The organism is Enterobacter quasiroggenkampii, from assembly GCF_043972695.1.
GTDB classification, from domain to species: domain Bacteria; phylum Pseudomonadota; class Gammaproteobacteria; order Enterobacterales; family Enterobacteriaceae; genus Enterobacter; species Enterobacter quasiroggenkampii.
The window spans coordinates 3,900,663-4,726,897 of sequence record NZ_CP143745.1; the positions used below are offsets into that span (position 1 = coordinate 3,900,663).

At 56.3% G+C, this 826,235-nt stretch carries 756 protein-coding genes, 20 tRNA genes, 3 rRNA genes, 4 other RNA genes, 1 pseudogene, 1 riboswitch and 1 other annotated feature (1 of these 786 only partly in view); of the genes and pseudogenes, 318 read left to right on the plus strand and 466 right to left on the minus strand.

Features of this window, described 5'->3' with window-relative positions:
* The 5 genes from accD to pdxB form a co-directional block, all read right to left on the minus strand.
* Positions 1 to 195: the 5' end (the start) of an acetyl-CoA carboxylase, carboxyltransferase subunit beta gene (gene accD, locus V1572_RS18595; RefSeq protein ID WP_395299469.1), read on the minus strand. 711 nt of this gene lie to the left of the window's left edge; the window shows 195 of its 906 coding nt (coding positions 1–195); it begins with the start codon at positions 193 to 195; its stop codon lies beyond the left edge, outside the window.
* A 154-nt stretch (positions 196 to 349) separates the two neighbouring features.
* Positions 350 to 1,009 carry a DedA family protein gene (locus tag V1572_RS18600; RefSeq protein WP_008502599.1) on the minus strand — a complete coding sequence of 220 codons (660 nt, stop codon included), beginning with the start codon at positions 1,007 to 1,009 and terminating at the stop codon, positions 350 to 352.
* A gap of 28 nt (positions 1,010 to 1,037) precedes the next feature.
* Positions 1,038 to 1,850, minus strand: coding sequence for a tRNA pseudouridine(38-40) synthase TruA (truA, locus tag V1572_RS18605; RefSeq protein ID WP_223539310.1), 813 nt, complete (start codon positions 1,848 to 1,850; stop codon positions 1,038 to 1,040).
* Entirely contained in the window at positions 1,850 to 2,863 is a 1,014-nt protein-coding gene (locus V1572_RS18610; protein WP_032646629.1) for an aspartate-semialdehyde dehydrogenase, read from the minus strand. The genes truA and V1572_RS18610 overlap by 1 nt, the downstream gene beginning before the upstream one ends.
* Before the next feature lie 67 nt (positions 2,864 to 2,930).
* Positions 2,931 to 4,067 (minus strand): 4-phosphoerythronate dehydrogenase PdxB, encoded by a 1,137-nt coding sequence (gene pdxB, locus V1572_RS18615; protein ID WP_069720437.1) that lies wholly within the window; start codon positions 4,065 to 4,067, stop codon positions 2,931 to 2,933.
* Between the two features lie 113 nt (positions 4,068 to 4,180).
* Between pdxB and flk the strand changes: the two genes are divergently transcribed.
* Complete coding sequence (gene flk / locus V1572_RS18620) at positions 4,181 to 5,185, plus strand: flagella biosynthesis regulator Flk (protein ID WP_063622179.1); 1,005 nt, start codon at positions 4,181 to 4,183, stop codon at positions 5,183 to 5,185.
* Positions 5,186 to 5,275: 90 nt separating this feature from the next.
* Here flk and V1572_RS18625 read toward each other — a convergent pair whose 3' ends face one another.
* Complete coding sequence (locus V1572_RS18625) at positions 5,276 to 6,454, minus strand: MFS transporter (RefSeq protein ID WP_039023974.1); 1,179 nt, start codon at positions 6,452 to 6,454, stop codon at positions 5,276 to 5,278.
* Between the two features lie 208 nt (positions 6,455 to 6,662).
* The gene (gene fabB, locus V1572_RS18630) at positions 6,663 to 7,880 is read right to left on the minus strand and encodes a beta-ketoacyl-ACP synthase I (protein ID WP_014832795.1); all 1,218 of its coding nucleotides are present in this window, start codon (positions 7,878 to 7,880) and stop codon (positions 6,663 to 6,665) included.
* Between the two features lie 158 nt (positions 7,881 to 8,038).
* Between fabB and mnmC the strand changes: the two genes are divergently transcribed.
* On the plus strand, positions 8,039 to 10,036 hold the full coding sequence (mnmC, locus tag V1572_RS18635; RefSeq protein WP_395299470.1) for a bifunctional tRNA (5-methylaminomethyl-2-thiouridine)(34)-methyltransferase MnmD/FAD-dependent 5-carboxymethylaminomethyl-2-thiouridine(34) oxidoreductase MnmC: 1,998 nt from the start codon (positions 8,039 to 8,041) through the stop codon (positions 10,034 to 10,036).
* Positions 10,037 to 10,099: 63 nt separating this feature from the next.
* Here mnmC and V1572_RS18640 read toward each other — a convergent pair whose 3' ends face one another.
* The 6 genes from V1572_RS18640 to prmB are packed head-to-tail and all read right to left on the minus strand — an operon-like array spanning position 10,100 to position 14,648.
* Entirely contained in the window at positions 10,100 to 10,375 is a 276-nt protein-coding gene (locus tag V1572_RS18640) for a YfcL family protein (RefSeq protein WP_008502607.1), read from the minus strand.
* 13 nt (positions 10,376 to 10,388) lie between these two features.
* The gene (locus V1572_RS18645; protein ID WP_048029666.1) at positions 10,389 to 10,934 is read right to left on the minus strand and encodes an elongation factor P hydroxylase; all 546 of its coding nucleotides are present in this window, start codon (positions 10,932 to 10,934) and stop codon (positions 10,389 to 10,391) included.
* Positions 10,934 to 11,743 (minus strand): sulfite exporter TauE/SafE family protein, encoded by an 810-nt coding sequence (locus V1572_RS18650; RefSeq protein WP_045908744.1) that lies wholly within the window; start codon positions 11,741 to 11,743, stop codon positions 10,934 to 10,936. Before V1572_RS18650 ends, V1572_RS18645 begins: the two co-directional genes overlap by 1 nt.
* A complete protein-coding gene (gene mepA / locus V1572_RS18655; RefSeq protein WP_069720435.1) occupies positions 11,743 to 12,567 on the minus strand; it encodes a penicillin-insensitive murein endopeptidase in 825 nt (274 codons plus the stop codon). The genes V1572_RS18650 and mepA overlap by 1 nt, the downstream gene beginning before the upstream one ends.
* Before the next feature lie 2 nt (positions 12,568 to 12,569).
* A complete protein-coding gene (aroC, locus tag V1572_RS18660) occupies positions 12,570 to 13,655 on the minus strand; it encodes a chorismate synthase (RefSeq protein ID WP_045908745.1) in 1,086 nt (361 codons plus the stop codon).
* 60 nt (positions 13,656 to 13,715) lie between these two features.
* Positions 13,716 to 14,648 (minus strand): 50S ribosomal protein L3 N(5)-glutamine methyltransferase, encoded by a 933-nt coding sequence (gene prmB / locus V1572_RS18665; RefSeq protein ID WP_008502612.1) that lies wholly within the window; start codon positions 14,646 to 14,648, stop codon positions 13,716 to 13,718.
* A gap of 145 nt (positions 14,649 to 14,793) precedes the next feature.
* Here prmB and smrB point away from each other — a divergent pair, with 145 nt between their 5' ends.
* Complete coding sequence (smrB, locus tag V1572_RS18670; protein WP_008502613.1) at positions 14,794 to 15,345, plus strand: endonuclease SmrB; 552 nt, start codon at positions 14,794 to 14,796, stop codon at positions 15,343 to 15,345.
* 49 nt (positions 15,346 to 15,394) lie between these two features.
* Here the strand turns inward: smrB and sixA are convergent, their stop codons facing one another.
* The 4 genes from sixA to V1572_RS18690 all read right to left on the minus strand — a co-directional run bounded on the left by sixA (position 15,395) and on the right by V1572_RS18690 (position 20,110).
* Positions 15,395 to 15,880, minus strand: a complete 486-nt coding sequence (gene sixA / locus V1572_RS18675) for a phosphohistidine phosphatase SixA (protein WP_395299471.1) — start codon at positions 15,878 to 15,880, stop codon at positions 15,395 to 15,397.
* A 209-nt stretch (positions 15,881 to 16,089) separates the two neighbouring features.
* Positions 16,090 to 18,237 carry a fatty acid oxidation complex subunit alpha FadJ gene (fadJ, locus tag V1572_RS18680; protein WP_395299472.1) on the minus strand — a complete coding sequence of 716 codons (2,148 nt, stop codon included), beginning with the start codon at positions 18,235 to 18,237 and terminating at the stop codon, positions 16,090 to 16,092.
* Positions 18,237 to 19,547, minus strand: coding sequence for an acetyl-CoA C-acyltransferase FadI (gene fadI / locus V1572_RS18685; protein WP_021241580.1), 1,311 nt, complete (start codon positions 19,545 to 19,547; stop codon positions 18,237 to 18,239). Before fadI ends, fadJ begins: the two co-directional genes overlap by 1 nt.
* Before the next feature lie 278 nt (positions 19,548 to 19,825).
* Entirely contained in the window at positions 19,826 to 20,110 is a 285-nt protein-coding gene (locus V1572_RS18690; protein WP_023336445.1) for a YfcZ/YiiS family protein, read from the minus strand.
* 372 nt (positions 20,111 to 20,482) lie between these two features.
* Here V1572_RS18690 and fadL point away from each other — a divergent pair, with 372 nt between their 5' ends.
* Complete coding sequence (fadL, locus tag V1572_RS18695; protein WP_045908748.1) at positions 20,483 to 21,766, plus strand: long-chain fatty acid transporter FadL; 1,284 nt, start codon at positions 20,483 to 20,485, stop codon at positions 21,764 to 21,766.
* Positions 21,767 to 21,810: 44 nt separating this feature from the next.
* On the opposite strand, the gene mlaA is transcribed toward fadL, so the two are convergent.
* Positions 21,811 to 22,563, minus strand: a complete 753-nt coding sequence (gene mlaA, locus V1572_RS18700; RefSeq protein ID WP_023336447.1) for a phospholipid-binding lipoprotein MlaA — start codon at positions 22,561 to 22,563, stop codon at positions 21,811 to 21,813.
* Between the two features lie 315 nt (positions 22,564 to 22,878).
* Between mlaA and V1572_RS18705 the strand changes: the two genes are divergently transcribed.
* A complete protein-coding gene (locus tag V1572_RS18705; RefSeq protein WP_045908749.1) occupies positions 22,879 to 23,808 on the plus strand; it encodes a formate/nitrite transporter family protein in 930 nt (309 codons plus the stop codon).
* 75 nt (positions 23,809 to 23,883) lie between these two features.
* A tRNA-Arg gene (locus tag V1572_RS18710) sits at positions 23,884 to 23,955 on the plus strand.
* Positions 23,956 to 24,004: 49 nt separating this feature from the next.
* On the opposite strand, the gene V1572_RS18715 is transcribed toward V1572_RS18710, so the two are convergent.
* From V1572_RS18715 to V1572_RS18835, 25 genes are all read right to left on the minus strand, one after another.
* The gene (locus tag V1572_RS18715) at positions 24,005 to 25,336 is read right to left on the minus strand and encodes a VasL domain-containing protein (protein ID WP_395299473.1); all 1,332 of its coding nucleotides are present in this window, start codon (positions 25,334 to 25,336) and stop codon (positions 24,005 to 24,007) included.
* Between the two features lie 91 nt (positions 25,337 to 25,427).
* Complete coding sequence (locus V1572_RS18720) at positions 25,428 to 25,898, minus strand: hypothetical protein (RefSeq protein ID WP_395299474.1); 471 nt, start codon at positions 25,896 to 25,898, stop codon at positions 25,428 to 25,430.
* A 14-nt stretch (positions 25,899 to 25,912) separates the two neighbouring features.
* Entirely contained in the window at positions 25,913 to 26,368 is a 456-nt protein-coding gene (gene tssE / locus V1572_RS18725; RefSeq protein WP_048029649.1) for a type VI secretion system baseplate subunit TssE, read from the minus strand.
* The gene (tssJ, locus tag V1572_RS18730; protein WP_048029648.1) at positions 26,368 to 26,913 is read right to left on the minus strand and encodes a type VI secretion system lipoprotein TssJ; all 546 of its coding nucleotides are present in this window, start codon (positions 26,911 to 26,913) and stop codon (positions 26,368 to 26,370) included. Before tssJ ends, tssE begins: the two co-directional genes overlap by 1 nt.
* On the minus strand, positions 26,891 to 27,976 hold the full coding sequence (gene tssG / locus V1572_RS18735; RefSeq protein ID WP_229226192.1) for a type VI secretion system baseplate subunit TssG: 1,086 nt from the start codon (positions 27,974 to 27,976) through the stop codon (positions 26,891 to 26,893). The genes tssJ and tssG overlap by 23 nt, the downstream gene beginning before the upstream one ends.
* Positions 27,940 to 29,694 carry a type VI secretion system baseplate subunit TssF gene (gene tssF, locus V1572_RS18740; RefSeq protein ID WP_025912752.1) on the minus strand — a complete coding sequence of 585 codons (1,755 nt, stop codon included), beginning with the start codon at positions 29,692 to 29,694 and terminating at the stop codon, positions 27,940 to 27,942. Before tssF ends, tssG begins: the two co-directional genes overlap by 37 nt.
* Before the next feature lie 42 nt (positions 29,695 to 29,736).
* On the minus strand, positions 29,737 to 31,338 hold the full coding sequence (gene tssA, locus V1572_RS18745; protein WP_395299475.1) for a type VI secretion system protein TssA: 1,602 nt from the start codon (positions 31,336 to 31,338) through the stop codon (positions 29,737 to 29,739).
* The gene (locus V1572_RS18750; protein WP_395299476.1) at positions 31,338 to 34,775 is read right to left on the minus strand and encodes an ImcF-related family protein; all 3,438 of its coding nucleotides are present in this window, start codon (positions 34,773 to 34,775) and stop codon (positions 31,338 to 31,340) included. Before V1572_RS18750 ends, tssA begins: the two co-directional genes overlap by 1 nt.
* The gene (locus V1572_RS18755) at positions 34,753 to 35,880 is read right to left on the minus strand and encodes a hypothetical protein (protein WP_395299477.1); all 1,128 of its coding nucleotides are present in this window, start codon (positions 35,878 to 35,880) and stop codon (positions 34,753 to 34,755) included. Before V1572_RS18755 ends, V1572_RS18750 begins: the two co-directional genes overlap by 23 nt.
* A gap of 5 nt (positions 35,881 to 35,885) precedes the next feature.
* On the minus strand, positions 35,886 to 36,143 hold the full coding sequence (locus V1572_RS18760; RefSeq protein ID WP_025912756.1) for a PAAR domain-containing protein: 258 nt from the start codon (positions 36,141 to 36,143) through the stop codon (positions 35,886 to 35,888).
* A gap of 14 nt (positions 36,144 to 36,157) precedes the next feature.
* Positions 36,158 to 38,602 (minus strand): T6SS phospholipase effector Tle1-like catalytic domain-containing protein, encoded by a 2,445-nt coding sequence (locus V1572_RS18765; RefSeq protein WP_395299478.1) that lies wholly within the window; start codon positions 38,600 to 38,602, stop codon positions 36,158 to 36,160.
* On the minus strand, positions 38,590 to 39,123 hold the full coding sequence (locus V1572_RS18770; RefSeq protein WP_045908760.1) for a DUF3304 domain-containing protein: 534 nt from the start codon (positions 39,121 to 39,123) through the stop codon (positions 38,590 to 38,592). Before V1572_RS18770 ends, V1572_RS18765 begins: the two co-directional genes overlap by 13 nt.
* Before the next feature lie 181 nt (positions 39,124 to 39,304).
* On the minus strand, positions 39,305 to 39,838 hold the full coding sequence (locus V1572_RS18775; RefSeq protein WP_014884701.1) for a DUF3304 domain-containing protein: 534 nt from the start codon (positions 39,836 to 39,838) through the stop codon (positions 39,305 to 39,307).
* A gap of 181 nt (positions 39,839 to 40,019) precedes the next feature.
* Positions 40,020 to 40,553: a DUF3304 domain-containing protein gene (locus tag V1572_RS18780; RefSeq protein WP_395299479.1), complete on the minus strand. Its 534-nt coding sequence runs from the start codon at positions 40,551 to 40,553 to the stop codon at positions 40,020 to 40,022.
* Between the two features lie 181 nt (positions 40,554 to 40,734).
* Positions 40,735 to 41,268 carry a DUF3304 domain-containing protein gene (locus V1572_RS18785; RefSeq protein WP_045418373.1) on the minus strand — a complete coding sequence of 178 codons (534 nt, stop codon included), beginning with the start codon at positions 41,266 to 41,268 and terminating at the stop codon, positions 40,735 to 40,737.
* A gap of 114 nt (positions 41,269 to 41,382) precedes the next feature.
* On the minus strand, positions 41,383 to 42,165 hold the full coding sequence (locus V1572_RS18790; protein WP_248271490.1) for a DUF4123 domain-containing protein: 783 nt from the start codon (positions 42,163 to 42,165) through the stop codon (positions 41,383 to 41,385).
* A 3-nt stretch (positions 42,166 to 42,168) separates the two neighbouring features.
* Positions 42,169 to 44,547 (minus strand): type VI secretion system Vgr family protein, encoded by a 2,379-nt coding sequence (locus tag V1572_RS18795; protein ID WP_395299480.1) that lies wholly within the window; start codon positions 44,545 to 44,547, stop codon positions 42,169 to 42,171.
* Positions 44,544 to 47,198 carry a type VI secretion system ATPase TssH gene (gene tssH / locus V1572_RS18800; protein ID WP_395299481.1) on the minus strand — a complete coding sequence of 885 codons (2,655 nt, stop codon included), beginning with the start codon at positions 47,196 to 47,198 and terminating at the stop codon, positions 44,544 to 44,546. The genes V1572_RS18795 and tssH overlap by 4 nt, the downstream gene beginning before the upstream one ends.
* Before the next feature lie 158 nt (positions 47,199 to 47,356).
* Positions 47,357 to 47,848 carry a type VI secretion system effector Hcp gene (hcp, locus tag V1572_RS18805; protein WP_023325816.1) on the minus strand — a complete coding sequence of 164 codons (492 nt, stop codon included), beginning with the start codon at positions 47,846 to 47,848 and terminating at the stop codon, positions 47,357 to 47,359.
* A gap of 4 nt (positions 47,849 to 47,852) precedes the next feature.
* Positions 47,853 to 49,559 (minus strand): OmpA family protein, encoded by a 1,707-nt coding sequence (locus V1572_RS18810; protein WP_045909382.1) that lies wholly within the window; start codon positions 49,557 to 49,559, stop codon positions 47,853 to 47,855.
* Positions 49,556 to 50,245, minus strand: a complete 690-nt coding sequence (gene tssL, locus V1572_RS18815; protein WP_045909383.1) for a type VI secretion system protein TssL, short form — start codon at positions 50,243 to 50,245, stop codon at positions 49,556 to 49,558. The genes V1572_RS18810 and tssL overlap by 4 nt, the downstream gene beginning before the upstream one ends.
* Entirely contained in the window at positions 50,242 to 51,582 is a 1,341-nt protein-coding gene (tssK, locus tag V1572_RS18820) for a type VI secretion system baseplate subunit TssK (protein ID WP_045909384.1), read from the minus strand. The genes tssL and tssK overlap by 4 nt, the downstream gene beginning before the upstream one ends.
* Before the next feature lie 17 nt (positions 51,583 to 51,599).
* Positions 51,600 to 53,144 carry a type VI secretion system contractile sheath large subunit gene (gene tssC, locus V1572_RS18825; protein ID WP_045909385.1) on the minus strand — a complete coding sequence of 515 codons (1,545 nt, stop codon included), beginning with the start codon at positions 53,142 to 53,144 and terminating at the stop codon, positions 51,600 to 51,602.
* A 32-nt stretch (positions 53,145 to 53,176) separates the two neighbouring features.
* Complete coding sequence (gene tssB, locus V1572_RS18830; RefSeq protein ID WP_045909386.1) at positions 53,177 to 53,674, minus strand: type VI secretion system contractile sheath small subunit; 498 nt, start codon at positions 53,672 to 53,674, stop codon at positions 53,177 to 53,179.
* 640 nt (positions 53,675 to 54,314) lie between these two features.
* Positions 54,315 to 54,452, minus strand: coding sequence for a hypothetical protein (locus V1572_RS18835; protein WP_159427010.1), 138 nt, complete (start codon positions 54,450 to 54,452; stop codon positions 54,315 to 54,317).
* 12 nt (positions 54,453 to 54,464) lie between these two features.
* On the opposite strand from V1572_RS18835, the gene lpxP reads away from it, so the two are divergent.
* Both lpxP and ypdK read left to right on the plus strand, forming a co-directional pair.
* Entirely contained in the window at positions 54,465 to 55,385 is a 921-nt protein-coding gene (lpxP, locus tag V1572_RS18840; RefSeq protein ID WP_395300002.1) for a kdo(2)-lipid IV(A) palmitoleoyltransferase, read from the plus strand.
* Between the two features lie 358 nt (positions 55,386 to 55,743).
* Positions 55,744 to 55,815 (plus strand): membrane protein YpdK, encoded by a 72-nt coding sequence (ypdK, locus tag V1572_RS18845; RefSeq protein ID WP_099458937.1) that lies wholly within the window; start codon positions 55,744 to 55,746, stop codon positions 55,813 to 55,815.
* Positions 55,816 to 55,867: 52 nt separating this feature from the next.
* Here the strand turns inward: ypdK and alaC are convergent, their stop codons facing one another.
* On the minus strand, positions 55,868 to 57,106 hold the full coding sequence (gene alaC / locus V1572_RS18850) for an alanine transaminase (RefSeq protein ID WP_045909388.1): 1,239 nt from the start codon (positions 57,104 to 57,106) through the stop codon (positions 55,868 to 55,870).
* Positions 57,107 to 57,492: 386 nt separating this feature from the next.
* Between alaC and V1572_RS18855 the strand changes: the two genes are divergently transcribed.
* Complete coding sequence (locus V1572_RS18855; RefSeq protein ID WP_048029636.1) at positions 57,493 to 59,199, plus strand: sensor histidine kinase; 1,707 nt, start codon at positions 57,493 to 57,495, stop codon at positions 59,197 to 59,199.
* 3 nt (positions 59,200 to 59,202) lie between these two features.
* On the plus strand, positions 59,203 to 59,934 hold the full coding sequence (locus tag V1572_RS18860) for a LytR/AlgR family response regulator transcription factor (protein WP_023294232.1): 732 nt from the start codon (positions 59,203 to 59,205) through the stop codon (positions 59,932 to 59,934).
* A 35-nt stretch (positions 59,935 to 59,969) separates the two neighbouring features.
* Here V1572_RS18860 and glk read toward each other — a convergent pair whose 3' ends face one another.
* On the minus strand, positions 59,970 to 60,935 hold the full coding sequence (glk, locus tag V1572_RS18865; RefSeq protein WP_048029635.1) for a glucokinase: 966 nt from the start codon (positions 60,933 to 60,935) through the stop codon (positions 59,970 to 59,972).
* A gap of 205 nt (positions 60,936 to 61,140) precedes the next feature.
* Here glk and V1572_RS18870 point away from each other — a divergent pair, with 205 nt between their 5' ends.
* Positions 61,141 to 62,376, plus strand: a complete 1,236-nt coding sequence (locus tag V1572_RS18870) for an ion channel protein (RefSeq protein ID WP_045909392.1) — start codon at positions 61,141 to 61,143, stop codon at positions 62,374 to 62,376.
* On the opposite strand, the gene ipdC is transcribed toward V1572_RS18870, so the two are convergent.
* A complete protein-coding gene (gene ipdC, locus V1572_RS18875; protein WP_395299482.1) occupies positions 62,377 to 64,035 on the minus strand; it encodes an indolepyruvate decarboxylase in 1,659 nt (552 codons plus the stop codon).
* A 187-nt stretch (positions 64,036 to 64,222) separates the two neighbouring features.
* Here ipdC and mgrA point away from each other — a divergent pair, with 187 nt between their 5' ends.
* Both mgrA and V1572_RS18885 read left to right on the plus strand, forming a co-directional pair.
* Complete coding sequence (gene mgrA, locus V1572_RS18880; protein ID WP_395299483.1) at positions 64,223 to 65,221, plus strand: L-glyceraldehyde 3-phosphate reductase; 999 nt, start codon at positions 64,223 to 64,225, stop codon at positions 65,219 to 65,221.
* 127 nt (positions 65,222 to 65,348) lie between these two features.
* Positions 65,349 to 65,696 carry a DUF2502 domain-containing protein gene (locus V1572_RS18885; protein ID WP_045909395.1) on the plus strand — a complete coding sequence of 116 codons (348 nt, stop codon included), beginning with the start codon at positions 65,349 to 65,351 and terminating at the stop codon, positions 65,694 to 65,696.
* A gap of 33 nt (positions 65,697 to 65,729) precedes the next feature.
* Here V1572_RS18885 and V1572_RS18890 read toward each other — a convergent pair whose 3' ends face one another.
* On the minus strand, positions 65,730 to 66,968 hold the full coding sequence (locus V1572_RS18890; RefSeq protein ID WP_048029632.1) for an Nramp family divalent metal transporter: 1,239 nt from the start codon (positions 66,966 to 66,968) through the stop codon (positions 65,730 to 65,732).
* Between the two features lie 348 nt (positions 66,969 to 67,316).
* Here V1572_RS18890 and V1572_RS18895 point away from each other — a divergent pair, with 348 nt between their 5' ends.
* Positions 67,317 to 68,504 carry a NupC/NupG family nucleoside CNT transporter gene (locus tag V1572_RS18895; protein ID WP_045909397.1) on the plus strand — a complete coding sequence of 396 codons (1,188 nt, stop codon included), beginning with the start codon at positions 67,317 to 67,319 and terminating at the stop codon, positions 68,502 to 68,504.
* Positions 68,505 to 68,548: 44 nt separating this feature from the next.
* Here the strand turns inward: V1572_RS18895 and V1572_RS18900 are convergent, their stop codons facing one another.
* The 3 genes from V1572_RS18900 to V1572_RS18910 all read right to left on the minus strand — a co-directional run bounded on the left by V1572_RS18900 (position 68,549) and on the right by V1572_RS18910 (position 71,146).
* Positions 68,549 to 70,738, minus strand: coding sequence for an EAL domain-containing protein (locus V1572_RS18900; protein WP_048224362.1), 2,190 nt, complete (start codon positions 70,736 to 70,738; stop codon positions 68,549 to 68,551).
* A gap of 215 nt (positions 70,739 to 70,953) precedes the next feature.
* A tRNA-Ala gene (locus tag V1572_RS18905) sits at positions 70,954 to 71,029 on the minus strand.
* A 41-nt stretch (positions 71,030 to 71,070) separates the two neighbouring features.
* Positions 71,071 to 71,146 (minus strand) — tRNA-Ala (locus V1572_RS18910).
* A 217-nt stretch (positions 71,147 to 71,363) separates the two neighbouring features.
* On the opposite strand from V1572_RS18910, the gene V1572_RS18915 reads away from it, so the two are divergent.
* Both V1572_RS18915 and V1572_RS18920 read left to right on the plus strand, forming a co-directional pair.
* On the plus strand, positions 71,364 to 71,726 hold the full coding sequence (locus tag V1572_RS18915; RefSeq protein WP_045909399.1) for a YfeC-like transcriptional regulator: 363 nt from the start codon (positions 71,364 to 71,366) through the stop codon (positions 71,724 to 71,726).
* Between the two features lies 1 nt (position 71,727).
* On the plus strand, positions 71,728 to 72,120 hold the full coding sequence (locus tag V1572_RS18920) for a YfeC-like transcriptional regulator (RefSeq protein WP_353145663.1): 393 nt from the start codon (positions 71,728 to 71,730) through the stop codon (positions 72,118 to 72,120).
* 42 nt (positions 72,121 to 72,162) lie between these two features.
* Here the strand turns inward: V1572_RS18920 and gltX are convergent, their stop codons facing one another.
* Positions 72,163 to 73,578 carry a glutamate--tRNA ligase gene (gene gltX / locus V1572_RS18925; RefSeq protein ID WP_045909401.1) on the minus strand — a complete coding sequence of 472 codons (1,416 nt, stop codon included), beginning with the start codon at positions 73,576 to 73,578 and terminating at the stop codon, positions 72,163 to 72,165.
* A gap of 258 nt (positions 73,579 to 73,836) precedes the next feature.
* On the opposite strand from gltX, the gene V1572_RS18930 reads away from it, so the two are divergent.
* The 5 genes from V1572_RS18930 to V1572_RS18950 all read left to right on the plus strand — a co-directional run bounded on the left by V1572_RS18930 (position 73,837) and on the right by V1572_RS18950 (position 74,369).
* Positions 73,837 to 73,912, plus strand: a tRNA-Val gene (locus tag V1572_RS18930).
* Positions 73,913 to 73,953: 41 nt separating this feature from the next.
* Positions 73,954 to 74,029, plus strand: a tRNA-Val gene (locus V1572_RS18935).
* 29 nt (positions 74,030 to 74,058) lie between these two features.
* Positions 74,059 to 74,134, plus strand: a tRNA-Val gene (locus tag V1572_RS18940).
* A gap of 4 nt (positions 74,135 to 74,138) precedes the next feature.
* Positions 74,139 to 74,214 (plus strand) — tRNA-Lys (locus V1572_RS18945).
* A 26-nt stretch (positions 74,215 to 74,240) separates the two neighbouring features.
* Positions 74,241 to 74,369: non-coding RNA, RtT sRNA (locus V1572_RS18950), on the plus strand.
* 99 nt (positions 74,370 to 74,468) lie between these two features.
* Here the strand turns inward: V1572_RS18950 and V1572_RS18955 are convergent.
* From V1572_RS18955 to xapA, 3 genes are all read right to left on the minus strand, one after another.
* The gene (locus tag V1572_RS18955) at positions 74,469 to 75,356 is read right to left on the minus strand and encodes a LysR family transcriptional regulator (protein ID WP_048029629.1); all 888 of its coding nucleotides are present in this window, start codon (positions 75,354 to 75,356) and stop codon (positions 74,469 to 74,471) included.
* 67 nt (positions 75,357 to 75,423) lie between these two features.
* Positions 75,424 to 76,680: a nucleoside permease gene (locus V1572_RS18960; RefSeq protein WP_395299484.1), complete on the minus strand. Its 1,257-nt coding sequence runs from the start codon at positions 76,678 to 76,680 to the stop codon at positions 75,424 to 75,426.
* Positions 76,681 to 76,731: 51 nt separating this feature from the next.
* Positions 76,732 to 77,556, minus strand: coding sequence for a xanthosine phosphorylase (gene xapA, locus V1572_RS18965; protein ID WP_252073008.1), 825 nt, complete (start codon positions 77,554 to 77,556; stop codon positions 76,732 to 76,734).
* Between the two features lie 206 nt (positions 77,557 to 77,762).
* On the opposite strand from xapA, the gene V1572_RS18970 reads away from it, so the two are divergent.
* A complete protein-coding gene (locus tag V1572_RS18970) occupies positions 77,763 to 78,101 on the plus strand; it encodes a FlxA-like family protein (RefSeq protein WP_045909442.1) in 339 nt (112 codons plus the stop codon).
* On the opposite strand, the gene V1572_RS18975 is transcribed toward V1572_RS18970, so the two are convergent.
* Positions 78,098 to 79,033: a LysR family transcriptional regulator gene (locus tag V1572_RS18975; protein ID WP_048226148.1), complete on the minus strand. Its 936-nt coding sequence runs from the start codon at positions 79,031 to 79,033 to the stop codon at positions 78,098 to 78,100. The two genes, V1572_RS18970 and V1572_RS18975, sit on opposite strands and share 4 nt — an antisense overlap.
* Before the next feature lie 89 nt (positions 79,034 to 79,122).
* Between V1572_RS18975 and V1572_RS18980 the strand changes: the two genes are divergently transcribed.
* Complete coding sequence (locus tag V1572_RS18980; RefSeq protein ID WP_045909444.1) at positions 79,123 to 80,118, plus strand: bile acid:sodium symporter family protein; 996 nt, start codon at positions 79,123 to 79,125, stop codon at positions 80,116 to 80,118.
* Here V1572_RS18980 and V1572_RS18985 read toward each other — a convergent pair.
* The 3 genes from V1572_RS18985 to zipA form a co-directional block, all read right to left on the minus strand.
* Positions 80,115 to 80,330 carry a DUF3820 family protein gene (locus tag V1572_RS18985; protein WP_003861328.1) on the minus strand — a complete coding sequence of 72 codons (216 nt, stop codon included), beginning with the start codon at positions 80,328 to 80,330 and terminating at the stop codon, positions 80,115 to 80,117. The genes V1572_RS18980 and V1572_RS18985 overlap by 4 nt on opposite strands.
* 1 nt (position 80,331) lies before the next feature.
* Positions 80,332 to 82,347 carry an NAD-dependent DNA ligase LigA gene (ligA, locus tag V1572_RS18990; RefSeq protein ID WP_048029625.1) on the minus strand — a complete coding sequence of 672 codons (2,016 nt, stop codon included), beginning with the start codon at positions 82,345 to 82,347 and terminating at the stop codon, positions 80,332 to 80,334.
* Positions 82,348 to 82,416: 69 nt separating this feature from the next.
* Positions 82,417 to 83,400 carry a cell division protein ZipA gene (gene zipA / locus V1572_RS18995; RefSeq protein ID WP_395299485.1) on the minus strand — a complete coding sequence of 328 codons (984 nt, stop codon included), beginning with the start codon at positions 83,398 to 83,400 and terminating at the stop codon, positions 82,417 to 82,419.
* Between the two features lie 230 nt (positions 83,401 to 83,630).
* Here zipA and cysZ point away from each other — a divergent pair, with 230 nt between their 5' ends.
* From cysZ to crr, 5 genes are all read left to right on the plus strand, one after another.
* The gene (gene cysZ, locus V1572_RS19000) at positions 83,631 to 84,392 is read left to right on the plus strand and encodes a sulfate transporter CysZ (protein WP_048226154.1); all 762 of its coding nucleotides are present in this window, start codon (positions 83,631 to 83,633) and stop codon (positions 84,390 to 84,392) included.
* Positions 84,393 to 84,555: 163 nt separating this feature from the next.
* Entirely contained in the window at positions 84,556 to 85,527 is a 972-nt protein-coding gene (gene cysK, locus V1572_RS19005; RefSeq protein ID WP_045909448.1) for a cysteine synthase A, read from the plus strand.
* Positions 85,528 to 85,844: 317 nt separating this feature from the next.
* Positions 85,845 to 86,102, plus strand: coding sequence for a phosphocarrier protein Hpr (gene ptsH / locus V1572_RS19010; protein ID WP_045909449.1), 258 nt, complete (start codon positions 85,845 to 85,847; stop codon positions 86,100 to 86,102).
* A 44-nt stretch (positions 86,103 to 86,146) separates the two neighbouring features.
* Positions 86,147 to 87,874 (plus strand): phosphoenolpyruvate-protein phosphotransferase PtsI, encoded by a 1,728-nt coding sequence (ptsI, locus tag V1572_RS19015; protein ID WP_023332954.1) that lies wholly within the window; start codon positions 86,147 to 86,149, stop codon positions 87,872 to 87,874.
* Positions 87,875 to 87,914: 40 nt separating this feature from the next.
* Positions 87,915 to 88,424, plus strand: a complete 510-nt coding sequence (gene crr / locus V1572_RS19020; RefSeq protein WP_003861316.1) for a PTS glucose transporter subunit IIA — start codon at positions 87,915 to 87,917, stop codon at positions 88,422 to 88,424.
* A gap of 44 nt (positions 88,425 to 88,468) precedes the next feature.
* On the opposite strand, the gene pdxK is transcribed toward crr, so the two are convergent.
* The 10 genes from pdxK to V1572_RS19070 all read right to left on the minus strand — a co-directional run bounded on the left by pdxK (position 88,469) and on the right by V1572_RS19070 (position 96,814).
* Positions 88,469 to 89,305 (minus strand): pyridoxine/pyridoxal/pyridoxamine kinase, encoded by an 837-nt coding sequence (gene pdxK, locus V1572_RS19025; protein WP_023308730.1) that lies wholly within the window; start codon positions 89,303 to 89,305, stop codon positions 88,469 to 88,471.
* A gap of 5 nt (positions 89,306 to 89,310) precedes the next feature.
* A complete protein-coding gene (gene cysM, locus V1572_RS19030) occupies positions 89,311 to 90,222 on the minus strand; it encodes a cysteine synthase CysM (protein WP_395299486.1) in 912 nt (303 codons plus the stop codon).
* 118 nt (positions 90,223 to 90,340) lie between these two features.
* On the minus strand, positions 90,341 to 91,435 hold the full coding sequence (gene cysA / locus V1572_RS19035) for a sulfate/thiosulfate ABC transporter ATP-binding protein CysA (protein ID WP_008501607.1): 1,095 nt from the start codon (positions 91,433 to 91,435) through the stop codon (positions 90,341 to 90,343).
* On the minus strand, positions 91,425 to 92,300 hold the full coding sequence (gene cysW / locus V1572_RS19040; protein WP_069719735.1) for a sulfate/thiosulfate ABC transporter permease CysW: 876 nt from the start codon (positions 92,298 to 92,300) through the stop codon (positions 91,425 to 91,427). Before cysW ends, cysA begins: the two co-directional genes overlap by 11 nt.
* Entirely contained in the window at positions 92,300 to 93,133 is an 834-nt protein-coding gene (gene cysT / locus V1572_RS19045) for a sulfate/thiosulfate ABC transporter permease CysT (protein WP_004123378.1), read from the minus strand. Before cysT ends, cysW begins: the two co-directional genes overlap by 1 nt.
* Positions 93,133 to 94,146: a sulfate ABC transporter substrate-binding protein gene (locus V1572_RS19050; RefSeq protein ID WP_023344640.1), complete on the minus strand. Its 1,014-nt coding sequence runs from the start codon at positions 94,144 to 94,146 to the stop codon at positions 93,133 to 93,135. Before V1572_RS19050 ends, cysT begins: the two co-directional genes overlap by 1 nt.
* Positions 94,147 to 94,321: 175 nt before the next feature.
* The gene (locus tag V1572_RS19055; protein ID WP_048226164.1) at positions 94,322 to 95,221 is read right to left on the minus strand and encodes a Dyp-type peroxidase; all 900 of its coding nucleotides are present in this window, start codon (positions 95,219 to 95,221) and stop codon (positions 94,322 to 94,324) included.
* Between the two features lie 92 nt (positions 95,222 to 95,313).
* The gene (locus tag V1572_RS19060) at positions 95,314 to 95,889 is read right to left on the minus strand and encodes an RpoE-regulated lipoprotein (protein WP_126534718.1); all 576 of its coding nucleotides are present in this window, start codon (positions 95,887 to 95,889) and stop codon (positions 95,314 to 95,316) included.
* Positions 95,890 to 95,952: 63 nt separating this feature from the next.
* Entirely contained in the window at positions 95,953 to 96,402 is a 450-nt protein-coding gene (locus V1572_RS19065) for a DUF2919 domain-containing protein (RefSeq protein ID WP_048226167.1), read from the minus strand.
* On the minus strand, positions 96,389 to 96,814 hold the full coding sequence (locus V1572_RS19070; RefSeq protein WP_008501614.1) for a GNAT family acetyltransferase: 426 nt from the start codon (positions 96,812 to 96,814) through the stop codon (positions 96,389 to 96,391). Before V1572_RS19070 ends, V1572_RS19065 begins: the two co-directional genes overlap by 14 nt.
* A 212-nt stretch (positions 96,815 to 97,026) precedes the next feature.
* Here V1572_RS19070 and amiA point away from each other — a divergent pair, with 212 nt between their 5' ends.
* Both amiA and hemF read left to right on the plus strand, forming a co-directional pair.
* Positions 97,027 to 97,902 carry an N-acetylmuramoyl-L-alanine amidase AmiA gene (gene amiA / locus V1572_RS19075; RefSeq protein ID WP_045325904.1) on the plus strand — a complete coding sequence of 292 codons (876 nt, stop codon included), beginning with the start codon at positions 97,027 to 97,029 and terminating at the stop codon, positions 97,900 to 97,902.
* Positions 97,902 to 98,801: an oxygen-dependent coproporphyrinogen oxidase gene (hemF, locus tag V1572_RS19080; protein WP_045909456.1), complete on the plus strand. Its 900-nt coding sequence runs from the start codon at positions 97,902 to 97,904 to the stop codon at positions 98,799 to 98,801. Before amiA ends, hemF begins: the two co-directional genes overlap by 1 nt.
* A gap of 97 nt (positions 98,802 to 98,898) precedes the next feature.
* On the opposite strand, the gene maeB is transcribed toward hemF, so the two are convergent.
* A complete protein-coding gene (gene maeB, locus V1572_RS19085; protein WP_045406103.1) occupies positions 98,899 to 101,178 on the minus strand; it encodes an NADP-dependent oxaloacetate-decarboxylating malate dehydrogenase in 2,280 nt (759 codons plus the stop codon).
* 289 nt (positions 101,179 to 101,467) lie between these two features.
* Here maeB and tal point away from each other — a divergent pair, with 289 nt between their 5' ends.
* Both tal and tkt (V1572_RS19095) read left to right on the plus strand, forming a co-directional pair.
* On the plus strand, positions 101,468 to 102,418 hold the full coding sequence (tal, locus tag V1572_RS19090; RefSeq protein ID WP_045909457.1) for a transaldolase: 951 nt from the start codon (positions 101,468 to 101,470) through the stop codon (positions 102,416 to 102,418).
* A 19-nt stretch (positions 102,419 to 102,437) separates the two neighbouring features.
* On the plus strand, positions 102,438 to 104,426 hold the full coding sequence (gene tkt / locus V1572_RS19095; protein ID WP_048029620.1) for a transketolase: 1,989 nt from the start codon (positions 102,438 to 102,440) through the stop codon (positions 104,424 to 104,426).
* Positions 104,427 to 104,801: 375 nt separating this feature from the next.
* Here tkt (V1572_RS19095) and V1572_RS19100 read toward each other — a convergent pair whose 3' ends face one another.
* From V1572_RS19100 to aegA, 3 genes are all read right to left on the minus strand, one after another.
* Positions 104,802 to 105,845 carry a DUF1176 domain-containing protein gene (locus V1572_RS19100; protein WP_111968147.1) on the minus strand — a complete coding sequence of 348 codons (1,044 nt, stop codon included), beginning with the start codon at positions 105,843 to 105,845 and terminating at the stop codon, positions 104,802 to 104,804.
* A 101-nt stretch (positions 105,846 to 105,946) separates the two neighbouring features.
* Positions 105,947 to 106,540: a GDP-mannose pyrophosphatase NudK gene (gene nudK, locus V1572_RS19105; protein ID WP_048029618.1), complete on the minus strand. Its 594-nt coding sequence runs from the start codon at positions 106,538 to 106,540 to the stop codon at positions 105,947 to 105,949.
* 66 nt (positions 106,541 to 106,606) lie between these two features.
* Complete coding sequence (gene aegA, locus V1572_RS19110; protein WP_395299487.1) at positions 106,607 to 108,586, minus strand: formate-dependent uric acid utilization protein AegA; 1,980 nt, start codon at positions 108,584 to 108,586, stop codon at positions 106,607 to 106,609.
* 152 nt (positions 108,587 to 108,738) lie between these two features.
* Between aegA and narQ the strand changes: the two genes are divergently transcribed.
* Together narQ and acrD are read left to right on the plus strand one after the other, a co-directional pair.
* A complete protein-coding gene (gene narQ, locus V1572_RS19115) occupies positions 108,739 to 110,433 on the plus strand; it encodes a nitrate/nitrite two-component system sensor histidine kinase NarQ (protein ID WP_395299488.1) in 1,695 nt (564 codons plus the stop codon).
* A 142-nt stretch (positions 110,434 to 110,575) separates the two neighbouring features.
* Positions 110,576 to 113,689, plus strand: a complete 3,114-nt coding sequence (gene acrD / locus V1572_RS19120) for a multidrug efflux RND transporter permease AcrD (RefSeq protein ID WP_008501624.1) — start codon at positions 110,576 to 110,578, stop codon at positions 113,687 to 113,689.
* A gap of 109 nt (positions 113,690 to 113,798) precedes the next feature.
* On the opposite strand, the gene ypfM is transcribed toward acrD, so the two are convergent.
* Positions 113,799 to 113,858: a protein YpfM gene (gene ypfM / locus V1572_RS19125; protein ID WP_015572204.1), complete on the minus strand. Its 60-nt coding sequence runs from the start codon at positions 113,856 to 113,858 to the stop codon at positions 113,799 to 113,801.
* Between the two features lie 387 nt (positions 113,859 to 114,245).
* On the opposite strand from ypfM, the gene V1572_RS19130 reads away from it, so the two are divergent.
* The 3 genes from V1572_RS19130 to V1572_RS19140 are packed head-to-tail and all read left to right on the plus strand — an operon-like array spanning position 114,246 to position 115,956.
* Positions 114,246 to 114,596: an ArsC family reductase gene (locus V1572_RS19130; protein WP_023294259.1), complete on the plus strand. Its 351-nt coding sequence runs from the start codon at positions 114,246 to 114,248 to the stop codon at positions 114,594 to 114,596.
* Positions 114,597 to 114,606: 10 nt separating this feature from the next.
* Positions 114,607 to 115,734 (plus strand): succinyl-diaminopimelate desuccinylase, encoded by a 1,128-nt coding sequence (dapE, locus tag V1572_RS19135; protein WP_023294260.1) that lies wholly within the window; start codon positions 114,607 to 114,609, stop codon positions 115,732 to 115,734.
* A 24-nt stretch (positions 115,735 to 115,758) separates the two neighbouring features.
* Positions 115,759 to 115,956: a YpfN family protein gene (locus V1572_RS19140; protein WP_008501627.1), complete on the plus strand. Its 198-nt coding sequence runs from the start codon at positions 115,759 to 115,761 to the stop codon at positions 115,954 to 115,956.
* Between the two features lie 38 nt (positions 115,957 to 115,994).
* On the opposite strand, the gene ypfH is transcribed toward V1572_RS19140, so the two are convergent.
* The 6 genes from ypfH to dapA all read right to left on the minus strand — a co-directional run bounded on the left by ypfH (position 115,995) and on the right by dapA (position 122,452).
* Positions 115,995 to 116,690, minus strand: a complete 696-nt coding sequence (gene ypfH / locus V1572_RS19145; RefSeq protein WP_045908585.1) for an esterase — start codon at positions 116,688 to 116,690, stop codon at positions 115,995 to 115,997.
* A gap of 73 nt (positions 116,691 to 116,763) precedes the next feature.
* Positions 116,764 to 118,710: a tRNA(Met) cytidine acetyltransferase TmcA gene (locus tag V1572_RS19150; RefSeq protein WP_395299489.1), complete on the minus strand. Its 1,947-nt coding sequence runs from the start codon at positions 118,708 to 118,710 to the stop codon at positions 116,764 to 116,766.
* Complete coding sequence (locus V1572_RS19155; RefSeq protein WP_028016137.1) at positions 118,710 to 119,579, minus strand: neutral zinc metallopeptidase; 870 nt, start codon at positions 119,577 to 119,579, stop codon at positions 118,710 to 118,712. Before V1572_RS19155 ends, V1572_RS19150 begins: the two co-directional genes overlap by 1 nt.
* A gap of 120 nt (positions 119,580 to 119,699) precedes the next feature.
* Positions 119,700 to 120,413: a phosphoribosylaminoimidazolesuccinocarboxamide synthase gene (gene purC / locus V1572_RS19160; RefSeq protein WP_008501631.1), complete on the minus strand. Its 714-nt coding sequence runs from the start codon at positions 120,411 to 120,413 to the stop codon at positions 119,700 to 119,702.
* 109 nt (positions 120,414 to 120,522) lie between these two features.
* On the minus strand, positions 120,523 to 121,557 hold the full coding sequence (gene bamC, locus V1572_RS19165) for an outer membrane protein assembly factor BamC (protein WP_028016136.1): 1,035 nt from the start codon (positions 121,555 to 121,557) through the stop codon (positions 120,523 to 120,525).
* Positions 121,558 to 121,573: 16 nt separating this feature from the next.
* Positions 121,574 to 122,452: a 4-hydroxy-tetrahydrodipicolinate synthase gene (dapA, locus tag V1572_RS19170; RefSeq protein ID WP_008501633.1), complete on the minus strand. Its 879-nt coding sequence runs from the start codon at positions 122,450 to 122,452 to the stop codon at positions 121,574 to 121,576.
* Between the two features lie 145 nt (positions 122,453 to 122,597).
* Between dapA and V1572_RS19175 the strand changes: the two genes are divergently transcribed.
* Together V1572_RS19175 and bcp are read left to right on the plus strand one after the other, a co-directional pair.
* Complete coding sequence (locus V1572_RS19175) at positions 122,598 to 123,167, plus strand: glycine cleavage system transcriptional repressor (protein ID WP_023325845.1); 570 nt, start codon at positions 122,598 to 122,600, stop codon at positions 123,165 to 123,167.
* Positions 123,167 to 123,637, plus strand: coding sequence for a thioredoxin-dependent thiol peroxidase (gene bcp, locus V1572_RS19180; protein WP_008501635.1), 471 nt, complete (start codon positions 123,167 to 123,169; stop codon positions 123,635 to 123,637). The genes V1572_RS19175 and bcp overlap by 1 nt, the downstream gene beginning before the upstream one ends.
* 83 nt (positions 123,638 to 123,720) lie before the next feature.
* Here bcp and V1572_RS19185 read toward each other — a convergent pair whose 3' ends face one another.
* The gene (locus V1572_RS19185; RefSeq protein WP_045908583.1) at positions 123,721 to 124,785 is read right to left on the minus strand and encodes an AI-2E family transporter; all 1,065 of its coding nucleotides are present in this window, start codon (positions 124,783 to 124,785) and stop codon (positions 123,721 to 123,723) included.
* A 221-nt stretch (positions 124,786 to 125,006) separates the two neighbouring features.
* On the opposite strand from V1572_RS19185, the gene bepA reads away from it, so the two are divergent.
* Together bepA and arsC are read left to right on the plus strand one after the other, a co-directional pair.
* A complete protein-coding gene (gene bepA, locus V1572_RS19190; protein ID WP_045908582.1) occupies positions 125,007 to 126,470 on the plus strand; it encodes a beta-barrel assembly-enhancing protease in 1,464 nt (487 codons plus the stop codon).
* A gap of 18 nt (positions 126,471 to 126,488) precedes the next feature.
* Entirely contained in the window at positions 126,489 to 126,845 is a 357-nt protein-coding gene (gene arsC / locus V1572_RS19195) for an arsenate reductase (glutaredoxin) (RefSeq protein ID WP_032675303.1), read from the plus strand.
* 84 nt (positions 126,846 to 126,929) lie between these two features.
* Here arsC and V1572_RS19200 read toward each other — a convergent pair whose 3' ends face one another.
* The 4 genes from V1572_RS19200 to V1572_RS19215 all read right to left on the minus strand — a co-directional run bounded on the left by V1572_RS19200 (position 126,930) and on the right by V1572_RS19215 (position 131,375).
* Complete coding sequence (locus tag V1572_RS19200) at positions 126,930 to 127,631, minus strand: DnaA inactivator Hda (RefSeq protein ID WP_213014348.1); 702 nt, start codon at positions 127,629 to 127,631, stop codon at positions 126,930 to 126,932.
* 95 nt (positions 127,632 to 127,726) lie between these two features.
* Positions 127,727 to 129,016: a uracil permease gene (gene uraA / locus V1572_RS19205; RefSeq protein WP_032675304.1), complete on the minus strand. Its 1,290-nt coding sequence runs from the start codon at positions 129,014 to 129,016 to the stop codon at positions 127,727 to 127,729.
* A gap of 86 nt (positions 129,017 to 129,102) precedes the next feature.
* Complete coding sequence (gene upp, locus V1572_RS19210; protein ID WP_008501641.1) at positions 129,103 to 129,729, minus strand: uracil phosphoribosyltransferase; 627 nt, start codon at positions 129,727 to 129,729, stop codon at positions 129,103 to 129,105.
* A 215-nt stretch (positions 129,730 to 129,944) separates the two neighbouring features.
* Positions 129,945 to 131,375 (minus strand): 6-phospho-beta-glucosidase, encoded by a 1,431-nt coding sequence (locus V1572_RS19215; protein ID WP_262808930.1) that lies wholly within the window; start codon positions 131,373 to 131,375, stop codon positions 129,945 to 129,947.
* Positions 131,376 to 131,641: 266 nt separating this feature from the next.
* Here V1572_RS19215 and purM point away from each other — a divergent pair, with 266 nt between their 5' ends.
* The 4 genes from purM (at position 131,642) to ppx (ending at position 137,140) form a co-directional block, all read left to right on the plus strand.
* Positions 131,642 to 132,679: a phosphoribosylformylglycinamidine cyclo-ligase gene (gene purM / locus V1572_RS19220; protein WP_025758936.1), complete on the plus strand. Its 1,038-nt coding sequence runs from the start codon at positions 131,642 to 131,644 to the stop codon at positions 132,677 to 132,679.
* Positions 132,676 to 133,317 (plus strand): phosphoribosylglycinamide formyltransferase, encoded by a 642-nt coding sequence (gene purN, locus V1572_RS19225; RefSeq protein WP_395299490.1) that lies wholly within the window; start codon positions 132,676 to 132,678, stop codon positions 133,315 to 133,317. The genes purM and purN overlap by 4 nt, the downstream gene beginning before the upstream one ends.
* 220 nt (positions 133,318 to 133,537) lie before the next feature.
* Positions 133,538 to 135,598 carry a polyphosphate kinase 1 gene (ppk1, locus tag V1572_RS19230; RefSeq protein ID WP_048029611.1) on the plus strand — a complete coding sequence of 687 codons (2,061 nt, stop codon included), beginning with the start codon at positions 133,538 to 133,540 and terminating at the stop codon, positions 135,596 to 135,598.
* 3 nt (positions 135,599 to 135,601) lie between these two features.
* Positions 135,602 to 137,140 carry an exopolyphosphatase gene (gene ppx / locus V1572_RS19235; protein WP_008501646.1) on the plus strand — a complete coding sequence of 513 codons (1,539 nt, stop codon included), beginning with the start codon at positions 135,602 to 135,604 and terminating at the stop codon, positions 137,138 to 137,140.
* Positions 137,141 to 137,144: 4 nt separating this feature from the next.
* Here ppx and V1572_RS19240 read toward each other — a convergent pair whose 3' ends face one another.
* A complete protein-coding gene (locus V1572_RS19240) occupies positions 137,145 to 139,385 on the minus strand; it encodes an EAL domain-containing protein (protein WP_395299491.1) in 2,241 nt (746 codons plus the stop codon).
* Between the two features lie 351 nt (positions 139,386 to 139,736).
* On the opposite strand from V1572_RS19240, the gene V1572_RS19245 reads away from it, so the two are divergent.
* Complete coding sequence (locus tag V1572_RS19245; RefSeq protein ID WP_021241815.1) at positions 139,737 to 139,925, plus strand: YfgG family protein; 189 nt, start codon at positions 139,737 to 139,739, stop codon at positions 139,923 to 139,925.
* Here the strand turns inward: V1572_RS19245 and V1572_RS19250 are convergent.
* Positions 139,922 to 140,812 carry a LysR family transcriptional regulator gene (locus tag V1572_RS19250; protein ID WP_111967903.1) on the minus strand — a complete coding sequence of 297 codons (891 nt, stop codon included), beginning with the start codon at positions 140,810 to 140,812 and terminating at the stop codon, positions 139,922 to 139,924. The genes V1572_RS19245 and V1572_RS19250 overlap by 4 nt on opposite strands.
* 97 nt (positions 140,813 to 140,909) lie before the next feature.
* Between V1572_RS19250 and V1572_RS19255 the strand changes: the two genes are divergently transcribed.
* Genes V1572_RS19255 through V1572_RS19265 form a run of 3 tightly spaced genes read left to right on the plus strand, consistent with a single transcriptional unit; the run spans position 140,910 to position 143,413 of the window.
* Positions 140,910 to 142,139, plus strand: a complete 1,230-nt coding sequence (locus tag V1572_RS19255; protein WP_395299492.1) for an MFS transporter — start codon at positions 140,910 to 140,912, stop codon at positions 142,137 to 142,139.
* Between the two features lie 51 nt (positions 142,140 to 142,190).
* Positions 142,191 to 142,658, plus strand: coding sequence for a DUF6130 family protein (locus V1572_RS19260; protein ID WP_032675311.1), 468 nt, complete (start codon positions 142,191 to 142,193; stop codon positions 142,656 to 142,658).
* Positions 142,659 to 142,669: 11 nt separating this feature from the next.
* Positions 142,670 to 143,413 carry an alpha/beta fold hydrolase gene (locus V1572_RS19265; RefSeq protein WP_395299493.1) on the plus strand — a complete coding sequence of 248 codons (744 nt, stop codon included), beginning with the start codon at positions 142,670 to 142,672 and terminating at the stop codon, positions 143,411 to 143,413.
* 54 nt (positions 143,414 to 143,467) lie between these two features.
* Here V1572_RS19265 and iolB read toward each other — a convergent pair whose 3' ends face one another.
* The 10 genes from iolB to V1572_RS19315 all read right to left on the minus strand — a co-directional run bounded on the left by iolB (position 143,468) and on the right by V1572_RS19315 (position 156,596).
* Positions 143,468 to 144,292 (minus strand): 5-deoxy-glucuronate isomerase, encoded by an 825-nt coding sequence (gene iolB / locus V1572_RS19270; RefSeq protein WP_032663073.1) that lies wholly within the window; start codon positions 144,290 to 144,292, stop codon positions 143,468 to 143,470.
* Between the two features lie 9 nt (positions 144,293 to 144,301).
* Complete coding sequence (iolE, locus tag V1572_RS19275; RefSeq protein WP_196346741.1) at positions 144,302 to 145,192, minus strand: myo-inosose-2 dehydratase; 891 nt, start codon at positions 145,190 to 145,192, stop codon at positions 144,302 to 144,304.
* An 11-nt stretch (positions 145,193 to 145,203) separates the two neighbouring features.
* Positions 145,204 to 147,108, minus strand: coding sequence for a bifunctional 5-dehydro-2-deoxygluconokinase/5-dehydro-2-deoxyphosphogluconate aldolase (gene iolC / locus V1572_RS19280; protein WP_196346740.1), 1,905 nt, complete (start codon positions 147,106 to 147,108; stop codon positions 145,204 to 145,206).
* Between the two features lie 12 nt (positions 147,109 to 147,120).
* Positions 147,121 to 148,254 carry a Gfo/Idh/MocA family protein gene (locus V1572_RS19285; protein WP_196346739.1) on the minus strand — a complete coding sequence of 378 codons (1,134 nt, stop codon included), beginning with the start codon at positions 148,252 to 148,254 and terminating at the stop codon, positions 147,121 to 147,123.
* A gap of 8 nt (positions 148,255 to 148,262) precedes the next feature.
* On the minus strand, positions 148,263 to 149,291 hold the full coding sequence (locus V1572_RS19290) for an ABC transporter permease (RefSeq protein WP_008502116.1): 1,029 nt from the start codon (positions 149,289 to 149,291) through the stop codon (positions 148,263 to 148,265).
* A gap of 11 nt (positions 149,292 to 149,302) precedes the next feature.
* Positions 149,303 to 150,850, minus strand: a complete 1,548-nt coding sequence (locus V1572_RS19295; RefSeq protein WP_032675318.1) for a sugar ABC transporter ATP-binding protein — start codon at positions 150,848 to 150,850, stop codon at positions 149,303 to 149,305.
* Between the two features lie 54 nt (positions 150,851 to 150,904).
* The gene (locus V1572_RS19300; protein WP_048029601.1) at positions 150,905 to 151,834 is read right to left on the minus strand and encodes a sugar ABC transporter substrate-binding protein; all 930 of its coding nucleotides are present in this window, start codon (positions 151,832 to 151,834) and stop codon (positions 150,905 to 150,907) included.
* Between the two features lie 31 nt (positions 151,835 to 151,865).
* Positions 151,866 to 152,852, minus strand: a complete 987-nt coding sequence (gene iolG, locus V1572_RS19305) for an inositol 2-dehydrogenase (protein WP_395299494.1) — start codon at positions 152,850 to 152,852, stop codon at positions 151,866 to 151,868.
* 301 nt (positions 152,853 to 153,153) lie between these two features.
* On the minus strand, positions 153,154 to 155,079 hold the full coding sequence (iolD, locus tag V1572_RS19310) for a 3D-(3,5/4)-trihydroxycyclohexane-1,2-dione acylhydrolase (decyclizing) (RefSeq protein WP_126534733.1): 1,926 nt from the start codon (positions 155,077 to 155,079) through the stop codon (positions 153,154 to 153,156).
* Positions 155,080 to 155,090: 11 nt separating this feature from the next.
* Positions 155,091 to 156,596: a CoA-acylating methylmalonate-semialdehyde dehydrogenase gene (locus tag V1572_RS19315; protein ID WP_395299495.1), complete on the minus strand. Its 1,506-nt coding sequence runs from the start codon at positions 156,594 to 156,596 to the stop codon at positions 155,091 to 155,093.
* A 291-nt stretch (positions 156,597 to 156,887) separates the two neighbouring features.
* Between V1572_RS19315 and V1572_RS19320 the strand changes: the two genes are divergently transcribed.
* The gene (locus tag V1572_RS19320) at positions 156,888 to 157,721 is read left to right on the plus strand and encodes a MurR/RpiR family transcriptional regulator (protein WP_023344667.1); all 834 of its coding nucleotides are present in this window, start codon (positions 156,888 to 156,890) and stop codon (positions 157,719 to 157,721) included.
* An 82-nt stretch (positions 157,722 to 157,803) separates the two neighbouring features.
* Here the strand turns inward: V1572_RS19320 and V1572_RS19325 are convergent, their stop codons facing one another.
* The 4 genes from V1572_RS19325 to V1572_RS19340 form a co-directional block, all read right to left on the minus strand.
* Positions 157,804 to 158,184 carry a DUF1641 domain-containing protein gene (locus V1572_RS19325; protein WP_214575065.1) on the minus strand — a complete coding sequence of 127 codons (381 nt, stop codon included), beginning with the start codon at positions 158,182 to 158,184 and terminating at the stop codon, positions 157,804 to 157,806.
* Positions 158,184 to 159,380: an NAD(P)/FAD-dependent oxidoreductase gene (locus V1572_RS19330; RefSeq protein WP_395299496.1), complete on the minus strand. Its 1,197-nt coding sequence runs from the start codon at positions 159,378 to 159,380 to the stop codon at positions 158,184 to 158,186. The genes V1572_RS19325 and V1572_RS19330 overlap by 1 nt, the downstream gene beginning before the upstream one ends.
* A gap of 217 nt (positions 159,381 to 159,597) precedes the next feature.
* A complete protein-coding gene (locus tag V1572_RS19335; protein ID WP_325841090.1) occupies positions 159,598 to 159,960 on the minus strand; it encodes a YcgJ family protein in 363 nt (120 codons plus the stop codon).
* Between the two features lie 474 nt (positions 159,961 to 160,434).
* Complete coding sequence (locus V1572_RS19340; RefSeq protein WP_284924419.1) at positions 160,435 to 160,758, minus strand: hypothetical protein; 324 nt, start codon at positions 160,756 to 160,758, stop codon at positions 160,435 to 160,437.
* A gap of 111 nt (positions 160,759 to 160,869) precedes the next feature.
* Here V1572_RS19340 and V1572_RS19345 point away from each other — a divergent pair, with 111 nt between their 5' ends.
* From V1572_RS19345 to V1572_RS19365, 5 genes are all read left to right on the plus strand, one after another.
* The gene (locus V1572_RS19345) at positions 160,870 to 161,703 is read left to right on the plus strand and encodes a nucleotide-binding protein (RefSeq protein WP_284924418.1); all 834 of its coding nucleotides are present in this window, start codon (positions 160,870 to 160,872) and stop codon (positions 161,701 to 161,703) included.
* A 212-nt stretch (positions 161,704 to 161,915) separates the two neighbouring features.
* Positions 161,916 to 162,113: a hypothetical protein gene (locus V1572_RS19350; protein ID WP_284924417.1), complete on the plus strand. Its 198-nt coding sequence runs from the start codon at positions 161,916 to 161,918 to the stop codon at positions 162,111 to 162,113.
* A gap of 220 nt (positions 162,114 to 162,333) precedes the next feature.
* Positions 162,334 to 163,647 carry a hypothetical protein gene (locus V1572_RS19355; protein ID WP_284924416.1) on the plus strand — a complete coding sequence of 438 codons (1,314 nt, stop codon included), beginning with the start codon at positions 162,334 to 162,336 and terminating at the stop codon, positions 163,645 to 163,647.
* Between the two features lie 316 nt (positions 163,648 to 163,963).
* Positions 163,964 to 164,413, plus strand: a complete 450-nt coding sequence (locus tag V1572_RS19360; protein ID WP_284924415.1) for a hypothetical protein — start codon at positions 163,964 to 163,966, stop codon at positions 164,411 to 164,413.
* Positions 164,391 to 164,675, plus strand: coding sequence for a hypothetical protein (locus tag V1572_RS19365; protein WP_284924414.1), 285 nt, complete (start codon positions 164,391 to 164,393; stop codon positions 164,673 to 164,675). Before V1572_RS19360 ends, V1572_RS19365 begins: the two co-directional genes overlap by 23 nt.
* 209 nt (positions 164,676 to 164,884) lie before the next feature.
* Here the strand turns inward: V1572_RS19365 and V1572_RS19370 are convergent, their stop codons facing one another.
* The 4 genes from V1572_RS19370 to V1572_RS19385 form a co-directional block, all read right to left on the minus strand.
* Positions 164,885 to 166,021, minus strand: a complete 1,137-nt coding sequence (locus V1572_RS19370) for a hypothetical protein (RefSeq protein ID WP_395299497.1) — start codon at positions 166,019 to 166,021, stop codon at positions 164,885 to 164,887.
* Between the two features lie 76 nt (positions 166,022 to 166,097).
* Entirely contained in the window at positions 166,098 to 166,784 is a 687-nt protein-coding gene (locus V1572_RS19375) for a hypothetical protein (RefSeq protein WP_395299498.1), read from the minus strand.
* Between the two features lie 127 nt (positions 166,785 to 166,911).
* Positions 166,912 to 167,475, minus strand: a complete 564-nt coding sequence (locus tag V1572_RS19380; RefSeq protein ID WP_395299499.1) for a hypothetical protein — start codon at positions 167,473 to 167,475, stop codon at positions 166,912 to 166,914.
* Positions 167,472 to 167,702: a DNA-binding protein gene (locus V1572_RS19385; protein WP_284924410.1), complete on the minus strand. Its 231-nt coding sequence runs from the start codon at positions 167,700 to 167,702 to the stop codon at positions 167,472 to 167,474. The genes V1572_RS19380 and V1572_RS19385 overlap by 4 nt, the downstream gene beginning before the upstream one ends.
* A gap of 427 nt (positions 167,703 to 168,129) precedes the next feature.
* On the opposite strand from V1572_RS19385, the gene V1572_RS19390 reads away from it, so the two are divergent.
* The gene (locus tag V1572_RS19390) at positions 168,130 to 169,170 is read left to right on the plus strand and encodes a DUF4365 domain-containing protein (protein WP_395299500.1); all 1,041 of its coding nucleotides are present in this window, start codon (positions 168,130 to 168,132) and stop codon (positions 169,168 to 169,170) included.
* Positions 169,171 to 169,424: 254 nt separating this feature from the next.
* On the opposite strand, the gene V1572_RS19395 is transcribed toward V1572_RS19390, so the two are convergent.
* The gene (locus tag V1572_RS19395) at positions 169,425 to 170,078 is read right to left on the minus strand and encodes a LysE family translocator (protein ID WP_395299501.1); all 654 of its coding nucleotides are present in this window, start codon (positions 170,076 to 170,078) and stop codon (positions 169,425 to 169,427) included.
* Between the two features lie 240 nt (positions 170,079 to 170,318).
* On the opposite strand from V1572_RS19395, the gene V1572_RS19400 reads away from it, so the two are divergent.
* Positions 170,319 to 170,537, plus strand: a complete 219-nt coding sequence (locus V1572_RS19400; RefSeq protein WP_045908562.1) for a hypothetical protein — start codon at positions 170,319 to 170,321, stop codon at positions 170,535 to 170,537.
* 145 nt (positions 170,538 to 170,682) lie between these two features.
* On the opposite strand, the gene guaA is transcribed toward V1572_RS19400, so the two are convergent.
* On the minus strand, positions 170,683 to 172,260 hold the full coding sequence (gene guaA, locus V1572_RS19405) for a glutamine-hydrolyzing GMP synthase (protein WP_395299502.1): 1,578 nt from the start codon (positions 172,258 to 172,260) through the stop codon (positions 170,683 to 170,685).
* Positions 172,261 to 172,329: 69 nt separating this feature from the next.
* Positions 172,330 to 173,796 carry an IMP dehydrogenase gene (gene guaB / locus V1572_RS19410; RefSeq protein WP_008502128.1) on the minus strand — a complete coding sequence of 489 codons (1,467 nt, stop codon included), beginning with the start codon at positions 173,794 to 173,796 and terminating at the stop codon, positions 172,330 to 172,332.
* A 159-nt stretch (positions 173,797 to 173,955) separates the two neighbouring features.
* Here guaB and xseA point away from each other — a divergent pair, with 159 nt between their 5' ends.
* Genes xseA through V1572_RS19425 form a run of 3 tightly spaced genes read left to right on the plus strand, consistent with a single transcriptional unit; the run spans position 173,956 to position 176,758 of the window.
* Positions 173,956 to 175,329: an exodeoxyribonuclease VII large subunit gene (xseA, locus tag V1572_RS19415; protein ID WP_334755697.1), complete on the plus strand. Its 1,374-nt coding sequence runs from the start codon at positions 173,956 to 173,958 to the stop codon at positions 175,327 to 175,329.
* A gap of 58 nt (positions 175,330 to 175,387) precedes the next feature.
* A complete protein-coding gene (locus V1572_RS19420; RefSeq protein ID WP_395299503.1) occupies positions 175,388 to 176,407 on the plus strand; it encodes a M4 family metallopeptidase in 1,020 nt (339 codons plus the stop codon).
* The gene (locus tag V1572_RS19425) at positions 176,408 to 176,758 is read left to right on the plus strand and encodes a protealysin inhibitor emfourin (protein WP_021241848.1); all 351 of its coding nucleotides are present in this window, start codon (positions 176,408 to 176,410) and stop codon (positions 176,756 to 176,758) included.
* On the opposite strand, the gene V1572_RS19430 is transcribed toward V1572_RS19425, so the two are convergent.
* The 13 genes from V1572_RS19430 to V1572_RS19490 form a co-directional block, all read right to left on the minus strand.
* Positions 176,755 to 176,976: a zinc ribbon domain-containing protein gene (locus tag V1572_RS19430; RefSeq protein ID WP_023294288.1), complete on the minus strand. Its 222-nt coding sequence runs from the start codon at positions 176,974 to 176,976 to the stop codon at positions 176,755 to 176,757. The two genes, V1572_RS19425 and V1572_RS19430, sit on opposite strands and share 4 nt — an antisense overlap.
* Positions 176,977 to 177,025: 49 nt before the next feature.
* The gene (locus tag V1572_RS19435; RefSeq protein WP_395299504.1) at positions 177,026 to 178,060 is read right to left on the minus strand and encodes a Gfo/Idh/MocA family oxidoreductase; all 1,035 of its coding nucleotides are present in this window, start codon (positions 178,058 to 178,060) and stop codon (positions 177,026 to 177,028) included.
* A gap of 58 nt (positions 178,061 to 178,118) precedes the next feature.
* Positions 178,119 to 179,663, minus strand: a complete 1,545-nt coding sequence (locus tag V1572_RS19440; RefSeq protein WP_262790642.1) for a peptide MFS transporter — start codon at positions 179,661 to 179,663, stop codon at positions 178,119 to 178,121.
* 300 nt (positions 179,664 to 179,963) lie between these two features.
* Positions 179,964 to 181,439: a ribosome biogenesis GTPase Der gene (gene der, locus V1572_RS19445; RefSeq protein WP_061714918.1), complete on the minus strand. Its 1,476-nt coding sequence runs from the start codon at positions 181,437 to 181,439 to the stop codon at positions 179,964 to 179,966.
* 112 nt (positions 181,440 to 181,551) lie between these two features.
* Positions 181,552 to 182,730: an outer membrane protein assembly factor BamB gene (bamB, locus tag V1572_RS19450; protein ID WP_008502135.1), complete on the minus strand. Its 1,179-nt coding sequence runs from the start codon at positions 182,728 to 182,730 to the stop codon at positions 181,552 to 181,554.
* Positions 182,731 to 182,740: 10 nt separating this feature from the next.
* Positions 182,741 to 183,361: a YfgM family protein gene (locus V1572_RS19455; RefSeq protein WP_008502136.1), complete on the minus strand. Its 621-nt coding sequence runs from the start codon at positions 183,359 to 183,361 to the stop codon at positions 182,741 to 182,743.
* A 13-nt stretch (positions 183,362 to 183,374) separates the two neighbouring features.
* Complete coding sequence (gene hisS, locus V1572_RS19460; protein WP_032622984.1) at positions 183,375 to 184,649, minus strand: histidine--tRNA ligase; 1,275 nt, start codon at positions 184,647 to 184,649, stop codon at positions 183,375 to 183,377.
* 80 nt (positions 184,650 to 184,729) lie between these two features.
* Entirely contained in the window at positions 184,730 to 185,848 is a 1,119-nt protein-coding gene (gene ispG / locus V1572_RS19465; protein WP_008502138.1) for a flavodoxin-dependent (E)-4-hydroxy-3-methylbut-2-enyl-diphosphate synthase, read from the minus strand.
* A gap of 26 nt (positions 185,849 to 185,874) precedes the next feature.
* Positions 185,875 to 186,891 carry a cytoskeleton protein RodZ gene (rodZ, locus tag V1572_RS19470; protein WP_167211928.1) on the minus strand — a complete coding sequence of 339 codons (1,017 nt, stop codon included), beginning with the start codon at positions 186,889 to 186,891 and terminating at the stop codon, positions 185,875 to 185,877.
* A 293-nt stretch (positions 186,892 to 187,184) separates the two neighbouring features.
* The gene (locus V1572_RS19475; protein WP_014171168.1) at positions 187,185 to 188,351 is read right to left on the minus strand and encodes a bifunctional tRNA (adenosine(37)-C2)-methyltransferase TrmG/ribosomal RNA large subunit methyltransferase RlmN; all 1,167 of its coding nucleotides are present in this window, start codon (positions 188,349 to 188,351) and stop codon (positions 187,185 to 187,187) included.
* A gap of 169 nt (positions 188,352 to 188,520) precedes the next feature.
* On the minus strand, positions 188,521 to 188,952 hold the full coding sequence (gene ndk, locus V1572_RS19480; RefSeq protein WP_003860625.1) for a nucleoside-diphosphate kinase: 432 nt from the start codon (positions 188,950 to 188,952) through the stop codon (positions 188,521 to 188,523).
* Positions 188,953 to 189,108: 156 nt separating this feature from the next.
* On the minus strand, positions 189,109 to 191,433 hold the full coding sequence (gene pbpC, locus V1572_RS19485) for a peptidoglycan glycosyltransferase PbpC (RefSeq protein ID WP_395299505.1): 2,325 nt from the start codon (positions 191,431 to 191,433) through the stop codon (positions 189,109 to 189,111).
* 1 nt (position 191,434) lies between these two features.
* Positions 191,435 to 196,387: an alpha-2-macroglobulin family protein gene (locus tag V1572_RS19490; RefSeq protein WP_395299506.1), complete on the minus strand. Its 4,953-nt coding sequence runs from the start codon at positions 196,385 to 196,387 to the stop codon at positions 191,435 to 191,437.
* Positions 196,388 to 196,675: 288 nt separating this feature from the next.
* Between V1572_RS19490 and V1572_RS19495 the strand changes: the two genes are divergently transcribed.
* The 4 genes from V1572_RS19495 to V1572_RS19510 all read left to right on the plus strand — a co-directional run bounded on the left by V1572_RS19495 (position 196,676) and on the right by V1572_RS19510 (position 201,306).
* Positions 196,676 to 198,220 (plus strand): PTS transporter subunit EIIC, encoded by a 1,545-nt coding sequence (locus V1572_RS19495; RefSeq protein WP_395299507.1) that lies wholly within the window; start codon positions 196,676 to 196,678, stop codon positions 198,218 to 198,220.
* A 12-nt stretch (positions 198,221 to 198,232) separates the two neighbouring features.
* Positions 198,233 to 199,600 (plus strand): 6-phospho-alpha-glucosidase, encoded by a 1,368-nt coding sequence (locus V1572_RS19500; protein ID WP_395299508.1) that lies wholly within the window; start codon positions 198,233 to 198,235, stop codon positions 199,598 to 199,600.
* Between the two features lie 90 nt (positions 199,601 to 199,690).
* Complete coding sequence (gene sseA, locus V1572_RS19505; RefSeq protein WP_032675337.1) at positions 199,691 to 200,536, plus strand: 3-mercaptopyruvate sulfurtransferase; 846 nt, start codon at positions 199,691 to 199,693, stop codon at positions 200,534 to 200,536.
* Entirely contained in the window at positions 200,536 to 201,306 is a 771-nt protein-coding gene (locus tag V1572_RS19510) for a MurR/RpiR family transcriptional regulator (protein WP_395299509.1), read from the plus strand. Before sseA ends, V1572_RS19510 begins: the two co-directional genes overlap by 1 nt.
* A 17-nt stretch (positions 201,307 to 201,323) precedes the next feature.
* Here V1572_RS19510 and sseB read toward each other — a convergent pair whose 3' ends face one another.
* The 11 genes from sseB to trmJ all read right to left on the minus strand — a co-directional run bounded on the left by sseB (position 201,324) and on the right by trmJ (position 210,119).
* Positions 201,324 to 202,100 (minus strand): enhanced serine sensitivity protein SseB, encoded by a 777-nt coding sequence (sseB, locus tag V1572_RS19515; protein ID WP_395299510.1) that lies wholly within the window; start codon positions 202,098 to 202,100, stop codon positions 201,324 to 201,326.
* A gap of 141 nt (positions 202,101 to 202,241) precedes the next feature.
* The gene (gene pepB, locus V1572_RS19520) at positions 202,242 to 203,528 is read right to left on the minus strand and encodes an aminopeptidase PepB (protein ID WP_024908644.1); all 1,287 of its coding nucleotides are present in this window, start codon (positions 203,526 to 203,528) and stop codon (positions 202,242 to 202,244) included.
* A 60-nt stretch (positions 203,529 to 203,588) separates the two neighbouring features.
* Positions 203,589 to 203,789 (minus strand): Fe-S cluster assembly protein IscX, encoded by a 201-nt coding sequence (iscX, locus tag V1572_RS19525; protein ID WP_003860650.1) that lies wholly within the window; start codon positions 203,787 to 203,789, stop codon positions 203,589 to 203,591.
* Position 203,790: 1 nt separating this feature from the next.
* Positions 203,791 to 204,126: an ISC system 2Fe-2S type ferredoxin gene (gene fdx, locus V1572_RS19530; RefSeq protein ID WP_003860652.1), complete on the minus strand. Its 336-nt coding sequence runs from the start codon at positions 204,124 to 204,126 to the stop codon at positions 203,791 to 203,793.
* Position 204,127: 1 nt separating this feature from the next.
* Positions 204,128 to 205,978, minus strand: coding sequence for a Fe-S protein assembly chaperone HscA (gene hscA, locus V1572_RS19535; RefSeq protein ID WP_048226243.1), 1,851 nt, complete (start codon positions 205,976 to 205,978; stop codon positions 204,128 to 204,130).
* 14 nt (positions 205,979 to 205,992) lie between these two features.
* Positions 205,993 to 206,508: a co-chaperone HscB gene (gene hscB, locus V1572_RS19540; protein WP_024908642.1), complete on the minus strand. Its 516-nt coding sequence runs from the start codon at positions 206,506 to 206,508 to the stop codon at positions 205,993 to 205,995.
* 80 nt (positions 206,509 to 206,588) lie between these two features.
* The gene (iscA, locus tag V1572_RS19545) at positions 206,589 to 206,912 is read right to left on the minus strand and encodes an iron-sulfur cluster assembly protein IscA (RefSeq protein WP_003860659.1); all 324 of its coding nucleotides are present in this window, start codon (positions 206,910 to 206,912) and stop codon (positions 206,589 to 206,591) included.
* A gap of 13 nt (positions 206,913 to 206,925) precedes the next feature.
* Positions 206,926 to 207,312 carry a Fe-S cluster assembly scaffold IscU gene (iscU, locus tag V1572_RS19550; RefSeq protein ID WP_003860661.1) on the minus strand — a complete coding sequence of 129 codons (387 nt, stop codon included), beginning with the start codon at positions 207,310 to 207,312 and terminating at the stop codon, positions 206,926 to 206,928.
* Positions 207,313 to 207,336: 24 nt separating this feature from the next.
* Entirely contained in the window at positions 207,337 to 208,551 is a 1,215-nt protein-coding gene (gene iscS / locus V1572_RS19555; RefSeq protein ID WP_008502157.1) for a cysteine desulfurase, read from the minus strand.
* 119 nt (positions 208,552 to 208,670) lie between these two features.
* Positions 208,671 to 209,162, minus strand: coding sequence for a Fe-S cluster assembly transcriptional regulator IscR (iscR, locus tag V1572_RS19560; RefSeq protein ID WP_045399615.1), 492 nt, complete (start codon positions 209,160 to 209,162; stop codon positions 208,671 to 208,673).
* Between the two features lie 231 nt (positions 209,163 to 209,393).
* Positions 209,394 to 210,119, minus strand: coding sequence for a tRNA (cytosine(32)/uridine(32)-2'-O)-methyltransferase TrmJ (trmJ, locus tag V1572_RS19565; protein WP_008502159.1), 726 nt, complete (start codon positions 210,117 to 210,119; stop codon positions 209,394 to 209,396).
* Between the two features lie 131 nt (positions 210,120 to 210,250).
* On the opposite strand from trmJ, the gene suhB reads away from it, so the two are divergent.
* Positions 210,251 to 211,054: an inositol-1-monophosphatase gene (suhB, locus tag V1572_RS19570; RefSeq protein WP_003860668.1), complete on the plus strand. Its 804-nt coding sequence runs from the start codon at positions 210,251 to 210,253 to the stop codon at positions 211,052 to 211,054.
* A gap of 59 nt (positions 211,055 to 211,113) precedes the next feature.
* On the opposite strand, the gene V1572_RS19575 is transcribed toward suhB, so the two are convergent.
* Positions 211,114 to 212,094: a nickel/cobalt transporter gene (locus V1572_RS19575; RefSeq protein ID WP_262810860.1), complete on the minus strand. Its 981-nt coding sequence runs from the start codon at positions 212,092 to 212,094 to the stop codon at positions 211,114 to 211,116.
* Positions 212,085 to 212,723 carry a DUF1007 family protein gene (locus tag V1572_RS19580; RefSeq protein WP_048029583.1) on the minus strand — a complete coding sequence of 213 codons (639 nt, stop codon included), beginning with the start codon at positions 212,721 to 212,723 and terminating at the stop codon, positions 212,085 to 212,087. The genes V1572_RS19575 and V1572_RS19580 overlap by 10 nt, the downstream gene beginning before the upstream one ends.
* Before the next feature lie 125 nt (positions 212,724 to 212,848).
* Here V1572_RS19580 and csiE point away from each other — a divergent pair, with 125 nt between their 5' ends.
* On the plus strand, positions 212,849 to 214,126 hold the full coding sequence (gene csiE, locus V1572_RS19585) for a stationary phase inducible protein CsiE (RefSeq protein ID WP_126534752.1): 1,278 nt from the start codon (positions 212,849 to 212,851) through the stop codon (positions 214,124 to 214,126).
* On the opposite strand, the gene V1572_RS19590 is transcribed toward csiE, so the two are convergent.
* Entirely contained in the window at positions 214,127 to 215,266 is a 1,140-nt protein-coding gene (locus V1572_RS19590) for a 3-phenylpropionate MFS transporter (RefSeq protein WP_045908544.1), read from the minus strand. It lies immediately after the preceding gene.
* Positions 215,267 to 215,439: 173 nt separating this feature from the next.
* Between V1572_RS19590 and V1572_RS19595 the strand changes: the two genes are divergently transcribed.
* Positions 215,440 to 215,862, plus strand: a complete 423-nt coding sequence (locus tag V1572_RS19595; RefSeq protein ID WP_024908634.1) for a DoxX family protein — start codon at positions 215,440 to 215,442, stop codon at positions 215,860 to 215,862.
* Positions 215,863 to 215,917: 55 nt separating this feature from the next.
* Here V1572_RS19595 and glyA read toward each other — a convergent pair whose 3' ends face one another.
* The gene (gene glyA / locus V1572_RS19600) at positions 215,918 to 217,171 is read right to left on the minus strand and encodes a serine hydroxymethyltransferase (RefSeq protein ID WP_395299511.1); all 1,254 of its coding nucleotides are present in this window, start codon (positions 217,169 to 217,171) and stop codon (positions 215,918 to 215,920) included.
* A 304-nt stretch (positions 217,172 to 217,475) separates the two neighbouring features.
* Between glyA and hmpA the strand changes: the two genes are divergently transcribed.
* Positions 217,476 to 218,666 carry an NO-inducible flavohemoprotein gene (gene hmpA / locus V1572_RS19605; RefSeq protein ID WP_252077936.1) on the plus strand — a complete coding sequence of 397 codons (1,191 nt, stop codon included), beginning with the start codon at positions 217,476 to 217,478 and terminating at the stop codon, positions 218,664 to 218,666.
* Positions 218,667 to 218,746: 80 nt separating this feature from the next.
* Here hmpA and glnB read toward each other — a convergent pair whose 3' ends face one another.
* From glnB to purL, 5 genes are all read right to left on the minus strand, one after another.
* On the minus strand, positions 218,747 to 219,085 hold the full coding sequence (glnB, locus tag V1572_RS19610; protein WP_003860685.1) for a nitrogen regulatory protein P-II: 339 nt from the start codon (positions 219,083 to 219,085) through the stop codon (positions 218,747 to 218,749).
* An 80-nt stretch (positions 219,086 to 219,165) separates the two neighbouring features.
* Positions 219,166 to 220,503, minus strand: coding sequence for a two-component system response regulator GlrR (gene glrR / locus V1572_RS19615; RefSeq protein WP_395299512.1), 1,338 nt, complete (start codon positions 220,501 to 220,503; stop codon positions 219,166 to 219,168).
* Positions 220,490 to 221,227: a two-component system QseEF-associated lipoprotein QseG gene (gene qseG / locus V1572_RS19620; protein ID WP_063622277.1), complete on the minus strand. Its 738-nt coding sequence runs from the start codon at positions 221,225 to 221,227 to the stop codon at positions 220,490 to 220,492. Before qseG ends, glrR begins: the two co-directional genes overlap by 14 nt.
* 1 nt (position 221,228) lies before the next feature.
* The gene (gene qseE / locus V1572_RS19625) at positions 221,229 to 222,656 is read right to left on the minus strand and encodes a two component system sensor histidine kinase QseE/GlrK (protein ID WP_262781313.1); all 1,428 of its coding nucleotides are present in this window, start codon (positions 222,654 to 222,656) and stop codon (positions 221,229 to 221,231) included.
* 531 nt (positions 222,657 to 223,187) lie between these two features.
* Positions 223,188 to 227,075 carry a phosphoribosylformylglycinamidine synthase gene (purL, locus tag V1572_RS19630; RefSeq protein WP_395299513.1) on the minus strand — a complete coding sequence of 1,296 codons (3,888 nt, stop codon included), beginning with the start codon at positions 227,073 to 227,075 and terminating at the stop codon, positions 223,188 to 223,190.
* A 267-nt stretch (positions 227,076 to 227,342) separates the two neighbouring features.
* Between purL and mltF the strand changes: the two genes are divergently transcribed.
* The gene (gene mltF, locus V1572_RS19635) at positions 227,343 to 228,893 is read left to right on the plus strand and encodes a membrane-bound lytic murein transglycosylase MltF (RefSeq protein ID WP_395299514.1); all 1,551 of its coding nucleotides are present in this window, start codon (positions 227,343 to 227,345) and stop codon (positions 228,891 to 228,893) included.
* Here the strand turns inward: mltF and tadA are convergent.
* From tadA to murQ, 4 genes are read right to left on the minus strand one after another with little or no spacing between them, the layout of a single operon-like run.
* Positions 228,781 to 229,320 (minus strand): tRNA adenosine(34) deaminase TadA, encoded by a 540-nt coding sequence (gene tadA, locus V1572_RS19640; protein WP_196365181.1) that lies wholly within the window; start codon positions 229,318 to 229,320, stop codon positions 228,781 to 228,783. The two genes, mltF and tadA, sit on opposite strands and share 113 nt — an antisense overlap.
* Positions 229,321 to 229,344: 24 nt before the next feature.
* Complete coding sequence (gene yfhb, locus V1572_RS19645) at positions 229,345 to 229,980, minus strand: phosphatidylglycerophosphatase C (protein WP_045908537.1); 636 nt, start codon at positions 229,978 to 229,980, stop codon at positions 229,345 to 229,347.
* A 3-nt stretch (positions 229,981 to 229,983) separates the two neighbouring features.
* On the minus strand, positions 229,984 to 231,345 hold the full coding sequence (locus tag V1572_RS19650; protein WP_045908536.1) for a PTS transporter subunit EIIC: 1,362 nt from the start codon (positions 231,343 to 231,345) through the stop codon (positions 229,984 to 229,986).
* An 11-nt stretch (positions 231,346 to 231,356) separates the two neighbouring features.
* The gene (gene murQ, locus V1572_RS19655) at positions 231,357 to 232,250 is read right to left on the minus strand and encodes an N-acetylmuramic acid 6-phosphate etherase (RefSeq protein ID WP_045908535.1); all 894 of its coding nucleotides are present in this window, start codon (positions 232,248 to 232,250) and stop codon (positions 231,357 to 231,359) included.
* A 117-nt stretch (positions 232,251 to 232,367) separates the two neighbouring features.
* Here murQ and V1572_RS19660 point away from each other — a divergent pair, with 117 nt between their 5' ends.
* Both V1572_RS19660 and V1572_RS19665 read left to right on the plus strand, forming a co-directional pair.
* Positions 232,368 to 233,216 carry a MurR/RpiR family transcriptional regulator gene (locus V1572_RS19660; protein WP_045908534.1) on the plus strand — a complete coding sequence of 283 codons (849 nt, stop codon included), beginning with the start codon at positions 232,368 to 232,370 and terminating at the stop codon, positions 233,214 to 233,216.
* 46 nt (positions 233,217 to 233,262) lie between these two features.
* A complete protein-coding gene (locus V1572_RS19665; protein WP_008502177.1) occupies positions 233,263 to 233,523 on the plus strand; it encodes a YfhL family 4Fe-4S dicluster ferredoxin in 261 nt (86 codons plus the stop codon).
* Here V1572_RS19665 and acpS read toward each other — a convergent pair.
* The 12 genes from acpS to rseD all read right to left on the minus strand — a co-directional run bounded on the left by acpS (position 233,520) and on the right by rseD (position 242,932).
* Positions 233,520 to 233,900 (minus strand): holo-ACP synthase, encoded by a 381-nt coding sequence (gene acpS, locus V1572_RS19670; protein WP_008502178.1) that lies wholly within the window; start codon positions 233,898 to 233,900, stop codon positions 233,520 to 233,522. The two genes, V1572_RS19665 and acpS, sit on opposite strands and share 4 nt — an antisense overlap.
* On the minus strand, positions 233,900 to 234,631 hold the full coding sequence (gene pdxJ / locus V1572_RS19675; RefSeq protein WP_045908533.1) for a pyridoxine 5'-phosphate synthase: 732 nt from the start codon (positions 234,629 to 234,631) through the stop codon (positions 233,900 to 233,902). Before pdxJ ends, acpS begins: the two co-directional genes overlap by 1 nt.
* 33 nt (positions 234,632 to 234,664) lie before the next feature.
* A complete protein-coding gene (gene recO / locus V1572_RS19680; RefSeq protein WP_023333058.1) occupies positions 234,665 to 235,372 on the minus strand; it encodes a DNA repair protein RecO in 708 nt (235 codons plus the stop codon).
* Positions 235,373 to 235,389: 17 nt separating this feature from the next.
* On the minus strand, positions 235,390 to 236,295 hold the full coding sequence (gene era, locus V1572_RS19685; RefSeq protein WP_069719826.1) for a GTPase Era: 906 nt from the start codon (positions 236,293 to 236,295) through the stop codon (positions 235,390 to 235,392).
* Positions 236,292 to 236,972, minus strand: coding sequence for a ribonuclease III (gene rnc / locus V1572_RS19690; RefSeq protein WP_003860711.1), 681 nt, complete (start codon positions 236,970 to 236,972; stop codon positions 236,292 to 236,294). Before rnc ends, era begins: the two co-directional genes overlap by 4 nt.
* Positions 236,973 to 237,194: 222 nt before the next feature.
* Complete coding sequence (gene lepB / locus V1572_RS19695) at positions 237,195 to 238,169, minus strand: signal peptidase I (RefSeq protein ID WP_045908532.1); 975 nt, start codon at positions 238,167 to 238,169, stop codon at positions 237,195 to 237,197.
* Between the two features lie 15 nt (positions 238,170 to 238,184).
* A complete protein-coding gene (gene lepA, locus V1572_RS19700) occupies positions 238,185 to 239,984 on the minus strand; it encodes a translation elongation factor 4 (protein WP_008502183.1) in 1,800 nt (599 codons plus the stop codon).
* Positions 239,985 to 240,168: 184 nt separating this feature from the next.
* Entirely contained in the window at positions 240,169 to 240,645 is a 477-nt protein-coding gene (rseC, locus tag V1572_RS19705; protein WP_032653064.1) for a SoxR-reducing system protein RseC, read from the minus strand.
* On the minus strand, positions 240,642 to 241,595 hold the full coding sequence (rseB, locus tag V1572_RS19710) for a sigma-E factor regulatory protein RseB (RefSeq protein WP_023308851.1): 954 nt from the start codon (positions 241,593 to 241,595) through the stop codon (positions 240,642 to 240,644). The genes rseC and rseB overlap by 4 nt, the downstream gene beginning before the upstream one ends.
* Entirely contained in the window at positions 241,595 to 242,245 is a 651-nt protein-coding gene (gene rseA / locus V1572_RS19715) for an anti-sigma-E factor RseA (protein ID WP_008502186.1), read from the minus strand. The genes rseB and rseA overlap by 1 nt, the downstream gene beginning before the upstream one ends.
* Before the next feature lie 31 nt (positions 242,246 to 242,276).
* Positions 242,277 to 242,852, minus strand: a complete 576-nt coding sequence (gene rpoE, locus V1572_RS19720; protein ID WP_006176728.1) for an RNA polymerase sigma factor RpoE — start codon at positions 242,850 to 242,852, stop codon at positions 242,277 to 242,279.
* Positions 242,849 to 242,932 carry a rpoE leader peptide RseD gene (gene rseD, locus V1572_RS19725; protein WP_223605340.1) on the minus strand — a complete coding sequence of 28 codons (84 nt, stop codon included), beginning with the start codon at positions 242,930 to 242,932 and terminating at the stop codon, positions 242,849 to 242,851. Before rseD ends, rpoE begins: the two co-directional genes overlap by 4 nt.
* Before the next feature lie 343 nt (positions 242,933 to 243,275).
* Between rseD and nadB the strand changes: the two genes are divergently transcribed.
* A complete protein-coding gene (gene nadB, locus V1572_RS19730; protein ID WP_395299515.1) occupies positions 243,276 to 244,895 on the plus strand; it encodes an L-aspartate oxidase in 1,620 nt (539 codons plus the stop codon).
* On the opposite strand, the gene trmN is transcribed toward nadB, so the two are convergent.
* Positions 244,880 to 245,617, minus strand: a complete 738-nt coding sequence (trmN, locus tag V1572_RS19735; protein WP_045908530.1) for a tRNA(1)(Val) (adenine(37)-N(6))-methyltransferase TrmN — start codon at positions 245,615 to 245,617, stop codon at positions 244,880 to 244,882. The genes nadB and trmN overlap by 16 nt on opposite strands.
* Before the next feature lie 132 nt (positions 245,618 to 245,749).
* Between trmN and srmB the strand changes: the two genes are divergently transcribed.
* The gene (gene srmB, locus V1572_RS19740; RefSeq protein WP_023344704.1) at positions 245,750 to 247,078 is read left to right on the plus strand and encodes an ATP-dependent RNA helicase SrmB; all 1,329 of its coding nucleotides are present in this window, start codon (positions 245,750 to 245,752) and stop codon (positions 247,076 to 247,078) included.
* A gap of 50 nt (positions 247,079 to 247,128) precedes the next feature.
* On the opposite strand, the gene grcA is transcribed toward srmB, so the two are convergent.
* On the minus strand, positions 247,129 to 247,512 hold the full coding sequence (gene grcA, locus V1572_RS19745; RefSeq protein ID WP_008502190.1) for an autonomous glycyl radical cofactor GrcA: 384 nt from the start codon (positions 247,510 to 247,512) through the stop codon (positions 247,129 to 247,131).
* Between the two features lie 314 nt (positions 247,513 to 247,826).
* On the opposite strand from grcA, the gene ung reads away from it, so the two are divergent.
* Positions 247,827 to 248,516, plus strand: coding sequence for a uracil-DNA glycosylase (gene ung / locus V1572_RS19750; RefSeq protein WP_023333064.1), 690 nt, complete (start codon positions 247,827 to 247,829; stop codon positions 248,514 to 248,516).
* A gap of 40 nt (positions 248,517 to 248,556) precedes the next feature.
* Here ung and V1572_RS19755 read toward each other — a convergent pair whose 3' ends face one another.
* The gene (locus tag V1572_RS19755; protein ID WP_008502192.1) at positions 248,557 to 249,657 is read right to left on the minus strand and encodes a tRNA/rRNA methyltransferase; all 1,101 of its coding nucleotides are present in this window, start codon (positions 249,655 to 249,657) and stop codon (positions 248,557 to 248,559) included.
* Between the two features lie 204 nt (positions 249,658 to 249,861).
* Between V1572_RS19755 and trxC the strand changes: the two genes are divergently transcribed.
* The 5 genes from trxC (at position 249,862) to V1572_RS19780 (ending at position 255,583) form a co-directional block, all read left to right on the plus strand.
* On the plus strand, positions 249,862 to 250,281 hold the full coding sequence (gene trxC, locus V1572_RS19760) for a thioredoxin TrxC (protein WP_045908528.1): 420 nt from the start codon (positions 249,862 to 249,864) through the stop codon (positions 250,279 to 250,281).
* Positions 250,282 to 250,350: 69 nt separating this feature from the next.
* Positions 250,351 to 251,049: a tRNA-uridine aminocarboxypropyltransferase gene (gene tapT / locus V1572_RS19765; RefSeq protein ID WP_063622284.1), complete on the plus strand. Its 699-nt coding sequence runs from the start codon at positions 250,351 to 250,353 to the stop codon at positions 251,047 to 251,049.
* A gap of 35 nt (positions 251,050 to 251,084) precedes the next feature.
* Complete coding sequence (locus V1572_RS19770; protein ID WP_262797273.1) at positions 251,085 to 253,748, plus strand: bifunctional acetate--CoA ligase family protein/GNAT family N-acetyltransferase; 2,664 nt, start codon at positions 251,085 to 251,087, stop codon at positions 253,746 to 253,748.
* Between the two features lie 110 nt (positions 253,749 to 253,858).
* A complete protein-coding gene (gene pssA, locus V1572_RS19775) occupies positions 253,859 to 255,214 on the plus strand; it encodes a CDP-diacylglycerol--serine O-phosphatidyltransferase (RefSeq protein WP_023294337.1) in 1,356 nt (451 codons plus the stop codon).
* 45 nt (positions 255,215 to 255,259) lie between these two features.
* Entirely contained in the window at positions 255,260 to 255,583 is a 324-nt protein-coding gene (locus V1572_RS19780) for a YfiM family lipoprotein (protein ID WP_045908525.1), read from the plus strand.
* On the opposite strand, the gene V1572_RS19785 is transcribed toward V1572_RS19780, so the two are convergent.
* The 8 genes from V1572_RS19785 to rluD form a co-directional block, all read right to left on the minus strand.
* Positions 255,580 to 256,875 (minus strand): MFS transporter, encoded by a 1,296-nt coding sequence (locus tag V1572_RS19785; RefSeq protein WP_045908524.1) that lies wholly within the window; start codon positions 256,873 to 256,875, stop codon positions 255,580 to 255,582. The two genes, V1572_RS19780 and V1572_RS19785, sit on opposite strands and share 4 nt — an antisense overlap.
* Before the next feature lie 209 nt (positions 256,876 to 257,084).
* Positions 257,085 to 257,200: ribosomal RNA gene (gene rrf, locus V1572_RS19790) — 5S ribosomal RNA — on the minus strand.
* Positions 257,201 to 257,272: 72 nt separating this feature from the next.
* Positions 257,273 to 260,176: ribosomal RNA gene (locus V1572_RS19795) — 23S ribosomal RNA — on the minus strand.
* Positions 260,177 to 260,358: 182 nt separating this feature from the next.
* Positions 260,359 to 260,434, minus strand: a tRNA-Glu gene (locus V1572_RS19800).
* An 85-nt stretch (positions 260,435 to 260,519) separates the two neighbouring features.
* Positions 260,520 to 262,061, minus strand: a 16S ribosomal RNA gene (locus tag V1572_RS19805).
* The 16S, 23S and 5S rRNA genes sit together here with 1 tRNA gene alongside, the layout of an rRNA operon.
* A gap of 427 nt (positions 262,062 to 262,488) precedes the next feature.
* On the minus strand, positions 262,489 to 265,062 hold the full coding sequence (gene clpB / locus V1572_RS19810) for an ATP-dependent chaperone ClpB (protein WP_395299516.1): 2,574 nt from the start codon (positions 265,060 to 265,062) through the stop codon (positions 262,489 to 262,491).
* A gap of 129 nt (positions 265,063 to 265,191) precedes the next feature.
* Positions 265,192 to 265,923: a purine nucleoside phosphorylase YfiH gene (gene yfiH / locus V1572_RS19815; RefSeq protein WP_251894940.1), complete on the minus strand. Its 732-nt coding sequence runs from the start codon at positions 265,921 to 265,923 to the stop codon at positions 265,192 to 265,194.
* Complete coding sequence (rluD, locus tag V1572_RS19820) at positions 265,920 to 266,900, minus strand: 23S rRNA pseudouridine(1911/1915/1917) synthase RluD (protein WP_008502468.1); 981 nt, start codon at positions 266,898 to 266,900, stop codon at positions 265,920 to 265,922. The genes yfiH and rluD overlap by 4 nt, the downstream gene beginning before the upstream one ends.
* Before the next feature lie 131 nt (positions 266,901 to 267,031).
* Between rluD and bamD the strand changes: the two genes are divergently transcribed.
* The 4 genes from bamD (at position 267,032) to pheA (ending at position 269,806) form a co-directional block, all read left to right on the plus strand.
* Positions 267,032 to 267,769, plus strand: a complete 738-nt coding sequence (gene bamD / locus V1572_RS19825; protein WP_069720409.1) for an outer membrane protein assembly factor BamD — start codon at positions 267,032 to 267,034, stop codon at positions 267,767 to 267,769.
* Positions 267,770 to 268,037: 268 nt separating this feature from the next.
* Entirely contained in the window at positions 268,038 to 268,379 is a 342-nt protein-coding gene (raiA, locus tag V1572_RS19830; RefSeq protein ID WP_008502470.1) for a ribosome-associated translation inhibitor RaiA, read from the plus strand.
* Between the two features lie 110 nt (positions 268,380 to 268,489).
* Positions 268,490 to 268,615 (plus strand) — a sequence feature (Phe leader region).
* The gene (gene pheL / locus V1572_RS19835) at positions 268,491 to 268,538 is read left to right on the plus strand and encodes a pheA operon leader peptide PheL (RefSeq protein WP_100249759.1); all 48 of its coding nucleotides are present in this window, start codon (positions 268,491 to 268,493) and stop codon (positions 268,536 to 268,538) included. It overlaps the preceding feature by 48 nt.
* Before the next feature lie 30 nt (positions 268,616 to 268,645).
* Positions 268,646 to 269,806 (plus strand): bifunctional chorismate mutase/prephenate dehydratase, encoded by a 1,161-nt coding sequence (gene pheA / locus V1572_RS19840; RefSeq protein ID WP_021242003.1) that lies wholly within the window; start codon positions 268,646 to 268,648, stop codon positions 269,804 to 269,806.
* On the opposite strand, the gene V1572_RS19845 is transcribed toward pheA, so the two are convergent.
* From V1572_RS19845 to aroF, 3 genes are read right to left on the minus strand one after another with little or no spacing between them, the layout of a single operon-like run.
* Positions 269,803 to 270,675, minus strand: coding sequence for an SMP-30/gluconolactonase/LRE family protein (locus V1572_RS19845; RefSeq protein WP_048029289.1), 873 nt, complete (start codon positions 270,673 to 270,675; stop codon positions 269,803 to 269,805). The genes pheA and V1572_RS19845 overlap by 4 nt on opposite strands.
* 60 nt (positions 270,676 to 270,735) lie before the next feature.
* Positions 270,736 to 271,857, minus strand: a complete 1,122-nt coding sequence (gene tyrA / locus V1572_RS19850; RefSeq protein ID WP_008502473.1) for a bifunctional chorismate mutase/prephenate dehydrogenase — start codon at positions 271,855 to 271,857, stop codon at positions 270,736 to 270,738.
* Positions 271,858 to 271,867: 10 nt separating this feature from the next.
* Entirely contained in the window at positions 271,868 to 272,938 is a 1,071-nt protein-coding gene (aroF, locus tag V1572_RS19855) for a 3-deoxy-7-phosphoheptulonate synthase AroF (RefSeq protein WP_045909256.1), read from the minus strand.
* Between the two features lie 214 nt (positions 272,939 to 273,152).
* Here aroF and V1572_RS19860 point away from each other — a divergent pair, with 214 nt between their 5' ends.
* From V1572_RS19860 to V1572_RS19875, 4 genes are all read left to right on the plus strand, one after another.
* The gene (locus V1572_RS19860) at positions 273,153 to 273,527 is read left to right on the plus strand and encodes a DUF2799 domain-containing protein (RefSeq protein WP_045909257.1); all 375 of its coding nucleotides are present in this window, start codon (positions 273,153 to 273,155) and stop codon (positions 273,525 to 273,527) included.
* A gap of 138 nt (positions 273,528 to 273,665) precedes the next feature.
* The gene (locus tag V1572_RS19865) at positions 273,666 to 274,217 is read left to right on the plus strand and encodes a YfiR family protein (RefSeq protein WP_198925595.1); all 552 of its coding nucleotides are present in this window, start codon (positions 273,666 to 273,668) and stop codon (positions 274,215 to 274,217) included.
* The gene (dgcN, locus tag V1572_RS19870; protein ID WP_045909259.1) at positions 274,210 to 275,430 is read left to right on the plus strand and encodes a diguanylate cyclase DgcN; all 1,221 of its coding nucleotides are present in this window, start codon (positions 274,210 to 274,212) and stop codon (positions 275,428 to 275,430) included. The genes V1572_RS19865 and dgcN overlap by 8 nt, the downstream gene beginning before the upstream one ends.
* A 12-nt stretch (positions 275,431 to 275,442) precedes the next feature.
* On the plus strand, positions 275,443 to 275,928 hold the full coding sequence (locus V1572_RS19875; protein WP_045909260.1) for an OmpA family protein: 486 nt from the start codon (positions 275,443 to 275,445) through the stop codon (positions 275,926 to 275,928).
* A 2-nt stretch (positions 275,929 to 275,930) separates the two neighbouring features.
* On the opposite strand, the gene V1572_RS19880 is transcribed toward V1572_RS19875, so the two are convergent.
* The 7 genes from V1572_RS19880 to ffh form a co-directional block, all read right to left on the minus strand.
* Positions 275,931 to 277,301 carry a PepSY-associated TM helix domain-containing protein gene (locus V1572_RS19880; RefSeq protein ID WP_395299517.1) on the minus strand — a complete coding sequence of 457 codons (1,371 nt, stop codon included), beginning with the start codon at positions 277,299 to 277,301 and terminating at the stop codon, positions 275,931 to 275,933.
* Positions 277,302 to 277,338: 37 nt separating this feature from the next.
* Entirely contained in the window at positions 277,339 to 277,743 is a 405-nt protein-coding gene (locus V1572_RS19885) for a DUF2946 domain-containing protein (RefSeq protein ID WP_251894936.1), read from the minus strand.
* Between the two features lie 132 nt (positions 277,744 to 277,875).
* Complete coding sequence (rplS, locus tag V1572_RS19890; protein WP_002914145.1) at positions 277,876 to 278,223, minus strand: 50S ribosomal protein L19; 348 nt, start codon at positions 278,221 to 278,223, stop codon at positions 277,876 to 277,878.
* A gap of 43 nt (positions 278,224 to 278,266) precedes the next feature.
* Positions 278,267 to 279,034 carry a tRNA (guanosine(37)-N1)-methyltransferase TrmD gene (gene trmD, locus V1572_RS19895; protein WP_008502493.1) on the minus strand — a complete coding sequence of 256 codons (768 nt, stop codon included), beginning with the start codon at positions 279,032 to 279,034 and terminating at the stop codon, positions 278,267 to 278,269.
* Between the two features lie 31 nt (positions 279,035 to 279,065).
* Positions 279,066 to 279,605, minus strand: coding sequence for a ribosome maturation factor RimM (rimM, locus tag V1572_RS19900; RefSeq protein WP_032640972.1), 540 nt, complete (start codon positions 279,603 to 279,605; stop codon positions 279,066 to 279,068).
* A 15-nt stretch (positions 279,606 to 279,620) separates the two neighbouring features.
* Positions 279,621 to 279,869 (minus strand): 30S ribosomal protein S16, encoded by a 249-nt coding sequence (gene rpsP / locus V1572_RS19905; protein WP_003863133.1) that lies wholly within the window; start codon positions 279,867 to 279,869, stop codon positions 279,621 to 279,623.
* Between the two features lie 116 nt (positions 279,870 to 279,985).
* Entirely contained in the window at positions 279,986 to 281,347 is a 1,362-nt protein-coding gene (gene ffh, locus V1572_RS19910; RefSeq protein WP_014884878.1) for a signal recognition particle protein, read from the minus strand.
* A 166-nt stretch (positions 281,348 to 281,513) separates the two neighbouring features.
* Here ffh and V1572_RS19915 point away from each other — a divergent pair, with 166 nt between their 5' ends.
* Both V1572_RS19915 and V1572_RS19920 read left to right on the plus strand, forming a co-directional pair.
* Complete coding sequence (locus V1572_RS19915; RefSeq protein WP_014884879.1) at positions 281,514 to 282,305, plus strand: inner membrane protein YpjD; 792 nt, start codon at positions 281,514 to 281,516, stop codon at positions 282,303 to 282,305.
* An 18-nt stretch (positions 282,306 to 282,323) separates the two neighbouring features.
* Complete coding sequence (locus V1572_RS19920; RefSeq protein WP_045909263.1) at positions 282,324 to 283,610, plus strand: HlyC/CorC family transporter; 1,287 nt, start codon at positions 282,324 to 282,326, stop codon at positions 283,608 to 283,610.
* 52 nt (positions 283,611 to 283,662) lie between these two features.
* Here V1572_RS19920 and grpE read toward each other — a convergent pair whose 3' ends face one another.
* The gene (gene grpE, locus V1572_RS19925; RefSeq protein WP_008502499.1) at positions 283,663 to 284,256 is read right to left on the minus strand and encodes a nucleotide exchange factor GrpE; all 594 of its coding nucleotides are present in this window, start codon (positions 284,254 to 284,256) and stop codon (positions 283,663 to 283,665) included.
* Positions 284,257 to 284,378: 122 nt separating this feature from the next.
* On the opposite strand from grpE, the gene nadK reads away from it, so the two are divergent.
* The 3 genes from nadK (at position 284,379) to bamE (ending at position 287,481) form a co-directional block, all read left to right on the plus strand.
* Complete coding sequence (gene nadK / locus V1572_RS19930) at positions 284,379 to 285,257, plus strand: NAD(+) kinase (RefSeq protein WP_008502500.1); 879 nt, start codon at positions 284,379 to 284,381, stop codon at positions 285,255 to 285,257.
* 85 nt (positions 285,258 to 285,342) lie between these two features.
* Complete coding sequence (gene recN / locus V1572_RS19935; RefSeq protein ID WP_048029282.1) at positions 285,343 to 287,004, plus strand: DNA repair protein RecN; 1,662 nt, start codon at positions 285,343 to 285,345, stop codon at positions 287,002 to 287,004.
* Positions 287,005 to 287,142: 138 nt separating this feature from the next.
* A complete protein-coding gene (bamE, locus tag V1572_RS19940) occupies positions 287,143 to 287,481 on the plus strand; it encodes an outer membrane protein assembly factor BamE (RefSeq protein ID WP_008502502.1) in 339 nt (112 codons plus the stop codon).
* 104 nt (positions 287,482 to 287,585) lie between these two features.
* Here bamE and V1572_RS19945 read toward each other — a convergent pair whose 3' ends face one another.
* A complete protein-coding gene (locus V1572_RS19945) occupies positions 287,586 to 287,873 on the minus strand; it encodes an RnfH family protein (RefSeq protein ID WP_008502503.1) in 288 nt (95 codons plus the stop codon).
* The gene (locus tag V1572_RS19950) at positions 287,863 to 288,300 is read right to left on the minus strand and encodes a type II toxin-antitoxin system RatA family toxin (RefSeq protein ID WP_014832955.1); all 438 of its coding nucleotides are present in this window, start codon (positions 288,298 to 288,300) and stop codon (positions 287,863 to 287,865) included. The genes V1572_RS19945 and V1572_RS19950 overlap by 11 nt, the downstream gene beginning before the upstream one ends.
* A gap of 156 nt (positions 288,301 to 288,456) precedes the next feature.
* On the opposite strand from V1572_RS19950, the gene smpB reads away from it, so the two are divergent.
* Positions 288,457 to 288,939 carry an SsrA-binding protein SmpB gene (gene smpB, locus V1572_RS19955; RefSeq protein WP_024908331.1) on the plus strand — a complete coding sequence of 161 codons (483 nt, stop codon included), beginning with the start codon at positions 288,457 to 288,459 and terminating at the stop codon, positions 288,937 to 288,939.
* Positions 288,940 to 289,028: 89 nt separating this feature from the next.
* Positions 289,029 to 289,392: a transfer-messenger RNA gene (ssrA, locus tag V1572_RS19960) on the plus strand.
* 141 nt (positions 289,393 to 289,533) lie between these two features.
* Here ssrA and V1572_RS19965 read toward each other — a convergent pair.
* The 3 genes from V1572_RS19965 to V1572_RS19975 all read right to left on the minus strand — a co-directional run bounded on the left by V1572_RS19965 (position 289,534) and on the right by V1572_RS19975 (position 292,263).
* Positions 289,534 to 290,580 (minus strand): bifunctional transcriptional activator/DNA repair enzyme AdaA, encoded by a 1,047-nt coding sequence (locus tag V1572_RS19965; protein ID WP_045909266.1) that lies wholly within the window; start codon positions 290,578 to 290,580, stop codon positions 289,534 to 289,536.
* Positions 290,564 to 291,340, minus strand: coding sequence for an isocitrate lyase/phosphoenolpyruvate mutase family protein (locus tag V1572_RS19970; protein ID WP_395299518.1), 777 nt, complete (start codon positions 291,338 to 291,340; stop codon positions 290,564 to 290,566). Before V1572_RS19970 ends, V1572_RS19965 begins: the two co-directional genes overlap by 17 nt.
* A gap of 131 nt (positions 291,341 to 291,471) precedes the next feature.
* The gene (locus tag V1572_RS19975; protein ID WP_395299519.1) at positions 291,472 to 292,263 is read right to left on the minus strand and encodes a nucleotidyltransferase domain-containing protein; all 792 of its coding nucleotides are present in this window, start codon (positions 292,261 to 292,263) and stop codon (positions 291,472 to 291,474) included.
* A gap of 330 nt (positions 292,264 to 292,593) precedes the next feature.
* On the opposite strand from V1572_RS19975, the gene V1572_RS19980 reads away from it, so the two are divergent.
* Entirely contained in the window at positions 292,594 to 293,397 is an 804-nt protein-coding gene (locus V1572_RS19980) for a DUF4225 domain-containing protein (RefSeq protein WP_048226669.1), read from the plus strand.
* On the opposite strand, the gene V1572_RS19985 is transcribed toward V1572_RS19980, so the two are convergent.
* Positions 293,375 to 293,689: a hypothetical protein gene (locus V1572_RS19985; RefSeq protein WP_395299520.1), complete on the minus strand. Its 315-nt coding sequence runs from the start codon at positions 293,687 to 293,689 to the stop codon at positions 293,375 to 293,377. The two genes, V1572_RS19980 and V1572_RS19985, sit on opposite strands and share 23 nt — an antisense overlap.
* Positions 293,690 to 294,092: 403 nt before the next feature.
* On the opposite strand from V1572_RS19985, the gene V1572_RS19990 reads away from it, so the two are divergent.
* Together V1572_RS19990 and V1572_RS19995 are read left to right on the plus strand one after the other, a co-directional pair.
* Positions 294,093 to 294,449, plus strand: a complete 357-nt coding sequence (locus V1572_RS19990; RefSeq protein ID WP_023333137.1) for a hypothetical protein — start codon at positions 294,093 to 294,095, stop codon at positions 294,447 to 294,449.
* A gap of 105 nt (positions 294,450 to 294,554) precedes the next feature.
* On the plus strand, positions 294,555 to 295,115 hold the full coding sequence (locus V1572_RS19995; RefSeq protein ID WP_395299521.1) for a YceI family protein: 561 nt from the start codon (positions 294,555 to 294,557) through the stop codon (positions 295,113 to 295,115).
* Here V1572_RS19995 and V1572_RS20000 read toward each other — a convergent pair.
* Genes V1572_RS20000 through V1572_RS20010 form a run of 3 tightly spaced genes read right to left on the minus strand, consistent with a single transcriptional unit; the run spans position 295,107 to position 296,960 of the window.
* A complete protein-coding gene (locus tag V1572_RS20000; RefSeq protein WP_395299522.1) occupies positions 295,107 to 295,898 on the minus strand; it encodes an anti-sigma factor family protein in 792 nt (263 codons plus the stop codon). The genes V1572_RS19995 and V1572_RS20000 overlap by 9 nt on opposite strands.
* Entirely contained in the window at positions 295,895 to 296,452 is a 558-nt protein-coding gene (locus tag V1572_RS20005; RefSeq protein WP_395299523.1) for a sigma-70 family RNA polymerase sigma factor, read from the minus strand. Before V1572_RS20005 ends, V1572_RS20000 begins: the two co-directional genes overlap by 4 nt.
* Positions 296,433 to 296,960, minus strand: coding sequence for a tetratricopeptide repeat protein (locus V1572_RS20010; RefSeq protein ID WP_023294382.1), 528 nt, complete (start codon positions 296,958 to 296,960; stop codon positions 296,433 to 296,435). The genes V1572_RS20005 and V1572_RS20010 overlap by 20 nt, the downstream gene beginning before the upstream one ends.
* Before the next feature lie 761 nt (positions 296,961 to 297,721).
* On the opposite strand from V1572_RS20010, the gene V1572_RS20015 reads away from it, so the two are divergent.
* From V1572_RS20015 to V1572_RS20030, 4 genes are all read left to right on the plus strand, one after another.
* On the plus strand, positions 297,722 to 307,819 hold the full coding sequence (locus V1572_RS20015; protein ID WP_395299524.1) for a BapA/Bap/LapF family large adhesin: 10,098 nt from the start codon (positions 297,722 to 297,724) through the stop codon (positions 307,817 to 307,819).
* Between the two features lie 80 nt (positions 307,820 to 307,899).
* On the plus strand, positions 307,900 to 309,303 hold the full coding sequence (locus V1572_RS20020; RefSeq protein ID WP_045909274.1) for a TolC family outer membrane protein: 1,404 nt from the start codon (positions 307,900 to 307,902) through the stop codon (positions 309,301 to 309,303).
* Entirely contained in the window at positions 309,300 to 311,498 is a 2,199-nt protein-coding gene (locus V1572_RS20025) for a type I secretion system permease/ATPase (protein WP_395299525.1), read from the plus strand. Before V1572_RS20020 ends, V1572_RS20025 begins: the two co-directional genes overlap by 4 nt.
* Before the next feature lie 10 nt (positions 311,499 to 311,508).
* Positions 311,509 to 312,678, plus strand: coding sequence for an HlyD family efflux transporter periplasmic adaptor subunit (locus V1572_RS20030; RefSeq protein ID WP_086374946.1), 1,170 nt, complete (start codon positions 311,509 to 311,511; stop codon positions 312,676 to 312,678).
* Between the two features lie 48 nt (positions 312,679 to 312,726).
* Here V1572_RS20030 and V1572_RS20035 read toward each other — a convergent pair whose 3' ends face one another.
* On the minus strand, positions 312,727 to 313,464 hold the full coding sequence (locus V1572_RS20035; protein WP_048226659.1) for a helix-turn-helix domain-containing protein: 738 nt from the start codon (positions 313,462 to 313,464) through the stop codon (positions 312,727 to 312,729).
* 97 nt (positions 313,465 to 313,561) lie between these two features.
* Here V1572_RS20035 and V1572_RS20040 point away from each other — a divergent pair, with 97 nt between their 5' ends.
* A complete protein-coding gene (locus tag V1572_RS20040; protein ID WP_196352669.1) occupies positions 313,562 to 313,981 on the plus strand; it encodes a nuclear transport factor 2 family protein in 420 nt (139 codons plus the stop codon).
* 2 nt (positions 313,982 to 313,983) lie between these two features.
* Here V1572_RS20040 and V1572_RS20045 read toward each other — a convergent pair whose 3' ends face one another.
* The 8 genes from V1572_RS20045 to V1572_RS20080 form a co-directional block, all read right to left on the minus strand.
* Positions 313,984 to 314,502 carry a DUF6622 family protein gene (locus V1572_RS20045; protein WP_395299526.1) on the minus strand — a complete coding sequence of 173 codons (519 nt, stop codon included), beginning with the start codon at positions 314,500 to 314,502 and terminating at the stop codon, positions 313,984 to 313,986.
* 84 nt (positions 314,503 to 314,586) lie between these two features.
* The gene (locus V1572_RS20050) at positions 314,587 to 315,621 is read right to left on the minus strand and encodes a fimbrial protein (protein ID WP_080474238.1); all 1,035 of its coding nucleotides are present in this window, start codon (positions 315,619 to 315,621) and stop codon (positions 314,587 to 314,589) included.
* A gap of 11 nt (positions 315,622 to 315,632) precedes the next feature.
* A complete protein-coding gene (locus V1572_RS20055; protein WP_395299527.1) occupies positions 315,633 to 318,161 on the minus strand; it encodes a fimbria/pilus outer membrane usher protein in 2,529 nt (842 codons plus the stop codon).
* Positions 318,162 to 318,205: 44 nt separating this feature from the next.
* Positions 318,206 to 318,868, minus strand: a complete 663-nt coding sequence (locus V1572_RS20060) for a molecular chaperone (protein WP_262766847.1) — start codon at positions 318,866 to 318,868, stop codon at positions 318,206 to 318,208.
* 35 nt (positions 318,869 to 318,903) lie between these two features.
* Positions 318,904 to 319,449, minus strand: coding sequence for a fimbrial protein (locus tag V1572_RS20065; protein ID WP_045909280.1), 546 nt, complete (start codon positions 319,447 to 319,449; stop codon positions 318,904 to 318,906).
* A 99-nt stretch (positions 319,450 to 319,548) separates the two neighbouring features.
* Positions 319,549 to 320,172, minus strand: coding sequence for a LuxR C-terminal-related transcriptional regulator (locus tag V1572_RS20070; protein ID WP_063622322.1), 624 nt, complete (start codon positions 320,170 to 320,172; stop codon positions 319,549 to 319,551).
* A gap of 384 nt (positions 320,173 to 320,556) precedes the next feature.
* Positions 320,557 to 321,738, minus strand: coding sequence for a PLP-dependent aminotransferase family protein (locus V1572_RS20075; protein ID WP_048029265.1), 1,182 nt, complete (start codon positions 321,736 to 321,738; stop codon positions 320,557 to 320,559).
* 20 nt (positions 321,739 to 321,758) lie between these two features.
* Positions 321,759 to 322,646, minus strand: a complete 888-nt coding sequence (locus tag V1572_RS20080; RefSeq protein WP_252074104.1) for a LysR family transcriptional regulator — start codon at positions 322,644 to 322,646, stop codon at positions 321,759 to 321,761.
* A 97-nt stretch (positions 322,647 to 322,743) separates the two neighbouring features.
* Between V1572_RS20080 and V1572_RS20085 the strand changes: the two genes are divergently transcribed.
* On the plus strand, positions 322,744 to 323,346 hold the full coding sequence (locus V1572_RS20085) for a short chain dehydrogenase (RefSeq protein WP_069720367.1): 603 nt from the start codon (positions 322,744 to 322,746) through the stop codon (positions 323,344 to 323,346).
* Here V1572_RS20085 and V1572_RS20090 read toward each other — a convergent pair.
* The 7 genes from V1572_RS20090 to V1572_RS20120 form a co-directional block, all read right to left on the minus strand.
* Positions 323,340 to 324,074 carry a bifunctional 2-polyprenyl-6-hydroxyphenol methylase/3-demethylubiquinol 3-O-methyltransferase UbiG gene (locus V1572_RS20090; protein WP_069720366.1) on the minus strand — a complete coding sequence of 245 codons (735 nt, stop codon included), beginning with the start codon at positions 324,072 to 324,074 and terminating at the stop codon, positions 323,340 to 323,342. The two genes, V1572_RS20085 and V1572_RS20090, sit on opposite strands and share 7 nt — an antisense overlap.
* Positions 324,075 to 324,199: 125 nt before the next feature.
* Positions 324,200 to 325,579 carry an amidohydrolase family protein gene (locus V1572_RS20095; protein WP_262766838.1) on the minus strand — a complete coding sequence of 460 codons (1,380 nt, stop codon included), beginning with the start codon at positions 325,577 to 325,579 and terminating at the stop codon, positions 324,200 to 324,202.
* A 1-nt stretch (position 325,580) separates the two neighbouring features.
* Positions 325,581 to 326,537: a carbamate kinase family protein gene (locus V1572_RS20100; protein ID WP_395299528.1), complete on the minus strand. Its 957-nt coding sequence runs from the start codon at positions 326,535 to 326,537 to the stop codon at positions 325,581 to 325,583.
* Complete coding sequence (locus V1572_RS20105; protein WP_395299529.1) at positions 326,534 to 328,087, minus strand: xanthine permease; 1,554 nt, start codon at positions 328,085 to 328,087, stop codon at positions 326,534 to 326,536. Before V1572_RS20105 ends, V1572_RS20100 begins: the two co-directional genes overlap by 4 nt.
* 11 nt (positions 328,088 to 328,098) lie before the next feature.
* Positions 328,099 to 329,514 carry a DUF1116 domain-containing protein gene (locus V1572_RS20110; protein ID WP_229226492.1) on the minus strand — a complete coding sequence of 472 codons (1,416 nt, stop codon included), beginning with the start codon at positions 329,512 to 329,514 and terminating at the stop codon, positions 328,099 to 328,101.
* Positions 329,514 to 331,055: an acyl-CoA synthetase FdrA gene (gene fdrA, locus V1572_RS20115; protein ID WP_395299530.1), complete on the minus strand. Its 1,542-nt coding sequence runs from the start codon at positions 331,053 to 331,055 to the stop codon at positions 329,514 to 329,516. Before fdrA ends, V1572_RS20110 begins: the two co-directional genes overlap by 1 nt.
* Before the next feature lie 109 nt (positions 331,056 to 331,164).
* Positions 331,165 to 331,770 (minus strand): ankyrin repeat domain-containing protein, encoded by a 606-nt coding sequence (locus V1572_RS20120; RefSeq protein ID WP_395299531.1) that lies wholly within the window; start codon positions 331,768 to 331,770, stop codon positions 331,165 to 331,167.
* A gap of 320 nt (positions 331,771 to 332,090) precedes the next feature.
* Between V1572_RS20120 and V1572_RS20125 the strand changes: the two genes are divergently transcribed.
* A complete protein-coding gene (locus V1572_RS20125; RefSeq protein WP_395299532.1) occupies positions 332,091 to 333,020 on the plus strand; it encodes a LysR substrate-binding domain-containing protein in 930 nt (309 codons plus the stop codon).
* Here the strand turns inward: V1572_RS20125 and V1572_RS20130 are convergent.
* Positions 333,017 to 333,175, minus strand: a complete 159-nt coding sequence (locus V1572_RS20130) for a YqaE/Pmp3 family membrane protein (RefSeq protein ID WP_045909293.1) — start codon at positions 333,173 to 333,175, stop codon at positions 333,017 to 333,019. The two genes, V1572_RS20125 and V1572_RS20130, sit on opposite strands and share 4 nt — an antisense overlap.
* 181 nt (positions 333,176 to 333,356) lie before the next feature.
* Here V1572_RS20130 and V1572_RS20135 point away from each other — a divergent pair, with 181 nt between their 5' ends.
* From V1572_RS20135 to V1572_RS20145, 3 genes are all read left to right on the plus strand, one after another.
* A complete protein-coding gene (locus tag V1572_RS20135; RefSeq protein WP_048029255.1) occupies positions 333,357 to 333,656 on the plus strand; it encodes an ArsR/SmtB family transcription factor in 300 nt (99 codons plus the stop codon).
* Positions 333,657 to 333,665: 9 nt separating this feature from the next.
* Positions 333,666 to 334,187 (plus strand): rhodanese family protein, encoded by a 522-nt coding sequence (locus tag V1572_RS20140; RefSeq protein WP_048226627.1) that lies wholly within the window; start codon positions 333,666 to 333,668, stop codon positions 334,185 to 334,187.
* Positions 334,188 to 334,266: 79 nt separating this feature from the next.
* Positions 334,267 to 334,446 (plus strand): hypothetical protein, encoded by a 180-nt coding sequence (locus V1572_RS20145; protein WP_048029253.1) that lies wholly within the window; start codon positions 334,267 to 334,269, stop codon positions 334,444 to 334,446.
* Positions 334,447 to 334,484: 38 nt separating this feature from the next.
* On the opposite strand, the gene stpA is transcribed toward V1572_RS20145, so the two are convergent.
* Positions 334,485 to 334,889: a DNA-binding protein StpA gene (gene stpA / locus V1572_RS20150; protein ID WP_048029252.1), complete on the minus strand. Its 405-nt coding sequence runs from the start codon at positions 334,887 to 334,889 to the stop codon at positions 334,485 to 334,487.
* Between the two features lie 494 nt (positions 334,890 to 335,383).
* Here stpA and alaE point away from each other — a divergent pair, with 494 nt between their 5' ends.
* Positions 335,384 to 335,833 (plus strand): L-alanine exporter AlaE, encoded by a 450-nt coding sequence (gene alaE, locus V1572_RS20155; protein ID WP_023617655.1) that lies wholly within the window; start codon positions 335,384 to 335,386, stop codon positions 335,831 to 335,833.
* A gap of 32 nt (positions 335,834 to 335,865) precedes the next feature.
* On the opposite strand, the gene V1572_RS20160 is transcribed toward alaE, so the two are convergent.
* Positions 335,866 to 336,210 (minus strand): DUF2002 family protein, encoded by a 345-nt coding sequence (locus V1572_RS20160; protein ID WP_008502568.1) that lies wholly within the window; start codon positions 336,208 to 336,210, stop codon positions 335,866 to 335,868.
* A 160-nt stretch (positions 336,211 to 336,370) separates the two neighbouring features.
* On the opposite strand from V1572_RS20160, the gene V1572_RS20165 reads away from it, so the two are divergent.
* The 13 genes from V1572_RS20165 to leuA all read left to right on the plus strand — a co-directional run bounded on the left by V1572_RS20165 (position 336,371) and on the right by leuA (position 351,162).
* Entirely contained in the window at positions 336,371 to 336,697 is a 327-nt protein-coding gene (locus V1572_RS20165) for a DUF883 domain-containing protein (protein ID WP_008502569.1), read from the plus strand.
* Positions 336,698 to 336,949: 252 nt separating this feature from the next.
* Positions 336,950 to 337,189: a glutaredoxin-like protein NrdH gene (gene nrdH, locus V1572_RS20170; protein WP_196346650.1), complete on the plus strand. Its 240-nt coding sequence runs from the start codon at positions 336,950 to 336,952 to the stop codon at positions 337,187 to 337,189.
* Complete coding sequence (nrdI, locus tag V1572_RS20175; RefSeq protein WP_024907682.1) at positions 337,186 to 337,596, plus strand: class Ib ribonucleoside-diphosphate reductase assembly flavoprotein NrdI; 411 nt, start codon at positions 337,186 to 337,188, stop codon at positions 337,594 to 337,596. The genes nrdH and nrdI overlap by 4 nt, the downstream gene beginning before the upstream one ends.
* Positions 337,569 to 339,713: a class 1b ribonucleoside-diphosphate reductase subunit alpha gene (nrdE, locus tag V1572_RS20180; protein WP_395299533.1), complete on the plus strand. Its 2,145-nt coding sequence runs from the start codon at positions 337,569 to 337,571 to the stop codon at positions 339,711 to 339,713. The genes nrdI and nrdE overlap by 28 nt, the downstream gene beginning before the upstream one ends.
* A gap of 9 nt (positions 339,714 to 339,722) precedes the next feature.
* Positions 339,723 to 340,682 (plus strand): class 1b ribonucleoside-diphosphate reductase subunit beta, encoded by a 960-nt coding sequence (nrdF, locus tag V1572_RS20185; protein WP_395299534.1) that lies wholly within the window; start codon positions 339,723 to 339,725, stop codon positions 340,680 to 340,682.
* A 330-nt stretch (positions 340,683 to 341,012) separates the two neighbouring features.
* On the plus strand, positions 341,013 to 342,215 hold the full coding sequence (gene proV / locus V1572_RS20190) for a glycine betaine/L-proline ABC transporter ATP-binding protein ProV (RefSeq protein WP_008502574.1): 1,203 nt from the start codon (positions 341,013 to 341,015) through the stop codon (positions 342,213 to 342,215).
* The gene (proW, locus tag V1572_RS20195) at positions 342,208 to 343,272 is read left to right on the plus strand and encodes a glycine betaine/L-proline ABC transporter permease ProW (RefSeq protein WP_008502575.1); all 1,065 of its coding nucleotides are present in this window, start codon (positions 342,208 to 342,210) and stop codon (positions 343,270 to 343,272) included. The genes proV and proW overlap by 8 nt, the downstream gene beginning before the upstream one ends.
* Before the next feature lie 9 nt (positions 343,273 to 343,281).
* Complete coding sequence (proX, locus tag V1572_RS20200; RefSeq protein ID WP_048029249.1) at positions 343,282 to 344,277, plus strand: glycine betaine/L-proline ABC transporter substrate-binding protein ProX; 996 nt, start codon at positions 343,282 to 343,284, stop codon at positions 344,275 to 344,277.
* A 153-nt stretch (positions 344,278 to 344,430) separates the two neighbouring features.
* Positions 344,431 to 345,615, plus strand: a complete 1,185-nt coding sequence (locus V1572_RS20205) for an MFS transporter (protein WP_045909302.1) — start codon at positions 344,431 to 344,433, stop codon at positions 345,613 to 345,615.
* 313 nt (positions 345,616 to 345,928) lie between these two features.
* A complete protein-coding gene (mprA, locus tag V1572_RS20210; protein WP_023308933.1) occupies positions 345,929 to 346,459 on the plus strand; it encodes a transcriptional repressor MprA in 531 nt (176 codons plus the stop codon).
* A gap of 126 nt (positions 346,460 to 346,585) precedes the next feature.
* Entirely contained in the window at positions 346,586 to 347,758 is a 1,173-nt protein-coding gene (gene emrA, locus V1572_RS20215) for a multidrug efflux MFS transporter periplasmic adaptor subunit EmrA (RefSeq protein WP_045909303.1), read from the plus strand.
* 16 nt (positions 347,759 to 347,774) lie between these two features.
* Positions 347,775 to 349,322, plus strand: a complete 1,548-nt coding sequence (gene emrB / locus V1572_RS20220; protein WP_028014182.1) for a multidrug efflux MFS transporter permease subunit EmrB — start codon at positions 347,775 to 347,777, stop codon at positions 349,320 to 349,322.
* Positions 349,323 to 349,506: 184 nt separating this feature from the next.
* Positions 349,507 to 351,162 (plus strand): 2-isopropylmalate synthase, encoded by a 1,656-nt coding sequence (gene leuA / locus V1572_RS20225; RefSeq protein WP_126533949.1) that lies wholly within the window; start codon positions 349,507 to 349,509, stop codon positions 351,160 to 351,162.
* Here leuA and V1572_RS20230 read toward each other — a convergent pair.
* The 19 genes from V1572_RS20230 to mltB all read right to left on the minus strand — a co-directional run bounded on the left by V1572_RS20230 (position 351,149) and on the right by mltB (position 365,719).
* Complete coding sequence (locus V1572_RS20230) at positions 351,149 to 351,913, minus strand: AraC family transcriptional regulator (RefSeq protein WP_395299535.1); 765 nt, start codon at positions 351,911 to 351,913, stop codon at positions 351,149 to 351,151. The two genes, leuA and V1572_RS20230, sit on opposite strands and share 14 nt — an antisense overlap.
* Positions 351,914 to 351,977: 64 nt before the next feature.
* On the minus strand, positions 351,978 to 352,493 hold the full coding sequence (luxS, locus tag V1572_RS20235) for an S-ribosylhomocysteine lyase (protein WP_014833019.1): 516 nt from the start codon (positions 352,491 to 352,493) through the stop codon (positions 351,978 to 351,980).
* A 153-nt stretch (positions 352,494 to 352,646) separates the two neighbouring features.
* Positions 352,647 to 354,191 carry a glutamate--cysteine ligase gene (gene gshA / locus V1572_RS20240; protein ID WP_045909305.1) on the minus strand — a complete coding sequence of 515 codons (1,545 nt, stop codon included), beginning with the start codon at positions 354,189 to 354,191 and terminating at the stop codon, positions 352,647 to 352,649.
* Between the two features lie 83 nt (positions 354,192 to 354,274).
* Positions 354,275 to 354,703: a YqaA family protein gene (locus V1572_RS20245; protein WP_021241956.1), complete on the minus strand. Its 429-nt coding sequence runs from the start codon at positions 354,701 to 354,703 to the stop codon at positions 354,275 to 354,277.
* Positions 354,700 to 355,266, minus strand: coding sequence for a fructose-1-phosphate/6-phosphogluconate phosphatase (gene yqaB / locus V1572_RS20250; protein ID WP_032648006.1), 567 nt, complete (start codon positions 355,264 to 355,266; stop codon positions 354,700 to 354,702). Before yqaB ends, V1572_RS20245 begins: the two co-directional genes overlap by 4 nt.
* Positions 355,267 to 355,516: 250 nt before the next feature.
* Positions 355,517 to 355,593 (minus strand) — tRNA-Arg (locus tag V1572_RS20255).
* A gap of 27 nt (positions 355,594 to 355,620) precedes the next feature.
* A tRNA-Arg gene (locus V1572_RS20260) sits at positions 355,621 to 355,697 on the minus strand.
* A gap of 29 nt (positions 355,698 to 355,726) precedes the next feature.
* Positions 355,727 to 355,803, minus strand: a tRNA-Arg gene (locus tag V1572_RS20265).
* Positions 355,804 to 355,867: 64 nt separating this feature from the next.
* Positions 355,868 to 355,944 (minus strand) — tRNA-Arg (locus tag V1572_RS20270).
* Positions 355,945 to 355,948: 4 nt separating this feature from the next.
* Positions 355,949 to 356,041, minus strand: a tRNA-Ser gene (locus V1572_RS20275).
* Positions 356,042 to 356,383: 342 nt separating this feature from the next.
* Entirely contained in the window at positions 356,384 to 356,569 is a 186-nt protein-coding gene (gene csrA / locus V1572_RS20280) for a carbon storage regulator CsrA (RefSeq protein WP_000906486.1), read from the minus strand.
* A 241-nt stretch (positions 356,570 to 356,810) separates the two neighbouring features.
* Complete coding sequence (alaS, locus tag V1572_RS20285) at positions 356,811 to 359,438, minus strand: alanine--tRNA ligase (protein ID WP_008499543.1); 2,628 nt, start codon at positions 359,436 to 359,438, stop codon at positions 356,811 to 356,813.
* A 131-nt stretch (positions 359,439 to 359,569) separates the two neighbouring features.
* On the minus strand, positions 359,570 to 360,070 hold the full coding sequence (gene recX / locus V1572_RS20290; protein ID WP_032640869.1) for a recombination regulator RecX: 501 nt from the start codon (positions 360,068 to 360,070) through the stop codon (positions 359,570 to 359,572).
* 69 nt (positions 360,071 to 360,139) lie between these two features.
* Positions 360,140 to 361,198 (minus strand): recombinase RecA, encoded by a 1,059-nt coding sequence (recA, locus tag V1572_RS20295; protein ID WP_024907698.1) that lies wholly within the window; start codon positions 361,196 to 361,198, stop codon positions 360,140 to 360,142.
* Positions 361,199 to 361,287: 89 nt separating this feature from the next.
* Positions 361,288 to 361,785, minus strand: a complete 498-nt coding sequence (gene pncC, locus V1572_RS20300; protein ID WP_045908520.1) for a nicotinamide-nucleotide amidase — start codon at positions 361,783 to 361,785, stop codon at positions 361,288 to 361,290.
* A gap of 129 nt (positions 361,786 to 361,914) precedes the next feature.
* The gene (locus tag V1572_RS20305; RefSeq protein WP_048029245.1) at positions 361,915 to 362,793 is read right to left on the minus strand and encodes a metal ABC transporter substrate-binding protein; all 879 of its coding nucleotides are present in this window, start codon (positions 362,791 to 362,793) and stop codon (positions 361,915 to 361,917) included.
* A gap of 14 nt (positions 362,794 to 362,807) precedes the next feature.
* Positions 362,808 to 363,668, minus strand: a complete 861-nt coding sequence (locus V1572_RS20310) for a metal ABC transporter permease (RefSeq protein WP_395299536.1) — start codon at positions 363,666 to 363,668, stop codon at positions 362,808 to 362,810.
* Positions 363,665 to 364,318 carry a metal ABC transporter ATP-binding protein gene (locus V1572_RS20315; RefSeq protein ID WP_196346645.1) on the minus strand — a complete coding sequence of 218 codons (654 nt, stop codon included), beginning with the start codon at positions 364,316 to 364,318 and terminating at the stop codon, positions 363,665 to 363,667. Before V1572_RS20315 ends, V1572_RS20310 begins: the two co-directional genes overlap by 4 nt.
* Positions 364,319 to 364,618: 300 nt before the next feature.
* The gene (gene mltB / locus V1572_RS20320; protein WP_395299537.1) at positions 364,619 to 365,719 is read right to left on the minus strand and encodes a lytic murein transglycosylase B; all 1,101 of its coding nucleotides are present in this window, start codon (positions 365,717 to 365,719) and stop codon (positions 364,619 to 364,621) included.
* Between the two features lie 251 nt (positions 365,720 to 365,970).
* Between mltB and srlA the strand changes: the two genes are divergently transcribed.
* From srlA to gutQ, 7 genes are all read left to right on the plus strand, one after another.
* Positions 365,971 to 366,534, plus strand: coding sequence for a PTS glucitol/sorbitol transporter subunit IIC (srlA, locus tag V1572_RS20325; protein WP_003862164.1), 564 nt, complete (start codon positions 365,971 to 365,973; stop codon positions 366,532 to 366,534).
* Positions 366,531 to 367,490 (plus strand): PTS glucitol/sorbitol transporter subunit IIB, encoded by a 960-nt coding sequence (locus V1572_RS20330; RefSeq protein ID WP_039025237.1) that lies wholly within the window; start codon positions 366,531 to 366,533, stop codon positions 367,488 to 367,490. Before srlA ends, V1572_RS20330 begins: the two co-directional genes overlap by 4 nt.
* Positions 367,491 to 367,502: 12 nt before the next feature.
* Positions 367,503 to 367,865 carry a PTS glucitol/sorbitol transporter subunit IIA gene (srlB, locus tag V1572_RS20335; RefSeq protein ID WP_277717989.1) on the plus strand — a complete coding sequence of 121 codons (363 nt, stop codon included), beginning with the start codon at positions 367,503 to 367,505 and terminating at the stop codon, positions 367,863 to 367,865.
* A 14-nt stretch (positions 367,866 to 367,879) separates the two neighbouring features.
* Complete coding sequence (gene srlD, locus V1572_RS20340; protein WP_023294411.1) at positions 367,880 to 368,659, plus strand: sorbitol-6-phosphate dehydrogenase; 780 nt, start codon at positions 367,880 to 367,882, stop codon at positions 368,657 to 368,659.
* Between the two features lie 92 nt (positions 368,660 to 368,751).
* Positions 368,752 to 369,111: a transcriptional regulator GutM gene (gene gutM, locus V1572_RS20345; protein ID WP_262802301.1), complete on the plus strand. Its 360-nt coding sequence runs from the start codon at positions 368,752 to 368,754 to the stop codon at positions 369,109 to 369,111.
* 63 nt (positions 369,112 to 369,174) lie between these two features.
* Positions 369,175 to 369,948, plus strand: a complete 774-nt coding sequence (locus V1572_RS20350; RefSeq protein ID WP_021241949.1) for a DNA-binding transcriptional repressor — start codon at positions 369,175 to 369,177, stop codon at positions 369,946 to 369,948.
* Positions 369,941 to 370,906 carry an arabinose-5-phosphate isomerase GutQ gene (gene gutQ, locus V1572_RS20355; RefSeq protein ID WP_008499559.1) on the plus strand — a complete coding sequence of 322 codons (966 nt, stop codon included), beginning with the start codon at positions 369,941 to 369,943 and terminating at the stop codon, positions 370,904 to 370,906. Before V1572_RS20350 ends, gutQ begins: the two co-directional genes overlap by 8 nt.
* Here the strand turns inward: gutQ and norR are convergent.
* Positions 370,903 to 372,417 carry a nitric oxide reductase transcriptional regulator NorR gene (gene norR, locus V1572_RS20360; protein ID WP_395299538.1) on the minus strand — a complete coding sequence of 505 codons (1,515 nt, stop codon included), beginning with the start codon at positions 372,415 to 372,417 and terminating at the stop codon, positions 370,903 to 370,905. The two genes, gutQ and norR, sit on opposite strands and share 4 nt — an antisense overlap.
* A 188-nt stretch (positions 372,418 to 372,605) precedes the next feature.
* Between norR and norV the strand changes: the two genes are divergently transcribed.
* Positions 372,606 to 374,048 carry an anaerobic nitric oxide reductase flavorubredoxin gene (gene norV / locus V1572_RS20365; RefSeq protein WP_395299539.1) on the plus strand — a complete coding sequence of 481 codons (1,443 nt, stop codon included), beginning with the start codon at positions 372,606 to 372,608 and terminating at the stop codon, positions 374,046 to 374,048.
* A complete protein-coding gene (gene norW / locus V1572_RS20370; protein WP_395299540.1) occupies positions 374,045 to 375,178 on the plus strand; it encodes an NADH:flavorubredoxin reductase NorW in 1,134 nt (377 codons plus the stop codon). Before norV ends, norW begins: the two co-directional genes overlap by 4 nt.
* A gap of 81 nt (positions 375,179 to 375,259) precedes the next feature.
* Here norW and V1572_RS20375 read toward each other — a convergent pair whose 3' ends face one another.
* The 4 genes from V1572_RS20375 to V1572_RS20390 form a co-directional block, all read right to left on the minus strand.
* Entirely contained in the window at positions 375,260 to 376,282 is a 1,023-nt protein-coding gene (locus V1572_RS20375) for a HoxN/HupN/NixA family nickel/cobalt transporter (RefSeq protein WP_395299541.1), read from the minus strand.
* On the minus strand, positions 376,260 to 378,500 hold the full coding sequence (gene hypF / locus V1572_RS20380) for a carbamoyltransferase HypF (RefSeq protein ID WP_395299542.1): 2,241 nt from the start codon (positions 378,498 to 378,500) through the stop codon (positions 376,260 to 376,262). The genes V1572_RS20375 and hypF overlap by 23 nt, the downstream gene beginning before the upstream one ends.
* Before the next feature lie 5 nt (positions 378,501 to 378,505).
* A complete protein-coding gene (gene hydN / locus V1572_RS20385; RefSeq protein ID WP_029739520.1) occupies positions 378,506 to 379,051 on the minus strand; it encodes an electron transport protein HydN in 546 nt (181 codons plus the stop codon).
* A gap of 134 nt (positions 379,052 to 379,185) precedes the next feature.
* Positions 379,186 to 380,199, minus strand: coding sequence for a LacI family DNA-binding transcriptional regulator (locus V1572_RS20390; protein WP_251894901.1), 1,014 nt, complete (start codon positions 380,197 to 380,199; stop codon positions 379,186 to 379,188).
* A 214-nt stretch (positions 380,200 to 380,413) separates the two neighbouring features.
* Between V1572_RS20390 and ascF the strand changes: the two genes are divergently transcribed.
* Positions 380,414 to 381,865 (plus strand): PTS cellobiose/arbutin/salicin transporter subunit IIBC, encoded by a 1,452-nt coding sequence (gene ascF, locus V1572_RS20395; RefSeq protein WP_251894900.1) that lies wholly within the window; start codon positions 380,414 to 380,416, stop codon positions 381,863 to 381,865.
* A gap of 18 nt (positions 381,866 to 381,883) precedes the next feature.
* Complete coding sequence (locus V1572_RS20400; RefSeq protein ID WP_045908509.1) at positions 381,884 to 383,308, plus strand: 6-phospho-beta-glucosidase; 1,425 nt, start codon at positions 381,884 to 381,886, stop codon at positions 383,306 to 383,308.
* Between the two features lie 88 nt (positions 383,309 to 383,396).
* Here the strand turns inward: V1572_RS20400 and hycI are convergent, their stop codons facing one another.
* From hycI to hycA, 9 genes are all read right to left on the minus strand, one after another.
* Positions 383,397 to 383,852, minus strand: a complete 456-nt coding sequence (hycI, locus tag V1572_RS20405; RefSeq protein WP_251894899.1) for a hydrogenase maturation peptidase HycI — start codon at positions 383,850 to 383,852, stop codon at positions 383,397 to 383,399.
* Positions 383,845 to 384,255 carry a formate hydrogenlyase maturation HycH family protein gene (locus V1572_RS20410; protein ID WP_023294422.1) on the minus strand — a complete coding sequence of 137 codons (411 nt, stop codon included), beginning with the start codon at positions 384,253 to 384,255 and terminating at the stop codon, positions 383,845 to 383,847. Before V1572_RS20410 ends, hycI begins: the two co-directional genes overlap by 8 nt.
* Positions 384,252 to 385,019, minus strand: coding sequence for a formate hydrogenlyase subunit HycG (gene hycG / locus V1572_RS20415; protein WP_048029233.1), 768 nt, complete (start codon positions 385,017 to 385,019; stop codon positions 384,252 to 384,254). Before hycG ends, V1572_RS20410 begins: the two co-directional genes overlap by 4 nt.
* Positions 385,019 to 385,561, minus strand: coding sequence for a formate hydrogenlyase complex iron-sulfur subunit (locus tag V1572_RS20420; protein WP_008499573.1), 543 nt, complete (start codon positions 385,559 to 385,561; stop codon positions 385,019 to 385,021). Before V1572_RS20420 ends, hycG begins: the two co-directional genes overlap by 1 nt.
* A gap of 9 nt (positions 385,562 to 385,570) precedes the next feature.
* Entirely contained in the window at positions 385,571 to 387,280 is a 1,710-nt protein-coding gene (hycE, locus tag V1572_RS20425) for a formate hydrogenlyase subunit HycE (protein WP_048029232.1), read from the minus strand.
* Positions 387,281 to 387,295: 15 nt separating this feature from the next.
* Positions 387,296 to 388,219, minus strand: coding sequence for a respiratory chain complex I subunit 1 family protein (locus V1572_RS20430; RefSeq protein ID WP_048029231.1), 924 nt, complete (start codon positions 388,217 to 388,219; stop codon positions 387,296 to 387,298).
* A 1-nt stretch (position 388,220) separates the two neighbouring features.
* A complete protein-coding gene (gene hycC, locus V1572_RS20435) occupies positions 388,221 to 390,035 on the minus strand; it encodes a formate hydrogenlyase subunit 3 (protein ID WP_045908503.1) in 1,815 nt (604 codons plus the stop codon).
* On the minus strand, positions 390,032 to 390,640 hold the full coding sequence (locus V1572_RS20440) for a 4Fe-4S dicluster domain-containing protein (protein ID WP_023308971.1): 609 nt from the start codon (positions 390,638 to 390,640) through the stop codon (positions 390,032 to 390,034). The genes hycC and V1572_RS20440 overlap by 4 nt, the downstream gene beginning before the upstream one ends.
* 70 nt (positions 390,641 to 390,710) lie before the next feature.
* The gene (gene hycA, locus V1572_RS20445) at positions 390,711 to 391,175 is read right to left on the minus strand and encodes a formate hydrogenlyase regulator HycA (RefSeq protein ID WP_032653166.1); all 465 of its coding nucleotides are present in this window, start codon (positions 391,173 to 391,175) and stop codon (positions 390,711 to 390,713) included.
* 210 nt (positions 391,176 to 391,385) lie between these two features.
* Between hycA and hypA the strand changes: the two genes are divergently transcribed.
* From hypA to V1572_RS20495, 10 genes are all read left to right on the plus strand, one after another.
* Positions 391,386 to 391,736, plus strand: a complete 351-nt coding sequence (hypA, locus tag V1572_RS20450; RefSeq protein WP_023294429.1) for a hydrogenase maturation nickel metallochaperone HypA — start codon at positions 391,386 to 391,388, stop codon at positions 391,734 to 391,736.
* Between the two features lie 3 nt (positions 391,737 to 391,739).
* Entirely contained in the window at positions 391,740 to 392,603 is an 864-nt protein-coding gene (hypB, locus tag V1572_RS20455; protein WP_234085030.1) for a hydrogenase nickel incorporation protein HypB, read from the plus strand.
* Entirely contained in the window at positions 392,594 to 392,866 is a 273-nt protein-coding gene (locus V1572_RS20460) for a HypC/HybG/HupF family hydrogenase formation chaperone (protein WP_047650282.1), read from the plus strand. The genes hypB and V1572_RS20460 overlap by 10 nt, the downstream gene beginning before the upstream one ends.
* Before the next feature lie 2 nt (positions 392,867 to 392,868).
* Positions 392,869 to 393,990, plus strand: coding sequence for a hydrogenase formation protein HypD (gene hypD, locus V1572_RS20465; protein WP_395299543.1), 1,122 nt, complete (start codon positions 392,869 to 392,871; stop codon positions 393,988 to 393,990).
* Positions 393,987 to 394,997 carry a hydrogenase expression/formation protein HypE gene (hypE, locus tag V1572_RS20470; RefSeq protein WP_395299544.1) on the plus strand — a complete coding sequence of 337 codons (1,011 nt, stop codon included), beginning with the start codon at positions 393,987 to 393,989 and terminating at the stop codon, positions 394,995 to 394,997. Before hypD ends, hypE begins: the two co-directional genes overlap by 4 nt.
* 55 nt (positions 394,998 to 395,052) lie before the next feature.
* Complete coding sequence (flhA, locus tag V1572_RS20475; protein ID WP_196346630.1) at positions 395,053 to 397,125, plus strand: formate hydrogenlyase transcriptional activator FlhA; 2,073 nt, start codon at positions 395,053 to 395,055, stop codon at positions 397,123 to 397,125.
* A gap of 154 nt (positions 397,126 to 397,279) precedes the next feature.
* The gene (locus V1572_RS20480; protein WP_048029226.1) at positions 397,280 to 398,278 is read left to right on the plus strand and encodes an ABC transporter substrate-binding protein; all 999 of its coding nucleotides are present in this window, start codon (positions 397,280 to 397,282) and stop codon (positions 398,276 to 398,278) included.
* Positions 398,278 to 399,315, plus strand: a complete 1,038-nt coding sequence (locus V1572_RS20485; RefSeq protein ID WP_045908496.1) for a FecCD family ABC transporter permease — start codon at positions 398,278 to 398,280, stop codon at positions 399,313 to 399,315. Before V1572_RS20480 ends, V1572_RS20485 begins: the two co-directional genes overlap by 1 nt.
* Positions 399,315 to 400,076 carry an ABC transporter ATP-binding protein gene (locus V1572_RS20490; RefSeq protein ID WP_196346629.1) on the plus strand — a complete coding sequence of 254 codons (762 nt, stop codon included), beginning with the start codon at positions 399,315 to 399,317 and terminating at the stop codon, positions 400,074 to 400,076. The genes V1572_RS20485 and V1572_RS20490 overlap by 1 nt, the downstream gene beginning before the upstream one ends.
* 16 nt (positions 400,077 to 400,092) lie before the next feature.
* Positions 400,093 to 401,313: an MFS transporter gene (locus V1572_RS20495; RefSeq protein ID WP_167213715.1), complete on the plus strand. Its 1,221-nt coding sequence runs from the start codon at positions 400,093 to 400,095 to the stop codon at positions 401,311 to 401,313.
* Between the two features lie 5 nt (positions 401,314 to 401,318).
* Here V1572_RS20495 and V1572_RS20500 read toward each other — a convergent pair whose 3' ends face one another.
* A complete protein-coding gene (locus V1572_RS20500) occupies positions 401,319 to 401,663 on the minus strand; it encodes a nitrous oxide-stimulated promoter family protein (RefSeq protein WP_045418265.1) in 345 nt (114 codons plus the stop codon).
* A 175-nt stretch (positions 401,664 to 401,838) separates the two neighbouring features.
* Here V1572_RS20500 and V1572_RS20505 point away from each other — a divergent pair, with 175 nt between their 5' ends.
* Complete coding sequence (locus tag V1572_RS20505; protein ID WP_045908493.1) at positions 401,839 to 402,069, plus strand: SymE family type I addiction module toxin; 231 nt, start codon at positions 401,839 to 401,841, stop codon at positions 402,067 to 402,069.
* Between the two features lie 113 nt (positions 402,070 to 402,182).
* Positions 402,183 to 404,744 carry a DNA mismatch repair protein MutS gene (gene mutS, locus V1572_RS20510; RefSeq protein WP_395299545.1) on the plus strand — a complete coding sequence of 854 codons (2,562 nt, stop codon included), beginning with the start codon at positions 402,183 to 402,185 and terminating at the stop codon, positions 404,742 to 404,744.
* A 137-nt stretch (positions 404,745 to 404,881) separates the two neighbouring features.
* Here the strand turns inward: mutS and V1572_RS20515 are convergent, their stop codons facing one another.
* Genes V1572_RS20515 through V1572_RS20525 form a run of 3 tightly spaced genes read right to left on the minus strand, consistent with a single transcriptional unit; the run spans position 404,882 to position 407,133 of the window.
* A complete protein-coding gene (locus tag V1572_RS20515; RefSeq protein WP_003862116.1) occupies positions 404,882 to 405,103 on the minus strand; it encodes a non-oxidative hydroxyarylic acid decarboxylases subunit D in 222 nt (73 codons plus the stop codon).
* A 10-nt stretch (positions 405,104 to 405,113) separates the two neighbouring features.
* Positions 405,114 to 406,541, minus strand: a complete 1,428-nt coding sequence (locus tag V1572_RS20520; protein ID WP_048029223.1) for a non-oxidative hydroxyarylic acid decarboxylases subunit C — start codon at positions 406,539 to 406,541, stop codon at positions 405,114 to 405,116.
* Positions 406,531 to 407,133, minus strand: coding sequence for a non-oxidative hydroxyarylic acid decarboxylases subunit B (locus V1572_RS20525; protein WP_008499595.1), 603 nt, complete (start codon positions 407,131 to 407,133; stop codon positions 406,531 to 406,533). Before V1572_RS20525 ends, V1572_RS20520 begins: the two co-directional genes overlap by 11 nt.
* Before the next feature lie 172 nt (positions 407,134 to 407,305).
* Between V1572_RS20525 and V1572_RS20530 the strand changes: the two genes are divergently transcribed.
* Positions 407,306 to 407,713: a MarR family winged helix-turn-helix transcriptional regulator gene (locus V1572_RS20530; protein WP_023294441.1), complete on the plus strand. Its 408-nt coding sequence runs from the start codon at positions 407,306 to 407,308 to the stop codon at positions 407,711 to 407,713.
* Here the strand turns inward: V1572_RS20530 and V1572_RS20535 are convergent.
* Positions 407,710 to 408,597, minus strand: a complete 888-nt coding sequence (locus V1572_RS20535) for a LysR family transcriptional regulator (protein WP_196346711.1) — start codon at positions 408,595 to 408,597, stop codon at positions 407,710 to 407,712. The two genes, V1572_RS20530 and V1572_RS20535, sit on opposite strands and share 4 nt — an antisense overlap.
* A gap of 108 nt (positions 408,598 to 408,705) precedes the next feature.
* Here V1572_RS20535 and V1572_RS20540 point away from each other — a divergent pair, with 108 nt between their 5' ends.
* Together V1572_RS20540 and V1572_RS20545 are read left to right on the plus strand one after the other, a co-directional pair.
* Positions 408,706 to 409,908 (plus strand): MFS transporter, encoded by a 1,203-nt coding sequence (locus V1572_RS20540; RefSeq protein WP_196346628.1) that lies wholly within the window; start codon positions 408,706 to 408,708, stop codon positions 409,906 to 409,908.
* Entirely contained in the window at positions 409,905 to 410,285 is a 381-nt protein-coding gene (locus tag V1572_RS20545; protein WP_063622361.1) for a DUF4440 domain-containing protein, read from the plus strand. The genes V1572_RS20540 and V1572_RS20545 overlap by 4 nt, the downstream gene beginning before the upstream one ends.
* A 52-nt stretch (positions 410,286 to 410,337) precedes the next feature.
* Here V1572_RS20545 and rpoS read toward each other — a convergent pair whose 3' ends face one another.
* Together rpoS and nlpD are read right to left on the minus strand one after the other, a co-directional pair.
* The gene (gene rpoS, locus V1572_RS20550; protein WP_008499600.1) at positions 410,338 to 411,330 is read right to left on the minus strand and encodes an RNA polymerase sigma factor RpoS; all 993 of its coding nucleotides are present in this window, start codon (positions 411,328 to 411,330) and stop codon (positions 410,338 to 410,340) included.
* 59 nt (positions 411,331 to 411,389) lie between these two features.
* On the minus strand, positions 411,390 to 412,463 hold the full coding sequence (gene nlpD, locus V1572_RS20555) for a murein hydrolase activator NlpD (RefSeq protein ID WP_240613108.1): 1,074 nt from the start codon (positions 412,461 to 412,463) through the stop codon (positions 411,390 to 411,392).
* Between nlpD and V1572_RS20560 the strand changes: the two genes are divergently transcribed.
* On the plus strand, positions 412,405 to 412,536 hold the full coding sequence (locus V1572_RS20560; protein WP_369751013.1) for a peptidase: 132 nt from the start codon (positions 412,405 to 412,407) through the stop codon (positions 412,534 to 412,536). The two genes, nlpD and V1572_RS20560, sit on opposite strands and share 59 nt — an antisense overlap.
* Positions 412,537 to 412,630: 94 nt before the next feature.
* On the opposite strand, the gene V1572_RS20565 is transcribed toward V1572_RS20560, so the two are convergent.
* The 11 genes from V1572_RS20565 to cysG form a co-directional block, all read right to left on the minus strand.
* Complete coding sequence (locus tag V1572_RS20565; protein ID WP_008499604.1) at positions 412,631 to 413,257, minus strand: protein-L-isoaspartate(D-aspartate) O-methyltransferase; 627 nt, start codon at positions 413,255 to 413,257, stop codon at positions 412,631 to 412,633.
* Complete coding sequence (gene surE / locus V1572_RS20570) at positions 413,251 to 414,012, minus strand: 5'/3'-nucleotidase SurE (protein WP_021241911.1); 762 nt, start codon at positions 414,010 to 414,012, stop codon at positions 413,251 to 413,253. Before surE ends, V1572_RS20565 begins: the two co-directional genes overlap by 7 nt.
* A complete protein-coding gene (gene truD, locus V1572_RS20575; RefSeq protein WP_104950218.1) occupies positions 413,993 to 415,042 on the minus strand; it encodes a tRNA pseudouridine(13) synthase TruD in 1,050 nt (349 codons plus the stop codon). The genes surE and truD overlap by 20 nt, the downstream gene beginning before the upstream one ends.
* A complete protein-coding gene (ispF, locus tag V1572_RS20580; RefSeq protein ID WP_008499607.1) occupies positions 415,039 to 415,518 on the minus strand; it encodes a 2-C-methyl-D-erythritol 2,4-cyclodiphosphate synthase in 480 nt (159 codons plus the stop codon). The genes truD and ispF overlap by 4 nt, the downstream gene beginning before the upstream one ends.
* A complete protein-coding gene (gene ispD, locus V1572_RS20585) occupies positions 415,518 to 416,228 on the minus strand; it encodes a 2-C-methyl-D-erythritol 4-phosphate cytidylyltransferase (RefSeq protein WP_048029219.1) in 711 nt (236 codons plus the stop codon). Before ispD ends, ispF begins: the two co-directional genes overlap by 1 nt.
* Positions 416,229 to 416,247: 19 nt before the next feature.
* Positions 416,248 to 416,559: a cell division protein FtsB gene (ftsB, locus tag V1572_RS20590; RefSeq protein ID WP_008499609.1), complete on the minus strand. Its 312-nt coding sequence runs from the start codon at positions 416,557 to 416,559 to the stop codon at positions 416,248 to 416,250.
* A 166-nt stretch (positions 416,560 to 416,725) separates the two neighbouring features.
* The gene (locus V1572_RS20595) at positions 416,726 to 417,052 is read right to left on the minus strand and encodes a DUF3561 family protein (protein ID WP_008499610.1); all 327 of its coding nucleotides are present in this window, start codon (positions 417,050 to 417,052) and stop codon (positions 416,726 to 416,728) included.
* A 58-nt stretch (positions 417,053 to 417,110) separates the two neighbouring features.
* Positions 417,111 to 417,716 (minus strand): adenylyl-sulfate kinase, encoded by a 606-nt coding sequence (gene cysC, locus V1572_RS20600; protein ID WP_021241908.1) that lies wholly within the window; start codon positions 417,714 to 417,716, stop codon positions 417,111 to 417,113.
* On the minus strand, positions 417,716 to 419,140 hold the full coding sequence (gene cysN / locus V1572_RS20605; protein ID WP_196346627.1) for a sulfate adenylyltransferase subunit CysN: 1,425 nt from the start codon (positions 419,138 to 419,140) through the stop codon (positions 417,716 to 417,718). Before cysN ends, cysC begins: the two co-directional genes overlap by 1 nt.
* Positions 419,141 to 419,149: 9 nt before the next feature.
* Entirely contained in the window at positions 419,150 to 420,058 is a 909-nt protein-coding gene (cysD, locus tag V1572_RS20610; RefSeq protein ID WP_006811770.1) for a sulfate adenylyltransferase subunit CysD, read from the minus strand.
* Positions 420,059 to 420,067: 9 nt separating this feature from the next.
* Entirely contained in the window at positions 420,068 to 421,417 is a 1,350-nt protein-coding gene (gene cysG / locus V1572_RS20615; RefSeq protein ID WP_162270769.1) for a siroheme synthase CysG, read from the minus strand.
* A 246-nt stretch (positions 421,418 to 421,663) separates the two neighbouring features.
* Between cysG and V1572_RS20620 the strand changes: the two genes are divergently transcribed.
* Positions 421,664 to 422,707, plus strand: coding sequence for an aminopeptidase (locus V1572_RS20620; protein ID WP_395299546.1), 1,044 nt, complete (start codon positions 421,664 to 421,666; stop codon positions 422,705 to 422,707).
* A gap of 98 nt (positions 422,708 to 422,805) precedes the next feature.
* Here the strand turns inward: V1572_RS20620 and cysH are convergent, their stop codons facing one another.
* From cysH to cysJ, 3 genes are read right to left on the minus strand one after another with little or no spacing between them, the layout of a single operon-like run.
* Positions 422,806 to 423,540, minus strand: coding sequence for a phosphoadenosine phosphosulfate reductase (gene cysH / locus V1572_RS20625; RefSeq protein ID WP_045908483.1), 735 nt, complete (start codon positions 423,538 to 423,540; stop codon positions 422,806 to 422,808).
* A 15-nt stretch (positions 423,541 to 423,555) separates the two neighbouring features.
* Complete coding sequence (gene cysI, locus V1572_RS20630; protein ID WP_395299547.1) at positions 423,556 to 425,268, minus strand: assimilatory sulfite reductase (NADPH) hemoprotein subunit; 1,713 nt, start codon at positions 425,266 to 425,268, stop codon at positions 423,556 to 423,558.
* Positions 425,268 to 427,073: an NADPH-dependent assimilatory sulfite reductase flavoprotein subunit gene (gene cysJ / locus V1572_RS20635; RefSeq protein ID WP_196346626.1), complete on the minus strand. Its 1,806-nt coding sequence runs from the start codon at positions 427,071 to 427,073 to the stop codon at positions 425,268 to 425,270. Before cysJ ends, cysI begins: the two co-directional genes overlap by 1 nt.
* A 306-nt stretch (positions 427,074 to 427,379) precedes the next feature.
* On the opposite strand from cysJ, the gene queD reads away from it, so the two are divergent.
* Entirely contained in the window at positions 427,380 to 427,742 is a 363-nt protein-coding gene (queD, locus tag V1572_RS20640; protein WP_196346625.1) for a 6-carboxytetrahydropterin synthase QueD, read from the plus strand.
* Here the strand turns inward: queD and V1572_RS20645 are convergent.
* On the minus strand, positions 427,727 to 430,075 hold the full coding sequence (locus tag V1572_RS20645; RefSeq protein WP_196346624.1) for a helix-turn-helix transcriptional regulator: 2,349 nt from the start codon (positions 430,073 to 430,075) through the stop codon (positions 427,727 to 427,729). The two genes, queD and V1572_RS20645, sit on opposite strands and share 16 nt — an antisense overlap.
* Before the next feature lie 171 nt (positions 430,076 to 430,246).
* On the opposite strand from V1572_RS20645, the gene V1572_RS20650 reads away from it, so the two are divergent.
* A complete protein-coding gene (locus tag V1572_RS20650) occupies positions 430,247 to 431,416 on the plus strand; it encodes a M20 aminoacylase family protein (RefSeq protein ID WP_196346623.1) in 1,170 nt (389 codons plus the stop codon).
* A 25-nt stretch (positions 431,417 to 431,441) separates the two neighbouring features.
* On the plus strand, positions 431,442 to 432,839 hold the full coding sequence (locus tag V1572_RS20655; protein ID WP_196346622.1) for an MFS transporter: 1,398 nt from the start codon (positions 431,442 to 431,444) through the stop codon (positions 432,837 to 432,839).
* Positions 432,840 to 432,856: 17 nt separating this feature from the next.
* Here the strand turns inward: V1572_RS20655 and queE are convergent, their stop codons facing one another.
* The 3 genes from queE to V1572_RS20670 form a co-directional block, all read right to left on the minus strand.
* Positions 432,857 to 433,528 (minus strand): 7-carboxy-7-deazaguanine synthase QueE, encoded by a 672-nt coding sequence (gene queE, locus V1572_RS20660; protein WP_021241905.1) that lies wholly within the window; start codon positions 433,526 to 433,528, stop codon positions 432,857 to 432,859.
* 72 nt (positions 433,529 to 433,600) lie between these two features.
* Entirely contained in the window at positions 433,601 to 434,290 is a 690-nt protein-coding gene (locus V1572_RS20665) for an N-acetylmannosamine-6-phosphate 2-epimerase (RefSeq protein ID WP_395299548.1), read from the minus strand.
* Positions 434,290 to 435,849: a PTS transporter subunit EIIC gene (locus tag V1572_RS20670; protein ID WP_063436634.1), complete on the minus strand. Its 1,560-nt coding sequence runs from the start codon at positions 435,847 to 435,849 to the stop codon at positions 434,290 to 434,292. The genes V1572_RS20665 and V1572_RS20670 overlap by 1 nt, the downstream gene beginning before the upstream one ends.
* A gap of 165 nt (positions 435,850 to 436,014) precedes the next feature.
* Between V1572_RS20670 and V1572_RS20675 the strand changes: the two genes are divergently transcribed.
* Together V1572_RS20675 and V1572_RS20680 are read left to right on the plus strand one after the other, a co-directional pair.
* A complete protein-coding gene (locus V1572_RS20675; protein WP_032675434.1) occupies positions 436,015 to 436,839 on the plus strand; it encodes a MurR/RpiR family transcriptional regulator in 825 nt (274 codons plus the stop codon).
* Positions 436,840 to 437,197: 358 nt separating this feature from the next.
* Complete coding sequence (locus V1572_RS20680) at positions 437,198 to 438,307, plus strand: SDR family oxidoreductase (RefSeq protein ID WP_262797171.1); 1,110 nt, start codon at positions 437,198 to 437,200, stop codon at positions 438,305 to 438,307.
* Between the two features lie 54 nt (positions 438,308 to 438,361).
* On the opposite strand, the gene eno is transcribed toward V1572_RS20680, so the two are convergent.
* The 5 genes from eno to rlmD all read right to left on the minus strand — a co-directional run bounded on the left by eno (position 438,362) and on the right by rlmD (position 446,043).
* Entirely contained in the window at positions 438,362 to 439,660 is a 1,299-nt protein-coding gene (eno, locus tag V1572_RS20685; RefSeq protein ID WP_024909267.1) for a phosphopyruvate hydratase, read from the minus strand.
* 82 nt (positions 439,661 to 439,742) lie between these two features.
* Complete coding sequence (gene pyrG / locus V1572_RS20690; protein ID WP_032648095.1) at positions 439,743 to 441,380, minus strand: glutamine hydrolyzing CTP synthase; 1,638 nt, start codon at positions 441,378 to 441,380, stop codon at positions 439,743 to 439,745.
* A 223-nt stretch (positions 441,381 to 441,603) separates the two neighbouring features.
* Complete coding sequence (gene mazG, locus V1572_RS20695; protein WP_032675437.1) at positions 441,604 to 442,395, minus strand: nucleoside triphosphate pyrophosphohydrolase; 792 nt, start codon at positions 442,393 to 442,395, stop codon at positions 441,604 to 441,606.
* A gap of 66 nt (positions 442,396 to 442,461) precedes the next feature.
* Positions 442,462 to 444,693 carry a GTP diphosphokinase gene (relA, locus tag V1572_RS20700; RefSeq protein WP_008499628.1) on the minus strand — a complete coding sequence of 744 codons (2,232 nt, stop codon included), beginning with the start codon at positions 444,691 to 444,693 and terminating at the stop codon, positions 442,462 to 442,464.
* Positions 444,694 to 444,744: 51 nt separating this feature from the next.
* The gene (gene rlmD / locus V1572_RS20705; RefSeq protein ID WP_395299549.1) at positions 444,745 to 446,043 is read right to left on the minus strand and encodes a 23S rRNA (uracil(1939)-C(5))-methyltransferase RlmD; all 1,299 of its coding nucleotides are present in this window, start codon (positions 446,041 to 446,043) and stop codon (positions 444,745 to 444,747) included.
* A gap of 57 nt (positions 446,044 to 446,100) precedes the next feature.
* Here rlmD and barA point away from each other — a divergent pair, with 57 nt between their 5' ends.
* Positions 446,101 to 448,860 (plus strand): two-component sensor histidine kinase BarA, encoded by a 2,760-nt coding sequence (gene barA / locus V1572_RS20710; RefSeq protein ID WP_048029196.1) that lies wholly within the window; start codon positions 446,101 to 446,103, stop codon positions 448,858 to 448,860.
* Between the two features lie 89 nt (positions 448,861 to 448,949).
* On the opposite strand, the gene V1572_RS20715 is transcribed toward barA, so the two are convergent.
* The 8 genes from V1572_RS20715 to syd all read right to left on the minus strand — a co-directional run bounded on the left by V1572_RS20715 (position 448,950) and on the right by syd (position 457,303).
* Positions 448,950 to 450,089, minus strand: a complete 1,140-nt coding sequence (locus tag V1572_RS20715) for a glycerate kinase (RefSeq protein WP_395299550.1) — start codon at positions 450,087 to 450,089, stop codon at positions 448,950 to 448,952.
* Positions 450,090 to 450,166: 77 nt separating this feature from the next.
* The gene (gene gudD, locus V1572_RS20720) at positions 450,167 to 451,507 is read right to left on the minus strand and encodes a glucarate dehydratase (RefSeq protein WP_126533985.1); all 1,341 of its coding nucleotides are present in this window, start codon (positions 451,505 to 451,507) and stop codon (positions 450,167 to 450,169) included.
* 12 nt (positions 451,508 to 451,519) lie between these two features.
* On the minus strand, positions 451,520 to 452,860 hold the full coding sequence (locus V1572_RS20725) for an enolase C-terminal domain-like protein (RefSeq protein ID WP_045908469.1): 1,341 nt from the start codon (positions 452,858 to 452,860) through the stop codon (positions 451,520 to 451,522).
* Positions 452,860 to 454,215, minus strand: coding sequence for a galactarate/glucarate/glycerate transporter GudP (gene gudP, locus V1572_RS20730; RefSeq protein WP_032675441.1), 1,356 nt, complete (start codon positions 454,213 to 454,215; stop codon positions 452,860 to 452,862). The genes V1572_RS20725 and gudP overlap by 1 nt, the downstream gene beginning before the upstream one ends.
* 333 nt (positions 454,216 to 454,548) lie before the next feature.
* Positions 454,549 to 454,998, minus strand: a complete 450-nt coding sequence (locus tag V1572_RS20735; RefSeq protein ID WP_395299551.1) for a flavodoxin — start codon at positions 454,996 to 454,998, stop codon at positions 454,549 to 454,551.
* Positions 454,999 to 455,022: 24 nt separating this feature from the next.
* Positions 455,023 to 455,799 (minus strand): tRNA pseudouridine(65) synthase TruC, encoded by a 777-nt coding sequence (truC, locus tag V1572_RS20740; RefSeq protein WP_045908468.1) that lies wholly within the window; start codon positions 455,797 to 455,799, stop codon positions 455,023 to 455,025.
* Positions 455,796 to 456,125 (minus strand): YqcC family protein, encoded by a 330-nt coding sequence (locus tag V1572_RS20745; RefSeq protein WP_023309024.1) that lies wholly within the window; start codon positions 456,123 to 456,125, stop codon positions 455,796 to 455,798. Before V1572_RS20745 ends, truC begins: the two co-directional genes overlap by 4 nt.
* Positions 456,126 to 456,757: 632 nt before the next feature.
* Entirely contained in the window at positions 456,758 to 457,303 is a 546-nt protein-coding gene (gene syd / locus V1572_RS20750; RefSeq protein WP_045908467.1) for a SecY-interacting protein, read from the minus strand.
* 69 nt (positions 457,304 to 457,372) lie between these two features.
* Here syd and queF point away from each other — a divergent pair, with 69 nt between their 5' ends.
* The 5 genes from queF to xni all read left to right on the plus strand — a co-directional run bounded on the left by queF (position 457,373) and on the right by xni (position 463,808).
* Positions 457,373 to 458,215 (plus strand): NADPH-dependent 7-cyano-7-deazaguanine reductase QueF, encoded by an 843-nt coding sequence (gene queF / locus V1572_RS20755; RefSeq protein ID WP_021241894.1) that lies wholly within the window; start codon positions 457,373 to 457,375, stop codon positions 458,213 to 458,215.
* A 116-nt stretch (positions 458,216 to 458,331) separates the two neighbouring features.
* Positions 458,332 to 459,696, plus strand: coding sequence for a nucleotide 5'-monophosphate nucleosidase PpnN (gene ppnN, locus V1572_RS20760; protein ID WP_008499641.1), 1,365 nt, complete (start codon positions 458,332 to 458,334; stop codon positions 459,694 to 459,696).
* Between the two features lie 515 nt (positions 459,697 to 460,211).
* Positions 460,212 to 461,507: an HAAAP family serine/threonine permease gene (locus tag V1572_RS20765; RefSeq protein WP_395299552.1), complete on the plus strand. Its 1,296-nt coding sequence runs from the start codon at positions 460,212 to 460,214 to the stop codon at positions 461,505 to 461,507.
* A gap of 65 nt (positions 461,508 to 461,572) precedes the next feature.
* A complete protein-coding gene (gene sdaB, locus V1572_RS20770; protein WP_008499643.1) occupies positions 461,573 to 462,940 on the plus strand; it encodes an L-serine ammonia-lyase II in 1,368 nt (455 codons plus the stop codon).
* A 112-nt stretch (positions 462,941 to 463,052) separates the two neighbouring features.
* A complete protein-coding gene (gene xni / locus V1572_RS20775) occupies positions 463,053 to 463,808 on the plus strand; it encodes a flap endonuclease Xni (RefSeq protein ID WP_395299553.1) in 756 nt (251 codons plus the stop codon).
* A gap of 62 nt (positions 463,809 to 463,870) precedes the next feature.
* On the opposite strand, the gene rlmM is transcribed toward xni, so the two are convergent.
* The 4 genes from rlmM to V1572_RS20795 form a co-directional block, all read right to left on the minus strand.
* On the minus strand, positions 463,871 to 464,971 hold the full coding sequence (gene rlmM / locus V1572_RS20780; RefSeq protein WP_048029185.1) for a 23S rRNA (cytidine(2498)-2'-O)-methyltransferase RlmM: 1,101 nt from the start codon (positions 464,969 to 464,971) through the stop codon (positions 463,871 to 463,873).
* Complete coding sequence (locus V1572_RS20785) at positions 464,964 to 465,359, minus strand: DUF423 domain-containing protein (RefSeq protein ID WP_008499646.1); 396 nt, start codon at positions 465,357 to 465,359, stop codon at positions 464,964 to 464,966. Before V1572_RS20785 ends, rlmM begins: the two co-directional genes overlap by 8 nt.
* 39 nt (positions 465,360 to 465,398) lie before the next feature.
* Positions 465,399 to 466,316: a glycine cleavage system transcriptional regulator GcvA gene (gene gcvA, locus V1572_RS20790; RefSeq protein WP_008499647.1), complete on the minus strand. Its 918-nt coding sequence runs from the start codon at positions 466,314 to 466,316 to the stop codon at positions 465,399 to 465,401.
* 349 nt (positions 466,317 to 466,665) lie between these two features.
* Positions 466,666 to 466,893, minus strand: coding sequence for a YgdI/YgdR family lipoprotein (locus V1572_RS20795; protein ID WP_008499648.1), 228 nt, complete (start codon positions 466,891 to 466,893; stop codon positions 466,666 to 466,668).
* Between the two features lie 192 nt (positions 466,894 to 467,085).
* On the opposite strand from V1572_RS20795, the gene csdA reads away from it, so the two are divergent.
* Together csdA and csdE are read left to right on the plus strand one after the other, a co-directional pair.
* Positions 467,086 to 468,291, plus strand: a complete 1,206-nt coding sequence (gene csdA / locus V1572_RS20800; RefSeq protein ID WP_196352715.1) for a cysteine desulfurase CsdA — start codon at positions 467,086 to 467,088, stop codon at positions 468,289 to 468,291.
* Complete coding sequence (gene csdE, locus V1572_RS20805; protein WP_234085067.1) at positions 468,291 to 468,737, plus strand: cysteine desulfurase sulfur acceptor subunit CsdE; 447 nt, start codon at positions 468,291 to 468,293, stop codon at positions 468,735 to 468,737. The genes csdA and csdE overlap by 1 nt, the downstream gene beginning before the upstream one ends.
* Here csdE and tcdA read toward each other — a convergent pair.
* A complete protein-coding gene (gene tcdA / locus V1572_RS20810) occupies positions 468,728 to 469,534 on the minus strand; it encodes a tRNA cyclic N6-threonylcarbamoyladenosine(37) synthase TcdA (protein WP_006811804.1) in 807 nt (268 codons plus the stop codon). The genes csdE and tcdA overlap by 10 nt on opposite strands.
* Before the next feature lie 75 nt (positions 469,535 to 469,609).
* Positions 469,610 to 470,707: a murein transglycosylase A gene (gene mltA / locus V1572_RS20815; RefSeq protein ID WP_021241890.1), complete on the minus strand. Its 1,098-nt coding sequence runs from the start codon at positions 470,705 to 470,707 to the stop codon at positions 469,610 to 469,612.
* Between the two features lie 208 nt (positions 470,708 to 470,915).
* On the opposite strand from mltA, the gene V1572_RS20820 reads away from it, so the two are divergent.
* The 3 genes from V1572_RS20820 to V1572_RS20830 all read left to right on the plus strand — a co-directional run bounded on the left by V1572_RS20820 (position 470,916) and on the right by V1572_RS20830 (position 471,234).
* Positions 470,916 to 470,992 (plus strand) — tRNA-Met (locus V1572_RS20820).
* Positions 470,993 to 471,036: 44 nt separating this feature from the next.
* Positions 471,037 to 471,113: transfer RNA gene (locus V1572_RS20825), tRNA-Met, on the plus strand.
* A 44-nt stretch (positions 471,114 to 471,157) separates the two neighbouring features.
* Positions 471,158 to 471,234, plus strand: a tRNA-Met gene (locus tag V1572_RS20830).
* Positions 471,235 to 471,321: 87 nt separating this feature from the next.
* Here V1572_RS20830 and amiC read toward each other — a convergent pair.
* Entirely contained in the window at positions 471,322 to 472,575 is a 1,254-nt protein-coding gene (gene amiC / locus V1572_RS20835) for an N-acetylmuramoyl-L-alanine amidase AmiC (protein WP_021242006.1), read from the minus strand.
* Between the two features lie 227 nt (positions 472,576 to 472,802).
* On the opposite strand from amiC, the gene argA reads away from it, so the two are divergent.
* Positions 472,803 to 474,134 carry an amino-acid N-acetyltransferase gene (gene argA / locus V1572_RS20840; protein WP_023294467.1) on the plus strand — a complete coding sequence of 444 codons (1,332 nt, stop codon included), beginning with the start codon at positions 472,803 to 472,805 and terminating at the stop codon, positions 474,132 to 474,134.
* Between the two features lie 34 nt (positions 474,135 to 474,168).
* Here the strand turns inward: argA and recD are convergent, their stop codons facing one another.
* The 12 genes from recD to rppH all read right to left on the minus strand — a co-directional run bounded on the left by recD (position 474,169) and on the right by rppH (position 492,510).
* A complete protein-coding gene (gene recD, locus V1572_RS20845) occupies positions 474,169 to 475,989 on the minus strand; it encodes an exodeoxyribonuclease V subunit alpha (RefSeq protein ID WP_395299554.1) in 1,821 nt (606 codons plus the stop codon).
* Complete coding sequence (gene recB / locus V1572_RS20850; RefSeq protein WP_252077773.1) at positions 475,986 to 479,528, minus strand: exodeoxyribonuclease V subunit beta; 3,543 nt, start codon at positions 479,526 to 479,528, stop codon at positions 475,986 to 475,988. The genes recD and recB overlap by 4 nt, the downstream gene beginning before the upstream one ends.
* Complete coding sequence (gene ptrA / locus V1572_RS20855; protein WP_395299555.1) at positions 479,525 to 482,407, minus strand: pitrilysin; 2,883 nt, start codon at positions 482,405 to 482,407, stop codon at positions 479,525 to 479,527. Before ptrA ends, recB begins: the two co-directional genes overlap by 4 nt.
* A 139-nt stretch (positions 482,408 to 482,546) precedes the next feature.
* Complete coding sequence (gene recC / locus V1572_RS20860; RefSeq protein WP_063622383.1) at positions 482,547 to 485,921, minus strand: exodeoxyribonuclease V subunit gamma; 3,375 nt, start codon at positions 485,919 to 485,921, stop codon at positions 482,547 to 482,549.
* A gap of 12 nt (positions 485,922 to 485,933) precedes the next feature.
* Positions 485,934 to 486,257, minus strand: coding sequence for a prepilin-type N-terminal cleavage/methylation domain-containing protein (locus tag V1572_RS20865; RefSeq protein ID WP_045909886.1), 324 nt, complete (start codon positions 486,255 to 486,257; stop codon positions 485,934 to 485,936).
* Positions 486,242 to 486,643 (minus strand): DUF2509 family protein, encoded by a 402-nt coding sequence (locus tag V1572_RS20870; protein WP_395299556.1) that lies wholly within the window; start codon positions 486,641 to 486,643, stop codon positions 486,242 to 486,244. Before V1572_RS20870 ends, V1572_RS20865 begins: the two co-directional genes overlap by 16 nt.
* Positions 486,640 to 487,200, minus strand: a complete 561-nt coding sequence (locus V1572_RS20875) for a prepilin peptidase-dependent protein (RefSeq protein WP_126533998.1) — start codon at positions 487,198 to 487,200, stop codon at positions 486,640 to 486,642. Before V1572_RS20875 ends, V1572_RS20870 begins: the two co-directional genes overlap by 4 nt.
* Complete coding sequence (locus V1572_RS20880; RefSeq protein WP_111967523.1) at positions 487,194 to 487,655, minus strand: prepilin peptidase-dependent protein; 462 nt, start codon at positions 487,653 to 487,655, stop codon at positions 487,194 to 487,196. Before V1572_RS20880 ends, V1572_RS20875 begins: the two co-directional genes overlap by 7 nt.
* A gap of 184 nt (positions 487,656 to 487,839) precedes the next feature.
* A complete protein-coding gene (thyA, locus tag V1572_RS20885) occupies positions 487,840 to 488,634 on the minus strand; it encodes a thymidylate synthase (protein ID WP_014885081.1) in 795 nt (264 codons plus the stop codon).
* 6 nt (positions 488,635 to 488,640) lie between these two features.
* Positions 488,641 to 489,516, minus strand: coding sequence for a prolipoprotein diacylglyceryl transferase (gene lgt / locus V1572_RS20890; RefSeq protein WP_048224706.1), 876 nt, complete (start codon positions 489,514 to 489,516; stop codon positions 488,641 to 488,643).
* Positions 489,517 to 489,720: 204 nt separating this feature from the next.
* Positions 489,721 to 491,967: a phosphoenolpyruvate--protein phosphotransferase gene (gene ptsP / locus V1572_RS20895; protein WP_032643187.1), complete on the minus strand. Its 2,247-nt coding sequence runs from the start codon at positions 491,965 to 491,967 to the stop codon at positions 489,721 to 489,723.
* Between the two features lie 12 nt (positions 491,968 to 491,979).
* Positions 491,980 to 492,510, minus strand: coding sequence for an RNA pyrophosphohydrolase (gene rppH / locus V1572_RS20900; protein WP_013098553.1), 531 nt, complete (start codon positions 492,508 to 492,510; stop codon positions 491,980 to 491,982).
* 683 nt (positions 492,511 to 493,193) lie between these two features.
* On the opposite strand from rppH, the gene mutH reads away from it, so the two are divergent.
* From mutH to V1572_RS20915, 3 genes are all read left to right on the plus strand, one after another.
* Positions 493,194 to 493,886, plus strand: a complete 693-nt coding sequence (gene mutH, locus V1572_RS20905) for a DNA mismatch repair endonuclease MutH (RefSeq protein ID WP_047747241.1) — start codon at positions 493,194 to 493,196, stop codon at positions 493,884 to 493,886.
* A gap of 128 nt (positions 493,887 to 494,014) precedes the next feature.
* Positions 494,015 to 494,233, plus strand: a complete 219-nt coding sequence (locus V1572_RS20910) for a YgdI/YgdR family lipoprotein (RefSeq protein ID WP_008499668.1) — start codon at positions 494,015 to 494,017, stop codon at positions 494,231 to 494,233.
* A 131-nt stretch (positions 494,234 to 494,364) separates the two neighbouring features.
* The gene (locus V1572_RS20915) at positions 494,365 to 495,405 is read left to right on the plus strand and encodes an NADP(H)-dependent aldo-keto reductase (RefSeq protein ID WP_023309049.1); all 1,041 of its coding nucleotides are present in this window, start codon (positions 494,365 to 494,367) and stop codon (positions 495,403 to 495,405) included.
* Between the two features lie 92 nt (positions 495,406 to 495,497).
* On the opposite strand, the gene lplT is transcribed toward V1572_RS20915, so the two are convergent.
* Together lplT and aas are read right to left on the minus strand one after the other, a co-directional pair.
* On the minus strand, positions 495,498 to 496,691 hold the full coding sequence (gene lplT, locus V1572_RS20920) for a lysophospholipid transporter LplT (protein ID WP_126533999.1): 1,194 nt from the start codon (positions 496,689 to 496,691) through the stop codon (positions 495,498 to 495,500).
* Positions 496,684 to 498,843 (minus strand): bifunctional acyl-ACP--phospholipid O-acyltransferase/long-chain-fatty-acid--ACP ligase, encoded by a 2,160-nt coding sequence (gene aas / locus V1572_RS20925; RefSeq protein WP_045909892.1) that lies wholly within the window; start codon positions 498,841 to 498,843, stop codon positions 496,684 to 496,686. The genes lplT and aas overlap by 8 nt, the downstream gene beginning before the upstream one ends.
* 425 nt (positions 498,844 to 499,268) lie before the next feature.
* On the opposite strand from aas, the gene galR reads away from it, so the two are divergent.
* Positions 499,269 to 500,285 carry an HTH-type transcriptional regulator GalR gene (gene galR, locus V1572_RS20930; protein WP_021242019.1) on the plus strand — a complete coding sequence of 339 codons (1,017 nt, stop codon included), beginning with the start codon at positions 499,269 to 499,271 and terminating at the stop codon, positions 500,283 to 500,285.
* Here galR and V1572_RS20935 read toward each other — a convergent pair.
* Positions 500,246 to 500,731, minus strand: coding sequence for a GNAT family N-acetyltransferase (locus tag V1572_RS20935; RefSeq protein ID WP_395299557.1), 486 nt, complete (start codon positions 500,729 to 500,731; stop codon positions 500,246 to 500,248). The genes galR and V1572_RS20935 overlap by 40 nt on opposite strands.
* Positions 500,732 to 500,951: 220 nt before the next feature.
* On the opposite strand from V1572_RS20935, the gene V1572_RS20940 reads away from it, so the two are divergent.
* On the plus strand, positions 500,952 to 501,989 hold the full coding sequence (locus V1572_RS20940) for a LacI family DNA-binding transcriptional regulator (RefSeq protein ID WP_045909894.1): 1,038 nt from the start codon (positions 500,952 to 500,954) through the stop codon (positions 501,987 to 501,989).
* On the opposite strand, the gene lysA is transcribed toward V1572_RS20940, so the two are convergent.
* Entirely contained in the window at positions 501,959 to 503,221 is a 1,263-nt protein-coding gene (gene lysA, locus V1572_RS20945) for a diaminopimelate decarboxylase (RefSeq protein ID WP_325841874.1), read from the minus strand. The two genes, V1572_RS20940 and lysA, sit on opposite strands and share 31 nt — an antisense overlap.
* Before the next feature lie 121 nt (positions 503,222 to 503,342).
* On the opposite strand from lysA, the gene V1572_RS20950 reads away from it, so the two are divergent.
* The gene (locus tag V1572_RS20950) at positions 503,343 to 504,275 is read left to right on the plus strand and encodes a LysR family transcriptional regulator (protein WP_353145101.1); all 933 of its coding nucleotides are present in this window, start codon (positions 503,343 to 503,345) and stop codon (positions 504,273 to 504,275) included.
* Between the two features lie 19 nt (positions 504,276 to 504,294).
* On the opposite strand, the gene V1572_RS20955 is transcribed toward V1572_RS20950, so the two are convergent.
* Complete coding sequence (locus V1572_RS20955) at positions 504,295 to 504,843, minus strand: flavodoxin family protein (RefSeq protein WP_045909897.1); 549 nt, start codon at positions 504,841 to 504,843, stop codon at positions 504,295 to 504,297.
* A 190-nt stretch (positions 504,844 to 505,033) separates the two neighbouring features.
* Between V1572_RS20955 and V1572_RS20960 the strand changes: the two genes are divergently transcribed.
* Entirely contained in the window at positions 505,034 to 505,426 is a 393-nt protein-coding gene (locus V1572_RS20960; protein ID WP_074180413.1) for a helix-turn-helix domain-containing protein, read from the plus strand.
* Positions 505,427 to 505,441: 15 nt separating this feature from the next.
* Here the strand turns inward: V1572_RS20960 and V1572_RS20965 are convergent, their stop codons facing one another.
* The 6 genes from V1572_RS20965 to V1572_RS20990 all read right to left on the minus strand — a co-directional run bounded on the left by V1572_RS20965 (position 505,442) and on the right by V1572_RS20990 (position 512,032).
* The gene (locus V1572_RS20965; RefSeq protein ID WP_395300003.1) at positions 505,442 to 506,134 is read right to left on the minus strand and encodes an aspartate/glutamate racemase; all 693 of its coding nucleotides are present in this window, start codon (positions 506,132 to 506,134) and stop codon (positions 505,442 to 505,444) included.
* A 133-nt stretch (positions 506,135 to 506,267) separates the two neighbouring features.
* Positions 506,268 to 507,683 (minus strand): sugar porter family MFS transporter, encoded by a 1,416-nt coding sequence (locus V1572_RS20970; RefSeq protein ID WP_262789941.1) that lies wholly within the window; start codon positions 507,681 to 507,683, stop codon positions 506,268 to 506,270.
* Positions 507,684 to 507,996: 313 nt separating this feature from the next.
* Positions 507,997 to 508,758 (minus strand): 2-dehydro-3-deoxy-D-gluconate 5-dehydrogenase KduD, encoded by a 762-nt coding sequence (gene kduD / locus V1572_RS20975; protein WP_048224726.1) that lies wholly within the window; start codon positions 508,756 to 508,758, stop codon positions 507,997 to 507,999.
* Between the two features lie 63 nt (positions 508,759 to 508,821).
* Entirely contained in the window at positions 508,822 to 509,658 is an 837-nt protein-coding gene (gene kduI, locus V1572_RS20980) for a 5-dehydro-4-deoxy-D-glucuronate isomerase (protein WP_045909902.1), read from the minus strand.
* A 235-nt stretch (positions 509,659 to 509,893) separates the two neighbouring features.
* Entirely contained in the window at positions 509,894 to 511,072 is a 1,179-nt protein-coding gene (locus tag V1572_RS20985; protein ID WP_045415627.1) for an acetyl-CoA C-acetyltransferase, read from the minus strand.
* A gap of 93 nt (positions 511,073 to 511,165) precedes the next feature.
* Positions 511,166 to 512,032 (minus strand): LysR family transcriptional regulator, encoded by an 867-nt coding sequence (locus tag V1572_RS20990; RefSeq protein WP_048029146.1) that lies wholly within the window; start codon positions 512,030 to 512,032, stop codon positions 511,166 to 511,168.
* A gap of 105 nt (positions 512,033 to 512,137) precedes the next feature.
* Between V1572_RS20990 and V1572_RS20995 the strand changes: the two genes are divergently transcribed.
* Positions 512,138 to 512,599 (plus strand): multidrug/biocide efflux PACE transporter, encoded by a 462-nt coding sequence (locus tag V1572_RS20995; RefSeq protein WP_023333288.1) that lies wholly within the window; start codon positions 512,138 to 512,140, stop codon positions 512,597 to 512,599.
* A gap of 119 nt (positions 512,600 to 512,718) precedes the next feature.
* Positions 512,719 to 513,948: an amino acid permease gene (locus V1572_RS21000; RefSeq protein WP_045909904.1), complete on the plus strand. Its 1,230-nt coding sequence runs from the start codon at positions 512,719 to 512,721 to the stop codon at positions 513,946 to 513,948.
* Positions 513,949 to 513,986: 38 nt separating this feature from the next.
* Here the strand turns inward: V1572_RS21000 and V1572_RS21005 are convergent, their stop codons facing one another.
* Positions 513,987 to 514,457: an Lrp/AsnC family transcriptional regulator gene (locus V1572_RS21005; RefSeq protein ID WP_008499685.1), complete on the minus strand. Its 471-nt coding sequence runs from the start codon at positions 514,455 to 514,457 to the stop codon at positions 513,987 to 513,989.
* Between the two features lie 115 nt (positions 514,458 to 514,572).
* Between V1572_RS21005 and V1572_RS21010 the strand changes: the two genes are divergently transcribed.
* Positions 514,573 to 515,184 (plus strand): LysE family translocator, encoded by a 612-nt coding sequence (locus V1572_RS21010; RefSeq protein ID WP_048029141.1) that lies wholly within the window; start codon positions 514,573 to 514,575, stop codon positions 515,182 to 515,184.
* A gap of 27 nt (positions 515,185 to 515,211) precedes the next feature.
* Here V1572_RS21010 and V1572_RS21015 read toward each other — a convergent pair whose 3' ends face one another.
* Together V1572_RS21015 and yjdI are read right to left on the minus strand one after the other, a co-directional pair.
* On the minus strand, positions 515,212 to 515,484 hold the full coding sequence (locus tag V1572_RS21015) for a GNAT family N-acetyltransferase (RefSeq protein ID WP_008499687.1): 273 nt from the start codon (positions 515,482 to 515,484) through the stop codon (positions 515,212 to 515,214).
* A 10-nt stretch (positions 515,485 to 515,494) separates the two neighbouring features.
* Positions 515,495 to 515,725 carry a 4Fe-4S mono-cluster protein YjdI gene (gene yjdI, locus V1572_RS21020; RefSeq protein ID WP_008499689.1) on the minus strand — a complete coding sequence of 77 codons (231 nt, stop codon included), beginning with the start codon at positions 515,723 to 515,725 and terminating at the stop codon, positions 515,495 to 515,497.
* Positions 515,726 to 515,901: 176 nt separating this feature from the next.
* Here yjdI and V1572_RS21025 point away from each other — a divergent pair, with 176 nt between their 5' ends.
* The 5 genes from V1572_RS21025 to V1572_RS21045 all read left to right on the plus strand — a co-directional run bounded on the left by V1572_RS21025 (position 515,902) and on the right by V1572_RS21045 (position 522,391).
* Positions 515,902 to 517,542: an ATP-binding protein gene (locus tag V1572_RS21025; RefSeq protein ID WP_196346598.1), complete on the plus strand. Its 1,641-nt coding sequence runs from the start codon at positions 515,902 to 515,904 to the stop codon at positions 517,540 to 517,542.
* The gene (locus tag V1572_RS21030) at positions 517,526 to 518,221 is read left to right on the plus strand and encodes a response regulator (protein WP_032638033.1); all 696 of its coding nucleotides are present in this window, start codon (positions 517,526 to 517,528) and stop codon (positions 518,219 to 518,221) included. The genes V1572_RS21025 and V1572_RS21030 overlap by 17 nt, the downstream gene beginning before the upstream one ends.
* A 168-nt stretch (positions 518,222 to 518,389) precedes the next feature.
* The gene (locus V1572_RS21035; protein ID WP_045909906.1) at positions 518,390 to 519,478 is read left to right on the plus strand and encodes an ABC transporter substrate-binding protein; all 1,089 of its coding nucleotides are present in this window, start codon (positions 518,390 to 518,392) and stop codon (positions 519,476 to 519,478) included.
* An 80-nt stretch (positions 519,479 to 519,558) separates the two neighbouring features.
* Positions 519,559 to 521,328, plus strand: coding sequence for an ABC transporter permease (locus tag V1572_RS21040; protein WP_008499693.1), 1,770 nt, complete (start codon positions 519,559 to 519,561; stop codon positions 521,326 to 521,328).
* Positions 521,321 to 522,391: an ABC transporter ATP-binding protein gene (locus V1572_RS21045; RefSeq protein WP_045909907.1), complete on the plus strand. Its 1,071-nt coding sequence runs from the start codon at positions 521,321 to 521,323 to the stop codon at positions 522,389 to 522,391. The genes V1572_RS21040 and V1572_RS21045 overlap by 8 nt, the downstream gene beginning before the upstream one ends.
* 210 nt (positions 522,392 to 522,601) lie before the next feature.
* On the opposite strand, the gene V1572_RS21050 is transcribed toward V1572_RS21045, so the two are convergent.
* The 8 genes from V1572_RS21050 to actS all read right to left on the minus strand — a co-directional run bounded on the left by V1572_RS21050 (position 522,602) and on the right by actS (position 527,461).
* On the minus strand, positions 522,602 to 523,054 hold the full coding sequence (locus V1572_RS21050; RefSeq protein WP_008499695.1) for a hypothetical protein: 453 nt from the start codon (positions 523,052 to 523,054) through the stop codon (positions 522,602 to 522,604).
* A 4-nt stretch (positions 523,055 to 523,058) separates the two neighbouring features.
* Positions 523,059 to 523,781: an adhesin gene (locus V1572_RS21055; protein ID WP_254783046.1), complete on the minus strand. Its 723-nt coding sequence runs from the start codon at positions 523,779 to 523,781 to the stop codon at positions 523,059 to 523,061.
* 9 nt (positions 523,782 to 523,790) lie between these two features.
* Entirely contained in the window at positions 523,791 to 524,711 is a 921-nt protein-coding gene (locus V1572_RS21060; protein WP_045909908.1) for a VENN motif pre-toxin domain-containing protein, read from the minus strand.
* Positions 524,708 to 524,929: a hypothetical protein gene (locus V1572_RS21065; RefSeq protein WP_045909909.1), complete on the minus strand. Its 222-nt coding sequence runs from the start codon at positions 524,927 to 524,929 to the stop codon at positions 524,708 to 524,710. The genes V1572_RS21060 and V1572_RS21065 overlap by 4 nt, the downstream gene beginning before the upstream one ends.
* Positions 524,926 to 525,648, minus strand: a complete 723-nt coding sequence (locus V1572_RS21070; RefSeq protein ID WP_082087755.1) for a hemagglutinin repeat-containing protein — start codon at positions 525,646 to 525,648, stop codon at positions 524,926 to 524,928. Before V1572_RS21070 ends, V1572_RS21065 begins: the two co-directional genes overlap by 4 nt.
* Positions 525,620 to 526,057 (minus strand): hemagglutinin repeat-containing protein, encoded by a 438-nt coding sequence (locus tag V1572_RS21075; protein WP_175481436.1) that lies wholly within the window; start codon positions 526,055 to 526,057, stop codon positions 525,620 to 525,622. The genes V1572_RS21070 and V1572_RS21075 overlap by 29 nt, the downstream gene beginning before the upstream one ends.
* A gap of 506 nt (positions 526,058 to 526,563) precedes the next feature.
* Positions 526,564 to 526,637 (minus strand) — tRNA-Gly (locus tag V1572_RS21080).
* A gap of 80 nt (positions 526,638 to 526,717) precedes the next feature.
* Positions 526,718 to 527,461, minus strand: coding sequence for an amidase activator ActS (gene actS, locus V1572_RS21085; RefSeq protein ID WP_023294504.1), 744 nt, complete (start codon positions 527,459 to 527,461; stop codon positions 526,718 to 526,720).
* A 163-nt stretch (positions 527,462 to 527,624) separates the two neighbouring features.
* On the opposite strand from actS, the gene idi reads away from it, so the two are divergent.
* Positions 527,625 to 528,167, plus strand: coding sequence for an isopentenyl-diphosphate Delta-isomerase (gene idi, locus V1572_RS21090; RefSeq protein WP_395299558.1), 543 nt, complete (start codon positions 527,625 to 527,627; stop codon positions 528,165 to 528,167).
* A 38-nt stretch (positions 528,168 to 528,205) separates the two neighbouring features.
* Here idi and lysS read toward each other — a convergent pair whose 3' ends face one another.
* The 5 genes from lysS to xerD form a co-directional block, all read right to left on the minus strand.
* Entirely contained in the window at positions 528,206 to 529,723 is a 1,518-nt protein-coding gene (lysS, locus tag V1572_RS21095; RefSeq protein WP_021242046.1) for a lysine--tRNA ligase, read from the minus strand.
* A gap of 9 nt (positions 529,724 to 529,732) precedes the next feature.
* Positions 529,733 to 530,831 (minus strand): peptide chain release factor 2 gene (gene prfB, locus V1572_RS21100; protein WP_095908218.1). Its coding sequence is split into 2 segments (ribosomal slippage): positions 529,733 to 530,755 and positions 530,757 to 530,831, totalling 1,098 coding nucleotides; the frame shifts between segments, so codons are not numbered across the junction.
* A gap of 90 nt (positions 530,832 to 530,921) precedes the next feature.
* Positions 530,922 to 532,655, minus strand: a complete 1,734-nt coding sequence (recJ, locus tag V1572_RS21105) for a single-stranded-DNA-specific exonuclease RecJ (RefSeq protein ID WP_111967500.1) — start codon at positions 532,653 to 532,655, stop codon at positions 530,922 to 530,924.
* Positions 532,656 to 532,660: 5 nt separating this feature from the next.
* Positions 532,661 to 533,374 carry a bifunctional protein-disulfide isomerase/oxidoreductase DsbC gene (gene dsbC / locus V1572_RS21110; protein WP_023333302.1) on the minus strand — a complete coding sequence of 238 codons (714 nt, stop codon included), beginning with the start codon at positions 533,372 to 533,374 and terminating at the stop codon, positions 532,661 to 532,663.
* 28 nt (positions 533,375 to 533,402) lie between these two features.
* Positions 533,403 to 534,299: a site-specific tyrosine recombinase XerD gene (gene xerD, locus V1572_RS21115; RefSeq protein WP_008499709.1), complete on the minus strand. Its 897-nt coding sequence runs from the start codon at positions 534,297 to 534,299 to the stop codon at positions 533,403 to 533,405.
* A gap of 101 nt (positions 534,300 to 534,400) precedes the next feature.
* Between xerD and fldB the strand changes: the two genes are divergently transcribed.
* The gene (gene fldB / locus V1572_RS21120; RefSeq protein ID WP_395299559.1) at positions 534,401 to 534,922 is read left to right on the plus strand and encodes a flavodoxin FldB; all 522 of its coding nucleotides are present in this window, start codon (positions 534,401 to 534,403) and stop codon (positions 534,920 to 534,922) included.
* Between the two features lie 6 nt (positions 534,923 to 534,928).
* Here fldB and V1572_RS21125 read toward each other — a convergent pair whose 3' ends face one another.
* Complete coding sequence (locus V1572_RS21125; RefSeq protein ID WP_021242050.1) at positions 534,929 to 535,339, minus strand: protein YgfX; 411 nt, start codon at positions 535,337 to 535,339, stop codon at positions 534,929 to 534,931.
* Entirely contained in the window at positions 535,320 to 535,586 is a 267-nt protein-coding gene (gene sdhE, locus V1572_RS21130) for an FAD assembly factor SdhE (RefSeq protein WP_006178375.1), read from the minus strand. Before sdhE ends, V1572_RS21125 begins: the two co-directional genes overlap by 20 nt.
* A 294-nt stretch (positions 535,587 to 535,880) precedes the next feature.
* Between sdhE and ygfZ the strand changes: the two genes are divergently transcribed.
* On the plus strand, positions 535,881 to 536,861 hold the full coding sequence (gene ygfZ, locus V1572_RS21135) for a tRNA-modifying protein YgfZ (protein ID WP_045909913.1): 981 nt from the start codon (positions 535,881 to 535,883) through the stop codon (positions 536,859 to 536,861).
* An 84-nt stretch (positions 536,862 to 536,945) separates the two neighbouring features.
* On the opposite strand, the gene trhA is transcribed toward ygfZ, so the two are convergent.
* A complete protein-coding gene (gene trhA, locus V1572_RS21140) occupies positions 536,946 to 537,605 on the minus strand; it encodes a PAQR family membrane homeostasis protein TrhA (protein WP_045335239.1) in 660 nt (219 codons plus the stop codon).
* Between the two features lie 265 nt (positions 537,606 to 537,870).
* Here trhA and V1572_RS21145 point away from each other — a divergent pair, with 265 nt between their 5' ends.
* Complete coding sequence (locus V1572_RS21145; RefSeq protein WP_021242053.1) at positions 537,871 to 538,602, plus strand: MurR/RpiR family transcriptional regulator; 732 nt, start codon at positions 537,871 to 537,873, stop codon at positions 538,600 to 538,602.
* A 116-nt stretch (positions 538,603 to 538,718) separates the two neighbouring features.
* On the plus strand, positions 538,719 to 540,152 hold the full coding sequence (gene bglA, locus V1572_RS21150) for a 6-phospho-beta-glucosidase BglA (RefSeq protein ID WP_023294510.1): 1,434 nt from the start codon (positions 538,719 to 538,721) through the stop codon (positions 540,150 to 540,152).
* A 77-nt stretch (positions 540,153 to 540,229) separates the two neighbouring features.
* On the opposite strand, the gene V1572_RS21155 is transcribed toward bglA, so the two are convergent.
* The 8 genes from V1572_RS21155 to V1572_RS21190 all read right to left on the minus strand — a co-directional run bounded on the left by V1572_RS21155 (position 540,230) and on the right by V1572_RS21190 (position 550,263).
* Complete coding sequence (locus V1572_RS21155; protein ID WP_045909915.1) at positions 540,230 to 540,973, minus strand: SDR family oxidoreductase; 744 nt, start codon at positions 540,971 to 540,973, stop codon at positions 540,230 to 540,232.
* 70 nt (positions 540,974 to 541,043) lie between these two features.
* Positions 541,044 to 543,917 carry an aminomethyl-transferring glycine dehydrogenase gene (gene gcvP, locus V1572_RS21160; RefSeq protein WP_395299560.1) on the minus strand — a complete coding sequence of 958 codons (2,874 nt, stop codon included), beginning with the start codon at positions 543,915 to 543,917 and terminating at the stop codon, positions 541,044 to 541,046.
* A 127-nt stretch (positions 543,918 to 544,044) separates the two neighbouring features.
* Positions 544,045 to 544,434 carry a glycine cleavage system protein GcvH gene (gene gcvH / locus V1572_RS21165; RefSeq protein WP_008499718.1) on the minus strand — a complete coding sequence of 130 codons (390 nt, stop codon included), beginning with the start codon at positions 544,432 to 544,434 and terminating at the stop codon, positions 544,045 to 544,047.
* Between the two features lie 23 nt (positions 544,435 to 544,457).
* On the minus strand, positions 544,458 to 545,552 hold the full coding sequence (gcvT, locus tag V1572_RS21170) for a glycine cleavage system aminomethyltransferase GcvT (RefSeq protein ID WP_045910150.1): 1,095 nt from the start codon (positions 545,550 to 545,552) through the stop codon (positions 544,458 to 544,460).
* A gap of 397 nt (positions 545,553 to 545,949) precedes the next feature.
* Positions 545,950 to 547,152: an FAD-dependent 2-octaprenylphenol hydroxylase gene (ubiI, locus tag V1572_RS21175; RefSeq protein WP_395299561.1), complete on the minus strand. Its 1,203-nt coding sequence runs from the start codon at positions 547,150 to 547,152 to the stop codon at positions 545,950 to 545,952.
* Between the two features lie 12 nt (positions 547,153 to 547,164).
* Entirely contained in the window at positions 547,165 to 548,343 is a 1,179-nt protein-coding gene (gene ubiH / locus V1572_RS21180; protein WP_196346589.1) for a 2-octaprenyl-6-methoxyphenyl hydroxylase, read from the minus strand.
* Complete coding sequence (pepP, locus tag V1572_RS21185) at positions 548,340 to 549,653, minus strand: Xaa-Pro aminopeptidase (protein ID WP_395300004.1); 1,314 nt, start codon at positions 549,651 to 549,653, stop codon at positions 548,340 to 548,342. Before pepP ends, ubiH begins: the two co-directional genes overlap by 4 nt.
* A 31-nt stretch (positions 549,654 to 549,684) precedes the next feature.
* Positions 549,685 to 550,263 (minus strand): YecA family protein, encoded by a 579-nt coding sequence (locus tag V1572_RS21190; RefSeq protein WP_024906571.1) that lies wholly within the window; start codon positions 550,261 to 550,263, stop codon positions 549,685 to 549,687.
* Between the two features lie 168 nt (positions 550,264 to 550,431).
* Here V1572_RS21190 and zapA point away from each other — a divergent pair, with 168 nt between their 5' ends.
* The 3 genes from zapA to V1572_RS21205 all read left to right on the plus strand — a co-directional run bounded on the left by zapA (position 550,432) and on the right by V1572_RS21205 (position 551,607).
* Entirely contained in the window at positions 550,432 to 550,761 is a 330-nt protein-coding gene (zapA, locus tag V1572_RS21195; protein ID WP_006811891.1) for a cell division protein ZapA, read from the plus strand.
* Positions 550,762 to 550,802: 41 nt separating this feature from the next.
* A non-coding RNA gene (ssrS, locus tag V1572_RS21200) (6S RNA) lies at positions 550,803 to 550,986 on the plus strand.
* Positions 550,987 to 551,010: 24 nt separating this feature from the next.
* A complete protein-coding gene (locus tag V1572_RS21205) occupies positions 551,011 to 551,607 on the plus strand; it encodes a 5-formyltetrahydrofolate cyclo-ligase (protein WP_104950158.1) in 597 nt (198 codons plus the stop codon).
* 102 nt (positions 551,608 to 551,709) lie between these two features.
* Here V1572_RS21205 and serA read toward each other — a convergent pair whose 3' ends face one another.
* Both serA and rpiA read right to left on the minus strand, forming a co-directional pair.
* Positions 551,710 to 552,942: a phosphoglycerate dehydrogenase gene (gene serA, locus V1572_RS21210; RefSeq protein ID WP_021242062.1), complete on the minus strand. Its 1,233-nt coding sequence runs from the start codon at positions 552,940 to 552,942 to the stop codon at positions 551,710 to 551,712.
* 266 nt (positions 552,943 to 553,208) lie between these two features.
* Positions 553,209 to 553,868 carry a ribose-5-phosphate isomerase RpiA gene (gene rpiA / locus V1572_RS21215; protein ID WP_014885151.1) on the minus strand — a complete coding sequence of 220 codons (660 nt, stop codon included), beginning with the start codon at positions 553,866 to 553,868 and terminating at the stop codon, positions 553,209 to 553,211.
* A gap of 127 nt (positions 553,869 to 553,995) precedes the next feature.
* Here rpiA and argP point away from each other — a divergent pair, with 127 nt between their 5' ends.
* On the plus strand, positions 553,996 to 554,889 hold the full coding sequence (gene argP / locus V1572_RS21220) for a DNA-binding transcriptional regulator ArgP (protein ID WP_008499727.1): 894 nt from the start codon (positions 553,996 to 553,998) through the stop codon (positions 554,887 to 554,889).
* Positions 554,890 to 554,932: 43 nt separating this feature from the next.
* On the opposite strand, the gene V1572_RS21225 is transcribed toward argP, so the two are convergent.
* The 7 genes from V1572_RS21225 to tkt (V1572_RS21255) form a co-directional block, all read right to left on the minus strand.
* Positions 554,933 to 555,664 carry an oxidative stress defense protein gene (locus tag V1572_RS21225; RefSeq protein WP_008499728.1) on the minus strand — a complete coding sequence of 244 codons (732 nt, stop codon included), beginning with the start codon at positions 555,662 to 555,664 and terminating at the stop codon, positions 554,933 to 554,935.
* A gap of 91 nt (positions 555,665 to 555,755) precedes the next feature.
* The gene (gene argO, locus V1572_RS21230; protein ID WP_021242063.1) at positions 555,756 to 556,391 is read right to left on the minus strand and encodes an arginine exporter ArgO; all 636 of its coding nucleotides are present in this window, start codon (positions 556,389 to 556,391) and stop codon (positions 555,756 to 555,758) included.
* 145 nt (positions 556,392 to 556,536) lie between these two features.
* Entirely contained in the window at positions 556,537 to 557,391 is an 855-nt protein-coding gene (locus V1572_RS21235) for a small-conductance mechanosensitive channel MscS (RefSeq protein ID WP_039265487.1), read from the minus strand.
* 186 nt (positions 557,392 to 557,577) lie between these two features.
* A complete protein-coding gene (gene fbaA, locus V1572_RS21240) occupies positions 557,578 to 558,657 on the minus strand; it encodes a class II fructose-bisphosphate aldolase (protein WP_008499731.1) in 1,080 nt (359 codons plus the stop codon).
* 92 nt (positions 558,658 to 558,749) lie between these two features.
* Positions 558,750 to 559,913, minus strand: coding sequence for a phosphoglycerate kinase (gene pgk / locus V1572_RS21245; protein ID WP_008499732.1), 1,164 nt, complete (start codon positions 559,911 to 559,913; stop codon positions 558,750 to 558,752).
* 49 nt (positions 559,914 to 559,962) lie between these two features.
* Positions 559,963 to 560,982 carry an erythrose-4-phosphate dehydrogenase gene (gene epd / locus V1572_RS21250; RefSeq protein ID WP_045909922.1) on the minus strand — a complete coding sequence of 340 codons (1,020 nt, stop codon included), beginning with the start codon at positions 560,980 to 560,982 and terminating at the stop codon, positions 559,963 to 559,965.
* 325 nt (positions 560,983 to 561,307) lie between these two features.
* Positions 561,308 to 563,299 carry a transketolase gene (gene tkt / locus V1572_RS21255; protein WP_395299562.1) on the minus strand — a complete coding sequence of 664 codons (1,992 nt, stop codon included), beginning with the start codon at positions 563,297 to 563,299 and terminating at the stop codon, positions 561,308 to 561,310.
* Positions 563,300 to 563,571: 272 nt separating this feature from the next.
* Between tkt (V1572_RS21255) and V1572_RS21260 the strand changes: the two genes are divergently transcribed.
* Positions 563,572 to 564,330 (plus strand): M48 family metallopeptidase, encoded by a 759-nt coding sequence (locus V1572_RS21260; protein ID WP_021242066.1) that lies wholly within the window; start codon positions 563,572 to 563,574, stop codon positions 564,328 to 564,330.
* A 209-nt stretch (positions 564,331 to 564,539) separates the two neighbouring features.
* Entirely contained in the window at positions 564,540 to 565,808 is a 1,269-nt protein-coding gene (locus V1572_RS21265) for an OprD family outer membrane porin (RefSeq protein ID WP_032653315.1), read from the plus strand.
* Between the two features lie 49 nt (positions 565,809 to 565,857).
* Here the strand turns inward: V1572_RS21265 and speB are convergent, their stop codons facing one another.
* Complete coding sequence (gene speB, locus V1572_RS21270) at positions 565,858 to 566,778, minus strand: agmatinase (RefSeq protein WP_008499737.1); 921 nt, start codon at positions 566,776 to 566,778, stop codon at positions 565,858 to 565,860.
* Positions 566,779 to 567,226: 448 nt separating this feature from the next.
* Between speB and V1572_RS21275 the strand changes: the two genes are divergently transcribed.
* The 6 genes from V1572_RS21275 to V1572_RS21300 all read left to right on the plus strand — a co-directional run bounded on the left by V1572_RS21275 (position 567,227) and on the right by V1572_RS21300 (position 582,220).
* The gene (locus V1572_RS21275; RefSeq protein ID WP_045909925.1) at positions 567,227 to 567,787 is read left to right on the plus strand and encodes a fimbrial protein; all 561 of its coding nucleotides are present in this window, start codon (positions 567,227 to 567,229) and stop codon (positions 567,785 to 567,787) included.
* Positions 567,788 to 567,850: 63 nt separating this feature from the next.
* The gene (locus V1572_RS21280) at positions 567,851 to 568,585 is read left to right on the plus strand and encodes a molecular chaperone (protein WP_196365315.1); all 735 of its coding nucleotides are present in this window, start codon (positions 567,851 to 567,853) and stop codon (positions 568,583 to 568,585) included.
* Between the two features lie 32 nt (positions 568,586 to 568,617).
* Positions 568,618 to 571,200, plus strand: coding sequence for a fimbria/pilus outer membrane usher protein (locus V1572_RS21285; protein ID WP_395299563.1), 2,583 nt, complete (start codon positions 568,618 to 568,620; stop codon positions 571,198 to 571,200).
* A 105-nt stretch (positions 571,201 to 571,305) separates the two neighbouring features.
* Positions 571,306 to 572,217 carry a fimbrial protein gene (locus tag V1572_RS21290; RefSeq protein WP_231597130.1) on the plus strand — a complete coding sequence of 304 codons (912 nt, stop codon included), beginning with the start codon at positions 571,306 to 571,308 and terminating at the stop codon, positions 572,215 to 572,217.
* A gap of 17 nt (positions 572,218 to 572,234) precedes the next feature.
* Entirely contained in the window at positions 572,235 to 573,968 is a 1,734-nt protein-coding gene (locus V1572_RS21295) for a ShlB/FhaC/HecB family hemolysin secretion/activation protein (RefSeq protein WP_395299564.1), read from the plus strand.
* Positions 573,969 to 573,982: 14 nt separating this feature from the next.
* Complete coding sequence (locus V1572_RS21300) at positions 573,983 to 582,220, plus strand: hemagglutinin repeat-containing protein (protein ID WP_395299565.1); 8,238 nt, start codon at positions 573,983 to 573,985, stop codon at positions 582,218 to 582,220.
* Between the two features lie 53 nt (positions 582,221 to 582,273).
* On the opposite strand, the gene speA is transcribed toward V1572_RS21300, so the two are convergent.
* The 3 genes from speA to V1572_RS21315 form a co-directional block, all read right to left on the minus strand.
* Positions 582,274 to 584,250, minus strand: coding sequence for a biosynthetic arginine decarboxylase (speA, locus tag V1572_RS21305; RefSeq protein ID WP_008499744.1), 1,977 nt, complete (start codon positions 584,248 to 584,250; stop codon positions 582,274 to 582,276).
* 8 nt (positions 584,251 to 584,258) lie between these two features.
* Positions 584,259 to 584,390 carry an acid stress response protein YqgB gene (gene yqgB, locus V1572_RS21310; RefSeq protein ID WP_127312443.1) on the minus strand — a complete coding sequence of 44 codons (132 nt, stop codon included), beginning with the start codon at positions 584,388 to 584,390 and terminating at the stop codon, positions 584,259 to 584,261.
* A gap of 354 nt (positions 584,391 to 584,744) precedes the next feature.
* Positions 584,745 to 584,915 (minus strand): hypothetical protein, encoded by a 171-nt coding sequence (locus V1572_RS21315; RefSeq protein ID WP_045335271.1) that lies wholly within the window; start codon positions 584,913 to 584,915, stop codon positions 584,745 to 584,747.
* A 138-nt stretch (positions 584,916 to 585,053) separates the two neighbouring features.
* On the opposite strand from V1572_RS21315, the gene metK reads away from it, so the two are divergent.
* From metK to ruvX, 8 genes are all read left to right on the plus strand, one after another.
* Positions 585,054 to 586,208, plus strand: a complete 1,155-nt coding sequence (gene metK / locus V1572_RS21320; protein ID WP_048224801.1) for a methionine adenosyltransferase — start codon at positions 585,054 to 585,056, stop codon at positions 586,206 to 586,208.
* A gap of 428 nt (positions 586,209 to 586,636) precedes the next feature.
* Positions 586,637 to 588,034, plus strand: a complete 1,398-nt coding sequence (gene galP, locus V1572_RS21325; protein ID WP_048029084.1) for a galactose/proton symporter — start codon at positions 586,637 to 586,639, stop codon at positions 588,032 to 588,034.
* Positions 588,035 to 588,092: 58 nt separating this feature from the next.
* Positions 588,093 to 588,590, plus strand: a complete 498-nt coding sequence (locus V1572_RS21330) for a SprT family zinc-dependent metalloprotease (RefSeq protein ID WP_021242073.1) — start codon at positions 588,093 to 588,095, stop codon at positions 588,588 to 588,590.
* 94 nt (positions 588,591 to 588,684) lie between these two features.
* Positions 588,685 to 589,392, plus strand: a complete 708-nt coding sequence (gene endA, locus V1572_RS21335; RefSeq protein ID WP_021242074.1) for a deoxyribonuclease I — start codon at positions 588,685 to 588,687, stop codon at positions 589,390 to 589,392.
* Between the two features lie 52 nt (positions 589,393 to 589,444).
* On the plus strand, positions 589,445 to 590,176 hold the full coding sequence (gene rsmE / locus V1572_RS21340) for a 16S rRNA (uracil(1498)-N(3))-methyltransferase (RefSeq protein WP_021242075.1): 732 nt from the start codon (positions 589,445 to 589,447) through the stop codon (positions 590,174 to 590,176).
* A gap of 19 nt (positions 590,177 to 590,195) precedes the next feature.
* Complete coding sequence (gene gshB / locus V1572_RS21345) at positions 590,196 to 591,143, plus strand: glutathione synthase (RefSeq protein ID WP_023326040.1); 948 nt, start codon at positions 590,196 to 590,198, stop codon at positions 591,141 to 591,143.
* 87 nt (positions 591,144 to 591,230) lie between these two features.
* Complete coding sequence (locus V1572_RS21350; protein ID WP_008499752.1) at positions 591,231 to 591,791, plus strand: YqgE/AlgH family protein; 561 nt, start codon at positions 591,231 to 591,233, stop codon at positions 591,789 to 591,791.
* The gene (gene ruvX, locus V1572_RS21355; RefSeq protein ID WP_021242076.1) at positions 591,791 to 592,207 is read left to right on the plus strand and encodes a Holliday junction resolvase RuvX; all 417 of its coding nucleotides are present in this window, start codon (positions 591,791 to 591,793) and stop codon (positions 592,205 to 592,207) included. The genes V1572_RS21350 and ruvX overlap by 1 nt, the downstream gene beginning before the upstream one ends.
* Positions 592,208 to 592,217: 10 nt before the next feature.
* On the opposite strand, the gene V1572_RS21360 is transcribed toward ruvX, so the two are convergent.
* Positions 592,218 to 593,198 (minus strand): type IV pilus twitching motility protein PilT, encoded by a 981-nt coding sequence (locus tag V1572_RS21360; RefSeq protein ID WP_262796671.1) that lies wholly within the window; start codon positions 593,196 to 593,198, stop codon positions 592,218 to 592,220.
* A 17-nt stretch (positions 593,199 to 593,215) separates the two neighbouring features.
* Between V1572_RS21360 and V1572_RS21365 the strand changes: the two genes are divergently transcribed.
* From V1572_RS21365 to V1572_RS21390, 6 genes are all read left to right on the plus strand, one after another.
* The gene (locus V1572_RS21365) at positions 593,216 to 593,917 is read left to right on the plus strand and encodes a YggS family pyridoxal phosphate-dependent enzyme (protein WP_395299566.1); all 702 of its coding nucleotides are present in this window, start codon (positions 593,216 to 593,218) and stop codon (positions 593,915 to 593,917) included.
* A 21-nt stretch (positions 593,918 to 593,938) separates the two neighbouring features.
* A complete protein-coding gene (locus tag V1572_RS21370; RefSeq protein ID WP_063622418.1) occupies positions 593,939 to 594,505 on the plus strand; it encodes a YggT family protein in 567 nt (188 codons plus the stop codon).
* On the plus strand, positions 594,502 to 594,798 hold the full coding sequence (gene yggU / locus V1572_RS21375) for a DUF167 family protein YggU (RefSeq protein WP_045909934.1): 297 nt from the start codon (positions 594,502 to 594,504) through the stop codon (positions 594,796 to 594,798). The genes V1572_RS21370 and yggU overlap by 4 nt, the downstream gene beginning before the upstream one ends.
* 3 nt (positions 594,799 to 594,801) lie before the next feature.
* Entirely contained in the window at positions 594,802 to 595,395 is a 594-nt protein-coding gene (locus V1572_RS21380; protein ID WP_223539540.1) for an XTP/dITP diphosphatase, read from the plus strand.
* Complete coding sequence (gene hemW, locus V1572_RS21385; RefSeq protein ID WP_395299567.1) at positions 595,388 to 596,530, plus strand: radical SAM family heme chaperone HemW; 1,143 nt, start codon at positions 595,388 to 595,390, stop codon at positions 596,528 to 596,530. Before V1572_RS21380 ends, hemW begins: the two co-directional genes overlap by 8 nt.
* Positions 596,531 to 596,593: 63 nt before the next feature.
* Positions 596,594 to 596,932, plus strand: coding sequence for an endonuclease domain-containing protein (locus V1572_RS21390; protein ID WP_262796669.1), 339 nt, complete (start codon positions 596,594 to 596,596; stop codon positions 596,930 to 596,932).
* Between the two features lie 82 nt (positions 596,933 to 597,014).
* Here V1572_RS21390 and V1572_RS21395 read toward each other — a convergent pair whose 3' ends face one another.
* From V1572_RS21395 to trmB, 3 genes are read right to left on the minus strand one after another with little or no spacing between them, the layout of a single operon-like run.
* Positions 597,015 to 597,731, minus strand: coding sequence for a DUF2884 domain-containing protein (locus V1572_RS21395; protein WP_008499762.1), 717 nt, complete (start codon positions 597,729 to 597,731; stop codon positions 597,015 to 597,017).
* Positions 597,732 to 597,787: 56 nt separating this feature from the next.
* The gene (locus tag V1572_RS21400) at positions 597,788 to 598,114 is read right to left on the minus strand and encodes a YggL family protein (RefSeq protein ID WP_003862421.1); all 327 of its coding nucleotides are present in this window, start codon (positions 598,112 to 598,114) and stop codon (positions 597,788 to 597,790) included.
* On the minus strand, positions 598,114 to 598,833 hold the full coding sequence (gene trmB / locus V1572_RS21405; protein WP_025760376.1) for a tRNA (guanosine(46)-N7)-methyltransferase TrmB: 720 nt from the start codon (positions 598,831 to 598,833) through the stop codon (positions 598,114 to 598,116). The genes V1572_RS21400 and trmB overlap by 1 nt, the downstream gene beginning before the upstream one ends.
* A gap of 144 nt (positions 598,834 to 598,977) precedes the next feature.
* On the opposite strand from trmB, the gene mutY reads away from it, so the two are divergent.
* The 4 genes from mutY to V1572_RS21425 all read left to right on the plus strand — a co-directional run bounded on the left by mutY (position 598,978) and on the right by V1572_RS21425 (position 603,004).
* Positions 598,978 to 600,030 carry an A/G-specific adenine glycosylase gene (mutY, locus tag V1572_RS21410; RefSeq protein WP_395299568.1) on the plus strand — a complete coding sequence of 351 codons (1,053 nt, stop codon included), beginning with the start codon at positions 598,978 to 598,980 and terminating at the stop codon, positions 600,028 to 600,030.
* A gap of 25 nt (positions 600,031 to 600,055) precedes the next feature.
* Positions 600,056 to 600,328 (plus strand): oxidative damage protection protein, encoded by a 273-nt coding sequence (locus V1572_RS21415; RefSeq protein WP_008499765.1) that lies wholly within the window; start codon positions 600,056 to 600,058, stop codon positions 600,326 to 600,328.
* A gap of 124 nt (positions 600,329 to 600,452) precedes the next feature.
* Positions 600,453 to 601,529 (plus strand): membrane-bound lytic murein transglycosylase MltC, encoded by a 1,077-nt coding sequence (gene mltC / locus V1572_RS21420; protein WP_014885201.1) that lies wholly within the window; start codon positions 600,453 to 600,455, stop codon positions 601,527 to 601,529.
* A gap of 218 nt (positions 601,530 to 601,747) precedes the next feature.
* Positions 601,748 to 603,004, plus strand: a complete 1,257-nt coding sequence (locus V1572_RS21425) for a nucleoside permease (RefSeq protein ID WP_008499767.1) — start codon at positions 601,748 to 601,750, stop codon at positions 603,002 to 603,004.
* 80 nt (positions 603,005 to 603,084) lie between these two features.
* Here V1572_RS21425 and citG read toward each other — a convergent pair whose 3' ends face one another.
* Genes citG through V1572_RS21465 form a run of 8 tightly spaced genes read right to left on the minus strand, consistent with a single transcriptional unit; the run spans position 603,085 to position 610,396 of the window.
* A complete protein-coding gene (citG, locus tag V1572_RS21430; protein ID WP_395299569.1) occupies positions 603,085 to 603,888 on the minus strand; it encodes a triphosphoribosyl-dephospho-CoA synthase CitG in 804 nt (267 codons plus the stop codon).
* Positions 603,866 to 604,405, minus strand: a complete 540-nt coding sequence (citX, locus tag V1572_RS21435) for a citrate lyase holo-[acyl-carrier protein] synthase (protein WP_395299570.1) — start codon at positions 604,403 to 604,405, stop codon at positions 603,866 to 603,868. Before citX ends, citG begins: the two co-directional genes overlap by 23 nt.
* Positions 604,402 to 605,925: a citrate lyase subunit alpha gene (gene citF, locus V1572_RS21440; protein ID WP_395299571.1), complete on the minus strand. Its 1,524-nt coding sequence runs from the start codon at positions 605,923 to 605,925 to the stop codon at positions 604,402 to 604,404. The genes citX and citF overlap by 4 nt, the downstream gene beginning before the upstream one ends.
* Positions 605,926 to 605,935: 10 nt before the next feature.
* On the minus strand, positions 605,936 to 606,811 hold the full coding sequence (gene citE, locus V1572_RS21445; protein ID WP_023344877.1) for a citrate (pro-3S)-lyase subunit beta: 876 nt from the start codon (positions 606,809 to 606,811) through the stop codon (positions 605,936 to 605,938).
* Complete coding sequence (gene citD, locus V1572_RS21450) at positions 606,808 to 607,101, minus strand: citrate lyase acyl carrier protein (RefSeq protein ID WP_021242087.1); 294 nt, start codon at positions 607,099 to 607,101, stop codon at positions 606,808 to 606,810. Before citD ends, citE begins: the two co-directional genes overlap by 4 nt.
* Positions 607,102 to 607,117: 16 nt before the next feature.
* Positions 607,118 to 608,140, minus strand: coding sequence for a [citrate (pro-3S)-lyase] ligase (citC, locus tag V1572_RS21455; protein WP_395299572.1), 1,023 nt, complete (start codon positions 608,138 to 608,140; stop codon positions 607,118 to 607,120).
* A 13-nt stretch (positions 608,141 to 608,153) separates the two neighbouring features.
* Positions 608,154 to 609,017, minus strand: a complete 864-nt coding sequence (locus V1572_RS21460) for a fumarylacetoacetate hydrolase family protein (RefSeq protein ID WP_045134818.1) — start codon at positions 609,015 to 609,017, stop codon at positions 608,154 to 608,156.
* Between the two features lie 17 nt (positions 609,018 to 609,034).
* Positions 609,035 to 610,396: a 2-hydroxycarboxylate transporter family protein gene (locus tag V1572_RS21465; protein ID WP_021242090.1), complete on the minus strand. Its 1,362-nt coding sequence runs from the start codon at positions 610,394 to 610,396 to the stop codon at positions 609,035 to 609,037.
* Between the two features lie 344 nt (positions 610,397 to 610,740).
* Between V1572_RS21465 and V1572_RS21470 the strand changes: the two genes are divergently transcribed.
* Positions 610,741 to 612,366 carry a sensor histidine kinase gene (locus V1572_RS21470; protein ID WP_262805606.1) on the plus strand — a complete coding sequence of 542 codons (1,626 nt, stop codon included), beginning with the start codon at positions 610,741 to 610,743 and terminating at the stop codon, positions 612,364 to 612,366.
* On the plus strand, positions 612,356 to 613,048 hold the full coding sequence (locus tag V1572_RS21475; protein WP_126534055.1) for a response regulator: 693 nt from the start codon (positions 612,356 to 612,358) through the stop codon (positions 613,046 to 613,048). Before V1572_RS21470 ends, V1572_RS21475 begins: the two co-directional genes overlap by 11 nt.
* An 88-nt stretch (positions 613,049 to 613,136) precedes the next feature.
* Here V1572_RS21475 and V1572_RS21480 read toward each other — a convergent pair whose 3' ends face one another.
* On the minus strand, positions 613,137 to 615,272 hold the full coding sequence (locus V1572_RS21480; RefSeq protein ID WP_395299573.1) for an ornithine decarboxylase: 2,136 nt from the start codon (positions 615,270 to 615,272) through the stop codon (positions 613,137 to 613,139).
* Positions 615,273 to 615,453: 181 nt separating this feature from the next.
* Between V1572_RS21480 and V1572_RS21485 the strand changes: the two genes are divergently transcribed.
* The 3 genes from V1572_RS21485 to V1572_RS21495 all read left to right on the plus strand — a co-directional run bounded on the left by V1572_RS21485 (position 615,454) and on the right by V1572_RS21495 (position 617,701).
* Positions 615,454 to 616,167: a DUF554 domain-containing protein gene (locus V1572_RS21485; protein WP_032653359.1), complete on the plus strand. Its 714-nt coding sequence runs from the start codon at positions 615,454 to 615,456 to the stop codon at positions 616,165 to 616,167.
* 95 nt (positions 616,168 to 616,262) lie between these two features.
* A tRNA-Phe gene (locus V1572_RS21490) sits at positions 616,263 to 616,338 on the plus strand.
* Between the two features lie 544 nt (positions 616,339 to 616,882).
* Positions 616,883 to 617,701: a DUF4225 domain-containing protein gene (locus V1572_RS21495; RefSeq protein ID WP_023326053.1), complete on the plus strand. Its 819-nt coding sequence runs from the start codon at positions 616,883 to 616,885 to the stop codon at positions 617,699 to 617,701.
* On the opposite strand, the gene V1572_RS21500 is transcribed toward V1572_RS21495, so the two are convergent.
* A complete protein-coding gene (locus V1572_RS21500; protein WP_039265473.1) occupies positions 617,679 to 618,005 on the minus strand; it encodes a hypothetical protein in 327 nt (108 codons plus the stop codon). The genes V1572_RS21495 and V1572_RS21500 overlap by 23 nt on opposite strands.
* Positions 618,006 to 618,287: 282 nt before the next feature.
* Positions 618,288 to 618,815, minus strand: coding sequence for a LuxR C-terminal-related transcriptional regulator (locus V1572_RS21505; protein ID WP_343666497.1), 528 nt, complete (start codon positions 618,813 to 618,815; stop codon positions 618,288 to 618,290).
* A 672-nt stretch (positions 618,816 to 619,487) separates the two neighbouring features.
* Here V1572_RS21505 and pgaA point away from each other — a divergent pair.
* Genes pgaA through pgaD form a run of 4 tightly spaced genes read left to right on the plus strand, consistent with a single transcriptional unit; the run spans position 619,488 to position 625,624 of the window.
* Positions 619,488 to 621,926 (plus strand): poly-beta-1,6 N-acetyl-D-glucosamine export porin PgaA, encoded by a 2,439-nt coding sequence (pgaA, locus tag V1572_RS21510; protein WP_395299574.1) that lies wholly within the window; start codon positions 619,488 to 619,490, stop codon positions 621,924 to 621,926.
* A gap of 8 nt (positions 621,927 to 621,934) precedes the next feature.
* Positions 621,935 to 623,872 (plus strand): poly-beta-1,6-N-acetyl-D-glucosamine N-deacetylase PgaB, encoded by a 1,938-nt coding sequence (gene pgaB / locus V1572_RS21515; protein ID WP_395299575.1) that lies wholly within the window; start codon positions 621,935 to 621,937, stop codon positions 623,870 to 623,872.
* Entirely contained in the window at positions 623,865 to 625,193 is a 1,329-nt protein-coding gene (gene pgaC, locus V1572_RS21520) for a poly-beta-1,6-N-acetyl-D-glucosamine synthase (protein WP_262765045.1), read from the plus strand. Before pgaB ends, pgaC begins: the two co-directional genes overlap by 8 nt.
* On the plus strand, positions 625,193 to 625,624 hold the full coding sequence (pgaD, locus tag V1572_RS21525) for a poly-beta-1,6-N-acetyl-D-glucosamine biosynthesis protein PgaD (RefSeq protein ID WP_111967477.1): 432 nt from the start codon (positions 625,193 to 625,195) through the stop codon (positions 625,622 to 625,624). The genes pgaC and pgaD overlap by 1 nt, the downstream gene beginning before the upstream one ends.
* A gap of 52 nt (positions 625,625 to 625,676) precedes the next feature.
* Here the strand turns inward: pgaD and gss are convergent, their stop codons facing one another.
* The 6 genes from gss to V1572_RS21555 all read right to left on the minus strand — a co-directional run bounded on the left by gss (position 625,677) and on the right by V1572_RS21555 (position 633,105).
* Positions 625,677 to 627,539 carry a bifunctional glutathionylspermidine amidase/synthase gene (gss, locus tag V1572_RS21530; protein ID WP_395299576.1) on the minus strand — a complete coding sequence of 621 codons (1,863 nt, stop codon included), beginning with the start codon at positions 627,537 to 627,539 and terminating at the stop codon, positions 625,677 to 625,679.
* 182 nt (positions 627,540 to 627,721) lie between these two features.
* Positions 627,722 to 628,699, minus strand: a complete 978-nt coding sequence (locus V1572_RS21535; protein ID WP_111967475.1) for an ABC transporter ATP-binding protein — start codon at positions 628,697 to 628,699, stop codon at positions 627,722 to 627,724.
* Positions 628,696 to 629,673 carry an ABC transporter ATP-binding protein gene (locus tag V1572_RS21540; RefSeq protein WP_031275156.1) on the minus strand — a complete coding sequence of 326 codons (978 nt, stop codon included), beginning with the start codon at positions 629,671 to 629,673 and terminating at the stop codon, positions 628,696 to 628,698. Before V1572_RS21540 ends, V1572_RS21535 begins: the two co-directional genes overlap by 4 nt.
* Entirely contained in the window at positions 629,666 to 630,511 is an 846-nt protein-coding gene (locus tag V1572_RS21545) for an ABC transporter permease (RefSeq protein ID WP_021242100.1), read from the minus strand. The genes V1572_RS21540 and V1572_RS21545 overlap by 8 nt, the downstream gene beginning before the upstream one ends.
* 5 nt (positions 630,512 to 630,516) lie before the next feature.
* Positions 630,517 to 631,470: an ABC transporter permease gene (locus tag V1572_RS21550; RefSeq protein WP_080347320.1), complete on the minus strand. Its 954-nt coding sequence runs from the start codon at positions 631,468 to 631,470 to the stop codon at positions 630,517 to 630,519.
* 45 nt (positions 631,471 to 631,515) lie between these two features.
* Positions 631,516 to 633,105: an ABC transporter substrate-binding protein gene (locus tag V1572_RS21555; RefSeq protein ID WP_395299577.1), complete on the minus strand. Its 1,590-nt coding sequence runs from the start codon at positions 633,103 to 633,105 to the stop codon at positions 631,516 to 631,518.
* Between the two features lie 245 nt (positions 633,106 to 633,350).
* Between V1572_RS21555 and yghU the strand changes: the two genes are divergently transcribed.
* Positions 633,351 to 634,217 carry a glutathione-dependent disulfide-bond oxidoreductase gene (gene yghU, locus V1572_RS21560; RefSeq protein ID WP_008499796.1) on the plus strand — a complete coding sequence of 289 codons (867 nt, stop codon included), beginning with the start codon at positions 633,351 to 633,353 and terminating at the stop codon, positions 634,215 to 634,217.
* Positions 634,218 to 634,375: 158 nt separating this feature from the next.
* Positions 634,376 to 634,708 carry a glycine zipper domain-containing protein gene (locus V1572_RS21565; RefSeq protein ID WP_008499797.1) on the plus strand — a complete coding sequence of 111 codons (333 nt, stop codon included), beginning with the start codon at positions 634,376 to 634,378 and terminating at the stop codon, positions 634,706 to 634,708.
* A gap of 119 nt (positions 634,709 to 634,827) precedes the next feature.
* On the opposite strand, the gene V1572_RS21570 is transcribed toward V1572_RS21565, so the two are convergent.
* The 3 genes from V1572_RS21570 to V1572_RS21580 all read right to left on the minus strand — a co-directional run bounded on the left by V1572_RS21570 (position 634,828) and on the right by V1572_RS21580 (position 637,231).
* Positions 634,828 to 635,100 carry a hypothetical protein gene (locus V1572_RS21570; protein WP_045909956.1) on the minus strand — a complete coding sequence of 91 codons (273 nt, stop codon included), beginning with the start codon at positions 635,098 to 635,100 and terminating at the stop codon, positions 634,828 to 634,830.
* A gap of 203 nt (positions 635,101 to 635,303) precedes the next feature.
* A complete protein-coding gene (locus tag V1572_RS21575; protein ID WP_048029030.1) occupies positions 635,304 to 635,558 on the minus strand; it encodes a hypothetical protein in 255 nt (84 codons plus the stop codon).
* 125 nt (positions 635,559 to 635,683) lie between these two features.
* Positions 635,684 to 637,231, minus strand: coding sequence for a methyl-accepting chemotaxis protein (locus V1572_RS21580; RefSeq protein WP_069719969.1), 1,548 nt, complete (start codon positions 637,229 to 637,231; stop codon positions 635,684 to 635,686).
* Positions 637,232 to 637,781: 550 nt separating this feature from the next.
* Here V1572_RS21580 and V1572_RS21585 point away from each other — a divergent pair.
* Both V1572_RS21585 and V1572_RS21590 read left to right on the plus strand, forming a co-directional pair.
* Positions 637,782 to 640,328, plus strand: a complete 2,547-nt coding sequence (locus tag V1572_RS21585; protein WP_235830445.1) for an autotransporter domain-containing protein — start codon at positions 637,782 to 637,784, stop codon at positions 640,326 to 640,328.
* Between the two features lie 181 nt (positions 640,329 to 640,509).
* Positions 640,510 to 641,550 (plus strand): aldo/keto reductase, encoded by a 1,041-nt coding sequence (locus V1572_RS21590; protein ID WP_395299578.1) that lies wholly within the window; start codon positions 640,510 to 640,512, stop codon positions 641,548 to 641,550.
* A gap of 62 nt (positions 641,551 to 641,612) precedes the next feature.
* Here the strand turns inward: V1572_RS21590 and V1572_RS21595 are convergent, their stop codons facing one another.
* The gene (locus V1572_RS21595) at positions 641,613 to 642,101 is read right to left on the minus strand and encodes a TIGR00645 family protein (protein ID WP_008499805.1); all 489 of its coding nucleotides are present in this window, start codon (positions 642,099 to 642,101) and stop codon (positions 641,613 to 641,615) included.
* An 82-nt stretch (positions 642,102 to 642,183) separates the two neighbouring features.
* Positions 642,184 to 642,687, minus strand: coding sequence for an ESA_00282 family adhesion-associated protein (locus V1572_RS21600; RefSeq protein ID WP_045909961.1), 504 nt, complete (start codon positions 642,685 to 642,687; stop codon positions 642,184 to 642,186).
* 103 nt (positions 642,688 to 642,790) lie between these two features.
* Between V1572_RS21600 and V1572_RS21605 the strand changes: the two genes are divergently transcribed.
* Together V1572_RS21605 and V1572_RS21610 are read left to right on the plus strand one after the other, a co-directional pair.
* Positions 642,791 to 643,195 (plus strand): hypothetical protein, encoded by a 405-nt coding sequence (locus V1572_RS21605; RefSeq protein ID WP_008499807.1) that lies wholly within the window; start codon positions 642,791 to 642,793, stop codon positions 643,193 to 643,195.
* 1 nt (position 643,196) lies between these two features.
* Positions 643,197 to 643,643 carry a cytoplasmic protein gene (locus V1572_RS21610; protein ID WP_111967471.1) on the plus strand — a complete coding sequence of 149 codons (447 nt, stop codon included), beginning with the start codon at positions 643,197 to 643,199 and terminating at the stop codon, positions 643,641 to 643,643.
* On the opposite strand, the gene V1572_RS21615 is transcribed toward V1572_RS21610, so the two are convergent.
* From V1572_RS21615 to exbB, 3 genes are all read right to left on the minus strand, one after another.
* Positions 643,640 to 645,091 (minus strand): methyl-accepting chemotaxis protein, encoded by a 1,452-nt coding sequence (locus tag V1572_RS21615; protein ID WP_277718078.1) that lies wholly within the window; start codon positions 645,089 to 645,091, stop codon positions 643,640 to 643,642. The genes V1572_RS21610 and V1572_RS21615 overlap by 4 nt on opposite strands.
* A 274-nt stretch (positions 645,092 to 645,365) precedes the next feature.
* On the minus strand, positions 645,366 to 645,791 hold the full coding sequence (gene exbD / locus V1572_RS21620) for a TonB system transport protein ExbD (RefSeq protein ID WP_045909964.1): 426 nt from the start codon (positions 645,789 to 645,791) through the stop codon (positions 645,366 to 645,368).
* A gap of 4 nt (positions 645,792 to 645,795) precedes the next feature.
* Positions 645,796 to 646,527, minus strand: coding sequence for a tol-pal system-associated acyl-CoA thioesterase (gene exbB, locus V1572_RS21625; RefSeq protein ID WP_021242115.1), 732 nt, complete (start codon positions 646,525 to 646,527; stop codon positions 645,796 to 645,798).
* A 251-nt stretch (positions 646,528 to 646,778) separates the two neighbouring features.
* Here exbB and metC point away from each other — a divergent pair, with 251 nt between their 5' ends.
* Positions 646,779 to 647,966: a cystathionine beta-lyase gene (gene metC / locus V1572_RS21630; RefSeq protein ID WP_045909965.1), complete on the plus strand. Its 1,188-nt coding sequence runs from the start codon at positions 646,779 to 646,781 to the stop codon at positions 647,964 to 647,966.
* Positions 647,967 to 648,109: 143 nt separating this feature from the next.
* Positions 648,110 to 648,769, plus strand: coding sequence for a DedA family general envelope maintenance protein YghB (gene yghB, locus V1572_RS21635; protein ID WP_024906512.1), 660 nt, complete (start codon positions 648,110 to 648,112; stop codon positions 648,767 to 648,769).
* Between the two features lie 48 nt (positions 648,770 to 648,817).
* Here the strand turns inward: yghB and V1572_RS21640 are convergent, their stop codons facing one another.
* Positions 648,818 to 649,717, minus strand: coding sequence for an AraC family transcriptional regulator (locus V1572_RS21640; protein WP_063622437.1), 900 nt, complete (start codon positions 649,715 to 649,717; stop codon positions 648,818 to 648,820).
* Between the two features lie 194 nt (positions 649,718 to 649,911).
* On the opposite strand from V1572_RS21640, the gene yqhD reads away from it, so the two are divergent.
* Together yqhD and dkgA are read left to right on the plus strand one after the other, a co-directional pair.
* A complete protein-coding gene (gene yqhD / locus V1572_RS21645; protein ID WP_045909967.1) occupies positions 649,912 to 651,075 on the plus strand; it encodes an alcohol dehydrogenase in 1,164 nt (387 codons plus the stop codon).
* Positions 651,076 to 651,180: 105 nt separating this feature from the next.
* Complete coding sequence (gene dkgA, locus V1572_RS21650; RefSeq protein ID WP_045909968.1) at positions 651,181 to 652,008, plus strand: 2,5-didehydrogluconate reductase DkgA; 828 nt, start codon at positions 651,181 to 651,183, stop codon at positions 652,006 to 652,008.
* A 41-nt stretch (positions 652,009 to 652,049) separates the two neighbouring features.
* Here the strand turns inward: dkgA and V1572_RS21655 are convergent, their stop codons facing one another.
* The 6 genes from V1572_RS21655 to V1572_RS21680 all read right to left on the minus strand — a co-directional run bounded on the left by V1572_RS21655 (position 652,050) and on the right by V1572_RS21680 (position 660,023).
* On the minus strand, positions 652,050 to 652,451 hold the full coding sequence (locus tag V1572_RS21655) for a carboxypeptidase-like regulatory domain-containing protein (protein WP_045909969.1): 402 nt from the start codon (positions 652,449 to 652,451) through the stop codon (positions 652,050 to 652,052).
* 115 nt (positions 652,452 to 652,566) lie between these two features.
* Positions 652,567 to 654,741, minus strand: a complete 2,175-nt coding sequence (locus tag V1572_RS21660) for a YgiQ family radical SAM protein (protein ID WP_045909970.1) — start codon at positions 654,739 to 654,741, stop codon at positions 652,567 to 652,569.
* A gap of 131 nt (positions 654,742 to 654,872) precedes the next feature.
* Positions 654,873 to 656,285: a cell division protein FtsP gene (ftsP, locus tag V1572_RS21665; protein ID WP_045909971.1), complete on the minus strand. Its 1,413-nt coding sequence runs from the start codon at positions 656,283 to 656,285 to the stop codon at positions 654,873 to 654,875.
* Between the two features lie 58 nt (positions 656,286 to 656,343).
* On the minus strand, positions 656,344 to 657,081 hold the full coding sequence (gene plsC, locus V1572_RS21670) for a 1-acylglycerol-3-phosphate O-acyltransferase (RefSeq protein WP_069719963.1): 738 nt from the start codon (positions 657,079 to 657,081) through the stop codon (positions 656,344 to 656,346).
* 163 nt (positions 657,082 to 657,244) lie between these two features.
* Positions 657,245 to 659,503, minus strand: coding sequence for a DNA topoisomerase IV subunit A (gene parC, locus V1572_RS21675; protein WP_045909972.1), 2,259 nt, complete (start codon positions 659,501 to 659,503; stop codon positions 657,245 to 657,247).
* A 118-nt stretch (positions 659,504 to 659,621) separates the two neighbouring features.
* Positions 659,622 to 660,023 carry a YgiW/YdeI family stress tolerance OB fold protein gene (locus tag V1572_RS21680; RefSeq protein WP_045334456.1) on the minus strand — a complete coding sequence of 134 codons (402 nt, stop codon included), beginning with the start codon at positions 660,021 to 660,023 and terminating at the stop codon, positions 659,622 to 659,624.
* 138 nt (positions 660,024 to 660,161) lie between these two features.
* On the opposite strand from V1572_RS21680, the gene qseB reads away from it, so the two are divergent.
* From qseB to V1572_RS21700, 4 genes are all read left to right on the plus strand, one after another.
* Positions 660,162 to 660,821 (plus strand): quorum sensing response regulator transcription factor QseB, encoded by a 660-nt coding sequence (qseB, locus tag V1572_RS21685; protein ID WP_023326078.1) that lies wholly within the window; start codon positions 660,162 to 660,164, stop codon positions 660,819 to 660,821.
* Positions 660,818 to 662,167 (plus strand): quorum sensing histidine kinase QseC, encoded by a 1,350-nt coding sequence (qseC, locus tag V1572_RS21690; RefSeq protein ID WP_395299579.1) that lies wholly within the window; start codon positions 660,818 to 660,820, stop codon positions 662,165 to 662,167. Before qseB ends, qseC begins: the two co-directional genes overlap by 4 nt.
* 105 nt (positions 662,168 to 662,272) lie before the next feature.
* Positions 662,273 to 662,854, plus strand: a complete 582-nt coding sequence (locus tag V1572_RS21695; RefSeq protein ID WP_024906501.1) for an NAD(P)H-dependent oxidoreductase — start codon at positions 662,273 to 662,275, stop codon at positions 662,852 to 662,854.
* Positions 662,855 to 662,885: 31 nt separating this feature from the next.
* Complete coding sequence (locus V1572_RS21700; RefSeq protein ID WP_008502984.1) at positions 662,886 to 663,200, plus strand: putative quinol monooxygenase; 315 nt, start codon at positions 662,886 to 662,888, stop codon at positions 663,198 to 663,200.
* 96 nt (positions 663,201 to 663,296) lie between these two features.
* Here V1572_RS21700 and V1572_RS21705 read toward each other — a convergent pair whose 3' ends face one another.
* The 5 genes from V1572_RS21705 to V1572_RS21725 are packed head-to-tail and all read right to left on the minus strand — an operon-like array spanning position 663,297 to position 667,970.
* A complete protein-coding gene (locus tag V1572_RS21705) occupies positions 663,297 to 664,184 on the minus strand; it encodes a MurR/RpiR family transcriptional regulator (RefSeq protein ID WP_039025548.1) in 888 nt (295 codons plus the stop codon).
* Complete coding sequence (locus tag V1572_RS21710; protein ID WP_063622595.1) at positions 664,181 to 665,131, minus strand: iron-siderophore ABC transporter substrate-binding protein; 951 nt, start codon at positions 665,129 to 665,131, stop codon at positions 664,181 to 664,183. The genes V1572_RS21705 and V1572_RS21710 overlap by 4 nt, the downstream gene beginning before the upstream one ends.
* A 9-nt stretch (positions 665,132 to 665,140) precedes the next feature.
* A complete protein-coding gene (locus V1572_RS21715; RefSeq protein ID WP_395299580.1) occupies positions 665,141 to 666,181 on the minus strand; it encodes a FecCD family ABC transporter permease in 1,041 nt (346 codons plus the stop codon).
* The gene (locus V1572_RS21720; protein ID WP_395299581.1) at positions 666,178 to 667,161 is read right to left on the minus strand and encodes a FecCD family ABC transporter permease; all 984 of its coding nucleotides are present in this window, start codon (positions 667,159 to 667,161) and stop codon (positions 666,178 to 666,180) included. The genes V1572_RS21715 and V1572_RS21720 overlap by 4 nt, the downstream gene beginning before the upstream one ends.
* Positions 667,158 to 667,970: an ABC transporter ATP-binding protein gene (locus tag V1572_RS21725; protein WP_252077729.1), complete on the minus strand. Its 813-nt coding sequence runs from the start codon at positions 667,968 to 667,970 to the stop codon at positions 667,158 to 667,160. The genes V1572_RS21720 and V1572_RS21725 overlap by 4 nt, the downstream gene beginning before the upstream one ends.
* Before the next feature lie 382 nt (positions 667,971 to 668,352).
* On the opposite strand from V1572_RS21725, the gene V1572_RS21730 reads away from it, so the two are divergent.
* The gene (locus V1572_RS21730) at positions 668,353 to 670,494 is read left to right on the plus strand and encodes a TonB-dependent siderophore receptor (RefSeq protein ID WP_126534072.1); all 2,142 of its coding nucleotides are present in this window, start codon (positions 668,353 to 668,355) and stop codon (positions 670,492 to 670,494) included.
* A 126-nt stretch (positions 670,495 to 670,620) separates the two neighbouring features.
* On the opposite strand, the gene parE is transcribed toward V1572_RS21730, so the two are convergent.
* The 5 genes from parE to nudF are packed head-to-tail and all read right to left on the minus strand — an operon-like array spanning position 670,621 to position 675,029.
* Positions 670,621 to 672,513: a DNA topoisomerase IV subunit B gene (gene parE, locus V1572_RS21735; RefSeq protein ID WP_014833290.1), complete on the minus strand. Its 1,893-nt coding sequence runs from the start codon at positions 672,511 to 672,513 to the stop codon at positions 670,621 to 670,623.
* Between the two features lie 28 nt (positions 672,514 to 672,541).
* A complete protein-coding gene (yqiA, locus tag V1572_RS21740) occupies positions 672,542 to 673,123 on the minus strand; it encodes an esterase YqiA (protein ID WP_008502976.1) in 582 nt (193 codons plus the stop codon).
* Positions 673,123 to 673,950 carry a 3',5'-cyclic-AMP phosphodiesterase gene (gene cpdA, locus V1572_RS21745; RefSeq protein WP_045909978.1) on the minus strand — a complete coding sequence of 276 codons (828 nt, stop codon included), beginning with the start codon at positions 673,948 to 673,950 and terminating at the stop codon, positions 673,123 to 673,125. The genes yqiA and cpdA overlap by 1 nt, the downstream gene beginning before the upstream one ends.
* Before the next feature lie 27 nt (positions 673,951 to 673,977).
* On the minus strand, positions 673,978 to 674,400 hold the full coding sequence (locus V1572_RS21750; RefSeq protein ID WP_003862516.1) for a DUF1249 family protein: 423 nt from the start codon (positions 674,398 to 674,400) through the stop codon (positions 673,978 to 673,980).
* Entirely contained in the window at positions 674,397 to 675,029 is a 633-nt protein-coding gene (nudF, locus tag V1572_RS21755) for an ADP-ribose diphosphatase (RefSeq protein ID WP_024906492.1), read from the minus strand. Before nudF ends, V1572_RS21750 begins: the two co-directional genes overlap by 4 nt.
* 204 nt (positions 675,030 to 675,233) lie before the next feature.
* Here nudF and tolC point away from each other — a divergent pair, with 204 nt between their 5' ends.
* From tolC to V1572_RS21770, 3 genes are all read left to right on the plus strand, one after another.
* Positions 675,234 to 676,712: an outer membrane channel protein TolC gene (gene tolC, locus V1572_RS21760; RefSeq protein WP_045909979.1), complete on the plus strand. Its 1,479-nt coding sequence runs from the start codon at positions 675,234 to 675,236 to the stop codon at positions 676,710 to 676,712.
* Between the two features lie 194 nt (positions 676,713 to 676,906).
* Complete coding sequence (locus V1572_RS21765) at positions 676,907 to 677,575, plus strand: DUF1190 family protein (RefSeq protein WP_045909980.1); 669 nt, start codon at positions 676,907 to 676,909, stop codon at positions 677,573 to 677,575.
* A gap of 2 nt (positions 677,576 to 677,577) precedes the next feature.
* Positions 677,578 to 678,738 carry a glutathionylspermidine synthase family protein gene (locus tag V1572_RS21770; protein ID WP_111967464.1) on the plus strand — a complete coding sequence of 387 codons (1,161 nt, stop codon included), beginning with the start codon at positions 677,578 to 677,580 and terminating at the stop codon, positions 678,736 to 678,738.
* Positions 678,739 to 678,817: 79 nt separating this feature from the next.
* Here V1572_RS21770 and ygiD read toward each other — a convergent pair whose 3' ends face one another.
* Positions 678,818 to 679,606 (minus strand): 4,5-DOPA dioxygenase extradiol, encoded by a 789-nt coding sequence (gene ygiD, locus V1572_RS21775; protein WP_032653440.1) that lies wholly within the window; start codon positions 679,604 to 679,606, stop codon positions 678,818 to 678,820.
* Positions 679,607 to 679,802: 196 nt separating this feature from the next.
* Here ygiD and zupT point away from each other — a divergent pair, with 196 nt between their 5' ends.
* From zupT to V1572_RS21800, 5 genes are all read left to right on the plus strand, one after another.
* Positions 679,803 to 680,576, plus strand: a complete 774-nt coding sequence (gene zupT, locus V1572_RS21780; RefSeq protein ID WP_045909982.1) for a zinc transporter ZupT — start codon at positions 679,803 to 679,805, stop codon at positions 680,574 to 680,576.
* 331 nt (positions 680,577 to 680,907) lie between these two features.
* Complete coding sequence (locus tag V1572_RS21785) at positions 680,908 to 681,468, plus strand: fimbrial protein (protein ID WP_045909983.1); 561 nt, start codon at positions 680,908 to 680,910, stop codon at positions 681,466 to 681,468.
* A gap of 74 nt (positions 681,469 to 681,542) precedes the next feature.
* Positions 681,543 to 683,987 carry a fimbria/pilus outer membrane usher protein gene (locus tag V1572_RS21790; protein WP_395299582.1) on the plus strand — a complete coding sequence of 815 codons (2,445 nt, stop codon included), beginning with the start codon at positions 681,543 to 681,545 and terminating at the stop codon, positions 683,985 to 683,987.
* Between the two features lie 9 nt (positions 683,988 to 683,996).
* Positions 683,997 to 684,755, plus strand: a complete 759-nt coding sequence (locus V1572_RS21795) for a molecular chaperone (RefSeq protein WP_069719954.1) — start codon at positions 683,997 to 683,999, stop codon at positions 684,753 to 684,755.
* On the plus strand, positions 684,739 to 685,800 hold the full coding sequence (locus tag V1572_RS21800) for a type 1 fimbrial protein (RefSeq protein ID WP_048028985.1): 1,062 nt from the start codon (positions 684,739 to 684,741) through the stop codon (positions 685,798 to 685,800). Before V1572_RS21795 ends, V1572_RS21800 begins: the two co-directional genes overlap by 17 nt.
* 44 nt (positions 685,801 to 685,844) lie before the next feature.
* Here V1572_RS21800 and ribB read toward each other — a convergent pair whose 3' ends face one another.
* Entirely contained in the window at positions 685,845 to 686,498 is a 654-nt protein-coding gene (ribB, locus tag V1572_RS21805; RefSeq protein ID WP_028017147.1) for a 3,4-dihydroxy-2-butanone-4-phosphate synthase, read from the minus strand.
* A 106-nt stretch (positions 686,499 to 686,604) separates the two neighbouring features.
* Positions 686,605 to 686,755, minus strand: a riboswitch (FMN riboswitch).
* 119 nt (positions 686,756 to 686,874) lie between these two features.
* On the opposite strand from ribB, the gene ubiK reads away from it, so the two are divergent.
* On the plus strand, positions 686,875 to 687,171 hold the full coding sequence (gene ubiK, locus V1572_RS21810; RefSeq protein ID WP_008502963.1) for a ubiquinone biosynthesis accessory factor UbiK: 297 nt from the start codon (positions 686,875 to 686,877) through the stop codon (positions 687,169 to 687,171).
* Positions 687,172 to 687,286: 115 nt separating this feature from the next.
* On the opposite strand, the gene hldE is transcribed toward ubiK, so the two are convergent.
* The 3 genes from hldE to V1572_RS21825 are packed head-to-tail and all read right to left on the minus strand — an operon-like array spanning position 687,287 to position 692,936.
* Positions 687,287 to 688,717, minus strand: a complete 1,431-nt coding sequence (gene hldE / locus V1572_RS21815) for a bifunctional D-glycero-beta-D-manno-heptose-7-phosphate kinase/D-glycero-beta-D-manno-heptose 1-phosphate adenylyltransferase HldE (RefSeq protein ID WP_003862540.1) — start codon at positions 688,715 to 688,717, stop codon at positions 687,287 to 687,289.
* A 40-nt stretch (positions 688,718 to 688,757) separates the two neighbouring features.
* Positions 688,758 to 691,613 (minus strand): bifunctional [glutamate--ammonia ligase]-adenylyl-L-tyrosine phosphorylase/[glutamate--ammonia-ligase] adenylyltransferase, encoded by a 2,856-nt coding sequence (glnE, locus tag V1572_RS21820; RefSeq protein WP_395299583.1) that lies wholly within the window; start codon positions 691,611 to 691,613, stop codon positions 688,758 to 688,760.
* Positions 691,614 to 691,634: 21 nt separating this feature from the next.
* A complete protein-coding gene (locus V1572_RS21825) occupies positions 691,635 to 692,936 on the minus strand; it encodes an inorganic triphosphatase (protein ID WP_262780096.1) in 1,302 nt (433 codons plus the stop codon).
* A 229-nt stretch (positions 692,937 to 693,165) separates the two neighbouring features.
* Between V1572_RS21825 and V1572_RS21830 the strand changes: the two genes are divergently transcribed.
* Positions 693,166 to 693,786 (plus strand): TIGR04211 family SH3 domain-containing protein, encoded by a 621-nt coding sequence (locus V1572_RS21830; RefSeq protein WP_025912514.1) that lies wholly within the window; start codon positions 693,166 to 693,168, stop codon positions 693,784 to 693,786.
* A gap of 60 nt (positions 693,787 to 693,846) precedes the next feature.
* Complete coding sequence (locus tag V1572_RS21835; protein ID WP_395299584.1) at positions 693,847 to 695,088, plus strand: multifunctional CCA addition/repair protein; 1,242 nt, start codon at positions 693,847 to 693,849, stop codon at positions 695,086 to 695,088.
* A 10-nt stretch (positions 695,089 to 695,098) separates the two neighbouring features.
* On the opposite strand, the gene bacA is transcribed toward V1572_RS21835, so the two are convergent.
* Both bacA and folB read right to left on the minus strand, forming a co-directional pair.
* Positions 695,099 to 695,920 carry an undecaprenyl-diphosphate phosphatase gene (gene bacA, locus V1572_RS21840; protein WP_023617357.1) on the minus strand — a complete coding sequence of 274 codons (822 nt, stop codon included), beginning with the start codon at positions 695,918 to 695,920 and terminating at the stop codon, positions 695,099 to 695,101.
* A gap of 106 nt (positions 695,921 to 696,026) precedes the next feature.
* Positions 696,027 to 696,395, minus strand: coding sequence for a bifunctional dihydroneopterin aldolase/7,8-dihydroneopterin epimerase (gene folB / locus V1572_RS21845; RefSeq protein WP_395299585.1), 369 nt, complete (start codon positions 696,393 to 696,395; stop codon positions 696,027 to 696,029).
* A 107-nt stretch (positions 696,396 to 696,502) separates the two neighbouring features.
* Here folB and plsY point away from each other — a divergent pair, with 107 nt between their 5' ends.
* A complete protein-coding gene (gene plsY / locus V1572_RS21850; RefSeq protein WP_008502955.1) occupies positions 696,503 to 697,117 on the plus strand; it encodes a glycerol-3-phosphate 1-O-acyltransferase PlsY in 615 nt (204 codons plus the stop codon).
* 90 nt (positions 697,118 to 697,207) lie between these two features.
* Complete coding sequence (locus V1572_RS21855) at positions 697,208 to 698,674, plus strand: MFS transporter (RefSeq protein WP_395299586.1); 1,467 nt, start codon at positions 697,208 to 697,210, stop codon at positions 698,672 to 698,674.
* 38 nt (positions 698,675 to 698,712) lie between these two features.
* On the opposite strand, the gene V1572_RS21860 is transcribed toward V1572_RS21855, so the two are convergent.
* Positions 698,713 to 699,135, minus strand: a complete 423-nt coding sequence (locus V1572_RS21860; protein ID WP_395299587.1) for a MarR family winged helix-turn-helix transcriptional regulator — start codon at positions 699,133 to 699,135, stop codon at positions 698,713 to 698,715.
* Positions 699,136 to 699,283: 148 nt separating this feature from the next.
* Here V1572_RS21860 and V1572_RS21865 point away from each other — a divergent pair, with 148 nt between their 5' ends.
* The 9 genes from V1572_RS21865 to ureG all read left to right on the plus strand — a co-directional run bounded on the left by V1572_RS21865 (position 699,284) and on the right by ureG (position 705,930).
* On the plus strand, positions 699,284 to 700,297 hold the full coding sequence (locus V1572_RS21865; protein ID WP_395299588.1) for an alpha/beta hydrolase: 1,014 nt from the start codon (positions 699,284 to 699,286) through the stop codon (positions 700,295 to 700,297).
* Between the two features lie 147 nt (positions 700,298 to 700,444).
* On the plus strand, positions 700,445 to 701,272 hold the full coding sequence (locus V1572_RS21870; protein WP_048028969.1) for an urease accessory protein UreD: 828 nt from the start codon (positions 700,445 to 700,447) through the stop codon (positions 701,270 to 701,272).
* Between the two features lie 10 nt (positions 701,273 to 701,282).
* Positions 701,283 to 701,585, plus strand: a complete 303-nt coding sequence (locus V1572_RS21875; protein WP_003862556.1) for an urease subunit gamma — start codon at positions 701,283 to 701,285, stop codon at positions 701,583 to 701,585.
* Positions 701,586 to 701,595: 10 nt separating this feature from the next.
* A complete protein-coding gene (locus V1572_RS21880; RefSeq protein ID WP_024906478.1) occupies positions 701,596 to 701,910 on the plus strand; it encodes an urease subunit beta in 315 nt (104 codons plus the stop codon).
* The gene (ureC, locus tag V1572_RS21885) at positions 701,903 to 703,606 is read left to right on the plus strand and encodes an urease subunit alpha (protein ID WP_024906477.1); all 1,704 of its coding nucleotides are present in this window, start codon (positions 701,903 to 701,905) and stop codon (positions 703,604 to 703,606) included. The genes V1572_RS21880 and ureC overlap by 8 nt, the downstream gene beginning before the upstream one ends.
* Positions 703,607 to 703,615: 9 nt before the next feature.
* Complete coding sequence (ureE, locus tag V1572_RS21890) at positions 703,616 to 704,080, plus strand: urease accessory protein UreE (protein ID WP_395300005.1); 465 nt, start codon at positions 703,616 to 703,618, stop codon at positions 704,078 to 704,080.
* 9 nt (positions 704,081 to 704,089) lie between these two features.
* Complete coding sequence (locus V1572_RS21895; protein WP_023619349.1) at positions 704,090 to 704,629, plus strand: HupE/UreJ family protein; 540 nt, start codon at positions 704,090 to 704,092, stop codon at positions 704,627 to 704,629.
* The gene (locus V1572_RS21900; RefSeq protein WP_395299589.1) at positions 704,629 to 705,303 is read left to right on the plus strand and encodes an urease accessory protein UreF; all 675 of its coding nucleotides are present in this window, start codon (positions 704,629 to 704,631) and stop codon (positions 705,301 to 705,303) included. Before V1572_RS21895 ends, V1572_RS21900 begins: the two co-directional genes overlap by 1 nt.
* 9 nt (positions 705,304 to 705,312) lie before the next feature.
* Entirely contained in the window at positions 705,313 to 705,930 is a 618-nt protein-coding gene (gene ureG, locus V1572_RS21905; RefSeq protein ID WP_008503187.1) for an urease accessory protein UreG, read from the plus strand.
* Positions 705,931 to 706,017: 87 nt separating this feature from the next.
* Here ureG and tsaD read toward each other — a convergent pair whose 3' ends face one another.
* Positions 706,018 to 707,031, minus strand: coding sequence for a tRNA (adenosine(37)-N6)-threonylcarbamoyltransferase complex transferase subunit TsaD (gene tsaD, locus V1572_RS21910; protein ID WP_262751999.1), 1,014 nt, complete (start codon positions 707,029 to 707,031; stop codon positions 706,018 to 706,020).
* A 236-nt stretch (positions 707,032 to 707,267) separates the two neighbouring features.
* Between tsaD and rpsU the strand changes: the two genes are divergently transcribed.
* The 3 genes from rpsU to rpoD all read left to right on the plus strand — a co-directional run bounded on the left by rpsU (position 707,268) and on the right by rpoD (position 711,465).
* Complete coding sequence (rpsU, locus tag V1572_RS21915) at positions 707,268 to 707,483, plus strand: 30S ribosomal protein S21 (RefSeq protein WP_001144069.1); 216 nt, start codon at positions 707,268 to 707,270, stop codon at positions 707,481 to 707,483.
* 114 nt (positions 707,484 to 707,597) lie between these two features.
* Positions 707,598 to 709,343, plus strand: a complete 1,746-nt coding sequence (gene dnaG, locus V1572_RS21920) for a DNA primase (RefSeq protein WP_048028960.1) — start codon at positions 707,598 to 707,600, stop codon at positions 709,341 to 709,343.
* Between the two features lie 274 nt (positions 709,344 to 709,617).
* Positions 709,618 to 711,465: an RNA polymerase sigma factor RpoD gene (rpoD, locus tag V1572_RS21925; protein WP_025758549.1), complete on the plus strand. Its 1,848-nt coding sequence runs from the start codon at positions 709,618 to 709,620 to the stop codon at positions 711,463 to 711,465.
* Between the two features lie 447 nt (positions 711,466 to 711,912).
* Here rpoD and mug read toward each other — a convergent pair whose 3' ends face one another.
* Positions 711,913 to 712,419 carry a G/U mismatch-specific DNA glycosylase gene (mug, locus tag V1572_RS21930; protein ID WP_395299590.1) on the minus strand — a complete coding sequence of 169 codons (507 nt, stop codon included), beginning with the start codon at positions 712,417 to 712,419 and terminating at the stop codon, positions 711,913 to 711,915.
* Between the two features lie 124 nt (positions 712,420 to 712,543).
* Here mug and V1572_RS21935 point away from each other — a divergent pair.
* The 5 genes from V1572_RS21935 (at position 712,544) to V1572_RS21955 (ending at position 714,792) form a co-directional block, all read left to right on the plus strand.
* Positions 712,544 to 712,619: transfer RNA gene (locus tag V1572_RS21935), tRNA-Ile, on the plus strand.
* Between the two features lie 129 nt (positions 712,620 to 712,748).
* On the plus strand, positions 712,749 to 713,489 hold the full coding sequence (locus V1572_RS21940) for a hypothetical protein (RefSeq protein ID WP_395299591.1): 741 nt from the start codon (positions 712,749 to 712,751) through the stop codon (positions 713,487 to 713,489).
* 73 nt (positions 713,490 to 713,562) lie between these two features.
* A complete protein-coding gene (locus V1572_RS21945; RefSeq protein WP_023331331.1) occupies positions 713,563 to 713,787 on the plus strand; it encodes an AlpA family transcriptional regulator in 225 nt (74 codons plus the stop codon).
* 10 nt (positions 713,788 to 713,797) lie between these two features.
* Positions 713,798 to 713,989: an AlpA family transcriptional regulator gene (locus V1572_RS21950; RefSeq protein WP_023331332.1), complete on the plus strand. Its 192-nt coding sequence runs from the start codon at positions 713,798 to 713,800 to the stop codon at positions 713,987 to 713,989.
* 155 nt (positions 713,990 to 714,144) lie between these two features.
* The gene (locus tag V1572_RS21955; protein ID WP_395299592.1) at positions 714,145 to 714,792 is read left to right on the plus strand and encodes an inovirus-type Gp2 protein; all 648 of its coding nucleotides are present in this window, start codon (positions 714,145 to 714,147) and stop codon (positions 714,790 to 714,792) included.
* Between the two features lie 231 nt (positions 714,793 to 715,023).
* On the opposite strand, the gene V1572_RS21960 is transcribed toward V1572_RS21955, so the two are convergent.
* From V1572_RS21960 to V1572_RS21985, 6 genes are all read right to left on the minus strand, one after another.
* Positions 715,024 to 716,796: an Hsp70 family protein gene (locus tag V1572_RS21960; RefSeq protein WP_063943558.1), complete on the minus strand. Its 1,773-nt coding sequence runs from the start codon at positions 716,794 to 716,796 to the stop codon at positions 715,024 to 715,026.
* Positions 716,781 to 718,091 carry a hypothetical protein gene (locus tag V1572_RS21965; protein WP_063943556.1) on the minus strand — a complete coding sequence of 437 codons (1,311 nt, stop codon included), beginning with the start codon at positions 718,089 to 718,091 and terminating at the stop codon, positions 716,781 to 716,783. The genes V1572_RS21960 and V1572_RS21965 overlap by 16 nt, the downstream gene beginning before the upstream one ends.
* Entirely contained in the window at positions 718,084 to 719,172 is a 1,089-nt protein-coding gene (locus V1572_RS21970; protein WP_063943554.1) for a hypothetical protein, read from the minus strand. Before V1572_RS21970 ends, V1572_RS21965 begins: the two co-directional genes overlap by 8 nt.
* Before the next feature lie 112 nt (positions 719,173 to 719,284).
* The gene (locus V1572_RS21975; RefSeq protein WP_395299593.1) at positions 719,285 to 722,533 is read right to left on the minus strand and encodes a type I restriction endonuclease subunit R; all 3,249 of its coding nucleotides are present in this window, start codon (positions 722,531 to 722,533) and stop codon (positions 719,285 to 719,287) included.
* On the minus strand, positions 722,530 to 723,909 hold the full coding sequence (locus V1572_RS21980) for a restriction endonuclease subunit S (protein WP_025205699.1): 1,380 nt from the start codon (positions 723,907 to 723,909) through the stop codon (positions 722,530 to 722,532). The genes V1572_RS21975 and V1572_RS21980 overlap by 4 nt, the downstream gene beginning before the upstream one ends.
* Positions 723,909 to 726,269, minus strand: coding sequence for an N-6 DNA methylase (locus V1572_RS21985; RefSeq protein WP_395299594.1), 2,361 nt, complete (start codon positions 726,267 to 726,269; stop codon positions 723,909 to 723,911). Before V1572_RS21985 ends, V1572_RS21980 begins: the two co-directional genes overlap by 1 nt.
* Before the next feature lie 182 nt (positions 726,270 to 726,451).
* Between V1572_RS21985 and V1572_RS21990 the strand changes: the two genes are divergently transcribed.
* Positions 726,452 to 726,907: a HigA family addiction module antitoxin gene (locus tag V1572_RS21990; protein ID WP_395299595.1), complete on the plus strand. Its 456-nt coding sequence runs from the start codon at positions 726,452 to 726,454 to the stop codon at positions 726,905 to 726,907.
* A 677-nt stretch (positions 726,908 to 727,584) separates the two neighbouring features.
* Here V1572_RS21990 and V1572_RS21995 read toward each other — a convergent pair.
* Positions 727,585 to 727,896, minus strand: a complete 312-nt coding sequence (locus V1572_RS21995) for a hypothetical protein (protein ID WP_395299596.1) — start codon at positions 727,894 to 727,896, stop codon at positions 727,585 to 727,587.
* 388 nt (positions 727,897 to 728,284) lie between these two features.
* On the opposite strand from V1572_RS21995, the gene V1572_RS22000 reads away from it, so the two are divergent.
* Positions 728,285 to 728,443, plus strand: coding sequence for a hypothetical protein (locus V1572_RS22000; protein ID WP_152594380.1), 159 nt, complete (start codon positions 728,285 to 728,287; stop codon positions 728,441 to 728,443).
* Here the strand turns inward: V1572_RS22000 and V1572_RS22005 are convergent.
* On the minus strand, positions 728,440 to 729,054 hold the full coding sequence (locus tag V1572_RS22005; protein ID WP_126957016.1) for a Fic family protein: 615 nt from the start codon (positions 729,052 to 729,054) through the stop codon (positions 728,440 to 728,442). The two genes, V1572_RS22000 and V1572_RS22005, sit on opposite strands and share 4 nt — an antisense overlap.
* Positions 729,055 to 729,057: 3 nt before the next feature.
* A complete protein-coding gene (locus V1572_RS22010; protein WP_333187233.1) occupies positions 729,058 to 730,374 on the minus strand; it encodes an integrase arm-type DNA-binding domain-containing protein in 1,317 nt (438 codons plus the stop codon).
* A 169-nt stretch (positions 730,375 to 730,543) separates the two neighbouring features.
* Here V1572_RS22010 and V1572_RS22015 point away from each other — a divergent pair.
* Positions 730,544 to 730,614: transfer RNA gene (locus tag V1572_RS22015), tRNA-Met, on the plus strand.
* Positions 730,615 to 730,685: 71 nt separating this feature from the next.
* Here V1572_RS22015 and V1572_RS22020 read toward each other — a convergent pair.
* The 25 genes from V1572_RS22020 to V1572_RS22140 form a co-directional block, all read right to left on the minus strand.
* Positions 730,686 to 730,886, minus strand: a complete 201-nt coding sequence (locus tag V1572_RS22020) for an ogr/Delta-like zinc finger family protein (protein ID WP_023616173.1) — start codon at positions 730,884 to 730,886, stop codon at positions 730,686 to 730,688.
* 67 nt (positions 730,887 to 730,953) lie between these two features.
* Positions 730,954 to 732,108 carry a phage late control D family protein gene (locus V1572_RS22025; RefSeq protein ID WP_063622452.1) on the minus strand — a complete coding sequence of 385 codons (1,155 nt, stop codon included), beginning with the start codon at positions 732,106 to 732,108 and terminating at the stop codon, positions 730,954 to 730,956.
* Positions 732,105 to 732,569, minus strand: a complete 465-nt coding sequence (locus V1572_RS22030; protein ID WP_262796636.1) for a phage tail protein — start codon at positions 732,567 to 732,569, stop codon at positions 732,105 to 732,107. The genes V1572_RS22025 and V1572_RS22030 overlap by 4 nt, the downstream gene beginning before the upstream one ends.
* An 11-nt stretch (positions 732,570 to 732,580) precedes the next feature.
* Positions 732,581 to 734,842 (minus strand): phage tail tape measure protein, encoded by a 2,262-nt coding sequence (locus V1572_RS22035; protein WP_262796635.1) that lies wholly within the window; start codon positions 734,840 to 734,842, stop codon positions 732,581 to 732,583.
* The gene (locus tag V1572_RS22040; RefSeq protein WP_023616176.1) at positions 734,835 to 734,954 is read right to left on the minus strand and encodes a GpE family phage tail protein; all 120 of its coding nucleotides are present in this window, start codon (positions 734,952 to 734,954) and stop codon (positions 734,835 to 734,837) included. Before V1572_RS22040 ends, V1572_RS22035 begins: the two co-directional genes overlap by 8 nt.
* A 32-nt stretch (positions 734,955 to 734,986) precedes the next feature.
* Entirely contained in the window at positions 734,987 to 735,289 is a 303-nt protein-coding gene (locus tag V1572_RS22045; protein ID WP_262796633.1) for a phage tail assembly protein, read from the minus strand.
* A gap of 56 nt (positions 735,290 to 735,345) precedes the next feature.
* Positions 735,346 to 735,864 (minus strand): phage major tail tube protein, encoded by a 519-nt coding sequence (locus tag V1572_RS22050; RefSeq protein WP_045910027.1) that lies wholly within the window; start codon positions 735,862 to 735,864, stop codon positions 735,346 to 735,348.
* An 11-nt stretch (positions 735,865 to 735,875) separates the two neighbouring features.
* Entirely contained in the window at positions 735,876 to 737,063 is a 1,188-nt protein-coding gene (locus tag V1572_RS22055) for a phage tail sheath protein (RefSeq protein WP_227879569.1), read from the minus strand.
* Between the two features lie 125 nt (positions 737,064 to 737,188).
* Entirely contained in the window at positions 737,189 to 737,710 is a 522-nt protein-coding gene (locus V1572_RS22060; protein ID WP_063439547.1) for a tail fiber assembly protein, read from the minus strand.
* Entirely contained in the window at positions 737,707 to 739,434 is a 1,728-nt protein-coding gene (locus V1572_RS22065) for a phage tail protein (RefSeq protein ID WP_395299597.1), read from the minus strand. Before V1572_RS22065 ends, V1572_RS22060 begins: the two co-directional genes overlap by 4 nt.
* A gap of 11 nt (positions 739,435 to 739,445) precedes the next feature.
* A complete protein-coding gene (locus V1572_RS22070) occupies positions 739,446 to 739,976 on the minus strand; it encodes a phage tail protein I (protein ID WP_023616181.1) in 531 nt (176 codons plus the stop codon).
* The gene (locus V1572_RS22075) at positions 739,969 to 740,877 is read right to left on the minus strand and encodes a baseplate assembly protein (RefSeq protein WP_048224966.1); all 909 of its coding nucleotides are present in this window, start codon (positions 740,875 to 740,877) and stop codon (positions 739,969 to 739,971) included. The genes V1572_RS22070 and V1572_RS22075 overlap by 8 nt, the downstream gene beginning before the upstream one ends.
* A 5-nt stretch (positions 740,878 to 740,882) precedes the next feature.
* Entirely contained in the window at positions 740,883 to 741,233 is a 351-nt protein-coding gene (locus V1572_RS22080) for a GPW/gp25 family protein (RefSeq protein ID WP_023616182.1), read from the minus strand.
* The gene (locus V1572_RS22085) at positions 741,230 to 741,871 is read right to left on the minus strand and encodes a phage baseplate assembly protein V (RefSeq protein ID WP_045910032.1); all 642 of its coding nucleotides are present in this window, start codon (positions 741,869 to 741,871) and stop codon (positions 741,230 to 741,232) included. Before V1572_RS22085 ends, V1572_RS22080 begins: the two co-directional genes overlap by 4 nt.
* Positions 741,872 to 741,983: 112 nt before the next feature.
* Positions 741,984 to 742,451 carry a phage tail protein gene (locus tag V1572_RS22090; RefSeq protein WP_045910033.1) on the minus strand — a complete coding sequence of 156 codons (468 nt, stop codon included), beginning with the start codon at positions 742,449 to 742,451 and terminating at the stop codon, positions 741,984 to 741,986.
* The gene (gene lysC / locus V1572_RS22095) at positions 742,414 to 742,659 is read right to left on the minus strand and encodes an Rz1-like lysis system protein LysC (protein WP_229226321.1); all 246 of its coding nucleotides are present in this window, start codon (positions 742,657 to 742,659) and stop codon (positions 742,414 to 742,416) included. The genes V1572_RS22090 and lysC overlap by 38 nt, the downstream gene beginning before the upstream one ends.
* Complete coding sequence (gene lysB / locus V1572_RS22100; RefSeq protein WP_063622459.1) at positions 742,547 to 742,972, minus strand: Rz-like lysis system protein LysB; 426 nt, start codon at positions 742,970 to 742,972, stop codon at positions 742,547 to 742,549. Before lysB ends, lysC begins: the two co-directional genes overlap by 113 nt.
* Positions 742,969 to 743,478: a lysozyme gene (locus V1572_RS22105; RefSeq protein WP_023616186.1), complete on the minus strand. Its 510-nt coding sequence runs from the start codon at positions 743,476 to 743,478 to the stop codon at positions 742,969 to 742,971. The genes lysB and V1572_RS22105 overlap by 4 nt, the downstream gene beginning before the upstream one ends.
* On the minus strand, positions 743,462 to 743,683 hold the full coding sequence (locus V1572_RS22110) for an HP1 family phage holin (protein WP_023616187.1): 222 nt from the start codon (positions 743,681 to 743,683) through the stop codon (positions 743,462 to 743,464). Before V1572_RS22110 ends, V1572_RS22105 begins: the two co-directional genes overlap by 17 nt.
* Positions 743,674 to 743,877, minus strand: a complete 204-nt coding sequence (locus V1572_RS22115; RefSeq protein WP_024906438.1) for a tail protein X — start codon at positions 743,875 to 743,877, stop codon at positions 743,674 to 743,676. The genes V1572_RS22110 and V1572_RS22115 overlap by 10 nt, the downstream gene beginning before the upstream one ends.
* 178 nt (positions 743,878 to 744,055) lie before the next feature.
* Positions 744,056 to 744,496, minus strand: coding sequence for a DinI-like family protein (locus V1572_RS22120; protein ID WP_023616189.1), 441 nt, complete (start codon positions 744,494 to 744,496; stop codon positions 744,056 to 744,058).
* 109 nt (positions 744,497 to 744,605) lie between these two features.
* Positions 744,606 to 746,795: a replication endonuclease gene (locus V1572_RS22125; protein WP_395299598.1), complete on the minus strand. Its 2,190-nt coding sequence runs from the start codon at positions 746,793 to 746,795 to the stop codon at positions 744,606 to 744,608.
* Between the two features lies 1 nt (position 746,796).
* Positions 746,797 to 747,018: a TraR/DksA family transcriptional regulator gene (locus V1572_RS22130; protein WP_048028939.1), complete on the minus strand. Its 222-nt coding sequence runs from the start codon at positions 747,016 to 747,018 to the stop codon at positions 746,797 to 746,799.
* On the minus strand, positions 747,018 to 747,245 hold the full coding sequence (locus V1572_RS22135) for a DUF2732 family protein (protein ID WP_023616297.1): 228 nt from the start codon (positions 747,243 to 747,245) through the stop codon (positions 747,018 to 747,020). Before V1572_RS22135 ends, V1572_RS22130 begins: the two co-directional genes overlap by 1 nt.
* A 68-nt stretch (positions 747,246 to 747,313) precedes the next feature.
* Positions 747,314 to 747,652, minus strand: a complete 339-nt coding sequence (locus tag V1572_RS22140; RefSeq protein ID WP_023616298.1) for a DUF5347 domain-containing protein — start codon at positions 747,650 to 747,652, stop codon at positions 747,314 to 747,316.
* A 227-nt stretch (positions 747,653 to 747,879) separates the two neighbouring features.
* On the opposite strand from V1572_RS22140, the gene V1572_RS22145 reads away from it, so the two are divergent.
* A complete protein-coding gene (locus V1572_RS22145; RefSeq protein WP_045910040.1) occupies positions 747,880 to 748,455 on the plus strand; it encodes a phage repressor protein CI in 576 nt (191 codons plus the stop codon).
* Positions 748,456 to 748,510: 55 nt separating this feature from the next.
* Here the strand turns inward: V1572_RS22145 and V1572_RS22150 are convergent, their stop codons facing one another.
* Both V1572_RS22150 and V1572_RS22155 read right to left on the minus strand, forming a co-directional pair.
* On the minus strand, positions 748,511 to 748,858 hold the full coding sequence (locus V1572_RS22150) for a hypothetical protein (RefSeq protein WP_048028933.1): 348 nt from the start codon (positions 748,856 to 748,858) through the stop codon (positions 748,511 to 748,513).
* Positions 748,855 to 749,358 carry a hypothetical protein gene (locus V1572_RS22155; protein WP_080347321.1) on the minus strand — a complete coding sequence of 168 codons (504 nt, stop codon included), beginning with the start codon at positions 749,356 to 749,358 and terminating at the stop codon, positions 748,855 to 748,857. Before V1572_RS22155 ends, V1572_RS22150 begins: the two co-directional genes overlap by 4 nt.
* Before the next feature lie 397 nt (positions 749,359 to 749,755).
* Here V1572_RS22155 and V1572_RS22160 point away from each other — a divergent pair, with 397 nt between their 5' ends.
* Positions 749,756 to 750,925, plus strand: a complete 1,170-nt coding sequence (locus V1572_RS22160) for a DNA repair protein (RefSeq protein ID WP_395299599.1) — start codon at positions 749,756 to 749,758, stop codon at positions 750,923 to 750,925.
* Here V1572_RS22160 and V1572_RS22165 read toward each other — a convergent pair whose 3' ends face one another.
* On the minus strand, positions 750,926 to 751,690 hold the full coding sequence (locus V1572_RS22165; protein WP_395299600.1) for a siderophore-interacting protein: 765 nt from the start codon (positions 751,688 to 751,690) through the stop codon (positions 750,926 to 750,928).
* Positions 751,691 to 751,837: 147 nt separating this feature from the next.
* Here V1572_RS22165 and V1572_RS22170 point away from each other — a divergent pair, with 147 nt between their 5' ends.
* Positions 751,838 to 752,332, plus strand: a complete 495-nt coding sequence (locus tag V1572_RS22170; RefSeq protein WP_045910044.1) for a PadR family transcriptional regulator — start codon at positions 751,838 to 751,840, stop codon at positions 752,330 to 752,332.
* Here the strand turns inward: V1572_RS22170 and V1572_RS22175 are convergent.
* Together V1572_RS22175 and V1572_RS22180 are read right to left on the minus strand one after the other, a co-directional pair.
* Entirely contained in the window at positions 752,329 to 753,888 is a 1,560-nt protein-coding gene (locus V1572_RS22175; protein ID WP_395299601.1) for a methyl-accepting chemotaxis protein, read from the minus strand. The genes V1572_RS22170 and V1572_RS22175 overlap by 4 nt on opposite strands.
* 337 nt (positions 753,889 to 754,225) lie before the next feature.
* On the minus strand, positions 754,226 to 755,746 hold the full coding sequence (locus tag V1572_RS22180) for a methyl-accepting chemotaxis protein (protein WP_395299602.1): 1,521 nt from the start codon (positions 755,744 to 755,746) through the stop codon (positions 754,226 to 754,228).
* Positions 755,747 to 756,181: 435 nt separating this feature from the next.
* Between V1572_RS22180 and ygjG the strand changes: the two genes are divergently transcribed.
* The 9 genes from ygjG (at position 756,182) to V1572_RS22225 (ending at position 765,655) form a co-directional block, all read left to right on the plus strand.
* Complete coding sequence (gene ygjG / locus V1572_RS22185) at positions 756,182 to 757,561, plus strand: putrescine aminotransferase (protein ID WP_262811147.1); 1,380 nt, start codon at positions 756,182 to 756,184, stop codon at positions 757,559 to 757,561.
* A gap of 546 nt (positions 757,562 to 758,107) precedes the next feature.
* A complete protein-coding gene (locus tag V1572_RS22190; protein ID WP_048028925.1) occupies positions 758,108 to 758,656 on the plus strand; it encodes a fimbrial protein BcfA in 549 nt (182 codons plus the stop codon).
* Between the two features lie 154 nt (positions 758,657 to 758,810).
* Positions 758,811 to 759,518: a fimbria/pilus periplasmic chaperone gene (locus V1572_RS22195; RefSeq protein WP_395299603.1), complete on the plus strand. Its 708-nt coding sequence runs from the start codon at positions 758,811 to 758,813 to the stop codon at positions 759,516 to 759,518.
* A 47-nt stretch (positions 759,519 to 759,565) separates the two neighbouring features.
* The gene (locus V1572_RS22200; RefSeq protein WP_395299604.1) at positions 759,566 to 762,184 is read left to right on the plus strand and encodes a fimbrial biogenesis usher protein; all 2,619 of its coding nucleotides are present in this window, start codon (positions 759,566 to 759,568) and stop codon (positions 762,182 to 762,184) included.
* Positions 762,185 to 763,201, plus strand: coding sequence for a fimbrial protein (locus tag V1572_RS22205; protein ID WP_045910051.1), 1,017 nt, complete (start codon positions 762,185 to 762,187; stop codon positions 763,199 to 763,201).
* A gap of 9 nt (positions 763,202 to 763,210) precedes the next feature.
* The gene (locus V1572_RS22210; RefSeq protein ID WP_111967443.1) at positions 763,211 to 763,753 is read left to right on the plus strand and encodes a fimbrial protein; all 543 of its coding nucleotides are present in this window, start codon (positions 763,211 to 763,213) and stop codon (positions 763,751 to 763,753) included.
* Positions 763,754 to 763,762: 9 nt separating this feature from the next.
* Positions 763,763 to 764,293 (plus strand): fimbrial protein, encoded by a 531-nt coding sequence (locus tag V1572_RS22215; RefSeq protein ID WP_052714386.1) that lies wholly within the window; start codon positions 763,763 to 763,765, stop codon positions 764,291 to 764,293.
* The gene (locus tag V1572_RS22220; protein WP_235830453.1) at positions 764,259 to 764,996 is read left to right on the plus strand and encodes a molecular chaperone; all 738 of its coding nucleotides are present in this window, start codon (positions 764,259 to 764,261) and stop codon (positions 764,994 to 764,996) included. Before V1572_RS22215 ends, V1572_RS22220 begins: the two co-directional genes overlap by 35 nt.
* A gap of 32 nt (positions 764,997 to 765,028) precedes the next feature.
* Positions 765,029 to 765,655, plus strand: a complete 627-nt coding sequence (locus V1572_RS22225; RefSeq protein WP_325818793.1) for a hypothetical protein — start codon at positions 765,029 to 765,031, stop codon at positions 765,653 to 765,655.
* Between the two features lie 53 nt (positions 765,656 to 765,708).
* Here V1572_RS22225 and lsrG read toward each other — a convergent pair whose 3' ends face one another.
* From lsrG to lsrA, 6 genes are read right to left on the minus strand one after another with little or no spacing between them, the layout of a single operon-like run.
* On the minus strand, positions 765,709 to 766,002 hold the full coding sequence (lsrG, locus tag V1572_RS22230) for a (4S)-4-hydroxy-5-phosphonooxypentane-2,3-dione isomerase (protein ID WP_003862606.1): 294 nt from the start codon (positions 766,000 to 766,002) through the stop codon (positions 765,709 to 765,711).
* Entirely contained in the window at positions 765,999 to 766,886 is an 888-nt protein-coding gene (gene lsrF, locus V1572_RS22235; protein ID WP_032653516.1) for a 3-hydroxy-5-phosphonooxypentane-2,4-dione thiolase, read from the minus strand. The genes lsrG and lsrF overlap by 4 nt, the downstream gene beginning before the upstream one ends.
* Before the next feature lie 11 nt (positions 766,887 to 766,897).
* Positions 766,898 to 767,899 carry an autoinducer 2 ABC transporter substrate-binding protein LsrB gene (lsrB, locus tag V1572_RS22240; RefSeq protein ID WP_395299605.1) on the minus strand — a complete coding sequence of 334 codons (1,002 nt, stop codon included), beginning with the start codon at positions 767,897 to 767,899 and terminating at the stop codon, positions 766,898 to 766,900.
* A gap of 1 nt (position 767,900) precedes the next feature.
* Positions 767,901 to 768,878 carry an autoinducer 2 ABC transporter permease LsrD gene (gene lsrD / locus V1572_RS22245; RefSeq protein WP_395299606.1) on the minus strand — a complete coding sequence of 326 codons (978 nt, stop codon included), beginning with the start codon at positions 768,876 to 768,878 and terminating at the stop codon, positions 767,901 to 767,903.
* Positions 768,879 to 769,910, minus strand: a complete 1,032-nt coding sequence (gene lsrC / locus V1572_RS22250) for an autoinducer 2 ABC transporter permease LsrC (protein WP_395299607.1) — start codon at positions 769,908 to 769,910, stop codon at positions 768,879 to 768,881.
* Entirely contained in the window at positions 769,907 to 771,394 is a 1,488-nt protein-coding gene (gene lsrA, locus V1572_RS22255; RefSeq protein WP_395300006.1) for an autoinducer 2 ABC transporter ATP-binding protein LsrA, read from the minus strand. The genes lsrC and lsrA overlap by 4 nt, the downstream gene beginning before the upstream one ends.
* 215 nt (positions 771,395 to 771,609) lie before the next feature.
* Between lsrA and lsrR the strand changes: the two genes are divergently transcribed.
* The 3 genes from lsrR (at position 771,610) to V1572_RS22270 (ending at position 776,428) form a co-directional block, all read left to right on the plus strand.
* A complete protein-coding gene (gene lsrR, locus V1572_RS22260; protein WP_003862617.1) occupies positions 771,610 to 772,581 on the plus strand; it encodes a transcriptional regulator LsrR in 972 nt (323 codons plus the stop codon).
* Between the two features lie 33 nt (positions 772,582 to 772,614).
* Complete coding sequence (gene lsrK / locus V1572_RS22265; protein WP_395299608.1) at positions 772,615 to 774,231, plus strand: autoinducer-2 kinase; 1,617 nt, start codon at positions 772,615 to 772,617, stop codon at positions 774,229 to 774,231.
* A 175-nt stretch (positions 774,232 to 774,406) separates the two neighbouring features.
* Positions 774,407 to 776,428 carry an FAD-dependent oxidoreductase gene (locus V1572_RS22270; protein ID WP_395299609.1) on the plus strand — a complete coding sequence of 674 codons (2,022 nt, stop codon included), beginning with the start codon at positions 774,407 to 774,409 and terminating at the stop codon, positions 776,426 to 776,428.
* Between the two features lie 90 nt (positions 776,429 to 776,518).
* Here the strand turns inward: V1572_RS22270 and rlmG are convergent, their stop codons facing one another.
* Positions 776,519 to 777,655, minus strand: coding sequence for a 23S rRNA (guanine(1835)-N(2))-methyltransferase RlmG (rlmG, locus tag V1572_RS22275; protein ID WP_048225022.1), 1,137 nt, complete (start codon positions 777,653 to 777,655; stop codon positions 776,519 to 776,521).
* Positions 777,656 to 777,738: 83 nt separating this feature from the next.
* Between rlmG and V1572_RS22280 the strand changes: the two genes are divergently transcribed.
* The 4 genes from V1572_RS22280 to sstT all read left to right on the plus strand — a co-directional run bounded on the left by V1572_RS22280 (position 777,739) and on the right by sstT (position 782,025).
* Positions 777,739 to 778,242: a YgjP-like metallopeptidase domain-containing protein gene (locus V1572_RS22280; protein WP_048225025.1), complete on the plus strand. Its 504-nt coding sequence runs from the start codon at positions 777,739 to 777,741 to the stop codon at positions 778,240 to 778,242.
* Positions 778,243 to 778,312: 70 nt separating this feature from the next.
* Positions 778,313 to 779,311 carry a Gfo/Idh/MocA family protein gene (locus V1572_RS22285; RefSeq protein ID WP_048225028.1) on the plus strand — a complete coding sequence of 333 codons (999 nt, stop codon included), beginning with the start codon at positions 778,313 to 778,315 and terminating at the stop codon, positions 779,309 to 779,311.
* Positions 779,312 to 779,562: 251 nt separating this feature from the next.
* A complete protein-coding gene (locus V1572_RS22290) occupies positions 779,563 to 780,528 on the plus strand; it encodes a TerC family protein (protein ID WP_021242367.1) in 966 nt (321 codons plus the stop codon).
* Positions 780,529 to 780,783: 255 nt separating this feature from the next.
* On the plus strand, positions 780,784 to 782,025 hold the full coding sequence (gene sstT / locus V1572_RS22295) for a serine/threonine transporter SstT (RefSeq protein WP_048028904.1): 1,242 nt from the start codon (positions 780,784 to 780,786) through the stop codon (positions 782,023 to 782,025).
* 86 nt (positions 782,026 to 782,111) lie between these two features.
* Here the strand turns inward: sstT and V1572_RS22300 are convergent, their stop codons facing one another.
* Both V1572_RS22300 and uxaC read right to left on the minus strand, forming a co-directional pair.
* On the minus strand, positions 782,112 to 783,599 hold the full coding sequence (locus tag V1572_RS22300) for a UxaA family hydrolase (protein WP_048028903.1): 1,488 nt from the start codon (positions 783,597 to 783,599) through the stop codon (positions 782,112 to 782,114).
* A 17-nt stretch (positions 783,600 to 783,616) separates the two neighbouring features.
* Positions 783,617 to 785,029, minus strand: a complete 1,413-nt coding sequence (uxaC, locus tag V1572_RS22305; protein WP_063622497.1) for a glucuronate isomerase — start codon at positions 785,027 to 785,029, stop codon at positions 783,617 to 783,619.
* Positions 785,030 to 785,505: 476 nt separating this feature from the next.
* On the opposite strand from uxaC, the gene V1572_RS22310 reads away from it, so the two are divergent.
* From V1572_RS22310 to V1572_RS22360, 11 genes are all read left to right on the plus strand, one after another.
* Positions 785,506 to 786,804, plus strand: coding sequence for an MFS transporter (locus V1572_RS22310; RefSeq protein ID WP_045910065.1), 1,299 nt, complete (start codon positions 785,506 to 785,508; stop codon positions 786,802 to 786,804).
* Positions 786,805 to 786,987: 183 nt separating this feature from the next.
* The gene (exuR, locus tag V1572_RS22315) at positions 786,988 to 787,764 is read left to right on the plus strand and encodes a transcriptional regulator ExuR (RefSeq protein WP_023615584.1); all 777 of its coding nucleotides are present in this window, start codon (positions 786,988 to 786,990) and stop codon (positions 787,762 to 787,764) included.
* Between the two features lie 344 nt (positions 787,765 to 788,108).
* Positions 788,109 to 788,771, plus strand: a complete 663-nt coding sequence (yqjA, locus tag V1572_RS22320) for a DedA family general envelope maintenance protein YqjA (RefSeq protein ID WP_023309289.1) — start codon at positions 788,109 to 788,111, stop codon at positions 788,769 to 788,771.
* A gap of 2 nt (positions 788,772 to 788,773) precedes the next feature.
* Entirely contained in the window at positions 788,774 to 789,157 is a 384-nt protein-coding gene (mzrA, locus tag V1572_RS22325) for an EnvZ/OmpR regulon moderator MzrA (protein ID WP_045910066.1), read from the plus strand.
* A 143-nt stretch (positions 789,158 to 789,300) separates the two neighbouring features.
* Positions 789,301 to 789,669, plus strand: coding sequence for a DUF1090 domain-containing protein (locus tag V1572_RS22330; RefSeq protein ID WP_395299610.1), 369 nt, complete (start codon positions 789,301 to 789,303; stop codon positions 789,667 to 789,669).
* A gap of 29 nt (positions 789,670 to 789,698) precedes the next feature.
* Positions 789,699 to 790,004 (plus strand): YqjD family protein, encoded by a 306-nt coding sequence (locus tag V1572_RS22335; protein WP_008503141.1) that lies wholly within the window; start codon positions 789,699 to 789,701, stop codon positions 790,002 to 790,004.
* 1 nt (position 790,005) lies between these two features.
* Positions 790,006 to 790,404 carry a phage holin family protein gene (locus V1572_RS22340; RefSeq protein WP_014885329.1) on the plus strand — a complete coding sequence of 133 codons (399 nt, stop codon included), beginning with the start codon at positions 790,006 to 790,008 and terminating at the stop codon, positions 790,402 to 790,404.
* On the plus strand, positions 790,401 to 790,697 hold the full coding sequence (locus V1572_RS22345; RefSeq protein ID WP_248260455.1) for a YqjK-like family protein: 297 nt from the start codon (positions 790,401 to 790,403) through the stop codon (positions 790,695 to 790,697). The genes V1572_RS22340 and V1572_RS22345 overlap by 4 nt, the downstream gene beginning before the upstream one ends.
* A gap of 252 nt (positions 790,698 to 790,949) precedes the next feature.
* On the plus strand, positions 790,950 to 791,342 hold the full coding sequence (locus V1572_RS22350) for a DoxX family protein (RefSeq protein ID WP_023309292.1): 393 nt from the start codon (positions 790,950 to 790,952) through the stop codon (positions 791,340 to 791,342).
* A 71-nt stretch (positions 791,343 to 791,413) separates the two neighbouring features.
* Positions 791,414 to 792,400, plus strand: a complete 987-nt coding sequence (locus tag V1572_RS22355; RefSeq protein WP_045910067.1) for a glutathione S-transferase family protein — start codon at positions 791,414 to 791,416, stop codon at positions 792,398 to 792,400.
* Between the two features lie 106 nt (positions 792,401 to 792,506).
* Complete coding sequence (locus V1572_RS22360) at positions 792,507 to 792,872, plus strand: DUF805 domain-containing protein (RefSeq protein WP_023615581.1); 366 nt, start codon at positions 792,507 to 792,509, stop codon at positions 792,870 to 792,872.
* 39 nt (positions 792,873 to 792,911) lie between these two features.
* Here the strand turns inward: V1572_RS22360 and yhaJ are convergent, their stop codons facing one another.
* On the minus strand, positions 792,912 to 793,814 hold the full coding sequence (gene yhaJ / locus V1572_RS22365; RefSeq protein ID WP_008503135.1) for a DNA-binding transcriptional regulator YhaJ: 903 nt from the start codon (positions 793,812 to 793,814) through the stop codon (positions 792,912 to 792,914).
* A gap of 104 nt (positions 793,815 to 793,918) precedes the next feature.
* Here yhaJ and V1572_RS22370 point away from each other — a divergent pair, with 104 nt between their 5' ends.
* Positions 793,919 to 794,620, plus strand: a complete 702-nt coding sequence (locus tag V1572_RS22370; protein ID WP_023309295.1) for a pirin family protein — start codon at positions 793,919 to 793,921, stop codon at positions 794,618 to 794,620.
* An 83-nt stretch (positions 794,621 to 794,703) separates the two neighbouring features.
* On the opposite strand, the gene V1572_RS22375 is transcribed toward V1572_RS22370, so the two are convergent.
* The 11 genes and pseudogenes from V1572_RS22375 to garL form a co-directional block, all read right to left on the minus strand.
* Positions 794,704 to 795,114 (minus strand): Spy/CpxP family protein refolding chaperone, encoded by a 411-nt coding sequence (locus tag V1572_RS22375; protein ID WP_045371418.1) that lies wholly within the window; start codon positions 795,112 to 795,114, stop codon positions 794,704 to 794,706.
* 149 nt (positions 795,115 to 795,263) lie between these two features.
* Positions 795,264 to 797,558: a formate C-acetyltransferase gene (pflB, locus tag V1572_RS22380; RefSeq protein WP_395299611.1), complete on the minus strand. Its 2,295-nt coding sequence runs from the start codon at positions 797,556 to 797,558 to the stop codon at positions 795,264 to 795,266.
* A 15-nt stretch (positions 797,559 to 797,573) separates the two neighbouring features.
* Complete coding sequence (gene tdcD / locus V1572_RS22385) at positions 797,574 to 798,782, minus strand: propionate kinase (protein WP_325841959.1); 1,209 nt, start codon at positions 798,780 to 798,782, stop codon at positions 797,574 to 797,576.
* A gap of 30 nt (positions 798,783 to 798,812) precedes the next feature.
* A complete protein-coding gene (gene tdcC, locus V1572_RS22390; RefSeq protein ID WP_048225053.1) occupies positions 798,813 to 800,144 on the minus strand; it encodes a threonine/serine transporter TdcC in 1,332 nt (443 codons plus the stop codon).
* 9 nt (positions 800,145 to 800,153) lie between these two features.
* The gene (gene tdcB / locus V1572_RS22395) at positions 800,154 to 801,143 is read right to left on the minus strand and encodes a bifunctional threonine ammonia-lyase/L-serine ammonia-lyase TdcB (RefSeq protein ID WP_023326154.1); all 990 of its coding nucleotides are present in this window, start codon (positions 801,141 to 801,143) and stop codon (positions 800,154 to 800,156) included.
* Positions 801,144 to 801,243: 100 nt separating this feature from the next.
* Complete coding sequence (tdcA, locus tag V1572_RS22400; RefSeq protein WP_045910073.1) at positions 801,244 to 802,164, minus strand: transcriptional regulator TdcA; 921 nt, start codon at positions 802,162 to 802,164, stop codon at positions 801,244 to 801,246.
* 755 nt (positions 802,165 to 802,919) lie between these two features.
* Positions 802,920 to 803,777: a colanic acid biosynthesis glycosyltransferase WcaA gene (wcaA, locus tag V1572_RS22405; RefSeq protein WP_395300007.1), complete on the minus strand. Its 858-nt coding sequence runs from the start codon at positions 803,775 to 803,777 to the stop codon at positions 802,920 to 802,922.
* A gap of 54 nt (positions 803,778 to 803,831) precedes the next feature.
* Positions 803,832 to 804,209: pseudogene (locus V1572_RS22410) on the minus strand (pentapeptide repeat-containing protein); the annotation flags it as partial.
* Between the two features lie 298 nt (positions 804,210 to 804,507).
* An RNA gene (gene rnpB / locus V1572_RS22415) (RNase P RNA component class A) lies at positions 804,508 to 804,884 on the minus strand.
* 59 nt (positions 804,885 to 804,943) lie between these two features.
* Complete coding sequence (garR, locus tag V1572_RS22420) at positions 804,944 to 805,834, minus strand: 2-hydroxy-3-oxopropionate reductase (RefSeq protein ID WP_395299612.1); 891 nt, start codon at positions 805,832 to 805,834, stop codon at positions 804,944 to 804,946.
* 21 nt (positions 805,835 to 805,855) lie between these two features.
* The gene (garL, locus tag V1572_RS22425) at positions 805,856 to 806,626 is read right to left on the minus strand and encodes a 2-dehydro-3-deoxyglucarate aldolase (RefSeq protein ID WP_048992584.1); all 771 of its coding nucleotides are present in this window, start codon (positions 806,624 to 806,626) and stop codon (positions 805,856 to 805,858) included.
* 374 nt (positions 806,627 to 807,000) lie between these two features.
* Here garL and garD point away from each other — a divergent pair, with 374 nt between their 5' ends.
* Complete coding sequence (gene garD, locus V1572_RS22430; RefSeq protein ID WP_045415288.1) at positions 807,001 to 808,572, plus strand: galactarate dehydratase; 1,572 nt, start codon at positions 807,001 to 807,003, stop codon at positions 808,570 to 808,572.
* A gap of 46 nt (positions 808,573 to 808,618) precedes the next feature.
* On the opposite strand, the gene V1572_RS22435 is transcribed toward garD, so the two are convergent.
* Entirely contained in the window at positions 808,619 to 809,422 is an 804-nt protein-coding gene (locus tag V1572_RS22435) for a DeoR family transcriptional regulator (RefSeq protein WP_045415290.1), read from the minus strand.
* A 239-nt stretch (positions 809,423 to 809,661) separates the two neighbouring features.
* Here V1572_RS22435 and kbaZ point away from each other — a divergent pair, with 239 nt between their 5' ends.
* The 11 genes from kbaZ to V1572_RS22490 all read left to right on the plus strand — a co-directional run bounded on the left by kbaZ (position 809,662) and on the right by V1572_RS22490 (position 821,755).
* Positions 809,662 to 810,969 carry a tagatose-bisphosphate aldolase subunit KbaZ gene (gene kbaZ / locus V1572_RS22440; RefSeq protein ID WP_395299613.1) on the plus strand — a complete coding sequence of 436 codons (1,308 nt, stop codon included), beginning with the start codon at positions 809,662 to 809,664 and terminating at the stop codon, positions 810,967 to 810,969.
* 18 nt (positions 810,970 to 810,987) lie between these two features.
* Complete coding sequence (agaV, locus tag V1572_RS22445; protein ID WP_028014524.1) at positions 810,988 to 811,461, plus strand: PTS N-acetylgalactosamine transporter subunit IIB; 474 nt, start codon at positions 810,988 to 810,990, stop codon at positions 811,459 to 811,461.
* Between the two features lie 10 nt (positions 811,462 to 811,471).
* Entirely contained in the window at positions 811,472 to 812,251 is a 780-nt protein-coding gene (gene agaW, locus V1572_RS22450; protein ID WP_024906387.1) for a PTS N-acetylgalactosamine transporter subunit IIC, read from the plus strand.
* Positions 812,241 to 813,119 (plus strand): PTS N-acetylgalactosamine transporter subunit IID, encoded by an 879-nt coding sequence (gene agaE / locus V1572_RS22455; protein ID WP_024906386.1) that lies wholly within the window; start codon positions 812,241 to 812,243, stop codon positions 813,117 to 813,119. The genes agaW and agaE overlap by 11 nt, the downstream gene beginning before the upstream one ends.
* A gap of 16 nt (positions 813,120 to 813,135) precedes the next feature.
* Complete coding sequence (gene agaF / locus V1572_RS22460; protein ID WP_045355421.1) at positions 813,136 to 813,570, plus strand: PTS galactosamine/N-acetylgalactosamine transporter subunit IIA; 435 nt, start codon at positions 813,136 to 813,138, stop codon at positions 813,568 to 813,570.
* Positions 813,567 to 814,700: an N-acetylglucosamine-6-phosphate deacetylase gene (nagA, locus tag V1572_RS22465; protein ID WP_395299614.1), complete on the plus strand. Its 1,134-nt coding sequence runs from the start codon at positions 813,567 to 813,569 to the stop codon at positions 814,698 to 814,700. Before agaF ends, nagA begins: the two co-directional genes overlap by 4 nt.
* Before the next feature lie 246 nt (positions 814,701 to 814,946).
* On the plus strand, positions 814,947 to 816,092 hold the full coding sequence (locus tag V1572_RS22470) for an SIS domain-containing protein (protein WP_395299615.1): 1,146 nt from the start codon (positions 814,947 to 814,949) through the stop codon (positions 816,090 to 816,092).
* Positions 816,093 to 816,104: 12 nt separating this feature from the next.
* Positions 816,105 to 816,977: a tagatose-bisphosphate aldolase subunit KbaY gene (kbaY, locus tag V1572_RS22475; protein WP_048225073.1), complete on the plus strand. Its 873-nt coding sequence runs from the start codon at positions 816,105 to 816,107 to the stop codon at positions 816,975 to 816,977.
* A gap of 115 nt (positions 816,978 to 817,092) precedes the next feature.
* On the plus strand, positions 817,093 to 818,664 hold the full coding sequence (malX, locus tag V1572_RS22480) for a maltose/glucose-specific PTS transporter subunit IIBC (RefSeq protein ID WP_395299616.1): 1,572 nt from the start codon (positions 817,093 to 817,095) through the stop codon (positions 818,662 to 818,664).
* Between the two features lie 12 nt (positions 818,665 to 818,676).
* The gene (locus V1572_RS22485; RefSeq protein ID WP_395299617.1) at positions 818,677 to 819,849 is read left to right on the plus strand and encodes a MalY/PatB family protein; all 1,173 of its coding nucleotides are present in this window, start codon (positions 818,677 to 818,679) and stop codon (positions 819,847 to 819,849) included.
* A gap of 16 nt (positions 819,850 to 819,865) precedes the next feature.
* On the plus strand, positions 819,866 to 821,755 hold the full coding sequence (locus V1572_RS22490) for an enterotoxin (RefSeq protein WP_395299618.1): 1,890 nt from the start codon (positions 819,866 to 819,868) through the stop codon (positions 821,753 to 821,755).
* Between the two features lie 19 nt (positions 821,756 to 821,774).
* On the opposite strand, the gene V1572_RS22495 is transcribed toward V1572_RS22490, so the two are convergent.
* Together V1572_RS22495 and rsmI are read right to left on the minus strand one after the other, a co-directional pair.
* Complete coding sequence (locus tag V1572_RS22495) at positions 821,775 to 822,755, minus strand: Fic family protein (protein ID WP_395299619.1); 981 nt, start codon at positions 822,753 to 822,755, stop codon at positions 821,775 to 821,777.
* 5 nt (positions 822,756 to 822,760) lie between these two features.
* On the minus strand, positions 822,761 to 823,624 hold the full coding sequence (gene rsmI / locus V1572_RS22500) for a 16S rRNA (cytidine(1402)-2'-O)-methyltransferase (RefSeq protein WP_048028870.1): 864 nt from the start codon (positions 823,622 to 823,624) through the stop codon (positions 822,761 to 822,763).
* A gap of 62 nt (positions 823,625 to 823,686) precedes the next feature.
* On the opposite strand from rsmI, the gene V1572_RS22505 reads away from it, so the two are divergent.
* Complete coding sequence (locus tag V1572_RS22505) at positions 823,687 to 825,861, plus strand: penicillin-binding protein activator (RefSeq protein WP_262796607.1); 2,175 nt, start codon at positions 823,687 to 823,689, stop codon at positions 825,859 to 825,861.
* Positions 825,819 to 826,214 (plus strand): YraN family protein, encoded by a 396-nt coding sequence (locus V1572_RS22510; protein WP_045910089.1) that lies wholly within the window; start codon positions 825,819 to 825,821, stop codon positions 826,212 to 826,214. Before V1572_RS22505 ends, V1572_RS22510 begins: the two co-directional genes overlap by 43 nt.
* Positions 826,215 to 826,235: the final 21 nt, after the last annotated feature.

Below are 826,235 nucleotides of genomic sequence, written 5' to 3' on the forward strand. Positions count from 1 at the left end.
CAGCAGGCTATGCAGGCGGTTGCGCGCCGACATACGCATATGGTGGTCACACTTCGGACACACCTCAAGGTTGCGCTCCAGCTCTGCGCGATACAGAACCTGGCCGCAGCTATCACACTTCGTCCATACCCCTTCAGGAATGCTCGCTTTACGCGTTGGGGTAATGTTGCTTTTAATTCGTTCAATCCAGCTCATTGATAACCTTTCTGCCTGAACCTGGTCGTATGCCAGTTTTGCTATAAGAGGCGAATAATGCCATTTTTGCCTCCAACAGACCATGAATGTTGCACATTAAAACATAACAGCCCGAAACTTTGGATAAAAAAGTGGTCGAACCGCCAGTGTGCATTTACTTCGCTTGCTTTGCCGCCGCACGTTTGTGACGAATGATTTCGATAACGCCAGGCAGTACGGAAAGCACAATAATCGCTACAATCAGTAACTTAAGATTTTCCTGAACCACCGGGAGATCGCCAAACAGGTAGCCTGCATAGGTAAACAGCAGTACCCACAACAGCGCCCCCACGACGTTATACATGGCAAAATGACGATAGGACATATGCCCCATTCCCGCCACAAACGGTGCAAATGTGCGCACAATAGGCACAAAGCGCGCAAGGATAATGGTTTTTCCGCCATGGCGTTCATAAAACGCATGGGTTTTGTCTAAATAGCTGCGACGGAAAATTTTTGAATCCGGATTACTGAACAGCCGCTCACCGAATACGCGTCCAATCGTGTAGTTGACCGCATCACCGACGATGGCGGCAATCACCATCAGCACCACCATAAGATGCACGTTCAGATCGTTGGTGGGCAGCGCCGATAACGCCCCGGCAACGAACAGCAGGGAATCCCCCGGCAGGAACGGCGTGACAACCAGCCCGGTTTCACAGAACAGAATGAGGAACAGAATAGCGTAAACCCAGACGCCATACTGCGCGACCAGCTCCGCCAGGTGAACATCAATATGCAGGATGAAATCAATTAAAAAACGAATTACGTCCATATTGTCTAAGCCCTAATTGCACCTTTGTTTAGTCCGCTAAAAACAGCGGACCCATTGGCGGTTTCGGCAGGTCAAACCGATCCGGATAGTCTACCGAGACCAGATACAACCCTTCCGCTTTCGCCGTGGCTGCCGCAAGCGTTCTGTCCTTCGCTGCCAGCAGGTCTGCAATCCAGCTCTCCGGCTGGTGTCCGGCACCCACTTCCATCAGGCTGCCCACAATATTCCGCACCATATGATGTACAAAGGCATTGGCTTTGATATCCACCACCACATACGCGCCAAAACGGCTGACGTTGATGTGCATGACGTTACGCCACGGCGTGCGGGACTGACACTGCACCGCACGAAACGAGGTAAAGTCATTCTCCCCAATCAGACACTGCGCCGCGCGATGCATACGTTCCGCATCGAGCGGTTCATAAAAATGCGTCACGCCCTGGCTTAACACCGCCGGACGCAGACGCTGATTGTAGATGACGTAGCGGTAACGGCGCGCCGTGGCGCTGAAACGCGCGTGAAAATCATCCGGCACAGCTTTCACCCAGCGCACCGCAATGTCACCAGGCAAATTCGCATTTACCCCCAGCGTCCAGGCGGCATCCTTGCGCATGGCGGTGGTTTCAAAGTGAACCACCTGCCCCGTGCCGTGAACGCCTGCATCCGTTCGGCCTGCGCACAGGACGTTAATCGGCTCGTTTGCCACCTGAGAGAGCGCTTTCTCCAGCTTCTCCTGGACGCTGCGCACCTCATTCTGACGCTGCCAGCCATAATATTTACTGCCATCGTACTCAATACCGAGGGCAATTTTATGAACCGGCTTTTGTTCCACGTCTGACATCAGTACAGGTACTCCTGCACCAGTTTTTCAGCGATCTTGACCGCCATCAGCGCGCCGCCGAAACGAACGTTGTCGGCAACGGACCAGAACTGGACTTGCTCCGGCATACCGTAGTCGTTACGCACGCAGCCAACGGAAAGATGCGCGCTGCCGGTGGCATCGCCCACCTGGGTCGGGAACTCGCTCTCTTCAGAAAGGACGATATCTTCCCCGCGGCCAAACGCATCGCGCGCCTCTTCTGCCGCCAGCGGACGCAGCGCTTCAAAGCCGACCATCTGCGCGTGGCCGTAGAAGACCGGGGACTGCACGACGCTTGCGGAGATCATCAGGCCATCGTCCTGCAGAATTTTACGTACCTCATCAACGATACGACGCTCTTCGCGCACGGAACCCTCGCGGTCCGGCAGCAGCGGCAGCATGTTGAACGCCAGCTGGCGGCCAAAGAAATCATCTTCGTCAATCGGAATGCCGTTCAGCAGCTTCGCGCTCTGCCCGGCCAGCGCGTCAACGGCCTTTTTGCCGTTTGCGGACGCGGACAGCAGGCTGGTGACGGTAATGCGCGACAGGCCGCCGTCGTCGATCAGCGGTTTCAGGGCGGTCAGCAGCTGGCTGGTCAGGCTGTTCGGTACCGCAATGACGTTACGGTTGCGGTAATCAGCCAGCACAAACGGGTTCACGTCCGGCACCACCAGCGGCACATCCGGCTCCATGGAGAACAGGCCGCTCAGGTCGATGACCAGGCAGCCTGCGTTGGTCGCCTCTTCAACGTACGCCGCAGTGGCTTCAGCGCCTGCGGCGAAAAACGCCAGCTGCGCCTGCGTCCAGTCGAACGCCGCCGCATCCTGAACCATGACGGATTTACTGTTAAAACGCAGATGCTCACCCGCGCTATCCGTTCGCGCCAGCGCATAGATATCGCCCACCGGGAACTGACGCTCAGCAAGCGTTTCGAGCAGGGCTTCGCCCACGGCACCCGTGGCACCTAAAATGGCAATGTTCCAGCCTTCAGACATGGTGGTTTACTCCAGAAATAAAAAAGCGTCCCTGTCGGAGTATCCGACAGGGAGCATTAAGAAGACATTAATGCGCCGGATGATGAACGGCGTTAAACCCCAGCTTATGCAGCAGCGTCGCCGCCGAGGCGTCGTCGCACATCACATACAGGGAAGACCACTCGCGGCGCTCAACGTAGTGCTTGCGCAGCTTATCAAACTCACCCGGGATCCCCGCCACTTTACGCAGCAGCGCATCATCGCGGCGCACATCATACACTAAATGCACCAGCCTTTTCAGCGTTGCCTGATCGAGCGGGCCGTGAAGGGTAATGCGGCCAAATTCAGGCGCGGGAAGTAAGGTATCCAGCGCCACCTGCTGCGGGTGACCGATAAAGGCGCTGTAGGCCTCGAAGACCTGCGTCGTGCCGCGGGCTTTCCCTTCGAGGGTATAACCGGCGATATGTGCGGTGCCAACGTCCACCTTGTTAAGCAGCTCAACGTTGAGGTCCGGCTCCGGCTCCCAGACGTCCAGCACCACGCTGAGGTCTTGTCCTTCGTTCAGACACGTCAGCAGCGCGGCGTTATCGACTACCGGACCACGACAGGCATTTATCAGAATAGTGCCAGCCTTCAGACGGCGAATGAGCGCCTCATCGGCAAGATGCAGCGACTTATACGGCCCCTCTTTAAACAGCGGCGTGTGGAACGTCAGCACGTCACACTGTTCAACCAGCTCGTCCAGCGAGCGGAAATCCCCGTCATCGCCATTGTCTTTGCGCGGCGGATCGCACAGCAGCGTACGGATCCCTAACGCTTCCAGGCGCTTTTGCAGGCGTCCGCCGACGTTACCCACGCCGACAATCCCCACGGTGCGGTCCTTCAGTGCAAAACCGTCGCGCTCGGCCAGCATCAGCAGCGAGGAGAAAACGTATTCCACGACGGCAATCGCGTTACAGCCCGGCGCGGCGGAGAAACCGATTCCGGCCTGCTTCAGCCATTTATCATCCACATGATCGGTCCCTGCCGTTGCGGTCCCAACGAACTTAACCGCCTTACCGGCGAGCAACGCCTCATTTACTTTGGTCACCGAGCGCACCATCAGGGCGTCGGCGTCGTCCAGTTCGTTGACCGGGATCGGGCGACCAGGAACAGCCTTAACGTTACCCAGGCGGCTAAACAGCTCACGGGCGTAAGGCATATTTTCATCAACGAGGATTTTCACGTCTGAGTACCTGTTTGAGAGGAAGAAAACCTGCCAAGTGTGCCATAATCTGGCCGCCAGGCATATACGTCTGCCAGGTTTACGCTGAGTTTTGACTTTAAGGATTTTTGACGATGCAGCCCATTTCAGGTACGCCGCCACGCCCTCCGGGTGAAGGCCCTGTCACGCCAAACGTTGCCGGTGAACAACCGCTATCCACGCAACAGCGCACCGTGCTGGAGCGACTGATCACGCGCCTGATTGCGCTGACTTCGCAGCAAAACGCGGAAGTCTGGGCCGGGGTGAAGCATGATTTAGGCGTGAGGAACGACGCACCGCTGCAGTCGCGTCATTTCCCCGCTGCCGAGCAAAATCTGAACCAGCGTATTACGACCGCGCAGCAGAACCACACCACGCGCCAGATTGTTTCTCAGCTGACGGAGCTGCTGGGCCAGGGAAATAACCGCCAGGCGGTGAGTGATTTTATTCGCCAGCAGTATGGTCAGACCGCGCTGGGCCAGCTGACGCCCGATCAGCTCAAAACCGTGCTGACGCTGCTGCAGAACAATGAGCTGTCGATTCCGCAGCCGCAGGTACGCCCGGCGACCGAGCGTCCGCTGCTGCCCGCCGAGCACAATACGCTCAAGCAGATGGTGACCAAGCTGGCCGCGGCCACCGGCGAGCCGACGAAGCTCATCTGGCAATCCATGCTGGAGCTGTCCGGCGTGAAAGCGGGCGAGCTGATCCCGGCCAAACAGTTTACCCATCTGGTGACCTGGCTCCAGGCACGCCAGACGCTCAGCACCCAGAGCGCCCCGACTCTGCATACTGTCCAGGCCGCACTGAAACAGCCGCTTGAGCCGCACGAGTTCGAGGTGATTCGGGATTATGCCCAGCAAAACTGGCAGGCCACGCCGCAGACGGTACTGACTACCGCGCAGGTGCAGGACCTGCTCAACCAGATCTTCGTTCGCCGCGCCGAGCGCGAAGGCGGCGTGCCGGAGGTGAGAAATGTTCAGCCGATTTACAGCCCGCTGTTTGCGCCGGTCGTGGAGACCTTCAGAACCCTTTCTGCGCGTCCGGGATTGATGTTTATTGCACTGCTGATTGCGCTGGCGATTTTCTGGCTGGTTGCCTGATATTTTGCCCGGTGGCGCTGCGCTTACCGGGCCTACAACGGCTCGAACCGCAGGCCGGGTAAGGCGCAGCCGCCACCCGGCAACAAAGACTCACGTTCTGCGAAACGCCACCAGCGTCACCACGATCCCCACCACCGCGGAAACCGCACCGGCCAGGAAGACGGACGGATAGCCAAACGAGGTCGCTAACAGCCCGGCCAGCGGCCCGGTAACGCCGTATGAGATATCCTGAAACGCCGCATAGCCGCCCAGCGCCGTCCCGCGCACCTGAGGGGCCACGCGCTTCACCACTTCAACGCCCAGCGCCGGGAAGATCAGAGAACAGCCGCAGCCGGTCAGCGCCGCCCCCAGAAGCGCCACGGATGCCACGGGTGCGTTCCATAACAGCAGAAGACCGATGGTTTCAATGACCAGCGACGCCACCGCTACCTTCACGCCGCCGAAGCGATCCGGCATCCAGCCAAAAAGTACGCGCATCAGAACAAACGCGCCGCCAAACGCGGTAAGCGTAAAACCGGCCATCGCCCAGCCGCGGCTCATAAAATAGAGCGAGACGAACGTCCCTATTACCGCAAAACCCACGCCCTGCAGCGCCAGGCCCAGGCCCGGCTGCCAGATTTGGCCGACCACACTCCACAGGGAAGGACGCTCGCCTTTGTGCGCGGGCACCTTACGCACCGAGCCGTTAAACGCCCATGCCACCAGCGGCAGCGCCATGGTGGTGGCAGCCAGCGCCGCAAAACCAAACTGGCTGTTGATCAGCAGGCCAAGCGGTGCACCGGCGGCCAGCGCGCCGTAGATGGCCATGCCGTTCCAGGACATCACCTTGCCGGAACGTGCTGGCCCCACCAGTCCCATTCCCCAGGTCAGGGTGCCGGTCAGCAGCTGGCTTTCACCAAAGCCCAGGATTAAACGGCCCAGCACCAGCAGCGCAAATTTATACGCCGCATCGACCGGCAGAAGTGCCGCCAGCAGCCAGGCGCCGCCCGCCAGCCCGCAGGCAAACATCCCCTGCAGCGCCGAGCGTTTTGCACCGTGCTGATCCGCCAGTCGTCCGGCATATCCGCGGGTTAATACCGTGGCTAAAAACTGAATGCCCACGGCAATGCCGACCATGGTGTTGCCATAGCCCAGCTCCTGATGAACGAACAGCGGGATCACCGGCAGCGGCAGACCAACGGTCATATAGGTCAGGAATACCGCAAAGGCGATACGGAACAGCGAGACGTTCGCTGAAGGGGTTGTTTCTGTTTGAGTTACTGCAGTCATGCTTTACTCCGAGATGAAGAGTAAGGCGGGGAAATGCCACGCCCCCTCTACCTGATTATCAGGATTAAGGTGCGTTGGTTGACGTTAAACGCTTACGCATTATCGTGAGGATAATGTTGAGTGGTGAAGTTTGCCTGTGAGATCAGCTGCTTGTCAATGCATAAAAAAAGGGAGCCTTATGGCTCCCCTTCTGAATCAAACATAAAACTTATGCTTTCAGCTTACGCATGACCAGCGTGGCGTTGGTGCCGCCGAAACCGAAGCTGTTAGACATGACGGTAGTCAGCGTCGCTTCCGTTGGTTTGGTCACGATGTTCAGGCCAGCAGCCTGCTCGTCCATCTCTTCGATATTGATGCTTGGGGCGATAAAGCCGTTTTCCAGCATCAGCAGAGAGTAAATCGCTTCCTGAACGCCAGCCGCACCCAGAGAGTGACCGGTCATGGCTTTGGTCGCAGAGATCGCCGGGCTGTTGTCGCCGAAGACTTCGCGGATCGCACCCAGCTCTTTCACGTCGCCTACCGGCGTAGAGGTACCGTGAGAGTTCAGGTAGTCGATTGGGGTGTCAACGCCGTGCATCGCCATCTTCATGCAGCGCACCGCGCCTTCACCGGATGGCGCAACCATGTCGGCGCCGTCAGACGTTGCACCGTAGCCCACGATCTCAGCATAGATGTGCGCACCACGTGCCAGGGCGTGTTCCAGCTCTTCAACCACAACCATACCGCCGCCGCCCGCGATAACGAAACCGTCACGGTGCGCATCGTAGGTACGGGAAGCTTTGTCCGGAGTCTCATTGTACTTGGTGGACAGTGCGCCCATCGCGTCGAATTCGCAGGCCATTTCCCAGCCCAGCTCTTCGCCGCCGCCAGCAAATACGATGTCCTGTTTACCCAGTTGGATCTGCTCAACAGCATTACCGATGCAGTGCGCGGAAGTCGCACACGCAGAGCTGATGGAGTAGTTCACACCGTGGATTTTGAACGGGGTCGCCAGGCATGCGGAAACCGCAGAACCCATGGCTTTAGTCACCACGTACGGACCTACCGCTTTCAGACCACGCGGGCTACGCATTGCGTCAGCACCGAATACCTGCGCTTTAGATGAACCGCCGGAACCGGCGATCAGACCCACGCGCGGGTTGTTCTGATAAACCTCTTCGCTCAGGCCGGAATCTTTGATCGCTTCCTGCATGGAGAGATAAGCATAAATAGAGGCATCGTTCATGAAACGAACCACTTTGCGGTCAATCAAACCGGTGGTGTCCAGTTTGACGTTACCCCATACGTGGCTACGCATACCTGAATCTTTAAACTCTTCAGAGAAAGTGATCCCGGAGCGTCCTTCACGCAGAGATGCCAGGACTTCCTGCTGGTTATTACCGATGCTGGAAACAATGCCCAGGCCAGTAATCACTGCACGTTTCATTCAATACCTCTGTAAGTCGCACTATAGTAAGTTTCGAGTCGCACAATAGCGTACACTTGTACGCCGAACAAGTCCGATCAGACATTTTCTGCGGAAATTTGCACCGATGGACTCACATCGTTAAGATCGTGCCACTGCCTGTCAGACGAGTAACTTACGTGAAACAAAACGCTATACAACCCGCCAACCTCGAATTCAACGCTGAGGGTACACCTGTTTCCCGAGATTTTGATGATGTCTATTTTTCTAATGATAACGGACTCGAAGAAACTCGCTATGTTTTCCTCGACGGAAACCAGCTCAGCACCCGCTTCCCGGCGCACCCGCGGAGCCTGTTTGTGGTCGCGGAAAGTGGATTCGGCACCGGGCTGAATTTTTTAACCCTCTGGCAGGCGTTTAACCAGTTCCACGCTGCTCACCCCGAGGCTACGCTACAAAGATTACATTTCATCAGTTTCGAAAAATTCCCGCTCACCGCGCACGATCTGCGGCTTGCCCACCAGCACTGGCCGGAGCTTGCGCCCCGGGCAGAGCAGCTTCAGGCGCAGTGGCCGCCCCACATCGGCGGCTGTCACCGTCTGATGCTGGACGGCGGACGCGTCACGCTGGATTTATGGCTCGGCGACATCAACGACCTGACCGACAGGCTCGATGATTCGATGAATCAGAAGGTCGACGCGTGGTTCCTGGACGGTTTTGCCCCTGCCAAAAACCCGGACATGTGGAGCCAGCATCTGTTTAACGCGATGGCGCGGCTGGCGCGCCCTGGTGCGACGCTTGCCACCTTCACCTCGGCGGGCTTTGTCCGCCGTGGGTTGCAGGAGGCGGGCTTTACCATGCAGAAGACCAAAGGCTTTGGCCGCAAACGCGACATGCTGGTCGGCAGGATGGAGCAGACGCTGGACATCCCCGCTCAGACGCCCTGGTTTGCGCGCCGCGCCAGCGCATCGCGCGACGTGGCGATCGTTGGCGGCGGGATCGCCAGCGCCCTGCTCTCGCTCGCGCTTCTCCAGCGCGGCTGGCAGGTCACGCTCTACTGTGCTGACGATGCGCCCGCCAGCGGCGCGTCCGGCAACCGTCAGGGGGCGCTCTATCCGCTTTTAAGCGCACACGACCCGGCCCTGTTCCAGTTTTTCCCGGCAGCGTTTACCTTCGCCCGTCGCCTGTATGACGCGCTTCCGGTGGCGTTCGACCATGACTGGTGCGGCGTCACGCAGCTTGGCTGGGATGAAAAGAGCCAGCAGAAGATCGCGCAGATGCTCTCTCTGGGCCTGCCCGAAGAGATTGCCCGCGCGGTGAGCGCGCAAGAGGTAAAAGACACCGCTGGCGTGGAAACCGGGTGTGGGGGCATTCAGTATCCGCTCGGCGGCTGGCTGTGCCCGGCCGAACTGACCGCAGCGGTCATTGCCCTGGCGCAGTCGCGCGGGCTGATGGTGCAGTATGGCCACAAGGTGGCATCGCTCACCCGGACAGAACGCTGGGATCTGCGTTTCGCTGATGGCAGGGAGGCGAGCCATGCCAGCGTTGTGCTGGCCAACGGGCATCACATCAGCCAGTTTATTCAGACAGCGACGTTGCCGGTTTATCCGGTCGGCGGCCAGGTGAGCCATATCCCGACCGCGCCTGCGCTCGGCAAACTGCTTCAGGTGCTGTGCTATGACGGCTATCTGACGCCGCAAAATCCCTCTAACGGCCATCACTGCATCGGGGCCAGCTATCATCGTGGCGAAACGGAGATGCACTACAGCGAGGCGGATCAGTTGCAAAACCGCCAGCGCCTGATTGACTGTTTCCCGGATGCGGCGTGGGCGAAAGAGGTCGACGTTAGCGAGGGTGACGCGCGCTGCGGCGTGCGTTGCGCCACCCGCGACCATCTGCCGATGGCGGGCAACGTGCCGGACTACGAGGCGACGCTTGCGGCCTATGAGGATCTGGCTGAACACCAGGAAACGGCGGTGACTTCACCGGTCTATCCAGAGCTGTTTATGCTGGGCGGACTGGGTTCCCGCGGGCTGTGCTCTGCCCCGCTGCTGGCTGAAGTGTTAGCCACGCAGATGAGCGACGAGCCGATTCCGCTGGACAGGGTTACGCTTGCGGGCCTGAACCCGAATCGATTATGGGTACGGAAACTGCTGAAGGGGAAGAAGGTTAAGTAAGGTGCGGCCTGGTACCCTCACCCTAACCCTCTCCCACAGGGAGAGGGAAGAGAAGGCGGCGGCTTAGCGTTTAGCCTGCTGGAATAAATTGTCCCACATGCCCAGCACCAGAGACTGGTCGCGCGGAGAAAGTTCCCCGGCCTGAATGGCTTTCTCCAGACTGCGGGTCACTTCCTCATGAACAGCATCAGCAGAGTGATCGTCACCTGCTTCCAGCTCAGCTACCGCGAGCGTCAGGTGACCACGCAGATAACCGCTGGCGAACAGCTCATCATCGCTGGCGTGTTCCACCATGTCATCAATTAACGCCAGAATGCGTGATTCAAATTCTGCGATCATCTTCTTTCCTCTGTTAAAGATCTTCCGGCCAAGGGAAGCATTCCGCCGTGATCACCGGCGTGTGGTAATAATTCTGTAAGGCCTCAATCAGGCGCGCCGGACGTTCCGGGATGCCTTTCTCAAGATAGTCCATCACCTGCGCATGCACGCGGCGCTGGAAGACGATACGGTCTGGCTCGAAGTCGCCTTCGAGGTTGTCACAGCTCACGTTGAACGGGAAACCCGCCGCGACGCAGAATAGCCATTCCAGCGCCTGCGGCTTCACTTCCACATCCTCAAACTGCCCCTGCGTTGCGGCGTCACGCCCGTCCGGGCAGTACCAGTAACCAAAGTCCACCAGCTCGCGACGCGCTTTTCCGGCGATGCACCAGTGCGAAATTTCGTGCAAACCGCTGGCGTAAAAGCCGTGCGCAAAGACGATGCGGTTATACGGAACCTCTGCATCAGCAGGAAGATAGATCGGTTCGTCGTCGCCTTTAATCAGACGGGTATTAAAATCGTCAGCAAAACAGCCGTCAAAAATCTCAATCAGCTGTTCGTATTTATGCGTACTGTTCATTAATGCATCCCCAACCAGGTGAGGATCTCCTGTCCATGGCTGTCATAAAGAAGTTTGGCGCTCATTACGGCCGAGACGATGACGATCATCGGTCGAATCAACTTTTGTCCTTTGCTTAATACCAGACGCGAACCCGCGCGCGCGCCCAGGAACTGCCCTGCCATCATGACGAATCCGGTTGCCCAGATGACCTTGCCGCCAATGATAAACAGCAGCAGGCCGCCGAGGTTCGACGTCGCGTTGAGCACTTTGGCATGAGCGGTCGACTTGGCGAGGTTAAACCCGGCCAGCGTCACGAACGCCAGCGCGTAAAACGAGCCCGCCCCCGGGCCGAAGAAACCGTCGTAAAAGCCGACGCAGCCCCCGGCAATCAGGGCAAACGGCAGACCGTGCAGACGACGCTGGCGGTCTTCCTCGCCGAGCTTCGGCATCAGCAGGAAATAAAGCCCGATGCAGATGACCAGAACCGGCAGGATCTGGCGCAAAATATCCGACTGCACGTGCTGAACCAGCAGCGCGCCCGACGTGGAACCAATAAAGGTCATCAGGATATTGAGCTTCTGGTCGGCCAGGCTCACCACCTTGCGGCGGATAAAATAGAGCGACGCTGAGAGCGAGCCGCCGCAGGCCTGCAGCTTGTTGGTGGCAAGCGCCTGCGCCGGGCTCATGCCCGCCGCCAGCAGCGCGGGTACGGTTAATAACCCACCGCCGCCCGCAAGGGCATCAATAAAACCGGCCAGCATGGCCACGAAGAACAGCACCACCAGCAGCAGCGGTGACACCATAAACAGATCGACGAAATTATCCATTAAAGTACATGCTCATCCAGTAGCGCCTGGCAGGAAGGCGGCAACGGAGGCGGTGTCTTCTTCTCAGGCTTAGAGGTTCCAGGTTTTGCCGGTTCAAACCAGCTTTGCAGTTCCGCACCGCAGCCATCGCCTGGCGGCGGGAGCGGCTGATCTTCACATTCCAGGCTGTTCGCCGGGCAGCGCAGGCGAACGTGCATGTGCGCGCGATGCTGGAACCACGGGCGCACTTTGCGCAGCCAGTCGCGGTCCGTTCCGGCATCCAGGCAGAGCTGCTGCTTGATGGCCGGGTTGACGAAAATCCGCGTGACGTCGTTATCTTCTGCCGCCAGCTTGATCATGCTGGAGACCTCCCGCGTCCACAGGGACGGCACAACGCGCTTGCCGTCGCTCGCCACCAGATCCAGCGCCTGCGGCTTCAGCAGCTGCGCTGAACTCCAGCGCGCTTTCGGCAGCTGCAGGAAGATATCGACATCCAGTCCGGTCTGGTGACTGGCGTGTCCCCCATTAAAACGCCCGCCGGCAGGCATCCCCATATCACCGATCAGCATCGTGCCCAGCCCCAGGTTATGCACCTGGTTGCCAAGACGCTGAATAAACAGCACCAGATCCGGGTGGCCAAAATAGCGACGCTGGTCGGTACGCATCACCTGATAGGTGTCTGATTGCAGTGGAAGTTCCTGCGCGCCGACGATACAGCCGTTGGAAAAGGCGCCGATGGACTGCGCGCTCCCCGCCACCGGGTGGGTGATTTTTTGCCATGGCGTCGCGGCCAGACTGGCTCCACTGGCCAGCAGCGCCAGCAGAGCAATTGCGGTTTTTTTCATGTTTACCAGCGTGGAATGGTGGTCGTCACATCCGCATTCTGCGCGCGCTGGCGCAGGAAGTGATCCATCAGCACGATCGCCAGCATCGCCTCTGCGATCGGCACCGCGCGGATCCCCACGCACGGATCGTGACGTCCTTTGGTGATCATCTCAACTTCTTCGCCATCGCGGTTAATCGTGTGGCCCGGCACGGTAATGCTGGAGGTTGGCTTCAGCGCGATGTTGGCAATAATCTGCTGCCCGCTGCTGATACCGCCCAGAATGCCGCCCGCGTGGTTGCTCTGGAAGCCCGCTTTCGTGATCTCGTCGCGATTCTGGCTGCCGCGCAGGGATACCACGTCAAAACCGTCGCCAATCTCAACGCCCTTCACCGCGTTGATGCTCATCAGCGCGTGGGCGATGTCGGCGTCGAGACGGTCAAATACCGGCTCGCCCCAGCCTGGCGGGACGCCGTCGGCCACCACGGTCACTTTCGCCCCGATGGAGTCGCCCTCTTTTTTCAGGCCCCGCATCAGTTCGTCCAGCGCATCCAGCTTGTCGGCATCGGCACAGAAGAACGGGTTTTGCTCGACCAGATCCCAGTCTTTGATCGCCAGCGGAATGTCGCCCATCTGGGTCAGACAGCCGCGGATAACGATGCCAAATTTCTGCTGCAGGTATTTTTTGGCAATGGCGCCAGCCGCCACGCGCATCGCGGTTTCACGCGCGGAAGAACGTCCGCCGCCGCGATAGTCGCGGAAGCCGTACTTTTGTTCGTAGGTATAGTCGGCATGGCCCGGACGGAACACGTCTTTGATGGCGCCGTAGTCCTGGGAGCGCTGATCGGTGTTTTCAATCAGCAGACCAATGCTGGTGCCTGTAGTGCGTCCTTCAAAGACGCCGGAGAGAATTTTGACCTGGTCCGGCTCGCGACGCTGCGTGGTGTAGCGAGAGGTGCCCGGACGACGACGGTCGAGGTCGTGCTGTAAATCAGCTTCGGTCAGTTCGATGCCTGGCGGTACGCCATCAACGATACAGCCCAGCGCCAGCCCGTGCGACTCGCCAAAGGTGGTCACGCGGAATACCTGTCCAATACTGTTTCCTGCCATCACGGCTCCGATGTTGTTGTTTGTGTTTGAGCGTTGTGAAACGGGCCGAAGCCCGCTGGATTAATCTTTATAGATGCTGAAGTGTTCGCGCGCGTCGAGCAGCTGCGCTTTGGTCAGCATAAAGACGCCGTCACCGCCGTTGTCGAACTCAAGCCAGGTGAACGGCACATCCGGGTACTGCTCTATCAGATGTACCATGCTGTTGCCCACTTCACAAATCAGAACGCCGTCGTCGGTCAGATAATCCGGCGCGCAGGCCAGAATGCGGCGGGTCAGCTTCAGGCCGTCAGATCCTGATGCCAGACCCAGCTCCGGCTCGTGACGGTATTCGTTCGGCAGATCGGACATGTCTTCCGCATCGACGTACGGCGGGTTAGTGACGATCAGATCGTACTGCAGCGTCGGCAGATCGCGGAACAGATCGGAGCGAATTGGCGTGACGTGATGGATCAGGCCGTGCTCTTCAATGTTGTGCTCGGTCACGGCCAGCGCATCGGTGGAGATATCGACGGCATCGACTTCCGCTTCCGGGAAGGCGTAAGCGCAGGCAATGGCGATACAGCCGCTGCCGGTACACATATCCAGGATGTGCTGCGGCTGATGGCCGATCAGGCCTTCAAAGTGGTTGTTAATCAGCTCACCAATCGGCGAGCGCGGCACCAGCACGCGTTCATCGACATAGAACTCGTGACCGCAGAACCAGGCTTTGTTGGTCAGGTAGGCGACCGGGATGCGTTCGTTGACGCGACGGATCACGCGCTCAACGATGCGGTGTTTTTCGCTGGAGGTCAGGCGCGCGGTGCGCATGTCTTCCGGAATATCCAGCGGCAGATAGAGTGACGGCAGCACCAGCTGTACGGCCTCATCCCACGGGTTGTCGGTACCGTGTCCGTACCAGATATTGGCGGCGCTGAAGCGGCTAACCGACCAGCGCAACATGTCCTGTATGGTATGCAGCTCGTTTACTGCTTCATCGACAAATATTTTATCCACTCTTTCCTCCAGGGCATGCTCGCATAATTTTCGGCGGCTAGTTTGCCATGAAGACGGCGATAAATCAGCAATGACGCGTACCGCTTGAGGTTAAAAAATGCGTTTAGTCGGGTACACTATCGGAAATACGAGATGAGAATGACGAATGAAAAAGAAAACATCGCTCAGCGAGGAGGATCAGGCGCTCTTCCGCCAGCTAATGACCGGGACGCGGAAAATCGCGCAGGACACGATTGTTCATCGCCCGCAGCGTAAAAAAATCAGTGAAGTCCCGGTCAAACGGCTGCTGCAGGAGCAGGCGGATAACAGCCACTATTTTTCAGATGAATTTCAGCCGCTGCTCAATACGCAAGGTGCGGTGAAGTACGTGCGCGAAGACGTCAGCCATTTTGAACTGAAAAAGTTACGTCGCGGAGATTATTCGCCGGAGCTGTTTCTCGATCTGCATGGTTTAACGCAGATGCAGGCAAAACAGGAGCTGGGGGCCTTGATCGCCGCCTGTCGCCGCGAACATGTTTTTTGCGCCTGCGTGATGCACGGCCACGGTAAGCATATCCTCAAGCAGCAGACGCCGCTGTGGCTGGCTCAGCATCCACACGTGATGGCGTTTCATCAGGCACCCAAAGAGTACGGCGGAGATGCCGCATTGCTGGTGTTGATTGAAGTGGAAGAGTGGCAGCCGCCAGAATTACCCTGACAGGACGGCGGGAGGCCTGTTTTGCGCCCCCGCACAATCACACGTCACGTCAGATGGCTTTTGCCATCCTCAGGTTGCACGGACTCATTTGCCAGTTAAAGACACCTTTACCCGTTTCGTCCAGAGACACATTGGCAATGGCGGATGTCGTGAACATCGGCGGCGTTTCGCCCGGGCACAGCTCAGATACCAGATAGCCAACCAGTGGCAGGTGGGAAATGACCAGCGCGGACGCAACACCTTCATTGCACAGCGCCTGAAGATAGGCACTGACAAGGCCTACATCGCCACAGGGGGTGAGTTCAGGAAGAACATCCACGCTGGACGGCAGGTTCATACACTCCCCTACCACATCCAGCGTCTGTTCTGCACGCAGGAACGGACTCACAAGAACGCGTTCAATGTCCACTTTTTGACCTTTAAGCCAGGTTGCCATCAGACGGGATTCGTCGCAGCCACAGACGGTTAAAGGACGTACTGAGTCACTGGCGGCATCGAGTGCCGCGTCGCCGTGACGCATGATGAAAACTTGCATATTGCACCGCTTTTGTTAACCAGAATCACCGGCGTTAACTACCCGCGATAAATGCTAAGAGGTAGAAAACCCGATGGCCGGGCATTGTGCCTGATCCATTCGATGAATGAAACGCTGTTTTTTACCTCAATGGCGTAAGTATAGTCAATCTCTGTTTACAAAATCGCCAGAACAGGTTCATTCACCTCAGGATTTACCCTTCTTTGACTTCAGTTTACGAAATCAGTTTCCCGTGCAGGCCAAAATGTCTGGCCCCGTTCCGCCATCTGCAATAATTCGTCACACGGTGTAAACCGTGGGCCATATTGCGAGGCCAGACGTTGCAAAATGGCAACCACTTCACCCGCGCCGAGTGTATCCATGTAGCGGAACGGGCCGCCAAGGAACGGCGGAAAACCAATACTAAATACCGCGCCGATGTCGCCATCGCGTGCGCTCTTGATCACCTGCTCACCAAAGCAGCGCGCCGCTTCATTGAGCATCATCATCACGCAACGTTCAGCGCACTGAACGGCAGACAGTTTTCCCTGACCGGTGGTCGAAATAAGCCCATAAACCGAAGGGTCGACCTGTTTCTTGCTTTTACGCCCTTTCGCGCCGTAAAGATAGAAACCGCGTTCATTTTTTCTGCCTTTGCGATCGTCCTTCAAAATTGCAGAAACAATGTTTGCAGGCGGGCTAAAACGATCGCCATAAGCTGCCTCCAGCACAGGTATAATTTTAGTGCCGGTGTCTATTCCCACCTCATCCAAAAGTTGGATTGGGCCAACGGGGAAACCAAACTTTACCAGCGCCTCGTCGACGTGTTCGATCTTCTCGCCTTCCGTCAGCAGCCGCATGGCTTCATTAATATAGGGCGCCAGAATACGGTTGACGTAGAAGCCGGCTTTATCTGCGACCACGATCGGCGTTTTACCCTGCTTCTTCGCAAGTTTGACTACCGTGGCGATGGTTTGCGGACTGGTGGTCGCGTGTGGAATAACTTCCACCAGCGGCATTTTTTCTACCGGGCTAAAGAAGTGCAGCCCGATCACCTGCTCCGGACGCGCGGCTTTCGCCGCGATATCGCCAATCGGTAATGACGACGTGTTGGAGGCAAAAATGGTATGCGGGGCGCAATGTTGCTCAACGTCTGCCACCATCTGCTGCTTAAGGGCCAGATCCTCAAACACGGCTTCAATCACCAGATCGCGGTGCGCAAAACCGCTGTAATCCGTCGTACCGGAGATCGTCGCCAGGGTTTTATCACGCTCGCTTGCCTTGATATGGCGGCGTTTGACCTTTTGATCAAGGTTCTGCCAGCTGTACTGCAGCGCGTGGTTGATTCCCTTAGGGTTAATGTCTTTGATGCGTACCGGCAATTTGCCTTTGCTGGCGGTAACAAAAGCGATACCGCCGCCCATGAGCCCCCCACCCAGTACGCCAATGGCACGCAGAGGCGCAGGCGATGCCTCGCTTCCCGGGTCTTTTTTCACCTCAGTGCTGGCGAAGAAGATGCTGCGCAATGCCTGTGACTGCGGCGTCATCGCCAGTTCACCAAAGGCTTTGGCCTCCGCGGCATAGCCGCTGCTGCTGCCCTGCGACAGCCCGGTTTCGATCACGTCGAGGATCCGCTTTGCCGCCGGGTAATTGCCTTTGGTTTTTTGTTCGGTCTTTTTGTCCACCATATTGAACAGGAGCGTTCTCCCCAGCGGACCGGCCAGCACGCGCTCGCGAACCGGCAGAGGACGTCTTGCCTGACGCCCTTTCAGCGCAAGCTCAACGGCGGCCTCCAGCAAAATGGACTGCGGCACGACGTCATCGACCAGACCGGCTTTCAGCGCCTGACGGGCACGCAGCTGTTTACCGGTTAAGATCATCTCCAGCGCCGTGCTGACGCCCACCAGCCGCGGCAGACGCTGCGTTCCGCCAGAACCTGGCAGCAGGCCCAGCTGCACTTCCGGCAGGCCCAGAATGGTTTTCGCATCGTCAGTACAGATGCGGCTGTGGCAGGCCAGCGCCAGCTCCAGCCCACCGCCCAGACACGCACCGTGGATCGCTGCGATGACCGGGATTGGGAGACTGTTGATCTCCGACATCACCTGCTGGCCCTGACGCGCCAGCTCTTCGGCTTCCAGCGCGCTTTGCGCCCGGGCAATCATGTTGATATCCGCCCCGGCAATAAAGTTGTCGGGTTTGGCAGAGATAAACACCAGGCCGCGAATGGCTTTGTTCTCGCGGATCTGCTTTAGCATCGCGCGCACCTGAACGCCAAATTCGGCCTTCAGGGTATTCATCTTTTCATCAGGCACATCAATAGTGATAACGGCCACGTTATCGAGGCGAACCGTCAGATTAAATGCAGATGGCATATCCATTATTCAGCCTCCAGAACCATTGCTGCGCCAAGGCCGCCCGCCGCACAGGCGGTAACAAGGCCAAACCCACCGCCACGGCGACGGAGTTCATGTAATGTTTGCGTGATCATCCTCGCCCCTGTAGCGGCAAACGGATGACCGTAGGCGATAGAGCCACCCAGCACGTTGAATTTACTCTGATCCACTTCACCCGTGGCATGCGCGCGGCCCAGCACATCACGTGCGAAACGCTCGCTTGCCAGCAGCTGGACGTTTGCCAGGGTTTGCGCGGCAAACGCTTCGTGCATATCAATCAGGGTTAAATCAGCCAGCGTCAGCCCCGCGCGATCCAGCGCCAGCGGCGTGGACCATGCCGGACCCAACAGCATGTCCTGCCAGACGTCAATGGCGGTGAAGGCGTAGCTGCGTAAATAGCCCAGGGGAGTAATGCCCAGCTCTTTTGCACGGGATTCGGTCATCAGGATCACGGCGGCAGCCCCGTCCGTCAGCGGAGTACTGTTCGCCGCCGTCACGGTGCCGTGCTTGCGGTCAAACGCCGGGCGCAGTTTGGCGTAATCCGCCAGCGTTGACGTGCCACGAATATTGTTATCTTCCGCAAGCGGTTCGCGATAGGGCGGAATATAGGCGGTCATGACCTCATCGGTCAGCTTGCCTTCCGACCAGGCTTTTGCCGCAAGCTGATGTGAACGATGCGCCAGCGCATCCTGCTGTTCACGCGTAATGCCGTAGGTTTTGGCCATCTGCTCGGCGGTGTCGCCCATGCGCAGGCCGGTGGAATATTCCGCTACGGCAGGGGGAACAGGCATCAGATCGCGCAGACGTAAACGCGAGAAGAGTTTGAGCTTCTGACCCGTCGTGCGGGCTTTGTTGGCATCGACCAGGATACGCGCCAGCTTTTTACTGACCCCAATCGGCAGTACCGAAGAGGAGTCCGCTCCCCCCGCTATCCCGGCGCGAATGGTACCCGCCATCAGACTTTCGGCGACGTTCGCCACGGCCTGGAAGCTGGTTGCGCAGGCGCGGCTGACGCTGTAGGCGTCGGTATGAACATTCATCCCGGTACCGAGGACGATTTCCCGCGCGATGTTGGGGGCTTCAGGCATCTGCACGACCTGGCCAAAAACCAGCTGTTCGATGACCTCCGGCGGAATTTCGCTGCGAGCCAGCATCTCCCCCACTACCATTTTCCCCAGGTCGACGGCCGGTATGCCATGAAACGCCGTTGCCTGACGCGCAAATGGCGTGCGCAATCCACTGACGATGGCAATGCGATCGCCCTGACGGGTAATAAGCGGTAATGCCTGACTCATAACACTCCCCTGTAAAAAAATTTTCGCAAACGCAAAGTGGTCTGACCTGATAATAGTCTTAACCATTTTTTTACATTCAGCCAATCGGGGAAACGAAAAAATGCGAGCTAAAACACAGAGAAGAAAAAGAAAATGCCCCTGCATGGCAGGGGCATTTGTGCGGTATGTTGTCGGGTGCGCAAGGTAAAAGCAAAACGGTAACCCGTAGGTTACCGTTTTTAATGTTTGCGCCCTCTCCCGTGGGAGAGGGTCGGGGTGAGGGCATCAGGCCGCAGAAATTAACGCAGACCCAGCTGGAAAATCAGCGTTTCTGCTTCGCAAGCGAAAACAAAGTCGATGTCCAGCTTCACGCCGCCTTCCACTTCGGTAAAGGTCGACTTGATTTCACACGGATCGGATTCAACATCACGCGCACGCTTGCTCAGCGCGGCCAGGGTCTCTTCCGCTTCGGCGCGGTTGGTGAACACACGGCTGTAAGACGCGGTGCAATCGGTGTTGTCCATGATGGTCCCAACATCCATACAGCAGCAAACCGGGGTTTCATCAGCACTGCATTTACTCATAGCTCAATTTCCTCTGTATTCGCGCAACGCGCGAGATAAACACGATGCTGCTATTTTACGCCCCGGCTCGGGCTCTCTCCAGCCGTTAATGGCGCAAAATCGGATAAGTGACCAATATCACACTAAAAAATGATCTAAAACAAAAACCACCCTTTTGGGTGAGTCGCGATGGTCACAATTTTGCCAACCAGATCTCGTTTCACGAAACATGTTTGAAAATATTAATAAACAAACTTGCAACATTCAGGCTGGTCGGACCTATACTCTGGCCACTGGTCTGATTTGTCTGTCATACCTCAGACCCTACACTTCGCGCTCCTGTTACGGTATGTAACAATTATTGAATAAAAATAACTCAATGAGGTTATGGTCATGAGCCAGAAAACCCTGTTCAACAAGACTGCGCTGGCAGTCGCAGTGGCACTCGTCTCCACTTCCGCATGGTCAGCGGGCTTTCAGTTAAACGAATTTTCTTCCTCTGGCCTTGGCCGCGCGTATTCGGGGGAAGGTGCGATTGCGGATGATGCGGGTAACGCGAGTCGTAACCCTGCATTGATCATGATGTTTGATCGTCCGACCTTCTCTGCTGGTGCGGTTTATATCGATCCTGATGTCAACATTTCAGGCAAGTCACCATTCACTGGTGCGAGCCTTAAAGCGGACAATATTGCCCCAACAGCATGGGTCCCTAACCTGCACTTCGTTGCACCTATCAATGAACAGTTTGGCTGGGGAGCATCCGTAACCTCTAACTACGGCCTTGCTACCGAGTTCAATAGCAACTATCCGGCTGGTGAATACGGCGGTAAAACGGACCTTACTACGCTGAACCTGAACCTGAGCGGTGCTTATCGCCTGAACGATAACTGGAGCTTTGGTCTGGGCTTTGATGCCGTCTACGCCGATGCCAAAATTGAACGTTACTCCGGAGAGCAAACTGCTCGCCTGCCAAAAAACAGCAATAAAATTGCCAGTCTTGAAGGTGATGAGTGGGGCTATGGCTGGAACGCCGGTATCCTGTACGAGCTGGACAAAAACAACCGTTGGGGCCTGACCTATCGTTCCGAAGTGAAAATTGACTTCGACGGCGATTACAAGAGCGGCATCCTGAAGCCGGTGAACAACCTGGTTCCTGGTGCGGGTACCACCATTCCTTGGGGAACGTCAAACCAGACCGTTCCAGGTTCACTGTCACTGCATTTGCCAGAAATGTGGGAAGTGTCCGGTTACAACCGCGTTGCACCTCAATGGGCGATCCACTATAGCCTGGCCTATACCAGCTGGAGCCAGTTCCAGGAGCTGAAAGCGACCGGAACCAATGGTCAAACGCTGTTCTATAAGGACGAAAGCTTCCACGACGCCTATCGTATTGCGTTGGGTACCACCTACTACTACGATAAAAACTGGACTTTCCGCTCCGGTATCGCATTTGACGACAGCCCGGTTCCGGCAGACAAGCGTTCTATTTCCATTCCGGATCAGGACCGCTTCTGGTTAAGTGCTGGCGCGACATATGCGTTCAACGAGAATGCATCCATCGATGCGGGCGTTTCTTATATGCACGGTCAGAAAGTCACGTTCCAGGAAGGCCCTTACGAGTTTACCTCTGAAGGTAAAGCCTGGCTGTTCGGTACGAACTTCAACTACGCGTTCTAATCGTACTGGAATCAAAAAAGGTGAGCATTGCTCACCTTTTTTATTTACTCGGAATCGATATCTTTTAGTTCGTTTTCGATAGCCTTCGCGTTTGGATTCTCTTCCGGCTTCAGCTTACCGCCGTTGGCAATAAAGTCATGATTCTGGAAGTACGCTTCACGCACCATAATGTACGGGTCAGAAGACTGGCGCAGCAGACCGTCAGAGTCGAGCAGTTGCGCACGGGTTTCAATCCCTTCCACCGTCCATTTACCTACCGACAGCGGCCAGGTCAGCCACGACAGAACCGGATACAGCGTATCGACCATATCACCGCCATCATCACGCACAGTGAAGCTGCCATAGAACGGCAGATGAACGTAAGGGCCGTAGCCGACGCCATAATGCCCCAGCGTACTACCAAAACGGTGCGGCTGTTCACGCTGCAGTTTCGGGTTCGCCATGCCAGCGACGTCAATAAAGCCGCCCATCCCCAGAATGGAGTTCAGGAAGAAGCGGGTAAAGTGCACCATCCCCTGATACGGGTCGCCCTGTAGGAAGTAGTTCACCATTACCGCAGGCTCTTCGAGGTTACTGGTAAAGTTACTTAACCCGTTACGCGCGGGTTGTGGAACATAATCGCGCCATGCCACTGCCACCGGGCGAACCACATACGGGTCCAGCACGTTGTAGTTGAAGCTATACATGGAGCGGTTAAATCCTTCGAGAGGATCGGAGCGTCCCGTTTGCTCCCCGGAGCTGGCGCAGCCCACAAGCATCGTCGCGCCCAGCGCAAGCGCCGACAGCCGAAGTTTCATAAATATCTCCCTGTTCAGTATGGCTATCGTTGATTGCCATCCGTAACGGAGCCGTTGACGCTCCGTCTGTAAACGTGCAAGCGATTGTAACAGCACGTTTACCGATGTCTATGAGCACAATTACGGGCAGTAACCACCGTGACTCTGATCTCAGCATAGCCTGGCTTTTGGAATTCGTTTCGCTGGCAATTTTATAATGTCTTTGAAAGAGATGTATCACCTTTGTTGTCATTGTCGCCAATTTAAGAGCATCCCCACAGGCATCCCGACAAAAGCCGCTACGCTTAACAGAAAGATCAACCTCCGGGAGCAGATATGAAAGAAGTGGGCGAAGAAAAGATTGGCGAGAGCAATGAGGAAATTGAAATTGAAAGCGAGGAGAAAGCGCGCGGCGAGAAAATAGAAATTGATGAAGATCGCCTGCCTTCCCGCGCGATGGCCATCCACGAGCATATCCGCCAGGACGGTGAAAAAGAGATGGAGCGCGATGCCATGGCCCTCTTCTGGTCAGCTATCGCCGCTGGGCTCTCAATGGGCGCATCTCTGCTCGCCAAAGGGATATTTCATGTTCAGCTGGAAGGTGTGCCCGGCGGATTTTTACTCGAGAATCTCGGCTATACCTTCGGCTTTGTGATTGTCATCATGGCCCGCCAGCAGCTGTTTACCGAGAACACGGTGACCGCCGTTCTGCCGGTAATGCAAAACCCTACCCTCGGCAACTTCGGTTTATTGATGCGTCTGTGGAGCGTCGTCCTGCTGGGTAATATCATCGGCACAGGCATCGCGGCCTGGGCGTTTGAATACATGCCGATCTTTGATGAACCCACCCGGGACGCGTTTGTAAAAATCGGCATGGATGTGATGAAAAACACGCCGGTGGAGATGTTCTCGAATGCCATCATCTCCGGCTGGATCATCGCCACAATGGTCTGGATGTTTCCTTCAGCAGGGAGCGCCAAAATTGTGGTGATTATATTGATGACCTGGCTGATTGCGCTGGCTGATACCACGCATATCGTGGTCGGTACCGTTGAAATACTGTATCTGGTCTTTAACGGTACGCTTCACTGGAGCGATTTTTTCTGGCCGTTCGCCCTACCGACACTGGCGGGTAACATCTGCGGCGGAACGTTTATCTTCGCACTGTTAAGCCATGCCCAAATCCGTAACGACATGTCGAACAAACGCAAAGCTGAGCTTAAGGCACGGGAAAATGATGATAAATCGACAAAAAAATCGTCCTGAATGGTGACTCTTTGAGCAGTCAGGCGGCGATGCGCTTAACGCATAGTGTAAATAAGGCTATACTCGTGCCGCCTCGTCCCCTTAGTTAAATGGATATAACGAGCCCCTCCTAAGGGCTAGTTGCAGGTTCGATTCCTGCAGGGGACACTTTGACCTCTACGCGTTGTTGAACACATTCGCCTGTCCACCGCAGAATTCACTGCGAAGAAGAATCCCGTTTTATTTGAGCGTAACGCGTTGCCAGCTGTTTAAGACGCAACTCCAGCTGGGTCTTTTCAGCTTCAGGAAGCACACCTCCTGCGGGATGCTGTGACAGGCGTCTGAGTTGTTCTTCAGCCGGTATTGTTTGGTTAAATGACTGTATAGTCGAAAAAACCACCGATTTAAGCTCACTCACCGTGATATATTTTCCCTTCTGCTCATCCAGACTACTCAGCCGATGGCTCAGTTGCTGTAGCTTCATCATTCCCTGATACCAGCTGTTCATGGCCTCAGCAGGCAACGCTGCCGCGTTAAATTTTTGCTGCCACTGCACGGCAAGCGGCTTTGCCTCCTCTGGCCGCACCGTCTGGAGTTGCGCTAACAGCTCAAGGCTGTAGGAAATATTCCAGTCAGGGGGCAGCTTATCCAGTCGGGCAAGCTGCTGCTGCGTTTCTGTAATAAACGTGGGCGGTAAAGTGCCTCGCTGTGCTAATGCCTCTTGCTGAGCAGGTGTAAGCGCTTCAGGTAACGGCGCCAGCGAGGCAACAGCCTGAGTCGTTAAGGGATCGGGTCTGGACAGAAAGCCCCCTCCCCACGCCACGGCGACGCAGACCACCAGCATAGAACACATCCCGGCGACAAAGGGCTTCCATGGTCTGACCGCCCCGTGCGCTGTCGTAAGCCCGTCTGCATCAGGCTGATTCTCCGGCTGCACAACATAGACCCATTTCACGTCGTCAACCGGCTCTGCCCTTTCCTGAGGTATTTCGCAACCGGGCATCATGCATGCATTCCGATCGAATGCGTCATTACTGCTTTCCAGCCGTTCAGCATTCGAACGTATCATTGTTCGTAACGTATCGAACTGGCTTAGGTGTTTCAGTTCAAGGCGCTGGAGCACCGAACTCAGCCGGGTAAGCAACGCTTCAGCACTGTAAAGCTCACTTAGATGGCTGTTGTTGAGTGGAAGCATACGCATGCGCTGCTGCAGGCGCTGGCTCAGGCCGGTAAGGATTTCCAGACGAGTATGTAGCGTCTTCGGCCAGAACACGTCCCACTGATGGCTAATCAGGGCCTCCAGAATCGCCAGCCCTTCGTTCAGGCCAGCCAATCCAGACAGGTGAGTCCGGGCAAGGGTGTACCAGGCCGCAGTCTGCAACTCCACACCGTTTTGTTCAAACAGAGAGAGACAGCGTTTTTCGACATATTGCCAGTTTACATCCGGGCGAGCAGGATGCGTCAGCTTGCTGAGTTCATCGCGGAGGGCGGCGTAATCTGGCAGCGTGCGCGGGTCGCCGCCGGTTTTTAACGTTATATGTGTGGTCATCCTGGAGGGCCTGCATATCCGTGTGGTTAATTTCGTCAGTTGATGTGAGGGGCTATTTTGCGTTTAAAAGTGCAATGACTCAGAAATATCGCTATGGCAGCAGCGCTAAAATCAGACCGAAAAACACACCTTCATCCCATCGTTTTCCGGACCGGGATGAGGTATCAGGGGGAGTAAAGATCCAGCCATTTGCGTTCCCCACCCGCATGAACAGGCGTCCTTGAGAAATCACCTTGTCCCCGGAACAGAAAGTCACCTCGACACAACCGGCGACGCCCTGTCCATACAGAAAGATCGGCATAAATTTGACTGCCCGGCTGTCATAGCGCAAAACGATACCGGAAATCTCAAAAGCCCCGCCCTCCACCAGCAGATCCGGAACGGATACGGTCAGTGGCTCCACATTCAGTCCCGTATCCGTCAGCCACGCGTCCATTTGCTCCTGAAGCTGGGCCATTCGCTGGCGAAACTCTGCAATATCAGCCTGACTCTTGCTGATGGCAGGAACAGGTGCAGGTTGGCGTGCCTGCAACTTCTTCAGGAACTGTAATTTTACAGACATGATGTTATCGGACCTTATATATGAAGAGTGGTGTCGAGATACTGCTGTTGCCTGAGATGCCTTAACAGGACCCGTCCTTCGGGCATAAATTCAGTCCCGTAGCGCACCAGGCCAATCCCTTTAAGTTCAGCGTCAATGGCATAACGCAGTTCGCCGGGGACGTTCTGTTCCAGCAGGACAACGGTTATTTTTTTCAGGCGGGGTTCATATTTGAGCAGGACGGCAGACAAAGTGCCCATCAGTTCATGGGCCGTTCCCGGCATGCCCTGCAGGATTTTGGTCATATCCGGCAGGCCGTAGTCAGGCAGATGCGCCAGCGTGCCGGCACGACAGTTGAGGATACGCTGCATGTTATCCAGTACCGAGAGGATGACCTGATTTTCCTCACTGACCTGGTTGAGATTGAGGCCACCTGTAAAATTTCCCGTTAACATTTCATACAGCGAAGGCGTGTTATGTCCGTAGGGCATCAGTCGTCCTTAAGCGGTTGCAGCGTCAGAGAGTTATCACCTGCTTCCAGGATACGTGGTTTATCCGGATCCAGGTCACTGCGTTTGATAACCTGCTTCCAGGCGTTGTTGTCCATATCCGGATGGCGGAACAGCCCTACCACCGCGACAAACTGCGCCTTTTCTTCCATTGGCATATCAAGGTTTGCATCGCCACCCGGTTTCACCACGACATCACGACTGGCCAGCATGTCGTCTTTCAGAATGGTGCTATCATCCTGAAGCAACTGCTGATACACCGTCTTATCAAAGGTTTTGCGGTCTTTAAGCTGGTAAACCCTTATCACCACCGGCTGAGACAGCGAGTTACTTTCACGGGAGTCGGTGTTCAGCGCTTCACGTGCGGTAAAATCCAGATGCAGGATTTTAATTTTTTTATAGAACACAGAATTGAACGCCGATCTGGTACCGTCGGTGACGCTCTGCGTTACCCCACAGCCCGTCAGAGTGAGTGCTATCAGCGGCATCAGCCAACGCGTAGTCTTAATTAAACTTGTACGTAACACGTCTGTTTCCTTGTTGTGTTTTTGCAGGCTCCAGGCCACTGTAATAACCCAGCTCTGTCGTAAAGGTCTCAGGAATATCATCCGGAAGGCTATCATCATCAGCGCCCAGCACGCCGTTCAGCCCCAACCAGAAAGGATTTTCTCCCAGCGGTGGAACGGCCAGCAGACGTACGGAAGTGGTCAGGGTAATTCTGGCTTTAAACCGCCAGCCCAGATATACCCGTAGCATTACCAGGAAATCCAGGTACAACTGGCCATCCGGTTTCCAGCCCTGCGCTTCCTGTTCGTTGTCCGTTGCGAGAGCAACCAGCAGTTGGCTGCCGGCATCCATCGCTTCGTCACCCAGAGGCGTATTGCCATCAAGAAGAAACTCTTCGTCACCGTAAAAACCCAGCGGCCTGTCAATCTCTACAGGCCGGAGACAATACGGACTCACCTGCACCGTCGTATCGGGCGCCAGCAGGCGCACCAGTGCCTGCATCCCTTCCTGAGTTTTGCCCGGCTGCTGCAGCACACCCAGTAGCGCCAGAAAGCGGGACACTGGCGTGGCTATATGATTCGCAGTGCCCGGTATTCCCAGACCAACCAGACCCAATAACGACTGCGAAATGCTGTCGGTACCGCCGGGCTCAAACGTGGCCGGATACGAGTATTTACGCCAGACGCGGTAAAACTGCGTCAGGATGCGATGACTGAAAATATCCAGAAACCCCTGCAGCGCCTCATGTCCTTCCCGGCGCTGGGAAATGTCATCGAGATAGGCAGTCGGTAGAGGCGAATCAACACCGTACATCCCCATAAAGGTCGTGCGGATAATCGGTGGCCTGCTGTCATCATTCTCGTCATACTCGACAGCCTTCAGTTCACTGGCCGGGAATCCCATTCCAGGGTGCGGCGCAAAGCGTACCGGGTCATCCGCCGGATGGCTGGTAGAGCCCATCAGCGGCCAGTCCGGATGGCGCTTCTCCAGTAGCTGGCATAAACGATAAAAGTTGATGCGGTGAAGATCGGCCTCCAGCCGCGGGGTCAGCCGGGAATGCGGCGGTTGTGCTTCTCTTCCCATTCCAGGCGCTCTCCGGTCGGTTGCAGGATAATAATCAGGCGGTTAAACAGATAGATATCGGTGTACAGTGCAAAGAAGCGGCTCAGCATCTCGCCGAACAGACAGATATCGCCGCGCCCGGCAAAGCCGTTGCTCTCAAGCGTCACCTCAATCTGCACCCCGCGCACCAAATATCCCTGCTCAAAGCGTTCCGTTTCACTGTGCTTCACATCGATAATCGCCTCCAGACGACGGCGGTTCATCTCGCTGTCAGTCCACTCGTAAAGCGCCAGCGTGCCGCGCAGCACGTCGGCATTGTCCATCATCGACAGGAAACCGCTGCCGAGATGGCTCAGCACACGCCAGTGAAAGCGATCCTGTGCCGGGGGATAACAAGGCAGCGTCGGCGCACACAGGTTGCGCACGGCGATACTGGCTGAAGTGGTTTTCATCACTGTATCGAGCACGGTACTTTGCAACGCTCTGCGAGGTAGTTGGCCATTGGTGCCGGTTAGCGTCAGCGACAGGCTTTCATCCTCCGGCACCGTGTGGTTATCAAACGCTTCCCCGCCGAGGATAAGCCAGGTGTTATGCAATCCCGACGGGCCACGGCGCACGCGGGTGTGGTAGTAATATTCCGGGGCTTCATGACGCATCATTCCGCCCTTGTGGCGGAAGCTTGAAAATGGCACGTAGGTATGCTGGCTTGATGACATCACCGAATCCACCGCGTATATCTCGGTATGGCCATCCTGCACGCGCATCGGGCGCAGCATATATTCGGTCTGCAGGGAATTGAGCGTCAGCGGATCGGATTCCAGCGGGAACAGGTTAATCACCGGCACACAGTTCAGGCGCAGATGCTTTTCGGTAAAGCTGAAATCATGCTCCCAGCGTTCTGCCAGCACCACGTCGATTTCAAACCAGGGGAGCTCAGCCGGAAAGGCCACGGTCTCGAGCCCACGCAGCCCCGTGAACATGAATTTCTCACGGAAGGTGAAGTACTCGAGCAGCAGCTGATAGCCGCTGAAGCTGCTGCTTCCCTTCGGCCACAGGACGTCATCATCGCCAAAGCCCAGCGCGGTGAAATACCCGTCGAGCGGTCTTCTGTCCATGTCGCCCGGCATCCGCAGCCAGAGGCGCGCTGTATTCATGGTAAAGGCTTCATGCATGGCGCAGGCCAGCGGTGCATCAGCGTTGAAGTAGAGCGGGATCTGGCTGAGATCGATACGACTCCAGTCGGCAAGATGGCTGCAGTTAAAGCGCAGGCTGATAACCGAACGCCCGTCAGGATCAGTCGACAGGCGGGCTTGCTCCAGCGACAACGGCAGGAGCGTGATCTCTTTGGTTGTGGTGTACCGACAACGCGTGGCCTTCTCGCCGATCGGCCGCGAGTTCACTTCGAAACCTTTGGCGATGCGCATCTGCTCTTTCATCTCGCGCCAGTCAGGGGTGAACTCCACCACCGACATCGACGGTATGGTGCGCAGATAATGCGGCCACAGCAGGCTGACCAGCCCTTCGGTCAGTTCAGGCAGGTCGTCATCGAGCTTTTCGCGCAGCCGGCCCATCAGGAAGGCAAAGCCCTCGAAAAGCCGCTCCACGTAAGGGTCGCGCGCGCCCGCTTTATCGAGATTGAGCATTGCTGCCTGCTCGGGGTGAGCACGGGCAAACTCTTCGCCGGCTTCCAGTAGATAGCGCATTTCAGCGTCGTAGTAACGCAGGGTTAAGTCGTCCATAAAAAACCTGAATATAGGAATGTTAAAGGTAGCCAGGCGTTTTTATCCGCAAAGCACCGCACTACTTGCCGGGTCGAGCGCAATCAGACCGGCAAGAAGCTGGTCCATCTCAGGCTGAAGACGTGATTTATCGGTTTCACTGCGTGTAGCTTTCATGCGTAGCAGTCTGAGGCGACGGGATTTCACTTCAAATAACAGCGCCGGTGTCCACTGCGTGAGGGTGATTGACCGTGCGGCGCTATCGAGTTCACCCAGCAGATGCAGGGCCAGCTCATTTTTACCCTTTTGCTCGGCTATGCGGGCCATCAGCAGGCGCAGCAGCCATTTGTCTTTTGTAGAGTCGCAACCTGGACGGGTCTGGAGCCAGTGAAGTGTGGCATCCAGACCGTCAGTGTCCGCTTTATCCAGCGCTTCCGGCTCGAGGAGCAGGATATCGTTATCTGTCTCACCAGCAGCACTGACCGGCTCATCCCGCCAGTTGGACAAATCGCCCAGCACGCTCTGATTTATCCAGTTGAGCGTGACCTCATCGGCAAACGGCGTTCCGTCATTAAAGGCCAGCGTTTCAAGTCCTTTGAGACGGCTCAGCAGCCCTTTCAGATCGGCGATGATGATATCGGCCAGCACATCGTGCCCCAATTTCACCAGAGCCTGGTGGATATACCACTGCAAATCCAGCCAGAGGTGATTAGCGCCACGCGAGAAGGTGCTGTCCGCCTGCTCCAATATCTCCAGCCAGCTCTGTTGCAGGTACAACCGTTTAAGCATGGCCCGCTGGTCAGCCCGCGGTGGTTCGATACGTGTTTTCCCTTCGGCATCCGGTGCAGGGATCGCTCTCAGCGTGTCATGGCGCAAGCTTTTCATCAGCCGGTGTGCGGCTAGCCAGCCATCAGGCTGCTCGCGCAGATATCCCGTCAGGGTACGGGCCTGGGCCAGCAAATCCTGACCGGAGGTGATGCGGTTCAGAACCGGCGCATCTGACTCGGTCGCATGCGTAAAGGGCTGTGACTGCGCCTTATTCCCTGCGTTCTGCGGTACCACGGCATCCACACCCCCGGCCTTCATCAGGCGAGACTCCAGCCCGCTGTACAGGGCATTCAGCTCTGGCCGCGATGCTTCCGGCTCGGTCTCCAGACGGGTACTGATGAGCAGCAAGGCCCCGGCGGTACGCTGTGCATCCTCGCGGATGACCTCCGGAAACAGTGACAGACTGTCCAGGACACGGCTACCGGCAAGCCATTCCAGTGCAGCCTTGCGGCTTCGGTCCCGCTGCGGGTGAAGCTGCATGCCGTAGCGCTGCAATAATCCGGCAAGCAGTTCAAGCCCTTCGGCAAAGCCGGCTTCGCCATCCTGGTGCAGTCGCGCCCAGCAGTAGTAGGTCGCAATCCGGATGTCTTTGGCCGTGGTGGTCAGTAACTTTTCAGCAAGCGTGCATATCAGTTCAGTATCAATCCCGGAGAGCTTATTAACCTCTTCGCGGATACGCTGAAAATCATCGTCATATCCCGGGTCTTCCCCCGTCGGACTGGCTACGCTTACCGGAGCAAGCCAGGGCTGCCAGTTATCCGTGCGCGTCTGCGCCTGTTCACGCAGCTGAGCATCGTCAGCCTGACAGGCGGTAACCAAATTCTGCAATGTGCTCATTATTCGACACCTTCCATGTCATTGTTTTCCGTATTAGCCATCAGCGCCTGAGCGGTGGCCACGCTGTCGACACTGAATATGTGATCCGGCAGCGTGAAACCACGCAGATCCAACAGCGCCAGCGGGCCTTTTCCAAGTTGTGAGCGCAGCACCCACTGCAGGGTGCGACCATCCGGTGCGGTAAAGCTCATCATCCACTGGCTGCGGTCCAGCTGCTGACGCTTGCTCAAGTCCAGCCAGCGGATAAAGCCCCAGGTCCCGCTGTAATCCCCAAACAGGCGCGCACCGGCGTTGACCGTGGTCCATGTCAGCATCGTTCCCGGCTTGTAAGTCTCTCCCGGCCAGCGGAAGCTTTGCCAGTCGGCCATCTGGTTGAAGTAGTGCAGCTTTTGTCCATCAATGGTTAGCTGCGTCTCCACCACCTGTGGCACAGGACGCGCCTGCAGCTCAAAGCTGATGCCCTGACTGCCATCGGTGAACAGGATGTCTGACAGCTGGCTCAGCTGGTTAATGGCCCGCAGGAAGGCCGGATTAAAGTTCAGTCCCTGGCTGTTGACCTTATCCGGTACCCACTGGCTGCCCTCTTTGTGCAGCACACCGTTGAGCTCTGTCGACAAGAAGCGCTCTATTCGTCCACTGTCCTTACGCACAAATTCAGCCAGCATCGGTAAAGAGGCATCGCTTTTGCTGGCAGCAAACGGGAAACGACCGTCAAAGGCAGTTTGCCAGTTCGCGACAACCGAGCGGCTCCATTTGTCATTCAGACTGGCTGCCGACGGCTGAAGTACGGTCTCCCAGGCCTGAGTCAGCGGCTGCACAAACATTGTGCTGCCAAATCCGCTCCACTCCTCGCCAAGACTTGCCGAAATCAGGCTGCCGTATTGCTGAGTGTCGGTGAGGTCCACGCTTTTGCCCTGGAATACGGTCTGCGCCAGAGTCTGCATCATTGCCTGCGGGTCAGAAGCGCTGGCCACCTGCTGCAGTCGCAGACGCACGCGGGTGATACGGGTCAGATACGTCTGCAGACTCAGGGAGTTGTCCGCCGACATGACATTACCACCTTTGTTTTTACCCAGAAGCTGTAGCAGCGGGCCAAAGGTATCGTCCAGCGGCCCCTGCGGCCCTGACGCAGACTGATCAATGGCAGGTTTATCTTTTCCACCGACGAGATCTTTAGCCGATTTGATGAGGGAGTCCGAAAGACCTTCGCTTTGCTGGCCTGTCTGTCCCTGCCAGGCGAGGGTATTCATCAGGGCAATCAGTGGCGACTGGCGGACATCGCTCATCAGCGTAAGCTGGTCGGTAACGTCCGCAATATTGTTTGCCGGGTTCCAGTGCAGGCTGTTAAGGAAATTCAACCAACTGCCTGCAAAGTCAATGAAATAACGCTCTGTCAGGCGTGCTTTGAGCGCTTCCGGCGACAGATCCGCCGATACGGCTTTACGGGAATCACTCAGCACCCAGTCAATTTCATCCCGGCGGGAATTTGCAGCCTTTTCGATAGCCTGCTGAATGCCACCTTCCCAGGCCTGGCGGGTGAACATGCCCGGCACGACCTCCTCAGTAGTAAAAAGTCGACGCGCATCGGTACCGCTGGTCATGTCCTCCAGGGAGACATCGGCGAAGTTACGACGCACTGACTTGAGCATATTTTCATACAGTGTGCTTTCAGCGTTACGACGCCCAATTTGCTGCAGCAGCAACTGGCGACTCTGGCTGACAAGCTGCGCATCCGGTGTGATTTTCCACTGTGGCTGCTTAGGCAGTTCGGTGATGTAGAAGGCCCACAAATCCGGCGCCAGGCTTTGCCACAGACCGGTAGAAATACCCATTCGTGTCGGCTGCACGGTTTTCAGGGTCTGCGCATAAAACGCGCCGTCGACTTTATCCGGACGGGCCATCATCAGCCAGGCTTTAAGCTGGTCATAACCTGGCTTCGCCAGCTGTGCACGCTGGTCGCTGTTGGGGGCAGAGTTTGCCAATGCGCTGAGTTTTTGTGTCAGCGCCTGATTCGCCGGGTCGCGTATCAGGCGGTTGTTTGCCACGCCGTACCAGGGCAGCAACGCATCGAGCAGCTGCTGGTTATGGTCCAGACCGAAGCGCTGGTACCAGGGCGCTCCTTCCTGAATACGGTGCTGCAGGCGGCCAGCGTCATTACGCAGGGTATGCAGAGCCGTGAGCTGGTAATCCGATACGGAAGGATGCTCCACCAGCGCATGCGCCTGCTCGGCAACAGAAACTATCTGCATGCGGTTGACCGCGAATGACAGCAGTGTACCCGCTCCCCAGATACCGATGATGGTCATCAGCGTCCAGGCCAGCGTCTGTTCCCAGGCCATACCAACACGGCGGCCACGAACTCGGGTGCAGTCTTCAATAATACCCTGCCAGGTTACGGGCAGAGTAAAGGCATGACGCTGTACAGACGCGATAGAGGACTCTGCGTCAGTAGATTTTTTGTCCGGCAGGCAGCTAAATATCAGGCCACGCAGCGGAACACGCTGCTGAGAGATAAAGAGCCATGGCGTCAGTTGCTGAGCCCAACGGGCAATGCCGCCGTCTTTGAGATGCTGGCCCAGACGTAGCAGGAAATCGTGACGGTTGTTCTCAGCGGCCTGGTTCACCCCCTGCGTCCGCAATGCCGGCAGCATCAGTTCAAGCTGACCGATAATGTCGCTTTCTTTAGCGCGCAGCGGGAAATGAGCCCCCACCACCTGCTCAATACGCTTAGCCTGCGACCATTTACTGTCGCGCAGTTGCCATAACCATACCGGTGCGGAATAACGCAGCAGTTCGCTGATTTTTTCCAGCCCGCGTAAATCGTTGTCACTCATCTGTGGTGTCAGGTTAAATGCTGGAGGTATGACCCGGATAACCCCGTCCAGTGGACGTCCCCGGCGAAGTTTACGCAGCGCGGTGTATTTTTCGCGATCGGGCTCAGAAGCCAGACTGCCGCCATAAATCAGTACAGTACGATTGCCTTCAAGCCACTGGTTTTCCTGCAGACCAGGAACCAGCTGTTCGATTGCCGTCTCATCACCGGTAACCAGCAGCAGGCGGACGTTACGGCGCCAGAAAAGGGTGTAGCGCTTGCGCAAAGAACCCGCGATTTCGGCTTTTAATCCCTGCTGTTTTACTTTTTGCTTTCTGTGGTTTTCTCTCTCTCCTCTCGTCGAGAGCGTCTTGACATGCCATATTTGCCACAACTGAACGCCGAGAAAACCCAGCACAATCAGGCAAACTAACGCAATCCAGGCAATGCCGCAGATAATAAGCAGGGGCCGAACCGATTCCCAGCCCAGCGAGACATCAACAGCGAAATACCAGTAGAGGAGGCCTCCAAAAAGTATCACCAAAGTGACAACAGCAAGGGTGATAGTCACCGTTACGGCAGTCGAGATACTTGTGTCTGGTTTAAGGGCGTTTTCCTTTTCCATGTGGCTTTACTATTCCAAGAGCGAGGGTATGTTGAGGATCGGTACTAATCCAGCCGCAAGGCTGTGCTTCGTTTTGGGCAAAAAGAGCGGCAAGAGAAATAACAATAAGAGGTTCCATGCTTCCCGGCATTCCCCAATAGCTGTCCTGCAGGTTATGGGTGGTATTCCAGCCACACTCGTCAATCTGGGGAATTTGAGGATGCGAAAACAAAATGCAGGCGGCCGGATCTTCCTTAAGTTCACATTGAGTAACTGCGCGTTCGCTGACGATGTTCAATTTGTCTGAAGCAGAGGCGTCATAATATTCCCCCCGAGGCATCACCACTGGTGCGTCAGTGCCTATCAGCCACAGTACTGCAGACTCCCCTGCGGGCAGCAGGCTATCAGGTGAAGCGGGGCATGAAACGCATCCAACCACAAGATACTGACTTTTCGCATCCTCACGAAGCAGGGCCGTCAATCTCGCAAGCGTCGCCTCTCCCTCCCAGCGTTCAGGCTGGTCTGGCAATGCGATCCCTGGAAAAGAGTCCTTCATTTGTGCATAAAAAGCTGACCATACGAGGGCATCTCCCAGAAAAAAGCACTGCGAGATCGACCGCGGCATATCGCGTGGGCTCGTCTTCCACTGCATCACCAGCGCGCGAACCAGCTGCTGCTCCCGTTCCTGACTCTCTGCGGAGAAGGTTCGGGCAATGCGCAGTGTTTTCCCACCAGACTCGAGACGTTCAGCAGGGGCGCGCTGAATACGGCGAAGCACCCTTTGCCAGTCCACCGTTTCCGCACCTGCCGGGCCAAGCAGCAGGACGTCTTGTAGCCCAAGCAGACTTTGATGTTCTTCCCACCACAGGCTCTGCTCGTGCCTGACGTTGCGTTGCCAGGCCATTGCATGGTGCAAAGAGAAGCGGTAATAAAGTAGTCGGCAAAGCCAGAGAAAACTGATGGAGACCAGGGCAAAGCCCATTACCGCAAAAGCCGCAGCGCTGCGGTTTTCCTCGCCAGTCAACGCCCCAGCGCCTCCGGCAAGTAAAATAATAAATGCCCCTGCCTGCAGCCAGCGACGGGTTATGGGTGCTCTGGCTGTTTCCCAGACAGGATACTCCGGCACGCTCCTCACTGTTCGATACCAAAATCAGGGAAGGAACTCACCAGCGTGCAGCCGCACGCGCAGCGATGTCCATGCAGGGCGACAGGCTGACCATCGACCTCTGAGAGTGAACTGCCTTCCGCAATGATCGTCATACCGTGCTTGTTGCATTTAACCGCATCCCCTTTAGCGGCTATCCCTTTACCAAAACAGAGATAGTGTCCCCCCAGAACCTTACCGCCATACTCCTTCAGGGTATCTCCCTCACGAATGACCTGTTTCATTCACTGCCTCCTGCTCAGGTAGTCACCAGCGATTGTGCTTTTTCCAGCCATCCGGACTGAATAATTGATTTCGCCATTTCCAGGCGCTTTTCACCTATTGCTGCGGTCTGTTGCGCCGTGACCACGCCAGGCTCTGTGGTAAAGGCTTTTAACGCATCAGCGTTGTCGACCATTGGGATAGCCAGTCCGGTCAGGTAATCCACTGCCTGAGATTCCAGCGTGAATAGCCCGGCCGTTGCGGCAAGGCCAGCCAGTTTTGCCGACGTGCCTTTCTGCCTGAAGCTGAAGATCACCCCACCCACCACCGTGGCGGCTCCAACGACATCACCGGCAATGGTCAACGGAGAGAGCGATTTATTGCAGTTATCACCGAAGTAGATCATCCGGTAGAGGAAGTAGCTCCCCCAGGGCTCACGCGTTCCCAGCGCGTAATGCATAAACCACGCACGGGAATCATGTACCTGATCGTCAAAAAGCGCTCTGACCAGCCCGGCCGGGGTGTCAGCGTTTGAGGCCTCTCCGAGCGGCGGGAACAATGTCGCAACCTTCGTGTCGGCTGAGGCTTTGATCAGGGCATATTCTCGCGGCCTGTCATCGATATTAAGCAGGAATATGGTGTTGTGCGGGATGGCCGCCAGCACCAGTTGCCCAATGCTGGTCGGGCTGCGGAGCTGTTGTCGATAGTCTTCGCCAAACTCCACCGCGGCCTGCTTCAGCTGGGTTTGAGCGATATCCGGGTCAAAGTCCTTTATCCCGGCTTCCAGCACTAACTCATCCATTTTATCTGCAGGCTGGCTGGCGATTTTCTCTCTCCGTCGGGCCTCAACCGCCCCCTGCTTCAGGTCCCGTTTAACTTTGGACGTTTCCAGCGCTCCCGGGTTGCCATCTTTGTCCGATGCCCGCAGGTAAAACGGCGTAGTAAGCATGGTGCCTTTGGCATAGCGGTCGATTCGCCACGCGGTGATCCAGGCTATCTGATTTTCGAAGGCTTTTTCGAGACTGACTGTCGCCCGAGGAGGATCATATTCTGCAGCCTGTTCGTCAGTTATTTTCTTCCCTGAGGGGGGGAGATTAAGTGTGAGTTCTCGCCAGGCGTTGAAGCGGTTAATTAACGATGGGTGGAGTGAATACTCCTTAAGGACATCAAGAGGAAGAGTTCGCCATCTATCATTTTTTAAATCATCAGGTATAGCATTAATCGCAACCTTTAATGGAGCTCCAGCACTAAAAGCGTTGCAGTACATATCATGTAACGCGATTTGGGAAAGTATCTGACTATCGCTTACATCTATATAATTTGCTTTCCCTTGATCACCTGGTGGGTACCCGCCGCCAATATCTGAATGCATACCCGGATAAACTATTTCCTTGCTGTTTGCCGGATATTGACCGTCAGCTCGACGAATAGAGTCCAGCGGGAAACAAAGACGCTGCTCGTGGGAGGACACCAGATGCACGCAATTCTTAATCAGTCCGCCGTAAGTTTTTTCATTTGGCAACTCCTGGGTGTTGTCGGCCCAGGACATATGCCCTTCCGCCACCGGGGCTACATGCGCAACCCCCACGGACGCCACGGTATCCAGCAGCCCAAGAAATTCCACGCTGACGGGAATTTTCAATTCATCAACCATCAGGCACTGCTCGGGCTTTTCGTCTTTGCCTGTTGGTACGGGCAGCAGCTCGCTCAGCCAGTTGACAAAGGCACGCGCTGCGGCCGCCCCGCGAGAGAAGCCGTACACATACAGCTTAATCGCCAACAGCTTTGGCTGCGTGGGGCTCGGCTGCTGCAACGCAGGACCCAGCAAAGGCTTCAGCTTTTTTAGCTCATCGGTAAACGTTTCGTAACGATTATGGCTCCCGGTTAAACCAAAGGTGGCCCAGCTCGTACCCATTCGATCCAGTGCTTTTCGGCTTTCAGCATTACTCATCCATTTCTGAGTCAGCGTAAATTTCAGAGCATCAATAATGCGCAGGAGCCCCCAGTTAATTCTCTCCTCTCCCATCGCCGCTGTAGCCAGCCCCCAACCGGTATAGTCAAGATCGTTAATTTCAGGAAAAGGGGTGCCCACGCCCGGAATATAATATTTAAAATACCGCCCGGAAACGGCTTCATTGCTGTCAAAAAGAGCATCAGACTGACCAATACCCCCTGCATACCCGCTGCCGATAGAGGCACGAAACAGACGAGCAATATTTGTCGGGTGTTTTTGCTCAGAGAGATAAAGGTCGTTATTAATATTATTACCGGTGCCATCAAAGAACAGACTAATATGCAGTGTTTTGCAGCAAGGCATATCTACCAGCTTGTTTTTAGCCTGGCAGAGTTCATTGCGGTAAGCTCGCTCCCGGCTTTCCTGCTGCCTGCAATTTTTCCCCACCAGTGTCGCCTGCGAAGGCAAACGTCCTTGCGCAGGAAATTCAGGCGGGTACCAGACCAAATCCGTGGTTACTTCGGACATACTTTCGGCTCCTTCATTTCCAGCGGAAGTTTGATTGGATAATTAGCATTAGCAGGTGACCAGCAGCTGGTTGTTACCTTTACGTCATCACAGGGTAAAAAATGTACCGTAATACCGCAGGTTTCCTGTCCTGTATAATCGGGAAGCGGTACTATTTTGCTATGTTCTCTGTTATTTGCACTCATTTTCTTTTCCCAGGCCTTATATTTTTCATAGTCAGCAAATCCCGGGAATCCCTCTGTGGAAGCCTCACCGCTTTCCCAGTCTATACGTACTGTCATTCCGGGTTTCCAGACTGTCGGTACACCATAGCAACACCCACCGCCACCGCCGTCAAAAGGCCCGATAGCATCTATGCCCGACTGACCGTTTACGCTGAAATGATTGATGGCCCATTTGGTATGGTTAATCGCTTTTATTGTTCCCGTACCACCGCTTTGCGTTTGTGCCTCAGCCTTTGGCTGACTGCATCCGGCCAGTAAGAAAACACCCAGTAATACGCCTGAAATTGTTATCTTCATCCTTATTTTCCTTGTATTGCGTCGTCCACTCTTACAGGTAAAATCATTTAGTTGTGCCGCCGGCTGACATAATTAAATCATTTCTGTTCAGGGATAAATTTCTGTTCAGGTTATGGTCGACAGGCTTTAAGCCTGCGGCCCCGAGCAGGAAACTCAGGTGGGTACCAGACCAGATCCGTGGTTACTTCGGACATACTTTCGGCTCCTTCATTTCCAGCGGTAGTTTGATCGGGTAGGACGGACTACCGTAGGTGAAACAACTGGTCGTTACCTTTACGTCATCGCAGGGTAAAAAATGCACCGTAATACCGCAGGTCTCCTGTCCTGTATAATCTGGCAGTGGTACTGTTTTGCTAAGTTCCTTGTTATTGGCCTTCTTTATTTTTAACCACGCCTTATACTTCTCTCTATCAGCAAAACCAGGGAAACCCTCTGTTGAAGCCTCTCCTCGCTCCCAGTCTATACGTACCGTCATTCCTGGTTTCCAGACTGCCGGCACGCCGTAGCAGCAACCACCTCCGCCACCGTCAAAAGGCCCGATAGCATCTATGCCCGACTGACCGTTTACACTGAAATGATTAATGGCCCATTTGGTATGGTTAATCGCTTCTATTGTTCCTGCACCACCGCTTTGCGTTTGTGCCTCAGCCTTTGGCTGGCTGCATCCGGCCAGTAAGAAAACGCCCAGTAATACGCCTGATATTGTTATCTTCATCCTTATTTTCCTTGTATTGCGTCGTCCACTCTTACAGGTAAAATCATTTAGTTGTGCCGTCGGCTGACATAATTAAATCATTTCCGGCCCGGGATAACTTTCTGTTCAGGTTATGACAGGCAGGCTGTAAGCCTGCTGCCACGAGCAGGAAATTCAGGCGGGTACCAGACCAGAACCGTGGTTACTTCGGACATACTTTCGGCTCCTTCATTTCCAGCGGTAGTTTGATTGGATAATTAGCATTAGCAGGTGACCAGCAGCTGGTTGTTACCTTTACGTCATCACACGGTAAAAAATGTACCGTAATACCGCAGGTTTCCTGTCCTGTATAATCGGGCAGTGGTACTGTTTTGCTGTGCTGGCGTTTAAATGAGTCCATTTTTTTCTGCCATTTTAAGTATTCATCCCAATGGTCATAACCAGGAAAACCTTCTGTTCCTCCAACTCCCGTTTCCCAGTCAATTTTGACTGTCATTCCCGGTTTCCAGGCTGCAGGTACACCGTAACAGCATCCCCCGCCGCCCCCCTGAAATGGACCAATAATATCAATACCCGACTGACCGTTTACGCTGAAATGATTGATGGCCCATTTGGTATGGTTGATGGCTTTTATTGTTCCCGTACCACCGCTTTGCGTTTGCGCCTCAGCCTTTGGCTGACTGCATCCGGCCAGTAAGAAAACGCCCAGTAATACGCCTGATATTGTTATCTTCATCCTTATTTTTCTTGTATTGCGTCGTCCACTCTTACAGGTAAAATCATTTAGTTGTGCCGTTGTCTGACATAATTAAATCATTTCCGGCCCGGGATAACTTTCTGTTCAGGTTATGACAGGCAGGCTGTAAGCCTGCTGCCCCGAGCAGGAAATTCAGACAGGTACCAGACCAAATCCGTGGTTACTTCGGACATACTTTCGGCTCCTTCATTTCCAGCGGAAGTTTGATTGGATAATTAGCATTAGCAGGTGACCAGCAGCTGGTTGTTACCTTTACGTCATCACACGGTAAGAAATGTACCGTAATACCGCAGGTCTCCTGTCCTGTATAATCGGGCAGAGGTATTATTTTGCTGTGTTGGCGATTTTGTGCCGTAATTTCTCTTTCCCAGGCTTTATACTTTTCACGATCAGCGAACCCGGGGAAACCTTCAGAAGTTCCAACGCCAGTTTGCCAGTCTATGCGAACAGTCATTCCCGGTTTCCAGACTGCCGGTACGCTATAGCAACACCCACCGCCGCCGCCATCAAAAGGCCCGATAATATCAATGCCCGACTGACCGTTTACGCTGAAATGATTGATGGCCCATTTGGTATGGTTGATGGCTTTTATTGTTCCCGTACCACCGCTTTGCGTTTGCGCCTCAGCCTTTGGCTGACTGCATCCGGCCAGTAAGAAAACACCCAGTAATACGCCTGATATTGTTATCTTCATCCTTATTTTCCTTGTATTGCGTCGTCCACTCTTACACCTGCTGGACCTGAGCCGGAAATTCAGGCCGGTACCAGATCCGTGGTTACTTAGGACATACTTTCAGCACCTTCATTATCAAATTCCGGCATGCAATCGGGTCAAATAGTCGATCACCCAGGCATCACGTTTATCGTCGAACAATACGCCGGCCTGGGTAGCGCTCACCATTCCCTCAAAGCACGCCCTGAATTCAGCTTCCTTTGAGGCAAACATCGTTGTCATTAGTAACTTCTGGTCAATAAAACGTTTTGCATCACATAAGCACATAAGTTTTTCATATTGCTTATCGCTGAAATCTACTTGCTCAGCGCACTCGTCGCGCTTCGGGATTTTCCCGCTTCCTGTAAGCCATACCGACTGTCCATCACGATCCTGCCATCCCCAGCCTATTACGGGTCTTTTAAGTTGCGCCTGCTGTTCAGCGCTCAGAATATCCGTAAAAAGATAAGAAAAAATACGAGTATCCCAGAACCGAAAAACACCTTCTCTGCCTTCCTGGCGGGCATTAACGATTTCAGTAAGCCATTTACCCAATCCAGACAATGTCCATGGCGAACATATAATCAGTAAAGGTGCCGTTGAGGACATTTCTTTTGCAAGCGCCTGAAGCCAGTTCCATTGTTGCAGATCGTCAAACATAACCCGCACCAGCAGAGGCGCATCTTCGGGATAAATCTCTTCCGGTAAACCCTTATACAGCGACTGCCATTTTATCTCCGGAGAAAAGCCGGATAACGCCGGAATGATTGAATAATCCACACTACACTGATCAACAATGACATCGATATAGGTGTGTCCAATCTGCTGGCAAAGCCGTCGAGCGCTCTCCAGCATGTTTTCAGAATATTCATTCAGCACTTATTAACTCTCCCTCGGCACAAACCCTTTAGCCATTTCCTGTGCCCGTTTCAGACACTCCTTGCAGACCGAGGAAGGAAGTTCCGGTAGCGGAAAATCTTCACTCTGCGGCCCCAGCATCTTGTGCTGACCTTTCAGACTCAGAAGCCCTGGCCCGTGAATATGAATCTCTCCCTGCGGCGAAAGCCGTATATATGCGCCACCACAACCAATAGTGATACCCTTTTTCGCCGTAATCTGCAGGTGCCCCTGCGTTGACTGCACGGTAATGTCCTTCAGCGAGGTCAGCGATAAGGTGTCAGCGTGGGATTCAAGGGTCATCGGGCCCTTTCCAGAAACCAGCCGCATTCCCTCCTGCTGTGCCAGCATAGAAATCGCTTTTTCGGCGTTGACCGAATGACGTTGTGCTGTTGCTATATTGACCTCACCCAGGCTCTGCAGGTAAAGACCGTTCCCGCTGTGCATGAGCGTGGTTTCAGGCGTAACGGCTGCTATACCATTCGGGGCAGACATCAGCAGCGCGGGATCTTTAAGCCCCTCAGCTCCGTTAACGAACTCTCTCAGTGAATCGGTATCAGGCGAAAAGTTGTGATGAGTCTGCGTGATGCTTCCCCATTCCGTGACCTGGTTGAGCGCCCCTTTCAGGAGGCTGATTGCTGGTGCCATATCCAGCACCTGGCCCTGCGCCTTCGCCTGACCGTCAGCGCTGATAAACATCCCTTTCTGCGCGCGGATGGCTCCCCAGCTATCAGTCCTGAGTTCAAAGCCCTCACCGCGCTTCTGCTTCTCAGCATCCACTAAATGTCCGAGATTCAGCTGGCTCTTGCCGCCGTACTCCGTGCTGACCTTGATGTGCTCTTTTCCGCGCTCGTCATCGAGGCGGATTTTGTTGTTCGCCGGGGTACGCAGGACGTTGCGTTTGTAGTTGCGGATGGTGACGTGGTCGCCGTGCGCCGAGTCGTGCAGCACGCCGGCAATGTACGGCCGGTCCGGGTTACCGTCCTCAAAGCCAATCGCCACTTCGGTGCCCGCCAGCAGCGGCAGGTGCAGGCCGTAAGTGTCCCCTGCATACGGACGGGACTGGCGCACCCACAGGCTCTCGAACCCGGTTTCCCAGTTATCACGGTCAAACAGCATGCTGACGCGATAGCGACCGTCTTTATCGATATGCCCGTAGGTGTCATTTTCGGTGGTGCTGGTGACGCGGGCCGGTAAGGTGCCAGCCATCACCGGGCGTGAGCCAGGTTCCGGGCGGAAACCAAAATCGGTGCTGTCCGGGATGCCGTCAAAACCAACCGCAAAGTCCTTATCACGGCGGGCATATGTGTGCATCGCCGTGATGACCACGCCCTGCGCAAACACGTCGGCCACTTCATACCCGCCGGTGACTTTCAGTACCTGACCCGGCGAGAGGGTCGGACAGCTGGTGATGCCCTGCGCCCGGGTCTGACCATTCAGGTAGCGTTCGTGACGAAGGCGGGCATAAAACGCCCCGGACTCCGGGGCCGGATTACGGTCATAGGTGCTGCCCGGCGTCAGGTAGTTATCCGCCCAGTGATAGGCATCACCGTATGTGGTGACATCCCCGCGGGTCGCATCCACCAGGGTGTTCATGTCCTGCGTGGCCTGACGGTAGTTGTAGTCCCGGGTGCTGACCTGCTTCTGCACCACGTTGTGATGGCATTCCATTCCCCAGACCGAATCCACGCCTTTTGAATGCTGGCCCGATGGCGGTACCGACGGCAGCGTCAGACCTTTTTCATACCCCTGCTGGCTGTCGTAAAACTCCACCACGTCAATGTTGAGGCGCGTGTCGGTGGTGAAGCGAAACCAGATACCGACCTCACCCAGCAGGCGGATGATAAAGTGCAGGTCGTCCTCACCGTACTGCATCACCTGTTCACGGCGCGGGTATTCTTTTGACAGCGAGAACAGAAAATCCTGACCGCGCATACCGTGGCGCTCGCGCAGGATTTTTTCCACGATTTGCGGAACCGACATGTCCTGGTAAATGGCGTTCTGGTGCGAGCGGTCGAGCAGCGCCAGACGTGGCCGGAGCGTCAGGGCGTAGCGGGTTTCATCTTTTGACGTGCTGAGGCGTTCAAAACCGGTCACCACACCCTGAAGGGTGCGCACCGGTTGCTGCACTTTAATGCCGTAACCCTGGTCTACCGGGGCCTGCAGCGTCAGCGAACCGGGCTTCATCAGCATCGCCTCTCTGGCGATAGCGTGGTCACTGCTGGTGAATTCAATACGGTAGCGGAACGGCGTGCTAAGAGCCTCATCACCTTCGAAAGACAGCACGTCGAGCGCGGACTCACAGCCTTTCACCGCCAGCAGGTGGTGGCTATGGCTGTATCTTAATGGAGGATTATTACTCATGCGTCCACTCCCTGTTTCACATCAAATTCCAGCCCGATCCCCTCTTCCTCACTCCAGCTAAAGCGTAATGACTGTGGTTTCAGTTTTGCGGCCATATGGGTCAACAGTTGCTGACTGAGCACCGGCAGAATTTGCTGATTGAGCAGGCTGTCGACGTTACGCGCACCGGTATCTGGCAGCAGGCAGGCTGAAGTCAGCGCATCATAAAGACTTTCATCAATGTGCGTGCTCAGGCCGTAGTGTCGATGCAGGCGCTTGCTGACCTGTGAGAGTTTCATTTCCACGATGGTACGCATGGCTGCTTCCGAGAGGGGGCGGTAAATCACGGTCTGGAAGCGGGCCAGCAACGCCGGCTGGAAGTGATCGCGCAGTATCGGACGCAGCAGCTCGTGAAAATCGCCTTCGCTGGCCTCCGGCTGTTCGTCAAGCAGCTGCATCAGGTGGTCGCTGCCGAGATTCGAGGTCATCAGAATGACGGTGTTGCGGAAGTCGATTTCACGTCCTTCGCCGTCGCGCATAAAGCCGCGGTCAAAGACCTGATAGAACAGGTTCATCACGTCGCGGTGGGCTTTTTCGACTTCATCGAGCAAAACCACACTATACGGGCGTTTGCGCACGGCTTCGGTCAGGATCCCTCCCTGGCCATAACCGACGTAACCCGGAGGTGAGCCCTTCAGCTGGGAAACCGTATGCGGCTCCTGGTATTCGGAGAGGTTAATCGTAATGAGTGACTTTTCACCGCCGTACATGACATCGGCCAGCGCAAGCGCGGTTTCGGTTTTCCCCACCCCGCTCGGCCCCACCAGCAGAAACACGCCCTGCGGGCCATTCTCGGATGTGAGACCCGTTTTTGCCGCACGCAGACGCTGGGCGATGGCCTCGAGCGCAACATCCTGCCCGACGACACGTTTACCCATTTCATTTTCGAGGGTCAGCAGTTCGGTCTGCTCATCTTTCATCAGCGATGACAGCGGAACGCCTGTCCAGTCAGCAATCACGTTGGCAACGGTGCGTACGTCAACATCCAGAGAGAGCAGCGGATTGCTGTGCTGCATGCCGTTCAGTTCCTGCTGCAGCGTGCGCGTCTCGCTTTGACGGGAGATGTCCTGGCGGCTTTCCAGCAGTTGTTCGGTGAGTTTCAGTTCCTGCCCGTACTGCGTTTCAAGCTCGTCGAGAGCAACGATAAGAGCGTTCTCTTCCTGCTCAATGACGGTCAGGCGTTCACCATGGCTCTGATTGCCGACAGCAATATCTTCCAGCAGCGCCTGCTTCTCCATTTCAAGAGAGGTAATCTGCGAGCGAATGCAGGTCAGCTGTTCCGGTACCGTGTCGAGGCTCATTCGGACGCGCGCTGCGGCGGTGTCGAGCAGATCAACCGCCTTATCCGGCAACTGGCGGCCCGTGAGGTAGCGGCGGGAAAGCGTAACAGCAGCGCGCACCGCATCGTCGGTAATGTGCACGTTATGGTGCTCGGCGTAACGGGATTTCAAACCACGGAGCATCAGGCAGGCGGTGTCATCGTCAGGCTCATCGACTTTTACCATCTGGAAACGACGCTCCAGGGCCGCGTCGCGTTCGAAGTACTGCTTGTACTCGCTCCAGGTTGTGGCCGCAATCGTACGCAGTTCGCCACGCGCCAGCGCCGGTTTTAGCAGGTTCGCTGCATCGGCGCCTCCCGCCTGGTTGCCCGCGCCGATGATGGTATGCGCTTCATCAATAAATAGCAGGACCGGGGACGGGGATTGCTGCACCGCATCGATGACGTTTTTCAGCCGCTGTTCGAACTCGCCTTTCACGCCTGCACCGGCCTGCAGCAGGCCCAGGTCAAGGGTACGCAGAGTGACCGTTTTCAGTGATTCAGGCACATTACCCTCGGCAATACGCAATGCCAGACCTTCAACCAGTGCGGTTTTCCCCACGCCCGGCTCGCCGACCAGAATCGGATTGTTTTTGCGGCGACGAGAGAGGATATCCACCATCTGACGGATTTCTGTGTCACGGCCAAACACCGGATCGATCTTCCCTTCCTTCGCTTTGGCGGTGACATCGAGGGTGAATTTATCCAGCATGTTCTGCAGCGCAGGGCTCAGTTCCCCCTCTTTCATTTCCACACCAGCCGGACGCCCGACAAACTCCACCTCACCACCGTGGTTCTGTGCCAGCTCGGCTTCGCGCTGCATTTCCGGACGCTCATCCGATTGCGCATCCAGCAACGGTCGCAGGCGCTCCAGCTGGCTCTGAGCAAGCGTTAACAACGGCCAAAGGCCGTCACAACGTGCCAGTTTTGGTTTTTCCACCAGGGCCATCAGCAGATGGATGCTGCGAATGTGCTCTTCGCCATTGAGTGAGGCAAGTAGCCAGGCTTGCTGCATCAGAGTCTGGATGTCATCAGAGAGCTGGGGCCGATGGCGCACGGAGCGAGGTTGTCTGTCGAGCCAGCCAAGTAAATCCTGCCAAATGCCATCCATATCCCATTCATAGCGACGCGCCAACACCGTCAGGTCACCTTCCCCTTGCTCCAGCAGCTTCAGCAGCCAGTGCTCCGGCAGAATTTCGGCATGGGCACGGGTCTGACAGAGCGAAGCTGCGCCTTCCATCGCTCGGGCACAGTAAGGGTTCAGACGACGTAACAGGATGGCTGGATTTTCCATGAGATTCTCTCTTTGTCGGTTCCTGGACACGCTACCGCCCCTCGCTGTTCACCAAAGCGCATAAGGTCAGGCAGGCAGATTGTTTTTTCTTTGCTGAGTGCCCGCATCTCAGGCACTCAGCAAAAAACTGCGGACAGGAAAACCTGCCCGCATCAGGATTACGCCGTGGCGCGTTCGTTCCAGGAATCGGAATGAATGATGTTGCCGTCTTTGTAGGTCCAGGTGATTTTTTCGTAACGCAGTTCAACGCGCTCAAGGTGGTTGTGCTTCTCTTTAGAAGGATCCTTGATGTCATACATTTCAGGATTCACTTTCACTACCTTCACGTTTTCCAGTTTGGTGTTGAAGTACTCCACTTCCTGGCCCGCGTCGTTGATTTTGTACCACTTGAATTCAGCGGATTTCAGGGTCTGACCGGTTGTCACCGCCTTGTACAGATACGGGCTGGAGGAATCGATTTCCTTCGTGAACAGGAACGGCGTGTGGATACGGGTGCCGGTCAGCTTGCCGGTGTTGTTGTCGGTTGGGATGTACAGGTTATGCTCCTGTGCAACCACTTCGATGCTGCCTTCACGATCCTGAACGTCAACAGACCCTTTGATGTCCGCGCCGCCGTCGTCCTTCAGCCAAAGATAAACAGGAATTGCCATGGAATTACTCTCCATTGTGTAGTGAAGCGCCATCATCCTGCGATGGCGCCGGGTGTTTGCCGGGTATCTGACAGGCATTCGCCTGCGGTACCAGACTGATTTCGACACGGCGGTTGAGCGCACGCCCTTCCAGGGTGTCGTTGGTTGCGACAGGACGGCTTTCGCCATAGCCCTGCACCGCAAAACAGCTTTCGGGCACGTCGCCCGTGTCCCGCATCCAGTTGCGCACCGCTTCGGCGCGTTTCAGAGACAGCGTCTGGTTCAGCTGCGGATTGCCAGTGTTATCGGTATGCCCAGACACGACAATCAGCCAGCCCGGTTTCGCTTTGATGCCAACCAGTGAATTCACCAGCATCCTGGTGGAACCCGCTTTCAGCACGGACTTGCCGGAATCGAACAGCGACATGCTGTCGAGCCTCACTATTTTCGGTGCTGGTTTTGGGGTTGGCTGCGGTTTAGGAGGCGGCGGCATATACGAGCGGATCGCTTCCAGTAGGGATATCCGTAGACGTTCCCCTTGATAAAGCCCCAGGCCCAGCCGGACCGGTACGCCGTTACGTGCATAGTCATCCAGCAACGCAGAATTCTCACGAAGGGCCGCAACGGCGCTAGCTTTCGGGCCGTAGTCATCCGTGGAGAGACTGTCGTAACGGGCTATATCGAAGCTCACGCGATGCAGCAACTGGCGATTGTTCCAGCCACTGCTGAGCAGCGCGGCGATGGCCGCCAGGGTGAAAAGACCAAGGGCACAGCGCCAGGTGCGGGCGCGGGGAGTAAGTCCACTTCCTTCCGGTAGCAGCGGCAGGATGAAATCCGGTAAGGGTGAGATCACCGTGCTGTCCGTCCCTATCGGTTGCCAGCCGGCTACCTGCTGCATGGCAGTATGACGCGATAACCATGCCGTCCAGGCAGAGGACGCAAGGCTTCCGGCAAGAATCGGTCCCATTCCCCACAGCTGCGCTGCAGGTGCAATGACCGGAATATCAGGATTCTCATCGATGAATACCGCCTGGACATGCTGATGGAACCAGCTCATCAGGCTGTTCATCAGCACCTGCTGCTGCATCACAGGCGCACCGCCAGTGGTGACCCACGCGGCGATCGAACAAGGCGCATTCGACTCACGCCAGACAGTCCACCCTTCACCCGGAATAGCGGCCTGCCAGAGCATGTCATCCGTCATCGCGCTGCCAATCTGACCATTCAGAATGAGTGGCACAGACTGTCCCGTTTCTTTACGCAACTGGCTGATTTGCCAGCGCAGAGCCAGCAGACGACTTGTCAGGGCTTCGCTGTCGACATGTTTCTGCGGGCAGACACTGACCATCACCGACAGCTGACGCCCCCAGTCCGGGCGCTGCCACAGAATCTGACGGGCAACCTGCTCCAGATCCTGATGGTCCTCAACGCGGATCCAGCATCCCTGCGTGACGATCAGTACTGGTGACTGCTGCGGCCAGGTCAGAGGCATATCGCCACAAACCAACACCACAGGTTGACGGTAAGTGGTTTCAGGAAGGTCATCCAGACGCAGGTTGACGTCATGCTCCGCACGAGGTCTGGCGATATACCAGAACGCGACTATGACCCCGATCATCGCCAGCAGAACGAGCACTGAAGCCAGCCGGGATAACGGCAGAAAAGCCAGGCAGACCACAGCACTCAGCAGGGCAGCCCACAGCGCAAGCCCGCGCTGTTGTACAGGACTCATTTTACGACTCCCGGCAACAGGGTCAGCAGCATCTGATCGAGCCAGCGATCCAGTCCCCACCAGAGTGCGGCAAGAACAATCACGCTCAGGCCGATACGCGCGGGCCATGACGCCAGCCAGCCTCCCGCTCCCCGTCCGCTGCGGCTCTCTGCCAGAACTGGATGGGTCTGCGGGTAGCTGAACGGTGTAACGCGCTCATTGAGGGCGCTGACCAGCTTCTGGCGTTCCGGATCGTTTAGCGCACGAAAATCTCCCAGAAATCCGAGCATCATTACCCGCTGGAAGCAGGTCAGTACGGCATTATCTGGTGCAGGTTCACGCAGCACATCGCGCATCCTGTCACACAAAGTGTCACCCGCGTCCATTGTGCCGAGGAAGTGTCCCTGCAGAGGAATGTCATACCACTGCACACAGGCATCATCCTCTACACCGCGCCCTTTGACTGCCTCATCAAGCAATGCACATTGTGCAGTGAGGATATGCTTACAGCTGGCTTCATCAAGTTCACTCGCTTTCAGTTCACGCTGAACGCGTTCCACATCAGCGATACAGCGTTCCCACAAGACCCGACCTTCTCCTTCCTGAAACTGCGGGCCATAGCGAAGGCTGATGACCTGAAGCCAGGTATCCTGCAGCAGTGCGTCAATATCAACAGACACGACAGCGCCGTGTTTACGTTCACTCATGTTCTCAATACCGCAAAGAGTTCAAGTTCAGGCTCGCCGAGCATGCCCGGGACGTAAAACATACATGTCCCACTCTGGAGCATTTCAGTCGCCAGAGGATGGGAGAGATCGAGACTGAAATACTGATTTTCCAGGCGCAGTGGAATGGCGGCTGGCACATGGCGCAGCGGCGTCAGCGGCACGCCCACGCGGGAAGAGTTGACGATCCCGCGCACATGGTCAGGGCTGCCCACCTTACACTGGCGCGGAAACTGCTCCTGCAGTTGCGCCACCGGAATCGGTGAGCGCACAGAAAGATAGTAATCAGCCCCTTCGCGCAGACGCGGGTCATGCAGGCGAGCCTGCCAGAAGTGCAGCCGTGGGTCATAGTCGAGTGCCAGGGCCACCACGCGTGACGGCAGGCTGGCTTCAAGCAGATCGCCAAGCAAATCAAACAGCGGTGGAAATACCGCATTGAGTTGCTCGTGATGCCAGGCCGGTATGGCGCTCACCTGATGTTCCAGGGAAAAGGTCAGCAGGCTCCCTGCAAGGCGAGAAAGTTCCGGATACAGACGTTCCGGTGGGCTTTGAAGATTACGCTGGAACTGACCCAGCACGGGCTCGGCACTGTTCAGCGCGTTGAGCAGCCAGAACAGTGATACATCTGCCACGGCGAAATCAGCCATGCGCTCATTGCTTTCACGCCGCATTGCCATCAGACGGCACAGTCGCGCACGCAGTTGTGTCAGTAGTTGTTCCAGTTGGGTAACCAGCCAACGGCTCCCCTGGAGGGTCAACAGCGGAGGAAGAAATGTTTCATCCAATAGCCATGTACCCTGCGAGTCTTGCTGCAGGCGGGCGACCGGACAAGTCAGATAATCGCTGTTGTTCTGATGGGCAAAACGCAGCGTCAGTTCAGGCTGCATCACGGCAATCTGACGAGTGTCTTCCCCAAAGGTATTGCGTACATCCCGCCAGCGCTGACGATATCGCACCGGACGCTCGGCCACCTCATCGGGTTTCAGGCAGTTGCCGCCGTTCGCCCGCAGTAGCGGGAGCGCCAGCACCACCGTCAGCTCCTGCGATTCGCTTTCAAGCGACAGTACCGGAGGCAGCGAATCAGCATTGTCTGTATCAATCAGCGTACCGTCCTGAAAACGGACATGCAGATGACGGGCCTGAAGACGTCCAAGCCTGAGAGCTTCCGGCTCGAAGGTAGCATTTATCACCCCCCACGGGCAGGAGAGGCCCAGCCGGGCAATACACTCGGCAGACCAGGCCGCATACGCGACCTGTTGCTGAAAATGCTGGGGAGCGACCATAATGCCCCTACCCCATAACGGTTGTTCCGTTTTCATCGGCTTCCTGCCTGTTATTACGATTTCGCTTTCGGCATCTGGGAAACCAGCGACAGGTTGACGTCCATCCCTTCCACCTGGAAGTGCGGAATCGCATACAATTTCACGCGGAAGAAGCCCGGGTTATCCTCAATATCTTCCACCACCACTTTTGCATCACGCAATGGATGAGATGCCTGAAGTTCGTCGCCCGGATCGGTCATTTCGGTCACCAGACTGCGGACCCAGGTGTTCAGCTCAAGCTCCAGCAGTCGGCGATCCTTGGTGGTACCGATGTTCTCGCGCTGAATCAGCTTCAGGTAGTGGGCAATACGCGACAGCAGGAAGATGTACGGCAGACGTGCGTTGATGCGGCTGTTGGCCGTTGCATCTGCGGTGTCATACAGCGCCGGTTTCTGGGCGGAGTTGGCTGAGAAGAAGCAGGCATAGTCGCGGTTTTTATAGTAGGACAAAGGAATAAAGCCCAGATTCGCGAACTCGAATTCACGCGTTTCAGGGATCATGACCTCAGACGGGATTTTTACCTGATTGCCGGTACCCAGGTCATACAGATGGATAGGCAGATCCTGAACCGCCCCCCCGGCCTGCGGGCCACGGATTTGTACACACCAGCCATTATTGATGAAGCTACGCACCATGTTGGACGCGAAGGCAAACGACGCATTCGTCCACAGATATTTGTCGTGATCCGGACCTTTGACTTCTTCAACATAGTTAAAGCTGCGAACCGGAACGGTATCCGGGCCATACGGTAAACGTCCCAGTACGCGGGGCATCACCAGACCGATGTAGCGAGCGTCGTCCGTATCGCGGAACGATTTCCACTTGATGTACTCCGCGCGGTCAAAATAGTTACCAATATCTTTAATCGCCGCGACGTCTTCCATGGACTCCTTGAGGAAGAATTTCGGGCCTGCCGAGCCGATAAATGGCATATGTGCAGCCGCAGATACTTTAGAGATGTTGCGCAGCAGAGCGACATCCTGCGCTGAAGCATCGAACTCATAAGCGGAAATCAGCGCCGCAATCGGCTCGCCGCCCGGGGTATCGTATTCATCAATGTAGGCGTGTTTATAGAGACCACTCTGGATGATTTCCGGGCTGTCTTCAAAGTCCTGGCGCAGGTCTTCTTTAGACATGCTCAGAAGCTCAATTTTCACGTTCTGGCGAAAATCCGTTTTATCAACCAGCGACTTCACGCCGCGCCACAGGCTCTCAACCGCCTGAAACTCTTCATGGTGCATAACGGCGTCGAGCTGGCGGCTTATCTGGTAATCGAGCTCAGCGATGTGGTGATCGATCAGGCTTTTATCCAGTTTTTCGACCTTCGAGCCTGCCTTGGTCAGGCATTCCAGAAAGACCTGCATACCTGCAGTGAGACGCTCGTCAGCGGTCGCATCCGACATCGCCTGCGCATCTTGCCAGATATCCAGCGCGCTCAGTTCGGAGACTGGGTTCAGATTGATTTTCTCAAACAGTGAAGCGTATACCCCACCCACAGCAGGGCGTTCCAGCACCACGCTTTCCCCGCCAGCAGTATTATTTTGTACAGACATGAGCATTCCTTGATTAATCCGTTAAAACAGCATGATGGTTAAGGTTTTTTTGAAGCCAGTGCGGATAGTTCATTTCGCAACTCAGCACTAAGTGACTGGTCAAGAACGATTTTTTCCAGCTCTTTTCGGAAAGTCTGGTTATCCAGCAGGTTGGCTTTCAGATCGCGGAGCAAGTTGCGCATTGCCAGCATCGCCTTCAGCTGTGGAATTTGGGCAGCCACCTGCTCTGGCGTGAAATCTTTCATGCTCTGGAAAGTCAGCTGAATGTTGTCCTCACCACCATCGTCAGACAGCGTATTTTTAACGGCCAGGTTAACTTTTGGGGAATATTCGGAAAGAACGCTGTCAAAATTATTTTTGGTGATGTTAATCTTTTCGCGCTCAGATATTGTCGCAGATTCCTGCCCATTACTGAAATCACCCGCAACAAGCAATTTCAAGGGTAATTCCATTTTCTTGCTTGCTCCGCCAGTATGCAGGTCAAGCTTCAGGTTAATACGTGCCTTAGGCACCTCATTCTGAAAACTGTCAGCCATCTAATCATCCCTCTTTGTTTTGCTATGCCAACTTCACGGTATCGTTCTTGATGCGCAATAATAGAATAATGATCGGAACAAAATCAAATACACAGATCATTAATCCGATACAAGAATTTTCTTAAGAATTTTCCTCTAAGACATTATCGTAAATAGGACAACCAAATCAGGAAAAGAAACTGCTCTTTTCGCACAAAGCGAATATTTGTATCGCAGAAGGGGTTGTAGCCAGAGAGATGTTTATAAAAACATCATGTTTTGATTTGCATCACAGCATAACGTCAAAAAGCGCGAAAGAACGACAATATCTTATTGCGGCACGATTAAAAGAAGACAGAAATGGATGAAAGCAGATGGCTATTCCATTGATGGTATGAATAACACTTAAGAATTTTCACGAAGAAATTTCTTATTTATTATGCGGAGGAATAAATAAAGGCGTAAATGTTTAATTTGGCGCAAATCAACAATACCGTTTTTTTTCTTTACGCCTTCCCTATGAGCGCTAACGCTTTTGCCTTCCGCTCAGGCAGGAAAGGCGCTTTCATGCGACTGCCTATAAAATCTGTAAAATCAATCACCTTCCGAACTGTCGCTTTTTTAATCAAAAACGAGTAATAGCACATATCGTATAACGGTGCTACATTACGCCGCCCGCCCAAATCAGCAGTGGCCAGGCAACGCCGTAAAGTTCGGTAAAGCCTGCAACCATCACCTTGAAGAACGGTCTTATCGGCACGTCGTATCGCAAACTCTGCGCTACCTTTACAGGCTTCACATAGGTTTCACTATTTTGTCTCAATCCAAATTTCAACGCGCGTTTTTACACCCGCGTTACTGGTTTACATGGTTTGGTCTTGGCATTCTCTGGCTGCTGGTTCAACTTCCGTACCCTGTACTGCGTTTGCTGGGGTCGAAACTGGGCAGCGCTTCCCGCGTCTTCCTGAAACGTCGCGAATCTATCGCACGGAAAAATATTGAGCTTTGCTTTCCGCAGTACAATGCCGAAGAGCGCGAGAAGCTCATCGCTGAAAACTTTAAGTCTATCGGCATGGCGCTGCTTGAAACCGGCATGGCCTGGTTCTGGCCGGATGAGCGTGTCCGTAAGTGGTTTGATGTAGAAGGACTGGATAACCTGCAACGCGCGCAGATGCAAAAACGCGGCGTGATGGTCGTCGGCGTTCACTTTATGTCGCTGGAACTGGGTGGCCGCGTGATGGGCCTGTGCCAGCCAATGATGGCGACCTATCGACCACACAACAGTGCGCTGATGGAGTGGGTCCAGACGCGTGGCCGCATGCGTTCCAATAAGGCGATGATCAGCCGTAACAATCTGCGCGGTATGGTCGGTGCCCTGAAGAAAGGTGAAGCCGTCTGGTTTGCACCCGATCAGGATTATGGACGTAAAGGCAGCAGCTTTGCGCCTTTCTTTGCGGTTAAAGAGGTTGCGACGACTAACGGCACCTTTGTCATTTCTCGTTTGTCAGGCGCCTCAATGCTGACCGTAACGATGGTGAGAAAAGCCGATAAATCAGGCTATCGTCTGCACATCTCTCCTGAAATGGCTAACTATCCGGAAAACGAGTGCGAAGCCGCGGCGTTTATCAATAAAGTCATCGAAACTGAAATCATGCGTGCGCCAGAGCAGTATCTGTGGATGCATCGTCGTTTCAAAACCCGCCCTCTTGGCGAAGCCTCGCTCTATATTTAAGCCTTTCATTAAGGTTAGTTTCGCTAAGAAACTAACCTTTTCAATCACCTGTCATCCCGTTGAGAAATCGTCTTTCATTGCGTCGCCCAAAGTGAATTTATTGCGATGCGAAATCAAACTGTCGCCGTTCCACGACACTCGTAAGTAACGGAAATTATTTAAAAAAATCCCTCTTGTCACCCCTCATTTTTAGGCGTACATTAGCGCCGTCTGGCAACAGGAAAGCACAGAATTCTGAGCTGGAGTGAGCGGCGTAACGGGAAAATTCTCATTTCCGTTTTGACCGGATTTCAGTTCTCTATAATCAGGTGGACTCTGTTTTTAAATGCGTACCACAAGATACGCGGAGCGATGAAACGTGAAATATTTCTTTATGGGCATTTCGGTGATTGTTTTAGTCTGGGCCGGAACCTTTGCCCTGATGATCTAGTGAAGAACATGCAGTCAAAAAAACAGGAGCCATAGGCTCCTGTTTTTTTATGTCATGTCGACGCGGGATGTTCAGCCACGCTCTTCGACGAAAGAAGGCCGTCCGCCCGGAACATACTCTTGATGCCCCTCACCGCCTGACGAATGCGGTCGCTGTTTTCAATCAGGGCAAATCGCACATGGGTGTCACCATAATCACCAAAGCCAATGCCCGGTGATACGCACACCTTCGCATCCTGCAGCAGTTTTTTGGCAAACTCCAGCGATCCCATCGCCGCGTACGGCTCCGGAATTTTTGCCCAGACGTACATAGACGCCTTCGGCATTTCCACCATCCAGCCCGCTTCATGCAAGCCCTTTACCAGCACGTCACGGCGGCGCTTATACTGGGCGGCAATCTCGTGAACACACTGCTGGTCGCCCTCCAGGGCAGCAATAGCCGCGACCTGTAGCGGCGTGAAGGTACCATAGTCGTGGTAACTCTTAATGCGCGCCAGTGCGCTCACCAGCGTTTTGTTACCCACCATAAAACCTATACGCCAGCCTGCCATGTTGTAGCTTTTTGACAGCGTAAAGAACTCGACCGCCACGTCACGCGCGCCCGGAACCTGCATGATTGAAGGCGCTTTCCAGCCGTCATAAACAATGTCAGCGTAGGCTAAATCATGAACCACCAGCACGTCATACCGCTTGGCCAGGGCGACGACTTTCTCGAAGAAATCGAGCTCCACGCACTGGGCGGTTGGGTTTGACGGGAAACCGAGGATCATCATCTTCGGTTTCGGATAACTTTCGCGAATCGCACGCTCAAGTTCGTTAAAGAAATCGACACCTTCCACCAGCGGAACGGAACGGACCTGCGCCCCGGCAATCACCGCGCCGTAGATGTGGATCGGGTAGCTTGGATTAGGCACCAGCACCGTATCGCCATGATCCAGCGTGGCCAACATCAGATGTGCCAGCCCCTCTTTCGAGCCGATGGTGACAATCGCTTCACTTTCCGGATCGATATCAACCTGATAGCGATCCTGATACCAACGCGAGATCGCGCGACGTAATCTGGGAATACCGCGAGAGGTCGAGTAGCCGTGCGTATCCGGACGCTGGGCAACCGTGCAGAGCTTTTCAACGATATGCGGCGGCGTTGGGCCGTCAGGGTTACCCATGCTGAAATCAATAATATCTTCGCCGCGCCGACGCGCAGCCATTTTCAGTTCAGCAGTGATATTGAAAACATAAGGGGGGAGACGATCGATACGCGTAAAACGGCGTTCAGGACTGAATTCAGCCATAGATTCCTCAGATTAACGTTAGCGCCCGGACCGTCCGAGCGACGCTGCCACCGATGTGGCATGCTTAGAAAATAACCTGAAAAAAATCATGCTGTCGAGAGGGAAATGAAAAAAAAGCGATCGCCTGAAAACCGGAACCCGGCAGTGCCAAAAAGCGGAAGCCCCTGTTTCAGGGTTGGCTTTCCGATAGCCGTTATTTAACAGGATGATATCAAAACAGTTACCTGACGATACGCTGGCTATAAAAAATCAGGCCGTGTCCGTGACCGCCGGACAATCCCCTTTAAGAATTATGGTTTTTCCTCATTTGATAAACCTGACGGATAGCTGGTCAATACGCGTCAGGTTTTTTATCATGGTTCTTTCCCGTTTTCCCAGGTCTACTCGTGCACGAAATATTCACTATGCTGCTGGCGGTTTTTGACCGTGCGGCATTAATGCTGATTTGCCTGTTCTTCCTCATCCGCATTCGCCTGTTTCGCGAGCTGTTGCACAAATCCGCCCACTCGCCAAAAGAGCTGCTGGCCGTTACCGCCATCTTTTCGCTGTTCGCCCTGTTCAGCACCTGGTCAGGCGTGCCGGTAGAGGGGTCGCTGGTTAACGTGCGCATTATCGCCGTGATGTCCGGCGGAATATTGTTTGGCCCGTGGGTGGGCGTTATCACCGGCGTGATTGCCGGAACCCATCGCTACCTGATTGATATCGGCGGCGTCACGGCGGTGCCCTGCTTTATTACCAGCATTATCGCCGGGGTGCTCTCCGGCTGGATCAGCCGCAAAATCCCGAAAAAACAGCGCTGGCGCGCCGGGATCGTCGCAGGCATGGTATGCGAAACGCTGACCATGATCCTGGTCGTCGTCTGGGCCCCGACCACCGCGCTGGGGCTGGATATCGTCTCGAAAATCGGGATTCCGATGATCCTGGGCAGCGTCTGCATCGGTTTTATCGTGCTGCTGGTGCAAAGCGTTGAAGGGGAAAAAGAGGCCAGCGCCGCCCGTCAGGCCAAGCTGGCGCTGGATATCGCCAACAAAACGCTACCGCTATTTCGCCACGTTAACGCGGAGTCGTTGCGTCAGGTCTGCGAGATTATCCGCCATGACATCCACGCAGACGCCGTCGCCATCACCAACATTGACCACGTGCTGGCCTACGTTGGCGTCGGGGAACACAACTATCGCGACAACGATGACACCATCAGCCCAACCACCAGACAGGCGATCAACTACGGTAAAATCATCATTAAAAACAATGATGAAGCCCACCGAACGCCGGAAATCCACTCGATGCTGGTGATCCCGCTGTGGGAGAAAGGCGTCGTGACGGGCACCCTGAAAATTTATTACTGTCACGCGCATCAGATCACCTCCTCGCTCCAGGAGATGGCGATTGGCCTGTCGCAGATTATCTCCACCCAGCTGGAAGTCTCCCGTGCAGAACAGTTGCGTGAGATGGCAAATAAGGCAGAGCTGCGCGCGCTGCAGAGCAAAATCAATCCCCATTTCCTGTTTAACGCGCTGAACGCGATCTCCTCGTCCATACGTCTTAATCCGGACACCGCGCGACAGCTGATTTTTAACCTGTCCCGCTATCTGCGCTACAACATCGAGTTGAAAGATGACGAGCAGATCGACATCAAAAAAGAGCTGTATCAGATCAAAGACTACATCGCGATTGAGCAGGCGCGCTTTGGCGACAAACTCACGGTCATTTACGATATTGATGAAGAGGTCAACTGCGTGATCCCGAGCCTGCTTATCCAGCCGCTGGTCGAAAACGCGATTGTTCACGGCATTCAGCCGTGTAAAGGCAAAGGCGTCGTCACCATCAGCGTCACCGAAAGCGGCAACCGCGTGCGTATTGCGGTGCGCGATACCGGACACGGCATTGATCCAAAAGTTATTGAGCGCGTGGAGTCTAACGAAATGCCCGGAAATAAAATCGGCCTGCTGAACGTGCATCACCGGGTCAAGCTGCTTTACGGCGATGGGCTGCACATTCAGCGTCTTGAACCGGGCACCGAAATTGCTTTTTACGTCCCGAACGAGCGCTCTCCCGTTCATTCAACAACATCACTGTTGCCCCAGGTGGAGTAACCCATGAAAGTCATCATCGTAGAAGATGAAATCCTGGCTCAACAGGAGCTAACCTGGCTTATCAACACCCACAGCCAGATGGAGATTGTGGGCACCTTTGATGACGGTCTGGACGTGCTGAAGTTTTTGCAGCATAACCGGGTCGACGCCATCTTCCTGGATATCAACATTCCGTCGCTGGATGGCGTATTGCTAGCGCAAAACATCAATCAGTTTGCCCATAAGCCGTTTATTGTGTTCGTTACCGCATGGAAAGAGCACGCGGTAGAGGCCTTCGAGCTGGAAGCGTTTGACTATATCCTTAAGCCTTACCAGGAGTCGCGGATTGTCAGCATGCTGCAAAAGCTGGAGGCCGCATGGCAGCAGCAGACCGCCCCTGCAAGCGCCAGCCCAACGGTACGGGAAAACGACACCATTAATCTGGTCAAAGATGAGCGCATCATCGTGACGCCGGTCAATGATATCTACTATGCCGAAGCCCATGAAAAGATGACGTTTGTTTATACGCGGCGGGAATCTTACGTGATGGCGATGAACATCACCGAGTTTTGCAGCAAGCTGCCTGCGTCGCACTTTTTCCGCTGCCACCGCTCGTTCTGCGTGAATTTAAACAAGATCCGCGAGATCGAACCGTGGTTTAACAACACCTATATCTTGCGCCTGAAGGATCTGGATTTTCAGGTGCCGGTGAGCCGCAGCAAGGTGAAAGAGTTCCGCCAGCTTATGCACCTGTAACGAAAAAGCCCTCTCCCGCGGGAGAGGGCCAGGCATCAGAGAATCTGACCGAGAACCTGACGCAGGTGGGCACCCGACCCCAGCAGCCCTGGGTTATCATGCACAATCAGATAAACCGGGATGTCCTGCACGTAGCTTCTGAAGCGCCCTTTATCCTCAAACCCGCCGCGGAAGCCGGAGGCTTTAAAGAAGTCGAGGAAGCGCGGCACAATGCCGCCCGCGATATAAACGCCCCCGAAGGTGCCCAGCGTCAGCGCCAGGTTGCCGCCGAAGCGTCCCATAATCACGCAGAACAGCGACAGGGCACGACGGCAGTCAATGCAGCTGTCCGCCAGCGCGCGTTCGGTGACGTCTTTCGGCTGCAGGTTTTCCGGCAGACGACCGTCTGACTTCACAATCGCCCGGTACAGGTTCACCAGCCCCGGCCCTGACAGCACGCGTTCGGCGGAGACGTGGCCGATCTCCGCGCGTAATTCTTCGAGGATAATGCCCTCTTCTTCGCTGTTTGGCGCAAAGTCAACGTGACCGCCTTCACCCGGCAGGCTCACCCAACGCTGAGCAACATGCACCAGATGTGAAACGCCCAGACCGGTACCGGCCCCGTAAACCGCAATCGGCTTACCTTCGACCGGCTCAGCGCCACCGAACTGGATCAGATGCTCAGGCTTCAGCATCGGGATCGCCATGGACACCGCGGTGAAGTCATTGATGATTTCAAGATGCGCAAAGCCGAGGTTTTTTTTCATCTCGGCGATGGAGAATGCCCAGGTATGGTTGGTCATGGCGACCCAGTCGCCGGTTATCGGACAGGCAATGGCGATGCAGCCATCTTCGACGCTTACCTGATGCTCGTCCAGATAGACGCGGACAACGGCCTCAAGACTTGGATAATCCAGCCCGGAATAGGTTTTCGCCCGGGAAATTTCACCGCTACTTACATCGCATAATGCGAGGCGCGCGTTCGTGCCGCCCACATCACCTACCAAAGCATACTTTGTCATTCTTCTACTGCTCCGCTAAAGTCAGAATAAATCTTTGGGACACTGTAAATTCAAGGCGTGATAACAACAACGACCGGAAGGTGAATGCCCATGGATTATCGATCTTCGTCACAGAATAACTTTACCGTTTCAGCACCTTTTGCACTATTGCCATAAGGCTTAATGTGCAAAGTAACGTCATACCGTTTTGTACAAGGAAATCATCATGCTCCACCCGCGAGCCAGAACCATGCTGTTGCTGGCCATTCCGGCGCTCATCATTGGCGTGGTTTCAAGTCTGGTGCTCATCGTCGTGATGAAAGTCGCGTCGGTGCTGCAAACACTATTATGGAACGCGCTTCCTGCAGGACTGGGCGTCACCGCTGACTCTCCTGCCTGGATCGTTGGGATGCTGACGTTAACCGGTATCGCGGTGGGCCTGGTGATCCGTTTCAGTCCCGGCCATGCTGGACCAGACCCGGCGCAGGAACCGCTGATTGGTGCCCCGGTTTCCCCTTCGGCACTGCCGGGGCTGATTATCGCGTTGATTCTCGGTCTGGCCGGCGGCGTCAGCCTGGGGCCAGAGCATCCGATTATGGCCGTGAATATTGGCCTGGCAGTTTTTCTCGGTTCACGCATTTTGCCCCGCGTCGGCGCGCTGGACTGGACCATTCTCGCCTCAGCAGGCACCATCGGGGCGCTTTTCGGCACGCCCGTGGCGGCAGCACTGATCTTTTCGCAGACGCTCAGTAGCAATAACGATGTCCCGCTCTGGGATAAACTGTTTGCTCCGCTGATGGCCGCCGCCGCCGGGGCGTTGACCACCAGCCTGTTTTTCCATCCCCATTTTTCACTCTCCTTGCCCCACTACGGCCAGATGCAAATCGCCGATATCTTCAGCGGCGCCATCGTCGTCGCCATCGCCATTGCGCTGGGCATGGTGGCAGTATGGTGTCTTCCACGTCTGCACCGGCTGATGCATCGACTCAAACACCCGGTGTTAATTCTGGGAGCTGGCGGTTTGATCCTCGGTATTTTAGGCGCAATCGGCGGGCCGGTGACGCTGTTTAAAGGGCTGGACGAGATGCAGCAGCTGGCTTTCAGCCAGATATTTAGCGTCTCCGACTATCTGCTGTTTGCCGTGATCAAGCTGGCAGCGCTGGTGGTGGCGGCCGCCTGCGGTTTCCGTGGTGGACGCATCTTCCCGGCGGTCTTTGTCGGCGTCGCGCTGGGGCTGATGCTGCACGAGCATGTCGATGCGGTCCCGGCGGCGATTACCGTCTCTTGTTCTATTCTGGGGTTGGTTCTGGTGGTCACGCGAGACGCGTGGCTAAGCCTGTTTATGGCGGCGGTCGTCGTACCGGATTCGACGCTTTTCCCTCTGCTTTGTATCGTGATGTTGCCCGCCTGGCTCCTGCTGGCGGGCAAACCGATGATGATGGCCTGGCGAAACGACAAATAATCAGGCGCTATTGCGCGCTTCCAGCGCTTTGGTGATCGCCCCCAGCAGCGGTGGGATATCGGCTTTCGGCAGCATCACCTCAATCAGCGAGAGCCGCTCGTGATGCGCCACTTTTTCAAGGACGTCCGCCAGCTGCTCCGCTTCACTGACCCGCCAGCACTGGGCCTGAGGATCAAGGCTCAGTGCCTGCGGGATTTGCGTCCAGTTCCATAGCGCAATGTCGTTATACCGCTGCTCAGGCCCATGGATCGCTCTTTCCACCGTATACCCTTCGTTGTTAAGGACCAGAATGATGGGGTGTTGTTTATCCCGCAGCATCGAGCCGAGCTCCTGGATGGTGAGCTGCGCCGCGCCATCCCCCGTCAGAACAATCACGCGCCGGTTCGGGCAGGCCGTTTGTGCGCCAAATGCCGCCGCCAGCGTATAGCCAATCGATCCCCACAGCGGCTGGACGATAAAATTCACATCAGCCGGCAGACGAAGGTCGATCGCGCCGAAGGCCGAGGTGCCCTGATCCGCAAGAATAATGTCTCCCGGACGAATAAACGTCTGCAGCGTTTGCCAGAAATTCGCCTGCGTCAGCGAGCCATCCGGCTGCGGGTAGGCCATCGCGCTTTGAGAGGACGGCACGGGCGTCTCGTGCACGTGCTGTTTGCACAGCTCCACCAGCGTTTCGATTGCCTGAAGCATGGGGATGCCGGTAAACCAGATATCACCAACGCGTGAGGCATGAGGCTGAACTTCTATCGTCTGCGCCGGGGTGAGCTGATGCGTGAAGCCGGCGGTCAGGGTATCGGTAAATCGCGTGCCGATGCACAGTACGGTATCCGCCCCTTCAATCGCCTCTTTTACCGCGCCAGCGCTCGCCGAACCGCTGTAGGTGCCGTAAAAACCAGCGTGACGCTCGTCGAATATCCCTTTGCCCATCAGCAAGGTGGCGTGTGCCATCGGCACGTCTTTGACCCATTTCTGTAGCGCATGCTTCAGGCCATGGCGCAGGACAAGGAAATCGGCCAGCAGCGCAGTACGCTTGCTCCTGGCAAGCCTGTTTTCTGCAGCATCCCGGAATGCTTTCAGGCAGGCGCTATCGGCATGCGTATGCCGGAGCGTGAGAGCGTTTACAGGAGGGGTGGCGGCTTTTTTTGCCACGTCGGCAGGCAGCATCAGATAGCCGGGGCGACGCTCCCGGAGCATGGTCGTTAACACCCGGTCGATTTCATAACAGGCGTTTTGTTCGGTCAGGATCGCCTGCGCAGCGGTGATCGGCTCGCTCATATGATAAAAGTGACGAAACTCACCGTCACCCAGCGTATGGTGCAGCAGCTCACCTCTTTGCTGTGATGCCATCCCCGGCGCACCCACAATATGCAAGACCGGAACGTGCTCGGCGTAGCTGCCCGCAATGCCGTTCATGGCGCTTAACTCTCCTACGCCAAATGTCGTCAGCAGCGCGGCGAAGCCCTTACATCGTGCATATCCGTCAGCGGCGTAAGAGGCGTTTAATTCGTTGGCACAGCCCACCCAACAGATATCCGGGCTGTCTATTACATGGTCGAGAAACTGCAGGTTATAGTCGCCCGGCACGCCAAACAGATGATCGGCTCCACAATCTGTAAGACGGTCCAGCAGGTAATCGGCGACGCAGTATGGGGTACGCATAAACAGGTATCCTTCTAATGTTTTGACCTCACCTTGAGTATTAAATAAGCGTGATGGGTGTCCAGAATTGGCGATAAGAAGGACATGGAAAGAATGCTTTACAAAAAAGGCTGCGCTATGCTGCTTTTTTTCACGTAAATGTAAACGCATACACTGATTTTTCACTTCAGCGCCAGAGGTTACGAAAATGGGTTATCAGCCGGACAAAAATCGTTACGGGACAATGGAGTATCGCCGCTGCGGACGAAGCGGGCTCAGGTTGCCCGCCATCTCGCTTGGGCTGTGGCATAACTTTGGTGACGCCACCCTTATCGAAAACAGCCGTCAACTTTTACAGCGTGCGTTCGATCTGGGCATTACGCATTTCGACCTTGCCAACAACTATGGCCCGCCTCCCGGATCCGCCGAACGTAATTTCGGCCGTCTTTTGCAGGAGGATTTCCTGCCCTGGCGCGACGAGCTGATCGTCTCCACCAAAGCGGGTTATACCATGTGGGAGGGTCCGTACGGCGACTGGGGATCGCGCAAATATCTGCTGGCAAGCCTCGATCAAAGCCTGAAGCGCATGGGGCTGGAGTATGTGGATATCTTCTATCATCACCGGCCAGATCCGGAAACGCCGCTACAGGAAACCATGAAAGCGCTTGACCATGTGGTGCGTCAGGGGAAGGCTCTGTATGTCGGATTATCCAACTACCCGGCGGTTCTGGCTCGCCAGGCGATTGATATCCTTAATGACCTCGGGACACCCTGCCTGATCCACCAGCCGAAATACTCCCTCTTTGAACGTGCGCCGGAAGCGGGACTGCTGGACGTGTTGCAGGAAAAAGGGGTCGGCTGTATTCCCTTCTCGCCGCTGGCTGGCGGGCAACTGACCAATCGCTATCTGCACGGCATTCCTGCAGACTCACGCGCGGCAAGCGGCAGTCAGTTCCTTAAACCCGATCAGCTCACCGAAGAGAAGCTGGAAAAAGTCAGGAAGCTGAATGCCCTGGCAGAAAGTCGCGGCCAGAAGCTGTCCCAGATGGCGCTGGCCTGGGTATTACGCCATGAGGCAGTGACCTCGGTGCTGATTGGGGCAAGTAAAGCGGCTCAGATTGATGACGCCGTGGGGATGCTGGCAAACCGCCATTTCTCAGAGGAAGAATTGGCCCGCATAGACGCGATCCTCAGCAGCTCAAAATAACACCGCTTTTAGCAAAAAGTGCTCTAACCCAGGAATTCGGAGTTGAGGCGATGATACGAAGGTTTACCAACTCGTAAAATTGCGTTAACAGGCCCAACAAAGGCCCCGATCGTGAAGGAGAAAGAGTATGTTCAGGTCACTGATTCTTGCAGCGGTATTACTGGCTTCGGCGCCGCTGATCGCCACTGCGGGCGAAATCACCCTGTTGCCATCAGTAAAATTACAAATTGGCGATCGTGACGACTACGGCAGATACTGGGACGGCGGCTACTGGCGCGACCGTGATTACTGGCATCGTCACTATGAGTGGCGCGGCGACCGCTGGTGGAAACATGATAACGGCAGACACCGCGGCTGGTATAAAGACAGCGCCTATGAACGCGGTTACCGTGAAGGCTGGCGGGATCGTGACGACCGTCGCGGCGGCTGGGGTCGCGGCAAAGGTCACGGACATGGTCACCACGGCCACGACTAACAGCAAAAAGGAGCCTCATGGCTCCTTTTTCTTTTACAGCCCCAACGCTGTGCCTATCAGCAACCACAGGTTCAGCGCCACCACCACCACCACGATGGCCCACCCGGTCCGTTTCACCAGCGTCGAGTTGACCAGCTCACCCATCAGGGTTTTATCGCTGGTAAAGATCAGCAGCGGGACCAGCGCCAGCGCAATACCAAAGCTCAGCAGCACCTGGCTCATGACCAGAATTCGCGTGGGGTCGAGCCCCATCAAAATCACCACAAATGACGGCAGCATGGTGACGGAGCGGCGCACCCACAGCGGAATATGGAACCGGACAAACCCCTGCATCACCACCTGGCCTGCCAGCGTACCCACCACTGTAGAAGAGAGACCAGCAGCCACCAGGCTAAGGCCAAATATCGTGGCGGCAGCATGGCTCAGCAGCGGCTCCAGCGTGAGATACGCCTGGTCGAGATCGGCAATACCGGTATGACCGTTAAAGTGGAAAGCGGCGGCTGCCGTTGCCATCATCGCCAGATTGACAAACCCCGCGATGGTCATGGCGATCGCGACGTCCCACTTGGTGGCGGAGTAACGCTCTTTACGCGTCCCACCGTGGAGATGCTGCGTCAGCGAGGAGTGCAGATAAATCACGTGCGGCATGATGGTCGCTCCCAGCACGCCGGCGGCCAGGAACACCGCTTCCGAGGTTGGCAGGCTTGGGATCGCCATCCCTTTAGCGAGCTGCGCCAGATTCGGCTGTGAGAAAATCAGTTCGACAATATAGGCCGCCGCCACAAACAGCAGCAGACCGCCAATGACCTTCTCCAGCGGCTTTTGACCCCGACGCTGTAGCATCAAGATCAGGAACGTGGCAATCCCGGTCAGTACCGCCCCCTGCAACAGCGACACGCCCAGAATCAGCTTAAAGCCGATTGCTGCGCCGATAAATTCAGCGAGGTCAGTAGCCATGGCGATGATTTCAGCCTGAACCCAGTAGAGCCAGACGGCGGGACGCGGATAATGGTCGCGGATTTGCTCCGCCAGGTTTTTACCCGTCGCAATCCCCAGCTTTGCGGAGAGCATCTGAATCAGCATCGCCATGAGGTTAGCCCAGACGACCACCCAGAGCAGCTTATAGCCGAAGCTGGCCCCGGCCTGAATATTGGTCGCAAAGTTACCTGGATCGATATAACCAATGGCAGCGATGAACGCAGGTCCCATTAATGCGAACCGCAACTTGCGCGCTGCTCTGCCACTGCTACCCTCTACGCGACTGTTTGTCATTTCTGCCTCTGAAATATAGCCTTTGCTATGTTTAATGCTATCAAAATGAGAATGATTATCAAGATCATTTATAAAGTTTGCAGTGATTTCTCTGATAGCTTTGAACGATAGATGGGCGGGTAAGCTGGGCGATCTAACAGAAACTCAAATCGCGGACTCTTTTGTGAAGACTAGCACACAAACTTAACTTTTCACTCATTTACCTAACATAACAAAAATGTATTGTGGATCACTATTTTTGAGACTCGTCACAGGATGTAACTATAGTGTGTCCTCGATCTCGTTTTCTTTTCTCTTGTTACATAGAATGTGCACGAAAATTAAACCTGCCTCATATTTGGAGCAAATATGGACCGCGTCCTTCATTTTGTCCTGGCACTTGTTGTCGTTACTGCACTCGCATTGCTGGTCAGCACAGACCGCAAAAAAATTCGTATTCGTTATGTTGTCCAACTGCTGGTCATTGAAGTTTTACTTGCGTGGTTCTTCCTGAACTCCAACGTAGGCCTCGGCTTCGTGAAAGGCTTCTCCGAAATGTTCGAAAAACTGCTCGGATTTGCCAACGAAGGGACCAACTTTGTCTTCGGTAAAATGAACGACGAAGGTCTGGCGTTCTTCTTCCTGAAGGTTCTCTGCCCTATCGTCTTCATCTCCGCGCTGATCGGTATTCTGCAGCACATCCGCGTTCTGCCGTTCGTGATCCGTGGAATTGGCTTCCTGTTATCCAAAGTGAACGGCATGGGTAAGCTGGAATCTTTCAACGCCGTCAGTTCCCTGATCCTCGGTCAGTCTGAGAACTTCATCGCGTATAAAGATATTCTCGGCAAAATGTCCCGCAACCGCATGTACACCATGGCGGCAACCGCAATGTCTACCGTTTCCATGTCTATCGTGGGCGCGTATATGACCATGCTGGAACCAAAATACGTGGTGGCTGCGCTGGTTCTGAACATGTTCAGCACCTTTATCGTTCTGTCGCTGATCAACCCGTACCGCGTTGACGCCAGTGAAGAGAATATCCAGATGTCAAACCTGCACGAAGGCCAGAGCTTCTTCGAAATGCTGGGTGAATACATCCTGGCCGGTTTCAAAGTCGCGATTATCGTTGCCGCCATGCTGATCGGTTTCATTGCGCTGATTTCTGGCCTGAACGCCCTGTTCGCCGCGGTGCTGGGTATCTCCTTCCAGGGCATTCTGGGCTACATCTTCTACCCGGTTGCATGGGTGATGGGTGTTCCGGCTCACGAAGCGCTGCAGGTGGGCAGTATCATGGCAACCAAGCTGGTTTCTAACGAATTCGTTGCGATGATGGATCTGCAGAAAATTGCCAGCACGCTTTCTCCGCGCGCGGAAGGTATTCTCTCCGTGTTCCTGGTCTCTTTCGCGAACTTCTCGTCCATCGGGATTATCGCGGGTGCGATTAAAGGCCTGAACGAAGAGCAGGGTAACGTGGTTTCTCGCTTTGGCCTGAAGCTGGTTTATGGCTCTACGCTGGTGAGCGTCCTGTCCGCGTCCATTGCGGCACTGGTTCTGTAACGTTTATCGCTAAAGAAAAACCGGGAGCCTGGCTCCCGGTTTTTTTATGCCCGTAATTCTTCCAGCGGTTTGGGTTTACCTATCAGGTACCCCTGCAGGTAATCCACACCGAAGCGGAGCAGCATCTCCCGCTGTGCCGGTGTTTCCACATATTCCGCGACGACGCAGAGCGATTTCGTCTTTGCCAGATTACACATCGACTGCACGATCATTGCATCCATGTCGTCTGTACAAATGTCTTTCACAAAGCAGCCGTCGATTTTAATGATGTCCGCCTGCAGGCGTCTGAGACGCTCATAGTTAGCGTAGCCAGTACCAAAATCATCAATGGCGATCCGGAAACCGTAATCCCGCAGTTGCTGAATATTGTTGATACTCGAGCCTGAATTAGAGAATGCCTGCTCTTCGGTAATCTCGATCACGACGGCCTGCGGTGCCACGCCGTACCGTTCAAACAGCGCGCAAATCTCGGTCGCCACCTCTTTTTGCATCAGCGTCAGGGGCATCAGGTTGACGGAAAAACGGGCGCCAGCATGCGTTGCAGGGTTATCGCGCAGCCACACCAGTAATTTTTCCATGACGCACATATCAAACCGGTGGCTGAGATTGAACTGCGCAATCAGCGGAATAAAGCGGTCAGGGGTAATAATCTCCCCCTCGCTCTCCATTCGCGTCAGGATTTCATAGTACCCACTTCCGTCCGCCTTCTGGATCGGCTGCGCATACAAATGGAACTGCCCCGCCTCCAGGGCATGCTTAATCCGCGCCAGCATCAGGACACGCTCTGTCGTCTGTCCTGAGGCCGCCTCAAGGCTATTCGTGAGCGCGAGTACGTTTTGCTCTCCGCAGGCCTGTTCTGCCAGCCAGCTCAGTTGCCCCAGCGTGTGATGCAGCTTTTCGCCATTTTCGACCATTCCCCAGGACGCGCCAAACTCAATATCCAGCCCGGTGTTGTTCCAGAAAATCTTATTGCTGTTGAGCCGATCGACCATATGCTGGAGACGTTCAGCAATTTCCGGCCCGAGCAAGACCAGCACCAGCTCGCTTCCGGGCAGCTGGAACAGCAGCTCATCTTTTTGCAGGAGCGGCTGAAGGGACGTGGCGATCGTTCGTTTGCAATGGACCCGCATAATAATGCCGTAGTGGCGGCTCAAAAACTCCAGATTGTCCATGCGCAGAATGCACACTTTGGCATCCGGATGGATTTCAAGGTAATCCTCCAGCGCACGAATATTGGGCAAACCGGTAAGAGGATCGGTCAGCGCCCTGTCCTGCCAGCCCCGCTTCAGCCACTCGCTGCGCTGGTAAATTCGCGACATGTAAAGCAAGCAGATGGCGAAAGAGATCAGCACGGAGAGGATAAAGGAGAGCGAATGGCCCGATTCCACCCCGTTAAGGAAGTTGTAGTTGTAGGTCAACAGCAGGAGCGCTGAGATGGCCCACAGCAGAGAAATCAACGCATAGGTCAGGCGGCTTATTGCTAAGGTAAAAAGAATAAAAATCAGCGGCATCAAATAACCCGCAATGACCGGTGATTCAAAAGGACCACATAAAATGACGAGAATGAAGCCTAAAAGCATCAGCCAGACAAAAATATATAATGGATTCTTGTGATAAAACACGGGCTTCACGCTTCGCCGCCAGAAGGCGATGGCATAACGAGGATTAATTATCATTCTTAATGGGTAATAGAACATCATGGTAAAAATCAGCCCCGCGCATATCAGGCTTTGAATATCCACAACGTTATAAATTACCGTTCCTTCGCCAAAATAGGTTGAAATAGTCACCGGAAAATCAAACAAATAGCCTGCCATATACATCGACAGCTTAATACCTAACGGCACCATAAAACCGAGCCAGAATATACGTAGCCCAATGTGCTTGTTAGGAATGCTGTGGCGCCAGCGCTTGCCCAGCATAAGGCGCAGCAGGCCGCACGCCGCAAACAGCGCAAAGGTCTGACAGAAAAGCAAAACTGAATATTGTAGCGGTGCTAAATTAACATAAAATAAATTAGTGACAGTAAAACCTAACACAATGGGAAGAATTGCCCGGCGCCCAAATATCAAAATTACCGCCAGCATCACGCTGAGTGGTAACCATGCTAAATAAACGTCATGACCATTAACAATTGCACGCGGAGAGAGATAACGGGAGACAGGTACCGCAATCAGGCAAAGTGCCAGGGCAATCATAAATATCTTTACATTATTATACGTTTTTCTATTCATTAAATTGGGGAATATATTATCCGTTCGAATCATTGACCGGATGGATAATAGGTTTATTAATTGCACGAATCAAGTTCAAGTCTATTTATAGACTGGTTTATTGTTGTCGATTGAGGAGAGGTACAGGAATACCTTCTTTTTGATAACAAAATGCAGTAATGGACGTTACAAACAGATAAAAAAAACCCTCGTCATATGACGAGGGTTTACAATTTTGGTGGAGCTAAGCGGGATCGAACCGCTGACCTCTTGCATGCCATGCAAGCGCTCTCCCAGCTGAGCTATAGCCCCACATGTGACTTTACTGACCGCACTCTGTTGGGTTCAGAGTTTGGTGGAGCTAAGCGGGATCGAACCGCTGACCTCTTGCATGCCATGCAAGCGCTCTCCCAGCTGAGCTATAGCCCCATCGTAAAGCTGTCATGTTGACGGGCGGCATAATATGAATTCCGCTGCGGAGTGTCAACGGCAAAATCAATGACCGCCGTTCGATCGCCGAAAAATCATGCAAATGAATCACTTTGCGAGCGTGCTCGTAATCAGGAGTTAAGCCTGTCACGTTTTCACGTAAAACGGTGCTATAAAATGAGCCGTTAATTAACCCCACAGATATTCAGGAAATTGTATGATCAAGGAACGAATGACGCCAGAAGAGTTAGCCCTGCTCACTGGCTATAGCCGCCAGACCATCAATAAATGGGTACGCAAAGAGGGTTGGATTACGTCACCAAAACCAGGCGTCCAGGGCGGAAAAGCGCGCCTGGTACATGTGAACGAAAAAGTCCGTGACTTTATCCGCAGCGCACGTCGGGCAAGCGAAACGTCCGAACTGCCAGAAGGCACCAGCCATGATCGTTCGCTTCATACCCTCCTCCTGACGCTGGCTAATGAAATGACGCCGGAAGAGCAGAAGCAGATGACATCGCTGTTATTACGGGAAGGGATCACCGGATTGTTGCAACGTTTAGGGATACGCGATCGGGACTGATATGAAAAGATTACGGAGCAAAATGACCACGGAAGAGCTGGCGGAAAGTTTGGGCGTCGCCAGACAAACGGTCAATCGCTGGATACGTCAGCAGGGGTGGAAAACCGAAGGGCTCAACGGCGTGAAAGGCGGTCGCGCGCGGCTCATTCATGTCGATGCACGCGTGAAGGAACATATTATGAGTCTCCCGGCGATCCGCAACCGTCAGGCGGTTTACCATCTCGCGGAGGCTACGTCTGCCTATAATGGCCCCTCTTCAAACCTGTCTCCGGGCATTATAGAGACGCTGGAGAGTATGACGCCGTCAGAACAGAAGCGTCTGGACGCCCTTTTGAAACGCGAAGGCATTCACGGTTTTCTTATACGTCTGGGTATCGCGGAAAAAGAGGCATAAAAAAAACGGCAGGTTACCCTGCCGTTTTTTTCTTAGACGTGATTACTGCTGATTTTCACGTTCAGCGATGAAGTCCAGCGCCTTGTTAATGCGCGCCACGCTGCGTGATTTGCCGATGGCATGAACCGTTACGTCCAGCGCCGGAGACTGACCTGCACCGGTCACCGCAACGCGCAGTGGCATACCGACTTTACCCATACCTACTTCCAGCTCGTCCGCCGTCGCCTGAATGGCGTGATGCACATTCTCAGCGGTCCACTCGGTGAGGGCAGCCAGCTTGTCACGCACCACTTCCAGCGGCTGACGCGCAACCGGGCGGAGGTGTTTCTTCGCGGCGTCCGCATCGAACGCATCAAACTCTTCATAGAAGTAGCGGCAGCTTTCAGCAATCTCTTTCAGCGTTTTGCAGCGCTCGCCGAGCAGTTTCACCAGATCCGCCAGCTCAGGGCCCGTGCGAGTATCAATATTTGCCTGCTCAATGTGCCACTGCAGATACGTCGCCACATATTCTGGCGGCATGGTATTGATGTAGTGATGGTTCAGCCACAGCAGCTTGTCAGTGTTAAACGCGCTGGCGGATTTGCTGACAGAGCTCAAAGAGAAGAGTTCGATCATCTCTTCGCGGCTGAAGATCTCCTGGTCACCGTGGGCCCAGCCCAGACGCACCAGATAGTTCAGGAGCGCTTCTGGCAGATAGCCGTCGTCGCGATACTGCATGACGCTCACCGCACCGTGGCGTTTAGACAGTTTTTTGCCGTCATCACCGTTGATCATGGAGACGTGCGCATAGACAGGCACCGGCGCGTTCAGCGCCTTCAGAATGTTGATCTGACGTGGCGTGTTGTTGATGTGGTCTTCACCGCGCACAACGTGGGTAATTTCCATATCCCAGTCGTCAACCACCACGCAGAAGTTGTAGGTTGGGGAGCCATCGGTACGACGGATGATCAGGTCGTCAAGCTCCTGGTTGCTGAATTCGATCGGGCCACGGATCTGGTCGTCAAAGATCACAGACCCCTCTTGCGGGTTAGCAAAACGCACGACGCAAGGCTCATCAGCAGCATGCTCGCTGTGGTCATGGCGGCAGCGGCCGTCATAACGCGGCTTTTCACCGTTCGCCATCTGCTCTTCGCGCAGCGCATCCAGACGCTCTTTGGAGCAGTAGCACTTATACGCCGTGCCCGCGACCAGCATCTCATCAATGACGGCGTTATAGCGGTCAAAGCGTTTGGTCTGGAAATAGGGACCTTCGTCCCATTCCAGGTTCAGCCAGTTCATCCCATCCATAATGGCTTCAATTGCTTCTGGCGTGGAGCGCTCAAGATCGGTGTCTTCAATACGCAGCACGAACTCACCTTTGTTGTGGCGTGCGAAAAGCCAGGAATAGAGAGCGGTACGTGCACCACCGACGTGCAGATAGCCTGTCGGGCTCGGCGCGAAGCGAGTTTTGATTTTCATGAAATGGCCTTACGTTATAAAGATGCCGGCAATCGGCAAATCCTGGGGAAAAAACGATGGGCAATATTCTATCACTGTGCGGCGATTCCTCAATGTTGTTCCCTGAATCGGGCCCGAGTTTGCGATTTTTGTTTAGAAATCATGCGCCACTGCCCGTTTCGCGATCGTTTTGCTTAATTTTACGACGAACGAATAAAAACTTTAGAAAATGCGTTGACTCATTTTCAACTCTCCCTATAATGCGACTCCACACAGCGGGGGTGATTAGCTCAGTTGGTAGAGCATCTCCTTTACACGGAGGGGGTCGGCGGTTCGAGCCCGTCATCACCCACCATCTACTTCGGTAGGCTCGCAGTGTAGATAAGAATTGAGATTGGGCGATTAGCTCAGTTGGTAGAGCATCTCCTTTACACGGAGGGGGTCGGCGGTTCGAGCCCGTCATCGCCCACCATTCTCACCTTATCGCAGCAGTTCCGAAATGGGCGATTAGCTCAGTTGGTAGAGCATCTCCTTTACACGGAGGGGGTCGGCGGTTCGAGCCCGTCATCGCCCACCATTTCGGGTCGTTAGCTCAGTTGGTAGAGCAGTTGACTTTTAATCAATTGGTCGCAGGTTCGAATCCTGCACGACCCACCAATGTAAAAAAGCGCCCTAAAGGCGCTTTTTTGCTATCTGCGATCTGGATGATTCGAACCTGCAGCAGGTTCGAGCCGAACGCAGTGAGGCACCGGAGCCGTTTACGGCGACGGCCCGAAGGGCGAGCGAAGCGAGTCATCCTGCACGACCCACCAATGTAAAAAAGCGCCCTAAAGGCGCTTTTTTGCTATCTGCAGTACTGAGCATAAAAAACATAGCCTGATGGCGCTACGCTTATCAGGCCTACGAAACCATCACACTACTGTTAACGTTTCAATTAGCGTCTTCACCGCTGGCGTCGCCTGCTTCTCGTCATACACCACATACAAATCTGCCGGTATACGCTCTTTAAGCGGGCGGAACACCACGCCCGGCCACTGCATTTGCGCGTAACTGTCCGCGGCAAGCGTAATCCCCATGCCCATGCTGATCATCGCCAGTACCGTTTGCGGCTCAACGGCTTCACGCACAATCATCGGCGAAAACCCGGCCTGCTGGCAGACGCGATGTAAAAATGCCCAGTCAGAATGCGCTGAAGGCATCGTGACAAAATACTCGTCCTGCAACTCTGCGAGCGCAATCGATGATTCGCTCACCAGCCGGTGATCTTCCGGCATCGCCACCAGAAAAGCGGCCTCACGTAACCGTACGCTGGTAAACCCAGCGGTGGGCTCGGTTGCCATTCGCCAGATGCCCACATCCAGCTCCCGGCGCTCAAGCAGCGCCATCTGCATGACCGGGGATTTCTCGCGGAATACGACATCGACATTCGGGTGCGATTTCAAAAAAGCGCGCATCACCGTGCGCACCTCACTCCACATGGCGGTACCGACAATACCCAGCTCAATGCGCCCTGCCTCCCCCCGGCCAATCTGCTCGACGCGAGCCAGCGCCTGGTTTGCACCGGCAAGCAAACGACGGGACTCTTCCATCAGCACCTTACCGGCATGCGTCAACGCAACGCTCCGTGAGTGTCGAATAAACAGTAACGTCCCCAGCTGGCTTTCCAGCTCTTTAATATGCAGGCTCAACGGCGGCTGAGACATATTGAGACGGGCCGCAGCCCGTCCAAAATGCAGCTCCTCCGCCACGGCCAGAAAATAGCGCAGCAGCTTGAGATCGGTCCGATAGGCGCGTTCCATCAAAACATATCCTGGTGACAACACTTATGTGCCTACCTTAAAGCCTTTCATCGTCCAGAGGGGAAATTTAGTGCGCAACTGTGCGCATCTCGCTGTTTTTGCAGATATGGCGATAGTTAAAGCTGAAATAAAACACCACCGCGAGTGCCAGGGCATAGGCCGCGAATACCAGCCAGATCGTCTGCCAGTCCTTCACTCCGTCCACCGAGAAATAATCGACGGCCATACCGCTCAATACCGATCCGAACCAGGCCCCGATACCGTTAACGGTTGTCATAAACAGCCCCTGTGCGCTGGCGCGGATATCGGCGCTCACCTCCTGTTCGACAAACACCGAGCCGGAAATATTGAAAAAGTCGAACGCGCAGCCGTAGACAATCATTGAGAGCATGAGCAGCACAAAGCCTGTTGCAGACGGATCGCCAAAGGCAAACAGCCCAAACCGCAGCATCCAGGCCACCATGCTCATCATCATGACCGTTTTAATACCAAAGCGTCCGAGGAAGTACGGAATGGTCAGAATGAAGAACACTTCAGAGATTTGCGAAACGGAGAGCAGGATGGAGGGATATTTAACGATAAAGCTATCGGCATACACCGGATTACGCGCAAAATCATGCAGGAAGGGGCTGCCAAACGTGTTAGTTATCTGCAGCACGGCTCCCAGCAGCATCGCGAATAAAAAGAACACCGCCATGCGGGGCTGTTTAAACAGGACAAACGCATTGAGGCCCAGCTTGCTGGCCAGCGACGGAGACGTTTTTGTTTTCGCCACCGGAATGGCTGGCAATGTCAGAGAATAGAGCGCCAGCAGCACGGACGCGGCAGCCGCCATATAGAGCTGCAGGTTGCTCAGCTCTGCCCCCATCAGGCTTATGGTCCACATCGCGGCAATAAAGCCCACGGTGCCATACACCCGCACTCGTGGGAAATGGCTCACCGTATCCAGCCCTGCCTGTTCAAGACAGGAGTAAGAAATCGTATTCGACAGCGCAATCGTGGGCATAAAGGCCATCGCATTCACTAGCATGACCCAGAACATCAGGCCCGGCTCATTGACCTGTGCGGCATAGCAGAGCGCGACGGCGCAAACGAGATGACAAATCACGTAGGCGCGGTCTGCCCGCAGCCATTTGTCGGCAATAATTCCCACCAGCGAGGGCATAACAATCGCGGCAAGTCCTTTGGAGCTGTACACCATGCCCACGTCGGAGCCGGTAAAGTGTAGGGTGTTAATCATGTAAGCGCCGAGGGTAACCAGCCAGCTCCCCCAGATAAAATATTGCATAAAGGACATCATCTTTAAGCGAGTCGTGATGCTCATAACCCATTCCTTATAGCAGTGTGGCCCTCACGGGCCACTTTATTGTTTTACTCAGGCAATATGGCGAAGAAAACCGCAGATAAGATTGATAAAGTTCTGGCGGGAAAGCTCAGCGGCAGCGAGGGTTTGTTCATGCGAGAGTTTGATATCGCCCAGCCCTTCCGCGAGATTGGTAATCGCAGAAACGGCCACGACCTTCAGGCCGCAGTGACGCGCGGAAATCACTTCCGGCACTACGGACATGCCCACCACATCGCCGCCGATAATTTGCATCATGCGGATCTCGGCCGCCGTCTCGAAGTTCGGACCGGGATAAGACACAAACACCCCTTCATGGAGCGGGAAGCCGGCTTTCGTCGCCACGGTTTGCAGAATGGCGCGGTAATCCGCGTCGTAAGCATTGGCCAGCGAGAAGAAACGCTCGCCAAAGCGCTCATCGTTCAGCCCCACCATCGGCGTGCCCGGCATGGTGTTAATATGGTCGCTCAGAGCAACCAGACTGCCTGGCTGAACGTCCGGGCGCAACGAGCCCGCCGCATTGGTGCTAAACAGCAGTTCGCATCCCAGCTGCTTAAAGGTACGGATCGCATCGGTCATGATGGCCATCCCTCGCCCCTCATAGAAATGGCCGCGCCCCTTCATGCAGGCAACTGGCACCCCGGCAAGATGCCCGAGCACCAGCTCCCCGGCATGGCCATGCACGGTGCTCACCGGGAAGCCAGGCAGCGTTTCGTAGCTCAGAGAAACGGCGTCATCAATCTGGTCGGCAAGGGCGCCCAGGCCAGAGCCGAGAATAAATGCCACGCGAGGCGTGAAGTTTGGCTTAGCGGCGCGAATGATGTCGGCGCAGTACCACGGATTATTCGAGAGGGTCATAGAGGCTCCTTAAGGATGAAGATCGCGATGCGGGGATCGCATGACTTACGTCTTATATCCGCAGCCTGCCGGTGACCTCCAATACACTTTCACCGCACCATCAATACTGATTGTGTATCGATGCAACTCCCTGCCAGATATGGCAGTTTTGCTCAAGCTAATCCCGCCGGTGCCGATACCTCTGTTTTATAACGCGAGGAAAAAGTATGACGACCATTCAGGCTTCAACCCAACAGATACAAACCAGCGGCGCGAGTGGCACTTCGAGCAGTAACGATATCTCTGCGCAAATCACCCGCATTCTCGACAAGATCAAAAAGCTGACCCAGCAGTTAAAAGAGCTGTCGAACAGCCCCATCAGCACCGATGAGAAGAAAAAACAGCAGGAACTGATTCAGACCCAGATCAAAGTGCTGCAGGCGCAGCTCGCCGCGCTGCAGCGCCAGCAGGCCGAAGAGGCCCAGAAGAAGCAGGAACAAAAATTGGGCAAAGTGGAAGGCGTGAATAGCCCGTCAGATACTAATCAGATTGATATCTACATTTAATCTTCTGATGCGTTAAACAGTGGATCGCGTATGCGGGCCTCGGTTAATCGCTGTGCCTGGATACGCACCACTTCCCAGATAGCCTGCGCCGCCCCCGAGAGTGAACGATTTTTTCGCCGCACCAGCATTAGCTTTCGCTCGACAACGGGCGTCAACCGCTTCACGGCCAGTCGACTTCCCTGCGGCAGGGGAAGCGCCAGGGCGGGCAATACGCTGATGCCAATGCCGGCTTCCACCATGGGAAACAGCGTTGCCGGGTGACCAATCTCCTGCACGATTGCAGCCTTGACCCTCTGATCCACCAGTGCGGAATCAATCAGCGGACGGCTGCCCGAGGCATAATCCTGTAAAACTAGGTTCGCGCCCTGCAGTGACTGCCACCTGACCTCCGGTAACGCGGCCAGCGGATCGTCGTCACGGCAGAGCAGCAAAAAGGGCTCTGAGAGTACGCTTTCGCACTCCAGATCGCTCACCTGGCCGGGATCGATAACAATACCAAAATCGACATCTCCCTGGCGGATGCTCTCCAGCACCCACTGTTGCGGTCTGTCATGCAGCACAAAATCAATGTCCGGGTAGAGATGGCTTCCCTCGGCAATACACTGCGGGATAAGGTGCGCAGAGATCGTCTGGCTGGCCGCAACCCGCACGGTACCCGAAAGTTGCTGGCCCAGCCTTCCTACGTCTCTGAGCGTGCTGTTCAGCTCATCCAGCAGCCGTTCAAGGCGCAGAGCCAGCTGCTGCCCGGCTTCGGTCAACACCACTTCGCGCGTGGTACGATCGAGTAATCTTACCCCCGTCTGATTCTCCAGCTCTTTCACGCTGTGGCTGACCGCCGACTGGCTCAGGCCAATCATCTCCCCTGCCCGGCTAAAGCTGCGGGCATGGGCGACGGTGACGAAAATGCGAAGCTGGCGTAAGGAATAATTCATCTGTTTAATTCATGAATGGATGCAATAAATCAATTTTATTTCTCAAATGGAAAAAAGCACAATAGCGACATCTGTTTTCAGGAGTCATTATGAAACTATTTCGTATTGTTGATCCGTTTACGCTCACCCTGGTGGTTACCGTTTTACTGGCCTCGTTCTTTCCCGCTCGCGGCGGGTTCGTCCCGTTCTTTGAAGGGCTGACGACGGCCGCCATCGCGCTGCTGTTCTTTATGCACGGCGCAAAACTCTCCCGTGAAGCCATCATCGCGGGCGGTAGCCACTGGCGACTGCATCTCTGGGTGATGTGCAGCACGTTTATTCTGTTCCCGATCCTCGGGGTGCTGTTTGCCTGGTGGGCGCCGGTTAACGTCGACCCGGCGCTCTACACCGGCTTCCTGTATCTCTGTATTCTTCCGGCCACGGTGCAGTCCGCCATTGCCTTTACCTCTCTCGCGGGAGGGAACGTGGCGGCCGCGGTCTGCTCGGCATCAGCCTCCAGCCTGCTGGGGATTTTCGTCTCGCCGCTGCTGGTGGGCCTGCTGATGAACATGCACGGTGCGGAAGGTAACCTTGAGCAGGTGGGCAAAATCTGTCTGCAGCTTCTGCTGCCGTTTGTCCTGGGTCATCTCTCCCGTCCGTGGACCGGCGCATTTGTGGCGAAGCATAAAAAATGGATTTCAAAAACCGACCAGACCTCGATTCTGCTGGTGGTTTACTCCGCCTTCAGCGAAGCGGTCGTGAACGGGATCTGGCACAAGGTGGGGGCAGGCTCGCTGCTGTTTATCGTGGTGGTCAGCATTGTCCTGCTGGCGATTGTAATAGCAGTAAACGTCTTTGTGGCACGCAAGTGCGGCTTCAACAAAGCGGATGAAATTACGATTGTGTTCTGCGGTTCGAAGAAGAGCCTGGCGAACGGCATCCCGATGGCCAACATTCTGTTCCCGACCTCGGTGATTGGGATGATGGTGCTGCCGCTGATGATTTTCCATCAGATCCAGCTGATGGTCTGCGCGGTGCTGGCGCGTCGCTACAAGCGCCAGACCGAAAAGCTGGCGCAGGAAGCGACCCGCGCCGCGAAGGCTTAAGGACGTTTCAGGGGCTGCACCAGTTGGGTCAGCCCCTCGGTTTTGATCAGTAACGTTATCGCCATCAGCTCGCCCAGTCGCCCTGCCGGAAATTCATCCTTACGGGCAAACCACAGCAGATACTCCTCCGGCAAATCAATCAGCCTGCGGCCCTTGTATTTACCAAACGGCATCTCGGTATTGGCGATCTCAACGAGCTGCTCTTTCTCCACGTTACTCTCCTAACAGACGCATCATTTCCGCTTCGTCGATAACCTCAATGCCGAGCTCCTGGGCTTTCGCCAGCTTCGAACCCGCCGCTTCTCCGGCAATCACCAGGTCGGTTTTCTTCGACACGCTGCCCGCCACTTTTGCCCCCAGCGCCACCAGACGGGCTTTGGCGTCGTCGCGTGAAAGCTGGCTCAGGCTGCCGGTCAGCACCACCGTTTTACCGGCGAACGGGCTGTCGATCTCTTCTGCGTTGACCACCACCGGCGCGGGCCATTTAATGCCCTCTTCCAGCAGTTCGCCGATGACGTTACGGTTGCTCTCTTCGGCAAAGAAGTTAAAGACGTGCGTGGCGACGACGATGCCGACATCCGGGACTTTCTGCAGCTCCTCGATGCTCGCCTTTTCCAGCGCCTCCAGCGTACCAAAATACGCCGCCAGCCCCGCAGCCGTGGCTTCACCCACTTCACGAATGCCCAGCGCGTACAGGAAGCGGGCAAAGGTGGTCTCTTTGGCGGCTTCCAGCGCGTTAACCACGTTCTGGGCTGACTTTGGCCCCATGCGGTCCAGACCGGTCAGTTTACCTGCGGTCAGCCTGAAGAGGTCCGCTGGCGTGTGGACATACTCTTTTTCAACCAGCTGATCGATAATCTTGTCGCCCATGCCGTCCACGTCCATTGCGCGACGGGAAACAAAGTGCTTCAGTGACTCTTTACGCTGTGCGCCACAGATTAAGCCCCCCGTACAGCGCGCCACGGCTTCACCTTCCACACGCTCAACGTCCGAGCCACACACCGGGCAATGGGTTGGGAAGACAACCTCGCGCGTATCGTCAGGACGTTCTGACTCCACAACGTTAACCACCTGCGGGATCACGTCCCCCGCGCGGCGAATCACCACTTTGTCACCAATACGCAGGCCCAGGCGGTCGATTTCATCGGCGTTATGCAGCGTGGCGTTACTCACCAGCACACCCGCCACCTGCACCGGCTCCAGACGGGCGACCGGGGTAATGGCCCCCGTACGTCCCACCTGGAACTCCACGTCGCGGACGAAGGTCATCTGCTCCTGAGCCGGGAACTTAAACGCCACCGCCCAGCGCGGCGCGCGCGCCACGAAGCCCAGCTGCTCCTGCAGCGCCAGTGAATTCACCTTGATGACCACGCCATCAATATCAAAGCCGAGCGTCGGACGATCCTCTTCCACCTTGTGGTAGAACGCCAGTACCGCTTCCGGAGAGTCGCAGAGCTGAACGCGGTTGCTCACCGGCAGTCCCCACGCCTTAAACTGCAGCAGACGCCCGAGATGGGTATCCGGCAGCTCGCCGCCCTCCAGAATACCGACACCGTAGCAGAAGAAAGTAAGCGGTCGCTTCGCAGTGATGCGCGGGTCAAGCTGACGCAGCGAGCCCGCCGCCGCGTTACGCGGGTTAGCAAACACTTTCCCGCCGGTGCGACGCGCCTCTTCGTTAATTTTCTCGAAACCCGCCTGCGGCAGGAACACCTCGCCGCGCACTTCCAGACGCGCAGGAATGTTGTCACCCTGAAGCTTCAGCGGGATCGCGCGGATGGTACGCACGTTAGTGGTGATGTCTTCACCCGTCGTGCCGTCGCCACGCGTCGCGGCACGCACCAGCACGCCGTTTTCATAGAGAAGGCTGACGGCCAGGCCATCCAGCTTCAGCTCGCAGCACCAGGTGAGCGCGTCGCTGCTTTTCAGGCGATCCTGCACGCGCTTGTTAAACGCGAGGAAGCTTTCTTCATCGAAGACGTTATCCAGCGACAGCATTGGCACTTCATGCCGCACCTGGCTGAAGGCCCCCAGCGGCTCTGCGCCGACGCGCTGGGTGGGGGAATCCGGCGTGATGAGTTCTGGATGCTGCGCCTCTAATTCCCGCAGCTCGCGCATCAGGCGGTCATACTCCGCATCCGGGACTTCCGGTGCGTCCATAACATGATAGAGATATTCATGATGGCGAAGCGTGGTTCGCAGTTCAGTGAGTTGTTGTTCGATTGAGTCCATATCACACCATCAATGAGAAAAAACCCCCGACATGCGGGGGTTGAGGAGGAGTTGAAGTCAACGCGGCGATTACGCGTTAGCTTCCTTAACTTCGCGGATGCGGTCCTGATACTCGCGCAGTTTCTGCGGGGTCATCATTCGACGCTGATCGTCGAGCACCACACCACCGACTTCGTCAGCGATATGCTGAGCGGACTGCAGCATCAGCTTAAAGTTTTGCAGTTCGTCGCCGTAAGACGGCACCTGCATAAAGATAGTGACGCCAGGCGTAACGAAATCACCGGTCATGTCCGGATCAAAGGTACCTGGGTTAACCATGTTGGCCAGGCTGAATAGCGCCGGGCCGCTACCGTCAGGACTCAGGTGACGATGGAAAATGTTCATATCGCCAAACTTGAAGCCTGCCTGTTGAATACTGTTAAGCAGAACGTCACCGTTGAGATGGCTACCGTGATGCGCGGCCACGTTCATGATGATCACCGCTTCTTTACGCTGCGGTTTTTCAACAACCGGTTCTGGCTCTGCAACGGGCTCAGGCTCAACGTGCGGGGCTGGCGCGGGCTGCGGCGCAGGTTGAACATGAACAGGCTGCTGCGGTTGTGGTACCGGCTGTGCAGGCTGCTGTTGCACGGGCTGCTGCACCGGTTGCTGTTGAACCGGCTGTGGCGCAGCAGGCTGCTGATAGACAGGCTGTTGCGGCGGCTGGCGCACCGGTTCTTCCACAGGCTGCGGCAATGGCTGGCGCGGCTGTGCAGAAGCATACGGCGGTTGATACTGGTGCTGCGAAGGACGAGGCGCTTCATGCTCCCCATGGCCTACGCCGGGCGCAGTATTGACCCGATGAACACGAACTTCACCCACGCCGTCGTCGTCGCTTCCATCGATGTCATCTTCACTGTCATCGTCGTCACGACTGGACTTCATGCGCTTCAGTGGGCGATCGCGAAACATCGAGGAACGCTCTTTACGGCTGGTCCAGAAACCATGTACCAGTAAAGCGATTATGGCGATCGCGCCAACAATGATTAATATCAGACGCAAATCCTGCATCATTATATTCTCTGTTGTTCTAACACCTTGCCACCACGGCAAACATTTACTCACTAAGAGTATTTGCCGTTTACGTCAAGTGCAAGTGTGTGCAGAGCATTCACAGCATAAAGATGAAGGAAATCGTGCTTTTTGCTGGTTTTTCGAACATTTCCGAACTGGTCATTGGTTCGTAAGTGGATAATATAGGCGGGCAATTCCACTGGTTGTGTAAAAAGGAGTACAGCCTGGCTATGGTTTCAACATCTTCTTCCCCCCCGCGCAGCGGCGTCTGGTATTTTTCTCAGGGCTGGAAACTGGTCTCCCTGCCGGGTATTCGACGCTTCGTCATCCTGCCGCTGTTGATCAACATAATTCTGATGGGCGGCGCGTTCTGGTGGCTGTTCACAAAGCTGGAGAGCTGGATCCCGTCGCTGATGAGCCATGTGCCAAACTGGCTGCAGTGGCTTAACTACCTGCTCTGGCCGGTGGCGGTGATCTCCGTGCTGCTGGTGTTTGGCTACTTCTTCTCGACGATTGCCAACTGGATAGCCGCGCCGTTTAACGGTTTGCTGGCGGAACAGCTGGAAGCGCGCCTTACCGGCGCAACACCGCCGGACACGGGCATATGGGGGATCATGAAAGACCTCCCTCGCATTATGAAGCGTGAATGGCAGAAGTTTGCCTGGTACCTGCCCCGCGCGATTGTGCTGCTTATCCTCTATTTTGTGCCCGGCATTGGCCAGACGGTGGCTCCGGTGCTGTGGTTCCTGTTCAGCGCCTGGATGCTGGCCATCCAGTACTGCGACTATCCGTTCGACAACCACAAGGTACCGTTTAAAGAGATGCGCACTGCCCTGCGCAGCCAGAAGGTTGCCAATATGCAGTTTGGTGCGCTGACCAGCCTGTTTACCATGATCCCATTCCTGAATCTGTTCATCATGCCGGTTGCCGTCTGCGGCGCGACGGCAATGTGGGTGGACTGCTACCGTGCTAAGCACGCGTTATGGAAATAATGCAAAAATGTGTAAAGCAGGGGTGGCTTATGCCGCCCCTTATTCCATACTGATCCCCATTATTTCCTTGCAGTATATAGATATGCGAATTCCTTACTTCCCCCTACCTGCTTAGCAGGTATGCTGGGTCGGTATCCCAATTTCATACAGTTAAGGACAGGCCATGAGTAAGATTTATGAAGACAACTCGCTGACTATCGGTCATACGCCCCTGGTTCGACTGAACCGTATCGGTAATGGACGCATCCTGGCGAAGGTCGAATCACGTAACCCGAGCTTCAGCGTAAAATGCCGCATCGGTGCAAACATGATTTGGGATGCTGAAAAACGTGGCGTACTGAAGCCTGGCGTTGAGCTGGTGGAACCGACCAGCGGCAATACCGGGATCGCTCTGGCCTATGTTGCTGCCGCGCGCGGCTACAAGCTGACGCTGACCATGCCTGAAACCATGAGCATCGAGCGTCGTAAGCTGCTGAAAGCGCTGGGCGCGAACCTGGTGCTGACCGAAGGCGCGAAGGGCATGAAAGGTGCCATTCAGAAAGCCGAAGAGATTGTGGCCAGCGATCCGGCGAAATACCTGCTGCTGCAGCAGTTCAGCAACCCGGCAAACCCGGAAATTCACGAGAAGACCACCGGCCCGGAAATCTGGGAAGATACTGACGGCCAGGTTGACGTCTTTATCTCCGGCGTGGGTACCGGCGGTACGCTGACCGGCGTGTCACGCTATATTAAAGGCACGAAGGGTAAAAAAGATCTGATTACCGTTGCCGTTGAGCCGACTGACTCACCGGTTATCACCCAGGCGCTGGCGGGGGAAGAGCTCAAACCCGGCCCGCACAAAATTCAGGGTATTGGCGCAGGCTTCATTCCGGGCAACCTGGATCTGAAGCTGATCGATAAAGTGATCACCATTACGAACGAAGAAGCCATCTCTACCGCGCGTCGCCTGATGGATGAAGAAGGTATTCTGGCGGGTATCTCTTCCGGTGCGGCCGTTGCGGCAGCGCTCAAGCTTCAGGAAGATGAAGCCTTTACCAATAAGAATATTGTGGTTATCCTTCCTTCCTCGGGTGAGCGTTACTTGAGCACCGCGCTGTTTGCCGATCTCTTCACTGAAAAAGAGCTGCAACAGTAGTGCCAGCATGTTAATAACGCGTAAAAAAGCACCTTTTCAGGTGCTTTTTTGTGGTCTGCTTCAAACTTTTACCCCTCCTGGCATTGCTTCACCCCGAAGGGTCTGGTATTTAAACCAGCAATTATTTTGATGCGTGAAATTAATCAGCGAACGAAATAGCCTTGCTGAATCGATTTTATGATTTGGTTCAAGTCTTGCTTTCGCTGCATAATGTTTAATGACGATCGAAACGTCAGCGCTAACAATACAGGCTAAAGTTCAGTCGCCAGGCTAGACTTTAGTTCCACAACACTAAACCTATAAGTTGGGGAAATACAATGTTCCAGCAAGAAGTTACCATTACCGCTCCGAACGGTCTGCACACCCGCCCTGCTGCTCAGTTTGTTAAAGAAGCAAAAGGCTTTTCTTCTGAAATCACTGTGACTTCCAACGGCAAAAGCGCGAGCGCAAAAAGCCTGTTCAAACTGCAGACTCTGGGCCTGACTCAGGGCACCGTAGTCACCATCTCTGCGGAAGGTGAAGACGAGCAGAAAGCAGTTGAGCATCTGGTAAAACTGATGGCTGAGCTCGAGTAAGTTTCCGGGTTCTTTTAAATATCAGTCACAAGTAAGGTAGGGTTATGATTTCAGGCATTTTAGCATCCCCGGGTATCGCTTTCGGCAAAGCACTGCTGCTGAAAGAAGACGAGATCGTCATCGACCGGAAAAAAATTTCTGCCGACAAGGTTGATCAGGAAGTTGAACGTTTTCTGAGCGGTCGTGCCAAGGCATCTGCGCAACTGGAAGCAATCAAAACTAAAGCTGGCGAAACTTTCGGTGAAGAAAAAGAAGCCATCTTCGAAGGGCACATCATGCTGCTCGAAGATGAGGAGCTGGAGCAGGAAATCATAGCCCTGATTAAAGATAAAGGCATGACGGCCGACGCGGCTGCGCATGAAGTTATCGAAGGTCAGGCAACTGCCCTGGAAGAACTGGATGATGAATACCTGAAAGAGCGTGCGGCTGACGTACGTGACATCGGTAAGCGCCTGCTGCGCAACATCCTGGGTCTGGCCATTATCGACCTGAGCGCAATTCAGGATGAAGTGATCCTGGTTGCTGCTGACCTCACCCCGTCTGAAACCGCACAGCTGAACCTGAAAAAGGTCCTCGGTTTCATCACCGACGCGGGTGGCCGTACCTCCCACACCTCTATCATGGCGCGTTCACTGGAACTGCCTGCCATCGTGGGTACCGGTAGCGTCACCTCTCAGGTGAAAAACGGCGACTATCTGATTCTAGATGCCGTAAACAATCTGGTTTACGTTAACCCAACCAATGAAGAGATCGATAAACTGCGCGCGGTTCAGGAGCAGGTTGCGACTGAAAAAGCGGAACTCGCTAAGCTGAAAGACCTGCCAGCCATCACCCTGGACGGCCATCAGGTTGAAGTGTGCGCAAACATCGGTACCGTCCGCGACGTTGATGGCGCTGAGCGCAACGGTGCGGAAGGCGTCGGTCTCTATCGTACTGAATTCCTGTTCATGGACCGCGACGCGCTGCCTACAGAAGAAGAGCAGTTTGCCGCGTATAAAGCCGTGGCTGAAGCGTGTGGCTCTCAGGCGGTTATCGTCCGTACCATGGACATCGGTGGCGACAAAGAGCTGCCGTACATGAACTTCCCGAAAGAAGAGAACCCGTTCCTGGGCTGGCGTGCAATCCGTATCGCAATGGATCGTAAAGAGATCCTGCGTGACCAGGTTCGCGCGATCCTGCGTGCCTCTGCGTTCGGTAAGCTGCGCATCATGTTCCCGATGATCATCTCTGTTGAAGAAGTGCGTGCACTGAAGAAAGAGATCGAAATCTACAAACAGGAACTGCGTGACGAAGGTAAAGCGTTTGACGAGTCAATCGAGATCGGCGTGATGGTGGAAACACCAGCGGCGGCGACCATTGCGCGTCATTTAGCCAAAGAAGTTGATTTCTTTAGTATCGGTACCAATGATTTAACGCAGTACACCCTGGCAGTTGACCGTGGTAATGATATGATTTCACATCTCTACCAGCCAATGTCACCGTCCGTACTGAACTTGATCAAGCAAGTTATTGATGCTTCTCATGCAGAAGGTAAATGGACTGGCATGTGTGGTGAGCTTGCAGGCGACGAACGTGCTACACTTCTGTTGCTGGGTATGGGTCTGGACGAATTCTCTATGAGCGCCATTTCCATCCCGCGCATTAAGAAGATTATCCGTAACACGAACTTCGAAGATGCGAAGGTGTTAGCAGAGCAGGCTCTTGCTCAACCGACAACGGACGAGTTAATGACGCTGGTTAACAAGTTCATTGAAGAAAAAACAATCTGCTAATCCACGAGATGCGGCCCAAATTACTGCTTAGGAGAAGATCATGGGTTTGTTCGATAAACTGAAATCTCTGGTTTCTGATGATAAGAAAGACTCCGGAACTATTGAGATTGTTGCTCCGCTCTCCGGCGAGATCGTCAACATCGAAGACGTGCCGGATGTAGTGTTTGCTGAGAAAATCGTTGGTGATGGCATTGCTATCAAACCAACTGGCAACAAAATGGTTGCTCCAGTTGACGGCACCATCGGTAAAATTTTTGAAACCAACCATGCGTTCTCTATCGAATCTGATAGCGGTATCGAACTGTTCGTTCACTTCGGTATCGACACCGTTGAACTGAAAGGCGAAGGCTTCAAACGTATCGCGGAAGAAGGCCAGCGTGTTAAAGTTGGCGACCCGGTGATTGAATTCGATCTGCCACTGCTGGAAGAAAAAGCCAAGTCTACCCTGACTCCGGTTGTTATCTCCAACATGGACGAAATCAAAGAACTGATCAAACTGTCTGGCAGCGTCACCGTGGGTGAAACCCCGGTTATCCGCATCAAGAAGTAATTCTTGCCGCACAGTAAAATGGCGCCTTCGGGCGCCATTTTTGTTTATGCCGGCAGGATAAGCTCGTCGTAGCCTTTCGACTGGGTATAGAGCATCACGTCCGTCACCCGATCGCCAGCCATGCGAATGGCATCGGCAACGGTTTTCCCCTCAACAATGCCGCTCACCAGCTCTGAACAGAACAGATCACCCGTCCCTTTCAGATCGGTTTCTACCCGCGGATGCGCGCTAACGGTAACGCCCTCTCGGGTGACCAGCACCACGTGGATGTTTTGCGGGTCGTCAGCGACAGGCGCACTGGTGATCGCCACCCATTTCAGGCTCTCAGAGAGCAGTCCCTGTGCCGCCGCGATGGCGCTTTCCGGCGTGCGGCACGGTTTGCCGCTTAGCACTTCCAGCTCATAGACGTTTGGCGTAATCCCCTGCGCCAGCGGCAGCAGGTGCTCCCGATACGCTTCGGGGATCTCGGGCTTCACGTACATCCCGCTGTCGATATCGCCGATCACCGGGTCGACCAGCACCAGCAGGTCAGGATGCTGCGCTTTGACCGCCTTCAGCCACTGCGCCAGCAGGACGATCTGGCTGGCATTTCCCATATAGCCGGTAGTGACCGCCTTAAGCTCGCGCAGGATCTCGCGCTCTTCCAGCGCCTTCAGGTAGCCGCTGAACCACTCGTCGGGGATCACGCCGCCGTAGAACGTGTCATAGTGTGGCGTGTTACTGAACAGTACCGTTGGCACGGCGGTGACGTTCAGCCTGTGGGTTCGAATATTCGGCACCGCGATGCTGTTTCCCACGCTGCCGTACACCACCTGCGACTGCACCGCGACAATATCGGTTTGCTGCGCCCGGGTATTATCCCGGAATAGAATCATCTCCATGACGCTTAAATTCCCGCCCCCTGCGAATAACTCTCTTCACCAAAGACGCCGGTAGACAGATAGCGATCGCCGCGATCGCAAATAATCGCCACCACCACCGCGTCCGGGTTTGCCTTCGCTACCCGAATCGCGCCCGCTACCGCGCCGCCCGAGCTGACGCCGCAGAAGATGCCTTCGCGTACGGCCAGCTCACGCATGGTATTTTCCGCCTCGCGCTGGTGAAGATCCAGCACCTGGTCCACAAGCTGCGCATTAAAGATGCCGGGCATATACTCCGCCGGCCAGCGGCGAATGCCCGGAATGCTGCTCCCCTCTTCCGGCTGCAGGCCGACAATGGTGACGGCTTTATCCTGCTCGCGCAGAAAACGCGATACCCCGGTAATGGTGCCGGTGGTGCCCATGCTGGAGACAAAATGGGTGATTCGCCCGTCGGTTTGCTGCCAGATTTCCGGGCCGGTGGTGGTGTAGTGCGCGTACGGGTTGTCCGGGTTATTAAACTGATCGAGCAGTTTACCTTCACCGCGCTCGGCCATTTCTAACGCCAGGTCGCGCGCGCCTTCCATCCCCTGCTCTTTGGTCACCAGAATCAGCTCGGCTCCGTAGGCACGCATCGCGGCGCGGCGCTCCTGGCTCATGTTATCCGGCATCAGCAGCTTCATGCGGTAACCTTTCAGCGCCGCAATCATCGCCAGGGCGATACCGGTGTTGCCGCTGGTGGCTTCAATCAGCACGTCGCCCGGCTTGATTTCACCACGCTTTTCGGCCTGGACAATCATCGACAGCGCGGCGCGGTCTTTCACCGACCCCGCCGGATTATTGCCTTCGAGTTTGACCCAGATTTCGCTGCCGTTGTCTGGCCCCATGCGCTGAAGCTTGACCAGAGGCGTGTTGCCGATGGTATGTTCGAGTGTATTCACGATTTTTACTCAATAAAAAAGCCGGGTTGCGCGCAGCGATCCCGGCCTACAAGACACAGTTTTAGCTGTAGGCCCGGTCAGCGCAGCGCCACCGGGCGATAAACATCCTAATAACCTATCAGGCTGACTCCGCCAGAGCAATATCCTCGCGCGTCTCGATGCGTTCCTTGCCGTGATAAATACGGGCATGCTGCAGACCGACAAACAGGCGTTCTCCCCGATGCGGCGGGACGTCGTCGCGCATGACCACCGTCAGCGGCTCGGTATACCAGCCCAGCGGCTGTACCACCAGTTGGGTATAGTGCCCTTTAGGGCTCGCTTCCAGCACCTGCACCGGCAGCGGTGAATCCAGGCTGGTTCGACGGCTCACGTCCACTTCCCACGGACGCAGGAACAGATCGACCGGTCCCTGGTGCGCGGAGGTATAGCCCAGCGGCCAGCGGTGCGCGCCCACGTGGAACTGCCCACCGCGAATGGTGCCCTGCAGACGGTTCACCTCGCCCATAAACTCCAGCACGAAGCGGGTCGCCGGTTCACGCCAGAGCTGTTCCGGCTCGTCAACCTGCTCAATGTTGCCCTGACTCATGACCACCACGCGATCCGCGACTTCCATCGCCTCTTCCTGGTCGTGGGTCACAAAGACGCTGGTGAATTTCAGCTCTTCATGGAGCTGACGCAGCCAGCGGCGCAGCTCTTTACGCACCTGCGCATCCAGCGCGCCAAAGGGTTCATCCAGCAGCAGAATTTGCGGCTCAACGGCCAGCGCGCGTGCCAGCGCCACGCGCTGTTTCTGCCCGCCGGACAGCTGGGCCGGGAAACGGTCCGCCAGGTGAGCCAGCTGCACCATCTCCAGCAGTTTGGTCACTTTCGCCTTAATGGTTGCCGCATCCGGGCGTTCGCGACGCGGCAGCACGGTGAGGCCAAACGCAATGTTGTCAAACACGGTCATGTGGCGGAACAGCGCGTAGTGCTGGAACACAAAGCCCACTTTACGATCGCGGGCGTGCAGGCGGCTCACGTCGGTACCGTGGAAGCGGATGTGCCCGCTGGTCTGATGCTCAAGCCCGGCGATAATACGCAGCAGCGTGGTTTTGCCGGAGCCAGACGGTCCCAGCAGCGCCACCATTTGTCCGGAAGGGATATCCAGCGAGATATCATTCAGCACCTGGGTGCGACCAAAAGACTTCTTAATATTGGCAATCTCAATGCTCATGATTTCCCTCCTGATGCAGACGTTTTTCCTGATTTTCTAAACGCCACTGCACCACACTCTTCAAAAACAGGGTCAAAATGGCCATCAGCGTCAGCAACGCTGCGGCAGTAAAGGCACCGATGGTGTTGTAGTCCTGCTGCAGCAGTTCAATCTGGAGCGGCAGCGACAGGGTTTCACCGCGAATGGATCCGGAAACAACGGAAACAGCACCGAACTCGCCAATCGCGCGGGCGTTGGTCAGCACCACGCCGTAAAGCAGCGCCCAGCGAATGTTCGGCAGCGTCACGCGGCGGAACATTTGCCAGCCTGAAGCCCCCAGCAGCACCGCCGCTTCGTCTTCGTTGCTCCCCTGGCTTAACATCACCGGCACCAGCTCACGCACCACGAACGGACAGGTCACGAAGATGGTAACCAGCACCATGCCTGGCCAGGCGAACATGATCTGCAGGTTATTCGCATCCAGCCAGCCGCCCAGCGGGCCGTTGGAGCCGTAAAAGAGCAGGTATACCAGGCCCGCCACCACCGGCGACACGGCAAACGGAATATCCAGCAGGGTCAGCAGCAGCTGACGTCCCGGGAAGTTAAAGCGCGTCACCAGCCACGCCAGCAGGGTACCAAACACCAGGTTCACCGGAACGGTAATCAGGGCAATCAGCACGGTCAGCCAGATGGCGTGCAGCATATCCGGGTTCGCCAGGTTTTCCAGCGCGGGCATCAGGCCCTTGCTGAACGCCTGAACGAAGATATAAATCGTCGGCACGACGAGAATGAGGGCGGACACCAGCACGCCCGCCCCAATCAGAAACCATTTACCCCAGTTGATGCGGGGCGCATCGTATCGCTTCAATTGCGTAACTTCCGCCATCAGTGACCTACCACACGTCGACCAAAGCGACTTTGCAGAGTGTTAATCGAGTACAGCAGCAGCAGCGAGGCCGCGAGGATCACCGAAGCAATCGCGCTCGCCGCCGGATAATCAAACTCCTGCAGGCGAATGAAAATCATCAGCGAGGTCACTTCCGTTTTCCAGGCGATGTTCCCGGCGATAAAAATCACCGCGCCGAACTCGCCGAGGCTGCGGGTAAACGACAGCGCGACGCCCGCCATCAGCGCCGGAGACAGCTCCGGCAGCACCACCTTGCGGAAGCTCTGCCAGCGCGTGGCGCCCAGCGTTTCCGCCGCTTCTTCGTATTCCGGACCTAACTCTTCCAGCACCGGCTGCACGGTACGCACCACAAACGGGATGCTGGTAAAGGCCATCGCCACCGCGATACCGAGCCAGGTATAGGTCACCTTGATGTCAAATTTCGCCAGCCACTCGCCGTACAGCCCGTTCACGGAGAAGAGAGACGCGAGGGTTAAGCCTGCGACCGCCGTCGGCAGCGCAAACGGCAGATCCATCAGGGCGTCAAGCAGCGTGCGGCCCGGGAAGCGATAGCGGGTTAAAATCCATGCCATCAGCAGGCCGAACACACCGTTAAAAATGGAGGCGACAAACGCCGACAGCAGCGTCACCTTATAAGCCGCCACCACCTGCGGGTTAGTGACCACGTCCCAGTACTGCGCCCAGCTCATCTGCGCAAGCTGCATCACCAGCGCGCTGAGCGGCAACAGCAGGATCAGGCAAACGAACAGCAGGCTGGTCCCGAGGCTTAAGGTAAAGCCCGGCAGCACGCGTTTAGTCGATACTGCAAACATTACTTATGCCCCGCCGCCAGCAGTTTGTCTAACTCACCGCCGCTGGCAAAATGCGTTTTCATCACGTCTGGCCAGGAGCCAAAATGATCTTCCACGCGGAACAGCGCGGTCTGCGGGAATTTATCTTTCAGCTTGTTCATCACGTCCGGGTTGTTCACGCGGTAGTAGTAATCGGTAATGATGGTCTGCGCCTGAGGGCTGTACAGGTAGTTGAGATAGGCTTTTGCCGCTTTCTCGGTACCGTTAGCCTGCACGTTTTTATCCACCCATGCGACCGGGAATTCGGCCAGAATGTTGGTTTTCGGGATAACCACCTCAAAGCCCTGCGCTTCATACTGTTTGCGAATATTGTTCACTTCCGACTCGAAGCTGATCAGCACATCGCCCAGACCGCGCTCTGCGAAAGTCGTGGTCGCCCCGCGGCCGCCGGTATCAAACACTTCGACGTTTTTCAGGAACTGAGTCATGAACTGCTCGGTTTTGGCTTTATCGTTACCGTCAGCCTTGTCCGCCGCACCCCACGCCGCTAAATAAGTGTAACGCGCGTTACCGGAGGTTTTTGGGTTCGGGAAAATCAGTTTCACGTCGGAACGCACCAGGTCGCTCCAGTCGTGGATATTTTTCGGATTGCCCTTGCGCACCAGGAAACCCATGGTGGAGTAGAACGGCGAGCTGTTGTTCGGCAGACGGCTCTGCCAGTCCGCCGGGATGAGCTTGCCTTTGTCATGTAGGATCTGCACGTCAGTGACCTGGTTGTAGGTCACCACATCCGCTTTCAGCCCCTGGAGAATGGCCAGCGCCTGCTTGGACGAACCGGCGTGGGACTGCTTGATGGTCAGCTTATCGCCGTTATTGTCTTTCGCCCACTGCTGTTCGAACGGGGGGTTAAGGGCGGCAAACAGCTCGCGGGAGACGTCATACGAACTGTTCAACAGTTCAGTCGCCTGCGCCTGTGCCACCAGCAGTAAACCTGCCAGCGCCAGAGTTCCTTTTTTCAGTACAGTAACGGCCATTGCGCACCCTTATAAATGTGATGACTATCTTATAGTCATAATATTTATAACGGGGATGAAAGGAGTAACGGTTTTATATACCGTTTGGTGATTTAGAAGCAGAAAAGGGAATAAGGGGCAGGGAAAATTGCCGGGTGGCGCTAACGCTTACCCGGCCTACGTATGGAGAGCGGTTTTACAGCGCCAGCAGACGCTCAACGGACGGCGCGAAGTAGTAGCCGCCGGTCACCGGTTTGGTGAAGCGCAGCATGGCGTCGCGCTTGCCGTCGGTATCGCCGAACATGCTCAGCAGCTGCTGTTCAATATTATACAGGCGCGCGCAGTAGGCGCAGAAGTAGAGGCCGTGCGTGCCGCTTGCCGTGCCGTACGGCAGGCTCTGGCGGACAATCTTCAGTCCTTTACCGTCTTCCTTGAGGTCAACGCGGGTCAGGTGCGAGGTGACCGGACGGTCATCACCGTCGATCTCTTCGTTGGCCTCTTTCGTACGGCCAATCATCATCTCCTGGTCGTGCACGCTCATGCGGTTAAGCTGCTTGAGGTTATGCTCCCAGCGCTGCACGAACACGTAGCTGCCGCCCGCGTCCACGCCGTCTTTGATTACCGCGACTTCACGACGCGTCTCTTCCCCTGCCGGGTTTTCCGTTCCGTCGACGAAGCCGCTCAGATCGCGCTCTTCGACCCAGCGGAAACCGTGAACCTCTTCCTGCACCTCAATGCTGTCGCCAAAGGCCGCCACCGCCGCCTGGGCAACGGAGAAGTTCACGTCGTGACGCAGAGAAAGAATGTGGATCAGCACGTCGTACTGGGTCGCCGGAGCCAGGCCTTTGCCGTAAGGGATGAAGTCTTTCAGCTCTTCTGCCCCTTCACCGCCGCTCAGCTGACGCCAGACGTTATTGCCAAACGCAACAACGGCGCCGAGGTGGGCTTCCGGGAATTTGGCCTGGAAGGTCGCCAGTTTATCAATAAACGCTTTGCTGGCCGCACGCAGGGCATCCACGTCCCCTTTGACATTGGCTTCAATCCAAATCGCCGCGCGGCAATGTTCTGGCAAAATGCCACTCTGAACCTGAGACATCGCTCCTCCTGAAATAAAGATGCCACGTCAGCGTGGCATTGATGGCGGCTATTATACCCTGATTTCAGCGAGGCGGTTTGTTCAGACGCAAATTACTGCTTCCAGAGTATTTTGCTCACTTTCCAGCTCTTCAGCGTGTCGTCAGACGGCATCAACCCTTCCGGACCGCTCCAGGTGCCGGTAAAAACATAGCTGATGTGCTGGCTGCCTTCCGCCTTACACTCCACCGCCACTTCATCGTCGGACGGCGCGCTGGAGCAGTTGCCAAAGGCCTGCTTATAAAGATCGCTAAACGGGGTCCCGACCTTCACGCCGCTGGCGGTCGGAATATCTTCATCCATGACGGCAATTCGGTTTACCGTGCCTTTGTCACCGTTGATCACCAGTGCCAGCTTGTCGCCCTTCAGCGCTTCGTAATAGCGAACAATATTGCCATTCTCTGTTTTCATGCCGCTGCGCAGGCGGTAATCGCTGCTGAGCGCATCCTGAATAGCATTCTGATCCAGCGCCGTCGCGGCGGTAATTTTCCCCACGCCCTGCTCGGTCACTTCCGTTGATGAGCCAAACCAGTTCCACGGATACGCAGCGGACCAGTTAATGGAGGAGAGTGTCGAACAGCCGGTCAATGCCAGCGGGAGAGCGCATAAGAGTAAACGCAGCGATTTCATTGAAACGTCCTTACGTGTTAAATCAACGCTTGTTGGAGTGCGACATCGGCAAAAAGTGCCGGATTAATCATCCTGCGGCGCAAAACAGGCGCGAAGGCGCGGGTTGGTCAGCAGCCACAGCAGCGCCACAATATCGGCAACCACCAGCGCAACGCCGATGCCCGTCAGCGGTTCACCGTACCACCAGAGTACCGGCTGCCAGAAGAGCAGCGCAATCTGGGCAAGGATCAGCAGCCCGCGAAGCGCGCGCCACAAACGCGGGATCGCATGCCGTCGGCCGCTGCATAAGAAAGCCACCACCGCCGGTACGCCCGGCAGCAAGCCGAGCCAGAAGGCATCGTGATCGGGATAAAAGAGCGTCAGCAGCGTGTCGCCCTGCCCGCGCGACGCGGCGGCCATCACGAACAGCACCCAGGTCCGGGCCTGGAGCAGCAGAACGCACCAGAATAAAAAGGGCAGCCTGACGCGCCCCTGCGCGTCATAGTCTGCCGGATGGATCTCAGTACTCTTCATCTTCGATGAGACGCTTTCCTAAATTCAGCACGTCAGCGTGTACGTAGCCCAGGCGTTCATACATGCCCAGCACCACGTCGTTATCTTCCCGCACCATGATCTGGATTTTCGGACAGCCGCGGGCGATCAGCTTCTTCTCGAGCCGGTTGAGCAGCGCATTGGCGATGCCACGACCACGGTATTCCGGGTGCACGCCCAGATAATAGGCCGAGCCGCGATGGCCGTCGTAACCGCCCATGACCGTCCCCACGACCTCGCCATTGACTTCCGCGACCAGAAACAGACTGACGTCGTGATTCACCTTACGTTCGATATCCATTTCCGGATCGTTCCACGGACGCAGCAGATCGCAGCGCTCCCAAAGGGTGATCACCTCTTCGAAATCTTCCTGGCGAAAAACGCGTATCTCCATGGTATTAACCGCCTTTTCGGGTTTAAAAACAGTGATTATGGCGCGAACCACGCCTTTAGCCAATAACCGGGGAAAATCTCGCCAAAATTTGGCATAATGTCACTTTGTCACGTATTGAAATGAAAAGTAAAACAATTCTCACTATGGACTGTCGTAACGCTAAACGCGATACGATATAACACCAGGACCCCATTTTTTAGTATTCAGGCCGCATGAGCACATTCAAACCATTAAAAGCACTCACATCGCGTCGTCAGGTTCTCAAAGCGGGGCTGGCGGCCTTAACGTTAACGGGCATCGCAAAGCAGGCTCAGGCGAAAGACGAGAGCACGCTCAAAACCAGTAACGGACACAGCAAACCGAAAACGAAAAAGCCGGGCGCGAAGCGTCTGGTAATGCTCGACCCAGGCCACGGCGGTATTGATACCGGCGCCATCGGCAAAAACGGGTCGAAAGAAAAACATGTCGTGCTGGCGATTGCAAAAAATGTGCGGGCGATTTTACGCAGCAACGGCATTGACGCCCGCCTGACGCGCTCTGGCGACACCTTTATTCCGCTGTATGACCGCGTAGAGATCGCCCACCAGCACGGGGCGGATCTGTTTATGTCGATTCACGCCGACGGCTTTACCAACCCGTCAGCCGCCGGCGCCTCGGTGTTTGCGCTTTCCAACCGCGGCGCCAGTAGCGCCATGGCGAAATACCTCTCCGATCGCGAAAACCGGGCGGATGAAGTCGCCGGGAAGAAAGCCACGGACAAGGACCACCTGCTACAGCAGGTGCTGTTCGACCTCGTACAGACGGATACGATCAAAAACAGCCTGACGCTCGGCTCGCATATTCTGAAAAAGATTAAGCCAGTGCATCGACTGCACAGTAAAGGCACCGAGCAGGCGGCGTTCGTGGTGCTGAAATCACCATCCATCCCGTCCGTACTGGTGGAAACCTCGTTCATTACCAACCCGGAAGAGGAGCGACTCCTCGGCACCGCGGCATTTCGTCAGAAGATCGCCAACGCCATCGCTTCCGGCATTATCAGTTACTTCAACTGGTTCGATAACCAAAAAGCGCACTCCAGGAAACGTTGATGAAACCCAATGCTCAACTGGTCAAAACATTCCTGCTGCAGCTGCAGGATGAGATTTGCCAGAAACTGGCCGCCGCAGACGGCGGAGAATTTCAGGAAGATACCTGGCAGCGCGAGGCCGGTGGTGGCGGACGCAGCCGCGTGCTGCGTAACGGCGGCATCTTCGAACAGGCCGGGGTGAATTTTTCCCACGTTCATGGCGACGCCATGCCCGCGTCTGCGACGGCACATCGTCCTGAGCTTGCAGGCCGCAGCTTCGAAGCGATGGGCGTTTCGCTGGTGGTGCATCCGCACAACCCGTTTGTGCCGACCAGCCACGCCAACGTGCGCTTTTTCATTGCCGAAAAGCCGGGAGCCGATCCGGTCTGGTGGTTTGGCGGCGGTTTCGACATGACGCCCTACTACGGCTTCGAAGAGGATGCCGTGCACTGGCACACCACCGCGCGGGACCTTTGTCTGCCGTTTGGCGAAGACGTTTACCCGAAATATAAAAAGTGGTGCGACGACTACTTTTACCTGAAGCACCGCGACGAGCAACGCGGCATCGGCGGGCTGTTCTTTGACGACCTCAACACGCCTGATTTTGATACCGCGTTCAGCTTTATGCGCGCGGTAGGTGAAGGCTATACCGACGCCTATCTGCCCATCGTCGAACGCCGTAAAAACACCGACTACGGCGTGCGCGAACGTGAGTTCCAGCTCTACCGCCGCGGGCGCTACGTGGAGTTCAACCTGGTGTGGGATCGCGGGACGCTGTTCGGCCTGCAGACCGGCGGGCGCACGGAGTCGATTCTGATGTCGATGCCGCCGCTGGTGCGCTGGGAGTACTGCTACGAGCCAAAAGAAGGCAGCCCGGAGGCTGCCTTAAAAGAGTTTATTCAGGTGCGGGATTGGGTGTAACTCCCCTCACCCCGGCCCTCTCCCCATAGGGGAGAGGGTGAACGACGGCTCGGTGCAGTTCCCTCTCCCCTATGGGGAGAGGGTTAGGGTGAGGGGTTTACAGCGGCTGCGTCTGCGCCTCAACCACCGCCAGCGCCACCATATTCACGATACGGCGCACGGAGGCAATCGGCGTTAACACGTGCACCGGTTTTGCCACGCCCATCAGCACTGGTCCTACGGTTACCCCTTCAGAGCTGGAGACGCGCAGCAGGTTATAGCTGATACGCGCCGCTTCCACGTTCGGCATAATCAGGATATTTGCCGAACCCTTCAGCGGGCTGTCCGGCATACGTTCGTTACGGATACTCTCCACCAGCGCCGCATCGCCATGCATTTCCCCGTCAATCATCAGCTCCGGCGCGCGCTCGCGCACCAGCGCCAGCGTCTCACGCATTTTGCAGGCCGCCGCGGATTTAGACGAACCAAAGTTAGAGTGCGACAGCAGCGCCACCTTCGGTTCGATACCAAAGCGACGCACGGTCTCGGCGGCCATCACGGTGATCTCCGCCAGCTCGTCCGGGGTGGGATCGTCGTTAACGTAGGTATCGGCAATAAAGGTGTTGCCGCTTGGCAGCAGCAGGGCGTTCATCGCCCCGGCGGTGTGCACGCCGTCGCGATAGCCGAAGATCTCCTGCACCACGCTAAAGTGCTCGTGGTAATCGCCGATGGTGCCGCAGATCAGCGCATCCGCCTCGCCGCGATGGACCATGATCGCGCCGATCACCGTCGTGTTGCTGATGACGGCTTTCTGCGCCTGCTCCTGGGTGATCCCCCGACGTTTCATGATCGCGTAGTATTCGCTCCAGTACTCTTTGAAGCGCGGATCGGATTCGTTGTTAACGATCTCGAAGTCGACGCCCGGCTTAATCTGCAGGCCCAGCTTCTGGATACGCATTTCGATCACGCTCGGACGACCAATCAGAATCGGCTTCGCCAGGCCTAAGGTGATCAGCTCCTGAGTGGCGTGCAGCACGCGCGCCTCTTCCCCTTCCGCCAGCACCACGCGCTTCGCGTCGGCGCGCGCCTGAGAGAAGATCGGCTTCATGAACAGGTTCGTTTTATAGACAAACTCGGTGAGTTTATCGACGTAAGCGTCGAAATCCTCAATCGGACGCGTCGCCACGCCGGAATCCATCGCCGCTTTGGCCACCGCAGGGGCAATTTTGACAATCAGACGCGGGTCGAACGGTTTTGGAATGATGTAGTCAGGGCCAAAGCTCAGATCCTGATCGCCATAGGCTGAGGCAACCACTTCGCTCTGCTCGGCGTGGGCCAGCTCCGCGATGGCGTGCACGGCGGCCAGCTTCATCTCTTCGTTGATTGCCGTCGCGCCGACGTCCAGCGCTCCGCGGAAGATGAACGGGAAGCAGAGCACGTTGTTGACCTGGTTCGGGTAGTCGGAACGCCCGGTACAGATAATGGCGTCTTCACGCACCGCTTTCGCCAGCGGCGGCAGAATTTCCGGTTCCGGGTTGGCCAGGGCCAGGATCATCGGCGCGCGCGCCATCTTCTTCACCATCTCCTGGGTCAGCACCTTCGGACCCGAGCAGCCGAGGAAGATATCCGCGCCGTCGATCACGTCCTCAAGCGTGCGTTTACCGTCGTCTTCTACCGCATACGCCGCTTTGGTTTCCGCCATGTTCGGCTCGCGATCTTTGTAAATCACGCCCTTGGAGTCACAGACCACAATGTTGTGTTTCTGCATACCCAGCGCTACCAGCAGGTTCATACAGGCAATCGCCGCGGCGCCTGCGCCCGACACCACCATGCGCACGTCGGAGAGATTTTTCTCCACCACGCGCAGGCCGTTGAGAATGGCGGCGGTGCTGATAATGGCCGTACCGTGCTGGTCGTCATGGAACACGGGAATGTTCATACGCTCGCGCAGCTTCTGCTCGATATAGAAACATTCCGGCGCTTTAATGTCTTCCAGGTTGATCCCCCCGAAGGTCGGCTCCAGCGCGGCCACCACGTTGATGAATTTGTCAGGATCGAGCTCGTCCACCTCGATATCAAACACGTCGATACCGGCGAATTTCTTGAACAGCACCCCCTTGCCTTCCATCACCGGCTTACCGGCCAGCGCGCCGATGTTACCGAGACCCAGTACCGCCGTGCCGTTAGAGATCACGGCAACAAGGTTGCCACGCGCGGTATATTTGTAGGCCGCCAGCGGATCTTTTTCGATTTCCAGACACGGGGCCGCTACGCCCGGCGAATAGGCCAGCGCCAGATCGCGCTGGGTTGCCAGCGGTTTGGTTGGGGAGACCTGAATTTTGCCCGGGACAGGGAACTCGTGAAAATCGAGGGCACTCTGTTTCAACTGCTCATCCATCTTATTTATCCTTTCACGTATCGGTCAAAAGGGTGACGAAAGCGATCCGGTTGCACACCCTGGTGTGCCGCCTAGTATCGCCTCAGACTGCCTCCTAAACTTTGAAGGCTGCCAAACTCTCACCATCACACATTAAAAATTGTTATCAATTTATAACAGCCATGTTACCCGTCTCAAAAGCAATGCCTCCCCCGTCTGCTATGCTTTTTTGTTAAGTCCATCATGATTTTTCCAGAAGTGTGAACTAACGCACTCATCTAACTCTTTTATTTCCAAGGAGTAATCATTTATGAACCAGCTAGACGGCATCAAACAATTCACCACCGTGGTAGCCGACAGCGGCGATATCGAGTCGATTCGTCACTACCAGCCGGAGGATGCGACCACTAACCCTTCGCTACTGCTCAAGGCAGCCGGGCTCGCCCATTTTAGTCATCTGATTGATGACGCGATTGCCTACGGTAAGCAGCGCGGGAAAACGCAGGAGCAGCAGGTCGCCGAAGCCAGCGACAAGCTGGCGGTTAATTTTGGTGCGGAAATTCTTAAAAGCATTCCGGGGCGCGTCTCGACCGAAGTCGACGCCCGCCTCTCGTTCGATAAAGAAAAGAGCATTAATAAAGCGCGTCGTCTGGTGGAACTCTACCAGGAGCAGGGGATCGATAAATCACGCATTCTGATCAAGCTGGCGTCGACCTGGGAAGGCATCCGCGCCGCAGAGGTACTGGAAAAAGAGGGGATTCACTGCAACCTGACGCTGCTGTTCTCCTTTGCCCAGGCGCGCGCCTGTGCCGAAGCGGGCGTGTTTCTGGTGTCACCGTTTGTAGGCCGCATCTACGACTGGTACCAGGCGAAACAGCCGATGGATCCGTACGTGGTGGATGAGGACCCGGGGGTGAAATCGGTGCGCAATATTTACGACTACTACAAACAGCATCGCTACGAGACCATCGTGATGGGGGCCAGCTTCCGCCGTACCGAGCAGATCCTTGCCCTGGCAGGCTGCGACCGCCTGACCATCTCCCCTAACCTGCTCAAAGAACTACAGGACAAAGAAGAGACGGTGATCCGCAAGCTGGTGCCAACCTCTACCGTTCTGCCAAAACCGAAAGCCATGACCGAAGCGGAGTTCCGCTGGGAGCACAATCAGGACGCAATGGCCGTGGAAAAACTGGCGGAAGGTATCCGTCTGTTCGCCGTCGACCAGCGCAAACTTGAAGATCTTCTCGCTGCCAAACTTTAACCTTGCCACGGAGTGAACTATGTCCCGTAAAGAGCTCGCCAATGCCATCCGCGCCCTCAGCATGGATGCCGTGCAGAAAGCCAATTCCGGCCACCCCGGCGCACCGATGGGCATGGCCGATATTGCCGAAGTGCTGTGGAACGACTTCCTGAAGCACAACCCCAACGATCCCACCTGGTACGACCGTGACCGCTTTATTCTCTCCAACGGCCACGCCTCGATGCTGCTCTACAGCCTGCTGCACCTGTCCGGTTACGATCTGCCCCTTGAGGAGCTGAAAAATTTCCGCCAGCTGCACTCCAAAACCCCGGGACACCCGGAGATCGGCTATACGCCGGGCGTGGAGACCACCACCGGGCCGCTCGGTCAGGGGCTGGCAAATGCGGTCGGGCTGGCGATTGCCGAGCGTACCCTGGCGGCACAGTTCAACCAGCCGGATCACGAGATTGTCGATCACTACACCTACGTGTTTATGGGTGACGGCTGTCTGATGGAGGGGATCTCCCACGAGGTCTGCTCCCTGGCGGGCACCCTGGGGCTGGGCAAGCTGATCGGGTTCTACGATCACAACGGCATCTCCATCGACGGGGAAACCGAAGGCTGGTTCACTGACGACACGGCAAAACGCTTCGAGGCCTACCACTGGCACGTGGTGCATGAGATCGACGGCCACGATCCTGAGGCGGTGAAAAAAGCGATTCAGGAAGCGCAGAGCGTGAAGGACAAACCGTCCCTGATTATCTGCCGCACGGTTATAGGCTTCGGCTCACCAAACAAGGCGGGCAAAGAAGAGGCGCACGGCGCGGCGCTGGGTGACGAAGAAGTGGCGCTGACCCGCCAGAAGCTGGGCTGGAAATACCCGCCATTTGAAATCCCGAAAGAGATCTACAGAGCCTGGGATGCCCGTGAAGCGGGTGAAAAAGCCCAGCACGCCTGGAACGAGAAGTTTGCCGCATACAAAAAAGCGCACCCGGATCTGGCCGCCGAGTTTTCCCGCCGCATGAGCGGCGGTCTGCCGGAGGACTGGGATGATAAAACTCAGGCGCTGATTGAAAACCTGCAGTCCAACCCGGCAAAAATCGCCACCCGTAAGGCGTCGCAAAACACCCTGAATGCGATTGGCCCTCTTCTCCCTGAGCTGCTGGGCGGCTCGGCGGACCTGGCACCGAGTAACCTGACCATCTGGTCGGGCTCGAAATCGCTGAAAGAGGACATTGCCGGGAACTATATCCACTACGGCGTGCGCGAGTTCGGGATGACCGCGATCGCCAACGGCATCGCTCACCACGGCGGCTTCGTGCCCTACACCGCCACCTTCCTGATGTTCGTCGAGTACGCCCGTAACGCGGCGCGCATGGCAGCGCTGATGAAGGCGCGGCAGATTATGGTCTATACCCACGACTCTATCGGTCTGGGAGAAGACGGCCCCACCCACCAGGCGGTTGAACAGCTGGCGAGCCTGCGCCTGACGCCAAACTTCAGCACCTGGCGTCCCTGCGATCAGGTCGAAGCGGCGGTGGGCTGGAAGCTGGCGGTAGAACGCCATAACGGCCCGACGGCACTGATTCTGTCACGCCAGAACCTGGCGCAGATAGAGCGCACGCCGGAGCAGGTGAAAAACATCGCTCGCGGCGGCTATATCCTGAAAGACAGCGGCGGCAAGCCGGACGTGATCCTGATTGCGACCGGTTCAGAGGTGGAAATCACGGTGAAAGCGGCGGAGAAACTGACCGCCGAGGGCCACGCGGTGCGGGTCGTCTCCCTGCCTTCCACGGATATCTTTGACGCCCAGGACGAGGCGTACCGGGAATCGGTCCTGCCGTCCAGCGTCACGGCGCGCGTGGCGGTGGAGGCCGGTATTGCCGACTACTGGTACAAGTATGTCGGGCTCAAAGGAGCGATCGTGGGCATGCGGGGCTACGGTGAGTCCGCCCCTGCCGATAAGCTGTTCCCGTACTTCGGCTTCACGGTTGAGAACGTGGTGGAGAAGGCGCTGAGCGTGCTGTAGTGCGGCCTGCGTTGCCGGGTGGCGCTGTCGCTTACCCGGCCTACGGCTCGGTTTTTTGTAGGCCGGGTAAGGCGAAGCCACCACCCGGTACATTGCCACAGACCGCAAGATTCTTAGGCCGGGTAAGGCGAAGCCGCCACCCGGCACATTGCCACAGACCGCAAGATTCGTAGGCCGGGTAAGGCGAAGCCGCCACCCGGCACATTGCCACAGACCACATGATTCGTAGGCCGGGTAAGGCGAAGCCGCCACCCGGCACATTGCCACAGACCACATGATTCGTAGGCCGGGTAAGGCGAAACCACCACCCGGTACATTGTCACGGACCGCAAGATTCGTAGGCCGGGTAAGGCGAAGCCGCCACCCGGCTAAAAGCTACCGCGTGATCCACAGCGTGGGCCAGGCGTCTGGCCCGTTCCAGTTATCGCAGCTGGGTTCCTCAGCATAACGCACCAGGCGGAAACGCTGGCCGTCAAACCGCCAGCGCGTCTGGAACCCACAATCGCCCATACCGCGCCCCAGCGAGAGCGTGGTCAGCTCGCGCGTCTTCTCATCAAAGCTGGCGTTCATCAACTCTATTTCGCTGCTGTCGCTTGACGGCGTAAACGGCAGACGCAGCCTGACGCTGCGGGCAGAGAACGGTTTCTTACGTGACACCAGCCACGCCAGATCGACGGTGTTATAGGCCCCCGCCTCGCAGCTGACGATCAGCAGCGCCTTGTCATCGGTCAACGCGGTGACGCGCACTTCCCGGCGGTTAGGATCCAGCGAGCACTGGCTGCTGTTCATCCTGCCGGTGCCATAATCCAGCAGGTCGTTCAGTTCGGCATGGGAAAGCGGTGTTGGGGTAGGATTAACGGTCGCCACCTTTTTCAGGGCGGGTGCGGGCGGTACGCTTAACGGCGGATCGTCACCTTTTCTGATCCACGCGGTTTCACTGCCCACGCGCTTTTGCTGCGCATCAATGAACAGCAGCGCGGCTTTCAGACCGCTCAGAGAAATCACCTGCTTACCGCCGCGAAGGGTCAGGGCCTTCCCTTCCTGGATATTTTTCAGAAAGGCGGTGATGGTGGCCGCATCGTCCGTTTTCAGATGCCAGGGCGTGAGCTGCCAGCGCTGTTTGTCCAGCTTCAGGGGAATATTATCCAGCAGCAGCCGGGGGGCAATCTCAGGCTCTTTCACGGAAGGCGTATCAAGCCCGCCGAAATCGATACGCAGCGTGGCATCCGTTTTCGCCCCGGCGCTTCGGGTGAGCGTCATGACCAGACCACGGTGTTCGCCCGTGTTGCGGGCAAGGCAAAAGTTCTGGTTATTGCAGGTCACCTGCCAGTCAGAAAAGGCTTGCTGCGCGGGTGCAGCCCGCACCAGCGGCGCGAGGAGCACACAAAACAGGGAAAATAAAAAGACGCTGTAGCGCATGAATGGCACAATCCCGGAACGAAAACGCGTAACTGGGCAGTATCTTCGTGTTCCCGCCGGGGTTGCTCAATCGGATTTATCAGATATACCCGAAAAACAGGCTATATCCGTTCGAAAGGGGTATTCATCAGCCCGGTAGTCTGTAAATACTGCAGTAATATCACCGCCTTACCATCCCTGATTTCGCCTGAACGCACCATCTCCAGCGCCCGGGCAAAAGGAAGCTCCAGCACTTCGATATCTTCATCCTCTACGCCACCGCCCCGGTGAGTGCGCTGCGCGTCGCTGTATTCCGCGATGAAGAAATGGACGATTTCCGTCACGCCGCCCGGCGACATAAACAGCTCGAAGACCTTTTTGACCTCGCCCACTTCGAAGCCGGTCTCTTCGACGGCCTCTTTGCGGATGCAGACTTCTGGCTCATCGTCATCGAGCAGGCCCGCGCAGGTTTCAATCAGACGTCCGTCCGGGTTGCCATTGACCCACGTTGCCACCCTGAACTGGCGGATCAGCACCACGCTCTGCTTTTCACGATTATAGAGCAGGATAGTTGCCCCGTTGCCGCGGTCGTAGACCTCGCGCCTGTGGCGGATCACTTCACCGTTGTTACGCGTCAGATCGTAGGTGATGTTACGCAGGACAAAGTAGTTTTCAGAGAGAATTTTGTCTTTGATAACGTCTATTTTCAGGGTCATACGGGCTCCACGACACAATGAGTCGTCCTATACTACGCCGTGAATCCCGCTTTGTCGCCCGCCGGATTAATGATGCTGTGGCGCATTACCTCCCAGCCAGTCGAGTATCCCTTGCGCGGCATGACGTCCTTCCGCCATCGCGGTCACCACCAGATCCGCGCCGCGTACCGCATCGCCCCCGGCGAAGATCTGCGGGTTGGTCGTCTGGTAACGGTAGCGGCTCTCGACCGAGGCCACGATCCGTCCCCAGTCGTCCGTTTCAACCCCCTGCGCCTGCAGCCAGGGCATCGCGTGAGGATTAAAACCAAACGCCATGATGACCGCATCCGCGGCCATCACAAACTCGCTGCCCGCCACCGGAACGGGCCGACGCCGTCCCTGCGCATCCGGTTCACCGAGCACGGTTCGCAGCATCCGGATACCGTTGACCTTACCGTTCGGATCCAGCGTCAGCTCAACCGGCTGAACGTTAAACTCAAACGCGGCCCCCTCTTCTCTGGCGTTCTTCACCTCTTTCTTCGAGCCTGGCATGTTGGCCTCATCCCGACGATAGGCGCAGGTGACGTTTGCCGCCCCGTGGCGTAACGCAGTACGGACGCAGTCCATCGCGGTGTCGCCTCCGCCCAGCACCACCACGTTCAGGCCACGGGTGTCGATGAACGGTTCGCTGGCCGTCGCCTCCAGCCCCATAACATGCCGCGTGTTGCCCACCAGGAAAGGCAGCGCGTCGTAGACCCCTGGCGCGTCCTCGTTCGGGATACCCGCCTTCATCGAACGATAGGTTCCCACCCCAATAAACAGGGCGTCGTAATCGTGCTTTAGCTGTGACATCGACACGTCCTGGCCTACCTCGCAGTTCAGCTCGAAGCGGATCCCCATCGCGGTAAATATCTCTCTGCGCCGCGCGAGCAGCGATTTGTCGAGCTTAAATGCCGGGATGCCAAAGGTCAGCAAACCGCCGATCTCCGGATGCCGGTCATAGACCGTCACGCTCACGCCGTGGCGCGCCAGCACGTCGGCGCACGCCAGCCCGGCGGGCCCCGCGCCGACAATCGCGACACGTTTACCTGACGGCGTGACGGAGGACATATCCGGCCGCCAGCCCATCGCCAGCGCCCGATCGGCGATATAACGCTCAATGTTGCCGATGGTCACGCCGCCCGCCGCTTCACGCAGCGTGCAGGCCCCCTCGCATAGCCGGTCCTGCGGACAGACGCGGCCGGTAATTTCAGGTAAACAGTTGGTCTGATGAGAAAGCTCAGCCGCGCCGGTGATATCCCCCGCGTTGAGGCGCTCAATCCACTGCGGAATGTGGTTGTGCAGCGGGCAGGTCCATTCGCAAATGCTGTGCTCGCCGCACTTCAGGCAGCGCGACGCCTCGCGGGCGGCCTGTTCGGCCCGGAACGGCAGGTAAATTTCGCTAAAATGGCTCACGCGTTCGGCGGCAGCCAGCTTATCGGGCTCGCCGCGGGGCGCCGTCGCCTGCATCTGCTGCAGTTTGGTACGCGGCGCGTCCACGCTGACGGCCTCCGCATCATGCCAGGGTTGCGCCTCCAGGCAGGCCGTGCGCTGTCGGCGCGATTTCGCCAGATTATCCAGCACGGCAGGCGTCGCCAGGGAGAGGACATCTGCGGGGCAATTTTCGATACAGGCCGGGCCGTGTGGACGCGTCAGGCAGAGATCGCATTTATTCGCCGAGGCCTTCACGCTGCCCTTGTCGAGCGGGGTGACGATAATCTCCATCGTGCCAAACGGGCAGGCCACCACGCAGGCCTTACAGCCGATGCATTTTTGTTGATTCACCTGTACGCTGTCATCGCATTTGCTGATAGCGCCGTTCGGGCAGCTTTGCGCGCAGGGTGCATTTTCGCAATGATGGCAGGTCACCGGGCGGCTCTTCTCGCCGGATCTCAGGACCGTGATACGGGGATGAAAATGGCGTTCACTCAGGACATGCTGCTCATCGTTGTGCGCCATCACGCAGGCCACTTCGCAGGCGCGACACCCAATGCACTGCTGGCTGTTAGCCATAATAAAACGATTCATAACCACACCTGTTTTTGGTTCAATAACCTTTCTCTTTATAAGAGTATGGTATTTACGCATCACGGTGCGATCGGGCAATGTTCAAATGCCCGGAACGCCCAATTATTTCCAGTGAACCTGTGGCAGATCAATTTTATTCAGAGAGCCGTTCTGTGACCGTTAAACGACCCGTTTCCGGAAGCCTTGCCTGGGCTTTCTTTTCGATCATTGCCCTATCCGTGCTCAGCAGCACCGTCGCGCTGCTGACGCTGGCCAGCAGCCAGCGCGATGCCGAAGCCATTAATATCGCCGGTTCGCTGCGCATGCAGAGCTATCGTCTGGGCTACGAGATGCAGCGCAACAGCCCTTCCCTTGCGGCACATCGCGAGAGCTGGCAACAGACGCTCGGCGCGCCTGCCCTGCAGAAGCTGAACCGCTGGTACGTCCCGGACAATGTGAAAGCACGCTATCAGCAGCTGCATGTGGCCTGGCAGGAGATGGATGCGCGCATCGCCCGCGGCGACAGCGCGTGGTATCAACGCAATATTGAAGATTTTGTCGGCCGCATTGATGCCTTTGTGCTCGCCCTCCAGCACTACACCGAACATAAAATTCAGACGGTCACCCTGCTCTCGCTGGCTGGCGCACTCGGGATCCTGCTGCTGACGCTGTTTACCCTGCGACGCATCCGTCGTCAGGTGGTGCTGCCGCTGAATAACCTGGTGGCGGCCAGCGAACGCATTGAGCGCGGCGAATTTGCCACTCCTGCGCCGGATAGCGCCCTGCCGAACGAGCTGGGCCAGCTTTCACGCGCCTTTAACCACATGTCAGCCGAGCTCGATACGCTCTACCGTTCGCTCGAAGCCTCGGTTGCGGAAAAGACGCGGCACCTGCACGAAGCCCACCAGCAGCTCGACATGCTGTTCAAGTGCTCGCAGGCGCTCAATACCGGCCAGATAGACAGCCACTGTTTCCGGCATATCCTGCAGATTGTCCATGACTATACGCAGATGAATTATCTGGAACTGCGCACCAGCGACGACTGGCGGCTGTGTGAAGGGACGGAGGTTGAGGGTATCCCTCTGCAAAACCTGCCGGTACTGATGCAGGACACGCTCTACGGCGAGCTGCGCTGGCAAAGCGAGGCGGACAGCGTCCCCCTTCCGCTGATGAGAAGCGTGGCGACCATGCTCGGGCGCGGACTGTACTTTAACCAGGCGCAAAAGCATTACCAGCAGCTGCTGCTGATGGAAGAGCGCGCCACCATTGCCCGCGAGCTGCACGATTCGCTGGCGCAGGTGCTGTCGTATCTGCGCATTCAGCTTGCGCTGCTCAAACGCGCCGTGCCGGAAGAAAATACCCAAGCGCAGGCCATTATCACCGACTTCTCCCGCGAGCTGAACAATGCCTGGCAGCAGCTTCGCGAGCTGCTGACCACCTTCCGCCTGACGCTGAACCATGCGAATTTACCCGCGGCGCTGCAGGAGTCACTCGACGGGCTGCAGAGCCAGACGCAGGCGAAACTGCATCTTGACTGCCGCCTCTCCTCGCTGGCGCTCGACGCGCAAAAGCAGGTGCATTTGCTGCAGATCGTGCGTGAGGCGGTGTTGAACGCCATTAAGCACGCGCAGGCAAGCGAAATCACCGTCAGCTGCGTGACCGCAGTGGACGGTACGCACAGCGTCAGCATTCGCGACAACGGCATCGGGATTGGCGAAGCCAGCGAGCCGCCGGGACATTACGGGCTGAACATTATGCGCGAACGCGCGCAACGGCTTGGAGGCATGCTGCACTTCTCGCAACCGCAAAACGGCGGCACGCTGGTCAGCGTGACGTTCCCGGCGCCCACGCCGTTTACGGGTAAATAACGGTAAAGAGGGAAGCGCAGGGAAAAGCGCATGATAATTTACACTATCTCCTTTATTTCTCCACGTTTGACCTGGGCCTTACCGCTAAAGTTATGCGGGCAATAAACAATAATGACGTGCAGCAAAACGAGGTCACACTTTCATGGCGAATTTTTTCATCGATCGCCCCATTTTTGCCTGGGTGCTTGCCATCCTGTTGTGTCTGACAGGCGTCCTGGCGATTACTTCACTTCCCGTTGAGCAATACCCCGACCTGGCACCGCCGAACGTGCGCGTCACCGCAAACTATCCCGGCGCGTCGGCACAAACGCTGGAAAATACCGTGACGCAGGTTATCGAGCAGAACATGACGGGTCTGGATAACCTGATGTACATGTCCTCGCAAAGCAGCGCCACGGGACAGGCGACGGTCACCCTGAGCTTTAAGGCGGGCACCGACCCGGACGAAGCGGTGCAGCAGGTCCAAAACCAGCTGCAGTCGGCCATGCGCAAGCTGCCCCAGGCGGTGCAAAACCAGGGCGTGACCGTGCGTAAAACTGGCGATACCAACATATTGACCATCGCGTTTGTCTCGACAGATGGCTCGATGGATAAACAGGACATCGCGGACTACGTCGCCAGTAATATTCAGGATCCCATCAGCCGGATCAACGGCGTCGGGGATATCGACGCCTACGGCTCACAATATTCCATGCGTATCTGGCTCGATCCCAACAAGCTGAACAGCTACCAGATGACGGCAACCGACGTGACGGATGCCATTAAAGCCCAGAACGCCCAGATTGCCGTAGGGCAACTGGGGGGAACGCCTTCCGTTGATAAGCAAGCCCTGAACGCCACCATTAATTCGCAATCCCTGCTGCAGACGCCGGACCAGTTCCGCAATATCACCCTGCGCGTGAATCAGGACGGGTCGGAAGTGCGTCTCGGCGATGTCGCCACGGTGGAGATGGGGGCGGAGAAATACGACTACCTGAGCCGCTTTAACGGCAATCAGGCCTCCGGTCTGGGGATTAAACTGGCCTCCGGCGCGAACGAAATGGCGACGGCAAAACTGGTGTTAGACCGTCTGGACGAACTGTCGCAGTATTTCCCGCACGGGCTGGAGTACAAAGTCGCCTATGAAACCACCTCCTTCGTAAAAGCCTCCATTGAGGACGTGGTGAAGACTCTGCTCGAAGCCATCGCGCTGGTGTTCCTGGTCATGTACCTGTTCCTGCAAAACTTCCGCGCGACGCTGATCCCCACCATTGCCGTCCCGGTGGTGCTGCTGGGGACCTTTGCGGTGCTCTACGCCTTCGGGTACAGCATTAATACCCTGACGATGTTTGCGATGGTGCTGGCAATCGGCCTTCTGGTGGATGATGCCATCGTGGTGGTTGAAAACGTCGAGCGCATCATGAGCGAAGAAGGGCTCTCTCCGCGCCAGGCGACGCGCAAGTCTATGGGGCAAATTCAGGGGGCGCTGGTCGGGATTGCGATGGTGCTGTCGGCCGTCTTTATCCCGATGGCCTTCTTTGGCGGCACCACCGGGGCGATTTACCGCCAGTTCTCGATCACCATCGTCTCGGCGATGGTGCTCTCCGTGCTGGTCGCGCTGATCCTCACCCCCGCGCTGTGCGCCACCATTCTGAAACCGCTGCACAAAGGAGAGCATCACGGGCAGAAAGGGTTCTTCGGCTGGTTTAACCGCATGTTCAACCGCAACGCCGCGCGGTATGAATCTGCCGTCGGTCGCGTATTGCACCGCAGCCTGCGCTGGATGATGATTTACGTTGTGCTACTGGGCGGCATGGTCTGGCTGTTCCTGCACCTGCCCACCTCGTTCCTGCCGATGGAAGACCGGGGGATGTTCACCACCTCGGTGCAGCTTCCGAGCGGCGCAACGCAGCAGCAGACGCTGAAAGTGGTGCAGAAAGTGGAACAGTACTTCTTCACCAAAGAGAAAGATAACGTTGTGTCGGTCTTCTCCACCGTCGGCTCCGGCCCGGGTGGAAACGGGCAGAACGTCGCCCGCATGTTTGTCCGCCTGAAGGACTGGGACGAGCGCGATACCCGGACGGGCACCTCGTTTGCCATCATTGAACGTGCGACAAAAGCCTTTGCGCACATCAAAGAGGCGCGCGTCTTTGCCAGCAGTCCGCCGGCGATAAGCGGGCTGGGCAGTTCCGCCGGATTCGATATGGAGCTGCAGGATCACGCCGGTGCGGGCCATACGGCGCTGATGGCGGCACGCGATAAGCTGTTAGCGCTGGCAGGCAACGATCCTGGCCTGACCCGCGTTCGCCATAACGGCCTCGACGACAGCCCGCAGCTTCAGGTGGATATCGACCAGCGTAAGGCGCAGGCGCTGGGCGTCTCGATCAACGATATCAACGACACCCTGCAAACGGCGTGGGGGTCGAGCTATGTGAATGACTTTATGGATCGCGGCCGCGTGAAAAAAGTGTATGTCCAGTCCGCCGCGCCGTTCCGCATGCTGCCGGATGATATTAACCGCTGGTTTGTCAGAAATAATGCTGGCGGCATGGTGCCGTTCTCCGCCTTTGCCAGTTCGCACTGGGAGAGCGGATCGCCACGCCTGGAACGCTATAACGGCTATTCTGCGGTTGAAATCGTCGGAGAAGCCGCGCCGGGCGTCAGCACCGGTACCGCCATGGACACCATGGAAAAACTGGTGCAACAGCTGCCCGCCGGTTTTGGTCTCGAGTGGACGGCCATGTCTTACCAGGAGCGTCTCTCAGGGGCGCAGGCCCCGGCCCTTTACGCGCTCTCGCTGCTGGTGGTCTTCCTCTGCCTTGCCGCATTGTATGAGAGCTGGTCGGTCCCGTTCTCGGTCATGCTGGTCGTGCCCCTTGGGGTTATCGGTGCGCTGCTCGCGACCTGGATGCGCGGCCTGGAGAACGATGTTTACTTCCAGGTGGGCCTGCTCACCGTCATTGGGCTATCGGCGAAAAACGCCATTCTGATCGTTGAGTTTGCCAACGAGATGAATGCCAAAGGCCACGAACTGATGGCCGCCACGCTGCACGCCTGCCGTCAGCGCCTGCGTCCGATCCTGATGACATCGCTGGCGTTTATTTTTGGTGTACTGCCGATGGCGACCAGCACCGGCGCAGGCTCCAGCAGCCAGCATGCCGTCGGCACGGGGGTGATGGGCGGCATGATTTCGGCCACCATCCTGGCCATTTACTTCGTTCCGCTGTTCTTTGTGCTGGTGCGTCGCCGCTTCCCGCTAAAGGAACGTCCTGAGTAAGTGGTTGAAATAAAAAAAGGCGGCTTTATCGGCCGCCTTTTTACTGTGTGATTAATTCACACTATGGTTATTTTACTTATTTTAGTGCTCTTGCAATTCTTACTGAATGTCATTTACGAAGCATGCCTTCGATAAAATCTTTCCAGTTCCCCAGTTCACGTTCAATCATAACAACCTCTCTTATTATTATGCGCATTCTACAAAAACGTACCATCATTGTGAAGACTATTTAACCAATTGCTGTGATTGTACCCCACGTCCTGCGGGGATTTATGATAAATATGAACGGAGAGCCCTCAATTTTTTGTGACGGCCAGCAATATTTTGAAATAACCCTACGAACGGGTGAGTTTTATTTTATTGGCTGAGTTTATTGGTTTTTTAAAGTTTATGGACATCTATGCTTAAATGATGAAAGAATATTCAGCGTACAGTTGTGAGTCGAATTAAGCAGGCGCATTAATCCAGACAATTCCTGAATGTGTTATATTCCACTTAAGGATATATCTTCGAATTTACTGAACATTTAATTATCAGAACATCAAAAGGATTCACCATGGTTGTGATGTACGGCATTAAAAATTGCGACACCATCAAAAAAGCCCGCCGCTGGCTGGACGCTAACAGCGTGGAGTACCGCTTCCACGATTACCGTGCCGATGGACTTGATGCAGAATTTCTGCATAGCGCTATTCGCGAACTGGGCTGGGAAGCCCTGCTGAACACCCGCGGTACCACCTGGCGTAAACTGGACGACTCTCTGCGCGCCAGCATCAAAGATGCCGACAGCGCGGCAAAACTGATGCTCGAGATGCCGGCAATTATCAAACGCCCATTGCTCTGCGCGCCAGGGCAGCCTATGCTGCTGGGTTTCAGTGAAACCCTTTATTCCGACTTTTTTCGTTGAGGTGTAGTTTATGTCATGCCCGGTCATTGAGCTGACTCAGCAGCTTATTCGCCGTCCTTCCCTTAGCCCGGACGACGCAGGTTGTCAGGCTCTTATGATTGAACGCCTGCGTGCCATCGGTTTTACCGTTGAACGCATGGATTTTGGCGATACCCAGAACTTCTGGGCGTGGCGCGGACAGGGCGAAACGCTGGCCTTCGCCGGGCATACTGACGTCGTTCCCGCCGGTGACGCGGATCGCTGGATTAACCCGCCGTTTGAGCCGACCATTCGGGATGGCATGCTGTTTGGTCGCGGCGCGGCAGACATGAAAGGCTCTCTGGCGGCGATGGTCGTGGCGGCAGAGCGCTTTGTGGCGCAGCATCCGAACCACAAAAACCGTCTCGCGTTTTTGATCACCTCCGACGAAGAAGCCAGCGCGCACAACGGTACCGTGAAGGTCGTTGAAGCGCTGATGGCACGCAACGAGCGTCTCGACTACTGTCTGGTTGGTGAGCCGTCCAGCACCGAAGTGGTGGGTGACGTCGTCAAAAACGGACGCCGTGGCTCGCTGACCTGTAACCTGACCATTCACGGCGTTCAGGGCCACGTCGCTTATCCGCATCTCGCCGATAACCCGGTTCACCGCGCCGCGCCAATGCTGAGCGAGCTGGTGGCGATTGAGTGGGATAAGGGCAACGAGTTCTTCCCGCCGACCAGCATGCAGATAGCAAACGTCAAGGCCGGGACCGGCAGCAATAACGTGATCCCGGGGGATTACTTCGTCCAGTTCAACTTCCGCTTCAGCACGGAACTGACCGATGAGATGATCAAGGCGCGCGTTATCGCCCTGCTGGAAAAATATCAACTGCGCTACACCGTGGAGTGGTGGCTTTCCGGCCAGCCGTTCCTGACGCAGCGTGGCAAACTGGTGGATGCGGTGGTGAACGCCATCGAGCACTATAATGAAATTAAGCCACAGCTGCTGACAACGGGTGGTACCTCAGACGGACGCTTTATCGCCCGTATGGGTGCTCAGGTTGTCGAACTGGGGCCAGTGAACGCAACCATTCATAAAATAAATGAGTGTGTCAATGCGGCAGATTTACAACTGCTGGCCCGTATGTATCAACGTATTATGGAGCAAATCGTCGCCTGACGAACGCTCTGAGAGGAATAGCGAATGGATTGGCTTTCAAAGTACTGGTGGGTTCTGGTGTTGGTTTTTCTGGTCGGCGTACTGCTTAACGTGATTAAAGACCTTAAGCGCGTGGACCATAAAAAATTTCTCGCCAACAAACCGGATCTTCCCCCGCACCGTGATTTCAACGACAAGTGGGACGATGACGACGACTGGCCGAAGAAAGACCAGAAGAAGTAACCGGTCTGTATCCCCTCTCCTGTGGAGAGGGGATAACCTCACATAAACTCAACAATATCATCGTTATCCGGCTTACCGCCGCTGAGCGCTTCATCAAAGTAGTGCTTCGGTACGGTATAGCGCAAACGATCGAGCGCAAACTGCATGCTGCGGTCGTCAATGGCGTGGCCCAGATCGTCAACGATATCCAGCGTCACATCCCCACCTTCCCGAATCAGCGCTTCCTGGGCAGCAACCGCATGCGAGAGTTCAATCACCCGGTCTTCACCGCCGTGAATTAAGTGGATCGTGGTCTGCGTGGTTGCGCTTGTCGGTAACGTCGCAAAACGGCCGTTAAACGCGATCACCCGTGACACCAGACCTGGCTGCGCCTTTACGCTTTCCAACGACATGATTGACCCCTGCGAGAAGCCAATCAGCGCGGTGGCATCGGCTCCTACGCCGCTCTGCTGCTGCCAGTAGCGGACGACCTCGATAAAGGTCGGCATGATGGCATCAATGCGCGCCTGACGGTTCTCTTCCGTCACGCCCTGAACCGAGAACCACTGGCGCCCGTTCGGGCCGCATGGCTCTACGCCACCAATGCTTACAATCAGCGCGTCGGGGAAAACGGGCGCAAACCAGCTGCCAATCTGACCCATATTGACGGCATTATCGCCAACCCCATGAAACAGAAGCAGTAACTGTTTAGCCGGTTTGTCAGGGCTTTGAACAACAAAATGGTCATGTTTCATGGTGGTCTCCTTAATAGATGACCTGGATTCTACGCCTCCCGGCGGGAATGACCATGCCACTTTACTGAAGAAGTCATTGAAAAAATTGCCATTGCAAAATGTCTTCCTTCAACTGCTGGCAGCGGGGATAATCAAGGCTTTCAAGCGCTTGCGCGGTTTCACTGCGCAGCTTGGCCAGCAACGCTTTTCGCCCGGCCTCATCCGTTTTCCCTGCCATTTTCCCCCGCAGGGCCGGAAGCGGCATATCAACGGTGAGCAACAACCGCGTCAGCGCAGCAACCGAGGTTGAAAACGCGCGATGGGCAAAAGCAAACCCCGCCAGCTCCCGCCAGTCATCACTATTAAGGGTAGCTTCCCAGCCGTCGTCCACCGGGATCTTTTCACCGTTCCAGGCCGACAGGACGCGCATATCCCGGCACAAACGGTGATGTTCCTGCGCGCATAGCCGACGCCCTGCCTCGCTCAGCGGCAGCAGCGCCATCGCCGTGTAGCAGCCGCTGCTGGCTTCCCGATGGCTCCCCATCCGCACCAGCACAAACCCGCACCGCTGCCAGAAACGCCACAGTTCGTCGGTGTAGCCAAAACTCACCGACAGATAATCTTCCCCGCGGGCGCTACGGATAAGCCGTTGCCCGATGCCTTCCCGCTGGCGCAGGGGGTGAACCGCAATGCGGCTAACCCGTCGCCCTTTCAGCGTTGCCGCGAGTGGCGATCCGCCGTGTGCCGCCAGAGACTGCGCCACGAGATTCCCGCGTGGACGCCGGTATCCCGCCCACACGGCGCGGCTAAGCTCAGGGGACAACCCGCCCTCTTCCACCAGCCAGAGCGCGCCTGCAATCTCTGCCTCCGTCCCGGCAACAGCAAAGTGTTGGCCGGGCGCGTCCATCATCCGGCGTAAATCGAGCGGTGACGTGCGGTAGTGTGCCGCACACAGCAGTTCATAAACGCTTGCCACACGTGCCGGGTCGCTCTCCCACATCCGCGGCGCCAGCGGCGTTATACGCACGTCGCCTTCCGGTTTGCGGTCGATAAGCGCATCATCAAATAACAGAGCATTCGCCACGAACCGCTCAAGCGGACATCCGGCAGCCCAGCGAATGGGGGTCGATAAGGCATAATGCCGCAGTCTGCTAAAACGGGCGCAAAACTTCAGCAGGAAACCCCTGCCCGTCCCTTCATAGCCCTGCACCGTGGTGGTTAACACTACGCGCGGAAAGCGCGTGACCAGCTTCTCCAGCAGCGGGCCCGGGATGGCAGCCGCTTCATCGACAATCAGCCAGTCGGCCTGCAGCGCGGAGGCCAGCAGCGCATCCGGGGCCATAAAGTGAAAATGCTGGCCCGCGAAGCGCGCAATGACATCCGTTGCCCCTTTAGCCGGTGCCGTGACCACCGCACGCCCCTGAATGCTACTGAGCAGCATCCCCGCCAGCGCTGACTTTCCGCGCCCGCGCGGTGCCGTTACGGCTGCGATGCCCGCAGGCATGGTCAGAAGCGCGTCGAGGATCTCCGCCTGCTCGCGCTGCGGTGCGCCGCTGGCAGGCTGCCAGGCGGGTAAATCCGGCGCAACGGGAACGGACAAGGGACGATGCTGTTGCCAGACAATCGCATCCGAATCGGCGGCAAGCGTCCGGCAGAAGTGGTGCACAAAGTGTGGAGTGGCGATCGGCTCCGCGCTGTCGCTCCAGCGCAAAGAATCGCTGTCTGGCCTGTCGGCCCAGTCAGCAAGCGGAGGAACCAGCAGCACAAGGAGGCTTCCGGCGCGCAGCGTTCCGCTGAGCGCGGCGAACGCTGAGACGTCAAACCCGGCGCGCGCGTCAAAGACAGCATGCCGATATTCGCGTCCCAACAGTCCGCTGAGGGCTTTAGAGGGATTATCATCCAGCCGCAGCCAGTCTCCCGGCAGGGTATTACGCAAGTCAGTCGCCTGACTCAACGTCCACTGCGCCTCGCCGCTGAGCACCACCAGCCGACGATGGCCGGTGCGCTCAAGCTCACGTATCAGCTGATCAAACGCCAGCATTACATCGCTTTGCCGAAGGTATTACACTGCGCCGGGTCGCCGCTGTCGAAACCGCGTTTAAACCAGCTGTAGCGCTGCTGTGAGGTACCGTGGGTGAAGCTGTCCGGCACGACGCGCCCCTGGCTCTGCTGCTGAAGACGGTCGTCACCGATCGCCTGAGCGGCATTCAGCGCCTCCTCAAGATCGCCGGATTCCAGCACGCCCTGCTGCTGCATACTGTGGCCCCAGACGCCCGCGAAGCAGTCCGCCTGCAGCTCCATTTTGACGGACAGGCGGTTCACTTCCGCCTGAGACGCATTTTGCTGGAGCTGGCGCACTTTTGGCTCAATCCCCAGCAGCTTTTGCACGTGATGGCCGACTTCATGCGCGATCACGTAGCCCTGGGCAAAATCACCGTCAGCGCCAAGCTTGCGTTTCATGTCATCGTAAAAGGAGAGATCGATATAGACGGTGCCGTCCGCCGGGCAGTAGAACGGCCCCATCACGGACTGTCCTGTACCGCATCCGGTGCGGGTGGCGCCCCGGTACATCACCAGCTTTGGCTGCTGGTAGGTACGCCCCATCTTCTCAAACAGCTGACCCCACGTATCTTCCGTTGTGGCGAGGATCACGGAGGTAAATTTGGCCGCTTCATCTTCATTCGGGCTGATGGAGCGCTGAGAATGCTGCTGCTGTTGCAGCGGCTGACCGGTCATTAACCCGGTGAGATCGACGCCGTAATACCCCGCGACCAGCACCACTATCAGCAGAATGATACCGCCCTTGCCGCTGGGTAAGCGGAAGCCGGGTCCCCCCATGGAAGGACCGCCGCCGCCATCACTGCGTCTGTCTTCTACATTGTCACTTTCACGACGCCCTTGCCAGCGCATAACCACCTCGAACTATTCCATTTATAATAGCTATGATCGTAGGCGGTTAACGGCAAGATTACCATAGGAAACAAAGGTAAGACGCCAAAGGATGCGAACATCCTTTGGCAAGTGAGGGAGTTAGTCGAGCTTAACGCCTAAACGGTGAGCAACCGCTTCGTAGGCTTCAATCAGGCCACCCAGGCTCTGACGGAAACGGTCTTTGTCCATTTTATCCAGGGTTTCTTTGTCCCACAGGCGGCTGCCGTCCGGAGAGAACTCATCGCCCAGCACCACTTCGCCTTTGAACAGACCAAACTCCAGCTTGAAGTCAACGAGGATCAGGCCCGCGTCATCAAACAATTTTTTCAGCACGTCGTTGGCTTTGTAGGTCAGCTCTTTCATGCGCGCCAGGTTCTCTTTGTTCACCCAGCCGAAGGTTTCGCAGTAGGAATCATTGACCATCGGGTCGTGCATGGCGTCGTTTTTCAGGAACAGATCGAACAGCGGTGGATTCAGTTCGATACCTTCTTCAATGCCCAGACGCTTCACCAGGGAGCCCGCCGCACGGTTACGAATAACGCACTCAACCGGAACCATATCCAGTTTTTTCACCAGACATTCCGTATCGGACAGCAACGCTTCCATCTGAGTCGGGATACCCGCTTCGGCCAGTTTGGTCATAATGAAGTGGTTGAACTTGTTGTTCACCATGCCTTTACGATCGAACTGCTCAATGCGTGCGCCATCCCCTGCTGACGTATCATTGCGGAACTCGAGCACCAACAGATCCGGGTTTTCCGTGCTGTATACGGTCTTCGCTTTGCCACGATACAACTCAGCTTGCTTCTGCATCTTCATTACTCCTGGTGTGATGATTTGTGTTCAAAACTGGGGATATTATGCCACGCACACGTTTGCGTAGCACGAAAATAAAAAGGGCTGGATTCACCAGCCCTCGTATTTATTTGCTGAATGCTGCCTGGAAGACAGCGACCAGCGCATCGTTCTGCGACTGGGTCAGCGTGTGACCTTTCGGATCGATAAACTGCAGGCTACTGCGGTTATCAAGGTCACCGACCTGAATTTTGTAGTCACCGGAGGCAAGCTGAGGATCTTTCGCACCCAGTTCCTGCCACGCGCTGTCGGAGAGCGGCTTATAGGTTGCCGTTATGCTGCCGGTTGAGCGGGTGCTGTCAGTGACTTTCATGCCCACTTTTTCCAGCGTCGCTGGCAGACGCTGCCAGGTCTGGTTAAACGGCGCGCGCACCACCAGCATTGGCAGGCCGGTATCATCCGCGCCGCTCTGGACATCGAAGGTTACACCGTTGCGGCTCTGCGCGGCGTTGGCGGCATCGGTCGCGGTTTTATCCAGACCTGCGGCAATCACGTTCAGCATTTCGGTGCTGTAACGCTGCAGGGACGAGGCATCCGCAACCGGTTTACCCGCCTGCTCCAGGTTCAACAGCTTAACGTTGACCGCCTGCTGGTAACCCTGTGGTTTTACGGAGACTTGATAGCGACCGCGGTACTGCTGATCTTCATCCAGACGGTTCCATTCGATCCAGTCGGTGGTTAACGTCTGGCTGGCGTCATCACGTTTATCGATGGTGTAGTTCTTCGACTGAATGACACTGACAACCTGTGGCCACAGCGTGCTACCGCGCGCGCTCTCAACCATCAGAGACGCGGTATCACCGGTGAACTGGGTACGCGCTCCGTTAACCAGCGCCAGAGGCTGTGCTGGTGGACGAATATCAAGCGCTTTACCGACCAGGCCGCTGCCGTTGGTCACGGGAATATTATAATCGCCGTTCTGAATCGGCAGGATCATACCAGCCGGTGCGTGAAGTTCAGCAAGCGGGGTCGCATCCAGATAGGATTCATCACCGCTCACCTGGCGCTTGTAGCGCGAGTCTGAACTACAGGCAGCGAGCAGCATAACAAGCGAAACACTCGCAACCTTCGCCAGGCGCGACTTCTGTACTGAATAAGCCATCAAATCTCCCTAAACTCTACAGCAAACCGGCATGCTTCAGCGCTGCCCTGACGATATCACGACCGTGGTCGGTAATCGGTGTCATTGGCAAACGCAGCGTGTCGGTTGCTACAAGCCCCAACTCCTTACATGCCCATTTCACTGGGATCGGATTGGGTTCGACAAATAATTTATTGTGCAGCGGCATCAGACGCTGATTGATGACACGCGCTTCATCAAAGTGACCGGCCGCGGCCAGTTTGCACATTTCAGCCATGTCGCGCGCCGCAACGTTTGCCGTTACGGAGATCACGCCATGACCACCGAGCTGCATAAAGTCCAGCGCGGTCGCATCATCACCGCTCAACAGGATAAAGTCGTCTGAAACCAGCTCTTTGATCTGATGAACGCGGCTTAAGTTCCCTGTCGCCTCTTTAATACCAATAATATTTTTTACTTCTGAGAGACGGCCAACGGTTTCCGGCAGCATATCGCAACCAGTACGGGACGGCACATTATACAGAATTTGTGGCAAGTCAGTATGTTCAGCGATGGCTTTGAAGTGCTGGAACAAGCCTTCCTGAGTGGGACGGTTGTAGTAAGGGGTCACCGTCAGACAGCCGACAATGCCGCTGTCGTTAAAACGTTTAGTCAGGCTGATCGCTTCTGCGGTGGCATTCGCGCCTGTGCCCGCGATGACCGGAATACGTCCGTCAGCCAGTTCCAGGGTCAGCATAACCACATCGCCGTGCTCGTCGTGGCTCAGCGTTGCAGATTCACCGGTAGTCCCTACCGAAACGATCGCCGAGGTTCCATTGGCGACATGGTAATCAATCAGCTTCTTCATGCTAGACCGGCAGACGTTACCTTTTTCATCCATCGGTGTTACAAGCGCGACAATACTTCCCGTGAACATGAGCCATCCTCTGTGCGAACAAGAGTCTCAATGGTACGTTTGGAACTGTAATAAAAGCAAGCGACCTGAGGCCCTCAGGCGGTTGTATGCATGTTTTTTTTATGCTTTCCTTAGGAAGACTTAACCATGCAAAGGAAGAACAGGTTTGACAACCTCATCACAACATTACCTGGTTATCACTGCGCTGGGTGCCGACAGGCCGGGTATCGTGAACACCATCACCCGCCACGTAAGCAGCTGCGGCTGTAATATCGAAGACAGCCGTCTGGCCATGCTCGGCGAAGAGTTCACATTCATTATGTTGCTTTCCGGGACATGGAACGCCATCACGTTGATTGAATCGACCCTGCCGCTGAAAGGCGCCGAGCTGGACTTGCTGATCGTCATGAAGCGCACCACCGCGCGACCGCGTCCGGCTATGCCTTCTACCGTCTGGGTGCAGGTTGAAGTGCCTGATTCTCCGCATCTGATTGAGCGTTTCACCGCGCTGTTTGACAGCCATCAGATGAACATCGCCGAGCTCGTTTCCCGCACACAGCCGGGGGACGCAAGCACGGTTCCCACGCTCTTTATTCAAATTACCGCGCACAGTCCTGCATCACAGGATGCGTCAAATATCGAGCAAGCGTTCAAAGCCCTCTGTACAGAATTAAACGCGCAGGGCAGTATAAGCGTCGTCAATTATTCGCAGCACGAACAGGATGGAGTTGAGTAATGAATCCACTGAAAGCCGGTGACATCGCACCGAAATTTAGCTTACCGGATCAAGACGGCGAGCAAGTAAATTTGACCGACTTCCAGGGACAGCGTGTTCTGGTCTATTTCTACCCGAAAGCCATGACCCCCGGCTGCACCGTACAGGCCTGCGGCTTACGCGACAACATGGATGAGTTGAAGAAAGTCGGCGTGGAAGTGCTGGGTATCAGCACCGATAAACCAGAAAAGCTGTCACGATTTGCTGAAAAAGAGCTGCTGAACTTCACGCTGCTTTCTGATGAAGATCATCAGGTTTGCGAGCAGTTCGGCGTCTGGGGCGAGAAGACGTTTATGGGTAAAACCTACGACGGCATTCACCGCATCAGCTTCCTGATTGACGCTGACGGTAAAGTTGAACACGTGTTTGACGACTTCAAAACCAGCAACCACCACGACGTGGTGTTGAACTGGCTGAAAGAAAGTGCCTGAAAGTGAGTGTCGGGTGGCGGCTTCGCCTTACCCGACCTACAAGGATAAGTCGGCCGGGTAAGCGCAACGCCACCCGGCAAAACTTACTGCTCTTCTACCGCCGGCACATCCGGCCACGCGTGGACGACCGCTTTAATCAGCGTTGCCAGCGGAATGGCGAAGAACACGCCCCAGAATCCCCACAGCCCGCCGAAAATCACCACCGATAAGATAATCACCAGCGGATGCAGGTTTACCGCTTCGGAGAACAGCACCGGTACCAGCAGGTTACCGTCCAGCCCCTGAATAATCAGGTACACCGCGAAACAACTCCAGAACTCGGTCCCCAGCCCAAACTGGAACAACGCCACGCCAACCACCGGAATGGTCACCACAAACGCGCCGATATACGGGATCAGGACCGATAACCCCACCAGCACCGCCAGCAGCAGCGAGTAGTTCAGGCCGAAAATCAGGAAGCCAATCCAGGTGGCGACCCCCACGACAATCATCTCCAGCACCTTGCCGCGAATGTAGTTGGTGATCTGCTGGTTCATCTCTTCCCAGACCTGCCCCGCCAGCCCGCGGTTGCGTGGCAGAATACGGCGCACGGCGTTAAGCATCTGGTCTTTATCTTTCACCAGGAAGAAGACCATCAGCGGCACCAGCACAAGGTAGACCGCCAGTGTCAGCAGTCCGACCAGGGACGCCAGAGAGTACTTCACCACCGAATCGCCCATCGTCATGATGCGGGCGCGCATGTTTTCGGCCATCGCGTCGATAATCCCGGCATCCATCAGCGCAGGATAACGGCGCGGTAGCGTGGCGGCGAAATCAGACAGTTTGTTCAACATGCCGGGCATATCGCGGATCAGGTTGATTCCCTGTTGCCAGGCAACCGGCATCACCACAAAGGCCATCAGCAGCAGGATGCCAACAAACAGCACCAGCACGATGCTGGTCGCCCAGCGGCGGGAACAGCCGATATGTTCCAGGCGCGCCGTGGGCCACTCCAGCAGGTACGCCAGCACAATCGCCACCAGCAGAGGGGCGAGCAGACCGCTAAAGAAGAACAGGATACCGAACCCGGCAACCAGAATAACCAACAAAGCAATGGCTTCCGGGTCGCTGAAGCGACGCCGGTACCACTGCATTAACATTTCGAGCATACAACCCTTCCCTGAATCGAATGGCGGGAGTGAGACGGTGAATTGTATCTAACTGTCACAAAAAAGACTTTCGCTTTTTGTATCCCGATCGCAATCCGCAAAAGCCTGATGAATGGGATTTTCTTCATGCTACAACACGGCTACACTCGCAGGGCAGCAGAGATGAACGATATGCCGGTTCATCGGTCAAATTAGCACATCCAACATACAGGACAGTGGTTATGTTCAGGCAATTGAGAAAAACACTGGTTGCAACACTGATTGCCGCGGTGACGGTCGGTCAGGTGTTGCCCGCTTTTGCTGACTCGTCCGATACATTGCCGGACATGGGCACCACAGCAGGAAGCACGCTCTCTATTGGGCAAGAGATGCAAATGGGGGATTACTATGTTCGCCAGCTGCGCGGCAGCGCCCCGCTGATTAACGACCCTTTGCTGGTACAGTACATAAACGGGTTGGGAATGCGTCTGGTGGCGCACGCCGATTCGGTCAGAACCCCCTTCCATTTCTATTTAATTAATAACGACGAAATCAACGCCTTCGCCTTCTTTGGCGGTAACGTGGTGCTGCATTCGGCGTTATTCCGTTACTCAGACAACGAAAGCCAGCTGGCCTCGGTGATGGCGCACGAAATTTCGCACGTCACGCAGCGTCACCTGGCGCGTGCGATGGAAGACCAGAAACGTAACGCTCCCCTTACCTGGGTAGGCGCACTGGGATCGATTCTGCTGGCGATGGCCAGCCCGCAGGCCGGGATGGCAGCGCTGACCGGTACGCTGGCAGGAACGCGCCAGGGGATGATCAGCTTTACCCAGCAGAACGAGCAGGAAGCAGACCGCATCGGCATTCAGGTGTTACAGCGTTCAGGCTTTGACCCGCAGGCCATGCCGAGCTTCCTCGAAAAACTGCTCGATCAAGCGCGTTATTCTTCCCGTCCACCGGAAATTTTGCTCACGCACCCGCTGCCTGAAAGCCGTCTGTCGGACGCGCGTAACCGTGCCAACCAGATGCGCCCGGTCGTGGTCCAGTCTTCGCAGGATTTCTACATGGCGAAGGTGAGAACGCTGGGGATGTACAATTCCGGGCGTAACCAGCTCACCAGCGACCTGCTGGATACCCTGGCGAAAGGCAACGTGCGCGAGAAGAACGCCGCGCAGTATGGTCAGGCGCTCCAGGCGATGGAAGCCAGTAAATACGACGAGGCACGTAAGGCGCTGCAGCCGCTTCTGGCTGCCGACCCAAACAACCCGTGGTACCTCGATCTGTCGACGGATATCGATCTGGGGCAGAAGAAGCCTGCCGATGCGATTAACCGCCTGAAAGGGGCGAAAGACGTCCGTACCAACCCGGTGCTGCAGCTTAACCTGGCGAATGCTTACTTGCAGGGCGGCCAGCCGGGTGAAGCGGCGACCATTCTGAACCGCTACACCTTTAATAATAAAGACGATCAAAACGGCTGGGATCTGCTCGCTCAGGCGGAAGCCCAGCTCGGCAACCGCGATCAGGAGCTGGCGGCACGCGCAGAAGGCTTTGCCCTGGTGGGGCGCCTCGATCAGGCCATTTCCGCACTCAGTAGCGCCAGCTCGCAGGTCAAACTCGGCAGCCTCCAGCAGGCCCGATACGACGCGCGTATCGATCAGCTTCGCGGCCTGCAGCAGCGCTTCAAGCCGTACGAGAAGATGTAATCAAGGAGAATTCACGTCATGACAGACGCCGTAAAAATTTACCACAACCCGCGCTGCTCCAAGAGCCGCGATACCCTGAGCCTGCTGAAGTCTAACGGCGTGGAGCCGGAGGTGGTGCTGTACCTCGACACCCCACCGGACGCGCAGACCCTCCGCCAGCTGCTGCATATGCTGGGCATGGGCAGTGCGCGAGATCTGATGCGCAAGAAAGAAGATCTGTATACGTCGCTTAACCTGGATGACAGCCGTCTCTCCGAGGCTCAGCTGATACAGGCGATGGTTGAAAATCCAAAGCTGATTGAGCGCCCGATTGTCGTGGCGAACGGCCAGGCGCGCATTGGACGCCCGCCGGAAGACGTGCTCGAGATCCTCTGATGGTTTCGCCCGGTGGCGCTGCGCTTACCGGGCCTACGGATGCCATATGTAGGCCGGGTAAGGCGCAGCCGCCACCCGGCACAACTATAGCTTCAGAATATCTTTCACAAACGGAATGGTCAGCTTGCGCTGGGCGGTAATGGAGGCGCGATCGAGCTGATCCAGCGTGTCAAACAGCGTACGCATTTCGCGATCCAGCCGCTTCAGCAGGAAACGGCCCACGTCTTCCGGCAGCTCAAAGCCGCGCTGCTTTGCGCGCAGCTGTAGCGCCTGAAGCTTATCTTCATCCGACAGCGGCTGAAGCTTATAGATTTGGCCCCAGTCCAGCCGAGACGCCAGATCCGGCAGTCCCAGATTCAGCTGGCGAGGCGGACGATCGCCGGTGATCAGCAGCCGGGTTTTGCCCGATTCCAGAATGCGGTTGTAGAGGTTAAAGATCGCCATTTCCCACGGCTCATCCCCCGCCACGCATTCGATGTTATCGATGCAGACCAGGGAGAGATGTTCCATCCCCTCCAGCACGTCAGGGACAAACCAGGTTCGTTTATCCAGCGGCACATAGCCTACCGCATCACCGCGCGCAGAGAGCTCCGCGCAGGCGGCATGCAGCAGATGGCTGCGCCCCGCGCCTTCGCGTGACCAGATATAGATGTATCCGCTGTGTTCCTGACGCAGCACGTTTTGCAGTGCAGCCAGTAAAGAGGGGTTATCACCCGGCCAGAAACTCGCAAACGTTTCGTCGTCAGGGAGATAGAGTGGCAGAGAGAGCTGTGCCGGTCCGTTCAGAAGTACCTCAACCAGATCTGACATAAAATCGGCATGGAGTTTAACACGGAACCTGCAAGGAGAGAACCGGGCGGATCGTCCGCCCGGTTATAGGATCAGTGTGACGCTTTTTCGTTTTCGTCAGCGTCCAGCACCACCTCTTCCGGACGGATCACGGAGATCAGCTTGAAAATCAGGCTCAGGCCCACGCCGACGATGGTTGCCAGCGCCATGCCTTTCAGCTCGGCCGCGCCGATGTGCACCTTCGCCCCGCTCACGCCGATAATCAGGATCACCGATGTCAGGATCAGGTTCTGCGCTTTGCTGTAATCCACTTTAGATTCAATCAGCACGCGAATACCGGAGGCACCAATTACTCCGTACAGCAGCAGAGACACGCCGCCCATCACCGGAACCGGGATGATCTGAATCGCTGCCGCCAGCTTGCCGACGCAGGAGAGCAGAATGGCGATGATCGCCGCGCCGCCGATAACCCAGGTGCTGTAAACGCGGGTAATCGCCATCACGCCGATGTTTTCACCGTAGGTGGTGTTTGGGGTAGACCCAAAGAAACCGGAGATGATGGTGGAGAAACCGTTCGCAAACATGGAGCGGTGCAGGCCCGGATCGCGGATTAAATCGCGCTTAACGATGTTCGCCGTTACCACCAGGTGGCCGACGTGCTCCGCAATCACCACCAGCGCCGCAGGCAGAATGGTGAAGATCGCAAACCATTCGAAGCGCGGCGTGTAGAAGGTTGGCAGCGCGAACCAGTGCGCCTCGGCAATCGGGGTGGTATCCACCACGCCCATCACGAAGGAGAGCGCATAGCCCGCCAGCACGCCGATCAGGATCGGGATAATCGCCATAAAGCCGCGGAACAGCACGGAGCCAAACACCGTTACGCCCAGGGTCACCAGCGAGATGATAATGGTTTTGGAATCCGGTGACTGGCCGTCAGCAGGCAGCAGACCGGCCATATTCGCCGCCACGCCCGCCAGTTCGAGACCGATGACGGCCACGATGGCACCCATCGCCGCAGGTGGGAACATCACGTCCAGCCAGCCGGTCCCGGCTTTCTTCACGATGAAGGAGACCAGGCAGAACAGCACGCCACACATGATAAAGCCGCCCAGCGCGACCTCATAACCCAGCGGCAGCAACAATAACACCGGAGAGATAAAGGCAAAGCTCGACCCGAGATACGCCGGGATTTTGCCTTTACAGATGAAGAGGTACAGCAGCGTACCGATGCCGTTGAACAGCAGCACGGTAGCCGGGTTAATGTGGAACAGGATTGGCACCAGCACGGTTGCGCCAAACATGGCGAACAGGTGCTGCAAACTAAGCGGGATAGTCTGTAAAAGCGGCGGTCTTTCACTCACCCCGATAGCACGGCGCGTCATAGTGTTTTCCTCTGAGTAGTATCGTTGTTGGTGTTTTATTCAAAAAAAAGCCGACTATCAAAGTCGGCTTATTTATCGTTATTCGATTATTTCGTACCAAAGATCTTATCGCCGGCATCGCCGAGCCCCGGGATGATGTACCCGTGCTCGTTCAGACCCTGGTCGATAGAGGCGGTATACAGCTCAACGTCCGGGTGCGCTTTTTCCAGCGCCGCGATCCCTTCCGGTGCCGCAACCAGCACCAGCACTTTAATGCTGCTGCAGCCCGCTTTTTTCAGCAGGTCGATAGTGGCAATCATTGAACCGCCGGTTGCCAGCATCGGGTCAACCACCAGCGCCATACGCTCGTCGATGTTGGACACCAGCTTCTGGAAATAAGGAACCGGCTCGAGGGTTTCTTCGTTACGGTAGATCCCCACCACGCTGATGCGCGCGCTTGGCACGTGCTCCAGCACGCCTTCCATCATGCCGAGACCGGCACGCAGGATAGGCACGACGGTAATTTTCTTACCTTTGATCTGCTCAACCTGTACCGGACCGTTCCAGCCTTCGATGGTGACTTTTTCCGTTTCCAGATCAGAGGTCGCTTCGTAGGTCAGCAGGCTGCCGACTTCAGAGGCCAGTTCGCGAAAACGCTTCGTGCTGATGTCATGCTCACGCATCAGGCCCAACTTGTGTTTAACGAGTGGGTGTTTCACTTCCACAATCTTCATTCTCTTTCTCCTCTGAATGGCATCCGCAAAAAAATCGCGGGATTATACCGCTTTTTTCGGATTAGGCCATACCCATGTTGCTTGATGTACATCAATCAAAAACAAAAAAGCCAGAGGCTGGGCTCCGGCTTGGGTGCGGGGTTCTGCCGGGTGGCGCTAACGCTTACCCGGCCTACACATCCCGTAGGCCCGGTAAGCGCAGCGCCACCGGGCAATTATAGCTGCTCCCCGTTGCTCGCGATCACCTGCTTATACCAGTCGAACGACTTCTTCTTGCTGCGGTTCAGCGTGCCGTTTCCTTCATTGTCTTTATCGACAAAGATAAAGCCGTAGCGTTTTTTCATTTCACCGGTACCGGCAGACACCAGGTCGATACAGCCCCACGGGGTATAGCCCATCAGGTCTACGCCATCCTCCACCACCGCTTTTTTCATCTCGCGGATGTGGGCGGCCAGGTAGTCAATGCGGTACTGGTCGTTCACCGTGCCGTCGCTCTCCTGCACGTCGATTGCGCCAAAACCGTTTTCAACGATAAACAGCGGCAGCTGGTAGTGATCCCAGAACCAGTTGAGGGAGTAGCGCAGCCCCACCGGGTCAATCTGCCAGCCCCAGTCGGATTTCTGCACGTACGGGTTGGAGACCAGGCTCTTGCTTTCGTCATAGTCCAACTGCGGGTTGTCCGCCGTCGCCTTGGTGGCGAAGGACATATAATAGCTAAACCCGATGTAATCCACGCAGCCCTGCGTCAGCGCGGCTTTATCTTCTTCGGTGATATCGAGCGTGAAGCCGCGACGCGCAAAGTAGTTGAGCAGATGCTGCGGGTACTTGCCGCGCACGTGCACGTCGGTGAACCAGTAGCGGCGGTGCATGGCGTTCATCGCCATCATCATGTCGTCCGGCGCGCAGGTCAGCGGGTAGATTGGGCACATGGCAATCATGCAGCCGATCTGCAGGGACGGGTTAATCTCGCGCCCCGCCTTCACCGCCAGCGCGCTGGCCACCAGCTCATAGTGCGCGGCCTGGAACATCACCGGCTCACGGTCTTCGCCCGGCGCGTACTTCAGCCCGGAGTTGGTGAACGGCGCAAAGTCTTCATGGAAGTTGGCCTGGTTGTTGATCTCGTTAAAGGTCATCCAGTACTTCACTTTATGCTGATAGCGCTGGAAAACCACTTTTGCAAAACGAACGAAGAAGTCGATCAGCTTACGGTTGCGCCAGCCGCCGTATTCGGTGACCAGGTGGAAAGGCATCTCGAAGTGAGAGAGGGTAATAACCGGTTCGATGCCGTACTTCAGGCACTCGTCGAACAGGTCGTCATAGAATTTCAGGCCAGCCTCGTTCGGCTCACGCTCGTCCCCTTTCGGGAAAATGCGCGTCCAGGCGATAGAGGTGCGGAAGCATTTGAACCCCATCTCGGCAAAGAGTTTGATGTCTTCTTTATAGCGGTGGTAGAAATCGATGGCGTCATGGTTAGGGTAATTTTTCCCCGGCAGCACGCCGTTGGTGATTTCACGCGGCACGCCGTGCGCGCCTGCAGTCATGACGTCGGCTACGCTTACGCCTTTACCCCCTTCTTGCCAGCCGCCTTCCAGCTGGTGCGCCGCAACCGCACCGCCCCACAGAAAATCTGCTTTAAATCCTGACATTCGCTTTCCCTCATTCTGCGTTATTTTCTGCAAAAACAATTACAGAAACCGGTTTCAGTTGAATGATGTGCAAAGCCGTTTCGGGTTGCAAGGAGAATACCGAAACCGGTTTCATTTTCGTGAACAGACGCAAGTTTGGGCGCACTGGCAGGCTGCGCGTAAAAAAAGATCCTCTCGCCGAGAATAGGCTCGCAAACGTTTGCCTGGACTGTTAGAATTGCGCCGATTTTTCTTACTAGCTATGCAATCGCGTGGGGATTTAAGCCGTGACCAACAAAACTTCTCTCAGCTACAAAGATGCCGGTGTTGATATTGACGCAGGTAATGCGCTGGTTGACCGAATCAAAGGTGTGGTGAAAAAAACCCGCCGCCCGGAAGTGATGGGTGGTCTGGGTGGATTCGGCGCACTGTGCGCGCTGCCGCAAAAATATCGTGAACCTGTTCTGGTCTCGGGAACTGACGGTGTAGGCACCAAACTGCGCCTGGCGATGGATTTAAAACGTCACGACACGATCGGTATCGATCTGGTCGCGATGTGCGTGAATGACCTGGTGGTTCAGGGCGCAGAGCCGCTGTTCTTCCTCGATTACTACGCGACCGGCAAACTGGACGTGGATACCGCGGCAAGCGTGATCAACGGTATCGCCGAAGGGTGTCTGCAGTCTGGCTGTGCGCTGGTCGGCGGTGAAACCGCGGAAATGCCGGGCATGTATCACGGCGAAGATTATGACGTCGCAGGCTTCTGCGTCGGCGTAGTAGAAAAATCAGAAATTATTGACGGCAGCAAAGTGGCGGATGGCGATGTGCTGATCGCGCTGGCCTCCAGCGGCCCGCACTCCAACGGCTACTCCCTGGTGCGTAAAATCCTTGAGGTGAGCGGTTGCGACCCACAGACGACCGAGCTTGAAGGGAAACCGCTGGCTGACCATCTGCTGGCCCCAACCCGCATCTACGTGAAGAACGTGCTGGAACTGATCGAGAACGTTGACGTGCACGCTATTGCCCACCTGACCGGTGGTGGCTTCTGGGAAAACATCCCGCGCGTGCTGCCGGACAACACCCAGGCGGTGATCGACGAGTCCTCATGGCAGTGGCCAGCGGTCTTTAACTGGCTGCAGACCGCAGGCAACGTGAGCTCTCACGAAATGTACCGCACCTTTAACTGCGGCGTGGGCATGGTTATCGCACTGCCGGCAAGCGAAGCGGATAAAGCGGTCAAGCTGCTGACCGAGAAAGGTGAAAACGCGTGGAAAATCGGTACGATTAAAGCCTCCGATTCCGAACAGCGTGTGGTCATTGAATGAAAAACATCGTGGTGCTCATTTCCGGCAACGGAAGTAATTTGCAGGCCATCATAGACGCCTGCAAGCAGAACAAAATCAACGGCACCATTCGGGCAGTATTCAGCAACAAGGCCGACGCGTTCGGCCTTGAGCGCGCGCGGGAAGCAAACATACCCGCGCACGCGCTGGAAGCCAGCCAGTTCGCCGGGCGTGAAGCCTTTGACCGCGAGCTGGTTCATGAGATTGATGCCTACGCGCCGGACGTCGTGGTGCTGGCGGGCTATATGCGCATTCTGAGCCCGGCCTTTGTCGCGCACTACGCCGGACGTTTGCTGAATATTCACCCTTCTCTTCTGCCGAAATATCCCGGCCTGCATACCCATCGTCAGGTTCTGGAAAACGGCGATGAGGAGCACGGCACCTCCGTGCATTTCGTGACCGACGAGCTGGACGGCGGTCCGGTGATCCTGCAGGCCAAAGTCCCGGTCTTTGATGGCGACAGCGAAGAAGACGTGACCGAACGCGTGCAGACCCAGGAGCATGCCATTTACCCACTGGTGGTAAGCTGGTTTGTTGACGGGCGTCTCGAAATGCGCGACGGCGCAGCCTGGCTGGATGGCGTGAAGTTACCCCCGCAGGGTCATGCTGCCGAAGAGTAGTCTCTTTGAATTGCCCGGCGGCGCTTCGCTTGTACGGGCCTACGGTCCCGTAGGTCGTGATAAGCGCAGCGCCCCCCTCCCCCAACCCTCTAAATTCCCCAACAAAAAAAATAACTGTCATACTTTTCTGGCACTGTTGGACATATCGTGGAAATGCTCGCCATAATAAGGACGAGACGGATTTACCACGTCCTGTGATTGAACTGGAGTGTGAGCTGTAATGGGTCAGGAAAAGTTATATATCGAGAAAGAGCTAAGCTGGTTAGCATTTAACGAACGTGTACTCCAGGAAGCGGCTGACAAAAGTAACCCGCTGATCGAACGCATGCGTTTTTTGGGCATCTATTCCAACAACCTGGATGAGTTCTACAAGGTTCGCTTTGCCGAGCTGAAGAGACGCATCATCATCAGCGAAGAACAGGGCCTAAACTCGCACTCGCGGCACCTGCTGGGCAAAATCCAGTCCCGCGTGTTGAAAGCCGATCAGGAATTTGACGGCCTGTATAACGAACTGCTGCTGGAGATGGCGCGTAATCAAATCTTCCTGATTAACGAACGTCAGCTTTCCGTTAACCAACAAAACTGGCTGCGCCACTATTTTAAACAGTACCTGCGCCAGCACATTACCCCGATTCTCATCAACCGCGAAACCGATCTGGTGCAGTTCCTGAAAGATGACTACACCTATCTGGCCGTAGAAATTATCCGCGGTGAATCCATCCGTTACGCGCTGCTGGAGATCCCGTCCGACAAGGTCCCGCGCTTCGTGAACCTGCCGCCGGAAACCCCGCGTAGACGCAAGCCAATGATCCTGCTAGATAACATCCTGCGCTACTGTCTGGACGACATCTTCAAAGGCTTCTTCGATTACGATGCGTTAAACGCCTACTCGATGAAGATGACCCGTGACGCCGAATATGACCTGGTGCACGAGATGGAAGCCAGCCTGATGGAGCTGATGTCGTCCAGCCTGAAACAGCGCCTGACGGCCGAGCCGGTACGCTTTGTCTATCAGCGCGATATGCCGGACGCCATGGTGGAGATGCTGCGCGAGAAGCTGACCATTTCGCGCTATGACTCCATCGTGCCGGGTGGCCGTTACCACAACTTTAAAGACTTTATTGGTTTCCCGAACGTCGGCAAAGCCAATCTGGTGAACAAGCCGCTGCCGCGCCTGCGCCATCTCTGGTTCGATAAATTCCGCAACGGTTTTGACGCCATCCGCGAACGCGATGTCCTGCTCTACTATCCGTATCACACCTTTGAACACGTGCTGGAACTGCTGCGTCAGGCCTCGTTCGACCCGAGCGTGCTGGCGATCAAAATTAACATCTACCGCGTGGCAAAAGATTCCCGCATCATCGATGCGATGATCCACGCGGCGCACAACGCCAAAAAAGTGACCGTGGTGGTGGAGCTGCAGGCGCGCTTCGACGAAGAGGCGAACATTCACTGGGCGCGTCGTCTGACGGAAGCCGGTGTACACGTCATCTTCTCCGCGCCGGGGCTGAAAATTCACGCCAAGCTGTTCCTGATCTCCCGTAAAGAGGGCGACGAGGTGGTGCGCTACGCCCACATCGGTACCGGGAACTTTAACGAGAAAACGGCACGAATCTATACCGACTACTCGCTGCTGACCGCCGATGCCCGCATCACCAACGAGGTGCGCCGGGTCTTTAACTTTATTGAGAACCCGTACCGTCCGGTAAGCTTCGACTATCTGCTGGTCTCGCCGCAGAACTCGCGCCGTCTGCTGTACGATATGATCGATAAAGAGATCGCCAATGCCCAGAAAGGGCTATCGTCCGGCATCACGCTGAAGCTCAACAACCTGGTGGACAAAGGGCTGGTAGACAGGCTGTACGCCGCGTCCAGCTCCGGCGTGCCGGTTAACCTGCTGATCCGCGGCATGTGCTCGCTGATCCCGGAACTGGAAGGCATCAGCGACAATATTCGCGTGATCAGCATTGTTGACCGCTACCTGGAACACGATCGGGTCTATATTTTCGATAATGCGGGTGATAAACAGGTCTATCTCTCTTCGGCAGACTGGATGACGCGCAATATTGACTACCGAATTGAAGTCGCGGCACCGCTGCTGGATCCGCGCCTGAAGCAGCAGATCCTCGACATCATCGAGATTCTGTTCAGCGATACCGTGAAAGCACGCTATATCGACAAAGAACTCAGTAACCGCTATGTACCGCGCGGCAACCGCCGCAAAGTGCGGTCGCAACTGGCGATTTACGACTATATCAAATCACTCGAGCAACCCGATTAACCTATGCCGATAAATGATAAGACCCCACGCCCGCAGGAATTCGCCGCGGTCGATCTAGGCTCTAACAGTTTCCATATGGTCATCGCCCGTGAGGTGGATGGCGCGCTGCAGATCATCGGTCGTCTGAAGCAGCGCGTGCACCTGGCGGATGGCCTTGATGAACGCAGCATGCTCAGCGAAGAGGCAATGGAGCGTGGGTTAAACTGCCTGTCGCTGTTTGCTGAACGCCTGCAGGGCTTCTCGCCCTCCAGCGTCTGCATCGTGGGCACCCACACCCTGCGCCAGGCGCTGAACGCGCCAGAGTTTCTCAAGCGGGCCGAAAAGGTGATCCCCTACCCGATTGAGATCATCTCCGGTAACGAGGAAGCGCGTCTGATTTTCATGGGCGTCGAACACACCCAGCCGGAAAAAGGGCGCAAGCTGGTGATCGACATCGGCGGCGGTTCTACGGAGCTGGTGATCGGCGAAGACTTTGAGCCTCGCCTGGTGGAAAGCCGCCGTATGGGCTGCGTCAGCTTCGCGCAGATGTATTTCCCGGGCGGCACCATCACCCGCGAGAACTTCCAGCGTGCGCGTATGGCAGCTGTCCAGAAACTGGAAAACCTGGCCTGGCAGTACCGTATTCAGGGCTGGAACGTGGCGCTGGGCGCGTCAGGCACCATCAAAGCGGCGCATGAGGTGCTGCTGGCAATGGGTGAAAAAGACGGGTTCATCACGCCCGAACGCCTGACGCTGCTGACCGACGAAGTGCTGAAGCATAAAAGTTTTGACGCCCTCAGCCTGCCGGGTCTTTCCGACGAGCGTAAGGCGGTCTTCGTGCCGGGGCTGGCCATCCTCTGCGGCGTGTTTGACGCTCTCGCCATTAAAGAGTTGCGCCTTTCCGACGGCGCGCTGCGCGAAGGCGTGCTGTACGAAATGGAAGGCCGTTTCCGCCATCAGGATATTCGCAGCCGCACCGCGCAAAGCCTGGCTAACCAGTACAACATCGACCGCGAGCAGGCGAAGCGCGTGCTGGACACCACGGTGCAGATGTACGAGCAGTGGGAAGAGCAGAATCCGAAGCTCGCGCACCCGCAGCTTGCCGCGCTGTTAAAATGGGCCGCGATGCTCCATGAGGTGGGTCTGAACATCAACCATAGCGGCATGCACCGCCATTCGGCCTATATTCTGCAAAACAGCGATCTGCCGGGCTTCAACCAGGAGCAGCAAACCATGATGGCGACCCTGGTGCGGTATCACCGCAAAGCCATCAAGCTCGACGACCTGCCGCGCTTCACGCTGTTCAAGAAAAAGCAGTTCCTGCCGCTCATTCAGCTGCTGCGTCTTGGCGTGCTGCTCAATAACCAGCGTCAGGCGACCACCACGCCGCCCACGCTGAAGCTTAAAACCGACGACCATCACTGGACGCTGAGCTTCCCGCACGACTGGTTCAGCCAGAATGCGCTGGTCCTGCTGGACCTGGAAAAAGAACAACAGTACTGGGAAGCGGTCACCGGCTGGCTGCTCAAAATTGAAGAAGAGAGCGCTGACGTCGCCGCGTAACGGTTCAGGCGTCCGCGCAGGACGCCTCTGTTTCCAGCAGTGATTCCAGCGGCGCTGGCCTGCCAATCAGATAGCCCTGCACATAATCGATGCCTAGCGCGTGAACCGCGCTACGTATCTCCTCGGTCTCGACATACTCTGCCACCACCAGCATCTTCTTCATGCGCGCCAGATGGCAGATAGACGCCACGATCTGATAATCCAGGCTGTTGTTGACGATATTGCGGATAAAGCTGCCGTCGATCTTGAGAATGTCGGCATCCACGCTTTTCAGCCGCGCATAGCTTGCATAGCCGGTCCCGAAATCATCAATTGCAATGCGTACCCCCATTTTCTGCAACTGCTGGAGGATGTGTAGCGCCTGCTCCCCGCTGCCGAAGGTGCTGCACTCCGTCACCTCAAAAATCAGCTGCCACGGCTCAATGGCGTATTTCGCCAGCAGGCGACTCACCTCAAGCGGGAACGGCACCCGGCATACGGTTGAGGGGGCCAGATTAATGGCAAAACGCTGGCCGGGCAGGCTCTCGCGATGCGCGGCCAGGAAGCGCAGCGTATGCTCAAGCACCCACAGGTCCACCCGGGAGGACAAACCAAACTCCTGAGCGACAGGCAGGAACTGGTCGGGAGAGATCAATAGCCCGTTTATATCCGGCATCCGCAGCAGGACTTCGTGATAGCGATCGCCACGCAGGCCGCGAACGGGTTGAACCAGCAGGGTGAATTCGTCGTTATCGAGCGCCTTTTGCAGGCGGCTCATCATCGCGACTTTATCCTTCAGGCTGCGCTGCAAATGGACGGCACCACGCTGCTGAAGATTTTCCGGATGGTTTGAGGAGAGTGACAGATCGGCCACCACCCCCAGCTCACCCAGCACCAGATAAAGATGGTTAACCGGGGACCGGACATAGCAGTAGCTTACACCCACCTGCGGCTGCAGCGGCATGCCGTCCCAGACAAAGCGGAACTGCTTGATATGCTCGTCCAGGGTTTCAATTCGCTGCTGGTGCGATTCCGCGTTGAGCCGCACCGCCATGTCATACCCGGTGAGGTGATACACCTGCTCGTTGGGCTGGAGGGTACCGTTTACCCACTGCGCCAGCTGCTGTTTGTACAAAATACGCAGCAGCACGCCGTAATTTCGGCCCAGAATTTCCAGCTCCGGAATGCGCAGCAGGCAGAGCGCCGACCACGGATTCTTCGCCAGATCGCGCGACAGCGCCCGCAGGTTAGGCATATGGACGACCGGGTCGAGCAGCGCCAGCCTGCGGGAGCGTTTATTCACGGCGCGCTGGCGAGTCGCCAGCATCGACATATAAATCACCACAAACGAGAAGACCAGGTAACTGGACGAGGTGATCGCCAGCTGAATGTCATACCCCTGGTTCAGCGGGATATAGTGATAATAGTAGTGAATTGACACCAGCAGCACCGGCGTCCAGATCAGCGATATCAGCTTATAGCCGAAACGCATCGCGCCCCAGAGCATCACCGGCATCAGCAGCGACAGGGTATAGTTTGTGGTGAATATGGAGCTGTTTTCATTCATCGGGAGCAGCAGCAGCGTAAGCAGCCCGCCTAGCGCAATCGCCCACAGCACAAACTCAGCGACCGTCACCTTTTTGTCTATCTGGGCACGGATCTGCGAGAGAAGACTTTTGATATAGCGCGGATGACGAATCAGGCGGATCAGCAGATAGCTCAGCGGCACGCCCGTCAGCCCGCTGACCAGCAGCGCCTGGTAGTTGATGAGCGTACGAATGTTAAGAGGGTTCAACCCCGCAAGGCTCTGGCGGCTCTCATACACGCCCAGATACACGGCAAACTGAAACAGCACCAGAAACAGCGTCGCGGGGCAGAAGGCCTGCCAGAAGATGCGCTGCGCCATCAAGCGGATGTCGCCGTATGCCGTCATATTGCGTCTGGGCGCAAACACCCGGTAGCCGCCCCAACTGAGCACTAAAGGGACGATAAAATGGAGCACACCGGCAACCGTTTCAAACATCCCGACCGACGGGTAATAGCGGATAAACAGGGATAATACGATCCCGGGCAGCGCTTCCAGGCCAAAGAACATCATCAGCGAAAGCAAAAATGAGAGCGGTAAATAATAGAGTGCCACAATGCCGTCGCCCAGCTGCGTAAACGTATTCGCGACGCTCATCGCGGGAAGTAAAAATACAGGTAAAATAAGCGGCAATGCCCACCAGCGGTTTGCATTGTTTTTCAGGAAAGCGAGAATAGTCATAGATGCCCGGTTAAACCCCTATCGCTCCAGAGGGAAATAAAGACAGGCATCCAACCTGACGTACGCGCCGCCCGGCAGCATGTCGGGCGAACAGTGTGGAGGAAGGATTTTAAATATCAGGGCCGGGAATCCGTTGACATAAATCAAACTACTTTACGCAAATAACACTTTGTGGCGTTTTTTCGACATCTTTTTCTTCATATTATCAATATGGTAAATGCGTTGATTAATTTCAATAACATTAATTAATGTAAACATTGACGGTTATTTACACATCACAGAATTGACCCCATCTTCCCGCTGTGCCTTAATATCCTTATCGCCCGGAAGGGCTTATCCAGGAAAAACAGAGTGAGTCAGGTCACGCGTATGCGCAAACGACATCGATTTAACACCCGAATGACCCGCATCATACTGCTCATCAGCTTCCTGTTTTTCTTTGGCCGCTTCGTTTACTCTTCGATTGGCGCCTGGTACCACCATCAGGATAAAACCCAGTCGCAGCAATCCAGCCTGACCGTCGACACCGCTGACCGCTAAACCGCCGAAGGCTGTTGCACGAGCCGAATAAGGGCCGCGATCCCTTTGCTGAGGATTTTATCCTGCCGCATGACTACCGCCAGCTGCCGCTGCAGCATGGGCATCAGCGACATCACGCATAGCCCTTCGCGATCGACCTCCTGTTCCACCGCCATGCGCGGCACGATGCTGTAGCCCAGCCCTGCACGAACCATGCGTTTGATCGCCTCGATGCTGCCAAGCTGCATCACCGGCGCGATCGCTAAACCCTGGGCGGCAAACCAGCCGTCGATCAGCGCCCGGGTCCCACTACCTGATTCAAAGGCTATCAGCGGATGAACGTGCAGCGCGGCTGGGGTGAAGTCCCTGAATGCAGCCTGCTGTTCCCTTGAGGCAATAAAGACAAACTCTTCGTCCATCACCGGCATCACGTCCAGCGCTCTGCCACTCACCGGCAGCGTGACCAGCCCCATATCGAGACGGTTCTCTTCGATAGCTCTGACGATGTCGAGGGTGTTGCCCGTCGTGACCCCCACGCTCAGGAGCGGATAGTCGCGACGTAGCTGCTCCAGCAGCGGCGGCAGAAGATGGATGCAGGCCGTTGCCCCCGTGCCAAGCGTAATGGTGCCGCTTACGTCGTGGCTAAACGCATTCACGGCCCGGATGGCGTCATCCACCACCTGCTGAATACGCTCCCCGTGCGCCAGCAAGGTTTCTCCGGCAGCCGTCGCCTTAATCCCTCGCCCGGTACGCTCCACCAGCCGCGTTTGCAGAAACTGCTCCAGCTGGCGTATTTGCAGGCTGACGGCGGGCTGGGAGAGGCCCAGCACGTCCGCTGCCGCTGAAAAACTGCCGCGCTGGATCACCAGACGGAAGGTGGCGAGATAGCCCAGATTAAGCGTCGTCATTCAAAGTTTCTCTTATACCGCGCATAAGGTTGCGGCCCTGCCAGCACAATACCGCGCCCGTTATGCTCAGGACAACTGCATAGCGGAATGAACACTCATGGAAATACCTGCCCTGCCACACCGCCTCGCCCTCACAGCCGGGTGCAATCAGCTCATCAACTGGGGGATCTCGTTTTATATGCCCGGCACCTTTGCGCTGGCCATTTCAGCCGACCGGGGATGGTCATCACCGCAGATTTACCTCGGCCTGACGCTGGCGATGCTGGTGATGGCGGTAGTATCCCCTTTTGTCGCCCGCCTGCTGGCACGCTTTGGCGGTCAGAAGGTGGTGATGGGCGGAACGCTGCTGATCGCCGCAAGCTGTGCCTGTATGGCGTATACCCGGACGCTTTATGGCTGGTACGGCGCCTGGCTGGTCACAGGCGTGGGAATGCGCCTGTCGCTGTACGATGCGCTCTTCGCCGCGCTGGTCAACCTCTACGGACAGCAGGCGCGAAGAACAATCTCGCGCGTCACGCTGGCGGGCGGGCTGGCCTCCGTCGTCTTCTGGCCGCTGGGCGATGCGCTGCTTCACGTGATGCGCTGGCAGGACGCATTACGCATTTATGCCCTGCTTGGCCTGCTGAGCGCGTTGCTGATCCGCACGCTTCCCCGGCAGCGGCTGACGGTGACGACGGAAATCGCCGCACCGCCGCTGAACAACGAGCGCCGAAACGGCTGGCTTTATGCCGCCTTCATTGCCCTCATCACCTTTGTCTCTAACGGCACCTCCACCCATCTGCCGGAGTTTATTGCCCACTACGGTCTGCCGGTCGCTATCGGCATGCTGTGGGGAATCGGCCAGACGGGCGCGCGCTCGCTGGAAGTGCTGGCGGGGGCTCGCTTAACGCCCTTCACGTTAACGCTTTTTACCGCTCTCGCCATGCCGCTCTGTTTTCTTGTTGGGTTGAGCAGCGCCCTGTTTGTCTGGTGTGCGGCCGGTTTTGTGCTGGGCTATGGGGCCATCAACGGGCTGGTTACCCTTGTCAAAGCCACCCTGCCGCTGGAACTGTTTAGCGCGGAAAGCTATGCCCGCCGCACGGGCTTACTGCTTATCCCCGGTCAGCTTATGGCCGCAGCCTCACCGTATGCCTATGCGTGGCTAAATAAAACGCTGGGGATCGCGGGTGCAATGGGGGTATCGACGGGCCTGACGCTGCTGATTGCCGGGCTGGCGATAGCCATTGTGCGCCGTCCCGGGAGGCAAACTGTATCGCACTGTATCCCGCGGGCCACGGTGACAAACGGGTACAAAACGCCCCCTCCGGCAAATATCTCCGATACATAAAAATGGTTTTCTTTCCCTGTCGCCATTGAGAACTGATGAGGAGAGAGAGCAATGATTCGTCGCTACGTAATTTTCCCCCTGCTTGTCCTGACATCCGTCGCAGGTGCCCAGGCCACTCCCCTGGACAATCTGAGCGCCGCGGACGTTAACGGCCCCGCCGCCGTTGCCCCGCTGGCGCAGCCGCAGCCGCCTGCAAAACTGATCGTCGATCCGCCGCTTGCCGGGCCGCTGAGCAAAGGCGCGGTGTTTATCCAGTACCGCGCCGAAAACCTTCGCATCGAGCCGGTATTCGGGCCCGACGCGCTCAAGGTCACCCCGCGCATCGGGCACATTCACGTGGTGGTGGATGACGCGCCGTGGCACTGGGCTGACACCAGCGGAGAGCCGGTGATCCTGGTGGGGCTGCCCGCCGGTAAACACAAGGTGACGATAATTCTGGCCGACCCGACGCACAAGCCGCTCGACCACAAAACCGTTGAATTCACCGTCCCGCCCCACGCGGCGGTCCACCATTTTTAAGGAGTCTGAAGATGAAAGCACTGTCTGTAGTCACGGCAGGCCTGCTGGCGCTTTCCGCCAGCGCCTTTGCGCAGAGTAAAACCAGCGCCGTGTTGGTCCACGGCGCGTTTGCGGACGGCAGCAGCTGGAATAAGGTCATTACCCTGTTGCAGAAACAGCACGCAGAGGTCATTGCCGTCCAACTGCCGCTCACGTCGCTAAAAGATGACGTTGCCGCCACAAAGCGGGCCATCGCCCGCGCGCAGGGTGACGTAGTGCTGGTGGGTCACTCCTGGGGCGGCACCGTGATTAGCGAAGCGGGCAACGATGCGCGGGTAAAATCGCTGGTGTATGTGGCGGCTTTCGCGCCAAACTCCGGCCAGTCGACGGCGGACCTGGCAGGAAGCTACCCTGCACCGCCGGGCAGCGCGGGCATTGCCAAAACGGCGGACGGCTATTTATACCTGCCGACGGAAGCCGTCAGGCAGGACTTCGCGCCTGACGTGAAGCCAGCCATTCAAGATACGATTGCAGCCACGCAGGGGCCAATTAAGGCCGAGGCGTTTGGTGAAAAGGTCGCCCACGCGGCGTGGCACGATAAGCCGAGCTGGTATGTGGTGAGTCAGAATGACCGGATGATTAACCCGGCGCTTGAACGCGCGATGGCGAAGACGATCCACGCGAAAACCACCGAGGTGGCGGCGAGCCACGTGTCAATGGTGAGCCAGCCGCAGATCGTTGCCCGGACGATTGAGCAGGCGATTGACGCAGAGTAATTTTTTGCGAATTGTAGGCCGGGTAAGCGCAGCGCCACCCGGCAAAAAACAGCCTCAGCGCCCGCCATCCGCGGGATAATCCCGATTAATCCACGCGTGGTCCTCTTCCCAGGTGAACATCCACTTGCGCACCGGCCCGGCCATCACGTTGAGATAATAGCTGTCATACCCGGCCATCGTCGCCACCGGGTGGTAGCCCTTCGGCACCATGACCACGTCACGGTTGTAGACCGCCATGCACTCATCCAGCGCTCTGTCGTCGGTGTAAACCCGCTGCATGCAGAACCCCTGCTCCGGGTTGAGGCGATGGTAGTAGGTCTCCTCCAGATACGTCTCCTGGGGCGGGTTATCCGTGTCGTGCTTGTGGCTCGGGTACGAGCTGGTGCAGCCCTCGTTGGTCCACACCTCCACCACCAGCAGGCTGTCGGCGGGCTTGTCTTCCGGCAGAATGTTGTGCACATAGCGCTGGTTGTGGCCCTTGCCGCGCGCCTCACCGTCGATATCCTGCGGCGCAATCAGCCGCGTCGGATAGGTGCCCTTGCCCGGCGCAGCGCAGACCGCCAGCTCCAGCGTCGTCAGCGCCTTCACCTGCACCGTCTCCTGCGGAGTGACGTACACCGCCCACGGCTTGATGCGCTCGAACGGGCTCATCCGCTCGCCGATGTCGTTAAACTGCGCGGAAGGCGTGCTGATGGAGGCGCGTCCTGCCACCAGCACCAGGCAGCGCTCTTCGCGGACGGCGGGCAGCGTCAGCGTCTGCCCCTCCTGTAGCTCATACGCCTCAAAGCCGACGTACCCCCACCCTGCGCTTTCCGGCGTGACGGACTGGGTGCGCCCCTCCGCGTTCGGCTGTTGCCAGCGTGATAACAGACGTGACATGTCACCTCCTCAAATCAGTCCGGCGTCGCGCGCCAGACGGCTCAGATTGTTATACCCCAGACGGGCGTAGGTCAGCGGATGGGCAATGGCCGGATCCTGCTCCGCCTCCACCACCAGCCAGCCGTGATAGTCCTGCGCCTTCAGCAGCTGCATAATCGGCGGATAATCCACGCAGCCGTCGCCCGGCACCGTAAACACGCCGCTCAGTACCGCATCAAGGAAGCTGGTTTTACGGTTTTTCACATCCGCCAGCACGTCGGCACGCACGTCTTTGCAGTGAACGTGGTTGATACGCGACGCCCAGCGCTGCGCCACCGCCAGCGGATCGGCCCCGGCAAAGGTCAGATGACCGGTATCGAGCAGTAGCCCCACCGCGTCGCCGGTGTGGGTCATCAGATTGTCCACGTCGTCGGCGGACTCAATCACCGTGCCCATATGGTGATGGTAGGCAATCTGCACGCCCTGCTGCTGGGTGTAGCGCGCAAATTCGGTAAGCTTCTCGCCGTACTCCTTCCAGCGCGACTGCGGGAAGCGCGGGCGCAGATGCACCGGGGTCTGCTGCTCGCCGTGAATGCAGCCGCTCACTTCCGCAAAGACCAGCACCTTCGCCCCCAGCTCGCGCAGGAGCGTCAGGTGGGACTGCACGGCGGCGATCTCCTCCTCCACGCTGCGCTCCAGCAGGCGGCCGGAATACCAGCCGGAGACCAGTTGCAGGTCGTGGCGCTGAAGGATGGGGCCGAGCAGGCGCGCTTCGCGCGGGAACTTATTGCCCAGCTCGAAACCGGCGAAACCGGCCTCTTTACCTTCGCTCAGGCAGGTCTCCAGCGGCGTCTCTGCGCCCAGAGAAGGCAGATCGTCGTTCGTCCACGTCAGCGGGTTAATGCCCAGTTGTACACTCATTGTCGTCTCCATTATGCGTGTCCGCGCTCGCGCCACCAGGCGATAAGCTGCAGGTAGTTGTCCCGGATGCGCGCCACCAGCTGCGCATCGTCAATATCGTGCTTCAGCCACGCGCGGGAGGCATCGCCGAACAGCGTGCGCCCTACGGCGAAGCCTTTTACTACCGTCTGCCCCGCTGCGGCCCTGAAGTCGGCGCGCAGCTGTTCTGCCGGAGCGTCCAGGCCGAGGATCACCACCCCGCGGCAGTGCGGGTCCCGGCGCTCGATAATCTCGCTCAGCGCCGTCCAGCCCTCCGCTGAGAGCGGCGGCAGCTTCCACCAGTCGGGGTAAATGCCGAGGTTGTAGAAGCGGGAGATGGCGCGCAGGTAGAGCTCGTCGCTGCGCGGCATGGTCGCAGGCAGGATCACCTCCAGCAGCAGCTCGTGCCCGGACCGGCAGCAGGCGTGATACACCTCGGCAATTTTCTGCTCCTGCTCCAGGCGCAGGCCGTGAGCGTCTTCCGGATGGAAAAAGACCAGACACTTCACCACGTGCTCCTGCGGCCAGCTGATGAGCTGGGTGCCGATGTTGCCATGCTCCATCTCCAGCGGACGCGAGCCCGGCAGCTCAATGGGGCGACCAATCCACCACCCCTCGCCGGTGATGGCGTTCAGCGCGTCCTGACCAAAGGTGCCGTCGCACAGCAGGCCAGCTTTGCCCTCCAGCCCGGCACGGCTCGCCGCCTCGCGGCTGGCCTGCAGGATCAGCTGCTTCAGCGCCGGAATGCGCCCGATCGACGCGCCGCACTGCAGCGCCATATCCTCAAGCTGGCTGCGGTGGTCGAAGGCCATCACGCACAGCTCCGGCCACTCGCGACGGCGGGTGGTCACCCGGTGGAGGTGGTTCAGACGCGGGTCGAGGTCCGGGCGCGGCACATCCGCAGCGCGGGAGAGATAGTCATCCAGCTCGATTTTGCTCGGCATCGCCGGGGCGCAGCCGTGGCGCGAGACCACCAGCGCGCCGCAGGCGTTGGCATAGCGGCACGCCTGCTCCCAGCCCTCGTCGTTCAGGTAGCCGCGCAGCAGGCCGGACATAAACGCGTCCCCCGCGCCGAGAACATTAAGCACCTCCACGCGCACGCCGGTCACCGTCAGGCCGTCGTCCAGCCGGGGCGGAATGGCGTCGGTATAGACCGAGCAGCCGAGCGAACCGCGTTTGCAGACCAGCGTTGCGTCACTCACGACACGCACCTGCCCCAGCGCCTGCAGGGTCTCCGTGCTGCCGCCCGCAATGTGAAACTCCTCCTCGGTGCCGACAATGACGTCGAAGAGGTGCAGCACCTCCTGCAGCTCGCGGGTGACCTTATCGGCGGCGATAAAGCGCGTTTCACCGTCGCCTAAGGAGGTCAGCCCCCACAGCACCGGACGGTAGTCGATGTCCAGCACCGTGCGCACGCCGTGACGGCGGGCATAGCCCAGCGCCGTCAGCACCGCCTCGCGGGTCTGAGGATGAGAAAGGTGAGTCCCGGTGATGGCAAGACAACGTGCGGAGGCAATGTAGCTTTCGTCCACATCGCTGGCCGTAATGGCCATATCCGCGCAGTTATCGCGATAAAAAATCAGAGGAAAGGTGTCCCGGTCTTTAATGCCGAGTAGCACCAGCGCCGTGAGGCGGTCTTTATCGGTGATCAGATGGCTGGTATCACAGCCCACCTGGTTAAGCTCTTCCCGCAGGAAGCGGCCCATATGTTCATCGCCGACGCGCGCCAGCATCGACGAGCGCAGGCCCTGGCGCGCGGTGCCGTACGCCACGTTGCCGGACGAGCCGCCGAGGTATTTGGCAAAGCTCGACACATCCTCCAGACGGGCACCAATCTGCTGACTGTAGAGGTCTACCGCCACGCGGCCCATGCATATCACATCAAACTGCTTTTCCACGTTGATACCTCATCAGACAATATCGTTCACGTTCAGCCAGCGGCCTTCCCGGTGCGAGAGCGCGATCGCGTCCAGCACGCGCGACACCTTCCAGCCCTCTTCAAAGTCCGGCCACATCGGCACGTCGGCGGCAATCCCGTCCACCAGGTCGCGCACCTCCACCGTTTTTTGATCGTTAAAGCCTATCCCGTGGCCTGCGCCCATGCAGAACGCGGCGTAGTCGGGGTGTGCAGGGCCGACGAGTAAGGTGCGGAATCCCTGACGGTTAACCGGATCGTCATGCAGATAGAGCTTCAGCTCCGCCATGCGCTCCTGGGTGAAGCTGATGGCGCCTTTCGTCCCGGTAATGACGTACGACAGCCCCATCTTGCGGCCGCAGGCGACGCGGGAGGTTTCAATCACGCCCTGCGCCCCGCCCGCGAAGCGCACCATCGCGTGGGCCTGATCCTCGTTTTCGACGGCAACCATGTCCGACGAGCCGGCCTTCGCCGGGCGTTCCGGGACCACGATCTTCAGGTCGCCGCAAACCTGCTCAATCTCCCCGACCAGGTACTGGGCCATGTTGACGATATGCGCCGCGAGGTCGCCCAGCGCTCCCAGCCCGGCGGTCTCTTTAAAGCAGTGCCAGTGAATGGGCGAGCGCGGGTCGGCCATATAGTCTTCGTTGTGGGTGCCGTAGAAGTGGATCACCTCGCCAATCTCGCCGCGGGCGATAATCTCCTTCGCCAGCTGCGCCGTCGGGTTTTTCATGTAGTTGAACCCCACCAGCGTTTTCACCCCGGCCCGCTTCGCGGCGTCGACCATCTCCCGTGCGTCGTGGGCGTTCAGCGCCAGCGGCTTCTCCGAATAGACGTGCTTGCCGTGGCGGATCGCCTCCAGCGCCATCTCTTTATGCAGATGGTTGGGTGAGCAAATATCCACCACGTCAATCGCCGGGTCGGCCACCAGCGCCCGCCAGTCGCCGGTGGAGCGGTTGAAGCCAAACGCCTGCGCGCGCGTTGCCGCCAGCTCCGGCGTGACTTCCGCCACCATCTCGCGCACCAGCCTGCCACGCAGGTTGAACACCGTCGGGGCCTGGGCATAGGCGATAGCGTGCGCCTTGCCGATATACCCGGTGCCAATCAATCCAATACGAACCTCTTTCATCGTGATCCTCACAGTGCGCCGCGACGGCTCTTGGCGTAGGTATCAAACGCCACCGCCAGAACGATAATTAATCCGGTGATAATCTGCTGGTAGTAGGCCGAGACGTTCATCAGCACCAGGCCGTTAATCAGAATCCCCATGATGATGGAGCCAATAATGGTTCCGCCGATGCGCCCGTAGCCGCCCATCAGCGAGGTGCCGCCAATCACCACCGAGGCGATGACGCGCAGCTCAAAGGAGATCCCGGCCACCGCCTCGGCGCTCCCCAGACGCGCGCTCAGAATGAAGCCCGCCAGCCCCGCCAGGCAGCCAATCAGCACGTAGACGCTGACCAGCACGCGCTTGACGTTCACCCCCGCCAGGCGCGCCGCCTCCGGGTTACCGCCGATGGCGTAGACGAAGCGGCCCCAGCGGGTTTTATGCAGCGCCAGATAGCCGCCGAGGGCGACGATGGCGAAGATCCAGATCGGAATGGAGATGCCGAGCAGCTCCCCGCGCCCCCACCAGCGGTAGCCCTGATCGAAACCGGCAATCGGCGCGCCGTCGTTGATCACCAGCGTCAGGCCGCGCCAGATGGTCATCCCACCGAGGGTCACGATGAACGGAGGCAGGCGCAGGCGGGTCACGCCCAGACCGTGCAGGAAGCCAATCGCCGTGCCCATCGCCAGGCAAATCCCCAGCCCAATCAGCCAGCTCATACCGCCCCAGGCGTTCGGGTCGACGGTGGTGAAGTTGTCGCCCTTGATCACGTACGCCGCGGTCATGGCGCAGACCGCCAGAATGGAGCCCACGGAGAGGTCAATCCCGGCAGTCAGGATGACGAAGGTCATCCCCACGGCCATGATCCCGTAGATAGAGACTTCGGTCAGGATGTTGAAAATATTGCGTTCAGAGAAAAAATTACTGTTCTGCGACTGGAAGAAGATCAGCAGCAGGATCATGAAAATCAGGACCCCGAAGCGCTCGAAGAAGGCGATGGGATCGATGCGTCCGGCGCGTTTGACCGGGGCCTGCGTTTTAGAAATCATCTGCGTCATGAGAAACTCCGTTATGCCGCGTTCAGGGCGTTGTGGTTGATGGCCATCATCGTCATCAGCCGTTCTTCGTTAGCGTCGTCACCGTGGATCTCGCCGGTCACCCGGCCTTCGCTGAGGGTGATGATCCGGTCTGACACCGCCATCACTTCAGGCAGATCGGAGGAAATCACGATCACCGCCACGCCCTTTTTCGCCATGTCAAACAGCACCTGGTGCACTTCCGATTTGGTCCCCACGTCGATGCCGCGCGTCGGCTCATCGACGATCAGCACCCGCGGGTTGAGCGCCATGCAGCGCGCGAGGATCACCTTTTGCTGGTTACCGCCGGAGAGCTTGCGCACCTCCTGCGCGCTGTTGACCATTTTGATCTGCAGCGCCTTGCGGTAGGACTCGATCAGATCGTCCTCTTTGCGGGTGTTCACGAACCAGCGCCACTGCAGCAGCGAGGAGAGGCAGGAGAGCGACAGGTTGTCGCGAATCGACAGTCCCAGCACCGCCCCCTCTTTTTTGCGGTCTTCCGGTACCAGCGCCACGCCCTGGTCGAGGGCATAGAGCGGGTCGCGCGGCTGGTACGGTACGCCGTCCAGCTCAAAGCTCCCGGCGGTAAACGCGTCTGCGCCAAACAGGCAGCGCGCCACCTCGGTGCGTCCCGCGCCCACCAGTCCGGCAATGCCTAAGACCTCCCCGGCGTGAACGTGGAAGCTGATGTCATGCAGGGCGATGCCGTGCGGATCCAGCGGCGGCTTTTCGCGGCTCAGCCCCTTCACCGCCAGACGGACGGGTTTGTCCTCATGATGGGTTTCGCTGGCGGGACGGCGATTAAAGGCCACGTCGCGCCCGACCATCAGGCGGATCAGTTGTTCGACGTTGGTCTCCGCCACCGCGCCGGTGCCGGTGAAACGGCCGTCCTGGAAAACGGTGAAGCGGTCGCAGAGCTGGAAAACTTCGTGCAGGCGGTGGGTGACATAGATAATGCTCACGCCACGGTTTTTAAGCTCGCGCACCACGCGGTGCAGGCTTTCCACCTCGCTGTCGCTCAGCGCGGCGGAGGGTTCGTCCATAATGATTAGCCTGGCGTTGAGGGTCAGCGCCCGGGCGATCTCCACCATCTGCTGCTGGGCAACGCTCAGGCGGGCGACCGGGGTGGTCGGTGCAACGTTCAGCTGCAGATAGTCGAGAATGACCTGCGCCTCCTGATTGACCGCCTTTTCGTCGACGATCAGGTTACGTTTACGTGGCTCGCGCCCGAGAAACATGTTTTCCGCGACGGTCATGTTGGGCAGCAGGTTGAATTCCTGATAGATGGTGATAATGCCCTTGTTCTGCCGTTCCACCGGGGAGTCGTCCACCGGCAGCGTTTCGCCGTTGAACCAGATCTCCCCGCGGGTTTGCGGCTGCGCCCCCGCGAGCGCCTTCAGCAGCGTGGATTTACCCGCCCCGTTTTCCCCCAGCAGGGCGTGGATCTCGCCCGCGCCGACGGTCAGCTGGGCGCTGCTTAACGCCCAAACGCCGGAAAAGCTTTTTGCCAGGTCGGTCACTTTCAGTAAGGGTTGCGACATCGGTCTGCTCCTCCTTTAGAGTGAGCCGCCGCGCCAGCGGCGGCTGCGGATAAATCAGTTACCGGCCTCACCGATACGCTCGGCCTGCTGCAGGTTATCTTTGGTGATCAGCGTCGGCGGGTAGTCGGCCCCGGTGATGGCTTTTTTCTCGCGCACGTTGGCCACCAGCTGGCTCATCGCCGTCTGCACCGCAAAGCCCGGACGTTGATCCGCCGTCACCGCCAGCCAGCCGTCGCGCACGCGGGCCAGCGCTTCCGGTACCGCATCAAAGCCGGTGACCAGAATTTCGCCCGGCTTCACGCCCTGGCTCTGCAGGGCTTCAATCGCCCCCAGCGCCATGTCGTCGTTGGCAGAGAGGATCACCTGAGGACGCTTTGGCAGCGAGGGCAGCACGCTTTCCACGATGCGCATCCCTTCAGAACGCATCCAGTTGCCGGTCTGATCGGCGACGATCTTGTACTTATCCCCGCCAGCCTTCAGGCTGTCGCGGATCCCTTTGGTGCGTTCGATGTTGGAGGAGGAGCCCGGCTGGCCGGTCAGCAGAATGATCTCCGCCCCGTCGGGGAATTTGGTTTTGACGAAGTCGCCAATCGCCTGGCCGCCTTTGTAGTTGTTGGCGCCAAAGTGCGGCACTTTCTTCTGGCTGTCGACGGAGCGGTCAAGGGTGACTACCGGCAGCTTCGCATCCTGAATTTCATCCACCGCGCTGGAGACCGCGTTCACGTCGTTCGGGGAGACGATAAAGCCCTGCGCCCCGCGGGTGATGGCGTTTTCCAGGTCAGCCACCTGCTTCGGTGAACTGCCCTGCCCGTCCAGCACCTGAAGCTTCACGCCCATCTCTTTTGCGGCTTTTACCGCCGTGCGCTGCATGTGAACTTCAAACGGCATGGCCAGGTTTGGCGTACTGAAAACAATTTGCTCGTTTTCGGCGAGGGCGGCCCCGGACGTCATGGCGATGAGGGCGGCTACGATCAGTTTTTTCATTATTATGTCTCTCTGTGTAGGGTTGTGGTGTTTAGAGGACGATCTCGCGCTGGCTGCGCAGTGACTCCAGCGCTTTATCCGCAAGGTACAGCGCACGTTCACCATCATCGCCGCTGCAGTCAGGCACCGCTTCGCCGCGCAGGACCGCGACAAAGTGTTCCCATTCCGCGGCGTAAGCGGATTTGTAGCGCTGCAGGAAGAAGTGTTCCGGCAGCGCGCTGGTGCAGCCCTGTTTGCCGTAGTGCTGCACCTGGTTTTCCAGAATGTTGCCCGCGCACAGCAGCCCTTCGGAGCCGTGCAGCTCCAGGCGCTGGTCGTAGCCATACGAGGAGCGGCGGCTGTTGACGATGGTCGCCATCGCGCCGGAAGCGTATTTCAGGACGATAAACGCGGTATCGATGTCGCCTGCCTCGCCAATCGCCGGATCCACCAGGTTGCTGCCCTGGGCATACACCGACACCGGCTCTTCGCCCATGATGTAGCGGGCCATGTCAAAATCGTGAATGGTCATATCGCGGAACATGCCGCCGGAGACGCGCACGTACTCCGCAGGTGGTGGAGACGGATCGCGGGAGATGATCAGCAGCGATTCCGGCTTGCCGATGCGCCCGGCCTGCACGTCGGTTTTCACGCGGCGGAACTGCGGGTCAAAGCGGCGGTTAAAGCCGATAAACAGCGGCACGTCGTACTCTTTGACCACCTTCAGGCAGTCGCGCACGCGGGCAAGGTCGAGGTGGACCGGCTTTTCGCAGAAGATGGCCTTGCCGTGGCGGGCGGCCATTTCAATCAGGTCCGCGTGGGTATCGGTCGCGGAGGCGATCAGCACGGCGTGAACGTTAGGGTCGGTCATCGCTTCATCCAGGCTCTGCTGGCGGGCCTGATACTGCGTGGCGAGGCGGGTGGCAAATTCCTGATTCGGGTCAACCACGGACCAGAGCGTGGTCGCGCCGTGGCTGGCGATGTTAGCTGCATGTACCTGGCCAATTCGGCCAGCGCCCAGTAAAGCAATGTTAAACATAACGGCTCCCGGTGTTGGTGAATGCTGTGAACTAACGACCCTATAAATAAAACATTTATTTCATTTTTATAAATAGTGAAAATTATGTTTTTGAGTACAGGTTAACACTTTTGAGATGAATGAGATAAATTTTGTTATCAATCTCACAACATGGGAGGACATACAGCAGCTCCCCTCACCCCGGCCCTCTCCCCAAAGGGGCAAGGGAGAAAAGAGTGCACCACACCATCCCCTCTCCCCTTTGGGGAGAGGGTTAGGGTGAGGGGAAAATGAAATGAAAATTTCGTTACGACGGAAAAACTTAATACTGACGGGCTTTTTTCACCTGCGCCTGCGTTTGCTCCGCGGCTTCACGCACGGCAGACGATTCCGCCACCTGCGCATCACCGGTTCGCCACCAGGAGGCGTAGTCGTGGGTCATTGTCTTCGGCAGCACCTTGATGTCCAGCAGCGTGGGGCCAGGATGCGCGCGGGACGCCTCCAGCGCCGCCAGCAGGGTTTGCTCGTCGTGCACCCGCCACGCGCGACAGCCGTAGCTCTGCGCATTTTGCGCGAAGTCGACCTTCACCAGCGGACCGTCAAGCCGTCCGGTTTCCGGATTGCGATGGCGGTTTTCCGTGCCAAAGCTGCCCATACCGTGCCCCATCTGCAGGTTGTTAATGCAGCCGAAGCTGGCGTTATCAAACAGCAGAACGGTGACCTTAATGCCCTCCTGAACGGCGGTTTGCAGCTCGGAGTGCAGCATCATGTAGGAGCCATCCCCCACCATGGCGTATACCGGCTGCCCGGGTCGGGCAAGCTTCGCGCCGAGGGCTGCCGCAATCTCATAGCCCATGCAGGAGTAGCCGTACTCCAGGTGATAGCTGTCCGGCGTTTTGACCTGCCAGAGGCGCTGTAAATCGCCCGGCAGCGAACCGGCCGCGCCCACCACGATGGCGTTATCTTCAATATGCTGGTTGATCAGCCCCAGCACCCGCGTCTGGGTCAGCCGGGTATTGAGCGTCTCACCGTACTCCGCCAGCTGCGCGTCCAGGTGCCCCGCCACTTCGGGCGCGTCGTCCGGACGCCACTGGCGATCCCACAGGCGACGGCACTCGTCGCGCCAGGCGGATTTCGCCTCAGCGATCGCCTCTCCCCAGCCGCTGCGGTAATCACCAAGCGCGTGGGTCAATGCCTCGAGCCCGGTTTGAGCGTCGGCAATCAGCGCCGTGGCGTCCAGCTTCAGGGCGTCAAACTCGGCCACGTTCAGCAGCAGAAATTCGACATCCGGATGGGAAAAGAGCGCCTTGGAGCCGGTGGTAAAGTCGGTCAGGCGCGTGCCGATGCCAATCACCAGATCAGCCTGCGGCGCGAGCTGGTTGGCCGCCATTCCGCCCGTCACCCCTACGCCACCGAGGTTAAGTGGGTGGTCACTTACCAGCGCCCCCTTTCCGGCCTGGGTTTCGGCAAACGGCAGCTGCAGCGTCTCGACAAAGTCGCGAAACGCCTCATGTGCGCCGGAATAGCGCACGCCGCCGCCGCACACCACCAGCGGACGACGCTTGCGGGCGATCAGCGCCCGCGCCTGCGCAAGACGCTGCGGATCGGGCGGACGACGCTCGATGTGGTGCACGCGACGCGCGAAGAAGCTCAGCGGGTAATCCCACGCTTCCCCCTGCACGTCCTGCGGCAGGCAAATCGTCACCGCACCGGTATCTGCCGGGTCAGTAAGCGTTCGCATCGCGCTGAGCATCGCGCTCATCAGCTGTTCGGGGCGGTTAATGCGGTCCCAGTAGCGGGAGACCGGACGGAAGCAGTCGTTGGTGCTGATGCTGAGGTCGTGATACTGCTCAATCTGCTGCAGCACCGGGTCCGGCTGGCGGCTGGCGTAGATATCGCCCGGGAGCAGCAGCAGCGGGATGCGGTTCGCCGTGGCGGTTGCCGCCGCCGTGATCATATTGGCGGCGCCCGGCCCGACAGAGGAGGTGACGGCAAAGATGCGCTGACGACGGTGCTGTTTGGCAAATCCCGTCGCCATATGGGCGATGCCCTGCTCGTTGCAGCCCTGCATCACCTGCAGATGGCCGGGATCCTGCTCCAGCGCCTGGCCGATACCCAGCACGTTGCCGTGCCCAAAGATGGTGGCGACGCCCTCCACGAAGGGCGTTTCGTGACCATCCACGCTAACGTACTGTTGATTAAGGAACCGGACCAGCGCCTGAGCCATGGTCATACGTTCGGTTTGCATAACGCCTCCTGTCAGCCCAGCGTCGGCATGGAGAACGCAGCGCCTGTCTCCTGCTGCATTTCCGGCCAGCGCGCGGTGATGGTTTTCATTCGGGTGTAGAAACGCACGCCGTCGTTGCCGTGGACGTTGAGCGCACCGAAGATGGAGCGCTTCCAACCGCCGAAACTGTGGAATGCCATCGGCACCGGGATTGGGACGTTGACCCCCACCATGCCCGCCTGCACTTCTTCGCAGAAGCGACGCGCGCAGCCACCGTCGCGGGTGAAGATTGCCGAGCCATTACCATATTCATGGCGGTTAATCAGGTCCACCGCGCTGGCGTAATCTGCTACGCGCACCACAGAAAGCACCGGACCAAAAATTTCTTCTTTATAGATGGTCATCTCCGGGGTGACGTTATCGAACAGCGTCGGCCCGACAAAATAGCCCTGCTCGTGGCCCTTCACGCTAAAGCCGCGGCCGTCCACGCGCAGTTTCGCCCCCTGCGCTTCCCCGCTGTCGATGTAGCCCAGCACCTTGCTGCGGTGCGCGGAGGAGATGAGCGGCCCCATTTCGTTTTCCGGCGACTGGTCCAGGCCCGGTCCGACGCGCAGCGCGGCAATCTGTTTTTCGAGCCGGGCGCAGAGGTCATCGGCGGTGTTATCCCCCACTGCCAGCACCACCGAGAGCGCCATGCAGCGCTCGCCCGCCGCACCGTAGGCCGCGCCCATGATGGCGTTGGTCGCCATCTCCATGTCGGCATCCGGCATTAAAATGCAGTGGTTTTTCGCACCGCCCAGCGCCTGGCAGCGCTTACCGTGGGCGGACGCGGTCTGGTAAATGTATTCCGCAATCGGCGTGGAGCCGACAAAGCTCACCGCCTGCACGCGCGGGTCGGTCAGGAGCACGTCAACGGACTCTTTATCGCCCTGCACCACGTTGAAGACGCCGTCCGGCAGGCCGGCCTCTTTCAGCAGCTGCGCCAGCGCGAGCGCCAGAGAAGGGTCTTTTTCCGACGGTTTCAGCACGAAGGTATTCCCGGTCGCCAGCGCAATCGGGAACATCCACATCGGCACCATCGCCGGGAAGTTAAACGGCGTGATCCCGGCGCAGACGCCGAGCGGCTGCATCAGCGAGTGGCTGTCGACGCCGGTCCCGACGTTCGCCGAGTGTTCGCCCTTTTGCAGATGCGGAATACCGCAGGCAAACTCCACCACTTCCAGGCCGCGGGTCAGTTCGCCCACCGCGTCGGAGAAGACCTTGCCGTGCTCTTCGCTGATGAGGCGGGCCAGGCGATCCATGTTCTCTTCCAGCAGCGCTTTGAAGCGGAACATCACGCGTGCGCGCTTAAGCGGAGCATGACGTGCCCACGCCGGAAACGCCTGCTGCGCGGCGGCAATCGCCTGCTCCGTTTCCTGTGCCGTACTCATCACCACCTGGCGGATCTGCTCGCCGGTGGCCGGGTTGAAGATCGCCTGAACGCGCTGGCCTGAACCGGTGACACATTCGCCGTGAATAAAATTCGCTACCGTCTCCATCCTTAACCTCTCGCTGTTGATACGTGACTGTGACCTGAACACTGTGTACTGACCACTATATATGAAACAAATATTCCATTTTAAGTTGAAATAAAATAAATGATGATTATTGTGATCAAGGATGGATTTTTATGTTAACAGCCAGCACCACTGACGCCGCGTGCGCTATTAAGGGATTTCGGGCGAGGAAATGACTGAAGTTTCTGTTTCATTTTTGCTGCCAGATGGATGGCCGACATTTAAAAGACGCGGTTTTGCGTTTAGAATCATATGACTGTATTGGGGGAAAAGATGACGACAGCAACCAGCCTGAACGAACTGCAGCAGCAAATCCGCGATCGCTACGATAGCCTGAGCAAGAGGCTGCAGCAGGTCTCCCGCTACGTGCTGGACAATACCAACAGCGTGGCCTTCGATACGGTTGCCGTCATCGCCGAGCGCGCCGACGTGCCGCCCTCGACGCTGATCCGCTTTGCCAACGCCTTTGACTTCACCGGCTTCAACGAAATGAAACAGCTGTTTCGCATGAACCTGGTGGAGGAGACCGCCAGCTACAGCGACCGCGCCCGTCTGTTCCGCGAGATGGAGAGCGAGGCCGTGCCGGAAACGCCGCTCGATATCCTGCAGGAGTTTGCCCGTTCAAACGCGCAGGCGCTGCAGCAGCTGGCCGCCCGCGCCGAGCCGGAGATGCTGGAGCGCGCGGTACAGCTGCTGGCCGACGCCGATACCATCTACATCGCCGGACTGCGCCGCTCCTTTAGCGTCGCGGCCTACCTCACCTATGCCCTGAGCCATCTGGAGTGCCGCCCTATCCTGCTCGACGGCATGGGCGGGATGCTGCGCGAGCAAATCAGCCGCATTAAGGCGCGCGACATTGTGGTGTCGATCAGCTTCTCGCCGTACGCGGAAGAGACGGTGATGGTCAGCGAAACCGCCGCCAGCGTTGGCGCGCGGCAGATTGTGATCACGGACAGCCAGATAAGCCCCCTGGCGACGTTCAGCGATCTCTGCTTTGTAGTGAAAGAGGCGCAGGTGGACGCGTTTCGGTCTCAGTCGGCGACGCTGTGCCTGGTGCAGTCGCTGGTGGTGGCGCTGGCGTATCGGTTGGGTGGCGGGGATAAATAGCCCACGGTACCGCTCAACAGGCCGGGTAACATAAACACGCTACCCGGCATAATCGCCGTTTCCGGTGTACATCCGCCCGATCTTAGCGGTTTTCGATCTCAGGACACTCAGGATAGCTGACCGAAGCGAGGGCATTTAGACGCTGCCCCGTAATCTGTAACACGCGCAGCAAAAGCATGATGCCGCGGCGGGTATCAGGGTCGTTGAGCATAGTAAACACCTGCCGAAGTGAGATATCCCCTTCCCGGTTAATTTGCTCCCCCCATGCCATGCGTAACGCGGTTCCCCCTTCCCAGCCGACGGTCACGACATCGTCAAAAACGCCAGCCAGTTTTTCGACCATCGCGTTATCGGCCATTTCCAGCAGGTCTGCGACGACGGCAAGCAGATCAACCAGATTATTCAGACGATTGCCCGCCATAAGCGGGGCAAGGCTTTTTAGTAACTGTTCCTGGTCACTCATCAGAACATCCCCCTCACGACGCCCCAATACAGTCCACGGTTAAAACCGTTTCGCAGCATGCCGCCGAGTTTTGTCGCCGGCATGGGGGTCACGTCATTGCGATAGTCATATACCAACGGCATGCCGGCCCAGAGCCCCATCTGCGCGACGGCCTGAACCCGTCCATCATAATGATTACCGCTTCCGGGCGGTCTGCCGTAGAGCTCCGCCACAATGTTATCCGCGATGATGGGCGCCTGGTTGTGGCACGATCCTCCCGCTTTACTGATCGGCAGATCGACGGTATCGCCGATCACATATACGCCTTCCAGACCGTAGACGCCCAGCGTCTGGTGATCCGTCGGCAGCCAGCCTTCACCGTTCTGAACCTCGCTAAGCCCGGTATCACGCACCGCGTCGACTGCCCGGATGGGAGGCGTTGCCATCAGGATGTCGAAATTCTGTGAATCGCCCTCGGCGGAATAGGCAATTTTGCTGTCAGGATCGACATGGCTTAAGGTAAAACCACGCTGATGCTGTATTCCTTTGGCGGCAAAAATATCGCCAAGCGCCTCCCCCACCGGACGTTGCAGGAACAGGCAGTTTCGCAGCAGCTGCGCGACGGTCGGATAGGTATAAACAATCTCAACCTGATTACGCACCCCACGCTGGCGCAGATAATCGTCAACCATCAGCGTGGTTTCAATAGGGGCGATGCCGCACTGGTGGGGCACATTCGGCGTTTCCGGGAAAGAGACGGTAATAAATATTCGCCCCTTTTTAATGGTGGAGAGCTTATGCGCTAATTGTCTGGCCGCCGCGTATTGATAAAAATGATCGCCCGCGTCGGCAAGGCCAGGGATTTTTTGTGTAAAAGGTGTGCAGCCGGTGGCAATAACCAGCAGATCCCAGTCGTAATGTCGCTTACTGGCTCCGTACAGTCGACGCTGCTTAAAATCGAAAGATTCAATCCTGTCGGTAATAAATTGAATTTCCGGACTCAGTAATTGCCGTTCAGGCCGGGCCAGTTCATGGTGATGGAAGAGGTTAAAGGCGACATACATAAAAGCGGGTTTGTAGTAGTGCACTGGTGATTCGGAAATCAGTACCAGCTCTACCTGACCGGCAGCAATTTCACGTCGTAATTTCCTGGCCAGCAGGTTGGCAACAATGGTTCCTCCCGTGCCGCCGCCGACAATCATTATGCGGTTTTTCATTCCTTTATTCGCTCATGGTAGTGAATGGGAATTCACGTAACCAGACCGCTTCACTGTTACGCTCAGCTAAAGCGTAGTGACAGAGTAATATTCCGCAACATAACCAATAACAAGAAATTTAATTTTGACAACCCGATCAGCATTTATAATATACACTACAAAATATAATTTATATCTCTATAACGTAGCCTTTCACTGTGGTCTCTTTTCATCACCATTATTCGCCAAAGAGCAGCGTTGTGTACTTTTTAGACACCGCCCCGGAGCGCTGTCCGTTCGCGCCATAATAGCGATCTTCACGGCACAGTCGCTCCTTCACATCGCAGAAAATACCGTTGGCAAAGGTGAATTCAGTCAGATCGACATTGCTCGACGTGAACACCTCGTTTGCAGCAGCCTTCTTACCGAGATAGGTCTCTGTCAACGCGCGGGATAATCCCTTGTCATTGGCGCATACATATCGGTCGCAGAGCACGCCCGATACTGGCGACTTGAGCCTGGCGGGGGTCCTGGCCTGGGCGGACATGGCGGACACGACCAGCAGCGCGGCCACAGAGCATGCGAGTATTGATTTGTTCAAGATGATAATCTCCGTTGGTTAATGAGTGTCGGCTTTACGCCGGGCGCGGTGGTACCATCATGAGGGTGAAAAACCCTGGAGGGTTTTAAGCTTCAGCAGGGAACGCCCCGTATGGCTTTTTGTCGACCGAAACGTCGTCGAAAGTTCAGCTCGTAGGCAATTGTAAGGGCCCTATCCCGGTGAGTCATGCGATTTTAAAGAGCTGAACTAATATGCTGTATACGGAGTGGGTTTGTGGGGCGGGTTAGGTCCGCTCTGAGCGAGAAGCGGAAGTAATCAAAATTTAAATATGAATCACTATAAAAAAAGCCCCTACGTCAGCATGTAGGGGCAAAAGGAATGAATAAATCATTTTTATTATGAGGGTTACAACAAGGGTCTTTTTCTGCTGGCGCTTCTCTTCAACATAATGTGCACCAGAAGAATACATTAACGTTCTACGTTGCTCTCCACGTCTACGTCTGGTAGACGGGGCTATGAACGCTGCCAGCCAGAACCGTAGCGGGTGTATTGCGCCGGTACAGGAAGCGTAACGTTCAGATCATCGGCAGCGGTACGCGCCCAGAGCGGATCTTTCAGCATATCACGGCCTACCAGCACTATATCCGCAGGACCATTTTGCAATATTTCTTCTGCCTGGCACCCAGTTTCGATCAGGCCTACCGCGCCTGTTTTAATACCCAGTTCCTGACGCAGCATTTCGGCCGCTGGCACCTGATAGTTCGGGTAGGTGTTTACCGGCACCATGGCAATACCACCTGTTGAACAGTCAATCAAATCAATACCGTGTTCTTTCATCCATTTGCCTTAAACAAGGAAGTCTTCCGGGCGGTTATCCGGTACAAAATTGCAATTGCAAGGGCGATGCCTGATATTAACGGCAATATGATCTAAAATAGGACTGAGCAGATGGATAATGAAGATGAGATGATCGAGCACATCGGCGCTTTTATGGCGCTCTGCTCCACAATCACCACGAATGGCGCCAGCAAGCCAGACAGCTATAAAGCTGAGTATCAGTCGCTGAGACGTATTTTAATGGAGACTGAAGGCCTTCGTTTACCGATATGGATCCGAAGTTCATCCACGCCCGCTAATGTTCTGGCCCATGTAAAAATGGAAAAAGGCAGTGGTAGCGGTACATGGGCGCTACGACGTGACTATTTTCATCAGGAAAAAATGAAGCTTCTGGAATCTCTTCCGGCCACCGGGACTACCATCGCAGCCCCTAAAGCAGATAGTCCCCTTATTCAAAGAAAAACTGCCGCAGAGGTGGGCACATTCTCACAGCGAACAGTCTCATCAGCATCTTCGGTAGCCTTCCGGACTGACAAAAAAAAGGTATTTATTGTCCATGGGCATGATGGAGAACTTAAATATCAAGTCGCTAGACTGGTTGATGAACTTGGATTCGAATCTATTATTTTCCATGAGCAACCCAATCATGGCCGGAGCATTTTTCAGAAACTGACAGAGCTGACGGCGGCCGTTGACTATGCTGTGGTCCTGTACACCGCGTGCGACATCGGAAAAGTTGCGGGGACTTCGCTGGAAAAACCCCGGGCACGGCAGAACGTTGTGTTTGAGCACGGGTATCTACTGGCCAGGCTGGGAGCGGGTAAGGTGACTGCAATCAGGGAAGCGGAAGTGGAAAAACCCAGCGATCTGGATGGGGTGCTTTATATATCTGTTGATGATAACTGGATGTATCAGCTTTCAAGGGAGCTGAAGTCACTGGGATAATCCCGGATGATGATGCATCTTGTTCTTAGAGAGTAAATCAAAACCCTGTTAACGGCTGCACTTTGAGAAACGACAATTAGTTCTGTTCTCACTAAAGATATAACGAGCCTTGTCACATCCGGAAAAATGAACATGACTGATAAGCTGTATGTTGGACTGACCCCAGCCCGGAAGACGATCCTGCCCTACAGTATGTAGCATAGGAGGAACGTATGGGCACACCACGATTTACAGCTGAATTTAAGGAAGAAGCCGTCCGTCAGAGGATTAGAGCTATTAGGAATAGCTCTCTGATTCGTGTTTTTGAACGTCATTTTATTGATACGACCATGAAGTCGCCTGGACGCAAGAATGTACATCCACCTGTAAAGCTTGCCGATAATGAGGGTGATTTGGTTGATGACTTCTGACAAAATGATCAGCATATAGGGATAGTGCGTAGCCTTCAGGGCTTCGCGCTGACAGTGCATCTAACCAGAGTGTGAAACGGGTAAGAAAAACGGGCAAAATGGTGTGTAATCAATCCACCACTGTTGTAGTATTTTTTCATGTTTCATGCCGGAAAGCTTATAGCGAAGCAACAAGAGAATAAGAGGCTTTCCGGAGGATTTAAGGGATAACAATTCATAAATGAAAAATAAATTTAATCGTTCTGTTGAGCATCTTATTCGTGACAACTCATCGGAAAAAATTATTGAGTCCATTCAGGCAGTATCAGAGCTTTTTACAGAGGAGTGGCTGAAAAAAAATGACGGGCACCGACTGCAGATATTATGGGCGAGGCGAGACCATTTATCTACCACTGAGCTTTATTGCTTAGGTCAATCAATTTTAAATCTCAGTCAGGATAATCGCAGATGGCTGAAGTCTACGGCAAAAGAGATTAAGAAAAACGCTGACAGTTCACACGGTTTAATAACTGAGATTATTACTATAGGTTCATTGTCTACAGATGGTGGGGTAATAAAACCATGCGCGACATCTAATCCAGTCTTTGACTATGAAATTTCATTCGATACAGGTTATAAATATAAGGTTTCTGTCAAGAATTTCGACATATCACTTCATGAAAAAGCGTTCAGGGAGAAATGCGAAACGATTCGCAAGTCATTTAAGAAACTTCTTGAAAGAACCGGTTCATCAGGAAAGCTTTTCGTCCTGCTGGAGCATGACATACTGACTGACGAGATATTGAATAACATCTGTTTGAATATCGCATTCAAATTCGATAAACATGGACTTTATGAGTTTGAAAATGGACGATACAGTATCGCATTTCACCCAATAAATGAATATAAAGCAGAGGTGCTTAATGCCGGATCTGATATGGTTCAGGTCATGGCCAGGCAACATTACAATGAAATCAGGAATATCACTGATAAAATTGATGAGGCAAACAGAAAGTTATTATCGGCGCCCCAGGATGACAAATCGATAAAGCAGCTCGTTATTAGATTAGGTGCCACCACTGACTTTGATAAAATTTGTAGTCATATTAATAAAATTTCTAAGGAATATGAAAATCGAGGTTTTGATTTTATACAGGTATTTCAACCGCAGGTGGTTGGGGATTTAGCAACCAAAAAAACATCCATTTGTACATCATTGTATATTGGCGAAGAGATGTTCTTCCCAGCGGCATCAAATCTTGAAGATAAAATTAAAAACTTTAAAATGGTAAAAATGCAATTCCCGGTGGGGTCGGTAAGTATGGAATCAATACCTCAGTCATTCATAAATGAAGGAGTGCAAACTGAGATTGATATAAGACCATTCTATAGTTATCAGCAGGGTGACTTTTACCTCAAGTTGAAAAAGAAAAATAACAGGTACGAAGGTAATCTTTCAAGTTTTTACCCTGGAGTGTTGACCCATCTTGTTTTTGAAAATATGACAGTCTCCCCTGTCCTGTTCGCACAGGAAGACAGGTTGTTAATTGTCTGAATTAAATGCTTAAATACCGGGCCGGTAGGAAACTCAGATGATGACCCGCCTGGGTATTCTAATTGGCAGTTTGTTTCGGTCGGTGTTTTCCAGTATCTGCACCGGGGTATAAGCCTGGTGGGCTGGGTGAATGGCTGGGTTTGACGAAGGGTCAGATGTGCCATTCACATTTCTGGCAGAGAAAGGTCCTGTAGAGGGAGCCATCTAAGGGTATTGGTCGTTATTCAAGCTGGCAGGCTATCAAGAACAGAACAAGCTTATTGATTAATAAGGCCTTCAGAGGCAAACTGTGGCCCCCCTGAAAAGGATTTTATAAATGATTAACACTACAAAATTAATCCTTTATCGCATGATGAAAGCGGACGCGAATAATTGTCCAGTGCTACCAACCGCCAGTACATCTCGCGACTGCCTCGGCGTACGTTACAAGCATGTTGACAAGAGAGATGAACCCAAACCTAAAGTTGATGTCTATATCGATGATGATGGGATGGTTGTTATCCTTGAAAAGCAAATGGGCATGTCGCTGACAATCCCGCCGCAGGAGAATATTCCTGAATTTATGCTGGATCCGGTACGGAAACTCGTCAGATATGTCATTTCCAGGTCGCATTTCGATCAGCATGAACACTTAATGTACATTGAGGATGGGGCAAAACATGCTATGCTTGTGCCTAGACATGCTATGCACATTGATGAATTGAACCAGTATCTGGCAGACACCGCACCGCTCTGGGAGGTGGATGATGATGACGATAAAGAATAAAGCTGATTTCGAAAGAAAAATCCAGACAATACTCCTCAACAGTGAGAACCCTTACCAGGTCTATGCCCTTTGCAACGATCTTGTGAACGCCTATGGTCGTGAGGGTGGGACGCTTGCATATACCCTGATGAATGAGGCATTCAAACGCGGACTGCCGGATGAGGCAGAGAATGCGGTTCTCGATGTGCTGGAAGCGTTAACAGGTTATTGCGCTGATCCTATTGGCACAGCGGATTACCATCTGACAAATCATGCAGCTTAATCCTCCTTTACTTTTAAGTAAGCGACTATTGTACTGCTGCTGTCATTAAATACTTATCTTCTATCCCCTAAACCTTAATGCTCTCGGGTTTGGGGAATGAGGACTGAAAGGCCCCATCGGGGCCCTGACTCTGTACCGAAACTCTCGTTCAGCTTCAGACTCATGGTGCCAGCAGCCATTGTGGTACGGCATTTCAGTCCTCTTGGTCGCTATTTTCCGGTACGCTCCTGATGCAGACGTAACACCTCATCTCTCACTTTGTTAAGTTGAGCTCGAAGCGGATCAAGTGAGGTTTTTAACTTGTTGCTTCCGTTAAAAATTGCTTGATTGATGCGTACGTTAACCAGCTTATCTCCATTTTTATCTGGAGTAATTCGTACCCCTACACAAGTGAAAATTTCATCTCGGTAGTGCTGCTGCCGTGATTCCGTACTGAGTTCTACGTATATCCCACCGAGAGTTTCTTTCTCATGTTCACTGTTGTTTGGCAGTATAACTACCTTCAGCCCCTGCTTTTCCAGCGCTTGAGGTAACTCTGTTTCGTACAAATTGCCGTCTGATTTGATGGAGGTCAGAATCACGACATCGGGCCGGTCCTTAAGCTCCTTATCAATCACGTTGGCATGGAGGTCTCTTTCATCAAAAAGCAGGTTAATCAGCGTATTCATTTCATCGTTTAGGATATACAGAGGGTCACGTCGTATGTCCCCGGTGCGATCTTCCCTGATGAGACCCCAGTTGGTGAAGGTAAAGATGGCTCTCTGCGTCATTCCATTTTTCGTACTGGTTAACTCCAGTTCAGCATCCTCTCTGGTGTTATACCCTCTGAGTTCAAGAGTCTTACGAAGATATAATTCACGAGCAAACATAATCTGTTTGAAGGTCAGATTGTAAGTCAAATGAATAAGATGAAAGCGGGTGTCTCGATCAAGTGTCCCGGTGCCCAGTTTTACCAGTAGCCGTACATAAAACCAGATTTTGGATTTTTCATCATCCTGCAGGACCTTGCGCAGGACGGCAAGAAAGTCCTCTGCGGAAATATCAGCTTGGTCCGGTAGTGTCTTGGCAATTCCCGTTACAAAATCTTCGACACGGGCATGACGCTGCTTTTGCTCCATGTCCATAACAGCTTGGTACCCTTCATCCAGCAGTGTTAGTACCGTCCCAACTCCCGGCATTTTTTTTAATCCCGATTTGACAACCTTGCCCAATATTTCCCTGATGCCTTTATCATTGTAGATATCCGCGACTTCATTCTGTATCCGACGGGGAATTTTGGACTTATTTATTACTAATGTTGACTCGCCGTTTTTGGCTTCGTTTACATTGTTATTTTGTGGTTTCATGTGGTTATATATTGTACTGTTTTATGTTATTAATATTATGGCTCAGGAGGTAAGTGGCTATTTACTTATAATTAATTCACGTGTTATGGTTCATGAAAATATAACCTTTTGTTGTGAGTATTGGCTCTATACCCAGCCTTGTGATCATATTTTCAGGGCCGATATTGTTCTCTAAATCATAGGTATCATCCAGTTCGGTAATGATTTGCTTACCAGACAGGGCATCGATCTCCCTGCAGGTACTGGCCACTATATTTGTTATATTATATACTGCGACATATAAATCATACCCCCCTGAATAGTAATGACCTTCATGCAGGAATTGTGGGTCATTTGCGAAACCATCAAGGTTATCCACGACATAACACAATCCCGGGCTAAAGCTGACGATGGCTGCGATTTCCTCTTTTTTCCAGGGTTTTGGTTTTCCTTCTAGGAAGGATCGAATGGCCTTGGCAATTACACATATGGGTATAATGAGTAGTTCGCTATGACTCAGTAAAACGTTCTGCTGGCTGAAGAACAGTCTTGTCTCATGAACATCCCCTTCATGCTGAAAGTAATTCCTAAGCAATCTCAGTAGCTTGAATTCAGCATGATGACTGAAGTCAACATCAAAACTTTTTTTACATCGGTCATTAACCGACTGGAGATTATTCAGGAAAGACAATAATGTGTTTATGTCCCGAGATCCTGAATATCTGAAGTCCATCAGTTCAAAACTGCTTTCAAAAAACCGATCAATAAAAGTATTTTCTTCCATAAAACTCCTCATCTCAGTAACAATGATTCATCTATAAAATTCTAATTCGATGATATCCTTCCGGTCGGTGTAATGATAACAGTTCATTTATCCCTCCCGGAACGTCCGTTCCGGTCTGCGACGCGGCTTAAAGAAAGGATAATAACTTTCTAGCTGCTAACCTGTTCTCTGCTATGGACTGTTCCCGCTCCACCCATTCAGGATCTGCCTTCAGGATTGCATCAGTGCGTTCCCGTAACCACACGTAAATGCCCTGCATACGATCGAGGTTAATCCGGCGGGTCTCTATTTCCCCTTCATACTGAGGGATTTTTCTCAGCAGCGTGCCAAGCACACCGCCGGTTTCGACGGGTTCAGCCGGGATGTAGTCTGTATATTCATCAAACTGATCCAGCGTCAGGTCAATGTACTCTCCGTTAAGTATCACAATGACATGGGCATGAACGGTGGAATTTTCAGCGTCATGGAATGATGGAGTGCCATACATAAACACAATGCCGGGTTCCCCTTTTTCTTTGCAGTCCTTCAGGTACTGTGCAAGGCAATTGCTGGCCAGAGCGCAGCTGCCACGCGGGAAGTTTTTCAGTTCACACCAGCGTGAACTTATCTTGTGCTCCTCCGGCAGCTCCCGGGCAGCTTCCTCCAGTGCCTGACGAAACGCCTTCACCCGGAACGCGGTTTCCTCCCTCATTTTCTCACCTTCCCGTCACCGCGGGCCAGGGTCAGCAGCTGCGCCTGCTCGGCGCGCTGCTCACGCCGACTGGCGCGGAACGTGCGCATCACCGGGGAGATATGCGACAGGGAGCCACCCCCGAGGTGCTGGCGGACCTGCTCGTTGGTCGGGTTCGGGGTGCCAGTGGTGATGAGGGCGGCGGCGTCCTCGATACGGCGGACGGTTTCGGGGGACAGTGTGCTCATGACGGGCTCCGGGGTGGATAAAGGGTCAGTGACCGGATTTTACGCGCCTGGGAAAAAATACATAAGGTACATAAAATACAAATAATACATATAGTACATTTCGTAAAATCATATCTCTAGTACATACACGCCGTACTCGTTTCCGCCGATGGATCCGAAAAAAGGTAAAGTCGGATGTGGATTGAAAAACCGTATGGAAGGGTGATGGAAATACGGCAAGAGGGAGTCAAAGCAAAAGGCAGGTAGGTACGGAAGGTTCACTTTGAGCGAACAGCGGACAATGCTAACCGCATTCTGTGTGAGTCAACGGGGAGCAGGTCACATCCAGTAAGCCTCTCCATACGCCTACAATTCGAAAGTGGATGTCAGCATATTTAGGCATCATGTGATAGATTGCTTTTTTGATCGCGTAAATAGGGAACAATAAGTGACCTCTGAGTCAAATCGAATTTCCGCCGCAAGCACCGCCTATATCGATGCAGTTTGTCGTGCTTGGGGGTGGTCATGGCAAGAGGTAGGACAGGCCGATGATGACGGTTTTGATGGGCTAGTGTACTTGCGAAGCAAAAGGATCAATAAAGACCGTCCAAATGATCGCCGATCATGGAGACATGAATTTACTGGGGGCCTAATCCAAGTCCAGGTTAAGAGTGGGGCAAGCTACGTGGACTACACGTGTGAAGACTTTCTCGAACTTAGAATTCCAAATCTTGAGGTAAAGCGGGATCTTTGGAACAAATCACCGCTGCCTGTTGCGCTGGTTTATGTAAAGGAAGCATCACCGGGAAAACTTGTAAGCCAAGCTTGGTGGGCCGATCTAAAGCGAGCAGACTCGTATACTGGACGGGGCACTGTGATCGTCCAGCTAAAAAACAGATTTCAATCAGGCCTGGAGTGCATTCGACCATTTTCACGACTTGCTACCGGTCAGCATCGAGCGCAGGGGCTCGTGGAAATTGATATGACGCAGCAGAGTAGTTTACCTGCACGTATTAATTCGTTTTCTAAACCAATCAAGTTTGCAGCCTGGGATTTTTATAAATTGTGGAAGGACGCAGGTGCCACGCATCCCACACTTGGTAATGTCATAGTGAATAGAACGGGCTGGTCTCACATTACGCGTGTAAAACGACCACTTGCACGAATCTCTGCAAGCTTTGAGTTGTTACCTACCGCCGCACGTATTATTGAGACAGTCGATACATGGCATAGGCTTCGAAGAGGTCTAAAGACTCGAAAGTTTCCAGATGGTTCATGGGCGGAATACGACTACTTGGGGGTCTCTGCGTTAGTAAAGTGGCCTGCGCGGGAAGCATCTGAGGTAGTCGTGATACTTAAGCGTGAGACTACCCTAAGTGAAGATCTTATAGCCAAAGACTCTAGCGCAAAGAGCGGTATTAGAGTTATGGAAATAAAAACTTGGTTCTATTCCGTGTACGAGCCCGGTAGGCGTAAAGGAAAAATTTGATCGGTGCGTCACTCTCAGACTGTTCCAGACGTACTAGGAAACCCAATACCGGCAGGCTAGGTAAGAGTTAGCCGCTCTCTATCGTGTGCGCACCGACCCGAGAGCAAGGTACCATAATCACGAGTTAGAGGTCTATACCCAGTAGAACAGGCAGCGCTATAAGCTCACGGCACACATAGCATTCGCTGAACTGAAAATCTTGAATGTCTGCTTCTGGCACGGAGCGGACACTGGGTTTACCCTTTCGGTAAAACTTAACTGGAAGATTTCGATACGACTCCAGACCCGCTAAACAACATGCGGACACCGAGGCCTATCATGACAACACCTGTAAATCGTTCTTGCCATTTGATAAAGCCCGGGTGTTTACTTAGCCAGTTTCCAAATGTCCCTGATGCCATCGCGACTGACCCCAGGGAAATAATTCCTGCCAGCTTCTGGATACTACCCAGAACAAGCAATTGCAGCCAGACAGGACCCGCGGCAGGATCAACAAACTGAGGAAGAAAAGCAAACATGAACAGCAGGGATTTTGGGTTAGTCAGGCTGTTCAGGGCGCCTTCCTTAACGGCACTCCAGTCAGAAATTTTGGCCGTTTTTCGCAGCCGCGTATCTGAGCCTGAAGTCGCAATCATTTTTATGCCCAGCCACATCAGATAAGCCGCACCAGCCCACCTTAACAGATCTAGTGCAACCGGCCAGGCATGAACAACGGCTACCAGCCCCAGGACAAGAAAAGAAACTTGCACAAAACCCGCTACAAATACATTACCCAGTACCGTAAACAGTGCAATACGTCTTCCCTGACCGACGCCTCTGGCGATAGTTAGCATCATGTCTGGCCCCGGAGAAATCTCCAGAAGCGTCAGCGCGAGAAGAAAAGTGATAAACGTTTCGATGGAAGGCATCTTGGTTGAGTCCGGATAAATATTTCTGCTACGTTACCTCAGTCCGATTCGAGCCGAAAGTGGAATATACTGCTCTGTCTGCTGCAGGCACAGAGCAGACAGAGCAGATAAAGAATCATAATGTCCACTGTGAGCGAGGTGCGAACGCTGACCTTTCAGCTTTGTACGATTTACACTCTGGCCTGATCTGACGTTTGTATCATAGATACAGGAACTCACTAGCATGATCGGAGATTGCATATGCTGATATATAACGTTTTTGGACGGCATATTGGCGTTCAACGTAAGCATGATCGGTGGCTGGTATTTCGTGCTGACCTGACGGAGAGAAAGTTTTCTCGACTCTATGACATCGCTATTCCTGACGATATGACTGAAGGCGAGATTGCCGGCTGGCTGGGTGACATTTTCCATGAATCCGCAACCGATCGTCATCCAAATGTGGAACGCATCGAATAAGGATTTAATGGATAGCCTTACGTTGCGCCCGCTCCTGGCACTCACCTGACATGGTATTGCCAGCCATGGCCCAAAAAAAGCCCGCAATCCGCGGGCTTAGAGATAATTTAGAACCTGTTAGTACCAGACGTATCCGGTTGGGAAATCATTCCCACTCAATCGTAGCCGGTGGCTTACCGCTGATGTCATACACCACGCGGGAAATGCCGTTCACTTCGTTGATGATGCGGTTAGACACGCGGCCCAGGAAGTCATACGGCAGGTGCGCCCAGTGCGCGGTCATGAAGTCGATGGTTTCCACCGCACGCAGGGAGACAACCCAGTCGTACTTACGGCCATCGCCCATTACGCCGACAGAGCGAACCGGCAGGAACACGGTGAATGCCTGGCTTACTTTGTTGTACAGGTCAGCTTTGTGCAGCTCTTCGATGAAGATCGCGTCCGCACGACGCAGCAGGTCGCAGTACTCTTTCTTCACTTCGCCCAGCACGCGCACGCCCAGACCCGGGCCCGGGAACGGGTGACGGTAGAGCATGTCGTACGGCAGACCCAGTTCCAGACCGATCTTACGCACTTCGTCTTTGAACAGCTCGCGCAGCGGTTCAACCAGACCCATCTTCATCTCTTTCGGCAGGCCGCCCACGTTGTGGTGAGATTTGATGACGTGCGCTTTGCCGGTGGCGGATGCCGCAGACTCGATCACGTCAGGGTAGATGGTGCCCTGCGCCAGCCATTTGACGTCGTCCAGCTTCAGCGCTTCTTCGTCGAACACTTCCACGAACACACGGCCGATGATCTTACGTTTTGCTTCCGGATCGTTCTCGCCTTTCAGCGCGTCCAGGAAGCGCTGCTCGCCTTCCACGTGAACGATATTCAGACCGAAGTGGTCGCCGAACATGTCCATAACCTGCTGGGCTTCGTTCAGGCGCAGCAGGCCGTTGTCCACGAAGACGCAGGTCAGGTTTTTGCCGATAGCGCGGTGCAGCAGCATCGCGGTCACGGAGGAGTCCACGCCGCCGGAGAGGCCGAGGATCACTTTGTCATCGCCAACCTGCTGGCGGATACGCTCAACGGCGTCGTCGATAATTTTTGCCGGGGTCCACAGGGCTTCACACTGGCAGATGTCGCGCACGAAGCGCTCCAGCATGCGCATACCCTGACGGGTGTGGGTTACTTCCGGGTGGAACTGCACGCCGTAGAAGCGTTTTTCTTCGTTCGCCATGATGGCAAACGGGCAGCTCTCTGTGCTGGCAACGGTCACGAAGTCAGACGGGATAGCGGTGACTTTGTCGCCGTGGCTCATCCACACGTCCAGCAGCGGTTTGCCGTCTGCGGTCAGGGAGTCTTCGATACCGCGCACCAGCGCGCTGTCGTTAACCACTTCAACCTGCGCATAGCCGAACTCGCGCTCGCTGGAGCCTTCTACGTGGCCACCCAGCTGCATGGCCATGGTCTGCATACCGTAGCAAACGCCGAATACCGGCACGCCAGCTTCGAACACGTACTGCGGCGCGCGCGGGCTGTTCTCTTCGGTGGTGCTTTCCGGGCCGCCGGACAGGATGATGCCGCTTGGATTGAATTCGCGAATCTGTGCTTCCGTGATATCCCACGCCCACAGTTCACAGTAAACGCCCAGTTCACGTACGCGACGCGCCACCAGCTGAGTGTACTGCGAACCGAAGTCCAGGATGAGAATGCGATGTTTATGAATGTTTTCCGTCATTGACGCTAATTCCGAGGCAAGTGAAACAGATGAAATAAATCGCCCGACACGAGGTCGGGCGAAGAAAAATCAGGAGCCCAGACGGTAGTTCGGGGACTCTTTGGTGATCGTCACGTCGTGAACGTGGCTCTCCTGGATACCCGCACCGCTGATGCGTACGAATTCCGCTTTAGTACGCAGCAGGTCAATGGTACCACAGCCGGTCAGACCCATACAGGAGCGCAGGCCGCCCATCTGCTGGTGGATGATCTCTTTCAGACGGCCTTTATAGGCAACGCGACCTTCGATACCTTCCGGCACCAGTTTGTCTGCGGCATTATCGGTCTGGAAGTAACGGTCAGAGGATCCTTTGGACATCGCGCCCAGGGAGCCCATGCCGCGGTAGGATTTGTAAGAACGGCCCTGGTAGAGTTCGATTTCACCCGGGGATTCTTCGGTACCGGCCAGCATGGAGCCTACCATCACAGCAGCGGCGCCAGCGGCGATCGCTTTTGCGATGTCGCCAGAGAAGCGGATACCGCCATCAGCGATAACCGGAATACCGGTTCCTTCCAGCGCTTCAACCGCGTCAGACACGGCGGTGATCTGTGGAACGCCCACGCCGGTCACGATACGCGTAGTACAGATAGAGCCAGGACCGATACCCACTTTGACCGCGCTGCAGCCAGCGTCAGCCAGCGCGCGAGCGCCTGCGCCAGTGGCCACGTTACCGCCGATGATCTGCAGGTCAGGGTATTTGGCACGGGTGTCGCGAATACGCTGCAGAACGCCTTCGGAGTGGCCGTGAGAGGAGTCAATCAGCAGGACGTCAACGCCCGCAGCAACCAGCGCGTCAACGCGCTCTTCGTTACCAGCACCTGCGCCTACCGCAGCGCCAACGCGCAGACGGCCATGCTCGTCTTTACAGGCGTTAGGCTTACGTTCTGCTTTCTGGAAATCTTTAACGGTGATCATGCCGCGCAGGTGGAAGTTGCTGTCAACAACCAGCGCTTTTTCAACGCGTTTTTCGTGCATTTTTGCCAGCACCACGTCGCGGGTTTCACCTTCGCGAACGGTGACCAGACGCTCTTTTGGCGTCATGTACACGCTGACAGGCTGGTTCAGGTCAGTCACGAAACGCACGTCACGACCGGTAATAATACCGACCAGCTCGTTCTCTTCGGTCACCACCGGGTAACCGGCGAAGCCGTTACGCTCGGTCAGGGCCTTCACTTCGTGCAGGGTGGTAGTTGGCAGAACGGTCTGTGGATCGGACACGATGCCGGATTCATGTTTCTTCACGCGGCGAACTTCTTCCGCCTGACGTTCGATAGACATGTTTTTGTGAATAAAGCCAATGCCACCTTCCTGTGCCAGGGCAATAGCCAGGCGCGCTTCAGTCACGGTGTCCATTGCCGCAGAGAGCATAGGAATGTTCAGGCGAATGGTTTTCGTCAACTGCGTGCTGAGATCGGCAGTATTCGGCAGAACAGTGGAGTGAGCGGGAACGAGGAGGACGTCGTCAAACGTCAGTGCTTCTTTAGCGATACGTAGCATGGGCAATATCTCTGACCTGGGTGGTTAAATATTGCCGTGGCATTATACAGAGCGTAACCGATTGCATCCACACTTTTTTAAAAAAAATGCTTGCGCTCACCTCTCAGCAGGTTACTATCGACTGAATAACTTGCTGATTTAGAATTTGATCCCGCTCACATGTTATCCTCTCAATCCCCCTCAATTTATACCGTCAGCCGCCTGAATCAGACGGTGCGTTTGCTGCTTGAGCAGGAAATGGGGCAGGTCTGGATCAGCGGTGAAATCTCTAACTTCACGCAGCCCTCCTCCGGCCACTGGTACTTTACGCTAAAAGACGATACCGCCCAGGTGCGCTGCGCGATGTTCCGCAACAGCAACCGCCGCGTGACGTTCCGTCCTCAGCACGGCCAGCAGGTTCTGGTACGCGCCAATATCACCCTGTATGAGCCGCGCGGTGATTATCAAATTATCGTCGAGAGCATGCAGCCTGCGGGCGAAGGCCTGCTGCAGCAAAAGTACGAACAGTTAAAGGCTAAGCTCTCGGAAGAGGGACTTTTCGACCAGCAGTTCAAAAAGCCGCTGCCCTCGCCTGCCCACTGCGTGGGGGTCATCACCTCGAAAACCGGTGCGGCACTGCACGATATTTTACACGTTCTGAAGCGTCGCGACCCTTCCCTGCCCGTGATCATCTACCCGACCGCTGTTCAGGGTGACGATGCGCCGGGCCAAATTGTGCGCGCCATAGAGCTGGCGAACGCGCGTCAGGAGTGCGACGTCTTAATCGTCGGACGCGGCGGCGGCTCGCTGGAAGATCTGTGGAGCTTTAACGACGAGCGCGTGGCGCGGGCAATCTTTGCAAGTCAGATCCCCGTGGTGAGCGCCGTCGGCCACGAAACGGACGTGACGATCGCCGATTTTGTCGCGGATCTCCGCGCGCCGACGCCGTCCGCGGCGGCAGAGGTGGTCAGCCGCAACCAGCTGGAGCTGCTGCGTCAGATCCAGAGCGGCCAGCAACGTCTTGAGATGGCGATGGACTACTACCTCGCCAACCGGACCCGTCGCTTTACCCAGCTTCATCACCGTCTTCAGCAGCAACACCCGCAGCTGCGTCTGGCGCGTCAGCAAACCGTGCTGGAGCGTCTGCGCCAGCGCATGAACGTGGCGATGGACACGCAGATCAAGCGCGCGGTGTCGCGCCAGCAGCGCGTGACGCAGCGTCTGAACCAGCAGAACCCGCAGCCGAAAATTTATCGCGCGCAAACGCGGATTCAGCAGCTGGAGTACCGTCTGGCGGAAACTCTCCGCGCGCGACTGAGCACCACCCGCGAACGCTTTGGCAATGCGGTGACCCACCTTGAAGCGGTCAGCCCCCTCTCCACGCTGGCGCGCGGCTATAGCGTGACGACGGCGACGGACGGCAAGGTGCTCAAGCAAACCAAACAGGTGAGTACCGGTGATGTGCTGACGACGCGTCTGTCAGACGGCTGGGTAGAAAGCGAAGTGAAATCAATTAAACCGGTGAAAAAGACGCGTCAGCGTAAAACCGGATAATTCTTCGCCGGTTACTTACTATACTGCTGCTATTCCCTTTTTTAATAAGGAGAGCAGCATGTCCGATCTTTATAGCGTGATTCCCCCGTATATTCTTCGTCGTATTATCGAAAGCGGTTCCGAACCGCAGCAGCGCTGTGCCCGCCAGACCTTAACCCACGTCCAGACGCTGATGGCCCATATGCCTGGCAAACCTGCCGCGCCGCACGTGAATAAAGCCGGACAGCTGGAGCGGGATATCTACGACGCGAAACAAACTCAGGAGCTACCGGGTACGCAGGTTCGTTATGAAGGTCAGCCGTCGAACGGCGATGTGGCAGTAGACGAAGCCTACGAATATTTGGGTATTACCCATGATTTCTTCTGGAAGGAATATCAGCGCGATTCGCTCGATAATAAAGGGCTTATTTTAACCGGTACCGTTCACTATGGCCGGGAATATCAGAACGCCTTCTGGAACGGTCAGCAGATGGTATTTGGCGACGGCGACGGGGAAATATTTAACCGCTTCACCATCGCCATAGACGTTGTGGCGCATGAGCTGAGTCACGGCGTGACCGAGACCGAAGCCGGGCTTATCTACTTTGAGCAGTCCGGCGCGCTGAACGAGTCGCTGTCGGACGTGTTTGGCTCACTGGTGAAGCAGTACCATCTGAAGCAAACCGCCGATAAAGCGGACTGGCTGATTGGTGAGGGATTACTGGCGAAAGGCATCAATGGCAAAGGGCTGCGCTCGATGTCTGAACCGGGCACCGCCTACAACGATCCGCTGCTCGGCAAAGACCCGCAGCCTGCACACATGAAGGATTTCATCAAAACGCGTGAGGATAACGGCGGCGTACATCTGAACTCCGGCATCCCCAACCGGGCATTTTATCTGGCCGCGACGGCGATCGGCGGCTACGCCTGGGAAAAAGCGGGTTATGCCTGGTACGACACGGTTTGCGATCGCAATCTGGCGCAGGATGCAGATTTTGAGGCCTTCGCAAAACTGACGATCGCGCACGGAGAGAAACGCTCCGGCGGCGACGTTGGGGCGGCCATTAAACAAGCCTGGGAACAGGTGGGAGTGTTGTAAATGCAGGTTCCGGAACTGACGGATGACGCCGTGGTTGAGCTGGCCCGGGAAGGCGGCGTCGCCTATATTCCCAAGCTGAGCGGCCAGCGCACCATCGCGCTCTCCTCGCTCAATGAGGCCCAGCGCCAGCGCCTGGTAAGCATCCTGGAGCAGGCCTTTCCGCGCGGCCAGCCGCCGGGACAGGCCTCGTCCCCCGGCAGCGGCGACCAGCGCTATTTCCGCATCCAGATTATCTGGACCGGGCAAAATCAGGCGCACTACGCCGATATCATCGTGCTGGTACCGGAGCAGGAAGCGCCCGAGTCGCTGGTCGAGCTGTGGAAGAAAGGCGAAGGCTGCGTGTGCGATTAACCTTCGGCCCGAACAAACTCCACGCGTTTTTTAGAGATAAGACCGTGGCCGTTCTGGCAGAAGTAGTCCACCGCCCCGCAGGCTTTTAAGACCTGGAGTGGCTGATGGCACTCCGGGCAGCGGGCTTCAAGCGCAATATCCTTATTACAGCTCTCGCAGTGTGCCACCCCGTTCAGGGGCTCAAGCGGTGCCTGGCAATCCGGGCAGGTAATCGTCATGGTGACTCCTTAAAGCATTCTGGTCTGCAATAATTTTACCACGTTGCGTTCAGTGCGGGCCACGCAGCTGTTGCTGCAAGGTCAGCAGCAGCTCAACTTCCTCGATTCGGCGGCGCGTTGTGCGGCTCACCTCGTACGGATCCCGTTCAAACAGGCTGTTCGTGCCCAGAATGTGTCCGGTAAGACAGTGCTCGTAGATTGTCCCGGGGATATGCCAGCGCTGAATGTTCTGACCCTCAATCAGCTCCAGCACATCCTCCGCACCGCGCCGGTCGTAGCTAATGATGCGCCCGTCGCGCAACCAGATCCGTAAGCCTTTTTGCCCGCCCGCGGGTCCCACATATTTATTAAGCCAGATATCCACCGGCATGCCGCTGATGCGGCCCTGCAGATGCGCCTCGCCCTCCGCCGTGGTCAGGTCGCCTTTTGCAATAGCGCGCCCCAGGCGGTCTTTAGCCGTCACCACCTGCAACGTCATCTCATCATTCCCGCCCAGATAACGCACCGTTTCGCGCAGCATCGCCAGCACGTGCGTACCGATATCCAGAATCACGCCGTCCGGGTGACGAAGCGTACGGGTGTCCGGTTCGCCGGTAGCAAAGTTAAGCGCGATGGGCTCCCCTGCAGCGTTAAATCCGCTCGGCTCCTGCAAAAAGCCGTCGATTTTGACGATGTCAGAAACAGTGCCCACCAGCGACCGCTTCACCGTTTCGAGGCGCGCCATCCAGTGATCGAGCGCCAGCACGCGGGGTGCAACGCCGGGGTTTGCCAGCAGCGCGTTGAGCTTTTCGATTTGGGCAAGCGTGGCAACGATCGGTTTTTCAACCACGATGCGGGAAACCGATGAGGCGAGAGCGTGTTCAAGCACCTCAAGATGGTGCAGCGACGCCGTGGTAATAAACAGGGTATCAAGCGGCCGGGAGAGGAGTTCAGCCAGTGTGGCACAGCGCGTTACCCCCTCCGGCTGTTTTACGGGCTGGATATCAAAGCCTAAACAGTGAGGGAGATTATCAAAGCATTTTCGTATTGCGGGCAGGTAAGCTGTTTCAACGACTGCGCCAAGACCAACAAACCCTAACAGCATGTTCTTACCTCGTTGAGTAAATTGCCGGGGCATAACGCCGCCCCGGCAAGCCCGAGGTTTATGAGGCGTTAGCTGCCGGTTTAGTCTGCGCATTTTCCAGCATGCGGCGTACCGGAACAATGAGGACGATCAGTACCGCGGCACAAATCAGCAGCGCGACAGAGCAGCGCGCAAAGAGATCCGGCAGCATATCCAGCTGGTCGGCCTTCACATGGCCGCCAATCAGACCCGCCGCCAGGTTACCCAGCGCGCTGGCACAGAACCACAGCCCCATCATCTGACCGCGCATTCTCTCCGGCGCCAGCAGCGTCATGGTCGCCAGGCCAATCGGGCTCAGACACAGTTCGCCGAGCGTCAGCATCAGGATGCTACCTACCAGCCAGAACGGCGATACGCCCGCCCCACCGCTGCTCAGCACGTTCTGTGCCGCCAGCATCATCAGGCCAAAGCCCGCTGCGGCACACAGAATACCGATAACAAACTTGGTGATGCTGCTCGGACGAATGTTCATGCTCGCCAGCTTCGGCCACGCCCAGCTGAACACCGGTGCCAGCAGGATGATGAACAGGGCGTTGATTGACTGGAACCACACCGCCGGGATTTCGAAATCGCCGATCATGCGGTTAGTGTAGTCGTTGGCAAACAGGTTGAACGAGGTTGGCTTCTGTTCAAACGCGGACCAGAAGAACGCCGCGGAGATCAGCAGAATAAAGCAGACCAGCAGTCTGGCGCGCTCTTTACGGTTCAGGCCAGCAAAGACAAACAGATAGATAAAGTAGAGGGCAACGGATGCCGCAATCACGTAGACCAGCATGCTGGCTACCGCGACCGGGTTAATTACAATCACGCCCTGCGCAATCAGCGTCACGAGCGTTGCCACGCCTGCCGCCAGCGCCAGCAGCCAAACGCCCACGCCGTTACGCTTCACCACCGGGCTGTTCCAGGTGGAGTCGAGGCCGACTTCGCCGTCATAGCGTTTCATGGCCGGAACGGCAAACACGCGGAAGATAATCAGCGCCACCAGCATCCCGATACCGCCAATACCAAAGCCCCAGTGCCAGCCGTGGGTTTTAATCAGCCAGCCGGAAATCAGCGGCGCGATGAACGAGCCCATGTTGATACCCATATAGAATAGCGAGAAACCGCCGTCGCGACGCGCGTCGCCTTTTTTATACAGGGTACCGACCATGACTGAAATACAGGTCTTGAACAGCCCGGAGCCGAGCACGATGAACATCAGGCCGATAAAGAACAGGTTGTTCCCCATCACCGCCGAGAGCGCAATCGACAGGTGACCGAGCGCAATCAGGATCGAACCGTACCAGACGGCTCTCTGCTGACCGAGCCAGTTATCCGCCAGCCAGCCGCCCGGCAGCGCAGCCAGGTACATGGTACCGGCAAAGATACCGACAATCGCCGAGGCGTTTTCACGCGCCAGACCCATCCCGCCGTCATAGACGGTGGCGGCCATAAACAGGATCAGTAACGGACGAATGCCGTAAAACGAGAAACGCTCCCACATCTCGGTGAAGAACAGCGAACCGAGCGGATACGGGTGGCCGAAGAACGTTCGGCTCTCTTTTTGATTAACAGTGGATTGCATAATTCTCCCGAAAGGTATGTCGTCGTGCTTGTAAACACCAGCAGGTACGCCGGCCAGTTACGTATCTGGCCGATTTTTTACATGCGGCGAAAGGTTAGTTAACCATTTGATAACCAGGCGCTAGTTTTGTCTAGTACCGGACCCTGGACTTTAAGATGAAAATTCGACGATTGTCTACTTTCTTAGATTTAAACATGGTTAAAAGTGAATAGTGATTGACTTCACACAGGGAAAACCGGCGGTATGATTGGGCAAAAAAAAGCCCGCGATCACCGCGGGCTTTCGTAAGAGCAGCAAAGCTTATTTGCTTTTCTTAATGTGCTTAATCAGGCGCTTACGCTTACGCATCTGGTTTGGCGTCAGGGTGTTGCGCTTGTTGGCAAACGGGTTTTCCCCTTCCTTGAACTGGATACGGATAGGCGTGCCCATCACGTCCAGCGATTTACGGAAGTAGTTCATCAGGTAGCGCTTGTAGGAATCCGGCAGGTCTTTCACCTGGTTGCCGTGAATCACCACGATTGGTGGGTTATAACCACCGGCGTGGGCGTATTTCAGCTTCACGCGACGACCGCGCACAAGCGGCGGCTGATGGTCTTCCGCAGCCATATTCATAATACGAGTCAGCATGGCGGTGCTCTGACGACGGGTGGAGCTGTCGTAAGCTTCGCGCACGGATTCGAACAGGTTACCCACGCCGCTGCCGTGTAGCGCAGAGATGAAGTGTACGCGAGCAAAGTCGATAAAGCCCAGACGGAAGTCGAGGGTCTCTTTCACCTGCTCACGAACCTCGTTGCTCAGGCCATCCCATTTGTTGACCACGATAACCAGTGAGCGCCCACTATTGAGGATAAAGCCGAGCAGAGAGAGGTCCTGATCGGAGATCCCTTCGCGTGCGTCGATAACCAGCAGCACGACGTTGGCATCTTCGATCGCCTGCAGGGTTTTGATAACGGAGAATTTTTCCACCACATCGGTGATTTTCCCGCGCTTACGTACCCCGGCGGTATCGATGAGGACATACTCACGCTCATCGCGCTGCATCGGGATGTAGATACTGTCGCGGGTGGTGCCCGGCATGTCGTAAACGACCACGCGCTCTTCACCCAGAATACGGTTAGTAAGTGTAGACTTACCTACGTTTGGACGGCCCACGATAGCCAGCTTGATCGGCAGATCCTGCGGGTTGAAGTCGTCTTCAGGCTCTTCTTCTTCGCCCTCTTCTCCGTCTTCAAACTGCGCCCAGTATTCAGCGTCTTCGTCCACCTCTTCCGGCGGGTTCACTTCGTCAACCCACGGCAGCAGAACGGTTTCCAGCAGGCTGGTAACGCCACGACCATGCGATGCCGCGATAGGATAGATGTCGCCCAGGCCCAGAGACCAGAAATCCGCGATGGCCTGATCGGCATCGATGCCGTCGGTTTTGTTCGCCACCAGGAAGGTTGGTTTTTCGCGTGAACGCAGGTGTTTAGCGATAGCGGAGTCCGCTGGCATCAGGCCAGCGCGTGCATCCACCATGAACAGCACCACGTCCGCCTCTTCAATCGCCAGCAGCGACTGTTCCGCCATGCGGGTTTCCACGCCGTCTTCTGTGCCGTCAATACCACCGGTATCAATACAGATGAACTCGCGTCCTTCCACCTCTGCACGACCGTACTTACGGTCACGCGTCAGCCCCGGGAAATCCGCAACCAGCGCATCACGGGTGCGTGTTAAACGGTTAAAAAGAGTGGATTTTCCAACGTTAGGGCGCCCGACAAGCGCGACCACAGGTACCATGTTTGAAGCCTCATAAAATTCAAAATAACGTCGCTTTCGCGGCGTTTTTAAAAATGTCAAAACGGCTCCTGAGTGAACAGGAGCCGTTTAGTATACTACAACCGCCGGGTAATTAACGCGTGATCGCGTACAGCGTGCCGTCTTTTGCCTGAATCAGCAGTTTGCCGTCGGCCACAACCGGGTCGGTCAGGAAACCGGAGCTGTCGACTTTTTGCTGCGCAACAAAGCGGCCGTTATCCGGATCGATCCAGTGCATATACCCTTCGCTGTCGCCCACAACCAGGCTACCGTTGTACAGCGCTGGCGCAGTCAGCAGACGGTGCAGCAGGTCGCTTTGCGTCCACAGCGTCACACCGCCTTCGGTACTCAGGGCCAGCAGACGGTCGTTCTGGTCAACCATATAGATGCGGTTACCCTCAACGATGAAATCATTTACCGAGCCCAGCTCACGTTTCCACATGATCTGGCCGCTGCGCAGATCCAGCGCGGTCAGGTTGCCGTTGTAGGCCAGCGCGTAAACCACACCGTTAACGATGACCGGCGTTGTGTCCACGTCGCTCAGACGGTCAATTTCCGTTGAGCCTGTGGCCTGAGAGATACGCTGCTGCCAGATCATCTGGCCCTGCTGCATCAGCACGGCGCTCACGCGACCGTTGTCACCGCCCACAATAGCAGCACCAAATGCGGTAGCCGGGGCAGATTCGCCACGCAGAGAGAGCGCAGGCATATCCAGGTTAACGGTCCATTTCACCAGACCGTCCGCTTCGTTCAGCGCCTGCAGCTGGCCGTTGCTGGTATGAATCAGCACCAGGCCGTCGCTCACTACCGGACGCGACAGGGATTCCCCCGCCACGGTTGTTTGCCAGGCAATGGAGCCGTCGCTGCTGTTCAGGGCATAAACCTGCGCTTTTTCGCTGCCCACGTAGACGTGGCCACCGGCAACGGTCAGGCCGCCAGACAGCAGTGCCGGCTTACGGGAGAACCAGCCGTCTTTTTCCGCCAGGTTAACGGACCACACTTCTTTTCCGTCATCCGCGTTCACCGCTTTCACGGTACCTTTGCGGTCAGCCGCATAGACAACGCTGTCTGCATACGCTGGATGAAGGTTGGAATAGAAATCACCAATCCCATTGCCCACGGAGACATCCCACGCGGTGGATGGGGTAAACTGGTTTTCAACCGTCGGCAGTGGGGACATTTTCACAACGTCTTCTTCGCCACTGAACAGTGAACAACCACTCAATAACGTAACAGAAAGCAGTCCTGGCAGAAGTAATTTACGCAATTGCATCGGGTCCCTCTCAGACGGACAAATTATTTATTTTCATCTGCATCATTTCGCTCAGCGCAGGTGAAGCATTGCTCTCTACGCCAGCTTGCCACGCTTTACGCGCGCCCGCTTTGTCACCTTTGCTCAGCAGTGCTTCACCGCGGAGATCGGCAACGATGGCAGCAAAACCTTCGCCTTTGATGGTATCGAGCGTTTTCAGCGCATCGTCAGCTTTCTTCTGCTGAACCTGAATACGTGCCAGGCGCAGATTGATCACCGCTTTCAGGTTTTCATCACTGGCGGCAGCAAGACCCTGAGACAGCTGTGCTACGGCTTTATCCAGTTCGTTCTTATCAACGTACTGCTGAGCCACTTCCAGCGCAGCCAGTGCACCGTAGGTGTTTTTGTTGTCAGCCGCAAATTTTTCTGCCGCCGTCAGCGTTTGCGGCTGATCGGCACGAATTGCGCTCACGGTATTTTCATAGGACAGGGACGCGCCGCGCGCGGAATCCGCCTGATGATTGTTCCAGTAACGCCAGCCTACCAGCGCACCGACACCTAAAATAACCCCAACAACCAGCGCTTTGCCGTTTTCAGCAAAGAAGCGTTTAATCGCGTCGACCTGATCGTGTTCGTTCTCGTAAATTTCCACGCAGTCCTTCTCCTTAGCCCAATAGAGTGCGCAAGTGCGCCGCAACGCCGTCCTGCGTTACCGTTGTCTGCTCACCAGAGCGCAGGTCTTTCACCACCACTTCGCCGTTGGCCACTTCGGACTCACCCAGCACCAGTGCGATACTTGCGCCCCACTTATCGGCACGAGCAAACTGTTTTTTGAAGTTGCCGCCGCCATGGTTGGTCATCAGCTTAACGCCCGGCAGCGCATCGCGCACGCGTTCGGCAAGCTGCATTGCCGCAGACTGCGTTTCCGCGCCTGAGGCCACCAGGTATATATCGACAACGGAATCTGCTTTAAATTCCGGATTAACTGCCTGAACCAGCAAAACAAGTCGCTCAAGACCCATCGCGAAGCCTACAGCAGGTGCTGCGCGACCGCCAAGTTGCTCAACCAGACCGTCATAACGACCGCCCGCGCACACGGTGCCCTGAGAGCCGAGGCTCGTGGTCACCCACTCAAACACGGTACGGTTGTAGTAGTCCAGACCGCGTACCAGGCGCTGGTTTACGGTGTAGGCGATGCCAGCCGCTTCAAGCAGCTTGCACAGGCCCGCGAAGTGTTCGCGAGATTCTTCATCCAGATAATCACCCAGCGCAGGCGCATCGTTCAGCAGTGCCTGAACATCTGCGTTTTTGGAATCCAGAACGCGCAGCGGGTTGCTGTACATGCGACGTTTGCAGTCTTCGTCCAGCTTCTCTTTATGCTGTTCCAGGAACGCCACCAGTGCATCGCGGTAGTTAGCGCGCGCTTCCAGAGAACCGATAGAGTTCAGCTCGAGGGAAACGTGATCGGCGATACCGAGCGCACGCCACCAGCGGGCGGTCAGCATAATCAGTTCAGCGTCGATGTCAGGGCCCTGCAGGCCAAAGACTTCCACACCCAGCTGATTGAACTGGCGATAACGCCCTTTCTGAGGACGTTCGTGGCGGAACATCGGGCCGATATACCACAGGCGCTGCTCCTGATTGTACAGAAGACCATGTTCGATGCCGGCGCGTACGCAGCCCGCCGTCCCTTCCGGACGCAGGGTCAGGCTGTCGCCGTTGCGGTCCTCAAAGGTGTACATCTCTTTTTCAACCACGTCGGTGACTTCACCAATCGCGCGTTTGAATAACGGGGTCTGCTCTACAATCGGCAAACGGATTTCGCTGTAACCGTAGCTGCCGAGCACCTGCTTCAGCGTGCCTTCAATGCGCTGCCAGATGGCGGTTTCGCCAGGCAGATAATCGTTCATGCCGCGGATGGCTTGAATGTTTTTTGCCACGTTTATTCTCTTTCTATATACAAAAAAAACCCAAAGAATGGGTTCAATCATACATGGGAAGCTCGCGGCTTCCCATCACGTTATTTTTCAACCTGCTGAACGTTAATACGCTGTGTCTCGTCCATCATGGCGGCTTTCGCACGGATGCGGGCTTCAAGCTGGTCGATCATGTCGCTATTATCCAGACGATCTTTACGAACGCCATCTTCATAGAGACCACTTTTCTTGTTACCGCCGGTCACGCCCAGGGTTGACACCAGTGCTTCACCCGGACCGTTCACCACGCAGCCGATGATAGAGACGTCCATCGGGGTGATAATGTCTTCCAGACGTTGTTCCAGGGCATTCACCGTCCCGATCACATCAAACTCCTGACGCGAACAGGTTGGGCAGGCAATGAAGTTGATCCCACGCGCGCGAATACGCAGCGACTTCAGGATATCGAAACCGACCTTGATCTCTTCGACCGGATCGGCCGCCAGCGAGACGCGCAGGGTGTCACCGATCCCTTCAGAGAGCAGCAGCCCCAGACCGATCGCGGATTTTACCGAGCCGCTGCGCAGGCCGCCCGCTTCGGTGATCCCGAGGTGCAGAGGCTGGTCGATCTGCTTTGCCAGCAGGCGGTAAGATTCTACGGCAAGGAACACGTCGGAGGCTTTTACGCTGACTTTGAACTGATCGAAGTTGAGACGATCGAGATGATCGACGTGACGCATCGCGGATTCGAGCAGCGCCTGTGGCGTCGGCTCACCGTATTTTTCCTGCAGATCTTTTTCCAGCGAACCGGCGTTAACGCCGATACGGATAGGAATATTTTTATCGCGGGCGCAGTCCACGACCATGCGGATACGCTCTTCGTTACCGATGTTGCCCGGGTTAATACGCAGACAATCGACGCCGTATTCGGCCACTTTCAGTGCGATGCGGTAGTCGAAGTGAATATCCGCCACCAGCGGAACGCTGACCTGCTGTTTGATCAGTTTGAACGCCTCAGCGGCATCCATGGTCGGGACGGAGACGCGAACAATGTCCGCGCCTACACGTTCTAATGCTTTGATTTGATTGACCGTCGCTTCCACATCGGTGGTGCGCGTGTTGGTCATCGACTGAACGGCGATAGGTGCCCCATCGCCGATTGGCACATTCCCAACGTAAATCCGTTTCGATTTTCTACGTTGAATCGGAGCCTGGTTATGCATGAAAAATCTCCCGCGTTGCCCGTCTGTTACTGTGCTGCTGATTGTTCGGCATTAACGGTAAGACGTGCAACCTGGTTAGTTCTGATAAAGCGGCTCAGGTCGACAGGTTTTCCTTGATACTGGATCTGTACCGCTGCCGGAGCTCCGATTTTAAGTTTATAGGGAGCCTGGCCTGTTAGGTTTAACGTGCCATCTTTACGCTGCAGGCCGCTGAACAGTTTTTTACCTGTCGCGTCAGTCACTTCCAGCCAGCAGTCAGCGCTGAAGTTCATTACCAGCGCGTTAGGATCGGCTACTGTTGTCGCCGTACCCGCCGGGCTGGTTGGCAGAGACGCTGCGGTATTGTCTGCAGGCTGAGTAGCTGCAGGCGCGTTCGCCGCCGTATCAACATTTGCCTGAGAAGGGGCAACCACCGCGTTTTGATCCTGAGCCTGCGGCGCAGCGGTGTTAGCCGTTGCTGCCGGGGCCTGTGCTGCACCAGTCGCCGATGCGTCTGGCGCTGCGGTCTGTGGCTCGCTGGAGGACGCCGCACCGTCGGTATTCAGCGGCACGCTCTGGGCGTTATCATTTCCGGCCTGGTTGAGTTCGGCGGAGGATTGATCGGCCATGGTGGTGATCTCTTCCTGCTGCGCCTTGTGGTTTTGCCACCACCATGCACCGGTCAGACCGACCACCACAAACAGCACCAGCCAGGTAAAGCTCATCAGCCAGCCATCACGTTTTTTACGACGTTTCCCCAGGGAGAAGGTCTGCATCGGCGCAACTTTTGCTGCACGGACCGGCGCCTGCTTCTCCATCATTGGCAGTAATTCGTTTTCGGGGATGTGCACCAGTTTTGCGTAAGAGCGGATATAACCGCGCAAGAACGTTGAAGCCAGATCGGCAGGCGCCTTATCTTCTTCAATATCGCGAACCGTGGAAACCTTCAGGCACAAGCGTTCCGCAACGGCTTGCTGGCTGAGTCCGAGTTGTTCACGGGCGTTGCGAAGACGAACGCCAGTGGAGAGTGCTTCATGTTGGTCGTGAGTGGCTTCAGTATTCATTCGCTACAACTACTGGTACGTGAAAAATAAGGGTTCAGGCGCCGGTGAGTCACAATGCCACCCGCACCGCGAAACTTCTGGTCAGTTAACCTTGAACAGAGAGTATAAGACTGTCAGCCCGGAGATGACAGTACAGCCCTGCCCGTACGGCTAAACTGTTGTTACGTCGTTACATACTGCCCGAAAGTCGGATGAAACGCACCGTAATTATTGATCAGTCTTCACGAATCTGACTGATTATTCAGTAAGGTTATGTCTCACGGCGCAGATAATGCGCCGCGAGTGCATAATAATCAAACAGCTTTAACCGCTATCGTCTCGCCCTGCATGCGTTTACGCAGGGTACGCTTGGTACGGTCAATAACATCACCAGCCAGCTGTCCACATGCGGCATCAATATCATCACCACGCGTTTTACGCACGATGGTGGTGAAACCATACTCCATCAGCACCTTGGAGAAACGGTCGATACGGCTGTTCGAGCTACGGCCATACGGCGCGCCCGGGAACGGGTTCCATGGGATCAGGTTGATTTTGCACGGCGTATCTTTCAGCAGTTCAGCCAGCTGATGCGCATGTTCGGTGCCGTCGTTGACGTGGTCCAGCATCACATACTCGATGGTCACGCGGCCCTGGTTGGCGTTGGATTTCTCCAGGTAGCGACGTACGGCAGCGAGGAAGGTTTCGATATTGTACTTTTTGTTGATCGGCACAATTTCGTCACGAATTTCATCGTTTGGTGCGTGCAGGGAGATCGCCAGCGCGACGTCAATCATGTCGCCGAGCTTGTCCAGCGCAGGCACAACGCCTGAGGTCGACAGCGTGACGCGACGCTTGGACAGGCCAAAGCCAAAGTCATCCAGCATGATTTCCATCGCCGGAACGACGTTGGTCAGGTTCAGCAGCGGTTCACCCATCCCCATCATTACCACGTTGGTGATAGGGCGCGTACCGGTGACTTTTGCCGCGCCCACGATTTTCGCGGCACGCCAGACCTGGCCGATAATTTCTGAAACACGCAGGTTACGGTTAAAGCCTTGCTGCGCGGTTGAGCAGAATTTGCACTCCAGCGCACAGCCAACCTGGGAGGAGACGCACAGCGTCGCGCGGTCTTCTTCCGGGATGTAGACGGTTTCAACACGCTGATCGCCGACCGCAATCGCCCATTTGATGGTGCCATCCGCGGAGCGCTGCTCTTCCACCACTTCCGGTGCACGGATTTCAGCCACTTCTTTGAGCTTATTGCGCAGGACCTTGTTGATGTCAGTCATGTCATCAAAATTGTCGCTGCAGTAATGGTACATCCACTTCATGACCTGATCGGCACGAAACGGCTTTTCGCCCATCTCTTTGAAGAACTCGCGCATCTGCTGACGGTTCAGATCCAGCAGGTTGATTTTTCCATTTTTATTGGGAACCGCAGGAATGGCGACTTCGGAGGTATTCACTAATTCAGACATAATATTTACCGGCCTCGTTGTTACACGTTATGGCCCATGGAGGGTTGAATAGAAACGCCCCGGAAAGCGGTCTGCTCGTCCGGGGCGTTGCATTGTACAAAGTCTGGCGCAGGGATGCCACGTCTGGACGCGGCATTTACGAAAATAATGTGTAAACGAAACCGTTAAATTAACGGGTACGTGGACACACTTCGCCTTCTGCGAAGAAGAAAGCGATTTCGCGTGCAGCAGATTCAACAGAGTCAGAACCGTGGGTGCCGTTCTCGGTGAAGCTGTCAGCGTAGTCAGCGCGCAGAGTTCCTGCCAGCGCGTTGTCCGGGTTGGTTGCACCCAGCAGATCGCGGTGACGCTGTACGGCGTTTTCGCCTTCCAGTACGGATACCACGATTGGACCGGAGGTCATGAACTCCACCAGGCCGTCAAAGAATGGGCGACCTTCGTGCTCAGCGTAGAAGCCGCGCGCCTGCTCAACGGTCAGGTGCAGCATTTTGGTGCCAACAATTTTGAACCCTGCAGATTCAAAGCGAGCGAAGATGCTGCCAATAACGTTTTTTGCCACCGCGTTTGGTTTGATGATGGAAAAAGTACGTTCAATAGCCATGATAACCTCTGTCAATGTTCTGTTGTTTTGCATACCTGAGTATGGTGTGGCGCGGATTATAATGAGCAATGGCGCCATTGCCTATGGATTCAGGTAACATTTTTTTAAAATAAGACGAGTTTTAGCAACAGCTCACATCAGAAAGCTGTTTTCAGGTCACTGAAGCGTAAAATTCACCGTCGCGACCTGCCCGGTCTCATCCATAACGAGTAACTGATAATCCCCCGACTTATCAAGCTGTAATGTGTAAACGCTTCCTTTCACATTCAGCGGTTCACCGTTCAAAAACCACCAGCGCTCACCGCTGTTGCCGGTCGCCTGAAGCGGCAGCGAAACGCGGGATTCCCCCGGCAGACGTTTAATAACGGCCCCTTCACGCACGCCGGTCAGAATGAGTGGCGCAGATGCGTCCTGCAAGAGTGGAGGACAAATTCTTGATGAAGGCGGAATCCGTACCGCACGACGCTCGGTTGCAGGCAGCCACGGCTCCAGCGGCAGCGGCCAGACATCCAGGACTTTTTCAGTAGCATCCGGGCAATCTGCGGCCACGCGTTTGCCGGTTTTATCCAGCCAGACCGGGAAACGGATCCCGAGTATGCCCTCCTGTTCGGGCAGGAGCAGCGTAGGCGGTTCACTCCCTTCCAGCAGCCAGGTCGACAGGCGACGTCGACAGTTTTCGCTGCCTTCCGGTAGCGACTGGCCGCCCGGCCAGCAGATCACGCCCCGCCCGACGCTTGCCGGACGCGGATCGCGCGGCAGACGGGCTTCGTCTACCGTTGAGCGCGACTGAAGCAGGTTATTGACCTGGTTTAACAGCGGAACCGCGCTGGCAAACCCGAACTGTCCCGCCACGGGCGTGCCGTCCGGTCGTCCGGTCCAGATGCCTATCACATAACGGGCATTCAGACCGATGGCCCAGGCATCACGGTAGCCGTAGCTGGTACCGGTTTTCCACGCCAGCGGCGCAACCTGCGGTAGCGCATTATCCGGCAGCGGCTGCGCTTCATTGGCCAGAATACGGCGAATAATCCACGCCGAGCCCGGTGATAACAGCGGACGTTCAGTCAGCGGATCGCCCGGCTGCAGGCGCAGCCTACCCGTCTTACCGTGTCGGGCAAAAGCACTGTAGGCCGCGGCGATATCTGCCAGCCGCGCGCCTGCCCCGCCGAGGATCAGAGACAGATTCGGCTGCGCCCCCGCAGGCAGGATCAGCGGCAGGCCTGCGTTGCTCAGCATCCCGGCAAATCGTTTTGGTCCGTAGGCTTCCAGCACCTGAACGGCAGGCAGGTTGAGGGAGCGTACCAGCGCTTCACTCATGCTGACCGGTCCATGAAACCCGCTGTCAAAATTCCCGGGCCGATAATCACCGGTTTTTCTGGGAACGTCCTGAAGCAGCGAGGCGGGATGGATCAGGCCATCGTCCAGCGCCATGCCGTAGATAAAGGGTTTTAACACCGATCCCGGCGATCGGATCGCATTGACCATATCCACATGGCTAAAACGCGTGTCATCGTTAATATCCACCGATCCCACCCAGCCGCGCACTTTCATATCGGTATGATCGACCACGATCATCGCCAGCGAGCTACGTGCCGGCAGGCGGGATTTCCAGTTCATCGCCAGCTCTTCCAGCTGCCGCTGCAGTCCGGCATCCAGCGTGGTGACAATTTTCGTGTCGCGACTTTTGCCGAGCATCATCCGAGCAAAAAGCGGCGCCAGCTGCGGCATCTGCCGGGGCGCCAGCCATACTGATTCTTCACGGGACTCTTTGACCTGCTTTGCGGACCAGACGCCCTGCGTCGCCATGCGGTCGAGCACTTTATTGCGCGCCGCTTCGGCCCGTTCAGGCCAGCGATCCGGGCGTAAACGACTCGGTGCCTGCGGCAGCACCGCCAGCAGCGCCGCGTCGGAATAGCTGAGCTGCGACGACGGCTTGCCCAGATACGTCCAGCTTGCCGCTCCCACGCCCTGCAGCGTACCGCCAAACGGCGCGCGGTTGAGATAGAGCGTGAGGATTTCGCGTTTGGAAAGATGCCACTCCAGCTGCATGGCACGCCAGAGCTGGCGAATTTTACCGCCGAAGGTGCGCGGATGCGGGTCCAGCAGTCGCGCGACCTGCATGGTGAGCGTGCTTCCGCCAGAGATGACTTTCCCGGAACTGAGATCCTGCCAGGCGGCGCGCAGGACAGAAAGCGGGTTTACGCCGGGGTGATCCCAGAACCAGCGATCTTCGTACTGGATCAGCGCCTCAAGATAACGGGGAGAGACCTCTTCGATCGTCACCGGATAGCGCCAGATCCCGTCGCTATCGGCAAAACGCCAGAGCGGCGTGCCCTTCTCATCCACCACCACCCGGGCAGGGTTAACCTCTTTCAGCGGCAACGGCCACAGGCGGTCGGCGGCGACAATCAGCCCCCATAAAACGAGAAGCGCTCCCGCCAGCCACAGCCAGCGGGAGCGTGTCAAACGTGCCATTCGCATATTACGGAACAACAATCAGCGGGCCACTGGCCGCACCCGTTGCCCGCCACTGCGGCACATACATAGACTCGACCATCGGAACCGGCACCTGGTAGGTTCCCGGCGTCACGGCGCGCGCCAGATAAACCAGCGTAACCGGCTGACCTTCATTTACTGGCACGGCCGCCACAAAGCGGTCGTCGCGGAATTCCATATGCTGAATGTCCGCCTGCTGCATCTGGCTGAGCAGGTTCTGCACTTCGCTACCGCTGTCCTGCAGGCTGGCGCTGCTGCTTGCCAGGTTCTGGTTTTCCAGCTCCAGACCCGCAGGGAGGAGATCCACCACCAGCGCGTCCGGCACGTTCTGGCTGGCTTTGACTTCCAGCCATACCAGCACCAGCTCACCGCTCTTCAGCGAAGAGAGCGATTTCGTGCTGCCGTCCGTTGCCAGAATATGGCGTTCAACCTGCAGCACGTTCGAGCTCGGCTGAGGAGCATAGTCAGGATAACCGGTGCTATCAAGGCGTACCCACAGCGGTGAAGTACCGGTATTGGTCACCTGCAGCGCGCCAAGCTGGTCGCCGCTCACGTTTTGTACCTGCGCTTTATCGCCACCTGATGCGGAATCTGACAGGGAGGTTTTCGCCTGCCACGCACCCGACAAGGTTTGCAGCGAACGACCGGCCAGGAACAGCGCATTGCTCTCCTGAGTGGACAACCAGCGCTGGCTGAAGGCCTGCTCAGACAGGGCATTCAGCAGCGTATTTTGCGCATCCGGCAGCAGCTTGTACTCCTCCAGAAGAGAGAGCATCAGCGCGTTATCGCGAAGCTGGCTGCCGTAATCGGCCATCCAGGTTTTGCTGTCGTTGCGCGGCGTTTTGAGCGCCAGATCCAGCGCCTGCTGGCTGCGCGGGGCATCGCCCATCAGCTTGAGCGCCATGCCCAGCTGCATCAGCGGCAGGCCGGACGCCGCCTGAGCGTGACGATCCCAGATTTCACGCAGCGCGCCCAGCGGCGCTTTTTGCTGACGTGCCAGCACCAGCGCGGCATAGGCCTGCACGGCGAACTTGCTGGCCTGCGTATCGTCGCTGTAGCGAATAGACATCATGCCCGGGTCCTGCAGGTAGCGCAGCAACCGGCTATTGGCATTATTCACCGCATCGGCGGGCACGCTGTAGCCCTGCTCGCCCGCACGGACCAGGAAGTCGGTCACGTAGGCCGTCAGCCAGTACTCTTCCGGACCGTTTTTATCCCACAGCGCGAACCCGCCGTCTTCACGCTGCATCTGCAGCAGACGGGAAATACCGATATCAATGGCGGCACGGCGTTTATCGTCCGTATCACCTTTGATGCCAAGCGCCGTAAGCTGCGCCGCGTTGGTGTAGAGCGACGGGAACAGACCGCTGGTGGTCTGCTCCAGACAGCCATACGGATAGGCCTGCAGTTCGCGAATATAGCGCGCCAGGTTGAGCGGTGGTTTGCCGCTCAGCAGCAGTTGCCCCTGCAGGGTGGCAGGAGAGAAACCGTTGCTGTGCTGCGCCGGTGCGGTCCACGATTCGCCAGGGTTCAGCATGGCACCGGTATTGACCGTCTGCGCCGGGAACGCCGGACGCACGCCGATTTTCCAGCTCTTCTGCTGCGGGGCGAAGGTCTCGCCCGGAAGCTGCAGGCCGGTCACCTGCGCGGTCACTTCACCGTCACCATAACCGTCCAGCGCGCGTACCGGAATAAACAGCGTGCTACGCGCCCCCGGTGGCAGCTGAACCGGCTGAGGCTGCGCGCCTTCCAGCGCCAGTTTGCCTGTCGCGTTCAGGGCGATATTCAGCGTTTGCGGCTGGTCGGTCAGGTTAGTGATATCCAGCGTCAGCCGCGAGGTATCTCCGCTTGCCAGGAAGCGCGGGGTATTCAGCTCGGTAATGACCGGCGCGGCCACAATAATCTTGCTTTCGCTGCTGCCGAAATCCTCTTCCGTCCAGGCCTGCGCCATCAGACGCAGCTCACCGTTGAAGTCTCCAATCGGCAATGTAATTGTGCCTTCCCCGTTGGCATCCAGCGTGACCGGCTGTGCCTGCTGGGCAATGATGGTGACGTGGTTCACCGGCGGTTTGCCGCCACGCTTCAGTTCATCCCCATCGCCACCAAAGCGCAGCGCGGCCAGACGGCCCTGCCCTTCAATAACCTGGCCGTAAATATCGTAGATATCCGCGCCGTAACGCTTCTGACCAAAGAAAGCCTGCCACGGATCCGGCGTGACGTAATCGGTAATATTCAGCACGCCGCTGTCCACCGCCGATACCAGGACGTTCACCTTCTGCGGCACGGCCCCCTCTTTCACGCTGGCTTTCACCTTCACCGAGAGCGTCTGGTTTGGACGCATTTTCTGCGGGTTATCGAGCGCAATATTCAGGCGGCGATTTTCGTCACCCATCGGCAGATGCAGCAGGCCGACCGCGCGTTTCGGCGTGGCGGATTTGGATTTATCTCCGGGACGTACCACCAGTGTACTCAGGTAGAGGTCGTGACGCTTCCAGGCCTTGTCGACCGGGATAGCGAGATCCAGTCCGTTTGCCGGTACGTCGATCTCTTTCCACCACAGCGGCCCTTCACTGGACTCGATCATCGCATAGCCCTTGCCTGCGGCTGGCGCGGCAATGTGCAGGTTGATGGTGTCGCCTGGCTGATAGGCTGGCTTATCCAGTTTCAAGGTCACGCGGTCAGGGCGTGCAGCGCCGGTGCCGTCGCTGTTATCCTGCCAACTGTACCCCGCCCAGAAGCGCACGCTGCTGACCATCTCATCAGGCGCTTTCACCTCCAGACGATAAGAGCCCCATTCCACCGGGAAGGTGACTTTACCCGTTTCATCGGCCTTAAGCGTCAGCTCCTGCTCACCTTCGACCAGATCTTTCTGATCGAACTGAGACTGCCAGCCTTCGCTCTCAGACCAGTTCCAGAAGTAGTCCCGACGCTCGCGAATCAGACGAACCTGTAACCCGGAAACGGCCTTTTTCGCGCCGCTGGCATCGGCATACACGATGTCGAAGCTGGCATTGCCGTTCTCATCAACAATCGGTTGGTTGACGGTCGAATCGGTGCGGTAGTCATAAACCGCCTTGCTGGCGAACTGAGGACGGATACCCGGCAATTCCGCTGCGGGCCAGATAGCCTGCTCAGCACGACGCGTCACCGGACGACCGCCCGACTCCAGCAGGCTGGCCTGCAGGATCAGTTGCAGCGGAGAGTGCACCTCTTTCCACTGGCTTTCGGTAGAAACCTGCCCACGTCCCTGCTCGTCCAGCGTAAGCTGCACTTCATCCAGGCTGCGGCTCAGGTTCTCTTCAGCGATATCACCAAACTGGAAGCCCGGCAGCGCTGCCACCGCGTCACGCAGCGGACGCAGGAAGAGCTGGCCCTGCAGAGAGTTACCGTTGGCCGGAGCGCCATACAGGTAATAGCCGACCACGTTAAAGTCCACGTTATCCTGCGGTGAAACCGGCGTTTTTTGTCCGCTCAGGTTGAGCGCCATACGCTCTGGCATGAAGTCTTCAACGTGGAAGTCCCACAGACGCTGCAGGTTATCGCCCGTGTTGGCGCGGATATGCCACATGCCGGTCTGCGCCCCGCTGTCCAGCGGATAGTTGAAGCGATAGAGTCCGTTCTCCGGCTTGACGACGATGGTACGCGCGACCTGTCCATCCGGACGCAGCACGTCAAGCTTCACGGGCTGATCGGGAAGTGGCTTACCGTCACTGTCGCGCAGCAGGCCGTTGAGGATCACCGTTTCGCCCGGGCGGTAGAGATCGCGTGGGCCAAACATAAAGAACTGCTTGCTGTAGCCCGGACTCCCTGCGATATCAAACTCCGCCAGATCAAGAGCCGGCAGCTTGAGGTCAAGCAGCGTGGTCTGGCCGTCTTTACTGGCCAGGATCAGCGCGGCCTCTTTGTCGGTCTCAAGCTTTGCGTGGCCATCGCCGTCGCTTTTCGCTTCGGCAAGCGTCTGCCCTTTATCGTTCAACAGGGTGACGGTGACGCCAGACTGCGCCGCACCGTTCTCCAGACTCTGGGTGAAGATGTCCAGACGATTATGATAACGGTGAGCGGACAGTCCAATATCGCTTAAGGTAAAGAGTGTCGCGGCGTTGCTGTAGTTGTAGTGCCCGGCCTGGTTCATGACCGCGATATAAACGCCAGACTGCTGGAGCGGTTTAATATCCTTCAGGGGCAACAGTAATTTTTCGCGCGTGTTGCGCGCCGGATTAAGATCGAATCGACCGGTGTAAACCAGCTCCGCCATCTTCAGCAGGTTGTCGGATTCCCAGTTGGTCAGCGAGTTACGGTACTCCCACTGGCTGACAAGGGAAGCCAGCGATTCCGGCTTCACGCGGTAGAAGTTGACGTCAACATTGTTGACGTTGAGCGCCATTACCGGCAACCCTTCCACCACCTTACCGGGCAGCAGCGAGCCGCGGCTGGCAAAACCAACGGTGGGTTCAACGTCCCGGGTGGTCAGGGCTTTCTCATAATCAATGCCGAACGTCGCCTTGTTCAGCGCCTGCAGGCCCCGTTCAACGGTGACGACCAGGTTGCGGTTGGGCTCCAGATGGCGCAGGCGAAGCTCTTTCAGGTTAGGCGCAAGTTCCCACGCCCCGTCAACTTTGCCGCTTTTTTTGTCCACGACATGCACGGTTTTCGCGAAATCCTGATCGGGATTCAGCGGAACCGAGAATGTCAGCACCAGCGTGGCGGCACCGTCGAGCTGAACTTCAGAGGCATCCAGCAGGGTCAGCGCTTTTCCCTGACTCTGGGCGGCGAGCTTAGCCAGCGTTTCAGCATTTGGCTTTTCCGCGGCTTTCGGTGTGGATGCGGTGGATGCCGCGGGAGCCGCAGCCTGAGATTTATCGTCGCTGTTATCACAGCCGACAAGCGTAAACGTGGTAAGCAGCGCAAGAGAGAGCGCGGCTAAGCGAAACGGTTTCATCCTTTGTCCCTGGCCCTGAGGGGGCCTGTTGGTCGTCGTCCGGATAAGTATTATCCGCAAGTTTCATTAATTCAAAAAGTCCAATTTTAGAATCTGGAAAGCGCCTCGCAGAATGGCAACACGCCGCTACGCCGTGATGGAACCGCGATCACAGCCCCAAACGTCACATGTTACCTTTCACGTCATTTGTTTTTAAAACAAGAGGATAGCTGGATAAGCGTCCCTGAAGGCTGCTAGTTTTATAACCATGACGCACCCCGAGTGCGCGGTTCAATAAGAGAGAAAGCCATGAAACGAGCCGTGAACGCCCTACAAAATTTCGGAAAATCATTGTACGGACCGGTGCTTATCTTACCGATCGTCGGTCTGTTTATCGCCTTTGGTAACGTGCTGGGTAACGGTAATCTCGCTGAATACCTGCCCTTTCTTGGCCATCCGCTGATTCAGCATCTTGGTCAGCTTATCGCGAAATCGGCCGTGTCGGTGCTGGTGAACCTGGCGCTGGTGTTTGCCGTTGGTATTCCGATTGGTCTGGCGACGCGCGATAAAGGCTATGCCGCGCTGATTGGGCTGGTCACCTTTGTCGTATTCATCAACGCCATGAACGTCACGCTGCAGCTGCAGGGCGCGCTGGCGCCTGCAGCCGAAATGAAGGCGGCCGGGCAGACCATGGTGCTGGGCGTCCAGGTGCTGGAGATGGGCGTTTTCGCCGGGATCCTGACCGGGGCGCTGTCGGGATACCTGTACAATAAATATTCCGGCGTACAGTTTAACGGCGCGATGGCGATATACTCCGGCCACTGTTTTGTCGCCATTGTAATGCTTCCAGTCTCCATGCTGCTCGGCGTGGTGATGAGCGAACTGTGGCCGTTTGCCCAACACGGCATTAGCGCCCTGGCGCTGGCCATCAAAGGCTCCGGACCATTTGGCGTGGCCATCTATGGCTTCCTGGAACGCATTCTGGTCCCCACTGGCCTGCACCATCTGGTCTATACCCCGTTCCTCTATACCGAACTCGGGGGCACGCAGGAGGTCTGCGGCACGGTGTATCAGGGCGCGCGCAATATCTACTTCGCCGAAATGGCCTGCCCGCAGGTGAAGCAGCTCAGCAGCACGGTGGTGTGGGACGCCCGCGGCATCAGCAAGATGTTTGGCCTGCCCGCCGCGGCGCTGGCGATGTATATGACCGCCAGGCCAGAGCGTAAAGCGGCGGCGAAAGCGATTCTGATCCCGGCGGCGCTGACCTCGCTGCTGGTCGGCGTCACCGAGCCGATTGAGTTCTCCTTCCTGTTCGTCGCCCCGCTGCTGTTCGTGGTGCATGCGGTGCTGACCGGCATTGGCATGATGCTGTTCTCCCTGCTGGGCGTTCACGCCATCGGCGCCAACGGGATTATCGACTTCATCCTCTACAACCTGCCGCTCGGCACGGCCAAGTCCAACTGGCCGATGTACATCCTGGTCGGGCTGATCATGTTCGCCCTCTACTTCGTGGTGTTCCGCTTCCTGATCCTGCGCTTCAACATGAAAACGCCGGGCCGTGAAGATGAGGACCAGGAGACGCGCCTCTACAGCAAGCAGGAGTACCAGGCGAAGGGCAATAACGACGGTCTGGGCGAGTCCATCGTGGTGGGGCTGGGCGGCCGGGAAAATATTGAAGTGGTGGATAACTGCTACACCCGCTTACGCGTCACGGTAAAGGACGTCGCCATTATCGACGAGCCGCGTCTGAAGGCGACCGGCGCGAAAGGGATTATCAAACAAGGTAACAACGTTCAGGTGGTCTACGGGCTGCATGTCAAAAAAATGCGAGAAGCCGTTGAGACGTTTCTCTGAAAGGAGCTAAAGATGTTTACACCCCCATTTATTCTGTCGATTGCCGGCGGCGGCAGCACCTACACGCCGGGCATTGTGAAAAGCCTGATGGTGCGCCTGCAGGATTTCCCGCTGGCCGAAATTCGCCTGTACGATATCGACGAGGCGCGTCAGAACACCATTGCGCCGGTCGTCGAGAAGGTCATTCGCGACCACAGTCAGCATATCAAATTTACCGTCACCAGCGACCCGGAAGTGGCCTTCAGCTGCGCCCATTTCGTCTTTGCCCAGATGCGCGTCGGTCAGTATAAGATGCGCGAACAGGATGAGAAGATCCCGCTGCGTCACGGCGTGGTGGGCCAGGAAACGTGCGGCCCCGGCGGGCTGGCGTACGGACTGCGCACGATCCTGCCGATGGTGGAGCTTATCGATCTGGTGGATCGCTACGCGCATGAAAAAGCCTGGATCGTGAACTACTCCAACCCGGCGGCGATCGTCGCGGAGGGCGTGCGCCGTCTGCGGCCAAATGCGCGGGTGCTGAACATCTGCGATATGCCGGTGGCCGCTATGCGCAATATGGGGGCGATTCTGGGTGTCGATCGCCGCAAGCTGGAAGTGGACTACTTCGGTCTGAACCACTTCGGCTGGTTTACCCGCGTGCTGGTGGACGGCGAAGACAAGCTCCCGGCGCTGCGTAAGCATATCGCTAAGTTTGGCCTGCTGACGGAAGATGCGGCTAAAACCGATCCGCAGCATTCCGACCCCTCCTGGGTGAAAACCTGGCGCAACATCAAGCCGATCATGGACAATTTCCCCGAGTATCTGCCGAACCCGTATCTGCAGTATTACCTGATGCCGAACCAGATTGTGGCGCACCAGAGCCCGGACTATACCCGCGCAAATGAAGTGATGGACGGGCGCGAGAAAAAGCTGTTCGCCGCCGCCGAAGAATATCAACGCACCGGAATTTTACCGGATGCCTTTCACGTGGGCGTCCACGGCGAGTTTATCGTCGATGTGGCCTGCTCGCTGGCCTTTAACCTGAGAAGCCGCCATCTGGTGATGGTGGAAAACCGCGGGGCGATTACCAACCTGCCGTACGATGCGGTGGTGGAAGTTCCCGCTTATATCACCTCCGAGGGCCCAGAACCGATCCGTATTGGTCAGGTGCCGCTGTTCCATCAGACGCTTTTGCAACAGCAGCTCGCATCTGAACAGCTGCTGGTGGAGGCGACTATCGAAGGCAGCTATGAGAAAGCCTTGCAGGCGTTTACCCTCAACCGCACCGTGCCGACCATGGAACATGCAAAAGCCATTCTGGATGAGATGATTGAGGCCAACCGCGACTACTGGCCAGCGCTGCAAAAAGCCTGGCAGGACGGCGAACCGGTGAAAAAATAGGGGCTTGCTCGCGAGTTGAACGTGGTTTGCTTGTCGGTGTCAGAAAAAACACCGACAATCCTTTTTTACGGAAAAGAATGGAGGCAAACCATGTCCACCTCATATTTTGTCGCTGCCGACTGGCTGATTGAGCACGGCGACGATCCGGAAGTTCAGATTATCGACGCGCGTATGGCCCCTCCGGGACAAGAGCATCGTGACGTGCCCGGTGAATACCGTGCCGGGCATCTGCCGGGTGCGGTATTTTTTGATATTGAAGCCCTCTCCGATCACACCTCTCCCCTGCCGCACATGCTGCCGCGCCCGGAAGCGTTTTCCGTGGCGATGCGCGAGCTGGGCATCAGCAAAGACAAACACCTCGTTGTCTATGATGAAGGTAACCTCTTCTCCGCGCCGCGCGCGTGGTGGATGCTGAAAAACTTCGGCGTGGAAAAAGTCTCGATTCTTGCCGGCGGGCTGGCGGGGTGGAAGCGCGACGAGCTGCCGCTTCAGCAGGGTGACGTCACGCTGCCGGAAGGTGAATTCGACGCAACCTTTGACACGCACGTGGTAAAACGCCTGACCGACGTGCTGGTCGTGAGCCATGAAAAAACGGCGCAAATCGTCGATGCCCGTCCTGCTCCGCGCTTCAATGCCGAAGCGGATGAACCGCGTCCGGGGCTGAAGCGCGGACATATTCCGGGCGCGCTGAACGTGCCGTGGGGCGATCTGGTATTTGAGGGCGAGCTGAAAACTACCGACGAACTGCGCGCCATTTTTGACCGGGCAGGGGTTGATTTGCATCGTCCAGTGATTGCCAGCTGCGGTTCCGGCGTAACGGCCTGCGTGGTCATTCTGGCGCTCGCCACGCTCGGCGTAAGCGACGTCACGCTCTACGACGGCGCCTGGAGCGAATGGGGTGCGCGAGACGATCTGCCTGTCGAACCCGCGAAATAATGGATAGCCGCCTGGCCACGCTGTTAACGCGCGGAGCGTCATTGACCCGCGCGGAGTATCGCGTCCTCGCCCACCTTACGGAGCATCCGCTGCTGGTGGGCAATATTACGGTTCGCGAGCTGGCACAGGCGACGTTCGTTTCTACCGCCACCATTATGCGGCTGTGCCAGAAGCTGGGGTTCAGCGGCTTTAGCGAGTTTATCTGGCACTGCAAGCAGCTGCTCACCGACACGCCGCACATTGCCGTTCAGGGGCAATCGCCCCCTGAGCTCCCGGCGCTGTTTAATCAGTTTATCGCCAACTATCAGCACACCTTTCAGTGGGTCACCCAGGACAAACGCCAGCAGTTTGCTAACCTGCTGCGCCAGAAAGAGAGTTTCTTTCTCTACGGGGCCGGGTTCTCTTATCTGTTTGCGGAGTACCTGACCAAGAAGCTGCAGGTGCTGGGTAAAACGGCGTTTATCTCGGGACCGGGCGACAGCCGGAACATTTTTCTCAGCAATGCCGCCCGCTATCAGGTGTTTATTGCCGTCTCGCGCAGCGGCGAAACGGAACAGGTGCTGGATAAAGCACGGATAGCCAAAAACGTCGGCATGACCATCGTTGCGTTTACCCGCGCCTCGGCCAACACGCTGGCGGAGATGGCCGACGTTCACTTTGCGCTCTATGACGAAGCGGTACACTACGCCGCCGAAGCCGCAGGGGTGACGTCGTTTGAGTCGAATCTGGTGCTGCTGATGGATTTACTGCTGCTGGAAGCAACGGGGTGACATTCACCCCGCTGAAATCAGATGATGCGGTTGGTTTTGAGATCGCGCAGGAAGCCGCCCCAGCGACGCTCATAGAACGGCGTGATGTGCTCGGTAATAAAGTGGCTGATGCCCTTCTCACCGTTTTTCACCTGACAGATATCAATTGGTTCATCGCCCGGTAGCGTGTCGGTCGCCACGCTGCCCGCCGCCTGAACGATCTCGTCGAAATCGCCATCGGCTTCAATACCGATCAACAGCACCGGCTTTTCGTCCGCACGCTCTTTGATGGAGCAGAGAAACGCGCGCCTGACGGGCTTGAGCGTTTTGAACAGCGTCGTCAGGGAATCAATCATCTGCGCGGGCGGCTCGACCACTTCAGACAGCAGCAGCGTTTCACCCCCTTCCAGCACTTCCTGCGTGCTGAGCGGGTTGCCCTCTTCGCCAATCAGGTGGCTGATTTCACGCGGCGTAAACTCTTTCCCGGTCGGCAGCTTGGCGTTGAGGAACAGCGTCTGGCCGAGCGTCATTTCAAACAGGGTACGCACCGGCATCACCACGAACGCCTGTTCGTCTTCAACCGCTTCCTGCAGCGCTTCCAGCGAGGTGAAGAACGGAATCACCGACGTGCCGTCGTCTTTCTCCCAGTGCAGCAGATCCAGCGCGCTGTCTTCTACGACCTGCTCACCTTCCGCAGCGGTGCCCGGCACCCAGACGGTGGACTCCAGCAGCGTGCGGAAAAATGCCGGACGGTGGGCGGGCTCGGTCGCCGCCTGCTCCAGCAGGGTCTCTAATTCGTTTTTGGTATCTGACATAGTTTGGCTACTTCAAAAAACGCCGGGTGGCGCTTCGCTTACCCGGCCTACAAAACCGTAGGTCCGTGCAAGCGCAGCGCCGCCGGGCAATATGATGACTCCGAAGGCGCGCGTAAGCGTAGCGCCACCCGGCTAAAAAGATTACTCAGCCGTCAGCAGGTTCGCTACGGTACGCACGCCCAGACCGGTCGCGCCCGCGGACCACTGCTCAACCGCCGCTTTGCGGTACGTTGCGGAGCAGTCAATGTGCAGCCAGCCTTCATGGTAGTTCTCAACAAAGTGAGACAGGAAGCCTGCTGCGGTGCTTGCACCCGCCGGGTACGCCGCGCTGGCGGTATTGTTCAGTTCGGCAAAGTTGGACGGCAGCTGGCTACGGTGGAACTCGGCCAGCGGCAGACGCCAGAACGGTTCGTTTTCCGCCGCAGCGCTGGCCAGCAGGCGTGCGGCCAGCTTGTCGTCAAAGCTGAACAGCGCGTGGTAGTCGTTACCCAGCGCGGTTTTCGCCGCCCCGGTCAGGGTTGCCATGTCGATGATCAGCTCAGGCTTCTGGGCAGAAGCGTCGATCAGGCCATCGGCCAGCACCAGACGGCCTTCGGCGTCAGTGTTCATCACCTCAACGTTTTTGCCGTTACGGTAGCGAATGATGTCGCCCAGCTTGAAGGCGTTACCGCTGACCATGTTGTCCGCGCAGCACAGGTACAGCTTCACGCGCTTTTTCAGACCGCGGGTGATGGCAAACGCCAGCGCACCGGTGATGGTGGCCGCGCCGCCCATGTCGGACTTCATTGAGTCCATGAACGCGCTCTGCTTCAGGCTGTAGCCGCCGGTGTCGAAGGTGATGCCTTTACCTACCAGGCAGGCAAAGACAGGGGCGTCTTTATCGCCGGTTGGGTTGTAGTCCAGCGCCAGCAGCACCGGTGGACGCTCAGAACCACGACCCACGGTGTGGATACCCATGTAATTCTGCTCGCGCAGGTCTTCACCCTTGGTGATGCGGTAGGACATCTTGTCGCCCGCCACGCCGCACAGCAGGTCAACGGCGCGCTGCGCCAGCTGCTCAGGGCCTAACTCTTCCGCCGGAGCGTTAATGGTGTCGCGTACCCAGTCGATGATTTGCAGACGGCTTTCCAGCTCTTTCTGACCGGCTTCGTCGAGGTTCGCCCACTCAATTTTGCGGGTGCCTTTCGGCCCTTTGTAACCCGCCCAGAACGCCCAGCTGCGGTCGGTGTCCCAGCCTTCGCCTTCCAGCGAGACATGCTTGATGCCCAGACCGTCAATTTTACGCGCGGCGCGCTGGATCAGGCCCAAATCATCGTTGCCCGTCAGGTGCAGGGTAATACCGTCGTTGTTGATGCTGTAGCTGGCTTTCTCGCCCCAGCGTGCGTCAGCAGGCTGGGTAGAGAGCGTAATCTTCATCGCTTCGGTCATTTTATTTTTCCTTATTAGCAACTAGCAAACGGGCCGCCTGAAGGCAGCCCGTTTTGTTATTTATTCTGCTTCATCTAACCAGACTAACAGAATCGCCTCCAGAATTTTTTCATTGGATGCGTTTGGATCGTCGTCGAAATCTTCCAGATCGCAGATCCACTGATGCATATCGGTGAATCGTACGGTCTTCGGATCGAGATCCGGGTTCGCGTCGTAGAGCGCTTCGCCGATTTCACGGCTGTCTGTCCACTTCAGTCCCATATTAATGCTCGCGTGCGTGGTTGATGGTGTAGCGTGGGAACTCCACGACCAGATCTTCATCGGTCACCGCAGCCTGGCAGCTTAAGCGGCTGTCTGGCTCCAGACCCCATGCTTTATCCAGCATGTCGTCTTCGTCTTCGGTGCTCTCGGCGAGAGAGTCAAAACCTTCACGCACGATGCAGTGGCAGGTGGTGCAGGCACAGGATTTTTCACAGGCGTGTTCCACTTCGATACCTGCACGCAGGGCAACATCGAGAATGGTTTCACCGGTCTTCGCTTCCAGAACAGCGCCATCCGGACAGAGGTCCGCATGAGGCAAAATTACAATCTTTGGCATATTAAACCTCGTCCACGGACTGGCCTTTCAGCGCGACGCGGACAGATTTGTCCATGCGGCGAGCAGCAAAGTCCTGGGTTTGTTTATCAACGTTTTTAATGGCTTCTTCTATTGCGTCAGCGTCATTGCCTTCGGCCACGGCGCTTAAGCGCGCGGCGGCTTCGTCAATCACCTGGCGCTCAGCGGCGCTTAACAGCGCGGCATCGGCAGCGAGCGCGCCGTTCAGGCTCTCCAGCACGCGTGCGGCTTCCACTTTTTGTTCCGCCAGCATACGCGCCTTCACATCCTGCTCGGCGTAGCTCATTGAGTCCTGAATCATGGAGGCGATTTCGCCATCGGTCAGGCCGTAGGACGGCTTCACCTGGATGGACGATTCCACGCCGGTGGATTTTTCCATCGCCGTGACGCTCAGCAGGCCGTCGGCATCCACCTGGAAGGTGACGCGAATATGCGCCCCGCCCGCAGGCAGCGCCGGGATACCGCGCAGCGCAAAGCGCGCCAGAGAACGGCAGTCCTGCACCAGCTCGCGTTCGCCCTGCATCACGTGGATGGACATCGCGGTCTGGCCGTCTTTAAAGGTGGTGAACTCCTGCGCGCGCGCCACCGGAATGGTGGTGTTACGCGGGATCACTTTCTCCACCAGGCCGCCCATGGTTTCTAAGCCCAGCGACAGCGGGATGACGTCCAGCAGCAGCATTTCGCTGTCCGGCTTGTTGCCAACCAGAATATCGGCCTGGATTGCGGCACCTACGGCAACCACTTTGTCCGGGTCGATGGAGGTCAGCGGCGTGCGGCCAAAGAATTCGCCCACGCGCTCGCGCACCAGCGGCACGCGGGTCGAACCGCCCACCATGACCACTTCCAGCACTTCGTTCGCCTCAACGCCCGCATCTTTCAATGCGCGACGGCAGGCCAGTAAGGTGCGTTTCACCAGTGGGGCGATCAGATCGCTGAACTGGTCGCGGGTGATGTCACCCTGCCAGCCCGCAACATTGACGGTAACCGTCTGCGCATCGCTCAGGGCGATTTTGGCGTCGATGGCCGCATCCAGCAGTTCACGCTGTACGCGCGCATCGCTGCGATCGCTGATGCCCGCCTGCTCGCGGATGTAGTCCGCCAGCAGATGGTCGAAGTCATCACCGCCCAGCGCGGAATCCCCGCCGGTCGCCAGCACTTCAAACACCCCGCGGCTCAGGCGCAGGATAGAGATATCAAACGTCCCGCCGCCGAGATCGTAAACCGCGATCACCCCTTCCTGACCGGAATCGAGGCCGTAGGCAATCGCCGCCGCCGTCGGTTCGTTCAGCAGACGCAGCACGTGCAGACCCGCCAGACGCGCGGCGTCTTTGGTGCCCTGACGCTGTGCATCGTCAAAGTAGGCAGGAACGGTGATCACCACGCCGTCCAGATCGCCACCGAGCGTTGCCGTAGCGCGCTCAGCCAGCGCTTTGAGGATGTCAGCAGAAACACGAATCGGGTTCAGCAGACCGGCCGCGGTCGCGATCATCGGCAGGCCGTTTTCACTGGCCTGCAGCTGATACGGCAGATGCGGGTAGCGGGTCTGAATATCGGCCAGCGAGCGGCCCATCATGCGCTTGACGGAGCTGATGGTATTCGCCGGATCGCGCGCGGCATTAGCGCGGGCGTCATAGCCTACCGCGTGACCCTGCTGCTGGTAGTGGACCACGGAAGGCAGCAGATGGCGCCCCTGCTCATCAGCCAGCGTTTCCGCCTGGCCGCTGCGCACGGTCGCCACGAGGGAATTGGTGGTGCCCAGATCAATACCCACCGCCAGACGACGCTGGTGCGGTGCGGCACTTAAGCCAGGCTCACTAATTTGTAATAAGGCCATAATTGCTTCCGAAATTAAAAATCGAGCAGCTTTTCTTCGAGTTGTTCAGCACTGCTTCGCAGTTTATCGAGAAAACGGAGTTTGCGCACAGTATCTGCCGCCACGTCCCAGGTCTCGTTGTTCAGTTGCTCCACCATCTGCTGATGGCGGGTATCGAACATGCCCTTTACGCGCGTAATAAAGCTTTCCAGACGCGCTTCGTCTTTGGCCTGTTCAATCTCATCGAGCTCTTCGCGAAGCTCCAGCTGCTCCATCAGAAACGCCGTGTCACGCACGGTATGCTGTTCGCTCGCCAGATCAAAACCGTGGAGCGAGAGCAGATATTCAGCGCGCGCCAGCGGATGGCGCAGTGTCTGCCAGGCCTGGTTAATGGTGGCAGAGTGGGAAACCGCAGCCAGCTGCTCTGCCTGAGTACCGCTCGCGAATTTGTCCGGATGGTACTGACGCTGCAGATCCTGAAAACGGATCGTCAACGCCTGGAGATCAATCGGGTATTGAGCGGGTAGTCCGAAGAGAGTGAAGTAATCCATAACAATCTCAGGGGTAGCCTGTTAAAACAAACCCCACGCGTAGCGGGTAACGCCACGGTGGGGTTTCGGATGACGCGCGGTTAAACGTGGAAGCTTTCGCCGCAACCACACTCGTCTTTGACGTTCGGGTTCGTGAATTTGAACCCTTCGTTCAGGCCTTCTTTAACGAAGTCCAGCTGAGTGCCGTTGAGGAATTGCAGGCTTTTGCCATCGACCACCACCTTCACGCCCTTGTCTTCAAACACGGTGTCGTCAGACGCCGGTTCGTCAACAAACTCCAGTACGTAAGCCATACCAGAACAGCCGGAGGTACGTACGCCCAGTCGCAGGCCAAAGCCTTTACCACGGTTCGCCAGAAAAGAGCTTACTCGCGCGGCAGCGCTGTCGCTAAGGGTAATCGACATACTCAAACCTCAATTATTTTGCTTCACGTTTGCTTTTGTAATCCGCAATGGCGGCTTTGATCGCGTCTTCTGCCAGAATTGAGCAGTGAATTTTCACCGGTGGCAGTTCGAGTTCTTCAGCAATATCCGTGTTCTTGATTGCCTGTGCTTCGTCCAGAGACTTGCCCTTCACCCATTCGGTGACCAGGGAGCTGGACGCGATAGCAGAACCGCAGCCGTAGGTCTTGAAGCGCGCGTCTTCAATGATACCTTCATTGTTGACTTTAATCTGCAACTTCATCACGTCGCCACACGCTGGCGCACCGACCATGCCGCTACCAACAGATTCATCGCTGTTGTCAAAAGAGCCAACGTTGCGTGGGTTTTCGTAATGATCGATGACTTTTTCGCTGTATGCCATGATTGAATTCTCCTTATGTACCGATTAGTGATGTGACCATTCAATGCTGTTCAGATCCACGCCCTGCTTGAACATTTCCCACAGTGGAGAAAGGTCGCGCAGACGGCCAATGGAGTTGCGAACCAGCTTGATGGTGTAGTCAATCTCTTCTTCGGTAGTGAAACGACCTAAAGAGAAACGGATAGAGCTGTGTGCCAGCTCGTCAGTCATACCCAGCGCACGCAGCACGTAGGATGGCTCAAGGCTTGCAGACGTACAGGCAGAACCGGAAGAAACCGCCAGGTCTTTCAGCGCCATGATCAACGACTCGCCTTCAACATAGTTGAAGCTGACGTTGAGGATGTTCGGAGCACCCTGCTCGAGATCGCCGTTCAGATACACTTCTTCCATATCTTTCACGCCGTCCCACAGACGGTTACGCAGCGTGCGCAGGCGTGCCATCTCGGTTTCCATCTCTTCTTTTGCAATGCGGTAGGCTTCGCCCATGCCCACGATCTGGTGAACAGGCAGCGTACCGGAACGCATGCCGCGCTCGTGACCGCCACCGTGCATCTGCGCTTCGATGCGGATACGTGGTTTACGACGAACGTACAGCGCGCCAATCCCTTTCGGGCCATAGATTTTGTGGCCAGAGAAGGACATCAGGTCCACTTTCAGCTGGCTCAGGTCGATAGGCAGTTTGCCCACGCTCTGGGTCGCGTCCACGTGGTAGATGATACCGCGCGCGCGGCACATTTCGCCGATGGTCGCGATGTCTTGTACCACGCCGATTTCGTTGTTGACGTGCATGATGGAGACCAGAATGGTGTCATCACGCATGGCCGCTTCGAGCTCTTTCAGATCGATAATGCCGTTGCTCTGTGGCGCCAGGTAGGTGACTTCATACCCTTCACGCTCCAGCTGACGGCAGGTGTCCAGCACGGCTTTGTGTTCGGTTTTGCTGGTGATGATGTGCTTGCCTTTTTTCTGATAAAAGTTGGCTGCACCTTTGATCGCCAGGTTGTCGGATTCGGTCGCACCGGAGGTGAAAACAATCTCACGCGGGTCGGCACCCACCAGGTCAGCAATCTGATTACGGGCGATATCAACCGCCTCTTCAGCATGCCAGCCAAAACGGTGTGAACGGGAAGCTGGGTTACCAAAGTTTCCGTCCAGGGTCAGACACTGCATCATTTTCTCGGCAACACGCGGGTCCACCGGCGTGGTTGCGGAGTAGTCGAGATAAATCGGTAATTTCATTGCTCTATAAACTCCGTACATCGCTTCAATGCAAGGAATCAGGCAACCGGCTGGATGTACGACCGAGTACACGGGGCGAGTCTTCGCCCCGGCCTGATTCTGAAATACTTATCGTTTTATTACGCGCGTAATTTGACGTCGATAGCGTCCTGCGCGCGGGTGCTGCGTTGGGAATCATGGCCGTGCTGACGGCCCGATACGTCCAGAACTTCCTGGTTGTTCACCAGCTCACCGAGGGTGATGTTGTTCAGGAAGCCGGTCAGACGGTCGCTCAGATCGCGCCACAGCGCGTGGGTCAGGCACTTATCGCCGCCCTGGCAGCCGCCTTTACCCTGGCAACGGGTCGCGTCAACGGATTCGTCAACTGCGCTGATCACTTCGCCAACTGCAATACTGCCCGCGTCTTTACCCAGCAGATAACCGCCGCCTGGGCCACGAACGCTGGAAACCAGTCCATTTTTACGCAGTCTGGAGAACAGCTGTTCCAGATAAGAGAGGGAGATCCCTTGTCGTTCAGAAATATCAGCCAACGGAACCGGGCCCGCTTCGGAGTTGAGCGCAACGTCCAGCATCGCGGTCACGGCATAACGCCCTTTAGATGTCAGTCTCATGTCTTACTTAACCTCAAACTCGCCCCTGCCCGGGGTTTTTTATTGTAAAATGGGGTATTGCATAGCAGGGCCAAGTCTGACATTCCTGACTAAAATGGTCAACTATTTACTTGACTGTTTTAGTCAGGTATTTAACCTTCCGTGCCGTTTTTTGTCGGGTGACGCTTCGCGTACCCGACCGACGGTTTTGTAGGCCGGGTAAGCGAAGCGCCACCCGGCGAACAGACGACACTACTCTTTATTCTTCTGCTCAATCGACGCCAGGATCCCGCGCAGGATGTTCAGCTCCTGGCTTTCCGGACGCGCGCGGGTGAACAGACGGCGCAGCTTATTCATCACCTGACCCGGGTGGCCTTCGCGGATAAAGCCGGTCGAGAGCAGCGTCTGCTCCAGGTGACCGTAGAAACGCTCAAGGTCGTCCACCAGCGGGTAAGCCGTCTCTTCTTTAGGCTCAACCTCTTTTTCCTGCGTTGCCAGCCACGCCATACGCACTTCATAGGCGATAACCTGCACCGCCATCGCCAGGTTCAGCGAGCTGTACTCCGGGTTTGCCGCAATCGCGACGTGATAATGACACTTCTGCAGTTCATCGTTGGTCAGGCCAACGCGCTCGCGGCCAAATACCAGCGCAACCGGTGCCTGTTCTGCTTCCGAGACACTTTTCAGGCCGCATTCACGCGGATCGAGCATTGGCCACGGCAGCGTGCGCGAACGCGCGCTGGTACCGACAACGAGGCTGCAGCCAGCCAGCGCTTCGTCAAGGGTATCGACGATCTGGGCATTGCCGATCACGTCGCTGGCCCCGGCCGCCAGCGCAATAGCCTGCGAGTCAGGTTTCACCAGCGGGTTAACCAGCCACAGGTTCGTTAAGCCCATGGTTTTCATAGCGCGGGCAACGGAGCCCATGTTGCCGGTATGCGATGTTTCGACCAGCACAATTCGAATGTTTTGCAGCATAATTTTTAATGTCTGAATTCAGTGTCTGAAGAATATTCGGGCATATTATCATAAACGGGAGACATAATCCGATCCCGCTGCTATACTCTGCGCCGATTTTCCTGTTCTTTAACATCCAGTGAGAGAGACCGATGCATCCGATGCTGACCATCGCCGTGCGCGCAGCGCGCAAGGCGGGTAATGTAATTGCCAAACACTACGAAACGCCAGACTCCGTAGAAACCAGCCAGAAAGGCAGCAATGATTTCGTGACAAACGTCGATAAAGCCGCAGAAGCGATTATTATCGAAACGATCCGCAAATCTTACCCGCAGCACACCATCATCACCGAAGAAAGCGGTGAACATGAAGGTACCGATCAGGATGTTCAATGGGTTATCGATCCACTGGATGGCACCACCAACTTCGTCAAACGCCTGCCACACTTCTCTGTGTCTATCGCAGTACGCATTAAAGGCCGTACTGAAGTCGCCGTTGTGTACGATCCAATGCGTAACGAACTGTTCACCGCGACCCGCGGTCAGGGCGCGCAGCTGAACGGCTACCGTCTGCGCTGCAGCAACGCACGCGATCTGGACGGCACCATCCTGGCGACCGGTTTCCCGTTCAAGGCGAAACAGCACGCGACCACCTATATGAATATCCTGGGCAAACTGTTCACCGAATGCGCGGACTTCCGTCGCACCGGTTCTGCTGCGCTGGATCTGGCCTACGTGGCAACCGGCCGCGTTGACGGTTACTTCGAACTCTCACTGAAGCCATGGGATTTTGCTGCGGGCGAGCTGATCGCGCGTGAAGCAGGCGCCATTGTTTGCGACTTCACCGGCGGCCATAACTATATGTCTACCGGCAACATCGTTGCGGGTAACCCACGCGTTGTTAAAGCCATGCTGGCCAACATGCGTGATGAACTGAGCGATGCGCTGAAGCGTTAATCCAGTTTGTTAAGCCCGGTGGCGCTACGCTTACCGGGCCTACAAAATCCCTCAGTACGCTAGAAAGGCCGCAACCCCCTTCCCATCGGTACCGCACTCATCCACATCGTCACCGCAGCCACCAGCAGAATCACCCCACCCGCCAGCGCAAGCGTGGTCCACCCTATCTGTCGCCACAGCACCGGCGTTTTATTGCCGCTGAGTTTGACCGCCAGCTGACGGAAGCTGTGTACCAGCAGCGCTAAAGACGAAATGGTAAGAGAGGTTCCAGCCGCCATCGCCAGCGCGGACAGCATGCCCCAGCCGAACACGCCGATGACCTTACTGAACAGCAGCACCATGATGGCACCCGAGCACGGGCGCATCCCCATCGAGAGAACAATCATTAGCCGCGCGCGCCAGTCGTCGCCGTTCTGTAATTGTTCCTGCGTGGGCAAATGCTGATGTCCGCAGCCGCAGTGTTCATCATGAACGTGATGCGGCGTAAAGGATTTGAACATGGGCTTTTTCAGCAGCGCGCGCAGTTTTTTCAGCGCCCGCCAGCACAGGATCAGCCCCAGCACGCCCACCAGCGCATAGCTCCCTTTCTCCAGCCAGAAGCTGCTCATGTGCAGCTGGCGCGCCGGAAGCTGCAAAAGTGAAAGCACAACAACGACCAGCGCAATCGCCACGCCGCCCTGTAGCAGCGAGGAAGCCAGCGTCAGGCCGATGCTCGATTTCAGCTTTGACGGATGGGTGGCGAGCCAGGTCGTAATCACGATTTTGCCGTGCCCCGGCCCTAGCGCGTGCAGAACGCCATAGACAAAACTGAACGCCAGCAGGGATCCGCCCGCTTTGGTCGGGTTCTCCGCCACCGCCTTCAGCAGTCCGCTCATCTGCTGGTTGACCTCACGCTGCCAGATAATGCTTTTCATCATGACCTGCGGCCAGGCCTGCCACAGCCACAGCGCGCCGCAAACCGCTAACAGCAAAAAGAGCGCCAGCGGCCAGAGATGCAGCCAGCGGCGAGGTTTCCGAACCGGAGAGGAGATCACTGACATTGTAACGTCACCTCCTGTGCGAACTGTTTACCCAATTCCATATCCTCGGGTGGGGCATCGTCCTTGTCGAGTGAGACCGCAAAGTTCAACATCTCTTCGCTGGGCTTCGGGGTATGAACGCCAATTTTGCAGCTTTTTTGCAGCGCGTCCGGCAGTCGTACGTCGCTGTCTTTGTCATAGCGCATATCAACATAGTAGGTGGGATCAAAAGTGGAAAACGTGTACGTTTGCCCGGCCAGCGGCTGAGGATGCGCCAGCGGAAGCACGAACGTCAGCACCGCCTGGTGCCCTTCACGCGTCATCCCGTATTCCGTTGGTCGGTTCAGAAATTTGACCTTTTGGCCGTTATGCCAGAACTCGGTGAAGTAATGCTGGCCGAGCACGTTGGCCATTACTTCCGCTGCCAACTTTTTCCAGATCTCGTCGCCGGGCTTCGCGTTTCCCGCGTCATAGAGCAGGTCAGCCGAGGTGATTTCATCCATCGTCCAGCGCATTTTCAGGCCACTCAATTGCGTGCCGTCGGTGACCAGCTCGGTTTTAAGGTCAATAAAGCTGTGAGGGTGTGCGCTGGCAGTTAAGCTGATAACCGCCAAAAATAACGCTATCGCACATTGTTTAACTGTTTGCATCAATTCCTCACGTCAAAAATTCTGTGATGTTCCCCAGCAATCCTGAATGAAAGGCCTGCCGGCGCGCTTTTCAGCGCTCATCCTTTAGCTATTCTTATCAAACATTCACACTGGATACCCGACAGATGATGACGACGCTTGAAATTCCATCTGTGCTTTCCAGTTCGCAGCGCCGCTGCCAGGTGCTTTTGATGCTTTACCTGCCCGATGCTGCCGTCACCGCACAGAGCATAATCGCTGCCAACGGCGTGGACGACGCGATGGCACGGCAAGATATAGCCGAGACGCGCGATGAAATCCAGCGCTATCACCGGCTGGATATCGTTACGCACCACGACGGCTGCTACCGGATTGAAGGCACAGCCCTGAATCAGCGTTTATGCCTGCTGCACTGGCTGCGCCGGGCGCTACGGCTTTGCCCGCAGTTCGTCTCGCACCAGTTTACCCCCGCATTAAAAACCGCGCTTAAACAACACGGCATCGCGCGCCCGCTTTACGACGATGCGAACCTGCGGGCGCTGATCGGTTTCTGCTCACGCAAGCTCCAGCGCCAGTTTGAATGCCGCGACGTCCAGTTTTTACAGCTCTATCTGCAATACTGCCTTATTCAGCACCAGCTCGGGAATACGCCGCAGTTTTCCCATGTTCAGCGCAGCTGGACCCAGTCGAGAGGGGAGTATTTTACGGCGCAGGAGATCGTGCGCCACTGGAGACGACGCGTCCCGCAGGGTGCCCACGGGGATGAACAGCTGTTTCTGGCGCTGCTGTTTATGATGCTCCGCACCCCCGATCCGGTGCTTGATAAGCACCAGCAGGATCAGCGTCTGCGCCGGGCCATCGTGCGCATGGTGGCCCGCTTTCGTTCGCAGACCGGGATGAACTTCAGCGATGAACAAGGGCTGACCGATCAGCTGTATATCCATCTGGCTCAGGCGCTTGACCGTTCGCTGTTTGAGATCGGCATCGACAATAGCCTGCCGGAGGAGATCCACCGCCTTTATCCCCGACTGTTACGCACGACGAAAGAGGCGCTGTTTGAGCTGGAGGCGGAATTTGGGCTACGTTTTTCCGATGAAGAGATGAGCCTCGTGGCGGTGATTTTTGGGGCCTGGCTGATGCAGGAGACTGACCTGCATGAAAAACAGGTGATCCTGCTGACGGGAGACGATAAAGCCAGTGAGGAGCAGATCGAACAGCAGCTTCGCGAGCTGACGCTGCTGCCGCTCAACATTCGCTATCTGACGCTGCAGGCTTTTCAGAAAGAGGGAGCGCCGCGCGAAGCTGCGCTGGTTATCACCCCCTACCCTACGGCCCTGCCGCTGTTCTCGCCGCCGTTGATTCATGCCGTTGAGACATTGAACGCGCAGCAGCAAGAACATATTCGCGCCATGCTGGAATCATAGTTACGCGCGTGCGGCCACTTTCGGTCGAACAAACATTGCCGGTAGCGCCACCAGAGCCATTACCCAGAACACGCCATGCCCCAGATGCTGGTAGAGGAACCCTGCAAAGACCGTCATGATCGCGATACTGCCCCCCATTGCCACTGCCGAATAGACGGCCTGCAGGCGAATCACGTCCCCGCCCTCGCGCGCAGCGATATAGCGCATGGCCGCCAGATGGCACACGGTAAAGGTGCCGCAGTGAAGAATTTGCGCCACAATCAGCCACGGCAGATCGGTCGTCCAGCCCATAATCCCCCAGCGCGCCACCCCGCACACGGCGGAAAGGAGCAGCAGGTCACGCGCGCCAAAGCGGCGGAACAGTTTTTTGCTCAGGGCAAAGATAATGACTTCGGCCACCACGCCCAGCGACCACAGATAGCCCACGGCGGAAGCAGAATATCCCGCCCCCTGCCAGTAGATGGCGCTGAAACCATAGTACGCCGCATGTGCCCCCTGAAGGAGGCACACGCACGCCAGAAAACGCCAGCTCTGTGCGACCAGGCTCCGCCATGCGGGCCAGCCAGCACTCTCCTGATGGCGGCTTTCCCCTTGCGGCATCACCGATGGTCGCAGCAGCATGCCCAGCAGCATCGAGGCAATACCGATGCTCAACAGGGCAAGAATGGCGCGGTAATCGTACAGGCTGACCAGTTTGCCCACCAGCGCCGAGCCAATCACAAAGGCGATAGAGCCCCACAGGCGCACGCGACCGTAATCCATGGTGATCTGCTTTTGCCAGGTGTTCGCCAGGGCATCCGTTAAAGGCACCAGCGGTGAGAAGAACAGGTTAAAGCCGACCATCACCACCATCAGCCAGGCAAACTGGTGGCTGACCCAGAAGCAGGCCACAAAGACCAGGGTCAACAGAGCAAGAATACGCACAGCCTTGATCAGTAAGGAGGGATCGCTGACGCGCGGGGCGATCAGCAGGCTGCCGAGAAAACGCGCCACCAGCCCGGCTCCCAGCAGGACGCCGATGGTCTCGGGCGTCAGGCCGATACCCTTAAGCCAAACGCTCCAGAAAGGCAGAAAAATGCCGTAGCTAAAGAAATAGGTGAAATAACTGAGCGCCAGCCAGCGCGTGGAATGCAAGACCATGAATCCCTCCCGAAATCGAGGCCATAGTCTGGCGAGAATATAAAAATTAAGCAAGTAGATAGCCTGCTATAAATTAACGAAAATTTAACATCTTGCGCAATCGTCTGGCTTATGGCAGGGAATGAAAATATGTATTACGTTTAAATTACTCCACTTGCAGAGGTTTTTCTGCCATGAACTCACTACGTTATCTCGATTTCGGCCAGTCACGTCACCTGCTGCTGCTCATTGGCCGCATCGCACTTGTCGTGCTGTTTATTATCTTTGGTTATCCAAAACTGACGGGGTTTAGCGGCACCGTACAATACATGACCTCGCTGGGCACGCCGATGCCCATGCTGGCGGCCATTATTGCGGTAGTCATGGAAGTGCCTGCCGCTATTCTGATCGTACTGGGGTTTTTCACCCGTCCTCTCGCGGTACTGTTTGTGTTCTACACTCTCGGAACGGCGGTGATTGGGCATCATTACTGGGATATGACCGGTGATGCGGTCGTACCGAATATGATTAACTTCTACAAGAATATCAGTATTGCTGGCGCCTTTATTTTGCTGGCGATTGTCGGACCTGGCGCCATCTCCCTGGACCGGCGTTAAGCCATAAAAAAAGGCCGCATGCGCGGCCTTTTTTTATTTCTGCAAAGCAGAGGAATTATGCGTAAACCGGGAAGCGTGCGCAGATATCCAGAACTTTACCTTTGACGCGCTCGATGACGGCTTCGTCATTGATGTTGTCCAGAACGTCACACATCCAGCCAGCCAGCTCTTTCACTTCCGCTTCTTTGAAGCCGCGGCGAGTCACGGCCGGGGAACCGATACGGATACCGGACGTCACGAACGGGCTCTTCGGATCGTTTGGCACGCTGTTTTTGTTCACGGTGATGTTGGCGCGGCCCAGGGCTGCGTCAGCTTCTTTACCGGTCAGGTTCTTATCAACCAGATCCAGCAGTAACAGGTGGTTTTCAGTCCCGCCGGATACCACTTTGTAGCCACGGTTCAGGAACACTTCCACCATCGCTTTGGCGTTCTTAGCAACCTGCTGCTGGTAAACCTTGAACTCTGGCTCCATCGCTTCTTTCAGCGCGACCGCTTTTGCCGCAATAACGTGCATCAGTGGGCCGCCCTGCGCGCTTGGGAACACCGCGGAGTTCAGTTTTTTGTACAGCTCTTCGTCACCGCCTTTCGCCAGGATCAGGCCACCGCGTGGACCCGCCAGGGTTTTGTGGGTGGTGGTGGTCACAACGTGAGCGTGTGGAACCGGGTTCGGGTAAACGCCTGCAGCGATCAGACCCGCAACGTGCGCCATGTCAACGAACAGGTAAGCACCGATGCTGTCTGCGATTTCGCGCATTTTTGCCCAGTCAACGATACCGGAGTAAGCAGAGAAGCCACCGATGATCATCTTCGGTTTGTGCTCTTTAGCCTGCTTCGCCATGTCTTCGTAGTCAATTTTACCGGACTCATCAATACCGTAAGGGATGATGTTGTACAGTTTGCCGGAGAAGTTAACCGGGGAGCCGTGAGTCAGGTGGCCGCCCTGTGCCAGGTTCATACCCAGAACGGTATCGCCCGGCTGCAGCAGCGCGGTGTAGACCGCGAAGTTAGCCTGAGAGCCAGAGTGCGGCTGGACGTTTGCATAGTCAGCGCCAAAAAGTTCTTTCGCACGATCGATAGCCAGCTGCTCAACGATATCAACGTACTCGCAACCGCCGTAATAGCGTTTGCCCGGGTAACCTTCAGCGTATTTGTTGGTCAGCTGAGAACCCTGCGCCTGCATAACGCGCGGGCTGGTGTAGTTTTCGGAGGCGATCAGTTCGATGTGCTCTTCCTGACGTACTTTTTCCTGCTCCATAGCCTGCCACAGTTCGGCATCATAATCGGCAATGTTCATTTCACGCTTTAACATCCGCATCTCCTGACTCAGCTAACAAGTAAATTTTGGCCTGAAAAGGCAGTCCTGTTGGACGACGGGCAACAGTATAACTGATTAGTTGTGTGATAACAGGTCTTGACAAACGATTTTACGCAAACGTTTTCCTTCCCGCCACGCAAGGGTTTGAGGAATAAAGCGCTCGCCCTTTCCAGCGGATTTCTTTTCAGGTTTGTGATGCATATTTTTCATCTTGCAAAGAACCATTTACAACGCAGGGGTATTTTTTATAAGATGCATTTAAAATACATCATTAAAGTGACATCAAAAGGACGCGCTCATGCTCGACGCTCAAACCATCGCTACCGTAAAAGCCACCATTCCCCTGCTGGTGCAAACCGGCCCTAAACTCACCGCCCATTTCTACGATCGCATGTTCACGCACAACCCGGAGCTCAAAGAGATTTTCAACATGAGCAACCAGCGTAACGGCGATCAGCGTGAAGCGCTGTTCAACGCCATCGCGGCGTACGCCAGTAATATTGAAAACCTGCCAGCGTTGCTGCCTGCGGTGGAAAAAATCGCGCAGAAACATACCAGCTTCCAGATCCAACCCGAGCAGTACGACATCGTGGGTGGTCACCTGCTGGCAACCCTCGACGAAATGTTCAGCCCGGGCCAGGAGGTGCTGGACGCGTGGGGTAAAGCCTACGGAGTGCTGGCAAACGTGTTTATCAACCGTGAAGCGCAGATCTACAGCGAAAACGCCAGTAAGAACGGCGGCTGGGAAGGCACGCGCGCGTTCCGCATCGTTGAGAAAACGCCGCGCAGTGCGTTAATCACCAGCTTCGAGTTTGAGCCGGTGGACGGTCAACCGGTGGCCGATTACCAGCCAGGGCAGTATCTGGGCGTGTGGCTGAAGCCTGAAGGTTTCCCGCATCAGGAGATCCGTCAGTATTCTCTTACCCGCAAGCCAAACGGTAAAGGCTACCGCATTGCGGTGAAGCGTGAGGACGGCGGTCAGGTTTCCAGCTGGCTGCACAACGAAGCGAACGTGGGCGACGTGGTCCATCTGGCCGCGCCAGCGGGCGACTTCTTTATGACCGTTGAAGCCCATACGCCGGTCACGCTGATCTCTGCGGGCGTCGGCCAGACGCCGATGCTGGCGATGCTTGATACGCTGGCAAAATCACACCACGGTGCACAGGTTAACTGGTTCCATGCCGCCGAAAACGGCGACGTGCACGCTTTTGCGGATGAGGTGAAAACGCTCGGGGCCTCCCTGCCGCGTTTCACCGCGCACACCTGGTATCGCCTGCCGACGGATGCAGATCGCGCAGCCGCACGGTTTGACAGCGAAGGTCTGATGAATTTAAGCCAGATGGAAGGGGCGTTTAGCGCGCCGGACATGCAGTTCTACGTCTGTGGACCGGTGGCGTTTATGCAGTATGCCGCGCAGCAGCTGGTGGGGCTGGGTGTGAACAAAGACAGCATTCATTACGAGTGCTTCGGCCCGCATAAGGTGCTGTAATCGCCCGGCGGCGCTTCGCTTGCGCGGGCCTACGAAGAGTTTTGTAGGCCGGGTAAGCGCAGCGCCACCCGGCAAGAACGTTAAATCGCGGCGTCGTCTTCTTCGCCGGTACGGATACGGATGACGCGCGCCACGTCAAAGACGAAGATTTTACCGTCGCCAATTTTGCCGGTTTGCGCCGTGCGGATAATGGTGTCCACGCAGGTGTCCACGATATCGTCGCTGACCACGATTTCAATTTTCACTTTCGGCAGAAAGTCGACCATGTATTCTGCGCCACGGTAAAGCTCGGTGTGACCTTTCTGACGACCAAAACCTTTCACTTCCGTCACGGTCATCCCGGTGATGCCGACTTCCGCCAGCGCTTCACGCACATCATCCAGTTTGAAAGGTTTAATAATCGCATCAATCTTTTTCATGGTGGGTCCTTAAACTCTTGCCTGTAAGCTGCCTCGTAATCGATTGCTCACAGTACCATATTCAGGCGAATTTTGCGGTACTACTCTTTAAAATCGTTCGCTTCCAGCTCGTGACGCGAGAGCAGCTTGTAAAACTCGGTGCGGTTGCGCCCGGCCATCCGCGCCGCGTGGGTCACGTTGCCTTTGGTGATCTGCAGCAGCTTGCGCAGATAGTTCAGCTCAAACTGGTTACGCGCTTCGGCAAACGTCGGCAGCGCCGTGTTTTCCCCTTCCAGCGCCTGCTCCACCAGCGCGTCGCTGATGACCGGTGAGGAGGTCAGCGCCACGCACTGCTCAATCACGTTGACCAGCTGACGCACGTTACCCGGCCAGCTTGCGGCCATCAGCCGCTTCATCGCATCGGTGGAAAACGCGCGCACGAACGGTTTATGACGATCGGCCGCCTGACGCAAAAGATGGTTCGCCAGCAGCGGGATGTCTTCCGCACGTTCGGCCAGCGCCGGGATCTTCAGGTTGACCACGTTCAGACGGTAGTAGAGATCTTCGCGAAACTCGTTGCGGGCCATCACTTTTGGCAGATCGCGGTGGGTAGCGGAGATAATTCGCACGTTAATATCGATATCGCGGTTGCTGCCCAGCGGGCGCACTTTGCGCTCCTGCAGCACGCGCAGCAGCTTGACCTGCAGCGGCGCGGGCATGTCGCCAATCTCGTCCAGGAACAGCGTGCCGCCTTCCGCCGCCTGGAACAGCCCTTCACGGCTGCTTACCGCGCCGGTGAATGCGCCGCGGGCATGACCAAACAGTTCGGATTCAAGCAGCTGCTCCGGGAGCGCGCCGCAGTTAATCGCAATAAAGGCGTTCTTGCTGCGCGGGCTGGCGTTATGAATCGCCTGCGCGAGGATCTCTTTTCCGGTTCCGCTCTGGCCGTTGATGAGCACGCTGACGTCAGACTGCGCCACCATCCTCGCCTGTTCAAGCAGGCGCAGCATCACGGGACTGCGGGTGACGATAGGCTCCCGCCACGCTTCATCCCCCGCCGGAGCGGCATGTTCCAGCGCGCTGTCGATAGCCTTATACATCGCGTCTTTGTCCACCGGCTTGGTCAGGAAACTGAATACCCCCTGCTGCGTCGCGGCAACCGCATCCGGGATCGACCCGTGCGCGGTCAGGATAATCACGGGCATCCCCGGCTGCTGCTTCTGGATCTCCGCAAACAGCTGCAGGCCGTCCATTTCATCCATCCGCAGGTCGCTTATCACCAGATCGATTTTCTCGCGGCTGAGAATTTTCAGCCCCTCCAGCCCGCTTTCCGCGGTCACGACGCTGTAGCCTTCACTCACCAGACGCATCCCCAGCAGCTTTAACAGACCGGGATCGTCATCCACCAGTAAGAGATGGGCTGGTTTACGGCTCGTCATGCTTCACATCCTCTTGTTTCGGCGTATCGCTGTCCGGCGCAGCGGATGAACTCCCCGGCTGATATTTACGCGACGAGAGCTGTCTTTCGATATCGGTCAGGTTCTCCAGCTTACGCGTTGTGGTATCCAGCTGCGTACGTAAATGTTGCTGCTGTTGGCGCAGCGTATCAAGCTCGCTATCGGTTGACTGTTGCAGCTTGCTGTAGCGGGAGCGCTCTTCAGAAAGCTGAAGCTGTAGCGTCTGTCCCTCGCGCCAGAGCTGGTATACCGGGCGGATCTGTACCGGAAGATTGACTACAAACGTGTCCAGTCGGGTCACGTTGGCGCGGCGTTCGACGGGAGTGATTTTCGCATCCGCCAGCAAAATCCCACGCTTGAACGCGTCCTGCCAGGTATCATCATCCAGCATCGCCGCTTTCGCGCGGGCATCAACCGGCGCCAGACGCTGGGAGCAGTCTATCCCGCGCAGCCAGAACAGCGGGTTACTTTCGACGTCATGCCCTGAGAGGTTCCAGATGTCGTCACAGCGGGTTGAGAGGAAATCGGCCAGCTGGTTATCGGGCCATTTATCTTCTTGTTTATCGCTAATCGCACTTTGCGGCACATGGGAAACACACCCAGCCAGAAATAAACAGGGCAGGCTCAGGCGAAGCGTGCTGCGGGAAAACACCGCGCGTACGGCGCGGGAAAAGACGTGTGACATACTCACCAGACATAGATTCATTTTATTGATTTTTCCGGCTCAGGGGCAGTTCAATACGGAAGCAAACATCCGAACGTTCGTCCGTGGCAATGTTTAGCTCACCCTGCATGCGTCGTATGCAGTCCCGGGCGATGCTTAAGCCCAGACCACTGCCTTTCACCGCACCTTTCCGCTGATGACTCCCCTGGAAAAAGGGCTCGAAGATCATGGTTTTTTCGTCATCGGGGATCGGGGTGCCGGTGTTAGCGACGTCTATAAACACCCGGAAACCCTTCGTATAGCTTCGGATATAAATGTTACCGGATTCAGTACCATAGTGCACCGCATTGGAATAAAGATTATCCAGCACGCTCATTAGCAGCATGGGTTCAGCGAGACAGGTCGGCGCATTCAGCTCTACACCGGTATGCATCATTTTAGCTCTTGCTGGCAAGCTATGGGCGGAGATCACCATATCCACCAGCGGTTCAATGTCGACGTTTTCCAGTACAACCGCCCCGTCAGCCAGCTTGCGGTTGTAATCCAGCAGTTGCTCAATCAGCTTCTGCAGATTGCGGCTGCTGTTATCCAGGATCTCGACAATTTCTTTCTGTTCGGGCGTAAGCGGCCCTGCCACTTCGTCCGCCAGCAGTTCCGTCCCTTCGCGCATGCTGGCGAGCGGCGTTTTAAGCTCATGGGAGATATGGCGCAGGAACTGATGACGCTGTGATTCAAGCCACGCCAGGCGCTCGGACAGCCAGATAATGCGCTGGCCTACGGATCGCAGCTCGCGGGGACCTTTAAAGGCGACCGTATCTCCGAGTGATTTCCCCTCCCCCAGGCGGTTGATCATCCGCTGAATGCCCTTCACCGGGCCGATGATCATGCGGGTAAAGAGCAGAACCAGCCCGAGGCTCACGAGGAACAGCACCAGCGCCTGCCAGCCGAAGAACTGGCCGCGCTCGGCGATCTCCTGCTGAAGCTGCTGGCCGCGCGAGAAAATCACCGTGCGCGTTGACTGCACCATCTCGGTGTTCGCGTTGGCGAAGGCTTCCAGGCGCGCGGCGGCGGCGGCATCGGGTCCACTATTTTGGCACTGCAGCTGTGCGAGATCGTTCAGATCCTGACGTAACGCCTGATACAGCTTGTCGTCAGGCAATACGCCGGCGTGGGCATCCAGCATTTCGCTGTAGCGCTTGCGCTGACTCTGGTACACCTTTTCCAGCGTGCGATCGTCAAGCACGCAGTACTGACGATAGCTGCGCTCCATCTCCAGGGCGGCGTTGGTCATGGCCTCACTGCGCCGGGCGTCAATGAGCGTCGTGCGGTTGGTTAATGCCGCCTGCGCGCTCAGCGCGTTCAGGCTTTGCCACGCCTGCCAGGCAAGGATCAGCAACGGCAGCAGGATCAGCAGAAAGGCCATCATGACGAGCTGTCGCAGGGAGCGGGGAAAAACGGGCCAGCGTTTCAACGCATTACTCTCTTAATGGGGTTTACGCAGAGCGTAACTGAGTCTGCCCTTCAGATACAACAAAGCCGGGTAAAAACCCGGCTTTGTCATGGAATGAGGCGGTGCCTAACTCGACGTTTCGCCCTGGCCTGATAAAGCATCGCTATGATCAGTAGTTGGACGGCAGGCACCTTTTTGTGCGTCATTCGAAGTTTATGTAGCACGTCCCGAAGGGGCTGACATAAGAAGGTGAATGAGCCACTGGTTAATATTATGCAACACTCGTGCCAGAATGCAAAACAAAAAATTAACACCTTGAAATATATGATTTTTACTCGTTTAACCCGTTCGTTATCGGTTGAATGATTTTCAGGCTAAGTGTCGCTGTTTAGCAACACCTTAGCGGAAACCTTTCCTGCTGCATATAAATCAATAAGTTAAATGTCTCCTTTTGGAGACACCCAAACTAAAGTGTTGTCGCGATTTTGCGACAGAGACAAAAAAGCCCGGTGGCGCTCGCGCTTACCGGGCCTACAGTCAGGACGCTAAAACTTAACCCAGCTGCTTACGCGCGTTGCGGAAGATACGCATCCACGGGCTGTCCTCGCCCCAGTTTTCCGGGTGCCAGGAGTTGCTCACGGTGCGGAACACGCGTTCCGGGTGCGGCATCATGATGGTTGCACGACCGCTTTCGCTGGTTACCGCGGTAATACCGTTCACCGAACCGTTCGGGTTGGCCGGGTAGGTTTCCGTGACCTTGCCGAAGTTATCGACAAAGCGCAGCGCTACCAGACCTTTGCTCTCCAGCTGAGCCAGATGCGCGGCATCACGCACTTCGACCTGACCTTCGCCGTGGGACACCGCGATTGGCATCTGTGAACCGACCATTCCCTGCAGCAGCAGAGACGGGCTCTGGGTCACTTCCACCAGGCTGAAGCGCGCTTCAAAGCGGTCAGACTGGTTACGCACAAAGCGCGGCCAGGCTTCGCTGCCCGGGATCAGCTCGCGCAGGTTAGACATCATCTGGCAGCCGTTACACACGCCCAGCGCCAGGGTCTGCGGACGATGGAAGAAGGTTTCGAACTCGTCGCGCACGAGGCTGTTGAAGAGGATAGATTTCGCCCAGCCCTCGCCCGCACCCAGCACGTCACCGTAGGAGAAACCACCGCACGCCACCAGCGCCTGGAAATCTTTCAGACCGGTACGTCCGGCCAGCAGGTCGCTCATGTGAACGTCGATAGCGTCAAAGCCCGCGCGGTGGAAGGCGGCAGCCATCTCAACGTGGGAGTTAACGCCCTGCTCGCGCAGCACGGCCACTTTCGGACGCGCACCGGTCGCAATGTACGGCGCGGCGATGTCTTCGTTGATGTCGAAGGAGAGCTTCACGTTCAGGCCTGGATCCTGGTCATTGGCCTTCGCGTTGTGCTCCTGATCGGCACATTCCGGGTTATCACGCAGGCGCTGCATCTGCCAGGTGGTTTCCGCCCACCACATGCGCAGCGTGGTGCGGCTTTCGCTGAACACGGCGTGACCGTCAGCTTCAATGACGAAGCGATCGCCCTGAACGGCTTTACCCAGATAGTGCACGCAGTCTGCCAGACCGTGCTGCGCCAGAATCGCTTCAACCGCGTCGCGATCTGCCGCACGCACCTGAATCACGGCGCCCAGCTCTTCGTTAAACAGCGCCGCCAGACGATCTTCACCCAGCGTAGCGATGTTGGCTTCAACCCCGCAGTGGCCGGTGAAGGCCATCTCTGCCAGGGTTACCAGCAGGCCGCCGTCGGAACGGTCGTGGTAGGCCAGCAGCTTACGCTGCGCCACCAGCGCCTGGATGGCGTCGTAGAAGCCTTTCAGCTGCGCCACGTCGCGCACGTCGGCTGGCTTATCGCCAAGCTGACGGTAAACCTGCGCCAGCGCGGTGGCGCCCAGCGCGTTGTGGCCTTTACCCAGGTCAATCAACAGCAGGGCGTTATCTTCGGTCGCCAGCTGTGGCGTAACGGTGTGACGCACGTCTTCCACGCGGGCAAACGCGGTGATCACCAGCGACAGCGGGGAGGTCATCTCGCGCTGCTCGTTACCTTCCTGCCAGCGGGTTTTCATCGACATGGAGTCTTTGCCCACCGGAATGGTCAGGCCCAGCGCAGGACACAGCTCTTCGCCCACCGCCTTCACGGCTTCATACAGGCCCGCGTCTTCGCCAGGGTGACCGGCAGCGGCCATCCAGTTTGCGGAGAGCTTGATACGTTTGATGTCGCCAATCTGCGTGGCGGCGATGTTGGTCAGCGCTTCACCGACCGCCAGACGGGCAGAGGCCGCGAAGTCCAGCAGCGCGACCGGGGTGCGTTCGCCCAGCGCCATCGCTTCGCCGTAATAGCTGTCGAGGCTCGCGGTGGTCACGGCGCAGTTTGCCACCGGGATCTGCCACGGGCCAACCATCTGATCGCGGGATACCATACCGGTCACGGTACGGTCGCCGATGGTCACCAGGAAGGTTTTCTCCGCGACAGCTGGCAGGTGCAGCACGCGATTAACGGCTTCAGCTACGGTAATGCCCTGGCGATCCAGCGCTTTGCCCGCCGCTTTACGGGTCTGCACGTCGCGGGTCATCTTCGGCGTTTTACCGAGCAGAACGTCGAGCGGCAGATCGATCGGCTGGTTGTCGAAATGGGTGTCGCTCAGAGTCAGGTGCTGCTCTTCGGTCGCTTCACCGATGACGGCATACGGCGCGCGCTCGCGGCGGCACAGCTCGTCAAACAGCGGCAGCTGATCCGCCGCAACGGCCAGCACGTAGCGCTCCTGGGATTCGTTACACCAGATTTCCAGTGGGCTCATGCCCGGCTCATCGCTCAGGATATCGCGCAGGTTGAAACGGCCACCGCGACCGCCGTCGCTCACCAGCTCCGGCATGGCGTTGGACAGACCGCCCGCGCCCACGTCGTGGATAAAGAGGATCGGGTTAGCATCGCCCAGCTGCCAGCAGCGGTCGATCACTTCCTGGCAGCGACGCTCCATCTCAGGGTTGTCACGCTGCACGGACGCGAAGTCGAGATCCGCATCAGACTGGCCGGAGGCCATCGAAGAGGCCGCACCGCCGCCCAGACCGATGTTCATCGCCGGGCCGCCGAGCACGATCAGCTTCGCGCCGACGACGATCTCGCCTTTCTGCACGTGATCGGCACGGATGTTGCCGATCCCGCCCGCCAGCATGATCGGTTTGTGGTAGCCGCGCAGCTCTTCGCCGTTGTGGCTGTCCACTTTCTCTTCATAAGTACGGAAGTAACCGTTCAGCGCCGGACGACCAAATTCGTTGTTAAACGCCGCGCCGCCCAGCGGGCCTTCGGTCATGATATCCAGCGCGGTCACAATGCGCTCTGGCTTGCCGAAATCTTCTTCCCACGGCTGTTCAAAGCCCGGGATACGCAGGTTGGAGACGGAGAAACCGACCAGACCCGCTTTGGGTTTTGCACCACGACCGGTCGCCCCTTCGTCACGGATTTCACCGCCGGAGCCGGTCGCCGCACCCGGCCACGGGGAGATCGCGGTCGGGTGGTTGTGGGTTTCAACCTTCATCAGGATATGCGCGGGCTCCTGATGGAAGTCATAGCGCCCTGCTTCGCGATCGGCGAAGAAGCGGCCCACCTCGGAACCTTCCATCACCGCGGCGTTGTCTTTATAGGCAGACAGCACGTGGTCAGGGGTTTGCTCCATGGTGTTTTTGATCATTTTGAACAGCGACTTTGGCTGCTGTTCGCCGTCAATAATCCAGTCGGCATTGAAAATCTTGTGACGGCAGTGCTCAGAGTTCGCCTGCGCGAACATATAGAGTTCGATGTCGTTCGGGTTACGGTTGAGCTTAACGAACGCATCTTGCAGGTAGTCGATTTCGTCTTCTGCCAGCGCCAGGCCGAGACGCAGGTTGGCGTCAATCAGTGCCTGACGGCCCTGCCCCAGCAGGTCCACGCTCTGTACCGGCGCAGGCTGATGGTGGGAGAAAAGCTTCTGCGCGTCATCGAGAGAGGCAAACACGCTCTCCATCATGCGGTCGTGCAGTTCAGCCGCAACCGCCTGCCACTGCGCGTCGCTCAGGGTAGAGGCTTCCACGTAGTACGCCACGCCGCGCTCCAGACGGTTAATCTGGCTCAGGCCACAGTTGTGGGCGATGTCGGTGGCTTTGGAAGACCAGGGGGAGATGGTGCCCGGACGCGGCGTCGCAAGGATCAGTTTGCCGGTTGGCGTATGGCTGCTGAGGCTTGGGCCATACTTGAGCAGGCGTTCCAGCTGTACGCGCTCCTCTGCATTCAGGGGGGCATTCAGGTCAGCAAAATGGACATACTCAGCGTAAATATTGCTTACCGGAAGGTCGGCCGCCTGAAAACGTGCCAGCAGTTTGGTAATACGGAAGGCAGACAGTGCAGGCGAACCACGCAGAATTTCCATCATAAGTCTCTCGTCTTCGAAGCGCCGGGGCGCTTACAGTGTGCGCAAGGGGGGAAAACGGGCGTCATTATAGAGAATCCTGAGCGCCGACGAAACCGTTTGCGTCGAAATAAAATTGACGAAGAGATTTAACAATAGATGTGACCTGTCTCTCTAATTGGTTGCCAAGTGGCGCAAGTTTACGCAAAATGCCGCTCATTCAATGGCAAACCTTATTGTTAACATGGCTACAGCAGACTGAGGCAACCGGCGTCGCAGAGAATTAACTAATTGAAAAAATTAAAGATTAATTATCTGCTCATCGGCATTGTAACGTTGCTGCTGGCAGTGGCCCTCTGGCCTTCCCTCCCCTGGATCGGCAAAGCCGAAAACCGTATCGCCGCCATTCAGGAGCGGGGGGAATTGCGCGTCAGTACCCTTAACTCTCCGCTGATTTACAGCGACATCAACGGCAAAATCATTGGTCTGGATTATGAACTGGCACAACAGTTCGCCGATTATCTTGGCGTGAAGCTAAAAATCACCGTCCGTCAGAATATCAACCAGCTGTTTGATGACCTCGATAACGACGATGCCGATATGCTTGCCGCCGGGCTGGTGTATAACAGCGAGCGCAGCAAAAACTACCAGCCAGGCCCGACCTACTACTCCGTTTCGCAGCAGCTGGTTTATCGCGTCGGGAGCCTGCGCCCGCGCTCGCTGGCCTCGATTAACGATCGGCAGCTGACGATTGCCCCCGGTCACGTGGTAATTGACGATCTGCGTGAGCTCAAGGAGAAGAAATATCCGGACCTGAGCTGGACAGTGGATGCGAAACTCGGCACGACGGAGCTGCTGGAGCAGGTAAAAGATCAGAAAGTCCCCTACACCATCGCCGATTCGGTCGCGATCAGCCTGTTCCAGCGGGTGCATCCTGAAATCGCCGTGGCGCTGGACGTCACCGACGAGCAGCCTGTGACCTGGTTTACTCAGCTCGATGACGATCAGACCCTCTCTGCCGCGATGCTCGATTTCTTCAACACCATGAATGAAGACGGTACGCTGGCGCGCCTGGAGGAGAAGTACCTCGGGCATGGTGATGACTTTGACTACGTTGACACCCGCAGCTTCCTGCGTGCGGTAGACAGCGTCCTGCCAGACCTGCAGCCGCTGTTCGAAAAATACGCCCAGGAAATTGACTGGAAACTGCTGGCGGCTATTTCGTATCAGGAATCCCACTGGGATACCCAGGCAACGTCTCCGACTGGCGTACGTGGTTTGATGATGTTAACCAAAAATACCGCGCTGAGCCTGGGCGTCAATGACCGTACCGATGCGGAACAGAGCATCAGCGGCGGCGCGCGCTACCTGCAGGATATGATGGCCAAAGTCCCGGAAACGGTGCCGGAAGAGGAGCGGGTCTGGTTCGCGCTGGCGGCCTACAATATGGGCTATGCGCATATGCTGGATGCGCGAGCGCTGACGGCAAAAACAAAAGGCAACCCGGACAGCTGGTCAGACGTAAAGCAGCGGCTGCCGCTGCTGAGCCAGAAGCCATGGTATAACAAGCTGACGTACGGCTACGCGCGCGGGCATGAAGCCTACGCCTACGTGGAAAATATCCGTAAATATCAGATTAGCCTGGTCGGGTATCTGCTGGAGAAAGAGAAAGAGGCGACAGAGGCCAAACAGCTGGCCCAAAGCTACCCTGTCGTGGCGCCGGACGAGCTTAATCGTCCGACGGCTTCAATTCTGCCTTTTGCTGCTTTTTCTGCTGACGGCGCATTCGAAAGAAATCGCTTAATAGCCCCGAACACTCTGGTGCAAGCACCCCGCCGATAGTCTTCACCTGGTGGTTCATCCCCGGGTGACCCAGCACGTCCATCAGTGAACCGGCCGCGCCGGTTTTTTCATCCCGCGCCCCAAAGACCAGAGTCCCGATCCGGCTGTGCACCATCGCCCCGGAACACATCACGCATGGCTCAAGCGTCACATACAGCGTGGTATCAAGCAGGCGATAGTTTTGCAGCACCAGACCGCCCTGACGAAGCGCCATGATTTCGGCGTGCGCGGTAGGATCGTGGCGACCAATGGGGCGGTTCCATCCTTCACCAATCACCTGGTTATTGTGGACCAGCACGGCGCCCACGGGCACTTCGCCCTCGTCCCAGGCACGCTGAGCCAGCGTCAGCGCATGGCGCATCCAGTATTCATGGTCGAGTTCAGGGTTGGACAACGGTTGATACTCCAGTCGAAAAGCGGGGCGCATTATACACGCCGATTATGGATAAGACTATTCGAGTTGCTGGAGTTCACCTGATGGCGTAACGCGCCAGCGGTGCTGGCAAAAATAGAGCAGCGGGTTGTCCTGTTTACTGTCGCTGTAGCCGCTGTACAGGCGCAGCGGCGTACCGATGCGTTTCTCCAGCTGGACCACTTTTTCATGCCCCAGGCAGCGCATCGTCAGCACCCAACCGCCGTAGCCGCGGGCAATTTGCGTGGCAATAAGATTCACGCGCGGAAGCCAGGGGGTATCAAAATAAACTTGCTCCACCAGCGTCTGCGGGGAGCCGGTAATCAGCCAGATGTCCGCATCATTCGCATCGAGATAGCCGGTCAGGCGCGCCTGCACCACCGGAAAGGCGGCGACGTGGCCGCGAAACCAGTGCGCAAAATCCTGCTCCAGCTGTTTAAGCCGCGCTTCGCTGTGCCCAAACGTACATCCCCACAGCAGCAGGCTCATCGGCCATCGCGCCGCACGGCCTTTCACCAGCAGCGCGATACCGATCGCCGGTAAGAGCGGTAGCACGAGCAGCGCATTCAGAGGTAGACGCCGCAGCAGGTAACGCATAAACGTACCAAACATATCCTGCTGATGCAGCGTGCCATCCAGGTCGAAAAAGACAACGCGACGCGCGTGATTTGCCAAACCTTACTCCTCTGGGTCGTTGAATCCTAATAGCCAGGTAAACAGGAACCCGGCGATCACCGCTACTAAATAGCCTAACAGATAGAGCATCACTTTTCCGGTCACGATGGTTAATGCCAGCGGTAAACCCGAAATGCCAAAGGTAATAACGGTTGCGACCTTCCAGTAGCTGATCAGCGCCCCGCCTACCGCGCCGCCCAGACAGGCCGCGAGGAACGGTTTACCCAGCGGCAGTGTGACGCCAAAAATCAGCGGCTCGCCAATACCGAGCAGGCCGACCGGGAGTGCGCCTTTAATCACCTTTTTCAGACGCGCGTTGCGGGTTTTCATCAGTACCGCAATTGCCGCGCCGACCTGCCCTACCCCCGCCATCGACAGGATAGGCAGCAGCGCATTATAGCCATGCGCCTGCACCAGCTCGACGTGGATCGGTACCAGCCCCTGATGCAGGCCGGTCAGCACCAGCGGCAGGAAAGTACCCGACAGCACCGCGCCCACTAACAGGCCGCCACGGTCAATCGCCAGCGACGCACCGTGGGCGATGGCTTCAGAGATCCACCCGCCTAACGGCTGGAGGGCGACAATCGCTACGCTACCGGTAATCAGCGTAGTCAGCAGCGGGTTGAGAATCAGCTCAATCGAGCCTGGCAGAACCGCGCGCAGCCTTTTCTCAATCCAGCACATCAGGATGACCACCAGCAGCACCGCAATCACCCCGCCGCGGCCGGGCTGGAGCGCCTCACCAAACAGCGTGATCTGCGCCAGCTGCGGGCTGGACAAGATGCCCGCCATCACGCCGCCCATCGCCAGCGATCCGCCAAACACCTTCGCAGTATTGACCCCGACCAGAATGTTCATGATGGCGAACACCGCGCTGCCGAAGATCCCGAGAATCCCCAGCAGGTTCGGATACTGCGTGGCGAAATCCCCCACAATATCCGGTCGCTTGAGGATATTGATGATCCCGGTGATCAGGCCCGAAGCAATAAACGCCGGGATCAGCGGAATGAAGACGTTAGCCAGCTGTCGCAGCGCGTCGCTCATCGGGGCTTTATATTTGGCCTTCACCTGCGCTTTGGTGCGCTCAGCATCGTCAATCGACACGCTCGCGCTAACGCCCATCAGCGCCCGCATGGCATCGACAACCTGCGCCGCTTTCCCCGGGCCGACGATCAGCTGATGCTGCTGACCCTGTTTCACGTAGCCGCTGACGCCGGAAAGTTGCTTCAGACGTGGCACGTCAAGCTGGTCGTCGTTATGCACCTCGACGCGTACCCGCGTCATGCAGTTTTCGAGACGCTGAATATTTTTTTCCCCACCGATCCCCTGCAGGATACCGCTGGCGAGCGCTGCTGTTTTGTCCATACACGCCTCTGTTAGTTTTCTAATGCCGCCCGTAAGAAGCCGTTATGCGCATCGAGTTTGGCTCTCGCGCTCGCCGCATCCAGCCCGCTTAAGATCATCAGAATGGCAGGCTTAACATCGTGATCGGTCTGTTTGAGCACCGCTTCCGCCTCTTCACGGCCTGCGCCCGTCGCCTCCATCACCATGCGGCAGGCTCTGTCCACCAGCTTGACGTTGGTGGCCTGCATATCCACCATCAGGTTCTGATACACCTTGCCGAACTTCACCATCGCGCCGGTGGAGATCATATTGAGCACCAGCTTTTGCGCGGTCCCGGATTTCAGGCGCGTGGAGCCTGTGAGCGCTTCCGGCCCAACCACCGGAGAGATAGCGATAGCGGCCACCTGTGCAATCGGTGAGCCTGGGTTACAGGAGATGGCAACCGTCGTGCAGCCGGTCTGGTTAGCGTATTCCAGCCCGCCAATCACGTACGGCGTGCGCCCGGATGCCGCCAGCCCGACCACCAGATCCTTCGCCGTCAAATTCAGCGCCTTCAGGTCATCCTCGCCCAGCTGTTTGTTATCTTCCGCCCCTTCAACGGCTTTCAGCAGCGCACCGGGTCCACCGGCAATCAGCCCAACCACCAGACCATGCGGCACCCCAAAGGTTGGCGGACATTCTGACGCGTCAAGGACCCCAAGACGCCCGCTGGTCCCCGCCCCCATGTAAATAATGCGTCCACCGGCCTTGAGGGCTTCCGCCGCCGCATCCACCGCTTTCGCCACCTCAGGTAATGTCTCTTTCACTGCCTGCGCGACCAGCGTATCCTGTTGATTAAAGCGGTTAACCAGCTCCAGGGTGGAGAGCGCATCCAGATCCATGGTTTGCGGGTTACGCGTTTCAGAAACAAGTGAGCCAAGATTCATTTTTGTACCTCAAGAATTTTTAATTCATAATAATCACACTATAATGGAATATAAAATTCATTCAGGCGAGCAAAATCCGTATTTGCGCAGATAATCACATTTTCGCCAGGAGACCGTATGAACTGTTTAATTCGCATTCGCCAGCGCTACGCAGGCTTTGCCCAAAGCGACAAGAAGCTGGCGGATTTTCTGCTTTCTCAACCCGATCACGCGCGCCATCTCAGTTCGCAGCAGTTGGCGAGTGAAGCCGGCGTGAGCCAGTCCAGCGTGGTGAAATTTGCGCAGAAGATTGGCTTTAAGGGATTCCCCGCCCTCAAGCTGGCGATCAGTGAAGCGCTGGTCAGTAACCCCAATCCGCAGTCCATGCCGGTGCATAATCAGATCCGCGGAGACGATCCGATGCGGCTGGTCGGCGAAAAGCTGATCAAAGAGAACGTGGCGGCCATGCATGCGACGCTTGATGTGAATACGGAAGAGAAGCTGCTGGAGAGCGTGGCGATGCTGCGCGGCGCGCGGCGAATCATTCTGACCGGCATCGGCGCGTCCGGACTTGTGGCGCGTAACTTTGGCTGGAAGCTGACAAAAATTGGCCTTAACGCCATCGTCGAGCAGGATATGCACGCCCTGCTGGCGACCGTACAGGCGATGGATCCTGACGATCTGCTGCTGGCGATCTCCTATTCCGGCGAGCGCCGCGAGATCAACATGGCCACCGATGAAGTGCTGCGCGTCGGCGGTAAAATTCTGGCGATCACCGGTTTTACGCCGAATGCCCTGCAGCAGCGAGCCACGCGCTGTTTATATACCATTGCCGAGGAGCAGGCCACGCGCAGCGCGGCTATCTCGTCCACCAGCGCACAAATGATGCTGACGGACCTGCTGTTTATGGCGCTGGTGCAGCAGGATCTGGAGCGTGCGCCCGAGCGCATTCGCCACAGCGAAGAACTGGTAAAGAAACTGGTTTGACGCGTATAATGCCCGCCCAGTTTGTGTTGTTTCTGAGAATTTCCTGATGGCGCTGTTAATTACCAAAAAATGCATTAATTGCGATATGTGCGAGCCCGAATGCCCGAACCAGGCCATTTCTATGGGCGACAGCATTTATGAGATTAACAGCGACCGCTGCACCGAATGCATCGGCCACTATGAAACGCCGACCTGTCAGAAAGTGTGCCCGATCCCCAATACCATCCTGAAGGATCCGGCACACGTCGAGAGCGAAGAGCAGCTATGGGATAAGTTTGTCCTGATGCACCACGCGGACAAACTTTAACTTTCGATGATCACCGTTGCGCTGGCATAGTGGCGCTCATCGGCGATCGTCACGTGCACGTGATTCACGCCCAGCTTCTCGGCCAGCTTTTGCGCCTCGCCCCATAAGCGCAGGCTTGGCTTACCCAGCTCATCGTTAAACACTTCAAACTGGTTGAACGCCAGACCGTTACGAATGCCGGTTCCGAAAGCTTTGGCGGCCGCCTCTTTTACCGCAAAGCGCTTCGCCAGGAAACGCACAGGCTGCTGATGCGCTTCCCAGATGGCCCATTCGTTATCGCTCAGCACGCGTCTTGCGAGGCGATCGCCGCTGCGGGCGATCACCGCTTCAATGCGGGCTATTTCAACGATATCAGTGCCTAAGCCCAGAATGGCCATTACTGACGCGCTTCCTGCATCAGGCGTTTCATTTCTGAGACGGCCTCTTTCAGGCCGCTCATCACCGCACGGCCAATGATCGCGTGACCGATGTTCAGCTCGTGCATTTCCGGGATGGCGGCAATGGGCTTCACGTTATGGTAGGTCAGGCCGTGACCGGCATTGACCTTCAGACCCAGGCTCGCCGCGTAGGTGGCCGCTTTAGCAATACGCTCCAGCTCTTTCGCCTGCTCTTCATCATTTTTGGCATCGGCATAGCAGCCGGTGTGAATTTCGATATACGGCGCGCCCACGTCGGCTGCCGCTTTAATCTGGGTGAAATCGGCATCAATAAACAGCGAAACCAGGATACCGGCATCCGCCAGGCGCTTGCAGGCATCGCGCATTTTGTCGAGCTGACCGGCCACATCCAGACCGCCTTCGGTCGTCACTTCCTGGCGTTTTTCCGGCACCAGGCAGCAGAAGTGCGGCTGAGTCTCACAGGCAATCGCCAGCATCTCTTCGGTGACCGCCATCTCCAGATTCATACGGGTATCCAGCGTCTGGCGCAGAATGCGCACGTCGCGGTCGGTGATGTGGCGACGGTCTTCACGCAGATGAACGGTAATGCCGTCGGCGCCAGCCTGTTCAGCGATAAACGCCGCCTGAACCGGATCGGGATACGCCGTGCCGCGCGCATTACGCAGCGTGGCGATGTGATCGATGTTGACGCCTAACAGTAATTCAGCCATGACAATCCTCGGTTTTCTTTTCGATTCTGTAGTCTAACGTTTCGGCACAAACTGCCTGAATAATTCGCGGCTCTTTAAGGGCTTGCCGCCAAGATACGGCTTGAGGGCAATCCGGGTAAAGCGTTTTGCTGCGCGCAGGGTATCCTGATCGGGAAACTCGCGCTCATACAGCGCCCGGAGCTGGCGCCCGGTAAAGGTGCTATTGTCGATCACGATGCTGGCAATAAAGCCCTTTTCTTCGCGGTAGCGGTAGGTCATGGTGTCTTCCACTTCGTCACCGCTGCCCGCACAGTGCAGAAAATCGACCCCGTACCCAAGGTGGCCCAGCAGCGCCAGTTCAAAACGCCGCAGCGCAGGCTCGGGCGTGCCGGTTGCGCCAGCCAGCGCCTGGATACAGTGCAGATAATCAAAGAAAAGTTCAGAGAAGCGCGTCTCATGTTCAAGAACGCGTGAGATGAGTTCATTGACATACAGGCCGCTGTAGAGCGTGATGCCCGAGAGAGGAAGCGCCAGGGAGACGGCTTCGGCGCTGCGCAGGGTTTTAACTTCCCCTCGCCCACCAAAACGTACCAGCAGCGGCGTGAAAGGCTGTAAGGCACCTTTCAGGTTAGAACGTTTGGAACGTGCGCCTTTCGCAACAAGGCGCACGCGGCCCGACTCTTCCGTGAAGACGTCCAGCATCAGGCTGGTTTCGCTCCAGGGACGACTATGCAGGACAAAGGCGCGCTGCCATCCATCCATATGCTCGTCGTCTTGAGTTACTGGTCTTCGCCGTAACCGAGGCTGCGCAGAGCACGCTCATCATCGGCCCAGCCAGATTTCACTTTCACCCACAGTTCGAGGTGAACCGGCGCTTCGAACATCTCCTGCATGTCCTTACGGGCTTCAATGCCGATGGTTTTGATCTTGGCGCCTTTGTTGCCGATCACCATCTTCTTCTGCCCTTCACGCTCAACGAGGATCAGGCCGTTGATGTCGTAGCCGCCACGCTCGTTGCTCTGGAAACGCTCGATCTCCACCGTCACAGAGTACGGCAGTTCAGCACCCAGGAAACGCATCAGCTTTTCACGGATGATTTCAGACGCCATAAAGCGCTGAGAACGATCGGTGATGTACTCTTCTGGGAAGTGGTGAATCGCTTCCGGGAGGTGCTTACGCACGATGCCCGCGATGGTGTCCACGTTCAGCCCCGTCTCCGCAGACAGCGGGACGATATCAAGGAAGTTCATCTGGCTACCGAGCCACTGCAGATGCGGCAGCAGATCGGCCTTTTCCTGCACGTTGTCAACTTTGTTGACGGCGAGGATGACCGGCGTTTTGCCGTCGCGCAGCTTGTTCAGCACCATCTCGTCGTCCGGCGTCCAGCGGGTGCCTTCCACAACGAAAATCACCAGCTCCACGTCGCCAATCGAGCTGCTCGCCGCCTTGTTCATCAGACGGTTGATGGCACGCTTCTCTTCCATGTGCAGGCCCGGGGTATCGACGTAGATCGCCTGATACGCGCCTTCAGTATGGATACCGACGATGCGGTGACGCGTGGTCTGCGCCTTACGCGAGGTAATAGAAATTTTCTGCCCAAGCAGATTATTCAGCAGAGTAGATTTGCCAACGTTCGGACGTCCGACGATGGCAATAAATCCGCAATAGGTCTTATCTTCGCTCATTCCAGCTCCAGCATTTTTAACGCCTGTTCGGCGGCAGCCTGTTCAGCCTTACGACGGCTTGAACCTGTGCCCACCACCGGTTCACTCAGGCCACTGACCTGGCAATGGATGGTAAATTCCTGATCGTGCGCTTCGCCACGAACCTGCACCACCAGATAAGATGGCAGCGGCAGATGACGACCCTGCAAATATTCCTGCAGACGCGTTTTGGGATCTTTCTGTTTATCGCCCGGGCTGATTTCGTCCAGACGCGTCTGATACCAGTTCAGGATCAGCTTTTCGACGGTCTGGATATCGCTGTCCAGGAACACACCACCAATTAATGCTTCGACCGTATCGGCAAGAATAGATTCACGACGGAAGCCGCCGCTTTTCAGTTCACCCGGCCCAAGACGCAGACATTCGCCCAGTTCAAATTCGCGCGCGATTTCCGCAAGGGTATTACCCCGAACCAGCGTGGCACGCATGCGGCTCATATCCCCTTCATCCACACGCGGGAAACGATGATAAAGCGCATTCGCAATCACGAAACTTAAAATAGAGTCGCCTAAAAACTCGAGACGCTCATTATGTTTGCTGCTGGCACTGCGGTGGGTTAATGCCTGTTGCAACAACTCCTGATGATGAAAAGTGTAGCCCAGCTTCCGTTGAAGCCGATTAATTACGATGGGGTTCATGCGATACCAATAAATGAATGCGTCAAAAATGCAGCACACGAAACCGACCTGAGAAAACCAACGCGGTTTCGTGTGCCGTGGCACCCTTGCAGGGCCAACCTTAAACTTCGGGGGAATATTCTATACACAACGACAGGGGATGTCGTTAGTTCGAAGAGATTTATCGGTGAAATAATTCGTGTAGCCGCTTTAATTAGCGGCTACACGTTCATTTAGTGAGAATTAATGGATTCCGCCAATACGATTCAGGCGTACGCCGGTCGGCCATTCGCCTTCCTGCTTCTCAAAACTCATCCAGATCGCGGTCGCTTTACCCACCAGATTCGCTTCCGGCACAAAGCCCCAGTAACGGCTGTCCGCAGAATTATCGCGGTTGTCACCCATCATGAAGTAATGGCCCGGCGGTACAATCCAGCTTGCCAGCTGCTGACCCGGCTGACGATAGTACATACCCAGCTGATCCTGCGCGATTGGCACGGTGAGGATCCGGTGCGTCACGTCGCCCAGCGTCTCTTTGCGCTCAACCAGACGGATACCGTTATCTTTGGTTTCGCCTTTCGGTACCTGGAAGAATCCGCTGGTCGCTTCACCGCCGTTATGACGGGCAAAGGTCTGCACAAAATCACTTGGCTCGACGTTTGAGTAGGTGATTGGCAGCGCGTTTTCACATGCGGTACCGGAACTGCAGCCTGGCTGAACGGTGACTTCTTTCGCAACCGGATCGTAAGTCACTTTGTCACCCGGCAGACCTACCGCACGCTTGATGTAGTCCAGGCGCGGATCTTCCGGATATTTGAACACCACGATGTCGCCACGTTTCGGATGACCGGTTTCGATCAGCGTTTTCTGGTAGATCGGATCTTTAATGCCGTAGGCAAACTTCTCTACCAGAATAAAATCACCAATCAGCAGCGTTGGCATCATTGAACCTGATGGGATCTGGAACGGTTCGTAAATAAACGAACGTACCACCAGCACAATCGCCAGCACCGGAAACACCGAGGCGCCCGTTTCCAGCCAGCCCGGTTTCGGACCGACTTTCTTCAGGGTTTTCGCGTCAATACCATCGCCAGTGGCTGCCTGTGCGGCAGCCTGACGTTCACGACGTTTTGGGGCGAAGATAAACTTATCCAGACACCACAGCAGACCTGTCACCAGGGTAGCAATGACCAGGATCAGGGCAAACATGTTCGCCATGCCAACTCCTTAGGGTTATTTGCCGTCTTTACCAACATGAAGGATGGCAAGGAATGCTTCCTGCGGCAGCTCGACGTTACCGACCTGCTTCATACGCTTCTTACCTTCTTTCTGCTTCTGGAGCAGCTTTTTCTTACGGCTGACGTCACCGCCATAGCACTTCGCCAGAACGTTTTTACGCAGCTGTTTCACGGTGGAACGCGCGATAATGTGGTTGCCGATGGCCGCCTGAATCGCGATATCGAACTGCTGACGCGGGATCAGATCTTTCATCTTCTCAACCAGCTCGCGACCACGGTATGGCGCATTGTCGTTGTGGGTGATCAGCGCCAGCGCATCCACACGCTCGCCGTTGATCAGCACGTCCACACGCACCATGTTGGAGGCCTGGAAGCGTTTGAAGTTGTAATCCAGTGACGCATAGCCACGGGAGGTGGACTTCAGACGGTCGAAGAAGTCGAGTACCACTTCCGCCATCGGGATTTCGTAGGTCAGCGCGACCTGGTTACCGTGGTAAACCATGTTGGTCTGCACGCCGCGCTTCTCAATACACAGCGTAATGACGTTACCGAGGAATTCCTGCGGCAGCAGCATGTGACATTCGGCAATAGGCTCACGCAGCTCGTGAATATTGTTCAGCGGCGGCAGCTTGGACGGGCTGTCGACGTAGATCACTTCTTTCGAGGTGGTTTCAACTTCATACACTACCGTCGGCGCGGTGGTGATCAGGTCCAGATCGTATTCACGCTCCAGACGCTCCTGAATGATCTCCATGTGCAGCAGACCGAGGAAGCCACAGCGGAAGCCGAAGCCCAGCGCCGTTGAGCTTTCTGGCTCGTAGAACAGGGAGGCATCGTTCAGGCTCAGCTTGCCAAGCGCATCACGGAAGTTTTCATAGTCGTCAGAGCTGACCGGGAACAGGCCCGCGTAAACCTGCGGCTTCACCTTTTTAAAGCCTGGCAGCGCTTTTTCTGCCGGGTTACGCGCACCGGTCAGGGTATCGCCCACCGGCGCACCGAGGATGTCTTTGATAGCGCATACCAGCCAGCCTACCTCGCCGCATGTCAGCTCGGTACGGTCAACCTGTTTTGGCGTGAAGATACCCAGACGGTCAGCATTGTAGACCTGTCCGGTACTCATAACCTTGATTTTGTCGCCTTTGCGCATGGTGCCGTTTTTAATACGCACCAGGGAGACAACGCCCAGATAGTTATCGAACCAGGAGTCGATAATCAGCGCCTGCAGCGGGGCATCCGGATCACCTTCCGGGGCCGGAATATCACGCACCAGACGTTCCAGCACGTCGGTCACGCCGACACCGGTTTTAGCTGAGCAGCGCACGGCATCGGTCGCGTCAATGCCGACAATATCTTCAATCTCTTCCGCGACGCGCTCAGGATCGGCGGCTGGCAGGTCAATCTTGTTCAGAACCGGCACAACTTCGAGGTCCATTTCCATCGCGGTGTAGCAGTTTGCCAGGGTCTGGGCTTCTACGCCCTGCCCGGCATCGACTACCAGCAGCGCGCCTTCACAGGCCGCGAGCGAGCGTGAAACCTCATAGGAGAAGTCAACGTGGCCTGGGGTGTCGATAAAGTTCAGCTGATAGGTTTCGCCATCAGCCGCCTTGTAATCCAGCGTGACGCTCTGCGCTTTGATGGTGATACCGCGTTCGCGTTCCAGGTCCATGGAGTCCAGAACCTGGGCTTCCATTTCACGATCAGACAGGCCACCGCAAATCTGGATAATACGGTCAGACAGCGTCGACTTACCGTGGTCAATGTGAGCAATGATCGAAAAGTTACGTATGTTCTTCATATAGTTAAATAATTATGCCTTACGAATTCCTGGAGGCCGCTGTTCTTAGCCTGACGTTTTTCAGTGCGAAAACGCAGCATTCTACACTACATCTCCGCTACCTGGAAATGGACTTAGCGCCGGGTATAGCGTGAAGAAAGGACGTTTTCTGTTTTAAGACGTAAAAATGATAAAGCCCGATGAATCACCGGGCCTCAGAAGAGAGCGTCTCGACGCGAAGCTGGTCTGGCGCCAGCCCAACGCTGAGAATAACAGGCTGCCACTCCTCGCGCGCGGCAAGCGTCGGGGAGAGGCCTTTGGCAAGCCAGAATCCCCCCAGACCACCTAATGCGGCACCGCACATGGCGGCTCCGTCGGTGCCAAACAGCATCTGGAAAACGCCGCCCATAATAAACAGCCCGATCAGCGGAGAGAGATAGACCAGCATGGCGGAGCTGAGCAGACTGCCTTCCGCGATGCCCAGTTCAACCTTCTGCCCGGCCATCAGCGGCTGTTCGCTTGGCACAGAAATCGTGTGCGATGTTTGCGGCCCGAGCTTATTCAGCACGCGGCTGCCGCAACCGGCTCGGGATGCGCAGCTATTGCATGAGGCTTTTACGTCGCAGCTCACCAGCGCAATGCCGTTTTGCCACGAGACTACCGTCGCCCACTCTTTGATCATTGTGCGGCCCTGAATTTAATGCTGTCGGAGATGCGCTTCGCCGTTTGCGGAGGAAGTTCACCCACAATGGTGATCTCTGCGTTATCGCGTACCGTTGTGCTCACCGTACGGCGCCCGGTACGCAGCATTTGTTCGGCGCTGTTTGCCGTTGCGCGATTGATATTCACCGAGAAGCTGAACAAACCATCGGAATAGAGGCGCGATTCCACTGGCGTTTCAATCGTTGGCAACTGACGACGGCTGCTGGACACTTCGCTAAACCCTTGTGGGATCCAGGCAGGTACCCAGTTGAAATTAACGGAATCGCCTGCCGGAACGGAAAGCAGCGGCGGCAGGCTGGCCTTAGCCAGATTCTGCATGCTGTTGCCAACCTGATTGTTCACGCTGAAGGAGATAACGCGGAACTGTTCCAGCGTTTCACCGTCACGGTCAAGCAGATCTACACGCATGGGGAGTTTGGTTTCCGCGTCGATCCAGACAATATAGCTGTAGCGCGTTCCATCCCGGGCGACAACGCGGATCACCTCACACAGTCTGTCCGCAATACGCGTACGCCCTACCGAGATAAAATCGTAGTAAGGGGCCAGCCGTTTGAAGTCGGTGTAAATGAGTGACGGCAGAGAATCAACGATATAGTCGCCATTCAGCGTGAAAGGCTCCAGGCCGGGCTCGAAATAGCTGATTTCGTTACCACGCTGGACAACTTCCCGACGCGGACCATCCATCTGTAAAAGCTGGGCGAGCGGCTGATTATCAAGACGGGCATGGCGATAGCGTAACGACTCGACGCCCTGCTTATTGATGCTGATAAATGCCAACTCGTAATTGAGTGACTGGCTGGCCAGATTCATTTGCTGCAACAACGCCCCGGATGATACATCAGCCGAGGCGTTGGCAGAGAAGAACAGGCTACCCGCCATCAGAGACATGGCGAACCAAAGTTGCTTCATTACTGCGATTGCGTTCCTAAAGTTTGGTTTCCGGGCACCTGCACAGCAGCTTGCTGTGTCTGCGCCTGCTCAAACTGAAGCTGTTCAGAGTGCAGACGACGCTGCAACTCGTAATCCTGCAACATCGCATTAATGCGACGGCGCTGCTCCTGAACCTGCTGTTGCTGACCGCCGCTGGCGGAAGCATCAGCCGGTACGCCCAGGCTTACCGGGCTGGCTTTGCCCATCATCGGCAGTGTGTTAAACACTGGCGCTTCTGGCTGCTGATTAGTTTCAGACTGAGTATTATAGTGCTGGACGCCAACGATAACTGCAAGCGATACGCATGCAGCCACACCCATTTGGGTAAGCTGGCTGGCCCACGGACGCACCTTTTGCCAGAATGGCATTTTCTGCCACTGGTGAGGCGCGGGTTGAGCTTCAGGAATCAGCGGAGTGGTCTGATGAACAGGCTCATTCTCAATCGCCGCCATGACGCGGGCTGAGATATCGAAATGGAGAACCTCGCCGGTGTCACCGCGAAGGGTGTCACGGATGAGATGGTAACTCTCCCAGGTCTCTTGCATTTCGGGAGAATGAGACAGCTCGTTGAGCAGCTCACTATCCACCGTTTCACCATCCATTAAAGCGGAAAGTTTTTCTTTCTGCATGCCTAATACCTTTTCCAGTATCCCGCTATCGTCAACGCCTGATAAGCGGTTGAACTTTATTATCAATAGCTTCTCGCGCACGGAAAATTCGTGAACGTACCGTGCCGACCGGACAATCCATGATAGCGGCTATCTCTTCATAGCTCAGACCATCCAGCTCCCGTAACGTAATTGCCATGCGTAAATCTTCCGGGAGCGACTCGATCGTGCGAAAAACGATTTGTCTCAGTTCTTCTGACAACATTAAGTTCTCAGGGTTCGAAATTTCTTTCAATGCGCCGCCACTTTCGAAGTTTTCGGCGTCGATTGCGTCCACATCACTAGAAGGCGGACGACGGCCCTGAGCGACCAGATAATTCTTTGCCGTATTGACCGCAATACGGTACAGCCAGGTATAAAAAGCACTATCTCCCCGGAACGAATCCAGCGCGCGATAGGCCTTAATAAAAGACTCTTGCACCACATCAGGCACATCGCCTGACGGTACATAGCGGGAAACCAGGCTCGCCACCTTATGCTGGTAGCGCACCACCAGTAAGTTAAAGGCTTTCTGATCTCCCTTCTGGACCCGTTCAACCAGGACCTGGTCCGTTAACTGCTCGCTCATCCGAGGTAATGTCTCCCCAAACCTAAATTCCACGCGTTATCGAAACGCCACTCTAAAAATACCGCACTTTGAGCAAGCACCGAATTAGAGTGTCTGATCTTCAATAAGTTCCGTAACGCCTTTGTTTTTGTTCATCGCGCCGCAGACTGTTCATTTTCTCTCATTATAAGTCTGTTCACGATACGCACCACTTTCTGACAAGAAACATCTTTTTCCCGCCAGAAGAGTAACGCAACCCAGTCTTTATTTCATCACAAAATCTGACGCTAACGATCTGCTTCGCAAAATAATTTCACTCATTTACCCTCCGTTTACCTCTGCTTACGCGTTTAGTCATTGCAACAGCCATCAAAAAAAACGTGCGATAAATCGCATTCAGGTGCTATTCTGGCCTAACACTGTTTAGTAAATTAAACAACAATCATGAACACAACACCTGAACTCCATTGTGATGTACTGATCATCGGCAGCGGCGCTGCCGGTCTCTCTCTGGCGCTACGCCTGGCCGAGCATCAAAACGTTATCGTTCTGAGTAAAGGGCCGATAAGCGAGGGTTCCACGTTTTATGCCCAGGGCGGAATTGCCGCCGTGTTTGATGAGACAGACAGCATTGCCTCCCACGTCGACGATACGCTGATTGCCGGGGCCGGGATCGTGGATGCGCACGCCGCAGAGTTTGTCGCCAGCAATGCCCGCCATTGCGTGCAGTGGCTCATCGACCAGGGCGTCTTATTCGATACGCAGGTTCAACCCAACGGTGAAGAGAGCTACCACCTGACGCGTGAAGGCGGCCATAGCCACCGCCGCATCCTGCACGCAGCAGATGCCACCGGGAAAGAAGTGGAGACCACGCTGGTCGGCAAGGCGCTGAGCCATCCTAATATTCGGGTGCTTGAACGAAGTAACGCCGTTGACCTGATTATCTCCGACAAGATTGGCCTGCCGGGCACGCGTCGCGTGGTGGGCGCCTGGGTCTGGAACCGCAATAAAGAGAAGGTGGAAACTTGCCAGGCGAAAGCTGTAGTGCTGGCCACGGGCGGTGCCTCTAAAGTGTATCAGTACACCACGAACCCGGACATTGCTTCCGGAGACGGTATCGCGATGGCCTGGCGCGCCGGCTGCCGGGTGGCGAACCTTGAGTTCAATCAGTTTCACCCAACCGCCCTGTTCCATCCTCAGGCGCGCAACTTCCTGCTGACGGAAGCCCTGCGCGGCGAAGGCGCCTATCTGAAACGCCCTGACGGCACCCGCTTTATGCTGGACTTTGACGCCCGTGGCGAACTGGCCCCGCGCGATATCGTTGCCCGCGCCATCGACCATGAAATGAAGCGTCTTGGCGTGGATTGCATGTATCTTGATATCAGCCACAAGCCTGCAGAGTTTATTCGCCAGCACTTCCCGATGATTTACGAAAAGCTGCTCAACCTTGGCATCGATTTAACGCGCGATCCGGTGCCAATTGTGCCAGCCGCCCACTATACCTGCGGTGGGGTGATGGTTGACGATCATGGGCGTACCGATGTCGATGGCCTGTATGCTATCGGTGAGGTCAGCTATACCGGGCTTCATGGCGCGAACCGTATGGCGTCTAACTCGCTGCTTGAGTGCCTGGTCTACGGCTGGTCGGCCGCAGAAGACATCACCAAACGCATGCCCTACGCCCGCGAGACAGAGCGCCTGCCTGCCTGGGATGAAAGCCGCGTGGAAAATCCGGACGAGCTGGTCGTGATCCAGCATAACTGGCATGAGCTACGGCTATTTATGTGGGATTACGTCGGGATTGTGCGCACCACGAAACGTCTTGAGCGCGCGCTGCGCCGCATCACGATGCTGCAGCAGGAAATTGATGAGTATTATGCCAATTTCCGCGTATCGAATAATCTGCTGGAGCTGCGCAATCTGGTGCAGGTTGCCGAGCTGATCGTTCGCTGCGCGATGATGCGTAAAGAGAGCCGCGGGTTGCACTATACGCTGGACTATCCGGATCAGCTTGCGGAATCCGGCCCGTCGATCCTCGCCCCGCAGGTTTACATAAACAGATAAAACGCCTGGGTCAGGGCAGTGTAATCTTCGGAATAACGCTGGTCTGGCCCACGGATCACCATTCGATCGTTAAAGCATTCACCCTCTTTCGGCGAGAGCGCCAGCAGCACGCGGTGTGGCAGTCGGCCTTCCGTATCAGAAATATCGGTACGCAGACGTAACGTCCAGCCAATCTCCTGCGCGATACCGATGAACGTGTTGCCGGTACTCTCTGGCAGGACCACGCAGAAAAATCCTTCTTCGGAGATGAGTTCGGCCGCACTGGTGAGCAACGCTTTATGATCGAGGGAACGGGTATAACGCGCCTGTTCGCGCTCGGGTGTCCCGCACTCAACGCCGGGCGCGTAGTAGGGAGGGTTGCTGACGATCAGATCGTAACGCGCGGTTTGTTCAGGCGCCCAGGCGAGCACATCGGCGCAGTCCACTTTCATGCGGGCAGCCCAGGGGGATTCGGCCACGTTTTCACTTGCCTGCTCTGCCGCCTGCGCATCCAGTTCGACGGCATCGATGGTGACATGTTCTTCCGTGCGCTGCGCCAGCATTAACGCCACCAGCCCGCTGCCGGTACCGATATCAAGAATACGCTTAACCCCTGCGACAGGCGCCCACGCGCCCAGTAAAATACCGTCCGTACCGACCTTCATGGCACAGCGATCGTGAGCGACAAAAAATTGTTTAAACGTAAAACCATCGCGGCGCAGTTGCGCTTTGAGTTGAGACATGTCGGAGCAACCTTCTAAGTGAAACTGGAGTAGCATAGGGGAAAGCGAAGTGGCCGAAAAGCGATATCCATACAAACAGATGAAGATTACAGCCGTAACGTCTATAATCAGCGCCCCACACAGAGGTAGAACATGACTGTAACGACTTTTTCCGAACTTGAACTCGATGAAAGCCTGCTCAATGCACTTGAGAGCAAAGGCTTTACACGCCCGACCGCCATTCAGGCAGCGGCCATTCCGCCTGCGCTTGAGGGCCGCGATGTGCTCGGTTCTGCGCCAACCGGCACGGGGAAGACAGCAGCCTATTTGCTGCCTGTGTTGCAGCATCTGCTCGATTTTCCACGTAAAAAATCTGGCCCGCCGCGTATTTTAATCCTGACGCCGACGCGCGAACTGGCCATGCAGGTGGCCGATCACGCGCGTGAACTTGCGGCAAATACCCATCTGGATATCGCGACCATCACCGGCGGCGTTGCGTATATGAACCACGCCGAAGTATTCAGCGAAAACCAGGACATCGTCGTTGCGACGACGGGCCGCCTGCTGCAGTACATTAAAGAAGAGAACTTCGACTGCCGTGCGGTTGAAACGCTGATCCTCGACGAAGCCGACCGTATGCTGGACATGGGCTTCGCACAGGATATCGAGCATATTGCGGGTGAAACGCGCTGGCGTAACCAGACGATGCTGTTCTCTGCCACCCTCGAAGGGGAAGCGATTAAAGACTTCGCAGAGCGTCTGCTGGAAGATCCGGTAGAAGTGTCGGCGACGCCGTCCACCCGTGAGCGTAAGAAGATCCACCAGTGGTACTACCGCGCGGACAACCTTGAGCACAAGGTCGAATTGCTCAAACACCTGCTGAAGCAGGAAGATGCGCTGCGCACAATCGTGTTTGTCCGTAAGCGCGAGCGCGTGCACGAGCTGGCAGAAATGCTGCGTAACGCCGGGATCAACAACTGCTATCTTGAAGGCGAGATGGCGCAGATCAAGCGTACCGAAGGCATTAAGCGCCTGACCGATGGCCGCGTTAACGTGCTGGTTGCCACAGACGTTGCCGCTCGCGGGATCGACATCCCTGACGTCAGCCACGTCATTAACTTCGATATGCCGCGCAGCGGCGATACCTATCTGCACCGTATTGGCCGTACCGGCCGCGCGGGCCGCAAAGGGATTGCTATCTCATTGGTCGAAGCGCATGACTACCTGCTGCTGCAGAAAATTGGCCGCTATGTTGACGAGCCGCTGAAAGCGCGGGTTATTGATGGCTTGCGCCCAACCACACGTGCGCCGAGTGAAAAAATGACGGGTAAACCGTCCAAGAAAGCGCTCGCGAAACGTGCTGAGAGAAAAGAGAAAGAAAAAGAGAAACCACGCGTGAAGCAGCGCCACCGCGACACCAAAAATATTGGTAAGCGCCGTAAGCCAAGCTCTGCCGCGCCAGAGACAAAAACGGAAGAGTAAAAAAAGCCGGGGAAAACCCCGGCTTTTTTATTCCCCCCGTAGCTGAAGCCTTACAGGCTTTCAGTAAAGGTACGCGCGATAACGTCGCGCTGCTGTTCTGGGGTCAGAGAGTTGAAGCGTACCGCATAGCCGGACACGCGAATGGTCAGCTGTGGGTATTTTTCTGGGTGCTCAACCGCGTCCATCAGCGTTTCGCGACGCAGTACGTTTACGTTCAGGTGCTGACCACCTTCCACGCGCACTTCCGGTTTCACTTCCATTGGAATTTCACGGTATTCGATTTCGCCCAGTTTGCTCACCGGCACGATTTCATCTTCAGCAAAACCCGCTTTCGCGACGACACAGCGCGCTTCGTTTTTCTCGCTGTCCAGCAGCCAGAAAGAGTTGAGCAGATCGTCATTTGCAGCTTTAGTAATCTGGATACCTGTAATCATGTGTTGCCTCCCTTAGGCTACATTAACTGATGTCGGCCTCTCGCGGCCAATTGGTAAAACCATTGTTTCTTGTGTGTATATATATCATTCACACCCCGGTGATTTATTGATTTAAATCAACAAAAACACCAACCACATAAAGAGTGTGGTTTGAATTTATTGCTTTAGATCAATTTCATGACCTTACCAATTCAATTTAACCTGCACATTTTCAACATAAATTTAGCCACTTAGCGCGCATTTCAGTGTGCTATTTTGCTCACCGGGCTTTAACAGGTAAGCTAGTCAGAGATTGAAATTCGCAGGAGAGCGAGATGACGACACCTTTAACCTGGCATGACGTGCTGGCAGAAGAAAAGCAGCAGCCCTATTTTATCAATACGCTCAGCACCGTTGCGGCTGAGCGCCAGTCCGGACAGACGATTTACCCGCCGCAGAAAGATGTGTTCAACGCCTTTCGCTACACCGAACTGAGCGATGTGAAAGTGGTCATTCTGGGCCAGGATCCCTATCACGGCCCGGGTCAGGCGCATGGGCTGGCGTTTTCCGTACGTCCCGGCGTGGCGATCCCCCCTTCTCTGCTCAACATGTATAAAGAGCTTGAGGGAACTGTGCCCGGGTTTACCCGGCCAAACCATGGCTACCTGGAAAGCTGGGCGCGTCAGGGCGTGCTGTTATTGAACACGGTACTCACCGTTCGGGCCGGCCAGGCGCACTCGCACGCCAGCCTGGGCTGGGAGACGTTCACCGATAAAGTCATCAGCCTGATCAACGAACACCGTGAAGGGGTCGTGTTTTTACTCTGGGGATCGCACGCGCAGAAGAAAGGGGCGATTATTGACCGTCAGCGTCATCACGTGTTGAAAGCGCCGCACCCGTCACCGCTGTCTGCACATCGCGGTTTCTTTGGCAGTAATCATTTTGTTCTGGCGAACGAATGGCTGGAAAAACGTGGCGAAACGCCCATTGACTGGATGCCTGTGTTACCGGCAGAGAGCGAATAGTATTTGAATGTGCCGGGTCGGCCCCGGCACATGAAGAGGCTTATGCCTTATTCTGACGCCACCACTCGGCCAGCAGTACACCGGTCGCAACGGATACGTTCAGACTTTCCACATTGCCTGTCCCATCAATAGAGACGCTCAGATCCGCACTGGAGAGCGCCGCATCAGACAGACCATCGCGTTCCTGACCCAGCACCAGCACCATTTTGCGTGGCAGCGTCGCTTTAAACAGCGGCGTACCGGCATGGCTCGAGGTGGTCACGATGGAATAACCCGCTTTACGGAACTGCTCAAGGGCATCCAGCACGCTGTCGCCGGTGATCGGCTGTACGTGTTCGGCTCCGCCTTCCGCAGTACGGATCGCGGCACCGGATTCCAGCAGCGCGGCATCCTGCAACAGCACGCCTTTCACGCCAAAGTGCGCGCAGCTGCGCATCATTGCGCCCAGGTTATGCGGGTTGCCCACGTCTTCCAGCGCCAGCACGCAGTCATCGGCATCCGCCTGACTGACCCATTGCTGAACGGTCGTACCGTTACGTTTTTTGATCAGGAAGCAGACGCCGCCGTGGTGTTCAGTACCGGATGCTTTGGTCAGCTCGGCATCATCAACCACGTGGTAGGCTTTGCGGTTTGCCGCCATCCAGCGCAGCGCTTCTTTAAAGCGCGGGGTTACGCTCTGAATAAACCAGGCGCGGACGATACATTCAGGACGGCTCTGGAACAGCGCCTGGCAGGCGTTCTCACCATACACGCGAGTCTCTTCCGCACGCTGACGGCGCAGCACTTCCGGGTCGATAAAGCTTTTACCGCTAATACCGCCGTGATCGGCCTTTTCTGGCGTTTCGTCGCCAGGGGCACGAGAAACGGTGCGCCACGGGGAGGCGTTATCACGTGAGAAGTCATCCCGCGGACGGTCATCGCGTTTGCGATCGTCACGCTTGCGGTCATCACGTTTGCGGTCATCACCGCGGTTGTTTCTGTCATCGCGGGCGGGGCGACGGCCACCGTCTGCACGAGAAGACGCCGGACGCCCGCCACCTTTTCCGGTACGCGGATTTTGGGTGCGTTTATCAGAGTCATCATCACTGCGGACATACATCACTTTGACCTTGCCGCTTTTATTTTTCATTTCGTCGTTCATGCTTTTCTCCACCAGCGCTGCGCGAAGCGCGCAGATTACCCGATGTGCCAACGCATAGCCATAATTTCGTACAAAAGCCTGTGACTATTGTTCTCATTGAATAAAACGCATTGTTGTTTCAAACAGGCTCATTGATAATATGTAACATATTAGAAACATTATCGGCATTTTGCCGCTGTCCCACGGCTCTATCAGAGGTTAGTTATGAATACCGTATGTGCCAACTGTCAGGCTCTTAACCGCATTCCGGACGATCGGATTGAAGATGGTGCGAAATGCGGACGCTGCGGCCATGAATTGTTTGATGGCGAGGTCATTAACGCGACGGGTGCTACGCTGGACAAACTCCTCAAGGACGATCTTCCTGTTGTGGTTGATTTCTGGGCGCCCTGGTGCGGCCCATGCCGTAGCTTCGCGCCGATCTTCGAAGACGTGGCCGAAGAGCGCAGCGGAAAAATACGTTTCGTTAAGGTCAATACTGAAGCTGAACCTGAACTGAGCGCCCGTTTTCGCATTCGCAGCATCCCGACCATTATGATTTTCAAAAATGGTGAAGTGCTCGATATGCTCAACGGTGCGGTGCCTAAAGCGCCTTTTGAAAGCTGGTTAAACGAGTCGCTGTAACATTCTCGGGGCACATCTTGTGCCCCGTTCTCGCCTCTGCGAAAATAGGGTTTTTCCTGCATTTCGCCCATGACTGATAACGCTGTTCTTCAATTACGCGCCGAACGCCTTGCGCGCGCTACCCGCCCCTTCCTCGCGCGCGGAAACCGTATTCGCCGCTGTCAGCGCTGCCTGCTGCCGCTGAAGGTTTGCCTGTGCGAGACGCTGGCGCCGAGTACGGCCCAGAGCCGTTTTTGTCTGGTCATGTTTGATACCGAGCCGATGAAGCCCAGCAATACAGGTCGCCTCATTGCCGATATTCTGCCGGATACCGCGGCATTTCAGTGGTCCCGTACTGAGCCCCCTCAGGCGCTGCTCGACTTAGTGGCAAGCCCGGACTATCAGCCGATGGTCGTTTTCCCTGCGTCATATGCAGGTGTCGATCGCCAGGTGCTTTCGACGCCGCCATCCGGTAAACCGCCGTTGTTTATTATGCTGGACGGCACCTGGACCGAAGCGCGAAAAATGTTTCGTAAAAGCCCGTATCTCGACGCACTGCCGGTGATTTCTGTCGATCTGTCCCGCGTCTCCGCCTATCGCCTGCGTGAAGCGCATGCTGACGGGCAATACTGCACCGCCGAAGTGGCCATTGCGCTTCTGGACCTGGCGGGTGATACCGCTGCGGCTCACGCCCTGGGCAACCATTTCTCCTGTTTCCGGGAACGCTATCTGGCGGGAAAAACCGTTCATAAGGGCAGCGTCACAGCAGCCGAGACGGAAAGCGTTTAAAATCATCAGGTCGCTTGCATTCACAGGAGGCCTGCATGAGCCAGCGAGGGTTAGAAGCGCTACTTCGTCCTAAATCCATTGCCGTCATCGGCGCATCAATGAAACCGGATCGTGCTGGCTATCTGATGATGCGCAACCTGCTGGCCGGGGGATTTAATGGTCCCGTCATGCCCGTCACACCGGCGTATAAGGCGGTTCAGGGAGTGCTTGCATGGCCTGATGTACAGAGCCTGCCTTTCGTACCGGATCTTGCCGTACTGTGTACAAACGCAAAACGGAATCCGGAACTGCTGGAATCGCTCGGCAAGAAAGGCTGTAAAACCTGCATTATTCTCTCGTCTCCGCCTGAACAGAAAGCCGAGCTTCTGGCCTGCGCCAGCCGCTATCAAATGCGCATTCTTGGGCCAAACAGTCTGGGCCTGCTCGCCCCCTGGCAGGGGCTGAATGCCAGCTTCTCTCCGGTTCCAATCCGCAAAGGCAAGCTCGCGTTTATCTCACAGTCGGCTGCAGTATCGAACACCATTCTCGACTGGGCGCAGCAGCGTGAAATGGGATTCTCCTACTTCATTGCGCTCGGCGACAGTCTGGATATCGACGTTGATGAGCTACTGGATTTTCTGGCGCGCGACGGTAAAACCAGTGCGATCCTGCTTTATCTTGAGCACCTCAGCGACGCGCGTCGTTTTGTCTCGGCTTCGCGAAGCGCGTCGCGCAATAAGCCTATCCTGGTGATCAAAAGCGGACGCAGCCCTGCGGCACAGCGTCTGCTGCATTCGCATTCCGGCATGGATCCTGCCTGGGACGCCGCCATTCAGCGCGCGGGTTTGCTGCGGGTACAGGATACGCACGAGCTTTTTTCCGCCGTTGAGACGTTAAGCCATATGCGCCCGTTACGCGGTGAGAAGTTAATGATTGTCAGTAACGGTGCCGCCCCTGCCGCACTCGCCCTGGATGAGCTGTGGCGGCGCTTCGGCAAGCTGGCCACGCTGAGTGAAGAGACGCTGCAGCGCCTGAAAGATGCGCTTCCAACCAGCGTGACGCCCGGCAATCCGCTTGATTTGCGCGATGACGCCAGCAGTGACCGCTATATCAGGGCAATTTCCATTTTGCTGGATAGCCAGGATTTCGATGCGCTGATGATTATCCACTCCCCCAGCGCGGTCGCGCCGGGCAGCGAAAGCGCGCGCGCGCTCATTGAGGCCGTGCGCAATCATCCGCGAGGCAAATATGTCACCCTGCTGACCAACTGGTGCGGAGAGTTTTCTTCGCAGGAGGCTCGGCGCCTGTTCAGCGAAGCCGGACTGCCAACCTACCGAACGCCGGAAGGCACCATTACCGCGTTCATGCACATGGTGGAATATCGCCGCAACCAGAAACAGCTCCGCGAGACGCCGGCGTTGCCCGGTAATCTGACGGCCAATACCGTCGACGTTCACCGGCTGTTGCAGCAGGCAATCGAAGAAGGTGCAACGTCACTGGATACGCATGAAGTCCAGCCCATTCTGGGCAGCTACGGGATGCAGACCCTGCCGACCTGGATCGCCAGCGACAGCGCTGAGGCCGTGCATATTGCCGAGCAGATTGGCTATCCGGTTGCCCTGAAGCTGCGCTCCCCGGATATTCCGCATAAGTCTGACGTTCAGGGGGTGATGCTCTACCTGCGAACGGCGACTGAGGTGCAGCAGGCCGCAGATGCCATTTTTGACCGGGTCAAAATGGCCTGGCCACAGGCCAGGATCCACGGCTTGCTGGTGCAAAGCATGGCTAACCGCGCAGGCGCTCAGGAGTTACGGGTGGTGGTCGAACACGATCCCGTCTTCGGCCCGCTCATCATGCTGGGTGAAGGCGGCGTGGAGTGGCGCCCGGAGGAACAGGCCGTGGTGGCGTTACCGCCGCTGAACATGAACCTGGCACGTTATCTGATTATCCAGGCGATCAAAAGCAAAAAGATCCGCGGCCGGAGCGCGCTGCGTCCGCTTGATATTGCCGGGCTAAGTCAGTTCCTGGTACAGGTCTCTAACCTGATTGTGGATTGTGCCGAGATCCAGCGGCTGGACATTCATCCGCTGCTTGCCTCCGGCAATGAGTTTACGGCGCTGGACGTGACCCTGGATATCGCGCCATTCGAAGGAGACAGAGAGAGTCGTCTCGCGATCCGCCCGTATCCCCTGCAGCTGGAGGAGTGGGTTGAGATGAAAAATGGGGAACGCGCCTTGTTCCGCCCTATTCTGCCGGAAGATGAGCCCCAGTTGCGGGCCTTTATCTCTCAGGTTACGAAAGAGGATCTTTATTATCGCTATTTTAGCGAAATCAACGAATTTACCCACGATGATTTAGCCAATATGACCCAGATCGACTACGATCGAGAAATGGCGTTTGTTGCCGTTCGTCGCGCCGATAAGGGTGATGAGATCCTCGGCGTCACGCGTGCGATTTCTGACCCGGATAACGTCGATGCGGAGTTTGCCGTGCTGGTACGCTCCGATCTTAAAGGTCTGGGCCTGGGAAGACGACTGCTGGAAAAACTCATCAGTTATACGCGAGATCACGGATTGTTACGCCTTAATGGCATTACTATGCCTAACAATCGCGGTATGGTGACCCTGGCGCGAAAACTTGGATTTGACGTTGATATTCAGCTGGACGAAGGTATTGTAGCCTTGTCCCTCAGTCTGACATCAGCAGACAAACGCGAGTAAGCTACTGGAAATGTTACCCACTTTGGACGGGACTGGTGGTATCATTGTCCGCTTATGTTGTTTGCATAGTACAGACAACCCTTCAATGAACAGAGAAGAAACGCACTGTGATGTTGTCAAAATTTAAGCGTAATAAACATCAACAACACCTTGCTCAACTACCGAAGATTTCTCAGTCAGTTGATGATGTAGAGTTCTTTTACGCTCCCGCTCATTTTCGGGAGACGCTTCTGGAAAAGATTGCCAGCGCCACGCGACGCATTTGCATTGTGGCACTGTATCTTGAACAGGATGAAGGCGGGCGCGCGATCCTGAACGCGCTCTATGAAGCCAAACGTCAGCGTCCGGAACTGGATGTACGCGTGCTGGTAGACTGGCATCGCGCCCAGCGTGGCCGTATTGGCGCTGCCGCGTCAAACACCAATGCTGACTGGTATTGCCGCACGGCGCAGGAAAATCCTGGCGTTGATGTGCCTGTTTATGGCGTCCCGGTGAATACCCGTGAAGCACTCGGCGTTCTTCATTTCAAGGGGTTCATTATTGATGACAGCGTGCTTTACAGCGGCGCCAGTCTCAATGATGTCTACCTTCATCAGCTCGATAAATATCGCTACGACCGCTACCATCTGATCCGTAATCCGCAGATGGCCGATATCATGTTCAACTGGGTTGATAAAAATCTGGTTCATGGCCGTGGTGTTAATCGTCTTGACGATCCCGAGCGCCCTAAAAGCCCGGAAATCAAAAATGATGTTCGCGCCTTCCGCCAGGAGCTGCGCGATGCGGTCTATCATTTTCAGGGCGATGCGAACAACGAAGAGTTATCCGTTACCCCGCTGGTAGGGCTCGGCAAATCAAGCCTGCTGAACAAAACGATTTTCCATCTGATGCCGTGCGCGGAGCAGAAACTCACTATCTGCACGCCGTATTTCAACCTTCCTGCCGTGCTGGTGCGTAATATCATTCAGCTGCTGCGCGAGGGTAAAAAAGTGGAAATCATCGTGGGTGATAAAACGGCAAACGACTTCTTTATTCCCGAAGATCAGCCGTTCAAAATCATCGGTGCATTGCCTTATCTCTATGAGATTAACCTTCGCCGTTTCCTGAGCCGCTTACAGTATTACGTCAACACTGACCAGCTGGTTGTGCGTCTCTGGAAAGATGAAGACAATAGCTACCATCTGAAAGGCATGTGGGTCGACGATGAGTGGATGCTGCTGACCGGTAACAACCTGAACCCGCGCGCGTGGCGACTGGATCTGGAAAACGCTATCCTGATCCATGACCCGCAACATGAGTTAGCCGCCCAACGTGAGCGCGAGCTGGAGCTGATTCGCACCCATACAACCGTGGTGAATCACTACCGCGAACTGCAGAGCATTGCTGATTATCCGGTGAAAGTTCGCAAGCTTATTCGCCGCTTACGTCGTATCCGTATCGACCGACTTATCAGCCGTATTCTGTAATGTCCAGGCCCTGTCACCCGCAGGGCTTTTTTATGGGGCCCGTTGATGCGTATTCCTCTGTTACTGAGCGTCATTTTCCTGAGTGGCTGTAGCCATATGGCCAACGATAGCTGGTCCGGACAGGATAAAGCACAGCATTTTCTCGCTTCCGCGATGTTGTCCGCAGCCGGTAATGAATATGCCCAGCATCAGGGATACAGCCGGGATCGTAGCGCGGCGATCGGGCTGATGTTCTCAGTAAGTCTTGGGGCATCAAAAGAACTGTGGGATAGCCGCCCCGCAGGGAGCGGCTGGAGCTGGAAAGATTTCGCCTGGGATGTCGCCGGCGCAACGACCGGCTATGCCGTATGGCAGATGGCGCGGTATTAAAGTCGAATGCCTTTCCCTTTGCGATGCAGCATCAGGGAGACAACAAACGCCAATGCCCCCATTCCCGTTACGTACCAGAAGAATGTCGTTTCGCTTCCCCATGATTTAAGCGACAGCGCTACGTACTCCGCCGATCCGCCAAACACCGCGTTGGCGACTGCATAAGAGAGCCCGACCCCTAACGCACGGACCTGCGCCGGGAACATCTCGGCTTTCAGTATCCCGCTGATGGAGGTGTAGAAACTGACAATCACCATCGCCACCATCACCAGCGCAAAGGCAGCATACGGTGAAGAGACATGCTGAAGCGCAGTCAGAATGGGGACGGTACATAATGCCGACAATCCGCCAAAAATGAGCATCGACGTACGTCGGCCAATTTTATCCGAGAGCGCGCCGACGATCGGCTGTATGAGCATAAAGACAAACAGTGCCACGGTCATGACCACGCTGGCGACGTTTGCGTGCATGCCGGTGGTATTTACCAGGTATTTTTGCATATAGGTGGTGAACGTATAAAAACTGAGAGAGCCGCCCGCGGTGAAGCCCAGCACCATCAGGAAAGCTTTACGGTTACGCCATAACCCTTTGAATGTTCCCGCCTCCTTCAGCATCCTGACCTCTTTCTGAGAGGTTTCATCTAGCTGACGGCGTAGCCAAAGTGCAACGACCGCCAGTACAGCGCCCATTGCGAAAGGGATCCGCCATCCCCAGGCGTGAAGTTGTTCGTCCGTCAGAATTTGCTGCAGGATCACCACCACAAGAATGGCCAGCAGTTGACCGCCAATCAGCGTGACGTACTGGAATGAGGCGTAAAAACCTTTACGGCCTTCCAGTGCAATTTCACTCATGTAGGTTGCACTGGTACCGTATTCACCGCCCACCGATAATCCCTGGAATAAACGGGCCAGCAAAAGTAGTGCCGGTGCCCAGGTACCAATCGATGCATATCCCGGTAAGCAGGCGATCACCAGCGAGCCAAAGCACATCATGCACACCGAGATCAGCATAGAGGCCTTACGCCCGCGACGATCCGCAATACGGCCGAACAGCCATCCCCCGATGGGTCGCATCAAGAAGCCTGCGGCGAAGACTCCTGCCGTTTGTAGCAGCTGCGTGGTGGTGTTGCCGGAGGGGAAGAAAATATGTGCAAAGTAGAGTGAACAGAATGAGTAGACGTAAAAGTCGAACCATTCAACCAGATTCCCTGAAGAGGCGCTGATGATTGCCCATACCCTTCTTCGGGTATCACTGTGAGCCAGCGTCCCGTTTGATGTCATGCTTTCTGTCATTGTGATTATGCTCCTGCCATAAACTGCGGCGTATTGAGCCTGGAGACTCAATAACCTCGTAAATGAAATGTTATAATTTTGTTATAAATCACATTGAGACAGAGATCACACATTCCATTAGCAGGATAAGGGATTAAGACAAAAGCCAGAGTGGGAAAACAAAAGCAAAAAACCCCGCACCTTACGGTACGGGGTTCTTCTTAATTGATGCCTGGCAGTTCCCTACTCTCACATGGGGAGACCCCACACTACCATCGGCGCTACGGCGTTTCACTTCTGAGTTCGGCATGGGGTCAGGTGGGACCACCGCGCTAAAGCCGCCAGGCAAATTCTGTTAATCTGTATCAAGGCTGAATTTTGATTGTTCGTCTCTTCGCCAAAACATCTTCGGCGTTGTAAGGTTAAGCCTCACGGTTCATTAGTATCGGTTAGCTCAACGCATCGCTGCGCTTACACACCCGACCTATCAACGTCGTCGTCTTCAACGTTCCTTCAGGAGACTTAAAGTCTCAGGGAGAACTCATCTCGGGGCAAGTTTCGTGCTTAGATGCTTTCAGCACTTATCTTTTCCGCATTTAGCTACCGGGCAGTGCCATTGGCATGACAACCCGAACACCAGTGATGCGTCCACTCCGGTCCTCTCGTACTAGGAGCAGCCCCCCTCAATTCTCCAGCGCCCACGGCAGATAGGGACCGAACTGTCTCACGACGTTCTAAACCCAGCTCGCGTACCACTTTAAATGGCGAACAGCCATACCCTTGGGACCTACTTCAGCCCCAGGATGTGATGAGCCGACATCGAGGTGCCAAACACCGCCGTCGATATGAACTCTTGGGCGGTATCAGCCTGTTATCCCCGGAGTACCTTTTATCCGTTGAGCGATGGCCCTTCCATTCAGAACCACCGGATCACTATGACCTGCTTTCGCACCTGCTCGAGCCGTCACTCTCGCAGTCAAGCTAGCTTATGCCATTGCACTAACCTCCTGATGTCCGACCAGGATTAGCTAACCTTCGTGCTCCTCCGTTACTCTTTGGGAGGAGACCGCCCCAGTCAAACTACCCACCAGACACTGTCCGCAACCCGGATTACGGGTCTACGTTAGAACACCAGCCATTAAAGGGTGGTATTTCAAGGACGGCTCCACGCAGACTGGCGTCCACGCTTCAAAGCCTCCCACCTATCCTACACATCAAGGACCAGTGTTCAGTGTCAAGCTATAGTAAAGGTTCACGGGGTCTTTCCGTCTTGCCGCGGGTACACTGCATCTTCACAGCGAGTTCAATTTCACTGAGTCTCGGGTGGAGACAGCCTGGCCATCATTACGCCATTCGTGCAGGTCGGAACTTACCCGACAAGGAATTTCGCTACCTTAGGACCGTTATAGTTACGGCCGCCGTTTACCGGGGCTTCGATCAAGAGCTTCGCGTTGCCGCTAACCCCATCAATTAACCTTCCGGCACCGGGCAGGCGTCACACCGTATACGTCCACTTTCGTGTTTGCACAGTGCTGTGTTTTTAATAAACAGTTGCAGCCAGCTGGTATCTTCGACTGATTTCAGCTCCACCCGCAGGGGCTTCACCTACATATCAGCGTGCCTTCTCCCGAAGTTACGGCACCATTTTGCCTAGTTCCTTCACCCGAGTTCTCTCAAGCGCCTTGGTATTCTCTACCTGACCACCTGTGTCGGTTTGGGGTACGATTTCGTGTTACCTGATGCTTAGAGGCTTTTCCTGGAAGCAGGGCATTTGTTACTTCAGCACCGTAGTGCCTCGTCATCACACCTCAGCGTTAAAAGGTACCGGATTTACCTGGAACCTCCGCCTACATGCTTAAACCGGGACAACCGTCGCCCGGCTAACATAGCCTTCTCCGTCCCCCCTTCGCAGTAACACCAAGTACAGGAATATTAACCTGTTTCCCATCGACTACGCCTTTCGGCCTCGCCTTAGGGGTCGACTCACCCTGCCCCGATTAACGTTGGACAGGAACCCTTGGTCTTCCGGCGAGCGGGCTTTTCACCCGCTTTATCGTTACTTATGTCAGCATTCGCACTTCTGATACCTCCAGCATGCCTCACAGCACACCTTCAACGGCTTACAGAACGCTCCCCTACCCAACAACACATAGTGTCGCTGCCGCAGCTTCGGTGCATGGTTTAGCCCCGTTACATCTTCCGCGCAGGCCGACTCGACCAGTGAGCTATTACGCTTTCTTTAAATGATGGCTGCTTCTAAGCCAACATCCTGGCTGTCTGTGCCTTCCCACATCGTTTCCCACTTAACCATGACTTTGGGACCTTAGCTGGCGGTCTGGGTTGTTTCCCTCTTCACGACGGACGTTAGCACCCGCCGTGTGTCTCCCGTGATAACATTCTTCGGTATTCGTAGTTTGCATCGGGTTGGTAAGCCGGGATGGCCCCCTAGCCGAAACAGTGCTCTACCCCCGAAGATGAGTTCACGAGGCGCTACCTAAATAGCTTTCGGGGAGAACCAGCTATCTCCCGGTTTGATTGGCCTTTCACCCCCAGCCACAAGTCATCCGCTAATTTTTCAACATTAGTCGGTTCGGTCCTCCAGTTAGTGTTACCCAACCTTCAACCTGCCCATGGCTAGATCACCGGGTTTCGGGTCTATACCCTGCAACTTAACGCCCAGTTAAGACTCGGTTTCCCTTCGGCTCCCCTATACGGTTAACCTTGCTACAGAATATAAGTCGCTGACCCATTATACAAAAGGTACGCAGTCACACCACGAAGGTGCTCCCACTGCTTGTACGTACACGGTTTCAGGTTCTTTTTCACTCCCCTCGCCGGGGTTCTTTTCGCCTTTCCCTCACGGTACTGGTTCACTATCGGTCAGTCAGGAGTATTTAGCCTTGGAGGATGGTCCCCCCATATTCAGACAGGATACCACGTGTCCCGCCCTACTCTTCGAGTTCACAACCTGTGTGTTTTCGTGTACGGGACTGTCACCCTGTACCGTGCGACTTTCCAGACGCTTCCACTAACACACAAGCTGATTCAGACTCTGGGCTGCTCCCCGTTCGCTCGCCGCTACTGGGGGAATCTCGGTTGATTTCTTTTCCTCGGGGTACTTAGATGTTTCAGTTCCCCCGGTTCGCCTCGTTAACCTATGTATTCAGTTAACGATAGTGCAACGAATTGCACTGGGTTTCCCCATTCGGACATCGCCGGGTCAAAGGTTCATATCACCTCGCCGGCGCTTTTCGCAGATTAGCACGTCCTTCATCGCCTCTGACTGCCAGGGCATCCACCGTGTACGCTTAGTCGCTTAACCTCACAACCCGAAGATGTTTCACTTCTGATTGCGAAAATTTGAGAGACTCGAACACACCATTAAGATGTGTCGTTTCAATTTTCAGCTTGATCCAGATTTTTAAAGAGCAAATATCTCAAACATGACTCGCAAGTCAGTTTTGAGATATGACGGCAGGTGACTTTCACTCACGAACCAGCAAGTGGCGTCCCCTAGGGGATTCGAACCCCTGTTACCGCCGTGAAAGGGCGGTGTCCTGGGCCTCTAGACGAAGGGGACACTGAAGTCTCAATCGCAAGACGCCTTGCTATTTACTTTTCATCAGACAATCTGTGTGAGCACTGCAAAGGCAGGTTCTTTAAGGTAAGGAGGTGATCCAACCGCAGGTTCCCCTACGGTTACCTTGTTACGACTTCACCCCAGTCATGAATCACAAAGTGGTAAGCGCCCTCCCGAAGGTTAAGCTACCTACTTCTTTTGCAACCCACTCCCATGGTGTGACGGGCGGTGTGTACAAGGCCCGGGAACGTATTCACCGTAGCATTCTGATCTACGATTACTAGCGATTCCGACTTCATGGAGTCGAGTTGCAGACTCCAATCCGGACTACGACGCACTTTATGAGGTCCGCTTGCTCTCGCGAGGTCGCTTCTCTTTGTATGCGCCATTGTAGCACGTGTGTAGCCCTACTCGTAAGGGCCATGATGACTTGACGTCATCCCCACCTTCCTCCAGTTTATCACTGGCAGTCTCCTTTGAGTTCCCGGCCTAACCGCTGGCAACAAAGGATAAGGGTTGCGCTCGTTGCGGGACTTAACCCAACATTTCACAACACGAGCTGACGACAGCCATGCAGCACCTGTCTCAGAGTTCCCGAAGGCACCAATCCATCTCTGGAAAGTTCTCTGGATGTCAAGAGTAGGTAAGGTTCTTCGCGTTGCATCGAATTAAACCACATGCTCCACCGCTTGTGCGGGCCCCCGTCAATTCATTTGAGTTTTAACCTTGCGGCCGTACTCCCCAGGCGGTCGACTTAACGCGTTAGCTCCGGAAGCCACGCCTCAAGGGCACAACCTCCAAGTCGACATCGTTTACGGCGTGGACTACCAGGGTATCTAATCCTGTTTGCTCCCCACGCTTTCGCACCTGAGCGTCAGTCTTTGTCCAGGGGGCCGCCTTCGCCACCGGTATTCCTCCAGATCTCTACGCATTTCACCGCTACACCTGGAATTCTACCCCCCTCTACAAGACTCTAGCCTGCCAGTTTCGAATGCAGTTCCCAGGTTGAGCCCGGGGATTTCACATCCGACTTGACAGACCGCCTGCGTGCGCTTTACGCCCAGTAATTCCGATTAACGCTTGCACCCTCCGTATTACCGCGGCTGCTGGCACGGAGTTAGCCGGTGCTTCTTCTGCGGGTAACGTCAATTGCTGAGGTTATTAACCTCAACACCTTCCTCCCCGCTGAAAGTACTTTACAACCCGAAGGCCTTCTTCATACACGCGGCATGGCTGCATCAGGCTTGCGCCCATTGTGCAATATTCCCCACTGCTGCCTCCCGTAGGAGTCTGGACCGTGTCTCAGTTCCAGTGTGGCTGGTCATCCTCTCAGACCAGCTAGGGATCGTCGCCTAGGTGAGCCGTTACCCCACCTACTAGCTAATCCCATCTGGGCACATCTGATGGCAAGAGGCCCGAAGGTCCCCCTCTTTGGTCTTGCGACGTTATGCGGTATTAGCTACCGTTTCCAGTAGTTATCCCCCTCCATCAGGCAGTTTCCCAGACATTACTCACCCGTCCGCCGCTCGCCGGCAAAGTAGCAAGCTACTTTCCGCTGCCGCTCGACTTGCATGTGTTAGGCCTGCCGCCAGCGTTCAATCTGAGCCATGATCAAACTCTTCAATTTAAGTTTGATGCTCGTGAATTAAACTTCGTAATGAATTACGCATGTTCACTCAGAGACTTGGTATTCATTTATTGTCCGAAGACATTAAGAATCCATGTCACTTTGAGTGCCCACACAGATTGTCTGATAAATTGTTAAAGAGCAGTGCCGCTTCGTTTTCGCTGCGGCGCGGGGTGTGCATATTACGCCTTCCCGCTTCAGAGTCAAGCGTTTATTTTCGCTTTTCTCTGCTGACCCGGCGGCGTGTGTGCCGTTGTTCCGTGTCAGTGGAGGCGCATTATAGGGAGTAATTCTGAACCTGCAAGGATAAAGTGAAATTTATTTACCGACCGCTCACTTTCCAGGCAAAACCGACTTCAGACCTCAATTTTCGCCTGGTTTTTAAACAAAAACGAGCCGCAAGCGGCTCGTTTTTGCGTTTTGTGACTTACTGCACTGCCACAATGCGATCGTCGTTGGCTTCCAGACGGATAACTTTGCCTGGAACCAGCTCCCCGGAGAGGATCTGCTGCGCCAGCGGGTTTTCGATCTGCTGCTGGATAGCACGTTTCAATGGACGCGCACCGTACACCGGATCGTAACCATTCTTACTCAGCAGCTTCAGCGCATCGTCGGAGATGTGAATTTCATATCCACGCTCTTCCAGACGTTTGTACAGACGCTGCAGCTGGATCTGCGCAATCGACGCGATGTGTTTCTCACCCAGAGGATGGAATACCACCACTTCATCAATACGGTTGATGAACTCCGGACGGAAGTTATGGCTTACCACACCCAGCACCAAATCCTTCATATGGCTGTAGTCCAGTTCACCGAAACGTTCCTGAATCAAATCGGAACCCAGGTTCGAGGTCATAATGACAACCGTATTACGGAAGTCGACCGTTCTCCCCTGCCCGTCGGTCAGACGACCATCGTCCAGCACCTGAAGCAGGATGTTGAACACATCCGGATGCGCTTTTTCCACCTCATCCAGCAGGATGACGGAATAAGGACGACGACGCACCGCTTCTGTCAGGTACCCACCTTCTTCATAACCCACATATCCTGGAGGCGCACCGACCAGACGCGAGACGGAGTGTTTCTCCATAAACTCGGACATGTCGATACGCACCATCGCATCGTCGCTGTCGAACATAAAGTTAGCCAGCGCTTTGCACAGCTCGGTTTTACCGACACCGGTCGGCCCAAGGAACAGGAACGAACCAATCGGGCGGTTTGGATCGGACAGCCCTGCACGGCTACGACGAATAGCATTCGATACCGCTTCAACCGCTTCATTTTGACCAATCACACGATTGTGGAGATCGTTCTCCATGCGCAGCAGTTTTTCACGCTCGCCTTCCAGCATGCGCGCCACGGGAATACCGGTCCAGCGCGCCAGGACTTCCGCGATCTCGGCATCCGTCACTTTATTACGCAACAGACGCATCGTTTTACCTTCTGACTGCGTCGCGATCTCAAGCTGTTTTTCCAGCTCAGGAATTTTGCCGTACTGCAGCTCAGACATTCGCGCCAGGTCACCCACGCGTCGCGCCTGCTCAATGGCAATTTTTGCCTGTTCGAGTTCAGCTTTGATGGTCTGCGTACCAGAAAGGGAAGCTTTCTCGGCTTTCCACTCTTCTTCCAGCTCAGAATACTGGCGCTCTTTATCGTCCAGTTCTTCATTGAGCATATCGAGACGTTTCTTACTGGCTTCATCAGACTCTTTCTTCAGCGCCTGCTGTTCCAGCTTGAGCTGAATGATGCGTCGGTCGAGTCGGTCCAGCTCTTCCGGCTTCGAGTCAATCTGCATACGAATGCTCGACGCCGCTTCATCAATCAGGTCGATCGCTTTATCCGGCAGCTGACGGTCAGCAATATAACGATGCGAAAGCGTCGCCGCCGCAACGATGGCCGGGTCAGTGATCTGCACATGGTGGTGCAGTTCATAGCGCTCTTTCAGACCACGCAGGATCGCGATGGTATCTTCAACGCTTGGCTCGGCAACAAACACTTTCTGGAAACGACGTTCCAGCGCAGCATCTTTTTCAATGTACTGACGGTACTCATCCAGCGTAGTGGCACCGACGCAGTGAAGTTCACCGCGCGCCAGCGCAGGTTTCAGCATGTTCCCGGCATCCATCGCGCCGTCTGCCTTACCGGCACCGACCATGGTGTGCAGCTCATCGATAAACAGGATAACGTTGCCTTCCTGCTTCGCCAGGTCATTAAGCACGCCTTTCAGACGCTCTTCGAACTCGCCGCGGTATTTCGCACCGGCCACCAGCGCGCCCATGTCCAGCGCCAGTACGCGGCGGCCCTTCAGACCTTCCGGCACTTCACCGTTCACAATACGCTGCGCCAGCCCTTCAACGATGGCGGTTTTACCGACCCCCGGTTCACCTATCAGTACCGGGTTGTTCTTGGTACGACGCTGCAGCACCTGAATGGTACGGCGGATTTCTTCATCACGGCCGATTACTGGGTCAAGTTTGCCCTGTTCAGCACGCTCGGTCAGATCGACCGTAAATTTCTTCAAAGCCTGACGTTGGTCTTCGGCTCCCTGATCGTTCACGCTTTCACCTCCGCGCATGTTCTCAATCGCCTGAGTCACATTGGCGGTGGTCGCACCGGCGGATTTCAGCAGGTCGGTCAAGGTACCGCGTGATTCAAGCGCCGCCAGAACAAACAGCTCTGACGAAATAAAATTGTCCCCACGTTTTTGCGCCAGCTTGTCGCAAAGGTTCAGGACGCGCACCAGATCCTGCGACGGCTGAACGTCGCCGCCGGTCCCTTCGACCTGCGGTAAACGGCTCAGCGCCTGATCGATAGCGGTGCGTAACTGGCCAGCATTAATGCCAGCGGACGTTAATAAAGGACGTACCGATCCCCCTTTCTGATTCAGCAAGGCGCTCATTAAATGAAGAGGTTCGATAAATTGGTTGTCGTGCCCCAGTGCGAGGGACTGGGCATCGGCGAGAGCAAGCTGGAATTTATTAGTAAGACGATCCAGACGCATAACTCCTCCCATAACAGGTCAAATTTGCTACTGGAGATTAAATGAGGTCATCCCTCAATTATTCAAGGTTAATGACCTGAATTATGTGAAAAGAAAACGGCACGTGCCGGATCGTCTTGATTCTTTAGGTTATATCAGCCAAATGAAACTTGCCATACGCCCCGTCGTCTTGTCGCGGCGATAAGAGAAAAAATCACCCTTTTCGGTGAATGTACAGCGATCGCCGCCGAAGATCTGCGTTATGCCGACGCTGTTCAGGCGCTGACGAGCAAGCTGATAAATATCGGCCAGATATTTATCTCCAGAAGGCAGGAAGGCGTCCACCGCTTGCGGATCTTTATCCATAAAGGCTTCGCGAACCTCCGGCCCCACTTCAAAAGCGCGAGGACCAATGGCCGGGCCAAGCCAGGCCATAATATTGGCGGGCTCATCCTTAAAGCAGGCGACGGTTTCTTCCAGCACGCCTTCACACAGTCCACGCCAGCCCGCGTGAGCTGCAGCCACCTCGGTGCCTGCACGGTTGCAGAACAGCACTGGCAGACAATCGGCGGTCATTACGGCACAAACGGTTCCCTGAGTATTGCTGTAAGAGGCATCAGCACGTTTAGAAGCATAGGGTTCTCCCGTCAACTTCAGCACCGCCTTGCCATGAACCTGTTCCAGCCAGACCGGATTTGAAGGCAGGTTCCCCGCAGCAAACAGACGCCTGCGGTTCTCTTCCACGTGTTCCAGGTTATCGCCACAGTGTGCGCCGAGGTTCAACGACTCCCACGCGCCCTGGCTAACACCGCCAATACGGGTTGAACTGCAGGCAGCCACGCCGGCAGGCAATGGCCACTCCGGGACAATCAGTTTGGTCATAACCAGTCCACTTGATCCTTATGTTCTTCGAAATCGGCACGCATGGCGTCAATAAGGTCCACCATATCCTGCGGGATAGGCGCATGCCACTCCATCTGAATGCCGGTGATAGGATGGTAAAGACGCAGCATGGTCGCGTGCAGCGCCTGACGGTCGAATTTACGCAATACGCTGATGAACTCATCCGATGCGCCTTTAGGCGGGCGAGGACGACCACCGTAGACCTGATCCCCCACCAGCGGATGGGTAATGTGGGCCATATGCACGCGGATCTGGTGGGTACGTCCGGTCTCCAGACGCAGACGCAGACGCGTATGGATACGGAAATGCTCCATAATGCGATAGTGCGTCACCGCCGGTTTACCCATCGGATGCACCGACATATGGGTTCGCTTGGTCGGGTGACGGCTGATAGGCTCTTCTACCGTCCCGCCAGAGGTCATATGCCCAATGGCTACCGCCTCATACTCACGGGTGATTTCGCGCAGCTGCAGCGACTCCACCAGACGTGTCTGAGCAGGAACGGTCTTCGCCACCACCATCAGACCGGTAGTGTCTTTATCCAGACGGTGCACGATGCCCGCGCGCGGAACATCCGCGATCGGCGGATAATAATGGAGAAGTGCGTTAAGTACCGTACCGTCAGGGTTTCCCGCACCCGGGTGAACAACCAGGTCGCGCGGCTTGTTGATCACCAGAATGTCATCATCTTCATAGACAATGTCCAGTGGGATATCCTGCGGCTCGAAGCGGATTTCCTCTTCGATTTCAGCATTGATGGCGACAGCTTCCCCACCTAACACTTTCTCTTTTGGTTTGTCCCAGATCTTGCCGTTTACCATCACGCGCTGGTCAAGGATCCATTCTTTTATGCGTGAACGCGAATAATCAGGGAACAATTCGGCCAAAGCCTGATCTAAGCGTTGACCGAGCTGATTTTCGGAGACTGTTGCGGTGAGTTCTACTCGTTGTGCCATAAACTGCTTCTTCGTTTAACGTTGGGTTTTACGGCTTTGCCGTTTAATATAGTGTGCTATTGTAGCTGGTCTTAATCGGGAGCAGGAACAGAGTTTCTCCCGGACAAACATTTGAGGAAAGTCAAAACGTCATGACGCGCATGAAATATCTGGTGGCAGCGGCCACGTTGAGCCTGGCTTTGGTGGGCTGCTCCGGTTCAAATGAACAGGTCCCTGACAATCCGCCGAATGAAATCTATGCGACTGCACAACAAAAGTTGCAGGACGGTAACTGGAAACAGGCGATAACGCAACTGGAAGCGTTGGATAATCGCTATCCATTTGGTCCGTATTCGCAGCAGGTACAGTTAGATCTCATCTACGCATACTATAAAAATGCCGATCTGCCGCTGGCTCAGGCAACCATCGATCGTTTCATGCGTCTGAACCCGACTCATCCTAACATCGACTACGTAATGTACATGCGCGGCCTCACCAACATGGCGCTGGACGACAGTGCGCTGCAGGGCTTCTTCGGCGTGGATCGTTCTGACCGTGACCCGCAGCATGCGCGTGATGCCTTCAATGACTTCTCCAAGCTGGTGCGCGGCTATCCGAACAGCCAGTACGTGACCGACGCAACCAAACGTCTGGTGTTCCTTAAAGATCGTCTGGCGAAATATGAATACTCCGTGGCGGAATATTATACCCGCCGTGGCGCATGGGTTGCCGTGGTTAACCGCGTAGAAGGTATGCTGCGTGATTACCCGGATACTCAGGCAACGCGCGACGGCCTGAAGCTGATGGAAAATGCTTACCGTCAGATGCAGATGACCGGTCAGGCTGAAAAAGTGGCGAAAATCATCGCCGCGAACAGCAGCAACACCTGATTTTGCCTCAATGCAAAACGGCAGCCCGAAGGCTGCCGTTTTTTTATTCGTTTCTGAGCGTCGCTGAAGCGCGTTAGCCTCAACACATCCTGTCAACTATGGCCCCAATTTATGCCTTCTACAAGGTAAATCTCACCTCTTCCTGCCCTGCCTCACAAAAAAGATTCCCTGACAAAAACCGACAAAATAACGTGATCTAAATCACACATTTTGACATTAGGTCGGGTATGCTGGAATCACCAAGACGGAAAGACAAGAGGTAAAATTTATGACAATGAACATTACCAGTAAACAAATGGAAATTACTCCGGCAATTCGCCAGCACGTCGCAGACCGTCTCGCCAAACTGGATAAATGGCAAACACATTTGATTAATCCACATATCATCCTGTCCAAGGAGCCGCAGGGTTTCATCGCTGACGCAACTATCAATACTCCAAACGGCCATCTGGTCGCCAGCGCAAAACATGAGGATATGTACACCGCTATTAACGATTTGATCAACAAGCTGGAACGGCAGCTCAATAAAGTGCAACACAAAGGTGAAGCCCGTCGCGCCACAACGTCGGTGAAAGACGCCAGCTTCGCGGAAGAAGTTGAAGAAGAGTAATCCTTTAAATTGAGTGTACCGCCAACGCGCCTTCGGGCGCGTTTTTTGTTTTTTATTGACAGGGTGAAAACAGTACGGGTACTTTAACGGTATCACTCACAGGATGACTTTATGAAACTTACGCCGTTCTTCTTCGCATTCTTTTTTACCTTCCCCTGAACGGGAGGCGTTTCGTCGTGTGATAAAGAATGCGAAGACGAACAACAAGGCCTCCCACACCGGGGGGCCTTTTTTATTGATAACGATAAGATGAGACAGGCAACACTATGACACCGGAAAACCCGTTACTGGATCTGCGAGTAAAAATCAGCGCGCTGGATGAGAAACTGCTGGCGCTGCTGGCCGAACGCCGCGCCCTTGCCGTTGAAGTGGGTAAAGCCAAGCTGGACTCCCATCGTCCGGTCCGTGATATCGACCGCGAGCGGGATCTGCTGGAACGGCTCATTCAGCTCGGCAAAGCGCATCACCTCGATGCCCACTACATCACCCGGTTGTTCCAGCTCATCATCGAAGATTCCGTTCTGACCCAGCAAGCGCTACTGCAGCAGCATCTCAATAAAACCAATCCGCACTCTGCGCGTATCGCTTTCCTCGGGCCAAAGGGCTCCTATTCTCACCTGGCCGCACGTCAGTATGCCGCTCGTCATTTCGAAGAATTTATTGAAAGCGGCTGCGCGAAGTTTGCCGACATTTTTAACCAGGTCGAGACCGGCCAGGCGGATTACGCCGTGGTGCCGATTGAAAACACCAGCTCCGGCGCCATCAACGACGTCTACGACTTGCTGCAGCACACCAGCCTGTCGCTGGTCGGCGAGCTGACGATCCCTATCGATCACTGCGTGCTGGTCTCCGGTTCAACGGACCTGAACACGATCGAAACCGTCTACAGCCACCCGCAGCCGTTCCAGCAGTGCAGCCAGTTCCTGAACCGCTATCCGAACTGGAAAATTGAGTACACCGAAAGCACCTCGGCGGCGATGGAAAAAGTCGCCCAGGCGAACTCTCCCACCGTCGCGGCGCTCGGCAGCGAAGCGGGTGGCGCGCTGTATGGTTTACAGGTGCTGGAACGCAACCTGGCAAACCAGACGCAAAACATTACCCGCTTCGTGGTGCTGGCCCGCAAGGCAATCAATGTCTCTGACCAGGTACCGGCCAAAACCACGCTGCTGATGGCCACCGGCCAACAGGCCGGTGCGCTGGTTGAAGCCCTGCTGGTACTGCGTAATCACAACCTGATCATGACCCGGCTGGAATCGCGCCCAATCCACGGTAATCCATGGGAAGAGATGTTCTACCTCGATATCCAGGCCAACCTGGAGTCTGCTTCCATGCAGAAAGCCCTGCGCGAGCTGGGCGAGATCACGCGTTCCATGAAGGTGCTGGGCTGCTACCCGAGCGAAAACGTCGTCCCGGTCGATCCGATCTAACGTTCGATAAAACGGCTTTTCTTCATCCCTGCCACGCTCACCGGCAGGGTGAAGATGGCCCCGGAGAGCGGATATTTCGTCACCTCCTCCGCATCCATATTTTCCCGCGTGGTGGTAATAAACAGCGTTTTCATATCATCGCCGCCAAAGCAGACCATCGTCGGGCAACGTACCGGCATGCGATACTCTTCCAGCTGCTCCCCTTGCGGTGAAAAACGCGCGATGCGCCAGCCGTCAAACAGCGCGCTCCAGTAGCAACCTTCCACATCCATCGCCGCGCCGTCCGGTATCCCCTCGCCCTCTTTAAACTGACGAAACACCTCTCGCTTACCCGGTTCGCCCTGCTCATCAAGCGGGGTACGGTAAATCACACCGTTTGGCGTGTCTGAGGTAAACATCCACTGCTTATCCGGGCTAAACGCTAAGCCGTTGTGCCCGTGGATATCGCACTGGATCACCTTCGGCGTCAGGTCGTTGTCGATGCGCATCAGCAGGGCGCCGTTGTAATCTCCGGGTCCCCAGAACGTGCCCGCATAGAACCGGCCCTGATGGTCGGTACCCCCATCGTTAAAACGCGCCAGCTGCGGGTTAGAGGGGTTGTCGCACACCTTGCGCTGCAGAAGGCCATGCTTATCGGCAAGCCAGATGCCATTGCGCATGGCGACAATAAACCCGCCGCGCTCGCGCAGCGCGAAACAGCCCACCTCCTCGTGGAAAGAAAGCACGGTGTGTTCTGCCGTCGGCAGATGGTAGCGGTGGATCTCTCCTTCCAGAATATCGGCCCAGTAGAGCGCGTGCTCGTCGGCGCTCCACGTCGGGCATTCAGGCAAATGCCCGGTGTAATTCAACAGCAGCTGCGGTTCGGCCATGACAGTTCCCCAAAATGAAAAAAGCCAGCAATGCTGGCTTTCAGTATATACATCATCGCATTACTGGCGACTGTCATTTGCCTGGCGCAACAACGTCCGGCTCTCATTCTGGAAACGCTGCGCGTAATCGCCAAACCAGTGCTCGACCTTGCGGAAGCTGTCGATAAACGCCTGCTTGTCTCCGTGCTCCAGCAGCGTAATGGCTTCACCAAAGCGCTGATAGTAGCGCTTGATCAGCGCCAGGTTATTTTCCGAGGACATAATAATATCCGCGTACAGCTGCGGATCCTGCGCGAACAGACGCCCGACCATCGCCAGCTCCAGACGATAGATAGGTGAAGAGAGCGCCAGCAGCTGTTCAAGCTGTACGTTCTCTTCCGCCAGATGCAGGCCGTAGGCAAACGTGGCAAAATGGCGCAACGCCTGAATGAACGCCATGTTCTGATCGTGCTCGACCGCGCTGATGCGGTGCAGCCGTGCGCCCCATACCTGAATCTGTTCCAGGAACCACTGATAGGCTTCCGGCTGACGACCGTCGCAGTAAACCACCACCTGCTTAGCCAGGCTGCCGCTGTCCGGGCCAAACATTGGGTGCAGACCCAGCACTGGCCCCGTATGCGCCGCCAGCATAGCCTGTAGCGGACCATTTTTGACGGAGGCCAGATCCACCAGGATGCAATCTTTCGGTAAAGGAGGCAGCTTCCCGACGATTTGCTCCGTCACGTGGATCGGCACGCTGACGATAACCATTCCGGCATCTTTCATGAGTTCCGGCGCCTGGGCCCAGTCCTCTTTTTCCAGAATGCGCACCTGATAACCAGAAAGGGTCAGCATTTTTTCAAACAGGCGCCCCATCTGTCCTGCACCGCCGACAATCACCACCGGACGCAGGGTCGGACAAAGGGTTTTGAAGCCCTTGTCGTTTTCACTGGAATAGGACTCCCGCATCACGCGACGCAGAACATCCTCAATCAAATCCGGCGAAACGCCCAGCGCCTGCGCCTCTTTGCGACGGGAGGCCAGCATGGAGGCCTCGCGCTCCGGGACGTAGATCGGCAGGCCGTATTTGCTTTTCACCTCACCGACTTCGGCAACCAGGGCCATGCGGCGCGCCAGCAGATCCAGCAGCGCCTTATCCACTTCATCAATTTGATCGCGCAGTGCGGTCAATTCAGCAACCATAACTACCCTCTTAAGCCAGACGCGTCGCCAGATGGCCGTTTAAATCTTTATGGATCTCACGCAGCAGCGCATCGGTGGTCTCCCAGCTGATGCAGGCATCCGTCACGGAGACGCCGTGCTTCATGGCGCTGCGCGGTTGTTCAGATGATTGATTGCCTTCATGAATATTGCTCTCAATCATCAGACCGATAATCGAACGATTGCCATCTTTGATCTGTGCGACCACGGATTCCGCAACCGCAGGCTGGCGACGGTAATCTTTATTCGAATTACCATGACTGCAATCTACCATCAGTGCCGGGCGCAGTCCCGCCTGCTCCATCTCTTTTTCACACTGCGCCACGTCCGCCGGGCTGTAGTTCGGGGCTTTCCCGCCGCGCAGGATCACGTGACCGTCCGGGTTGCCCTGCGTTTGCAGGAGGCAAACCTGGCCCGCCTGGTTGATACCGACGAAACGGTGCGGCATGGCGGCAGCGCGCATGGCGTTGATCGCCGTCGCCAGACTGCCATCGGTACCGTTTTTAAAACCAACCGGCATCGACAGACCAGACGCCATCTCGCGGTGGGTTTGCGATTCCGTGGTACGCGCGCCAATCGCGGACCAGCTGAACAGATCGCCAAGGTATTGCGGGCTGTTCGGATCCAGCGCTTCGGTTGCCAGAGGCAGCCCCATGCTGACCAGCTCCACCAGCAGGCGACGCGCAATCTTCAGACCTGCTTCCACATCAAACGAGCCATCCATGTGCGGATCGTTAATCAACCCTTTCCAGCCGACAGTGGTACGTGGCTTCTCAAAATAGACGCGCATCACCAGATAGAGGCTATCGCTGACCTCCTCCGCTAATGCTTTAAATCGACGAGCGTACTCAATGGCGGTTTCAGGATCGTGAATGGAGCAAGGACCACACACCACCAGCAGGCGCGGATCGCGGCCGGCGATGATATTTGAAATGGTCTGACGCGAGTGCTCAATCTGAGCCTCCTGCGCGACGCTCAGCGGAAATTCCGCTTTCAGTTGATCCGGAGTAATTAAAACCTGTTCGTCAGTGATATGTACGTTGTTCAGCGCGTCTTTTTGCATGATGGCGATCCTGTAAAGCTCGTTTGCGATAGTTGTTTTCCTCGGTGAGGTGAGACCACGATACCATAAAAAGTAAACATTTCAATCCAAAATACGTACACATTAGTTTACAGAAGCCAATTTATTGCAAAAATCAGCCGATAAAAACGTAAAGTTTAAATTACAGACATATTTTCTTAAGCCAGGCTATGCTGAAGAAAAAAGGAGAATGGCTATGCGTTCAATTGCTCTCACGCTGTTGTCGCTGTTTTTAACGGGCTGCCAGATCAATCCTTACACCTTCCAGCCCGACTGGACCAGTCCATCCTGGTTTGATGCCGGTAAAGAAGACGCCATGAATGGCCTGCCGGTTAAAGATAACCAGACCCTGGCCGATAGTTTTAACGACACCCACGTTGATCGTAGTGAATATCTTCGCGGCTATGCCGATGGTCAGAAGAGAGTCTGCGAAGAAGGGTTTATTCACGCCTGGGGATTAGCGGGCAAATCTTTCCCTGCCAGTTGCGATACTGTCGAAAACGCGACAAAACTGCGTGCGTCATGGCAAAAAGGAATGGATGAAGGTATGCGTTCCAGCAGACTCAATTAAGTCTGCTTTTAACCAACGGAAAATAAACAACAGTAGGATTTAGCTTAGGTTGGCCTGAGGCTATTTCTGACATAATGACGGCTCTGATAAACAATGGTATTCTGCCCGAAACTCTTAAGGACATCTATTTCCGGAGCGATGTGGCGGATTCTGGTGAGAAATTTATTCTTGATCTCTTTTTTCCGACTCACTCTGGTGTTAATGCTGTTCCTTATGGTGGGCCCAGCGACGGCAGGCACGCTTACGGAAACGGATAAATCGGTACGTTCGATTGTCTCAGGCATTGTGAGCTATACGCGATGGCCGTCACTATCCGGGCAGCCCAGACTTTGCGTCTATGCCACTTCTCACTATACACACGCGCTCAGCGGCGACGAAGGGCACAACGAGTTACCCTATACTCCCGTTATTGTACGTAACGATCGGGAAGCCCTGGCCGCGACGTGCGATGCGATATATTTCGGGTCTGAATCACCGGCAAAACAACTTGAATTAATAAGTCAATATCAGGGCAGAGCATTGCTATTAATCTCAGAGCAAAATCCGGAATGTGTAATTGGCAGTGCTTTTTGCCTGATGATCGATCGCGGCCAGGTACGGTTTTCCGTCAACCTGGATGCATTGACGCGCAGTGGCGTAAGAGTCAATCCGGATGTATTAATGCTGGCACGGAATAAGCAGCATGGATAAAGATTTCACATCAACGCCACGTCCGACGTTTAAAAGAACGTTGAGGCGAAACAGCATGATAAGCGTCATTATTACCATGACGTTAATATGGCTGTTGCTCTGTTTTGCTTCCGTCGTGACGTTAAAACAATACGCGCAAAAGAATCTCGAATTAACCGGCGCCACAATGAGCCACAGCCTGGAAGCCTCGCTGGTTTTCAACGACTCGCTGGCGGCCAACGAAACGCTTGCCGCCCTGGGCAAACAGGGGCAGTTTGCCGCGGCGGAGGTGATTAACGCGCATAAAAAGCGGTTCGCCTACTGGTCCTGGAACCCGGAGGATAACAACGACACGCTGGGCGCGCTGGTCAGTCGCTGGCTTTTCCCCGTACCGGTTGCGCAGCCCATCATGCATAACGGCTTAACGATCGGCGAAATCCGCCTTACCGCACGCGACAGTTTGATCAGCCATTTCATCTGGACGTCGTTTGCCGTACTGACCGGCTGCATTCTCTTTGCCGCCGTCGTCGCGCTCATCATAACCCAGTCTTTGCATCGTGGAATGGTCACGGCCCTGCAGAACATTACCGACGTCGTGCATGACGTACGCACGAACCGCAACTTCTCCCGCCGGGTGAAAGACGGCCGTATCGAAGAATTTCACCAGTTTGGCGAGGACTTCAACAGTCTTCTGGATGAAATGGAAGAGTGGCAACTGAAGCTTCAGGCGAAGAACGCTCAGCTGTTGCGGACCGCCATGCACGACCCGCTTACCGGTCTTGCCAACCGCGCGGCGTTTCGTAACAGCATTGCGGCATTAATGAACGACCCTTCAGCCAGAACAAACTCGGCTCTGCTCTTCCTCGACGGTGATAATTTTAAGTTTATTAACGACACCTGGGGACACGCGGCAGGAGACTGTGTGCTCATCGAAGTCGCCAGCAGGATGATGGAGTTTGGCGACAAACGTCATCAGTCTTACCGTCTTGGCGGAGACGAATTTGCCATGGTGCTGTACGGCGTTCACTCTGAGCTTGAGGTTCAACACATTTGTGCTGCGCTTTCGCAGCAGTTTATCCGTCCGTTTGATCTTCATAACGGACAAAAAGCATCGATGTCACTCAGCATTGGCTTTGCTCTGGCGTGGGAAAATGCTTCCGTGGAAGCATTACTGGAGAGGGCTGACCGCAATATGTACCAGGTTAAAAACCAGCGTACGAAAACAATAAGTTAGAAAGGATACACTATGTTAAAACGTTACTTCGCGCCGTTAGTACTGGCCTCACTGGTTCTGGCAGGCTGTCAGTCGCCGCCGGAAGGCAAATTCACTCCTGAGCAAATTGCGGCGATGAAGTCTTACGGTTTTAACGAACTGAACGGTGACTGGTCGCTTGGCATGTCGGACACCATCCTGTTTGATAAAAATGACGCCCGACTGCGCCCGGAAAGTGAAACGCAGATCCAGTCCATGGCCTCTCGCCTGGCCGAAACCGGCCTGAACCACGCGCGAATGGACGGTCACACGGATAACTACGGGGAAGAAAGCTACAACGAAGCGCTGTCGTTAAAACGCGCCAACGCCGTGGCCGATGCCTGGGCGAAGGGGGCAAATATCCCGCGCAGCAATCTCACCACGCGGGGATTAGGTCAAAAATACCCTGTTGCGAGCAACAGTACCCCGCAAGGGCGCGCTGAAAACCGCCGCGTCGCAGTGGTGATCAGCACGCCATAGGGTTATTTAGCGGATGATTCGGCGAGCGTCAGCCTGGTTGCCGCTCGCCAGCGCAGCCAGTCCACCAGAACAAACAGCGCCAGACTCACGCCCATAACGGGCAAGCACAGCCCCAGTAGCAGGCTAACCATTGCCGTAACGCCTCTTCCCCATCCTGACAGCGCCAGCCAGCTCTGACAAAGCGTCTGTACCGGACTCACTGCCGATTGCGCAGGACGACATATCCACCACATCCGGTATCCCCAGATAATGAGCACGCACAGGGCGAGGCCGAACGCCACGAGCAGCAGCTGATTTGCCAGGCCGAATAAGATCCCCATATGGAAATCCACGCCCCAGCGGGTCAGTTTGGCCATTAACGGAAAATCCTCGAATCGGGTTCTGTCCAGGATCTGCATCGTATGGGGATCAACCGCCACGGCGTCCACCTGGGTCGGCCAGCTGCGATCGATTTCCGTCACGGTCCAGGCACGATCCCTCGTTTTCGCCGGGCGGATCTCCAGCTTGCTGGCATCAATTCCCGCGTGACGCGCCGCGCTTAACACCCCGTCAAACAGCGTCAAATCCATCGCCATTTCCGGCATCATCATCCCACCGTGATGACCACGGTGTTCGGCATGTTCATCCATAACCTCATGTTGGCCGGATAGCGTCGTGTTCACCTGCGGGGTGAGCCAGTTCATCTCTGCACGCAGCTTATCCACGTTCCCGCCAGCCCACTGGGACCAGGTCAGGCCGGTTGCGGAGAACAGCAGCATTCCACCCAGCAGAACCCAGCCCAGCGTCACGTGCACCCGACGCCGGTTCTGGAAGCGATTGTTGATCCGTCGTTTGGGTCGGGTATAAAACCACAGGGCAATACCGCCCAGCGCGGCAACCCACATCCACGAGGCCGCAAGCTCGCTGTAGAGGCGCCCAATGTCGCCCAGCATCAGGGACGTATGCAGGTAATCAATAGTCTGACGCAGGGGTAAAATCCCGCTGGTGCCGTATACCGTCAGATCTCCCAGCACCGCCAGGCTCACCGGATCGATAAAGATAGCCCGGTTCTCCGATGGCCCAAGTTTCGGGTCAGTGAACATCACGCGGGTGGTTTCCCCTTCCGCCAGCCCCGGACGAACGGCGTGCAAACGTAAATCTGATCCAACGGTTTTTTCCGCCACGGCGATTTGTTCCGCCAGAGGCTGCGGCTCGCCCACGGAATCCGCGTGGAGCGCGTGCCGGTAGAGTGCGTTTTCCAGCTGTGGGGTCGCCACATACAGCGTCCCGGTCAGCGCGGCAAAGAAGATAAACGGGCCGACAAACAGCCCAACGTAGAAATGAAGGCGACGCAGCAGGTTTCCCCATGCCGCGCGCGAGGTGCAGGTAGTCATACTTTTCCTTTTAATGCAAAAAGTTATCGATATTTTTTTATTGGGAAAAAGCAGACTGCCGCGGCGGCGCGCGGGTATCAGGGTAAAGCCAGGGGAAGAAGTGCCAGTGGTTGACCGCCTGACGCGGCGGCTTAATGCTCAGCCTCTGCAGCACCACGCTGAGCAGGACGATGAGCGCCAGCATCACGCCAGGGACATGCGCTAACAGCACGCAGTAGCCGCACGCTTCCGCATGGTCGACAGGCATCGTGTGCGGCATATCGCCGTGATGCTCGTCCATCGACATCATGCTCATGTCATGATGCATGCCCGGCATAGCGCTCATGGGATCTTTCTGCAACGAGACGGAGATAAGGGGTGCTACCACGATCAGCAGGATCGCGAACAGCGCGGTCAAAGCCGCTGCGCGTTTCCGGTCAGGCTGATGCAGTACGTTATCCACGTCCCCTCCATTCAAGAGGCAAGCATTGTAAATGATTTATGACGAAAGGGTTAACGCGAGAGGTGCGATGGGATAAAAAAAGGGCCAGCCTTTCGGCCAGCCCTTTCTAACAGGATGTCGCTTAAGCGAATCTTAGTTCAGACGCTCTTTAATACGAGCAGACTTACCAGTACGCTCACGCAGGTAGTACAGTTTAGCTTTACGTACAGCACCACGACGTTTAACAGCAATGCTGTCAACTACCGGAGAGTGAGTCTGGAAGACACGCTCAACGCCTTCGCCGTTGGAAATTTTACGAACAGTGAATGCAGAGTGCAGACCGCGGTTACGAATAGCGATAACCACGCCCTCGAATGCCTGCAGACGTTTTTTGGAACCTTCAACAACCCATACTTTCACTTCCACGGTGTCACCTGGACGGAAGGAAGGTACGTCCTGCTTCATCTGCTCTTGTTCAAGTTGCTTAATAATGTTGCTCATAATTTAATCTCTTATCCTGGGTAAACTGATATTCGGGAGCGTATTACGCATTCCCATCATGTTCATGCTGCTGTTGCGCGTGTTCAGTTTTGAACTCGGCCAGCAACTTTGCTTGCTCTTCAGTCAGAGCCAGGTTTTCCAGAAGTTCAGGTCTTCTAAGCCAGGTTCGGCCCAGCGACTGCTTCAAACGCCAGCGACGTATCTCGGCATGGTTTCCAGACAGTAACACTGCCGGGACCTCCATCCCTTCTAACACTTCAGGACGAGTATAGTGTGGGCAGTCCAGCAATCCATCGGCAAAGGAATCTTCCGTTGCCGAAGCTTCATGGCCCAGAACACCCGGAATAAACCGGGCGACGGAGTCAATCAGCGTCATTGCCGGTAACTCACCACCGCTGAGAACGTAATCGCCGATAGACCATTCTTCGTCAATCTCGGTTTGAATTACGCGCTCATCTATCCCTTCGTAGCGCCCACAGACCAGAATCAGCTTTTGATTCGTCGCCAGTTCGCTCACGCCCGCTTGATCAAGCTTGCGTCCCTGAGGTGACAGATAAATCACCTTTGCGCCTTCACCTGCCGCGGCTTTTGCTGTGTGAATGGCGTCCCGTAAGGGTTGCACCATCATTAGCATCCCCGGTCCGCCGCCGTAAGGACGATCGTCCACGGTACGGTGCCGGTCATGAGTAAAGTCACGAGGACTCCAGCTCTGGATGCTCAGCAGGCCATTCTTTACTGCCCGGCCAGTTACCCCGTAATCGGTAATCGCGCGGAACATTTCAGGAAACAGGCTAATTATGCCAATCCACATAGCGCCGTCTTTTACCGTTTATCCGGAGAATTTAAAAACCAGGATCCCAATCTACTTCAATGGTTTGAGTAGTGAGATCGACTTTCTTGATAACCTGTCCATCGAGGAACGGGACCAACCGCTCCTTGATGCCAAATGCATCTTTCAGGTTTGCCTTAATGACGAGAACGTCATTCGACCCGGTTTCCATCATATCGATGACTTTCCCCAGGCTGTAGCCTTCGGTAGTGACTACCTGGCAACCCATAAGGTCTTTCCAGTAGTAGTCGCCCTCTTCCAGCTGTGGCAACTGCGACGAATCCACGACAATTTCACAATTAGTCAGCGCATTCGCGGCATCACGATCGTCAATGCCTTTCAGCTTGATGATGATGTCCTGATTGTGGTGACGCCAGCTTTCCAGCTCGACCTCTTCCCACTTACCGCCTTTCTGGATAAACCAGGGCTGGTAATCAAAAATGCTATCAGCGTCTTCAGTGGAGGAAAACACTCTGAGCCAACCACGGATACCGTAGCAAGAACCCATTTTTCCCAATACGATCGGTTCAACAGGTGCTTTATTGCTCATCATGACCACCGTGACAGATTAAGCTGCTTTGTTTGCTGCTTTGATCAGCGTAGCAACGCGATCGGAAACAGTAGCGCCCTGGCCAACCCAGTGAGCGATACGATCCAGATCCAGACGAGTTTCTTCTTCTGCGCCAGCGGCCAGTGGGTTGAAGAAACCAACGCGCTCAATGAAGCGACCGTTGCGTGCATTACGGCTGTCAGTCACAACAACCTGGTAGAACGGACGCTTTTTAGCGCCGTGACGTGCTAAACGAATAGTTACCATAACATCCTCTTGTGTGAATAAAACAACCGGGCCCCATCGAGGAACGGAGCCCGGGTGTCATATTAAAAGCCCGAAAATTTTACTCATTTTCGGGCAAAAAGCAATCTCAAAAGCGATTAACGCCCTGGAAAACCGGGAGGCATCATCCCTTTCATGCCGCGCATCATCTTCGCCATGCCGCCTTTCTTCATTTTCTTCATCATGCGCTGCATGTCGTCGAACTGTTTCAGAAGGCGGTTAACGTCCTGCACCTGCATGCCGCAACCGGCTGCAATACGGCGTTTACGGGAACCTTTGATGATGTCCGGGTTAGCGCGTTCTTTCAGCGTCATCGAGTTGATGATCGCCTCCATACGCACCAGCACCTTGTCATCCATCTGCGCTTTCACGTTGTCAGGGATCTGGCCCATGCCCGGCAGTTTGCCCATCAGGCTGGCCATGCCGCCCATGTTTTTCATCTGACGCAGCTGCTCAAGGAAGTCGGTGAGATCGAAACCGTCGCCTTTTTTCAGCTTGCTGGCCAGCTTCTCGGCCTGCGCGCGGTCAACCTTGCTCTCGATATCCTCGATCAGCGACAGCACGTCGCCCATGCCGAGAATACGAGAGGCAATACGATCCGGGTGGAACGGCTCCAGCGCTTCGGTTTTCTCGCCCACGCCGAGGAATTTGATCGGCTTACCGGTGATGTGACGAATGGAGAGGGCCGCACCGCCGCGGGCGTCACCGTCCACCTTGGTCAGCACCACGCCGGTTAACGGCAGCGCTTCGTTAAACGCTTTCGCGGTATTCGCCGCATCCTGACCGGTCATGGCGTCGACAACAAACAGGGTCTCTACCGGGTTGATAGAGGCATGCACCTGCTTGATCTCGTCCATCATCGCTTCGTCAACGTGCAGACGACCGGCGGTATCCACCAGCAGCACGTCGTAGAATTTCAGCTTCGCCTCTTTCAGCGCGGCGTTAACGATGTCGACAGGCTTCTGCGCCACGTCGGACGGGAAGAAATCCACGCCAACCTGCTCTGCCAGGGTTTCCAGCTGCTTGATCGCCGCCGGGCGATAGACGTCAGCAGAGACCACCAGCACTTTCTTTTTGTGCTTTTCGCGCAGGAATTTACCCAGCTTACCGACGCTGGTGGTTTTACCCGCACCCTGCAGGCCCGCCATCAGCACCACGGCCGGTGGCTGAGCGGCCAGGTTAAGCACCTGGTTCTCTTCGCCCATCGCCGAAACCAGTTCATTACGAACGATTTTGACGAACTCCTGACCCGGGGTCAGGCTCTTGTTAACTTCATGACCAACCGCCTTCTCTTTTACGCGGTTGATAAAATCACGAACAACCGGCAACGCGACGTCTGCTTCCAGCAGCGCCATGCGCACTTCGCGCAGCGTTTCCTTGATGTTCTCTTCAGTAAGGCGTCCGCGGCCGCTGATGTTGCGCAGCGTGCGCGACAAACGATCGGTTAAATTATCAAACATTGTCTCTCGCCTGAGTAGAAACGTTGGGCCGCCATGAGCGACACATACACAGAATTTTGCCGGAGTATAACATGAAGGCGCCTTTGTTGTTATGCAACGGTTGGAGCAGGCGTCACGTAACGTTATACTGCTTCTCTTTCTTATTAAGACAACTGTCGATGCCTATATGCCTGTTTTCGCACTGATCGCCCTTGTTGCCTACTCTGTCAGCCTCGCGCTGATCGTTCCCGGACTGCTGCAAAAAAACAGCGGCTGGCGGCGCATGGCTATTCTTTCTGCGGTCATCGCACTGATTAGCCACGCCTTTGCGCTGGAATCACGCATCATCCCCGGCGACGGCAGCGTGCAAAACCTGAGCGTCCTCAACGTCGGCTCGCTGGTCAGCCTGATGATCTGTACGGTAATGACCATCGTCGCGTCTAAAAATCGCGGCTGGCTGCTGCTGCCGATTGTCTACACCTTCGCGCTGATCAATCTGGCCCTCGCCACCTTTATGCCTAATGAGTTCATTACGCATCTGGAGGCGACGCCGGGGATGCTGGTGCATATCGGCCTGTCGCTCTTTGCCTACGCGACGCTGATTATCGCCGCGCTTTACGCCATGCAGCTCGCCTGGATTGACTACCAGCTGAAAAACAAAAAGCTGGCCTTTAACCATGAAATGCCGCCGCTGATGGTCATTGAGCGTAAGATGTTCCATATCACCCAGGTGGGGGTGGTGCTACTGACGCTCACGCTCTGCACGGGCCTGTTTTACATGAAGAACCTGTTCAGCGTGGAGAATATCGATAAAGCAGTGCTCTCCATCATCGCGTGGTTTGTCTATATTGTCCTGTTATGGGGCCATTATCATGAAGGCTGGCGCGGTCGTCGCGTGGTCTGGTTCAACGTCGCGGGTGCGGGCATTCTCACCCTTGCCTATTTTGGCAGCCGCTTCATACAGCAATTTGCTGGCTAAGAAACAAAGGAGTTCCCCCTGGAACACATCTCTACCACCACGCTGATCGTTACGCTGATCGTCATGGTGGTCATCTCCGCCTATTTCTCCGGCTCGGAAACCGGCATGATGACCTTAAACCGCTACCGGTTACGTCATCGTGCCAAACAGGGTAACCGTGCCGCCCGTCGCGTTGAAAAACTGCTCCGCAAGCCGGATCGCCTGATTAGCCTGGTGCTTATCGGCAACAACCTCGTCAACATTCTGGCCTCCGCCCTCGGCACCATCGTCGGGATGCGCCTGTACGGTAACGCCGGGGTGGCGATTGCCACCGGCGTGCTGACGTTCGTGGTGCTGGTGTTTGCCGAAGTGCTGCCGAAAACCATCGCCGCACTTTACCCGGAGAAGGTCGCCTACCCGAGCAGCTTCCTGCTGGCACCGCTGCAGATCCTGATGATGCCGCTGGTCTGGCTGCTGAACATGGTGACGCGCGTCCTGATGCGGATGGTGGGAATCAAAGCCGACGTCACCATCAGCAGCGCACTCAGCAAAGAGGAATTGCGCACTATCGTGAATGAATCCCGCTCGCAGATCTCCCGGCGCAATCAGGACATGCTCCTGTCGGTGCTGGATCTGGAAAAGGTGAGCGTGAACGACATCATGGTGCCGCGTAACGAAATCGTCGGTATCGACATCAATGACGACTGGAAAGCCATCGTCCGACAGCTGACGCACTCCCCGCACGGGCGCATTGTGCTGTACCGCGACTCGCTGGATGACGCCATCAGCATGCTGCGCGTGCGCGAAGCCTACCGTCTGATGACCGAGAAAAAAGAGTTCACCAAAGAGGTGATGCTGCGCGCCGCCGACGAAATTTACTACGTGCCGGAAGGAACGCCGCTCAGCACGCAGTTGGTGAAATTCCAGCGCAACAAGAAGAAGGTCGGCCTGGTGGTCAACGAGTACGGCGATATCCAGGGGCTGGTGACGGTCGAAGATATTCTGGAAGAGATTGTCGGGGACTTTACCACCTCAATGTCGCCTTCCCTTGCGGAAGAGGTCACCCCGCAAAACGATGGCTCGGTGCTGATTGACGGAAGCGCAAACATTCGTGAACTCAACAAAGCCTTTAACTGGCATTTGCCGGAAGATGAGGCTCGCACCATTAACGGGATGATTCTGGAAGCGCTGGAAGAGATCCCGGCCGCGGGCACGCGGGTGCGCATTGAGCAGTACGATATTGATATCCTGGACGTGCAGGACAATATGATCAAGCAGGTGAAAGTCCTGCCCGTTAAACCCCTGCGCGAAAGTATCGCGGAGTAAGGTTGTAGGCCGGGTAAGGCGAACGCCGCTACCCGGCACTACGGATAGCGAATTACGCTTTCGCTTTCGCCACGGTCACCATCGCCGCGCGAATGGTACGGCCGTTCAGGGTGTAACCTTTCTGCATTACGCCCAGCACTTTACCGGCTTCAATCTCTTCAGATTCAACCATCGCAATCGCCTGGTGAACGTTTGGATCCAGCGGAACGTCGGTATCGGCAATCACTTCCACGCCAAACTTACGCACCACGTCGAGCATGGATTTCAGCGTCAGTTCGATACCTTCGATCATTGCGGCGTTGTCCGGATTCGCTTTGTCAGCCACTTCCAGCGCACGATCGAGGCTATCGATCACCGGCAGCAGTTCGTTGACGAATTTCTCCAGCGCAAATTTATGCGCCTTCTCAACGTCCTGCTCGGTACGGCGACGCAGGTTTTCCATCTCCGCCTTGATGCGCAGAACACTGTCGCGTTCGCGATTCTGTGCTTCTACCAGCTGGGCTTCCAGATTCGCAATTTTTTCATCGCGCGGGTCCACCTGCTCAGCAGATGCGTCTGGCTCTACAGCCTCAACTTCATCGTGCTGTTCCGTGATAATTTCTTCAGGGGCTTGCCCCTCAGGCGTTTTCTGTTCTTTACTACTCATGAATTTCTCCGCGTTTTTCTGCATTCATCTCGCTAACTTCGCTTATTATGGGGATCAGTTTCCGGGATTCAAGGGAACAAGACAGATTGTCATCATTCATCAGGCACAAGGACCTCCAGAAAATGAATAATCATTTCAGGTGTATTGGGATCGTCGGGCATCCGCGTCACCCTACCGCACTAACGACACATGAAATGTTGTATCGCTGGTTGTGTAGCAAAGGCTATGAAGTGATGGTCGAGCAGCAGATTGCCCAGGAGCTGCAGCTGAAGAGCGTCAAAACCGGCACGCTGGCGGAAATTGGCCAACAGGCCGATCTCGCCGTGGTGGTGGGCGGCGACGGCAACATGCTCGGCGCGGCCCGCACGCTGGCGCGTTATGATATCAAGGTCATCGGCATCAACCGTGGCAATCTCGGTTTTTTAACCGACCTCGACCCGGACAATGCGCAGCAGCAGCTGGCAGACGTGCTGGAAGGCCACTATATCAGCGAAAAACGCTTTTTACTGGAAGCGCAGGTGTGCCAGCAGGACTGCCAGAAGCGCATCAGCACCGCGATTAACGAGGTAGTTCTTCACCCCGGAAAAGTGGCGCACATGATCGAATTCGAAGTCTATATCGACGAAATCTTTGCCTTCTCCCAGCGTTCTGACGGGCTGATTATCTCGACACCGACCGGTTCAACCGCCTACTCGCTGTCTGCCGGCGGCCCGATTCTAACGCCCTCATTGGATGCCATTACCCTGGTGCCGATGTTCCCGCACACGCTCTCCGCCCGCCCGCTGGTGATCAACGGCGACAGCACGATCCGTCTGCGCTTCTCGCACCGCCGTAACGACCTGGAGATCAGCTGCGACAGCCAGATTGCGCTGCCGATCCAGGAAGGTGAAGATGTGCTTATTCGCCGGTGTGATTACCACCTGAATTTGATTCACCCGAAAGATTACAGCTATTTCAACACATTAAGCTCGAAGCTTGGCTGGTCAAAAAAATTGTTCTGATTTTGCATCCAGGACTTTACTGTATATAAAACCAGTTTATACTGTATGAAAACACAGTTATGGTTTTTCATACAGGAAAACAATTATGCTGGCACAACTGACCATCAGCAACTTTGCCATTGTTCGTGAGCTTGAGATCGATTTCCACAGCGGCATGACGGCGATCACCGGGGAAACCGGTGCGGGTAAATCCATTGCCATTGATGCCCTCGGCTTGTGCCTTGGCGGCCGCGCCGAGGGCGACATGGTGCGCATGGGCGCAAACCGTGCCGACCTGTGCGCCCGCTTCTCCCTGAAAGACACCCCTGCAGCTCAGCGCTGGCTGGAGCAGAATCAGCTTGAAGATGGACGTGAGTGTTTACTTCGCCGCGTGATCAGCAGCGACGGCCGCTCACGCGGCTTTATCAACGGCACGGCAGTCCCGCTCTCCCAGCTTCGTGAACTCGGTCAGTTGCTTATCCAGATCCACGGTCAGCACGCGCATCAGCAACTCGTTAAACCCGAACAGCAGAAAGCGCTGCTGGATGGCTATGCGGGTGAGTACGCGCTTACTCAGCTTATGGCGGAGCACTATCGCCAGTGGCATCAGAGCTGCCGCGAGCTTGCTCAGCACCAACAGCAAAGCCAGGAGCGCGCCGCCCGTGCGGAGCTGCTGGAATACCAGCTCAAAGAGCTGAACGAATTTAACCCGCAGGCGGGTGAGTTTGAGCAAATCGACGAAGAGTACAAGCGCCTGGCGAACAGCGGACATCTGCTCTCAACCAGCCAGAATGCGCTCAACCTGCTCGCGGATGGCGAAGACGTGAACCTGCAGAGCCAGCTGTATAACGTCCGTCAGCTGCTTACCGAACTGGTCGGCATGGACAGCAAACTGTCTGGCGTGCTGGATATGCTGGAAGAGGCGGCCATTCAGATTTCTGAAGCCGGTGACGAACTGCGTCACTATTGTGAGCGTCTGGATCTCGACCCGAACCGTCTGTTTGAGCTGGAACAGCGTATCTCCCGTCAGATCTCGCTGGCGCGCAAGCACCACGTTACGCCGGAAGAGCTGCCGGGCTACTATCAGTCTCTGCTGGACGAGCAGCAGCAGCTTGATGATCAGGCTGACTCGCTGGAAACCCTCTCTCTGGCGGTGAGCCTGCATCATGAACAGGCGCTGGCGACGGCGCAAAAGCTGCATGAAATTCGTCAGCACTATGCTCAGGAGTTAAGCCAGCACATTACCGACAGCATGCACACGCTGGCGATGCCGCATGGCGTCTTCACCATTGACGTTCGCTTTGAAGAGAATCACCTGACGGCGGAAGGTGCGGATCGCATCGAATTCCGCGTCACCACCAACCCGGGGCAGCCGCTGCAGGCAATCTCCAAAGTGGCCTCCGGCGGTGAACTGTCACGTATTGCGCTGGCGATTCAGGTGATCACCGCGCGTAAAATGGACACCCCGGCGCTGATTTTCGATGAAGTGGATGTCGGCATCAGCGGCCCGACGGCGGCGGTAGTGGGTAAACTGCTGCGCCAGCTCGGCGAATCCACGCAGGTGATGTGTGTCACCCACCTGCCGCAGGTCGCGGGCTGCGGTCATCATCACTTTATCGTCAGCAAAGAAACCGACGGTGAAATGACCGAAACGCACATGAAGCCGCTGGATAAACGTGCGCGTCTACAGGAGCTGGCACGCCTGCTCGGCGGCAGCGAAGTCACACGTAACACGCTCGCGAACGCGAAAGAACTGCTGGCGGCATAAACTTTTTCGGGATCTCAGGGTCATACAGAACAACAAAAACGCCGCCAGACCGGTTTCAAAGTGGGGCAAGGTCTATTATCATCGGCATATTACATATGAGCCGCGTTCTGCTCGGGCCCGAAAAGGAATCAAATCACTATGCGTTGTAAAATGCTGACCGCTGCCGCAGCGGTTCTTCTGATGTTGACCGCAGGCTGTTCCACTCTGGAGAAAGTGGTTTACCGTCCTGACATCAACCAGGGGAACTACCTTACCCCTAACGATGTGTCCAAAATCCGCGTGGGGATGACACAACAGCAGGTCGCTTATGCACTGGGAACCCCGATGATGTCCGATCCGTTCGGCACTAACACCTGGTTCTATGTATTCCGTCAGAAGCCGGGCCATGAAGATGCGACCCAGCAGACCCTGACGCTGACCTTCAGCAGCGCCGGTGTGTTGACCAACATCGACAACAAGCCTGCCCTGACCAAATAATCCGGTGTCAGAAATGCAAAAAGGTGCTCATTGAGCACCTTTTTTGTTTTGTGTTGATCCCCTCGCCCCTTTGGGGAGAGGGTCAGGGTGAGGGGAAGAAAGCGCTACTTACTGGCCTTCTCCGCGCGCTGACGACGCAACTCTTTCGGGTCGGCAATCAGCGGACGATAAATCTCCACCCGGTCGCCCTCTTTCAGCACATCACCCAGCTTCACCGGACGGCTGTAAATCCCGACCTTATTCTTCGCCAGGTCGATATCGCTGCGAAGCTCAAGTATGCCGGAAGCACGGATGGCCGCCTCAACGGTCGCCCCCTCTTCCAGCGTCACGCGCTGCAGATACTGCTTCTCCGGCAGCGCGTACACCACTTCTACAGCAATCTTATGCGACACTGTAAACCTCTTTGGCGCGGGTGGTGAACGCCTGAACCATATTCGAAGCCAGCTCTTTAAAGATGCGGCCAAACGCCAGCTCAATCAGCTTATTGGTGAACTCGAAGTCCAGATGGAACTCAATGCGGCAGGCGTCAGCGCTCAGCGGCGTAAACTTCCAGCCCCCCATCAGGGTCTTAAAGGGACCATCCACCAGATGCATCAATATACTCTGATTGCTCGTCAGCGTATTACGGGTGGTGAACGTCTTGCTGATCCCCGCTTTGGAGACATCCACCGCCGCGGTCATCTGCGTCGGGCCGGACTCCAGAACGCGGCTCCCGGTGCATCCCGGAATAAATTCTGGATAAGACTGAACATCGTTCACTAACTGATACATTTGTTCCGCGCTGTAAGGCACAAGCGCAGTACGGCTAATCTGAGGCATAGCATTTCCCATGGTCACACAACGGACAAATAATAACATTTATCACCTGTTAAAAAAACGCTAAGCCTCATCTCGTGCTAAGATAGCGCGTTAGACCTCACAGGACGCAATGAGGTGACTTTTTGAAATCAGATTACCGACGGCTTTACGACACTTATGACGAAGAAAAAAGCACATAAACCAGGCTCGGCGACCATTGCGCTCAACAAGCGTGCTCGCCACGAGTATTTCATTGAAGAAGAATTCGAAGCTGGCCTTGCGTTGCAGGGCTGGGAAGTAAAATCGCTGCGCGCCGGGAAAGCCAACATCGGCGATAGCTACGTGATCCTGAAAGATGGCGAAGCCTTCCTGTTCGGCGCGAATTTTACGCCGCTGACCGTCGCCTCTTCACACTACGTGTGTGATCCAACGCGCACGCGCAAATTGCTGCTGAACAAGCGTGAGCTGGAATCCCTCTACGGACGCATCAACCGCGAAGGTTTCACCGTGGTCGCCCTGTCGCTGTATTGGAAAAACGCCTGGTGCAAAGTGAAAATTGGCGTCGCGAAGGGTAAAAAACAGCACGACAAACGTACTGACCTGAAAGAGCGTGAATGGCAGCTCGACAAAGCGCGCATCATGAAAAACGCAGGACGTTGATTCTGCACACTTATTGTACTATTCAATAAGTTAGCGTTCCGGGCTGGTATCCAGGAAGTGAAATCTGGTATACTTAGTTCAACACTATTGGGGCTGATTCTGGATTCGACGGGATTTGCGAAACCCAAGGTGCATGCCGAGGGGCGGTTTGCCTCGTTAAAAGCCGCAAAAAAATAGTCGCAAACGACGAAAACTACGCTTTAGCAGCTTAATAACCTGCTCTGAGCCCTCTCTCCCTAGCTTCCGCTCTTAAGACGGGGATCAAAGAGAGGTCAAACCCAAAAGAGATCGCGTGGAAGCCCTGCCTGGGGTTGAAGCGTTAAAACTAATCAGGCTAGTTCGTTAGTGGCGTGTCTGTCCGCAGCTGGCGTGCGAATGTAAAGACAAACTAAGCATGTAGTACCGAGGATGTAGAAATTTCGGACGCGGGTTCAACTCCCGCCAGCTCCACCAAAATTCTCCATCGGCGATCACCAGAGTCGACTGATGAAGTCCTGAAAGCCCGCACGGCGCAAGCCCTGCGGGCTTTTTTGTATCCTCAACATGTCCCGCGAAGTCCGTAAAATTTCCCGGCGACACAGCAACTCCACGCCATTAAACATTGTTTTTCTCATGCTCAATAAGCCATTCTTTGCGTGAAATCCCCCCTCCATAACCTGTCATCGCCCCATCTTTTCCAATTATCCTGTGACAGGGGATCACAATCGCAATCCGGTTGGCACCGTTAGCGGCAGCGACGGCGCGCACAGCATTTGGCTTATTAAGCCGTAGTGAAATGGCCTGATAGTGTGAGGTCTGTCCATAGGGAACCGCACGCAACGCATGCCAGACGGATTGTTGAAAATCACTGCCCGGAGCATCTAAAGCCAGATCAAACTGTCGGCGCGTTCCGGCAAAATACTCACCGATCTCTTTTACTGTCTGCCGGGTATGGCTGTTTTCGCCGGTGACGATTCTGGCGTTAAATAAACGCTGAATATCGCGGAATTCTGTTTCTAACATCCGGCGATCGGTAAACTCCAGCAGACAGACTCCCCGCTCTGTCGCGCAGACAAACATCGGTCCAAGCGTCGTGGTAAACCGGTGAATGACTATCACCTGGGTTGCCTGAGTCGGCGCTGCGCCAGTAAGACGCTTGTAGGTATAACCAAAGCCGCTCAGCGATTCATAGCCATTGTCCAGCGCAACGTCAGTCGCCGCTCGTCCGCTTTTCAGCTCCTGCAAGGCAACATTCACCCGCTGCATTCGCTGGAAAGCCTGAAAAGTGATGCCGTGATGTTGCAGGAACCAGCGCCTTACCCGCTCCGGGCTGATGCCATGCTGACGAAGCTCCGCGTCTGCTACACGGGATTTAATATCGCGCCTGACAAGCGCAAGCGCCTGCTCAACGAATAATGGCGCGCTGTGCGCATTTTCCGCAGGTCTGCAGACTTTACAGGGACGAAAGCCGTCCGCCAGGGCAGATTTGGCATCTTTATAAAATTCGACATTTTCGCGCTTGGGCTTTCGCGCCCGGCATACCGAAATGCAGAATACGCCAGTGGTTTTGACGCCAACAAAAAACACGCCAGTGTAATCTGAAGCACGTTCAAGTAATGCCTGATACCAGATATCACACAGATTTTTATCGGTTATTTTCATCACCAAAAAGTCCTTCAAACGTCTGACGAGATCGGATCGCATGCATGACATCAGTCAGCGTTGACTGCATCGCTGAATGAACAAAATTGCCCATTGAAATACGGCTTACCCCTGCCCGTTTCAGCCTGTCGAATGACGGAAGATCGGGCATACACATGACATTCAAAGGCAACCCCGTTGCCTCTACAATGAGGCTGATGTCTTTCTCTGACGTCAGGCAGGGAACAAAAAGGCCGTCAGCACCTGCAGCTTTGTAGCGTTGACCCCGTAATATCGTCTCCTGCAACGCGTCTTCATGCCCGAGCAGGTAAGTGTCAGTCCGGATGTTCAGAAACAGGCTGTAATTTTCGCTTCTCAGCGTATCGCATACTGTTCTCAGGTTACGGGAAAAATCAGAGGCATCCTCAAGCTGACGAACCCCGTTTATGACTCGGCTGTCTTCGAGGTTAACGCCTGCGACGCCTGTCTGAGCAAGGCGCCGCAGATTGTCTGCTATCTCTTCGGCTGAATCACCATACCCTGCTTCCATGTCAACGCTCAATGGCAGGCTGCTGGCAGCCCGGATCCGGGTGACCATATAAAATAACTCATCAAACGGCACTCCCTGCCCGTCGTCATATCCCAGTGTGGACGCTATAGCTGCACTGGACGTTCCCAGAACCTGGTAGCCTGCTTTTTGCGCTGCGACAGCACTGGCGGCATCCCAGACGTTGGCGATAAGAAGAGGCTCATGCTGATAGTGGCGCTCTGCAAAGTTCATATTCATATCCTCTCGATAGATTGAAAATGAATCTAAGCACTCAGGAAGAACCTCACAACCGAAATTCAGACGACCATTTTTTAGCAAACGTCGTCTGAACATGGGTGCGGAACAGATCAAACCTTTTAAGGTCAGGTTCTGGCTTCGAGCATGGCAATAACCGCCCAACGTGCCGCATCGTCTGCGATATTTTCCGGCAGCGAATCAGCCCGCAGAGTGATATAAGCATCAACAGCCTTTCTGATGGCCATGCTAACGGAATCACGATCGTGCGTTGCCAGCGTCGAAGTCAGCAGGGCATCAGGATCAATGCTGAGGAATTCGATGCGGCGAACCCCACGTTGCGGTAGATTTGCTCGACGGTATAGCATCGGCCCCAGCACTTGCTCCCGGAAGAATGCCAGCATGCCTATCGCTTCAAAGAGTTCTCCCCTTTCCAGCTTCACGACCGCGTAATGAAGCCAGATCCAGGCTCGGGACTCAAACCACTCCGGCGTCATGTTGGGCCAGTGAGCGCTAAATTTTGCCAGCTGGCGCTCCAGAGCCAGGTTATCACGGGTAAATAACACCGCTGGCTCCTCAACGCGTTGAGTGAGCATTTCGAGGGTGACAAATTTCAGATCGACATGAAGAAGTTCGGGGCCATACAGGCAGATAAGCAGACGAGGCTCTCCCACATGTTCCCCGGTGAAAGCATGGAGCAGGTGACCCAATGTTCCGGCGAACACAATACGCTGAGCCATGATTTCGTCATAATAGAGAGGGTCTACCACAACGACAAAATCGAGATCGGAGTATTTATCGAACCCGCCATGAACAAGCGAGCCGCCAGCGAGAAGGGAGTGAATCCGCGAATCAGCCTGAAATTTAAGCTTGAGTTGCTCTGCAAAACTTCTGTGTAAATCGGGTAACGTACTAAGCATACTTTTTCCTATTCACAAAAAAGACAAAGCATTACAGAGTATCGCGCTGTTTATAGGCAGGCCAGATATTTTTTGCAGGAACAATAATGTCCTGAGAGGGTTCTCCCGATGCGTTATATTGCCCTGTAAACTCGGAGAAATTTCTTACCATCGTCGATTACTCGGATATCTGACTAACATAGTCGTACCAGTAAAGGTAACAAAGCAGTCCTTATGAGATTATGACACGGTCCTCTGCGTAGCCCTTGCTCTGCAAGAACATATGCAAACGAGTAAACATTGTTATATGCTTTTGGCCGGTGCTGGCATAACGCGTTCATGAGGATATATATGGACATTTCACTGCTTACAGGACAACAGACAAACGCATGGTCAGCGACCATGATTAATCTGGAAGCACGTAAACTCATTAATACCGCAAATAGGGTAGCTGCTGACCATCTCAAAGATGGGCTCACCAGAATTCAGTTTATGGAAGACATTAAGTCTTTTATCACTGAGCAATTTTCTCTTGCCCGCAGAGCGACATCCGACGAAGAAGGGATTTCCTATATAAAAAATCTCAGGGCAGAGAACGAAAATCTTCTTGAACAAGATCGCCTGCTCAGAACGAAAGCAGCGCAGCTTTATGCAAGGGTTGAGTTCATTAAGGAAAACAATAAAATTGTTGGCTATGTCATTTCCGCTGTACAGGTTGTTTTTGCTGGGTTACAAGCCGCAGGTGGATTACTCCTTGCGAGCTCGATGACGCCTGTCGGTGTGTTGTTAGGTGCCACACTGGTGATTGATGCGGCTAATACCGTATCCAGAGAAGTGAATAATCAATTACTGAACAAACCTGATTCGCAGGGATTTGTTGCTGACACAGCAATGTCGGTTGCAGAGTTTATGGGATTTCGCGGTGAGACTGGTCTGGCTGCGTATAAAACGGTAAGCCTTGCTGCAAATGCGTACAGCGTATTCGGCTTACTTCGCAAACCGGGTTCCTGGCGTCTTTTTTATTTTATGCGCTCAGATTTTTACAGAAAAATGGACTCTATGAGTCGGCCAAAACTCACCATGAAAATCATCGGATATGGCATAAACGCAAAAATTGTTTTTGACTTGCTGTCTATTGATAATAATCCTGCTTAAAACGCCAGGCTTTATACGTTAATTTGAGGGGAGTCATCCAACAGAAGATACCAAAGATAAACACTACAGCAATGCCTGATGAGATGATATTTTCTCGGGAAGCAAAGCATACCGCCAGGATGAACAGAACCGTAAGTCCGACGGAAAGAATGATTGTCCCTTTAAACCGATTTGAAAGCGCAGGAAGCAAAATATCCAGCGTCGAATGCTGAGTATCCACATAACGTTTAAGCTTTTGCAGCTCTTCTTTTGTGAAACCCGACCTAAGCAACGCTTCTTCTGTTATCGCCATGACATTCCTCTCCTTCTAATCAGAGCAAGTATACCGTGATCTTTGCAAAAAAAAACCGACCTACGGGCCAGTAGTTGATATTGTTAACCCCATGACATTGACAAATATCAACACCCTCTTCCTCCCTCCTGTGCAAAATTACCCACACCACCCCGCGCTACGGAATAGCCGCTTAACCCGGAAGGAACGCCACCATGTACAGACCCATAACCGTCATCATATTCATTCTTCTGACGCTCGACGCCCTCGCGGAAATAGGCGTTTTATCCTTTGGATAATCCTCAGGCTAAATACCTCTCATCAGGGCATGTTGATCTCATTACAGTTTTTTCCTAAAGCCATCCCGTTTCGCCTGTGCCATGCTGAATCACGCTCATAACCGATAACGTTAAATGAGGATATTATGAAAAAAACAATTATCGCATTATCTGCCGTTCTGCTGGCTTCCCCAGTATTTGCTGCGACCACACATGCAACTGACGATACCGTCGCGGCGGCGAACGCAAACGCCAACGAGGCGAAGCAAAAACTGCACGAAGAGCAGAACAAAGGTGAAGAGCTGAAGCTGAAACAGAAGCATGCTGCGGAAGGCAAGAGCGAGAGCCTGGGCAGCAAGGTCAGCGAAGATTCCCAGAAAGCCTGGCATAAAACCAAAGAAGGCACCGAGAAAGGGTGGGATGCCACCAAAGAAGGCGCTGAGAAAGGCTGGAACAAAACCAAAGAAGGTGCCAGCGAGCTGGAAAAGAAAGTCACTGAGTAATTAGTTATACTCACGAAAAGGTCGCGCTTGCGGCCTTTTTTATTTCTTCGAATATAATTAGCACCTCAGGCGTTTACGCAGTGCGCACTTATCGGAGAAACCACTATGTACCGCCTTTTGGCCTTTCTGACCGTTCTGCTGTTGTGCCCTTCCCTGCATGCTGCCCCGAAAAGCTACCTTATCGACTCTGATAACACCGCCATTCGGCTCTCGTGGCATGCCTTCGGCGGCATCCTCTCCTGGGCAACGTTCAGCGGCGTAACGGGTGCCGTGACGCTCAATCCGGATAACGACGTTGACGACCACATCCACGTCACCATTCCTGTGGCAACCCTGGTGGCCTCAAACAAGCTGCTCACCTGGCAATTAAAAAGCGACATGTTTTTTGATGCGGAGCACTACCCGACCATCGAGTTCATCAGCTCTCGCGTGGTCGCCCAGGGCGCCGGACGGTTCAGGGTGTTCGGCACGCTGACCGTACGAAACATTGCCCGGCCGGTGATCCTGGAGGCCGTGCTGAAAGACCCGCATGCGCAGGCCCCCACGCTGGACGCCACCACGGCGATCTCGCGCGCGTCCTATGGGATGGATAAGTTTGCCCTGGTCGTGGACGATCGTATTGCCATCGCCATTGCGATTCAGACGAACCAGGTGCCATCACCCTGAGATCAGGCGCTGTAGCTGCTCCGCGTGTTGCCGCAGATAGGACGGCGGGTTGCGGCCAATCAGGACAAACTGGTAGCCCGCTTCCAGCCACCACGCCAGGTTCATGCTGTGCCGCTGCTCCTGTTGGAGCGAGGCCGTCGTCTTCTCATCAACAGGCGAAATACAGAGGGCCATCGGGCCGTAGTCGGGGTTGATCCAGGCAATCTGCGCGATAGACGTCGTTTCATAGCGCAGCATGCGCACCATTTTAAGCTCTGCCCCCTGCAGGGTAAGCTGCGACAGGTTTAGCCTCATGCCGATGTCCTGCGCGGCCCGTTCCAGCCCGCGCTGCAGGACCGGCGTTGCGCTGTCCATATCCAGCAGCGTCTCGACGCTGTACAGGGACATATATTGCGCTTCGAGGTCGCGGATATGGGCGTTCTCATCCTCTGGGCCAGCAGCAGGCCGCAGCAGGTAGCCCAGCCCGGAGCCGACCAGCAAGAAACTGACCGAGGCGGCGATCAGCGCCCGTCGGCTGACGCCAGTCGGCGTGGCGGACTGCGGGTCGGGAAGTGCCGCAAGACGCGCCTGCATCGTCTCAAGAGGCGCGTCATCCAGCAGGGAAGCAAACGCCCCGGCGTAATCCTGGCTGCTTTTCATCAGTTCATCGGTTCGTCCGGCGAGGCGTTCGTCACGCTTTAACTGTTCTTCAAACTGCTGCGCGTCGGCGCGGCACATCTCGCCATCTATCCAGGCCACGATGGCGTCGTCGTTATAGGGCGGTGTAAAACGGTGCGCGTTCAAGAGCGGTTCTCCTTTACCGGAGGGAGTGCGTCAGCGGATCTGGCAAGCCGAGCCCGCGCCGTCGCCAGCCGGCTCATCACGGTACCGATCGGCACCGCCAGGGTCTCCGCCGCCTCCTGGTAGGTAAAGCCTTCGACATAAACCAAAAATACCGCGTTGCGCTGGGCTTCAGGCAGCGCGTTAACGCGCTGCATTACCTGAAGGTAATGCAGGCGCGTCTCATTCTGTTCGTGGGTGTCCGGCGCCAGCAGCTCGTCGCTGGGAACAAATCCCTGCCCCTGTCGAACGTGTCGTGCCCGAAGCTCAGAGATCCAGATGGAGTGCAGGATCGTGAACAGCCACCTGTCGATGCGCGTGCCCGGCGTATACTGGCTGCTTCTTTCAAGCGCACGCACGCAGGTGGACTGAACCAGCTCTTCGGCGATATCCCTGTTTCGCGACAGCACCAGCCCATAGCGCCAGAGACGCGGCAGGAGTGCGGCGAGCTGTTGACGAACCTCACGGGTTGCGATGGGTTTTCCCTCCACGAGATAATCAGGATTCCGGGTGTCCATTGATGGCGGCCTGCAGGTCACGGTACTCCTCGCAGGACTGGCCACAGATACCGGCAATCACCTTCAGCTGTTCTTTCGCGAGGTCCGGGCGTCCTTTCACCATCCATGCTTCACCGAGATACTCCCGGGCTTTGGCATAATCCGGCGCGATAGCCAGCGCGCGCTGGTAGTAACCAATCCCTTCGTCCGTGCGGCCCAATTTGCGCGTGGCGAACCCGCGATAGTTCCACGCTTCAGCCGTATTGCCATTTTTCAGCGAATCAAGCAGATTCAGCGCCGCCTGGTACTCCCCTTTCTTCGCGAGATGGTACGCGTAGTTGGTTTTGTCCTGGTCGCTGAGGCTGCTGCTCTTGTCCGGCACGCATTTCTGCGTGGCGCTGTCATACACCTGTCCGGAAGGACAATCAGGCGTTTTGCTCTCGGTACTATTATTGCCCATGGCCAGCGCCAGTGGAGACAGCAGGGAAAAAATCAGCACCGGGATCAAACGAAACGAGGTCGTGTTCATACAAAACTCCAGGGTAAATGGGGAGTGACGTCAGTAAACGTCCGGCTGACGATTTTTATTCATTCTTCGGTGAATTTTTTTTCTGTCCTGAAGTCCTGCCCGCGCCTCAGTCGGAAAGAAAATAAATCAGCTTATTTTCTCTTTGCTTACCCGTTATTATTGCTTACGCGTGATAGCAGAGTTTTAACCCTGTACAAGAATATATTTCATTACCTCAATGACATAATATATCTTACATCAAAAACGTTACCCTAACTTAAACACACGTTAAGCCCGCTTAAACAATAACGCTTAACATGTTATTTAAAATGCTCCCTACCAATTATCATACTGGGTCGTAAACGTTAAATAACAGCGCCATCACAATAAATAAAAAGCATGTAAAAACAAAAAGATAACAAATATGAATTATAAAACACATCAATAGATTAATGCCCCCTTCATTGTTTCCACCTTTATTTACGAAAGCTTAATTTGCACAACACGCATTTTCTGTCTATATCATTTTTATATTCCAGAAACCAATTCCTCTATTAATTACAGGGTTTTATAAAATACAAAACACCCATTAAAACGTTTTTTCATAAGTCATTAGATTCGCTCTGATGTTGCCACTCTGACGCATGGCGGGCATCGTGCGCGCTGAATTTTACGGTGAGAGCTGCTTTATAACAGCAACTGCGCCGGGGCGCCCTTTACCTTCAGCAGAGATGGCTCGTCTTGCTCGCCGTTCATGACACTTCTGCTGGAGTAATAACAAAATGAGCCAAATCTCTGTTATTTCAAAACTTACTGGCGTAGAAACGACCCTGGAAGGTACACAGGTTACGCTGAACCATTCCTCTGTCGTTGAGCTTCACGTCGAGCGAGCGAGCGTCTCCCACTTCGCGCGAAGCGGTAACGACCTGCTGGTGACACTGCACTCCGGCGAAGTGATCACCCTTAAAAATTTCTACGTCGCGGATGCGCAGGGCGTGAGCCAGCTGGTTCTGCAGGACAGCAACGGCGCGTTATGGTGGATTGAAGATCCGGCTGGTGCCGCCACGTACGAATCTATCGCGTCCACGGACGTGCTGCTTGCGGCATCAGGAAGTGATGCCGGTGGCGCCGCCATCTGGCCGTGGGCTCTGGGCGGTATTGCGGCTGCGGGCGGCATCGCGGCCGCGGCAAGTACTGGCGGAGGAGGTGGTGGTGGCGATGACGGTAATAACAACAGCACCAACCCCAACACCCCTGTCGACCCCGCCGATCCGGATACGACACCGCCGAATGCGCCATCCAGCCTTCGTTTCTCCTCAGACGGTAAAACCGTCACCGGTTCCGCCGAACCCGGCAGCACCATCACGCTGAAAGACGCGAACGGCAACGTCATTGGTACAGGAAAAACGGGCAGCGACGGCAACTTTAGCGTCTCCCTCGGAACACCGTTGACCAACGGCGAGCAGGTAACTGCCACCGCAACGGATAGCGCCGGGAATACCAGCCAGGGTTCAAGCGTCACCGCACCGGATCTCACCGCACCCGATGCACCAACGATTGGCAGCGTAATCGACGATATCGCCCCTCAGACGGGGACGGTGACCAACGGCGGCAGCACCAACGATCAGCGGCCGCAGCTCTCCGGCACCGCCGAAGCGGGCTCCACCGTGACGATTTATGACGGCGGAATAGCCATTGGCACCGCGGTCGTCGCCAGCAATGGCACATGGACATTCACCCCGTCCGTCGACCTGAATGAAAGCACCCACCAGATTACCGTACGGGCAACCGACGCCGCCGGCAACACCGGACCAGCCTCACCGGTATTCACCCTCACCGTCGATCTCACCCCTCCGACAGCACCCACCGCGATTGTGCTGCTCGACGATACGGGCATTATCCGAGGAACAATCACGTCGGGCGTGCCTACCGATGCCTCGCAGCCGATTCTGGCGGGAACAGGCGAGCCCGGTGGAACCATCACTATTTACGATAACGGTGTGGCAATTGGCACAACGACGGTGCTGCCTAACGGTACCTGGAGCGTTACCCCAGGGGGCCCGCTTCCGGACGGTACGCATTCGATCACCGTCACTGAAACCGATGCCGCCGGAAACCAGAGTACGGCCTCTGAACCTATCACCTTTACCGTGGACACCACGCCGCCGTCTGCCCCAGGAAACCTCGTGGTGTCAAATGATGGCGGTACCATCAGCGGTATCGGAGAAGCAGGCAGCACGGTGACCATCCGTGAAGGCGATTTCACCCTTGGCACAGTGGTTGTTGATAGCCAGGGGAACTTCAGCCTGACGCTGAGCCCGCCGAGGATCAACGGCGAAATCCTGACCGCTGACGCCACCGACACGGCGGGCAACACCAGTCCAACCACCTCCGCGGCGGCACCGGACATTACACCGCCGCAGACCCCGGTCATCCTGTCGGTGATTGATGACGTGCAGGCCACCACCGGCCCCGTGGCCCAGAATGGGCTGACCAACGACCGGGCACCGACCCTGAACGGCACGGGCGAGGCAGGCTCGACCATCACGATTTATAACGGCAGCGATGCTCTCGGTACGGTGGTTGTTCCCTCCTCCGGCCAGTGGAGCTTTACGCCGCCCACACCTCTCACCGACGGCACCTGGGTGCTGACCGCGAAGGCGACGGATCCCGCCGGTAACCCGAGCGGGATATCAAATGCGTGGACAATTAACGTTGACGGGACGGCGCCAACCGCCCCGGTGATTTTACAGGCTGTAAACGATATCCCAGGGCAGACCGGCGCGATCGACTTGAACGGGACCACCAACGACGCCACCCCGACGCTCAGCGGTACCGCTGAAGCAAACGCGACGATCAGCCTGCGCGTGGACGGTGTTGAAATTGGTACAACCGTTGCCAATGGCCTCGGCGTATGGAGCTTTACCCCTTCCTCCTCAATCGGTGAAGGCTCCCACGCCCTGACCGCCGTCGCAACCGATGCGGCAGGCAACCCCAGCCCCATCTCCAACACCTGGACCCTGACGGTTGACAGCGTCGCGCCTGCGGCGCCGGTCATTACCCAGGTGCTGGATGATGTGCCGGAGCGCCTCGGCGCGCTCAACCCCAACGACAGCACCAACGACACCACGCCAACGCTCAACGGCACGGCTGAACCGGGCTCAACCGTTACCATCCGCCTGGATGGTGCCGATCTTATTACGATCCCGGTCGACGGCAGCGGCACCTGGACCTATACCCTTACCACGCCGCTTGACGAAGGTCCTCATACCTTTAGCGTCGTCGCCACCGACGCGGCGGGTAACACCAGCCAGCCGTCAGAAGACTTCACCCTGAACGTCGATATCACTGCGCCAGCGGCGGCCACCATCGCCACCGTGATCGACGATGTCGGCGGCGTACAGGGTTCGCTCAACAGCGGCGATACCACGGATGACACTCGCCCCCTGCTGCAGGGCACTGCCCCTGCAGACACGGTGATCACCGTCTATGACGGCACGACTCTGCTTGGCACCGCCATCCTCAACGGCAGCGGCGGCTGGAGCTTCACGCCCGTGACCCCGCTCACCGACGGTCCGCATTCCCTGACGGTGCACGCCACAGATGCCGCGGGCAATACCACCATCTCAACGCCATTTGAACTGACGGTGGATACCGTTGCGCCTGCCACGCCGGATATCCCGGCCATTACCGTCAATCCTGACGGCACAGCAACGCCGCTGAACCCGGGCGAAATCACCCGCGACACCACGCCGACCCTGAGCGGTACCGGCAATCCGGGTGATACCGTGACGATCTACAACAACGGCGTCAAAATCGGCGACGCTGTCGTGGACAATACCGGCAACTGGAGCTGGACGCCGCCATCCCCCCTGGCTGGCGGCACCTATGACATCACCCTGACCGTCACTAACGTCGACGGCACGGGCAACGAAAGCGCCCCGTCGCAGCCGGTCACCATCACCATTGATACCGAGGCGCCGGCTACGCCTGCGGCACCGATCGTCACCGACAGCGTCACCCAGATCACCGGCCCCGTTCCCAATGGCGGCACCACCAACGATCCGCGCCCGGTGCTGAGCGGCACCGGTACGCCGAACGACGTTATCAACATCACTGACACGGTCAACGGCGGCACGCCAACTATCGTTGGTACCGTCACGGTAGACAGCAACGGCAACTGGAGCTGGCGCCCTGACAGTAATATTGCGGAGGGCAGCCACGTCTATACCGCCACCGCCACCGATGAAGCGGGCAACGTCTCTGACGCTTCCCCGGCGATCGCGATCACCGTGGATACCGTGGCACCGGCTACGCCAGCGATCAGCGCCGTGGGCGGTGAACCGAACGGGGGCTACATCACGGATACCACGCCGATAGTGGGCGGAACCGGCGTTAACGGTGAGACGGTGATCGTCTACAACAACGGCGTCGAGCTGGGCCGTGTCGCGGTGGTGAACGGAGAATGGAGCCTGACGCTTCCAGCGCAAACGGACGGCCCGCTGAACATTACCGTGGCGGGCGTGGACACAGCGGGCAACGTCAGCGCGCCGAGTTCGGTCTTTACCGTCACGCTCGATACCGTTGCGCCAGGGATCCCGCAGATCAGTGCCGTCTCAGACAGCCAGCTCACCAACAACGTGCTCTACACCCGCGACGGCACGCCGACCCTTACCGGGACAAGCGAACCCGGCACCACCGTGATTGTCTCCGTCGACGGTATCCCGTCAGGGGTGCCGGTCACGATCCAGTCGGACGGTAGCTGGAGCTGGACCGCAGGCACAACACTCCAGGATGGTTCGCATACCTTTACTGTCTCGTCAGTCGATCAGGCTGGCAATCCGTCAAACGGTTCAGCGTCACTGAGCGTGACGGTGGATACCCAGGACCCAACCGCCCCGGGCAATCTTAGCCTTGCTCCAGAAGGTACACCGCTGACCGGTACCGCCGAAGCAGGCGCACTCATCACCGTTAAGGATAGTGGCGGTAACGTCATTGGTACCGGGGTGGCGACCGGCGGCAGTTTCTCCATTGCGGTCAGCCCGGCCCCGCAGGATGGCGCGACACTGACCGTGACCGCGACCGATGCTTCCGGACGTATCAGCGTTGATGCAACTTATAACGTCACCGGTACGCTTCCGAATCTTCCTGATGTACCCGTCATCACGGCGATCAACGATGACGTCGACCCAATCATTGGCGACGTGAAAGGCAAAACCACCAACGACACCACCCCGACCCTCACCGGTACGGCTCAGGCGGGGAGCCAGATCGCTATCTATCAGGACGGTAGCGCGACGCCATTGACGACGGTCACCGCTGACGGCAGCGGCAACTGGAGCTATACGCCAGCCGCGCTTGGCGAAGGGCTGCACACCTTTGAGGTGACCGCCACCCTCAACGGTCAGACCAGCGGTCGCTCTCCGGCGGCCAGCGTCACCGTTGACCTTACCGCGCCGGGCACGCCGACCATCGGCGCCGTGATTGACGACGTTGGGCCGGGCACCGGCCCGCTGACCAGCGGCCAGATCACCAATGACAACCAGCCGACCCTCACCGGCACTGGTGCGGTGGGTGATATCATCTCCATCTACAACAACGGCGTGCTGCTGGGGACCGCAGAGGTCGGCATCACCGGCACCTGGAGCTATACCACGCCTGTCCTGGCAGAGGGCAATCACGTCCTGACCATCCGCGAGACCGATCCGGCAGGGAACCAGAGCGGTCCTTCGGCGGGCTTCACCGTCGTGGTGGATTCCGTTTCCGCCACGCCAGTCATCACCAACGTCACGGATAATGTGGGCAATGCCGCCACCACGGTGGTCAGCGGTGGTCTCACCAACGACGCCACGCCAACCCTTTCGGGGACAGCGGACGCAAACAGCGTGGTGACCCTTTTCGACGGCGGCACGCAGATTGCCGTAGTGACGGCTGACAGTACCGGCGCATGGACGTTTACCCCTGATACCGCCCTCGGCGAAGGCTCGCACAGCTTCACCGTCCAGGCGACCGACCCGCAGGGCAACCTCAGCGCGGTCTCCGCACCCTGGAGCGTGGTGATTGACCTGACGGCACCGACGGTTCCAACGCTGGATACGGTAAATGACAACGTCCCAGGCGGCGTCCAGGGCAACCTCACCAGCGGGCAGGTGACCAACGACAACACCCCTACAATTAGCGGCACCGGACAGGCAGGCAGCACTGTTCACATCATGAACAACGGGACGCAGATTGGTACTGCAACCGTTGACGGAAGCGGGAACTGGTCCTTTACCCCGACCACACCGCTGGGCGACGGCAGCTACGCTCTTCGCGTCTATGCAACGGATGCGGCAGGCAATGCCTCGGCTAACTCATCGGTCTTCGCCTTTACCGTGGATACCGCAGCCCCTGGTGTACCGGTAGTCACCAGCGTGGTTGACGATGTCGGTCCGGTCACCGGGACGCTCACGTCGGGCAACAGCACTAACGACGCGCGTCCGACCTTCAACGGCACGGGCGACGTCGGTGCCACAGTGCACGTGATTGTCGACGGGAGCGAAATAGGTACGGCGGTGGTGAATGCCCAGGGCAACTGGACCTTCACCCCGGGCACCGATCTGGGCGACGGGTCCCATACGATCACCTTCAACGCTACCGATGCGGCAGGCAACACCGGCACCACAACGGCACCGTTTAACCTGACGGTGGATACGGGCGTGCCGTCGGCACCGGTCATCTCGACCGCGGGTGACAACGTGGGCAGTATTCAAACCCCGCTCTCCTCCGGGCAGAGCACCGACGACACCACGCCGACACTGAACGGCACCGCCAGCGCCAACGCCACGGTCACCGTATATGAAAACGGACAGCCGGTCGGCACCGTGCTGGCGGACGGCAGCGGCAACTGGAGCTTTACGCCGTCAACGCCGCTGTCCAGCGGCAGCCACACCTGGACCGCCACGGTCACCGATGCAGCGGGCAACATCAGCCCGGCGTCGCCAAACTTTACCCTGATTGTCGATACCACGGCACCGAATGCGCCGGTTATCAGCCAGGCAATCGACGACGTGGGCAGCCTCACCGGACCGCTCACGTCCGGGCAGACGACCGACGACACCGTACCGCGGCTTGTTGGAACCAGCGAGCCGTTTGCCACCGTGAAGATCTATGAGGGAACCACCCTGGTCGGAACGGGCACCGCGGACAGCAGCGGGAGCTGGAGTATCTTGCTCACCACCACGCTGGCGAGTGGCCCGCACAGCTTCACCGCGCAGGCCACGGATGCGGCAGGCAACACCAGCGTGTCGTCGGCCAGCTTCAGCCTCACCGTCGATACCACGCCGCCAGCGCTGCCGGTGCTGACCAGTATTCTGGATGATGTGGGCAACGCGGCGACGCCGGTTGCCAACGGTGGGTTCACCAACGACGCGCAGCCGACGCTCAGCGGTACGGCGGAAGCGGGAGCCACGGTGAAAATCTTTGATAACGGGGTCCAGATCGGCAGCGTGACGGCGACCGGTGGGGCGTGGAGCTTTACGCCATCTCCGGCGCTGAGCAACGGCGCGCACACGTTGACCTTTACCGCCACCGATGCGGTGGGCAACGCCAGCGCGCCCACCGCCGGGTATGTGATTAACGTCGATACCCTCCCGCCAGCCGCGCCGGTCATCAGTTCGGTCATTGATGATGTCGGCAGCGTCACCGGCCCCGTGACCGGTACGAACCCGACTAACGACACCCGCCCAACGCTGAGCGGGACCGCCGAAGCGAATGCCACGGTTCGGATCTACGACGGCATCACGCTGGTGGGTACGGTCACCGCCGATGGCAGCGGCAACTGGACCCTGCCACAAACTACCACCACGCTGACGCAGGGCACGCATAACTTCACCGCCACGGCCACCGATGCGGCGGGCAACACCAGCGTGGCGTCAGCCGTGACGACGATTATCGTCGATACGACCGCGCCAACGGCACCGACCGGCACCTTCAACGCCGACGGTAGCGTCCTGACCGGGAGCGCGGAGGCGGGCAGCACCGTCACAATCCGCCTTGCGGACGGTTCAACGGTGACCGCCATTGCGGGTAGCAACGGCACCTACAGCTACACCTTCACGAACAAGCAGATCGAAGGCCAGACGCTGCAGATCACCGCTACCGACGTCGCGGGCAACACCTCTCTGCCGGGCTCCGCCCTTGCGCCGGTGGTGCCGCTCTCTGCCAGCAACAACGTTGAAGAGCTGAACCTCAGCACCACCGCCACCGTGACCAACAGCCAGTACAGCGACTACGGCTTCCTGCTGGTCGGCGCCGTGGGCAACGTCCTGACGCTGATCGGTAATGACACCGCGCAGGTGAACTTCACGGTGGGCAACGGCGGCAGCGCGGATATTGTGGTCAATGCCAACGCCACAGGGGCGGTGCTCTCTCTGCTCAATACCCTTGAGCTGGTGGTGCAGCACTACGTCAACGGTGTCTGGACAACCGTGGTGGATACCGGCCAGCCGCAGTTTGCCGATCTCCTGACCCTCGGCGCTACCGGCGTCTCGCTGAACCTGACCGGGCTGGCCGACGGCAACTACCGCGTACTCAGCTATAACACCAACCTGCTGGCGACCGGCTCCTACACCAGCCTCGACGTGGCGGTGAAAGAGACCGGTCCGGGTACGGTCACGGGCGATACCAGCCTCAACGGCAACGTGATCCTCGATACGGACCCGACCGCCGGCAGCGACAATGCCCCGGCCGGAACCACCATTTCCACGGTTACTAACGCGCAGGGCGTGACCACCAGCGTGAACGCCGACGGCACGGTGATCCAGGGCAAATACGGTACGCTGACCATCAACCGCGACGGCAGCTACACCTACAACCTGACCGACACCAGTGCCGCCGTCATTGGCCGGACGGAGAGCTTCACCTACACCATCACCCATAACGGCGTCAGCGCGTCGGCGAACCTGGTGCTGTCTCTGGGTGCCGGTACGGTACTCAACGGCATTGTGGCGGTGGACGATACGGCCTCGCTGACCTTTGACACCACCGTAAGTGAGATTAATAACGGCGCCTCGTCTCAGGGTGGCTTTACCGTGGTGGGCATTAATCTCGGCAGCACGCTGGGGCTTAACCTGCTGGACGACATGACCAACCCGATCATCTACAACGTGGAGGAAGGCACGACCCGTACCATGACTATCCAGGCCTCCGTAGGCGGCGTGGCGCTGGCGTCGGTGTTCGATCTGTACGTCTATAAGTTCAACAACGCGACCCAGACCTTCGAGCAGGTCCGCGTCGAGTCGGGCTGGCTGCGCGCGCCGCTGCTGGGGGGAACGTCACCACAGCTGACGCTGAACCTGCCTGCCGGGGAGTACCTGTTCCTGCTGAATACCGCGTCCGGGATCGCTGTACTGACGGGTTACACGCTGAGCGTCCTGCAGGATCATGTCTACAGCGTGGCAAGCATCAGCGAAACGACCACGGGCGACGTGCTGGCGAATGATCCGGTTCCGGCGGGCACGCTGGTCACCGAAGTGAACGGCGTGGCGGTCAACAGCAGCGGCACCACCACCATTCAGGGGGAATACGGCACGCTGACCATCAATGCGTCCGGTCAGTACACCTATACCCTGAGGAGCGGCGTGGGCGCGGACCATATCAGCACGCCGGATACGTTCGTCTATACCGTTACCGCACCTGACGGCTCGAAGGATACGGCATCGCTCAACATCACACCAACCGCGCAGGCAATGAATGCGGTCAACGATGTCAGTGCCACGATGGACCTCACCTCGGTGCACCACACGTCGGCGTACTCGGATACCACCGTGGGCACCGCCAGCTGGACGACAGCGGTGCTTTCATCAACCCAAGGCAGCGGCAGCGGAACCTTCGTTGTCGACCCGAATACCGCGCTGCACAACGCGTCGCTGCACTTTAACGTGGCCTCGCTGCTGTCCCTGGGCGGGCTGACGGTGAACTGGACGATTAGCGATGCCAACGGCGCGATCCGCAGCGGCTCCTTCAGCGGCGCCTCGCTGCTGGGCGGCAGTATCGACGTCCCGCTGACCGGGCTGGATCTCAACGCCGGGACCTATACGCTGAGCTTTACCGGTAGCGTACCGGGGCTCAGCGTCGGGACCATCACCATCACGCCAAGCGTAAACGGCACCACCTACTCGCTGAGTAATTTCGACGTCACCGGCAGCCACACCGTCAACGGCAATATCTTTGACGGCACCGACTCTGGCGGCGTGCTGGATCAGCTCCACTCGGTGGATACCCGTCTGAGCGTGACCGGCTACAACGGCGTAACCACCACGCTGGATCCGTACACCGGCAGCGCAACGGTGAACATTGTCGGCCACTACGGCACGCTGGCGATCGGCGCAGACGGCCATTACACCTATACCCTCAACAGCGGGGTGTCGCTCTCAACCATGACCTCGAAGGAGACCTTCAACTACACCCTGACCGACTCTGCCGGAAGAACGGATACCGCCACGCTGACCATCAATATGGCACCGAAGTTCATCAGCTCGGAACATAACGACGCCATCACCGGTACGGCCTACGGCGATACGCTGATTTACCAGGTGCTGAACAGTACGGTGGGAAATGCCACGGCGGGTAACACCAGCAGCGCCGGAGGCGATCACTGGACCGGGTTCTCGCTGGCGCAGGGGGACAAGATCGACATCGGCGATCTGCTGGTGGGCTGGGACGGAAATACCGCCTCGTTGGGGAATTATATCCATGTCACACAAAGCGGTAGCAACACTGTGATCTCCATCGACCGTGATGGTGCAGGGTCCACCTACACTAATACTGCACTCGTTACGCTTGATAACGTTCAGACCACGTACGACGAGCTCGTTAACCAGCAACACATCATTACCTGATAGCACCTGCAAGAGATGACCCGGGCGCACAGCGCCCGGGCATTAATAATAAAGCTGTACTTTTTTATTAGGGACATGACATGGGAATGAAGATGCCTTACTGGTGGCTCTCGTGCTGCCTGATATCTGTGCCCGCTTTCTGCGCAAATCCGGCGGCAACCATCAATACCGGACAGCTTCGCGAAACGCAGGAACTCCCCTCACTCAACGGCCGCGTGGCCCCGGTAGCTGGCAATGCCGCTCCCGGTTCATTACAGCTTGGCGAAGCCGTTAACCGTGCCGTCACGTGGCACCCGGCCATCAGCGAAGCCGTGGGCAAACTCTACCAGCAGAGCGAAGAGGTGGACGTCGCGAAGTCAAAATACTATCCGCAGATTAATGCCGGCGTGGACAACGGGTATTCCCACGACGGCGACCAGAACGGCTTTACGCCGTCGCTGGTGCTTTCTCTCTCTCAAATGCTCTACGACTTCGGCAAAGTGGCCAGCCAGGTGCGCGCCGAGAGCGCTGGCGTAGCCCAGCAGCAGGCCAACGTGCTGGTGAGTATCGACACCATCGCCCACGATACCGCCGTCGCCATGGTACAGGTGCAGACCTGGCAGCAGATGGTCGACACCGCCAAAGAGCAGCTTGAGGCTCTTTCCTCCATCGGCACGCTGACCCGCCAGCGTAACGACGAGGGCGCCACGTCGCTCTCTGACGTGGTGCAGACCGATGCCCGTATTGAAGGCGCGCGCGCCCAGCTGATGCAGTACCAGGCCAGCCTGGAGAGCGCCCGCGCGACGCTGATGAGCTTTCTCGGCTGGAACAGCCTGAACGCGATCAGCAACGACTTTCCGCAAAAGCTGGCCCGCAGCTGCGATGTCGCCGAGCCGGACGACCGCCTGGTTCCTGCGGTGCTCGCCGCCTGGGCGCAGGCTAACGTCGCCCAGGCTAACCTCGACTACGCCGACGCGCAGATGACGCCAACCGTCTCGCTGGAGCCGGAGGTGCGCCACTACATGAACGATCGCTACGCGGGCAGCGACACGCGGGATCGCACCCAGTATTCCGCATGGGTGAAAGTGCAGATGCCGCTCTATCAGGGTGGCGGCCTCACCGCCCGGCGTAACGCCGCCGGACACGCGGTGGAAGCGGCACAGTCCACCATTCAGCGCACGCGCCTGGATGTCCGCCAGAAACTGCTGGAAGCCCGCAGTCAGGTGATGAGCCTGCAAAGCACGCTGCAAATTCAGGGCCGCCAGGAGGCGCTCAGCGCCCGCACCCGCGAACTGTACCAGCAGCAGTATCTTGACCTCGGCTCGCGCCCGCTGCTCGACGTGCTCAACGCCGAACAGGAGGTTTATCAGGCGCGCTTCACCCAGCAGCAGACCCTCGGTCAGCTGCACCAGCTGCAGCTCAACTGCCTGTATAACACCGGGCAATTGCGTCATGCGTTCGACCTTGATAACCGCACCATCCAGACCGTGGAGATCCAGCCATGAAGCAGCGTGATATCCCGCAAGGTGAAAACATGACGGATGAGGCGCTGGCCCAGTGGGCGCAGGCCTTTGGCTTTATTGCCACGCGCTACCGCGTCGCCTGCTCGCCCGGCGCGCTGATCGCAGGCGCACCGTGGCTGAAAGGCAAACCGATGGTGCCCGCCCTCACCCAGCTGGCGCGTGAGGCGGGGCTGTCGTTTCAACTGCTCACCGCTGACCAGCAGTCGATCAACAGTTGGCGTCTGCCGGTGGTGGTGGCGCTGAATGACGGCCGGGTCGGCGCGATCGAGCACTTCGACGGCGACGACACGCTGGAAGTCAGCTTCTTCGACGACCAGACCTACACTAACCGGCTGTCGATGACGGCCATGCTGCCCGCCATCCGCCACGTCATTGCCCTGCGGCCACTCGCCGCGCTGAAGGACAGCCGCGTGGATGCCTATATCTCAAAATATCGCCCGGACTGGCTCTACCGGCTGGTGATGCGCGATCTCCGCCCCTACAGCTGGGTAATGCTCGCCGCGCTGTTTATCAACGTGCTGTCGCTTTCCGGGATCGTCTTTTCCATGCAGGTGTATGACCGGGTGATCCCCGCCCAGTCCTACCCAACTCTGTACGTCCTGACCATCGGGGTGCTGATCGCCACCCTGTTTGGCTTCGTGCTGCGCGTGGCGCGCGGACACATTATGGATCTGCTGGGCAAGCGCTCGGATATGCGCGTCTCGGATCGCGTCTTCGGCCACGCGCTGCGGCTGCGCAACAGCGCGATTCCCCGCTCCACCGGCAGCTTTATCTCACAGCTGCGCGAGCTGGAGCAGATCCGCGAGATGGTCACCTCGTCCACCATCTCGACGATTGTCGACCTGCCCTTCTTTTTACTGTTCGTGGTGGTGCTGGCGATCATCGCCCCACAGCTGGCGTGGATCGCCCCGGTCGCGGCGGTGATCATGGTCCTGCCCGGCCTGCTGCTGCAGAAAAAGCTGGCGGAGCTGGCAAAGCAGTCGGCGCATGAATCAACCCTGCGCAACGCGGTACTGGTGGAGAGCGTGCAGGGGCTGGAGGACATCAAGCTGATGCAGGCGGAAAACCGCTTTTTGCAGCAGTGGAACAGCTATATCCAGATCACCGCCGAATCCGGCCTGCGCACCCGCGAGCTGACGCAGAACCTGATCAGCTGGGGGATGACCATTCAGAGTCTGGTTTACGCCGCCGTGATTGTGATCGGCGCGCCGATGGTGATCGACGGCACCCTGACCACCGGCTCGGTGGTCGCCGCCTCGATGCTGGCCTCCCGCATGATCGCCCCGATGGCGACGCTGTGCGGCGTGCTGGCCCGCTGGCAGCAGGTTAAAGCGGCAAAAGAGGGGCTGGACAGCATCATGCAGCTCCCCACCGAAAACCAGCGCGAGGAGACGCCGATCCGCCAGGACGTGCTGCGCGGTCACTACCTCTTTGAACAGGCGCAGTTCCGCTATCAGCCGGACGATCCGCGCATGGCGCTGCGCATTAACCGCCTGGAGATTGGGCCGGGTGAGAAAGTGGCGATCCTCGGGCGCAACGGCGCGGGCAAATCGACCCTGCTGCAGGCGATGGCGGGGGGGATGGATCTGGCGGCGGGCGAGCTGCGGCTCGACGGCTTCAGCCTGCCGCATCTCGACGTGGCGGACGTGCGGCGCAACGTCGGCTTTATGACCCAGAACGCGCGGCTGTTTTACGGCACCCTGCGCGAGAACATCACCCTTGGCATGCCGCGCGCCACCGACGAAGAGATCTTCGAGGCGCTGGAACTGACCGGCGCGGCAAGTTTCGTTCAGAAGCTGCCCAAGGGGCTGGACTACCCGATCATGGAAAACGGCGTGGGGCTCTCCGGCGGGCAGCGTCAGTCGATTTTGCTGGCGCGGATGCTGCTGCGCGATCCGAATATCGTGCTGATGGATGAACCCACCGCCTCGCTGGACGAGCACACCGAGCGGGAATTTATCCAGCGGCTGGGCGACTGGCTCGGGCACCGCACCCTGATCGTCGCCACCCATCGCGTACCGGTGCTGGAGCTGGTGGAGCGCGTGGTCGTGTTGAAAGATGGGATGCTGGTGATGGACGCGCCAAAAGCCCAGGCGCTGAGCAACAGCCGTATGCAGCAGCAACAGCAGCAGGCAGCAACCGGACGGGAGTGGAAAAATGAAAATCAGTCAGCGTGACGTGGCGGCAATGGACGATCTGGATAACGCCCTCGACTCCGAAAGCGGCTACACCGGCGCGCGTCGGATCGTGATCTTCTCGCTGCTGATGTTTGTGGTGCTGGGCGTCTGGGCGTGGTTTGGCGTGCTGGATGAGGTGTCAACCGGATCGGGGAAAGTGATCCCCAGCTCGCGTGAGCAAGTTTTACAGTCGCTGGACGGGGGGATCCTCACCGAGCTGAACGTCCACGAGGGCGATCAGGTGCAGGCCGGACAGGTGCTGGCGCGGCTTGACCCTACCCGTTCCGAATCAAACGTCGGCGAAAGCGCGGCGCGCTACCGCGCGTCTCTGGCCTCCAGCGCCCGCCTGTATGCCGAGGTGAACGATCTGCCGCTGAAGTTCCCTCCTTCACTGGCGAAATGGCCGGATCTGATTGCCGACGAAACGCGGCTGTACAACTCGCGCCGCGCGCAGCTGGAGGATACCCAGCGGGAGCTTCGCGCCGCGTTAGATCTGGCGAATAAAGAGCTGGCCATTACCCAGCGGCTGGTGAAAACCGGGGCCGCCAGCCACGTGGAGGTGCTGCGCCTGCAGCGGCAGAAAAGCGATCTGGAACTGAAGCTCACCGACGTGCGTTCGCAGTATTACGTCCAGGCCCGCGAGGCGCTCTCCAAGGCCAACGCGGAGGTGGATATGGTTTCGGCGATCCTCAAGGGCCGTCAGGATTCCGTCACCCGTCTGACGGTAAAATCCCCGGTGCGCGGGATCGTCAAAAACATCAAGGTCACCACCATCGGCGGCGTGATCCCGCCCAACGGCGAGCTGATGGAGATTGTGCCGGTTGACGATCATCTGCTGATTGAAACCCGCCTGTCGCCGCGTGATATCGCCTTTATCCACCCGAATCAGGAGGCGCTGGTGAAGATCACCGCCTACGATTACGCCATTTACGGCGGGCTGCACGGGGTCGTGGAGACGATTTCGCCGGACACTATTCAGGATGAGGCCAAGCCAGAGGTGTTTTACTACCGGGTATTTATCCGCACCAGCCAGGATTACCTGGTCAATAAGGCGGGCAGGCATTTCTCGATTGTGCCGGGGATGATTGCCACGGTGGACATTAAGACCGGCGAGAAAACGGTGCTGGATTATCTGATCAAGCCGTTTAACCGGGCGAAAGAGGCGCTGAGGGAGCGGTAGTCAATCGCCGGGTGGCGGCTTCGCCTTACCCGGCCTACATTGTAAAGCTCAGCGGGACGTGGGGAGGGCATCAGACCGCAACATCGCCCACTGCCCCGGTGTTTTACCGGTCCATGCTCTGAAAACCTCAATAAATGCGCTGACGCTGCTGTAGCCGCAGGACAGCGCAATCCACCCTACCGGCTTCCCCGCCGCCAGCCACTCCATTGCCTGCATGACGCGCGCCAGCTGCCGCCAGTTAACAAAGTTCATTCCGGTCTGGGCACTAAACCGACGGTTGAACGTACGCACGCTCATCCCAGCATGAATAGCATGACTCTCGACCGTCTGGTTATCATCGACAAACTGCAGCAAATGGCTGACCACGTTCTTCAGACGCGGATCCGTCGGCACGGGCAGAGAAAAGTGAACCTGGGGCGTCAGGGCAAGCTCATCCAGCAGCAAAGTCAGCTTTCGCGGATCGTACTCGTTCTCTGCACCACATAAACGGGAAAACAGTGCATGAGTGAGATCGTCGGGCTCGAACAGCGCGGGTGCATCGGGAAGCCCTGCACAGCAGGCGGGGTCAAGATAGATGGCGCAGCCTTCTATTGCGCTTTCAGAAAAGGCGGCATGCTGCTGACCTGGCGGGATCCAGCCGATGTGTTTTGCCGGTACGACCGAGCGCGCCTGCTGCGTCTCAATGACCAGCAGACCCGTTGCAATGCGCCACAGCTGGCCGGTGCGATGACTGTGCCACGGTGTTCGATACCCGCCGGGATGACGGAGCGTTTCAAAACTGACCATCTCATTTTGACCGAAAATCGTTATTCATCGACCTATTACAGAAACCACGTCTTCGGCTGTCAAGGATAATGGGGACTCAACCACATAAGGAGCCCGTATGAGCATTATCACCTCTCTGGTAGCCCAGCCAGACAACGCCGCGCAGCGCGAAAAAATGGCGTGCCTGTTAACCCGCTTATTCAACGGCGATATCGATCCGGCAGAGGTATTTACGCCCGATTACCAACAGGTTACGGACGGTCACGCCCTTGACTACCGGGGTTTTATTCAGCACCTGAACCACGTCCGCTCGCAGATCCGCACGATCGCCTTTAGCGTGGCGGAGATAGCCTGTCATGACGAACTTCTGGCTGACCGGCATATCGTGACGGTCACGTATCCTGATGGTCGTCAGGCAGAGATAGAGGTTTACCTGTTTGCCGCACTGCGTGAAGGGAAAATCTGGCGGATCCATGAAGTCACGCGAGCCCTCAGCGGCGATGTTTCAGATCGCACCCTGGCACACGCGACAGAATAACGTCACTCCGCCGGGCGCGGCGTGGTACGGCTAAACACCTCAACATACCGCGTAAACTTGCCGAGAAACACCCCGGCAAACAGCCCGCCAGAGGCAATCGCAAGGGCGCTGATGGCGGGCTGCTGCAGCGTCTGCGGCGCGATGGCGCTCATTACCCCCAGCACGTATTTCACCGCGAACGCCAGCATCATAAACGGCAGCGCGGTGTAGTCAGCCTGGCGGCAAAGGGTGCGCGGCGCGGCGGCGCGAGTTACCGCCGTCGGGCGAATCAATGCGTAACCCAGCGCAGCGCCAGCCAGAATGCCCGCAAACCACATAGACAGCATCGCGACGCTGAGGGTGCGGTACATCACCAGATCGTAAATATCCCATAGCAGAAAAATGGCCGGGATTATCGCCAGTTTTTCCAGCGTGACCGTGGCGGGCCGGCGGGCCCGGAGCCCACGAGAAACCAGAAACACAAACAGCACCCAGACCCAGATGGGGGTGTGCGTCAGAATACCAGTCAGTTGTTCGAACATAGCTGTTTACCGTGGGTATCACGCGGCCGTTATCGCGCGGGATAAGTATTACGCAAAATAGCCCGCGCGCAATCCCCACTTTTGTTACTTGAACGTCACGGTAAAGGTGGCTGTCGCACTGTAATCCCCAAGCTTCGGCGTCGTGGTCGTCCATATAAACCCTGCGTGATAATCATGCGTGAGCCGGTCTCCACCGATCGTTCCTATCTCCTGCGGCGTGTTCAGCGCAATGCGCGGCTCCATCAGGCTGCTGGCGGAAATGATAAACCCAAAGCCGCTGTCTGCCGCGGGCATGATGATTGCTCCGTCTTTGACCGTATTCGTCGAGCTTAACGTCATCAGCAACGTCTCCCCCGTGCAGGTTTTACCGCTGGCTTCACGCGTCAAATCGACCTGTAGCGTAAAGGGTTTTGTTTTTTCAATCTTACCGGGCGTCGCCCAGCTGCCGTTGATGACGCCAAAGTCGAGGGTATCGGGTACCAGCAGCACTTTTGGCGTGCAGGCCAGAAAGGTGATTTTATCCAGCCCGGTAATGGTCAGGTTAAAGTTACCGTCCTGAGTCACCGTGCCGCCTCGCAGACCGCCGACGCCATCTACCTGGAAGAGCGACAGGCTGACATCCCCCATCACTTTGCCATTGGTGGCCGCCGGAAGGCCGGTGGTTTTGATGTAAACCTGATAGGTGAGCGTGAACGTCTGCGGGGCCGCCGGGGAGAGACAGCCTTTGTTGCCGTTAGGGCGGCACACGGTACCGGGACCAATTTCTATTTTATCGCCTTTCTTCAGCTTGTAATCGACGTTCCTGAAGGTGATGCCAATCTCCAGAGAGTTGTGCACGTTTTTCACCGCATCTTTCGGATCGAGCCATAAATAGGCGCTCTCGCCGTTTGGATAGGCGTCCGTGTCAGAGCAGGTAAACGTCGCCGTGATTGGTGACGATACCCATATTTTGGTGTTGGTGCCGAAGTCACCGATCGACGCTTTGATGATGCTGTTAATGGCAACGTACTGGCTCACCGAGCCCTGGGCTTTACAGGTCAGCGCCATAACGGTGGAAGAAAACAGGCCGAAGCAAAAAATCACCGCGGCGTACAGCATATGTCGTCCCTGAAATTGCATTGTCCTCTCCTTTATCGACAAATTGCGCTGATCTCGCGATAGCCCGCGGTATCCTGTTCTCGCCGTTCCTCATCCGGAAGCTGGATGCGACACTGTTCGTCATCCCCCTCCCCCCAGCGAATGGCGATCGCTTCGCCCGGCAGCACGCCTGAAACAAAAATATCCCCGTCAGGCCCGACAATGCCGTTGTTACGCTCGCCCCGGCTGTAGGCCTGCGCGCCAACCGGCGGCACGCTGTTGTCGGGTCGTTTGCTGTGAATCAGCACGCTGTCGCCCCGATATGTTTCAAACGTCACGCGCGTAATCGCGCCGCGGGTAGGGACGTTATTCTGGGTGGCAACAGGCACGTCCAGCCCCTCCGGGAAGTCCTGGGTGTTTAACGACCAGGTATTGTTGCGATAAGGAATCGCATGCGGGGCAACGGCATAGCCCGCAGCGTCGATCCGCACTCCGGCCTGATTCTCTACCCTCACCCCCTGCGCATCCTGAGCCTCAATCAGGGTAAAGGTACTGCCCGGTGGCTGGGACAGCGTCACGCCGCCAGCGTGAGCAAGAATGCCGCCGCTGAGGTTCATGCTGCTTTGCTGCACATCTTCCGCTCTGGAATAGCCCAGCCACAGATTTCCGGCGCCCCCCTTGTAGCCCATGCTCAGATCGCCCGCCGTCCCCTCAGCATCGTTTTGCTGCACCTGCATGGCGTAGCTAAGGCGGTTATCCTCAAGCAAGGAGCCACTCAGCCCCGCGGAGGAGGACACGTTTCCGGCACGATCGGCGTGAAGGTCTGTCGTCGCCGTCGCCGGGTGGCTGCCAAAACTGAGCGGCAGGGACAGGCGCAGGTTAATGCTGCTGTCATGTGCAATGTAGTGGTTGCGCGTATTCTGGTAGTACAGACTCCAGGTCACATTGCCCAGCCGTGAGGTAAAGCCAGACTGAACCGTGGTATCGGAACCGGCATCCTGCCAGTAGCTTTGCTTGCTGAAGGTGAGATAAAGCTGGCTGATCTCACCTATCTGCTGGCTCATTGAGATATCCAGCCGCGCTTTTTTGGTTGCGTAGCGGCTGTCGTAATGGATTTCAGGCTTTGACGCGACCCAGTCAGGGTTATCCTGATCGGCGTCATCCCAGTAATAGGTTTTATATCGGCCATTATCCCAGCGGCGACGTTCCTGAACCGACTCCTGGAAATCGTAATAACCGGACGAGGAGTAACGATAGCCCGCCACCTGGAAATCGGTGCGGGAATCGAGAAAGGATTTCGCGTACAGGAAGCGAGCGCTCCCCCCTTGCTCATCGTCGCCCCGCGCAAGCCGCGTGTCGGATAACGCCAGATCGACGGACACCGCGCCAAAATGCCCCATGTTTTTGCCCACGCCCATCGCCGCGCTGCGGTAGTGTTCCGCCGAAAGCAGGCCGCCCGACAGGGTCACCGTATCGCTCATCCCTCTGGCGAGCTGGCTTTCAACAAACGCAGGGGCATAGCCGTCGGCACCGTCATGATATTTTGCGGCCGTGATTTCATAGTTCCACTGCCCCTTGCGAACCAGTCCCGGGAGCACGGTATAGGGGATCACCAGATTGGTTTTCCGTCCGTCGGTTTCAATGATGGTGACAAACAGATCCCCGCTCTGACTGACCGGCACAATGTCATCAAACGCGAACGGTCCCGGCGGCACGTTGGTGGAGTAGATCAGATACTTATTCTGTCGAACCTCCACGCGGGCATTGCTTTCCGCCACGCCTCTGACGACAGGGGCATAGCGCGACTGGCTGTCTGCACGCATCATGGGCTCCGAGGCCAGCTGCACCCCACGAAACGGAATACTGTCGTAGAGGGTTGTTCCGGTACTCCCTTGTCCCAGCAGCAGACGACTCCTGAGTGACGGAAGCGCCCTTTCAGCCCACGACGAGACGTTTTTCCAGTGGCCCGTGTCCCCATCCCGCTTTGTCAGGTTCGCCATCTGGCGCAAGCGCCACGCCCCTATATTGATACCGTTATTCAGGTAAAGGTAGGCGTACTGGCTGTTTTGCCCGTAGCTTCTGATGGTGTTCGCCGCCAGGTTGTAATTCACAAAAGCGGCATTGATGCCCTCGTCGTAACGCGTGGCGGGTACCGTTCCGCGCGGTTGCGTCAGCATATTGAGCTGGGGAACCTGAATATCCAGCCGGTGCTCGGTCATCGTAACGCTCATGGACGCACCCGCAATCCGGCGCTTGAGGGGATAGCACGACTCGTCATCGTCAGCGGGAAGAGCGACGGACCACGCACGCAGCCGATCGGCGCTAATGCACGGGTGCAGCGCGCTGTCGGGCTTATCGCGGACGATCTCAACGTCACGCTGTTCTACGAGCTTTCGGTTAACGTAAACGTCGAGGGAATAGGTTCCGGGAATAATGCCGGAATCAGGGTCGATCAAATTAATGAACGATTGCTCGCCCGCTCCATGAAAAAATGCGGTGTTATATTCACTTTGCGCCAGACATTCGCTGCCGGAAACCAGTAAAGAGGTGAGCGCGCACAGGGGGATCCATGTTCGTTGCATAATGATTCATCCATGACATTATTTAATAATCTGCAACCGTGGGCTTAGTGCATTTTCACGTCGGCAACGCCGCCGTAATCGTTAATGTACGTTAAGCCAACCACCCGCGAGCCTTTGGGAAAAGGAATCGTTTCGCTGCCAAAGGGAGCGATCATCGGGGCCGTTATTTTTTGTTCTTTTCCCTGCGGGGTTTTAATCATTAACTGACTCAGGCTAATATGCAGAGGCCCAGGATTGCTGACGACCAATGCATCGCTATTTTTCGTCAGCGTTAACTGACCTATCTGCTCGTCCAGTTTTGCCTTCATCCCAACCGGGCGATAAAAAAGCTTAAGGCGCGTTCGAATCGCCAGCTGCATCACATTAGGCTCGCTGGCCCGGGGCGGTATTTCCTGAACGTTAATCCAGTAAACGCTTTCTCTGTCGATCGGTAATCCTTTACCGGAATAGATAAAACGTAACACGGCGGATTGATCGGGTTTCACCTTCATAATTGGCGGCGTCACCACCATCTCTTTTCCGGGTTTGTCTGAATCTTCGTCCAGCCAGGTCTGGATAATATAATTTTTTTGCGACGCGTTATGCAGCGTTAACGAAGCCGATTTATTCTCACCGGAATAAATCACCCGTGAACTTTCAATCTGAATAGCTGAAATAGCCGATGCGGAGTACAGCGCGAATAGCGCAATAATAAGTGACTTCATCATACCACCTTAAAAGCAGGCCCGAAGGCCTGCTCCTGTTATTGTTGAACAATGGTGAAGGTGGCCGTTGCGTTTGCTTCCCCGGTGGTGACCGCATCTTTGTTATAGGCGTAATAGTTCGCTTTCAGGAAGAACGTCCCGCTGCCCGAGGTGTCGCCTTCAGCAATAGTGATGCTGGCATCGGATTTATCAAGGGTTTTGGATAAGGTAATGTTCTGGTCGGAGATATCTTTAATCTGAATCCCCACCCCTTTTGCTGTGGTGCTGGCGGTCGCGTTATCCAGGTCCAGCACGTTCGGCTGACCGGACGGGCTGACGCCGTCAAGAACCAGATAATAGGTGCCCGGCTGACAGCCCGTCAGGTTAATGGCAAAGCCCACCTCCGGACCATTAGCATCTTGTTTTAAGGTTTCCATCGGAATAGTTCCCATCGGAACCGTAATTTCGGCAGTGCTTTCCCCGGAGAGCTTGCAGGATGATGAGCCAATTTGCCCTACAAATTTTAACTTACCGTCTGCCGCATGGGCAAAAGAGGTAAAAAGCCCCAGGGCAACCATCGCCGCGCAAAGAGATTTCAATTTCATATACAGCTCCTTCTGTTTATACAACATATTATGAATAACAGTGCATCGTTTCTGCCTGAATACTACACCCGCATAAAACGCTTCATTTCCCGGCGAACGTTATGTAACCTTTATATCCGTTGTCAGGTAATGATAAAGCCCGGTAAGACTCTCAACCTGGAGTTTGGAATAAATGTTACGCCGGTGAATACTGACCATTTTCTCACTAATATCGACCTGACGGGAGATCTCTTTATTACCTTTCCCTGTAATAAAAAATGGCATCAGGTCTAATTCCCGGTGGGTGAGATTTGAATTTTTCTTAATCATCGCCCAGGTTTTATTGGTCACGGATTTTGAAATAATCTGGCCAGCCTTATCTTTGACCATAAAAGTGCTGAGTTTATCAAATGATTCGCTGTTATCAATTAAGATATCAGCAACCGAGTCCAGCAAAATATTTTCAGTCACTTCCACAATTCGCGCATTAGTCGTAATAATAAGTATATTGTCAAAAACATTCTGGCGCTTCATCTTTAACAGTAACAACAGTAAACCGTGGTCAGCAATATAATAGTCAATGATTATCGTGACCGGTGATCTCATTACCATCGTGCTCAGCGTTACGCTGGCTTTTTCAAATGCTAAAAACTTCAGTTCCTGCTTATCTCTCTGGCAATTTTGTATGATTTCACTCAACCCAATTCTGAACCAGACATTATCAGATACACAAATAATCATCATCCGTAACCTTATACTGATCCATGTATAACATTCCGGGAATAGAGCCTGTGAAGTGATTTAACCCTGAGCGAACGCTAAAAAATCATCCAACGACTGCGCTTATTCCATGAGACATTATTCAGATCAAAATGAATGAGATGCAAATAAGAATATGGGCAACAAGTGTAAGAGCAATCCGAAAAAGGATAATACAAAAAATGCTTTTCTTAGAAAAAAAGCATTAATAATTAATGAGTTAGTTAATGTTAATTTTGGTATTACTTTTCGAATACAATCCAAAAACATGGCCCGGGTATGATCCTGCGCAAGTTAACGTGAAGTTCCTGATCTGCATTTTCAGTTTCACCGCTTAAATAACGTCCAGAATCATACCCCGCCATTCTGTTATAAAGAGGCTTTCAGGCGTCGAACGGCCTCTTTCAGCTCTTCATCCGTTGGCGTGACAAACGACATGCGCAGCGTCGCTGGGTCTGGCTCATTGCAGTAGAAAAATTCGCCCGGCACAAATACCACGCCGTTACTTAACGTTTTTTCCAGCCAGCGGGTGGTGTTCATGCCGTTGTTCATTTTCGCCCACAGGAACATGCCGCCCTTCGGCTTGTGGAACGACATCACGTCGCCCAGCTCGGCTTCCAGTTCCGTGGCGAACGTCTGGTATTTCTGGCGATAGGCTTCGCGGATCGTTTTAATCTGATCGGCCAGACGGCCGGTCTTCAGGTACTCATACGTCATCAGCTGCGACAGCGTGCTGGTGTGCAGATCGGTGGTTTGCTTCAGGTTCACCACCGCGCGCTTCAACCATTCCGGCACCACCACCCAGCCTACGCGCGTGCCCGGCGCAAGGATTTTAGAGAAGGTGGAGGTATACACCACGTTCTCTTCATTGCCGATATCTTTGGCATGGGCAATTAACGGGCGGAAGACTTCATCGGTATAGTTAATTTCGCTGTACGGATCGTCTTCGATGATTACGAAGTCATAGCGCTTCGAGAGCTCCACCAGCTGTTTACGACGCGCCTCAGAAAGCGTCACGCCGCCAGGGTTACCAAAGGTTGGAACGATATAGACCGCTTTAATGGCTTTTTTGGCCACCAGCGCTTCTAGCTCATCCACCTTCATGCCGTCGCCGTCGGTGCCAACGGATTCAAAATTCGCCTGCGCCAGGCCGAATACCTGCAGCGCGGCAAGATAGGTTGGACGCTCGACGACGACGATATCGCCCGGGTTAATTAACGCGCGCGCCAGCACGTCGAGGGACTGCTGTGAACCGGAGGTTACGACCACGTCATCCGCCTTACAGCGAATGCCTCGCCCCTCGCAAATGCGCTGAATCTCTTCCCGCAGTCCCGGTACGCCTTCGGTCAGGCCATACTGAAACGCCTCGCCAAAATGCTGAGATAATACGGCATCAGCAGCGATTTTCAGCCCTTCGCGATCGAACAGATCGGGATTAGGAATACCCCCGCCCAGCGAAATGACGCCGGCCATTTTGCTGTGTTTTAATAATTCACGGATGGCAGATGATTGCAGGCCCTGCGCGCTGCTGGCGAGTTTACTCACGGACATTCTTTGCTTACCTTCTGTTTTTATAGTGTGCTCAATCTTAGCAGAATATGGGCGATAAATTCCGTCAGCTTAGGCAGTGGCCGCAAATCCTGGCGCCACAGTAGATGCACAGGCCTTGGCGCGGGCGTGAACGGTTCCATTACCCGCACCAGTCTGCCGCTTGCCAGTTCTTCCGCCACCAGCACTTCCGGTTGCAGCAACAGCCCCGCCCCGGCTCGCGCCGCCATGCGTAAGCCGTAGCCGTCGTTGCACCGTAATACGGCATCCCGTTTCCAGCGCACCTCCCCTTCCACGCCCGGCAGCCGCCACTCGTTGCGTGCCGTCCACACCGTGTGCGAAAGACAGAGATGATCCACCAGATCGTCAGGCGTTTGCGGCGTGCCGTGTCGTGCTAAATAATCCGGTGCGGCGCAGATCACCATGTTGTAGGGGCACAGGTATTTCGCCACCAGATCGTCGTTGCGAACGTCGCCAATGCGAATGGCCAGATCGACGCCCTCCTCCACCAGATCGACCATTCGGTTGGTGAGATCCAACTCGATGCGTACCTCCGGGTAGCGCTGTAAAAAGGTGGCCGTCAGCGGGGCGATCACGCAGCCGCCAAACGACGTGGGCGCCGTGACGCGCAACGTTCCGGCAGGTGCAGCACGGAGCCGCTCGACTGCATTCTCAGCAATGGAGACCTGCTCCAGCACCCGCTTCGCCTCGTCGAAATAGACCCGTCCGGCATCCGTCAGGCTCTGGCGGCGCGTGTTACGCTCCAGCAGGCGAGTGCCAAGCTGTGATTCCAGCAGCGCAACGTACTTCCCCACCATTACCGCCGACATCTCCAGCCGCGCCGCCGCACCGGTGAAGCTGCCGCTTTCCACCACGGCAATAAACGTCTCCATGCTGCGGAGCTTATCCATATTCCAAACCTCTGGTTAGCAATCTTCTAACTTTAGCCCAGTTTATCCGCATTTTAATTTATTAAAGAATGAAGGCTCACAACAGAAGGAGTCAGCTATGAAAATCGTCATTATTGGTGCCAGCGGTACGGTCGGTCGTGCGGTAACGGAAGAGCTGAGTCGTCGCCACGAGGTCATCCGCGTCGGTCGCACCCAGGGCGACGAGCAGGTGGATATCACCTCGCAGTCAAGCGTTCAGGCGCTGTTCGAGAAAATCGGCCAGGTGGATGCGATTGTGTCCGCCAGCGGTGGCCTCTACTTCGGCCCGCTCGCGACCATGAAAGACAGCGACTTTAACCAGGGGCTGCAGGATAAGCTGCTGGGGCAGGTGCGCCTGGCGCTGACCGGCCAGCACTACCTGAATGAAGGCGGCTCGATTACGTTGATAAGCGGGATCGTGGCACACGAGCCGATTGCGCAGGGCGTGAACGCCACCACGGTGAATGCCGCGCTGGAAGGGTTTGTTCGCGCGGCAGCCTGCGAACTGCCGCGCGGGATCCGCATCAACCTGATCAGCCCGACGGTGCTTACCGAATCGGTCGACACGTACGATGGCTTCTTCCCGGGCTTCGAAAGCGTGCCTGCCGCCACGGTGGCGCAAGCCTATCGTCGCAGCGTGGAAGGCGTGCAGACCGGGCGCGTATACAAGGTCGGCTACTGATCCTTGCGGGCGGCGATCAGCACCAGCATCGGGCGCTCCGCCTCCTCGGCCAGCGCGGGCCAGGCGTCAATCTGCGCCTGCGTTGGTCCCCACTCGTTGACGTTGCTTATCGTTAATCCGGCCTTGATCAGCGCGTTAAGCGTGGTGCCCAGCGTGCGGTGGTATTTGATCACCCCGTCCGCCAGCCAGTTGCTGACGCGCTGGCCTTCGTCCTGATAATGATTCACGCCCCAGAACCTCTCGCCGTTATCGTCGGTCAGCCAGCCCTGACGCGAGGCGCAGGTATATATCGGGTGCTCCATCGAAAAGACCAGGCTGCCGCCGGGCTTAAGCGCGCGCTGAGCCTCGGCAAATACCGTGTCCAGTTCCGGCAGATAGTGCAGCGCCAGCGAGCTGTAGACCAGATCGACGCTGTTTTCGTCGAGGCTGAGAGAGTCCAGATCGCTACGCTGATAGTGAATCAGTGGGTCCGCGGTAAGCTCCGCTGCGCGGGCGAGCATCTTTTCTGAGATATCGATCCCCGTGACGTGAGCAGCACCCAACTCGCGCGCGGCGCGGCAGAACCAGCCGTAGCCGCAGCCGAGATCGACAACCGATTTGCCGGTTAAATCGGGCAGCAGGCTTTTCAGCGCGGGCCACTCCGGCGCGCCGTCCAGCCCCTGCACCGAACGCGGAAGCTGGGCGTAGCCTTCAAAAAACGCCGGGTTGTCGTAGATGTTTTGTGCCATGGCAGATCCCTCTTTAAGAATGTGCACAGCAGTATACTGCATTGTCGGGTGGCGGCTTCGCCTTACCCGACCTACAAAATCTCCGAACCGTAGGCCGGGTAAGCGCAGCGCCACCCGGCAACCCATTAGCCCACCGTACCCCAGACCAGATTTCCTTTATGGAACGTTGCGGTACGCGGGGAAATGCGCGCCACGGCTTCGGCAGAACAGGAGGCGTCTACCAGCACAAAGCTGGCGTCATCCTGCACTTTCGGCCACACGCGTTCGCCTTTGTCGTTCAGCGGCAGCACGTCGCCGGTCGCAATCCCCAGCGCACGGGAGAGCGTTTGCTCGTTCGGGCGAATATAGAGCTGGGCATAGAGATTGGCTTTCTCCAGCATGTCCCCCAGACCGTACGGCGACCAGTGGTCGATCACGCTGTCGGTGCCGGTCATCACAAACACGCCCTTGTCCCGCAGCTGCTTCAGCGGCATATGCAGGGTGCCAATCGGCACGGTGGAGGCGATGGTTACCTGCTGCGCCGCCATGCGGGTGGCAATCTCATCCACCTGCTGTTCGTTGAGCGTCGCCAGCGCGAAGGCGTGGCTGATGGTGAGTTTCCCCTTCAACGCCGGCGTTTTCTCCACGGTTTCGACCATGTAGTTCACCGCCGCCACGCCCGCCGGGCTGGTTTCGTGCAGGTGAATGTCCACCCCTTTGTCGTAGTCCAGCGCAATCTGGAACATCAGATCGAGAGATTTCTCCATCGCGCCGTCGACGTTGGTCGGGTCCAGCCCGCCAACGTAGTGCGCCCCGGCCTGCATCGCCTCGCGCATCAGCTTTTCAGAATTCGACAGCAGCAGCCCGTGCTGCGGGAAGGCGACGATTTCGCAGTCAAAACCAGGTTTGCGGCGCGCCAGGACCGCCTGCAAATTTTCCAGGTTTTTCAGGCCGGAAACCGGCTCAATGTTGCAGTGGCTGCGGGCGATGGTGGAGCCTTTCGACTGGATCAGGTCGATCAGCTTTTCCGCACGCTCCTGGGTGTAGGGCTGCAGCTCAGGCAACAGCTTTTGTTCCAGGCGGATCATATCCTGAATCGTGGTGCCCGCCGGGCGGTTGAGCGATCGCCACGGGCCACCGTAGAAGGTTTTATCCAGGTGGATGTGCATGTCGCGCATTGCCGGGAGCATCAGCTTGTTGCCCGCATCGTAGTGCGGCAGCGTGGCGTCGGCGTGGCGCTTGTTGTCGCGCAGGGCGACGATCTTCCCGTCCTTGATCTCCAGCGTTTTCAGCTCGGTACGGGTGCTCGTCGCCACGCCGCCGTCGAAGTTAAACCCGGCTTCGAGCAGCACGTTGTCCAGATAGTAATGTTTCGCGGTGATATTCATAGGCTTACCGGTCTCGCAGAGTGGCTTTGCGGAGTCAGCAGCATACGCGACGGATCCGGTCGCGCCAAACAGCGCGCAGGCGGTCACCATTTTGCCGCTCTGGCTGATAAATTCACGGCGGCTTTTGTTTTCACTCATCTCATCTTCCTTCATTCACAATATGGGTACCGGTTTCCCCGCGCAGCGCGGCGGGCAGGCAGTCTGGCGAGGTGATGATCACCCGCTTGCCGCCGTGGTGTAAAAATTCCAGCGAGGCGACGATTTTGGGCAGCATGCTGCCCTCCGGGAAGTGACCTTCTTCCCTGTAGCGCGTCATCTCCGCTACGTTGACGGTGTCCAGCGCCTGCTGGTTTGGCTTGCCGAAGTTGACGCACACCTTCTCCACGCCGGTGGTAATCACCAGCACGTCGGCGCGGATCTCGCGCGCCAGCATCGCGGTGGAGAGATCTTTATCAATCACCGCGTCGACGCTCTGGTAATCGCCCTGCTCAGTGCGCACCACCGGAATACCGCCTCCGCCCGCGCCAATCACCACAAAGCCTTTTTGCGTCAGTGTCTTGATCGCATCGGCCTCGACAATGCGCAGCGGCTGCGGCGAGGCCACCACGCGACGATATCCCCGACCCGAGTCCTCAACAAAGTGCCAGTCCGGGTGCGCGCGCTGCAGTTCGTCGCGCTGCGCCTCGCTGAAGAACGCGCCGATCGGTTTCGTCGGGTGCGTAAAGCCGGGATCGTTTTTATCCACTTCCACCTGCGTGACGACCGTAACCGCTTTTTGCTCCCCGCGCGCGGCCAGGCGGTTGTTCAGCGCCTGCTGGATCAGGTAGCCAATGCCGCCCTGGGTGTCCGCCACGCAGTTTGCCAGCGGCGTGAGGGGAAGCCCCTCCCGCTCGTGGGCAATTTCAGCGCGGCGCAGATCCAGCCCCACCTGAGGGCCGTTGCCGTGGGTAAGCACGATGTCATAGTCGGAGGCCAGCATTTCGAGCACCGACTCTGCCACCGCTTTAACCGCCTGCGCCTGATGTTCAATCGACTGGCTGGCGTTGTCTTTGATAATGCTGTTGCCGCCAATGGCGACGACCATAAGCTCTTTCATACGTGCTCCTTCGCAACAGTACCCGGCTCAGCGCTCGCCGCTTCACGACTATCCAGCATATGCTTCACCACAAACATGCCGCCCATCATCAGATACGCGGTGACGAACATCAGCGAACGGCCTTCGGCAAAGCCCACGACCGGAGCGTGGATCACCCCGAACAGCGCCAGCAACGCCCCGCCCGCCGCAGCCACGGCCCCGCGCAGCGGTTTGTTGATGATGGCGAAAATGGCGATACAGCCCCACAGCATGCTGGCGAGCGGTGCCCCGTTCCCCAGATGGACTAATCCTTCGTAGTAGATCCCTTTGCTGTGCAGCACGTCGGTACCGATTTTGGCGGCATTCGTGCCCGCCGCGCCCAACACGCTGTTCATCATGGTCAGCGCCCAGTTGGCGATCCACGGGAACAGGCAGATGAAGATCACGGGCACTTCCACCTTCGGCGTTTCCCTCACCACCTGGTTGGCGGTGACCACGCCGATAAACACCAGAATCGGCACGATGGCGGTCATCGGAATGATGGCGAGCATAAACGCCCCCAGTCCGAACAGCGGCACGATGAACATGGTCACGCCGGAGGCCAGCGTGTAGCCGATGCTCGCGCCCATCGCTTTCCAGCCGGGATGGCCGACGTAGACCGTCACCGGGAACGGGTTGCCCATCAGGCAGCCGAGCATGGAGGCCAGACCGTTCGCCAGCATGACTTTACGCGTCGGGTATTCATCCCCCGCCGCGTGGGCGCTTTCGATGTTCTCCAGGTCAAAGATGTAGTTCGCCAGACCCAGCGGTACGGCAGAGGCGAGATACGGCAGCGCGTGCGGCAGCCCCTGCAGGAAGCCCTCCACGTGCACCTGCGGCGGGTTAAAGCCGAAGGATGACATGGAAGCTTTAATCGCCTCCGGGCTCTGCAGGCCGGAGATCCACGCCAGGGCCGTGCCGGCAATCAGCAGCAGCAATCCGGTCGGGATGCGGGCGAAAATGGGCTTTTTACCGAACCAGTTGATGAAAATCAGCAGCAGCACGATAAACGACACGGTCGGCGCCTCGAACGCCTGCAGCATCGGGTTCATCGCCAGCAGCAGCAGACCCAAACCGGACAGGCACGACAGCAGCACGGTGCGCGGGATCATCTTGCGGATGGTCTCCCCTAAAAACGAGCCGCCCGCCAGGATCATCGCCTCCACGAAGCACCACACCAGGCCAATCTGGATGGCGAACTCCGCATCACCGGTCTGCTGATAGACCGGCATCAGCACCAGGAAGGTCACGGTAAAAATCGACGGCGCGCTGGGGCCGGACGGCAGCGCGGTGACGTCCGTGCGCCCGGTCTGGCGCGCCATCTGCATGCCAAACCAGGCGTAGCAAATACTCGCGGTCAGCACCGCCAGCCCGAAGGCTGGCGCAATGCGTCCATAAACAATCTCCTTCGGGATGCCGACGACAAAAATGAGCAACCCCATCATGGTCAGCAAATTGGTCAGGTTGTTGGTCATCAACCCGAAATACGCCGCCCAGTCACCTCTTTTCCACTCCAGTTTCATGTTTTTCATGGATGCATACCTTATAAAAAGTAGCGATCGCGGAAGGTCAACAGCGCCTTTTCAAAACAGCTAAACGGCGGGTGAACGATGCCCGCCCCAATCATGCCGATGCCCGCATCTTTATGCGCAATAGCGGTGTTAATTACCGGCAGAATGCCGCTGCCGGCGACTCTGGTGATGTCGATGGCGGTCGGGATCCCCATAAACGAGAGCAACGGAATAGTGACGTTCGGGTTTTCGCCGAGGGTGATTTCGCGCATCTGACGGGAGAAGTCGATAGCTTCCTCCACCGTGCCGCCCACCAGCGCAACGATCGCCGGGGCCGTCGCCATCGCAAAGCCGCCGATGCCGTAGGTTTCGGTGATCGCGCTGTCGCCGATATCCAGCCCGGAATCTTCCGGCCGGTAGCCCGCAAACATCGGGCCAATCACCTGCTGCGCCGGGCCGGTGAACCACTGCCCCGGCAGGCCGGAAACGCGCAGGCCGAACTCGTAGCCGTTGCGCGCCATGGTGGTAACCACGGTGCTGTATTCAATGCCGTGGGCGGCGTCCAGGGCGGCTTTACACATCGCCATCCACGTCGGGCCGGAGAAGTAGTCGCTGCTGGCGACAAACTCAAATACCTCGCGCTGCTGCTCAACCGGATAGCCCGCCTGGATCAGCCCCGGGGTCAGCGCCTGGATCAGCAGCGTGGTGCCCGCATTGTTGCGGTTGTGGCACTCATCGCCCATGTGCAGCGCCTGGGCCAGCATCAGGCGCAGGTCGATTTCGCCGATAATCTTCATCGCGTCGCGCAGCATCGGGCCGAGCACGTCCCGCATCCAGTTCAGGCGGTCGATGACGCTCTGGTCGTTGGCGCCCATGCGCAGGATCTTCGCCATCTGCTCGCTGAGGTTGGTGAAGGCGCGGTTGCCGTAGGTTTTGTTCTCAACAATGTGCATAAACATCGACGCAGAGGTAACGCCCGCCATGGAGCCCACGCAGTCATGCTCGTGGCACGGCGAGAAGGTGATCTCCCCTGAGGCGGCAAGCCGTGCCGCGTCGTCCAGATCTTTCGCCAGCCCTTCAAACACCAGCGCACCGGTGACCGCGCCTTTCATCGCGCCACACATGTTTTCCCAGGAGACAGGCGGACCAGCGTGCAGAATGGTGGTGCGGGTCATCCCCGGCACGACGTTAATCGCCTGGTCATAGCCCACCAGCACCGGATGGGACTGGATAATGCGCTCAAGCGCGATTTGGTTGGCGGCGGCGATCTTCTCCGCCAGCGGTTTTTCCGCCAGCTGATCCAGCGCCTCAACGACCTGCATATTGCCCTGCCCCGGCGGCGTCCAGTCGAGCTGGGTGACGGGTACGTGCTGCTTTTTAAGATCGTCGCTGAACATCGCGATACCCACGTTAATGACGTTCAGCGGCTGGTTAAATAAGGTGGTCATTATGCGTTCTCCCCTTTGCAGACAAATTCGCGTGCCAGTAATCCGGTATTGGTGCTGCTGCTGGCCCAGATGACGCCTGCGTCGGTCAGCATCTGGCACTGCTGTGCCAGCGACTGCGGATCCTGATCGGTGCCGAGCACGTATCCGAGGATCTCAAGCGGACGGTTATCGGCCTTCGCGATGGCCTGCGCCTCTTTGATCGCCTCGATCATCACCCCCGCCGGATCCTCGTGCGCGCCGAAGCCCAGCACAAAGTCCATCACGATGACGCCCACTTCCGGATCGCGCGCCTCCTGCAGCAGGCGGCTGATGCGGTTGGTCGGGTCGATCATCGGATGCGGCTTGCCGTTGGTGAAATCGTCGTCGCCAAAGTCGAGGAAGGTGTGGGCTTTACTGACGCTGACGTCCGGCAGGCGTTTAGCGGGATCCGGCTGGATATTGCTGTACACGTCGTCGAACTTCTCCAGCGCGGCAAACATCGCTTCGTCGCACAGGGTGCCGCCGCAGAACAGGCCGCGAATGTACTTCTGCTGCGGGGTCAGGCGGGCGCGCACCTCTTCAATCAATGGCCAGTTGAGCGGGTGCAGATCAAGGGACTCTTTTTTGATGCCGGTAAGCAGAACGGCCTTCAGCGCCGCCTCTTTGGTGCCGCGCGCAAACTGCAGTCCGTCCTCATCGGCGGGCGGTTCATTGCGCCCGAGGAAGCAAACAACTACCGGCTTGCGGCAGGCTCTGGCGCGGGCCAGCACCTTTTCTGCCACGACAGGAGCCGCTGGTTTGGAGATCAGCGCGATAACCTGGGTGCCCTCGTCGGCTTCCAGCATGTCGATGGCGTCGAGCATCATCAGGCCGCCGATCTTCTCGCTAAGATCGCGCCCGCCGGTGCCAATCAGCTGCGACACGCCGCCGCCGAATTCATGGATGCGCACGCTCAGCTCCTGGCTGCCGGTGCCGGATGCGCCGACGATGCCAATCGGTCCGCGACGCACCGCGTTGGCGAAGCACAGTCCCGCGCCGTTGATGATGGCGGTGCCGCAGTCCGGCCCCATCATCAGCAGTCCTTTCTGGTGCGCCAGCTGCTTCAGCGCCAGCTCGTCGTCGAGCGAGACGTTATCGGAGAAGAGCATTACGTTGAGATCGTTTTCCAGCGCCTGACGCGCCTCGCGGGCGGCGAAGGTGCCGTTGACGGAAATCACCGCGAGGTTGCTCTCCGGGCGATGGGTTTTAGCGCTGGCAATCGTCGCGTAGCGCGCTTCATGAGAGCTGGCGCTCTCTTTACGCGTGAACAGCGCTTCAATAGCGGCCAGCGTTTCATCATTCGCCGCGTCACCTTTAATGACGATCATCAGGTCGCCGTTTTTCGCCTCATTTAATTCCGGCGTTAACAGCCCGAGGTTTTTTAATACGCCCTTATTCATTTCCGTTGCCATGGCGACAAAGGCCTGTTCAACGCCCGACAATTTATTGGCTTTAGTGGAAACGGACATTAATGACACGGAGTCAAAATAGGTGTTCTTTTTTATGACAATTTTCGTTGGCATTATTTTCTCCTGAAAGCGGATAAAAGGGGGCCGCCGTCGTGCACAATGCACGTCGGTAAAAAATGCTTTATTTAATTAGCGGCCAGCCGGGACGGGCTGACCGATTGTTTTACGCGCCCGCCGCCAGCAGCAGGTCGGCAATCTCAGTGAAGCCTTTCTCCCGCGCCAGTTCGAGCGGGGTTTTGCCGTATTTGTCGGTCATATGCGGGTTCGCGCCGTGATCCAGCAGCAGCTTCACGATCGCCTGCTGCTTTTCGCCGCCGTCGTTTAACACGATGGCTTCCAGCAGCGGCGTCCAGCCGACAAAGTTGGTGTGGTTAACGTTGATATCGGTTTTTTCCAGCAGCTCGCGCACGATCTCCACGTGCCCTTTTTCACTGGCAGGCGTAATGCCCACGCCGCCAAAACGCGTCAGGCGGTCGAGATTCGGATTCGCGGGTAATACCAGCCGCAGGAGGGTTAAATCATTGGTCAGGCAGCTAATGAGGAAAGGGTTAAAGCAGGTCTGATCCTGTTTATCAATATCTGCCCCGGCGGCAATTAAAAATTCTACGCAGGAATAGTGTTTTTTCAGGCTGGCAATCGTAACGGCGGTTCTTTTCTGGCGATTAGTGGCGTTAATATCCACGCCTTTCTCCAGACAGGCTTTTAGCGCATCGCTATTGCCCTCTTCTGCCGCCAGCAGAAATTCCGTAACCAGTTCAGTTGCAGACATATTCAGACTCCCGATGTTTTTCTTTCTGTTGACCTGAGAATAGCAACAGCCTGGTCATAAAAGAATCCGCTTAAAAATGATTCATCGACAGTCAATTCATTGTTGAGTTAAATTCAACAGTTCGGTCAAAACGTGCGTCTGTGCAACCTTTTTCTTATGTTTAACCGCTTTTTAGCGCATCAAAACGCATTATGCTTATATCTGATAAAGCCTTATGCACCAGGGCTTTCGGCAAAGCGTCAGAACTGTGATCGGCTTCAAATACGTTGTAACAGCGTTGTTAAAATATGTTCAAAACTGATGTCTGAGGGAGCCGTGATATGAATTCCATCTTTACCGAAGAGAACCTGCTGGCCTTCACCACCGCCGCCCGCTTTGGCAGCTTCAGCAAAGCCGCCGCCGAACTGGGCGTCACCACCTCCGCCATCAGCTACACCATTAAGCGCATGGAGACCGGGCTGGACGTGGTGCTGTTCGTGCGTAACACGCGCAGCATTGAGCTGACCGAGTCCGGCTTTTACTTTTACCGCAAAGCCACCGACCTGCTTAACGACTTTCACGCCATCAAGCGCGGGATTGATACCATCTCACAGGGCATCGAGGCGCGGGTACGCATCTGTATCAACCAGCTGTTGTATACGCCGCGCCATACCGCGCGGCTGCTGCAGGTGCTGAAAAAGCAGTTTCCCACCTGCCAGATCACCGTCACCACCGAGGTCTATAACGGCGTGTGGGACTCCATCATCAACAACCAGGCCAATATCGCCATTGGCGCACCGGACACGCTGCTCGACGGCGGCGGAATTGACTACACCGAGATCGGCGCCATTCGCTGGGTGTTTGCCATCGCGCCGGCGCACCCGCTGGCGTTCGTTCCGGAACCGATAGCGGAAAGCCAGCTGCGCCTGTACCCCAACATCATGGTGGAAGATACCGCGCACACCATTAACAAGAAGGTGGGCTGGCTGCTACACGGACAGGAGGCGATTCTGGTGCCGGACTTTAATACCAAATGCCAGTGTCAGATTCTGGGCGAAGGGATAGGTTTTTTACCGGAGTATATGGCGCGGGAAGCGGTGGAAGACGGGCTGCTGGTGACGCGGCGTATCAATAACCCGCGTCAGGATTCGCGCATGCTGCTCGCCACGCAGCATGCCGCGACCGGCCAGGTCACGCGCTGGATCAAACAGCAGTTTGGCCCCCAGGGCGTGCTGACCGAGATCTACAGCGACTTACTCTGGCGTGCTTAGCTCTTACTCTGAACCCAGAAAGCGTGGATAAGACCCGGGATGTAGCCCAGCAGCGTCAGAATAATGTTGATAATAAACGCCCAGCCGAAACCTTTGCCCAACAGCACGCCCAGCGGCGGCAACAGGATGGTAAAAACAATACGCCAAAAACCCATATCAAAACTCCGTGCAAGCTAATCCATTGAAAATAATAAAGAGAACTATCTCTAAGCATAGCCAGTTTACCTGTCTGCGCCAGTTCTCTCCCCTGCGTTTACCCTCTTTTACGCTTTTGACGCTGGCGTAATGCGCACAATTACTTTAGTATTAACTTAATTAAGCAAATACTAAACTATCATGACCGAACTCGAACAGCTTCAGGCCAGCGCAGAGCAGGCCGCAAACCTTTTAAAAGCGATGAGCAATCCGCGTCGCCTGCTGATCCTCTGCACGCTGTGCGGCGCCCCCGGCACCAGCGCGGGGGAACTGGCCCGCGCGACGGGGCTGAGCCCTTCCGCCACGTCGCAACATCTGGCGCGCATGCGTGAGGAAGGTCTGATTGACAGTACCCGCGAGGCGCAGCGCATTCGCTATTTCATTAAAAACGATGCGGTGCATCAGCTCATCAGCACCCTGAAAACCCTTTATTGCCCGTAAGGAGCCGCCATGTCACTTCCCCTTATTTCGCCGCGCGAGGCCAGCGCCCGCATCGCTGAAGGTGCAAAGCTGATTGATATTCGTGATGCCGACGAGTACGCCCGCGAGCATATTCCCGCCGCGCAGTCCATGCCGCTGGATACCTTACCCGGTGGACTTAAAACGCACGCGGGCGAAACGGTGATTTTTCACTGCCAGTCTGGCGCCCGCACCTCAGGCAATGCCGATCGCCTTGCGCAGGCCGCCGCCCCCGCTCAGGCACTGGTGGTCGAAGGGGGCATTCAGGGCTGGAAGCAGGCGGGTCTGCAGACGGTCGAAGACAAAACCCAGCCGCTGCCGCTGATGCGTCAGGTACAAATTGCCGCCGGGCTGCTCATTCTCTGCGGCGTGGTGCTGGGCTATAGCGTCTCCGGCGGCTTTTTCCTGCTCAGCGGCTTCGTAGGAGCCGGGCTGCTGTTCGCCGGTGTGACCGGTTTTTGCGGCATGGCGAGGCTGCTCAAGGTGATGCCCTGGAACCGTCGTACCTCATAAGCAGTAATCGCTGAAATACGCTGTACCCGCCGTCATACGTGGGCTAATGTGAAGATCGCTAAAACGATGAGGAGGTAATATGTTTTCTGTCGGTGATTATGTTCAACCGCGTAAAGGCGGCCCGAAGCTGAAAGTGCTTGAAGTGAATGGTGACAGCGTTGTGGCGGTACAGGCCAGCAATGAGCAAGGCGAGAAATATACCCTGAAAGCGGCCGATCTGGCGCCGTATACTGAAGACGGTGATTTCGGCGTCTGCTGAAAAAATGCCGGGCGGCGTGTTCCGCCCGGTTTACCTGTTTAGATCAGAAAATCTTCCAGTGATTTGCCGTTTGCCAGCGCGCTGGCAATAGGCTTCGGCGTGCGGCCCTGGCCGGTCCACGTTTTCTCTTCACCGTTCTGGTCAATAAAGCGATATTTGGCATCACGCGGCTTGCGCTTTTTCACTGGCTTACCCGCCTGCCCCAGTTCAGAGCCCAGCAGATCGGTCGGTGAAATACCATCGGCTTTCATTCGTTCCAGCAGGGCATTAATTTTCTCCTGCTGTTCAGCCCGCTGCTGCTCTAATTCCGCCAGCTCACTACGTTTTTCTTCAGCAACGACCCTGACCTTTTCCAGCATTTCCTCAAGAACGTCCAGGGATAATTCGCGTGCCATGGCGCGCAGAGTTCGGATATTATTAAGATTCTGTAACGTCAAAGACATATTATTTGAAAACCTTCTCTTTAGGGTAAATAGATAAATCACCGACAGAATAATTCATTTCCGTTGAAATATCTACCCGCGGGGCGACCCTGCCAATAGCGTAAATATGTTTTACTGCCACCGTTAATATTATCTTATAACGCCTGTGGGATACGCATGGATTCATTCATCACATCAATATAAATGGTCATCTTTAATCAAAATTTCAGCATCCTGCGCTGTCCAGAAGCGGGTTGAGGCCCTCGTCAGTGAGACTAGACACAACTAACTGATTTACATTAAAAAATCATCACACGAGACACATTATAACGAAGCGAACAAAAAACCATCAATTTTAGAGAATTTTGTGGACAAAACGCGTTTAAATAAAAATTAATCACTAGTTGTTAGTTCAAACATAGAGATATACGCTATACATGCCAAACAAACCAACCTAAAGCACTAATCGCTTAGGGAAAATCGTTTCTTTTGTGTTCTTCTCAAGGAGTTCAGACATGTTCTCACCGCAATCACGCCTTCGCCATGCCGTGGCGGATACTTTCGCGATGGTTGTCTACTGTTCCGTTGTGAACATGCTGATCGAAATATTCCTCTCCGGAATGACCTTCGAGCAGTCACTTTCTTCTCGTCTGGTGGCGATCCCGGTCAATATTATTATTGCATGGCCTTACGGCTTATACCGCGATGCCGTCATGCGTTTCGCACGTCGTATCAGCCCCGCAGGCTGGGTGAAAAACCTGGCGGACGTTCTGGCCTATGTGACGTTCCAGTCGCCGGTTTACGTGGCTATTCTGCTGACGGTGGGCGCGGACTGGCACCAGATCGCTGCGGCGGTCAGTTCGAATATTGTGATTTCAATGCTGATGGGGGCGGTATATGGCTATTTCCTCGACTACTGTCGCCGCCTGTTTAAGGTCAGCCAGTACAGCCAGGCAAAAGCGTGATATGAAGCGACTGGCACACGCCAGTCGCAAATTTACTGTACGTCGCCAAACAGTCCCTTCAAAAACCGTTCCAGCGCCATACGCGAGCTGAAACCATGCGGAATACCATAATGCTCATGCGTCTCTCCGCCTAAATAGAGCGGAAATTGCTGATAGTGATCGCAGGTTTTAATATCCGAGGCAGGCTCAGCAAATGACAGACTTCTGTCTTTCAGCGTCGGGTGAATAATGAGAGCGGTACGTCCCATTCTTGCTTCACGATTAACGTAAACATAATTCTCGCCACGGCGATATCCATACGCTTTTGGTGTCACCTCATCCATGGTGAATCCCTCTTTTTCAAGAACGCGCGCCACCTCATCAGGTCGTAAATACATATCTTTTCCTCGTTATCTTTTCCTGCCCGGCAACCTTACAGTATTCAGCATTAGCAGGGCTTTCAGAATAGTCCATAAACTGCCGGATAACGCGTGATGCGCTTCAGATATTAAATTTCTGAACTAAACTGAACGGGAACGCAAAATTACGGAGGATCGTATGTTTAACAGACCGAACCGAAACGATATTAATGACGATGCGCAGGATATTCGTAATGATGTCAGCCAATTAGCGGACACGCTGGAAGAGGTGCTGAAATCCTGGGGAAGTGACGCGAAGGACGAAGCGGATGCCGCAAAACGTAAGGCTCAGTCTCTGCTCCGTGAAACCCGCGCGCGCTTAAACGGCCGCACGCGTACGACACAGGCTGCCTGCGATGCGGTCAGTTGCGCAACGACCTTCGTGCGCGAGAAGCCGCTCTGTACGCTCGGAACGGTAGCGGCAGTCGGTATCTTTGTGGGCGCTCTGCTTAGCCTGCGTAAATAACCCGCTCACGCACCGTTATCTGCCCCGGTGGTCAGTGGCTGCCGGGGCTTTTCTTTGCCTTCTCGCCTGTGAAACCCGTATAGCCTGCCCTGCCCCGCTGAGCTCATCATCGTGACAACATCAATCTGAATTTCCCATATCTTGTATGGTTGAAACTTAAGACAACTACATCTAGTATTCCTTTTAGCAAGACACACACAACCTGACGCGATGATTCGCGCCGTTCTCTCATTTTAAATGGAAATACGAATCATGAGCATTATTATTTACACTCGTAACGATTGTGTTCAGTGCCACGCGACCAAACGGGCGATGGAAAGCCGCGGCGTGGCGTTTGAGATGGTGAATATTGACCAGCAGCCCGAGGCCGCCGATACCCTTCGCGCGCAGGGTTTCCGTCAGCTTCCAGTGGTGGTGGCCGGGGAGACCAGCTGGTCTGGCTTCCGCCCGGACATGATCAACCGCATCGCCGCGCAGGCCACACGGGCATGAGCAGACTGGTGTTCTTCTCCAGCAGCTCGGAAAACACGCTCCGTTTTATTGAGCGCGTCGGGCTGCCTGCGGTGCGCATTCCGCTTAACGAGCGGGAGCGGATCCGGGTAGAGGAACCTTACATTCTGGTGGTGCCCAGCTATGGCGGAGGCGGCACGGCGGGCGCAGTGCCTCGCCAGGTGATCCGCTTTCTGAACGATCCTCATAACCGGGAGCTGATCCGCGGCGTCATTGCGGCGGGGAATCGCAATTTCGGCGACGCCTTTGGCCGCGCCGGAGATGTCATCTCTCAAAAATGCGGCGTGCCGTATCTCTATCGCTTTGAGCTGATGGGGACGCAGCAGGACGTTGAAAACGTGCGTAAAGGAGTGAACGAATTTTGGCAACGACAACCGCAGAACGGGTAATGCAGGCGACGCCGGATTACCACGCATTAAACGCGATGCTTAACCTCTATGACCGGGAGGGACGCATTCAGTTTGATAAAGACCGTGAGGCGGTGGACGCCTTTTTTGCCGCCCACGTGCGGCCCAACAGCGTGACCTTTACGAGCCAGGATGAACGTCTCGACCACCTGGTTAACGAGGGTTACTACGATGCGCGCGTCCTCACCCGCTACGAACGCGCCTTCGTCGTGAAGCTGTTTGAACGCGCCCACGCCAGCGGCTTTCGTTTCCAGACGTTCCTTGGCGCGTGGAAGTTCTACACCAGCTACACCCTGAAAACCTTTGACGGTAAGCGCTACTTAGAAAGCTTTGAAGATCGCGTGGTGATGGTCGCGCTGACCCTGGCGCAGGGCGATGTAGCGCTGGCGCAACAGCTCACCGACGAGATCCTCTCCGGCCGCTTCCAGCCCGCCACGCCCACCTTTCTCAACTGCGGCAAAGCCCAGCGCGGTGAGCTGGTCTCGTGCTTCCTGCTGCGTATCGAAGATAATATGGAGTCGATTGGTCGCGCGGTGAACTCGGCGCTGCAGCTTTCCAAACGCGGCGGCGGCGTGGCATTTTTGCTCTCTAACCTGCGCGAAGCGGGCGCGCCGATCAAGCGCATCGAAAACCAGTCCTCCGGCGTGATCCCGGTGATGAAGATGCTGGAGGATGCGTTCTCCTATGCTAACCAGCTTGGCGCGCGCCAGGGCGCGGGAGCGGTCTACCTGCACGCGCACCATCCGGACATTCTGCGTTTTCTCGATACCAAGCGCGAAAACGCCGACGAAAAAATCCGTATCAAAACCCTGTCGCTTGGCGTGGTGATCCCGGATATCACCTTTAAACTGGCCAAAGAGAATGCCGAGATGGCGCTCTTCTCGCCGTATGACGTTGAGCGAATCTATGGCAAAGCCTTTGGCGACGTGGCCATCAGCGAACTTTATGACGTGCTGGTAGCCGACGAGCGCATTCGCAAAAAATATATCAACGCCCGCGATTTCTTCCAGACGCTTGCCGAAATTCAGTTTGAGTCCGGCTATCCGTACATCATGTACGAAGATACGGTAAACCGCGCGAACCCGATTGCCGGGCGCATCAACATGAGCAACCTGTGCTCGGAGATTTTGCAGGTCAACAGCGCGTCCGGCTATGACGAGAATCTGGACTATGCGGAGATCGGCAAAGACATCTCCTGCAACCTCGGGTCGCTGAATATCGCCCACACCATGGATTCACCCGACTTTGGCCGCACGATAGAAACCGCCATTCGCGGGCTGACGGCGGTGTCGGACATGAGCCACATCCGCAGCGTGCCGTCCATTGAGGCGGGCAACGCTGCGTCGCACGCTATCGGGCTTGGGCAGATGAACCTCCACGGCTATCTGGCGCGGGAGGGCATCGCCTACGGCAGTCCGGAAGGGCTGGACTTCACCAACCTCTATTTTTACACCGTCACATGGCACGCGCTGCATACCTCGATGATGCTGGCGCGCGAACGCAACCAGCATTTTACGGGCTTTGAGCAGTCCCGCTACGCCAGCGGAGCGTATTTTAGCCCGTATCTTGAAGGCGACTGGCAACCGAAAACCGAAAAAGTACGCGAACTGTTTGCTCGTGCCGGGATCGTGTTGCCGACGCGTGCGATGTGGCAGCAGTTGCGTGATGATGTGATGCGCTACGGCATCTACAACCAGAACCTGCAGGCCGTACCGCCAACCGGTTCGATCTCCTACATCAATCACGCCACGTCGAGCATTCACCCGATCGTGTCGAAAATTGAAATTCGCAAAGAAGGCAAAACCGGACGCGTTTACTACCCTGCCCCGTTTATGACCAATGAAAACCTGGCTTTGTACCAGGACGCGTATGAGATCGGCCCGGAAAAAATCATCGATACCTACGCCGAGGCGACGAAACACGTGGATCAGGGACTCTCGCTGACGCTGTTCTTCCCGGATACCGCCACCACGCGGGACATCAACAAAGCACAGATCTACGCCTGGAAGAAAGGCATCAAAACGCTCTACTACATTCGCCTGCGCCAGCTTGCGCTGGAAGGCACCGAAATTGAAGGCTGCGTGTCCTGCGCGCTGTAAGGAGAAAGGATGAAACTGTCACGCGTGAGTGCCGTTAACTGGAACAAAATCCAGGACGATAAAGACCTGGAGGTATGGAACCGCCTGACCAGCAACTTCTGGCTGCCAGAAAAGGTCCCGCTCTCCAACGATATTCCGGCCTGGCAAACCCTGAGCCACGCCGAGCAGCAGCTGACGATCCGCGTCTTTACCGGCCTGACGCTGCTCGACACCATTCAAAATACCGTCGGCGCACCGGCTCTGATGAGTGACGCGATGACGCCGCACGAAGAGGCGGTGATGTCGAACATCAGCTTTATGGAGGCGGTGCACGCCCGCTCCTACAGCTCGATTTTCTCCACGCTGTGCCAGACCAAAGACGTGGACGCGGCCTACGCATGGAGTGAAGCAAGCGAGTCACTACAGAGAAAGGCGGAGCTGGTGCTGACGTATTATCGGGACGACGAGCCGCTGAAGAAGAAGATCGCCAGCGTGTTTCTGGAATCCTTCCTCTTCTATTCCGGCTTCTGGCTGCCCATGTACTGGTCGAGCCGGGGCAAGCTCACCAACACCGCCGATTTGATTCGCCTCATCATTCGGGATGAAGCGGTGCACGGGTATTACATCGGCTATAAGTATCAGAAAATGCTGGAAAAAGTCAGCAAGGCCAGGCGCGAGGAGCTTAAGGGATTTGCGCTCGATTTGCTGATGGATCTGTACGACAACGAGCTGAGCTATACCGAAGAGCTCTACGCTGGTACCGGCTGGGAGGAAGACGTGAAGGCCTTCCTCTGCTACAACGCCAACAAGGCGCTGATGAACCTGGGTTACGAGGCGCTGTTCCCACCGGAGATGGCGGAGGTGAACCCGGCGATTCTGTCCGCGCTGTCGCCCAACGCCGACGAAAACCACGATTTCTTCTCCGGGTCGGGTTCATCGTACGTGATGGGCAAAGCGGTGGAAACTGAGGATGAAGACTGGGATTTTTAATGAACGTTAACGTTCGTTAATTTAATATAAACCCAACAATTTCCTCTCTAATATTTACAAAGCAACTACACTGTCATTTCTGCGTCATATTCGCCTGAATCACCCGATTCAGGCGAAATTCTCCTGCGCCACAGCAAAAAATTGAGAAAAATTCAGATCACGCTCAGCCCTTTACTCATGGGAAATACAGCCGTTTCGCTTCCCTGAAAATTCACGTCATAAGCAAACCCAGGGTTGTCTCAGATTCTCAGTATGTTAGGGTTATGCCCGTTAACAATTTACCATGGTAATCATATCGACATAAACAAATAACAGGACACTCTCTATTGCATGGCAATTAAATTAGAAGTGAAAAATCTTTATAAAGTATTTGGCGAGCATCCGCAGCGCGCATTCAAATATATTGAGAAAGGCCTTTCGAAAGAGCAAATTCTGGAAAAAACCGGGCTATCGCTTGGCGTTAAAGACGCCAGTCTGGCCATTGAAGAAGGCGAGATTTTTGTCATCATGGGATTATCCGGTTCGGGTAAATCCACTATGGTTCGCCTTCTCAATCGCCTGATTGAACCCACCCGCGGACAGGTACTGATTGACGGCGTGGATATCGCCAGAATATCAGACGCCGAGCTTCGCGAGGTGCGCAGAAAGAAGATTGCGATGGTATTCCAGTCATTCGCGCTGATGCCGCACATGACGGTACTGGATAATACCGCCTTCGGCATGGAATTAGCCGGCACGCCTGCGCAGGAACGTCAGGAAAAAGCCCTTGATGCCCTGCGTCAGGTAGGGCTGGAAAATTATGCGCATGCGTACCCGGATGAACTTTCCGGCGGTATGCGTCAGCGCGTGGGATTAGCCCGCGCATTAGCCATTAATCCAGACATTTTATTAATGGACGAAGCTTTCTCCGCCCTCGATCCGTTAATTCGCACCGAGATGCAGGATGAGCTGGTAAAATTACAGGCGAAACATCAGCGAACCATTGTCTTTATTTCCCACGATTTGGATGAAGCCATGCGTATTGGCGACCGTATTGCCATTATGCAAAACGGTGAAGTGGTGCAGGTCGGCACGCCGGATGAAATACTCAATAATCCGGCGAATGATTATGTCCGCACCTTCTTCCGTGGCGTGGATATTAGCCAGGTCTTTAGCGCCAAAGATATTGCCCGTCGAACGCCAAACGGCATTATTCGTAAAACCCCAGGCTTCGGCCCGCGCTCGGCGCTTAAGCTGCTGCAGGACGAAGACCGTGAATACGGTTATCTGGTTGAACGCGGCAATAAATTTGTCGGCGTTGTCTCCATCGACTCTCTGAAAACCGCGCTCAGCGAAAACCAGGGGATCGATGCGGCGTTGATTGACGCTCCGCTTGCCGTGGACGCCGAAACGCCGCTCAGCGAGTTGCTCTCTCACGTAGGGCAGGCGCCGTGCGCCGTGCCGGTCGTGGGTGAGGAACAACAGTACGTCGGCATCATCTCAAAACGGATGCTGCTGCAGGCTTTAGATCGCGAGGGGGCAAACAATGGCTGACCAAACTAACCCGTGGGGTACCACTGAAGCGGCGGATAACGCTGCACAATCCGCCGACGCGTGGGGTTCCACGCCAGCCCCCGCCGACGGCGGCGGCGCGGCAGACTGGCTGAACAGCGCCCCCGCGCCTGCGCCAGAACACTTCAACATCATGGACCCGTTCCATAAAACGCTGATCCCGCTGGACAGCTGGGTCACGGAGGGGATCGACTGGGTGGTGACGCACTTCCGCCCGGTGTTCCAGGGGATCCGCATCCCGGTGGATTACATCCTGAACGGCTTCCAGCAGCTGATGCTGGGCATGCCGGCACCGGTGGCGATTATCCTGTTCTCCCTGATCGCCTGGCAGTTTGGCAGCGCCGGCATGGGTGTCGCCACGCTGATTTCGCTGATTGCCATCGGCGCGATTGGGGCCTGGTCGCAGGCGATGATCACCCTGGCACTGGTGCTGACCGCCCTGCTCTTTTGCATTGTCATCGGCCTGCCGATGGGGATCTGGCTGGCGCGCAGCCCGCGGGCAGCGAAGATTATCCGTCCGCTGCTGGATGCAATGCAGACCACCCCGGCCTTCGTCTATCTGGTGCCGATTGTGATGCTGTTCGGCATCGGCAACGTGCCGGGCGTGGTGGTCACCATTATCTTTGCCCTGCCGCCGATTATTCGTCTGACCATTCTCGGGATCAACCAGGTGCCTGCGGACCTGATCGAAGCGTCACGCTCGTTCGGTGCCAGCCCGCGCCAGATGCTGTTTAAGGTTCAGCTCCCGCTGGCCATGCCAACCATCATGGCGGGCGTTAACCAGACGCTGATGCTGGCCCTGTCGATGGTGGTGATTGCCTCGATGATCGCCGTTGGCGGTCTCGGCCAGATGGTGCTGCGCGGCATTGGCCGTCTCGACATGGGGCTGGCCACCGTCGGCGGCGTCGGGATCGTGATCCTCGCCATTATTCTTGACCGCCTGACCCAGGCCGTCGGTCGCGATTCACGCAGTCGCGGCAACCGTCGCTGGTATTCCACCGGCCCTGTCGGGTTACTCACCCGCCCCTTTAGAAAATAAGGAACAACGATGCGACATAACGTCCTTTTTGCCACAGCGTTTGCCACCCTTGTCTCCACCAGCACGTTCGCGGCTGATCTGCCGGGCAAAGGCATTACCGTGCAGCCGGTGCAGAGCACCATTTCGGAAGAGAGCTTCCAGACCCTGATCGTCAGCCGCGCGCTGGAAAAACTCGGCTACACGGTTAACACGCCGAGCGAAGTGGATTACAACGTGGGCTATACCTCGATTGCCTCCGGTGACGCCACCTTCACCGCCGTGAACTGGCAGCCGCTGCACGACGACATGTATGCCGCCGCCGGTGGCGACAAGAAATTCTACCGTGAAGGCACATTTGTCACCGGCGCGGCGCAGGGATATCTGATCGACAAGAAAACCGCCGACCAGTACCACATCACCAATATCGAACAGCTGAAGGATCCGAAGATCGCCAAACTGTTCGACACCAACGGTGACGGCAAGGCCGACATGATGGGCTGCTCGCCGGGCTGGGGCTGCGAAGCGGTGATTAACCACCAAAACAAGGCGTTCGATCTGGCGAAAACGGTCGACGTGAGCCACGGCAATTATTCAGCGATGATGGCCGACACCATTGCCCGCTTCAAAGAGGGTAAACCGGTGATTTACTACACCTGGACGCCATACTGGGTGAGCGACGTGCTGAAGCCGGGGAAAGACGTGGTGTGGCTGCAGGTGCCGTTCTCCTCCCTCCCGGGCGAGCAGAAAGATATCGACACCAAACTGCCGAACGGCATGAACTACGGCTTCCCGGTGAACACCATGCATATCGTGGCGAACAAAGCCTGGGCCGAGAAAAACCCGGCCGCGGCGAAGCTGTTCTCGGTGATGAAGCTGCCGCTGGCGGACATCAACGCCCAGAACGCGATGATGCACGCGGGTAAATCGTCTGAGGCAGATGTCAAAGGCCACGTCGACGGCTGGATCAAAGCCCACCAGCAGCAGTTTGACGGCTGGGTGAAAGAGGCGCTTGAGGCGCAGAAGTAAAAAACAAAACCCTACCCCTCATCCTCTCCCCAAAGGGGAGAGGATGAGGGGATAACCGCACAAACACACACATAACAATCCCCCAACATTCACAATCATTCGCTATTATGGTTTCCGGAAAAATAATCACTTAACTAACGATTCCTGAAACCAATGACAAAAACAGCTCAAGGGCTTAGCCCCGCACTCATTCTTTTAATGTCCGTGGCCACGGGTCTGGCCGTCGCCAGCAACTATTACGCGCAACCTCTTCTCGACACCATCGCCCGCGCGTTTGACCTTTCCGCCAGTTCAGCAGGCTTTATTGTCACCGCAGCCCAGCTCGGTTATGCCGCCGGGCTGCTGTTCCTGGTGCCGCTCGGCGATATGTTTGAACGCCGAATGCTGATCGTCTCCATGACCCTGCTGGCCGCCGGTGGGATGCTGATCACCGCCAGCAGCCAGTCGCTGACGATGATGATTATCGGTACCGCGCTGACGGGGTTGTTCTCCGTAGTGGCGCAAATTCTGGTCCCGCTCGCAGCGACCCTCGCCTCCCCGGAAAAACGCGGCAAGGTGGTGGGCACCATCATGAGCGGCCTGCTGCTGGGGATTTTGCTGGCGCGTACCGTTGCCGGGCTGCTGGCAAGCCTCGGCGGCTGGCGCACCGTATACTGGGTGGCGAGCGTGCTGATGGTCGTCATGGCGCTGGCACTGTGGCGCGGGCTGCCAAAAGTGAAGCAGGAAAATCACCTGAACTACCCGCAGCTGCTGGCCTCCGTTTTCAGCCTGTTCACTCAGGATAAACTTCTGCGCACCCGCGCTCTGCTGGGCTGCTTCACCTTCGCCAACTTCAGCATTCTGTGGACGTCGATGGCGTTTCTGCTGGCCGCGCCGCCGTTCAATTATTCCGAAGGGGTGATTGGCCTGTTCGGTCTGGCCGGTGCCGCAGGCGCACTGGGCGCGCGTCCCGCAGGCGGGCTGGCCGACAAGGGCAAATCCCATCTGACCACCTCAGCGGGGCTGATATTACTTCTGCTCTCCTGGGCGGCAATCTGGTATGGGCACGTCTCGGTGCTGGCGCTGATCGTCGGAATCCTGGTGCTCGATCTCACCGTGCAGGGCGTTCACATCACCAATCAGACCGTCATCTATCGCGTGAAGCCAGAGGCGCGTAACCGCCTGACGGCCGGGTACATGACCAGCTACTTCATTGGCGGCGCGGCGGGCTCGCTCATTTCCGCCTCGGCATGGCAGCATGCCGGCTGGTCAGGGGTATGTGCGATCGGCGCCATCGTCGCCACGCTTAACCTGCTAGTATGGTGGCGCGGCTACCATCGTCAGGATGCAATTCATTAAGTTTTACATTGCGTTGGCCTCTTAGGGTGTTAAGAGGCCCTTCACTCTGTTAATGTAAACGTAATCATTTATCCCAGAAATTTTAATGTGGGTGACATATTTACAATTGACATGAATAGTTCAGACCCCCGTCCTCACATCCTCTCTTCAGCGGGTTCACACCCTACGCTTTCTGTGCTCACCGGGTCACGGACTTACCCGGCGCTTTCTGATGGTGACATTAATTTGGCGGATATAACCGCACAAATAATTCATTTACATTATTTGTCACTATCGTTACTATATCGGCTGTAATTAATGAGGTTATGCCCAAATGGATAGTTCGTTTACGCCCATTGAACAAATGCTTAAATTTCGCGCCAGTCGCCATGAGGACTTCCCGTACCAGGAAATCCTGCTGACTCGCCTGTGCATGCACATGCAGGGTAAGCTACTGGAAAACCGTAATAAAATGCTGAAAGCTCAAGGGATTAACGAGACATTGTTTATGGCGTTGATCACGCTGGAGTCTCAGGAAAACCACAGCATTCAGCCTTCCGAGCTGAGCTGCGCGCTGGGCTCCTCCCGTACCAATGCGACCCGAATTGCCGATGAGCTCGAAAAGCGTGGCTGGATTGAGCGCCGTGAAAGCGACAACGATCGCCGCTGCCTGCATCTGCAACTGACCGATAAAGGTCACCAGTTCCTGCGCGAGGTGCTGCCACCTCAGCACAATTGCCTGCACAAACTCTGGTCCGCCCTCAGCACCGCCGAGCGTGACCAGCTTGAGCACATCACTCGCAAGCTGCTCACCCGTCTGGACCAGATGGATGAAGACGGCGCCGTTCTTGAGGCGCTGCGCTAACGCGACGACACGCTCACCATTCCAGATTCATAAGAAAACCGACAGGCCAGCACGTCACACTGCTGGCCTTTCTGACAACAGGTCGGCTCAGCCGATGTGAAAATAAGAAGATCGTGGAGAACAACAATGAGCGCAAATGCGGAGAGCACTACCCCGCAGCAACCGGCCAACAAGAAAGGCAAACGTAAGAGCGCCCTTCTTCTGTTGACCTTGCTCTTTATCATTATTGCCGTGGCATATGGGATCTATTGGTTTTTAGTACTGCGTCATGCTGAAGAGACTGACGACGCGTACGTGGCAGGGAACCAGGTACAAATTATGGCGCAGGTGTCGGGCAGCGTGACGAAAGTCTGGGCTGACAATACCGACTTTGTGCAAAAAGGCGATGTGTTGGTGACTCTCGATCCAACCGACGCCCAGCAGGCGTTTGAAAAAGCACAGACCGCGCTGGCCTCCAGCGTCCGTCAGACCCGCCAGCTGATGATCAACAGCAAGCAGCTGCAGGCCAACATCGACGTGCAGAAAACCGCACTCGCACAGGCGCAGAGCGATCTGAACCGCCGCGTGCCGCTCGGCACCGCCAACCTGATTGGCCGTGAAGAACTGCAGCACGCCCGCGACGCCGTCGCCAGCGCTCAGGCACAGCTGGATGTGGCCATTCAACAGTACAACGCCAACCAGGCGATGGTGCTGGGCACCAGCCTGGAAAACCAGCCTGCCGTTCAGCAGGCAGCGACTGAAGTCCGCAACGCGTGGCTTGCCCTGCAGCGTACTAAAATCGTCAGCCCGATGACCGGCTATGTCTCCCGTCGTTCCGTTCAGCCTGGGGCGCAGATTAGCCCGACCACGCCGCTGATGGCGGTCGTACCGGCAGACAACCTGTGGGTCGACGCCAACTTTAAAGAGACGCAGCTTGCGCATATGCGTATCGGCCAGACCGCGACGGTTGTCAGCGACATCTATGGCGATGACGTGAAGTACACCGGGAAAGTGGTGGGTCTGGATATGGGGACCGGCAGCGCCTTCTCCCTGCTGCCTGCGCAGAACGCCACCGGTAACTGGATCAAAGTCGTACAGCGTCTGCCCGTGCGTATCGAACTGGATGCTAAGCAGCTGGCGGATCATCCGCTGCGTATCGGCCTCTCCACGCTGGTGACGGTTGACACCGCCAACCGCGACGGTCAGATCCTGGCAAGCCAGGTGCGTAGCAGTCCGGCTTATGAAAGTAACGCCCGTGAAATTAGCCTCGATCCGGTCAACAAGCTGATCGATGACATCGTGAAGGCAAACGCCGGTTAATCCGAAGGTGAGCGTTATGCAACAGCAAAAGCCGCAAAAACCGCTGGAAGGCGCGCAGCTGGTCATTATGACCATTGCGCTGTCGCTGGCGACATTCATGCAGGTGCTGGACTCCACCATCGCAAACGTGGCGATCCCAACCATCGCCGGTAACCTTGGCTCGTCGCTGAGCCAGGGAACCTGGGTCATTACCTCGTTTGGGGTGGCAAACGCCATCTCCATTCCGATCACCGGCTGGCTGGCAAAGCGCGTCGGTGAGGTGAAGCTGTTCCTCTGGTCCACGGTGGCGTTTGTACTGGCCTCGTGGGCGTGCGGCATGTCCAGCAGCCTGACGATGCTGATTTTCTTCCGCGTCATTCAGGGGATTGTCGCGGGGCCGCTGATCCCGCTTTCCCAGAGTTTGCTGCTGAGCAACTACCCTCCCGCAAAACGTTCCGTCGCGCTGGCGCTCTGGTCGATGACCGTTATCGTCGCGCCTATCTGCGGACCGATTCTGGGCGGGTACATCAGCGATAACTACCACTGGGGCTGGATCTTCTTCATCAACGTACCGATTGGCGCTGTCGTGGTATTGATGACGCTGCAGTCGCTGCGGGGACGAGAGACGCGCACCGAACAACGGCGTATCGACAGCATCGGGCTGGCGCTGCTGATCCTGGGTATCGGCAGTCTGCAGATTATGCTCGACCGCGGTAAAGAGCTCGACTGGTTCAACTCGCAGGAAATTATCATCCTGACCATTGTCGCGGTGGTGTCGATCAGCTTCCTGATCGTCTGGGAGCTGACGGACGACAACCCGATAGTCGATCTCTCGCTGTTTAAGTCGCGAAACTTCACCATCGGCTGCCTGTGTATCAGCCTCGCCTATATGCTCTACTTCGGCGCGATTGTGCTGCTGCCGCAGCTGTTGCAGGAGGTGTATGGCTATACCGCCACCTGGGCGGGTCTGGCGTCGGCGCCCGTTGGGGTGATCCCGGTCCTGCTGTCGCCGATAATTGGCCGCTTCGCCCATAAGCTCGACATGCGTCGGCTGGTGACGTTCAGCTTCATCATGTATGCGGTGTGCTTCTACTGGCGTGCGTATACCTTTGAGCCGGGAATGGACTTTGGCGCCTCGGCGTGGCCGCAGTTCATTCAGGGCTTTGCGGTGGCGTGCTTCTTTATGCCGCTGACCACCATCACGCTCTCTGGCTTACCGCCCGAGCGTCTGGCGGCCGCCTCGAGCCTGTCGAACTTCACCCGTACGCTGGCGGGCTCCATCGGTACGTCGATCACCACCACCCTGTGGACGAACCGCGAATCGATGCACCACGCGCAGCTGACCGAAGCGGTGAACCCGTACAACCCGAATGCTCAGCAGATGTATAGCCAGCTTCAGGGGATGGGAATGACGGAGCAGCAGGCGTCCGGCTGGATTGCCCAGCAGATCACCAACCAGGGGCTGATTATCTCGGCCAACGAGATTTTCTGGATATCGGCAGGGATCTTTATCGTCCTGCTGGGGCTGGTGTGGTTTGCCAGACCGCCGTTTGGTGCCGGTGGCGGCGGTGGCGGCGCGCACTAGTTCTGTGCGACGGTTGCCCGGTGGCGCTACGCTTACCGGGCCTACGAACGTAGGCCGGATAAGGCGGAGCCGCCATCCGGCAAAAAACCGCACTGTGTCCAGAACGCGACAGCCATTGTCAGTTCCGATAAAGCAGCGCGCCTGAAATCGATTCACGATAGTGAAAAGACAACAGGAGCGCATCATGCTGAACACACCCGCCAACAAGTACCAACCTTATCCCACCCTTTCCCTGCCCGACCGTCGCTGGCCGGAACAACGCATCACCCGCGCGCCGCGCTGGCTCTCGACCGACCTGCGCGACGGCAACCAGGCCCTTGCCGAGCCGATGGACAGCGCCCGCAAATTGCAGTTCTGGGCACTGCTGCTGGGCTGCGGATTCAAAGAGATCGAGGTTGCCTTTCCTTCCGCCTCACAGACGGATTTCAACTTCGTTCGCCAGCTGATTGAAGAGAACCGCATCCCGGATGACGTGACGATTCAGGTGCTCACTCAGGCACGGGAAGATCTCATCCATCGTACTTTTGAATCCCTGCGCGGCGCGAAGCAGGCTACCGTGCATCTGTATAACGCCACCGCTCCGCTTTTCCGCCGCCTGGTCTTCGGCATGGAGAAAGCGCAAATCGTTGAGCTGGCGACGCGCTCGACGCGGCTTATTCGCCAGCTGTGTGAGGAAAATCCCGACACCCGCTGGCAATATGAATACTCCCCGGAAACCTTCTGCTTTACCGAGCCGGAGTTTGCGCTGGAGATTTGTGAAGCCGTGGCGGAAATCTGGCAGCCGTGCGACGAGCGGCCTATGGTGATCAACTTACCTGCCACCGTCGAAGTGAGCACGCCGAACGTCTATGCCGACCAGATCGAGTATTTCTGCCGCCACTTCAGCCGCCGCCGCGATGTCTGCATCAGCGTGCATCCGCATAACGACCGCGGTACCGGCGTTGCCTGCGCGGAGCTGGCCGTAATGGCGGGAGCTGACCGCGTGGAGGGCTGTCTTTTCGGTAACGGGGAACGTACGGGTAACGTCTGCCTGGTAACGCTGGCGATGAACCTCTACAGCCAGGGGGTTAGCCCGAATCTGGACTTTAGCGATATGAATCGGGTGGTGGAAGTGGTGGAAACCTGCAATCAGCTGCCGGTCCACCCGCGCCATCCGTGGGCAGGACGGCTGGCCTATACCGCCTTCTCCGGCTCGCACCAGGACGCGATTAAAAAAGGCTTTGATGCCCGCAGGCCAGGCGATCGCTGGGAGATGCCTTACCTGCCCGTCGATCCCCAGGATATTGGCTGTACCTACGAAGCGGTGATCCGCGTAAACAGCCAGTCAGGAAAAAGCGGTAGCGCGTGGCTGATTGAGCAAAACCATGGGCTGAAACTGCCTCGCGCCCTGCAGCAGGATTTCAGCCAGCACGTGCAGCAGGAAACCGATCGTCACGGAAAAGAGATGACGCAAAATGCGCTGTGGCAGCTGTTCCGCACCCGCTACGGCCTGGTGGCAACGCCGCACTATGCGCTGCAATCCTACCGCAGCGATAGCCAGCAGGACGGCCAGCTGCGTTTGACGGCCAGCGTCGTCACACAGGGAGGAACGCGCCAGCTGGAAGGTCAGGGAAACGGTCTGCTCTCCGCTGCCGCTCACGGCCTGAGCCGCTGGGTCAACGCCCCGTTCGTGATTAAGGATTATCACGAGCATACGTTAGGCGAACGCAGCGACAGCCGCTCGGTGGCCTACATCCGCTGTCTGTTCCAGGACGGCAGCAGTCGCTGGGGCGTGGGCATTGATAGCGACGTGGCGCGCGCGTCGCTTCAGGCGCTCTTTAACGCCGTCAGTCGTTCTTAAAGTAATCGCTGGGAGAGACGCCCATCACCCGACGGAACATGGCCGTAAAGGCGCTGTGACTGCCGTACCCCAGATCCAGCGCCACGCGTAATACCGGCTGGCCCTGCGCCAGCCGGACTAAGGCTTCCAGCAGGCGCGCCCTTCTCACCCACTCTCCGCAGCTTAATCCCGTCTGCTGCTGAAAATGGCGGTTCAGCGTGCGCTCGCTCATGTTCATCATGCTCGAAGCCTGCGCGCTGCTCCAGCTTTCACCCGGGTGTTGCCGGATTTGCAGACACAGGCGACGTAGCGCCTCACTTTCCGGCTCCGGCAGGTGAAACGGCAGCACCGGCATAGTGCGGATTTCATCGAGAATGAGCTCATAGACGCGCTCATCCCGGCTTCCGGGTGAGTACGATTCAGGTAAAGCAAGGCAGACGAGGATCAGCTCGCGCAGCAGCGGCGTGATCTGCACGATCTGGCAGGTGGCCGGGAGATCGGCCCGCGCCAGCGGATCGATAAACAACGTTCGCGCCGCCACGTTGCCGGTAATGCGCAAGGAATGCTGCGTGCCCGCAGGCAGCCAGACGCCGCGACCGGGAGGAACAACCCAACAGCCTGATGCGGTATCCACCCGTACCACGCCGCTCAGGGTGTGCAGCAGCTGCGCGCAGTCGTGCTTGTGCCAGGGTTCGCTGTCACCATGAACGTAATCATGGGCAAACGGAACGAGGGGACGGTGGGTAAAGGAGAAGGTTAAGGTTGTGGTCAAAGGAGGCACCAACACAATGTAGGCCCGGTAAGCGAAGCGCCACCGGGCATCCACAGGCACAATACTAGATGTGCAGTTCCTGCAGTTTTTCTTTCGGCAGGGCCAGCTCTTCGTTGCTGTTCACGCGCACATCACGCTCGATGATATGACGCGCGATTTCCTGCGCTTCTTCCAGAGAGTGCATCTGGTAGGTGCCGCACTGGTAAACGTTAAGCTCAGGGATCTGGTTCTGCTCTTTCACCTTCAGCACGTCCTGCATGGCCGCTTTCCAGGCATCTGCCACACGTTTCTCTTCAGGCTGACCAATCAGGCTCATGTAGAAACCGGTACGGCAGCCCATCGGAGAGATATCGATGATCTCAACGCCGTTGCCGTTCAGGTGGTCACGCATGAAGCCAGCGAACAGGTGTTCCAGCGTATGAATGCCTTTCTCCGGCATCACTTCTTTGTTTGGCACGCAGAAACGCAGATCGAAGACGGTGATCGTGTCGCCGTGCGGGGTGTGCATGGTCTTCGCCACGCGGACTGCAGGTGCTTCCATACGGGTATGGTCGACAGTAAAGCTATCTAATAACGGCATACGTCACCTCCGATAGTGATTTTTTTTAAAATAAACTGAACTCTTCTACAGAATGCGCGTCTGAGTATATGAAAGACGCGCATTTGTTATCATCATCCCTGAATTCAGAGATGTATATTTTGGCCACAGCGATGTGGCCTTTTTCTTTTCTGCTTAAGCCTGCTTCGCCAGAAACGCCTCAAACGACTCGGTATCCGCCGCTTCAACCTCTTTCTGACGCACAACGGACGCTTCGCGTTCCGCGACAAAATCTGCTTCGCTCAGGATTTCTAACGGCTCCTGGATCAGCATCTCACGGTACTCCGCCGAGAGTGAACGCCCCGTACCACCAATGCCCTGATCAATCATAGAACGCAGAATGCGTGCTGAGAACGTCAGTTCCGGGTTATCAAAGCATTCCACCAGCTGGTCGCAAATCTGTTGATACGCATCCCCGCCGTCGATGCTGTCCATCGTCCGGGCAACACGCTTCAGATCGCGGAACAGATCTTTGCCGACTTTCGTCAGCGGGAACTGTGCCGTTTCGCAGCCGATACCCAGCGTCAGACCTGGCTTACGCCCTTCCAGAATCACGCGGTTCCAGTTTGTACGGGTACAGAGCAGTTCGTCTGAACTCATTTCCGGCGCATCCGCCAGCACGCACCAGACCATAAACAGATCCAGGAAGCGAATCTGCTGTTCATCAACGCCAATCGGTGAAAACGGGTTGATATCCAGCGAGCGCACTTCAATGTATTCGATCCCGCCGCGCTGCAGCGCATCCGACGGGGTTTCGCCGCTGCGCGTCACGCGCTTAGGACGAATAGGCGCATACAACTCGTTTTCAATCTGCAGGACATTGCTGTTGATCTGCAGACGCTTGCCGTCTTTTTCGAGGCCGATTTTCTCGTACTCTTCCGACGGGGTTTTGATCGCCCGCTTCAATCCTGCCACATATTCGTGCAATTCGTTAAACGTAATACCGAGATTGCTTTGCGATTTATTGGTATAGCCGAGATCGCTCAGGCGCAGAGAGGTGGCGTACGGAAGATAGTACATTCCGCAATCAGTCTTCTCGAACGGCAGCGTCGTCGGTTTTCCCTGCAGGAAAGATGAGCAAATAGCAGGCGATGCGCCGAACAGATACGGGATCACCCAGCCGAAACGGTAATAGTTTCGGATCAGGCGGAAGTAGCCTGCTGAGATGGCATCTTTATCCGTTTCACCGCATTTCGCTTCCCAGAATGCCATTGGCAACGAGAAGTTGTAGTGCACGCCAGAGATGGTCTGCATCAACGCGCCGTAGCGGTTTTTCAGCCCCTCACGGTAAAGCGTTTTCAGCCGGCCGATATTTGACGTGCCGTACTGTGCCAGCTCAATCTCCTGGCCCTGCTCGATATAGCACGGCATGCTGAGGGGCCACATGCGCTCGTCGCCCAGGTTGCGCGCGGTGTAGCGATGGATATCGCGCATGATCGTCAGCATATGATCAATATCACCCTCTACTGGGGTGATGAACTCAAGCAGCGCTTCAGCGAAATCGGTTGTGATCCATTTATGTGTCAGCGCCGAGCCTAACGCCTTCGGGTGACCCGTTGTCGCTAAACTGCCGTCCGCGTTAACGCGCAGCGTTTCACGCTCGAGACCACGCTGAATACCCTTCAATGCCTGAGGGTGGTTTTCCAGCCAGGCCAGCGCCTGAGATACGTCCGGGATCAAATTGACCTCCCGCCTGTCAAAGTAATGTTACTCAGCATAATTGTAATGGTTGACGATTGAAGGTCGCGTATTCATTCCACCAATTAGTGCCACCACGTCATACCCTGCAGCGTTGCCCATGCCACGAGGACATAACGCAACGCCTTGCCAAGGCACAAAAAAAAGAGCACCGGTCCCCAGGAGATGCGCATCCATCCCGCCAGCAGACACAGTAAATCGCCTATTACAGGCATCCAGCTTAATAACAGCGTGGCAGCGCCATAGCGTTTTAGCCAGCCGACTGCCTTTTCCTGCCAGCGCGATTTTTCACGCAGCGGAAAGAAACGCCCAAGAATAACGTTAGTCAGCCCTCCAAGGCTATTACCCATTGTTGCTATTACTACAAGCAGCCAGGGCTGACTCACGCCAGACAACAGCATCGCCACCAGCACCACTTCCGAATTGCCCGGTAACAGCGTGGCGCTGAGAAAACTGCTGGCGAATAATGAGGCAAGTGACAGCGCGTCACTCACAGTAAGCGCACATCCACCGCATCCATTCCGGCATCACGCGCGGCCTGGATGCCGAAATCGGCGTCTTCAAACACGACGCATTTTGCCGCCGGGACGCCCATTAATTCTGCGCAGAGCAGGAAGGTGTCCGGTGCAGGCTTGTGATGTTTAACATGATCGGCGGCAACCACGGCAGAGAAATAGTGGCGCAGGCCAAGATGATTGAGTAATGCCTCTGCAATCGCGCTTTCGCTGCCCGTCCCCACCGACATCGGGCGACGCCCGTGCCACTCTTTTACCACATCAATCAGCGGCAAAGGACGTACGGTATCTAAAAGCATGGCTTTTACCGCATCGGTTTTTTCGCGTGCGAGCAGGTGCGGGTCGAGATCGGCCTGATTCAGTTCAATCACGGCCTGTGCAATACGCCAGGTTGGGGAGCCGTTGAGGGCGATCATCGCCTGAAGGTCGAAACGCATACCGTAGCGGCCCAGGACGTCGGTCCAGGCTTGACGATGCGTGGGTTCGGTATCCAGAAGGGTACCATCCATATCGAAGATCAAACCGTCATACTGTGCGTACATCGTGCTCTCGCTAACCGATTAACAAAGCATTACTTTATCGTAAATGGTGGTTTTTGTCGCTGACAGAGAGTGTGATTGCTGACGGAACGTCGAAGGAATAAACAAAGAAGGAGAAGATGGTGCATCCGGGAGGATTACTCGGCTTACGCCTCGCCCTGCGGGCCGTTGCTAAAGCAACGTTATCCTCCCTGGTGCTTGCGATTAACTCGCTGACCTTAAAACAACAGCATCGCTGTTATCCAGGAGAATATGGTGCATCCGGGAGGATTCGAACCTCCGACCGCTCGGTTCGTAGCCGAGTACTCTATCCAGCTGAGCTACGGATGCATCGGGAAATGCTTTTAGAAACAGTAATGGTGCATCCGGGAGGATTCGAACCTCCGACCGCTCGGTTCGTAGCCGAGTACTCTATCCAGCTGAGCTACGGATGCATCAGGGTACTGCTTTCAGAAATAGTAAATGGTGCATCCGGGAGGATTCGAACCTCCGACCGCTCGGTTCGTAGCCGAGTACTCTATCCAGCTGAGCTACGGATGCATCGGGATTTACTACTGTACTGCTCGATATTCATATCACTTCTAAAGCAATATGAAGTAATAGATGGTGCATCCGGGAGGATTCGAACCTCCGACCGCTCGGTTCGTAGCCGAGTACTCTATCCAGCTGAGCTACGGATGCAAAATGGCGGTGAGGCGGGGATTCGAACCCCGGATGCAGCTTTTGACCGCATACTCCCTTAGCAGGGGAGCGCCTTCAGCCTCTCGGCCACCTCACCACACAACGCCTCTTTCGAGTGCTTCGAGCAACTCGTTAAGAGCTTCTCGTCGCTGCGTGGCGCATATATTACTTTCTGGGACTTATAAGTCAAACAATTTTCCAAAAGCTTTTATCGTTTGCACAAATCACACGCAATTCGCATGTAAAAGCCGCAAAGAGGGTGTTTTATAAGCGGATTTTGCAGGCATCTTCACAGAAAACTGATGCAGAAAGGACGGTGTTGGGACGAGATAAGGGTAACGGAGTGGTTAAAAAGAGAGCGATTGAAATTAAACGGTAACTTTGAGCAGGAAAAATAGCGGGAGGGTTGCGTCTCGCCCGACAGCGAGACGCGACAATATCAGTAACTGGACTGCTGGGATTTTTCAGCCTGGATACGCTGGTAGATCTCTTCACGGTGGACAGATACTTCTTTAGGAGCGTTAACACCAATACGTACCTGGTTACCCTTTACCCCTAAAACTGTCACGGTGACCTCATCCCCAATCATGAGGGTCTCACCAACTCGACGAGTCAGAATCAGCATTCTTTGCTCCTTGAAAGATTAAAAGAGTCGGGTCTCTTGTATCCCGGCATTATCCATCATATAACGCCAAAAAGTAAGCGATGACAAACACGTAAAGTGTAAGCAGTCACGGCATCACATTCTGTTAAACGTAAGTTTAGCCGATATACACAAACTCAACCTGACTTTATCGTTATCGATAGCACAGTGAACAAGACGCCATAACGTTACCGCTATGGCGTCTGCTTGTGCTTTGTAGTTATTACAGTTTCGCGCTTACCCAGCTTTCAACGCTGGCTAATGCCGCAGGAAGTGCCGCCGCATCCGTACCACCGGCTTGCGCCATGTCCGGACGACCGCCACCCTTGCCGCCCACCTGCTGAGCGACCATACCAATCAGTTCCCCTGCTTTTACGCGGTCAGTCACATCCTTAGAGACGCCCGCAATCAGAGAAACCTTACCTTCTGCCACTGTCGCCAGCACGATAACGGTCGAACCAAGCTGGTTCTTGAGATCGTCGACCATAGTACGCAGCATCTTAGGCTCAACGCCCGCCAGATCGCTGACCAGCAGTTTGACGCCCTTAATGTCTACAGCCTTGCTGGAGAGGTTTGCACTCTCCTGCGCCGCAGCCTGCTCTTTCAGCTGCTGCAGCTCTTTTTCCAGCTGACGCGTGCGATCCAGCGCAACGCGCACTTTCTCGCCCAGGTTCTGGCTATCGCCTTTCAGCAGCTGCGCGATGTCGTGCAGCTGATCGCTCTGCGCATGCAGGCTGGCAATCGCACCTTCACCGGTCACTGCTTCAATACGACGCACACCTGCCGCCGTTCCCGACTCGGAAACAATGCGGAACAGGCCGATATCACCGGTGCGCGAGGCGTGCGTACCGCCGCACAGCTCGGTAGAGAAGTCGCCCATGCTCAGCACGCGAACGCGCTCGTCGTATTTCTCGCCAAACAGCGCCATCGCACCTTTTTTCTTCGCGTCCTCGAGATCCATGATATGGGTCTCGATTGGCAGGTTACGACGGATCTGCGCGTTCACCAGATCTTCCACCGCACGGATTTCAGACGGCTTCATCGCTTCAAAATGCGAGAAGTCGAAGCGCAGCACTTTGTCGTTAACCAGAGAACCTTTCTGTGCAACATGGGTACCGAGTACGTCGCGCAAGGCAGCGTGCATCAGGTGGGTTGCCGAGTGGTTCAGACGAATGCGCGCGCGGCGAGCTTCATCAACGTTAGCCTGGACGCCCTCGCCCACTTTCAGAGAACCGGAAACCAGTTTGCCCTGGTGACCAATCGCCTGACCGTATTTTTGGGTGTCGGTCACGCTGAAGCTAAAGCCATTGCCTTTCAGTTCGCCTTTATCGCCAACCTGGCCGCCTGATTCGGCGTAGAACGGCGTTTTGTCCAGAATAACTACGGCTTCCTGACCCGCGCTGATGCTGTCTACGGCTTTACCGTCAACAAACAGAGCGGTCACTTTACCGGTCAGTTCCAGCGCCTCATAGCCTTTGAATTCAGACGCGCTGTCAACGCGGATCATCGCGTTGTAGTCTGCACCGAAGCCGCTGGACTCGCGCGCACGACGGCGCTGCTCTTCCATCGCGGCTTCGAAGCCCGCTTCGTCAACTTTGATGTTACGCTCGCGGCAAACGTCCGCCGTCAGGTCAACCGGGAAGCCGTAGGTGTCGTACAGGCGGAAAGCGGTTTCGCCATCCAGCGTGTCGCCCTTAAGTTTCGCCAGCTCTTCGTCCAGCAGCGCCAGACCGCGCTCCAGCGTACGTGCAAACTGCTCTTCTTCGGTTTTCAGAACCTGCTCTACCTGCGCCTGCTGGCGTTTCAGCTCGTCACCGGCTGACCCCATCACGCCAATCAGTGGCCCAACGAGTTTATAGAAGAAGGTGTCCTTAGCGCCCAGCATGTTGCCGTGACGGATGGCACGACGAATGATACGACGCAGCACGTAGCCACGGTTTTCATTCGACGGGATAACGCCGTCGGCAATCAGGAACGCGCAGGAACGAATGTGGTCCGCGATAACGCGCAGCGATTTGTTGTTCAGATCGGTCGCGCCGGTCACTTCCGCAACGGCTTTGATCAGGGTGCTGAACAGGTCAATCTCATAGTTGGAGTTAACGTGCTGCAGTACCGCGGCAATACGCTCCAGACCCATACCGGTATCAACGGACGGCTTCGGCAGCGGCTCCATCGTACCGTCGGCCTGACGGTTAAACTGCATGAAGACGATGTTCCAGATCTCAATGTAGCGATCGCCGTCTTCTTCCGGGCTGCCTGGAGGGCCGCCCCAGATGTGGTCGCCGTGATCGTAGAAGATCTCGGTGCACGGACCGCAAGGGCCGGTGTCACCCATCTGCCAGAAGTTATCGGACGCGTAAGGCGCGCCTTTGTTATCGCCGATGCGAATAATACGCTCGCGCGGGATCCCGACTTCTTTTTCCCAGATTTCGTAGGCTTCGTCATCGGTTTCATAGACGGTAACCCACAGACGCTCTTTCGGCAGGTTGAACCAGTTTTCACCGGTCAGCAGTTCCCACGCATATTGAATAGCATCGTGTTTAAAGTAGTCGCCGAAGCTGAAGTTACCCAGCATTTCGAAGAAGGTGTGGTGACGCGCGGTGTAACCGACGTTTTCCAGGTCGTTGTGTTTACCGCCCGCACGCACGCAACGCTGTGAGGTTGTGGCGCGGGAATAATTACGCTTGTCGAGACCAAGGAACACATCCTTGAACTGGTTCATCCCGGCGTTGGTAAACAGCAGAGTCGGATCGTTGTTCGGTACCAGGGAGCTGCTGGCAACAACCTGGTGTCCCTTACTATGGAAAAAATCGAGAAACGCCTGACGGATCTCAGCGGTGCTCTTGCTCATAATTATCCTGAAATCAAGCTAACGAAATGTCGTAGCCAGCCTGTATCGGTAAACCGTTGGACAGACCAGCTACTGGAAAAAGTGGGAATAAGATAAGTTTTCTTTGGTGGGAAGTAAAATCCCGCATGCGTTCAATCGGCAAAATTACGCCAGATATCCTGAATATCTTCCATCAGAAAGCCGCGGTAGAGCAAAAAGCGCTGGATTTTGACTTTTTCTGAAAATTCACGCGGCAGCGGTTCGCCGTACTTACGAATAGCCTGCTCTTTTGCCAGCTCGCACCAGTCAATGTCGCATTCGCGCATCGCTTTTTCGATGGACTCCCGGGCCACCCCTTTCTGGTTTAGCTCCTGCCGGATGCGCGCGGGCCCGTACCCCTTGCGGCCACGGCTGGCGAGAAATCGCGAGGCAAAACGCTCGTCATCAAGATAGCGATGCTCATAGCACCATGCGATGACGCGGTCATAATCTTCCGCGGTGGCATCAATCTCTTCCGGGCCGTTTTTACTCATCACCGGTGCCGACAGTTTTCGCCGCAGCTCCTGTTCACTGTGGTCACGAACGGCCAGGATGCGCACCGCGCGATCCAGTAGGCGTGCATACGCGGGTCGACGTGTTGTCGGTTCACTCATAAAAAAACCTGCTGATTCAGAAATGCAAAAAGGGCCGCATCAGCAGCCCTTCATTGTTAAACGAAAGAATTAAAAGTCTTCGTTAGTTTCTTCAGCATCCGCGCTATCAACCGCGAAATCTGGCGTGGAGTCCTGGTTGTTCAGCAGCAGCTCACGCACTTTCTTCTCGATCTCTTTCGCCGCAGCCGGGTTCTCTTTCAGCCAGGAGATGGCATTCGCTTTACCCTGACCAATCTTGTCACCGTTGTAGCTATACCAGGCGCCCGCTTTTTCAATCAGCTTCTCTTTCACGCCCAGGTCAACCAGCTCACCGAAGAAGTTAATACCTTCGCCGTAGAGGATTTGGAACTCAGCCTGCTTGAACGGCGCAGCGATTTTGTTCTTCACAACCTTGACGCGGGTTTCGCTACCGACGACGTTCTCACCCTCTTTCACCGCGCCAATACGGCGGATATCCAGACGGACAGAAGCGTAGAATTTCAGGGCGTTACCCCCGGTCGTGGTTTCCGGGTTACCGAACATCACGCCGATTTTCATACGGATCTGGTTGATGAAGATCAGCAGCGTGTTGGACTGCTTCAGGTTACCCGCCAGCTTACGCATCGCCTGGCTCATCATACGTGCCGCGAGGCCCATGTGAGAGTCGCCGATTTCACCTTCGATTTCCGCTTTTGGCGTCAGTGCAGCAACGGAGTCGACCACGATAACGTCAACAGCACCAGAACGCGCCAGCGCGTCACAAATTTCCAGCGCCTGCTCACCGGTGTCCGGCTGAGAACACAGCAGGTTGTCGATATCGACGCCCAGCTTACGGGCATACACAGGGTCCAGCGCGTGCTCGGCATCGATAAACGCACAGGTTTTACCTTCGCGCTGTGCTGCGGCAATGACCTGCAGCGTCAGGGTGGTTTTACCGGAGGACTCTGGCCCGTAGATCTCTACGATACGGCCCATAGGCAGACCGCCAGCGCCCAGCGCGATATCCAGAGAAAGCGAACCGGTGGAGATGGTTTCCACATCCATGGAACGGTCTTCACCCAGGCGCATGATGGAGCCTTTACCGAATTGCTTTTCGATCTGGCCCAGTGCTGCCGCCAACGCTTTCTGTTTGTTTTCGTCGATAGCCATTATTACTCCTGTCATGCCGGGAGAAGCGACTGTGCTTCACCGTGGATTTCTGTTCTGTTGGTGCAATTATACTGTATGGTCATACAGTATCAAGTGTTTTGTAGAAATTGTTGCCAGAGCGTTTTTAACGCATAAACGGTTGCCTGACGACGCACGCTTTCGCGATCGCCGCTAAAGCACTCCCGGCGGGTGATCCCTTCACCTTTCGCGGTGGCAAAACCAAACCAGACGGTGCCGACAGGCTTCACGTCGCTGCCGCCGTCCGGCCCCGCGATGCCGCTAATGGAAATGGCGAAATCAGCACGCGCCGCTTTGAGCGCGCCAATCGCCATCTCGATGACCACCGGTTCGCTGACCGCGCCGTGCTGTTCCAGCGTGGATTCGCGCACGCCAATCATCTGTGCTTTAGCTTCGTTACTGTAGGTCACAAATCCGCGTTCAAACCAGGCGGAACTGCCGGCAATATCGGTAATCGCTTTCGCCACCCAGCCGCCGGTGCAGGACTCAGCGGTGGTAAGGGTCGCCCCACGTTGCTTAAGCGCAAGGCCAACTATCTCGCTAAGCTGCATCAATTCATGGTCAGTCATTCTCGCTCCAGGCATCAGAAAAACGTGCTGCACAAGATAGCACTTTCTCGTCAGATGTGGGGATGCGCTTCGGGTTTTACGAGGGTGCTTCAGAAAAAAGCCGGTGCGGGCGCACCGGCCGTGGAAAAGTTATTTCATGCTGTTGGCGAGCGTATTCACATTGTGGCGAAACGCCTTAACGTAGGTGTCTGCCACCCCGCCTTTGGCCGACAGCGCTTCGGGGTAAAGCTCGCCCCCCGGCTGCGCGCCCGTCGCTGATGCAATTTGCTTCACCAGACGCGGATCGAGCTGATTTTCCATAAACCAGGTTTTTACGCCGTCGGCTTTGATCTGATTGATAATCTCAGCAACCTGCGCCGCGCTGGCCTCGCTCTCGGAGGACAGTCCCTGCGGCGCCATAAACCTCACGCCGTAGGCACGGCTGAAATAGCCGAACGCGTCATGGCTGGTCAACACGTTACGCTTCGCCTGCGGGATCTGGCTAAAGCGCGTTTTGGCCCAGCTATCCAGCTGGTTAAGCTGCGTGATATAGGGTTTACCGGAGGCTTCCAGCGCGGCTTTGTCCTGCGGATCGGCTTTCACCAGCCCGTTCAGAATATTTTGTGCATACAGCGCCCCGTTCGCCGCGCTGTTCCAGGCGTGCGGATCGGTCACGGTCTTTCCATCTTCCTCAAGCGTGTGGGTTTTCACCCCGGTTGAGGCAACGACCAGTTGTCCTTTGAACCCGGAGGCTTTCACCAGACGGTCAAGCCAGCCCTCCAGCCCCAGGCCGTTCACCACCACCACATCGGCCTTGCTCAGCGCCGCGCTGTCTTTCGGCGACGGCTCGAAGGTATGCGGATCGCCGTCCGGCCCCACCAGCGTCGTCACCTTCACATGGTCACCGCCCACCTCCTGGGTGATATCCCCCAGTATCGAAAAGCTGGTGACCACATTCAGCGTTTTCGCCATCACGCCGTGCGACATCATCCCCAGCGCGAGCGCCACTGCTAATCCTGTACGTTTCATCGTTTCCCCTTGCGTTAAAAATACGCCCGCAGACTGCCAGCGAGCCTGCTTCGCGTACCCAATAAAATGGAAATAAAGAACAGCGCGCTGGCGGTGAGCACGATGGATGGCCCGGCCGGAAGACTCATCGCCCAGGAGAGGCTCAACCCCAGCCATGCGCAGAAAATACCGCTGATGCCCGTCATCAGAAGTAACGCCGGTAGCGTGCGTACCCAGCAGCGAGCTGCCACAGCCGGCAGCATCATCAGACCAACGGCCATCAGCGTGCCGAGCACCTGAAAACCGGCCACCAGGTTAAGGACCAGCAGCGCCAGAAACAGTCCGTGCAGCAGGCCGGGCAGCCAGCGGGCGTTCACCTGTAGCCAGCCGGTGTCAAACGCTTCGGTAACCAGCCCGCGATAGAACATCGCCAGCACAATAAGGGTGAACATGCACACGCCCGTGACAAACAGCGCGGCGTCGTTGTCCACGGCGAGGATGGAGCCAAACAGCAAATGCAGCAGATCGACATTCGACCCACGAAGCGACACCAGCGTAACCCCCAACGCCAGTGAGCCAAGATAAAACCCGGCAAAGCTGGCATCTTCCTTAAGCGGCGTGCGTCGGCTGACCAGACCGGCCAGCAGCGCCACGGTAATGCCCGCGATAAAACCGCCGATACTCATCGCCAGCAGCGACATGCCGCTGAGCAAGTATCCCACGGCGACGCCCGGTAAAATGGCGTGAGAAAGGGCATCGCCCATCAGGCTCATTCTGCGCAGCTGAAGAAACACGCCAAGCGCGGTGGTGCTGACCGAGAGCGCCAGGCAAACCACCAGCGCGCGACGCATAAAGCCGTACTCGATAAACGGCTGAAAAAAGAGATGCCAGATCATGCCACCCTCACCCGCCCGGTTTTCCATTGAGGAACGTCAGCATCCAGCCGTAACGTCTGCGGGAAGTGGCGCGACACCCGCTCACTGTCGTGCAGTACCGCGAGCAGCGTTTGCCCCTGCATATACATCTCCAACATCACATCCATCAGCACGTTGCAGGTGGCCTCATCGACCCCGGTAAAGGGCTCATCCAGCATCACCAGCGGCGCCTGCTGCACCAGGACGCGGGCGAACAGCATGCGCTGGAACTGGCCGCCGGAGAGCTCATCGATGGTGGATAACGCCATGGATTCCAGCCCGACGCGCTCAAGCGCGCTGGCAATGCGCAGCCGCGTTTCGCGGCGAAACCCGGAAAACAGCGAAATGCCCGGCCAGCAGCCCATGCTTACCACGTCCCGAACGGTTAGCGGAAACTGCGCCTCCAGCGCGTGGCGCTGTGCCAGCCAGCCGATTACCGGACGCTTTCCCTGCCAGCGAAAACTGCCGCTTACGGGCGGGATAAACCCGGCGAGCGTTTTCAGTAAGGTAGATTTCCCGCAGCCGTTAGCGCCGACAATCGCAGTCATACTTCCACGCGCAATCGTGCCCGAGAGGGGCCGCGTAACGGGCTGGCGTTCATAACCCGCGACCAGTTCATTCATCACAATCATGGCAACGCCACCGCCCAGCGCACGGCCAGCCCGAGAAAGACAATAAGCACCAGCGCCAGCAAAAGCCGAACCGGAGCAGACAGAGAAAAAAGGAACGTTGACATCTCGACACCATCTTAAATGTTATAACATAACAATAATGAAAGGTGGTTAAGATGTAAATGGCAGGTTTGAAAAGGGAGTGTGGCGAAATGTTTCTGCAAAACGCCCTCTCCCATGGGAGAGGGCATCAGGCCGCACCGTGTGCGCAGCCATGCCGGGTGGCGGCGTTGCCTTACCCGGCCTACCCGCCGGGATAACTTACTGACTAAACGGTGACGCCGCCGGCACGCGGGCCTGCGATACCGCCAGCCCCAGCTGCCATACGGCCATCGCATAGTGGGTGCTGTGGTTATAGCGGGTGATAGTGTAGAAGTTCGGCAGTCCGTACCAGTACTGATAGCCCGTTCCGACATCCAGACGCAGCAGGCTCGCCTGCTGTGCATTGCCCAGCGGCTGCGTTGGCGTTAAGCCTGCCGCGGTCAGCTGCGAAATGCTGTAGTTAGTTTTGAAGCCGTTTTCCAGCCCCGGCGCCTGACCGTTCGCCTGCACCGCCACCTGGCCGCCCGGCACCCAGCCGTGCGCTTTGAAGTAGTTCGCCACGCTGCCGATGGCATCCACCGGATCCCACAGGTTGATATGGCCATCTCCGTTAAAGTCGACGGCATACTGTTTATAGGACGACGGCATAAACTGGCCGTAACCCATCGCGCCGGCAAACGACCCTTTCAGATCGAGCGGATCGTCCTGTTCGTTACGCGCCATCAGCAGGAAGGTTTCCAGCTCGGAAGAGAAATACTCCGCGCGGCGCGGATAGTTAAAGGAGAGGGTCGCCAGCGCGTCAAGGATGCGGGTTTTGCCCATCACGCGGCCCCAGCGGGTTTCCACGCCGATAATCCCGACGATGATTTCAGGCGGTACGCCGTACACCTGCCACGCGCGGTTGAGCGCCTCTTCATACTGATTCCAGAACGCCACGCCGTTTTGCACGTTGTCCGGGGTAATGAACTGTTTGCGATAGCGCAGCCACGCCCCGTTTGGCCCGCTCGGCACCTGGGCCGTCGGCGCCTGTCTGTCCATCAGGCGCAGCACGTAGTCCAGACGCTTGGCCTGAGACAAAATTTCGTGCAGCTGCTGTCTGTCAAAGCCGTGTTTGCTCACCATTTTATCGATGAACTGCTCGGCCTCCGGGTTATTCGCGAAGTCGCCGCCCATCTGCATCATATTGTGCTGCGGCTCCAGCAGGAATCCTCCGGAAGGCGCGCCCGCCGTTTGCTGAACGGCTTCGGTCTTAGGTTTGCTACTACAGGCAGACAGCAGAATAAGCGCAGGCAACAGCGCTGCATAACGACGCTTGAACATGAGACATCCATTTAACGGGTTCGATAAGAACCCAGTATGGTAAAGCATCCGCAACACCTCAAGGAAGCGGTACGCACCTCCCCAACGCAAATCCGTGCTTTTTTCCCCCGAAAATCATTCACCACGTCAATTAACTTTCAAAATAATACATTTTTCTTTCATTGTGAGATCTAACTAACACTTTAAAACCTTTCAAAGTGATTATTATTAGCCGCAGATAGACAAAAACAAACGCCCTACAGGAGAGAAGAATGATAGAAACCATCACCCATGGCGCCGAGTGGTTCATCGGGCTGTTTCAGAAAGGCGGAGAAGTGTTCACCGGCATGGTGACCGGGATCCTGCCCCTGCTGATCAGCCTGCTGGTTATCATGAACGCGCTGATTAACTTTATCGGGCAACAGCGTATTGAACGCTTCGCCCAGCGCTGCGCCGGAAACCCGCTGTCCCGCTACCTGATACTGCCCTTTATCGGCACCTTCGTGTTCTGCAACCCGATGACCTTAAGCCTCGGCCGCTTTATGCCAGAGAAGTACAAGCCGAGCTATTACGCCGCCGCCTCCTACAGCTGCCATTCGATGAACGGCCTGTTCCCGCACATCAACCCCGGCGAGCTGTTCGTTTATCTCGGGATCGCCAGCGGCCTTACCACGCTTGGCCTGCCGCTCGGCCCGCTGGCGGTGAGCTACCTGCTGGTCGGTCTGGTCACCAACTTCTTCCGCGGCTGGGTGACCGACCTCACCACCGCTATTTTCGAGAAAAAAATGGGCATCCAGCTTGAACAGAAGGTCCATCTTTCAGGAGCCACAGCATGAACCGGATCCGCATTGAGAAAGGCACGGGCGGCTGGGGCGGCCCGCTGGAGTTCGACGCCACCGAAGGCAAAAAGATTGTTTACATCACCGCGGGTACCCGCCCGGCGATCGTCGACAGGCTGCGCGAGTTGACGGGCTGGGAAGCGGTCGACGGCTTCAAGGAAGGAGAACCACCGGAGGCGGAAATCGGCGTGGCGGTGATCGACTGCGGCGGCACGCTGCGCTGCGGCATCTATCCGAAGCGCCGCATTCCGACGGTAAATATTCACTCCACCGGGAAATCCGGCCCGCTGGCGCAGTACATCCTCGAAGACATTTATGTCTCGGGCGTCAAGGAAGACAACATCACCCTGGTGAAGGGGACGTCTGCACCGCAAAAAGCGGCTCCGCGCGAGTACGACACCAGCAAGAAAATTACCGAGCAGAGCGATGGCCTGCTGGCGAAAGTCGGGATGGGCATGGGTTCCGCCGTGGCGGTGCTGTTCCAGTCCGGGCGCGACACCATCGACACGGTGCTGAAGACCATTCTGCCATTTATGGCGTTCGTCTCGGCGCTGATCGGCATCATCATGGCCTCCGGCCTGGGCGACTGGATTGCACATGGCCTTGCCCCGCTCGCCAGCCACCCGCTTGGGCTGGTGACGCTGGCGCTGATCTGCTCCTTCCCGCTGCTGTCGCCGTTCCTCGGCCCGGGCGCGGTGATTGCTCAGGTCATCGGCGTGCTGATTGGCGTGCAGATTGGTCTGGGGAACATTCCCCCGCACCTCGCCCTACCCGCCCTGTTTGCCATTAACGCCCAGGCGGCGTGCGACTTTATCCCGGTGGGGCTGTCGCTGGCCGAAGCGCGCCAGGACACCGTGCGCGTGGGCGTGCCGTCCGTGCTGGTCAGCCGCTTCCTGACGGGCGCGCCAACGGTGCTGATTGCCTGGTTTGTTTCCGGCTTTATTTATCAATAAGAGGTACCTGCCATGACCGTGATTTACCAGACCACCATTACCCGTATCGGCCAGAGCGCCGCCGACGCGCTGAGCGACCAGATGCTGATCACCTTTCGCGAAGGGGCGCCTGCTGATATCGAAGAGTTTTGCTTCATTCACTGCCACGGCGAGCTGAATGGTGAGCTGAAGGCCGGGAGCCAGCTGGAGCTGGGCGAGGTGCGCTATGCCGTGACCGCCGTCGGCGACGTCGCAGAACAAAACCTGCGCGAGCTGGGCCACATCACCCTGCGTTTCGACGGCCAGCCGCAGGCGGAATATCCCGGCACGGTTCACGTAACGGGTCCGGTTCCGCAGGCTGTCACCCCAGGCTGCACGTTAAAATTTGTTGCGTAATTAAGGAGATAGACATGAGTCAGGTTGCCGTTGTCATTGGTGGGGGACAAACCTTAGGCGAGTTCCTCTGCCGTGGGCTTGCCGCAGAGGGTTACCGCGTGGCGGTAGTGGACATCCAGAGTGAAAAAGCCGCCCGCGTGGCGGACACCATCAATACCGAGTTTGGTGAAGGAATGGCGTACGGGTTTGGCGCCGACGCCACCAGCGAGCAGAGCGTGATGGCGCTGGCCCGCGGCGTGGACGAGATTTTTGGCCGTACCGACCTGCTGGTCTACAGCGCGGGAATTGCGAAAGCGGCCTTTATCAGCGATTTCGAGCTGGGGGATTTTGACCGCTCGCTGCAGGTCAATCTGGTGGGCTATTTCCTCTGTGCCCGCGAGTTTTCCCGTCTGATGATCCGCGACGGCATTCAGGGGCGCATCATTCAGATCAACTCTAAATCGGGGAAAGTGGGCAGCAAGCATAACTCCGGCTACAGCGCGGCGAAGTTTGGCGGCGTGGGGCTGACCCAGTCTCTGGCGCTGGATCTGGCCGAATACGGCATTACCGTTCACTCGCTGATGCTGGGCAACCTGCTGAAATCGCCGATGTTCCAGTCCCTGCTGCCGCAGTACGCCACCAAGCTCGGCATCAAAGCGGAAGAAGTGGAGCAGTACTACATCGATAAAGTGCCGCTCAAGCGCGGGTGCGATTACCAGGACGTGCTGAACATGCTGCTGTTTTACGCCAGCCCGAAAGCCTCGTACTGCACCGGACAGTCGATTAACGTCACTGGCGGGCAGGTGATGTTCTGAGTTCATTCCCCGGTGGCGCTGCGCTTACCGGGGCTACCATCCCCGCAGGCCGGGTAAGGCGCAGCCGCCACCCGGCCATTAAAGGAGCAGATATGGTTACCACACTCATCACCGTCGCCGCCCTCGCCTGGCTCTGCCAGATGGCGTTCGGCGGCTGGCAAATCCACCAGTTTAACCGCGCGTTTGACGCCCTGTGCCAGAAAGGCCGCGTGGGCGTCGGACGTTCCGGCGGACGCTTTAAACCACGCGTCGTCGTGGCTATTGCGCTGGATGAAAACAATAACGTCTGCGATTCCCTCATCATGCGCGGCATGACCGTCTTTGCCCGTCCGGTGAAAATCCAGGCAATCAACGGCATTTCGCTGCAGGAATTACAGCCTGATGTGATCTTTCCCCATGATCCACTCTGTCAGAATGCACTATCATTAGCGCTTAATCTGAAACATGGATAATTTCGTTGTGAAAGCTATAGACTTGCGAAATTATCATTTCGCAACCTAAGGAACGAAGCGCCTATGAAACCTCGTCAGCGGCAGGCGGCCATTCTCGAACATCTGCAAAAGCAGGGAAAATGCTCGGTAGAGGATCTGGCCCACTACTTTGACACCACCGGCACGACGATACGCAAGGACCTCGTATTGCTCGAAAACTCTGGCGCCGTCATTCGAACCTACGGCGGCGTGGTGCTCAATAAAGACGAAGCGGACCCGCCTATCGACCACAAAACGCTGATCAACACCCACCAGAAAGCGCTGATTGCCGAAGCGGCGGTGAAATTTATCCACGATGGCGACTCCATTATCCTTGACGCCGGCAGCACCGTCCTGCAGATGATCCCGCTGCTCAGCCGCTTTAACAACATCACGGTGATGACCAACAGCCTGCATATCGTCAACGCCCTGTCGGAGTTCGACAGCGAGCAGACCATCCTGATGCCCGGCGGGACCTTCCGCAAAAAATCCGCCTCATTTCACGGACAGCTGGCGGAGAACGCCTTCGACCACTTCAGCTTTGATAAACTGTTCATGGGCACCGACGGCATCGATCTGAACGCGGGCGTCACGACGTTCAACGAAGTGTTCAGCGTGAGTAAAGCCATGTGCAACGCCGCGCGGGAAGTGATTTTGATGGCAGACTCGTCGAAGTTTGGCCGCAAAAGCCCCAACATTGTCTGTAGCCTGGAAAGCGTCGACAAGCTGATTACCGACGCGGGTATCGATCCGGCGTTCAGGAAAGCGCTGGAAGAGAAAGGCATCGACGTGATCGTAACCGGAGAGAGAGATGAGTGATTTTCTGTTAGAAACGGGCCGCCAGACGCTGATGCTGGAGCTGCAGGAAGCCAGCCGCCTGCCGGAACGTCTGGGCGAGGATTTTGTCCGCGCCGCCAACACCATTATCCACTGCGAAGGCAAAGTGATCGTGGCGGGCATCGGTAAATCCGGCCACATCGGCAAAAAGATTGCCGCGACGCTGGCCAGCACCGGCACCCCGGCCTTCTTCGTGCATCCTGCAGAAGCGCTGCACGGCGATCTGGGAATGATTGAGAGCCGCGACGTGATGCTGTTTATCTCCTACTCCGGTTCGGCCAAAGAGCTGGATCTCATTATTCCGCGTCTGCAGGAAAAATCGGTTGCCCTGCTGGCGATGACCGGGAAATCCCGCTCGCCGCTGGCGCTGGCCGCCAAAGCGACGCTGGATATTTCCGTTGAGCGTGAAGCCTGTCCGATGCACCTCGCCCCGACCTCCAGCACCGTGAATACCCTGATGATGGGCGACGCGCTGGCGATGGCGGTGATGCAGGCGCGTGGGTTTAACGAAGAAGATTTCGCCCGCTCGCATCCGGCGGGGGCGCTCGGGGCACGCCTGCTCAACAAGGTTCACCACCTGATGCGCACTGACGATGCGATTCCGCAGGTCAAACTCGATACCAGCGTCATGGACGCGATGCTGGAGCTCAGCCGCACCGGTCTGGGGCTGGTTGCGGTGTGCGATGACGACGGGTACGTCAAAGGCGTATTCACTGACGGCGACCTGCGCCGCTGGCTGGTGGGCGGTGGCAAGCTGGAAACCAAAGTGTCGGACGCCATGACCCAGGGCGGGCTGACGCTGAACGCCGAGAGCCGCGCCATTGAAGCCAAAGAGGTGCTAATGAAGCGCAAAATCACCGCCGCACCGGTGGTGGATGACACCGGCAGGCTGTGCGGCGCCATCAACCTGCAGGATTTCTATCAGGCCGGGATTATCTAACCCTTCAGCCCGAGACGCTTCGCCAGCCGGTGCAGGTTGGCGACGTCCATCTCCAGCACCCGGGCGCACGCCGCCCAGTTGCGGTTGTTCTGATCCAGCGCGCGGATAATCATCTGACGCTGAAACGCCTCTGTCGCGTCACGCAGGTTTTCGCTCGTTATCTCCGGAGCTGCATGGGCAATCGTGGGTGCGGTTTCATCATGCTGCGCAAAATGCCGGGCATGTATAACCACTTCATCACCCGAACGCGTCGCTCGCGCCAGCACCACCGCGCGGTGAATCGCGTGTTCCAGCTCGCGCACGTTGCCCGGCCAGCCGTAGCTCAGCAGATGCGCCCTCGCCCCCGGGCTTAACACCACGCGGGAAAGCCCCATCCTGAGACGGCACTGTTCGCAGAAATAGCCCGCCAGTAACACCACGTCGTCCCCGCGCTCGCGCAGCGGCGGCACGGTAAGCGGGAACACGCTCAGGCGGTGGAACAGGTCGGCGCGGAACTGCCCGGCCAGCACCGCCTCACGCAGGTCGCGGTTGGTCGCCGCCAGCACGCGCACATCCACTCTTAAGCTGCGGTCCTCCCCCACGCGCTGAATATCGCCGTACTGCAATACGCGCAGAAGTTTGGCCTGTAGCGACAGGGAAAGCTCGCCTATTTCATCCAGAAACAGCGTACCGTTATCGGCCATTTCGAACTTGCCGCTGCGGTTGCTGATGGCGCCGGTAAACGCCCCTTTGACGTGACCAAACAATTCGCTTTCCGCCACGCTTTCCGGCAGCGCGGCGCAGTTGAGGTACACCAGCGGATTGACCGCGCGCGGCGACGCTTCATGAATCGACTTCGCCACCAGCTCCTTGCCGGTGCCGGTCTCCCCGAAGATCAGCACGTTCAAATCGGACGCGGCAACAATCTCAATCTCTTTTTTGAGCTGCGCCATGCCCGGCGAGAGGCCAATCATCTCCGTGTGCGCCACCTGCTCAAACGCCGCCGGGCTGCCGGGAAGGATATTCTGGCTCTCCAGCTGTCCAATCAGCAGCGCGTTGTTAAGCGCCCCAGCAGCCAGCGCCGCAATGAGGCGCAACTCTTCATCGCTGAAAGTATCGAACTGGTCCGGCGACATGCCGTCGAGGGTTAACGCGCCAATCAGGTTTTGCCCGGCAAACAGCGGCAGGCCAATACAGGCGTGCACCTTCAGGCTCTCCTGGCCTGGAATCAGCCCGTCGTACGGGTCGGGCAGATCGCTGTCCGCTGGGAAACGCACCACGTCACCCGCGCGGGCAATGGTCTCCAGACGTGGATGGCCTTCAAGGGTAAAGCGCCGCCCGAGCACGTCCTTCGCCAGGCCGTCGATTGCCAGGGGGATAAACTGCCGCCCTTCGTAGCGCAGCAGCGCCGAGGCGTCGCACGCCAGCACGTGGCGCAGCGTGGAGATCAACCGCTGAAAGCGGTCCTGATGGCCGATACCGGTTTGCAGCTCAATGGCGATCTTCGCCAGCACGTCTACGGAAAAGCTCATGTCTGCCTCGCTGTCATTTTGACAATGCATATTGTCATAATGACACTACTTTTGATAGTCAAAATGACTACCCATTACGGATCATAAAAATTTTAATTTATAAAAATCAATAAATTAAAAGTTGGCACGCAGCTTGATATAAGCAAACCATCCTATTTGAAAAACGCGATATTACGCTGAGGTTTGCTATGTCTATTCTGGTTAAAAATAACATTCATTGGGTGGGTCAACGTGACTGGGAAGTGCGCGATTTCCACGGGACGGAATATAAAACGCTGCGCGGCAGCAGCTACAACAGCTATCTCATCCGCGAAGGAAAAAACGTGCTGATCGATACCGTCGATCACAAGTTCAGCCGCGAGTTCGTGCAGAACCTGCGCGGTGAAATCGACCTGAATGCCATCGACTACATCATCATCAACCATGCGGAGGAGGATCATGCCGGTGCCCTGACCGAGCTGATGTCGTATATTCCGGACACTCCGATCTACTGCACCACCAACGCCATCGACTCGATCAACGGTCACCACCACCATCCGGAGTGGAACTTCCACACCGTGAAAACGGGCGACGCGCTGGATATCGGCAACGGCAAGCAGCTGATCTTCGTGGAAACGCCCATGCTGCACTGGCCGGACAGCATGATGACCTACATGACCGGCGACGCGGTGCTGTTCAGCAACGACGCCTTCGGCCAGCACTACTGCGACGAACGCCTGTTTAATGACGAAGTGGATCAGACCGAGCTGTTCGAACAGTGCCAGCGTTACTACGCCAACATCCTTACCCCGTTCAGCCGCCTGGTGACGCCAAAAATCACCGAGATCCTCGGCTTTAACCTGCCGGTGGAGATGATTGCCACCTCTCACGGCGTGGTGTGGCGTGAAAACCCAACCCAAATCGTCGAGCTGTACCTGAAATGGGCGGCGGATTATCAGGAAGACCGCATCACGATCTTCTACGACACCATGTCCAACAATACCCGCATGATGGCGGACGCCATTGCCCAGGGCATCAACGAAGTGGACCCGAACGTGGCGGTGAAAATCTTCAACGTGGCGCGCAGTGATAAAAACGAGGTATTAACCAACGTTTTCCGCTCTAAGGGCGTGCTGGTGGGCACCTCCACCATGAACAACGTGATGATGCCGAAGATTGCCGGTCTGGTCGAAGAGATGACTGGCCTGCGTTTTCGCAACAAGCGCGCCAGCGCCTTTGGCTCCCACGGCTGGAGCGGCGGCGCGGTCGACCGCCTTTCCACCCGTTTACAGGATGCAGGGTTTGAGATGTCGATGAGCCTGAAAGCGAAATGGCGGCCGGATATCGACGCCCTGGAAATCTGCCGCCAGCACGGCCGCGACATCGCCCTTCACTGGGCGCTCGCACCGCTGCCGGAAATCGCCCCTGCCGCGGCGGTTGCGCCGGAAGCCATAGCTGAAGCCGCCGCTGCCGACCTCGGTCCTTGCATGCAGTGCAGCGTATGCCAGTGGATTTACGACCCGGAACGGGGCGAGCCGCTGCAGGATGTCGCCCCGGGCACGCCGTGGAGTGAGGTGCCGGACAACTTCCTTTGCCCGGAATGTTCCCTCGGGAAAGACGTCTTTGATGAACTGGCAACGGAGGCAAAATGAGCCACGGTATCGTCATTATCGGCTCGGGCTTTGCCGCCCGTCAGCTGGTGAAAAATATCCGCAAACAGGATGCTAACGTGCCGCTGACGGTGATCGCCGCCGACAGCATGGACGAGTACAACAAGCCTGATTTAAGCCACGTCATGAGCCAGAATCAGCGCGCCGACGATCTCACCCGCCAGACGGCGGGGGCGTTCGCAGAACAGTTTAACCTGCGTCTGTTTCCGTACACCTGGGTCACCGATATCGACGCCGACGCCCGTCTGGTGAAAGCGAAAGATAAAACCTGGCAGTACGACAAGCTGGTGCTGGCCACGGGTGCCTCTGCGTTTGTGCCGCCGGTTGAGGGCCGCGAGCTGATGGTCACGCTCAACAGCCAGCAGGCGTATCAGGCCAGTGAAACGGAGCTTCGCGACGCCACGCGGGTGATGATTGTCGGCGGCGGGCTGATCGGCACCGAACTGGCGATGGATTTCTGCCGTGCGGGTAAATCCGTCACCCTGGTCGACCACGCGGCGAGCATTCTGTCGGCGCTGATGCCCGCTGAAGTGAGCAGTCGCTTACAGCATCATCTGACCTACATGGGCGTCCATCTGCTGCTGAAATCGCAGCTGCAGAGCCTGAGCAAAACCGGCAGCGGCATACGTGTAACGCTCGACCGCAACCGCAGCGTGGAAGTGGATGTGGTGATTGCAGCGACAGGGTTGCGCCCGGAAACGGCGCTGGCGCACCGCGCAGGCGCCGAAATTAACCGCGGCGTGAAGGTAGACTGCTACCTGCAAACCACTCAGCCGGACATTTATGCCCTGGGCGACTGCGCGGAAATTAACGGCCAGGTGCTGCCCTTTTTACAGCCGATTCAATTAAGCGCGCTGTCTCTGGCGAAAAACCTGCTCGGCGGCACTACGCCGGTGAAATTACCCGCCATGCTGGTCAAAGTGAAAACGCCGGAATTACCGCTGCATCTCGCCGGCGAAACGCAGCGTCAGGATCTGGACTGGCAGATTGCCCTTTCGCCGCAGGGCATGGTGGCGCGCGGTACGGATAATGACGGTCAGATGCGCGCCTTTGTCGTCAGTGAAGACAGGATGAAAGAGGCCTTCGCCCTGCTGAAATCGCTCCCTGCTTAACCCTCGTATTGCCGGGTGGCGCTGCGCTTACCCGGCCTACATGCAGACCCGTGCAAGCGTAGCGCCACCGGGCTGGGGCGTTCAGGAACGTACCACCAGCGCGTCGTAGCCGCGCCAGCGGTAATTCGCCATGGAAATCAGCCAGCAGGCGACAAACAGACCCACGACGACAAACCCGGCGTTGCCCAGATTGTCGTTCACCGCGCCAATCAGATCCCAGAGGCCGCCGCTGAGGGCAAATTTATCCATCAGCAGACCCAGCGCTTCCAGCCCGCCGATAAACAGCGCCACCACCACGGAGGTGCCGGTGATGGTCATGTTGTAGTAGAGCTTGCGCTGCGGCTTGTTAAACGCCCAGCCGTAGGCGCCGACCATCAGCAGGTTGTCGAGGGTATCCACCAGCGCCATGCCGCTGGCGAAGAGTGCCGGAAAGATCATGATTGACCACACCGACATCCCGCTGGACGCGCTGGCGGCAGAGATCCCCAGCACGCCGATCTCGGTGGCCGTATCAAAGCCGAGACCAAACAGGAAGCCAACCAGGTACATCTGCCAGCTTTTATTGACGAGGCGGAAGGTCTTGCCAAACAACCAGTTCATTACCCCGCCCTGAGCAGGTAGCGTGATATTGTCCTGCACGGGCCTGCCGTGTTTCAGCGCCTGAAAACTGCGCCAGACGCCGCGCAGGATCACCATATTCACCAGCGCCATCGCCAGCAGGAAGGTCGCGGAAACGGCGGTACCAATCAGGCTGCCGGTTTCGTGGAACCACGCCATGTTCTTCTGAAACGCCGTGGCGGTAGCGGCGATGGCAATGGAGGCCAGCACCACGATGGTGGAGTGGCCCAGCGAGAACCACGCCCCCACGCCGGACGGGCGTTTGCCCTGCTGCATCATCTTACGCGTCACGGTATCTATGGCTGCAATGTGGTCAGCGTCCACCGCATGACGCAGTCCGTAGCACCACGCCAGCAGGCTTGCCGCCATCAGCGCCGTGCTGCCGCTAAAGGTGTGCCATGCCCATCCCCAGGCCAGCAGGTTTGCCATTACCAGAGCCAGCAGCAGAAGCGCGGCGCGAGGTTCATTGCGTAACAGTCGTAACATTTTTAGTCCTTTGTAAACATGACCGGGCAGCGGCGACCACCGCCTGCCCGAAGGAGATCGCTCCGTCACCTGCGGGCAGGCGCGAAGGAAAAAGAAGCGTAAAGTCAGAAAGATAATGACGCAGACGCGCGCGCAGCAGACGGTTGTGTAATACCCCGCCGCTGAGACAGATTGTCGAAAGCGACAGGCGCCGGGCATGAAACGCGGCGAGCTCCGCCAGCCCTTTTGCCAGCGCATCGTGAAACGCCCAGGCGCGCGCGCAGGGTTCCGCCTGCCAGCTCAGCCACTGCTGCCAGAAAAGCGCGAGGTTATCCACTTCCAGCGTCACCGGATGGTCGACACCCGTGCACTGCGATGCCAGGGCTTCCAGCCGACAGGCCGCTTCCCCTTCGTAACGCTGCGTGTCGATGCCGAGCGCACAGGCAATCGCGTCAAACAGGCGACCACAGGAAGAAGCTCGCGGCGCGTTGATGCCACGCTGGATCGCCGTCGCCAGCAACGGCCAGTTCTGGCGCTGAACCGCATGGGTTTCCGGGTACTGCTGCCAGTCGGGTACAAACGCCAGACAGTGGGCGAGCAGATTACGCCACGGCTGCATGGCCGCCAGATCGCCGCCCGGCAGCGCAACAGCAGGCAGACCACCCAAATGCGCATAGTCGAGATAGCTGACCCGCAGGCACTCTCCGCCCCACAACGCGCCGTTTTCCCCCATGCCGATCCCGTCCAGCGTCAGGGCGATAACGTCTCCTCCATCGCGCGGCCAGCCGTTTTCGGCCAGGCACGCCGCGGCGTGGGCGTGATGGTGGTGTACCTCTTCAAGGGGCAACGCCTGCGCCTGCGCCCACTGACGAGCGCGATATCCCGGATGGGCATCGCACACCACGCGCGCCGGCTGGAAGGCGTAAATGTCCTGCATCACCGACAGCGCGGAACGCCACTGCGCTTCCACCCCCTCGTCACGGAGATCGCCAAAATGCTGGCTCAGCACCGCCTGATTCCCACGCACCAGGCAGAAGGTGTTTTTCATCTCCGCCCCGGTGCACAGCATGGCGGGGATATTGTCGAACCCGGCAGGCAGCGTGATGGCATCGGGCACAAAACCGCGCGCGCGGCGCAGCATCGCACCGTCCCGATCCATCACCGAATCGTCCATCCGCTGCAGAATATCGCGGTTATGCAGCAGGAAACCGTCCGCGATGCCGCTGAGCTCATCCAGCGCCTGCCGGTTGGTGATGGCAGGCGGTCTGCCGCTGAGGTTGCCGGAGGTCATCACCAGCGGGCGCTGGCAGTCCATCATCAGAAGGTGCTGCAGCGGGTTCGCAGGAAGCATGATGCCCACGGAATCCAGACCGGGTGCGATACCTTCCGGGAACGCGGGCAGCCAGGCTTTTGGCGTGAGCACAATGGGTGCGGCGGGTGAGCGTAGCAGCGTCTGAACCGTCTCCGGCAGGTCATCCGCATGCGGGATCATCACTGCCAGCGGCTTCGCGGGCCGCTGCTTGCGTGACCGAAGCGTCGCGACCGCCTGCGGGTTCCGCGCGTCGCAGACGAGGTGAAAGCCCCCCAGCCCTTTGACGGCGACAATACCGCCGCTTTTCAGCATCGCCACCGCCGCGCGCAGCGCAGCGTCGCGCTCAGCTGTCATGTCGCCCGCACGCCACATAAGCGCGGGCCCGCAGTCCGGGCAGGCGACCGGCTGGGCGTGAAAACGGCGGTCGGCAGGATTGCGGTACTCGGCTTCACACGGCCCGCAGAGCGGGAACGGCGCCATTGCCGTGGCCGGGCGGTCGTAGGGCATGGCGCGGATAATGGTAAACCGCGGCCCGCAGTGGGTGCAGTTGATAAACGGATAGCGATAACGGCGTTCGCGTGGGTCGCCCATCTCAGCCAGACACGCCGGGCAGGTCGCCGCATCGGGGACAATCTGGGTGTCCATCGTCCCGGCCGCGCTGTGGCGGATGGTAAAGACCTCCGGCACGCGCGCCCAGGTAAACGGCTGCGCTTCCACGCGGTCAATGCGTGCCAGCGGCGGGCAGTCCTGATGCAGCCTCGCGGTAAAGGCCCCCCCATTACCCGCGAGGCGCACCAGCACGCCCTCTCCGTCATTGCAGACGTCACCGGTCAACTGAAGCGCCTGCGCCAGCTGCCAGACGAAGGGACGAAACCCGACGCCCTGCACTTTGCCGCGCACCCGCAGCTGAACGCCGTTGCTGCTCATACGGTTCAGAACAGCAGTGATGACGAGGTGTCGAACGCCGCGCGACGGCGCTTTTCGGCGCTCATCTGCTCAAGCTTGTCGCGATCCACGCAGACCAGCGCGTGCGTCGGGCAGGCTTCCATACAGGCCGGGCCGGCGTCGCGGTGGTAGCACAGGTCACATTTGTTGGCTTCGGCTTTGTCCGCGCGCACGCTCAGCCCCATACCGCTGTTGCGCACTACCGGACGGACCACCACCTCCATCGCGCCATACGGGCAGGCGACCACGCAGGTTTTGCAGCCAATGCAGCGCTCCTGCATCACGTGCACAAAGCCTTTCTCGCGTTTAATCGCCCCGTTCGGGCAGACGTTCGCGCACGGTGCGTCTTCGCACTGGCGACAGATGGCGGCGGTGGAAATATTCACGCCTTTGATGACGTGGATGCGCGGCAGGAAGGTGTCAGGGGTAAGCGACGCGCAGTCCTGCTCCGCCTGATGGGAAACCACGCACGCCACTTCACAGGTACGGCAACCAATACACTTACTGGCATCGGCCATAATAAAACGGTTCATCTGCTTCTCCAGCATTACAGTTATGCGCGGAGATATTCATAAACCGTGCCAATAATTAACTTATTGATTTTATTTAATTTTAAAAATTAAAGCGGTGCCGTCATCGTCACTTATGACGATGACGGCTGTCGACATCAGCGGTGCGGGCCGTCAATAACCGAGTCGCGCAGGACAAGCTCGCCGGAGAAAATTTGCTGATATTTAAACTCACCGCCGTCGAGCATAAAGATCAGGCGGCTGATGGTCTCTTTGATCATCTCCGTTACCGGGATGCGGACGCTGGAGAGCGACGGCACAATGTAAGGCGCGATGGCCACATCGTCGAAACCGATCACCGACACTGCGTCCGGCGTGGCCACGCCGCTGTCGTGCAGTTGCTTCATGGCACCGATGGCCATATCGTCATTGCTCGCCACCAGCGCCGTAAAGCGCTCACCCCGAGCAAGCAGTTCGGACACCGCCGCCGCGCCGCTGGCGGGGTTCCACTTCCCCTGCGCAATCAGCCCCTCGCGCAGCGGAATACCGTGCTGCGCCAGCGCGTCCTTATAGCCGGAGAGACGCTCAACCCCGGTGGGAGAATCCAGCGAGCCGGTGATAAAGGCGATCTCACGATGCCCTTTCGCAATCAGCTGTGACACCGCGTCCTGGCTGGAGGCTTTATGATCGGACCACACGCTGTGGCTGCTGTTTTTCCGCAGGCGGCGGTTGAGCACCATAATGGGCTGCTCGCACTTCTCGACGATCGCATCCATCTCTTCCACGCTCAGAAAACGCGGATAGATGATCACCGCGTCGCAGCGCATATCGAGCAGATACTGGATCGCCTCGCGCTCTTCATCGGCGCTGTGCTTGCCGTCCGCGAGGATCAACTGCCGCCCTTTCTCCTCCGTCATGCGCGCGGCGTGAAACAGCAGTTCGCTAAAGTAGACGCCGTGATAAAGGGTGTTGGTCACCACCAGGCCCAGCGTCTGGGTGCGTTTGGTCGCCAGGTTGCGCGCCAGCAAATTTGGGCGATAGCCACTCTCTTCAATGGCCTGAAACACCCGATCTTTGGTCTCCTGGCTGACATAGCCATTGCCCGATAGCACCCGGGATACCGTCGCTTTCGAAACGCCTGCCCGCTTCGCCACTTCAAGCATCGTGGTCATGTTGTTATTCCGTCTGAATCTGATGGTGCGCAGTGTACTGCACTGCAGAAAAATTGTCGCAGCGGCGACATCACGCTTTGGGTTCCTGCTGGTGATCGGCGTCACGAAATAAAAAAATGGTCAAAAAGCGATCTTGTTTCATTCATAAAAACTCATGATGATTATGTGGAACCGGTTTCCTACATTTCACACAACGATAACAGGATCACATCCGATGGCCAAAAATTACGCTGCGCTGGCGAACGACGTTATCAGCGCGCTGGGCGGCAAAGAGAACATCGTCGCCGTCACCCACTGCATGACGCGACTGCGTTTCGTTCTGAAAGACGAAACCCTCACCGACGCCGCGCGCCTGAAAAGCATCAGCGGCGTGCTCGGCGTGGTGCGCAACGACAACCAGTGCCAGGTGATTATTGGCAATACCGTCTCCCAGGCGTACCGCGAGGTGGTAAGCCTGCTGCCCGCTGACCTGCAGCCCGTGGTGCCGGAAGGCCCGCAAAAGCTGACGCTGCGCCGCATTGGCGCCGGGATCCTCGACGCGCTGATTGGCACCATGTCCCCGCTGATCCCGGCGATCATCGGCGGCTCGATGGTCAAGCTGCTGGCGATGATCCTTGAGATGACCGGCGTGCTGCCCAAAGGCGCGCCGACGCTCACCATTTTGACCGTCATCGGCGACGGCGCGTTCTTCTTCCTGCCGCTGATGGTGGCGGCCTCGGCGGCGGTGAAATTCAAAACCAACATGTCGCTGGCGATAGCCATTGCGGGCGTGCTGGTGCACCCGAGCTTTATCGAGCTGATGGCGAAAGCCGCGCAGGGCGAGCACGTTGAGTTCGCGTTTATCCCGGTGACGGCGGTGAAATACACCTACACCGTCATCCCCGCGCTGGTGATGACCTGGTGCCTGTCGTACATCGAGCGCTGGGTGGATCGCATTACCCCGGCGGTGACGAAAAACTTCCTCAAGCCGATGCTGATCGTGCTGATTGCCGCCCCGCTCGCCATCGTGCTGATTGGCCCGCTGGGCATCTGGATCGGTAGTGCGATTTCCGCGCTGGTCTACACCATTCACGGCTATCTGGGCTGGCTCTCCGTGGCCATCATGGGCGCGCTGTGGCCGCTGCTGGTCATGACCGGCATGCACCGCGTGTTTACGCCAACCATCATTCAAACCATTGCCGAGACGGGCAAGGAAGGGATGGTGATGCCGTCGGAAATTGGCGCCAACCTGTCGCTCGGCGGTTCGTCGCTGGCGGTGGCGTGGAAAACCAAAAACCCGGAGCTGCGCCAGACGGCGCTGGCGGCGGCGGCCTCCGCCATCATGGCGGGGATCTCTGAACCGGCCCTGTACGGCGTCGCAATACGTCTGAAACGCCCGCTGATTGCTAGCCTGATCAGCGGCTTTATCTGCGGCGCGGTTGCCGGTATCGCGGGTCTTGCCAGCCACTCGATGGCGGCACCGGGGCTGTTTACCAGCGTACAGTTCTTCGACCCGGCGAACCCGATGACCATCGTCTGGGTGTTTGGCGTGATGGGTCTGGCAGTGGTGCTGTCGTTTGTTCTGACCCTGATACTGGGCTTTGAGGATATTCCGGTCGAAGACGACGCCGAAAAAGCGCGCGCCCTGCAGACCGCACCGGTACAGAACAACGCAGCAAAAGCATAAATTGAAAGCGAGGTAAGAATGTCTGTTTTTCCACAAGGATTTTTATGGGGCGGCGCGCTTGCCGCCAACCAGAGTGAAGGCGCTTACCGTGAGGGCGGCAAAGGGCTGACGACGGTCGATATGATCCCCCACGGCGCGAACCGCCTTGCGGTGAAGCTTGGTAAGGAAAAGCGTTTTTCGCTGCGTGACGACGAATTCTACCCGAGCCACGAGGCGATTGATTTTTACCATCGCTACAAAGAGGACATAGCCCTGATGGCGGAGATGGGCTTTACGGTGTTCCGCACCTCGATCGCCTGGAGCCGCCTCTATCCGAACGGCGACGAGCCGCTGCCGAACAAAGAGGGCATTGCCTTCTACCGCGCGGTGTTCGAGGAGTGCAAAAAGTACAACATCGAGCCGCTGGTAACCCTCTGCCACTTCGACGTGCCGATGCACCTGGTGACGGAGTACGGCTCCTGGCGCAACCGCAAAATGGTGGATTTCTTTGCCCGCTACGCCCGCACCTGCTTCGAGGAGTTTAACGGGCTGGTGAAATACTGGCTGACCTTCAACGAAATCAACATCATGCTGCACAGCCCGTTCTCCGGCGCGGGGCTGGTGTTTGAGGAAGGCGAAAACGAAGACCAGGTGAAATACCAGGCCGCGCACCACGAACTGGTGGCGAGCGCGCTGGCGACCAAAATCGCTCACGAGGTGAACCCGGAAAACCAGGTCGGCTGCATGCTGGCGGGCGGTAACTTCTACCCCTACTCCTGCAAGCCGGAAGACGTGTGGATGGCGCTGGAGAAAGACCGCGAGAACCTGTTCTTTATCGACGTGCAGGCGCGCGGCAGCTATCCGGCCTATTCTGCCCGCGTGTTCCGCGAGAAAGGCGTCGTGATTGTTAAAGACCCGGGCGATGACGAACTGCTGAAAAATACCGTCGATTTTGTCTCGTTCAGCTATTACGCCTCGCGCTGTGCCTCGGCGGATATGAACGCAAACAACACCAATGCGGCGAACATCGTCAAATCTCTGCGCAACCCGCACATTCAGGTGAGCGAATGGGGCTGGGGCATCGACCCGCTCGGACTGCGCATCACCATGAACATGATGTACGACCGCTACCAGAAGCCGCTGTTCCTGGTGGAAAACGGCCTGGGGGCGAAAGATGTCGTTGATGAAAACGGCGAGATTAACGACGACTACCGCATCAGCTATCTGCGCGAGCATATCCGCGCGATGGGCGATGCGATTGAGGACGGCGTGCCGCTGATGGGTTACACCACCTGGGGCTGCATTGACCTTGTCTCGGCCTCAACCGGTGAGATGAGCAAGCGTTACGGGTTTGTGTACGTCGATCGCGACGACGCCGGGAACGGCACACTGGAGCGGAAACGCAAGAAATCGTTCGGATGGTATAAGAAGGTGATTGCGAGTAACGGGGGGGATCTCGAGTAGCCTGTTGCCCTCACCCCAGCCCTCTCCCACAGGGAGAGGGAGATGGGTTTGGTAGGCCGGGTAAGGCGAAGCCGCCACCCGGCACTGCTCAGAGCTGAGAAAACCCTCCGTCTCCACCCCACCCGGCTAGTCGTGAATACACCACCTCCACCGCCTCCTTCACCGGCTGCGTCATCGGGTAATAAAACCCGACAATGTCCGGCTGAATCCCCAAAAAGAGCACCTCGCCCACGTCACCTTTGATCTGATCCACCAGGTAGTTCAGCGGCATATTGTGGGTGGTCATCATAAACATCTCGGCGATGTCGTCCGGGTCAATCAGGCGGATCTCGCCGGGGTTGAGTCCCATATCGGTGGCATCGACGATTAACAGCCTGTCCGGACGCAGCTCGCGGATGGCGACCACGTCGTTTTCCGGCGCGCTGCCGCCGTCAATCACCACCCAGTTGCCCTGCGGGTTCGCGGCGCACATCTCCGCCAGCAGCGGACCCGCGCCGTCGTCGCCCATCATGCTGTTGCCGACACACAGTAAAACGTCAGTCACGTAATCTCCTCACCATCAGGTAGATGGCACTCTCCTGATGAATATCATGCAGCATACCGAGCAGCGTTTTGCTCCACGCCTGCTGCTCCGGGGTTTGTCTGCCGAGCGCCGCGTCAAAGGCGTTGGCGAGCATCGCAATGTGGTTCGCATCGATCACGATCTCACCGTACTTCGGCACGCCTTCCATTTTGCGCCGCGCCGTACTGCCCTCCTCCAGCGTGGCAATCCACGCAAGGTATTCCGGCCACGGACAGCTCAGTGCGGCCTCCAGGCAGTCAATCACTCCGAGATGATGCCCAATCGCCAGGCTGTAATAGACCACCTGCTGCGCCGCATCCGGCGTGGCATCGTTCTCATCAATAAACTTACGGCTCAGCTGGCTGAACACCACCGTTTCACTCATCGGATACGCGCCTCATCGACGATGCTGTTCAGGTTCGCCACAATCTCATTGAGGCGCGGATCGTTTTCCGCCTCCAGCCAGCGTGCGACCTGATGCTCGCCCTGGCTCAGCAGGCGCAGATAGTCGTCGGCAATCTGACGGCCGTAGCGATAGCCCGCCAGCCTGCGCGCCGTGCGATCGACCTTCACCCGCAGCGGCTGTACCATGTCCGGGTGCAGAATGGCGGCCGGCTGGTTGTCGAGTTCGCCCGGCTCGCGGGCGTGGATTTTCTGCTCCAGCAGGCCGAGCGCCATCGCGAAGCCGTACAGCGTGGCGGCGGGCGTCGGCGGACAGCCCGGAATGTAGACGTCCACCGGCACGATTTTGTCGGTGCCGCCCCAGACGCAGTAGAGGTCATGGAAGATGCCGCCGCTGTTGCCGCAGGCGCCGTACGAGATGCAGATTTTCGGGTCCGGCGCGGACTGCCAGGCGCGTAGCGCGGGCGAGCGCATGGCGCGGGTGACGGCCCCGGTGAACAGCAGGATGTCCGCATGACGCGGGGACGGCACCACTTTGATGCCGAAGCGCTCGGCGTCAAACAGCGGCGACAGCGTAGCGAAGATCTCAATCTCGCAGCCGTTGCAGCCCCCGCAATCCACGCGGTAGACGTAGGCCGAGCGTTTGATTTTTTTCAGCAGCGACGCCTTCATGCTGGCGATGGATTCGTCCACCGTCATCGGCACCGGAATGCCGTTAGCGTCGCGTGGCCCAAGTAAATTTTCCATCAGCTGGCCTCTCTCATGTGGCGGGTGATATCAATGCGGTCGGACGGCAGCAGGCACTTCTGTCGCTTGCACGCCGGGCAGGTTTCAAAGCTTTCACGGTGATGCTCCGCGCGGGCGTCGCCATTGTGCTGCAGCAGCGCGATGGCGTAGTCGATCTCTTTTTGCACGGCGAACGGGCGCTGGCAGACGCGGCAGTGGCACAGGTCAAAGCGCGACTGCTGCAGGAAATCCTCTTTCTTCCACACCGCCAACTCGTACTCCTGCGACAGGCGGATGGCGACCGTCGGGCAGACCTCTTCGCAGCGGCCGCAGAAGATGCAGCGCCCGAGGTTAAACTGCCAGGCCAGCTCGCCGGTTTTGAGATCCGTTTCCACCGTTAAGGCGTTCGACGGACAGGCGTTGACGCAGGCCGCGCAGCCGATGCACTGCTGCGGGTTGTGTTCCGGCTTGCCGCGAAAGTTTTTGTCGACCGGCATCGGCTCCAGCGGATAGCGGCTGGTCTGCGTGCCGGTTTTGATCACTTTTTTGATAAAGGTAAACATGACGAATCCTTATTTCAGCGGCGAGTTCTTACGCTCGATGCTGTAGCGCTCAAGCTCTTTGTACGGCACCACCTGGCTTTTCTTCTTGCGCACGTCCACGACGGTCATGCGGTCGGTGCAGGAGTAGCACGGGTCGAGGCTGCCGATGATCAGCGGCGCATCAGACACGGTGTTACCGCGCAGCATGTAGCGCAAGGTTGGCCAGTTGGCGTAGGTCGCCGCACGGCAGCGCCAGCGGTAGAGCTTCTGGTTGTCGCCGGTCATGCTCCAGTGAATATCGTCCCCGCGCGGCGCTTCGGCAAACCCGAGGGCAAAGCGGTTTGGAATGTAGGTGAAGCCCTCCACCATCAGCGGGCCACCCGGCAGGTTGTCCAGACCAAAGTCGATCATATTCAGCGCGGTGAACACCTCGTTGATGCGCACCTTCAGGCGGGAGATGACGTCGCAGCCCTGCTCGCTGTGCACGGTCATCGGCAGCAGGCCGTAGCCGACGAACGGGTGATCGGCACGCGTGTCGCGGGCGTGCCCGCTGGCGCGCACCATCGGGCCGACGTTACTGAAATCGCGGGCGATCTCCGGATCGAGGCGGCCAATGCCGACGGTGCGCTGCTCGATGTTGGGCGTGCTGAGCAGCATGTCCACCAGCTCCTGCACGTCGCGGCGCATCTGCTGCGCCAGCTGGCGGGTCTGGATCATGTCATCCTTCAGCAGGTCGCGGCGGATCCCGCCGATCAGGTTCAGACCGTAGGTTTTGCGCGCCCCTGTGAGGATCTCCGCCATCTTCATCGACGCTTCACGCACGCGGAAGAACTGCATAAACCCGGAGTCAAACCCGACGAAGTGGCAGGCCAGCCCGAGGTTCAGCAGGTGCGAGTGCAGGCGCTCCACCTCCAGCAGAATGGCGCGGATCATCTGCGCGCGTTCCGGCACCACGATCCCCATGCCGTTCTCCACCGAGGTGGTGTAGGCGGTGCTGTGGGCGAAGCCGCAGATGCCGCAGACGCGGTCAGAAAGAAACGTGACTTCGTTGTAGCCCATGCGGGTTTCCGCCAGCTTTTCCATGCCGCGGTGGACGTAGAACAGGCGGTAGTCGGCGTCGATAATGTTTTCGCCGTCGACGAACAGGCGGAAGTGGCCCGGCTCGTCGGAAGTGACGTGCAGCGGGCCGATCGGCACCACGTTATTCTTCTTGCTGCCCAGCTCGTTGATGAATTCGTAGGTTTCACTGTCGGTGGTCGGGGCCGGACGCTGGCGGTAGTCCATGCTGTCTTTGCGCAGCGGATAGAGTTCGTCCGGCCAGTCGTCCGGCAGCACCAGACGGCGTTCATCCGGCAGGCCAACCGGCACCAGGCCATACATGTCGCGCACTTCACGCTCGCCCCAGACGGCAGCGGGCACGCGCGGCGTGACGGACGGGTATTCCGGTTTATTCGGGTCGACCTCGACGCGCACGGTGATCCAGCACTTCTCGCCCTGCTCCATCGACATCACGTAGTACACCGCGTAATTGCCGCACAGCTGGCGCTCGTCGTTACCGAACAGCACCGACAGCCAGCCGCCCTGCCGGTAGTAGAGAAACTCCACCACTTCTGGCAGATAGTTCACCTTTACGGTGACGGTGATCTGGTCTTTGGTTTGCCAGGACTCCTCCAGCACCACGCAGGGGAAAGCCTGATGCAATGCGGCGAGATACTGCTGACCTTTCTTTTCTTCAGACATAAACACTCTCTTTAATCACGCCACCAGCAAGGAGACGAACGCTAAAAATGCAAAACCAAAACCGGCCCAGGTAATGCGTGACGTTTCCACAAAACGCAGACGCGCCATGCTGTTTTCGAACAGGGCAATGACCAGCACGCCGACCAGCAGCTTGAGGGCGGCAACCACGACGGCCAGCAGCAGACCGCCCGCGGAGAAGTGCGTCATCTGCCCCCACGGGAAGAAGACGCCGACAAACATCTGCAGCACCACCAGCTGTTTAAGGCTGATGCCCCACTTCAGCACCGCAAAGCCGTAGCCGCTGTACTCGGTGAGCGGTCCTTCCTGCAGTTCCTGCTCGGCTTCGGCCAGATCGAACGGCAGTTTGCCCATCTCGATAAAGGTGGCAAACGCGCAGGCGCACAGCGCCAGCACCAGCGGAAGGGAGCGGGCAACCGGCCAGTGGTACACGGTGTGGGTGATAAAGCTGATGTGCGTGGAACCCGCAACCTGCGCGGCGACCCACAGCCCCAGCAGCAGGATCGGCTCAACCAGCACGCCGAGCATCGCCTCGCGACTGGCGCCGATGCCGGTAAACGGGCTCCCGGTGTCGAGACCCGCAATCGCAAAGAAGAAGCGGGCGATGGCAAACAGGTAGATCAGCGTAATCAGATCCCCGAGCGCCGGCAGCGGCGAAGCCACCGTCACCACCGGCAGCGCGGTGGCGATGGTGAGCATCACGCCCACCATCACGAACGGCGTCAGGCGGAAGACCCAGCCTGCGGCATCCGGCGCCACGCTCTGGCGAGAAAGCAGCTTGAAGAGATCGCGATACTCCTGGAGTACGCCAGGCCCGCGACGGTTGTGCATCCGGGCGCGCGCCACGCGCGTGATGCCCGACAGCAGCGGCGCGGCGGCAAACAGCACCAGCGCCTGAAGAATTGCCAGTAACAGACTCATGTCAGGCTCCTCGTGAAATCACAACGATCACCAGCACCGCCAGCTCGATAACTGCCAGACGGCGAAACAGCGCGGGTGCGGCAGCGCTCTGCCAGCCGGGTACCCAGCGCACCGGATTCAGCCAGTGGCGCAGCTTCAGCACGGCGGCAAAGTTCTCTTTCACCGGCATAGCGAAACCGTGGGCGGTGATGACCATCGACTGTTCGTGTTCGTAGCCGCAGGCCCATGCTGCACCGCGCGAGCGGGAGGTGAGCCGGTCGCGTTTGAAGAACAGCATCAGCACCAGCGGCAGCAGCGGTGCGCCTATCAGCAGCAGCGCGATCATGGGCTGGGAAACGGTGGTGTTCGCCGCGGTCAGCGGCAGCGGAATGGCATTGCCCAGCAGTGGCAGCAGCCACGGTGCGGCGACGCCGCCCGCGATGCAGCACAGCGCCAGCGCGACCACGCTTACGCCCATCAGTAGCGGTGCGCAGCAGGCGTTCTCAGCCTCACGCGTACGCGGTGCGCCGAGGAAGGTCACGCCATAAACTTTCGCCATGCACATCACCGCCAGCGCCCCGGTAATCGCCAGACCGACCGCCAGCAGCGGCCCCAGCAGACGGGCGATAAACGCCTCGCTCTGACCGAGGGCGAAGAAGGACTGATAGATCACCCACTCCCCGGCAAAGCCGTTCAGCGGCGGCAGCGCGGCCATCGCCATCAGCCCGACCAGCATCGCCAGTGAAATCACCGGCATCTTTTTGCCAATCCCACCGAGCTTTTCGATATCCCGATGGCCGGTGCGGAACCAGACGCTGCCCGCCCCGAGGAACAGGGTGCTTTTAAACAGGCTGTGGTTGATCAGGTGATAAAGACCGCCGATAAAACCAGCCGCAATCAGCGCCGGTTGATTCAGCGCCAGCCCGGTCACGCCCGCGCCAATGCCGAGCAGAATGATGCCGATATTCTCCAGCGTGTGGTACGCCAGAAGACGCTGGATATTGTGCTCCATCAGCGCGTACAGGCCACCGACGAAGGCGGTGATCATGCCCGCAATCAACAGCACCACGCCCCACCACAGCGGCGGTTGTCCGCCGGTCAGCGTAATCGCCAGGATCCCAAACAGACCGACCTTCATCACCACCACAGAAAACAGCGCGGCGGCGGGCGCGGAAGCATTCGCATGCGCCTGCGGCACCCAGCCGTGCAGCGGGATGATGCCGGCGAGCAGGCCAAAGCCGAGCACGCCCAGCAGCCAGACGTCATTCCCCAGCGGATGCCCGTTAAGCGCAGCGAAGTCCAGCGTGCCGAAGCGCTGCCACACCAGCCAGCAGGCCAGCGCCAGCAGCAGCGTCCCGAGGCGTCCCAGCGCAAACCATAATTTCCCGGAGGCGCTACAGCCCGTCAGGAACACGCCGCAGAGCGCCATGATCTCCGCCATCACCACCAGCGCGCCGAGGTTGCTGGCGGTAACGGTACAGACCGCCGTCGCCATCAGCAGGTTCACCAGCAGGCCGTTGGCTTTAGCGTGCGGGTGGCGATGCCACTCGATATTGAACAGGCTGATAAACAGCCCGCACAGGCCAAACGTCACCAGCCAGAGGGCGTTCAGCGGCGTAATCTCAACGGTGTGGCGAACCAGCGGTATGAGGGTGTCAACGGATTGTCCGCCGAGCAGAACAACGCCGCCTGCCGCCAGCGTCAACAGGCTACCTGCCGCCCCGCCGATCCCGGCAACTCCGCCGCTCAGGGTTTTATGGAAGGAGAAGATCGGCGCCAGAATAGCTGCGGCAATAAAACAGGCTACCGCGCCGGTAATCATCATGGCCGCGTTCATTTCGCCCCCTCGTTAAGCGCCTGTAGCAGAGAAAGGTCGCCAAAATCACTGTTGATGGTCAGCTCGCGCTTGCGCTTGCTGGTACGGGCGATGTCGCGAATGTTAACCAGAATCAGCGCTTTCGTCGGACAGGTCCGTACGCAGGCCGGGCCCTGTTCATCGAAGCTGCACAGGTCGCACTTCACCGCCACGGCACGGATGCCGGGCACCCAGTCCAGCAGCGTGCTGACGCGTGCAGGCGCCGGCGGCGCGGGCGGGGCTTTAGGCGAGTTGGCATTGGCCGGAATATGCAGCGGGCGGCTGCCGGAAAATTCAATCGCGCCGAACGGGCAGGCAATGCCGCACAGCTTGCAGCTTACGCACAGGCTTTCGTTCAACTGGACTGCGCCATCCACGCGGGTGATGGCATTTACAGGACAGACACCCGCGCACGGGGCATCTTCACAGTGATGGCAGAGCTGCGGGGCAGACTCTTTTTCATTACGCATGACGTGCAGGCGCGGCATGGACTGCAGCCCATGCAGGCGATGCGTTTCCGAACACGCCGCCTCACAGGTTCGACAGCCAATGCAGACCGTCGAGTCAGCAATTACAAAACGGTTCACCGGGTTATCCTCTGGTGATAGTCATTTTTGTCGAAAAGCTGTCTTGTCGACACTTCTCGACACGCATGGGTCAGGCCACGTTCGCTGAGGCATTTCCGTCCATCAGCTGCTTCAGGTTGACCGGAAGATCGTGCTCAACGGCGGCGTACAGGCCGTTATAAACCGGCGCGATTTTTTCCAGATAGTGCTCCAGCACCTGCTGGCGATCGCGGTTGCTGACGTGGCCGTCCACCATGCCGTCGGCCATCAGCTGCGCCTTCGCAATACACTGTTTTTCACCGTCTTTTGTCTCGAGGTAGTACTCAATGGTGTGGCTGTTGAAGTTATCCGCCAGGGTCACGTTGATGGTGAAATGGCCGAAGAGGACAAAGCGCATATCCCCCTGCGCCGCGCAGCTCATCGCGTGGTGAAGACGCGCTTTCGACAAGGTAATGCCCTGAACCAGCGAGTTGCAGTAAAGGTGCCACTGGTCCTGTAACTGTTGATGACGCTGCGCGATGTAATCTGCTTTTTCGCTGATTTCCCAAATAGTCATAGAAGGTATCCGTTTAATGGAGATAGCGGCTGTTAAGCAGATTCCATGCCAGTTTTTATTTTTCTGATTTTAAAGGGATTAAACTGAAAAACCGCTGTCAACACCGCGGTGTCGACGTGTCATTTCGACAGCGTTGACATCGTCACGCCTTAACAAAAATCAAGCTGGCACTGTTATTGCATTACCGGGGCAATTCATTGAGGAGGCGTCATGCACGAAATCACCCTCTGCCAGCGGGCTCTGGAACTTATCGAACAGCAGGCAGTGCAAAACCACGCGAAGCGCGTCACCGGCGTCTGGCTGAAGGTCGGAGCGTTTTCCTGCGTCGAGACCAGCGCCCTGACCTTCTGTTTTGAGCTGGTCTGCCGCGGCACGCTGGCGGAAGGCTGCGAACTGCATATTGAAGAACAGCAGGCGGAGTGCTGGTGCGAGCAGTGTCAGCAGTACGTCACCCTGCTGTCATCGAAGGTACAGCGCTGCCCGCAGTGTCAGAGCAGCGGTCTGCGCATCGTGGCGGATGACGGCATGCAGATCCAACGCCTCGAAATCGAGAAGGAGTAAAGTATGTGTAGTACCTGCGGTTGCGCCGAAGGCAACCTGTATATAGAAGGGGATGAACACCGCCCCCACTCCGCGTTTCGCTCCGCGCCCTTTTCACCCGCCCCACGCCCTGCGGCAGCCCTGACCGGCATTACCTTTGCGCCGCAACGCTCCGATGCGGGCGACCTGCATTACGGCCACGGCGAAGCGGGCACCCACGCGCCGGGCATGAGCCAGCGCCAGATGCTGGAGGTGGAAATCAACGTGCTGGACAAAAATAACCAGCTCGCCGCCCGCAACCGCGCCCGCTTTGCCACCCGCAAACAGCTGGTGCTGAACCTGGTCTCCAGCCCTGGTTCCGGTAAAACCACGCTGCTGACCGAAACGCTCAAGCGCCTGAACGGGCGCGTCTCCTGTGCGGTGATCGAAGGCGACCAGCAAACCGTTAACGACGCGGCGCGCATTCGCGAAACCGGCACCCCGGCGATTCAGGTCAACACCGGCAAAGGCTGCCACCTGGATGCGCAGATGATTGCCGACGCCGCCCCGCGCCTGCCGCTGGCAGATAACGGCATCCTGTTTATTGAAAACGTTGGCAACCTCGTCTGCCCGGCGAGCTTCGACCTCGGCGAACGACACAAGGTGGCGGTGCTTTCAGTGACCGAAGGCGAAGACAAGCCGCTGAAGTACCCGCACATGTTTGCTGCCGCGTCCATCATGCTGCTGAACAAAGTCGACCTGCTGCCGTACCTGAATTTCGACGTGGATAAGTGCCTGGCGTATGCCCGCGAGGTGAACCCGGAGATTGAGATCCTGCTGGTCTCCGCCACGCGCGGCGACGGCATGGACGGCTGGCTACACTGGCTGGAGAGCGAACGATGTGCATAGGCGTACCGGGACAAATTCACGCCATCGACGGTAATCAGGCCAAAGTCGAGGTTTGCGGCATCCTGCGCGACGTCGACCTGACGCTGGTGGGCAGCACCGATGAAAGCGGCGCTTCGCGTCTCGGACAGTGGGTGCTGGTCCACGTGGGGTTTGCCATGAGCGTGATTAACGAAGCGGAAGCCCGCGACACGCTCGACGCCCTGCAAAATATGTTCGACGTAGAGCCTGACGTGGGCGCGCTGCTGTACGGCGAGGAGCGGTAATCATGCGTTACGTTGATGAATACCGAGCGCCGGAGCAGGTGCTGCAGCTTATCGGCCTCCTGAAAACGCGCGCAGCGCGGCTGGACTACACGAAAGAAAGGCCGCTGCGGATCATGGAGGTGTGCGGCGGGCACACGCACGCGATCTTCAAATTTGGCCTCGACCAGCTGCTGCCGGAGAACATTGAGTTTATCCACGGCCCCGGCTGCCCGGTCTGCGTGCTGCCGATGGGGCGCATCGACAGCTGTATTGAAATTGCCAGCCAGCCCGACGTCATTTTCTGCACCTTTGGCGACGCGATGCGCGTGCCGGGGAAAAATGGTTCGCTGCTGCAGGCGAAAGCGCGCGGCGCAGACATCCGGATCGTCTATTCGCCGATGGATGCCCTGACGCTGGCAGCGGATAACCCCGCGCGCAAGGTGGTGTTTTTTGGCCTGGGGTTTGAAACCACCATGCCCGCCACCGCCATCACGTTGCAGCAGGCGAAAGCGCGCGGCGTCGATAACTTTTTCTTCTTCTGCCAGCACATTACGCTCATCCCCACCCTGCGCAGCCTGCTGGAAGAGCCAGGCAACGGCATTGACGCCTTTCTGGCACCGGGCCACGTCAGCATGGTGATTGGCACAGACGCCTACGGTTTTATCGCTGAACAGTACAATCGTCCGTTAGTGGTGGCTGGTTTCGAACCACTTGATCTACTGCAAGGTGTCACCATGCTGGTTGAGCAGAAAATAGCGGCCCTGAGTACCGTGGAAAATCAGTACCGCCGCGTGGTGCCGGATGCGGGAAATGAACGAGCGCAGCAGGCGATAGCCGACGTGTTTAGCGTTGAGGGCGACAGCGAATGGCGAGGCCTGGGGCTGATTGCTGAATCCGGCGTGCGCCTGGCGCCAGCCTATCGCGCGTTCGACGCCGAAGCGCATTTCCGCCCGCAGCCGCAGCAGGTTTGCGACGATCCCCGGGCACGCTGTGGCGAGGTGCTCACCGGCAAATGCAAACCGCATCAGTGTCCGTTATTTGGCAATACCTGTAATCCGCAAACGGCGTTTGGGGCGCTGATGGTCTCCTCCGAAGGGGCGTGTGCCGCGTGGTATCAGTATCGCAACCAGGAGAGTGAAGCATGAATACGGTTGAAATGGCGCACGGCAGCGGCGGACAGGCGATGCAGCAGCTGATTAACCGGCTGTTTATGGAGGCTTTTAACAACCCCTGGCTCGCCGAACAGGAAGACCAGGCGCGCATTGACCTCGCCACCCTCACCGCCCAGGGCGACAGGCTGGCCTTCTCCACCGACAGCTACGTCATTGATCCGCTGTTCTTCCCGGGCGGCGATATCGGCAAGCTCGCCGTCTGCGGCACGGCGAACGACGTCGCCGTCAGCGGCGCCCTCCCGCGCTACCTCTCCTGCGGGTTTATCCTTGAAGAGGGATTACCGATGGAGACGCTCACGGCCGTAGTCAACAGCATGGCGCAGACCGCGCGCGAGGCGGGGATAGCTATCGTCACCGGCGACACAAAAGTGGTGCAGCGCGGCGCGGCCGACAAGCTGTTTATCAACACCGCCGGCATGGGGGCGATCCCCGCCGATATTCACTGGGGTGCGCAGCGCCTCAGCGCGGGCGACGTGCTGATCGTGACCGGCACGCTGGGCTGCCACGGGGCGACCATCCTGAACCTGCGCGAAGGCCTGGGGCTGGACGGCGAACTGCGCAGCGACTGCGCGGTACTCACCCCGCTGATTCAGACGCTGCGCGGTTTTCCCGGCGTGAAGGCCCTGCGGGATGCCACGCGAGGCGGTGTCAACGCCGTGGTCCATGAGCTTGCGGCAAGCTGCGGATGCGGGATTGAACTCACCGAGCGCAGCCTGCCCGTTAAGCCCGCCGTTCGTGGGCTTTGCGAACTGCTGGGGCTGGACCCGCTCAACTTTGCAAACGAAGGCAAGCTGGTGATTGGCGTTGAACGGGCCGCGGCACAAGCCGTTCTTGAACAGCTGCAGGCTCATCCGTCAGGAAAAGAGGCGGCAATAATTGGTGAAGTGGTTGAGCGCAAAGGGGTGCGCCTGACCGGACTTTATGGCGTGAAGCGCACGCTGGATCTGCCGCACGCTGAACCCTTACCCCGTATTTGCTAGGCCGCGCCACAAGCGACCAGCATGGATTTTTTGCTCGTTTCTACTGGAAAGCACTATGCCGTATACACCGATGAGCGATCTTGGACAGCAGGGCCTGTTTGACATTACGCGCACACTTTTACAGCAGCCCGATCTCGGTGCGCTGAGCGATGCCCTGACGCGGCTGGTCAGGCAGTCGGCGCTGGCCGACAGCGCCGCGATTGTACTGTGGCATAGCGGAACGCACCGCGCGAGCTACTACTCAACGCGTGACAATGGCAAAACGTTTGAATACGAAGACGAAACGTATCTCGCGCATGGCCCGGTGCGCCGCATTCTCTCCCGACCTGAAGTGCTGCACTGTAACTTTAAGGAGTTCCGGCAGGCGTGGCCGCGGCTCGCGGAGAGTAACCTCTATCAGCCGTTCGGGCATTACTGCATGCTGCCGCTGGCAGCAGAGGGTCAGATTTTTGGCGGCTGTGAGTTTATCCGCACGACCGACCAGCCGTGGCGGGAGGCGGAATACGAGCGCCTGCATACCTTTACCCAGATTGTGGCCGTCGTCGCGGAGCAGATCCAAAGCCGCGTGACCAATAATGTGGATTACGACCTGCTGAGCCGCGAACGCGACAACTTCCGCATTCTGGTCGCCATCACCAACGCCGTACTGTCACGGCTCGATATGGACGAGCTGGTCAGCGAAGTGTCGAAAGAGATCCATCACTATTTCAAAATCGATGCCATCAGCATCGCGCTTCGCGGCCATCGCAAGGGCAAGCTGAACATCTACTCTACGCATTATCTCGATGAAGCCAACCCGGCACACGAGCAGAGTGAAGTGGATGAAGCGGGGACCCTTTCGGAACGGGTCTTCAAAAGCAAAGAGATCCTCCTGATCAACCTCAACGAACAGGATCCGGTGGCACCGTACGAGCGGATGCTGTTTAACACCTGGGGCAATAAAATTCAGACCCTGTGCCTGCTGCCGCTGATGTCCGGCAACACCATGCTGGGCGTGCTTAAGCTGGCGCAGTGCGAGGAAGGCGTCTTTACCACCGCCAACCTGAAGCTGCTGCGACAGATCGCCGAGCGTATTTCCATCGCCCTGGATAACGCCCTCGCCTATCAGGAAATTCATCGTCTGAAGGAGCGGCTGGTGGATGAGAACCTGGCCCTGACCGAACAGCTCAACAACGTGGACAGCGAGTTTGGTGAAATCATCGGACGTAGCGACGCCATGTACAACGTGCTCAAGCAGGTTGAGATGGTGGCGCAAAGCGACAGCACGGTACTGATTCTGGGCGAAACCGGTACGGGTAAAGAGCTGATTGCCCGCGCCATCCACAACCTGAGTAACCGCAACAGCCGTCGGATGGTGAAGATGAACTGCGCCGCGATGCCCGCAGGGCTTCTGGAAAGCGACCTGTTCGGCCACGAACGAGGTGCCTTTACCGGGGCAAGCAGCCAGCGGCTGGGCCGGTTTGAGCTGGCGGACAAAAGCTCGCTGTTCCTCGACGAAGTGGGCGATATGCCGCTGGAGCTACAGCCGAAACTGCTGCGCGTCCTGCAGGAGCAAGAGTTTGAACGTCTTGGCAGCAACAAGCTTATCCAGACTGACGTGCGGCTGATTGCCGCGACCAACCGCGACCTGAAAAAGATGGTCGCCGACCGCGAGTTTCGCAGCGATCTCTACTATCGCCTGAACGTGTTCCCGATCTTCCTGCCGCCATTGCGCGAGCGCCCGGAAGATATTCCCCTGCTGGTCAAAGCGTTTACCGCCAAGATCGCGCGTCGGATGGGTAGAAATATCGACAGCATTCCTGCCGAGACGTTACGTACCCTTTCCTCGATGGAGTGGCCCGGCAACGTGCGCGAGCTGGAAAACGTCATCGAGCGTGCGGTGCTGCTGACGCGCGGAAATGTCCTGCAGCTCTCACTGCCTGAAGTGACGCTACCTGACGTGAGCGTGCCCGCCGCCGAGACAGCGAAAGAGGGAGAAGATGAATATCAGCTCATTATGCGCGTACTCAAAGAGACCAACGGCGTGGTCGCCGGGCCGAAAGGTGCCGCCCAGCGTTTAGGGTTAAAACGTACTACCCTGCTGTCGCGCATGAAACGTCTCGGGATCGATAAAGAGAGCCTGGTTTAAGCCCCCCAATCCGGCGGTGTTGCTCTGACACCGCCTTTCGTTACCCTGCGCAATTGTCCCTCATTGACACAAAATCGTTTCCTCTGTATAAAATTCCGCCTTAATAATGAGTTTCATTTGCATCAATAATAATATTAATCAAGGGTAGCGTTTCATGAAGAAGGTCATCTGCGCGTTAGGCCTGGCGGTTGCGTCGGTCAGTTCTGCTCTGGCAACCACATATCCTCTGACCATTGAAAACTGTGGCTATAAAGAGACATTCACCAAAGCGCCGGAACGCGTCGTGGCCCTGGGTCAGAATACCGTCGAAATCTTGCTCCTGCTGGGGCTGGAAGATAAGGTGAAGGCCAGCGCCTTCTGGCCGACGAAAGTGTTGCCGCAGCTCGCGGAACAGAACGCAAAAATCAAAACCCTGACGGTTGAAATCCCTACCCTTGAATCCGTGCTTGCGCAAAATCCCGACTTTGTCCCCGCCCAAACGCCGCTGTTGCTGGGGCCGGAAAGCAAGGTCGCAAAACGCGACGATCTGATGACCCTGGGCGTGAACAGCTACGTGTCCCCGGGCATGTGCGCGACCAAAAAAGCCACGGGCGATATGTACGGCAGCCGCCAGAAACTGTGGGATATGACGTATCTCTATCAGGAGATTGAGGATTTCGCCAAAATCTTTAACGTTGAAGACCGCGGTCAGGCCGTGATTGCCGATTTCAAAAAACGTGAGGCCGACCTGCGTAAGGAATTCGGCAAGAACAAAAAAGACCTCTCGTTTGTCTTCTGGTTCTCCAGCTCATCCCCCTCTGCGGACGCCTACGTAGGCGGTAAAAATAGCCCCTCCGGGTTTATTGCGAGCCTGATGGGCGGGCATAACGCCATCACCTCCGAGACCGAATGGCCAACCGTGGGCTGGGAGAGCATTATTGCCGCCAATCCGGATGTGATTGTGGTCTCCAGCCTGGACCGCAACCGCTGGGCGCTGGATAACGCGGAAGAAAAAATCAAATTCCTGAAGAGCGATCCGGCCGTCAGCCAGCTGGACGCCGTGAAAAAAGGCCACATCGTGGTGATGGACGGCCAGGCCATGAACCCGACGATTCGCACGATTTACGGGGCTGAGCAGGTCGGCGAACAGCTCAGAAAGCTGGGGCTGAACTGATGACAATCGCCGTTCTTCAGGCCCGGCAGAGCCTGGTTCTGACGACCTCGGCTTTGCTCGCCCTGGTACTGCTATTTCTGGTGATCGCCCTGAGCGTCAGCGTCGGCGAGCTGTCCATCCCGCTGGATAACGTGTTTTACGCCATCAGCAATAAAATGGGGCTCACCGAGGTTCCGCTCACTCGCATCTATGAAAGCGTCATCTGGGACTTTCGCCTGAGCCGCGCGCTGGTGGCGGCCTGCTGCGGCGCGGGGCTGGCCATCTGCGGTGCCGTATTGCAGAGTTTGCTGAAGAACGCGCTGGCGGAACCCTACGTGCTCGGCGTGTCCGCGGGCGCGTCGACCGGGGCGGTTTCTGTTGTCGTATTGGGGATCGGCACCGGTGCGGTCTCCCTTTCTGCCGGGGCATTCGCCGGGGCATTCGCCGCGTTTGCGTTTGTCGCGTTTCTGACGAACGGCGCGCGCGGCGGGAATGAACGTACTATTCTGGCAGGCGTCGCCGCCTCGCAGCTTTTCAACGCCATTACCGCCTACACCATCAGCACCTCCGCCAGCGCCCAGCAGGCGCGCGACGTGATGTTCTGGCTGCTGGGCAGCTTCAGCGGCGTACGCTGGCCTGAATTCCAGCTGGCACTGGTCGTGGTGCTGATTGGGTTAGCCATTTGCCTCTACTATTCCCGGGCGCTGGATGCCTTTACGTTCGGTGACGACGCCGCCGCGTCGCTGGGCATTGCCGTTCCCTGGGTGCGCCTGGCGCTCTTTACCACCACCGCGCTGATTACCGCAACCATCGTCAGCATGGCGGGGTCAATCGGCTTTGTCGGGCTGGTGGTGCCGCACGTGATGCGTTTCCTGTTCGGGCCGCTGCACCGCACGCTGCTTATTGCCAGCGCGCTGGCAGGCGCGATCCTGATGGTGCTGGCAGACATTGCCTCACGCATGCTGATAGCACCGCAAAGCCTGCCTGTCGGCGTGGTCACCGCGCTGGTTGGCGTCCCCTTCTTTGCCGTGATTATCTACCGTTCAAGGAATAAGTGATGAGCATCTGTGCGGAAAATATTACCTGGAAGGTCGGCAAGAAAGTCATCGTTAATGACGTCTCGCTGAAGGTGTCACGGGGCGAAACGGTAGGACTGCTTGGCCCTAACGGCTGCGGTAAATCGTCTCTTTTACGTATCCTCGCGGGGCTGCGTCGCCCGGATGCTGGCTGCGTCACCCTGGACGGACAGGACATTACCCGCATCGCCAAAAAACAGCTTGCCCGCCGGGTCGCCTTCGTGGAACAGCACGGCATGACTGACGCCAATATGCGCGTGCGCGACGTGGTGAAACTTGGACGTATTCCGCACCACTCCGCCTTTTCCAACTGGAGCACGCACGATGACGAGACCGTCACCGCCGCTCTACAGCGCGTGGATATGCTGGATAAAAGCGACCAGGGCTGGCTGAGCCTCTCCGGCGGCGAGCGTCAGCGCGTCCACATTGCCCGCGCGCTGGCCCAGACCCCGACGGAAATCCTGCTGGATGAACCGACCAACCACCTGGACATTCATCATCAGATGCAACTGATGCAGTTGGTCAGTGAATTACCGGTCACCAGCATTGTCGCCATCCACGATCTCAACCACGCTTCGATGTTCTGCGACTCGCTGATTGTGATGCAGAAAGGGCACATTGTGGCGACGGGAACACCGCAGGACATCCTGTCCGAGTCGCTGCTCTGGGACGTCTTCCGGGTCAAAACCAAAATTGAGATCTCACCGTTCCATGGCAAAAAGCACATTCACTTTATCGTTTAGGGGCGAGTGAACAACGATGCCCCTTCGCCCTGCCACCACGCTCTGGCCGCCCGTCTTACTGGGTAGCCAGTTTGTTTTTAACATTGGCTTTTACGCCGTTGTTCCCTTCCTGGCGATATTCCTGCGCGACGACATGCTGCTCTCCGGCGGGCTGATCGGGCTGATCCTCGGCCTGCGCACCTTCTCTCAGCAGGGGATGTTTATCGTCGGCGGTGCGCTCTCGGACAGGTTTGGCGCGAAAGTTGTTATCCTGAGCGGCTGTATTGTTCGCGTTGCGGGGTATCTGCTGCTGGCGTTCGGAGGATCGCTGTGGCCGATTATTCTGGGCGCGTGTCTGACAGGCGTGGGCGGCGCGCTGTTTTCTCCGTCGATTGAAGCATTGCTGGCGAAAGCGGGCACGCACAGCGAGGCGAAAGGTAAACGAAGCCGGGCGGAGTGGTTCGCGCTCTTTGCGGTCTGCGGGGAACTCGGTGCGGTACTGGGCCCGGTTGCCGGCGCCCTGCTCACCGGCCTGGGCTTTCGCCAGGTAGCGCTGGCGGGAGCAGGGGTCTTTATCGTTGCGCTGGTGGTGCTCTACTTTTGCCTGCCCGCGTCACGCCACGCCTCGCGGACGCTGAAGCTCGTTCCCTGGTGGACGACGTTCCGCCAGCCCCGCTTTGTCGCCTTTATTATTGCCTATAGCTCGTGGCTTTTGAGCTATAACCAACTCTATCTGGCGCTGCCGGTAGAGATCCAGCGTTCCGGCGGTAACGAGAAAGATCTCGGCCCGCTTTTTATGCTGGCCTCTGTCCTGATCGTGGCGTTACAGCTGCCGCTGGCGCGTTTCGCCCGCCGCGTGGGCGCGGTGAGGATCCTGCCGGTGGGCTTTTTGCTGCTCTCCGCCGCCTTTGCAAGTGTGGCAATGTTTGCGTCGACGGCACCGCCAGAGGGCTGGCTGCGCCTGCTGCCGTCGGTCTGTTTCGTGACGCTGTTGACGCTGGGGCAGATGCTGCTGGTACCCTCGGCAAAGGATCTGATCCCAAGGTTTGCCGAAGAGTCCACGCTGGGGGCGCACTATGGCGCACTCGCCACCGCTGGCGGAGTCGCGGTCCTGACGGGGAATTTGCTGTTTGGCAGTCTGTTGGATCGCGCCCTGGTGCCCTCCACGCAGGCGATGCTCCCCTGGCTGCTGCTGGCCCTCTTTCCGCTCTGCAGCGCGCTGGCCATGAACCTGATTTGCCGCCCGCTCAGAAGCTGAACCGGTCACTTTTTCGGACGATACTTTTCCGGCAGTTCCGGTACGGGACGACGATCATCCATCAGATGACGGACGGTCAGAATGGGGTGACGCCAGAGCATTCGCGGGCCTGCCCAGCGCATAATTTGCTTCATCTCTTCGCGTTTGGCAGGCTGGTAGCAGTGGACCGGACACTGTTTACAGGCGGGCTTTTCCTCCCCGAAAACGCATTTATCCAGGCGCTTATCGGCATAGGCATTTAGCGCCTGATAGTGCCCCTCTTCCGCAGAGGCCTGAGGACACTGCTTCTGATACAGCGCGATCATTTTCGCGATGGTCTCTTTTTCGCGTGAAATTCGTTTACCGGACATAGCGACTTACCGAACAATAAAGTGCAAAAATAATACACCTTTCAATGCAGAATTTCAGTTTTTGCATGCGGTTTTCTGAAGCCTGATTCCAGTTTTAGCCCTGCACCGCCCGACAATCACTGGTATTTTATACAGGCATCAGTAATGACTTTTATCCGTGTTATCGGGAGACCCTATGCAAGAACTTGCTATCAACAAACCCTATCGCCATTTAACAGTGGGATATTTCAGAAAGCGCCATGAAGACCGCAATACCAAGATACCGAAGCGCTACAGCGTGCATGCGGCGCTGAGCTTAAAAGGAGACTGGCTTGAACAGGCAGGGTTTACCACCCACTCCCGGGTTCGCGTGGGCGTTGAGCATGGAAAAATAGTCATTGAGTTAATGTCGGAAGATGCCTCGTAAAGCGACGACATTTTTCTGCGCCGTACCTTTTTTTCATGCGACAATAGAAGGAACAAACGGCCACTGAGCCGCTCAAAACGGTTTATATTCAAAGAAATGGACATCATAACTCCATGAGCACACTCGACAATTTCGACGCACATACGCCGATGATGCAGCAGTATCTGAAGCTGAAGGCACAGCATCCGGAAATCCTGCTGTTTTACCGTATGGGCGATTTTTACGAGCTGTTTTATGACGATGCTAAGCGTGCATCGCAGCTGCTCGACATCTCGCTGACCAAACGTGGCGCATCAGCAGGTGAGCCCATCCCGATGGCAGGCATTCCGCACCATGCGGTAGAAAACTACCTGGCGAAACTGGTGAATCAGGGTGAATCTGTCGCCATCTGCGAACAGATCGGCGACCCCGCGACCTCAAAAGGTCCGGTGGAACGCAAAGTCGTGCGCATCGTCACGCCAGGCACCATCAGTGATGAAGCCCTGCTTCAGGAGCGCCAGGATAACCTGCTGGCCGCGCTCTGGCAGGACGGCAAAGGGTTTGGCTACGCGACGCTGGACATCAGCTCCGGGCGTTTTCGTCTGAGTGAACCGGCCGATCGTGAAACGATGGCAGCCGAACTGCAGCGCACCAACCCGGCAGAATTGCTCTACGCCGAAGATTTCGCCGAAATGGCGCTGATTGAAGGTCGTCGCGGGTTGCGCCGCCGTCCGCTGTGGGAATTCGAAATTGATACCGCGCGCCAGCAGCTGAATCTGCAGTTTGGCACCCGCGATCTGATTGGCTTTGGCGTTGAAAATGCCCCGCGCGGTCTGTGCGCGGCCGGTTGCCTCCTGCAGTACGTGAAAGATACCCAGCGCACTGCCCTGCCGCACATTCGCTCTATCACCATGGAGCGCCAGCAGGACAGCATCATCATGGATGCCGCCACGCGCCGTAACCTGGAGATCACGCAGAACCTGGCGGGAGGTGTAGAAAATACGCTTGCGTCGGTCCTGGACAGTACGGTCACGCCAATGGGCAGCCGTATGCTGAAACGCTGGCTGCATATGCCGATTCGCGATACCGCAACGCTGGTTTGCCGTCAGCAGACGATTGCCGCCCTGCAGGATCGGTATACCGAGCTGCAGCCTGTCCTGCGCCAGGTGGGGGATCTGGAACGTATCCTGGCCCGTCTGGCGCTGCGCACGGCGCGACCCCGCGACCTCGCGCGGATGCGTCATGCTTTCCAGCAGTTACCGGAACTCCGTGCGCAGCTGAGCGACGTTGACAGCGCGCCGGTACAGAAACTCCGCGAAACCATGGGTGAATTTACCGAACTCCGCGAGCTGCTTGAACGCGCCATTATTGATGCGCCTCCGGTTCTCGTGCGTGATGGCGGCGTGATTGCTCCGGGCTACAACGAGGAACTGGACGAATGGCGCGCGCTGGCCGACGGCGCGACAGACTACCTTGATAAGCTGGAGATCCGCGAGCGCGAGCGTCTTGGGCTCGACACCCTGAAAGTGGGTTATAACGCGGTTCACGGTTACTACATTCAAATCAGCCGCGGGCAGAGCCACCTGGCGCCGATTCACTACGTGCGCCGCCAGACGTTGAAAAACGCTGAACGCTATATCATTCCCGAGCTGAAAGAGTACGAAGACAAAGTCCTCACCTCGAAAGGGAAAGCGCTGGCGCTGGAAAAACAGCTCTATGAAGAGCTGTTCGACATGCTGATGCCGCACCTGGCCGACCTGCAGCTGAGCGCCAGCGCGCTGGCGGAACTGGACGTGCTGGTGAACCTGGCAGAGCGCGCGGAAACGCTGAACTACACCTGCCCGACCTTTACCGACAAGCCCGGCATTCGTATTACCGAAGGCCGTCATCCGGTGGTCGAGCAGGTGCTAAACGAACCGTTCATCGCCAACCCGCTGAGCCTGTCGCCGCAGCGAAGAATGCTGATCATTACCGGTCCGAACATGGGCGGTAAGAGTACCTATATGCGTCAGACGGCGCTGATTGCCCTGCTTGCCTATATCGGCAGCTACGTTCCGGCGCAAAACGTGGAGATTGGCCCCATCGACCGTATCTTTACCCGTGTTGGAGCTGCGGACGATCTGGCGAGTGGTCGCTCAACCTTCATGGTCGAAATGACTGAAACGGCTAACATTCTGCATAACGCGACGGAGCACAGCCTGGTGCTGATGGACGAAGTCGGACGCGGAACGTCAACCTATGACGGTTTGTCGCTGGCATGGGCCTGTGCGGAAAGCCTCGCGAATAAAATCAAGGCCATGACGCTGTTCGCCACCCACTACTTCGAGCTGACGCAACTGCCGGAGAAAATGGAAGGGGTGGCTAACGTCCACCTTGATGCGCTGGAGCACGGCGACACCATCGCCTTCATGCACACGGTGCAGGATGGCGCGGCAAGCAAGAGCTATGGTCTGGCCGTTGCGGCGCTGGCTGGTGTACCGAAAGAGGTGATCAAACGCGCGCGTCAGAAACTGCGTGAACTGGAAAGCCTGTCACCGAATGCGGCGGCGACGCAGATTGACGGAACGCAGATGTCGCTGCTGGTACCGGCGGAAGGGACATCGCCTGCCGTGGAAGCGCTGGAAAACCTCGATCCGGATTCGCTGACGCCACGTCAGGCGCTGGAGTGGATTTATCGCCTGAAGAGTCTGGTTTAGTTTTCTGCGATCTTTGCCCGGTGGCGCTGCGCTTATCGGGCCTACGGTTTTTGTAGGCCGGGTAAGGCGAAGCCGCCACCCGGCAAAACAGACCGCACGATGTTATCGCCCGGTAAGCGCAACGCCACCGGGCTTTTTTACAGCAGCGGCGGGATTGTCGGCACCTGCGGCGCCTCATCGATATCCTTCTGCGTCATGCGGAACGCTTCCGGGTAATGTTCGCGGCTGGTACGACGCAACGGTTCGGTATCGCGCCAGGTATACAGACAATGCTGGCACTGATAAACGGTCCAGACCCCTTTCACCGGTGACGTCGCCATCACTTCAATATGCTCATCGGCACAACGTGGACAAATCATCTTTTCCTCCTTATTGGCGTGCAGCCAGCATCGCGGTCAGTTTTTCAGCCCAGGCTTTGGTTTCGGGGAGATCCTGTACCGGCTGGCTATAGTGGCCCCGGGTATCCGGTGCGACAGGCGTGGTCGCATCGATAATCAGTTTGTCGGTAATACCCGCAGGACTGGATCCAGGATCCAGTTCCAGCACCGACATATTCGGCAACTGCACCAGATCGCCTGCCGGGTTAACCTTCGACGACAGTGCCCACATCACCTGCGGGAGGTTGAACGGGTCGACATCCTCATCCACCATGATCACCATCTTCACGTAGCCCAGGCCGTGTGGTGTGGTCATGGCGCGCAAGCCGACCGCGCGGGCAAAACCGCCGTAACGCTTTTTGGTGGAGATAATCGCCAGCAGGCCGTGGGTGTACATCGCGTTCACCGCCTGCACTTCCGGGAACTCCGCTTTCAGCTGCTGGTAGAGCGGCACGCAGGTGGCTGGCCCCATCAGATAATCAATCTCGGTCCACGGCATACCGAGATAAAGGGATTCGAAAATCGGTTTGGTGCGGTAAGAAACTTTGTCGATACGCACAACCGTCATGTTACGGCCACCGGAGTAGTGCCCGGTAAACTCGCCAAACGGACCTTCAATTTCGCGCTTACGGCCTTCAATCACCCCTTCCAGGATCACTTCAGAACCCCAAGGCACGTCGAAGCCGGTCAGCGGCGCGGTAGCAATCGGATATGGGCTTTCACGCAGCGCGCCGGCCATTTCATACTCTGACTGGTCGTATTTCAGCGGCGTCGCGCCCATCAGGGTAATGATCGGATCGTTGCCGAGGGTAATAGCAATCGGCAGGTCTTCGCCGCGCTCTTCGGCTTTGTGCAGATGCAGAGCGATATCGTGCATCGGTACCGGCTGCAGGCCGAGCTTGCGCTTGCCCTTCACTTCCATGCGGTAGATGCCGACGTTCTGCTTGCCGAAGTGATCCGGGTCAAGCGGATCGCGCGAGACGACGCACGCTTTATCGAGATAGAAACCCCCGTCGCCGTCGTTCAGACGGAACAGCGGCAGAATATCGAACAGGTTAATGTCTTCACCGTCCACCGTATTCTGCGCCCAGGCCGGATTGGCGCGGCGCTCTGGCGCAATCGGGAATTTATCCCAGCGGCGAATAAACTCGTCGATCTGCTTTTTCACCGGCGTGTTCGCAGGCAGCCCCATCGAGATGGCATGGTTCTGCCAGGAGCCGATAGTGTTCATCACCACGCGGGCATCGGTAAACCCGCGAATGTTGTCGAACCACAGCGCGGGCGCGCCGTCACCGATGCGACCGGTCGCGTTGGCTGCCGCCGCCAGATCCGGCTCGGCGTTTACCTCTTCCTCAATTTTCAGCAGTTGCCCTTGCTCATCGAGCGCCTGCAGGAAGCTTCTCAAATCATCAAATGCCATCTTTATTCTCCTGTGAAAAATGTTTCGCCTCCCGCAACCCGTTCCAGCGGCGCGCCTTTTTATGCTCCAGACCAAACTGGTCAAGCACGCGAGTCACAATATGCTGGGTAATGTCATCGGCGGTTTGCGGGTGGTTGTAATACGCAGGCATAGGCGGCACCATCGCCACGCCCATGCGGGAGAGCGCAAGCATATTCTCCAGATGAATGGTGCTGAGCGGCGTTTCACGGGGCACCAGCACCAGTTTGCGCCCCTCTTTCAGCACCACATCCGCCGCACGGCCCACCAGCCCTTCGGCATAGCCCGCGCGGATCCCGGCCAGCGTTTTCATGCTGCAGGGAATGACGATCATGCCGTCGGTACGAAATGAACCGGAGGAGATGGTGGCGGCCTGGTCAGCCGGGCTGTGGACGACGTCAGCCAGCGCAGCAACGTCCTGCGCGGTGTAAGGGGTTTCCAGTTCAATGGTGGTTTTTGCCCACTTCGACATCACCAGATGCGTCTCTACTTCCGGCATTTCCCGCAGCGCCTGCAGCAGCGCCACGCCCAGCGGAGCACCCGTTGCTCCCGTCATTCCCACGATTAATCTCATTCAGCACCTCAATTAATTTGTTCGTACACGAACATTATGAGTAAACTACTCCCGGATCGATTTCCTGACAAGATTGTTCGTATACGATCACACGAATTGCTAAAAAATGCCGCGTTAAAATCTAAAGCAAGAGCGGCTATCATAGAGGGAGATTTTTTCCGTCGGAGTGTTCATGGAACTAAGACAAGAGGCGTTCCACCTGTTACGTCAGCTTTTTCAACAGCATACCGCCCAGTGGCAACATGCATTACCGGAGCTGACCAAGCCGCAGTATGCGGTGATGCGCTCTATTGCCGAGCATCCAGGCATCGAACAGGTGGCATTAACTGAAGTCGCGGTCAGCACGAAAGCGACCCTGGCGGAAATGCTCAGCCGCATGGAGGCGCGCGGGCTGGTCAAACGCGAGCACGACCCTGCGGATAAGCGCCGTCGCTTTGTCTTCCTCACGCCAGAAGGTGAGGCCCTGCTTGCAGACTGTAAGCCGGTAGGCAATGAGGTTGATGAGGCCTTTTTAGGCCGTCTAAACAAGGCCGAGCGGGAGCAGTTCTCGGCTCTCATCAAAAAGATGATGCACGATTAATTCACGCTGGTGCGCATAAAATCGATAAAGGTGCGCACTTTCGCTGACACATGCCGGGCATCAGGATAGACCGCATAGATGCCCTGCCGCGCAAAACTATACCCCGGTAAAACCGTCACCAGCGTTCCCGCATCAAGCGCATCGCGCACCAGCCATTCCGGCAGTAACGCCACGCCACCGCCTGCGAGCGCAAAAGCCATTAGCGACTGAGCGCTGTCGGCAAACAAACGCGGCGCTTTTTTTATCTCCAGCATGTCAGGCACACCACGGGCATCTTTCATCTGCCAGCGCAGCGGCGAGGCCAGGCGCTCGTGGATGATCCAGTCGGCTTGCGACAGCTGCGCAAGCGATTCGATCGGGTTTCGCGCAAGCCACTCGGGCGTTGCGACGGGGAGAATAGAAAAGTGAGAAATCAGTGCGGCGTGGTTGCGTGAATCGACAAGCGTGCCAAGTCGGATGGCCACGTCAAAACGCTCCGAGATAAGATCAGCATGCAGTGACGACGAAGCATGTCGTACGCGAAGATCCGGGTGCTGCTGGCTAAATCTGGCCAGCAGCGGCACCACGACCCGGGCGCCATATTCAGGCGTGGTCGTGATCCGCAGTTCGCCGGTGAGCCCCGCATGGTTCGCGCGGACATCATCCTGCAGCCGTTCGGCGTCCTTCAGAAGCGCCACGCTGCGCTGATGAAACAGCGCGCCCGCCTCGGTTAACGTCAGTCGACGGGTGGAGCGCAGCAGCAGCGTAACGCCCAGCTCATCTTCAAGCTGGCGAATATTGAAGCTGATGACCGCTTTTGTCAGCCCCATCGCCTCGGCAGCCGCCGTAAAACTGCCAGTGTCGGCCACTGCGATAAACATCTGCGTCCGCTGTAGGTTAATCATCATCTCGCCCGACACTGTCAAAATATTTTTGACAGTATATCGCGCTTTGTCAGGTTTATCCGTGATTCCCAAGCCGATACGATACGCCACCTCACCGGAGGAGCCACCATGACGTATCGCAGCAAAATTGCCGTTGTCTATCTGCTGGGCTTTTTTCTTGATTTGATCAACATGTTTATTGCCAGCGTCGCCTTTCCGGCAATGGCTCACGCCTTTACTGCCACGCCTTCTGCGCTTGCCTGGGTCAGTAACGGGTATATTGCCGGTCTGACGCTGGTGATCCCGTTCAGCAGCGTGCTCACGCGCCGCATCGGGCCAAAGCGCGTCATCCTGTTTTCGCTTTTTCTGTTCAGTGCCGCCTCTGCTGCGGCAGGCACGTCGGCAACGCTTGAGAGTCTGATCGCCTGGCGAGTGCTTCAGGGCGCAGGAGGAGGCTTACTGATCCCGGTCGGACAGGCGCTGACCTGGCAACAGTTCAGGCCGCACGAGCGGGCCCGACTCTCCTCAGCGGTGATGCTGGTTGCGTTGCTTGCCCCGGCCTGCTCCCCGGCTGTCGGCGGCGTGCTGGTGCAGACGCTGGGCTGGCGATGGATCTTTTTCGCCACGCTCCCGGTGGCTATTGTGACCTTTGTTCTGGCCTGTCTGTGGCTTAAGCACGAAAAACCCACGATGAACGCGGCCAAACTGCTAAACCTGACCTTGCTCGCGGACCCGCTTTTGCGATTTTCCATGCTTGTCTATTTATGCGTCCCCGGCATATTTATTGGGGTGAACGTCACGGGCATGTTTTATCTTCAGCACGAGGCGAACATGAGCCCTGCCGTAACGGGAATGCTCATGCTGCCGTGGTCTGTGGCATCGTTTCTCGCCATCACGGCGACGGGACGTTATTTTAACCGTATCGGCCCCCGGCCGCTGATCGTCATCGGCTGCCTGTTGCAGGCGGCGGGTATTCTGCTTTTGATTGACGTCAGCTCGTCAACACTGTTGCCTGCCGTCGCGTTTACCCTGATGGGCGCGGGAGGAAGCCTGTGCAGCAGTACGGCTCAGAGCAGCGCGTTTCTGACAATGCGCCGGGACGAGATGCCGGATGCCAGCGCGCTGTGGAATCTCAATCGTCAGCTGAGCTTTTTTGCCGGTGCCCTGCTGCTTGCGCAGGTGCTGAACCTGGCGCAGGCGTGGCTGACACCTCACGCCGCCTGGCACGGGATGTTTATTTTTGCTGCAGGCATGACCTTGCTGCCTGTACTGTACGTTTTTCGTCTTAACAATACGCAGATGCTAAACCCGCTGCGACAGGAGAATTCATGACGCCTTTCGAACACGACATTATCGACCTCCACATTGCGCTTGAAGACTGGTTAGGCAAAGGTGAAGGCGATCCCGACGCTCTGCTCGCCCGTTTCCGTCCCGATTTTTTGATGATCCCGCCGGGCGGTGTGCAGATCGACTATCGCGGCCTGGCCAGTTTTCTGGAAAAACAGCGTGGAAGCCGTCCCGGGCTGAAAATTGTCATTGACGAATTAACCACGGTCCAGAGCGGCGAACGGGGTGCAGTGCTTCACTACCGGGAGACGCAAACCCGGCCAGACCTGCCCGTCAACGTGCGTTGGTCGACCGCGGTGCTCAGTCAGGAAGGCGACAAAATAACGTGGCGTCTGCTGCACGAAACGGCGGCACAGCCGTAACACAAAAGAAAAAGGCCCGTCTCACGACGGGCCTTTTTTGACGAAAGGTTGCTTATTCGCGGAACAGCGCTTCGATATTCAGACCTTGCCCCTGCAGGATTTCACGCAGGCGGCGCAGACCTTCAACCTGAATCTGACGAACACGTTCACGGGTCAGGCCAATTTCGCGGCCGACGTCTTCCAGTGTCGCAGCTTCATACCCCAGTAAACCGAAACGACGTGCCAGCACTTCACGCTGTTTGGCGTTCAGTTCGAACAGCCATTTGACGATGCTCTGTTTCATGTCATCGTCCTGCGTGGTGTCTTCCGGACCGTTATCTTTTTCATCGGCCAGGATGTCCAGCAGCGCTTTTTCGGAGTCGCCACCCAGCGGGGTGTCAACGGAGGTAATGCGCTCGTTGAGACGCAGCATACGGCTTACGTCATCAACCGGTTTATCGAGTTGTTCGGCAATTTCTTCTGCGCTTGGCTCGTGGTCCAGCTTATGGGACAACTCGCGTGCGGTGCGCAGATAGACGTTCAACTCTTTGACAATGTGGATCGGCAGGCGGATCGTACGGGTCTGGTTCATAATAGCCCGTTCGATGGTCTGACGAATCCACCAGGTCGCGTAGGTTGAGAAACGGAACCCGCGTTCCGGGTCAAACTTCTCAACTGCACGGATGAGACCTAAGTTGCCCTCTTCAATCAGATCCAGCAGAGCCAGACCACGATTGCCGTAACGGCGGGCAATTTTCACGACCAGTCGCAGGTTACTTTCAATCATGCGACGACGCGAGGCAACATCACCACGCAAAGCACGACGTGCGAAATAGACTTCTTCTTCGGCCGTTAGCAGTGGGGAGTAACCAATCTCCCCAAGGTAAAGCTGAGTCGCGTCCAGTACACGCTGTGTGGCACCCTGCGATAACAGCTCTTCTTCAGCCAAATCGTTATCACTGGGTTCCTCTTCTACTAAGGCTTTTTCGTCAAAAGCCTCTACTCCGTTCTCATCAAATTCCGCGTCTTCATTTAAATCATGAACTTTCAGCGTATTCTGACTCATAAGGTGGCTCCTACCCGTGATCCCTGAACGAGACACCCTGGCTGGCATGCCCCGTCAAATTATCGCTGCGGCAAATACTGCAGCGGGTTTACGGATTTCCCCTTGTAACGAATTTCAAAATGCAAGCGTGTAGAACTGGTTCCGGTGCTACCCATGGTAGCGATTTTTTGCCCCGCCTTAACTTCTTGTTGTTCCCGGACCAGCATTGTGTCGTTATGGGCGTAGGCACTCAGGTAATCATCGTTATGTTTGATGATAATAAGATTACCGTAACCGCGCAGAGCGTTACCGGCATACACAACGCGTCCATCTGCGGTCGCGATGATAGCCTGTCCTTTACTCCCTGCGATATCGATCCCTTTATTTCCCCCTTCGGAGGAAGAGAAGTTTTCGATAACCTTGCCGTCAGTCGGCCAGCGCCATGCAGAAATCGGCGAACTGGAGGTCATACTGCTGGCAGTCGGTTCAGTAGAGCTAACCACAGGTGCCGTAACCGGTGCTGTGACAGCAGTCGCAGTCCCTTTATTATTCGGCAACATTTTGTTAGCAGTCTGATCACCTGAATCCTCAGAATACGTAATTACAGGTTGTGAAGCAACCACCGTGGTGGATTTTTGTGCAGGCTTAACGCTGTTATTTTGAGCCGTCACATCGGCCGCTGAAACCGTGTTGCCAGGCGTAAGCGGCGTACCCGTCGCGTTGCCCACCTGGAGCGTTTGCCCGACTTCCAGACCATATGGGGCCTGGACGTTGTTGCGCTGCGCGAGGTCACGGAAATCGTTCCCGGTGATCCACGCAATGTAGAACAGCGTATCACCGCGTTTCACGGTATAGGTGCTGCCACCGGTGTAGCTACCTTTCGGAATGTTCCCATACTGGCGATTATAGACTATGCGGCCATTTTGGGTCTGAACAGGTTGTTCAACTGGCTGAACCTGCATTGGCTGTGTAACAGGATGTTGCACAGGCTGAATTTGTGGCGTTTGCTGCGGTGCAGCCGTCCCCATTTTAGGTGGCGGCGTGATTAACATTCCGCTGGACGTGTTACCGGAGCCGCTGTTTCCGCCGACGGAACTGACGGGCGCAGGCGCGTTGTTAGAACTTGTACAGCCTGCCAGCCAGAGCGAAACCAGTGATAATGCCGCAACACGGCTGATGGTGAATTTAGGGCTTCCCGCGCTCATTTATCCCCCAGGAATGTGTTAACTACCAGTGACTTAAAATTTACCGTGATGGCACGAATCTTTCGCGCCACACCATACGCTGAATTTGCCTCAATAACCCTGGATAATTCCGAGTCTCAGGCCAACTCCCCCTTCACCAGAGGCACAAAGCGCACGGCTTCCACGGTGTCGATAATAAACTCGCCGCCGCGCCGACGAACGCGCTTCAACAGCTGCTGCTCGTCCCCGACAGGCAGAACCAGAATGCCTCCCTCGTCCAGCTGCGACAACAGGGCTGCTGGAATTTCAGGCGGGGCCGCCGTCACGATGATCGCGTCAAACGGGGCACGAGCCTTCCAACCCTGCCATCCATCACCGTGTCGTGTCGAAACATTATGTAAATCAAGTTGTTTCAGGCGACGACGCGCCTGCCACTGTAAACCTTTAATCCGCTCAACGGAGCAAACATGATGCACCAGATGCGCCAGGATCGCGGTCTGATACCCCGACCCGGTGCCAATCTCCAGCACGCGGGAGTCGGGCGTCAGCTCCAGCAGCTCCGTCATGCGAGCCACCATGTAAGGCTGCGAAATCGTCTGGCCCTGCCCGATGGGCAGCGCCACGTTTTCCCACGCTTTGTGTTCAAACGCCTCGTCTACAAATTTCTCACGCGGAACCAGGGCGAGCGCTTCAAGCACGTGCTCGTCGCGGATCCCCTGCGCGCGTAGTTGTTCCAGAAGAGTTTGTACACGTTTGTTTACCATTGCGCGTTCACTCCTGCGCGATCCAGCCAGCCCGACACCACATCATGCGCGCTATACGCGGTTAAATCTACGTGCAGCGGGGTAACCGAAACATAGCCTTCCTCCACGGCGGCAAAGTCGGTATCCGGACCCGCATCGCACTTATCGCCGGGAGGGCCGATCCAGTAAAGCGTGTTGCCGCGCGGATCCTGCTGCGGGATCACCTGATCGGCAGGATGTCGACTCCCGCAACGGGTGACGCGGATGCCTTTAATTTCATCAAGAGGAAGATCCGGCACGTTGATGTTGAGGATGCGTCCGGTACGCAACGGCTCACGGCCGAGCGCCCGCAGGATCGAACAGGTCACCGCGGCGGCGGTGTCGTAGTGCGTGTAGCCGTTCAACGAGACCGCCAGCGCCGGGAACCCCAGGTGACGTCCTTCCATTGCGGCCGCCACGGTGCCGGAGTAAATCACGTCATCGCCGAGGTTAGGCCCGGCGTTAATGCCGGAGACGACGATATCCGGACGCGGCCGCATCAGCGCGTTCACGCCCAGAAAAACACAGTCGGTTGGCGTGCCCATCTGTACGGCAATATCGCCATTTTCAAAGGTAAAGGTGCGAAGCGACGACTCCAGCGTCAGCGAGTTAGACGCTCCACTGCGGTTACGATCGGGTGCCACAACCTGCACATCCGCAAACTCGCGGAGGTGTTTCGCCAGGGTCTGAATGCCTGGCGCGTGGATCCCGTCATCGTTACTCAGCAATATTCGCATAATCACCCGAGGTGTTGATAAGTTCCCTGACAACACTGGTGGCAAAGCTGCCTGCCGGCAGCCAGAAGCGTAACTCGACGGTCACGTCATCCCACCAGTTCCAGCTTAACTGCTGCGGATAGAGCAGCATCGCTCGGCGTGCCGCGTCGACTTTTTCCCGCACCAGCAAGGACTGCAATTCTGGCGCATCCGCCACGGCTGACTGCTCGGCGGCCAGGGCCTCCCCTTGGGTTCCCCAGTCGCCCGTGCCAGGCAACGCGGCGGTGATCAGCAGCCCTTTTGCGTCCACGCGCGACTGGACATCGGCCATCTCTTCGGCCGTTGCCACAAACCAGCTTCCGCGTCCCGCTAATTGTAGCGCATCGCCAACAACAACTTGATTCGCGTCCGGTTTTTTCAGCCTTTCGCTCACAATCTGATTAAACAACGCACTGCGGGCCGCCGACAACCAAAAACTGCGTTTATTCCTGTCCCGCACCGGCGCGTCGCTTTGCGCCCAGCGCAGTGCGCCCTGCAGGTTGCTGCCGCCAATGCCGAAACGTTGCGCGCCAAAGTAGTTCGGTACGCCGCGGTCACTGATGGCGTTCAGACGTTTTTCAACGTCTTCACGATCAGTCACTTCGCGCAGCACCAGCGTAAACGCGTTGCCTTTCAACGCCCCCAGACGCAGTTTGCGCTTGTGGCGGGCATATTCCAGTACCTTACAGCCCTCAAGCTCAAATTTGCTTAAATCAGGCATCGTATTGCCGGGAACGCGCGCGCAGAGCCACTGTTCGGTGACGGCGTGTTTATCTTTCTGCCCGGCAAAGCTCACCTCGCGGGCATGAATTTTGAGAAATTTTGCCAGCGCGTCGGCCACAAAGCGGGTATTGCAGCCATTTTTCAGAATACGCACCAGGATATGTTCGCCTTCGCCATCCGGCTCAAAGCCCAGATCCTCGACCACGAGGAAATCTTCAGGGCTGGCTTTCAGCACCCCGTTCCCCTGCGGTTTGCCATGCAGATATGTCAGGTTGTCGAAGTCTGTCATTTGCTCGCCTTCACCAGCAGCGCCACGGCTTCACAGGCAATCCCTTCGCCACGACCGGTGAAACCCAGCTTCTCGGTCGTCGTCGCTTTGACGTTCACGTCGTCCATATGGCAACCCAGATCTTCTGCGATAAACACGCGCATCTGCGGAATGTGCGGCAGCATTTTCGGGGCCTGGGCGATAATCGTCACGTCGACGTTGCCAAGGGTGTAGCCTTTCGCCTGGATGCGGCGCCACGCTTCGCGCAGCAGTTCACGGCTGTCTGCCCCTTTAAACGCCGGATCGGTGTCCGGGAACAGCTTGCCGATATCACCCAGTGCGGCCGCGCCCAACAGCGCGTCGGTCAGCGCATGCAGCGCCACGTCGCCATCAGAATGCGCCAGCAGCCCTTTTTCATAAGGAATGCGCACGCCGCCAATGATAATTGGGCCTTCACCGCCAAAGGCGTGTACATCAAAACCGTGTCCAATTCGCATTATGCCTTCTCCTGATGGGTCAAACGGGTAAGATAAAATTCCGCGAGCTGTAAATCTTCCGGACGCGTCACTTTAATATTATCAGCACGTCCTTCAACAAGCGTTGGGTGGAAACCGCAGTACTCCAGCGCAGAGGCTTCGTCCGTAATGGTCGCACCTTCGTTAAGCGCGCGCGTTAAGCAGTCGTGGAGTAATTCGCGGGGGAAAAATTGCGGCGTCAGCGCGTGCCATAGATCGACGCGATCGACGGTGTGGGCGATAGCCCGTTTGCCCGGCTCGGCACGCTTCATGGTGTCGCGCACGGGGGCGGCCAGAATGCCACCCACTTTGCTGGTTTCGCTCAACGCCAGCAGGCGAGCGAGATCGTCCTGATGCAGGCACGGACGCGCCGCGTCATGCACCAGTACCCACGGCGCGTTACCGGCAGCCTGAATGCCTGCCAGCACGGAATCGGCGCGCTCGGCACCGCCATCGACAACGGTAATCTGTGGATGATTTGCCAGCGGTAGCTGCGCGAAGCGCGCATCGCCCGGGCTGATAGCGATGATCACCCGCGTCACCCGCGGGTGCGCCAGCAGCGCCGCCACGGCGTGCTCAAGGATCGTTTTATCGCCAATAGAGAGGTATTGCTTGGGACATTCTGTCTGCATGCGCCGGCCAAAACCTGCGGCCGGCACCACGGCGCATACGTCCGAAAAAGTTACTGCCATGTCGTAATCCTGGGCCTGATTATCGATTGTTTTGTGCTGAGCCCTGATTGCGTTTAGACGCATCCGGAACCAGACGATAAAAGGTTTCGCCCGGCTTAGTCATACTGAGTTCATTGCGTGCGCGTTCCTCAATCGCCTCTTGCCCGCCATTGAGGTCATCAATTTCAGCGAAGAGTTGATCGTTTCGCGCCTTAAGTTTGGCGTTTGTTGCCTGCTGAGCCGCGACGTCATCGCTCACCCGGCTATAGTCGTGCAGTCCGTTCTTACCGAACCACAGCGAATATTGCAGCCAGATTAGCAAAGCCAGCAACAGCAGCGTTAGTTTACCCATCCTGCCCCCTGAAAAACGGCATCATCATCCCAAGACTTCCCCAGAGCACTACGCCGGGGTAACAGAGATGCCGCAACATCGCGGGCAAATGTACCACATTTTTTCCGCAGAATCGTCCTGCTCAATATCGTTACACAGTTGGTTACGGTTTGAATTATGGCTGAAGTTAGCCCATGAGCCACAAAAATAACAGACCAAACATCAGAACCACCGTCACAATCGTGACCACGGTACTGTAGAGCAGCTTGCCATTGAGCAGCGAGTGCAGCGCAATGCCGACGACAACCGCCACGGGCATCAGCGCCAGAAAGAAAGGCCAGGTGTAGAGAAAGAAGAACAGCGTGTTGCCGCCGTAGATAAGAAACGGGATACCCAGCGCCAGCAACCATGAGACGAAGCCAATGATGGCCCCAGGAAATGACCAGGTCGTTTCGTCGTCGGTCGCAAGCGGCTCCGACCCGGTGGTGGTAATGTAATGTTCACTGTTGCGCATAGCTAGTCCTGTGACCGTGACTCATCGTTCGGGAAGACAGCTCCCGAACGATACCGTCTCAGGATCTGATAATATCGTCCCGTCTGAGCAGGTCTAATAATTGGCTTACTAAATTTGTTACCAATTGTTGACCCTCCAGGTGAATTTCAGGCGATTCAGGCGCTTCGTAGACCGCGTCAATTCCGGTGAAGTTGCGCAGTTCTCCGGCACGCGCTTTTTTGTACAGCCCTTTCGGGTCGCGCGCTTCGCAAACCTCCAGCGGCGTATCCACAAACACTTCAATAAAGCGATCCTGACCGACGCGTTCGCGCACCATCTGGCGCTCGGCGCGGTGCGGAGAGATAAACGCGGTCAGCACCACCAGCCCGGCATCGGCCATCAGGCTGGCGACTTCCCCGACCCGGCGGATGTTCTCTTTGCGGTCGTCGTCGCTGAACCCTAAATCGCTGCACAGGCCATGGCGCACGTTGTCGCCATCCAGCAGGTACGTGCTTACGCCCTGCTGATGCAATGCCTCTTCCAGCGCGCCCGCCACCGTCGATTTACCCGAGCCGGACAGCCCGGTAAACCACAGCACAACCCCACGGTGACCGTGGAGCTGTTCGCGCTGGGCGACGGTGACCGGATGAGGATGCCAGACGACGTTCTCATCATGGGCGGCCATTACTTGCCTCCCAGCAGATCGCGCGCGCCCCAGTGCGGGAAGTGTTTACGCACCAGCGCGTTCAGTTCCAGCTCAAAGGCGCTGAATTCAGAGGCCACGGCAGCCTGTTTAATCGGTTCGCGTACCATACCGGCCCCGACGGTAACGTTGGTCAGCCTGTCGATAAAGATAAGCCCGCCCGTCACCGGGTTCTGCTGATACGGATCCAGCACCAGCGGTTCGTCGAAGGTCAGATCGACCAGACCAATACCGTTCAGCGGCAGCTCGGTAACCTCGCGCTGGGTCAGATTGTTGATGTCCACCTGGAACTGAATACCGTCCACGCGGGCGCGGGTCTTCTTGCCGGCAATTTTGATGTCGTAGCTCTGGCCCGGCGTCAGCGGTTGCTCCGCCATCCACACCACATCCACGGAAGCCCCCTGTACGGCGGCCAGGGTTTCCTGCGCGTCCACCAGCAGATCGCCCCGGCTGATATCAATCTCGTCTTTCAGCACCAGCGTAACCGCTTCACCGGCGCCCGCCTCCTGCAGATCACCGTCGAAGGTGACGATACGGGCGATGGTCGATTCCACGCCGGATGGCAGCACCTTGACGCGCTGACCGACCTTCACGGAGCCTGACGCAAGGGTGCCGGAGAAACCGCGGAAGTCGAGGTTTGGACGGTTGACGTACTGCACCGGGAAGCGCATCGGCTGGGTGTCGACCACGCGCTGGATTTCAACCGTTTCCAGCACTTCCAGCAGCGTCGGGCCGCTGTACCACGGCATGTTCGCGCTCTGGGAGGCGACGTTATCCCCTTCCAGCGCCGAGAGCGGCACAAAGCGGATATCCAGGTTGCCCGGCAGCTGTTCAGCAAAGGTCAGATAGCTCTGGCGGATCTCCTCGAACTTCTCTTCGCTGAAGTTCACCAGATCCATCTTGTTGACCGCCACCACCAGGTGTTTGATCCCCAGCAGCGTGGAGATAAAGCTGTGGCGACGGGTCTGATCCAGCACGCTTTTACGCGCGTCGATCAGCAGGATCGCCAGGTCACAGGTCGACGCGCCGGTCGCCATATTGCGGGTGTACTGTTCGTGCCCCGGGGTGTCGGCGATAATAAATTTGCGCTTCTCGGTAGAGAAATAGCGGTAGGCCACGTCGATAGTGATGCCCTGCTCGCGCTCCGCCTGCAGGCCATCCACCAGCAGCGCCAGATCCAGCTTTTCACCCTGGGTACCGTGACGCTTACTGTCATTATGCAGGGAAGAGAGCTGATCTTCATAAATCTGGCGCGTATCGTGCAGCAGGCGGCCAATCAGGGTACTTTTCCCGTCATCCACGCTGCCGCAGGTCAGAAAACGCAGCAGGCTTTTATGTTGTTGCGCATGCAGATACGCTTCCACACCGCCTTCTTTGGCAATTTGTTGAGCAATAGTGGTGTTCATGGCGGCTCCTTAGAAATAACCCTGACGTTTCTTCAGCTCCATGGAGCCTGCCTGGTCGCGGTCAATCACGCGCCCCTGTCGCTCGCTGGTGGTCGACACCAGCATCTCTTCGATGATCTCCGGCAGCGTCTGCGCACTGGACTCCACCGCGCCGGTCAGCGGCCAGCAGCCGAGGGTGCGGAAACGGACCATCTGTTTTTTGATCACTTCGCCCGGCTGCAGGTCGATGCGATCGTCATCGATCATCATCAGCATGCCGTCGCGCTCCAGCACCGGGCGCTCGGCGGCCAGGTACAGCGGAACGATTTCGATGTTTTCCAGATAGATGTACTGCCAGATATCCAGCTCGGTCCAGTTGGAGAGCGGGAAGACGCGGATGCTTTCGCCCTTGTTAATCTGGCCGTTGTAGTTGTGCCACAGCTCCGGACGCTGGTTTTTGGGGTCCCAGCGGTGGAAGCGATCGCGGAAGGAGTAGATACGCTCTTTAGCGCGTGATTTCTCTTCGTCACGACGCGCGCCGCCGAAGGCCGCATCAAAACCGTATTTGTTCAGCGCCTGCTTCAACCCTTCGGTTTTCATGATATCGGTGTGTTTGGCGCTGCCGTGCACGAACGGGTTAATGCCCATCGCCACCCCTTCCGGGTTTTTATGCACCAGCAGTTCGCAGCCGTAGGCTTTCGCGGTACGATCGCGGAACTCGTACATCTCGCGGAATTTCCAGCCGGTATCCACGTGCAGCAGCGGGAACGGCAGCGTACCTGGATAAAACGCTTTACGCGCCAGATGCAGCATGACGCTGGAATCTTTACCGATGGAGTACATCATCACCGGGTTAGAAAACTCGGCGGCCACTTCGCGGATAATATGGATACTTTCCGCTTCGAGCTGCCGCAGGTGTGTAAGACGTTTTTGGTCCATAACCGTTCCTTAAGCCAAATTTACAACAGAAGAACCAAAGCCTTCTGTATCGGTTGTGTGCTGAAACCAGGCGAGCGTGCTGTGCAGCTGCACCACTTCCCCTACCACGATCAGGGCGGGCATAGGGGCGTCTTTCGCCAGGGTTGCAAGATGTTCCAGGGTGCCCGTCGCAACGTGCTGATCGACGCGCGTGCCGCGAGAAATGACGGCAACGGGCGTCGTCGCCTCGCGACCGTGCTGAATTAGCTGTTCGCTGATGTCCGCCGCCTTCATCGTGCCCATGTATATCGCCAGCGTCTGGCGGCTCTGGGCGAGATGCGACCAGTCAAACGGCGTGCTGTCCGCCTTATAGTGGCCGGTCACAAAGGTGACGCTCTGGGCGTAATCGCGGTGGGTCAACGGGATACCGGCGTAAGCCGTCACCGCAGAGGCCGCCGTGATGCCGGGCACCACCTGGAACGGTATGCCCGCCTCGGCCGCCGCCTGCAGCTCTTCGCCGCCGCGACCGAAGATAAACGGATCGCCCCCCTTCAGGCGCACCACGGTTTTGCCCGCTTTGGCGGCGTCAACCAGCATCTGGTTGGTGTCGTGCTGCGGCACAGAGTGCTCGCCAGCCCGTTTGCCCACGCAGATTTGCTCCGCGTCACGACGGATCAGCTCGCGCACGCCGTCGGTGACCAGATGGTCGTAGAACACCACGTCCGCGTCCTGCAGCACCTGCAGGCCGCGCAGCGTCAGAAGCCCGGCATCGCCCGGCCCCGCGCCCACCAGGATGATCTCCCCGCCGGTGCTGCCGGGGTTATCCAGTTCGTCTTCAAGAATTTTCTGCGCCGCTGTCTCATTACCGGCATGCATCAGGCTGGCAAAGCGGCCGCGAAACACGCGCTCCCAGAAGCGACGGCGTTCCGTCACGCTGGTCAGGCGGGTTTTCAGATGGTTGCGCCAGTAGCTGGCTTTCTCCGCCATCCGCCCGAGGCTGGTCGGCAGCAGCGCTTCGATTTTTTCCCGCAGCACGCGTGCCAGCACCGGCGCGGTCCCGCCGGAGGAGATCGCCACCAGCAGCGGCGAGCGGTCAACGATCGACGGGAAAATAAACGAGCATAAAGGCTGGTCGTCCACCACGTTCACCAGGCGGTAACGGGCCTGAGCGGCGTCGGAGATCCGCCGGTTGAGGTCACGATCTTCGGTCGCCGCAATCACCAGCACGACGCTGTCGATTTGTGACTCGTGAAAATCTGCCTCTGCAACGACCTGCACCTGCGCCCCTGCACGCTGCAGAAACGCAATTTTGCGATCGGCGATTTCACCCGTGCCAACAACCAGCACCGGTTTCTCTTTAATCGCAGCAAATAAGGGCAGATAGTCCACAAGCAACAACTCACTAACAACGAGGAATAGAGGGACTATAGGGGGCGGCTTAGACCGAATGAAATTACGAATTGGAATGAGTAGTTACTCAATGGAATAACGCGATGAAAATGCTAATACCAAAAAGTGCTTAACACGCGATATTTCGGGCATTTAAGAGCAATTCAAATTGTGTATGGGCGATCACAGTTTCATACTAGGCGGGTGACTATTTTGCTCTGTTTTTAAGGACTCACTATGTTTTCCGCAACGCGCCACCGTATTGCTGCCCTGGCGCTCGGCGTTTGCTTTATTCTTCCCGCTCAGGCAAAAAACCAACCTTATGGTGAAATCGCCAATATGCAGGCGCGGCATATTGCCACCGTTTTCCCCGGTCGCATGACCGGATCGCCTGCGGAAATGCTCTCTGCAGACTATCTTCGCCAGCAGTTTGCCGACATGGGTTATCAGAGCGATATCCGGTCGTTTCACAGCCGCTACGTCTATACCTCACGAAATAAAACGAAAAACTGGCATAACGTGACCGGCAGTACGGTGATTGCGGCCCACGAAGGCACCGCAAAAGAGCAAATTATTATTATGGCGCACCTTGATACCTACGCCCCGATGAGTGACGCCGATACGGATAATAATCTTGGCGGGCTGACGCTGCAGGGCATGGACGACAATGCCGCAGGCCTCGGCGTGATGCTCGAACTGGCCGAGCGGATGAAAGATATTCCCACCCAATATGGCATTCGTTTTGTTGCCACCAGCGGTGAAGAAGAGGGCAAACTCGGCGCTGAGAATCTCCTTAAGCGCATGAGCGCTGAGGAGAAGAAAAATACGCTGCTGGTGATTAACCTCGACAACCTGATCGTCGGCGACAAGCTCTATTTCAACAGCGGGCAGAGTACGCCGGGTACCGTGCGGAAACTGACGCGCGACCGGGCCCTGGCGATAGCCCGCAGCCATGGTGTTTATGCCACCAGCAACCCTGGCGGTAACCCGGATTATCCGCGAGGCACAGGCTGCTGCAACGACGGGGAAGTGTTCGATAAGGCGGACATTCCGGTGCTGTACGTGGAAGCGACAAACTGGGCGCTGGGCAAAAAAGATGGCTACCAGCAGCGGGCTAAATCGAAGGCCTTCCCGGATGGGACGAGCTGGCACAACGTGATGCTGGACAATCAGCAGCACATCGATCGCGCGCTGCCGCAGCGGATTGAGCACCGCAGTCGTGATGTGGTGAAGGTGATGCTGCCGCTGGTGAAGGAACTGGCGAAAGCGGGGAAAGCCTGAGGCCGTTAAGCCCGGTGGCGGCTACGCCTTACCGGGCCTACATCTGGAACGAGCCTTTGTAGGCCCGGTAAGCGCAGCGCCACCGGGCAAAAAGGTTATCACCCTTCGTGCAACCCGCACTCGCGCTTCAGCCCGAAGAATCGCGTCTCTTCTTCCGCCATTCCCGGTTCCCACTTACGCGTGGTGTGGGTATCGCCCACCGACAGATAGCCCTGGTCCCACAGCGGATGGTATTTCAGCCCGTGCTTTTGCAGGTACTGATACACCGTCCGGTTATCCCAGTCGATAATCGGCAGCACTTTAAAGACCCCGCGCTGGACCGCCAGCACCGGTAAGGTTGCCCGGCTGCCGGACTGCTCGCGGCGCAGACCCGCAAACCACGTCTGCGCATTAAGCTCTTTCAGCGCCCGGTTCATCGGCTCAACTTTGTTAATCTCATTGTATTTCTCAATGCCCTCAACGCCCTGCTCCCACAGCTTGCCGTAGCGCGCCTCCTGCCAGGCCGCGCTCTCCGTCGCGCGGTAAACTTTGAGGTTCAGTCCGAGCTTGTCCGTCAGCTCGTCAATGAACTGGTAGGTTTCCGGGAACAGGTAGCCGGTGTCGGTGAGGATCACCGGAATGTCCGGACGGATCTGATTCACCAGATGCAGGCTGACCGCCGCCTGAATACCAAAGCTCGACGAGAGCACATACTCTCCCGGCAGGTTTTCCAGCGCCCACGCCACGCGCCCTTCGGCGTCCAGCTTTTCAAGATGGGCATTGGTTTCTGCCAGCGCCAGAATGCGTTCGACTTTTGGCAGGTCATTAAGGGCGTTTAGATCGAGTACGGACATAATTACCTCTCGTGTTTACTCCCAGAAATCCCTGGCGGGATCGAGCACCGGGCGAATGATGCCCGCACGCACCGTAAAGTCGCCGAAGCCTTCACCCGCTTCGCGCTCTTTCGCCCAGCGCCCGACAAGCTCGTCGATGGAATCAAGAATTTCCGGCTCGGTGATGTTCTCGCGGAACATACGCGGGATGCGCGTACCGATTCGGTTACCGCCCAGGTGCAGGTTGTAACGACCCGGCGCTTTCCCCACCAGTCCGAGCTCGGCCAGCATCGCGCGACCGCAGCCGTTCGGACACCCGGTGACGCGCATAACAATATGCTCGTCCGGAATGCCGTGTTTTTCCAGAATCGCTTCCACTTTATCGGTAAACGACGGCAGGAAACGTTCCGCTTCCGCCATCGCCAGCGGGCAGGTCGGGAACGACACGCAGGCCATTGAGTTTTCGCGCTGCGGCTTCACCGCATCCATCAACCCATGTTCGCGCGCCAGCTTCTCGATCTTCGCCTTCTGGCTTTCCGGCACGCCGGCAATGATCAGGTTCTGGTTAGCAGTAATGCGGAACTCGCCCTTATGGATCTTCGCAATTTCCAGCAGACCGGTTTTCAGCGGACGCCCCGGATAATCCAGAATACGGCCGTTTTCGATAAACAGCGTCAGGTGCCATTTATTGTCGATACCCTTCACCCAGCCAATGCGATCGCCGCGACCGGTGAATTCGTAAGGGCGGATCGGCTCAAACTTGATGCCCGCGCGACGCTCCACTTCCGCTTTGAACGTCTCCACGCTCACGCGCTCCAGGGTGTATTTGGTTTTCGCGTTTTTACGGTCGGTACGGTTACCCCAGTCGCGCTGGGTCGTCACCACCGCTTCCGCCACGGCCAGCGTATGCTCCAGCGGCAGGAAGCCGAACTCGCTGGCGGTACGGGCGTAGGTTTTCTTGTTACCGTGTTCGATGGACAGGCCGCCGCCGACCAGCAGGTTAAAGCCCACCAGCTTGCCGTTTTCGGCAATCGCCACGAAGTTCATGTCGTTGGCGTGCAGGTCGATATCGTTCTGCGGCGGGATCACCACCGTAGTTTTAAACTTACGCGGCAGGTAGGTCTGACCGAGGATCGGCTCTTCGTCGGTGGTCGCGACTTTTTCTTGATCGAGCCAGATCTCTGCATAGGCGCGCGTGCGCGGCAGGAGGTGCTCGGAGATCTTCTTCGCCCACTCGTACGCTTCGGCGTGCAGCTCGGACTCATACGGATTCGAGGTGCAGAGCACGTTACGGTTCATGTCGTTGGCGGTCGCCAGCGCGTCCAGCCCAACGGAGTGCAGCATCTGGTGCACCGGCTTGACGTTCTTCTTCAGAATGCCGTGGAACTGGAAGGTCTGACGGTTAGTCAGACGGATGCTGCCGTAGATCGTGTTTTCACCGGCAAACTTGTCGATCGCCTGCCACTGTTTGGTGGTAATCACCCCACCCGGCAGACGGCAGCGCAGCAGCATCGCGTGACGCGGCTCCAGCTTCTGCTCTGCACGCTCGGCGCGGATGTCGCGGTCGTCCTGCTGGTACATGCCGTGGAAACGGATCAGCAGGAAGTTGTCGCCTTTGAAACCGCCGGTGAGACCGTCATTCAGATCTTCAGCAATGGTGCCACGCAGATAGTTGCTTTCCAGCTTCATGCGCTCGGCGTCTGTCAGTTTACCTTCGACCACCAGTGGCCCTGGATGTTTTTCGCTCATTAGTAGACATCTCGCTGATAACGGCGCTCAACGCGCAGCTCACTTAAAAATTCGTCCGCCGCTTCGGCATCCATACCGCCGAATTCGGCAATCACTTCCAGCAAAGTCTGCTCAACGTCTTTCGCCATGCGATTGGCGTCGCCGCAGACATAAATGTGGGCACCGTCATTGATCCAGCGCCACAACTCTGCGCCCTGTTCGCGCAGTTTGTCTTGTACGTATACTTTTTCTTTCTGGTCGCGAGACCAGGCCAGATCGATGCGGGTCAGTACGCCTTCTTTCACATAGCGCTGCCACTCGACCTGGTAGAGGAAATCTTCGGTAAAGTGCGGATTGCCAAAGAACAGCCAGTTTTTACCCGGCGCGCCGTCTGCCGCGCGCTGCTGCATGAAGGCACGGAACGGCGCAATGCCGGTGCCCGGGCCAATCATAATGACCGGCGTTTCCGGGTTTGCCGGCAGGCGGAAGTTATCGTTGTGCTCGATAAAGACGCGCACTTCGCCCTCTTCGTCCACGCGATCCGCCAGGAAGCCTGATGCCCCACCCGTGCGGGTGCGGCCTTCGATATCGTAACGCACCACGCCGACGGTAATATGCACTTCACTCTCTACCTCGGCCTGGGAAGAGGCGATGGAGTATAGGCGCGGAGTGAGCGGACGCAGCAGGCCGATCAGCGCATCGGCGTCCAGCTGAGCCGGAGAGAAGCGCACCATATCGACAATCGGCGTCGTCGCGGCGTAATGCTGCAGCTTCGCCTTGTCGCCCACCAGCGGCAGCAGGGATTCGCTGCGCGTCAAGGTGGCATAATTTTCGACGATATTCGGGGTGTTCACCGTCAGCTCAAAATGCCACTGCAACGCTTCAGAAAGCGGCTGCGTTTTACCGTCAACGGTGACAGGCTCGTCGCCTTTCAGCCACAGCAGCTCAACCAGCTCTTTCACCAGCGCCGGATCGTTCTGATACCAGACGCCCAGCGCATCGCCAGGCTGATAGCGCAGGCCCGAGTCGCCCAGATCGATTTCGATATGGCGCACATCTTTTTCTGAATCGCGGCCGGTAATTTTCTGGTTCACCGACAGGCTCGCCGTCAGCGGCGCCTCTTTGGTGTACGGGCTGGTGTGGATGTCGTTAACAGCACCCGTCGCGGTGAACGCGGCCTGCGCCGACGTCTCTTTCGGCACGCGCGCTTTTAGCACCTCAACGATGCGGGCGCGCCATTCGGCGGCGGCGGCCTGGTATTCGACATCCGCGTCAACGCGGTCCAGCAGGCGCTCCGCGCCCAGCTCCGCCAGCTTGCTGTCGAAGTCTTTGCCGGACTGGCAGAAGAATTCATAGGAGGTATCGCCCAGGCCAAAGACGGCAAACGCCGTGCCATCCAGCTTCGGCGCTTTTTTCGAGAACAGGAACTTATGCAGCGCCACCGCTTCTTCAGCGGGTTCACCTTCACCCTGCGTAGAGGCAACCACCACCAGCAGTTTTTCCGACGCGATTTGCTTAAATTTGTAATCTCCGGCGTTGACTAGGTTCACATTCAGTTTCGCGGCCAGCAGGTCGTCGCGCAGCGCTTCGGCCACGCGGCGGGCATTGCCCGTCTGCGAGGCGGAAATCAGGGTAATGGCCGGAATTTCAACGGCCGTGGCCGGAGCACCCGCCACAGCGCCAGGCTGTTGATTGAGCATTCCCCAGAAATAACCGGAGACCCAGGCAAGCTGAGTGGGAGAAAAATCAGAGGTGGCAGCCTGAAGGCGCGCCAGTTGCTCCGGGTTCAGGGGAAGCAAATTTGAAGGTGGGGCCTGTGTTGTCATGCGTCGTTATGTTCCAGTAGCCAAGCGGACTTTAAGCGAATAAATCCAAACTGAAGATAAGGTTAACGGCGAGGATAATAACAATTAAAGAAGGGATGGAAATAATAAATAACCAAATGGACTAACCTGTTTTGGTTGTCATGCTTAGCGATAAAACCGATTAAATAACCTTATGAAATAAAAGAACAAATAGCAATAAACACCCTGAATACGAGGCGGTTGCCGCTCAGAGCCGTTTTAGTTAATGCTAAAAATTGTGCTTTCCGGTACTATGCGGCGGTTTTTTCCGCATTACTGAGAGCGATCATGTCCACCACACTGTTTAAAGATTTCACCTTCGAAGCCGCCCACCACCTTCCGCATGTCCCTGAAGGGCATAAATGTGGCCGTCTGCACGGGCATTCGTTCATGGTGCGTCTTGAGATCACCGGTGAAGTTGATCCGCATACCGGTTGGATCATGGATTTTGCCGAGCTGAAGGCGGCGTTTAAGCCGACCTACGATCGTCTGGATCACTACTACCTGAATGAGATCCCGGGCCTCGAAAACCCAACCAGCGAAGTGCTGGCAAAATGGATTTGGGATCAGATGAAACCGCAGGTACCGCTGCTGAGCGCGGTGATGATCAAAGAGACCTGCACCGCGGGCTGCATCTATCGCGGGGAGTGATCGTCCTCATCCTCGCAGGCGTTTAACGGCGTGAGTTCATAAAGAACGAGCGCGTTACTTTCCAGCGACTCCGTGATTTGCCAGCCGTCATAAAGCCGTTCATCGTGTACGGAAAGCGTTGGACGCGCTTTATGCGCAATCCAGTTCCACATCTCTTCGTCAGGCCCGCTTTCGCTTCGAACGCCTTCCAGCAGCGGGTAAAGCGCGCCGTTATGACGATCGAACAGATGGCGCTTGATGCGCCATCTCCCGCACGCTCCCTGCAGCTGCAGGTGGTGGTGGTGCTGAAAACGCTGAATAAAGGCCTCTTCACTCGACAACAGCGGATTGAATACCACCACGTTGCGCAGCAGCAGTTGGTAGCCACCTTCATGACGCAGCAGTAGCACGCTCTTGTCGTTAACGAGCACCTCTCCCCGCAGACGCTGCCACAGCCAGAGTACCCAATAGATGGGCCGTGGAAGGCCGTGATTATATTGAAGCGCAAGGCTCGATGTATCGAGGGTGTTGTTCGCCCTCGCTTCTCCCTGTAAACCAGAATTCAGCCAGAATCCCGCCAGCCAGACCTGTTCTGAAAGCCCGAGCAGGTTTTGCATCAGCAGCGCGCCGCGGAAAAACCAGCCGTTGGTCGCCCGCGTGTTGCCGGTAAGGGTATTCCATGAGAGTAACCATACCGGCAGCGTCCGCTGCCGCTGGCGAAGGGTGGCGAGGATCTGGCGGACCTTTAGCACAGGGTAATTTTCAGACGAGGAAAGATGCGCGGGATCCAGCTGCGCCAGATCGAGCAGCTCATTGGCATCGGCCGGACACGCGAGGAAATCAGCCTGGTTCAGGATAGCTGACTGGAACAGCGCGTCACCGCCAGGCCCGGTTCCCGCGGGTAAGAAACGATGCCATACGCCAAACTTCGCCTGCGGAAGGTACGACTTGAGCACCGCTCGCTGCGTGTGCCAGGCGTGCTCCTGCGTTTCCGCGTTGGCCTGAGAAGACCAGTGCATCACCGCGTGCCAGCCTGCGGTGACGTCGGGCGAAAAACGGTTAACCGATAGCTGCAAAAAACGCGTCAGCAGATCGCATCGGGTGGTGACGCCCGTGTGCAGCAGCACTGTCCAGCCCTTTTTGGCCACCCAGCTGAACACCTGCTGCAGATTGTACCAGCAGGCGTAGCCGGCCATCTCGGGATCGTCCCACCCCGTGGCGAACAGACGGCTGCTGAGAAAAGGTTCCGCGATATCAATACCCTCAATGGGGATCGCTTCATGAAGCGCCTCCAGATGCTGGCGAACATCCTCCCGCAGCAAATCGTCGAGCTCACGCAGGGTCACGACAAGCCGCGTGCGGCGCAGCGAAGCCGAGATCGGGTGAAGCTGCGCCAGATTCAGGATCCGCTCCTGACGCGGCGCGTGGGCGAGCGGAGGGGGTTCCCAGCCGTGCGCCTCAGCGCCGTTAAGCAGGCCGAAAAGCGTATCCACCGCAACGGGAAAGCGCTGCTCGTCCGCGCTCGCCCGCAGGCGGGACGCCTCTGGGCGATGGCGCCCGGCCTTGCGAAACTCGCCCGGAGACATGTTGTGATACCGCCGGAAGCGATCGGTCATTATGCGCGTGCTGGCAAACCCGTGCTCCAGCGCAATCTGATGCAGAGGACGGCTGGTGAGACGCAGGGCGTCAGCCGCTTTTTCCAGCCGCAGGGCGGTGATGTACTGCATAAAACTGACTCCCGTCTCTTTTCGAAAGAGACGGGAGAGCCACGCTTCTGAGACGAACTCACTCTCTGCGATTTCGGCCAGCGTAATGCGGCGGGTGTAGCTGGCGTCGATCCGCTCCAGGACACGGGCGATGCGCTTGCTTACGTTCGCGTGCTGGTGCCGGGGTTTCTGGCGGGTGGGCTGCTGAAAGCGACCGGTTAGCAGCAACAGGATCTCGCTCAGCCAGCGATTCGCCTCCAGCCGATAGCGGCGCGGATCGTTCACCAGCGTCACCACCAGAAGCTGGCGCAGCAGGTGCCGAAGCGCGTCGCACTGCGGCAAGCTCGCGCCGGGCTCCGCCGGAATCGCATAGTCATGGGCAAAAAAGTCTTCGTACAGCTGGATGACCCAGCCCCCGGAGAGGGTGACACGCAGGGTGACGTTAGCGCTCCGGCTGCTGAACCGCCAGCGCTGATGGCGGTTTATTATCGCAAGATCGTTTGTCTGCATCGTTTCTGGCCCCGCGTCGGCGTGCAACTCCCCCTCACCCTCCAGCACCCAGAGTATCGTCAGCGAATCACCTTCATCCTGCGCATAGCGTCGGATGTCCTCAACGGTTACCGCAAACTCACTTTTACGCTGCTTCATTTGCTGCTCCTGCCAGGACAAATAATGACATCCTCTTTTTTGTCATAACTGAATCGTATGAAAAACAATCAGAAAAAAGGCGTCGATTCACAACAAAAAAGGGCGTTTTCCGGCAATGCGATCGACATAAACTCGAAACTAACACCATTTGGCAGGAAAAGGATAACAAAAATGACACATCCAATTGTTGAAGCGCTGCGAGGCTCCGAGGCTCAGTTCACTGAATTACGACGCGAGTTTCACCGGCATCCCGAAATCGGCTTCGAGGAGCATAAAACCAGCGACCGCGTCGCGGCACTCCTGAAGCAATGGGGCTATGAGGTCCATCGGGGAATGGCCAAAACCGGCGTGGTCGGCACCCTGAAGGTGGGCAACGGCAGCAAACGTCTGGGCCTGCGCGCCGACATGGACGCACTGCCGATGCAGGAAAATAGCGGCAAAGCGTGGAGCAGCACGGTTGAAGGTAAATTTCACGGCTGCGGACACGATGGGCACACCACTACCCTGCTTTATGCCGCAGAGTATCTGGCCCGTACCCGCAACTTTAGCGGCACGCTGCATCTGATTTTTCAGCCAGCCGAAGAACTGCTGTATGGCGGGCGCGTCATGGTTGAAGACGGCCTGTTTGAACAATTCCCCTGCGACCATATTTTTGGCCTGCATAACATGCCCTCCCAGCCGCTTGGGAAAATTGGCCTGCGCGATGGCGCCATGATGGCCTCCTCTGACACCATTCATATTGAAGTGAACGGCGTAGGGGGACACGGCGCCGTTCCGGAACACACCGTTGATGCTACGCTGGTTGCCTGTCACATCACCCTCGCCCTGCAGTCGATTGTGTCGAGGAATATCACTCCATTCCAGCCGGTCGTCGTGACCGTGGGCAGCATCCAGGCGGGACATGCCCCGAATATTATCAACGATAAGGTATTAATGAAGCTGACCGTGCGCACGCTGGATGAAGCGGTGCGTCAAACCGTCCTGCAGCGGATCCACGACATTGCCGTGGCGCAGGCTGAGAGCTTCAACGCCACGGCCACGATTCGTCACGTGAATGGCAGCCCGGTGCTGCGCAATAGCCCGCAGGCCAATGACATGGTGCGCACGGTGGCGACTGACCTGTTCGGTCAGGATGCCGTTGCATCGGTCAATGCGTTTATGGGAAGCGAGGATTTTGCGTTCATGCTCGAAAAAAATCCTCAAGGCTGCTACTTCACTCTCGGTGCCGGAGATGAGCCGGATCGCTGTATGGTGCATAACCCAGGCTACGACTTTAACGACAAGCTCCTGCTGACCGGGGCGGCGCTCTGGACTGCGTTAACCGAACACTATCTGCGCTGATTCGCGCCAATCTGAGGGCTGCACGATGAGTACCGTTCCACTGACAGACACAACGTCCTACGCAGGTAACGATCGGCTGCTGGCCGGTATTGTGATGAGCGTCCTGACATTCTGGTTATTTGCGCAGTCTGTGATTAACGTTGTGCCGGCAATGAAAAACAGCCTCGCAATCTCTCTTGAAACCCTTACGCTGGCGGTCAGCCTCAGTGCGCTATTCAGCGGCTGTTTTGTCGTTGCCTGCGGGGGATTTGCCGATAAGTTTGGCCGCGTGCGCATGACGTACATTGGCCTGATGCTGAGCATCATCGGCAGTGCCTTACTCTTCGTATCGTGGGAGCCCGTTCTGTTTTTGCTGGGGAGAGCGATACAAGGTCTGTCAGCGGCCTGCATCATGCCCGCCACGCTGGCGCTGATTAAAACCTGGTATCAAGGCAACGCTCGCCAGCGGGCAATCAGCTTTTGGGTCATCGGCTCATGGGGCGGCAGCGGCCTGAGCTCATTTGTCGGCGGTGCCATCGCCACCACGCTCGGCTGGCGCTGGATCTTTATTTTTTCCATGCTGGTGGCGGCGGTGGCACTCCTGCTGATTCGCGGTACCCCGGAAAGCCGAAGCGACGGCGCACGTCGCCATAAGCTGGATACTAGCGGCCTGGTGAGTTTTGTCCTTATGCTGGTGCTGCTGAATCTGTTTATCAGCAAAGGACACGGTTGGGGCTGGAGCAGCGGCCTGTCATTGCTGGTTCTGGGTAGCGCCGCGCTGGCAGCGGCCTGTTTCGTGCTCACCGGGCGACGCAAGGGTGATGCGGCGCTGATTGATTTTGCCCTGTTTAAAAACCGAGCCTACAGCGCCTCGGTATTCTCTAACTTTTTGCTCAACGGCTGCATTGGTACCATGATGATTGCCAGCATCTGGCTGCAACAAGGCCACCGTCTGTCACCACTGCAAACCGGCATGATGACGTTGGGGTATCTGATTACCGTGCTGGCGATGATCCGGGTGGGGGAAAAGCTGCTTCAGCGCTACGGCGCGCGCCTGCCGATGATGACCGGGCCGCTGCTGACCGCAACGGGCATCACGCTTATCTCCTGCACGTTTTTAAGCAAGGAGATCTACATCATCACCGTCTTTCTCAGTAACATTTTATTTGGGCTGGGGCTGGGATGTTACGCTACGCCGTCAACGGATACGGCGGTTATGAACGCGCCAGAAAACAAAGTCGGGGTGGCCTCTGGAGTGTACAAAATGGGCAGTTCGCTGGGGGGAGCGATGGGGATCGCGGTTACCGCGTCGCTCTATGCGCTGCTGCTGCCGCTGGGCATGGCCAGCGCCGCACAGTATGCGCTTCTTTTTAACAGCGCGATGTGTCTCGCTTCGGTGGGAGTGACCTGGGCGTTACTCCCTTCAGGTCGGGCCCCACGATAGGCGGGGCCACGAAAGGGTCAGGCAATATTCAGATATTTGTGCGTCTGCATCGACAGGCGCCAGTTGCGCGCAATACAGGTTTCAATGCACAGGCGCGTTGCATCGTCTTTCTGGCTGATAGGCTGCAGGGCAATCACCCGCTGCTTTTCATCCGTCAGGGTGGCCAGCAGTTCATCCAGCGCTTCGATATCACGCACGCGCCCTACCGGGTGCTTAATCTCATCCGCGCGCTCCAGCGCCTGAGACAGCACGTCGTACCCGCCGCGCATATTCACTTTTGGCGATACCGTCACCCAGGTGGTGTGCGAGCAACGCACTTCATGGGTGCCGCTGGTTTCGATCTGGCAGCTGTAGCCGTTCTTTTCGAGCAGCTCGGTCAGCGGGGTCAGATCGTGGATGCAGGGTTCACCGCCGGTGATCACGACGTGACGGGCCGTCCAGCCCTGACGGCCAATAATGGCCAGCAGATCTTCGGCACTGCCCGCGCCCCACTTATCGCTCTCTTTGGTTTTCGCCAGAATGCTAAACAGCGACACTTCCCGATCTGCGAGCTTATCCCACGTATGTTTGGTGTCACACCAGGCACAGCCAACCGGGCATCCCTGTAAACGAATGAAAATAGCGGGAACGCCGGTAAAGTAACCCTCGCCTTGCAGGGTCTGGAACATCTCGTTAATCGGGTACTGCATAGTCATCTCAGTAAAGGGGATAAACGATAAGTATCGCAGATCCCCGCCGGATGGTCATGCTCCATCGGTGCTTTACGCGCCAATCGCCGCCATAAACCGTTCCGTGATTTGCTGTGGACGGGTGATCGCGCCGCCGACCACCACCGTATGCGCGCCCAGCGCCAGACACCTGGCCGCACGTTCAGGCGTATCCACGTTGCCTTCGGCAACCACGGGCACCGTCACGGCCGCCAGCACCGCTTTCAGGAACGCGCAGTCGTTGTCAGGCAATACATGGCCCGCGGTTTCCGCCGTGTAGCCGTAAAGCGTGGTGCCGACGCAGTCGAAGCCCAGCGCCTGCGCCGTCACGGCTTCCTCCACGGAGGAGATATCCGCCATCAGCAGCACCGCGGGATAGCGTGAGCGGATGCGCGAGACCAGCGTTTCCAGGGATTCTCCGCCGGGACGTTCCCGCGCCGTCGCATCAAGCGCAATGATGTCCGGCGAGACGCTCATGAGCTCATCCACCTCTTTCATTGTCGCGGTGATAAACACCTCACTTTCAGGATAATCCCGTTTGATGATGCCGATGACCGGCAAAGACACCTGCTGCTTTATGGCCTCAATATCCGCCACGCTGTTGGCGCGAATAGCCGCGGCCCCGCCCTGTGCCGCCGCCAGCGCCATTCTCGACATAATAAACGGGCTGTGCAGCGGTTCATTTTCCAGCGCCTGACAGGAGACGACCAGTTTTCCCTTCAGGGTATCCAGTACAGTTTTCATTACGATAAGATCTCTTCCACTTCGTTTTTGATAATCGTGACGTGCGGGCCATAGATGACCTGAACGCCGTTGCCGCGCACGATAACGCCGCGCGCCCCGGTGGCTTTCAGCGCCGCGTCATTCACTTTGCTGCCGTCTTTAACCGTGACGCGAAGACGCGTGGCGCAGCAGTCCACCTCGTCCAGATTGTCTTTTCCGCCTAATCCGGCGATCACCGCAGCAGCGCGTTCGTTTTGCGGCAGACTGACTTCGTCAGCCATCGCCTCCTTTTCCCGACCCGGCGTCGCGAAATCAAAGCGGTTAATCAGATAGCGGAAGGTAAAGTAGTAAAGGAAGAACCACGGTACGCCGACCAGCGGAACGAACATCCAGTTGGTTTTGGCCTCTCCCTGCAAAATGCCGAACAGCACGAAGTCGATGAAACCGCCGGAGAAGGTTTGCCCGATGGTGATATGCAGCATGTGCGCGAGCATGAATGCCAGCCCGTCAAACAGCGCATGGATGACGTAGAGTACCGGCGCAATAAACAGGAACGAGAATTCGATAGGCTCGGTGATCCCCGTCAGGAACGAGGTTAACGCCGCAGAAAGCAGCAGTCCGGCAACGCGTTTTTTGTTCTCGGGTTTTGCCGTGTGGTACATCGCCAGGCACGCCCCGAGCAGGCCAAACATCATCGTGATAAAACGCCCGGACATGAAGCGTGACGTGCCCTCATAGAAATGTTGCGTGTTCGGGTCAGCCAGTTGAGCGAAGAAGATCCGCTGCGTGCCTTCCACGAGGTGTCCGTTGACGATTTCACTCCCGCCAAGCGCGGTGGTCCAGAAAGGCAGATAGAAGATGTGGTGCAGACCGAACGGGCCCAGCATGCGGAGAATAAAGCCGTACAGCAGGGTGCCCAGATAGCCGGTCGCATCCACCAGCCCGCCCAGACCAAAAATCAGCTTCTGGAAATGCGGCCAGACCACGGTCATGAGCGCACCGACGAGTATCGCCGCCAGCGAACTGATAATAGGAACAAAGCGCGAGCCGCCAAAAAAGCCCAGGAACTGCGGAAGCGCAATTTTATTAAACCGATGATGGAGCGCGCAGGTCACCAGCCCAATCACCACGCCGCCAAACACGCCGGTTTCCAGCGTCTGAATACCCAGCGTCATGCCCTGCCCCACGGCCCCCGGGTTCTCATGCGCCAGTTTGCCGGTGAGGATCAGCAGCGCGTTGATGGTGGCATTCATCACCAGAAACGCGAGTAACGCCGCCAGACCCGCCGTGCCCTTATCGCTTTTTGCCAGCCCGACGGCCACCCCAACGGCAAACAACACCGAGAGGTTCGCAAACACGATGGAGCCTGCGCTGCTCATGATGGTGAAAATGGCCTGCAGCCAGCTCACGTCTAAAAACGGATAGGCTGCCAGCGTGTTGGGATTCGATAGCGCGCCGCCTATCCCCAGCAGCAGACCCGCCGCAGGCAACACGGCAATCGGCAACATAAAGGATTTGCCAAAGCGCTGCGCTTTTTCAAACCATCCTCCTGAAGAAGCCCCACTGAATATTTGCATCATTTTTTCATCCCCTTATTAAGCGATGAAAATTTTTACCATATAAATATTTAATAGTGAAAATTATCATCAAAAACCAGGACGACGATCATACTTTTTCAAAATGACTGGCATCTTTCCCCCGCTTTCCGCCACACTAGTCGCAGAGAAACGCATTAAGGATCGAGCATGTCAGACCATGAAAACCTGCTGCTGAAGCTACGCCAGGAGGCTTCCGGGTACAGCCCAACACAACAAAAACTCGGTGAGTTTGTCCTCAGCGATCCAGCCCGGGTGCTCTACCTGACGATCACCGAGCTGGCGCGCGAGAGCCACACCAGCGAGGCCAGCGTCACGCGTCTTTGCCGGACGCTGGGCTGCAAGGGCTATAACGAATTTAAAATGGCGCTTGCGCTGGATATTCAGCAGGGTCAGCCCGCGCGTCAGGCGGGGGATGAGATTGATAACGTGGTGGATGAGTCGGTGCAGGCATTGCAGGATACCGCCAGGCTTCTTGACCGCGCGCTGCTTGAAAAAGCCGCGCTGGCGCTGCATCAGGCGCAGTCGGTGCAGATTTATGGCGTTGCGGCCAGCGCGATCCTCGGGGAGTATCTCCATTACAAGCTGTTGCGTCTGGGGAAACCCGCACAGCTGTTTAGCGATATGCACCGCGCGGCCATGAATGCGACAACGCTTTCAAAAGAGACCCTGGTGGTGGCTATCTCCAGCTCGGGTTCAACGCGGGATTTACTCCACGTGGTGAAGCTTGCCCGCAAACGTGGCGTTAAGGTACTGGCTCTCAGCAATACGCCCCGCAGCCCGCTGGCGTCCCTGAGCGACATGCAGCTGGTGGCCGCCAAGCCAGAGGGGCCGCTTAGCGCGGGCGCGCTCAATGCTAAGGTTGGGGTCATGCTGCTGGTCGAGCTGCTGACTACGTCCCTGATTGCGCTGGATGGTCATTACGGCGACGTTAGCCAGCAAACAGCCAGCGCCACGCTTCCCCTTTTGCTCTGAAAATCATTCGCAGGCTAAATAAAACAGCCTGCGTCTTGTGTCGTCTGATTTACGTTAAGGGGGGGTTAAATCATTTATCCGGTAAATGTTTGGTGTAACAAAGTATTATATTTATTACATTTTGAATTAAGCTAACCACCTGGTGGCCAAGTCATAAAAAACACTAAAATCAACAGATTAAAATATTAATTTTAATAAATTGAATTTTTACCCAACCTGTAATGTCCAATATCTCCACCTGATTTTCTTTCCTTAAAATAAGCTTAAGACGCCATTGATTTCGGCGTTTTATTATTTAAATGCCGTTTACTTTTGCCCGCCTACAATCCGCCTCATCAATCATAATGAGACGGTATTAATGAAGATGTTATTGATTACAGGCGTGACCGGATTTCTGGGCGGTGCAGTACTGGAAAAAATACTCACCAGCGATCAACCCGTAAAACTGCTTTTGCTCGCGCGTGCCAGCGATCCGCAGAGCGGGCTGGAGCGCGTGCTGGAGAACATGCGCAAGTTCAACGTTCCTGAGGACAAACTGGCCTCTCTGAATGTGGATAATATCCTGATTGGCGACCTCAGCCAGCCTGAAGACTTCCTGAACGATCCCCGTCTGGATCGGGTCACGCATGTCGTGAACTGTGCGGCTGTCGCCTCATTTGGTAACAACCCGCTCATCTGGAAGGTCAACGTTGAAGGGACGCTGGCGCTGGCGCGCCGTATGGAGCAAGTCTCAGGACTGCAGCGTTTCCTCCACGTGGGTACGGCAATGTCATGCACGCCGGAGCAGGATTCCCTGGTCGCCGAAAGCGCCGAATTCAGAGAGAATGCTGAACACCTGGTGGAATACACTTATTCGAAGTCAACCATCGAACAGCTGATGCGCCAGAAGTGTCCGAACCTGCCGCTGCTCATCGCCCGTCCGTCCATCGTTGTCGGCCATACCCGCCACGGCTGCACGCCGTCGAGCAGCATTTTCTGGGTCTTTAGCATGGGCCTGATGCTGCAGAAGTTTATGTGCTCCATGGAAGACAGGATCGACGTTGTTCCGGTGGATTATTGCGCCGACGCGCTGTTAATGCTGCTGAACAGCAACGCGCGTCCGGGGGAAGTGGTACACATTTCTGCCGGTGAAGAGAATAGCGTTCGCTTTGCGGATATCGATCAGGCGATGGCGCAGGCGCTGGAGAAAGCCCCCGTCGGGGATAAATATGCGCAGGTTAGCTACGAAACGCTGGTCAGAATGCGCCGCGAGTTGAAAACGATTTTTGGCCCGTGCAACGAACGTCTGATGCTAAAAGCCATGCGGTTATACGGTGCGTTTGCCACGCTTAACGTGCGCTTCAGCAACGATAAGCTGCTGAGCATGGGGATGCCGAAGCCACCCCGGTTTACGGATTATATCGCCCGCTGCGTGCAAACCACCCAGGGGCTGACGATCCCGGAGCAAATGGCGGTCGATTTTAAATAGCCAAAAAAAAATGCCAGTCATTCGACTGGCATTTTCATTTTAAGGCGTAGGCAATTATGCCTGACCTTTGATCTCTTTACGACCGTTGTATGGTGCTTTTTCGCCCAGCGCTTCTTCGATACGAATCAGCTGGTTGTATTTAGCAACACGGTCAGAACGGCTCATAGAACCAGTTTTGATCTGGCCTGCAGCGGTACCCACAGCCAGGTCGGCAATGGTAGCGTCTTCAGTTTCGCCAGAACGGTGAGAGATAACCGCGGTGTAGCCAGCGTCTTTCGCCATTTTGATCGCAGCCAGCGTTTCGGTCAGAGAACCGATCTGGTTGAATTTGATCAGGATGGAGTTAACGATGCCTTTCTCGATGCCTTCTTTCAGGATCTTGGTGTTGGTTACGAACAGGTCGTCACCCACCAGCTGGATTTTGTCGCCCAGTACTTTAGTCTGGTATGCGAAGCCAGCCCAGTCAGACTCGTCCAGACCGTCTTCGATAGACACGATTGGGTACTGTTTGGTCAGGTCTTCCAGGAAGTGAGTGAACTCTTCGGAGGTGAACGCTTTGTTGCCTTCGCCAGCCAGAACGTATTTACCGTCTTTGTAGAATTCAGATGCTGCACAGTCCATCGCCAGGGTGATGTCTTTGCCCAGCTCGTAGCCTGCAGCTTTTACTGCTTCTGCGATAACAGCCAGTGCTTCTGCGTTAGAACCCAGGTTTGGCGCATAGCCACCTTCGTCACCAACAGCCGTGTTCATGCCTTTAGCTTTCAGAACTTTAGCCAGGTTGTGGAACACTTCAGAACCCATACGTACCGCTTCTTTCAGGGATTTCGCGCCAACTGGCTGAATCATGAATTCCTGAATATCAACGTTGTTGTCTGCGTGCTCACCACCGTTGATGATGTTCATCATTGGTACAGGCATGGAGTATTTGCCTGGGGTGCCGTTCAGTTCAGCGATGTGCTCGAACAGTGGCATACCTTTCGCAGCCGCAGCCGCTTTGGCGTTTGCCAGAGAAACAGCCAGGATTGCGTTCGCACCGAAGTTAGATTTGTTTTCAGTACCGTCCAGATCGATCATGATCTTGTCGATGCCAGCCTGGTCTTTGGCGTCTTTGCCAATGATTGCCTGAGCAATAGGACCGTTTACAGCGCCAACCGCTTTCAGTACGCCTTTACCCAGGAAGCGAGATTTGTCGCCATCGCGCAGTTCCAGCGCTTCGCGGGAACCGGTAGAAGCACCTGATGGAGCAGCAGCCATACCAACGAAACCACCTTCCAGGTGAACTTCGGCTTCAACGGTCGGGTTACCACGGGAGTCGATGATTTCACGACCGATGACTTTAACGATTTTGGACATTAGATTTTCCTCAGTACAAGTTAAACTAAAACTCCAGACAAACAACGCGTACCAAAGGTACGCGTTGCCGTTCTAACTTTTTTTACTTCGCCTGACGCTTCTGGTAGTCGCTGGCGGCCTTCACAAAGCCTGCAAACAGCGGATGCCCGTCACGTGGCGTTGAAGTAAATTCCGGGTGGAACTGGCAGGCGACAAACCACGGATGGTTTGGCACTTCAATGATCTCGACTAACTGATCATCCCCGGAGCGTCCCGCAACACGCAGGCCCGCGGCTTCAATAGGTTTCAATAACATGTTGTTGACTTCATAGCGGTGACGATGGCGCTCGGTGATGACCGGCTCGCCATACAGCTTGCGAACCACGCTATCGTCAGTCAGCTGGCAGGCCTGTGCGCCAAGACGCATGGTGCCACCCAGATCGCTCTTCTCGGTACGGACTTCGACGTTACCTTCTTCGTCACGCCATTCGGTGATAAGCGCCACAACAGGGTACTTACAGTCTGGCACAAATTCCGTAGAGTTCGCGTTTTCCATTCCCGCTACGTTGCGCGCAAATTCGATCAGCGCAACCTGCATACCCAGACAGATGCCGAGGTATGGAATATTGTTTTCACGCGCATAGCGCGCGGTGGCGATCTTGCCTTCTACACCACGGTAGCCGAAACCGCCAGGGATAAGAATAGCATCCAGATCTTTCAGGATTTCAACGCCACGCGTTTCAACATCCTGCGAATCAATCAGCTTGATGTTCACGGAGACACGGTTCTTCAGACCACCGTGTTTCAGCGCTTCGATCACGGACTTATAGGCATCCGGCAGCTCGATGTACTTGCCGACCATACCGATAGTCACTTCGCCTGCCGGGTTGGCTTCTTCGTAAATAACCTGTTCCCATTCAGACAGGTTGGCTTCCGGACAGTTCAAGCTGAATCGTTTACAAATATAATCGTCCAGGCCCTGAGATTTCAACAGGCCCGGGATTTTATAAATGGAATCGACATCTTTCATTGAAATAACGGCTTTTTCAGGCACGTTACAGAACAATGCAATTTTCGCACGTTCGTTCGCCGGCACCGCACGATCGGAACGGCAAACCAGGATGTCTGGCTGAATACCAATGGAGAGCAGCTCTTTAACAGAGTGCTGAGTCGGTTTGGTTTTCACTTCACCTGCAGCGGCCATGTACGGCACCAGCGTCAGGTGCATGAACAGCGCGTGTTCACGGCCAATGTCTACCGCCAGCTGACGAATCGCTTCCAGGAATGGCAGGGATTCGATATCACCCACGGTACCGCCGATTTCAACCAGCACCACGTCGTGGCCTTCGCCACCCGCAACAATGCGTTCTTTGATGGCGTTAGTGATGTGCGGGATAACCTGAACGGTTGCACCCAGATAATCACCACGGCGCTCTTTACGCAGAACGTCGGAGTAAATGCGGCCGGTCGTGAAGTTGTTACGACGGGTCATTTTGGTGCGGATGAAACGCTCGTAGTGGCCAAGATCCAGATCGGTTTCAGCGCCGTCTTCAGTAACGAACACTTCCCCGTGTTGGATTGGGCTCATGGTGCCCGGATCGACGTTGATGTACGGATCCAGTTTCATCATGGTCACATTGAGGCCACGGGCTTCAAGAATGGCTGCGAGGGAGGCTGCGGCAATGCCTTTACCCAGAGAGGATACGACCCCGCCGGTCACAAAAATATAGTTCGTTGTCATGCTGAACCTGAGAAGTTAGGGTGAAACGATGGAATAACCAGGACGGGAAAGTAGTATACCCGAACACGGCGAGCGCCACAAACTTTCATTCTCCGTCTCCATTCCAGGCCATGACAAACTTAAGGAGTGAGAAAATAGCCCCTTTTGGGTAAATGTTTTTGACGCAAATCAAGCGCTTGTCATTTAAAAAATCACACAAATTGCGCTTGATCGCAAAATTTCGTTAGAGATCAGATTCCTGGCGCTTTACTTCCTGCCAGACTTCTTCCATCGCGTCGAGGTCAATACCGGTCATTTCCAGGCCTCGTGAGGCGACAATCCGCTCTACTTCGCGAAAGCGGCGTTCGAATTTCAGGTTGGCTTTTTGCAGTGCCGTTTCCGCTTTTACACCCAGGTGGCGAGAAAGGTTGACGGTCGCAAACAGCAGATCGCCCATCTCTTCCTCAAGCTTTGCTTCATCCACCACCGCCTGCTGCGCTTCGTGCATGACCTCATCTATCTCTTCGTGCACTTTATCCAACACCGGGCCGAGGGAGGTCCAGTCAAACCCCACCGCGGAGCAGCGTTTCTGGATTTTGTGCGCGCGCATCAGCGCGGGCAGGCTCAGCGGGATATCATCCAGCGCGGAGTGCTGGGATTTTTCTGCCCGCTCTGCACTTTTGATCTGCTCCCAGCGGGCCAGCACTTCGGTGCTGTTTTCTGCGGTGGCGTCACCAAAAATATGGGGATGACGGCGCTCAAGCTTGTCGCTGATGGCAGCGCAAATATCGTCAAAGTTAAAGCGCCCTTCTTCCTGCGCCATCTGCGCGTAGAAGACCACCTGGAACAGCAGATCGCCCAGCTCGCCGCGCAGGTCGTCAAAATCTTCACGGGAAATGGCGTCCAGCACCTCGTAGGTCTCTTCAAGGGTGTACGGGGCGATGGTGGCGAAAGTCTGCTCTTTGTCCCACGGGCAGCCGTTTTCCGGGTCGCGCAGGCGCTTCATGATGCCGAGCAGGCGGTCGATTTGAGTCATAGTTCTGTCCTGATGAAAAAATGCCGGGGGGCGGCGTTGCCTTACCCGGCCTACGGAAGAGGATGTTTAGCCGCCGTGCAGACGACGCGCGTCAATCACATCCGGCACCTGGTTCAGCTTGCCAAGCACGCGGCCCAGCACCTGCAGGTTGTAGATTTCGATGGTCATATCGATGGTGGCAAGCTGCTCGCGGGTATCGCTGCGGCTGGCGACGCCCAGCACGTTGACCTTCTCGTTGGCGAGAATGGTCGTAATGTCGCGCAGCAGGCCGCTGCGGTCGTTGGCGGTAACGCGCACCACCAGCGAATAGCCAGCAGAATAGCTTTCCCCCCAGACCGCTTCCACGATGCGCTCCGGCGCATGGGACTGAAGCTCGGCAAGCTGGTCGCAGTCGGAACGGTGAATCGAAATTCCGCGCCCCTGGGTGATAAAGCCGACGATATCATCCCCTGGGATTGGCTGGCAGCAGCGAGCAATGTGGTGCATCAGGTTACCGACACCTTCGACCACCACACGGCCGTTGTCCTTGCTGCGCTGCTGCGGCGCGTAGGTTTTCTGCTGCAACTGCTTCAGCGCCGCCGCGTCCTGCTCTTCCGCGCTTGGCTTATTGAACTGCGCCTGCAGGAAGTTCACCATCTGATTCAGACGAATATCACCGCCGCCAATGGCCGCTAACAGCTCATCAAGCTCGTTGAAGTTGTAGCGCGGCAGCAGGAATTTCTCCGCCTCTTTCAGGCTGATTCCGATATGCTCCAGCTCGTCGTCGAGGATCTGACGACCGGCAAGGATATTCTTGTCACGATCCTGTTTACGGAACCAGGCGTGAATTTTCGAGCGTCCGCGGCTGGTGGTGACATACCCCAGGTTCGGGTTAAGCCAGTCCCGGCTCGGGTTCGGCTGCTTCTGGGTAATGATTTCAATCTGGTCACCCATCTGCAGCTGATAGGTGAACGGTACGATACGCCCGCCAATTTTCGCCCCGATGCAGCGGTGCCCCACATCGCTATGGATGTGGTAGGCAAAATCGAGCGGCGTAGAGCCGGCCGGCAGGTCAACAACGTCCCCTTTCGGCGTAAAGACATACACCCGATCGTCAAAGACCTGGCTGCGCACTTCGTCGAGCATCTCGCCGGAATCGGCCATCTCTTCCTGCCACGCAATCAGCTTACGCAGCCAGGCAATGCGGTCTTCGTGGCCTGAACGCGCCCCGCCGGACGTGCCTTCTTTGTATTTCCAGTGCGCGGCAACGCCCAGTTCGGCATCTTCATGCATCTGTTTGGTGCGGATCTGAATCTCGACCGTTTTACCGCCCGGGCCAAGCACCACGGTATGGATAGACTGATAGCCGTTCGGTTTGGGGTTGGCGACATAGTCATCGAACTCATCGGGCAGATGACGGAAGTGCGTGTGCACTATCCCCAGCGCGGCGTAGCAGTCCTGCAAACGCTCCGCCACGATACGCACGGCGCGCACGTCAAACAGCTCGTCAAAGGCGAGGTGTTTCTTCTGCATTTTGCGCCAGATGCTGTAGATGTGTTTTGGTCGACCGTAGACTTCGGCGCGCACGTTCTCTTCTTTCATCGCCTGACGCAGGCCACCGACAAACTCCTCGATATAGTGCTCGCGATCGATACGGCGCTCGTGCAGGAGTTTGGCAATCCGTTTATATTCCGCCGGGTGTAAATAGCGGAAGCAGTAATCTTCCAGCTCCCATTTCAGCTGACCAATCCCTAAGCGGTTCGCCAGCGGCGCATAGATGTTTGTACACTCTTTGGCGGCCAGCACGCGCTCGTCTTCTGGCGCATCCTTCACCTCTCGCAGGTGGGCAATACGCTCGGCCAGCTTGATGACCACGCAGCGGAAATCATCCACCATGGCCAGCAGCATCCGGCGAACGTTATCGACCTGCTCTGAGGAGACGGAATCGGTGTGCGCGGCTTTAAGCTGGCGGATAGCCGCCATATCGCGTACGCCGTGGATCAGCGCGACGACGGATTTCCCGACGCTGTCGCGCAGCACGTCTTCGCTGACCACGTCCGCATCCGCGAGGGGGAAGAGCAGCGCGGCCTGCAACGTTTCGATGTCCATGTTCAGCATGGACAGGATTTCAACCATCTCCACGCCGCGCCACAGGAGAAGATCGGCGTCGGGATGCCCCTGCGTGGTGCGCAGACAATAGGCCCAGGTTTCGGTTAAGCGTTCACACGACTGCTGGCTGGAAATTCCCAGACTTGCGATCCATTTTTGTGGGTCAAACTCCCCAGCTTTATTGAGATGTGCACTTCTTACCGCAACCATTGTCCTCTCCTTTAGGGACCAGGGCCTGTCGAAGTCGACAAGCCAAACAAATTAGATGTGCTCGAACAACACCATCGATTCCAGATGCCCAGTGTGCGGGAACATGTCCAGCATTGCCAGACGCTGAATCTGGTAACCCGCGCTGAGTAATGCCTCGCTGTCCCGGGCAAGCGTTGCCGGGTTACAGGAAACATAGACCACACGCTTCGGCGCGAGTTTAATAATATGTGCCATCACGCCCGGGGCACCGGCACGTGCCGGGTCGAGCAAAATTTTATCGAAGCCCTGCTTTGCCCACGGCTGTTGGGTGACATCTTCCTCAAGATTTTGATGAAAGAATGTCACATTTTGCAAGCCGTTCTGCCGCGCGTTCTCCTGCCCTTTCGCCACCAGCGCCTCAACGCCTTCCACGCCCACGACGCTGGCCGCTTCTCGCGCCAGCGGCAGTGTGAAGTTGCCCATTCCGCAGAACAGATCGAGCACCCGGTCGCTTTTCTGAACATCCAGCCACGCCAGCGCTTTCGCCACCATCTGCTGGTTAACGCCATCATTGACCTGAATAAAATCCCGCGGACTGAACGTTAAGCGTAGCCCGTTTGACGCATACCAGGGCGCCTCACCGGTAACCTGTTCAAGTATCTCGCTTTGTGGTGCAAGGAAAAGCGCCAGGTCGTGGGAATGCGAAAAGCGTTCCAGTTTTTCGCGATCTTTTTTCGACAACGGCGCGGTATGGCGCAGCACCATCAGCGGGCCATTGTTTGCCATGACCAGTTCGACATGCCCAAGATGGCGAACGCCGTCCAGCCCGGAGAGGCAGATGCGCACTTCCGGAAGCAATGCCTCAAGATGGGGCACCAAAATGGGGCACTGCTTCACGTCAACGATGTCGCTGGAGCCGGCCTTGCGAAACCCCATCTCCAGCCGCTCCGTTTTTGGCTGATAGCTGAGGCTCAGGCGTGCGCGACGACGATAGCCCCAGGGCGCATCGGCAAGAATTTCGTTAACGTCATGTTTAAGCAGACGCGACAGCGCGCGGCTTTTGCTTTTTTGCTGTAATTCTGTGCTCGCGTGCTGTTGCTGGCAGCCGCCGCACACGCCAAAATGAGGACAGCGGGGCGCCACACGCTCCGGGCTATCGTTGAGGCGACGCTTAACCAGCCCGCGCGCAAACTGGCGTTTATCTTCCGTCAGCGTAATTTCTGCTCGTTCTGCTGGCAGTAAACCTGTTATAAACAGAGCCTTACCATTGTGGCGTGCCACTCCCTGACCAAACGGATCAAGGTCCGTGGCCTCAACAGTGATGATTTGACGCGTCGTCACGCGTCGCTTTGCAGAGTAGAATTGCGCCATCGCCGAGATTTTTCTCACATAAACATAATTATCTTAATTGTCCCATAACGGAACGCCATGACCAACTACAGCCTGCGCGCGCGCATGATGATTTTGATCCTCGCCCCCACCGTTCTCATCGGTTTGCTGCTGAGTATCTTCTTTGTGGTGCACCGCTATAACGATTTGCAGCGACAGCTGGAGGATGCAGGCGCCAGCATTATCGAACCGCTTGCCGTCTCCAGCGAGTACGGCATGAACCTGCAAAACCGCGAATCCATTGGGCAGTTAATCAGCGTACTCCACCGCCGCCACTCGGACATCGTACGCGCCATTTCCGTTTACGACGAACATAACCGCCTGTTTGTCACCTCGAACTTTCATCTCGATCCGGCAGCCCTGAAGATCCCGGACGGTACGCCGTTCCCGCGTCACCTCACCGTACTGCGGCGCGGCGATATCATGATCCTGCGCACGCCGATCGTGTCGGAGAGTTATTCCCCCGATGAGTCTGCGCAATCCGACGCCAAATCCAGCAATAATATGCTGGGATATGTGGCGCTGGAGCTGGATCTCAAGTCGGTCCGGCTACAGCAGTACAAAGAGATTTTCATCTCCGGCGTGATGATGCTGTTCTGCATCGGCATTGCGCTGATCTTCGGCTGGCGCCTGATGCGCGACGTGACGGGTCCCATCCGCAACATGGTTAACACGGTTGACCGCATCCGCCGGGGACAGCTCGACAGCCGTGTGGAAGGGTTTATGCTGGGCGAGCTGGATATGCTGAAAAACGGCATCAACTCGATGGCGATGTCGCTGGCGGCCTATCACGAAGAGATGCAGCACAACGTTGACCAGGCGACGTCCGACCTGCGCGAAACGCTGGAGCAGATGGAGATCCAGAACGTTGAGCTGGATCTGGCGAAAAAGCGCGCTCAGGAAGCGGCGCGTATTAAATCGGAATTCCTTGCCAATATGTCGCACGAGCTGCGCACGCCGCTCAATGGCGTGATCGGCTTTACCCGTCTGACCCTGAAAAGCGAGCTGAATCCTACTCAGCGCGATCACCTGCACACCATTGAACGCTCAGCCAACAACCTGCTGGCGATCATCAACGACGTGCTGGACTTCTCCAAGCTGGAAGCGGGCAAGCTGATCCTCGAGAGTATTCCCTTCCCGCTGCGCAGCACGCTCGATGAAGTGGTGACGCTGCTCGCGCACTCGTCGCACGACAAAGGCCTTGAGCTGACGCTTAACATTAAAAACGACGTGCCGGATAACGTCATTGGCGATCCGCTGCGCCTGCAGCAGGTCATTACCAACCTTGTCGGGAACGCCATTAAATTCACCGAAAGCGGTAATATCGACGTCCTGGTAGAGAAACGCTCGATCAGCAGCAATAAGGTCCAGATTGAAGTCCAGATCCGCGATACCGGCATCGGCATTCCGGAGCGCGACCAGTCGCGTCTGTTCCAGGCGTTCCGTCAGGCGGATGCCAGTATCTCCCGCCGTCATGGCGGCACCGGTCTGGGGCTGGTGATCACCCAGCGTCTGGTGAACGAGATGGGCGGCGATATCTCTTTCCACAGCCAGCCAAATCGCGGTTCAACTTTCTGGTTCCACATTAATCTGGACCTCAATCCGAACGTGCTGACCGATGGCCCAGTGACGGACTGCCTGAAAGGCAAGCGTCTGGCCTACGTTGAACCTAACGCTGCAGCGGCGCAGTGTGCGCTCGACATCTTAAGCACCACGCCGCTGGAGGTGGTCTACAGCCCAACCTTCTCCGCTCTGGCCGTTGAGCATTATGACATCCTGCTGATGGGGATCCCGGTCACCTTCACCGGCGAGCTGACCATGCAGCAGGAGCGGCTGGCGAAAGCCGCGTCGATGACCGACTACCTGCTGCTGGCGCTGCCTTGCCACGCGCAGTTGAATGCAGAAGAGTTGAAAAATGACGGGGCCGCCGCCTGCTTGCTTAAACCGCTCACCGCGACCCGCCTGCTGCCCGCGCTCACGGAATATTGCCGTCTTAGCCAGCATGCCCTTCCGCTGATTAACGATGAGCAAAAATTGCCGATGAGCGTGATGGCGGTGGATGATAATCCGGCCAACCTGAAGCTCATTGGCGCATTGCTTGAAGACCAGGTTCAGCATGTTGAACTGTGCACCAGCGGCGCGCAGGCGGTTGAACAGGCTAAGCAGATGCAGTTCGATTTAATCCTGATGGATATTCAGATGCCGGGCATGGACGGCATCCGGGCCTGCGAGCTGATCCACCAGCTGCCGCATCAGCAGCAAACGCCGGTTATTGCTGTCACCGCGCACGCGATGGCGGGCCAGAAGGAGAAGCTGCTGAGCGCCGGGATGAATGACTATCTGGCAAAGCCCATCGATGAAGAGAAACTTCATAGCCTGCTGTTGCGCTACAAGCCGGGTCATATTGGCGGAACGTACACGGTTTCCAGCGAGCAGGCTGAGATAAGCGTTAATCAGAACGCCACCTTTGACTGGCAGCTTGCGCTGCGCCAGGCGGCAGGTAAACCCGATCTCGCCCGCGACATGCTGCAAATGCTGGTCGCGTTTCTGCCGGAAATTCGCAATAAGGTGGAAGAGCAGCTGGTGGGTGAAAACCCGGAAGATCTGCTGGACGCAATCCACAAGCTGCACGGCAGCTGCGGTTACAGCGGCGTACCGCGGCTGAAAAACCTCTGTCAGTTGCTGGAGCAGCAGCTGCGTGCGGGCACGCCGGAATCGGAGCTTGAACCGGAGTTCCTGGAGCTGCTGGATGAAATGGATAACGTGACGCGCGAAGCGATGAAGGTGTTGGGGAGCTGAGGTAAAAGCCCGGTGGCGCTCCGCTTACCGGGCCTACAGGTGCACTAGCGTAGGCCGGGTAAGGCGAAGCCGCCACCCGGCAATCACAGCTAAAATGCCTGCCCCACTTTCAGCACCGCCGCGATATTTCTTGCGGCCATCCTGACGTTCTCGCCGGCATTTTCCAGCGCGTCTTCCAGCGAGCAGATGGTGTAGATCACGCTAAACACCGCATCAATGCCGTGATCATGTACCACGCCAACGTCCGACGTCAGGCTGCCCGCAATGCCGATAACGGGTTTGTTAAAGCGTTTCGCCACCTTCGCCACCCCTACCGGGACTTTGCCGTGGATCGTCTGGCTGTCAATACGGCCTTCACCGGTGATCACCAAATCCGCATCGGCCACCTGGTCGGCCAGGTGTAGCGCATCGGTCACGATCTCAATGCCCTGACGCAGTTGCGCGCCGCAAAAGGCGTAGAGCGCCGCGCCCATGCCCCCCGCCGCGCCGCCGCCAGCAAGGTTTAGCACATCAATATCCAGGTCCCGGGCAATCACGCTCGCATAGTGCGCAAGCGCGTGGTCCAGGGTGACGATCATCTCGGGTGTGGCACCCTTCTGCGGGCCGAATACCGCTGACGCCCCGTCCTTCCCGGTAAGCGGATTGGTGACATCGCAGGCCACCTCAATCCGGCATTCCGCCAGGCGCTTGTCCAGCCCGCTCAGGTCGATACGCGCGAGTTTTCCCAGCTCGCCCCCGCCCAGCCCAAGAGGCTGTTCATTGTCATCCAGCAGCTTCGCCCCCAGCGCCTGCACCATGCCTGCGCCGCCGTCATTGGTGGCGCTGCCGCCAATGCCAATAATGATATGCTTAACGCCCGCATCCAGCGCGTGACGAATCAGTTCGCCCGTGCCCCAGGAGGTGGTTTTCAGCGGATTACGCAGCGAAGGTGCAACCAACTCCAGGCCGCTTGCCGCCGCCATTTCAATAAAGGCGCTCTGCTTATCTCCGGACAAGCCATAGAACCCCTCCACGCGCTCGCCCAGCGGGCCGGTCACCGGAACATGCACAATGCTTCCCTGCGTTGCTGCGATCATCGCCTCAACCGTCCCTTCGCCACCGTCCGCGACCGGCAGTTTCACATAAACCGCCTCGGGAAAGATCTCGCGAAAACCACGTTCTATCGCTGTCGCAACCTCAAGCGCACTCAAACTTTCCTTATACGAGTCCGGTGCGATAACAATTTTCATAAGCCATCCTTACGCATAGTCGTTACGTTAAGCATACACCACGTAAAAGACCGCTCATGGGAGCGGTCCCAATGCGTTTATCGTACCATGCACGGACGTTTATTGTCGAATGTCCAGTCCGGGATCAAATACTGCATCGCCATCGCATCGTCGCGCGCGCCCAGACCGTGTTTCTGATACAACTCATGGGCCTTCATGACCTGATCCATATCCAGCTCAACCCCCAACCCCGGCGTGGAAGGCACCTGCACCATGCCGCCTTTGATCTCAAACGGCTGCTTAGTCAGACGCTGATTACCTTCCTGCCAGATCCAGTGGGTGTCGATAGCCGTGATGGTGCCCGGCGCGGCGGCGGCGACGTGCGTGAACATCGCCAGAGAGATATCAAAGTGGTTGTTGGAGTGCGAACCCCAGGTCAGGCCAAACTCATGGCACATCTGCGCCACGCGCACCGAGCCCTGCATCGTCCAGAAGTGCGGGTCAGCCAGCGGAATGTCGACTGACTGGAGGGATAAGGTATGCCCCATCTGACGCCAGTCGGTAGCAATCATATTGGTCGCGGTTGGCAGCCCTGTAGCGCGACGGAATTCCGCCATCACTTCACGGCCAGAGAAGCCTTGTTCAGCGCCGCATGGATCTTCCGCATACGCCAGCACGCCTTTCAGCTGCTTGCCGATCGCGATCGCTTCATCAAGCGACCAGGCACCGTTCGGATCCAGCGTCACGCGCGCCTGCGGGAAGCGTTTTGCCAGCGCGGTGATGGCTTCCGCCTCTTCTTCCCCGGCCAGCACGCCGCCCTTCAGTTTAAAATCGTTGAAGCCATATTTCTCGTAAGCGGCTTCCGCCAGGCGCACCACCGCATCAGGGGTCATTGCCTCGTCGTGGCGAAGCCGGTACCAGTCGCACTGTTCTTCGGGCTGGCTCTGGTACGGCAGTGGCGTCAGCTTGCGGTCGCCGACAAAGAACAGATAGCCCAGCATTTCCACTTCGCTGCGCTGCTGCCCCTCGCCCAGCAGCGACGCAACGTTAACGCCCAGATGCTGGCCCAGCAGATCCAGCATCGCGGCTTCAATTCCGGTCACCACGTGGATAGTGGTGCGCAGATCGAAGGTCTGCAGGCCCCGGCCCCCGGCATCGCGATCGGCAAAGGTATTGCGCACGGTGTTGAGGACATTTTTATACGCCCCCAGCGTTTTGCCCACCACCAGCGGAATGGCCTCTTCCAGGGTTTTGCGGATCTTCTCCCCGCCCGGAATTTCGCCCACGCCGGTATGGCCAGCATTGTCTTTGATAATGACAATGTTACGGGTAAAGAACGGCGCGTGCGCGCCGCTCAGGTTCATCAACATGCTGTCATGGCCCGCAACCGGAACGATCTGCATGGCGGTGACGACAGGGGTAGAAAAAGTACTCATCATTCAATCCTTTTATCAGTGACGTCCGAAAACAGGGCGCTTACGGTCAAATGTCCAGCCGGGAATAAGGTACTGCATCGGGCCCGCGTCGTTACGCGCGCCGCCCGGCAATTTTTTATACGCCTCATGGGCTTTCTGGATCCGATCCCAGTCCAGCTCCACGCCCAGGCCCGGCGCATCCGGTACGGCAATTTTGCCCTCTGTGATTTCCAGCGGATTTTTCGTCAGGCGGGCTTCCCCTTCCTGCCAAATCCAGTGGGTGTCGATGGCGGTCGGGTTACCCGGCGCTGCGGCGCCAACGTGGGTAAACATCGCCAGCGAAATATCAAAGTGATTGTTCGAGTGACAGCCCCAGGTGAGCCCCCAGTCATCGCACAGCTGGGCCACGCGCACTGCGCCGGAGAGCGTCCAGAAGTGCGGGTCCGCCAGCGGTATGTCGACGGCGTTCAGCATCACCGCGTGCCCCATTTCGCGCCAGTTCGTGGCAATCATATTGGTCGCCACCGGCAGCCCGGTGGCACGACGGAACTCGGCCATCACTTCGCGGCCCGAGAAGCCCTGCTCCGCGCCGCAGGGGTCTTCCGCATAGGTCAGGACATCCCCCAGCCCTTTGCACAGGCTAATGGCTTCATCCAGCAGCCATGCGCCGTTCGGATCGACGGTGATCCGTGCATCCGGGAAGCGCCGTTTCAGCGCCCGGGCCGTTTCAATCTCCTGCTCGCCGGGCAGCACGCCGCCCTTGAGCTTGAAATCCTTAAAGCCGTAGCGATCCTGCGCCGCCTCGGCCAGCCGCACCACCGCGTCGCTGGAGAGCGCTTCCTGGTGGCGCAACTGATACCAGTCGTGGTCGCCCGCGGTTCGGGCCAGATAGGGGAGGTCGGTTTTATTGCGATCGCCAACGTAGAACAGATAGCCCAGCACGGTGACTGCATCGCGCTGTTTGCCGGGCCCCAGCAGTTCGCAGACCGGGACATTGAGCGCCTTCCCCAGTAAATCAAGCAGAGCCGCTTCCAGGGCGGCAACCGCGTTGACGCGCAGTTCAAACGTCCAGGCACCTTTTCCGAACGTCTCAAAGTCTGCCGACTGATTGCCCTTATGCACCCGCTGAACCACCTTGTTCAGGCGGGCAATCTCCTGCCCCACGACCTGCGGAATGGCATCGACCAGCGTCTGGTAAATCACCTCTCCGCCTGGCGCCTCGCCCACGCCGGTATTTCCTGCGCTGTCTTTCAGCACGACGATATTACGGGTAAACCAGGCGTTATGCGCACCGCCAATATTGAGCAGCATGCTGTCCTGCCCGGCCACCGGGATGACCTTCATCTCAGTGATGGTTGGGCTCGATTGCGTTGTCATCAGCCACGCTCCGCAACAGGTTTAAGTTCGACGCGTTTGATATCCCCCACCAGCACCAGGTAACTCAGGACCGCCACCAGCGCGTGCACACCCACGTAGATTAGCGCACCGTTGAACGATCCGGTGGTGCCGACGATGTAGCCGATAGCGATGGGTGTAACAATCCCGGAGATATTGCCGAACATGTTGAACAGACCGCCGCTCAGGCCGCTGATCTCTTTCGGGGCCGTATCCGCCATCACCGCCCAGCCCAGCGCGCCAATGCCTTTGCCGAAGAAGGCCATCGCCATAAAGCCGATAATCATCCACTCGGCATTGACGTAGTTACAGAACACCATGGTCATGGAGAGCAGCATGCCGAGCACGATAGGCGTTTTACGCGCAATGTTCAGGGAACCGGTGCGGCGCATCAGCCAGTCGGAAATGACCCCGCCGAGCACGCCTCCCACGAAGCCGCAGATGGCCGGAACCGAGGCGACAAACCCCGCTTTCAGAATCGACATGCCGCGTGCCTGCACCAGGTAAACCGGGAACCAGGTGATGAAAAAGTAGGTCAAGGCGTTGATACAGTACTGGCCCAGATAGATCCCGATCATCATGCGCGAACCGACGAGCTGCCTGATCTGCGCCCATTTCTGGCTGAACGGGACTTTCGCCGTCGAGGATTTCTGATCCATGTTGATCAGCGCACCGCCTTCTGCAATGTACTCCAGCTCTTTTTTGTTTACGCCAGGGTGCTGGTTGGGTTCGTGGATCACTTTCAGCCAGATAAAGCTGATGACGATCCCGAGTCCGCCCATAAAGAAGAACACGTGCGACCAGCCCACCTCATGGGTCAGCCAGCCCATAATGGGCGCAAAGATCACCGTCGCGAAGTACTGTGCAGAGTTAAAAATCGCTACCGCCGTTCCCCTCTCCTGCGCCGGGAACCAGGCCGCCACAATGCGGCTGTTGCCCGGGAAGGAAGGCGCTTCCGCTAACCCCACCAGGAAGCGCAGCGTGAAGAGCGCCACGATAATGCCGAAGCCGCTGAAGATATCGACGAAGCCCTGCAGCAGGGTAAAGGCAGACCAGATGAAGATGGACCAGAAATAGACCCGTTTAGAGCCAAAGCGGTCCAGCAGCCAGCCGCCAGGAATTTGCCCGATGACGTAGGCCCACGAGAAGGCGGAGAAAACGTAACCCATGCCCACGGGATCGAGGCCGATATCTTTTGCCATTTCCGAGCCGGCAATCGACAGCGTGGCGCGGTCACCATAGTTAAAGGACGTGACGATAAACAGCATCACCACTATCCAGTAGCGGGCATTGGTGCGCTTTTCTGCGCTGCTCGCTGCGTGGCTTAATGAACTCATTGTTGCACTCCTGAAACATAGCTTTCGCCTGGTTCATTCTGTACAGCACCGGTAGGGTAAGCAGAATGAGATTGATTTTGTCGTTTTGGTACGGCCTGAAGCCGTTTTATCGTGACCGGAAAAGTATATGAAGGAGTGCCTCTTCACCTCACCGTGCAAAAACACAGTATTAAAGGGTGTGAGGGAGGTTGTTTAGGGCATAAGCCCAGAGGAGTGGAAGGTGGTTCACGGAAATGGCGTTTGGGGCGGGGAGTAATGCCGGGTGGCGGCTACGCCTGACCCGGCCTGGAAAACCCGTAGGCTCGCGCAAGTGAAGCGCCGCCGGGCAGAGTGTTATTTGAGAAGTGAGGCCCAGTTCTCCACCCACGGATTTGATTCGCTTTCTGGCTCCGGGTGCTCACCCGCATCAATCAGCAGCATCTCGCCCACGCGCTGGGCGCTCTGCTCCTGCAGGAGCGCATCGAACTGCTTGCCGCCGCCGCAGAAGTTAGCGTAAGAGCTGTCGCCGAGGGCGATGATGCCGTAGTGAACATCAGGCTGATAGCCAAGCTGGTCTTTAATGCCCTGGAACAGCGGCATGATGCTGTCCGGCAGATCGCCCTGCCCGGTGGTGGAGGTCACCACCAGAATGTATTTATCTTTATACTTTTCCCAGTCCGCCAGCTCAGGATCTTCATAGACCGTGGCTTTATGGCCCTGGCTTGCCAGAATCGCCTCCGCCTCTTCCGCGACCAGCAGCGAGTTGCCGTACATTGTGCCGACAAAAATGCCTACTTCAGCCATGCTATTTTCCCATATTGAATGCGCTTACTCTTCATCCTGAACGTTGCCCGATACAAACTCAACCCTTTCATTTTCGGGGAGTTGTCCGAGCCAGCCAAACTGTGACAGCGCCTGCATCCAGACGTCGTCCAGCCCCGCACGGATAGTCAGAGGCTCGCCGGTAAACGGGTGCGTCAGGCTGAGCTCGCTTGCGTGTAACATCAGACGATGGCACCCAAAGTGCTCGGCAGCGCTGCGGTTCTGGCGCAAATCACCGTGTTTGCTGTCGCCAATAATCGGGTGACGCAGATGCGCAAGATGGCGTCGCAGCTGGTGCTTACGCCCGGTTTTGGGCAGAAGCTCAACCAGGCTGTAGCGTGTGGTCGGAAATTTGCTGGTGGCCACCGGCATTTCCGTCGTCGCCATGCCGCGATAATCCGTCACGGCGGGCTGCGGGCCTTTGTCATCCCGGGCAAATTTATCGGCGATTTTGTCCAGTTCCTCCACCAGCGGATAGTCCAGGGTGGCGGACTCGGTCAGCCAGCCACGCACGACCGCGTGATAGCGCTTCTGGATCTGGTGCTGTTCGAACTGCTGCGCCAGCAGACGGCCAGCTTCGCTGGAAAGCCCCATCAGCAGCACGCCGGAGGTCGGCCGGTCGAGGCGATGGGCGGTAAATACATGCTGACCAATCTGGTCGCGAACGGTCTGCATCACCACCACTTTCTCGTCGCGATCCAGCCAGCTGCGGTGCACCAGCCAGCCTGACGGTTTATTCACCGCCACCAGCCACTCGTCCTGATAGAGGATCTCAAGCGTCATGCATCTTCACCGGCAAACAGGGCATCCAGTTTTTCCAGTTCGACCAGCATGACGTCGCGCGCAGGGTGCGTCGCTTCGAGCGCCATTTCATAATAGGGAGAGACAGCAAACGCCTGCGGCAAGGGGTGCCCCCCCTCAAGCAGGGCGTGCATGCGCGGAATTAAAACCCACTGCAGCCACTCAAACGGGGCCAGCGTATCCAGGCAAAAGGGCTGGGTGCTGGCGAACGCTTCTGGCTGCGGCGCGGTCTCCTGCCACAGCTGATGTTGGCGCAAAAGGGCTTCGATGGCGTGCAACTGAGCACGAACGCTATCGTGTTGCGTCATAGTAACCTCAACTGAAAATGTGAACGGCGCGCAGCATAGCATTGCGAAAGGCAGAAATAAAAAAAGGGAGCACTGTAAAAACAGTGCTCCCGGTTCGTTCCGCAGCATTCCAGCTACAATTCGTGCTCCCTGCTCATCCGTGACAACTTTTCCTGAAGCCCGAAGGCCTGGTCATCCGTCTACCTTTCGCATCCTGCACACATCTTCCTGACGTGTTTGTTTCATCCTGAAACGTCCTGGCCTTCCTGACCCACCGACCATCCTGACCGGCTCTCGTTCTCCTTCCTGGAGGTGTCCCTTACGCATCCTGCGTTATCCACTTTGCTTCATCCTGAAGCCTTCCTGCAGCGCCATCCTGACGAGTCCTGTGTGAGAAACGCCATCATCCTGATGTTCGTTTCTCGTGTCGGCTTCCTGTCGACGGAGATAGAATCCGCTATTCCGCTTCGTCTTACAACCCACTCAGCCAGCGTTGTAAGACGCCGGGACTCCCTAAAAATAATAGGATGAACAACTAATGCATTGAAAAATAGAGTGATATTAATCTGAATTTAATGAGGTAATACTGAATGTTCCAGCGATCTCTCACAAACCTTGTAAGAGATCTCTCACACGCGCTGTAGCAGCATGGATTACAGAAGGGGCTCAAGTCGGGTGAGGAAATCCGCAAGAGAGGGGGCGAGAGTCTCGCGATTGCGGGTACCGATAGTCTCTTTAATCACTTCACCTGACAGGTTACAGACGGAGATAACGTCCAGCTCGCTGTCCAGCGTGGCGATAAAGAGCGTCGGAGAAAGCTTAAGGCGTTTTTGCGTGACCAGATGACCGATCAGGTTTTCCTGAACACGCTGCAGATCGTCTTCGCTCCAGGTCTGCAACAGCGTCAGCGTCATGTCCGCAAAGCGCGCAGGCATATCCCCTGCAAACTGCGTGGCATAAAACGCATGAACCGCTGGTTGTACCACAATGTCCATTGCCCGTTCAACCGCATTTACATTCTGCTCGCCGGTATTCGGCTTCGGCTGCCAGATCACGTAATCATCAAGCGAAGAGATAATGCATGGCGAAGGGACGCCATATAAATCAGCACTTTGCGGCCACGTGCCCTGCTTTTCATGCCATGCATCGCAGTAGCGGGTCGTAAAGGTAGTGAGGGCATTTGCAGTTTCGATGTCCACCGATTTCTCTCTTCTTGTCAGACAGGATAAACTCAGGCCATAAGTGTACCTGTAAAGTGGCTATGAAACATGTCTTACGAAAATCATCAGGCGTTAACCGGCTTAACGCTGGGTAAATCGACCGATTACCGCGATACCTACGATGCAAGCCTGCTGCAGGGCGTGCCGCGTAGCCTGAACCGCGATCCTCTGGGACTGCACGCGGACGCCCTGCCGTTCGTGGGGGGCGATATCTGGACGCTGTACGAACTCTCGTGGCTCAACGCGCGCGGCCTGCCGCAGGTGGCGGTGGGCCACGTTGAGCTGGACTACGCCAGCGTGAATCTCGTCGAGTCGAAAAGCTTTAAGCTCTATCTCAACAGCTTTAACCAGACCAAATTCAACAGCTGGGACGACGTTCAGCACACCCTGGAACGTGATTTAAGCGCCTGCGCGCAGGGAAAGGTGAGCGTCTCACTCTATCGCCTGCACGAGCTGGAAGGCCAGCCGGTCGCCCACTTCAACGGAACCTGCATCGACGATCAGGACATCGAGGTGGAGAATTATGAATTCAGCGCGGACTACCTCGAAAACGCGGCGAGCGGCAAGGTGGTCGAAGAGACGCTGGTCAGCCATCTGCTGAAATCCAACTGCCTGATCACGCATCAGCCGGACTGGGGCTCGGTGCAGATCCAGTACCGCGGCCCGAAAATTGACCGGGAAAAGCTGCTGCGCTACCTGGTGTCGTTCCGCCATCACAATGAATTCCACGAGCAGTGCGTGGAGCGCATCTTTAGCGATATTCAGCGCTTCTGCCAGCCAGAAAAATTGAGCGTTTACGCGCGCTACACCCGCCGCGGCGGTCTGGACATTAACCCGTGGCGCACCAATACCGATTTTGTGCCGGCGACGGGCCGGCTGGTGCGTCAGTAATATAAATATTTTCACAATATGCGCGGTATCTTCCGCGCTTTAGGTTGTGAAACGTCACGCGCCAGGGCTATTGTAATCAACAGGGAAAGACGATAATCGTCCCGTAAGGAGCTCACTTGATTACACATATTAGCCCGCTTGGCTCAATGGATATGTTGTCGCAGCTGGAAGTGGACATGCTTAAACGCACGGCCAGCAGCGATCTTTATCAACTGTTTCGTAACTGTTCACTTGCCGTTCTGAACTCCGGAAGCCTGACAGATAACAGTAAAGAACTGCTGTCCCGCTTCGAAAGCTTTGATATCAACGTGCTGCGCCGCGAGCGTGGCGTGAAGCTTGAAGTCATCAACCCGCCGGAAGAGGCGTTTGTCGACGGACGCATCATCCGTTCACTTCAGGCTAACCTGTTTGCCGTGCTGCGTGACATCCTGTTTGTTAACGGGCAGATCCACAACGCAGGCCGTTTCCAGCATCTCGATCTGGAAAGCTCGGTCCATATCACCAACCTGGTGTTCTCCATTTTGCGCAACGCCCGTGCCCTGCACGTGGGTGAAGCGCCGAACATGGTCGTCTGCTGGGGCGGTCACTCCATTAACGAAACCGAATACCTTTATGCGCGTCGGGTGGGTACCCAGCTTGGCCTGCGCGAGCTGAATATCTGTACCGGCTGTGGTCCGGGTGCGATGGAAGCGCCAATGAAAGGTGCCGCAGTGGGTCACGCGCAGCAGCGCTACAAAGAGGGACGGTTTATCGGTATGACCGAGCCATCCATCATCGCCGCAGAGCCACCTAACCCGCTGGTTAATGAACTGATTATCATGCCGGATATCGAGAAACGTCTTGAAGCGTTTGTCCGTATCGCCCACGGCATCATCATCTTCCCGGGCGGGGTGGGGACAGCGGAAGAGCTGCTCTATCTGCTGGGTATTCTGATGAACCCGGCCAACAAAGATCAGGTTCTGCCGCTGATCCTGACCGGGCCAAAAGAGAGCGCCGACTACTTCCGCGTGCTGGACGAGTTTATCGTGCACACGCTGGGCGAAGCCGCGCGTCGTCACTATCGCATCATCATCGACGATGCTGCGGAAGTGGCGCGTCAGATGAAAAAAGCGATGCCGCTGGTGAAAGAGAACCGTCGCGATACCGGGGATGCCTACAGCTTTAACTGGTCAATCCGCATTGCACCGGATCTGCAGATCCCGTTCGAGCCTTCGCACGAGAACATGGCGAACCTGAAACTTTACCCGGATCAGCCGGTGGAAGTCCTGGCCGCCGATCTGCGTCGCGCCTTCTCCGGGATTGTGGCGGGCAACGTCAAAGAGGTCGGTATCCGCGCCATTGAGCAGTACGGTCCGTACAAGATCCACGGCGATCCGGAGATGATGCGCCGTATGGATGACATGCTTCAGGGCTTTGTCGCCCAGCACCGCATGAAGCTGCCGGGCTCTGCCTATATTCCTTGCTACGAAATCTGCACCTAGCGCTTAGCGATATCTCATCAAAGCCGGGTCGCCCTGTTGCGCGTCCCGGCTTTTTTTATTCCTGATGTAATTCATAGGCATCACTTATATCTTTTACAAAGTTGTCACATACGCAAACGATTACCTGCAATTTGCAACCGTAAATTATCAGCCTTAATCCAAATTACCTGCCAGAAAATACTAAAAACCCATTTCTTTACAGCGAAAGACACCTATATCACGGGGCGGTCTTTCAGCGCACATGTCGTTGGTGGTAGCCTTCGCGCCCGTAAATTCTCTTTGATGTTTTTTTAACAGATAAATGGTCTAAAGATGCCCACATCATAAGTGGATTATTGCATTTGGGATCACGATCACTGATAGATTCATAACTAGAATGTATCTTTCCGCCCGCCAATAGTTACGGGCAAAAATTATTAAAAAACCGTCACTGAACGAATTTCATATTACCGTCAGGCACTTTTTCATCGGATTTGACTAAAAACCTGACAATTCGCTTCCTCCAGGAGATACAGATGGAAACCACTCAAACCAGCACCGTTGCTTCGATTGAATCCCGAAGTGGTTGGCGCAAAACGGATACCATGTGGATGCTTGGCCTTTACGGCACGGCAATCGGCGCTGGTGTACTGTTCCTTCCTATCAACGCAGGCGTCGGCGGTCTGATCCCGCTGATCATTATGGCTATCATTGCTTTCCCGATGACCTTCTTTGCACACCGCGGTCTGACCCGCTTCGTGCTGTCCGGTAAAAACCCGGGTGAAGACATCACTGAAGTGGTTGAAGAGCATTTCGGCGTGGGCGCAGGTAAACTGATTACCCTGCTCTACTTCTTCGCGATTTACCCTATCCTGCTGGTTTACAGCGTGGCGATCACCAACACCGTTGAAAGCTTCATGCTGCACCAGCTGCACATGACGCCGCCACCGCGTGCCATCCTGTCTCTGATCCTGATTGTCGGCATGATGACCATCGTGCGCTTCGGCGAGCAGATGATTGTGAAAGCGATGAGCGTACTGGTGTTCCCGTTTGTGGCCGCACTGATGCTGCTGGCCTGCTACCTGATCCCACAGTGGAACGGTGCAGCGCTGGAAACCCTGTCCCTGAGCAGCGCGTCTGCGACCGGTAACGGCCTGCTGATGACCCTGTGGCTGGCGATCCCGGTAATGGTCTTCTCCTTCAACCACTCTCCTATCATCTCCTCTTTCGCCGTGGCGAAACGTGAAGAGTACGGTGATGGCGCAGAGAAGAAGTGCTCCAGCATTCTGGCACGCGCTCACGTCATGATGGTGCTGACCGTTATGTTCTTCGTCTTCAGCTGCGTACTGAGCCTCTCCCCGGCGGACCTGGCGGCAGCGAAAGAGCAGAACATCTCTATTCTGTCTTACCTGGCGAACCACTTTAACGCACCGCTGATTGCGTGGATGGCACCGATCATCGCGATGATCGCCATCACCAAATCCTTCCTGGGCCACTACCTCGGCGCACGTGAAGGCTTCAACGGTATGGTGATTAAATCTCTGCGCGGTAAAGGCAAGAGCATTGAAATCAACAAGCTGAACAAAATCACTGCACTGTTCATGCTGCTCACCACCTGGGCGGTAGCGACGCTGAACCCAAGCATCCTGGGCATGATTGAAACCCTGGGCGGCCCGGTCATCGCGATGATTCTGTTCCTGATGCCGATGTACGCGATTCAGAAAGTCCCGGCTATGCGTAAGTACAGCGGTCATATCAGCAACGTCTTTGTGGTTATCATGGGGCTTATCGCTATCTCTGCGATCTTCTACTCCCTGTACACCATGTTCTGATTCTCACCCGCGCCGTCCCCGGACGGCGCACTCCCTCCTCTCTGACTGAAAGCAATGGACGCATCATGATTAGCGTATTCGATATTTTCAAAATCGGTATTGGTCCTTCCAGCTCTCACACCGTCGGACCGATGAAAGCCGGTAAGCAGTTCACGGATGACTTGATTGCACGCGGCATCTTGCACGACATCACCCGCGTGGTTGTCGATGTATACGGCTCGCTTTCCCTGACCGGGAAAGGCCACCACACCGATATCGCCATTATCATGGGCCTGGCGGGAAACCTGCCGGATACCGTTGATATTGATGCGATCCCTGGCTTTATCCAGGACGTGAACACCCACGGGCGCCTGCTGCTGGCGAACGGCGAGCATGAGGTTGAATTCCCGGTTGACCATTGCATGAATTTCCATGCGGACAACCTGTCGCTGCACGAAAACGGCATGCGCATCACCGCGCTGGCCGGCGATAAAGCGGTATACAGCCAGACTTATTACTCTATCGGCGGCGGTTTTATCGTCGACGAAGACCACTTTGGTCAAACCAGTACTTCCTCTGTCGAGGTGCCGTATCCGTACAAAACGGCGGCAGACCTCCAGCGCCACTGCCAGGAGACGGGCCTTTCCCTCTCCGGTCTGATGATGAAAAACGAGCTGGCGCTGCACAGCAAAGAGGAGCTGGAACAGCACTTCGCTAACGTCTGGGATGTGATGCGCGGCGGTATTGAGCGCGGCATCACCACCGAAGGCGTTCTGCCGGGCAAGCTTCGCGTACCGCGTCGTGCGGCAGCGCTGCGCCGTATGCTGGTGAGCACCGACAAAACGACAACGGACCCGATGGCCGTGGTGGACTGGATCAACATGTTCGCCCTGGCGGTAAACGAAGAAAACGCCGCAGGGGGCCGTGTGGTCACCGCGCCGACCAACGGTGCCTGCGGTATCGTTCCGGCGGTACTGGCGTACTACGACAAGTTTATCCGTGAAGTGAATGCGAACTCGCTGGCGCGCTACCTGCTGGTGGCCAGTGCGATTGGTTCTCTGTATAAGATGAACGCCTCCATTTCCGGTGCGGAAGTGGGCTGTCAGGGTGAAGTCGGCGTGGCGTGCTCCATGGCGGCAGCCGGTCTGGCGGAGCTCTTGGGCGCAAGCCCGGCGCAGGTGTGCATTGCTGCGGAAATCGGCATGGAACACAACCTGGGGCTGACCTGTGACCCGGTTGCCGGCCAGGTACAGGTTCCGTGTATCGAGCGTAACGCGATTGCCTCCGTGAAGGCGGTGAACGCGGCGCGTATGGCGCTGCGCCGCACCAGCGAACCGCGCGTCTGTCTCGATAAGGTTATCGAGACCATGTACGAAACCGGTAAAGATATGAACGCCAAATACCGCGAAACCTCTCGCGGCGGCCTGGCGATGAAGATCGTAACCTGCGATTAAGCCTCTCAGGAAGCCTCGTTTTGCGAGGCTTCTTCCTGTTTTCCCCACCATTCATAGTTTCATGCTGCTGACAGTGTTACCCTTCATGCATTAGATAGAAGGGAGATTATCTGTGGCCGTTCATTTACTTATCGTCGATGCACTTAACCTGATTCGCCGTATCCATGCGGTACAGGGGACGCCTTGTAAAGACACCTGCCTGCACGCGCTGGAACAGCTTATCCGCCACAGTGAACCCACCCATGCGGTCGCGGTATTTGATGACGAAGCCCGCAATGCGGGCTGGCGGCACCAGCGTCTGCCCGACTACAAAGCCGGACGCGCACCGATGCCGGACGATCTTCACGCCGAATTGCCCATGCTGCGCGCCGCATTTGAACAGCGGGGCGTCCCCTGCTGGGGCGCACAGGGAAATGAAGCCGACGATCTCGCGGCCACCCTGGCCGTAAAGGTGGCGAGTGCCGGGCATCAGGCCACTATCGTTTCTACGGACAAAGGCTACTGCCAGCTGCTCTCCCCCACTATCCGCATTCGCGACTATTTTCAAAAACGCTGGCTGGACGCGCCGTTCATCGCCAGCGAGTTTGGCGTATCGCCAGAGCAACTGCCGGATTACTGGGGCCTGGCTGGCATCAGCAGTTCTAAAGTTCCGGGAGTGGCCGGGATTGGGCCGAAGAGCGCCGCGCAGTTGCTGACCGATTTTCAGAGTCTGGAAGGCATTTACGCCCGTCTGGACGAGGTGCCAGAAAAATGGCGCAAGAAGCTGGAGGCGCATAAAGAGATGGCGTTTATCTGCCGGGAAATCGCAACGCTCCAGACGGATTTACAGCTGGACGGGAATTTACAGCAGTTAAGGTTAGAACGTTAAAGCGACGACACGGTTTTGAAAGCCCGGTAAGCGCAGCGCCACCGGGCAAAACAAAGCACGTATTAGCGCTCGTCGCGACGCCCGCCTACGGCTGCCCACCAGCGACGAATATGCACCGTCACCTCTTCGCGGTCGTGATACAGCTGACGCGCCTGGATCTCCACGTTAATCCCATGCTCGTCCATCTGCTCCTGAATGTAGGCCAGGTTCTGCGACACCTCCTCATAGCGCTTTTTCATCGGCAGCTTGAGGTTGAAAATGGTCTCGCGGCACCAGCCGTTTACCAGCCAGGAGGCCATCAGCGCGGCCACTTTCGCCGGTTTCTCAACCATGTCGCACACCATCCATGAGATGTTGTTACGGTTCGGGCGATAGCGGAAGCCGTCTTCACGCAGCCAGGTGACCTGCCCGGTATCCATCAGGCTTTGCGCCATTGGGCCGTTATCAACGGACGATACCCACATGTTGCGTTTCACCAGCTGATAGGTCCAGCCGCCCGGGCACGCGCCGAGATCGACGGCGTACATGCCGTTTGCCAGACGCTCATCCCACTCATCCGCCGGGATAAAGACGTGGAACGCCTCTTCCAGCTTGAGCGTGGAACGGCTTGGCGCATCGGCCGGGAAGCGCAGACGCGGGATGCCCATAAAGAAAGGAGAGTTGTTGGTGGTGTACGAATAGCCCGTATAGCAGCAGCCCGGTGCGATAAAGAAGATATGCACCACCGGACGCTTCGGCGTTTCGTAGTTCGTCAGCACGCCCGCATCACGCAACGCCGCACGCAGCGGAACGGTGAACTTACGGCAGAATTTCATCAACTCTTTACTTTCGTTGGTATCCGCCACTTCAACGCGCAGATCGCCGCCCTTCTCCACCACGCCCTGCAGCATGCCGACAATGGGGGTGATGCGGTCTTCCGGGGGAAGATCCTTCAGCAACTCACCCGCGACAAACATCTGGCGCGCAAAGATCAGCGAGCTGAACGGCAGCTCGCGTGCCAGCTTATCCGCATCTTCAGGCTGATAGCATTCAAAAACCACGTAACCCGCGTTTTCTTTTACGCGAGCAAAGCCGAAGATTTCGCGCTTCGCCGCTTTATCGGTAATTTCCGCGGCGCATTCTTTCTCAAACCCCGGGCGACAATATAAAACAACCTTATTCATGAACAACGCCCTTGCGTTTCAGACGGATAGCTCCGATAAACATTAATACCCAACCCGCCAGGAAGCTGACGCCGCCGACAGGTGTAACAAACGCCCACAGGCGTAAATGCGAAAGTGCCAGACAGTAGAGGCTGCCGCTAAAAAGCACCGTGCCCAGCGCCAGGAAGACGCTGCTCCAGTAAAACCAGATGCTGATACGGCGCTGCATCGCCACCGCCAGCCCAAAGATCGCCAGCGTATGGAACGCCTGATATTCAAGGCCGGTCTGGATCCAGCCCATCTCTACAGCGCCCAACGACTTGCTTAAGACATGTGCGCCGAAGGCGCCCAGTGCAACAAAAATAAAGCCACTCACCGCGGCAAAAATCAGCATGAATCGGCTGGTCATGTTTAAGTCCTGAATTAATGCGTGCCCGGCACACAAACGTTATTGTTCATACCTGAAGCGGAATTTTTCTTGCTCGCTTGCCGCTTTCGCCAGTATCCACTGCCGGAAGGCGGCTATTTTACCCAGTTCTGCCTGACTGTCATGACAAACCAGATAAAACGCATTCTTGCTGACCAGTACATCATTAAAAGGGCAGACCAGGCGACCTGCCTCAATTTCGGACTGCGCCATGACGTTGTTCGCCAACGCCACGCCCTGCCCGTGAATGGCAGCCTGTAACACCATCGCACTGTGGCTAAAGATGGGTCCCTGCTGCACGTTTATATGAGTAAGACCTAATTGACGGGTATAAGTTTGCCAGTCGCGTCGAGAGGCATCATGTAAAAGCGTATGCTGCGCCAGGTCAGCGGGGGACTTCAGCGCCTTGTCGCCCGTTAACAGCAGGGGAGAACAGACCGGCAGGAGATATTCTGCGTATAATTTCTCAACGCGCAAGCCCGGCCAGTTACCGCGACCATAAAAAATCGCGACGTCCACGTCATCGGCCAGCTTGTCTTCCTGACGATCCACGGCCTGGATTCGAACGTCTATCCCCGGATAAGCTGAGTTAAAGCTTGAGAGTCTTGGCACCAGCCACTGAATGGCAAAACTGGGCAATAAACTGACAGTCAGGGCACCTTTTGCACTGCGGGCCTGTAGCTTACGCGTGGCTTCAGTGAGCTGCGAAAAAATCTCTTTAATATCCTGAAAATAGCTCTGCCCCTCTTCGGTCAACAGCAACGAGCGGTTGCGTCGACGAAACAGCTTAAGGCCCAGAAAATCCTCCAGAGACTTGATTTGGTGACTTACTGCGGCCTGTGTCACAAAAAGCTCATCGGCTGCGCGGGTGAAGCTCAGGTGACGTGCTGCTGCATCAAAAACACGTAATGCGTTGAGGGGGGGCAATCGCTTTGACATGGTTATCTGGCTTAGATGTTAACGGAATTTAACAAATAGGAAACAACGTTTAACCTATTAGTTTTTTTTATCTGAGCCATTATAATTTGTCCGTTGAGGAACTACCAGCAAATACCTATAGTGGCGGCACTTCCTGAGCCGGAACGAAGAGCTTTTTTCGGAATGCGTGTTCTGAAGGGCTTTTGGCTTACGGTTGTGATGTTGTGTTGTTGTGTTTGCAATTGGTCTGCGATTCAGACCACGGTAGCAACGCTACCAATTTTTCACTTCCTGTACATTTACCCTGTCTGTCCATAGTGATTAATGTAGCACCGCCAATTTGCGGTGCTTTTTTTTCGCCTGCGATCGGTTAATGCTCGATCTCTTTCATCTCTTTCACGTCCGTGCGGTTGATCTGCTGCTTGTTCCCGTTAGCATCTTTGTACGAAATCATCCCGGTATCGTTATCGGTTGTCGGTTTCCCTTCCGAAACGATGGAACGACCATCGTTGGTGTGCATTACGTAGTTGTTACCGGAACAGGCGCTCAGGGCAAAAGTAAACGCACAGGCAGAGATGATTGCAGCTGTCTTATTCATGATTATTCTCCTTTAGCAATTAATGCTATTCAAACCTCGATTTATAACAGGCTAAAACATCCGCCTAACACTATTTAGCATAACCTGCTTTTTTGGGGTCATCAGGATAAGCAGACAATTCCGATAGATATCAACCTCCTTGCCCTGCCGCTGAAATTGCGCGACGATCGTGATATTGAAATGAGGAATCCCATGAACGCTTTCAGTCCTGCGCAGTTCCGCGCACAGTTTCCGGCGCTGGCCGATGCCGGTATTTATCTGGACAGTGCCGCCACCGCCCTCAAGCCACAGGCGGTCATTGACGCCACGCAGCAGTTCTACAGCCTGAGCGCCGGGAACGTGCATCGCAGCCAGTTTGCCGAAGCGCAGCGATTAACCGCGCGCTATGAAGCGGCGCGCGATCGGGTTGCGCACCTGATCAATGCCGAAAGCGGGAAGAACATCGTCTGGACGCGCGGCACCACCGAGGCCATTAATATGGTGGCCCAGTGCTACGCGCGCCCGCTACTTCAGCCGGGCGATGAGATCGTCGTCAGCGAGGCGGAACATCACGCCAACCTGGTGCCGTGGCTGATGGTGGCCGAACAAACGGGTGCACGCGTGGTGAAGCTTCCGCTTGGCGCAGACCTTCTGCCCGATGTGGCCCGTCTCCCCGAGTTGATTACCCCCCGCAGCCGCATTCTGGCGCTCGGGCAGATGTCCAACGTTACCGGTGGTTGCCCGGACCTGGCTCAGGCTATTCGGATAGCCCATGCCAGCGGGATGGTGGTGATGGTCGACGGCGCGCAGGGCGTGGTGCACTTCCCCGCCGACGTGCAGGCGCTGGATATCGACTTCTATGCCTTCTCAGGGCACAAGCTCTACGGACCAACCGGTATAGGGGCGTTGTACGGCAAGCCGGAACTGCTGGCAAAAATGACGCCATGGCTCGGGGGCGGCAAGATGATCACCGAAGTGACTTTTGACGGTTTCAAAACGCAGGATGTGCCTTACCGCCTGGAAGCCGGTACGCCGAACGTGGCGGGTGTCATTGGCCTAAGCGCGGCGCTGGAGTGGCTGGCACAAACAGACGTTGTTCAGGCTGAAAGCTGGAGCCGGGGACTGGCGACGCTGGCAGAGGAAGAACTGAAGAAGCGCCCGGGTTTCCGCTCGTTCCGCGTTCAGGACTCAAGCCTGCTCGCCTTTGATTTTACGGGTGTGCATCACAGCGACATGGTGACGCTGCTGGCCGGGTATGGCATCGCCCTGCGCGCCGGGCAGCACTGCGCGCAGCCGCTGCTGGCGGCGCTCGGCGTGAGCGGTACGCTGCGTGCCTCGTTCGCGCCCTATAACACACAAAGCGATGTTGACGCGCTGGTCGCTGCCGTTGACCGCGCGCTTGAAATACTGGTGGATTAATGACTCACGCTGCTTTAGCCGGACATCCGTTTGGCACCGTCATCACTGAAGAGACGTTAAAACAGATCTTTGCCCCGCTTTCACAATGGGAAGATAAATATCGCCAGCTGATTCTTCTTGGTAAGCAATTACCGACCCTCTCTGACGATCTCAAGGCGCAGGCGAAAGAGATCGCTGGCTGCGAAAACCGCGTCTGGCTGGGCGTAAGCGTGTCCGGCGAGAAACTGCACTTCTTCGGCGACAGCGAAGGCCGCATCGTTCGGGGCCTGCTGGCCGTATTGTTGACGGCAGTGGAAGGGAAAAGCGCGGCGGAACTGCTGGCGAACTCGCCGCTGGCGTTATTTGATGAGCTGGGGCTGCGCGCGCAGCTCAGCGCCTCGCGCGGTCAGGGGTTGATCGCGCTCAGCGACGCGGTACTGGACGCCGCCCGTCAGGCTCAGGCCTGACGTTCCGCCTTCGCCATCATCTTCTTCAGGGCGTGAGACACCGCCACAAAGCCGAAGGAAGCGGTCACCATGGTGGCCGCGCCAAAGCCTGAGGCACAATCCATTCTTTTTGGCCCTTCCGCCGTGCTTTTCATCGCACACACGGAGCCATCCGCCTGCGGGTAGACCAGCGCTTCGGTCGAGAACACGCAGTCAACGCCCAGCTTGCCCTTGCTGTTCTTCACCACGTTAAAGTCGCTTTTCAGGCGTTCACGCAACTTGGCGGCAAGAGGATCCTGAATGGTTTTCGCCAGATCGGCCACCTGGATCTGCGTCGGATCGATTTGCCCGCCCGCGCCGCCGGTCGTCACCAGTGGGACCTTGTAACGACGACAGTAGGCGATCAGCGCGGCTTTTGGACGCACGCTGTCGATGGCGTCAATCACATAGCTGTAGCCTTTGCTCATGTACTCCGCGACGTTATCTGCCGTCACAAAGTCGTCGATCACCGTCACGCGGCACTCCGGGTTGATCAAACGGATGCGCTCCGCCATGACCTCAGATTTTGCCAGGCCGACGTTATCACGCAGGGCGTGGATTTGACGGTTGGTGTTGGTGACGCACACGTCATCCATATCAATCAGCGTGATTGCGCCAATACCGGTTCTCGCCAGCGCTTCTGCGGCCCACGACCCCACACCACCAATGCCCACGACGCAGACATGCGCATCCGCAAACAGCTGCAGGGCTTTTTCACCATAGAGACGTGCCGTGCCGCCAAAACGCTGGCGCCAGGCATCGCTGATTACCACAGACATAACACCTCAGATGTAAAAAGGGTGAGGTTCTCCTCACCCTGAACAGTAATCCGTATTGCGCTCAGAATACCACAATCAGCCGCTGAATACGTTTCCGGCACCCGGTGCGGCCTTCAGTACCCACACGCGTCCGTAGTGGTTATACCAGCCTGCACGGTGGCCTGCATCCGGGCCAATGCCCTGATAGATATCGAAGTGCTGACCTTTGATCGCGCCGCCGACGTCCAGCGCCACCATCAGACGCAGCTCATACTGGCCGTTGAACTTGCCGTTGTTGTCCAGCAGCGGGACCTCTGCCAGCAGCGTGGTGCCCGCAGGAATAATCGAACGATCCGATGCCACCGACGCACGGCCAATCAGCGGTACCGCGCTCGCCCCTTTCACCGGCGCGAAGTTTTGCGGTTTAAAGAAGACGAACGACGGGTTCTGCTCCAGCAGCTCACGCACCTCGGCCTCGCTGTGCTTTTCGCCCCACTCGCGGATCGCCTGCATCGACATGTCTTCTTTCTTCACTTCGCCTCGGTCGATCAGCACCTTGCCAATACTGCGATAGGCGTGGCCGTTTTTACCGGAATAGCTGAAGAAGTTAAGCGGTGAACCGTCGCCAAAATCAATATAGCCGCTGCCCTGAACGTCCATGATGAAGTTGTCCATCAGGGAGTTGCTGTAAGCAAGAACGTAGTTTTCGCTCAGCGCACCGGCGTAGATCTCGGCGCGCGACGGCAGACGGCCGCGTTTTGGCGGCATACGGTAGATAGGGTACTGGAACTCGCCCTGACGCGTGTGTCGTGCCTGAATAACCGGGGTGTAATAGCCGGTGAACTGGACGTTGCCGTAGTTATCGGCCCCTTCCATCTGCCAGGCGTCGATACCAAACTGGCGCATGTTGCGCGTATCGCCGCCCGCGCGCAGCCAGTCCTGCACCGCGCTATAAACGTTATTCTGTGCGCTATATAAACGCGGTGACGCGTTGCGGATCTGGTAGACCTGCTCGGAGAAATCTCCGGCATTGATCGGTGCGCCGACCGCATCAGGCTGATTAACTAAAGAGAAAGGCTGGGATAACTTCCCGTCTTTATACTGTTGACCGCGATCGGTCGGTTTGGAAGAACAGGCCGCAAGAATCGCTACCATTGCGCCCGCCATCAGATACTTCGCCCAACGTCCTTTCATTCTGTCTCGTCTTTAAGTTGCCCATTTCCGCGTGATGAAGATAACAAACCGCCAGGGCTAATGAAATGCGATCGCGTGCCCTTTGGCAAATTTTGCGCAAAAAATAGTCCAAACAGCGCCATGTCGTTCAATTTGCATACAAAATCATGATAAATGTGAAAAAGGGGTTGCATCACAAACCTATCCGAGTATAGTGCGCATCCACGGACGCGGGGTGGAGCAGCCTGGTAGCTCGTCGGGCTCATAACCCGAAGGTCGTCGGTTCAAATCCGGCCCCCGCAACCAATTAAAATTTGATGAAGTATCTTCTACGACAGTAGATAGACGGACGCGGGGTGGAGCAGCCTGGTAGCTCGTCGGGCTCATAACCCGAAGGTCGTCGGTTCAAATCCGGCCCCCGCAACCAATTAAATTTGAAGAAGTAAGCTTCTACAAGAGTAGAAAGACGGACGCGGGGTGGAGCAGCCTGGTAGCTCGTCGGGCTCATAACCCGAAGGTCGTCGGTTCAAATCCGGCCCCCGCAACCAACACTTCTAAAATAATAAACACCCTTAAGGGTGTTTTTTTGTATCTGTCGTTTGTGAATTTGCCGGGCGTAAACCCGGCCAAAAGATCTACCCGCGCCGCGCCAGCGTCGCCCCGTCAGAGAAATACGCACGAATCCCTGCCAGAATCGACTCCGCCACTTCCTGCTGGAATTTTGCCGTCTTGAGCTTACGCTCCTCTTCCACGTTACTGATAAAGGCGGTTTCAACCAGGATGGACGGAATGTCCGGCGCCTTGAGTACCGCAAATCCGGCCTGTTCAACGCTGTTCTTATGCAGCTTATTGATGTTGCCCAGCTTGCCCAGCACCGCTTTACCAAACTTCAGGCTGTCGTTAATGGTCAACGACTGCACCATATCGAACATGGTGTGGTCAACGTAGCGATCGCCGCTTTTGCTCACGCCACCGATCAGGTCCGAGGCGTTCTGGGTGTCCGCCAGGTATCGCGCAGCGGTACTGGTCGCGCCTTTGGTTGAGAGCGCAAACACCGACGAGCCGCTTGGCTGACGGCTGGTAAACGCATCCGCATGGATCGAGACGAACAAATCTGCGCGCTGCTTCTGCGCTTTCGCCACCCGGACCTTCAGCGGAATAAAGACGTCTTCATTGCGCGTCATATAGGCGCGCATGTTGCCTTCTTTATCAATCAGCGCCTTCAGACGACGGGCAATTTGCAGGACCACGTCTTTTTCACGCGTGCGGTATTTCCCCACCGCACCGGAGTCTTCGCCGCCATGGCCTGGATCGAGCATGATCACAATCGGACGATCGCGCCCTGCTTTCCCCGGCTGCGGACCGCTTTGCGCCGGCGGAACCTGACGCTGCAGATCGCCCTTGTTGTAGTCCTCCAGCAGAGCGAGAAGCGGATCCTGAATATCCGTCGCATTGGCCGGGTAGAGATCCATCACCAGGCGCTCTTTGAACGTCGCGACAGGCGCCAGGGCAAACAGCTGCGGCTTCACGTTCTGCTTCAGTTCAAACACCATGCGCACGGTTTGCGGATCGAACTGCCCGACGCGCGCCGATTTAATAAACGGATCGTCGCCGCGGATCTGCGCCGCCATCCCTTTCAGCACGGAGTTGAGATTAACGCCTTCGAGATCCACCACCACACGTTCCGGGTTGCTGAGGGCAAATTGCTTATATTTCAGCACGCGATTGGATTCGACCGTCACGCGCGTATAGGTCGACGATGGCCAGACGCGCACCGCCACGACCTGACTGGTGGCGGCAAGACCGACCTGACTGACGCTAAGCAACCACATTGCCCCGGCCCCTTTTAACAAACGGCGGCGGCTTATTGCTGAATTGGATCCCGACATGCTTCTCCCGAGCAAGAACACTGACTGATATACAAAATGTCCAGATTGACCGAAAACTTTAACGAATGACGCATAAACTGTCATCTATAAAAGGGTAAACAATCATACGCTAACGCACGGATTACTTATCATTTTCTGTGGGTCGCGGAAAATTTGCGCTTGCACACGCGACCACAATCGAATAAAAATACATAAATTGCGAATAAACATTCATTAAGGGTTGTGCCATGGTGAAGGAACGTAGAACCGAACTGGTCCAGGGATTCCGCCATTCTGTTCCCTATATCAACGCCCATCGGGGAAAAACGTTTGTCATCATGCTTGGCGGCGAAGCCATTGAGCATGAAAATTTTTCCAGCATCGTCAATGACATTGGCCTGCTGCACAGCCTGGGGATCCGCCTGGTGGTGGTCTATGGCGCCCGCCCGCAGATCGACGCCAACCTGGCCGCTCACCACCACGAGCCGATTTACCACAAACATACCCGCGTCACGGATGCCAAAACCCTTGAGCTGGTGAAGCAGGCGGCAGGTCTGCTGCAGCTGGATATTACCGCTCGCCTGTCCATGAGCCTGAACAACACGCCGCTGCAGGGCGCGCATATCAACGTCGTGAGCGGCAACTTCATCATTGCCCAGCCGCTCGGCGTGGACGATGGCGTGGATTACTGCCACAGCGGCCGCATTCGTCGTATTGATGAAGAAGCCATACACCGCCAGCTGGACAGCGGAGCCATAGTCCTGATGGGCCCGGTCGCCGTTTCGGTGACCGGCGAAAGCTTTAACCTCACCTCAGAAGAGATCGCCACGCAGCTGGCGATCAAGCTGAAGGCGGAAAAAATGATTGGGTTCTGCTCCTCCCAGGGGGTCGTGAACGATGAAGGAACGATCGTGCCGGAACTCTTCCCGAATGAAGCCCAGGCCCGCGTGGAGGCGCTGGAAGCCGAAGGCGATTACTACTCCGGCACCGTCCGCTTCCTGCGTGGTGCCGTGAAGGCCTGCCGCAGCGGCGTGCGCCGTAGCCACCTGATCAGCTATCAGGAAGATGGCGCCCTGCTGCAGGAGTTGTTCTCCCGCGACGGTATTGGTACGCAGATTGTCATGGAGAGCGCGGAGCAGATACGCCGCGCCACCATCAACGATATCGGCGGTATTCTGGAACTGATCCGCCCGCTGGAACAGCAGGGTATTCTGGTGCGTCGTTCACGCGAGCAGCTGGAGATGGAGATCGACAAATTCACCATTATTCAGCGCGATAACCTGACCATCGCCTGCGCCGCGCTCTATCCGTTCCCGGAAGAGAAGATCGGTGAAATGGCCTGCGTGGCGGTGCATCCTGATTACCGCAGCTCTTCACGCGGTGAAATGCTGCTTGAGCGCGTGGCGGCACAGGCGCGCCAGATGGGGCTGAGCAAGCTGTTCGTCCTGACGACGCGCAGTATTCACTGGTTCCAGGAGCGCGGCTTCACGCCGGTGGATATTGATTCCCTGCCGGAAACGAAGAAAGAGATGTACAACTATCAGCGCCGTTCAAAAGTGCTGATGGCGGACCTGGGATGATACGACGCCCTCACCGTCCGGCGAGGGCGTTCGTTCAGAGGGACTCAAATATCGCGCCCAGCCCGCTTCGGCGTTCCGTGCGGGTGGCAATCGCCTGCACCAGCACGCGTTCATCGGTATACAGCGACAGGCGCTGACGCGCGCGCGTAATGGCGGTATAGATCAGCTCGCGGGTAATGACGGGGGAAAGCTGCGTGGGCAGGACCAGCGCCGCGTGGTTAAACTCGGAGCCCTGGGATTTATGCACCGTCATCGCCCAGGCGGTTTCATGCTCGGGCAAACGGCTGGGCTGGAAAGACTTCACGCTGCCGTCCGGCATCTGGAACCAGACGCGCAGGCCCTGGCCGCAGTCGAGCGCAATCCCGATATCCCCGTTAAACAACCCCAGCGCGCTGTCGTTACGGGAGATCATCACCGGTCGCCCTTCATACCAGCGCGAGTGCGGGGTACGGTTAATTTTGCGTTTTTGCGCCAGCAACTGTTCCAGCCTGTCGTTAAGACCCCGGACACCAAAGGGACCTTCCCTCAGTGCACAGAGCAGCTGATATTCACCAAATGCGGCAATGACCTGCTCCGGCGGACGCTGCTGTTGTACCCCCGTCAGAAAGTGCTGATACCCCTGCAGGGCATCATACAGCATCGCCTGATACGCCTCCCCGCTTTCCAGCGATTTTTTCTCAATATCCGTAAAGGTTCCGGCAAACACCGCGGAGGTGGCGTGCCTGTCTCCCCGGTTTACGGCCGCCGCAAGCTGGCCGATACCGGAATCGCTGCCGAAACGGTAGCTTTTCTGCAGCAGACACAGGCTGTCGCGCAGCGCGCCCGCAAGCGAGTGGCTTTCAGAGGTGAGCGTACATCCGGTGAGACGGGCGAGCTCCTGGGCGCGTTCAGCGGTATACCCCAGGCTGGCATAGTTGCAGATATCGCCCAGTACGGCCCCCGCCTCCACGGAGGCAAGCTGGTCACGATCGCCGAGAAAAATGACGCGCGCGTGCGGCGGTAGCGCATCAATCAAACGCGACATCATCGTCAGGTCAATCATCGACGCTTCATCCACCACCAGCACGTCAAGGTGCAGCGGATTACCGGCATGATAGCGCAGACGCTGGCTACCCGGCTGAGCGCCAAGCAAACGGTGTAGCGTGCTGGCTTCGTTGGGGAAAAGCGCAAGCTGCTCCCGGGTAAGCGGCAGCTTTTGCAGCGCGCCGCCTAACGACTCCGTCAGACGCGCCGCCGCTTTACCGGTGGGGGCCGCCAGGCGAATACGGCACTTTTGCTCGCCCGATAACTGAATCAGCGCGGCAAGCAGTTTTGCCACGGTGGTCGTTTTCCCGGTGCCCGGACCGCCAGAAATCACCGAGATCCGACGCGTTAAGGCCACTGCAGCCGCCACTTTTTGCCAGTCTGTCGCGTCGTCAGAGGTAAACAGCGCATCCAGCGTTTGCCGGAGCCGCGTTTCATCGCAGGGAAGCGGCGCGTTGGTCTCGCTGAAGAAGCGCGCCACCGTCAGTTCGTTACGCCACAGCCGGTTAAGATACAAACGCTCGCCGACCAGAATCATTGGCGTCCCGGTATCGGCTCCGCTCACGGCAGGCGAACGGCGTAATATCGCCTGCCAGTCCACGGCGTCACCCAGCAGCGCGAAACACGCCTGTAAAGCCGGAGGCATTTTCTCATCCACCGCCAGACGCGACAGCGGCAGACATACGTGCCCCTCCCCCGCGTCTTTGCTCAGAATGGCGGCGGCAAGCATGACGGCAGGCTCCTCGCCTGCCACCATCATGGCAAACTGCACGTCCAGGTGGCGCAGTAATCGTTGTTCAACCGCGTCCAGCAGTAGCGCCTGCATCGTCATGCCACCTCCTCCGTGCCTGCAGCAAACAGGTTATCCATTTTTTCAATCAGTTCCACAGCCGGACGCGTGCTAAAGACGCCGGAACGCGGGTCGTTGGCATCCACGCCGCGCAAGAACAGGTAAATCACGCCGCCAAAATGCGCGTCGTAACGGTAATCGGCAATACGATGGCGCAGGTAACGGTGCAGCGCCAGGGTATAAAGCTGGTACTGCAGATCGTAGCGATGCATTTGCATAGCCGACGCCATCGCCTGTTGGGTATAGGCTGTGCTGTCTTCGCCCAGCCAGTTCGATTTGTAATCCAGCAGGTAGTAGCGCCCGTCGTGGCGGAAAACGAGGTCGATAAAGCCTTTTAGCATCCCCTGCACCTGGCGGAAGTTCAGCGGCGGGCATCCGGCGGATAACGGATCGTACTCGCGGATCAACGCATCAAGCGCCTCGGCCCTGAGCGGGCTGGCGATGGGGAGGTAAAACTCCATCTCCACCTGCTTATCTTTGGCGGTCAACTGTCTAAGCGAGATCCCCTGCGCGGTGAGCGGAGCATGCAGAACCGCGCGGATCCAGTCGGTGAGAACCGGCTGCCATTGCGCGTCGTAACCACCGCTCTGTAACATCTTTAGCACCCACTCTTCGGAAACCGGCTGGGTAAAATCCAGTTCTTCAAACAGGCTGTGCAAAAACGTGCCCGGCGAGGCGCCGCGCGGGAACTGGTGCGGCGTCAGCACCGGCTCAACGGGTACGCTACCGGCGCCTGCGGCATCCACGTCCAGTTTTGGCATCAGATCCTGCGCAATACTCTGCCCGTGCTGTTGTAAGCCGGAGTAGCTGGTCACGCGCCAGTCGTCGGCAATCGTGCGTACCACCCGACGGGCATGGAGATCTGACTCGTGCGGCTCCGGCATGTGCCAGCGGCTGTTGTCGGGCAGCGAAGGAATATGCAGGGCAACATGCTCAGAACAAAGGGATTCGATGCACTGGCGCAGGCCCGCCGCGTCTTTGGGTTCACCCTGCTGAATAAGCCGCCCCAGCGCGCTCAGATGAAAATCGCTCTCCCCGCTCTTTTCGCCCCGACGCCGGAACAGCGGCGCAACGCCCAGGCTGCAGTGCCAGACCGAGCGGGTTAGCGCCACGTAGAGCAGGCGTAAATCTTCCGCCAGACGTTCGGCCTCTGCCAGCTCAACGCTGGACTCCGCGTTGCTGAGATCGAGCACCGCCTCAAAAGACTCGCGATCGTGGTAAAAAGCCTGATCCTGCACACGGTAATTGGCGATAAACGGCAGCCAGACCAGCGGATATTCCAGGCCTTTCGACTTGTGGATGGTGACGATCTGCACCAGATGTTTATCACTCTCGAGGCGCATCTGCTGGCTGGAGGAATTGCTGTTCGGATCGGCAATCTGCTGCGCCAGCCAGCGCACCAGGGCGTGCTCGCTCTCCAGCTGCGTACCCGCTTCCTGCAAGAGTTCGCTGATGTGTAAAATATCGGTCAAACGCCGCTCGCCACCTGCGGTAGCCAGCATATTCTCCGCAATGTGGCGCTGAGCCATGAGCTCGCGCACCATCGCCATCACGCCGCGCTTCTGCCATCTTTCCCGGTAGTGGACAAATTCCTCCACCACAGCATCCCACGCGGCTTCGTCATTGTTGAGGGTATCAATATCGCGCGCGTTCAGTCCGAGCATCGCGCTGGCTAATGCGCTGCGCAGCGTGCTTTCTCGCTCCGGGGCCAGCACGGCCTGCAGCAGCCATAACATCTCCTGCGCCTCAAGCGTTTCAAAGACGCTGTCACGGTTCGAGAGGTAGACGGAGGGGATATTCAGTAACGTCAGGGCGTCGCGGATGAATGCGGCCTCCTGACGGCTGCGCACCAGAACCGTAATATCCGATGCCTTTACCGGGGTGGGGTTATCCCCCTTCCACAGCAGCGCCTCGCCCCGCGCCCCGGCACTGAGCCAGTCACGGATTTGCGCGGCACAGTGCTGGGCCATGGCATTTTGATAGTCGGCAACGCCGCAGCCTTCCCCCTCCAGCAGCCAGAAGTTCATGGCAGGCTGCGTCACGCCGTTAAACTCGAAGCGCAACGAGGCATTTTTCGGGGCAAATTTTACCGGCTGAAACGGGATCTCCCGGAACATAAACGCCGTATCCATACGGCTAAACAGCGCGTTGACGCTTTCCACCATGCCGGGAGAGGAGCGCCAGTTAGTATCGAGCGTGTAATGCGCGTCAACCTCGCTGCGAGCTTTCATATAGGTGAAAATATCCGCGCCGCGGAAGGCGTAGATGGCCTGTTTCGGATCGCCGATTAACAGCAGCGCGGTGTCGGGCTGCTGGCGCCAGATACGGCGGAAAATGCGGTACTGCTGAGGGTCGGTGTCCTGAAATTCATCAATCATCGCGACCGGGAAGCGGGTGCGAATCGCGGCGGCAAGCGCTTCGCCATTCTCACTGCACAGCGCCGCATCCAGGCGGCTCAGCATATCGTCGAAACCCAGTTCACCCCGGCGGCGTTTCTCGCGCGCCACGGCTTCACGAATTTCGGTCATGGCGCGGGTGATCATCAGATCGTTGAGCGTGAGGGGCTCCGCCAGCAGGGTTTCGATCGCCACAAACAGGGGATGCTCAGGCACAATGCCGTCGGCTTTGGTCCGCTCAGCCAGGAAACGTTGGGAGAATTTCTCCAGCGCGTCCGGGAGCTGATAGCTCCGCGTCTCTTCCTGCGCCCAGGCGCTGATCTTATCGATCCATTTTCCCTGATTGCCGCGGTTGAACTTGCGACGGTCAATCCCGGAATTTTCGATAATGGCGTCAATCTCGCCGACTGACTCCATCCATTTTTGCTTGATATCCGCAATTTTCGCGATGATTTTTTCATGCCGCGAGGCCAGGGTTTCATCTGCCGGCGGTGGGGATTTGATGACCGGCGCTTCCCCCTGCAGATAACGATCGATCGCGCGCAGCAGCGCTTCCGGGCCTTTCCAGAGTGCATGTACCGCTTCGGCAATATCACGCTGTAAGGGGTAGCAGTGGCGACGCCAGAAATCCGCGCAGGCCTGATAGCGAAGCACGGACTCATCTTCAATGAGCTGCTGTTCGAACAGCATACCGGACTCGAACGCATTCAGGCTCAGCATGCGCTGGCAAAAACCGTGAATGGTAAAGACGGACGCTTCATCCATCTGCCGTTCAGCGAGCAGCAGCCACTGGGCGGCCTGTTGCTTATCGGCAATCTCTTCCAGAAGGCTGGCGTAGAGGGGGTTATCCGTGCTCTGACGCAGACAGGCAATGCGCAGCTCGTGGATATTGGTACGAATACGGCCCCGCAGCTCCGCGGTAGCGGCCTCGGTGAAGGTGACCACCAGCAGCTCTTCCACGCTCAAAGGACGTGGAAAAGCAGCGTTGCCGCCAAGACCTAACAGCAGGCGCAGATAGAGGGCGGCAATGGTGAAGGTTTTTCCCGTTCCCGCTGAGGCTTCAATCAATCGTTCACCCTGCAGAGGTAAACGTAAGGGATCAAGGGACTCAGCGGTATCGGTCATTCTTTCTTACTCCAGGGCATAGATTGCTGCAGCGCGCTGACGCTCTTCCAGACTTTCCAGCCTTTCGGGTTTACGTACTCCGTTTTCCCGTACTGGCTACCGGAAACCTGAGACAGGATGGTGATACCCTGCGGCTTAATGGCCGCCTGATGGAAGAAGTCGGCAACCTTCTGCGGCGTCAGCTGTTTTATCTCGGCCACTACTTTATCACGCGAATCAAATTTCAGATTACCGCGATCGAAATCTTTGCTCAGCTGCGAGGCTTCTTCACCCAGCGTCTGCGGCGGCTGCATCACCTGCGCGATAACGGCCTGCTGGATCTGGGCAAACTCTTCCGGCTTCATGGCGCGCAGTTTTGCTTCCACCTGCGGGAAGAAGGCCTGGTAACGCTGCCAGAGATACGCCGGTTGTTTATCGCTGCTTTGCAGCAGGAAACCCAGCCCCCACTGACGACCGACGTTCATGGAGAAGGCAAACACCGCGTAGCCAAGCTGCTCCTCTGTGCGTAACTGGTTATAGAACCAAGGCTGAATAATCTGTCCCAGCACGGCGCTCTGCGCTGAACTGGCGAATTCATCATAGCCCGTTGGCACAAAGACCGCGGCCAGCGCGGAATCCGTGCTGTTGCCCGCCTTTTCAAAAATCACATTCTGTTTTTTCTCAACCAGCACGTCCTGGTTGCGGCACCACTCGTCGCCTTTAGAGCCGAGCTGAGTGCGAACATTCTCCGCCAGGGTTTTGGCCTGCTCCTCACTCATGTTGCCGACGATCAGGAACTCCGGACGCGTGTTGCTTTTCAGCGCATCGCGGTACGCGAGCACGTCTTTTAAGGAGATGGAAGGCAGCAGCGCGCGGCGATCCTCACGCTGGAAATAAGGAACCTGTGACAGCATTTGCGCCGGCATAAGCGCCAGATCGTAAGCCTTGCCCTTCTCGGCAGAATCCATCATCTGGGCATACCAGGATTTAGCCTGCTCAAGCTGCTCTTCCGTCGGCGTGTAGCTGAAGTAGCCCTCCAGCAGGGCCTGGAACAGCTGAGGCAAGCGCTGGGTATAGCCGTTTGCATTAAGCATCAAACCGTTATTGGCGTTGGTGGAGAAGCTGATCCCGCCCACGGCGGCCTGGTTGCTGAGCTGATCGAGCGCGATACCGGCGAGATAGTCATTGAGCGCGAACATCACCTGATTTTTGGCGCTGTTCATGGCTTTCGGGTTACGCAGCACCACGCTGACATCGGCTTTAGGCTCACTGGCGAAATAGCGGCTTGGGGTATACACGACGCGCAGCGTTGGCTCATCAATGATGAGTTCCGGGTGCGGGTAATCTTTCGTTGTTTTGATCAGCGAGAAGTCATCCGGAATATAGGGGTTCAGCTCCGGCAGCTTCAACGCAATCTCCCCGGCCTTTTTCTGCCAGTCGGCGAAGGTCTGAGCGCTGATTTTATCCACCTGATAAGGGGCATCGACAAAATACGCCGTCTTGTTATGCGGTTCGTTCGGACTGATGTACCAGATGCGGGCATTCTCCGGCGTCATCATCGCCAGGCGAGCTTTTACCGCCCCGGCATCGTACCGGTCGGCAATATTCACCGCGTCGAGAGTATGTTCCACCGGCACGCGGATCATGGTATCCGCCAGCCACTCCACATAGTCCATGTCGCGGGTGATGGACGGGTAGCGGAAATCAAGATCCAGCACGTGCGCGAGTTCATCAAAATAGCGCTTATCGACGCCTTTTTCGCGCAGTAAAGCGAGGTAGCTAAAGATAGCAGCCACGACTTCATCGCGGTTGGCCTGTCCTTTGTCGGTCAGGGTCGCGGAGATCGCCAGCACGCCGCTATTGCCGTTCACAACCGGATCGGAGTCGGCGCGAATGCCTTCCGCCAGCCCCTGCTTTTGCAGCCAGTCAGACAGCGTACCCGGGCTACGGTTACCAATCAGGTAGGTGACCAGCTCATCGGTTTTACTGCGAAACTGCGCCGTATTGTTATCAATGCGGAATTCCACGCGCAGCACTTTACGCGGCATAGCAGGAACGTAGTGGATCACGATACCTTTTTGCGCATCCGTGACCACCGGAACGGTGATTTGCGGCAGGTCGATATTTTTATTCGGCACCCGGCCAAAGGTTTTGGCCGCCATGGCTGCCAGCTCTGGCAACGGTTTATTGCTGTAGATGACCGCCTTCATCAGGTTGGCGGAGTAGTATTTATCGCGAAACGCGTGCAGGGCATCCAGCACCGGGCTGTTCGGTTTGTCGCTCAAGGTTTCCAGGTTACCGCCGGAGAAGCGCGAGCCCGGGTGCGCAGGGTTGATGGTTTCGGCACTGACCTGCGCCATGCGCATACCGTCTCGGGTGCGGGCCATGGTCAACTCGGCATTCACCGCGTTGCGTTCACGCTCGGCGTATTTTTTATCCAGCAACGGCGCGGCGATGGAATCAGCGAGGCGATCGACCGCCCCTTCCAGCGCATCATTTTCAACTTCGAGATAAAAGGCGGTGCGGTACGGTGCCGTACTGGCATTGTGGCTGCCGCCATGCATCTTCAGAAATTCGGACAGGCTATCTGGCTGCGGGTATTTTTTTGACCCCATCAGCGTCATATGTTCCAGATAGTGCGCAAGACCAGGATGAGCGTCAGGATCTTCCAGCGACCCAACCGGCACCACTAATGCCGACAGGGATTTCACCGCCTGCGGGTCGGAAACCAGCAGCACGGTCATCCCGTTATCAAGGCGAATAGCCTGATATTGACGGGTATCTTTTTCGCTCTTACGGATAGTTTCCTGAACGGGTTGCCAACCGGAGTCTGCGTGAGTGACGGGCGCCCAAAGGGCAATAAACAAAACAAACGCTTTAAACAAGGTGCTGCCTGGCATTACGACCTCTTTATCACGGCTACATCATTAACAAACTGCGTGCTGGACACGCCAACATCTCTTTCTTTGGGTACATCAGTCCGTGATAAGAAATGCATCATAAATGAACACCCTTATCTGCGCAATTTTTATACAGCGCTCAGGACTGATTAAATTTAAACAACGGCAGCAGGTAGCGCTGCGCCTCTTCCGTGATAGCCTCCAGGTATTCTGGCTCGAGCGTTCGCCACAAACGCTGATACCAGACATCATCCCCTTCGCCCCGCACCATCATGTTTCCTTCGTAGGCCTGCATAAATTTGCTGCGTGCTTTCTGCAGCGAAGCCTCATCCGTTAACATCGCATCATTCTGCGCGTCATAACAGGCTTTTATCCAGGCGCCGCCACTTTCCGGCAGTAACAGGAGCGGTTTGTTCATTCCCTGTCGGTAGCCCTCAATGTACAAAGAGAGATACCCTAACGCCTGCTCGGCTTCCATCGGCGGGAAGCGCCACTCGCCCTCTTTGCGCACGAAAATCCGGCTTTCGCCTTTATACCCACCCGCACTGTAGACAAGATGTTCGAGCCAGAGTTGCAAACCCTGGGAAACGCTGAGCATAGAGGGTCGCCAGCGCAGCAGCCCATCCGGCTGAACCTGGGTTAACCAGCCCGTGAGCTGTACCCCGTTGCAGTTGAGATCGATTTCAATACTTTTCCCTGGCTGTCGGCACGCTCGTACGCGCTCTGCCAGGGCGGTCATCTCCTGACACTGCGCCTCCCAGACGATCTCCCCAAACGCTCCGTAGGGCAGCTGACCTGCAGCACGGTAGCGGCGGTAAAGTTTGTCGGCATCTTCCTCTTCAACCAGCGCGTTCAGCAGCTGCAGATTTAACTGATAGCGCTCCAGACCTTCCAGCGTAAACGGCTCTGCCTCAGGAATTTCGCTCTCTTCAGAGCGGAAGTTGACCTGCAGTCGTTGCTGGAAAAAGGCGCGCACCGGATGCGCCCAAAACCGCTGAAGCTGCTCGAAGGTCAGAGTGTCGATAGGGCGCGGGGCAAGTTCCTGAATGAAATCGGTATGCGCATTCCCTTCCTTTTTCGCCGCCGGCAACCACTCAAGGGCGTAGCTCTGGCGCTCGCTGGCAATATAGTTCACCGGGTCAAACGGCATGCGGCTGTGGAAACAGGTGATATGGGCTTTCACCCTCTGCTCGCTCTCATCACAGTTGCGCTCCTCATCTCCCGGCAGGTAGTGGCTCTGGCCGATATAGTCCACCAGCTCCTGCACCAGTACGGAGGGGAAACGCTCGCTGTTGTCCTGAATGGAACGACCGATATAGCTGATATAGAGCTTACTCTGCGCGGAAATGAGCGCTTCCAGGAAGAGATAGCGGTCATCATCACGGCGGCTACGATCGCCCCGTTTTGGGTTTGCGCTCATCAAATCGAACCCCAGCGGCGGCAGCGCGCGCGGATACACACCGTCGTTCATGCCAAGCAGGCAGACCACCCTGAACGGGATAGAACGCATGGGCATCAGAGTACAGATATTGACAGGACCCGCCAGGAAACGCTGGCTGATTCGCTCCTGGTCAAGCCGCTGCGTCAGCTCATCCCGCAATAGCGACAGCGGGATGGCCTCGTGGTAGTAGGAATTCACGCCTTCGTCGATGATAGCCTGCCACTGGGTTTCAATGAGCGCCATCGCCGCTTCGGTGTCATTGTCCGGCAGGAAGAAATCATTGAGTAGCGCCCTGCAGACAGGGAGCCATTCTTCAAGTGGACGCGGCTGCAACAGCGCATATCGCCAGCGGTTAAGCTGCATTAATAGCGATGCTAAATGCCCCACCAGTTCAGCAATTAACCCGCTGGACTCATCGTAAGGCAGCACCTCATTCCACTCGCCCTGGCTGCTTTCCATGGCATAGCCCAACAGCATACGCGTCAGGCCAAATCGCCAGGTGTGCTGCCCGGTAGGGGGAAGCTCGAATTCCTGAACGTTATCGTCATCGATCCCCCAGCGTACGCCAGACTCGTTAACCCACTGACGAAGGTAACGCAGCCCCTCTTCATTGATGTTGAAGCGTGCGGCCAGCACGGGAACATCCAGCAACGCCAGGACATCTTCGGAGATAAACCGGCTATCCGGCAGTGACAGGAGAGTGATAAACGCCTGCAATACCGGATGCGACTGGCGGGCACGACGGTCAGATATCGCGTAAGGCAGGTATCGCTCGCCCGTCGCGCTGCCAAAGACGGCCTGAATAAAGGGACTGTAGCTGTCGATATCCGCCACCATCACTACGATATCGCGTGGCGTCAGGTCGGGATCTTCCTGCAGCATCGCCAGCAGCTGGTCGTGAAGCACTTCGACCTCACGCTGCGGGCTGTGGCAAACGTGGATCGTGATGCTGCGATCGTCAGGATCCAGTTTTCGCTTATTGTCGCTGCGTTCGAACTCGTTCGCCGTCACACCCATGACGGCACGGTTTTCCAGATCCAGAATATCTAACTGGATATTATGCAGCAGGCTGTCCGGGGCGATCTCAACAAAGGCATCCACGTCACCTTCCCCTGAGGAAGTGATGTCTGAAAGCATGTGAATGTAGTCACGCCCCAGCTTTCCCCATGAGGCAAGCAGCGGATTGGGCAGGTTCTGAATACCGTCTTCATCGAAAAGCTGCCCGGCCGTCGAGCCGTCTTTAAACAGCGGGATGGATCGTTCTTCAAAAAGGCGTTTTCGTTGGCGGGTCACCAGCCGTGCCAGCCAGCGTTCGTCGAGGATATCCCCCCAGTACTGTCGGCAAGGGTTGGTAAACAAAATATGGATATCAATATGTTTACCCAGCGCATTCAACGCTTTCAGATAGACAGGGGGTAATGCGGATATTCCGCAGATAAATACGCGTGACGGCAGTCGGGCCGGGCGCTCCGACGCATTTTCAAGTATCGAGATAAACCGATCGTAGAGATTGGCACGGTGCCACTTAGGCTGGCCCAGTTTCTCCGTATGCTCTACCAGGGCTTTCCACAGCGGGGCCTGCCATATTTGCGCCTCCGGCAGGCCTTCAACCAACTCGCCCGCTTCCCAACGAATTAACCAGTCAGAGCGATAAACAAGGTATTGGTCGTAGAGATCGGCGGTGCGCGACGCCAGCTGGAACAGCTTGCGCTTGTCGGTATCGTCATTGAGGTAGTGACGCAGCATGGCAAATTCATCGTGCTGCAGCATTTCCGGCAGCAGCGCCATCAGCTTCCAGCTCATGGCCTGCTTGTTGAACGCGCTCTGCTCCGGGATATCCGGCAACACGCGGACAAACATCTCCCAGATGAAGCTCGCCGGCAGCGGAAAATCAATATTCGCGGCAATACCAAACTTGCGGGAAAGCGACATTTGCAGCCACTGTGCCATACCGGTGCTCTGCACCAGCACCATTTCAGGCTCAAAAGGATCGTCAAGCCGCTCGCGCTCAACGATAAACTCCATCAGTGCTTCCAGCACATCCAGACGATTTGAGTGGTAGACCCTTAACATAGACGCTCCCGACTACTGGCTAACCGGGCAATGCAGACGCGTTAACTCACCACGCCGCCCCAGAGGAGAAATAAGTGTAACCGTGATGCTGACACATCCTGCGAGCGTTGTCTGCCCCCGACGGGCCTGCCAGCCTGCAGGAAGAACATTTGTTGAGAGCTGAGACTGGTTCCAGGCATGGTGCCAGAGCTGGCGATACTGGTTAAATGCGGTGAACCGCGCCGCCAGCGCCCGGTGATACCCCGACAGTGCGGTCACGACCACCACCAGCAGCATCATCGCCAGCAGGACCTCAACCATGCTAAACCCTTTTTCTCTGCTCACGGCAGCTGACATAACGCGCTCTCCTTAAGAGGACAAAAATCGCTCCAGCCGTGAGGCGAAAAGCGCACATTCCCGTCGACGATCTCTCCTGCACGCCAGAGCAGCAGGTCGTTGCCGCTGGCTATCAGTAGTACACGCGCCTCACTCAGTTGACGCAAACACACTCGCCATGTCGATGTCGTTTTGCACTGGATTTGTAGCTCTGGCGCCCAGCGCTGAACACGTCCCCACTCAAGCGCGGACTGCGCCGTCGCCTGCTGCTGAAGCGAGCGGCTCTCACCGCCAACGAGCGCACTGAACGTTGTGACCTGCTGGTTTAGCCCCGTCAGGATCAGGGGACCGAGCACCAGTAAAAGCAGAACCATCGCCAGCGAAGACATCCCGCGTTGACGGCTCACAGGTTATACCCCGTGACCGTATACAACGCCTGCCAGGGTTCTCCTTTATCGCCTTTACGTCTCGCGGCCAGTTCGATATTTACCTCTGGCGCAAAACCGGCATGTTCCACTTTCCTCACGACAAAATGTGCGATCGCAAGCCTGTCCGGGTCCGTGAGCTTTTCCCACCCTTTTCCTTCACACGACGTCGCGCCACGCAGGGTTTCCAGCGCCCCCGATTCCAGACGAAAACCGGTGCTGTCATTTTCTGATGCGCTGCTATCCCAGCGACCGTTACTGTTGGCATCCCATCGCACAATGATGCAGCTCCCCTGCCTGCCGATCGCCAGCGCCTGTCCCTGGCAATTTCCCGCGCAGTATCCCGCACGCTGAAGCTGCTTGCCGAGGGCGAACAGGTCTTGCCAGACCTCTTCTTCCAGCTCTCGCTGGCCAGATTGCAGTAATACGGCCCGCTGTAGCCCGGGTAAAAAACGCGATGCGCTTATCAGCAAAAGGCTGCTCATCGCCGTGGCAATCAACACTTCTGTCAGTGAGAAACCGCACTGCCTCATCAACATGAACCTCCCTCAGAGACCTGACACATCCTGATGCGTCCTCCATTTGAGACAATAATCAACCATTCTCCAGCACGGCTTTGAACGCTTATCCGCCCCGCCCATGCCGTATCCCGTAATCCGTAGAACCCGAGGGACGGCGTGACCTCACCGATCGTGACCTCAGGCCAGAGTGGAATCAGCACAAAGGGACTGTCCTTTTCACAGCCTTGCACGGCAGAGCTCGCCAGACAGTCCCGGTCCCCCATCCGCTGACGGGTAATTTGATGGTCGCGGTTGTGGCGGTTGGCATGGTTGCGCAGAAACAGCAGGTAATCTCGCACCTGGCTGGCGGTTTGCCACAGCCGCTGCTGCCGTTGCCAGCTGTCCCAGCCGTACAGACCGGAGGCGCTAAGGATGACGACAAGCGAAACGGCGACCAGCGTTTCGATAAGCGTAAAACCGTTCTCTTTTTTCATACCGGGAGTGTGGCGAAGCGCCGTGGACATGACGAGCATCGGATCCTCGTTTTACGAGACGTCATCCGGAGAAGTGGGAGAGTTGCAGCGCGTTGCACGCTTTCTGGATAGCGCTTCGGGAAACGGGAGAAAGGCGAAAAAAAACCGGCGCTAAACAGCACCGGTTGTGTCAGGCTTTATCGCATCAGATCGCGACGGGCGCTTTGATGCCCGGGTGCGGGTCGTAGCCCTCAATCTCGAAATCATCAAAGCGATAGTCGAAGATTGATGCCGGTTTGCGTTTGATAATTAGCTTCGGCAGCGCACGCGGTTCGCGGGTCAGCTGGAGATGCGTCTGTTCCATATGGTTGCTGTAGAGATGGGTATCCCCACCGGTCCAGACGAAATCGCCCACTTCCAGGTCGCACTGCTGCGCCATCATGTGAACTAACAGCGCATAGCTGGCAATGTTAAACGGCAGGCCGAGGAACACGTCACAGGAGCGCTGATAGAGCTGGCAGGAGAGCTTTCCATCCGCCACATAGAACTGGAAGAACGCGTGGCACGGTGCCAGCGCCATTTTATCCAGCTCGCCGACGTTCCAGGCGGAAACGATGATGCGGCGCGAGTCCGGATCGTTTTTCAGCTGGTTCATCACGGTGGTGATCTGGTCAATATGGCGGCCATCAGGCGTGGGCCATGCGCGCCACTGCTTGCCGTATACCGGGCCCAGATTGCCGTTTTCATCTGCCCATTCGTCCCAGATCGAGACGTTATTTTCGTGCAGATACGCAACGTTGGTATCGCCTTGCAGGAACCAGAGCAGTTCATGAATGATCGAGCGCAGATGGCAGCGCTTTGTCGTCACCAGCGGGAAGCCTTCCTGCAGATTGAAGCGCATCTGGTGGCCAAAAATGGAGAGCGTACCGGTGCCGGTGCGGTCGTTTTTCGGCGTGCCCTCATCGAGCACTTTTTTCATCAGTTCAAGATACTGTTTCATGGTTCCTCAGGAAATCTGTTGCTGTGGACGACGACGATACGCCCAAATCATCATAATGGCACCCGCGACAATCATCGGAATGGAGAGGATCTGCCCCATGCTGATGTACTGTACCCACTCGCCGGTAAACTGTGCGTCCGGCTGGCGGAAGAATTCGACGATGATGCGGAATGCACCGTAGCCAATCAGGAACAGGCCGGAGACAGCCCCCATCGGGCGCGGTTTGCGGATAAACAGGTTGAGGATGATAAACAGCACCACGCCTTCCAGCGCCAGCTCGTACAGCTGAGACATATGGCGCGGCAGCACGCCGTAGGTATCGAAAATGGACTGCCACTCAGGATGCGACGGCAGCAGCGCCATGTCTTCCGCGCGCGAGCCCGGGAACAGCATGGTAAAGGAAACGCTCGGGTCGACGCGGCCCCACAGCTCACCGTTGATGAAGTTGCCCAGACGGCCCGCCCCGAGACCAAACGGGATCAGCGGCGCGATAAAATCGGACACCTGGAAGAAGTTGCGTTTGGTGCGTTTGGCAAAAATCACCATCACCAGGATCACCCCAATCAGGCCGCCGTGGAAGGACATGCCGCCGTCCCAGACGCGGAACAGATAGAGCGGATCGTTCAGGAATACCGGGAAGTTATAGAACAATACGTACCCAATACGGCCACCGAGGAACACGCCGAGGAAGCCCGCATACAGCAGGTTTTCAACTTCGTTTTTAGTCCAGCCGCTGCCAGGACGGCTGGCGCGACGACCCGCGAGCCACATGGCAAAAATGAAGCCCACCAGGTACATCAGACCGTACCAGTGAAGCGAAACAGGTCCTACTGAGAAAATGACCGGATCAAACTCCGGAAAATGCAGATAACCACTGTTCATCTGTCACCACAAGATGTTGTTATTCCGCTGAAAGTGGACAGCGGTAGAAATGCGATTCTGCCGTAAGCAGAGGCTCCAAAGTTGCGAATCATAGCACAAGGCGGGCGCGGAGGATGCGCCAGAGATGTAAAAGATGTGTATAGGGTTTTATGTACGCTGGTGCCCTCACCTCGCCCCTCTCCCTGTGGGAGAGGGAGAAAGGCTTTAGCGGCCGCCGCGGATCAGACCGCCCATACCGCGTCGTTCCATAAACGCCGCGACCTGATGACGGACCTCCGCTGCCAGCTGCGCCTCAAGGCTGCGTTCTGCCAGCTCGCGGGCATCATCGATGTCGATATGCCGCAACAGGTATTTCACGCGAGCAACAGCGCGACCGTTCATCGACAGATGGCGGTATCCCAGACCAATCAGGATCGCAACGCACATGGAATCCCCGGCCATTTCACCGCACAGGCGTAAATCAATGCCGTACTGCTCCGCTTCTCGGGCAATCATCGCTAAGGCGCGAATAATCGCCGGATGCAGGCTATCGTAGATACTGGCGACGCGGGTATTGTTACGGTCGACGGCCAGAATATATTGCGTCAGGTCATTGGTGCCGACAGAGATAAAATCAACGCGGTTTGCCAGCTGCGGCAGCATAAAGACCATGGAGGGCACTTCAAGCATGACCCCAATCCGCGGTTTCGGGATCGCATAGCCGATCATCTCTTCCACTTCACGGCCAGCACGTTCGATCAGCCGCCGGGACTCGTCGATCTCATCAATGCTGGTGACCATCGGCAGTAAGATGCTGAGATTGCCCGTCGCCGCGTTGGCGCGCAGCATCGCGCGCACCTGGATCAGGAAGATCTCCGGCTGATCGAGCGTAATGCGGATCCCACGCCAGCCCAGGCACGGGTTTTCTTCGCTGATCGGCATATAGGGGAGCTGTTTATCCGCCCCGACGTCCAGGGTTCGCAGGGTGACAGGTTTGTCGTTAAACATCTGCAGCATACCCTGATACTGCGCCACCTGCTCCTCTTCAGAGGGGAAACCGCTCTGCAGCATGAACGGGATTTCTGTTCGGTACAGGCCAATGCCGTCGATGCGGCTGCCCAACTTCTCTTCGTGCTCGGGGCTTAAACCGGCATTGAGCATGACTTTGATCCGCTCACCGCTCTTAAGCTGGGCGGGCAGGTTAACGTCATCTTCCGCCAGCTTGCTTAATTCATTCTCTTCGCTGATAAGACGCTGGTATTCCTGGAGCAGAACCGGCTCAGGATCGACCAGCAGCTCACCGCGATAGCCGTCGACCACCAGCGTACGTCGGTGCAGCACCGACGGCTGAATGTCCGCCCCCATAACGGTAGGGATGCCCAGCGCGCGCACCATAATAGCGGCGTGTGAGTTGGCGGCACCATCGCGCACCACCACACCGGCCAGCCTGTCCTGCGGCAGTTCAGCCAGCGTCGTTGCCGAGAGTTCGTCGGCGACCAGAACAAACCGTTTTGGCCAGGCATTCGGGCCCTGAATGGTGTCATCAAGATGGAACAGCAGGCGCTGCCCCAGAGCGCGCAGATCCCCTGCCCGCTCTTTCAGGTAACCGTCGGTCAGTGCCGCAAACTGGTCGGCAAATTTTTCGATGACCTTCTTAACCGCCCACTCTGCGACCGAGCCTTTATCCACTTCCGCAAAAAGCTCACGGCGCAGGCGCGCATCGGAGAGCAGGTGCGAATAGAGGTCGAAGATGGCCGCCGTCTCTTTTTGCGCGCCTGCGGCAAAACGCTTGCTGTAACGACGAAATTCATTCGCTGCCTCTTCCAGCGCGGCGGTGAGACGCTCGCGCTCAAGCGCTTCATCAAGCGTTGAGGCTTCGTAAACCTGCTCCATTAACGGCAGCGTGGCGTCCATCCAGCCTTCAGCAATCGCTACACCTGGCGATGCCGGAAGGGCACGAATGCGCGTATGGCGATACTGACCAAAGAGCGCGGCAAGCTGAGACTGAGAGAGGATCGCCGCCATCTGCGTGGCCAGCGTGACGAGGAAAGACTCCTCGCTTTCGTCGTACTGACGTAGCTCACGCTGCTGGACAACCAGCACGCCGAGCAACTGGCGACGCTGGATAATCGGCACGCCAAGGAAAGCGCGGAAGCGCTCTTCTTTTACGGAGGGGATGTATTTAAAGCTGGGGTGTTTTTGCGCGTCAGCAAGGTTAATGGGTTCAGCCAGTCGCCCAACCAGACCCACGATACCTTCATCAAATGCGAGCGTAACGGTGCGTCCACGTGGTTTTTTCAAACCACGGGTCGCCATCAGGTAATAGCAGCGCCGATCGTGGTCGGCCAGATACACCGAACAGACCTCGGTCTCCATCGCAAGACAGATGTCGGTGACCAGAATATTCAACGCCTCGTTCAGACGCGGCGCGCTGGCCACCTTCTCGACTATTTCTCGCAAGCGGGTGAGCATGATTTGCGTAGCTTAACCTCTTTTACGTCGCCAGGCAGGTGCGCTCTGCGGCTTAGGCGGGATCTCCTGAAGCTGCATCACCACACTTGCAAACTCTTTCATCACCCTACGGTAAACATCGCGCTTAAATGACACGACCTGACGAACAGGATACCAATAGCTCACCCAGCGCCAGCCATCAAACTCCGGCGTACTGCTGGTTTGCATATTGATGTCTGAATCGTTGCCCACCAACTGCAACAGAAACCACTTCTGTTTCTGGCCGATACAAACCGGCTTTGTGTCCCAACGCACCAAACGTTTCGGTAACTTGTAACGCAACCAGTTGCGGGTCGAAGCCAGGATGCGAACATCTTTTCGGCTCAAACCGACCTCTTCAAAAAGCTCCCGGTACATCGCTTGTTCTGGGGACTCTCCCGGATTGATCCCGCCTTGCGGGAACTGCCAGGAGTGTTGACCATATCGACGGGCCCACATCACCTGGCCCTGACGATTACAAATTACTATTCCTACGTTCGGGCGGTAGCCATCGTCATCAATCACCGGACTACCCCAAACTAAACCTTATATATGAATGATTGTTTCACACTACAGGGAGGCGGTAAACCACTCTCTTACAGGCCTGCAACCTAATAACAATTGAATAACTCACAAATAAGTGCTGAGTTATAAACAGATGAGCGACAGTGAAGGGAATTTTATTCACCTTTTCTGTGGATATAGTTGTGAAGAAGTGTCTGATTACCGATGAACAACCTCAACGACCGCCGCACACCCTCTTTTGCTCGCATTCATTAACATGATTATATTCATAGAGTTAGATGCATTTACGTAAACAAAAAACTGAATAGCGTGACGATCGTCACACCAGGGTTCGTCGTGCTGATGAAAGATCGAACAGCGTCGGTTTTATCCACAGATTGTGCCAATAAGTTAGTCACAATTTGTGTGAAAATTCGATTTTCATCGCACGTCAAGGCTGTAAATGGAAACAGTAGTCAGGGTTATGCCCAGTTATCCCATTTTTCTGTGGATAACATGGTGTAAGATCCTGTTCATTGTCAGTGACCAGATTTGAACAACCGCTTTTTCCACCCAGGCGAAACGATTTCAGACCGATAAAAAAACCTATAAATCATAGAGATGTCATATTGGTACAGAAAAAGTTAAACTCTATCCACAGGGGACAATTTCTTCGTTTATTTTTTAATCAAAAGGTTACCGTCATGCATCCGCTTACACCCTTGGGCTCACCACCGTCCAGTGAGAGCCAGTTGCTACTGCAGGCACAGCGTCTGGCCGGTTTTTCGCTTGGCGAGCTGGCAGCAATGGCCGGGCTGCCGATCCCGAAGGATCTGAAACGGGATAAAGGCTGGATCGGCATGCTGCTGGAGCTGTGGCTGGGTGCCAGCGCAGGGAGCAAACCTGAGCAAGATTTTGCAGCCCTTGGCGTGGAGCTAAAAACCATTCCTGTAGACCGCCAGGGCAAGCCGCTTGAGACCACCTTTGTCTGCGTTGCGCCATTAACCGGCAATACCGGCGTAACGTGGGAAACCAGCCACGTTCGTCACAAGCTGAAGCGCGTATTGTGGGTACCGGTTGAGGGTGAACGTCAGATTCCCCTGGCCGACCGTCGCGTTGGCGCGCCGCTGCTCTGGAGCCCGGACGAGGATGAGGAGCATCAGCTGCGTCTGGACTGGGAAGAGCTGATGGACATGATTGTTCTTGGGCAGGTTGAGCGCATCACCGCCCGACACGGAGAGGTATTACAGCTGCGCCCAAAAGCAGCCAACAGTAAAGCCCTTACCGAGGCAATCGGCGCGCAGGGTGAGCCGATACTGACGTTGCCGCGCGGTTTTTATCTCAAAAAGAATTTCACCGGCGCACTACTCGCACGTCATTTCCTGTTGAAAACATAGTTTTTTACTTATTTTGAGAGCTCTCAAACATAATCGACTGCTTTTTAAGATTTTACCGCTTCCTCAACTCGCCATATCGGGTTAATACTAGATTATGATTTGATACAAGCCAGATGAGGACGATAACGATGAAAAAATGGGCAGTATTAGTGTCAGCAGTCGGTTTAGCGTTTGCCGTATCGGGCTGTAGTAGCGATTACGTCATGGCGACAAAAGATGGTCGAATGATCCTGACCGACGGTAAACCCGAAGTCGACGATGATACTGGTCTGGTCAGCTACCGCGACCAGGAAGGCAATAAAATGCAGATCAATCGCGACGAAGTATCGCAAATTATCGAGCGATAATCAGAGAGAGGTCAGTCGCTTGCTGGCCTTTTTGATTTTTTTCTTCCCCTTTTGCTTCCCCTCTGCCATGTTTATATTCCTTTGTCGGGTACGCCCTGACGCGGTTTATATGTCTACTGAGGAAGCCGGCTATGCATTATCACCGTATCCCCCACAGCGCTCTGGAAATTAGCCAACTGGGGTTGGGCACGATGACATTTGGTGAACAAAACAGCGAAGCCGATGCCCATGCACAACTCGATTATGCCGTCAGCCAGGGCATTAACCTGATTGATGTCGCAGAGATGTACCCTGTTCCGCCACGTCCTGAGACGCAGGGACTGACCGAAACCTACGTCGGTAACTGGCTGGCAAAACGCGGCAACCGTGAAAAGCTGGTGATTGCCTCCAAAGTCAGCGGCCCCGCGCGCAACAACGATACCGGGATCCGCCCGAACCAGATCCTCGATCGCAAAAATATCCGCGCCGCGCTGGACGCCAGCCTCAAGCGCCTGCAAACCGACTATCTCGACCTGTACCAGGTACACTGGCCGCAGCGGCCAACCAACTGCTTTGGCAAGCTCGGGTACAGCTGGAATGAGAGCGCCCCCGCGGTGACGCTGCTGGAAACGCTGGAAGCGCTGACCGAATGCCAGCGTGCGGGAAAAATCCGCTACATTGGCGTGTCTAACGAAACGGCCTTTGGGGTCATGCGCTATCTGCACCTGGCGGATAAGCACGATCTGCCGCGTATTGTGACTATTCAGAACCCGTACAGCCTGCTTAACCGCAGCTATGAAGTGGGTCTGGCCGAAGTGACGCAGTATGAAGAAGTGGAACTGCTTGCTTACTCCTGTCTCGGCTTCGGCACCCTGACGGGGAAATACCTGAACGGCGCGAAACCGGCCGGGGCGCGTAACACCCTCTTTAGCCGCTTCACCCGCTACAGCGGCGAGCAGACGCAGAAAGCCGTTGCCGCTTATGTGGATATCGCGAAGCGTCACGGCCTTGACCCTGCGCAGATGGCGCTGGCCTTCGTGCGTCGTCAGCCGTTTGTTGCCAGTACCCTGCTGGGCGCAACCACGATGGAACAGCTGAAAACCAATATTGAGAGTTTCCACCTGAACCTGAGTGAAGAGGTGTTAGCGGAGATTGAAGCAGTGCATCAGGTTTATACTTATCCTGCACCATAGCCTGACGCTTTTGCCCGCTGGCGCTACGCTTACCGGGCCTACAGGTGCTCAAACCCAGGCCGGGTAAGGCGAAGCCGCCACCCGGCCAGATATCAACGGCGACGTTGCCACATCCACAAACCCGCAATCGCAATCGCAAACAGCCCGCCAAACCCGACGCCAATCCCCACCACCGGCACACCCACTTTTACCGCCAGCGAGTAGAGCCCCAGCATGAACAGCATTGCCAGGTTTTCACCCAGGTTTTGTACCGCAATGGCATTGCCTGCCCCGACGGTCTGCTTGCCCCGCTCCTGCAGTAACGCATTCAGCGGCACTACGAAGAAGCCCCCCAGAATACCAATCAGGATGAGGAGGGCATACGCGGGCAATAACGCATGCTGCAGCGAGAAGATAAGCACCACGACGCCAATCAGGATCCCGGCGGGCATGCAGCGTGCGACCGTCTCCAGCGTGACCAACTTCGCCGCCGCGCCCGCCCCAACCACAATCCCGATAGCCACCATCGCATTAAGATAGGTTGGCGTCGCGTTGTCCGTAATGCCCAGCGCCACCGGCACCCACAGAACCAGCAGGAAGCGCAGGGTGACGCCCGCGCCCCAGAACATGCTGGTCCCCATCAGGGAGAAACGCGTTTCACCGTTACGCCACAGCACGCGGCAGGCGGTAAAGAAACTGCCGGTCATCGGTTTAAATCGCCAGGATTGACCCGGGCGAGCCGCAGGCAGCTTCGGAATAAACAGGTTCGCCACGACCGCCCCGCCATACACCACCGCACACACGCCCAGTGCCGCCAGAACATGCCAGTCGGCCAGCACGCCGCCCGCAACGGAGCCAATCAGGATAGCGGCAATAGTAGATGACTCCATCAGACCATTGGCTTTCACCAGCTTATCCCCGGTGGTCAACTCGCCGAGAATGCCGTACTTCGCCGGGGAGTAGGCGGCGGCTCCAATGCCCACCAGCGTGTAGCCAATAAACGGATTGAAGCCAAAGCAAATGCTGGCCGCCCCCAGCAGCTTGAGACCGTTGGCAAACATCATCACCCGGCCTTTCGGGAAACTGTCCGCCACCTGCCCCACAAATGGAGCAAAAATAATGTAAGCGCCCACAAACACCATCTGCAGGATCGGCTGACTCCAGTCGGGGTAAAACTCGGCTTTCAGCAGCGCCAGCGTGGCAAACAGCAGCGCGTTATCGCCGAACGCAGAGAGAAACTGCGCGGCAATGACGGCCATCATGCCTTTCGACCTGAGGGATGTGTTAGTGTGTACTGACTCACGCATTTTGCTGTTCCGCCTCTTCAACCATGCCTTTCAGGGTCACGAAATCTGGCTTCCCGCTGCCCAGTACCGGGAGCTGTTTCAGGTAGCGAATATCGCGCGGCACGGCCAGTTCAGGAATACCGTGTTCACGCGCATAGCTCAGTAACCTGTCGCGCTTAAGCTCACCGTCGGTCGTAAACAGCACCAGCGCCTCGCCTTTGCTGGCATCGCTCTTCACCACCGTGGCGTGCATCTTCTCGGCGGACACTGCCGTCGCCAGTTGCTCCACCATTTCCAGAGAGACCATTTCGCCGGCAATTTTGGCGAAGCGTTTCGCGCGTCCCTGAATCTGTACAAAGCCCTGTTCATCGAAACGGACGATATCCCCGGTGTCGTACCAGCCGGTTTCAACCTCGCCGTTGACGTTTTCCGCCGTCGGCGCTTCCAGCACGCCCGGGTTTTCCACGCGCAGATACCCGTTCATCACGTTTGGCCCTTTGAGCTGCAGGCGGCCACCGTCCTCAATGCCCGGCACCGCCAGCAGACGCGCGTCCATCCCCGGCAGAATTCGGCCAACCGTACCCGGTTTCGCCGCCATCGGCACGTTAATCGAGACCACGGGCGCACACTCGGTAACGCCATAGCCTTCGAGAATGCGCAGGCCAAACTTGTCCTGCCAGATCTGGCGCGTGCTCTCCTGCAGTTTTTCCGCACCAGCCACCACATACCGCACGCGATAAAAATCATACGGATTGGCGAAACGCGCATAGTTCCCCAGGAAGGTTGAGGTCCCGAACAGAACGGTACAGTTACGGTCATACACCAGCTCCGGCACAATGCGGTAATGCAGCGGGCTCGGGTAGAGGAACACTTCTGCGCCGGTCAGGAGCGGCGTGAACAGCCCCACCGTCAGGCCAAAGGAGTGGAACAGCGGCAGCGCCGACATAAAGCGGTCGTTCGCGGTAAAGTCGGCGATACTTTTAATCTGCTCAACGTTCGCCAGAATGCTCTTGTGGCTGTGGACGACGCCTTTCGGGTTGCCCTCTGAGCCTGACGTGAAGAGGATAATGGCGTCATCTTCCGGCTGCTGTTTGACCTGCGCCAGACGCGGCACCAGCAGATGCGCAAAAATCCACAGCTTGTCGCCGGTGGTCACGTCCGCTTTCAGATCCTCCAGGAAGACCCAGCGCACCTGGGTGAGCTGCTCGGGAAGATGCCAGAGCTTGCCTTTGTCCAGAAACTGACGGGAGGTAAAGACGGTATTAATCTGAGCGGCAGTAATGGCGCTAGTCAGCCCCTTCACGCCCGCCGTGTAGTTCATCATCGCCGGGATCCGGCCCCGGGAAACCGCGCCGAAAATCACCGCCGCGCTGATGCCCGCGTTAGGCAGCATCAGGCCAATCTTTTCGCCCTTTTTGCTGTACTTCTCCAGAATACGGCCCACAAACAGGGTCTTGGTCAGCAGTTTGCGATAGGTATCCGGGGTAAAGTTGATGTCTTCGATGCAGTTTTTCTTCGCGCCATAGCGGTACTGCGCGGAAAGCAGGGATTCGTAGAGCGTTTCGCGCGGGCGCACGGCCATACGCGCTTCCATCATAATCTGATGCAGCATTTCCCCGGCGATTTTACGGCGATCGCGGGCACGCGGCGCGTCGGGCATCGGTAACGACGTTGGCGGCAGGATATGCAACGTGATTTTGGGGAACAGACGCTGCTTCACCAGCCCCTTGAGACGGCTGAAATGGGTCAGCTCCGCGCCTTCAATACGCAGCGGCACCACGGTTGCTTTTGACTTCGCCGCGACAAACCCCGCGCCGTCGTAGATTTTCATCAACGAACCGGTCACGGAGATACGCCCTTCCGGGAAAATGACCACCGGGCGCCCCTGCTCGACCAGGCGTACCAGATGTTTAATCATCATCGGTTTTGTCGGGTCGAGCGGGACAAAATCAATCAACGGCGTGAGCCAGCGCATGTACCACTGCTGGCTGATGGAGGTATACACCGCAAACACCGGGCGCACGGGCAAAAACAGCGCCAGCAGAATGCCGTCTATAAAGGAAACATGGTTTGGTGTGATGAGAACGCGTTCGCCGCGAAGCGCCCGGGCATCGCCGGTGATGCGGATGCGAAACAGAATACGGAAAAGCGTACGGAAGAACCCAAATAGCATCTCAACTCCCTTTGCCAGCCAGTGTGGAGGGTCGATAGTAAATGGTGGCAGATTACACGAGAAGTGGTAAGGGAGCGACAGCAAAAGTGGAGGCGAAAAAAAACCTGCGCATCCGCGCAGGTTGGTGCAAGAGATGAGTACGAAACCGTACTAAGAATTCTCACCAATCAATACCTCTGGGATCTCAACTGTATCAACCTCTTTAACACCCTTGCTATCGGACAATCGCAACAGCCTGAGGCAAAGTGTAACTAAAGGTTCAGATTCACATTCTTCAGACATGACTGGGCGTGTAACGATTACACCGCCAGGGGTGTGCTGCGTCACGTTTGTGGAGCGCGAAAATCCGCTCCCCTTGAATGCACGCCGCTTTTCCGCAACACTATTTGGTGTGTAAACGCTTACCCCCAATAAGAAGGTAATGAATGGCGACAATAAAGGATGTGGCCCGTCTGGCAGGCGTGTCGGTGGCAACCGTCTCGCGCGTAATTAATGATTCACCAAAAGCCAGTGACGCATCACGTCAGGCGGTACAAAGCGCCATGGAATCCCTGAATTATCATCCCAATGCCAATGCCCGCGCGCTCGCCCAGCAGTCTACAGAAACCATCGGGCTGGTGGTGGGGGATGTTTCCGATCCCTTTTTCGGCGCCATGGTGAAAGCGGTTGAACAGGTGTCTTATCAGACAGGCAATTTTTTGCTGATCGGCAATGGCTATCATAACGAACAAAAGGAACGCCAGGCCATTGAACAGCTGATCCGCCACCGCTGTGCGGCGCTGGTGGTTCACGCCAAAATGATCCCGGATGCCGAACTGATTCATCTGATGAAGCAGATGCCGGGCATGGTGATTATCAACCGCATTATTCCCGGCTTTGAGAAACGCTGTGTGGCCCTCGACGACCGCTACGGCGCCTGGCTTGCCACGCGGCATCTGATTCAGCAGGGCCATACCCGAATTGGCTATCTCTGTTCCAATCACCCGATTTCCGATGCGGAGGATCGCCTGCAGGGCTACTACGACGCCCTGCGTGAAAACGGGCTGCCGTGTAATGACCGTCTGGTGGCCTACGGTGAACCGGACGAGAGCGGCGGTGAACAGGCCATGACCGAGCTGCTGGGTCGCGGACGGAATTTCACGGCGGTTGCCAGCTATAACGACTCTATGGCCGCAGGAGCGATGGGGGTGTTGAATGACAACGGGATTGAGGTACCGGCCGAAATTTCGCTGATTGGCTTCGATGACGTGCTGGTCTCCCGCTACGTTCGCCCGCGTCTGACCACCGTGCGCTACCCAATCATCACCATGGCAACGCAGGCCGCCGAGCTGGCACTCGCGCTGGCTGAACAGCGTCAGCCGCCGGAAATAACGCATCTGTTTAGCCCGACGCTGGTCCGTCGTCACTCCGTTGCGTCGCCTGCAGAAGCGCAGAGCGAATAACGGTAGAGGTGAACCCGCGTGTTGGGGTATTCCAGCCCATCACCGATATACTGCCAGCCGTAACGTTCGTAGAAGTCGCGGCAGGCAGACCAGAGATGGAGTTCCTCATACCCGGACTGCGCGGCGTAAGCGATAACATGCCGCTGAAGTTCTCCCGCCAGCCCCTTGCCTCGCGCCGCGTCGTCAACGTACAGTGCCGCCAGCCACGGAAAGAGATCCTGACGGGTGATCAAATCGCAGCGCCAGAGCCCCACCGAACCAAGAAGCTTTTCGTCCTCAACGGCAATAAACGTCAGCGGTAATGCCCCCGGCGTCTGGCTGTGCTCAACAATACTGTGGAAAAATTCCCGGGGAAGCCCTTCGCCAAAGGCCTGCCAGATCCAGTCGGTAACCTGCTCAGCATACTGCGGTGCATCGTAAAGCGGGAGGATAACTGTCTTTTTCACGTTTCACCTGCGTATTCTCATTAATGGGCTGGCCTGACGTCTCCAGCTCGATTGGCGATCATTTTACCAGAGTCAGACTATTTAGTTTGACTTCAGGCAGGCCTGACGAATCGTTACCAAAAAGCGTGATCGTGGCGGAATTTTTGCGCTTCCCGCATCGCTTATACGGCGTAAGCTCTGTGTTAAACTGCAGATCATTACGTGGAAGCAGGAATGTAGAATGGCAACAATGCTGGATGTCTCACTGCGCGCGGGCGTGTCGAAGGCCACGGTATCGCGCGTGCTGAACGGCACGGGTCAGGTTAAAGAGAGTACGCGTCAGCAGGTGTTTGCTGCGATGGAAGAGCTGGGCTATCGGCCGAACTTTCTCGCACGCTCGCTGGCTAACCAGACCAGCAACAGCATTGGTCTGGTCGTCTCGACCTTCGACGGCTTTTACTTTGGCCGCCTTCTCCAGCAGGCGTCGCGGCAGACTGAAACCCACGGGAAACAGCTGATCGTCACCGACGGTCACGACGCGCCGGAACAGGAAGAACAGGCGGTGCAGATGCTGGCCGATCGCCAGTGCGATGCCATCGTGCTTTATACGCGCTATATGAGCGAAAAAGCGATCATCAAACTGATGAACTCGGTAAAAACACCGCTGGTGGTCATTAACCGTGAAGTGAGCCAGGCGCCGGATCGCTGCGTGTTCTTCGAACAGCAGGATGCCGCATTTAAGGCTGTGGATTATCTGATCGAACAGGGGCATCGGGAGATCGCCTGTATCACCGTCCCGATCCATACCCCAACCGGGAAAGCGAGGCTGATGGGCTATCGCAAGGCGCTGGAAAAGCACGGCATCCGTCTGGACGAGCGTCGGATAAAGTACGGCGATGCGGGAATGACCGGGGGATATGAGCTTTGCAAGGAATTGATTGCCGACGGTGTATCGTTTAGCGCCCTGTTTGCCTGTAACGACGACATGGCGCTGGGCGCGTCCAAAGCGTTGCACCAGGCGGGGCTTAAAATCCCGCAGGATATTTCACTGTTCGGCTTTGACGATGCCCCTAGCGCGAAATGGCTGGAGCCTGCGCTCTCATCGGTTTATTTGCCCATCGACAATATGATTGTCACCGCCATCGATCAGGCGATCCGGCTGGCAAGAAACCAGCCGGTCGATGCCATCCCGCCGTTTACCGGCACGCTGGTCTTACGCGATTCGGTCACCACCGGGCCCTACTTTACTCAGATGAGTTCTAAAGCCAGCAGTTCCTGAATGGTCTGGCGACGGCGGATCAGCCGCGCCTTGCCGTTATCAAACAGCACTTCCGGCAGCAGCGGGCGGCTATTGTAGTTAGAGGACATTGACGCCCCGTACGCGCCGGTGTCGTGCAGCACAAGGTAATCACCCGGCTTGACCTCTGGCAGCGCGCGGGTTTCTACTTTGCCGCCTTCCTGCTGGGTAAACACGTCACCCGATTCGCACAGCGGCCCCGCAACGACCGTCTCAACGCGCGGCGCCTGCGTTAAATCGCGGCCGTCGGCAGCCAGGGCGGTAATGTGGTGATAGCTGCCGTACATGGACGGACGCATCAGGTCGTTAAAGCCCGCGTCAATCAGTACGAAGTGGCGAGACCCCATCTCCTTCACGCTGCGCACCTGCGAAACCAGCACACCGGCTTCTGCCACCAGGAAACGGCCCGGCTCAATTTCCAGTTTTACCGCGTGGCCAAGATGCGCGGCGATTTGATCGCGCGCGGCGCTCCACAGACCGTAATAGTGATCGGTATCGATCGCCTCTTCCCCTTCGCGATAAGGAATGGAGAGACCGCCGCCCGCAGAGATCGCCTCCAGATCCTGACCGAAGTCGACAACCTGACGCACCATCGCGCCGCACACCTGCTCCAGGTGGCCGTAATCCACCCCTGAGCCAATGTGCATATGAATCCCCACCAGCTTCAGGCTGTAGCGTTGTAATACCTCCAGCGCGGCAGGCATATCGGCATACCAGATCCCGTGCTTGCTGTTTTCGCCGCCGGTATTGGTTTTTTGGCTGTGGCCATGACCAAAGCCCGGGTTCACGCGCAGCCAGACGCGATGGCCGGGAGAAACCTGACCCAACTGCTCCAGCATATCCACAGAACCGGCATTCACCGGGATCTGCAGCTCGTGAACGCGCGCCAGCGTCGCATCGTCGATCACATCGGCGGTAAAGACGATCGCGTCGCTGTCGGCTTTCGTATCGTATCCGGCCGCCAGCGCGCGCTCGATTTCGCCGAGTGAAACGGAGTCCACCTTCACGCCCTGCTCGCGCATCAGGCGCAGAATATGAATATTGGAGCAGGCCTTCTGGGCAAAACGCACCACGTCGAACTGATGCAGGGCGGCGATCTTCTCGCGGACGATCTGCGCGTCGTAGACCCACACCGGGCAGCCAAACTCGGCAGGCAGGCGCAGCAGGTTGTCGGCGTTCAAATCGGTATCAGTCTGGTTCAGCGGGCGTGGCATGGTCTTCTCCGGATAAATGCGTTTTGATGATTACGCCACAGCGCAAAGAGAATAAAAAATATCGTTTTATCGCGAGTCTATGCAAAAATGATATGGACAGTTCTTTGCTTTCAGGTGCCCTATGCCCGCCGTCAATTTACGCCATATCGAGATTTTCCACGCCGTGATGACCACCGGCAATCTCACCGAAGCCGCACAGATGCTGCATACCTCGCAGCCGACGGTAAGCCGCGAGCTGGCCCGCTTCGAGAAAGTGCTGGGGCTGAAGCTGTTCGAACGCACCCGGGGCAGGCTTCACCCGACGGTACAGGGGTTACGTCTGTTTGAGGAAGTCCAGCGCTCCTGGTACGGGCTGGACAGAATAGTGAGTGCCGCGGAAAGCCTGCGCGAGTTTCGCCAGGGCGAGCTGTCGATTGTCTGCCTGCCCGTCTTCTCGCAATCCTTTTTGCCGATGCTGCTCCAGCCCTTTCTGGCCCGCTATCCGGAGGTCAGCCTCACCATCGTGCCGCAGGAGTCTCCCCTGCTTGAAGAGTGGCTTTCGGCTCAGCGTCATGATTTAGGGATAACCGAGACCCTCTCCTCCCCAGCGGGCACGGCGCGCACGGAGTTGCTCTCATTAGATGAAGTGTGCGTTCTGCCCGCCGGACATCGGCTTGCCGGTAAGGCGGTACTCACGCCGGAAGATTTCCATGGGGAAAACTATATTAGCCTGTCGCAGACCGACAGTTATCGACAGCTGCTGGATACCCTGTTTGCCGAGCATCAGGTAAAACGGCGAATGGTGGTAGAAACGCACAGCGCGGCCTCGATTTGTGCGATGGTGCGCGCAGGCGTCGGCGTCGCGGTGGTGAATCCGCTTACGGCGCTGGACTATGCGGAAAGTGGAATTATTGTGCGTCGGTTTAGCGTCTCGGTTCCTTTTACCGTGAGCCTAATCCGCCCATTGCATCGCCCGGCGTCGGCGCTGGTGGAGGCGTTCAGTGAGCATCTGCAAGGAGGGCTAAGTATGTTGACCGACCGGCTGAATAAGATGTTGAATCAGACGCCCCACTAAACAGCGGGCGCCTGAACACTCAGTTAAAACGTTTCGCAATAGCCGCTACACGCTCGCCGAATTTCACCGCGGTTTGCAGATCGCCGCTGGCAATGGCGCCAGCATCAGCATCTGAAGGAGACTGCACCAGTAAACCAACAGAACCGCCCAGATTATTAATGTCCTGACGGGTAGCGGCAAGCGTATTTGACGGCGGTAGCCCCAGGCTCACCCAAATCCCACCGTGTTGAGAGGCCAGCGTTTGCAGGTATTGTAACGACACCTGCTTATCACCGTTCAGGCTTGCGCTGTTGCTGAAGCCCGCGAACACTTTGTCCTGCCAGCTACGCACAAACCAGGCTTTAGAGGTCGCATCAGCGAATTTCTTAAACTGCCACGGTACGCTTCCCATGTAGGTTGGCGCGCCAAAAATAATCGCTTTAGCATCGTTGAGTTTTTGCCAGTCGCTTTCCTGAATATCGCCATTGCTGTCAATAGCGATCAGCTCAGCCTGCGCGCCCTCGGCGACTGTTTCTGCAACGCGTTTAGTATGACCGTAGCCAGAATAATAGATAACTACAACGCTCATGATTTATCTCCTGATGCAATATTGCCTTGTGAGTCAAACGATTAAGACGATTTTAAAATTGCTCTGCGAGCCCGTTGCCATTTTCGGTTCCCTGGTATCAAATAGAAACCTTACGTCGTTTTATACACGCAAATATTCACGGGCGTAAGAAGGCACTTTTATCTCACCTGGTTACCTCGAGGGAACCACCATGACCCCTACAGCAGTATTGAAAAAGGAGATGCCTCCTTACAACGTGTTCGATGAGCGCTGCCCGACACGCGGCGTGCTGACGCGTATCGCCGATAAGTGGGCACTGTTAATCCTTGCGCGCCTTGAGAATGGACCGATGCGCTTTAATCATCTTCAACGCGATATTCAGCGAATCACCAAAAAGGTGCTGACCCAGTCTTTACGCAAGCTGGAACGAGATGGGCTGGTGTCGCGAAAGATATTCGCCACGGTACCTGTCACAGTCGAGTACAGCCTGACGCCGCTTGGCCAGACGTTAACTGAAACGGTCACGGTGCTGGCGCACTGGGTGGAAAATAATATTGATGCTATTGTGGCGGCGCAATCCGCTTATGACGCCGCCAACACATAAACCAGAACCGGATGCTCAGGACAGCATAAACGCCACGGCATCCGCAGCATGGATAGCGGTGGTATCAAATACCGGGAGAGGGCTTCGCTCAACGGGTACCATTAAACCAATCTCCGTGCAGCCAAAGATCACCCCTTCGGCCCCCTGAAGCGCGAGTTTCTCGATGACGCTAACGTAGAAGGCGCGGGAGGTTTCGCTGAAGGTGCCGAGACAGAGCTCGTCAAAGATAATCTGATTGATGCGCGCCCGGTCTTCTTCTTCCGGGATCAGACTTTCGATCCCAAACTCGCTGTGTAAGCGCCCGCGATAGAAATCCTGCTCCATGGTGTAGCGTGTGCCCAGCAGCGCTACGCGGCGCATCCCGGATGCCGCAATTGCGCGCCCGGTCGCATCAGCAATATGCAGGAACGGCAGCGAGCAGCGGTTCTCAATATGTGATGCCACCTTGTGCATGGTATTGGTACACAGCACTATCCCCTCGGCGCCGGCCCGCTCAAGCCCGAGCGCCGCCAGGGCCAGGATCTCCCCGGCTTTATCCCACTCGCCGCTCGACTGGCAGGCTTCGATTTCATGGAAATCCACGCTGTGCAGGAGCAGGCTCGCGGAGTGCAGACCACCCAGACGCTGCTTCACCCCTTCGTTAATCAGGCGATAATAAGGGATTGTCGATTCCCAGCTCATTCCACCTAACAGGCCGATCGTTTTCATCATCCCTCCTTTCCGTTGATTTCTTCTTTTAACATAACCGATGCCAATAAAAAAAGGCGCTCTGTTCAGCGCCTTGTTAAACCAATATCGGTTATCGCCTGCATACGCTGGAATACGTAGACTGGCAATACGATCACACGCCGATGTTTCGCAGCTTCTCCCCGGCCATCAGCTTGCGCTCGATGTGTTCCAGCGTCACGCCTTTAGTCTCCGGGATCAGCCAGAACGTGATGCCAATAAACGCCACGTTCAGCACCGTATAGAGCCAGAACGTTCCCGCTGCGCCAATCGCGTCCAGCAGCGTCAGGAACGTCGCGCCGATGATCATGTTCGACACCCAGTTGGTGGTCGTGGAGCAGGTGATGCCAAAGTCACGGCATTTTAGCGGCTGGATTTCGGAGCACAGGATCCACACTACGGGCGCGGCGCTCATCGCGTAGCCTGCGATACACATCATGGTCATCCCGACAGAAAGCCAGGAAAGTCCGCTGGAGGCCGTGCCGTTATCAAACTGCATCAGGCAGTAGCCGAGGATCAGCGTGCCGAGCGCCATCACGCTGAAGCCAATTTTCAGCGCCGGCTTGCGGCCCGCCTTGTCCACGGTGAATACGGCAATAAAGGTGGCGAACATGAAGGTCAGCCCGACCACCAGGGTGGCGATCATCTGCTGTTCCGTGGTGGTGAACCCGGCCATTTTGAAAATGCGCGGCGCGTAGTACATGATGATGTTCATGCCGGTGAACTGCTGCATCGCCTGCAGCAGCATGCCGAGGAAGACCGCCCGGCGCACGTTGCGGTTGGTTTTAAACAGCGCCCAGCCCCCCTGCTTGAGCTTCAGGCTTTCGCGGATCTCGTTCAGTTCTTCGCGGGCTTTTTCGGAGGTATCGCGCAGCATGCGCAGCACCTCTTCTGCCTCCACGTGGCGCCCTTTTTGCGCCAGCCAGCGCGGGCTGTTCGGCAGGAAAATCACTAAGACAATCAACACCACCGCTGGCAGCGCCAGCACGCCGAGCATTGCGCGCCAGTTGCCGCTGTAGCTGAAGTACGTGTCAGACAGGAACGCCAGCACAATACCCAGCGTGACCATCAGCTGGTACATGCTGATCATCTTCCCGCGCACGTTCTCACTCGCCATTTCGGAGAGATAAAGCGGTGCCGTATAGGAGGCAATCCCCACCGCCACGCCCAGCAGCACGCGGGAAAGCAGCAGAACCTCAACGTTTGCGGCAAACGCGGAGCCAATGGAGCCGGCGACAAACAGAATCGCCCCGGCCATCAGGCTGTATTTGCGCCCCAGACGAAACGAGAGCCAGCCGTTGAACAGCGCGCCGATGGCCGCGCCCAGCATCATGCTGCTCACCACCCACTCCTGCAGGCGGCTGCTCAGGGTAAAGTGATCGGTAATAAACGGTAATGCACCGGCAATGACGCCAATATCCAGTCCAAATAACAGGCCCGCCACGGCAGCGGCAATGGAGACAAACTGATTCATGCGCCGGGTATCGCGCAGCGCAGCGGGCATTAGGGTAGAGTCATTTATAGATGTCATATTTTTCCTGCCTCAACAGCAAAATTCGTTAAATGAAATTACGAGATAGTGAAGAAAAGTGTCAGGCGGGAATTCGTGAAGATATGGATTATTTCGCTATGGCATCACGATCTGTGATGGACATTACAATTTCAACTAATGCTGAAATCGCACCGTTTTTTATTAATTACCTAATATTTAAGCGATAAAACTGTGATACGCGTCATTTATGAATTTTCAGTATGGATTTTTCATCTTATGTCATATGGATAATGGCAATTTTTAGCCAAAAAAAACCTCCACCCGAGGGCAGAGGTTCGTCATGCAGGTGGAATTAACGTGCCAGCCAGCCGCCATCAACCGCCACGGTGTAGCCGTTGATATAGTCCGATGCCGACGAGGCCAGAAAGACCACCGGCCCCATCAGATCGCGCGGAAGACCCCAGCGCCCCGCAGGAATACGGTCGAGGATTTCCGCGCTACGCTGCTCGTCTGCGCGCAGCTGCTGGGTGTTATTGGTCGCCATGTAACCCGGCGCAATCGCATTCACATTGATGTTGTGTTTCGCCCACTCGTTTGCCAGCAGGCGGGTTACGCCCATTACGGCGCTTTTGGACGCGGTGTAAGACGGCACGCGGATACCGCCCTGGAACGAGAGCATGGAGGCAATATTCACGATCTTGCCGCCGTTCCCCTGCGCGATAAAGTGCTTTGCCGCCGCCTGAGACATGAAAAATACGCTCTTGATGTTCAAATCCATCACGTCATCCCAGTCGCGTTCGCTGAAGTTGATCGCATCTTCACGGCGAATCAGCCCGGCGTTGTTGACCAGAATGTCGATATGGCCGAATTCCGCCACCGCGCGATCCAGCAGTTCAGGAATGGCATCGATTTTACGCAGGTCGGCGGTCAGGCTCAGGAAACGGCGACCCAGCGCCGTCACGCGTTCGATGGTTTCCGTCGGTTCAACGATATTAATCCCGACGATATCGCAGCCCGCTTCCGCCAGGCCTAACGCCATCCCCTGACCCAGCCCGGTATCACATCCGGAAACCACCGCCACTTTCCCCTGCAGAGAGAATGCATCCAGAATCATGTTTATTCCTTACTCTTTCAGAGCCTGTCACTCACAGGCAGGTTTATGCTTCACTGCCCGCGACTAGCGCAGATCGCTGACCGCAACATGGTCCATATCATCAAAGACCTGGTTTTCGCCCACCATTCCCCAGATAAAGGTGTAGGCTTTTGTCCCAACGCCGGAGTGAATAGACCAGCTCGGCGAAATCACCGCCTGCTCGTTGTGCATCACGATATGGCGCGTTTCCTGCGGCTGTCCCATCATGTGGAACACGCAGGCGTCCTCATCCATGTTGAAGTAGAAGTAGACTTCCATCCGGCGCTCGTGGGTATGGCACGGCATGGTGTTCCACAGATTCCCTGGCGCAAGCTCGGTCAACCCCATGCTGAGCTGACAGGTCTCCAGCACGTCCGGCACGAAGTATTTATTGATGGTGCGGCGGTTGCTGGTGAGGTTGTCGCCCAGCGTCACGGGCGCGACGTCTGCCGTGGTCACTTTTTTGGTTGGACAGGTGGTGTGAGCCGGCGCGCAGTTGTAGTAAAACTTCGCAGGCTTGCTGGCGTCGATGCTGGCAAAGACCACGTCTTTCGCCCCTTTACCTACGTACAGTGCCTCGCGATGGCCAATCTCATAGCACTGTCCGTCTACGGTGATGGTGCCCGGCCCGCCGATGTTGATCACCCCCAGCTCGCGACGCTCGAGGAAATAATTCACGCCCAGCTGTTTACCGACCTCGCCGCCCACGGAGACGGTTTTCGTGACGGGCATAATGCCGCCCACAATAATGCGGTCGATATGGCTGTAAACCATGGTGTACCTGTCGGCCTCGAATATCTGCTCGACTAAAAATGCCTTGCGCAGCCCCTGAGTATCCAGCGTTTTGGCGTGCGCGCTGTGGATGCTTTCTCTGACGTCCACGGTAACCTCCAGATGTGGTCATGCCCGAAGGCGGGAAGTAAAACGAAACAGCGTTCCGTTTTTCATAATAAGCACATACTATCGGCATAAAGTGAGCTTTTCAATTACATTTAAAACAACGTTTCATTTTTTATTTTTGTTTATAACGGAAATGATGTTCGGATCACAATTAAACCGACGGGAGAAAAAGGGCACAAAAAAACCTCCCGGAGGAGGTCTTTTCAATGAGGAAAGGTTAGCGTTCGATGGCCAACGCCACCCCTTGCCCGCCGCCGATACAGAGCGTGGCAATCCCTTTGCGGGCATTGCGCTTTTTCATTTCGTGGACCAGCGAAACCAGGATCCGGCAGCCTGACGCCCCAATCGGGTGCCCCAGCGCGATCGCCCCACCGTTCACGTTAACCCGCAGCGGATCCCACTCCAGCATTTTTCCGACGGAGATCGCCTGTGCGGCATAGGCTTCGTTCACTTCGATCAGATCCACATCAGAAAGCTGCCACCCCGCACGCTCCAGACAGCGACGGGTGGCGTAGACCGGCGCGATCCCCATTAGCGCAGGATCAACCCCCACGCTGGCGAATGCCTTAATGCGGGCAAGCACGGGTAGATCGAGTTCGAGGGCTTTGCTTTCGCTCATCATCATGACGGCGGCAGCGCCGTCGTTAATGGAAGAGGCGTTTCCCGCCGTCACCGAGCCCTGCATTTCAAAAGCAGGATTCAGCCTGGCCAGCCCTTCAGCGCTGGCGTCGGTGCGCGGCTGTTCATCGGTATCCACAACCATCACCTCGCCGTTCTGACGCAGCGCGCTGACCGGGACAATTTCGTCGCGAAAACGACCGGAATCAATCGCCGCACGCGCTTTTTGCTGCGAGCTCAGCGCATAGGCGTCCTGCACCTCACGGCTGATACCGTACTCGCGCGCCAGATTTTCCGCCGTCACACCCATATGATAGTCATTGAAGGCATCCCACAGGCCGTCATGCACCAGGCTGTCGAGCAGCTGACTGTTGCCCAGCTGTGCGCCAGTGCGGCTGTCGGTCAACACGTGCGGCGCGCGGCTCATATTCTCCTGCCCGCCCGCAATGATCACGTCCGCCTCACCACACTGAATGGCCTGCGTCGCGAGATGCAGCGCTTTTAATCCTGAACCACAGACGTCGTTGATGGTGATGGCGGAGACGGTATTGGGCAGCCCGCCCTTCAGCGCCGCCTGACGCGCAGGGTTTTGCCCGGCACCGGCCGTGAGGACCTGTCCCAGAATCACCTCGTCAACTTCATGTGCTGCGATCCCGCTACGTTCCACCAGCGCTTTCACCACCACGCTCCCCAGGTCAACCGCCGAGTGACGCGCAAGCGCTCCCTGAAAACAGCCGATAGCTGTACGCAACGCACCCACTATTACGACATCTTTCATCACGACCTCTGTGTTAAATGACATGACGATAGTAGAGGATTGTTACTGGCAATTATCTTAATTGTTTAAAAATAGTGAGTTTAATCACAAGGATCAGCGTGCATCCTGCAGATACTGCCGCAGCCAGCTTCCGGCAACGCCGGGAGGGGATCGTTTATTCCACAGTAGATCGATGCCGATCGCCCGCGGCCAGCCGGGAACATTGAGCTGTACCAGGGATTTCGCGGCGGCAAACTCATCCACCAGCGCGCACGGCAAGACGCACCAGCCAAATCCCTGTACCGCCATACTCAAGAGTAACAGGTAATTCGGGGCTGACCAGACGGGCCCGCGCGCGATCTCCGCCTCGCGCTCAAGATAGGTGCTCAGCCGCAACTCTCGCCAGCCGTGCAGCTCGTCACGCTGAACGTCATGTTGTCCGGCGAGCGGATGCGTGGTCGCGACATAGATCGCCATGCGGGTCTGCATCGGCAGCCGGATAGCGCCGATATCCGTAGGATAACCGTCTCGCGCTTCGGTGAGGCCAATCTGCGCGCGCTCCTTTTGCAGCAGATCGATCACGTCCTCCTCCTCGCCAATCAGACATTCGAATTCCGTATGGGGAAAGCGCGCGTCAAACTGTTTCATCATCTCTTCCAGCACGTCCGGGTTGAGGGTATCGGAAAGGACAAACGTCAGACGCGCCTCCGTTTGCGCCGATAGCGACACCGCCAGCTCATCCAGCCGCGTGCTGGCGGCGAGAATAGCCTGCACATAGCCCAGCACCTGTTCCCCCTGGGCCGTTAACACCGGCTGGCGTGCCGAGCGGTCAAACAGCTCGAAGCCCAGATCGGCTTCAAGGTTGGCAATGGACGTGCTGACCGTCGACTGGCTTTTACGCAGCCGGCGTGCGGCCGCAGAGAAAGAGCCTGCCGCAACGGTCTCGACAAACGCGGTAAGGGCTTCGGGTGAATAGCGCATAACCTATCTACTTTAGCGATGGATACTATCTTTAATATATCAGCTTTAGCGATGAAAATAGGCCACATCAACGCCCATACCGGCGAATTAACGAGGTCTATCGCTATGCAACATCAGGATGCACTCCAACGTAAACTGCCGGAGCGGATCTTTCATGCTGTCTGTTTTGAAGGGATCGCGACGGCGATCCTCGCCCCTACGGCGGCGTGGCTCATGCAGCGTTCCGTGGTGGAAATGGGTGGGTTGACCATTATTCTGGCGACCACCGCCATGCTGTGGAACATTATTTATAACTTCGGCTTCGACCGTTTCTGGCCCGTTCAGCGCGTCAAACGTACGGCAAAAGTGCGTGCGTTGCATGCGCTGGGGTTCGAATGCGGGTTTATTGTGATTGGCGTGTCGATTGTCGCCGCCGTGCTGGGCGTCACCCTGCTGCAGGCATTCACACTGGAAATAGGTTTCTTCCTGTTCTTCCTGCCGTACACCATGTTCTATAACTGGGCGTACGATTGCCTCCGCGAGAAATTTCTTAAGCGCCGCCAGCAACGACGCGCCCTGGCAGGCTAAACGCCTTCTGGCCGGACGTCCGTTCCGGCCAAACGCCTTCGAAGCAACTGCGCTCTCCGTGCATAACTATGGTAAATTGCACTCCATTCTGATGGTTTGATAGTTGATACGTTGCTCTAATGTCGAAAATTTGGTCAAAAGATGAGACTCTCTGGAGTTTCGCTCTCTACGGCACGGCCGTGGGCGCAGGAACGCTCTTCCTGCCCATTCAGCTGGGCTCCGCAGGCGCAATCGTCCTGTTTATTACCGCCCTCGTGGCCTATCCCTTAACCTACTGGCCGCACAAAGCGCTGGCGCAATTTATCCTCTCGTCAAAAACGAAAGGCAACGAAGGGATCACCGGCGCCGTTTCGCACTATTACGGCCGGAAGATCGGCAACCTGATCACCACGCTCTATTTCATCGCCTTCTTTGTGGTGGTGCAGATTTATGCGGTGGCCATCACCAACTCGTTAACCGAGCAGTTGGGAAAACACCTGACGGTAGATACCGCCGTTCGCGTGCTGGTCAGCCTGGGCGTGGTGCTGGTCCTGAATCTGATCTTCCTGATGGGACGGCATATCACGATAAAAGTGATGGGCTTCCTGGTGTTTCCGCTGATTGCCTATTTCCTGTTTGTCTCGCTCTATCTGATCGGCAGCTGGCAGCCCTCGCTGCTGACCAGCCAGATGGCCGTCGATCGCCACACGCTGCACCAGGTCTGGATTTCGATTCCGGTGATGGTGTTTGCGTTCAGCCATACGCCGATTATCTCCACGTTTGCCGTTGATCGTCGCGAGAAATTTGGCGACGGCGCCATGGATAAATGCAAGAAAATCATGAAGGTGGCGTACCTGATTATCTGCCTGAGCGTGCTGTTCTTTGTCTTCAGCTGCCTGCTCTCTATTCCGCCGTCGTACATTGTGGCCGCCAAAGAGGAAGGGGTGACGATCCTGTCCGCGTTGTCGATGATGCCTTCTTCACCGGCGTGGCTGGGAATTTCCGGGATTGTCGTGGCGATAATTGCGATGTCGAAATCGTTCCTCGGCACCTATTTTGGGGTGATTGAAGGGGCGACGGAGATCGTGAAGTCGTCGCTGAATCAGGTGGGCGTGAAAAAGAGCCGCGCCTTTAACCGCGCGATTTCCATTATGGGGGTGTCGTTAATCACCTTTGCCGTCTGCTGCATTAACCCTAACGCCATTTCGATGATTTACGCCATCAGCGGTCCGCTTATCGCCATGATCCTGTTTATCATGCCGACGCTGTCGACGTATCTCATCCCCTCCCTGAAACCGTACCGCTCCATTGGCAACCTGCTGACGCTGATCGTCGGGGTGCTGTGCGTGTCGGTAATGTTCGTCGGCTAACCCCTCTTTGATGCCCGGCGCTCTGTCGGGCATGTCATTCAGTCTCGTCCCGTAACGTCCAGCGGAAAAGGTCTGTCCTGCACCACCGTTTTCATGACAAGCGTTGAGCGAAGATGCTGCACGCCAGGCATGGCGGAAAGCTTCTCGTCATAGAGCTTCTGGAAAGCGGAGAGGTCGCGGGTCACAACGTGCATCAGATAATCGGGATCGCCAAAGAGACGCTGCGCCAGCACGATCTGCGGGATCTCCTCCACCGCCTCTTCAAACGCGCTAACCGCCTTTCGGTCCCCTTCTTTCAGCGTCGCAAAGACGATCGCCAGGAAGTTAAACCCCATTTTGGCGGGATCCAGGCTGGCACGGTATCCCGTTATGGCCCCGCTTTGCTCCAGCGCCCGCACGCGACGATGGCAGGGTGAGAGGCTCAGATTAACCCGCTCAGCCAGCTCGGTAAGCGACAGGCGTCCATCAGACTGGAGCGCTGCAAGAATTTTTCGATCGATGCTGTCCATTTGGAAGATTTTCTCAATTTCACCGTGTTATGAGCATAACATTGAAAGCCTATTTCGCAGGGTTAACGATATTCTTTTTCGCAACGTTTAACGCACTGCGGGAGTTTTCAGAACGATGGAAATGAGTATTGTGGCCGGCTTTTGGGTGGTTTCGTTTCTGCTCATCATGACGCCAGGCGCCGACTGGGCCTACGCCATTAGCGCCGGGATTAACGGGCGACGCGTGGTACCGGCGGTGCTGGGGCTGATGTCAGGGCATCTGTTAGCCACGCTCATTGTCGTGGCTGGCGTGGGGGTCGTGATTGCTCAACATCCGCTGGCGTTAACCGGGCTGACCCTCGCGGGGGCCGCGTATCTCCTGTGGCTCGGCATCGGACTGTTGCGTCACCCTGCCGCCCCGGAAAAGGCGAGCCACCACGCGGGAAACTGGCGACAGTGGGCGGTGAAAGGGCTCTGTATTAGCGGCCTAAACCCGAAAGTGTTTTTGCTGTTCCTGGCCCTGCTCCCGCAGTTTACAGACCCGACCGGGAGCTGGTCGTTAGCAATGCAGATGTCCACGCTTGGGATGATGCACCTTATCACCTGTACGCTGGTCTATCTGCTGGTGGGGTATGGTTCGAAAGCGGTGCTGGCGACCCGGCCACAGGCGGCGCGGCGCGTGAGCATGGCATCTGGAGGGATAATGGTGCTAATCGCGATGGTATTGCTGCTTGAGCAGGTAAGATAAAAAAACACCGGCCATCGCCGGTGTTATTTACGCCCGAATATCGTCATATTCCCGCGTTTTATCAAACTCATGTTTCGCGAACGGACACAGCGGAATAATTTTGCGGTTCTCACCGCGCATCTTCTCCACCACTTTCGCCACCAGCTGTTTACCGACGCCCTGCCCTTTCAGGCTCTCATCCACATCGGTGTGCTCGATAATGCTCAGGTGCTCGCCGGTCGGCACGAAGACAATCTCCGCGACCTGGTTGCCGTTCGCATCATTCACGTAAAACTTGTTATGGCCTTCCAGAATATCCATGGTTCCTCGCTTATTTTTGGCGATACTTCAGCGCACCGCTCGGGCAGGTATCAATCACGCGGACAACCGTTTCAACGTCCACTTCATCGGGAATAATCCACGGTTTACGTTTCAGATTAAACAGCTTTGCGCTGCCACGCACGCAGTTACCGGAGTGTTTGCAGATCCCGGTGTTGAAGTAAACGTCAATTTTCTCGCCGGTATAGGCCCGGTAACCTGCATCCAGTAGCTCTTTATCCATGACATTGCCTCTGTAATTATTATCGTGCTGAATGAAGAATAGCCTGACGGGATCCTGATGGCTATAACGCCGAAAACGAAAAGCCAGGTCACAACTCTTTTCTTGCCAGATTGCGTCCGCTATTTGCCCATGTCAGGCTCGGCAAATGTCACTTTTACATAACATCCGCAGGTTGAATGAAACGCAGACTCTCTTTTCAGGTAAAGCTGTTTTTAGCGCTGGTGTGCTTCTCCTGCCTGCTGTTAGTTCTGCTGGGAACGATCCTGTTTCATTTTATTGACCGGCAGCTCCATCACGATCTCGGCCAGCGTGCCCGGGTTCAGGCCAGCCAGATCGCGCTGATGCCGGGTCTGGCGGCCATGGTTGCGGCCAGAGATATCCCCGGCATTGCCCGGTTAATCCAGCCGCTGCGCGCCGAAAGCGATGCCAGCTACATTGTGATTGGCGATACCGAGGAACAGCACCTCTATCATTCGGAATCCCCGGAGCGGATTAATTTACCGATGATCGGCGGAGATAATGCGGAGGTATTAAAGGGCAAAACCATTATTTCCGTGCGCCAGGGCGGGATTGGGGTTTCACTGCGCAGCAAAGCGCCGATCTTTAACGCGCAGCACCAGGTGATTGGTATTGTCTCGGTCGGCTATCTGACCTCCTATATTGCCAATATTAACGCCCGCATTCTCTGGCAGTCCGGGCTGTACGGCGCGGCTCTTCTGCTGCTGCTGTTTATGTTCTCCTGGCTGTTTACCCGCAATCTCAAAAAACAGATGTTCCGACTGGAGCCGAAAGATATCGCTCAGCTGGTTTTGCAGCAGCGCGCGCTATTAGAAGCCATGTATGAAGGGGTATTTGCCGTCAATGAAGAGAAGCAGCTGATTTTAATTAACCGCGCCGCACGAGAAATGCTGGATATCCGGCAAAGTGAGAAAGAGCTTATCGGCAAACCGCTGGAAGACGTTCTGCAGACGTCGCCGGGCTTTTTATCCCAGCGCTACGCCTCGGTGAGCAGTGGCAGCCACGACCAGATTGCCGTGCTGAACCAGCGGGAGGTAATCGTCAACCGGGTGGCGATTGAGGTCGAACCCGGCGTTGAAAGCGGCTGGGTCTACAGCTTTCGCGACAAAAATGACATCAACACCCTCAGCAGCCAGCTCAGTCAGATCAAGCGCTATGCCGATAACCTGCGCATTATGCGCCACGAGCAACTGAACTGGACCGCCACGCTGGTGGGCTTGCTGCAGATGAAACACTATGACGAGGCGATTCGTTACATCCAGGTGCAGTCCGAAGGCGCGCAGCGGGTGCTGGACTTTGTCTCCGCCCGTTTTTCCTCTCCCGCGCTGTGTGGTCTGCTGTTAGGAAAATACGTCAGCGCGCGCGAAAAAGGCATCGAATTGCTGTTTGACCCCGCCTGCCAGCTCACCCGCATGCCCGCCACGCTCAACGAAACGGAGCTGATGTCCATTATTGGTAACCTGCTGGATAACGCGGTGGACGCGACCCTTAAGGCTCCGGTCCCCGCGCCGGTGGAACTCTACATTTCTGACCGTAACCAGGAGCTGCTGATCGAGGTGGCCGACCGGGGCTGCGGGGTGGAGGATGCGATGAAGCCGCATATTTTCCGCCAGGGATTCAGCAGCAAACCGGAACGTGAAAACGACATTGTGGGCACCGAGCACGGTATTGGCCTGTATCTGGTGGCAGGATATATCGATAAGGCTGGCGGCAGCATTGAGATTGCCGACAACACGCCACAAGGGACTATTTTTTCTGTGTTTATTCCGAATGGGCTAAAGCATGACCCGAGCACTTGATGTTGTGATCGTTGAAGATGAGCCGCACCTGGCGGAGCTGCATCGCGAGTATATCGAGCAGAATTTTCATTTACGCGTGGTGGGCATCGCCGCGTCGATTGAGCAGGCATGTCGCCTGATTCGTCAGCACCAGCCGCGGCTAATCCTGCTGGACAACTATCTTCCGGACGGTAAAGGCGTGGAGCTCATCGATAACCCGCTGCTGAAAAGCTATGAGTGTTCGGTGATCTTCATCACCGCCGCCAGCGATATGCAGACCTGCAGCCACGCCATGCGCAGCGGCGCGTTTGACTACCTCATCAAGCCCGTCTTTTTCCAGCGACTGCACGCTTCGCTGGAGCGGTTTATGCGCTTCATCCACACCGTGCAGCAGGTGAAGGTGGTCGACCAGCATGCGCTGGATCGCCTGTTTCATCTGCCTGCCGCGGAAGCCTCCGTTACGCCGTCCACAAAGGGCATTGAGCCCCAGACGCTGGAGCGGATTAAACGCCTGTTCGCCGAGCATCCCGATAGTGCGATGTCGGTTGAGGAGGTGGTGGAAAACGTGGGGATCAGCAAAACCACGGGGCGCCGCTATCTTGAATACTGCGTGGAGAGCGGGTTAATCAGCGTTGAAATGCTGTACGGCAATATTGGTCATCCTCGCCGGTTATACCGCAAAGCCCCCGATAAACCGTGATCCGCAACCGTTCGTTGGCTAACGTTCGCGGATTTTATGGTGTTAATTGCTGAAACGACGGCGACAATCACACTTCGGAATCATTGCCCTCGCCTCCCTATTGTCGGAGGCGCGCTTTACGCTATGTTGACAATTAGTTCCTCAAATGTAACTAAAAGGTTAACTATAATGTCGAACACGTTCCGAATTTCTCTGCTTACCGCTACCGTCCTGTTCTCTGCTTCTGCACTCTCTGCCCTGCCGCAGGGTTATCCTGCTGAGTATCAAAAAGTGGTTGATGCCGCCACGAAAGAGGGCAAGGTTGTCATCTATTCCACCACCGACATCAAAGCTGCCGGTCCGCTGATCCAGGGCTTCGAAAAAACCTACCCGGGCATTAAAGTCGAATACAACGACATGAACAGCACCGAGTTGTACAACCGTTTCATCAGCGAACAGGCTTCCGGCGGCGTGAGCGGCGACGTGGTCTGGAGCTCCTCGATGGACACCGGCCTGAAGCTCGCCACCGACTACGCCATGGAGTACAAATCTCCGGAGCAAAGCCAGCTGCCGAAATGGGCGGTCTGGAAAGATAAGGCCTACGGCACCACCTATGAGCCGGTGGTCTTTATCTACAACAAGCGTCTGATCCCGGCTGGTGACGTGCCGGATTCTCACGCCGCGCTGGCGAAGCTGATTGCCAGCCAGACGGACAAATTCAAGAACAAAGTCACCACCTACGATATCGAAAAATCGGGTCTGGGCTTTATGCTCTCGGTGCAGGATCACAACGCCGATCCGAACTACTTTAAGACCCTGGCCGACGTCGCCAAAGGGGGCCTGTCGGTGCAGTCGTCTACCGGCACCATGATGGAGCGCGTCTCCTCCGGTGAAAACCTGATCGGCTTCAACATCCTCGGTTCCTATGCGGAAGCGCGTGCGAAGAACGATCCGTCACTCGGCATTGCCTATCCGAAAGATTACACCCTGGTGCTGTCGCGCGTGTCGTTCATCAGCCAGCAATCGCAAAACAGCAATGCCGCGAAGCTGTGGCTGGACTATGTGCTGTCTGAACAAGGGCAAAACATTCTGGCCAATCAGGCGGACATCCCCTCCATTCGTAACGATATCGAAGGCAAGAACGATATCGACGGCCTGACCAAAATCCTCGGCAACGCGCTGAAGCCGATCCCGGTTGATGAAACGCTGCTGGAATACCTGCAGCCGAAAAAACGCCTCGAGTACATCAAAGAGTGGCGTACCGCCGCCGGTAAATAAGCGTCTGAGCGCGGCGCTGGCCGCCGCGCTCCCTTATCGACTGAGTTCGTTTTTCTGGGCTGCAATACCAGGGATACCCCATGAATACATTACGCAGAAAGTGGCAAAGCCTGCCGCGAGGCATCGTCGTGCTGATAACCGCCCTGGTTATCTACACGCCGCTGTCGTTTATCGTGATCCAGAGCTTCCTGTCCGCGCCGTTCTTTTCGCCGTCAAAAGAGTGGAGCTTTGAATCATTTGATTTTATTTTCACCGACCCCGATTTTTATAAAGCCCTGAAAAGCGGCTTTATTCTGGCTTTCGGGCTGGTCTTTATCTCTATCCCGCTGGGTGGCGTGCTGGCGTTTCTGATGGTGCGTACCGACCTGCCCGGTCGCCGGCTGATTGAGCCGCTGATCCTGGTCCCGATTTTCGTTTCACCGATGGTGCTGGGCTTCGGCTACGTGGTGGCCGCCGGTCCGGTGGGTTTTCTCTCCCAGTGGGCTGAGGCGCTGATTGGCTTTGTGCCGTGGAACATCTACGACATGTCGAGCATTGTGGTCATTGCCGGCCTGACGCACGTCCCGCACGCCTATCTGTATATCTCGTCAGCGCTGCGCAGCGTGGGCTCCGACGTGGAAGAAGCCGCGCGCACCGCGGGCGCGTCGCCATGGCAGGTGATGACCTCCGTCAGCCTGCCGATGGTGCGCCCGTCCATTCTGTACGCCACCGTGCTGCTGTTCTTCCTCGGGCTGGAGGTGTTCGGCCTGATGCTGGTCCTCGGCGACCCGGAAGGCAACATGGTGCTGGCGACCTATCTCTATAAGCTGACGAACAAGATGGGTACCCCATCCTATAACCTGATGGCGGCGGTTGCCGTGGTGCTGATCTGTATCACCATCCCGCTGGTGATGCTCCAGCGTCGCCTGATGCGCACCGCCAACCGCTTCGTCACCATGAAGGGCAAGGCCTCGCAGGCCCGCGCGCTACCGCTGGGTAAATGGCGCTGGGTGGCTGGCGGGGTGATTGCCTTCTGGCTCACCGTCACCATCGGCGTTCCGCTGCTCGGCGTGGTGCTGCGCGCCTTTATCTCCAACTGGGGCGTGGGCGTTTCGCTGTGGGACGAGCTTTCTCTGAATACCTTCCGCACCATCTGGGCGCAGCCCAACCTGCTGCGCGCCATCGTCAACTCCATGGCGATTGGCGTCATTGGCGGCGCGCTGGCCGTGGTGTGCTACCTGTTTGTCGGTATTGCCATGCACCGTAAGCCGGACAACACCACGCGTTTCCTGGACTACAGCGTGCTGGTGCCGCGCGCCGTGCCTGGCCTGCTGGCGGGTCTGGCCTTCCTGTGGGTGTTCCTGTTCCTGCCGATGTGGCTGGATAACTCGCTGAAATCCGGCTGGCTTTCCGGGTTTGCCTGGACCGACTGGATGCGTGAAAACGTCATCGTCTGGCTGCGTTCGCTGCGCAGCACCATTTTCAGCGTCTGGCTGGCCTATACCGTGGTGTGGATGGCTTACGGGCTGAGGCTCATCTCTTCCACGCTGCTGCAGGTAGGGCCAGAGCTTGAAGAGGCGGCGCGCAGTACCGGGGCGACGCGCGGACAGATCACCCGCCACGTCACCATTCCGCTCTCCCGCTACGGTCTGATCGGTTCGTGGCTGCTGATGTTCCTGATCTTTGAACGCGAATATTCAACGGGTGTGTACCTGCTTTCGCCCGGCACGGAGACCATCGGCTCGATGCTGGTTTCCCTCTGGGCCGCGGGTGCCATTGATATCGTGGCGGCGCTCTCTTTCATTAACATCCTGCTTGTCGTGGTAGGTCTGGGCATTGCCCTTCGTTTCGGAGTGAAAATACATGATTGAATTAGCGGTTGACGATCTGCACTTAACCTACGGCGACAATCCTGTTTTAAAAGGTGTCTCCATGAACCTGAAGCGCGGCGAAGTGGTCTCCCTGTTAGGCCCCTCCGGCAGCGGCAAAACCACCCTGCTCCGCGCCGTCGCGGGTCTGGAAAAACCGACTCAGGGCTCGATTGTGATTGGCAACAGTAAAGTTTACGACGGCACGCCGCGCAGTGAGGTCCCGGCGGAAGAGCGTAACCTGGGGCTGGTATTCCAGTCCTACGCCCTGTGGCCGCACAAAACCGTGTTTGAGAACGTGGCCTATCCGCTCAAGCTGCGCAAAGTCCCGGCCAAAGAGATCCAGCAGCGCGTGCAAGACGTGCTGGACCAGCTTGGCCTGGGCCATCTTGGCAAACGTCACCCGCACCAGCTCTCCGGTGGGCAGCAGCAGCGCGTGGCGATTGGCCGTGCGCTGGTGTACAACCCGCCGGTGATTTTGCTGGACGAGCCGCTCTCTAACCTCGACGCCAAGCTGCGCGAAGAGGCCCGCGTGTTCCTGCGCGAGCTGATTATCAAGCTCGGGTTATCCGCGCTGATGGTGACGCACGACCAGAACGAAGCGATGTCCATATCCGACCGCATCCTGCTGCTTAACAACGGCAAAATTGAGCAACAGGGCACGCCGCAGGAGATGTACGGCTCGCCGAAAACGCTGTTTACCGCTGAGTTTATGGGCAGCAACAACCGCCTGCACGGCAAGGTCACCGAAGTGCGCGACGGCAGAGCGCGCATCGAGGGGAAAGGCTGGGTGCTGTGGGGCCAGGCCGGTGAAGGGGTGCAGAGCGGTAAAGAAGCCACGGCGGTGATCCGCGTCGAGCGCGTGGCGGTGGTCGAGGGGCCAGGGGAAAATCAGCTTGAGCTGCCGCTGCTCACCAGCATGTACCTCGGCGACCGCTGGGAATACCTGTTCCGCACGGTGGGGGATGATTTTGTGATCCGTGCGTATGGGCATGAGGTTCGGGATCCGCAGCACTGCCATCTTTCGCTGCCGGAGAAGCATGTTTGGGTGTTCCCGAAAGGGTGATGAGTCAATAATTAATCTGCCATGGCCCGGTAGCGATTCGCTTACCGGGTCTACAAAACAAAGAAATGGGCAGATGCCAGGATAGATGGCGCTAGCCATTATTGTTAAGGCATTCTGACTAAAATAGCCAACTGACACTTCTTTCCGTCCGTACGTATAACGGGTTAAGACTCCATATCAAAATGTTATCACAGAGCATATAAAGAAAATTTATGCGTCATATCCAGCATTTTTGAAAACTGATTGAACATGCTCCGTCAGTCCAACAAGATCTTCATAGGCGATTGGGCCAAAATCAGGATAATGGTTTTCAATATACTCGTTAACATCTTCCATACCTTCACTGACTCTGAGATTCTTAACAAATGTAGGCAAAATACGATGATTAACACCAGTACCATACTCTTTCGGATGATGGGTCATACACCACTCAACTTTACCTTTATATGATTGAATCGCATCTTCCAGTAAGGCGATAACTTCTGGAACCTCTTTTTCAAAACGAAAACTGGTATAAGGAGGATACTTAGAGCGATCAATTTTTTCAAAATGGTCATTTATCCATTCATCTTCAATACGGCTCTGATAATGTAACCACTCCAGTTTTCCAAGAGAACCAATGAAGTCCAACAAGATTGTTTCTTTCTTACCTATCGGAAACATTATTTTACCCCTGTAATTTATCAGAGATCGTAACACTTCCCTGATTTATAGATTTGATATGTTTTTCCCAATCTCCTTTAGGAATTGGTTTTAAGGACACTCTTGGATCGTAAACATACTGACCATCGGTATAAACCTGATGGAATGCTTGTTCATGTACAATTTTTCCATTTTCATACACATTTAAGTTGTACTGAGTCGTCGGCCTTGCTTCAATAATTTTCCCGTGCCCGCCAGCTGCATTGAGAAGTTTAGGTGCGATATCTGAGCAATCCGTACAATCTGTATTGCCTATCCAGGCAATAAACTTAGGTTCGTTCATTTTTTCAATAACACTCTGATTGGCTGGATAACCGGGATTTTCAGGGCGAACATTTTCAAGACCGGGGATCTTCTCGTTCTGATAGAAAAGATCATCCAGTGAAGGAGAATCCGGAACCGGCGTAGTTGTCGTCCAGCCATTATTGTTTGACGCTCCATCACCGTTGGTGTTACCAGTATGATTTATCCCTCCGGTTGCTACGCTATTATTCCCTGTGTTGGAGGGCACGTTTCCAGTTACAGTCTGGTCGCCACCAGTGTTTGATGGTCCCGGTTTGATGACCTGCGTACCACCAGTACTGGTGATCGTCTTACCTGTCAGGGACTCATAGGCCGCTTTCTGAGCATTATTTAACTGACTGAGCTGGGAAGGATCATTGAGCGAGGCCACATAGATCAGATGCAACTGCTCATCTTATGACAATGTATCCATTGCTGATGTGGATGCACCAATGCCCAGTAAAGCACCCAGACCACTAGCAACCAGGCGATCACGGCAAGCAGAAATTTTCAGACATCCCTGTGCAGCCAGTTTACCGCCCTGTATAACGACACCCAGCGAGTTATTCTCAACCTCCACCTTCGCCGTTTCCGACGCCGTCGCCGCCATGGAGACACTGCCATCCGTCACAGCAGCGCCCGCCAGACCACCTGCAATACTCACGAGGCTACTGACCAGCCGTTTCTCCTCTGCTGTCAGGTCACTGGATTTTTTATCTCCATACAGCGCGCTGACCAGATGGTCAGTCATCGCCGAGGCCGTAATGGCTCCTATGGCACCAGCCTTCAGGCCATCAGCACTGCTCCCGCCACTCAGCTGCGTCAGCGCCGCAGCCACAATACCGTGCAGCGCGGCACGGGCTGTCGGGTCTTTCTGCTCCTTGACCAGGGTCGCCAGAAGAGGAGCCGCCCCCGCTGCCGCGCCTGCCTTCAGGTTACCGCCAAGCGCACCTGCCAGTAATCCCGCCGCTGCGCTACCCTTCGTCCAGAAGGCACTCTCCGGACCGTACTCGGTATTCTCATATCCGGGCTGCGTCTTCAGGAACGCTTCCTGCTCCTGCGGCGTATCGCCCTGCAGTTTTCCTTCAGATGCCAGTTTCGCGCCCAGCGTCGCATTGGATTCACGCGCTTTCTGCTCCGCATACTTGCCATAAGCATCCAGCGCAGAAGTGGCCAGCGCCGCGCCTTCGCTCTGAACCGCCAGGTTATCCCTGACCTTCTGCACATCACCGTTCACGTCCACGCCGTGGTGGGCGTCAGCCGTATCACGGCTCAGGTCAGCAATATCCTGTTTCTGTCCCGCCGGGTTGCGAATGACAATGCTACCGCCACTCACCGCTGATGAGGTCGTGCCGGTGTGGCTCCCTTTTGCCTGGCCGTACCGATGGCCGGTGCCAGGTTGCGGTTTTCACCGTTTCCGCTGCCACCCGCGCTGCCGGAAAGCGCCACCGTGTAGCCGTTGCCGCTGGTCTGGCTCTCGTTATGGAGATTACTGAAACCCAGCGTACCGGTGTCGAGGCTATTTTTATCTGCAGACGCCGTGGATGCAATCACCGCGCCGTCAAGCTGGGTATGATTTCCGGTGGTGACGGCAAAGCCGCCCTTGCCTGCGAATATCCCGCTCTGTTCAGCGACGCTCTTACCATTCTGGGTGATATTCTCACCGATGCACTGACGCTACCGGAAGAAGCACCATAACACAGTGGCGGTATGCACAGACTGAGGGACGCGCCTGACGAAGACTGCTTGCTGTCATAACTGGCTGTATCCTGCACGCTGCTGATGGTGAGATCGCGTCCGGTATTCACCACCACACCGTTACCTTCGAGCTCCGCACCTTTCAGGATGGTGTCGCGTCCGCTGTTCACCGTAAGCTGTTCATCAGCATGGACAACGCTGTTCGTATTGCGCTGTGACTGGCTGTTTTCCTTCCCCTTATGCTGTGACGCTCCCAGCTCCACCGAGATGCCGTTTTGTGCACCAATCAGGCTCACACCGACACCAACGCTGAACTGGCTACCGCTGTTTTTACTCTCAGAGAGGGTTGTGTTCTGGGAGGCAGACAACAGAATATCGCGCCCCGCATCCAGCGCCACGTGTTTACCCGCGATCTGTACCCCAATACCGGCAATGTCATTTCCGGCACGAACAGAGACATTCTCGCCGGCATTAATGGTGGTGCCCTGCGTGTCGGTACTGTGGTAACGACTGTCCTGAGAGGACGTCCCCGCCGTTAAAGACACTTTAGCCTTGATGAGCGACGAGTCCGACATAGCGCCCTGCGCCGCGGGCAGCCGTCTCTGCGGCTTTAGCAGCCTCAACAGCCCAGCCGCCAGCAGATGCCGTCACACCATTCTGGGCGCTGCTGCTGTGGTTTTCACCGTCGCGGGTATCCCGGCTCACCCCCATGAGGACATTTTCGCCACTGAGTGAGACCGATTTACCGGCACGGATATCCGTACCTGACAGGGAGAGATCGTTACCGGCCTGCGCGACAAGGGTCTGCCGGGTTTTTGGGGAGATTAAGGTCGCACCGGAAAGGGTAATGGTATGAATGGTGAAACAGGGTCCGGAGCCGGTAACCGGCAGCGGTCTGGCGGGCGCAGCGCGAGGAATACTCCGCTCCAGCTCTTCACGCTGTTGCTGGTTCTTTAATAACAGTTCCTCCTGCTGCTGACGCACTGTGTCCCGGTCAGCAGGAGTAAGGGGGCTGCATGGCTCAGAGAGCAAAAAATAACGAGCAAAAAAAACGGTTTTGCTGTAATAGCGCATATTAAAGGATAATAGTTTTTGTTTTCCTCAGTATGCCAGCTCTGGCGCAATAGGGAATAGTCTCAAAAAGAGGGCTACTATAATTGGTAGTAATATTTGCGTTACGTTTCAAAAAACCGTTATGACGAAGTGCGTCATATCGGAATTTTTTATTATTGCCTGATTGTTTCTTCTTTCAAAAAATTTTAACCACCCCTTCCAATAGTTAGATATAAACATCAGCTAGCAGCGCAGATTAAATTATCCGTTGCATTCATCGTGCTGCAAATTCTGATGACACCTGATAACTCAGTGCTGAATATGGAGGCATGCGTGATAACTTCGTTGAAGCGATCAAACAACAGCATGACGATACCTGGATGGAAAAGGATAGGCTGGTTAAAAAATAGACAGAGGAGGATAACATCAAGAAAATCTGGAGCGGGCGAAGGGAATCGAACCCTCGTATAGAGCTTGGGAAGCTCTCGTTCTACCATTGAACTACGCCCGCTTTGAGGTGCGTAAGGCATTATAGACTTTACGCACCTTCATACAAGCCTCTTCACAACTAACCGGCGATTAAATAATCACTTAGCACTTCGGTTTGCTGCCGGGCGCAGGAAGATAGCGCTGCGGATCGATGGCCGTCGCCTTATAGCGAATCTGGAAATGCAGCTTCACTGAATCCGTACCGGTGCTGCCCATGGTGGCAATCTTCTGCCCGGCTTTGACGTTCTGCCCGTTGTTGACCAGCATCGTGTCGTTGTGCGCATAGGCCGTGATGTAGTCTTCGCCATGCTTAATCATGATCAGGTTACCGTAGCCGCGCAGCTGGTTACCCACATAAACCACCTTCCCGGCACCGGAGGCATAAACCGGCGTACCGCGCGCAGCGGCGATATCAATACCCTTGTTGCCACCTTCAGAGAGTGAGTAAGGGGCGACCACTTTACCGCTGGCAGGCCAAATCCAGCAGCGCTGTCCAACCGGCGGCCATGACGATTGTGGCACCTGATAGGACGGCGTCACTTTGGCGGTTTTGCCTTTCGAAGAGGATTTTTTACCGGAGGACGATCCGCCGCTAACCTTCAGCTGCTGCCCCACCTCGATGGTGTAGGGCGGAGAAAGGTTATTCAGACGCGCCAGATCCTTCACGCTGGTTCCCGTTGCGCGCGAAATCCGGTACAGGGTGTCCCCGCGTTTGACGGTGTAGACCGAACCGGAATAGCTTCCCGTATCCGAAGATTTGCTCCCTGAACAGCCCGCCAGTAATAGCGTCAGCGTCAGGCAAAAAATAGCGGTAAGGGGTTTTCTCGTCAGGCTTCCTGCAAACAAAACAGATCCTCGGTCAGCGTGAATGGCGCACTATGATAACAGCCAAAACGAACAGGGGTCATGCCCTTTTCCGCTCTACGAGCCAAACCGTTCGTATAAGAATGCAGTATAATGCTTCGGCTGATGGTGCTGAACCACTCGGCATTTTGGCACTGGAGCATCAATGAGTATTCAAGAACACGTTATTTTGGTAAACGACCAGGGAATGGTGATTGGCACTCAGGAAAAATATGCCGCGCACACGTTACATACCCCGCTGCATCTGGCGTTCTCTTCCTGGCTTTTTAACACAAAAGGCGAATGTCTGATCACCCGACGCGCCTTAAGCAAAAAAGCCTGGCCCGGCGTCTGGACCAACTCCGTGTGCGGCCACCCGCAGTCGGGTGAAGAGACAGTCCAGGCGATAATCCGCCGCTGCCGCTTTGAAGTGGGCGCGGAGCTGACCGATATCACCGCCGTCGCCCCTGAATTTCGCTATCGGGAAACCGACCCGTCCGGGATCGTGGAAAACGAAATTTGCCCGGTGTTCGCCGCCCGCATCACCAATGACGTGACGATAAACGAAGATGAAGTGATGGACTATCAGTGGGTTGAGCTTGATGCGCTATTCCGTGCGCTGGACGCGACGCCCTGGGCCTTTAGCCCGTGGATGGTCATGGAAGCGACGACCGCCCGCGAAAAACTTAAAGCCTTCGCGGCGCAATAAAAAAGCCCCTTTCGGGGCTTTTTTTACATCTTAACGTCTTACTTCACCGGGCGCATCGCCGGGAACAGGATCACGTCGCGGATGGTGTGGCTGTTGGTGAACAGCATCACCATACGGTCGATACCAATCCCCAGACCTGCCGTTGGTGGCAGGCCGTGCTCCAGCGCGGTCACGTAGTCTTCGTCGAAGAACATCGCTTCGTCGTCGCCTGCCGCTTTCGCATCAACCTGATCCTGGAAGCGCTGAGCCTGGTCTTCCGCATCGTTCAGCTCGCTAAAGCCGTTGCCGATTTCACGGCCGCCGATGAAGAATTCGAAGCGGTCAGTGATTTCAGGGTTCTGGTCATTACGACGCGCCAGCGGAGAGACTTCAGCCGGGTACTCGGTAATGAAGGTCGGCTGAATCAGGTGCGCTTCGGCCACTTCTTCGAAGATCTCGGTCACGATACGGCCCAGACCCCAGCTCTTCTCAACCTTGATACCGATGCTTTCGGCGATCGCTTTCGCAGAATCGAAGTTATCCAGATCGGCCATGTTGGTTTCCGGACGGTACTTCTTGATCGCTTCGCGCATGGTCAGTTTTTCGAACGGCTTGCCGAAGTCGAAGACTTCTTCACCGTAAGGAACCTGCGTGGTGCCCAGAATATCCTGCGCCAGCGTGCGGAACAGGGATTCGGTCAGCTCGATCAGATCTTTGTAATCCGCATACGCCATATAGAGTTCCATCATGGTGAACTCTGGGTTATGACGAACGGAGATCCCTTCATTACGGAAGTTACGGTTGATCTCGAACACGCGGTCAAAACCACCAACCACCAGACGCTTCAGGTACAGTTCCGGCGCGATACGCAGGTACATGTCCAGGTCCAGGGCGTTGTGATGGGTGATGAACGGACGCGCAGACGCGCCGCCAGGGATCACCTGCATCATCGGGGTTTCCACTTCCATAAAGTCGCGGTTGACCATGAACTGGCGGATACCGGCCATGATCTGGGAGCGAATTTTGAAGGTCTTGCGGGATTCATCGTTAGAGATGAGATCCAGGTAGCGCTGACGATAGCGCGCTTCCTGATCCTGCAGGCCGTGGAATTTGTCCGGCAGCGGGCGCAGGGCTTTGGTCAGCAGACGCAGCTCGGTGCAGTGGATAGACAGTTCACCGGTTTTGGTTTTGAACAGTTTACCTTTTGCGCCCAAGATATCGCCCAGGTCCCACTTCTTGAACTGCTCGTTGTAGATGCCTTCCGGCAGATCGTCACGGGAAACGTACAGCTGGATACGGCCGCCAACGTCCTGCAGGGTCACGAAGGAGGCTTTACCCATGATACGACGGGTCATCATGCGGCCCGCAACGGCCACTTCAACGTTCAGCGCTTCCAGCTCTTCGTTCTCTTTCGCGTCGAAGTCAGCGTGCAGTTGGTCTGAGGTGTGGTCACGACGAAAATCGTTCGGGAACGGCACGCCCTGCTCGCGCAGCGCTGCCAGCTTCTCGCGGCGGGTTTTCAGTTCGTTGTTAAGATCGACTACCGCGTCAGCGCCCTGTGCTTGTTGTTCAGACATGTTGGTTCCTCATAACCCTGCTTTCAAACTTGCTTCGATAAATTGGTCCAGGCTGCCGTCCAGCACCGCCTGCGTGTTGCGGGTTTCAACCCCGGTACGCAGGTCTTTGATGCGGGAGTCATCAAGGACGTAAGAACGGATCTGGCTGCCCCAGCCGATGTCAGACTTGTTGTCTTCCATCGCCTGTTTCTCAGCATTTTTCTTCTGCATCTCCAGCTCATAAAGCTTCGCTTTCATCTGCTTCATGGCCTGGTCTTTGTTCTTATGCTGGGAACGGTCGTTCTGGCATTGCGTTACCAGCCCGGTTGGAATGTGGGTAATACGCACCGCCGATTCCGTACGGTTAACGTGCTGGCCGCCCGCGCCGGATGCGCGATAAACGTCGATACGCAGGTCCGCCGGGTTAATTTCGATATCGATATCTTCATCAACTTCCGGGTAAACAAACGCGGAGCTGAAGGAGGTATGACGACGGCCGCCGGAGTCGAACGGGCTCTTACGCACCAGGCGGTGAACGCCGGTTTCAGTACGCAGCCAGCCGTAGGCGTAATCACCGATGATCTTGATGGTGACGGATTTAATACCGGCCACTTCACCTTCAGACTCTTCGATAATTTCAGTTTTGAAGCCGCGCGCTTCTGCCCAACGCAGGTACATGCGCATCAGCATGCTGGCCCAGTCCTGCGCTTCGGTACCGCCAGAACCTGCCTGAATATCGAGATAGCAGTCAGCGCTGTCGTATTCGCCGGAGAACATGCGACGGAATTCAAGCTGCGCCAGCTTCTCTTCCAGCACATCGAGTTCTGCTACGGCTTCGTTAAAGGTTTCTTCGTCGTCGGCTTCGACGGCCAGCTCCAGCAAACCGGAAACATCTTCCAGCCCCTGGGCCATTTGATCCAGCGTATCTACGATAGCTTCGAGAGAGGAACGCTCTTTACCCAGCGCCTGTGCGCGTTCAGGTTCGTTCCAGACGTCCGGCTGTTCCAGCTCGGCGTTTACTTCTTCAAGACGCTCTTTCTTGGCATCGTAGTCAAAGATACCCCCTAAGAACGTCAGAGCGCTCCGTGAGGTCCTGAATACGGTTTTTTACCGGATTAATTTCAAACATGGTCTGTTTTCTTTTATGGACTTGTCAAAATGCGGTGATAAGAGCGGGATTGTACCGAATCCACGCCCTTTTTTATAGAGATTACTGCCGCTAAATTGGCCAGATATTGTCGATGATGATCTGAAGGGTGCGGTTACCGCGAAACTCGTTGATGTCCAGTTTGTACGCCAGCTCGACCTCGCGCACGCCGTTGTCCGGCCATACCGCCGTGTCAACGTTAAAGGCAATGCCGTCCAGCAGCGGGCCGCCGCCGACCGGTTCAACCATCACCTTCAGATGACGCTCGCCGACGATGCGCTGCTGCAGCAGGCGGAAACGGCCGTCGAACAGCGGCTCCGGGAACATCTGCCCCCATGGACCGGCATCGCGGAGCATTTGCGCCACGTCCATCGTCATCTCAAGCGGTGAAAGCTCGCCATCGGACACCACTTCACCCTGCAGCAGGGCCGGGTCAATCCAGTCGGTAACCAGCTCGCCGAAGAGGCGCTGAAACTCGTCGAACTTCGCCTCTTCCAGCGACAGGCCTGCCGCCATCGCATGGCCGCCGAACTTGATCATCAGGCCCGGATACAGCGTATCGAGACGCTCCAGTGCGTCGCGCATATGCAGGCCCTGAATCGAGCGGCCAGAGCCTTTCAGCGTGCCGTCGCCCGCGGGGGCGAAGGCGATCACCGGGCGGTGGAAGCGCTCTTTGATGCGCGACGCCAGAATGCCGACCACGCCCTGATGCCACTCGGGATGGTACATCGCCAGGCCGCCCGGCAGCGTATCGCCGCTGCGTTCAAGCTTTTCGCACAGGGTCAGCGCTTCGGCCTGCATCCCCTGCTCAATCTCTTTACGTGTCTGGTTCAGGGCGTCCAGCTCGTTGGCCAGCACGCGCGCTTCACCGATGTTGTCACACAGCAGCAGCGCGACGCCAACGGACATATCGTCCAGTCTTCCGGCCGCGTTCAGGCGCGGCCCAAGGGCAAAGCCCAAATCGCTTGCCGCCAGCTTGAGCGGGTCGCGGTTGGCGATTTCCAGGAGCGCCTTGATCCCCGGGCGGCACTTGCCTGCCCGGATACGGCTTAAGCCCTGCCAGGTCAAAATACGGTTATTGGTATCGAGCGGGACCACGTCAGCGACGGTACCCAGTGCCACCAGATCGAGATATTCGGCCAGGTTCGGTACGGCAATACCGCGGGATTCGAACCAGCCCTTGTCGCGTAACAGGGTACGCAACGCCAGCATCAGATAAAACGCCACGCCTACGCCCGCAAGGGATTTCGACGGAAAATCACAGTCGCGCAGGTTGGGGTTAATAATCGCCTCGGCGGCAGGGAGCGTTTCACCGGGGAGATGGTGATCGGTAACCAGCACCGGGATCCCCAGCGCGTGGGCATGATCAACCCCCGCATGGGAAGAGATCCCGTTATCGACGGTCATGATCATCTGAGCACCGCGGGCGTGGGCCTGATCGACCACTTCCGGGCTGAGTCCGTAGCCGTCTTCAAAACGGTTCGGCACCAGATACGTGACGTTATCGCAGCCCAGCGCGCGCAGGCTGAGCACGCTCAGCGCGGTGCTGGTTGCGCCGTCGGCGTCGAAATCCCCTACTACCACAATACGCGTGTTCTCACGCAGCGCGTTGTAGAGCATTTCAGTGGCTTTTTCGATGCCGTTCAGCTGCTGCCAGGGCAGCATCCCTTTCACGCTGCGTTCAAGATCTTCAGCGCGACGCACGCCGCGGCTGGCGTAGAGGCGCTTCAGCAGCGGCGGGAGATCGTCCGGTAAATCAACCGGTTCAACCGCCTCGCGGCGGCGCAATTTTATCGGGGCTTTCACGCGGATTATTTACCACTAACCTGTTTCTGGTGCGCGTCGAGGAACTCTTTCATCTCTTTTGGTCCCTGATAGCCCGGAACGACATACCCGTTGCTCAGGACAATCGCTGGCGTACCGCTCACGCCAAACTGCACGCCCAGCGCGTAGTGGTTAGCAATGTCGATATCGCAGGAGGCTGGCTTAACCTCTTTTCCGCTCATCGCATCATCAAAGGCTTTGTTGCGGTCTTTCGCACACCAGATGGCCTTCATGTCCTGCTCTGGCTGGCTCTGTACGCCCGCGCGCGGGAAGGCCAGATAGCGCACGGTAATACCCAGCGCGTTGTAATCTTTCATCTCTTCATGCAGCTTGTGGCAGTAGCCGCAGGTGATGTCGGTGAAGACGGTAATGACGTGTTTTTCCTGCGCCGCCTTATAGACGATCATCTCTTTTTCGAGCGCGTTCAGGTTTTTCATTAGCAGCTGGTTGGTCACGTTGACCGGCTGCGCGCCGCTCACGTCGTACATTGGCCCCTGAATAATGTGTTTTCCGTCTTCGGTGACGTACAGCACGCCGCTGTTGGTCAGTACCGTTTTCATTCCGGCGACCGGTGCTGGCTGAATATCGCTGCCGGTGACGCCAAGCTTAGCGAGCGACTGTTTGATAGCGGCGTCGTCAGCATGGGCGAAACCGGTAAAGGAGGCTGCCAGCAGGGTGAACAGCGCGAAACTCTTTTTCATAGTTGATCCTGTTACAATTCGTCGGCACTCACGCACGAGGGTGGTGCTGTTGGTGTAGCTGCCGCAGGCGTTCCGTCGCGACATGGGTGTAAATTTGCGTCGTGGAAAGATCGCTATGTCCCAGCAGCATCTGCACCACGCGTAAATCCGCGCCGTGGTTGAGCAGATGCGTCGCGAAGGCATGACGCAATACGTGCGGCGAAAGCTTTTCACTGTCGATACCGGCCAGTGTGGCGTAATGCTTGATGCGATGCCAGAACGTTTGCCGCGTCATCTGCTGTGCGCGCTGGCTCGGAAACAGAACGTCGATAGATGCGCCGTTGAGCAGCCACGGGCGACCGTGCTCCAGATACGTTTCCAGCCAGTAAACCGCCTCTTCGCCCAGCGGAACCAGCCTTTCCTTGTTTCCTTTACCGATGACGCGCACCACGCCCTGACGCAGGCTGATGTCGCTCATCGTCAGGCCAACCAGTTCCGAAACGCGCAGGCCGGTAGCATACAATAGCTCAAGCATGGCTTTATCGCGTAACTCCAGCGGCAGGTCAACTGCCGGTGACTGTAATAATCTCTCAACTTGTGCTTCGCTCAGATCTTTCGGCAGCCGCTGCGGAAGTTTTGGGGATGCCAGCAGCGCGCTGGGATCGTCCTCGCGGATCTTCTCACGGTAGAGATGCTGGAACAGCCGACGCATGGCGCTGAGCAAGCGCGCAGAACTGGTCGCTTTGTAGCCCCCTTCGACACGTTCACCGAGCAGTGCCTGCAGGTCGTCGCTTTGCGCGCTCGCCAGCGAGAGCTGCCGACGGGCCAGCCACTCCACCAGCATGGTAAGATCGCGCCGATAGGCGCTGAGCGTATTCTCGGCCAGATTTTTTTCCAGCCACAGCGCGTCGAGAAACTGTTCAACGAGTGCGAGATCCTTTTCCACATCAGCCCCTTTGATTCTGCAGTCAGGTCATTATGCCTGATTGTGACCGGTTTCTGGTACACTACGCGCAAAGTCAACGCAAGAATTGAGATTGTTACGCGATGAATATTGGTCTGTTCTATGGTTCCAGCACCTGCTACACCGAAATGGCGGCAGAGAAAATTCGCGACATCATTGGCCCGGAACTGGTGACGTTGCATAACCTGAAAGATGACGCGGTCGCGCTGATGGAACAGTACGATGTGCTGATCCTCGGCATCCCAACCTGGGACTTTGGTGAGATACAGGAAGACTGGGAAGCCATCTGGGAGCAACTCGATTCAGTCAATCTCGACGGCAAGATTGTTGCCATGTACGGGATGGGAGATCAGCTGGGTTACGGGGAGTGGTTCCTGGACGCGCTCGGCATGCTGCACGACAAGCTGGCACCGAAAGGGGTGTCGTTCATCGGCTACTGGCCAACCGAAGGTTACGAGTTCACCAGTAAAAAGCCGATTATTGCCGACGGCGAGCTGTTTGTTGGGCTCGCGCTGGATGAAACCAACCAGTACGATCTTAGCGATGAACGCCTGCAAAACTGGTGCGAGCAGATTCTGGGCGAAATGGCAGAAAAGTTTAGCTAACGCCTATTACCCCTGCGTCGTCTGTTGCAACAGCATCCGGCGCAGGTCTCGCCACTCGGCAGCATCCATACTGTCAGCCGCCAGCCAAAGATGCTGGCAACGCCCGCCGTCCACCTTGCGTAACCGTAACATCATGCCGCAGTTGAGCATCCAGGGCATACCGAGAATATCCCACTCTTTTCCCTGCCAGCGCAGGCGGGAATCCATCAGTAGCTTGATCTCTCCCTGACGGGCATTAATGCGACGCTGGCTGCGTACGCTGTCAAACACGACAAACGAGAGTAACAGCAGCCACAGCGGCGTATAGCTCAGCGGCCACGGCATCAGTAACACAAAGGCCGCAACCAGGCCGTGGAGCAACAAAGACATCCACTGCGAGCGCCACGAGACGCGAAGATCAGATTGCCACAGGACCACGTTCCCGATTCCGTGTTTGAATTAATTGCACCATCCGTTGCAACTCGGTGTCGGCGGGTTTGCCGTGGTTCATCAGCCAGTTGAATAAATCCGGATCGTCAGACTCAAGCAGGCGAACAAACAGACGCTTATCATCGTCGCTTAAGGTGTCATACTCATATTCGAAGAAAGGCATGATGGAAATATCAAGTTCACGCATGCCGCGACGGCACGCCCAGTGAATACGGGCCTTGTTGTTAATATCCATGTTCAGTTTCCTGCATTACGTTTGGCACAGTCGGTACCCCATTCAGTGTTCTTTATTTCTCTACGGGGACACCAGCTAGTGTAACGTGTTTTTGAGCGTTTCATTACTGGAATATTGCGATCGACGAGCAGGCTTCCAGAATAATCCCTACAAAGACAGCGGATTACATTATTTTGCGTGGTGTTACGCACAACCGGTTTATGGCACAAATGGCCTGTTGAAAGCGCTTGCATTGCCTGCAGGCTCTTTTACCATTAGGCATTATCAAAGCGTTAAGCAATTCAGGATATCGTTATGGCCTTTACACCATTTTCTCCTCGCCAGCCCGCCGCCTCTGCGCGTCTGCCGCTGACGCTTATTTCTCTTGATGACTGGGCGCTGGCGACGCTCACCGGTGCCGACGCCGAAAAATATCTGCAGGGCCAGGTGACCGCCGACGTCAGTCAGATGACCGAACACCAGCACCTGCTGGCCGCCCATTGCGACCCAAAAGGTAAAATGTGGAGCAACCTGCGTCTGTTCCGCCGTCAGGACGGTTTTGCCTTTATTGAGCGCCGCAGCCTGCGTGACGCCCAGCTCAAAGAGCTGAAAAAATACGCGGTCTTCTCCAAAGTCACTATCGCCCCGGACGACGAACATGTCCTGCTGGGTGTGGCCGGCTTCCAGGCGCGTGCGGCGCTGAAAAATCTCTTCAGCGAACTGCCGGATGCGGAAAAGCAGCTCGTCAGCGAAGGCGCGACCTCCATCCTGTGGTTTGAACACCCGGCAGAGCGTTTTCTGTTAGTCACCGATGCTGAAACCGCCGAGCGCGTCACCGAGGCGCTGCGCGGCGAAGCGCAGCTTAACAACAGTCAGCAGTGGCTGGCGCTGAATATCGAAGCGGGTCTGCCGATCATTGACGCCGCAAACAGCGCGCAGTTTATTCCTCAGGCAACGAACCTGCAGGCGCTGGGCGGCATCAGCTTTAAAAAAGGCTGCTATACCGGCCAGGAGATGGTCGCACGAGCAAAATTCCGCGGGGCAAACAAACGCGCGTTATGGACACTCGCGGGCCATGCCAGCCGCGTACCTGAAGCAGGGGAAGATTTAGAGCTGAAGATGGGTGAAAACTGGCGCCGTACCGGCACCGTATTAGCCGCCGTACAGCTGGATGATGGACGTCTTCTGGTGCAGGCCGTTATGAACAACGACATGGAAGCGGACAGCGTGTTCCGCGTGCGTGACGATGTGAACACACTGAGCATCGAGCCTCTGCCCTATTCACTGGAAGAGTGATGCTGTATCGCCCGGTGGCCCTGCGCTTACCGGGCCTACAAATCCCGTAGGTCGGGTAAGGCGAAGCCGCCACCCGACAAAAAACTACGCCTGCCCCACATACAAATAAATCGCCAAAAAGTGGCACACGCTGCCGCCCAGCACAAAGCCGTGCCAGATGGCATGGTTGTACGGAATACGCTTGCAGACGTAGAAAATGACGCCGAGCGAATACACCACGCCGCCTAAGGCCAGAAGCGTGACGCCCCCTATCGACAGTTTGATTGCCAGCTGGTACACCACGATCAGCGACAGCCAGCCCATGGTCAGATAGGTGACCAGCGACAGCACTTTAAACCGGTGCGCAATGGTGAGCTTAAACAGGATCCCGAGCAGCGCCAGGCTCCAGATAACAATCATCAGGCCGCGCGACAGCGGTGAGTTGAGCCCCACCAGCAGAAACGGCGTGTAGGTGCCTGCAATAAGAAGGTAGATAGCGCAGTGGTCAAACTTCTTGAGCCACATCTTGGCCCGCTGATGCGGGATCGCGTGATACAGCGTCGAGGCCAGAAATAGCAGGATCATGCTTCCGCCATACAGGCTGTAGCTGGTAATAGCCATTGCGCTGGCATTGGCATCGACCGCCTGCACCAGCAATAACACTAAACCGACAATCCCAAACACCAGGCCAATGCCGTGGCTGATGCTGTTGGCTATTTCCTCAGCCAGCGAATATCCCTGTGCGATTAATGGTCTACTCACCATACAAAACTCCGGGAAAACAAAAGATGATTATTCATCGCATCACTATGCTAACTGAGAATGATTCCAGTGAACACCTGTTAGCTAAAATAATTTCACTTCAGGATTTATACCTTAAAATCATAGGCATAAATGAATTTTTCACCTAACATTTGTTCACATTAAAATTTAACCATTAAGAATCAAGAGCATAAAAATGGATCCTGCCGTCTGGCCGCATGTTATGATGGATACATGAGGTCTGAATAAGAGTTATGCCATTGTGAGTATCTTTACCCACTCCGCCATTGCCAGTCTCAATAACCTGGAGATGATGGTCTACAATTATGTCATTAAAAACCGTGACAAAGTCATGTACATGACCATCCGCGAGCTGGCGGATGCGGCGGGTGTCTCGACGACCACTATCCTGCGCTTTTGCCGCAAGCTTAACTGCGAAGGCTACTCGGAGTTTCGCGTACGCTTTAAGCTTTATCTTGAACAAAACGAGCCCCAGCAGGCGAATTTCGGCGCCAGCGAAATTATCAGCTTCTTTAAAAGCGTAAATAATGAAGAGTTCGACGCGTTATTAGATAGTGCGGTCGATATTATTTTATCGTCGGAACGCATTATATTTGTCGGCGCAGGAACGTCAGGCTCGCTGGCAAAATATGGCGCACGTTTCTTTTCTAATATCGGAAAATTCAGTAACCATATTGATGACCCTTATTTCCCGGTCACCAATGACATGGCGAAAAATGCGCTGGCGATTGTGCTCTCCGTCTCGGGTGAGACCGAGGAGATCCTGCGCTTCGCCAGCCAGTTTAGCCTGCATCATTGCAAGGTGCTCTCCATTACCAGCCACGAGCACTCGCGTCTCGCAAAACTGGCGGACTTTAATCTCTCCTGGCACGTTCCCCAGACGCGTATTGCGGGCGTCTACGATATCACCACGCAAATTCCCGTCATCTATATTCTGGAATCTCTCGGCCGTAAGCTGGCGAAGAAACTTGCAGAATAAAACATCCTGTTTTTTTGATGTAACAAATCACATTATGCCCAATTTGTTATATCGTGACATTTAATTTCGCTTTGCTAGACTCGATGCCAATAAGCCATTTATTGAGAATAGCAGCGATGAAAAAATTGACCTTACCAAAAGATTTTTTATGGGGTGGCGCGGTTGCCGCTCACCAGGTTGAAGGCGGCTGGAACAAAGGCGGCAAAGGGCCAAGCATTTGCGACGTATTAACCGGCGGCGCACACGGCGTACCGCGCGAAATCACGCAGGACGTGGTGCCGGGGAAATATTATCCCAATCATGAGGCGATTGATTTCCACGGCCATTACAAAGAAGACATTAAGCTTTTTGCCGAGATGGGCTTCAAGTGTTTCCGCACCTCGATTGCCTGGACGCGTATCTTCCCGAACGGTGACGAAACGCAGCCAAACGAAGAAGGGCTGAAGTTTTACGACGACATGTTCGATGAGTTGCTGAAATACAACATCGAACCGGTGATCACCCTCTCCCACTTCGAAATGCCGCTGCACCTGGTGAAGGAGTACGGTAGCTGGACCAACCGTAAAGTGGTCGATTTCTTTGTGCGCTTCGCGGAAGTGGTCTTCGAGCGCTACAAAAACAAGGTCAAATACTGGATGACCTTCAACGAAATCAACAACCAGCGTAACTGGCGCGCGCCGCTCTTCGGCTACTGCTGCTCGGGCGTGGTCTATACCGAACATGAAAATCCGGAAGAGACCATGTATCAGGTCCTGCACCACCAGTTTGTGGCCAGTGCCCTGGCGGTGAAGGCCGCGCGCCGCATCAACCCGGAGATGAAAGTCGGATGCATGCTGGCGATGGTGGCGCTCTATCCGTTCTCCTGCAAACCGGAAGACGTGATGTTCGCCCAGGAATCAATGCGCGAGCGCTACGTCTTTACCGACGTCCAGCTGCGGGGTTACTACCCATCTTACGTCCTGAATGAGTGGGAACGCCGTGGCTTCTCCATCAAAATGGAAGCGGGCGACGAGCAGATCCTGCGTGAAGGCACCTGCGACTACTTAGGCTTCAGCTACTACATGACCAACGCAGTGAAGGCGGAAGGCGGTACCGGCGATGCCATTTCCGGTTTCGAAGGCAGCGTACCGAACCCGCACGTGAAGGCCTCCGACTGGGGCTGGCAGATTGACCCGGTAGGCCTGCGCTATTCCCTGTGCGAACTGTACGAGCGTTACCAGAAACCGCTGTTTATCGTGGAAAACGGCTTCGGCGCCTACGACAAGGTAGAAGAAGACGGCAGCATCAACGATGACTATCGCATCGACTACCTGCGTGCCCACGTGGAAGAGATGATCAAAGCCGTTACCCACGATGGCGTGGATCTGATGGGCTATACGCCATGGGGCTGTATCGACTGCGTGTCGTTTACCACCGGCCAGTACAGCAAGCGCTACGGCTTTATCTACGTGAACAAGCACGACGACGGCACGGGCGACATGTCGCGTTCCCGTAAGAAGAGCTTCGAGTGGTATAAGGGCGTGATTGCCAGCAACGGCGAGGCGCTGTGATTTTTTGCCCGGTGGCGCTGCGCTTACCGGGCCTACACGAACAGTAGGCCGGGTAAGGCGAAGCCGCCACCCGGCTTTTATTTCCCGCCCGCCAGCTCTATAAAACTCCCCGTCACATACGACGCCTTTTCGCTCAGCAGCCAGACAATCGCCTGGGCGACCTCTTCCGGCTGGCCGCCGCGCTGCATCGGCAGTAACGATTTTACGCGATCCACTCGCCCCGGCTCTCCGCCGGAAGCATGGATATCGGTATAGATCAGACCGGGACGGACGCAGTTAACGCGAATGCCCTGCGCCGCGACCTCCAGCGATAAACCCGTTGTCAGCGAATCCACCGCCCCCTTGGACGCGGCGTAATCCACATATTCACCCGGCGCGCCCAGACGGGACGCTGCGGAAGAGACATTCACTATCGCCCCGCCCTTGCCGCCATGTTTGAAGGACATGCGTTTTACCGCTTCCCGACAGCAGAGGAAATAGCCCGTGACGTTGGTCGCCAGGACACGGTTAATGCGCTCGGCGGAGAGATTCTCGATGGTGGACTGCTCAAACAGGATCCCCGCATTATTGACCAGCGCGGTCAACGGCTCGCCTTCGCGATCGAGGCTGTTAAACATCGCCAGCACCTGAGCTTCATCGCTGATGTCTGCACGTACAGCAAAGGCTTGACCACCCGCATCCACAATCTGCCTGATGACGTCCTGCGCGGCGTTAATGTTGTGATGATAGTTCACCGCCACGGTGTAGCCTTCGCGAGCCAGCTGCAGCGCGGTGGCTTTCCCGATGCCGCGGCTGGCGCCGGTGACCAGTGCAATTGCCATTATCTTCTCCCAATAAAAAAGCCGGGTGGCGGCTTCGCCTTACCCGGCCTACGTTACTACATCAGCAATGTTACTGGTATTCGCTCATCGGCACGCAGGAGCAGAACAGGTTACGGTCGCCGTAGACGTCATCGAGACGCTTCACGGTCGGCCAGTATTTGTTCGCCACACCTGCCGGGAAGACCGCCAGCTCGCGGGAATAACCGTGGTTCCACTCCGCCACCATCTCGTGCTGGGTGTGCGGGGCGTTAACCAACGGGTTATCTTCCAGCGTCCACTCACCGTCCTGCACGCGATCGATCTCCATGCGGATGGCCAGCATCGCGTCGATAAAGCGGTCCAGCTCGGCTTTGCTTTCGGACTCCGTTGGCTCCACCATCAGCGTGCCCGCAACCGGGAACGACATGGTAGGCGCGTGGAAGCCGTAGTCGATCAGACGCTTGGCGATGTCCAGCTCGCTAATGCCAGTCTGCTCTTTCAGCGGACGAATATCGAGGATGCACTCATGCGCCACGCGACCGTCGCGGCCGGTATAGAGCACCGGGAAGGCAGACTTCAGGCGCGTCGCAATATAGTTGGCGTTCAGAATGGCCACCTGGCTCGCCTGCTTCAGCCCTTCCGCGCCCATCATGCGGATATACATCCAGCTGATTGGCAGGATAGAGGCGCTACCGAACGGTGCCGCAGAGACCGCGCCCTGACGGGTCAGCATGCCTTCAATCTGAACCACGCTGTGGCCCGGCACAAACGGCGCCAGGTGCGCTTTCACGCCGATTGGCCCCATGCCCGGGCCGCCACCGCCGTGCGGAATACAGAAGGTTTTGTGCAGGTTGAGGTGCGATACGTCCGCACCGATAAAGCCCGGCGAGGTAATGCCCACCTGCGCGTTCATGTTTGCGCCGTCGAGGTATACCTGACCGCCGAACTGGTGCACCACGTCGCACACTTCACGGATGGTCTCTTCATACACGCCGTGGGTGGACGGATAGGTCACCATGATGCAGGAGAGTCGGTCGCCCGCCTGCTCGGCTTTCGCGCGCAGGTCAGCCAGGTCGATGTTGCCGTTTTTATCGCACGCCACAACCACCACTTCCATGCCCGCCATCTGGGCAGAGGCCGGGTTGGTGCCGTGGGCGGAGCTTGGGATCAGGCAGATATCGCGATGGCCTTCGTTGCGGCTTTCGTGATAGTGACGGATTGCCAGCAGGCCCGCATATTCACCCTGCGCGCCGGAGTTCGGCTGCATGCAGAGCGCGTCGTAACCGGTCAGCTTCACCAGCCAGTCGGAAAGCTGGTTGATCATCACGTGATAACCTTCCGCCTGCTCTGGCGGGCAGAACGGGTGCAGCTCGGAGAATTCAGGCCAGGTGATTGGGATCATCTCTGCCGCGGCGTTCAGCTTCATGGTGCAGGATCCCAACGGGATCATCGCCTGGTTCAGCGCCAGATCCTTGCGCTCCAGAGAGTGCATGTAACGCATCATCTCGGTTTCGCTGTGGTAGCGATTAAAGACCGGGTGCGTCAGGATGGCGTCGTTACGCAGCATGCTGTCCTGAATGGAGCGGCTGTCGAGCGCAACTTCTTTGTCGAGCGCATCAATGTCCAGACCGTGCGCGTCACCCAGCAGCACGCTGAACAGGTTCAGGATATCGTCGCGGGTGGTGCTTTCATCCAGCGTAATGCCGACGGCGTTGTGGATGTCGCTGCGCAGGTTGATCTTTGCCGCGTCCGCGCGGGCCAGCACGGCGGCCTTGTCCGCCACGTCCACGCACAGGGTGTCGAAGTAGTGGGCATGGCGCAGCTTAAGACCTTTTTGCTGCAGGCCGCAGGCCAGGATATCGGCCAGGCGGTGAATGCGGCTGGCAATGCGTTTCAGGCCAGCCGGGCCGTGGAACACGGCGTACAGGCTGGCGATGTTAGCCAGCAGCACCTGTGAGGTACAGATGTTGGAGTTCGCTTTCTCGCGGCGGATATGCTGCTCGCGGGTCTGCATCGCCATGCGCAGCGCGGTATTACCGGCAGCATCTTTGGAGACGCCGATAATACGGCCAGGCATGGAACGTTTGAATTCATCTTTCGCGCCGAAGAACGCCGCGTGCGGGCCGCCGTAGCCCATCGGTACGCCGAAGCGCTGTGCTGAGCCGAATACGATATCCGCGCCCTGTTTGCCCGGCGCCGTCAGCAGCATCAGCGCCATAAAATCGGCGGCAACGCTCACAACCACCTTGCGGGATTTCAGCTCGGCAATCAGCGCGCCGTAGTCGTGAACTTCACCGGTGGTGCCCACCTGCTGCAGCAGCACGCCAAAGACATCCTGATGATCCAGCACTTTGTCAGCGTCGTCGACAATCACGTCAAAGCCGAAGGTTTCCGCACGGGTGCGCACGACGTCCAGCGTCTGAGGATGCACGTCCGCCGCCACGAAGAAGCGGTTAGCGTTTTTCAGCTTGCTCACGCGCTTAGCCATCGCCATCGCTTCGGCGGCAGCTGTCGCTTCATCCAGCAGAGAAGCGGAGGCGATATCCATGCCGGTCAGGTCCAGCGTCACCTGCTGGAAGTTCAGCAGCGCTTCCAGACGGCCCTGGGAGACTTCTGGCTGATACGGCGTATAGGCGGTGTACCAGCCCGGGTTTTCCAGCATGTTGCGCAGGATCACCGGCGGTAACTGCACGTTGGTGTAGCCCATGCCAATGTAAGACTTATAGCGCTTGTTCAGGCCGGCGATGGCCTTCAGCTCCGCCAGCGCGGCGAATTCCGTAGTGGCTTCCCCCACCTGAGGCGGCGTGGCAAGCTGGATGTCTTTTGGCACAATCTGGCCGATCAGTGCGTTTAATGAATCCGCGCCAACTGTCTTTAGCATCTCCTGCTGTTGCTGAGCATCCGGCCCAATGTGACGTTCGATGAAGGCGCCACGGTTTTCAAGCTGGCTTAAAGTCTGTGTCATGAGCGATGGTTCCTGAAACGTGCAGTGAATCGTAGTTATCTGTAACGCTGTTGCCCGGTGGCGCTAACGCTTACCGGGCCTACGTTGATCTCCAGGCCGGATAAGCGCAGCGCCATCCGGCACAACGTTATTCGTCTTCCAGTAGTGCTTCGTATGCGGTCGCATCCAGCAGCGCGGCAACCTGGGATTCGTCGCTGGCTTTGATCTTGAAGATCCAGCCGCCTTCATAAGGCTCGCTGTTGACCAGCTCTGGCGAATCGCTCAGCGCGTCGTTGACGGCAACAATTTCACCGCTTACCGGCGCGTAGATATCGGATGCTGCTTTTACGGACTCCGCCACGGCGCAGTCGTCGCCCGCGCTCACGGTCGTGCCCACGTCAGGCAGGTCAACAAACACCATGTCGCCCAGCAGCTCTTGCGCGTGCTCGGTGATCCCTACGGTGTAAGTGCCGTCCGCCTCTTTGCGCAGCCACTCGTGTTCTTTGCTGTATTTCAGTTCTGCTGGCACATTGCTCATTGAAGTTCTCCTGATAAAAATGATTAGGCGACCGGCTTACCGGCGCGAACAAAAATCGGTTTGGTCACGTTGACCGGCATTTCGCGGTTGCGGATTTGCACCACCGCCGTTTCGCCAATCCCCGCCGGCACGCGTGCCAGTGCAATACTGTAGCCCAGCGTCGGAGAGAAGGTTCCGCTGGTGATCACGCCTTCGCGAGGATTGCCGTCAGCATCGGTAAAGCGCACCGGCAGTTCGCCGCGCAGCACGCCCTTCTCGGTCATTACCAGGCCCACCAGTTGTTCAGTGCCCTTCTCGCGCTGCATCTCCAGCGCTTCACGGCCGATAAAGTCACGGTCAGCCGGTTCCCACGCGATGGTCCAGCCCATATTGGCGGCCAGCGGAGAGACACCTTCATCCATCTCCTGACCGTAGAGGTTCATGCCCGCTTCCAGACGAAGCGTATCGCGCGCGCCCAGACCCGCAGGCTTCACGCCCGCTTCCACCAGCGCACGCCAGAAATCAGCGGCCTTCTCGTTTGGCATCGCAATTTCGTAGCCCGCTTCACCGGTGTAGCCGGTGGTGGCGATAAACAGATCGCCCGCCTGCACGCCAAAGAACGGCTTCATGCCAGCGGTGGCGTTGCGCTGCTCGTCGTTAAACAGAGAGGCGGCTTTCGCCTGCGCGTTTGGTCCCTGCACGGCGATCAGCGACAGATCGTCACGGACGGTGATGTCGATGGCATAAGGTTCGGCGTGTTGGGTGATCCAGGAGAGGTCTTTTTCGCGGGTGGCGGAGTTTACAACGAGGCGGAAGAAATCTTCAGTGAAGTAATAGACGATAAGGTCATCAATCACGCCGCCCGAGGCATTCAGCATGCCGGTATAGAGCGCTTTACCCGGCGTCTTCAGTTTGGCGACGTCGTTTGCCAGCAGATAACGCAAAAACTCCCGGGTGCGGCTACCGCGCAGATCGACAATTGTCATGTGGGACACGTCGAACATACCGGCATCGGTGCGCACCGCGTGGTGCTCATCAATCTGCGAGCCGTAGTGCAGCGGCATCATCCAGCCATGGAAGTCCACCATGCGGGCGCCGCATAACACGTGTTGTTCGTACAAAGGAGTCTGTTGAGCCATCTTGTCCTCGTTGAAAAATTCACCGTGAAACCCGGTATCGGCCCCGCGTTCGGGCACCGACGCAAACGTTCTCTTTTACCTGAACTTACCACCGAAACCGGCGGTTAACCATAAGGCAAAATGGGTCATCACATTAGCTTATGACAAAAAATCGCTAAAAAGCCTACAGAGTTATTCACTGGAAAAATGCGATTAACCCCGCACAAAATTAACAATGATCTAACAGGATTTAGCACATGGTGATATTTCGTGCGGAAAATCGGGCCGAATTTCCGTAACGAGAAAAATGCGACATTAGATTATCTAATGCGAAAAATGACGTGAAATTAGAATATTTCAAACGAGGGAATTTCCCCGGCGCAGAGGCCGGGAAAATAAAGTGTGACGGGGATCTAAGTTAGCGCAGCCAGTCAGGGAGATCGTTAAGACCCATCGCCTGACGGAGAAGTTGAGGTTTGACGCCAGGAAGCGTATCGGCCAGTTTAAGACCGATATCGCGCAGCAGTTTTTTCGCCGGATTTGCCCCGGCAAACAGCTCGCGGAAGCCCTGCATGCCCGCCAGCATCATCGCCGCACTGTGCTTGCGGCTGCGCTCGTAGCGACGCAGATAGAGATGCTGGCCGATGTCTTTTCCTTCGCGATGCAGGCGACGCAGCTCCTCGACCAGCTCCGCCGCGTCCATAAAGCCAAGGTTAACGCCCTGCCCGGCCAGCGGATGAATGGTATGCGCCGCATCCCCCACCAGCGCCAGACGGTGCGCCGCAAACTGACGCGCGTAGCGGCCGGTTAGCGGGAACACCTGACGTTCGCTTTCAAGAGAGCACAGGCCAAGGCGGTTATCAAAGGCCACGCACAGCGCCTGGTTAAAGGCCTCCGGCGTCGCCTCATGCATCTGCCGGGCTTTGTCCGGCACCAGGGACCAGACGATCGAGCACAGGTGCGGATCGGCAAGCGGCAGGAACGCCAGTATGCCGTCGTTGTGGAAAATCTGGCGCGCCACGCCGCCGTGCGGCTCTTCGGTGCGGATCGTCGCGACCAGAGCGTGATGACGATAGTCCCAGAAGGTCAGCGGGATATCGGCTTTATTACGCAGCCAGGAGTTGGCACCGTCAGCACCGACCACCAGGCGCGCGGTCAGCATGTCGCCGCTCTGCAGGGTGATAAACGCCTCGTTTTCGCCCCACGCCACCTGCTGGATCTGCGCAGGCGCAATCAGCGTCACGTCGCTGCACTGCTGTGCTTTTTGCCACAGCGCGTGGTGGATCACCGCGTTTTCAACGATGTGGCCCAGATGGCTATAGCCCATGCTTTCATCATCAAAAGCAATATGACCAAAGCTGTCCTTATCCCACACCTCCATGCCGTGATAGCAGCTGGCGCGGTTCGCCACAATATCTGACCAGACGCCAAGGTGCGTCAGAAGCTTTTCGCTGGCCGCATTAATGGCCGAGACGCGGAGTTCCGGCGGCGCATCCGGGGCAACGGGCTGGGGCTGTTTTTGCTCCAGCACCGCCACGCGCAGGCCGCTGCCCTGTAATCCACAGGCCAATACCAGTCCGACCATTCCGCCGCCAACGATGGCGACATCAACATTTTGCACGGTGATAACTCCTTAACGCGCAACCCAACCCAGGGTCCGCTGCGCCAGCACGTCACGTGCCGGAATGAATAGTTCCATCGCCATCAGCCCGAGATTGCGACCCGCAACCAGCGGTGCCCAGCGATTGGCAAAAAGATGGACCAGGCCATCGGTCACACCGATGGTGGCCTCTTTATCCGCCTGACGGCGCTTCTGGTAATGACTCAGCACCGAATACGCCCCGCAGTCTTTTTGCTCGCCCCATGCCTGCGCCAGTGATTCGGCCAGGCTCATGACGTCGCGTAAGCCAAGGTTAAAGCCTTGCCCCGCGATGGGATGCAGCGTTTGCGCGGCGTTACCGACAAGCGCCAGACGATGGGAGATGGACTGAGATGCCGTGGTCAGCGAAAGCGGATAGACCGTCCGCTTGCCGGCATGGGTAATACGCCCCAGCCGCCAGCCAAAGGCTTTCTGCAGCTCGGTACAAAAACGTTCGTCGGACCAGGCCTTCACCTCTTCAGCCTTATCCTGCGGATGACACCAGACCAGGGAACAGCGCCCGTCCGACATCGGCAGCATCGCCAGTGGGCCATGCTGCGTAAAGCGCTCAAACGCCCTGCCGTTGTGGTCAGATGCGGTAGCGACGTTCGCAATGACCGCCACCTGGCCGTAAGGCTGCTGGCGCCACTCCACGCCGCACTGGGTGCCGAGCGACGAGCGCGAACCGTCCGCAGCAACCAGAAGCTGGCCTTCAAGAACAGAGCCGTTTTCCAGCGTCACGCTGACCGACGCTTCACTTCGGCTCACGCTGGCCACGCGCGCGGGGCAATGCAGCGTGACGCCCGGCGCGTCCTGGAGCAGGCGGAACAGACGCAATCCGACGTCGTGTAGCTCAACAACCTGACCCAGGGCATCAATCCGGTAATCCTGCGCGTCCAGCGTGACAAATCCCGCATGGCCGCGATCGCTGACGTGAACGGTCCCGATCGCCGTAGCTCGGTCGGCAATTGCCTGCCAGATACCAATGCGCGAAAGCTGCTGGCAGGTGCCCTGCGCCAGCGCGATGGCGCGGGCATCAAACCCGGGGTGGTTGGACGCCTCTGGCGCAACGGCTTCCACCAGGTGCACCGGAAGCTGCCCCTGCGTCAAATGCGAAATGGCCAGCGCCAGCGTGGCCCCGGTCATGCCGCCGCCAACGATAATCACGCTCATGCGCGCGCCGCTGCCATCAGCGCCTCGATATCGTCAGCGTTTTTCACGACGCTGGCGGTCAGGTTTTCGTTACCGGTCTCGGTAATCACGATGTCATCTTCAATACGAATACCAATCCCGCGGTACGCTTCAGGCACGTCGGCATCCGGCGCGATATAGAGACCCGGCTCCACGGTTAACACCATGCCCGGCTCCAGCACGCGCGAACGGTCGGTGCCGTAGGCGCCAACGTCATGAACGTCCAGCCCCAGCCAGTGGCTCAGGCCGTGCATAAAGTACGGTCGATGCGCATTTTCAGCAATCAGGGTATCTACGTCCCCTTTCAGGATACCGAGCCTGACCAGACCGGTAATCATGATGCGCACCACTTCACCGGTCACTTCCTGGATGGAGGTACCCGGACGATACTGCCTGAGCGCCGTCTCAAGGGATTCGAGAACAATGTCGTAAATCGCGCGCTGTGCCGGCGAGAATTTACCGTTCACCGGGAAGGTCCGGGTGATGTCCCCCGCATAGCCCTGATATTCGCAACCGGCGTCAATCAGCACCAGATCGCCGTCGCGCAGCGCGCTTTCGTTTTCGGTGTAGTGCAGAATGCAGCCGTTTTCCCCGCCGCCAACAATGGTGTTGTAGGAGGGATAGCGCGCGCCGTGGCGGTTAAATTCGTGGTGAATTTCGCCTTCCAGCTGGTATTCGAACATCCCGGGACGGCATTTCTCCATCGCGCGGGTATGCGCCAGCGCGCTGATTTCGCCCGCGCGGCGCATCACGTTCAGCTCTTCTTCAGACTTGAACAGGCGCATCTCATGCACCACCGGACGCCAGTCCGTCAGCGTGGCCGGTGCGGACAGGTTCTGCCGCGAGCCTTTTCGCAGCTTATCCAGCGCGGTGAAGACAATCTCATCGGCGTAAGCATATTCGCCCTGCGCGTGATAGAGCACGTCGAGGCCGTTAAGCAGCTGGTAGAGCTGCTGGTTGATTTCGCTAAACGCCAGCGCACGGTCGACGCCCAGCTTTTCCGGTGCGGCCTCTTGCCCTAAGCGGCGACCAAACCAGATTTCGGCCGTCAGATCGCGCACGCGGTTGAAAATCACGCTGTGGTTGTGGGTGTCATCGCTCTTAATCAACACCAGTACCGCTTCCGGCTCGTTAAAGCCGGTGAAGTACCAGAAGTCGCTGCTCTGGCGATAGGGATATTCGCTGTCGGCGCTGCGCGTCACTTCAGGCGCGGCAAAAATCAGCGCGGCGCTGCCCGGCTGCATTTTTGCCAGCAGCGCCTGACGGCGGCGCGAATACTCTTGACTCGAGATAACCATGACACCCTCCTGTGCGTTATTTTTCTTAATGTAAGGTTGGCTTGCGGACTTCCGGCGCAGTCGGCTGTGAGCGCGTAAAGTTGTCGTGGCACAGCAGTGCCGCCACGCGCACGTACTCGATGATCTCTTCGAGAGACATTTCCAGCTCTTCCTGGTCTTCGTCTTCATCGTAGCCAAGCTGGGCGATGTTGCGCAGATCGTCGATCGCTTCACCCGCTTCGCCGGTGACTTTATCCAGTTTAGGCTGCGTGACGCCCAGACCCAGCAGATAGTGATTTACCCACCCCGCCAGCGCATCGGCGCGATCGAACACGCTGACGTCGTCGCCTTCAGGCAGATAAAGCTGAAAAAGGAAGCCATCGTCTTCCAGCGAATCACTGATGGCGGCATGCATTTTACGCAGCGCTTCCGCCAGCTCGTGACCAAACGCCAGCCCTTCATTCGTGAGGTCGTGGATCAGCGGCTGCCATGAGCTGTCGCTGTTTCCGCCGCACAGCATGCCACTGATCAGACCGTGCATTTCGGCAGGGGTTAAACCGACTCCCTGCTGGTTCAGTAACTGGTTTAAATCCTTGTAACCAGGCATTTCGTTCTGTATAGACATGCGCATTCGTCATCATTGGGGGGAAGTTTCATGATATGCTACCACTTTGGACCCTGGTGATACCAGAAAAGGGCTTGTATCTTCACATCAGGGTAGCTATAGTGTCGCCCCTTCGCAGCCCCCGGGGCATCAGGCGAAGGCAGCGCAGTCAATCAGCAGGAAGGTGGCATGTCTGCACAACCCGTCGATCTCCAGATTTTTGGCCGTTCACTGCGAGTGAATTGTCCGCCTGAACAAAGGGATGCTTTGAATCAGGCTGCGGACGATTTGAATCAGCGGTTGCAAGATCTAAAAGAACGCACTAGAGTCACAAATACTGAGCAGCTGGTTTTCATCGCCGCGTTGAACATCAGCTATGAACTGACTCAGGAAAAAGCGAAGACCCGCGACTACGCGGCAAGCATGGAGCAGCGCATTAAAATGCTCCAGCAGACCATAGAACAGGCATTGCTTGATCAAGGTCGCAATCCCGAAAGACCGGGACCCAAGTTTGAATAACACTTCTCAGTTGACTATGGTAGAGTAACTGTGAAGACAAAATTTCTCTGAGATGTTCGCAAGCGGGCCAGTCCCCTGAGCCGATATTTCATACCACAAGAATGTGGCGCTCCATGGTTGGTGAGCATGCTCGGTCCGTCCGAGAAGCCTTAAAACTATGACGACACATTCACCTTGAACCAAGGGTTCAAGGGTTACAGCCTGCGGCGGCATCTCGGAGATTCCCTCTCTTTTCTTCTACCGACTACCATGACTCAATTCCCTGAAGTTTCGGCTTCACGCCAGGACATTCGTCAGCTCATTCGTCAACGCCGTCGTGCGTTAACCCCCGTTCAGCAAGCGCATTTTGCCCAGCAGGCCGCCGCCCGTATGATGGCGTATCCCCCTGTCGTGATGGCGCGCACGGTTGCCCTGTTTCTGTCATTTGATGGAGAACTGGATACCCAACCGCTGATAGAGCAACTCTGGCGCGCCGGGAAGAAGGTATACCTGCCGGTGCTACACCCGTTCAGTGAAGGCAATCTGCTGTTTTTGCACTATCACCCGCACAGCGAGCTGGTGGTGAATCGTCTGAAAATCACCGAACCGAAACTCGACGTGCGCGACGTGCTGCCTCTGTCACAGCTGGATGTGCTGATTACGCCGTTGGTCGCGTTTGATGAGCAGGGACAGCGCCTGGGAATGGGCGGTGGTTTTTACGACCGGACACTGCAAAACTGGCAGCAGTATGGATTGCAGCCGGTGGGCTACGCGCATGATTGCCAGGGCGTGGAGGCGTTGCCGGTAGAAAAATGGGATGTGCCGTTACCGGCGGTGGTGACGCCCAGTAAAACGTGGCTTTGGTAGAATAAAGCCGGGTGGCGGCTACGCCTTACCCGGCCTACATAAATCCTCGAACATTGTAGGTCGGGTAAGCGTAAGCGCCACCCGACACCACAGACCGCACCATCAGTACAGCAGACGCGCGCGAATCGTCCCCGGAATGGCCTTCATGCTCAGCAGCGCTTTCTCGGCCACATCGTCATCCGCTTCGATATCAATAACCACATAGCCCATCTGCGAGTTGGTCTGCAGATACTGCGCGGCAATGTTTACGCCCTGCTCGGCAAAGATCTGGTTAATCGCGGTCAGCACGCCTGGACGGTTTTCGTGGATGTGCAGCAGACGACGGCCACCGTGCAGCGGCAGAGACACTTCCGGGAAGTTCACCGCAGAGAGCGTAGAACCGTTGTCGGAGTATTTACTCAGCTTACCCGCCACTTCAAGACCGATATTCTCCTGCGCTTCCTGGGTAGAACCGCCGATGTGTGGCGTCAGGATCACGTTGTCGAACTCGCACAGCGGAGAGGTAAACGGATCGCTGTTGGTCGCAGGCTCCGTCGGGAAGACGTCGATGGCGGCGCCCGCCAGGTGCTTACGCTTCAGCGCATCGCACAGCGCAGGGATATCGACAACCGTGCCACGCGCGGCGTTAATCAGCAGTGAGCCCGGCTTCATCAACGCCAGCTCTTCCGCACCCATCATGTTTTTGGTGGACGCATTTTCCGGCACGTGCAGGCTCACCACGTCACTCATGTTCAGCAGGTCAGACAGGTGTTGAACCTGGGTGGCATTGCCCAGCGGCAGCTTGCTTTCGATATCGTAAAAATAGACATGCATACCGAGAGATTCCGCCAGAATCCCCAGCTGGGTACCGATGTGACCATAGCCGATGATACCCAGTTTTTTTCCACGGGCTTCGTAGGAACCCGCAGCCAGTTTGTTCCAGACGCCGCGGTGTGCTTTGGCGTTAGCCTCCGGAATGCCGCGCAGAAGCAGCAGCAGTTCGCCAATGACCAGCTCCGCCACGGAACGGGTGTTGGAGAACGGGGCGTTGAAGACAGGAATACCGCGTTTCGCGGCAGCATTCAGGTCAACCTGGTTGGTACCGATGCAGAAGCAGCCGATAGCCACCAGCTTTTCCGCCGCGGCAATCACATCTTCAGTCAGGTGAGTACGGGATCGCAGGCCAATGAAGTGGGCATCACGGATGGACGCTTTCAGCTCTTCGGTATCGAGCGCGCCTTTGTGAAATTCGATGTTGGTGTAACCTGCCGCACGAAGGCTATCGATTGCTTTTTGATGCACGCCCTCGACCAGCAGGAATTTAATCTTGTCTTTCTCCAGTGATACCTTTGCCATTTACCCGACCCTGTTTTTGTCTGAACTGATGTTGTGCTGGATATAAATCCGCTGTAGCCAACATATCAAAAAAAACTATTGCAGCAATATGAACGTTTGCGTCGGCACGCTGAAGGAAAGTCATACAGCGCAAAATGGCAGAGGAAAATGCTATGGAAATTTACAAACGCGGAAGGATCGGCAAAAGAGGCATAAAAACGTGACACAAGTCACCGAATTTAGCGTATCAAAAATTTTTTAGCGGGGGGAGGACTCCCCCCGTCAGATCATTTTACGATGGTTTTCACACCGTCAGCGGTGCCGATCAGCGCCACATCCGCGCCACGGTTGGCGAATAGCCCTACGGTCACGACGCCAGGAATGGCGTTGATGGCATTTTCCAGCGCAATCGCGTCGAGAATTTCCAGACCGTGAACGTCGAGGATCACGTTACCGTTGTCGGTCACTACGCCCTGACGATATTCCGGGCGACCGCCCAGCTTCACCAGCTGACGGGCAACCGCGCTGCGGGCCATCGGGATCACTTCAACCGGCAGCGGGAAATTCCCCAGAATGTCTACCTGCTTGGAGGCGTCGGCGATGCAGATAAACTTGTCCGCAACGGAGGCGATGATTTTTTCACGCGTCAGCGCCGCGCCGCCGCCTTTGATCATCTGCATGTGGCCGTTGATTTCATCCGCACCATCAACGTAAATCCCCAGACGATCCACTTCGTTGAGATCGAAAACGGTAATGCCGAGGCTTTTCAGCTTTTCCGTGGAAGCATCAGAGCTGGAAACCGCGCCCTCGATCTGCCCCTTCATCGTGCCCAGCGCATCGATAAAGTGTGCCGCGGTTGATCCCGTACCGACACCGACAATGGTACCCGGCTGTACGTACTGGAGAGCGGCCCATCCTACTGCTTTTTTCAGTTCATCCTGCGTCATGATCGTTTTGCCTGTGGTGTGAAAACTCAGGGCGCATTATAGAACACGTCGAATGGAATTCGTCTGCCACAAAGGGAAAATTGTGTCATAGTGCAGAATAAGCAAAATTAAGGAGCCAGCCAGAGCAATGAAACGTCCGGACTACAGAACACTACAGGCACTTGATGCAGTTATTCGTGAACGAGGTTTTGAGCGCGCGGCGCAAAAGCTTTGCATCACGCAGTCCGCCGTCTCTCAGCGTATCAAACAGCTTGAAAATATGTTCGGCCAGCCGCTGCTGGTGCGTACCGTGCCGCCACGTCCAACCGAGCAAGGACAAAAGCTCCTCGCCCTGCTGCGCCAGGTTGAACTGCTGGAAGACGAGTGGCTGGGTGACGAGCAAACGGGCTCTACGCCGCTGCTGCTCTCTCTGGCGGTCAACGCCGACAGTCTGGCAACCTGGCTGCTGCCGGCCCTGGCGCCGGTCCTCGCGGACTCCCCTATCCGCCTGAATTTGCAGGTTGAAGACGAAACCCGCACCCAGGAGCGCCTGCGTCGCGGTGAGGTAGTTGGGGCGGTCAGTATCCAGCCTCAGGCGCTGCCAAGCTGTCTTGTCGATCAGTTAGGCGCCCTGGATTACCTGTTTGTGGGTTCAAAAGCCTTTGCGGAACGCTACTTCCCCAACGGCGTCACCCGCGCGGCGCTGCTGAAAGCCCCTGCCGTGGCGTTCGACCATCTGGACGATATGCATCAGGCGTTCCTGCAGCAAAACTTCGACCTGCCGCCGGGCAGCGTGCCGTGTCATATCGTTAACTCGTCTGAAGCCTTCGTGCAGCTTGCGCGCCAGGGCACGACCTGCTGCATGATCCCGCACCTGCAGATTGAGAAAGAGTTGAAAAGCGGTGAGCTGATTGACCTGACGCCAGGGCTGTATCAGCGCCGGATGCTCTACTGGCACCGTTTTGCGCCGGAAAGCCGGATGATGCGCAACGTCACCGACGCGCTGCTGGCGTACGGGCATAAAGTATTGAGACAGGATTAAAAAGAAAAGCCGGGTGGCGGCTACGCCTTACCCGGCCTACAGATTACTGAGCCGGTTTCGGCTGTGCTGCAACGGGTTCCAGCTGGAAGACCACATCCACCTGATCGTCGAACTGAATGGTTGGCTGCTCGTAAGTTTCCTGAGCGGACACCGGGGCGGCATCAGCCTTCATCATACGAACCATCGGGCTTGGCTGGTAGTTAGAGACGTGGTAACGCACGCTGTAAACCGGACCGAGCTTGCTCTTAAAGCCAGAAGCCAGCTGTTCCGCCTGGTGAATGGCATCATCAATCGCCGCTTTACGCGCTTCGTCTTTGTATTTCTCCGGTTGCGCAACGCCCAGCGACACGGAACGGATCTCGTTCAGGCCCGCCTTCAGCGCACCGTCCAGCAGCGAGTTAAGCTTATCCAGCTGACGCACGGTCACTTCAACGGTACGCACGGCACGGTAGCCTTTCAGGATGCTTTTGCCATTCTGGTAGTCGTAATCGGGTTGAGTACGCAGGTTCGCAGAGTTGATATCTTTTTTACCGACACCGTTCTGCTCGAGGAAAGAGAGGTATTGCGCAACGCGATCGTCAGCCTGCTTCTTGGCCGTCGCCGCATCTTTCGCCGCCACATTCACCTCAATTGCCAGGGTTGCAACATCGGGTACCGCGTCCACGCTTGCGGTGCCTGACGTGACGATGTGCGGGCCATCCGGCAATTCGCTTGCCTGCACCGACACCGCACCGAAACTTACTAATGCCGCCAGGGCCATCACTTTAAACTTCACTGTCATTCCTCCATGTTGCGAAGAGTGCCCATTAACAGGGCGCATGCCAGCAAGCTTAGCGGGTCTTGTTCAGTTGTCCATAAGACAAGGATTAGTTGAACAATTCCTGGACATGATGAATCCCCTCTTTCGCCAGCTGGAAAGCGATAAACCACATCACCAGGCCGACCAGGGTATTAATGATGCGCTGGGCTTTGGCCGTACGCAGGCGGGGCGCCAGCCATGCCGCCAGAATGGCGAGACCGAAGAACCACAGGAAAGAGGCGCTGACCGTGCCGAGCGCAAACCAGCGTTTCGGTTCAACGTCCAGTTGACCGCCCAGGCTGCCCAGCACGACGAAGGTGTCGAGATAGACATGAGGGTTTAGCCAGGTCACTGCCAGCATGGTGACGATAATCTTCCAGCGGCCCTGCTTCATGACCTCCGCGCTCGCCAGCTCGAGGTTGCTGCTCATCGCCGTTTTTAGGGCGCCGAATCCGTACCAGAGCAGAAACGCCACGCCGCCCCAGGTGACCAGCGCCAGCAGCCACGGAGACTGCATCAGCAGCGCGCTGCCGCCAAAAATCCCGGCGCAGATCAGCAGTAAATCGCTTACCGCGCACAGCAGGGCAATCATCAGATGGTACTGGCGGCGGATGCCCTGATTCATCACGAACGCATTTTGCGGGCCGAGGGGAAGGATCATGGCTGCACCTAAGGCAAGCCCTTGAAAATAATAAGATAGCATGACGATTTTCTCGCAGTGTTGTTCTGGAAGCCGACTATACTGCGCGAATTACATAAGAGGAAATGGATAATATTAATTGGGTATTAGCGGAGCTTATAAAAATAAAGCCCGGTGGCGCTAGCGCTTACCGGGCCTACGGGTGACGTTATTCTGCTTCTTTGACTTTTTTGACGTTTACGTCCATCTGCGGGTACGGGAAGCTGATGCCGTTGGCGTCGAAGTCGCGCTTAATGCGCTCCAGCACGTCCCAGTACACGTTTTGCAGATCGCTGCTTTTGCTCCAGATACGCACCACAAAGTTAATGGAGGAAGCGCCGAGTTCATTCAGGCGAACCGTCTGCTCTTTGTCTTTCAGGATACGGTCGTCTGAAGCAATGATGTTGGTAATCAGCGACTTCACCTGATCGATATCGGAGTCGTATGCCACGCTAATAATCAGTTCGTTACGACGCACCGGCTCACGGGAGAAGTTGATGATGTTGCCCGCGATAATTTTCCCGTTCGGCACGACCACGATGCGGCCATCGACGGTGCGCATGGTCGTTGAGAAAATTTGTACCTGCAGCACGGTTCCGGCAATGCCGCCAAGGTCAACGTACTCGCCGGAGCGGAACGGACGGAAGGTCACCAGCAGAACGCCTGCCGCCAGGTTTGAAAGCGAGCCCTGCAGCGCCAGACCAATAGCCAGACCGGCGGCACCGAGAACGGCGATGACAGAGGCGGTTTGCACCCCAACACGGCCCAGCGCCGCAATCAGCGTAAAGGCGATAATGCCGTAACGCACCAGTGCGGAGAGGAAGTCAGCCACCGTGGCGTCAATGTGACGGGCCAGCATCACGCGGTTAACCGTATTCGAGACAATACGCGCCACGATCATCCCGACGATGATGATGGCAATCGCCGCGACGATGTTCACGGCATAGCTCAGCAGCAGGGCCTGGTTGCGCACCAGCCAGTTACCGGCGTTATTGATGCTGTCTACAACATCGAGTTGTTCCATTTATTCTTCCTTTTGTTAAACCAAAACACAAAATCCATCCCCCATGGAGACAGGCAGGTCTGTAAAGGGTAAACAAAAAGCACTGGTTTTGCCAAACAGATCACAAAAGCAGGTCTGGCAGGGTATTGAAAAAGCATAAAAAAAGGCCCGCATTTGCGGGCCTTCTGATGCTGTTAGCAGCTCAAATTACAGAACGTCGATCGCGTTCAGTTCTTTGAAAGCCTGCTCCAGACGGGTCACCATGGACGTCTGCGCTGCGCGCAGCCATACGCGTGGATCGTAGTATTTCTTGTTTGGCTGGTCTTCGCCTTTCGGGTTGCCCAGCTGGCCCTGCAGGTAAGCTTCGTTCGCTTTGTAGTACTGCAGGATACCGTCCCAGGTTGCCCACTGGGTGTCGGTATCGATGTTCATTTTCACAACGCCGTAGCTTACGGAGTCTTTGATTTCCTGAGCAGAAGAACCGGAACCGCCGTGGAAGACGAAGTTCAGGCTGTTGTGCGGCAGGTTGTGTTTCTTGGAAACGTATTCCTGAGAATCACGCAGGATGGTTGGGGTCAGAACCACGTTACCTGGTTTGTAAACGCCGTGTACGTTACCGAAGGACGCTGCGATGGTGAAGCGTGGGCTGATTTTGCTCAGCTCGGTGTAAGCGTAATCAACGTCTTCTGGCTGGGTGTACAGTGCAGAAGCGTCCATGTGGCTGTTGTCCACGCCGTCTTCTTCACCGCCGGTGCAACCCAGTTCGATTTCCAGGGTCATGTCCATTTTGGCCATGCGCGCCAGGTACTTAGAGCAGATTTCGATGTTTTCGTGCAGTGACTCTTCAGACAGGTCGATCATGTGAGAAGAGAACAGTGGCTTACCGGTTGCCGCGAAGTGTTTTTCACCCGCGTCCAGCAGACCGTCGATCCACGGCAGCAGTTTCTTCGCGCAGTGGTCAGTGTGCAGGATAACTGGAACACCGTAGTGCTCAGCCATCTGGTGAACGTGGTGCGCACCAGAGATAGCGCCCAGGATTGCAGCACCCTGAGGAATGTCAGTTTTCACGCCTTTACCTGCGATGAACGCAGCGCCGCCGTTAGAGAACTGAACGATAACCGGTGCTTTAACTTTTGCAGCGGTTTCCAGTACGGCGTTGATGGAGTCGGTACCCACGCAGTTAACTGCTGGCAGAGCGAAGTTGTTTTCTTTAGCTACCTGGAACACTTTCTGTACGTCATCACCAGTGATAACGCCAGGTTTTACGAAATCAAAAATTTTAGACATGTTGCTTAGTCCTGTATCTTCGGCCGTTAGAAAAGGTGCGAGCTCTTAAAAGCGCGCTGAAAATTGGGCAGGTTTCCCTGCCCTTGAATGGCTTACTTCTTAGCGCGCTCTTCGAGCATTGCTACTGCTGGCAGTACTTTGCCTTCCACGAATTCGAGGAATGCGCCGCCACCAGTGGAGATGTAGGAGATCTTGTCAGCGATACCGAACAGGTCGATTGCTGCCAGGGTGTCACCACCGCCTGCGATAGAGAACGCTTCGCTGTCTGCGATAGCGTTAGCAACGATTTCAGTCCCTTTGCGGAAGTTCGGGAATTCGAACACGCCAACCGGACCGTTCCACAGGATAGTTTTTGCGTTTTTGAGGATTTCAGCCAGTTTCTGTGCAGAAACGTCGCCCAGATCCAGAATCTGCTCTTCGTCTTTGATGTCGTTTACAGACTTCAGAGTCGCGGTTGCGGTTTCGGAGAACTCGGTCGCGACGCGAACGTCAGTTGGAACCGGGATATCACAGGTACCCAGCAGGCGTTTGGCTTCGTCAACCAGGTCTGCTTCGTACAGGGATTTACCCACGTTGTGGCCCTGAGCGGCAACGAAGGTGTTCGCGATACCACCACCAACGATCAGCTGGTCAGCGATTTTAGACAGGGAATCCAGAACGGTCAGTTTGGTAGAAACTTTAGAACCACCAACGATAGCGACCATCGGACGAGCAGGTTCTTTCAGCGCTTTACCCAGCGCTTCCAGTTCGTCAGCCAGCAGAGGACCGGCACACGCAACGTCTGCGAATTTACCGATACCGTGGGTAGACGCCTGAGCACGGTGCGCCGTACCGAAGGCATCCATCACGAACACGTCGCACAGTGCAGCGTATTTTTTGGAAAGGGTTTCGTCGTCTTTCTTCTCGCCTTTGTTGAAGCGAACGTTTTCCAGAACAACCAGTTCACCGGCTGCAACGTCAACGCCGTCCAGGTAATCTTTCACCAGGCGAACCGGGTTGGACAGTTTGTCTTTCAGGTAATTAACCACTGGCAGCAGAGAGAACTCTTCGTTGTACTCGCCTTCAGTTGGACGACCCAGGTGGGAGGTGACCATCACTTTAGCGCCCTGCTTCAGAGCCAGCTCGATGGTTGGCAGAGATGCACGGATACGCGCGTCGCTGGTCACTTTGCCATCTTTAACCGGTACGTTCAGATCGGCACGGATGAAAACGCGTTTACCAGCCAGATCCAGATCGGTCATCTTAATTACAGACATGGTGAATCCTCTCGTTGATTCTTAAAGTTTTGCAGACGCACGATGCGTCTTACCTGAAACCTTGAGCAGCCATTGCTAACGTGGTGTCGAGCATTCGGTTAGCAAAGCCCCATTCGTTATCACACCAGACCAGCGTCTTGATAAGGTGTGCGCCACTAACCCTCGTTTGCGTGCCATCGACGATGGCGCTGTGCGGGTCGTGGTTAAAATCTACTGAGACCAACGGTAATTCCGTATAGTCAACTATACCATGAAATGCCCCCTGTGCCGCTTTTTGCAGCAACAGGTTGACTTCACAGGCTTTTACCGGTTTTTTCACCGTTACGCTAAGGTCGATTGCGGTGACGTTGATTGTTGGGACGCGCACGGCAATCGCTTCAAAACGGTCATTGAACTGCGGAAAAATTCGGGTGATCCCTGCCGCCAGTTTCGTATCCACCGGAATGATTGACTGGCTCGCTGCACGCGTGCGCCGTAAATCCGGGTGGTAAGCGTCAATGACCTGCTGATCGTGCATGGCGGAGTGAATCGTGGTCACGGTGCCGGACTCAATGCCATACGCATCGTCTAACAATTTGATGACCGGAATAATGCAGTTGGTGGTACAGGAGGCGTTGGAAACAATGCGGTGTTCGGCCTGCAGCTCATGCTGGTTGACGCCAAACACGACCGTCGCGTCGAGGTCGTTACTGCCGGGATGAGAAAACAGAACTTTTTTCGCGCCGGCTGTCAGATGCGCTTCGCCATGTTCGCGATTGCCATACACACCGGTACAGTCAAGTACGACATCCACACCCAGTTCACGCCAGGGTAGCCCGGAGATGCTGTTCTCATGCAGCACACGAATCGCGTCATCACCCACAAAAAGCTGATCTCTTTCCTGGCGCACATCCCAGGCAAAGCGTCCGTGGCTGGTGTCATACTTCAATAAATGCGCCATGCCCGCAGCATCCGCCAGTTCATTGATTGCCACCACGGTTATTTCCGCCCGACGTCCGGATTCATACAAAGCACGAACCACATTACGCCCGATGCGACCGAAGCCATTAATCGCTACGCGTACGGTCATAGATCTCCTGCAAAGCAATCCCTGAGTGTGAGGTGGCTGAAAGAGTAATCCAGCTACGCCCGAAGGGGAATCCTTGCTGTCACAAACTGCGATTGATTGGTCAATTGTCGAACATTTAATCGACTGAAACGCTTCAGCAAGAATAAGCGAATCGGGGAATAAAAGGAATGTCTGTCCAGATGAATAAGCGAGCTATATGACTTGCGTCACATTTTCGGTGGAATAATGACGCAAAAAAAGCCGGGTGGCGCGCTAGCGCTTACCCGGCCTACTTTCGAGCCATTTGTAGACCCGGTAAGCGTAGCGCCACCGGGCAAAACGGCGATTACAGCAGTTCTTTCGCTTTCGCGATAACGTTCTCAACGGTGAAGCCGAACTCTTCGAACAGCTGCTCTGCCGGAGCAGACTCACCGAAGGTGGTCATGCCGACGATAGCGCCGTTCAGGCCCACGTATTTGAACCAGTAGTCAGCGATACCCGCTTCCACTGCCACGCGAGCGGAAACCGCTTTAGGCAGTACGGATTCACGGTAAGCGGCATCCTGCTTATCGAACGCGTCGGTAGACGGCATGGAGACCACGCGCGCCTTCACGCCTTCGGCAGTCAGTTTTTCCCATGCGGCAACAGCCAGTTCGACTTCAGAACCGGTAGCGATGAAGATCAGCTCTGGCTGGCCCGCGCAATCTTTCAGCACGTAACCACCGCGAGCGATGTTCGCCAGCTGCTCTGGCGTACGCTCCTGCTGTGCCAGGTTCTGACGGGAGAGGATCAGCGCGGTAGGACCGTCCTGACGCTCAACGCCGTATTTCCACGCTACCGCGGATTCAACCTGGTCACATGGACGCCATGTGCTCATGTTCGGGGTCACGCGCAGAGAAGCCACCTGCTCTACCGGCTGGTGAGTTGGACCGTCTTCGCCCAGACCGATGGAGTCGTGGGTGTAAACCATCACCTGACGCTGTTTCATCAGCGCCGCCATACGCACGGCGTTACGCGCATATTCAACGAACATCAGGAAGGTAGAGGTGTACGGCAGGAAACCACCGTGCAGGGAGATACCGTTGGCAATCGCAGTCATACCGAATTCACGTACACCGTAATGGATGTAGTTACCGGCAGTGTCTTCGTTGATTGGCTTAGAACCGGACCACAGGGTCAGGTTAGATGGCGCCAGATCAGCGGAGCCGCCGAGGAATTCAGGCAGCAGAGGACCGAACGCTTCAATGGCATTCTGAGACGCTTTACGGCTCGCGATTTTAGACGGGTTCGCCTGCAGCTTAGCGATGAACTCGTTCGCTTTCGCGTCGAAGTCAGACGGCATTTCACCTTTCATACGACGGGTGAATTCAGCCGCTTCCTGTGGGAAGGCTTTCGCGTAAGCCGCGAACTTCTCGTTCCACGCCGCTTCTTTCGCCTGGCCTACTTCTTTTGCATCCCACTGAGCATAGATCTCAGATGGGATTTCGAATGCAGGGTATTTCCAGCCCAGCGCTTCGCGGGTCAGTGCGATTTCCGCGTCGCCCAGCGGCGCGCCGTGGGAGTCGTGCGTACCCGCTTTGTTCGGAGAACCGAAGCCGATGATGGTTTTGCACATCAGCAGGGACGGTTTGTCCGTCACAGCGCGCGCTTCTTCTACTGCACGTTTAATCGAGTCAGCATCGTGGCCATCAACGCCACGCACAACGTGCCAGCCGTAAGCTTCGAAACGTTTAGCGGTGTCGTCAGTGAACCAGCCTTCAACGTGACCGTCGATGGAGATACCGTTGTCGTCATAGAACGCAACCAGTTTACCCAGCTTCAGGGTACCTGCCAGGGAGCACACTTCGTGAGAAATGCCTTCCATCATGCAGCCATCGCCCATGAACGCGTAGGTGAAGTGGTCAACGATGTCGTGGCCAGGACGGTTGAACTGCGCCGCCAGGGTCTTCTCAGCGATCGCCATACCCACAGCGTTAGCAATACCCTGACCCAGCGGGCCGGTGGTGGTTTCTACGCCAGCGGTGTAGCCCACTTCCGGGTGACCTGGAGTTTTGGAGTGCAGCTGACGGAAGTTTTTCAGCTCTTCGATAGGCAGATCGTAGCCGGTGAGGTGCAGCAGGCTATAGATCAGCATAGAGCCGTGGCCGTTAGACAGTACGAAACGGTCGCGGTCAGCCCATGACGGGTTCTGCGGGTTGTGGTTCAGGAAATCGCGCCACAGGACTTCGGCGATATCAGCCATACCCATAGGGGCCCCAGGGTGGCCGGATTTGGCTTTCTGTACTGCGTCCATGCTCAGCGCACGAATAGCATTAGCAAGCTCTTTACGTGAGGACATTTTAACTCCAGATCGGACTGTTAAAGGCCATGCCCTTGACGACAGCGCGTTTTGGGCTACGCCGGAAAAAAGTGCCAACAATGTAACCCAAGCGGCATGCCATGTACATGGACCATTCTTTTGCAGCTTAAGAAATCTCTGGATCATGCTCGCATGTTGCGCAATCTACTCGCCCGGCCCTGTAGATATTCCTTATACTTAGCGCGACACCGGCTTCGCTGACGGTGCACTTTTCGGATTTTATTCAGATTAACGAGTACGGAAGCAACCTCATGAAAATGCGTGCAATAGTGCTGGCCCTGGGTACAACGCTCCTGCTGAGCGGCTGTCAGAATATGGATTCTAACGGCCTGATGACCTCAGGCGCAGAGGCCTTTCAGGCCTATTCCCTGAGCGATGCGCAGGTAAAAGCGCTGAGCGACCAGGCCTGTAAAGATATGGACGGAAAAGCCACGCTTGCGCCGGCTAACAGTACCTACACGCAGCGTCTGAATAAGATTGCTTCCGCGCTGGGCGATAACATCAACGGCCAGCCGGTGAACTACAAGGTTTACATGGCGAAAGACGTCAACGCCTTCGCGATGGCGAACGGCTGTATCCGCGTTTACAGCGGCCTGATGGATATGATGACCGACAACGAAGTGGAAGCGGTCATCGGCCATGAAATGGGCCACGTTGCGCTGGGCCACGTGAAGAAAGGGATGCAGGTTGCCTTAGGCACCAATGCCATCCGCGCAGCGGCGGCCTCAGCAGGCGGTATCGTTGGCAGCCTGTCCCAGTCACAGCTTGGCGACGTGGGTGAAAAACTGGTGAACTCCCAGTTCTCCCAGCGTCAGGAGTCCGAAGCGGATGACTACTCCTACGATCTGTTGCGCAAACGCGGCATTAATCCATCCGGTTTAGCCACCAGCTTTGAAAAACTGGCCAAACTGGAAGCAGGACGTCAAAGCTCTATGTTTGACGATCACCCTGCCTCAGAAGAGCGCGCACAGCATATTCGCGACCGTATGGCCGCAGACGGAATTAAATAATTTCAGAAGGAGGCAGTTTTGCCTCCTTTTTATTTCGCATGAATTGTTAACTTAACAGCACGTATCGATAACACCCCTGAAAGCCCCGCCAAATCTACCCTGTTACATTGAAACGTCTGGTCACATAATTATTGCAAAGGTCACTTTTTCCGGTAATTATCCCCCCTGCAGTTATTCAATTAATATATCCAGACAGAGACGTTCCCTCCGTGAAAAAAGAATTATCATTAATTGCTTTAAGTTTATTTTCCGCATTACCTGCCGCTGCAAGCCAGCAATCCGACAGCCAGGGTTTTATTGACGACAGCCATCTGGACCTGTTTTTACGCAATGCGTATATCAGCCGTGATTATCATCAGGGCCAGCAGGATAAAGCCGAATGGGGTCAGGGGATCATCGCCACGTTTGCATCCGGCTATACCGAAGGGCTGGTGGGCTTTGGTGTGGACGGTATTGCTCAATACGGCGTGCGCCTGGACGGCGGTCGCGGCAAGAGCGGCGCAGGCGGCATCGACTTCTTTAAGCAGGAAGACGACGGCCGGGCAAAATCCGATCTGGCAAAGTTTGGCGCAACCGCCAAAATGCGCATCTCGAATACCGTACTGAGCTACGGGAATCAGCGTCCTGAGCTGCCCATCGTCAATGCCGACAGCTCTCGCCTGCTCTTTGAAAGCTACACCGGCACCATGCTGACCTCAAAAGAGATCGACGGTCTGGAAATCAACGCCGGTTATTTCACCGACGAGCAGCGTAAAAGTGACGACCGCCACGACAGCGGGCTGAAGAGCCTCTCCTTCGGCGGCGCGAGCTACCAGTTCAACGATCAGTTCAGCGGCGCGTTTTACGCCTCTCACAATGAAGAGGTGATGAACAAGCAGTATCTGGGCCTGAACTTCAAACAGCCGTTCAGCACCGGGCAGCAGCTGGTGCTCGACTTCAACGGCTATAACTCCCGTCTCGATCAGAGTTACGCGGACAGCCTCGATACGGGCCGCAGCAACGCTATCTGGAGCCTGGCGGCGAGCTACATCTGGGATATTCACACGTTCAAAGTGGCGTACCAGCAGAGCAGCGGCAGCACCGGCTACAACTACGGCGGCTACCGCGACCAGGGCGGCGTAGGTGATGGCGGTAACACCATCTGGCTGGCAAACTCCTACTGGTCTGATTTTAACGGCGAAGATGAACGTTCCTGGCAGGCATCCTACGGTCTGGACTTTGGCGGCCTTGGCCTGCCGGGTCTGAGCTGGACCACCGCCTACGTGCGCGGGGACAACATCAAAACCGCGGAAACCAGCAACGGCAAAGAGCACGAGTGGTTTAACCAGATCCAGTACCAGGTGCAGGATGGCCCGGCGAAGGATCTGAAACTGAAACTGCGCTATTCCGTGCTGCGCGTCTCCAGCAACGCCAGCGACTATAACGTGGGCGGGGACGAGATCCGCGCTTACGTGGAATACCCGTTTAACGTGTTCTAAAGGCAATAAAAAACCTCTCCAGGGAGAGGTTTTTTACGCCAGAAGAGGCTTATTCGCCTTTTTTGGCTGCCTGGATGTAGAGCATTTCCAGTGCCAGGGTCGCTGCGGCCAGCGCAGTGATCTCGGACTGGTCATACGCAGGCGCCACTTCCACCACGTCCATCCCGACAATGTTGAGATCCTTCAGGCCGCGCACCAGCTTGATGGCGCGGTCTGAGGTCAGGCCGCCGATTACCGGGGTACCGGTACCCGGTGCAAATGCCGGATCGAGGCAGTCGATGTCGAAGGTCAGATACACGGGCATATCACCCACGATCTGCTTCACCTGCGCGAGGATGTCATCCACGCCGCGGTCGTTAACCTGACCCGCATCCAGCACGGTGAAGCCGTTATCTTTGTCGAACTCAGTGCGAATACCGATCTGCACGGAGTGGTTCGGGTCGATCAGACCTTCGTTCGGCGCGGTAAAGAACATGGTGCCGTGGTCAAACTCACAGCCGTTGGCGTAGGTGTCGGTATGCGCATCAAAGTGTACCAGCGCCATTTTACCGAAGTGCTTCGCGTGGGCGCGCAGCAGCGGCAGGGTCACGAAGTGGTCGCCGCCGAAGGAGAGCATGCGCTTACCGGCAGCCAGCAACTTCTCGGCGTGGGCCTGCAGCTTTTCGCTCATCTCACGCGCATCACCAAAGGCATACACCAGGTCACCGCAGTCCACCACGTTCAGGCGCTCGCGCATGTCGAAGTTCCACGGGAAACGGTTGTGCTCCCAGGCCAGGTTAGTGGAAACCTGACGGATCGCTGCCGGGCCATGACGCCCACCCGCACGGCCTGACGTTGCCATGTCGAACGGCACGCCAGTGATCACCCAGTCCGCGTCACTGTCGTACGGCTGGAAGTTCATCGGAAGGCGTAAAAAACCAAACGCGTTAGATACCAGAGAGTTATCGTACTGATGACCTAAAGTGCTCATGTCCTGTCCTCGTATCATAGATAGACGATCGTTGCTAAAGGTGAAAAAAAATCCCTTCCGCGTCGTTAAGCCCGACGAGGAAGGGATCTTTTCATATCGTAATGCTGTATGGCGCTAAGAATAGCGCCTGACTCCATTAAATTCAAGCGACTCATAAATACAAATTATATAGCCAACCCTTACCATTCATCGAATAAAACAATAGCCATAAAAATATTATAATCTTTACATTCTTAATATTTCCCCAATGAATATTTAAATGCTCCCATTACGGGCTCACCCTTTATAATTCAAGAGTAAAGCCTTTCCATAACACATTCATACATACATAAACAGCATGAGATAGTCCGAATTCGGATTTTATTTAGTTATAGCGTGTAGTTTTCTCTTTTTTTACTCCCTACAATCCCGCCGCTTTATTAAAATTTATTTCTAAATGGAATTACTTATGAACAAATATTTAAAAATTGGTCTTTTTACCATTCTGGCGGGAGCGGGTTCTGCAGCAGCGGCAGAAGATGGCACGATTACCTTTGACGGTACTATCAGTGACGCAACCTGTGCTATTACAGGCGGTGATGCACAGGGTGAATCTACCTCTCCTGATTTCACCGTGCATCTGCCAAGCGTCAGCACCACCGCGCTGGCAACAGCTGGTCAACGCGCGGGTGACACGCCATTCTTCATTAAACTGAGCGGTGCAAATTGCACCAACAACAAAGTCGCCAGCGTCTTCTTCGAACTGGCACAGAGCACCAATATCAACGCCACCACCGGTAACCTGAGAAACACCGTCACGACGGGCGGTGCCGATAAAGTTGAAATCGGTCTGTTAGATTCCAGCAAAGCGGTTATGAACCTGAACACCGCAAACAACAGCCCGAAAACAGCGACCATTACAGGTAATACCGCTCGCTTCGACTACTGGGCGCAATACGTTGCCACCGGCGGTGCGGCGACGGCCGGTAAAGTCACTACTGACGTCGTTTATTCCATTAAGTACCAGTAATACCTCTAAGCAGTGGGATTTATCCCACTGCTTTCCCTGCCACATTTAGGAACGTTGAGCCTGATGGTCAGTAATATTTTCAAAGTGATGTTAATGGTGACATTGACGTGGTTCCCCTGCGCCAACGCCACTATACAAATTTTAACGACTCGCGTGGCATTCAATGCAAACGAGAGTGAACAAACCGTTCGCGTGAATAACCTCAGCAAAAACCCGGAGCTGGTGCAGGTATGGCTTTCCAGCACCGATAAAACCGATGGAACAGAGAAGGAAAACCTTCCGTTCTTTATCAACCCTCCCGCTGCGCGCGTTAACGGTCAAAAAGGGAAAGTTTTCCGTATCTTCCAGACAGCGGAAGCCGCAGGAAAATACCCGAAAGATCGCGAAACGCTGCTCTGGCTAAACGTGCTGGATATTCCACCAGAACTGCCTGAAGAGGCGGATCAGAACCAGATAAAAATGGCGTTCCGCACAATGATCAAATTTTTCTATCGCCCAGCGGGCCTGAAGGGCAATCCCATGCAGGCGGGCGACGATCTGAAGTGGGAATTGCGTAAAGCGGCAAAAGGCTACGACGTGGTGGGAACCAATAACTCACCTTTCCACGTGAGCATGACCAGCGTCTGGCTGACGAATGCCGACAATAAAGACATCGAGATCCCGGGTGACATGATTGTCCCTTATGGAACGCTGGTTTATCACTTTCCGCAGGTCAGCGCAGTGAGCGGACGCGGCATATTTAAATACAACTATATCACTGATTTAGGCGCATATATTAAGCGCACTTATAACTTTTAATATTTTATACGTTCTACCTTTGGGAAGGTTAAATGTCAGCACGCCATAATAAATACAGGCTTCTCAAAAAAGCGAAAAGTACCCTTGGCCAGATCATTATTCTGGCATTGTGCGTTTCAGGCCAGGCTAACGCCGAAGCAGAGAAAAAAGCGGTAAACTTTTCTCGCGGCTTTATGAATTTCTATAACAGTGGGTTAGACCTTAGCCAGTTCGACGGGGTAGATAAAATCCAGCCCGGAGATTACAAACTGGAAGTATTTAGTAACCTGCGGAAATTAGGCACCTGGCCCATTTCATTTATTCCGGCAAAAAATAAGCAGGGCGTAAATGCCTGCATGACGCCGGAAATGATTATCCGCTTTGACGTCGACACCCGCAAACTGCCGGAAAACTGGAAGACGGGCGGCTGCCTGATCCTTGAAACGCTTGTGCCCGGCGCAACCGTGACCTACAACCAGGATGATGAGCGTCTGGACGTCACCGTCCCGCAGGCGATGCTGCTTAATACGCCGGAGGGATACATCAGCCCTGAGCTATGGGACGACGGTGAACCTACCCTCATGGCCTCCTATGCGCTGAGTGGTTCAAGCACGCGCAACCGTGAGTTGGGCGAAACCAGCAACTATCTCTTTGGTAACCTGCAAACGGCGATGACCCTCGGGGCGTGGCGTTTTGTGACCTATGACACTCTGAACCTCGGCAATGATATTGACGATGAGGGGGTCGATCATCTGCAGGCATTTGCCAGCCGGGGGATTGCAGCATTGCAGTCTGAAGTGGTGCTGGGCGATCTCAACACCAGCGGGGAGATGTTTGATACAACGGCCATTCGCGGCGCAAGGCTTGCCACCGACGATCGCATGCTGCCGGACTCCGTGCGCTACTACGCGCCTGTTGTACGGGGTTTTGCCAACAGCAACGCCACAGTCACCATCAAGCAGTCCGGCAGCACCCTCTACGAAAAAGTGGTGCCGCCGGGTGAGTTTGCCATCAGCGATCTCTATGCAACAGGCTACAACGGCGATCTGGAGGTCACCGTCAAAGAGACGGATGGCACCATCAACACCTTTACGGTCCCCTACTCCAGCGTTCCGCAGCTGCTGCGCGAAGGTTACTTCCGCTATTCGCTCTCGTCGGGGGAAATGCGTAATACGTATCTTGCCGATGCGCCATGGATGACCGAGGGCACGCTTCAGTACGGTCTGCTGAATAATCTGACGGGGTACGTAGGTGCGCAAACCGCGTTTGATGGCGATTACAACGCCCTGCTGGGTGGTGTGGCCATCAATACCCCGCTCGGGGCATTAGGTCTGGACGTTACCCGCTCTTATACGAACTTTAACACAGGTATGGGGAGCGATGACTGCGGTTCACTGTGTGACATGTCCCTGCGAATCAGTCTTGCTAAAAACCTTTCAGAAACCGGTACAAACTTCAGCCTGGTAGGTTACCGCTACTCCAGTAAAGATTACTACTCGCTGGCGGATGCCGTCAGCGTGAAGCAGGCGCTGGAGCACGGTAACGACCGATATTTACCCGAGCGCTACCGTGAACGCCTGGAAGCAAACATCAACCAGATGCTGCCTGCGGGCTGGGGAAGTTTTTACGTCAGTGGTTTCATCGGCAACGTCTGGAACGATGAACTGGGCCGCACGGAAAAATCCAACTACGCGCTGGGATACAACAACCGGTTTGGCACGTCGACCTGGGGTATTTCACTTGGCCGAACCAATAATGAAGACGGTGGTCATGACGATACGATCTACCTGAGCGTATCCATGCCGCTTGGCCATCGTTATGAAAAACAAGCCCGCCTGGGGGCGAACTTTAGCTACAACAGCGATGAGGCCACCATCCGCACCTCGCTCAGCGGCTCGGCTGGCGAGCGCTCACAGTATGGCTTCAGCGGCTACTTCAGCGAGTCCAGCAGGCCGGAAACCAACTTCGGTACCAACCTTTCTTACGTGGGCGATAGCGCTTCCGGCGGCGTCGCGTTCAGCCAGTCCCTCCACAGCTTCATGGGCGGTCTGAATATGAACGGTGGCGTGGTTGTGCACCGTGGCGGCATCAATTTGACCCCAACGTTAGGCGACACCATTGGCGTAATCGAGGCCAAAGGCGCTGAAGGGGCAAGAGTTTACCCTGATTCAAATGCGGTCATTAAAGATAACGGCTATGGCATTGTCGGCTATCTGACGCCTTACCGATACAACGATGTCTTCATTGATCCAAAAGGTACATCAATGAGCGTCGACGTCGAGGATACGCGTAAGAGCATTGTGCCCACCGCGGGTGCCGCCGTGCATATCAAAATGGAAACGCAGCAGAAGCAACAGACCTTTGTGCGCTTCACACATGCCTCCGGGCAGAAGATCCCCTTCGGTGCATCCATTACCGACGGTAGCGACGCCACGCTCGGTATGGTCGGCCAGGGTGGCCTGGCAATGTTGACCTTGCCTGAATCTGGCAAGCCGATCGTTATTAAATGGAATAGCAATAAGGTGATGAATACGTGCTCAGCAGAGGTCAATCACCTTTCTGATAACAGAAAAAACCGCAATATGAGTAAAGCCACCTCCTTTGATGCAATAGATATTATCTGCAAAGGCCTTTAAGAGAAAATGAATAAATACATTACGACTCTGCTTTATCTCCTTATATTATCACTGTTATGGATATTTAGCCTTGAAGTAAAAGCCTCAGCGTGCAGAATCGACGGTGTGGAAAAGGTGTTAAATATCACAGACAACATTACGCTGAACCCTGCGGATAAAGGCTCCGCAGGAACGGTATTATGGTCTAAAACCTATACCGCACCTAACATCAAATATAGCTGTGATGAATCAACGCAAACGCAGTGGCACACTGCATACAGCCGAAATTATCTCTCTTCATCGATAGATAAAGTCTATGCAACCGAAATTCCGGGCATTGGTATTCGGATGAAATGGCCAGCCAATACCGGAAACGCCTGGGTGCCGGGTAACTCCGGCTCTCCTGTGACCTGTAGTCCGAGCTGTTCAATCGATAACAGCACGGTGCTACTGGAGTTTGTTCAGACCGGCACCATTAATCAGGGTGAAACCGAGATCCCTGCCGGTGAAATGGTTAACGTAAAAGTCAAACCTTTGCTCACGCCAGAGGATGAGCTTCGTATTCTTACTATCAATTTATCAGTACCGATTAAAGTGAATACGCGTTCATGCTCCATTTATCCCTCGTCGACAAACGTCAATTTAGGGACCTACAGTATTGCCTCATTCCAGAACACACCAAATTACCAGGGCGATAAAAAAGACTTTTCTATTACCATCACGTGCCCGGAAGCGGAACAAGTTGGCTTAACTATCTCTTCTATGCTCAGGACAAAATTCGCAGAATCGAGCGGTATTCTGGGGGTGGAGACCGGCGAAGGCTACGCCCAAAACTTCGCGATTATGGTTTACGAAAAATCGAGCACGTATGTTTCAACGCCCCTTATTCTTGAGAAACTCATTGTTTTCCCGGTTTCATCCCGAGTAACGAAAAACTATCAGGCTCAGATTTACGTTCCTACAGAAGTTAATCGCGCAAATTCATTAAGTGCTGGCAGGGTGGTCGGCGCAATTCAATACACCATGGCTATACAATAATTTTCAAGGAGAGATTCGTGCTTCAGCGTTTTTCAAAATATGCGCTTTTATTAGTGCCGCTCATTCCTGCGGCTCACGCTACGGCGGCACTTCCCGGCCAGCAAAATAAACAGGAACTGGATCGTCTCGAAAGACAAACCAGCCAGGCATTAATAGAAGAAGCCAAGCGGAACGAACGGTTAATCCAGCAACAAAAAAAATTGCGTGAAGCCGGAGAAGAAACCCTGACCAGCAGCGACTCGAGCTGGCGCTTTCAGATCAATCATATCGTTATTCTTGATGATGTCCTGTTTGACGGTTCGCCACTGCGTCAGGCGATTATCGATCGCTATGAAGGCAAAATGCTCGGCAGAACAGAAATATTTGAACTGGTTAAAGAGCTGACCGATTTTTATATTTCCCGCGGTTATGCCACAACGCTTATTGGTATTGAGCCAGGGAATATCAAAACGGGTACGCTCTCTCTACGGGTGCTGTGGGGGAAAATAAACAATCTTAAGGTTAACGGGCATGAACCGTCTCTCCGTGAACGCACGCGCCTGTTCACTGCCTACCCCTTTGCGAAAGACAAGATTCTGAACATGCAGGATATCGATCAGATGGTCGAAAACCTGCTGCGCGTTTATCCCAAAGACAATATTGATATTCAGCCGTCGATTGTAAACAGCTATTCCGATCTTAATCTGCTGCACAAGCCTGAGTTCCCCCTTTCCGTTGCCGCGGGCCTTAACAACTCTGGCATTAAGGCTGACGGCTGGCAGCAGTATTATGGCAGCGTAACCGCTAAAAACATTGCCGGTATCAATGATATTTTCAACGTATATTATTCATGGAATAACCTGAAAAATAACCAGGATAATCAGGATGCGTGGTCAACGAGTTACAGCATCCCGCTGGGTTACTGGTCATTCGACGCGCTTTATTACAAATCCAGCTACGATAAAACCCTTGCCGGCAATAACGCCAGTTACGCGTCTGACGGAGATTCAGACCGCGCTTCACTGCGTATCAGCCGCATGCTGGGCCGTAACGCCACGGGTAAAACCAGCTGGTGGGCAAAAGTCGAAAGACGTAACAGCGACAACAGCATTGAAAACCACCGTATAGACGTCAGCTCTAAAACCTATACCGCGATTTCGTCAGGCGCAACGTGGGTCGGTGCCCTGATGAACGGCTGGTTCTATGGCGATGTGGGCGTGACGGCGGCGGTTCCCTGGTTCGGTTCTGCCTGGAAAAACGATGCCGATCTCAAAGGTTTTGACCTTGATTACGTCAAGTACAACGGCATTGCCAGCTGGACGCGTCCGCTTTTTCAGGCTGGCCGTCTGGGTGGCGTCTATGAACTCAACGCCGGGTTCCAGTACACCCCGCACGTCCTGGTCAGCGATGCAAAATTAACGCTGGGCGATGAATTCACCGTGCGCGGATTTAAGGACGATAGCCTGCTGGTTGATAGCGGCGGCTGGATCGCCAATACGCTGCAGTTTCCTTTTGATATTGGCATCGGCGGTATTTATCAGCTTATTCCCTATTTAGGTTATGACCTGGGGTTTGCCAAAGATAATTGCCCTAAAGGTGTCAACGTATGTGACAGCCAATTCATGATGGGTGGCTCGGTCGGAATTAAAGCTACCGGTAGCCATTTCTCAACATATGTCCTCGCGGGCTGGCCTATAAAAAAACCAGATTCACTGGAAGAGAATACCGTCGATAACACGGTCGTTTATTACAAGATGGAAGTAACTTTCTAATTTAAGGAATTTTTATGAGCAATAATAAAACTTCAAAAACGAAGCTAACCGCTGGGAATTTACATAAACACCTTTGTCCCCTTTTTATTTCGATAGCGGGTATCCTCGCCGCTAATGCCGAAGCCGCGACGGTGCCGGATGCCAGCCAGAGCAAAGGGCCAACCATGGGCCAGGCGGCTAACGGCACGCCAGTCGTGAATATCACCGATCCGAATGCGAAAGGTGTTTCACTGAATAAATTTGACCAGTTTAACGTTGATAAAAATGGTCTGATCTTTAACAACAGCATGCAGGATGGCGTGTCTAAGATCGGGGGCTATACGGTTAAAAACGCCCAGCTTGAGCATGAAGCAAAAGCCATTATCAGTGAAGTGACGGGTGCCCAGGCCTCCTATATTAACGGAACGATGGAAGTCTTTGGCAGAAAAGCGGACGTGATCGTTGCCAACGAAAACGGCATTAGCGTTAACGGCGCCACCACCATTAATGCCAACAGCCTGACGCTGAGTACCGGTAAGGTACAGATGAAAGAGGACGGCAACTATAAACTTGCGGTTGAGAAAGGTAACGTTTCTGTCACGGGACAAGGTATTTCTACCGAAGGGCTGACTTACTTCGACATCGTTAGCCGCAGCGCTCAACTGGAAGGTGAAATTGCGGGTCAGGCCGATATCAAGGTTGTTGCGGGCCAGAACGATTACGACCTCTCCAGCCGCGTGCATAGCGTTCGCAATGCGGGTGACGGACACGCACCGGATGTCGCGATTGATGGTCGGGCAATGGGGTCGATGTACGGCGGTAAAATTCAGCTTATCAGTACCGAGTCCGGCGCGGGCGTCCGTCACCAGGGCAGTATCATAGCCACGGATGATATTGAGATCAGCGCTAACGGCGACGTGACGCTGACGGGCATACGCAGCGACAAAAACGTCACCGTCAGCGGCAACAATATTGCCCTCAATAAAAACAGCAGCGGCGCCGGGAGCACCGAAGCGCAGAATAATATTATTCTGCATGCCCTCTCCGGCCTGACGGTGAATAACGACCTGATCTCCCGTACCGGTACCATCCGCATTGATGCGTCTACCCTGCTGCAAAACACGGCGGCGATCCTCGCGCAAAACAATGCGACGACAGCGGTTCCCGCGATTCAGATTAATGTTGCCGGGCAGTACACCCTTTCCGGCAAACTCAAGGCGCTGGATGCTAACGGAGCCGTCATTTCCGGTGGCGTCGTTACGTTAAAAAATGGCGATTTTGTCGTCATTCAGAATGGCCAGCAGGTGCCATTCAGCACTCTCGTCTCCGACGCGGAGGTCGTGAGCAACAGTGGTGATATCAACATCACTGCGGGCAGCATGACCAACAATGAAGGCGTTATTCTCGCGAAGAAAGGAACGCTTCAGTTCAACCTCACCGGCGCGTTTGAAAACAAGGGTTCCGTCAGCGCCACAGGGGATATCCGGATTGCATCAGGTTCGATGAAGAACAATGGCATTCTCTATGCCAGCAACGCCCAGACGCTGTCTGTCGGTCATCTTGACAATGCAGGCCGCCTTTATGCGGATAACAATCTGGTCATGACCGCCAGCGCCCTTAACAACAGTGGTCATATCGGTGCGGATAGCGGTGAGGTGCGCATTAACGTCAACGGTGATGTGTCAAACAGCGGTACCCTGAGCGGTAACGATGCGCTGATCTTTATTGATGCCGACGGTAATATCGTCAACGACGGCACCATTGCCAGCAACAAGCATGATGTGACGCTGACATCCGGCGGTGACACCCTCAGCAATACCGGACGTATTGCAGGTCGTAATGTCTCCGCCAGTACCCGTAAGGCCGGTGCAACCGTCAGTAACCGCGGCAACGTCAGCGCGAGCGAGAAGTTGACCATCGCCACCGAGAATCTGAAAAACCAGGGCGGCACGCTGAGTGCGGGCACAGACATGCAGCTTGATGTCAAAAAAGCGCTGCTGAATAGTCAAAAAGGCAGCATTGTTGCCGGAAAGAATCTGACCCTAAATGGCGACGGCGCACTGGCTGTAAACAATAACGATGGGCTGATCCAGGGCGAAAATGTCCATGCCAGCGGAATTTCCACCCTCGCAAACACGCATGACGCACTGATCGCGGCAAGAGAAAACCTCTCCGTTTCAGCAGCATCGTTGCTTAACGACGCCTCAACGATTCAGGCCGGTAGCCTGACGCTCGATCGCGTTAGCGCCATCGATAACCTGAACGCCGCCACGCTGTATGCCAGCAAGACGCTGCAACTGACCCATCTCAACACGCTCAATAACACCGGCAGCTTTGTGATTTCTGACGGCACGCTGTCATTGTCCGATGTGAACACCCTCAATAACACTGAAGGTGCAACCCTGTTCGGCGCAGAAAACACCACGCTGAGAAACGTAGGTACCCTGAATAACAGCGGCGCCTCGATGATTAAATCGGATGCCGCTCTCTCCATCGCGGGAGCAACCACGCTTAACAACAGCAGCGATGCGGTGATTGCCTCTGCTGGCGATCTGAATATCAGCGGCGTGAAGACGTTGAACAACCGCGCCGTGATGATCGGCAACGGGACCATTGCGATCGACGACGTTGACGACCTGAATAACGAAGGTGTGGTTCAGGCGGGCCTGGATCTGATCATTCGCAACGTTAAAAACCTGACCAACAAAGGCGAAGATCATGTGTTGGTTGCGCTACGTAATCTGACGATTGAAGACGTTGAGTCCCTCGTCAACAGCGACAGCGCGGTGATCTCCGCCAATATGAAAACGGTCCTGAACGCCATTGGCGTTGTGACAAACCGCACGGCGGGCATCATCCAGGCCGTTAATGGACCGCTGGAGATTGTTGCCGACACGCTGAGCAATCTCGGCAGCATCACCGCTGATGATGGACAGCAGTCAGTGTCCACTATCGTGGCGGGCGGCGACATCACGATTAACGCGCAAAACCTGGCCAACACCGAACAGGCGGTGATTGTGTCGACGCAAAGCGACGTGTCTCTTAACGTCGCTCACAATGTGATCAACTCTGACGCGGCAGTGATCTCTGGGGCAAATAACACCACCCTTAATGTGGCCGGAGGAACGATCACCAACGAAAGAAATGGTCTGATCGCCGGTAATAACGTCACGATCAACGCGTCGAAACTGAATAATCATGAATCTGGCGTAACGGTCGCCAGAAACGACATGAATCTCAACCTTGACACGCTAAATAACACCAGCGGCATCCTCGAAGCGGGTCATGATTTAATGCTCAGGGTGAAAGATTCCCTCACCCTGGATGACATGACCCGTAATATCCGCGCGGGTCATGATATGACGCTGAGCACCGAAGGCTCCCTGTTCAATAACACCATGATGGAAGTGATTGGCAACCTGACGCTGCAGGCAGACGGTAAATTTGTCAACAGCAAGTCTGTCGTGACGGGCGGGGATATGCACATCCATGCCGGTGGGATGACGAACAACAGTAACAGCCTGCTTTGGTCGCTGGGGCAGATGGATATCGATGTCCGCAATGGCACCTTTGTTAACGATTTTACGGGCAACATTCTGAGCATGGGCGACATGTCGCTCATCGCGAAAAGCCTGATTAACTACGCCGGGATCATTCGTTCCGAGCAAAATATTAATATTGATGCAGCCTATCTGGAAAACCAAAGCACCTATACGGGCGGCACGATTTCGCAAACCCAAACGCAGGACGCAGTGGGCCAGTGGTCCGGTGTAGATAACGTGATGACGCAGGTCAGCATCACCACGGTGCTGCACATTCCGGTATTGAGCTCCGATATCGCCATGGACAAACTTGGCGAAATCAGCGCGGGCAAAGATATCAATATCAACCAGCGCGATATCTTCGCGGACAAAGAGATCAAAAATACCGGCGGCCTGATCCAGGCGGGACGTGATATCACCATTACCGGTAATCTTCTGAACTCGCCAAAATATACGTCGGAATCGATGTATGATTATCTGCACCTCACGCTCAATGAACCGATCGTGCTGACCGACTTCTGGAAGGTGGCATCGGAGCACTACACGACGCTGACCTTCAGCTCGCTGTATCAATACCTCGATTTCGTCTTTGGCGACGGCGAGCCCGAGACCAAAAGCGGCAGCGAGGATCCGAACAGAGATCGTAGCTATAAATCCCTGATCGACGCCGCAAATACCTCAACCCAGCTCAGCTATGTCATGAGCAAAGTGTTTGGCGAAACGTGGAACGCGCAGGAGTACGGTACCCTGAGCGCAGCATGGCACAGTCTCAACGACGGTGATGCCAGCACTAACTCACTGAAGAAGAATATGATCTACTTTGTGCCGTCTGAAAAAGGCGAAATCACGGCGGGTCGTAACTTCACGCACAATGGCGGCACCCTGGATAACGGCCTGGCGAACGCGGGTACGATCAGAGAGAACGCCACTGTTCAGAATATCGACGTGGGTGACTACAGCGTAGATACGGTCATTGCGGGCTATGATGTTGCCGTCAATACCAAAACGCTGGAAGAGCTGGCCATGGGGATTAGCCCGCTGCCGACCATAAAGGATTTGGTCTCCCTGCCGGGGATGTTTGAAGTCACTGACGAATTCAAAAAAGCCTCCGCGGCGGCGAAAAACGGTACCGAATACAGCGGCCCGGCCAACCACATCATTCCAATTTTCGAAACGCGCCCGGAAATGATCGACCAGAGCAAGTACAGCGGCTCTGACTACTATTTCGACAAGGTGGATTACACCACCACCGAGACCGTTAACGTCATTGGGGATAACTACTTCATCTCCGAATTGATTCGTCGAGAGATCAGCCGCTCCGTGGGCAGCATGTTTGCGATACGAGACGGTCTCGAAGGCGATGCGCTGGTGCAGAATCTGATGGATAACGCCGGGATTGCGGCGAAAAACAGCGATCTGAATCTGGTGGTGGGCCAACCCCTGAGCGAAGAGCAGCGCAATGGGCTGACCCAAGATATCGTCTGGTTCGTGAGCCAGAACATCAAAGGGACGGAAGTGCTGGTACCGGTAGTCTACCTTTGCCCTGAAACCCTTCGCCAGCTGGCTTCCGGTGATATCAGCAATGGCACAGCGTCCATCGCTGCCGGGAATAGCCTGTCTGTTGATGCCACCGCCATCAACAACGTGAACGGTACCCTCTCCTCCCGGGGTGACGTTACGCTGGTGGCCGAGGGTGATATCAAAAATATCAGCAACGCGACGAATGCCGGCATCTCTGCGGGTAATAACGTCTCAATGACGTCGGAAAAGGGCAGCATTGCCTCTAACGGTGCGGCAGTGAACGCCGGTGGCGACATTGACATGAAGGCTGAACAAGGCGACATCACTCTGACCGCGTCTGTCGGCCACGGCGAAGACGGCAAGCAGATGATTCATGCGCACGATGACGGCGTCACCGCTGGCGGCAGTATCAATATGCAAGCGAAAACTATCACCTCCAACGCGGCGGATATTACGGCAGGTCAGGACGTGACCATGAAGGCAAGCGAAGGTGACGTCACCTTCAACGACCTGCATCAGATTGATTCTACCCGTACCATCGATACCGAGATCACCGGTCTGTCCAGCTATACCACCACCGACACCAAAACGGTCAGCGGGGAAGCTATCGGCTCAACCGTTAAGGCTGGCGGTAACGTTCAGATTGATGCCGGCAAGAATGTGGTCATGGAAGGCGGCAGCATTAACGCCAACGGCGGCGCCATCAATGCGGCAGAAAACGTTGAGATAAAAACCTCTGAAAACGTGTCCGTTCAGGAACAAACCACGCAGTCTCGTCAGTTTATTGCTGATGCCTCAATCAGCGGCGGCGGTAAATCCGCCTCAGTGTCCTACGGCAAAAACGAGGGCACCACAAAAAATACCACCTCTGGCGACTACTCCAGCGCGGGCGGTAGCTCTGAAACCTCCGCGGTTGGCGACAAACCGGGCCGCGCGCCGATCACCGATACGGCAGGTTTCAGGGTGGGTATGGAAGACACGACCGATACCGTGTCGACCCAGAGCAAGCAGAACACCAACGCGTCCATTAATTTTGCCGATTCCGGTTCCGTGAATGCAGGAAAAACGGCGGATATTGGCGGCGCTGACCTTTCAGCCGGCGATAAGCTCAGCATTAACGCGCAGGATGTCGCCAGCACCAAATACGAGGATGAAACCAAAACCACCACCACCCACAAAGACCGCTTTGTCGGTATTTCAGGTGAGGCCCACAGTGCCGTAGCTGACGCGATCGACAAAACCGGTAATCTGATTGATAAATCGCAGAAAGGTCAGTCAATTAACGGCGGAACCACGACGGCGGAAGTGCTGGGCGATGTGTCCAACATCCTGTTGAACGATCTTGCTGGCGCCTCCGTCACTTTCGGCGGTAACACGACGAAAACGAAAGAAACGAGCACCGCAACGGCGGAGAACATCACCAATATCAATGCTAAAAACGTCAGCATTAATTCGACCAACGATACCACGCTCAACGGCGTGAACGTGAACTCGCAGAATACGGAGATCAATGCGGGTGGCGATGTGGACATCAACGCGGCGAAATCAACAACCTCTTACACCAGTGAAACCGACAAACACAAAGGCGGTATTACCGCAGGCGTAGGCGTGGATATTACCGGCATAAGCGGCGGCGTTTCGGTCGATTACAACGGCAGTACGGAGCACGGTTCCGGCAGCTCGACGTCGTACCAGAACAGTACCCTCACCGGCGAAAATGTGACGGTGAACGCGGGCGGTGATATGCACATAAAGGGCGCTAACATTGATGCTGCGAAGGCCGATGTGAATGTCGCGGGCGACATGACTGTCACCTCCGTGCAGGATACCGAGCACACCGAAAGCAGCCGCGGTAACTGGGGCGCCTCGGTGGGCATATCGGGCACGTCGACAGGCGTTATCCCTAACGTATCCGTAAACGGGGGCGGAGGCTCCGAGAGTTACGATTCGGCTAAAACAGCGAAGCAATCCGGTATCAATACCACGGGCGAACTGAATGTCAAAACCGGCGGCGACCTGAACATGACCGGGGCCAACCTGGTGTCTCAGGACGGTACGGGCTCGGTGAACGTTGCAGGCGATATCAATGCGAAAACGCTGGAAGACCACGTTGAGCAGGATGGTTTGTACGGCGGCGGCGGTATCGGCCTGAGCGTGAAGGACAAAAAGGCCGTCGTGCCGTCTGCGAACATCTACGTCGATACCGTGGATGAAATTCACTACAACGAAACGCAGAAATCCACCATCGCAGTGGGTGACACGACCAGCGCGGCGGTAAACGGTGAACTCAACGCCGATAAAGAGGCAATGTCGACCGTGACGCGTGATGAGAAAGAAGCAGGAAATAACATCTCCTACACGCTCGCCGATCCGGGCATCCGCAAGAAGAAGAAAAACGGCGCTGATGCAGACAGCGATACGCCAGCGGTGCCGGACGACAGCCATACGGGCGGTGGCGGCTGTCCACACAAGTGTACGCCGACTAAGCCGGGCTCAGCGCAGCAGACCACGACAACGACGACGCGCACCACGTCCGATTCTCAGCACATGACGGTTGAGAAAACGACGGCGTCAACGACCTCCACGTCCGCCTCTTCGGTGGTGCATAAAGAGGCCGTCGCGTCTGAAACAGCACACAGTGAAGCCGTGCCGAAAGTCGTGCCGTCAGCGTCTCAGCCGTTGACGCCAAAAGCAAAACCAGAGGCCGCAACGGTTACGCCAGTGAAGAAATGGGCCGTACCGGAAACTTACTATCCGGTGCTTTCTCCGGGCTCCGCGACGGCTAAAACCGGTAAAGACATGCCGAAAACACCGGACCACAGGAAGTGGAATGGCGACATGACCAACGGCGTTGCGCCGTCCAGCAACACCAAAGGCGATGACGTCAAGCTCTCTCCGGGGTCGTCCACCGGTCAAACCGGGATGGATATGCCGAAAACGCCGGAGCACAAGCAGTGGAATGGCGACATGACCAATGGCGTTGCGCCGTCCAGCAACACCAAAGGCGATGACGTTAAGCTCTCTCCGGGATCGTCCACCGGTCAAACCGGGATGGATATGCCGAAAACGCCGGAACACAAGCAGTGGAACGGCGACATGAGCAAAGGTGCGATGAACGCGCGTCCCCAGTGGAAGGCGTTGCAAATCGATCGACCGATTAATATCTATGCCCCGGTGACCATCACCTTCACCGACCAGCAGTACAGCTAAAACAAAAGGGTCTGACTTTCGTCAGACCCTTTTTTTAACGCCCCATTCGTGCGTTATTCGTCTTCCAGATACGTATATCCGTACAGACCCGCTTCAAACTCTTCCAGGAACTGCTGCTGCAGCGCATCGTCCAGCCCGGTGTTTTTCACCTGGTCGCGGAACTGCGTCAGCAGGGTTTTCGGATCCAGCTGAACGTATTCCAGCATGTCCGCCACAGTATCCCCTTCGTCAGACAGCTCAACTTCCACGCTGCCGTCAGGGAAGACAAACACGTCAACCGCCTCGGTATCACCGAACAGGTTGTGCATGTTGCCGAGGATCTCCTGATACGCGCCGACCATAAAGAAGCCCAGCATTGGCGGGTTCTCCGGGTCGTATTCCGGCATTGGCATCGTCGTGGCGATACCGTCGCCATCAACGTAGTGGTCGATTGCGCCGTCAGAGTCACAGGTGATGTCCAGCAGCACCGCGCGACGTTCCGGGGCGTGGTTCAGCCCTTCCAGCGGCAGAACCGGGAACAGCTGATCGATACCCCAGGCATCCGGCATCGACTGGAACAGCGAGAAGTTGACGTAGATCTTATCCGCCATTCGCTCCTGCAGCTCGTCGATAATCGGACGGTGCGCACGGTTGCTCGGGTCGAGCTGTTTCTGCACTTCATGGCACATGTTCAGATAGAGCTGCTCCGCCCACGCGCGCTCCTGCAGGCTGAAGGTGCCTGAGGAATACCCCACGTGGATGTCGTGCAGGTCCATCTGGCTGTCGTGCAGCCATTCGCGCAGGGAACGACGCGTGCCCGGCTCGTGCATCTCCTGCCAGGTTTCCCACATGCTCTGCAGGGAACGCGGCGCATCGTCTGCCGGCGGCGTCGCTTCGGTGGTTTCGCTGCGCTCAACGCCGATGATGTTCGAGACCAGCACCGTATGGTGCGCGGTGACCGCGCGACCGGATTCGGTGATCACCGTCGGGTGCGGCAGGCCGTTCTCTTCACAGGCATCGCCGATCGCCCAGATAATGTTGTTCGCGTATTCGTTCAGGCCGTAGTTCACGGAGCAGTCAGACTGCGAGCGGGTCCCTTCGTAGTCCACGCCCAGGCCGCCGCCCACGTCGAAGCACTGAATATTCACGCCAAGCTTGTGCAGCTCAACGTAGAAACGCGCTGACTCACGCACGCCGGTCGCGATGTCGCGAATGTTGGCCATCTGCGAGCCGAGGTGGAAGTGCAGCAGCTGAATGCTGTCCAGACGACCACGCTCGCGCAGAATTTCTACCAGCTGCAGCACCTGGTTCGCCGCCAGGCCGAACTTGGATTTTTCGCCGCCGGAGGACTGCCATTTGCCGGAACCCTGTGACGCCAGACGCGCACGCACGCCAAGGCGTGGCACGACGTTCAGACGCTCGGCCTCTTCCAGCACGATGGCGATTTCAGTCATCTTCTCGATAACCAGATAGACCTTGTGGCCCATCTTCTCGCCAATCAGCGCCAGACGAATGTATTCACGGTCTTTATAGCCGTTACAGACGATCACTGAACGGGTCATGCCCGCATGGGCCAGAACCGCCATCAGCTCCGCTTTGGAGCCGGCTTCCAGACCCAGCGGCTCGCCGGAGTGGATCAGAGATTCGATCACGCGGCGGTGCTGGTTAACCTTGATGGGGTAAACCAGGAAGTAGTCGCCTTTATAGCCGTAGGATTCACGCGCGCGCTTGAACGCGGCGTTAATCGAACGCAGGCGATGTTGCAGGATCTGCGGGAAGCAGAACAGTGCAGGCAAACGCTGGCCCTGAGCTTCACGGGCTTTCACCAGTTTGGCGAGATCCACGCGCGCTTCAGGGACGTCCGGATCCGGGCAGACGCTGATGTGGCCCAGTTCGTTGACGTCGTAGTAGTTATTGCCCCACCAGGCAATATTGTAAGTGCGCAGCATCTTGCTGGCTTCCTCGGAGCTCATCGCAACCTCCTGCATAGAACGTAGTACACCCTGTTCGCCCGCTGACGAAGGCGAAAAAGAAGACATGTCGTCAGACATAGCGAACCTCAACTCTTTGTATTAAGTGTAAAACAGTTGACTACTATCGCAGCGTTATACGGCGATAACAACCCATAAACGGCTCCGTTTCCCAGCAGAGTATGCTGAAATCCAGACCGTGCGACCGGTTTCTTATTCATATCATTGTAAAACACGTATCCGAACTCTGTATGACAAGGTTCGGCGAAACCACGAGAAAACTCTTGTATTAACAAGAGCGCCCTTGTTCAGTTTTCACAAAGCGTGACCGGCCCTGGAATCCTGAGAAGCGCCGAGATGGGTATAACATCGGCAGGTTTGCAGACTAGAAATGCGGGTTGCGGGAATCAAATGCGCGCCAGAACGGCTGCGCTGAATTAGCGGAAAACGATGGTTCATTATCTCGTATCACCTCCACGGCCGCCTCTGCTGAAACGGACCCCAAGCCAAAGCTAAAAGTTCACTGCTTTACCCGGCTGGAAGTGGCGACACGATGAGTTCATCGAGCGCTTATTTTATATGAGCCGCGCGCCGCGTTTTATACCGAGAAGGGGGCTAAAAAGCAAAACAAAAATGCGCGTGTTGCCAGCACCGTCAGGAATTTTTGCCAGCAGCAATTTCAACTGAGTGAGAGATGAGTCAAAAAAAACTGGAAATCGGGTGAAGAAGTGACCTAAAATAGCCATCCAGATGTTAATCCATCTATACTGATTAACACTCATACTGCCAGTGTCAAAAACCTGCAGGCCTTGGTAGAATTATCTCCTTTGGCTATTCCACACAGCAGCTTGAGCTAACCAAATTCCTCTTAGGTGAAATAAAACATGGCAAAACACCTGTTTACGTCCGAGTCCGTATCAGAAGGACATCCTGATAAAATTGCTGACCAAATTTCCGATGCGGTGCTGGATGCGATCCTCGCGCAGGATCCAAAAGCGCGCGTCGCGTGTGAAACCTATGTCAAAACCGGCATGGTTCTGGTTGGCGGTGAGATCACCACCAGCGCATGGGTTGATATCGAAGAGATCACCCGTAACACGGTGCGTGAGATCGGTTATGTGCATTCTGATATGGGCTTTGATGCCAACTCCTGCGCGGTACTGAGCGCGATTGGCAAACAGTCTCCAGACATCAACCAGGGCGTTGACCGTGCCGATCCGCTGGAACAGGGCGCGGGCGACCAGGGCCTGATGTTCGGCTATGCAACCAACGAAACCGACGTGCTGATGCCAGCACCGGTCACCTACGCACACCGTCTGGTGCAGCGTCAGGCTGAAGTGCGTAAGAACGGCACCCTGCCGTGGTTGCGTCCGGATGCAAAAAGCCAGGTCACCTTCCAGTACGACGACGGTAAAATTGTCGGTATTGATGCGGTCGTTCTGTCCACCCAGCATTCCGAAGAGATCGATCAGAAATCCCTGCAGGAAGCAGTGATGGAAGAGATCATCAAGCCGGTTCTGCCAACCGAATGGCTGAGCAGCGCCACTAAATTCTTCATCAACCCAACCGGACGCTTTGTGATCGGCGGCCCAATGGGTGACTGCGGCCTGACCGGTCGTAAAATTATCGTTGATACCTACGGCGGCATGGCGCGTCACGGTGGCGGTGCATTCTCCGGTAAAGATCCATCAAAAGTGGACCGTTCTGCAGCGTACGCAGCACGTTATGTAGCGAAAAACATCGTGGCTGCCGGCCTGGCTGACCGCTGTGAGATTCAGGTTTCCTATGCTATCGGCGTGGCTGAACCCACCTCCATCATGGTTGAAACCTTCGGTACTGAGAAAGTGCCTGCAGAACAGCTGACCCTGCTGGTGCGCGAGTTCTTCGACCTGCGTCCATACGGCCTGATTCAGATGCTGGATCTGCTGCACCCAATCTACAAAGAAACCGCTGCATACGGTCACTTTGGTCGCGAACATTTCCCATGGGAAAAAACCGACAAAGCCGCGCTGCTGCGTGAAGCTGCCGGTCTGAAGTAATCGACTGACATCGCTTTTAAAAGGCCAGCCTTCGGGCTGGCCTTTTTTTTTGTCGGGTGGCGGCTACGCCTTACCCGACCTACGGGGTACGGAGCTTCTGTAGGCCGGGTAAGGCGCAGCCGCCACCCGGCTGAAAGGCGCACCGTTTGGAACCGATTACACCGCAGCGGATGTCTTCCGCTTTCAGAATATTCTCTTTGCGTGATCGCCTTTCTTCTGCTGTTACATTCCCTTTCAGTTAAGTCTGAAATGTGTCCTTTCGCGATGCGCATCACCTCATTTACCTCTATATTTTCAAAGCCTTAATTTTATTTACGGTTACACACGAGTGTAACCGATTACACCAATGTGATTAATCTCACATATTTTTACGGGTCGCTCACCTACCCTTAACATCAATAAAACTGATAACCCAACTGGAGGGCATAATGCCTGACAATAAAAAACAGGGGCGTACGTCCAACAAGGCGATGACATTCTTCGTCTGTTTCCTCGCCGCCCTGGCAGGATTACTTTTTGGCCTGGATATCGGCGTGATTGCCGGTGCATTACCTTTCATCACTGACGAGTTCCAGATCAGCGCTCACACTCAGGAGTGGGTGGTGAGCTCCATGATGTTTGGCGCGGCCGTCGGGGCCGTCGGCAGCGGCTGGCTCTCCTTCAAGCTCGGACGTAAAAAGAGCCTGATGATCGGCGCGATCCTGTTCGTTGCCGGCTCACTCTTCTCTGCCGCAGCGCCTAACGTTGAGGTCCTGCTGGTTTCCCGCGTACTGCTCGGTCTGGCCGTGGGCGTGGCGTCCTATACCGCCCCGCTTTACCTGTCTGAAATTGCGCCGGAGAAAATCCGCGGCAGTATGATTTCGATGTACCAGCTGATGATCACCATCGGTATCCTGGGCGCGTACCTTTCCGATACGGCGTTTAGCTACAGCGGCGCATGGCGCTGGATGCTCGGCGTGATCATCATCCCTGCAGTTCTGCTGCTGATTGGCGTCTTCTTCCTGCCGGACAGCCCGCGCTGGTTTGCTGCAAAACGTCGCTTCCACGATGCCGAACGCGTGCTGATGCGCCTGCGCGATACCAGCGCAGAAGCGAAAAACGAGCTGGAAGAGATCCGCGAAAGCCTGAAGGTCAAACAGTCCGGCTGGGCGCTGTTTAAAGAGAACAGCAACTTCCGTCGCGCCGTTTTCCTCGGCGTACTGCTGCAGGTGATGCAGCAGTTCACGGGGATGAACGTCATCATGTACTACGCGCCAAAAATCTTTGAGCTGGCGGGTTATACCAACACCACCGAGCAGATGTGGGGGACCGTCATCGTGGGTCTGACCAACGTGCTGGCGACCTTTATCGCCATCGGTCTGGTGGACCGCTGGGGACGTAAGCCAACCCTGACGCTGGGCTTCCTGGTGATGGCGGCCGGTATGGGCGTCCTCGGTACCATGATGCATGTGGGCATTCACTCCCCAACCGCCCAGTACTTTGCGGTAGGCATGCTGCTGATGTTTATCGTCGGGTTTGCGATGAGCGCCGGTCCGCTGATCTGGGTGCTGTGCTCTGAGATCCAGCCGCTGAAAGGGCGTGATTTTGGTATCACCTGCTCTACCGCAACCAACTGGGTTGCGAACATGATCGTCGGCGCAACGTTCCTGACCATGCTCAATACCCTGGGCAATGCCAACACCTTCTGGGTCTACGCCGGTCTGAACATCTTCTTTATTGTGCTGACCATCTGGCTGGTTCCAGAAACCAAACACGTGTCTCTGGAACATATTGAACGTAACCTGATGAAAGGTCGTCCTCTGCGCGAAATCGGCGCCCACGACTGATCCTCTTACGGGAGGCGCCTCTTGCGCCTCCCCGCTTCGCGCTTTATGCTCTGCCCCTATGAAAGCACCCCGTCTCCCCATCGCCATTCAGCAGGCCGTTATGCGCAGCCTGCGGGAAAAACTCGCCCAGGCGAACCTGAAGCTCGGTCGCAACTACCCTGAACCCAAACTCGTCTACCAGCAGCGTGGCACCTCGGCCGGTACTGCCTGGCTTGAGTCGTATGAGATCCGCCTTAACCCGGTGCTGATGATGGAAAACCAGCAGGCGTTTATCGATGAAGTGGTGCCGCACGAGCTGGCGCATCTGCTGGTGTGGAAACACTTTGGCCGCGTCGCGCCGCATGGAAAAGAGTGGAAGTGGATGATGGAGGCGGTGCTCGGCGTTCCGGCCCGCCGCACGCATCAGTTCGAGCTGGAATCGGTACGCCGCAATACCTTCCCCTACCGCTGTCAGTGCCAGCAGCACCAGCTTACCGTCCGCCGCCATAATCGCGTGGTGCGCGGCGAGGCGACCTACCGCTGCGTCAAATGTGGCGAGCCGCTGGTGGCGGAATAATTATCTGAACTTTCAGGAACTTTCCTGATCTGACTGATTGCATACAGGAACAACATTCGCTACGTTGCGGGCTCGTTTTGACACGGAGTGTAAGATGTCCCGTAATTTTTCTCTTGCGGTCGCCTTTTTGACGACAGCGCTCTCAGGCCACGCCCTGGCCGACGGTATCAACAGTTTCTCTCAGGCCAAAGCGGCCGGTGTTAAGGTCAACGCCGACGTGCCGGGCGATTTCTACTGCGGCTGTAAAATTAACTGGCAGGGTAAAAAAGGGGTCGTTGACCTTGAATCCTGCGGCTACAAGGTGCGTAAAAACGAAAACCGCGCCAGCCGTATTGAATGGGAACATGTCGTTCCGGCCTGGCAGTTTGGCCACCAGCGCCAGTGCTGGCAGGATGGCGGACGAAAAAACTGTGCCAAAGACCCGGTTTACCGCCAGATGGAAAGCGATATGCATAACCTGCAGCCTGCGGTGGGCGAAGTGAACGGCGACCGGGGTAACTTCATGTACAGCCAGTGGAACGGTGGCGAAGGCCAGTACGGCCAGTGCGGTATGAAGATTGATTTTAAAGAGAAAGTCGCCGAGCCCCCTGCCCGCGCGCGCGGCAGCATTGCCCGCACCTACTTCTATATGCGCGACCGTTACGATCTCAACCTGTCCCGCCAGCAGACGCAGCTGTTCAACGCCTGGGACAAGCAGTACCCGGTGACGGAGTGGGAATGCCAGCGCGACGAACGTATCGCCAGAGTCCAGGGGAATCACAACCCTTATGTCCAGCGGGCTTGCCAGGCGCAAAAGAGCTAACCTACACTAGCGGCAATTCGCTTACATCGTATGAGACACGGAATTTCTGACTATGCGCATTCCCCGCATTTACCATCCTGAACTGATTACCGCAGGCCGCGAAATCGCCCTGTCTGATGACGCCGCCAACCACGTTGGCCGCGTGCTGCGCATGGGCGCCGGTCAGGCAATACAGCTGTTCGACGGCTCGAACCAGGTTTTCGACGCCGAAATTACGCGGGCAGATAAAAAAAGCGTACACGTGAACGTCCTGCGCGGTGAAGTGGATGACCGGGAATCACCGCTGCACATCCATCTGGGCCAGGTGATGTCGCGCGGCGAGAAAATGGAGTTCACGATCCAGAAATCCATTGAACTGGGTGTAAGCCTCATTACGCCACTTTTTTCTGAGCGCTGTGGCGTTAAACTGGATGCGGAACGTCTGAACAAAAAGATCCAGCAGTGGCAGAAAATTGCCATCGCGGCTTGTGAACAGAGTGGCCGCAACCGGATTCCAGAGATCCGCCCGGCGATGGACCTGGAGGAGTGGTGTGCTGAAGAGGACAGTGGGCTGAAGCTCAATCTTCATCCGCGCGCCAGCGCCAGCATCAATACGCTGCCCCTGCCCGTTGAGCGCGTTCGCCTGCTGATTGGCCCCGAAGGCGGCCTGTCGGCGGACGAAATTGCGATGACGGCACGTTACCAGTTTACTGATATTCTGTTGGGACCACGCGTTCTGCGCACTGAGACAACGGCACTCACGGCCATTACCGCGCTACAGGTACGGTTTGGCGATCTGGGTTGACGCATTATTGGAGAGAAAGATGATCAAGCTCGGCATCGTGATGGACCCCATCGCAAACATCAACATCAAGAAAGATTCCAGCTTCGCCATGCTGCTGGAAGCGCAGCGTCGCGGCTATGAACTCCACTATATGGAGATGAACGATCTTTACCTGATCAACGGTGAAGCCCGCGCCCGCACCCGCATCGTTAACGTCGAGCAGAACTACGACAAATGGTATGAGTTCGGCACCGAGCAGGACATTGCGCTGGCCGATCTCAACGTCATTCTGATGCGTAAAGATCCGCCGTTCGACACCGAGTACATCTACTGCACCTATATTCTCGAACGTGCCGAAGAGAAGGGAACGCTGATCGTCAACAAGCCGCAGAGCCTGCGCGACTGTAACGAGAAGCTCTATACCGCCTGGTTCTCTGACCTGACGCCGGAAACCCTGGTGACCCGCAGCAAAGCCCAGCTAAAAGCATTCTGGCAGAAGCACGGCGACATCATCATGAAGCCGCTGGACGGCATGGGCGGCGCGTCGATTTTCCGCGTGAAAGAGAGCGATCCGAACATTGGCGTGATTGCCGAAACGCTGACCGAACTGGGAACGCGTTACTGCATGGCGCAGAACTATATTCCGGCGATCAAAGACGGCGACAAACGCGTTCTGGTGGTGGATGGCGAACCGGTCCCTTACTGCCTGGCGCGTATCCCGCAGGGTGGCGAAACCCGTGGTAACCTGGCGGCCGGTGGCCGTGGTGAGCCGCGTCCGTTGACCGAAAGCGACTGGGAAATTGCCCGCCGCGTTGGCCCTACGCTGAAAGCCAAAGGCCTGATCTTCGTCGGTCTGGATATCATCGGCGATCGTCTGACCGAAGTGAACGTCACCAGCCCGACCTGCATTCGTGAAATTGAGGCGGAATTCCCTGTCTCAATCACCGGCATGCTGATGGACGCTATCGAAAAACGTTTACAAAAATAACCTAACAATACTATTAGTGACAGCGCCTGAGTTTGTCCCCATACTGGGCGCTGTCGCTTTTTAAACCAGGAAACAGTACCTCTGACAATGAATTTACAGCATCACTTTCTTATTGCCATGCCTGCTCTCCAGGACCCGATTTTTCGCCGCGCCGTGGTTTATATTTGTGAATACAATGAAGACGGCGCGATGGGCATTATCATTAATAAACCGCTGGAAAATCTTCAGGTTGAAGGGATTCTGGACAAGCTGAAAATCCCGGCTGAAGCGCGACTGCCGGAAATCCGGCTTGATAAGCCCGTGATGCTGGGTGGACCTCTTGCAGAAGATCGCGGTTTTATCCTGCATACGCCGCCGGTATTCTCTTCAAGCATTCGCATCTCCGACAACACCGTTATCACGACCTCGCGTGACGTGCTCGAAACCCTGGGCACCGCAGAGCAGCCTTCTGAAGTGCTGGTGGCGCTGGGCTATTCGTCGTGGGAGAAAGGCCAGCTTGAGCAGGAGATCCTCGATAACGCCTGGCTCACCGCGCCTGCGGACATGAATATCCTGTTTAAAACGCCGATAGCCGATCGCTGGCGCGACGCGGCGAAACTGATTGGTATTGATATTCTGACCATGCCTGGCGTAGCGGGGCACGCCTGATGAGCGGAACGCTTCTGGCCTTCGATTTTGGTACCAAAAGCATCGGCGTCGCCGTGGGGCAGCGCATCACCGGTACCGCGCGCCCGCTTACGGCCCTGAAGGCCAACGACGGTACGCCGGACTGGAACCTCATTGAGCGCCTGCTCAAGGAGTGGCAGCCGGATGACGTGATTGTTGGGCTGCCGCTGAACATGGACGGTACCGAACAGCCGCTGACCGCCCGGGCGCGTAAGTTCGCCAATAAAATCCATGGCCGCTTTGGCGTCTCCGTGAAGCTGCACGACGAGCGTCTGAGTACCGTCGAAGCGCGCGCGGGTCTGTTTGAGCACGGCGGCTTCCGGGCGCTGAACAAAGGCAGCGTCGACTCCGCTTCTGCCGTCATCATCCTCGAAAGCTATTTCGAGCAGGGCTTTTAAGCACAGGGGCCTACAGCCGCCCCTGCGCCCGTCTCTCGGCCAGGCTCTGGTCAAAGTTCTGCATGCCTGCCTGCTGACCGGTTTGAATGATGCCGGGCAGCTGCCACGTTTTTCCTTCACGTATCAGATTCGCCGCCGCGGCGGTATTCACCAGCAGCTCATACAGCGCGACGCGCCCGCCCTGAAGATCGGGAAGCAGTTTCTGCGCCAGCACCGCCCGCAGGCTGCCGGCCAGCTGGTTACGCACCGGATCTTTCTCCTGCGCCGGGAACGTATCGACCAGCCGCTCAATCGCCTGCGATGCCCCGCGCGTATGCAGGGTCGCCAGCACCAGATGCCCGGTCTCTGCTGCCGTCAGCGCCAGGCGGATCGTTTCGCTGTCGCGCAACTCCCCGAGCAAAATCACGTCAGGATCCTGGCGTAAGGCGCTGCGCAGCGCGTCGGCAAATGACGGGCTGTGCTGACCAATCTCCCGCTGCTGGATCAGGCAACGCTCGCTCTGGTAGATAAATTCCACCGGATCTTCGAGCGTGAGGATATGGCCGTCAGTATGGTGGTTGAGAAAATCAACCATCGCCGCCAGCGTCGTAGATTTACCGCTGCCGGTCGCCCCCGTCACCAGAATCAACCCGGACTCATTGGTTAACAGTTCCGGGATGGCCCTCGGCGCACCCAGTGAAGCGAGCTGCGGACAGGTACGCGGCAATAGCCGCAGCGTCACAGAGACACCGCGCATCTGCTTAAAGGCACTGCCGCGCAGGCGCTGGCCTCCCGCCACCGTCGCGGCAAAATCCACCTGCCCGTTGGCCCACCATATGCCCTGCTGCTCATCGTTGAGCCACGCTTTTAACAACGCCCCGACGTCAGGAGGAGGAAACGGTGCAGGCTCAAGGCGGCCCGTTCTGCGCCAGCGGGGTGGCGAATCACTGCACAGGTGTAGATCGGAGACGTTATGCTTTACACTAAGGGCCACAATTTCTTCCACATCCATAGACTACTCCTCGGAAAATGAACGACATTGCGCATAACCTGGCACAGGTCCGGGACAAAATCTCAGCCGCCGCAGCGCGTTGCGGCCGGGCTTCAGAAGAAATTACGCTGCTTGCAGTCAGCAAAACCAAGCCTGCGAGCGCCATCGCAGAAGCCATTGACGCAGGCCAGCGGGCGTTTGGTGAAAACTACGTGCAGGAAGGCGTGGATAAAATTCGCTACTTCCAGGAACAGGGGAAGACGGATCTGCAGTGGCACTTTATTGGCCCACTGCAGTCGAACAAAAGCCGTCTGGTGGCAGAGCACTTCGACTGGTGTCACACCATTGACCGCCTGCGTATTGCGGCGCGTCTGAACGACCAGCGTCCGGCAGAGATGCCAGCGCTTAACGTGCTGATTCAGGTCAACATCAGTGACGAAAACAGCAAGTCCGGCATTGCGCTGAGCGAGCTGGATGCGCTGGCAGCCGAAGTGGCCGAACTGCCGCGCTTAGCCCTGCGCGGTTTGATGGCAATCCCGGCGCCTGAGTCAAGTTATGAAAGGCAGTTTGCCGTGGCACAGCAAATGGCTGTAGCATTTGAGGCGCTTAAAGCGCGCTATCACACGGTAGACACGCTTTCTCTGGGCATGTCGGATGATATGGAAGCCGCCATTGCGGCAGGCAGCACGATGGTGCGCATCGGCACGGCAATTTTCGGTGCGCGCGACTACTCAAAATAATAAGGAAACCTGAGGAACGCCATGAAGACGTTGACTTTCCTGCTCTCAACGGTCATTGAGCTGTACACGATGGCGCTTTTGCTGCGCGTCTGGATGCAGTGGGCCCGCTGTGATTTTTACAATCCGTTCTCGCAGTTTGTCGTGAAAATCACGCAACCTGTTGTCGGACCGCTGCGCCGTATTATCCCGGCCATGGGTCCCATCGACAGCTCGTCTCTGCTGGTGGCGTTTATTCTGAGCGTTATCAAAGCGATCGTGCTGTTTATGGTCATCACCTTCCAGCCGATTATCTGGATTGCCGCCGTTCTGATTCTGATCAAAACCGTCGGCCTGCTGATTTTCTGGGTGCTGCTGGTTATGGCGATCATGAGCTGGGTCAGCCAGGGCCGTAGCCCGGTAGAGTATGCCTTGATTCAGCTGGCCGAGCCGCTGCTGCGTCCAATCCGTAACCTGCTTCCGTCTATGGGCGGCATCGATTTTTCGCCGATGATCCTGGTTCTGCTGCTCTATGTGATCAACATGGGGATCGCTGAACTGCTGCAGTCCACGGGCGATATGCTGCTGCCGGGGCTGTGGATGGCGCTATGAGTGCAGTAAGCACCTGCGCTGACGGGCTGGTTTTACGGCTGTATATTCAGCCGAAAGCCAGCCGTGACAATATTGTTGGACTGCATGGCGACGAGTTAAAAGTCGCCATCACCGCCCCGCCGGTTGACGGCCAGGCGAACGCGCATCTGACCAAATATCTGGCAAAACAGTTTCGCGTCGCCAAAAGCCAGGTCATCATTGAAAAAGGCGAACTGGGGCGACATAAACAGGTAAAAATCCTTAATCCGCAATCTATCCCGACGGAAGTCGCGGCTCTGACAGAACAGGACTAAACCATGCAGAAAGTTGTTCTCGCGACCGGCAACGCCGGTAAAGTGCGCGAGCTGGCCTCGCTATTAAATGATTTTGGTCTGGACGTGGTCGCCCAGACCGATCTTGACGTGGATTCCGCCGAAGAGACGGGGCTGACGTTTATCGAAAATGCGATCCTCAAAGCCCGCCATGCCGCGCAGATTACGGGCCTGCCCGCGATTGCCGACGACTCCGGCCTGGCCGTAGACGCCCTCGGCGGCGCGCCGGGGATCTACTCCGCGCGCTATTCCGGCGTTGACGCTACCGACCAGCAGAATCTGGAAAAGCTGCTTGTCGCCCTGAAAGACGTTCCGGACGAGCAGCGCACCGCGCAGTTCCACTGCGTGCTGGTCTATCTGCGTCACGCGGAGGACCCGACGCCGATCGTCTGCCACGGCAGCTGGCCGGGGGTGATTACCCGTGAAGCGGCTGGCAACGGCGGCTTTGGTTACGACCCGATTTTCTTTGTCCCTTCCGAGGGCAAAACCGCTGCGGAACTGACCCGCGAAGAGAAAAGCGCGATTTCCCACCGTGGACGCGCGCTGAAACTGTTACTGGAAGCACTGCGTAATGGCTAATTTGCCACCTCTGAGTCTTTATATTCACATCCCGTGGTGCGTGCAGAAATGCCCGTACTGCGATTTCAACTCGCACGCGCTGAAGGGCGAAGTGCCGCACGATGACTACGTTGCGCATCTGCTGGCCGACCTGGACGCCGATGTACCTTACGCACAGGGACGTGAAGTTAAGACCATTTTCATTGGTGGCGGTACGCCGAGCCTGCTGTCAGGCCCGGCGATGCAAACGCTGCTGGACGGCGTGCGTGCGCGCCTGAACCTGGCAGCGGATGCTGAAATTACGATGGAAGCCAACCCCGGCACCGTTGAGGCCGACCGTTTTGTCGACTATCAGCGCGCTGGCGTTAACCGCATCTCCATCGGCGTGCAGAGCTTTAGCGAGCCGAAACTGAAGCGCCTAGGGCGTATTCACGGCCCGGAAGAGGCGAAGCGTGCGGCAAACCTGGCGACCGGGCTTAATCTTCGCAGCTTTAATCTCGATTTGATGCACGGCCTGCCGGATCAGTCGCTGGACGAGGCGCTGGACGACCTGCGTCAGGCTATTGCGCTGAACCCGCCACACCTGTCGTGGTACCAGCTCACCATCGAGCCCAACACCCTGTTTGGCTCGCGTCCGCCGGTGCTGCCGGACGACGACGCGCTGTGGGATATCTTCGAGCAGGGCCACCAGCTGTTAACGGCTGCGGGCTATCAGCAGTACGAAACGTCGGCGTATGCGAAGCCGGGCTACCAGTGTCAGCACAACCTGAACTACTGGCGTTTTGGTGACTATCTCGGGATTGGCTGCGGCGCGCATGGTAAGGTGACTTTCCCGGACGGGCGCATTCTGCGCACCGCCAAAACCCGTCACCCGCGCGGGTATATGGAAGGCCGCTACCTGGAGCGTCAGCACGACGTCGAGGCGGCGGATAAACCGTTTGAGTTCTTTATGAACCGCTTCCGCCTGCTGGAAGCCGCGCCGCGCGCGGAGTTTGCGCTGTACACCGGGCTGCCGGAATCGGTGATTCGCCCGCAGATCGACGAGGCGCTGGCCCAGGGATATCTTAAGGAATGTGATGATTACTGGCAGATCACCGAGCACGGCAAACTGTTCCTCAATTCCCTTCTTGAGCTGTTCCTCGCCGAAGATTCCTGAAGGCTGATTCAGGATTTTGCATCCCGTTCTGCCGGCTGAGGGAAAGGCTGGCAGAGTGTGGGGATGGACAAATCAAAACAACTCCGCAAACAAATGACGCCCGAAGAGTTACGCCTCTGGTATTTACTCAGGGGACGCCGCTTCTTTGGCTATAAGTTTCGCCGCCAGATGCCGATTGGTGCGTATATCGTGGATTTTGCCTGTTTTAAGGCAAAGCTGATTATCGAGCTGGACGGTGGACAACATCAGAACAACGAAATGTATGATTCACGTCGTGCTGAATTTTTGAATGTAAACGGCTGGGAAATACTACGGTTCTGGAATAATGAATTCAGGACATACGAGGAGGAGGTGTTGATGACTATTTTGCAACGACTGCACTGCCTGATGCCCTCACCCTAACCCTCTCCCACAGGGAGAGGGAACGATTACACCCTCTCCCCTGGGGAGAGGGATGGGGTGAGGGGCCCAGCGCGCAGAAACCTTACTTCAGCGTCCCCACCAGCGCCTTCCGGCTGTCTTCCAGCGACACCACGCGTTTACACACGTCTTTGCCGAACTGCTGGAAATCATCTTCCTGGTTTTTCCACTCGTTCTGAATGGAGGTTTGCAGGCCGCCCAGACTGCCCAGCACGCCCTGCAGCGGGTTACCGCCGCCTTTCAGCACCGCTTTGGCACCCATCTCGTTGATGCTGTCCTGCAGGATGCCGCCCATCGCCTGGTTCACCAGCTGCTGCCCGTCGGCACGGACCTGATCAATCGCCTTGTAGTGGAACGTCAGGCCGTCGGAGCGCGTCTCGATAATCCGGTTCATCTGTTCTTTAAGCTGCTTGTCCAGCTTCGTCAGGCGGGTGCGCATGTTGCTGCTCTCCCCCACCTCTTTAGTGATGATCTTATCCAGCGCCACGCGGCTCTTTTCGACGCGCGTCAGGGCACCTTCATTAATCCACGGCAGCGCGGTACGCAATTCGGACTGGTAGTCTTTCGCCTGCTCGCGCTGTGCGGCAGTCAGGTTGTACTGCTTGCCGTTATAGGTGACGTTCCCTTCTGGCGTAATCACCAGATTGCCGTTCTCGCCTTTGACCTGCACGGTTTGCGGGCTTAACACCACGTCATCACGCGGGGTTACGCTACATTGATAATCCGCATGGGCGGTGAATCCGGTTGCCATTAAAGCAACTGCCAGCAACGTTTTGCGCATCTTAAACACTCCCTCAGACAAAACGGGCCAGCTAATGCTGGCCCCTTACTGCTTAATTAGTCCCACCAAACGTCGAAAAGTTCGCTGACGCGGACATCTTCGAGCTTGTGGTCTTCAAGCCATTTACGGACCAGAGCCTGATGTTCTTCGGTGCATTTACCCACTTCCTGGGTGCAGATCAGACCTTCCCAGGCCAGATAGCCGCTACCGTCGAAGGCCAGTTTGTTTGGCTCGATCACCTCGTTGATGAATGCATCCACGTCCTGATCGATCTGCTCAACGCTGGTGCCTTCCGGGAAACGCCACGCAACGGAGAAGCCCACTTCCTGGAATTCTTCGATGTGCATCTTTTTACGCAGACGACGGCTACGATTCTTTGCCATTATTTCACCCTCTCGAACATTAAGTCCCATACACCGTGACCAAGACGATGGCCACGCTGTTCAAATTTCGTTACCGGACGCGATTCCGGACGCGGTACATAGTCGTTGCTCGCAGACTGGTTTTTGTAACCGTCCAGCGACGACATCACTTCCAGCATATGTTCCGCATACGGTTCCCAGTCGGTCGCCATATGGAAGACACCGCCCAGCTTCAGCTTGCTTTTAACCAGCTCGGCAAACGGCGCCTGAACGATACGGCGTTTATTATGACGCGCTTTGTGCCACGGGTCAGGGAAAAAGAGCTGAACCATGGTTAAAGAATTGTCAGGAATCATTTTGTGCAGCACTTCCACCGCGTCGTGACACATCACGCGCAGGTTCTCAACGCCCTCTTCATGGGCCGTTGCCAGACACGCACCGACACCCGGGGAGTGGACTTCGATACCGAGGAAGTTCTGCTCCGGGCGCGCTTTCGCCATGGTCACCAGCGAGGCGCCCATACCGAAGCCAATTTCCAGCGTGACCGGCGCGTCGCGACCAAACAGCTCGCTGAAATCCAGAGGCTGCTCGCTGAACTCAACGCCCATCACCGGCCAGTAGTTGTCCAGCGCGTGTTGCTGACCTTTTGTCAGGCGGCCCTGACGACGGACAAAGCTGCGAATACGGCGCAGCGGGCGACCGTTTTCATCAAATTCCGGTGAAATGACGTCGTTTTTCATAAAAGAGTTGTCTGCTTGTGAGAATGTTCGGGAAACGGGCATTATCCAAAGTTAAGGCTTCTATGCAAGCATGGGAAAGATCCGGTTTACAGCAGATTGACGCTGTGCTGCAATCTGCGTCCCTGATTATGCGAATCGATGACCATGCAAGCCTCTCAATTTTCAGCCCAGGTGCTGGACTGGTACGACAAATACGGGCGTAAAACCCTGCCCTGGCAAATTGAAAAAACGCCTTACAAAGTATGGCTCTCCGAGGTGATGTTGCAACAAACGCAGGTCGCCACGGTAATCCCTTACTTCGAGCGTTTTATGGCGCGCTTCCCGACGGTGACCGATCTGGCCAACGCCCCGCTGGACGAGGTGCTGCACCTGTGGACCGGTCTTGGCTATTACGCCCGCGCGCGTAACCTTCACAAGGCCGCTCAGCAGGTTGCGACGCGCCACAACGGGAAATTCCCGGAAACCTTCGACGAGGTGGCCGATCTCCCCGGCGTCGGACGCTCAACCGCAGGCGCTATTCTCTCTCTGTCTTTAGGCAAGCATTTCCCGATCCTCGACGGCAACGTAAAGCGCGTGCTGGCACGCTGCTATGCCGTTGACGGCTGGCCGGGGAAGAAGGACGTTGAAAAACGCCTGTGGGAAATCAGTGAAGCGGTCACTCCGGCGAAAGGGGTAGAGCGTTTTAACCAGGCGATGATGGATCTTGGCGCCATGGTCTGCACGCGCTCAAAACCCAAATGCGAACTCTGCCCGGTGAGTAACCTCTGCGTGGCGTATGCCAACCATTCCTGGGCGAAGTATCCGGGCAAGAAACCCAAACAGACGCTGCCGGAGCGCACCGGCTATATGCTGCTGATGCAGCACGGCGATGAGGTCTTCCTGGCCCAGCGTCCGCCGAGCGGTCTGTGGGGTGGTCTATACTGCTTCCCACAGTTTGAAGATGAAGACTTGCTGCGTGAATGGCTTAAACAGCGCGGGATTGCTGCCGATAACCTGACGCAGCTGACCGCGTTTCGCCACACCTTCAGCCATTTCCATCTGGATATTGTGCCGATGTGGCTTCCCGTGTCCTCCTTCGCCTCGTGCATGGATGAAGGCACCGCTCTCTGGTATAACTTAGCGCAACCGCCATCAGTCGGGCTGGCGGCTCCCGTGGAGCGCCTGTTACAGCAATTACGTGCCGGTGCAATGGTTTAGCATCGGTCAAAAAAGAGGAATGAGTATGGCCAGAACGATTTTTTGTACTTTCCTGCAGCGTGACGCTGAAGGCCAGGATTTCCAGCTTTATCCGGGCGAGCTGGGTAAACGCATCTACAATGAAATCTCCAAAGAAGCCTGGGGACAGTGGCAGAAAAAGCAGACCATGCTGATCAACGAGAAGAAACTCAGCATGATGAACCCGGAACACCGCAAGCTGCTGGAGCAGGAGATGGTGAGCTTCCTGTTCGAAGGTAAAGACGTGCACATCGAAGGCTATACGCCACCGGAAAAATAATATCGAGCGGCTGTTGCCGGGTGACGCTACGCTTACCCGGCCTACAAAACCGTAGGCCCGTGCAAGCATAGCGCCGCCGGGCAACAGCAACGACCAGGCAAACACAACACGCACTCCCGGAATGATGAAAAAACTTTTAGCGCTAGCCCTTGTTGCGCCGTTGCTGGTCTCGTGTTCGTCAAAAAAAGGCGATGATTACAACGAGGCCTGGATCAAGGACACCAACGGTTTTGACATTTTGATGGGGCAGTTTGCCCATAACATCGAGAATATATGGGGATTTAACGAAGTTCTTATTGCCGGACCTAAGGACTACGTTAAGTACACCGACGCCTATCTGACCCGTAGCCACATCAACTTTGATGAGGGGACGATCACGATTGAGACCATCGCAGGCACGGACCCTGCGGCACGACTCCGTCAGGCGATTATTAAAACCCTGCTGATGGGTGACGATCCGGGCTCTATCGATCTCTATTCCGATGCCGACGATATTACCATCTCGAAAGAGCCGTTCCTGTACGGTCAGGTTGTCGATCAGACCGGTCAGCCGATCCGCTGGGAAGGTCGCGCCACGAAATTTGCCGACTACCTGCTGCAGACGCGCCTGAAGAGCCGCTCTAACGGTCTGAAGATTATCTACAGCGTCACCATCAACCTCGTCCCGAACCACCTCGACAAGCGTGCGCATAAGTATCTGGGCATGGTGCGTCAGGCCTCGCGTAAGTACGGCGTGGATGAGTCGCTGATCCTGGCGATTATGCAGACCGAATCCTCGTTTAACCCGTATGCGGTAAGCCGTTCCGACGCCCTGGGGCTGATGCAGGTGGTGCAGCACAGCGCCGGGAAAGACGTCTTCCGCGCGCAGGGGAAATCCGGCACGCCGAGCCGCAGCTATCTGTTCGACCCGCAGAGCAACATTGATACCGGTACCGCCTATCTGGCGATGCTGAACAATGTGTACCTCGGCGGTATCGATAACCCAACGTCGCGTCGCTATGCGGTGATCACCGCCTATAACGGCGGCGCGGGCAGCGTGCTGCGCGTCTTCTCGAATGACAAAGTGCAGGCCGCGAACATCATCAACAGCATGGCGCCGGGGGATGTCTACTCCACCCTCACCACCCGCCACCCGTCTGCGGAATCCCGCCGGTACCTGTATAAGGTGAATACGGCGCAGAAAAACTATCGTCGTCGATAATCAACACACCTTCTCCTGCAAGGAGAAGGTGTTCTGCTTCCCCCCACCCATACGAAAATGTTATTTGCATCACAATCCAAACTGCAAATTAATGTGGATTGCATTTTTTTGCGGGAGGTAACAAAACATATCGTTGCCAACTGATAGAATTGCATCAAATAACAACCCTGAATGTTCCTATAACAACATATCTCCCGCTCACTTGTGAGGAAAGTAACATGAACCTTAAGCTGCAGCTTAAAATATTGTCGTTTCTGCAGTTCTGCCTGTGGGGTAGCTGGCTGACTACACTCGGCTCCTATATGTTTGTGACGCTCAAGTTCGATGGTGCGTCAATCGGTGCCGTATACAGCTCGCTCGGTATTGCGGCGGTCTTCATGCCGACGCTGCTGGGGATCGTGGCGGATAAATGGCTAAGCGCCAAATGGCTGTACATGCTTTGCCATCTGGTGGGCGCGGGGACGCTGTTTATGGCAGCCCAGGTGACCACGCCGGGGGCAATGTTCATGGTGATCCTGCTTAACTCGCTGGCCTATATGCCAACGCTTGGGCTGATCAACACCATCTCCTACTACCGCCTGAAATCCGCGGATATGGATATCGTGACCGATTTCCCGCCAATCCGTATCTGGGGCACCATCGGCTTTATCATGGCGATGTGGGGCGTGAGCTTCGCGGGCTTCGAACTGAGCCATATGCAGCTCTATATCGGTGCGGCGCTCTCCGTGCTGCTGGCGATCTTCACCCTGACGCTGCCAACCATTCCGGTGTCTAACCAGCAGAAAAACCAGAGCTGGAGCACCATGCTCGGCCTGGATGCCTTCGCGCTGTTCAAAAACAAACGCATGGCGATCTTCTTCATCTTCTCCATGCTGCTGGGCGCGGAGCTGCAGATCACCAACATGTTCGGCAACACCTTCCTGCACAGCTTCGATAACAACCCGCTGTTCTCCGGCAGCTTTATCGTTGAACATGCGTCGGTGATGATGTCCATCTCTCAGATCTCTGAGACGCTGTTCATCCTGACCATCCCGTTCTTCCTGAGCCGCTACGGCATCAAGAACGTCATGCTGATCAGTATCGCGGCGTGGATGTTGCGCTTCGGTCTGTTCGCCTACGGCGACCCAAGCCCGTTCGGTACCGTGCTGCTGGTGCTGTCGATGATTGTTTACGGCTGCGCCTTCGACTTCTTCAACATCTCCGGTTCGGTGTTTGTGGAAAAAGAAGTGAAGCCTGAAATCCGCGCCAGCGCGCAGGGTATGTTCCTGATGATGACCAACGGCTTCGGCTGTATTCTGGGCGGCGTGGTGAGCGGTAAAGTGGTTGAGATGTACACCACCAACGGCATCACCAACTGGCAGCCAGTGTGGCTGATCTTCGCGGCGTACTCGCTGGTGCTGTTCTTCGCGTTCATCGCGCTGTTCAAGTACAAGCACGTACGTGAACCGCACGGTGCGCAGCCGATCGCGCATTGATTGTTGTGCCCGGTGGCGCTAACGCTTACCGGGCCTACAAAACCAGACCGTAGGCCGGGTAAGGCGAAGCCGCCACCCGGCTATTTTATTCCAGACAGCACCCACCCCACCGACAGTAAATCCGCGCTGCCGCCCGGGCTCAGGTTCCGTTCAATCAGTGCGTTATCCATTCTGATCAACGCCTCGCGGTCCCAACCGTTAGCCAGCAGTTCCCGCGCGTAGCCCTGAACGTAGCGCAGCCCTTCCATGCCGCCGCGAGATACCAGATTGCTGTCCTGATTGACGGCCATCAGGCGTAACAGCAGGCCGTGAAGTGAATGTCCATTCCACTGCGCCAGCGCCTTACGCACCGTCGCAAAGCCGCTCTCCGCCTCACCGCGCGCGCCGGTTAAGCCGTACTGATGGAACTGTCGCTCGCCCGCCGTCGCCTGTCCGCTGCGTGCGGCCAGCTCCCGCGATACCAGCCCGCGGCAGATGTTACTCACCTCACAGCAGAGGCTGTCTGCGGAGATATTTTTCACACGCCCGGCGGCGAAGCACAGTAAACCCAGGGCAAAAATCCCGCCCTTGTGAGTGTTCACCCCGTTCGTCGCGGCATACATCGCCTGCTCGCAGGCTAGCCCCATAGGGCGGAGAAGCCGTAGCTGTTCGCCAGCGGGTTTATCCGCATGCGCGCTGCCCAGCTCGGCAAAGCGCGAAAACCACGGCGTAATTGCCACGATGCTGCGGACAAACAGCGCGTGGTCCATATCGCGATGGGAACCGTTGTTGAGCGTGTCCACCAGCCCTGGCTTGGGCGTCAGCTCCAGCTCCTGCCACAGCGCCGCTTCGGCAAGCGCGGGCACGTCAGCCGGGCGTGGTTTAGTCGCGAGCAAACCAGTCATCGATCGTCTTCTCCACGCGGGAAACCACCTGCTCAACGGGGTGGTTGCGCGAACGGGAACAGGCGTGGGCGGGCGCGTCGCAGATCAGGCAGCGCCTGAGATTCGCCCCCAGCGACTGACGCCCGACGTGGCCGTGCTGAGGACAGATCACGTCCATATCCCACAGCCTGCCGAGCGGGTGCGTCTGCTCCAGATCCGCACAGTGCGCTTTGATTTCTACCGCCGGATGGGCCACGCACCAGAGGGCTTCAGGTCCGGTCGGGAGCCACAGCACCTGACGGTCCAGCACCTGCCAGCGGTTTTCCCACAGCAGCTGGTCGCACATCTGCAGCGCTACGCCCATGGTATTGCGATAGCGCAGGCTGTCCTTGATTTCCCCTGGCGTGACCAGCGTGAGGGAAATCACCGGTTGTTGATAGTGCTCAAGCATGTCAGCCTGGCGCGCTGCGCGGCGCTCTTTCGCCGCCAGCAGTTCGTCAAGGCTGACACCCGCCCGCACGGGTGTCGCTAAAGTCATACTTCCTCCTTCACCTGTCGGACGGTGTCGATCACGCTGCCGTCGCGGTAGCGGATCACCCCGACGATTTTGTCGGTAAACTCAATCGGTTTCGGGACGCCGGTCAGGGAGATCGCCCGCTCGTACAGCGCGTTGATATCCACCACCTTCAGCCCGGCTTCCAGCAGCCGCTCGCGGATTTCAGGGCGCGCCGGGTTGACCGCGATGCCGTGATCGGTAACCAGCACGTCGATGCTTTCGCCCGGCGTGAGGCGCGTGGTAACCCGCTTCACGACAGTCGGAATGCGGCTGCGCAGCAGAGGGGCAACGACGATGGTCAGGTTCGCCGCGGCGGCCACGTCGCAGTGCCCGCCGGACGCGCCGCGCATCACGCCGTCGGAGCCGGTGATGACGTTGACGTTGAACTCGACGTCGATTTCCAGCGCGCTGAGGATCACCACGTCGAGCTGGTCGCAGCTTGCCGCCTTGCTGCCGGGGTTGGCGTAAACGTTAGTGGAGATCTCCACGTGGTTCGGGTTGCGCGCCAGCGAGGCCGCCGCCTGACCGTCAAAGCACTGGGTATCGAGCAGCTTTTCGATGAGCCCCTTCTCGTGCAGATCCACCAGGCTTCCGGTGATGCCGCCGAGAGCAAAGCGCGCCTTCACGCCGCTGCGCTCCATCTTCTCTTCCATAAAGCGGGTGCAGGCCGTGGCCGCCGCGCCGGAGCCGGTCTGCATCGAGAAGCCCGGCTTGAAGTAGCCGGAATGCTCGATCACGTCCGCCGCATAGCGGGCGATCATCAGCTCGCGCGGGTTGCTGGTGACGCGCGCCGCGCCGACGCTGATTTTCGCCGGGTCGCCCACGCTCTCGACCTGCACGATGTAATCCACCTGGTCCTGCGCCAGGCTGGCGGGCATATTCGGGAACGGCACCAGTTCTTCAGTCAGCAGCACCACCTTGCGGGCAAAGTGCGCGTCCACCATGGCGTAGCCCAGGGAGCCGCAGCACGATTTGCCGTGCGTGCCGTTGGCGTTGCCAAACTCATCGCTGCACGGCACGCCGAGAAATGCCACGTCGATATTCAGCTCGCCGTCCTGGAGCAGCTTCACGCGACCGCCGTGGGAGTGGATTTGCACCGGCTCGTCCATCAGCCCGTGGGAGATGGCGTCCGCCAGCCTGCCGCGCATGCCGGAGGTGTAAATCCGGGTGATGACGCCGCTTTCGATATGCTCGATCAGCGCGTCGTTGCAGGTCATCAGCGAGCTGGAGGCCAGCGTCAGGTTTTTGAAGCCCATCCGCGCCAGCAGCGCCACGACGGTGTTGATCACCCGGTCGCCTTCGCGAAACGCATGGTGGAAGGAGATGGTCATCCCGTCCTGCAGGCCGCAGCGCTTAACCGCCTCTTCAATCGAGGCGCACAGCTTTCGGCTGTGCTTCGCATCGCTGTCCGCCAGCCACGGCGTGGTGCTGTGGGCGGTATCAAAGGGTTTTAGGTCCCGCAGATGGGGAAAATTCACATGGAGAAGTTCAGTCTGATTCATTGTCTTATCCTTACCGACGCACGCCGGAAGCCGCCGCGCGCTCCAGCACCACCTGCGCGTGGTTAATAATCGGTGCATCCACCATTTTGCCGTTAAGCGACACCACGCCCAGGCCGTTACGCTCACCCTCTTCTGCCGCCTCAATCACCCTTCTGGCGTGATCCACCTCTTCCTGCGTCGGGGCGTAGGCGTTGTGCAGCAGGTCAATCTGGCGCGGATTAATCAGCGATTTGCCGTTGAAGCCCATCTTACGGATCAGATCGACCTCGCGCAGGAACCCGGCCTCGTCGTTAACGTCTGACCACACCACGTCGAAGGCGTCGATACCCGCCGCGCGGGCGGCGTGCAGCACGGCGCAGCGGGCGTAGAACAGCTCGGTGCCATCGCCGCGCTCGGTCTGCATGTCCATCACGTAGTCAAAGGCGGCCAGCGCAATGCCGATGAGGCGCGGAGAGCTGCGGGCAATCGCCACGGCGTTGATGACGCCAATGGCCGACTCAATCGCCGCCATCACGCGGGTGGAACCGATCTCGCGGCCGCACGCCTGCTCGATGCGCTCGAGGTGCCCCTCCAGCTCGTAGATGTCGTCCGGGGTATCGGTTTTCGGCAGACGAATCACATCCACACCTGCCCGCACGGCGGCTTCCAGATCCAGCAGGCCAAACGGCGTGCTCAGCGGGTTAATGCGCACCACGGTTTCGATATCCTGATACATCGGATGCTGCAGCGCGTGGAACACCAGCATGCGCGCGGTATCCTTCTCGCGCAGGGCAACGGCGTCCTCAAGGTCAAACATGATGGAGTCGGGACGGTAGATAAAGGCGGTGGAGAGCATGGCGGCGTTAGCGCCCGGCAGGAACAGCATGCTGCGGCGGAGTTTGCTCATTTCAGCGCCCCCCAGTTGATGGCCTGTTCATCGGCGGCACGCATCAGCGCGCTTTGCAGACGGGCGCGGATCACACAGTCCAGCGCCCCTTTGTCTTCAATAATGATTAATCCCTGGTGCACGTTCATGGCGCGCAATGTGTCGTTGACCACCTGGCGAATGTGCTCGCCAAACTGCTTAATCACTTCGCTGTGGATGACGATCTCCAGCTCGCCGTGAGCGGGCGCGATTTTCACCATCAGGTCGCTGGACTCCTGCGTTCCGGCCAGCGCCTCCCTTACAATTTTCATGATAAATTCCTGGTAGTTAAGCGACTTCCGCACTCGCACGGTAATGCGTTTCGAGATGCGCGAAGGTGGAGTCCGGGACAATCTCCCGGATCCGGGAAAACTGCTGTGTCTTCAGTAATCGGCGCACTTCGGACGCCGATATGGCGTTGCCGGTGGCCTTGATGCGCGGCATTTCCACCACCTCAATATGCGAGGCCAGCAGGTCGTGCAGCGTCTGGTTGTACTGGCGGGTGATATCGCAGAACGGCTCCGAACCGATGAAGCGGTGCGTGATGCCGAGCGCCGGGGCGATAAAGTCCCGGAAGATCAGCACGTCAATCTCGCTCCACGCCTGCTGCACTTTGCCGGTCTCCTTCAGGAAGTAGGCCGGAAACGTGGCGTGAGAGATGATGTACTGCGAGCCTTCATGCACCACCACGTTCGGCAGATGCGCCACGCCCGTGCGCACCATCTCGAGCCGCGCGCTGAACGGGAAGAACGAGGCGTCTTCACGCACCACGAACAGGTGCAGGGCGTCGCACTGCGCCGCCGCCTGCTCCACCAGATGGCGGTGGCCGAGGGTGAACGGATTGGCGTTCATCACGATGGCGCCAATCTTCTCCCCGCACTTGCGGTTCGCGCGCAGAGAACGGCAGTAGCGCGCGATCCCCTGCGGGGTGTTCTCCATCAGCACGGCGTTGTTCCCGCTCTGGGCAATCGGCCAGAAGCCGCTGCGGGCAAAACGCTCCCGGTTGCACGGACGGGTGCAGAGGAAGAGGTGAAAATGGCCGCGCTCCAGCGCCGCATGTTCCACCTCTGCCAGCAGCCGCGCGCTGAGGTTCTCGCCGCGAAGCTGCTCGTTAACCGCCACGCACTTGATGACGTTGGCGGCAAGCCCTGCGCAACCCACCAGCTGCGAGCCGGACCAGGCTTCGACGAACAGCGTGATGTCGTTGTCCAGGCCAAGGCCGCTGTCTGCCAGCAGATAACGGATCTGACTTAAGCGTTCCGGATGTTTCGCCACCAGCGTGTGGCGAAAATCGATGGGTTGCGAGTGCATGCTGCCGCCTTACTTAATGTGCTGCCGCAAGCCCGACGGCTGGCGCTTCCACAATCACGTTGCTCAGATGACCGATATGCTCGATCTCCACCTCAATGCGATCGCCCTCTTTCATAAACAGCGGCGGGTTACGCTTTTTACCCACCCCGCCAGGGGATCCGGTGATGATCACATCGCCAGGACTTAAGCGGGTGAAGGTGCTGATGTACTCGATCAGCTCCGCAACCTTGTGGATCATGCTGCTGGTGTTGTCTTCCTGCACCATGCGGCCGTTCAGCCAGGTGCGAATCGCCAGTTGGTGCGGATCGGGGATCTCATCCGCCGTCGCCATCCACGGGCCAAACGCGCCGGTCTGACGCCAGTTTTTACCGGCGGTGAACCAGGTGTGCTGCCAGTCGCGGGCGGAGCCGTCCATGTAGCAGCTGTAGCCCGCCACGTGGCGCAGGGCGTCGTCGCGGCTGATGTTCTCCCCGCCTTTACCGATGATCACCGCCAGTTCGCCTTCGTAGTCGAATTCGCTGGAGTGGCGCGGCTTCAGCACCGGCTCGTTGTGGCCGGTCTGTGAATCCGGGAAGCGGACAAACAGCGTCGGGGCCGGGTTGTGCTGGTCAAACTCCTTGCGCTTGTCGGCGTAGTTCATGCCCACACAGAGGATTTTTTCCGGCTGCTCAATCACCGGTAAGAAGGTGATGGCGCTCATCGGCACGTCCACGGCATCGTTCAGGTAGCGGGTGGCCTGCGCCAGCCCGTTGCCCTGCAGCAGCGCCTTGAGGTCGCTGTAGCGGTCGCCCAGACGGCGGCCTAAATCAATCACGCCGTCGGCCTGCACGATGCCGTAGCTGCGTTTTCCCTGGTATAAAAAGCTTGCGAGTTTCATTGTTCTTTCCTGAAAACTTAAACGAGGAAGTTGCCCAGAATCAGCAGAGAGATGGAGACGTTAATCGCCCCGCCGATACGGGTAGCAATCTGGGCGAACGGCATCAGGCTCATGCGGTTGCCTGCGGTCAGGATCGCCACGTCGCCGGTACCGCCCTGGCCGCTCTGGCAGCAGGAGACGATGGCGACATCAATCGGGTGCATGCCAATCTTTTTGCCGACGAAGAACCCGGTCGCCACCAGCGCGGAGACGGTGCTGATAATCACCAGCAGGTTGGTCAGCGTGAAGGCGGCCACCAGTTCATGCCATGGGGTGATGGCCACGCCAACGGCAAAGAGAATCGGGTAGGTCACAGAGGTCTGGAAGAATTTGTACACCACCTGAGAGCCTTCCAGCAGGCGCGGAGAGGCGCCGTTGCAGAGCTTCACCAGTACCGCCATAAACAGCATGCCGACCGGCGCAGGCAGGCCAATCAGCTTGTGGCCGAGCATGCCCAGCATGTAGAGCAGCACCGCCAGCAGCGCGCCGGAGGCGATCGTGGTCACGTCCGCTTTGCCGGAGAATGCAGGCTGAGAGACGGTGGCATCGGCATTGGCGCGGTTAGGCATCAGCTGGCCTTCACCGGTCAGATGCGGGTAGCGTTTACCAAGCTGGTTCAGGCAGCCGGAGATGATGATCGCCGTCAGACCGCCGAGCATGACCATCGGCAGCACGCGACCGAGCGCCACGCCCTGGTCCATGTGCAACAGGGTGGCATAGCCGATGGAAAGCGGGATCGCCCCTTCCCCAACGCCGCCCGCCATGATTGGCAGGATGATAAAGAAGAAGATCTGGAATGGCTCAAGACCCAGCGCCAGGCCGACGCCCATCCCCACCAGCATGCCGACGATTTCGCCACACAGCATCGGGAAGAAGATGCGCAGGAAGCCCTGAATCAGCACCGTGCGGTTCATGCTCATGATGCTGCCGACAATAATGCAGCAGATATAGAGGTAGAGGATGTTGGTGGATTTGTAGAACTTGGTGGTGGACTCGACCACCACGTCCGGCAGCAGGCCGTAATAGACCAGCGCGGATGGAATAAAGGTGGCGCAAATCGCCGCCGCGCCGAGCTTGCCGACAATCGGCAGGCGTTTGCCAAACTCGCCGCAGGCAAAGCCGAAGAAGGCCAGCGTCGCCACCATCACCACGATATCGCTCGGCAGTTTTCCGCCCAGGCAATCAATGGCGATCAGCGCGCCCGCCAGAACGAACAGCGGCAGAGGAATAATCCCGATTTTCCAGGTATCCATAATATGCCACCAGCGCTCTTTGAGCGAAGGTCGCTGAATTTCAATCGGGTCGTGGGTAACAGAGAAAGAATCGTCAGTTGTGCTCATAATAAGCCCCTTGGTTATTTTGTGCGTTCAGCTTAGAGTCACAAAGGCTTACTTTATGTGAGGAATGGCATATTAAAAGCGAAGTTTTAATGGCAGCTATGGTTTTAATGGTTTCTTTTATTTAATGTGATTTATGCCTTATTTATTGTCGTGGTTTTTATGGTTTCTTTTCTGAATTGAACAAACAAATAACATTTATTCGTGCAGCCAGAGGCCACCCGTCTTTGGGATGATGCTTTTACAGCGCCCGCTGTGCAAGGGATCACAAGTTTTCGGCAAAGCGGGCGCCCGCGTGAAAAAAGATGATATATTGGCGATCTTTGTCGCTACCTTGCGTGAGAGTTATGAAAGTCTCTTTCCAGATAAAGCTGTTTATTTCGCTGGTTGCCTTTTTCTCAGTGCTTTTTGCGTTACTGGGCGGATATTATTATGCCGACGTCGGAAAACAGCTTTATCAGGAAATGAGCACGCGCGCCAAAATACAGGCTGAAGAGATTGCGCTTATTCCAACATTGCGACATGAAGTTGAACAAAAGAATATCATCGCCATCCATGATTTTATGCAGAAGATTTCTGCGCACAGTGACGCCAGCTTTATTGTGATTGGCGATAATAAGGGCCAGCATCTTTTTCACTCCGTCTTCGCCGACAGAGTGGGCACCACGCTGGTAGGCGGTGACAACGACGCCGTATTGCAGGGTAAAAGCACCACCACCATCCGCAAAGGCGGGTTGGGTATTTCGCTGCGCAGTAAGGCCCCCATCTTCAACGCTGCCGGACAGGTGGTCGGCATTGTTTCGGTCGGCTATCTCACCAGCTACCTGGACACCATTACCGTCAGTAAAGTGGTCAATATCCTGATTGCCGCGGTGCTGCTGCTGATTGCTCTCTTTATCTTCTCCTGGTTCTTTACCCGCAGTATTAAGAAGCAGATCTTCTCCCTCGAGCCGCGCGAGATCGGCCTGCTTGTGCGCCAGCAGAAGGCGTTGATGGAGTCTATTTATGAAGGCGTAATTGCCATTGACGATCAAAGGCGGATTGAGGTGATCAACCAGGCGGCGCGCAAGCTGCTGGGGCTGAGCCAGCCGGCCCGCGAGCTGCGCGGGCAGCTGATAAGTCAGGTGATCGATCCGGTCCCGTTCTTCGACACGCAGACGATGCTGGCGAAAGATACCCATGACGAGATTTGCCGTTTTAACGATCTGACGGTGATTGCCAGCCGGGTCCACATCATGCTTGAGGGGTCGCTGCAGGGCTGGGTGATCACCTTCCGCGATCGCAACGAGATCGACTCGCTGAGTGCCCAGCTTAGCCAGGTCAAACGCTATGTCGATAACCTCCGCATAATGCGTCATGAGCAGCTAAACCGGATGACCACCCTCTCCGGCCTGCTGCACATGGGCCGCTATGAGGAGGCGATTGGCTACATTCAGGCGCAGTCTGAACACGCCCAGGAGCTGCTGGACTTTATCTCTTCGCGCTTTAGCTCCCCGACCCTGTGCGGCCTGCTGCTGGGCAAATCCGCCCGTGCGCGGGAGAAAGGTGTCGAACTGAGTTTCGACCCGGCCTGTCGTCTGGACAGACCGTTCCTGCCGCTGGGGGAGCAAGAGTTGATTTCGATTATTGGCAACCTGCTGGATAACGCCATCGAAGCGACACAGCGGTCGCCGCTTCCCCACGCGCCGGTGGAGGTGCTGATAAAGCTCAGCGAACAGGAGCTGATCATTGAAGTGGCCGACCAGGGCGTGGGCATCAAGCCGGAGATCCGTGACCGGATCTTTGAGCGCGGCATCACCACCAAAACACGCGGCGATCATGGGATTGGTCTGTATCTGATCGAAAGCTATGTCACACAGGCTGGCGGCGCGATAGAAGTTGCCGATAATACGCCGCGCGGCGCCATTTTCTCCCTGTTTATCCCGGCCACGGGAACCGCCCGGCAACTGGAAGACACCGACTATGCAACATGAACTTATCGACGTACTGATTGTTGAAGACGAGAACGAACTGGCGCAACTGCACGCGGAGCTGATAGGCAAACATCCGCGTCTGAGGCTGGTGGGCATTGCCTCGTCGCTGGCTGCGGCCCAAGCAGAGCTTGCAAACAAACAGCCGCAGCTGGTGCTGCTGGATAACTATCTGCCGGACGGCAAAGGGATCTCACTGATCAATAACCCCATGCTGGCCCGCGCCAACTGCTCGGTGATTTTTATCACTGCCGCCAGCGATATGGACACCTGCAGCCAGGCGATCCGCAACGGCGCGTTCGACTACATCCTCAAACCCGTCTCCTGGAAGCGGCTCAGCCAGTCGCTGGAGCGGTTCGTGCAATTTGCCGAACAGCAGAGGGTCTGGAAGATTGTCGACCAGCAGAACGTGGATTCGCTGTATCAGCTTCAGGCGAAAAACTACCGCCAGGACAACGGCAGCAAGGGCATTGAGGAAAATACGCTGGCGCGGGTGCAGTCGCTGTTTAACGACAAGGCAATGCACTGCTTTACCGTGGATGAGGTGGTGAGCGAGACGGGATTGAGTAAAACCACCACCCGTCGCTATCTGGAGCACTGCGTGGAGACGGGGTTTCTCAGCGTGGAGATGCTGTACGGGAAGATCGGGCATCCGAGGAGGATGTACCGCCGCGCAGAAGCCTGAAGCGATATTGTAGGCCCGGTAAGCTTGCGCCACCGGGCAAGTCGCCGGGTGACGCTGACTCTTACCCGGCCTACGTTCGGGCAAGAGTCTACTTCAACACATACCCATACAGCCGCTTAATCCCGTCGGCATCCTTCTCGCTGTAAACGCCCTGCAGCTCCGGCGAGAAGCCCGGCAGCAGGTTGATGCCCTCCTCCAGCGCCAGGAAGTAACGCTGTACCGCCCCACCCCAGACTTCACCCGGGACCACGCACAGCACGCCTGGCGGATAGGGCAGCGCGCCTTCGCCCGCAATTCGCCCTTCGGCATCCCGTATGCGAACCAGCTCCACGTCTCCGCGAATATACGCCTGATTGGCATCCTGCGGGTTCATCACCACCTCAGGCAAGCTCTCCTTGCGGAACATCGCCTTCTGTAAATCCTTCACGTCAAAGCTGACGTAGAGATCGTGCATCTCCTGGCACAGCTGGCGGAGGGTATAATCCCGGTAGCGCACCGGGTATTTCTGGAAGATCGTCGGCAGCACGTCCGCCAGCGGCGTATCGTCTTCAATATGCTGTTCAAACTGGCCCAGCATCGCCACCAACTGCGCCAGCTTCTCGCTGCTTTCAGCAGGCGTCAGCAGGAACAGAATCGAGTTAAGGTCGCATTTCTCCGGCACGATGCCGTTTTCACGCAGGTAGTGCGCCAGAATCGTCGCCGGGATCCCGAAATCGGTGTACTCCCCCGTCTCGGCATCGATGCCCGGCGTGGTCAGCAGCAGCTTGCACGGGTCGACAAAGTACTGCTCGCTTGCATAGCCCTCAAACCCGTGCCATTTGGCCCCCGGCTCGAAGCTGAAGAAGCGCAGCTCGCTGGCAATGGCGTGCGTCGGATGATCCTGCCACGGCCGCCCCGCCACCACTGGTGGGATAAACGGTTTGATCATATGGCAGTTGGCGATGATCGCCTTGCGCGCCTCAATGCCCAGCTCGACGCACTCCGCCCACAGCCTGCGTCCGCTCTCCCCTTCATGTATTTTCGCGTTGACATCCAGTGCCGCAAACAGCGGGTAAAACGGGCTGGTGGAGGCATGCAGCATAAAAGCGTTGTTCAGCCGCTTGTGCGGGCAGAAACGCGCCTGACCACGAATGTGGTTATCCTTTTTATGGATCTGCGAGGTTTGCGAGAATCCGGCCTGTTGTTTGTGCACCGACTGGGTCACGAAAATCCCCGGATCGTTCTCGTTCAGCTCCAGCAACAGCGGGGATGTTTCCGCCATCATCGGAATAAATTGCTCGTAGCCCACCCAGGCGGAGTCAAAGAGGATGTAGTCGCACAGATGGCCGATCTTGTCGATCACCTGACGGGCGTTGTAGATCGTCCCGTCGTAGGTGCCTAGCTGAATGATAGCCAGACGGAACGGACGCGCCTCGTCGGCTTTCTCCGGCGCCGCCTCGCGGATCAGATCCCGCAGATACGCGTCATCAAAGCAGTGGTCGTCAATCCCGCCAATAAAGCCAAACGGGTTACGCGCGGCCTCAAGGTAAACCGGCGTGGCACCCGCCTGGATCAGCGCCCCGTGGTGGTTAGATTTATGGTTGTTGCGGTCGAACAGCACCAGATCGCCGCGGGTGAGCAGCGCGTTAGTTACCACCTTGTTGGCCGCCGACGTCCCGTTCAGCACGAAGTACGTTTTATCCGCGTTGAACACTTTAGCCGCGAATTTTTGCGCATGCTTGGCGGACCCTTCGTGGATCAGCAGATCGCCCAGCTTCACGTCGGCATTGCACATGTCGGCGCGAAATACGTTCTCACCGAAGAAATCATAGAACTGCCGCCCTGCCGGGTGTTTTTTAAAAAACGCCCCGTGCTGGTGTCCTGGACAGGCGAAAGTGCTGTTGCCCATCTCCACATACTGACTCAGGGTGTCGAAAAAGGGCGGCAGCAGGTTCTCTTCGTAGCGGCTGGCAGCGCTCTCCAGCTCCAGAAACTCCTGAGCTTTACCCGAGATGACCGCGGTGGCGCCGTCAGGCACCTCCGTTGGCTCCTGAGAGAAAATAAACACCGGTAGCTGAAAGCCCGTGCGTTTCAGCAATGCAAGGATGCCGCTGCGACTCTCTGTCGTCGTCATGACGACGGCTGCCACATCGGTGAAATCCGTGCTGTCCAGCGTCACCTTTTCGCGGTGCGTAGACACAGTTGAGAGCAGCTCGCGGCTAACGGCGATTTTCATGGTTTTCATAAGCGCAATTACCCTCACCGAACGGTGAGACAGGGAGGAGAAAATTCGCGCAATAATGTCACCTTTTATTTTGAGGTGCAAGAAGGAATCAGTATGCACGAAACCACCCAAAGCTAAGGCCCGCGCAGTGCTGACGTGCCATAATAATGCAATATCAATGATTAAATAACAGGAGTTAATTTTGGTTATCGGGCCATTTATCAACGCAGGAGCCGTATTGCTGGGCGGCGTACTCGGCGCAGTGCTAAGCCAGCGGCTGCCGGAGCGTATTCGCACCTCCATGCCCTCAATATTCGGCCTTGCATCGTTAGGGATCGGTATTCTGTTGGTGGTCAAATGCGCCAACCTGCCGGTGATGGTGTTGGCCACCCTGCTCGGCGCGCTGATTGGCGAATTTTGCTATCTGGAAAAAGGCATTAACAGCGCGGTGAGCAAAGCCAAAAACCTGATAGCCCGACCGGGCAAGGCGAAACACGGCACGCACGAGACGTTTATTCAGAACTATGTCGCCATCATTATTCTGTTTTGCGCCAGCGGCACCGGGATTTTCGGTTCGATGCAGGAAGGGATGACGGGCGACCCGAGCATTTTGATTGCAAAAGCGTTTCTTGATTTCTTCACCGCCACCATTTTTGCCACCACGCTCGGCATTGCCGTGGCGGCGATTTGCGTCCCGATGCTGCTGATCCAGCTGGCACTGGCTACCTGCGCCACGTTAATTCTCCCGCTCACTACGCCGGCGATGATGGCAGACTTTACCGCCGTCGGCGGCCTGCTGCTGCTGGCTACCGGGCTGCGCATCTGTGGGATCAAGATGTTTGCCGTGGTGAACATGCTGCCCGCGCTGCTGCTCGCCATGCCGCTCTCCGCGCTCTGGACGCACTTTTTCGCTTAAGGATGCGGCGAAATGGTGAGAGATTGCGCAGTCCGTAACGAAAACAACATTTTTCGTTGACGCCACCGGGCAGATCGGGTTTAATGCGCCCCGTTGCCCGGATAGCTCAGTCGGTAGAGCAGGGGATTGAAAATCCCCGTGTCCTTGGTTCGATTCCGAGTCCGGGCACCACTTCTTCAGAAAACCCGCCCTCGTGGCGGGTTTTTGCTTTCTGAGTCAACAACTTGTTGGTTTATCAGTAGTTACCCCTCTTATCTTTCCTCCGGCCCCGCTTCCCGGTGGTACAAAATGGGCATTATGATAAAGCCTACCAAAGACCGAAACGGCACCTACTATACAGTGGACACATACCGGATTGCTCAGGGCTTCCGAAAACGTCCAGTCGTGCTGCACATCCGGCCTGATTGATGGTGAAATTCCCGACAAAAACGGCTGGCTTTCTGCTGGTGTTGCCCTTTCCCTACTACGGCGGCCACTCAAGCGAGAACGGGCTTCTCATTGATGCCATTGAGCAAAAATCTGGCCTGATACTTCCGGTGATGCCCGGTGAAAGCCGTCTAGTAGGCCGAGGTGTGTAGCTGCAAAAAGCGACTTCTGCTTCTGACCCCGTAACCACATTGCTACTATATTGTGCATGCGTTGGCACGCATGGCTGTCAGAGGGAGCCTTTTATCAGTCTAAACAGACGCCGGTAAAGCAATTGAGAGGAATTACAATGGATGCAGCATTGCTTAACATGATGCAATCAGGTGGAAGAAATAAAGCCTGGGCGGAAACGATGGTGAATATGGAAGCCAGGAAACTGGTAAATACAGCCAACACTCTGTCGGCTTTTCATCTCAGCGATGGTCTGACTCGAATGAAGTTCATTCAGGAAATTCGGGACCTCATAGAACAACAGTTTACGCTAGCTCGTCAGGCTAAATCAGATAAAGAATGCATGGACTGCGTTAAAATACTTAGAGAAGAAAACTATAACCTCCTGGAACAAGCTCGTTTATTACGAACGAAGGCAGCGAAGCTTTACGCGAAAGTCGAGTTCATCCGAGAGAATAACAAAATTGTTGGGTATGTTATCTCGGCAGTTAGTGTTGTCCTGGCCGGTGCTGAAATAGCCGCAGGATTTACACTGATTGGCACGATGACCCCTCTCGGAGTTCTTGCTGGTGCGATTCTGGTTACTGACGGGGCAAACAGCATCAGTAAAGAAGTGGCTCGCTACGCAACGAACAACACTACCAGTGAAGGGCTGGTCGCGAATGCCGCGATGTCTACAGCTGAGTTTATGGGCTTTAGTCGTGAGAATGGTTTAGGTGTCTACAAATCAATCTCACTGGCCGCTAATGCGTATACCATTTTTGGCTTGTTACGGCGACCTGGTACCTGGCGACTGTTTCGTTATCTACCCACAGACTATTACCGAAAGGTGAGCACATTGAGCCGCCCGCAGCTTACAATGAAAATAGCGGGTTACGGCGTGAAAGCTAAGATTATTTTTGATCTGTTGTCCGTCAGCGACCCGTCTCAGAATTAGTCAGCATTTTACGGTAACGCCAGGATTTGTAGCCAAGTTTTGCTGGCGTTATATACCAGATAAAAGGTAGTACAATCAATAACGTGAGCGCAAGTGTCAGACTTGTATCCCTGGATGCAAGTAAAAGAGTTAAAGCCAGTATGATAAAGGCAATAATAGTTATCCACTTCATTGCCTTAAAACGATTGGCCAGATCATGAGTTACGCTATCAAACGAACCACCGTAATTCTCGATATTGTTTTTAAGCTTTTGAAGATCTCGTTTACTAAAACCTGATTTTAAAAGTGCTTCTTCGCTGGTCATTCTACTAACCGTCCCATAACTCACTGAAACATGTGACGAAGTTTAACTGAATTTGACGGATAAATCGCTACCTGACGATATTTGTCAAATTTATATTTATATCAAATAGTTGAAGATATCTTACAGTGGCGGTGACCAGACTCTTCAATCGTGTCCATGACAACGTCCTTGTGTCGTTTTGAGCCAGAGTAAATCCAAACCCAAGGCCAGGAAGTTGTCCTCATCCAGCGTTCTCAAACCTCAGAATACCGCCCGCAATTATGCTTTTGTTCTCTCCCCAACCTAGGGATCGTTCCCACCTGTGCCCAGCAGTTTGTTTTTGAAGATAAACAAACACGCCTCGTTGAAATTCTCCGCCCCCAGCCGTTCGGAGAGCGCCGTTCGTGTGCGGTAGAGACTTTTCACCGACGTATTCAGCTCGCCTGCAATCTCCTCCATTGACATCCCTGCCCTCAGCAACCGCAACATGATCGTTTCATGCGTGCTCAGCCGTAAATTCAGCAGCCACTTCGTGGTCAGGCGTCGGCCCTTCATATTGAGCACCAGGTTAAACAGCGAGGCCATATCCGGCGCCGTCAGCGACGTGTTCATAAACAGCTTCATACTGAGCAGATTCTCCTCGCGGTGGCGCATATCAAGCATAACGCAGCAGATCGTTTTTCTCGTTCTGGCCGGATGGCGTATCAGGTAATCATATAAACGGAGCGGACAACGACTATCAATCAATACAGAATATTCATCTGCACCGTTATCAAATATGTTTCTGTCAATCGAATCAAGCAGGATAATATCCGGAAAAAATATCCGCATGCCCCTGACAAGGTAGCGATCCTGAGTCACTAACACTATTGAAGTTGCCACTAACCATCCCTTTTAGATTAAAGCAAGAACGATCCTGCGAAAAGAAGACCGCCTTCGTTTTATAGCGCTGTTATATTAACGATAAATGTATTCTGGCTTTGGACATCCCTCAATACACACATTGATGAGTAAGACTTCCTGTAGACTATCATTCAATGGCTGCCATTAATTATAAATAAAAAACAATCGCAGAAAAGTCACTTCTCTAAACATTAAGAATTTTTGTCATGAAACTTCCCAAACATGCACCAGAAAGTACTTTAATTGAGGCAGATAAGCGTCATTAAAAATATATACAAAACTGTCACAATAAAAATAAAATCACTATATTTCAACACATTACAATTAATAACCCAATTCAAAATAAACACAAAAAACTGCTCATTACAGAATTATCTCAAAACTACGCAGCCGCTTTTCAGCATATTTATCCGGCAACATATCAGGTGTACATTACCTCCTATCCAGTCTACTGAGATGAGGATCCATAATTACCTTTAAGTAAGTACCCCGTAACATCACTGCATTCAGATTTAATGTTCTCATTTATGGCCTTTTACGCTGAGCTTAAAGGCGGCCGTGTTATGCAATGGATTCATGAAAAACAAATGGCAAATAGATATGGAAAGATCACTTAGCTTCAGTATATTATTCTTTTATCGCACCCCAACATTATTGTTTCTGTTATTACTCTTTCCTGTTCTGGTTCAGGCTACGGAATCCGTTTATGAGCAACAGATTCAACAGGCGCGTAACGGTAATTACACGTCGTTTCTCGATTATCTTCAGCGTTATCAGCAGCAGCATGCCCTGACGCCTGAACACGTTGCGGACTGGTTACAGGTGGCGGCCTGGGCAGGCCATGATGACGAGGTTATTCAGGTCTGGCAGCGCTACAGCATTTATATGCCGCTGCCCGCCCGCGGCGTTGCGGCTGTCGCACAGGCCAGGCGAAATCAGAAAGCGTGGCAGCCCGCTCTGGCGCTCTGGAAAGAAGCGCGCAGCCTTGCGCCGGATAACGACGATTATCGTATCGGCTATATCAAAACCCTGGCCGATGCCCGTAAAGATACGATTGCCCTGCAGGAAGCCCGACAGCTGGTGGCGGAGGATCCCTCGCAGGCACATCTTCAGACGCTGGCGTATGTCTGGCAACGCCAGGGAAAAAGCTGGGATCGGCTTTTAGCCGACACGCGCGCGCTGAATATCGCGCCAGAAAATCACGCGCTTCTTCGCGAGCTGATCGACGCGCTAACGGATAACCGGGTCAATACCCCCGCGCTCCTGCTTTCACAAAAGGTGGCGCTGTCCCCCGCGGAACGTCGTCGCCTTGAGCTGAATGCCGCAGCCGAAAGCGTTCGCCTTGCAGATGTGCCAGGCAGAACTGAAAAAGAGCGCCTGCAGCTTGCGCAATCTGCGCTGAATCGTTACGACGCGCTCCTGTCTCGCTGGCAAGGCGAGCCACAGGCGGCGGAAGACATCGTCCTTGCGCGTATCGACCGGCTCGGCGCGCTCTACGCTCATGCCGATTATCCGCGGGTCATCAGCGAATACCAGGATCTGACGGCAGCCCGTCATCCGGTACCGGGCTGGGCAATCGGCTGGGTGATCTCCGCATATCTGCAGGAGAAAAACGCTGCCGCCGCCTTCGCGCTTCTGCAACGCTATCCGCAATACACATCTGACCCGCAGGACGAAGAGCACGCGCTTTTCTACGCCTGGCTGGATACGGGAGAGTATCCGTCCGCCCGTCGGTATGCAGAGCGTCAGTCCCGCAACGTTCCCTGGACCCGTTACGATTTCGGCTCCCCTACTCCTCAGCCGAACGATCGATGGCTTACCGGCCAGTCGCTCCGTTTTAACTATTTGCTGGCGACGAATGCACTGCCGGAAGCCGAAAAGCTGGCGCGACGTCTGGCGACAACCGCGCCGGGTAATCAGGGATTGCAGATTGACTACGCCACGCTGCTTCAGGCGCGGGGTCTGCCGCGCGCGGCGGACCAAACGCTGAAAATGGCGGAGGCGCTGGAGCCCTCGAATCTGGATCTTGAGCAGCAGCAGGCTTACGTCGCCATGGATCTGCAGGAGTGGCGGCAGATGGATTTACTGGCCGACGACGTCGTCGCCCGCGCGCCGCGCGATCGCAACGCCAGGCGTCTGGACAGGCTCCGCACCGTTCACCATATGTCCGAGCTGCGCCTCAACGCGAGCAAGGGTTTGCACTCCGATAACCCCGTCAGCGGGACGCACGACCTCAACTGGGACGCCACGCTCTATGGCCCGCCCGTAGCGGATAACTGGCGGCTGTTTGCCGGCACCCGCTATGCAGAGGGTAATTTCGATGAAGGCAAAGGCTCCAGCCGTCACCTGTTGGGCGGTATCGAATGGCGGCCACGCGATCTCCAGCTCGAAGCCGAGCTCTCCAGCAACCGCTATCACGGGGCGAACAAGCCGGGCGCTCGCCTCTCAACAACGTACTTTGTCACCGATAACTGGCAGGTCAGCGGCAGCCTTGAGCGCCTGTCGCGCACCACGCCCCTGCGGGCGTTACGCAACGGGATCAGCGCCAACCGGGGAGAAGGTGGCGTGCGCTGGTATCAAAACGAGCGTCGTGAGTACCAGTTCAACGCCGCCCTCAGCCGCTTCTCGGACCATAACCGCCGACAGGAATACACCCTCACGGGCAAGGAGCGTCTCTGGCAGACCCCGTCCCTGACGCTGGATTTCGAACCGGGGATCGCCGCCAGCAAAAACAGCCTGCGGGACACCCTCTATTACAACCCGGCGCGGGATCTCTCCGTGACGGCCGCCCTGGCCGTTGACCATGAGATGCTCCGCCATTACGACACCCTCTGGAGCCAGCAGTTCGTGGCGGGAGGCGGCCGCTACTGGCAGAAAAATCAGTCCGCTGGCGCCATCGCTCTGCTGGGTTACGGACAACGCGTTCAGTGGAACAACGTCATGGATACCGGCGTGATGCTGAACTGGGACAAGCGCCCTTACGACGGCAAACGCGAGAGCAACCTCTCCGTCACGTTTGATGCGACTTTACGCTTTTAAGGATGATGATGATGAACACACGTTTTTCCGCGAGCCTGATACTCATCGGCTGGCTCTGCCTCAGCGCGAGCGTCTGCGCGCAGGCATTTTCGTTTATTGCGCCCAAAGATCGGCCGCAGCTGGAGGCGAGCAACCCCTGGCCGCAGAACCAGTTTCTGGTGCTGGCCTACCACGACGTCGAAGACGATGCCGCCGATCAGCGCTACCTCTCCGTACGAACCAGCGCGCTAAACGAGCAGATAAGCTGGCTGCTGCACAACGGGTATCACGTCATCAGCGTGCAGGACATTCTCGATGCCCATGACGGAAAAAAAACGCTGCCGCCCAAAGCCGTTCTGCTCAGCTTTGACGACGGCTACAGCAGCTTTTACACCCGCGTCTGGCCACTGCTTCAGGCGTGGAACGTTCCTGCGCTGTGGGCGCCGGTGGGCAGCTGGGTGGATACGCCGGAAAATCAAAAAGTTAACTTCGGCGGTCTGATGACGCCCCGCGATCGCTTCGCGACGTGGGACATGGTGCGCGAGCTCAGCCGGTCTCCGCTGATTGAGATCGGATCGCACACCTGGGCCTCGCATTACGGCATCCCGGCTAACCCGCAGGGCAGCCGCGAACCGGCCATCGCCAACCGCTTTTATGATAAAGCGACGGGCCGCTATGAAACCGATCGGCAGTTCAACCAGCGGATCGGCGATGACGTTCGCAAAGTGACAGACAAAATCACGCAGGTAACGGGCAAGGCGCCGCGCGCCTGGGTCTGGCCCTATGGTGCGGCCAACGGTACGTCGCTCGCCATCGCCAGACAGCAGGGTTATCAGCTGGCCTTTACCCTTGAGGACGGGCTGGGGAACGTTCAGGAGCTGGGCAATATCCCTCGTCTGCTGATCGCCGGCAATCCCTCGCTCAAGGCATTTGCCAGTACGGTCAGCCAGGTTCAGGAGCGCGAACCCGTGCGCGTCATGCACGTCGATCTCGACTACGTTTACGATCCCGATCTGGCCCAGCAGACCCAAAATATCAACAGGCTGATCCAGCGGGTCTACGACATGAAAATCAGCCATGTTTTCCTGCAGGCGTTTGCCGACCCGCAGGGCGACGGCAGGATCAAGGCGCTCTATTTTCCCAACCGCCAGCTGCCGGTCCGGGCCGATCTCTTTAATTTTGTCTCCTGGCAACTGCAAACCCGCGCGGGCGTGAAAGTCTTCGCGTGGATGCCGGTGCTCTCGTTCGATCTCGATCCTGCCCTGCCGCGCGTGCAGCGTCGGGACCGCTCGTCAGGCCAGCTGCGCGAAGCCACCGATCCCTATATCCGGCTCTCCCCGTGGGACCCGCAGGTGCGCCAGCAGGTGACGGATATCTATGAAGATCTGGCCCGCTATGCCAGCTTCAACGGGATCTTATTCCATGACGATGCGGTGCTGACCGACGTGGACGATGGCCCTCAGAGCACAACACGTCAGAAAAGCCAGCTGCTGATTGGGTTTACCCACGCCCTGAGCCTGGCGGTGAAGCACATCCGCGGCCCGCAGATAAAAACCGCCCGCAATATGTTCGCCTTACCCATTCTGCAGCCCGAAAGCGAAGCGTGGTTCGCGCAGAATCTTGACGATTTTCTGGCGGAGTATGACTGGACGGTGCCGATGGCCATGCCGCTGATGGAGTCCGTCCCGGCAGACGAAAGTGATGCCTGGCTGGCGCGTCTGGTGAAAGCGGTCGCCATGCGTCCCGGCGCGCTCGATAAAACCATTTTTGAACTGCAGGCCAGGGACTGGGATCGGAAACCGCAGCGCGCCGTTTCCGACAGCCAGCTGGCACAGTGGATGCGCGTGCTCCAGCTGAACGGCGTCAAAAACTACGGTTACTACCCCGATGATTTCATCAACAACCAACCTGATATCTCACGCATCAGGCCTGTATTTTCTTCGTACTGGTACCCTGACAATGACTGATCGCATTATCGCCTTTTCAATTTTATGTCTGGTATTCGGGTTGCCGTTAGGCGTGGCCGCCCTCTTTACCGGCGAGCTGATTCTGGATTTTGTGTTCTTCTGGCCGCTGTTCATGTCCGTGCTCTGGATAACCGGCGGGCTCTATTTCTGGTTTCAGCTTGAACGCCACTGGTCGTGGGATAAAGAGACGCCCGCCCCGACGCTCGCCGGTGAGCCGCTCATCTCCATTCTGATCCCTTGCTTCAACGAGGAACGAAATGCCCGGGAGACGATTAGCGCCGCGCTGGATCAGCGGTATGAAAATATCGAGGTTATCGCCATCAACGACGGCTCGTCTGACAACACCGCGCAGGTGCTGCAGGCGCTGGCGCTAGAACAGCCGCGCCTGCGGGTGATTAATCTCGCGGAAAACCAGGGGAAAGCGCTGGCGCTCAAAGCCGGAGCAGCGGCGGCCCGGGGCGATCTGCTGGTCTGCATTGACGGCGACGCCCTGCTCGATCGCGATACGGCAGCGTATCTGGTGGCGCCGCTGATTCAGTATCCCCACGTCGGGGCGGTTACCGGGAATCCGCGTATTCGCACGCGCTCCACGCTGATCGGCCGCATTCAGGTGGGCGAGTTCTCTTCGATTATCGGGCTCATCAAGCGGACGCAGCGGATCTATGGCCGGGTCTTTACCGTCTCGGGCGTCATCGCCGCCTTTCGCCGACAGGCGCTGGCGGACGTCGGGTACTGGAGCCCGGACATGATCACCGAAGACATCGACATCAGCTGGAAGCTGCAGCTGCGCCACTGGGATATTTTTTTCGAGCCGCGGGCGCTGTGCTGGATCCTGATGCCGGAGACGCTCAAGGGCCTGTGGAAGCAGCGTCTGCGCTGGGCCCAGGGCGGCGCGGAGGTGTTTCTGGTCAACCTTCGCAGGATTGTGCGCTGGGAGCATCACCGCATGTGGCCCCTGTTTCTTGAGTATGCCCTGTCAACGCTGTGGGCCTTCGCCTACGCGATGACGGTGCTGTTATTTATTCTCAGCCATATCGCTCCTGTTCCTGCCAGGCTGACCGTGGAGAGCCTTTTTCCACCAGAGTTTACCGGGCTACTGCTGGGCGTGATGTGCCTCCTGCAGTTCCTCGTCAGCTTGTTCATCGAGCGGCGCTATGAACGGAAGGTGGCCAGCTCGCTTTTCTGGGTGATCTGGTTTCCGATGGTGTACTGGATGATCGGCCTGTTCACCACCCTTGTCGCATTTCCAAAAGTCATGCTTAAACGCCAGCGCGCCCGCGCGCGATGGATCAGTCCGGACCGGGGAAAAGGACGCATTTAATGAACGAAAATACCTTAATTCTGACCGAACATCGGCTGTTGCCACGTCTTTTCGATGCCGCGTTAACGCTGGTGGCATGGGGAGGCTTTCTGTTTTTCCTGTATGCCCGGCTCTGGATGCAGCTCACCGAGGAGAGCGACTACCGCTGGGGCGTCATTATTGCGTCTTTTAATACGGTGTTGCTCTACCTGCTGTTTGCTGCGCTCAACGGCTGGCTGCTGATTTTGTGGTATCAGTACAATCGCCGTCGGGCCCACGTGAGGCGGCGTCAGCCGGGCTATTTTCATCAGGAGGAGCTGGCCCGCAGCTTTAATGTTTCACCGCAGATCATCTCCGAGATGAGCCAGTACAACCTGCTGACGGTCTATCATGACCAGATTGGCCGCATCATCGATCTGAAGATCAACGGGCAGGAAGAGGAAGAACAGTAACAAAAAGCCCCCGCAGGATACCCTGCGGGGGCTTTTTTATTGCGGCTAAAAACTACTTATCTTTAACCACGATCAGCGGCTCAATATCGCTCTCTTTCTTCACCACCAGCGAATCATCGCCGCGCAGACAGGTCCCGCCGTAGTTCCCGCCCACGGTAAAGGTACAGACCTGAATGTATTTGCCGTCGACGTTTGGCAGGCACCACAGTTGCTGGTAGATGTTTTTACGGTCGACAAACTTGCCGCTGGATTTATCCAGCAGTTCGTCCTGGGCGCTAATCAGGTCGATATTGCTGCCGCAGCGTCCGGCAATCGGCTTGACGGCGTATCCGGTCTGCTTCAGCAGATCGTTGACCTCAAAATCGGTGTCGAGCAGGTAACGGTGATTCGGGAACAGTTGCCACAGCACCGGAAGAATCGCCTTGTTGCCGGGAATGACGGTCCACAGCGGTTCAAAGACCAGCACCTCCGGGCGCAGCAGAACGTCAATCAGGCGCACTTCGCCTTCAGGGTGTCCAGTGCGGATCGGCACGGCGGCATATTCGGTTTCGCTGACCTCGCGGATCTGCTCTATCGCCGTCTCCCACGCCCAGGTTTTCCACACGCAGTTGACGTGGCGCCCCTCGTCGTCAATCAGCTGTCCGGCGGCATCCCAGCTGAGCGCCCCCAGCCCGTGGAGGATTTTGGTCTCGAACCCGGCCTGCATCAGCGAACGCTGAATAAAGAGCGCGTGATAGTCCTCTTCGACATCGTTGTCCTGCATGATGTGGACGAATGGCCGGGCGTGGCTGTGCTTCCAGGCGCCGGTCAGCTCTTCCAGCAGGCCTTCTGCCGGGTTATGCCCGTTGCCGCGATAGCCATTTTTCACCCACTCCTCAAGGATAAGCCCGCCCTCGGTATGGCAGGAGGCGGAGTCGGCGTTGTATTCGTAGACCTTGATGCCGCGCTCATCCATACAGAAATCCATACGACCGGTGATCATATGGTGACGACGCCACTGCCAGGAGAGGCGCAGGCGCGGCCAGAGGATTTTCGGGATGTCGAAAAGCGCCAGCAGGCTGTCGTCTTTCAGCACCTTGTCCGTGGCGTGCAGGTACATCAGGTGCAGTTCGTTGGTGGCCTTGATCAGCTCCTGCTCGGCGCTTTCGGTAATGGTGAAGTACTGGCAGGGATCTTTGTTGATCACGTGACCGTTGGCGCGAATATACGCCTGCTGCAGCGCGTCATTTTCGTTGAGCCACTTGCCGTCGAACTGACGTTTGTTTTTCAGCCGCGCGCCGCTGATTTTCAGCAGTTCGCCGTCGATTTCCGGCTGGGGAATGCTGTGTTCCGTATCGTCGGTCTGGATCATCCAGCCGAGAATTTCCGTGTCGTTGAAGGTGTCATGGATTGTATAACACCCGTTTTCCACGCTCAGGCGCAGCTCGCGCGTCCACTGCTGCCCGAGCGGCAACGGAGAGTGAATGACGTTCTGCTCCGCAATTCGCACCTTATCGTCCAGAAGCTGGGTGATCACCGCCACGTGGCCGGTCTCATGAAACTCGCCGCCCTTTTGCCAGATCAGCAGCGCCCCGGCGCACGGCGCACGTTTTGAGCCGTTGGCAAAAGCCTGAAGGGGCAGAATGTTATCGTTAACCACCTGACGCAAAAAGCGCAGGGAGAAGATTTCCCACGCCATGCCGACGTCGGTAAACACGAAACCATAGTTGAGGAACAGGAAACGGCGGGCAAACTCAACGCACTGCCACTTGTGGCCCATGTATTCATTGCCAATGTAGCTGCGAAAATCCGCGTCTTGCGGGTAGTTTCGCGGGTCCAGACTGCTGTAATTTGAAGAGTAAATCGCCACGCCACCGGGCGCATAGCCTAACAATGTCCCGAAGGGCGCATCACTGCTTAACATTCCTTTACGCATGTATCCAACCTAAAACAGGCAGGCGGCAATTTTTATAGGTTGTCGTCGTCTGCACGTTGTAATTAACCTGACAGAGGAGCGTTTATCATACACCTGCGTGGTAAATAATTCGCCTTACCCGGCCGACAAAACATAAACCCTGTAGGTCGGGTAAGCGAAGCGCCACCCGACACGTTTAAGGCTCACATCTTAAACAACCAGCATGCCGCAAAATGTCCTGGCGCGATCTCCTGCATCGCTGGCTCCTGTGTCTGGCAAACCGGCATGCTATGCGGGCAGCGGCTGCAGAACTTACAGCCCGGCAGCGCGGACGTAGGGCCGGGCATTTCGCCGCGCAGGGTTGCGTCTTCGAGGTTGCGAATGCGCGGGTCGGGCTGGGGAACCGCCGCCAGCAGCGCGCGGGTATAAGGGTGCGCCGGACGCTGATACAGTTCATTCGCCGGGGCCACCTCCACCAGCTTACCGAGATACATCACCCCAATGCGGCTGGAGATATGACGCACCATCGAGAGATCGTGGGCAATGAACAGATAGGTCAGCCCCAGCTCCTGCTGCAGATCCTGCAGAATATTCACCACCTGCGCCTGCACCGAGACGTCCAGCGCCGAGAGCGGCTCATCGCACAGCACAAATTCAGGACGCACGGACAACGCGCGGGCAATACTGATGCGCTGGCGCTGCCCGCCGCTGAACTCATGCGGGAACCGCTCAAGGTGCTCCTGCTTCAGCCCGACTTTGTAGAGCAGCGTTTCCGTCCGTTCGCGCTGTTCTTCACGGCTGTAGCCGTGGATCTGCATCGGCTCGGCCACCAGTTGCCGCACCGTCATGCCGGGGTTAAGCGAGGAGTAAGGATCCTGAAAAATCGCCTGCATTCGTTTACGCAGCGGCTTGAGCTCTTTTTCACGGGCATGGGCAATCGCCTGTCCGGCAAAGTGGATTTCGCCCGCAGTGATATCGAAGAGGCGCAGGATGGCGCGCCCGAGGGTAGATTTTCCACAGCCGGACTCTCCCACCAGGCCAAACGTCTCGCCGGGTTGAATATCAAAGCTCACGCCATCAACCGCCTTCACGGCCGTGCCTTTACGCAGCAAACCGCCGTTAAGCGGATAGTGTTTGCGCAGATCGCGCACGCTCACTAATGGCACCTGTTGTTCACTCATGCCTGAATCTCCTTATCGGCCCATAGCCAGCAGGCGGCGCGATGGCCCTCTCCCATGGCGTAAAAAGCGGGCTGCCGTTCACACTGGGGCATGCGTTTCGGGCAGCGTTCGGCGAAGGGACAGCCCGGCGGCGGGTTAAGCAGGCCAGGCGGCGCGCCTTCAATGGGCGATAAACGTTGATTAACCTCATCCGGGCGCGGCAGCGAGGCCAGCAGCCCCTGGGTGTAAGGATGCGCAGGGCGATAAAAAATGTCTTCCACGCTCCCCTCTTCCATTACCAGCCCGCCGTACATCACCACCACGCGGCTGCAGACCTGCGCCACCACGCCGAGATCGTGGGTGATCAGCAGAATCGCGGTTTGGGTCTGCTGTTGCAGGCTTTTCAGCAGACGCAGGATCTGCGCCTGAATGGTGACGTCCAGCGCCGTGGTCGGCTCATCGGCAATAAGCAGCTTAGGGTTGCAGGAGAGCGCAATGGCGATCATCACCCGCTGGCGCATCCCGCCGCTAAACTCGTGGGGATACTGGTCGTATCGGCGTTCCGCCTCAGCAATCCCCACCTGTTCCAGCATGGCGATCGCCGCCGCTTTGGCCGCTTTTTTGGTCAGTCCTTTATTGCGCATCAGGATCTCCGCCATCTGTTTGCCGATGGTCAGCACCGGGTTCAGGGCGGTCATCGGATCCTGAAAAATCATCGCGATCTCGTTGCCGCGAATGGCGCGCATCTGCGCAGGGGTTTTCTGCGCCAGATCGTCATTCTGGAAGCGGATGCTGCCGCCGGTTATCCGTCCATTGTTCCCCAGAAGCTGAATGATCGACTTACAGGTGACGCTTTTCCCGCAGCCCGACTCGCCAACAATGCCGACAAGTTCGCCCGGCTGCACCTGAAAGCTCACGCCGCGCACCGCGTGAACCTCGCCCTCGCGGGTGCGGAAGGTGGTTTGCAGGTTCTCAAGCGCTAACAGGTTACTCATCGCGATTCGCTCCTGGCTCAAATGCGGTGCGGAACACATCGCCCAGCACGTTAAAGCTGAACACCGTCAGCAGGATCAGAATCCCTGGGAACATCGCCAGCCACGACGCTTCGCCAATATACGACTGAGCGTTGTTGAGCATGCTTCCCCACGATGCCGCCGGTGCCTGCACGCCGAGCCCAAGGAAGCTGAGCGTCGACTCCATCAGAATGGCCGAGGCGATATTGAGCGTGGCGGCCACGATAATGGTCGGCAGCACGCCGGGAATAATGTGGCGCACGATGATGCGCAGCGGGTTTTCCCCCGACGCGCGGGCATAAAGCACATACTCGCGCTCTTTCACCGATAAGGTTTCTGCGCGCACCAGCCGCGACATGTTCATCCACGTCAGCAGGCTGATGATCAGAATGATGTTATCCACGCCCGGCTTGAGGTACGCATTCACCACCAGCAGCAGGAAGAATGCCGGAATGGCCATCAGGATATCCACGGCGCGCATCATCAGGTTATCCAGCCAGCCGCCAAAATAGCCGCTCACCGTTCCCACCACCGTGCCGATAAGCGTGGAAAAGAGCATGGCGAGAAAACCGACCATCAGGGAGATCTGGCCGCCATACAGCGCGCGGGTGAAGTAGTCGCGTCCATACTCGTCGGTGCCGAACCAGTGTGCGGCATCCGGCGGTAGCGTGCGTGCGCCGAGTGCCATACGATCCGGATCGTACGGACTTAACCCCGCACAGAGCGCGGCGACAACGAAAATAAAAAGCACAAACAGGGAGAACTGCGCCGGACGATTGCGGCGCAGCTGGTGACGAACCTGCTGCCAGCGTCTGCTCATCCGGGTTACCTCAGCGTACGAATGCGGGGATCGGCGAAGCGATAAAGCAGATCGGCGATCAGGTTACCGACGATCAGCATCATCGACGAGAGCATGATGATCGCCATGATCAGCGGATAGTCCAGCGAGGCGATCGACTGGATCCCAAGCAGCCCCATCCCCGGCCACGAGAAGACGCTTTCCGTCACATAGGCCCCCACGATCAGCTCACCAAACGACAGGCCGAACAGGGTGATCACCGGTAGCAGCACGTTTTTCAGCACGTGGCGGAACAGAATGCTGGAACGCGTGGCGCCGTAAGCCAGCTGGGTCTGCACGTAGTCGGCCGAGAGCTGCGAGATGGTGTTGGAGCGGATGTAGCGCACATAGCTGGAGAGGTTGTAGAACGTGAGGGCAATACACGGCAGCACGCCGTGACGCAGCACGTCCAGCGCATTATCTTCCATGCCGATGGTGCGCATCCCCATGCTGGGGAACCAGTTAAGCTGCACGGCAAAGACCGTAATGAGCAAGATGCCGAACCAGAAAATCGGCACCGAGATGCCGATATAGGCAAACAGATTAAGCACGTGATCCAGCCAGCGGTGCTTAAATGCCCCCGCCAGCAGGCCCAGCGGGATGGCCAGCACGATCGCCAGCAGCAGCGACGCGCCCATCAGCCCCAGCGTGGCCGGAATGCGTTCGCCGATCATCTCCAGCACGGGGCGGTGGTAGATAAGCGAATAGCCGAGATCGCCCTGCAGGACGTTTTTCAGCCACAGGACGTACTGCGTGACCAGGGGCTTATCCAGCCCCAGGCTCTGGCGAATACGTTCGATATCTTCCGGAGCCATACGCGGCGTAATGTACGCCGCCACCGGATCGCCGGGCGCGAGTTTGACCAGCAAAAACGCCACCAGTGAAATAAAGAACAGCATCGGCAGCAGCTGCAGCAGCCGACGCGTGAGAAGTGTGTTCACGACATGCCCTTACCAAGGCCCCGACCCGACGGCCGGGGCAATCGCTTATTTCTGATAGATTTTTGACAGATCCTGGAACAGATAGACCGGCTTCGGCTCTGCTTCCTCGGTACCGCCAAAACGCTTGTCCACCGCGACGGTCGCATTGGTATAGGCGATCGGGTAGTACGTCATGTCGTTTGCCACCGTTTGCTGAATTTGCTTGTAGATCTCAGCCCGTTTCGCGGCGTCAGTTTCCACGGCACCTTTATCCCACAGGGCATCAAACTGCGGATTTTTGTAGTGCGCGTAGTTATAGGCTTCATTGCTCATGAACAGCGATTTGTAGCCGTCCGGCTCGGAGCCCATGATGTAGCCGCCCAGGTTGAGCTCCCACGCGGTGTTGTTCATATCGAGGCTGCGCTGAGACATGGCGTTGGAATCCAGTGGCATCAGCTCTACGTTCACCCCAATACCCTTCAGCGCCTGCTGAATATAGAGCGCCATGCTCTCCTGGGTTTTGTTGGTGTTCACATACGCCAGGCGCAGCTTGAGGTTGTCCGGCGCGCCGGATGCTTTAAGCCGCTCTTTGGCCTTTTGCAGATCGAATGTGTACTGCTCGACGTCATCCGTCTTGTAAAGCGTATCGGGCGTCAGGAACGAGGTCGCCGGTTTGGCGTAGTCCAGCGAGGTAAAGGCGGTCTGGGTCAGCTCGTCTTTGTTGATGGCGTAAGCAATGGCCTGACGCAGCTCTTTGCTCTTCATCACCGGCACGTTCTGGTTGAACGTCATATAGGCCAGGCGGCCTTCCGGATAGACCACGAAGTCAAACTTACCGGTATTTTTCAGGCGGTTCACATCCTGCGGGTCAACCATCTTGAGGTTGATTTCCCCGTTTTGCAGCGCCAGGTTGGCGGCGTTACTGTCTTTGGCGAAACGGTAGGTGACCGAATCAAGCTTCGCTTTGCCGTTCCAGTAATCATCGAAACGGGTCAGGGCGTAATATTGTCCGGCGCGGTACTCTTTAAATTTGAACGGCCCGGAGCCGACCGGTGCATCGTTTTTGCTGCTCTTTTCCAGGTCGCCTTCGCTGGCGAACACGTGCTGCGGGATCGGGTAGATCTGTACCAGCGTGCCGGTAAAGGCCGCGCTGACCTGCGGTAAGGTGAACTTAACGGTGCGGTCGTCAACCTTGCTTACCTGTACGGGCTTATTACCGTAGGTGAAAATGCTGCGGAAGAAGCTGTGCTGTTTGGCATCCAGCAGCTTATTGAACGTAAAGACCACGTCGTCCGCCGTCAGCGGCTGTCCGTCCTGCCATTTCAGGTTGGGTTTTAACGTCAGGGTGTAGCTCAGGTTGTCGGCGGAGGGCGTCAGGCTTTCCGCCAGGCCCCACTCGATCTTACCGTTGTTGAAGCTATAGAGCGGGGCATAGAGCGCCTGCATGATGGTTAACGTGGTACGGTCGCTGGCATAGAGCGGGTTCACGGCTAACGGATCGCCGGAGGTAATACCGATAATCAGCGAACCACCCGCTTTTGGCGCGTCGCTTTTTGCCGCAGGGGGCGTATTGGTCTCTTTATTTTTCGCATCATCACAGCCCGCCAGGCCTAACGCGATCGAAACGACCACTGCCGATAACAGAAGCTTGCGCATCTCACTAACTCCTTGCCTTATAAAGTGTTTATGACTGCATCTTTTATTTATGTTGAAGCATCATATGCAGCTTTATCCATTAACGCATTAGTTATGAAAATGCGATTTTCGATTAAGCTTATGCCGGATTTGATATATATAAGCAGCAGAAGGAATAGCGGTTAATTGCTTGCGCTCACAACGTTAAACGGTTCACAAATCTCCTGCTACACTGCCTCAACACATCACAAAAAAGGCAGGCCAACATGTCAGACAACACCTATCAGCCACCCAAAGTGTGGGAATGGAAAAAGAACAACGGCGGCGCGTTCGCCAACATCAACCGCCCCATTTCCGGCGCGACCCATGAGAAAGATCTCCCTGTCGGTTCGCACCCGCTGCAGCTCTACTCGCTGGGCACACCGAACGGCCAGAAAGTGACGATCATGCTTGAAGAGCTGCTGGCGCTGGGCGTGACGGGCGCGGAGTACGACGCGTGGTTGATCCGCATCGGCGAGGGCGATCAGTTCTCCAGCGGCTTCGTTGAGGTGAACCCGAACTCGAAAATACCGGCGCTGCGTGACCACTCCACGAACCCACCAACGCGCGTATTTGAATCCGGCAATATCCTGCTCTACCTGGCAGAGAAATTCGGCCACTTCCTGCCGAAAGATCCGGCGGGACGCACCGAGACGCTGAACTGGCTGTTCTGGCTGCAGGGCGCGGCGCCGTTCCTCGGCGGCGGTTTTGGCCACTTCTACAACTATGCCCCGGTGAAAATCGAGTACGCGATTGACCGCTTCACCATGGAAGCCAAACGCCTGTTCGACGTGCTGGATAAACAGCTGGCGCGCGGTCGCTACGTGGCGGGTGAGGAGTACACCATCGCGGATATCGCCATCTGGCCATGGTTCGGCTGCGTGGCGCTGGGCAGCGTGTACAACGCCGCCGAGTTCCTGGATGCAGAGAAGTACACCAACGTGCAGCGCTGGGCGAAAGACGTGGCGAATCGCCATGCCGTTAAGCGCGGACGCATCGTTAACCGCACCAGCGGCGAGCTGAACGAGCAGCTCCACGAACGCCACGCGGCGAGCGACTTCGAGACGAATACGGAAGATAAGCGTCAGGCGTGACGACTAGCCGGGCGGATCGCCGCCCGGCAACAGAGATCCTTGCTCAGGGCATGATTGGCCTAAAGGTTGAGCCGGTATTGCTGGCACTATCTGTGCGTTTTTCTCACCTCAGAGTGAGAAGTGACGTATCAACCGACAGCAGTCACAAAGGATCTGTTATGAAACTGATTAAAACAACGCTGGTTATCAGCGCCCTCATTTTTTCCACCTCGGGAATGGCCATCGATAAAACCGCCGCTGGCGCGGTAGCAGGCGCTGCCATTGGCGCGGCCACGGGCAAAGATCTGAAATCCACCGTTGGCGGTGCCGTTGTTGGCGCAGGCACGGGTGCCATGTTCAAAAACGGCGACAAAGGTAAAGCCGCGCGTAAAGGCGGCGCCGTAGGGGCTGCCGTGGGCGCAGGTGCCGCGGCGGTTACCGGCAAGAGCGTGCTGAAAGGTGCAGCCGTTGGCGCGGGCACGGGCGCGCTGATTGGTGAAGCGACGCACTGATAAACTTCGCCGGGCGTCGCAGCGCGTGCCCGGCCTCATGGCTGTTCAGTAATAACTCCCTGCACCCAATCACGACTTTTTGCCCTCAACTTAAGGCCAGAAATGTCACCCGGAATACATCAATGGTGATCGTCATACTGATGCTCAATCACCATCCCTTCCGCCACGCTCGCCACATGGCGTGCACGCGGATGATAGACCGGTGCAGGGGCGGCATATGTTGTTTGTGCAGGTGCAGGCGCAACGCTTACCGCCTCAGGAACCGTAGCTGACTGCGGAACAATCACGACCTTATACCCGGCAGGAACATCGACCGTGACGCTCTGGGCCATCGCTGTATTGACCACGGCAAAACCAGCCAGGGCAGCAAATAAAATAATACGGTTTTTCATAAATTGAATTATTTCCGGTATCAAGAAGATAATTCATTATGTCGACTGAATCTTAAGACAATATTAATTTTCATGTTCTGGAATGTGCAGAAAATGCCAAATATATTGTTACAAGCAAATAATTTAATATTTAAAAAATATTGACTTACGTTTTTTTAAAAAGGCGGCAAGAAATACGCTTGCATGCCGCCTCACCTGTTATGTTAATACTTAATATCCCGCGCTTTTTGCCGTCCGGCCTGTTTCATCTGACGCTTGTCCTGGCGGCAGTCGTGATTACTCTGGTTATTGTTCGCCACGCAGGTCTGCTTCACCTGCCGTGACGCATCGCGGGTTTCCTGCCTGACATCACGCGCTACGCGCCGTTCTTGCGCCTGCTGGGTCGCACTGGCGGAAACCGAGAAAAGCGTCAGAAAAATGAGAGAAAGGACAGGGATAAAAGATAACGATCTGTTCATAGCAACACCTCGTAGAAGAGAGCCCAGAACGTCAGGGGTTAGCAAAAGAATAGCAGTTTCAGCGCCGCTGAATGAGGAAGGCGTTAATAATATAAGGCCGCACAAGGCGGCCTTATCACGTTGCGTTATGCCGTCAGGCGGAACTTCTGCACCGAGCGCTGAAGATCTTCGGTCTGACGCTCAAGCGCCGCCGCCGCCGCGGAAACCTCCTCCACCAGCGAGGCGTTTTGCTGGGTAACACCGTCCATCTGGGTAATGGCAATTCCGACCTGCGAAATACCCTTACTCTGCTCCTCAGAGGCCGAGGCAATTTGCTTCATAATGGTCGTCACTTCCGTCACGTCCCGCAAAATCGCATCCATGGTGGTGCCGGTATCGCCCACCAGCTTCGCCCCCTGCTCGACGCGGGACACGGAGTCGGTAATCAGCCCTTCAATCTCTTTTGCCGCGTTGGCGCTGCGGCTTGCCAGGTTGCGAACTTCGCCTGCGACGACGGCGAAGCCTCGGCCCTGCTCACCCGCGCGCGCGGCTTCAACCGCCGCGTTGAGTGCCAGAATATTGGTCTGGAAGGCAATGCTGTTAATGACGTTAGTGATTTCAGCAATTTTCTTCGAGCTTTCCGAAATACCGCTCATGGTGGTCACCACCTCTTCCACCAGCGAGCCGCCGCGGCTGGCGGTGGTTGAGGCTACATCGGCCAGCTGGCTTGCCTGGCGCGCGCTCTCCGCGTTCAGTTTTACCGTGGCGGTCAGCTGTTCCATGCTGGCAGCCGTCTCTTCCAGCGCCGCCGCCTGCTCTTCGGTACGGGAAGAGAGATCGTTGTTACCGCTGGAAATCTCCGTCGCGCCGCGCCAGATATTCTCACTGCCGGAGCGGATCGTGCTGACCGCTTCGCGCAGGCTGTCCTGCATGGCGCTCAGCAGCGGCACCAGTTGGCCCACGCAGTTGCGGCCGAACGGCTCGATGGGCTGGCTGAGATCGCCCTGGGCAATCTGGCGGAACTGCTGGCGAATGCGATCCAGCGGTTTAACCAGCATCGCCACCAGATAACGGTCGGTGAAGAGCAGGATCAGCAGGCCGACGATCGTGGCGATGATAATCACCGTGCGGGTCATGCTGGTCAGGCCGTCCACCACCACGCGGGTACTGTCGAGCGACTTCGCGGCAGCATTGTTGAACTCTTCAGCCGCCGCACCGAACGCGCGGCTCAGCGGTGGGGTGACGTTGTTGGCCTGCTGACGATAGCCGTCCAGCGCGCCCAGTTTCGCCTGCTGCATTTGCGGCGTCACGCCCTGTTCGAGCAGCGCCTGCCAGGCACCGATCACCCGTGAAGAGACCTGCTCATCCATTGGGCCTGGAGAAATGGCTTTCATCTCAGCCAGCTTCTTGCCCATGTTATCCAGCGCCTGCTGGGCAGAGGCCAGATCCGGCGTGCCGCCAGCGGCTTTGACTTCCATTGCGCGGCTCAGACGGGTCACAAAGCGGAAATACTGATCGTTGCCCTGGCTGAGCACCGTCATCTGCTTGACCAGCTGGCGGTCCACCTCGTTGCCATCTGAAACGCGAGACAGGGACCAGGTGCTGTATAAGCCAACACCCGCCCACATTACACAAAAGATCCCGAGAATCGTCAGCATGACGAAACGGATCGTGAAATTACGGAGCATATTCATAAGTCTTCCTTGCCGTGAGGGTGAATTCGCCCAGAGGCGAGTCTTACCCTCGTTATCGGCAGAAACTGGCGAAGTTATACTATTTCGCGCGTAATTTTATAAAAATCTTCACTACCCTGCCGTTCGCCGGAGAAGGATAATCGCTGCGGGGTAAATCTAACTGCACAATACGTGTTTTCATATTTCAGCAGCCGTCAAAATGTAAAACAGGCAAACAGTTAATTAACCTCATGATCCGAAAGGGTTAATATCCCGGTGAATAAGAAGGTCAAAGAACCGCACGACCGGTCAAGAAACCCTTTAATTTGTATGCAAATCATTCAAAAATATTTAGCACATGAATTAATTCAAATTTATTAATTAGATTTAATTATTTAAACATCAATTATTGCTCGATATATATCTTTAGATTTCATTACATCCTTAGCCGCTAAGAAAGTTCTTATTTTAAATAAATTCAATTAAAAAGAGCCGGACAATTTTCGACTCATCCAGAGAACTTAAAATGCGCAAATTAATGAATCGTACGTTGCTTTCGCAATGTGTCTTAGTGGCTTTAACGTCATTTGGTGCCCAGGCTGCCGTCACTCCCGCTACGCCCTGCCAGCCTGGCGTGACGTCGCAGACCTGCGGCTTATCGAAATATAAAGATAATAGTTTCTATGAAGATCCCGGCGTGACTAATGCCATTATGGCCGACGCCAACGCAAATAATATCTTTATGGATGGAAGCCGTGAATCAGGGGATACCCAATCATTAACCGTTTCTGGTACCGACATGTCCGGCCATTATATTCAGGGCAGCAACGGGGGGACGGCTAATATTACGGTGAATAACGGCGCCACCGTCGATATGATCGAAGTGGGCAATACCGGTGCAACCACCAATACGACGGTAACCATCGATGACGCCACGCTGAATGGCGAAAATGACGCCGGAAGCTACGAGGGCAAGAAAGCCTATATGATGGGTTCCGCCATTTACCTCGACCCCATGGATAAAGGTTACCACACCGTCAACGTTGAGGACGGCAGCATGCTGCACGGCAGTATTCTCAGTGCCGGAGCCGGTGCACAAAATATTGCCATCAGCAACAGCACGATGGATAAAGGTGGTATTTACGCGGGTAGCGATAAATCTGATACCAATATTACGCTGACTAACGCTTCCGTGGATGCCTCGCAGAGCGAAATCGCGCAGAACATCGACACGCTGGCGGTAAAACTGAGCGAATACAAGCCCTTCAGCGACATCAACCTGGATGCTTTTGGCGATGTCGCCATCGCGATGTACGGAACGAAGGCTGATTCGCTGGCGCTGAATAACAGCACGGTCACCGGCGACATTGGGGCCTTTAACGAAAACGGCACCACGCTGATTTCACTGACCAATAACAGCGTGGTAAATGGCAATGTGACCGTCGATGGTAACTCCGCAAATTCCGTTCTGGTGGATAACAGCACCGTGAATGGCGAGATAAATACCAGCCAGAATACGGGCAATAGCACAATTACGCTGCAGAACAACGCAACCGTCAACGGTGATATTACAACGGGTGCAGGTGATGATACGGTCGTGCTGACCAATGATTCACATGTCAATGGCAATGTTAACGGTGGTGACGGCAGCGATACCCTGTCAATGGATGCGGGCAGTTCCATTTCCGGACAAATAAGCCAGTTTGAAACGGTAAATACCACCAGCGATAACAGCATTGCTATTGATAAAATTAACGATGCAACCAACTGGAGTCTGCAAAACGGTTCAACCCTGATTGCCAACACCACCGGCAGCAATGCGCTGGTTACCATGAGCACCGACAGCTACGTGAATTTCGGTAATATTACCGGCGCAAATAACGCCGTGGTGGTGAACAGCATTACGCCGTCAGCGCAAAATCAGCAGGGGATAGTCCTGGGGACCTTCACCACGTCGGGCAGCAGTGCGCCGCAGAATTATGCAGCAGCTACGTTTACCAACGGCGACCAGACCGTGGAGAACCGTAGCGGCGCGTATAACTACAACAACAGTCTGAATATTGTTGCAGCCGACAGCGTGCCTCAGGCTCAGCTGACTGCAGATAATAGCCAGAGCTGGAATATTGAATTTAATAGCCAGAAGGGCAACCTTGCGAGCGACGTTCAGGGGCTGGTAGCCGGCCTGGATGCAGCGGAACAGGCCGGGCATCAGGTAGCGGATGACATCAGCAACCACATGAACCAGGTGCATCTGGCAAACCTGCTGGGAGAACAGCAGGACGGTGCGCAGGTCTGGGGCGATTTCCTTTATCAGAACGGTAATTTCAGCAACGACGTCGACTATAAAAGCATCACTCAGGGTGCACAGGGCGGCGTAGACTGGACGGCGCATCTGGACAACGGCGACAGCGTCACCGGCGGTATCGCGCTGGCATGGACGCGCAGCCGCGTGCAGGACACCAGCGACGGTGCGGATAGCTTCAAAGACAGCGTTTACGGTAACTACTACAGCCTGTATGGCGGCTGGCAGCAGGCGCTGAACGGCCGAACCTGGGGTCTGTTTGCTGACGGCAGCTTCAGCTACGGCGATATGCGTTACTCGTTGTCTGCCAACAACGTGACGGGCGATACCAGCGGCATGACGGAAGCGCTGCACGGCTCCACCGATGGCAGTCTGTATCTGGCGCAGGCCCGCACCGGGGTGAACGTGTTGCTGCCAGGCGAAACGCTGCTGCAACCCTACGCCACTCTTGGCTGGGATCAAACCAAAGCGAACGGCTTCTCTGACAGCGAAGTCACCTTTGCCGACAGCCAGGTCTCTTCCTGGAACGGCGGCGCGGGCGTGAGGCTCACCACCACCCTTCGCGATCTGAACAAAAACGTGAAGGTGATGCCGTGGATCGACGCGCGCTTCCAGAAAGAGTTCAGCGATAACACCGACATTCAGGCGGCGGATTATCACAATACCGCCGGTCACAACAACACCATGGGCATCTTTGGGGCAGGCATCAACGCCACCATCGCCCATAACTTCACCCTGACCACTGGCGTCTATGTCGGTACTGGCGATGTGGATAACGATGCCAGCGTACAGGCGGGGATGAGCTATAGCTTCTGATAGTCGTCTGATTGCCCGGTGACCTGCGTGTACCGGGCAGTGCAGGGCTCAATGTCTGACGCATCCCGGGGAAAATTGCTGGCAGGGAGTTCTGCCATCGCTTCTCCCCGGGATTTGTGTTTTGATAAGGACAGAATGAAAACGACGTTTCAAAAAATTATCGATAAGAAAAGGAGACATCATGTCCTGGTACCCTGCCCCTGACCGCTACGAGAACATGCAGTACCGCCACTGTGGCAAGAGCGGCCTGCGCCTGCCCGCGCTGTCGCTGGGACTGTGGCACAGCTTCGGTCACGTCCAGCCTCTTGAAGCCCAGCGGGCGCTGCTGCGCAAAGCCTTCGACCTCGGCATCACCCATTTCGATCTGGCCAATAACTACGGACCTCCGGCGGGTAGCGCGGAAGAGAATTTCGGCCGCCTGCTGCGGGAAGACTTTGCCGCGTACCGCGACGAGCTGGTGATCTCCACCAAGGCCGGTTACGACATGTGGCCGGGGCCATATGGTTCGGGCGGGTCACGCAAATATCTGCTCGCCAGCCTCGATCAAAGCCTGAAGCGCCTGGGCGTCGAATACGTGGATATTTTCTATTCCCACCGCGTGGATGAAAACACGCCGATGGAAGAGACAGCCTCTGCGCTGGCACAGGCGGTGCAGAGTGGGAAAGCGCTGTATGTGGGCATTTCCTCCTACTCAACCGGGCGCACGCAAAAAATGGCCGAGCTGCTGCGCGAGTGGAAGATCCCCCTGCTGATCCACCAGCCGTCCTATAACCTGCTCAATCGCTGGGTCGATAAGACCGGTTTGCTGGATGCGCTGGCAGCAAACGGGACCGGGTGTATCGCCTTTACCCCGCTGGCGCAGGGGCTGCTGACCGGAAAATACCTGAACGGTATTCCTGAAGATTCACGCATGCAGCGTGAAGGCAAGAAAGTCCGCGGTCTGAACGAAAAAATGCTGACCGAAGCCAACCTGAACAGCCTGCGTTTGCTGAGTGAGATGGCGCAGGCGCGGGGTCAGACCATGGCGCAGATGGCGTTGAGCTGGTTGCTGAAAGACGCGCGCGTGACGTCAGTGCTGATTGGCGCAAGCCGCCCGGAACAGATTGAGGAGAACGTTCGGGCGCTGGGTAACCTGTACTTTACTGAGGACGAACTCAAGCGGATTGACCAGCATGTCGCGGATGGAGAGTTGAATCTGTGGCAGGCGTCGTCGGATAAATAGTGCGGTCTGATGCCCTCACTCTGGCCCTCTCCCACTGGGAGAGGGCGCTTAAGTGAGGGAAATTATTTCTTACTGATCTTATCCAGATACCCCATCACAAACGCAGACAGCACAAACGTCAGATGGATAATGACATACCACATCAGTTTGTTATCCGGCACGTTCTTCGCGTCCATAAACACGCGTAACAGGTGGATAGAAGAGATCGCCACAATCGACGCGGCCACTTTATTCTTCAGCGACGAGGCATCCATTTTGCCCAACCAGCTGAGCTTCTCTTTACGCTCGTCGATATCCAGTTGGGAGACAAAATTCTCGTAGCCGGAAAACATCACCATCACCAGCAGTCCGCCCACCAGGGTCATATCCACCAGCGACAGCAGAACCAGAATCAAATCCGCCTCGGCAATAGAAAAAATGTTCGGCAGAACGTGCAGGATTTCCTGAAAGAACTTAATCGTCAGCGCGATAAGCGCCAGCGAAAGGCCAAAATAGACGGGGGCCAGTATCCAGCGAGAGGCGTACATGGCGTTTTCAAAAAAGCGTTCCATAAAGTCCTGTTTGCAAAAGAAACCAGCGCCCAGTATATCCCAATGGCGCTGACTGTTTGCAATAACTCACCAGTCTGGTGACTCAGACGTTGTCGGGGTTAACTTCCGGACGGGCATACTCCGGCCAGACCAGCACCACCAGCTCCGGGTAGGCTTCCAGGCTGAACTCACGAAAACACTGACGCAAATTTAATACGTCCAGATCGGAATAAGAGACCTTCTCGCCGTTAAGGCAGCGTTTTTTGATATTGTCATAATATTTATACACGGCTGAATTCAGGTCGCTACAGCGACGCTGTGCCTCAAACAGTCCTGGCGTGTCATTAATTTCCGACATTTTCATGCGTTTAATTGTCGCGTGTAAAAAGTCGATATATTCATGGTTCACCCGCCAGTACCAGACAGGCGTAACGGAGTTCATCAATACAGAGAAATGGTCTTCTCCTTCCTCTTTTGTCATGAGTTCCGGTTGCGGCGGTTCACTGGCGTCTTTCGACACTTTCGTTTTATTGAACTCTTGCATCAATAAAAGCACACCAGCGGTCAGTAATAGTAATGTGATGACCGTAAAAAAGATGCTGTTCATGGGTAGGCTCCATTTTTTTTGATTTTAAATTTGCCTCATGATATTGTCAACGAATCTCACGCCTTTACCAACCCCACCCTGTTGAAATTAAAGGAAATTAAAAATGCTGCCCGACTATCTCGTCCCGGCTAAGTACCACATTACGCCTGTGGAACAGCAACCGACGGAAGCAGAAAAAGAGGTCAGTTTCACTCAGGGGAAAAGAAAGCTCTCTGATTTCGAGCCTGATATATTAATTGGTGTTTCCCGCACCGGCAAATCCCGTAATATGTTGCTGGAAGAGCACGATCGCCATATTAAAGACCGCTTATTTCGCGCCATAAAAATTGAAGCCTTCGTCCACCTGCTGAACGATCTGCAGGCCGAAGGAGAAATAGATGCCCAGAAACTAAGTCAAATATTGGCCGAAAAAACCAAAGAAATTAACGAAGCGGGCAATGAAATTTGGCTTAACTTAATTACGCGCGAAAAAAACAACCCAATTTTTTATAGCCTGGGGGAGGATTAACGTGAAGGAAGTTAAAAACAACGACGTTTATTTGACTTTAGATGATAAGAAAAGTGATGAATTTATCTTAAAGCAAAATCTCGATGCGCTGCGAAACACAAAAAATGACGAGATGACGCGTATTACCCAGGACCTGGTATCGATCCCGGCAACGCTGGTGCGGCTGAAATGGCAGAATCGCCGTGAAATTTATCCGCTACAGGTCAAAGAAGAAATTTACGGTGCCGTGATGAACGCCATCATGCAACAGCGGCCAGAGCTGAAAGAGAAGCTTCTGGGTCGCCTCGAGGCCAATTACCAGTATCTGCTTGCCAGAGAAATCGCCACTCTGCGCCTGACGCGCAAACTGTCAGACGGTGAGTACCGTACCTCAAACGTCACCTGCGTTGCGCTTGATGAGGACGCGCTGGCGTCTGGCGCCAGCGCCCCTTCCGAACCGCAACGCTAATTAAATCTGAATACGGCAATCGCCTCTTTTAACTGCCCCGTCTGCTGCCGCTGCGCTTCAGCCACCTGCAGCGTTTGCGCTACGTGACGCACGTTCTCCTGCACGCTGGCATCGATGCTGGCAATACTGTCGTTCATCTGCGCAATGCTCGCCCGCTGCTGCTCGCTCATCTGCGACAGCTCCTCCAGAAGCGAGCGGAGCCCTTCAATGCTCTCAATGATCGACTTCATTGTCATACCGGCCTGCTCAACCTGCTCGACGCCCTGTAGCGTGGTTGCCTGCGATGCGGTCAGCAGCTGGCGAATGTCTTTTGCAGCCCCCTCGCTGCGCTGGGCCAGCACGCGCACTTCCGAGGCAACTACCGCGAAGCCTTTGCCATGTTCCCCCGCTCTGGCAGCCTCGACCGAGGCGTTGAGCGACAGGATATTGGTCTGGAACGCAATCCCGTCGATCAGCTCCAGAATGGCGTAAATGCGCTGCGACTCCTCGCGAATGTGCTCCATCGCCGCAATCGCCTGCCGTACGTTATGGCCTCCCTGCTCCGCCACGTTACTGGTACTGAATGCCACCTCCCGAACCTGGCGGGCTTTTTCACTGGTCAGGGTGGCGACAGCCCTCAGTTGTTCCATCGCACTGGCCGCCGTCGCCAGCGAACTTGCCTGGTGATCGGTACGTTCCGACAGCGCGCTGTTGCGTTGCCCTAACGCGCGGGATGCCTCCAGCAGTTGCCCAATATTGGCGCTGACCTGCTCAAGCGTGGCGCGCATGGTGCCCAGCGTCAGGCTGAACGTGCGGGCAAAGGGAGACTCCGCGGGTGCCGCATCGACGGCCAGCGTGAGGTACCCCGGTTCGCGGTTAATCACCCCCGCCAGCCTTGCCACCTCACTCGCCGAGCGGGCGTCCTGCTCCATACGAATCGCCAGCAGAACCAGGATCGCGGTCTGGACCACCACAAACAGCCCGTGGAAAACCACCATATGAAAGCCGGTGTGCATGAACACCACGACGCCGTACAGGTCGTTTTCCTGCAGATAGTTGAACACCAGGTGATGTAATGCGATGACCGCCGCCCCCATCACCAGCGGGCGCCAGTCTCGCCAGGCAAGGAGCGCGGAAAGCAGGACGAAAACCGAGAAATGGTATTCGGTTTCACCTTCGCCCAGATGAATCAGCAGCGCGGAAAATGCCATTAGCACACACGCAGAGCTCAGGCGGAGCAACAGCGCGCCGGGGAACACCATTGTCAGCAGCGTCGATAAACAGGCCAGAGAGGTGCCGACAATCGCCCCCTGCATGATGTTTTCGTTGATATAGCCCACGCCCAGCGAGATGGCCCACAGCGACCAGATAAGCACCAGTATTAGCCTGTCGGCGCGTCGTCGAATGGCAGAAAGCGAAAACAGATCGTTTTGAGGCGCGTGCGGATACAGCCATGTCATCGTAGCCATAGGGAGTCTCTTGCTGTGCAGGTGAAAAGATCCTTCGAAGAAGGACTGTTTTTATTATCTTTTTTTAAGCGTAGTGGGGATATTCCACGACGCCATTTCAGCAAAAGATATATTTTAATGGCGCAGCCGAATACTGATATTTACTTAACTATCAATACATTATTAACGTTGGCTTTATTGATAAAGAAATATGAAGAATAGGGATATACAGCAGAAAATAATAACGATGTTGCGTGTCAGAAAACAAAAAAGCTGGCTTTCGCCAGCTTTCGTTCTATTTTTTGGCCGCTTTCTCTTCGCCGACCAGCCCAATCTTCAGGTAACCCGCCTGATGCAGCGTGTCCATTACCTTCATCATGGTTTCATAATCCACGGTTTTATCCGCACGGAAGAAGACCGTAGTGTCTTTCTTACCGCCGGTAAGCTGATCCAGCGCCGGGATGACAGAGTCGGCCGTTACCGGGTCATTGCCAAGGAACATGGATTTATCGGCCTTCACGGACAGATAGACAGGCTTTTCCGGACGCGGCTGCGGCTGGCTGGACGAGGCCGGCAGATTCACCTTCACGTCGACCGTGGCCAGCGGCGCGGCCACCATGAAGATAATCAGCAGAACCAGCATGACGTCGATAAACGGCGTCACGTTGATCTCATGCATTTCGCCGTTATCGTCCAGATTTTCGTTTAGACGCATCGCCATAATATCAACCCACGCGCAGTTTGGACGCCGCGTGCACCGGCTTAACGGCGCTGGCATTCAGGTCGAGATCGCGACTCTGCAGCAACAGTACCTGCGCGGCAACGTCACCGAGCGTCGCTTTGTAGCTGCCAATCATGCGCGCGAAGATGTTGTAGATAACCACCGCCGGAATCGCCGCGACCAGACCAATCGCCGTCGCCAGCAGCGCTTCTGCGATACCCGGGGCCACAACCGCCAGGTTGGTGGTTTGAGTCTGCGCGATACCGATAAAGCTGTTCATGATGCCCCAGACTGTACCGAACAGACCGATAAACGGTGAGATCGCGCCGATGGTCGCCAGATAACCATTACCGCGCCCCATGTGTCGGCCAACGGCCGCCACGCGACGCTCCAGACGGAAACCGGTACGTTCTTTGATGCCTTCGTTATCTTCACTGCCCGCGGAGAGTTCCAGCTCGTTCTGTGCTTCATTCACCAGCAGGGTAGTCAGGCTTTTCGCGTGGAAGGATGAGGTCATATCTGAAGCCTGATCCAGAGAGCGGGCTTCTGCCAGCTGTTGCTGTTCCCGCTTGAGGCGACGCTTCTGCGACAGCAGCTCGGCGCTCTTGCTGAAGAAGATAGCCCAGGTGACAACGGACGCCAGAATCAGGCCGATCATCACAATCTTAACCACGATGTCAGCATGCTGATACATGCCCCAAACGGAGAGATCCGCCTGCATCAAATTATTACCCACTCTGTATCTCCAGGACGCAAATCACAAAATCTGAACGTAATAATATCAAAACGTCGTCGAATTGATAGTAGTTCTCATTAGTATTTGCATAGTGCCGCAATTTTCGTTCACTTTCCTTGCGCTTACGCAGTAAAAATTTCTTATGCGGTTTTTTGCTAATATTTTCTGCTTATTCGATAAGCCTGCGGGTGCAGTTTTTTCCAATCGTGGTAGTCTGGACGTCCAGACGTATAAAAACAGGGTTAGCGAACATGACAACGAAGCATCTTGATACCACGCTGGTACAGGCAGGACGCAGCAAAAAATATACCCAGGGATCGGTTAACAGCGTGATTCAACGCGCCTCCTCGCTGGTGTTTGACACCGTTGAGGAGAAAAAAATCGCCACGCGCAACCGCGCAAAAGGCGGGCTGTTTTATGGCCGTCGCGGCACGCTAACCCATTTTTCTCTGCAGGAAGCGATGTGCGAGCTGGAAGGCGGCGCAGGCTGCGCGCTGTTCCCGTGCGGGGCGGCGGCGGTCGCCAATACCATTCTGGCGTTTGTGGAACAGGGCGATCACATCCTGATGACCAACACCGCCTACGAGCCCAGCCAGGACTTCTGTACCAAAATCCTCAGCAAGCTCGGCGTGACGACCGGCTGGTTCGACCCGCTGATTGGTGAAGGTATTGCCGAACTTATTCAGCCAAACACGCGCATTGTGTTCCTGGAATCGCCGGGGTCACTCACCATGGAAGTCCACGACGTGCCGGCTATCGTGAAGGCCGTGCGCAGTAAAGCGCCAGAGGCGATCGTTATGATCGACAACACCTGGGCGGCAGGCGTGCTGTTCAAAGCGCTGGACTTCGATATTGATATTTCGATTCAGGCGGCGACGAAGTACCTGATTGGCCACTCTGACGGGATGATTGGCACGGCGGTCTCCAACGCGCGCTGCTGGGATCAGCTGCGTGAAAATGCCTACCTGATGGGCCAGATGGTGGATGCCGACACGGCCTACATGACCAGCCGCGGACTTCGTACGCTGGGCGTTCGCCTGCGTCAGCACCATGAAAGCAGTCTGACGGTGGCCGAATGGCTGGCGCAGCATCCGCAGGTTGAGCGCGTGAATCATCCCGCGCTACCCGGCAGTAAAGGCCATGAATTCTGGCAGCGTGACTTTACAGGCAGCAGCGGGTTGTTCTCGTTCGTGCTGAAAAAACGGCTGAATAATGACGAGCTGGCCAGCTATCTGGATAATTTTACCCTCTTCAGCATGGCCTACTCGTGGGGCGGTTTTGAATCCCTGATCCTGGCTAACCAGCCGGAACAGATTGCGGCCCTGCGCCCCGGTGGCGACGTGGACTTCAGCGGTACCCTGATTCGACTGCATATTGGTTTAGAAAATGTTGACGATCTGATTGCGGATTTAGCAGCAGGGTTCGAGCGTATCGTGTAGAGTGCTGGCTGAAAATGTACTCCCTGGACGCTTTTGTGGACACCGCAAGCGGAAAAGTCTGCATGAGTTGCGCCCGGGATCAAACCCGACGGGCGAATAAGGGAGTACAATAGCGCTATATCTGCTGTTCCACAGGAAAGTCCATGGCTGTTATTCAAGATATTATCGCGGCGCTCTGGCACCACGATTTTGCCGCGCTGGCGGATCCTCACGTCGTCGGTATCGTCTATTTCGTGATGTTCGCAACTCTGTTTCTGGAAAATGGATTACTGCCAGCCTCGTTTTTACCCGGTGACAGCCTGCTTTTACTTGCCGGGGCGTTAATCGGTAAAGGCGTCATGGACTTCACACCAACGATGGTTATCCTGACCTCCGCTGCCAGCCTGGGCTGCTGGCTGAGCTATCTGCAGGGCCGCTGGCTGGGGAACACGCGCGTCGTCAAAAGCTGGCTGGCGCAGCTGCCGCATAAATATCATCAACGCGCGACCTGCATGTTTGACCGGCACGGCCTCCTGGCGCTGCTGGCCGGACGTTTCCTCGCGTTCGTTCGCACCCTTCTGCCAACGATGGCGGGCATTTCCGGTCTGTCAAACCGCCGCTTCCAGTTCTTCAACTGGCTGAGCGCCCTGCTGTGGGTTGGCGTGGTGACGACGCTCGGCTACGCGCTGAATATGATCCCCTTCGTGAAACACCACGAAGATCAGGTGATGACCTTCCTGATGGTGCTGCCGATGTTCCTGCTGGTGGCGGGTCTGGTGGGAACCATCGCGGTAGTGATTAAGAAGAAGTACTGCAGCGCATAATTCAACAAAGCCGGGTGGCGCTATCGCTTACCCGGCCTACGTTTTTCGTCAGACTCCCTGCATCGTTCTTATACGTGACGCATCCTCTCCCGGCGTGACGCCGAAATAGCGCTTAAACTCCCGACTGAACTGCGAGGCACTTTCATAGCCCACACGCATCGCCGCCGCGCTGGCCTTCATGCCGTCGTGGATCATCAGCATCCGCGCCTTATGCAGCCGGTAGGTTTTGAGGTACTGCAGCGGCGAAGTGCTGGTCACCGATTTAAAGTTATGGTGAAACGCCGAGACGCTCATGTTCGCTTCCGCCGCCAGCTGGTCGACGCTGAGGTTCTCCGTGTACTGGCTTTCGATACGCTTGAGCACGCGGCTTATCAGGCTGAAGTGGGTCTGTCGGCTCACCAGAGCGAGTAACGCGCCGCCGCCCGGGCCCAGCAGCACGTGGTAGAGAATCTCGCGGACAATCTGCTTGCCCAGAATGCGCGCGTCCAGCGGCCTCTCCATCACATCCAGCAGACGCTCAATGGCGCAGAGGATCTCTTCCGACAGCGTCGCCGAGTTAATCCCGCTTGAGGCCATCGAAGGCTGGAAGAGTTCATCTTCGCCAATCTCCATCAGCAGCTCCTGTAGCTGAAGGATGTCGACATTGACGCGAATACCCGCCAGCGGAACCGCCTCTGTCGCGAAGGTTTCACATTCAAAGGGTAAAGGTACCGTCAACAGCAGATATTCATTGGTGTCGTAGCGGAACACGCGCTCGTTGATATAGCCAATTTTATGGCCCGAGAAGAGAAAAACGATGCCCGGCTGGTACATGACCGGCGTGCGTGTCCCCGGCTGCGTGCCATAGAGCAGGCGAATGTCCGGCAGCAACTCGCTGGCACAATTTTCATTATCTATCAATCTTTTAATCTGCACAGTGAGCTGCTGGCAGATAGCCTCACGGTTCATCTTGCGTTACTCCGGGTGCGGTTTTCGACGTTGACAGTGTGCGTTGTTTTCCGCGCTTTCTCCAGCGCTCTGTAGAAATGGGCAAGACATCGGCAGGAATGTGCATTGAGGGCGTAGCCCCGGATCGCCACAATGAGCAGCATCAGGTCGCCCTCTGCGCACCACGGTTTTTTACCCACTAAAGGGAACGAGCAATGAACAACTTTAATCTCCACACCCCAACCCGCATTCTGTTTGGTAAAGACGCTATCGCTGACCTGCGCGCGCAGATCCCTGCTGACGCCCGCGTGCTGATCACCTACGGTGGCGGCAGCGTGAAAAAAACCGGCGTGCTGGATCAGGTTTACAGCGCGCTGGACGGTCTGGACGTGCGTGAGTTCGGCGGCATTGAGCCAAACCCGTCCTACGAAACGCTAATGAATGCGGTAAAAATCGCCCGCGAAGAAAACATCACCTTCCTGCTGGCGGTCGGCGGCGGCTCCGTGCTGGACGGTACCAAATTCATCGCCGCTGCGGCGCACTACGCTGACGGCATCGATCCGTGGCACATTCTGGAAACCCGCGGCAGCGACATCAAAAGCGCCATCCCGATGGGATCCGTGCTGACCCTGCCAGCGACGGGTTCTGAATCCAACAAGGGCGCGGTGATCTCCCGTAAAACCACCGGTGACAAGCAGGCCTTCATGAACGAACACGTTCAGCCTGTGTTCGCCATTCTGGATCCGGTTTACACCTACACCCTACCAGCGCGTCAGGTGGCGAACGGCGTGGTCGATGCCTTTGTACATACCGTTGAGCAGTACGTCACGTATCCGGTGAATGCCAAAATTCAGGATCGCTTCGCGGAAGGCATTCTGCTGACGCTCGTCGAAGAGGGTCCGAAAGCGCTGAAAGAGCCGGAAAACTACGACGTTCGCGCCAACGTGATGTGGGCGGCTACACAGGCGCTGAATGGCCTGATCGGCGCTGGCGTGCCGCAGGACTGGGCAACCCATATGCTGGGCCACGAGCTGACGGCGATGCACGGTCTGGATCATGCGCAGACGCTGGCCATTGTGCTGCCTGCACTGTGGAACGAAAAACGCGACACCAAACGCGCCAAGCTGCTGCAGTACGCCGAGCGCGTGTGGAACATTACCGAGGGTTCTGACGACGCGCGCATTGATGCTGCCATCGAAGCGACCCGCAGCTTCTTTGAAGGTCTGGGCGTTCCAACGCGTTTGTCTGGCTACGGCCTGGACGGTAGCTCCATCCCTGCCCTGCTGGCGAAACTCGAAGAGCACGGCATGACCCATCTGGGCGAGCACGGCGACATCACGCTGGACGTCAGCCGTCGTATTTACGAGGCGGCACGCTAAGCGTTTTTGTCCCCCCGACTTTCGTTTTTTGACATTTCGTCCAGACTTAATGCACACCCCATCGCCGGAGTCTCCCTCCGGCGATGCGCACCTGAAGGAGGAAAAATGGCAAACCAAACCGTAATCAAGCTGCAGGACGGCAACGTGATGCCCCAGTTGGGGCTAGGTGTATGGAAAGCCGGTAACGACGAGGTCGTCTCCGCCATTCATAAAGCCCTGGAAGTCGGCTACCGGTCGATTGACACCGCCGCCGCGTACAAAAACGAGGACGGCGTAGGTACCGCACTGGCCAGCGCCGGTGTCCCTCGCGATGAGTTGTTCATCACCACGAAACTGTGGAATGACGATCAAAAGCGTCCCCGCGAAGCCCTGCAGGAGAGCCTGGAGAAACTCCAGCTCGATTTCGTCGACCTGTATCTGATGCACTGGCCGGTTCCGGCCATCGACCATTACGTTGATGCCTGGAAAGGGATGATTGAACTGCAGAAAGAGGGGCTGGTGAAAAGTATCGGCGTCTGTAACTTCCAGGTTCATCACCTGCAGCGGCTGATTGACGAGACGGGCGTCGCGCCTGTCATTAACCAGATCGAGCTGCACCCGCTGCTGCAGCAGCGGCAGCTTCATGCCTGGAACGCCACGCATAAAATCCAGACCGAGTCCTGGAGTCCGCTGGCGCAGGGTGGCCAGGGCGTGTTCGATCAAAAAATTATCCGTGAACTGGCGGATAAATACGGCAAAAGCCCGGCGCAAATCGTCATTCGCTGGCATCTGGACAACGGCCTGGTGGTGATCCCGAAATCGGTCACGCCATCGCGCATCGCCGAGAACTTCGACGTCTGGGATTTCCGGCTGGACAAAGATGAGCTGGGCGAGATTGCGAAGCTGGATAAGGGCAAGCGTTTAGGGCCGGACCCGGATCAGTTTGGCGGATAATACTTAAAACGAGCCCGGTCTTCCGCCGGGCTCGTTTTAATTTATAAACCGGACTGACATCTCGCTTCTCCGGGAAGATCAGGTAATGTGCAAATAACGTTGTACGCTTTCCCTTCCAGTTTATGTGGCCCACCGAGACCGCCGCCTACTTCTGCACGATATTCCTTTCCGTTGACGCTTATCTGGAGCGGGGTGTGATAAATCCAGTCCATCGGACCTATTGGCAGAAAAAAGATCCACTCATGCTGGCTCTGAAAAGCAAAACGACCGTTGTCGTCAGAAAGCGTTTGCTCCCTCTCTAATGTTATTTTAGCGCCCGGGACTGGCTTACCTGCGCTGTCGATTAGACGTCCTTCCACTTCTGGCTGTGTCTGGCGGTGCATTACACAACCGCATAACGTAAGGCCAATCAGCATCGCTCCTGTTAACTTCCTAATTTTCATTTTGGGCCTCCTACCCTTATGCAGAAAAAAGCCGGGTGGCGGCTGCGCCTTACCCGGCCTACGCGCTGACCTGTAGGCCCGGTAAGCGCTAGCGCCACCGGGCTTTGTTACAGGTTTAACCGATCTTACGTTTTACGTTCTTCTTCATTCCCGCTCCACCGTTCGAACGCTGATGCACAATCGGCGTGTGCTTGGTCAGCGCCGGGCGCGTATTGCGGTTCTGGCGACGCGCTTCGCGCATCTCCTCCAGCGTCGGGGCCGGTACCAGACAGTCGCGGCGCGAGCCGATCAGGTGTTTTTTACCCATCTCTTCCAGCGCCTGGCGGATCAGCGGCCAGTTTTTCGGATCGTGGTAACGCAGCAGCGCCTTGTGCAGACGACGCTGTTTATCCCCTTTCGGCACCACCACCTCTTCACTCTTGTAGCCAATCTTACTCAGCGGGTTCTTGCCGGTGTAATACATGGTCGTCGAGTTGGCGAGCGGTGACGGATAGAAGTTCTGCACCTGATCCAGGCGGAAGCGGCGCTGCTTCAGCCACAGCGCCAGATTGACCATGTCCTCATCACGCGTGCCGGGGTGCGCTGAGATGAAGTACGGGATCAGATACTGCTCTTTGCCCGCCTGCTTCGAGTAGGTGTCGAACAGTTCTTTAAAGCGGTCGTAGCTGCCCATGCCCGGCTTCATCATCTTCGACAGCGGGCCTTCTTCGGTATGCTCCGGCGCAATCTTCAGATAGCCGCCGACGTGGTGCGTCGCCAGCTCTTTGATGTAGCGCGGATCTTCCACGGCAATGTCATAACGTACCCCGGACGCGATGAGGATCTTCTTGATGCCTTTCAGATCGCGCGCGCGTCGGTAGAGGTTAATCGTTGGCTCGTGGTTGGTATCCATGTGCTCGCAAATGCTCGGATAGACGCAGGAGAGACGGCGGCAGGTTTGCTCCGCGCGCGGCGACTTGCAGCGCAGCATATACATGTTCGCGGTTGGACCGCCAAGATCGGAAATCACACCGGTAAAGCCCGGCACCGTGTCGCGAATGGCTTCGATCTCGTTGATGATCGACTCTTCCGAACGGCTCTGAATGATGCGCCCCTCGTGCTCGGTAATGGAGCAGAAGGAGCACCCGCCGAAGCAGCCGCGCATGATGTTGATCGAGAAGCGGATCATCTCATACGCCGGGATACGGGCGTTGCCGTACGCCGGGTGCGGCACGCGCTTGTACGGCAGCGCAAAGACGCTGTCCATCTCTTCGGTGGAGAGCGGGATGGCCGGCGGGTTGATCCAGATAAAGCGCTCGCCGTGCTTCTGCATCAGCGCACGGGCGCAGCCGGGGTTGGTTTCATGGTGCAGAATACGGGACGCATGGGCGTAGAGCACCTTGTCGGCTTTCACCTTCTCATAGGACGGCAGCAGCACGTAGGTCTTTTCCCACGGCTTCGGGCGCGGCGGCTGCACGACGATAGCCTTCGCTTCCGCTTTCTTTGGCTCTACCGGTTTGTTATCCGCACACGGCAGATCGTCGCCATACGGGTGTGGGATCGGGTCGATTTTGCCCGGCATATCGATGATACGGGAATCCACGCCGCGCCAGCCCGGCAGCGCCTCTTTTACCATGATCGCGGTATTGCGCACGTCGCGGATGCTGCTCACCGGCTCGCCCTGCGACAGACGGTGCGCCACTTCCACCAGCGGACGCTCGCCGTTTCCGTAAATCAGCATGTCGGCTTTGGAATCTACCAGCACCGAGCGGCGCACGGTATCAGACCAGTAATCGTAGTGCGCGGTACGGCGCAGGCTCGCTTCGATGCCGCCCAGGATCACCGGGACGTCTTTCCAGGCTTCTTTGCAGCGCTGGGTATAGACGAGGGTCGCGCGGTCCGGACGTTTGCCCGCCACGTTATCCGGCGTGTAGGCGTCGTCATGACGCAGCTTACGGTCGGCAGTATAGCGGTTGATCATCGAGTCCATGTTACCTGCGGTCACGCCGAAGAACAGGTTGGGTTTACCCAGACGCATAAAGTCGTCTTTGCTGTTCCAGTCTGGCTGGGAGATGATCCCCACGCGGAAGCCCTGCGCTTCAAGCATACGGCCACAGATGGCCATGCCGAAGCTCGGGTGGTCAACGTAGGCATCGCCCGTGACCAGAATGATGTCGCAGCTGTCCCAGCCCAGTTGGTCCATCTCTTCCCGGGACATCGGCAGGAACGGCGCCGGTCCAAAGCAGGCCGCCCAGTACTGGGGCCAGGAGAAGAGGTCACGATCCGGCTGGATCAGGGAAATTGCGCTCATAATGCTTCCGAAGAAAAAATAGACAAAAGGGCGGGGATTATACGCTGGATCATTGTGGGAAATGAAGGGGTATTATGCGGGCTGTTGCCCTCACCCCAACCCTCTCCCACAGGGAGAGGGAGAAAAGCAATTTACGGCGCCGGGTTGACCAGCATTTGACCCACCGACCCCCTGTCCATCATCTCCAGCGTCTGGCTGTGGAACAGGAACGGGAAGTGCGGCCACGAAGGCTGGCCGTAGTAGACGAGCAGCTCAACCTGGCCGTCCACCCAGACGGTATCTTTCCAGCCGCGATCTTCCGGGAACGGCATCGCGCCGTTGACGTTGCGGATCAGGAACGACACCCCTTCAATATGGAACGACTGCGGCATATCTGAACGCACCGTCCAGCGCTCCCAGGTGCCCTGCTGCGCGGTGATATCAATGCGGTTGACGTCCCACAGCGCGCCGTTGATGCCCGGGTCGTCGCCCAGGCTGATATCACGGCTGCGCACCGGCGAGCCGCTCATGATCTCCTGCGGCAGCAGACGCATGGGCAGGCTATCGGTCACCAGCGGCAGCAGGCCGGTTGGACGCAGGGTCAACACCAGGGTGGAGACAAGTATGCTCGACGGTTCAAAGAACCCGCGAATACGGTCGACAATGCTGGCCGCTTCACCGCAGGTGACAGACACTTCATCCCCGTTGGTCATATCAATGAGAATTTCGCGACGCTCACCCGGCGCGAGCGCCAGCTGTTTGACGGACACCGGCGCCGGTAAAAAGCCCTGATCGCCGGAGATCACGTGCAGCGGACGGCCATCGCTCATCTGCAGCTGATAGCGGCGCGAGTTAGACGCGTTGAGCAGGCGCAGGCGCACCCAGCCACGGGACACTTCGACATACGGGCTCTGCGCGCCGTTAACCAGCAGCGTATCGCCGACGAAGCCACCGCTGCCCGGCTCGCTGTATTCCGGCGTGCCGAAATTATCCAGACGTTTGTCCTGGATGATAATCGGGAAGTCATCCACGCCGTAGTGGTTCGGGATCGGCAGGGATTTGCTGACTTCATCTTCCACCAGCCACATGCCGGCCAGGCCGTTATAGACCTGCTGCGCCGTGCGGTTAGGCGTGTTGGCGTGATACCACAGGGTTGCCGCACTCTGGCGAATCGGCAGAACGGGCGCCCAGTCGGCGCTGGGTGACATCATGCGCGCCGCGCCGCCAATCAGCGGGCCAGGCACCTGCAGGCCGCTGATGGTCATGGCGACATTTTCAGGGGTACGATTACTGTAGATGAGCTTAACGTCATCGCCATTCCACACGCGTATGGTCGGCCCAAGGTAACGTCCGTTAATGCCCCAGACCGGCGCACGCGTCCCCTGGGTAAAGGACCAGTGGCTGCGCTGCAGCGTCAGGAAAAGCGGCTGACCGCGACGGGATTCAATGAGTGGCGGAATAGGCAGCGGCTGTTGCTGCCCGGCGGCGCTGGCTGTCAGCGGCATCGCACCCGCACAAAGGGCGATCCCCGAAGCCTGAATAAACTGACGCCGACTGAGTGACATATAAGCTCCATCTGAAACGACTAACAACGCGGGAATTCGTTTTCCCTTCAACGCCGGATTAAATCTTACCGGCGGCTTCTCTCTCTGCGACTTCTTTGTCGAGCAGCGCAATATGCTCAGCCATCAGATCACGGCAGTGCGCGGCCAACTCGCGCACCTGATCTTTACCGTATTTGCTGGTATCGACGGGTGGCAGCATTTCGACAATCACCAGCCCGTTATTCAGGCGGTTAAGATTAATCTTATTCGAAGTATTGGAAACGCACACAGGAATAATTGGAACACCTGCCGCAATTGCGGCATGAAACGCACCGGTTTTAAACGGCAGCAGGCCGCGGCCACGGCTACGCGTCCCTTCCGGGAACATCCAGATTGAGATCCGACGCTTTTTAAAATGATTCACCACTTCTGCAATGGTGCTGTGCGCTTTTGCACGGTTATTACGGTCAATCAGCAGGTTACCGGTAAGCCAGTACAGCTGACCAAAAAATGGGATCCACAGCAGGCTTTTTTTGCCCACCGTCACGGTCGGTGGAAGCACGATATTAGAGGCCGTCACCATATCGTAGTTGTTCTGATGGTTGGCGATATAGATGGCGTTACCGAAATTCTCCGCCCCTTCCGGCAGACGTTTTTCAACTTTCAGACCAAACAGCGGCGCAAGGCGGCCGAACATATGGCCAAAGGTGGCGACATGCTTCGGATTACGCGGGCTGAACAGGCAATAAATAGAGCCGAAAATACAGACCAGAATGCAGTAGATAACGGTAAGAATAAGACGAACAATATATAGCATAGCGACCTCTGAAGCCCTAACAGCTGACAATTATACTTCACCTGTGGCCAGGTAAGGACTTTATTACGAGCGCGTATTGTTAATCGCAACGCACGAATTAACAACGATTTTACGGGAAATTTTATTGAAATTCCCCCTCCGGACAGAGGGGGATATCACGACATTACTCTTCGCTGTCACCCGCAGCGCTGCGTGCAGGAGAGTCAATCTCCACGCGATCGATACGCTGCAGACCGCGCATCAGCGAGCCGCGGCGACCGCGCTCACCCACCACCTTCTGCAGCTCTTCCGGACGAAGCTTGATTTTGCGCTTGCCGACGTGAATGGTCAGCGTGCTCTGCGGCGGCAGCAGGAAGAGGTGCGCCAGGCCATCTTCGCCTTTCGCGGCCTCCGCCGACGGGATGTTGATGATCTTGTTGCCCTTGCCTTTTGAGAGCTCAGGCAGATCGCTGACCGGGAACATCAGCATGCGTCCGGCGGTGGTGATCGCCAGCAGCATGTCGCTTTCGTTTTCGATCACCAAGGGAGCCATCACGTGAGCGTTGTCCGGCAGGCTAATCAGCGCCTTACCGGCACGGTTGCGGGAAACCAGATCGTTGAAGGTACAGATAAAGCCGTAGCCCGCATCAGACGCCAGCAGCAGCTTCTGGTCATCGGCTTCCATCAGCATATGGTCAACCGTCGCGCCCGGCGGCAGCGTCAGCTTACCTGTAAGCGGCTCGCCCTGCCCACGCGCGGAAGGCAGCGTGATCGGGTCAATGGCGTAGCTGCGCCCGGTGGAGTCGATAAACGCTACCGGCTGGTTGCTCTTGCCTTTCACCGCCGCTTTGAAGCTGTCGCCCGCTTTGTAGCTGAGCCCCGGCGCGTCGATATCGTGGCCTTTGGCGCTGCGCACCCAGCCGCTCTGCGACAGGACAATGGTCACCGGCTCGGACGGCTGCATGTCGTGCTCGTTCATCGCCTTCGCTTCTTCGCGCTCGTGCAGCGGAGAACGACGGTCGTCGCCAAACGCGTCGGCATCGGCCTGCAGCTCTTTCTTCAGCAGGGTGTTCATCTTGCGTTCGGACGCGAGGATCGCCTGCAGCTGATCGCGCTCTTTTTCCAGCTCGTTCTGCTCGCCGCGGATCTTCATCTCTTCCAGTTTGGCGAGATGGCGCAGCTTCAGCTCAAGGATCGCTTCGGCCTGGGTTTCGCTGATGCCAAAGCGCGACATCAGGGCGGGCTTCGGCTCGTCCTCGGTACGGATGATCTCAATCACCTCGTCGATATTGAGGAACGCCACCAGCAAACCTTCAAGGATATGCAGGCGCTTAAGCACTTTCTCGAGACGATGGTTCAGACGACGGCGTACCGTATCGCGGCGGAACGTCAGCCATTCGGTGAGGATCTCCAGCAGGTTTTTCACCGCCGGGCGCCCGTCGAGGCCGATCATGTTCAGGTTGATGCGATAGCTTTTTTCCAGATCGGTGGTGGCAAACAGGTGGTTCATCACCTGCTCCATGTCCACGCGGTTGGAGCGCGGCACGATCACCAGACGGGTCGGGTTCTCATGGTCAGATTCGTCGCGCAGGTCGTCGACCATCGGCAGCTTTTTATTGCGCATCTGGGAGGCGATCTGCTCCAGCACTTTGGCACCGGAAACCTGATGCGGCAGCGCGGTGATGACCACGGCGCCGTCTTCTTTATTCCACACCGCGCGCATGCGCACGGAGCCGCGACCGTTCTGGTAGATTTTGCGGATTTCCGCGCGCGAGGTGATGATTTCGGCTTCGGTCGGGAAATCCGGACCCTGCACGATATCCAGCAGATCGTCGAGCGAGGCTTTCGGCTGCTCAATCAGGGTGATGGCGGCTTTCGCCACTTCACGCAGGTTGTGCGGCGGAATGTCCGTCGCCATACCGACCGCAATCCCGGTGGTGCCATTCAGCAGGATGTTCGGCAGACGCGCAGGCAGCATCTTCGGCTCCTGCAGCGTACCGTCGAAGTTCGGTACCCAGTCAACGGTCCCCTGCCCCAGCTCGCCCAGCAGCACTTCGGCATATTTAGAGAGGCGGGATTCGGTATAACGCATCGCCGCGAAGGATTTCGGATCGTCCGGCGCACCCCAGTTCCCCTGACCATCCACCAGCGGGTAGCGGTAAGAGAACGGCTGGGCCATCAGCACCATCGCTTCATAACAGGCGCTGTCGCCGTGCGGATGGTATTTACCCAGCACGTCACCGACGGTACGGGCGGATTTCTTGAACTTGGCGGTGGCGTTCAGCCCCAGTTCGGACATCGCATACACGATGCGGCGCTGAACGGGCTTCAGGCCATCCCCGATAAACGGCAACGCCCTGTCCATGATGACGTACATGGAGTAGTTCAGGTAGGCGTTTTCCGTGAATTCATGTAGCGCGAGGCGCTCTGCCATATCGCTCATTACGTGTGATTCCTCAACTCAGAAACCGAAGGGTTTCAGGCAATATTGCCGCAGATACTACCCTATCTGACGAGTTGAGTCACAAAGAAAAAGGACCGCTTATGCGGCCCTTTCCGGGTTATTTGTTCAGCTTAATGACCTGCTTCACGTCGATTTCAAAATCGTTCCACTCTTTATCGACCTTGCCCTGGATTTCCACTTTATCCTGAGGGCTAACGGTCACGCCGTTCCAGCGCTTGTGGTCAATTTCCACGTTCACCGTGCCGGTCTCATCGCGGAAGGTGTAGCGGTCATCGGACAGGCGCTGGGTGATGTTCCCGCGCAGCTTCACCCAGCTGTCGTCCTTCATCTCTTTTACCTTCACCGCGGTGGTGAGGTTGGCGTCGTTATCGACAAAACCGCCTGCCTGCGTTTGGGTCTGGGTCTGTGCGGCAGACGGGCCGTTAAATCCGCCCTGCGCGGCAAAAACGGGGGCAGTGGTCATCATCATGATGGCGGCAATAGCAGCGAATTTTTTCATATTAACTCTCCCTTTAATCTGGTTTCGCAGTCCATTAAACAGGGTAATCCTTAACAACTTCTTAAGGGAAAAATTTATTTATTATTGCTGTACAGCAGGCGCTTACAGAGGGTTTACTGACGACATCAAGGAGGGAATATGCGCATTTTACTGGTAGAAGACGACACGTTAATCGGCGACGGTATCAGGGCGGGTTTAAGCAAAATGGGCTTTAGCGTGGACTGGTTTACCGACGGCAAAACCGGTCAGGCCGCGCTCGCGTCTGCGCCCTACGATGCCGTGGTGCTGGATCTGACGCTGCCGGAAATCGACGGTCTGGACATCCTGCGCGCGTGGCGCGAAAGCGGGCGCAGCGAGCCGGTATTGATCCTGACCGCGCGGGATGCGCTTAACCAGCGCGTGGAAGGACTGCGTCTTGGCGCGGATGATTATCTCTGCAAGCCGTTCGCGCTGATTGAAGTGGGCGCCCGCCTTGAGGCGCTGGTCCGCCGCAGCCACGGCCAGACGCATAGCGAACTACGCCACGGCAAGGTTACGCTCGATCCGACCCGACTCGTCGCCACGCTGGACGGTGAACCGCTGACGCTGAAGCCGAAAGAGTTCGCGCTGCTGGAACTGCTGATGCGCAATGCAGGCCGCGTGCTCCCTCGCAAGACGATTGAGGAAAAACTGTATACCTGGGATGACGACGTCTCCAGCAACGCGGTAGAAGTCCACGTTCATCACCTGCGCCGCAAGCTTGGCAGCGAGTTTATCCGCACCGTGCACGGCATCGGCTATACCCTGGGTGACGCATGAAGCTGACGCAACGCCTGAGCCTGAAGCTGCGCCTGACGCTCCTCTTTTTAGCGCTCTCCCTGACGGCATGGTTTGCCGCCAGCCTGGTGGCCTGGCAGCAGACCACCCACAAGCTGGATAAGCTCTTCGACACGCAGCAGATGCTGTTTGCCAAACGGCTGCTGACGATGGATCTTGACGAGATCCGCGCCCCCGAACGGATGCGCGAGATCCCAAAGAAAGTGAAGCATGGCCGTCTCGATGACGACGCGCTGGCTTTCGCCATTTACGCCGTCGACGGCAAAATGCTGCTGAACGACGGCGAGAACGGGCGCGATATTCCGTATCACTATCGCCGCGACGGGTTTGCTAACGGGCAGCTCCAGGACGACAACGACGAATGGCGTTTCCTGTGGCTGACCTCACCCGACGGGAAGTACCGCGTGGTGGTCGGTCAGGAGTGGGAGTACCGCCAGGATATGGCGCTGGACGTGGTCAGCTCGCAGCTCACGCCCTGGCTGGTGGCGCTGCCCGTGATGCTGCTCTTGCTAATTCTCCTCCTGAGCCGGGAGCTGAGGCCGCTGAAAAAGCTGGCGCAGACCCTGCGCTCTCGCTCGCCGGATGCGACCGAGGCGCTTGTGCTTCATGGCGTCCCCACGGAAGTGCGCCCCCTGCTCGACTCGCTGAATCACCTCTTCGCGCGTACCCAGGAGATGATGACGCGCGAGCGCCGATTTACGTCCGACGCGGCCCACGAGCTGCGCAGCCCGCTGGCGGCCCTGAAGGTGCAAACTGACGTGGCGCAGCTCTCGCAGGACGATCCACAGGCGCGGGAAAGAGCGCTGGCGCAGCTGCATGCGGGCATCGACCGCGCTTCCCGGCTGGTGGACCAACTCCTCACGCTGTCGCGTCTGGACTCGCTGGACAACCTGGACGATGTCGAACCGATAACGCTTGCCGATTTACTGCAGTCGGCGGTGCTGGATATCTGGCATCCGGCGCAGCAGGCAGGGATTGATATTCGCCTCAACAACCATGCCCCGCAGGTCAAGCGTCAGGGACAGCCCCTGCTGCTCAGCCTGCTGGTGCGCAACCTGCTGGACAATGCCATCCGCTACAGTCCGCGCGGCAGCGTGGTGGACGTTACGCTGGACGCGCGTAGCTTTAGCGTGCGCGACAACGGTCCTGGCGTTGACCCCGAGGTGCTGGCGCGCATCGGCGAGCGTTTTTATCGTCCACCGGGCCAGAACGCCACGGGCAGCGGGCTGGGACTCTCTATCGTCAGACGCATTGCCGCGCTGCACGGAATGCGCGTCTCGCTGAGCAATGCGGCGGAAGGCGGCTTTGAGGTGAAGATCAGCTGGTAACGGATTATTGCATCTCCAGCAAAAGACTTTGCACATTTTGCTCATTTTTCCGCTCCGTCCTCGCGCGTAGAATACCCGGCATACTCTCATCACCGAGGACAAAAAATGAGCAACATTCTGATTATTAACGGTGCAAAAGAATTTGCGCACTCTAAAGGCCAGTTGAATGACACCCTGACCGAGGTCGCGGATGGTTTCCTGCGCGACGCCGGGCATGATGTTAAGGTCGTGCGTGCAGACAGTAACTACGACGTGAAGGCCGAAGTGCAGAACTTCCTGTGGGCTGACGTGGTGATCTGGCAGATGCCAGGCTGGTGGATGGGCGCGCCGTGGACCGTGAAAAAATATATGGACGACGTGTTCACGGAAGGTCATGGCTCTCTGTATGCCAGCGATGGCCGCACCCGCTCTGACGCATCCAAAAAATACGGTTCAGGCGGCCTGATTCAGGGCAAAAAATATATGCTGTCACTGACCTGGAACGCACCGCTGGAAGCCTTCACCGAGAAAGATCAGTTCTTCGAAGGCGTGGGTGTAGACGGCGCGTACCTGCCGTTCCACAAGGCGAATCAGTTCCTGGGCATGGATCCGCTGCCGACCTTTATCGTCAACGACGTGATTAAAATGCCTGATGTCCCGAGCTATATCGCAGAATATCGCAAGCATCTCGCGAAAATTTTTGCTTAACTGGTAGCCTGGAATTAAAGGAGTAGTAAACATGCTTACCGTTATCGCAGAAATCCGTACTCGTCCAGGTCAACATCACCGCCAGGCGGTGCTGGATCAGTTCGCGAAAATTATCCCGACCGTACTGAAAGAAGAAGGCTGCCACGGCTACGCGCCGATGGTGGATGCCGCCACTGATGCCAGCTTCCAGGCGACCGCGCCGGACTCGATCATCATGGTTGAGCAGTGGGAAACCGTCGCGCATCTTGAAGCGCATCTGCAGACCGCGCACATGAAAGCGTGGAGCGACGCGGTGAAGGGCGACGTGCTGGAAACCCACATCCGCATCCTGGAGCAAGGGGTTTAAGTTCGTGGAATTTGCCGGGTGGCACTGCGTTTACCCGGCCTACAAAACCTGAACCGTAGGCCCGGTAAGCGCTAGCGCCACCGGGCTTTGTTGTTTTTAGCTGCTTTTCTTCCCCGGTTTTAACCCACGATGGAGCTCGTTGATGCGCTTCATGGACTTGATGGTGCGCTGCGGCTCGGTAGAAGCGACGGACAAAATGATCATCTCCAGACAGAGCAGCACCGTGCCATGGAGCGGGATTTTGCCCTTTTCGCCGCCGCGTGGAACGTGGATCACCACGCTGGCCTCCTTACTGAAACGCGAATCAAGGGCGTTAGTCAGCAGGATGGTGGGAATGCCCAGACGTTTTGCTTCACGCAGGGTGGTTTGCCCCTCCCGGTGCGCGGATTTCTGCGCCATCATCACCAGCACGTCGCCGCGCTGAAGCGCAATCAGCTGCTCGGCAAGCCCTATCCCGGTACGGTTGAGCGGCGTGGCGGGTAACCCCATACGGCTGAACAGCCTGGCGGTGTACTCGGCCAGAATGCCCGAGGCGCCAATGCCAAATATGGCGACCTGTCTTGCCTGTGCCAGCAGTGAGACCGCCTGCGCCATCGCGTAGCGGTTGTGGGGCTCGGATAACACCTCGCAGGTGTGCTGATGTCCCTCCAGCACGAAATCAATGCTCGCGTTGACGTCGCTGGCGAGCGTGTTCACCGTGGTGGACATCTTTTCGCTGGAGGTGACCACCGGGCCAAACCACTGCTCCAGCGTCTGCTTGAGATCGCGCAGCCCGGCGAAACCCAGCGCCTGTATGGCGCGGACCACCGTGGCATCCGAGGTTTTCACTACGGCAGCAATCTCCATGGCAGTTTGCTCCATCACCGCCTCGCGGTTGTCATGGATATAGCGTGCGACCTGCAGCAGACGCGGCGTCAGCTGATGCGCCCGCGCGCGAAAACGATCGCCATAGACATCCACGCGCCCTTTCTCTTTGCGGATCACCGTGACGCCTCCGGCAGCGGACGCCCGGCAATCTGCGACTGCACCTGCGCGGCCATCAGCCCTAATGACGCGAACGAATTCGAGATCGCCTCTTCACGCGAGATCAGCACGTAGTGCCCGGTTCGGCAGGCAGTCAGGAACTGACACCAGCCCGGCATGACAGCCTCCATTGCCGCCAGCTCGTCCTGCGGTTTACCGCCCGTATCCCCGCGCCAGGTCGCGAAGACGAAATCGGCATCCAGCTCCGGCAGGCGCTCGGCGCTGACGTCGATGCGCCCCCCTTCCGGGATGGCCTCAATCAGTGGCGGGAATTTGAATCCGGCGTCGCGCAGAACGCGGCCCAGCGAGTGGTAGCTGTGCATGGCGTTGATTTTCCCCTGATTGGCCTGAATCACCGACACGGTGATTTTGCGCGTGTCGATGGTCGCCTTCAGAGCCTTGATTTGCTCCTGATAGCGGCGTTCCAGAATGTTTAGCCTTGCCTGCGTGCCCGTGAGCTGCGCCAGCTTGCGGTAGATTTCCGGCGCGCCGCCGTCGAGATGATCGATGCTCACCGTCGGGGCAATTTTCGCCAGCTGTTCCACCGGGGTGTTGCGGGTCGGCTCGGTAACGATCAGGTCAGGTTTTGCGGCGGCGATGGCTTCGATGTCGATATCGGCCGTACCGATAAATTTGATATCGGAATTATCGAAGTCGACGCCGGTTAACATGCCGCTGGAGCGCAGAAAGTGGCTACCGTCCGGGCGCGTGCGGCCATGGCTCGCCACCGGCGGCACGCCAAGCTCAATCAGCGGAATGGTGATATCCAGATCGTGTAATGAAACAATCCGCTTCGGATGAACCGGCACAACGACCTTACGTCCCAAATCGTCGGTAAATACCTGCGTCGGCTCCGCCGCGCTCACCGCGAACCCCACCAGCAACAGCATCGAAAACAGTACGCGCATCATAGTCCCCTAAAATCTGTCCCGACGCTGCCAGAGCAGCAGCAGGAAAAACGGTCCGCCAATCAATGAAATCACAATTCCCGCCGGCAGCTGCAGCGGGAGGAATGCCAGACGGCCGACGTTATCCGCCAGCAGCACCAGCAGCGCCCCCAGCACGGCGCTTCCCGTCAGGAGCGCGGTTTGCCCACCGCGCAGCAGCAGGCGCGCCATGTGCGGGGCAATCAGCCCCACGAAGCCAATGCTGCCCACGCAGGAGACGCAGGCCGCCGTCAGCACCACCGGAGCGAGAATCCGCAGCAGCGCCAGCCGGGTTGTGCGCACGCCAAGGCCCGTAGCGGCCTGATTGCCGAGCAACGCCACGTCCGCGGCCCGGGCGGTAAACAGCAGCAGCGCAAACGCGGGGGCGGCCCAGAGCGCAGCCAGGCCTACCAGCGTCCAGTTTGCCGCATGCAGGCTTCCCGCCAGCCACAGCATCGCCGTCTGTACGTCACGCACGTCGGCGGTGGTCATAAAGACGTCCATCGCCGCGGCAAACGCCCACGACACGCCGATGCCGATCAGGATGAACCGCGGGCGCGAGATATCGCGCGCCAGGACGATCACCAGCAGCGCGGTAAGCAGCCCACCGGCCATGCCGACCAGCGGACGCCAGGCCAGGCTCAGCGCCGGGAACTGAAAAATCAGCAGCAGTACCGCCGCGCTACAGCCCTCCTTCACGCCGATAAGCCCCGGGTCAGCCAGACCGTTGCGGGTGATGGACTGCATCGCCGCCCCCGCCATGCCGAGCATCGCGCCGCACAACACCGCCATCAGCAGGCGCGGCAGGCGGATATCCATCACGACGTAGCGCGTCTCCGCCGTCAGACTTTCAGGCGAAAACAGCGCGCGCCCGATGACGGAGGTTGGAATAGGCAGAGAACCGTGCGTCAGGCCAAAGCCCAGCAGGCTTAGCGCCGCCAGCGCGAAAAGCGACAGGTACGCCAGCGCTTTCGGGCGAATCAGCGCCGACAGGTGGCCAACGCGGATCGCACGGAGTCCGGCCCGGTTCATTTGAACATCCTCGACGCCATAATGATGAACACGGGCGCGCCGACCAGGGCCGTCATGATGCCGGTTGCCAGCTCCCAGGGGGTAAACAGCGTGCGGGCAGCGATATCCGCCAGCAGCAATACCAGCGCGCCGCACAGGGCCGACAGCGGCACCATCACGCGCAAATCGACCGACACCAGACGGCGGATGAGCTGCGGCACCACAAGGCCGATAAAGCCAATCGGTCCGGCGAGGGAGACGGCCGCGCCGCAGAGCAGCGCGATGGCCAGCAGGGCAAGGAGGCGGGTTTTCAGCAGCGACACGCCAAGCCCCTGCGCCATTCTGTCGCCCAGCGCCAGCATGTTGAGCGAGGGCGACAGCCCGATAGCAAGAATAAAACCGGCTGCTGCAGCCCACAGGGCACTCTGGAGCATCTGCGCGTTGACTCCGGCGATATCACCTGCCAGCCAGGTACGCAAAGAGAGCAGCGTCTGTTCATCCAGGATTAACACCGCGGCGGTAATCGACGAGGCAAACGCCGACATCGCCACGCCGCACAGGGTGACCTTCATCGGCGTGAGCCCGGTGCGACCGGACGAGGAGAACATCAGCACCAGCAGAAACAGCACGGCGGCACCGGCGGCGGCAATCAGCGGGCGACCAAGCGGCAGCGAAAGCCCAAGCGCGCTGGCGATCACCACCGCCAGCGCTGCCCCGGCGTTGAGCCCCAGAATATGCGGCTCGCCGAGCGGGTTGCGGATCACGGACTGCAGCAGCACGCCCGCCACGCCGAGCGCGGCGCCTGTCACCATTGCGGCGCAGAGGCGCAGCAGTCGTAGTCTGATGATGATGTTATGGTCGAAATTGCGCGGATCGAAGTGAAAGAATGCCTCGACTACCGTTCGGGGAGGGATAAACCGCGCCCCGATGCCAAGATGCACAATCGCGCCCAGCGCCAGCAGCAATGTAAAAATCAGGAAGACGAGAGAAGCGCGCATCATGGCTGTTCAAGACTCTGGCGAAACGGCATAAAGAACGGTTTGCCGGTCAGGGGATTGATGGACATATGCACGTCCACATCAAACACCGCTTTGATCAACTCCGGCGTGCAGGCGTCGCCTTCATGTAACACCCCCTCGACTTTCCCCTGGCGTAAAAAGACCAGTGAATCACCGTAGTTCACGGCAAAGTTGAGATCGTGCAGCACCACCACCACGGTACGCCCGTGCTCACGCGTCAGCGTATGCAGAAGCTCGAGGATCTCCACCTGATAGCGAAGATCGAGGTACGTCGTCGGCTCGTCAAGCAGGATATACGGCGTTTGCTGCGCCAGCGCCATGGCGATCCAGCAGCGCTGACGCTGGCCGCCGGATAAGCTTTCCACCGGCATATGGGCAAACTCTGCCGTGCCGGTCAGCCGCAGGGCCTCTTCCACCGCCCGCTCGTCCTCGTCGCTCCACTGACGCATAACGTTTTGCCAGGGAAAACGCCCGCGCGAGATCAGTTCAAAAACGGTTAACCCTTCCGGCAGCAGCGGCGACTGCGGGAGAATGCCAAGCTGACGGGCGACCGCTTTGGTGGGCTGCTCATGAATGGCTTTACCGTCCAGCAGCGCGGTTCCCCCAAGCGGCTGCAGCAGCCGCGCGATAGTGCTCAACAGCGTGGATTTTCCACAGCCGTTCGCCCCGACCAGCACCGTCATTTTCTGCTGAGGGATCGCAAGGGAGATATCATCAACGATGATTTTTTTCTGATAGCCCGCAGAGAGGTTCTCCAGAACCAGACCCGGTTTGTGTGTGTTGTGAGCCACGTGAACGCCAACGTAATGAAAAACCAACAAATAAAAATAAAACTCATTCTCTTTTGAGAGTTTGACGCCGCGCCATGTAGTAGTCAAGCGAAGAAACACCCTGAAAAAACCAGGGGTAAACCTGAGAAAAAATGAGTCCATCAAGGCTTATAAAAACATTTATTTCAACGAGTTAAACATCAACCCGCTGCGCTTACGCACGCGGTTAACTGCTGTAGTCGATTTTTTCTTTTTTCCATTTACTACTACATTCCCGCATGATTGAATGATTCTCAATTACATGTCCGATGCCACTTCCGGCTAACGGACAGACCGTAAAGGGCAATGACTCACACAGTTTGCCGCGAACGCATTCGCGGGATATTTCGGGATAACAGATGTAATGGCTACGTTCACACCTTCACTCTCAGGGATAAAAGGGCGCGCGCTCTTTTCACTACTGTTTATGGCGCCGCTGGCGCAGGCAGCAGACACCACCGCGGCTAAAGACGGCGAAACGCTTACCGTCACTGCCGATCCAAATACTCCGGCGGAAGCCACCAACGGCTACCAGCCGCTGAACACCTCCACCGCAACGCTGACCAACATGCCGATGCTGGATATCCCGCAGGTGGTCAATACCGTCAGCGATAACGTGCTGGAGGATCAGCACGCCACCACGCTGGATGAAGCGCTCTATAACGTCAGCAACGTGGTGCAGACCAATACCCTGGGCGGTACGCAGGATGCCTTTGTGCGCCGCGGGTTTGGCGCGAACCGCGACGGGTCAATCATGACCAACGGCCTGCGCACCGTCCTGCCGCGCAGCTTTAACGCCGCCACCGAGCGCGTGGAGGTGCTGAAAGGCCCGGCCTCCACGCTGTACGGCATTCTCGATCCGGGCGGCCTGATTAACGTCGTCACCAAACGCCCGGAGAAGACCTTCGGCGGTTCCCTTTCCGCCACCTCTTCCAGCTTTGGCGGCGGCACCGGACAGGTCGATGTGACCGGCCCAATCGACGGCACGCGTCTGGCGTATCGCCTCACGGGTGAGTATCAGGACGAAGATTACTGGCGTAATTTTGGCAACGAACGCAGCACCTTTATCGCCCCGTCGCTCACCTGGTTCGGCGATGATGCCACCGTGACCGTGCTCTATTCACATCGCGATTATAAGACGCCGTTCGATCGCGGTACGATCTTCGATCTCAACACTAAAAAAGCCGTTGATGTCGATCGCAAAACCCGCTTTGACGAGCCGTTTAACATCACTGACGGGCAGTCCGACCTCGCTCAGCTCAACGCGGAATATCGACTCAACAGCCAGTGGACCGCGAAGTTCGACTACAGCTACAGCCAGGACAAATACAGCGATAACCAGGCCCGCGTCATGGCCTACGATGCAAAAACCGGCAACCTGACCCGCCGCGTGGATGCGACCCAGGGCTCGACCCAGCGCATGCACAGCACCCGCGCAGATCTGCAGGGGAATGTCGATATTGCAGGCTTTTACAATGAGATCCTGACCGGCGTGTCGTATGAGAATTACGACCTGCTGCGCACGGACATGATGCGCTGTAAAAACGTCAAGGATTTCAATATCTATCACCCGACGTATGGCAATCTCGGCAAATGCACCACCGTGTCGGCGTCCGACAGCGACCAGACGCTCAAGCAGGAAAGCTACTCTGCGTACGCGCAGGATGCCCTGTACCTGACCGATAAGTGGATCGCCGTCGCCGGGATGCGCTATCAGTATTACACCCAGTACGCGGGCAAAGGCCGCCCGTTCAACGTCAACACCGACAGCCGCGACGAACAGTGGACGCCGAAGCTGGGGCTGGTCTATAAGCTCACGCCAGCGGTCTCGCTGTTTGCCAACTACTCGCAGACGTTTATGCCGCAGTCGTCCATTGCGAGCTACATCGGCGACCTGCCGCCGGAAACGTCGAATGCTTACGAAGTGGGTGCAAAGTTCGACCTGTTCGACGGTGTTACCGCCAATATCGCGCTGTTTGATATTCACAAACGCAACGTGCTGTACAACGAAAGCGTGGGGGGTGAAACCATCGCCAAAACGGCGGGCCGCGTGCGCTCCCAGGGCGTGGAGGTGGATCTTGCCGGATCGCTGACCGAGAACACCAATATCATCGCCAGCTACGGGTATACCGACGCGAAGGTGCTGGAAGACCCGGACTACGCGGGCAAACCGCTGCCGAACGTGCCGCGCCATACCGGCTCACTGTTCCTGACCTACGACATTCATAATGCGTTTGCCGGGAATACCCTGACGCTGGGCGGCGGGGGGCACGGCGTGAGCCGTCGTTCAGCGACCAACGGCGCGGATTATTATCTGCCGGGCTATTTTGTGGCGGATGCGTTTGCGGCGTATAAGATGAAGCTGCAGTATCCGGTGACGCTGCAGGTGAACGTGAAGAACCTGTTTGATAAGACCTACTACACGTCGTCCATTGCGACCAACAACCTGGGCAACCAGATTGGCGACCCGCGCGAAGTGCAGTTTACGGTGAAGATGGAGTTTTGATGTCCGTGCGGGGTGTTCCCCTCACCCTAACCCTCTCCCCAAAGGGGCGAGGGGATCGATCGTAGGCCCGGTAAGCGCAGCGCCACCGGGCAAAAAAAAGCCCTGCATCGCAGGGCTTTTTCAGCATCAGGCCTCAATATCCGCCATATCGCCTTTCTCCTGCAGCCAGTTACGACGGTCTTCCGAACGTTTCTTGGCAAGGAGCATATCCATCATAGCGTTGGTCTGCTGTTCGTCTTCGTCGCTGATCGTCAGCTGCACCAGACGGCGCGTGTTCGGATCCAGCGTCGTTTCGCGCAGCTGCATCGGGTTCATCTCGCCCAGCCCTTTAAAGCGCTGCACGTTAGGCTTACCCTTCTTACGCTTCAGCTGTTCCAGCACGCCCGCTTTCTCTTCTTCCGTCAGCGCGTAGTACACCTCTTTGCCGAGATCGATACGGTACAGCGGCGGCAGCGCCACGTAGACGTGACCGTTTTTCACCAGCGTGCGGAAGTGCTTCACAAACAGCGCGCACAGCAGCGTGGCGATGTGAAGACCATCGGAGTCCGCATCCGCGAGGATACAGATCTTGCCGTAGCGCAGCTGGCTCAGATCGTCGCTGTCCGGATCGATGCCAATCGCGACCGAGATATCGTGGACTTCCTGCGAGGCCAGCACTTCATCAGACGAGACTTCCCAGGTGTTCAGGATCTTACCCTTGAGCGGCATGATCGCCTGATATTCACGATCGCGCGCCTGCTTGGCCGACCCGCCCGCCGAGTCCCCTTCCACGAGGAACAGTTCGGTACGGTTGAGATCCTGCGCGGTACAGTCTGCCAGCTTGCCCGGCAACGCAGGGCCGCTGGTCAGCTTTTTACGCACCACTTTCTTCGCGGCACGCAGACGACGCTGGGCGCTGGAAATCGCCATTTCAGCCAGCATTTCTGCCGCCTGAACGTTCTGGTTCAGCCACAGGGTAAACGCATCTTTCACCACGCCGGAAACGAACGCCGCGCACTGGCGTGACGACAGGCGCTCTTTGGTCTGACCGGCAAACTGCGGATCCTGCATCTTCACGGAGAGCACATAAGCGCAGCGGTCCCAGATATCTTCCGCCGACAGCTTCACGCCGCGCGGCAGGATATTGCGGTATTCACAGAATTCGCGCATCGCATCCAGCAGCCCCTGACGCAGGCCGTTGACGTGGGTCCCGCCGAGCATGGTGGGGATCAGGTTAACGTAGCTTTCGGTCAGCAGCTCACCGCCTTCCGGCAGCCACAGCAGCGCCCAGTCCACCGCTTCGGTGTCGCCGGTGAAATTGCCGACGAACGGTTTTTCCGGCAGCGTCGGCAGGCCGTTTACCGCTTCGCACAGATAGTCATTAAGGCCATCTTCGTAGCGCCAGGTCTGCTCGGTGTTGTTGACGTTATCCTTAAAGGTAATTTCCACGCCCGGGCACAGCACCGCTTTGGCTTTCAGCAGGTGCGTCAGGCGGGAAACGGAAAAGCGCGGGCTGTCGAAGAAACTCTCGTCAGGCCAGAAGTGAACGCTGGTGCCGGTGTTGCGTTTGCCGCACGTCCCGACAACCTGCAGATCCTGCACCTTCTCGCCGTTTTCAAACGCGATGTTGTACACCTGACCATCGCGACGGACGTTCACTTCCACGCGTTTGGACAGGGCGTTGACGACGGAAATCCCCACGCCGTGCAGGCCGCCGGAGAACTGATAGTTTTTGTTGGAGAACTTACCGCCCGCATGCAGACGACAGAGGATCAGCTCAACGGCCGGGACGCCCTCTTCCGGGTGGATATCCACCGGCATGCCGCGCCCGTCGTCAATGACTTCCAGCGACTGATCGGCGTGCAGGATGACGTCAACGCGTTTGGCATGGCCCGCCAGCGCTTCGTCCACACTGTTATCAATAACTTCCTGGCCCAGATGGTTTGGGCGCGTCGTATCGGTGTACATCCCCGGGCGGCGGCGAACCGGCTCAAGCCCGGTGAGGACCTCAATGGCATCAGCGTTATAGGTTTGCGTCATGATTTAAACTAGCAATTCGCATTGATTGTCAGTGGCTGTGCAGTCCAAGAAAATCGACAATCTGGGTGAAATGATTCTCAAAGCCCGTGAAAGCATGGTTTCCGCCCTCTTCTATAGTCTGGCGGCAGGAGGCGTAATACGCCACTGCCTGGCGGTAATCCAGCACTTCATCTCCCGTCTGCTGCAGCAGCCAGATGAGATCCGGCGCCTCGAGCGGGTCGACCTGCATAACTTTGAGATCGTAAATATGGCGTGACTCTAGCACATATTGCTGGCCGGTGTAGGGGTTCTCGTTTTCGCCAAGAAAGTCCCGCAGCAGCTCAAATGGCCGTACCGCCGGATTAACCACCACGGCGGGCAGCATAAAGCATTGCGAGAGCCAGGTGGCGTAATACCCGCCCAGCGATGAACCGACCACGCCGAAGGTTTCGCCGCCGTGCGCAAGCACAATGGATTCCAGCATCTCCGCGGCTTCTGCCGGGTAAGGCGGCAGCTGAGGGATAATCATCTCAACGTCGGGGTGATGCTCGCTCAGCCACTGGCGAAACTGTGTCGCTTTTGCGGAGCGCGGCGAGCTGTTGAATCCGTGCAGATAAAGGAGCGTAGACATCAATAGCCTTCTGAAGCGGTGTCCGGGCGGAATTGTGCGCCGGTCAAACGGCAGACTTCCGTGGTCAGCGTGCCGTCGGCATGCAGTTCCAGCCAGCGCCAGCCTGGCGCAATCGTATCCAGCGTAAAGTTGGCGCAGTGCGGCTTAAACTGAACGCAGGTCGATGGTGTCGCCAGCATGCGGCGCCCGTTCCAGTCGAGATCCTGCTCCTGGTGAATATGACCGCACAGCAGATTTTTCACCCGCGGGAACTTCGCCAGCACGCGATCCAGCGCCGCGGAGTTGCGCAGACTGTGCTGATCAAGCCAGCTACAGCCCGCCGGCAGAGGATGATGATGAAGCAACAGCAGCGTGTGACGTTCAGGTTCAGCAGCCAGTTTGGTCTCCAGCCAGTCGAGCTGAAACTCGCTTAACTCACCGTGCGGGACGCCAAACACCTGGCTATCCAACAGTAGGATCTGCCACTGGTCACCCGCAAAAACACATTTCGCCGGAGAAATCCCCGCATCCTGAAGAGAACTGTACATGGCGGGCTGGAAATCGTGGTTGCCTGGCAGCCAGACGCAGGGCACGCTAAAGCTCGCGATGCCTTCAGCAAAATGCTGGTAGGCCGCGGAAGATTGGTCCTGCGCCAGATCGCCCGTTGCGACAATCAGATCGCATGCACGGTTTTCAGCGTGAATGGCGCTCAGTACCGCCTGATAACTCTCCCAGGTGTTCACCCCCAGCAGCGTTTCATGCTTTTCGGCAAAAAGGTGGGTATCGGTGATTTGTAATATCCTGACTGGCGCCCCACCAGCAACAGTCAGGTTCAACAGGCTTTCCAAATGGTGTCCTTAGGTAGGTTTATGACGCTAACAAACCGGAATCGCCATTGCTCCATGTGCTAAACAATATCTTAGCCAGTCGGCTAAAAACTGGTTAATTTGATGCTTTTCGTCGCGTTGATGCAACTTTTTATTCGGGTAATCATACCGCGCCTTGAAGCGAAAGATCTGCTGGCTTGAACACACTTCAGCGACCATCGCGTCGTGATAGAGGCGTACCGTCATCGACGGCAGGCTCCAGTAGCTAATGCTGGGAGCCGTTTGCTCAATCTCCACCAGCGTAGTGTAGCGCGTTGATTCTGTTATCGTTAATCGATACTGCGCGTTGCTCACCTGATAGCTTACCGTTTCGCCGGGTGCGTCGTTTCTCGGCAACAGGCGGCGCAATTGTGCGAAATTGGTTTCGCACAGGCGCATCATTTCTGGGAAGTCAGGCGTATAGCGCTTCATTTTTTCCACTCGTTTCGTAATGTCTGATAATGCAGCTGCAGCCATTGCAGGGCGATGACAGACGCTGCGTTGTCGATTTTCCCCTCTTCTACCCACTGGTAAGCCTGTTCCCGGCTTACCACATGAACCCGAATATCTTCGTTTTCATCAGCCAGACCGTGAATGCCTTCTGCGGTCGTGGCGTCCACTTCGCCCACCATTATGGATAAGCGTTCGCTGGTGCCTCCCGGGCTTGCCAGATAGCTCAGCACCGGTTTTGTGCGGCCGACCACCAGCCCCGCCTCTTCCAGCGCCTCGCGCCGGGCGACGTCCTCAACCGACTCGCCTTCTTCGATCATCCCGGCCACCATCTCCAGCAGCCACGGGCTCTCACTGACGTCATAAGCGGCGATGCGGATCTGCTCCACCAGCACAACTTCGTCGCGCACTGGGTCAAAGGGTAGCAAGACTGCCGCATGCCCGCGCTCAAAAATTTCGCGTCTGATTTCGCCGCTCATTTCCCCGTTAAACAGGCGATGCCTGAAACGGTAAAGATCCATTGAAAAAAAACCGCTATAAAGCGTTTCTCGTGCAATAATTTCTACATCGTTTTTGGCGAAAGTCACGGGCAACTTATCTGGTTTTTGCATGAGTCGAGTCCTGGTAGCAATGGTGATGAAATTGTGAATTTCAAGGCTGTTTGGCTGCCGTTTGTAAGGCTATATGGTAGATTGGTGCAAATTACCGCCAGATGGCACGTAACGCCAACCTTTTGGTGTGGATGATTCTGTTAGAATCGGCAATTATTTTTTAATTAGATCAGCGCTAATACTGCTTCACAACAAGGAATGCAAATGAAGAAATTGCTCCCCATCCTTATCGGCCTGAGCCTGACGGGCTTCAGTGCAATGAGCCAGGCGGAAAACCTGTTACAGGTCTACCAGCAGGCACGTCTGGGCAACCCTGATTTACGTAAATCAGCGGCCGATCGTGATGCTGCGTTTGAAAAGATTAACGAAGCACGTAGCCCCTTGCTGCCACAGTTAGGGTTAGGTGCAGATTATACCTACAGCAACGGTTTCCGCGACGCTAACGGCGTAAACTCCAATGCTACCAGCGCCTCACTGCAATTAACACAGACGCTGTTTGATATGTCCAAATGGCGTGCCCTGACCCTGCAGGAAAAAAGCGCAGGCATCCAGGATGTGACCTATCAGACCGACCAGCAGACGCTGATCCTGAACACGGCCACGGCGTACTTCAACGTGCTGAGCGCCATTGACGCGCTCTCCTACACCGAAGCGCAGAAACAGGCCATTTACCGCCAGTTAGATCAAACCACCCAGCGCTTCAACGTGGGTCTGGTGGCGATCACCGATGTGCAGAACGCCCGTTCACAGTACGACACCGTGCTGGCCAACGAAGTGACCGCGCGTAACAACCTCGACAACGCGCTGGAATCCCTGCGTCAGGTTACCGGGAATTACTATCCTGAGCTGGCCTCCCTGAACGTCGACAGCTTCAAAACGGATAAGCCGCAGGCCGTTAACGCCCTGCTGAAAGAGGCGGAAAACCGCAACCTGACGTTGCTGCAGGCGCGTCTGAGCCAGGACCTGGCCCGCGAGCAAATTCGTCAGGCGCAGGATGGCCATCTGCCAACCCTGAGCCTGAGCGCCTCTACCGGCATCTCTGACACCACTTATAGCGGCTCTAAGACCAACTCTGCCCAGTATGACGACAGCAATATGGGCCAGAACAAGGTGGGTCTGAGCTTCTCCCTGCCGCTGTATCAGGGCGGTCAGGTCAACTCCCAGGTGAAACAGGCGCAGTACAACTTTGTTGGCGCGAGCGAGCAGCTGGAAAGCGCCCACCGCAACGTGGTGCAGACCGTACGTTCATCCTTCAACAACGTGAACGCCTCAATCAGCAGCATCAACGCCTATAAACAGGCCGTTGTGTCGGCACAGAGCTCCCTGGACGCGATGGAAGCCGGCTACTCCGTCGGTACACGTACTATCGTTGACGTGCTCGACGCGACCACCACGCTGTACAACGCGAAACAGCAGCTCTCCAGCGCGCGTTATCAGTACCTGATTAACCAGCTGAATATTAAGCAGGCTCTGGGTACGCTGAACGAGCAAGACCTGCAGATGCTGAACAGCGCACTGGGCAAACCGGTCTCTACCTCTCCTGACAGCGTTGCGCCGGAGAACCCGGAGCAGGTTGCCGCGGTTGATAACTTCAACGCTAACGGCACGACCCCTGCTGCACAGCCTGCTGCCGCGCGCACTACCGCGCCTGCCAGCAAGAGCAATAATCCGTTCCGTAACTAAGCATTGCCCGATGGCGCTTCGCTTATCGGGCCTACTGAATCGTAGGCCGGGTAAGCGCAGCGCCACCCGGCGCAAAATCACATCCGAACGTAAGCCAACGTAAAGATCCCCCTGATTCCGCCCCTCTTCGCTTCATTTTCAACCACTCATCCTCTATCCTGAGCGTTATTACCACTGGGTCCTGGAAGACAAATATGAAACGGACAAAAACGATCAATCACGCGTCGTTCCGCAAGAGCTGGAACGCACGTCACCTCACCCCTGTTGCGCTGGCGGTTACCGCTGTCTTTATGCTGGCAGGCTGTGAAAAAAACGATGAAACGGTTTCGCTGTATCAAAACGCGGACGACTGCTCTGCTGCCACCGGTAAAGCGGCCGAATGTAAAACGGCCTACACCAGCGCGCTGAAAGAAGCGGAACGCACCGCGCCGAAATATGCCTCACGCGAAGACTGCGTAGCGGAGTTTGGCGAAGGTCAATGCCAGCAGGCACCGGCTCAGGCCGGCACTGCACCAGAAAATCAGGCGCAGGCGCAGTCCAGCGGCAGCTTCTGGATGCCGCTGATGGCCGGTTACATGATGGGTCGTCTGATGGGCGGCGGTGCAGGCTACCAGCAGCAGCCGCTGTTTAGCTCGAAAAACCCGGCCAGCCCGGCTTATGGTCAATATACCGATGCCAGCGGCAAAGGCTACGGCGCAGCCACCCCTGGCCGCACCGTGACGGTACCGAAAACGGCGATGGCGCCGAAGCCTGCGACCACCAGCACCATCACCCGCGGCGGGTTCGGTGAGTCTGTGGCGAAACAGACCAGCATGCAGCGCAGCGCGACAGGCTCCTCTTCTACTCGCTCAATGGGCGGCTGATCATGGAACGAGTCAGTATTACCGAGCGTCCGGACTGGCGCGAAAAAGCCACCGAGTACGGCTTTAACTTCCACACCATGTACGGCGAGCCGTACTGGTGTGAAGACGCTTACTACAAGCTCACGCTGGCCCAGGTTGAGAAGCTGGAAGAGGTAACGGCCGAGCTGCACCAGATGTGCCTCAAGGTGGTGGAAAAAGTCATCGACAGCGACGAACTGATGGCCAAGTTCCGCATTCCAAAGCACACCTGGAGCTTTGTTCGCCAGTCGTGGAAAACGAATCAGCCTTCGCTTTACTCTCGCCTGGATCTGGCGTGGGACGGCAAAGGCGAGCCTAAGCTGCTGGAAAACAACGCCGATACCCCAACGTCCCTGTACGAGGCGGCGTTCTTCCAGTGGATCTGGCTGGAAGACCAGGCCAATGCTGGCAACCTGCCGGAAGGCAGCGACCAGTTCAACAGCCTGCAGGAGAAGCTGATCGAGCGCTTCGCCGAGCTGCGCGAGCAGTTTGGCTTTAACCTGCTGCATCTCGCCTGCTGTCGCGACACGGAAGAAGACCGTGGCACGGTTCAGTATCTGCAGGATTGCGCCGCCGAAGCGGAGGTGGCGACCGAGTTCCTCTATATCGAGGATATCGGCCTGGGTGAAAAAGGTCAGTTCACGGACATGCAGGATCAGGTGATCAGCAACCTGTTCAAGCTCTACCCGTGGGAGTACATGCTGCGCGAGATGTTCTCCACCAAGCTGGAAGACGCGGGCGTGCGCTGGCTGGAACCGGCCTGGAAGAGCATTATCTCCAACAAGGCCCTGCTGCCGATGCTGTGGGAGATGTTCCCGAACCACCCGAACCTGCTGCCAGCGTACTTTGCGGAAGATAATTACCCGCAGATGGAGAAATACGTCGTTAAGCCGATCTTCTCCCGCGAAGGCGCGAACGTGTCGATTATCGAAAACGGTAAAACGCTGGAAGCGGTTGAAGGGCCGTACGGTGAAGAAGGGATGATCGTCCAGGAGTTCTATCCACTGCCGAAGTTTGGCGACAGCTATACGCTAATTGGCAGCTGGCTCATTAACGATCAACCTGCTGGAATTGGCATTCGCGAAGATCGCGCGCTGATCACGCAGGACCTGTCACGGTTCTATCCGCATATTTTTGTGGAGTAAGATCTGCCGGGTGGCGGCTTCGCCTGACCCGGCCTACGGTTTTGTAGGCCCGGTAAGCGTAGCGCCACCGGGCATGTTTTCACCCTACCTGCACCGACAGCATACTCAGGCTTCCCATCTCAATCCCGTCGACCGGGATCGTCACCGGCTCCTGGCCATCCCACGCGCCAAGCACGTACAGCAGCGGCAGGAAATGCTCCGGCGTCGGGTTAGAGAGCGAACCGCCCTCATGATCCAGATAGTTCACCAGCGGATGTGCCTCAGCCGGACCCTGCCAGGTCAGGTTCGCTTTAACGTAGTCATTAAAAGCGGTCGCCCACGGGTAAGGCGTATTCTCACCGTGCCAGCGTGCCGTGCGCAGGTTGTGCACCACGTTGCCGCTTGCCACCAGCATGATGCCTTCATCACGAAGCGTTGCCAGCTTACGGCCCATCTCCAGATGCCAGGCGGCCGGTTTGGTGCTGTCGATGCTCAGCTGCACCATCGGGATATCCGCATCAGGATACATTTTAATCAACACGCCCCACGAGCCGTGGTCAAAACCCCAGGCTTCTTTATCCAGCGCAACCGGAACAGGCGCCAGCAGTTCCACCAGCCTTTGTGCCAGCTCAGGCGAGCCGGGGGCCGGATAGTGCGTGTCATACAGCGCCTGCGGGAAGCCGCCAAAATCATGAATGGTCTTTGGCGCTTCCATGGCGGTCACGCCCGTGCCGCGGGTGAACCAGTGCGCGGATACCACCACAATCGCTTTTGGACGCGGCAGCGTCTCGCCCAGGCTACGCCATGCGCGGGTATAGACGTTGTCTTCCAGAACGTTCATTGGGCTGCCGTGGCCTAAAAACAGGGCTGGCATACGGGAAGAAGTCATGATGATATCCTTACAGAAGGTGTCAATTTAATGGTGCTACATTACGCGCAATCCGGCAAAGATGAACGCAGATAAGCGTGAAGATCATCATCAGGAAATTTGAATGTAAGGAATGTGTAAAGCCGGGGTTCGCCCCTCGCTTTGCCAGAAATGAATCATTTATATTAATGAGAATCATTATCATAAGGAGCAATGCATGTCAGTCCCTCTGATCCTGACCATACTGGCGGGCGCCGCGACGTTCATCGGCGCGATCCTCGGCGTGCTTGGTCAAAAGCCATCAAACCGCGTGCTGGCCTTCTCGCTGGGCTTTGCTGCCGGGATCATGCTGCTCATCTCCCTGATGGAGATGCTCCCTGCGGCGCTGGGCACGGAAGGCATGTCTCCGCTGCTGGGCTACGGCATGTTTGTCGTTGGCCTGCTGGGATACTTCGCGCTCGACCGCATGTTGCCCCACGCGCACCCTCAGGACTTAATGCAAAAAAACGTAGCGCCCGCGCCGCGCAACATTAAGCGCACCGCCATTTTGCTGACGCTCGGCATAAGCCTGCACAACTTCCCGGAAGGCGTGGCGACGTATGTCACCGCCAGCAGCAACCTGGAAATGGGCCTCGGCATCGCCCTGGCGGTGGCGTTGCACAATATTCCTGAAGGACTCGCGGTGGCCGGTCCGGTCTATGCCGCTACGGGCTCAAAGCGCACGGCAATCTTCTGGGCCGGAATCTCCGGCATGGCGGAAATTCTCGGCGGCGTGCTGGCCTGGCTCATCCTCGGTAGCCTGGTTTCGCCGGTCGTCATGGCTGCCATTATGGCCGCGGTTGCGGGGATTATGGTTGCGCTGTCGGTAGACGAGCTGATGCCGCTGGCGAAAGAGATCGATCCAAACAACAACCCAAGCTATGGCGTCCTGTGCGGGATGTCGGTGATGGGGCTAAGTCTGGTCTTACTTCAGGCCGCAGGCATTGGCTGACGTGACGGGCGCCTCCTGAAACGGAGGCACCTATTATTTGTTAAAGGAATAACTTTTTACGGAATATACGCCCCGCCTCCTTCCTTATAAAAAAATCAAGTTTTTTATTGAACATTATTGTGCGTAATAACACTAAACAATGCATCCGGCATTATAATTTACACTTCTTGAAATTCATCCACTTACAATAACCCGTATTTATATTTTAATTATATCTACAATGATTTTTAAGCGTGGTTAATCGCATTACCCCGCCGGAGATCGATATACTTTCCTGGCAATATTCTGATTAATATTCAGGATATGAATTCAACTGAAAAAGGATATTTTCATGTTTACAGGAAAAAAAGCGCTTTTAGCCGTGGCAATGGCCACGCTTATTTCTGGCTCGGCATTGGCTGCAGAACAAGGCTCAGGCAAGATCAAATTCAAAGGGGTGGTGATTGATGCACCGTGCAGCATTGCTCCTGATAGCGTTGATAAAGAAGTCGATCTGGGTGAAATTACGACTGCCGTTATTAATGCCAATAAAAAATCGTCACCCGTTGCGGTAGATATCAACCTGGAAAACTGCCAGCTGGACGATCCAGGCGATGAAACCGATACCCCGATCACCAAAGTTGACGTCACGTTCACCAGCTCCGCCACGGATACAACGGATACCAGCCTGATGACCAACACGTATGCCAGCGGCGCGCAGAACGTGGGCGTCCGTCTGCTGGATAATGCGGAAGCGAACATCACCCTGGGTAGCGCCAGTGAAGTTACCCTGCTGGCAGGCTCCGCCACCCAGACGCTGCACTTTAAGGCGCAGATGGAAGTGCTGAGCGGCAAAACGGCAACGCCGGGTCAGGTTGAAGCCACCGCAAACTATGTGCTGGCATATAAATAATTCGAATTTACCTCGTTATCTACCGACTGGCTCGTTATGCCAGTCGGCATTTTATATTTACCTTGAGCAACAGGATGATGAAACATAAATCAAAATGCATAATCATCATTACCGCCCTGTTAATGACAAAAGTCGCCTCTGGTACCGAATTTAATATTAATGCCATCGATAAAGATCAGCGCAACAGCGTCGATTTAACACAGTTTAAAGATCGCGCCTCCGTCGTCCCCGGTCGTTATTTTGTTACGGTTTCAATTAATGACACCCCCTTAACAAACGGCTGGCAGTTAACGTGGAAAAAAGTGAATGATGCAGTTCAGGTCTGTATTCCCGCCGAACTGGCCGACACGTTCGGCCTGCAGGATAAAATACGGGAATCGCTCACTGAAAAAGAGGGCTGTATAGACTTCGCCCCGCTACCGGACATTCATTTTACCTTTGAACAAGCAAACCAGACGCTAAACGTGTCCATTCCCCAGGCGTGGCTGCAGTACCGCTCTGCCGACTGGATGCCCCCGTCAACCTGGGATAATGGCGTGGCGGGCGTCCTGCTGGACTACAATCTTTTTGCCAGCCACTACCAGCCCAACAGCGGTAGCAGTTCAGATAATGCCAACACTTACGGCACGGCGGGCGCGAACGTCGGCGCCTGGCGGCTGCGCAGCGATTATCAATACAACCAGACGCACGCGGACGGCGGTTCAGAGCATAACGGGCGCTTCTCGCGCGTTTATATGTTCCGCCCCCTCCCCACCATGGGCGCAAAGCTGACGCTCGGCGAGACGGATTTCCAGTCGTCGATTTTCGACGCCTTCACCTACACCGGCGCGTCGCTTATCAGCGATGAGCGCATGCTGCCGTGGTCACTGCGCGGCTATGCGCCACAAATCTCCGGTATTGCCCAAACCAACGCGACGGTCACCGTAAGCCTCGCCGACAGGGTCATCTATCAAACAAAAGTCCCGCCGGGCCCGTTCATCATTCAGGATCTCAACCAGTCGGTGCAGGGCACGCTCGACGTGAAGGTGACGGAAGAAGATGGCCGGGTGAGTACGTTCCAGGTCTCCGCCGAATCCGTTCCCTTCCTGACGCGTCAGGGCCAGGTTCGCTACAAGCTGGCGGCAGGCAAGCCGCGAAAGGACGCATCGCATGACGTTGAGGACAGTACCTTCATGAGCGGCGAGTTTTCCTGGGGCATGCTGTCGCAAACCTCGCTCTATGGCGGAACGCTGGCCGATGGTGACCACTACCGCGCCCTGGCCGCCGGGCTGGGACAAAACATGGCGTATCTGGGCGCGCTCTCGTTTGATATCACCCGGGCCACCAGCCAGCTGCCGGGCGCGGATCCGCAGACGGGCTACAGCTACCGTTTTAACTACAGTAAACGGTTCGACACCACCGGTAGCCAGCTTACGCTGGCGAGCTACCGCTACTCGGACCGTCAGTTCCTGAGCTATGCGCGCTATCTGGATAACGACAACAGCGACAGCCAGACGGAAAAACAGACCCTCAGTGTCACCGCCAGTCAGTACATATCGGCCCTCTCGCTAAACCTTTATCTGAGCATGCTGCGCCAAACCTGGTGGGACGACTCGCCTTCCACGACCGGCAGCGTCACCGCAGGCTATAACTTCGACGTTGGCCGCTGGAAAAACCTTGGCCTGACCCTGTCGCTGAGCAGAACCCATTACGAAGATGATGAAGAGGACGATAACCAGTTTTATCTCTCGCTGAGCGTGCCGCTCGATCCTGACCATCGCCTGAACTACGACCTGCGCAACGGCGACAGCCTGAGCCAGAGCGTCTCCTGGTACGACACCTCTGACCGGAACAATACCTGGGGCGTCTCTGCTGGCACCGAGAGCGAAAAAGCCGATGCGGGCGCACAGTTCAGCGGAAACTATCAGCACTATTCTTCGCTGGGGGATCTCAACGTCTCGGGCAGCTATAAGGCGAATGAGTACAACTCAATGAGCGCCAGCTGGAACGGATCGTTTACCGGGACGGCGAAAGGGTTTGCCTTGCACCGTCGCAGCTACGGCAATGAGCCACGCGTCATGGTCAGCACTGACGGCGTGGGCCATATCCCGCTGAACGTATCGCATGACGAAACCAACGCGTCGGGTATCGGCGTTCTGCCGTCGTTTTCCAGCTATACCCCGGCCAGCGTGCGGGTCAACATGAACAATTTGCCTGACGGCGTTGACGTCGATACGCGGGTGGTCACCTCCACCTGGACAGAAGGCGCCATCGGCTATCGTCAAATCGCGACCCGAGCCGGTAACGATATTGCCGGCATTTTGCGAACGCCTTCCGGGACACCGCCGCTCGGCGCCCTGGTCCGCCTGCAGGATAACGGCCTGCAGGTCGGCATGGTCGCCGAGGAGGGCCGCGTCTGGCTGGGCGCCGTCCAGCCTGAGCAACAGTTCCTGGTCACGTGGGGAGACAACCAACAGTGTCGCTTCTCGTTACCTTCTCACCTTGAAAACAGTATGCAGCTCATGCTGCCTTGCCAGTAAGAAACCATGATGAAACTCACCCCACTCAAGGCCCTGAGCCTGATGTTGCTCGGCACCGCATTGAACGCGCATGCCGCCATTAACCTGGACCGCACGCGGATCGTTTTTCCCGAAGGGGACAAGGCAAGCAGCCTGAAAGTCGATAACCAGAGCAAAACCTTACCCTACCTGGCGCTTTCCTGGATTGAAGACGAAAACGGGCGCAAAGAGGACAGCCACTTCATGGCGCTGCCGCCCATTCAGCGTATTGAAGCGGGCGCGTCATCGCAGGTCAGAATTGTGAAGCAGGCGGCGGTTGGGCAGTTGCCGAAGGACAGAGAGTCGCTGTTTTACTTCAACCTGCGCGAAGTTCCACCCAAAAGCGGCGCCAGCGAGGCGCGCAGCGTTATGCAAGTGGCCATGCAGAGCCGCATTAAGCTGTTCTGGCGGCCAAAAGCCATCACCAAAAAGCCGGGTGATCAAAGCGAAATGCGCATGGAAATTACCGCCACCGCAACGGGGCTCAGCGTACATAACCCCACGCCCTATTACATCACCCTCGCGTGGCTGAGTAAAAATGCGAAAACCCAGCTGCCGGGCTTCGACAGCCTGATGATTGCTCCGTTTGCCACGGCGTCCACCTCTACCGGCGACTACCACGGGAGCTACTACAGCGTGGGTTACATTGATGATTACGGCGCGCTGAAAAAAGTGGACGTTACCTGTGCGGGTAAGGCGCCATGCCAGCTCAGCGAGCGGAAGGGTCAAAACAATGCGCAAGCTCGCTAATTGTCTGTTTTTGCTGCTGCTCGCCCTGCTGCCCGTCAGAGAGGCGCTGGCGCTTGACTGCTATCTCGGTGTTTCCGGCGGGCCCGTCGAGGAGACAAAAACGATCTCGCCTTTTGCCATTCCCAGCAACGCGCAGGTGGGGGAAAAGATATGGGAATCTGACGATATCAAAGTCCCTGTGACCTGCGACCACAACACCACCAGTAATTTTGAAAAAGAGGACATCTACGCCTGGGTTAACCCCTACCCGTCGGCGTCCGATCCCTACTACGAGCTCGGCGTAACCTATGAAGGGATTGACTACGATGCGACGGGGCAACCCAACGGGGTTGATACCTCCCAGTGCCTTGATAACAAACAGATCACTATCTATACCCCCGCCCAAATCCAGCAAATGGGCTGGGAGAACCGCATCTGTTCCGGCAATGCGAACGACATTCACACCTCACGCACGTTCATCGTGCGCTTTCGTCTGTACGTCAGAATCAAGGTCATGCCGCCGCACGGCTACGTCAGCACGCTCGGGGACTATATCGTGGTGCAGTTCGACGGCAAGGGCGGCGTCAACCAGATGTCCGACGCGAAAAACCTGAAGTATCATATTAATGGCCTGAACAATATCACCGTGCTGGACTGCGGGGCGACCTTCAGCATCTATCCGGAAAATCAGGAGATTGATTTTGGTACGTTCAGCGCTCGCGACATAATGAATCAGGGAAAGCGAACGCGCACGTTCTCGGTCAGAACGACCAAGATACAGGACGCCGAGTGTTCCGATGGGTTTAAAATGGATTCGTCGTTCTATACGAACGAGACGCTGAGCGAAGAAGATACCGCCCTGCTCATCGGTAACGGCCTGAAATTACGCATCCTTAACGGAACGCAGCCCTACACCTTTAACCGATACGAAGAGTATGCCGATTTTACCGGCAGTACGTTGCAGTACGAACAGACCTATACCGCTGAGCTGACGCCGGTGCCGGGAAAGGCGATCCAGTCCGGACCATTTGAAACCGTGGTGCTGTTCAAAATTAACTACCACTAATCGTAAAAAAGCCGGGTTTCCCCGGCTTTTTTACATCAGCAGTTTCAGCTGGCTTTGCGCTCGTGCGCCTGGCGGTACTCGACCAGATCTTCAATCGTGACCACCGGCATGTTGTGCAGACGCGCAAAGGTGATGCACTCCGGCGCGCGCGCCATGGTGCCGTCATCGTTGGTCAGTTCACACAGCACGCCCGCAGGTTTGAAGCCCGCCAGCGTCACCAGATCGATGGTCGCTTCGGTGTGGCCGCCGCGGGTCAGAACGCCGCCCGCCTGCGCGCGCAGTGGGAAGACGTGGCCTGGACGATGCAGATCGGAGGGCTTCGCATCATCAGCAATGGCGGCACGTACGGTGGTCAGACGGTCAGCCGCAGACACACCGGTGGTCACGCCATGCGCCGCTTCAATGGTCACGGTAAATCCGGTACCAAAGGCGCTGGTGTTGTTTTCGACCATCATCGGCAGCTCGAGCTGCTTACGACGATCTTCGGTAATACACAGGCATACGATGCCGCTGCCGTGACGGATGGTCAGCGCCATCTGTTCAACGGTCATGTTTTCGGCGGCGAAAATCATGTCGCCTTCGTTTTCACGGTTTTCATCGTCAAGCACCATCACACCGCGGCCTTCGCGCAGTGCATCCAGTGCATGTTCAACACGTTGAGTTGAAGTGCCAAAAGAGGAAAGTAGCGTCTGATTCATGGTAAAAAAACCTCATTAACATTATGGTTACCAGAATCAGGGCAGTCTTAGGAGCGCCGTATAAGCGGCAAAAAGATAACGTGAGCGGGCCCATGCCCGACTGGATCGTTACTCTCTCCCATCCGGACTCTAACCGTCGGCCCCGGAATTACACCGGATCTGCTGACCTTTGAGAATTCACCCAAAGCGCTCGCGGGCTTTCAGCGTTAAGCTGATTTACCGCCGGTGGGGAATTTCGCCCCGCCCTGAGAATAAGCGAGATAACTATAACGCTATTGATTATCCTGGGCAATGCATAAGCATCAAACAATTTTGTTTACCCCGGGCATGACGCGCTACAATGGACACTGACACCTTTCCATCAAGGGAAACGACAATGATTGACCCGAAGAAAATTGAGCAAATTGCGCGTCAGGTTCATGAATCCATGCCGAAAGGCATTCGTGAATTTGGTGATGACGTTGAGAAGAAAATCCGCCAGACGCTGCAGGCGCAGTTGGTTCGCCTTGATCTAGTCAGCCGCGAAGAGTTTGACGTGCAGACGCAGGTTCTGCTGCGCACCCGCGAGAAGCTGGCACTGCTGGAACAGCGTCTGACCGAGCTGGAAAACCGCAATGCGCCGGAAGAAGTGAAGCCAGCGCCGGCCATTCCGCCGGTGGATAACCAGGAGTAAGTGCGGCCTGTTGTGCCCGGTGGCGGCTACGCCTTACCGGGCCTACATGAACGCGTAGGTCGGGTAAGGCGCAGCCGCCACCCGACATAAAAAAACGGGCCAACAGGCCCGTTTTTTACTGACTGTCTTTCTGGATCTTCTTGATGATGTTGGTGGTTGAGCACCCGTCCTCAAAGTTGAGCACCATCACTTCGCCGCCGTTGGCCCAGACCTCTTCGCTGCCCGCGATTTGCTCTGGCTTGTAATCCCCGCCTTTCACCAGCAGGTCCGGCAGAATACCGGCAATCAGGCGCTGCGGCGTGTCTTCTTCAAACGACACCACCCAGTCCACGGCTTCCAGCGCGCCGAGCACGATCATACGCTGCTCCAGCGGGTTCACCGGACGCGTTTCACCCTTCAGACGTTTGGTCGACGCATCGCTGTTCACTGCCACAATCAGACGATCGCCCAGCTTGCGCGCATTCGCCAGATAGGAGACATGGCCCGCGTGCAGAATGTCGAACACACCGTTGGTCATTACCACTTTCTCACCGCGCTTGCGCGCGGCGGCGACAGCCACTTTAAGCTCGTCTTCGGTCATCACACCGAAACCGGTGTCCGCACGGCCGCGCACCGCGTTTTCCAGCTCGATTGGGGACACGGTTGAGGTACCGAGTTTACCGACGACCACACCCGCCGCGGCGTTAGCGAAGTAACACGCCTCTTCCAGAGAGTTACCCGCGGCCAGCGTCGCCGCCAGCACGCCGATCACCGTATCACCGGCACCGGTCACGTCGTACACTTCCTGCGCCTGGGTTGGCATATGCAGCGGCGCCTTGCCTGGCTGCAGCAGCGTCATCCCCTGCTCGGAGCGGGTCACCAGCAGCGCAGAGAGCTCGAAGTCAGCAATGATCTTCATGCCGCGTTCAACCAGCTCTTCCTCGGTTTTGCATTTGCCCGCCACCGCTTCAAACTCGGAGAGGTTTGGCGTCAGCAGGGTTGCGCCGCGATAGCGCTCAAAGTCGGTGCCTTTCGGGTCGATCAGCACCGGTACGCTGGCCTTACGCGCCAGCTGGATCATCGTCTGCACGCTGGCCAGCGCGCCTTTCGCATAGTCGGACAGCACCAGCGCGCCGATATTGCCCAACGCCTGGTTAATGCGCTCGTGCAGCGGCTCGGGATCAACGCCTTCGAACCCTTCTTCAAAGTCGAGGCGGATCAGCTGCTGGTTGCGTGACAGCACGCGCAGCTTGGTGATGGTTGGGTGGGTCGGAACAGAAACGAAGTCGCACTTCACGTTCACGTCCGCCAGCGACTTGCTCAGCGCGCGCGCCGCATCGTCGATACCGGTCAGGCCAACCAGACGCGAGTGCGCGCCCAGAGAGGCTATGTTCATCGCCACGTTTGCCGCGCCGCCGGGACGCTCTTCAATGGTGTCTACCTTAACCACCGGTACCGGTGCTTCCGGAGAGATGCGGCTGGTCGGTCCATACCAGTAGCGATCCAGCATCACATCCCCAACAACCATTACTCCAGCACGTTCAAACTCTGGCAGTGTTACTTTCATTCCTGACTCCAGAAAGATTCACAATTTGCGCGCGATAATATCACACTTGATTTGTTACGCACGGTTCCACCAGCCACTTCTGCCAGCTGGCCGTTACCTGAGCGCGTTCTGCGACAAAACAGTCCAGCGCCACGTGGCCCGGCTGCTCCTGTAGCGCCAGGTGGTGAAGCTCGTCGCGCAGCGTCGTGTAGGCGCGGGTTAAGGCCTGCGCCTCCTGCTCGTCCATGATGTCGTTTTGCGCCAGCAGTTCCAGAATGCGCACGTTATCGGACCAGCGGGTCAGCTTCGGCTTGTCGTGCGCGTGGAGCAGCACCAGATACTGGGTAATGAACTCAATATCGGTAATCCCGCCCTCGTCGGCTTTGATATCAAAGCGATCGCGGTGTTTATTACCCAGGTGTGCGCGCATTTTCTCGCGCATCTCGCGCACTTCGGTCTGCAGCGTATTGCCCTCGCGCGGGGTGGTCATGACGTCCTTACGAATGGCATCGAACTGCGTTTTGAGCTGCGGATCGCCATACACCACGCGGGCGCGCACCAGCGCCTGATGCTCCCACGTCCAGGCTTCATTCTTCTGGTAATCGGCGAAGGATTCCGTTGAGGTGACCAGCATGCCCGCCGCACCGGACGGACGCAGGCGCGCATCGACTTCATACAAAATGCCCGACGAGGTGCGGGTGCTGAACAGGTGCATAATGCGCTGGGCCAGGCGCAGATAGAACTGACGCCCGTCAATCTCACGCTCGCCGTCGGTCATCACGTCAACCGGGCAGTCGTGCAGGAAGATTAAATCCAGATCGGAGCTGTATCCCAGCTCCCAGCCGCCGAGCTTGCCGTAACCGACCACGGCAAAGCCTCGCCCCTCACGATCAGCAAGGTGCTTCGGCTGGCCGTAGCGGGCCACCATCTGCACCCACGCCTGCTGCACGACCGCGTCGATGATCGCCTCCGCGAGCCAGGTTAAGTGATCGCTCACTTTCATCACCGGCAGCGTTCCAGCGATGTCCGCCGCCGCCACGCGCAGCATCTGGGCCTGCTTAAACTGGCGCAGCGCCTCCAGCTGCTGCTCTTCGTCCTCTTCCGGCACGCGCAGCAGATACTGACGCAGCTCGTCCCGGTAGGCATCCGTCGCCGTGGGTTGATACAGGGTATTCGGGTCGAGCAGCTCATCCAGCAGCAGCGGATAGCGCGCCAGCTTGTTGGCCACCATCGGGGAGGCGGCGCAGAGCGTAATCAGGTGCTTGAGAGCCCCCGGAAACTCGCTCAAAAGTTCAAGGTACGTGGTGCGCGTGATGATCCCGCTCAGCAGCGGCATCATGCGCGACAGCGGCACCGGCGCATCCGCCCGCGAGCAGACCTCGCTCAGCAGGTGCGGCATCAGGTGATCCAGCACCTGTCGACCGCGCGGGCCGATGGCGCGCTTGTTCAGCTCAAGACGGAAATCGGCAATCAGCGCCACCACGCGATGGCGCGCGTCGTCGGTTAAATGCGTCAGCACCGGCGTGGTGTCATCTTCCTGGAGCGCGTCCTGCCACAGCTCGCGCCAGTGCTCGGAAAGCGCATCGTCCTGCGATTCACTTTCATCATCACCAATCAGTTCGTTAAAGATGCGGCGCACGCCTGCCATGTGGGCATCGAGCCGTTCGGTCAGCGTTGACCAGTCGTCCACGCGCATGCCCCAGGCCAGACGCGCCCGGTTAAGGTCATCCCCCGGCAGGGTCTGGGTCTGTTCGTCGTTGATGCTTTGCAGCAGGTTTTCCAGACGACGCAGGAACAGATAGGCCTCGCGCAGGGTTTTCGCGTCGCCGTCCGGCAGCAGGTGAAGCTGCTCGATGGCGCTCAGCGTCGGGAGCAGCGAGCGGGATTGTAGCGACGGCTCGCGCCCGCCGCGAATCAACTGGAAGACCTGGACGATAAATTCGATTTCGCGAATACCACCCGCGCCAAGCTTGATGTTGTCCTTCAGCCCACGACGGCGAACCTCACGGGCAATCATCCCTTTCATATTGCGCAGAGACTGGATGACGCTGAAGTCGATATAGCGACGGAACACGAACGGGCGCAGCATGGCACGCAGCTCGTTGGCGTAGGCGTCATCGCTGTCGCCCATGATCCGCGCTTTGACCATCGCATAACGCTCCCAGTCGCGCCCCTGCTCCTGGTAGTAGTCCTCCAGCGCGGCAAAGCTCAGCACCAGCGGGCCGCTGTCGCCAAACGGACGCAGGCGCATGTCCACACGGTAAACAAAGCCGTCCTGCGTCGGCTGATCCAGCGCCTTAATCAGGCGCTGACCGAGACGGGTAAAGAACTGGGCGTTGTCCAGCTCGCGACGGCCGCCGCGTGTGGAGCCGTTCTCAGGCCAGGCGAAAATCAGGTCGATATCGGAGGAAAAGTTCAGCTCGCAACCGCCCAGCTTGCCCATCCCCAGAATCAACAGCGGCTGAGGAACCCCTTCCTCGCTGCACGGCGTGCCCCACTCTTTACAGCAGGCGGCGTAGAGCCAGTCGCGCGCGGCGACAATCAACGTCTGCGCCAGCTCGCTTAACTGCTGCAACGTACTCTCTTCACTCACCAGCTCTAGCGCCTGCGCCCAGGCAATGCGCACCATCACACGACGGCGGAACTGACGCAGGACGCGCATCAGCGTCGCCTCATCCGCGACGTCTTCAAGCGCGGCCTGCAGCCAGCCGGCATAATGCCGCCACTCGTCCGCCTGCGGCGGTGCGTTCTCAAGCTCAGCCAGCCAGTCCGGGTAGACGGCGATGCTTTCCTGCACAAAATCACTGAAGGCGAGTACGCTTTTCGCCTGCTCGCTTAACGATGACGCCGGTAATGACTCAGGCAGACGTTCGAAAACGGTCTGCCACTGCTGCTGTAACGGTGAAGAAAGCGGCATTCTAGGGGTTCCTTGCCAGAGTTAACGTTTTCCGCTGTGCAGCCAGTACGGCTCCTGCGAAATGGCCTCATTACGGAAATGCTCAATTTCAATATGCTGACGGGTTTCGATGGCATGCTTCAGCCCCTGCCAGTTTTCCAGCCACGCCTGCGCCTGTGGCCCGTCGTAGGCACCGGAAAGGAGCAGCATGCTGTCGATGTTGCGCGAAAGACGGGGAAGCTGATCGCCATACTTATCGCCGAGCGGATACGCAAAGGTGCTCTTCAGTTCAGCGGCATGGCGGGAAAGATGAATGTCCGCGAAACGCTTAAAGTTTTCCGCGATTTTGGCCTCGGCTTTCGCATCCAGGAAGGCGCGCCAGCCGCGCGTGACCAGAAACTCGGTCAGCGCCAGTTTTGCCGAAGCGGCTTGCGGGCTGTAAATCGCCGTTTGCGCCGAGACGTCCGAGAGCATCAGCGTTTCGGTTTGCGTCAGTAGATCACGTAAGTGAGCGCTAGCTTTGCGAGGAACGATACCGCCGAACAGCGCAAGGGTATGGCGCACCAGGGCAATCGCCGCGAGAACGTGAGATTTAGCGTTTTTCACATTTCGCACCCACAGCTCTTCGTGGTACTGCCACTGCGAAAGCGCCAGCTCCAGCGCGGCTTCCAGCCCCTGCTCAACGCTGGCTTTCGGCGCAACGCGCAAAATGGTCGTCTCTTTCAGGACGCGCGGCGCATTTCCGGCCGCCAGATGGTAACCCCGCGCGGCTTTACTCAGGCTTCCCTGACGCAGTCCGGACTGACTCACCAGCCTGCGCGCCAGCTTCAGCACGTCATTCGCGTCCCCTTCCAGCAGTTCAAGCTCCAGTTCACAAATGGGTTCCTGGAACTCTCCCGTCTTCACCTCACCGAGATCGAGAGCGATTTCGATGCGGCTTTTACCTTCCGTCACCAGCCATTTCTCGCGCCAGAAATCGGTGCTGAACAGCGGCTGCACCTGTTCTGCCAGCGTGGCAGGCAGCTCGCCTTCCGGCCAGACGTCCGCCGGGAAGCGTTCGAGCTCAAGTTCTGGCTGACTGATGTCGATATTGTATTCCGGACGCTGATGTAACCCGCCGACCACGCGGCCGGCAATTTTCATCGTCATCTCGTAGCGCCCGCTCGCGCCACGGATGCGCAGCCCCATATCGTGGCGGCGCAGCCAGTTGTCCGGCGTTTCGTAATAGATATTAAGCAGTTGTACCGGTGCATGGTGTTCGCCGGAGAGCGTATGCAGATGCTGGCGGAGTGCGTCAACGCTGTCTTTTTCGACGATAAATTTTAATTCGATTTCCTGAGCCATAGCCTTGTACTTTTGCGGGCGTCACAGACGCGTCAATGAGGGCGAACTTCCTCGCCATTTGTTTGTCAGTACATAGTATTTTGCGCCAAATTGCCATGCAATGAGCAATTTGTCGGGCGTAAATGTCCAGAGTCGTGACACAGATGATTCTGATTGCTGACGAATGCTTTGCGTAGAGACACTGTTGCCACTACTATCGTTCCACTATTTATGAAAATAACGACTAATGATGCTTAAATTACGCCTGATTGGACTTACTTTACTCGCTTTTAGCGCCGCAACAGCCGTGCACGCTGAAGAGAAGCGTTACGTTTCTGACGAACTGAACACCTGGGTACGCAGTGGCCCCGGAGATAATTATCGCCTCGTGGGCACGGTCAATGCCGGCGAGGAAGTCACCCTGTTACAGACCAACGCGGACACCAACTACGGTCAGGTTCGCGACAGCTCTGGCCGTACGTCCTGGATCCCGCTGAAAGAGCTGAGCACCGTGCCAAGCCTGCGCACCCGCGTGCCGGATCTGGAAAATCAGGTGAAAACCCTGACCGACAAGCTGAACAACATCGACGGAACCTGGAACCAGCGTACCGCCGAAATGCAGCAGAAAGTGGCGCAGAGCGACGGTGTGATTAACGGGCTGAAAGAAGAGAACCAGAAGCTGAAAAACGAGCTGATTGTCGCGCAGAAGAAAGTGAATGCCGCCAACCTGCAGCTCGATGACAAACAGCGCACCATCATCATGCAGTGGTTTATGTATGGCGGCGGCGTGCTGGGCGTCGGTCTGGTGCTGGGTCTGGTTCTGCCGCACCTGATCCCAAGCCGTAAGCGTAAAGATCGCTGGATGAACTAATTCGTCTTCTCTGCCAGACTTACGTATCATTCTGGAAAAGAGAAAACGGGAGTGTCAGGCGTGAAGAGTTATCTGGTCGGTGGTGCGGTTCGTGATGCGTTGTTAGGTCTGCCGGTCAAAGATAAAGACTGGGTGGTGGTGGGCGCCACCCCGAAAGAGATGCTCGACGCGGGCTACCAGCAGGTAGGCCGCGATTTTCCCGTGTTCCTGCACCCGAAAAGCCGCGAAGAGTATGCCCTGGCGCGTACCGAGCGGAAATCAGGTTCGGGTTATACGGGCTTCACCTGCTATGCCGCGCCTGACGTCACGCTGGAGGAAGATCTCCTGCGTCGCGATCTGACCATTAACGCGCTGGCGCAGGACGAGCACGGCCAGATTGTTGACGTTTATGGCGGCCAGGACGATCTGCGCAACCGTCTTTTACGCCACGTCTCCCCGGCGTTTTCTGAAGATCCGCTCCGCGTGCTGCGCGTGGCGCGTTTTGCCGCGCGTTACGCCCATCTCAGCTTCCGTATTGCCGATGAGACAATGGCGCTGATAACCGCCATGACCGGGGCGGGCGAGCTTGAACACCTGACGCCAGAGCGCGTCTGGAAAGAGACGGAGAATGCCCTCACCACGCGTAACCCGCAGGTCTTTTTCCAGGTCCTGCGCGACTGTGGCGCGCTGAAGGTGTTGTTCCCGGAAATAGACGCGCTGTTTGGCGTCCCGGCTCCGGCGAAATGGCACCCGGAAATTGATACCGGCGTGCACACGCTGATGACCCTGAGCATGGCGGCCATGCTCAGCCCTGACGTGGACGTGCGTTTTTCCACCCTGTGCCACGATCTGGGCAAAGGCTTGACGCCAAAAGAGCTCTGGCCTCGGCATCACGGGCACGGTCCGGCCGGGGTGAAGCTGGTCGAGGGTCTGTGCCAGCGTCTGCGCGTGCCGAACGAAATCCGCGATCTGGCGAAACTGGTGGCCGAATTCCACGATCTGATCCACACCTTCCCCATCCTGAAACCGGCCACCATCGTTAAGCTTTTCGATAACATCGACGCCTGGCGCAAACCCCAGCGCGTGGAGCAAATCGCGCTGACCAGCGAAGCTGACGTGCGCGGGCGTACCGGGTTTGAAGCGTGCGACTACCCGCAGGGACGTTTACTGCGTAAAGCCTGGGAGGTAGCGAAAGCGGTGCCGACGAAGGACGTCGTCGAGGCGGGATTCAAAGGACCGGAAATTCGCGAAGAACTCACGAAACGGCGAATTCAGGCGGTCTCTGACTGGAAGGAAAAGCATTGCCCTCAGCCAAAAGACTGAGGGCCATCGGTCAGAAGAAGACCACGTATACCGCAGCGGCAACGATGAAGCGATAGATCGCGAACGGAATGAACGAGATACGCTTAATCAGCTGCAGGAAGGTTTTGATGGCAATCAGCGCCACGATAAACGCGGTGATGAAGCCAACGGCGAACATGGGAATGTCGCCCGTGGTGAGGAAACCGATGCTTTTATAGAGGTCAAGCGCGGTGGCACCCATCATCATCGGCACCGCCAGCAGGAACGAGAACTCTGACGCGGCGTAACGGCTTACGCCCATCAGCATCCCGCCGGAGATGGTTGCGCCTGAACGTGAGAAGCCCGGCCACAGCGCCAGACACTGGAAGCAGCCAATGATAAACGCCTGACGATACGTCATATCGTCCAGCCCTTCCGCGCGCGGCGTTTTTGGCTTCAGCACTTCCGCGGCGATCAGCAGGAAGCCGCCCACCACCAGCGCGTACATCACGTTAATCGGGTTAAACAGCGATTTGATGGCGTCGTGGAAAACCAGCCCCAGCACCACTGCCGGGACCATCCCAAGCAGAATATGGATCAGCGACAGGCGGCCTTTACTCATCCCTTCGTGCTGCGGCGGACGGCCAAAATGGATACCGATCAGGCCAAACAGACGGCGCCAGAACATCACCACCACCGCCAGAATCGAACCCAGCTGGATAACCACTTCGAACGTTTTGGCGGTATCGCCTTCAAAGCCCAGCAGATGGCCAACGATAATCATATGGCCGGTACTGGAAACCGGTAAAAACTCCGTCAATCCTTCGACCACACCCAGTATTGCCGCCACCAGCAGCGAGTGCATATCGCTCATCTATAAACCCCTAAAAAAATATAAAAAAAACGGTCGCCCCAACGGCTACCGTGAAAGATACAGCTATAAGACAGATATAACCTAAAAGGGTTTAGCTATTATGACGTTAAATCTTGCCTTTCAGATTTGTGCCACGCTCGATGATGACGCCAACGTTGGCGGCGCGCGCCACCGCGCCCGGTTTGCTCAGCTTGATGCGCACCCACGGTGAGTTGAATTTTTTCAGCAGCAGTTCTGCGACTTCTTCCGCCACCCGTTCGACCAGCGCAAAACGTTGCCCTTCAACGTGGGCGATGACCGTTTCACTGATATCGGCGTAGCTCAGACAGTCATTCACGTCATCACTTTTTGCCGACTTGCGGTTATCCCAGCCCATTTCGATATTGAACACCAGCTTCTGCTCGATGGTCTGTTCCCAGTCGTAAACACCAATAGTGGTGATTACCGAAAGTTGCTCTATAAATACAATATCCATCACGACCTGCCTGCTTTTTGGCTAAACCGGATACCACTTCCGGCGAATTATGCGTATTATCCACAGATGCTGAGAATACAGATACATTTTCAAAACGGAACAGCGTTATGAGTGCAATCGCGCCTGGAATGATCCTCCTCGCCTATCTTTGCGGCTCAATCTCCAGCGCCATTCTGGTCTGCCGCATCGCCGGGTTACCTGACCCGCGTGAAAGTGGTTCCGGGAATCCGGGAGCGACCAACGTACTACGAATTGGCGGCAAGGGAGCAGCCGTAGCGGTTTTGATTTTTGATGTTCTGAAAGGAATGCTACCCGTCTGGGGCGCGTATGCGCTGGGCGTCACGCCGTTCTGGCTGGGGCTCATTGCGATTGCTGCCTGTGTCGGCCACATCTGGCCCGTATTCTTCGGTTTTAAAGGCGGCAAAGGTGTGGCGACCGCCTTTGGTGCCATTGCGCCTATCGGCTGGGACCTAACCGGCGTGATGGCCGGGACCTGGCTACTGACCATTCTGCTGAGCGGCTATTCGTCGCTGGGCGCCATCGTCAGCGCGCTGATCGCGCCGTTCTACGTCTGGTGGTTTAAACCCCAGTTTACCTTCCCGGTGTCGATGCTCTCCTGCCTTATCCTGCTGCGTCATCACGATAATATTCAGCGCCTGTGGCGTCGTCAGGAGACAAAAATCTGGACGAAGCTCAAGAGGAAGAAAAAAGACGCCCCGTAAGGTTAGTTATGCCTTATAGCCAAATGTGATTTTGGTCACCTTCTGCCTGTGGTAACTGTTAATGACACAACACAACCACATCAGAAGAAAATGGCAGAAATCACAGAAACCACTCCCCTTTCAACGGCAGGAAAACACCTCGATGGCGACATCCAGTGGGTGCGCAGCGCCTCGGATGTCTCACGCCTCGTTAATGACGGTTCTCAGGGTCGGGCCAATGCTCGCATCGTGGTCGGTATCGCGCTGGGCGGGATTTTCCTCGATGCCTACGATCTGGGCGCGCTGGCCTTCGGCATTAAAGACATCACCCGCGAATTTAACCTGACGCCCGCCGGTACCGGCATGGTGGCCTCGGCCATTACCTTTGGCGCCATTGTCGGGGCGCTGCTCGGCGGTTATCTCACGGATAAAATCGGGCGCTATCGCGTCTTTATGGCTGATATGGTGTTCTTCGTCGTAGCGGCTATTGCCTGTGCGCTGGCTCCGAACGAATATATGCTGGCGGGTGCCCGCTTTGTCATGGGGCTTGGCGTCGGGATCGACCTTCCCGTGGCGATGGCATTTTTAAGCGAGTTCGCCAGGCTGAAAGGTCCCGGCAATAAGGCCTCCAGCGTCGCCATGTGGTGCCCCACCTGGTATGCCGCCATCAGTATCTCCTACCTGCTGGTGCTTTTCTTCTACGCCGTGCTGCCGGAAAGCCACAGCGACTGGCTGTGGCGTTTGATTCTCGGCTTTGGTGCCGTGCCGGCGCTGGTGATTATTGCCATCCGCAGCCGCTATATGAGCGAATCGCCGGTCTGGGCGGCAAATCAGGGCAACCTGAAGGAGGCAGCGTCCATTTTACGCCACTCATACAACATCAATGCCCACGTGCCGCAGGATGCGCTGAGCCAGCCAGCCCCCGTCGTGAATAAAGCGAAATGGTCAAACTACCTGAACCTGTTCCGCGGGATCTACTTGCGGCGCACCACGCTCGCCACGCTGCTGTCCGTCGTCTCCTCGTTCGCCTATAACGCGGTGGCGTTTGGTCTGCCAGTGATCATCTCCAGCTTCTTTGTCCAGTCGATGCTGACCACCATCCTGATATCTCTGGCGCTTAACCTGCTGTTTGCCTTCGTTGGCGGACTGCTGGCGGTACGATACGTGCCGCGCTTCGGCGCATGGCGAATGTCGCTGGCGGGTTACGCCTGCCAGTTGGTCGCGCTGCTGGGCCTGGGGTTGATTGGTCGTCCGGAAGGCGCCACCGAAGGCGTGCTTGCCGTGGCGATGCTGGCGCTCTTCCTGTTCGGCCAGGGCTTCGGCCCGGGCGCACATACCATGACGTTTGCCTCGCTGAGCTACCCGACCTCGCTGCGCGGCGTTGGCGTGGGCCTTAACCAGACGCTGATGCGCAGCAGTTCGACGCTGTCGCTGTTCCTGTTCCCGCTGCTGGTCGCCTCGCTGGATACCGCCGTGTTCTGGGTAATTGCGCTGGCGCCGTTTATCGGCCTGGCCTCGCTGCTGGCGATCCGCTGGGAGCCGTCGGGGTATGATGTGGATGCGGAGGATTACCGCTAATGACCTCGCTTCGGTGGGTTAACCCCACCGAAGGGTTCTTACAAATCATCCAGCAGCGTCCGGGAAAGTTTTTTCAGCATCTCAAGCTCTTCATCATTCATCCGCATGCTGCAGCGTATCTGGTCCGGCAGCGTCATCACCTGCTTTTTCAGTGCGTTAGCCTTCTCCGTCAGAACGACATTTTTCATTCTTTCGTCACCCACAACCGCGATACGGTTGAGAAACCCTTTTGCCTCAAGCTTTTGCACCAGCGGGGTCAATGTGCCCGAATCAAAAAACGTCTTATCGCTGAGATCGCGAAGTGGAATGTTGTCTTTCTCATAAAGCGCCATCAAAACAACAAATTGTGGATAGGTAAGATCCATTTCCTGCAATAAGGGACGATATTGCCGAACGAACGCGTTGGTGACCGAGTACAGTGAGAAGCAAAGTAAATCATCTAACGTCTTGTTTTCTTTCATTTCTCTTTCAACCCTTAGTCAGTTTTATAAAAAAATTATAAATAAAGTTTGACTAAAAGTATCTTGCGCGCAAGTATTACAACAACAACTTAATAGCGCACAACTTAAACAGCATCACTGTCTAACACTCGCTTAAAGAGGTACTACCATGAAAACATTAGCCGCCATCCTGGTTTCTTCCGTGTTCGCGTCTGCTGCAGCGTCCGCTCACACCACCAATACCCCTACTCCGACCACAGGCGTACAGGCATTTCTTAATGTTCTGAATTCGGGCAAGGGTAAGCCAATGGAACAGATGACCCCGCAGGAGGCCCGTCAGGTACTGATCGGCGCGCAGCAAGGCGCAAAACTGCCGCCCGCTCAGGTTTCAGAAAAAACGATCCAGGTAAATGGTCAGGCGATCAAACTGAAAATAGTGAAACCTGAAAACGCGACCGGCACGCTCCCGGCATTTATGTTCTTCCACGGCGGCGGCTGGGTGCTGGGTGATTTCCCAACCCACGAACGCTTAATCAGAGATCTGGTTCGCGCGTCAGGTGCCGCAGCGGTTTACGTTGATTACACGCCGTCACCTGAGGCCCATTTCCCGGTGGCCATTCATCAGGCCTTTGAAGCGACAAAATGGGTAGCCGAGCACGGTCAGGAAATTGGCGTGGACGGTAGCCGTCTGGGTCTGGTCGGTAACAGCGTGGGCGGCAATATGGTGGCTTCCGTGGCGCTACAGGCAAAACAATTTAATGGGCCAAAAATTCGCTACAACGTCATGCTCTGGCCTGTGACCGATGCGAATTTTGATACTGCCTCGTATAACCAGTTCGAGAACGGCTATTTCCTGTCGAAAAACATGATGAAATGGTTCTGGGATAACTACACCACCAACGCGGCCGATCGCAACAATATCCTTGCCTCTCCGCTTCGCGCCAGCGCCTCGCAGTTGAAAGGCTTCCCGGAGACGCTGATTCAGACAGCAGAGCTGGATGTTCTGCGGGATGAAGGTGAAGCATTCGGGCGTAAGCTGGATGCGGCTGGCGTCCCGGTGACCGTCACGCGCTATAACGGCATGATCCACGATTACGGCCTGCTCAATCCACTGAGCGAAGAGCCTACGGTCAAGGTTGCCCTGGAGCAGGCTGGCGCAGCGCTGCATGAGCACCTGAAATAACGGCATCGCGATGTTTGTCAGACAGCACGCCCTCCGGGCGTGCTTTTTTGTTTCGTCTTAACCGCTATCCATAAGCGACTCATATGACAGCCTTCATTTCTGCCAGGGCATACTGAAACGACCCGATGATGAGCAGATGGATGCAGCATGTTAGCAGCTCAGGTCACTGATAATTCATACAAAGGCTGGCAGGCGTCGCTTGCCCTGCAGTTTTGTCACACCCCTGAGAAAACCCTCCTGCACTCCGCTCATCACGTCGGGCCGCTTACCGTTCAGCGTCCATTTTATCCCGAAGGCGAGACCTGCCACCTCTATCTTCTGCACCCGCCGGGCGGGGTTGTGGGCGGGGATACGCTGGATATCACCGTGCGTCTGGACGCCAAAAGCCATGCGCTTATCACCATGCCCGGCGCCAGCAAGTTCTATCGCAGCAGCGGCCCGCAGGCTCGCCTGCATCAGCACTTTTATCTCGATGAGGGATCCACGCTGGAGTGGCTGCCGCAGGACACCATTATCTTCCCCGGTGCGAATGCCGCGCTGCGCTCCGTCTTCCACCTGAAGGCCTCCAGCACGCTGCTGGCGTGGGAGCTGTACTGCCTGGGACGACCGGTAATCAATGAGACCTTCAGCCACGGCACGCTGGAAAGCCGCCTTGAAGTCTGGGTTGAGGACGAGCCACGCCTGATTGAACGTCAGCACCTTGCCGACGGCGATCTCACGCCCGTCGCCGGGCATCCGTGGATTGGCACGCTGCTGTTCTACCCGGCCAGAGAAGAACATCTCGACGCGGCGCGTGCGCTGCTCGCCCCGCTGGATACGTTTGCGGGTGCCACGCTCGCAGACGATCTCATGTCGGTGCGCTTTCTCTCCCACGATAACCTGATTTGTCAGCGGGTGATGCGCGACGTCTGGCAGTCGCTTCGCCCGCTTCTCACCACCAAAACCGCCTGTTCGCCGCGTATCTGGCAGACATAAGAGAAACGTTATGGAACTGACCCCCAGAGAAAAAGACAAGCTGTTGCTGTTCACCGCCGCGCTAGTTGCCGAACGCCGCCTTGCGCGCGGGGTAAAGCTCAATTATCCGGAATCGGTCGCGCTGATCAGCGCCTTCATCATGGAAGGCGCGCGCGATGGTGAAACCGTTGCCTCGCTGATGGAGGCGGGCCGCCACGTCCTGACCCGCGACCAGGTGATGGAGGGCGTGCCGGAGATGATCCCGGATATCCAGGTGGAAGCCACCTTCCCGGACGGGTCCAAGCTCGTCACCGTCCACAACCCGATCGTCTAAGGAGCGCGTGATGATCCCAGGCGAATACCAGATCCAGCCCGGCGCGATTGCGATCAACGTCGGGCGCGAAACCCAAACCGTGATTGTCGAAAATCACGGCGACAGGCCGATCCAGGTCGGATCGCACTATCACTTTTACGAGGTCAACCCGGCGCTGAAGTTTGACCGTGAGGTGACCCGAGGCTACCGGCTGAACATCCCGGCAGGTACCGCCGTGCGCTTTGAGCCCGGCCAGAAGCGGGAAGTGACGCTGGTTCAGGTCACGGGTGCGCAGCGCATTGTCGGCTTTCGCGGCGAGGTAATGGGTGAGGTGAAACATGGCTGAGATTTCGCGCCAGGCCTATGCCGATATGTTCGGCCCCACCACCGGCGATAAAGTGCGGCTGGCCGACAGCGAGCTGTGGATTGAAGTGGAAGACGATCTCACGATCTACGGCGAAGAGGTCAAGTTCGGCGGCGGGAAGGTGATCCGCGACGGCATGGGCCAGGGGCAGATGACCGCAGACGACTGCGTGGATCTGGTGTTGACCAACGCGCTGATCGTCGATCACTGGGGGATCGTGAAAGCCGATATCGGCGTCAAGAACGGGCGGATTTTTGCCGTCGGCAAAGCCGGCAACCCCGACATTCAGCCCGGCGTGACGATCCCGATTGGTGCCGCAACCGAAGTCATCGCTGCCGAAGGGAAGATCGTCACCGCAGGTGGGATCGACACCCACATCCACTGGATCTGCCCGCAGCAGGCGGAGGAGGCGCTGGTCTCCGGCGTCACCACCATGATCGGCGGCGGCACTGGACCCGCGGCGGGCACCAACGCCACCACCTGCACGCCAGGGCCGTGGTATATCGCCCGCATGCTACAGGCCGCCGATACGCTGCCGGTGAACATCGGCCTGCTCGGCAAAGGTAACGGATCCAATCCGGACGCCCTGCGCGAGCAGATTGCCGCGGGCGCCATCGGGCTTAAAATTCACGAAGACTGGGGCGCGACGCCTGCGGCGATCAACTGCTCGCTGGAGGTGGCCGAAGAGATGGACATTCAGGTGGCGCTGCACAGCGACACGCTGAACGAGTCCGGGTTTGTCGAAGATACGCTGGCTGCCATTGGCGGACGCACCATCCACACCTTCCACACCGAAGGGGCGGGCGGTGGCCACGCGCCGGATATCATCACCGCCTGCGCACACCCGAATATTCTGCCCTCCTCCACCAACCCGACGCTGCCCTACACGGTCAATACCATCGACGAGCATCTCGACATGCTGATGGTTTGTCATCACCTCGACCCGGATATCGCCGAGGACGTGGCGTTTGCCGAATCCCGCATTCGTCGGGAGACCATCGCCGCCGAAGACGTGCTGCACGACATCGGCGCGTTCTCGCTCACGTCGTCAGATTCGCAGGCCATGGGCCGCGTCGGGGAAGTGATTATCCGTACCTGGCAGGTGGCGCACCGCATGAAGGTCCAGCGCGGCGCGCTGCCGGAAGAGACCGGCGAGAACGACAATTTCCGCGTGAAGCGCTACGTCGCCAAATACACCATTAACCCGGCGCTGACCCACGGTATCGCCCATGAAGTGGGCTCGATTGAGGCGGGCAAGCTGGCAGATCTGGTGGTCTGGTCCCCGGCGTTCTTCGGCGTAAAACCCGCCACCATCGTCAAAGGCGGGATGATCGCCTGTGCGCCGATGGGTGACATCAACGCTTCAATCCCCACGCCGCAGCCGGTCCATTACCGCCCGATGTTTGGCGCGCTGGGTGCCGCGCGCCACGCCACGCGGCTGACGTTTGTCTCGCAGGCGGCTCACGCGAACGGTATCCCCCAGCAGCTCAACCTGCAGAGCGCCACGGCGGTGGTAAAAGGCTGCCGGACGGTGAAAAAGGCCGACATGATCCACAACGCTCTGCAGCCGAACATCACCGTTGATTCGCAAACCTACGAGGTGCGCGTCGACGGTGAACTGATTACCAGCGAACCGGCTGACGTTCTGCCGATGGCGCAACGCTATTTCCTGTTTTGAGGAGTGATGATGATTTATCTGACCCAACGCCTGGACCATGCGCATCAGACTACCGCCAGCGTCACGCTGCCGATTGACGTGCGGGTGAAAAGCCGCGCCCGCGTGGCGCTTAACGACGGCCGCGAAGCCGGGCTGATGCTGCCGCGCGGCCTGCTACTGCGCGGGGGCGACCTGCTGACCACCGACGACGGCAGCGAAGTGATCGAAGTGATCGCCGCCCCGGAGTCGGTCTCCGTGGTGCGCTGCGCCGATCCGTTCCTGCTCGCCCGCGCCTGCTACCACCTGGGCAACCGCCACGTGCCGCTGCAGGTCATGCCCGGCGAGCTGCGCTATCACCACGATCACGTTCTCGACGACATGCTGCGCCAGTTTGGGCTGGAGGTAATCTACGCCAGCCTGCCGTTTGAACCGGAAGCGGGCGCGTATGCCAGCGATGCCCATAGCCACAGCCATGCTCATACCCATTCACATTAAGGATCCATCATGCGCAAGTTACTTCCCCTGTTACTGCTGGCCTTTTCCGTTCCCGCGCTCGCGCATCCCGGCCACGGCGCCGACAGCTTTCAGGCCGGTTTTTTCCACCCGCTGACCGGGCTCGATCATCTCCTGATGCTGACCGGTGCAGGCGTGCTGTCGGCGCTGAGCGGCCGCAAGCTCCTGCTGCCGTTTGCCACCCTCGGGATGATGCTTGTCGGTGCCGTTGCGGGCAGTCTGCTCGGCGGCTTTAGCGGCATGGAGATGCTGATTATCGCCTCGCTGGCGGTCAGCGGCGTGATGATGTTTAAAACCGAAAATCGCCTGCTGCTGGCGGTGCCTGCCCTGGCGATGTTCCACGGCTGGGCGCACGGCGTGGAGATGTCCGGCCATAACTTCTGGCTCTTCACCAGCGGGTTTATGTTCGCCAGCGCCACGGTGCTGTGCGCCAGTTTCGCCGCAGGATTGCTGCTGCGCCGTCACGACGGGCTGCGTAAAACCTTTGGCGGCGGGCTGATTGTGTCCGCCCTGCTGGCGCTGATGAGCTGATGGAGCTCGCCCGTCAGAGGCTGCGCCTGATGCAGCTCTCCAGCAGCAGCCTGCCGGTCGGGTCGTTTACCTGGTCGCAGGGGCTGGAGTGGGCCGTTGAGGCGGGCTGGGTCACGAACGCCGACGCCTTTAAACGCTGGCAGATCCAGCAGATGGAGCAGAGCTTTTTCTGCGTCGATCTGCCGCTGTTTCACCGTCTCTGTCAGGCCTGCGATCGGCACGATCTGGCAACGGCCAGACGCTGGACGGCATACCTGCTCGCCTGTCGGGAAACGCGCGAGCTGCGCGAAGAAGAACGCAACCGCGGAGCGGCCTTTACGCGCCTGATTAAAAGCTGGGAGCCGGACTGCCCGGCAGAATGGCTGGCGCTGTGCAGGCAAAGCCAGCTCTGCGGCATGGCGTGGCTCGGCGTGCGATGGGGCATTGACGTGCGCGAGCTGGCGCTGAGCCTGGGATACAGCTGGATTGAGAGCGCGGTCATGGCGGGCGTCAAGCTGGTGCCATTTGGGCAGCAGGCCGCGCAGCAGCTGATTATCGAACTGAGCGACCATTTTGCCGCCGGGCTTGAACAGGCCTTTTTACGTCGCGACGACGCGCTGGGCGCAGCAACGCCGCTGTCCGCCATCGCCTCCGCGCGCCACGAAACCCAATATTCACGGCTATTCCGTTCCTGAGGAGTCAACATGGCTGATTACAAACATCCCCTGCGCGTGGGCGTGGGTGGCCCGGTAGGGTCGGGCAAAACCGCGCTGCTGGAAGCGCTCTGCAAGGCGATGCGCGACACGTATCACCTGGCGGTGGTGACCAACGATATCTATACCAAAGAGGATCAGCGCATCCTGACCGAAGCGGGTGCGCTGGCGCCGGAGCGCATTGTGGGCGTGGAGACCGGCGGCTGCCCGCATACCGCCATCCGCGAAGATGCCTCAATGAACCTGGCGGCGGTGGAAGCGCTCAGCGAGAAATTCGGTAATCTGGACCTGATCTTCGTGGAAAGCGGCGGGGACAACCTGAGCGCGACGTTCAGCCCGGAGCTGGCGGATCTGACCATCTACGTGATCGACGTGGCCGAAGGGGAAAAAATTCCGCGCAAGGGCGGGCCGGGGATCACCAAATCCGATTTTCTGGTGATCAACAAAACCGATCTTGCGCCGTACGTCGGCGCCTCGCTGGAGGTGATGGAGCGCGATACCAACCGCATGCGCGGCGAGCGTCCATGGACGTTTACCAACCTGAAGGCGGGGGACGGCCTGGGGACGATTATTGCGTTTCTGGAAGAGAAAGGGATGCTGCGGGTGTAGTGCGGTTTGTTGCCGGGTGGCGGCTCCGCCTGACCCGGCCTACGGTTTTGTAGGCCCGGTAAGCGCAGCGCCACCGGGCAAAAAAACTCACGCCTCAGGCAGTTCCGCCAGCGGCCAGCGCGGACGCACGGACACGCTCAGGTCAGACGTTGCGCCAGCGTTCAGGCGCACCATCCCGGCGTAGGCGATCATCGCCCCGTTATCGGTGCAGAATTCCGGACGCGCGTAGAACACTTCTCCGCGACGCTTTAGCATCATCTCGGCGAGCTTCGCGCGCAGCGTGCGGTTGGCGCTGACGCCGCCCGCCATCACCAGACGCTTGAAGCCGGTCTGATCCAGCGCGCGCTTGCACTTGATCATCAGCGTATCCACCACTGCATCTTCAAACGCGCGGGCGATATCGGCGCGGGTCTGATCGCTGTCGTCGTTATTGCGGATCGTGTTGGCTGCGAAGGTTTTCAACCCGGAGAAGCTGAAGTCCAGCCCCGGACGGTCGGTCATCGGACGCGGGAAGACAAAGCGCCCTTCCGTTCCCTGCGACGCCATTTTGGACAGCATCGGGCCGCCTGGGTAATCGAGTCCCAGCAGCTTGGCGGTTTTGTCGAACGCTTCACCGGCGGCGTCGTCGATCGACTCGCCCAGCAGCTCGTACTTGCCAATGCCCGTGACGCTAATCAACTGCGTATGGCCGCCGGAGACCAGCAGCGCCACAAACGGGAATTCAGGCGGATTCTCTTCCAGCATCGGTGCCAGAAGGTGTCCTTCCATATGATGAACCGGGATGGCCGGCACGTCCCACGCGAAGGCCAGCGAACGGCCAACCGTCGCGCCGACCAGCAGCGCGCCGACCAGGCCCGGACCGGCGGTATAGGCCACGGCATCAATATCGGTTGAGCTCAACCCGGCCTCTTTCAGCGCCGCCTGGATCAGGGGAACCGTTTTACGCACGTGGTCACGAGAGGCCAGTTCAGGCACGACGCCGCCGTAGTCAGCGTGCAATTTCACCTGACTATACAGTTGGTTGGCCAGAAGCCCTTTTTCGTCGTCGTAAATGGCGATGCCGGTTTCATCGCAGGATGTTTCAATACCCAGTACACGCATGACTTGTTTTACCTCGTTTCAATACCGCGCAGTGTAGAGCCTGGGCGGGTTGATGTAAAACTTTGTTCGCCCCAGGAAGAAGGCTCGTGTATACTCCTCACCCTTATTAAAGTCCCTTTCAAAATCGCATCGGTGCTTTACAAAGCAGCAGCATTTGCAGTAAAATTCCGCACCATTTTGAAATAAGCTGGCGTTGATGCCAGCGGCAAACCGAATTTATTAAAGGTGAGAGTTACATGCCGGTAATTAAAGTACGTGAAAACGAGCCGTTCGACGTAGCACTGCGTCGCTTCAAACGTTCATGCGAGAAAGCAGGTGTTCTGGCTGAAGTTCGTCGTCGTGAGTTTTATGAAAAACCAACGACCGAACGTAAGCGCGCTAAAGCTTCCGCTGTGAAACGTCACGCGAAGAAACTGGCTCGCGAAAACGCACGCCGTACTCGTCTGTACTAATTGGTTGAGGGCCTCAGCCCTCAATTGACAGACAGAGTAATAGTCGTAAGGCCGTGCTTCCGGAAGGAATGCGCGGCTTGTTTTCGTTTATAAGTCGCTTAAATTTTGGGGCATATGGCCGGAAGAATCCCACGCGTTTTCATCAATGACCTGCTCGCCAGAACCGACATCGTCGATCTCATCGACGCGCGGGTAAAGCTGAAAAAGCAGGGCAAGAATTATCATGCGTGCTGTCCGTTCCATAACGAAAAAACCCCCTCCTTCACCGTAAACGGTGAAAAGCAGTTTTACCATTGCTTCGGCTGTGGTGCTCACGGTAATGCCGTTGATTTTTTAATGAACTACGACAAGCTCGAGTTCGTTGAAACCGTCGAAGAGCTGGCGGCAATGCATAACCTTGAAGTGCCGTATGAAGCAGGCAGTGGGCCAAGTCAGATCGAGCGCCATCAACGGCAAACGCTGTATCAACTGATGGATGGCCTGAATTCGTTTTACCAACAGTCTCTTAAGCACTCTGCGGCTGAGCCTGCGCGTCAGTATCTGAACAAGCGCGGACTGAGCGACGATGTCATTGCGCGTTTCGCTATTGGCTACGCCCCGCCCGGCTGGGACAACGTGTTAAAGCGTTTTGGCGGCAATAGCGAAGATCGTAAATCTCTCATCGATGCAGGCATGCTGGTCACCAACGACCAGGGACGAAGCTACGACCGCTTCCGCGAACGGGTGATGTTCCCAATCCGCGACAAGCGAGGCCGGGTAATTGGTTTTGGTGGTCGCGTGCTGGGTGATGCCCTGCCGAAGTACCTCAACTCCCCGGAAACCGATATTTTCCATAAGGGCCGCCAGCTTTACGGTCTTTATGAGGCGCAGCAGGATAACGCGGAACCTCCGCGTCTTCTGGTCGTCGAAGGCTATATGGACGTCGTTGCGCTGGCGCAGTACGACATCAACTACGCGGTGGCGTCGTTAGGAACGTCCACGACAGCGGATCACATCCAGTTGCTGTTCCGCGTGACCAACAACGTGATTTGTTGTTACGACGGAGACCGCGCCGGACGCGACGCCGCCTGGCGCGCGCTGGAAACCGCGCTACCCTATATGACCGACGGGCGTCAGTTGCGCTTTATGTTCCTGCCCGACGGTGAAGACCCGGATACGCTGGTGCGTAAAGAGGGTAAAGCGGCGTTTGAAGCGCGGATGGAGCAGGCTCAGCCGCTCTCCACGTTTTTGTTTAACAGCCTGATGCCGCAGGTCGATTTGAGTACCCCTGACGGGCGCGCGCAGCTCAGCACGCTGGCGCTGCCGTTAATCAGTCAGGTGCCCGGCGAAACGCTGCGCATCTACCTGCGTCAGGAGCTAGGCAACAAGCTCGGCATTCTGGATGACAGCCAGCTTGAACGTTTAATGCCTAAACAGGCTGAAAACGGCACGGTTCGCCCCGCGCCTCAGCTAAAACGCACAACCATGCGTATACTGATAGGGTTACTGGTCCAAAACCCCGAGCTGGCGCCACAGGTGCCGTCGCTGGCGGGTTTGAACCACGAAAAATTGCCCGGACTTGGCTTATTTTCAGAACTGGTCAACACGTGTTTGTCTCAGCCAGGTCTGACCACCGGACAACTTTTAGAGCATTATCGCGGCACAAAAGAGGCCGCTACCCTTGAAAAATTGTCGATGTGGGACGATATAGCAGATAAGGACATTGCAGAAAAAACATTCACCGACTCACTCAACCATATGTTTGATTCGATGCTTGAGCTGCGCCAGGAAGAGTTGATAGCTCGCGAGCGCACACACGGTTTAAGCAGCGAAGAACGCCGGGAGCTCTGGATGATTAACCAGGAACTGGCAAGAAAATAAGTGAAAGACAAAATCATTCGCGTTGTATCAAGGCAGCAAGCGAACGAAGTCCTGGGAGTGTACATAAGTACATGACCAGGATGAGAGAACGCAGCTAACGCAGAGACAACGTGAAGGATGAAGTATTTAACGGCTTAAGTGCCGAATATCGATCGGGAAGCCCCCGGCAGCCGCACTGAGAGGCAGCGGCAAAAATATAAGTACGCCCTCGCTTTAAAGGTTGGCAGCCCCATCGCCGACACCAATCAAACGAATTAAGTGTGGATACCGTCTTATGGAGCAAAACCCGCAGTCACAGCTGAAACTTCTTGTCCAACGTGGTAAGGAGCAAGGCTATCTGACCTATGCCGAGGTCAATGACCATCTGCCGGAAGATATCGTCGATTCAGATCAAATCGAAGACATCATCCAAATGATCAATGACATGGGCATTCAGGTGATGGAAGAAGCACCGGATGCCGATGATCTGTTGCTGGCTGAAACCTCCAACAACACTGACGAAGATGCGGAAGAAGCTGCTGCACAGGTACTGTCCAGCGTGGAATCTGAAATCGGGCGTACCACTGACCCGGTCCGCATGTACATGCGCGAAATGGGTACCGTTGAACTGTTGACCCGCGAAGGCGAAATTGACATCGCAAAACGCATCGAAGACGGGATCAACCAGGTTCAGTGCTCTGTTGCCGAGTACCCGGAAGCGATCACCTATCTGCTGGAGCAGTACGATCGCGTTGAAGCGGAAGAAGCGCGCCTGTCTGACCTGATCACCGGTTTTGTCGACCCGAACGCTGAAGAAGATATGGCGCCTACCGCCACTCACGTCGGTTCTGAGCTGTCTCAGGAAGAGATGGATGACGACGAAGACGAAGATGAGGAAGAGAGCGACGACGACACCGCGGACGATGACAACAGCATCGACCCGGAACTGGCGCGCGAGAAGTTTGCCGAGCTGCGTACCCAGTACGAAGTGACGCGTGACACCATCAAAGCGAAAGGCCGCAGCCACGCTGCCGCTCAGGAAGAGATCCTGAAGCTGTCTGAAGTGTTTAAACAGTTCCGCCTGGTGCCAAAACAGTTCGACTACCTGGTGAACAGCATGCGCGTGATGATGGATCGCGTACGCACCCAGGAACGTATCATCATGAAGCTGTGCGTTGAGCAGTGCAAAATGCCGAAGAAGAACTTCATCACCCTCTTCACCGGCAACGAAACCAGCGAAACCTGGTTCAACGCGGCTATTGCGATGAACAAGCCGTGGTCTGAAAAACTGCACGACGTGAAAGAAGACGTGTATCGCGGCCTGCAGAAGCTGCAGCAGATTGAAGAAGAGACCGGCCTGACCATCGAGCAGGTTAAAGATATCAACCGTCGCATGTCCATCGGGGAAGCGAAAGCCCGCCGTGCGAAGAAAGAGATGGTTGAAGCGAACTTACGTCTGGTTATCTCTATCGCCAAGAAATACACCAACCGTGGTCTGCAGTTCCTGGATCTGATTCAGGAAGGCAACATCGGTCTGATGAAAGCGGTAGATAAGTTTGAATACCGTCGTGGTTACAAGTTCTCCACCTACGCAACCTGGTGGATCCGTCAGGCTATCACCCGCTCTATCGCGGATCAGGCGCGCACCATCCGTATTCCGGTGCATATGATTGAGACCATCAACAAGCTCAACCGTATTTCCCGCCAGATGCTGCAGGAGATGGGCCGCGAGCCGACGCCAGAAGAGCTGGCCGAACGTATGCTGATGCCGGAAGACAAGATCCGTAAAGTGCTGAAGATCGCCAAAGAGCCAATCTCCATGGAAACACCAATCGGTGATGATGAAGATTCGCATCTGGGTGATTTCATCGAGGATACCACCCTCGAGCTGCCGCTGGACTCTGCCACCACCGAGAGCCTGCGTGCCGCAACGCACGACGTCCTGGCTGGCCTGACCGCCCGTGAAGCGAAAGTCCTGCGTATGCGTTTCGGTATCGATATGAACACCGACCACACGCTGGAAGAAGTGGGTAAACAGTTCGACGTTACCCGCGAACGTATCCGTCAGATCGAAGCGAAGGCGCTGCGTAAGCTGCGTCATCCAAGCCGCTCTGAAGTGCTGCGTAGCTTCCTGGACGACTAACCTGTCCTGACCGTGAAAAAGCTCCCTTCGGGGAGCTTTTTTTTTGTTTATTCCCTCTCCCTTTGGACTGTGGGCTCCCCAGTAATTTATAAGCAGAAGCAATAACCTTGTTTCAGAACGAGTGAAGACTTTCAGCGATGCTCTGGTCCGGCTGTAAATCGCTGAGGCGTTTCCTGCAGGCCGGGGCGAGGCGCATGGATGCGCCGAGAGGGCGGGCTTTACAGGGAAGTTACCTCCGCCCGTACCCGATAAGCCGGAAGGAATAAGCCGAGGGCACCGCGAAGCGGCGATTTACCGCCGGGAGCCCGGGTCGCCAGGGTGGTGGCGACTGCACTGAACCCCTAACCCTCTCCCCGGAGGGGCGAGGGGACTGTTCCGTGCTGCCATAACGTTGTGGGGATCCCTCAGTCATGTGGGGAGAGGGTGAGGGCATCAGGCCGCAGAGGATTAAAGCCCCCGCACCATCAGCGCCTCATCCAGCTCCCGATACGCCTCTACCAGCTTGTCCAGCGTCGCCCTGTTGAGCCCGCTCGGGTTCGGCAACACCCACACCTGCGTCACGCCAATCATAATGATCTGCTTACCCCACTTAGCTCCGCGCTGGCTAAATGCCTGCTCGTAGGCCTGCTTGCCGAGGATCGCCAGCGCGGCAGGCTGGTAGTCTTCAATCTTCTTCACCAGCTCCCGCCCGCCGCTGCGCAGCTCATGCAGGTTGACCTCGCTTGCCTGCACCGTCGGCCGCTCGACCAGCATGGTAATGCCGCAGCGCGTGTCCAGCAGATGCTGCTCCTCTTCGGGCTTGAGTAACCTGTCGGTAAACCCGGCCTGATAGATCACCTTCCAGAAGCGATTGCCCGGATGGGCAAAGTGAAAACCGGTGTGCGCCGAGGACTTGCCAGGGTTAATTCCGCAGAACACCACCCGCAGGCCAGGGGCCAGAATATCGTTGATCATCTTTACTCCCGCTGATACATCGTTATGGAAGTATAAAGGATTGATTATGCGTTGTTTATAAAAACAGCAGGCAGGTGTGAATGGCTGGATTGCTGCGGGGAGTTACTTTATAATTCACCGCCACGGCCCCTTAGCTCAGTGGTTAGAGCAGGCGACTCATAATCGCTTGGTCGCTGGTTCAAGTCCAGCAGGGGCCACCAAATATATCAAGGACTTAGATGAGAAATTATCTAAGTCCTTTTTCTTTGCGTCAAATTTGGGTCAGGTAATGGGTCAGGTAACGTTTTGGCTTCGAACCTGAAATGCCAACTTCCAGACTAAAGGTTTACATGAACACTTTTGCTTCGGACATCCATGCTCTGCTGCAACGCCTCGTCAGCGAAGAAACCCCAAACCTGAGTAAGTACGATAAGGATTTGCTATCACACCTTGAGGTGGCGCTATATAACTTACTGGTGGCTGAAAATGGATTGGAGTCAGTTTACAAGGTTCGTTTCGAGGATAGCGGCCATCTGTTAAAGCAACAAATTGTAGGTATGGGTCCGGGCTCAGTTACTGATTTAAAGGCCGATTTTCAGGTACTGGCTCCCCGATTTATTTTAAACCATTTGAACATCTTACGACTCGATAATGTAAAGCGTTACCTTTCTGACCGATTTAACAAAATCACGCTTGTAGAGTCAGGCCATGTTGTAAACAGCATGAGAAAAGATGAAAACCAGCGAGAAACTAAAAAACGGAAAAATGGTGGTCAGAAGAGCCATGAACGCATGAAGACAGTCAAGAATCATATTCATAATCTTGCAATGGCCTTTTTGGAAGTTCACTCTCCCAGACCTTCAGATGCTTCATTTACGTTGAAAGAAGTAAATGCTGCCATACATGAAGATGTCATCAATTTCTTCAAAGAAAATCCTGAGCTACCCCAGAGCAAAAAAATCCTCTTAAATCCCGATAACTCGCCTAAGGATGGACCTGACGCCACGCGTGCTATCGAAGACAAACTACGTTTGCTCAGAAAAGAAGGTCGGCTTAGACCATTTTTTGAGCCATCAACACCGAACCAGTAAGTGGTTCGGTATACGTCCCCAGTCGTACGAACCAGAATGCCTCCTACCCATTAAAACCAAAGAGGCATTATCAATGTTTGAAGTTTCACCAGAACAACGACTTAGCATTCTAAAAACCTATGGACTGACTGTCGACAGATTGGTACGTGAAGATGAGCGCAAATCGATTACCAGCATCTCTCGTTCTCGTGCATGGGAGCTAGAAAATCAGGGCAAATTTCCCCCGCGCAAAAAACTGGGTTCTCACAGTTGCGCATGGCTGCTTTCTGATTTGTTAGTCTGGAGTCATCAGCGTTAGGGAGTCCGATATGGATATTTTCTCTCACAATAATATGGCACCGGTTTCTTTCCGCCGTTACCTCAACAAAGTTGAAGTGTGCCTTTTTCTTCGCATCAGCTTACCGACGCTTAACCGCTGGATACGTAATGGCGATTTCCCCCCACCCCATAAATTTGGTCAGTGCATTGTGGGCTGGCCGCCAGAAATAGTTAAACGCTAAAGGATATAACGAAAATCAGCAGGCTCCCGGAGCCTGCGGGTTTTATTTATCACAAGCATGAACCTGAATGGCGTAATTTTTACAGACAATAAACCATCAGAGCTACAGGCCTCATGGCCATATTTCCAAAACTAACTCAGGATTATTTATAATATATGTCCACCAGCACACCCATGAATCCGTTTCAGATATCAAGAAAAAAGCTTGGTGTCTTTATCTATCAAGGTTATGCCTTACCCGTGTATGAATGGTCTCAGCGTGCGGTATATCCTGAACCTAAAATCATGCGTGCGATGATGAACTGTCTTACTGAGATATTCAGCCAATCGACTAAAGTGCTGGTGCTACGTTTCGACTTGCATGTCAAAGAACACAGCGAGTCTAATCAGGTCATCAGCCAGTTCAGTCAGACACTGGCAAGCACACTGAAGAAACAATATCCTGGTACCTGGTTTCATCTGATGTGGGTTCGTGAGCATGGTCGCAGCCCGAAACAGCATTATCACTGTGTGTTAATGGCTAACGGTCAAAAGATACAGCATCCGGCGAAACTCATCCCAATGATAGAGGAGCGCTGGCAGACCTCTTCCGGGGGCACTTTCAGCCTGCCATCTAACAGTTATTATTTCTGGAAACGTGGCGATAGCCATTTACTCGGCCTGATTATTTATCGGCTCAGTTATTTGGCGAAAAACATCACTAAAAAACGTTTCAATACCAAAACCAGACGTTACGGCAATCGTTGTCTCTCTGCCAGCAGCCAACTGCCCACGCAAACTTTGAATGTGCTGTTAGGCCGGTAAGATTAACGTTAAGGCACTTAAGAACTGTAATAACATGGTGCTCAGTGAATCGCACTTAACATACGACTATCTCCTCAAAGGACATAATCAGAGTGAGGATAATCACTGAACCCTTGCCTGTTTTAGTTAACTGGTGCACATCAAGGTCTTGCAGCTAGCAATTATTTACTGGCTGCAGAACCCTTGAATAATCACAACGATAAAAGGCCATAGGTAGGCGAATCAGCTTTCTCAGCTATTCGAGCAACAATTTTTACCCCACCTGGCCCCACAATTACTGCATGGCTGATAACGAACAAATTCGGTTCTTTGTTGTTCTGTAAGAGTCTTCCTCAGAAACGGATGTTCGTCATTGTAAGCTTTCAAAAGTTCTCCTGGGACAAGCTCCCAGTCTTCTTTATCAGGCGTCACATTTGCTCTGATCATCAAGCCATAAGGAAGCTTTTTCTCGCCTTTTAACTTAAGCCGTTTTTTTTTTGATTCCGGCTGAACCGTCATCGTTGCAAGACCGAATTCAAGATCATAAAACTCTGTCGAGCGCGGGATCTGCATATCCCCGCCAACACCAGAAACATGAACAATCAGATTTTCATCGATGCTAATTTCCAGCTCAATTCTCTCTTCCAGAGGGGGAAAATCCGGGTTGATCGGGATAACCAATTCACCATAGTTGGTGCGCGGATCTGCGGCAGCAGTTTTACCTACCATTTGTGGTCGTTTAAACGACGCAAGTGCATTCCCATCTCGAGGGTCTGTGCAATACATGGATTGTGGATAGCTGATCGAATTTCCACGGGTCGGTAGCAATGTCCCCTCAGGGATGATAGTCAGAATCGAATTGCGTGCTTCGAGTAGTTCAAAAGGCTTTGATAATGTCAGCTTCAACTCATCCGACGCGATCCAGGCTGCGCCCTCAGAAATAATACGGTCTCCCTTTTTTGAAATCTCAAGCGAAGCAATACCAAACAACTCACTCAACTGCCGTTTGATAAGGGGCATGTTAACCATCCCACCAGTAGCCAGACACAAAGCGATCGTCTGCCTATCAATATCGGCCTGATTATCAGCTAACAACGCATCGATTTCATTAATCCCTTGGCTAATTAATCGTTTAGAAATAGCCTCAAGCTCTTCTCGAGTTAACCAGTAATCGATTTCCGACTCTTCCCCTTCACCAAGGTAGTAGTCAGGCACAAAGATAGAAGTCTTGTCGTGGGTTGAAAGCGTGATTTTTGCACGCTCACAGGCCGCCTGTAATTTGGCTAGCATCCCAGGACTACGCTCTAGCTGGCTCTCATCGTCCCAGTTGTGCTGCTCTGCGTGCTTTTGCTCAACATACTTCTGAATAGCATCATCAAGATAGTCTCCTCCCACGGAGTTATTACCGCGGTTCAGGATTTGCAGGATATTGCCATTAACCACCTTGCATAACGTTAGATCAAGGGTACCGCCCCCCCAGTCAAACACCAGTAACATCTTGCCTTCGAATCGTCTTAGTGCCCCTTTAGGGTCTTCCTGATCACGAAAATAGCCATAGAGGGCTGCAAGAGGCTCATGTACAAAGCTCTCAACATAGACACCAGCGTTTAGCAATGCCTCACGAAGTACCTGCCGCTCGCGGCCTCCCATCGCAACAGGAATAGTCACCACTGCATTCTTCAAATCGGCACTTTCTTCGTCATCTTCATCTCGGGCGTGTTCAATAAGATATCGAATATACTCAGTCACCACTTCGCCAGGACTGAGTAAACGCCCATCAACATTGATATCAGAACAACCCAACAGCTTTTTAGGGCCACGAACGGTATTTCCTAAAACACCGATTCCATGCTGATCGAGCTTATCTTTTGCTTTTTTACCACAGATGGTTTTATCGCTCTCATAGCGAACAACTGAAGGGTGAGGTCGTCCTAAGTCATCGAATGATTTAATTTTCCCAGCACGCGTCACCACTGAAATCAGACTGTTTGTGGTGCCAAAATCGATACCTATTTTCTGAACCATGACAATTCTCTCTCAATGCTTTCAAGGACCAGCTCGACATAATGTGTCGCAATTTCCACCTTCGGCTTTTCTCTCTGCAATGCATTAAGAGATAATTTAAGTGGCTCCATAACATCTTCATTTAACAGATTGAAAGCGCGTGATTTTGCCTTACTGACGTCATCTTTCAGGTGTACACGCTGAGCTTTATCATCAAGCACTTGCTCTTCAGACTGGGTTTTAACCTGACTTAGGCTAACTTTTAGCAGCTCAATTTCCTGCTGCAGTGCAGAAACCCGTTGCGTCAGTTGAGCCTTTTCCGCTTCAATTTTATTCAGATTTTTTCTGAGCTGTTCATTTCTAGTCTCAGTGCCTCGCTGCCCTTCACGAGCGCGGCTCAATAATTCTTCGTAATATCTAATCGTGTCTGCGATACCGCCTCGCGGCTCGCTGAGTTGAGAAGCGAGAAAGCCACAAATTTTCTTCTCATTGATTAAGCCATCACCGCGCTCTAAGATGCGATTTTCGAATGCCTGAATGCCTATTTTTACATCACATTTGCCTGTTTCTACTGCCCACAAATAACAGATAGTCAGCAAATTTTCGCATTGCTGGCGAAGATGCTCCGGAGTTAGTGAGCGAAGCGAAGAAGATGATTTATCTGAGCCCTCTTTCTGCTTAAGCTGCTCCTTAATCGACGTAATTCTTGCTTCATAGCGTTCGCTAAAGCTACGGGTTAAGTGCGCCAGAATCCCCGGATTACTCAAACTCAGAGGTTCAGCCTCCGACAGAAAGAGATTTGAGTACCCCAGGTGTTTGCCCACCCAATGCTCACTTAATGCCTTTACGGCAAAATCGAGGACTACCTTGCTAACCTCATGATTCGATTGAGTGAGAATTACTACTTGCGACAGTTTGTTGAACTCAGGATCTGACATCCCGACAGATGCAATCAGCTTCTCAAGTACCTCGTTAGGTATTCTTCCAGGCTGCTGTATGCGCTTTAAATCAGTCTGCAATGCCTGAGTTAGCGCACTTGCACGCACCTTGCCATCCTTATTCGTCACAGGAATAAACAGCTGGTTTAAAATACTCTCTAGTGTTTTTATTTTTTCAGCATCATTCGCTTTGCTACTGCTCGCAGCTACTTCTGACGACGCTTTGTCTGAAAAACGTTCTGCCTTGTCGAACTCGGCCTGGGTTTCGGCAATCACTGATTCAGTTTCAGTGGCTGCTGCATTAACTTGGGGTTCCGCATGATCCTTGTTTCGTTTCAAGGATAAGGTCCCTGTCTTTTTTTCTTTATTTTCAGACATCTAAAGCCTCTGATTCTGGAACTGTAACGTTAAAAACTTCACTATATTTTAATTTTGTACCGTAGTTACGCTGAGCTTTAAGATTACCTTCCTCTGTCGCCTTGAGATAACGAAGGTAATTCAGTTTTTGGCGATCCTGATTAACCAGTTTCGAGATGTTAATCTGGTCGATAGCTAGCTCGAGGCTTTCCAGTGTATAGCGTGAAAAATGGGCGACATAATCATTCAGAATACGGCTGGTAATATGGTCTGTCGGTAATTTTAAAATGACATTCTGGTCGCCAGCATTGGTCAAAATAGTATCCCCACGGAAGAGCATCAACGCGTCATCCAGACGAGAAATAGACGATCGCCCATGGAAATCTGAGAAATCATTAAATGAGAATTTAATGAGTTGAGACAGTGAATACGATAACGCCGTGGGATACTGCACAAGTAACTGATGTGAACGATTAAAACACTTTGCAAAGTCTTCAGTGGTTAATCGTTCAGCGCGCTGATCCTTCGCCATCACGCCATGTAAATAACGAATAAGCCCATCTCTGTACCAGATAACTTCATCGCAGCCCTCCGTTTCACTTATGAAATGAGATATCGTATCGCCATCGAAATCATCCCGGCCAAACAAGCGCAAGAAACTCTGATCGACCTGTTCAAGCTGAGTCAGAGAGGCCACCAGCAAATCAATCTTAATGCGCTTAGGGCGGATCCCCCGGCGCGATAGCTTAATATCAAAAAAGCCTTTCTTCGCTGAACAGAGTTGTTTCAATAACTCGTCCGGGTTTCCGAGAACATCACCGTTCAGTTCAATTTCATCAACACAACTTAATACAATGTCTTCCGGACCTACCGCTCGAGTAAGTTTGAAGTTATCTCCCATGACCTCTCGTCCATCGATGGTAAGCATAGGATTCGCAACAGGATGAAGGCGTTCATGTTGGCTACGCTCTGCTATAGAAGAAAATTCCATCGAGCATTCACGACATTTAAATTTGGTCGCAGACCCTTTTTCATGCGCTGAAAAACCTCGTTCAAGAAAGAGGTCAATGGCCGTCTCCTGAATCCAACCTACGGTAGGCATAGCTTGCTCCTGTAAATGAACGCAACTAACTCAAGAAGTCAGAGGGAACAAAGCAGGCGCATCATCTGTTCTCGGTGATGTCCTGCCCTATTGCTCCCAATCAGTGCAACAATTAAGCCCCTTTCAACATATCAAACACCACGCGTGCAAAGCCCTTCGCCAGTTCAGGGTTAGAGAGGTATTGCACCATCATCTCCTGCTGGGCGTCGTTACTGTCCATCACGGCATCATCAATGGCTTTCGGGAAATCGCCCAGCATCGCCTGTTCGCGCGTATTGTTGGCAATCTGGGTCATCACCGCCTGGTTTTCTGACAGCTTGTCGCGCACCGCAAAGGCATAATTGATCATGTCTTTATCGGTGAGATTATCGGTAACGAACAGCTCATTCAGGCGCGCAAGGATATTCGACAGAAACTCTTCTTTCTTGTCCTTCGGTTTCGCCGTACCGACATCATTCCCCGGTGTGATTTTGTATTCCGCCGCATCTTCCTGCAGCTTCAGGTGCTGTTCATGAAGCTTCGACAGACGGTAATGGCTCATCTCCACGTTGCTTAAATCAATCTCATCTTCTTCGATGTGCTGCTCATGCAGCAACGGACGCAGATGGCGGGCAAACAGGCTCAGCTTTTCCAGGTTCTTGTCGTCGTAATCGACGATTTGCGACATAAACTCGTAAAAGCGGACAAAGCTGCCAAGATCTTTCTTGAAGATATCCAGCTTACTTTTTTCTTTCTCGCACTCTTTGAAGGTATTTTCCGCATTGGTGATCAACACAACATCGCCGGTCTTCTTGGTACGTTCAAACATCTCTTTAGCCAGCACATACGCATCAATCGCTGAGGTATAACGATGCTTCCAGCGCTCCACCGCAGGTTTGCAGATATTGCTAATGGCCGCGTTGGATTTGTTTTTACTGAAGAACGCCTCGCAGAACTGCTCCACTTCGTTCCACAGGAAAATACCGCTGGTACGCAGCTTTTCAAACAGTTCAAAGACGAGCTGCGGATCGCTAACATCCGTCAGCTCGGCTGTCTGGTAGTACGGCTGGAAAGCACCCAAAATCTCATCGGGTTCGTTGTAGAAATCGAGCACAAAGGTGCCGGACTGCGCCTTCCCAGGATAGGTGCGGTTCAGACGCGACAGCGTCTGTACGCACTCCACGCCGCCCAGCTTTTTATCCACATACATGGCGCACAGCTTAGGCTGGTCAAAACCGGTCTGGAATTTGTTGGCCACCAGCATCACCTGGTAGTCGTCGGTATCAAACGCTTTACGCATATCCCGGCCTTTCAGACCAGGGTTCATATTAATTTCGGTAAACTTCTGATTAAGCAGCGCAAGGCTGTTGTGGTCATCTTCATGGAATTCAACTTCCCCGGAGAACGCCACCATCGCGCTGATCTTTTCGTACTTTTGCTCGGCGATGTATTTATCGAAGGCCAGCTTGTAGCGCACCGCCGCCTTACGCGAACTGGTTACCACCATCGCTTTTGCCTGACCGGCCAGTAGATGCATCACATGCTTGCGGAAGTGCTCAACAATCACCTTCACTTTCTGCGAGACGTTATGATCGTGCAGCGAGACCCACTGGTTCAGTTTGATTTTCGCTTTCTTGCTGTCCACTTCCCGGTCAGGATCGTCCAGCTTTTGCAGCAGCTTGTACGCCACCTTGTAGTTGGTGTAGTTCTTCAGCACATCAAGAATAAAGCCTTCTTCGATAGCCTGACGCATGGAGTAAACGTGGAACGCTTCTGGTTTGTTCGTTTTCGATGCCGGTTCCTGCGGATTAGGACGACGGCCAAACAGCTCCAAGGTTTTGGCTTTCGGCGTGGCGGTAAAGGCGTAATAGTTGAGGTTATTGCTGCCTTTACGCGCAGCAACGGTAGCATCCAGAATATCTTCTGAAGACATCTCCATATCGTCATCTGCTTCTTCCGTCATCAGCACTTCTTTCAGCTGACGCGCCGTAGAGCCGCTCTGCGAGGAGTGCGCTTCATCGGCAATTACCGCATATTTACGCTGCTTGAGGCTGACGCTGTTTTCAATCGCCTTCAGGACGAACGGGAAGGTCTGAATGGTGACGATAATGATCGGCTGTGAGTTTTCTAGCGCGCTAGCCAACTTCTCCGATTTAGAACCGTCGCCCTCTTTATTATTGATACGCCCGACCACGCCGTCCTGATGTTCAAACTGATAGATAGTGTCCTGCAGCTGATCGTCCAGCACGGTGCGGTCCGTCACCACAATCACCGAGTGGAACTGCTTCTCGCCATTTTCATCGTACAGGCGGGAAAGCTGATGCGCCGTCCAGGCGATAGAGTTCGATTTTCCCGACCCCGCGCTGTGCTGAATCAGGTATTTATTGCCGGTGCCTTCCACCGTGGCGGCTGTGATCAGTTTGTTCACCACATCCCACTGGTGATAGCGCGGGAAAATCAGGCTCTCGCTTTTGTACTTCAGGCCAATGGCATCTTCTTTTTCGACGATTTGCAGATGCACAAAGCTCGCGAGAATTTTCAACAAATTGTCCGGCAGCAGCACCTCATTCCACAGATAGCTGGTGGCGTAGTCGTTGGCATCTTCCGGGATGTCGTTCCCTGCACCGCCGTCATGGGTGCCTTTGTTAAACGGCAGGAAGAAGGTTTTATCGCCCTCGAGTTTGGTCGCCATAAACACTTCGTACTGGCTGACGGCAAAGTGCACCAGCGCGCCGCGTTTGAAGGTCAGCAGCGGCTCAGGTTTATTGGTACCAGGGTCCTTCGGCAAACGCGTTTTCTTATATTGCGTAATGGCGTTTTGTACCGCCTGCTTAAATTCAGACTTCAGTTCAAGAGTCGCTATCGGCAGGCCATTGATGAACAACACCAGGTCGATACGCCACTTCTTCGCCTTTACGCCCGTTTCTTCGAATGCGGCGTTCGACGCATGTGGGCTGTAAACCAGCTCCGGCACAATACGGCAGATATTCTGTTTGTAGCGCGCAAGGGTTTCCGGATTGAGGTTATGTTCCGGCTTAAACTGGCACAGGGAAAAACGTGCGTTATGGCTTTTGATACCATGACGCAAGACACCGAGCGTGCCGTAAGTGCGAGACAAAACATCGGTGGCGTTGATATCCGCTTTTTTTAGCTGAGCCACCAGCGCATCAAGGAAATGACGTTCGGTATCGGTGGGGTAAATTTTGGCAAATTTCTCCCACTCCTGTGGCTGTGTGGTCTGCACAAAGGTCAGTGCATCCTGCGAGTACAGCGCACGTTCGCGATCGTAGCCGTCCGTTTTTCCACAAATCCAGCCTTTTTCCTCCATCTGAGCGATCATCTCATTCTGGAAAATCAGCTCTTTGGTGCTGTCCATGCTCATGCGGTAGCCTCCTGTGGCTCCTCAACATCTTGCGTGTCCGTGGCAACCCAATCGCGGACGTCGATTTTTCCGGTAACGGCGGCTGAGATAAGGGCGGTGCGGCGTTCTTGAAGCAATAACTCAAATTTACTTGCCTTATCAATAAGATCGTCAATTTTCAGCAAATTAATATTTATTGCTTGTAAAATATCTTTTTGCTCATCGAGTTTAGGTAAAGGTATATTTAACCCTCGAATATTGCTCATATTAAGAAATGGTTGAACATTCGAATTGGCTATTTGCATAAGGTGTTCATTCATTGACTGAATAACATAGACCAAATACTCAGGTATGACAGAGCCCTGTTCCAAGGTTATTTTGCAACTACCCGTCGTTGACAGTATAGCCTCAGGTATACTGTCAGGCAAAATGCAAGCATTCCCTATTGTCCCAACTTTAGAGAACAAAACATCATTTGGTCTAACTGAATGACGCTTTAACTGAATGTATTTTTCATAACGCATAAACTTTAGATTTTCAGATGAAAAACCTAGATTTGTGATATTTACTGTTCTAATTACAGGAATACCTTGCTCAACATAATCAGTTTCTGTATTGACACTTGAACCAAATGGGCCATCAACCATTGCATTTTTTTCATTTGCAATGACGTACTTTAAGTAACTTACATCCCAATGCTCCGGCACGTCCCCCAACCACTCGACACCAGAATCTTTCATCGGCACATCAGAATTTAGCCCTTTGGTGACGGCATGACTAATTACCGCCTGACGTTTTTCTTTCAGCAGTTCAATCAGTTGCTGTTGCTTCTCGATCAGATCGTCGATTTTTGCGGTTTCGTGATCGAGGAAAGAGGCGATATGAATTTGTTCTGTCAGCGAGGGACATGGGTAGACAATTTCATTGAAAGCTTCGGTCGGCAAACGCCACCGACCTAAATGAGCACTTCCTTGTCCAAGATGAAAGAAGCGACGCTGCTTATACCCATCTTGTAGTAAATAAAGATAGTAGCGACTATAAAAACTATGTTTGTCTCGTACAGCAAAGACACGATAGTCTGGACTAGTAACACCATCATAGTTTGAAATATCAACATAACCTGTTAATAAATCCATATGGTTCATTGCAAACTCACCAGGATATACCCTTTGATATTTTGAGTAATCCATAGAAAGCTGGCCTTCACCACTTTCAATATCTTTTATCTTTATCCCTTTTTGGGTTACAGATAAGACATCAAAGCCTATCTTTCCTGCAATTCTTTTCTTAATCTCAAAAATATATTTGAGTTTTTTTATAGACCACATCTTAGGGATAGTGTCTAAAGACTCAACCCCAGAATCCTTATACTCCGGATACGCCTTATATTTAGCCATCAGGAATGAACCTCCTGCAGCAGCTTCATAATCTCGGCGCTGACCGCGTCCAGGTCGGCATCAATCTCGGATAGCGGTCGCGGTGGCTGATAGACATAGAAATGGCGGTTAAACGGGATCTCATAACCGACAATCCCCACTTCACCATCTTGCGCATCACGCTTATCGGCGTTGATCCACGCGTCAGCCACGTGGGGCAGCACTTCTGCTTTGAAGTAGTTTTCAATCAGGTCGCTGGTAGACACTGCCGGGTTCAGCGGCACGTTCTCGCTATCACGTAGCTCGCCGTCTTGTTCAAACTCGACCACTTTGCCTTTGTATTCAAACGCGCCATAAAGCGGCTGAGCGGCTTCTTTCAGTGCCTTCTTCACCACCGGCTCGGCATCCGAATTTTTGGTGGTGATGGCATCGATAAACTGCTTATTCTCTTTCGCATCCAGCTTCACGCCAGCCGTTTTGATGGCCCCTTTCAGGGTCAGCTGGAACTGGTTGAAGTCATTGCTTACCAGCGTCTCGCCACCCGCCTGCGTACCCAGAGCCGTCTGAATCTGCTGCGCTTTTTCCATCAAGGCGCGCTGCGCCAGCCACAGTTTACTGTCGAGCAGATCTTTAATCTGCTTCTCTTTCAGCTCGGCAAATTCAGCTTTGATGATGGCGCGCGCATCAGCTTCCAGTTCGGAGAAATCACCATAGGTCTCTTCCTGCCATTGGGCTGCGAACTCTTCATACAGACGTTCCATTGGTGCGTTAAACGGCTTCGGTGCAAAGCGCAGAGTCGCAATCGCCTCATCCGTCACCTGAGCAGATAAACGCAGCGGGCGTTCAATGGTCAGGCGGCGATAGCCAAAGTCGGTGCTGTTAAAGATTTTGCTGGCGAAGGTTTTCGGCGCTTCGATTTTGGCGGTGGCAGGCTGGCGACCACGGTTGGATTTTTGCTCGGCGGCTTTCTCCAGACCAAGCTCTTCCAGTGTTGTGGCATCCACCACCTCAAAATCACCGAAGGTCTGCGTGATCAGCTTGATATCGTCTTCGCCCATCAGGTTACGCTTGGAACCCAGCGATTTACGCATTTTGCCGCACAGGTTAGTGCCATCAATCAGCTGCACTTTACCCTTACGCTCAGGCGTTTTCTTATTGGAAAGTATCCAGACGTAGGTGGCAATGCCAGTGTTGTAGAACATGTCCGTTGGCAGCGCGACAATGCCTTCCAGCAAGTCGGCTTCCAAAATGTAGCGTCGAATTTCGCTCTCACCGCTGCCCGCACCACCGGTAAACAGTGGGGAACCGTTAAGGATAATCCCGATCCGCCCACCATTGCTCACGGTGCCATCCACATTGTGGTTGTCGCGCATTTTGCTGATCAGGTGCATCAGGAACAGCAGCGAGCCGTCGGAAACACGCGGCAGTCCCGGGCCAAAGCGACCGTTAAAACCTTTCTGCGTATGTTCGTCGTTAATCTCGCCCTCAATCTTCTTCCAGTCCACACCAAACGGTGGGTTAGAGAGCATGTAGTCGAACTGATCCAGCGGCAGCTGGTCGTTAGAGAGGGTGTTGCCCAGCTTAATACGGCTGACGTCCTGACCTTTGATCAGCATGTCGGCTTTACAGATTGCGTAGGATTCCGGGTTCAGCTCCTGACCAAAGGCACGCATGACTGCTTTAGGGTTCAGCTCGTGAACATATTCCATGCCTGAAGAGAGGAAGCCGCCAGTCCCGGCCGTCGGGTCGTAAATGGTGCGGATGATACCGTCCTGCGTCAGGGCTTCATCATCTTCCATAAACACCAGCGAGGTGGTCAGACGCACGATATCGCGTGGGGTGAAGTGCTCACCAGCAGTCTCGTTAGAGCTTTCCGCGAAACGGCGGATAAGTTCTTCAAACACCAGGCCCATTTCATAATTGGAAATCGCTTTCGGGCTGAGATCGGTGGTGGCGAAAATCTTCACCACTTTGAACAGCAGGTTGGCATCTTCCAGCAGGCCGACAAACTCGCTGAATTTGAAGTGTTCGAAGATTTCGCGCGCGTCCGGGGAGAACGCCTGCACGTAGCTTTCCAGGTTGGCTTTGATGTCGTTCTGGCCCATCTTGCCCAGATCCATCTTCGAGGTGTTAAAGAAGGAAAATGTGCTGGCGCGCAGCAGAAACTTCTCTTTAGCATCTTCCGGCAGTGGGCTAGTTTTTAATTCATCATACTTCGCCACCACCGCATCTTTGGTCTCCGCCAACACACACTCAAGGCGACGCAGCAGCGTAAAAGGCAGGATCACGCGCCCGTACTGAGACTGTTTGAAATCACCGCGCAGCAAGTCAGCTACCGACCAAATGAACGCAGCCGTTTGAGAAAAGTTAGTGTTAGTCATGAAGCCCTCGGAAGAGATTGCAGCCGTCGAGCAAAATGCTCAGGCAAAATTCAATTTTGGAATGCAGTGCGCAAAATAATACCCGCTACGAAGACTATCGCAAACGATACAGGACAAAGAAATGAACGGTGGCCAGAATGAGCGTGTGACCCACGTCCTGCACTCATCAGTTACAGGTTAGAATGGCGCAAAACCTCATTTCTGATGACCAGGCTGGGCACCAGAGCACGCTTGTAAATGGAACCATCGTCATGCCAACTGATTATGCCTACGAACGGGCCCGCCAGGCTAAGCGCAGAGCACTTCGCTCCTGCTCCCGCTGGATGCAAGGGTATGAAAATCTGCAAAGCCCTGTCCCGGCAGAAAGAATCAGAGGGATTCTTGCCATGAATGAAATCACGCTAACCACTTTCGCCAGAGCAATGAACATGAGCCTTTCAGCCTGCCATTATCTGGTGTACGGCAGCTCGCGGATCACGCCAGAAACCGCCGTTCGGCTCAGCTATGTATTAGGCGGAACGCCCGAGCACTGGTTGAAAATGCAAAATGATTACGAATTACTGCTGATCAAAGTGGATAAACGCTCACTGTCACGCCTAGCCGTAACGATGTTTAAGCCCAATAAATCATACAGTTGAAAGTGAATTACTGAGCGAAAACATGATGATCATTTTCCAAAGTGATCATCAAAAACCACCGAAAAAACCAATACAAAAAATGATCTCCACGTGCCAGCCCTTGCTGTGACTGGCTTTAGCCGTAGTGATCACGTTTCACCGGATGTGAAAAACGCGACCGGATATATTTTTAGGTGAGTGTCATGGGCTTATGTCATAGTCAGACAATTATTCGAGTTGCCCCTATTAATTACAACGAACCGTGCCAAAGGAGTCGCGGCGGCATGTTGTAGAACTTCCATCGCTGTGCGTCGTCCGACTAGTCCCGAAGGCGTCCGTCCGGGTAACGTCGCCGTTGCTACCACGCGTCGTTCCGAAACTATCCGTACGCCAACTGTTCCCATCGTTATCGCGGGTAGTGCCAAATGAATCTGTACGATATGTGCTACCATAACTGCCTCTAGTGGTCCCAAAAGAGTCCGTTCTATAAGTTGTGCCGTTGTCACAACGCGTTGTGTTGAAACTGTCAGTGCGACAGGTAGTTGCCTGCGCGGTGCTTGCCACCAAAGCCAGTGCGATGATTAGGTATTTCATTTCATAATGTCTCATGTATGTTGTCTGGAGTAATGCGGCGACCATCTTTTAACTTCAGCATTTACTTGAATAACTTTCCTTGGAAGTGCCACTTCGAGCAATATTCATTTCTGATAACCCTGCGCTTTAGCAAAGGCATAAAACGCGCGGCGGGAGCCATTAAAATCGTCGAGCACCGTTTCCACATACGCCCCACTAAAATCAATTGGCAAACGGCTAAGCGGGTATTCTTTAGCAAAGTTATTTGCCGCTTTAACCACTTCCTCATCGACCTCGCGTCCCCAGCTTTTTGAATGTTCGATGCGATGCAAATAGGCGTATGCCCGAAATAGACGAATCGTCCAGAAATACATAGTCGCCTTATAGGCAACGAACAAGAATAAAAAGACGGCAAGTAGAGTTAAAAAACCTGTCATCGATATCCCTCAATATGGAAGTAAATATAGCAGTGCTGAGCATTAGAGCGTCGGGAGTACTTTCGATATCATTCGTTCGTATTTCGCACTGTGAAGAGCATCTTCCTCGCTGAAAACACGTTAGGATTTTCGCCATCAGCGTAGGAAAGCGGCATTTAACAGCAAGTGAGAACTATCGAATATTGATACGCATCAGAATTTTCTTAGCTAATTGTGCCTAAGCTCAACAAAAGTAGATCGGCACTGCCTGTTGGAGTTTTCCAGCGAATTATATGGCCTTGCTGAGGCAGAGAATTCTGCGTAATGGAGTGAATGTTACTCTACAGCCCCTCTTGTGAGCATTATCAGGTCGAACTAGAATGAAGGCATCAACTATGAGGCTCTCCCCATGACAAAGAAAACAGCGCATCCTTTGGTCACTAAAACGCAGCTCTTCCGCACCGTTGCCAGCTCTACTGCAATTGAAACCGGCGTTTCTGTAGAGAAAATCGAGAAGCAGCTCAAGCGCTTTCAGGCACAGGCTAAAGCGGTTGGTTTGGCTCGTTAATCAGGCAGAATATCGCTAACCAACCGGATCATGGGGGCAAAGTTACCTGACACACCAGCCTGAATCGCCTTGAAGTAAAATGCTTTATGCTCATCCCATAAGCTGTAATCTAGCACCCCAACACCCGCCTGAACCGCCAGTACATCAAAAAGTAAGCGCGACAAACGCCCGTTACCCTCCCGAAAGGGATGGATCAAAATAAATTCCACATGGCATTCAGCCAAAAAACCAGCCAGCTCGGCGCGAGACAGTGTGTTCAATTCCGTGAAGCGGGAAAGGTATTGTTTTTCAAAGCCTGCGATCAGCAACGGGATCCTGTCCGCAGCAGCAAACTGAAACCCATCTTTTGCAAGGTTAGCGTTACGGAGCTTTCCAGCCCAGTCGTAGACATTACCTAACCATTTGCGGTGCCACTCGCGAATATGCTCAAAACTCAAGGTTGCTGGTGGTTGCTGGCTGATAAATAGCTGCTCATACAACATGAGCAACAGCCCAGATTCCAGCGCATCCATTTCAGCGGCATCGATAATCTCCAGCTTGTTCGCTAGAACCAAATCACCTGAACCGGGCTGATAACGTTCTTCTGCTGAATTAAGCTCATATTTTGACAAGCATTACCTCCGTCCGAACAGGTTCACGACATTGTGTTCCTGCTGTCGTTGATAGTTGTTGACCCGGTCTTCCCAAACCTCAAGCGCCCTGCGCTTTTCAGACAGATAATCATAACGGTCATAGTGTTTCGAGCTGACATCATTCAAAGCATGATTCTGGATACGGTCACGGATCTCTTTGCTAATCCCCGCCTCTCCCATCAGCGTTTTACAGGTCCGGCGTAAATCTCGCGCCGTGAAAACTTTAAACTCAGGATTAAAGGCCCGGAAATACATGATAGAACGCGCCAGGCTATCAGTACGTACTGGCCGCTCGCCGTTGGTCGACAGAGGAAAAATATAGGGACTGTTGCTTTCCTTTGTCAGCTCTTTCACCGAGACTAATTCCTGTAATGCCGATTCAGTCAGCGGGATCAGGTGCTCACGTTTGTTTTTCGATACATCGGCTATGACAAGCAACGTCTTTTGTTGCCAATCAATAGCACTCCACTGGCTGGCAATCATTTCAAACGGACGCTGCCCACCAGCGTATACGCAGAAGCGAATCAGATGCTGCATCAGTGGCCCAACGTTGGTGGCCTCTACGAACCGCTCCATGACAAAACGCAGTTCTTCAAGCGTTAGCCAAGTATCGCCGACTTTCTCCGCAGCAGATTGCTTTGGTATAACTGAAACAGGGTTAATCTGCAGTCCGAACGTGATGCCTACACTGGTGTTCATAGGATCATTATCCGCTTTCAGACCGTAATTAAACGCGGCCATCAGATACGAACGGATACGGTTCGCGTGGACAACTGCATCGCGTTGAATGATGCCAGCCAGAATTTCTTTAACCTGGGAGGACGTGACGTCTTTTGCTTTCATTTCTCGAGGGATAATTGAGTAGCACTCTTTCTCTAGCCGTTTCAACACATCAGCCCAAGTCCGCTTATTGTCGAGCTTCATCTTGTTAACATAGCCATGCACCAGCTCTTCGAACGAACCCTGTGAACGATGTAGCTGCATGATGTGCTGCTCGGCCAGACGTTGTTGCTCAAGCTCTTGTTGCGGCTCTTTGCCCTCAATAAGCCATGCGCCATACTTTTTCGCCAGCTCATTGGCCGTCACCAGTTTCATCTCAGGCCAGATACCCAACTGGATAAACTTCTCTTTCTTGCCTTTATCAACGTAATAGCGAAAGTAAAAAACCTTACTGCCAGAAGGTTGCACTTTTACGCCAAGCCGCCCTGCGCCGCGTTGGCCGCTATTACTCCACTCATAGTAGGACGTGCTTTTAGGCTTGAGCCCGCGTATTGCCGTATCCGTTAAATGCGTTGCCACGTCATCACCTGTTCATTTTCGCTTACCTGACCCAATCAAATTTTGGGTCAGGTAATGGGTCAGGTAACGATATTACTGCCGTGAACATTTAGGAACAAATCAAAACGACGACAAAGCCACAACGCCATGATTTAAAGCAATTTAAAGTACAAACCAGAACAAATCAGAAAGTTTAAGAAAACAGGTATTCTATGACTCATAATCGCTTGGTCGCTGGTTCAAGTCCAGCAGGGGCCACCAAATTTTAGATTTAGAATCATATAATTAAGCCACTCAATTGAGTGGCTTTTTTATTGATTTTTTTGAACCCGCTAACCCTGGCTCAGCGAAGCCGTCTGGACACGTCCAGAGGCACCAGGGGTCGCAATCAGACGCTCTACGGACTCCATCGTCACGAACGTACAGCTGCAGTCCACATTGGTGCACTGGTGATAGCGCTCTTTGGTATTTTCACTTAGATAGCGACTGGTACGCGCATGCGCAGAGTGCTTGCACTTAGGACAATGAAACATGTACCCCTCCACTTAATTCACATTTTGTGAATCAATAATACCCAAAATAAAACAAATAGCAACTACATTACTCACTATCAACAGTAAATTTTTCGTCGCTGACGTTCAGCTCAAGCTTAAGCTGCGTGGTAAATCCGCTATCGTTGAGGGTATGCACCACTTCGCTGATGATCCACGCCTGCTCGTCGATGACGCGTTTAAAACCGTTTACCAGCACCGGCGTTTCTGGGAACAGATCGGCGCGTCCCAGGGCAAGCTGGATGGAAAACTCTACGGTTCCCCGCTGAAGCGCGCGCCACTTCGCCTCTGCGGCCCTGAGCGCCTGCTCTTCAGAGGCATAAACCGTGGTAAGCTCAAATACGTTTTCCGCCGATCCCACCAGCCTCTCTTGCGGCTTCTGCTCCTTGCCTCCTGTTTCCGCTACTGGTGCGACGGCATCCGGGTGCTGCAGTGCTTCTGTCGGCTGCCCCCCTGATTGACGTGAAATACTCAATTGAGGATTTTGTTGCTTTGGGTCGCGCGTTTGCAGCCATTTGGCCGTCACGCCGGAATAATTTTCACGGTCAGCGACGGAAAAAAGGTGCTTATCGCCATCCCCACGCTCAATCATCATTAAGGGAATCGGCGTGCCGCTGGCCGTCACGGCCTGGCCCGCTTTCATAAAGATAATCTTCCCGGCTTTGATTGAAACAAATGCTCCATTACGTTCAGCCAGTCGGGAGAGGAACGCCGCGTCTGTCTCCTGAGACTGGTCAATATGAGAGATGGCGATGGATGCAAGCCCCGACGCGACGCTTGCGGTCAACTGGTTACGCTGAGCGATGGTATCAACTATCGCGCCAATCGTCGTGTCATGCCACGACTGTTCGCGCCGCACGTTTAGCTTTCCACGAAAATCTGCGCTGAATCCCCGGATGGTCAGCGTGTCCGGCGCGCCCCGGAATTGAATCGCATCAATCGTAAAGTCCCCTTTCTCCTCGAGCGGGGTTCCCTCCCATCCCAGCCATAAGGAGAGCCTTGCCCCCCGGGCCGGCAAGTCTAGTAGCCCGTCGGAATCATCCAGTTGAATATCCAGCTGATCGGCTTCCAGCCCACGTTTGTCGATCATGCTCAGACTGATAAGACGGTGGCTGAAATTCTGTGTGACATCGCGATCGTCAAGCTTAAGCATAAAATCAGGGGCGATTTTCCCACCCGCCCGGATATTCATTTCGGTGATCATCCCACCAGCCCTCCAATGCTATTACGTGCGCTCGTCACCAGCTCTTCGGCCTGGGTTCTCAGATCGCCAAACATCGTCATCAGCGATTCGTCCACGCGTTTCAGTTCCAGCGTAAAATTAATTTTTCGGGCGGTACCGTCACTGTAAAAATCCGAATGCGTATGCGTGACTTTTTCAATGATAAACATGCCGTGAATGATGCCGGTACCGTCTATCAACGGCCATGCCCGCCCCTCATTCGCCATCAGCTCAACCGCCTTGAGGGAAAGCCGCCCTCCCGTGAGCTCAGGGTAAAGCAGTCCGGAGAGGGTAAAAGATGTCTCGCCTTCGCCAAGGTACTGCCAGGCTTTAGGTTTCCCGATCCGATCGTTGGACACCCAGCGGTAATCCTTTGTAAACTGCATTGTCTGATAGGGTAAGGTTCGTCGTTCAAAGACAAACAGACCCAGCACCATTAACATTTTATCTCTCCTCAACCATACATTAAGCTGGATTGCTGCCGTCTCGCTTTATCCTGTTCAATGCTATCTATTGTCTCCCGGATTTGACGCGTCAGATCCGTTGCGGAGGCCGTGCCCCCCTGCAGCGTGATGTGATATTCGCTTTTACTCTGATCAACGTAAGAGCGTCCTCCCGGCACGAGGGTTGGCTGATACCCCTGGCCGACGCCAGAGATCCCCGCCACCGGAATGGACGAACTGCCCGCAGGAGAGGATGTCGCGTCTGCTTTTGCCGCCGCGGCATCGAGATTACCCGACTCGTTTTTGATAAGACCGAGTTTCTCCAGCAGCCAGCTGGCCTTGCCGCTCAGGCTGTTAAAGAGATTAAGCGGTGCCATTAACGCATCACCCAGCGCCTGTCCAAAAATCACGCCAGCGTTTTTACAGCCATCCAGCGTTTCCTGCGTCGCCTTGATCGGCGTAATCAAGTCGGTGAACCATTGCCAGATACCGCCCAGCTTCTCCGAGATAGCGTCAAATACCGCCATCACCGGTGAGAACAGCGCACCCAGCGGTGCGAAAGCCGTTGAAAGCCCTTCCATCACCCCGCCAAAGAAGGCGCTGATGGGCTCCCAGTATTTGAAAATCAGCAAAGCACCGGCGGCAATCGCCGCGCCAAGGGCTATCACCGGCCAGCTAAGGGCGCCCAGCACCGTCATGATGGCGCCGCCCACCACGCTGAATATCGTTCCTAACATCCCGGCCGCGGTAATAACCATATTGATGCCCGTCAGAACCGGACCAATAACCGTGCCTACGCCACCCAGTACCCCAGCAAATGCCTGCGCGCCGACAACAATGCTGGCAAGGGTCTGCGTCAGCTCAGGGTTGGCATTCACCCACAGGGAGGCCGTGCCAAGCCAGCCGGTTGCGGTTGTTATCAGGTTGCGCAAAGCGCCATCTGCTTTATCAAATACGTCAATCTTCAGCCCGCTCCACGCGGCCTGGAATTTGCTGATATCGCCGTCAAGATTGTCGGTCTGCACGGAAGCCACGAGCGCGGAACTGCCTGTTGCCCCCTGCAACTGCTGGCGTTTTTTATCAAGCGCGCCGTTACCCGCGGCTGAACGCAGTGCATCCGGAGCCTGTGGCTGTCGCAGCATCGCGCTGAGCGCGTCCCCGGCGGCGGCACCGTTCATTCCCTTTTCCGTCAGAACGCCAAGCTGCGCGATTGTCTCTTCAAGACCCATACCGGTCGCATCCGCAGCGGGCGCAGCGGAGGTGACGGCCGCCGCCATCTCAACGAGACTGGTGTTCGAAGAGGTAAACCCGCGGGTAAGTAAATCTGCGATGCGTCCCGCATCCGTATCGGTCAGGTTATAGGCGGCCTGCGTGCTGGCGATCATATCGGCCGCTTTAGCCGCGTCGACATTCCCCGCCAGGCTGAGGTTAACCGTGGGTACAGTGGCAGCAATAACCCCATCGGCGTCGTAGCCTGAACGAGCCAGTTCGGTTTGTGCACGGACGACCGTATCTGCGGGTACTCCGGTCCTGGCACTGACCTCCCGCGCCTGCTGGCGAATGGCCTCAAGCCGGGCGTCGCCCTTCTCCAGACCAAGGCTTGCCTGAATAGTCGACATCTGTTTTTCAAAACTGATGCCAGGCGCCATAAACCGGGACGTCTGATCAAAGCCCGCTTTGGCCATGCCCACGCCCGCGTTAGCCAGTTGATGCACCCGCGTGGCTACGCGTTTGCCTGACTCGTAGCGATTCTGAACGGTACTCAGCTGCGCCTGCTGCTGATTGACGCGGGCCAGCGCATCCCGCTGTCGGTTAAGCTGCTGCGTTTTTTCGCCGATCTGACTTTTTAAACGACGCTCATCCGACGAAAGCGTTCGCGTGTTGATTCCCGCCTGAGCGAGTTCAGTCCGCTGACGCTGTACCGAGTAACGTAAGCTGTTGTACTCAAGCTTGAGGTTGGCTGCCGATTTTCGGGCTGCGGACAGCGCATCAGCCTGTGCCTGAGTAGGGTTTTGTGTGTTTTTAAACTGCAACGCCAGCGCCGCCGCCTGCTGTTTCGCCTGAGCAAGCGACTGCTCCGTCGTGGCGAGCTGGGCATTTGCTTTTCTGAAGCCGTTAATACGACCCGCCTGCTCGTCGAGCGCCCCCAGCGCCGTCTGCGAATCATGGATATCGCTCGCGAGAGTCAGGCTGGCGTTCTGAAGAGCGTTAAGCGGTCGGCTTGCACGATCAACTGCCTTAAGCAGTTCCTGAAGACTGACATTATTACTCATGGTGGTTTCCGCTTCGCTGCAGCGCTTTTTCGCGCCATAAGAGGAGTTCGGTCACGCTAAGGGAGTACAGTTCTGACGGCGGCCAGTGAAAAATCACCGCGATATCCGCCATCAGATCGTCGACCGACAGATTTTCGGGAAATCTCAGCGAGCCGAAGCCGGTGACAAAAAACCGATCACCTTACCGGCAAAAGAGAGCAGATCGCAGGCATCCAGACGCGCAACTTCATGCTCGGTCAGAGCCGGCGAGGTCATTCGCGGCAGCACCTTGATCAGGGCATCAACGTCGGATTGCGCCAGCGAGGCCAGCGAGATCCCACGCAGAGTCCCGGCATTCGGTTTGGAGACCGTCACCTGTTCAATTTTTTGCTCGCCGCGCTGAACGGGGCTATCAAGCGTGACGATGTATGAGCTGTCGTTCATGGCGTTCTCGTTGCTATTTTCCATTTCATTACTCTTCTGAAAGTTAGCTTACCGGCCGGCTATCCCGGCCGGTTAAAGGATTACAGGCCGATGGCCTTACGGTGTTCAGCCAGACGATCGACGCCGTCGACTTTCAGCACCATGTTGATGATGTCGATCTCGATGATCTCTTTGCCATCAATGGTCAGCTGGTAGTACGCGCACTCGGTGGACATCTTGGTGGTGCCGCTTTCGCCCTGCTTGTTCTCGCCGCCATCAAACTCTTTATGACGGCCGCGCATGACGATTTCGACGGCGGAGATTTCGCCGGTATCATCACGCTGGAAAGAGCCGGTAAAGCGCAGCGGCACGCTGTCCGCGCCCGGAGAAGCGTACTGCGCCCACAGCGCGGCGTCCGGCAGACCGCCAACAGTCCACTCCAGCGCCAGGGCATCATCATCCAGACCGAGATCGACAGAGACCGAGCCCGGCATACCGCCGCCACGATACTTCTCCAGCTTGCGGGTAAGCTTCGGTAGGGTCACAGACTCAACAACGCCCATATAGCTCAGGCCATCGTTGAACATATTCAGGTATTTAAGTTTGCGTGGTAACGCCATGCTTTAGCTCCTTAGCTATTAACCGAATCTGACAGGTCTGCCAGATAGGTATCGGTGATGCGCTGGCGCAGGGTCAGATTTTCCAGCGGCGGGACAGGGGTGTAGTCGTAATCGATATACAGTTTCCCCGCTTTCAGGGTGGTTGCGTCGTTCGACTCAGGGTCATACCAGCAGGAGCCGTCGACGATATAGCCGTTGGTTTTCAGCTCGCGGAACTTGGCATTAATACCGGAAACGATGTCGCGGATAAGCGTTGGCGTGATGGGTTTATCCATCGCCCACGCGTGCGCTTCCGCCATGGTATCGGCCAGCACCTGCGCGGTACGGGTGTAGTTTTCAAAGACGAATAACGGGTCGTCAGAGCAGGTACGGTTACCCCAGAATTTGAAGCCATCGTTGCGAATCAGCGTGGTGACGCCCGCCTGGTTAAGCAGGTTCGCATCGGTAGCCTGTTCCTGCAGATCCCAGGAGACAGAAGCGCTTACGCCCGTGACGCCGTTGACGCCAACGTTTGACAGGGTTTTATGCCAGCCGATGGTCTGGTCGATTTTGGCGCGCAGGCCAAGCGCGCGAGCGGTTGCCCAGGCCGTCGTCGTTGCGTTCGTGGTGGTATCCCATGCCAGAAAATCAGGGTGGATAACCATCAGCTCGCGCTGGCTGAAGTTTTTGCGGTAGTCGATCGCCTCAGAAATGGTTTTACATCCCCATGCGCTGACATAGCCGAACGCGCGCAGGCTCTGGCACATCGCGGCCAGCGCGGTTGCCACTTCCTGAGAATCCAGCCCCGGCACGCCGAGAATACGTGGCTTAACGCCGGTTACCGTTTTCGCCGTGAGAAGCGCCTTCAGGCCGGTATATTTACCGTTTTCATCGGTAGTACCGATGATGTTGGAAACGGTCTGTTTGCGCGCCTCCTCCGGGGTTTCAGCGGCGCCTTCAGCCACACGAACAACAACGACAACCGGTTTACACTGGTCAGCAATCGCCTGCAGAGAAGCGGACAGCGTCCCCGCCTTGCCGGCTTTCGCAATCGCAGTTTGCACGTTGGTAATGAGCACGGGCTCGTTTAAAGGAAATGTCTTGTCGTCAGCATCGCTGGCCGTACAGACCATACCGATGATTGCCGTCGAGACGGTGGAAATGGTGCGGGTGCCATCGTTGATTTCGATAACTTCCACGCCGTGGTGATAGTCGCCCATCCGGTTAACTCCTTCGTTTAGTGGTGAGGCTATTGTCTGTGGAGTGCGTGATTGATGCGACGTATTGGGGTTGGGGAAAGGATTACACAACAAACGAAAAACCCTCCGGATGGAGGGTTTGGGAGTCAGGCGGGGCGTTCAGGCCACTCGATAGCTGGGGCAGTACTGAGATCCAGCCGGTTTAGCATCACCCGATAGCGCTTCCAGAGTAACAGCGAGGCAGCTTCCTCATCTGTTACAATGCCAAGATCGGAGGCATCCTGGAGTGGGGCAATAATATCTGAAGTTTCGGCAAGTAATTCACTTCTTCTGGTTTCCGCCTGTTGAATCAATTCCTCACGACTCAACTGGCGTGGAATAATTTCAGTGCCATTCCACATCCACTCGCCGTATATATTAAGACCTTCAGGCACGTCTGTTAGGTCAACTTCTGAAACTGACATACCCAGCGGAAAAAGCCGATCTACCTGTTCGCTAAAAGAACGAATGACATTATTTTTGTCGTAGCATATTTTCAAACTATCGGGCTGAAAGCGGGACATATGATAATACCAATCCAGCCCTTCTTCTGACTGAAGGAAAATTGCGTTAAACATAAAGTCTTTATATTCTGGTTCATATTGAACGAAATTTTTAAGTGTAATCATGCTGTATGACCTACAGTAATCCATCCGATATTAGACAGGTACTTCTGAATTGGGCGGTAGAAAATCGTATCGCCGCCTGGGTTATCGCCTTCAAAGTTATAGCCTGTCATGGCACATCCTGGAGGCACACGCTGCCAGGCATTTCTTACTATCGTGAATGCCCCCTCAGCCCCCATAGCAACATCACGGACAAAGTATTGCAGTGTCCAGTCCTGTCGTGCATAAGGGCTTAAATCTTGTTGTGGGGGTGGGTTATTTGATGAATAAACTCGAACCGCTCCGCCTGATTCAAATACTCCTTGTCCTGAGTAGATATTTCCACTACTCGCAATCGCTCCATCTGGAGCAACTGTTGCCAGAAGACGATTGTTGAGCCATATAGCAAATCCAGTAGCATCGGTGCCCCCCCCCCTCGTCAGGCCGATAGCCATCGAATTATCGTACCATTCGAATATAGCGCCAGAAACAATCCCGCCGGGTCCTCCTGGCTGAGCGCTAATAAGAACTGAAGAGTTCCTTTCAGTAGGTACCGTTCCTACCCTGCCAAATCTGAAGGTACCGTTATAATCTCCGCCAAAGGCTGATACCGCATTAACATCGACAGCATTGGGCTTATTACCGGTATGATAAATCGTCTGCCAACCTCCCCACGTACTATTATCACCATTAAGCGCACGGAATTTAAGCTGTTTCCCACCATCGCTATAAGATGCAGCGTATTGAACCCGGTAACCGCCCAGCCCGCCGACATCAAGAATCGTCGCCTCATAACCTGGCGAATTGGTTGCATTCGAATAACAAAAACTCACCGAGTTGGGCGGCAGAGCATCGGCATTTGAAAGTCCCGTACCGGCTCTTGCAGATACAGATCTGATAGCTACTGCACCACCATTAACCAGCAGCCGACCAGGAGTTATATCGTCAGGCGCCTCCTGGGCATTTTTGGTCGCAGCGGTACCCTGGCTATTCCTGAGTTTAATGAGGTCATCACTAACCGTTTTCACAGCCTTGGGTGTCGCAGCAAGGGCCTCAGACGCACTATCGGTTGCACTGCTAAGCTGAACAATCCCCTTTTGTCCGGTAGTCGCATCCTGAGCCGTATACTTACCACGGGCAAGGTCGTAGGCAGCCTTAACCGCTTTCGGCGTTGCGGCCAGCGTTTCAGACACACTATCAGTCGCACTACTGAGCTGCGTAAATCCTTTAGCCGTTAGCGTGGCATCGGGATGACGGCGAGACTGCTCATGCTCTTCAAGCTTCTCATCAACGTACTCCTGGGTCGCCATCACCGTAGACGTATCTATCGAGAGCTCGACCGAGGCGATATCACTGACCATGATCACCATTCTCACGGTCTGTGCACGGCCCGATCCCTGCTCCAGTAATGGTTTGTAACTTTCCGCCATGTTGCCGACGGCAATCAGCGTACCGGTGTCATCGTAAAGCCCCATCTCACGCATCCAGAAACCACCCGCTTCGGGAGGAATGAGAAGCTCCGCGATTACATAGTTAAGCTTTTTATTGTCCTGGCTAATTTTATTCAGCCCATGGCGCCAGACTTCATTAACCAGCTTCGTCTGCCCGGCATCAGGAACCGGCAATGTGCCGCCACCGTCACCCACGGCCATCGCCGTAAAATTGACTTTCTTGCCGTTCGGGACGGTCGCGGCAGCCAGTTTTTCGGCACCGGCTTTGGTGATAACCGTTTTATATTTTACTGTCATTGTGCTCTCACTTATCCGGGATAAACCGTGATGATGTCGCCGTCATAGCTCAGGGCGCCGGTATAGAGATAACCCGGAATGTCCTGGATGATATTCAGGCCAATAAGGTGGCGGCTGGCAGGCTTTGCATCAGCAATAAGCCTCTCCATTTCGTAATACATTTCCTCGGTGATGCCCGTGTCCAGTACGCCGATATCAAGGCGGAAGGTGCCGGGCGGATCGTTGGTTTGCCACCACTCGGTAACATTAATCAGATAGCCAAGCGGCTCCACCACGCGACGTACAGCGCCTATCGTTCCCTTGTGGGCATGAATAAACCACGCGGCGCGGATCACCTCCCGTTTGGTGGCCTCCGGCCAGTTCTCATCCCAGCGGTCAACCGAAAACGCCCACGCCAGCCAGGGCAGCAGATTCGCCGGACAGGTGTCCGCATTCCAGAGATGGCGCAGCGGAACCGGCGTATTTTCGATGTCCGCACAGGCGCGCGCCGCGGCGACCTCAAGCGCCGATGAGCCGACCGGTAAAAGGCGGGCATTACTCATCGTTTCCCCCCACGGTTACGCTGTAGTGGCTGCACCAGGAGGCCTGAGTTTCATCAAGCACGATGTCAGCCGCGGGTGCGGTCAGTTCCACCCGCTGCACCCCTTCCACGTGAAGGGCAGCGTAAATGGCTGACTTGCGGATATCGCGTCCCAGCCGATGCTGAGCCGTGATGTAGGTCTGTAATCGGGCTCTTGCCGCATTGAGTACTGGTTCACTTTCGGGGCCGGGAAAAAGGAAAAGCGATGCTTCAATGCTGTAGTCGACAATGTTGGCCGACTGGACGGTCACGCGGTCGGCGACGGGCCTGACGTCCTCATCGTTCAGCGCATTGCGAACAACGGCGAGCAGTTCCTCAGACGCTACGCCGTTATTCTCCCGGGAGAGCACGGAAACCGTGACGTTTGCGGGCTGTGGGCTAATGACGGAAATGTCAGCCACCCGACCATCTGCACTGCGGCCATGGAACTGATACGCGCCCGTCGAACCGGCCACGCTCAGCCCTTCCGGCGCTTGCTGGATGCGCAGACGAAAGTCGGTATCGGACTCCATCACAGCCGGAGTGGGCGGTAACGTGGTGTCGTCGGCAGGGGTAATCGTAAGACGCGCAAGGTTCGCGTTTGCCCCGATCTGGTCCAGGTCGTGGCCTGCCGCATAGGCCAACATGACCGCCCGTGCAGCCTCGTTTACGCGCTGGCGCCAGATGACTTCCCGGTAGGCATTCTCCTGCAGCAGCTTCACAATCGGCTCGGATTCCAGCGTCAGCGTCCGTGCAATCGCCTCTCGCTCCTCTTCCGGATAGAGGGAGACAAAGGTGGCCTTTCGTTCTGCCAACAGCGTTTCATAATCCACCTCCTCCACGACATCAGGCGCGGCGAGCTGGCTCAGATCAACAATAGCCATAGCGTTTAACTCAGTGAAATGGTGATAGAAAAGGATTGTCCAGAGGTCGGGCGCGTGCCGGTGATATCGACATACAACGTCCCGTCGTTCTCCGAACGTTCGAAAGTGATGGCCGTCAGGCTTATCCGCGGCTCCCATTTCTGGATGGCGGAATAACAGGCGGCCATGATCTGCAGGCGCAGCGCCGGGCTCTGCGGCCTGTCTATCATCGCCGCCAGCAGTGAGCCGTAATCCCGGCGCATGACCCGCGAGCCAATCGGCGTAACCAGAATGTCGCGCACGCTCTGCCGGATGTGGTCAGCCTCTGAAAGGCTTAGCCCGGTCTGCCTGTTCATTCCCCTGTAACGCACCGTCATTGTGTCCCCTTAGTCCAGCTTCCGCCGCTTTGCACACTGCCGTGCGCGTGGTTGTCCACCTGCACCCCGTTGGAGGTCAATTTACCGCCGGAGTGCTCAATATTTCCGGTCATCACCCCGCCCTTCTGCACTTCCAGCGAGGCGGTAATTAACTTGTTGGTACACACCACTTCAGGCGTATCCAGCGTGATGCGGGACGTTGAGATCACCCGCACTTCCGGCACGGTGGCGGTCAGCGATTCAGAAGCGGAAATGTCGGCCGTTTTAATACCTGAAACCGTCAGCGCCCCGCGTCCGGGTTCATACTCGATCACCGCGCCGTCAGGGAACGCGACGTGGAACGCGTCAGGCGACCCGGACGGCGCCGGATGGTCATCAGAGAAAATGCCGGGCAGCACAAAGGCGGTATCCAGCTCACCGCCGATGGCCAGCAGCAGCACCTGCTCTCCCTCGGAAGGGGCCCACCACACGCGCGAACGTCCCGCACGGCAGGTTAGCCAGTTCAGCCAGGTGGTTTTCATCCCGCCGGTCTGGACACGACAAAGCCCTCTGTTGAGGTCAACGTCGGTCACAACACCGATACGAATCAGATTGCGGATCGCGCGAGCGATACCGTGCATGGAAGTTAATGTATTCATGAGAAGAGAATGCCGTTCAGGAGGAACGGCAGCAACGAGACGGGGTTTTCTGCGGGATGATACAACAAGCGGTCCAGACAGCTGGCGGCTGGCGGCCTTCAGCGTGGGGAGCTTAGTCCTCCCACTGGCTGACCAGCTCACCGTTGATGTACAACGCCTTCGGACGCGTGACGGGCTCCGGCAGCGGCGGCTCCGGGGAATAGGTCGCGTGCAGAACGCCCTGTTCCTCGGAAACAAGAATGCGCTCGGTTAATTGCATGCTGATGCTGATATCCATCGTAGCGTCATCGTTTAAGACGATCGCGAAGGTATATCCGTTTTTGCGTCCGTCATCGAGGGTAAAAATGTCCGGCTGGTTTTCCCGCAGCCAGGCCAGTACCGGAACAAAAAATCCCTCGCTGTCGCCCGTGAAACCGCTAACCTTCGCGTTCAGCACATACCGTTTTTCAAAGGAGAGCGAGGAGGCAAGACGGGCGTCTATATTGCCGCTGCCGACCGACATCTGCAGGCGCTCCGGGTTGGCATTCAGTTGGGGGATCGCGTCAATTAATGCCTGACGCAGGCTCTTGAGTTTGTGCATCGAGTTTATCCTGACAGTCTTTAATGGTTTCAACCTGCAGCGCGCAGGCGATAAGGGCGTACTCAAGCCTGCGAATATCGGCGCTGAGATCGCCGTTAGTGGCGGGTTCGCTTCCCGGCATCGGGCAGCGGCTCACCTTCGGGCAGGCGTTGTAAACAATGGGCTGCGGAGGCGCAGGCGGTGCGGGTGTGCAACCTGCGGACAGCATCAGGCAACTGAGCGGTATACCAGCGGCGTAACGCTTCATTTTCATTGAGTAATCTCCCGATAGTCGCTTCCCGTCTTGCCCTCTCCTCACCCGCAGCGACAAGCTCTTCACGGAGCCTGACCTGGGCGTTTTCGTTTGCTCTGGCCATCCGTTGCGACTGGGACAGCTGATGGTTGAGCGTGGCGAGGGCATTTTTTTGTTCGCTGGCGACCCGGTTGGCCGTGGCTAAGGAACGGGACAGGGTCTGGTTGTCATGACGAAGCCACAGCGCGATCGCCAGCAGCCCGGCCAGCATCAGCATGAGGACTCTCATGGCAGCCCCTTCATGCACCAGGCCTTTTCGCGGACACGGCGGTTTTCCAGACCGGTATTTTTGACGCCGTTGACGTACACCCAGCGGGTAAGCTGTTCGCACGCCTGCGACCACTGTTTACGCTTAATAAAAGACACCAGAGTCGAACGGCAGGCGGCGCCTGCGCCAACATTAAAGGTAAAACTCACCAGCGCGTCGTAGACCCGCGGCGGCATCTCCACCGGCGCGCACGTCGCCAGTCGTCGCTCAACGTTGAGTACATCAGCAACCAGATTTACCGCGGCCTCACGCTCGGTAATGTCCCGCGTCGGCACAACGTTTGCCGTGTGGCCAATGCCTGACGTCCATACCCCAGCGCTGCACCGGTAGGGCGAGAGGCGACATCCTTCGAGATCGGCAATCAGCGCCAGCCCCTCAGGGGACGTTTTCAGTAAACGAAAATCGGGCATCAGCACAGCCAGGGCCAGCACGCCGGCGACGCTGCAACGCTTAATGATTGAGTTCACGAATGCTCTTCTTATCGAGGCCCAGCGACTGGAGATAGCGCCAGGTTTTTCGCTTAAACCAGTAGTTCGTCAGTGCGGTAAAAATGGCGCAAACACTCCCCACGTACAGCGCGACCTTTTCAGGCGACATCGCCCCGAACCAGGCCAGCGCCACGGCCAGCCAGTAGGCGATAAACGTGGTGATTTTCTCCAGGCTCAGTCCCATAGATTTACGGATTCTTTGGTGGGGGCGCTATTTACCTCCGGCATCTCTACCGGCGTGCCGTGAGGCAAGATAACGCCTGACTCCGCGAGGCCAGGATTGGCCTTCAGAACGGCTTCTACGACGCCAGCCGTGCGCCCATAATAGCGGGCGCAAACGGCATCAAGCGTGTCCCCCTGCATTGCATAGATCTTCATCAGACGCTCCCAACATCCGGTTACCAGGTACTGTAGAGTTTCCCGGGCTGGCGGCCTTTTCGCTATCGCTGACGGATGGACAATCGCGGACACAACAGACCGTCCACAAGCAGCGAAGCGTGGGTCAACGAAAGCGCAAAATCAGAATGAGGGCGTGCATTCGGGTAATGATGCTGGGCTAGCGCCAGCTCTCGTCTTCCCAGACTTCCCGGAGAATATTATCCAGCATCTCGCGATCGGCTTCTCCTTCGAGCCCCTGGAGCTCTACTCCCGTCATCGATCCTATTTTCACGGTCACCCGCGATGACGGGAACAGGGATCTTATTCGGCGGGTCAGTTCGTTCTGGAAGGCCTCGACGACGCCATGGCCAATCTGCTGGTCTTTATCAAGCGTAATGTTCACCCGAACGTTACCCTCTTTTTTGATGCGTTCCGGAACAGGCGATGCTGAGAAAACAACGGTAAACGCGTTGTTTTTGATTAAATTTCCCCGCGCAATCTCAGCAATCAAATTCAGGGCAATCTCACGATCTCTTTCCTGACATGTTCCTTCTGTCGTCAGTCGAGCAATCATCTCGACGCGTTCAATCATGACCTGCTCGTTCAACTCTCTGTCCACACAACCTCCACCACGAGATACTGTATAAACATACAGTATCACGTATTCATAAAAAGAGTGAAGCGAAAAATCAGAACTCTTCACGGTATGTGCATGATATCGATGGAGATTAGCGTGCTCTCAGAGCGAACAGATCCGATAAATGCCCAATACGTTCAAGGATTTTCCGCGCCTTATGCTGATAAGAACGCGCTGCCGGAAAGAGCGATCCGTCAGCTGCGCCTCTGCACCATTTGTCATTAAAGCGGCTTACGCCACCCGCCATAAGATGCAGGGCCTCTGCGCGGCTGATGGCGATTCCGGTGGCGAGCCGAACTTCATCAATCACCTTCTCCGGGACCCCGTTCTGCGGATCCCGCTCGAAGACAAAGGGCGCCGCTGCGCCGGGCCGGATGCGCTTAATACGCTCGGTTAATGCCCGTCTCGCACGCCGGTTGAGGGGTTGAGAGAGATCGCTCAGCGTACAGTTATTGACAGAACTCCGAGAAGGCGCAGATACATCCTCAGGCTCCTGGGCCCGCTTCGGCACAATTTTCCACTGCGTGAGCCGGGTTAAAACCGGGCTGCCCGCGCCGACGGCGGAATCGTACACGCCGCGGATGCGGACCGTTTCTTCGCCGTACTGGTTAAACCCGGTACCCGGCTCATACAGCGTGCGCACCTGTAAATCATCGCGACGCACAAACGGGCCGCCCTGTGCAGTGACGTAACCCGCCCAGTCACCGGCGTCGGCAGCTTCATGGACGGCAGCAAACTCGACGCTCAGACCACGCGCGGTCTCTGCGTCTGCCAGTCGGCGCAGCTCGCGGTAGACCGTTACCGGCGCGCCGCCGATGAACTGAAACTGGCGAATGTGCCAGCGCCCTGCCCAGGCCGATACGGCGGACGCCGTCTCCTTCAGCAGGCCGCCGCTTTCGTTATCGGTCTCGCCATCGAGCGCATAGCCGTCGATATTCTTTGAGATGTATTTGGCGATATAGCCGGTAGCGCTGCCTTTCTGCGGATCGATCGCGTCCGCGTGAAAGCGAGCCTGTCTGGCGCTTTCGCTCTGCAGCTCAGCGGCATCCTCCTCCCGGGCGTAGTCCCCTATAATCCGGCGAACGCATTCGACGTCTTCCGGCCGCATAAACATCAGCATGTGCCAGTGGGGCGTACCGTCGTGATGGGGTTCCGCGACGCGGATACCAAAGATACGGCGACCTTCCCGGTGCAGCTTTGCGCGGATGCGCGCCCACACCCGGGTGAGGTAGCCTTGCGTATCCGCCGGGCTGGCCCCGTTCCACTTCGCGTTGGGGTAGCCCGATTTCACGGTGGCGTGATACTGCGCGGGGGCGGTTAAGGTATAGAATTCGCCCACATAGCCCAGCGCCTGGCAGATATTTTCAAACCCGCGAATGCGGGTCATGAGCTCACAGCGACGTATCGCCGGGTTGGCCACCGAGCTATCGTATTTTTCAATCAGGCTAATGCGGTTGCCCTCTTCATCTTCCAGCTCCATGCCCTTGAGAAATTCACGGGTGCGGCGCTTCTGCTCGCGCCACTCGGTCACGCAGCGTTTGCTCGCGTACGCCATTCTCTTTTTGCTGACGTTGCCGAGGGCAATCTGCAAATGCTCGCGCCAGGCAGCCGCGATCCGACGTAAACGCCCGCGCCACCACGCCTCGGAAAACATCCGCATCACCGCAGCGGCAACATCGTCTTTGTTGAAAAATGTCTTCGACACCCGCTCCCAGTGCGGAGGCGACACGTTGAACTGTCGGGCGATCAGTCCGGCGCGCTGATACCAGACGTACAGCGTCTGGTATTCACCCATCTCAGCATCGTTAATATTCGCCAGCTCGCCGCGAATAAAGCTGGCAATATCGCCGGCCAGCAGGTCGATATCCGCGCGGGACATATCCGGCAGACGGTTATAGCGGGCAACCAGTTCAACCATTCGCGAGGCAAGGTACTGCAGAAGCTGGGTATCGAAATGGCCTTTAAACACGGCTCGGTAGACTGCGTCATGCAAACCTGCGCAGGCATAGCGTTCAGAGACCCGCCGCAGGCGGGGCAATATCCTGTTGCAGAAGCGGATAAAAAAGGCATTGGCCTGGGGATTGCCCCGATGCAGTTCGAGGGCGTCAACGGCGCGCCAGACCTCAAAACGCACGCAGTCAGGCTGCTGTGAGAGGGCCATTCTTGCCTGCAGCAGCGTCGCGAAGAAGCGATCGCGACGCTGCTGCTGGGCATGGGTAAGATAAGGGCTGGCAATGGCCGACCGCGGTGCATTCCACGGATAAGCGAATGACGTAGCCAACTCACCCTCCCCGGACGTGTTTATTTTTCATCTCCGCGATCTCCTGACAGGTGACGCACAGGGCCACGCCGGGCACCGCCATACGGCGCGCCTGCGGTATTGGAGCCTCACACTCCTCGCAGAAGAAACGCGAAGGCGATGCGGGTCGTCTGCGGGCGCTATTAATGTGGCGCTCTCTGTCTTCCTGCTCGCGCGCCTGGGCAAGATCGATAAAATCGGCCATCAGTGCAGCTCCTGGGATTCACGCTCGTAGCGGGCCGCCTCGTGGCACAGCAGTTCGGCAACGTCTTCTCCGCTCATGCCGGTTTTGTAGATCTGGCTTGCCAGCGCCTCCAGACGCAGGGAGACCGCAAGGGCGCGCGCGCATCGTTCCTCTGTTTTTGCCTCCATCAGCAGGCGTTGCAGTTCTTCACTTCCGATCGGATAAGGGCGGTTTTCACTGTGTCGCATTACGCGTTCTCCTTAAATTCAGGCAACAGGGTGCCCGGCGGGTTTACGCCATTCGTTTTTGGGTTGGGTTACAACGGCATGGTCAGCCGTTCAGGAAATAAACTCACAACAGCACGAAAATGATTCATCGCGGTAATTAGCGCTCTTTTCTCCTCTGTGGTCAGCTCGCTGATATCGCACTCATGACGGGCGACGGGTAATCTCGCCAGGAAAAAGAGAGCGGCCAGCGCCCTGCTGTTCTCCTCAAAAAAGGGATCGCGCTTATCGCGCATGTCAGCCATAAACCGTGCCAGCTCTTTCCCGCTATCGCTCCCGTAGCGGGCGCGCAGTTCAGCGATGTGGTTAAGCCCGCTAAGACGCGCCCCCACGCTTAGTGGAACCCTTGCACGGGCAGCTTCTATCGCCATATCTCCCCTCGCGTAAATGTATGCACGCTAATGCGTTCAAAACGGGCAGAGCACGGCTTTTTCCGCCGTTTGAGGATTGCGATTTCGGAAGCCATGCTGCATGATTCCCATTTTGATAATGCCTGCAATCATTAGCCTCAGTTTGCCAACGTCTTCCGCTGATTGCCCGAATTTGTAATGATACTAATACCCAAATGAGTATTAGTAAACACCCAAAGGAATATATTTTGATACTAGATTCTCAAGTGAATAATGAAGAATTGCTCGATAGAATCTGTCAGGTATATGGTTTCACGCAGAAAATCCAGCTGGCCCGACACTTTAATATCGCCGCCAGCTCGCTTCAGAACCGCTACGCGCGCGGTACCATCTCTTACGACTTTGCGGTTCAGTGTGCGCTGGACACCGGCGCCAGCCTTCGCTGGCTGATGACCGGCCAGGGTGCGCAGTTTGCAGGAAACCCCGCCCCGGGCGATCCCGTTTCGGTTGCGACATTCACACTCAGTGACGGGAGGCTGGAAGAAAATTCCATTTTGAGTATCGACGCTGCTTTCTTTAGCAAACCGCTGACGCGCGGCATCGCCGTCCGGGCAGAGGGGAAGCTGCACTTTATCGAAAAAGAGGCGTCGTTAACCGACGGCCTGTGGCTGGTTGAGATTGAAGGCACCGCCAGCATCCGCGATCTGACGCTGCTGCCGGGGAAAAAACTTCACGTGGCGGGCGGCAAGGTTCCCTTTGAATGCGGTATCGACGAGATAAAAACGGTGGGACGCGTGGTGGGGATCTATAGCGAAGTAAGCTGAGGATACTAAATTCAAGGCTGACGAGATTCGCCAGCCTTTTGGTTGATTTTAAATGCTATTTTTCGATGTAGTTGTAAGAAGTCAGAATTCCTTTGTCAGAAAAATCGACGGACAGGTGCTGCTTGCGATCCAGATTAAGAGGAATGATGAGATAGATACGACGATCGATGATCTGCGACGTATACTCCCAGTGGCGCGTATTATTGTAGTCAGCCGTATTTGCTGGTACGCCAAAAGCAATCAGCACATCTTTGCGGGTCGTGACCTCTGGGATCAGCTTCTGCTTTATCTCTTTTTCCGAATACTGAGCCAGGCTTGTCGCCTTGGTTCCGTCGTAGTTCGATGCACATGAGGCGCTCAGGAGACAGGCTAACGCCACACCTAAAAAGTTAATGGCTTTCACTGTACAAAATCCTTTTCAACATAAATGCCATTGACGGTATCAAGCGCGACTTCTTTCATATAAAGCACGCAATATCCCGTTTTATCGCTATAGCTAATATGCCCTTCGTAGATCTTTTTCTTTTCTGGCGTGAAAGTCAGCGATACATTACATCCCTGATATAAAGCGTGCTGGATAGTGGTTTTTTCATCTGGCACAATCAACGTTTCGAAATAGTCTTTGTCGTATTTCTTCCCCGTGACTTTAGGGAGACCAATATCTTTCGTCGACCCAAGGAAAGGGTTCAAATAACGATTGTGCTTAAGTACCCACCCACCTGTTTCTTTACCAGATTTATCATACTGATAGATGCCATAACTCATCGGCGGCCCAATGAGACGAAGCTTAGCGACATCCTCGCTACTCGGCGGTGGCGTGTACATTTTCGGCTCAGGAAAGAAAGTACTGCAGCCAGAAAGACTCACTATTGCTGGAATAATTATATATTTTAAAAATCGCATACCGTTACCTTTATATATATCCTTGCTTATTTTTCAGAGAGACACCCCGAGGCATTAACATCCCTGAATGCTATTAACAAATCACTCATAGATATAAAGGTCAACTAAAAAAAATAAATTTAGGTTTAGTGTAATAAAAATGCGCGTGCCGTTGTATTTTGAGGCGTTTATTAATACTCTTTGAACAACGAATCGCCAATGTTGGCTCACTCTTCAAGCGTGGCAACACTGGCAGAGCGGGAACCGTAAACTCAAACCCTCCAGTTCCTTTACTCACAAACTGCAAAACTAAAGAAATCCCCCATCGCGCCGATCATCATCCGTGTGTATTATTTCCTGTAGCTTTTACAACAACTAACCTTAACTCAAATACTTAAGCGCCAAAGCGAAAGGCATCATGAGCACACCGATCAAACGGCTAGAAATCATTAAAAATGCCATTGAACTGGAAGATGACGACATCATCCAGAGCCAGCTGACACGCCTGAAAAATGAAGCGTTTGACGATGAGCTACAGGCAATCGTCGTGGCGCTTGAGGAGAAGAACTACACCGCGGCCATGGCGGCCATCACCGCCTGGCTGCAGGGCCAGCGCGCCGTGACCCCGTGGCGCGATCCGCAGGTGGCGGCCAGCAAGCTGGAGCTGAAGGCGCTGGAAGAGCGTCTGCGCGATCTGATTGACCGCCGCAACGCGCGGGTGCAGCAGCTTGATGAGTTCAACGATCTCTATTTCTCCCGCCTCGGGCCGCTGATGCAGCAGATCCTCGCCCTGCGAAAAACGCTGGCGGAGCTGAACCTGCGTCGTCAGCAGGCGGAAGCGCGTCGTCGCGAGGAGGATTACCGTCGCTGCCAGCACTATATGGCGCAGGCGGTAGAGGTGCTGGCGACGCTCACCCAGCGCTGGCGCGATCTCCCGGCTGACTCCGTCCAGGCCGCCGAGGCGCGTAAGCATCTGGAGCAGCAAAGCAATCTGATTGCCAACCTGTTGGCCGAAGCGCAGGAGCTGGAGAGCGGCTTAACGCGCGAAGAGGAGCCTGCACGTCAGGCTCGCGACGAGGCCAACGAAGAGTACGAGAAGTATCGCGAACAGCATCACGATGCCGAAGTGCGGCTACGCAAAGGTAAGTATCTTTCGCAAGAGGACCAGAACGAACTCAAGCGTCTCTGGCGACAGGCGAGCAAGCTCTGCCACCCGGATCTGGTGGCGGACGATCTGAAAGAAGAAGCCAACAACATGATGGTGCAGCTTAACCAGGCGAAGCAGCGCGGCGATGTGAAAGCCATTCGCTCGCTGGTGGCCCGCCTGCAGCAGGGCTTCGAGCCATTGATGGCCAGCGACAGGCTGAACGATCTGGAACGTATCCGCAAAAAAATGGCACAGGTCCGCGAGCAGATCGACACCTTAGTGAACGAGCTGGCGGAGCTGGAGAAAGAGGAGTCCTGGCTGCTGGTCTCCTCACTGAGCAATATGGAAGCGTACTTTGCTCAGCAGGAGAAAGCGCTGCACGAGGTCCGCACCTCGCTCGAACATCAGGTGAGCGAAGCGCAGCTGGATTCGGCAGCCTGATTATTTGGCGTGCCAGTATGCGCTGGCACGCACCAGCTGCGGGTCAATGGCGTCGGCATCAAACTGACGGCTCAGGCTTTTCACCACCTTCCCTTCCCCGGTCAGCCAGATAAAGTAATCGTCCCCCGGAACGGTCAGCGTCGCCAGATGGTCCGCGACGGCCTGCTCGCTGTGGCCCACCACCCAGGTGATGTTGAATGCGCTCAGGTGCGCCAGATAGTCCTTATACGATTCATCCCCAACCGTCACGACCGCCTGCACATCCGGGCGAACCGGCAGTTGCGCAATACTCTCTAAGCGTCGACGCAGCGCGGGCATGCCGGACTCGTCGCACACGTACAGCTGCCAGGCGTAATCCTCCGGCACCACCAGCGAACCGCGCGGGCCGCCGATGGTCAGCTTATCGCCTACCTTCGCCTGTATCGCCCATCCGCTGGCTATGCCGCCGTCATGAATGAAGAAATCCAACGCAAGCTCATGACGGGCCTCATCGTAGAGCGGCGTATAGTCGCGCGCCTGCGGACGCACGCCGTCACCCCAGTCGATGCCTTCATCGGTGACCACCGGCGGCGTAAATGTCGTCCCGGGTGCCGGGAAAAAGACTTTGGTATGGTCGTCGAAACCGCGGGAGCTAAAGCCCTCCAGCGCCTCGCCGCCTAGCACAATGCGCTGGAAACCCGCGCTGACGCGCTCAACGCGGAGCACCGTCAGTTCGCGAAAACGCAGGTCATTACGAACACGCTGTGGATAACGGGTAGATGCCATTTTTAGACCCTTTTCTGGTGAATACGATATATCTAAATCAATTTTCAAATGATAATGATTACTAATAAGGAAAAATGCAAGATCTTTTAGATTGCATCTGAATATATCTTAGATATAGTTTAGATATATCAAAATGAAGGGCATATTATGCGACACGAACACGATGGCGGCGGGCGTCGACCGCGCTTTTTTGGCCACGGCGATCTGCGGCTGGTGATTCTGGATATCCTGACCCGTAGCGCAAGCCACGGCTACGAGCTGATCAAAGAGATCGAGAACCTGACGCAGGGAAACTACACCCCGAGCCCGGGCGTCATCTATCCAACCCTGGATTATCTGCAGGATCAGACATTTATCACCATTACGGAAGAAGAAAACGGGCGTAAGCGCATTGCGATTACCGCTGAAGGACAACGCTGGCTGGATGAAAACCAGGAACAGCTGGAACAGATCCAGGTGCGTATCAAAGCGCGCAGCGTCGGCTTTCAGCTACGCAAAAACCCGCAGATGAAGCGGGCGCTGGATAACTTCAAAGCGGTACTGGACCTGAAGGTAAATCAGGGAGAGCTCAGCGACGCGCAGCTTAAGCAGATTATCGGCGTGATTGACCGCGCGGCGCTGGAGATCTCCCAGCTGGATTAAGCCGGTGCGTGCTCGCTCACGCGGAAGACGCGTACCAGCTCTTTAAGGTGCCTCGCCTGTTCATTAAGCGATGCCGCCGCCGCGACGGACTCCTCCACCAGCGCGGAGTTTTGCTGGGTGGTGGCGTCAATCAGGCCAATCGCGCTGTTGATCTGCGAGATCCCCTCCGTCTGCTCATGGCTGGCCTGACGGATCTCACGCAGGATCGCATCCATCTCCTCCACGTTGCCGACCATGCCGTTAATCAGCCCACTCGCTTTTTCGACCAGGTTCATCCCGTCCTGGGTCTGGCTGGTGGAGCTCTCAATCAGCTCCCGGATTTCGCTGGCAGACGACGCGCTCTTCTGGGCAAGCTGGCGCACCTCTCCGGCGACAACCGCAAAGCCGCGGCCATGCTCACCGGCGCGCGCCGCTTCCACCGCCGCGTTCAGCGCCAGAATGTTGGTCTGGAATGCAATGGCGTCGATCAGGTCGATAATGTCGGACATCCGGTTGGAGGTCTCGTTAATCAGGCGCATTTTGCTGGTCACCTGCTTCATCATCTCACCGTTGTTTTTGACCACCGTGGCGGCATCGGCAGAAAGATTGGTCGCTTCACCGGTATGCGAGGCGGTATTTTTCACCGTCGCGGTGATCTGCTCCATCGAGGCGGCAGTCTGTTCAACGGAGCTGGCCTGCTCTTCCGTGCGTGCGGCCAGATCCTGGTTACCGGCGACAATCTGCGCGGCTGCGCTGGAGATATTCTCCGAGCCGGTCTGCACCTGCTGCACAATGTCCAGCAGACGCGTCTTCATCTCCATCAGCGCATGCAGCAACAAGCCCGTTTCGTCTTTGCCGTGTGGCGTGATGCTGCCCGTCAGATCGCCCTCTGAAATCGCTTTTGCGAAATTCACCGCCTCACCGAGCGGGCGGGTGATAGCGCGCACGATAAACCAGCCAATCAGGCTGCCTGCCGCAACGCTAAAGAGCGTGAGCAGGATCAGCAGCAGACGGTTAGACCTGAAATCCCCTTCCACCTGCGTACCCGCACGCTGCATCTCGCTGTTCTGAATGGCAATCAGCTCCTTCACCTTCGCTTTATAAGCCTGCTGCACGGCAAGGGTGGTGGTCATCATTTCCTGAATGGCGCCCGCACGGTTGTTGTTCTGCACTGCCTGCAAAATACGATAGCGCGAATCCAGATACTGCTGGCGCACGCTGCGGATATCCGCCAACACCTGCTGAGACTTTTGATCCTGCAAGGCGTTGTTCAGCTCGCCCAGAATCACCGTAATATGCTCGCTGATCTCTTTCAGGCGCTGCTGAGATTGCCCCGTGTAAGTACCCTGCTCGTCCAGCAGCATCAGCTGTTGAGTGCTAATAAATTCCTGGAAGTTATCGATTAACTGGTTCGCTTTTACCGTGGTCGGATAGTCATGGGTAATAATGGATTGCATCCCATTATTTGCCCGGTTCAGGCTCAGCAAAGACACACTTGCGCTGATCGCCATCAGGACAATAAAGAACCCAAACGCCAGAAATAATTTCGTGCCGATCTTTACGTCATGTAAGAACATATTTACTCCATCGATGTGATTATTTCTCAGACGATCGCTGTTATCGGTAACGGATTGGCTAACTTTATGACTTTGATCGTTTTTTTATTTCATAACCCTCACAATGCATAGGTGTAGGCTATTAATATTGCTTCATCGATCGTTACCAGACCGTCAAACGGGGTATTTTTGAAACAGGATTCTGAAGAACTGACTTAGGCAGGAATAAATAACTGAGGCACTTTCTTTAGTTATTTAATATTAAATTAACAATAAACCACATTAATAGTCACAATGGGAAAAATAAAAAGCCGTTTATTCCTTATGGTATAAACGGCTTTTTTGGAACATGGCTGACTCAATGGAGCACGGTCACCGCATCCTTAAGACGTCCGGCGCGATGCTTCACCATGGCAGAAATGTGCGCGCTCTCCTCCACCAGGTCGGCGTTTTTCTGCGTGATGCTGTCAAGTTCAGCCACCGCACGGGTTAACTCTGATAACCCGGTTGCCTGCTCGGAGGTCGCGTGGCTGATCTGGGCGATAAGCTGCGTCACGTTTTTCACCTGCACAACGATATCATCCATCGTACGGCCCGCAGCGTGTACCTGCTCAGAGCCGGACTGCACCTTGCTGGCGCTGGCATCAATGAGTTTACGAATATCATTAGCCGCACTGGCGCTGCGGCTGGCGAGATGACGGACTTCGCCCGCGACCACGGCAAAACCTTTGCCCTGCTCGCCTGCCCTTGCCGCTTCAACCGCCGCGTTCAGCGCCAGAATATTGGTCTGGAAAGCGATATCGTTAATCAGAGAGGTAATCGAGCCAATTCGCTGCGTGCTGTCGGCAATGTCATCCATCGTTTTAACGACGGTCTGCATCGCATTTCCCCCTTTCGTTGCCGCGCTGCTCGCGGCCACGGAGAGTTTGTCCACCTCGGCGGCGGTTTCGGAGTTACTCTGAACGGACGCGGCCATCTGGTTCATTGTCGCGACGGTCTGCTGCACGTTCGCGACGGTCTGACGCGTACGATCGTTCAGATCTTCATTTCCCTGCGCCAGCCTGTCGCTGCCGTCACGGACGCTCACCACCTGGCTCGACACGTCATTGATCAACCAGCGGCACATCAAGCCAAGCTGCCCTACCGCGCGCAGCGTCAGGCCCAGCTCGTCGCTGCGGTTCAGGTGCTGCACGCTATTGCGCTCGCCGGTGGCGACCTTCAGTGCCTGTCGCGCCACATTCTCGATCGGGCGGACAATCTGTTGCTCAAACAGCAGCGTTCCCAGCAGCATCACCACCGCGGCCGCGGCGAGCGGCGTCCAGCCTGCGGAGGTCGTGGCCAGCGTGGCGGCGAGTACGGCAAAGAGCACCGCCATCACGCTGCGCACGCGCCAGCGCAGCGGCATGGCCGGCAGTTTGCCCAGCCAGCCCTTTCCCACCACCAGCCCTTTGTGAATACGTTTTTTACAGCGCCCGTCGTTCAGCGCCCGGTAGAGCGGCTCCACGGCGGCGATCTCTTCCGCTGTGGCTCTGGTGCGAATCGACATATAGCCCGTCACCTGCCCGCGGCGCACCATCGGCACCGCGTTAGCACGCACCCAGTAGTGGTCACCGTTTTTGCGCCGGTTTTTGACAATCCCGCTCCACGGCTCGCCCTGCTGCAGCGTGTACCACATATCGGCAAACGCGGCTTTTGGCATATCGGGATGGCGCACCATATTGTGCGGCTGGCCCGTCAGCTCATCGAGCTGGTAACCGCTCACCTGCACAAAGGTGTCGTTGGCGTGGGTAATGTAGCTGTGGATGTCTGTGGTAGACATTAAGGTGGTGTCATCGTCCAGAGGATATTCATTCTGGGTGACATAGGTTGGAGAGGACATGGCGTGCATCCCTTGCAGGTTATTTGAATGTTAATTTTGTGGGTCATTGTTTTTTCGGCGGTAAACAATTTATCTTTAGTTGTTAAACTTGATGGAGATCGCAGATTTGACTTAAACCATACTTTTTGTACGATTTTTTAATCCATTGATTTCAAATACTTTCGCAGAGAAATTACCCACAAAGCATGACTCGTTAATGCCCGCTTAAGTCGCAGCGTATGCACTTCTTTAGTGCAGCGGCGCTTTTACCCCCTTCTTTATATTCTCTGCCCCGTACCGCTAAATCCCGTTTGGCTTCTATCGGCATGATTAAATATTGTGCAACATTATTTTAACCTGGCGTTTATCCCGATTTTCGTTAAGGCATCTGAAGTGGCGTAATCCCTGCAATACTTAAACCAGTATCATGTGATACGCGATCCCCGGGAGCACATTTTGAACAGGTTACCTTCCAGCGCCTCGGCTCTTGCCTGTACCGCGCACGCACTGAATCTCATTGAGAAGCGAACGCTTGATCATGAGGAGATGAAACAACTTAACCGAGAGGTCATCGATTACTTTAAAGAGCATGTCAATCCAGGGTTTCTGGAGTATCGCAAATCTGTTACCGCCGGCGGGGATTACGGAGCCGTAGAGTGGCAAGCGGGAAGTCTGAACACGCTTGTCGACACCCAGGGACAGGAGTTTATCGATTGCCTGGGAGGTTTTGGAATTTTCAACGTGGGGCACCGTAATCCAGTTGTGGTTTCCGCCGTACAGAATCAACTTGCGAAACAACCTCTCCATAGCCAGGAACTGCTCGACCCGCTTCGCGCCATGCTCGCGAAAACGCTGGCGGCCTTAACGCCCGGCAAACTGAAATACAGCTTCTTTAGCAACAGCGGCACGGAATCGGTCGAAGCGGCGATTAAGCTCGCCAAAGCGTACCAGTCGCCGCGCGGAAAATTCACCTTCATCGCCACCAGCGGCGCGTTCCACGGTAAATCCCTGGGCGCACTGTCGGCGACCGCGAAATCCACGTTCCGCAAACCGTTTATGCCACTGCTGCCGGGCTTCCGCCACGTGCCGTTCGGTGACATTCACGCCATGCGCACCGCACTGAGCGAATGCCGTAAAACCGGCGATGACGTGGCGGCGGTGATCCTGGAGCCGATTCAGGGTGAAGGCGGCGTCATCCTCCCTCCGCAGGGCTATCTGCCTGCCGTGCGTCAGCTGTGCGATGAGTTTGGCGCGCTGCTGATCCTCGACGAAGTCCAGACCGGAATGGGGCGCACCGGCAAGATGTTTGCCTGCGAGCACGAGAACGTTCAACCGGACATTCTGTGCCTGGCGAAAGCGTTGGGCGGCGGCGTCATGCCGATTGGCGCAACGGTGGCTACCGAAGAGGTGTTCTCGGTGCTGTTCGACAATCCGTTCCTGCATACCACCACCTTTGGGGGTAACCCGCTGGCCTGTGCGGCGGCGCTGGCGACCATCAACGTGCTGCTGGAGCAAAACCTGCCTGCGCAGGCGGAGCAAAAAGGCGACATGCTGCTGGACGGCTTCCGCCAACTGGGCCGTGAATTCCCGGATTTGATCCAGGATGCGCGTGGCAAAGGGTTGCTGATGGCCATTGAGTTTGTTGACAACGAAATCGGCTACAGCTTCGCGAGCGAGATGTTCCGCCAGCGGGTGCTGGTGGCCGGCACGCTCAACAACTCAAAAACCATCCGCGTGGAACCCCCGCTGACGTTGACGATTGAGCAGTGTGAGCAGGTGCTGAAAGCGGCGCATAAAGCGCTGGTGGCGCTGCGGGTAAAAGTGGAAGAAATATAATTATTCCTCTTTTCTTTTGTACGGTCCGGGAACAGAGTTGACAGATATTGACTTCATTCCCGGACCGTACAGCTTTCGCAAGAAGAGGTGACGTTAGCGCCGACGCGAATCATTTCAATTTGTAATCAAGTATTCCATAATGAAAATGAATAGCCTCTTCCCTTGACGTGTAATTTCAGCCCGAAATTAAATATTTAATCTTTACTGTAAGACAACGCTTAATAATACACTCCAATTATCAATCTCAGCGATACAAACCCGCAAAATTTCACCGCGGCGAGTATTTACCGTACTAATTCATATTAAAAATTAATAAAGATAAAGTTAAAAATACATTTAGAATTTCTAATTTAAAATGAGAAACCAACAGATTGATATAATATTTATCAGCGCATAAAATAATTCCCCGGAACATCACGAGAATGTGCGAAACATATTTATTGTATAATGCTGTATATCATGGCTTTTTAAACCAGCATTATTTGATTCAGGTATTTACAATTTTGTTTCAACTTGACAGAGAACTGTTTATTTAAAAGGATTTGTATGAAAAAGCATGTCTTAGCAATGGTTGTTGCTGCCACAATGGCAAGCGCTGTAACCATGAATGCACAAGCGGAAAGCACAACGGTAACGGTAAGTGGCGGTACCGTTAACTTCGTAGGTCAGGTTGTGAATGCAGCGTGTTCAGTCGCTGCAGACTCCGTCGACCAGACCGTAATTCTTAGCCAGGTTCGTACCGTAAAACTGACTGAAAGCGGAATGCTGGCCAATCAGAAAGAAGATTTCCACATCAAGCTGGAAGACTGCGACACGTCCGTGAGCCAAAATGCTGCCGTCATTTTTAACGCCCAGCAGGATGCCACTCAGCCGGGTGCGATGGCGAATACTGCGGGTGCAGGGTCTGCGCTGAACGTTGCTCTGCAACTGTTTGGCCCTGACGGTAAAAAACTTGACCTGGGAACCACGTCTTCAGCGATCGGTCTGATTAACGGTGAAAATATCATTCCACTGAGCGTTGACTATATCGCAACTGGCGCGGCAACACCGGGTAACGTAGCGTCTACGGCAACCTTCCAGATGGTTTATTCCTGATCTGGACGGAAGGTTGTTGAACCTCCTTCACGCCCCGGTGTGAAGGAGGTTTTTTCAATGTAAACACGCATTTTTATATGTATTGAATACAGAGGATTAAACGAAATACGGTGTCCTGTGTATTCAGTTATATATTTAAGAAAGTGAAATATAAATGACACGAATTACTCCAGCAACTTTTATCAGCCAGCTGATTACTCATTCTTTCTTATTAGCCGCTTCAATGCTCACTATGGCTCACGCTGGTGGTATCGGCCTTGGCGCAACGCGAATCATTTATCCGCAGGGTGATAAGCAGATTTCGTTGCCTGTTACGAATACTTCCGAGAACAATGCCTTTTTAGTGCAATCCTGGGTAGCAAATGCTGACCAGTCTAAATCTCAGGATTTTATTGTTACTCCCCCACTTTTTGTGATGCATCCAAAAAAAGAAAACACTGTGCGAATAATGTACGCTGGACCGGATCTGCCTACGGACAGAGAAAGCGTCTTTTTTTTCAACAGTAAAGCCATCCCGGCGGTCGATAAAAGCAAGTTGCAGGGAAATACGCTGCAGATTGCGACCCAAAGCGTTATTAAGCTTTTTATTCGTCCTAAAAAGTTACCGACGCCGTCCATTGATGCGCCAAAGACGCTGCGTTGCGCGCTGGCTAACGGCAAACTGACCATCAAAAACCCATCGCCTTATTACGTTTCTCTGGTTCAACTCAAAGTCGGAAGCGCGAAATTAACAAACACAATGGTTTCGCCCATGAACAGTCTGGTCATTGATCTCCCGGCAGGAAGCGGGAGCAAGGTGAGTTTCCAGACGGTTAATGATTTTGGTGCTACCACACCTGTTCAGTCATGCCCTGGAGCATAACGTTCCCGAAAAAACACGAACATAGCGCGTTGAAGCAGGCAGGAAAAATGAAGTGTCGTAAGTATCAGACAAGGATTGTCATTCATCGTTTGGCCCCTCTCACACTGGCCATGCTCGGTGCCTTATCATCCGTTAGCGCGGATGCAAACTATTATTTCAACCCTGCCTTCCTCTCAAGCGATCCTGCTGCGGTTGCGGATTTATCCCGTTTTAGTACTTCAGGTCAGGCGCCCGGGGTTTACCGCGTAGACGTCTGGCTGAATGACAATTTTATCGCCACGCGCGACATCACCTTTAATATTCGTAAGGTGTCAAAACCCACAGATGATGATACGGGGCTCGCGCCCTGTTTATCGCTCAAATCACTGGATGCAATGGGCGTTAATGTCGATGCATTTCCAGGCTTGAAAGACGAAAAAGAGAGCCAGTGTGCGGACTTACCTTCTGCCATCCCTGCGGCCAGCACCCTTTTTGATTTTGAACGGCAACGCCTGGATATCAGCATCCCGCAAGCTGCGCTGCGTAATAACGCACGTGGTTATATTCCTCCAGAACAATGGGATGAAGGGATCAATGCCCTGTTGCTGAATTACGACTTTACGGGTTCACACAGCCGTAATAGCGGCGATCATGGTTCGACAACCGACAACTACTTTTTAGGAATGAACAGCGGGTTTAACCTGGGTCCCTGGCGACTGCGGGATTTTTCCACATGGAACTACAGCAGCAGCGGTTCAGAGACTTACACAGACTGGCAGCACATTAAAACCTACGTCGAACGTGCCGTTATCCCACTGAAGAGCAAGCTCACAATAGGTGAAAATTACACAACGTCGGATATTTTCGATAGCCTGCCGTTTCGGGGAGTGCAGATCAATTCGGATGAAAACATGCTGCCGGATAGCATGAAGGGTTTTGCCCCCACCATTCGCGGGATCGCGAAATCCAATGCGCAGGTGACGGTTAAACAAAACGGTTACACCATCTATCAAAGCTATGTCCCGCCAGGCGCATTTGCGATTACCGATCTTTACCCCACCTCATCCAGCGGCGATTTGAATGTCGAGGTAAAAGAATCTGACGGTACGATCAACAGTTACTCCGTACCCTATTCTGCGGTTCCGGTTTTACAGCGTGAAGGTAGCGTAAAATATTCCGCTACCGCTGCCCGTTATCGCAGTAGCAGCGATCAGCAAGAGGACGTGAACTTTGTCCAGGGAACGCTCATCTGGGGTTTACCCAAAGGGTTTACGGTTTATGGCGGTTCTCAGCTGACGGAAAAATACGCCGCCTTTGCCGCCGGTTCCGGCGTAAACCTGGGTAACTTTGGTGCTGTCTCGGCCGATTTCACCCATGCCCAAAGCGAACTGAGCGACGGTAGCTCACACAGCGGGCAATCAATACGTTTTTTATATGCAAAATCGCTGAACAACGTTGGAACCAACTTTCAGCTGTTAGGTTATCGCTACTCAACATCCGGTTTTTATACGCTGGATGAAACCACCTATAAGCAGATGAAAGGGTATATCGGCCAGGACGATCCTAATAACGGCACCGAAGACCATGAGCCCGTGTGGACTGATTATTACAATCTCTACTACACCAAACGCGGTAAGTTACAGGCCAATATTTCCCAGCAATTGGGTCAGGCCGGGTCGATTTTCCTCAACGGCAGTCAGCAAACATACTGGCATACCGATGAAAAAAACACGCTTCTGCAGCTAGGCTATAGCGGAACGGCAGCAGGCGTGAGCTATAACCTGACGTATAACTACAATAAAGCGCCAGGCATGAGCAACAGCGATCGCATTTATTCGTTAACGCTCTCATTCCCGCTTAATCTCTGGCTCCACCCGGGTGGAGACGTGACCAAACGTTTAAACAGCATTTATACCACTTACGGCATGAGCGCCGATGATAATGGTAGGGTTACCAACACAGTGGGCATTAACGGAACGCTGCTTGAGGATAATAACCTGAGCTACAGCGTTCAGCAGGGTTATCAAAATCAGCATGCCGGTGCCAGCGGTAGCGTCAGTACGGAATATGATAGCGCCTACGGTAATGCGAACCTGGGGTACAACTACAGTAATAACGGCGATTACCAACAGATAAACTATGGCCTCAGCGGCGGTATTGTCGCCCACCGCAATGGCATTACCTTGAGCCAGCCGTTAGGCGATACCAATGTCCTGATCGCAGCGCCAGGCGCAAGCAACGTTAAGGTTGAAGACGGACCCGGGATCCACACTGACTGGCGAGGCTATGCCGTTGTGCCGTACGCCAGCGCATACCACCGTAACCGTATGGCGCTGAATACCAACTCCCTGAGCGACGACCTGGACATTGACGAGGCCGTTACCCAAGTTGTTCCCACCCAGGGTGCCCTTGTACGCGCGACCTTCAAAGCCCGCTCCGGCAATCGTGCCATGATCTCATTAATTCATAACGGTCAACCGGTGCCCTTTGGTGCCATTGTCACGCGCGGTGATGAAGGGGGAGACACGATTGTAGGCGAGAACGGCGAAGCTTATCTGTCAGGGCTGGGCTCAACAGGCACCCTGACGGCGCAATGGGGCGACACCCGCGATAAAAAGTGTATTGCGATCTATAAGCTAACTGAAACAAAGCAGTCCCTCGTGCGTTTAAAAGCGGAGTGCCGATAGGTGAAATTACGTATTTTTATTTTATTACTGAGTCTTGTCACGTCAGCGAAAAGCCTGGCGGTGATCTGCCATAATTTTTCAAATAGCATTACGATTGTAAATTACGATCTGTCAACGACGTTGACCAAAGAAGAAAACCAGCTGGGAAAGGCTGTTGAACTGATTAAGTCACAGGATGTGGGCGTCGAAGCCATATGCGCGCAACACCCTGACGGGGATTCTCGAACCTATCGTTCATACCGAAGCCCCTTTCCGGTTATCTTTACAGAAGATCAGTGGAAATATATGAGCCTCGACCCAACCTATATCGCGGGGGCGATGCGCATTACCGACTCTGATATTGGTGATTATTATCCCCCTGCGGATTACATCCATATGGGGAAAGACTGGAGGGTCGATAAAGAAGATCTTAACGAACCCTTTTCAGTATATGATTCCAATCTGGTGTTCAGAATAAAAATTGTCAAACCGTTTATTGGCACGGTGATTATCCCCAATAAAGTGATGTTCAATGTTTATGTTACAACAACGAACACTGACCCGCTGAATACTATTGTTTATCAAATTACCTACAACGGCGCCGTAACCGTGCCGCAAAACTGCGTCATTAATGCGGGACAGGTGATCACTGTTGACCTGGGAAAACTAAACAGTTCTTCCTTCACGACCGTCGGTGAGAAGCCGTATAACGCGCCGGTAAAAACCTTTAACGTTCCTGTCGAATGTAATGCGGACGTGATATCACCCGCGCATCTCACGCTTCGACTGGTGGCAACGGCAGACACGCACGTTAGCCAGGCGCTTGCAACCGATAATAAAGATGTTGGCGTCGTGGTAACCAACGAAAATGGCACCGTCATGATCCCTAACGATACGTCCAGTGTCGCTGATTTTATTACTGATGATACGGGCCATGCCGATGTAACGTTAAAAACCTACCCTATCAGCACCACAGGCAATGCTCCAGCAGAAGGTGTTTTCACTGCTCTGGCATGTTTACGTATCGATTTTGCGTAGGGGTGAATAATGAAAATCGTTTATTTTTTCCCGCTGGCGATGCTGTTTTCCGGAATGCCGGTCACCTATGCGGATGATGGCGCGTCAATTAACCTCCAGATACTCGGCACCATTATTGGTGAGTCCTGTGATGTTGATGTGAACAGTAAAGAACAAACTGTTGATTTGGGTGACTTTGACGCATCGGAATTTCCAGTACCTGGAACAACGTCGCCAGAAAAAGCGTTTACCATCGACCTGAATAATTGTTCACGTGCCATCCAGGGAACAAAAGTCTGGTTCAGCGGTACGCCCGATAGTAATAATCCCGATCTGTTAGCCCTGAGCGACACGGGTAAAGGCACGGCCACCGAAATGGCGACCGGCGTTGGCGTGGAGCTTCTCAATGCCGAACTGAATCCAATCAAGATAAATAATGTGGAATCAGCAATCTATCCGTTAAAGCAAGGCGATAATAGCCTGACGTTTAATTTACGGTATAAATCTACTCTGCCAGCGGTTACGCCTGGGAATGCAACGGCCATTATGTATTTTGATTTGCTCTATCAGTAGGATGCGGAAATGAAAAAAAAATTAACAATGATATTCACCGCGCTTTTTCTGGTGGCATTGTTTTCTGAATGTACACTGGCGCACGACGGTACAATTTATATCACTGGCGTTATCCATAAAAAGACGTGCACTATCGCGCCTGACTCACAGACGCTGACGGTCCCAATGGACAGCGTTCAAAGCCTCTACTTCACCCAACCGGGTATGGGGGCCGATTATCACCCGTTTGCCATTAATGTGGAAAACTGTGCCGGAACAGAAGGCTCCGTCAGTATTACCTTTGATGGCACACCCGACACGGTAAACCCCGATTTGCTCACGCTCATCGGCGGTGAAGGCTATGCGACGGGCATCGGTGTAGGTATTTACAATCAGGACAAATCGCTGATTTCCATCGGAAGTAAAAGCCAGGACGTCTTGATTATCCCTCATCAAAGCGACGCCATTCTGCATTTTTACGCCCGCTACATTGCCACTGCCAGTACCGTCACCACGGGGACGGCAAATGCGACGACGACATTTATTCTTAATTATGCGTGAACGTTTATTTCCGGCGACGATGCTGCTTCTCTTTTTATTCTCGATGACCGTGCCCCAGGCAAGGGCTGGGGTCACGATCGGTGGAACACGTTTTGTCTATCCGGAACGAGAGAAATCAATCAGTTTTTCTGTCCGTAACCCTTCTGACGCTTCTTACCTGATCTACACCAAAGTCGAGCCAGGCGGCCTCTGGGCAGGCTCTGAAACCCCGCCCGGGTTGCAATCGGCATTTGTCGCCACGCCACAGCTGTTTTCATTGCATCCTGAACGTGAAAATACGGTTCGCCTGATATTTACGGGAGGCGTCATACCTGAAGATCGCGAAACGCTGTTCACGTTAAGCGTTTCGGCCATTCCTTCTGCGAACAAGCACTCCGCAGGCGTGCAGACTGCAGTGCGTTCACGCTTTAAACTTTTTTATCGCCCCGCCGGGCTCACCGGTAATCCTGATGATGCTTATCAGGCTCTACGCTGGTCGCGAAGCAAAAGTAAGGTCGTCGTGTATAACCCGACGCCTTATTACATCACGCTTTATCAGCTCAGCCTCGGGGGGAAGAACATACCCGACGGCGGCGTTGTCGCCCCTTTTAGCAAGCGCGAGCTCGAAGGATGTAAAGACGCCGCGCTGTGCCAGGTACGCTGGCAAACGATTAATGACTATGGCCGCATTATGCCTGTTCGAATGCAAACACTTTTGCCGTAGTCCAGTTCTTACTCTTTTTACGGAATAATAGTATGAAAGTCCCTACCGTCCTTTGTCGCCTTTCAGTCCCCCTTGCTGCGGCACTTGTTTTCTCCACCGCAACGCAGGCAGAGCCCGCCACGCCCCAGCAGATCGAGCAAACAGGAAAAGCGGCAGAAGCCTATTTCGCTGCACACCCTGAAAAAATAGGGGAAATTGTCTCGACCTATCTTGCCGAGCATCCTGAGTTTTTGGTTGCGGCGGGCGAAAGCCTTCGCCAGCGTCAACAGATAGCCCAGCAGCAAGCCATGGTTCAAAATGCCGTGCTCCATCGCGATCGGTTACTTGCCGCCGGCGATCCCGTCGTCGGCCCCGTTGACGCAAAAGCCGCCGTGGTGGCTTTCGTGGAGGAAAACTGTGTGAACTGCAACATCACACAAGAGCTTATCCATGCCAATCCGGATGTGCGTTTTATCTTTAAAAAATTGCCTTCAGCCGGGTCGGCAAACAAAGCATTACAGGAAAACGTGACGCTAGTGAAGCAGATCGGTTTTACCAACATGCCAGCGTTTGTCGTTTTGCCTCAGGAAAAAGATCCTGTCATTCAGCGCATTAGCGTTATGTCCGGCAACGTTTCTGCTGATGCATTAATCATGGCGATTCAGAAAGCCAAAGGATAGCCCGAACGCTTTTCTTTCCGATGACGCGCAAAAGCACGTCATCGGACACGAGGTTACTCCGGCAACAGCCCGACGAAGCTGCGCTTTTTGCGCGGCTCCGACATCAGCTCCTCAAGTTTATCCACGCACGCCAGATAGTGTGGCGTTTGCTTATGCGCCAGCACCGCCTCTTCGTCTTTGTAGGCCTCGTAGATAAAGAACCGGGTTTTCACGCGTGGGTCCTGCAGCACGTCAAAGCGCAGGTTCCCCGGCTCCTTGATCGCTCCCTCATGGTTGGCGCGAAACACCTCCAGAAACTCGTCTACCCGCTCGGGCTTAATGTTGATCTCCACCAGCGTCACATTCATTTTGCTTCTCCCTGTTTCTCTTCCTGCCAGAACTGGAACGCATCGCGGGCATTCCAGTTCTCGTGAACCACTTTCTTCACCGCCTTCAGCATGGCGAGCGGCGCGCTGGACTGGAAGATGTTGCGCCCCATGTCCACGCCCGACGCGCCCTGGTCAATCGCCCGCCAGCACATCTCCAGCGCCTCGTGCTCCGGCAGCTTTTTGCCCCCGGCGATGACAATCGGCACCGGACAGCTGGCGGTCACTTTTTCAAAGCCTTCATCCACGTAGTAGGTTTTGACGAACTGCGCCCCCATTTCGGCGGCGATGCGGCTGGCCAGCGAGAAATAGCGCGCGTCCCGCGCCATCTCTTTCCCCACGCCCGTCACCGCCAGCGTCGGCATGCCGTAGCGCGCCCCCGCGTCCACCAGCTTGATGATGTTATTAATCGACTGATGCTCAAACTCGCTGCCGATATAAACCTGCGCCGCCACGGCGCAGACGTTCAGGCGCAGGGCATCTTCCATCGCCACCGCCACGCACTCGTTGGACAGCTCGCCCAGAATCGAGTTACCACCGGAGGCGCGCAGCACGACCGGTTTATTGGTCGCAGCAGGCACCTGGCTCCTGAGGATGCCGCGGGTACACATCAGCACGTCGGTTTCACCAAACAGCGGCGCAATGGAGAGATCGATACGCTCAAGGCCGGTGGTCGGCCCCTGAAAGTAACCATGGTCAAAGGCCAGCATCACCGTACGGTTGCTCTGCGGGTTGAAGATGCGTGCCAGGCGGGACTGCATGCCCCAGTCCAGCGAGCCACAGCCCTTCAGCGTGAACGGCACATTCTGCTGCGGCGTGCCGATGCCAAAATCCTTACCGTCTTTGATATCGTCTAAATCAGCCATTTGCTCCCCCGTCAGAAATCGTATTTGCTGATGTTCTCTTTGGTGAACACCACCCGCTCCGGCAGCAGCACGATGCCGTTGCCCTTCGCCTCATACTGGTAGCCCTGCACGCTGTTCGGCTCGACCTTCAGCACCCCGATGTTTTTTACGTCCACGCTGTCGCCGACGTTAAGATCGCCTTTTTTCAGCAAACGATCGGCGACATTGACCGCAATTTTCCCCTGTTGCACCACGTCCCACAGGCCAAAGGCCTTCACCGTGCCGCGCTCAACGTACGGACGCATCACGTTTGGCGTGCTGAAGCCGACAATCGCCACCCCTTCCCGCTTCAGGTTTTCCGCCGCCTGCGCTGCGGCCGGCAGGGCGTTGGCGTCTGGGGCGATGATCGCATCCAGATCCGGATACGCTTTTAAGATCCCCTCGGCGGTCTGCAACGATTTGGTGGCGTCGTTATAGCCAAACTGGGTGGTGACGACCTGCCACTGCGGATGATCTTTCTCGATTTTAGCCTTCGCCTCTTTCACCCACTGGTTCTGATCGGTGACGGTCGGGCTGGAGTAGAAGAACGCCACTTTGGCATTCGGTTTAGTGACCTGCTTGCTCGCCATGTCCACCAGCAGGCCGCCCAGCTGTTCCGGCGTCCCCTGGTTGATGTAGATGCTGCGGCACTCCGGTTTGGTGTCGGAGTCCCAGGTCAGAACCTTAACGCCGCGCTGCATCGCGCGCTTCAGCGCCGGACACAACCCGTCCGGCGACACGGCGGAGACGATAATGGCGTTATAGCCCTGGTTGACGAAGTTATTGATGAGCTGCACCTGGCCGGAGACGCTCGGCTCGGTCGGACCGTCGTAGGTGACGTCCACGCCAAGATCTTTCCCCGCCTCTTTCGCGCCGTTGCCGCCGCTGGTGAAGAAGCCGACGCCCACCAGCTTCGGGATAAAGGCAATGCGGTCCGCCGCCTGCGCCGAGGCGAAGCTGAGGGCCATTGCCAGGACGAACAGTTTTGTTTTCATCTTACGCTCCGGATAGTTTTCTAAAGAGAGATCGCACCCATTCGCGGTGCAGACTCAGCGAACGTCCCATCACCACCACAACCAGCAGCGCCCCTGACAGCGCGCTCGACACCTGGTTGGGGATGCCGACCATCTGTAAGCCCTGCTGCAGATACCCCACCAGCAGCGCCGCCAGCGCCGTACCGACAACCGAACCTGAACCGCCGTAGATATTGGCCCCGCCGAGCACGGCGGCGGTGAGCGCGGGCATCAGTAAATCGCGCCCCAGATCCGAACGCGCGGAGCCGAAATAGGAGACCATTACCAGCGCGGCAATCGCGGAGGCTACGCCCACCAGGCCGTACAGCGCGTAGGGCATGCCGTTCACCGACAGCGCCGCATAGCGCGCCGCGCGCGGGTTCTGCCCAATCAGGAACAGATGGCGCCCAAAGCGCCCGCGGTGGGTAATGAGCCAGAAGAAGACGGTGATAGCCGCGAACAAGACCAATGGGATCGGCAGGCCAAATACCGTGAGGTTAGCGAAGGCGGTAAAGCTGTCCGGGAAGCCGCCGATGCCCTCGTAGCCCGTGGCCCCCGCCATGCCGGAGAGCAGCAGCGCCCCGCCGCCGTAGAGGTAGAGCGTGCCGAGGGTGATCACCAGCGGGCTGATGCCGGTGTAGTGGATCAGCGCCGCGTTTACCAGCCCGCACAGCAGTCCCAGCAGCAGCGTCAGCGGAACGGCGACCGCCATCGGCCACCCGGTCTGCATCATCACCCCCAGCGCAATCGCGCACAGGCCGATGGTCGAGCCGAGGGAGATGTCGATCCCGCCGCTGATAATCACCAGCGTCAGCGGCAGCGCCACGATGCCAATGCAGATAAAATCGCTGGTGCTGAACAACAGCATGTTGATGTCGAGCATGCGCGGGTTGATGGCGCCGAAGAGCAGGATCTCCAGCACCAGCAAAATGAGCAGCGCGCTTTCCCAGTTAAGCCTCATTTACGCCACCTCTTTTTTGCGTTTGGGAAACGGTGTGACGTGCTTTCCCCCTTTGTTGCCCGGCTGGAAGCGACCGTACTTCAGCGCCCGCTGATGCCGCGCCAGCGCCTGGCGAAGACGCCCGTCGAGCACCAGCACGCCCAGCAGCACCAGCCCGGCGATAAAGTCATTCCACCAGGCAGGAAGCCTGAACAGCACCAGCACGGTGTCGATTTGGGTGAGGAAGAACGCACCGAGCAACGCGCCGATCAGCGTGCCCGTGCCGCCCAGCAGTGAAATGCCACCCAGTACGCAGGCGGCGATGGCCTTCATCTCCAGCCCGCTGCCGGTCTGGTTGGGCACGAAGCCAATCTGTGCGGCAAAGACAATCCCGGCGCAGGCCGCCAGCATGCCGTTGAGGGTAAAGGCGATCATGCGGGTGCGGTTCACCGCTACGCCCAGCTGCCGCGCGGCGGCGAGGTTATCCCCCACCGCGTAGAAATCACGCCCGAACGCGGTGCGCGACAGCGTCCACGCGCCGATGATCACGATAATCAACACCACCATGCCAAGGGGCGACACGCCGATGGCCGCAGGCTCAGAGAGGGATTTCAACCCCGGCGGCAACCCCTCAATCCACTTTCCGCCGGTCCAGAGCAGCATCGCTCCACGGTACAGCCCCAGCGTGCCGAGAGTGGCGACGATCGCCGGGATGCGCAGCCCCACCACCAGCAACCCGTTGAACGCCCCGGCCAGCACGCCAACCATGAGCGCGAAGAGAATGGAAACGGGCAGGCTGTAGCCGCTGTTGAGCGCCACGCCGACGGCAATGGCGGAGAGCCCGACCGTGGAGCCGACGGAGACATCGATATTGCGGGTCAGCATCACCAGCGCCGCACCGATGGCCAGCAGGATCAGGATCTGCGAGCTGGCGAAAATCATCCCCAGCGTCTGCAGGCTGAAGTAAGAGGGATTAAGCGCCACCAGCACGGCGAACAGCGCCAGAATGGCGAGAAACGCGCTTAGCTCGCGGTTTTTCAGTAAGATCTTCATGCTTGCCCTCCGAACGCCAGCGCCATCATGCGATCGAGGCTGACGGCATGGCGCGGCAGCTCGCCGCTGAGCACGCCCTGGTGCATCACCAACACGCGGTCCGCGAGGCCCGGAAACTCATCAAGATCGCTTGAGATCATCAGTACCGCCACGTTCTGCGCCGCCACGCTTTTGATGAGCTGGTAGATATCGGCGCGCGCCGAGACGTCCACGCCGCGCGTCGGTTCATCGACGATCAGCAGTAAAGGGTTGGCCTCCAGACAGCGCGCCAGCAGCACCTTCTGCTGGTTGCCACCGGAGAGCGTGCGCACGGTTTGATCCGCATGGTTGAGCTTGATCCCCAGCGCCCGGTGATAGCGCTCCACCACCGCAGACTCCCGCTTGCGCTGCTGCCAGAGCGACGGCTCGTTCAGCGCCACGGTGTTCCAGCGGATCGGCGCGTCGAGGAACAGGCCGGACACCTGCCTGTCTTCCGGCAGGTAGACCAGGCCTCTGTTTAGCCGCGAGCGCACCGGCTCGTTGGCGATCTCCTGGTTCTCCAGCCAGATGCGTCCCCCGCGTACCGGCCGCAGGCCGTAGAGGGTTTCGGCAAACTCGGTACGTCCGGAGCCTACCAACCCGGCCAGGCCGACGATCTCCCCGGCGTAGATCTCAAGGCTCAGATCGATAAAACCTTCTCCGGTGAGATCGTCCACCCGCAGCACCGGGAAATCCTGCGGCTGAGTGCGACGGTTGCCCGGCAGCGCCAGCCACAGCTTTTGCGTATCGCTGAGGGATTTCTCCCGGCTCACCGGCGTCATGGCGGCAATCAGGGCGTTATCGTCGAACTGCGCGGTTTCCCCGCTCAACACCACCGCGCCGTCGCGCATCACCGAGACGTGGCTCGACAGCACGCGAATTTCCGGCAGCTTATGGGAGATAAACACGATCCCGACGCCGAGTGCCTGCAGCGCGCGGATCTGGCGGAACAGCCGTTCGGTTTCGCCCGGCGTGAGGGAGGCCGTAGGTTCGTCGAGGATCAGGATCCGGGCGTTGCGCATTAATCCGCGCAGGATCTCCACCATCTGCTGATCCGCCACTTCCAGGGTGCTGGCGGCGGCGTCGAGGTTGAGCTGGCACTGCAGCTGCTCAAGTTTCACCGCCAGCCGCTTTTCCCGATCGCGTTCGCGCGGCAGGCGGAACAGGATATTTTCCCGCACTGTCAGGTTGGGGAACAGCAGCGGCTCCTGCGGCACGAGGTAAATGCCGAGCCTGTGCGCCTGCACGGGCGTCAGCCGCGCATATGACTGCCCCTCGACGGAAAGTTCACCGCCGTCCGGCGTCTCGACCCCGGCGATGATCTTCATCAGCGTCGATTTTCCCGCGCCGTTTCCGCCCATCAGCGCGTGCACCTGGCCCGCAAGCAGCGTGAAATCAATGCCTTTTAGAACCGGCACGCCTGAGAACTGCTTGCTGATATTCCGCGCGTCGAGAAGTGAGGTCATCATCGCTCCGCTATTGAACAAATGATTTTTAGATTTAATAATGTTCAAAAGCGTAGACGGTGAACTATATTTACAACCGTGCAGGGATCACAGTTTTATCGATTGAGATTCAGATAAACCAGAAACGATCGAAATGATCCGTTTTGTCGCGTGGCTCACACTTTCCCTTCGCGCCATTACGAACATATGATCTAAATTTTTATAAGAGTTCAACTATGAGCGATAAACGCACTGCGGAAGAAGGACGGTTTGCCGGGCTGGCGCTGGCGGAAGAGGAGCTGGTGGCGCGCGTGGCCTGGTGTTACTACCACGACGGGCTGACCCAGAACGATATCGGCGAACGCCTCGGGCTGCCGCGATTAAAAATCTCCCGTCTGCTGGAGAAAGGCCGTCAGTCCGGAGTGATCCGCGTGCAGATCAACTCCCGCTACGAGGGCTGTCTGGCGCTGGAAACCGAGCTGCAGCAGCGCTTTGGCCTGAAGCTGGTGCGCGTGATGCCTGCCTTAAATACGCCGCCGATGAACGTGCGGCTGGGCATTGGCGCAGCGCAGTCGCTGATGGGCGTACTGGAACCCGGCCAGCTGCTGGCGGTGGGATTCGGTGAAACCACCATGAGCAGCCTGCAGCACCTGAGCGGATTTATCAGCTCACAGCAGATCCGCCTCGTGACGCTTTCCGGCGGCGTCGGGCCGTACATGACCGGTATCGGCCAGCTGGATGCGGCCTGCAGCGTCAGCATGATCCCCGCCCCGCTTCGCGTGTCATCCGCAGAGGTGGCCGGGATCTTAAAACGCGAAACCAGCGTGCGGGACGTGATCCTCGCGGCCACCGCCGCCGACGTCGCGGTGGTGGGTATTGGTTCAGTGAACCAGCGCCGTGATGCCACGATCCTGCGCTCCGGCTACATCAGCGAAGGTGAACAACTGATGTACGCCCGCAAAGGCGCGGTCGGCGATATTCTCGGTTATTTCCTCAATGCCGAAGGGGAGTGCGTCGAGGAGCTGGAGATCCATAAAGAATTACTCGGCGTCTCGCTTGACGAGCTGGCGCAGCTGCCCACCATCGTTGGCGTGGCCGGAGGGGAAGAGAAAGCCGATGCGATTTATGCCGCACTTAAGGGTCGCCGTATCAATGGCCTGGTGACGGAGGAGACGACAGCCCGCGCGGTGCTGGCTCTGGCCAAGTAAGAGCCCGCCCTGCGCTAACAGCGAGGCAAGCTCATGAGTTACCTTTTAGCGTTAGATGCAGGGACCGGCAGCGTTCGCGCCGTGATTTTCGATTTGCAGGGCAACCAGATTGCCGTCGGCCAGGCCGAGTGGAAGCACCTGAGCGTGGAGAACGTGCCGGGCTCGATGGAGTTCGACCTCGACACCAACTGGCGGCTGGCCTGCCAGTGCATTCATCAGGCGCTGACGCGCGCGAATCTGGGCGCGGCGGATATTCAGTCCGTCGCCTGCTGCTCCATGCGCGAAGGGATAGTGCTTTACGACCGCAACGGCGAGGCCATCTGGGCCTGCGCCAACGTTGACGCCCGCGCCAGCCGCGAGGTGGCGGAACTCAAAGAGATCCACGACAACCATTTTGAATCCGAAGTGTATGACGTCTCCGGCCAGACGCTGGCGCTGAGCGCGATGCCGCGCCTGCTGTGGCTGGCACACCATCGTCCGGATATTTACCGCAGCGCCGCCACTATCACCATGATCAGCGACTGGCTGGCAGCGAAGCTCTCCGGCGAGCTGGCGGTCGACCCGTCTAACGCGGGCACCACCGGCATGCTGGATCTCTTCTCCCGCGACTGGCGTCCGGCGCTGCTGGACATGGCCGGGCTGCGCGCCGATATTCTCTCCCCGGTAAAAGAGACCGGCACCGTGCTGGGCGCTATCACCCGAGAGGCCGCACAGCAAAGCGGTCTGCGCGAAGGCACGCCGGTCGTCATGGGCGGCGGCGACGTGCAGCTGGGCTGTCTGGGTCTGGGGGTAGTCCGCGCCGGACAAACGGCGGTGCTGGGTGGGACCTTCTGGCAGCAGGTCGTGAACCTGCCGCAGGTGCGCACCGACCCTGGCATGAACATTCGGGTGAACCCGCACGTGATTCCCGGCATGGCGCAGGCGGAGTCGATCAGCTTCTTTACCGGGCTGACCATGCGCTGGTTCCGTGATGCCTTCTGCGCCGAGGAAAAGCTGATTGCCGAGCGGATGGGGATGGATACCTATTCTCTGCTGGAAGAGATGGCCAGCCGGGTGCCGGCGGGCTCCCATGGGGTGATGCCAATCTTCTCCGACGCCATGCATTTTAAGCAGTGGTACCACGCCGCGCCGTCGTTTATTAATCTCTCCATCGACCCGGAAAAATGCAATAAAGCGACGCTGTTCCGCGCCCTGGAGGAGAACGCGGCGATCGTCTCGGCCTGTAACCTGGCGCAGATTTCCCACTTCTCCGGCGTGACGTTTGAAAGCCTGGTCTTTGCGGGCGGGGGCTCGAAAGGTGCGCTGTGGAGTCAGATTTTAAGCGACGTCACCGGCCTGCCGGTGCGCGTGCCGGAAGTGAAAGAGGCGACGGCGCTCGGCTGCGCCATCGCGGCAGGTGCTGGCGCGGGGCTGTTTGCCGATATGGCCTCGACGGGCGAGCGGCTGGTGAAATGGAGCCGCGAGTTCACGCCAAACCCGGTACATCGCGAACTGTACGACGGCATGATGCAGAAATGGCAGGCGGTATATGCAGACCAGCTCGGGCTGGTGGACAGCGGGCTGACGACGTCGATGTGGCAGGCGCCGGGGTTAGTAAAAACCCATTCCCCTCTCCCCATAGGGGAGAGGGAAAAAACCAGATCGAGCTGATTCTTTAAGGCCGCACCGGCCAGTCCCCTCTCCCCTCCGGGGAGAGGGTTATGGTGAGGGGAAGTTCTTTGAGATCTATCACAATCATTCGATCCCGCTTTTACCTTTCCGCTGCCGCTGGCTAAATTAGTAACTCATCCGACCACATAACAATAATTTTACACTGGAAGAGACTATGAGCCGCTACCCGTCGTTATTCGCTCCCCTCGATCTGGGGTTCACCACACTCAAAAACCGCGTGTTGATGGGCTCGATGCACACCGGGCTGGAGGAGCATCCGGACGGGGCCGAGCGTCTGGCAGCCTTCTATGCCGAACGCGCCCGCCATGGGGTAGCACTGATCGTCACCGGCGGCGTGGCCCCTGCCCCTTCCGGCGTCGGCATGGAGGGCGGCGCGGTGCTGAACGATGCGTCACAGCTGCCGCACCACCGCATTGTGACCGACGCGGTACACAACGAGGGCGGTAAAATCGCCCTGCAAATTCTGCACACCGGACGCTACAGCTATCAGCCGAATCTGGTCGCGCCATCGGCCATTCAGGCGCCGATTAACCGCTTCACTCCGCATGCCCTGAGCCACGACGAGATCCTGGCGCTGATTGACGACTTCGCCCGCTGCGCGGCGCTGGCGCGTGAAGCGGGCTACGACGGCGTTGAGGTGATGGGGTCTGAAGGCTATCTGATTAACGAGTTTCTGGCCGCCCGCACCAACCAGCGCGACGACGAATGGGGCGGCGACTATGCCCGCCGGATGCGCTTTGCTGTAGAAGTCGTGCGCGCCGTGCGCGAACGCGCGGGCGCGGATTTTATTATCATCTTCCGCCTGTCGATGCTCGACCTGGTGGAGGGCGGCGGCACGTTTGACGAAACCGTGCAACTGGCGCAGGCGATAGAAGCCGCGGGGGCCACCATTATCAACACCGGCATCGGCTGGCACGAGGCGCGCATTCCGACCATCGCCACGCCGGTGCCGCGCGCGGCGTTCAGCTGGGTGACGCGCAGGCTGAAAGGGAAAGTGTCTGTTCCGCTGGTCACCACCAACCGCATTAACGATCCGCAGGTGGCGGACGATGTGATTTCACGCGGCGATGCCGACATGGTCTCGATGGCGCGCCCGTTCCTGGCCGATGCCGAGCTGCTGTCCAAAGCGCAAAGCGGCCGTGCGGATGAGATCAACACCTGCATCGGCTGTAATCAGGCGTGCCTGGATCAGATCTTCGTCGGGAAAGTGACCTCCTGCCTCGTCAACCCGCGCGCCTGCCACGAAACCAAAATGCCGGTGATCCCGGCGACAGCGAAAAAACGCCTGGCGGTTGTCGGCGCAGGGCCTGCGGGCCTGGCGTTTGCGGTCAATGCCGCCTCGCGCGGCCACAGCGTGACGCTGTTTGATGCGCTGGGGGAGATTGGCGGGCAGTTTAATATCGCCAAACAGATCCCCGGCAAAGAGGAGTTCTACGAAACGCTGCGCTACTACCGCCGGATGATCGAGCTGACGGGCGTCGAGCTGCGGCTTAACCAGTTTGTCGGCGCGGCGGATCTGACTGATTTCGATGAGGTGATCCTGGCGAGCGGGATCGTACCGCGCACGCCTGCGATCGAGGGTATCGATCATCCAAAAGTGCTGAGCTATCTCGACGTGCTGCGTGACAAAGTACCGGTTGGCGAGAAGGTGGCGATTATCGGCTGCGGCGGGATCGGCTTTGATACCGCTATGTATTTGAGCCAGCCGGGCGAGGCGACCAGCCAGAACATTGCCGAGTTTTGCGTCGAATGGGGCATTGATACCAGCCTCAGCCAGTCCGGCGGCCTGCGCCCCGAAGGGCCGCAGCTGCCGAAAAGCCCGCGCCAGATCGTGATGCTGCAGCGTAAGGCCAGCAAGCCGGGCGAAGGGCTGGGCAAAACCACCGGCTGGATCCACCGCGCTACCCTGCTCTCACGCGGGGTGAAGATGATCCCGGCGGTCAGCTACCAGAAGATCGACGACGAGGGGCTGCACGTCACGATCGGCGGCGAGCCGCAGCTGCTGCGCGTGGATCATGTGATTTTATGTGCCGGGCAGGAGCCAAAGCGCGATCTGGCCGATCCGCTGCGCGAGGCCGGTAAAACGGTGCATCTTATTGGCGGGTGTGACGTGGCGATGGAGCTGGATGCGCGGCGCGCGATTGCGCAGGGGACGAAATTAGCTCTGATGATCTAGAACATTGCCGGGCGGCGCTGCGCTTGCCCGGCCTACGGGTTCGAGGCCATTGTAGGCCCGGTAAGCGAAGCGCCACCGGGCAAAACAATCTTAACGACGACGTCCCAGCTTCACCGACTTCAGCACCACAAACTTATTGTTCGTCGCAATGGTGACGCAGTTCCCGAAAATCTTCTTCAGCTTGTGGAAGTAGTCCAGGTGGCGGTTCGCCACGATGTACAACTCGCCGTTGATTTTCAGGCAGCGGCGCGCGTGGTGGAACATCTCCCAGGCGACGTTATCCGTCAGGGCGTGCTTCTGGTGGAACGGCGGGTTGCAGAACACGGCGTTGAAGCGGAACGGCTCTACCCCCGACAGCGCGTTGTTGATCATAAACTCGCAGCGGTCCAGCGCGTCCGGCAGGTTGGTTTCTACGTTCAGACGGCTGGAGGCCACCGCCATCGGCGACTCGTCGCTGAACACCACGCTGGCTTCCGGGTTCTTCGCCAGCAGCGTCAGGCCAATCACGCCGTTGCCGCAGCCAAGATCGACAATCTCACCTTCCAGATTTTCCGGCAGATGTTCCATAAAGAAGCGCGCGCCGATATCCAGACCGGTGCGGGAGAAGACGTTCGCGTGGTTATGGATGGTCCAGTCGGTCCCTTCCAGCGTCCAGCTCAGCGTTTCTGGCGCGTCGGCCAGCTCGGGGGCGGCGAACGTACAGTTGATCAGGCGCGCTTTTTTCCAGGCCAGCGTGGTGGTGGTCGGGCCGAGGACTTTCTCGAACAGCTCCAGCGTCGAAGTATGAATATCGCGCGCTTTGGCACCCGCGATGATGCGGGTTTCTGGCGTGACGACCTTACGCAGCGCGCGCAGTTGCTGCTCCAGCAGCGCCATGGTTTTTGGCACTTTGATCAGCACCACGCCCGGCGCCTGCGGGTAGTCCGCGGTGCTGTCGAGGAACTTCACGCTGGACTCTTCGATGTCGTTATGGCGAAGGTTTTCACGCGTCGCCAGCTCGCTCAGGTAGGAGTCGCCGATACTGTACGGCGTGTGTTCCGCCAGCGCACAGCCCAGGGCGCCAAACGCGTCATTCAGGATCAAAACCGGGCCGCGGATTTCAGTGTCATCCAACTGCTGCAGCAGATATTCATCCGCCGCTTCCCACGCCTGAAGCGGGTTAACGTCGTCCGTCTCCGGGAAACGTTTAAGGTTGAGTGAACGGAAACCGTTGTCTAAGTGGCTCATCGGCCCTCCTGAATGGTAAAATTTGGCGTATCCCTGAAAAGGGTGCGTGAGTATACCCGTTTTATTGTCGATTTGGGGCGTTGATGAACCAACTTACTTATCTCCAGGGCTACCCGGAGCATTTACTGACTCAGGTTCGCAGCCTGATTGCCGAGCAGAAGCTGGGCGCGGTGCTGGAAAAACGCTACCCGGGCACGCACGATTTCGCGACCGATAAGGCCCTCTGGCAGTATACGCAGGATCTGAAAAGCCGGTATCTGAAGAGCGCCCCGCCGATCAATAAGGTGATGTACGACAACAAGATCCACGTGCTGAAAAACGCGCTCGGCCTGCACACCGCCGTCTCCCGCGTGCAGGGCGGCAAGCTGAAGGCGAAGGCCGAAATCCGCGTCGCGACGGTTTTCCGCAACGCGCCGGAAGCCTTTCTGCGGATGATCGTCGTCCATGAGCTCGCACACCTGAAAGAGAAAGAGCACGACAAAGCGTTCTATTCCCTGTGCTGCCACATGGAGCCGCAGTACCACCAGCTGGAGTTTGATACCCGTCTGTGGCTTACGCATTTATCGTTAAAAGGTAATGCGGAATAGCGCACGCGAATTGTCATGATGACGTGCTACAGTGGCTAAAGGTTCCCCGCTACGGAGTACGTAAACGTTTATGATACGTTTCGCAGTCATTGGAACGAACTGGATCACGCGCCAGTTCGTCGACGCCGCCCACGAAACCGGCAAACTGAAACTTACCGCAGTCTATTCCCGCAGCCTTGAGCAGGCACAGAGTTTTGCCAACGACTACCTCGTCGAGCATCTCTTCACCTCGCTTGATGAGATGGCGCAAAGCGACGCCATTGACGCGGTCTATATTGCCAGCCCGAACTCCCTGCACTTCCCGCAAACGAAGCTGTTCCTCAGCCATAAAAAGCATGTGATTTGCGAGAAGCCGCTGGCGTCGAACATCGATGAAGTCGAAGCCGCCATTGCGCTTGCCCGCGAAAACCAGGTGGTGCTGTTGGAAGCCTTCAAAACCGCCAGCCTGCCGAACTTCCTGCTGCTGCAGCAGTCCCTGCCGAAGGTGGGCAAAGTGCGCAAAGCGTTTATCAACTACTGCCAGTACTCGTCGCGCTATCAGCGCTATCTCGACGGCGAGAACCCGAACACCTTTAATCCGGCCTTCTCTAACGGCTCGATTATGGATATCGGTTTCTATTGCCTGGCCTCTGCCGTGGCCCTGTGGGGCGAGCCGCACGGCGTCACGGCCACCGCCAGCCTGCTGGAGAGTGGCGTGGATGCGCACGGTGTCGCGGTGCTGGATTACGGTGATTTCAGCGTCACGCTGCAGCACTCCAAGGTGAGCGACTCTGTCCTGCCGAGCGAAATTCAGGGCGAAGCGGGCTCGCTGGTCATCGAGAAGATCTCCGAGTGCCAGAAGGTGAGCTTTGTGCCGCGCGGCGGCAAAGCTCAGGAGCTGACGCAGCCTCAGCATATTAACACTATGCTCTATGAGGCAGAGGTCTTCGCCCGTCTGGTGGAAGACAACGAAGTGAATCACCCAGGCCTTGCGGTAAGTCGCACCACGGCGAAGCTGCAAACGGAGATCCGCCGTCAGACCGGCGTGGTGTTCCCGGCAGACGGCGTGAGCGCGGAAGTTATCGCGTAAAGCTGTGTAATGAAACGGCGCAGACCATTGACGAAACCAATGGTCTGACATATTTTGTTACCTGCAAAGGGGAGTAACTTCTTCGTCGGTGGATCGTCATTACGATGCGTGCAATACCGCATCCGGTCGCCGGGCAACCCTCGTGGTTGTAAGTGAGACCTTGCCGGAAGGCGAGGTCTATGCATAAAAAGCTAACGGCTATCGTCTTCTGACCATGGCCGTTTTTGTTTTTTATGTGTAAGGAAAATAGTATGCATTCTGTCGGCACTCCCATGTTGTGGGGCGGATTCGCGGTTGTCGTGCTCATCATGCTGGCGATCGACCTCTTTTTACAGGGGCGTCGCGGCGCGCACGGCATGACCATGAAACAGGCTGCGGCCTGGTCGCTGGTGTGGGTTACCCTCTCCCTGCTGTTCTGTGCCGCCTTCTGGTGGTATCTGGCCTCGACCGAAGGCCGCGCGGTGGCCGATCCTCAGGCCCTCGCCTTCCTCACTGGCTATCTGATTGAAAAAGCCCTGGCGGTCGATAACGTCTTTGTCTGGCTGATGCTGTTCAGCTATTTCGCCGTGCCTGCGGCCCTGCAGCGCCGCGTGCTGGTCTACGGCGTGCTGGGCGCGATTATCCTGCGTACCATCATGATTTTCGCCGGCAGCTGGCTGATTACTCAGTTCGAATGGCTGCTGTACGTCTTCGGCGCGTTCCTGCTGTTCACCGGGGTCAAAATGGCGCTGGCGAAAGAGGACGGCTCTGCGATAGGCGATCGCCCGCTGGTGAAGTGGATCCGCGGCCATCTGCGCATGACCGACAAGATCGAGAGCGAGCACTTCTTCGTACGCAAGAACGGCCTGCTGTTTGCCACCCCGCTGCTGCTGGTGCTGATCCTGGTTGAGCTGAGCGACGTGATTTTCGCCGTGGACAGCATTCCGGCCATTTTTGCGGTGACCACCGACCCGTTCATCGTCCTGACCTCTAACCTGTTCGCCATCCTCGGCCTGCGCGCCATGTACTTCCTGCTGGCAGGCGCGGCGGAGCGCTTCTCAATGCTGAAGTACGGCCTGTCGGTGATCCTGGTGTTTATCGGTATCAAAATGCTGATCGTCGATTTCTACCATATCCCGATCGCCATTTCGCTCGGCGTGGTGTTTGGCATTCTGATCGTGACGCTGATTATCAATACCTGGGTTAACCGCCAGCACGATAAGAAGCAGCAGGCTTAGTGCGTTTTGCCCGGTGGCGCTGCGCTTACCGGGCCTACAACGACACCTCGTGGGCCGGGTAAGCGCAACGCCACCCGGCACTTTCGTTAATTAATAGTTAAAAAACATGACGCAACACGTAAAATCCAGCATTTTACGCTTCCCTCCGCAGACGCTTTCCCTATACTCGACCAGGCAAACATTTACTTACATCCGGACATAAATGTGACTAAGAGCACATCCGGGATGGAACGCAATTTCACTTAAGGAACACTCATGACGACAACCTCATCGGGCCTGCTTGCGCGCCTGTCGCGCGGCAGCCTTGTTAAGCAAATACTGGTTGGACTGGTGCTCGGCGTCGCGCTGGCACTGATCTCAAAACCTGCCGCCGAGGCCACTGGCCTGCTCGGCACACTGTTCGTCGGCGCACTAAAAGCGGTCGCGCCGGTTCTGGTTTTGACGCTGGTGATGGCCTCAATCGCCAACCACCAGCAGGGGCAGAAAACCAATATTCGCCCGATTCTGTGGATGTATCTGCTGGGGACGTTCTCGGCTGCGCTGACGGCGGTTGTCGTGAGCTTTATCTTCCCGTCCACGCTGCAACTGACCACCGGCGCGACCGACATTACGCCGCCCGCGGGTATTGTTGAGGTGATGCACGGCCTGCTGATGAGCATTGTCGCCAACCCGATCCATGCGCTGATTAACGCGAACTACATCGGGATTCTGGTATGGGCCGTCGGTCTGGGCTTCGCTCTGCGCCACAGCAACGACACGACCAAAAACCTGGTTAACGATCTTTCTCACGCCGTAACCTTTATCGTGACGGTGGTCATCCGCTTTGCGCCGATTGGTATTTTTGGCCTCGTGGCATCCACCCTGGCAACCACCGGTTTCGGCGCGCTGTGGGGCTATGCGCAGCTGCTGCTGGTGCTGATTGGCTGTATGGCCGTCGTGGCTCTGGTGATTAATCCGCTGCTGGTGTTTCTGCAGACCCGTCGTAATCCGTACCCGCTGGTGCTGATGTGCCTGCGCGAAAGCGGCGTGACCGCCTTCTTCACCCGCAGCTCGGCGGCAAATATTCCGGTCAACATGTCCCTGTGTGAGAAGCTGAATCTGGACCGCGATACCTACTCCGTATCCATTCCGCTGGGTGCGACCGTCAATATGGCGGGAGCGGCCATCACCATCACGGTGCTGACGCTGGCCGCGGTGCATACGCTGGGTATTCCGGTGGATCTGCCAACTGCGCTGCTGCTGAGCGTGGTGGCATCGCTGTGTGCCTGCGGCGCATCCGGCGTGGCGGGCGGCTCCCTGCTGCTGATCCCGCTGGCATGTAATATGTTCGGCATCCCGAACGAGATCGCCATGCAGGTGGTTGCGGTAGGCTTTATCATCGGCGTGCTGCAGGATTCCTGCGAAACCGCGATCAACTCCTCCACCGACGTGATGTTTACCGCCGCCGTGTGCCAGGCGGAAGACGCGCGTTTAGCGAAGAACGCCCTGCGCAGTTAAAAAGAAAAGCCCGGTGGCGGCTACGCCTTACCGGGCCTACAGGGTTCAGTAGGTCGGGTAAGCGCCAGCGCCACCCGACAAAGTACTTAAAGCGTCACACCGCTCTTAAAGATCGCCAGCTCGCGGAAATCGTTCTTCTCGTTGCAGGTCTGCCTGCCGTTGGCAAATTCCACAATCGCGTCCACGAATTCCGTCAGCAGCTGCGGCATCGCCTTGCCGTGGATAAGCTGCCCGGCATCAAAGTCAATCCAGTGTTTTTTCTTCGCCGCCAGCTCGCTGTTGGTGGCGATTTTCACCGTCGGCACAAAACCGCCGTACGGCGTGCCGCGACCGGTGCTGAACAGCACCATATGGCAGCCAGCTCCCGCCAGCGCGCTGGTGGCGACAGCATCGTTACCCGGCGCGCTCAGCAGGTTCAGACCGTGCGTTTTCAGGCGCTCGCCGTAACGCAGAACGTCAACCACCTGGCTCGCACCCGCTTTCTGGGTGCAGCCGAGAGATTTCTCTTCCAGCGTGGTGATCCCACCCGCTTTGTTACCCGGAGACGGGTTCTCATAAATGGGCTGATTGTGGGCAATGAAGTACTGTTTGAAGTCGTTCACCATGGTGACGGTTTTTTCAAACGTCTCCTCGTCGCGGCAGTGGCTCATCAGAATACGTTCCGCGCCGAACATCTCCGGCACCTCGGTCAACACCGTCGTGCCGCCGTTAGCGATCACATAGTCCGAGAAGCGACCCAGCATCGGGTTGGCGGTGATACCGGACAGGCCGTCAGACCCGCCGCACTCCAGCCCAAACTTCAGCTCGCTCAGTTTGCCCGGCTCGCGCTTGTCATGGCGCATCACGTTATACAGCTGGTGAAGCTGTTCAACGCCCGCCTCCACTTCGTCATCCTGGTGCTGACACACCATAAAATGCACGCGCTCAGGGTCAAACTCGCCCAGCGTGTCGCGGAAGGCATCAACCTGGTTGTTCTCGCAGCCCAGGCCAATCACCAGCACCGCGCCCGCGTTCGGGTGACGCACCATGTTTTGCAGCATGGTGCGGGTGTTAATGTGGTCATCCCCCAACTGGGAGCAGCCGTAGGTGTGGCTGAACAGATGCACGCCGTCGGTGCCTTCGGCATTGTTGGTCTCTTTCAGGAAGCGCGTCTGGATCTGACGCGCAATCCCGTTCACGCAGCCGACGGTCGGGAGGATCCACAGCTCGTTGCGGATCCCCACGTCGCCGCTGGCGCGGCGGTAGATCTGCACGTCACGATCCGCCGCCTGCTCTTGTGCCCCAGGTAAATCAGGTTGATAGCTGTACTCGTCCAGATCGCTCAGATTGGTGCGGGTATTATGGGAATGAAGATGTTCACCCGGCACGATATCCGCCAGCGCATGCCCAATCGGAAGACCGTACTTAATGACGTTGTCCCCTTTCGCGAGAGGCTTCACGGCAAACTTGTGTCCGCGTGCAATCGCCTGACGCAGGGTGACGCTCTGGTTATCAACGGTCACCACGTCGCCTTCAGCGAGATCCGTCAGCGCGACGGCCACGTTATCCAGCGAATGGATTTTGATGTATTGCATATCAACCTCAAACGGCCTTAGTTCAGTTCAATGCCGAAGTAGTCACGCGCATTGTTAAAGCAGATGTTTCTCACCATGTCGCCCAGCAGCTGGATATCCGCCGGCGCTTCGCCTGCGTGCACCCAGCGGCCAATCATCTGGCACAGAATGCGGCGGAAATATTCATGACGGGTATAGGACAGGAAGCTGCGGCTGTCGGTCAGCATGCCGACAAAGCGGCTCAACAGACCAAGCTGCGCCAGCTGCGTCATCTGACGCTCCATGCCGTCTTTCTGATCGTTGAACCACCAGCCGGAACCGAACTGCATCTTGCCCGGCATCCCTTCGCCCTGGAAGTTGCCCACCATCGTGCCCAGCACTTCGTTATCGCGCGGGTTCAGGCAGTAGAGAATGGTTTTCGGCAGCAGGTTTTGCTCATTCTGTTTGCTCAGCAGTTTTGACAGCTCTTCCGCCAGCGGACGGTCGTTGATGGAGTCAAAGCCCACGTCCGCACCAATCAGTTTGAACTGGCGCTGGTTGTTATTGCGCAGCGCACCGATGTGGTACTGCTGTACCCAGCCGCGACGTGCGTATTCCGCGCCGAGGAACACCAGTACCGCCGTTTTGAACTGCGCCACTTCGTGCTCGCTAAGCGATTCACCGGACAGGCGACGCGCCAGAATGCTGTCCAGCTCGGCCTCGTTTGATTCCGCGAACAGCACGACGTCCAGCGCGTGGTCAGAGACTTTACAGCCGTGCGCCGCGAAGTGATCCAGACGTTTGGTCAGCGCGGCTTGTAGATCGGCGAAACGACGGATGTCGGTATCGGACACTTCCGCCAGCTTCGCCATGTAGTCGTTAAACGTGGCCTGCTCAATGTTGAAGGCTTTGTCCGGGCGCCAGCTTGGCAGCACTTTGATATCAAAGGAAGTGTCTTTGGCGACAACGGCATGATGCTCCAGGGAGTCGATCGGGTCGTCGGTGGTGCCCACCATCTTCACGTTCATCTGCTTCATGATGCCGCGCGCGGAGAAGTTCTCCTCAGCCAGCAGCGCATTGCACCGCTCCCAGATTTCATCAGCGGTCGTTGGGGAGAGCAGTTTGCCGGTGATGCCAAACGGGCGACGCAGCTCAAGGTGCGTCCAGTGGTAGAGCGGGTTACCGATGGTGTGCGGGACGGTCGCCGCCCAGGCATCAAACTTCTCGCGGTCGGTGGCGTCACCGGTACACAGGCGTTCCGCCACACCGTTGGTGCGCATGGCGCGCCATTTGTAGTGGTCACCCTTCAGCCAGATATCATACAGGTTTTTGAAACGATAATTTTCGGCAACCTGCTGCGGCGGCAGATGGCAGTGGTAGTCGAAAATTGGCTGGTCTTTTGCGTAGTCGTGGTACAGGCGGCGAGCAAATTCGGTATCTAACAGAAAATCGTCGGTCATAAACGGCGTCATTATCGTCTTCCTCATTACGGGAGCGTCAGAAAGCGTATGTTCATATGCTGCAAAGTTATCACACCAATTTCCAGCCACCGAAGCTTTTTTCGTGAGTGAGATCAATAAACGCTAACAAATAAATTACCCACTAAGGCGTAAACCCTTCTACAGGCCGCGCCATTACTGGCTTTGCGCGCAGCGATTAATGTCCCTACAAAGAATCATACATTTGTGATGTCACTCACCTTTTAAAGTTGTATGACAAGTTATCTTTTCGCCGTCGCAAACGCTAAGCCGACGGAATGCATTACCGGTGTGAGAGGCATCGGGTTTAACGGTACGGATACCGACTTATGCACGCTTACTTATGGCAAGGTTCGGGCCGTTCCGGGACATGCTTCCGGCTACGCCCCTCCCGTTACACAACGGCTCCCGGAAACGGTTGAGAAGTTGCCGTGCTCTGGCGCGGACATAACATAACGATGAGGTTTTAGATGCGTAAAATTAAAGGGTTACGTTGGTATATGATCGCACTGGTGACGTTAGGCACCGTGCTGGGCTACCTGACACGTAACACCGTGGCAGCCGCAGCGCCGACGTTAATGGAAGAGCTGCATATCTCCACACAGCAATACTCCTACATCATTGCCGCCTATTCCGCGGCGTATACCATCATGCAGCCAGTTGCAGGCTATGTGCTGGATATCCTCGGTACCAAAATCGGTTATGCCTTCTTCGCCATCGCCTGGGCGGTGTTCTGCGGAGCCACCGCGCTGGCGGGAAGCTGGGGCGGCCTGGCGCTGGCGCGCGGTGCGGTCGGTGCGGCAGAAGCTGCGATGATCCCGGCGGGCCTGAAAGCCAGCTCCGAGTGGTTCCCGGCAAAAGAGCGCTCTATCGCTGTTGGCTACTTCAACGTGGGCTCGTCCATCGGGGCAATGATTGCGCCACCGCTGGTGGTGTGGGCTATTGTGATGCACAGCTGGCAGATGGCCTTCATCATCTCCGGCGTGCTGAGCTTCGCCTGGGCAATCGCGTGGCTGGTTTTCTATAAGCACCCACGCGATCAGAAAAAACTTTCCGAAGAAGAACGCGAGTACATCATTGGTGGTCAGGAAGCACAGCATCAGACCAACAACGGCAAGAAAATGACCGTCTGGCAGATCCTGGGCACCCGTCAGTTCTGGGGTATCGCCCTGCCGCGCTTCCTGGCAGAACCGGCCTGGGGGACCTTTAACGCGTGGATCCCGCTGTTCATGTTTAAAGTCTACGGCTTTAACCTGAAAGAGATCGCGATGTTCGCCTGGATGCCCATGCTGTTCGCTGACCTGGGCTGTATCGTGGGCGGCTACCTGCCACCGCTGTTCCAGCGCTGGTTTGGGGTGAACCTGATTGTTTCCCGTAAGATGGTAGTCACCATGGGCGCCCTGCTGATGATTGGCCCGGGCATGATCGGCCTGTTCACCAGCCCGTACGTCGCGATTGCCCTGCTGTGCATCGGGGGCTTTGCGCACCAGTCCCTGTCCGGCGCGCTGATTACGCTCTCGTCTGACGTCTTTGGTCGTAACGAAGTGGCCACCGCCAACGGCCTGACCGGGATGGCCGCCTGGACCGCGAGTACGATGTTTGCGCTGGTCGTCGGCGCGCTGGCAGATACCATCGGCTTCAGCCCGCTGTTCGCCGTGTTGGCTATCTTCGACCTGCTGGGCGCGGTGGTGATCTGGACGGTGCTTAAGAGCAAATCGGCAGAGGAGTTGGCGAAAGAGTCGCTCGGGAAACCGGCGACGCAGAGTTAGCAACCATTTTCCCGCCGGGTGGCGCTACGCTTACCCGGCCGACAAAACCCGTAGGCCCGTGCAAGCGAAGCGCCGCCGGGCATTTAAAGGCCGCTCAGTAGCGGCTTTTTTAATGGCAAATCTGGAGAGTGGCACGCAAAAGTGGTATAACAAATCATCTGCCGTACCCTGCCTGGAGCGCATATGGAAATCACCGAACCACGTCGTTTATATCAACAACTTGCTGCGGAGCTGAAAGATCGCATCGAGCAAGGGGTCTATCTTGTCGGTGATAAACTGCCCGCCGAGCGCTTCATCGCGGATGAAAAAAGCGTCAGCCGCACCGTGGTGCGCGAAGCGATCATCATGCTGGAAGTGGAAGGCTACGTTGAGGTACGTAAAGGCTCCGGCATTCACGTCATTTCCAATCTGCCGAAACACTCGCCCGTCGCGGACGAAAGTCTGGAATTTGCCAGCTATGGTCCGTTTGAGCTGCTCCAGGCTCGCCAGCTGATTGAAAGCAACATTGCCGAATTTGCGGCGACGCAGGTGACCAAGCAGGACATCATGAAGCTGATGGAAATCCAGGAGAATGCCCGGAAGGAAAAATGTTTCCGCGATTCAGAGTGGGATCTGCAGTTCCACGTCCAGGTCGCCCTGGCAACCCAGAATACGGCGCTGGCGGCAATCGTTGAGAAAATGTGGACTCAGCGCGTTCACAACCCGTACTGGAAAAAACTGCACGACCATATCGATTCCCGTACCGTCGACAACTGGTGTGACGATCACGACCAAATCCTTAAGGCGCTGATTCGTAAAGATCCGCATGCCGCTAAACTGGCGATGTGGCAGCACCTGGAGAACACCAAGCAGATGCTGTTCAATGAAACCAGTGACGACTTCGAATTTAACGCTGACCGCTATCTTTTCGCCGATAATCCCGTTGTTCATCTCGATACGGCCCCCAGTGCCGCAAAATAGATGACCTTCCCGCTGGCAGGCGCCTCGCTGCGCCTTCTGGCTTCAGTGGGTAAGCAAAACATATATAGTGTCAGCCTTTGTAAATCCCCTCGCTCACTTCCTGGGCTTACGCCAAAATCAACTCACGCCTGCAAATTCTGTGACGCAGAACGTTGGGCTTTGTTACAATTGGATTCACTTCGTTATTTTGTAAGTTAGTGCTTGCTAACCAGCCAATTAACAGGGAACCGTGTTGGCCACACCGCAATGTGTCCGCGAGCGACCATAATGAAATCACAACAATGTCGCCGTGCTGTTTGCCCCGGATAACAGGCGTGACGTTAACCGATTTCCAGGAACACTGAATGGAACTTTTGACCCAACTACTGCATGCCCTCTGGGCGCAGGACTTTGAAACGCTGGCCAACCCTTCCATGATTGGCATGCTCTATTTCGTCTTGTTTATGATCCTGTTCCTTGAGAACGGTTTGCTGCCTGCAGCCTTCCTGCCCGGTGACAGTTTGCTGGTGCTCGTCGGCGTGCTGTGTGCCAAAGGGGCGATGGCGTTTCCGCACACCATTTTATTACTGACCGTCGCGGCCAGCCTCGGCTGCTGGGTGAGTTACATACAGGGAAGATGGCTGGGCAATACCCGGATCGTCCAGAACTGGCTCTCGCACCTGCCTGCACATTATCATCAGCGGGCGCACCACCTTTTCCATAAGCACGGGCTTTCCGCCCTGCTGATTGGCCGCTTTATCGCGTTTGTACGTACCCTGTTGCCGACCATTGCCGGTCTGTCGGGGCTGAGTAGCGCGCGCTTCCAGTTCTTTAACTGGATGAGCGGTCTGTTATGGGTGCTTATTCTGACAACGCTCGGCTATGCCCTGGGTAAAACGCCGGTCTTTATGAAATATGAAGACCAGCTGATGTCCTGCCTGATGCTGCTGCCCGTTGTGCTGCTGGTCTTCGGCCTGATCGGCTCTCTGGTCGTGCTGTGGAAAAAGAAATACGGAGCCAGAGGCTAACGATGGCTATCTCACCGCTCGCCCTCCGCCGTTTTGCCTGTGCCGTGATGACGCTGGTGGTGCTTAGCGCCATGCTGCTGGTATGGAGCGCGCTTTCGCACCAGGAATCCACGCTGGCCATTCGCCCGGTGAACCAGGGTGCCAGCGTGCCTGACGGTTTTTCTGTCTGGCATCATCTGGATGCGAACGGGATACGTTTTAAGAGCATCACCCCTCAGGACGATGTTTTACTGATCAAGTTTGATTCCCGTGCGCAAAGTGCCGCCGCAAAAGTGGTTCTCGACCGTACGCTGCCGCAAGGGTATATCATTGCTCAGCAGGAAGATGACAGCCAGCCAGCAGCCTGGCTGTCGCTGATTCGCGATACGTCGCATCGATTTGGATAATTACCAGGATTCCGAATCTTTTCACTCACTTTGGTGAATCCCCCGTTTACTTACTATGCTTAAGTACGCGGAGCACCCCTCGACTGTACTCCGCATAACTTTGGATAGCGGCTTACGCCGCAACACAATGGAAGGTTTCGATAATGAAATTCCGCATGACTCTGGCTCTGGCCTTTTTTTCTTTAAGCACAGCATCCTTCGCCAATTCTCTCTGTCAGGAGAAAGAACAGGATATTCAGCGTGAGATCGGTTATGCCGAAAAGCATAACAATCAGCACCGTGTTGATGGTCTCAAAAAAGCGCTGAGCGAAGTGAAAGCGAACTGTTCAGACAGCAAGCTTCGTGCCGACCACCAGAAGAAAATCGCTGAACAGAAGGACGAGATAGCCGAGCGCCGTCGCGACCTGCAGGAAGCGAAAGAGAAAGGGGATGCGGAAAAAATTGCTAAGCGCGAGAAGAAGTTGAAAGAAGCGCAGGACGACCTGAAAGCGCTGGAAGCTCGCGATTATTGAGTTAACGGAAATCTCAACAGGAGAGAATCATGTCAAAAGATACGACGTCTGAACATCTGCGCGCTGAACTGAAATCCCTGGCCGATACCCTTGAAGAGGTGCTGAACTCCTCTGCTGACAAGTCAAAAGAAGAGGTCAGCAAGCTGCGCAGCAAAGCGGAGCAGGCGCTCAAGGAGAGCCGCTATCGCCTGGGTGAAACCGGTGATGCACTGGCAAAACAGACCCGCGAAGCGGCCGCGCGTGCGGACGAATACGTGCGTGATAATCCATGGACAGGCGTAGGGATTGGTGCCGCAGTCGGTGTGGTACTGGGTGTCCTGCTGACGCGTCGTTGATATGGAAGATCCTCGTCACGCACAAGGGCCTGCTAACAACGTCCTCGGCATCGGCCAGCGTATTTTAACGACGCTGGTCGGGATTGCCGAAACGCGCGTCCGGCTGGCAGTGGTCGAGCTGGAAGAGGAGAAAGCCAACCTCTTCCAGATGCTGCTGATGCTCGGACTTACCATGCTCTTCGCCGCGTTTGGTCTGATGAGCCTGATGGTGTTAATCATCTGGGCCATTGACCCGCAGTATCGTCTTAACGCGATGATTGCCACCACCGTCGTTCTGCTGGTCGCCGCGTTGATTGGCGGTATCTGGACGCTGCGGAAAGCGCGTAAATCCACGTTCCTGCGTCATACGCGTCAGGAGCTGGCTAACGATCGCGCCCTGCTGGAGGATGACAAGCCGTGAGCGGTAAAGCCGAACGTCAAAAGCGAAAAGCGTACCTGCTAAGCCAGATCCAGCAGCAACGGCTGGATCTGTCGGCGAGCCGCCGCGACTGGATTGACGCGACGCGACGGTTTGACCGGGGCTGGAACACCTTCCTGAGCCTGCGTTCATGGGCGCTGGTCGGCAGCAGCGTGATGGCTATCTGGACGGTTCGTCATCCAAATATACTGATCCGCTGGGCGCGCCGTGGATTTGGTGCCTGGAGCGCCTGGCGTCTGGTGAAAGCCACGATTCGTCAGCAGCAGTTGCGGTAGCCTTCTCGCCGGGTGGCGGCTACGCTTACCCAGCCTACTTGCACGCGTAGGCCGGGTAAGCGCAGCGCCTCCCGGCAAAATTTTCTCCCCCTCCCTTACTCAATATCTTTGAAGAAGATTGACAGTTTTCCTTGCTAACAATCGCCCACCGTCACGTTTATGATGCTCTCCATCGACAGCAACGACGCGGTATCTACCCGGAATTGCAGACAAATAACGTTCAGCCGCTGATGTGGTTTCCTGGAGAGTAAAATGAAAAAATTAGAAGATGTTGGTGTACTGGTAGCGCGTATTCTGATGCCAATTCTGTTCATCGTGGCAGGTTGGGGAAAAATCACCGGTTATGCAGGCACCCAGCAGTATATGGAAGCCATGGGCGTTCCGGGGTTCCTGTTGCCACTGACCATTCTTCTTGAGTTCGGCGGCGGCCTGGCAGTCCTGTTCGGCTTCCTGACCCGCACCACCGCGCTGTTTACTGCAGGCTTCACCGTGCTGACGGCGTTCATCTTCCACAGCAACTTTGCGGAAGGCGTGAACTCTCTGATGTTCATGAAAAACCTGACCATCGCGGGTGGCTTCCTTCTGCTGGCCGTTACTGGCCCGGGCGCATACAGCATCGACCGCGTTCTGAATAAGAAATGGTAAGCACGCTATACTGAATAAACACAAAGCGAGGAGACATCTCCTCGCTTTTGCTATCTGACGGAGGAGAAAAAATGGGACAACTCGTAGACGGCGTCTGGCAGGATGTCTGGTATGACACCAAATCCACCGGAGGTCGCTTTAAGCGCTCTGTTTCGGCCTTCCGTAACTGGCTGACCGCCGACGGTGCGCCGGGCCCAAGCGGCGAAGGCGGCTTCGCGGCTGAGAAAGATCGTTATCATCTTTATGTTTCCCTCGCCTGCCCGTGGGCCCACCGCACGCTGATCGTGCGCAAGCTGAAAGGTCTCGAATCCTTCATTCCGGTTTCCGTCGTTAACCCGCTGATGCTGGAAAACGGCTGGACGTTTGACAGTGATTTCCCTGCGGCAACCGGCGACGAACTGTATCACCACGATTTCCTATACCAGCTCTATTTGCGCGCCGATCCGCATTACACCGGTCGCGTGACCGTGCCGGTGCTGTGGGACAAGAAAAACCAGACGATTGTCAGCAATGAGTCTGCGGAAATCATCCGCATGTTCAATACCGCATTTGATGCCCACGGCGCCCGTGCCGGGGATTACTACCCGGTTGAACTGCGCGATAAGATTGATGAGCTGAACAGCTGGATTTACGACAACGTCAACAACGGTGTCTATAAGGCCGGCTTTGCCACCAGCCAGGAAGCGTATGACGAAGCGGTTGGGAAGGTGTTTGAATCACTGGAACGCCTGGAACAGATCCTGGGCCAGCATCGCTACCTGACGGGCGATCGCCTGACGGAAGCGGACATTCGCCTGTGGACCACGCTGGTTCGCTTTGATCCGGTCTATGTCACCCACTTTAAGTGCGATAAACACCGCATCAGCGACTACCTGAACCTGTATGGTTTCCTGCGCGACATCTACCAGATGCCGGGTATCGCGGAGACGGTCGACTTCGACCATATTCGCACCCACTATTTCCGCAGCCACAAGACCATCAACCCGACGGGCATTATCTCCATCGGCCCGTGGCAGGACCTGGATGAACCGCACGGGCGCGACGTGCGTTTTGGATAAATATTAAGGGCATCACCAGATGCCCTTTTTTAATTCACAATCTCCATCTATCCTTACCTCGATCGCTTAGAAAACAAGTGATTGACTGACTAATGAGGCAAGGAAAATGGACTGGTATTTAAAAGTACTGCGCAACTACATTGGATTTGGTGGCCGCGCCCGCCGCAAAGAGTACTGGATGTTTGTTCTGGTGAACTTCGTCCTGATTATGGTTCTGGGCATCGTGGATAAAATTCTCGGCTGGGAGCGGGCTGGCGGTGAAGGCGTACTGACCACCATCTATGGCCTGTTAGTCCTGCTGCCATCATGGGCGGTACTGTTCCGTCGGCTGCACGATACCGATCGTTCGGCGTGGTGGTTACTGCTGCTGCTGATTCCGATCGTGGGCTGGATCGTGATTTTGATCTTCAACTGTCAGAGTGGGACGCCGGGCGAAAACCGCTTTGGTCCGGATCCTAAGATCGGCGCATAAAAAAAGCCCGGTGGCGCTTCGTTTACCGGGCCTACACGCTTATTTGTTGTGGTGCGCAAACAGCTTTGGAATTTCACGCAGGCACCACGATTTGGCTTCGCCCATGCTGTCGCGACGCCACGCCATAATGATATCCACTTCGCTGGTGTACTCCGGGCTCACGACCCGCAGTCGCCCTTCCGCAATATCTTTTTCCACAAACGGGTACGGCATCGTCGCCACGCCCAGACCGGCCAGCAGCGCCTGCCGTTTGTCTTCCAGTGAGGTCACCGTCAGACGAGGCTGTTTATCCAGCAGCTGCACCGTCAGCACCGGACGCTCGCGCGCGGTATCCGCGACCGCCACGCCGCGATACTTCACGCGTGTGACTTCAGAGAGCGGCTCCGGCTCCTGGTGAATCGGGTGGTTGGGGGCGGCAACGTAGACGTTCATGACGCTGTAGAGCTTGCGCGAGTTGATTTCTGACGATGAGCGGAAGTGCATGTCCGGTGCAATAACGATATCCGCCCTGCCCGTTTCCAGACGCTCCCACGCCCCTGCCAGCACCTCGGTGATGATGGACAGCTGCGTATTGGCCTTCGCCGCCAGGCGATCCACCAGCGGGAACAGCGCTTCGGTCGGGACCAGCGCTTCGGTAACTAACGTCAGATGCGTTTCCCAGCCGCGCGCGAGCGCTTCGGCGTCTGTCGTCAGCTTATCCGCCGCTTCCAGCAGCACGCGGCCGCGCTCCAGCAGCATTCGGCCCACGTTGGTGAATTTTGTTCGATGACCGGAGCGGTCAAAAAGCACCACGTCCAGCTCTTCTTCCAGCTTCTGCATGGTGTAGCTCAGCGCAGACGGAACGCGCCCCAGTTCATCGGCCGCCGCCGCAAAACTGCCGCGCCGGTCAATCGCGTCCATGACGCGAAGCGCCTCAAGCGTCAATGCTCTCTCTTTAGCCATCTCGTTCTCATTCAGGAAATTTGAACATACCAGGCAGAATATCTGGCTAACAATGAAGCGTCCATACCTTTACCATTGTTTTAGTGTAAAGAGAGGTCAAGTTTATGATTACGACAAGAACAGCTAAACAGTGCGGACAAGCCGATTTCGGTTGGCTGCAGGCCCGCTACACCTTTTCCTTTGGACACTACTTTGACCCTAAACTCCTCGGTTACGCTTCACTGCGCGTGTTGAACCAGGAAGTGCTCGCCCCGGGTGCCTCCTTCCAGCCGCGTACGTATCCGAAAGTCGATATCCTGAACCTGATCCTGGAAGGCGAGGCAGAATACCGCGATAGCGAGGGCAATCATGTCCAGGCAAAGGCTGGCGAAGCGTTGTTAATTTCCACGCAGCCGGGCATCAGCTACAGCGAGCATAACCTCAGCAAAGACAAAACGCTGACGCGCATGCAGCTGTGGCTCGACGCCTGCCCTGAGCGGGAAAATCCGCTGGTACAGAAGTTAGATTTAACGGGCGATAAGCAGCAGCTGATTGCATCGCCGGATGGCAGCAAAGGGAGCCTGCAGCTGCGTCAGCAGGTGTGGCTGCATCATATCGAGCTGAAAAAAGGTGAACAGGCAAGCTTCCAGCTTCATGGTCCGCGCGCCTATCTGCAGTCCATTCACGGTACGGTGCATGCGGTGACGCACACGGAAGAGAAAGAAGCCCTCACCTGCGGCGACGGGGCGTTTATTCGTGATGAAGCGAATATCACCCTGGTGGCGGATACGCCACTGCGCGCGCTGCTGATTGATTTGCCGGTTTAGAGAATGTCCTAACCCTCTCCCAATAGGAGAGGGAACCGATCGAGCCACGGCAGAATCATCCGGCGCCGTACACGACGACGAAATCACTCAGCCAGCGCGTTAGCCATATCCGTTCTAATCTGTTTGCGCTGTTCCGGCGTTAACACCTGGCTGACGTCGAAGTAATATTTCACGCGGTAATAGCGGGTCTGCTCTTCAATTTTGCTGAATGCACTAAGCTGGCTTTTCACCGTGCTTTCGTCCCATTTACCCGCCTGGAACATGTCGATCAGCGCGCCGTCCTTCACGCCCGTCATTGGGATCTTGCTGACATTTTGTTCCAGCTGCTTATGCAGATCTTCAATCTTCTTAACCTGCTCGTTGCTGAGCTTCAGGTGCTGAACCAGCGGGTCCTGCGATGGAGACGGAGCAGCCTCAACGTTAGCGGCCTGCGCCGTAAAACTGCACACGGCCAGCGCGGCGGCGGCCAACGCAATACGGGTCATTTTCATCATCTTACTGTCCTTACATTCTGTTATAGGGGAAAGCAGGCGTATTGTTTTTCAAGAGCGGATGAATATGTGTGAGTAATTATATAAACAATTTTGTATGTTTAGCGGGCAAAAAAAAGCCCCCTGCGTTGAGGGGGCATGAGAACTCACATTTAGATAGATTGGGTAAACGTTCGCGAAATCACATCCTGCTGCTGCTCGCGCGTCAGGGCATTAAACCGCACCGCATAGCCCGAGACGCGGATGGTCAGGTTCGGGTAGTTCTCGGGATGCGCAATGGCATCGAGGAGCATCTCCCGGTTCATCACGTTAACGTTCAGGTGCTGCCCGCCCTCTATAGACGCTTCATGATGGAAGTACCCGTCCAGCAGCCCTACCAGGTTGGTTTTGCGCACCAGCTCGTCCTTGCCCAGCGCCTGCGGCACGATGGAGAAGGTGTAAGAGATCCCGTCTTTGGCATAAGTGAACGGCAGCTTGGCGACCGACGTTAACGAGGCCACCGCCCCTTTTCTGTCGCGGCCGTGCATTGGGTTCGCGCCTGGGGCAAACGGCGTGCCGCCGCGTCGTCCGTCCGGCGTGTTCCCGGTTTTCTGCCCGTAAACCACGTTGGAGGTGATGGTCAGGATCGACTGAGTTGGTACCGCGTTGCGATAGGTTGGCAGCGCCTGAATTTTCTTCATAAAGCGCTCCACCAGATCGCAGGCGATGCTGTCCACGCGATCGTCGTTGTTGCCGTACTGCGGATAGTCCCCTTCTATCACGAAATCGACCGCCAGACCGGTATGGTCGCGCACCGGTTTCACCGTGGCGTATTTAATGGCGGACAAGGAGTCCGCCGCTACCGACAGCCCGGCAATGCCGCAGGCCATGGTACGGTAAACGTCCCGGTCGTGTAGCGCCATCAGCGAGGCTTCGTAGCTGTACTTATCATGCATGTAGTGAATGAGATTCAGCGCGCTGATGTACTGCACCGCCAGCCAGTCCATAAAGTGATCGAGGCTCGCCATCACGGTGTCGTAATCCAGCACGTCGTCCAGCAGCGGCTCGGTTTTCGGGCCGACCTGGATCTTCAGCTTCTCGTCCACCCCACCGTTGATCGCGTACAGCAGCGTTTTGGCGAGGTTGGCGCGCGCGCCAAAGAACTGCATCTGCTTGCCGATCACCATCGGGCTGACGCAGCAGGCAATCGCGTAGTCATCACTGTTGAAGTCGGCACGCATCAGGTCGTCGTTTTCATACTGCAGCGACGAGGTGACAATCGACACCTGCGCGGCGTATTTCTTGAACGCGATCGGCAGCTGTTCTGACCAGAGGATCGTCAGGTTCGGCTCCGGCGCGGGTCCCATGGTGTGCAGCGTGTGCAGATAGCGGAAGCTGTTTTTGGTCACCAGCGTGCGGCCGTCCAGCCCCATGCCGCCGATCACTTCCGTGGCCCAGATCGGATCGCCGGAGAAGAGCGTGTCGAATTCCGGCGTGCGCAGGAAGCGCACCATGCGGATCTTCATGATGAAGTGGTCGATCAGCTCCTGCGCCTGCACCTCATTCAGGCGTCCCTCCTGCATGTCGCGTTCGATGTAGATATCGAGGAACGAGGCCGTGCGCCCCAGCGACATGGCTCCGCCGTTCTGGGATTTCACCGCCGCCAGGTAGGCAAAATAGAGCCACTGCACCGCTTCCTGGGCATTCATCGCCGGGCGTGAGATATCAAAGCCATAGTTCGCCGCCATCTGCTGGATCTGCAGCAGCGCGCGCTTGTGCTCCGCAAGCTCTTCGCGCAGGCGGATCGTCGCCTCCAGATCTTCGCCGCGCTCCAGCCTGCCCTGCAGATCGGCGAACTGAAGTTCACGCTCGCGTACCAGATAAGCGATCCCGTACAGCGCCACGCGGCGATAGTCGCCGATGATGCGCCCGCGCCCGTAGCCGTCCGGCAAACCGGTCAGCACGCCGGATTTACGGCAGCGCATCATCTCCGGCGAATAGACGTCAAACACCCCCTGGTTGTGGGTTTTGCGCAGCTCGGTAAAGAGATATTCAAACTGCGGATCCATCTCCCGCCCGTAGGCCTCAAACGAGCTGCGGATCATGTTGATCCCGCCGTACGGATGCAGGGCGCGCTTGAGCGGCTTGTCGGTTTGCAGGCCGACGATCGTCTCCAGATCCTGATCGATGTAGCCCGGCCCGTGGGCCGTAATGGTGGTGGCAATGTTGGTGTCAAAATCCACCGGGGCGTGGGTGGCATTCTCCTGACGAATACCGACCATCACCTTCTGCCACAGCGCCGTCGTTGCTGGCGTCGCCTGCGCGAGGAAAGCTTCATCGCCGTCGTAAGGGGTGTAGTTATGCTGAATAAAATCGCGCACGTTGACGGCGTTTTTCCATTCTTCACCGCGAAACCCGGCCCATGCGTCGCTGTAGGGGGCGACGCCCGTATCGATTGTTACGTTCATGTGATTCTCGCTTTATCAGGCGTAAGCCGCAGCCGGGGTAACCTTCCCAAGACGGAGGGCGTCCAGCGCGATCATTTTTTCTTCGTTGGTAGGGATCACCGCGCAGGCCACGCGGGACGAATCGGTGCTGATGACGCGCTCACCCGCGCTGCCCGGCAGGGCATTTTTGGCGTCGTCGAGGATGACGCCAAACACCTTCAGGCGTTCAGCCACCAGGGCGCGAATCAGCGTTGAGTTTTCGCCGATGCCGCCGGTAAAGACCACCGCATCCAGGCGGTGCAGCGACGCCGCGTGCCCGGCAATGTGTCGCGCAATGCGGTGAACGAAGGTCTGGATCGCAAGCACAGCCCGCTCGTTGCCTTCATGCCAGGCTTTCTCCAGCGCCCGCAGGTCTGAAGAGATGCCGGAGATCCCCAGCAACCCGGACTCTTTGTTGACCACGCGCTCCAGATCCTCAAACGACTGACCGGTCTGCTGAGCAATCCACGCCATCGCGCCAAAATCCACGTCGCCGCAGCGCGTACCCATCATCAGTCCTTCCAGGGGGGTCATCCCCATGGAAGTATCCACGCTTTGGCCGTTGCGCACCGCGCAGATGGACGCCCCGTTGCCAAGATGGGCGATCACCAGGCCGCTGTCATCGGGGGACAGCCCGAGAAGCGAATGTGCCTGCGCGGCCACATAGCGGTGAGAGGTGCCGTGGAAACCGTAGCGGCGCACGCCCAGCGCTTCAAAATAGCGGTACGGCAAACCGTACAGATACGCCTGCGGCGGCAGCGTCTGGTGGAAGCTGGTATCAAATACCGCGACCTGCTGCACGCCTGGGAACAGACGCTCTGCGGCTTCCACGCCGCTCAGGTTGGCGTAGTTATGCAGCGGCGCCAGCGGAGAGACCTGGCGGATCTGCTCAATCACCTCTTCCGTAATCAGGGTCGACTCGCTGAAGAGGTCGCCGCCGTGCGCAATGCGGTGGCCAATTAAGGCCACGCTGCTCATCAGGTCACGCTTCTCCAGCTCCAGGGCGATGGCAGCCAGCGCCCCTTCGTAGTCCTGGTGAGCCAGTCTGGCTGGCTCACCCCCGTTCACGGAAATAAAGGCCTTTTCAGTGTTGATGCCGTCAGCAATGCCCGTCATCAGGGCGTCGCAACTGCTGGCGTCGAGCACCGAAAACTTAACAGAGGACGAACCGCAGTTAATTACCAGTACAACCGGAAACTCAATCATCATGTGACTCCGCTCTTCCTGAGCAATGGTTTAGAACAGTTTGTAAACGATATTCAGAATGGTCAGCAGGCCCACAACCGTGACGAAGATGTTCTCGGGTTTGCCCTTATATTTCGCCATGGCTGGCGCTTTGCGGATGGCGTACATCGGCAGCAGGCACAGCAGAGAGGCGATAATTGGCGCGCCCATGGCTTCGATAAGGTCGAGAATATTCGGGTTGGCGTACGCCACAATCCAGGTGGAGCCCATGATGAAGACCATGCTGATGGTGTTCAGTTTGCCGACAGAGACCTTCTTCTTATCGCCTTTGTAGCCGAACTTGAGGATCAGGCCATTCAGCCCTTCCAGCGTGCCCAGGTAGTGGCCAAAGAAGGATTTGAAAATAGCGACCAGGGCAATAATGGAAGCGCCGTATTCCAGTACCGTCGCAAACGTCGATTTGGTGCCGGACATCGAGGCAAAGTGGTTCGCCAGGTAAGAGAGCACCGGGATGTTCTGCGCTTTGGCATCCGCCATGTTCTGCGGAGAGAGCGTAAACAGGCAGCTAAAGGCGAAGAACATCACCACGGCGACCATCAGCATGCTGGCGCGACCGATGATTTTGGAACATTTCTGCTCGGTGAATGCTTTACCGAACTCCGGCTCGTACTCTTCGCGCTTGGAAACCACAAACGAGGAGACGATAGGCGAGAAGTTAAAGGAGAAGACCATGATGGAGATCCCCAGCCACACCGTGACCAGGATGCCGTCATGGCCGGTGAAGGCGATATCGCTCAGGTTGACCTGGTCGATCACCGCGGAGTTCCAGTAAGGGATCAGCGACAGGGAAATCAGCACCAGACTGGCAATAAACGGGAATACCAGGAAGCTCATCACCTTCACCATCAGGTCCTTACCGAACCAGATAACAAAAGCCATCAGCAGCAGCAGGAACAGCGCCACCACGCCGCGGTTCAGCGCAGGCAGCTGGAGCTGGTTTTCCCAGAAGGTCATGAAGGTGTTAGTAATGGTGACGCCGTAAATCCACAGCAGCGGGCAAATGGCAAAGAAGTAGAGGAACGTGATCACCACCCCGCCGGTTTTACCGAAATGCTCTTCCACCGTTTCGGTGATGTTGCCGGAGACGTTGCTGCCGGACAGGCAGAGGCGCGCCAGCGCGCGGTGGCAGTAAAACGCAATCGGGAACGCGAGAACCAGCATCAGCAGGATAGGGATTAATCCGCCAAAGCCTGCGCGAATGGGGAAGAACAGCACGCCTGCGCCAATGGCGGTACCAAACAGGCCAAGCGTCCAGGTGGTATCAGACTTACGCCAGGAGGACGTTTTTGTCTGGCCAACGATAATGCTTTCTGTGTTGCTCATAGGTCACCTTTATGCGTCAACGAAGCCGGTAATTTGGGAAACACGGGAGAGATCGATATTGCCGCCGGAAATAATGCAGACGGTTTTGCGGCCCTGAATATAGTGGTCCAGTTTGCCGCTTAATAACGCCGCGCAGGCCAGTGCGCCAGCGCCTTCCGTCACTACTTTATTTCGCTGAATAAGGGCAATCATGCTGTTGCGAATATCGTCTTCGCTCACCAGCACAATGTCATCGACCAGTTCACGAACGATTTCGAAGGTTAATTTGCCCGGGCGAGAGACGTCGCAGCCGTCGGCTAACGTGCCGGTGACGCGATGGTTGGTTATTTCTCCTGCCTGCCAGGAGGCTGCCATTCCGTGCACGTTTTCAGACTGTACGCCGATAATATTAATGGTCGGGTTGATGGATTTAATCGCCGTCGCAATCCCGGCAATTAAACCGCCGCCACCGATGGGGACAATGACGTTATCCACGTCGTATAAATCTTCGAGAATTTCCAGGCCGATGGTACCCTGCCCGGCAATCACTTTGGCGTCATCGTAAGGCGGAATAAAAATACGCCCTTCCATCTCGACGATTTCGCTGACTTTGGCGATGGTGTCGTTAAAGTTCTCACCGTGCAGCACCACTTCCGCCGAGTAGTCGCGCGTCGCGGCCACCTTGGATTTTGGTGCGCCCATTGGCATCACCACTTTGCCATCGATGCCGAGCATGGCGCAGGAAAGGGAAACCCCCTGCGCGTGGTTTCCCGCTGAGCAGGCGACCACGCCTTTGCGTTTTTCAGCATCGGTCAGCGAGCTTAATTTATTAAACGCGCCGCGAATTTTGAACGAGCCGGTACGCTGCATGTTCTCAAACTTCAGGAATATTTCGCCCTTACAACGTTCGCTAAGATAATTCGAGCGTGGCATACCGGTTTTATATATCTTGCCTGCCAGGCGTTTTCTGGCATCCTGAATATCTTCAATGGTTACCGGGAGATCGTAAGTAATATGCATAATATCCTCGTTATAATAATTCATTCTTTTCAGGCAAAGTCAGGGTATCAGAGCGTTAATGCGTTAAGCTCTGGGTATTTTTAAAATAGAAATTTATTATTTATCGTCGTCTTTCGACATTCATCGACGAATATTGTTTTGCCAGCTCAACTAATACGGACGCCGATTTTTTAATTCTGTAATTTTTAGACCACACGGCGGCATAACGCGCCACGGGTAATTCATCTTCCACAGGCAGCACAATAAATTGATCCGAACCGAATGGGGCGATCATGTCACGGGGAATCACCGTCAGATAATCGGCATTCAGGACAAGGTTATAAATGGTGACGACCGAATCGGTCTGGACGATGTTTTCGATGCTGATGTGGTTGTCTTGCAGAGTAGTCAGGAGTTCTTTGTAGTAGCCCATATCGGTTTGCGGCATCACCCACTGCTCGTGCGTGAGCGATGCCAGTGTCGTCGGGCCGGTGCACGTTCGCGTTTTGCTGGCGACCAGCACAAACTCGGACTCAAACAGCGGTTCGACGTGGAGATCCTGCAGCAGCATTTCGTCGCTCAGCGTACCGATGGCAAAATCCAGACGACCGTCGCGAATGGCCGGGAGGAAAGAGGAGAGCTGGGCTTCATACATTGAGACGCGCGCTTTCGGGAACACTTCCTTAAATTTTTTGATCATCCCGGACAGGAAGGTAAAGCCGATCAGTGACGGGTAGCCAAAGGAGACATCCATAACAGTGCTGAAGCTCAGGCTGTTGATTTCGCTCACCATGTTTTTCATTTCGCGGGTGATCGACTCTGAGTACGAGAGCAGAACCTGGCCCGCGGCGGTCAGTTTCACGCCGGTGTTTTTGCGCACCATCACTTCCACGCCGAAGTAGGACTCAATATCGCTGATAATTTTGCTGACGGCGGGTTGCGTCAGGCCCAGCTGCCTTGCTGCAGAACCTATGGAGCCACTTTTAATGACTTCCTGAAATACCACGAGGTGCTGTGTTTTCGGTAGAATAATAGTGTTCATAATATTCTGCGCTTATTTCCCTATGACGGGGTGAATTCTACTCAATAATGTTTAAAGGGGTATGTGCTGTTACTCACAATTTGCTTTTCAGCCCTTTTAACTCACCTCTCAAAACCCCATTAAAAACCTTACAAATCAACAAAATAGAAACATAAAAATACGCTACAACGCTGATATTGATCAACAAAAATAGCGGTAATAAATTTATTTTATGGCGATAACCCGGATAAAATTCATCGCTCTTAAAAAATCAATAAAGACGATATTTCAGGCAATTAAAGACCAATAAATAACCGTTATTTGTTTGAAACATTCTTTCAATTTATCAATTTTTTACGGCGTGAATTTTCAGACTTCAGGAAAAGAGTGGAATACGTCACACATTCATGGGAGAAATGTATTTGATTTCAATATGTGCATATCAAACGAGAAAAGATTTGCGATCATTAAGCTAACAATCATAACAAATTATCAATACTGCAGATCGTCGGTTTTTTGGATTTAAATTTTGTGATGTCGATCGTATGCAGATACCGGGGTGGAATTGATAAGGGAAAAACAGTGAAATGTGCTTAATGTCGCAAATATAAGAATTGATGTCGTTTGTGTGGTTGTCGGGTGGCGCAGCGCTTACCCGTTCGTCGTGGTTGTCTGCCGGGGTGATTCCCGGCGACTTATCCAGCCCCTCGTCGCTAAGATTTCCGTATCAATCTACTCATTCTGAACACCGCCACGACTCTTGTCGTTTGTAGGCCTTAGAACTTTTTGTTCCGGAAGCGGGTATACATCATCAGATAGCGTTTCAGATTGCGTAGCGTCATCAATTTCATCAGGGTTTGCGGGCGCATTTTTTTGTTGCGAATGTAGTAAAGAGTGAAGAGCTGATATTTTTTACTCGGTACGTCTAATTTGGCTTTGTGTTTCCGGTAAAAACGTAGATAACCTGAAAATTTTCGTCCTGAGCAGGTGATGCGGACGTCGCCGTGATTGACATAAAGCACCTGGGTGATGTCATCCAGTTTGAAAGGTTCACCGAAGGTTTCTGCAAGCCGATAAAACGCATCATAATCCTGAGCCGCAGGCAAGGCGTCGTCGAACAGGATCTGTTGCATTCTACTGGTTAAGGTCAGAATTTGGTTGCCTATAATATTCCTTTTATCAAACAGGCTTTTTTTATAAGCCGGTTTCGGATATACCTGCAACTCATGAGGGTGATGATATCCGGTACCGTCACAGAGAAAATCATTTGCGTATAAAAAACTATGCAACTGAAGTTGATGTTGACAGGTAAGAAAAGAGGACAGGCGTGTCGGCAGCCATTCATCATCATCGTCCAGACCCGTAATAAGATCACCCCGGGCCATCCGTATAGCCTGATTTCGAACTGCACAAGCGCCAGAGTTAAATTCATTGCGAATATAGGTAATGCGCGGGTCATTTAGTTCAGTGATATACGTCAAGAGCTGGTCAAATGACGATGAGAAATCATCTATGATAATGAGTTCCCAGTGCACATAGTCTTGATTCAGCACCGATTGTATGGCTCTGATCGCCAATGTCTGGCGGTTCCAGGTTGGCATATAGATAGAGATGAGTGGTCGGGATAGTGGCATGTCACTTTCAATTTTCTCATGTTCCGTCAATGGCCCGGCGCGATCGTTAAAGCAGGCATTAGGGATATCGCTTCCAGTAAAATCCACGCAAGTACAATCAGCATGACTAAAAATAGTACCTTCCGTTTTACAGTAGCTAAGATTAGCGCCTGCAAGATTAGCACAGGAGAAATCGGCTCCCCGAAGATCACAAAACGAAATATCGCATCCCGATAAATCAATATTGCGTAAATAGAGCCCCCTGAGATCCATAAACCGCAGGTCTGCACCTGCCAAATCAGGCTGGTATCGGCGATTTTTCAGCATATTTCTATGATATTTAATCAGTTTTTTTCGTTTGTTTTTTTTGTTCATGCTCAACTGAATACCGATGGGTAAATTAGGCGTTGAGTTAAGCGCTCTTATCATCCTGTAGCAATAGCCCCTCTTCATTTTCAGAAATTAATTAGGGGTAAACTGTATTTATTAACGATTCATTTATTTTTCTCATACATTTTAGTAAGCCAGGGTGGTTTGTAGATCAAATTTTGACAGGGAATAACCATGAATCGCAATCCAGAGACATACGAAAAAACCACCTGAAGGTAGTCAGAAATGAAGGCTGTCGCGGTTGCCAGGTTTCAGGATAGTCGGGATGGAACAGCCGTTGGTGTGCCTCGTTTGTATCACAGTCTGTGTCACAGTTTTGCCTTAGAAAGCCTGAGACACACCAACGAATTGTTTTAGAAGAAGTTGAAGCTGACCGATAAGCCGGGTTCTGTCGTGGACAGTCATTCATCTAGGCCAGCAATCGCTCACTGGCTCAAGCAGCCTACCCGGGTTCAGTACGGGCCGTACCATGTGAACCCCTATTTGGCCTTGCTCCGGGTGGAGTTTACCGTGCCACGGACTGTTACCAGCCGCGCGGTGCGCTCTTACCGCACCCTTTCACCCTTACCTGATCCCGCTTGCGCGGGCCATCGGCGGTTTGCTCTCTGTTGCACTGGTCGTGGGTTTCCCCCCCAGGCGTTACCTGGCACCCTGCCCTATGGAGCCCGGACTTTCCTCCCCTCCGCCCGTCTCCCCCGAAAGGGACGACGACGAAGCGGCGACTGTCTGGTCAGCTTCGGCGCGAAGTATAGAGGGTTTGCGCGCCGCTGTCACCCTCAGGTATAGGTAAGGCGTGATTAACGCGCTACTTCCACCTTCGCCAGTTTTTCGTAGTAGCATGCAATTGCGCTGTGATCGGCCGTGCCCAGGCCATCGGCACGCAGCGCCTGCATCATCTCCATGACCGCTGCGGTCAGCGGCAGCTGTGCGCCCACGCCGTGGGAGGTATCCAGCGCGTTGGCCAGATCTTTGATATGCAGGTCGATGCGGAAACCGGGTTTGAAATTGCGATCCATGACCATGGGCGCTTTGGCATCCAGCACGGTACTGCCCGCCAGACCACCGCGAATGGCCTGATAGACCAGGTCCGGATTGACGCCCGCTTTGGTTGCCAGCGTCAGCGCTTCAGACATGGCGGCAATGTTGAGCGCCACAATCACCTGGTTTGCTAGCTTGGTCACGTTACCCGCCCCGATCTCCCCGGTATGTACCACGGAGCCCGCCATGGCTTTCATCAGGTCGTAAAATCTATCGAAAATAGCTTTATCGCCGCCGACCATCACCGACAGCGTGCCGTCGATCGCTTTCGGCTCGCCGCCGCTGACTGGCGCATCCAGCATATCGACGCCCTTTGCTTTTAGCGCCTCGCTGATTTCACGGCTTGCAAGCGGTGCGATAGAGCTCATATCGATCAGCACCAGGCCAGGCTTCGCGCCGTCGATAATGCCGTTTTCACCCAGCGCAACCTCTTTAACATGCGGGGAGTTTGGCAGCATGGTGATGATGACATCGCACTGCTCGGCAATCGCTTTCGCGGTGGTGGCCGTTTCTGCTCCCGCCGCCATCATCTCAGCCACGGCCTGTGGATTATGATCGGATACCACCAGTGAGTAACCCGCTTTGATGAGGTTCTTACTCATTGGTTTACCCATGATCCCCAGGCCAATAAAACCCACTTTCAGCGTCATAATCTGTTTCCTCAATGATGGTTATTTTTTAAAAGCGTCCGCTAATTTCTGCGTAGCCGAGCGGAAAACGCCGAGGTCGCTGCCCACGGCAACAAACGTGGCTCCCCACTCCAGATAGCGGCGTGCGTCAGCCTCAACCGGCGCCAGAATGCCGCACGGTTTACCGTGTGCTTTGGCGCGGGCAAAGATGTGCTGGATCGCGCGCTGCACGTCAGGGTGGCTGGCGTTACCCAGATGGCCAAAGGCGGCAGCCAGATCGCTTGGACCGACGAAGATCCCGTCCACGCCGTTTGTGGCGGCAATCGCGTCGACGTTATCAACGCCCTGCTGGCTCTCGATCTGAACCAGAATGGTGATGTTGCTGTTGGACTGCGCGAAATAGTCCGGGACGGTGCCAAACATATTGGCGCGGTGTGAAACGGAGACGCCGCGGATCCCTTCCGGGGGGTAGCGCGTTGATGCAACGGCCAGTGCCGCTTGTTCTTCCGTCTCCACAAACGGGATCAGGAAGTTGTAGAAACCGATATCCAGCAGACGCTTGATAATCACCGGTTCGTTGGTGGGGACACGCACCACCGGCGCGCTGTGGCTGCCTTTAAGCGCCATCAACTGCGGAATAAAGGTGCTGATATCGTTCGGCGCATGCTCGCCGTCCAGCACCAGCCAGTCGAAACCGGCCAGGCCCAGCACTTCGGTGCTGATGGGATTTGCCAGCGCGGACCAGCAGCCAATCTGAATCTGGTGCGCCGCGAGAGCCGCTTTAAATTTATTCGGGAAGATCGCGTTATTCATCGTATTTACCTTTTTAATTCAGCAGCCTTTTTCAGCATCATTTTATTTATTCAGACACCGCGCCAGCATGATATTTATTATTCTGCCGTATTCTGGCGTGATAAAAACGTCATTCAGTATAAGACGCTATCCGCGACCGCACATTGTTTTAATGCTCAGGTATTACGGTATATTTTGATAAAAATTTTTGCATATGCACAAAGCACTGGGCGCTAATGCACAGAATCAAGGATTACGGGTTCTGAAGCGATCGGGATCACATTTTGCTATTCATTCTGCTGACATGCTTTATTTCTGAAAGCCGCGTATTTATTTCTACCATTAGAAAAATGGCTGAATTTATTATCAGACTTTTTGCTGGAGAATACTGAACAATGGCCGACATTGAAATTCGACAGGCACCGCCGACAGCGTTTTATATAAAAGTGCACGACGCCGATAACGTGGCGATTATCGTCAACGACAATGGCTTAAAAGCGGGAACCCGCTTTCCGGACGGGCTGGAACTGATTGAGCATGTTCCGCAGGGACATAAAGTCGCCCTGGTGGATATCCCTGTTAACAGCGAAATCGTGCGTTACGGTGAAGTCATCGGCTATGCCGTTCGTTCGATACCGCAGGGAAGCTGGGTGGAGGAGTCGCTGGTGGCGCTGCCAGAAGCGCCGCCGCTGAATACGCTTCCGCTGGCAACCCGCGTGCCGGAACCGCTTCCCCCACTGGAAGGCTATACCTTTGAAGGCTATCGCAATGCGGACGGCAGCGTCGGCACCAAAAATCTGCTCGGCATTACCACCAGCGTGCACTGCGTGGCGGGCGTAGTGGATTACGTGGTGAAAATCATCGAACGCGATCTGCTGCCAAAATACCCGAACGTCGACGGCGTGGTGGGCCTGAACCACCTCTACGGCTGCGGCGTGGCGATTAACGCCCCTGCTGCCGTGGTGCCTATCCGGACCATCCACAATATCGCCCTGAACCCGAACTTTGGCGGCGAGGTGATGGTCATTGGCCTCGGCTGTGAAAAATTGCAGCCAGAACGTTTACTTCAGGGGACCGAGGATGTCAAAGCCATCCCGGCAGACGAGGCCAGCATCGTGCGCCTGCAGGACGAACGCCACGTCGGTTTCCGCTCAATGGTCGACGATATTTTACAGGTAGCAGAACGCCATCTGGACAAGCTCAACCGCCGCCAGCGAGAAACGTGCCCGGCCTCTGAGCTGGTTGTGGGTACCCAGTGCGGCGGCAGCGATGCCTTCTCCGGCGTGACGGCCAACCCGGCGGTGGGCTTTGCATCCGATCTACTTGTTCGCTGCGGCGCCACGGTAATGTTCTCCGAGGTGACCGAAGTGCGAGACGCCATCCATCTGCTGACGCCGCGCGCGGTTAATGAAGAGGTCGGCAAGCGCCTGCTTGAGGAGATGGCCTGGTACGATAACTATCTCGATATGGGCAAAACCGACCGCAGCGCCAATCCCTCCCCCGGGAACAAGAAAGGCGGCCTGGCAAACGTGGTGGAAAAAGCCCTCGGCTCTATTGCCAAATCCGGGCAGAGCGCCATTGCAGAGGTGCTCTCTCCGGGCCAGCGCCCGACGAAACGCGGACTGATCTACGCGGCAACGCCGGCCAGCGATTTTGTGTGCGGCACGCAGCAGGTCGCATCCGGCATTACGGTGCAGGTCTTCACCACCGGGCGCGGCACGCCGTACGGTCTGATGGCGGTACCGGTGATCAAAATGGCGACCCGCACCGCGCTGGCGAACCGCTGGTATGACTTAATGGATATCAACGCGGGAACCATCGCCACCGGAGAAGAGAGCATTGAGGACGTGGGCTGGAAGCTGTTCCACTTCATTCTGGATGTCGCCAGCGGTCGGAAGAAAACCTTTTCGGATCAGTGGGGATTACACAACCAGCTGGCGGTGTTTAACCCGGCACCGGTGACGTGACTTCCCCTCACTCTACCCTCTCCCCCAGGGAGAGGGTAAAAAAAATTTAAACCAACACCACCTCAATCCCGCTTTTCCGTAATCCTTCCAGACTCTCCGCCGGAATACCTTCATCGACAATAATCATATCAATCCTTTGCGTATCAATGATTTTATGCAGGCTTGAGCGATTAAATTTGCTGGAGTCAGTGACAACGATAATACGCTCCGCCACCTCGCACATTTTGCGATTCAGACGGGCTTCGTCTTCGTTATGCGTACTCACGCCCCGATCGAGATCGATGGCATCGACGCCCAGGAACAGCAGGTCAAAATGGTAATTCTGTAGCGACTGCTCGGCCTGGTCACCGTAGAAGGATTGCGACTGACGACGCAAATGCCCGCCGGTCATCAGCAACTCCACCCCATCAGCTTCCAGCAGCGCATTCGCCACGTTCATGCCGTTAGTCATCGCAATCACGTCCGTGTGCTGGCGCAGCATGCGGGCGATTTCAAACGTCGTGGTACCCGAATCCAGAATGATGCGGTGCCCGGGTTTGACCAGCGCGGCAGCGGCCTGAGCAATGCTGCGCTTAACCGCCGTATTCAGCGAGCTTTTATCTTCCACGGAAGGCTCAGCGCCCGGCACATTACCTTCGCAAATCAGTGCCCCGCCGTAGGCGCGAACGGCAATGCCCTGCTTCTCAAGAAAGGCGAGGTCATTGCGGATCGTCACCGTCGAAACGCCGTACAGATGAGACAGATCGTTAACCTGCACGCTTCCCTGCGCCCGCAACCGCTGAATGATCTGTTCTCGCCTTTCACTGGTGCCGGTGATGCGCTTTTCTGCGGATGAATCGGTGCTGCTCATACGAGCTCCTTAATCAATATTCTTTCGTTTCATTTCGTTTTGCCTATTAAGGCCTTTCCTTTACGGGAATGCAAGCCCTGTATGGTGACGATACGCAAGCTGGCATCGCGCTGAAACCTTTCATTATGTTTCTTTTGTGAAACAGATCGGAAAACTATTATCTTTCGTTTTATTTTTATATCACCATGATGCAGGATTAAATGAAACAAAACGAAAGATAAATATCATTGCCATCCGAAATGGAGAGGAAAGTGAAACATCTGACAGAAATGGTGGAACACCATAAACGGGGGAATTCAAACGGGATCTATGCCGTCTGCTCCGCGCATCCGCTGGTACTGGAAGCGGCAATTCGTTATGCGCATTCGCATCGATCCCCGCTGCTGATCGAGGCCACCTCCAACCAGGTGGATCAATTTGGCGGCTATACCGGCATGACGCCCGCTGATTTTCACGGGTTTGTCTGCAAGCTTGCCGAGTCGCTCGGTTTCCCAACGTCACAGCTGATCCTCGGCGGCGATCATTTAGGCCCCAACCGCTGGCAAAATCTTCCTGCGGAACAGGCGATGGCCAACGCCGACGATCTGATCAAAAGCTATGTTTCTGCCGGGTTCAAAAAGATCCACCTCGACTGCAGCATGTCCTGTGAGGACGATCCGGTTCCCCTGACCGATGCGATCGTCGCCGGACGCGCCGCACGCCTGGCGAAGATTGCCGAAGCGACCTGTCGCGAGCAGTTTGGTGTAGCCGATCTGGTCTACGTTATCGGCACGGAAGTACCGGTTCCCGGAGGCGCGCACGACACGCTCACCGAACTTGAAGTCACCACGCCGGATGCGGCCCGCGCCACGCTTGAAGCGCACCGTCATGCATTCGAAAAGGAAGGCTTAACCGACATCTGGCCGCGCATTATTGGTCTGGTCGTCCAGCCCGGCGTGGAGTTCGACCATGCGCACGTCTGCGACTATCAGCCGCAGAAAGCCGTCGCCCTGAGCAAAATGGTTGAAGCCTACGACACGCTTGTGTTTGAAGCCCACTCCACCGACTACCAGACGCCGCATGCGCTGCGAAAACTGGTCAACGATCACTTTGCGATTCTGAAGGTTGGCCCTGCCCTGACCTTCGCCCTGCGCGAAGCGCTCTTCGCGCTGGCCGCCATCGAAGAGGAACTGCTGCCAGCGAAAGCCGTTTCTGGCCTGCGTCACGTGCTGGAAAACGTCATGCTCGATCGCCCGGAATACTGGCAAAGCCATTACCACGGTGACGGCAACGCGCGTCGCCTGGCCCGCGGCTACAGCTACTCTGACCGCGTGCGCTATTACTGGCCGGACAGCCAGATTGACGACGCTTTTGAACGGCTGGTGCGCAACCTGGCAGACGAGCCCATTCCGCTGCCGCTGATCAGCCAGTACCTGCCGCTGCAGTACGGCAAAGTTCGCGAGGGCGCTCTCAAGTCAACGCCACGGGAACTCATCATCGACCACATTCAGGACATACTCCAGCAGTACCACGCCGCCTGCGAAGGCGTAACAACGCAAAACGCATAATAAAAAGAGGAAAGCGCTATGCCAAACATTGTCTTATGCCGCATTGATGAACGCCTGATCCACGGTCAGGTGGGCGTGCAGTGGGTGGGGTTTGCGGGGGCAAACCTGGTACTCGTCGCCAACGATGAGGTGGCTGACGATCCGGTTCAACAGAACCTGATGGAGATGGTGCTCGCGGAAGGGATCGCCGTGCGCTTCTGGTCACTGCAAAAAGTGATCGACAACATTCACCGCGCCGCTGACCGCCAGAAAATCCTGCTGGTCTGCAAATCACCCGCTGATTTTCTGAAGCTGGTTGAGGGCGGCGTGCCCATCACCCGTATCAACGTAGGAAACATGCACTACGCCAGTGGCAAACAACAAATTGCCAAAACGGTCTCTGTCGACGCGAACGACATCGCCGCGTTCAACGGCCTGAAAGCGGCCGGGGTGGAATGCTTCGTTCAGGGCGTTCCAACAGAAACTGCTTTGGATCTCTTTAAACTGCTCTGAGGGATTCATAATGGAAATCAGTCTGTTGCAGGCGCTGGGGTTGGGAATACTCGCCTTTATCGCCGGTCTGGATATGTTTAACGGGTTAACACACATGCACCGCCCGGTGGTGCTCGGGCCGCTGGTCGGCCTGATTCTGGGCGACCTGCATACCGGTATTTTGACCGGCGGCACGTTAGAGCTGGTCTGGATGGGGCTAGCCCCGCTCGCCGGTGCCCAGCCGCCGAACGTCATTATCGGCACCATTGTGGGTACCGCATTTGCCATCAGCACCGGGGTGAAGCCAGAAGTTGCCGTGGGCGTCGCCGTCCCGTTTGCCGTCGCGGTACAGATGGGAATTACGTTCCTCTTCTCGGTGATGTCCGGCGTGATGTCACGCTGCGATCGCATGGCGGCCAATGCAGATACTCACGGTATTGAACGGGTGAACTATCTTGCGCTGCTGGCGCTCGGCATCTTCTATTTTCTGTGCGCCTTCCTGCCGATCTACTTCGGTGCGGAACATGCGAAAACCGCCATTGATGTTCTGCCGGCACGGTTGATTGACGGCCTCGGCGTCGCGGGCGGCATCATGCCTGCCATCGGCTTCGCCGTGCTGCTGAAGATCATGATGAAAAACGTCTACATCCCTTACTTCATTATCGGTTTTGTCGCCGCCGCCTGGCTCAAGCTTCCGGTGCTGGCGATTGCGGCCGCCGCGCTGGCCATGGCGCTGATCGACCTGATGCGTAAATCACCTGAACCGACGGCTCCTGCGGCCCAGAAAGAGGAATTCGAAGATGGCATCTAATCAAACAACGTTACCGGGCGTGTCTGAATCCGAAGAGACGCTGCTGACCGGCGTCAACGAAAACGTCTACGAAGACCAGAGCATCGGTGCCGAACTGACGAAAAAAGATATTAACCGCGTGGCCTGGCGTTCAATGCTGCTGCAGGCCTCGTTTAACTATGAACGTATGCAGGCCTCCGGTTGGCTGTACGGGCTGCTGCCCGCGCTGAAAAAGATCCACACCAACAAGCGAGACCTGGCGCGGGCGATGAAAGGCCATATGGGCTTCTTTAACACCCACCCGTTCCTGGTGACCTTTGTTATCGGCATCATTCTGGCGATGGAGCGCTCCAAGCAGGATGTGAACAGCATCCAGAGCACCAAAATTGCCGTCGGCGCGCCGCTCGGCGGTATCGGCGACGCCATGTTCTGGCTAACCCTGCTGCCCATCTGCGGCGGTATCGGCGCCAGCCTGGCGCTGCAAGGGTCGATTCTGGGGGCCGTGGTCTTTATCGTGCTCTTTAACGTGGTGCACCTCGGCCTGCGTTTTGGTCTGGCGCACTACGCATACCGGATGGGCGTGGCGGCCATTCCGCTGATCAAAGCCAACACCAAAAAGGTCGGTCACGCGGCGTCTATCGTCGGGATGACGGTGATTGGCGCGCTGGTGGCAACCTATGTCCGACTCAATACGACGCTTGAAATCAAGGCGGGTGATGCCGTCGTCAAACTGCAGGCCGACGTTATCGACAAGCTGATGCCCGCGTTTCTGCCGCTGGTCTACACCCTGACCATGTTCTGGCTGGTGCGCCGCGGCTGGAGCCCGCTGCGGCTGATCGGTATCACCGTGCTGCTGGGCGTTGTCGGTAAATTCTGTCACTTCCTGTAAAAGCAAAGAGGTTGCGATGTTAGGCATTATTTTGACGGGTCACGGCGGTTTTGCCAGCGGGCTTGAGCAGGCGATGAAGCAGATCCTCGGCGAACAGCCGCAGTTTATCGCCATCGATTTTCCTGAAACGTCCACCACCGCGCGGCTGACCGCTCAGCTTGAGCAGGCGGTGAGTGAACTCGATGCAGAGCACGATATTGTGTTTCTCACCGATTTGCTCGGCGGCACACCGTTTCGCGTAGCATCGACGCTCGCCATGCAACGGCCGGGGAGCGAAGTGATCACCGGGACCAACCTGCAGCTGCTGCTGGAGATGGTGCTGGAGCGCGACGGATTAAGCAGTGAAGCGTTTCGTCTGCAGGCGCTGGAGTGCGGGCACCGCGGCCTGACGAGCCTCGTAGACGAACTGGGACGTTGTCGCGAGGAAGCCCCTGCCGAGGAAGGGATATGAGGCAGCTGCTGCGCGCGAGGCGGGTGCTTACCGAACAGGGCTGGCTGGATGACCACCAGCTACGCATTGAAAACGGCGTGATTGCGGCTATTGAGCCTGTCCCGGCGGGCGTGACGTCGCGCGATGCGGAACTGCTCTGCCCGGCGTATATCGATACGCACGTCCACGGCGGCGCGGGCGTGGACGTGATGGATGATGCGCCTGACGTGCTGGATATTCTCGCGATGCATAAAGCGCGCGAAGGCGTGGGCGCCTTTTTACCCACCACCGTTACCGCGCCGCTGGAGGCTATCCACGGCGCGCTCGCGCGAATCGCCCGTCGCTGTCAGTCGGGCGGCCCCGGCGCGCAGATCCTGGGCAGCTACCTGGAAGGACCGTACTTTACGCCGCAGAACAAAGGGGCGCATCCGCCTGACCTGTTCCGGGAACTGGATATCGCCGAGCTGGACAGCCTGATTGACGTTTCACTGAGCACGTTACGGGTGGTGGCGCTGGCGCCGGAAAAACCTGGCGCGTTGCTGGCGATTCGCCATCTCAAACAGCGCGGAATACGCGTGATGCTGGGCCACAGCGCCGCTACGTTCGATCAAACCCTCGCCGCGTTTGACGCGGGTGCCGATGGGCTGGTGCACTGCTATAACGGCATGACGGGACTGCACCACAGGGAACCCGGCATGGTCGGCGCAGGGCTGACGGACAAACGGGCGTGGCTGGAGCTGATTGCCGACGGCCACCATGTCCATCCGGGAGCCATGCGGTTATGCCGTTGCTGTGCAAAAGAACGCCTGGTGCTGATCACCGATGCCATGCAGGCAGCCGGTATGCCGGACGGTCGGTATACGCTCTGTGGTGAAGCGGTCACGATGCAAAACGGCGTGGTTCGAACCGGCTCCGGCGGGCTGGCCGGGAGCACGCTCTCGCTGGATGCCGCTGTACGCAATATGGTGGAACATACAGGTATCACTGCCGAAGACGCCATTCATATGGCCTCGCTGCATCCCGCCCGCCTGCTGGGCATGGATAGTCAACTCGGTTCGTTAGCGCCGGGTAAACGCGCGAATCTCAACGCGCTGAACGGGGGTTTCCACCTCCAGCAGATCTGGATTCAGGGCCAGGCTCTCCCCCTTTAGCCCTTTCATTGTGTCTCCTTTTGGCTTTACGGCCTGAAACCGTAAGGCCTTTCTTTTCCTTTCCTTTAATCTGCCTCTTCCTTTCATGATCACACTTTTCGTTTTATTTCTTTTCTTTCATTGAAGTTTCGATTTCTTTTCTATAGATTTTATTTAACTGCTAAAGTGAACAAGTGAAACGAAACGAAAGATAGCGACACGATTGCCAGCGTCTGATGTGGAATTCACACGACTAAGGATTGAGTTATGCCACAAACTACCACCGCCGCAACCGGCACCTGGACCGAGGAAGAGATCCGCCAGCAGCCTGCCAGCTGGATCCGCTCGCTCAACAATATCGATAGCCTGCGTTCTTCGATCGACAGCTTCCTGACGCCGCTGCTGCGCAAGCACGATCTGCGGATCGTCCTGACCGGCGCGGGCACGTCCGCGTTTATCGGCGATATCATTGCGCCATGGCTTGCGAGCCACACCGGGAAAACTATCTCCGCCGTCCCGACCACTGACCTGGTCACAAACCCGATGGATTACTTCAGCCCTGCGCATCCGCTGCTGCTGGTTTCGTTTGCCCGATCCGGCAACAGTCCGGAAAGCGTCGCAGCCGTTGAGCTGGCCAATCAGTTCGTACCGGAGTGCTACCACCTGTCGATCACCTGCAACGAGGCAGGGAACCTGTACCAGACCGCCGTCGACAGCGATAACGCGTATGCCCTGCTGATGCCTGCCGAAACGCACGATCGCGGGTTCGCGATGACCAGCAGCATCACCACCATGATGGCGAGTTGTCTGGCCGTATTCGCCCCGGAAACGATCAACAGTCAAACCTTCCGCGACGTGGCCGATCGCTGTCAGGCGATCCTCTCCTCGCTCGGCGATTTCAGCCACGGCGTCTTTGGCAGCGAACCGTGGAAACGCGTCGTGTATCTGGGAAGCGGTGGTCTGCAGGGCGCGGCACGCGAATCGGCGCTGAAGGTGCTGGAGCTGACGGCGGGCAAGCTGGCGGCATTCTACGACTCCCCCACCGGTTTCCGTCACGGGCCGAAGTCGCTGGTGGATAACGAAACGCTGGTGGTGGTGTTCATCTCCAGCCATCCGTATACGCGCCAGTACGATCTGGATCTGCTGGCCGAGCTGCGCCGCGATCGCCAGGCCCTGCACGTCGTCGCCATCGCCGCTGAAAACGATCCGGCCATTGAAGCGGGGCCGCATATTCTCCTGCCGCCTTCCCGTCCGTTTAGCGATATGGAACAGGCGTTCTGCTTCCTGATGTATGCGCAGGTCTTTGCCCTTACCCAGTCGCTCAGCGTAGGCAATACGCCCGATACGCCATCCGCCAGCGGGACGGTCAACCGCGTGGTGCAGGGCGTTGTTATTCATCCGTGGCAGGCTTAAGAGGAACTGATTATGAGTATTATCTCGACCAAATATCTTCTCCAGGACGCGCAGACAAAAGGCTATGCCGTTCCGGCGTTCAACATCCACAACGCGGAGACGATCCAGGCGATCCTCGAAGTGTGCAGCGAAATGCGATCGCCAGTGATCCTCGCGGGCACGCCGGGAACCTTTAAGCATATTGCGCTGGAAGAGATTTACGCCCTGTGCAGCGCCTACTCCCTCACCTACGACATGCCGCTGGCGCTGCACCTCGATCACCACGAATCGCTGGACGATATTCGCCGCAAGGTCAACGCGGGCGTGCGCAGCGCGATGATCGACGGCAGCCACTATCCGTTTGAACAGAACGTGAAGCTGGTGAAGTCGGTGGTCGATTTCTGCCACCTCAACGACTGCAGCGTCGAAGCCGAACTGGGCCGCCTGGGCGGTGTGGAAGATGACATGAGTGTTGATGCGGAAAGCGCGTTTCTCACCGATCCACAGGAAGCGAAACGCTTTGTCGAACTGACCGGCGTCGACAGCCTTGCCGTCGCCATCGGCACCGCTCACGGCCTGTATACCAAGCGCCCAAAAATCGACTTCCAGCGGCTGGCCGAGATCCGTGAAGTCGTCACCGTGCCGCTGGTGCTGCACGGCGCGAGCGATGTGCCGGATGAGGATGTGCGTCGCACCATCGAACTGGGCGTGTGCAAAGTTAACGTGGCAACCGAGCTGAAAATCGCCTTCTCTGACGCGGTGAAAGCCTGGTTTGCCGACAACCCGCAGGGCAACGATCCGCGCTTCTATATGCGGGTCGGCATGGACGCCATGAAAGAGGTGGTCAGAAGCAAAATCACCGTTTGCGGCTCCGCAAACCGGCTGCTGCTTCCAGCGGAAGCCTGATCCCATCGCGCATTACGTCAGTACCTAAAAATAACTATAAGCCTCGCAAATATGAAGGCGCGTCCTTAAGCCGGACAGCGCCTTCCATTATCCTAAAAATCCGAGGAGTCCCTACATGACACAGGAAAAGTCGTTTAAATCGAAAGCGTGGGAATTTTTCCAAAGCCTGGGAAAGACCTTTATGTTCCCGGTCTCCCTGCTGGCCTTTATGGGGTTGCTGCTGGGGATCGGTAGCTCCGTCACCAGCCCTTCCACCATTAAAAGCTTTCCCTTTCTGGGCGGCGAGTTAACGCAGCTGACCTTTGGCTTTATCGCCATGGTGGGCGGCTTCGCCTTTACCTATCTGCCGCTGATGTTCGCCATGGCGATCCCGATGGGCCTCGCGAAACGCAACAAGGCCGTGGGCGCTTTTGCCGGGTTCGTTGGCTACATGCTGATGAACATGAGTATCAACTACTACCTGACCGCCACCCACCAGCTTGCCGATGCCGCGACCATGAGACAGGTGGGACAATCGATCGTGCTGGGGATCCAGACCCTGGAGATGGGCGTGCTGGGCGGCATCGTGGTGGGGGTGATTACCTATTTCCTGCACGAGCGTTTTCAGGACACGGTCCTCCACGACGCCTTTGCCTTCTTTAGCGGCATCCGTTTTGTACCGATTATCACCGCCCTTACCCTTTCACTGGTCGGGCTGTTCATTCCCCTGCTGTGGGAATACGTGGCGCTGGGGATTGCCGGGATTGGCCATATTATCCAGAGCACCAGCGTTTTCGGCCCCTTCCTTTACGGCGTGGGCGTGCTGCTGCTTAAACCCTTCGGCCTGCACCACATTCTGCTGGCGATGGTGCGCTTCACGCCAGCAGGCGGGATTGAGATGGTCAACGGCCATGAAGTGGCCGGCGCGCTGAATATCTTCTACGCCGAGCTGAAAGCCGGACTGCCGTTTAGCCCGCACGTTACCGCGTTTCTGTCACAAGGGTTTATGCCGACTTTTATCTTTGGCTTACCTGCCGTGGCCTACGCCATCTACCGTACCGCGCGTCCGGAAAACCGCCCTGTGATTAAGGGTCTACTGCTTTCCGGCGTGCTGGTGTCCGTCGTTACCGGTATTTCAGAGCCGATTGAGTTCCTGTTCCTGTTTATCGCGCCTGCGCTTTACGCCTTCCATATCGTGATGTCGGGCCTGGCGCTGATGGTGATGGCTCTGCTGGGGGTGACCATCGGCAACACCGACGGTGGGATTCTGGATCTGCTGATCTTTGGCGTGATGCAGGGGATGTCGACCAAATGGTATCTGCTGTTCCCGGTCGGTATCGCCTGGTTTGCTATCTACTTCGTCGTCTTCCGCTGGTACATCCTCAAACACGATATCAAGACGCCGGGACGTGAAGTGGATGTACAGGCTGCACAGCAGGCCGTCGAAGCCAACACCCGCGCGCGTGGAAAATCGAAATACGATCATGGGTTTATCCTGCAGGCGCTCGGTGGCAAAGAGAACATCGAGTCGCTCGACAACTGCATCACCCGCTTGCGTCTGGTGGTGAAAGAGATGGGCCTTATCGATCAGCAGGCGCTGAAAGCAGCGGGCGCCCTGTCGGTGGTGGTGCTGGATGCTCACAGCGTACAGGTGATCATCGGCCCGCAGGTGCAGAGCGTCAAAACCGGCATTGAAGCCTTAATTTAACAGGGGGTCGTTGTGTTTGATTTCGACAAAATCATCGAGCGTAAAAGCGATAAGTGCCGTAAATGGGACCATGCGTTTGTCTGCTCACGCTTTGGTGATGTTCCGGAGGGGTTTATTCCGCTGTGGATCGCAGATATGGATTTCACCTCACCGCCCGCCGTTATTGAAGGCTTCCAGCGCATCGTGGAGCACGGCACCTTTGGCTATACGTGGTGTTTCGACGAATTCTACGATGCGACGATCGCCTTTCAGCGCACGCGTCATCAGGTTGAGGTAGACAGGTCGTGGATCACGCTAACCTACGGCACCGTGTCCACACTGCACTACACGGTTCAGGCGTTCTGCACGGCTGGCGACAGCGTGATGATGAACACCCCGGTCTACGACCCGTTTGCAATGGCGGCACAGCGCCAGGGCGTTAAGATCCTCGCTAACCCGCTTCGCGTTGAGGAAAACCGCTATCAGCTGGATTTTCATCTGATTGAAGATCAGCTCAAAACCCACCGTCCAAAACTGTGGTTCTTTTGCTCGCCGCATAACCCCTCGGGCCGAATCTGGCGCGCAGATGAGATACGGCAGGTGTCCGATCTCTGTAAACGCTACGGCACGATTCTGGTGGTCGATGAGGTTCACGCCGAGCACATTCTGGACGGTACATTCGTCAGCTGTCTGACTTCGGGCTGTGCCGCGCAGGACAACCTGATCGTGCTGACATCGCCCAATAAAGCCTTCAACCTGGGCGGGCTGAAAACGTCTTATTCGATGATCCCGGACGATTCGCTGCGCCAGCGCTTCCGCCAGCAGCTTGAGAAGAACTCGATTACTTCCCCCAATATGTTCGGCGTATGGGGGATTATCCTCGCCTACCAGCACGGTCTGCCGTGGCTCGACGCGCTGAACGGGTATCTGCAAGGCAACGCGCGCTACCTTGCAGACGCGATTCAGACCCACTTCCCGGCTTGGAAGATGATGAACCCGGAATCGTCGTATCTGGCCTGGATAGACGTGAGCGCCGACGAGCGCAGCGCCACCCAGTTAACCCAACATTTTGCCCGGCAGGCGGGCGTGGTCATTGAAGACGGCAACCACTACGTGCAAAACGGCGAAAACTACCTGCGGATTAACTTCGGCACCCAGCGCTACTGGCTGGAGCAGTCCATCACCCGAATGCTGAAGCATTACTGATAAGGATCTAAACCCGATGAAAAAAGTGCTCACTCTTTCGCTGCTGGCTCTCTCTGTTTCTCATGGCGCGGCGGCCGCCAACTACGCGCTCAATAACGACAATATTGCCCTTTCGTTTGATGATGCAAACGCAACGGTAGTAGTGAAGGACAGCAAGGCTAACCATCCGCTCACGCCCCAGGAGCTGTTCTTTCTGACGCTGCCGGATGAGACAAAAATCCACGCCGCTGATTTCTCCATCAAGCATGTCGAAAAGCGGGACAACGCGATTGTCATCGACTTTACGCGCCCGGATTTTAACGTAACGGTGAAGCTGAATCTGGTGAAGGATAAGTATGCCAGTATCGATTACACCCTCGCGGCTGTTGGTCAGCCGCGAGACGTGGCGAAAATCACCTTCTTCCCGACGAAAAAGCAGTCACAGTCACCATATGTTGACGGGGCCATTAACAGTTCGCCGATCGTGGCTGATTCGTTCTTTATTCTGCCGGATAAACCGATCGTGAATACTTACGCCTATGAAGCGACGACCAACCTCAACGTCGAGCTGAAAACCCCCATTCAGCCTGAAACGCCGGTCAGCTACACGATGTATTTCGGCACCTTCCCGGAAACCAGCCAACTGCGCCGCAGCGTGAACCAGTTTATCGATGCCGTGCGCCCCCGTCCGTATAGGCCTTACCTGCACTACAACAGCTGGATGGACATCGGCTTCTTTACACCTTACTCCGAGCAGGATGTGCTGGGGCGGATGGACGAGTGGAATAAGGAATTTATCACCGGACGCGGCGTGGCGCTGGACGCGTTCCTGCTGGACGACGGCTGGGACGACCTTACCGGGCGCTGGCTGTTTGGTCCTGCATTCAGCAACGGTTTTGGCAAGGTACGGGAAAAAGCCGACAGCCTGCACAGCTCGGTCGGGCTGTGGCTCTCACCGTGGGGAGGCTACAACAAGCCCCGCGACATTCGCGTCTCGCATGCAAAAGAGTATGGATTCGAAACCGTCGACGGGAAGCTGGCGCTGTCAGGGCCGAACTACTTTAAGCACTTCAATGAGCAGATCGTTAAGCTGATCAAAAACGAACACATTACCTCGTTCAAACTTGATGGGATGGGAAACGCCAATTCGCATATTAAGGGCAGTCCGTTCGCCTCGGATTTTAACGCCTCTATCGCCCTGCTGCATAACATGCGCAGCGCTAACCCAAACCTGTTTATCAACCTGACCACCGGGACCAACGCCAGCCCGTCCTGGCTGTTCTACGCTGATTCGATCTGGCGCCAGGGGGACGACATCAACCTGTACGGCCCCGGCACGCCGGTGCAGCAGTGGATGACCTACCGCGATGCGGAAACGTACCGCTCGATTGTGCGCAAGGGCCCGCTGTTCCCGCTGAACTCCTTGATGTACCACGGGATCGTCAGCGCGGAGAATGCCTACTACGGTCTGGAGAAGGCACAAACGGACAGCGATTTTGCCGACCAGGTCTGGAGCTACTTCGCGACCGGTACGCAGCTGCAGGAGCTGTATATCACCCCGTCAATGCTGAATAAGGCGAAGTGGGACACCCTGGCGCAGGCCGCGAAATGGTCCCGGGAAAACGCCAGCGTGCTGGTGGACACCCACTGGATAGGCGGCGACCCAACGGCGCTGCAGGTTTACGGCTGGGCATCATGGAGCAAGGACAAAGCGATTCTCGGCTTGCGTAACCCGTCGGATAAGCCACAAAGCTACTACCTGGATTTGACGAGAGATTTCGAAGTCCCGACAGGAAACGCGGCGCGGTTTAGTCTGAAGGCGGTGTATGGCCGTAATTCAACCGTACCAGAGGCGTACAAAAACGCCGTGGTGATTACGCTGCAACCGCTGGAAACGCTGGTGTTTGAGGCGATACCAGGGAAATAAAACGTGTTCAGCTGGCAGGTTAAGCCATGACCTGCCAGCTTCCGCCTTTCCTTGCCCCGATGCGTTTTAACTTACCTTTTGTTTGCAAAGAATGGAGATAACGTTCCGCGGTGCGGGAAGTCACGCCCAGTACAGATGCCAACATTACCGCAGTCAATTGCGGTTGAACGGTAAGAAGCTCAAGGATAGCCTTTTCCTTTTCCGACAATCCTTCCGACATTTTTTCCGACATGACGGACGACATGGTTATGCCTTCCCGCAAGGCTTCCGCCATATTTTGCAGCATAAATTCCACGAATACCGTGCAATCACTGGCCCGATCGCATTGCCCTAAAATCTGGTAATAGCGTGCTTGCTGGAAGTGAATCAGTGTCTCAACGGGCAGCCATGCCAGTTCTGCACGCCACTGACTTAAGATCAAGGTTTGCCACAGCCGCCCCATGCGGCCATTTCCATCCGAAAAGGGATGAATAAACTCAAACTCGTAATGAAATACTGAACTGGCAATCAGGGGGTGAAGATCGGTTTGCTTAAGCCAGGTAAGAAGATCGTCGATAAGGCGATCTATCTGCGAAGCGGGCGGAGCCATGTGAACTAACTGGTTTCCACGGTATATCCCAACATCTCCATTCCTGAGCTTGCCGGGGTGATCGACCAGACCAGTCATTAATAATCGGTGTGCATTGAGTAAATCATTAAGCTTCCAGGGCTTCCATTCTGGGAGTTTCTCGTAGGCAAGAATAGCGTTGCGTACTTCCTGAATATCTTTTTCAGGAGCAAGTACGCGCTTGCCATCCATGATTGCCGTCACCTGACCTGTCGTCAGAGAATTGTGTTCAATCGCTAACGAGGCCTGAATGGTCCGAATACGGTTCTCTTTACGAAGTAGCGGAGAAGTTCGACCTGAATGTGCCGCCCAATGCCCTAATAGTTCACCAATCTCAACCACCTGATTGAGGATAAGAGGGGTGATGGTGAAAGGAGGCTGATAGCGGCTCATTTGACTTACTCCCCCTGCTGCTCCAGCGCATACTTATACAGCGCATTTTTCTTCACGCCGTGAATTTCCGCCGCCAGCGCAGCGGCCTTCTTCAGCGGCAGTTCCGCCTGCAGCAGCGCCAGCGTACGCAGCGCATCGGCTGGAAGCGCGTCTTCTTCCGCCTTGTGCCCTTCGACAATCAGCACCATTTCACCCTTGCGGCGGTTTTCGTCTTCCTTCACCCACGCCAGCAGTTCACCTACCGGCGCTCCGTGGATGGTTTCCCAGGTTTTGGTCAGCTCGCGCGCCAGCACCACGTAGCGGCCTTCCCCCCAGACGGTCACCATATCTTCCAGGCTCTCCAGCAGACGGTGCGTGGATTCGTAGAAAATCAGGGTACGCGGTTCCGCTTCCAGGTCTTTTAAGACGTCGCGGCGGCCTTTGGATTTGGCAGGCAGGAAGCCTTCATAGCAGAAACGGTCAGACGGCAGACCTGCGGCGCTTAACGCAGCAATCGCGGCGCACGGTCCCGGCAGGGGTACCACGCGAATACCGGCTTCGCGACAGGTACGCACCAGGTGATAGCCCGGATCGTTGATCAGCGGCGTACCGGCATCGGAGACCAGGGCAATGTTTTGCCCCTCCTTCAGTTTGGCCACCAGCGTTTCGGCTTTTTGTTGCTCATTGTGATCGTGCAGAGCAAACAAACGGGCGTTAATCGCGAAATGTTGCAGCAGTAAGCCGGTATGGCGGGTGTCTTCAGCAGCAATTAAATCAACAGCTTGCAGTACGGTCAGCGCACGTTGGGTAATATCAGACAAATTCCCGATAGGAGTAGGTACAATATAAAGCTGGCCTTGAGAATTATCTGCCGTTTCGTGTTGTTTCATTGTTTCGTCCGTATTGCCGATTTAATATTGAGCATTGCGTAAAAAAAATCACTGGATACAGTATGGTACCGTTAACGTTTCTTCGAAAAAAAGCCACGCGCAGCGTGCCGCTTCTGCTGGCAGCCCTGATCTTTGCAGGCTGTGGCACCCAGGCACCTGACCAGAGCACCGCCCATCTCCAGGGTTCTGCTCAGGCTGATTCTGGCTTTTATCTGCAACAAATGTCGCAGAGTTCAAATGATACCAAGACCAACTGGCAATTACTCGCCATTCGTGCACTGCTGAAAGAGGGTAAAACCCAGCGGGCAGCCGAACTGTTTAACCAGTTGCCAAAAGATCTTAACGACGCCCAGCGTCGTGAGCAGAGCCTGCTCTCTGCCGAGCTGAAAGTTGCGCTGAAAGATTACGCCGCCGCGAAGAAGATCCTCGGTGATATCGACGTGAGCGCGCTGGATAAAAACCAGCAGGCGCGCTTCTGGCAGGCGGGCATTACCGCTGAGCAGGGACGCCCTTCCCTGACCTTGCTCCGTGCGCTCGTCGCGCAAGAGCCGCTGCTTGGCGGTGCTGATAAGCAGAAAAATATTGATGCCACCTGGCAAGCGCTGGCGTCGATGACGCAGGAACAGGCGCAGGCGCTGGTCATCAACGCGGATGAAAACGTCCTGCAGGGCTGGCTGGATCTGCAGCAGATGTGGTTTAACAACCGCAGCGATCCTAAGATGTTAAAAGCCGGCATTACGGACTGGCAGACGCGCTACCCGCAAAACCCGGGCGCGAAAATGCTGCCAACCCAGCTGGTGAACGTGCAGAACTTTAAGCCTGCCTCGACCAGCAAAATCGCCCTCCTTCTGCCACTCAACGGCCAGGCGGCGGTGTTTGGACGCACCATTCAGCAGGGCTTTGAAGCGGCGAAAAACGGCACGACGGCGGTCACCGGCAGCGCCGTTCCCGCACAGGCGGCCCAGGCGGCTAACGTGAATGATGTTGTCAGCCCATCCGCCGCAGAGACCAGCGACCTGACCACGGCGCAAGCGCCAGCGCAGGGCACGATGCAAAACCCGGTGACGGCTCCGACGACACCGTCAGCGACAGCAGCTCCGTCTACTACAGCACCTGCGACCCAGGCTCCGGCCGAGACGCAAGCGGCGCCAGCCGCTGCTCCAGCGCCTGCCACAACAGCAGAACAGCCTCAACCACAGCCTGCACAGCCGACTGCTCAACCTGCCGCACAGCCGCAGCCCGTGGCAACCACCAGCGCCAACCCGGGTGCTGAATTGAAAATCTACGATACCAGTTCGCAGCCGCTGGACCAGGTTCTGGCGCAGGTTCAACAGGATGGCGCGAGCATCGTTGTCGGTCCGCTGCTGAAAAACAACGTGGAAGAGCTGATGAAGAGCAATACCACGCTGAACGTGCTGGCGCTCAACCAGCCAGAGCAGGTTCAGAACCGGGCCAATATCTGCTACTTCGCGCTCTCTCCGGAAGATGAAGCCCGCGACGCGGCGCGTCATATTCACGAGCAGGGTAAGCAGGCGCCGCTGTTGCTCATCCCACGCAGCGCGCTGGGCGATCGCGTGGCCAATGCCTTTGCCGATGAGTGGCAGAAGCTGGGCGGCGGCGTGGTACTGCAGCAGAAATTCGGTTCCGTCTCTGAACTGCGCGCGGGCGTCAACGGCGGGGCGGGTATCGCGCTTAACGGTAGCCCGGTCACCGCGAGCCTGCCACAGCAGCAGGGCGTGACGATTGGCGGCCTGACGATCCCTGCACCGCCAACCGACGCGCAGATTAGCGGTGGCGGTAAAGTGGATGCGGCCTATATCGTTGCCACACCGCAGGAGATCGCCTTTATCAAACCGATGATTGCGATGCGTAACGGCAGCCAGAGCGGCGCAACGCTCTACGCCAGCTCCCGCAGCGCACAAGGCACCGCAGGCCCGGATTTCCGTCTGGAAATGGACGGTCTGCAGTACAGTGAAATCCCGATGCTGGCCGGCAGCAATCCATCCCTGATGCAGCAGGCGCTGAGCGCGGTGCGTAACGATTACTCTCTGGCGCGTCTGTATGCGATGGGGGTTGATGCGTGGGCGCTGGCGAACCACTTTACCCAGATGCGTCAGGTGCCGGGCTTCGAGCTTAACGGCAACACCGGCGATCTGACCGCCACTCAGGATTGTGTGATTAACAGGAAGTTATCATGGCTCAAATACCAGCAGGGGCAGATCGTCCCGGCCAGTTAAGCCGTAAACAGACCGGCGATGCGTGGGAGTTAAAGGCGCGTCGCTGGCTTGAAGGCAAAGGACTGCATTTCATCGCCGCCAACGTCCGCGGGCGTGGCGGCGAAATCGACCTGATCATGAAAGACGGTCAGGTCATCGTGTTTGTAGAAGTGCGCTTTCGACAGTCCTCCCGTTTTGGCGGTGCTGCCGCCAGCGTGACGCTCGCCAAACAACATAAATTATTACAGACTGCCCACTTGTGGCTTGCCCGCCATAATGGGAGTTTTGATACTGTGGATTGCCGGTTCGATGTGATAGCCTTCACCGGAAATGAGATCGAATGGCTTAAAAACGCTTTTGGCGAAGACGCATAATTAAGATTTAAAAGGGATAAC

What these genes read in the sequence shown, in the direction of transcription:
- V1572_RS18600 (WP_008502599.1), bottom strand. Translation starts at nt 1,009, where the DNA reads ATGGACGTAATTCGTTTTTTAATTGATTTCATCCTGCATATTGATGTT.
- truA (WP_223539310.1), bottom strand. Translation starts at nt 1,850, where the DNA reads ATGTCAGACGTGGAACAAAAGCCGGTTCATAAAATTGCCCTCGGTATT.
- V1572_RS18610 (WP_032646629.1), bottom strand. Translation starts at nt 2,863, where the DNA reads ATGTCTGAAGGCTGGAACATTGCCATTTTAGGTGCCACGGGTGCCGTG.
- flk (WP_063622179.1), top strand. Translation starts at nt 4,181, where the DNA reads ATGCAGCCCATTTCAGGTACGCCGCCACGCCCTCCGGGTGAAGGCCCT.
- V1572_RS18625 (WP_039023974.1), bottom strand. Translation starts at nt 6,454, where the DNA reads ATGACTGCAGTAACTCAAACAGAAACAACCCCTTCAGCGAACGTCTCG.
- fabB (WP_014832795.1), bottom strand. Translation starts at nt 7,880, where the DNA reads ATGAAACGTGCAGTGATTACTGGCCTGGGCATTGTTTCCAGCATCGGT.
- V1572_RS18640 (WP_008502607.1), bottom strand. Translation starts at nt 10,375, where the DNA reads ATGATCGCAGAATTTGAATCACGCATTCTGGCGTTAATTGATGACATG.
- V1572_RS18645 (WP_048029666.1), bottom strand. Translation starts at nt 10,934, where the DNA reads ATGAACAGTACGCATAAATACGAACAGCTGATTGAGATTTTTGACGGC.
- V1572_RS18650 (WP_045908744.1), bottom strand. Translation starts at nt 11,743, where the DNA reads ATGGATAATTTCGTCGATCTGTTTATGGTGTCACCGCTGCTGCTGGTG.
- mepA (WP_069720435.1), bottom strand. Translation starts at nt 12,567, where the DNA reads ATGAAAAAAACCGCAATTGCTCTGCTGGCGCTGCTGGCCAGTGGAGCC.
- aroC (WP_045908745.1), bottom strand. Translation starts at nt 13,655, where the DNA reads ATGGCAGGAAACAGTATTGGACAGGTATTCCGCGTGACCACCTTTGGC.
- smrB (WP_008502613.1), top strand. Translation starts at nt 14,794, where the DNA reads ATGAAAAAGAAAACATCGCTCAGCGAGGAGGATCAGGCGCTCTTCCGC.
- sixA (WP_395299471.1), bottom strand. Translation starts at nt 15,880, where the DNA reads ATGCAAGTTTTCATCATGCGTCACGGCGACGCGGCACTCGATGCCGCC.
- fadJ (WP_395299472.1), bottom strand. Translation starts at nt 18,237, where the DNA reads ATGGATATGCCATCTGCATTTAATCTGACGGTTCGCCTCGATAACGTG.
- fadI (WP_021241580.1), bottom strand. Translation starts at nt 19,547, where the DNA reads ATGAGTCAGGCATTACCGCTTATTACCCGTCAGGGCGATCGCATTGCC.
- V1572_RS18690 (WP_023336445.1), bottom strand. Translation starts at nt 20,110, where the DNA reads ATGAGTAAATGCAGTGCTGATGAAACCCCGGTTTGCTGCTGTATGGAT.
- fadL (WP_045908748.1), top strand. Translation starts at nt 20,483, where the DNA reads ATGAGCCAGAAAACCCTGTTCAACAAGACTGCGCTGGCAGTCGCAGTG.
- mlaA (WP_023336447.1), bottom strand. Translation starts at nt 22,563, where the DNA reads ATGAAACTTCGGCTGTCGGCGCTTGCGCTGGGCGCGACGATGCTTGTG.
- V1572_RS18705 (WP_045908749.1), top strand. Translation starts at nt 22,879, where the DNA reads ATGAAAGAAGTGGGCGAAGAAAAGATTGGCGAGAGCAATGAGGAAATT.
- V1572_RS18715 (WP_395299473.1), bottom strand. Translation starts at nt 25,336, where the DNA reads ATGACCACACATATAACGTTAAAAACCGGCGGCGACCCGCGCACGCTG.
- V1572_RS18720 (WP_395299474.1), bottom strand. Translation starts at nt 25,898, where the DNA reads ATGTCTGTAAAATTACAGTTCCTGAAGAAGTTGCAGGCACGCCAACCT.
- tssE (WP_048029649.1), bottom strand. Translation starts at nt 26,368, where the DNA reads ATGCCCTACGGACATAACACGCCTTCGCTGTATGAAATGTTAACGGGA.
- tssG (WP_229226192.1), bottom strand. Translation starts at nt 27,976, where the DNA reads ATGGGAAGAGAAGCACAACCGCCGCATTCCCGGCTGACCCCGCGGCTG.
- tssF (WP_025912752.1), bottom strand. Translation starts at nt 29,694, where the DNA reads ATGGACGACTTAACCCTGCGTTACTACGACGCTGAAATGCGCTATCTA.
- tssA (WP_395299475.1), bottom strand. Translation starts at nt 31,338, where the DNA reads ATGAGCACATTGCAGAATTTGGTTACCGCCTGTCAGGCTGACGATGCT.
- V1572_RS18750 (WP_395299476.1), bottom strand. Translation starts at nt 34,775, where the DNA reads ATGGAAAAGGAAAACGCCCTTAAACCAGACACAAGTATCTCGACTGCC.
- V1572_RS18760 (WP_025912756.1), bottom strand. Translation starts at nt 36,143, where the DNA reads ATGAAACAGGTCATTCGTGAGGGAGATACCCTGAAGGAGTATGGCGGT.
- V1572_RS18765 (WP_395299478.1), bottom strand. Translation starts at nt 38,602, where the DNA reads ATGTCCGAAGTAACCACGGATTTGGTCTGGTACCCGCCTGAATTTCCT.
- V1572_RS18770 (WP_045908760.1), bottom strand. Translation starts at nt 39,123, where the DNA reads ATGAAGATAACAATTTCAGGCGTATTACTGGGTGTTTTCTTACTGGCC.
- V1572_RS18775 (WP_014884701.1), bottom strand. Translation starts at nt 39,838, where the DNA reads ATGAAGATAACAATATCAGGCGTATTACTGGGCGTTTTCTTACTGGCC.
- V1572_RS18780 (WP_395299479.1), bottom strand. Translation starts at nt 40,553, where the DNA reads ATGAAGATAACAATATCAGGCGTATTACTGGGCGTTTTCTTACTGGCC.
- V1572_RS18785 (WP_045418373.1), bottom strand. Translation starts at nt 41,268, where the DNA reads ATGAAGATAACAATATCAGGCGTATTACTGGGTGTTTTCTTACTGGCC.
- V1572_RS18795 (WP_395299480.1), bottom strand. Translation starts at nt 44,547, where the DNA reads ATGAGTAATAATCCTCCATTAAGATACAGCCATAGCCACCACCTGCTG.
- tssH (WP_395299481.1), bottom strand. Translation starts at nt 47,198, where the DNA reads ATGGAAAATCCAGCCATCCTGTTACGTCGTCTGAACCCTTACTGTGCC.
- hcp (WP_023325816.1), bottom strand. Translation starts at nt 47,848, where the DNA reads ATGGCAATTCCTGTTTATCTTTGGCTGAAGGACGACGGCGGCGCGGAC.
- V1572_RS18810 (WP_045909382.1), bottom strand. Translation starts at nt 49,559, where the DNA reads ATGAGTCCTGTACAACAGCGCGGGCTTGCGCTGTGGGCTGCCCTGCTG.
- tssL (WP_045909383.1), bottom strand. Translation starts at nt 50,245, where the DNA reads ATGAGTGAACGTAAACACGGCGCTGTCGTGTCTGTTGATATTGACGCA.
- tssK (WP_045909384.1), bottom strand. Translation starts at nt 51,582, where the DNA reads ATGAAAACGGAACAACCGTTATGGGGTAGGGGCATTATGGTCGCTCCC.
- tssC (WP_045909385.1), bottom strand. Translation starts at nt 53,144, where the DNA reads ATGCTCATGTCTGTACAAAATAATACTGCTGGCGGGGAAAGCGTGGTG.
- tssB (WP_045909386.1), bottom strand. Translation starts at nt 53,674, where the DNA reads ATGGCTGACAGTTTTCAGAATGAGGTGCCTAAGGCACGTATTAACCTG.
- alaC (WP_045909388.1), bottom strand. Translation starts at nt 57,106, where the DNA reads ATGGCTGAATTCAGTCCTGAACGCCGTTTTACGCGTATCGATCGTCTC.
- V1572_RS18860 (WP_023294232.1), top strand. Translation starts at nt 59,203, where the DNA reads ATGAAAGTCATCATCGTAGAAGATGAAATCCTGGCTCAACAGGAGCTA.
- glk (WP_048029635.1), bottom strand. Translation starts at nt 60,935, where the DNA reads ATGACAAAGTATGCTTTGGTAGGTGATGTGGGCGGCACGAACGCGCGC.
- V1572_RS18870 (WP_045909392.1), top strand. Translation starts at nt 61,141, where the DNA reads ATGCTCCACCCGCGAGCCAGAACCATGCTGTTGCTGGCCATTCCGGCG.
- ipdC (WP_395299482.1), bottom strand. Translation starts at nt 64,035, where the DNA reads ATGCGTACCCCATACTGCGTCGCCGATTACCTGCTGGACCGTCTTACA.
- mgrA (WP_395299483.1), top strand. Translation starts at nt 64,223, where the DNA reads ATGGGTTATCAGCCGGACAAAAATCGTTACGGGACAATGGAGTATCGC.
- V1572_RS18885 (WP_045909395.1), top strand. Translation starts at nt 65,349, where the DNA reads ATGTTCAGGTCACTGATTCTTGCAGCGGTATTACTGGCTTCGGCGCCG.
- V1572_RS18890 (WP_048029632.1), bottom strand. Translation starts at nt 66,968, where the DNA reads ATGACAAACAGTCGCGTAGAGGGTAGCAGTGGCAGAGCAGCGCGCAAG.
- V1572_RS18895 (WP_045909397.1), top strand. Translation starts at nt 67,317, where the DNA reads ATGGACCGCGTCCTTCATTTTGTCCTGGCACTTGTTGTCGTTACTGCA.
- V1572_RS18900 (WP_048224362.1), bottom strand. Translation starts at nt 70,738, where the DNA reads ATGAATAGAAAAACGTATAATAATGTAAAGATATTTATGATTGCCCTG.
- V1572_RS18915 (WP_045909399.1), top strand. Translation starts at nt 71,364, where the DNA reads ATGATCAAGGAACGAATGACGCCAGAAGAGTTAGCCCTGCTCACTGGC.
- V1572_RS18920 (WP_353145663.1), top strand. Translation starts at nt 71,728, where the DNA reads ATGAAAAGATTACGGAGCAAAATGACCACGGAAGAGCTGGCGGAAAGT.
- gltX (WP_045909401.1), bottom strand. Translation starts at nt 73,578, where the DNA reads ATGAAAATCAAAACTCGCTTCGCGCCGAGCCCGACAGGCTATCTGCAC.
- V1572_RS18955 (WP_048029629.1), bottom strand. Translation starts at nt 75,356, where the DNA reads ATGGAACGCGCCTATCGGACCGATCTCAAGCTGCTGCGCTATTTTCTG.
- V1572_RS18960 (WP_395299484.1), bottom strand. Translation starts at nt 76,680, where the DNA reads ATGAGCATCACGACTCGCTTAAAGATGATGTCCTTTATGCAATATTTT.
- xapA (WP_252073008.1), bottom strand. Translation starts at nt 77,556, where the DNA reads ATGACCCTCTCGAATAATCCGTGGTACTGCGCCGACATCATTCGCGCC.
- V1572_RS18970 (WP_045909442.1), top strand. Translation starts at nt 77,763, where the DNA reads ATGACGACCATTCAGGCTTCAACCCAACAGATACAAACCAGCGGCGCG.
- V1572_RS18975 (WP_048226148.1), bottom strand. Translation starts at nt 79,033, where the DNA reads ATGAATTATTCCTTACGCCAGCTTCGCATTTTCGTCACCGTCGCCCAT.
- V1572_RS18980 (WP_045909444.1), top strand. Translation starts at nt 79,123, where the DNA reads ATGAAACTATTTCGTATTGTTGATCCGTTTACGCTCACCCTGGTGGTT.
- ligA (WP_048029625.1), bottom strand. Translation starts at nt 82,347, where the DNA reads ATGGACTCAATCGAACAACAACTCACTGAACTGCGAACCACGCTTCGC.
- zipA (WP_395299485.1), bottom strand. Translation starts at nt 83,400, where the DNA reads ATGATGCAGGATTTGCGTCTGATATTAATCATTGTTGGCGCGATCGCC.
- cysZ (WP_048226154.1), top strand. Translation starts at nt 83,631, where the DNA reads ATGGTTTCAACATCTTCTTCCCCCCCGCGCAGCGGCGTCTGGTATTTT.
- cysK (WP_045909448.1), top strand. Translation starts at nt 84,556, where the DNA reads ATGAGTAAGATTTATGAAGACAACTCGCTGACTATCGGTCATACGCCC.
- ptsH (WP_045909449.1), top strand. Translation starts at nt 85,845, where the DNA reads ATGTTCCAGCAAGAAGTTACCATTACCGCTCCGAACGGTCTGCACACC.
- ptsI (WP_023332954.1), top strand. Translation starts at nt 86,147, where the DNA reads ATGATTTCAGGCATTTTAGCATCCCCGGGTATCGCTTTCGGCAAAGCA.
- crr (WP_003861316.1), top strand. Translation starts at nt 87,915, where the DNA reads ATGGGTTTGTTCGATAAACTGAAATCTCTGGTTTCTGATGATAAGAAA.
- pdxK (WP_023308730.1), bottom strand. Translation starts at nt 89,305, where the DNA reads ATGGAGATGATTCTATTCCGGGATAATACCCGGGCGCAGCAAACCGAT.
- cysA (WP_008501607.1), bottom strand. Translation starts at nt 91,435, where the DNA reads ATGAGCATTGAGATTGCCAATATTAAGAAGTCTTTTGGTCGCACCCAG.
- cysW (WP_069719735.1), bottom strand. Translation starts at nt 92,300, where the DNA reads ATGGCGGAAGTTACGCAATTGAAGCGATACGATGCGCCCCGCATCAAC.
- cysT (WP_004123378.1), bottom strand. Translation starts at nt 93,133, where the DNA reads ATGTTTGCAGTATCGACTAAACGCGTGCTGCCGGGCTTTACCTTAAGC.
- V1572_RS19050 (WP_023344640.1), bottom strand. Translation starts at nt 94,146, where the DNA reads ATGGCCGTTACTGTACTGAAAAAAGGAACTCTGGCGCTGGCAGGTTTA.
- V1572_RS19055 (WP_048226164.1), bottom strand. Translation starts at nt 95,221, where the DNA reads ATGTCTCAGGTTCAGAGTGGCATTTTGCCAGAACATTGCCGCGCGGCG.
- V1572_RS19060 (WP_126534718.1), bottom strand. Translation starts at nt 95,889, where the DNA reads ATGAAATCGCTGCGTTTACTCTTATGCGCTCTCCCGCTGGCATTGACC.
- V1572_RS19065 (WP_048226167.1), bottom strand. Translation starts at nt 96,402, where the DNA reads ATGAAGAGTACTGAGATCCATCCGGCAGACTATGACGCGCAGGGGCGC.
- V1572_RS19070 (WP_008501614.1), bottom strand. Translation starts at nt 96,814, where the DNA reads ATGGAGATACGCGTTTTTCGCCAGGAAGATTTCGAAGAGGTGATCACC.
- amiA (WP_045325904.1), top strand. Translation starts at nt 97,027, where the DNA reads ATGAGCACATTCAAACCATTAAAAGCACTCACATCGCGTCGTCAGGTT.
- hemF (WP_045909456.1), top strand. Translation starts at nt 97,902, where the DNA reads ATGAAACCCAATGCTCAACTGGTCAAAACATTCCTGCTGCAGCTGCAG.
- maeB (WP_045406103.1), bottom strand. Translation starts at nt 101,178, where the DNA reads ATGGATGAGCAGTTGAAACAGAGTGCCCTCGATTTTCACGAGTTCCCT.
- tal (WP_045909457.1), top strand. Translation starts at nt 101,468, where the DNA reads ATGAACCAGCTAGACGGCATCAAACAATTCACCACCGTGGTAGCCGAC.
- tkt (WP_048029620.1), top strand. Translation starts at nt 102,438, where the DNA reads ATGTCCCGTAAAGAGCTCGCCAATGCCATCCGCGCCCTCAGCATGGAT.
- V1572_RS19100 (WP_111968147.1), bottom strand. Translation starts at nt 105,845, where the DNA reads ATGCGCTACAGCGTCTTTTTATTTTCCCTGTTTTGTGTGCTCCTCGCG.
- nudK (WP_048029618.1), bottom strand. Translation starts at nt 106,540, where the DNA reads ATGACCCTGAAAATAGACGTTATCAAAGACAAAATTCTCTCTGAAAAC.
- aegA (WP_395299487.1), bottom strand. Translation starts at nt 108,586, where the DNA reads ATGAATCGTTTTATTATGGCTAACAGCCAGCAGTGCATTGGGTGTCGC.
- acrD (WP_008501624.1), top strand. Translation starts at nt 110,576, where the DNA reads ATGGCGAATTTTTTCATCGATCGCCCCATTTTTGCCTGGGTGCTTGCC.
- V1572_RS19130 (WP_023294259.1), top strand. Translation starts at nt 114,246, where the DNA reads ATGGTTGTGATGTACGGCATTAAAAATTGCGACACCATCAAAAAAGCC.
- dapE (WP_023294260.1), top strand. Translation starts at nt 114,607, where the DNA reads ATGTCATGCCCGGTCATTGAGCTGACTCAGCAGCTTATTCGCCGTCCT.
- V1572_RS19140 (WP_008501627.1), top strand. Translation starts at nt 115,759, where the DNA reads ATGGATTGGCTTTCAAAGTACTGGTGGGTTCTGGTGTTGGTTTTTCTG.
- ypfH (WP_045908585.1), bottom strand. Translation starts at nt 116,690, where the DNA reads ATGAAACATGACCATTTTGTTGTTCAAAGCCCTGACAAACCGGCTAAA.
- V1572_RS19150 (WP_395299489.1), bottom strand. Translation starts at nt 118,710, where the DNA reads ATGCTGGCGTTTGATCAGCTGATACGTGAGCTTGAGCGCACCGGCCAT.
- V1572_RS19155 (WP_028016137.1), bottom strand. Translation starts at nt 119,579, where the DNA reads ATGCGCTGGCAAGGGCGTCGTGAAAGTGACAATGTAGAAGACAGACGC.
- purC (WP_008501631.1), bottom strand. Translation starts at nt 120,413, where the DNA reads ATGCAGAAGCAAGCTGAGTTGTATCGTGGCAAAGCGAAGACCGTATAC.
- bamC (WP_028016136.1), bottom strand. Translation starts at nt 121,557, where the DNA reads ATGGCTTATTCAGTACAGAAGTCGCGCCTGGCGAAGGTTGCGAGTGTT.
- dapA (WP_008501633.1), bottom strand. Translation starts at nt 122,452, where the DNA reads ATGTTCACGGGAAGTATTGTCGCGCTTGTAACACCGATGGATGAAAAA.
- bcp (WP_008501635.1), top strand. Translation starts at nt 123,167, where the DNA reads ATGAATCCACTGAAAGCCGGTGACATCGCACCGAAATTTAGCTTACCG.
- V1572_RS19185 (WP_045908583.1), bottom strand. Translation starts at nt 124,785, where the DNA reads ATGCTCGAAATGTTAATGCAGTGGTACCGGCGTCGCTTCAGCGACCCG.
- bepA (WP_045908582.1), top strand. Translation starts at nt 125,007, where the DNA reads ATGTTCAGGCAATTGAGAAAAACACTGGTTGCAACACTGATTGCCGCG.
- arsC (WP_032675303.1), top strand. Translation starts at nt 126,489, where the DNA reads ATGACAGACGCCGTAAAAATTTACCACAACCCGCGCTGCTCCAAGAGC.
- uraA (WP_032675304.1), bottom strand. Translation starts at nt 129,016, where the DNA reads ATGACGCGCCGTGCTATCGGGGTGAGTGAAAGACCGCCGCTTTTACAG.
- upp (WP_008501641.1), bottom strand. Translation starts at nt 129,729, where the DNA reads ATGAAGATTGTGGAAGTGAAACACCCACTCGTTAAACACAAGTTGGGC.
- V1572_RS19215 (WP_262808930.1), bottom strand. Translation starts at nt 131,375, where the DNA reads ATGTCAGGATTTAAAGCAGATTTTCTGTGGGGCGGTGCGGTTGCGGCG.
- purN (WP_395299490.1), top strand. Translation starts at nt 132,676, where the DNA reads ATGAAAAACATCGTGGTGCTCATTTCCGGCAACGGAAGTAATTTGCAG.
- ppk1 (WP_048029611.1), top strand. Translation starts at nt 133,538, where the DNA reads ATGGGTCAGGAAAAGTTATATATCGAGAAAGAGCTAAGCTGGTTAGCA.
- ppx (WP_008501646.1), top strand. Translation starts at nt 135,602, where the DNA reads ATGCCGATAAATGATAAGACCCCACGCCCGCAGGAATTCGCCGCGGTC.
- V1572_RS19240 (WP_395299491.1), bottom strand. Translation starts at nt 139,385, where the DNA reads ATGACTATTCTCGCTTTCCTGAAAAACAATGCAAACCGCTGGTGGGCA.
- V1572_RS19250 (WP_111967903.1), bottom strand. Translation starts at nt 140,812, where the DNA reads ATGACGACGCTTAATCTGGGCTATCTCGCCACCTTCCGTCTGGTGATC.
- V1572_RS19255 (WP_395299492.1), top strand. Translation starts at nt 140,910, where the DNA reads ATGGAAATACCTGCCCTGCCACACCGCCTCGCCCTCACAGCCGGGTGC.
- V1572_RS19260 (WP_032675311.1), top strand. Translation starts at nt 142,191, where the DNA reads ATGATTCGTCGCTACGTAATTTTCCCCCTGCTTGTCCTGACATCCGTC.
- V1572_RS19265 (WP_395299493.1), top strand. Translation starts at nt 142,670, where the DNA reads ATGAAAGCACTGTCTGTAGTCACGGCAGGCCTGCTGGCGCTTTCCGCC.
- iolB (WP_032663073.1), bottom strand. Translation starts at nt 144,292, where the DNA reads ATGTCACGTCTGTTATCACGCTGGCAACAGCCGAACGCGGAGGGGCGC.
- iolE (WP_196346741.1), bottom strand. Translation starts at nt 145,192, where the DNA reads ATGAGTGTACAACTGGGCATTAACCCGCTGACGTGGACGAACGACGAT.
- V1572_RS19285 (WP_196346739.1), bottom strand. Translation starts at nt 148,254, where the DNA reads ATGAAAGAGGTTCGTATTGGATTGATTGGCACCGGGTATATCGGCAAG.
- V1572_RS19290 (WP_008502116.1), bottom strand. Translation starts at nt 149,291, where the DNA reads ATGACGCAGATGATTTCTAAAACGCAGGCCCCGGTCAAACGCGCCGGA.
- V1572_RS19295 (WP_032675318.1), bottom strand. Translation starts at nt 150,850, where the DNA reads ATGTCGCAACCCTTACTGAAAGTGACCGACCTGGCAAAAAGCTTTTCC.
- V1572_RS19300 (WP_048029601.1), bottom strand. Translation starts at nt 151,834, where the DNA reads ATGAAAAAACTGATCGTAGCCGCCCTCATCGCCATGACGTCCGGGGCC.
- iolG (WP_395299494.1), bottom strand. Translation starts at nt 152,852, where the DNA reads ATGTTTAACATTGCTTTACTGGGCGCTGGCCGAATTGGCCAGGTACAT.
- iolD (WP_126534733.1), bottom strand. Translation starts at nt 155,079, where the DNA reads ATGCAAACCGAACGTATGACCATGGCTCAGGCGCTGGTCCGGTTCCTT.
- V1572_RS19315 (WP_395299495.1), bottom strand. Translation starts at nt 156,596, where the DNA reads ATGGAGACGGTAGCGAATTTTATTCACGGCGAATGTGTCACCGGTTCA.
- V1572_RS19320 (WP_023344667.1), top strand. Translation starts at nt 156,888, where the DNA reads ATGACGACAGCAACCAGCCTGAACGAACTGCAGCAGCAAATCCGCGAT.
- V1572_RS19325 (WP_214575065.1), bottom strand. Translation starts at nt 158,184, where the DNA reads ATGAGTGACCAGGAACAGTTACTAAAAAGCCTTGCCCCGCTTATGGCG.
- V1572_RS19330 (WP_395299496.1), bottom strand. Translation starts at nt 159,380, where the DNA reads ATGAAAAACCGCATAATGATTGTCGGCGGCGGCACGGGAGGAACCATT.
- V1572_RS19340 (WP_284924419.1), bottom strand. Translation starts at nt 160,758, where the DNA reads ATGAAAGAACACGGTATTGATTTGATTGACTGTTCAACAGGTGGTATT.
- V1572_RS19345 (WP_284924418.1), top strand. Translation starts at nt 160,870, where the DNA reads ATGGATAATGAAGATGAGATGATCGAGCACATCGGCGCTTTTATGGCG.
- V1572_RS19350 (WP_284924417.1), top strand. Translation starts at nt 161,916, where the DNA reads ATGGGCACACCACGATTTACAGCTGAATTTAAGGAAGAAGCCGTCCGT.
- V1572_RS19355 (WP_284924416.1), top strand. Translation starts at nt 162,334, where the DNA reads ATGAAAAATAAATTTAATCGTTCTGTTGAGCATCTTATTCGTGACAAC.
- V1572_RS19360 (WP_284924415.1), top strand. Translation starts at nt 163,964, where the DNA reads ATGATTAACACTACAAAATTAATCCTTTATCGCATGATGAAAGCGGAC.
- V1572_RS19365 (WP_284924414.1), top strand. Translation starts at nt 164,391, where the DNA reads ATGATGATGACGATAAAGAATAAAGCTGATTTCGAAAGAAAAATCCAG.
- V1572_RS19370 (WP_395299497.1), bottom strand. Translation starts at nt 166,021, where the DNA reads ATGAAACCACAAAATAACAATGTAAACGAAGCCAAAAACGGCGAGTCA.
- V1572_RS19375 (WP_395299498.1), bottom strand. Translation starts at nt 166,784, where the DNA reads ATGGAAGAAAATACTTTTATTGATCGGTTTTTTGAAAGCAGTTTTGAA.
- V1572_RS19380 (WP_395299499.1), bottom strand. Translation starts at nt 167,475, where the DNA reads ATGAGGGAGGAAACCGCGTTCCGGGTGAAGGCGTTTCGTCAGGCACTG.
- V1572_RS19385 (WP_284924410.1), bottom strand. Translation starts at nt 167,702, where the DNA reads ATGAGCACACTGTCCCCCGAAACCGTCCGCCGTATCGAGGACGCCGCC.
- V1572_RS19395 (WP_395299501.1), bottom strand. Translation starts at nt 170,078, where the DNA reads ATGCCTTCCATCGAAACGTTTATCACTTTTCTTCTCGCGCTGACGCTT.
- V1572_RS19400 (WP_045908562.1), top strand. Translation starts at nt 170,319, where the DNA reads ATGCTGATATATAACGTTTTTGGACGGCATATTGGCGTTCAACGTAAG.
- guaA (WP_395299502.1), bottom strand. Translation starts at nt 172,260, where the DNA reads ATGACGGAAAACATTCATAAACATCGCATTCTCATCCTGGACTTCGGT.
- guaB (WP_008502128.1), bottom strand. Translation starts at nt 173,796, where the DNA reads ATGCTACGTATCGCTAAAGAAGCACTGACGTTTGACGACGTCCTCCTC.
- xseA (WP_334755697.1), top strand. Translation starts at nt 173,956, where the DNA reads ATGTTATCCTCTCAATCCCCCTCAATTTATACCGTCAGCCGCCTGAAT.
- V1572_RS19420 (WP_395299503.1), top strand. Translation starts at nt 175,388, where the DNA reads ATGTCCGATCTTTATAGCGTGATTCCCCCGTATATTCTTCGTCGTATT.
- V1572_RS19425 (WP_021241848.1), top strand. Translation starts at nt 176,408, where the DNA reads ATGCAGGTTCCGGAACTGACGGATGACGCCGTGGTTGAGCTGGCCCGG.
- V1572_RS19430 (WP_023294288.1), bottom strand. Translation starts at nt 176,976, where the DNA reads ATGACGATTACCTGCCCGGATTGCCAGGCACCGCTTGAGCCCCTGAAC.
- V1572_RS19435 (WP_395299504.1), bottom strand. Translation starts at nt 178,060, where the DNA reads ATGCTGTTAGGGTTTGTTGGTCTTGGCGCAGTCGTTGAAACAGCTTAC.
- V1572_RS19440 (WP_262790642.1), bottom strand. Translation starts at nt 179,663, where the DNA reads ATGCAATCCACTGTTAATCAAAAAGAGAGCCGAACGTTCTTCGGCCAC.
- der (WP_061714918.1), bottom strand. Translation starts at nt 181,439, where the DNA reads ATGGTACCTGTGGTCGCGCTTGTCGGGCGCCCTAACGTTGGAAAATCC.
- bamB (WP_008502135.1), bottom strand. Translation starts at nt 182,730, where the DNA reads ATGCAATTGCGTAAATTACTTCTGCCAGGACTGCTTTCTGTTACGTTA.
- ispG (WP_008502138.1), bottom strand. Translation starts at nt 185,848, where the DNA reads ATGCATAACCAGGCTCCGATTCAACGTAGAAAATCGAAACGGATTTAC.
- rodZ (WP_167211928.1), bottom strand. Translation starts at nt 186,891, where the DNA reads ATGAATACTGAAGCCACTCACGACCAACATGAAGCACTCTCCACTGGC.
- V1572_RS19475 (WP_014171168.1), bottom strand. Translation starts at nt 188,351, where the DNA reads ATGTCTGAATTAGTGAATACCTCCGAAGTCGCCATTCCTGCGGTTCCC.
- ndk (WP_003860625.1), bottom strand. Translation starts at nt 188,952, where the DNA reads ATGGCTATTGAACGTACTTTTTCCATCATCAAACCAAACGCGGTGGCA.
- pbpC (WP_395299505.1), bottom strand. Translation starts at nt 191,433, where the DNA reads ATGCGAATGGCACGTTTGACACGCTCCCGCTGGCTGTGGCTGGCGGGA.
- V1572_RS19490 (WP_395299506.1), bottom strand. Translation starts at nt 196,387, where the DNA reads ATGAAACCGTTTCGCTTAGCCGCGCTCTCTCTTGCGCTGCTTACCACG.
- V1572_RS19495 (WP_395299507.1), top strand. Translation starts at nt 196,676, where the DNA reads ATGAAACGAGCCGTGAACGCCCTACAAAATTTCGGAAAATCATTGTAC.
- V1572_RS19500 (WP_395299508.1), top strand. Translation starts at nt 198,233, where the DNA reads ATGTTTACACCCCCATTTATTCTGTCGATTGCCGGCGGCGGCAGCACC.
- sseA (WP_032675337.1), top strand. Translation starts at nt 199,691, where the DNA reads ATGTCCACCTCATATTTTGTCGCTGCCGACTGGCTGATTGAGCACGGC.
- V1572_RS19510 (WP_395299509.1), top strand. Translation starts at nt 200,536, where the DNA reads ATGGATAGCCGCCTGGCCACGCTGTTAACGCGCGGAGCGTCATTGACC.
- sseB (WP_395299510.1), bottom strand. Translation starts at nt 202,100, where the DNA reads ATGTCAGATACCAAAAACGAATTAGAGACCCTGCTGGAGCAGGCGGCG.
- pepB (WP_024908644.1), bottom strand. Translation starts at nt 203,528, where the DNA reads ATGACCGAAGCGATGAAGATTACGCTCTCTACCCAGCCTGCTGACGCA.
- iscX (WP_003860650.1), bottom strand. Translation starts at nt 203,789, where the DNA reads ATGGGACTGAAGTGGACAGACAGCCGTGAAATCGGCGAAGCGCTCTAC.
- fdx (WP_003860652.1), bottom strand. Translation starts at nt 204,126, where the DNA reads ATGCCAAAGATTGTAATTTTGCCTCATGCGGACCTCTGTCCGGATGGC.
- hscA (WP_048226243.1), bottom strand. Translation starts at nt 205,978, where the DNA reads ATGGCCTTATTACAAATTAGTGAGCCTGGCTTAAGTGCCGCACCGCAC.
- hscB (WP_024908642.1), bottom strand. Translation starts at nt 206,508, where the DNA reads ATGGATTACTTCACTCTCTTCGGACTACCCGCTCAATACCCGATTGAT.
- iscA (WP_003860659.1), bottom strand. Translation starts at nt 206,912, where the DNA reads ATGTCGATTACCCTTAGCGACAGCGCTGCCGCGCGAGTAAGCTCTTTT.
- iscU (WP_003860661.1), bottom strand. Translation starts at nt 207,312, where the DNA reads ATGGCATACAGCGAAAAAGTCATCGATCATTACGAAAACCCACGCAAC.
- iscS (WP_008502157.1), bottom strand. Translation starts at nt 208,551, where the DNA reads ATGAAATTACCGATTTATCTCGACTACTCCGCAACCACGCCGGTGGAC.
- iscR (WP_045399615.1), bottom strand. Translation starts at nt 209,162, where the DNA reads ATGAGACTGACATCTAAAGGGCGTTATGCCGTGACCGCGATGCTGGAC.
- trmJ (WP_008502159.1), bottom strand. Translation starts at nt 210,119, where the DNA reads ATGCTGCAAAACATTCGAATTGTGCTGGTCGAAACATCGCATACCGGC.
- suhB (WP_003860668.1), top strand. Translation starts at nt 210,251, where the DNA reads ATGCATCCGATGCTGACCATCGCCGTGCGCGCAGCGCGCAAGGCGGGT.
- V1572_RS19575 (WP_262810860.1), bottom strand. Translation starts at nt 212,094, where the DNA reads ATGTCAGTGATCTCCTCTCCGGTTCGGAAACCTCGCCGCTGGCTGCAT.
- V1572_RS19580 (WP_048029583.1), bottom strand. Translation starts at nt 212,723, where the DNA reads ATGCAAACAGTTAAACAATGTGCGATAGCGTTATTTTTGGCGGTTATC.
- csiE (WP_126534752.1), top strand. Translation starts at nt 212,849, where the DNA reads ATGATGACGACGCTTGAAATTCCATCTGTGCTTTCCAGTTCGCAGCGC.
- V1572_RS19590 (WP_045908544.1), bottom strand. Translation starts at nt 215,266, where the DNA reads ATGGTCTTGCATTCCACGCGCTGGCTGGCGCTCAGTTATTTCACCTAT.
- V1572_RS19595 (WP_024908634.1), top strand. Translation starts at nt 215,440, where the DNA reads ATGAACTCACTACGTTATCTCGATTTCGGCCAGTCACGTCACCTGCTG.
- glyA (WP_395299511.1), bottom strand. Translation starts at nt 217,171, where the DNA reads ATGTTAAAGCGTGAAATGAACATTGCCGATTATGATGCCGAACTGTGG.
- hmpA (WP_252077936.1), top strand. Translation starts at nt 217,476, where the DNA reads ATGCTCGACGCTCAAACCATCGCTACCGTAAAAGCCACCATTCCCCTG.
- glnB (WP_003860685.1), bottom strand. Translation starts at nt 219,085, where the DNA reads ATGAAAAAGATTGATGCGATTATTAAACCTTTCAAACTGGATGATGTG.
- glrR (WP_395299512.1), bottom strand. Translation starts at nt 220,503, where the DNA reads ATGACGAGCCGTAAACCAGCCCATCTCTTACTGGTGGATGACGATCCC.
- qseG (WP_063622277.1), bottom strand. Translation starts at nt 221,227, where the DNA reads ATGAATCTATGTCTGGTGAGTATGTCACACGTCTTTTCCCGCGCCGTA.
- purL (WP_395299513.1), bottom strand. Translation starts at nt 227,075, where the DNA reads ATGATGGAAATTCTGCGTGGTTCGCCTGCACTGTCTGCCTTCCGTATT.
- tadA (WP_196365181.1), bottom strand. Translation starts at nt 229,320, where the DNA reads ATGCGCCCCGCTTTTCGACTGGAGTATCAACCGTTGTCCAACCCTGAA.
- V1572_RS19650 (WP_045908536.1), bottom strand. Translation starts at nt 231,345, where the DNA reads ATGGACAAAACAGCAGCGCTCGCCAGCGGTATCCTGCAGGGGATCGGT.
- murQ (WP_045908535.1), bottom strand. Translation starts at nt 232,250, where the DNA reads ATGAATCTTGGCTCACTTGTTTCTGAAACGCGTAACCCGCAAACCATG.
- V1572_RS19660 (WP_045908534.1), top strand. Translation starts at nt 232,368, where the DNA reads ATGAACTGTTTAATTCGCATTCGCCAGCGCTACGCAGGCTTTGCCCAA.
- V1572_RS19665 (WP_008502177.1), top strand. Translation starts at nt 233,263, where the DNA reads ATGGCGCTGTTAATTACCAAAAAATGCATTAATTGCGATATGTGCGAG.
- acpS (WP_008502178.1), bottom strand. Translation starts at nt 233,900, where the DNA reads ATGGCCATTCTGGGCTTAGGCACTGATATCGTTGAAATAGCCCGCATT.
- pdxJ (WP_045908533.1), bottom strand. Translation starts at nt 234,631, where the DNA reads ATGGCTGAATTACTGTTAGGCGTCAACATCGATCACATCGCCACGCTG.
- recO (WP_023333058.1), bottom strand. Translation starts at nt 235,372, where the DNA reads ATGGATGGATGGCAGCGCGCCTTTGTCCTGCATAGTCGTCCCTGGAGC.
- era (WP_069719826.1), bottom strand. Translation starts at nt 236,295, where the DNA reads ATGAGCGAAGATAAGACCTATTGCGGATTTATTGCCATCGTCGGACGT.
- rnc (WP_003860711.1), bottom strand. Translation starts at nt 236,972, where the DNA reads ATGAACCCCATCGTAATTAATCGGCTTCAACGGAAGCTGGGCTACACT.
- lepB (WP_045908532.1), bottom strand. Translation starts at nt 238,169, where the DNA reads ATGGCGAACATGTTTGCCCTGATCCTGGTCATTGCTACCCTGGTGACA.
- lepA (WP_008502183.1), bottom strand. Translation starts at nt 239,984, where the DNA reads ATGAAGAACATACGTAACTTTTCGATCATTGCTCACATTGACCACGGT.
- rseC (WP_032653064.1), bottom strand. Translation starts at nt 240,645, where the DNA reads ATGATCAAAGAGTGGGCGACGGTAGTCTCGTGGCAAAACGGCATTGCG.
- rseB (WP_023308851.1), bottom strand. Translation starts at nt 241,595, where the DNA reads ATGAAGCAACTTTGGTTCGCCATGTCTCTGATGGCGGGTAGCCTGTTC.
- rseA (WP_008502186.1), bottom strand. Translation starts at nt 242,245, where the DNA reads ATGCAGAAAGAAAAACTTTCCGCTTTAATGGATGGTGAAACGGTGGAT.
- rpoE (WP_006176728.1), bottom strand. Translation starts at nt 242,852, where the DNA reads ATGAGCGAGCAGTTAACGGACCAGGTCCTGGTTGAACGGGTCCAGAAG.
- nadB (WP_395299515.1), top strand. Translation starts at nt 243,276, where the DNA reads ATGAACACAACACCTGAACTCCATTGTGATGTACTGATCATCGGCAGC.
- trmN (WP_045908530.1), bottom strand. Translation starts at nt 245,617, where the DNA reads ATGTCTCAACTCAAAGCGCAACTGCGCCGCGATGGTTTTACGTTTAAA.
- srmB (WP_023344704.1), top strand. Translation starts at nt 245,750, where the DNA reads ATGACTGTAACGACTTTTTCCGAACTTGAACTCGATGAAAGCCTGCTC.
- grcA (WP_008502190.1), bottom strand. Translation starts at nt 247,512, where the DNA reads ATGATTACAGGTATCCAGATTACTAAAGCTGCAAATGACGATCTGCTC.
- ung (WP_023333064.1), top strand. Translation starts at nt 247,827, where the DNA reads ATGACGACACCTTTAACCTGGCATGACGTGCTGGCAGAAGAAAAGCAG.
- V1572_RS19755 (WP_008502192.1), bottom strand. Translation starts at nt 249,657, where the DNA reads ATGAACGACGAAATGAAAAATAAAAGCGGCAAGGTCAAAGTGATGTAT.
- trxC (WP_045908528.1), top strand. Translation starts at nt 249,862, where the DNA reads ATGAATACCGTATGTGCCAACTGTCAGGCTCTTAACCGCATTCCGGAC.
- tapT (WP_063622284.1), top strand. Translation starts at nt 250,351, where the DNA reads ATGACTGATAACGCTGTTCTTCAATTACGCGCCGAACGCCTTGCGCGC.
- V1572_RS19770 (WP_262797273.1), top strand. Translation starts at nt 251,085, where the DNA reads ATGAGCCAGCGAGGGTTAGAAGCGCTACTTCGTCCTAAATCCATTGCC.
- pssA (WP_023294337.1), top strand. Translation starts at nt 253,859, where the DNA reads ATGTTGTCAAAATTTAAGCGTAATAAACATCAACAACACCTTGCTCAA.
- V1572_RS19780 (WP_045908525.1), top strand. Translation starts at nt 255,260, where the DNA reads ATGCGTATTCCTCTGTTACTGAGCGTCATTTTCCTGAGTGGCTGTAGC.
- V1572_RS19785 (WP_045908524.1), bottom strand. Translation starts at nt 256,875, where the DNA reads ATGACAGAAAGCATGACATCAAACGGGACGCTGGCTCACAGTGATACC.
- clpB (WP_395299516.1), bottom strand. Translation starts at nt 265,062, where the DNA reads ATGCGTCTGGATCGTCTTACTAATAAATTCCAGCTTGCTCTCGCCGAT.
- yfiH (WP_251894940.1), bottom strand. Translation starts at nt 265,923, where the DNA reads ATGACCAAACTGATTGTCCCGGAGTGGCCATTGCCTGCCGGCGTGGCT.
- rluD (WP_008502468.1), bottom strand. Translation starts at nt 266,900, where the DNA reads ATGGCACAACGAGTAGAACTCACCGCAACAGTCTCCGAAAATCAGCTC.
- bamD (WP_069720409.1), top strand. Translation starts at nt 267,032, where the DNA reads ATGACGCGCATGAAATATCTGGTGGCAGCGGCCACGTTGAGCCTGGCT.
- raiA (WP_008502470.1), top strand. Translation starts at nt 268,038, where the DNA reads ATGACAATGAACATTACCAGTAAACAAATGGAAATTACTCCGGCAATT.
- pheA (WP_021242003.1), top strand. Translation starts at nt 268,646, where the DNA reads ATGACACCGGAAAACCCGTTACTGGATCTGCGAGTAAAAATCAGCGCG.
- V1572_RS19845 (WP_048029289.1), bottom strand. Translation starts at nt 270,675, where the DNA reads ATGGCCGAACCGCAGCTGCTGTTGAATTACACCGGGCATTTGCCTGAA.
- tyrA (WP_008502473.1), bottom strand. Translation starts at nt 271,857, where the DNA reads ATGGTTGCTGAATTGACCGCACTGCGCGATCAAATTGATGAAGTGGAT.
- aroF (WP_045909256.1), bottom strand. Translation starts at nt 272,938, where the DNA reads ATGCAAAAAGACGCGCTGAACAACGTACATATCACTGACGAACAGGTT.
- V1572_RS19860 (WP_045909257.1), top strand. Translation starts at nt 273,153, where the DNA reads ATGCGTTCAATTGCTCTCACGCTGTTGTCGCTGTTTTTAACGGGCTGC.
- V1572_RS19865 (WP_198925595.1), top strand. Translation starts at nt 273,666, where the DNA reads ATGTGGCGGATTCTGGTGAGAAATTTATTCTTGATCTCTTTTTTCCGA.
- dgcN (WP_045909259.1), top strand. Translation starts at nt 274,210, where the DNA reads ATGGATAAAGATTTCACATCAACGCCACGTCCGACGTTTAAAAGAACG.
- V1572_RS19875 (WP_045909260.1), top strand. Translation starts at nt 275,443, where the DNA reads ATGTTAAAACGTTACTTCGCGCCGTTAGTACTGGCCTCACTGGTTCTG.
- V1572_RS19880 (WP_395299517.1), bottom strand. Translation starts at nt 277,301, where the DNA reads ATGACTACCTGCACCTCGCGCGCGGCATGGGGAAACCTGCTGCGTCGC.
- rplS (WP_002914145.1), bottom strand. Translation starts at nt 278,223, where the DNA reads ATGAGCAACATTATTAAGCAACTTGAACAAGAGCAGATGAAGCAGGAC.
- trmD (WP_008502493.1), bottom strand. Translation starts at nt 279,034, where the DNA reads ATGTGGATTGGCATAATTAGCCTGTTTCCTGAAATGTTCCGCGCGATT.
- rimM (WP_032640972.1), bottom strand. Translation starts at nt 279,605, where the DNA reads ATGATGAGCAATAAAGCACCTGTTGAACCGATCGTATTGGGAAAAATG.
- rpsP (WP_003863133.1), bottom strand. Translation starts at nt 279,869, where the DNA reads ATGGTAACTATTCGTTTAGCACGTCACGGCGCTAAAAAGCGTCCGTTC.
- ffh (WP_014884878.1), bottom strand. Translation starts at nt 281,347, where the DNA reads ATGTTTGATAATTTAACCGATCGTTTGTCGCGCACGCTGCGCAACATC.
- V1572_RS19915 (WP_014884879.1), top strand. Translation starts at nt 281,514, where the DNA reads ATGCCTGTTTTCGCACTGATCGCCCTTGTTGCCTACTCTGTCAGCCTC.
- grpE (WP_008502499.1), bottom strand. Translation starts at nt 284,256, where the DNA reads ATGAGTAGTAAAGAACAGAAAACGCCTGAGGGGCAAGCCCCTGAAGAA.
- nadK (WP_008502500.1), top strand. Translation starts at nt 284,379, where the DNA reads ATGAATAATCATTTCAGGTGTATTGGGATCGTCGGGCATCCGCGTCAC.
- recN (WP_048029282.1), top strand. Translation starts at nt 285,343, where the DNA reads ATGCTGGCACAACTGACCATCAGCAACTTTGCCATTGTTCGTGAGCTT.
- bamE (WP_008502502.1), top strand. Translation starts at nt 287,143, where the DNA reads ATGCGTTGTAAAATGCTGACCGCTGCCGCAGCGGTTCTTCTGATGTTG.
- V1572_RS19950 (WP_014832955.1), bottom strand. Translation starts at nt 288,300, where the DNA reads ATGCCTCAGATTAGCCGTACTGCGCTTGTGCCTTACAGCGCGGAACAA.
- smpB (WP_024908331.1), top strand. Translation starts at nt 288,457, where the DNA reads ATGACGAAGAAAAAAGCACATAAACCAGGCTCGGCGACCATTGCGCTC.
- V1572_RS19965 (WP_045909266.1), bottom strand. Translation starts at nt 290,580, where the DNA reads ATGAAAATAACCGATAAAAATCTGTGTGATATCTGGTATCAGGCATTA.
- V1572_RS19970 (WP_395299518.1), bottom strand. Translation starts at nt 291,340, where the DNA reads ATGAACTTTGCAGAGCGCCACTATCAGCATGAGCCTCTTCTTATCGCC.
- V1572_RS19975 (WP_395299519.1), bottom strand. Translation starts at nt 292,263, where the DNA reads ATGCTTAGTACGTTACCCGATTTACACAGAAGTTTTGCAGAGCAACTC.
- V1572_RS19980 (WP_048226669.1), top strand. Translation starts at nt 292,594, where the DNA reads ATGGACATTTCACTGCTTACAGGACAACAGACAAACGCATGGTCAGCG.
- V1572_RS19985 (WP_395299520.1), bottom strand. Translation starts at nt 293,689, where the DNA reads ATGGCGATAACAGAAGAAGCGTTGCTTAGGTCGGGTTTCACAAAAGAA.
- V1572_RS19990 (WP_023333137.1), top strand. Translation starts at nt 294,093, where the DNA reads ATGAAAAAAACAATTATCGCATTATCTGCCGTTCTGCTGGCTTCCCCA.
- V1572_RS19995 (WP_395299521.1), top strand. Translation starts at nt 294,555, where the DNA reads ATGTACCGCCTTTTGGCCTTTCTGACCGTTCTGCTGTTGTGCCCTTCC.
- V1572_RS20005 (WP_395299523.1), bottom strand. Translation starts at nt 296,452, where the DNA reads ATGGACACCCGGAATCCTGATTATCTCGTGGAGGGAAAACCCATCGCA.
- V1572_RS20010 (WP_023294382.1), bottom strand. Translation starts at nt 296,960, where the DNA reads ATGAACACGACCTCGTTTCGTTTGATCCCGGTGCTGATTTTTTCCCTG.
- V1572_RS20015 (WP_395299524.1), top strand. Translation starts at nt 297,722, where the DNA reads ATGAGCCAAATCTCTGTTATTTCAAAACTTACTGGCGTAGAAACGACC.
- V1572_RS20020 (WP_045909274.1), top strand. Translation starts at nt 307,900, where the DNA reads ATGGGAATGAAGATGCCTTACTGGTGGCTCTCGTGCTGCCTGATATCT.
- V1572_RS20025 (WP_395299525.1), top strand. Translation starts at nt 309,300, where the DNA reads ATGAAGCAGCGTGATATCCCGCAAGGTGAAAACATGACGGATGAGGCG.
- V1572_RS20030 (WP_086374946.1), top strand. Translation starts at nt 311,509, where the DNA reads ATGGACGATCTGGATAACGCCCTCGACTCCGAAAGCGGCTACACCGGC.
- V1572_RS20035 (WP_048226659.1), bottom strand. Translation starts at nt 313,464, where the DNA reads ATGGTCAGTTTTGAAACGCTCCGTCATCCCGGCGGGTATCGAACACCG.
- V1572_RS20040 (WP_196352669.1), top strand. Translation starts at nt 313,562, where the DNA reads ATGAGCATTATCACCTCTCTGGTAGCCCAGCCAGACAACGCCGCGCAG.
- V1572_RS20045 (WP_395299526.1), bottom strand. Translation starts at nt 314,502, where the DNA reads ATGTTCGAACAACTGACTGGTATTCTGACGCACACCCCCATCTGGGTC.
- V1572_RS20050 (WP_080474238.1), bottom strand. Translation starts at nt 315,621, where the DNA reads ATGCAATTTCAGGGACGACATATGCTGTACGCCGCGGTGATTTTTTGC.
- V1572_RS20055 (WP_395299527.1), bottom strand. Translation starts at nt 318,161, where the DNA reads ATGCAACGAACATGGATCCCCCTGTGCGCGCTCACCTCTTTACTGGTT.
- V1572_RS20060 (WP_262766847.1), bottom strand. Translation starts at nt 318,868, where the DNA reads ATGATGAAGTCACTTATTATTGCGCTATTCGCGCTGTACTCCGCATCG.
- V1572_RS20065 (WP_045909280.1), bottom strand. Translation starts at nt 319,449, where the DNA reads ATGAAATTGAAATCTCTTTGCGCGGCGATGGTTGCCCTGGGGCTTTTT.
- V1572_RS20070 (WP_063622322.1), bottom strand. Translation starts at nt 320,172, where the DNA reads ATGATGATTATTTGTGTATCTGATAATGTCTGGTTCAGAATTGGGTTG.
- V1572_RS20075 (WP_048029265.1), bottom strand. Translation starts at nt 321,738, where the DNA reads ATGTCCGTGAGTAAACTCGCCAGCAGCGCGCAGGGCCTGCAATCATCT.
- V1572_RS20080 (WP_252074104.1), bottom strand. Translation starts at nt 322,646, where the DNA reads ATGGATAAGCTCCGCAGCATGGAGACGTTTATTGCCGTGGTGGAAAGC.
- V1572_RS20085 (WP_069720367.1), top strand. Translation starts at nt 322,744, where the DNA reads ATGAAAATCGTCATTATTGGTGCCAGCGGTACGGTCGGTCGTGCGGTA.
- V1572_RS20090 (WP_069720366.1), bottom strand. Translation starts at nt 324,074, where the DNA reads ATGGCACAAAACATCTACGACAACCCGGCGTTTTTTGAAGGCTACGCC.
- V1572_RS20095 (WP_262766838.1), bottom strand. Translation starts at nt 325,579, where the DNA reads ATGAGTGAAAACAAAAGCCGCCGTGAATTTATCAGCCAGAGCGGCAAA.
- V1572_RS20100 (WP_395299528.1), bottom strand. Translation starts at nt 326,537, where the DNA reads ATGAAAGAGCTTATGGTCGTCGCCATTGGCGGCAACAGCATTATCAAA.
- V1572_RS20105 (WP_395299529.1), bottom strand. Translation starts at nt 328,087, where the DNA reads ATGAAAAACATGAAACTGGAGTGGAAAAGAGGTGACTGGGCGGCGTAT.
- V1572_RS20110 (WP_229226492.1), bottom strand. Translation starts at nt 329,514, where the DNA reads ATGACCACCTTATTTAACCAGCCGCTGAACGTCATTAACGTGGGTATC.
- fdrA (WP_395299530.1), bottom strand. Translation starts at nt 331,055, where the DNA reads ATGCCAACGAAAATTGTCATAAAAAAGAACACCTATTTTGACTCCGTG.
- V1572_RS20120 (WP_395299531.1), bottom strand. Translation starts at nt 331,770, where the DNA reads ATGTCTGCAACTGAACTGGTTACGGAATTTCTGCTGGCGGCAGAAGAG.
- V1572_RS20125 (WP_395299532.1), top strand. Translation starts at nt 332,091, where the DNA reads ATGAATTCCATCTTTACCGAAGAGAACCTGCTGGCCTTCACCACCGCC.
- V1572_RS20130 (WP_045909293.1), bottom strand. Translation starts at nt 333,175, where the DNA reads ATGGGTTTTTGGCGTATTGTTTTTACCATCCTGTTGCCGCCGCTGGGC.
- V1572_RS20135 (WP_048029255.1), top strand. Translation starts at nt 333,357, where the DNA reads ATGACCGAACTCGAACAGCTTCAGGCCAGCGCAGAGCAGGCCGCAAAC.
- V1572_RS20140 (WP_048226627.1), top strand. Translation starts at nt 333,666, where the DNA reads ATGTCACTTCCCCTTATTTCGCCGCGCGAGGCCAGCGCCCGCATCGCT.
- V1572_RS20145 (WP_048029253.1), top strand. Translation starts at nt 334,267, where the DNA reads ATGTTTTCTGTCGGTGATTATGTTCAACCGCGTAAAGGCGGCCCGAAG.
- stpA (WP_048029252.1), bottom strand. Translation starts at nt 334,889, where the DNA reads ATGTCTTTGACGTTACAGAATCTTAATAATATCCGAACTCTGCGCGCC.
- alaE (WP_023617655.1), top strand. Translation starts at nt 335,384, where the DNA reads ATGTTCTCACCGCAATCACGCCTTCGCCATGCCGTGGCGGATACTTTC.
- V1572_RS20160 (WP_008502568.1), bottom strand. Translation starts at nt 336,210, where the DNA reads ATGTATTTACGACCTGATGAGGTGGCGCGCGTTCTTGAAAAAGAGGGA.
- V1572_RS20165 (WP_008502569.1), top strand. Translation starts at nt 336,371, where the DNA reads ATGTTTAACAGACCGAACCGAAACGATATTAATGACGATGCGCAGGAT.
- nrdH (WP_196346650.1), top strand. Translation starts at nt 336,950, where the DNA reads ATGAGCATTATTATTTACACTCGTAACGATTGTGTTCAGTGCCACGCG.
- nrdI (WP_024907682.1), top strand. Translation starts at nt 337,186, where the DNA reads ATGAGCAGACTGGTGTTCTTCTCCAGCAGCTCGGAAAACACGCTCCGT.
- nrdF (WP_395299534.1), top strand. Translation starts at nt 339,723, where the DNA reads ATGAAACTGTCACGCGTGAGTGCCGTTAACTGGAACAAAATCCAGGAC.
- proV (WP_008502574.1), top strand. Translation starts at nt 341,013, where the DNA reads ATGGCAATTAAATTAGAAGTGAAAAATCTTTATAAAGTATTTGGCGAG.
- proW (WP_008502575.1), top strand. Translation starts at nt 342,208, where the DNA reads ATGGCTGACCAAACTAACCCGTGGGGTACCACTGAAGCGGCGGATAAC.
- proX (WP_048029249.1), top strand. Translation starts at nt 343,282, where the DNA reads ATGCGACATAACGTCCTTTTTGCCACAGCGTTTGCCACCCTTGTCTCC.
- V1572_RS20205 (WP_045909302.1), top strand. Translation starts at nt 344,431, where the DNA reads ATGACAAAAACAGCTCAAGGGCTTAGCCCCGCACTCATTCTTTTAATG.
- mprA (WP_023308933.1), top strand. Translation starts at nt 345,929, where the DNA reads ATGGATAGTTCGTTTACGCCCATTGAACAAATGCTTAAATTTCGCGCC.
- emrA (WP_045909303.1), top strand. Translation starts at nt 346,586, where the DNA reads ATGAGCGCAAATGCGGAGAGCACTACCCCGCAGCAACCGGCCAACAAG.
- emrB (WP_028014182.1), top strand. Translation starts at nt 347,775, where the DNA reads ATGCAACAGCAAAAGCCGCAAAAACCGCTGGAAGGCGCGCAGCTGGTC.
- leuA (WP_126533949.1), top strand. Translation starts at nt 349,507, where the DNA reads ATGCTGAACACACCCGCCAACAAGTACCAACCTTATCCCACCCTTTCC.
- luxS (WP_014833019.1), bottom strand. Translation starts at nt 352,493, where the DNA reads ATGCCGTTATTAGATAGCTTTACTGTCGACCATACCCGTATGGAAGCA.
- yqaB (WP_032648006.1), bottom strand. Translation starts at nt 355,266, where the DNA reads ATGTACGCACAGTATGACGGTTTGATCTTCGATATGGATGGTACCCTT.
- csrA (WP_000906486.1), bottom strand. Translation starts at nt 356,569, where the DNA reads ATGCTGATTCTGACTCGTCGAGTTGGTGAGACCCTCATGATTGGGGAT.
- alaS (WP_008499543.1), bottom strand. Translation starts at nt 359,438, where the DNA reads ATGAGCAAGAGCACCGCTGAGATCCGTCAGGCGTTTCTCGATTTTTTC.
- recX (WP_032640869.1), bottom strand. Translation starts at nt 360,070, where the DNA reads ATGAGTGAACCGACAACACGTCGACCCGCGTATGCACGCCTACTGGAT.
- recA (WP_024907698.1), bottom strand. Translation starts at nt 361,198, where the DNA reads ATGGCTATCGACGAAAACAAACAGAAAGCGTTGGCGGCAGCACTGGGC.
- pncC (WP_045908520.1), bottom strand. Translation starts at nt 361,785, where the DNA reads ATGACTGACCATGAATTGATGCAGCTTAGCGAGATAGTTGGCCTTGCG.
- V1572_RS20305 (WP_048029245.1), bottom strand. Translation starts at nt 362,793, where the DNA reads ATGAAACGTACAGGATTAGCAGTGGCGCTCGCGCTGGGGATGATGTCG.
- V1572_RS20310 (WP_395299536.1), bottom strand. Translation starts at nt 363,668, where the DNA reads ATGATCTGGCATCTCTTTTTTCAGCCGTTTATCGAGTACGGCTTTATG.
- V1572_RS20315 (WP_196346645.1), bottom strand. Translation starts at nt 364,318, where the DNA reads ATGATTGTGATGAATGAACTGGTCGCGGGTTATGAACGCCAGCCCGTT.
- mltB (WP_395299537.1), bottom strand. Translation starts at nt 365,719, where the DNA reads ATGTTCAAGCGTCGTTATGCAGCGCTGTTGCCTGCGCTTATTCTGCTG.
- srlA (WP_003862164.1), top strand. Translation starts at nt 365,971, where the DNA reads ATGATAGAAACCATCACCCATGGCGCCGAGTGGTTCATCGGGCTGTTT.
- V1572_RS20330 (WP_039025237.1), top strand. Translation starts at nt 366,531, where the DNA reads ATGAACCGGATCCGCATTGAGAAAGGCACGGGCGGCTGGGGCGGCCCG.
- srlB (WP_277717989.1), top strand. Translation starts at nt 367,503, where the DNA reads ATGACCGTGATTTACCAGACCACCATTACCCGTATCGGCCAGAGCGCC.
- srlD (WP_023294411.1), top strand. Translation starts at nt 367,880, where the DNA reads ATGAGTCAGGTTGCCGTTGTCATTGGTGGGGGACAAACCTTAGGCGAG.
- gutM (WP_262802301.1), top strand. Translation starts at nt 368,752, where the DNA reads ATGGTTACCACACTCATCACCGTCGCCGCCCTCGCCTGGCTCTGCCAG.
- V1572_RS20350 (WP_021241949.1), top strand. Translation starts at nt 369,175, where the DNA reads ATGAAACCTCGTCAGCGGCAGGCGGCCATTCTCGAACATCTGCAAAAG.
- gutQ (WP_008499559.1), top strand. Translation starts at nt 369,941, where the DNA reads ATGAGTGATTTTCTGTTAGAAACGGGCCGCCAGACGCTGATGCTGGAG.
- norR (WP_395299538.1), bottom strand. Translation starts at nt 372,417, where the DNA reads ATGAGCTTTTCCGTAGACGTGCTGGCGAAGATCGCCATTGAGCTGCAA.
- norV (WP_395299539.1), top strand. Translation starts at nt 372,606, where the DNA reads ATGTCTATTCTGGTTAAAAATAACATTCATTGGGTGGGTCAACGTGAC.
- norW (WP_395299540.1), top strand. Translation starts at nt 374,045, where the DNA reads ATGAGCCACGGTATCGTCATTATCGGCTCGGGCTTTGCCGCCCGTCAG.
- V1572_RS20375 (WP_395299541.1), bottom strand. Translation starts at nt 376,282, where the DNA reads ATGTTACGACTGTTACGCAATGAACCTCGCGCCGCGCTTCTGCTGCTG.
- hypF (WP_395299542.1), bottom strand. Translation starts at nt 378,500, where the DNA reads ATGAGCAGCAACGGCGTTCAGCTGCGGGTGCGCGGCAAAGTGCAGGGC.
- hydN (WP_029739520.1), bottom strand. Translation starts at nt 379,051, where the DNA reads ATGAACCGTTTTATTATGGCCGATGCCAGTAAGTGTATTGGTTGCCGT.
- V1572_RS20390 (WP_251894901.1), bottom strand. Translation starts at nt 380,199, where the DNA reads ATGACCACGATGCTTGAAGTGGCGAAGCGGGCAGGCGTTTCGAAAGCG.
- ascF (WP_251894900.1), top strand. Translation starts at nt 380,414, where the DNA reads ATGGCCAAAAATTACGCTGCGCTGGCGAACGACGTTATCAGCGCGCTG.
- V1572_RS20400 (WP_045908509.1), top strand. Translation starts at nt 381,884, where the DNA reads ATGTCTGTTTTTCCACAAGGATTTTTATGGGGCGGCGCGCTTGCCGCC.
- V1572_RS20410 (WP_023294422.1), bottom strand. Translation starts at nt 384,255, where the DNA reads ATGAGTGAAACGGTGGTGTTCAGCCAGCTGAGCCGTAAGTTTATTGAT.
- hycG (WP_048029233.1), bottom strand. Translation starts at nt 385,019, where the DNA reads ATGGAAAATTTACTTGGGCCACGCGACGCTAACGGCATTCCGGTGCCG.
- V1572_RS20420 (WP_008499573.1), bottom strand. Translation starts at nt 385,561, where the DNA reads ATGTTTACCTTTATCAAAAAAGTGATCAAAACCGGCACGCAGACCAGC.
- hycE (WP_048029232.1), bottom strand. Translation starts at nt 387,280, where the DNA reads ATGTCTGAAGAAAAGAAAGGTCAGCAGTATCTCGCCGCATTGCATCAG.
- V1572_RS20430 (WP_048029231.1), bottom strand. Translation starts at nt 388,219, where the DNA reads ATGAGTCTGTTACTGGCAATTCTTCAGGCGCTGGTGCTGTTTGCCGCC.
- hycC (WP_045908503.1), bottom strand. Translation starts at nt 390,035, where the DNA reads ATGAACGCGGCCATGATGATTACCGGCGCGGTAGCCTGTTTTATTGCC.
- hycA (WP_032653166.1), bottom strand. Translation starts at nt 391,175, where the DNA reads ATGACTATTTGGGAAATCAGCGAAAAAGCAGATTACATCGCGCAGCGT.
- hypA (WP_023294429.1), top strand. Translation starts at nt 391,386, where the DNA reads ATGCACGAAATCACCCTCTGCCAGCGGGCTCTGGAACTTATCGAACAG.
- hypB (WP_234085030.1), top strand. Translation starts at nt 391,740, where the DNA reads ATGTGTAGTACCTGCGGTTGCGCCGAAGGCAACCTGTATATAGAAGGG.
- V1572_RS20460 (WP_047650282.1), top strand. Translation starts at nt 392,594, where the DNA reads ATGTGCATAGGCGTACCGGGACAAATTCACGCCATCGACGGTAATCAG.
- hypD (WP_395299543.1), top strand. Translation starts at nt 392,869, where the DNA reads ATGCGTTACGTTGATGAATACCGAGCGCCGGAGCAGGTGCTGCAGCTT.
- hypE (WP_395299544.1), top strand. Translation starts at nt 393,987, where the DNA reads ATGAATACGGTTGAAATGGCGCACGGCAGCGGCGGACAGGCGATGCAG.
- flhA (WP_196346630.1), top strand. Translation starts at nt 395,053, where the DNA reads ATGCCGTATACACCGATGAGCGATCTTGGACAGCAGGGCCTGTTTGAC.
- V1572_RS20480 (WP_048029226.1), top strand. Translation starts at nt 397,280, where the DNA reads ATGAAGAAGGTCATCTGCGCGTTAGGCCTGGCGGTTGCGTCGGTCAGT.
- V1572_RS20485 (WP_045908496.1), top strand. Translation starts at nt 398,278, where the DNA reads ATGACAATCGCCGTTCTTCAGGCCCGGCAGAGCCTGGTTCTGACGACC.
- V1572_RS20490 (WP_196346629.1), top strand. Translation starts at nt 399,315, where the DNA reads ATGAGCATCTGTGCGGAAAATATTACCTGGAAGGTCGGCAAGAAAGTC.
- V1572_RS20495 (WP_167213715.1), top strand. Translation starts at nt 400,093, where the DNA reads ATGCCCCTTCGCCCTGCCACCACGCTCTGGCCGCCCGTCTTACTGGGT.
- V1572_RS20500 (WP_045418265.1), bottom strand. Translation starts at nt 401,663, where the DNA reads ATGTCCGGTAAACGAATTTCACGCGAAAAAGAGACCATCGCGAAAATG.
- V1572_RS20505 (WP_045908493.1), top strand. Translation starts at nt 401,839, where the DNA reads ATGCAAGAACTTGCTATCAACAAACCCTATCGCCATTTAACAGTGGGA.
- mutS (WP_395299545.1), top strand. Translation starts at nt 402,183, where the DNA reads ATGAGCACACTCGACAATTTCGACGCACATACGCCGATGATGCAGCAG.
- V1572_RS20515 (WP_003862116.1), bottom strand. Translation starts at nt 405,103, where the DNA reads ATGATTTGTCCACGTTGTGCCGATGAGCATATTGAAGTGATGGCGACG.
- V1572_RS20520 (WP_048029223.1), bottom strand. Translation starts at nt 406,541, where the DNA reads ATGGCATTTGATGATTTGAGAAGCTTCCTGCAGGCGCTCGATGAGCAA.
- V1572_RS20525 (WP_008499595.1), bottom strand. Translation starts at nt 407,133, where the DNA reads ATGAGATTAATCGTGGGAATGACGGGAGCAACGGGTGCTCCGCTGGGC.
- V1572_RS20530 (WP_023294441.1), top strand. Translation starts at nt 407,306, where the DNA reads ATGGAACTAAGACAAGAGGCGTTCCACCTGTTACGTCAGCTTTTTCAA.
- V1572_RS20535 (WP_196346711.1), bottom strand. Translation starts at nt 408,597, where the DNA reads ATGATTAACCTACAGCGGACGCAGATGTTTATCGCAGTGGCCGACACT.
- V1572_RS20540 (WP_196346628.1), top strand. Translation starts at nt 408,706, where the DNA reads ATGACGTATCGCAGCAAAATTGCCGTTGTCTATCTGCTGGGCTTTTTT.
- V1572_RS20545 (WP_063622361.1), top strand. Translation starts at nt 409,905, where the DNA reads ATGACGCCTTTCGAACACGACATTATCGACCTCCACATTGCGCTTGAA.
- rpoS (WP_008499600.1), bottom strand. Translation starts at nt 411,330, where the DNA reads ATGAGTCAGAATACGCTGAAAGTTCATGATTTAAATGAAGACGCGGAA.
- V1572_RS20565 (WP_008499604.1), bottom strand. Translation starts at nt 413,257, where the DNA reads ATGGTAAACAAACGTGTACAAACTCTTCTGGAACAACTACGCGCGCAG.
- surE (WP_021241911.1), bottom strand. Translation starts at nt 414,012, where the DNA reads ATGCGAATATTGCTGAGTAACGATGACGGGATCCACGCGCCAGGCATT.
- truD (WP_104950218.1), bottom strand. Translation starts at nt 415,042, where the DNA reads ATGACAGACTTCGACAACCTGACATATCTGCATGGCAAACCGCAGGGG.
- ispF (WP_008499607.1), bottom strand. Translation starts at nt 415,518, where the DNA reads ATGCGAATTGGACACGGTTTTGATGTACACGCCTTTGGCGGTGAAGGC.
- ispD (WP_048029219.1), bottom strand. Translation starts at nt 416,228, where the DNA reads ATGGCAGTAACTTTTTCGGACGTATGCGCCGTGGTGCCGGCCGCAGGT.
- ftsB (WP_008499609.1), bottom strand. Translation starts at nt 416,559, where the DNA reads ATGGGTAAACTAACGCTGCTGTTGCTGGCTTTGCTAATCTGGCTGCAA.
- V1572_RS20595 (WP_008499610.1), bottom strand. Translation starts at nt 417,052, where the DNA reads ATGCGCAACAGTGAACATTACATTACCACCACCGGGTCGGAGCCGCTT.
- cysC (WP_021241908.1), bottom strand. Translation starts at nt 417,716, where the DNA reads ATGGCCGCCCATGATGAGAACGTCGTCTGGCATCCTCATCCGGTCACC.
- cysN (WP_196346627.1), bottom strand. Translation starts at nt 419,140, where the DNA reads ATGAACACCACTATTGCTCAACAAATTGCCAAAGAAGGCGGTGTGGAA.
- cysD (WP_006811770.1), bottom strand. Translation starts at nt 420,058, where the DNA reads ATGGACCAAAAACGTCTTACACACCTGCGGCAGCTCGAAGCGGAAAGT.
- V1572_RS20620 (WP_395299546.1), top strand. Translation starts at nt 421,664, where the DNA reads ATGTTTTCCGCAACGCGCCACCGTATTGCTGCCCTGGCGCTCGGCGTT.
- cysH (WP_045908483.1), bottom strand. Translation starts at nt 423,540, where the DNA reads ATGTCCGTACTCGATCTAAACGCCCTTAATGACCTGCCAAAAGTCGAA.
- cysI (WP_395299547.1), bottom strand. Translation starts at nt 425,268, where the DNA reads ATGAGCGAAAAACATCCAGGGCCACTGGTGGTCGAAGGTAAACTGACA.
- cysJ (WP_196346626.1), bottom strand. Translation starts at nt 427,073, where the DNA reads ATGACAACACAGGCCCCACCTTCAAATTTGCTTCCCCTGAACCCGGAG.
- queD (WP_196346625.1), top strand. Translation starts at nt 427,380, where the DNA reads ATGTCCACCACACTGTTTAAAGATTTCACCTTCGAAGCCGCCCACCAC.
- V1572_RS20645 (WP_196346624.1), bottom strand. Translation starts at nt 430,075, where the DNA reads ATGAAGCAGCGTAAAAGTGAGTTTGCGGTAACCGTTGAGGACATCCGA.
- V1572_RS20650 (WP_196346623.1), top strand. Translation starts at nt 430,247, where the DNA reads ATGACACATCCAATTGTTGAAGCGCTGCGAGGCTCCGAGGCTCAGTTC.
- V1572_RS20655 (WP_196346622.1), top strand. Translation starts at nt 431,442, where the DNA reads ATGAGTACCGTTCCACTGACAGACACAACGTCCTACGCAGGTAACGAT.
- queE (WP_021241905.1), bottom strand. Translation starts at nt 433,528, where the DNA reads ATGCAGTACCCGATTAACGAGATGTTCCAGACCCTGCAAGGCGAGGGT.
- V1572_RS20665 (WP_395299548.1), bottom strand. Translation starts at nt 434,290, where the DNA reads ATGAAAACTGTACTGGATACCCTGAAGGGAAAACTGGTCGTCTCCTGT.
- V1572_RS20670 (WP_063436634.1), bottom strand. Translation starts at nt 435,849, where the DNA reads ATGATGCAAATATTCAGTGGGGCTTCTTCAGGAGGATGGTTTGAAAAA.
- V1572_RS20675 (WP_032675434.1), top strand. Translation starts at nt 436,015, where the DNA reads ATGTCAGACCATGAAAACCTGCTGCTGAAGCTACGCCAGGAGGCTTCC.
- V1572_RS20680 (WP_262797171.1), top strand. Translation starts at nt 437,198, where the DNA reads ATGAAGATGTTATTGATTACAGGCGTGACCGGATTTCTGGGCGGTGCA.
- eno (WP_024909267.1), bottom strand. Translation starts at nt 439,660, where the DNA reads ATGTCCAAAATCGTTAAAGTCATCGGTCGTGAAATCATCGACTCCCGT.
- pyrG (WP_032648095.1), bottom strand. Translation starts at nt 441,380, where the DNA reads ATGACAACGAACTATATTTTTGTGACCGGCGGGGTCGTATCCTCTCTG.
- mazG (WP_032675437.1), bottom strand. Translation starts at nt 442,395, where the DNA reads ATGACTCAAATCGACCGCCTGCTCGGCATCATGAAGCGCCTGCGCGAC.
- relA (WP_008499628.1), bottom strand. Translation starts at nt 444,693, where the DNA reads ATGGTTGCGGTAAGAAGTGCACATCTCAATAAAGCTGGGGAGTTTGAC.
- rlmD (WP_395299549.1), bottom strand. Translation starts at nt 446,043, where the DNA reads ATGGCGCAATTCTACTCTGCAAAGCGACGCGTGACGACGCGTCAAATC.
- barA (WP_048029196.1), top strand. Translation starts at nt 446,101, where the DNA reads ATGACCAACTACAGCCTGCGCGCGCGCATGATGATTTTGATCCTCGCC.
- V1572_RS20715 (WP_395299550.1), bottom strand. Translation starts at nt 450,089, where the DNA reads ATGAAAATTGTTATCGCACCGGACTCGTATAAGGAAAGTTTGAGTGCG.
- gudD (WP_126533985.1), bottom strand. Translation starts at nt 451,507, where the DNA reads ATGATGAGTACTTTTTCTACCCCTGTCGTCACCGCCATGCAGATCGTT.
- V1572_RS20725 (WP_045908469.1), bottom strand. Translation starts at nt 452,860, where the DNA reads ATGACAACGCAATCGAGCCCAACCATCACTGAGATGAAGGTCATCCCG.
- gudP (WP_032675441.1), bottom strand. Translation starts at nt 454,215, where the DNA reads ATGAGTTCATTAAGCCACGCAGCGAGCAGCGCAGAAAAGCGCACCAAT.
- V1572_RS20735 (WP_395299551.1), bottom strand. Translation starts at nt 454,998, where the DNA reads ATGGCTGAAGTAGGCATTTTTGTCGGCACAATGTACGGCAACTCGCTG.
- truC (WP_045908468.1), bottom strand. Translation starts at nt 455,799, where the DNA reads ATGACGCTTGAGATCCTCTATCAGGACGAGTGGCTGGTGGCGGTGAAT.
- V1572_RS20745 (WP_023309024.1), bottom strand. Translation starts at nt 456,125, where the DNA reads ATGACGCAACACGATAGCGTTCGTGCTCAGTTGCACGCCATCGAAGCC.
- queF (WP_021241894.1), top strand. Translation starts at nt 457,373, where the DNA reads ATGTCTTACGAAAATCATCAGGCGTTAACCGGCTTAACGCTGGGTAAA.
- V1572_RS20765 (WP_395299552.1), top strand. Translation starts at nt 460,212, where the DNA reads ATGGAAACCACTCAAACCAGCACCGTTGCTTCGATTGAATCCCGAAGT.
- sdaB (WP_008499643.1), top strand. Translation starts at nt 461,573, where the DNA reads ATGATTAGCGTATTCGATATTTTCAAAATCGGTATTGGTCCTTCCAGC.
- rlmM (WP_048029185.1), bottom strand. Translation starts at nt 464,971, where the DNA reads ATGAATAAGGTTGTTTTATATTGTCGCCCGGGGTTTGAGAAAGAATGC.
- V1572_RS20785 (WP_008499646.1), bottom strand. Translation starts at nt 465,359, where the DNA reads ATGACCAGCCGATTCATGCTGATTTTTGCCGCGGTGAGTGGCTTTATT.
- gcvA (WP_008499647.1), bottom strand. Translation starts at nt 466,316, where the DNA reads ATGTCAAAGCGATTGCCCCCCCTCAACGCATTACGTGTTTTTGATGCA.
- V1572_RS20795 (WP_008499648.1), bottom strand. Translation starts at nt 466,893, where the DNA reads ATGAATAAGACAGCTGCAATCATCTCTGCCTGTGCGTTTACTTTTGCC.
- csdA (WP_196352715.1), top strand. Translation starts at nt 467,086, where the DNA reads ATGAACGCTTTCAGTCCTGCGCAGTTCCGCGCACAGTTTCCGGCGCTG.
- csdE (WP_234085067.1), top strand. Translation starts at nt 468,291, where the DNA reads ATGACTCACGCTGCTTTAGCCGGACATCCGTTTGGCACCGTCATCACT.
- tcdA (WP_006811804.1), bottom strand. Translation starts at nt 469,534, where the DNA reads ATGTCTGTGGTAATCAGCGATGCCTGGCGCCAGCGTTTTGGCGGCACG.
- mltA (WP_021241890.1), bottom strand. Translation starts at nt 470,707, where the DNA reads ATGAAAGGACGTTGGGCGAAGTATCTGATGGCGGGCGCAATGGTAGCG.
- amiC (WP_021242006.1), bottom strand. Translation starts at nt 472,575, where the DNA reads ATGTCGGGATCCAATTCAGCAATAAGCCGCCGCCGTTTGTTAAAAGGG.
- argA (WP_023294467.1), top strand. Translation starts at nt 472,803, where the DNA reads ATGGTGAAGGAACGTAGAACCGAACTGGTCCAGGGATTCCGCCATTCT.
- recD (WP_395299554.1), bottom strand. Translation starts at nt 475,989, where the DNA reads ATGACGATGCAGGCGCTACTGCTGGACGCGGTTGAACAACGATTACTG.
- recB (WP_252077773.1), bottom strand. Translation starts at nt 479,528, where the DNA reads ATGACCGATACCGCTGAGTCCCTTGATCCCTTACGTTTACCTCTGCAG.
- ptrA (WP_395299555.1), bottom strand. Translation starts at nt 482,407, where the DNA reads ATGCCAGGCAGCACCTTGTTTAAAGCGTTTGTTTTGTTTATTGCCCTT.
- recC (WP_063622383.1), bottom strand. Translation starts at nt 485,921, where the DNA reads ATGTTAAGGGTCTACCACTCAAATCGTCTGGATGTGCTGGAAGCACTG.
- V1572_RS20865 (WP_045909886.1), bottom strand. Translation starts at nt 486,257, where the DNA reads ATGTCAGCTGCCGTGAGCAGAGAAAAAGGGTTTAGCATGGTTGAGGTC.
- V1572_RS20875 (WP_126533998.1), bottom strand. Translation starts at nt 487,200, where the DNA reads ATGTTGATGAGGCAGTGCGGTTTCTCACTGACAGAAGTGTTGATTGCC.
- V1572_RS20880 (WP_111967523.1), bottom strand. Translation starts at nt 487,655, where the DNA reads ATGAAAAAAGAGAACGGTTTTACGCTTATCGAAACGCTGGTCGCCGTT.
- thyA (WP_014885081.1), bottom strand. Translation starts at nt 488,634, where the DNA reads ATGAAACAGTATCTTGAACTGATGAAAAAAGTGCTCGATGAGGGCACG.
- lgt (WP_048224706.1), bottom strand. Translation starts at nt 489,516, where the DNA reads ATGAACAGTGGTTATCTGCATTTTCCGGAGTTTGATCCGGTCATTTTC.
- ptsP (WP_032643187.1), bottom strand. Translation starts at nt 491,967, where the DNA reads ATGCTCACCCGCTTGCGAGAAATAGTCGAGAAGGTGGCCAGCGCGCCG.
- mutH (WP_047747241.1), top strand. Translation starts at nt 493,194, where the DNA reads ATGCATCCGCTTACACCCTTGGGCTCACCACCGTCCAGTGAGAGCCAG.
- V1572_RS20910 (WP_008499668.1), top strand. Translation starts at nt 494,015, where the DNA reads ATGAAAAAATGGGCAGTATTAGTGTCAGCAGTCGGTTTAGCGTTTGCC.
- V1572_RS20915 (WP_023309049.1), top strand. Translation starts at nt 494,365, where the DNA reads ATGCATTATCACCGTATCCCCCACAGCGCTCTGGAAATTAGCCAACTG.
- lplT (WP_126533999.1), bottom strand. Translation starts at nt 496,691, where the DNA reads ATGCGTGAGTCAGTACACACTAACACATCCCTCAGGTCGAAAGGCATG.
- aas (WP_045909892.1), bottom strand. Translation starts at nt 498,843, where the DNA reads ATGCTATTTGGGTTCTTCCGTACGCTTTTCCGTATTCTGTTTCGCATC.
- galR (WP_021242019.1), top strand. Translation starts at nt 499,269, where the DNA reads ATGGCGACAATAAAGGATGTGGCCCGTCTGGCAGGCGTGTCGGTGGCA.
- V1572_RS20940 (WP_045909894.1), top strand. Translation starts at nt 500,952, where the DNA reads ATGGCAACAATGCTGGATGTCTCACTGCGCGCGGGCGTGTCGAAGGCC.
- lysA (WP_325841874.1), bottom strand. Translation starts at nt 503,221, where the DNA reads ATGCCACGCCCGCTGAACCAGACTGATACCGATTTGAACGCCGACAAC.
- V1572_RS20950 (WP_353145101.1), top strand. Translation starts at nt 503,343, where the DNA reads ATGCCCGCCGTCAATTTACGCCATATCGAGATTTTCCACGCCGTGATG.
- V1572_RS20955 (WP_045909897.1), bottom strand. Translation starts at nt 504,843, where the DNA reads ATGAGCGTTGTAGTTATCTATTATTCTGGCTACGGTCATACTAAACGC.
- V1572_RS20960 (WP_074180413.1), top strand. Translation starts at nt 505,034, where the DNA reads ATGACCCCTACAGCAGTATTGAAAAAGGAGATGCCTCCTTACAACGTG.
- V1572_RS20965 (WP_395300003.1), bottom strand. Translation starts at nt 506,134, where the DNA reads ATGAAAACGATCGGCCTGTTAGGTGGAATGAGCTGGGAATCGACAATC.
- V1572_RS20970 (WP_262789941.1), bottom strand. Translation starts at nt 507,683, where the DNA reads ATGACATCTATAAATGACTCTACCCTAATGCCCGCTGCGCTGCGCGAT.
- kduD (WP_048224726.1), bottom strand. Translation starts at nt 508,758, where the DNA reads ATGATTCTGGATGCATTCTCTCTGCAGGGGAAAGTGGCGGTGGTTTCC.
- V1572_RS20985 (WP_045415627.1), bottom strand. Translation starts at nt 511,072, where the DNA reads ATGAAAGATGTCGTAATAGTGGGTGCGTTGCGTACAGCTATCGGCTGT.
- V1572_RS20990 (WP_048029146.1), bottom strand. Translation starts at nt 512,032, where the DNA reads ATGCGCTATTCACCCGAAGCCCTTACCGCGTTTGTCGAGACCGTTGCG.
- V1572_RS20995 (WP_023333288.1), top strand. Translation starts at nt 512,138, where the DNA reads ATGCAACATCAGGATGCACTCCAACGTAAACTGCCGGAGCGGATCTTT.
- V1572_RS21000 (WP_045909904.1), top strand. Translation starts at nt 512,719, where the DNA reads ATGTCGAAAATTTGGTCAAAAGATGAGACTCTCTGGAGTTTCGCTCTC.
- V1572_RS21005 (WP_008499685.1), bottom strand. Translation starts at nt 514,457, where the DNA reads ATGGACAGCATCGATCGAAAAATTCTTGCAGCGCTCCAGTCTGATGGA.
- V1572_RS21010 (WP_048029141.1), top strand. Translation starts at nt 514,573, where the DNA reads ATGGAAATGAGTATTGTGGCCGGCTTTTGGGTGGTTTCGTTTCTGCTC.
- V1572_RS21015 (WP_008499687.1), bottom strand. Translation starts at nt 515,484, where the DNA reads ATGGATATTCTGGAAGGCCATAACAAGTTTTACGTGAATGATGCGAAC.
- yjdI (WP_008499689.1), bottom strand. Translation starts at nt 515,725, where the DNA reads ATGGATAAAGAGCTACTGGATGCAGGTTACCGGGCCTATACCGGCGAG.
- V1572_RS21025 (WP_196346598.1), top strand. Translation starts at nt 515,902, where the DNA reads ATGAAACGCAGACTCTCTTTTCAGGTAAAGCTGTTTTTAGCGCTGGTG.
- V1572_RS21030 (WP_032638033.1), top strand. Translation starts at nt 517,526, where the DNA reads ATGACCCGAGCACTTGATGTTGTGATCGTTGAAGATGAGCCGCACCTG.
- V1572_RS21035 (WP_045909906.1), top strand. Translation starts at nt 518,390, where the DNA reads ATGTCGAACACGTTCCGAATTTCTCTGCTTACCGCTACCGTCCTGTTC.
- V1572_RS21040 (WP_008499693.1), top strand. Translation starts at nt 519,559, where the DNA reads ATGAATACATTACGCAGAAAGTGGCAAAGCCTGCCGCGAGGCATCGTC.
- V1572_RS21045 (WP_045909907.1), top strand. Translation starts at nt 521,321, where the DNA reads ATGATTGAATTAGCGGTTGACGATCTGCACTTAACCTACGGCGACAAT.
- V1572_RS21050 (WP_008499695.1), bottom strand. Translation starts at nt 523,054, where the DNA reads ATGTTTCCGATAGGTAAGAAAGAAACAATCTTGTTGGACTTCATTGGT.
- V1572_RS21070 (WP_082087755.1), bottom strand. Translation starts at nt 525,648, where the DNA reads ATGTCGGACTCGTCGCTCATCAAGGCTAAAGTGTCTTTAACGGCGGGG.
- idi (WP_395299558.1), top strand. Translation starts at nt 527,625, where the DNA reads ATGAGTATTCAAGAACACGTTATTTTGGTAAACGACCAGGGAATGGTG.
- lysS (WP_021242046.1), bottom strand. Translation starts at nt 529,723, where the DNA reads ATGTCTGAACAACAAGCACAGGGCGCTGACGCGGTAGTCGATCTTAAC.
- dsbC (WP_023333302.1), bottom strand. Translation starts at nt 533,374, where the DNA reads ATGAAAAAGAGTTTCGCGCTGTTCACCCTGCTGGCAGCCTCCTTTACC.
- fldB (WP_395299559.1), top strand. Translation starts at nt 534,401, where the DNA reads ATGAATATTGGTCTGTTCTATGGTTCCAGCACCTGCTACACCGAAATG.
- sdhE (WP_006178375.1), bottom strand. Translation starts at nt 535,586, where the DNA reads ATGGATATTAACAACAAGGCCCGTATTCACTGGGCGTGCCGTCGCGGC.
- ygfZ (WP_045909913.1), top strand. Translation starts at nt 535,881, where the DNA reads ATGGCCTTTACACCATTTTCTCCTCGCCAGCCCGCCGCCTCTGCGCGT.
- trhA (WP_045335239.1), bottom strand. Translation starts at nt 537,605, where the DNA reads ATGGTGAGTAGACCATTAATCGCACAGGGATATTCGCTGGCTGAGGAA.
- bglA (WP_023294510.1), top strand. Translation starts at nt 538,719, where the DNA reads ATGAAAAAATTGACCTTACCAAAAGATTTTTTATGGGGTGGCGCGGTT.
- V1572_RS21155 (WP_045909915.1), bottom strand. Translation starts at nt 540,973, where the DNA reads ATGGCAATTGCACTGGTCACCGGCGCCAGCCGCGGCATCGGGAAAGCC.
- gcvP (WP_395299560.1), bottom strand. Translation starts at nt 543,917, where the DNA reads ATGACACAGACTTTAAGCCAGCTTGAAAACCGTGGCGCCTTCATCGAA.
- gcvH (WP_008499718.1), bottom strand. Translation starts at nt 544,434, where the DNA reads ATGAGCAATGTGCCAGCAGAACTGAAATACAGCAAAGAACACGAGTGG.
- gcvT (WP_045910150.1), bottom strand. Translation starts at nt 545,552, where the DNA reads ATGGCTCAACAGACTCCTTTGTACGAACAACACGTGTTATGCGGCGCC.
- ubiH (WP_196346589.1), bottom strand. Translation starts at nt 548,343, where the DNA reads ATGAGCGTGATTATCGTTGGCGGCGGCATGACCGGGGCCACGCTGGCG.
- V1572_RS21190 (WP_024906571.1), bottom strand. Translation starts at nt 550,263, where the DNA reads ATGTCTATACAGAACGAAATGCCTGGTTACAAGGATTTAAACCAGTTA.
- zapA (WP_006811891.1), top strand. Translation starts at nt 550,432, where the DNA reads ATGTCTGCACAACCCGTCGATCTCCAGATTTTTGGCCGTTCACTGCGA.
- V1572_RS21205 (WP_104950158.1), top strand. Translation starts at nt 551,011, where the DNA reads ATGACTCAATTCCCTGAAGTTTCGGCTTCACGCCAGGACATTCGTCAG.
- serA (WP_021242062.1), bottom strand. Translation starts at nt 552,942, where the DNA reads ATGGCAAAGGTATCACTGGAGAAAGACAAGATTAAATTCCTGCTGGTC.
- rpiA (WP_014885151.1), bottom strand. Translation starts at nt 553,868, where the DNA reads ATGACGCAGGATGAACTGAAAAAAGCAGTAGGATGGGCCGCTCTCCAG.
- argP (WP_008499727.1), top strand. Translation starts at nt 553,996, where the DNA reads ATGAAACGTCCGGACTACAGAACACTACAGGCACTTGATGCAGTTATT.
- argO (WP_021242063.1), bottom strand. Translation starts at nt 556,391, where the DNA reads ATGCTATCTTATTATTTTCAAGGGCTTGCCTTAGGTGCAGCCATGATC.
- V1572_RS21235 (WP_039265487.1), bottom strand. Translation starts at nt 557,391, where the DNA reads ATGGAACAACTCGATGTTGTAGACAGCATCAATAACGCCGGTAACTGG.
- fbaA (WP_008499731.1), bottom strand. Translation starts at nt 558,657, where the DNA reads ATGTCTAAAATTTTTGATTTCGTAAAACCTGGCGTTATCACTGGTGAT.
- pgk (WP_008499732.1), bottom strand. Translation starts at nt 559,913, where the DNA reads ATGTCTGTAATTAAGATGACCGATCTGGATCTGGCTGGTAAACGCGTT.
- epd (WP_045909922.1), bottom strand. Translation starts at nt 560,982, where the DNA reads ATGACCGTACGCGTAGCGATTAATGGCTTCGGTCGCATCGGGCGTAAT.
- tkt (WP_395299562.1), bottom strand. Translation starts at nt 563,299, where the DNA reads ATGTCCTCACGTAAAGAGCTTGCTAATGCTATTCGTGCGCTGAGCATG.
- V1572_RS21260 (WP_021242066.1), top strand. Translation starts at nt 563,572, where the DNA reads ATGAAAATGCGTGCAATAGTGCTGGCCCTGGGTACAACGCTCCTGCTG.
- speB (WP_008499737.1), bottom strand. Translation starts at nt 566,778, where the DNA reads ATGAGCACTTTAGGTCATCAGTACGATAACTCTCTGGTATCTAACGCG.
- V1572_RS21275 (WP_045909925.1), top strand. Translation starts at nt 567,227, where the DNA reads ATGAACAAATATTTAAAAATTGGTCTTTTTACCATTCTGGCGGGAGCG.
- V1572_RS21280 (WP_196365315.1), top strand. Translation starts at nt 567,851, where the DNA reads ATGGTCAGTAATATTTTCAAAGTGATGTTAATGGTGACATTGACGTGG.
- V1572_RS21285 (WP_395299563.1), top strand. Translation starts at nt 568,618, where the DNA reads ATGTCAGCACGCCATAATAAATACAGGCTTCTCAAAAAAGCGAAAAGT.
- V1572_RS21300 (WP_395299565.1), top strand. Translation starts at nt 573,983, where the DNA reads ATGAGCAATAATAAAACTTCAAAAACGAAGCTAACCGCTGGGAATTTA.
- speA (WP_008499744.1), bottom strand. Translation starts at nt 584,250, where the DNA reads ATGTCTGACGACATGTCTTCTTTTTCGCCTTCGTCAGCGGGCGAACAG.
- yqgB (WP_127312443.1), bottom strand. Translation starts at nt 584,390, where the DNA reads ATGAATAAGAAACCGGTCGCACGGTCTGGATTTCAGCATACTCTGCTG.
- V1572_RS21315 (WP_045335271.1), bottom strand. Translation starts at nt 584,915, where the DNA reads ATGGCTATTTTAGGTCACTTCTTCACCCGATTTCCAGTTTTTTTTGAC.
- metK (WP_048224801.1), top strand. Translation starts at nt 585,054, where the DNA reads ATGGCAAAACACCTGTTTACGTCCGAGTCCGTATCAGAAGGACATCCT.
- galP (WP_048029084.1), top strand. Translation starts at nt 586,637, where the DNA reads ATGCCTGACAATAAAAAACAGGGGCGTACGTCCAACAAGGCGATGACA.
- V1572_RS21330 (WP_021242073.1), top strand. Translation starts at nt 588,093, where the DNA reads ATGAAAGCACCCCGTCTCCCCATCGCCATTCAGCAGGCCGTTATGCGC.
- endA (WP_021242074.1), top strand. Translation starts at nt 588,685, where the DNA reads ATGTCCCGTAATTTTTCTCTTGCGGTCGCCTTTTTGACGACAGCGCTC.
- rsmE (WP_021242075.1), top strand. Translation starts at nt 589,445, where the DNA reads ATGCGCATTCCCCGCATTTACCATCCTGAACTGATTACCGCAGGCCGC.
- gshB (WP_023326040.1), top strand. Translation starts at nt 590,196, where the DNA reads ATGATCAAGCTCGGCATCGTGATGGACCCCATCGCAAACATCAACATC.
- V1572_RS21350 (WP_008499752.1), top strand. Translation starts at nt 591,231, where the DNA reads ATGAATTTACAGCATCACTTTCTTATTGCCATGCCTGCTCTCCAGGAC.
- ruvX (WP_021242076.1), top strand. Translation starts at nt 591,791, where the DNA reads ATGAGCGGAACGCTTCTGGCCTTCGATTTTGGTACCAAAAGCATCGGC.
- V1572_RS21360 (WP_262796671.1), bottom strand. Translation starts at nt 593,198, where the DNA reads ATGGATGTGGAAGAAATTGTGGCCCTTAGTGTAAAGCATAACGTCTCC.
- V1572_RS21365 (WP_395299566.1), top strand. Translation starts at nt 593,216, where the DNA reads ATGAACGACATTGCGCATAACCTGGCACAGGTCCGGGACAAAATCTCA.
- V1572_RS21370 (WP_063622418.1), top strand. Translation starts at nt 593,939, where the DNA reads ATGAAGACGTTGACTTTCCTGCTCTCAACGGTCATTGAGCTGTACACG.
- yggU (WP_045909934.1), top strand. Translation starts at nt 594,502, where the DNA reads ATGAGTGCAGTAAGCACCTGCGCTGACGGGCTGGTTTTACGGCTGTAT.
- V1572_RS21380 (WP_223539540.1), top strand. Translation starts at nt 594,802, where the DNA reads ATGCAGAAAGTTGTTCTCGCGACCGGCAACGCCGGTAAAGTGCGCGAG.
- hemW (WP_395299567.1), top strand. Translation starts at nt 595,388, where the DNA reads ATGGCTAATTTGCCACCTCTGAGTCTTTATATTCACATCCCGTGGTGC.
- V1572_RS21390 (WP_262796669.1), top strand. Translation starts at nt 596,594, where the DNA reads ATGGACAAATCAAAACAACTCCGCAAACAAATGACGCCCGAAGAGTTA.
- V1572_RS21395 (WP_008499762.1), bottom strand. Translation starts at nt 597,731, where the DNA reads ATGCGCAAAACGTTGCTGGCAGTTGCTTTAATGGCAACCGGATTCACC.
- V1572_RS21400 (WP_003862421.1), bottom strand. Translation starts at nt 598,114, where the DNA reads ATGGCAAAGAATCGTAGCCGTCGTCTGCGTAAAAAGATGCACATCGAA.
- trmB (WP_025760376.1), bottom strand. Translation starts at nt 598,833, where the DNA reads ATGAAAAACGACGTCATTTCACCGGAATTTGATGAAAACGGTCGCCCG.
- mutY (WP_395299568.1), top strand. Translation starts at nt 598,978, where the DNA reads ATGCAAGCCTCTCAATTTTCAGCCCAGGTGCTGGACTGGTACGACAAA.
- V1572_RS21415 (WP_008499765.1), top strand. Translation starts at nt 600,056, where the DNA reads ATGGCCAGAACGATTTTTTGTACTTTCCTGCAGCGTGACGCTGAAGGC.
- mltC (WP_014885201.1), top strand. Translation starts at nt 600,453, where the DNA reads ATGAAAAAACTTTTAGCGCTAGCCCTTGTTGCGCCGTTGCTGGTCTCG.
- V1572_RS21425 (WP_008499767.1), top strand. Translation starts at nt 601,748, where the DNA reads ATGAACCTTAAGCTGCAGCTTAAAATATTGTCGTTTCTGCAGTTCTGC.
- citG (WP_395299569.1), bottom strand. Translation starts at nt 603,888, where the DNA reads ATGACTGGTTTGCTCGCGACTAAACCACGCCCGGCTGACGTGCCCGCG.
- citX (WP_395299570.1), bottom strand. Translation starts at nt 604,405, where the DNA reads ATGACTTTAGCGACACCCGTGCGGGCGGGTGTCAGCCTTGACGAACTG.
- citF (WP_395299571.1), bottom strand. Translation starts at nt 605,925, where the DNA reads ATGAATCAGACTGAACTTCTCCATGTGAATTTTCCCCATCTGCGGGAC.
- citE (WP_023344877.1), bottom strand. Translation starts at nt 606,811, where the DNA reads ATGAGCAAACTCCGCCGCAGCATGCTGTTCCTGCCGGGCGCTAACGCC.
- citD (WP_021242087.1), bottom strand. Translation starts at nt 607,101, where the DNA reads ATGAAAATTGTAAGGGAGGCGCTGGCCGGAACGCAGGAGTCCAGCGAC.
- citC (WP_395299572.1), bottom strand. Translation starts at nt 608,140, where the DNA reads ATGCACTCGCAACCCATCGATTTTCGCCACACGCTGGTGGCGAAACAT.
- V1572_RS21460 (WP_045134818.1), bottom strand. Translation starts at nt 609,017, where the DNA reads ATGAAACTCGCAAGCTTTTTATACCAGGGAAAACGCAGCTACGGCATC.
- V1572_RS21465 (WP_021242090.1), bottom strand. Translation starts at nt 610,396, where the DNA reads ATGAGCACAACTGACGATTCTTTCTCTGTTACCCACGACCCGATTGAA.
- V1572_RS21470 (WP_262805606.1), top strand. Translation starts at nt 610,741, where the DNA reads ATGAAAGTCTCTTTCCAGATAAAGCTGTTTATTTCGCTGGTTGCCTTT.
- V1572_RS21475 (WP_126534055.1), top strand. Translation starts at nt 612,356, where the DNA reads ATGCAACATGAACTTATCGACGTACTGATTGTTGAAGACGAGAACGAA.
- V1572_RS21480 (WP_395299573.1), bottom strand. Translation starts at nt 615,272, where the DNA reads ATGAAAACCATGAAAATCGCCGTTAGCCGCGAGCTGCTCTCAACTGTG.
- V1572_RS21495 (WP_023326053.1), top strand. Translation starts at nt 616,883, where the DNA reads ATGGATGCAGCATTGCTTAACATGATGCAATCAGGTGGAAGAAATAAA.
- V1572_RS21500 (WP_039265473.1), bottom strand. Translation starts at nt 618,005, where the DNA reads ATGACCAGCGAAGAAGCACTTTTAAAATCAGGTTTTAGTAAACGAGAT.
- V1572_RS21505 (WP_343666497.1), bottom strand. Translation starts at nt 618,815, where the DNA reads ATGCGGATATTTTTTCCGGATATTATCCTGCTTGATTCGATTGACAGA.
- pgaA (WP_395299574.1), top strand. Translation starts at nt 619,488, where the DNA reads ATGGAAAGATCACTTAGCTTCAGTATATTATTCTTTTATCGCACCCCA.
- pgaB (WP_395299575.1), top strand. Translation starts at nt 621,935, where the DNA reads ATGATGAACACACGTTTTTCCGCGAGCCTGATACTCATCGGCTGGCTC.
- pgaC (WP_262765045.1), top strand. Translation starts at nt 623,865, where the DNA reads ATGACTGATCGCATTATCGCCTTTTCAATTTTATGTCTGGTATTCGGG.
- pgaD (WP_111967477.1), top strand. Translation starts at nt 625,193, where the DNA reads ATGAACGAAAATACCTTAATTCTGACCGAACATCGGCTGTTGCCACGT.
- gss (WP_395299576.1), bottom strand. Translation starts at nt 627,539, where the DNA reads ATGCGTAAAGGAATGTTAAGCAGTGATGCGCCCTTCGGGACATTGTTA.
- V1572_RS21535 (WP_111967475.1), bottom strand. Translation starts at nt 628,699, where the DNA reads ATGAGTGAACAACAGGTGCCATTAGTGAGCGTGCGCGATCTGCGCAAA.
- V1572_RS21540 (WP_031275156.1), bottom strand. Translation starts at nt 629,673, where the DNA reads ATGAGTAACCTGTTAGCGCTTGAGAACCTGCAAACCACCTTCCGCACC.
- V1572_RS21545 (WP_021242100.1), bottom strand. Translation starts at nt 630,511, where the DNA reads ATGAGCAGACGCTGGCAGCAGGTTCGTCACCAGCTGCGCCGCAATCGT.
- V1572_RS21555 (WP_395299577.1), bottom strand. Translation starts at nt 633,105, where the DNA reads ATGCGCAAGCTTCTGTTATCGGCAGTGGTCGTTTCGATCGCGTTAGGC.
- yghU (WP_008499796.1), top strand. Translation starts at nt 633,351, where the DNA reads ATGTCAGACAACACCTATCAGCCACCCAAAGTGTGGGAATGGAAAAAG.
- V1572_RS21565 (WP_008499797.1), top strand. Translation starts at nt 634,376, where the DNA reads ATGAAACTGATTAAAACAACGCTGGTTATCAGCGCCCTCATTTTTTCC.
- V1572_RS21570 (WP_045909956.1), bottom strand. Translation starts at nt 635,100, where the DNA reads ATGAAAAACCGTATTATTTTATTTGCTGCCCTGGCTGGTTTTGCCGTG.
- V1572_RS21575 (WP_048029030.1), bottom strand. Translation starts at nt 635,558, where the DNA reads ATGAACAGATCGTTATCTTTTATCCCTGTCCTTTCTCTCATTTTTCTG.
- V1572_RS21580 (WP_069719969.1), bottom strand. Translation starts at nt 637,231, where the DNA reads ATGAATATGCTCCGTAATTTCACGATCCGTTTCGTCATGCTGACGATT.
- V1572_RS21590 (WP_395299578.1), top strand. Translation starts at nt 640,510, where the DNA reads ATGTCCTGGTACCCTGCCCCTGACCGCTACGAGAACATGCAGTACCGC.
- V1572_RS21595 (WP_008499805.1), bottom strand. Translation starts at nt 642,101, where the DNA reads ATGGAACGCTTTTTTGAAAACGCCATGTACGCCTCTCGCTGGATACTG.
- V1572_RS21600 (WP_045909961.1), bottom strand. Translation starts at nt 642,687, where the DNA reads ATGAACAGCATCTTTTTTACGGTCATCACATTACTATTACTGACCGCT.
- V1572_RS21605 (WP_008499807.1), top strand. Translation starts at nt 642,791, where the DNA reads ATGCTGCCCGACTATCTCGTCCCGGCTAAGTACCACATTACGCCTGTG.
- V1572_RS21615 (WP_277718078.1), bottom strand. Translation starts at nt 645,091, where the DNA reads ATGGCTACGATGACATGGCTGTATCCGCACGCGCCTCAAAACGATCTG.
- exbD (WP_045909964.1), bottom strand. Translation starts at nt 645,791, where the DNA reads ATGGCGATGCGTCTAAACGAAAATCTGGACGATAACGGCGAAATGCAT.
- metC (WP_045909965.1), top strand. Translation starts at nt 646,779, where the DNA reads ATGACAACGAAGCATCTTGATACCACGCTGGTACAGGCAGGACGCAGC.
- yghB (WP_024906512.1), top strand. Translation starts at nt 648,110, where the DNA reads ATGGCTGTTATTCAAGATATTATCGCGGCGCTCTGGCACCACGATTTT.
- V1572_RS21640 (WP_063622437.1), bottom strand. Translation starts at nt 649,717, where the DNA reads ATGAACCGTGAGGCTATCTGCCAGCAGCTCACTGTGCAGATTAAAAGA.
- yqhD (WP_045909967.1), top strand. Translation starts at nt 649,912, where the DNA reads ATGAACAACTTTAATCTCCACACCCCAACCCGCATTCTGTTTGGTAAA.
- dkgA (WP_045909968.1), top strand. Translation starts at nt 651,181, where the DNA reads ATGGCAAACCAAACCGTAATCAAGCTGCAGGACGGCAACGTGATGCCC.
- V1572_RS21655 (WP_045909969.1), bottom strand. Translation starts at nt 652,451, where the DNA reads ATGAAAATTAGGAAGTTAACAGGAGCGATGCTGATTGGCCTTACGTTA.
- V1572_RS21660 (WP_045909970.1), bottom strand. Translation starts at nt 654,741, where the DNA reads ATGAGCGCAATTTCCCTGATCCAGCCGGATCGTGACCTCTTCTCCTGG.
- ftsP (WP_045909971.1), bottom strand. Translation starts at nt 656,285, where the DNA reads ATGTCACTCAGTCGGCGTCAGTTTATTCAGGCTTCGGGGATCGCCCTT.
- plsC (WP_069719963.1), bottom strand. Translation starts at nt 657,081, where the DNA reads ATGCTATATATTGTTCGTCTTATTCTTACCGTTATCTACTGCATTCTG.
- parC (WP_045909972.1), bottom strand. Translation starts at nt 659,503, where the DNA reads ATGAGCGATATGGCAGAGCGCCTCGCGCTACATGAATTCACGGAAAAC.
- V1572_RS21680 (WP_045334456.1), bottom strand. Translation starts at nt 660,023, where the DNA reads ATGAAAAAATTCGCTGCTATTGCCGCCATCATGATGATGACCACTGCC.
- qseB (WP_023326078.1), top strand. Translation starts at nt 660,162, where the DNA reads ATGCGCATTTTACTGGTAGAAGACGACACGTTAATCGGCGACGGTATC.
- qseC (WP_395299579.1), top strand. Translation starts at nt 660,818, where the DNA reads ATGAAGCTGACGCAACGCCTGAGCCTGAAGCTGCGCCTGACGCTCCTC.
- V1572_RS21695 (WP_024906501.1), top strand. Translation starts at nt 662,273, where the DNA reads ATGAGCAACATTCTGATTATTAACGGTGCAAAAGAATTTGCGCACTCT.
- V1572_RS21700 (WP_008502984.1), top strand. Translation starts at nt 662,886, where the DNA reads ATGCTTACCGTTATCGCAGAAATCCGTACTCGTCCAGGTCAACATCAC.
- V1572_RS21710 (WP_063622595.1), bottom strand. Translation starts at nt 665,131, where the DNA reads ATGCGCGTACTGTTTTCGATGCTGTTGCTGGTGGGGTTCGCGGTGAGC.
- V1572_RS21715 (WP_395299580.1), bottom strand. Translation starts at nt 666,181, where the DNA reads ATGAACCGGGCCGGACTCCGTGCGATCCGCGTTGGCCACCTGTCGGCG.
- V1572_RS21720 (WP_395299581.1), bottom strand. Translation starts at nt 667,161, where the DNA reads ATGATGCGCGCTTCTCTCGTCTTCCTGATTTTTACATTGCTGCTGGCG.
- V1572_RS21730 (WP_126534072.1), top strand. Translation starts at nt 668,353, where the DNA reads ATGGCTACGTTCACACCTTCACTCTCAGGGATAAAAGGGCGCGCGCTC.
- parE (WP_014833290.1), bottom strand. Translation starts at nt 672,513, where the DNA reads ATGACGCAAACCTATAACGCTGATGCCATTGAGGTCCTCACCGGGCTT.
- yqiA (WP_008502976.1), bottom strand. Translation starts at nt 673,123, where the DNA reads ATGTCTACGCTCCTTTATCTGCACGGATTCAACAGCTCGCCGCGCTCC.
- V1572_RS21750 (WP_003862516.1), bottom strand. Translation starts at nt 674,400, where the DNA reads ATGAAGCGCTATACGCCTGACTTCCCAGAAATGATGCGCCTGTGCGAA.
- nudF (WP_024906492.1), bottom strand. Translation starts at nt 675,029, where the DNA reads ATGCAAAAACCAGATAAGTTGCCCGTGACTTTCGCCAAAAACGATGTA.
- tolC (WP_045909979.1), top strand. Translation starts at nt 675,234, where the DNA reads ATGAAGAAATTGCTCCCCATCCTTATCGGCCTGAGCCTGACGGGCTTC.
- V1572_RS21765 (WP_045909980.1), top strand. Translation starts at nt 676,907, where the DNA reads ATGAAACGGACAAAAACGATCAATCACGCGTCGTTCCGCAAGAGCTGG.
- V1572_RS21770 (WP_111967464.1), top strand. Translation starts at nt 677,578, where the DNA reads ATGGAACGAGTCAGTATTACCGAGCGTCCGGACTGGCGCGAAAAAGCC.
- ygiD (WP_032653440.1), bottom strand. Translation starts at nt 679,606, where the DNA reads ATGACTTCTTCCCGTATGCCAGCCCTGTTTTTAGGCCACGGCAGCCCA.
- zupT (WP_045909982.1), top strand. Translation starts at nt 679,803, where the DNA reads ATGTCAGTCCCTCTGATCCTGACCATACTGGCGGGCGCCGCGACGTTC.
- V1572_RS21785 (WP_045909983.1), top strand. Translation starts at nt 680,908, where the DNA reads ATGTTTACAGGAAAAAAAGCGCTTTTAGCCGTGGCAATGGCCACGCTT.
- V1572_RS21790 (WP_395299582.1), top strand. Translation starts at nt 681,543, where the DNA reads ATGATGAAACATAAATCAAAATGCATAATCATCATTACCGCCCTGTTA.
- V1572_RS21795 (WP_069719954.1), top strand. Translation starts at nt 683,997, where the DNA reads ATGAAACTCACCCCACTCAAGGCCCTGAGCCTGATGTTGCTCGGCACC.
- V1572_RS21800 (WP_048028985.1), top strand. Translation starts at nt 684,739, where the DNA reads ATGCGCAAGCTCGCTAATTGTCTGTTTTTGCTGCTGCTCGCCCTGCTG.
- ribB (WP_028017147.1), bottom strand. Translation starts at nt 686,498, where the DNA reads ATGAATCAGACGCTACTTTCCTCTTTTGGCACTTCAACTCAACGTGTT.
- ubiK (WP_008502963.1), top strand. Translation starts at nt 686,875, where the DNA reads ATGATTGACCCGAAGAAAATTGAGCAAATTGCGCGTCAGGTTCATGAA.
- hldE (WP_003862540.1), bottom strand. Translation starts at nt 688,717, where the DNA reads ATGAAAGTAACACTGCCAGAGTTTGAACGTGCTGGAGTAATGGTTGTT.
- glnE (WP_395299583.1), bottom strand. Translation starts at nt 691,613, where the DNA reads ATGCCGCTTTCTTCACCGTTACAGCAGCAGTGGCAGACCGTTTTCGAA.
- V1572_RS21825 (WP_262780096.1), bottom strand. Translation starts at nt 692,936, where the DNA reads ATGGCTCAGGAAATCGAATTAAAATTTATCGTCGAAAAAGACAGCGTT.
- V1572_RS21830 (WP_025912514.1), top strand. Translation starts at nt 693,166, where the DNA reads ATGCTTAAATTACGCCTGATTGGACTTACTTTACTCGCTTTTAGCGCC.
- bacA (WP_023617357.1), bottom strand. Translation starts at nt 695,920, where the DNA reads ATGAGCGATATGCACTCGCTGCTGGTGGCGGCAATACTGGGTGTGGTC.
- folB (WP_395299585.1), bottom strand. Translation starts at nt 696,395, where the DNA reads ATGGATATTGTATTTATAGAGCAACTTTCGGTAATCACCACTATTGGT.
- plsY (WP_008502955.1), top strand. Translation starts at nt 696,503, where the DNA reads ATGAGTGCAATCGCGCCTGGAATGATCCTCCTCGCCTATCTTTGCGGC.
- V1572_RS21855 (WP_395299586.1), top strand. Translation starts at nt 697,208, where the DNA reads ATGGCAGAAATCACAGAAACCACTCCCCTTTCAACGGCAGGAAAACAC.
- V1572_RS21860 (WP_395299587.1), bottom strand. Translation starts at nt 699,135, where the DNA reads ATGAAAGAAAACAAGACGTTAGATGATTTACTTTGCTTCTCACTGTAC.
- V1572_RS21865 (WP_395299588.1), top strand. Translation starts at nt 699,284, where the DNA reads ATGAAAACATTAGCCGCCATCCTGGTTTCTTCCGTGTTCGCGTCTGCT.
- V1572_RS21870 (WP_048028969.1), top strand. Translation starts at nt 700,445, where the DNA reads ATGTTAGCAGCTCAGGTCACTGATAATTCATACAAAGGCTGGCAGGCG.
- V1572_RS21875 (WP_003862556.1), top strand. Translation starts at nt 701,283, where the DNA reads ATGGAACTGACCCCCAGAGAAAAAGACAAGCTGTTGCTGTTCACCGCC.
- V1572_RS21880 (WP_024906478.1), top strand. Translation starts at nt 701,596, where the DNA reads ATGATCCCAGGCGAATACCAGATCCAGCCCGGCGCGATTGCGATCAAC.
- ureC (WP_024906477.1), top strand. Translation starts at nt 701,903, where the DNA reads ATGGCTGAGATTTCGCGCCAGGCCTATGCCGATATGTTCGGCCCCACC.
- ureE (WP_395300005.1), top strand. Translation starts at nt 703,616, where the DNA reads ATGATTTATCTGACCCAACGCCTGGACCATGCGCATCAGACTACCGCC.
- V1572_RS21895 (WP_023619349.1), top strand. Translation starts at nt 704,090, where the DNA reads ATGCGCAAGTTACTTCCCCTGTTACTGCTGGCCTTTTCCGTTCCCGCG.
- V1572_RS21900 (WP_395299589.1), top strand. Translation starts at nt 704,629, where the DNA reads ATGGAGCTCGCCCGTCAGAGGCTGCGCCTGATGCAGCTCTCCAGCAGC.
- ureG (WP_008503187.1), top strand. Translation starts at nt 705,313, where the DNA reads ATGGCTGATTACAAACATCCCCTGCGCGTGGGCGTGGGTGGCCCGGTA.
- tsaD (WP_262751999.1), bottom strand. Translation starts at nt 707,031, where the DNA reads ATGCGTGTACTGGGTATTGAAACATCCTGCGATGAAACCGGCATCGCC.
- rpsU (WP_001144069.1), top strand. Translation starts at nt 707,268, where the DNA reads ATGCCGGTAATTAAAGTACGTGAAAACGAGCCGTTCGACGTAGCACTG.
- dnaG (WP_048028960.1), top strand. Translation starts at nt 707,598, where the DNA reads ATGGCCGGAAGAATCCCACGCGTTTTCATCAATGACCTGCTCGCCAGA.
- rpoD (WP_025758549.1), top strand. Translation starts at nt 709,618, where the DNA reads ATGGAGCAAAACCCGCAGTCACAGCTGAAACTTCTTGTCCAACGTGGT.
- mug (WP_395299590.1), bottom strand. Translation starts at nt 712,419, where the DNA reads ATGATCAACGATATTCTGGCCCCTGGCCTGCGGGTGGTGTTCTGCGGA.
- V1572_RS21940 (WP_395299591.1), top strand. Translation starts at nt 712,749, where the DNA reads ATGAACACTTTTGCTTCGGACATCCATGCTCTGCTGCAACGCCTCGTC.
- V1572_RS21945 (WP_023331331.1), top strand. Translation starts at nt 713,563, where the DNA reads ATGTTTGAAGTTTCACCAGAACAACGACTTAGCATTCTAAAAACCTAT.
- V1572_RS21950 (WP_023331332.1), top strand. Translation starts at nt 713,798, where the DNA reads ATGGATATTTTCTCTCACAATAATATGGCACCGGTTTCTTTCCGCCGT.
- V1572_RS21955 (WP_395299592.1), top strand. Translation starts at nt 714,145, where the DNA reads ATGTCCACCAGCACACCCATGAATCCGTTTCAGATATCAAGAAAAAAG.
- V1572_RS21960 (WP_063943558.1), bottom strand. Translation starts at nt 716,796, where the DNA reads ATGGTTCAGAAAATAGGTATCGATTTTGGCACCACAAACAGTCTGATT.
- V1572_RS21965 (WP_063943556.1), bottom strand. Translation starts at nt 718,091, where the DNA reads ATGTCTGAAAATAAAGAAAAAAAGACAGGGACCTTATCCTTGAAACGA.
- V1572_RS21970 (WP_063943554.1), bottom strand. Translation starts at nt 719,172, where the DNA reads ATGCCTACCGTAGGTTGGATTCAGGAGACGGCCATTGACCTCTTTCTT.
- V1572_RS21975 (WP_395299593.1), bottom strand. Translation starts at nt 722,533, where the DNA reads ATGAGCATGGACAGCACCAAAGAGCTGATTTTCCAGAATGAGATGATC.
- V1572_RS21980 (WP_025205699.1), bottom strand. Translation starts at nt 723,909, where the DNA reads ATGGCTAAATATAAGGCGTATCCGGAGTATAAGGATTCTGGGGTTGAG.
- V1572_RS21985 (WP_395299594.1), bottom strand. Translation starts at nt 726,269, where the DNA reads ATGACTAACACTAACTTTTCTCAAACGGCTGCGTTCATTTGGTCGGTA.
- V1572_RS21990 (WP_395299595.1), top strand. Translation starts at nt 726,452, where the DNA reads ATGGCGCAAAACCTCATTTCTGATGACCAGGCTGGGCACCAGAGCACG.
- V1572_RS21995 (WP_395299596.1), bottom strand. Translation starts at nt 727,896, where the DNA reads ATGACAGGTTTTTTAACTCTACTTGCCGTCTTTTTATTCTTGTTCGTT.
- V1572_RS22000 (WP_152594380.1), top strand. Translation starts at nt 728,285, where the DNA reads ATGACAAAGAAAACAGCGCATCCTTTGGTCACTAAAACGCAGCTCTTC.
- V1572_RS22020 (WP_023616173.1), bottom strand. Translation starts at nt 730,886, where the DNA reads ATGTTTCATTGTCCTAAGTGCAAGCACTCTGCGCATGCGCGTACCAGT.
- V1572_RS22025 (WP_063622452.1), bottom strand. Translation starts at nt 732,108, where the DNA reads ATGATCACCGAAATGAATATCCGGGCGGGTGGGAAAATCGCCCCTGAT.
- V1572_RS22030 (WP_262796636.1), bottom strand. Translation starts at nt 732,569, where the DNA reads ATGTTAATGGTGCTGGGTCTGTTTGTCTTTGAACGACGAACCTTACCC.
- V1572_RS22035 (WP_262796635.1), bottom strand. Translation starts at nt 734,842, where the DNA reads ATGAGTAATAATGTCAGTCTTCAGGAACTGCTTAAGGCAGTTGATCGT.
- V1572_RS22040 (WP_023616176.1), bottom strand. Translation starts at nt 734,954, where the DNA reads ATGGCGGATATCGCGGTGATTTTTCACTGGCCGCCGTCAGAACTGTAC.
- V1572_RS22045 (WP_262796633.1), bottom strand. Translation starts at nt 735,289, where the DNA reads ATGGAAAATAGCAACGAGAACGCCATGAACGACAGCTCATACATCGTC.
- V1572_RS22050 (WP_045910027.1), bottom strand. Translation starts at nt 735,864, where the DNA reads ATGGCGTTACCACGCAAACTTAAATACCTGAATATGTTCAACGATGGC.
- V1572_RS22055 (WP_227879569.1), bottom strand. Translation starts at nt 737,063, where the DNA reads ATGGGCGACTATCACCACGGCGTGGAAGTTATCGAAATCAACGATGGC.
- V1572_RS22060 (WP_063439547.1), bottom strand. Translation starts at nt 737,710, where the DNA reads ATGATTACACTTAAAAATTTCGTTCAATATGAACCAGAATATAAAGAC.
- V1572_RS22065 (WP_395299597.1), bottom strand. Translation starts at nt 739,434, where the DNA reads ATGACAGTAAAATATAAAACGGTTATCACCAAAGCCGGTGCCGAAAAA.
- V1572_RS22070 (WP_023616181.1), bottom strand. Translation starts at nt 739,976, where the DNA reads ATGAGTAATGCCCGCCTTTTACCGGTCGGCTCATCGGCGCTTGAGGTC.
- V1572_RS22075 (WP_048224966.1), bottom strand. Translation starts at nt 740,877, where the DNA reads ATGGCTATTGTTGATCTGAGCCAGCTCGCCGCGCCTGATGTCGTGGAG.
- V1572_RS22080 (WP_023616182.1), bottom strand. Translation starts at nt 741,233, where the DNA reads ATGACGGTGCGTTACAGGGGAATGAACAGGCAGACCGGGCTAAGCCTT.
- V1572_RS22085 (WP_045910032.1), bottom strand. Translation starts at nt 741,871, where the DNA reads ATGAATACATTAACTTCCATGCACGGTATCGCTCGCGCGATCCGCAAT.
- V1572_RS22090 (WP_045910033.1), bottom strand. Translation starts at nt 742,451, where the DNA reads ATGCACAAACTCAAGAGCCTGCGTCAGGCATTAATTGACGCGATCCCC.
- lysC (WP_229226321.1), bottom strand. Translation starts at nt 742,659, where the DNA reads ATGCTGTCCGCAGGTTGCACACCCGCACCGCCTGCGCCTCCGCAGCCC.
- lysB (WP_063622459.1), bottom strand. Translation starts at nt 742,972, where the DNA reads ATGAGAGTCCTCATGCTGATGCTGGCCGGGCTGCTGGCGATCGCGCTG.
- V1572_RS22110 (WP_023616187.1), bottom strand. Translation starts at nt 743,683, where the DNA reads ATGGGACTGAGCCTGGAGAAAATCACCACGTTTATCGCCTACTGGCTG.
- V1572_RS22115 (WP_024906438.1), bottom strand. Translation starts at nt 743,877, where the DNA reads ATGAAGATCTATGCAATGCAGGGGGACACGCTTGATGCCGTTTGCGCC.
- V1572_RS22130 (WP_048028939.1), bottom strand. Translation starts at nt 747,018, where the DNA reads ATGGCCGATTTTATCGATCTTGCCCAGGCGCGCGAGCAGGAAGACAGA.
- V1572_RS22135 (WP_023616297.1), bottom strand. Translation starts at nt 747,245, where the DNA reads ATGCGACACAGTGAAAACCGCCCTTATCCGATCGGAAGTGAAGAACTG.
- V1572_RS22140 (WP_023616298.1), bottom strand. Translation starts at nt 747,652, where the DNA reads ATGGCGATAGAAGCTGCCCGTGCAAGGGTTCCACTAAGCGTGGGGGCG.
- V1572_RS22155 (WP_080347321.1), bottom strand. Translation starts at nt 749,358, where the DNA reads ATGCGATTTTTAAAATATATAATTATTCCAGCAATAGTGAGTCTTTCT.
- V1572_RS22160 (WP_395299599.1), top strand. Translation starts at nt 749,756, where the DNA reads ATGAGCACACCGATCAAACGGCTAGAAATCATTAAAAATGCCATTGAA.
- V1572_RS22165 (WP_395299600.1), bottom strand. Translation starts at nt 751,690, where the DNA reads ATGGCATCTACCCGTTATCCACAGCGTGTTCGTAATGACCTGCGTTTT.
- V1572_RS22170 (WP_045910044.1), top strand. Translation starts at nt 751,838, where the DNA reads ATGCGACACGAACACGATGGCGGCGGGCGTCGACCGCGCTTTTTTGGC.
- V1572_RS22175 (WP_395299601.1), bottom strand. Translation starts at nt 753,888, where the DNA reads ATGTTCTTACATGACGTAAAGATCGGCACGAAATTATTTCTGGCGTTT.
- V1572_RS22180 (WP_395299602.1), bottom strand. Translation starts at nt 755,746, where the DNA reads ATGTCCTCTCCAACCTATGTCACCCAGAATGAATATCCTCTGGACGAT.
- V1572_RS22190 (WP_048028925.1), top strand. Translation starts at nt 758,108, where the DNA reads ATGAAAAAGCATGTCTTAGCAATGGTTGTTGCTGCCACAATGGCAAGC.
- V1572_RS22195 (WP_395299603.1), top strand. Translation starts at nt 758,811, where the DNA reads ATGACACGAATTACTCCAGCAACTTTTATCAGCCAGCTGATTACTCAT.
- V1572_RS22200 (WP_395299604.1), top strand. Translation starts at nt 759,566, where the DNA reads ATGAAGTGTCGTAAGTATCAGACAAGGATTGTCATTCATCGTTTGGCC.
- V1572_RS22210 (WP_111967443.1), top strand. Translation starts at nt 763,211, where the DNA reads ATGAAAATCGTTTATTTTTTCCCGCTGGCGATGCTGTTTTCCGGAATG.
- V1572_RS22215 (WP_052714386.1), top strand. Translation starts at nt 763,763, where the DNA reads ATGAAAAAAAAATTAACAATGATATTCACCGCGCTTTTTCTGGTGGCA.
- V1572_RS22220 (WP_235830453.1), top strand. Translation starts at nt 764,259, where the DNA reads ATGCGACGACGACATTTATTCTTAATTATGCGTGAACGTTTATTTCCG.
- V1572_RS22225 (WP_325818793.1), top strand. Translation starts at nt 765,029, where the DNA reads ATGAAAGTCCCTACCGTCCTTTGTCGCCTTTCAGTCCCCCTTGCTGCG.
- lsrG (WP_003862606.1), bottom strand. Translation starts at nt 766,002, where the DNA reads ATGAATGTGACGCTGGTGGAGATCAACATTAAGCCCGAGCGGGTAGAC.
- lsrF (WP_032653516.1), bottom strand. Translation starts at nt 766,886, where the DNA reads ATGGCTGATTTAGACGATATCAAAGACGGTAAGGATTTTGGCATCGGC.
- lsrB (WP_395299605.1), bottom strand. Translation starts at nt 767,899, where the DNA reads ATGAAAACAAAACTGTTCGTCCTGGCAATGGCCCTCAGCTTCGCCTCG.
- lsrD (WP_395299606.1), bottom strand. Translation starts at nt 768,878, where the DNA reads ATGAGGCTTAACTGGGAAAGCGCGCTGCTCATTTTGCTGGTGCTGGAG.
- lsrC (WP_395299607.1), bottom strand. Translation starts at nt 769,910, where the DNA reads ATGAAGATCTTACTGAAAAACCGCGAGCTAAGCGCGTTTCTCGCCATT.
- lsrA (WP_395300006.1), bottom strand. Translation starts at nt 771,394, where the DNA reads ATGACCTCACTTCTCGACGCGCGGAATATCAGCAAGCAGTTCTCAGGC.
- lsrR (WP_003862617.1), top strand. Translation starts at nt 771,610, where the DNA reads ATGAGCGATAAACGCACTGCGGAAGAAGGACGGTTTGCCGGGCTGGCG.
- lsrK (WP_395299608.1), top strand. Translation starts at nt 772,615, where the DNA reads ATGAGTTACCTTTTAGCGTTAGATGCAGGGACCGGCAGCGTTCGCGCC.
- V1572_RS22270 (WP_395299609.1), top strand. Translation starts at nt 774,407, where the DNA reads ATGAGCCGCTACCCGTCGTTATTCGCTCCCCTCGATCTGGGGTTCACC.
- rlmG (WP_048225022.1), bottom strand. Translation starts at nt 777,655, where the DNA reads ATGAGCCACTTAGACAACGGTTTCCGTTCACTCAACCTTAAACGTTTC.
- V1572_RS22280 (WP_048225025.1), top strand. Translation starts at nt 777,739, where the DNA reads ATGAACCAACTTACTTATCTCCAGGGCTACCCGGAGCATTTACTGACT.
- V1572_RS22285 (WP_048225028.1), top strand. Translation starts at nt 778,313, where the DNA reads ATGATACGTTTCGCAGTCATTGGAACGAACTGGATCACGCGCCAGTTC.
- V1572_RS22290 (WP_021242367.1), top strand. Translation starts at nt 779,563, where the DNA reads ATGCATTCTGTCGGCACTCCCATGTTGTGGGGCGGATTCGCGGTTGTC.
- sstT (WP_048028904.1), top strand. Translation starts at nt 780,784, where the DNA reads ATGACGACAACCTCATCGGGCCTGCTTGCGCGCCTGTCGCGCGGCAGC.
- V1572_RS22300 (WP_048028903.1), bottom strand. Translation starts at nt 783,599, where the DNA reads ATGCAATACATCAAAATCCATTCGCTGGATAACGTGGCCGTCGCGCTG.
- uxaC (WP_063622497.1), bottom strand. Translation starts at nt 785,029, where the DNA reads ATGACGCCGTTTATGACCGACGATTTTCTGTTAGATACCGAATTTGCT.
- V1572_RS22310 (WP_045910065.1), top strand. Translation starts at nt 785,506, where the DNA reads ATGCGTAAAATTAAAGGGTTACGTTGGTATATGATCGCACTGGTGACG.
- exuR (WP_023615584.1), top strand. Translation starts at nt 786,988, where the DNA reads ATGGAAATCACCGAACCACGTCGTTTATATCAACAACTTGCTGCGGAG.
- yqjA (WP_023309289.1), top strand. Translation starts at nt 788,109, where the DNA reads ATGGAACTTTTGACCCAACTACTGCATGCCCTCTGGGCGCAGGACTTT.
- mzrA (WP_045910066.1), top strand. Translation starts at nt 788,774, where the DNA reads ATGGCTATCTCACCGCTCGCCCTCCGCCGTTTTGCCTGTGCCGTGATG.
- V1572_RS22330 (WP_395299610.1), top strand. Translation starts at nt 789,301, where the DNA reads ATGAAATTCCGCATGACTCTGGCTCTGGCCTTTTTTTCTTTAAGCACA.
- V1572_RS22335 (WP_008503141.1), top strand. Translation starts at nt 789,699, where the DNA reads ATGTCAAAAGATACGACGTCTGAACATCTGCGCGCTGAACTGAAATCC.
- V1572_RS22340 (WP_014885329.1), top strand. Translation starts at nt 790,006, where the DNA reads ATGGAAGATCCTCGTCACGCACAAGGGCCTGCTAACAACGTCCTCGGC.
- V1572_RS22350 (WP_023309292.1), top strand. Translation starts at nt 790,950, where the DNA reads ATGAAAAAATTAGAAGATGTTGGTGTACTGGTAGCGCGTATTCTGATG.
- V1572_RS22355 (WP_045910067.1), top strand. Translation starts at nt 791,414, where the DNA reads ATGGGACAACTCGTAGACGGCGTCTGGCAGGATGTCTGGTATGACACC.
- V1572_RS22360 (WP_023615581.1), top strand. Translation starts at nt 792,507, where the DNA reads ATGGACTGGTATTTAAAAGTACTGCGCAACTACATTGGATTTGGTGGC.
- yhaJ (WP_008503135.1), bottom strand. Translation starts at nt 793,814, where the DNA reads ATGGCTAAAGAGAGAGCATTGACGCTTGAGGCGCTTCGCGTCATGGAC.
- V1572_RS22370 (WP_023309295.1), top strand. Translation starts at nt 793,919, where the DNA reads ATGATTACGACAAGAACAGCTAAACAGTGCGGACAAGCCGATTTCGGT.
- V1572_RS22375 (WP_045371418.1), bottom strand. Translation starts at nt 795,114, where the DNA reads ATGATGAAAATGACCCGTATTGCGTTGGCCGCCGCCGCGCTGGCCGTG.
- pflB (WP_395299611.1), bottom strand. Translation starts at nt 797,558, where the DNA reads ATGAACGTAACAATCGATACGGGCGTCGCCCCCTACAGCGACGCATGG.
- tdcD (WP_325841959.1), bottom strand. Translation starts at nt 798,782, where the DNA reads ATGATTGAGTTTCCGGTTGTACTGGTAATTAACTGCGGTTCGTCCTCT.
- tdcC (WP_048225053.1), bottom strand. Translation starts at nt 800,144, where the DNA reads ATGAGCAACACAGAAAGCATTATCGTTGGCCAGACAAAAACGTCCTCC.
- tdcB (WP_023326154.1), bottom strand. Translation starts at nt 801,143, where the DNA reads ATGCATATTACTTACGATCTCCCGGTAACCATTGAAGATATTCAGGAT.
- tdcA (WP_045910073.1), bottom strand. Translation starts at nt 802,164, where the DNA reads ATGAACACTATTATTCTACCGAAAACACAGCACCTCGTGGTATTTCAG.
- wcaA (WP_395300007.1), bottom strand. Translation starts at nt 803,777, where the DNA reads ATGCCACTATCCCGACCACTCATCTCTATCTATATGCCAACCTGGAAC.
- garR (WP_395299612.1), bottom strand. Translation starts at nt 805,834, where the DNA reads ATGACGCTGAAAGTGGGTTTTATTGGCCTGGGGATCATGGGTAAACCA.
- garL (WP_048992584.1), bottom strand. Translation starts at nt 806,626, where the DNA reads ATGAATAACGCGATCTTCCCGAATAAATTTAAAGCGGCTCTCGCGGCG.
- garD (WP_045415288.1), top strand. Translation starts at nt 807,001, where the DNA reads ATGGCCGACATTGAAATTCGACAGGCACCGCCGACAGCGTTTTATATA.
- V1572_RS22435 (WP_045415290.1), bottom strand. Translation starts at nt 809,422, where the DNA reads ATGAGCAGCACCGATTCATCCGCAGAAAAGCGCATCACCGGCACCAGT.
- kbaZ (WP_395299613.1), top strand. Translation starts at nt 809,662, where the DNA reads ATGGAGAGGAAAGTGAAACATCTGACAGAAATGGTGGAACACCATAAA.
- agaV (WP_028014524.1), top strand. Translation starts at nt 810,988, where the DNA reads ATGCCAAACATTGTCTTATGCCGCATTGATGAACGCCTGATCCACGGT.
- agaW (WP_024906387.1), top strand. Translation starts at nt 811,472, where the DNA reads ATGGAAATCAGTCTGTTGCAGGCGCTGGGGTTGGGAATACTCGCCTTT.
- agaE (WP_024906386.1), top strand. Translation starts at nt 812,241, where the DNA reads ATGGCATCTAATCAAACAACGTTACCGGGCGTGTCTGAATCCGAAGAG.
- agaF (WP_045355421.1), top strand. Translation starts at nt 813,136, where the DNA reads ATGTTAGGCATTATTTTGACGGGTCACGGCGGTTTTGCCAGCGGGCTT.
- nagA (WP_395299614.1), top strand. Translation starts at nt 813,567, where the DNA reads ATGAGGCAGCTGCTGCGCGCGAGGCGGGTGCTTACCGAACAGGGCTGG.
- V1572_RS22470 (WP_395299615.1), top strand. Translation starts at nt 814,947, where the DNA reads ATGCCACAAACTACCACCGCCGCAACCGGCACCTGGACCGAGGAAGAG.
- kbaY (WP_048225073.1), top strand. Translation starts at nt 816,105, where the DNA reads ATGAGTATTATCTCGACCAAATATCTTCTCCAGGACGCGCAGACAAAA.
- malX (WP_395299616.1), top strand. Translation starts at nt 817,093, where the DNA reads ATGACACAGGAAAAGTCGTTTAAATCGAAAGCGTGGGAATTTTTCCAA.
- V1572_RS22490 (WP_395299618.1), top strand. Translation starts at nt 819,866, where the DNA reads ATGAAAAAAGTGCTCACTCTTTCGCTGCTGGCTCTCTCTGTTTCTCAT.
- V1572_RS22495 (WP_395299619.1), bottom strand. Translation starts at nt 822,755, where the DNA reads ATGAGCCGCTATCAGCCTCCTTTCACCATCACCCCTCTTATCCTCAAT.
- rsmI (WP_048028870.1), bottom strand. Translation starts at nt 823,624, where the DNA reads ATGAAACAACACGAAACGGCAGATAATTCTCAAGGCCAGCTTTATATT.
- V1572_RS22505 (WP_262796607.1), top strand. Translation starts at nt 823,687, where the DNA reads ATGGTACCGTTAACGTTTCTTCGAAAAAAAGCCACGCGCAGCGTGCCG.
- V1572_RS22510 (WP_045910089.1), top strand. Translation starts at nt 825,819, where the DNA reads ATGGCTCAAATACCAGCAGGGGCAGATCGTCCCGGCCAGTTAAGCCGT.